The sequence below is a fragment of the Bacillus sp. FSL H8-0492 genome (genome assembly GCF_038006145.1).
Taxonomy (GTDB): Bacteria; Bacillota; Bacilli; order Bacillales; family Bacillaceae_G; genus Bacillus_A; species Bacillus_A mycoides.
The window spans coordinates 1,923,678-2,846,423 of the sequence record NZ_JBBOUP010000001.1 but is presented as its reverse complement, the minus strand read 5'-3'; the positions used below and the strand labels follow the sequence as shown (position 1 = coordinate 2,846,423).

The following is a 922,746-nucleotide window of genomic DNA, read 5'->3' as shown; positions in this document are numbered from 1 at the left end:
GAAAAGGTATTAAAAGATGAAGGAATTAGTCAAGCTGAGAATCATTTATGGATTGGCGGAGAAACAGCTTCCTTATATGATACAAAGCAAATTACTGAACGGGATGAAGCGGTTATTATTCCGGTTATGATTAGTATCATCGCTTTACTTTTACTCGTGTATTTACGTTCAATCGTTGCGATGATTTACTTAATTGTAACTGTCGTTTTATCTTTCTTCTCTGCATTAGGAGCAGGCTGGATTTTACTGCATTTCGGTATGGGAGCTCCCGCGATACAAGGTGCGATACCGTTATATGCATTCGTATTTTTAGTTGCTTTAGGAGAGGATTATAATATCTTTATGGTTTCTGAAATATGGAAGAATAAAAAGAAACAAAATCATTTAGAAGCAGTTAAAAATGGTGTTATACAAACAGGTAGTGTAATTACATCCGCAGGTTTAATTTTAGCAGGAACATTTGCAGTATTAGGTACATTACCAATTCAAGTTTTAGTTCAATTCGGTATTGTGACAGCAATCGGTGTATTGCTAGATACATTTATTGTAAGACCACTGCTTGTACCTGCGATTACAGTCGTTTTAGGACGCTTCGCTTTTTGGCCAGGGAAACTTTCTAAAAAGAGAGAAGAAGTAAAAAAATTGGATATATAATAGAGAAGAGCCAAGGATATTTTCCTTGGCTCTTTTCTATGTAGTTCATTAATTTTTTGAAGTCAAATCATCAGTTACAACGTGATCAGCATCTTCAATGGTTGTTTCGGGCATTCCATATAAGCCGTTCATTGCTTGTTCTTCGATATTAAGATTTGCAGTATTATTATTTTGAATAGATGTAGTGTTTTCGATAACATTTTCTTTTTTATTTACATTTTTGTCATTCATGTTTGAATCCTCCAAACGTCATTTGATTTATTAATAGTATGTGGATGGATTTCCAGAAATATGTGAACGAATTTCTGCAGATGTTATATAGTTAAATAAAAAGCTTAGTATTAAATTTAAACTGTAAGGAGTGAACAAGTGTGGTGAAAACAAGAAAGTTAGCCTTCTAAAATAAAAATAAAATTTTAGGAGGCTATTAAAATGAAGTTTCATGTAATTGACAGAGAAAATTGGAATAGAGAGCAGTATTTTGAACATTATTTAAAATTAAAGTGTTCGTTTAGTATGACAGCGAATGTTGATATTACGATGATGCTAGAGGAAATACATCAAAAGGAAATCAAATTTTATCCGACTTTTATTTATGTAATTTCTAGAGTGATAAATAAACATACAGAATTTCGAACATGTTTTAATGATGAAGGAGTTTTAGGGTATTGGGAGGAAATGATACCTAGTTATACAATCTTTCATAAAGATGATAAATCTTTTTCAAGTATATGGACGGGTTATTCTAGCGATTTCCACATTTTCTATAAAAACTATGAAGAGGATATGAGATGTTATGCTAATGTTCATGGTTTCCTCACGAAAGAAAATATTCCGCCAAATATTTTTCCGATTTCTGGTATACCTTGGACTAGTTTTACAGGATTTAATTTAAATATTAATAATGATGGTGATTCTTTATTACCAATTATTACTTGTGGGAAATATTTCAATGATGGAAGCAGGGTTATGCTACCTGTTTCATTGCAAGTACATCATGCGGTTTGTGATGGATATCATGCGAGTCGATTTATAGAGGATTTACAGGAGCTAGCTAATACTTGTAACGAGTGGCTTAAGTAATATCTAATTATTAATTATATAAAATTGAAAATGAATAAGCGTTAAAATAAAAAGAAGAGAACATATGTATATTACATGTTCTCTTCTTTTTATTCATTCATATTAAGTAACAGTGGAAAATATAGGTTGATTTGTAGTTTAATAGTAAAGAGAGTGATTAGTTTTAAATTTCTTTATTTTATAATTATTTAAGGGTTCAAATGTTTTAATAGGGGGAAGGTAAAGTGAAATTCATACGTATTGAAAAAGATGAAATCCTAATTAATAATATGGCAAAATTGTATTGTAAAGCATTTGAGAAAACAAATTTTACTGAAATGATTGAGAGAATGAAAAGACATATAGAATATGCAGATTTTAAAGGTATAGTAGCAATAAATGATGAAAATGAGGTAGTTGGTTTTACTTATGGTTATCGCTCATTAGAAGGGCAGTACTATAATCAATTAATGAGAGAAGCGTTAAATCTAGAACAAGCAGACGAATGGTTACAGGATTGTTTTGAATTTGTAGAGTTAGCAGTTCACCCACAATATCGAAATGAAGGTCTTGGAATGAAATTACATAATGAATTATTAGAAGGGATTTCAAATAGAACGAGTATTTTAACAACACAAATAAACAATGAAAAAGCGCGTTCTTTATATAAAAGATTGGATTGGGTGGATGTATTAGAGCCATTTCACCCAAGTAAAAGTGATGCCCCATATGTAATAATGGGAAAAATATTAAAGACAAAAGTAAATTAATAACTATATCGTTCACAAAAGTTATCGGTTTATAACAATGAAGGGGAAAACAAAAATGACAATAATATCTATAGAAAAAGCTACAATTTTAGATGCTGAAAAGTTAACAGAAATAATGAAAAGAACATTTGATGAAGAAGCAAAGCGATGGTTATACGGCCAAGGTGATGTAATTGATTATAACATTCAACCGCCAGGATATTCTTCAGTTGAAATGATGAAATATTCAATTGAAGAATTGGATACTTACAAAGTGATAATGGGTGAAAAAGTAATCGGGGGAATTATAGTTACGATCTCTGGTAAATCGTACGGAAGAATCGATCGTATTTTTGTAGAGCCTTTTCTTCAAGGAAAAGGAATTGGATCGCGGGTTATTAAGTTAATAGAAGAAAAATTTCCGAACATAAGGATTTGGGATCTTGAAACATCTAGTAGACAAATTAATAATCATCATTTTTATAAAAAAATGGGCTATGAAATAATTTTTAAATCTGAAGATGAGTATTGCTATGTAAAAAGAAAAAATGTAGATGCAGTTGGAGAGAACCTAATTAAAAATAAAGATATGAAAAATGGTCAATACGAAAACTGTAATTTGGTTAATACAGAATATTATCAAGTAAATTTAAAAAATAGTGCATTTGTTGGTAGTAATATAATGCATATGAATATGAGTAATTGTAATATAAGTCAATCAACCTTTAGAAATATTAATTTTAGAAATTCCTCATATGCAGATTTAAATATTTCTGGCAGTAAATTTAATTTTGTGACTTTAGGTGGAGTTCAATTTAGAGATACAAGCCTTGGAGAGGATAAAGATCCTATTTCATTTGATAGATGTGATTTGGAAAGTACTACAATACGTAGTAGTAATCTGAAAAATATTGAAATAGAAAATTGTGATATTACCGGTATGAAAATAAATGGTATTTCAGTAGAAGAACTGCTTGAGTTGTATAATAGGGTGAAAAATTAAATAAAAAATCACTTAGCATATTCTAAGTGATTTTTTCATTTTGAACGAGAGGGGAATATAAGAGATGATGTTCAAAAAGCGAATATTATATCGAAATAATTATATAAAAATAACACAAAGAAATAAGGGTTGGCAGGATTTTAATATGGGATATTAGAATATGAATATTTGAATGGAGGGGAGAAAGATGGAGATTAACGTTAGAGCAGTAGAAATACAAGATGCTAGAGCAATTCATCGTATATGCATACAAGATGATGTTTTACCTTATATGGTTTTCTTACCTAGTATGCGTGTAGATGCAATGGAGAATAGAATTCGAAATTTAGCACAGAATCAATTTGAATTTGTAGCAGAATATGATGGAGAAGTTGTTGGATTTGTCGGTTTAACCCAAAGTCCAGGGCGAAGATCTCACTCGGGTGATTTATTCATCGGAGTAGATAGTGAGTATCACAATAAAGGAATTGGAAAAGCACTTCTTACAAAAATGCTTGATTTAGCTGATAATTGGCTAATGTTAGAACGAGTGGAACTTGGTGTATTAGAAACGAATCCTAGAGCCAAAGTATTATATGAAAAATTTGGATTTATCGAAGAGGGTGTAAAGGTTGGGAATTTGAAGGCTCATGGGAATTTTGTTAACGAAATCATGATGAGTCGTTTTAGACCAAATGGTTTGATTGTACATAATAAATAGGGGTGTAAATTGAACAGAAATATCGATTTGTTTTGAAAAAAGTATGGCAAAAGGACACCATGCTTTTTTAGTTTGTTAAAAATAAAGAGCAATTTTTATTTAACGAATGTTTTAACGGATGAAGCATTAGGAATCATCTTGATCTGGAAAGCATATGACTTAATAGAATCTATTTCTATGTGCAAGGGGAATGCATATGTGGAAATTTCAAAAACCTTGAAAAAACCATCGCATAAGTATATTTAAATTTTATTTATTTTCATACATAGCATAATTGCGCATTCAAGGAACAAGGAGTGATTGTAATGTCGACAGACCAACCTATTCCTGGACATTTTATTATGGACCCACAGCGGGCTATGCTGTTGCCACCGGAATTGAAAGCAGCTCCACCTGAATCATTAACAGAACAATTATTTATTGAACGATCTATAACTGAAAATAGATTTTGGTTACGTATTATGAAAGAGCATGCTTTGTTTCTTGGTGAGGGGTTTAATCGTAACGATAAAAATTTAATTCAGCAAGTAGAACAGTTTTATAATCAGTTTGATAGGCAGCTGCAAAAAGCATTTACTATTCCACAAACTGTTCAAGCGGTAAGGCAATTAAATGAAGAGAGCATTCAGTTAGTGTATGCTTTTCGTAATTATAAAAGAAACTTACTAATTTTAATCATCAATTGTAAAGTGAAAGGGTTTAATTTTCCACTTTTAGTGGATCATGTTGCACGAGAAGCAGAATATTTTATGCGGACACTTCAAAAGTTTAACGAAGGGAAAATGGATCCTATTCAAGATGCGATTATTAGTGAGAATGTTTTCTGGCTGCGTATTATGATGGAACACTCACGTTTTATTGGATCATTACTGGATCAATCGGAAAGAAATCTTGTTCATACAGCGTTGAAATTCGGTGATGATTTCGAAATTTTGCTTAATCAAGCTAGAGATGTTGAATCGATGTTATATCAAAAAGAACCGACATACCCGATTATAGGAAAAATGAATAAAGATAGTGAAAATGCCACTGTTGAGTTAAGGGATTTCAAAAAAGCAGGATTAGAGTTAATTCAAACATGTCAAATCCGAAATGTCATAAATCCATTGCTTGCTGATCATGTTACAAGAGAGGCAGAGCATTTCCTCTTCATGATTCATGTATTGGAGCAAAGGCTAAAGCAAAAGCAAGTGGAACAATCTCCGCAATAATAAATAAACAAGAAAAGCATGGCAAACTAATGTCATGCTTTTCTTGTTTATCCCGCTATTTGTGGGCAGTAAAACTCCCACCTCAAAATTTGGCTGGAGCAAAGAAGTTATGTGGGAGTCGGGCTGCCCGTAAACGCCCGATTGGTGAAGGCTAATAATCAGCGGGGGATGAACAAAACCCCCACTGATTAAAGTTTCACTTTATAAATTGTGATTTGATTGTTTCGGTTGTAATAAAAATATTGCTAATCCAATGAAAATAAGTAGAATTCCTAGTCCTTGCTGTAAAGAAATTGTTTCATCTAAAATGAAATAGGCTAAAATACAAGTTCCAATTGTCTCTCCTAAAATACTCATTGAGATAATAGTAGCGCTCATCCATTTTAATAACCAATTGAAAATTGTTTGTCCTAAAATCGTTGCAATGAATGCAAGACCTATAAAGGACCACCATGTTTGTGCATTGTAATTGAAGAAAGATGACTGCTGTGTGTAAGCAAATATACCGAGAAAAAGTGAACTACTGCCATAACTAATTACCGAGTACGGTATTAGGGATAGGTCTTTACGAACATATTGACTGATGAAAAAGTAAGCTGTTATGACGCCAGCAGCAATAAAAGCTAAAATATCGCCGTATAAAGCCTCACCACTAATTTGAAAATCTTGCCACCCAATCACGATACTTCCTGAAATTGCAATAAGGCAGCCTATAATTGCACCTTTCGTAAACCGTTCCTTAAATAAAAAATAACCACCGATCATTGAAAATAAAGGTTGCAACGTTACGATAACTGTAGAACTTGCTACAGAAGTATACTGTAATGATTCAAACCATAGTACATAATGAGCTGCTAGAAATAATCCAGATAAGATTCCAAATCCCCATTGCTTTTTTGATAATGAGCGAAGTTCGCTGCGATTGTTTGTATTAAATATTAGAAACGGTAAAAGAATTACCGTAGCAAACAATAATCGATAAAAAGCAGTGATTGCTGCAGGGGCATCGGCTATTTTTACGAAGATAGCTGAAGTAGATAAGGCGAACACGCCGAAAAATAAGATGAAATATGAAAGAATAGGTGATTTCAAAGTTTGTCCCTCCGATTGGTTGTTTATTATAATGAACTGTATATAATATAATGTACAAAAGTTAGTATATAAGCCTAAGATGAAATAAGGAAGGATTAATTGCCACTGTTTAGTATGTCAGCACAAAAGGGACAAAAGATGTATTATGATGGACGAAAGGAAGTTGTAACAATGATTCATTATCGGCTAGGTCAAACTGTTTTAAGTTATCGTAAGAAAAATAATATGACAATTCGTGAATTTGCTGATTATGCAGGAATCAGTACTTCACTTATTAGTCAAATTGAAAGAGGACATGCCAATCCTTCTTTAAATGTATTGGAATTAATAGCGAAAGCATTAAATGTACCGCTGTTTACTCTTTTTATTAATGATATTGATACAGACTCACTTATTTCTAAGAAGAAAGATCGGAAAAAAGTATATCGAGAAAATAATGATCATATTGTTTATGATGTGTTAACACCAGATTTTATGAAAGCTCGCATTGAAATGTTAATGATGGATTTAAACGGATATGCAAATACAACAGAAAGTCATTATTCCCACGAAGATAAGGAAGAAATTGCAGTTGTAATGAAAGGGGAAGTGTATGTGGAATTGGAAGGGAATGAATATTTTTTAGAAGAAGGAGATGTTGTGCGTATTCCACCGAACGTGAAACATAGATTTTTGAATAAGAGTGATGAAATGAATCACATCTTATTTGTATTAACACCTTCGTTAAGCTAAGGAAGTAGCTTAAGGATACATACTAAGTGGTAACATAATAGAAAGTATCAATTACATAAAGATTCGCGTATATAATAAAACAACTATCTATAAATACATACACATTTGATTTTCACTTTGTATGTTTAAGAAGATGAGAGATTTGACAAAAAAATAAGATAGTTCCATGACTATCAAACCAAATAATTCAGATAAAAAAAGAGTGAAAATTTTTAAGGCTTTGGCAGGAGTAAAACGAGAGATTGTTCGTTATTTATTTCATAATCAAAACAAACACAATTGTGGAAGATTGAGACTGCATTAGGGATGAATAAGTATCATCTCAAAATATTATTAGAAGCAAATTTAATTCTTGTTGAGCGACAGGGGCAATTTTAATTTATAACTGTAAAGGAGGAAACCTTTCAAGAGTTTTCACCTGGCTTTTTGCCGACTTTGTAGATGCTAAAAAACCATTTTTATTAGGGTTTAGAGGGGATAAGAGAGATGGAAAATATAAGTGTATTAAAAGATGGGCTTTCAATTATATCTCAATGTAAAAAAGAAACAAATGATATTTGGCATGCACATTTCGGAGCAGCTGCCATTGCTAGTTATTTTTTTACGAAAAACAATAACATTGATGAAAAAACTGCCTGTAACATTTATTCTCAAGCGAAAATGATGCTCCATAAGCAAAGGTTAGGCGAAACAATTGATAATAAACAAGGTGTCGATTATCAAAGTGCTGAAGAAACGATAATTAAATCTTTGGAACAAACGATTGATGAACTCCATTGGGTTGGTCATAATGTAATTTACGCTTCTTTAAGTTTACTAGCTATTAAGGAGTTAAGTCATTGGGGGAGTGAGCAAGATATTAATAATATAGCAAACCTTATATTATCGTTTCAAAAAACAATTCCCGGTAGATCTTGGATTGGTTTTACAACTAAAGAAGTAAAGCAACTAATTATAAATGATGAGGAGATTCAAAGCGAAATTAAAAACCCGAAGCAATTATCTGATTTTATTTTAAGTGAATTATCTGAATTTGACGTTATATATAAGGCAGAATCACATCACGATTTAATTGGTCATATGCTTACCTTCTCACATGCGATTAATATATTATATGACTTAGGGCATATAGAATTATTTCAACGAGGAATAAAACCACTATTAAAGCTAGTTTATGTACTTAGAAAAAGTCGCAATTTAATGCCGAATGCCCAAATAATATTGAATTCTCCTGTAGATCGTTTACCTCTTAAAAAAGCAAAACAAGTTGATACACTTCCGCTAGATAATGCATTCTGGCTTAAAGACTACAGCGAATTTAATTGGGATTTTGGACACATATTTAAATTTTCATATAGTTATTTTGATCACTTAACAAGGGTTCCAGAATATAAAGATAAAACATTTGAGAAATTCTGTTGTATTATTAATGAGTAAAAGTGTCTAACTTTAAATTAATAGTAAATGGTACACATTCATAAACTAACATATTTATAAAAAATGGTAGAAAATTATAATGACCTGTAATAATAGGCTTAGTTTAAGTCTCTTTTTTTGTTAGTAGTATATTGTTTTTTCAAATATGTAAGATTTTACATTAGCATGAGACTTTTACTTATTATGTAAGTAGGCTATACTAAAATACATATATTTTGAAATTGGAGCGAATAAAGACGACATGGAATTAGTGAAGTTAGAAAAAATAATTGAATTGAAAAAAGAAGAATTATTGAATCTAGTCTCAAATTATGGACTTCAACATGAAAAAGTAATAGCACTCAGCCAAGAAATTGACAAATTAATAAACTGGTTTATGTTTTTAAAATAGAAAGAACTATGACGTGAGTTGAATATGTTATAGTTCTTTTTTATTTGGTAATTTAGAAATATATTCGATATACTACCAATAAATAGAATGTTCAGTTTTAAAGGAGGGGGATAAATGATACTACATACGCATATTTCAGGTGAAGGGGAACCAATTGTGCTTTTACATTCTGGTGGTATGACAGGTTTAGTAGAGTTTGAAGAACAGGTAGAATTTTTTACAGAAAAACAATATAAAGTAATTCGTCCTGATTTGAGGGGACATGGAGAATCAGGAGGTACATTAGATAATTATTTTCTTTGCTCTGCTGATGATTTGAATGATACACTAGAACATTTGCAAATTAATAGTTGTCATATAGCGGGTGTTTCACTAGGGGGGATAGCCGCTTTATTATTTGCAAAAAAATATCCAGATAAAGTGAGGACATTAACTTTTTCAGGTATCTTTCCTATTGAGCGAGATAATTGGGAAGAGTCTCAGGAGTATGAAGTAAAGTGTCATCAACAGTTGATGGAAAATGAAGAAGTTGTAACTTATATGAATCAAATTCATGTAAAAAGTGATTGGAAAGGGTTGCTGAAATCGTGGCAAGTTAAGGAGTGGTACCCATTTCATGAAACAGGTGATGTAGCTAATCTTCAAGTACCTACACTGTGTATTGTTGGGGGAGATTCAGCAGATGAAGTTACAGCCGCTACAACGTTTAAACAATTAAACAACAATATACATATTGCTGTTATTCCGTTTGCAGGTCATTTAGTGCATAATGATCAGCCTAAAATATATTCATATATATTGTCTAATTTCTTACAGAATGCGCAAGCGGCTAGTCGACTATGATAATTTTTGGTTATAATAATAAAGGAATTATTAATTGTATCGGTTAGGGGCGCAGCAAATATGAAAACAGTCGTTGTCATCGGTGGAGGTATTACTGGACTTTCTACTATGTTTTATTTAGAAAAATTAAAGAAGGATTATAATATAGATTTAAATTTAATCCTTATTGAGAAAGAAGAGTATTTAGGTGGTAAAATCCACAGTGTGGAAGAAAATGATTTTATTATGGAATCTGGAGCAGATTCTATTGTAGCTCGTAATGAACATGTTTTGCCGCTTGTAAAAGATATAAATTTAGAAAATGAAATGGTATATAACGAAACAGGTATTTCTTACATATACTCTGATAACATATTACATCCAATTCCTGCTGACACTATATTTGGGATTCCTATGAGTGTTGAATCATTATTTAGCAGTACGCTAGTCTCAAAAAAAGGGAAAATCGTTGCTTTAAAAGATTTTATTACGAAAAATAAGGAGTTTACAAAGGATACATCACTTGCTGTATTTTTAGAAAGCTTTTTAGGGAAAGAATTAGTGGAAAGACAAATTGCACCTGTGCTGTCAGGTGTATATTCTGGTAAATTGAATGAGCTTACAATGGCATCTACGTTACCATATTTACTTGAGTATAAAAATAAATATGGAAGTATTATTAAAGGTTTTGAAGAGAATAAAAAACAATTTCAGTCAGCAGGAAATAAAAAGTTTGTATCATTTAAAAGTGGACTATCTACGATTATTAATCGCTTAGAAGAAGTGCTGACGGAGACTGTCATTAATAAAGGTGCTGTAACAACAGTGATAAGTAAAAAAGGGGATCGGTATGAGGTTTCTTTTGCAAATCATGAGACAATACAAGCTGATTATGTCGTTTTAGCAGCTCCACATGATATCGCACAAACGTTATTACAGTCTAATGAGTTAAATGAGCATTTTAATAAATTTAAAAATTCATCGCTTATAAGTATTTACTTAGGTTTTGACATACTAGATGAACAACTACCGGCTGACGGCACAGGTTTTATCGTAACGGAAAACAGTGATTTACATTGTGATGCTTGCACATGGACAAGCAGGAAGTGGAAACATACATCTGGTAAACAAAAGCTATTAGTAAGAATGTTTTATAAGAGCACTAATCGAGTATATGAAACGATCAAAAGTTATAGTGAAGAAGAATTAGTACGAGTTGCTTTATATGATATTGAAAAGAGCCTCGGAATTAAAGGCGAACCGGAAGTAATTGAAGTTACAAATTGGAAAGATTTAATGCCGAAATATCATTTAGAACATAATCAAGCTGTTCAATCATTACAAGAAAAATTGGCCGTGCTTTATCCTAATGTATACTTAGCTGGTGCTTCATATTACGGTGTAGGAATTGGTGCTTGTATTGGAAACGGAAAGAATACTGCCAATGAAATAATTACGACATTGAATGAACAGTCAAAATAATAATATTGAATACATATGTAAATAAAATGTCCCTCCAACATAATGGAGGGACATTTTATTTATGATTATTTAACATTAATTACAATCTTTTTATGATTGGCTTTATTCTCTTTAATAGTTAATGTTGTTTTTCCAGATTCTTCAAATGAATACGGTGAGAGCCGATAAAGTTCTTTAATACTATGTTTTTCTTTTAATTTATTTGTAGGAATTAATGTTATATTAGGCTTCCATGTTTCCTGTTTGCCTGAAGGGTAGTCTACTATTATTTCTGGATTATTTAATTGTATTGTTTCCCAAGAGACAAAATACAGTTCAACTTCTGCATCTTTTTTTAGTAATTCTTCTGAGAAATAACCAAACTCACCAACATTACCAAAAACAGTGAAATTTTGATTTTGCAATTTAATATCTAAATATCTAGGTTGATATGTTGCTGCGTGATACATTCCGTATGAAAGAGAGAGTGTAGCAGCGATTAATATGCCAACTGAAAATGTCTTAAAGCTATTTCCTTTAAAACTTGTCATCATAAATGAGTTTGGTGTGAATTTTTTTGCGAATAAAAAAATGAGTAAAATGAGCAAGAGGGATAAGCCAATGAAAATATACATAAAGTTTAAGCACCTCCGTAAGAAATATTTACTATTTTTCTATATTTTAACATGAGAAGGTATAAATTAGGGGTGGTTTTTAGAGGGGAATTAATAAATACAACGAAGTTATATATTATTAAGAGGATAAACATCGCTAGAAATATTTGATTTGTGGGACATTAAGGACTTTCCTAATTATAAATACTTTTTCTGCTATAATAAATGAGTAGAGAGAAAGGAGTGATCCTATGGTATTTCCTATGTTAGAAACAGAACGCTTGCGCTTAGTTGAAATAGAACAATCTTATTGTCAAAAAATATATGAAATATTCTCATTAGATGAGGTAACGTGTTATTACGGTATGAATTCTTTTACTGAGTTTGGACAAGCTTCACGTATGATTGAATCTTTTTCAAAAAATTACTTTGAGAAAAAGGCAATGCGTTGGGGGATTGTATTAAAAGACACAAATAATTTAGTAGGAACAATTGGATTAAATAATTTACAACTTTGGAGTAAACGCTCAGAGATTGGATATGATTTGCATCCTCGTTATTGGGGGAATGGTTATGCTTCTGAAGCTGCTCGAGAAATTATTACTTATGGATTTCGAGATTTAGGCTTATTTAGAATTGGAGCTATTACATATCCTGAAAATATAACTTCGTGTAATATGTTATCTAAATTAGGTTTTCAACAAGAAGGGCTGTTACGTGGATACATTCATCAAGGAAATAAACAACACGATGCATTAATGTATTCTATTGTACGAACAGATGTAGAGGATATTCATTATTAATAAAAAAGCCCCTCTTATTTAAAATAAGAGGGGCTTGTAAAAATCAACCTATTTTAGGTAATAAACGTTCTCCGCTTTTCATACTACTTTTACATAAAGGGCATTTAGGCTCTTCTTCAAATGAAAAGTTCTTTCTCATCCATCCTAAACAATCCTCTGATTCACATTCCCAAACAGGGGTTTGTTCTGGTGGTACTTCTGCTACATCGTTCTTTCGATTGCGATACATGTAACCACTCCTTTTATGTAAAAATTTTTAGTTATATATTAAAAAGGTTGTTAACCGAGCTGGTAACAACCTTTTTATTGATTGAATTATAGCTTTACAACGTTTTTAGCTTGAGGTCCACGGTTACCGTCTTCAACTTCGAAGCTAACTTCTTGACCTTCGTCAAGAGATTTGAAGCCGTCGCCAGTGATAGCTGAGAAGTGAACGAATACGTCGCTACCGTCTGCAACTTCGATGAAACCGAAACCTTTTTCGCTGTTAAACCATTTTACTTTACCTGTTAATGTCATGGTAATGCCTCCTAAAATTTAAAAAGATTACAATATGATCGGCCTTATTCGATTGAAAATAAAAGTTCACATATTATCAAAAATCCATAAGGAGTACAAAACATTCCTGATTGATACTTGATAATATGCAAAGAAAATATAGTGCTAAATTGACCTTAATTACTATCCTACAACAAATGGTGGGAAATAGCAAGTGCTGGTAATATCAGTGAATGAATTGGGCGATACTGGTAAAAGGCACGAAGACATCTCTTTTATTTATATATTATTCCTAATCTGAATTTATTCCAAACAGAAATCATTTATTTTAAAAAATATGTTTAAGGGAAACGATATATATTTTAAGAATACAGATGATTACAATAATAAGGAGGATAGAATATTGCTAAATAAACAATTTAAAATAATTGAAGCAGCAAAAGAAGGAAGAAGAAAAATTCATCCTATTTTCGCTGTTATACTTGCAATTGTATTTTTAACTTTAGGTGAATTTTTCATGTTGTTTATGCTGTTTTTACCGAAAGCGGATACATCATTTGTAAAGGCAATTTATAATAATATTGAGATGATATTAACGTTTGGTGGGGCTATATTTTTTATTTTTTTATGGATTAGGTTTGTAGAGAAAAGGTCATTTTCATCCATTGGTTTTTGGAAAGTGCAATGGATGAGAAAGTATTTGAGAGGTGCGTTAATAGGATTTGTCTTCATTTCAATACCAGTAATTGTGCTTATATTAACAGGGATTGTAAAACTACAAATGCAACAAATTACGGCAACCGCCATATTTGGTATTGTAGGATCTTTAATTGCTTTTTTAATACAAGGCGCAACGGAAGAAATTATTGTACGAGGCTGGTTATTTCCAGTTATTTCTGTTAGAAGTCGTATATGGGTTGGGATTATAGTGACGTCCTTTTTATTTGGTTTTCTGCATTTACTTAATCCTGGTATTACAATCCTTTCAATATCGAATATAATATTAGTTGGTGTATTTGCAGCTTTTTACGTATTAAAGGACAGTAGTCTTTGGGGGATTTGTGCATGGCATTCCATTTGGAATTGGGCACAATATAATGTCTATGGTTTTGCAGTTAGTGGCATGACGATATATTCAACACCACTATTTAAACCTGTAACAAATGGCAATGAAGTCCTTCATGGAGGCTCATTTGGTATTGAAGGTAGTATCATTACAACAATAATGCTTTCTATCGCTTCAATCGTTTTATGGAGACAGTTATGGGGGAGAAGAGCGAAACAACGAGATTTTAGTTAATGAAAGTGGGAGAAACTATGGGGATTATAGCGTTTGAGGGAGCGAGTGCTGTTGGTAAGAGTAGCACATGCCGTGAACTAGAAAACAATTATGGAGCATTCATTATACCTGAAGTGAATTTTTTATTTGAAAGACCAAAAAATGAACATAGAACATGGTATTTTGAAAAACAAGTAGAGCGCTGGAATATAGCAGTGCAGAAGTCGCAGCAATATGAATTAGTAATACTCGATGGAGATATATATCAGCCACTTAGTTATAATTGGTGTTTTCATTTTGATATATTTAATCAGCCGTTATCTTTAATAGAAAACTTTTATAAAGAAAAGATGATAAATAGAGAAATTGGTTTTCCAGATCAATATTTTTATTTATATACAAGTGATGAAGAGCTTAGAAAACGGAAAGAGTCTGATGGGACGAAAAAAAGAAGAAACTTTGAAAAACATTTACATATATCTAAAGCATTTCAGCGTTATTATGAAAATCTCAATACCGTCACAGACGGGTACTGTAAATTGATTGAAGCAAAAAGTATAAAGTCGAATGAATTAGAAATTGTGAAAAGTTTAAACAGCTTAAAAGTATGTGAAGAAAGACGTTTTGATGTTTCGAGGTTAGATGTTATTACGAAGTGGTTAAAAGAAAATCGTGCATAAAGTAAAAACAACGAGTGTTTTAGAAGGCGCTCGTTGTTTTTTTGTTTCCATATAAATATAAAGGGAAATTTTGTAGAATATCTTTATTTTTTAACAGAATAATCTTTCAATTTCACAAAAAAAGAAATACAATATAAGGAAATATATATAAATAATATGATAGGGGATGGGATGAACTATTTTGAATGAAGGAACTGTTTTATATAAGAAATAATGAGGTAGTAAGAACAGAGATATTTGGGAGGAAACAAGCAAGATGAAAACATTATTTAAAATCATAGGAATTATAGCTGGTATGGCGGTAATCGGGGTAGGTGTAACGTATGGTATGCTGTATTATCTGAATAATAGTAAACCAGCTGCGAAAAAGGCATCACCAGCCGCTCCGGCAGTAGAAGTGCTAGCTGATAGTAATGTAAAAGCTGAAGATGCAAAGCTTTTAGAAAATGGCAATCATTCATTACCGAATAGTGGTTTTAATAAAAATTTTAAGTGGACAGATGAGAACATACAGACAGCCCTACATGAAATGGCACATCAAAAAACGAAAGCTGATCAAAAATGGGGCTATATTTTTATTACACAAGAACGTATTGAAAGTTTACTCGAAATTATAAATAGTAATGATGTTGCACAAAAAAGTACATATGTGGATATTTTAGAACGATGGAAACAAGGAAAATATGAAAAGGTTGATGTAGACCACAACAAGATTTGGAAATTACAAAGTGGGAATTTAGGAGAAGGGAAAGGAGTAATGTCAGAAAAGGAGCAAAAAGAATTAATTAATCAAGTTTTTATACAAAAAGGTACATATTCAGGTAGTAAATTAATTGCAGGTGAGGTACAAGCTAATAAATAATATACATATTGATTTTGAAACACCTGTATTGTTATGAACACAAATGTTTTAATAAAAATGAGTAATTGCTTTTTAGAGCAGTTACTCATTTTTGTTATTACTCGCTTACTTTTCTATTCTATTCTCTCTAATAATGTAAGAAACGATTGTAAAACTGGTGATATCCATCTAGATTTATGATAGATTACGTGGCTTTGAATGACTGCTGGAGTTTCGATGGGCTGAAAACAGAGTTGCTCTTTTTGACAACTTTCTTGTACAACGATGTAAGGGAGAATTGAAATTCCTAACTCACACATCACAGATTGTTTAATGACTTCAACATTGGAAGTTTCGAATGTTTTAGCGGGAATATTCCCGCTTTGACGTAAAAAACGATCTACCATCGGTCTATAGCCGCAGCTTTGTTCAGTAAATATAAATTGAGTATCTTGTAATAAAAGGAGTGGATCAGTGTTTGAAGGGAAATGAGCAGGGAAAATCCATCCAAATGTTTCATTACATAAATTACACGTAATAAAATCATTATGCTCTATACTTTCTCCAATTATGAAGATAACATCGGTTTCTCCTTCATGTAGTTTTTTCAATGCTTGCCCATTGGTATTTGTCTCAAGTACGATATTTACTTTCGGATTTTCCTGTTTGTAAGTACGTAATAATTGTGGTAATCGATACACTGCCAATGATTCATTAGATGTAATAGTTAATGTTCCTTCTAAATGGTCACTGTTTTGAGGGATTTCTTGCGCTTTATCATAAATAGTAAGTAATTCTAATGCATACGGATGAAATTGATGACCTGCTTTTGTAAGAAGTATTTTTTTTCCTAATCGATCGAATAGAGGAATGTTTAAATCGTTCTCTAATGCTTTAATATGGGCTGTCACAGTAGATTGCGCATAACCTAATGCATGAGCAGCTTTAGAAAAGCTACCATATTTAACAATGGCACAAAATGTTTTAACATGTCTCATTTCCATAAATGATACCTCTTTTATTATCATGATTTGTGAATGATTATATCATGTATTTCAATTTTTCAAATCATTAAATTTCTTTTAAAATTAAGTTGTGGAGAAATTCATTCAATTGAAATTGGAGGAGAAAAAATGAGTGAAAAGAGCTATCATGTAGCTGTAGTTGGAGCTACAGGCGCAGTAGGGCAAAAAATCATTGCATTGTTAGAGAGAGTAACGAAATTTAATATAGAAGAAATTACATTACTCTCGTCAAAACGATCTGCTGGTAAGATAGTACAATTTAAAGGACGAGAGATTAAAATACAAGAGGCAAAATCAACTAGTTTTGAAGGTGTAGACATTGCCTTTTTTAGCGCTGGGGGAGAAGTTTCTAGACAATATGTAAATCATGCAGTTTCTAGTGGTGCAATCGTAATTGATAACACAAGTGAATACCGAATGGCACACGATGTACCACTCGTCGTTCCAGAAGTAAATGCACATACTTTAAGGGAACATAAAAGGATCATTGCAGTTCCGAATTGCTCAGCACTACAGATGGTAACAGCTCTTCAGCCAATTCGAAAATCATTTGGTTTAGAACGAATTATTGTTTCAACGTATCAAGCCGTATCAGGCTCAGGAATTCATGCGATTCATGAATTAAAAGAACAAGCTAAGTCAATGCTTACAGGTGAAGAATTGAAGAGCACTATATTACCAGTGAAAAAAGATAAAAAACATTATCCAATTGCATTTAATGTATTGCCGCAAGTGGATATATTTACAGACAATGATTTCACATTCGAAGAAGTAAAGATGATTCAAGAGACGAAGAAAATTTTAGAAGATCCAAATCTGAAAATGGCAGCTACTTGCGTCAGAGTTCCAGTTGTATCGGGGCATTCTGAATCAGTTTATATTGAACTTGAAAAAGAAGCGACCGTTGCAGAAATTAAAGAAGTACTACTGAATGCACCAGGTGTTATTTTACAAGATAATCCTAGTGAACAAATTTATCCAACGCCATTATATGCAGAGGGTAAAAGAGATACATTTGTAGGTAGAATACGCAAAGATCCGGATACGCCAAAAGGATTCCATCTTTGGATTGTTTCTGATAATTTATTAAAAGGTGCGGCTTGGAACTCAGTTCAAATCGCAGAGACATTGGTGGAAAAGGGGATTATTTAGTATAAATTTATATAAACATTGAAAATAGGAGGATATATGGGAAACCATTAATTATAATGGTTTCCCATTTTTTACTTAATGAGTATTCTCCTAACTTCAATTTGAATTTAATTTAAGTTAGTTTTTATAGTGTTTTTATAAATATCAATTTTATTTGCAGAGAATTTTAAAAATCTAGGCTCTCCATTAATTGTGAGATAAATATTAATTGAGATTGGCATCTCAACCTTTTTCACTACATCTTCTATAGCAAAATACTCATTTTCTTTTTCGTTATAAAAAACAATGGGACTAATTAATACCTCGTTATTTTCAATATCAATACTACACATCATAGGGAATTTCTCATCATTATGTATTATTAATTCGCCCAGTACTATTGAACCGTTTAATTCTTCTGTGAAATTTATAGTTTCCACTGGTTTTACCCACGTTTCATCGCACTCTTCATTTTCCTCTTCATCTATTTCCCATTCCCATATCGGGTTTTGTTTCAAGTCTTCAATAGTCAATTCATCAACTGGTTTGCTATTACACATTAATATATACTCCTTTTGCCATGAAAATGGATGAGTAAAAAATTTATTCATTAATTGTAAAATGTGGCTATTTGCAATCCTATAAATACAAGTTTGCTCGTTTCAATAAATAGTTGATCGCAAATAAGAAGTTTCGATGTAGAGTATTATCCATTTGATATTATTAAATCTAGTTTTGTAATGTTGAACTTATTTTTACAACCTATTAAAAGTCTATTCTTACGGTAATCTTAACAAGGTTTTAACTAGACAGTAAATAATGCCTTTTGAAAAGGAAAACCGTGGTTGTGATGGGGGAAATAGCAAAAAACATCAAGAATGAACAAAAGTGTTTTGGTATGATATGGAATATATTCAATATGAGGGGGAGATTATGGTGTATCAAGTAAAGGGGTACTTTTCATCGCTAAAAGGAAGTCATTATGAAGTTGGAAAACAGCAAGGGGAGTTTGTGAAAAATCATCCGTATCTCATTCCACAATTTATGCAGCTAGAAAATTTAATATCAGATAGCCATTGGACAGAATCTAGAAATGTACTAAAACAATATTGTCCAGGAATTAATGAAGAAATTGAAGGCTTTTGCGAAGTATTGAAAATTCCTTCAAGGAATATGATGTATTATTATCAGACATTATTAAAAGCAGGTTGTAGTCATTGTGCAGTATTACCTAAAAAAACTGATTTAAAGCATACATATGTATTAAGAAATTTTGATTTATCACCCAAAATAGATGATATGCGTTTTTGTTCGACGCATGTTGAAGGTGCATATGCACATAGTGGCTTTTCTACTCAATATTTTGGCCGAACAGAAGGAGTTAATGAGCATGGGTTATCTATTACATTTTCAGCATGTGGTCAACCTGTAGGGAATATTGAAGGTTTAAGAAAACCGATGGTAAATGGTTTGCAATGTTTTGCGGTAATTCGAGTAATATTGGAGAAATGTAGAAATACGCATGAAGCTACATCTTTAATAAAAGAAATGCCTATAGCAAGTAATATTAATATAATTGTAGCTGATCCTTTAAACGCAGCGCATATTGAAATATTTGACGGGCATAAATCAATAACAACAATTAATGAGGAAAGTCAAGCTTTTACCGTATCAACAAACCATGCAGTCAGTTCACCTATTCAGAAATTAAATAATAGGAAATTAGAACAATCTACAAAAAGATATCGCATTTTACATGAGCATTTAAATCGAAATGAACAGGTGAGCATGGAATCTTTAAAAGGATTGGTAGAAGAAGAATATCCTATCGGGGTGACGGTGCATAATTATGAAGAATGGTTTGGGACTTTGCATTCTGTATTAATTGATTTACAGGATCGTACATTGAATATTTGCTTCGGATCGCCACTTTTAAACGAGTGGTACTCATTGAAAGTTGGAGAAAGCCTTCCGTTTTCCGAAGTGAATGTGAAGTTTAAAAATAAAACTTATGCTGACTTTTGGAGAGAAGAGAAAAATGAAATGACTCCTAAAGATCAAAAAGGAATAAGATGGTAAAATGAAGGGGCGGGAATAGACAGGAGGGATTGCCATTGCTACAAGCTATGTTACCAATTGTTCTAATCCTTTTTCTAGTCGCTTCGATGTATATAACTTATCAAAAAAGAAAAAAAGCGGGGATAAAAGGATTAAAAAGTGCATTAACTTCTATTTGTTTCTTTTTAATTGCAATTTTAAATTTGTCTGCATATTGGCTTCATTTTGGCGGTATTTTTACTTGGCTAGTCTCAATCATATTGTTGCTAGTGGGGGCGTATTTTACAAAATATATTCGAATCTCAAAAAAGGTGCACTAAAATTATATGAGTTTATATGTAATGTTTTATTTCAATGTGCTATAGATGCCTTTAAATCAATGCTTTTGAGCATTTCGATATGTGTTTGCAAACACATATCAAAATATACTCTTCGTGAATGTTTTCACTGCATCTTCTTGCATATTGGGTAAGACATGAGAATATACCCTTAAAGTTAAAGAGATATCAAATGCTAATGACAGAATTCATGAAGTTTGTAAAGTGCGAGAACGAAGGTGTTTTTGACATCAAGCAGATGTACAGCGCGGAAAAAGCTTTCAAGAAAATGCAGAACCACCGAAATCTACATTTTGCTTACATGGGTATGCGAGTAAATGTAGCTGGCAAGTGGGGTACGATCATTGGAAACTGGAAAACTAATTTGTTCGTTTTGTTCGATGGGGAAATAGAAGTGTACAACTGCCACCCTTATTGGGAAATTGCTTAATTCGATGAAGAGGGCAATGTGGTTCATAGCTGTCAAAAGGGAGAGTATGCGATATAAGTAAAAAAGGACGAGCAGTCGTACCTACTGTCCTTTATAGGAGAAAAATTATTCTGGACTAGAACTACGAATAACCAGAAAGCGCGCTTTTAACCAGTGTTGTCAAAGATGTAATAATCTATGCAACAAAAAAGCTTAGTCGGAATTCAAAACACCAAAATGGCTTGCATTGGTAAACAGGCTCAAAAGTAGTATATGCAAAATGGAAAATTCCATACAAAAAGCAGACAACAATTTTGGTTGTCTGCCAGTGAGTCGAATGAGTTAGCTAATTGTGATAAATTGCTTTCCCATTACAAGAAGAGTGAAGCTGCTAGTTCAAACAGCTTGTAGGTAGTCTTTTCGATATTTAAAAAAATATACAGAGAAAGCAGATAAGTGACGAATCTACCTGCTTCTGCTGTAACAAAAGAAAGAAGTATTAGCCGTGGATACGGCGGCTTGAAAATAGTATGTATTGGTTTTGAAAAAATATTCAAGGAGTGAAGGGAAATGGGATCGGGACAAATTTGAGGGCTATTCACTCGAACAGCTTCGTACCCGTCACAGTCGTTATCCTATTGTGACGGGTATCTGACTTATATTATTGAGGGAACGGGACGGAAGGATGCCACGGTATTGTTGCAGGAATCCAGACGAACCTGCGCGCTTACCCCAGCATTCGCGAGCTGCGTCACGGCATTCAAGATAGCAGATTTTCTGCCAGATTTGACGGCTACGTTATAGCTCACGACTAGGGGACGAACTGGGTCCTGAGGGGGAAATCGATTGAGAATCGCTTGATGATAGGTTGTTCTTAACGTGACGTTCGCTGTCAGCGTGATACCTTCTATAGTAATGCCAGTCAGCGTTGTCTCGTTAAATGAGGTGAGTTTGACTGTAAGCATGTAACGGTTTTGCATATTTATTTTTCCTTTATTATTAGACTTAATTTATTTTATGCTTGTCTAACAATTTAGTGTAGACACTTGCATCATAATAAGTAGAAAGATATATAAGATTATATTTTGATAAGGCGTGGAGATTAAAAAAAGGCAGTTGAACAAAAACGTTATTTGAATAAAAGCTAGTGGACTAGTTTTTAGCACTCACTGAAATTAATACTCATAATATACTTTGTAATAACTTATATGGAAGTGAGTTGAATAATAATGTTTTATTCATATTTTGATACCCGAGATAGAATGCGTCCGTATGGTACGGCGGGTATTACGTATAGCGGAGCACAAAGTACAATTCAAGCTGTTCAACAAGCGTTACAAGCACAGCAGCAAATGCAACAAATACAGCAAGGCATACAACCGTACTATTCATCTATGGAGTATTATTATCCAATGCATCATATTACACCATACGGAATTTCTGTTTCAACAATTCCATATGGAACTGTATACAACTTATAAAAATATGCGGGGAATAAATTTGAATATTTATATAACGGCGCAAGTACAGAGCGCCCTTATAAGAAATGATTTGTATCTGATGAATTAATATTCAATTAAATGTGTAATTAAGGTTAATATAAAAATTTTATTTTGTATGTATTTGAAACACGAAAAGAGCACTTAATAAAGTGCTCTCATGACGAGATCATTCACTCAAAAGAAAGGAATACACCATATCATACGAAAATCTTTTGAAATGCTCTTGGGTAAATTAATTATTATTTGTAAAAAAAGCAGTTAGCAAAAGCTGACTGCTCATCTCCAAGGGGAATTCGGAGTTTGGTATTTAAATGACGGAATTTTAGATTTTATTCAGAGGGGAAAATAAAAGCTAGGATTTCTCCTAGCACTCAAACATAAGTCATAGGGAAGGGTTTAATGTAGAACGTATGTCGCACTTTTAATATATAACAACTTCGGGATATTTTGAACAACAACGCTAATTTAAACAAAAAAGAACACTGTTTAACAGTGTTCAGTTACTGATATAAATTGTTATATGATACGTGTAATCCATCTTACTCGCTCTGCCTTGTGGCAGGGCTTTTTTATATAATAATATAAATTAAGTAGTTAAAGAGGTGTGTTTAAATGAGCTGGGAAGAATCATATAGAAGAGAGCAACCATGTCCATGTGATAAGGGAAAATATATTGAAATTATGAAGGTGTATGCAATAGAAGAAATATAAGAAAGTGCTAACACGTATGCGGAATAGACATAAAACATCGCTGATTTGCCATTCATAAAAATAGACTTTTCTTAGCAGAAATCACTAATTATAAATACTTATAAAATTAGCTCTGATATAGCAGATATTGAAGCGAAGAAAAATAAAGATGGGAGTGCATATTGGAAATACGAAGATGACCAAACAAAATTATGGAATATACGACTATAGAACTAGAAAATGATGACATAAATCTAAATATTATTGTTTAAATTCATATTTTATAATGTCCATTTAGCCCGCATTAACTGCTCGTAAACCCCCTCTGATTAAAGTTTCACTTTATAAAAATGAGCCCATAGTAAAAATAACCTAAAAATAGGCATATGAACAAGGTGCATCATCTAGTGATAGGTCATATTTTGTTGGTGTACGTATTGAACTTAGTTTAGCCCGCTATTTGTGGGCAGTAAAACTCCCACCTCAAAATTCAACTGGAGCAAAGAAGTTAGGTGGGAGCCCTGCTGCCCGTAAACGCCCGATTGGTGCGGGCTAATAATCAGTGGGGGATGAACAAAACCCCTACTGATTAAAGTTTCACTTTATAGCGCTATTTCTACTTAGATTTAACGAACAGAAATATAGGAAAGTATCGATGGGGTTTTAGTTTATAAACGGAGGTCATGAAGATGAATAATTTTCAACAAGAACTACAAGCGTTAAGCCTTAATGATTATCAGCCTGGAAATATTGTGTATTGGGACCAGCAAAACCAATATCCATATTACTATATTACAGATGATGCTCGTCGCTGTGGCGGCTGTGGCGGTGGTCGTTGTGGTGGATTCCGTTGTTTTGGTTGCTTCGGTTGCTTTAGTTGTTTTGGTTGTGGTGGTTGCTCTAATTGTTTTGATGGTTTTAATGGTACTACTGTAACATTTGAATATTGATAAGAGACAAAAAGGAATCCATTTTGAAAAAAGATTGATCGAAACGGATTCCTACTTTGTGAAGCATTATATAATTTTTATAAAAATGTGCTAACAAGTTTGCAAACGGACTTGCTAACACCTATACGAAATAGACATAAAATATCGCTGATGTGTAGCTTAATAATACGATAATAATTTAGCACTTATAATGAATAATAGGTTATTAGAAAAGAAACCATAAAATGTAATGTTTTATATCATTATAAAAAGAGATTATTCTAATAGGTCGTTGTGTAACGGCTGCATAGGATAATCTCTTTTTATGCTTATTTTTGTAAAGAATGTACTGTTATTTTGAGTTGCTCAATAAATTTCCGGGTAGCAGCGCACATATATTTATCTCTTCTATAAATAAGTCCTAGATCTATTGTTGGAGTGGGGTTTTCAATTTTAATAGCTTGTATGTGCTCATTTTGCAAAAAGTCTATATACGGTTTTGGTAACACGGTAATCCCCATACCTTGTGCGACCATTTGAATTAAAGATTCCATTGTACTAATTTCTAAAATTGGCCTTGGTTTAAAGTTAAAGTTTTGGCAATGAGATGTAATTAGTTCTGTTAAATAGAAATTTTTAGGTAGAAGAATTAAAGGATAGTCCTGTAATTCTTCAATAGATACATACTTACGTTCAGTTAAAGAATGGCTGGTTGGCACAACTAATGTAAGTTCACTTTTATATAGTGGGATAGAAACAATCTCTTTATCTTGCACCGGGAGAAATGTAATACCAATATCTAATTCATTTTGTAATAATTTTTCACGAATTTCTCCTGTACGAAGCCCCAACACAGAGAGTTCGATATTTGGATATTGCTTATTGAAATCTAATATAGCTGGTGGTAGTAAATAATTTACTACGGTTAACAAAGATCCTATTGTTAAGGAACCATGATGTAATCCATTTAAATCTTGAATGGCAGAACGAGCTTGTTCGACTTCGTGAAAGATTGTTTTACTGTGCGATAATAAAACTCTTCCTGCTTTAGTTAAAGATATTTTTTTACCAATTCGATCGAAAAGTGGCATGCCTACTTCATGTTCTAATGCACGTATTTGTTGGCTTAGTGAAGGTTGTGAAATATTTAATTTCTCGGCTGCTCTTGTGAAATGTAATTCTTTCGAAACAGCTAAAAAGTATTCTAATTGTCGTAATTCGATTGAAATCACCTCAAGTTTAATCATAGGATATACCTATCATTATTATATAAATAATTGAATTGAACAATGGTTTTGTGGGATTTATAATCATTTTATCAGAAATGGATTGATTAAAAAATTAGATGAGGTGAAGAAAAATTGTTGAAATCTAGCGTATTACCGGGCAGTTATTCACAAGTACTTCAAAAAAGGTATGAGGAGGCTGTACCGACAGGAATATATCATTTAACGCCTTTATATGTAAAAGAAGCAAGGGGAGCGATAATAACAGATGTAGATGGAAATCAGTTTATTGATTTTGCTGGTGGAATTGGTATGCAAAATGTTGGACATTGTCATCCGAAAGTTGTAAGAGCGGTACAAAAACAAGCAGAATCATTTATACATCCTTGTTTTCATGTAACTCCATATGAAAATTATATTACTTTAGCGGAGAAAATTAATGAGAAAGTGCCAGGTACAAGTAAGAAAAAAACGATGTTTGCCAATAGTGGTGCGGAAGCGATTGAAAATGCTGTAAAAATCGCACGTAAAGTAACAGGGAGGAGTAAAATAATTTCATTTGAACGAGGATTTCATGGGAGAACATTAATGACAATGTCTTTATCGACCAAAGAAAATCCATATAAAGCAGGATTTGGTCCGTTCGTTTCAGACATGCATATATTGCCGTATCCGTACTATTACAGAGCTGAAGAAGGAGCTTCTCTTGAAGAAGTGGATTCTCAAGTCATCTATCAGTTTGAAAGGTTTTTAGAAGAAGTATCACCTGAACAAGTAGCAGCAATCGTAATGGAACCAGTACAAGGAGAGGGTGGGTTTATTGTTCCTTCCATTTCATTTGTAAAACGATTACGAGAAATTTGTAATCAATGCGGTATTTTAATGATAATGGATGAAGTGCAAACTGGATTTGGCCGAACAGGGAAATGGTTTGCAACGGAACATTTTTATATAGAACCTGACATAATGACTTTGTCAAAATCAATTGCTGTCGGTTTACCATTAAGTGCTATTGTCGGTCGTGCGGAGTTGATGGACATTCCTGGGAGAGGACAAATTGGTGGAACTTTTGCCGGGAGTCCGTTATCATGTGCAGCCGGTCTTGCTGTATTTGAAATAATGGAAGAAGAAAATCTAGTTGAAAGGGCTCAGCAAATTGGAAATAGAATAATGTCACATCTACATCAAATGCAATTAAAGTACGAAGTGATTGGTGATGTTCGTGGAATCGGTGCGATGGTTGCAATGGAACTTGTAACGAATCGCATAACGAAAGAACCTGCAAAAGAACTAACAGTAAAGCTAATTGAAGATTTTTGGAAGAATGGGCTTATAAGTATTGGAGCGGGGATATTTGATAATGTACTACGCTTTTTACCACCTCTAGTTATCTCAAACGAAGAAATAGATAGAGGGTTTGAAATAATAAATGAGTCTTTTGAAAAGTTGTGCCGCAATTAAGAGGAGGGATTTGAATGACTAAAGTATATGAAATCCTATCTTTAAATATAGGATTTCCAAAAGAGGTTATGTATGGTGGGAAGTTAATTCAAACAGGGATAAATAAAAAGCAAGTAAAGGAACCTGTTTTTTTATCATTTTTAAAGTTTAATGGAGACGGACAGGCGGATTTAGTTCATCATGGAGGGGTAGATAAAGCGGTTTGTGTTTATACTGGTGACCACTATCCTTACTGGGAAAAAGAGTTGAATCAAGAACTTGTATATGGAGCTTTCGGTGAAAATATAACGGTAAGAGGAATGCGAGAAGAGGATGTTTGTATCGGGGACATGTTTCAATTTGGAGAAGCGATTGTACAAATAACGCAACCAAGACAGCCTTGTTTTAAATTAGCGAAGAAATATAATATTCCAAAGTTGCCATTATATTTTCAAGATACAGGATACACAGGGTTTTATTTTCGTGTATTAAAAGAAGGGTGGGTATCACCAGTCGATACGTTAAAACGGCTGGAGTCTGATCAAAAAGGTGTTACAGTAGCGTTTGCTAATCGTATCATGCATAAGGAAAAACTAAATATTGAAGGATTAAAAAGAATTTTAGAAGTAAATGCACTTTCTACTAGTTGGAGAAAGACATTTGAAAAGCGTATGAGTGGAGAAGAAATTAATACGAAGGAGAGGCTTGAAGGAACGAAAGAGTAAAATTTTTTTTTATAAATGGTGCATTTCTATTAGTAAAAGCTAATTAGAAAGCACTATTTTTATATAATAAACTAATCAAAACATAAAATAAATTAAACCATTTTTAAAAGTTTTATGATACTATATTGATTTGAAAGGCCTATTTTTTGAGAGCAGGTCATATAAGTATATCTAAATTAATGGAATCGACGTATGGAGGGACAACATGGGGAATGTTGAAAAAATGGCAAACTTTCTATTAGAAGAACCGAGAAGAGAACAGTTATTTCCTTTATTTGAAGAAGTGTTTGGGATTACAAGTCAAACATTGAATGATTTTTCGGAGAAAGGGTATTGGGATTATACATATAAAGCATTATCATTTTTACAAGATGATAAAGCGATTGCAAATGTTGCGGCATTTTCACTTCCGCTTTTAATTAATGGTGAAAAAATAAATGCAGCGGGTATTCAATCAGTAATGACACATCCGAATTATCGTAGACGAGGATTAATGAAACAATTGTTTAGTAAGATGATAGAGGAAATTGATGAGCAATTCGAGTGTACGGTCTTGTTTACTGAAAATCCGGAACTATATAAACCATTTGGTTTTCAAATTGTGCAAGAATATTTGATGACAGTATCATACGAAAACAAGAGTAATAAGGATTCTCAACTTAAAAAGTTAGATTTTTATAATGAAGCGGATAGACAATTAATATATGAGATTATTGAAAATGGCCAAAGGCTTTCTAATAAATTTTCAACGTTAAATTACCGCTCTTCATTTTATTTAAATATGTATGATTCAACATGGAATGAAAACCTGTATTATTCAGAGAAATTAGATGCGCTGATTATTTTTACAGTAGAAAATCAAAAACTAAAATTATTTGGAGTATTTGCGCCGGTAATTCCGATTTTAGATGAATTATGTGAGGAAATCCCTGGGGAATTTACGGAGATTGAATTTTATTTTTACCCAGATCAATTAGGAATTGATGATGTACAATATACAGAATTACAGACTAGTAAGTATTTAATGGTTCGAAGTAATAAAGAATTAGATTTTAAAGGTTATAAATTCCCGGTATTAACTGAGTTTTAAATATTAATTTAAATGCTTTTTTATGGAGGAATTATGAAAACATCATATATACCAAACCATATTGAGCAACTTACTGTAATGAACGCACCTGAATTTTACAAACTTGAAGACAATGATACATTCATTGTCCATTCGAAAGAAGAAACAGATTTTTGGCTGAAAACCCATTATGGTTTTGAAGTAATGAATGGCCATGTATTTTATGATGAGATAATGACAGATTTTCAGGCTGAAGTTCAATTGCGCATGAATCCAAATGCGACATACGATTAAGCGGGTTTATTTGTTATGATTTCTGAGAAGTGTTGGTTAAAAACATCTTTAGAATATATTCCTGAGGGGCCATCACATTTAGGTGCTGTCGTAACGAATAATGGCTATTCTGATTGGTCAACGCAAGACTATCCAAATGAGTTTGCTAAGCAACAATTACGTTTTCGAATTATTCGAAAACTTGGCGATTATACAATATATGTGAAAACGAGTCAGCGATGGGAACAAATAAGAATCGCTCATTTGATGGAGGACATAGGTAATGAGCCTGTTAAAATTGGTTTTTATACGTGTAGTCCTTCTGAAAATAATGGATTCGAGACCGAGGTTTTCGATTTTAAAATTGAACAAATATAGATGGGAAAACCGCATTCTTACTAAATGAGAATGCGGTTTTTATTAAGTTAAAGAGTATTCACATCAACTGGCAGTGAAAATGCCTGGTAGATTAAAGTTCCATTTTATTGACTAAAAATGATTTAAAACTTATCATTTAATAATGTTAAATATTAATTTGCCTAATATAATAGGACTAATGGAGAAATTACAGACTATATCGCTCAAATAAGGAGGACTATAAATTATTCGATGGTAATTTCATGAAAAAAGGAGATTGTGTATGAAATCATTTCGCAAGTTGTTACAGTATTTAAAACCATACATGTTCTTCGCTATTATTGGACCGCTATTTATGGTACTTGAGGTTGCGATGGACTTAATTCAACCGACAATAATGCAACATATTATTGATGTTGGAATTGCAAACCGGGATTTGAATTATGTAATAAAAATGGGGCTTCTTATGATAGGAGCAGCAGCAATCGGTTTAGTTGGAGGACTTGGTTGTATGATGTATTCTACAAAAGCTGCTGTTAATTTCGCTACAGACATACGAAAAGATGTGTTTGCGAAAATAGAAACATTTTCTAGCAAAAATCGTGATTCATTTGGAACAGGTAAATTATTAACAATCGTGACAAATGATATTACATCTATTCAATCGGCAATGACGATGACGTTACGTGTACTTGTCCGTGGACCGTTATTATTTATTGGAAGTATCATTATAGTCTTTGTAACAGCGAGAGACCTATTTCCAATTTTACTTGTTGTGGTACCCGTATTATTAGTTGCAATTGTATTGATTGCAGGTCAATCGAGCGGTTCATTTAAGCGAGTACAAGAAGCATTAGATAAAGTAAACACAAAGCTACAAGAAAATTTATCCGGTGTACGTGTTATAAAAGCATATGTAAGACAAAAATATGAAATCGCACAGTTTGAGAAAGTTAATACAAGTTTAACTGAAATAAATATTCGTGCAATACAAATTATTTCATTGATGATGCCAATTATTATGCTAGTTGTAAATAGCGGAATTGTAGCAACTTTATGGATTGGTGGCGAGAAAGTTTTTAACGGTACACTCCAAGTAGGGGCCATTTTAGCTTTTATTAACTATTTAAATATCATTTTAATGTCACTTATGTCTATTAGTATGGTATTTATTCAAATTGCCCGTGCTTTTCCATCAGCTGATCGTGTACAACAAGTCTTACATACTGAAGTTGATATTACAACTGAAGGCGACGTATATGAACCAAAACAAGTGGGTGGTAATGTAGAGTTTAAAAATGTTAGCTATAGTTATACGAAAAATAATGAATATGTTTTAAAAGATATTTCATTTACTGTACGTAAAGGTGAAAAAATAGGGATTATTGGGTCGACCGGAAGTGGTAAATCTACATTGGCGAAACTATTGCCACGACTTTACGATGTTGATCAAGGTGAAATATGTATAGATGATGTTAATGTGAAAGCATACGATTTGCAAAAACTTCGTGCTTCCATTGGCTTCGTTCCACAAAAGGCACTTCTTTTTTCAGGCAGTATAGAAGAGAATTTACGTTATGGCAAAGAAGATGCAACTTATGATGAATTGGAATTAGCATCTTCATCTGCTTGTGCGACTGAGTTTATCAATAAGCTGGAAGACTCTTATGAATATAACTTAACACAAGGTGCAACCAATCTATCTGGTGGTCAAAAACAACGTATATCTATTGCAAGAGCCCTAGTGAGAAAGCCATCTATTCTTGTATTAGACGATTCTACATCGGCAGTTGATGCGAAGTCAGAGGCTGTAATACAGGAAGCGTTAAGGACAAGATATAGTGGCACAACGACATTTTTAATTGCATCAAAAATATCTTCTATTATAGATGCTGATAAAATCCTCGTTTTGAATAACGGTGAATTAGTTGGAAATGGTACGCATGAGGATTTATTGGCAACTTGTGAAGTGTATCAGGAAATTTATCTTTCCCAAGGTGGTAGCCTGCAGCAAGAAGGAGGGGAAGAGCGTGCGTAATTTTCAAGGACAATTTGGAAATAAAGGTGGACGTAACAATCCGAAAACGGGAAAAACTAAGAATACTAAAGGAACTATAATGCGAGTATGGAACTATATGGGGTATCAAAAAGCATCTCTTATGTTCGTTATTATTCTTGTATTTATCACGACATTACTAGGTTTACTTGGGCCATATTATATGGGGGTCATCATTGATGAATACATTGTACCGAAGGATTTAAGCGGGACAGCCAGAATGTGCATGCTACTCATTGCAATATATGGGATAACCGTATTATTAACATGGTTACAAACATTTGTAATGATTAATGTTGCATTAAAGACTATACAAAAAATACGACAAGATATTTTTGAAAAAATCCAAACACTTTCTCTACGATTCTTTGATGTACGTTCTCAAGGTGATTTAATGAGCCGTGTGACAAATGATATTGATAACTTAAATCAAGCTTTGACACAAAGTGTTGTGCAAATCATTTCATCAGCGTTAACGTTTATAGGTGTAACAATTGCGATGTTTTCATTAGATTGGATTTTAGCGATTGTAACTTTAATTACAGTACCTATTATGTTTTTCGTTACGAAAAAACTAGTTGCTTATAGTGGGAAAAACTTTGCGAAGCGTCAAAAGGATTTAGGAGAATTAAATGGATTTATTGAGGAAGCTATTACAGGCGCAGACGTAACTACGTTATATGGAAAAGAAAAAGAAACTGTACATAACTTTAATGAAATTAACGAACAGCTAAGAATTTCAGCAACGAAGGCTGAAACGTTTTCAGCATTTATTTTTCCAAGTATGAACTTTATTAATAACTTAGGAATGGGGCTTGTAATTGGAACTGGATCGGTAATGGTATTAAACGGAATGACAACAGTAGGTGTCATTGCAGCTTTTATTAATTATTCTCGACAATTTTCAAGACCACTTAGTCAATTTGCAACTTTAATGAATACGATTCAAGCGGCAGTTGCTGGAGGAGAACGTGTCTTTGAAATTATGGATGAAGTACCAGAAATTCAAAATAAAAAAGATGCAGTACTTGTACAAAATTTACATGGACATGTTAGGCTTGAGAAAGTTTCATTTGGATACGCACAGGACAACATGATTTTAAAAGATGTGAGTCTCGAGGCGAATCCTGGGGAGACAATCGCTTTAGTCGGTCCAACTGGATCAGGAAAAACAACAATTATTAATTTGTTAACTCGCTTTTATGACATTCAAAAAGGGCAAATTAGCATTGATGAAAAAGATATAAAGGACTATGATATTAATTCTTTGCGGAGTAAAATAGGGGTTGTTTTACAGGATACGTATTTATTTGCAGGAACGATTATGGAAAATATTCGATATGGACGTTTAGATGCAAGTGATGAAGAAGTAGTTGCAGCAGCAAAAGCAGCATCAGCACATTCTTTTATAAAACATCTACCGAATCAATATGAAACGGAAATTGCTTCAGAAGGTTCGAATTTAAGTCAAGGACAAAAACAACTCCTTGCGATTGCACGAGCGATTTTAGCAGATGCAGATATATTAATTCTCGACGAAGCAACATCTAATATTGATACGAGAACAGAATTACAAATTCAATCTGGATTAAATAATTTAATGAGAGGGCGGACAAGTTTTGTAATCGCTCATCGGCTGAAAACGATTGAAAAAGCAGATCAAATACTTGTAATTAAAGATGGTAGTATTTTTGAAAGAGGAAATCACGAATCTCTTATGGAAGAGAAAGGATTCTACTTTGATTTGTATACAAGTCAGTTTAAAATTTAACAAAAATATTGATGTAATGCGGTTTCTCGTGATAAGAGAAACCGCATTTTTTGTATTTGCAAACATTGCTATCCGAATAGTCTCTCACTAAATGTTTTAACAGCATCCTCTTGTATTAATGGGAAAATGTAAAAGGAGAGATTTCTTTTTCGGTTATTCTAGCAATCATAATCATTGTCGTATTCATTGCAACATTCATCGCAAGGCTTGTTCTGATCATTGCAGCAAATACAAAACGTTTTATTGATAAATATATCAATAAAATCAAAGGAATCGGAATTATTTGTGAGGGTAAGTTCTTGGAAATCTTCTACTTGAAAAATCCTTGTTTCATTAGGAACTATCGTAGCGATAATTGGTGTGTTAGAAATCCTTGTTCGAATAGTTACTTCAACGGGACCGGAATCGTTAGGAACAGATATTTGAAGTAATGTTTTGTTGTGATTAATAGTAAGATCTTCAAAAACCACTCTTGAAGAGTTAGGGGGTACGATAATATCTAGAGGTACATTTCCAGTTGAGGAAGTTCCCGAACCGGCTATGGTATGAGTCTCAATAAAACAGTTACTCTTTTGGTTAAGAGAATGTGATTGTTCTGCATAGTAATCATTTTGGTCATCACAGCAGATGCAAAACGTTTTTTGAATAAAAATACCAATATCGCTACTTGTATTAGTATTATTTGTGACAGTGAGGCTTTCAAAATTTTCTACTTGAAAAATCCTTGTTTCACCTGTAGCTATTGTAGCAGTAATTGGTCTACGAGCATTTCTTGTACGAATAGTTATTACAATCGGTGCAGAGGTGCCAGGAACATGAAACTGAAGTAATGTTTTGTTGTGATTATTAGTAGAATCTTCGAAAACTATTCTTGAAGTGTTAGCTGGTACGACAATATCTAGAGGTATATTTGAACCGGCAATCGTATGCGTTTCAATGAAACAGTTCTCTTTTTTGTGGTGAGAATACGAATAGTTTTTATAGTGCTTTTTTCCATGTTTATAAAAATAGTCAGCCATTCTTTAATCTCCTATCTTTTATTTGTCTATATATAGTATTTAATAAAAGTAAGAAATGTTTGTACAAGGTAGAAAAAAGTTCTATTTAGGAGAATAAGAGAAAAAATTTAGATGTATGTTCTGTAGAATTTGTTTCAGTTAACCCAAATATAAGAAATGTATAGCTAACCTTTTTACGATATTAATAGTTAGGAAAGCATAGATCGGGAAATACAGTTTGGTATTCTGGGATTAACCGAAGATCAGTAGTTAAGGTCGCATAGTGCGTATAGTTTTTTTCTAATTTTTCAAGTGTTGTTAAATGATGAGAACCTAAACCACGCTGTACACTATGTTTAGAAAGAGTGGGTCCAATTTGTAATTTTCTTTTTTTCATAGCCTCGTTCCATGGGCTATAAAAAAATTTTAAAACGAAAGCAGGCTGCATGTAAATGCTATATGGATAATGTGAGCCATGTCTGCCGACTCTGTAGTCACCATGAAAAATATTGTGAATTAATCTACCGTTGAGATAAAGCAGATTGGGACTGGGTTGGATTAAAATACCGTGATAACGTTGTTTGACTAGTGGAATACTGTATCTTGGATTAGAATAGCCGTGAGAAGGTTCATCGATCATCATTATAACTCTAATGGAAAACATGTTCACTCCATTAGAGTTAAGTGAAGTGAAAAATTGTTCTTTATTAAAACAACAAAGAAACTCTGTCGTATTTAATACCATTTTCCATCCAGTAATTTCTTTTTCAATTTCCATAACCTCTTGATCAACTAAATAGGCATCAAATTCTAATACTTTTGAATTGCGAATTTCCCAATGAGGTGCAAATAACTTACATATTTCCACTGAACGGTCAGTAGATCCTCGGTTAATTAGAATACCGTGATCAAATAGTTTTGTATGATGCATTAACCACCATGGAAGTAAATATTCTTCATTGTAAAAATGAGAAATTAAAGTAGTCTTAATGAAAACCGCCTCCTTATATAACACACTTCCTATTTAGTATGATATGGTGGGAATCTTATCGCTAGAAGGTTCCCACCTTAAAACTAAAAAAACAAAGATGATAGGTGGAAGGATAATTATTTATTTCGGATTGACTGTTAAATTAAGAATTAGGATGGTTATGGAGCTAGTTGATAACAATTGAAATAGCGCTAAAAACTAATAAAACTGCCATAATAATGTTAAAGAATTGGTTATGTTTTAATAAAAGTTTTTGGAACATTGAACCGAATAGGCTCCAACTAAACGTACTCATTAAACCGACTACTCCTAAAAATAATGAAAAAAGAAGGTAACTAGAATATGAATTGTAATAAGGGAGAATAAAAGTTGATACTACAGTCAGTCCGAATAATATTCCCTTTGGATTAACGAATTGAAGCATAATTCCTACTAAAAATAAGTTTTTATTGCTTTTTTCATTTGTATTTGCACTACTTTTACTATTGAGTATTTTAAAAGCTAAATACAGCATATAAGCTACACCTAAAATTTTAAAAGGAAATTCAATTATTGGCAGAATGTTTATAAGTATAATATTAAAGAAACTACATAATGAAGTGATGATGAAAAAGCCGAAAGCCACTCCGAAGCAAAATTTAATGCTACTTTTTAACCCATGTTGGTTGGCGTATGTCATAGCTAAAAAATTGTTAGGACCTGGTGTGAAGCTACTAATAAAGACGAATAATAAAAAAGAAAATATAGGCATTTCAAACCTCCTTTTGAATTTGTATGTTATAATGACCGAAAAGAACAATATAACGTGTACTTTTTATTATACATAATGGTCGTTATATTGTATAGGAGTGTTTTTTTATGGAGGAAATTCAACTTATCCTTGCAAAAAATTTAAAAGCTATTCGAGAAAAAGAAAAGCTGAGCTTAGAAAAAGTTTCTCAATTAAGTGGTGTAAGTAAAACGATGATCGGACAAATTGAAAGGGGAGAATCTAGCCCGACACTAACTACGATTTGGAAAATTGCTAATGGCCTGAAAGTGTCTTTTACTTCTTTAATCAATAATCCACAGCCAGATACGAAAGTTATTTTACGAAACGATGTTCAAGTATTATCTGAAGACAATGGGAGATATAAAGTGTACCCTTCGTTTCCTTTCCAAGATGATAGACATTTTGAAATCTATACTGTTGAAATTGAAACAGAAGGAAAGTTATATGCTGAAGCGCATAAAGAAGGAACAGAGGAATTTATAACTGTGTTTGATGGTGAACTGACAATTGAGGTAAATAATTGTCAATATAGATTAAATAGTGGAGACTCAATCAGGTTTAAGGCGGATAGACCTCACACTTATTATAATTCAGGAAGTACGTTAACTCGGTTGAGTATGACAATTTATTATCCAGCTTCATAAGTTTTTATATACATAAAAAATATAAGGGAAGCGTAATTATAAAACCATCTATACAAGGTGGTTTTTATTATGTGAAAAATTACAAAAAAAAGACACTCATTTGAGTGTCAACACAGTATTTCTCTCGCGTATAGGATTGGAGAATGTTTCTCAAATACATATTGAGATGATTAGTAAAGGAGAAACTGTCTTCATAAATAACTTAACATTGATAGCGTATAGAGTAAATTGATAATGTTTATCCGGAATATTTAGTATAGATAGTTTCTACTATCTATATAGGGGAATGGCATTTAAAGCTAAGAAGAAAAAATGAATCATTTATTAATCAACTCGTATAATCGTTAGAGAGGCGCCAGTTGATCCACCAACGACTAAATTGACAATTGATAAGAGACCGAATAATTGAAGAGAAATAGTATTACCTCATTTAATATTGTAATTAAATTATTATTATAACTTGAAGTAGATAAGGCAGGATATAGAATTGAGCCCAGAAGTGATGTAGATCCGTTTAAAATTAGTCTTGAACCTGCAAGAAGTGCAGTTGTAGTATTAATTTGATAAGAAAGATAATAACGTCCCGTTACAGGGACTGTAAATAAATCATGTGCACTATTGACTGCAAAGCTATCAAGGCTTTGATTGTTTGAAAGTAGTATGTTAGTACCACCCTAGTACAACTGAAACTGTTCCATCCACTGTATTATTTGCAAATATAGAATTTGTTGTAACGTTTATGTTCCGGTATTACTCATGGGTCCAGTACTACCAGTACTACCAGTAGGACCAGTTAGTCTATAAGGAAGGATAATTGTACGTCATTATTTTGGGGATTTTCTCTATCTTTATTTTTAATTAAAATCATCTCATTTTTATGATAAAGGAGATACTTTTCATATATTCTATTAATAATATTTTTTATAGTAACGGCATGCTGTTTAAAATACATTCATTTTTAGTAAGTTACATTAAATTTGATTTTGTACAAAGATTTTAATCGAGAGATTAATAGTGTTTTTTTAGAAAATTCTTTTAACATTTCGGAACATCTAACATTTAATAAATACTATAGAAGGGAGATGCAAATTTGAATCGATATGACAAATTACCAATGTCTAAGGAAGTTATGGATTCTAAAAATATCGGTCCTACATTTCCACCTCTTCCGTCTATTAATTTTCCAACCGGAGAAACCGGAGCAACCGGAGAAACCGGAGCAACAGGGGCAACTGGAGCAACAGGGGCAACCGGAGTAACAGGAGAAACCGGAGAAACCGGAGAAACCGGAGAAACCGGAGAAACCGGAGCAACAGGGGCAACCGGAGAAACCGGAGAAACAGGAGCAACAGGAATAACCGGAGAAACAGGGGCAACCGGAGCAACAGGAGCAACAGGAATAACAGGAGAAACAGGGGCAACCGGAGCAACAGGAGCAACAGGAATAACCGGAGAAACAGGGGCAACCGGAGAAACAGGGGCAACCGGAGCAACAGGAATAACAGGAGAAACAGGAGCAACAGGAATAACGGGAGAAACCGGAGTAACAGGAATAACGGGAGAAATCGGAGCAACAGGAGCAACAGGAATAACGGGAGAAACCGGAGAAACAGGAGCAACAGGAATAACGGGAGCAACAGGAGCAACAGGAGCAACAGGAATAACGGGAGAAACCGGAGAAACCGGAGTAACAGGAGAAACAGGAGAAACAGGGGCAACCGGAGCAACAGGAATAACAGGAGAGACGGGAGTAACAGGAATAACAGGAGAAACAGGGGCAGCAGGAGCAACAGGAATAACCGGCCCAACGGGAATACCGGGAACAATCCCAACAACAAACCTATTATATTTTACTTTTTCAGATGGGGAAAAACTTATATATACTAATGCAGATGGTATAGCACAATACGGTACAACACAAATCTTATCACCAAGTGAAGTTTCTTATATTAATCTATTTATAAATGGAATTCTTCAACCACAACCTTTTTATGAAGTTACAGCTGGTCAGTTAACTTTATTAGATGCTGAACCACCCTCACAAGGATCTTCAATTATCCTACAATTTATTATTATCAATTAAAAAGGACAGATTTCCTATAAAGAGAAATCTGTCCTTTTTGTTCTAAATTTGGTTAGTTAAAATTAAGTGACGATAAATTCAATTGTAATTGGAATTCCACCGTCTAATACATCTCCGCCAGGAATTGTAATAGCACCAGTAGGACCTGTGGTCACACTGGAGTTCACGCTAGGTTGAATTACGCCGTTTACATAGAGGTTGTAATACGTAAAAGTCGGAAAGGCAGTTGCAGTAGTACCGGCATCGTTTAAACAAGCTGTTGCAGCAATTGCAAAAGCTGCACCTGTTCCTGTTCCAGCTCCTAGTGTAGATGTAAATCTTCTAGAAGCGATAAATGGTTGAATAATTGGCAATTAAATTTCACTCCTTTAATTATTTTTTGAACGAAGTATAGAATAACTTGTCCACTATATTGTATGAAAGTTTTTTATAATAGAAACGGCTTCATGATTATAGAAGGAACACAATATTAGTAAAGGTATCATTTTTAATTATTTGAAAGAATGATGTTGTTACTTGTGGAATATATGCTAATGATTTATTTATGTTTTAATTTTTAAATGAAAATGTGCTTTTGGACCTAATAGATAAACGTGGAAAAATAAAATAAACTCTTAAGTTTAGGTGTTTAATCTAAGCAGTCAATTATTAAAAACATATAATTAATATGTGAGTCATGAACATAATTAAATTACGTTTTCAAGTTTGATTATAATTCATGTTTCCTATTTTAAGAGAAACATATAACTCAACTACTTTTTACAATCGCATCTTTTATAGTTCTTAGAATAGGAAAACACTCAACTATAAGAAAAGTAAGGAGGAAATAAATGTCACAAAATAATTGTTTTGGTCATAATAACTGCAATCCGATTGTTTTTTCAGCAGATTGTTGTAAAAATCCACAGTCAGTTCCTATTACTAGCCAACAATTAAGTCAATTAATAACTTTACTAAATTCATTAATATCAGCTATTGCAGCATTTTTTGCAAATCCAAGTAATGCAAACAGATTAGCGTTACTCGATTTATTTAATCAATTTTTAATTTTCTTAAATTCCTTATTACCTTCCCCAGAAGTTAATTTTTTGAAACAATTAACTCAAAGTATTATAGTTTTATTACAATCTCCAGCACCTAATTTAGGACAATTGTCAACATTATTGCAACAATTTTATAGCGCTCTTGCACAATTCTTCTTCGCTCTAGATCTTATCCCTATATCCTGCAACTCAAATATCGATCCTGCAACTTTACAAGTTCTTTTTGGTTTATTAATTCAATTAATCAATGCTACTCCAGGGGCGACAGGTCCAACAGGTCCAACAGGTCCAACAGGTCCAACAGGAGCAACAGGAGGCGGAGCAACAGGAGCAACAGGAGCAACAGGAGCAACAGGAGCGACAGGAGCAACAGGAGCAACAGGAGGCGGAGCGACAGGAGCGACAGGAGCAACAGGAGCAACAGGAGCGACAGGAGCGACAGGAGCAACAGGAGCAACAGGAGCGACAGGAGCAACAGGAGCGACAGGAGCAACAGGAGCAACAGGAGCGACAGGAGCAACAGGAGCAACAGGAGCGACAGGAGCAACAGGAGCGACAGGAGCAACTGGTGGCGGAGCTATTATTCCGTTTGCTTCAGGTACAACACCATCTGCGTTAGTTAACGCGTTAATAGCTAATACAGGAACTCTTCTTGGATTTGGATTTAGTCAGCCTGGCATAGCTTTAACGGGTGGAACAAGTATCACATTAGCGTTAGGAATAGGTGATTATGCATTTGTAGCACCACGCGCAGGGACTATTACGTCATTGGCAGGTTTCTTTAGTGCAACAGCTGCATTATCTCCATTAACACCTGTTCAAGTGCAGATACAAATATTAACTGCACCTGCAGCAAGTAATACGTTTACAGTACAGGGCGCACCTTTATTATTAGCACCAGCATTTGCTGTAATAGCGATTGGTGCTACAGCATCAGGTATCATACCTGAAGCAATTCCGGTAGCCGCTGGGGATAAAGTATTATTATATGTTTCATTAACAGCTGCTAGTCCAATAGCTGCAGTTGCTGGATTTGTAAGTGCAGGTATTAATATCGTTTAACTTGTTACAATGTTTGTTTGAAATTTAAACAGGCATTTGTATATAGCCCCACCTAATTTTATTAGGTGGGGCTATATTTTTTGTGGGAAATTAGAAATAAATCAATTGAAAAGTTACTCTTTGTTAAGTTGGTATATAAGAAAAATCAAAATTTATGATTTACACTTTATTGTTTATGGAATAAGTTATATGGTTTGAAAAATTACATATAAACAAAAAAGATGAATTCTATTAAAAACAGAATTCATCCATTAAATAAACTATATACTAGTGGGTTAAATTGTTAATCATGAGCGGTGAAATGTCATTGCTCAAATTAGTAATAAACTATTTATTTTTATTACAGTTACATCCTTTTTTCTTTACATAGCCTTGCTCGGCTAAATCTCTTTGTGACTGGGAATCGGAAGATTGAGAGTTCGAAGATTGAGAGGATGCTGAAGAGCTACTATTTTTATTATTAGAGTAGTTTTTTCGATAGTTATAATTACTCATAGTACTATCACCTCCAATTAAATATATAAATATTATATGTATGTACTCTATTAATTGTTACGATAAAAAATCTCCTCGATATTTTCCGAGGAGATAAATGGTGGTTCTATTAAAATGATACTAATTAATACCCCCAGTATAGAGGGAAGTAATAAGAATCTTGGTAATATAGATTTTGTTGTTGAGTAGGGGGCTGAGTTGACTGATTTATCATGTCGCGGTTTTGATTACAGTTTCCGGGAGGACCAATTACCGTAGTGGATTGAATTGGGGATACGGCTTGTTTCCATTGTTGTTCATTGAGGCAATAAGTATGAGCCATCATATTAGCGGGAGTTAATCTTAAAATATCAGAACCAAAAACAACTTCTGGGGTTGGGGCGTCGAATATAGCTAATAAATGAGTATTATCTGCTGAAGCAATTTCATAATGCCACCACGCTTGTGGAATGTTGGCAACTTGCCCTGGTTTTATCGGTAAGTTTAATATTTGATTCGTAAATGGATTAAGTAAAGAAACAACAGCAGATCCTGAAATACAGTAAACAAGTTCAGCTGCATTTTGATGAATATGTGGTTCTACAACGTTGCCTGTACTTAAATAAATATCTAATAAAGAAGTATTTTCTAAAGTGTTTAATTGTTTTATGCCAAGTACATTTATATAATTTTGGGCATCTTTCTTAAAAAAATTACTTTTACTTAAATCATGAGTGAAATTAGTTGAGGGGGAAGTGTAGTCGATATTAGAAGTCAATTGTATTACCCGCCTTTCTATAGGTAAGTATGGATACAACTTTAGGATATGTGCCTAGTGTTAGTTATGTGCATTTGTCTGTATCATAATAAATTCACCTGTTTTATAAAGAATATAGGTTGTGCTTCTTATTTCTCATAATGTAAATACGGATAAAAATTAGAGCGAACTAATGAAAGTCGGAATTATTGATGTTAGGTTAGGAGTAAAAATATTGAAATTTATTTCGTATATTTTAATGGTTACGTTATATGAAAAGACCAATGCCTTATAGAAAGGAATTGGCCTTTTATTTAAGATAGTTTTTGATGAATCATTAATTGTGCTTTAGCAGTATTGGCGTAATTTAGCCATTCTATTGCCAAGTTTTGTTTTGAATCAAAATGGATTTCAATTACGTCTAAATGAGATATCTTTGTTTTAAGTGGAACAGGCATCCCATTTACTTTTACTTTTTTCATGCTATGTGCAATTTTTGGAAATGCAGAGAAAGAAAAATCAATGATTGTAGCACCATCAGGTAAATAAACTGGTTGTAAATCTGTAGTATAAGCTGTAATAGTATTTTCAAATAGTTCATACGATACTAAACTACGGAAAGTGATTGGATCTGTAGTTAATAAATTGTTATTCACAATTGTATCATCCATTATTTTATAAGATATTGCTTGAATATTTGCAGTTCTATCATTCAATAAAGAAAAAATACCGTTATCTTTCAACGTTTTTGCTATTTGTGTTTGAATGATAATTGTTTGTTCAGCATCATTCATATTGACTTTAGTTTTTAAGTTGTTATTAAAATGGCTATTTTCAAGTGCTATATTATCCTCGAAATAGTTTATAGTTGGTTTATATAATTGATGTATTATTCCAAGAATTTTATAGCAATCTAGTACACTTGTAGTTGTAATACAAATTTGTGAAATACCTGATACATTTTGTATTTCTTGTAATTGTGAGTATGCAGTATATACTGGGGGAAACTCATAGTTTATTTCAAATGAAAGGTTTGTATTAGAAAAAGAATGTATCCCTTTTTTTAAATGAGTTATATTTTTTTGAAGGTGTGGCACATATTCGGTTAAAAATTTATGTACTTCAGTATATCTTTCTTTATGTAGATATTGAAAAGCAAGATTTTCTAATTCATGCTGGATTGTATATAACCCTAATCGCTTTGCAAGTGGCGCAAATAGTGTTAATGTTTCATTCGCATAAGCTACTTGTTTTGCGGGTTTTTTAACACTCAATGTTTTTATATTGTGAAGGCGATCTATAACTTTAATAATGCCAACACGTATATCTTGTTGAGAGGATACTAGTAATTTTTTTAAATTAATTGCTTCGTATAATACTTTATTTTGATCTTGTAGTTTTTTTCCTTGTGTTAATCCATTTACAATATATTGAATAGTCGCACCAAAATGTGATTCAATTTCTTCTAGAGAGTATTCGGTATCTTCTACAACATCGTGTAATAAAGCAGCAATCAATGTTGTAATGTCAGCTTTATAATTTAGCAGTATTTCTGTAATCGCGAAAGGGTGAATAATATATGGTTCTCCAGTTTGACGGTATTGTCCATCATGTGCTTGCTCTGCAAAATGTATAGCTTTTTTCAAAAGCTTTAATTCATCAGATCGTAGATAATTTGCCTTTTGTAATAATACCTTGCTCATATATATCCATCCCTTAAATTTATTTTTAATAATAATTCTATATAATAGAATAAATACCCTTTGAAATTGTTTTAAGTGTGTAAAAAAATAAAGATATTGAGATTAAACTATATTCGTATATCCATTCATACTTTGGATTGATGGAAAAAAGTAATGAACGTGTTAATTTAATATTACATCAATCATTAAAAAGGGGTGAAGGTTCATGTCATTTAGTGAAATGATTAGAAATGAAGTACTTGGCTGGGCAGGTGTTTCTGAAAAGCCGCATCGATTTGGTGGTATTGAAATAAATTATGGTAAGAAAGAACTTGGTCATTTGCATGGCGATAAGTTAGTTGATTTACCATTTCCAAAGGTAAAGCGGGATGAATTAGTGAGCCAAGGATTGGTGAAACCACATCACGTATTACCTGAATCAGGATGGATAAGTTATTATATAAAGAGTGAAGATGATATTCCATTTGCAATTGAGTTATTTCGTATGCAATATGACAGAATAAAAAAATAATGAAATAAAATAGATAAGTAAAAATATATTTTCATGTCACATCCCTCCTTAATCGTTCGTCTCGTATGTAGAACGGATAAGGAGGGATTTTATTATGAAACATTTTGATGTAGCAATTGTTGGTGGTGGGCTTGCTGGATTAACAGCATCTATATATTTAGCGAAAGCTGGAAGGAAAGTTATTGTATTAGAAAAGTCCAGTCACTTCGGTGGTCGAGGGATGACTATAAATAAAAACGGCATTTGTATGAATCTTGGTGCACATGCTTTATATAGAGGTGGAGAAGCGTTTATAACTTTTAATGAGCTAGGAGTAAATCTTCCAGGTGGAATCCCATCTACAAAAGCACATGGAATATGGAAAGGGGATATTTATACCATTCCAACAGATTTTCGCTCTATTTTATCAACACCGCTACTTTCATGGTCTGCAAAAGTACAGTTCGCTCGTCTTATGATTCATTTAGGAAACTTAGATGTAGAAAAAGTTCCGAAAATAAGCCTAACTACATGGGCAGAAAATGAAATTAAAGATCCAATGGTTCGAAATATATTTTATGCATTATGCCGAACAACAACATATACGTATGCTCCTACAATACAATTAGCATCTTCCGTACTAAAGCAAATACAGCTTTCTATGAAAGAAGGAGTACTTTATGTAGATGGTGGTTGGGAGACGATAATAACAAATTTAAGAGGAATAGCGAATACTAGTGGTGTACAATTTCTGGCTAAAAAGCATGTTTTAAAAATAGAGCATTGTGAAGGAAAACAAAGAATACATTGTTTTGACGATGAAGTATTTGAAGCAGGGGCAGTTATTGTAACAACTCCACCGAAAGAGGCATGTAAAATTATAAAAGGTACAGAAGAAACAAGTTTGCAAAAATGGAGTGAACAATCTATACAAGTGACCGTGGCAGCGTTAGATATTGGTTTAAAACAATTACCAAATCCTTTGCATCATTTTGCATTGGGATTGGATCAACCTATATTTTTCACGAATCAATCGAGAGCAGCTAAATTAAGTGAAGATGGATCAATTGTAGTGAGTCTAATTAAATACCATAACCCTGTACTAGAACTGAATCATATTCAAGAAGAGAAAGAACAGTTAGAAAATATGATGGAATTGTTACATCCGAATTGGAAAAGAGAAGTTGTTGCACAGCAATATTTACCGAAAATTACGGTAGTGCATGATTTTCCTCATATTGACCGTGTTGAAAAACCAGGCCCTAATATACCTGAAATGCCAGGTGTTTACGTTGCAGGAGATTGGGCTGGGCATGATGAAATATTAGCTGATGCTGCGGTAGCAAGCGGGAAACGTGCAGCGTTACACATTTTAAAGAAATTTGAAAGTGAGGCAGTTCATCATGGAAACGGAGCAGTTATATGAAGCGTATCAACCATTATTATTTTCGTTAGCATATAGAATCCTTGGGAGTGTTATGGATGCTGAAGATATCGTCCATGACGTATTTATATCGTTTAATAATATGGAGGACGTTCAATCTATAGAAAATATGAGAGCCTATTTATGTAAAATGGTAACAAATCGCTCAATTGACAAATTACGTTCGGCAGCACATAAACGTAACGTATATGTCGGAATGTGGTTGCCAGAGCCATTTGTGGAAGAGATTGATGATCCATCAGAGTCATTTGTAATGAAAGAATCAATTTCTACGGCATATTTATTACTTTTACAACAACTGACTGAGGTAGAGAGGGTTGTTTTCATATTAAGAGAGGTTTTTAGTTATGACTACGAAGAAATCGCTTCGATTGTAGAAAAGAGTAGTGTGAATTGCCGAAAAATCTTTCAACGTGCACGAAAAAGTATTTTAGATAAGCCGAAGCAGTCAACATTAAGTACGAAGAAGATGGCTGCTTACGTGGAGAAATTTGTATCATCATTGCAGTGTGGGGATACGCAAGGCATGTTAGAAGTTTTAAAAACAGATGCGATATTTAAAGCAGATGGTGGTGGTAAAGTTACAACTGCAATTAATCCGATTTATTCTGCAGATAAAATTATACGTTTGTTCTTTGGAATTGCAAAACGATTGCCAGAAAAGTATAGTGTTGATTTCAAAATAGTAAATGGTGCACCAGGCGTTATAGTTACAATAAATAATAAAGTGACGTATGTACTTTCATTCATATTTGAGGATGAGAAAATTTCAAACATTTATATGATGGTTAATCCAGAAAAACTTATGCACTTAAATGTAATAGTATAAAAAAGACGCATTTCTTTAGAAGTGCGTCTTTTTTTTTATTTTTCTAACATTTCAAGAGGTACGTCTTTTTCGCCGGCTACCTCGAATTTAATTTCCCCGTCTTCTTCATAAATGCGTTTAATAATCGGTATAGTTATCATTAGTTTTTTATGCTGTTTACGTCTTCTAGCAGCATCTAAGTTAATCACGTTCATGTGTAAGCATCCTTTCTTACAGAAATATATAAACAAAAGAAAATGCGTCCGAAAAGGGCGCTTAGTTGAATTAGAAATACCGATTCATTTAAATGGGGTTTAGATTATCTTATAATTGAAAACTGATTGTAAAATAATGTGAATTAAATAATTGCACGTAGAAATTAACTTTACCAAAAAACGAAACAATATGCTATAAAAAATTTTAATTCTTTGTCGTATAACAGGAAAAAGGTGTGCATTTCGCATATAATGAAAAGTAGACGGGCATCATGTACTTTTTCATCATATTGCTTGGAAAGGCGATGGAGAAAATGAATACTCTAGATTCATTATTATTGCAACTTGAACAATATGGAGAAGAGCATGATCGACATAAAGAAAAAAGAGAAGAAAAATTAAGAAATATTTCTCGTGAAATGGGGCAGTTTTTATCAGTATTAGTAAAGGGCTGCAATGCAAAAAAAATTTTAGAAATTGGAACTTCAAATGGCTATTCTACATTGTGGCTAGCAAATGCGGTAGAAGAAACAAATGGAAATGTTATAACTGTAGAACTTTCTTCAGAACGGGTTGGAGAGGCACTTGGAAATTTTGAAAGGGCAAATCTTACACAGAGAATCGATATTCATAATCAAGAGGCTGGGGCATTTTTAGATTCGCAAGTAGATCGTTCATTTGATTTTATTTTCCTAGATTCAGAGCGCACGCAATACATGTGGTGGTGGGAACATATAAAACGTATTTTAGAGCCAAAAGGTTTTCTTGTAATTGATAATGCAACTTCTCATGCGGGGGAATTAGCTGGATTTATAAAGATGATTGAAGAAGACGTTACGTTTGAAACCGTGTTATTAGCTTTTCAAAAGGGAGCATTTGTTGCGCGGAAGAATAATTAGAAGTGGACCTAATATAATTATCACATTGAAAGATAGTATATGTCAAAAGATAGAGCATTGTATGAATTTAAGAAGGTAACTAAATGGAATTTCAAATTAATAGTCAGTGGTGATAAGTAAGGTAAGCTGTGAAGAATCCGTCTTCAGTATGTTGTTCTCTAGGTCTTAAGTCTGAGGAAAATAATGACGAGAACAGGTATACTTATACTATGAAACAGGGAATGACTGCATAAGCAGGTATTTCTTGAAAAATCGATTTCAAGCAAGCAAAAATGTATATGAAATACGATATATTAGATGAAATATAGTGCACATAAATTCGCACATATAAATAAAGGAGCGATTTTGTTGACTGAACTCGAGAAAAAAGAACCTGTATCGATTGTGAAAGATAATAATGTAGAAGTAGTAGTGGATACAGTAATAAAAGATGCAGAACTTGAAGAACTGAATAAAGAAGCAGATCTTTATGTACAAAAGTTAAATAGCGAGCAAAATACAGATTTATCAAAAGTATTGTCGCAGCTTGGAGACTTAGGGGATAAAGAGCAGCAAGCGGCAGGACAAACGCTATCAGCTTTAAAACGTCCTGTGACAGCGATGATGAATGGAAAGAATGAAGAAATTCCAAATACATTGTTAGAATTACGAAAAGTGGTATCAGAACTTGATCCAAACTCATTAAAAGCAACTGGTATGAAGAAACTTATGTTTAAAGTGTTTAAGAAAAATCCGCTTGAAAATTACGTGCATAAATATCAATCTATAGATAAGCAAATCGAGGAGATTATAAGATCACTTCTCATTGGCCGTGATAACTTGCAAGAGGATACGGTTGGTCTTGAAATGTTAAAAGAGCAATCACACGATAAAATTCACGCTCTTGATAAACAAGTATACTTAGGAAGAAAACTTGCTGGTATGCTTGAAGCTGAGAAACAAAATCCAGAACGTCAAAGGGATATTCCGTTAATAAATGATGCATTAGAAAAGATACTTGTGCGTACTCGTAATATGCAACAAGCAAAAAGTGTATTATTACAATCTATCGCATCTGTAGACATCATTAAGAAAAATAATGAAAAGCTATCAGAGGCAATTCGTAATGCAATTACGATGACACAAAACGTTATAACGGTTTCAGCTGCAATTCAGCTCGCATTAACAAATCAACGTAAAACAATTGATGCAGTTAATGCGACAAATGAAGCGATTGAATCAATGGTATTAAGCAATTCTCAAGCATTAAAACAAAATACAGAAGAAACAACAAAACTCCTAGAAAATCCTGCAATTAGCATGGATAAATTGCGTGAATCATTCCAAAATGTATTTGCCGCTATTGAAGCATCTGAGAAATCGTCAGAACGTATTATTGAGTCTAGTAAGAAATTTGTAATTGAACTAGATACATTTAATGATGAGATGAAGCAGAAACTCATTCAGCGTCCAAGGAAATAACAGACTTTTAGAGGAGGTGAAAAAATGAGTTTCATTCAAGGAGTATTATTACTATTAGGATCATTACTTTTAATCGCATTTACTGTCGTTGTTTTAGTTGTATACTTCGGACGTAAACTTTATTTTTCATGGACGAAACCATATAAGAGAGCACAAGATTCCATTGAGAAATTATCAAACAAATCGACACCGTTTTTACAAGAGTTTACGCAACATCCACTCTTTTATCGCTGGATTCGTACGGAAGGAAAGAAAGAACAACATACATTGAATACTCTTTTCTGTACATCAGGTCAACGTACGAGAGAACAAGTATTTTCAATGTTACCGAAAGAAAAACAGAAAAAAGTGCATGTAATGGCAAAAACAACGAAAAAGCTTACAAATGAAGATATCGATGTGGCCGCGATGAAAGTGAAAGATTTCTTAAGACAAGAAACGCAGCAAACTGTAAAACCGACAGACTTATCGTTTTATAAATTGTATTTCTATGATCGATATCCAGATGCATTAAATACAATTCAAGCATATAAACGCTCGATTAATCCTTCACTACAAAGAACAGTTGATGACATTACAATTTCAGTATTAAATGCATTGCCGTACTATCAAGAACAACGCATGTTTGAACAACAACATAAACTTGAAACGTTCTTAATGAAAGATTTAACAGCGATGTTATCATTAGTGGTACAATTACCACCATCACAACGTCCTGAAAAAGAAGAAGAACTAAAAATATACTTGCAAAATTTCCAAAAAGAAATGGAAGTAGTAGAGCGTGATATTCGCGACTCCATTGATCATGATTTGAATGTGAAGATGAGAGCAGCGACTGAGAAGTTTAAGAATAAATAAAAAAGGCGCCTTAAAAGCTAAGTATTTCTCAGCTTTAAGGCGTTTTTTTTGAGATTTTATTTTGCCTTAACGGTAGTAAAACTAGAAGGAATGCTTTCATTATGCAATCGATCAACTGCAGTTACCACATACGTATACGTTTCTCCAGAAATAGCCGTTTTATCTACGTGAATTTCTCCAAGTTTTGTTTTTCTTACAGTAGTAAGTAAATGTTTTGGGTTTTGTATATCCACTTCATTTTTTCCATCCACACGGTAAATGGCGTAATAAGAAGAGTCATTATCTCTATTGTCAATTATCAATTATTCCTACGGCAATACCTTCATCTCTTGGAATGGCACCTTTTAAAGTAGGTTGTTTTGGTGGATCATGATCAAGCCAAGGCATAGGTGGAATTAATGCAGGGTGTTTATATATGTCTTTTGAGAGTCTATCTTTAATTCCAAGTGGATTGTTATTTATATCTTTTAAACTGAAATGCATACTACCTTTTATTTGTGGATATTGATGGTTTAAAGCGATTTGCTTTGGATATTCTTCTGGCTCAGACCAAGCAGGCACAGAGTTGTTATTTATTTTATAAGCCGCTTGACCGATGTATAGGTGAATCGGTTTGTTATTTGTTTCTTTTACCCACCAATCTACTAATATATCATATGCAGCAGGTGTGAAACCTATATTCCAATATATTTGAGGTGTAATGTAGTCAATGTACCCTTTTTGTATCCACTCACGTGTGTCAGCATAAAGGTCATCGTAGTTTCTTTGACCTGCGGTTGTATTAGAGCCAGTTGGATCGTCAGCTATATTTCGCCATACACCAAATGGACTAATGCCAAATTTCACGTATGATTTTTCTTGTTTTATAGCAGTATTTAAACCTTTTACGAGTTCATTTACATTATTGCGACGCCAATCTTCGATAGTTGAAAAATTCTCATTATTATATGATTCAAATGTTTTTTGATCAGGAAATTCTTCGCCAACTACTTTATAAGGGTAAAAATAATCGTCCATATGAATTGCATCAACATCATAATTTTTTACGATTTCTAAAGCGCCTTCCGTTATAAAGTTTTTCACATCTGGAATACCAGGGTTGTAATATAGCTTCCCGCCGTAAGGTACAACCCAATCGGGATGTTGTCTTGCAGGGTGATTATTTGATAATCGATTTATATCAGTGTGATTCATCGTTATTCGGTATGGATTAATCCATGCGTGGAATTCTATATTTCTTTTATGTGCTTCTTCAATCATAAATGCGAGCGGATCGTATCCAGGGTCTTTTCCTTGTGTACCCGTAATGTATTCAGACCAAGGACCGTAATTTGAAGGATAGAAAGCATCAGCAGTCGGTTTAATTTGTACAACGACTGCATTCATACCAGTGTTTTTTACATCGTCTAATAGTCTTATAAATTCTTGTTTCTGCTTTTCAATAGGTAAGCCAGTTTTTGAAGGCCAATCAATATTGAGAACAGATGCTAGCCATACAGCGCGTAATTCATGTTTTTTGTAAGTAGTATTTACTTCAGCATAAGTAGAGTGAGGGGAAATGAAAGAGAAAGGAGTAAACAATATGACGATACAGCACATCATTACTAAACGTTTCATAATCATTTATACGCCTCCCTATTATACGATTATTTAAAATAATATATGATGTTAGGTTGGCCTTGCAATTGAGAAAAATAAACATTGAAACATTAATTTAATAGGAAAAATATTTTTAGTGAAATTTACTTTCAGTATAACTAAATCGTTTCATTTCTTCATATGCTTGTTAGTAAAGTGAAACTTTCTTTCATTTGAAAGAAACAATTTATAAGTATAGGAGGATTCAATAATGAAAGTTTTATTCGTTTGTTCTGGAGGAATGTCCAGCGCAATTGTTGTAAACGCTTTAAAAAAAGAAGCAGAGAAAAAAGGTATGAACATGGAAGTGCATGCTATTGGAACAAGTGAGGTGGAGGAAGAAGTAAAGAATGGTTGGGATGTTGTAATGGTTGCACCTCAAGTTAGACATCGATTTGACGCTGTAAAAAAACTTACAGAACAAGAATCTATTCCGTGCGGTATTATTCCGCCGCAAGCATACACGCCGCTTGGTGGACCGACTTTATTAAAAACTGTAAATGAATTAATTAGTTAGGGGGAAGCGTTATGAATAAGTTTGTCACGTTTCTTGATAAAAACTTATCTGGACCGATGGCAAGGCTTTCTGAACAGAGGCATTTACAAGCAATCCGTGATGGAGTTATTTCGGCGTTACCATTTATTATCGTAGGGAGTTTCTTTTTAATAGTAGCATTTCCACCATTACCGAAAGATAGTTTCATATCAGTTTGGGCATTGAAAAATCAAACAAGTATATTAATACCATATCGTTTAACGATGTTTATTATGTCTTTATATATAGCATTTGGTATAGGATACAATTTAGCGAAAAGTTATAAGTTAGATGCTTTATCAGGGGCACAGTTAGCAGTATGCTCACTACTTTTAACATTGACGCCCGAATTAATCGATAAAAAAGGATTTATGCTTCCGATGACAAATCTCGGGGGGCATGGATTATTCGTAACGATGATCGTATCTATTTTATCAGTAGAGATTTTAAGATTTTGTAAGACGAAAAATGTAATGATTAAAATGCCAGAACAAGTACCGCCGTCTGTTTCACGTTCGTTTGAAGCACTTATACCTGCTGCATTCGTAATTATTTTAATGAGTTTAGTAACTGTCGTTTTTAGTATTGATTTACATCATGTAGTTGATAAATTAGCGGCACCGTTAGTAAAAGCTGGTGATAGTTACTTCGGTGTAATCATTCCAGTATTTTTAATTACATTTTTTTGGTCATTCGGAATCCATGGTGTGTCGGTTGTTGGAACTGTTGCCCGGCCATTATGGGAAGTATATTTAGGGAAAAATGGTGAAGCAGTTGCTAGTGGAGCAGATCAGTTGCCATTCATATCACCAGAGCCGTTATACCAATGGTTTATATGGATTGGTGGTTCTGGTGCGACGTTAGGGCTTGTATTAGCTATGATTGTATTTGGTCGATCAAAATATTCGAAAGCATTATCAAGAACTTGTATTGTTCCTGGTATTTTTAATATTAATGAACCTGTTATTTTCGGATTACCGATTGTACTAAATCCAATTTTAATTATCCCGTTTATCATTACACCACTCGTAACAGCAACTGTTGCATATTCAGCAACTGCGATGGGATTTGTAACGCCAACACATATTATGCCGCCGTGGACATTACCAGCTCCAATTGGCGCGTATTTAGCCACAGGTGGAGATTGGCGTGCAGTGGTATTAGTTTTTATAAATATAGCAATATCATTCCTTATTTACCTACCATTCTTTAAAATGTACGACAAAAACATGCTTGAAATTGAGAAAAATGGTGATGGGGAAGCTGTTAATCCGTAAGTTTTATATTTTATTTTTGAGTGATAGGCATTTTGTCTATCACTTCTTTCACATTAAGTCCAGAGAGGGTGAAATAGAATGAATATAAAATTTAGCTATAAAGGTGTATTTTTATTGTTATTTGGAGTGATATGTGCAAATTTACTTTTCGTACCTTTATTAAGAATGCTAAATCTATCACAAATGCATAGTATATGGCTCGTTACAAGCTTTGCGGCAAGTATTTTGCTTACGGTAGTTGTTTCTTTCATTGATGGATCGTTTGCATCGAAAGCACAGTTGTTTTTTAGATTTATATTGTTTTCTGTAGGTTGTACGTTGTTTACTTACATAATTGTTTTTTAGTGAATAGGGGGCATGCATATTATGTATATTGCAGGGATAATGTCCGGTACATCGTTAGACGGAATAGATGTAGCGCTCGTTCATGTAGAAGGAAACGGTGTAGATTCTAAAGTCGAACTCATTCATTTTACTACTGTTCCATTTTGTAAGGATATAAAAAATGAGATACTGCAGGCTTTATCAATTGATACATCTAATGTTCAATTGATATGCAGTTTGAACTTTAAGCTTGGTTTATGTTTTGCCAATGCTGTGGAGGAAGTTTGTAAAAAGGCTGATTTGTCATTGGAACAATTAGATTTAATAGGTTCTCACGGACAAACGATTTATCATCAGCCAAAGCAAGAAGGCAATAGTATTTCTTCGACATTGCAAATTGGAGAACCAGCAGTTATAGCATATGAAACGAACACTACGGTTATCTCTAATTTTCGAACGATGGATATGGCAGCAGGGGGACAAGGTGCACCACTTGTGCCATATTCAGAGGTCATTTTGTATCGTCATCAAACTAAAAATAGATTACTACAAAATATTGGCGGAATCGGTAATGTTACAGTAATACCAAGTCATCTAAGTGATAAGAGTGTTATTGCTTTTGATACTGGCCCAGGAAATATGGTAATCGATGATGTATGTCAAAGATTATTTCAGTTGCCATATGATCAAAATGGTAGGATTGCAAAACAAGGAGTAGTTGTAGATGAAATTTTGACATATTGTATGAACCATCCATTTTTGAAAATGAATCCACCGAAATCAACTGGTAGAGAACAGTTTGGAGAAGAGTTTGTAAGTGAATTATTGAAGCGGTTTGAAAAGCATGGTAAAGAAAATCTTTTGACGACTGTCACGATGTTTACAGCAAGTTCAATTGTTCATCATTATAAGGAGTTTATTCTGCCGTATTATGAAATCGATGAAGTAATTTTAGGTGGTGGGGGCAGTTATAATCGTACACTTGTTGAAATGATACGAAATGGATTGAAGGAAGAAAAGTGCGCGATATTCATTCAAGAAGATATAGGCTATTCTTCAGAGGCGAAAGAAGCAATTGCCTTTGCGATATTAGCAAACGAAACGCATCATCGTAATCCGAGTAATGTGCCGAGCGCAACAGGTGCAAAGCAATCTGTAGTTTTAGGGAATATAACATTCCCTCCAATAAGATGATGAAAATGAGGCGAACATATGAAGTATATGATTGGAGTAGATGGTGGGGGCACGAAGACAGAAGCAATTGCATTTGATCAAGACGGAAACGAAGTTGTAAGAGGTACGAGTGGGTTTGGAAATATATTAATAGATTATGAAAAAGCAGTTTCGCATATTATGGAGGCGATCGATCAATGCAAGAAAGCTTTAATAGATGGGCACTGCGTTTGTATTTGTTTAGGGTTAGCGGGTATAAGTGGAGCGAATACAAATGAATTAACATTACGATTAATAAAGAAATATGAAACGAAAATTGAAGTTTTTAATGACGCAATGATTGCACATGCAGCTGCTTTAAAAGGTAAGAATGGAATATTAACTATAGGTGGTACAGGTGCAATTTGTATAGGAAAGAAAGACGAAGTGTACGAGTATAGCGGTGGATGGGGACATATTTTAGGGGATGAGGGAAGCGGTTATTGGATTGCGTTACAAGGTTTAAAGAGAATGGCAAATCAATTTGATCAAGGAGTTAGACTTTGTCCATTAAGCTTAAGGATTCAAGACGAGTTTCGACTTTTAACATCATCTCATATAAAAAAACTAGTATATAGTTCTTCAAAAGATAAAGTTGCAGCAATTGCACCATTAATTATAGAGGAAGCGAGGAATGGGAATGATGATGCACATAAAATTATTCTGCAAGCGGCTAAGGAATTAACGATAATTACGGTGAATATTTACAACAAGATGCAGTTTGATTTATCACCTTTAATTGCAGTAAGTGGCAGTATATTGCGTTTCGTTCCTGAGATATATGCTGAATTTAAGAAATGCTGTGAGAAAAGTATGGGAGAAGTTATATTCGTATCACCATCAGAAATGGCAGTGAAAGGAACATATCATTTAATGAAGGGTGTATATTTTATAAAATAGAAGTATGAGAATTATTGTATGATTTGTAAAAATATGATGTTAAAATATACAAAGGGATGTAAAGCAAGAAAAAGTACAATATACATAGTCATTGAATATTGTATAAGTACTCCCATGTAGAAAGTGAATGATTACATGATTAATAGTATGCAATTTTTGTATTTGGTGTCTTCTTATTTATTTGGAAACATATTGACCGCTTATATAGTAACGAAATGGAAACATAATGTTGATATTCGTGAAGAAGGAAGTGGTAATCCTGGCGCAAGAAATATGGGGCGCGTATATGGAAAAGGGTATTTCGTCGCTACATTTTTAGGTGATGCGATCAAAGGGGCAATCGTAGTTTCTATTGCAAAATACCTTTTCGAAGATTCTACATTTGTAATGTTAGCTTTACTGGCTGTTATACTTGGACATATTTACCCAATTTTATTTAAAGGCAAGGGCGGAAAAGGCATTTCAACATTTATTGGAGGGTTAATTGCATTTGATTATTTGATAGCGCTTACTCTTATTGCTGTTTTCATTATAGTTTATTTAATCTTTAAAGGATTTACTAAGCCCGGACTAATTACAATCGCTTGTTTACCAGTTTGCATGATTTTGTATTCTTACTCTATTGTTACGACTATTTTAAGTGCACTTATCATTGTACTTATTTTATATGTAAATCGAGAATGAAATGAACTTTTTATAAGTGGAGTTAATCTCCACTTATAATTTTTATTAAATACATAAAGGAGATACAACATGGGGTTAATTTATAAAGTTGCTGATCAAGCTTGGGAATTTGAAAGTATACATAAATTGAATTATAAAACATTTGTAGAAGAAATTCCGCAACATGAAGAAACGAAAGATCGTGTTCGTATAGATCGTTTCCATGAAGAAAATACATATTTAATTTGTTTAGATGACGATAAGTTAGTAGGTATGGTTGCATTGCGAGGAAAACGACCATTCTCGTTAGATTATAAAATTCCAAATCTAGATTTTTATTTGCAAGAACATGGAGAAAATGTATATGAAATTCGTTTACTTTCAGTAGAACGTGAATATCGAAATGGAAGAGCATTGTTAGGTTTAATTCGCTTTTTACATCGTTATTTGCTTCTAAATGGATATGAATTGGCACTCATTTCTGCTACAACACGTGAACTACTTTTATATGAGCAAATGGGATTCAAATCTTTCCATACGTTAGTTGGTACTGAAGAAGCAGCCTTCCAGCCAATGTATGTTACCCCAGCTATGTTTGAAGAGTCGAGTGTTGGAGGTATTATGACGAAAGAATATACGTTTTTACCTGGTCCAGTGGATATTGAAGAAAATGTTCGAAAGGCATTTTCTACTAAGCCTATTTCGCATCGTTCTAAGTCATTTCAAGTGACGATGGAAAATGTAAAAAAACGATTACTTCAAATAACGAAAGCAAAACGTGTACAACTTATGTTAGGAACAGGAACGTTAGCGAATGATGCAATTGCTTTACAGTTACGTTCATTAAAAGGTAAAGGACTAGTTTTAGCGAACGGGGAGTTCGGTAATAGATTAATTGAGCAGGCAAAACGTGCACATTTAAATTTTGATACGTATAAAAAAGAAATGGCAGAGCCGTTTATTTATACAGAATTAGAAAAAATAATGGCAACTGGAAATTATGAATGGCTTTGGTTTGTTCACCATGAAACATCAACTGGAATGTTAAATAATTTAGAAGAACTAAACATTCTTTGTAAAAAATATCAAATGAAACTATGTGTAGATTGTATAAGCTCAATTGGAGCAATATCAATAAATTTGAAGGATGTATATTTTGCAAGTGGTGTTAGCGGAAAAGCGATTAAATCATATACAGGATTATCTTTCGTTTTTCATAACCACATTGTAAAAGTAAACGAGGCAGTACCTGCTTATATGGACATTGGTATGTACGAAGAAAATGAAAGTATCCCATACTCCCATTCATGGAATTTAATTTATGCATTGCAAGAAGCATTAAAAATATTTGAAGATGAAATGGTATTTAAAAAAATAAAAGAGACGTATACATATATTGAACAAGCTATTACTAATATGTGTTTAAATCTTGTTTCACCTAAAGAACATGCCGCGCCAATTATAGTTACCATTCAATTAAATGAAGATCAGTCTTCTAAGGCGCTAGGTGATGCGTTAGCGTTACAAGGATATATTGTTCATTATGAATCAGCGTATTTACAAAAGAATAACTGGATCCAAATAGCATGTCTGAATCACTATAAAGAACGTGATATGAAGAGGATGTTAAATTGTTTGCAGATGTGTGTGTTAAAGAAAGTTCTTTTAACGTAAATGCTTGTATATTTATTATATAATTTCTACAAGGCTATGAGTCACACTTGCTAAGTGTATAGAAGTGCATTTTTTGACAAGAGTTTAAAAGAGAGCGAAAGCTCTCTTTTAAACTTACTTAAATGAATTACCCACAGATTGGAATACCGAGAACTCTCAAAGCTAGTGCTACTTGAAGAGTAATTTCCAATCTAGCAATTTCGATGCCAGCAACTGTGAGTACTAAAAAAGGTTGGCCGTTTACGAACACAATACAACTTTCCATATATACGCCTCCTTTCTAGTGATCTACTACAGTATATGAATAAAACTATAATACGTTATAGTTGGATTTATGAATTTTATAAAAATAATAGATTTACCCTATGTTTACGAAACAAATGGAGTTTCATAGTGTTAATAATTTAATTGTTAGACAAGGAAGCATCTATAATAAGATGCTTTTTATTATATTTACGTTTCAGCGTGACAATAAATAAAGTTAATCAATGACGAATTGAGAGGGAAATATATTGATAAATATTTGTATGAGGTAAACTAAGAAGGTTTTAGAAAAACGAAAAGGAATTTTTATACTTGTAACATAAAAATTCTAGGGGGATGTTAATATGGAAAAAACTATGATGGTAGAAACAACAAACATGATGATGTCTATGGAAAAAATGATGTGTGAAATGAAGTGTATGAAAATGATGATGAATAACATGATGCAAATGGATGTAGAAATGGATAAGGCAATGATGGTGAAAATGAATGAATGTGATGAAATGATGAAGACTACTATGTCTATGATGAAAGCGATGAAAGAGAAATGTTGTTGAAGTAGCAAAGTATAGCGTAAAATGATGATGATCTTGTAAATTTAAATTAGTAAAGAGCCTGTTTTAGTTGGTAAATTAAAATAGGCTCTTTTAACTATTGTTCAAAAATAAATTGAGTTGACAAAAAAGAACTAAAAGATTATTTTAGTTCTTTTTTCTGTATTAACACTGTTCAAATCATTTGTTTAAAAGCTATAGATGATGGTTAGGCAGTGAGAAAAGACAAGTAAGAGCCTATCTTTCTTCGTTAAATGTGTGCTGAAGTAAATAATGATTCCATTTTTATTTTACTCTTCTCTCGAATTTCAGCATCCGCATGTCGCATTACAAATTTATGCGCTACAGCGATTGCTAAAACATCATCTAATAAGCCAATCCCAATAATAGCAGCTATATCTGGAATGAAGTCGATTGTTAATACGTAATAGGATAAAGCGGCTAATATAATGAGTTTCGCTTTAGTAGGTAACTCTTTCTTTTTCATTGTGTAAAATAAAATAATACTTTCATATACGCTGGATTTACCGAGGTTTACTGAGCTTTTTTTGAATTTTTTCCAAAGTGTCTGTTTCTCCATATAAACACTCCTTTTACAAAAACATAGATTTTTTAAAAGGATGGACAAAGAAGCGAAAGAATAATCAATTTTATTGTTTTTTCTTATTGTATATTTCGATATTTATAAGCGAATACCTGTTCAAAATAAAACAATGCTTGTTAAGCGGATACGATTATGGAGATGGATGAAGAGAAAATCTGTTTTGGAAAGCAAATAAGTTTCCGATAGAGGTTTCAATGAATTATTTGCGTTCTGCAACGAAGGCAGAAAAAACTTTTGATTTCTTAATACCAGCTATCTTGACAATAATTATTAGATTGTTTATAGCGTATATGAATCCGAATACAACAATAATATTGAAAGGAATTAAGGATATAAATAATCAATCACTTACATTCATTCCAATTTTAGCTGGTTTTAATATAGCTAATTACCTCGTTCCTTATGATTCTAGTACTTGTTGGTTCATTTGCTACAAGTATTTTTGCTGATAGAACGTTTTTTATCCCTAATTTACCAAAACAATCATATCGTTTTGGCGTAGGTGTTTATGAGGGCGTAGTAGCTCATAGTACAACAACGTTAATTTACGTAAAGGACCAGACACAAGCTATTCTAAGATTCGTCAACTAAATAAATCAGAAGCTTATGTTGAATGGGGCGAAAAGCCTGGTTGGTTAAACCTTGGTGGAGAGCAATGGATTAAGAACAATCCATCCTATGTGAAGTTTAGTAAGAAAAGTACAGTAGATTCTTCTATTGTAGGAAAGCGTGTTGTTTCTAAAGTTAACATTCTACGTTTCTATGATGCTCGATCTTGGCAGGATAAATACGTGGATGGTTTTGTAGATGTAGGTGAGGTGTTTACAATTTTCAGGAAGTTAAATATGGAAGGTTCAGTACAATTTAAGGCGCACAATAGTATAGGGAAAACATATTATATTACGATCAATGAAGTTTATGTATTTGTAACTGTATTACTACAGTATAGTACACTCATAGGAGGTAGTTATGTGTTTGATAAAAATGAAATACAAAAGATAAATGGGATACTTCAAGCTAATGCATTAAATCCAAATTTAATTGGCCCTACACTTCCCCCAATCCCACCATTTACTTTACCCACAGGTCCAACAGGAGGGACAGGCCCAACGGGAGTAACGGGTCCAACAGGAGTAACGGGTCCAACAGGAGTAACGGGTCCAACAGGAGTAACGGGTCCAACAGGAGTAACGGGTCCAACAGGAGTAACGGGTCCAACGGGAGTAACGGGTCCAACAGGAGAGACAGGCCCAACAGGAGGAACTGAAGGTTGTCTTTGTGATTGCTGTGTTTTACCTATGCAAAGCGTTTTACAACAACTTATTGGAGAAACTGTTATTCTTGGCACTATTGCAGACACACCCAACACGCCCCCGCTTTTCTTTCTATTTACTATCACTTCTGTGAATGATTTTTTAGTTACAGTTACAGATGGCACCACAACCTTTGTGGTCAATATATCTGATGTAACAGGGGTAGGTTTTTTACCACCAGGACCACCTATTACATTACTTCCACCTATCGATGTAGGATGCGAGTGTGAATGTCGTGAACGACCAATTAGACAATTACTGGATGCGTTTATCGGATCTACAGTAAGTCTTTTAGCAAGTAATGGTTCTATTGCAGCAGATTTTAGCGTGGAACAAACAGGACTTGGGATAGTACTAGGGACATTACCTATAAATCCAACTACAACCGTTAGGTTTGCAATTTCAACTTGTAAAATTACAGCTGTGAATATAACCCCTATTACCATGTAGTCTATTTCTTTCAGAAGTATCTGTTGCTACTCGATAAGAAAAGCACAGTTTATTTGTCCACCTTGAAAACGTATTGTTTTCAAAGTGGACAATCTACGTTTCTAGGATGCTCCATCTTGGAAATATAAAGATGGAGCTGGTTCTGTAGATGCAGGGATTTATGATTGATGCAAAAGTGAGTGCCAATGGTTCGCCATAGTACAAAGCACACAGCAGTAAAGGGAAAACATACTATGTTATTGCAAATGAAGCCTATTTATTCATCTAATGCACTATACCTTCATGAGTAATTAACCATGCCCCTTACTCTTTCTATATCCTTCATTTGTAAATTTATTACTACTATATTATTGGCGTACAATACTAAATGTATCTAAATGGTTTTCTAAACGCACAAAATCCCCAAATTGATATGGTAAGGCTATAAAAATTATAATGAAAAATAATAAATATCTCTAATGCACTATTAGGATTTTTCCATTTTATATTGCAAACCATCTTTCTGAAAGATAAGCTCATATGCTAAATCAAAATGAAGGTTATATAATGCTTTCGTATTACATATTAAATTGTAGAACTTAGTTCCTTGATGTACATATTGGTGTAATTTATTTTGAATTGGTGAAACAATGATTTTTAAAATTACGTTAATATCTTCATTAAAGAAGTTATAGGAGGGAATAATTTGGGCTCATTATTTGATGTAATAGCAGATATAATTTTATTTTATCCTCGAAATGACATGAAATTAAAACACCATATTGCCAAATTAAGCGAATTTGAGTGGTTTCGAAGGTTACACGAAGATACAAAGTATACAAGATTAATTTGGAGTAATAGAAAAATTAAAAAGTTCATTTTGTCTTCAAATAACATGGAAGCATTAATAAATTCCGAGAAAAAACAAAAAGAATTTGTGCATCTAGTACACGATGAATATAAAAAAAGAAGATAAGAATTTTTTTATTTTTCATATTTGGCGAAACAAATGGTACAATGAAAGCTAATGTGAAAAATAAGGAAAAGAAGTGGTCTATTTGAAAAACTTTTTAGAATTAGGAATTAGTGAAACTTTTAATCATACATTACGTGAAAATGGAATTACAGAAGCAACACCGATTCAGGAGAAGGCAATTCCTGTTATTATGTCAGGTAAAGATATTATTGGGCAGGCGAAAACAGGAACGGGTAAAACGTTAGCATTCGTGTTACCGATTTTAGAAAAAATCGATCCAGAGTCTAGTGATGTTCAGGCTTTAATTGTTGCACCAACGAGGGAACTAGCACTGCAAATTACAACTGAAATTAAAAAAATGCTTGTTCAAAGAGAAGATATTAATGTACTAGCGATATATGGCGGACAAGATGTAGCACAACAATTGAGAAAATTAAAAGGTAATACACATATTGTTGTAGCGACACCAGGACGATTATTAGATCATATACGACGTGAAACAATTGATTTAAGTAATCTTTCAACGATTGTACTAGATGAAGCAGATCAAATGCTTTATTTCGGATTCTTATATGATATTGAAGATATTTTAGATGAGACACCTGATAGTAAACAAACGATGTTATTCTCAGCAACGATGCCAAAAGATATTAAAAAATTGGCGAAACGTTATATGGAAGAGCCGCAAATGATTCAAGTACAAAGTGAAGAAGTAACGGTAGATACAATTGAGCAGCGTGTCATTGAGACGACAGATCGTGCAAAGCCAGATGCACTTCGTTTTGTTATGGATCGTGATCAGCCATTTTTGGCAGTTATTTTCTGTCGTACAAAGGTTAGAGCAAGTAAGCTTTATGATAATTTAAAAGGACTAGGTTATAATTGTGCTGAACTTCATGGTGATATACCTCAAGCGAAACGTGAAAGAGTCATGAAGAGTTTCCGCGAAGCTAAAATTCAGTACTTAATTGCGACTGATGTAGCAGCTCGTGGACTTGATGTAGATGGTGTAACGCACGTATTTAACTTTGATATCCCTGAAGATGTAGAAAGTTATATTCACCGCATTGGCCGAACAGGACGTGCAGGTGGATCAGGTCTTGCAATTACGTTCGTTGCAGCGAAAGATGAAAAACATTTAGAAGAAATTGAAAAAACGCTTGGTGCACCAATACAAAGAGAAATAATCGAACAACCGATGATAAAAAATGTAGATGAAAATGGAAAACCGGTACAAAAGCCGGCTCCAAAGAAATCAGGTCAATATCGTCAAAGAGATAGCCGTGAAGGTTCAAGAAGTGGTTCAAAAGGTGGTCCAAGAAACGATTCAAGAAATAGTTCTAGAAATGATAACAATCGATCATTTAATAAGCCAAGTAATAAGAAAAGTAGTACAAAACAAGGTCAGCAAAGACGTGGCCGTTAAATAGTTATTATTCTAAAAGAGTCGCAAAGCGTTGCGGCTCTTTTTTATTTTTAAACAACGCAGTCGATATAAGTACAAGGGTGATTGCATAGGAATAATTTTTAAAATTTCATTCACCGTATTAAAAATAAATTTTAAAATTCATAAAGGAAATATAAAGTAGGTTGTTGTATATGTACGATAACAGGAAACTTTTCACATACTAAACATATACTTTAAATAAACCGACAGTCGGTCCGTAGGAAGGAGTACATGAATGAGGATCGTAAAAGAATATGGGGAGCGTAGAAATGAAATTTTAGAAACTGCTGAACGTTTGTTTGTTACAAAAGGGTATACGAAAACTACAGTAAATGACATTTTAAAAGAGATTGGTATAGCAAAGGGGACGTTTTATCATTATTTTAAGTCGAAAGAAGAAGTAATGGATGAAATTATTATGAGGATTATTAAAGCTGATGTTGCTAAAGCGAAAGCAATTGTCTCTAACCCTAATATCCCAGTTTTGGATAAGTTATTTCGAGTTTTAATGGAACAATCACCAAAATCAGGAGATGTAAAAGATAAAATGATTGAACAATTTCATCAGCCAAATAATGCGGAAATGCATCAAAAAAGTATAGTACAATCAATTATTCATTTATCTCCTGTTTTAGCAGAGATTTTAGAACAAGGAATCGCTGAAGGCATATTTTCTACTCCATACCCACAAGAAACGATTGAATTATTACTCTCTTCAGCACAAGTCATATTTGATGAGGGTTTATTCCAGTGGAAGCCGGAAGAAATGATGAGGAGAGCTAAAGCTTATATCAAAATGATGGAAGCATCTGTTGGAGCGAAAGAGGGAGCCTTTGATTACATGGTGGAGGTTTTAATCAAACAGAAATAGTAATTTTCTGTTTGGATATTATCGACCGACAGTCGGTCTGAATCGAATGAAAGGTGTGATAAGGATGTCAGCTAGTATAAGGTCTTCGATGAAAGATTTTCACTTAATGGTGAGTGGGCAAATTATTACTATTTTAGGATTGACACTTTTACGTTTTGCTCTGTCATTATATGTGCTAGATATAACAGGGCGTCCTGATATCTTCGCAGGATTATATGCGGTAACGAGTATTCCGTTTTTGCTAACCCCTCTCGGCGGAGCAATAGCAGATCGTTTCAATCGCCGTAATTTAATGGTTATTTTTGATTTTATCAACGCTGCGATTGTATTAAGCTTTATAATTTTGTTATTTACTGGACCTGTATCTATTATATTAATTGGAACAATTATGTTTTTACTAGCAGTCGTTAGTGCAATGTATTCACCTGTTGTAATGGCGAGTATTCCGCAATTAGTTCCAGAGAATAAGTTAGAGCAAGCGAACGGTATCGTAAATGGTGTGCAAGCATTATCTAATATAGTTGCTCCTGTATTTGGAGGAATATTGTACGGCATAATTGGTTTGAAAATGCTCGTAATAATAAGTTGTCTTGCTTTCTTTTTATCTGCGATTTTAGAAATGTTTATTAAAATACCTTTTATAAAAAGAGCACGAGAAAGCCATATAATACCGACAATTGTAAAGGATATGAAAGAAGGATTTATATATGTTTTAAAACAACCATTTATTTTGAAATCTATGCTTTTAGCTGCATTACTAAATTTAATACTTACACCGCTATTTGTTGTTGGCGCTCCAATTATTATACGAGTAACAATGGAACGTAGCGACACGTTATACGGAATTGGAATGGGATTGATCGATTTTGCTACTATTTTGGGTGCATTATCAATAGGTTTTTTTGCGAAAAAGCTACAGATGAAAACATTGTATTACTGGATGCTTTTAATAGCTTTATTAGTACTACCAATGGCACTATCAGTTACGCCAGTTATTCTTAATTTAGGATACTATCCACCATTTATCCTCTTTATACTTTCTTCTATTCTAATTGCAATGATCGTGACAATTGTATCCATCTATGTGATTACTGTAGTCCAAAAGAAAACACCAAATGAAAACCTAGGAAAAGTAATGGCAATTATAACAGCGGTATCTCAATGTATGGCACCAATTGGGCAAGTCATTTATGGTTTTATGTTTGAAGGATTCAGTATGAAAATTTATTTACCTATATTAGTTATTAGTTTCATAATGATAATAATAGCGATAGTGACGAAGAAAATATTATGGAATGAAGGGAACTAGCTCCATATGATTAGGAGAATGTTAAAAAGAGATTTCTCTCAAAATAAAATGATAAATACCATTCTATTTATGTTTATCGTGTTATCAAGTCTTTTAATCGCAAGTGCTTCAAGTAACGTTATAAATCTATTGAACTCAACGGATCAATTGTTTAAAGTATCAAACGCACCGCACTTCGTACAAATGCATGCCGGAGAAATAAACCAAAAGTCAATTGATTCATTTGTAGCGCAAACTCCTTTTGTAAAAAAACAACAAACAGCAGAGATGGTTCAAATAGGCGGATCTAACATTTTTATAAAGAAGAAAAATCAAGCGGAGCATAATAGTGTAATGGACATTAGCTTCGTTAAGCAAAATACTATTTTTGACTTTTTATTAGATTTAAATAGTGAATTGATCGATGTTAGGAAAGGGGAAATAGGTGTACCAATTTATTATATGCAAAAATATAATTTGCGTATTGGAGATAAAATATGGGTTGTGAAAAATAATAATGAGCTAGAATTTACTATTTCGGCATTTGTTCGTGATGTTCAAATGAACCCATCACTTGTTAGTTCAAAACGATTTGTAATAAGCGATGAAGACTTCGAAAGAATAAAGGGGAATTTTGGAGAAAGTGAATATCTTATTGAATTCCAGCTAACAGATTTAAATAAAATAAATGAATTTGAAACTTTATACCAGTCATCAAACTTACCTCAAAAAGGTCCCTCTATTACGTATTCACTCTTTAAAACACTCAATTCATTAACAGATGGAATAATAGCTGCAGTGCTGATCATTATAAGTGCATTATTAATGCTAATCGCGATTTTATGTATTAGATTTACGATTATGACTTCAATGGAAGAAGATTATCAGGAAATTGGTGTTATGAAAGCTATCGGCATTCAAAGTAAAGATATTCAAAAACTATATGTAACAAAATATGTTGTTATTTCCGCTATCGGATGTATATGTGGATATATCCTTTCGTTATTTGTTACAAAAATATTTACCTCTAACATCGCACTTTATATGGGGACAGCTAATAAAAGTATTTTATATTATGTTGTGCCATTGATAGTCACAACATTGTTATTTCTAGCCGTTATCCTTTTTTGCCGCATCATTTTGCGGAATTTCAGGAGAATTACAGCAATAGACGCTTTACGATCAAGAGATAAACTAGGAAAAAGAAAGATTAGAAGATTTTGTTCTCTCTATCAAACTAAAATTACAAATGTAAATATATTTATTGGTATACAAGATGTAGTGAAACGATTTAAGTTATATCGAGTATTAAGTATCGTTTTAATTATTGCAGTGTTCATGATTGTTGTACCAGTTAACTTTTTGTACACGATTCAGTCACCGCAATTTGTTAATTATATGGGAACAGGAAAGAGTGATATACGAATAGATTTACAGCAATCTGAAAATATAGAAAAACGGTTTAATGACGTTATATCGTATGTCGGAAACGATGAAGAGGTAGAAAAATATGCAGCATTTGTAACGAGTACATTTAAAATGGTGAAAGCTGATGGTACACATGAAAACTTAAATGTAGAAGTGGGAGATTTCGCCCAATTTCCAATAGAATATGTTAAAGGTATGGCACCAAAAAATGAAAATGAGATCGCTCTCTCTTATATGAACGCAAATGAATTAAAAAAGAATATAGGGGATGAAATCGTTTTATTTGTAGAAGGAAAAGAGAAAATGCTAACTATTAGTGGTATATATCAAGATGTAACGAATGGAGGAAAAACAGCTAAAGCGAGTTTTTCTTATAATAAAGAAAATATATTATGGTACGTAGTAAATGTAGATATGAAACCCAAAGTGAATCTACAAGAAAAAGTGAAGGAGTATAAACAAAATTTTAATTCTGCAAAAATAACAGATACGGATAATTATTTATCTCAAACTTTAGGAGAAACAATTAAACAATTAAGACTCGTGACACAAGTGGCAATTTTGATTGCTATATTGATATCGGTTTTAATAACTGCGATGTTTTTTAAAATGTTATTGGTAAAAGATTCTTTGCAAATATTAATTATGAAAAGTATCGGCTTTTCCTACAAAGATATTCGTATACAATATGTTACTCGTTCTATTGCTATAGTATTAGTAGGTATTTTAACAGGGACATTTATAGCTGCTACGTTTGGAGAAACACTAATAAGCTGGTTAGGTTCATTTATGGGAGCAGCTCACATAAAGTTTGTTGTTAATCCGATCATTTCTTATGTAATATGTCCAGCTATTTTATTTATATCTGTGACCGTAGCAACACTTTTCAGTAGTTTTACAGTGAAACAAACAAATGATTTAAAGCTAAATGGGGAGTAGGAGGTGTGTAATTTGAAAAAAATTTTAGAAGTAAAACAATTAAATAAAAAATACGCAATGGATGGAAATAAAACTTACCATATGTTAAAAAATATAAATTTAGAGATTTATGAGGGAGAGTTTATATCGGTCATGGGACCTTCTGGTTCAGGGAAATCGACGTTACTATATAATATTAGCGGAATGGATCAAATGTCATCAGGAAGTGTGAAAGTTGATAGTAAAGAAATAACATGTATGAAAGAAGAGGTGTTAGCAAAATTACGACTCAGCGAAATGGGATTTATTTTTCAACAGAGCAATCTTCTTAGAAATTTGAATCTTTTTGATAATATAGTTTTACCTGCGTATTTAGCAAAATTTGAGAGCAGGAAAATAATAAATAAACGTGCACTTGAATTGATGAAAAAAATGGGGATTAGTCAAATTGCAACTAATAATATAACTGAAGCATCAGGAGGAGAATTACAAAGGGTATCTATTTGTAGAGCACTCATAAATAAACCTAATATTATTTTTGCTGATGAACCAACGGGTGCTTTGAATTTAAAAGCGACAGAAGAGGTAATGGATATTTTAGCAAATATAAACCGTATGGGAACTACAATTTTGCTAGTTACTCATGACGTAAAGGTAGCAGCTAAAACAGAAAGAGTTCTTTTTATGGTGGACGGAGAAATTGTTAGCGAAATACAGATGGGTAAGTATAGAAACGATGATTTGAAGGTGCGAGAAGAGCAGTTGTTAAAATGGTTAACTGTACTTGGATTTTAAAGAGATAATATTTTTGACTCCTATTGAATATAGGAGTTTTTTCTTTGTTTGAAAGTTCAAAAAGAGATATAATAATTTTCTGACTATTAATTATGGAGGAGTATAAATGAAAAGTGAAACGTTACACACTCAAGAAGATATATTAAAAATGCTTGATTCATTATTAAGACCCGCAGTACCATTTTGGAATGAATTTTACACGAATAGAGAAAAGGATGTTCCTTTTTTTGCAAATGTTCCAGATGAGAATTTAGTTTCATATATACAAACAGAATGGATTTCAAAAGAGAAAGTGTTAGAGCTTGGATGTGGTTCAGGAAGAAATGCAATTTATTTAGCGAAACAAGGGTTTGATGTAACAGCCGTAGATTTGTCTATAGAAGGAATTAATTGGGCCAAAGAGAGGGCGTTAGAAAACGGGATAGAAATACAATTTGTTTGTGAATCGATTTTTAATTTGGATTTTCAAGATGAATATGATTTTGTATATGATTCCGGTTGCTTGCATCACATTCCACCACATAGAAGAATGAATTATGTTGATTTAGTTAAAAACTCATTAAAATCGGGTGGTTATTTCGGATTAACATGTTTTGCAGCAGGTGATTTGAATGAGCGAAATGGATCGGAAATAACGGACTGGGATGTGTATAGAGGATGGAGTTTGCAAGGTGGTCTTGCATATTCAGAAGAAAAGTTAAGAGAGATATTTAAAGAATTTGAAGTAATTGAAATTAGAAAAATGAAGCAAATTGAACAACCAAATAATATGTTTGGAGAATCATTTCTTTGGACAGCATTATTTAAGAAGAAATAAAACATAGATAATTGACAAACTCATCGTTTTTATAGACAATACACTTATAAGAATGTATGTTCGGTTTCATTGTCCGATGTATGTTTTGCATAAATACATAACAAGGGGATGTCTCTAAATGGGTAACACAAATCAAAAAATCACTACGTTTTTAATGTTTGAGGGCAAAGCTGAGGAAGCGATGAATTTTTACACATCGCTATTTAATCAATCAGAAATTGTAAGTATCTCTCGTTATGATGAGAATGGACCAGGTAAAGAGGGAACTGTAATTCATGCAACTTTTACGCTAAATGGACAAGAGTTCATGTGTATTGATAGTTATGTAAAGCATGATTTTACATTCACTCCAGCTATGTCTCTTTATGTAACTTGTGATACGGAAGAGGAAATCGAAACCGTTTTTAATAAACTAGCACAAGATGGAAAAGTTCTTATGCCTTTAGGTTCATATCCGTTTAGTAAAAAGTTTGGCTGGTTAAATGATAAGTATGGTGTGTCTTGGCAGTTAACTCTTGCTGGAGATGAATAATTAAAATAATATGGTGATATTAATGTTATAAAAAATAAAAGGGATGATACAAGATAAATATGTATCATCCCTTTTATTTTTTGTTTTACAACCGTCATCGGTTGTATTTATAACGACTTTAGGGGTGCTTTTTAAGTTTTTTATATAATATAAAACTGCTAATTTAATTTTTCAGCTTATCTAGTAATTGAATTCATTAACTGGAAGAAGTATTCAGGCTTATAAGTTTTATTTAGGTTATACCATGAATGTAACGTATCTGGTGCAAATACATCAATTTTTTTCAATACTTCCATTGCAAATTCCAGAGGAGCTACTCCTGATGCAGTAATCAAATTTTCATCACATACTGCAGGTTCCATCTTATAAAGTTGTTCTCCTTTATAATTAGGACAAACCATTTTAATATATTCTAAATCATTGCTTGTATGTTTTCTAGAATCTAGGTATCCAAAATTCGCTAACCCCTCAGTTGCACCACAAATGGCAGCAACAATAGTGCCGAGTTTTAACGCTTCACCAATTTTTTTTAAGATAGGGTGATGAATGCTTTCCCCCCAAGTAGTCCCTCCAGGTAAAACTAAAAGATCGTTACTCTCAAGAGTACATTCATCCAGGGAAATATCTGGCTTTATGCTCAGTCCTCCCATCGTAGTAATAATTTCATTATTAGCTCCTACTGTAACTACCTTTAAAGGGGCTAACTCTTTTTTGAAATATCTTCCTGAGTTTAGTTCTGCAATTAAATGTCCATATTCCCAGTCTGACATCGTATTAAATACATAAAGATAAACTTTTTTTGTTTGCATACAATAACACTCCAATCACAATTGAGTTTTTCAAAAAAATATTAATAAATAAATTTTACAATATTTATCATTTGAATTTAACCTATTTCCTTAAGAATTCTTTAAAAAATAATTTGGATACTTTATTTGAAGGTATGGTTTACGAATTAAACAACCTTCAAAAATATAATAGTTGAAATTTGTTGGTTTTAGAATGAAGAAATTAGGCTCAATATACCAATTTAATTATTCATAATTGAGTTGTGGTATAATTTACATACAGGGGGAAAGTAGATGACACAACATAAAGAAGAGCAAATGAATGAGGCATTAGCATTATTTTACTTTGCATATAAAACTTTTACAGAAAAACCAGATGAAATAATAAAAGAGTATAGTATACAGCGTGTACATCATAGAATTCTGTTTTTTATCGCTCGTTTTCCAGGGCTTAGTGTAAATGAGCTGCTATCACTTTTAGAAATAAGTAAACAAGCTCTTCACGGACCGTTGCGCCAACTGTTAGATAAAGGACTTATTGAGAGTAATGAAGCTGCACATGATCGTCGTGTGAAACAGCTGTCTTTAACAGAAGAAGGAACAGACTTAGAGAAAAAACTGAGCGATGTTCAAAGAGAACAAATGGGAGCTATTTTCTCACAGTTTGGCGAATCATGTGAAGAAAATTGGCATCAAGTTATGAATGAAATGGCAAATAGCCGTTCAGGATTTGATGCATGGACGTCTAAGCGTGAAATACCAGTAGAATAAAAGATAGAAACAGTATCTTGTTTTGTAGTTTGAAAAATCATAAATTTTTATCTGTATATTTGGCAACTATGGATAAAAAATTCACATTGCCAAAAACTTTATATGTGTACGTATTGAAATTTTAAAATTCATATTTCCGAGAGGGGAATTATAATGATAAAACTTGTACTCATTCGTCACGGACAAAGTTTGTGGAATCTTGAAAATCGATTTACAGGATGGACAGATGTGGATTTATCAAAGAATGGATTAAGTGAAGCGAGAGAAGCAGGAACAATATTAAAAAAGAATGGATATACATTTGATGTTGCGTATACCTCGGTACTAAAACGAGCAATTCGTACATTATGGATTGTACTGCATGAAATGGATCTCACTTGGGTCCCTATACATAACTCATGGAAGTTGAATGAACGCCATTATGGTGCACTACAAGGATTGAATAAAGACGAAACTGCAAAAAAATATGGAGATGAACAAGTTCATATTTGGAGAAGAAGTATAGATGTGAGACCGCCTGCACTTACTGAAGATGATCCTCGATATGAGGCGAACAATCCAAGATATAAAACGTTAAAAAAAGATGAATTCCCATTGACTGAATGTTTAGAGGATACGGAGAAAAGAGTAGTTGATTATTGGCATTCAGAAATTGCACCGTCATTAAAAAGTGGTGAGAAAGTAATTATTTCATCGCACGGTAATACAATTCGTTCGCTAGTGAAATACTTAGGCAATCTTTCAAGTGATGGTGTGGTTTCATTAAATATTCCAACTAGCATTCCGCTTGTTTATGAGTTAGATGAAAAATTACGTCCGATTCGTCATTATTACTTAAGTATGGATGGAGAAGTACCTGAAGGGGAAATTCCGAAACATATTTCTTTTTAACATGAAAATTTGAAACACATGCTTGTCTACATATACAATGTAGATTCATGATAAAGTGAAACTTTAATCAGTGGAGGGTGTTCATCCCGCACTGATTATTAGCCTTCACCAATCGGGCTTTTATGGGCAGTTGATCCCTCACCTAACGTCTTTGCTTTCGCTGAATTTTGAGGTGGGGGGTCTTACTGCCCGTTAATGCGGGATAAAAGACGTGGCCTGCTTCTAATGTATATGCGATGGTGCTAACTTTAGAAGGTTGTCCACGTCTTTTGTCATAAAGAGAGCTGTTTGTGCATGTAATGGTATCGTGAGTAGTTTTGGAATGGAGGGTGATGTGATTGACGATCTCTAACATTCGAATTGGCTTATTTATTTTAGCAATCGTCTTTATTGTTCTTGTTTTCTTTTATTGGAGAAATGAAGAGTTGTACGAGGAGAAGAAACAACGAATTCGAAAAACGTGGTACGGTTTGTTCATAACATCAGTCACAGTTTATTTCATGATAAAAGGAATAGATTTAACCCTCTGGAAAAATCTTTTAATGTTTACTGCGATGGTAATTTTCGTTGATATTGCATTCATTTTGACACCAAATATTTCAGAAATATGGGGCGCAAAATTCAGCGATATTGGAAAGACGGTCCAATCAATTAAAAGGTCATTAATTGCTTCAAAAGCAAGAGGAGAAATATATACGACAATTATTCAAAATGTGAATCCAACAGCCTTTGGGACAATGGAATGGCATACGGAAGAGGAATATACAAAAAGCTTAAACACATTTTTAGATTCATATGGGGAAAAGATTGGTGCGAAAATTGTTGTATTTGAAGCGGTGAAGGAATTAAATACAAACTTTCGTGGTATCCGCTCTCAATTTAGTATTATTGTTCCATTAGAACACATCGAGCAATTGAATGAGCAGAAAGCGGTGCAAGTAGAAAATGTCGGAATTATACCAGCAAAAATAGTTAGTGATGTTTTCATTGTTATTGATGGGAAGAAAAATAACCTTCAAGATCGAGATTTTGAAAATGTATATAATTTAACAATTCATCATAGTTATTTTAGTAAATAAGGACAGAATCTTTTTCTGTCCTTTTCACCTATACATAAAGGGAGAACAAATTCAGACAAGCTTGTATAAAATTGGACAATCATTCCTACACTAGCACGTAGAGGTGATTGTAGTGATAAAAGATTATGACAATGATTTTTTTAAAGAAGATAATGAAGATACAACAGATTTCTCTTTAATAAAAGGAGATACTTTGCAGCAAGTAGAAGAGTTAGAAGAAGAATTAAAAAGAAAATGATACGTGTACACTCTGTCTGCATTTGCTATATAATATAAATAAAAGGTTGTATCTTTTTGAAAAGGGGGAGAAGAGATGGCAGAAGTAAATGCTCAAAAATCTTCGTTTTTTAAAACTAAAAAAGAAGAATCAAATACAGATTTCTCTCTTGTGAAAGGTGCATTAACAGAAAATATAAATCGTTTAGAAAAACTTATGGATAGTAATAGTTCGAAATATGCTCGAGTGAAAAAAATACAGGAAAATGCATAAGAGCATTTTCCTGTATTTTTTTATTTTGCATTAAACTTTTCTTTTACTTTTAAAGGTAAATCCGCTTTTTGAATTTCTTCATAGGATTTTACTTCAATCGATGATATTTCATTTTTATCTTTATTTTCTTGGTCTACATAAATGCACAAAAATGCCTTTTCATTTAATTTTTGATCGTTTGATTGTTTTTTACTTCTAAATGTAATTTGTTTTCTTACTCGATCTTCATCATATGCCGGCAATGTGTAGTTCCGTAAGTTTCTAACTTCTATCTGTTCAATAAACCCTTCACCTTTTATCTGTACGTAATATACATCCTTACCGATTCTATTTAGAGAAGCTCTTTCGCACCCGATAGTTAAGTTGCAAAATAATAAACTTAGTGTAATAACAGATAAAAATTTTTTCATTTTCTCCTTTAAATTATGTATTTAAAGTATGCGGTTATTTTTTAAATAGAAAAATCGATTTTGATTACAGCACTCTTACAATCTTGTAAGAGTATAGCTTATTTACACTAAATTAAAAAATATGAGGATGGAATGAATAGGTTATAATGAATTTTTGAAATCTTAAAATAAAAGTAAAATAATGAATCATGGTATAATAATAAAGGACGTACATATTATTTTGTCAATTGGAGAGGAGCTTAAAAATGTATTCTACTTTAGAACAATTAACAAAGCACCCTGTATTTTATCATTTTGCAGAAATTTCAAAGATTCCTAGAGGATCAGGTAATGAAAAAGAAATTAGTGATTACTTAGTGAGTTTCGCAAAGGAACGTAATTTAGAAGTTATTCAAGACGAAGCGTTAAATGTCATTATAAAAAAAGAAGCTACTTCTGGTTATGAGAATGTTCCAGCTATTATCATTCAGGGGCACTCTGATATGGTGTGTGAAAAAAACCAAGCGACAGTTCATGATTTTGAGAAAGATCCAATTGAATTAAGAATTATTGGAGATATGTTATATGCAAACGAAACTACTTTAGGTGCTGATAATGGTATTGCCGTTGCATATGCATTAGCATTATTAGATTCAACAGACATCCCGCATCCAGCTTTAGAAGTTGTTATTACAACTGAAGAAGAAACGACAATGGGCGGTGCATTCGCTGTTGATTCAAATCATTTTGATGGAAAAATATTTATTAATATTGATTCTGAAGAAGATCATAAATTACTAGTGAGTAGCGCAGGTGGTGCGAAAGCAGTTGAAACGATTTCAGTGATTTGGGATGAAGCGTCAGTAGATATGGACACATACCGACTATATGTTGGGGGACTTAAAGGTGGACATTCTGGTTTGGAAATTGATAAACAACGCGGTAATGCGAATAAAGTATTAGGACGAGTTTTACGTGATTTATCACTTCACATTCAGTTTAATATGAGTGAAGTTCATGGCGGCTTAAAAACAAATGCAATTCCGCGTGAAAGTGTAGCTACAATTTTATTACGTGCAGAAGATGTACAGCAAGTAGAAGAAAAACTAAAATCATGGACACGTATGTTACAAGAAGAGCTACGTGCTGTTGATCCGGATGTTCATGTTTCACTTACAAAAGTAGAAGAAAAGGCGGGAAAAGTCTTTTCTAAAGAAACACAAAAACAGCTTATTTCTTCATTATTCTTAATTCCAAATGGTATACAAAGTATGAGCATGGATATTAAAGGTCTTGTAGAAAGCTCAACTAATTTAGGAGTTATTCAAACACTGCAAGATGAGATTAAATTACGAAGCGAAGTGAGAAGTTCTGTAAGTAGCTTAAAACAACATATTGTAGAGGAAATTAAGTATATTGCGGAATTAGTAGGGGCAACATTTGAAAAAGAGTCTGAATATCCAGAGTGGCCATATAATCCTAATTCGCCTATCCGTAATTTATTCGAAAAAGTGCACCAAGAAAAATACAGCAAAGATGCTGAAATCTTCGCAGTACATGCAGGAATTGAGTGCAGTGTATTTGTTCAAAAAATGCCTGAGTTAGATGCTATTTCATTCGGTCCAGATATCTTTAATGTTCACACTCCAGATGAACATATTAGTATTTCTTCTGTTGTGAATAACTGGGGATTTTTCGTTGATGTAATGCAGGGAACGAAAGAATTAGCTAAGTAATAAAAGACGGAATAAAAAGCAGCCTAAATTTATAGGTTGCTTTTTTGTATAGAATTTTATGTGAAGCAAAATAATGGCCAAGAAATTTACCTATTGTTGATTTAAAATAAAGTTTGATAAAAAGATCTATTTTGCAGAGTATCTTTTTCTTCAACAATCGGGCCATTTAATTGAATAAGACTACACAAAAAGTCGTTTTCCCTTACCTAAGGAAAGCGACTTTTTAGCTTGATTTCCCCCTTGTTATCAAGCTTTTTACTTTAAGTTCCTTTGACTAATAAGGTTTACTTAAGTAAAATAAGGTATATTATATTTGTTGAATAGATTCTCTTTAAAGATAAGAAAAGTAGGTGAACAAAGTGGGGAAATATCAATTGGATTACAAAGGTCAGGCAGCTGTGGCAAAGTTTCATGAAAAACAGACGCCTGCCAAATTTGATAAAAAGCAGCAACTTGAAAAATTGCGTGCGGAGTATTTGAAAAAGAAGCAAAAACAAACAGATAAATAATATGTTAAGTTTTTCTGGATTTTCTGTATATAGTGCAAACTAACACAAGAAAATAGGTAAGTTATTCATCGTTCAAATATATACAGGCTATTTTTTCAAACCTCTTACTTAATGAACTAACGTATGCGTTAGTTCATTAAGAATAACTAAAAAGTCGATTCCTTGAGATGGAAATCGGCTTTTTAAATAAGTGACATTTCCTTAGCGTTGTAAATCCGCATTTTCCTGACGCTACCCCAAGAAGTAATTGAGGATAATGTATCTACCACAGTCGGGCGCTTTAATTGAGTAAGGTTCACAAAATCATCAAACTTTTTTCTATTCGCTCTTTTATCAAGGTTTATTAAGTTAATTTAATCAAACTTTATTCAAAAGCTACACCTATGTAAAAGTTCTGCTGTAATATTATATCCTCTTGATAAGGAGAAAGTATTACTACACAAGTGTCATGTGAATTTCATGTACCGTAATTTAAATAAAAAAATAAAGAGTTTCAAAAAAAATATAAAATGGTTTTCTTGTCCGCATTCTCGGATTTATTATAACTTGGTTAATTTGACTTGTGTAATTTATTACGTTATGATTTTTCATTATAACTGAAAGGCTTGAAGATAATGATTCGTCGTTTGAAAAAGTTTAAAAATGTCGCTGTCGTATTAAGCTTCTAAGTAAATTGCAAAAATCTACAATACTTAGAAGCGAGGAATATAGTTATGAAGCATCCATTATTTAATCATTGGTCTGAAACAAAGTATTTAAAAGATATAGTAACAAATCCACTCATTGAAGTAGGAGAGTACTCCTATTATTCAGGGTATTATGGAAATCAAAATTTTGAAGATGGTTGTGTAAGGTATTTATGGGGCGATGCTAAGTCCCAAGCACTTTTCAATCCAATTGAACAGATGGGTTGGCATCTTGATAAACTTATTATTGGAAATTATGTTTGTATTGCAAGTGGCGTTATCATTTTAATGGGTGGTAATCATAATCATCACTCAGAATGGATTACAGTGTATCCATTCGCTGAGCAAATCGGACAATCTTATGAACCAAAGGGTGATACAGTCATTAAAAGTGATGCCTGGATTGGTATGAATGCTACAATAATGCCTGGCGTTACAATCGCTGAAGGTGCAATCGTTGCGGCAGGATCTGTCGTATGTAAAGATGTTCCGCCATATACAATAGTGGGCGGTAATCCTGCTAAGGAAATAAAAAAACGGTTCACTGATACAGAAATTAATATGCTAATGGAAATGCGTTGGTTTGATTGGGATAGAGAATTGATTGAGAAGGCAATTCCTCTTTTATCTAGTCCAGCCATTGAACCATTATTTACTTTTTATAAAAATGAAGTGAAAAATAAATAAATCAGCTAGAAAAACTACATTCTATATGGGATGTAGTTTTTTTACTACAAAAAAACTAATAGTTTAGATGAAGAAGAATTCATATTTGGTATGAGTCTAGCAAATAGTTGGATTTAATAATTGAAATTCTTAATATCCAATAAACTAACGCTAGTAGTAAAGTCTGTATAAAATAGTTGGCAATTTTAATATCTGATTAATATAGCACTTACAATATATTTTTTGTGAAATTGAAATGAAGTAGCAAGTTATGTTAAATTAAACATTATTCCAAAGTCACGAAGATAAAAGTCATTAAAATATTGTGTTATGGTTTCTTATATCAACGCACTAAGTATTAAAATTTTTTGAAAAAAACAACAAATATATGCTTTGTTTTATATTAATTGCATTTAAGGATGCATGTAATATATCAACTCTATTAAATAAATTAAATATAAAAAGCCAAACGAACTTTAAAAATCACACTGCCATTAGAGGAGAGAAAGATATGAATACAATCATGATTGTAGAAGATGATATAAAAATCGCTGAATTACTGGGAACGCATATTGAAAAATATGGATACCAAAGTGTTATGATAGAGGATTTTGAAAATGTTTTAGATACATTTCAAAAGATTAAACCAGATTTAGTGCTATTAGATGTAAATTTACCCAATTTTGACGGTTATTATTGGTGTCGCCAAATACGAGCTATTTCTACTTGTCCAATTGTATTTCTATCTGCAAGGAGTGGAGAGATGGATCAAGTTATGGCTTTAGAAAATGGTGGTGATGACTATATTACGAAACCTTTTTATTATGAAGTTGTAATGTCTAAAATCCGTAGTCAACTCAGAAGAGCATACGGTGAATATGCTCCTAAAGTAAAAGAACGAATAGTTGAGCAATCAGGACTATTCCTGTTCCCAGAAAGAATGGAACTTCAACTAGAAGATAAGACAATTATACTTACTAAAAAAGAAACAACTTTATTGGAAATATTGATAACAAAGTCTCCACTTCTTGTAAAACGTGAAGTGATTTTGGAACAACTATGGGATAGTTCATATATAGACGAGAATACATTGAGTGTAAATATAGGGAGAATTAGAAGGAAGTTGCAAGATTTAGGTATTGAAAATGCACTGGAGACAGTTCGTGGTGCTGGATATCGTTTGCATGCTACTTGGGAGAAGGAAGGAAAGGAATAATGAAATTATTTTTACAAGAACATATTCCACTCATTTGTTATACATTTGCCCAATTGCTTATCATTCTTTTTATATATTGGTTTGATGGTTATCCACATATTTTGACAGCAGTATATTCTGTATTTTTGGGTGTTTTTTTATTAATGGGTTATCTAATATATCGTTATTATAGTCATCGTTCATTCTACAAGCGTCTATCAACACCAATGGAAACGTTAAATGAGTCAATAAAAGATAGTGATTTGACGCCATTATCAATGGCCTTAGATAAATTACTACAAACTCAATATCAATATTATCAAAACCAATTAAAAAAATGGGAACGAAAACAACAAGAACAAATGACCTTTATGAATCAGTGGGTTCATCAAATGAAAACACCTCTTTCTGTTATTGAGTTAATTACACAAGATGCAGATGACTCTCGATTTGACAGTATTAATGAAGAAACGGAAAGAATAAAAAAAGGATTAGAAATGGTCTTATATGTTGCTCGTTTAGAAACATTTGAACAAGATTTTCATGTAGACAGATTGCAATTATTGGGAATGATTGATTCTGTTATTCATGAAAATAAACGTCTGTTTATACGTAGTTATGTGTATCCACAGGTAAAAGTAGATCCGAGTCTTATTGTAGAAACAGATAAGAAGTGGTTTCGATTTATACTCAATCAAGTGCTGTCAAATGCAATTAAATATTCATCAAGTAAGAAAGAGAAAGTAATAGTATCGGCGTATTCCAAAGGACGAGCAATTATTTTGGAAGTAAGAGATTATGGAGTGGGTATCCCTACTGCGGATTTACCACGTGTTTTCCATCCATTTTATACTGGAGAAAACGGTAGAAAATTTAAAGAGTCTACTGGCATGGGATTATATCTTGTTAAAGAAGTATGTGGAAAATTAAATCATAAGATTGAGCTAGAATCTGAGGTAGATAAGGGAACAATAGTTAGAATAATATTCCCGTATGCATCTCGTTAACCGATGAAAGGTAAACTTTTCATCGGTTTTTTCTTTTGAATCTTACAAACTTGTTAGATAAATGTTAGGGAAATCGATATGAGACATACTATATATAGGTTACACTTCATGTATCGAAAAGAGAAATGGAAGGTGAAATACTTGTGGAGATACTACATGTTTCAGATTTAGGGAAAGTTTATCCTGGGAAAATTTCATATACAGCATTATCCCATATTGATTTAAAAATAAACAAAGGTGAATTTGTAGGAATTATGGGGCCATCTGGGAGTGGTAAAACAACGCTATTAAATATGGTGTCTACTATAGATGCTCCAACATCAGGAGAAGTAGTAATTCATGGAGAAAATCCATATCTGTTATCTCCAGATCAGTTGTCTTTATTTCGGAGACGTGAATTAGGGTTTGTTTTTCAATCATTTAATCTCCTTAATACATTGACAGTGAAAGAAAATATTGTTCTTCCACTTACGCTTGATGGTGTAAATCCTAGAGAAATGGAAAGGAAAGTGGAAGCTATTGCTGAAAAACTTGGGATAACTGAAATATTAGATAAACGTACGTATGAAATTTCTGGGGGACAAGCACAAAGAACCGCAATCGCGCGTGCTACTATTCATAATCCAAAATTATTACTTGCAGATGAACCTACAGGAAATCTGGATTCAAAATCAGCGCGTGATGTGATGGAACTATTGACAAGGCTTAATAAAGAAAATAGCACAACGATGATGTTAGTGACACATGATGCAATGGCTGCAAGTTATTGTGATCGAATTGTGTTTATCAAAGATGGACAGTTATACAATGAGATTTATTGTGGAGATAATCGCAAAGTATTCTATCAAAAAATTCTAGAGGTTTTAGCATTGTTAGGAGGAAATGCAAATGACTTTTCGACAGTTCGCGTTTAATAACGTCATTCGAAGTAAACGAACATATTTGGCTCATTTTTTAAGTAGTACGTTTGCTATTATGATTTTCTTTACTTATGCATTACTTGCATTTCATCCTAATTTACAAGGCGATCTTGCTACCAGTGTAACAATCAATACAGTTGCAAAGTCAGGACTACAGATATCGCAGGGGTTAATATTTTTCTTTTCATTCTTCTTTATCCTATATTCTGTAAGTGCATTTTTAAAAACAAGAAAAAAAGATTTTGGAATTCTAATGCTACATGGGATGTCACGTTCACAGTTGAATAAATTAGTATTTATTGAAAATATAATAATTGGTATCGCTTCTATTTTAACAGGAATTACAATTGGAATGGCGTTCTCTAAGTTTATCTTAATTATGAGCAACAATCTGTTAATAATTGATAAAGGACTCCCATTTTACATGCCCTTTAAAGCAATTGGAATAACATTTGGAGCTTTCTTCTTACTATTTTTATTTATTTCACTTTTCACTACTCGACTAGTAAATGTAGAGCAATTAGTAGAATTAATAAAAGCAGAGGAAAAGCCAAAGCCTGAACCAAAAGCATCCTTTTGGCTATCTTTATTCGCACTTATTAGTATTGGATTAGGATATACGGCTGTTTTCCATAGTATTAACGCAATTCAGTACAAGGGTTCGAATTATGTATTATTCATGATGGGGGCAGGGGTGAGCTTTGTTGTACTTGGAACGTACTTCTTATTTACCCAGCTCAGTGTGTATGTGTTACGTGCATTAAAGAAAAGGGAAAATATTTTCTTTAAGAAAACAAACATACTAACCATCTCAGATTTAGTGTATCAATTAAAAGATAATGCAAAAATGTTTTTTATGGTCACTATTATTTCTACCGTTGCCTTCACTGCAGTGGGGACTTGTATGGGATTAGGCAACTCATCCATGGCTGAATCGGAAAGTCCTTTTGCATTTTCTTATCAGTCTTATAATAATAACCATTTAGAAAAAGAACATTTAAAAAAAATAGAAAGCGAACTCCATGATGGTGAGTTTAATTTCAAACAGGTGACTTATTCAATAAAACAAATTCGAGATACTCTCTATAACAGTAATTTATTATCAACCGTTATAAAATTAAGTGATTATAATAAGTTAGCTAAGGCATTTGGTTTTGAAAAAGAAAGCTTAAAAGATGGAAATGATAGTGTTGTCATACCTTCAAGAAAAGTTGCTAATACAAAATCTAATCAAAATAACTTTCAATTGTTGTATAGAGATATAAAAAAAGATATGCATGTAAATAAAATACTTACTCCGAAAGAATTACAAGATACAAGAGTAACGATAATTATTGTACCAGACGCTGTATATAATCAAATGATACCGGATCCAGAGAATTACTATTTTGAAAACACTATTAATGGTTTTATTGTGAAAGATTGGGAGAAAACAAAAAAAGTTGCGGAAAATATTGTAGCTGCTTTTCAGAAGGATAATAAAGGTATAAATGAGCATATAGTAGACAGCGAAAAATATACATTTTCGGCTTTAATTCTTACATGGATAGAGATGAGGCAAGGGTTTGGACTTGCATCTATCATGAGTGTATTAATAGGCATTGTTTTCTTTACGTTTGCCGCAAGCTTTTTATATTTCCGGTTATACACAGACTTAGAACGAAATCAGCAGCAATATAAAATGATAGCAAAGGTCGGTTTAAGCAAACCGGAATTAAAGAAAGTTGTGTCACGTCAACTTACATTGTTATTCTTTTTACCAATTTCAATAGCGATTACACATAGTACGGTTGCTTTTATGGCCTTACAAAAGTTAGCCAATTTTTCAGTCTTGGGTAGTTCAGTTATGGTATTAATTTGTTTCTTAGTTTTGCAAATTATATACTTTTACTTTGTTCGTTCTCAATACTTGAAAAAAATGTATAAAACGATTTTTTAATTCAAAAATAATTAAAAGAAGGAGAATATAGGTTGAAAAAAAGACTAAGATTATTAATAGTAGCAGGTATTTCTATTACCATGTTAGGAGCATGTTCATTATTTGGTGCAAAAGATTCTCCAGCAAATGGACTTGCAATAGAGGTTGGCGAGATAGACGAACAAACTAGAAATTCTATAATAGATTTATACAAAGATATAACTATATCAAAAGACTTATATGCAATAAAAAAAGGGACCATAGAAAATAAAAAACACAACATAAAGCTCCCAGCGGATTTTGGGGATTCTAATAATAGTGAAGTGCTATTTATAAGTAAAACAACTGCTGAAAAAATGAATAAAAAAGGGCTTATACGTGAGAGAGATAATAATAGTGGACTCACATCTTCAATTCCTCTGGATTCTTTACACAAAATAAAAAAAGATGAAATTATTTTATTTGCAAATAAAGAATATAAAGACTTGAAAGAACTAACATTTGATGAGAAAAAAATGAATGTTCAATATAAAGGGGATGTATGGCTATCTCCATATCGTGGTGGATCCAACGTGATCCTATTAATTGTAGATGATACATTATTTAAAGAAATAAATGGGAAAGAAAAAACAAGACAATTTCTATCTTTTAATAAATCTTTTGGGAATCTTAATTTAGTCAATCAAGGGAAAGCACCCGAATTAAGAAAGGAAATAGATAAAGTGAATACGGCTTTAGGCACTGAGGACAAGAGAGCCGTCAATTTTGTAAATATTACAGAAAAGTAAAAAATTACGTCTATATGGATAGAACCAGCACCTTCTATATTTATTGATATTTTGTAATATTAAAAAATATAGAAGGTGCTTATTTACCTTGGAGCTGAAATGAAATTCGTTTTACTTAATTTTAAATTTTGCAATAGAATTATTCTAGCAAATAACTTTTTATGATTTACTACTTTATACGGAATTACATCGTTAAGATGTATCTCACAAATAATTTTTCCAACAGATCATGGATGTGGTGTTTAATATTTCTGTTGGTATAACAAATAATATTATTTAATATTGTTCATCGGAATATAAAACGAAATTTTAAAGAGTATCTAAATATATCAAAATAGAACGAATTCAAAATTTTATATTCAATCAAAAAAATTTATAATACACGATATTCGAAACGCTCAATGGATACGGATTTAATTTGGGGACAAGCGAGATACGTGTAAAAATATGTTATAGACTTACTTTTATTATGAATTAGATTTTATACTTTTAGAGAGCGCCATATATGCTCACTTAATGAAAATATCCTTTGTAAACTACGTATTTCCCTCTATTCCTGCAATATGTTTTTTTATTACACCTTCTATATTGCAATTTAAAAAGCAGAATGTATGTCTCGATCTACATATCAGGTGATTGGCATGGAATAACTGCTTTAGAGTTGATTCCAATAGGAATCAATATCTAATTTTGTTTTTTATTATTTGTACTAGAATCAATTATGAAATAATCTCCCCATTATGGTTTGGTTTTTATAGATTATCTTAAGAAAAATTAAGAAATATAATCAGTAGTTCTTAATATGTTTTATTTATAATTCAAATGATTACACAAAATTGTTTCTTCATTCTAAAACCGTAAATTTCTAAGTGTACAAGGGTGTTTTTAGCTTATGGGACTAAAATAATTTGAATAATATTTTATATTCTAACATGGAGGAGACCCAGGAAACTGATTTTAATGTAAAAGTTCATTTTATTACATAAGGTAAATGCAAAATTAATTAAATAGCAGTTTATTTTAAAGAAATGTAAAACGGATAATGAAAAAACAAACGTAGGAGGATATATATGATAAAACCAGTTGTAGATGTAAAAAACATTCAAAAAGTGTACGGTAAATAAGGTGAGAATCAATCACATGTGTTAAAAGTTGTATCATTCTCAATTCAAGAGGGCGAGTTTGTAAGGATTATGGGGCCATCTGGTTCTGGTAAAACAACAATATTAAATGTAATTTCGACACTTGATAAAGCAGCGTTATTAAAATTGGAGGAACGGATATTACGAAAATGAAGCAAGGTGAGCTTTCAGATTTCCGTACGTAAAAGTTAGGATTCATTTTCTAAGACTTTAATTTATTAGAGAATTTATCTATTTACGAAAACATTGTACTTCCACTTTCCCTTAAAGGTGTTCCATCACGAAATATTGGGCCGAAAGTAGAAAAGGTAGCTGATATGTTAGGAATTTTAGCAATACTTCAAAAGTATCCATTTGAAGTATCTGGTGGACAAAACAGCGTTCAGCAGTATGTGCACTTGTGCATGAGCCGGCCATTATAAAGTTTATAAAGGATGCAGCAATGATTCTTTTTTTGTGAGATGGCGAAAAGGGATTTTTTATGTGCAATTTACTATAAGGAGTTAGATTTCTGTATAGTTTTTATTTGCAATTCATTGTGTTTTCTTAACAAAACACCTAGTGCTTTCTTATCTTAAAGGGGAACATATTTATTACTTAGATTGTCTATTACATGTATTACTAAAAATGGATATTCAAATTAAATACAATAAATCCCGTTTGATACCTATTTTTATGTATTACAAAAGTATGAAAGGACTTATTATTTTGAAAAATAAAAGGATGTGTATTGGTGGTGGACAAGTTTAATACTTTTACAGATGAAGCATTGCAAGTGGAAACGAAAAAGAAACAACTCAAACAGTAGCTTATCAATCATACAAACGTAGGAGGATATATATGATAAAACCAGTTGTAGACGTAAAAAACATTCAAAAAGTGTACGGTAAAAAAGGTGAGAATCAATCACACGCATTAAAAGGTGTTTCATTCTCGATTCAAGAGGGGGAGTTTGTAGGAATTATGGGGCCATCTGGTTCTGGCAAAACAACATTATTAAATGTAATTTCGACTCTTGATAAAGCGACGGGTGGCGTTATTGAAATTGCAGGAACGGATATTACGAAAATGAAGCAAGGTGAGCTTTCTGATTTCCGTTCGCAAAAGTTAGGATTCATTTTCCAAGACTTTAATTTATTAGAGAATTTATCTATTTACGAAAACATTGCACTTCCATTATCCCTTCAAGGTGTCCCATCACGAAAAATTGGGCCGAAAGTAGAAAAGGTAGCTGATATGTTAGGGATTGTAACAATACTTCAAAAGTACCCATCTGAAGTATCTGGTGGACAGAAACAGCGTTCAGCAGCAGCACGTGCGTTAGTGCATGAGCCTGCAATTATTTTAGGGGACGAGCCAACAGGAGCTCTTGATTCTAAAAATGCAACTAGTTTACTTAATGCGATGACAAATTTAAATAAAGAACAAGGCGTATCGATTATGATGGTTACGCATGATCCATACAGTGCAAGTTACTGTCAGCGTATTTTATTCATTCAAGATGGTGAGTTATATAAAGAAATTCACCGTAATGGTACACGTGAAGAGTTTTACAAAGAAATTTTAGACGTACTTGCAGATTTAGGCACACAAAAAGCGTAAGAAAAGGGGTTTGGGCATGTTATTTAAACTTTCCATGTCAGGGTTAAAAAGTAAGTTACAAGATTATATTGTCTTACTTGTTGGTCTTATTGTATCTATTTCAATTTTCTATATGTTTCAAACGCTAGCACTAAATAAAGGGTTCCTTGAATCTAATGCACATGTGGGTCCTATTGTATATATATTCCACATTGGTTCCTTTTTATTAGCAATTGTAACATTTTTTTATATTTTATATGCAAACTCTTTCTTATTATCTCTTCGCCAAAAAGAGTTTGGCATGTACATGATGTTAGGAGCAAAAAAGCATAAAGTTACCTTACTTATGTTTATCGAAACAATCGTATTAGGTGCCGCATCTCTTGTAATCGGAATTGTAGTTGGTGTAGGACTTGCAGAGGGTATCGGTCGGTTATTAATGAAACAATTGGAGTTAACTGGAGAAGGTTACAAAGCTTTGTACATTCCATCTATGGTTGTTACTTGCATCTTCTTCTTTGCATTATTTGTACTATCAGCAAGTATGAATAGTATTAAATTATCACGTATTTCTGTATTACAACTTGTACATGCAGATGCACAAACAGAGCATGTCGCGGTAAAAGGAAAAATGGCAGCTGTAGTTGCATTCCTTGGTCTGATTTTGCTAGGTATTGGTTATGCATCACTGATCTATATACCACATGAAAAAGATCTAGGAACCGTTCCTAAATTAATGGCTCTTGGATTAATCACAGCAACAGTTAGTACTTACATGTTATTTGGATCACTTCTCCCAGTTATGATTAGAAAGTTAAAGAGTAATAAAAAACGTAGTGAAAAAGGGCTTAATGCTTTTACTTTTGCTCAATTAAACTTCCGTATTAATGGCCTAACAAATGTGCTTGCAACGGTAGCAATTCTAGTGGCTCTTGGCGCTGGTGGAATTGCGTGTGGTCTGGCATTTAAAAACGACGTTCTAAAGCAGACTGATAAAGGAACAATTTACGATTCGGTAGTTCATAATCCAACAGCGGAAGAAAAGGACATTTTGAGTGGTATCTTATTCCAAGAGAATCTTGAATATCGCTACAAAGTAGATGATAAGTATGTTTATTATATAAAAGAAGATTTAGAGAAAAATCGTCCTTTAGTAAAAGATAGAAAAAATGGGAAGACGCTGAAAGTTTCAGAGAAAATTCCCATGGATGCATTTGCATTGTCAAGACAATGGGGTAAAGATGATGGGAAACCAAAACAATGGAGCGACGCTTTCCAAACAATCCAGCCAATGTATATGTATCCTGATCATGAAGTGAAAATTGTCGATCAAAACATATACGATAGTATGAAAGGTACAAAAAATACGGTGTTTATTGGGAAGACAGATGATTTTGGATCATACATAAAAGAATGGAAAAAACTTGATGAATTACAGGTAGCGAAATATAAAAATGTGAAAGCGGAAGAACTGGATAGTAAGTATCAAACATATAATATGAATCATGGTTTTGCCAGCGGACTAATGTTTATGGGTTTCTTCGTTGGAATTGCGTTCTTAGCAATGATGGCGAGTTGCTTAATGTTTAAAATTCTATCTGGTGCATCCAAAGATAATACACGTTATCAAATGCTTCGTAAAATCGGTGTTCGCCGGGAGTTATTAATACAATCGATTTATAAGGAGTTATTCTTCGTATTTTTAGTCCCAGCAATTGTGGGTATTGTTCACATATTAGTTGGTATGAACATGTTTGGCCCTCTTTTAATTGATCCGTATTTTCGGATTTGGTTACCAATTGTTATTTTCATAGTGATTTACTCGATTTACTACTTGATTACAGTTCAATTGTATAAAAGAATTGTACTTCCGAAAGAAGATTAATGTAATAATATTATGTATACTAAGTATTGACAGAATGGGCCCCCGTTATGTTGAAATGAAAAAATACTATGTAAGCAAAATAGAAAGTGAATTTGAGATACAAATATGCAGCAATGAGCGGCAGAAAGTGTTAGAAGAAAAGTAAATACAAGTAGGGGTCGCATTTCATGTATAACTTATAAGAAGTTATGTATGAGCAATTAAAAGAGAAAAATACTATTCTTTCTATATCTTAATAATGAAGGGAAATGAAGAGGCAAGATAGCATCGTTCCTACATTGAGTACTACTTTAACCTCATTTGTAGGAACTCTTGCACTATCCCATTACAATAAAATTGAATAATCATCCAATATTAATTGTTAACTATAATCAAAATTTTGATAGGATGGAATAATTATCAAAATAATATCTTGTATTCATTGTATTTATTATAGCTATTATTTAAAATTGGGTCTGCACCAATAGAGTGTTAATAAACATAAAACTTGTAAACCTTATTCATCATAAGGATTATCGTTTTAGAAAAGGAGTGTATGTTGAAAAAATTTTTAAAGGTAATTTTAATCTTATTAGTAATATTTATAGGAATTATGTTGGGAAGCATAATTTTAAATAAAACATATCATACAGAGTTTAAGTCTTTAGATAACACGGATCAAAACATGTTAAAAGAATTAGCTACTATTTATAAGAGCTTCGAAGAATCGAGTGATAAACTTTGGAATGAAGATTATCGCTTCGAAAAAATGCCATTGGTTCTGATACGTAGTAATAAAGACGGGGGATTCTTTAGACAAGAAGCTTATGCAGTTAATGTACCGGGATTAGAAAATAGTATTTTTGCAAAGGAAATAAAAGTCTCAAATTCTCTGCATCTACCTAAAATCTATCGCTTAACTCGTTTTGATTTTAGAACTATTTCTACCTGGATTCCTTGGAACTTTGGGATAATAAATATTAACGATATGGATGTGTTTTATTTGAAATATTATCCTAAAATGTTTAGTAATCCAGATTTATATTTTGATTTTTCGTCTTTCTTATTACATGAAGCTTTTCATGCTTATAAACAAAAAGATTGGACATATGATGCAAATGATGGAGAGTCTATTCACGAATATCCGATTAATAAAGAAAATTACGCGCTAATGGGATTAGAATTTAAGCTATTAGATAAAGCAATGATTGATACGAACTCAGAAAGTATTAATCAGGCATTATATGATTGGACAATTGTACGTAACTATCGCTATAAAAAATGGCCTCAATTAATTGGAGAAACAAAAACTGAAGCAATAGAAGGTTCAGCACGATACTTAGAGTATCGTTATAGTAAGTTAACTGGTGGAAATCTTATGGTACTTGCAAAGAAACAGAAGCCATATCATGTTACTTTTATGGAGGCGTTCAACTTCGTTGCTAATGGACAGGCAGAATCTCCAAGGTTTTTAGAGCGGAATATGAGATATGAGACTGGTTCAGCCCTTGAATTAAGCATGGACAAAGCAAATATTCCATGGAAAGAAGCTATTGAAGATAGTGCAACCAAACAAGGAAAGACACCATATGAAGTATTAAATACGTACTTTAATATAAATAATACGCCCACAATTGAAAATAAAATCAAAGAAATTAAAGAGAACAATGACTATGAAACACTTTTAGAACAAGGAGAAAAACTGGTGAAAATAAGTAACGAGTAAAGAAAATAAGATTTGAAAAAGAATTTCCTTTAAAGAGCGTATTGAAGAGGATTCTTTTTTCATTTTATAAGTTATATACACTACCGGTGTAATCAAAAAAATTTAATTAAAAGAAGGAATCTCAAAACAATTGTTTTTTATTAAAAGCTAAATTTAATGAAGAAGAAAACTTATTAATTGTAAATGGATCTAAAGAAAATTTTGAACAATATTTAATACATTATCTTTTATACCGATTATGTTATTTTGGCGCTTTCAATTGCAAGTATATACTAAAGAGAGGATAGAAATGTACCACCTGCTTTTGCCTTTAGTTGTTCAATACGAGAAAAATGTGGAGGAATATGATGGAGTCAAAAATTCTTATTGTTGATGATGATAAAGAGATTAGAAATCTTATCTCTGTTTATTTGGAAAATGAAGGTCTGAAAACTCAAAAGGCAGAAGATGCTATTGAAGCTTTAAAATTGTTAGAAGAAAAGAAGTTCGATCTTATTATTTTGGATATTATGATGCCTAATATGGATGGTATTGAAGCATGTATGAAAATTAGGGAAGAACGAAATATGCCTATTATCATGCTATCTGCAAAATCAGAGGATATAGACAAAATTCAGGGGCTAGCGTCTGGTGCCGATGATTATTTATCAAAACCGTTTAACCCGTTGGAGTTAATCGCTAGAGTAAAATCCCAATTAAGAAGGTTTAAAAAATACAATACGCATACAGATAATAATAAAAGCATCTTAGAAATTGGTGATTTAACCGTGAATACAGATACACGTCAAGTATGGGTAAGAGGAACGGAAGTAAGGCTAACTCCAAAAGAGTTCGATATACTCAAACTACTTGCTCGTAACAAAGGAATTGTTCTCAGTGTTGCAAAAATATATGAAGCAGTTTGGAAAGATGCTTTTTATAAATCGGATAATACTGTCATGGTGCATATTACAAAAATAAGAGACAAAATTGAAGAGGATTCTAAACATCCAATTTATATTAAAACTGTTTGGGGAATTGGGTACAAAATATGAAGAAGGTTAGTTTTAGAAATAAGATCATTATAAAACTTCTTGGTGCTGTTGCAGTTAGTTTTTTTGTTTCGTTTGGTTTAACAATCCTCACTTTTCTATATGTCATAATACCATTAAATCTAAATCACTATCTTGATGATCTTAGTACATTTGAAAATAATATGCTTACATTTCTTATATTCGCGTTAGCAATCTTTACTTTTATAATCATTTTTTTGATATTGGTTCGAAAGAAAATAATATATTTAAAGCTCATTTCTGATAGTGTTAATGATATTGCCAATGGAAAGCTGGGTTTGACAATTGGGATTGAGGGAAAGGATGAATTGACTCATCTTGCTCAAAATATTAATTATATGTCCAAGGAATTGGAGAATACATTTGAACAGGAAAGACAATTGGAACGTACAAAAAATGAACTCATAACCAACGTATCTCATGACTTACGCACACCGTTGACATCTATTATCGGCTATGTAGATTTATTAAAAAGAGGGCAATACGACAGTAAAGCACAATTACAGGAGTATCTCGAAACCACTTATTTAAAATCACAGAGATTGAAATATCTAATTGATGAACTATTTGAGTACACCCGTTTATCAGACATCGATGCTAAGTTAAACATTAACGAAGTTGATTTATCAGGCTTGTTGGAGCAAATAGTTGGAGAATATATTCCTATATTTGAAAAGGCAGGTTTAAGTGTTCAAAAATCAATAACGGAAGAAACAATACCTATTTTCATGGATGTAGAAAAAATGGTACGTGTTTATGAAAATCTGTTTATGAATGCGATAAAGTACAGCATGAAACCATCCGAATTATCAATATGTCTTGAACTAATAGGTAACAAAGCAATTTTGAAAGTATCAAATAAAGTCGAGAAGCCGCCTGTTAGCGATCCTAATAAATTATTTGAAAGGTTTTTCAGGGGTGATAAGGCAAGAAAAGATGATCAAGGAAATGGGCTGGGACTCGCTATCTCAAAAAGAATTGTTGAACTTCATAATGGTAATATACATGCAGAATATAAAGTAGGCTGGATGTCCTTTATTGTTGAACATCCAATTAAATAGAATGGCTTATGGAATGAAAGGTTCCATAAGCTTTTTTTTAAACTTAAGAAACTTCTTAAGTTAATAATTCAAGTAGGCCATTCATAGTAGACATGATACTGATAAGTTAATTTGATTTATTATTATAAAGTGATTAATCGAATAAAGGGGAAGTTCATTGATATGAATAATGTAAGAGATGATAGTAAATTTAGCAACCAGTGTGTTTTGGTATTCAACCGGGGCACACTGGTTTTATTTTTTTATAAATGTGGAACAAATGTATTACTTGGATTGTCTATTAAGTGTAATCCTAAAAGATATGAAAGTACAGATCATTTCGAAAAATACAAAGGTATTAAAAAGAGGGATATGTGTGGGAACACTAAGTGTCAGTGTGCCTAAAAGGGTGGGATGAGATGGTCTATATGAAATTGGTTCTAATGTCTTATATGTATATAGAATTTGATAACGCTGTCTATTTTTTGGAGGATTATGTTAAAATAACGTTTTTTTGAGTACAAAGATATTGGAGGTAACAGAAGTGAAAAGTATGTTTTGCAAGAGATTTATTACAATAGTAACAGTGCTTACACTATTTTGTAGCATGGCCGTTACATTTGGAAGAGCATCAGCGGAAACAGTTCCTGCTATAGACGTAGAAGCAGGATCAGCAATTTTAGTAGAAGCAAATTCTGGGAAAATTTTATATCAAAAAAATGCAGATGAATCATTAGCAATTGCTAGTATGACAAAAATGATGAGTGAATACTTAGTTCATGAAGCGGTGGATAAAGGAAAACTTAAATGGGATCAAAAAGTTAAAATTTCTGAATATGCATATAAGATTTCGCAAGATCGCTCATTATCAAACGTTCCATTAGAAAATGGTGGCTCTTATACGGTCAAAGAGTTATATGAGGCAATGGTAATCTACTCTGCAAACGGTGCAACAATTGCTTTAGCTGAAGAGATTGCTGGAAAAGAAGTCAATTTCGTGAAAATGATGAACGATAAATCAAAAGAGTTTGGAATGAAAAATTATAAATTTGTAAACTCTACAGGTTTAACAAACCATGATTTAAAAGGACATCACCCAGAAGGGACAACTCCAGACGAGAAAAATAAAATGTCCGCAAGAGATTGTGCGATTTTAGCACAACGTCTTATTCAAGATTTCCCGAAAATATTAGATACAGCAAAAATCCCTAAAAAAACATTCCAAAAGGGTGGCAAGTATCCGATTGATATGACGAACTTTAACTGGATGTTAAAAGGCTTAATTAAGCAATACGAAGGTGTAGATGGGTTAAAAACAGGAACTACTCCAGAAGCCGGAGATTGTTTTACTGGTACAGTAGAAAAAAACGGTATGCGTCTAATCTCTGTAGTTATAAAAGCAAACTCTCATACAGCACGTTTTGATGAAACAAAGAAATTATATGATTATGGATTTGCAAATTTTGAAGTGAAGAAGGTCTATGGAAAAGATTCAGTAGTAAAAGGTCATGAAACAGTGCGAGTAGCAAATGCAAAGGACAAAGATATAGTTGTTCAAACGAAGCAAGCTGTTTCACTTCCAATGCCAAAGGGCAACAAAGACGTTTATAAAAAAGAATTTAAAGTATCGAATAAAGAACAAGAAGCGCCTATTAAAAAAGGTGTAACAATTAGTAAAATGACTATATCACCTAAAGATAGTACAGATCCTGGATTTTTATCAGGTAAATCATTACAAGTAGACCTTGTAACAAAATCTGAAGTAGAACAAGCAAATTGGTTTACACGTTTTATGCGCGAAATAGGATCTTTCTTTAGCGGTATGTGGAATAGTGCGGTTGATATAGTAAAAGGCTAACTTTGTAGGATAAAACTAAATATTAGCCTGAAATAAAAGGTTTCAAAGTATTATAGATTCTTATGTGGATGGCTTGGAATGGAAGATTGCATTAATTCTCAAATCTGGTTCTTCGGAACTTTCGGTATTGCAATCAAGCTAAGATAAATTTGTATCCATATAATCAAAAAACGCTATTCTTTTTGTAGAAATATACAGAAAGGATGGCGTTTATTATGAATTGTTCGATTCAAAGGGTTCTGGTGCAAGGTTAGTTTAATAAAGTTACATGATGAAAAAACATTCATTATTCCATCAAGTGACAATTAAAATCGATACCTGGTACTTATTTCTGTTATTAACTTTTATAAAAATTTAATAAAATCTTTTCTTTCTATTAAATATTTTGTTTTAAATTATTTATATAAAGAAATGGAGGCCAGAAAATGAATTTTTTAAAGAAATTTAAGTATCTCTTTATAGCGTGTATCCCTATGTATATAGTTATTCTTTAATTTCAATCGAATAAAAAAGCAAGGTATTCGAGAAAAAAGTACGGTACCATACAGAGAAAACGCTCTCCCATACAAAAGTAAATTGTACCGAAAGTGATAAAAGCGAATGTTATATGGAGGGAACCCCCTAATAATTTCACCTGAAAATCGGTAATTAATGAAACAAACAATAACAAAATGATACATGATTACGAGTTAATATCCCCAAAAGATAGGATTACTAGTGACAATCTTTGATACTGACAAGTGAGGTGACGTCGATGCGAGGGACATTAATAAAAAGTGGAGTATTTATTTTAGTTTTAACAGGAGGGCTATATCTTACAAAATACGCATATGACCATCATACTAACCGAGTTAAAGTAAGAGACACGATTCAACAAATATCAATAGAGCATGGTATACCACCATGGATTCCTTTATCTATTGCATTCCATGAAAGTAAGTTTGATCAAAATGCAGTCGGAGATCAGGGCACATCATTTGGACTGTTTCAGCTCCATCGAGGTGGACTAGCACCTAAAGATTTAACGAACGAAGATTTGAAAAATATAGAAACGAATACCCGAATTGCAATATCTAATATGAAAAATGCATATAACCGTGGTTTACAGCAAAATTTAAAAGGACAAGAACTATTAGAACATGTTGCTAATACCTCAGGGTGGCCTGGAAATAAGGGTGTTCAATGGACAAATAAACAGACAGACTATAACGAGGGGTTAGAAAACAGTTTTAAAATGTTTTCTAAACGACAATACGATTTTATAGAATGAAATTTCTTTTTTCTTTCTATTATTATATAACTTATGCCTAAATAAGAAAGTTCCCTTATACAGACACATAGATTGACTTTGTACTGCTTATATTAGGAATTTAAAGAAACAGTATGTATAATTTTCCCACTACAATAGTATAGTGGCCTTTATTAACAGCAAAATCTACAATTTACAAGGAGAACATTTTATGAGTAAGAGAATAAAAGAATTAGATTCCATGCGAGGGTTAGCAGCACTTACAGTGGTATTTGGACATTTTTGTTTAATGCTACCATCGTTGCCTAATTCTATTAAATTTTCCCCGCTTAGGTTTTTATGGGCGGGTGGAGAAGCTGCAATCGTTTTTTATGTACTAAGTGGTTTTGTGTTATCTATGGCACTTTATCATTCAAAAACAAATTATTGGGGATATTTAATTAAGCGATTTGTACGAATCTATATCCCTTATTATTTTTGGATAATCATTACCTTTGCTTTATTTATTTTGTTCTCGCCGTATGAAGTGGCTGGACTACGGGATTGGTTCTATGATAGGTGGCAAGGGTCTATAACAAAAATAGATATTATAAACCACTTTGTGCTTCTTAATAACTTTTTTACGGAAAATTATAATCCAGTTATCTGGTCATTGGCTCAAGAAATGCGTATATCTATTGTGTTTCCTTTGTTATTCCTTCTTTTTTATAAACTGAGTTGGAAGAAAACGATACTATTTGCTTTGAGCTTTTCTTTAATTAGTGTTTTCCTTAATATGTTGCATATAGGGAAAGCAGAGGGATTTTATAATGGTTATGCCGATACACTGCATTTCACATCGATGTTTATGGTTGGAATGTTAATTTTTAAGCATCAGGAAAAGCTTATCTATTTATATAGGAATATGAAAAAATTTAATAAAGGATTTCTTATTGCATTAGGGGTTATTCTATATTTATATTCCATTTTAATTTATGGTTTTTCCCGTAATGATACTACTTTCTTATTAAAAGATTGGGGTGTCGTAATCGGTGTTAGTATATTTATAATAATGGCCATGAGTAACCTAAAAGTGAAAGCATTTTTAAATAAGAGTGTATTTGTATACTTAGGAGAAATTTCATACAGTATCTATTTGTGTCATTTTCCAATCATGATGGTACTATTTAAACTTTTGTATACAAAGATACCTATCTTTTTCCTTCTTGCTTTGTGTATTTCAATGACAATACTTCTTTCTATAGTTTCGTATCATTTAATTGAAAAGAAATGTATCAACTGGGCAAAACAAAGAACAACAAATTTTCGGAAAAAAGTGTAATGCTTGAAGGGATTTTATTTCTTTAGTAAATATACGAATATTACCGATTCTTAAGTATATTAGGAATCGGTCAATTACGGATTCTATATAAATATACTAAAATTGAACAAATTTTTAATTTTATACTTAACTCCAAAAATCCTCTTACTAAAGAGAATCTTCGTAACGTTTTTCCAGACATAGCCGAAAGTACAATTAGTAAAACGCTAGTTTCCTTGTAGCTGCTTGGTCAAATAAAGCTGGTTTCAGAAGGAAGAAATGCTCAATGTATACAGGTTTAATTCTGTATTAATAATTATTAGGGGTAACAACACATCGCTATCTATATCTAAAATGTTATACAAAACTATTGAATATTTTATTCGTAAAAACAGAGGTGTAAAATGAATTTTATTTCCGAACTACTTGTTACCTTTGCAATTCCTACAATACAACTCACATTCTTGTTACTACTCATTTTTGTTTTTAGCTACTTTGTAGTATACAAAAAGGTATGTAAAGGAGGGGGGGGATTTACCGTACAACAAGTTATATTGTTTATATTGATAATAGGATATTATTCCCTTGTATTATCAGCTACTTCATTTGGTCGTCCAGATGATATAACTTTTGCAAGAACAATTGACTTTGATGTACTTAGTGTTTATAAAAAAGCATGGAATACCTTTTCATTTTCTTCTTTTTTCCATATCATTGTGAATATAGGTATGCTTTTTCCGTTAGGAATTTTATTACCTTTATTTAGTAATGTTTTTCAAAAAACAAAATGGATGTTAATCAGCTCAATTATAGCAAGTTTATTGATTGAAATCCTTGAATTTATAATGCAACGTGGAAGTATGGAACTAGCTGATTTACTTCATAATACTTTAGGAATGATGCTAGGATATTCTATGTTAAATATAGTTCTTATATTGTTGAAGAAAAAAGAAACAGATACACAAATGACCAAATATTTATTTCTTCCGATTACAGTAAGTTTTGTTGCACTTGGAATAATGATTTCGTATCAAATGAAGGAATTTGGGAATATGCCTTTAGATCCCATTACAAAAACAGACATGACTGATGTCACTATAAAAACATCAATAGAGTTAAAAGACGAAGGTAATAAAATGCCTGTTTACAAAGAGGAAATTACAAAAATGCCTAATGACAATGAGCCAGTTACAAAAAAATCACATATTCGAGATGTCGAAATTCTGTCTCCAAAAGAAGTATTTCAAAAACTAAAACAAGGAGACTTTGATCCTATAATATCTTTCAAAGCAGGTGATACATTAGTCATTACAGATTATAATATAGATTACTACGCTGATACAAAAGGCTTTTCTCAACCTATATATGTTTTTCAAGTACGCTTAAATGATAATGGGAAAGATAGTTGGTCTCAACCTATTTCTGCGAGAAGATAACGTATATTTTCATGTTTTTGTTCATGTGAAATAGTTTAATCGAGTTGTCTTGCTCATTTGAAAAATCTCCTATGGAATTTAATTGAAATTGAAAAACATTTAAGAAGAACAATTACGCTGTGGGCTATTGTATAGTGTAGATATGAATAACAAAAAAGGGGGACTATATATGTGGAAGCGATTTGTAGCGATTGGTGATAGTTTTACAGAGGGGATAGGGGATGAAGTTGAGGGAATAGCATTAAAAAGCTGGGTAGATCATTTTGTTCAACTGTGTGTAGATGATTTAAAATATGCTAATTTTGCAAAACGTGGGTTAGTAACTAAAGAAATTCGCTCACAGCAATTGGAACAGGCATTAACTTTTAATCCAGATTTGGTTAGTCTAATTGCAGGTGCAAACGATGTTTTAAAAGGACGTTGGAATCATCAAGCATATAAGAACGATATGGAATTTATGATAGATACATTAAGTAAAGCAGGTGCTGATATTATTATAGCAAACCTTCCAGATTTTACTGTTAGGCTTCCATTTCCTTCTGAAAAAAAACAAGTATTAAAAGAACAATTATTAGAGGCAAATGAAGTTATACTTTCACTGAGTAGAGAGTATAAGCTTCATCATGTTGACTTTTGGAATCATCATTTAGTTAATGACAATACGCTTTGGTCTACGGATTTAATTCATCCAAACTCAAAAGGATATGTAAAAGTTGCTGAATTGATTTTTAGTAGTTTGCCTGTACATGACTCTTTTAAATAAGCTGTAGAATGACCTAAACTCCTGTCGCATGCTGTACAGGGGTTTTTGGTGCGAAAAAGAAGGATATAGAGCCTATAAATTATACTTTAAGTAATTCTTTTTATTGTTTATATTTTTGTTATTTTCTGTTGCAGAATCCTTAGTATAAGGATTCTTTTTTTGTATCAATAATCTATAAAGAAAAAAGATGAAATTGGCGAAAATGAACTAAAAGGTATTTTAAATGAATTGTTAAAACAACACTAATAATGATAACGTTCGCTAAATATATTCGTCGTTTGTAAGAATCTTAAAATCTTCCCTTTTTGAATGCAGCTTAACCATAAATTTAATTTTTTTGTAAATGTGGAACTATTTCATTACTTACACTGTCTATTAAGCGTTAAAACATTTTTTATTTAACATATATTTAGAAAGGAATAATCATTTTTAATTAAGGGAGAAGATTGAATTGAAAAAAATATGGATGCTGCTTTTCTTTTGTTTTGGAGTTATGTTGGTAGGATGCAATAAAGATGAGCCGCCAAAACAAGCATTTGAAGAATATATCAATTTATGGAATGATAAAAAATTTACAAATATGTATGATTATTTATCAGAACATGCAAAAAAAACGATTTCTAAAAAGGAGTTCACAGAGAAATATCAAAAAATTTATGAGGGTATTGGAGTTAAGAATTTAAAAATTAAAACGAAAGGAGAGAATACTAAAGATAAAGAATTTTTTCTTTTTGAAGTTAATATGGATACGGATGGAGGAACAGTTTCATTCATCCATGAAGCAAAACTCGTGAAAGATAAAGATAAGGAATCTTGGAAAATAGATTGGACACCAGACTTCATTTTCCCAGGTATGAAAAAAGATTACAAAGTACGTATGCAAATAGAGCAAGGAAAACGCGGGGAAATATATGATCGAAATGGAAAAGGGCTTGCAACGAATGGTAAAGCGTCTGAAGTTGGAATTATTCCAGAGAAACTAGGTGAAACGGCAGCGCAAACGAAAGAAATAGTAGCACAATTACTTGATATTTCTATAGAAGAGGTCGATCAGAAGCTCGCAGCAAAATGGATAAAACCAGATTCCTTTGTACCAATTGGTATTTTAAAAGAGGGAACCAGACAGAATGATTATATTGAATTAGAAGGAGTTTCATCTCGCCCAGTAAATATTCGTACGTATCCATTAGGAGAAGCAGCGGCACACTTAACAGGATATATAGGAAAGGTGAATGCAGAGGAGTTAAAATCGCTTCAAAAAAAAGGTTATCAAGCAGATGATTTAGTGGGTAAGACAGGTTTAGAGAAAGTATTAGAGAATAAATTGCGTGGTGAAAAGGGTGGACGCGTATTTATGGAAGATGAGAACGGGAAAGAGATTAAAAACGTAGCAAAAAAAGAAGCAAAAGAAGGGAAAAATGTTACGTTAACAATTGATGCTGCAATTCAAGAAAAAATCTTTAATGAGATGAAAAATGAAGCAGGATCTAGTGCAGCGATCAATCCTAAAACGGGTGAAACAATTGCACTTGTAAGTAGCCCTGCTTATAATCCAAATACGATAGTTAGAGGAGCATCAAAAGCCCAACGAGAAGCATGGAATAACGACTCGAAACTGCCAATGACGAATCGTTTCACACAAGCATTTGTACCAGGTTCTGTATTTAAAACGATTACAGGTGCAATTGGTTTGGAAACGAAAACAATAAATCCTAAAGAAGAATTTAAAATTCAAGGATTAAAATGGACAAAAGATTCATCGTGGGGAAATTATTATGTAACACGTGTGAAGGAAGCTAGTCCAATTGATTTTGATAAGGCAATGAAGTACTCTGATAATATTTATTTTGCTCAACAAGCTTTGAAAATGGGGAAAGATCAGTATGTAAATGAATTTAAGAAATACGGATTTCATGAAAAACTACCAATGGAATACGAATTTCCTATTTCAACAATTGCAAAAGATGGGATAAAAAACGATATTCAACTAGCAGATACGGGATATGGACAAGGACAAGTATTAATGACACCACTTCATTTAGCATTAACATATGCACCGATTGTGAATGAAGGGAATATTCCATCGCCTCATCTTTTAAAAGAAGCCAAAGTAGCGGGGAATTGGAAAGAAAATGTGGTTTCTAAAAAGAATCAAGAGATATTAAAAAGTGCATTAATAAAAGTCATTAATGACCCTGATGGCGCGGGGAGAATTGCTAAAGTTGATGGTGTAACTCTCGCTGGTAAGACAGGTACAGCAGAACTGAAAGAATCGAAAGAAGCAGAGGGTAAAGAACTTGGATGGTTTGCAGCTTTCGATGCAAGCGCGCCAAATATGATTGTTACCATGATGATTGAAGATGTAAAAGGAAGAGGCGGGAGCAACGTTCCAGGTGAAAAAATAAAACATGTTTTTCAGAAATAATACTTAATTAGAAGGTGAAATTTACTTCTTTAGTAAATATACAAACCTTACCGATTCAAGATTATATTAGGAATCGGTTAATTTATGTCTAAACGCAGATTTTATGATTTTAATAATCGTATTTAATTACGTGTTTTTTACACAATTAAATACGATTATTTTTTATTTAAAAATTATAAAACAACAAATTTTTAAATGTTAAATTAGATAATTGAAATTTTAAAAATAAGAGCTATTATACTTAACTTTATTTTCAGAAATATTACAAATCTGTTAGTTTGAAGTAAGGTTATTCAATATAAGTAAGAGAGGAATTTCTTTATACTAAAAGATAAAAGTATATTTTATATTCTTACAGATAATAAACATATACTTTAATTAGTCCCACTTAACGACCTTGCGGTATGTTTGAAGAGGGAGATTCCTACGGACACTGAGAAGGGAGTCTTCTGTCGGAAAAGATAAATAAAAGGAGCTTAATATATGTATAAAATTATGATTGTAGAAGATGACCAAAAAATTTCTAAATTACTTCAATCTCATATTAATAAGTACGGGTATGAAGGGAATATTACAGAGGATTTTGAAAATATTTTGGCTAACTTTGAAAAAATTCAACCTGATTTAGTTTTATTAGATGTAAATTTACCGAGTTTTGATGGTTTCTACTGGTGCCGACAAATTAGAACGGTCTCTACTTGTCCCATTATATTTATATCAGCACGTAGTGGAGAGATGGAGCAAGTTATGGCACTTGAACATGGTGCAGACGATTATATCACTAAACCGTTTCATTATGAAGTTGTAATGGCAAAAATCCGAAGTCATCTTCGAAGAATTTACGGAGAATACGCACCGAAAGCGGAAGAAAGAGTTGTTCAGCAATCCGGTTTAATACTTTATCCAGAAAAAATGGAATTAAAGCTAAATGATAGCATGTGTATACTGTCAAAAAAAGAAACTGCTTTACTAGAAACTCTCTTACGACAATCTCCTAGTATTGTTAGTCGAGAGAAAATCTTAGAAAAGCTTTGGGATGACTATACGTATGTAGATGATAATACGTTAAGTGTAAATGTTACACGTGTCCGAAAAAAATTAGAGGAAATCGGAATAAAAAATGCATTAGAAACAGTTCGTGGTGCTGGATATCGTTTGAAAATAACTTGGAAGAATGATGAGGTATAATAATGAATTTATTTTTACGTGAACATATCCCTTTCATCTGTTTCTCAATCATTCAGCTATTTGTCGTTCTAACTGTTTATTGGCTGGATGGATATAACCACTTATCTACTGCGTTATATAGTGTGTTTTTAGGAGGGTGCTTTTTAATTGCGTTTTTACTTTATCGCTACTTTAGCCATCGTAGATTTTATAACAAATTATCCAACCCTTCTGAAACATTAGAGGACTACTTAGAAGAACTCGATTCCACTCCATTATCAGTAGCACTTCAGCGTGTGTTAAAGACACAATACAGTCAATATCATCAACAGTTAAAGACTTGGGAATATAAACAAAAAGAGCACCTTACATTTATTAATCAATGGGTGCATCAGATGAAAACGCCCCTATCAGTTATTGAACTGATCACACAAGAAGAGAATGGGGAGGTTTTTGAAAGTATTGTGGAAGAAGTAGATCAAATGCAGTACGGATTAGAAATGGTCTTATATATGGCGCGATTACAAACGTTTGAGCAAGATTTTTATGTGGAAAGAGTTTCGTTACAGGAAATCGTTCAAGAAGTAATCCGTGAAAATAAACGTCTGTTTATCCGTAGCTATGTTTATCCAGAAGTAAAAGTAAAACAAACTATTATGGTAGAAACCGATAGAAAGTGGCTTCGGTTTGTTATTCATCAAGTGATATCCAATGCCATTAAGTATTCAGCAGGAAGTAGAAAAAACGTTACTATTACTACATTAGAAGAAGAGCGCTCAGTAATCCTTGAAATACACGATCATGGTGTGGGAATCCCAAAAGAAGACCTCCCGAGAGTATTCCGCCCATTTTATACGGGAATAAACGGTCGGAAATTTAAGGAATCTACTGGGATGGGATTATATCTTGTGAAAAATATTATAAAAAGATTGGAACATGATATTGAAATAAAGTCGGAAGTAGGAAAAGGAACAACAATCTGTATTATTTTCCCTTATGCAAATCGTTAGAACGGTATTCAGTTTGACTTTTCAGAAATATTACAGACCTGTTAGATATATGAAAGGTTAATCGATATGAGAAGAAGGGACGCTTAGATAAACTTAGGTTATTAAAAGATAAAAAGGAGCAAAACGATATGGAAATATTAAAGGTCTGTGAACTGAGTAAAATCTATACAGGAAAGGTATCTTATGAAGCGCTCGCCGACATTAATTTGAGTGTGAAAAAAGGGGAGTTTGTAGGAATAATGGGACCATCAGGAAGTGGAAAAACTACTTTGTTGAACATGGTTTCTACTATTGATTCTCCCACATCAGGAGAAATATTGATTAATGGAGAAAATCCATATCAATTATCTCAAAATGAACTGGCATTATTTCGAAGACGTGAATTAGGTTTTGTGTTTCAAGCATTCAATCTTCTTACAACATTAACTGTAAAAGAAAATATTGTTCTTCCTCTGACGTTAGATGGTACTAAAGTTGAGGATATGAATCAGCGTGTAGAAGGTATTGCAGAAAAATTAGGCATTCAAGATATATTAAATAAACGAACATATGAAATATCGGGCGGACAAGCACAAAGAACAGCAATTGCACGTGCTCTAATTCATAAACCTAAATTATTACTTGCAGATGAGCCGACAGGAAACTTAGATTCAAAAGCGGCTAATGATGTAATGGAGTTATTAAAACGATTAAATAAAGAACAAGATGCAACAATGATGCTTGTTACGCACGATCCAGTGGCTGCAAGTTTTTGTGATCGCGTTGTATTTATTAAAGATGGAAAATTATATAACGAAATTTATAACGGAGAAAACCAACAAATGTTTTATCAAAAAATTATAGATGTACTTGCATTACTAGGAGGTCGTAAGCATGACTTTTCAAAGATTCGCTTTTAATAATATCATTCGAAGTAAGCGGACTTATGCTGCACACTTTCTAAGTAGCTCATTTTCAGTTATGGTTTTTTTCACATATTCACTCTTACTTTTTCATCCTGATTTACAAGGAGAACTAGCCTCCACAAGTAAAACAATGAGCCTTTTAGGAACAATGGGGATGCAAATCTCTCAATATCTCATTTTTGTATTTTCATTCTTCTTTCTTTTATATTCGGTGAGTTCTTTTTTAAAAACAAGAAAAAAAGAATTTGGAATTTTAATCATGCATGGTATGACACCGGCGCAGTTAAATAAATTAATTTTTTTAGAAAATATGTTAATTGGAGTCGCTTCAATTACATTTGGTATCTTAATTGGTTTGATATTTTCAAAGCTCAATTTATTGGCAAGTGAAAATATATTAGCGATTGATAAGGGTCTTCCTTTTTACGTTCCTATAAAAGCTGTCTTTACGACAACTGGCGCATTTTTGATTCTGTTTCTAGTCATTTCGTTGTTTACTTCTAAAATGGTAAAAGCAAACAAGTTAATTGATTTGATGAAATCAGAGGAAAAGCCAAAACCAGAGCCAAAGGCATCAAAAGCATTAGCATTTCTTTCCGTATTCTTCATTGGATTAGGGTATGGATGTGTGTTCTATTTCGTACTAGAAAGAAACTTCATTATGCCTTACTTACTTGGAGGGGTAGTCTTTGTAGTGATAGGGACATATTTTCTATTTTCACAGTTGAGCGTGTATGTAATACGTGTCTTAAAGAAAAAAGACACTTTGTTTTTTAATAAAACAAACCTTCTTACTATATCTGAATTGGCCTATCGTATGAAGGATAATGCAACTATGTTCTTTATGCTAGCGATTGTTTCCGCTGTGGCCTTCACAGGGATTGGTACATGCCTAGCAATGGGAAATAAGGGATTAACCGAAATGACCAACCCATTTGCATTTACCTATACTTCGTTAGGAGAAAATGCACAAGAAGAAGAGCACATTACAGAAATAAAAAAACAACTTACTCGCTCAAATTTCTCTTATCAGGTAGCGGTTACGAATCCTAAATTCACGGAAAATAATTTAGTGCTAATCAAAGTATCAGAGTATAACAAGTTTGCAAAAATTTTCGGATATGAAATGGAAAAGATGGATAACGATCAAGAAGCGATTATAGTACCCTCAATCATTTCGCAAAAAGAAAAGTATGCAAGAGGAAAAGATATACCCGAGAAAATAGATGTAGTACAGGAAAACTTAGAAATGTCCCTCCGGGTCAAGAAGGCGGTCCCACATATAGTTCTCCCAAATTCAATTGGAGCCATTATTGTTGTTTCGGATTCTCTGTACGATAAAATCCCTAACAGAAAGACGGAAGATGATTCTTACGTAATGAAAAGTCAATATGGTTTTTTCGTGGAAAATTGGGAGAAATCCAGAGTGGTTACAAAAAAATTAGAAGAAACAATGGGTAATCATAATTCGGTGCAAGCACATCATTATTTTAAAGCGTTGTATTCTGAATGGATTTCTTCGAAACAAGAGAACGGTATTTTACTTATTGTCAGTGTATTAGTAGGGATCGTATTCTTTATGTTTGCAGCCAGCCTATTATATTTCAGGCTATATGCAGATTTAGAAAGAGAACAACAACAATACGAAATGATTGCGAAGGTCGGTCTAAGTAGAAAAGAACTAAAGAAAATCGTAACACGACAGCTTATACTAATGTTCTTCTTGCCTATCATTATAGCGATTATTCATAGCGGGGTCGCTTTTATAGCCTTGCAACAGCTAATTGACTACTCAGTTTTAAAGATTTCGATTTTAATTATACTAGCCTTTATATTCATTCAAAGTGTGTACTTTTTCACTGTCCGTTGGCGTTATTTACAACGGTTATATAAAAAAATTATGTAGCGTATTGATAAAACAAGCAAAGAGGAGAAAAAGCAATGAAAAAAGTAATGAAAGTGTGCGTGGCAGGGATTGTATCTATTTCTATGTTAGGAGCTTGTTCTTTTGGGAAGAAAGAAGAACCAAGGAATGCCGCTTTATTAATTGGAGGAGAACAATCATTAAAAGGAATAGTAAATCAACATAAAAGTGAAATTAAGACCAACACTTTGTATAAAGTGAAGCAAGCAGAAATTGATGGTAAACAAGTATTAATGATGGATCAAAAAACAGCGAAAAAAATGGTTGGGTTAGGTGTATTAAGAGAGTCAGATAATGATGATGAAGTATGGAGTTCAGACCCAATTAAGTCAGTACCTTCAGTTCCAAAAGGTAAAGCTGTCTTACTAGCTAGTAAGAAAAATAAAAAAATCAAGGAGTTAACAATTAATGAAAAGAAAATAGATGTCCAGTATGCTAGTGATACTTGGTTTGGTCACTATCGTAATCCAAATTACGAGGAATTGATTGTAATTGTTGATAATGCGACTTTCAATCAAATCCCTGTAAATGAAACATCAATGGAAATCCTTCATTTCAATAAATCGTATGGTGAAGATAGACCATATAACACAGATGATGTTACGGCTGTACAAGCAGAAACTGAATGGAAAAAACTCACTAAAACTATGGGGAGTCAAGTGGATGTATTAGATGCGGTTTCTATTATAAAAAAATAATAAAAATATATTTAATACAGAAAAACCAGGATGATTTTAAGAATTTATCCTGGTCTTTTTTATTACATTTTTTTAAGAAATATCATCTATCGAAAAAAAAGATAAACAATGGAACAAATGAAACTTGTATCATGTCTATATATTGAAACCATATTAAAAGTGAGGGCAGCTTTATGTTTATTCAAATAAGTTTGAGGTGTGGAAATGGAACAGAAGTTTATTGAAAAATGTAATCATGATGAGCTTGACTATGTTATTAAAGACTATTGGCAAGATGTATGGAATTATTCATTTATTATTACGAAAGATCCGCACTTATCAGATGACATCACGCAAGATGTATTTATAAAGGTTTTTAAACATTGGCATTCGTTTCGAAAGGAGTCATCTATTAAAACGTGGATATTAAAAATTACAAGAAATACGGCAATAAACTATTTGAAATCCTCTTATTTTAAAAGGATATCTTTAGTGGGATTTTTTAGTGACGATAAGCAATCTCCATCGGCAGAACAAGAATTTTTTAAGCAAGAGGAAATGAATGATGTATGGGATGTTGTATTAAAACTACCTAAAAAACACCGGGAAATACTAATATTGGACGCGAAATATGAATTGTCATATGAAGAAATGGCTGAAACATTAGATGTATCAATTGGAACAGTCAAATCTAGATTAAGCCGAGCGAGAAGTAAGGTTTCAAAACTAATAGGGGAGGGTAGAAGTGATGAACAGTAAAAAAAATCCTGACTGGTATAGCAAATTAAAAAACGGACCAATGGAGCGTCGTAAAGATGAAGAAGAATTTATTAATAAAATAAAGCAATCGGTATATCAAAATAGTGAAGTAGATTCTGTAACATATAAGAGACCACCTCGTAAAAAAGCATTGCCTATTGTAGTTGTTTTGGTTTGTACAATGTTATTTTTTATTGTTCAACAACCTGGGCTTGATGATAATAAATCACCGGTACAAAGTAGTACTCAAATTAAGTCGAAAATAAAAGATGAGTCTGCTCAAGAGCCATCATTAAAACAGTTTATGAATGATTTATCTCGAAGTACAATTTCAAAAAATGAAAATGACTTGTATAGAGCGTTAAATGATGAAGTTCTATTTAAAGGGAAGAGTTATAAGAAGGATGAATTAAAATTTGATGAAGATTTGTTTCATGAGTTGCAAGTCGCTCTTACAATGGGGGGAGAATTTGCAAATGATACAAAGAAAGTGTATAAAGTACCAAGTGGAATGACAGAAAGTAACCAATCAAAGCGAGAACATTTTATATATGTAACTGTTACTGGAAATAAAACGAAAATTTTAGCTGAACCAAAACGAGAATCACAAGTTTTATATGAAGTATCGAATGAAATGGTAAAAGCTTGGATTCCAGAAAAAGTGCAGAATGATGGATATATAAAAATATCGACATTTAACGGTAATACTGGGTATGTACAAAAAGAGTATATTTTAACTGATATTAAATATTCATTCGTGTTCGAAAAGGATCATGAAGGTATGTGGAAAATAATAAATATAGATTCTATATGGTAAAAGAGGAAGGTTCACTTTAATGAACCTTCCTCTTTGTTATTATTTTCTTTTTGAAGTGTATGCCAGGACTCTAAAATTTCTGATGTAACGAGAGCAGCAATATTTTTTTCTGAATTACTACCAGGAATAACGACAGAAATAGCAATTTGTGGATCTTCGGTAGGAGCATATGCAATGAATAGAGAATGATTTATCATTCTTTCTTGCTCATTCGGAAAACCTGTAATACCCGTTTTACCTGCGACATGAAAGGGTAAGTTTTTAATCTCCTCTATATTTTGACTCATTCCGCCTTGCACGACACTCCAAAACTTCATAGGATAACGATTTGAACTTTCTAAAATTGGTTTAAACTTTTTTGTTTCCTTACCGTCCTGACTAATAATTGCACTTACGATTTGAGGTTTATATCTATCACCTTTACTCGCCAAAGTTGCTGCATATTGAGCGAGTTGAAGAGGAGTGTGCACTTCATTTCCTCCCCAAGAGGCATTTAATAAAGCAGAGATTCCATTTTCAAACTTACTAGAAGGATGAAATTCATATTCTCCGTCTTCTTCAAAGGGTAAATCAATTCCAGTTTTAGAGCGAAGGCCGAATTGCATTAAATAACCTGTCCATATATTTGCCACTTTTTCTATATTCCCATTATTTTGGTTGAATAAGGGTAGAGCTACTTTTGCTGTCATAAATGTGTTAGATGAATTAATGATAGCCTGACTCGGCGTAATCTCACCTGTTGGTGTTCCAGGTGCATTAGCAATGTTATTTTGATTATCATACTGAAAAGTACCTTTATCTAAATAAGTATCTTCAGGTTGAAAAAGCTTTTCGTTTAATCCAATTAAAATAGTAAGAGGCTTTATAGTAGAGGCCATATTTACATAAGATTCACCATAATTTAATTTTTGAATTGCTTTATTTTGCGACAATGATTTGATGTTTTCTTTTTTAGATGATACATGTGTATGTAATGTATTTGGATCAAAAACTGCTGAGTTGGCCATAGTTAAAATTGCACCAGTTTTTACATCTGTCACTACAGCATAACCAGCATTAGCATCAGGTATTTTCTTAATTTGAGATCTTAATGCTTCCTCTGTTTTTTGCTGCAATTTAGAGTCTAAAGCTAGCCGGACATCTTTTCCTTTTTGTACTTTTTGAATGTTCCATAAGAACTTTTTATTATTCATTTTAAAAATCAGAGTTTTTCCGGGTTTTCCTTTTAAATCATTTTCATATTGAAGCTCAATCCCACTTTTTCCAACAGGTCCATACTTAGAATTAAGGTCATTTTCTACATACCCAATTAGCTGTGAACCAATTTCGTGTTTAGGATAATATCGAATCAATTCATCTTTGATTATTACATTATTGGGTTTGTTCTTGTTTATGAATGTAAGTTCACTCTCATTTATGTCAGAGTAAAACGGTATATCATTCATAGTCTGCTTTTTACAAGATTGTTGTAATTGTAATTTTATGTCCTCTGCAGAAATGTCATGTTGAAACTCGTTTGAAAATTGATTGAAAAAAGCTAATGTGTTTGATGTATCTTGATTCGATAGCTTTTCATCATTAGAAGTGCAATATAGAGACTTAACTTTCTTATTTGTAGCTAGTATTACACCATTTTGATCAAAAATTTTTCCTCTTTCAGCTGAAGAAGTTGCGATAGTAATTGAAATGAAGTTGATTTTTAATAAAATTAGTAAAATCAAACCTACAATAGAAAGAACCGCAAAAAATCTCCATCTTTTCGTATGTAACATATAACCCTCCCTTATGTAGCCTATTCCATCTTATAGTTAATTTTTTTTTTTGTAAATGTGGAACAACTTTATTACTTAGGTTGTCTATTAAGTATTACAGCATGAAGAAAGGAACAATCAGTATGAAAAAAAGTACATGTTAATAGTAAGTCTATGTGTAAGTTTAATATGAGTCATTATACAGTTTAGCATTTCTAATGCAGGCGACAAAAAAATAGAGAAAAAAACAGGAAGGGAGATTTATCAATTACGCGGCTAAACCAAAAGGAATGGATGCTTACAAGGATTTAACAAAAAAGATAAGACACTATTATAACTGAATAGTGGTTTCTAATATATAGGGAACGCTTTTAGTATATTTATTTACTAAGTATTAGTGAGGATTTCCTGAAGCATTATATGGAGGATTTATGAAAGAACAAAAAGTAAAGAAACAGAAGACATATATATCTATTCGATTGAATATAATGTTCCTTTGCATATTTGTACTATTCTCAGCTATTATTATGCAGCTAGGAAAAGTACAAATCGTTGAGGGAGAGGCTTATAAGAACCAAGTGGAAAACAGTCAAAATGAAACAACTAGTATACCAGTTCCACGTGGACAGATTCTAGATCGAGAAGGGAAAACGGTCGTTAATAATAAATCTCTTCGCACAATTACGTATACAAGGGTAAAGGGGATTACGAGTGAAGATATTTTAAAAACAGCAAAAGACTTGGCGAAGGTACTTGAAATGCCTGAGCAAGATATAAATAAATTAACCGATATCGATAAAAAAGATTTCTGGATGCAATTGAATACGAAACGTGCGGAATCAAAGATTACTAAAAACGACATAGGAAAGTTTAAAGAAAAGGGAATAGAGGGAAAAGAACTAGACAAAAAAATTCAAGACTTAAGACGAAGTCGCGTTACAGAAGTAGAATTGGCAGAATTAACAGCACAAGATTTAAAGGTGTTATCTATTAAAAGTAAAATGAGTTCAGGTTATCAACTGACACCACAAATTATAAAAAAAGATGTGACAGATCAAGAATATGCGCGGATAAGTGAAAAACTTGCGGAGTTTCCAGGAGTAGATACAACAGTTGATTGGGAACGTAATTATGTAAATGGTAATTTATTTCGTTCCGTGTTAGGTAATATTACAAGTAGTGAAGAAGGATTACCGAAAGAAAACTTAGATTCTTATTTGGTACGTGGATATAACCGTAATGATCGTGTAGGAAAAAGTTATATTGAACAACGATATGAAGATGTATTACACGGCACAAAAGAAGAAGTGAAAAGCATTACTGATAAATCAGGAAACATTATAAACACAGAAATAATCTCTAAAGGAAAAAGTGGTAGTAGTTTAACATTAACGATTGATATGGAATTACAAAAGAAAGTGGAAGAAAGTATAGAGAAAAATTTGAGAGCTTTTAAGAGTTCAGAGCCATTGTTGGACCGAGCGTTTGTCGTCATGACAAATCCAAATAACGGACAGATTTTATCTATGGCAGGCAAAAAGATTGTAGAAAAAGAAGGGAAAATAGAGATTGAGGATTTGGCATTAGGTAACATGACAACTTCGTATGAGCTAGGATCAGCTGTAAAAGGCGCAACGTTATTAACTGGATATGAGACAGGGGCAATACAGCCAGGAGATCAATTTTATGATGCACCGATGAAATTTAAAGGTACACAAGCCAAGAAATCATGGAATGTATCCGGATTTGGTAATATTAATGATTTACGAGCTTTACAAGTATCTTCGAATGTATACATGTTCCAGACAGCTTTAAAAATTGCGGGAGTTAATTACGTACCGAATGGTTCATTGGATATTAAACAAGAAGCATTTGATAAAATGCGTTATTATTTTAAACAATTTGGTTTAGGGGTACCAACAGGTATTGATTTACCGAATGAAATAATTGGGCAAACGAGAAAAGTAGATAGTCAACCTGGGTTTTTACTAGATTTTTCTATCGGTCAGTATGATACGTATACGCCATTGCAATTGGCACAATATATTTCAACTATTGCAAATGGTGGAAATAGAATGCAACCCCAAATTGTACAAGAAATACGAGAGCAATCAATAAAAGAAGAAGAGGTCGGTAAAGTTATACGCTCTATAGAGCCTGTCGTATTAAATCGAGTTGATATGAAGAATGAACATATTGATCGGATAAAAGAAGGTTTTAGATGGGTATTCCAAGAAGGTGATGGAACTGGCGTGAAGTATTTCAAAAATGCGCCATATAAACCAGCAGGAAAGACAGGGACAGCTCAAACTGTATATGGTGGAGATGATCCAATTGGTAGAAATGCAAAAGGAGAACGTATGGAATGTTACAACTTAACATTAGTTGGATATGCTCCATATGATAATCCAGAAGTAGCATTTTCTGTAGTAGTCCCATGGCTTCATGATGATAAAAATGGAATTAATTCTATAATTGGAAAGGAAATTTTAGATGTATACTTTGATTTAAAAAAGCAACGTATACATGGTGAAGCTGCTAGTACAGATAGTTCGAATCAAAATTAGTAAAATTTGTGCACTTTTCTCAGGGGAAGAGACCCTGTTTATATAAAAGCCTTTATAAGTTAAAGAAAAAGGAAGATTTGAAATAAGAGATAGCGGCTATCATAGTTGCTATCTCTTACTTTTGTTAATATCTTGGCTACTAGTTAAAAAGGTTTTAAATTTATGGAACAAACTTGTTTCTTAGATGGTCTATTATGTGTACGTATAAAAACAGGTTTTCAAATAGGATACAGTGTATTGAATTTACTACTTGTTTTCAGTATTGAAAATTTGAAAGGAATGATGATTTTGAAAAACAAGAGGATGTTAAAAATAGGTTTATGTGTTGGTATATTAGGTTTAAGTCTTACAAGCCTAGAAGCTTTTACAGGAGGGGCATTGCAAGTTGAAGCGAAAGAAAAGACCGGACCAGTTAAACATAAAAATCATGCGACGTATAAAGAATTCTCTCAACTTGAGAAAAAATTTGATGCTCGATTAGGTGTGTATGCTATTGATACTGGTACAAATCGAACAATTACTTATCGACCTAACGAAAGATTTGCCTTTGCATCAACCTACAAGGCATTAGCGGCAGGAGTATTGCTACAGCAAAACTCAACTGAGAAATTAAATGAAGTTATCACTTATACGAAAGACGACTTGGTGGAATATTCACCCGTTACAGAGAAACATGTAGATACAGGCATGAAACTTGGGGAAATTGCAGAGGCGGCTGTTCGTTCCAGTGATAATACCGCCGGGAACATTTTATTTAATAAAATAGGCGGACCTAAAGGATATGAAAAAGCACTTAGACAGATGGGTGATCGGGTTACTATGGCTGATCGCTTTGAGCCAGAGTTAAACGAAGCTACTCCAGGAGACATTCGTGACACTAGTACAGCGAAAGCCATTGCTACCAATCTTAAGGCTTTTACGGTCGGAAATGCACTTCCAGCTGATAAACGTAAAATTCTTACAGAGTGGATGAAAGGAAATGCTACAGGAGACAAACTTATTCGTGCAGGCGTACCAACTGACTGGGTAGTTGGAGATAAATCAGGAGCTGGAAGTTATGGGACACGAAATGATATTGCTATCGTTTGGCCGCCTAATAGAGCACCCATTATCATCGCAATTTTATCTAGTAAAGATGAGAAAGAGGCTACCTATGATAATCAACTAATTGCAGATGCAGCTGAAGTTATAGTTAAGGCTCTTAAATGATAATTTCTCAATTCTTTTTGTAATGTAATTGAAAATAGGAACCTAGAAAGCGATTCTTTTTACTGTGAAAAGAATCGCTTTTTTGTATTCCTATAATGAGTAGTAAGTATATAAGCGAAAATTATTATTTCATGGACAATTTATCCCCTAAAGTGCATGAGGGAAATTTTCTCCTGTGGTGTTCGTAGCAATATGATTATTATGTATACGATAATAATATTTTGGAGTAGTTAAGCTAGATACTCCTATATGGATATGTAATTTTACATATCCATATAAAAGACACATATGTGTTAATCACTATTAAATTATATTGAAATCATTTTTAAGTAAGGGATTCATATAGATTTAAGGGAATCAAAGAATTTTTATGTTTAATTATCATAGTATAATTATTTCACTTTATGAAATGAAATTTGTATTTAACTTTTTTAAATATAATATTTTTAAATTCGAATAATAAATATCTGAAAAATTAAATTTAATCAATGTGATTTTCAGGTTTACTTATGAAAAACATAGTGTTTAAAATGAGGGGGAAGTAAGGTCCTTATATTCTATCAAAAATAAATAAAAAACGAGATACGATTACTCTATCAAAAAAATTTCTATCCTCAAGTGTGTGTGATGAAATCCTAACGTTAGGTTGTACAAAATTTACGATTAAAACTGTAAAAAACAATAGTGAAGAGGTGTACGGAATGAAGAATAAAATTATGACAGGATTTTTAATAACATCAATCGTTACTGGAGCGACTATTCCTATCAATACTCTCGCAATGCCAATCGTTCAGGCAGAAACGAAACAAGATAATATAGATATTTCCTCAGCATTACGAAAAATAGGTGCACACTCCAAATTAACACAAACCTTTATAGATGGAGCCTTAGTAAGTCCGAATGTGCAACTTGAAGAAGTTCCATCTTTAAATACAACTCAATTTCTAATTAAACAAGATATGAAAGAGTGGTCATCAGAACTATATCCAAAATTAATTCTACTAAATTCAAAAAGTAAAGGATTTGCAACGAATTTTAATAGCTATTATCCAACATTAAAAGGATTTGTAGATAATAAGGAAGATAAAGAAGGGTTTTTAGATAGACTGGAAGTTCTTCAAGATATGACTATAACAAACCAAGAAAACGTGCAACGTCAGATTAATGAGTTAACAGATCTTAAACTACAGGTAGATAAGAAGTTGAAAAATCTTGATACGGATGTGGTAAAAGCACAGAGTGTACTTAGTTCAGAGGGAACAGGAAAAATAGACAAGTTAAAAAATGAAATGCTAAATACAAAAAAGTTAATTCAAAATGATTTACAGCAAATAGCATTATTACCAGGAGCTTTAAATGAACAAGGGCTAAAGGTATTCCAAGAAATTTATAGTCTATCAAAAGATATCATTGAACCGGCTGCTCAAACAGCGGTAGTAGCGTATAACAAAGGAAAAGAAATAAACAATGCTATTGTAGAAGCAGAGAAGAAAGCAGAGCAAGAAGCAACAGAAAAGGGAAAATCAGCTATAGAAATTGAAGTTGCCAAAAAAGAAGCACGTGAAACGATAGAGAAAAGTAAAAAAGGTGAAATTGCTGCAGCTGCAGTTACAAAAACGAAAGAGTATGATCTTATGAAAGTGATTGATCCTGAAAAAATTAAAAAAACATATAGTACCTTTGCCGAAATTAATAAACTAACAGCAGAGCAAAGAGTATATTTAAATGATTTAGAGAAACAAAATCAGAAATTATATGACTTAACAACTAAATTAACAGTAGCAAATTTACAAAAATCAATGATTCTTTTCATGCAAAATGATTTGCATACATTTGCTAATCAAGTAGATGGAGAAATTGAGCTAATGAAACGTTATAAAGAGGATTTGAATCTAATAAATAATAGTATTACAAAATTATTGACTGAAGTTGATACTAGTAACACTCAGTCTCAAAAAGATACATTAAGACGACTAAAAAATGTAACAAATCAACTCGAAGAGCAAGTTTATAAATTTTAATATTAAGAATTTAGGTTTAATAAAAAGATAATAACTCAATTGAAAATAAGGAGGAGAATCAAATAATGAAATTTCCATTTAAGGTCATAACTTTGGCCGCTTTAGCAACGGTTATAACTGCTACGAATGGTAGTACTATTCACGCACTTGCACAAGAACAGACAGCACAAGAACAGAAAATAGAAAATTATGCGTTAGGACCTGAAGGGTTAAAGAAAGTGTTGGCTGAAACAGGCTCCCATATTCTTGTAATGGATTTGTACGCAAAAACAATGATTAAGCAACCGAATGTAAATTTATCCAACATTGATTTAGGTTCAGGAGGGGGAGAATTAATCAAAAACATTCACCTGAATCAGGAACTGTCACGAATCAATGCAAATTACTGGCTAGATACAGCGAAGCCAAACATTCAAAAGACAGCACGTAATATTGTAAATTATGATGAACAATTTCAAAATTATTACGACACACTAGTAGATACTGTAAAAAAGAAAGATAAGGCGGGCCTCAAAGAAGGAATAGGGGATTTAGTCGGTACAATTCATACAAATTCAAATGAAGTTACGGAAGTTATTAAGATGTTAGAAGCTTTCAAAACAAAGTTGTATACAAATACTGTAGATTTTAAAAATAATGTTGGAGGTCCAGATGGACAAGGGGGATTAACGGCTATATTAGCGGGAAAACAAGCACTAGTCCCACAACTTCAGGCCGAAATTGAGAATTTACGTTCTACGCAGAAAGCACATTTTGATAATGTATTAGCCTGGTCAATTGGTGGTGGATTAGGAGCAGCTATTTTAGTTATTGGAACGATTGCAGGAGCGGTAGTAATTGTTGTGACCGGTGGCACAGCGACACCAGCTGTTGTTGGTGGTCTAACAGCTCTAGGGGCAGCTGGTATCGGTTTAGGAACAGCAGCTGGTGTTGAGGCATCTAATCATATGAACTCCTATAATGAAATTTCGAATAAAATTGGAGAATTAAGTATGAAAGCTGATTTAGCTAACCAAGCAGTTATTTCACTTACTAATACAAAAGACACTTTAACATATTTGTATCAAACAGTTGATCAAGCAATTATGTCTCTAACAAGTATTCAGCAACAATGGAATACGATGGGAGCGAATTATAAAGATCTATATGATAATATCGACCAAATGCAAGAACATAAACTTTCTTTAATACCTGATGATTTAAAGGCTGCAAAACAAAGTTGGAATGATATTCATAAGGATGCAGAATTCATTTCAAAAGACATTGCTTTTAAACAAGAAAAAACAAATTAAAAATCAATATATATGTATAGGAGGAATTAAAATAAATAAAAACTTTCCTTATAAACTACTTGCTGTATCGACGTTTTTAACTCTGACAACAACTACTGTAGTTTCTCCAGTGGCAGCCTTCGCAAGTGAAAGTAAAATGGAACAAACTAGTACCGAAGATATATCTCTTTCTGTAAACAGCGAAAAGATGAAAAAAGCTTTGCAAGATGCTGGGGTATTTGCAAAATCCATGAATGATTACTCTTATTTGTTAATTAAAAACCCAGATGTTAACTTTGAAGGCATTGACATTAAAGGATATACAAATCTACCTAGTCAAATTCTACAAGATCAAAAGAATGCAAGAGAGCATGCTACGAAATGGGATTCACACATAAAAAAACAACTTTTAGATACACTGACGGGGATTGTAGAGTATGATACTAAATTCGACAATTATTATGACACATTAGTAGAAGCGATTAATGAAGGGGATGCAGACACATTAAAAGAAGGCATGACAGATTTACAAGGTGAGATTAAACAAAATCAAGCATATACACAGAATTTAATACAAGAACTAGCTAAGCTAAGAGATAGTATTGGAGAAGATGTCCGGGCATTTGGAGGTCATAAAGATATTTTGCATTCGATTCTGAAAAACCAAGCATCTGGAATTGATGAAGATGAAAAGCGCCTAAATGAAGTTTTAGAGCAAGTAAGACATTTTAAACAAGTAGAATCAGATGGAATAATAACTGTATCAATTCCCTCAATTCCTACGTGGATTGCTGGTGGTGTAATGATAGGGGTAGCAAGAAATAATTTAGGTACGTTAGAGCCGTTGTTAGCACAATTACGTCAGACTATAGATTATAAAGTAACATTAAATCGTGTAGTTGGTGTTGCGTATAATAATATTAATGAAATGCACAATGCGATTGGATCGGCTATTAATGCACTTACCTATATGTCTGCACAATGGCATGATTTAGATTCTCAATATTCGGGAGTGCTTAGTCATATTGATAAAGCATCCCAAAAAGCGGATCAAAATAAATTCAAATTCCTAAAACCTAATTTGAATGCAGCGAAAGATAGTTGGAAAACATTGAGAGCGGATGCGTTTACATTAAAAGAAGGGATAAAAACATTAAAAATGGATCTTGTTTCTTCAAAAAAATAGCGGAATACAGTATTTGTTGCAAGGGCATTTATACAGTTATAAAATGATTTTTTGTTCTTTATAAATTGAAAAGACGGAGGTATCATCAGGCCTCTGTCTTTTATTTTATTGAAATATTTTTATAATTCCATCCTATATGTAGAAAGTAGTTATACAAGTTTGAATTTTTAAGGTGAATGATTTTTATGAATTTTTCCATAAAACCTGATCTATGATTAGTGAGCTTTATATTCTTATTTTCCTAATTGAATACTTTTATACAATTAGATGGAAGTTAACAATACTAAATCAAAACATAATAGGTTGTTATTGATAAGTTTATCCTAAAGTTGTTATTTTATGTGTCATCAAATAACATTTATAAACAATTAGAAATAAAGAAAAGGAGACTATTATGAGAAAAAATAGAGTATTAGATACAACATAAATAGCGTAAAAAATTTTTGGTGTAAAAACGTAATAAGTAAAATAATAATCCTTAAATGTACTAAGGGAAAATGAGGGAGATAATATGGGGAATAACTCAAAATATAAAACTAGAAAAATACTTGCAGCTACCGCTACAGTAACTATGCTTACGACTGGAATGGTTTCTTCATCAGATGTCTTTGCAGAGGAAATGCAGCAACAAAAAAAATTATCAACATCACTGCAAGAAGAAAAGTCAGTTAAATTAGAAAATAGAACATATACAGTCCCAGGAAAAGGGGATGTTGAGGTACTAAAACAACAGGAAAGAAAAAGTATGGCATTTAGTCCATATGAACCAACTGGTTTATATGCAAAGCCAAATGAACAAATAACAATTAATGTAGAAGGAAATCAAGATATTCAAGCATACATTGGAACGTATTCGTATGATGCTTCTTGGAGAGAAGATTCTAAAATAAAATCATTTACATTAAAACCGGGTATAAACACAATCCAATCTCCAAATGGGGGAATGATTTATTTTTATAATAAACAACAAGGTGGTACCATTCGAACAACAGTCACAACAGGTGGGACGACTACTCCTTTCTTTGAACTAGGAAAGCATACGAAACAAGATTTAATAAACATGCTGGACCAATATCCAAATGCACATGCAGTGGAGTTAAAGGGAGAACGTGTATTAATTACGGCTAGCCCTGCACGTGTTAAGAAATATTTGTTGGGTTCTAATACAGATCCTGTACAACTCTTAAAAAAGTTGGATGAAGCTACTCGAATTCAGGACAAAGTAGCTGGGTTATCCAAGGAACAAGCAGATAAACATTATATTCATTACGTAGAAGAAAATCATTCGCCCGATTATTATATGTATGCGTATCCTTATCGAACCGCTTATGTAGGAGATGCAATCCAATACGTGTTAGATATTAATAAATTTATAAAAGATGGCTGGGGTCCATGGCATGAGGCAGGGCATTTGAGACAACAATGGCCCTGGAATTTTTATAATATGACAGAAGTACAAAATAATATATACAGCCTTTCTGTAGAAAAAGCATTTAATCAACCATCCAATTTAGAGAAAAGTGGAATTTATCCAAAAGCGTTTCAATATCTAGAACAAACGAATAAAAATTATGACGAAATTAGTGATGTTTTTGTTAAGCTTGTTATGCTTTGGCAACTACAGTTAGCATATGGAGAGGATTTCCATCCTAAATTACATCAATTGTATAGAGACATGCCTTCAAGTGAACTTCCACAAACTGATGAAACGAAAAAACAATTATTTATGATTTCAGCATCAAAAGTAGCCAAACAAAATTTGATTCCTTTCTTTGAGAAGTGGGGATTACGTCCAAATAACGATACCATCCAAAAAGTGGCTGCATTAGGATATCCAATTTTAACAGCAGAGATTTGGAAGGGTACGGATTCTAATCCAATTAAACCAGATATGCCTAATGGAAATAATATTTTAGAAGGAAACAAGTTTGCATGGTCATTAAAAGGAATTAGTGATTTTGAGTTTGCTAAAGTCAATTTCAATAAGTCGACAGAAGAAATGCAAATCGACTTAAAAGAAGGCATACCGCATCATTATTTTAATGAAACATATGCGAGTATTAAAGTACAAAATGCATCAGGAAAAGTAGTATATAAGAAAGACATTTATGGAAACAAACAACAAAATGCTGAACTGCAAAAAGTTCCAGTCAAAGTAGGAGATTATATTGAGTTAACACATCTAGAAGGTGTGCATAGAGCAACTTTTATGAATGTCGATAATAGTAAACAAGAGAGCTTTGGAAAAAAAGCCATATACGAAGTTACAAAGGATGGCCTGAAAACAGTAAATCAAATTGTTAATCCGAAACCAGATACAGAGGCTCCGACACAGCCACAAGGATTATATGCAAGCAACGTTTCTTCTAACAGTGTAGAGCTAAAATGGAACCCTTCTACAGATAATGTAGGTGTAAAAGAATATCAGGTACTACGCGATGGACAATTGATTCAAACGGTACAAGGAACGACGTTTACTGATCAAAACTTAACAGCTAATAAGGAATATAAATATGCAGTGAAGGCTGTAGATGCAGCTGGAAATACATCAATTCAAAGTAACATTCTTCCGATAAAAACAAAGGATCAAAATGTATCTTATGAAAAATGGGATCCGAAGAAGGCGTATACAAAGGGTGACAAAGTAGAACATCAAGGGAAAGTGTATGAAGCTGTTCAAAATCATCAAGGAAATGGTGACACGAATTGGATATTTGCTTTATCGTTATGGAAACCAATTACAATCAAGTAATATGTAAGAATCAGATGTGAAGATAGAACAACATCCAGTATTTTAAAGAATTACTGGATGTTGCTTGAATTTTGATAGATTTCTCTATTAAGTTAGTATTCAAAAATAAAAATAAGAAAAGGAAGTAGATTAGTGATTAGTCAGAAAACAAAGAAAAGGTTTAATAAAGTTATTATAATTACCGCAGCATGTAGCATATTTTCTATGTTTGGAGCGTCTATTTCGCACACTAAAGCTGCAACACATTCAGCTGCTCCAGCAGTTTATGTCAGTCCCAAAAATATACCTGCCTCAGATATTATTAGTATAGACTGGTCACCAGTTCAGACTCCACCTTATACGTACTGGGCTGTACACAACTGGAATGCAGGTGGTGAAGCTGGAGGATATGCTGGTTTTCAACAACAAAGTGGGTTTGATGAAAATGGAAAACGTACTTTACATTTTGCTTTATGGGATCCAATTTCCTCTAAAGAAGCAATAAAGGCCGAATACTTATCTCCGAATTCGCAAGCTGGACCTTTTGGAGGAGAAGGAACAGGAATGAAGGTTCAAACAACTTATGGTTGGAAAGACTACAATTGGTACAGAATGACAATGCGTTCATGGCAAGAAAATGGTCATACTAAATTTGGACAATGGCTGAAAGATGTAACAAATAATAAATGGCATCAAATTGCAATTATGGATTTTCCTGTTGCTAATGTTGCATTTAATCATGGATTAGGAATGTTTCAAGAAGACTGGGCTGATAGTGGACAGAATGTTCGAGAAGCGCGCCTGAAAAATGGTTATAGCCGAAAGTTAGTAGATAAACAATGGAGTTCTTGGAATAATCAAAATATCTCAGGGACGCATGATAATACTTATCAATATGATGGAGGAGCCACTTCAGAATATGTATGGGTCAAAGCAGGAGGTAATACGCAGTCTACCATTGGATCAGGAAAAATATTCACGCTAAATCAACCTACTCAACCTGAAATAGGAAAACTAGATTTTGATATTCAATCTATATATTATGAAAATGAAAAATTAAATGTATCTTGGAAACTAAAAGAAAATAGTACACCGCAATTTAAGGGGAAAATTGAAATTTATAACAATGAAAATATGACGGGCCAACCTATTAACGTAATTGATGATATTAAATCTTATCAAAATGGAATCAGTCAATCTATATCATTATCAACAAATGCTTATGCAAAAATTGTATTAACGGATTTATTTGATCAAACTGTTGAGAAAAAGGTACAAATCAAAAATGAATCTCCAAACATTTTTGAAGGTAAAGGATTTGCATGGTCGCTGAAAGGGATTGGCGATTTTGAATTTGCGAAAGTAAATTTAAATAAATCAACAGAAGAAATGCAAATTGATCTAAAAGCAGGTGTACCACATGACTACTTTGATAGTACATATGCAAGTATTAAAGTGCAGAATACATCAGGTAAAGTGATCTATAACAAAGAGATTTATGGAAACAAACAGCAAAATGCTGAATCACAAAAGGTACCAGTCAAAGTAGGAGATTATATCGAGTTAACACATTTAGAAGGTGTGCATAGAGCTACTTTCACAAATGTCGATAATAGTAAGCAAGAGAGTTTTGGAAAAAAAGCCATATACGAAGTTACAAAAGAAGGTCTGAAGAAAGTAGAAAAAATGCCAGAAGCAACAATCTTAGATGGAAATCAATTTGGATGGTCATTAAAAGGATATAGTGATAGAGAAATTGCAAAAGTAGATTACGATAAAACGGCAGAAGAGATGAAGATAAAACTAGAAGCAGGTGTACCACATTCCTACTTTGCTAGTACGTATGCGAGTATTAAGGTCCAGAATTCTTCTGGAAATGTTCTGTACAATAAGGAAATCGTGGGAAATAAACAACAAAATGCTGAAAGCCAAACTGTGCCAGTCAAGGTAGGGGATTACATTGAATTTACCCATATAGAAGGAGAAGCAACAAAGGAGAAAACGCGAGCAACTTTAACTAACCTTGAAAATAACAAAAATGAAACCATTGGAAAGACAGCAAGGTATCAAGTTACAAAAGAAGGCCTGAAGAAAGTAGAGAAAATGCCAGAAACAACAGTTTTAGATGGAAATCAATTTGCCTGGTCTTTAAAGGGATATAATGATCGAGAAATCGCAAAAGTAGAGTATAACAAAGCAACAGAAAAAATGCAGATTAAAATAGAAGCGGGAGTACCCCATTCCTATTTTACTAGTACGTATGCCAGCATTAAAGTTCAAAACTCATCTGGCAATATTTTGTACAATAAAGAAATTGTAGGAAATAGACAACAAGCTGCTGAAAGCCAAACTGTTCCAGTCAAAGTAGGAGATTATATTGAGTTGACTCATATAGAGGGAGAAGCACAAAAGGAAAAGACACGTGCCACACTTACTAATCTTGAGAATAGTAAACAGGAATATATAGGAAAGAAAAGAATATATCAGGTTACCTCTATGGGATTATTAATAAAGTCATAGATTTCACTACAAAACTTAAATTATTGATTTATATATTATATAAAAATCTTAACTATTAAGCGCATTTAAAAATGCTCAAGAGAAAATAGATTGGCGGGTATAGTATGAACATATTCAAAGGGTTTCTAATTTCATCAATTGCAATGACAACATTCGTAGGAACAGATCTAATACTACAAAATGATAGAATTCATAATAAAGTTTACGCTGAATCTTATAATGTCACATACAAAGAAACAGATTCTAATAAAAGAGATTCACAGGAAGAACAATTAATTGTAAAGTTTAAAAATGAAATTGATTTACCTTATGAAGATGGTATTGAGAAACGAATAAAAAATGGAAATTATGATAACAATTTAAAAAAGTTATTTTCTGAAAATACAGAACTTACTTTGAATCGCCTGTTCTCATCTGTAAATCCAATAGAGATTGAAAAGTTATCATTACACTCTAAATCATTTGCTAATCAATCAGCTAACAATTTATTAAATTATTATATTGTACAAGCTCCTAATAACATTGAAATAGAATTATTACTGAAAAAATTTGAAACATCACCTCTTGTAGAAGAAGCTTATATACAAGAAAAACAAATTTTGACACCCCCTGAAATACAGTTACCAGATTTATCTGTTAATCCGTACGATGATCCTAGATTTAAAAATCAAGGATATCTTGAAGCGGCACCAAAGGGAATTAATGCCTCGCATGCTTGGAGCATTAAAGGTGGTGACGGGAAGGGTACAACTTTTGTGGATATGGAATATGGATGGTTATTGAACCATGAGGATTTAGTCAATAAAAATATAAAGCTTATGTCTGGACAAAATATAAGCCAACATAGAGCTCATGGTACTTCTGTATTAGGAATTGTTTCATCCGAAGATAATCAAATTGGAAATATTGGAATTGCACCAAAAGCAAATGTAAAAGTAATATCCCAAATTAGGGATAATGGAATTTATAATACAGCGGATGCTATTTTAAGTGCTGTACATAATTTACAAGCAGGGGATATTCTTTTATTAGAGGCACAAGCTTCGTATGATGGGTATGGGGATAAATATTTACCTGTAGAAGTACATCCAGATATTTTTGATGCGATTCGTGTTGGTACAGATAAAGGGATTATTATTATAGAAGCTGGCGCAAATGGTTCAAACGACTTAGATAATTTTAAAGATCGTAATGGAAAAAAGATCTTAAATCGAAATAGTCCAGACTTTAAGGATTCAGGTGCTATTATGGTTGGGGCGGGATCATCAACTGTTCCACATAAACGTTTATGGTTTTCAAATTATGGAAGTCGATTAGATGTATATGGATGGGGAGAAAATGTTGATACAACATCAGCAAATCCAAGTCAAAATACTACAAATTTATATACATCAACATTTAGTGGCACATCAAGTGCTTCACCAATTATTGCTGGGGCAGCAACTTCGATTCAAGGTATTGCTAAAGAACATCGAGGTTCCCCTTATACACCAGCCGAATTAAGAAATATCTTAAGTAATCCAAATACAGGAACAAAATCTCAAGATCCGTGGAATGATAGAATAGGTGTTTTACCTGATCTAAAATCTATATTAGATAACTTAGGTTTTAATCCAGATATACCGAACTCTTCTAATATTTTAGAAGGAAAGCAGTTTGCATGGTCGCTAAAAGGAATTAGCGATTTCGAGTTTGCTAAAATCAATCTCAATAAATCGACAGAAGAAGTGCAAGTTGATTTAAAGGCAGGCATACCACATCATTATTTTAATGAAACATACGCGAGTATTAAAGTACAAAATGCATCAGGGAAAGTAGTATACAATAAAGACATTTATGGAAACAAACAACAAAATGCTGAATCGCAAAAAGTTCCAGTCAAAGTAGGAGATTATATTGAGTTAACACATCTAGAAGGTGTGCATAGAGCTACTCTCACAAATGTTGATAATAGTAAACAAGAGAGCTTTGGAAAAAAAGCCATATACGAAGTTACAAAAGAAGGTCTGAAGAAAGTAGAAAAAATGCCAGAAGCAACGGTTTTAGACGGAAATCAATTTGGTTGGTCTTTAAAAGGATATAGTGATAGAGAAATTGCAAAAGTAGATTATAATAGGGTAACAGAGAAAATGCAGGTGAATTTAGAAGCAGGCGTACCACATTCTTATTTTAATAATACGTATGCAAGTATCAAAGTACAGAATTCATCCGGTAGTGTTGTGTACAATAAGGAAATAGTGGGAAATAGACAGCAAACTGCTGAAAGACAAACTGTGCCAGTCAAAGTGGGAGATTATATCGAGTTTACCCATATAGAAGGGGAAGCAGTAAAGGAAAAGACACGGGCTACACTTATTAACCTTGAGAATAATAAACAAGAATATATAGGTAAGAAAAGAACCTATCAAGTTACTTCAACAGGTTTACACAAAATAGATTAACATGAAGAACATTCAAATTATTAGTAAGATGCTAAATAGTCGTTCATTATGAACGGCTATTTGGCTTTTATTTATATAAAAGTGAAATATAATCCAATGTTTAATGATTTATCAGAAGTAAAAAGGTAGGTATTATATAAAAGAAAATGAATAATTTATGCAGAGCTTGTATATGGTATTATTATTTAACTATTCTAAAATCAATTTATAAAAACGCTGGAATGTTTTTTAGAAAACAACTGACTCCATAGGTGGAATTTGGAAGATTAATTCTATTTTAGAGTTTATTTTTATAAGGAAATTCACATACGTGGATTAGTATTAAGATTCAAAATGTAAAATATCTAAAAACCTAAGTACAAGCACACATTTTAAATAAAAAAAGTGAGAAGAATGAATAACATTCTTCTCACTTTTAGCAATTAGGGTCGGCATATACATAAATATGCGTTTGAGTGGAATTTTGGATGAAAAATCCACATGCATAGTATACCAAAATATTTAAGGCCCTTCGTATGCAATATTGCATACGAAGAGTAGGTGGATATAATAGTTAACTTACTTCTATTAAAAGTAAAATGTGTTTATATTAAAAAAGTTAAAATCCAATTGAAGCTGGTTAAGATCTTAATTCTTCATAGCTACCTAATTAATCAATTCTAGCTACTGAGTAGGAAAAAGTTAATTAATTTGAAAATGATTTGAGTAGGTAAATTCTCCGTTATACTTAATTACTGCAATATATGTCCCTTTAGTATATACATTTGTAATTGGTGTTCTCCAAATTTCTAACCCTTTAGGCGTAGTAATAAATTCTGGTTCAATTGTAATAAAGCGTTGTAAAGTACCGTCAGGGTGAACCTTGAAAATCTTCATTTTGGCACCAAAATGCGCTCTACCAAAACGTTGAGTTAAGTAGAAAGTATCACCTGTTATGAGGTGTTCAATATTCCAGTCGGGTTGGTATGTACTATTTTCAGCTCCCTATAAATCAAAGGCTACGGGAAATATGGTAATAGCAATTCTCACATTATTGAGGGACTGGAAAAACAACAAAGACGTTCTCAAATGCATGTATAGATATTTATAACAAAGATTCAAAAAAGAATAGGTAATATAGCTATTGGAATAAGATTGTTTTTGTCTATCTCCTGAAAAGGAGGATGGACAAACCATACCAAAGAAACTTGCATTTCATTATCTATAGAAGTGTAATGTCATTAAAGTGAGATAGGATACAGGCTAATATTGAGAAATGTAAAGTTTGTAGAGTTTGAAACAAATTAAAGAAGTAACATAAGGGATTTACGCATATAGTAATGTCGACGGATAAAGTTAACAGAATATTCGTTTTGATAAGATAAAATAATAGTATTTTTATCTTATAATATTGTTACTACGATGAAATAAGGCTAATAATTAGTTAACTTAAAAATTAAATTCAGATAGGAAGAGGATAATGAAGACCAGAGATAATTATAAAATTATTGTGATTGGCGCTGGGACTGCAGGACTATCTTCTACTGCACATTTGTTACGAAATGTATCCCTATTGAAAGAAAGTATAGCTATTATCGATTCATCTAAAAAACATTACTTCCAACCACTATGGAGTTTAGTTGGGGGAGGAATTGTTTCAAAGGAATGTACGATGCGTGATCAAGAATCACTTATTCCAAAAGGAGCAACGTGGATTCCTAAAAGTGTTGTTAAGTTGTTTCCAGATGAAAATAAGATACTTTTAGATGATGGAATGCTACTTGAATATGAGATTCTTATTGTAGCAGCCGGTATACAAATAAATTGGGGTGGTATTAAAGGCTTAAAGGAGTCTATTGGGACTAATGGGATTTGTAGCAATTATTCTTATAAATATGTTGATTCTACTTGGAGAGAAATTGAAAAATTCAAAGGAGGAAATGCGATTTTTACCCACCCCAATACTCCTATTAAATGTGGTGGCGCCCCACAAAAAATTATGTATTTAGCAGAAGAGTATTTTTGTAATGACGGTTTGAAAAACAGAAGTGAAGTAATGTTTTATTCTGCGAACGCTAACATATTTCAGGTACCGCGTTATGCTGAAACATTAGAACAAGTACTAGAAAGAAAGCAAATTATAACGAACTATAATAAAAACTTAGTAGAAATTATCGCTGAAAAGAGAGAAGCAATTTTTGAAGATACGCAAACACTGAAACGAGAAACAGTACCATATAGTATGATACATGTTGTTCCACCAATGGGGCCACCTAACTTTATTAAAGAAAGTGAGATAAGTGATCATCAGGGGTGGGTAGATATAAGTCCTTATACTTTGCAGCATGTAAAATATAAGAATATTTTTGGACTTGGAGATTGTACCAATTTACCTACATCTAAAACTGGAGCGGCAATTCGAAAACAAATACCTGTCTTAAAACAAAATATTTTGGACGTACTTAATGGAAGAGACTTGCAGGCTAATTATGATGGGTATACATCCTGTCCGATTGTTACAGGATATAAAAGTCTTATACTCGCTGAATTTAACTATGAACATGAGCCTCAAGAAACGTTTCCGTTTAATCAAGCGAAAGAACGGTATAGTATGTTTTTACTTAAAAGGTATATGTTGCCCTATATGTATTGGAATTTAATGTTGAAAGGGATTCTATAAGGAAAGATAGGGAGTTGTTGTAACAACCGAGAAGTAATTTGAAATAAGCATTTGGAGGGAATAGCTATGCTTTTAAAATATTTTTATGATGAAAAATTAGCTCATGCTTCCTATTTAGTTGGTTGTCAGAAGGAAGGCGTAGCAATTGTTATTGATCCCAGCCGCTATATAGAACAATATATAGAATTTGCTAAGAAAGAGGGAATGGAAGTAATTGCTGCGGCTGAGACTCATATTCATGCAGATTTTCTATCTGGGTCTAGAGAACTTTCCCTTCTTTTTAATGCAAATTTATATGTATCAGATGAAGGAGATAGTGATTGGAAATATCAAAATCTTAACGAGGGTCGATACAATTTGGTTAGAGAGGGAACAGAGTTTAAGGTTGGTCATATAAAATTCAATGTCATTCATACCCCAGGGCATACGCCTGAAAGTATTTCCTTTTTAGTAACCGATACAAGTCAAAATAATTATATGAATGATAAACCGATAGGAATATTCACAGGTGATTTTATATTTGTAGGAGATATAGGTAGACCCGATTTATTAGAAATTGCTGTTGGTATTAAAGATACCGCAAAAATAGGAGCGAAACAATTATTTGATTCTATACAAAAAATAAAAATACTCCCTGATTATTTGCAAATATGGCCATCACATGGTGCAGGAAGTGCATGTGGAAAAGCATTAGGAGCAATTCCAACTTCCACATTAGGTTATGAAAAGATGTTTAATTGGGCGTTTCAATGTAATGATGAAGATAATTTTATATCGAATTTATTGACGGGACAGCCAGAGCCTCCAAAGTATTTTCCATTAATGAAGCATTTAAATAAGTATGGTCCACCAACTCGTAAGAAGAGAGAGATTACTGCTATTTATATAATAGAAGAACTTCAAGAAGTGATAAGGGGTGTTCAGCAAATAGTTGATATAAGGGATGTAGAGTGTTTTGCTGCTGGCCACATCGAGAAGTCAATTAACATACCTTATAACAATTCTTTCACAACTTGGTGTGGGGGGATATTAGATTATAAAAAAGAAACTTTAATAATTTTAGATGCGGAAAATGTTAAAGTGGAGGAAGTTATTAGAGACTTTGAGTCCATTGGCTTAGATAATATTATTGCTTTTGCACCTTCAAAGGTAATTCAAAGATTCCATAGTTTAGAGATTTATAAGGAAAAAACATCAAATGAATTATATCCGTTAATAAAAGATGGAAGTGTAAAGGTTATCGATGTGCGTAGTAAAAAAGAGTGGGATGAAGGACATCTTCATGATGCAATACATATCACTTTAGGTAATCTATTTGAACGGCTAGATGATGTACCGAAAAATTGTCCAATAGTTTTACAATGTCGAACGGGGTTACGTTCCGCTATAGCAGCTAGCATTTTACAAAAAGCTGATATAAAGAAAGTAGTTAATTTAAAGGGAGGATTTCTTACGTGGAAAAAAGAAGGGCTCCCCTATACAACATGTAATCAAGAAATTTGAAATATATCAAAAGAGTCAAATGGAAAGAAAATAGAATCATTTGAAATAATCTAAGGGGATAAATAATAAAATTCAATTGCTATCAGTATGGGATATATAAACTAAAAATGATTTATTAAAGCCGCATTAAACGATAAAATTAAGCACAAATATGCTGATGTGTATCTATTCTATCAAAGTACATAAAACTAAAACTAAGATATTCGAACGAACTCAAAAAGCCGAAACCCCTTAACTTAGGAATTTCGGCTTTGATAATGGTATCTGGCATGTTTACTGCAATAGAGTTATAAGTTCTTAAATTCCTTAAATTAGAAACTTGTACTTGATTACCGTGGTTAAATTGTTGCTCTTTTAAAAGAACTGGTTAGAGAAAAAAGAAAAATCTATTGGTTAGCATTTAACCGAAAGATTTTTCTTTGAATTAGCATCTTTTATATCATAATTATTGAGGAAGGGAAATTCGACTGAGAAATGCTGTCAAATAAAAGAATAGGCTAATCTAATTTCTAATGGTCCCAGTATCTTTTATTTTGACGTGTGTTTTTACAGTTATTTTAGCCTCTGCTAACGCTTGCAACCAATCTCCTTTTAGTTTTTTCCACTCGTTATATTGAAAAGCTCTAGCATATAACGATAATCCGATAGGATCAATTTTATTCTTTTGTAATTCATACAACATATTTTGTAATTTCTTATTAATTTCTTTTTGAACCTCATTTTCTAAATTATGTATGTTTTTTTTATTATCATAATGCTCCTTAATTAAATGTGCGTTAGTTTTTTCTATTATAGCTACATTAGCGTTTATATCGAAATTAAATACAAACTTTCCTTTTTGAAAATTAACATCTATTTTCCTAGTCGCATTCTGTATTAATATAGAAGTGTTTGGTTTTTGGCTGAATTTTTTAGGTGGAAGCACAAGGTGTAGTATCATCCGGCCTTTATTTTTGGGCTTATTTAAAAGATTGAAGAACTTAACATTTTTTTTAGGGATACGAGTTAAAAATTTTCCTTGTCGATCTAAAAGTGCAATTCCTATCGTGTCAATTTCATTTTTTGTTTTTTTGATAACTGGAACAGCTTGTGTCATTCCTTCTTCATTTTTTTCTCTCATTAATTGTTGAATAGTGGAAGAAACGGATTGATTATTTTGAATGGAGGATTCGATTACACTACTTATATAAGATGGTAGTGATGGTTTATCGGGCTTATTAATTGTGAAAATTTCTTCTACAGGTCCATCAACAAGTACTACTTTAGCATTAATGGTAGCGTAAGGATCACGGTAAGAAGAATCAAGCTCCTGCATCCAATTTGCTTCTTGGGCCAATTTTTTCCCAATTAAAATGATTTCAGCTTTGGAGGCTGTCATATAGCCCGTTAACTTCGTATCTATCTTACTGAATCCATTATATACAGTTGATGCCTGAGTCCAGTTCTCTATAGTACTTTTTTGCTGTCTATGATGAAAGAGTGGTATGCTTGTGCCCACCTTTACGTCTCCATTAGAGTTTCTATCCAAGGCAATTAAAAGGATTAATGAAACCTTCTCAAGAGGAATTCTCTGACTACAACCAATTAAACATACACAACAGATTACAATCCATATCCATTTTCGAATCAAAGCTGTTTCCTCCTAGTAAACCAAGTAAAAAGAATGCTGTAAGCGAAAAAAAAGATTGGTAATAGAATAAAGAAAATGATATTTAAGATATCCATAAGAGAATATATAAATAAATATTGATCCACGTCGGGATTTAGAAAAATAAATAAGCCGATTATTAAAAACATAAAACTAACGAGCACCCAATTGCGAGCATTTTTTTGAAGTAAAATGGTCACAGATTCAAAACTGAAAAATAAATACGGATATATTGTAGTGGAAAATACAATCAAATAGTAAGCGATATATATAATTTCTAATCGTTCTACGAAAGAAAAACGAACCCCTTTTAACAGATGAAATACTGGCCAAATTACGTCTTTTATCCCCTCCGGACTAAAGTATATATAAGAAAGAATAGTCACATATAGATAGAAAAACATGGTTCCAGTATTCGCTATTAGTATTCCTTTTATGGCTTTTTGTTTTTTTTGTAAGAACGGATAAATAAAATATGCAATTTCTAAGCCTGCATAAGGAGTAATGGTTTCTTTTGTTGCCTTTACAATAGGGTATATGCCATCTTTAAAAATAGGTAGTAGATGTAAAGGATTGTAGTTACTTTTTAATGAAAAAAGAAGAAATAGTGGCATCCAAGTAGTGAAGAAGAAAACAAGCATAGAATAACTAGTAAGAGCCCTTAACCCACTCAGGGCTAAAATGATAAAAGGCAATAGTAATAATATGGCGATTTGATAAGCAGGAGTGGAAGGGAATATCCACACTTTTACAATATCAGTTGCCTTTAATAAAGTATTAAAACCAGCAAAAAATAGATAAAAGGCATATAAAAGAAGAAAAATTGTCCCTAGCCATTTACCAAAGTATGTATTTAAGATCTGAGAGAAATTTTTGTTAGGATTTTTTTGTAACATTAATATAATAATTACGCCAATTATAGAAGTAATTATCCATCCCAGAATGATAGAAATCCAGCCGTCTGTACCAGCGGTAGTGGCAAGAGGGCTTGGCATAATTAACATACCTGATGCAAGTTGCAGTGAATGAATGAAAACAATATATTCGAATAAGGTTATGCTTTGGAATTTAAGATTTCCCATGCGAACCACCTTCTTTTTTCTTTCTTTGTTTCGGCTGTCCTGTACTCGAGCGGGTGGTGATCATAGAAATAGGAAATCTTACAAAAGAATCTTTTAACTCTTGGAGACGAAATGGTGCAATTGGCAATCCATATGGTGAACCATAGGAAGTTAGTGAAACAAAATGAGCAAATAAGAGCATTAATCCACTAACAATACCTACAATCCCATAAAAATAGGCCAATAACATCATTGGAAAACGAATAAGCCGAATACAACTTGATAAATCATAATTAGAAACAATAAATGATGCAATGGCGGTAATAGATACGATAATAACCATAACGTTACTCACAAGACCAGCTTGAACAGCCGCCTGCCCAATTACAATCCCTCCAACAATTCCAATTGTTTGTCCAATTGGTTGTGGTAAGCGAATACCAGCTTCACGTAGCATTTCTAGTGTGATTTCCATTATAAAAGCTTCCAATAAAGGAGAGAAAGGGACTTTAACTCTTGACGTTGCAATAGAAGTGTATAGATCTAAAGGAATGATTTCAAAGTGAAAAGAGACTATAGCAATATAAATTGCGGGTAAAAAAATAGCTATAATAAATCCTGCAAATCGTAATAAGCGAAAAAATGATGCAATGAGCCAATGTATATTATAATCATCTGGAGTCTGAAAAAATCCAATTAAATTCATTGGGACAATCATCGCACCAGGAGATCTATCAATTAACACTGCTACTTTTCCATCAAGTATATGATTAGAAATGGCATCTGGGCGTTCACTTAAATAAGCCTGTGGAAAAGGAGTCCAATTTTGATCCTTTGTAAAATTAGATAGTTCTCCAATGCTCAATACCGCATCCGTTTTAATTTTACAGATTCTAGTTTCTATTTCTTGGACCACATCTTCGTTTGCTACATCCCCTAAGTAAATTAAATAGACTAAAGAAGTGGCGCGTTCTCCAATTGTCAATTTTTTAATTTTCAATTCAGTAGAAGGAATATATCGACGAATTAAGCCTATGTTTTTTGTGGCATTCTCAATAAACCCATCATGTGAGCCTTTAATAGTAACTTCTGAAATGGGTTCTTGAATCGCTCTCTCTGCCCAGCCTTTTGTATTTATTAGAAGGGACCTCTTTTCTCCTTCCATAAACAGTACACATTGTCCCTCAAGTAATCCTTCTTTAATTTCATTCCACGTATATACTATTTTGGTATGAGTAGCAATAATATTAGAATTAAATATTTGACTGTCTTCATTCACTTCTTGTAATAATGGTGTAACAACATTTCCTTTTAATGCAACACCATCTGTAAGGCCTTCAAAATAATATAGTAAAATATTCGTGTTTGTTTTTAATTGCAAAGGATGTTCAATCAAATCTGCACTAATATCAAAGATGTTATCTAATGTATTTTTAAGTTCTTTTAAGTTACTTGTTTGGATTTTTTCAATGGTTTTATCTGTCTTTGTTTCTAGGGTCTTTTCATTTAAGGACAAAATTGACACCTCTTTAATATATAACGAGTAGTTGTAGTTATTATTTTTATATGTTTGAATTTTATTCACTAATTTAAACGGATTGAGATCAAGAATAACTAAAATTGAAGTACTATATTATAAATTCAATAATTGAGAGTAAAAAAGTAGATGTAATTTGTGTAGAAATCTAAGTATCAAGATAGAAGTGAAATTTGAATGATTATAATAAAAAAGAACCCTTGATAGGTTCTTTTTAATAGTTGGTAAATATGTTGTCAACAATAGATGGCGATAAAGGTAGTAATTTAGATGTCTTTATGTTACTCAGCTGAATTTTGTAGGAAGAATTATTTTTTCATACCTCAATGCTCAATAAACAAGGACATTTCATTTATTTGGGTGTTTTAGTGTATTTGAATTTTGCACGCTAACAAATTTTGTTTAGGGACAAAATGTGAAGTTTTATTCTGAAATAACAGAAAGTTAATGCGGCAAAATTCCTATTGGTAATTTGGATAGGTATCAAATATTTCTTTGGCCTTATTTTCTTGATATGACCGTACGTTTATATGTTTCTAAGGGAAAGAAATATTTTCATTTTTATTACCATCTATTGTTTGATTAAAATGGTAACATGAAAATAAAACGTTTACAACCAGAAAATAAAGAAAAAATAGTAAAATACGACTTTTTTCGACAAATATTCCTATAAAACGTTTTGTAGGAATTAGTAATAATAGCTTAATATATTAAAGTGAAATTCAATGAATAAGAGTCCAAAGGCACGAATTTAAATGATAAAGTTATAATTTTCTTTTTTGAACTGTAAGTGTTTTACAAGTATAGTTAAACTTTAATCCAACTAGCATTTCTTCCTTTTGTCACTAGCTTAATATGGCCAAACAATTGCAAGGAATTTAAAGCCTTACTGATTGTACTCTCTGCTATGTCTGGATATGTGTTACGAATACACTCCTTAGTAAAGGGTTGTTTTTGTTTAAGGATAAAATCCTGAATTCTCTCCACTTTAGTATGCTTACATATAGAATCTAGAACTGTATTATGAAGATCTTTGTACGCCTCTAATATAATAGTTAAAAACGTTTTTAACTAAAAGCTACTATTATGTTCCTCGCAGTACCAATTTACCGAAGATTTATAGATTGAATTGTAATATTCAGATTCATTTTTCTTAATGTATTTATCCAGACATACATATTTTACAAATGTATTTCCACTCTTAATTAATAGCAATTGCATTAACATAAGTGCCAATCTGCCGTTACCCTGATTAAAAGGGACTATGCAATAAAAATTAAATATAAAACGAGCTATTAATAAAAGTGAATGATGGCCCTTACTAGAATTTAATGAGTTATATTGATCACATAATTGTTCCATTACTTGTGGAATAAGCTCATGTGGAAGAATGCGGTAACTATTTAAGTGCATTCCGTTTTCAGGAATACCTGGAATAGTAAACGGTTTTTCGCGCCATTTGGCACTGTCAGAGGTAATGTAATGTATTAATTGAAAATGTAATTCCTGTATAGTCTCTGGATTGATTAATAAATCACAGGAATTCTTATGTACAAAAGTAAGTGTTTGATAAAAACAAAAGATAGCATCTTCCGAAATATTTTGAGGTACTATATCATCTAAAATAAGTTCTTTCAATCTTTTATTTGGGACTTTTATATCTTCATAGGTAGTAGTAAAGTTTTTTATGTAATGAAGTGGTATGGTTTTTTCTAAGCTAGTAAATATATCAGGATTTTGTTCCTGATAAGCAGCTAATTTTCCTTTTAATTCACTAATTTCACTGATTATATTTAATAGTCTCCTTTTTAATTCAATATTTTTATACTTGTCATCGAAAAAATTTCTCATTTTTATTCCCCCTGTAACCCCTTAACATGCTGTTACATAAATCTTTCCATTCTAAAGATAGTTTACAACATTATTTTGAAATAACAATATATTTATTTTGATTTTGAACTTATTTTAGAATCAAAATTGTTATTTAAATTTGATTAACGAGTTAGAACTTATGATTAATCATGTTTGAATAAAGAATGAATATACACAGATAGAAAATATAGTTTGACGTAAATTCCTTTTTATGAATTTACGAGATGAAAATATAATTTTAGAATTATTATTAGTGTAGTTTGCTGTATTATTGCTGGGAATTTACTAGAAAGTAACTAATTTTCACAAATAAAATAAAGAAATCTTAAAGAGGAATCAATAGGATCTAATTTGAATAGGCATAATCCTAACATTAAATGTGCAAATGTACAATAATTAAATGAAAAAAATATGAAAATATCGACTTTTTTCGACAAAATAAATTAAATAGAAAAACAATCTAATGTAAGAAAAATCTTGCTTTAGATGGTCTCTGCATTTCATAAATTAATATTGAAGGAATTATCAAATGATTTTTACGAGTAATAAAAGAGTAGATATATAAATTAAATTGTGACAATTATAAAGTTAGTATTCTCCATTTTCATTATTTAATTTAACAAATTTAATAATATTAAGGTGACTTTCTATATTTAATATAAGTATTTGATGGGGTATGATCATAAAAAGTGTCATTTTCTATATATCCATGTAGCATTTAGTACTTGTATTGCGAAATATTTTGACATAAGTTAATTTAAATATTAGGTACAGAAACATTTTAAGGAAAAGAGTCAGTATAAAAGTACCCTGAAAAACGTTTCACCCTAAAAGCGTTTTTCCTCAAGAGGTTTTCTCAGGAGCACTAAAGGTTTTTAATTTGTTTCTGTGCCTTATTAGATAAAAATAATATAATAAGTTATTTAGAAAAGGTGAAAAATGAACCCTTTCATATCACTTAACACTTAACGTCCGTATGGTCTAGTTAAAGTAGGAATTTAAAGAAAAGGAAAGGGCTAGCTCTAGTTATAATTAGTGCAATAAATAGGGGGCTACTCAAATTTTTTTGTTTGATTTGGTAGGAGTAATATTTACGTTTGTTGGACTAGGTGTATTAAAGTGCATACCTTTTTGATTCAACCGATGAGGCGCTAATCAAGGATTTAATCATCTAGAATTTAGAAAGGTTAAATGTGGAACTGAATTTTCTACTAAATTAGTAGAGACTAAAACAATCCCCTTAAATTGAACTATTCACTACTTAAGGTCCTGATAGATTGTTTGAAGTGTTAGTAGGCAAATCTAAAAATAAAAAAGGATATTCTACTCTTCTTTTATGTATATAAAACAAAGTGTAAGGTAAGTTCCAGATCCAAAGTGTTTTATTTAATATTCATTCAATCTCATGCGTACTACTTTTATTTTCTTAAGAGCATGTATTTGCGTGGATGCTCTTAAGAGAATAAAATGTCTAAAAAAATAAGTATAAGCATACATTTTAAAAATTGATATATCGTATATTATAAAAAACTCATTGTTCTTCAAATAACGAACAATACAATGTGAATGAAACTCTCAGAAGAATTTACATATAGAATTCACCTTAACTTAAAAAACCACATTTTATGTAAAATTATATTTGCTGCTATAGAAGGGTGGGGGTTAACATGACCAAAACTTGGTGTAGGTTCGTATTCCTTGTAAAATAAGTGATTCTTTACTGTTTTCTCTAGTTGTATCTATTAATGATTCATCAGGTTTCCTTCCAGTGGAAGGGACATAAGTTGTTACTACCCTTGGAAATATATTAATAAACACCCATTCAAATTTGTCGATATTTCTATTTCCAAATTCTAACGTTTCAGTTGGCTTAATTGTATTTTCTCTATCAAAAAATTTTATTATGTAAAACCTTTTTGAGAGGTCATTACTATGTTCAATAGTCCAAATTAAATTTTCCATTTTCTTGATTTGCAACAAGTCCATTTCCAAAAATCCTTTCATACATAAATATAGCGAATGTTCCTATTCTATACTATATATTTTGAAATTTAAATAGTTATCTTATACGATAGGATAAAAAGAAGTTAATACTCTAAAATTTATCTGAGAAAAGGACACACCTACGCATACATATGCTATAGGTGTGTCCTTTTTTAGTTGTTTATAAGTTTCCTACAGAGCTATTGAAGTAAAGTTTCAACAGTGTCTCCATAGTGAAGTGAGATTCATTATATAAGATTCATTTAAACCGTATATTAAGTTCATATTAATCGTATATTGGAATTTTAAAATATGTGTGTAAGGCGTTTCTGGAATTATATTATTTTGAAAATATAAACTTCAATATACCAAAAAGTAAGAATATTAAACCGTAATAATTTTAGAATATACTTCTAATTAAAAGACGTGCGGAAATGCACGGATAATAAAGGAGAATTTCTTATGACAATGTATAAAAGTGAAATGAAAAAGAGTGTAATAACTGAAGAGGATGTAGATATGTTAAAAATAATGGCACATCCAATTCGATTGCAAATTATAAACGAGTTAATTCAGTATAAAAAATGTAATGTTACACAATTGACGGAGCTTTTAAAAATTCCACAATCTACTGTTTCCCAACATTTATCGAAAATGAGAGGCAAGGTGCTAAAGGCTGAAAGAAAAGGCTTAGAGATGTACAATTATATTACTAATTTAAAGGCGAGTCAGATTGTAGGGATTTTAGGTTTGTAAATAAACAAAACTTCACACATATCATTATAAGTAAAGCACAGAATAATCCCCCCACAAATAAGTGGGGGATTTCTTTTATGACAAAATATCAGTTTTTTTGAGGAGTGTCACGATAGTCACCATGTTCTAATGTGTTAGTATATGAAAAATTTTGAAAGTGCTAAAATGCTTGATATTATTCACTAGAAGTTATGTCGCAAAAATCTTTTAATTTCATCAAAAGCTAAGTGACGATGACCAGCCTGACAATGTTGTTCACCACCAGTTTTCTTAGTGAAAACTACAGAAGTGATGGAGGCTGCATTACATAGATCCGATTCGATTTGCGGTAATCGGCCAATTGGAACGTACTGATCGTCTTCACCAGCCAGGAGCAATACTTCTTGATTTATGAACTGACCGATTCCTGCCATCGTATGTTTTTCAAAGTTTTTAAGTAAGTTAAATGGCGTTTTTTCACCTGTATTTTCCATACCTTTTTTAACTTTCCAGTTCAGGTCGATGCTGGTGGCCATCATTTGTTTAAACATGGTATTAATTTTGTCAGCTTCATTAGTAGCCAGAAGCGTGGTCAATTTATTCCAGATATTATCCGGCATGCGCATCTTGAGTGCATCAAGGCCACTATAAAAAATATTAAAGGCGATGACTTTGTCGATTCGTTTTTCAAAAGCGGCGGCACGCATTGCCAAGTAGCCGCCCCAAGAAGCTCCGAGAATACTAACACGGTCAAGTTTGAAATAGTCAATGACTGTGGAAACGGGCTTCTCCCAGTTGTGGATGAATTTTAAGCCGTTTTTCAGTGCTGTTCCTTGTCCAGGTCCATCAAAAACTATAATATTATAATTGATTCCTATGAGGTAGTTCATCATCTTCATCATTTCCTCCATGTAGGAATCGTAGCCTCCAAAGAAAAGTAGTGTATTACATGCGCCTGGTGTCATGAATTTGATTGCAGGAAGATAGGAATCTTCATAAGGAATTTGATAGGTTTCATACTCAAAGTCATGAAAGCCCTTATAAAAAGTTTCACGGTATTTTTGGTACACTTTTTCTTTTTTTGGATCGGATGATTCCATATAAAACTCGGCAGCCTGATAATAAACCGAAGCTAGATCGAAGTCTTTCTGATACTCCCGCATTGCTGCATATTCTATCCAAGTGTTATACCAGCTGTCCGTGTCTGTAAGTCTTGGGATGATGGCTTGCAAATCCTGATTTGCCCGCTCATCGTCTTGATAGAAATCGTTGAAAAAACGGTTAATTTGCAAATTGAACTGTTCGTTGTTTACATACTGTTTAAACATAAAATCCCTCCTTATATTTGACTACAAGGTAAGGATAAGAGAAGTATATTAAAGAAACAACAAGCAGGAAAGGGTAAGAAGTACGAAATCGAACCATAAGGATATAAATGGTTTGATAAGCAACTTTGGGAAGGAGATTGATTATTAATGGGAGAGGATGTTCGCGTTTATAAAACGAAGAAAAATATTTCTAATACACTTATTACCCTCTTGAACGAAAAAGAGTTTGGGCGAATTACAACTAAAGATATTTGCATACATGCTATGGTGAGTAAGTCCACATTTTACAGCCATTTTGCAGATAAATATGATCTTTTGGAAAAATTAGTGCAAAATTATGTCTGCTGGTTCAAGGAAGAAATTGAATTTCGTTTCGCCTTAATAGAGAATGGAAATGTGGCTCAAGCTATTAATATGATAACCGATAAGATCTCAGCGCGAAAAAAAGAGATTGCAACTTTACTCCATGTACGTGTTCCCTCAGCGGATTTACGTTTAGAATTAGAATCCATTTTATATAATGCCTGCTATTCCTATTTGAAAGAGCGGCAGGTTGAAGTAAGTGTGCCGATTGACTTTGTAGCTCAGTTGTATACAGCAAACGCAATGGTGTCAATTAATTGGTCGCTGAGCAACGATAAAAATCCAGATGTGGTTAAACTAATTGATAATATGCAGGGATATGTTTTTGATCTGATTTTGTCAGGTGGCGAGAGAATGTAATAAATCATGAAACCTGCTTAATAATGTAGTTATCGTGTGGGGTGTGGTTGTAAAAAATTAAGTAATCGATATTTGGATTTTTTGTGAATCTTTATTGGTTTTTTATAAACTCTTTACTACATAATGTTACAAAATAGAATTAATTTGCTTAATTTAGCCCCATATTAGGTTAATAAATAAACTAAATGTGTTTATGTTATTGAACTATTAATATATTAGTAGGTGATTTGTTCGTTTATCCCTATATTGCTATTATATTAGCGTAAACAATATATTGGGGGGACAAGTATGAATTTGAAATTAACATCTAAGTTAGAAAGATTAAGAAAAAGTAAAAAAGGAATTGGTGCTTGTGTTTTAGCTGCAGGGGTGACGGCAATTACAATGATTCCTCAAAGTGCATATGCACATGGGTTTGTTGAAAAGCCGAGTAGTCGTGCTGCTTTATGTAGTCAGAATTATGGAGCATTAAATTTAAATTGTGGAAATGTAATGTACGAACCTCAAAGTCTAGAAGCACCTAAAGGATTCCCAGATGGTGGACCGATTGATGGGAAAATCGCTTCGGCAGGAGGACTGTTTGGAGGGATTCTTGACCAACAAACATCAAATCGCTGGTTCAAAAACACAATAAAGGGGGGAGCAAATACATTTACATGGAAATACACAGCGGCACATTCTACAAGTAAATGGCATTATTACATTACCAAAAAGGGATGGGATCCTAATAAACCATTAACACGTGCTGAATTAGAACCAATTGGAACTGTGAAACATGACGGTTCGGCAGCATCAAATAATTTAACACATACAATTAATGTACCAACTGATCGCAATGGTTATCATGTTATTTTAGCTGTATGGGATGTAGCAGATACGTCAAATGCGTTTTATAATGTAATTGATGTAAATCTAGTAAATAATGAAGCTCCCGATACAGTAGCTCCAAGTCAACCAACTGGATTAAATGCGTCTAAAGTTTCTGCCAATAGTGTTGAACTAACATGGAAGGCCTCAAATGATAATATAGGTGTAAAAGAATATCAAGTGTTACGTAATGGAGAAGTAATTGGTACGGTACCAGGTACAACTTTTACTGATAAAAAACTAAAAGCAAATACGGAATATACCTATACAATAAAGGCATTAGACGCTGCTGGAAACATATCAAAAGAAAGTGAAAAACTAAAGGTTAAGACAACAAATGAAACTCCAGATAAAGAGGCTCCGACTCAACCAAAAGGATTACATAGTATGGGTACAACAGCGACAACTGTTGATTTGATGTGGAGTGCGTCTGAAGATAATGTAGGTGTTGATCATTATGTTGTATATAGAGAAAGCACTGGGGTTATGAATAAAATTGGGACAGCGGATAATACATCCTTTATGGATAAAGATTTAAAAACTAATACATCGTATAAATATGTAGTGACGGCGGTTGATTTAGCTGGAAATGAGTCTAGTAGAAGTGATGTTTTAACTGTAGCAACAAAACTAGAGGACTCTACTTATGAAAAATGGGATGCAAGAAAAGCATACAATAAAGGTGATAAAGTAGTACATGAGGGAAAAGTGTATGAAGCGATTCAAAGTTATCAAGGGAACGGCGATCCAAATTGGATTTTTGCACTATCGCTTTGGAAGCCAGTTTTAAATAAATGATAAGTGGAAAAGGGTAGTTATCACTTATTCTATGTGCAATACTGGAACAGGGGTGCAATTTTTACTCTTCATCCCAATATATACGAAATGAAATTATTAAAGAACCCCAATGGTATTCCATCAAAAAGGAATTCCATTGGGGTTCTTTATTTTTTAATTTGTAATAGCGTATATTTTCACTGTAAATTTGTTAGTGGCACCAAGTGGGCTTGCAATATAATATTTAGTATTCGTATAAGCTTCAGTCCTAGATCCATGTGAAATATTTTTCCAACGAGTAGAATCTGTACCTAGGGAAACGTCAATCATTACATTGAAAGAGATAGAAGAAGGATGATCTTTTTCTGAAGGCTCAATAATCCATTTTAATTCCTTAGTACCTACAGGTAAACTATCAATTTTAAAGTTTTGACTGGATCGATTTTGTTGTCCGGATAAAGGGCTAGATTCGGATGGAATTTGCGAAATTAATATTTCTTTTTCATTCGAATGTATACCATTTAATTTAATGATACTATCAATTAAACCTGGACCAGGAAAATCAGCTGCGATAATACCAGAATGTTTAATTCCACCTTGTTGCAAGAGTTCGGTCCCAAGTGTATTCATTCCACCATAAAATACTTGACCATTTATATCACGAGGGAAATCTTCCCACGCATTAGTTGTAGCTTTTTGAATCATCTTGGGGTTACTATCAGTATTTCTGCTCTCTTTACCACTTGCAACAAACCAAGGATAAACATTATTTAATAATGCAGCAGCACCACCTGTGCCACTAAAATGGTTAAGATAGATTTTATCATTGTTAAAATTATTATTTGCATTTTGAAGGTGGGTTCTCACCGCATTCCATTTTTCATACATTCCGTCTGGTCCGTTTTCAATTTCAAATGTATCTTGTATATTTAAGCTATCGTAATTAATACCATATTGCTGAGAGGCTGTAAAGTTTTGTAAGATTACAATTTTCCCTCGGATGTCTCCTAGAGTAGGGTTATTTCTTTTTGAAGTTGGTACAGAACTCGGATCCCAAAAATAGGAAGAATTAAGGTCTTTGTATTTATTAAGTATTTCCTCGAATGATAGTGAGCCACTTTTAGGAGTAGTTTCTTCTTTTAAGCGCATTAAAATTGTTTCTGTCGGATGATCTTTTAAAAATTGAATTGCCTCTTTTAATACATCTTCAAACATTGCTTTTTGATTTACAATCCCATGGTACATTGCAAAAGAATCTTTTACACGTTTAACACGCATATCTACATATCGAATTCCGGAATTTAATTGTTGTGGTAGACTCATAGTTTGATTTCTTGTCAAATTTTCATCAAGAAAACTTGCTCCATGTAAAGCCATTGTACCGTGAGTCCCTGGAATAGATATTTCACTCAATTTTGTTGAATCTGCTACTTTCGACATCCATGCTGGGTTTTGATAGCCTATATTGGATTCATAGGAATAACCTGGATGACTATCAGCAAAAATAGTAGATGGTGTACTTAAACTTACTAGTGTAAAACAAGTGAGGATGCTAATTTTAAAGAAATTTTTCATTTTGTTCATTTTATCTCTCCTGACCTTTAAACAATAGTTAAAATAAGATGGTTTTTTACTATATTTATTGTTTTCATTCTTTAAATAATGAATTGTTGTATTTGAAAAAAATTAAAAAATAGGAGGTGTAAGTTATTTGAGACTTTAATAATTTGTTGTAATGAATTGTACCTAATAGCCAAACGGATCCTTAAAGAATCGAAGTATGGACTCGAAAAAACAACCTTTTATCGTATTGTATACAAACAAAACAGAAGCCTTAAAAAAGACTTCTATTTTGTGACATATAATGAATGATAAGCTGGTTAACAAATCAAGATAATGTGACTGAGTGATAAAAATCTATTAATAGCTGTTTCAGAATTTCTTATAACAAGGCTACTTAGGAAAAGTGGATCTCTACAATGCTAATAAAAATTTTAAAATTCTATTCATTAAAATTTAAACTAACTACAGTTGCGATAGATTGGGCTGCATGTTCCCAGCTTCCATCTATCACTTTTCCAATCTGTTGACCAAGTGCATTTAAATCATTTGGATTAACTGGAATCCCATTATACGCAGCAAGAATTGATAAAAGTGGAGCGGCAAAAGGTGTCCAACCACCTCTATCAATATTAAATACAGGCTTATCTATTACCTTTCCATCTTGCACTGTAAACTCATAATAAAATTGATCATCTGGACGAAAACTTAAATGATGAGAAATTTGTCCCTTAACATATGTTTTACCGCCACCTAAATTTACTACTTCAATTGGTTTTACATTAAATTCATGCTCAAATACTTTAATTTTTTTAACTTCTGGACCATTTAAGGCAGCTTTAACTGCTGTTTCCAAATTATTTTGTGCAAATGGTTGAATACTCATCTGTGTCTCTTCTTGTTGGATAGGAGCCTCTTTTTCAGCAGCAAACACCGATGTACTTGGTAGTGCACCTGTAGCCAATGTAGCTGCAAGTGCTGTCGTCATCATGATTTTTCTTTTCATCTTCATAGTTTTCTTCCTCCCTTAAAGTTATGATATATAATTTTTTAAAGACTGACATGGGGCAATATTTTATTTCATGATGCACGCAAAAACTAGGTTAAGAATTATGTCAGAAAATCAAAATTAATTATATATTCATTTACAATGATATCTATCTACACATGTTTTTTCAATTTTCTAACAAATGGTACAATAATAACTTTTCATAAGGTAATTTATTGTTTCAATTCTCTCTATGCACGTTTTAAACAAATTAAAATCGGAGTGGTAATAATATATTTGCAAGCAAATGTCGTATATAATTCGAGAAAAGTACACAATTTTTTTATGAAAAACTATAGGAATTATCGTTATATCGTTATCAAACTAAGTAAGATAAATAATAATATGATGAAGAGCTTCCAGTGATTCGCTATAAATTCACTGAAAAATGAGCATGACATCATACACTCATGCACGACAACTAGGATATCAAAGCTCCACTTTATAGCGAATGAGCTAATACGAATGAGATTGAAAAATTTTATTAGTGGCGTATAAAACTAAAAAAAACACTACAAATCAATTAAATAATATCAGTTATTCTGAATGCGAAGGGCACGTAATATTTATTGTGAACTGTAGTACTGATCAAGATTTTAGGAGGAAATATGAACAAGAAGACTAAAAGAATCATATTAATTATTGGTATATTAGTAGGCATTAGTATCTTTTTATATTTACAAAACAATTTAATAAGTATAACTGAGGTTAAAATAACCTCTAGTAAAATTCCCTCTTCTTTTAAAGGATATAAAATACTACAAATTTCAGATTTACATAATAAAAAATTTGGTGATAATCAAGACGTTTTAATTCAAAAAGTAAAAAGCATAAATCCAGATATTATTGCTATTACGGGTGATTTAATAGACAGTAAATCGTACGATGCAGAAATTAGTATGCAAGTAATACGAGAACTTGTAAAGGAATATCCGGTATATTTTGTGACAGGAAATCATGAAAAATGGTCAGGAAAATATAACAGTTTAGAAAAAAAATTAAAGAAACAGCATGTCACTGTTTTAAGAAATGAACATGTAATAATACAAAAGGGAGGACACGAAATAAACTTGTTAGGAATTGATGATCCGGAATTTAATACTGGAGATATTGATGAAGGAAGTATTGTAAAAGATGCAATTGTAAAAGCAAAAATTGAAACGCAGCCAGATAGGTATAATGTATTATTATCCCATAGGCCTGAATTTCTAGAAGAGTATGCTGAGGAGAAAGTAGATTTAGTGTTATCGGGTCATGCACATGGGGGACAAGTTCGGTTACCTTTTATCGGGGGATTAGTTGCTCCTAATCAAGGAATACTGCCCAAATATACAGCGGGTTTATATGAACAACAAAATACGTCTATGATAGTTAGTAGAGGATTAGGAAATAGTATCATTCCACAAAGAGTTTTTAATAGACCTGAGATTGTAGTCGTGCAGTTAAATTAATCTGTACGGCTTTTTTGTTCAGGAGAATAATTTAAAGGTAGTTTTTCTTGAGTACAAGTTTCCATTACAATTTTGTTAAAATTTTTCAACGTTACATAAAGTAACAAAATTTGACCTATTGAGTTTGTTATAGTGTAAATAATCAAAAAAATTAAAAATTAGTCGAGTTAAAATAGTTATTATTAAGCAATATTAAAAATATAAAGGGGTGTACAAATGCATAAAGAATTTGAAATTGAAGAATATACGGCGATTGAGGAGCAAATTCATTATTATAGTACGTCTTTATTAGTAAGTCATCCTGAGCAAATTGTAAAGTATTTAGAAAAACGGTTGGAAAAGTATGCAGAAACGTTACAATATGCACATTTATATCCGGAAACGGTTATATTACCAATACAGCAAATAGTTATCGAATATTCATTAGATGTTGCTAGAATTAGAAGGTATTTAAATTTAAAAACATAACAAAAATCAAATAATTTACAATGAAACAGAGTCGACTTTAAGAAAAGATATTCTAATGTCGACTCTGTTTCATTGATTTAGTAAATAACAGAAAAAATATATGTTTGAAAAGTTTGACATATAATAATTCGAGAGTAAAATAAAAGTGAGTACTCACTCATTTTAAAGAAAAGGGGGATTTTTAGTGCAGCAACCTTCAATTATTTTACGAGATGTATCAAAAAAATTTGGGAAAAAAGAAGTTTTGCATAACCTTTCGCTGCAAGTAGAAAAAGCAGAAATTTTTGGCTTGGTTGGACCTTCCGGATCAGGGAAAACAACACTCATTAAAATGATTGCAGGTATTAATGAGTCAACTACAGGGGATGTAATTGTTTTTAATACAAACATGCCTAATCTAAATGAAATGAAAAGAATTGGTTATATGGCTCAGGCTGATGCATTATACGAAGAACTATCGGCATATGAAAATGCAGATTTTATTGCAACGATGTATGGGTTAAAAGGTAAGCGTAAGAAAGAGAGAATCGTAGAAGTTTTTGAACTTGTGCAATTATCAGAGCATATGAAAAAGCAAGTACAGCATTTTTCAGGTGGAATGAAAAAACGTTTATCATTGGCGATAGCACTCCTTCATGAACCAGAAATATTAATTTTAGATGAGCCAACAGTTGGGATAGATCCTCTACTTCGAAAATCGATTTGGGAGAAGTTTTATGACCTTAAAAAGAAAGGAACAACTATTATTGTAACAACGCACATTATGGATGAAGCTGAGTTTTGCGAACGTCTAGGGCTAATTAGAGAAGGGAATTTAGTTGCGATTGGCACACCGGAGGAATTGAAAAAACAAACATCTTCTGGACGAATTGAAGATGTCTTTATGTTAGAAGGAGTGATTGAATCATGAGAGTTAATGGTGTAGTCATCCGTATCATTCGTCAATTTTTTCGAGATAAGCGTTCTTTAGCAATGATGTTTGGGGCACCAATGTTATTACTTTGGTTATTATCGCTAATATTTACACAAAAAGACTATATACCGCATATTGCTGTAGTCGATGTACCTGCTCCTATAGTAAAAGCAATGAAAAATCAAGAAGCATCAATTTATGAATATAGTAAAGACAAAGCAATTTCGGAATTAGAAAAGCAAAAGGTAGATGCAGTAATTCATTTAGAAAATGGAAAAATGAATCTTCTATTAGAAGGCAGTGATTCATCAAAAAACCGTGCAGTACTTCAAGTATTGCAAAAGAGTACAGAGAAGAATAATGTATCAATGATGAAGCCAGAAGTGGATTATTTACATGGCTCTAAAGACATTACGATGTTCGATGGGCTTGGTCCCGTATTAATTGGTTTCTTTACATTTTTCTTTGTATTTATATTGTCCGGAGTATCTTTTGTAAGAGAACGTTTAAGTGGTACATTAGAGAGGTTATTGTCCACACCAGTGAGAAGATGGGAAATAGTTTTAGGATATATTATTGGTTTTGGAATCTTTGCATTTATACAATCTATTATAATTGTAAGTTTTTCAGTTTATATTTTAGATTTATATGTAGCTGGCTCAATATGGCTAATGCTACTTATAACATGTATGCTTTCTTTAACTGCACTAACATTAGGCACATTTTTATCGGCATACGCAAATAATGAATTTCAAATGATTCAATTTATACCGCTTGTTATCGTACCACAAGTCTTCTTTTCTGGGTTGTTTCCAATGGAATCCATGAATACATGGTTACAAATGTTAGGTAAATTATTTCCACTCACATATGGTGCTGACGCTATGAGACAAGTAATGATTCGGAATCAAGGGTTTACAGAGATTGCATTAGATCTTACTGTATTACTACTTTTTTCACTATTATTTGCAGTAGGAAATGTATTTGCATTAAAGAAACATCGCAAAATATAATGATGATAAAAAGGAGCACAATAAATGAAGAAGGATTGGCTGGAAGAATTAGTTGCCGCAACGAATACTGATAAACGTAATGAACGTCAAATGCGTATATTAGAGGCAGCTGTTGATATGTTTGGGGAAAATGGGTACGCCTCAACTTCAACGAGTGAAATTGCAAAGCGAGCTGGTGTAGCGGAAGGAACAATCTTCCGCTACTATAAAACGAAAAAAGATTTATTGTTTGCAGTCGTGATGCCGACCTTAACAAAGTTTGCTGCACCATTTTTCGTACAAGCCTTTGCAAAAGAAATATTTAAAACAGAGTATGAATCGTATGAAGTGCTTTTAAGAGTAATAATTCAAAATAGATTTGAATTTGCTAAAAAGCACTTTCCAATGATAAAAATATTAATTCAAGAAGTACCATTTCAGCCGGAACTAAAAAGTGAAATACAACAATTAATAGAAACAGAACTGCTTGTACATTTTAAAAAGCTGATTGCAAAGTTTCAAGAAGAAGGGGAAATTATTGAACTTCCACCATCTTCCGTATTACGTCTTACTTTATCAGCTGTATTAGGGTTGCTCTTAACGAGGTTTTTATTATTGCCGGAAGAGAAATGGGACGATGAAGTGGAAATTGAAAATACGATTCAATTTATATTGTATGGACTAACGCCACGGAGGTAATGTGATGCGACAATTTGCTAAACCGATAATTGTTGTAAGTAAATGTTTAGAATTTGATGCCTGTCGTTATAATGGAGAGATGGTTCCAGATTTAACAATTCGAAACTTGCAGCCATTTGTTACATTTATACCTGTATGTCCTGAAGTAGAAATTGGTTTAGGGACTCCTCGTGAAACGATACGTATTGTAGAAAAAAATGGTGCGAATAGGCTTGTACAACCGTCAATACGAGAAGATGTAACTGAAAAAATGAATGAATTTTCAAATGCATTTTTACAAACATTACCTGAAGTTGACGGTTTTATTTTGAAGAATCGTTCGCCAAGTTGCGGAACTCGTGATGTGAAAATCTATTCTGGTTTTGAAAAAGGGCCAGTAAAAGGAAAAGGAACTGGATTATTTGGCGGAGCAGTAATAAAAAAATTTTCGCATCTTCCAATTGAAGAAGAAGGTAGATTGTCGAATTTTATTATTAGAGAGCATTTCTTTACAAGATTGTTTACAATCGCGCATTACAAAATGATTAAACATACTAAAAACATAAAAGAACTCGTAGCGTTTCAATCAGATTATAAGTATTTATTTATGGCATATAATCAGGTGAAACAAAAAGAATTAGGGCGTATTATTGCAAATCAAAAAAATGAAACAATTGAAGTCGTATTTGATAACTATGAGAAGACTTTATATGAATTATTTATTCGCGCGCCTCGCTATACATCGAATGTAAATGTATGTGAGCACATTTTCGGATATTTTAAAACAAAGCTAAAAAAACAAGAAAAAGATCATTTTTTAGAGCTGTTACAGAAGTATTCTGAAAAGAAAATCCCACTTAGTAGTTTACTTGTCATTTTAAAAACATGGGCCATTCGATTTGATGAAAAGTATTTATTAAGACAAACATATTTCGAACCATACCCTGAAGGGTTAGTAGAAATTTCTGATTCGGGAAAAGGTAGAGATTATTAAACAATAAATTACATAATTCGACACAAAACCTCCTATGTTGTTGTAGAACGATGTAGGAATTTTTTTGTGCATTGGTACAGAATCTGTTTTAAAATTAAGTTATGACAGAATTATAGCAATTGTCTAACTAATATTCGTGTCTTTTAAGAAGTAATGTTTGTAGTAGAAACTCGCACGCTGTCGAAACTCAATATTCGATAAGGGGTGTGTAGCGGAATGGAATTTACTCTAACTCGCGAAAAACAAATGATTAAAGAAATGGTACGTGATTTTGCTGAAAAGGAAATCGCACCGAAAGCTGTATATTATGACAAAACTGCGGAATTTCCATATGAAACATTTCAAAAAATGGGCGAACTAGGATTATTAGGTATCCCATTCCCGGAAGAGTATGGAGGTTCAGGTGGCGATACGTTATCGTACGCGTTAGCTGTTGAAGAAATTGGTCGTGCTTGTGGTGGAACAGGTTTAAGCTATGCTGCAACAATTTCATTAGGTGCTTCTCCAATTTATTATTTCGGTACAGAAGAACAAAAACAGAAATTTTTAGTTCCAATGGCGTCAGGTAAAACGTTAGGTGCTTTCGGATTAACGGAGCCAAATGCTGGATCTGATGCAGGGGGCACACAAACGAAAGCAATTTTAGATGGCGATGAATATGTTATTAGTGGTGAAAAGTGCTGGATTACAAACGCAGAGTATGCAAATACAATTATTGTAACCGCTATCAACGGTTTTGAAGACAATGGTAAAAAACGTATTTCTGCATTTATCGTACCGACTACTAGTGAAGGATTAACGATTTCAAGCCCTTACGATAAGATGGGTGTTCGTGCTTCTAATACTTGTGAAATCGTACTTGATGGTGTACGTGTACCGAAAGAAAATATTCTTGGTGATGTAAATAAAGGATTTAAACAATTCTTATATACACTTGATGGAGGACGTATTTCAATTGCAGCATTAGCAGTAGGTATTGCACAATCTGCATTTGAACGTGCATTGCAATATGCGAAAGAACGTCAACAATTTGGAAAACCGATTTCTAATTTCCAAGCGATTCAATTTAAATTGGCTGATATGGCGACGGAAGTAGAATTAGCGCGTAATTTAGTACATAAAGCAGCTTGGTTAAAAGATAACGATAAACCTTTCGGTAAAGAAGCGGCTATGGCAAAGTTGTTTGCATCTGAAGCTGCAAGTCGTATAGCAAATCATGCAGTACAAATTCATGGTGGATATGGCTATATGCGTGAATATGAAGTTGAACGATATATTCGTGATGCAAAACTTTTAGAAATTGGTGAAGGAACTTCTGAAATTCAACGTCTCGTAATTGCAAGACATTTAGGATGTAGATAAAAAGGAGGAGTCACTATGTTTCAAAAAATATTAATTGCTAATCGCGGGGAAATCGCAGTTCGCATTATGAAAACTTGTCAAAAACTTGGCATTCGTACCGTTGCTATTTATTCTGAGGCTGATGAAAATGCCCTTCATGTAAAATTGGCAAATGAGGCTTACTTAGTAGGCGGTCCACGTGTCCAAGAAAGCTATTTAAACCTTGAAAAAATTATGGAAATAGCTAAGAAGACAAATGCTGAAGCAATCCATCCGGGGTACGGATTATTATCAGAGAATCCATCTTTTCCGATTCGCTGTAAAGAAGAAGGCATCGTATTTATCGGTCCTTCAGAAGAAATCATTACTAAGATGGGAAGTAAAATTGAGTCACGTATAGCGATGCAAGCAGCAGATGTACCAGTAGTTCCAGGCATTACTACAAATATAGAAACTGCTGAAGAAGCAATTGAAATTGCAAAACAAATTGGTTATCCATTAATGCTTAAGGCATCCGCGGGCGGCGGAGGCATTGGAATGCAGTTGATGGAAACTGAGCAAACGCTCACCAAAGCATTTGAAAGTAATAAAACAAGAGCGCAAAATTTCTTTGGTAACGGAGAAATGTACTTAGAACGCTATATAGCAGATGCACATCATATTGAAATTCAGCTTTTAGCAGATACACATGGTAATACAGTGTATTTATGGGAACGCGAATGTTCAGTGCAGCGCCGAAATCAAAAAGTAATTGAAGAAGCACCTTCACCATTTTTAGATGAGGGTACACGAAAGGCTATGGGAGAAGTTGCTGTACAAGCTGCTAAAGCACTTGGTTATACAAATGCAGGTACAGTTGAGTTTCTTGTAGATGATCAAAAGAACTTTTATTTCTTAGAAATGAATACGAGATTACAAGTAGAACATCCAGTTACAGAAGAAATTACTGGGTTAGACTTAGTTGAACAACAATTACTTATCGCATATGGTGAGAAGCTATCATTTACACAGGATGATGTAAAACGTAGTGGTCATGCCATTGAGGCTCGTATTTATGCAGAAGATCCGAAAACATTCTTCCCATCACCTGGGAAAATTACAGATTTAACGTTACCGACAAATATACGTATTGATCACTTTTTGGAGAATCAAGTAACGATTACACCTTTCTATGATCCAATGATTGCGAAAGTAATCGCACATGGTGAAACTCGTGAAGAAGCGATTTCAAAATTAAAAATTGCTCTAGAAGAGTTAAAAGTAGAAGGTATTAAAACAAACACACCAATGTTACTGCAAGTACTCGGAGACGATGTGTTCAAAAGTGGTATTTATACAACAGGTTTTGTAACGAAACAACTTGTTAAAAAATAAGAGTTATGAATATTAAGGGGGAAAAAATGATGACGAAAGTATATGCATCGATGGCAGGAAATGTTTGGAAAATTGTTGTAGGAGTAGGAGATACAGTAGAGGAAGAGCAGGATGTCGTCATTTTGGAATCTATGAAAATGGAAATTCCAATCGTTTCAGAAGAAGCCGGAACTGTTATGAAAATTAACGTACAAGAAGGCGATTTTGTAAATGAAGGAGATGTATTACTAGAAATTGAATAGGGAGATATAGGGGGAAGCGAATTGAAACTACCTAATTTTGCTGTCATTAAAGAAGTCGGGCCACGTGATGGCTTACAGAATGAAAAAAAGATTGTTGGCACAAAAGATAAAGTAAAGTGGATTCAACTACTTACAGAAGCGGGATTGTCGTACGTTGAAGTTTCCTCATTCGTTCACCCTAAGTGGGTTCCTGCATTAGCAGATGCAAGTGATGTATTTTCTGAGCTAAAAAGGGATCCAAATGTTACATATGCAGCGCTTGTTCCAAATCAAAATGGTTTGGAACGAGCTTTTTTGCAAAATGTAGATGAGGTGAATGTTTTTTTATCAGCAAGTGAATCTCATAATAAAAGTAATATTAATAAATCAATTAAAGAAGCATTAGCTGTAATTGAAGATATAACAAAACAAGCAACATTCGAAGGGAAAAAGGTTAGGGGTTATGTTTCTACTGTATTTGGATGTCCGTATGAGGGAGATATAAGTGCTCTGGCAGTTGATGAAATATGTAATCAACTATTTTCATACGGCATTTATGAAGTTTCTCTCGGTGACACGATTGGTGTAGCGAATCCGTTACAAGTAGAGCAAGTATTAGAACATTTATTAAAGAAGTATGATGCTTCGCAGTTTGCGATGCATTTTCATAATACGTATGGAATGGCACTGGCAAATGTAGTTAAGTCTTTAGAACATGGTATTACGACGTTTGATAGTTCTTGTGGTGGATTGGGAGGATGTCCTTATGCACCAGGAGCATCCGGTAATGTTGCTACTGATGATTTAGTGCATATGCTCCATAAGCTAGGTGTCCAAACAAATATAGACGAAGAAAAGTTATTGAGAGCTAGTCAATTTATTCAAAGTAAGTTAAATATCCAATTACCGAGTCATGTGTATAGAGCGCTTCAACATAAAACGATAAGTAGGTGAGAAGATGCTACAATTACAAAACATTTCCGTTGACTATGTAACACCGCATGTTGTAAAGATTTCGTTAAATCGTGAAAGACAAGCTAACTCATTATCTTTGGCGTTATTAGAAGAATTACAAACTATATTAACTCAAATAAACGAAGAATCAAATACGCGCGTTGTTATTTTAACAGGGGCTGGCGAAAAAGCGTTTTGTGCTGGTGCTGATTTAAAAGAGCGTGCCAACATGAATGAAGAACAAGTTCGCCATGCTGTTGGTATGATTCGTTCTACTATGGAGATGGTTGAACAATTGCCACAACCAGTTATTGCTGCTATTAACGGAATCGCACTTGGTGGAGGTACTGAACTAAGCTTAGCTTGTGATTTTAGAATTGCTTCTGACACTGCAAGTCTAGGTCTCACTGAAACTTCCCTTGCAATTATACCTGGGGCGGGTGGTACTCAGCGCTTACCTAGATTAATTGGAGTTGGTAGAGCGAAAGAATTAATTTATACAGGAAGACGTATTTCGGCGCAAGAAGCGAAAGAGTATGGTTTAGTAGAATTCGTAGTACCAGCTGATTTACTAGAAGAAAAAGCAATTGAAATTGCAGATCGAATTGCTAATAATGGTCCAATTGCCGTTCGATTAGCAAAAGAAGCAATTTCAAATGGTATTCAAGTAGATTTACATACCGGCTTACAAATGGAAAAACAGGCGTATGAGGGCGTAATCCATACGGAAGATAGATTAGAAGGATTACAGGCATTCAAGGAAAAACGCAAACCAATGTATAAGGGGGAGTAAATATGTTAGATCAAAAACAACAATCTAATTCATTTGAAGAACGAGTTGAAACAATTAAGCAAGGCGGGGCACCGAAATATCATGAACAAAACAAAGCGAAAGGGAAACTTTTTGTTCGAGATCGTTTAGCTCTTTTATTCGATAATGGTGAATATGTGGAAGATGCATTATTTGCAAATTGTGAACAAACTGGATTACCAGCGGATGGTGTTGTAACTGCGACTGGTAAAATACATGGTCGTACTGCGTGCGTAATGGCAAATGATTCGACTGTAAAAGCTGGATCATGGGGAGCACGTACAGTTGAAAAAATTCTACGTATTCAAGAAACAGCAGAAAAATTACGTGTACCGCTATTTTATTTAGTTGATTCTGCTGGAGCGCGTATTACAGATCAAGTTGAAATGTTCCCTGGACGCCGCGGTGCAGGAAGGATCTTTTATAACCAAGTGAAATTATCTGGTAAAGTGCCACAAATTTGTTTATTATTTGGACCTTCAGCAGCTGGTGGTGCGTATATTCCAGCATTTTGTGACGTTGTTATGATGGTTGAAGGAAATGCTTCTATGTATTTAGGGTCTCCGCGTATGGCTGAAATGGTTATCGGTGAGAAGGTAACTTTAGAAGAAATGGGCGGAGCACGTATGCATTGCTCAGTATCAGGATGCGGAGATGTTTTATGTAAAACAGAAGAAGATGCAATTACTCAAGCAAGACAATATATTTCTTATTTTCCAAGTAACTATTTAGAAAAGACTCCTTTGATTACACCTCAAGAACCGAAACAGTTCGATAAAACGTTAGAAGAAATCATTCCAGAAAATCAAAATGCTCCTTTCAATATGAAAGATCTCATTAACAGAATTATTGATGAAGGTTCTTTCTTTGAAGTGAAAAAATTATTTGCTCAAGAACTAATTACAGGTTTAGCACGCATTGATGGTAAGCCAATTGGCATTATTGCAAATCAGCCGCGTATGAAGGGCGGCGTATTATTCCACGATTCAGCTGATAAAGCAGCGAAGTTTATAAATTTATGCGATGCATACCATATTCCATTATTATTCCTTGCAGATGTACCTGGATTTATGATTGGTACAAAAGTAGAGCGTGCCGGAATTATTCGTCACGGTGCAAAAATGATCTCTGCAATGAGTGAAGCAACTGTACCGAAAATTTCTATCGTCGTTCGAAAAGCATATGGAGCTGGCTTATATGCAATGGCAGGTCCAGCGTTTGAACCAGATTGCTGCTTAGCATTACCAACAGCTTCTATTGCAGTAATGGGTCCAGAAGCAGCGGTCAATGCTGTATATGCAAATAAGATAGCAGCTTTACCAGAAGAAGAGCGTGCAAGCTTTATTGCTGAAAAACGAGAAGAGTATAAGAAAGATATTGATATTTACCGTTTAGCATCTGAGATGGTGATTGATGGTATTGTTCATCCAAACAATTTACGTGAAGAGCTAAAAGGACGATTCGAAATGTATATGAGTAAATATCAAGTATTCACGGATCGTAAACATCCTGTATATCCAGTTTAAAAGCCCTATTTAGGGCTTTCTTGCTCAAAAAATCAAGGAGGGGAAAACATGAAACAAGCAGTTTGGTTTCCAACAGAAGAATATAAAGAAAAAACGCGTTTATTTGGTTGGATGAAATCATTAGGCTATGAAGATTACGAAGCTTTTTATAATAAGTCAATTGAAGAAACAGCTTGGTTTTGGGGAGAAGCTGAGAGAGCAGTTGGCTATCAGTGGATGAAACCATATACAGAAGTATTAGATTTAGAAAATGGTACACCGTTTGCACAGTGGTATACTGAGGGAACTTGTAACGTTGTAGAATCTGCTTTATCTCGCTGGCTTGCAGACGATAAAACGAAAACACAAGCAGCACTTATGTATGAAGGGGAAAACGGAACTTCGAAATCATTTACATATGAAGAGCTTGACAGCTGGGTAAGCCGTGTTGCCAACGGTTTGAAACATGCTGGTATTGAAAAAGGTGATCGTGTAACAATTTACATGCCAATGATTCCTGAAACAGTTGTTGCTATGTTAGCGGTAATGAAAATTGGAGCGATTATTTCACCAATATTCTCAGGTTTTGCTGCTGATGCAGTAATGACACGTGTACAAGCAGCTGGTTCAAAAATGGTTATTACCGCAGATGGCTTTTCACGCCGTGGGAAAATTGTTTCATTAAAAGATGAAGTAGATAAAGCTTGTGAACATTGTCCAACTGTTGAAAAGGTGGTAATTGTTCGTCATGCAGGAAATGATTTTACACCGCATAATTATGATTTTTCATGGAGTACGTTAGAAAAAGAAAAACCATTTATACATGCTGAAGAAATGAACAGTGATGATCCATTAATGCTTATATATACATCTGGAACGACTGGTAAGCCGAAGGGGACAGTACACACACATGCTGGTTTCCCGCTAAAATCTGCATTTGATGCAGGATTTGGAATGAATATAAAACAAGGCGACCGAGTATTATGGGTAACTGATATGGGCTGGATGATGGGACCATTTTTACTATTCGGCTCTTTAATTAATGGCGCAACAATGGTTATGTATGAAGGTGTCCCAGACTTTCCAGAAGCAGACCGCTTATGGGAGACAGTCGATAAATATGAAATTACTCATCTCGGTATTTCACCAACATTAATCCGTGCATTAATGGCAAAAGGTGATGAATATGTAAATAAACACTCGTTAAAGAGTTTAGAAGTATTCGCATCAACAGGAGAACCTTGGAATCCAGACCCATGGATGTGGTTATTTAATACAGTTGGTAAAGGTAAAGTACCAATTTGTAACTATTCAGGTGGAACTGAAATTTCAGGTGGGATTTTCGGGAATGTCCTAATTAAGCCGATCGCACCGATTAGTTTTAACGCATCTTTACCAGGAATGGCAGCGGTTGTACTTGATGATCAAGGTAAACCAATTCGAGATGAAGTCGGAGAATTATGTTTAGAAAAACCTTGGGTAGGTATGACGAAAAGTTTCTGGGAAGATGATGAGCGTTATGTAAACACTTACTGGTCACGTTTTGAAAATAAGTGGGTTCATGGTGACTGGGTCATTTATGACGGTGAACAATATATCATTACAGGCCGTTCAGATGATACGTTAAACATTGCTGGAAAACGTATTGGACCTGCTGAATATGAATCTATTCTTGTGGAACATAATAATGTAATAGAAGCAGCTGCAATTGGTGTACCTGACGATGTTAAAGGTGAGGTTTGTCATTGCTTTGTAGTATTACGAGACGGTGTAATATTTACAGCAGAATTAAAGAAAGAATTAATGAGTTTAGTAAACTCCCATATTGGTAAAGCTTTATGTCCAAAAGACATCCACGTTGTAGAAGATTTACCAAAAACACGAAATTCTAAAGTAATGCGACGTGTCATAAAAGCTGCTTACTTAGGAAAAGAATTAGGAGATTTATCGTCACTTGTAAATCCTGAAGTGGTACCCTTTATTCAAGGACTACAGTCTAGCAAACTATAAAATTACGAATGAGCTCTATGTAAATAGAGCTCATTTTTAATGTTTACAAAAAGATAAGAGAGAAAAAGTAAATTTGAAGTTAAAAAATCTACTATTAGTGTTAAGTATGTCTGTTTGTTTTTAGTTTTTATCAAAATAGGATACTGTGGCTGTCTATTCAATGGAGTGAATGAATTTTGTTAAGAATGAAAATTTAGTGAAGAAAAAAGTAATGAATAAAAGGAGAAATCCCTGGGGGACAGGGATTTAATAAGGGAGATATTATTGTCGTTCAATGTCGAAATTTGGCGTATCCGACAAATTAATATTATCACGAATTTTCAGGAGATTGTGATAGTGGATGTGTCAAAAATGTGTACGGGTTTCATATAAAAGTCTTATTTAAATAGGAAAAGGGAAAAGAATTAAGTTCACTCGTTCTTAAGATTTTTTCCCTTTTAAATTTACTGTTTGTTCGTTGTTCTATATACATCTGAAATTGGTAAATCTTCGCCATGTAAAGCTTGAGTACTGTCCTTTTTGTTTGAATTATGTGCCTCCTGAGATGTTTCTTGTAGTTGTTCTTGGGCCTTACTAGGGGTATTCAGCGCATCTAATGACACAGGATCAAGTTGTTGACTTAATAAATCTTTTTTATCCATGTTATGTAGCTCCTTTTTGAACTTAGATATAAAAACGAAGTGTTTTTAAATAGTTACGTGGGTATTATGTATCTTTGAATGGAATTATATACACAAACTACATTGAGAAATTAACTAATTATAAAAATTACTTGTGATGACAAGCTTAAGAAATATAAAGATCATTAGTTCTTAATAAAAGCGTTATTTTAGTAAGGTGCTACGAAATTTCATTTGAAAGGAACATCCCAATGATAAGATGAGCACTGTAAATCTGTGCTCATCTTATCAGAAATTGCTTAGTCCTTAAAAATAAAACCGTTACGGACAATTCACAATGGTAATAGTGACGTTTGCCATTGTTCCAGGAGAATCAAGAAGTGAAGCAGTAACGGTTACTGTTCCAGGCCCATTAGCGGCTAGAAATACAGCGGTAAAGTTACCTGAAGCATTGGTAATGACAGCAAGAGGAACCATGAAAGCAAGAGAAGGGTTACTAAATGAAAAACTGACTACTATTCCTGGAGTAGGACTACCGTTTACTAATACTTGACCCGAAAAAAATAAAGTATTATTTCCTTGAGTGGATACACATGCTGTGGTTTCGTTAGAAGTCAAGGTAATAGATGCAGGCCCAGCAGGAAGATTAAATCCAGTTGGTCCGGTTGGTCCAGTTGGTCCAGTTGGTCCGGTTGGTCCGGTTGGTCCAGTTGGTCCAGTTGGTCCGGTTGGTCCAGTTGATCCAGTTGGTCCGGTTGGTCCGGTTGATCCAGTTGGTCCAGTAGAACCGGTTGATCCAGTAGAACCAGTAGGACCGGTAGGGAATTGAAAAGGTGGAACAGGTGGAAGTGTAGGTCCAATAGAACCCGAATTAAGTGCAGCAAAAGATAAAAACTCGTCCATTATATATCACCTCTAAAAATCGTATTACTAATAGTAAATGTAATGATAGAGCAAAGTGAAATGGACAAGCGGTTGTATTTTAACAAATTAAATAAAATAATTATATGATGGAAAGAGAGATTAGTATGATTTCTTTAGAAATTAAATATAAAAAGGCGATTATCTTCAAATCGCCTTTTGGGTAATGCAGTGTAATTTTATTCAGTTATTTGAAATATAGTTTCATTCGGTTTGGAAAATCCATACAGCTTCCTTGCGAATTTTAAAACTTCTTCTTCACTACCTGTTAAAACTTTAACATCATTTTTAAGGGTATGACCATCCTTCTTTAAAGAAGATAATTTTTGTTGCTCCGTATTAACCGTGATTTGTTTTTCTTTAATCATTTCTTGTTGGTTATTCAGAGAATATTGAAGGACAAAAATTATAGGTAATATAATAGCCAAAGTAGTTATAATACGGCGTCTTGTTTTTTTTATATTACCTTGTTGGGTATTAGGGTTCACTTGCTGTGAGGGTATATTAGGATTTGATTGGTGTGATGATACTTTTGGGATATTTCCCATTAAAATGCCTCCATTACTAATTGTAGAATTTAAACTGTTTAAAAGTATTATAAATGTTCAATGGGAATTTTAGAAGATAGTTTAATATAGGTGCGTTTTGTAAAGTTTAAACAAAATCCTTATTTAAATAAAAGGAACCCCGATTGTCTGCGGGGCTCCTAAGGGTAATCGTCAAGTAATGACGTACTCGACTATTTAACGATATCATGAATTTTTTGGTAAATATACTGGTAAATGCGTCCAAATTAATGAGAGCATTATTTGAAACAAAAACGCTATTTTAATAGGGATGGGAATAATAATGATTCCATGGGACAAGCGAGTATACATTGTATCAAGGTGATCATTTTATTACAGAGGGGCCAATTTTAGAGGTTAGTGAAAAGGCGAATAAATCATTATATTGGCTTTGGTGCATATTAGCTCCAAGCTATGAAAAAGTGTGCGGTAATAGTACAAAGCGACTTCGGTTGATTCGGATAGATGATGATGAAGAATGATATAAAAATTTCATTTTGTAGAGAAATGAGGTGATTAAGGCTGGGCATAGAATATGCCATGTTTGTATTAAAAAAGAGCAGAATTTAGCCTATATATAAAGATGTTGGAATTGTTCTAAAGGGGGGGATATCTGAAATATAAATAATTGAGGGGAGTGAACTAATAATGGAAACTAGTACTTTTTTAGGATTGTTTTGGGGATGGATAACGGTTATCGTATCGGGAATACTTTTCGTACGTCCATCGGTACTACGTGAATTGAAAAAATTAGTGGTTGAAGACAGAGGATTTGGTATTATGTATGGTTTTCTATCGATTTTCCTAGGGTTAGGTAGTGTAATCCTACATAATGTATGGGTATTCAACTGGCAGGGGTTCCTAACGGTTATTGCATGGCTTGCATTATTAAAGGGAATCTACATAATTGCATATCCTGAGCCCTCCAAGAAAACAGACTTTGAATTAAGGGTACTATCTACACGTATAGCGCTCGCTATCATTGGCGCCTTGGCTTTATGGATGCTTATAGTAATCTATATAAAATAATCCTTTTCTAATAAGAACTATATTAAAATAAATCTCTACGTGTTAATATACAAAAAGCTGACTATACTTAGTCAGCTTTTTGTATATTACATTCTAGTATTTATCGGTCACAAAAGACATGTTCTCTCTTTTAAGTCGATATCGAAAATATTACCAATTTTTTCTTTGACAATGACAACAAATAAAGAAACATTTACAACGACACTTATTTCGTTTAGAACTCCAATCATCATCACAATGATTCTTTTCTTTAGATTTCCACCAATCATCATCACAACAATGCTTTTTCTTAGAACTCCAGCAATCATTTTTCCAGGACATTCTTTTATACCTCCCTTCAATAGGATTCATACTATTCTATGTTTTAGTAAAAGAATGGCTTGTTTATTAACCTATTATTTTACCTTTATATGATAGAGTGCTTTCTACTAGATATAGAATTCATACAAACTATGCTAATTTTCAAGAGATAGTTGAGAGAACTACTGGCTATGATATTAATCAACAAACACTTGTTGAAGGAAACGTTAAGATTTTAAATAATATCTTATTTTGGAGTACGCTTTTCTGAATGTATATTTCACAATGGTAAAGGAAAAATACACCATATCACTGCGAACAAAGCCTATGTATATGTGAAGTAATAGGAAAAGGTGGTCCCTATTCAAGGAGCCGGCTTATTAAAAGTATAAATAAGAAGGTTTAGTACAAATGTTTGTTTTTTTGTTTCTATGCTTTTGTCTCGTACACTTTTAAGCTATTGGACATACTTTACTAATAGAAAGGATTAGGGGGTGAGGATTTGGGTTCTCGATTTAATAATTGTAGAAAAAAATGTACGTGTAAACATGATGATTGTTGGGATGCTTTTGAAGAGTGTAAAAAAGAACAGCATGAGAAATGTGACAGCTCTTGTGTACAAGGAATTAGAGACGAACTTAAAAAATTAATTAATAAAACAGTGCGAATTAACACTGAAGGACGTACTTATATAGGTACTGTTTCTTCTGTAACTTGCGATGTTGTTAAGCTAGCTGCTATTCCTGGTTCAGTTGCAGCAATTATATCTCTTTGTAAAATTGAAGCAATTTTACCACCTGCTACAACTGTTGCTGATGAGTTTGATTTTAACGGTGTTGACGTAGCAAATAAAGAGTAATTATGCTTTATTGATGCTAAGCCATTCTTATGAATGGCTTTTTATTTTGTTTAAAAGGGAATATATTTTTCATATAGAAATAAATTTGAAGGTGTATAAAAGGTTGTGTGAAAGGAGAATGAGAGTGATTAAGCTGAAACAATTTACAAGAACTGATTTCAAACAATTAATAAATTGGATTGATTCTGAAGAATTTTTAATTCAATGGTCGGGAAATGCATTCACATATCCTTTAAATGAACAGCAATTAGAGAAATATACAGAATGTGCAAACACACTGGCATTCAAAATAATGGATGAAGAGACTAAAGCAGTTATTGGTCATATTTCTCTTGGACAAATAGATAATATAAATAAGTCTGCTAGAATTGGAAAAGTGCTAGTTGGTAATACGAAAATGAGAGGGCGTTCTATAGGGAAACATATGATGAAAGCCGTACTTTGTATTGCTTTTGATGAATTAAAACTACATAGAGTAACTCTTGGTGTTTATGACTTTAATAAGTCAGCTATTTCTTGTTACGAAAAAATAGGTTTTGTAAAAGAAGGTTTATTAAGAGAGTCAAAAAGAGTAGGAGAAACGTATTGGAATTTATGGGAAATGAGTATGTTAGAATATGAATGGAACAATAAAAAGTAGTATTTTATAATTATATTATGTTAACAAAAGGGGTTTGGTGGGAATCGTGAATAAAAAAACAAAAATAATTTCAATTGCAGCTGTTTCAGGGGGCGGTAAAACTACCATTACAGAAAGTTTAGCTCATGAGTTGAAAAACTCAAAGGCTCTATATTTTGATAGATATAAATTTGATAACTGTCCGGTTGATATTTGCAAATGGATTGATGATGGAGCTAATTACGATGAATGGGTACTTACACCGCTAATGAATGATATTGAGCGTTCTATACAAGATAGTAGTTTAGATTATATTATTGTAGATTATCCTTTTGCATACTTAAATAGAGAAGTGGGACAATTCATTGATGTAACTATATTTATCGATACACCTTTAGATATTGCGATGGCTAGAAGAATTTTGAGAGATTTTAAAGAAGGTACAATGAGTGAAATACATAATAATTTGAAACATTACATGACACATGCGAGAAAAGCTTATTTAGAGGCAATTCATACTGTTAAGCCGAATTCGGATATTGTATTGGATGGATCTTTATCTATAAGTGACATAATTGATCAAATAATAGAGGAACTTAATCGAAGAGAAGTGATTGTGAATGGTTAAATGTATAAAACGATATGTACAAGTCATTATCTGATTTATATAGACGAGAATTAGATAACTTTTTGCAGTTATGGTCTGGCGACTTCGAATCAAAAATATTGAAAGCTTCATGGACAGATAAAACATATAAATACGGTGAAGTTTTAAGGCATGTAATTGTACATGAAATTCATCATATTGGTCAGATATCTATATGGGCAAGAGAATTAAATCTTCAGCCCGTTTCAGCGAATTTAATTGGAAGAGGATTGTAGATTTAGAAACCGACTTGCAGTGTAAACGCAAGTCGGTTTTTATATATAAGAAGATTTCTTAATTAAAATCCTCGGCTTTTTTTTGACGTATATATAAAAACATTAAGATTGTAATGATGAAAAAGATCATAATCGTTTGTATGATTAAATTTTTAAACTGAAACAATATTGTCCAAGATGTAACAGCATCTTTAAAAGCTTGGAGTGCAGAGTACGAGGAAGGATCAAAACCGTACTGAAGTAACTTTTTTGTTTCAATAAAAGTACTGTTTTCATCACCGGCGTCTAATATTACTGAAATAAGTCTAGTATTTCCTCGTGTGGCTGTACTGACAAAACTATAATTACCATTAGTTGAAAAACTAGTTTGTAAGCCGTCAACACCTTGGAGTTTAATGTTTTTATTAAGGGAATATATCATTTTATTTGTATTGAAAACTTTTGAATCTTTGAAGGTAAATTGGTAAGAGGTTAGTTTCGTAACATTCAATACATCTGGAAAGTCTTTTACTAATTGTGTTGCTAGTTTAGCGACGTCTATCGATGTTGTAGTTGATTGTTTATTCGTATCGTTATTAATTCCAGTAGCATTTAGAAACGGGGATGGTTGTGATAACTCTAGTTGTTTTGCTTTGTCATTCATTAAAAGCGTAAAGTTATCTTCGTTTCCAGCAATGTGTTCTGCAAGGGCAAGTGCGGAACGATTATTCCCTGTCAAAAACAATGCATGAAGTAAATCACGAACCGTCGTTTTATCTTTCGAAGTTACTTGTATAGGACTCGTTTCTGCTCGGAAAACTTCATTACTTATTTTTACTAATTCATCTAACTGTATTTTTCCTTCATTCAGTTGTTCCAGTGCGATATACTCTGTCATTAATTTAGATAAAGTAGCTGATTGTATAGGAGTTTCTTCATTTTTTTTATAAACAATCTCACCAGAATTAGTATCTATTAAAATAGCTGATTTAGCTTGAATAATTGGACCATTTACATAAAGATAAAAATATAAAACGATAAGTGCAGTAATAAGAAAAGATAATAATAAAACTGTTATTTTTTTTAAGAATTGCATTAGCGATCCTCCTACTATTACATCAATAATATTATTGTAAAAAGGAATGCTTAATTAGGAAGAAAGAAAAGGTAAAGAATTTCTAAAGAATTATAAAGGATTATTAAATTTTGGATATTGATGGAATATAAAAGGTTCAATTTCTTATATGATAAAAAATTGAACCTATAAATATGTGGTATTAAGCTTTATAAGGGAGTAATTTTACAGTGAAAGTTGTTTTTTTATCATCGCTATATACTTCAATTGTTCCTTTATGCAATTCAACAATACTTTTTGCAATTGCTAATCCGAGCCCAGATCCACCAGTGTTTGTTGAACGTGATTTTTCAACACGATAAAAACGTTCAAAAATATGAGGTAAATCAGTACTAGGGATAGGTTGTCCGTAATTTGTTATATCAATTGTAATCATGTTATTGCTTTCGTAAGCGGTAATATCAATATGATCTCCATCATTTCCATAAGTAATAGCGTTTATGATTAGATTTTCAAACACACGTACTAATTTATCCCCATCAGCTAGTACCATTAGCTTTTGAGATGGGAAAGAAGGGCGACATTCAATATTAGCTTCTTGAAGCTGTATCCGAAATTGGACAGTTAATTGTCCAAGCAATTCTACAATATCAATGGGAGCAGAATATAAACTTAACTCTTTATTTTGAACGCGTGTATATTCAAACAAGTCATTCATTAATGCATTAAGACGAGTTACTTTATCGTAAATGACTTGAATATAGTATCGTAATTCTACTTCATCTCTATAATTATCATGATGGATTAAATTTACGTATCCAACTATAGATGTAAGAGGGGTTCGTAAATCATGTGATACATTTGTAATCAGTTCGCTTTTTGCTTGTTCTGCCTGTCTCTCTTCATCAATTGATACTTTTAATTGCTCAATAATTTGATTGACCCCAGTTGCCAGTTCTTCTAAATAATTATGGTGTACGATGGAAACTTTATGATTAAAGTTTCCACTTGCAATATACCGAATCTCTTCAATCATTTTTTTTATACAAGTTTCATAGTAAACCTTTCTTTCATGACGATAAAAAATGTATAAATAGGATGAGAAAATAGAAAATAAAAACAAATAAGATACAATCATCATCCATAAAGACTCTTTTAATCCAATATATTTTTCATGGCCAAAAATTCTAATGAATTCTTTTCCTAATTCGCTTAGAGTAAGTGAACTCTCAATTACACTCGTTACGAGGCGAAATATAATTAATTCGGTAATTGGTGTAAGAGTGATAGCTAATAAAAGCCAAAAAATAAGCTTCCACTTTGGTATATCTTTTAATATATCAAATGCTTCATTTCTCAATTTTATAGCCTACTCCCCAAACCGTATGAATTAGTTTTTCACCATTCATTACGGTTTCAAGTTTATCGCGTAAATTACTAATATGGACCATTACCGTTTTATTAGAACCATAACCGTCTTCATTCCAAACTCGTTCGAATATCTCTTCAGAGCTAAATACTCTTCCAGTATTACTCGCTAGTAAATATAAAATATCAAATTCGATAGAGGTGAGTTTAATATATTCTCCATTTACTTTAACAGTATGATTATGTTTATGTATTTCAACAGAACGAATACGAATAATACCATCTTCATTCTTTTGGGAAGTAGCATTTTGGAAAGAGGATCTTCGTAATAAAGCTTTCACTCTAGCCACTAATTCTAGTGGATTAAACGGTTTAATCATATAATCATCTGCACCGGTCATAAGTCCTAAAATTTTATCCATATCTTCAGCCTTTGCACTAAGCATAAGGATAGGTACAGTATTATTTTCACGCACTTCTTGACAAACTTCCAATCCGTTTCGTTTCGGCATCATAATATCTAAAAGCATAAGGTCAACTTCATATGTACATATCATTTGTAATGCTTCATCACCATCATAAGCTTTATAAATGTTATAGCCTTCATTTCGTAAATAAACAGCCAGTAATTCTACAATATCTTTATCATCATCAATAATTAATATGTTTTTATTCATTTTATAGTTAGTTCCTTTCCTTACAATTAATCAACATTACTATAATATCAAACATTTATGTATTTTGTAGTAATGTTTCTACATAAAATTTCATGTATCGTATTAAAAAGGAATTAAAACATTCATAACGAATATAAAATAAGAAGGATATTTAAACTCCACATTATACTGAAAGATAGTTATAAGGGGGACTTGCTATGTTATATAATGATATATATTCATTTACTCCAACTGGAAAAATAGAAAATGATATTAAAGCTTTTCTATTAAAATACAATAAAGAATTTACATATAAACATTCAATTCGTGTGGCAAATGAGGCGAGAAAAATTGCGAAAATATTTTATGAAGATGAAGAAAAAGCAGCGATTGCAGGGTGTTTACATGATATTAGTGCAATCTTTCCGAATGAGGAGCGGATTGCAGTTGCTGAAGAATTTGGCATAGAAATATTACAAGAAGAACGAGAATTTCCAATGATTATTCACCAAAAATTATCGAGAGTAATTGCAAAAGAGGTATTTAAAGTAGAAGATAAAGAAGTTTTAAATGCTATCTGTTGCCACACTACGTTGCATAAACATGCAACAAAGATGGATTTAGTATTATTTATTGCTGATAAATTAGAATGGGATCAAATAGGGACACCGTCATATTTAATTGAGGTAAAAAAAGGATTGGAAAAATCTTTGGAACATGCTGCTTTTGTATATATTTCATATTTGTGGGAAAGAAAAGATACATTAAAAGTCATACATCCGTGGCTAGAAGAAGCATATTGGCATTTAAAAGAAATTGTAGAGTAGAAAGGGTATAAAAATGCAATTAAAAGAATATATGAATCAAACATTCCCAGGAGTTACGTTAGTACCGTACATATACTCTCAGTGGGAAAAACATCTGCATTTTGATTTTGGGAAAGATAAATATCAATTTAAAGAAGATGGTAACACTTATAATATGGAATATTTCACACAAATATATAGGTATAATAAAAGTCTATTTAAAGATATATTTTCAAAAGAAGATGCCGTCTTTTTAGTCACAAATGTTTATCGATTTAAACAGGAAAATATAAAAAATGCGCAGAAAATAAATGTATACAATAGGTTTATTAAAAAGAGGGGTTTAAAGTTTCATATAAGACAAGAAACATTCCCTTTTCTATTTGAAGATGAAGAAGCTGACTTATATTGTACATATCAATTTTCTTTAAAATGTCTTGCTGAAGATATTAAATATGAACCGCTTATTCAAGCAGCTAATCATGAAGATTTCCCTGACCTACGTCCACGATTAGGGCGAAAAAAAGAAATTTCATATCCAGATGTATTTTTTATAAATGTAACAAAGGATATTATCATGTTTATTTATGATGATAGAGGATGTGAAGTAATTGCGAAGAATAAAGAAAAGATACGGGAGTTATATGAGAAGTATAAAGAGTGGATACAAGAATATGAACGAGAGAGTATAGATGACTTATTTACATGAAAATAGGAGGAAGTGAAGTGTGTAATGAAAAGGATCGCAATTGTATCTGCATGGGAACCAGAGCTTACGTATTTGCATCAACATTATCCAAGTGAGCGTGTAGAAAAAATAGCAGCTTGGGAATTTCATTTTCATTCTATTAATGAATTAGAAGTTATTTCAGTTGTAACTGGTGTCGGTAAAGTAAGTTGTGCTAGTTGTGTACAACTATTAATAAGTGAATTCCAGCCAGACCAGTTATTTATGACAGGGATTTGCGGGAGTTTATCAGATAAGGTGAAAAATGGACACATCGTTGTAGCTCTTAATACTTTACAGCATGATGTTACAGCGGCTGGTTCAGGAGAAGATAGTTTTAATCTATATGATGGTAGAACGGCACCTATTGAAACAACTAAATCACTCGTAAAACGAATGAAGAAATTGCGTTCGTATGACCCGGTCCATTTTGGTACATTTCTATCTGGAGATCAACGTATTCGAAGCTCAGAAATGAGGTATTTACTTCATACTGTTTACGGTGCTTTAGCCGTTGATCAAGAAGTGGCAGCATTTGCTTATGTATGTCATGTAAATAAAAAACCATTTCTATGTTTAAAAGCTGCCTCAGATCAAGCGAATGACAAAACGAAAGAAGAACAAAAGGTTTTTAAAATGTTAGCATGTGAACGAGCATGTGAGCATTTAATTACTTTTTTACGTGTTTATGAGATTACTGTAGTTAACAATGTATAGTAAGAGGAGTATAGTGATGAAAGCTACAAATAAAATAGCGATTCTTGGTGCGAATGGAAAAGTCGGAAAATTCCTCGTAAATCAAGCGTTAGAAAAGGGCTATCAAGTACGAATATTAACGAGAAATTCTAAAAATATGACGATAACTAATGAAAATATAGAGACTATCCGTGGGGATGCCCGCGATTTTTCAGTCATACAGGAATTACTTCAAGGGTGTAAAGCTGTGATTAATGCGGTGGGTCAGCCGAAAAATGAACCTTATATTTTTAGTACAGTTACGAAGCATATTTTAAAAGTAATGAAGGAATATGAAATGAAGCGCTATATTCTTATTTCTGGAGGCTCCTTAAATGTAAAAGGAGATCAGAAGGGAATTGCAAATAAAATAGGGGCTAATTTGTTTCGATTATTTCTTCCAAAGATGATGCAGGATAAATATAAAGAATTGCAAATTATACAAAGTAGTGAAATAGATTGGACAATTGTTAGATTACCGTTTGTTATAGAGGGAAATGGGATTGGTGATATTAAAGAGAGTTTAGTAGATATGCCAGGAATCAAAATTCAAAATGGGGATATTGCACCGTTTGTAATAAAACAAATTAATAGTGAAAGATATATAGGAAAGTGTCCGCTCATTTCAAATTAAGAGATATCGTTAAAAATTAAAGAATAATGGATATAGTGGTAATAGTTTATTTCATGTGTTTGAATGTTGAGTTTAATACAAGTAAGTGGAGGATAATTCTATATGATTCAATATAAAAGGTGTAATGAAGTAAATATTGATTTAGTATATGAAGCGTTTAAAGATGGTTTTTCTGATTATATTATTAAAATGGAAGTTTCAAAAGAGGATTTTGTACAACGGTTTTTGGGACCAGAAGGTAACTCGCTAGAACACTCCTTTATTGCGTTAGACGGTGACAAATCTGTTGGTGTAATACTTGGTGGTATTAAGGTATATGAAAGTATAAAAACAATGCGCTGCGGAACATTAGCTGTTCATCCAGAATTTCGAGGCATTGGTGTAAGTCAAAAGTTATTTGAGTTACATAAAGAAGAAGCGACACAAAATAAATGTAAGCAGCTTTTTCTTGAAGTTATTGTAGGAAACGATCGGGCGATTCATTTTTATAACAAATTAGGTTATGAAAAAGTATATGATCTTTCTTATTATAATTTAAATGATTTAACTAAAATAATGAATAAAGATAATAAAAAGATTGAAGTAAAACAATTAGAATTTCCAACATTTAAAGTTGAGATTCAGAAATGGCTAAACTTCCATATAAATTGGCAAAATGATATTGATTATATCAAAAAAACAAATCATACATTTTACGGTGCATATGTTGATAGTGATATAAAAGGTTCTGTATGTGTAAATGAACAAGGAAAAATTAGTTTTATTTTCACAGACAAAGACTATAGAAATATTGGTGTTGGGACGAAATTATTACAGGTAGCAAGTGAAGAATTAAAGTTATCAAGTTTATCAATTGGGTTGCCAAACAACAATTTACTGGAAGGGTTTTTAAAGAAATCTGGATTTGAAAAGAATTCTTTAGCACAATATGAAATGTATTTATTGCTATAAAAAGCGGAGGGAATTATTCTTTTCGCTTTTTATTTTGCACTATAAACGTTTTTGCTGTATGTGGGAGGATAAGTAAAAACAACAGAAGTTTTGTTACCTATCTTATTGAGCTAACTGGCACTTTAGTTGAAAAAGGAAAATGTATAGTAAACATAGAATATATTAATACATTAAAAGATTTATGAGGTGAAAGTGATGGCAATTAAGCAAGACGAAATTAAAGTAGTAGTCGGAGCTAGAGTATTTAATAATAATCCAGGTTGGGTTCAAACGCAAGAAGATGAACTTAATTTACTAGACAATACCACTTGGGAAGAAAGATTTGAATACAATTCCATTTCAGCTATTTTAGCAGAGCATGTATGGGAACATCTTACTTTTGAAGAAGGTGTAAAAGCAGCTGAAATTTGCTATAAATTTTTAAATCCATCAGGTCATATTCAGTGCGGAGTGCCTGATGCATTTTTCCGAGATGAAACCTACCAAAATATAGTTCAAATAGGCGGCCCTGGCCCGAAAGACCATCCAGCTGCAAGCCATAAAATCGTACATAATTATAAAACATTAACGAAAATGTTTGAAATTGCTGGATTTGAGGTAGTTTTACTTGAATATTGTGATGAAAATGGTCAATTTTATTACACAGAATGGGATGCGAATGAAGGCGTTATTTTCCGTTCGAAAAGGTATGATTCTAGAAATAGAGGCGATAAACTTGGTTTTCCATCGCTAATTGTTGACGCGATTAAAAGGTAAGTCATTCACCTAAAATAGGTGTTAGTTCTATCAGTTCATGAGTCGCAAATGCGGCTTTTTTTATTTGTTTTGTAAACCTACGTTTAGCAAGGAATTAGACATACATAATAAGTGATTTTGAACGTTACATAACTTGATTTGAATACTATATTAGCTCTTATTAACACCATTTATCTTAAAGAAAATTGCTTTTAAATATTTAATGGAAATATCATATAAAGTAAATAAATCAACGTTTTCTCATGTTGAATTTTTTTGCGGAAATGTTGAGGTACGCCTATTGTAATAAACACATGGAGAGAATATATAATAAATCAATCAATGTTCAAGATACCATTCACACATTAAATTAATATTTCATTGCCATAGAGATTTCTTTTATGCATAAATTCGTGTAAAATAAAACAGGAACATACATTCTGTACAAGAGTAGGAGGAAATAAATATGTTAGCTCAAATAGAGAAACAAACTGATGGCTATATTATAAAATTTGAACGCCAATTTCCCAATACAATAGAGGAAGTTTGGTCTGTTTTAACTGAAAACAGCAAGCTTAAAAAATGGATGTCTAATTTACAGATTGAAAACCTTAAAACAGGTGGAATTATAAAGTTCGACATGATGGATGGTTCATTTTTAAATATTGATATTTTAGAGTGCCAACTAAATTCAGTACTTGAATTCACATGGGATAAAGATCGTGTCCGATTTGAACTACATAAAGAGAAAAATGGTGCTCTTTTACTACTTAAAGAATACATTCATGAATTAACTGATCATACACCAAAAGATATAGCTGGTTGGCATATTTGTCTTGACCTTTTTTCTTCAGTTTTAGAAGAGGATGAGAAGGAATTTTCTAAAAACGAATGGCAACAATGGTTCGAAAAATACAAGGATAAGATTCAAGAAGTGAGAGGGTAATTGTATAATAGGTAATATTCATTATGTAATTATTATATTGTAAAAATGATTTTGTGGAAAAATAAGAATAGAGGTTAATATGAAAGTAAATCAATTAATTGCTAATAACATAAATAAACTTGATACTGTTATTCCGTTTAATAAATCACTTGGTATTGCTGGTTTATCTGGATCTGGAAAAACAACTCTTTGTCAAACAATTGGTGAAGAATCAAAGAAGCGTCTAGTTTCCTTATTGCCAAAGGCTGAATATCAATATTTATTTCCTAATATTATGGAAACTAATTTTAGTGCAATTAAAATGGAAGAAATGCCTTTAGTACTTTTTTTAGGGAAATCATCAATTTCTTCCAATCCGCGTTCGACGATTGGTACTCATACAGGTGTTTTTAAAGAGATTCGTGAAAAACTAGCGGAAGAATTTAATCTTTCTCCTGAAGTCTTTTCATTTAATAATCAATTAGGTTGGTGTGCTGGCTGTAAAGGGCGTGGTACTACTAAAAATATTGAGTGTAAAAAATGTAAGGGGAAACGTTATAGTGAAGAAGTTGAACAACGTACTATTGAGTTATTTGCTGAATCACATACAATTTCGGATATTAACGATTTAAGTGTTGAATCTATTCTTTCACTAGCAGAAGAATTAAATATTAGTGAAGCAAAACAACATATACTGCAAAATATTATCAATATGAACATTGGTTATTTAACATTAAATCGAATTATGGGTACGTTGTCAGGTGGAGAATTAACACGACTTTACTTAGCTGAATTCATGGCAGTAAGTGAAAATGCTGTAATTATTATTGATGAGATTTCCGTGGGGCTTGATCACGAAACATTATTACAAATATTAGAAGAGATCGAAAGATTAGGGTACAAAAATCAAATTTGGCTCATTGATCATTCAGATACAGTACTGGATACAACGGATGAGCAAATATTCTTCGGACCTGGTAGTGGAAAATATGGTGGAAAAATCGTAAAAGAATCACCAAGGCCAAAGCCAATACTATCGGAACGAAATTACAAAATGCCAACAGAATATTATACATTCCATGAATTATATTGCCGAAATATCCAAATGACGGAGTTTCAGATTCCTAAAAATAGACTTGTAACTGTTACAGGAGAGTCTGGATGCGGGAAATCTACACTTGTCAATGAGTGTTTAGCTACAGATTTCTTGAAACGATATCCAAAAGATAAATTAGTTATGGTAGGGCAAGATCGAAACCAATCGATTACAAGTCGATCAACTGTAGCAACTTTCTTAGATATTAAAAAGAAACTGACAAAGTATAGTGAAGAAATTGATGATATTTTTGAGCGCTCAATTGAGGATATTATTGATGAAATTCCAAACGAAGATATTGCGTATAAACGCTTGAGCCTACTAATCAAATTAGGACTGGGCTATTTAACATTAGAACGAAAAACACAAACATTATCAACGGGTGAGTTTCAATGTGTTCATTTAGTTTCTGAGTTATTTGCAAAAACAAGAAATCCACATACATTGTTTATTTTTGATGAGCCTTCAAAAGGTTTATCGCAAAATATTTTAAATCAATTTATAGATAGTGTTAGAGGGATATTACAAGATGAATCAGTCTCTATCATAATGATTGAGCATAACAGTTACATGCTAGAAAGTTCTGATTATATTGTTGATTTTGGAAAAAGACAGCTTGAATCTATAGAGCATCTTGATGTAGTAAGTCATGATGATTATTATCGTCAAAAAAGCAGTGTGAATAATGCTGAGCAAATACATATTTCTTCAACACTGAATCAAAAAAATGGAATTAATTACTTAGAAGAAAATCATATTGATTATTTTAAAAATGCAGAAAACATCTATAAGGGTGGCATATTAATAAGCTTATCATCAATGGCTCGTTTAATTTACGGTGAATACGAATCTGATACAATTGCACCTGTAGTTGCTATTGATCTCGAAAGACATTTGTATAGTCAATATAGTTTCTTATATGAAATTGGTGGATTGATCAATCATATTGTAGCTGCTCATCCGACTAATAAAGATACGAGAAGCTTCGATTTCTATTCTCAGGATAATCATTGCCCATCATGTTCGGGACGTCTTCAAATTGAAGTTTTTGATAAAGAAATTACAATTCAAGATAAAAATGTTCCATTTTGGGATGGTCTATTCGATCCGGAAATCATGAAAGTATTAAAATTTTATCAATATGAAAAAATAGAATTTCTATTTGAAGAAATTAAAAATGAGCTTGGTCATGATTTGTCAAAGAGCTATAATGATATGTCTGAGGAAGAAAAACATACATTTTGGTACGGCTATTTTGATAAGTCCTTTTATGATAAGAAAGGAAAGACACGTAGAACATGGGTAGGATTTAATACAATTATTGGCGGATATATTGTTATTTCAAAAGCAGCTATTAAAGAAGATATTAAGACTTCTAAAGAAATGATGACATGTCCAATTTGTGAGGCAACTGTATTAAATCACCAAAAATCGCTTAAATTTGGAGATACAGATATTCGTGAAATTATCAATCAGCCGCTTAATGAAATAATAAAAATTGTAGGAGATTTACCTGTACTCATCAAATTGAAATCTATCGTAGGTGACAATATGATTATGACAGAAGATGTCTCGTTACTGCCTAGGAAAACACAAGTTGCACTGAAAATGTTTGAATTAGAACAAGCAAGCTGAAATGGTGTTACAAAATGTTTTACCATTCTGGAGCCAAATTAAAGGTAATATCGAATCAATCAGCAATAATAATAAGGTGACTATTTGTGATTTCCAAAATATCAATGAAACAAGAGAAACTATCATAGATAAGTATTTCACAAATGGAAAATATAAAAAATTAACATATGTGTATGAAGCATTTGGTTACAAAAAATTAGTTACCCAAATTAATAAAATTAAAAAAAGCAACCCATGTCCATTCTGTAACGGAAAAAAAGTTATAACCGAGGATAATCTACATGATGGCGTGTTTAAATTAACAATTCCATGTATAACTTGTAATGCAAGTGGTATTAATGATGAAGGGCTTAAAGAAATTGTTGATGGCATAGATGTACAAACATGGTTAACTGGAAAAGTTAGGGATGTTGTGGATGAAAGCTTACGAACTGAGGATGTTGCAGACATTCTAATATTTAATCGAATTCGTGAGTTGAATAAGCGAGAAATGATGGCAGTTTATGAATGTCTTGAGAAAAATAATTAAATTAAGAAGAATAAAAAATAGTGGTCAGTTAGGGATTAAAAACTCATTTGCAATAATCTGCAAATGAGTTTTTATGTTGAAGAAGAGTTTCTTTAAACGTGTTAAGGTGGATAGATAATAGAGCAAGAAAAATCTATTTGTAATACCAATATAAATTATTCTTAAATTTTAAACTGAAAGGTATTACAGGTTGGCATTTATGTTTAAGTTTTGTTAGTCTTTCTAAGATGTAAATGCATTTATCTGTGAGGGTTAGTTTTAAATCGTTAATTATGATCATTTATTATATAATTATTGACGTATAAAAATGTTTTTTTAGGATAATAATTTAGGTTATTTGGATAATACCAAAAGGAATATACTACTTTTTTAGTGATTGTATAATTATTGGAATTTTTAAATTTAACAGAAATATATACTTGAATGAAGTATATATTTCTGTTAAATTTATCCTATGGACAAAACAAGTTTAATTAAAGGTCATTTAGAAATGTGTGTGTTATCTATTTTGTCGAAAAAGAAAAGTTATGGTTATGAAATTATGAAAGAACTTGAAGTATACAATTTAAAATTGAAAGGAGTAGGAAGTATTTATCCTATTTTAACTAAGTTAAAAAATCAAGAGTGGGTAAATACTTATCAAGAAGTAACAGACAGTGGTAAAGTTAGAATCTATTATGAAATTAATGAAAACGGGAAAATACGTCTTGAGAAGAAAGTTAATGAGTGGTTAGAATTACAATCTGATATTCAAACATTATTAAAAAGTGGTTTGAAAGGAGACCTTCTGAAATGAGGAATGAATTAAACGGTAAAGAAAATCAATTTTTAACTGACGTACTTAAGGAATTAAAGCAATACGATATAAGTTTAGAAGAAAGGGAAAATATTAAACAACAAATTTTAGAGCATATTCAAGAATGTCGTGAAAATGGGGAGGATAGTATAAATGATCTAGGTACGCCTCAATTATTTGTTCAAGACTTTTTGGAGATAAATGAAATTGATCTGCGAGTGAAAATGAAACAACTTCAAAATGAAAAGGGAAATTCGAGCACATTTATCTTAGGTGGCATATTCATCGCAGTTATTACTTACCTCATCTCACAAACTATACTTTCACTATTTTTAACTGAATCATTTAACGGAACTAATAGCAAAAATACATTTAATTATAATCTTTTATATCGTATAGCAGAGAATCAATGGTGGAACTATGTATTAATAATGTTTAGTTTTACGCTCTCTATATTAGTATTTATTAGCCTAATAAGTTATAAAAAAAGAAAGCTATCTAAAGTATAATGAAGAAAACTATCTATAAACTATTTCAAATTTGTATTCTTTGTAATGTATTAATATTATGTATCGTACATCCAAAAGTTTATGCTCAGCAAAATATTAGAGTTACTTTAGATATTTATATTGAAAAATTTTTAAAGGAACATAAAATTCCAGGAGCTTCAGTAGCTATTGTACATAATAGAGATGTATTTTACACAAAATTATGGGGGGTTACTGGAGAATCTGAAAAAAAGATAACTAGTAAAACACCATTTGCGATTGGCTCAATAAGTAAATCTTTAACAGCTTTAGCTATAGTCAAGTTAATAGAAGATAAAAAAATAAAATTAGAGGATTCAGTTCAACAACATCTTCCTTCGTTTAAACTAAAAGACACACAATCAACTTCAAATATAACAATCCAACATCTACTAACTCATACAAGTGGAATAAACACATATGAAGGCTTAGCATTATCAGATAAACAATTGAAGAATTCTAAAGCATTAAAGGAAAATGTAATGAAACTTTCAAAAGTAAAATTAAATGCCCCACCAGGTGAAAAATATCAATATAGTAATGCAAATTATATGATACTTGGTGCCCTTATTGAGGCAGTCACAAATGAAACATATTCTTCATATATAGAAAAGCATGTTTTTCAGCCTTTAAAAATGAATGGCGCAGCGGCAAATAAAGAAAGTGCATATGAAAAAGGCTATTTAACAGGTTATCAGTCGTTGTTTGGTATACCAAGAAAAAGTGTAGTGTCTTATGATAATGCTGGAGCACCGTATGGTTATATTACCGCGAATTTGGAAGATATGATTCAATTTATAATGTTTTTGAATCACCAAGACCACACTCAATTTTTTAAGAAAGAAAGCATGGATCTTTATCTATCACCGCTTTATAAAATAAATTCAGAAAAAAGTTATGGGTTTGGATTAAGAACAACAAATATAAATGTAAGCGAAACGATGGTTTGGCATTCAGGATCAACGCCTGATGCTCGTGCAGAAATGTTTACTTTAAATAAAAGTGGCTGGGCTGGTGTGATTTTAACGAATAAAAATCATGTATTAGAAGAAACAGCACTAACGGTATTGAAAAAGGGGATTATTAGTATTTTGAATGGGGAAAAACCTGGTGATATCCCTAAAAACATACCATTCACACAAATTGTTATGTCGATAGTCACACTCTCACTCATTATTACATCAATTATGTTAATGAAAAAGTATAAACGTAAGAAAACTTGTAAAAAACAAACTTGGCTGTTCGTTGGGAGTATATTTCTACTATTATCTAGTATTTTGATCCCACTTCTTATTTATTGCACAAATTCACCGTGGCATACGATTAAATTGTTTGCAGCAGATGTAGCTTTACTCGCTAGTATTACAGTAATATTATTAGCTGTGAACGGACTAATATCAATATTTATAGCCCTGAGGAGCAAGAAAGTATAAGGATAAATAATTAAAGAAATATAATTAAAGTTGTTAAAAATAGTTGACTCTCACACAATGTCAATATTTAAGATAAAGTTGAGTTTCGAAGTAGATGTAAATCCCAAAATCTAAAAATTACATTCCTTTTAAAGGTTGCAACAGACCATAAATTAAACTTAGTAGACATGCAAATCTAAATAGTAGTGTTTCATAATGTTTTAATGATTTGGAGGGGGAATTTTGATAGATATTAATAGAGACGTAAGAACATCTGGCGCGTATGTTCTTTATAATAATCTATTTATTTTTCAAGTTGGTCCAACAAGAAAAGGCGATACATTAGGTGTAGTAAGGCTGGGAGGCCATAAAGAAAACAATGAGACAGCAGTAGAAACCGCTAAAAGAGAAGTGAAAGAAGAAGCTGCTATTGATATTACTATATTGAGTTCACCAAGTACATACTACAAAGAGAATTGGAATGCACAATCAAAGAAAATAAAAGTAGAAAATGAAGTCGCTCCAATATTAATTATTGATAGTCCATATGAAACTTTATCTATTATGTATATTGCACATTCAGAAAATGAACCAAATCCATCTTCTGAAACAAACGGACTATTATTACTTTCAGTAAGTGATATTAGGCTAATTTGTAGTAAGGAAATAACACTAAACGATTATATTAAGCAAGGTGGAATGGCTATATTGAAAGAAAAAATGGATAAGGAGTTAATCTTACAACCTTTTCCTCAACTTTTGTTTTTAGCAGAACTTTTAAAAAAGGATCCTGTATTACTTCAGCAGTTTCTAAATTAGCAACAAAAGCCACCTTAATAAGGGGCTTTTGTTTTAAATAATTTAATGGTATGTGTATCCTCCATCAGGAAATAATACATTACCTGTAGTAAAACCATTTTGCATTAAATACAGGACAGTATGTGCAATTTCATCATTATACCCAGGTCTCTGTACAAGAGAAAGAGATTTATAATCTTCATAAGCAGCTAGTCTTTTCTCACTTTGTTCATTCTCTCTTCGTATCGTTCCAGGAGAAACAACATTAACTCTAATAGGAGCTAATTCAACAGCTAAAGCTTTCCCTAAGCTTTCAATAGCACCATTACAAGCGCCATAAGCAGGTGCACCTTTAAGTGGTCTTTGACTAAATGCACCGGACATTAACACGATAGATCCAGAGTTTGAAAGAAAAGGAATCGCATATTTTACGGCGTAATATTGTGGCCAAAACTTTCCGATAAAGCTGCTTTCAGCAATTTCCTCTGTAGCGGTTATTGGTCCAAGTGTGTAAGAGGTTCCCGGTGTGAATAAATGATCAAAATTCCCAACTGTCTTGAAAAATTCTTGTAATTGCTCTTTATTTTGATTATCCAATACATAAGTTTGAAGATGGTTGTTATTTATTAATTCTCGAGAAATTTTTAATTTTTCTTCCGATCGTCCTGCAATAATAACATGTGCGCCTTGTTCGATTGCTTGTTTTGCTGTTGCTAATCCAATACCAGAGCTTCCACCAATGATAACGATACGAGTATTTTTTAATGTAGTAATAGACATATTTTAGCCCCTCCTTTAATAAAAACTTTAAAATAAAACTGCTACGCTTTTATTATTCGCTAAAAGATTGCAAGTGAAAAGTACGCATTTTATATGTACATAGTCGCAAATTTCGTACTAATCGCTTGTTATATGGATACATAATATAAAAAATTATTCATTATAATTTATGATTTGAGGGAGTGGTGAGGAAAATGAATTTAGAGGAACCGAAATTAAAAGGAGTAATAGCTACATTACAAATAATCGGTGGGAAATGGAAACCACTCATTTTATTTATTTTGCTAACAGATGGAACGAAACGGTTTGGTGAATTAAAGCGACTAATACCAGATATATCTCAAGGGACATTAGCGAAGCAGCTTCGTGAATTAGAGCACGATCAACTAATAAAACGCGAAATTTATCAAGAAATACCACCTAAAGTGGAATACAACTTAACAGAACATGGAAAAACAGTAAGCACTGTTTTGGATAGTATGTGTGGTTGGGGAAGAGGACATTTAGAATATATCGATAAAAACAAACTATAATATTATTATGTAAACTAAATGGGATTTGTCGAAACATATCGTTTTAGTGATTTGTATTTTATAATATATAATTAAATAGTGTTATAGGTTATTATATATGCAGTCTTCCAGATGAAGTGATATAGATGAAATGCTGTATCGTTCGAAGTAACTAGTTGTTCGGGGCTGAAAAAATGCGTAGCAGATATAAAAGAAGACGTAGGCCCTTTCACGATAATATCAACTATGAGTCTATTTCGAGAATCATCTAAACAGTTAATGCATTTTTACAAAGGGGAAATAATAAAATGAATGAATTAGAGTATAAAAGTTTTTATGATAAAGTGGGACGATTAAATGGGTGGGACTTTAGTAAGCTAAAGTGTGAAACTGTAGGTGACACTTGGGACTTTTATGGCGAAGTGCAAGAAAGATGTAAACCATCAGATATTCTACTTGATGTTGGCACAGGTGGAGGAGAGAATATATTAAAAATAGCATCTTCAGCTGCATTACTGATTGGAATAGATAATTCTAAAGGAATGATCAAAACAGCACATTCCAATTTGAATAAAGCAGGTGTACAAAATGTTGAATTTCTTCAAATGGATTCGGAATTTTTAACGTTTCCGCATGCTCATTTTGATATTACTTCAAGTTGTCATGCGCCGTTTGTAGCACCTGAATTGGCAAAAGTAATGAAAAAAGGTGCTTTTTTCTTAACACAACAAGTTAGCGAACATGATAAATTAAATCTTAAAGAAGCATTTGGTAGAGGGCAATGTTTAGGTGAAAGAGATGGTACGTTAAAAGATAATTATATGGGTGAACTTATTAGTGCAGGATTTGAACTCGTACAAGTACGTGAATATGATGTTACTGATTATTACAGTACTCCTGAGGATCTTATTTTCTTATTAAAACATACGCCTATTATTCCTAGATTTGGAGAAAAAGAAGAGGACTTTAATATTTTACAAAAGTTCATTGACGCTAATAGTTCCGAAAAAGGTATTCGTACGAATTCAAAAAGGTTTATGATTATTGCTGTTAAATCATAGTGTATTTTAACGTAAAAGCTGATTTTCTTTAAAAGAAAATCAGTTTTTTTGTGGGAAAGAATGCAGGAAAAACTGACAGTATAGTAAAAGAAATTCCTGATACTACACATTTGTTACACTGGGATAAACCAGAAGTTGTTATAGCGGAAATAAAAAGTAATTGGAGCTAACATATTCATACTAAAGTTGTAGTTTTTACACGGAAAATCCACCCTTCGGTTTGATTTTATCTATTTATAAGTGTAATACAATAAGAATAGATAATAAGAAACAAGGGGGAATGTAAAGTGATTACACATATATCAGATATAAAACTACAAACGGTTTCTATAGAAGGGGTAAAACAAGTCTATAAAGACATATTATCTTTTCCAATAAAAAAAGAAACCGCATCATATATTCAATTTGAAGTAACACCGTATACAACAATCAGTTTTCAAGAAGTATATGAACCAATTGCACCTGCGCATTTCGCTTTTGAGATCCCATATTCAAAGTTTCATGAAACGGCAAAATGGCTTAAAGAGTCTGGATTACTCATTGTGAAATGGAAAGATGGTCATACAATTGGTGAGGAGAATGGTCTATTCAATTTATACTTTAAAGATGGTGATGGAAATCTTCTCGAAATTATTGCACATAGTTATGTTAAAGAAGATGTATTAGTCCCGCATTCACCGTTAAACATTTTATACGTAAGGGAAATTGGTCTTCCGGTTAAAAGTGTACCTGTATTTACGGAATGGTTGAAATCAAATCTAGACATGAAAACGAAGGAAGATGGGGATATTTTCAACTTTGTTATAGGTGGCACTGCATATATCGTTGCAACCTGGTGGCAGCGACCGTGGATTCCAATCGCGATGAAAGCTTTACCACCGAAAGTACATGTTTCATTCGGAACACCGGATTATGCGTTTTTACAACAAATCCAAAATAACTTTAAGAAAAATGGTGTTCCATTTGAAAGTAAACATACTGAAGTATTGTTTATTCAACAAGGGTATTCATTTTCTGTTTTGCATACACCGGAGTTTCATTCCAATATTCCTAGAAAATTAAACTTACCACTTTCTATATAATTATAGGGAGGGGTAAGTTTTTTTCATTTTCATGAAGAAGGGTTTCAGTATAATTACACTGAATTTATAGAGGACTATAAGGCGTTATTCTAATTTACTGTAAGGAGAGAAATGAATTGAATCTAGGAAATCCGATAGCCAAAGGAAATACGGCTGAAATTTATCTTTGTGATAATAAAGTTGTGAAATTGTTTAAAGAATACCTCCCTAATACAGAATCTCTATACGAAGCACGAAAACAAAAGTATGCATATTCATGTGGTTTATACGTTCCTAAAGTATTTGAAGTTACAGAGATACAAGGTAGACAAGCTATTATTATGGAATATGTAGAAGGGGAAAGTGTTGGTGAGCTTTTGCTTAATAATTTGAGTAAAGCGGAGCATTTCATAAGTATTTGTGTAAGTATCCAACAAAAAATTCATGCTATATCTGTGAACTCTAATGAAATAGAACCGATGGAAGAAAGGCTTTATCGTCAAATTAACTCCGTACATGATCTGGATGAAAAACAAAAGGGAAATATATTAAAAAAGTTAGATTCAATCACATTTGAACCTAGATTATGTCATGGTGATTTACATCCGTTTAATTTAATTATGAGTAATGGTGATGTGAAAATTATAGATTGGGTTGATGCTAGTTCAGGTGATATTCGTGCAGATGTGTTTCGGACATACTTATTGTATTCACAGAATTCAGTGGAATTAGCTGAAATGTATTTACATATATATTGCAAAAAAACAGGTTTATTAAGAGATGAAATTTTCCAGTGGGCTCCTATAATTAGTGCAGCTAGACTGGCAGAGACTAAACCTCTGTAAATAAAAGATGTTTTTCATGTATTTATTCTGATTCTTGTAAGGATGGTGTATCATTTGTTTTTTACTCATTGATATTCCCTGTTATTTTTTTCTTGCTAATTCTTTTCGGTTTGTCATATACTTAAAAGAGACCAAACGTTTTCTTTTAGGAGGACACAATGCGTAAAGGTGAATTAACAAAAAGAATGATTCTTGATCGTTCCTCTGCTCTGTTTAATGTAAAGGGCTATAGTGGTTCTTCAATTTCTGATATTATGCGAGAGACTGCGCTGGAGAAGGGTGGTATTTATCGTCACTTTAAAAATAAAGATGACTTGGCTGTTCAAGCCTTTCAGCACGCAACTTCACAAATGGGAGTGCGTTATGTCGAAGAGATAAAAAAAGCATCCAATACGTTGGATAAGTTAAAAACTTTTATTTCAGTTTTTACATCTCTCATTAATAATGATCCTCTTCCTGGAGGGTGTCCAATCATGAACGTAACGTTAGAAGCAGATGATTCCCATCCTCTCATGGCAGTACAAGCACAGATAGCGATGAATCAATTACTTGGAATAATTGAAAAGATTATTACGTATGGAATTGAGCAAGGAGAGTTAAAACCAGATACTCAAGCAAAGCAGATTGCTATCATCTGGATTTCTTCTCTTGAAGGAGCACTTGCCTTGTCACGCTTATACCAAGATACAGTTTATATTGATACAGTATCGTCACGACTTTTAGATGAATTGGAAAAACAAATTACGGCCAACTAAGCCGTAATTTTTATCGCAAAAAAGAGACTGTTCGGTTTTTTTGAGGGGGTGATCACTTAATAGAAATTCCATGATGGAACTATGAAAGAACGGATGAGAGAAGAATGGTACTAATACAAAATAGTAAATTGAAAAATGTGTAGAATATGAACGATTTCGGCCTACCTGTTTCTAATTTTTGGAGGAGTGTGAAAAAGGATATGAGAGAAATAGAAACAATCGTAATTGGCTCTGGACCTGGAGGATATGTTGCTGCAATAAGAGCTTCACAATTAGGGAAACAAGTGGCAATTATAGAAAGAGAGAATCTTGGTGGCGTATGTGCTAACGTCGGCTGCATTCCATCTAAGGCACTTATTTCTGTAGGTCATCGTTTTGAGGAAACAAAGCATTCAGAAAATATGGGTATTTTTTCTTCTGGTGTAAATGTTGATTTTGCGAAAGTACAAGAATTTAAAAACAACGTTGTAAAGAAATTAGTAGGTGGTGTAGAAGGGTTATTAAAAAGCAATAAAGTAGAAGTGATAAAAGGTGAAGCTTATTTCATGGATGCTAATACTATACGAGTAACCAATAAAGATGCAGCTCAAACATATACATTTAAAAATGCAATTATAGCTACTGGATCACGCCCAGTTGAAATTCCAGCATTTAAATTTACAAAACGTGTGATTAACTCTACAGGTGCACTTAGTTTAACTGAAGTTCCAAGTAAATTGGTTGTAATCGGTGGTGGTTACATTGGTACTGAATTGGGCTCTGCTTACGCTTCCCTCGGTTCTATAGTAACAATTATTGAAGGAGGTAAAGATATTTTAACTGGCTTCGATAAACAAATGACTCAAATTGTGAAAGAAGACCTTATAAACAAAGGTGTTACAGTAATAGTAGATGCATCCGCTAAAGGTGTTGAAGAAGTTGAAAATGGTGTAATTGTTACCTACGAAATTGGTGGTGAAAAAAAGAAAGTTGACGCTGATTACGTATTAGTAACGGTTGGCCGTCGTCCTAATACTGAAAATAAGGGTTTTGAAAAAATCGGTATTGAGTTTTCTGACCGCGGTTTATTAAAAGTTGATCAACAATGTCGTACTAACCTTCCGAACATTTTTGCTATAGGAGATATCATTGCTGGTCCACAGCTTGCACATAAAGCATTTTACGAAGGAAAAGTAGCTGCTGAAGCTATTTCTGGTGAACTATCATTTGTTGATTACTTGGCAATTCCAGCAGTTTGTTTCACAAATCCTGAATTAGCTACAGTTGGTTATACTGAAGAGCGAGCAAAGGCAGAAGGCATGGAAGTAAAAGTGATTGAATCCCCATTTTCAGCAAACGGTCGTGCACTTGTATCAAATGGAGGAAAAGGGTTCTTGAGGCTATTGGTGCGTAAAGAAGATGGTGTATTAGTAGGTGCTCAAATCGTGGGTAATGGTGCATCAGAAATAATTGCCGAAATGGGTTTAGCAATTGAATCAGGCATGACAGTTGAAGATATTGCATTAACACCACATGCTCAACTAACTTTAAGTGAGATTGTGATGGAAGCTGCTGAGGCCTTAATTTACAATTTTAAATAAATATTAATTAATAAAAATTGGATTGCTTCGTTTTTTAGAAATTCTAAATAAAATAAATGTAGAGATAAATAAATATGTAAAAAACAATCTTTACTAATAAACTTCTTAATAACATATTATGGCTAATTGAGCCGTTTTTTCACCGTAAAAAAGAGACTGTTCGGTTTCTTTTTGTGAGAGGATTTATTCATTTATTAGAGAATGAAAAGTTGAATTATGGAAAATGAATATGTGAGGAGAATACAAATGAGTCAATTTGTTAATTCAACAATGGAAGGTAAAAATTTTAGTGCTGTTCAAGTAGGAAAGTGGGAGGATCTGCTTCAATATAAAAATGGAAATCCATTTAAAGCTCCTGGAAAGGTATTTCTTAAAGATGACTTACAATGTACAGGGATGGAAGTTTCACTAAATGTTTTCCCTCCAGGCATTTCAATGCCCTTTTATCATAAGCATAGAGAAAATGAAGAGCTGTATATCTTCGTCAAAGGACAAGGGGAATTCAAGATTGATGATGAAATCCTTGAAATCAAAGAGGGTACTGTCATAAGGGTGGCACAAGAGGGGGAAAGAATTTGGCGTAACAATTCAAGTGAACCTCTCTATTTTATTTGTATTCAAGCTAGGGCAAATACTTTGGAAGAAAGTAATATCGAGGATGGTATTAAGCTAGATAAATCCGTTGAATGGATTGAAAAATAGGTGCCACTGTACGATTAAATATCGTTTCGCTCCTTGTATTTTGTCTTTTGAAGAAAACTTATCTATAGAAAAGTACACCCAATTGTTAAACTGAATGTAACAATTGGGTGTACTTCATAGGAAACCAACTGTGTTTAAAGAATGGCTTTTTTCAATCTTTATTCTATAAAGGTTCATTATCCGTACTTGTTCCTCAGTTAACTCTTCTTTATTCCAATACATATGCATTAAACTATATTCGAATATCTCCTTTAATTTAATAAACAATGGAAGCTGCTCTATCATTTCTTTAGGTGGATCATTTTCCTCCTGGTATCCGTCGATTATTGCTTTTGTAATAGAATTCTCATAGTCGACTATGTTGCCATTCCCAACGAAAGAATATTCTATCGCGCTATAGACTGGAACAGCTAAATCGAATATGTAAAAATGTTTTTCACAGTCTTGAAAATCAATCATTGTTAAATTTAAATCATTGTCCACTAATATGTTTTCTAACCATAAATCTCCATGAATTAAGCCGTAATTTGAAGTGGACTTTGGCAGCTTCTTTATAGAAGTTAAAACGTCAGATGCAATTTCTCTTATAGTAGTCTCTTCTTTTGGGATATAGTTAAGAAAATTATACTCTTCATTTTCATACCAGTCGTTTATATGTTTTACTGGTTCAATACTTTCAAAATTTTTAGATGTACGATGTAATTTACCAATTTGTTGACCAAGCTTTTTAAATACATTAGAATTCCATTCGTTTCTTGGTAAATGTATACCAGGAGCAGCTTTATATAATACAGCAAAAACTTCTTTGTCTAAGGTTATTTTCTCTACTAAATTCCCCTTTAAAGAAGGTATTATGGGAGGGACTCCTAAGCCCTTTTGATATAAAAAGTTCGTATATGTAACTTCTTCTAATTGCTCTTCATATGTTTTATAGTTTGTAATTCTAACGAAGTAAGTACCTTGTGCTGTGAGACATTGATACATTTCATTTGTTATTGGTTTCATTTCAATAAAATCCAATGGATATAGTTTATTAATTAGTTTAAGTATCTCTTTTTCTATATTATTCATTTTAACTTCCTTTCCAAACATAAATTTTCCACTTACAAAACTACTAGTTCCTTAACTTACAAATTTCGTGTTTTATTTGGTAGAATCCTTTAAAAAAGATTTATCCCGTAAAAGTCCGATTAGTATGGGATAATAATCAGTGGGGAGGAACAAACTCCCCACTGATTAAAGTTTCACTTTATTGAAAAGTTAAGTAAATGTATGACAAAATAAGATAGCTGAAAAAATATGAAATGAGTAATTACATATGATATTTAAAGGTTCTAGAGGGTGGTTAATGTTATAAACCACAAGAAATATCAAAAGAAAGAAGTGGATACTTCTTATAATATTTAGTGAGGAGGGAGATAAATGAATGAACATATACAGCTAATGATTGAATGGATTGAGGGCAACTTAAAAAAGGAGTTTTCATTAGATAAATTATCTGATTATATGGGGTATTCTCCTTACTTATGTTCGTTTAAATTTCATCAAGTAACAGGGATAAGTATTAGACGATATATTCTTCTTAGAAGATTGTATTTATCAACGGAAGATTTGACGAATGATAGAAAGATAATTGATATCGCATTTGATTACGATTACTCTTCGCAAGAGGCTTATAGTAGAGCATTTAAAACTGTTTTTGGTATAACCCCAGGGAAATTCCAACTAAACAAAATACCGGTTCAATCATTTATTAAACTCTCAATCAATGATGGCAAGGAGTGGGATAGAATGAATTTTTCTAGAAAAATTGAAGTTGATCAGTTACGAAATGCGAAGAGTGAGCTGTTTGATAAAGATGTACTAAACATATTAAATGGTCAATTTATGTATGAAGAATTTAAAAGTGAAAAACTAATGGGGGAGTCTGATTACGCTCCATTTAATGAAGCTATGTGTGTAAATGCGACTACTGCACAGATTTTTGATGATGAGTTTATTAAAACAAGGGCAGAAGGGCACCAAGGTACTGTAGAAAATTATACGAAAAAGGTTATTCATCCTTTAGAGGATCTTTTTAAGAAAGAGTATAAATGTATTGTTTTATGGTTCGGTGAAGATATGTTTTGCCAAATGAATCTACTTACCGTACTTTCTTACCTTGAACAGTCTGGTTATAAGGGCAAAGTATACTTAAATAGCTTCAGAGAGGATGAATTTAAAGTTAGTCAAATTGAACTTGAATTAGGGAACTATTTTTCTGTTTACAATGAAGTTCTAGTAAATCATAAAAAGCCATCTTATGAGGTACTACCTGTAATGTATCAGGCGATAGATTTATATTTAGAAATGCTAAAAGAAAATAATGTAGTAGTAAAGTATATCTCCAAAAATAAAGGTTTACCAACACAAGATTTATTAAAAAGGTTGTTTAATCTTTTTCCAACAATAGGATATGGGGACCTACAATATATAGATCTTATTAATAAAGCGAGATGAAAATTGAAACTAATTAGAAGAGAATACAGTAAAAAAGATGCACCTAAAAGTATAGGTGCATCTTTTTTACTTATATTTGTTCAAGTAAATTTAATTCTTCTTCTACAAATGCCATTAATTCTTTTATTGTCTCACTAGAAAAATCAAAACGAATTCCAGCTGCTTCATATACCTCTGGTAAGGATTCAGAGCTACCTAGAGATAATGCTTGTTTGTAATTTTGTAGTGCTTGTTTAGGATTCTCTTTATATTGTTTATACATTTGCAATGCACCAAGTTGCGCGATTGCATATTCGATATAATAGAATGGTATTTCGAATATGTGTAGTACAGGTAACCAGCCAGTTGCTGTCCAGTTTTCATAACCTTCAATATTTACCACATTCGATTGGTAAGTGTTATGTAATTCTAAATATTTTTCATTTCTTTCTTTAGCAGTATGATTTGGATTTTCATACATCCAATGTTGGAATTGATCAACGATAAGCATTTGTGGTAAATACTTAACAATATCTTTAAAGAAATCTAATTTTGCTTTTATAAATTCTTCTGTATTCTCATAAAATGTATCCCAATACTCCATCGAAAACAATTCCATTGTCATGCTGGCTAGCTCAGCTGATTCTGAAGGGATTTCTAAATATTTTTGTAGCTTTAGCTGCTTCATACATTCATTATGAATACTATGGCCCATTTCATGGAGGAAAGTAGTAACATCATAATGTGTATGATTGAGATTCATAAAAATAAAAGATAATTGAGAAGCAGGTAAGTGTTCGCAAAATCCGCCAGGTGCTTTTCCTTTACGACTTTCTAAATCTAAGCAATCATTTTTATGCATACGGCTCAATAATGCAGAAAATTCTGGGTCTAGTTTTTGTAAAATATGAGAACTTTTTTCGATTAAATCACTCTCGTCTTCAATGGGTTTTAATACTTTTTGATTTGGTGCGGCTGCTTTTAGATCCCACGGACGAAGTGTATCTACTTGAAGTTCAGCTTTTTTCTCATTAAATATATTATCAATAAGTGGCACAACGTATTTACGAACGGATTCTGCAAGTTCATAGCAATCATCAGCCGTATAATCAAAACGTTCATGTTTTTTAAACATATAATCACGATAATTATCTAATTGAATGTTTTTTGCCTTTTGGTGACGGATTGCAATTAATTCATTTAAAATATGTTGTAAATTATTTTCAACAGATAAAAATTTTTCGGAAATGAGCGTTTTTGCTTTTTTTCGTATATCACGATTCGGATTTTGTAAGTAAGACTGTAGTTCAGTAATTGTTTTTTCTTCGCCATCCCATAGTGCAGTCAAACTGCCTGTAATTTCGAAGTACTCGGTTACTAATTTGTCTTCTTTTACTTCTAAATCAATGTTCTTTTCACAAAATAATGTTTGCGCATTTTTTATTTTTTTATCTAGTAAGCTATAAGTTTTTGGATCAAGTTGCATTCGAAATGGTGACTCTAAATATTTATTATCAAAGGAATTTTGATAACGTTTCAAAAGAGGCCTTACATATTGTTGATCATATTCAAACGTATCTTTTATTTCTTTGTTATCTGTATTACATTGAAAGTCAATATAGTGTGATCTCAATTGTTCTTCGATTTCCCATATTAATTTCGACTGTATTTTCAGCCAATTTTCTAAATCTTCTCCTGAAGAAATGGGTTTACTTAATAAAGTAGATAATTCGTTCTCTAGCTCATGTATATTACGGATATCGATCGTATTAGAGTTCTGCATTATTTACCCCTCACTTTTTATTTACTCAAGGAGGTATTCTTCTTTTTCGCTATGATTCCTTTTTTTTCTAGAAAATTTGTGCCTATTACTCCAAGAACAATCATAAGTGTACCGACAATATGATAGTAGGCAATTTGCTCGTGTAAGAATACAACGCCTGCGATAATGGTAATAAGTGTAGATAAGTTGCTAAAAACACTTATTTTGGCTGCTTCAATATAAGATAATGAATAGTTTAATAATAATGCTGTCAGTAAGGAAGATAGTAATCCTAAATATAAAATGGAGATAAGGAATGTTCCATTCGTAAATGGCTTAAAGTATACAGTTATTGTACCTTTGTTCATGTGGTCAATGATTGCGATGAAATTAAAACTAATAAAACCGATTGCTGTCATTGTGTATGTTAAATCCATCAGCTTGAATTTCTTTGTCATTTTTCGAGCTAATACATTGTAGCAAGCAGATGATAATGCCGATAATAAAATGAGAATAACACCGATAAAGCTCGTTTCATGAGCCCCTATACCATTCATAACAAATATATAAATGACACCTATGACAGAAATACATACTGATGTTTTTTGCCATGTATTCGTATATTCTTTTAAAAAATAGGAAGCTAGTATCATCGTAAATATAGGGATCGTTGCTTGTATAATTCCAGCTTCAGATGAACTTGTATATACTAAGCCAAATGCTTGGAAAGCAAAGAACAATGCTGGATAAAATATTGCGAGTGGTAAAAGTGTAAGTATGTTTTTAAATGATATATTTAACTTTACAAAACCGAAAATAACCGGAATGGTTGCTGCTATGAAGGCAACTGTAAAACGGTGAGCCAGAGTATCAAGAGGACTCGTAATGGTTAGTGCTAGTTTCACAAACATAAATGAAAACCCAATAATAAATGAATAGAGTAATGCTGATATATATGCTTTTGTTGTATTTGTCATAATTCCACCTCATAGTAGTTGATTTCTTACTGGCCAGTATACGTACATAGTAATCCTTCTGATCTAGTGCTACAATGTGAACAAATACAAACTGTACCGGTACAAAAAAATAGGAGTTGTAATGATGTATAAATATTTACATGTTTTGACCGACTTAGAAAGTATGATTCAAAATGGTGAGATAAAAGAAGGAAAGAAATTACCGTCTATACGGTCGCTTGTTACACAATATGAATGTAATAAGGCGACTGTAATACGAGCGCTGCATGAATTGGAAAAGCGTCATATTATTTATTCTGTACCTCAAAGTGGATACTACGTTGTTAAGAAATCTGGAAGTTACGTAGAAAGTAACGAGATTATTGATTTCGCTTCTTCGGCCCCAGATCCAGATGTTTTTCCATACTTAGATTTTCAGCATTGCATTAATAAAGCGATTGATACCTATAAGAATGATTTGTTTATATACGGAACACCGAAAGGGTTACCATCTTTAATTTCGGTTGTGCAAAAACAGTTAGCAAACTATCAAGTTTTCACAAAGGAAGATAATATATTTATAACGTCAGGTGTGCAGCAAGCACTTGCTATATTAACTTCAATACCATTTCCGAATGAACATAATATGATTCTAATTGAACAGCCAAGTTACCATTTATATATTGAATATGTAGAAACAAATAACATTCCTGTAATCGGAATTAAGCGTACGCATGAGGGGATAGATTTAAATGAACTAGAGCGGATATTCAGCACAGAAAAAATTAAATTCTTTTATACAACTCCAAGATTTCATCATCCACTTGGAACTTCGTATTCTAAAAAAGAGAGAGAAAAGATTGTTAAACTTGCGAAGAAATATAATGTATTTATAGTAGAAGACGACTATTTAGCAGATTTAGAAACTGATTCAAAAGTAGATCCGTTTTACAGCCAAGATAATTGTAATCATGTTATATATTTAAAAAGTTATTCGAAGATCATCTTTCCTGGTTTGCGAGTCGGTGTTGCAGTCATCCCGCAATCCATTGCAGATGCCTTTTATAAGTATAAAAAGATTTTAGATATCGATAGTCCTATGATTTCGCAAGCTGCTTTAGAAATTTACATAAAGAGCGGAATGTTTGATCGGCATAAACATAAAATAAAAGCATCTTACTACAATAGGTCAAAAAAACTAGCGGCAGTAGTAGAAGGTGTTCAAAATGAAAATCCACATTTGTTTACTTCTAGAACAGTAGATCCAATTGGAATACACACTTGTTTACAGTTGAAAAAAAATATAGTCACGGACACATTTATTAAAAATTTAAGCAAGAGTCAAATAAGCATAGATTCTATTGATAAAAATTATTTAAGTAACTTTCATAAAGAGAGATTGTTAAAGTTAAATGTATCTAATGTAAAAGAAGAAAAGATTGAAGAAGGGATTGGCAAAGTAATTGGGGAAATAAAACGAACGAACCGTGTGGATTTTCAGTTTAAAAAAGAATAAAAATTATGAGGGGGCGTGTTTTGAATAGAATAGCCTTGTTTGTATGTATTGCTCTTATTGATTCACAATATTATTGTTTAATTACAAAAAAAATCGTTACGTTCATGATCTGCCATTAAAAGGGCATTTTCTTGAATATGGATAAGAGAATGGGTTATTTATATGTGAATTAAAGGTAATTCAGAAGGTGTTATTTCGTTTTAGTATGTGGAAATATTACTCAACATTATGGAGGAGATCGATTATGAGCAATACACAGACATTACGAGGGCTAACCACAGTTAGTTTTTGGACAGATAATCTAGCAGCCGCAAAGAAATGGTACGCTGACCTATTAGGAAGTGAACCATACTTTGAACGTCCAGGATATGCCGAATTTCGCATTGGCGACTACCAACACGAGCTAGGTTTAATCGATAGCCGTTATGCGCCAGCTGATTCAGTGACCGGCCCATCTGGCTCTATAGTGTACTGGCATGTTGATGATGTAACAGCAACTTTCAATAAGCTACTGTCTATGGGAGCAAAAGAATATGAGGCACCTACAGAGCGCGGCGTGGGATTCATCACGGCTTCCGTAGTTGATCCCTTCGGAAACATATTAGGCGTTATGTACAATCAGCACTATTTAAATGTGCTGATTTCGAACAAAAAAGCATGAACTTCGCTGCTGCACAACGAGGCATAGGGTGCAATGCTAATCAAATTTAATTAATATTATTTTAACCCCTTCTTAAAATCAGAACGGGGTACCGAAAATAATTATACTTGATTATAAAGAGTAAGGAGAATCACATGAAACCATTACAAGGTAAAGTAGCAGTTGTGGCCGGAGCAACACGAGGCGCTGGAAGAGGTATTGCGATGATGCTTGGTGAAGCCGGTGCAACTGTATATGTAACAGGAAGAAGTACAAAAGGGAATTTATCCTGTATGGGAAGAACTGAAACGATTGAAGAAACGGCAGAGCTTGTTACAAAGCAAGGCGGAAAAGGAATCGCAGTTCGTGTTGATCATACGGTAGAAGAAGATATTAAAGCATTGTTTACAAAGATTCAAGACGAACAAAATGGACAGCTTGATATTTTAGTAAACGATGTTTGGGGCGGCGATCCTTTAACAGAATGGGAGAAACCTTTCTGGGAACACAACCTACATAACGGACTACTTATGCAACAAAGAGCTGTTCATTCTCATATAATGACAAGCCATTACGGTGTACCATTAATGGTAAAAAATAAAATGGGACTTGTTATTGAAATTACAGATGGAGTCGATTATCAATATCGAGGTAATTTGTACTATAGTTTAGCAAAAGTCTCAACAATTCATTTAGCAGAAGCTATGGCGAAAGATTTAGAACAACACAATATTACAGCTGTCGCAGTTAGTCCAGGATTCCTTCGTTCAGAAGCGATGTTAGATATATTTGGTGTAACAGAGGAGAATTGGCGAGAAGGAGCTAAACAAGACCCTCATTTTATCGCATCAGAAACTCCTTTCTTTGTTGGAAGAGCAGTAGCAGCTTTAGCAAGTGATCCAAATGTTCATGAAAAAACGGGACGAGCGTTAAGTTCATGGGAATTAGGAAGAGAGTATGGATTTACAGATATGGATGGAAGACGCCCAGATTGGGGGAAATATTTTGAGGAGAATGTTTTGAATCAAAATTAATGTTTTTAGAGCACTCAATAGCTGAGTGCTCTTGTTCTTTATACAATACGCAAATAATAAAGTCCTTTTAAAAATAAAATGGTTATTTAAAAAGCATTGGTACAAATGAAATACAGTCAAAAATAAAGTGACAAATCCAACTTACCCAAATACTTTTTGAATTTTTCCATATATAATTTAGTGCTAATCTAATTGGGATTATAGTTATTAATAACTGCATTGGCACAAAACCATAAGCTGGAATATGCCACAAAGCGAACAACAAACTACATATTAATGATGCCGTGCCAAATTTTAATCCTAATTTTTGTAATGCGATAATTATATTAGTGCAAATCAACTCTTCACCCATTAACATAAAGGGTACACGGAATAAAATCATAGAAATACTTATTACTTCAGCAACGGAATTTTTAGTTGCAGGTTCAAAAATGTAACTGAATATTAAGCTGGAACCGATACCTACGATAATTGTTAAAGGCAAACCCCAAAGTAATGTCTTGAAATTAAAATGTTTAAATTGCTCTAATGATATTTTTCCTAAAAAATAGTATCCTATAATTCCACATAATACAAGATTCCATAAAGCTTCAAGAATTATCCCCAATACTTCAGGTATATTATCTCCTAACACTGCGAAAAATTGATATACAATCCCGGACATAATTAATAATCCCAAAGCCAAAAGGGATTTCGAATCAATTTTCTTCTCTGTTTCTATAATCTTTGTTTCCACAACAACCCCTTCTTTCTTATTATTTCATTGATTACGAATATATAATAGCACATTGTTCTCCAAAATAATGGTAATTGAGACGATCATAATAATTTTATTTTTCCAAATCAGTAAGTCCAAGATTAGGAGATTCCTTGCAAGAATCATTTAGACCAAAACCTATTATTAATGTCGTGATTGAAATAAAGCATATTGCAAATGGTGTGAAATAAAGCAATTATTAAACAAAAATAATAATCGCCCATCAAATTTATGAGTAGGCGATTAATGTATTTCTAAGAACAAAATTAAACAACTTTATTATCTTTACACATATATCGCATAAAACATTTTTTAACTTCATTAAATGTATAGGGAATCATTACCAAAAAATGATATCCTTAAAGTATAGTCTATATTTTGTCTAGGAGGGTGATGGGGTCTATGGCGGTACGTATAGTCGATGATTTACAACAATTCTCTTTATTACTTATGTTTTTGAGTACATTAATATTTTACAGATACTTAAAGAAGATTAAACGAGAGAGAAAACTGACTTCTTTCGAATGGACAATGTATTTTGTTACTCAATTCGCGACTTCCATTTGGGCAATTACTTATTTTATTAAATTCTTGTCTGAATCGTAAGTTACATTAAACCATTTTAGTTTACTGGGTTATTGTTATCTATTAGGGATATAAATATAGTCCGTATCTAAGTCAATGACGACATCACTCTTAATGTCTTCTTGTAATGACTTTGGAATGTTTTCAAAATGATAACGTACACAAAATAAATTTATAAGCTCCTCATTAGATAACTCTTCATTTTTTACGTTAAAATACATTTTTTTTAACTTACTGATAGAACAGTTATGACCAATAACATACTCATTAATTCCATATCCATCAAATTCAATTATCATGTTATCACTATTGGTTGCTAGCCAACATTATAGCTTTAATTTTGGATGAATCTTTCATATTGATTATTATACATAGCTTATATATGTCTCGTCTCAATTATGATATTCAAAATAAGAAGAAAAACATTTGGAAATTTTTTTAGCAGGTGCAACAGCACGTTCTTTAATACCAATGCTAATAAAAGAAGGTCATACTGTGTATGCAATGATTCGTAACGAATCACAAGTAGAAGCAAATGAAGAAAGTTGATGCTTTAACATTACTAGCTGGGAGAGAGGTGCTTCAAAGAATAAGGCACGTAAAGAGAATGGATACTTTAAAATATCATAAAAATCCTTTAATGGGAATACTAGTAAAATCCACTATTAAAGGATTGGGCTGTAATGAATATACTTTTTGAAAGCATTATTTTAATCCTCACTGGAATTATTGTTTTAAAATTGACAGGTAGTAAATCTGTTAGCCAAATGACGAGAGCTGAAATTATTATTGTGGTTTCTATAGGACGTATTATTGTAGAACCTATATTAAGTAGGAAAGTAGGCCCATCTATTTTTGCTGCGTTTATTTTTGCGGGTGTTTTACTTATTATTCATTTTTTTGAATTGAAATCACGAAAAGTAGAAAAGTTTCTAAATGGAAATAGCATTATTGTTATAGAAAACGGAGAAATCTTAAAAAAAAATTTATTACGCGCGAAAATGTCAGAACAACAATTATTTATGCATCTGAGAGAAAAAGGTATACATGAAATCAAGAATTTACAACAAGCAACTGTAGAAACGAATGGACGGATTGGGTATCAACTAACTACTAAGGCACAACCAGTTACTTTGGAAATGCTAGAAAAGCTTCTAGAGCAATGCAATCTGAAAAAATAGTTTTAGACTGTACATAAAGGCACTTTTCACAAACGTGTAAAAGTCCCTTCAGTAATCCTGAAGGGACTTTCGTGTTATCTAATTTACCGAGGGTGATGACGATCAATATTACGATTAACAACAACAACATTAAAGTTCATAAAAATAAACAGAATGAATAATTGACAAAAAATGAGAATAGTAGTAATCTAACGTAAAACATACGCTACCGTATTTTATTAGGGGGATAATATGCAATTAACGAGAGAAGACTGGATAAAAGTAGGATTACAACAATTAGCTAATGAAGGTATACATAAAGTTCGCATTGAAGCACTTGCTCGATTGCTAAAAATAAGCAAAGGAAGCTTCTATCACTATTTTCGTGACCATCAAGAGCTTTTAGATTCTATGCTCGACTTTTGGGAAGTACATGCAACAAAGCTGATTGTTCAAAGTATGGAGCAACAGGATGCCTCTTTAGAACAGCTATTACAGATTAGTTTTAATCGAGATAAAAAAATTGAGAATGGTATTTATGCTTGGGCTAAATACGATCCTGTTGTGGCAACACGTTTAGTAGATATAGAAGAACAAAGAATTTCTTGTGTTGCAAAATTGTATCAAAAAATGGGCGTAGACGAAACTGAATCAATTGATCGAGCGAGACTTGCCTATTTAACGTATGTAGGATGGATGACAAGGTTTGAAGCAAATCTTAATTTTGATATTGATAAAATGGTTGAGCTTTTAACTTCTTTCAGCGGATGTCCAAACATCCACTGAAAAAAGTAAAGCCTCCGGACGCAATTATGCTGAGGCATAATTGATTATTCGATAATAAATGTCCCTAATATGGTTATAAAACCTGAAGGGACAATACTTTCACTATAACATACGGTAGTGTATGTTATCTTTGAAGTTACGAAATTGGGGGCGAATAAATGAAATTACTATTAATAGTAGTAGCTGTGGGGCTTCTGTGGTTTATCAGTTTTTTGCATATTTATTGGGCTTTTGGAGGTCGATGGGGTTCTGCTGCTGCTATCCCAGTAAAAGAGGGAGAACATAAGCCTGCTTTTACTCCGAGAATATGGGGAACATTATTCGTAGCCATTCTTATTCTATTAGCTAGTGTCATTATTGTTGTTCAAGTAGGTTATTTGCAGGGGTTCGAAGCAAATAGTTTATCTAAAATCGGAAGTATTGTCTGTGCTTTAGTTTTCATTGTTAGGGCAATTGGTGATTTTAAGTTTGTTGGATTTTTCAAAAAAATTAAACATTCTCAGTTTGCTAGATATGACACTTGGTTCTATAGTCCATTATGTTTATTCTTTGGTTTTGTCTATATCATGTTGTTGTTTTAATAAGTATAATGAATTCACTATAAAATAAATTTTATGCAGGAAGAAAACACCTCTTATTGAACAAGTAGCAATAAAAAGAAGTTTGAGCATAGCAATAGAGCAATACGGGTTCTGGTGACAGCGAAGTCCGCTATGATTAGTCATTTGTGTTTAAAAAGAGGATAGATAGGGCGAATTTATTCAAGCTCTTCTATCCTTTTAATTTTTATACATATAATGTATGACATTAGATAAGAATTCACTATTAATAATAGGTTCAGCTTATATCTTGAATTTTAATAAAATTTTAAAGTGTTGATTTTTTATTGTGTGAATAAGAGGTTAGTTGTTGTTTTGGAGTTTAAATCATTGATTTAAACTTAGCAATTGTATCATGTAATCTTTCTAATCCAATCAACATATCTTTATCATTTAACATTGAATAACTAATTCGTAAATGATTATATTGAGTTTCATGGCTTAACAAACAAGCTGTGCCGGGTAAAAAAGAAATATCTACTTCATTCGCTTTTTGTAATAATGTAAAAGGATCGATTGACTGAGGGAGTGTAATCCATAAGTTAAATCCTCCATTAGGTATTTCAAATTCTAATTCTTTTAATGGAGATAATATATCAATTGTTAAATCGCGTCTAATTTGTAAAGCTGTACGTAATTTTTCTAAATGATTTTTCATTCGTTCCGCTCGTAAAAAAGGAAGTAGTGCTTTCTGCGTTAATAAAGGGCTACCAATATCCATCGAAGCCTTCACAGCGTATAACCATTCAAAGATATGTCCTTCAGCTGCAAGTGCCGCGATGCGAAGACCTGGTGCTAACGTTTTACTAAATCCTTTTAAATATATAACATGACCATTTGTATCAAAGCTTTTTATTGGAGGGGGAATTTTAAAATCCTCAAAATAAATTTCTCCGAAAGAATCATCCTCAATAATGAAGAAGTTATATAGCTCTGCTAGTTCTACAAGTTCCATTCTTCTTTCTTTACTCATTACTGTGCCCGTTGGATTCTGAAAAGTAGGATTCACATATAACAAAACAGGATTCTTTCTTTGACAAATATCATCGATTAAATCTGAGCGAATGCCGTTGTTATCAAGACTAACAGGGATAATTTGAACTCCTTTATTAACAAATACATCAAGCGCCGCTCCATAACACGGACTTTCTACTAACACTATGTCTCCAGGCTTTAATAATGTTTGGGCGATTAAATCGATGCCTTGCTGGGCACCACTTGTAATTAATAATTGAGATGGATCTGTAACTAATTGTTGGTGTTCTTTTAAGTAGTTTGTTATTTCCACTCTAAGTTCTTTATCGCCTTGAACAGGTCCGTAAGTTGCTAGTATCATTTGATCTTTATTAAGTAATTTGTGCATTTCATCTGAAAGAAACGGATTTGGTAATAAACGCGGATAAAGGACCGCCTGTGAAAAATCGAAATATTTACGGTGTTGGTTCATCACATATTGAGAACGCATAACATTAATGGATTTCGTTTGTTGCCATTGATATGGAATTGGTTTGAAATCTTTATTCACACGTTTATGTATATAGGCACCTTTTCCTTGTTCAATTCGTATATAACCTTTCGTTTCTAACTGTTTATAAGCTTTACGAACAGTTAATAAACTAATTTGCAAATCATCGGCCATAGAACGTAAAGAAGGGAGGTAATCGCCATGTGAAAGCATCCCGCTTTGAATTCTCTCAACAATTTGCATATATATTTGTTGGTAATATGGTATGTTGGATTCTTTACGTAGTACTATCTTCATAGAATCACCTGTTTTTCTTTTTAATTTAATTAAAGCGAAAAACATCCTGACAATCAACTATATTTTTATTCAACTGTTATATGCGTGGATACACTGTTATACACCATATCCTCTATACTCATTTCAAGAGTAAAAAGGAGGAAGGAAAATGGTCATTTTAAATTATATTTTAGTATGTATTATTTTTGGAACGACATTTTTAACGATAAAAATTGGAATAGAAGCGGGGGCACCACCATTATTTTCAGCTGGAATTCGTTTCTTTTTGGCGGGCCTTATTCTCATTATTATTTTTAAATTAAAGCGAAAGGATATTATGCCTTACTTATTATCGAAACGTATTATATATGCTGGTTTTTGTTTAACATTTATGACATTCGCGACCCTTTACTGGGCTGAACAATATATTTCTTCTGGATTAGCTGCAGTTCTATCTGCAACAGCCCCAATGATGATTTTGCTATTACAATCAAAGAGAAATAAAACAAAATTGCAAAAAGAACAACTTGTCGCTTTAGTTATAGCACTCCTTGGTGTTTTTTGCATTTCTTTACCTGGAATGCATCAAGAACTTACATTCATATGGAGTATCGCTTGCCTTTTTATATTAGTAGGAGAGTTGTTTTATGGAATAGGTTCTATTCGTTCTAAAGAGATACTTTCAGATTTACCTAACGTATCACCATTTCTCATTAACGGCATTCAAATGTTTTATGGAGGAGTTTTGTTGTTAATTGTATCTATCGTAATGGAACAGCCTAATCTAACAATCTTAACATCTTGGAATGTACAATGGCCAATTTTATATCTCATATTTGTAGGATCTATCGGTGGACACGGTTTATATTACTGGCTTTTATCAAAAACAAATCCTGTATTTCCATCAACGTGGTTATATGTATCGCCGTTAATTGCTGTTATTGTAGGTTATTTTGTATTAGGAGAACCATTAAATCCTACAATGGGAATTGGAGCTTGTTTAATCTTGATTGGTGTATTTTTAGCGAATCGTTCTACACTTGGAGTTTATTTTAAGCAGGGAAGGTTGTTAAAAAAAGAGATGTAGTTAAAGTTTAATGATGTGGAAAACAGTGGAAAACGCATTCGAAATTTAGAAGAAAAAATAGTTAATTTGAAGAAAAGGATTAACACATTAGAATACGGATTAGAGATAGTAAAATCAAAAACACAGTTGGAGAAATAACCAACTGTGTTTTAATATAGGGTGTATTTAATTTTACACTTAACTAAATCAATCGCATATTGTTTGGTGGATAAGTGTTATTTTTTTATTATGGTATTACCCATCGCGATAGAAATTCGATTCCAACTGTTTATTTGATTAATGATTAACACAAGGTCAACATATTGTTTTTCGTCAAAGTGTTCACGTACTCGGTTGTATAGATTTTCAGGAACTCTTTTAGTAGGAATGAGAGTAATATGCTCCGATAGTTCCAAAGCAACTTTTTCTTCAGGAGTATAAAAATCACAATCATCCCAAGCATTTAAGCAATAAATTCTTTGCTCGGTTTCACCCAATTTTCGGGCGTCAGAAGTATGCATATCGATACAATAAGCACAGCCGTTAATTTGAGAGACTCTAATTTTTATAAGCTCTCTAACAGCTCGATTAATTGAAGATTTCTTCGTGTATTTCTCCATATCCATCATAATTTTCATACCATCAGGCGAAATATCATAATAAGACATTCTTTGACTCATAAGACAAAACCTCCGTTATTATAAGTTTTTATAATAAAAACACACTAGGTCGCTATTGTGACTTCTAGTGTGTTTTTGTAATTAATTCACTTTTTTTATAAAACCTTTATAATGACGCTTCACAAGTTGACTTTCTAACGTCTTCATCGTTTCTAATGCAACACCTACGATGATTAGTAAACTTGTACCACCGATTTGAGCAGATGGTGGTAATGTAGCGATTTTTGTAAATACAAGTGGTAATATTGAAATTGCTCCTAAGAAAATCGCACCGATAAATGTTAAACGGTATAAAATTTTTGTTACATACTGTTCTGTAGATTTACCTGGGCGAATACCCGGGACATATCCGTTTTGCTTTTTCAAATTCTCAGCCATTTGTTCAGGATTTACTTGAATAAACGCGTAGAAATATGTGAAGGCAACGATAAGACCCACATATAGTGTCATTCCAAATGGATGTGCAAAATCAAGATTCGCAATTATCCATTTAGATACGCTTGAATCAGGGAAGAGCTGCGCAATTGTACGCGGCGTCATTAAAAAGGCTGAAGCAAAGATAACAGGAATTACACCTGCACTATTTACTTTAAGAGGTAAATGAGTATTTTTTGCTCCTTGATATTGATTGTTTCCTGAAACAGCTTTTGCATATTGAATCGGTATTTTTCGAACAGCTTGTTGAATGTAAATAACACCAACAACTATCGCTAAAATTACGAGTCCAATTAAAACCATTTTTATTATGTGCATAAATAACTGATCGCCTGCGTTTTGGAATTGTTGCAAATAAATTTGATTAGCGACATTTGGAATCGCCGCAACAAGTCCTGCGAAGATAATCATTGAGATTCCATTACCAACGCCATTAGCGGTAATTTGTTCACCTAACCAAAGTAAAAATGCAGTACCAGCAGTTAAAACTGTCGCAATAAATAAGTATGTAGTCCAGCTTTGATCTGTAATTAATTGTCCACCTGCTATATTATTAAAACCATAAGACATCCCAATGGATTGTATAAATGCGAGAATGATTGTAAAGTATCGAGTAAATTGAGCTGATTTCTTACGGCCCATTTCTCCTTGCTTTGCCCATTCTGTAAATTTAGGTACAACGTCCATTTGTAGTAATTGTACAATGATAGAAGCTGTAATATATGGTGTGATACCTACAGCAAAGATTGAGAAGTGTTGCAGTGCTCCTCCGCCAAATACGTTTAGCATACCTAAAACGTTGGCTTGATCTTGTACTTTTAATACCTCTGCGTTAGTATGAGGAACTGGAATAAACGTGCCAATTCGAAAAACAATTAGCATCGCTAGTGTAAAAAGAATTTTGTTTCTTATCTCAGCTACTCTCATGAAATTTGAAATCGTACGAAACATTATGTCGCCTCCTATATTTTTATCAGTTCAAAACTGATTATTATATCCCGATGAAGTAACCACAAACCTCCTTCCGCATTAAATTCATTTGACAAATGGAATTTTATACATTTTGTAGTTTTCACGGATATAAAAATATAAGGTGTTATACAAGCGATTTATTGACTTTTCGTAATCATTCAATACCCATAATATAACTAATAAATTAACAAATGTACATACATAAGCATGAAAAATGAATGAATAGGATGATTTTTTACATATATTTAATGCTAGATTGATAATTAGGAACGTTTTATGTGGTTATATTGAAGGGATTCCGTGGAAAGTATTATGATGTAGCTGTAGCGCATAATAACCTCAAGGAAATCTTCAAGGATGTTGAGAGAACTCATACGTTTCAGCATGAATTAGAGAACCTACTAAAGAAAGAAAAGATTGGATTGGAATAATAGTGAAGGAAAATCTTTTTTCCATAGAGAATATTTCTAGCGTAGGAATCTAAGTATGTAGGTTCTAATGAAAGGAGAATTCACATGAATACATTTGTAAATGACAAGTTTTATGAAACTAGAAATCAATTATTTGAGGAAATTACTTTGTTAAGTGATGCTCAATTTAATAGGAAACCAGATAAGGATAAATGGAGTATAGCACAAGTTTGTCATCACTTAGTTTTATTAGATGAGAGAGTTATAACAGTTATTTCATCGGGATTAAAAAAGATGGATAGTATCTTAAATGAGCGTAAAGAAATTCACACTATTTTATTAGATAGATCGATAAAATTTATAGCCCCAGAAATGATTGAACCAAGTATAGAACCATTTGAAGTGCAGCAAATGGTTGATTTGTTAAACGACTCTAGAAAAGAATTGATGCGTTTCCTGAGTACAATAGAAGATGAATCTATATTAGCGAAAAAATCAGTGACGCATTCAGCTCTTGGAGAATTACTCCTTGATCAGTGGATAGAACTGATCTATTTGCATGAACAGCGTCATATAGAACAAATCAAAGAGATAAAATTGCTTTGTGAAGTTGAAAAGTAAAAATCATTATCTATTTATTGAGCGATTTGGGATAGCATCAAGGGTTCGAGTGATAAAATACAAGTCCTGATTAAAATTATGATGAATTTAGTTGAAAGCAACCAATAAGCAGAAAAAAATACGAAACTAGCAGATTTTACTCCTGAAGAGGAAACGAACATTTGAAAAAAATCTGAATCCGATTTGCTGTATAAGTGTAACCCCGTCTTAAATGAAGAGCGGGGTTATTATTTTTGGAAGTGATCTCAGTATTTTCATATAGAAGGAAAAAATTAGAAATAAAATCCGAAAATGAGTTGCATGTCCAAAATTTTGAAAGTACATATACATCTACCGTTGGTTTAGCGCCCTTCACACGTTGGAGGAAGAAGTATTTTATTAGAAAATGATAAAATACTATTCTGTTAGGGGATATATGCATTTTATTCTCTATATTTTCACAGCAAAACCAACTACAAAATTATCTTTTGTAGTTGAATTTCTCTGAATAATAAGTTACATTTTTAAAGTTCAAGCAACTTTATGACAGTACAAAAAGGGGAGAAATATTGTTATTATGCAAAAAATGAAATGGAAGAACTATGTATGCAATTTTATTATTCTTATGCTTCTTGTAACAGCAGTAACAGTCAAACCAGCTATTTCTAAGGCTGAGGAATCTAATGTTAATATTACATTGTTAGGTACTGCAGATATTCATGGTAGATTTATGCCTTGGGATTATGCGCTTGATGGAGCAAATATGAGTGGAAGTTTGACGCAGCTTTATACGGTTATAAAGAAGGTACGTCAAGAAAATCCAAATACCATATTAGTAGATGCCGGGGATACAATTCAAGGAAACTCAGTAGAATTATTCAACGATAAGCCACAATCGCCAATGATGGTAGCAATGAATACAATGGGATATGACGCCTGGGCATTTGGAAATCATGAATTCAACTTTGGATTAGATACATTGAAAAAAGTTAGTGAGCAATACAAGGGAAAGACGTTAGCAGGAAATATTTATAAGGAAAATGGAGAGCGTTTTCTTCCTGCATATACGATTGTTGAAAAAGGTGGAATTAAAGTCGGGATTATTGGTATGAATACACCAATGATTAGTGATTTTGAAAAAGGGACAGATCATTTGGATGGTTTAGTAGTGAAAAATCCAGTAGAAGAGACAAAAAAGGCTATTAAAGAATTAGAAGATAAAGTAGATGTAATGGTAGGGGTTATGCATATGGGACTAGAAAATGAGAATGGAATCCCAGGTACTGGTGTTCAAGATATTGCGAATGCTTGTCCGGAACTAAGCGCTATTTTTGCGGCTCATATGCATAAACTTGTAAAAAAAGAAGTTGTAAATGGCGTAATTATTACAGAACCAGATAAATACGGAACGCATATTTCACGTATTGACCTTACTTTTACAAAGCAAGATGGGAAGCTTGTTTTAAAAGATAAAACAGCTACCGCTATACCTGTAAAAAATGCTGATGGAACTACAGTATTATCTGATTCTACACTTGAAGAAACACTAACACCTTTTCATGAGTATGCGAGAGGAGATGCAAATGTTGTAGTGGCCCAATTAAAGGGTAGAAACCTTGTTCCTGAAAATGAAATAAAGGGTATTCCAAGTGTGCAGATTCAAGAGACACCTTTATCAGATTTCTTTCATGAAGTCATGCTCCATTACAGTAAGGCGGATGTAGTAGCCCATCAAATTGATAATGATTATGCCCGTTTGGATATAGGTCCTATAAAGAAGAAAGATATTGCTTATAATTATCAATATGCTTTGGGAGAAATTACAGTATATAAGATAACTGGAAAAGATTTAAAAGACTATATGGAATGGGCAGCAGGATATTTTAACTCATCTCGTGCCGGAGATGTAACAGTTAGCTTTGATAAAAATCGTCGTGCGTCTAAATACAGTACGAACGATTTCTTTGGAGGCGTAAAATACGAAATTGACTTAACAAAACCATATGGTAGTAGAATTACAAATTTACGCTCTATTCGTACAAATAAACCAATCAAAATGAGCGATGTTATGACGCTAGGAATGAATGCGTATAGAATGGAGGCTCTTCAGGCAAAAGGGGGAGCTTTAGAGGGACGTAAATTTGAACAAACTTGGTCATCTAAACAAGAGAATGCATTCGGAGAAACAGGTGGAACCATTCGTAACCTTGCTATTACATATTTAAAAGAGGTAAAGAACGGTGTATACACGCCAAAAGTTATGCATAATTGGAAAATTACTGGTGTAGATACACATTCTTCAGAGCATAAGGCTGTAGTTGATCTTGTAAATAAAGGGATTTTAGAAATCCCAAAAACAGAAGATGGAAAATATACAAATATAGCATCTATAAATACTAAAGATTCAATTACAAAAGAAGAGATTGTAGCACTCTCACAAAAAGCTAATATTAATCCAAATCAGTTTAATCATGTAAAAAGAAAAGGTGAATTTTACAAAAAACTTAGTAGGATAATTAAATAAATATAAAAAAGATGGCTCTCGTGCAAAAAACTATTAAACTTGGACATACCATTATCCTAAAAAAGTTTGTGATCGGTATGGAAATATAGAGAATCATCGGTAAAAAATCCCCTGAATCGCTTTAAAAATTTAGGGGATTTTTCATTTGAATAATTATTGTTTCATTTCTCACTATGTATATTTATAATATGCTTTAAAAGAACATACCTTAAGTTAATAACATGCAATAGATATGTCCTTTTCTATATTTAAATGGGGAGACAAAAATATCTTTGAAAGATATTTTTGACAAGATAAAAAAGCCTGAAACTCATATAAGACTTCAGCAGTCTCAAAACGTTACAATCCATGCAGCTATAGACATAAATAACAAAATTATATTGAAAAATCTAACTTGTATATGCGTTGCCTCACTAAAGTATTTATCTACTATTCTTAAAATAGTAAAGAGTGGTTTTTTATGTTGTTAATAAGATATAAGTGTACTTTGATTAGAATGAATATAGATAATTAACGACTAACCAATTGGATGAGCACCTAAAAGGGCTCATTTTTTATTTTATCGACCACATATATGTAATTTTGCATAATATTACATAAATTTTGTATTTTCTCTTTTTTTCGACATAAATAGACAGTATACTTTGTACAAGCTTTCTATTTCAAAAATTATACGAGGTGAAAAAATGAAAAACACAAAGACATTAACTAAAGTAGCATTAACAACAGGATTAGCTTTAACAGCTGTGGCACCATACGGAATAGGTCATGCAGAGGAAACAGATCAACTTCAAGTTCAAATTCAGGAGGACTCATTCCGTTCAGGTGAACTTACACAACCGTCACAAAAAACACCAGAGAATGTAGTAAAAGATGCTCTTAAGGAGAAAGCTGAACAAGCTCTTTCTCCAAATCAAGTCAATGGAGAAACAGGAGTAGATTATAAAGTTCTTCAAAAACGTGGTTCGTATGATGGAACAACACTTGTGCGTATGCAGCAAACATACGAAGGAAAAGAAGTATATGGCCATCAATTAACTGCACACGTAGATAATAACGGTGTTATTAAAAGTGTTTCAGGCGATAGCGCGCAAAATTTAAAACAAGAAGAATTGAAAAAGCCTATTAATCTATCAAAAGATGAAGCGAAACAATATATTTATACGAAATACGGGAACGATATCAAGTTTATTTCTGAGCCAGAAGTTAAGGAAGTTATTTTTGTTGATGAAAATAATGGACAAGCTAGCAATGCATATCAAGTTACATTTGAAGCGGCAACACCAAACTATGTTTCTGGAACTTATTTAGTAAATGCACAAAATGGTGATATGTTAAAAAATATGGTACAAGAATCTAACTTAAAAGCAAGTGAAAAACTAGTTGGAGCTTTAAAGGAAAGTAAAAAAAGTAGTCTTACATCATTAACTGGAACAGGAAAAGATGATTTAGGTATATCTCGTTCATTTGGTATTTCTAAACAAAGTAATGGTAAATATGCACTTGCTGATTATACAAGAGGGCAAGGAATTGAAACATATGATGTGAATTACAGAGATATTACTAAAGAAGAAAGCTATTATCCTGGTACACTAGCAACCAGCACTTCAACAACATTTAACGATCCAAAAGCAGTAAGTGCTCATTATTTAGCAACAAAGGTATTTGATTTTTATAAAGATAAATATAAGCGTAATAGTTTTGATAATAAGGGACAAAAGGTAGTTTCAGTTGTACATGCTTGGGATTCTGAAGATACGAACGATCCGAAAAATTGGCAAAATGCATTAAGTGCTAATAATGGAAGTATGCTTGTATATGGCGATCCTATTGTCAAGGCATATGACGTAGCTGGACATGAATTTACACATGCTGTTACTTCTAGCGAATCTAATCTTGAATATTACGGTGAATCTGGTGCGATTAATGAAGCGCTATCTGATATTATGGGAACATCTATTGAGAAATACGTAAATAATGGAAGCTTTAACTGGACAATGGGAGAACAAACTGGATCTGTTTTCCGTGATATGGAAAACCCAGCTTCTGTTCCATCTTCACTTGGAGTACCTTATCCAGATGATTACAGTGAATTTAACGATTTTAATGGATGGGATCAAGGCGGCGTTCATTTTAATTCAAGTATTATTAATAAAGTTGCGTATCTCATTGCAAAAGGCGGAACTCATAACGGAGTAACTGTTAAAGGAATTGGTGAAGATAAAATGTTTGATATTTTCTATTATGCAAATACAGATGAATTAAACATGACATCTAATTTCAAAGAATTGAAATCAGCATGTATTCGAGTGGCAACTAATAAATATGGGGCGAATACAGCTGAAGTTCAAGCAGTGCAAAAAGCATTTGATGCAGCAAAAATTAAGTAAGTTAGAAATATAGTTTTCATTCATATATTAATACATTATGAAAATCAGCTAATGTCATTTTAAGGATATTAGCTGATTTTTTACGTAGCAATGTATTAGTGAAAATAAAATTACTAAGCAATAATCAGGCATCTATCTTCAATAAGTTACGACAAATATATAAGATTTCAAGGATATAAAAACAGAAAATTAATAATATATTGACCTTTTAATAGTAAGTGCTATAAAATGAAAGCGATAACAAACGATTGCTTTAAAATGATTTCCCTGATCTTTTAGTATTTACAAATATAAAAAGGAATAAACAAATCTATTTTTTTGAGTTTTAATGCAAACGTTTTCGTAAGGGTTGTTTCCATCTTATATTTGATTTTCGTATAAAAGATCATTGAAATACATACGTAAAAATAGCCAATATGGAGGTGAAGTAAAAGAGATTCCTAGATTAATTTAAACCGTGTTTCGTAGTATGAGCATAATAAATTGTTCGTAATATTTAAAGAAAGGGTGTATGGGGTGCAAATTACAAAAAAATTAATTAACAAATCGTTTTTATTACTTACCATAATCGTTATGTTATCATCTGTTTTCTCTTTTCAGAGTGTGAAGGCAGTTTCAAATTCGAAAACAACTGAAGTTATCATTCATTACAAAGAGAAATCTGGAAATACAAAAGACTGGAATCTTTGGGTATGGGGAGAAAATGCAAACGGTAAATCTTATGAATTTACTGGTGAAGATGAATTTGGAAAATACGCTAAGATAAAAATAGATGGTGACTATAATCGTGTAGGGTTTATAGTTCGTACCAATGAATGGGAAAAAGATGGAGGTGATCACTGGGTTGAAAATATAAGGGATGGTCGTGCTGAAGTATGGATCCTTTCGGGTGATGAAAAAGTATATGATTCTAAGCCTTCTTCGGATCTCTCAATTCAAAAAGCTACTATTGATAGTTTTAATGAAATTACTGTAACGACTAATGTTCCGTTTAATAGTAAGGAACAGAAAATTGAAATTGAAGGCGTTAAAATTAAGGGAATTAGTCCTTATGATAAAAATAGTGGAGATATTACTAATAAGGTGAAAATAATTACGGAACAGAAAATTGATTTAAAACAAACATACAAAGTTAAAATAGCAAACTTAGCTGATGCGAATACTGAAATCGGTAAAGTCATTCGTAGCGAGGAATTTGATAATTTATTTTATTATGGTGGTAATGATTTAGGGAATATATATACTCCGCAACATACAAAGTTCCGTTTATGGGCTCCTACTGCGAGTGAAGCGAAGTTAGTTACATATAAAAAATGGAGCGATAAAATAGGTACTGAAATAAACATGAAACAAGGTGAAAAGGGAACTTGGAAAGCAGAACTTAAAGGGAACCAAAAAGGTCTCTTTTATACGTATAAGGTGAAAATTGGGGATAAGTGGACTGAAGCGGTTGATCCGTATGTGCGTGCTGCTTCTGTAAATGGAGATAAAGGTGCAGTTGTTGATTTAGAAGAAACAAATCCGAAAAAATGGAAAGCAAACAAAAAACCGAAATTTAAAAATCCGGAAGATGCTATTATTTATGAATTGCATGTACGCGATCTTTCCATCCAACCTGAAAGTGGTATTAAGCAAAAAGGAAAATATTTAGGTGTAACAGAAAAAGGAACAAAAGGGCCTGAAGGTGTAAAAACAGGACTTGATCATATGAAAGATCTTGGTGTTACTCACGTTCAGTTTTTACCGATATTTGATTATGCTTCAGTAAATGAAGAGAATTTAAATGAACCACAATATAACTGGGGATATGACCCGAAAAATTTCAACGTCCCAGAGGGCTCCTATTCTACAAATCCTTTTGAGCCAACTGTTCGAATAACTGAATTAAAGCAAATGATTCAAACATTGCATGATAATAATCTTCGTGTTGTGATGGACGTAGTATATAACCATATGTATAATGCCGCTGAATCAAATTTTCATAAGTTAGTTCCAGGTTACTATTATCGTTACAATGAAGACGGAACATTAGCAAATGGAACTGGAGTAGGGAATGATACCGCTTCAGAACGAAAGATGATGAGGAAATTTATGGTAGATCCCGTCACATACTGGGCAAAAGAATACAATTTAGATGGGTTCCGTTTTGATTTAATGGGTATTCATGATTATGAAACGATGAATGAGATACGTAAAGCTGTTAATCAAATTGATCCTTCTATTATTCTGCATGGAGAAGGCTGGGATTTAAATACACCTCTTGCAGCTGAGTTGAAAGCAAATCAAAAAAATGCGGAGAAAATGAATGGAATTGCTCATTTTAACGATAATATACGTGATGGATTGAAAGGGAGTGTATTTGAGGAGAAAGAAAATGGCTTTGTAAATGGAAAGCAAAACATGGAAGACCGTATTAAAAAAGGCATTACAGCCGGTATTGACTATGATACAAATTCGTCTACTTATCAAGATCCGGAGCAGGTGCTAACTTATGTGGAAGCACATGACAATCATACTTTATGGGATAAACTTGAGTTGACTAATTCAGGTGACAGTGAAGAAATGCGAAAACAAATGCATAAATTATCTTCTTCTATTTTATTAACATCACAAGGTATTCCATTCTTACATGCAGGACAAGAGTTTATGCGCACAAAATATGGTGATCATAATAGTTACAAATCTCCTGATTCTATTAACCAGATGGATTGGTTACGCCGTGCAGCATTTAATAATGAAGTAGAGTATATGAAGGGCTTAATAGATTTACGCAAAAAATACCCAGCTTTTCGTATGACTTCTGCAGAGCAAATTAAAAAGTATGTAGCTTTTATCGATGTTCCCAAAAATGTTATAGCTTATACAATAGATGGAAAGGGAAGTGGGAATAAAAACGAATACTTTATGGTGGCTCACAATGCAAATAGGGAAGCCGTTGACATAACACTTCCATCGAAAGGTCCATGGAAAGTGCTAGTAAACGAGAATCAGGCGGGAAGTAAAACACTTTACGTTGTCCATGACAATAAAATTAAAGTTCCTGCATTAAGTTCACTAGTTTTAAAAACAGAGAAACCGATTAAATAAATGAAAAAAGCGAAGTGACGGTTATTTTCACTTCGCTTTTAAAGTTAAATTAGCATAATTTCACATACTGTAATTATATTACAATTTAATAAAAGAAATAAACAAAAAGAGAAGAACTCACCAAGGTTCTTCTCTTTTTTATGTGTAATTAGGGTATCCATAACTGTAGATATGGATGGTGTAAATTAATGGATGAATAATTTACTCTTAAAATTATAACAGAACAATTAAAGATTTTTATATGTAATATTGCATATAAAGGGTAAACAACAATAATTTCTTTTCATAAAAATAAGCCCCTGGTGAAAATGATGAGTACCCCTTTTCCATATGAAATGAACTTGGTATAAAATGAAAGATTACAAGTATAAGATTCTATACTTAGTAATCCCTCACTTTAAGGTATGTCTTTGGGGAAGTGAGGGGAGTTCAATCGATTCTGAATAAAATTGATAGTATCAGTTGCAATTTTTTTACGTTTAAGAACAATCCCGGCATGTCCACATGTATAAATATATCTTGTAGGTCTTTCCCAGGATTCCCACAAATAGTCCGTATCCTCAGAGTGCACATATAGATCGTGCTTACCTGAAATTAATAAAATATTTTCTTTTTTTACTTTTGGTAACGCTTGACTCGGTTCAGTGATTTTCCAATAATCTATTAATTCATCATACGTTACACCATGGTGTTCCAAGTCTCCTCTAATAAATCTACCTGGATTTGTCTTCCAAATTGAATAAGAAAGTCGATTTGCGTAGAAAATGGATGCTAATACATCAATTTCTGGTTCAACAAGAGATGTTAGGTTAGTAATAACCCCACCTAAACTGATTCCTATTAGAATCAGGGGACCATTTTTATTTGCTTTAATCCATTTGATCAAAGTTCGTAAATCAGCTACCGCTTGTCTGGTTGCTTGTACAGTTCGTTCAATATTGGCACTTACCATGTACTCTCCACTAAATAAGGATTGGTTGGGTTTTCTTTCAAAATGATATGGTAGAGTGAAATAATACATATTCCACCTCAAGTTGGTCATATGGTCGTGGAATATTTTTTTTACACGTTCGTTAGAATCCATTCTCCAACCATGAACAAAGATGACATGAGGCGCATTTTCATTTTTATGTAAGAATAATTCTCCAGTTACAGAATCGTTGCGTGAATCATCAGATTGAACCGAGCTTTTATATTTGAATTGTCCAACCATGTATTCCTTTTCCTGTTTTGAATGCTTAATGTTAAAATGAATATCAGATGGTTTTACTTTATAAAAAAATTCTATGTCCTTTATATCTAGTGAGGTGTTAGAAAGAGAAGTATACTGAAACTCTACACTTCTTTTTTTGTGCAAATCATACAAGGCATATCGATCAATGAGTTTTGAAAAAATCAAATTAACCTCCTCCAAAATACATATTGTTTAAAACATAGACAAAATTTATGTTTTATTTATGCTGTAAATTAATTATAAAACATTCTCTTTTCCTAATATTAGGTGCTTAAATTACAAAAACAGGTAATAAATTTGCATAGTATATTATAAAGCTAGCAATAAAATAAAACCATAAATAATTTATACTAAAATCTAAAAAGTAAGTTAATATTCTCATTCATATAAGAGAACATTAACCTGCTTATTTTCGTATCAAAAGGTATACTATAAGGTTATACTAATTTTGAGTTTTAATTAAGTTATTATCTTTATAAAATTTCCCACCTCTGAAAAAGACCACACAGTTCACTCTGGTGGTCTTTTTTCTTGCTTTATTTATATTCCTCTACCAAATTAGACCCTCGTTAATTAAAAACAATTTCTGTGCTACATTATGTTGTTCGTAATTAAAAGGGGTGTTTTCATTAGAAGATGGTATGTATATATTAAAATATTGGATGACCGCTGATTTTTCCTTTCCAGGTCTAGGAAAAAAATCGAGTTGAAAAAAGATGAGCTAAAGTGTAAAATTACACTAAATGACACATAAGTTACTTTTTTAAAAGGAGGAGAGAAAGTGAATAAGGAGATTATAACTGAACTCATTTCAACGAAAATAAAGTTAATTCGTACTGAAAAAGGGTATACGCAGGATGAAATGGCTGAAGTTCTCGGCATTTCAAAGAAAACACTTGTTCAAATCGAGAAGGGAAGATCTAAAACGGGTTGGACCAATACCGTTGCTATTTGTGCATTATTTAGGGATAGTGAGGTTTTACAGTCCACTCTAGGAGATGATCCGTTAGTAGTAATCGAAACAATAGCCCATAAATGTATTAACAACTTCAAAGAAAAAACATTGGGGGGAAAAGTCTGGTGGAAACAAATTCAAGAAAAAGGGGACTTTCGCTTACAACAAAATCTGATTAGTAAGCATTATCGTATTTTAGACAAACATGATTACCGTTGGTTTAATTCGTTTGATTTAGAAAAAGCACTAGATCAACTTGATAAATTAACAGGGGATCCGGAAAATTAAATAATTTCTTAAAACTGAAGATATACCTACATTAGAAGGGTTCTCCTTTTCTTTGGGCTTACAGTAATGATTACACATAGAATAAATTTGTTACTCAATTAATTTGCTGTACGTTGGAATGTGTGGAAACACCACTCATGTTCTTAAACGGACTATGTTATGCAATTAAAAAGTCTTATTGTTCCTATGAAGTAGGATGCATAGCTTTTTTCTATTCTTATGTATCATTTCACAATTGTTGAAATACAACTTATCAACTAGGAGAAAATTATATATGATCATCTTGAGCTTTCTTTGGATTTACTTTATGCCCATTTTCTGGTTATGTGGATTTATTGGTGGGATTTATTTAATTATTGCAGGGATTGAAAATCGTAAATTACTCGTAAGTGTAATGGGATTACTTAGTCTTTCCCTTGTCGTACTACCTTTTGTGTGTTGGGGTATGGGGATTGATGCAGAATATCTTCTTTCACCCGTCCCATACTTTACCCTATTCCCTTTAAGTGGGTTATTAGCAGGATTCAATGGACTACAAGCAAAAATTAAGAGCATACGCAATATGGGATTTATTATTTTTATTACTGGAATATTAGGGGCTTTTTTCTATTATTTAATGTCTGTACCTGATTCAGTTTATATCTATTAGTTATTTTGGTTACGAAAACTCAATAAGTGTTTTTCAAACTATGAAACTATATTATTAATAAGTTAAGGAATCTATTTATAATAAAAAAGATGTTAAAAAGTTATACATTTTTATCTTTAGTAATCGGTTTATTACTCTGTAATTTTCGCATAAAAAGAACAAAAATAACATATAGCATGATGTTTAGTTTATTGCTATTAACATCATGTGATATATCAAATGATGAAATTGAACAAAAATCACAAAATTATACAAAATCGGAATATGGTTTTTCTGTTAAACTAAACCAAGTTGAAATACCTGACCAAGGTAAGGATTTTTCAGGCCCAGACACACGAATAGCTTTTGTGCAGCAAGTAGATGAACCATATTTGCAATTTCAATTATATTTCGATGGACGAATCTCTCCAAAAGTAAATAATGATAACTATAAAATAAAAAAAGAAGCGAATGATTTACAAGAAAAATTCAATACGTATTATGAAGGAAAAGGGAATAGCAATATATTTACGCTTGATCAAATGCAGACGGGAGAAGTTGTTTTCGATAAAAAGTATGAGAAAGAAATAGTAAAGAAACATCCTAAGTTTTATGCTACAGCAGTTTTTAGAAGTAATATTTTTTTGGATTTAAACAATCCTGCACATATGAAAAAATTAGCGGAGCTTGCAAGAAGTATTCAGGAATTTAATAAAACAATTGAAAATAATAAGAGTAGTGTGGAAGACATAACGATTCAGCTGCCAAATGCTAATAAGAGTTTATTACAAAATATTGCAGTAGATTATGTATTAACGGCTGAAGAGGCAAAAAGGGCCTTTGAGAAAAAGGATGATTATATGAAAGCTTTACAGCTTACAAAGTGAAAAAGGAAATCATTTTGATTTCCTTTTTTATATTCTATTCATATACAAGGAGATCATTGATAAATGAATTGGGTTTTTATATCTCAAAAGGTACACCTTTTGAAGTGACGTGATTTCTATGAAAGACAATGTGTCAATTTGTATATCTTATACAGTGATAGTTACCATAATTTTCGAAGCCGATAGTCAATTAACCTTACAATATACGTCTTTCTGGTATATAAATAGCTATATTCATTAGAGAAAGAGTTTTAATCCTTCATGAGAATCTTTAAACCCTAATTTCTTATAAAATTGCAAAGCTTCTTGTCGTTCTTTATCTGTTGTTAACTGTACTAAATGACACCCCCGTAATTTAGCACGTTGAATAGCCCATTTAATAAGTTTACTTCCTATACCTTTACCACGTTTTGATGAGGCTGTCCGTACACCCTCAATTGTAGCTCTCCAACCCCCTTGACGTGCAATGTGAGGCGTAAATGTAATTTGTTGAAGACCAATAATCTCTGTCCCATCACATGCTACAATCAACTCGTTATTTGGATCACAATCAATAGCATGAAATGCTCTTATATAACTATCAGGAAGTGGTGTTTCATAGCGTTCTCTTTTATTTCCTAAAACATCATCAGCAAGCATTTTTACAATTTCATCTAAATCATCTACCGTTGCAATCCTAAATATTATAGTTTCTGTCACTATCAAAAAACCTCCTTAATGTATGCACTTGTTACTTTTATTTTACTTGTTTAAATACAATAGGTTAAATTATAAAATATTATGAGTCTCTATAACTTTTTCTTATAGATAGCATAAAAGCCTAACTTATAAAATTATAATTTAGGCTTTTTAACACAATATTATTATTAGAGAATCCGACCAACTTCAAAAACCTCCATATTCTTTAATGAATTTTCATATTTAACAAGCACACATAGAACCATTCAAATAGGGTGGTTTTTATTTGTTGTATAGAAATTACGTAATAAGCATGGATTTGTATGCTCTCATTCAATGCTATCTAAAGCCATAACTTCCTTGCCAATATTCAAAAACGATTACGTTTTTGAATATGTGTTCCGGTCTTTCTTGACCAGGTCAATGAATAACTACACATAAACTCCTTATATCTCTAGATAAACTACCGATTAGCTCCATATAGACTCTAGATAACCTATATAGAATATAAGTTATCAAGGAGGTAAGAAAAAATGAATTTTATGAAACGCGCAATTCTCAGTATGAAAAAAAGAGTAGGAACATCATTAATTTTGATGGCAGTCTTCCTAATTGTTACAAATTTAGTGTTGGCAGGATTCACAATCCAAAATGCATCAAAAAAAGCTGCTGATGAAGCAAGAAAAAAACTAGGTGCAGATGTTACTTTAGGTCTTGATTTTGACAAATTAGGTCAACAAGCTAGAGAAACTGGAGAGATGCCTAAGCCGCCGCAGCTCAACACAAAAGAAGCAGATCAATTAGCGAAGTCAAAGTATGTAAAAGACTATAATTACATAACCAATACTTTCGGAATTTCTGATGGACTTAAACTAGTAGGAGCTTCAGAAGGAGAAGAAGAAGGAAAAGGTAAAGTGGGAATGGCGGCTGTACGAGGCGGTTCAAGCTCCGGTACAGAAATAGATATGAATTCTTCTTTTATGATTGAGGGAGTTCGCAAAACTGCATTACAAGAAAGCTTTAAGAATGGAAAAAGTAAAATCATTGATGGGAAACCAATTACAGAACAGATGAAAGATCAGAATGTAGCTTTAATGGAAAAACGTTTAGCGGAATTAAACAATTTGAAAGTAGGAGACAAAGTTAAAGTGCAATCAGGGGATAAGAAGGAAACCCTGGAGGTTGAAATTATCGGTATTTACGAAACGAATGAGCAAGCCATGGGTCAACAGGCCCCTCCTATAATGGATCCAGCTAATAAACTATATATGCCGCATTCAACTATGAAAAAATTAGAAGTAGATCAAGGTATAAGTAGCATTCAAGTCGTGTATTTCTTGAAAGATCCACAAAACATTGAAGCATTTAAAAAAGAAGCAAAAAAATCTGATATTGATTTTAATTATTATAAATTAGATGCACATGACTCGTTGTACAAACAAATGATTGGTCCTATCGACAATATCTCTTCTACTTCTCAAATGATTATTTATATTGTATCGATTGCAGGGGCGATTATATTAGGGTTAATCATTATGTTATCGATTAAAGCACGTCGTAAGGAAATGGGGATTCTATTGTCCATTGGAGAGAAAAAGTGGAAACTGATGGCGCAGTTCGTAGTAGAAGTAGTATGTATCGCTATTTTAGCATTTGGATTATCCATAACGACAGGAGCTAAAGTTTCTCAATATATAGGGGATAATTTACTTTCGAGTGAAATTGCTACAGCAAGCGAAGAAACAGACACCCCACAAAATGGTACTGTAATGATGTCTGGACCTGGTGGTACTCTACAAAACCAAAAAGAAGATCCAATTGATAAAATTGATGTAAGTGTAACAGGAGAAGATGTAGGGAAAATGGGGGGGATCGGACTAGCTATTGCTATATTAGCAACGCTTCTTCCAGCATTATCTATTCTACGCCTGAATCCAAAACAAATTCTTTTAAAAGATGAATAAGGAGGCTCGATATGGAAACGATTTTACAATTTAAAAACTTAGATTATTATTATGAAAGTAACGGAAAAAAAGTAGCGATACTAGACAATGTTAACTTTTCTTTTCAAAAAGGACATTTCTACACGATTCTAGGACCATCTGGATCTGGTAAAACCACTACTCTTAGCTTAGGCTGTGGGCTAGATATACCTAAAAATGGTTATGTACTGTTTAATGGAAAGGATATTCGAAAAATTGGTTTAGATCGGTACCGTAATCAAAATGTATCGGTAATTTTCCAATCTTATAATTTGATTACCTATATGACTGCTCTTCAAAATGTCCTAACAGCAATGGAAATTACAGGTGTTAAAGTGCAAAATAAAACGGCAAGGGCATTAGAATTATTAGAGAAGGTAGGACTCACAGAAGTAGAAGCGAAACGAAACGTCCTGCAACTAAGTGGTGGGCAACAACAACGTGTAGCAATTGCTCGAGCGTTATCTTGTAATGTTGATTTACTGATTGCGGATGAGCCGACAGGAAACCTCGACGAAGAAACGGCAATGGATATAATAGAACTGTTTCAAGAACTTGCACATAAAGAAAATAAATGCATTATTGTTGTGACGCACTCACAGGAAGTTGCTAAAAAATCAGATCGTGCAGTTTATTTAAGTAAGAAGAAGTTGGTAGTAAACGAAATCTAATATAAACATCCTAGCTTTTTAATTCACATAATTTTCGAAAATCAGTTTCTTCAAATGTTTTTATTTGATATATAATAAAGCCAAGCCATAATCAAAATGGTCTCCCTGCTTTGAATGTTAAGATAGTTTGTTGTTCCCTTTTTAACAATATTTGAAAAAGAACTTGTAGCATATTCTACAAGTTCTTTTTGTTATGATCGGTTAAATATATCATTGAGGAATTACATATGAAAAACGGGACATTACCTAGATGTAAGATCTAAATACTGTCCCGTTTAACTGTTTATCTGTATAGTTATTGAAGAATCAAACCTACAATCATAATTAAACTAAATACTATCATCCAACCAAACGCACAATAGCCAAAAATTCTAATCCATTTAGGTAATTGATTCATGTTAACTTTATTTGTGGGAACTCCTTGCATAGAAAACATCATTTTTTGATCTCTATCCCTATTATTTTGTTGTTCATACATAATATCATCACCCTTCTAGAACGATTGTGTATAGATCAGCCTGAAGATAACTAAGCATAGAATATTCGACAATTATAGTGAGTTAATCTGTTTTCCAGTGCTGCATACTAAATTTCAAAAAACTAAAATTTGATTACTCAAAAGCTATATATACTAAAGTATTTGCTCATTTAAAACATAGTAAACCTTTTAACAAGCGATGCTTATTATTTGGTATTGAATAATTTAAATACATTCAATAATACTTCTTAGCGTATAGATACGTATATGTCTTTCAAACTATATGTGCCGTAAAGTAGGAGCAGCTTACATTCATGACTATTATTATTTATTCGTTACTTTTAAAACATCTAACACTATTTTAGTTGCTTCTGCAATAAGTTTATCATCGTATTTCGCATCCTCTTTAGCATGATTAGAAAGTATCGCAAGAACAATTGGCTTTTTATTTGGTGGCCAAATGATTGCGATATCATTCCTTGTTCCATAAGACCCAGAGCCGGTCTTATCGGCTACTTCCCATTCTCCTGGAACTCCAGCACGAATTAAGTTGTCCCCCGTAGTATTTCTTTTCATCAAATCTATTAAAAAGTTCCGTTTCTCAACTGAAAGTATATCGCCTAGCGCGTATGCTTGAAGACTAGTAGCTAATGCCTTTGGGGTACTAGTATCACGAGTGTCTCCTGGCTGCACTTCGTTTAATTCTGGTTCAAAACGTTCAGGATTTGTGACAGTATCTCCTATTTCTCTCAGTGATTTTTTGAATTCACTTGGCCCACCTAATTGTTTAAGAATAAGATTTTGTGCAGTATTATCGCTATATCGAATGGAAGCATCCGCAAGCTCTTTCAGAGTCATACCTGTATCTACATATTTTTCAGTAATTGGATTGTAATTTACAAGATCTTTGCTAGTATACTTAATTCTTTGATCTAAATCTTCTATTGATTTCTTTTGTAACAGTGCTCCAACAGCAAGGGCTTTGTGGGTAGATGCGTATGCAAACCGTTCATCTGAACGATAAGTAACGGTTTGATTCGTACCTGTGTCTAATGCATAAATACCAAGTTTAGCATCATATTCTTTTTCCAGCTTTACAAAAGAATGATTACTTGTATTTTCTTGTTTGGTTTGTTTCGGTGGTGCGGATTGAATATTACTATTGGAACAGCCTATAAGCGTTACACATGAAAGTAATACTACAGGTAACATCTTTTTATAATGCGAAATGTGAAAAAACTTCTTTGAAACTATCATACATTTTCAACCTCTTTCAAGAATTTATGGATTTTGTATAGGTATTTTACATATCGATACAATTAATAAATGTACAGGATAGCACTCATTTTGTGTTTCTTGCATTACAAAATGAGAGAACTACCAAAAGCACCTTTTTTATACGTAATAGACAATCTAAGTAACACATTTGTTCCATTTATGATTAAGGTTTTGAATATATCCATTAATTTTATTTATAAGAATCACAAAATCCACCTTTTTTGCACGCCACTTAATTTAATGTGGATTTAGATTGAGTTTACCTCGTAATGGGAATTTCAATTGGATTACGCATATATAACAACCTCGTTCCGGACAGAATAAGTAATAACAACTACTGATTTCATTTTAAGTGAGGTGTTATACGATACATACGACAAAGCAAAAAAGACTTGTGGTGCAAAGTATAACTACATTTAGTCTACTAATAACGACTATCTTTACACCCATGCTTATTTACATTGTTTATGGATTACAGATTTCGAAAGGCTTTGAGGGATACTGGCCATCAATCCTGTTTTATACAACTTATATGACGGGTGTGTTTATCTGGATACCTATTGTGAATAAGGCTGGGATTCACCGCTCCTTATATTGGACTGTTTCTATTCTGATAGTATCATTACTTAGTGTTACTTTCTTTGGATGGAGTTCAAGATGGCTAGAAATAAGTGCGTTATTTTCTGGTTTTGCAGTTAGTACAATTTCTACCATGACGAGTACTTTATTGTTTCTACATGTGGAAGGCGGGGGAAAGGTTTATAATAAAAATCAACAAGCGATTATTATTGGTATCGTTTTTCTTTTACTAATAATCGTATTGTTAGCGATTAGTTTTTTATCGCCGCCGCTGATAACATGCATATATGGGATTTGTTTAATCAGTATCCTTTTTGCTATAAAAAAAATGCCGAGAACAGAGTTAGCCAAAGGGCTTTTACCTATCTCCATCGTATCGGTTGTAGGAAAGTTTCTTTTTGTCTCAATGCTTATTCTTTTGATTCGAACAAGTCGTAACATAAATAATGAACAATATATTTTTTATTTTTTTCTACTTTCTATAGCGCTTATTTGTTTCATGTTTTTGAGTTTGTTGAAAGGAAAGTTCTTTCATAAACTTTCATCTTCTTTACCAATTCGCTTAAAGGCAGAATCATTTTTACTTGGATTAGGAAATGGATATTTATTTTTGATGGGTATTTTTTATAGTTTTACTTTCTATAACATGTTAACCTGTATTTTCATTGTAGTTGGACCATACCTATTAGGGATTTTGATGTCCATATTTTTAGATATCAAAGCTGCTAAGAAAGTTAATCCAATCCATTTGTTTTTAGTAAGTACTTTAATCATGATATTCGGGTTTTATTCTCCAATATTTATAGTCCTTAGCGTTACATTTGGGAGCTATGCCATTAATAGTATTTCTTCTCAAAATAATATGAAAGTATATATGGTGAATGCTACACATAGAGAGCTTTCTTTACTTATTTACACAACATGGAGAAATATGGGGAATATATTTTTACAATTTTTTATATTGATTGTGATTGTGGGAGTAGGGGTGTTTTACGATGTCGAATGGTCGCAACTTTTCCAAACAATTGTTGGGAAGGGTCAAATGCAGATTGAAGGGTTATCCGTACAACGATTGATGTTTATGTTAGCAATTTGCTGTTGGCTTGGCATGGTGGGCTTAGGTATGTGGATTGGTAAAAAAGCTAATCCCAATATTGCTTAAAAAGTAACTCGAAAAATATCAATACTAAAACTACAAAAACAAACAAACTCGTCCTACTAAGAGGGGAGTTTGTTTGTTTTTTGTTTAGATAATGGAATGTTCATGCTAAATTGTACACTACGTTCCATATTCTTTATAGAATACTTTATATCTAACGTTTCAAGAATTTGTTTAACAATATATAACCCCAAACCACTTCCTCCAGTATTTCGATTCCTTGATTTTTCAATTCGATAAAATGGTTTGAAAATTTGTTGTATATTCTCTTCTTTAATATTGACACCTGTATTCATAATTTGCATTTTGATTTGACCTTGTTTAGAATCCTCACTTAACTTTATATAGACTTTTTCATTATGTGGTGAATACATAACTGCATTATGGATAATATTTTTACATGCTTTTTCAAAAAGAACACGATCTGTATAAACAGAAAGATCAGAATCAATTTCTTTTATTATTTGGATGCTTTTTTGAGAAGCAAAAAATTCGAGATCTTTTGTGATTGTATCTATTAACTTCGAAAGATTAACTTCTTCTACTTTTAGTTTAAAGGTGTGTTGTTCTAATTTTGACATGCTTAAAATTTCACGAACTAATTGTTCCATACTTTCAATAATTTGATGATTTTTCTTTAAATATTGATCACGATTTTGATAAGGGCCAATATTGTATATCATCCCTTCTAAGTATCCTTTCATTACAGTAAGAGGGGTCTTTAATTCATGTGCTACAATCGCAAAAAACTCTCTGCGTTTTGTTTCTATTTCTCGTTCTTTTTCAATATCATTTTTTAATTGTTGATTTGCTTTTTTTAAATCAAACATAGCTTGTTGTAAGTTAATAGACATGTCATTCAAACTATTAGATAATTCTCCTAACTCATCTGTAGAGCGAACCTCAATTTTTTCGGAGAAATCTAAATTTGCCATCTTTTGTGCACCCTCATTAATATAAATAAGTGGTTTTGTAATAAACCTGGAATAGAAATAAGCACTCCCTACACCAATTATGAGTACAATGATACTAATATAGGGGAGAAAGCGTACTAAAACCTGTGAAGCTTCATCAATTGGTTGAAATGTAGCAAAGACTATAAGCGTTAAACTACCATCTTGGAATTGAATTGGTTTCGTAACGTTATATGAATTGCTAAGGGTACCTGCATTCTCGAACCGTGTGGCTCTAGTAACTACTGTTGTTTGCGAACCATTTTGAGTAAAAGAAAATGAAGGAGAGTATTTAATTATTCCCTCATTATTTTGAAGATAAAGCATCGCATTATTTTTTTTTGCATATTCATCAAAAAGTGGTATCGCATCTTGAAACATAAGATCTTTAGATTTATCAATGATTTCTTTTATCCCTGTTTGAAGTTGATCTGTTTTGTATTGCTCATAAAACGTAGGGAGAAAGAAGTATAAAGTTAAATAAATCAATACTGCAAAGGATAACAAAATGAGAGAGGTAGTCATAAAGAGTTTATAAGTAATTTGCTTCATCTTCATGATTTTCACAATACTATTCATCAATTTTATAACCAATACCCTTTATTGTTTTAATATAAGGGATAGCTAACTTTTTACGTAGGTTTTTAATATGTGTATCAATTATTCGTGTTTCTCCAAAATAATCGTACCCCCAAACTTTTTCTACGATATTTTCTCTTGTGAGTACTTTTCTCTCATTTTGAAATAGTAGTTGTAGAATTTCAAACTCTTTTGTCGTTAATAAAATTTCAACGTCATTTACATATACTCTATATGCATCAACATCGATACGCACTTCTTTAAATACCAAATGATTATTTACATTTTTATCATAACTTCTTCTAAGTACAGCTTCGACTCGTCTAATCAAAACATGAAACGAAAAGGGTTTTGTTATATAATCATCGATTCCAAGATCGAACCCTTTCATTTGATCTTCCTCTTCTTCCAATGCAGTTAGCATAATAATTGGTACGTTTGACTGACTTCGAATCATCTTGGATACTTCAAATCCATTAAGATTGGGCATCATTACATCTAGAAGAATTAAATCAAAGGATTGCTTATTAAATTGTGTCATACCCTCTAATCCATCTGATGCGACTACAACTGTATACTGTTGTGTCATTAAAAATTGTTTAATTAATTCCTGAATTTCTTGATCGTCTTCTACCACGAGAATATGATAGTTTTTCATAATATCACCTCTGGTAGTCATTATAGCCGTACTATCTGGAGTTTATGTGGAGATACAGTAGGAAACTTCATAGGACGTTTAACGTATTAACTCCATTTTCAAGATTGTGTATTCTCCGTAAAAAAGGATTATTACCCATATTCCTTTTTTATGGAGAAATATTTGTGTGCTTGAAAAAACTTATCATATAAAAAGCTGAACGATTAATATTTACAAAAAACTAATGTATAATAATGTAAATTGCATGTAGTTTTTTTTTACTGTTTGAAAATATACTTTCGATACTTTACTAGAATGGGAAAGGGAGATGAATTTAAATATAAAAGAAGCCAGCGAAATTCTAGAGCGTACGCCACAAACTTTGTAGTTTTTTTGCTAATTTAGTAAAGGCCTAAGGTGCGAACAAGGGATTATTTAAATCATGTGAGAAAGGTTGTGAAATTATTTGAGGGGTTATAAAGCTATGCTGTTTGATTTAGATGATACGTTACTCGATAGGGATAAGGCAGTAGATAACTTGTTTTTATTAGTTTTAGAGAAGTGCTATGAGGATGTTAGTGATACAGTCAAAAACAATATGTTACAGAAATTCAAAGAATATGATAAAAGAGAATATGGCATTAATGATAAAACAATAGTTTTAGAATCATTATTTGATGAATTCGCGCCGAAATATAGATTGCCACGCAATTATATCCAAGATTTTTGGAATGAAAACTTTCCTAAATGTTTTTCAATTGACCAAAATACTATTCTTTTCTTAAATCATATAAAGAGGCACTTTAAAGTTGGAATTATTACAAATGGCTCAACTCAGAGGCAAAAAGCTAAAATAATGAATACGGGTTTAAATGAGTATTTTGATACGATTATTATTTCTGAAGAAGTGAGATTTAGTAAACCTGATAAACGTATATTCGAACTAGCATTAAATAAGCTAAATGTACAATCAGAAGATGTACTATTTGTTGGAGATGACTTAGAAAAGGATATTGCTGGTTGTCAAAATGCAAATATAAAGGGCATATGGTTCAATCCTAATATGATTAAGAATAATACCGACACTAAACCACATGCCGAGATTACTTCTTTTGATAATTTATTAAGTTATTGTGGAGAGATAAATTTTCAAAAATAGTAAAAAGATAGAGTACCCTTAATTTCATTGACCGTATGAGAAGCTTTAAAACAATATTTATTTACGATGAAATAGAGGTTATTGAGCCAGGGGCAAATCATTTATGTGTGTTAATGAAGATCTACACAGCGTGTTTAATATATACTTTATAAATTATAGAGGGGTGAGACTATGGAAATAAAGAAAGTAGTAATTGGCGGAATAAATATTGCCGTCGTCAGAAACGATACAGTATTAATATCCGACGTTCAATCTGCATTAGATCTCATGGCAACAGTTCAATATGAAGTGGATTCAAAGCGGATTGCTATCAATAAATCATTAATAAGTGAAAGCTTCTTTGACTTAAAAACACGGCTTGCGGGTGATATTCTTCAAAAGTTTATAAACTACAGAGTAAAGATTGCTATTATTGGAGATTTCTCTATGTATACGAGTAAAAGCTTAAAGGATTTTATTTATGAATGTAATAAAGGTAAGGATATTTTTTTATTAGCAACTGAGCAACAAGCAATTGAAAAATTAAGCTCATTGAAATAAAGATATAAAATGTAATTCGAAAGAGGCATCCGTGAAGGTGCCTCTTATTTGTATTTTTATATAAATATGTTTTTCAAATTTAAATTTTGTACCGGTACAGTAACTGCAAATGTACATTGTTACTATATCCCTTCAAATTTACAATCAGCATATATTATTTTAATTTATAACTTATTAAGGGGTGCTGAATATGACAAAGTTACAAGATCAACTTTTCACAAGATTAAACCTTGAAAAACGTACTGAAATAAAATTTGAAGAATTAAGTACAATACTCTTTGCATTTGCCCACACAATCCCGTTTGAGAATTTAAATGTAATAGCAAGTAATGCGAATACAATTTCTATGAAAAACTTACAAGAGAAAATTTTAACTAGTTCTCGAGGTGGGCTTTGTTATGAATTAAATACTCTTTTTTACTATTTTTTAAAAGATAGTGGTTATGATGTACAACTCGCACTAGGTACCGTATATAAAAATGATATAAACGCTTGGGCATTTGAAGATGGGCATATAACAATTATTTTAAATTACGAAAACGTAAGGTACTTAATTGATGTAGGTATTGCTTCATTAGTACCTCTTGTGCCAGTACCGTTTACTGGCGAACTTGTTTCTTCTAAAAACGGTTCGTATCGAGTAAGAAAAAAAGATACGAGTAAAGGAAACTATGTTCTAGAAAGAATAGATGTTGATGGAGAATGGAAAGTTTGTCATGCTTTTTATAAACATATTATTGATGAGACAGTAGTAAACGATGTTCAAAGAAGAGTGATAGAAGATGAGAAATCTCTTTTCAATAAAGGACCCATTGCAGTAAAGTTGACGAACTTTGGCCATGTCTCATTAACGAATACTATTTTAACTGAAATTATTTATGGAGAAAAAACGAAGCGTGAAATTACAGAAAATCAATATAAAGAGCTTTTATATACTTTATTTGCTATTGAGTTGTGAATATAAAAATAGCCGGTTCTTATTCAGAATCGGCTATTTTTATTATTTTTGGTTTAAATGGTTTTCGTCTAATATGTTTCGGAAACTGCGGTATAGTTAACGTTTTTAACGTTTCCTCAGCTTCTTCATATGTATGAAAGACTGGCTCTTTTCCATTATCTCCTTGCAAAACTAGCCCTTCATCTCGGATTACATACGGCATAAAACCACTCCTTATAGTAAAAAATTATGATCTATTGAAACAGAATGATACGATTTCAAGTTTAATTTTCTTAATAGATATAATACACTAGAACAGTATAAAGAAGTATATAAAATGAATATTGGATGCAAAGGAAGATTATAATGTCAGTTATTGATAAATTGAAACTAAATAAGTATACAAATATGGTCGTAATTAACGAACCAAGTGATTATGACATTTTCACAGGTAAAGAAACCTCATTTTCAAAAGAACATGATGCTATTTTTATTTTTGTTGAAACACTTGATGAAATGGTGAAACAAACGAATTTTATTATTAGTAATGAAGAATTACTAATTGAAAAAGGTTACGTGTTTTTCGCATATCCGAAAAAAGGTAATGCTCGTTACAGTACGTTTATTCACCGTGATGAGATGTTTCCGGCATTAAACGTTGGAGATGATGGATATGTGGGGGAAAGCGAAATTAAATTTGCGCGAATGGTAAGTATGGATGATGTCTTTACAGTTGTAGGTTTAAAACGTGAAAAGAAAAAAGCGAAGAAAACACCTGCAGCGAGTCAATGTGTTGCTGATTATGCAGACCGTATTCAAGATGTTGAAGCATTATTGGCTAATCATCCAGCTGAACTTAAGTTTTATCAAAGTTTAACTCCTGGTTATCAAAAAGATTGGGCACGTAATTTATTTTCTGTGAAACAAGAAAAAACACGCGATAAACGTCTTGAGAAAATGATTGAAATCCTTTCACAAGGCTATAAAACAATTGAATTATTCCGTAAGAAGAAAAAATAATGATTAGGAACGTCACAATGATGCAACAATTAATTACGTTGAGCACATTGAAAAAAGGATTCCTTTCAGTATACTAAAGTATGTTCTTATATTTAAATAATTAGCAAAAGAGAAAAGGTGTTTGAAATGAAATCGTATATTGTAGTTGGATCTGGAATTTTAGGGGCATCTACTGCCTATCATCTTGCTAAGGCTGGTGCGAAGGTTACTATTGTAGATCGTCAAGATTTAGGTCAAGCAACTGATGCAGCAGCAGGTATTGTCTGTCCGTGGCTGTCGCAACGTCGTAATAAAGCATGGTATAAAATCGTTAAAGGCGGTGCACGTTACTATTCTTCGTTAATTCAGCAATTAGAAGAAGACGGTGAAACGGATACAGGTTACAACCGTGTAGGTGCAATTAGTTTACATACTGATGAGAAAAAACTAGATCAAATGGAAGAGCGAGCGTATAAACGCCGTGAAGATGCACCGGAGATTGGTGAAATCACTCGCTTATCAGCTGAAGAAACGAAAAAGTTATTCCCAGCATTATCGGAAGAATATAGTTCTGTTCATATTAGTGGCGCTGCACGAGTAAATGGAAGATTATTACGCAACGCATTAATAAGCGCTGCGAAAAAACATGGTGCAACTTTCATAAAAGGTGATGCAGTATTAGTCCGTGAAGGGAATCATATTACGGGAGTTAAAGTAAATGACGAAACAATTGTAGCGGAAAAGGTAATGGTAACTGCAGGCGCATGGGCGAACGAAATCTTGAATCCATTAGGAATTAATTTCTTAGTTACGTTCCAAAAAGGACAAATTGTTCATTTGCAAATGGAAAATACAGCAACAGAAAATATGCCAGTTGTAATGCCGCCGAACGATCAATATATTTTAACATTTGACAATGGCCATGTCGTAATTGGTGCAACGCATGAGAATGATACTGGTTTCGATCACCGTGTAACAGCTGGTGGTTTACATGAAGTATTCCATAAAGCGTTAACAGTAGCGCCTGGTTTAGAAGATGGTACAATACTTGAAACTAGAGTTGGATTCAGGCCGTTTACGCCAGGATTCTTACCTGTTATTGGCCCACTCCCTAATTTTGAAGGCATACTCATTGCAAACGGATTAGGTGCTTCAGGATTAACAGCAGGTCCATACTTAGGATCAGAACTTGCGAAACTTGCGTTAGGGCAACCGATTGAATTAGATTTAAATGATTATGATGTTGCTGGGGCAATGGAATAGTAATAAACAAAAAGATTAGGAGTGATTTCCTAATCTTTTTGTTATGTTATTTGGGCGTAACTAAGTATTTTGGGAGGTAGGAGTTCTTTTAAACAAGGGGTACCACCACATCGTTACCAAGCTAAGAAAATAGATAATCCACAAAACGAAAATTTTTTGCCCTTTATAGCAACGAAGTCCATTTTTATCGTTTGAGGTATTAGAGAAGAAAGATTGATTCGTTCAATATAGAGGCGAAAATACATATCAGAAATATAAACAATAGCCTCAAAAACTGGAGGCTATTCAATTTCACAATCTATTATGATTAATTACAATAGATAAGCTCTTTAAAGTCTGTCCCATCGCTGCATTCGTAAAATGATGAATAACATCAAAACCCTCAACTTGATGGATATTAGCGAACCGTTCCACAAATGAAATTAAAGCGATAGACGGGATCCCAATTAAAGTTTTTTAAACCTAATTGGACTTACCATTAAGAGAGCGAGGATTAATGTAATCCATGCATTGCTATATGAAAACAATCCCATACCGGCCAATGGTAATCCAGCAGCTGGAATAGGTAATCCCTTAAAATATCCAATGGTTGGTTTTACACTAAATTTAGCTAATCTTAAAGCACCCATCGTTGGGAAAAGGATAAATGCCAAAGAAGTTAAAATAGAAGGTGTTGCTATCGAATGAAATAAAAGTGCAGGAGCAACTCCGAAACTAACAATATCAGCTAAGGAATCCAATTGTACACCAAACTCACTGTTCACTTTTAATTTCCTCGCAATTCTTCCATCAAGGAGATCTAAAACAGCTGAAAAGAAAATGAAAATGGAGGCTACTTCCAAATAGTCACTCATATTCATGGTAATTGAAAAAACACCGCACAATAAATTTCCAATCGTAAATAAATTGGGTACAGCTTTTACTATTTGATTGAACAAGGTTGTCCCCCCTAAGTTGATCAAACTTCACGTTTATGTAGCATTTTCTATATATTCTTCCGTTATTCTTGAAAATATATGACCACTGTATGCTAAGTAAATTTCGGCAAGAGAAAAGACGATTTCCTGTACGTTATGTTGGTTTATAAACATGTTTGATCAAAGGTAAGTCTATTACTGCTGATTTACCTAATATAAAAAGCCTGTTTTTGAAAAAAAAGTTATCAAAATAGGCTTTAAACATATTTTATAGAATCACTTTTTATAAAATATGTTTGATTATTTTCGGTGCATTATATCTTCATATAGTCATAAAATTAATCTGTAGTCGAAAATACGTAAAGAGCTGCTAGAATGAATTACTTAGAATACGAAGAATAAAGGAGAGAAGCGGAGTAAAAACTAAAAAAATTAGACAAAGAAAATGGAGAGATGAACTAAATGTTAAAGATCATCAAACATTTAAAACCATTTATTGCTTCCATCATTGCAGTTGTATGTCTTTTAACTGTACAGGCAGTATGCGATCTATCACTGCCAGACTACATGTCTAACATTGTCAATGTAGGGATTCAACAAAAAGGTGTAGAAAATGCAGTACCTGAGGTTATTCGTAAAAGTGAAATGGATAAACTTACGCTCTTTATGAATGAAAATGAGAAGAAAAAAGTTGCTGACAACTATGTCCTTTTAGATAAGAACAACCTCTCTCAAAGTGAACTAAAAAATGACTTAAAAGATTATCCGCAGCTTGATAAAGAGCCACTTTATAAGTTACATACAGAAGATAAAAAAATAATTAACGGACTTAACGATATCTTTGGGAAACCAATGTTAATTACACAAGGAATTGAAAAAGGTGGCTCATCTGCTTTCTCTTCTGCTGCGACAGGTGACAACAACACACCGACGAAGCTTCCGCCAAATACAGATCCTTTTGCAATCATTGCGAAACTTCCTCAAGATCAAATCAATGCAATGAAAGAAAAGGCAGATGAAAAGTTTAAGAATATGCCAGGCAGCATGGTAACACAATCAGCTGTTTCATACATTGAGAATGAGTATAAGAAAATCGGTATCAATACTGATAAACTTCAATCTAATTTTATTCTTACTTCCGGCGGGAAAATGCTACTTTTATCCTTAGTAAGTATGGCAGCTACCGTTATCGTGAGTTTACTTGCTGCAAAAGTAGCTGCAGGACTCGGCAGAGACCTTAGAAAGAAAGTATTCCGGAAAGTTACCAACTTCTCGAATGCGGAGTTTGATAAGTTTTCCACTGCATCTCTAATCACAAGAAGTACAAATGATATCCAGCAAGTTCAAACACTTATGGTTATGATGCTTCGCATTGTATTCTATGCACCAATTTTAGGTATCGGCGGCATTATTAAAGTACTTACTACAGACCTTTCAATGGGATGGATTATCGCAGTTGCGGTAATTGCGATTTTAAGCCTAGTCATTGGTTTATTTAGCATCGCGATTCCTAAGTTTAAGCGTATCCAAAAGTTAGTAGATAAAATTAACTTAATCACTCGTGAATCTTTAACCGGTATGCTAGTTATTCGTGCTTTTAATACTCAAAAACATGAAGAAAAGAAATTTGAAAAAGGAAATCAAGATTTAACAAAAACAAATTTATTTGTAAGCCGTTTAATGTCATTTATGATGCCAATGATGATGTTTATCATGAATGCCGTTACTGTACTTATTATTTGGGTTGGATCACACCAAGTGGATATGGGACATATGCAAGTTGGTGATTTGATGGCATTTATGCAATATACAATGCAAATCATCATGGCCTTCTTAATGATTTCAATGGTATCTATTATGGTTCCACGTGCTTCAGTTTCCGCACAACGTATCGCAGAAGTTTTAGATACTGACATTACCATTAGTGATGTAAAAGAGCCGAAAACATTTGCTTCAGACAAGAAAGGTTACGTTGAATTTAAAAATGTTGGCTTTAGATACCCAGGTGCAGAAGAAGATGTGCTTTCCAATATCACCTTTACTGCAAAACCTGGTGAAACGACAGCTTTCATCGGAAGTACAGGTAGTGGTAAATCAACATTAATCAACTTAATTCCACGCTTTTACGATGTCACAAGCGGCCAAATATTAATAGATGGCACGGATATTAGAGAAGTATCTCAGAAGGAATTAAGAGAGAAAATTGGTTATGTACCGCAAAAAGGAGTTCTCTTCTCAGGTACAATCGAGAGTAATTTGAAATATGGTAAAAAAGAAGCAACTGAAGAAGAACTCGAAAAAGCGGCGGAAATCGCGCAAGCTATGGAGTTTATTAACGCGAAACCTGAAAGCTTCCGCACAGAAATATCACAAGGTGGTACGAACGTTTCCGGTGGTCAAAAACAAAGATTTTCTATTGCACGTGCTCTTACGAAAAAATCAGAAATTTTCATATTCGATGATAGTTTCTCAGCTCTTGACTTTAAGACAGACGCAGCATTGCGCAGAGCTTTAAACAATGAGATTACAGGAAGTACTATTTTACTTATTGCCCAAAGAATCAGTACAATCATGAATGCCGATAAGATTATTGTACTTGACGAAGGAAAAATAATTGGAACTGGTACTCATGAAGAGCTTATGGAAAACTGTGAAGTTTATAAGCAAATTGCTTTATCACAACTTTCAAGAGAGGAGTTGTCATCATGAGTGATAGAAAAATAGAAAATAGAAAACAAAGCGGCCCTGGTCCTGGCGGTGGCGGTCCTATGGGCGGCGGCATGAGAAAGATTGAGAAAGCAAAAAACTTCAAAGGAACGATGAATAAACTCCTTCAATACTTGAAGCCCTATAAATTACCAATCTTAGTCGTTATCCTTTTCGCAATCGGTAGTGCAGCCTTTACAATCGTTGGTCCAAAAATTTTAGGAAACGCGACAACAAAACTTTTCGAAGGACTCGTAAGCAAAGTATCCGGAGCACCCGGTGCGGCCATTGACTTTACCTATATCGGAAACATTGTCATTTTACTCCTTGGATTATATATACTGAGCACTGTGTTTGGTATTATCCAGGGGTACATTATTTCTGGAGTAGCTCAAAAAGTATCTTATAACTTCAGAAAAGAAATCGATGAAAAAATTAACCGTATGCCGCTGAAATACTTTGATAAAACAACGCACGGCGAAGTATTATCGAGAATTACAAATGACGTAGATACGGTGAGCCAAACTTTAAACCAAAGTATGTCGCAAATCATCACATCCGTTATTACAATCATCGGTGTACTTATCATGATGTTATCAATCAGCTGGCAAATGACATTAGTGGCGCTTTTAATATTGCCAGTATCGATGATTCTCATCATGGCAGTCGTAAAACGATCACAAAAATACTTCAAATCCCAGCAAGAATATTTAGGACACGTAAACGGTCAGGTCGAAGAAATTTATAGTGGTCACAATATCGTAAAAGCCTTCAACAAAGAAGAAGAAGAAGTGAAAAAATTCGAAAAGGTAAATGATACCCTTTACCATTCCGCATGGAAATCTCAATTTTTATCTGGAATGATGATGCCGATTATGACATTTATCGGTAATATCGGTTACGTCGCTGTATCTATTTTAGGTGGATGGCTTGCGGTAAAGAGAACCATCGCAGTTGGAGACATTTTAGCCTTTGTGCAATATGTTAGAAGCTTTACGCAACCAATCGCTCAAGTAGCACAAATCGCGAACGTACTTCAATCTACTGCAGCTGCTGCAGAAAGAGTCTTCGAATTTTTAGAAGAAGAAGAGGAAGTGCCAGAAGCAGAAAATCCAGTGAAGCTGCAAAAAGTTCAAGGAGAAGTTACCTTCCAAGATGTTCAATTTGGATACAATCCAGATAAAATCATCATCAATAATTTCTCATCTAACATTAAACCTGGACAAAAGGTAGCAATCGTCGGACAAACCGGAGCTGGTAAAACAACGATTGTAAAACTGTTAATGCGTTTCTATGACATAAACAGCGGTGCAATATGTATCGACGGTCACGATATAAAAGACTTCACGCGAGAAGACCTGCGCAACATGTTTGGTATGGTACTTCAAGACACTTGGCTATTTAACGGCTCCATCATGGAAAATATACGTTATGGTAGACTCGATGCTACAGACGAAGAAGTAATTGAAGCAGCGAAAGCAGCTCACGTTCACAACTTCGTAAAAACATTACCAAATAAATATCAAATGGAACTAAACGAAGAAGCAAGCAACGTATCTCAAGGACAAAAGCAACTACTAACAATTGCACGTGCCCTTATAGCGGATCCGAAAATATTAATACTCGATGAAGCAACAAGCTCCATTGACACTCGTACAGAAGTATTGATTCAAAAAGCGATGGAAAACCTTATGGAAGGTAGAACAAGCTTCATTATCGCTCATAGATTATCAACAATACGTGATGCAGATTTAATCCTTGTCATGAAAGACGGAGATATTGTAGAACAAGGTAATCATGAAGAGTTATTGAAAGCTGATGGTTTCTATGCTTCGCTTTATAATAGTCAGTTTGAAGGTGCGGATGCTTCTTGAGTTAGGTGAAAGTCCATTTAAATAACTAAACCCACGAAGAAAATGCATTTTCTTCGTGGGTTTTTATTATTTTTAAGGTTCTGTTACAAAATTTTAAAAAGTAAGCTAGACTTTTGCAAAACAGAGTGAGGAGCATGATAAATGGGATGTTTTAAAGGGAAACAATTTAAAAAGAACATTAGAAGATTAATTAATACATTCTTGTAATGTTTTAGTGTTTCTCCTCCTTCTCTTGTTTTATGAATATCTCCAAAGATAAGGAGCATTTCTTCCCGATTAATTGTTGCACAACGGATAACCGGTTTAATTAAAGGGAATTATCAAAAAGGGTACTATAAAATAGAACAAGCCAAAGAAATAGATAAGGAGTGAGCAAGCGATGGACAACATGATTAATACGGGCAGCTTTGGTTTACAAAGGGGACCTGATCCAAAAACGGTTGGCCAGTATTTGTTCGATTGCCTGAAACTCGAGGGCATTACCGAAATTTTTGGTGTCGCAGGGGACTATAATTTTACACTTCTTGATACTTTGGAGTGTTATAACGGCATCCGTTTTATAGAAGGACGAAATGAACTAAACTCGGGCTACACTGCAGATGGCTATGCAAGAATCAAAAGAATATCGGCTCTTATTACGACATTTGGGGTCGGGGAGCTCAGTGCATGCAATGCGATAGCGGGAGCCAACAGCGAGCATGTGCCAATTATACACATTGTGGGTGCGCCTCCTGAGAAGGATCAAAAAGAGCATAAGCTTATGCATCACACCTTAATGGATGGGAATTTTGACGTTTTTCGCAAGGTGTATGAGCAGATTACGGCATATACCGCGGTGCTTACGCCGGAAAATGCCAAGATTGAAATTCAGACTGCGATTCGCATTGCTAAGGAAAAGAAAAAGCCAGTATACCTGGTTGTGGCTAATGATTTAGTGACCAAGCCGATTAAAGTCTGGGCAGAACCGGTACCACCACGTCCAACATCCAACCCGAATACCCTTCAGGCTGCAGTGAATCATGTCCGTCCGCTTTTGGAACGTGCCCAACGACCGGTTTATCCTGGTGGATGTGAAAACGATGCGATTCGGCCTTCAGACAGCGACTCAGCAGCTAGCCGATGCAATGAATGTGCCTGTTGTAACGATGATGTACGGGAAGGGAGGATTCGACGAGAACCATCCAAATTATATCGGAATGTATCAAGGCTCTTTTGGGAGGACTGAAGTCCAAAGTACGGTAGAGAATGCAGATTGTATCATTGCGATTGGCATGGTATGGGCGGACACAAACACCGCAAGTTTTACCGCAAAGCTGAATCCGCTGATAACTGTCAATATTCAACCGGATATAGTTAAAATCGCTGAGGCGGAATATCCGAATGTTCTTGCAGCCGACATGCTACTTGCCGTTCAGAAGGTGAATTATAAGGGCAAAGGTTTGACAAAAAAATTGTCATTCCCTTATGAGCAATTCACAACTATTGCCGACGGACCTCTAATGGCGGACGGCTATTATCCACGTTTTCAGCGCATGCTGAAAGAGGAGGATATTGTAATCGCCGAGACCGGAACGCTTTATTACGGAATGGGAGATATAAGACTGCCGGGCAATGTAACATATATTGGACAAGGTGGATGGCAGTCCATCGGTTACGCAATCCCTTCGGCGTTTGGTGCTATTATGGCCGCGCCGGAACGCCGAGTATTGGTGTTTACAGGTGACGGTGCCCTGCAGCTAACGGTACAGGAAATCAGTTCTATGCTCTATTACGGCTGCAAGCCTATAATCTTTGTTTTGAACAACGATGGTTATACAATCGAGAGATATTTAAATGTCAAAACAGAGGATCAAAAGTACAACCAAATCCCTCGATGGTCTTACACCAAGCTGGCCGAAGCTTTTGGAGGTAACGCGTTTACCGTTACGGTCCGGACCTATGGAGAGCTTGATCAGGCTATAATCCATGCTGAAAAGGAAAGCGCCAAAAGACTCTGTATTATTGAAATGATCGCAGGGAATCGAATGGACGCACCTGAATATATGCGACGGATGCGTAGTTATATGGAGAAGCAGGAAAAGCAGCGCAGTCAGAAATAGTATCCAATTCTCTAGTCCCTAATTGGATACTAATTGAACAGTTCTAATCATATTCTTTTAATAAAACGCAATTAAAGGGGTGTAAGTGAGTTGACAAAAGTTAAGGTTAGTTTACGGCCCATTGCAAGTAAGTTCAATTTACCTACTGTTTTGAAAACAACTATACTACCAGGTGACTCAATTGAAAGGTTATTTATTGCAACCCAGGTAGGAGAAATCTTTTACATAGGAGACGGAGTTATAAGGACTTTTTTAGATATTCGCCCGCGAATTATCAAATTAGGCACGTTTGAAGAAGGTGTCTCTAGTAGCGGTTATGATGAACGCGGATTGCTAGGACTAGCGTTTCATCCACAATTTTATCAAAACGGTTTATTTTACCTTCATTATTCAGTAGCTGGCACTCAAGGTCCGGGTGCCCTTTCTGAACCTTTTAAACCTAATCCGTGTGATCCGAAAACTTTAAACTTAAAGTGGGTAAATAGAGATACTCAATATGATCATATTGATACGGTTGAGGAATGGATTTTACAATCACATAGTCAACCTCAAAAACGACGGACATTACTTAACATAAGAAGGCCCTTTTTTAATCATAACGGAGTCAATAGTTTAAACTTTTCACCTGAGAGTGGAAAACTTGTTTTTACAAATGGAGATGGTGGATCGGGTTATGATCCATTTAATTTAAGCCAGGATGATTTAGAAATAGCGGGCAAAATAATTGAAATTGATGTAAGTAAAAATACATTCATAAATAACCCTCCAGTAGTTACACGCTTTAATGAGTTTCCTTTATCTATACAAGAAACACTTACAGTAATTGCGAAAGGAGTTCGGAATATAACAGGTATTTCATTTCAAAGATTTTATAATCAATATATCAAATATGCTGGAAATGTCGGGCAGGATATTGTAGAGTCTATTTTTTCGTTTGTTCATTATAAACCCATACCGGTTACCGAACTTGTTCAAACGCCTTTAATGAGATCCACTCCCAATCAAGATGGATTTATTAATTTTGGTTGGCGAGGATGGGAAGGAGAATTTCCTACTTCTTTTATAAGGCACTGTTCTGAGAACCCTACTTTGGATGAGAGAACAATGGCTTATTATAATGAAACAATAGAAACATCAGTGAGGCGCATACAGCCCCTAATTAGTTATTTTCATAAAGATTCCAGAGCAGATAAGTTTGGAGGAACCTCACTTACAGGAGTACAACCATATATGGGAACTACAATTCCTAGTTTAACTGGTAGTATCGTGTTTACTGATCTTGCTAAGAAAGAAGAATTTCAATCTCCAGTAAAGGGAGTGTTAGCTTTTACTAGAGCAGCTCTAGACGGGAAACGTAATGATTTTCATGTTATTGAAACCACTTATGATTTTGGGACTCAAGTAGCTTATTATGTTAGTTTAGGAACAAACTTAGATCAAACTAGATTATATTTAGGAGTTTATGGTTCTATGAAAGTAACTGAATTTAACAAAGGTACTATTTTTGAAATTGTTCCATGATACGGTATAAACTCTTAGTCTAAAAATATATGGAATTCATACTTTTTCAAACGCACGACTTAGCGCCTCTTAAAAAACCTTCTATGGATAAACATCTATTGTATAGTGATTCCTAACAAGCAGAAAGTAAAACATAACCAATAAGTATTTGAATAAAAATAGAAAGTGGTGAATTAAGTCTCTTTAGGGGGGAATTTGATGAATCGCTTTAGAAGCTATTGGTATCAATGGATGATAGAGCAGGATGCGAATTTTGTTCATAAAAGAAAGGTGACGCCTGCAAGTAGGTTAGTCATTACAGCATTACTCGGTTCATTTGCTGCTATTTTTCAATCTGCGGGGAACTTAATCCCTGGAATTGGGTTATTTATTAGTCCTTTCGCGACGCTACCGATTTTTCTAGCTATTTGTTATTCTATTCGTGAGGGAGTACTTTCTTATATTCTTACTATTTTCCTATTATTCATTATTGAGCCAAGTGAACTAATTGTCTTTCTCTTTACTACAGGCTTATTAGGTATAGCGTTAGGAGTATCCTTTTTACAATTCAAGAGGAGGATTTGGGTAATTTCCTTTTCAGCGATATGTCTACTTATAGGAATTATGATCATTCTCGATATCTTCCGTTTTCCTGTACTTGGTCCTACTATTCATACGACTATGGATATAAAAGTTATTACATTAATATTTATACTGAGTTTTTTATACTGCTGGATCTATGCAGAGTTGTGTAGAATAATAATGAATAGAGTATATAAAGTATGGTCTTAGCAATTGCATAAAATCTTTTTGAACAAATACACTTTCTCATATATTTTTAAAAATTGGAGATGTAAGCCATGTATAACATTGAAATTAGAAGGCCGAATTCGAATGATTTAGATGAATTACATTTGTTTTTTCGTCTTGTTATTACTAATACATTTAAAAACGAAGGGTTATCACATCTATTAGATGACATAGAAAATGAAATTAACTCGAAAAAGAAATATTTAAAAAATGATTTTGATAGTAATGGAGAAAGTCGTTACTTTTTATTAGCAATAGATACAAGTAACGATAAAATCATTGGAACGATTGAAATCGGTCCAGCAAGTGCATTGATTAATAGTTGTACAGACGGTGTACTTAAGGATTTGTATGAAATAGGAACTGTATTTATACTTCCGGAGTATCAAAGAAAAGGTATAGGGAGTTTACTACTAAATACAATGTATCTTACATTACTTAGCAGAGGAATAATCGAATGCTGTTTAGATAGTGGATACAAAAAAGCACAAAGTATATGGACAAAAAAGTTTGGAAAACCTAGTTATGTGCTGAAGGATTATTGGGGCGAATCAAACGATCATATGATTTGGAAAAAAAGTTTACATGATATACCTATAATATTTGAATTATAAAATGAAATATCTCTCTTAACATAGCTTTTCTTACATACTTATGCTATTATTTATCTTTATAATAAAAGAGGACGTGAATGAACTTGATTAAAATTAATATTCCTGAAGCTGATGTTTCAATTACTGAACGTAACCAAGTTATTAAAGGAGACGAGCCATTAATTACTCCAATTAACGGTTTTATCGATTTCCACTTGTTCCCTAGAGATAAAGGCGGCATTTTTATGTTTTACAATATTAATGACGAACTTCTTTTCGTAGGTAAAGCTCGTAAAATTAGACAACGTATTAAAAAGCATTTTGAAGATAATGTTTCACCAATCAAAAATAATCGTGATGAAGTATACCGTATCGATGCATGTATCGTAGAAGATCCAACTGAAAGAGAAATTTACGAAACATACATCATTAATAAGTACAAAGCGAAATATAACGTTGATAAAGTGTTTTATAAATAAACAACATTAGCGAAATGAAACAATCCTAGTACATACACTAGGATTGTTTTTATTTATATAGCTTTGTAATTTTTGTCCGTAATGATTTTCCTCGCATTTGTTCCTCCTTATAAGGGAATAGATTATTTAATCGGCAGAATTTTTTCGTATTTTAAAGTAATGAGCGGCAATTAAACAAAGTACCCCTATAAATAACATAATAATTCCAAAAGTTTTATGCTTTCCTTCGAAGAAAGGTATGTCTGTAATTACATTTGTCATACATAAGCCTAAGAACACAAGAATTGGTCCAATCCAAAGTAATATGTTGCCTAATTTTGTGTGTTTCTCCATGTAAACCCTCCTTTTTTTACATATATATCCATCTTTATCGCAATCCATAACTTCTAAATAAAGGTTAAAGTAAATCCCCAAGAGAAATATATTTTCTTTCATAACAAAAATTAAAGCATCATATATTGGTACAAGCAAATGAGAAAGGAGATCATCATGAATTGGCTAGAAGCTTTTATTTTAGGAATTATTCAAGGGCTGACAGAGTTTTTACCTATAAGCAGTACAGGTCACCTATATTTAGGGCGACATATTTTTCAGTTAGATGAGGCAGGTTTGTTTTTAGATACGATGCTGCATATAGGGACGTTACTTGCGGTGTTTATTTATTATAGAAAAGAATTTATTTATTTAATAAAAAATCCATTTTCAAAGCTTATGCTATTACTTATTGTCGGGACGATACCTGCGGTTGTAATCGGCTTATTATTTAAAGACTTTTTTGAAGATATTTCAAAAACAGGTATAACAATAGGTTGGGAGTTTTTAGTGACGGGTTTATTTCTTTATATGACCGATAAACAAAAGAACGGTCGTAAAAAAATGAATGATATTACATATAAAGATGCATTCATAATTGGTTCATTTCAAGCAGTAGCTATATTTCCAGCAATTTCCCGTTCTGGAATGACAATTGTCGCTGCATTATGGAGAAAGTTAGACCGCGAAACAGCGGCGTACTTTTCCTTTTTATTATCAACACCAGCTATTGTCGGAGCTATCATCTTGCAATTTGCAGATGTTTTTCAAGGGAAAGCTGAATCTATTTCTAGTACATCACTAATTGTCGGAACATTATCAGCAGCGTTCTTTGGTTACATAGCAGTTTCATGGATGATTCAATATTTAAAACGTTATTCTTTAAAAGTATTCGCGTATTACGTATGGGGATTAGGTATTTTAATTTTAACGTTGCAATTCACACAGGTGTTTTAAATATAATTATCAAGGAATTATTAGTTAAGATCCTGTTCCATTCATACACGACAGGATCTCTTTTCATTAAGGGGGAAAAAATGTTTACTAAGGCTATTGTTATTGGTGGAAGTATCGCAGGAAAACTCGCCGCAAAGGCTTTATCAAATACGTTTGAAGAAGTAATCATTGTAGAAGCTGGTGAAGAATGGGATGGAAATGGTCCGCGAAAAAGAGTTCCGCAAAGTAATCATCCGCATGTGTTATTAAAAGGCGGCGAAGAAGCACTTGAGGAGTTGTTTCCTAACATTACTAATGAATTAATTGAAGCAGGTAGCATCGTAAATAACTTTACTCGCGATTTAAAATGGCATCAGTTCGGCCTATGGAAGCAGCCTTTCAAAGGCGAAATAAATATGATTCAACAAAGTCGTCTTCTGTTAGAATCGCATATTCAAAAACGAATTGAACAAGTTTCAAATGTTACTTCGAAGTATGAAATGTTGGTTGAAGGATTACTAGTAGATAACAAACTTAATAAAGTCTATGGAATAACAGCTAAATGTTTGAAAACAGGAATGAAAGAAGAATTTCATGCAGATCTTGTTGTTGATGCAAGTGGATTTGGTTCGAAAAGTATAGATTGGTTACAAGAATACAATTTCGAAGTACAAGAAGAGAAAGTAAGAATTGATTTGTTTTACGCAACTAGAATGTTTAGGCTCAAAGAAAAAGAGAAATTAGACTGCTGTAATATGCTTATGTCTCCAAGTTTTCCTGAGAATCCTTATGGTGTTCTAATTCAAACGATTGAAGATGATCGTTATTTTGTTACTTTTAGTGGATATGCGAATGAAAAAGCACCGCAAACAGATGATGAATTTTATGATTTTGCTGAAAACCTATCAATCACTAATGTTACAGAGTTTCTAAACAAATCTGAGGCGATTACCGATATAAAAACGTACAAAATTCCATATCAAGTACGCAGGCGATTTGATCTAGTTAATAATTTGCCTGAAGGATTGTTAGTAGTTGGAGATGCGCATTGTCGTTTTGATCCAGTTTTCGGACAAGGTGTTTCAGTTGCAGCTATGGAAGCTCACCAATTGCAACTAATTCTTCAAGGGAGAAAAAGGCTTGATAAAACATTAACTCGAGAGTTTTATAGGAAGACTGCTATGATTATCAAAACACCTTGGGAAATGACCACAACGGAGATAGCACGTCATCCTAAGTTACAGAAAGAATTAACTACGAAACAAAAATTTCAGCAATGGTATACGAAACAAATATATCAACTTTCTGCAAGTGATTCTGATATTTATATTCGGTTAGTCAGAGTTATGAACTTAATTCGTAGTCCATTTCATCTTTTTCATCCTAGAGTATTACTTACTGTATTACTCAGACGAAAGAAATAGCAGGAAAATTATCGTTTAAAAAAGAATGTATAACAGTTAGTAAATCAAGAAGGGGTAAACGGGATGGAAATATACATAGAACAATTAAAGAATCAAGACGCTGAAGATTTATTTAATTTTGAACTAACGAACAAATCATTTTTTGAAACAATGGTACCAAGTCGTGGCTCTAATTATTACGTGTATGAATACTTTCAAAAGCAACTTGCCGAACTATTAAAAGAACAAACTGAGGGGATTTCTTATTTTCATCTCATACGTAATACAGAAAAAGAAATTGTAGGACGTATCAATTTAGTTGATGTAGATAAGGAAAAACGAATTGGGTCGTTAGGCTACCGAGTTGGAGAGGATTTTACAAAAAAAGGAGTTGCAGCATCATCTGTAAAATTGATTTTGGCTCAAGCAAGAGTCTATGAAATTAATGAAATACATGCTATGACAACAACAAATAACATAGCTTCACAAATTGTATTAGAAAAGAGCGGATTTTCTCGTGAAAAGGAAGCGGAGACAACTACTGTAGATTTAAACGGGGGAAACGTAAATTTCGTACATTATATTTGGAGGACTACTAAGGATTAAAAATAATAGGGGGGACATGTACATGAAGGATTTACGTTATCCAATAGGTCAATTTACTTATGTAGGAACTATTACAGAAGAAATAATTGATAAATGGATTCAAGAAATAGAGGATTTACCTAATGAACTAGCAAGAGCGATAAAAGATTTAGATCAGAAGCAGTTAGATACACCGTATCGCGTCGGTGGATGGACTGTTCGCCAAGTTGTTCATCATGTTGTTGATAGTCATATGAATAGCTACATACGCTTTAAATTAGCACTGACAGAAAAGAATCCAACTATTAAACCGTATAAAGAAGAAAAATGGGCAGATCTACCTGACTCGAAATTACCAGTGGATGTTTCACTTGTAATGCTAGATTCATTACATAAAAGATGGGTTAACTTATTATATTCTTTAGAACCGGCAGATTTAGAAAAGACATTTAATCATCCTGAATCAGGAGAAACAAAACTTGCTGCTGCAATTGGACTATATGCATGGCACGGTCGTCATCATACAGCTCACATTACTTCTTTAAGAGCGCGTTTAAATTGGTAACATTAGAGAAGGCGACAGAAATTGATGCAGAGATTATATTTCAAATGCAAGTAGAATCATTTAGTTCATTATTAGAAAAGTATAAGGACTATGAAACAAGTCCGGCAAATGAACGTATTGAAAGAACGATTTCAAGAATAAATAATCTGGACGGTGGACTTTATAAAATTTTCGTAAATACGAATCTTGTCGGCGCGATATGTATATCACGTAAAGAAGAGGCATCTAAATTTCGGATAAGCCCGATGTTTATTATTCCAAACTATCAAGGGAACGGAATTGCTCAAAAAGTATTAATTTTAATCGAGGAGATGTTTCCGGAAATAACGACTTGGGAGCTTGCTACAATTTTAGAGGAAGAACGAAATTGTTTTCTATACGAAAAGATGGGATATATAAGAGCGGAATTTAAAAAGAAATTAAATGATAAAGCGACTTTAATTTATTATAAAAAAGAAAGGTAAAGCACATTTTAAATGCTTTACCTTTTTATGTTATTTAAGATTAAATATACAAAATTAATGTATATTCTTCCAAAAAGTTCGGGTTAGTAATTTTGAAAGTGAATAAATATACAAAAATGCGTTATTTTGTCGTATATGTTACTAACGCCTTTTGAATGCTTAAAATACTATCGTCACCTTTAAATTCTTTCGTAATTGGATCATCCATACTAGATACCCAAATTTTAAGCTCTGCATCTAAATCAAAATGCCCAGCTGTTTCAATGCTAAATTGTGTAATGCTTTTATAAGGAATAGAATGATACTCTGTTTTTTTACCTGATATTCCTTGTTTATCTACTAAAATAAGACGACGATTTGTAAATACGATTAAATCACGAATTAATTTATAAGCATGCTCAACTTTCTCATCATCTAGCATAATCTTTTCTAAATCACGTTCAACGCTTTCTGTACTCGCACTTGATGCATTTCCTAAAATACCACTAAATAAACCCATATGAAATTCCTCCTTTATAATATGTGGAATGAGTTTCTTATATTGTACCATGCGAATGACTAATAAATTATGACATTGCTTCAATAGTTTTTTGTTATTATTGCAACTAATTTATATAACCTCATCCTAAAATCTTGTGCTAACATATAATTAAGAAAAAAGAAGCAGAGGGATATAGCATGAAAAATATCGGTTTAGTATTAGAGGGCGGAGGAATGAAAGGGTTATATACTGCAGGAGTACTCGAGTATTTTATGGAAAGGGACTTATTTTTTCCGTATGTAGTCGGTGTATCCGCTGGAGCATGTATGGGAGCGACCTATTTATCACGTCAAAAAGGAAGAAATAAGAAAGTGAATACAGAGCTAGTAGCAGATCACAGGTATATATCTTATCGAAACTTAATTAGAAAACGTGAATTATTTGGAATGGATTTTTTATTTGATGAAGTACCAAACAAAATTGTACCGTTTGATTTTCAAACTTTTCTAAATTCAAATGAACAGTTTGTAATCGGAACGACTGATTGTGAATCAGGACAGGCAGTTTATTATAATAAAACAGAACATGGAAATGATATTTTAAAAATTATTCGTGCATCAAGCTCTGTGCCGTTTATAGCACCTGCTGTAGAATATGATAATCGAAAATTGTTAGATGGAGGGATTATAGATCCTATTCCAGTTTTTAAAGCGCAAAATGATGGTTATTTAAAAAACGTTGTTATAATGACAAAGCCAGAAGGGTATGAGAAGCAGCGAAACAAATTTTCAGGCCTGGCTAAAATGTTATATAGAAAATATCCGAATATCGCACAATCTTTAGTAGAACATTATCGTTTTTATAATGAGACGATAACTTATATGAATCAAATAGAACAAAAAGACAATTTTTATATCATTCAGCCTAGCGTACAGCTTCCTATAAGCGGAATAGAAAGAAATAAAGAAAAACTCGTTAATTTATATAATCTCGGCTATACAGATGCTCAATATCATTATGAAAAATTATTAAATTGGATAGAGAAATAAAGGGGTGGAAAGTTGCTATTAGGTAAAAAGGTTATTTTTAATGAATTGCAGAAAATGCATAGTCCGCTGCTTAAACCGTTTCCGAATTGTGACCTTCGAAAAATACGAAAAGATTTTAATAATATGTTTACAGAAGATGATTGCATAAGCGCTGATTTAAATTATTATTGGATGCATACAGCAGGTACTTTAAGTTACATACTTAATAACAATGAAAAGGAGATTGTGTTTGATCAAATAAAGTGGCTAAAGAAATCGTTTTTTGAATGGTTTCCGCAATATCACTTTCTAGAAATAGAAATTGTGAAGTATCCCATTTTGTATAGAGATTTCATGAATTTTGAGAAGACCAGGAAACTACTACTATATTACCTTACTGAATAAAAATAAAAACGTACAAGTTATGCTGCTTGTGCGTTTTTTTGTTCATAAAAAATACAATTTTAATACCTTGTTTATATAGGGATTCTAATACGAAGAAAGAAGTACATATAGAATGATGTAAAGGAGGGAGAGGCGTTTAGATACCGTTTTCCTTTAATCCATTATCCAATTCGAATATAGTTAGTTATTTATGATAAAATATTTCGAGTGAAATCAAGTACTTATTATATCCAGTATTAAATAAGTTAAGCCAGGAGGAACAACAGTAACATGGAAAACGTATCAAATATAGATAAATCGGAATCAATAAAATCTTTACAATCGACTATTCGTAAACTTGAAAATGCACTATTACAGATGACTCAAAAAGGTGCAAATACTACATTAGTGAAAAAACGATTTAAAGCTGTTTGCATAGGGTTAGCAGTGTTAGAGAACGTGTGGAATCAAGAAAGTCATCGGTATAGCCAAGAAGAGTTAGCAGAAGCTCGTAATATCCTTGCTAGTTTGCTCCCATCAATTGAGAGAGCCTATGATAAGTCTAAAGATGGTAGTCCTCAAAGAACGCTTTTAACAAGGAGAATTAAAGCATTAGAACTTTCTATTCAAGCAATTGATAACTTAACTACATAGATTAGCAGAATGAACCAAATTTAAAGAGTCTTATTACAATAAAAGTAGCAAGGCTCTTATGCTATGATATCGAAATTAAAAAACTTTATTGTCACATTATATTAAGCTAGAAATGTATTCTTCCTTTAGTTCAATTTTAGATGATAAACATAAACCTCATAATTATTCTCAAACACCACCACTTCAAAAAATACTTATTGTATTGAACCTTTCTATTATAAAAACACTCAATTATTTAATTTGAGAAAAATAAATAACGCCTTGTATTGTCGTTGCTGCAGATTATGTTAATGAGCTAGAATGATTAACTTATAACAATAAAACGAACCCATTTTTAACAGAGATTCAAGCTAATTATCGTGTGCATCAAGAAGAAAAGTATACAAAGATTGCAGCTTTTTATACATTGCTTCAAAATCCTCATATTTTTTCAAGTACTTTGTCACTATCTGAATCCGTGCATTGGAAAAAGGATAGTTTTAAAAATGATATTCCTTAGATTGAAAATGAAATTACATCTTCAAATACCATTGCGTCTAATCCTCATTCGTGTACGGAATCAGGAGTGTCTGAAAATAAACATCTTTTAACAGTGAATAGACGTCCATATGAGCCTTTAAAAGCAAAGGGATACCCAATTTACTTGCGAAGAGTTTAAAGTGGATCAGGGCAGTTTTTGACGCTATAAAAAGTCACGTGATGGATTGATAGCATTAAAATATACAAAAACCACACTATAAAATAAAAAGGAGAGAGAATCTATGAATCAAGATGAGCTAGATAAAAAACTTAAAAAACAAGAAATTTTAGTTAAAGATAAAAAAGTTTGGTCGTTCACGTATGAGGATCATATTAGCTCTATCGTTAAAGAAGCAGAAAAGAAAGGGTCTTTTGATAATTTGCCAGGTAAAGGGAAACCTCTAAATCTAGATAAAGATCTTTCGTATAATCCTGAAAAACAACTGTATAGAACTTTAAAAAATAATCATGTTTTACCTAGGTGGATTGAGCTTTCAAAGGAAATTGATGATTTAAAAGAAAGGCTAAAAGAAACTACAAATACTGCAGAAGTAGCGGATTTAATTCGAACTATTAATAAAAAGGTTTTAGAACATAATTTACTTTGTCCACCAAGTGCGCAAAAAACGAGGGTGAAAACGGATATTTAACGATTTTCAATGAAGTTATCTTTTGCTATATAATTAAGTAAGGCATTTTCAATTCATTATTAAGGGGAGGCAAATGTAATGAAGAATACGTATCAACTTCAAATTCCGAAAGAACTAGAGCAGTATCGTAGTATTTTAGAAGAAAGTGTGAAACCTTATATTAAAGCGTCTGGAACATTAGCAGAGACAACGCTTTTTGAGAGTAAATTTGGTGGTTATCCGTATTTACCTATAGATCAAGAGCATCCTAAAGATTCAAATGGACAACCTATGATGTTACTTGCGCAGCTAAACTTTGAAGAAATGCCGCATGTTGAATATATGCCTCAAAAGGGTATGCTACAGTTTTTCGTAAGTGCTGAAGATGAGCTTTACGGAGCAGATTTTGATCATCCAACAATCCAAAAAGACTTTCGAATTATTTATCATTCTACAATTATAGAAGATTTAAATAAGGTTATTACTGATTTTAGTTATTTAAACACTTCAGAATTAGAGGACTTTATCATACCTGAAGCAGCGAAATTAAAGTTTGAATTGGGTTATCAGCCCGTAACATCAAGGGATTATCGATTTGAAAAGATGTTTAGTGAGGAAATTGATTGGGAAGAAATTGTTGATGAAGAAAATAATACAGAATTAGGCGAACTGTATGATGATTTATGTAAAGATCAAGGGCATAAAATTGGTGGTTATCCATTTTTCACACAGACAGATCCAAGGGAATGGGAAGAAAAATACCAGCAACATGATATATTATTGCTGCAAATCGATACGGATGATTCATTAAATATTATGTGGGGAGATTCTGGTGTTGCTAATTTCTTTATAAAGAAAGACGATTTATTAAATCTAGATTTTTCCAATGTTATTTACAATTGGGATTGTTACTAAAAATAGATAAATGGATTACTAGCTAGCAAAAGAAATCTTCCTGAAGGTGAGGAGGATTTTTTACGTTAAAAATAAACGTTATGTTAACTAGAATGAAGAATACAATGAAAGTCAAGCGTAAATAAAAGAAATAACAACAAAAATATAAAATAATAAAACATATGTAATTAGCAATAAATCTATAAAGCAAAACATAAAATGAAATTTATCATTTGTATAGAAAAATTTATTTCGCATAAAAAAAATTCCGTGCGAATCAAAATTATTTTTGATTCGTTAAACGATAATTAATCGATTAAGATTTGCTGTGATTAATTTATAGCAAAATAAACGATAAAAACTGTAGAAATTCATTTAGATAAGATTTTATGTGAATCTCATTAAAAATACCCGTTTCGTCTCATTAAGTATAGTTTACTTGGTTTTTGATACAGATAAACACTTACTCTATACAACTTCGTATAATATATATTATGTTAACTAGTAAAAAGTAATAAACTTATTATATGTTAGCCATCGTTGTTAGGCTCCCCTTTTTAATTGGGTTCATAATGTGTTGTAGATTGTGTGGTTATTTGTTTTTTAAGTTATTTATGTTGTGTTATTGATAAGAATGTTTCCGTGTATAATTTATACTTTAGTTAATAAAAAACGCAATTCGTTTAAAGTGAACGAATTGCGTTGATATGATTAAGAATAAGTTTTTAAAATTAGTTTGCTACAGCAATTGCTTCGATTTCAATTAATAAGTTATCGTTAATTAACTTTCTAACTTCTACAGCTGAACTTGCTGGTGGATTCTTAGTATCAATGTATTGATCTCGAATATCTCTAACAATGGCCATTTGAGAAATGTCCGTCAAGAAAAATGTTAATTTTACTACATCATTAAAATTTAAGTCTGAAGCTTCTAATGCTACTTTAATATTTTCAAATACTTGGCGCGTTTGTGTACCTAAATCTCCATTCCCAACTATATGACCATCAACATTAATCGCTACTTGTCCAGATATGTAAATTGTCCGTTTAGCGTTACTAACCTCAACAATATGTGAGTATCCAAAAGTTGCTGGCATAGTTTCCGGGTTGATAAATTTCTTTTGCAAGGTGCATCTCCCTTATTTATATCGTATTTTCTTCATGTTTAATTTTAGATGAATATCTATTTTACAAATGATTTTTCACATATCCTTCTGCTACATATGTGGAGTTATAATACGCTGCTTATATTTATAAAATTAGGTATTTAATAGATTATATATGTTTGATTTTCTTGAGTGTTGATACTAATTATGCCTTGTTTTATTAATTTTTCAGTTATTTTTGTATAGAAAAAGTGATACCACCAAATAAAAAATTCTTCGTAAGTTATTTCTTTTGAGTATCTGCTGCTTGCAAAGTATTCTTTTAAAGGTTTCTCATTTTCTTTACATAATAAGATCAAATCTTTACTGATCGTGTTCGCGATTTCGTTAAGTATAGATAAGTCTTTGGCTTTAAACACCGGGATAATTGATTGCGAATTTTTATACAAGCCTAATTTTTCGTATAATACATTTGAATTTAAGTCTACTTGTCTATCTACTGCTACAAAATTTTCAACTAATTGCTTTTTCGTATAATTAATATCGATAATAGCATCGTGAAAATATGCTTCAAACGTTTCTTTATTCGCAGTTATTAAATTCAAAGTTGTATATCGAGTGTTTCCATAAAGACCAATTTGATATTCCCCTAAATCCAAATACGTATTACCATACATTCCAAAGGACTCTTTGTCTGTTTGTTCTTGTTCTAGAATCGCATAATAATATCTTTTATTGTTTCTCAAAGGCCGTTCTGTTTCTAAATAGTTTTCTTCAATGTTAATTATTTGTCCAAAATCTAATAACACACCACTATATAGTAAAAGACTATACGATTCTTTAAATAAATGATTAAATGTCTCGATTCTTTTAGACATAGCATCAATTTGATTAGAATACTTTTCAATTATGTTAAGTGCAGTTTTAATTAGAGGCTCACATAGGTTATACAGTTTTTCTCCTTCATTAGCTGTTATAACCATACATGTTGGATAGTAACTCCCTTCTGTCTTATTCAATAAACCTTCTAGTTCTAATGCGTGCATTTGTTTTTCGAATTCCTCGTTAGTCCAATTTAGCTTCGTTTTTATAGTATTTGATTCTATGCCCAGATGGAGCATTACAAGTAAATATTGAAGGTTTGTTCTGCTTATTTTTAAAGTTGGATAATTGTCAACTTATGAAATCATTTTTGTCTCATAAGTTGTTTTAAGTATTTTCTCCGGAGTATAATTAGCAAGCATTTTAAAATCCCTTCTTTTTTAGTAATTTAATTGTAAAATCTATGTATTTACTATGTTCTATAAATAAAAATAAGTATCCTTTAATGATTTCAAATAAAAAACCTTAGTATAGCTATGTTAATACCTATACTAAGGTTATCTAGAATTCTATATTTAGTTATTGCTATTTAATAGTTTATATTTAGACTTCTTTTTTCTTTCTTCAAGCATTTATAGACTCTCCTTCCTGTGGATAATTAGTTACCTATCTGCTTCTATAACATATAAAGAAACATACGGTCTTTGTTGTTTATAAGAAAGAATTTACTTAAACAAAACAATTCACAAATACATAATATTAGTTTTAGCTGCTGCTAAATGAATTCTATTTTACATATATAAATAATAAATTTGAAGAATTTATGAAATGTACTGCATTTAAGATGAAAGGTAAAATGATTTCGTTTAAACTACAATTAGCTACAATAACAACATACGTATATTGTTAAACGTAAAAAGGAGAACTAATGAAAAAGAAATATATGAATCAAATTCCGACTGATGTAAGTTTTAATCCGAAAGATATTATCGGTTTAATGACTGATTACTTTAAAATGAAAACAAAGCTACGTCCTGTAAAGAATTTACCTATTGTTTTATCGAATAAAAATAATGAATCTTTAGAGAGTGTGACATGGTTTGGGCACTCTGCTTCTCTTTTGAAAATAGAAGGTAAAAAATTGTTATTAGACCCTATGTTTGGAGATGCCTCTTCCCCATTTCCTGTGTTTAATAGTAAGCGGTATAGTGGTGCTTTTTCTTTAGAACATGATGAACTTCAAGAAATTGATGCGATTATCATTTCTCATAATCACTATGATCATTTAAATTACAAAAGTATTATGCGGTTAAAAGATCATGCGAAGCATTTTTATGTCCCGATTGGAGTTGCGCGTTATCTTATGAAATGGGGTGTTTCACCTAATAAAATTAGTGAACATAATTGGTGGGATGAAATTACGTTTGATAATATTAAGTTAGTTTGCGCTCCTGCAAGGCATTTCTCTGGACGAAGTATGACAGATAAAGATCGTTCGTTATGGTGTTCATGGCTTATTCTTGGTCAAGAAACTAAAGTCTTCTTTAGTGGTGATAGTGGTTATGCTCCTCACTTTAAGGAAATTGGTGAGAATTATGGTCCATTCGATCTTACTTTAATGGAATGCGGGCAGTACGATACGAGATGGTCTGCTATTCATATGTTGCCAGAAGAAACAGTACAAGCTCATATTGACGTTAAAGGAGAATTGCTCGTTCCTATTCATTGGGGTGCTTTTACGTTAGCGTTACATGAATGGAGTGATCCTATTGAACGTGTTACGAAAGAAGCAAATCGTTTAGGGGTTAATATTGCAACGCCACAAATCGGTGAAGCTATTGCGTTACAATCTAAAGATTATCCTACGGCTGCTTGGTGGCGAGAAGTGTAAGTATAATAAAAAGCGAACCAATTTAATATTGATGGTTCGCTTTTTATTCATTTATGACTCATCTATTAATATTCTTTGTTTTATCTACTGGAATTGCATTTTTCATCTTTTCTGTTGTCCAATATCCTGTAGGGTCTTCCATATCGTTTGAATCTTGAATGGCAGATGGGATATTGGGAGCTTTTTTCACTTGAGTAAGAGTATCTTTTTCGCTAGAGGCTGCCAGTGCTAAGTAAATAATTAAAGGTATTATAATAGTAATACTAGTTATATATATCCAAAATAATTGATTTCCTTTTTTCATGAGCTCCTCCTTCTATTACATACTAATCTCCCCTAATTACTACTTTACTATGCTGGTCTGCTTAGCTAATTCTTTATTCTTATACTCTATTAATTTATGATTTGATAAAACGCAAGAGTGCTCTAATATTAATTCATTATAAAGTACTTCAGTTAAAAATTTAGGTATCATCTCTCCTACGCTGTAATTATAGTCACTTAGAATCCAAGATACCTCTTTCCAATCTAGAATTCCTTCTGAGACTTTTTTGGAGTGTGATATGTAAATTCATTAAGTAGCTTTACTAAATAGACATACATGCCACCAGAATATGAGGAATCCTCCCATTTAATAATGCCTTTAAATTGATTTTGATTTTGTTCAACATCTATATTTGTTTCTTCTTTTATTTCACGAATTGCATTTTCTAACGGTGTTTCTCCTTTTTCTATCTCCCCTCCTACACCATTCCATAATCCTTTTACAGGATCATATTCTCTATTTAGCATAAGTATTTCTTCATTTCTTTTTATAAAACATAAAGTGTGCTTGTATATAATTTAATTCCTTCCTTTGTTCTCAATAAGTTCTAACAGGTGATATTAAATATACTGCTGCAGATTGTTCACCTGCTTCAATTAATATCGGTCTCATGGAACCACCAAAACTTAAAGTAACTCTATCTTCTTTTATTGCTTTTAAAGTAATTTGGAAAGTCGTTCGCCGAGAATCCATTTAAGTTTAAAGTAATTTCATCTGATTGAATTGTAATCAACTGCTCATTCATACTTTTTATTAAAATCTCACTTGGCATTTTCTTAATAATTTCAATGAAATACTTTGCTGGTACAACAATACTTCCTGCTTTTAAAATAGTTGTAATTTGTTCGTCTTCAATTGAAATAGGTATAAATTTTTCAATGAAAATATTCGAATTACTTGCGATTAAAGTAATTCCAGATTGATCTGCTGTTATCTTTATTCCGGATAATATAGGAATTAAAGTTTTTGTTGAGATAGCTTTACTTACTTCTGAAAGAGCTTGTGTAAATTGTTTGTGATTAACGATAAACTCCATTTTTCCCCCGCCTTAAATGAAATACTATCTTTATGAAGATTGATGAATAATAGTTCCATTAAAAATATAAGGAACTGTTTCTTTCTTTTGTAAAAGGCTTTTTAAGTGTTCTGGTATACGTAAATAAGGTTCTGCTGAATCTAATTCCATCCAGGTAATCTCCTCAATCTCTTTTGGCCGTGATATACAGATTTCCCCTCCGGTTATTTCTCCTAAAAAATTAAAGAAGATTGCATGATGTCCTCTCTCCTCAAAAAAGGCTTCACTAATGGAACAAACCCCTTTTACGGATATGTCTAGCCCTGTTTCTTCTTTCACTTCACGAATTGCTGCCTCTTCTAACGTTTCTCCGAATTTAACTGCTCCACCTGGTAAAGTGTAATAAGAACCATTTTCCCCTTTGTTTTTAACCATTAATAGCTTTTCATGAGTTTCATCATATAGAAGTGCGTATGTAACATTTACTTTTTTCATATGTAACCCCCTTGAATGGTGAAAATTTTCTGTCTTTATTTTATTCTATCATTAAATTGTTTTGATTCATAAAAAGTAATTTGAGTAAATAACTAATACGAAACGATATCGTGTTCATAGACACACAAAAGAAAAGAGCATATTTTGAAAAAGATTAATCATAATACACTCTTTAATGATTCATTTATAACCTTTTTTCTAAATAGTAATGATTATGCCCTTTAGGATAATCTTCACTTACCCCTATCACTTTATATCCATGCTTCTTATAAAAATCAGGGGCTTGGAAACTAAAAGTATCTAATTTGATTAGCCTACATTCTTTTTTAATTGCAAATTCTTCAATAAGATTCATTAAATTGCTTCCATAACCTTCATGCCTGTATTCTTCAGAAACCCATAGGAAGTCAACATATACATGGTGCCAAAATGTGATTGCCGTTATCCCTCCTACTATTTCTTCTTTTTCATTCTTCACTATAAAACTAATCTTTTCTGAAGGTGTTTTTTCTTCATTTGAAAGTTGTTTTTGGTTATATTCAATTACTTTTTCTCTTATGTAATCACTATCTTCTTGTACCCATTGCTTTACTATTTGCATTTTAACTATCACGCCCCTTTACATTATTTATTCAATTTAATACTCGGAATTTCCTATCTTCTTTAATGTTAGTTATGTAGTAAGTACAGGGACAAAATTAGATTTTTTGAATGGCATCCCTTGTTTATACATTATGCTGTAATGAAAAAGAGCCCTAGCATAAGGACTCTTTCTTAGCATTAAGCTATTTTTCGATTTAACTGTTTTATTTCCTTCTTCTTTTCTGCATTTGGAGGGCGGATTACTATAGAGATAACGAAAGATATAACACATAGAACACCGATTGTAATGAAGGTTGGTTGAAATCCGCCAAGTAGTGCTCCAATGAATGATCCTGCAAGTGCACCAAATCCGAAACCTTGGTAAACAATCCCGTAGTTTGTACTATGGTTTTTTAATCCGAAGAAGTCTCCGACAATTGCTGGGAAGATAGTGATGTTACCACCAAAGCAAAAGGCAACACTTGCTACACAAGCAAAATAAATTCCGTAATTTAGTGGAATAAAACTTAAAGTGAAGACGGACAATCCAATAATAATAAATGTAGCAGAGACGATTTTTAATCGACCTATTTTATCTGATAACGTTCCAAGAATAATTCTACCTATTGTATTAAAGATTGCGATCATTGCGACGGCATTTGCGGCAGTCGCTGCACTAAGACCAACGAGCTGCACCCCGATGTCTTTTACCATACCGATTAAATACAGTCCGCCCATACATGATGTGAATAACATGAAAAATAAGAGATATACTTGTTTCGTTTTCATCATTTCACGCGGCGTATAATCATTGTGTAATGTTTCAGTTGCAGTGTTACTTACAACTGCTTCACGTAAGAAGAATGATCCTATCAACACTAATAGTAAGACGATAATACCCCAATATAAAAATGCTTGTGATACTCCAAGACTGTTGATAAGATTTCCGTTTATATATCTAAAGATTAAGCTTCCCATTCCATATGCCGAAACAGATATACCAGAAATAAGTCCTTTACGGTTTGGAAACCATTTAATTAAATTAGATAGTGATGTAATATACGCTGTTCCATCAGCGTATCCAACGACAACACCGGCTAATAAATAAAGTAATGGTAATGAGGAAACTTGTGAACTAAGTATTAAACCGAGACCTAAAACAATTCCTGCAGTAGCGATAAGTTTACGAAGTCCAAATTTTTGTTGTAGCTTTCCTGCAAATAGAGTTGAGAATGATAAAGAAAAACTCGTAATTGAGAACGTGATCGCGACTGAATTGAGGTTCCATCCAAACTTACTTACAAGGGGTTGATTAAATAAACTCCATGTGTAAATTGTTCCTAGGCCAATTTGAACAATGATTGTACCTAGAACAATTAGCAATGGATTTATAGATGTTTGTTTCATGCTAACTGTCCCCTTCTTTTATCATGACATGAATTTTCACAGTTAGTATATCCATGATAAATTGCAAGATACTGTACGAAAAATGGAAATTGAGTTAGCTTACACAAAAAGACACTTCATCAAGAAGTGCCTTTTTGTAGGTTATATACAGCATTTAAAGAAAGCTTTGTTAAGATAAGACATTTTCGAATGCTTATGTATATATGTTATCAAATAATTTGCTGAAAGTGATGAGACTTAAGACGTATTTTTCTTTCATAAATAAGTCGGAGAGAAAATTAATATTCAATTTCCTCAAAGTCTTTCGGCTGCGGTACAGTTTGCATATTAGCTGCATCTTTCGGATCGCTATAAATCGCGTTTTGTTCTGTGTTTACATCCTTTATATTTTGCTTTTTATTTTTATTCACTTCATTTTTCATTAAAGTTCACTCCTTTTTATTATAGGAGTAGTTATACCCTAACCATAGTATTTTTACTGCTACTAAATGTATCAGCGACTAAATTGCTAAATTCACGTAAATAATATAAATAATTATCCCCACCATAGTTGTATCTTTTATTGTACATTTTAGCAACGACGACATTATATTCTGGAATGACTAATATCGTTGGTCCTGTAATTCCTAATATTTGATAGGAACCTTTAGGAACTCGCTCACCAAGTTCGCTAAATAAAGCAGGTTCATTTTGAACGAACCAAAACAACCCGTTTTGAGGTAGTTCTTTATTTGTATACTCTGGACTTTGTAAGCTCGTAACAAGTGCTATAACTTCTTTTGGCACAATTTGTTTACCATTTAAAAACCCTTTATTTAAATGAAGGTTACCCCAAAATGCAAATTCTCTCGCAGAGACAAAAAGATTTTTCTCGGAGCCGTCATCTACTGCACCAACACTACTTATTGCATCTTCATCTGGGTTTACAACAACCTTAACTAAATTATCATCTTGTTTTATTCTCCATCCAGTTTCTTTGAAATCAGCAGGTATGAATACACGCTCCTTTAATAGTTCAGGAAAACTCTTATTATACAGTTGATAAATAAGCTGCGTCACCATTCTTACATTAATATCTTTGTACGCCCAAGCTTGTCCCGGCTCAAATTCACGAAAAGCTGTCCCATCATCGGTTTCATTTAAACCGTGTGAATGAGTTACTAAATGTCTTATCGTTGTCTTACCGAGTAATGAAGGATCATGTTTTTCAAAATAATTTACTGCCTCGTCATCAAGTGATTTTATTTTCCCCTCATAAACTGCATAAGCTACCATTAATCCTAAATAGCTTTTTCTTGCGGAAGCGACATTGAACTGTGAAGATATGGTTACTTTTTTACTAGTAGGAATATTTGAATGCGTTCCACTATAATGCTCTAGTACAATCTTATTATCTTTAATAATACAAAGTGCTGCCGCAGAACTTTGATTGGTCTCTTTAATGCTTTCTACCCATGAAATTAATTTTTCATATTTGTACAAATAAATATCCCCCTAAAACATACAAAAATAACAGCATGAAAGAAAAGTTTCAATACATTATAACTTTGCATCTGCACTTTTCTTTCATGTGAAATATTATAGATCTATAATACTTAAATAAACCACCAGTTCCAGCAATTAGAACAGCTAAAACAACCAACACAGCCTACACAACCTACGCAACCGCCACAACGTCCGCCGCCACAACCACCACAGCGACCACCACAACCGCCACAACGTCCGCCGCCACCGCATCCGCCACAACGACGTGCATCGTCTTGAATGTAGTAATATGGATATTGATTTTGTTGCTGATCCCAATACACAACATTACCAGGTTGATAAGCATTAAGGTTTAACGCTTGTAGTTCTTGTTGAAACTCATTCATTATGAAACCCTCCATTTACAAATGTAAATTCCGTCCAAATTTTCGAGTTTATTTACTTTTAAAAATAAAGTAGAAATAAGGCTATAGACTAAATGCGTACATCAACAAAATATGACTTTACACTAGGTGATGTACCTTGTTTATGAGCCTATTTTCTTTATATTCTTTTAGTGGACGGAATTAATATAAATAGAGACAATTAAAAATTACTAATCCAGCAAGTTAATAGTTCATCACTTAATTTTTTTTCTAGTAATTCTTTTACTGAAGGTGTCGGCATTATTGTATAGGAATTTATATTTTCTTTATTAAAATCAATCCAGTGAAATGCTAAATGGGACTCTTTAGATATTGGAGTGAAATCGGATTTTAACTCATTTGAATCTATTTCAAAAATGTGGTTAATTTCATGGTGGAGGGTTTCTTTGGCTTGCCATTGATTTTCTATGACGCCTAAAAATTGTTTTATACTGTAAGTTACTCCAAGTTCTTCTCGTAACTCTCTTATTAGTGCATTCTCTGCTGATTCCCCAATTTCAACATGACCACCGGGTAAAAAATAGTGATGGCCTATGTATTCAGCAACTAGTAATTTTTCATCTTTTATCATGATAGCTCGTACAATATGATGGAATTTACTTTTCATTTTGTATTCCTCCTACTCATTCACTTTATACTTGCTCGAAAATTTTCATTTAAAAGCGGGATAATATAAATCATAGGTGTTTCATATGGGTGAATTTCATTGATAATTGCAAGAGTACCTTTTACAAGTTCTCGTTTATACGTTAATTAAAACTAATAATTTTGATAAATGATTCTAAAAAAGAGTATGTTTATGAAGAAAATTATCAAAACATACTCTTAATATTTTTAGTTGATTCATTCTTTTACAATAAGGTTTGATTAGCCCTATTCTTTGCAGCCTCAAAATCGAAGCCGTAGCTAAAGTATGCAATCACTACTATTCCCTAAGCAAATCTATTCTCTACTTCAAATTTACCTGCCTGTACAAATTTTAGACTCTTAACGAACCACGAAAACCTCTTGCGGCATAGTAGGATTCTGCTCCATTGTGATACACAAAGACATGTCCAAAGCGATAATCGCAAAAAAGGGCACCGCCAAGTTCTCTAATATCAGAAGGTGTTTGCACCCAACTCGACGTCTTCATATCGAAATTTTCAAGATTATGTAATGTACGATATTCTTCTTCCGTTAATAGTTCAATACCCATGGCAGTTGCCATATCAATAGCGTTATTTTCTGGTTTATGTTTCTTTCTTGATTCTAGCGCTTCAAGATCGTAACAAACACTTCTACGACCTTTAGGACTTTCTGCTGAACAATCATAAAAAATATATTCGCCTTTTTCTTTACCAAAATCAACAACATCAGGTTCGCCACCAGTTCGTTCCATTTCGTTGAGCGACCACAACTTTTCAGTATTAGCATCCAGCCTTTCTTGAACATTAGCCCATTCTAAACCTTTATGACGGTTCATATTATTCTCAAAACGATCTTTCAATGTTTGTAGTAATTCTTCACGTTGCTCTAGTGACAACTCTTTTTTATTGCTTTCTTTCATATTAGTTCCTCCATTGATGTTTTTATTAATGATAGTTTAAGTATATATAAATACTGTTTTATAATAAAATGTTTAAATAATTGCGTGAATTGAGTTTGCGATAATTTATATGAATTAGTACAACCAATTCTCCGCAATATGACCCTTTAACGGAACAACTTATTGTTTCAAAACAGTACATCTTTATTTCAACAACAATAAGCGATATACTTCCTCACCGTCATATACATTTCCTAATGGTTTAAAATCATAACATTCATATAGTTTCTTTGCAGAAATATTATCTTTATGGACAGTTAATCTAATTTCCTCACACTCTTTAAAGTTATTTTTTATTAAGTTAATGATTTCCTGTAATGCTGCTTTTCCATATCCTTTTCCTTGCTCTTTTTCATCAATGATAAATCCGTTAATCCAATACATATCTGTTGACTCTCGTACAAAAGCATGCATAATAAAACCAACTATAAGGTCACCATCATATATAGCGAATGGAATATATTCGACATTTTCACCATCTGGTTTTATGTATACTTTAGCAAGTGATACTGCCACTGCGGGAACAAGATGGATTTGATTTTCTTTAACTTGTAACTTTAATGCGTCTTCCCAATTTTCTCTCGTAACAATTTTTAATTGAACGTTCACTATTTTAAGCTCCTTTAAAAAGAGAATTTATCTTTTATATTCAACGGAGTGAAATGATTCCCTTTTTCGACATCAACTTATAACATGATTTTCATAAAATCCTGAATAAATTTTTCCTCATCTAATTGTAACGCTATACGCGCCCCTTCAGATTTAGAGTGTGGGCGAAAATCAGCAAAAGTTTGTCCCTTCGTTTCGCCACATATATCCACAGTCACTTTTCGGGATGTATAATTTAAAAATGTAGGATTCACTAAACCGCTTATAGCAAGTACATCGTGTAATAATGGCCCTTCAATAGATGGATTGAGTTTTTGGTATGCTGATAAATAATAATCGTACATGGGTTTCATAATCGACTTAAATGGATTTTGTGTATTAACTAAAATGTAAGTAAATACACTTGGGGTTAAAACCGTTTTATTTGTTACATTTAAAGGGAATAACGTTATATTTTTCGCTTGCTGAAATACAATTTGACTTGCTATAGGATCTCCGTACACGTTTGCCTCTGCTAATGGAGTAACATTCCCTGCTTCTAAAAAGACACCACCCATAAAATAAATTCCTTTTATATTTAACATCAATTCGTTCCATAAATTAAAAGCAATCGCTAACGAGGTAGATCTTCCTACATCGACAATTGTTAAATCTTCTCCATACTTTACAAGAATCGCAGCAATACTACCAAAATTGTATATAGGAATAGATAACACACTTTCCGGTACATGGATGGGCCCTAATCCTTCTGGTCCATGGATTTCAGGGTAATACGTTGTAATTTCATTTGTAAGTGGGCCTGTTGCACCGCTAATTACAGGAATATCTTGTCTGTTTGCTAACTGTAAAATATATGCGGCATTATGAGCGGCATGTATATGTTCAACATTTCCATATCCAGTTACGATACCAACAATTTCAATTTCAGGATGCAGTAAGCCATACATAATTGCAAACGAATCATCAATACCTGGGTCTCCAAAAAATAAAACCTTCTCCAAGAAATGCACTCCTTTCATAGGTAAGATAATTATGTATATGTGGAAAAAAATTAAATCTATACAGTTCTAAGCAAATATTAATGGTGAGTAATGTATTGATAAAAAAGAACTAGCATTATGCTAGTTCTTTTGCAGATAAATAATCTACCAGTTTAATTAAATCTCGTACAAATATTGGACTAACTGATTTTAATATAGATTTTTTTCACTATATTTATAGAATTGAAAACCTGTTATTAATCCGAAATTTTGCATTCAAATTGCAAATACTCGTAGGGATGTCTTACCATACTTTTTCACTCTCAATTTGCTTATAATCATCTTTATTAAATGTTAAATGAGCAATCACAACTCCAAGTATAGTAATTCCCCCTCCAATTATCGAAACAAAGGTTGGCACCTCACCTAACCATATCCAAGCGATAATACATGCAGTTACTGGTGTTAAATATAGAGAACTTGTTGCCTCACAAGCACTGGCATGGGATGTAATATATGCTAATGCAATATACGGCAGTACTGTCGGGAACACACCTAAATATATAACACTCAAAGTAATTTCTATAGGAGCTGTTACGATTTCTTGATAAATCCCTGGCAAAAAAATAAGCATAAATACAGTACCAGACCAAATTGTATATATTGTAAATGGCAAGAAACCGTACTTTTTTAAGTATGGCCTTTGAAAAACGAAAAATAGACTTTCTGAAATTGCCGCCAATAATATTAGTAATCCCCCACTATTCAATTGAATGGAATCTCCTTGACTTAACGATAAAAAAGCAATTCCTACAAAACTAATTACACCACCGATCCAACCATTTAATTTCATTCTTTCATTCAAAAAAACAGAAGCAAGAATTGCCGTTAATATAGGTGTTACTGATACAATTAAACTAGCAGGTCCAGCATTCACACTCTTTTCACCGTAGTTCAGTGCAATATGATAAATTGTAAATCCAAGAGCACCAAATATAAAAATTACTGGAATATCTTTCAAATCAGGTAAACGTAACTTGTATATAAGTGAAAACAGAAAAAGAATCAAAGAAGCGATTAATAATCGTAGCAAAGTAAGGTGTTCAGGGGTGTAAGCTTCAAGCCCCATCCGAATTCCTGGAAAAGCTGTTCCCCATATAAGAATCGTAAAAGCGTGAGCACATACAATACGAAAATCCCATTTTTTATTATGCATATATTCTCTCCCTCTCCAATAAACCAGCCATTTTCTAATTACCAATTATTTCTTTTCATCATATTTAATAGTTGATACAATGTCTTCAACCAGTTAATCCTCGAAAAAACCAACCACTTTGCATTTTTAAAATGAATGAGGGAGTTTTTAATATGTCTACTGATAAAAAACTGCCTAAATATCGGCAGATAATAGACTATATGAAAGAAAAAATTGAATACGGAGAATGGCCGATTGGAAGTAAGGTTCCTAGCCAGCGGCAGTTAGCGAAATTATTTCATGTAAATCGTAGTACTGTAATAATTGCACTAGAAGAACTTATGGCAGATGGCTTAATTCAAGGGAAAATCGGGTCAGGAACAATTGTAACGAATAATACATGGTCATTATTAGCCACCAATCCCCCGCCCGATTGGAGTGAATATGTAAAGGCTGGTATTCATAAACCAAGCAAGTTAATGGTACGAGAAATAAATGAAGCAGAAGCAAATAAAAAATTGATTCATCTTAGTAAAGGAGAACTTGCACCTCATCTTTTCCCGTTAGAAACTATGCAATTCATTATGCGTAACGTATGTGAGGAACTAGATTATTTCGGATATGAAGAACAAAAAGGATATCTCCCTTTACGTGAAGCAATAAGTAATTATGTAAAATCATTTGGAATAAATACATCACCAAGCTCTATATTAATAGTCTCTGGTGCATTACAGGCATTACAATTAATATCAATCGGTCTTTTACATAGAGAGTCAACTGTTTTACTTGAACGACCTTCTTACTTATATTCTCTTCACGTATTTCAATCGGCTAATATTCACCTTTCTGGAATACAGATGGATCAACATGGAATTATCCCTAATGATTTGTTAAGAAGAATTAATTATAGTCAAAAGAAAAATATTTTATATTCGATTCCTTGTTTTCAAAATCCGACGGGTGTATTAATGTCCAAGGATCGACGAAAAGAAATACTAAGAATATGCGAAAAAGAACAATTGCCTATCATTGAAGATGATATTTACCGTGAGTTATGGATGGATGAACTACCGCCCCCTCCTTTAAAGTCGATGGATAAATATGGACATGTTTTATATATCGGTAGTCTATCTAAAACACTTAGCCCAGGACTTAGGATTGGTTGGATTATCGGACCAGAGCCTGTTATTGAGAGATTATCAGACATAAAAATGCAAACTGACTATGGGTCAAGTTCTTTATCTCAAAGAGTTGCTGCAGAATGGTTGAGTAGAGGTTTTTATGAGGAGCACGTAGCCAATGTAAGGATTCATCTAAAAGAACGAAGACAAATAATGATACAAGCATTAAATATGTACTGTGCTGACATTACTACATGGGATATTCCTAGAGGTGGATTTTTTATATGGCTAAGGGTAGTGCCTAACATTTCGATGAAAAAACTATTTTCAGAGGCTCAATCAAAGGGAGTTCTTTTTAACCCGGGACGTATTTATGAGGAAGAATCAGATCAGTTTATACGTTTATCTTATGGGTATTCTTCCCCTGAACAAATTACTCAAGGTATTATTATATTAAGTAATTTGATTCGTAAGTTAATGGCATAATAAAAAAATCCTCTTTTTATAAAGAGGATTTTTTGTGTGCCTTTTTTACCATAATCTCATTTCCTGTCCTAATAAAATAAGTTCTTTATAGGGATCACCGTCAATGTTTAATACTTGAGCAAAAGCCGGTTCTGTTTTTAACCCTTGTTCTTTTAATTCAATTACTTCTTCTCTAATGTGTGGGTGCTGCATTAATAGCATGTGCTCCACTATCATATGTTTATATGCATTTTGGTTACGTACTGGCCGCGGTTGAGCAAATAATTCAAATTCAAAACCTTCAAATTGAAAATTCACCTTTATTGTTAAGATATTTTTAATGATTTTCTTTTTCATTTCAAATCCTTCGTATGAGCCATACAATGATCTAATTTCCTGTTCAAAAAAATCATAATTATGTACTTCCATTACAATGTCTAAGTCAGAATGAAGGGTATCAACTCTAATAGGGATTGTCCCGCAAAGTACAGGGCTATATAAAGCTAAATCCTCTATTATGTTTAGTTTATTAATAACTTCGTAAACTTTTTGTTGCTTATCATTCCCAGATTGTAAATATGTAATAGATGTAAACATAGAAGTCTCTCCTTCATTTAACGTAATACTCGTCTCACTAAATTTGAGAAAAAATTTAATCATTCCATTTTGTTCTAGGAGTACCTTTATTTCAATATATTAAGGCGAACTAACTATATTTTTCAACTTTTCTCCTATACTGCAATACTATAAAAATAAAAAAGGAGGAACTTTTATGAGCATTTTCAATATTCTTTTGACCATACACATATTATTTGGAACCATATGTTTAATTACTGGTATTGTAGCGATGGTTGCTCAAAAAAAGAAAGGAAAACATACGGAATGGGGCGAAATATACCATGCGTCCTATGTTGTCATAACCTTTACTGCAATTATATTGTCTATTTTAAACTGGGATAAAATCGCATATTTATTTTATGTAGCAATTATCTCCTATTCATTTGCGATTTACGGATATCTCGCAAGAAAAAAACGATGGAGAAATTGGTTGCAACACCATATTAGAGGTATGTTAGGCTCTTATATTGGTGCAGTTACCGCACTTTTAGTAAACATTGGTATGTATATCCCTATTTTAAATCTACTTCCACCAATATGGTTTTGGTTCTTACCTACTATAATCGGTATTCCTCTCGTAGCCAGTGTATCAAAAAAATATAAAAAAGAAGGGAAAAATTAATTACATTTTGATTACTTTCTGACAAAACTTATGAAAAATAATAATCAATATTGTATTATATCAAGTTTGGCGTATAGAACTAAAAAAGAATCCAATATGTTTATTGGATTCTTTTTTGTTTATTACTCCCTTAAGAATAATACTTTTTAGTTATGACTTTTCAAATCTAATACTGAATGTAAACGATCCGGATAATTAGTAAACATCCCGTCGATGCCCCAAGAAAGTAACTTTTTCATATCTTTTTCATTATTTACTGTAAATGGATGAACTTCTAATCCATAATTCTTTATTTTTTTTACGTAGGCTGCATCAATATATTTATAATTCATACCAAGACCTATGCAGTATGTTTTATACTTTTCTATTTCTGAGTCTGTTAATTGAACTGCTTTTTTATATGATAATAATTGTACTAACGGTATATTATCATTTAAACTGTGAATCTTTCGCAGACTTTCTTCACTAAATGATTGAATAATAACTTTATCATTTATTTGGTAGTGATTAATAATTTCTAATAGTTTTTCCTCCATTCCAGGATATTCATCTGGTGATTTTGTTTCGATATAATAATTAGAATTATGTCCAAACGTTTCAATAATCTCTTCTAATATTAGAACTTTAGTATCTTCAAATTCTTTCTTTGCTAAATTTGGATACTTTTTATTGAAAAAAGAACCTGCATTCAGTTGTTTTATTTCATCTAATGTATGATCTTTTACAAAACCAGTACCGTTTGTTGTACGGTTTAATGTTTCATCATGCATAGCTATTAAATGTCCATCTTTTGTCATTTGGAGATCTATTTCTATATAGTCACCTTTTAATTGTTGTCCTAATGTATAAGCCACTATTGTATGTTCTGGTGCATATGCAGAAGCACCTCTATGCGCAATGTTTTTTATATGATTTGATTGATTAGTAGCTTTTATATAATTATGTTCATTTACTTGTTGAAAAACAAAGATGCTTATTACTGTGAAGAAACAAATGATTGTAATTATAGATGTTTTTTTCATAACGGTATGTTAACTCCTATATTTAAAACAATTTGACTTGGATGATTTACTCAAATAAATGCCGATTTTCAAAAACAGTCATTTGTCCTACAACTTGAAAGCCGGATTTTTTATAAATATTTATTCCATCAGGTGAAGCTTGTAATACACAATACGTATTTTTTAATTGTTTTGCTTCTTGCAGCAGGAAATTAAACATAGTAGAGCCAAAACCTTTTCCTCTCATTTCTTCTTTAGTCGCTATATCATAAATACCGACACTATCTTTCGTACATACTAAAGAGCCAACAGATACTACCTCACCTTTATAAAGACCTAAGTATAGTTTCATATTGTCGCTATTCCATAAATTTAAAGAAGAAATTTGATTATAGTATGCTTGTACATTTTTACCTTCCTCTGATGTACCGAATAGATTAGCTAACGTTTCTCCAAACTTTTTGATTTGTCCTGAAGAAGATGCTTTTTGTATCGTAAAACCTACTGGCATGTTTATTCTTGGATGAATTGTTTTTAATTCTGCTACCATCGCGATATTCTTTTCAGCTTCTTTTAAACCAAGTTTGATTAATTCGCTTTTTATAGTCTGCTCTTGCTTATCATCCCAAAACCAAACACTCATTGGAAATTTCTTTTGATTATAGTATTCTACCTCCTTATATAATTTCTCGATTCCTTCCGTTACATTACTATTTAGTAGTGTGATAATATTAAATGTATCTGCAGGTAATCCGCAGTCGACAGTAATGTAATCCTTCGTTTCTTTTACATCCATTCCATTTACCTGCCGCGCAATATATGAGGTTTTATATGTAAAATTGTCTATTAGTAACTGTTTATAATTCATTCATTTTGCTCCTTTCATAAAAATTCGTATTCGAATCCTTCAGTATTAAATATATCATATAAGAAATGTACCTATTTCTATAAAAATATCTCTATAAATCACTCTTTGCGCCCTAAAAGAATTAAAAATGATATAACGTTGTCGGAATGAAAAAAGTGGTATATAATAAATATTAACATTACTAGTAATTATTTTAGGTATTCCTAGAATAAAGGAGCGATACATATGAAAATTACTATTTATTTCGGAAGTCATGAAGATCAAGATGTTCGTACTATGGACTGTCATTTAGATGTAGAAGATACAGAAGAGATTGTATCTGTATCTTAATATAAATAATGGGATGAAACCTCTTCCCTGCAACGTTTAAGGCACCTTTTATAGGTGTCTTTTTTATTGTTTTTTCGTCAAAAACCCTTTACTTTAGTGCGTTTTAATAGTAAAATATAAATATACGAACAAACGTTCTTTTTAATTTATTTGTACATGAAGGGATGATTTCAACAATGACTCAAGCAAAGCGCAGAGGAAGAAAAAAGCAAACACCTATTATTTCAAATACAGGCTTTATCGGCTCTGTCTTTATTGATACATTGGAGTTACAAAAGAAATCCTATTATTTCGCTCGTAAAAAACTTCAAATTGTGCATCACGTACTAGATGGTCTATCTGGAGCAACGAGTGCATTATTTAAAGAACATAATATCGCTGCATACATGTCATGTGTGTATTTACATAAACAAAAGAAAATCGGCTTCGTTCTTTCAACAAAACCTTTTGAACAAAGTGATGGTGTTTCTTATTTTATAAATTATTTAATTGAAAAGAATTTTTACGGTAACGAAGAAGTAGAATATCAAGAAGTATTTAATACAGGTTTTATTGGTGTAGTATTCGCGGATTTATCTAGTATAGATCGCTTTAATTTTGAGTTTGAAATGGGTATGCTAACGAAATTAATGAAAGATATGATTATTCCGGTTAAAGAGCTCTTTTTACGCCACAATGTACCGGCTTACATCTCCACTTCTCATTTAGAGGAGCAAAATAAATTAGGTTTCGTTCTATCTGTAAAGCCATATGATGAACGTGCAGAAGCAGATTTATACTTTGAAACATACTTAAAAGAACGAGGGTTATTTATTGGTGATGAAGAGGATGATATTGACAAGATTGTTATTAGAAAGACTGCTGAATTACGATAGTTTTCCAGTACAACTTACATTAATAAATTTTTCAGTATTTAATTTGAACATAATACCTTCCTATTACCAATAGGAAGGTATTAATAATTTATTAGTCCTTATGCTTTTCATACATCTCTATTTTTTTATTTAGTAAATCTTTACCCCAGACTTGCATTGCTTCTAATACAGGTATAAACTTTTTCCCCTGCTCTGTTAAAGAATATTCTACCTTTGGTGGAACAACTTTATAAACTTCTCTGTGTACTAACTCGTCCTTTTCAAGCTCTCTTAATTGTCTAGTTAAAATTTCTTTTGAGATACCAGGTAACATCCTCAATAATTCATTAAACCTAATAATTTCATTTTTGCTTAAATGCCACAAAATCACGATTTTCCATCTTCCTGCAATTGCATTTTGTTTTGGGTAACTGTTAATGGACAAATTTCTTGCTGTGTTTCTTCAGAAACCGATTCATCTTGATAACTAAAACGTGCCATAATAAAATCTCCTTTTTCGCTAAGTACTATTTTTATGACTATGTTATTAAATTGTGCCTACTTACATAAATCCTTCTTAAGAAATAGTATATGTAATGTATACAAAAATCAAAAATAACGATGTATGTAACGGAGAGATTGTATGAAAGTTTTAGTAACAGGTGCAAGCGGAAATTTAGGTTCTAAAATTGTTGAGTATTTACTTACCAGATTATCAATTGAAGAAATAATTGTTGGTGTACGTGATGACAAGTCTGAAAAAGCACTTAGTTATAAGGAACAAGGCTTAGAAGTACGTGTAACGGATTTTGAAAATCAAAAAACCTTGTTTTCAGCATTCAAAGATGTTGATCGTTTATTCATCATGTCAACATTTGGTGACTTTGATACAATTATACGTCAGCATACAAATGCAGTAGAAGCTGCCAAAGCAACAGATGCAAAACAAATTATTTATCCAAGTGTTACAAGAGCAGAAGGAAATGACTTTTTCCTAGCGGGCATGCATAGAGCACGTGAAGTAGCAATTATTGAATCAGGTATTCCTTATGTGATTCTGCGTAACAACTGGTATGTAGAAAATGAACTTGGTACAATTCAAAGCTGTATGGCTGGTGCCCCTTGGGTGACTTCTGCAGGAGAAGGGAAAATCGGTTGGGTATATCGTCCGGATTTAGCTGAAGCAGCAGCGAATGTTTTGGTAGCTGATGGTCACAAAAGATGCATTAAGTGAAGTATTAGGAAAAGAAATTCCTTTATTAGAAGTAGATGACTCTTCTTATGAAGGAATGTTAAAAGGTGCTGGAGTACCTGAAGCCTACCTTCCAATGTTAGTAATGATTCAAAAAGGGATTCGTGAAGGAGGATTAGAATCAACACATACCCATTTGAATTTCTTATTAGAACGTCAGGCTACACCATTAAAGCAAGCATTAACACATTTATTAGTAAATACAAAATAGATAAATCAAATTCCACAGCCGAAATCAAATAATAAATTTTGTATTTAAAAAAGTGCCTTTACTTCGACCACCTATCACTTTAGTTAAAGAAGGATTTTTAAACAACATTATTATTTTTTAAAGGACTTTATTGCAAAATAAGCATCTTTTTTGTTACTTAACAAGTTCACTTAGCTACGCAAAACACTATAATCTTTTGAATGAATTTCTAAATTTAACTTATTTGAGTAAGCCTTATTCAAAATAAGAAATACTATCCCTCCTGTAATTGGAAGCGTGTAAGCAGGGATATAATTTAATACTAATCCTGATAATGCCAATGCTATTGGCTGCATCATTTTACCTATACTTAATCCAATACTGAGTACCCTCCCCCTATATTCATCAGGAATCTCTTTTTGCATGAAATAAATTAAAGGAATATCAATTAACGCTATTATTAGCCCTAAAAAGAACATAACGACACAATACGTAATAACGTATACAAAATCATTTACTTCAAAACTTTTGAATAGAACTGGAATTCCTGAAATAATCATAAAAACTGCCAACATTGAACTTAGCTTTTTCAAAAGATAAGAGTAAGAAAAACGATTAGTTATCTTTTTTACTAAAATTGCACCAATTATCATCCCTACTGGAAAAGTCCCTTGAATGATACCAAATTGCTTAGAACTAAGATTGAGAACTGTGTTAATAATGTATGGCAATGGAACAGTTACAGCAAACCCTAAGAAGAAATTAAGTGAAATTAAAATTCGAAACGTATTCTTTAAGCTTTCCTTTTCAATTAAGTATGAAAACCCCTCTTTTATATCTTTAATAAAATTAATTCTCCTTTTTGGGCATTCCTCATTTATGTTGAATTCGAACAGTTTAAAATGAATAAATAATATGGATATACCCGAAAGAATAAATGAAATACCGTTGATAATTATAAAAATTTTAATATCAAAGACTGCAAAAACGATGCCACCTAACATAGGACCGAGAATTAAAGATACAGAATCGATAATTTTACTTATAGAGTTAATACTCATAAGCCGCTCTTTAGAGACGATATTTGGTTTTGCGGCTTCTAATCCTATTCCAAAAAATGTTGTAAATACCGTCATAAGAAAGGTAGTAGTATAAACAATGAATAAGTTTAATCCATAATAGCTGCTTAATATATAAACAGTTATTAATAAGCATCCACTTAGTAAATCCATACAAATAACCAGTTTCTTTTTATCAACCTTATCAGCAATTACACCGGCAAATGGATTCATAACAATCATTGGAATCGTTCCTAAAATGAGCGTAATCGCAAAATTTAACGCAGATCCGGTTATTTGTAAAACATATAATCCTAATGCGAAGCTATATATAGAGCTACCGAATATTGATACTGTTTTTGCAATTGAATATAAACAAATATTTCTTAGTTCTTGGTTTCTTTTTTTATTTTCTATATGTAATCGTAAACTTCCCATAACATTTCCCTCCCGCTGAACTTTGTATTACGTACAGTGTAAGTTCTCGGGTCAACCCAATATCAATATGTTAGTATTAAAAACTTTTAAAAGAAAAATTAAAAAAGATGGGGTTAACCCCATCTTTTTCCGAAAAATGAATATGTATAAATTTCTTCTCCTTGAACAAAGAAATCCTCGTATTTTCCTCCTCGTTCTATATATTCTGAAGTTCTTTCATCTATGGAATTAAACTGTAGCTTTTGGATTTCTCTCTTGACTTTTGAAGACGTAAAATTATCTCTTAATCTAGTTGTAATTTGGCTATTTATACTAAAATTTTTAAATACAATAAATGAACTTAATAAATAACAATCAGGTTTGAATAGATAGTTTAATTCGTGCAATAAAAAATTTTCATGCTCAAAACTGTAATTACTTGTACCAGACTGATCAATTACAATATCAACAGAATGATTCTGAATAGGTATACTTAAAAAATCAGCGCAAATAAAAAGAATGTTTCTTTTGGAATTTCTTTTTTCAATTACATCTTTTAAAAATAGAAGTTTATTCAAATCTCGATCAACAGCAATATATAAACAATCTTCTGGTAGTTCTTCATAAATATTTCGTAAAAAGAACCCAAGACCCGATCCTAAATCAAGTAACACCTTATTATTTAAATCTAGCTGCATTAGTTTCTTTTTCGCCCATTCTCCTCCTCTTTGTATATTCTCCAAAAAAGTAGTATCTGTTTCATTGATATAATCTGAAATATACTCCTCAAGTAAAGTCCTTTTATATGCTTCAAATGATTTTCCAGCTGTTAAAATCCCTGAGGTAATCTTGTATTCTTCACCACAATTGCAAATTAGATTTCCCTCAACAATTTGGTTCTTATTGATAATGCCATCTTCCAGAATTAAATTTCCGTTACACTTAAAACATTTAAATAAATTAAGTACTGTTAAATCTATCCCTAAAATTGAATTCGAAATTTTAGTTGCTGTAGATAAATTATTTAACGCTGTCTTTAATTTATCTTTTCTTTCCTCTAATGTTTTTATTTCTTGTTCAACCTTTTCATATTTCAATTTAAATAAAGATTGATAAGAAGTATCTGTTTCGTAATTCATAGATTTCGCTAAATTTTTATAAAGAAAAAGTTCTTTAATTTCATTCAAACTAAATCCTAGCCATTTGTACTCTAATATAAGCTCTACATCTTTTTGACAATATTCATCAAAAAAATAGTGACTTCCCTTTTTTTCAGGAATAACGAGTCCTAGGTCTATATAATGCCTAATCGTATCTACACTTACACTATTTACTTCTGCAAACTTACTGATTTTCATATTATCACTACCATTTATGTATTTGTTTATATATACTTCTTTTTTATTTTTTAAAATCCTTTTATCTCCCTATGCAAGATTATTTATAGTATGAATTAGGATTGCCAATTCTGCATCAGGTTCATAAATAATAACTCAATCTTTAAGATTACCTGTGCCACTAGTGTACGCCACACTTAAAACCTTATTAATATGCATGGGGGCACCAACGTTTTACAGATTTCGTACGTTTAGATGAACCACCCTCTTTTCTCTAACTTTTGCGCTAGAAGTCTTACTCTGCCTGCTAAAGAGAGCTACACAAGGCCTCCCAGCTCCCACTTTCATTGTCTAACCTACATATCGATCTCCTGCCTTGTCAAAGAGTACTATACTTATAATTTCATTCCACATCCACATATTGACATTGATAATCATTCTCGATAAAATACCTAATGTAGAATATTCTAAATATATCAATTGGATTTATATAAGGACCTCAAAACAGAAAGGAGTGTCATTATGGTGACAAAAAAATTAACTGTACAAGGTTTTATGAATACTGGGCTTTATACAAGCATTTTACGCAAATAAAAAAACAGCTATTTATTATTACTCATGACCCTGAACTGATTGCTCTTTCTTGTGATGAAACACTTGAAATTGCAAACGGTCGTATAAAAGAAATTAAAACATTTACACTATAAAGGACGTGAAAATATGGAACATTATACACACCCTGCTCAAAAGAAACATTGGATTCACTCGATTTTACAATTTGCAGCTTCCTTTAGACACTTAATGATTATTTCTACTTTCTTAGCTATTATTAGCGTTATTGGTGGACTCGTTCCTTATGTAGCCATCTATTATATTCTTAAACTATTAATAGACGGTACCCAAACTATAAGTAGCATTAGCTATTGGATTTTCATTGCTACCTGTGGCTATTTCGTACAAACAGTATTTCATGCACTATCAAGTTATTACTCACATCAAGTTGCTTACAGTATTTTAGAGAATATTCGTTTGCAATTAGCTGAGCGTCTCATGCGTGCGCCACTTGGACACATTATCAATCAACCTGTTGGTAAGATGAAAAATGTCATCGTTGATCGTGTTGAAACATTAGAACTTCCACTTGCCCATATTATCCCTGAAGGGCTATCCAATATTTTATTACCAATTGGTGTTTTTATTTACTTGTTAACAATCGATTATCGAATGGCATTAGCTACACTCATTACCGTACCAATCGCGTTCATGATTTATATGATCATGATGCGCAACTTTAATTCACAATACAAAAATTACATGGAGGCTAGCAACCACGTTAACAGTGTGATTGTTGAGTATGTAGAAGGAATTGAAGTCATTAAAACATTTAATCAAACAAACAAATCTTATAAAAAATTCTCTCATGCTATTACATCATTTAAGGATTACACATTAAATTGGTTCCATAGCACATGGCCTTTAATGACTCTTGGGAATGCGCTCCTCCCCTCAACGCTTGTTGGAACACTTCCAGTCGGATTGCTTCTTTACCAAAATGGTACTATTGAACCAGCAGAACTTATTATCTCATTAACTTTATCGATGGGATTAATTCATCCGCTCATACAATTGACAACTTTCGTTAATGATTTTAAATCTATCGAATATGCAGTGAATGACACAAAGGACTACTTACATCTAGAAGCATTATCGGTTGCCCCTACTTACAATCTAGTACCAACTCACTTTCAAATAGAGATGAATCATGTTGCATTTGGTTACAACGAAGAACATACAGTTATCCGCGATCTATCGTTAATTATTCCTGAGCGTAACTATACCGCACTTGTAGGTCCGTCTGGTAGTGGTAAATCCACTATCGCTCGGCTCATAACACGCTTTTGGGATGTATCTGATGGAAGTATCAACATTGGTGGCATCAATATTAAAGATATTCATCCAAACGATTTCAGTAAGATGATTAGCTATGTTGCACAAGATAATTTCCTTTTCCGTACAAGTATATTAGAGAATATTCGCATGGGGAATCCCAATGCTTCAGACGATGAAGTTTTCCATGCAGCTCGCCTTGCTCGTTGCGATGAATTTATTAAATCATTACCAAATGGCTATCAAACGGACTCTGGTGAAGCTGGAAAAAAACTATCTGGCGGTGAAAAGCAGCGTCTTGCGATTGCTCGTGCTATTTTAAAGGATGCACCAATTATTATTTTAGATGAAGCAACAGCGTTCACAGATCCTGAAAATGAAGCTGAAATTCAAAAAGCATTTAATGAGTTAGCTTCAAATAAAACACTAATTGTTATTGCTCATCGATTATCAACGATTAAACACGCTGATCAAATTGTCGTCTTACAAAGTGGCAATGTTCATACTATGGGTACCCATGACCAGCTCTTACAAAGTAATAATTTGTATCAAAAACTATGGCGAGCACATATTGGTGCAAGTAAAAAAGACATTCAATCAGACTATGTAACTAAGGAGGGACATTCCAATGTTTAAGATTATAAAACGAATTCTGAATTGGACCGGTCCTTATAAAAAGCGCGTATATTTTGGGTTCGTCTTCTCATTTTTCCAAGCTATTTGTATTGCTTTACCCATTGTCATCTCTGCTAAGGGACTGCAATATATGCTCGATGACTATCATGGTACAAAAGAATTAACCTCACAAACAATTTGGTTACTCCTTTTATTTATGGTGATAGCAATTTTAGGACGATTCCTCTTTTCTTATTTAAAAGCTGTTTATCAAGAGAGTGTCGGTTATGAACTCGCTGCATCACATCGCATTCAGCTTGGGAACACATTAAAAGGAGTTTCACTCGGCTTTTTCAATAAGTACCGTACAGGTGATATTAATGGTATTGTAACTACCGATTTATCATTTGTGGAAATGATGGCAATGAAAATGATTGATATTGTTGTAAACGGTTATATCATGACATTTACAATGATTTTATTCTTATTGTTCTACAATCCCATTATGGCACTTATTGCAATTGCTGGCGTTATACTATCTATGATCTTTTTACAATTACTACAAAAACATAGCCGGAAAAAGGCACCCGTACATCAACAAAGTCAACATGAACTCGTTAACAATACACTTGAATACTTACGTGGTATGTCGGTTGTAAAAAGTTTCAACCAAGAAGGTATAGCATCACGAAATATTAACAAGGCCTTTAAAAATAGTAAAAATGTTAACATTGAAATTCAAAAGTCATTCGGTATTTATAATGTCGGTCACCGTATGGGGCTGAAACTTGCATCAGTTTTACTTGTTCTCGTTGCTTCGTCACTTGTTTTATCCGGTGATATGGAGTTTTCTGACCTGATCTTAATCACACTATTTTCTTTCGTTATGTTTGATAGTATTGAACCAATTAGTGATGCCACACACGTTCTTGAAACAGTTGACAATATGTTAGATAAGCTGGATGCTATTGAACAAACAGAATTTGTCGATACAAAAGGTAAAGATATACATTTAAAACATTTTGATATCACGTTCGATCATGTTTCATTTAGCTATAGTGATCGCCCAATTATCGAAGATGTATCACTTCATATAAAAGAAGGAACAACAACTGCAATTGTCGGTCCGTCTGGTTCTGGTAAAACGACACTATGTAACTTAATCGCTCGTTTTTATGATGTAGATAAGGGGGCTATTACAATTAATGGTATGAATATTAATGAATTAAGTCTTCATACATTAATGTCATCGATTAGCATGGTATTCCAAAATGTTTATTTATTCAATGATTCTATTTATAACAATATACATTTCGGTAATCCTAAGGCGACGAAAGACCAAGTCATTGAGGCGGCAAAAAAAGCGCAATGTCACGACTTTATCATGTCACTTAAAGATGGGTATAGTTCGGTGCTAACAGATGGTGGATCTTCTCTATCTGGAGGTGAGAAACAACGTATTTCCATCGCCCGTGCTATCTTAAAAAACGCACCAATTATTATTTTAGATGAAGCAACCGCAAGCCTTGATCCTGAAAATGAATCGCTCATTCAATGTGCACTTGATGAGCTGACAAAACGAAAAACCACACTCATTATTGCCCATCGACTTGCAACAATTCAAAACGCCCATCAAATCGTTGTACTTGAAAACGGAAAAATTGTTCAAAAAGGAACACACGAAGAACTAATCCAACGTGAAGGTACATATCGTCGTTTCATTCGTATTCGTCATGAAGCAGAAAACTGGGTTTTAAAATAATTTCTCCTATTTGAAAGAAAAACGAGTATAAACCTAGATTCGGTTATACTTGTTTTTTTTCATATTAAGCATGCCCTATTGCTTGTAACACAGCTTCATGAATTAATTCTGATAACGCAATAAAATCTCTCATGGCTTGTTTTGGAGAAACATCGATTTCTAAGCTTGATGGAGGTGTGTCGGGACCTCATTTTTGATTTAATTAAATAAAAATAAAAAACCCGCGAATTCTTCACGGGTTTTCCTCTTAATAACTAATTGCTATTGTTCCTTCACCTGCATGAACAGCAAATGAAATCGGCAATGGATAAAGCTTGAAATCCATTTCAGGGAATGCTTGTTTAATATCTGAAATCCATTCTTCAGCTCCATTTTTATCGTTAGCATAGAACATATGAAGTACTTTTGGTAATTCTTTTTCAAGCTCATTTTTAATGTATTCTCTACATTTTTGGATTTTACGCACTTTCTTTTCAAGTAAAAGTTCTCCGCCTTTTACTTCTAAGATTAAGTTGACACTTAATAAACTTCCAAGTAAAAATTGAACTCCCTTTACCCGACCACTTGCATATAAACCTTTTAAGCTTTTTGGAAATACATAAAAAGGCCTTCTTTTTTCATCTACTAATGTTTTATGTATATCTTGTAAAGTCATACCATCATTGTATAACGTTTTAGCTTTTCTCAAAAGTTCATCCATTGGATAACTTGTCGTTTCACTATCTAATACAGTTAAAGGGAAACCTGCCATATCAGCAGCTAACTTCATATTTTGATAGGTCCCACTTACTTTTCCGCTAATAGCAACTGCAAAGCCTTCTTCATATTCTTCTTTGCATTTAGTAAATAATTCTACCATTTCCCCTATGTTAGGTTGCGAAGTAGTAACTGTTCTTCCATCATTTAACGCTTCATAAAGACGTTTATGAACTCCTTCTTCACAATCCTTATAAGACACTCCATCAATAATAACTTCAATTGGGATAACAAAGTTATCACCATCTGTTGTAAAACTCGCAGTTGTACTATCAGTAAACCAAGCAACACGCTTCATGTTGTTCCTCCCTTATTCTGTTCCTCTTTTCTGACTTTTCTATATATTTATCTTACGAAAAGAGAATATCCCCTGTAATAGTAACAGGACTTTATTATTTTGGCTATAGTAGATGTAATAATAAATGTGAATGTTTTTTGTCTATTTATCAAAAAAAAGAAAACCACAAAATTTCCCGGCCTTCTTTTAACATTACTTAAATGTTTCGTTATCTAAAATTACAACATAATCATTCGTCAATCGGCCAGCTTCTTTCGTATAATTAACAAGCCTTTGTATGTTATCACAGCTAAGTTTTGCTCCCCATACGAGTAATGGTACGCCGATAAAGTCGATGTGGAACCTTCTAGAAAACAGACCACCGAAAGTCATTGGTAAAGGAACTGTTGGTGATGTATTAGAAAAGATAATCTTTTCATGGCTATGATAATGTTTTTGCAGAATCTCTCCTAAATGCTTCATCGCAGGTACAACGACTTTGGATGCCCCGCACCCAATTGTATATACAGGATTTTCATATTCATCTTGTCCATGAAAAATAATCTTTCCCATATCCTCTGTTTTCAATTTATTAAAGTAATCTACATTTAATATTTCTTCTTTCGTTAACTTACGATCTGTTGGTAATTTATTTAAATGATAAGCTGCAGCGAGTGCAGTTGAATGCGTTCCACCGAAATCTGTGTAAATGAATATCATATTATCATCCCTTGTTGTAAAAGTTCAATATTATTTAGTATTACCGTTCACAGCGTTGTTAAACAAGGGACGAATGTATTTACGCTTTTTGTGTTAATTCATTATATTTTTTCCAAATATAATAGCGTCTACTAATTACGGTACCTAATGTAATACATAAAAAGGCATTCGTTACAACCATTAATGTGTGGTGAGTACTGCCAGGAAACATACTTTGCTTAATCACGATTTTTGCACCTAAAATAACAAGGAGAATAATTGTACTTAACCAATTTCCTTTTCGTAATACATGACCTGTTTCACTATCTAATCGAAATGTTAAAGCTTTTCCCCTAATAACTCCAAGACCCAATCCAATTCCAAGCATTGCAACGAAGAGAAGTCCTTGCAATATATTAAATTGTCCCATATGAATAATGGACTGGATTGTTACAAAGCACAGCAAAGCCGGAATGAGCCAAATACGATTAATATTCACTTTGTATTCCTTACCTTGAATTAATACAATTATAAGAATAACAAGTAGAATAACAAGTAGAATAACAAATAGAATATCCATTTAGAGTCCTCCTATATACTTGTTTACCTTTGAAAATTATATTCGTCTCTGTTCATATCATACTTGAAATACGATAGCTACTTTAATTTGTATAATATGGAATGTGATCTCCCATCAGCCTTAAGCATAATTTATAAAAGTAAAAAGACGTACTTTTTACTCATACGTCTTTAGTAGATTTATTAGTACATTCCTAAACTGGTTTAAACTTTTATTTATCAATAAATTCTACACCTTTAGAGTTAGTTTTATCTAATACTTGAATGTTAAATGTAGCAGCTAATTTTAAAGTGATTTTATAAATGGAATATCCAATTATAGAACCTAGAACGTTACAGATTACATCATCAATATCGGTAATACGTCCCCCTCCACTAACTAATGACTCGATTAATTGTAACAATTCTATACTAACCGATATGATAAAACCTAATAAAATAGTATTTTTAACTTTTTTGAATTTATTCCATATAAGTGGTGCTAAAAACCCTAAAGGCATTAATAATAAAACATTCCCGCCTACATTTCTTACGATTAGACCAATCATAAATAGGACATCACCATCATAAGCACTCCCTATTTGACCGATATCTTTAATAATTGATGCAAAAGGAATAATATTGACTGACCGATTAAGATTTTCAACACTAGAAGGAAACCCGATTGGTAAAGGGAATAAGGTTACTGCAACAACCATACAAATGTATACTGCAAATAGAAAACTAATTAATTCTTTCCACCAATTCACATGCTTTTTATTTTTGAACCCAATTAATATACTTCGGACAAATAAATAACAGATAACCCCAAAAATAATAAATAAACTACCGTTAATCATATGCAAATCGCTAACACATCCCTTTATCTTAATAACTCACTTCTATTCTATAGGACTTTTCGCAGGATGGTTTTGTCATACGGAATAATGCATCTTTATATTATTGTAAATTCATTAAAGAAAAGCCTTCAATTGCGGGATTTTCATATTTTTCTTTCTCTCTAAGTACATTGTCATAATATGCTGTATCTAAAAAAGATAACGCACGGCAACGTACCTAGCCTATTTCGTATTCTTTTTTATATGCACTAATTTTTATATCCATGTAATTAAAAAGCTACTTCTATTTCTACCATTAGTTTTTCAGGTCCTGCCCCTTTATGATAGCAGTAAATAATTTGCATCCTGAAGCAATTCAAAATCTTGTTTGTAGTGTATTGTTTATACATTCACTTCGGTTAGCATATCCAAATGAATTTTCATAGATAATATCATCATCTTTTTTTATTAAGACTACCCCAGAAAAATCTATATTCTGATGTATTTCTTTTACAATTTTCTCTATTTGATCTTTTGTTTTTATCATAATAACCACCCTTGTTTATTGGTATTGTTCTTTCACCTTATTATTTTTCCATATATAGGGGAAAGAAACCTCCTATTCAACCCCCTAAGTTTCAAATAAAAACCAAGGGAACTATTTCGAATTTATTGATTCAGCGGAATATACCTTAGACTGCGATGGTAATAAAGTAAACACGCACAATATGATAGTAATAAGTAGCATTACCAATACTCCTACAATGACTACAAGTTGCATAGAAGTGAATTGAGTTGCAACGCCGGACAGAATCGTTATAAAAATTGTTAAAACAGCTATAATGAGCCCGTATATACTCCCGATTCGTCCCATCATATGAACCGGAACGTTATTTTGATAAAATGTGTAAAATCCTGTATTTGCATATGCCATAGAGAAAGATAGAATAAAGAATCCGATAGCAGCTATTAAAAACTCACTTGAAAAAGCATAAATCAAATATCCGATTGCAATGAATAATGATCCTATCCCAATTAGAAATGAAGGTGCTAATTTTTTTGATAAAATTGTATTTGTTATGGCTCCTAAAATAAAACCCGCTCCAGCGATACTAACTAGGAAGCCATACTCACTATCTGTTAACAATAAAACTTCTTTCGCAAACGATAGTTCAAGTGAATCTATAGCGGTAGCTAAAACCATCATCCCTTGAAATAAGAAGTAAACACAAACAATATACATAGATTTTTTACTAAAATTTAAAACTATGTTCCAATCTTTCTTTAATACAGTTAGTGAAAATTTATCATTGGATGTATTAGAATCGTCTTTTTTATCAAGATTAGGTAAAAGTAATGTAATGAACCCTGATAACAGAAATGCTATAGCATTCATATATATAGCAAACTCTGGTGTACCAGTTATTAATAATATCCCCGCTACTGCTGGACCAATTAAAAATGCACCAGATCCTATTAAACTACGTAGTGAGTTGAAACGTTGTCTTTGCTCTACTGGAATTAATTTCGTCATATATGTCATAGCAGTTGGTTCATAAATCGCACTGGCCATGCTTATAAAAAATACTAAGAGATAGACAATCCAAAGGGATGGAACCAAGGGTAAAATAGCGATAAATACTACTCGATATATATCGAGGTGAATCATTAACTTTCGTTTATTTAAACGATCTATCATACTTCCTGACCAAGCGTTTGTAAATAAAGTGGCTAATGGTTTTATCACATATAAAGTAGCGACAGCTAAGGCTGAACCACCCATATTATAGACAAGTACATTCAGTGCGATTAAATAAATCCATGCACCTAAATTCGCAATACCAACTCCGGACAATAGTAATAAAGGATATTTCCAATCTTTAAGTAATTTTTTCACTTTAGGCACCCACTTTCTAAATTGTTTAAAAAAAACAAAAAAATCCCACCCCCAAGACTTTTAGTCTTAGGGACGAGATTTATCATCGCGGTGCCACCCTAGTTTGTTAATATGTCGCCATATTAACCTTATCAGGTACTGCACTATTTTCATGCTTATACCTTAGCTCTATAACGGGAGCTCCCGTCACACCATCCACTTTTAAAAGGTTCCGATGTGCTGCTCAGAGGCTTGATTCAATAAAGAATTTTTGCTCCTTTTCAGCTAAATGGAGCTCTCTGTGAAAAATTCATTTTATCTACTCTTCTCTTCACTGCATTTGGTTTTTTCCATATTATCACATAACTATTTAACTGTAAATAATAAATAATCAGATATTTCAAGCTATGCCAATGTTAATAGTCTTATTTATTATTTTTTCTAAAAATTACGGTGCGTGAAATTAGTTGGATCTCTAAAAAAAAGAGCCAATTATATATAGGCCCTTCAAAATTTCCAAATTAATTCGTGTTTGCCTCTACTAACGGTTGTAGCGGTGGTTCTAATTCTAGTTCTAAATTGTCACCCTCTTGTAAATCTTGTCCTTTTTCAATACTTTGACTCGTTACATAGCCCATACCTGAAGTTTTTAAATCTAATTTTAATAGCTTGGAGAAATACATAACATCACGCATTGACCAACCTTTTAGGTTAGGCATTTTCACATTACTTCCTACTAGAAGTATGCGATCTCCTTCACTCATTACTTCGCTAGTCTGTGGATATTGTTTTATTATCTTTCCTTCTCCTAATAATACCGGCTGAAGTTTCTCTTTTTCTGCAATATTTTTTACAGTATCCATTGTTTGATTTACATAATTTTGTACTTTTATTTCAGATTGCTTTGTTGCATCTGCCATTTGCTTTTCTGTATATGGTTTCACTTTTAAATATTCTAGACTATTTTTCATAACTGGTTTAAAAATTTCAGCAAGAGGCTGAGCACCGTATTCATTCCCCTTTAATTTAGGTTGCTTAATGGCTAAATATACGACTAATTGCGGATCATCAATTGGAGCCATTCCTAAGAATGAAAAAATATAATTATCTTTCCCTTCCATATATCGTCCATTTTCAGGATTCGGAATTTGCGCTGTCCCTGTTTTACCACCAATCGGATAACCATCAATTTTATACATCGTTCCCGTTCCTTTTGATGAAGTAATAACTCGCTCCATTAAGTTCCTTACCTTATCTGCAGTTTCTTTTTTAATCGGATTCCCTATTTCTTTAGGTTGATTTTCCATAATAACTTGTTTATTTGTTGGATTTACAACCTTATCAACAATATAAGGTTGCATCATTTTCCCGTCATTTGCTATAGCTGTGGCCGCTTGTACGATTTGAATAGGAGTTACAGTTGAGCCTTGGCCGAAAGAAGTAGTAACTTGTTGAATTTGAGTATTTAACAATAATGTATTTTTACTTTCTCCAGGTAAATCTATCCCTGTTTTTTGATTGAAACCAAATTTATTCATATATTGCTTGAATTTATTTGGTTTCAGTAACTGGTCTTCTAAAATAGAAAAAGCAACGTTCGATGACCTTTCAAACCCTTCATCAAATGTAATTGAGCCCCATCCATAGCCGCCATTATGATCTTTAATCTCTGCTGAACCAACTGCGTATTTTCCTGATTGGAAATATTCTTTCCCGTTATATACACCTTCATTAATTGCAGCAGCTAATGTAAAAACTTTCATTGTAGACCCTGGTTCGAATGCATTCGCAATTGGATCGTTTAAAAAATATTCAATGTCTCCTTTGTTAGGATTATAACTAGGCTTACTAGACATTGCTAAAATCTTACCTGTTTTTGGATCCGCAATAATACCTACTAACATAGAAGGATCATAGTGTTGCGCAGCTTTATTCATCGCGTCTTCTAAAAAACTATTAATTTGTTTATCAAGCGTAAGGTATACGTTATTTCCATTTTTAGCAGGTTCTATTTTTCCTATATCATTTGTAAGTGGGATACCATTTCGTGAACCTACATATTTTACATTTCCGTTTGTAGAGCGCAAATATTTATCCAAACTTTCTTCAAGCCCAAACTTGCCCTCCGCATTACCTTTATCATCTGGTCTTGCAAAACCAAGTATATACGAGGCGAAGTCTTCATTTGGGTATACTCTGGCTTTTTCTGTTGTAAACGATACACCTGGTATTTTCAAATTTTTAAGTTCTTCCTTCGCTTCTCTAGATAAGTTACGTCCAATTTTACCAATTTCAACTTGCGTACGTCCTTCATGAAAATTTTTCATGATCTCCTCTTTATCAACTTCAAGCGCATCTGCTAAACGTTGTGCAGTATCTTCTTTATCTTTTAATTTATCTTTTCCTTTTAAGTTTACAACGATGCGATATGTCGTTGAGTCTTGGACTAATACTTTACCGTTTTGATCATAAATTGTCCCGCGATTTGCCTCTAAAACTCCATTTTTGTTTTGTTGTTCCTTCGCAAGATCCTTTACATTAACATTATGCACGACTCCTACTGCTTGAATATAAAATATACGTAAAAGCATAGTAAGAAACAAAACAATAAAAGCAATCATCATATATCGAGCGCCTTTATTCGTTTGAAGTTTATGCATACTAATCTCCTTTCTTTTCCAATGTATTAATGCAAAGATGCGCTACTAAATATGTTGTTTTTGTTTTCGATACTATATGTTTCGAAGTTTTCTTTCTAATTCCTTTAAAACAATACGAAACTAGCTATGCTTACTTTTATTTTTTATTATTTTTATTTATTAAAAATACGGTGCGTGAAATTTAAGGATTTTCAAACTAAAAAGAACCTACTGTTGATTTAAAATAAATGCCGAATGAAAATCACTCTAAACTCTTAATTTCACCGCATATAAAAAGCCAACGTTTTGAATGAAGTTTAATCAAAACGTTGGCTTTCCTTTATTGTATAGAAAAAGATATGACCACTTTAATTCAACTATAACAATTAAGCCTTCTCTCTCATTTAATTCTTTAACATACGCATTTATGCTCTGCTTTTTCACTATAAAAATTCCCCCTTTAGATACCCATATCCAAAGGGGGAAACTTTTTTATAAAACTACATCTACAAATAGTAGGTTCTTAAGATTAAGCTATGTGGTTGTACTTCGCTAAAAAAGGAATTCGCTTTGTTACCAATGCATACATTTTGAAAACGATTTTCGCTATCGGTTCGATTATACGTTTGCTCTGCAGCAACAAGCTACTTGTTGTAAATGTTACGACTGCGGCACCAATTACATCTAGAGGGAAATGAACCCCTACGTATAAGCGTGATATACCAACTAAAACTGCCCATATAAGCGCGATATATTTAAGCTTCTCTCCTCTAAGAATAAATACAAAAGCAATCGAAAATACAAGAACAGAATGATCACTTACAAACGATGAATTTGCTGCATGTGGTACTAGTTGATGCACATCATGTGATACAAAAGGACGTGGATGGTAATATACCGCATGTATGAAAACATTTACTAGTAATGCGATAATAACTGCAATTGTCGTATATAAAACTGTGTATTGTTTTCTTATCGCATTCTCTTTCTTTCCGTTATGAAACCACAAAGTAAACATTAATAGAATTGCTACATAAGCAGCACTATTTGTAATAGCGATCATTAGCGTATCTAATAGCTTGGACGATCCAGCAAAATTATTAATCCATTGAAGTACTGTGTAATTCATATTACTCTCTCCTCATTAACTCTTATTGCACTTTAAATAAAGATACAAGTTTTCTTGATTTACACAGTATACAACATAATTATGAATTAGGTTTAACCTTTGTTTCATTTCATTCTCATTTTACTATTATTCATTTGACAATCGTGTAACTATTTACATGAGTTAAATATGTATAAGGCTGTACAAAGCTTTTAAATTACCGGATTAACAATCTATGCATATATAAAATACATAACATATTCATTTAAATATATTAGTTGTGAAATCATATTTTCATTCCATACGAAGGGCGATATTACCGAACTGTTCCCCTTGCTGCATACGATTTAAAGCTTGAATTGCCTCTTCTAATGGATATACTTTATCAATGATTGGTTTAATTTTATGTTTCTCTATAAACTGAATCATCTCAATAAACTCCTCTCGACTTCCCATTGATGTTCCCATAATATCAATTTGATTATAAAACAATGCTCGTAACGGTAATTCAATTTTATCTCCTGAACTTGCACCAAAATTAACGATTCTTCCATTTGGTTTTAATATATCAAAATATTTTAAGAAAGTCGCTGGACCTATACTATCTATAATTAAATCTACTTTTTCTCCATGTAAGCACTCTTCCCAATTACCAGAACTATTAAAAGAAAAGTCTGCTCCATATATTTCTGCAGCCTTTCTTTTACTCTCTATCCTTGAAGTAACACTCACCTTTGCTCCAATTGCTTTAGCAAATAACATAGCATAAGTAGCTACACCACCGCCAATTCCCGGAATTAGGACATGTTCTTCAGTTTTTAATCTACCTTTTGTAAAAAGCGCTCTATATGCAGTTAATGCCGATAAAGATAAAACGCCAGATTCTTCCCACGTAAGATAGGATGGCTTTTCCACTACATTTTCTGCTGGTACAATAACATATTCAGCAAATGTTCCATCTGCTGGTCCGCCTAGTACTTCAGGTAACTCTGGTATTTCATGAGTATTATTCCATCCAATACTAGGGTTAATAATAACCTCGGTATGTAGTAAAATATTTGAAACTCCTTCGCCTAGTTCTATAACAATACCTGCACCATCTGACCCTAAAACTAATGGTAGTTCCATTTCTTTTCTATTATTCATTATAAATAATTCGCGATGATTTAAACCTGCTGCTTTTAATTTCACTTTAACCTCTCCAATGTTAGGAGTTATCTCAGGTGATAATTTATATTCTAAACCTTCTAATCCTTTTTTATGTTGATGTACAATAGCTTTCATTAATAATCCCCCTTAATAATTTTAATGTACTAAAAATATCGAAATAAATAAAATAATCTGATTGTGACAACTGGAAAATAATAAAAATTATTATGATGAAAAAACAAAATCCTCCCCACACTTTTTTTGTAGGAAGGACTTTAATTGATACTACTTATACTTTGTTAATACTCTTTTTGGCCAATGTTAATATATTTTGAATAAACGGTGCTTTTGCATTTGTATATGAAACACGATCAAAAGGATATGTAGCAGCAAGCATCTCTTTTAATACTCTATATTCTTCACATGCCCACTCATGATTTATTAGAAAGTCTCGAAATAAAAGGTTGTTCCTCCATTCCTCGCTATTATAAATATAAACATGTAAATGGTGGGTACCAGCTCTCCATTTACCTTTTCTAAAAAAACGCCAATTAGGTGTTTTTTTAGGAACATATTCATAGCCAATTTCTTCTAGGGCTTCCCTCCAATTTCCGGTAATTTGTAAATTTGTTACGCCGATCATCATATCAATAAGAGGTTTAGCCCCTAACCCTTCTACGGCTGTGCTTCCTATATGTTCAATAGCAATAATTTCTTCATGGAGTAAAGGCACAATTTTATTTTTTTCATTTAAAAACTCTGTATGCCAATATTGTTGGTACGGTTTAATTATGATTTTTCCATCCATTTGCTTTCCTCCTTATAACTGTATATTATTATATTTATAAAATTTAAGTTTATAAATATAGGGATTTCACAAAATATGTCGAATACTGTAATGGACAACTTAATTATATTAAATTTGAGGTGAATTATGAAAGATATTCCAGTTAAAATTCAGTTAGATACTATAACATTCCAACTAAAAAAATATCATAATTTTGATTGGCTTACAAAACTAGGTACAGTATTTGCGGTTTTTGACCAACAAGATTCCGGTAATATAAGTTTTGGTGTTGAAAAGAATGGGAAAAAGAACTTTATAAAGTATGCAGGGGCACAAACACTCGCATATAATGCTTCTACAAATGAAGCTATACAAAGATTAAAAAGCTCAGTTACTATATACAATGAATTAAAACACGTTTCTCTTATAAGTTTAATTGATCACTACCCTGTACAACATGGATATGTTGTAATTTTTGATTGGTTTGACGGTGAATGTCTTCACCCGCACTGGAGTTTCCCACCCCCAGAAACATATAATGATCCTAACTCACCATTTTATAAATATAAGAAATTATCCGTTAAAAATAGGCTAATTTCATTAAATTCTATTTTTAATTTCCATACTTACGTTGAACACAAAAACTATGTAGCTATTGATTTTTATGACGGTAGTATTTTGTACAACTTTAAAACTAATGAAACAAAAATTTGTGATATTGATTTATACAGTAACAAACCGTATGTAAATAAGATGGGACGAATGTGGGGATCATCTCGTTTTATGTCACCTGAAGAGTTTCAACTTAACTCTATAATAGACGGAAAAACAAATGTATTTAATATGGGGGCTATGGCTTTTGCACTACTAGGTGGCGGGCAAGATCGTTCCTTTATGAAATGGGAAGCTAGTGAAGGCTTATATGAAGTAGCATACCGTGCTGTAAATGAAAATCGTAGTGAGCGCTATGCGTCAATGGAAGAGTTTAATAATGCATGGTTAAAAGCCTATAACACTGAAAATCTATAAAAACTACATACATTATAAAAGTACATGTAAAACTTGTACTTTTATAATGTATAATACATATGGGATTGAAATTCAGGATAACGGGGCATGTATTATGAACTTTGTTTACATTAATCAAAATGTTTTAAATAATCTTCTTTATATTTTAAGCAGTATATTTGTTTTTTATTTTATTTATGATAGTGGGTACTTCGGGAAGAAATATAAGAAACTACTTATCATTCTTTGTACGAGTATCCCACTAATTTTATGTATGCGATATCCCATCTATATGGATGAAAATTATATTCACGATTTAAGACAAATCCCCTTTTTAATTGGTACACTTTATGGTGGATTTCCAGTCGGTATTGCATTACTCATGATTTTATTAATAATACGTTTTATGTTTTATGGTTTTAGCCTGTTAACAATCATTGTTTATGGAACGATGTTAATAATTACAGCATTCGCATCATCAAAATTTAATACATACAATAGGAAAATAAAAGTAACTTCATCTATGTTTTTAACTTTTTTCCTTGCAATATTTACAACAGTAATTGTTTTAACTCTATCGGATTTTGAAGTGAATAATTTGTACATTATTTATTTCATTCTATTACCAACTTTTTTAATATTATTTATGGTCTATTTTAATGAAGTTTTAAAAGATGCAATATGCATGCGCTCAAAATTAATAAAAGTTGAAAAAATGGAGATTGTCAGTCAACTCGCTGCAAGTATTTCACATGAAGTAAGGAATCCATTGACTGTTGTAAAAGGATTTACACAACTTTTAAAAACACCCAATATAACTCAACAATCCAAAGATGAGTATATTGAACATATTCTTGAAGAGTTAAATCGTGCACAAGCAATTATTGATGATTACTTAACTTTTGCCAAACCGGCTTCAGAAAAACTAGATCATATTTCAGTGGAGCACGAGTTAAATCGAGTTATTAATATGATGTTGCCTTTTTGTAACATGAATAATATTAATATTACAAAAGAGTTCTCAGAGGGAACAATTATTGGTAATACACAGCATTTCCATCAATGTTTTTTAAATTTAATAAAAAACAGTATAGAAGCAATGCCATGTGGCGGTAATCTAATTATTTCTGCAACTGTTAGCAATAATAAGGTCATAGTAAGGATTCAAGATAGTGGAGTTGGAATGTCGCAAGAGCAAATTAATCGATTTGGCGAACCATATTTTAGTACAAAAACGAAAGGTACGGGTTTAGGAACGATGGTTGCTGTTAAAATTATTGAAACGATGCGAGGCAGTTTAAAAATCCGAAGTATCGTTAATAAAGGAACTACTTTAACTATTACATTCCCAAAATATAACAATGAGAGCACGTTGCATAATAAATAAAAAAGGAGCATAATGGCTCCTTTTTTATTTCGATACAAAAAGTATCTGCTATGTTTTTTTAATTTACATTTAGAAGAGACTAATTAGAAATTAGTACCCTTAGCTCCAACAGCTACATCCAACAATAATTAATAAAATAAATAACACAACTAATAAAGCGAAACCTCCACCAAAACCACAAGAACCGCCGAAACTCATATTTTCTCCTCCTTTTGGTTTGAAAACTAATAGGTAGTTGATCATTTTAACTGGTTCGTATTATACAGTATGTATATCTCCCTTTTTTGAGCATGTCTTCATAAAAATTAGTAAAAGCACTCTATTGAGAGTGCTTTAAAATGGGTACCAGAAGCTTTGGAATACATTCAGCTTTAAGTAAACTGCAATAATCAAAATGATAATACCAACAAAAAGTGTGATGTAATCCTCCTTTTGTGCGTCTTTTGCATAGTACCACGTTCGTTTATCCTTTTTTCCAAAACCTCTTAAATCCATTGCATTTGAAACAGTATCAATCCTTTCTAATGAATGAATAATAAGTGGCCAAAAAATTAAAACACGGTTTTTCATACGAATCCACAAGCTCGCTTCTCCTTTTTCAAAAGGTACGCCTCTTGCTTCCTGCGCGTGTCTAATGATTATATATTCAGATTGAATGCTTGGTATATAACGCAGTGCAATATTTATTGCATATGTAATTTTATAAGGAACAGCAAATTTATTTAAGCTGCTCACAAATTCACTTGGATGAGTTGTATAAATAAAAAGAAGTGTAAATGGTAATAACGTAAAATATTTCAATGAAAGTGTAGCTGCATAAAATAAAGTTTCATATGTAATTGTTGCATAACCTATATAAAAAAAAGAGGTATACGATCCCGTTAATTCCGATCCATGGGTGGGCGTAATGAAAAGAATCATAACGGAATTTAATAAACTAAATGTAAATATAACGCTGAAAATAACTATAATTTTACGCAATTGAATTTTTGCAATTAAGAGGCCGATACATCCAACAATAAATAAAATTAGCAATATACGAAAATCAAAAAATAAAAAAGTAAGTGTCATACAAAATATAAATAAAGATAATTTAATTGCACCATCCATACGATAAAAATACGTATTATGCATATTCCTCCCTCCTATTAGCTTCAATATAAAGTTTCACAAATGTTTCTGGAGTTGGAATTCCGCTTAATTTAGCTAGTTTTATTAATGAAATCTCCCGTAGATTAGCTCTTTGTAACGTTCCTTGATCCCCTAAAACAGTAGATACAGTATTGTCCGCAATAATTTTCCCTTCATGCAGAACTACCGCTCGATCTGCATATTCTAAAGCAAGATTCATATCGTGTGTGATAATAATAAAGGATATGCCCCTTTTAGCCAGTTTTCTAATAAACGACATAAACTGTTTGTAATGGTAATAATCTTGTCCGGCTGTTGGCTCATCTAATACAATAAGTTTTGGGTTTGTTATAAGTACAGATGCAATAGTAAGCCTCTTTTTTTGTCCATAGCTTAATGCCTGAATTGGCCAGTTACGAAATGAATATAATCCACAAATTCTTAAAGCTTTTTCGACTCTTGTCTCAATCTCATCTTTAGAAACCTTTTTTAATTGTAATGAATATGAAACCTCTTCTAAAACAGTAGGCTGTGTAATCATTTGATTTGGGTTTTGCATAACATAAGAAATAACTTCCCCGCGTTTACGAATAGACCAACAATTTATATTTTCTCCATCGAATGTTATTCTCCCATTCTTTGTTTTATTTATTCCTATAAGAGTATGAGCTAATGTCGATTTCCCTGCTCCATTATGACCCAATAATGCTACTATTTCTCCCTCTCCTATTGAAAGGTTGATATCTTCTAAGGCTGTATGTTTGTTATTGTACGTAAATGATAAATTTTCTATCTTGCACAAAACTTTTTTAATATATTTGTTTTTTGATGAAACTTGCTTCTGCATCCAGTTCTTTAATAGGCTATGAACGCCTGCATTACGAAGATTTCCAATTGGAAATACCCTAACATTATTACTGTCAAAATTTAATTTCTTTAGCGCCTCTATATAAATAGGTTCTCTTAGTCCGATATTTGGTAATATATCAGAATTTAAAATACTATCCGGTGAACCAACGGCAATAACTTCTCCCTCATCTATTAAAATAATTTTATCTAAATCAAGGTTTAAAATTTCTTCTATTCGATGTTCAATAATTACAATTGTTTTATTATATTTCTCATGTATATTTTTAATGAGTTCTATTGTATTCAAACTACATGCAGGATCCAAATTAGCTAACGGTTCATCAAATAATAATATATCTGCATTTGTCGTTAGCAGACCTGCAAGAGAGACTGTCTGTTTTTGACCTCCTGATAATTCATGTGGACTTTGTGTATGAAAGTCCTGCATGCTTACCTTTTTTAAAGAATCCGTAACAATCTTTCTCATTTCTATTTGATTTACACAATCGTTTTCTAATGCAAATGCTACATCCTCTTCGACAGTAAGGCCTATAAATTGTGCATCTTGATCTTGTAATATTGTCCCTACATGTTTACTCTGTTCAAAAACACTACCTTTTCTCGGATCCTTTCCAGCTATTAAAATGTTACCGGTACTTATCCCTTCGTAAGAAAATGGGATTAGCCCATTTATACAATGAGCTAATGTTGACTTACCTGAACCACTTCGTCCAGCGATAAGTACCTTTTCCCCAGGATATATTTGAAATGTAATATTTTTCAAAGTAGGCTGCGTAGCATGCCTATATTGAAAGGTAAATTGTTCAAAAGAAATAATTGGTTGCATGTATTCATCCCTACTTTTCAATTTTTAAATGTGTATGTTTCTTATTTGATTTCGCTAAGCCGATCGTGATTGGTAAGCCAAGAACTAAAAATACGATAACGTCTGCAATTGTTGCGCCTAGTACTTGTATAACTATTTTGTCAAACGGTTCTCCCATCACAATAATATCGAATGCTCCAGCAAATATAATAGCTATGACAATACCAATTAACCCTGCAATTGCAAAATAAGAAATATCACGGTTATTATACGTTCCATGTTTTACACTAAAACCAACTCTTTTTTGTATGAGTCCCATTGCAAAACCAATAATACCTGAACTAATAACCCATCCCCACCAAATACCCCAACCAGCGATCGTATCTGTAACGGTATGACCGATGAGTCCTATTAAAAGCCCTGCTACCGGGCCAAATAACGCTCCAAAAACTGTTAAAATAGCCAATGCGGGTTTAATAAATGTATTCGGTGCGATAGAAAATCCCCAAAGCCCTAATACCCCGTATAAAGCTGCTCCAATTCCAATAGCTACTACTAGCTTTGTCGTTAATTTATTCATTACAATTCCCCTCTCGTATTATTCAACTTTTAATACTCTATATTTATTTTGAAAATGAATTATGCATCGACACTTCCTTTCTATACAACAAAAAATGACCTCTTAAATAAGAGGTCATTTTCTTTCACGTAAAAGAATCCCCTTATCTTTCAAAAGACACATAGTGTCCTCTGCGGAATTAGCACCTTCCTATGTAATTACATAGGGGTTGCTGAGGTTTCATAGGGCCGTTCCCTCTACCTCTCTGGATAAGTATGTATTTGTAATCTGTATTATGGCACTAACAATAAATAATTTCAATACTTTTCTTACTATTTTTATTTTTCGATAAATAGTTCATTCAAATCATTGTATTCTTATCGGAATTATGAAATAATGGATTCAAAATTGTTACGGGAGGAATGCATGATGAAAGTAATTGGCTTAATTGGTGGACTAAGTTGGGAATCAACATCGTTATATTATAAACATATTAATACACTAACTCTCTCTCAATATGATCAAAATGCGAAGCTTGTTTTATATAGTATGGACTTTGGTGAAGTAACTACATTATTACAAAATCATCAATATGAAGAAGTGAAAAATGAATTAGTCGCAGTAGCAAAAAAAGTAGAACACTCTGGAGCTGAATGTTTACTAATGTGTTCTAATACTGTACATCTATTTGCTGAGGAAGTAGAACAAGCAATATCAATCCCACTTCTTCATATCGGTGATGTAAGTGCTAAAGAAATGGTAGAACAGAATATAAAACGGATCGGATTATTAGGAACGAAACAAACAATGGAAGAAGATTTTTATACATCACGACTAGCAAAATATAACATTGAGACAATTATCCCAAATGACGAAGAAAGAACTTTTATCCATCACGTCATATTAAATGAATTAAGTAGAGGAATTATTTCAGAAACATCAAAAGAAAAACTAATACAAATTACCAATTCATTAATTAATAATGGGGCTGAAGGAATTCTACTTGGCTGTACGGAAATTCCTTTGCTCATTTCCCAAAATGATCTATCTGTTCCTGTTTTTGATACTGCTTATTTACATGCGAATACTGCTGTACAATTTGCTGGATAATAATATAAAAGCATACAGGTAGAGCCTCTATGCTTTTATATTATCCGAACTATTTATTTAAAAGAGCATCAATAACTGCAATGGCTCTTTTGGAACCACCACACTCTAAAAAACTTTCATTCAATTTTCGAATGCCATGTTTATACTTTTTATTTGAAAGAACGTCTGTTACCGCCTTTTTTAAAGTTTGCACATTAACATGCTCTTTCAATAATCTATGTGCTGCCTCCAGCTCAGTTAATCTTTGCGCTATCATAGGTTGATCTTTATCATGCGGTATTATCACAAATGGGACATTATAATGGATTGCATCGTGCACACTATTCATTCCACCATGTGTAATAAAAACATCTGCTTCACTTAATATTTCTGATTGAGGTACGTAAGGGGCTATAATAAAGTTGTCTGGCGCTTGCTTAATTTTTGAAATATCATTTCTATCACCGATCGCCATTACTACAATCCCTTCGAAATTTGAAAAAGCATCAATACAAGTATTAAAAAATGGTTCGAGCCCTTCAAGAAGTGTTCCCATTGAAATATAAATAACTTTCTTTTTTGAAAGCAATTCAAGTGGAAACTTTGCATTTGTTTTGCGCTTTATAATACTCGGTCCAATAAAAACATTGTTTTCTCCGAACGAATCGCTATTAGGTTGAAAATAACGACTTGTATACACGAGACTAATATCTCCCTTATTATGCATAAATTGAAGATTATTTTTGGGCTTTACTCCAAATTCATATTCCATTTGATACAGTAACTTTTCAGAGAGTTCATCGGGTTGGAATTGTATTTCTGCATTTGGATGAAAAGGCAAGGTTTCCAATAATACTGGTGGAATTAAAAATATAGGAGAGGAAACTATGCTTGGAACCTGTAAATATTCCTTTACTAACTCTCCAGCACCAAATATATCATAAACTACGAAATCAAAATTAATGCTTTTACATAATTCTTTCGTAATTTCTAATATATATAAAGAAGTTTGAACATGTACATGAAAGAAAGATTTTAATCCATATGAAGTTTCATTATCAATAGAAATCTCCTTTAATAAATCCGGATGAGTATGTACAATAGCTCCCAAAACTTCAAGCCTTTCCTTAAAGTTTTCCGTTGTAATATAGTGTACGTTATCACCTCTTTCAGTAAAGGCCTTTACTAAACTTAATGTAGGATTTACATGTCCCTCTGCAGGAAAATTAACTATTAAAATATTCAACACCTATTTCTCACTCCTTACAATTCAATGTTCTTATTAATCGTACTGTTATTATTACAAGCAATCTTCCTCTAATAGTCCCAATATGCTTACTACTTTAGGTTGATAAATAATTATCAGTCATCGGAAAAGGCATCTACATAAGTAGATGCCTAACTGTGATAAGGAGTGTTCTGTGAGGTTAGGATAAGCTTTTCTGCTTGTCCTATGCTATCAATATATGAATTATTTTATAAAACGTGCATATCTAATAGAATTATTTTAACCATTTTATTTGATCAAATGGATAATATACCATTTTCACTTTACCTATTACATGTGACTCATTGATAAGTCCAAGTGTATTCCTACTATCTTTACTATGATTTCGATTATCACCTAATACAAATAATTTATGCGAGGGAACTTTCATTTCTCTAAAGTTTGAAAAACGATTTGATACTTGTGACATATCTAACTGTATATACAACTCATCTCGCTTTTTACCGTTAATATATACCACATCGTTTCTTAATTGTATGTTATCCCCTGGTAATCCAATAATTCGTTTCACGTAGTATGTAGGCTCGTCTTCTTTTTTTATTATTACAACAGCACCATGATGAAAAGAAGAAAAATAGACACTAGCCTTATTAACTAGTATGCGATTATTTTCATTCAAAGTAGGTTGCATCGAAATTCCTTCTACCATACAAAATAAAAATGACTTATTAATAATAATAATTCCTATTATAATTAAAATATAGCTACATATTTTTCTCCAATCTTTTAGAATCAATTGCTTCATATATACCTCATTTCTAATCTATTCGTATGTAAAAACGTCTCTAGTCCATATAAATGCTAGAGACGTTTCGTATATTTTAATTCTCTTTAGAGTCATCTATTTTTGGTGCTTCGCCAGTTAATCGCTTATTTTTTAAATCAAAATAAGCATCTAAAACTTCTTTTCCAATATCAGAGTTAATACCAGACTTATCATTTATAACCCATGGTACTACAACAGAAAATGCTACTTCTGGATCATCATATGGCGCATATCCTGCTAATGTTAAATTATAGCATTCTCTACGATCGCCTTTCTCATTTCTCCCAATATCACTTTCTCCACCGTATACAGTCTGTGCAGTTCCAGTTTTGCCAGCTGGTTTATACGGTGCTTTTTGGAACGCCCTTACTCCCGTTCCATCCCCTTCTTGGAATACTTTCCTAAAGCCTTCTTTTACTTGATTGATATATTCTTCTTTCATATCAATTCTATTTAAAACAACGGGTTCTATTGATTGTACTACTTTACCGACCTCATCTTTTTGAACGGTTTGTTCTCTAATTTCTTGAAGAATTTGTGGTTTCATACGATACCCGCCATTTGCAATAGTTGAAATATATTGTGCAAGCTGAAGTGGTGTATACGTATCATACTGACCAATGGAAAAGTCTAATAAGAAACCTGGCTGATTATCTTTTCTCCCAATTTGCCCCGCTGTTTCATTCGGTAAATCAATGCCTGTTGGAACACCTAAACCAAATTGTCTGAAATAATATCTCATCTTATCAAAGTATTCTTGTTTAATATCTAATGAACTGTTCTTTACATAATCCATACCAGCAATTTTTAATGCTGTGTTAAACATATAAACGTTAGAGGAAACTTGTAAAGCTCTTAGGTCATCTATATCTCCAAAATCTTTCCATGACTTTTTCTCCTTAGTTCCTTTAAACTTCATAGGTGCATCATAAAAATGTGTTCCCGGTGTTATAGCTTTTGTTTCAAATCCGGTTAATACTGTAGCACCTTTAACAGTTGATCCAAGCTCGTATGAACTTGTCAGCGTACCTAAAGCATAATCTTCTACTTCCGTTTTTCCGTCTTTTTCTACAAGTCTTTTCCCAGCCATCGATAATACTTGGCCGTTTTTCGGATTCATCATTACAACGAAAGCACGGTCTAACATTGATTCTGAACCTTTATATGCCTTTAATATTTTTTCTATACTCTCTTCTACTTTTTTCTGTAATTCCATATCAATTGTTAACGCTAAATTCTTGCCGCTTTTCCCTTCAGAAACTGTTTCCGTTCTAATTGTATTACCTTGTTTACCAGCAATACTTCTTACTTCTTCTTTCGTGCCATGAAGTACATCTTCGTATTGCTGTTCGATGTAACTTTTCCCGACCCGGTCATTCCGGCTATACTCCCGCACTAAATAATAATCTAATCGTTCACGTGGTAATCCCTCATCAGCATTCGAAACATTTCCAAGGACTGAACGGAATAAGCCATCATTTACATAGAGCCGTTCCCAATCAACTGATGCGTCAACCCCAGGGAGATTTGCTAAATTTTCGCTAATCACAGCATATTCCTTTTCACTAACATCTTTTTTAATAATTTGAGGTACCATTTGATAACCTGAAGTCATTTTACTTTTAATAGCTAACACTTCTATGTCTTTCGCTGTTAATTCTTGAAGATTTTTTTCTGTAACTCGCTTTCTTTTTAACTCTTCTATTTTTTTGTCTAACTCTTTTCCGTTAATATCCTTTTCTCTAAACTTATCTATTTCTTTTTTAGATACTAAATCTTGAGTAAGTTTTGGATTTAACTGCATCCAAAAATCTTTCTTATCCGTCTCGGTTAACTTATCTATATCTTCTTGCGGTATTTCAATTATTGCTGCAAGTTGTCTTGCAGTTTTTAACATTTCCTCCGCTTTTACACCTTTCACCTTTGTATATGTAATCGTACGTAAAGACTTATTGTCCACTACTGGATTCCCTTCACGGTCATAAATTTTGCCACGTGGTACTGTAAGCTTAACTGTTGCATTTTCCCTCTTCGCTACTTCATTTTTATATGTTTCTCCATCGAAAATTTGCACCTTACCTAACTGGATTATAATTCCAGGAAATAATAAAAATACACAAAAGAATAAAATATTTAACCGTATAGGTAGTGCTCTACCACTCTTTTTCTCTTTCTTTTTCACCTTGTCATAATCTCCTCCTTACAACATTTTTAATAATTTTAAGCTTTCTATATTAAAAGTAATGTACAATTTCCACACATTACTTTGTACGCATATTAATATAACGTTTAAAACTTAATAGAAATTAAAACAAACATAAAGAAAAGGTAAAGTTTACTAAATTAAATATAAAAATACCCAATAACAAAAGCTTAGCTTTGTTATTGGGTATTAGGTATTAGGTATTTTAGGAGTTAATATTAGAACGTATTGAAATACATCTATCATCACAATTTGATAGAGATTGTTTACTCTGAATTTTCGGCAAGTAAATCGTTACAGTTGTCCCGACGCCAACCTCACTCATTATACTTATTGTTCCTTGATGACTTTCAATAATTTTATAACTTAACATCAATCCAATACCGGTACCTTTTTCTTTCGTACTATAAAAAGGTTCACCTAATCTTTTAATTCTTTCTTCAGGTATTCCTATTCCTTCATCTATTACACTAATAACGACACCATTTTTATGTATTTCTTTTATATGGATTGAAATTTCCCCACCATTTAACATTGCTTCAATTGAATTTTGCAAAATATTAATAAATACTTGTTTCAATTGATTTTCTGAGCATTCAATGATTATCTCTTTGGAATCTGTAAATAGTTCAACTTGAATATTTGTCATGATTGCTTTTGTATTGATTAATGATACGACATTTTTAAAAATTTGATAAATATTTTTCTTTTCTGTATTTATTTCATCAGTTTTAGCAATCGACAAAAACTCTTGGAGGATTGCTTCTATTCTTTCTATTTCGGAAAGCATAAGGTCAAAATATTTTTCTTGATCTTCTTTATTAATTTGGAATAACTGTATAAATCCTTTAATTACCGTTAATGGGTTTCTCACTTCATGAGCTACACCGGCTGCTAATTGACCAATTGCCGCAAGTGTATCTGATTTATTTAGCAATTCTTCTGCCTTTTTCCGCTCTGTAATATCGCGGACAATGATCATAATTTTATCTTGTAATAACGGTAAACATCTAGCTTCAAAGAAATCAATACTTCCATTAATTGTTAGAGGATATTCTACAATTACATTCTTTCCTTCTTCTTTCAATTGGCGAATTGCTTCTTGAAATTGCTGTGCTACTGAAGACGGTAATATTTCGTAAAACTTTTTCCCCATAAAAGCTTCTGCGGGTACGTAAAATTTTGTAGGGGACCCTGCTTTATAATCTATAATTGTCCCGTCATCTTCTGTTAAAAAACATAAATCTGGTAAAGCTTTAAAAATTAATTCTAATTCAGAGGTTTGTTGTTTCAATTGCTCTTCTATCGCTTTTAAATGTGTAATATCTACACCAACAGCCCAGTAACTAAATCCTGTTACAGGAAACTGCTCTGATATATTGGACCACATTATCGTTTTAATTTCACCATTTTTACATGTTAAACGCATTTCCCAATCTCTAAAATTTTTTCCATGAGTCAAAAATTTATTTTGTATTTGATAGCGATAATTATGGTCAGGATACAGTAATCGAAGTGCGTTTGGATTCCCAATTATTTCTTCAGCAGTATAACCTGTTACAATCTCGCATTCTCGATTCCACAAAACAAAATCTCCATTATAGTCAAGCGCATCAACCATAACAGGCATGTTTTGTAAGATTGTATGCAGTTCTTCCTCTTTTCGAGAAAGTAACGATGTATTTTTACTTTGAACTACTTTTTTCACCCCATCTATAATGAGGTTAGAAAGCATTTCAAAATATTTCTGGCAATTTAAGATTTCGCTTCTTTTGGACCATACAACAAAAGATCCTAAATATTGATTGTATAAGAAAAGGGGGATTTCAATTTTTGGAAGTTTACATACTTTCATTTCATTAATTCCAAATGAAAATATACATTCGTTTTCAGCATCAAGAAGTTGATGTGATATGTTGGTTAATTTATAAAATTGTTCTGCCATGGTTTCTATTGTACTCACATCAATAAGTTCCATTAGCCGCGCATTCATTCCTTTTTCACCTCGATATGTAAAATTTATACAAATTCAAAATTCATACTTCTTCATTATACGAAGAAAGTGCCCCTAGGTATATAGCTGTAGAATAATTATTCAAACAAATTCTATTTTTCAATTAAAAACAGAAAATAATATGGGATTGTTACGCGCTGCTAGTAGCAGTATAAAAATACAATAACCGTAAAATTCACAAAAGTTTCACAACTATCATGAAAAATATAAACATTTATTCCAATATATTCTATATAATGAGTTGTAATAAGGCTTCTATGAATCTCATAGAATACCTTACCCCTAATAAAAAGAAAAAAAGAATCTATTTGGATTCTTTTTTTCTTTTTTTATTACATTACATATTTATATAAAGCATGTGCGACACCATGTTCTTCATTTGTTAACGTTTCGTATTGACACATCACTTTTATTTCTTCAACTGCATTTCCCATTGCAATTGATATATTTGCTTTCTCCATCATAGAAACATCGTTTAAGCCATCGCCTATTGCTACAGTGTTTTCAACTGGAATATTAAGATGTTCTGCTAAAGTATATAATCCATTTCCTTTTTGAGCATCTCGATGATTAATCTCTAAATTATGCCAATAGGAAGATGTAATAGCTAAATCTGTATTATGCAGAAATGTTTCTTTTAATTTTTTTAATTTCTCTATGTCATAAGAAAACGGTAAAAGTTTATGCACATGTATATCCATTTCTACAATTGGTTTACAACTTTCTGTACTATGAAATGCTGTATGCTCAAGATATAATGCAGCAATCGTTTCTAACTCTTTCAAATCGAAATTTTCTTTTGCATTCCTCACATACTCGATTTCATTACGTACACTCTCTACTCCATAATCTGGTACATACACACCTTTATTAGTATAAAGCTGATAATACAAGCCATTCTCTTCAAGATATTCTACAATCTCAAGTGCCTGCATATTTTGAATTGGATATCTCTTCATCATTTTCTTATCTTTATAAATAAGGGCACCATTTTCCGCAATAATTGGACACTCTAAATTAACTTCTAACAATAATCGTTCAATATCAACGATAGAACGCCCTGTACAAATAGCTACAACATGGCCTGCTTCCTGACATTTTCGAATTGCTTCTGCATTTTCTTTACTTATCATTTTATTACCGGAAAGAAGGGTTCCATCTAAGTCAATTGCTATTAATTTCATTATTTCTTCACCACTTTCTATAAATACACGAGATCTATTTAACAAAAAGGTATCGTTTTCATATTGAGCTCGTTAAGTACTTCTTATTTATAATTTATGAAAAGCGTTTCAGGTCAAGAAATAATTAAAAATAAAATCAAAAGCTTTTCTCTTTAAAGAAAAGCTTTTGATTTTAAACTATGAACTATAACTAATATATTTTGTCTCACACATATACACATTCTTTTCTTCAGTTGGGACATATACTTTAAACTTTTCTAAACGTTTTCCGTAAATATGAATCGTGACAACGCTTTCGCATTCAGCTATTTTAAGAATATGACAATCAGCTGGTGGAATGACTTTATCTGTTTCTCCTTCTCCCAAATAAAGATTTCCTGTATGGGTTAAATAAACAAGTGAATTTTCAAGCTGCTTAGTTTGTATAAAGTTCTGCACCATTATCCTTCCTGAAAAAACACCTTCTACTCCCCATGTACCATCATGATCATGTAAAGGTGTAGATTGTCCATCTTTCCATACAAGAGCTAATACTTCAAATCGCTTTAAAGGATCTTCATATAACAAGTGCCGTGCATATTGAGCCGAATTCGCCTTCTGTTTTTCTAGCGGAAGCCATGTTTTTTTTTCTAAAAGTTCTTCTAGTAATTTTTCAATCGCACAAACAATTTGATCTTCTAATAAATTACTATCAATTAAATCCGTTACAGCTTTAATAAATGTTTGAAACGTTTTACTTCCATTACACGTTAACATAAGCATCCTCCTCCACTCTTCTTTCACACACTTCCATACTAAATAGACCACTAAAAATTCACAATTGAGAAATAAAAAAACAAGGTACAGTAATTTTGTACCTTGCTGAACGTTTTACCTAGTTTTCAAAAGAATAGGTAAGTATTTTAATGTTTGTTCATTTTCTAATATACATTTTTCTAAATTGAACGATGGAGATAACTCTATTTTTTCAAAGGCATTTATAAAGGTAGTTAATGCAATCTCAGCTTCTAAACGTGCAAGTGGCGCCCCTAAGCAAAAATGAGGACCTTTACCAAAGGTTAAATGCTTTTCATTTCCTATTCTGTGTAAATTAAATTTAGAAGCTTGTAAGAACTTTTTCTCATCTGAATTTGCTGCACTTACCCATGCAACAATCATTTGATCCTTTTTCATAAAAGGTCCAAATATATTTGTGTCCTCTGTAATCATCCTAGCTAATGTAACGGGAAAGCGATAGCGTAATACTTCCTCAATCGCTTTTGAAATTAATGTAGGTTCTTTTCTTAACTCTTCATATATTCCAGGTGAATCCACTAAAAAGCAATAAAAGCTATTAATAATTAAATTTGTAGTTGTTTCATTACCTGCCGCTAATAAGCCTAAAGAAAAAGTAACTATTTCTTCATCGGTTAATCTTTCACCTTCATATTCAGCTCGTATTAAATCTGAAATAATATCGTCGGTTAAATGATATCTTTTCTCTTGAACAATTGGAAGCAGGTACGTTTTAAATTCATTTAACGCAATTCCTTTTTCTACATCCAAATCGTTAAATTTTTCTTTACTATATGGCATAAATAAAATATCAGACCATTCTTTAATCTTTTTACGATCCGTTGTTGGCACTCCTATTAAATCGGATATGACGGTAACAGGTAAAGGTGCAGCAAACTCTTCAACGATATTAACCTCACTATATTTTCCGATATGTTGTACAAGTTCATTTGCGATAGACTGATATGTAAATATAATAAAAAACGAATGATTAATAGAAATATTCTACGCCACTCGTTTTTTATCGGACTTCTTTTTACTGTACTTTTATTTTCTTTATGAGTTATTAGAAAAATAATTGTCTATATAAGTCTTTATTTTTTCAAAATCCTTTTCCATAAATAAGATTGCTGGTACTTCAATTATTGGAAGATTATTTTCATTATCAAAAGGTGGACACGGTTTGGGAACTACCAAATAGTCAACTGAGTTTTTATCCCTAATATAATTAATTGAAACATCATAATACTTAGAAAAATATTCCTTCAAATCATCCTGATTCCTTAAAAATGGTAGAGAAAATATTGAACCATAATTTATACCAGCGTCGACAATTAATACAAAGCATATTTTTTTCATGATACACCCTCCTCGTATAATAAGTTTTAAGTTAATAACTGTTCCTTGAAAATTAAATAGTTTTTATCTTCAAGAGCTACATCAAAAAAATGATGTATGGGTAAAATTTAGTCTTGGATAAGGTAACACTGATAAAAACAGGTTTCCTTTTTCTTTATATTCAATTAAATTATATCATTATTTTACATGAATTTCCAGAATTTGTTTTTTTATTTTATTGGTAAACTTATGCTTAGCATGAATTGGAGGGATATATATGATAGATTATAGAATAATTTCAAGAGAAAACTATTCAAATAAGATTGGAGAGCTTGTAACAATGCTTGAACATACAAGAGATGTTACATTGAGCGAAATCTCCAATTTAAACCAAAGTGATTTAGATTTCTTACCAAACGGTAGTTCAAACACTATTGGTTCTCTCTTATCACATATTGCAGCGATGGAGTTTGTTCATCAAGTTATCTCGTTTGAAAAAAGAGATTTAACTGAAAGTGAATATCTAAAGTGGCGAATTTCTTTAGAACTTGGAGACAAAGCAAGGGAAGGAATAAAAAAGCAATCTTTAGATTATTATTTGAATGAATTATCACAAGTTAGAGAAAATACACTAACATATCTGAAATCAAAACAAGATAGCTGGTTATTCGAGGAAAACAAGTGGGATAATGGTGTGCCTTATAATAATTACTACTTGTGGTTTCACGTTATGGAAGACGAAATTAATCATCGTGGACAAATAAGAACAATTAAGCGATTGATGGGAATAAATAAATAAATAAATAAATAAATCTTATTCAACCAAAGGGTGCTTTACTTGAGAAAGTCACTAGAAGAGTCAAATGATAACTATGAACTGCCCCCAATTGCTAGGTTTTGTTTAACAATTGGGGGCAGTTCATTTATAGCGCATAGGTAATCAGCTTTTTGTTAATCATGAGGTAGATATTTTTAACTAAAAAACCAATAATGGAAATATATCACAGCTTATGACCCGTTTTTACACGTATCTCGGCTGACCCCCATAATACACTGTATCCCGCTCTTCGGCGCTTCGAAAATATGGGAGCTATAATTAAACAAATACATAAACAAGTCGGAAAGCCAAACCGAAATATGTACGACATAACTGAAACAGGAGAAGAAATTTTTTATGAAATGTTAAGAGAGTTTCCCGAAAAGATTGCGACAAATAACGCTGAATTCCTTGTGCGTATCGCGCTATTTGAAAAACTTGATTACGAAGCTAGAAAAGAAATTTTAACAATACGCCAAGACGTACTACATAAACAGCTTACTGCTATTCAATCTTTACATGTTAGCTCATCTTTTATTACAGAAGTCATTGAATTTAGTAAATCACGTATTGAACATGAATTGCTCTGGATTGCATCACTTATGAAGAAAATATGAAAAAATAAAAAGAAAAGTTAAAAACAATGAATGAAAATGAGATTTATTATCAATACTATAATTAATAAAAGGGCAACCACGATTTGGCTACCCTTCAAAAATTTATACTTCTGGATCAAAAGTTTTGCAATCTGTTTCTTCAGTTGTAGATGCATGTTTACCTTTATGACTTACTACATAAATTGCATCTGCACTACATTTATTGCCGTTAGCCCAAAATTTACAGTTGTTTACTTCACATAAAACGTCTTGTGCCATAGTATCACACCTCCTTGTTCTATTATCATTAACAAAATTCGGAGGTATGATACTCTTTGTCATGCATTTTTTATTACCTTTTTAACTTTCTTAATGGTTCAATGTCTCCTTGTACAATAGCATCTATATTTTCGGTTATTTTTTCAATGTCAAAATGCCACCATTGAATTTGCAATAATTCTTCTATTATTGTATTTGTGAATCGTTCCTTTATTTTATTTGCAGGGTTTCCGCCAACAATTGTATATGGTGCGACGTCTCTAGTCACAACAGATTTAGCTGCAATGATTGCACCATCCCCTATTTTTATTCCGGGCATAATAGTTGTATCCATACCAATCCAAACGTCATTTCCTATAACTGTATCACCTTTGTAAGGTAAATCAGACAAACTAGGTGTATACTTCTCCCACCCATTTCCAAATATATTAAATGGATATGCCGAAAATCCATCCATCCGGTGATTCGCTCCGTTCATAATAAAGGTAACTCCATTTGCAATACAACAAAACTTTCCAATAGTAAGATGATCTCCAAGAAATTCATAATGATGTAATACTCGATCTTCAAATGTTTCTCCATCTTTCGCATCATAATAAGAATAGTCACCAACAAATATATTAGATTTCGTTATTGTATTTTTTATAAAATGAACGTTTTGATTTCCTTCAATAGGGTATTTAACATTTGGATTAGGATTCATGTTGCACAGCACTTCCTTTACCATTCATTTCACTTTCTACTGCTATTACTGGCTTTAAATTGTATATAGGCAAAATAAACAATAATCCAATAACAAATAGTAGAGCCGTCCCCTCATACATCGTACCTAATGAAAACATCTCCTTTAATGAACCAGCTATACTCATCGTTACTACCATTGAACCGGTGAATAGTGGACTTAAAATGCCATTTACTCTACCAATAAAATCCGTATCACTATTTTGTATAATAAGTGTATTTATCCCTATTTGAATACAAGGTAGGGCTAAACCACTGAAAAGTTGTGCTGTAAGTGTCACCCATAAATTTGTAGAGTATCCTATAATAGCAATTCCAATTGCCTGACCAAGCATACCTACAATTAACATTTTTTGCGGAGCAACGTTTTTCGCAAATACCATCGCTAGAGCTCCGCCAACAATCATCCCCGCACCATTTACTGTTAGTAACCATTGTAAACTCTCTTTTGATAACCCTAACTGCTCAGTCACAATAAAGATGCCTAGTGGCTGAATTAAACCTATACCTAGTCCTGCTGCCATAAAACAAAACCCTAGCAAAGTTAATGCTTTTTTCTTTTTTACATATTTAATACCATCCAGCATTTCCTGTAACAGCGTAATTTCTTTCTTCTCATTATCATTCTCAAGATCTTTCGGAAGAAATAACAACACAGCTGCTGCAAGTAAAAAAGCGATACCTGTTATGATGATTGAAATATAAATTCCAAAACTATGAAAAATAAATGTTCCAAGAATAGGTCCTAACACCATAAAAATCGCAAATATTGTTTGATATATAGACATCGCTAATTGAATGTGTTCCGTTGATAAATGCTGTTTAAACAACTTCATACCGGATGGTTGAGAAAACTGCGAAAGGATTGCAGAAATAAGCGTCACAAAAAACACGATTTTCCACGTTCCAAACATAAGAGTAATTAATACAGCGAATACGGAAATAGAACTTAACGTCTCACACCATATCATTGTCTTCTTTGGCTTCCACCTATCAGCAAAAGTTCCCCCAATGAATGAGAAAATAAAAATGGGAGCAAATTCAGCAACCGAAATCATTGAAATAGCAAAAGCATCACCTTTCGTCATTTCCATAACATAAAGTAATATCGCAAAGTTACGAACCCAAATTCCAACTTGTAAAAATAATGCTGATGCTAGAATCCCTTGCACAAATCGATTTTTTAATACTTGTGATACTCCATGATTTTGTTTCGTTTCTGCAGTCGTCGACATAAAAAAGCCTCCTATTTCGTGTTCTGAACAGGAGGCAGCACAAATCATATGAAAAGACTATATATTCGCAGTGCGAAACACATCCCTTTTCTATACATGCACATACTAATCCTATTCAGAAGAATATTTCGTTTTTTAACGAAGATCTCTTACAAATAGAATTAGTTGATCATTGGGATGTTTTCACCCTTCCGTTTCGAATTTAAATAACACATACATACTCTATGTTAATCATTTGTCGTGTATGCATGTCTCAATATAACTATTCTAAAAAGACAATGGTAATTCCTCTAAAGAACGCATTAAATAATTGCCTTGCCAATTAATTTTTTCACGCTCACCTTTTATTTGTAACGATGGCATTCTTTTAAACAGAGCAGTAATAGCAATCTTTGCTTCTAACCTAGCAAGTGGAGCTCCTAAACAGAAATGGCTACCATGTCCAAAAGCAATGTGACGGTTATTCTCACGCATAATATCAAATACTTCTGGGTTTTCAAATACTGTTTCATCACGGTTTGCTGAAGCTAATGCGATAATAACCATATCTCCTTTTTGGATTGTTTGGTCATGAATTTGAAACGGCTCAGCCGCCCATCTTGCAGTTGTCACCTCAACTGGAGAATAATAACGCAATCCTTCCTCAATAGCTGAATCAATTAATTCCGGATTTTCTTTTAATAACTGTAATTGCTTCGGATTTTCAAGAAGTGCTAATACCGTATTTGTTATTAAATTCACTGTCGTCTCGTGTCCGGCTACAATTAATAACATGATCATTGAATATAGCTCTCGAGCACTAAGTTTATGCCCTTCATTTTCTGCAAGTATTAACGCACTAACCAAATCTTCTTTTGGATTTTTTCGTTTTACATCAACTATATATTGGAGATATGTAATAAATTCAGATAGTTGTTTTTCGGTTTCTTTTATTTCTTCAGGTGTTTCTGGCGATGCAATGACAGCATGAGACCAAATTCTAAATTTCGCTTGATCCTCTTTTGGAATTCCAAGCATCTCACTTATTACAATAATCGGTAATGGGAATGAATAATCATCCACAAGATTTAATGTACCTTTTCGCTCTATTTCACTTATTAAATCATCCGCTATTCTCTGAATTCTTCCGTCTAATTGTGAAATCATCTTCGGTGTAAAAGCTTTTTGAACTAAAGATCGCAAACGACTGTGGTTAGGTGGGTCCGAATTTAACATGTGCGTTGTTAAATGATCACTATTGTCAACGGAAAGATGCATGTTCTTTGTATCTTGAGGAAACACATTTGCCTGATCTTTTTTTAAGCGATTATCTTTTAAAAGCGGCAGAGCATCTTCATATCTTGTAATGAGCCATTCTTTACCGATTTCAATTTGATTTACAAATAATATAGGCTGTACTTTTCTCGATTCTTTATAAATTTCATAAGCATCTTCTTTAAACTGAGCAGAAGCTAAATTAATGCCATCCTCTATTTTTCGGCCAACCTTATTTTTTATTGACATTACATTCCCTCACTCTCAATTATTTGTGTAAATCAACCTAACATTTGAATTATACTTCAATAAAAACTAGAAAATTGTAAATTTTTAATTAAAATCTTACTTCGTATATTGAAAAATAAAAAAGTGAGAGAGTAAAATTATTCTACTCTCTCACTTCCTATTATGCGAAGCACATAAAATTATTAATTTGTTGATATCGATAACTTACTTTACGACGACGACCACCTTGCCAAGTGTAACCTGAAACCCCGCTTCTTCTTACCTCGGTTGGAAAGAACCATAAATCTCTTCCGAAAGGACCAGGTCGATGTAAACGTAAATAGCCCCATCTTCCTAGACAGTTACACATCCAAGATTTCATATTGCCTGCTTGTGCTGGAGAAGCAAATGTGGACGGTAACGACGGAGCTTGTGACGGTGGTGGTGACGTTGGAGCATCTTCCGCATCATCTGGTCTATAATCTTCTAGTTCAACCTCTCTAACTTCGATATCAGGTTCATATCCGTATTGTTGTGGATTATAATACATCGTTTGATCATATGGATAATTTTGTTCGTTATACATATTAACAAATCACCTTCTTTTCATTCAGTACCTTTAACATTCATATGTGATTTTCCTCCTATAGGAAGCTTATGTATAGCCTAAATTCATAAAAAATGTTGCAAATTACAAATAGGAGAGATTCACAATAAATCTCTCCTATTTGCACTAAGCAAAGCACATAAAATTACTAATTCGTTTATATTGGTAAGTTACCTTAAAACGATGACCATCTTGCCAAGTATATCCTGATACATCAAACCGCCTAACTTCTGCTGGGAAAAATCATAAATCTCTTCCAAAAGTACCAGGTATATTTAACCTTAAATAGCCCCATCTTCCTAAACAATTGCACATCCTTGATCTCATTTGAGATGTTGGTACAGGAGTAGCAAATGTAGACGGTAAACTGGGGAGGTTCAATGGAGGTAGTAACTTTGGTGCATCATCTGATTGACATGAATAAAACTGATTGTTCAATGAACTATTCCTCCTAATTATTAATAAACTCTATATAATATATGAACTTTCTTTTTATATGAAACTTCCATAAAGGAAAAACTTCTCTTTTATTCCCCAAAAAATCCTCTTCTAATTCTTTATTAGAAGAGGATTTTTGTTTTACTGCTATTTCAACTTCACACTATAAAAACGCATTTCATTTAACGAACCTTCAAATTCAAAAACTTCTTTTTTAATTAATTTCTTTAAACGATATTCTAAAAATGTATCGCCAACTAACTGCTCTACAAGACCTAGCGCTTCACCAATTACTCTAGGGGCTTTTAGGAAGTCTCGATCAGCACCTATACTTTTCGCGCATTCAATAATAAATTGATCAAAATAATCTTCTTGTACCGAACGCACTTCATTCTCTTTCCAAACTCTTAAAAACTCCGTACTTTTCGATAATCTATCCCACTCATACACAAAATGCATTCGCTTCTCTTCCGTTACATACGGAAATTCAGCAAAACTTTTTTGCAATAGAGCTAAACTTTCAGGTGGTAATTCTCCAGTTCCACGAATAGCATACTCTTTTTTAAATATTTCTTTACTTGCTTCAGACGTATTAATAACGCGAATGTTTTTCTTATCTTTTAATTGCGCTATTACAAAACATAGACCTACATGTTCATGTGCGTTATTAGCTTTCCAAATTGTAATAGGTGTTTCAATAGGAATAGTGTGTAGTTCTTCCATAGTTTCTAAAAACCTTCGTAAATACTCTTCTTCAAAATAATTATCATAAGCAGTTAAATTGTTTACTAACCATTTCTGTCTTGCTAGTTGCGCCTCATTCATATGTAACTTGTTTATCGGTCCAATTGAAAAGAATTCAGAAAAAGCAACAACCATCTCTTCCAATCGTTCTTCTTGACCCAGCATATGCTTTAAACATCCAGCTGTTGAATCATCAAAAGCAATATGAACGTGTGAGCTCTCTTTTACATTTCTTTTATGAGATGTATTACTCGTTAGTTGTTTTGGAATATCCATTAAATTTTTAATTGTATCTTTACTATAGTTTTCTTCTAATAAATTTAACTGAATTAGAATACTTTGAAGTAAATGTTTTGCTTCATCTTCATACATATCCTCTACAACATTTTTAATTTTATCTATCATATAAATCCCTCTATTCATTTCTAAAATAACGTAGATTATAGTGTATCATTTTAGCCCAGATGTTTAAAAGTCTTTTTAAAATCAAATCGTTTATTACACAGATTGCTGCAGCCATCTAAGTTTTTAACAAAAGCTTTCTCTATATTCCTCTCAATCTATAGATCTATAATATTTTTTTCTTCCTCCTTATTTATCTCCCAAAATCACATTAGTTGCTAAATAATTTTTAAACACTTTGTAAATCTTTTTATTTAAATGTATAATTATATAGAAAATAAAAAATACAGGAGCAATATTAATGGCGAAAGTACTTACTAATTATAAACATTATTTAAAAAATTGGAGATTTATATTTATTTGTATATTACCTGCTGTCGCTTTATTGTATACATTCGATGTCATCTTTGAACTACTGTGTCACCAAAATTTCTATTTGTCTAATTTAATTATTGCTATCATATTAATCTTAATATTTATTAACATTAAAGAAAACTATAATTGAAACGAAACCGTTGTGAAGCTACATTTTTCATAAAAAATTAGAGCACCCTGCTATTGGATGCCCTAATGTGATTAGAGGTTTTTTCTGAGTATTTAGTAGGACACGAAGATCTTGTCCTATTACATACTATATGCTTGTACTTATTACATTGTGCACTAGAAAGCACAATGTCTAGATGCCAAATAGATACATACACATTGGAGTAACTAACACGCTAGAAAAGACCTTTCTATATCCATTCATTCTTAATAGCCTACATTATTACTAATAAAATTTTCTCATACTTTCATTGTACAATTGCTTTATTTATAAACAAAAAACATCCCCATGGATGTTTTTTATCTAATTACCTTTAAACTTCCATAAATTTAGCAGGTACACCAATTTTTTCAACTACAGAAGATATATTAGTAGGGTTAATCATTACATTTTCAATACAAACTAATTTATTTTCTAATAATCCATTCTCTGTAGTAATAAACTCTTCAAATCGTTCTAAAGTCATTGAGAATTTGTGCTCACTTCCACCATTCATACTGACTTTTACATACTTCATAGTGTCACCGCCTCTCTTAATTATCTATAATTCGCTAAAAATACGCTTACATCCTTTTATTAAAACGTGGATTTATCACTTTTATCACTTCCCACTACACGTTTGAAATGATTTTGAGAAACAAGCTACTAAACACCACCTGTTCTTTTCATTAAAATTTCAATAGAATATCGTTAGAATTATACATCTTTGGAAAAGATTACATAATAGTACTGATTAAATATTAGGAGTGTTATTAATGGTTGATATAATCCGACTCTTAATCACCATACTTATCGCAATTTTTTTATTTTCATCAATTATTATGGAGTTTAAAAAACCTCACAAAAGTATGTTTTGGTTCTCAATTGAAGTCTTGTTTCTGCTAGGAATCGTACTTTTAATGAAAGAATTTTTCATCAAACTTTCCGCATAAGCCCTTAAGTAAAACATAATATCCCATCAATAACGCAGGATAAATTATGATTGTTATTTTTTTCACTGAAGTTAATAATTTAACTTCCGATAGTTATCTTTTATTTATAACTACTTTATAAGCTTCTGCTAATTACTCTTTTTCGTATATTATCATGAAGACTAGAGCAAGCATGCCTTGTCATATATTAGATAAGGGATGTGATAACATTGGGTAACGATAACAATCAATTTATTTTTCATGTAGTACAAAGTTCGGCAATTAAAAGATTTATAATTATCGATATAATTGCTGGAACAGGAATTTATTGGACCGTAAATTTCATTTCTTCAAATGCATTACTCGCAATTATTAGTTGTTTTTTGGGGACAAAAAAAATGAAAAAAATGCATCATTCATAGAAGCAATAACTAAATCCCAATTCATTTCTTTCAAATTTGTTGCCTTTACTCTTCTTGAAGTGGGAAAGCAATTTTTCACAGTTGGCTAATTCATCCGACTTTCTGGCAGACAATACTTTTGATTGTCTGCTTTTTGTATGAGATTTTTCGTTTGACATATACTACTTTTGAACCTGTATACCAATATAAGCCATTTTGGTGTTTGGGATTTCCCTTCCTGGGATAAGTATTTTTGAACTTATCCCTTTTTGTATAGGCATGTATATTTGGGATAAAACTAATTACAAGCAGATTTTCTGTTTATTCGTAGTTCTTAACCAAAAGACTTTTCTCCTTTAAAGGACAGTAGGTACGACTGCTTGTCCTTTTTTATTAATATTTCACACACCATTTTTTGCCCCCTTCTAAGCATTCTATTACAGCTCCAAAATAGCCAATGTTTATAGTCATACAAAATAAGCAGTTGCTGATACTTTCCTTTTTGAGTTACACAACACAATAAAAATGTGTAACTATAGATTTGAATCCATGTCCCTCCTATCTCAAAAGCTCTCCTAAGTAACTAAAAAAAACACCTTAAGTGGGTGTCCTTTTTTCTTTATGTAAGAGAACATACAGATAACGTTAATCCTCCAAATGTCACTGTTCCTAGTAACCCCAATACAACTCCTGTTAAACAAACACAATCAGCAAGACAAATTGAAGATTGCGATAATGGAACAAATGACCTACTTGTGCTCGATCCATAATGTTTTATTTTCTCATAATTTATATCTAACATAAAATGTAGACATGATATACAACCATCAATAGTTTGAAGAGATTCATTTTCTAACCGCACCAATAACTTGTTATTTAAAGCAAATGGTAGAGGGTATTGCTTATCTAATCATCTCTGTTGCCGTATAAATCCCTAGTTTAGTTTGTAATAAAGTATTAAAATAATGCTGGTTATATGTTCACGTTATTATTGCTAATAAGAAGGATAAAGATAAAAATGCACAAAGTGGTACATATAAAACAGTATCCATTCTAGCAAACTGCGTATCTTTTTTTCGTTTAAAGATACCAAAATAATGAAACTCACCAATTACTCTTATGAAAAAAACAACCATACAAACCCAGGATCCCATTTGAACAAAAACATTGGGGAGTACGGAATGAACAATATTTGCTTGTTGTAATAAAATCATTGCTGCCATACTTAATAATAACGCAATGAATAATGTCATTCCTGTACCTGGTGTAAACGCCTTTTCTCCAGCTTTAGTTGGAATGACACTATTTGTCGCCCACTTACCTCCGAAAGCCCAATAAACATGTAAAAAACTAACTAAGAATAATATGCAAACAGAAATATATGTAATAATAAGCATTTTGTCCTCCCATTATTTTATTTAAATCCTTACCTTTAAAATATGCTATGAATCCTTCATACGCAATCTATATTTAATTACATAAAAAAACCCCTTAATGATTTATCAATTTTACGATAAATCATTAAGGGGTTAGTGAAATTTATTATGCATTATACCTATTTTTTCGACGTTCCATCCTAGTTTGTCCTTGAACAGTACTTTCTTTATATTGATCTATTTGCTCTGCCATTTCATATGTTACAACTGGTTCTTCGTTATTACGCTCATGCATTATTTCTGGCGTTTTACGTTTAGAACCTTTTCCACCAAACTTAAATAATTTCATCTTAAATTTCGGTAATCTTGGAAAGCGGATCTTAAATGATAGCCTTTTACGTTTCTTTTTTTGTTTAAATAGATTTGTATTTTCTTTATTATTGTCTTTCTCTTTACGGTGTAATAACATCGCAAGTAATCCACCTAATATAAGTCCTCCAACTAAAAGGAGAATATATAAGTAATGGCTTGTCATTAAATTCATCATACGCTCAAGTATGACTAACGACTGCACTTCTTTTATATCCCATAGTAACGCGGCCCATAATGAGAATAAGCCCAAAGTAAGCCCGTATGTACGAAATCGGAATAAACACGGAATTAACGCAATGCAAGCGGCGATTTTCGCGTTCGCTATTATTGAACTTATTGAAATATCCTGATTCCAAATAACTAACAGTAATGTTATAAATGGTGCATACGCTATCCAGCTACATATACGTGAATATATCTTTTTCGCAAAGTAACTACCGAAACTAGTAAAAAATAAAAGTCCTCCAATATATAAAGATTGTTCAAGAGGGATTTGCTTTAACATTCCTGCAATTGGAAAGAGGCCGCTCAGTAGCATTAATAATACATCTAATTTCTTCACAATTCCCCATTCCTTTCAAATTTTCTTTTCAATTAATAAAAATCGCTTTTCCATATGATGTAGTTTTTGTATTTCTAAAAAACATCTTAATCCTGTATGTAAATAAAGTAAATACGTAAAAGAAAAGATACATGACAAAGGATAGCCTTATTTACATGAAAAAATGACAAATCCTGCTCATTATTACTAGCAGGATTTGTACACTATTATTTATATTAATATCAATGTATCTTCTTTTTCTAAAATTATTACATCTTCATCTAATTCGTCATTGAATTCTTTAAACTCCCTTGAATCAATATCGGTAGTATAATTTTTAATTAATTTAGCCATATGCATTACATGCGTATTATGAATATTTTGTTCTGAGAGCAAGGTTGATTTACAGCACATGTAATGTATCATTTTGGCGATTTCTTCTCTCTCTTCAGATTTTACACCAAGCGGGATAACTTCGAGTATGTACTGATGTACTATCTCATTACAATCTAATTCGTATGCAGCCGTGCTATAGTAAATTCCCATTTGATCTACAAATAATCTCGTTTCATTCATAACATGTTCTTGGTCTCTAACAATATAGTTCGGTACATCTGAGTTAGTATTAATTCTAATTATGTTTATATCCTCTTTTAAATTTGGGATTATTTCAGGTGAAACCCCAATATTAACGCTTTTATTTTGCAATTCCTCTATCCAATATTTCCTCATATTGGCATCTACAATAAAATAAACTTCTTTATTTTGTTTATGTGCATCTTGTGAAATTTCAACTAATGTTTCTGACATAAATTGTTTAAAACTGACTCCTATATCATTCCTTTTTGATGGTTGTGGTAAAAACACTTTATTATTACCTATATTTAATAAAGTATGATCAATTGTGCCCCATTCTTCTTGACCATATAATTTATATAATATTTCTCTCCCATTTATTTTTGAAAAAATAGGTAAGAAATCATATTTAGACATTTTCTCAATTGATAAATTTACAATTATCCCCGGTAATTTTATCTTATTCCAACTACACTTTAAGAATCCCTTTTGTTCTAACAAACTAAGAATGGCATTAATAATTTCTTTTTTAGATACACTTTGTCCGATAAATAAATTAATAAATGCTGAAATACGTTCCGTTTGAGCGAATCCTTCCCGAATAATTTGCTTTGGATTAATTTTTTCGCGACCATCACAATTTTTTATTGCAATTAATGCTAATTTCATTTCATTTTGCTCACCTGCCGTAGCATGTACAGCTTTTACGACATCGTCTACTAGTTTCTTTTTGTTTTTATGGCTATATTGCATTCTATATGGATTTTGTAACAATTTCCTAATGTTATATCTTACTATTTTTAACAACACCGGATTGTCTGCATTTAATACATAGGAGGAATCTCCGTTTTGAGCTAAAACTATTTTGCTATCTAATAACGCTTGTTCTATCTCTATTACTATATCATCTGACCATACTTCTAACGTAATTGATTCTAATCCCTTTGGGGCAAATAAAGGTAATAACTCATTCTCATTATTAGTTAATACATTTTCACATTCTGGAAGTAATGTGAAATATGGGCATATTCGTTGGAATTCATTAAAAAGTTCCTCTTTTTCTCTTACTTTTATACCAAATTTTATTTTTGTTCCTTGAACTTTATATATATTTCCGTTATATGGAAGAAGCACTCTTATCTTTGTTCCTCTAATATACTCTTTCGGACATTGGAGAATGTTCTCTAATTTAACTTCTCCCCCTATTCTATAATCATCTTTTAAATTTCTAAAACGTTTAATCCACTTTATTCCTTTTACAGCTTGTTGTACTTTTAACTTTACAAATCTTTGCTTTTTATTATTTGATTCAAATTCAGGAGTTGAAATCAGTATTTGGCTCCGCTTTCGCCCTAAAAGTATAGGGATATCTTTATGATTATATTGTTGATAAAACCTCCTAATCCCTACAGATACTTTTAATAGAAGAATATTCTCACCTCCACGAGTTACGTATTCAAACCGATATACATAAGAGAAATAATCATGTGTTTCTTCATCTTTAATAGGCTCAGACATCGCTTCAGAAACATGTTGTGATCGCAGTGGTGAAAAATATATTTCTTCCTCATTTTTATTTTCCATACGTAAAGGCTGTTCGCAAAAAATATGAGTAATTAGAGCTGGTACCCATTTAGAAAACGTTTTTTTATCATGTAATGCTGGTAAATTACTAATTAAATCATACTGCCATTCTAAATGTGGTGGATCTATTAATTTATTAGGTTTCCAATCATGAATAACCTCATACCAGCTTTGGAAAATATAGTCTAACTGTTCTTGTTTCATTGGTTCTTTTGCTACAATCCAGGGCGTATCTTCCTTTAATATATATGGATTATGCTGAATGAATAATATATCAGAAAACATTTCATACAATCTTTCATTTACAAGTTTTAATTTGCTCGTTAATAAAAATGTTCTATAATGTATCTCTACAATATCAAGCCATTCAATAGGAAAATAAATATACGATACTTTCTCATTATAGAGGGGTTCTACTATATTTTTAAATGCTAATAACTGTAATTTTTCCATAATATTAATACTTCCTCTCTTAATTTATATTGATCATGAATAATACTAGAAAAGATACCAATTTTTTAAGCATTAACGAATCAAATTTTAACCACGTACATTAAAGGAAATAGCTAAATTACATTTGATTATATAAATAAAACGTTATTAAAATCAAATTAATATAAAGTAACTATTAACATATAACTACCTCCTTATGGAACTTTATATTATAAAATCATTATAATGAATTATTATATTTTTTATCTATGATTTACAAAAAAATTACAGAAACTAAATATAATAAAAGGTATCGCCTCTTTATATAGCGATACCTTTTATATACTCTTAATTAAATAACACCTTTAACTTCTTCATTCACCGGCCATTTTTCTAATGTATATGCCATTTCCCAAAATGAATATTCATATTGACTACTAAAAATAAAATGTTGTCTCATACGATTACGGTCTGCCTCTGTTACTTTTTCAGCGATCGTATCTAATCGTGTGATTTGCTCTTCAACTAATGTACGGAACCAATCAGATCCATATGCAGAAATCCATTCTTGATAAATTGGCTCTTCTGGTTGACATTCTTTTAATCGTTCACCGATTTCATAATATAACCAATAACAAGGTAAAATAGCCGCAATAATATCTCCTAAATGCCCTTCATAAGCTGCACGATACATATGAGATGTATATGCATATGCAGTTGGCGCAGGAATAAAATTATCTTTTTCTTCTTTTGTAATCCCTAATTTCTTTGCGAAATTCTCATGTAATGATAACTCAGCTTCATACGTATTTTGTGCATGGTGTGCCATACGAGCTGTCGTTTCTAATTCAAGAGCCTTTGCAGCACCTAACGTTTGTACTCTAGCAAAATGACTCAAATAATAAGAATCTTGAAGCACATAATATCGAAAACTAGCTAAATCTAATGTTCCTTCGCCTAGTTTTTTTACAAAAGGATGGTTAAAACTTGCTTCCCAAATTGAATCTACTTCTTTACGTAATGATTGTGAAAAAGTCATTTAAATCCCTCCAAATAATGTAAAAAATATACGTATTTATCCACAATTATTAAAGCTGTAAAATAAAAAAACTTTCTTTACAGGCGTAAAGAAAGTGAAATTGACAGTATTTATTCGTTAAATAGCAACGTCTTTCCCACTTCCCTACGCTGGCATTAACCAGATCAGGTACTAAGAGTCTCAAAATTTCATCTGATCTCAGCCTATAAAAGGCCCCCCTAGTGGATAAATATTTAGTTGTCGTATTGTAATTATCATAGCATAATTCGTGGAACTGTCAAAAGAATTAATTATATAACTACCTTAAAAACCTTCTTCTTTCCTTACTTTTAATGAAGTTTCAATTATCATATCTAATAGTTTGCCATAATTAATTCCCGCTGCTTCCGCACTTTTTGGTAGTAAACTTGATTGTGTCATCCCTGGTAATGTATTAACTTCCATTACATATGGAATTCCTTCCTTCACCATCATATCAACCCTTGCGTAAACACTACATTTTAATGCTTTATAACAAGCCAGTGACGCTTTATTTACACGTTCCTTTATTTCAGCTGGAAGTTCGATAACTTCTTCAACTGTACTAGTATCATCATATTTTGCATTGTAGTCAAAGAACACAGCAGCATGTCGAATCGAAATGATAGGTAACTGTTGCCCATCAAAAATTGAACATGTAATCTCGTCACCTTTTATATACTTCTCAATTACTACTTCAGAATCCCATTCGAATACAGTTTCTAGCATAGAGATTAATTCATTTTTATCATAGACAATCTTAACTCCAACACTTGAGCCGCCAGAGTTTGGTTTTACCACTAACGGAAATCCTAATTTATCTAACTCCTCAAGCTTTAGATCCTCCATTTTTGTAAGTTCAATCCAATCTGGTGTTTCTACTCCTTCATAACGCAAAATCTTTTTTGAAATATTTTTATCCATACATATACCGCTAGATAACATATTACTGCCGCTATATGGAATACCTAAGCTCTCAAGCGTCCCTTGAACCGTACCATCTTCTCCGTATTTTCCGTGTAATGCTAGCAATGCAAAATCAATGTCTTTCGCTTTTTCAATTAAATCCATTTTTTCATTTAACGTAATTGGAACGATTTCATATTTACTCTTATCTAAATGTGCAATCATTTCATTCCCAGTCATAATTGATACTTGTTTTTCAGAGGATACTCCTCCCATAATAACGCCAATTCTCATTTTCTCAACTCCAAGTTTCATTTTTTAAAGTTTCACCAATTATTTGAATCCCGCTAACAATTTCCTGTTCTTTCAAACGTGAAAATCCTAATCGGAATGTGTTCGCTCCTCCTCCATCAGAGTAAAAAACATCTCCAGGAGAAAACGTAACTCCTTTCTCATAACACTTTTGTAAAAGTGTGCGGGCTTGAATTTTTTCTTCCAATTCTATAAACAAATGAAGTCCACCGTCTCCAGTCATTCTTTTAAACGGAATGTACTGATTACACGCCCCAACAGCTAACTCATATTTTTTCTTATAAACAGATCTTGCTTTTTTTAAATATTTTTCAAAATATCCTTCATGTAAATATTGAAACAGAACAGCTTGATCTAACGTAGATGTGTGAATGGTTCGGGCTCTTTTAACACTTTCTAAATAATGTATCAGTTCTTTATCTGCAATGATCCAACCTACACGTAAACCAGGGAAAAGTACCTTTGAAAAGCTACTAATATAAATCACATTATTACCAGCCCCTGCAAAAGTTAATAATGGCGATAAATGTGAACCCGAATAACGTAATTCTTCATTAAACCCATCCTCTATAATAGGGATCTTGTATTTTGAAAATAACCTCATCAATTCCGTTCTTTTCTCCGAACTCGTAACAATACCAGTCGGATTATGATAAGAAGGGATTAAATACGCGAAATCAAAATCCTTTTCACGCAAACTTTTTTCTACTTCATTCGTATCAATACCATCATCATTCATATTAATTCCATGAACTTCAAGTCCATGTAAACGAAAAAGCTTCAATGCAGCATGGTGAGTTGGGTTCTCACAAATAACACGCCCTGATTTCTTCGATAAAGAAGATAACACAATATCTAATCCTTCTGTAAATCCATTTGTAATTAGAATATCTTTGTTCGAAATATCTACACCTTTCATTTCCATGTAATGAAGTAAATAATTAATTAACGGTCTATAACCTTTTGCATATCCGTAGTTCAATACGATATCCCCTTCAATGGACATACGAGTAAGAAAAGCTCTTTTGAAATTTTCAACATCAAATAGCTTTTCGTCCGGGGCTATACTATTAAAAACAATCATTCCTTTTTCCCAGCGAACTCCATGCTTCATTAAGTCTAATTCATCCGCTAATGTGGTAACTGTATTAAGTTTATTTTTCCAATCTATTTCAACAGACGAGGTGTTACTTATATCCACCTTCGCAACGAAATTTCCTTTTCCTTTAACTGCATAAATGAGTCCTTCTTGTTCTAAATCCGCATATGCAGAGAGTACTGTATTTCTGCTCACTGATAATAATTCACTCAGTTCCCTTGTTGATGGGATTTTTTGGTCCCCCAACAAATGCCCTTTCATAATCATCTTTTTTAAATAATCCTTTAATTGAATATAAACGGGACGATCTTTTACAACTTTAAAATCTTTAAACAATTTCTTACCCCCTGCAATTATTTTTACATATTTATTTCATTCTCAAAAGGTCCACTACATATGTATTTTTTATTAATAGCGGTACGGTTATAAAGCCTATAAATCATTTCGATATAAATTGATTACATCTTTTAAAGCAGCAGCGGCAGCTCCGCGTGGATTAGAAGCTCCACCAATTGTAGTGACTTGTCCCATTGTATCTGTAAAGAACGTAATTCCTTTTTCCGTGCCATTTATATTTGCTAACGGATGTTCTTTCTCTAAATTACAAGGTTGTACACTAAGGTTTACTTTTCCATTATCATCTTTATATGCTGATGCAATTAATTTAATTGATTTATTTTGTTCCTTTGCATTTTGAATTTGTTGCGTTGTAACGTGCTCTATTCCGTTTATTTTTATATCTTTGAGTGAATAATCGTTTCCCATTAAACTATTCGTCAAAAGTAATAATTTACAAGCGCTATCCATCCCGCTTATATCTAATAACGGGTTAGTCTCCGCAATTCCTTTATTTTGTGCTTCTTGCAATGCTTCTTCAAACGTCTTATATTCTTCATGCATCTTTGTAAGAATATAATTTGTTGTCCCGTTCAATATTCCTTCTATTTTTTCAATATGGCAACCTGCTAAACTTAGTTGTCCAATGTCTAATGTCGGTAACGCAGCGGCAGTTGCACCGCTATATCGAATGCGTGAGCCTGAAATACGTGCTGCTGTATTCAGTTCACTCCAAGCTGTAACAAGTGCACCTTTTGAAATAGCTACTATATCCATTTGATTTTCAATAGCTTGTTTCATATACTGTTTCCCTGGATTTCCATTTTTAAGATTTGTAGCAGTTGATTCAACCAATACAGTACCATTTATATTAATCGTTCCGCGTTCCTCTGGATAATGTTCGATATATTTTTCAATTGCAGCAGAACCATCACCATACGTCAATAAATCATTAATCTGCAAACCTTTTCCGTTATGTATTGCAATATTTCTTCCTATCACTCCACTAACAACTAAGTCAATTCCATATGTTTCATTTATATATAAATATTTTTCGTTTAATAATTTAATAAATTCTTTACCAACTGTCCCATACCCCGATAATACAACTTGAATTTTCATAAGATCACCCCATGTTTTTTTGCCAAATCCCTCTTTCAATATAATATAAAGCGCCCTCGAATTCCATCGAGAGCGCTTTATTATTATCTATTTCGGTAACCGTGATAATTTTTCTGCAATTGTTCTATAAAACTCTTGAATATTAGAAAAACCTAACGTGTCTGAAACGCTTAATCCTACCATATCAAGATGGTCCCAATTTGCTTTCGTTTCGATATGATTCCATTTTCCAACCTGTAAAGACTCATTATCATTTGCAGCAATATTAGATGAAGGTGCAATCATAGAATTTGTATTTACTACACCGTCATTTTGCCACCAAGAAGTATCTATTAATGTTCGATTCTCTTCATATCTTGCATAGGAACCTAAGAAAAATGCATTCCCCATTAACACTTTATTCATCGTTATATGAGGTAAATGTAAACCTGTTATTGGTGCTGCTTGCGATGCATGTCCACTATAGGATAAGTAATATACATCCGATTGCGTCTTTACCCAATTATTTAACTCCTTTGCTCCATCAGTACTTAAATCCCATTGACTTATATCTTTTGTATTTTCCCAAATTGAACTATTTAAAATACGATCAGTATATTGGAAAAAGGACTCTCCAGTATTCTTTTTTATACCCCATTGATCCAATTTAAAATCATATAATGATAAATTATTGTTTCCACCTAAACTTGCAGCTGTAATGAGTAAATCTTTAACGAACGGCAACAGAAGACTTCCGTCCGCGAGTGTTGTACCGTTATGAGGAGTTGCTAAAGTTGTAACACTATGAACATACGATTTGCCACCTTCAAATAGTGGTGATATCTTTGTATTCGGATGATTTTTCACATAATCTTTTTCTTCATAACTTCCTTCTTTTAATAACTGCACTAATGTTCTTGTCGTTTGTCCACCCATGCTATGCCCAACTAAATGAATTTTATTTGTTTCACTCCAATTCGGTGCAAATCCACTATAAGTTCTACCAAAACGATTATGTCCATGTTTCTCAGCATGTGCCGCACCGTAGTCTACTATTCCACCGTTAATTTGCGCATATAATTCACATGCACGATCCCAGTTACTAGAAACTGGTCCAACAGCTGCAGTATGTACTGTATAACCATTTCTTTTTAAATCTTCTTGTATATCATGAACACCACCCCAATATTTTACCCCTAGCATTTCCTCTCTACCCCATCCAGCAAATCCATTCACTAAAATGATAGGATAATTATTTTGTTGTCTCTCTTCAGCGTATGTTGTTTTCGCTGCGAATGAACAAACAGTCACTAATGCGAAAAAACATACTTTTAAAAATAATTTCCCCATACTTTCTCCCCCCTCAATAAAACGTTTACATTTATCTTTGAAAAAAAATACAAACTTAGTTTGCAACTTAAACATAATGTAAAGTATTTTATATACGTTGTATATATAGAAAACATATACAAATGTTGATAAATATTAATTCTAGTAAGCATTTACTTTTTATAACACAACTTGTTAATCTGATTATTTGAATTTATAATTAAATATAGTTTCCTCATGTTAAATGGATTTAAAAATCATAAGAAAACTAATTTCATTGCTTGAAAAGGAGGAAAAAAGCATGCAAGTCGGATTAAACATTCATACATTATCTCAACCTTCTAAAATAACCCCATCTAATCTTGAGCATAATACTATCTCTTCTACTAAGCATGAAGATAAGAAATCTAATGATCTAATCAAATTTGATATTCGTACATCTGAACAAGAAATGAAACAAGCGGATCATAAATTTAGCGAATTAGACTTATGGAAAATGCTAAAAGACAAAGGTGTACCTTTATGGATGATTTTAGAAATGTTACAGAAATTTCGTAAAGAAAAGGAATCTCAAAATGGTTCGGTTCAACATTCAAATGCGATTGAAGAAACGAGCGAGACTCGATTAAATGAAGTCATGTAAACTATGTTATCTGAATGGTCTATAACTAAAAAGAGTTCAAGGTTGATAGAAACTTTATCAACCTTGAACTCTTTTTTAAGATTTTTCTTCAATCGTTAAAAACTGAACTGATACTTCTCCCTCAAAATCTTTAATTAGTTTTCTTACTTTTACATTTTCATTAACCAATGTATTATCTGTCGACATTTTAGGTTTTTCGTCACCTAAAGATTTTTTTAATTGAAGAAGATGCATTTTTGTTTCATTTGCTTTTATTTCCTTATATATATTATTTTTGGATACAATCACATACCATTGCGTTGGATAATTACGCTTGTTACCTATCCAAGCGTCACTATTGTATATGACAGGGACCTCTTTTCCTTCTAATTTAATACTTTTCAAAGTCTTTTCGTCTTCTTGTGCAAACAGTAGAGAACCCTCTTTTGGGAATTTCGGTAACGTATTTACAGGCATAAAATTGGAGCCATTATCTCGTTTACGGAAAACTTTAGCTTTAATCAATGCTTGTGCTGTAGACTCATTTAAAATTAATACCTGTCCGTTTCCATAAGTACCTGTTTTCACAGAAAACACTTCTTTTTCTTTCGTAATTTCTTGATAACGATTAATAATTGGTGAAATTTTATTTTCATTTCCAATGATTAATAAACCGTTTGCAGGAAATGGATTCTCCTTTTTAGAACATGCACTAAAACTTATTAATAGTAGTATCGTTAACATAAAAATAGTTAAAGTTCTTTTCATCGCGTTTCCTTTCATCATACAGTTCATTTTTTCCACATACTTTAATGTAGTCTTACAAGCTAATAAACTCTATTGCTCCATAACCTTATAAAGCTTTTGCAGGTAACGCCAACGGGTTATAAAGAAATATAATATTTGTATACATATAAATGAAATTAAAATAACGATAGAGCTATTAATTATAGAAAAATCGACTAATTGCTGTAATGCCGTATAAGCGACTACAGTATGAATCACTGCAACAACAATCGGTAAGAAGAACATTAATAATAACTGTCTCGTTACAATTTTTTTTAATTCTCGTTTACTTAACCCCATTTTCGAAATCATTTTATATTGCTGTTGATCGCGATCCAAATCAGTATATAATCGGAAATAAATAAAACTAGCAGCGAATGTGAAAAAGACGATTCCGACTAAAACACTTGCCATAAGTAATAATCCATTCGTTTGCTTTGCACTTAACAAATCTATAGTTAAAGCCCGAAATTGAAAATTACCTACTCTAGTATCTTTCTCAAATCTACTAATTAATTCGTTTGAAATTCCCTTCGTTTTCATCCAATCGTCTACAACAAATCCGTAAGTACGATATTGACTGTCTTTATTAACTGGGTCACTAGTAAGAGGGATTCCATCATATACCTGATCTTTAACAGCGATATAAATAGTTCTAGAATCATGTGGTAAAACTAAATTTTCTACAGCTTTTTTCACATGAAATGTCTTTGTCCAATCTCCTTGAATGACTTCTATATTCTTTTTATACTCGCCATTTTTAAATTCTTGTTTTTGTGATACGACTCCAGGAATTAATAAAATTTCATCTTCTTTTTCTATTGTTTCTTGTTGATAGCCTAGCGCTTTAGCAAGATCGTTATATTCACTTAACTTCATTACATCTACACCATTTTCCGTGTATATATATGAAGATGAAGCCATTCGATACGGAATATTAGCATCAGAAAGGTGTTTTTTTATAATAGAAAGATTTTTATTTAATACTTTGTCGTTTTCAAAACTTCCATACAAAAATGTATACGGATTTGTCATCCTTACCAAATCCCTATTTCCAATTGCAGCTGTTGTACCAATCGCTGTAAATGCAACTGCTGAAACAATAGATACTATAAAAAACATCGTTGCATTATCTTTCATACGGTAAATTAATTCAGAAAATGTTAATATATTTGTTCTCTTTAAAAAGAAAGATTCTCTCCTTTTCGCAAGGTGCAATATATAAACGCTACACTGTGTATATAAAAAGTACGTTCCTATAATTACTAGGAGCACCCCTATTCCAAGCGTAATAAAATTAGTACTTGGGATAAAGCGAAATACTGAAAAATATCCATACCCTATACTAATTAAAGAAAGTAGCGATAATAAAATTGATGCTTTCGGTTCTGGCTTTGGCTTTTCCTCTGCTTGTATAAGTTCCACAAGTTCTGTTACTTTTATCATTTTAAATGTAACGAGCGAAACAATTAAAAATAATAAAAGAAATGTGATAACTGTTAATAATACGGCCTGCACTGGTATATAAAAAGGCAAACCATTACTAATCATTAATACACTTGCGCTTATCAATAAAACTAGTTTAGAAAATATGAGTCCAATGAGAATTCCTATACAAATTGAGCCAAGTCCAATCAACATATTTTCAATTAATAATAATTTCTTAAGCTGTCTCATTGACATACCTTGCATCATTAATATCCCAAATTCTTTCTTGCGCGTTTTTAAAAATGAACTAACTGAATATAGAATGAAGAAAAATGAAAATACAAAAATCAAGCCTTGTGAAACTGAAAATCCCAATGTACCAAATGCACTTATTGTTGCACTTGTCGATTTCAACTCACCTTGTAAATCAGGATGAAATAATAAAAGAGCATACGTAAAGAAAATCATAATAGAAAATGCACTACTTAAAAAATGAGCTGCATATGTACGCTTATTGCGAAAAATATTATTAAATGCGAACTGACGAAAAGTCATGCCTTTTCCCTCCTAACAAAGAAAGGACATCCATAATCTTTTGATAAAATGCTTGCCTACTTTCACCACAATAAATTTCGTTATATAGTTGACCATCTTTAATAAATATGACTCTGCTGCAAAAACTCGCTGCATACGGATCATGTGTAACTAACATCATCGTAGCTTTTTCTTCTTTATTTAAAGTATCTAGCATCTCCATTACATCATTTGAAGATTTAGAGTCTAAATTCCCTGTTGGTTCATCTGCAAGTAATAATTGCGGCTTATGAACAATTGCACGAGCAATTGCTGTTCTTTGAGCTTGCCCCCCTGAAATTTCAAAAGTTCTTTTACTCAATATATCTGTAATATTTAATTTCTCTGCAATTTCTTCAACTCGTTCGTTCATTTCTTGTACAGAAACACCATCTAATGTCATCGGCAATACGATATTTTCCTTTACTGTAAGTGTGCTAAGTAAATTAAATGATTGAAAAACAAATCCTAATTGTTTCCTACGGAATAAAGCCAAATTATCTGATGTCAACTGGAATGGATTTGTACCATTTATTAATATTTCTCCCGATGTTGGAGCGTCGATAGTAGATACCATATTTAATAACGTTGTTTTCCCGCTCCCTGATGGCCCCATAATCCCTATAAATTCACCTTCTTGAATTGATAAATCAATATCTACCAATGCTTTAAAAGGTACTTTCCCTTTATATACTTTACTAATACTTTTTGCATGTAGAATTTCCATTTATATTCTCCCTTCATTTGCACTTCTCACAATATAGTGTAAATGAATTGTTTTATAGCACATATTGATTCATCTTTCATTTATCTTACACGCTTGTAAGATTTCTGAAAAAACTGATAACAAACCTATTTTCAAACTATAATCAATTTATATCTATCTTATAATATTCGCAGGGTAGTATGAAATACAATGCTATTTATTTCTAATCTTTATTATATTAATGAAAAAAGACCGATTGTATTATCGGTCTTTTTACTTTCAAATATTATATTTTTAACTAATTTCTTAAATTGAAATATAATTAAATAATACTTTTAATACTATTTCACTTGATAATATCCTCTGCAAAATACTGAGTTCTTCGGTTTCATTACAATTAAAAATGAATTGTAAATATCTGAGGCGGAAATTATTGCGTTTATCCAACATACAAATAATATGATTGATTTAATATTTCCTGATACATAGAACGACATAAATGCAGGGGCTACCGATAATACAATTATGGGTAAGCTCATAAAGACCCAAAATCTCGCTTTGGATAGGGTTGCATTTGTATTTAGCCAAAAAAATATTCCACTACATGTTAAGCTAATATCACCTTTGTTACTTATGACCAAAATGTGTAGACATTCGTGAATGATGAAGACAAAGATACCTATTATGATTAGATACAATATATTAATATGAGTGAAACCTATTCCAAAGTAATTTGGTATCAGAAAAATGATTATTTGAAGTAGATATACAAACTTCATATAATGCTTTTGATACCAATTATTCTTAATAAAAGGAGTCCATTCTGAAAAATCCATACTTATCTGTGGCAAGTGACGAAACCAAATTATGATATGCGTTCCCCTCCCTCATTTAATCTATTTCATAACTTAAAACTTTTAATCCACTAACACTCAACCGTAAGTTTTATATGCAAAACTTCGCTCACCTTCACTTTTGCCGTTCGTTCTTCTATTTGAGATCAAAATGATTCATTTTTAGGATAATTTGAGTAAGAAAGTGGTGTTTTCATAGATAAATGCATTCGACAAAATTATCCAAACCCCTTTTCATATATGATTTTTTATAAAATGATTATCGCATGTACAGCTTAATCCCCTTGTTTTTTGATGAGAAAATCCGGTAAGAAGCCATCCAAATTGTCTCTTTGATATGGTAACAGGTATAATGGAATGTAAAAAAGCTTAGAGTTTTAGCTCTAAGCTTTTTTACATTCCATTATAGATTCTTTTAAAGAGCAATATTTTTTATCCACTCTGATTTGCTTAATAAATAATGATTATATAGTTGGTTTTCTATCGTCTGTTGGCTCAAATAAGTAAATCCACATTTTTCAATAACTTTATTTGATGGTACGTTGTTAATTAAAGCAATTGCGTTGAGGACATCTACATTTGTATTTTTAAACAAATAATCAATTAACCCTTTAGTCGCTTTCGTAGCATAACCATTGCTTTGATACTCGCTTGAAATAGCATACATTATTTCTCTATTTGGTGAAGGGAGTTCTTCTTTAATGCTTGTGCAGCACCATCCAATAAATTCATTTGTATCTTTATTAAATATTCCTAGCTTTAATATATGATCATCTATGTTAGACGTTTTTGTCACTGCATCAAGAAATGCTTTGTTTGCTGGTATTTCATCATTAATAACCCAGTCAATCCTTTGTTCTTTCGTTGATTTCCAGTCTGGTAAAAACTGTTCTATTTCCGGTTGATTCGATATTTTATAAATACTCTCCGCATCTTTGATAGTAAACTCTTGCAAGTATATATCTCCACAGTCTATTCTAAATAAATTAGTCGAACTCTCTTCTCCCATGTTAATCCCCCTTAATTACATTAAAGCGCCTTAATCTGCTTCGTAAGTTCTATAAATCGTTCATCAAGTTCTTTATATTCTTTATCGTTAGAAGTTAAAAAGCTTAATTTACCTAATACTTCTTGTCTCTCTGTTTCTAATGTTAAACGTAGCTCTTCAATATCATCTCTTGTTTTAATAAGTTCCTCTAGCTGCTTTTGTATCGTATTATTTAAAAACACGAGTTTCGTGTTAGTTGTTTTCTCCAGGAAATATCGATCGTGAGAAACTATAACGAGTGTTCCATTATACTCAGCTAATGTATTTTCAAGCTGTTCACGTGAAGGGAGGTCAAGGTGATTCGTCGGTTCATCTAAAATAAGTACATCTTTTTCATCTAAAATATAAGCCATTAACTTGCATTTTACTCGTTCCCCCATACTCATATGCTCAATCGGTTCTTTCCATTGAGAAGCTTGGAATCCTAAATGTTTCATTAAATTTTGGACTTTTCCTCTTTCTTCAAATGTCTCTTTAAAAAATAAATCTTCTGGTGTTTTATCCAGTGGTAAATCAAATACTTCTTGTGTTAAATAACCGATGTTTGCAGATGGTGAAATCCATACTTCTCCTTGTACAGTTTCCGTTCCCATAATCATCTTCAGTAATGTTGTTTTCCCGCTACCGTTTGGTCCAACAATCGCAACCTTCTCACCGTGCTGGATTGTAAAATTAACGTTTTCAAATAATGTCTTTCCATGAAAGTCTTTTTTTAATTTCTTTACTTCTAAAAAGCGTTTTCCTACTTTTTTATTCGCTTGAATAGAGAACTCCACTGAATACTCTTCTTTCACACGTTCTACTTTCGTTTTCTCCAGCTCTTTTTCGAGACGTTTTCGTTTTGACTTCACTTGCGCATCCATTCGCTTCGCTTTTACACGATAAAACTCTTTAACTCCTTCTTGTTTTGTAGACTGTGCGTGTGCCTTTTGTGACCATGAACTTAATTCTTTTATATGTGTTTCTACTTGTTCTATCTTTTTTTGTTGCTTTTCATATTCACGTTGCTGCGTCATTCTTGTATGCTCACGTGCTTTCATATAACTCGTATAATTACCGCTATGCTCAATTAGTTTCTTTTCCTCAATTGACCATATTTTCGTTGCGACAACATCTAAAAAGTATCGATCATGCGATACAACGATAACTGTACCCTTCATATTTTTTATTTGCTTAATGAGAAATTCCGTACTCATCTCATCTAAATGATTTGTCGGTTCGTCTAATATTAATAAATTAGGATTTTCGGCAAATCCTTTTGCTAGTCGAACTTTCAGCTTTTCACCACCACTTAAAGTAAGAAAATCGTTCGTTGGCACGCCCCATTTCGCAAGAAGTTCTGCTTCTTTTGCAATCATATCATTACTAATAAAAGATTCTATTTCTTGTTCAACATATGCCGTTGTCATATTCATTTGCTGCCATTCAACAATCCCTTTTGATGGCTCAATCTTCCCATTTATTAATTGAAGTAACGTTGATTTACCGGCACCGTTTTTACCAATTAATCCGATAACATCCCCTTGTTTAACTGTCACATTCATTTTCTCTAACAAAGTATTTTCCTTTATTTCAACATAAACATCATTTAATTTTAAAAGTTCTTTCATAATACCGATCCCTTTCATTAAGGGAGAATAAAAAAATCCTCCCAAATAAATTTGGCAGGATTAGTCATTAAAATATTTATACCCAAATAAGCTATTGTACAACATAAATAGCAATACCGTTGTAAGGAAATTGGGCAGACTAATCCTATTTTTTATAAATTGAAATTTATTGAATTTCAACATTTAAAAATAAGATTAGTTAATCATCGTCCACCCATCATTCCTTTCCGTCGTTAGTAACCATATTGTACCATAGTAGTACTGTATGAGTAAATGCGATTATACGTGCTGTGAAAATGATTGCTTTCTTTTAGGTCTATTTATCTTCACTTCATACCGATCAAATACAAACAACATCTGTAATACTACTGGCTTTAGATTTCCTTAGTAGTAAACTTCTAAGCACTCCCTTTTATATAATTTTTATATAAATTTATCATTAATTATATATTATACATATTACATTTCAGTTCTTATAATAAAGATATCATTTTAAAAGGAGGATACTACAATGGAATTTAGCAAACTAGGAAACAGTGGATTAACAGTAAGTAAGATTGCATATGGGAACTGGATTAACCATGGTGGAAAAGTAAACGAAGATACTGCAAATGATTGTGTGAAAGCCGCACTAGATGTCGGAATTACTACGTTCGATACTGCTGATGTTTATTCGGACACTATAGCCGAAAAAGTACTTGGCCGGTCTTTGAAAGGTATACGCCGAGAAAGCATAGAACTATGTACAAAAGTATGCCATCCGACAGGACCTGGAAAAAATGATCGTGGATTATCGAGAAAACATATTATAGAAAATTGCAATGCATCGTTACAGCGGTTGCAGACAGACTACATTGATGTCTATTATGCACATAGATTTGACTCAACAACTCCCCTTGAGGAAACGATGTTAGCTTTTGCTGATCTTGTAAGACAAGGTAAAGTCCTTTACTTAGGCGTAAGTGAATGGACATCAGAACAAATTACCCGCGGTGCAGCACTTGCACGAGAATTGAACATTCCACTTATCGCTAGCCAACCTCAATATTCGATGTTGTGGCGTGTTATTGAAACTGATGTAATACCAACATGTCAACGTGAGGGGCTTGGTCAAGTTGTTTGGTCTCCCCTTGCACAAGGTATTCTCTCAGGAAAATATCAACCTGGTAAACCCTTGCCGACTCAATCACGTGCTAATTCAGATGCTGGTAAACCATTTTTCCACAAACTCGTGCAACGTTGGATGAGTGATGATGTACTCACTGCAATTCAGAAACTCAATCCCATCGCGCAAGAAACTAATCTTACCCTACCACAACTCGCAGTTGCTTGGGTACTACAAAATCCAGCTGTTTCCTCTGCAATTATTGGCGCTTCAAATCCGGAGCAAATAAGAGAAAACGTAATTGCTTCTAGTGTTAAATTGCAACCTGAAATTATGGATCAGATTGATAATATACTACAAGGTTTCGCTGAGTACGATCCGAGTAAAACAGGTTGAATCTTCAGTGACTTTAAAATAAAAATAGAAGTTTCCCTTTCCAAATTTCCACTGCCCATCCTATCAAGATGGGCTTTTACTTTTCAAATTCAAATTGTGAAGTCGCATAAACCTCTCTAACAACTGTTAAGAAGTTCTCTAACACGACAGACTTTTCATCTTGTCTCCATCCAACATATAAATTTATTTTCGGTGTATTTTCTTGAATGTCTTTATACATGACACCCGATTTTTTATAGCTTTCCACCGATGATGGAACGACAGAAATCCCCATTCCTGCTGCAACTAAATTCACAATCGTTTGCATTTGGATCGCCTCTTGAACAATATTCAAACTTACTCCATGTTCCCAAAAGTAACTAATAATTAAATCATAAAAATTTGTACCGAAATGACGAGGAAATAAAATAAATGGTTCATCAACTAATGATTTGATTGAAATGTTACGTAACGAAACTAAAGGATGCTCTTCATGCAAAACTAATTTTAAACATTCCTCAGAACAAACTTCGGAAACTAATATTTCATTATTTTGCTTGGAACGAATAAATCCAATATGAATTTGTTTTTCATATAGCGCTTTTATTTGCTGGTCTGTTGTCATCTCGCGTAATATAAGCTGTATTCTAGGAAAACGTTCTCGAAATTTTTTTAATATGTCTATTACGGTTTCTGTAGAATCGACAAAACCGATTATTAAATGTCCTATCTTCCCTTCATCCGCAAGCTGTGTTTCTTTAATAGTTCTATCTACTTGAAGCAATGTTTGCCGCGCACCTTCTAAAAATATTTTTCCAGCATCCGTAAGTTCAACCATTCTTTTTGTTCGATGAAAAAGTTGAACTCCTAATTCTTCTTCTAATTTACGAATTTCTTGACTTAAAGGAGGTTGTGCCATCATAAGACGCTCTGCTGCACGACTAAAGTTTAATTCTTCTGCCACTGTTATGAAATATCTCATTTTACGAATATCCATTTCAATCCCCCTTATCAGTTACAACTAATAAAGTTTCTATTTTATTATTAAAAAGTGTTTATGTATCTAGTATTTCATTTATTCTTATCAGGTTCGTTTTGCTTCTCTTAGGTATATATTATTTCATTCTCTAATTTTATCAAGGGTACAAAACAAGGCTAAAAAACTTATCTCCAAAGTTCTTTAGCCTAGTTCACTTATTTACACATTAAAAAATATAATTCGTACAACGGTACCTTTACCAACCTCTGAATGGATTCCTACACTATGTCCTAATTGTTTCGTAATTTCATATACAAGATAGAGCCCCATTCCAGTTGATTCTTTAAAATCTCTACCGTTTTCTCCTGTAAAGAAAGGTTTGAATACTCTTGGTAAATCTTGCTTCGGTATCCCTACGCCACTATCGGTAATTTCAAGTACAACTGTATTACCTTCCTTACGTGCTTTCACTTTAATCTTTTCTCTACTACCTGATGAATATTTAATCGCATTCGATATTATTTGTCCAATTAAAAATTGTAACCACTTCGCATCACTTTCTACAGTAATACTCTTATCAATTTCAAGCTCTGGGTATACAAAATTCCGAATAAAAAAGCGTTTATGTTCATGCACGGAATCATTCACTATTTTATGTAGTTGTACTCTTTCTACATAAAAATCTTGTGTAAATGCTTCTAAACGTGCGACATACAGTGCCATCTCTAACCCTTTTTTTAACCTATCTGTTTCCTCATTAATACTTTCAAAACGTGAATCCACTTCATCTTGTGTAATTAATTCTATTACAGATAAAGGTGTTTTCATTTGATGAATCCACTGATTCATAAAGGTTAAATGATCATTATTTTTCCTCTCTTGTAACTGGAGCTGATTTTGATAATGTCGATATTGTACTTCGAGCAAATCTTGGAGAGCAGTAGATAAAACTGCAAAATCAGATTTTTGAACAGATTCATCCAAAGATTGCAACGGATTTGCTAAACGTTCATAAAAAGAACGATGTGTAAAATAACGAAATACTAAATAACTTACCATAAAAAAAGCACCTAAAAACATTGCATATAATACCGTTGAAATATGATTATGCCCATCAAACCAATAAACTAAGAATATGGCTAGTAGTTGGATCGCAGTAAAACAAATAAGTGGTATATGATCACGTATAAATAACCTTATCATTTTTCCATACCATTATCCCAAGTAATATGTAATCTATATCCAACACTACGAATTGTTTCAATTGCTCCTTCAATTTGTAACGTTTTTAACTTTTTACGCACACGTGTTGTATTTACACTTAATGTATTATCATCAACATAAGATTCACTATCCCATAATTTATTTAATAATACTTCCCTACTCACAACACGCGGATAGTTTTTCATTAACATCTCTAATAAAATGGCTTCGTTTCTCGTTATATCAATCTCTTGGTTCCTAAGTTTTAATACAAGTCTTTCGGGATATAAACTAAGACCTTGTTGCTCAATCATTCGTTCTTCTAGTTTCGGTGCATAGTCTCCATAAGCACGTCTTAAATGACTACGAATTTTCGCCATTACAACTTCATAATGAAACGGCTTCGGAATAAAATCATCGCCACCATTTTCTAACGCCATAACTTGATCCATCGTACCTTCACGGGCCGAAATAAATAAAATCGGACATGTGGAAACCCCGCGAATTTGACGACACCAATAGTAACCATCAAAACTTGGTAAATTAATATCTAATAAAACTAACTCCGGTTGTTCTTCTAAAAATATGTCTAACACATTTTGAAAATCCGTTACAATAATTCCTTGGTAACCGTATTTCGCAACATATGTTGATAATAGCTCCGCAATTTTTATATCATCTTCAACAATCATAATTTTAACCATCTCTGAACTCCTTTTTGATCCACAATCTCAAATATACTTATATAAATACTACCTCTTTTCACAAAATCCGTAAAATAGAAAAGGATACTTTTATACAAAAGTATCCTTTTCTATTTTTCTTATTTAATATGAAATTCATTTAGAGAAAATCCTAACTTCTCCACATATTCCCTTCCTAGTTCCATCCGCGCCGTTTTTAGTGGATCCACAACTTGGCAAATTTTCAAATTACCTGCTGCTGATAATAAAAGAGTTGCATCAGCTTTAGACATTTCTAATTCTTCATGTAAAAATGTCACCATATTATGTACAGCACGATTCGCTGCATCATCTAACAATTTCTCGGAAGCAATCGTCATCATTTTTTCTTTTTGGATAGCCATCGGTAATGGCCATTTCTTTTCTTTTATAATTTGAACAGTTACAGTTACCTCACCAGCAACCTCTACTCCACTAACACCAATTTCACCATCACCCATCGCAGCGTGTAAATCGCCTAACGCTAATAGTGCCCCAGGGACATTGACTGGTAATAGTAATGTTGTTCCTTCTTTTATCTCTTTACAATCCATATTCCCGCCGTGATCATGCGGCGTACCACATGAAATACTGTCTTCTTTAGGGGCTGAGCCAATGACACCAATCATCGGATTAATTGGTATTTGTAGTTCATCCGAAAATATTACATGTTTATTTTGGATTGGAACAATTTTCACTGTATTTTCATTTAGCTCATTACCCATTACACCAAGGTTCGCTCCTGTAGTTAAAACACCCTGCTCGACAATTTTAATCTTTTCAATCGTTACTACTAAAATATCGCCAGGTTCTGCGCCTTTAATATATACAGGTCCAGTCGCTGGATTAATTCGATTCCAATCTAACTCTTGAAACTCAACATCTTTAGAATCAATTTGATTTTCAAAGCAATCATATGTTTCAAATACAAGACGGCTCCCAATTTCTACTTCAATACATGGATTATTTTCTGGTGACATTGCGTAAATGATATGTTCTTTATGAATACGATGCATAGTACCTCTCCTTTTTCGTTTTTATCTTCTATATAATAATTAGCTTTTATCTGCATAAGCTCCTTTTTAAAATTAGTAGTTATTTTCAAGAAAAATGCACTTAGCTCATTTTGAAACATACACTCTTTACTATAACAGGTAAAGAAAGGTGGTATTACAATGCCCCTTATTCCATACAACGAAAGTGACGTTGATTTACTAGCACGTTTAATCCGTGCTGAAGCTGAGGGCGAAGGACGACAAGGTGAACAACTTGTTGGATGTGTTGTAGTAAACCGTGTATTTTGTGATTGCTTAGATTTCAAACAACTTCGATCTGTGCGTGATGCAGTATATCAAAGCCCTGGCGGATTCGAAGCAGTTCAATACGGTTACTTTTATCAACGTGCCCGTGAATCAGAAAAAGAAATCGCAAGAAAAGTTTTACAAGGTGAATGGCGCTGGCCAGCACGATGGGCTCTTTGGTATTTCCGTCCAGTTGGAGCTTGTCCACCCGAATGGTATAATCAGCCGTTTGCAGGGCAATTTAAAAGCCATTGCTTTTACGAACCAAGTGGTGATGAATGTCCAAAAATGTATTCACGATAGCAAAAATTATAGTATATACGAGTGGTGACTATTTTCATCTCATATAGTCACCACTCGTATATTTATGTAAATATCATTCCATCGTAATTACAATTTTCCCTCTAACATGCTGACTTTCACTTAAAATATGAGCTTCTCTAATTCCTTCTTCATTAAACGGAACAACCTTACTGATGATAGGTTTAATTTTTCCATGCTCAATCAAAACAGATAATTCGTCCAATTGCTTCCCGCTTGGTTTCAACCATAAAAACCCTGATTTTATGGCCTTTACTTCATGACGTGGTTCATGAACGATAGAAACTAGAACACCACCAGATTTAATAATTTGAAAACTTTTTTCTTGTACTTCTCCGCCGATTGTATCTAACACAATATCATAATCTGATAGTAGCTCTTCAAATTTATCTTTTTTATAATCAATAACAAGGTCAGCACCTAAAGACTTTAAAAACTCTTCATTTTTACTACTTGCAGTTGTTGCGACAAAAGCCCCAGATGATTTTGCGATTTGAATTGCAAAACTCCCTACTCCGCCCGCTCCAGCATGAATTAATACTCGGTCATTTTCTTTTATTTGTGCATAATCGACAAGACTTTGCCAAGCTGTAAGTCCTGCAAGAGGTATAGATGCTGCTTCTTCAAAATTAAGATTATTAGGCATTTGCGCTACTAAATTTGATTTCACTGTAATGTATTCAGAATAAGAACCTTTCCCTGTATTTTCAGGTTTCGTAAACACTTTATCTCCTATTTTAAAATGATTCACATCTTCTCCAACTTCTTCAACTATTCCAGCAACATCTAATCCTAATGTAATTGGAAATGAAAATCGCAACTTTTCTTGTAAGTCTCCCTTTCTTATTTTCCAATCAACAGGATTGACAGATGTTGCGTGTATACGTATTAATACTTCATTACATTTAACAACTGGTTTAGGAACTTGTCTTTCTTGTAATGCTTCAACACTACCATATTGATTAATAACAATTGCTTTCATTTCCTCTCCTCCTTGTTGTTTATTGTAATAACAAACAATTATTTTTCAAAATTTTCCGCCTTGGATGACAATAAATATGTTAGGAGGTGATATTTATGCTACTCTACTAATTAAGCATCATGAGTGCAAAAAACATTTATTTCACTTAAATACAATCTAATTTACGCCTAAGAAACACCCAAAGTTATATTTCTCTTTATTTATTAATGACCTTTAAATGAAACGGAGAGTGTGCTATGAGTGAACAAGTTTTCAAAGTAAACGGTATCGATATATGTACAGAAAGCTTTGGCAATCCTAATAACCCAGCAATATTATTAATTATGGGAGCTACGTGTTCAATGGTTTATTGGGATGAAGAATTTTGTGAAAGGTTAGCTAGCACAGGAAGATTTGTCATTCGCTATGATAACCGTGATGTTGGTCGCTCTATTACATATGAGCCTGGGACTTCCAATTACACTGTAGCAGACATGGCTGAGGATGCAATCGGAGTACTCGATGCGTATCATATTGACAAGGCACACCTTTTGGGCATGTCATTAGGAGGTATGATTGCTCAAATTGCTGCAGTAAAACACCCAGAAAGAATTTTGACCTTAACATTACTAGCAACAAGCGTTATTGGATCTGATAACAATACTCGTGATTTGCCTCCAATGGATGAAAGAATTTTGACACATCATGCTAATGGTGCAAATTTAGATTGGACAAATAAAGATGTTATAGCGAAATATTTAATTACAGGATCACGTCTACTCTGTGGATCAAAGCGTATATTTGATGAAGCAAGAACTTTAAAACAAGTAAAGCAAGAAATAGAACGTGCTAACAATCTATTAAGTATGTTTAATCACGCCCTCCTTACAGGTGATGATTCTTATGAAGGTATACTAAAGTCGTTACTAGTACCTACTTTAGTAATTCATGGTACGGACGATACAGCTCTTCCACTTGAACATGGACTCGCACTTATTGATGAAATTCCGAACTCAAAGCTATTATCCCTTGAAGGTACAGGGCACGAGATTCATCCCGATGACTGGGATAAAATTATTAAAGCAGTTTCAGAACATATATCCTGTATAAGATAAGAACAACTATTAGAAGGGGCACAAATTGTTTTGCCCCTTCTATTTATCCCGCTATTTGTGGGCAGTAAAACTCCCACCTCAAAATTCAGCTGAAGCAAAGAAATTAGACGGGAGATAAACTGCCCGTAAACGCCCGATTGGTGAAGGCTAATAATCAGTGGGGGATGAACAAAACCCCCACTGATTATAGTTTCACTTTATAAAGATTACGATACAATATCAAAAACCCATCACTGCATTCGTATGTATAGTGATGGGCTCTACCTATATTTTTCTATGCTTAAAAAAATGGACAATCTAACTGGTCAACAGATTCCCACGATTTTTTTTTTACATTTTCGGTGGATTTACTATTTTCTAGTGGTACGTGTTTAAATGGATTCATTTCAACTTTTAATAGAGATGATGGTTCTATATATAAAGAAAAAACATGGCTACTTGGCAAGGTTTTTGATACATCAATATCTCCTACTTGTTTAAATAATTGCTGGGCCGCAAAGAAAAAGAAATTAGTTGGATTAGATTGTTTATTAAGCCAAGCAATCATTTCAGGCGATACTGATTTATTAATGTTAATTTTCACTCGATCACCACGTTTATATCGCCTAGATCGCATACTTCCACCAACTAACTTATCGTTAAGTTTGTAAACCCTAACTCTTTTTGCTTATGCTCTCTATATTTTGGCGAGCATGTATATACTAATAACCCACGAGCATTGGTGAATAACGGGTTATCTACAAAGATCACATTTTTCAAGCGTCCTTTTTGTTTCAAAATCATTTTTAAGCTATTTTTAATAATAACTGCGCCCCCACCATAAATAAATACATATGGATCGTCTTTCATATCATCAATTTTGTTAATAATATCCGTTGCGACACGTGCTGCTAAACCTAAAAATGCTGGCTGCGATTCCTCAACTAACAATGCATTTCTTGGGTGCTTTTCATTTAAATAAATTTGGTTAAATTCTGTAATGCTATCAATTGTTTTCGTAGGATATTTCCGATTCCATCTCGTAATAATTTGTAGTAACGTTTCTTTTACACCGTACGATAATCCTTTACTTAATTGCGGACGGAAATTTACCCCTAATGAAACAACTTCTTCCGTTGTCCCCGCGCCAATATCAAAAGACAATAAAGTTTTATCTACAAAATCAATTTCTGAAACTTGATTTTGTTCACATTCTATTTTATGTTTCACAACATTTCCTTCCTCATCATATACAATCCCCCACGTCCCAGAAGCGCCTTCAGGTAGACATTTACAAAACTCAATAGAAACATTAATCGTAACATCGCGTCCATTTGGATAATGGAATATGACCTTGTGATTACCCATATACCGTTTCGCATTTTCAGCAGCAATTTCCTGTGTAATAAGTTGCATTGGAAGAGCAACAGATAAATCATAACGAATATTAATATGACTTGAAGTAGGGCTTTGACGCATAGCACTTATCGCTAAACCTGAAAGGATTGTAATGACCATTAACTCATCAGTAGATTTATTTGATTTTTTCTCCACTTCAGTACCTTTTAATTGATCTTGAATCACTTTTTCTCCAACGATGTATCGTACATTATTTAACATTAGCGATGGAGAACTAATGGTCACATCAATGTGATTCTCTAATTCTGACGATGAAACTTCACCCTCATCTAACAACCCCGTAGACTCACCTATATATAAGGAATAAATACTCGGAATAAAAATAGGTTCCTGCCCTTTCACCATTAACTTCAAACCATTATTTCCTGCATCTGCACCAGCTTTTAAAAGAATAGACATAACTACCCCCTAAATTAATCTGACATCCCTTCCAAATATATGCGAGCCCATTCTTTTACATTCAAATGTAATGTAATTTTTTCTTCATCCTTTAAACAAAACATCATAAACATTCACTTCATATGTAAAAAATATTTGACATAAAACTTTTCCAATTTTATACTATGGATGTAAAGAGTTTTTTACAAAAGTGGAGGTGCAATTATATATTGAATACTAAAAAAATTATTTTTGTAATCATAACTTTATCTTTAATCGCTATACTTGTACATGGCACATACAAATACATAACTGAAGGTTCAATTTTGGGCGGGACTATTTTCGCTGCCTCTTTAATACTTAGTAATTTAATAAATCATATTACATGGGGAAATCCAAACGGAGTATCGGAAGAAAGTCAAGATGAGATGGGACAACAAATTACCTATAAAAGCTTTAAAATTTCTTATTTTGTACTTATGTGTGTGATGTTTCTTATTTTAATATTTTCTGAAGGATTTTCATCCCTATTACTCGATGAAATAAAGAACCTACCTCTGTTTATCGCACTTTGTTCTTCATTTTTTATTTATCCTATCGTTGAACTCATTGTCGCAAAACAATATAAATAAAAAAAGTGGTTTTCTAAATGCAGAAAACCACTTTTTTATGTTTAAATACCTTCTGCTATTGCTTTCAGCTTATTCACAGTCCGCCAGTTCCTTACTGTAGCTGGCGTATGTAATTTTTGAAACTGGTTCATTAGTTTAGAATTCCGAATGCTTTTTTTGAAAAATAAATACACTACTCTTCCTTCGATATGGCAATCTTCTATGTCACTTTTGTACATAAGTAACCGCTTACTGTCTTCTTCAGAAAGTGGATTAGCTAAAAAGGCCACATGTACACTTTCTCCTTCTAATAACGAATGGGTCTCGTAAGGACACTTTTTAATAATATTAATAAATTCATCATTTGCTCGTAACATGACTGGAACATTGAAATCAAAAACGTTCTTAATTTCACATTCAATTCGTTCCTTTAAAAAGCTTATCTCTTCTTCTGACTCAAACACTACATTTCCACTTTGAATATATGTTTTCACTCTTTTTAACCCTATTGATTCAAACATTATTTTCAAATCTGCCATTTTGATTACTTTATGTCCACCTACATTAATTCCCCGTAGTAGTGCAATATAAATTGTCATATGCTTACCCCTCACGTATTTACATGCTTAACAAGCGAATTGTTTTGCACCTTCATGTTTCTCGAATACTTACTTTAATACATCTAACATATCATGTACGGAAAATATCTCAAATTAAAAAACTTACTACATGATTTTTTTAAAGAGTAAGCTTTGTTATCTCATTATCTCGTTATAGGTAAATGTAATATGAATTGTTGTCCAATTGGTCCCATTCTTCTAAACCCTTTATCTTGAAATCCAACTTTCTCATATAACTTTTGTGCCGGAATATTTTTTTCATTTACAGCAAGAATCACTTCATTTTTTACTGGATAATAATATTTTACAAAGTCTTGTAATAACGCCAATGATTTTTTAGCATATCCTTTATTTTGTTTATTATGATTAATAGAAAAAGAAGTTAAAAGTATAGCATCCTTATTTTCTGTAAACTCCTGTACTCTGTCACCTGTTTGTAATATAAATACACCGACAGGTACTCCGTTATAGTCTAAAATAACAACTACATTTTTCGTTCGATCATTTTTCGCTTTCTCCAGTAATTCACCTGGATTCGCCGTAAATTGAACTTGTTCACTTGGTAAAGTAAATGATTGTATTATCTCTTTATATTGCTCCTTATACGGCACTAATTGTATTTCTCCTGTATGTATGTTCATGCTTAACTCTCCCATTCCTTCAAGTTATTAACTTAAACCTTGCTGTGTTTTAGAATGCACTTTTCCATCCAAAAATGTTATTTTAGCAAATGATTTTGGATCGTTTCCTTTCCAAGCAAAAATTTGCTTAATTCGTGTAGAATGTTCTTCCCCTTCTTCTATGAGTAAATCCCCTTCAAAACCGATTAAATCTTTCACTTCTAAATAAGTCATTCCTTCATTAATATTTGAGAAATGATTTATATTAATGGTCTCTTGCTTTTTATTTTCCGTTATAGTAGAAGACATAGCTGTTTTCTTCTTCACTTCTTTCTTCTGGTCACACGCTGTCATACTAAAACCTATGCATAAACTACCTAATATGAGTGCGCTTTTTTTCATCATAACGGCTGTCCCTCCCCTCATTATTAAACCATATATTCCCTTAAAAATAAACTGAATATTTAATCTTGAAGAAAAACCCCGTACAATTTAGTACGGGGTTTTCACTATTTTTTCAAATGGTTATTTGACTGATCTTCTTGTTCTTTTCGTAGTTCTTGTTCTTCATCTTTTGGTAATTGTTTATCATTATCTTTAATCGGATTCGTTTCTCTATTTTCAATCATATCATTTGGAACTTGCGGCATTACTCGGCCAACAATTGCTGCTAATTCATCAAGTATGCCTTCACCAGTTTTACCTTTTTTAATTTGCTTGCCTATTTGTTTTAGTCTTTCATACGTATCAACATCTGCTACAACGACTGCATTTGCACCGTTCGGGTCATTCTTTAAACTTTCTGCAACAGAATACTTAATTGACTCAACGCGAGTTCGATCAAGTTTCGCTTTCACATCAATACCTACAACAGCATACTTCCCAACTACTACTGCTGTCGCATCGTTTACACCAGGTATACTTGCAGCTAAAGATGCCAGATGATCAGCTGCTTTTTCATTTGGCTTATTTGATTTATTTGTATACGTAACATTTTTCATCGAGACATTTTTTTGTTCTGGCTTTTCATTAGGATTGTCTTTTTTTCCAATGCTACATCCAGTAATAACGAAACAAAGCATTAACATATATATAATGATTTTCATTATTTTCACCACTTTATCATTGATGTTTAATCATAAATTTTCTCAACAGCTTGCATCTTCTTCACTTTTTCTTCTGCACCGCTATTTGCGTTAATGAAAATTTGGTACGTATCTTTCCCTAAAGTACCAATATATTCATAACAAAGTACTTCATTATGCAAGTCATTTACTACTACAGCTTTACGTTCTTCCATAACTTTTACATCGGGGTTAATTTTCTTTCTCGCCTCAGCAGCGGTTAGCTTCGCACTCGGAATCGTTCGTTTTTGATGTGATGCTAAATATTCCTTTGCGGAAAAACCAACAATCGACCCATCATCTAAAGCAATTTTCATTTGGATTGCTTCTGGATAAATACGCACTCCATTTTCATTTACAACGTACGTAAACACACCGATATTATCATATTGAGAACTATCAAACAGCTCCATATTTGTAAACTTGTGATCCTTTAAAAATGTTAATCCTTTACTTCCTGCATCATTTAAACTGATTTTTTGCTCTTTAATTTCTCGGTTGTTCATTACCCAAATTGGATATCCACCTTTTCCGGTAATATCCATATAATACTCATTGTTCGTTGCTGGATCTTGAATTTTCACACTGTAGAATGATTCTTTTGCACCTTTTCCACTTTTCTCAACTTCTACTTTTTCATTCCCTTTTAAGTTTAAAAATGATTTCGCGATTTTTTCCGCTTCCGCTTTCGAAATCGCCTTTCCTTTTGCTTCAAATCCGCCTTTTTTATTCTTTTGTGCACTTGTAAAAGTCGGTCCAAAGTTTGTGGACGAGTATGATGTTACATTCTTTTCTACCGTCTTTAATCCATCGATAATTGTGTTATCTGCTGGATCTTGGTTTGACGCAAGAGCCATTTCTACATCCATCCAGCGAAGATTATTTTTCAATACAAGATGCTGCACTTTTCTCAGTTCATCTTGTATATTTGCTGCATTTGAATATAAACCTTGTAACGTTTTATATTCTTGATCATTTAACGGATCTTTTTCTAAATCACGAACCGCTGCACGATAACTAAAATCACCGATATTCGCAAGGAACTCTTCCGTTTTATTAAATGGCATTAATGTTAAAGGTAATTGTCCTACATCAGAACGAGCCTCTGATGTTAAACGCCATACATCTACTAAAGCTGGCGATAATGAGGAACGTGAATTCATCGCCAGTGTTGTTCCAATTTTATCGTGTAATAAATCAACTTCATATGCTAAATCATGAAACGCACGCTGATAACTATTTTCCGCTCGAATTAATACTGCATTTTTCTCTTGATGCTCTTTATAGCCCCAATACCCTGTTCCGACTACACCTACTGTTAACAATACGATGATAATACCTCGTAACATGTTTCCACCTCCGCTCTATTTACAGAAAATATGCTTACCAATTTTTTTAATTTGTGGACGAGTCCAGATCCATTTACTTGTCGCAGTATCTGGGTTGAAATAATATAATGCATTCCCAGTTGGGTCCCATCCATTGATCGCATCTAATACGGCTTTTTTCGCATTTTCATTTGGCGTTAAATATATTTGTCCATCTGCTACTGCTGTAAATGCTCTCGGCTCAAAGATTACTCCTGAAACAGTATTTGGAAATGATGCACTTGTGACACGGTTTAAAATAACCGCAGCTACTGCAACTTGTCCTAAATACGGCTCACCACGGGATTCTCCGTATACAGCGTTTGCCATTAACTGAATGTCATTTTGAGAATAACCGTTTGGAACATTTGTCCCTGTACTTTTTGGCGGCTTATTTTCCTGTGTACCTCCACCACTGTTCCCTTTATTAGTTGTAGTATCTTTATTAGCGGTCGACTTATCATACTTCGTTGCCTTTACAAGCATTTGCTTCGTTTTAGCACCCGCTAAACCATCAACTGGCAATCCGAATTTTTGCTGAAAGTTTCGAAGCGCCCAATATGTACCCCATCCGAAAACACCATCAACTTTCCCCGTATAAAATCCGTTATATTTCAAACGAGTTTGCAGTTCAATGACATCTTCTCCAGACGCCCCTCTTTGAATCACTTGATTAGAAAAGGCTTCCACATTTTTGGTCTGTATACTACTTACCATTAAAGATAGCCCGATAAAGACAAGCAAAATCGCTATCTTAAAAACAGCTTTTTGACGCATGTATTTCCCTCCTTAATTACGGAAATGATTTCATGGTTATGTTTTGTAAAACCCTCGCTTTTATGTAAAGAAGACAAAAAAATCCAAACTTATATGCTTGAAGAAATATGTAAACAATATACAAAAAGAATAAAAGGAGCTTATTATGAAGCGATTCTTCGTACGTACAGCATTTATATTTTTTTTAATAATAACATGTTCAAATATACATACCGACCCATCTATTGTTCACGCACAGCCGCCATATGCAAAATGGGGTAAACTAGCCGTTGAAAAAACGAAAGAACAATATCCGAAAGCTGAGATTATCGATTACCTTCATATAGGTAGACAACCAAAAACTGTTCAAATAACAGTTGAAAAGTTTAAATTATGGCTACGTGAGGGTGGAAAAGAGTATGGTGTTTTTGTGGATGTAGAGTTTGATACGAAAACAGAGGAATTTTTAAAGATGTCCTTTCAGAAGACAAGTCGGTAAAACAAAAAAACCTCCGTCTTTACATACAGACAGAGGTTTCTTTATGTACTTCTTCCTTAATAAGGAGGATTATTTTTTATATGCAAAGATCGATTCCCTAACATCTTTACTAATCCGCAAATAGCTCCAATAACAACGGATATCCCTATACTATATAAAAATACTCTCCCATATCCACCTATTCTCGGATCTAAAAACGGATATGGGTACCAATTCACGAATGGCCCGCGTATTAAGCTATAGACAACATATAAAAGCGGGAAAACAAGCCAACTCGCAGCCTGTTTCCATGTAATGGTCTTCGTAGGTGGATTTATAACCCAATCTAAAATCATCGCTAACGGCATGATGTAATGAAACACAGTATTGACCCACGGTATCGGTGTTTGAAGTGACTCTTCTAATCCCCTTAATAACAAAAAATAAATAAGTCCTGTTGTCAGTATGTATACTGTAGCTGCACCGCGAAGAACTCCAAACTGCTCGGAACGTCCAAATAGGGCTGTCCCCAAACTACTAAATAGTAGAATTACCGCAACTAAAATATTACTTTCAATTGTGAAGAAACTAAAAAAGTTAACTGGATTGAACGGTTTCACTTGTGCCCTTGTAACAAATTGAGTAATAAGTGCACTAAACGCTAGAAGACTTAATAACAGTCTATAAATCGCTATCATTTTTGCACTTCTCATAAAACACCTCATTTCACTACTTATTTATGATTGGAATTCTCTTTTATCTGTTCTATAAATAACTTTAATGGTACGAGGCCACGTTTTGGCATGTGACTACTAATTACAGCTACGAGCTCTAACTGCGGAATGATAATAATGTATTGTCCTCCGTATCCCATAGCAAAATACATACAATACGGTATGTGAAATCTTTCGTTATTTAATACCCACCAGTGATATCCATATGCCCCGACATGTTCATACGTTTCAAATAGAGCCTCACCTGATTCTTCTAACCATTTCGATGATACGATTTCATTACCCTTCCAATATCCATTGTGCAAACATACTTTTCCTAATTTTAATAAATCTATAGATTTCATTTTCATACCGAATCCCCCGACATATATACCTTGCGGGTCTTGTTGCCACTCATACTCCGTAATGTTTAACGGCTCAAATAAATACTTTTTCGCGAACTGCTCCGTCGACATTCCAGTTGCTTGTTGAATGATGTAACTAAGTAAGTGAGAAGAACCTGAATTATAATTCATTTTCGTACCCATTTCTTCAATAAGCGGCTTTTCTAAAATGTATTGCACCCAATTGTCTGATTCCACAAAATCATTTGGGAAAACAACCCCATTTCCGAACTCTTTCCAATCTTCTCCTGTTGTCATCGTTAATAAATGATACAGCGTTAGTTCCCTCTTTTCCTCCGGTACATTGGGAATCCATGTTGTGATTGGTGTATGTATATTATTTATAAATCCTTTATCAATTGCGATACCAATTAATATAGATACGATACTTTTTGTAATCGAATTAATTTTAAATAAGTCATTTGCACAATCTATCGTTTTATAGTACTCAGTCGTTAATTCCCCCTTTTGATAAACAAGAAATGTATTAACCTTTTTCTTTTCAAATTTATTTTGTAATTGCTCGAAATTCAAGAAATCTTCCTCCATCTAAATGGTTATGTAATATTTGTTATTCATTTCGTTCTCTCTATTAAATCATATTTGTTATTAAAACAAAAAATAAACTTGCCAGCATTTAATAGCTGACAAGTTTATTTTTATAATTTCGTTCGAACGTTCCAAAGCTCTGGGAAGAAGCATTGATCAAGCACTCGCTTTAAATAAGATACGCCAGAAGAGCCACCTGTTCCCATTTTATGACCAATAATTCGTTCTACCGTTTTCATATGACGGAAACGCCATTGTTGTAGCCAGTCTTCAATATCGATTAATTTCTCTGCAAGCTGATATAAATCCCAATATTTCTGCACGTCCGCATATACTTCTATCCAAGCCGCTTCTACAGTTGCATCCTCTTCGTAAGGCTGCGTAACATCACGATTTAACACATCTTTATGAATTGGAAATCCTTCTTTAACAAGGGCTTGTATCGCCACATCATACAAACTTGGTGCATGAAGTGCTTTATGAAGACGAGCATGTAATTCTGGGTCCTTTTCATAAATTTTTAATGCATGTGGTGTTTTATAACCAAGTGCATATTCAATCATTCGATATTGATACGATTGAAAACCTGAAGCCTGACCAAGTGAATCACGAAACTCAATATATTCTGATGGCGTTAATGTCGCAAGAATATCCCAAGATTGAATAATTTGCGACTGAATTTTTGATACACGTGCTAACATTTTAAAAGCTGGTGGTAATTTATCTTGTTTAATAGATTCAATTGCAGCATTCAATTCATGTAAAATTAGTTTCATCCAAAGCTCACTCGCTTGGTGGATAACGATAAATAACATTTCATCATGATGATCTGATAATCTTTGTTGACTAGATAATAAGCTATCTAGCTGTAAATACTCTCCGTACGTCATATTCTCTTTAAAATCCGTATGAATCCCTTTTTCCATAATTACCTTTTCATTTTCTTTCATATTAGCCAAACGCCCCTTTGTGTTCATTTCTACTTATATTGGTCTAATAACAGCTCGAACTGGACTCCCATCCGCATCTGTTAATGCAAGTGGTAATGCGATAAGTTCGTAATCGCCGTCTACTACGTGATCTAGTACGACATTTTCTAAAATATGAATTCCATGTTTAAATAATTGATGATGCGCTGCTAGTTCTTTATCATCTAAAGGATCAACAGATGGTACGTCCACCCCGATTAAACGAATTCCCTTTTCAGAAAGAAAGGCTGCAATATCTGCGCGTAAATGCGGGATTACATCTGGGAATTCATTTACTTTACCATGTGAAGATGTACGTAATAACAATCGTTCTACACCTTCTAAATGAAAGTTTTCTAATTCCTTTTTCCCGATGCTTTCAAGATTAGAAACGTCAATGATCCGTGCTGGACCAACATAAACTTGAATATCTAAATCCAACACCTTCTTACCGTCATTATCAAAATGAAAAGGTGCATCAATATGAGTACCTGTATGGATACTCATCGTTAACTTTCCGACATTTACTGAGCCACTGTCTTCTTTTGACCATGAAACTTCATACGAGAACGGTGTATCCCCTGGCCATGTCGCGATATCATTATTTAGCGGTTGTGAAATATCAATCCACTGCGATGTTTTCATGCTTACGCCACAACCTCTCGCTTATTTTCAAAGTTTTTATATTCTTCATTTTTCATAATGTTCTTTAAGATTTGTACAGAATTCCATACTTCCTCATACGTATTGTATAAAGCAACAGGCGCAAGTCTAACTCCATTTGGAGCTCTAAAGTCTGGAATAACCCCATTTGCTTTTAACGCTTTACAAATACGCGCCGCCTCAGCATGTTCTAAATAAATATGCCCGCCTCGTTTTTCATCCTCTAATGGATTTCCAATTGTAAATTCAAAGCCTTTTAATTCATGTTCAATTAAATCAAGCATATATCTCGTAATATGTAATGATTTTTCACGTAACTTTTCAATACCAGCTTCTTTAAAAATTTCAAGAGAACCGATTAATGGTGCAGTACTTAATACGTGAGGTGTCCCTATTTGATAAGCTCCAGCATGGTCAGCCGCAGTTAATGAATGCTCCATATCAAATTGCTTATCTTTTCTAGAACTAAACCAACCAGATAATCCTGGGAGTCTATTAAAGTGTTTATTATTTACATAAAGGCCCGCAACACCACCAGGACCTGCATTTAAATATTTATAATTACACCATACAGCGAAATCTACATCCCACTCTTTAAAATGATGCGGAATGGAGCCGATTGAATGACATAAATCAAAACCGATATGAATACCACGTTTATGAGCTTCAGCTGTTAATCGCTTCATATCAAGAATTTGTCCACTTCTATATAGTACAGAAGGCAATAATATTAAAGCGATATCATCGGTCATCGCATGAATAATATCATCTTCAGAAAGTGTTCTTCCATCTCGGCTTTTCACTCGTACTAAATGTTCATCTGGATCTAAGCCTTTTAAACGAATTTGACTCTGAAGTGCATAAATATCTGACGGAAAAGTTAATTCATCCGCAAGAATTTTTGTTCGTATTCCTTTCGGCTCATAAAACGTCGCAATAACTTGATGTATATTCGCAGTCGTGGAACCGGTTACAATCGTTTCTTCCGGTAAAGATCCAATAAGAGGTGCTGTCAATTCACCCAATTTCTCCGAAAGGAAAAACCATGGATGCTCACCTTCAGTCCATCCATCAATCCCAAACTCTTTCCATGAATCTAGCAAGGTAAGTAACGATTTCTCTGCTCTTTTTGAAAGCAACCCTAAAGAGTTACCATCTAAATATATTGTTCCTTCTTTTTTATAAAATTCAGATTGAAAATCTTTCAGTTCATCATGTTTATCACATTCAAGCGCATACTCATAAGTTGGTTGAAATGGTTCTTTATACATGGTGTCACCTTCTTTTAATTTTCTTTTTATTCTAACTAATTGAAATATATCACTTAAATTGATATAACGTCAATGATATTATGTCAGTTGACTTTATATACGAACTTCTTTTACAATACAATTATATTTTCAGATATTTCAGTATAAAGAGGTGATTCCTTGAAAAATTCTACTCTTTCAACAAGAAAACACCGCTCCTTAGAAACAAAAAAGAAACTATTACATTCCGGTTATACTATGTTTATAAAAAACGGATTTCAGAAAACTACAATCACGCAAATTATTAAACATGCAGAAACTGGTTATGGAACAGCATATGTATATTTTAAAAACAAAGATGCTCTCCTCGTCGTTTTGATGGAAGATGTTATGAATCGCTTTTATGATATTGCTGATCGCTCTTTTTCCCCTCAAACAAAGGCCGAAGCACGAGATATGATTCAGAATCAAGTGCGCGCTTTTTTACAGTTAGCACAAGAAGAAAGAGCTATATTACAAGTTGTTGAAGAAGCAATAAGAACCTCAAAAGAAATACGTCAAAAATGGGATGAGATTCGCGAACGCTTTGTAACACGGATTATACAAGACATTACTCATTCCCAGGAAAATGAATTAGTACGAAATGAGTTAAATAAAGAGATTGTCGCATGCGGCTGGTTCTCTATGAATGAAACGTTTCTTTGGACAATCGTGCAAAATGATAAAGAACTAGAATTAGAAGAAATTGTACATACTTTAACGGTAATGTATACGACGGGGTTATATAAATAGCACATTATAACCTCAAAAAACCGTTACTCAATATGCTTAGTAACGGTTTATTTAAAATATTTTATTAACGATACAATAATACAAAAAAGTGATGTAAGTAATAGCAAAAGCCCCATATTCTTATTCTCTTTTTTCATCCTTCTTAACGTTTTGTATCCCCATACCGGCAAGCATAAAACCTAAAAGTAATTGTAAAATGAGCATACTTTGCTTCGAATCATCATTCCAACTGTAAATAGAATAGCCCATTATAATAAAAGCGAGTATGAATGTGATAATTCTAATCATAAAAACACCCCCCTGTGTGATTCTATTGTTTTAACCTACTCACCATTCCAACAATAAGCTTATACTCAGCTCTACTTTTTCTTACTTTCTTAAAGCCCTCTTTCGTATCAAAAATAAAACACGTTTTCCGAAACCAAATCCGTACATATAAAGACTCAAAATAAATAGGTTTAATAATTCCTCGTTCCTCGAATTCAGTTCCATCTTTATTTTCGGTTTCCGTTCGAATGAACCACCTATTCCCGATTCCAATTTCAATATACTTCACATGCTAACCCCCTTCAGGAAATCTTCTTTCTAATTATTCTATTATTTCCCTGGCAAGCGCACATTCCGACAGAACGTGAGCCCATAAAGAAAAAGTAGATTACAAAAATCTACTTTTATAGCCTAAATTTTTGCATACGTTTATAAAATGTACTGCGTGGCACATCTAATAGTTTTGCAGCTAATGAAACATTTCCGTTTTGTAACTCAATTTATTTTGATTTCCCATCATTGTTTGTAATAAAATGATATTTACGTTTCGCATATTTCCCGTCCATTTATATTTTGAAAATTGATTACAAATAACAACTTCTTCATCACTAGCAATTTCATCTAAAAAGCGGTGAATTAAATATAGTTTATTTTGATGTATTTGAATGCTAATTCACGTTCAATCGCATGGGCAATTGAAGTTACCCATGATGTGAAGACTCAATCGAACAGGAGAAATAGTGTTTTCAACATAATTAGAAAAAGATACGAGTATGTTTAAAATTCGAATATTTCAATGCGCTTCTTTATTCTTTTTTAGTAGCACTATATTTTGTATAATAGATCCAAAGAAAATACATAACCAAAACCACTTTTGCGGATTGTTATTTATAAAGAAAATTATCATCGCTATTGCGAATAAAATAGTGGATGCTAGACTAATATATAATTTCGTTTTAATCTCCATTAGGCTTCACTCCCTATCATTTTACAGTACATAGTAACTCTTCATTTTTCATCTCTATTATGTACTCTCGTAAAACATATTCTTTCCCGCCATGCTTTTCATACCAATCATGTATTCTTCTAACATGCATCTTATCACTTCTAACTTTAGTTTCAATTTCTTCATAATCTTCATAACTATCATATTCCCATATTGCAAATACATCAGTCGTACCATCATTATTATCTTTCATCCAGCTTCCTATTAAACGCGAACCATGTTTTAATTGATTAGGTAAATTAGTATCATTGAAATGATCATTAAATATTTTTATGAATTCATTTTTTACTACATAGTACTTCCTTCTGTAAAACATACTTCTTCACCTCTTTTATGAAAAGTACTATTCACCCTACCCATTACAAACGTATTGTAATACTTACCGTCCGACAGCCTCTTATCATTTTTCAGAATGCCTTCTACTTCGAAGCCTAATCTTTTATAAAGCTGAATTGCTTTTGCATTTATTTCTAACACTTGTAACGCTATCTTTTTCACTTCATTTGCATCAGCCCAATTAATAGATTGTTGTAATAGGCTCTTACCCATTCTATATCCCCAAAACTCTTTTAAAATACAAATGCCAAACTCTACTTTATGAGACAATCTCTTTAAGTCCGATCCTTCACATCTCGAAAATCCAACGATACGGTTATGAACTTCCACAACTAAAAAGAGATTTCTCGTTTTTTCACTATCCATTTTTATTATTTCCTGGAAACCTTTCGTATCTATAAATCCCTCACCTTCTTCTCTATCCATATTTTCAGTTTCTCCATCGATTTGTACTCTTATTTTCGATAGCTGCTCTGCATCTGTCTCAGCTGCAGAACGAACTGTATAAGTTAATCCATTTATATGAAACTCTTGTCCTTTTATAATCATTTCAAACTCCTTTTACATGCAGTCTATTGGCGCTATTACAATTTCTTTACCTTGTTTCTCAAATTGTTGAATCGTTTCTTTACTAGCCCCTTCATCTGTTATTATAAGGTCAATTTCTATTAGTGACTCTCCTTTTATAAAGCAGTCTATTCCAAGTTTAGTATGAGGAGCTAAACAAATATTTCTTCTAGCAATTTTACTTACTGTTTTTCCAAAATAAGCAACTTCCGGTGTCGCAGTACTTATACCATTCAATGAAATACCGCCACCTGTAGAGAAATAAAGATCAATAGAGAATCTACTTATCAATTCAGAGGCAAGTGTATCTGTCATATTTCCTGATGGTTTCACTTTTCCACCAATTAAGTACGTATCAATGTTCTTATATTCCCGTAACTTACTAGCAATTTCTAAAGCATTCGTAATAACTGTAAATGATGTTTCAGGTAAATACTTTAACATGGCATAATGAATGGAAGCCCCTCCAATAAAAACGGAACCTCCTTCTTGTATGTAGGATACAGCAACTTTCGCAATCGCATCTTCATCTATTGAACTATCACGATAACGTTTCGATGGTTCGGCAGCTAAGTTTCTCACTCGCGTAAGTTCAACTGCACCTCCGTGCGTTCTTTTTAATAAATTCTCTTTCTCCATAATAGATAGATCTCTTCTTATAGAATCAATAGACATATCAAAAATTTCAGCAAGATCCTTTGCGATTACTCTTCCATCTTTCTTAAGTAACTCTAAAATTTTCTCTCTACGCTCTTCAGTGAACATGTTATCACCACCATTATTGAAGATTCAGAAATTTAATCTTTATTTTAATTATATGCATGCCTCTTCCCTTGTACAATATTTTCAATTCTTATTTATTCCGTTTTATACAGTTTTTCTCCCTCTTTCTATCCCATTAACTTGAAAACGAAATAAATGTATATTTGCATATTCCACAAACATACTTCCATTTACTTTCCTATTGATGTAAAATTATTCCTATGTTTTACTTTTTAATAGAGAAAGGGATTACTATGAAATCTATAATTAAAGTAACTTGTACAGCATTATTATTTACAGGAATAATGGCAGGATGTAGTGGAAATACTGCACTAAAACAAGAAAAGAGCGCTTTTGAAAAGAATGCACTGCATTATGGGGAAATTGTTAAAAATGAATACTATAGAGCAACAGTTGAAAATGCAAAATTTGAAAAAATAAACAAAGAGTGGCGCCTAACAACTCGTGTTATGATTAATAATGTTCGAGACGATGGACAAACTATTGATCTTTCGGAAATAAAATATTTCATACAAGATGAAAAAACTGGTCAGAAATATGAAGGTGAAGCTCATCCGATAGGTGACGAGCACTATAAAAATGTTCCACACGAATTCTCTTTAACTACTGACGTTGTATTTGAAATGAAAACTTCTCCTAAAGACTTAAATAACATGTATTTGTATATTGATAGTAAAGTTGCTCCATTAACAAATACATATTGGAAGCTTGATAATCTAGTATCTAAATAAAAAGACCAGTCTTAAATGACTGGTCTTTTTACATTCAAGTATTCAACATCCAATAACATTTATATTGATTTTCTAATAACAACTTGAATAACATGAGCTAAACCAGTATGTCCTTTCCCTTCAACTCGCTCTTGTTCTCCATTAAAGAAATGAATAACCTCATGCCCTTCACACCAAGTAAGAATATCAATTGGCTCATACAGCATATCAATATCTTTCGGCCCACCAGTACCATAATTTAATTGTTTTTTCGAATAAACTTCAAACATTATTAATCCACCAGGCCTAATCATATAAATCATTTTATTCAATACCATTTTTTGATTGTCAGTATGAAAATGTCCAAATACCATAATTGCCGCATCAAATTCATTATCTGGCAAACCATCAGTTAATAAATCTACCTTTTTTGTATGCACGTTTACGTCATACTTCTCGGCTAATTTTTTTGTTTTTTCTAATCCACTCTCAGAGTAGTCAATAGCAGTCACTTCATGGCCTTTTCTTGCTAGAAAAACAGCATTTCTACCTTCTCCCTCTGCGAAAGCTATTACTTTAGTATAATTTGCTAAACGAAATGCTTGTTCTTGAATAAACGTATTAGGTTCTTCCCCATAATAATATTCATCCGATTTAAATCGATCATCCCACATGTTATTCATCTTCTTCTCCTCCTTCTAAATGCTAGTTAGAATCGCTCATCTGTAATATCACTATTAATAGCAATCGCCGCTTTATTTCCCTGTGATGCAGCAATAATTAACGACGATGGACCTTGAGTCGTTGTTTCTCCTGCTACGTAAATATTTTTTTCTGAAGTACGACCAAAATCATCTATTACAAAAGTTTCATTACTTTGCAGTTCACAACCAAGTTGTTCTAAAAATTGATTTGGTCTAAAAAAAGTAGGTACTATAAATCCACCGGCTCTTTCAATGTGCCAACCTGAATGAAACTCTACTCGCTAAATAACCCTCTTCACCTTGTATTGAACGAATAGGCTCTGTAATAACTCTTATATTTTTATTACACAGTTCATCCATGAAAGGCGTACTTAACTCATTACCATTTGTTGCAATTACTAAATCCGTAGACCAGTTATAAACTAATTTTGTCATATGCAACGTATAATCTTCGTTTTCAGAAATAATAATAAGAGGTTGGTCTTTTAATTCCCATCCATCACAATACGGACAACTAAATAAACTTTTCCCATAAAATTCCCGTACTTTAGGGATGGATGGAAATTCTTCCTGTATACCTGTTGCTAATAAAACTCTTTCCGCCAAATATTTTTTATGATCTAATGTCATAATCTCAAATAAACCAGTCGATTGCTTCGTTATCGTTAAAACTGTTTTTTCATAATAATGAATCGATGGATACTTCTTCAAATCATTTAACCCTAATTCCTTAAACTCTTCTGGTTTAATCCCGTCACGTGTAATAAATCCATGAGACTTTTGCGTTACACGATTCCTATTCGTTTTATTATCAAATAACGCTATTTGTTTACGAGCTCTCCCTAAAACTAAACCTGCATTAAGCCCTGCTGGACCTGCTCCTATTACTGCACAGTCAAAACATTTCATAAATAAACATCCTCCATGAATAAGCTTAACTCATTAACTATAATTATAGATATTAAAGAGTCTTTTTATCCTTAATTAATTTAAAAATAAAAGCGGATTAAAAATCCACATTTATTTTTTTCGCAAGATCTACGATTTTTTGATTTCGTAACTCTTCTTCCATTTTTTCCTCTGCCGCAAGCATTACTTCATTAATTAAACATCCAGGTTCCTGATGTAAACAGCATTCAAACAATGATGTTTTCCCTTCAATAGCATGTATAATATCTAAAAAAGAGATATCTTCCCAATTACTGCTAAGTGAATAACCACCTTTAGGTCCTGATGATGAATGAATCATGCCTTCCTTCGTCAATTTAGTTAGTATTTTAGACAAGTATGTTGGTGAAACATTCTGCATTTCCGCTAACTGATGAACACTAACTAACTTATTTGGCGTAGCCTTTGCCAGAAAAAGCATTGTGTGAAGAGCGTAATTTGTAGCTTTAGAATATTTCATAATACGGCTCCTATTGCAGACTTCATGTATCTACAATATCTTCATTTTTTCATCATGTCAAACATTTGTAATTTAAAGGCATGATATTATTTCTTTTCAAGTAATAAATTCGTTGCACAAATCGTCACTTCTCTAAATGGACAGTCAAATAAAACACCCAGTTCGAAACCGTCTTCAGTAAGCTCTATTTCATGGTATAGCCACCAAGCACCTTCAAAATTTTCAGGTATAGAACATTTGGTCACTCCTGTAAAAAAACTTGAAGTTTATTGAAATCACTAAAAGTACCAGTGCAATCTAATACGATAGACAAAGTATATTCTGACTTACACTTTACTACTTTAATCACACTATCATGCAGTGAGAATTCATGTAATTGAACAACGTTTGACGGAAGTTTTTTCTTAAGCGAATTAAAATATTCTAAGTATGATTGATCTAATTGTGTCATTCTTTTTTCATAATCTGCTGTCCACTCTAACAAAAGTTTCTTTAATTCATTAGGGGGATATTCTGAATCAATAGTGTTGTTATAAAAGTATGAATGTAGCGTTTCAGGAAGATAATTTAATAAATCTTCTTTCCTTTCTTCTACTTCATCTTTCAAACTTTGTAAATAATCGGGATCTATTTCTTTACATTTTTCTATTGATTCTATGAAATGTACAAATCCTGAAAGTTGCATTTCTTTATACCAATCTCTTGTAAAATATTTCAATGATATCTCTCCTAAAACATTTCAACATCCAACAAAGGCAATATATCTATTTATTATATCATTCCAATAGCTATTTTTTCTAAAGAATAAATGCAAAACTGTAAATATTCCGCCTATTATTTCTAAAACTTCAGAATATTTACAAAAATATGAAATTAGAATACATTTTACATGTACAAGTTTTACCTGTACAAAAATCTAAACAAAAAGGGATGGTTATATGTTGAAGAAATTAGTAGCAGGGACATTAGTAGCAGGTTTTGCATTAACTGGAGGATTAGGAGTAGTAAGTGCTGCAGAAAAAGATAATACAATTAAATCATTTGATTATTTAAAAGTTGATGAAAAGAATGTTAATTCATTCACAAAATTAAGCGATCAATCAAAAAAAGACATCCAAATTACTATGGTACTACCTAAGCAAAATGAAAATGGAGATTGGTTAGCTTATGGCTTTACTAGCAGAGAAACATTGAATGCTTTTATTGAAAAGGATAAAAAGGCACTTAAAAATCAAATTAACCCTTTAGGTAGTGGTGCTGGTAGTACCGATTTTTATGAGCATCAAAATAAAGGTGGACAGTATATTTATTGGAGCAGTGGCTTTAAAAACCTACCTTCTAGCTGGAACGACAGAATTTCTTCTGTAAGTACAGCTTCACCTTCTGCAAGTTATTCAACAACGCTATGGGAACATTCTTCAACTCAAGGATATGGAAAAGGTGTCTCCTTTAGACACTCTGATTGGTATGGTCAAACTGCTAATTTAGCTGCGGATTGGAACGATATTACTTCAGCAATTGAAATCAAATAGCAACAGGGCATTTTAATTGAATAGGTGGAACTACATTTTTATATAGTTTCACACATATTACTACTTAAATATTATTAAATAGTAGAAAGACCAGTCATTTTAGACTGGTCTTTCTACCTTCAAGCATGCACAGCATATCCTACCGCCTGCAATAATGCTTCATAATTTGCTTCAAATAAAATTAGAGAATTATTATCTTATTCATTATCAAAACTCTTCTGTAATTTCCGAATGTAAATAATTTGACCAATGTGATACGCGTTATGAGTCGTTACATTAGCTAATACTTCCCACCACTTCGCAGATACAGGAAATCCAATTACATCACTTTCAACCTTGTCTTCATTTATGAGACTTTGCCATTGTAATAGTTTCTCTAATAGTTTTTCTCTTAACTCTTCAAATGATTGATTATCTGAAAGCATAAAACTTTTGTTATTATCACCAATAGCGGGCACAGCATTAACATTTGATTCTTTGTACCTAGTTTGCCACGTCGTATTCCAATACAGTAAATGTTGTACAATTTCAGCTATACTATTACACTCTTCATTCGGTTTCCAGAAAGCTTCTCTCTCAGATAAATCCTTAACTGCATCTGAAAATGGAATATACCAACTGGGATCATTCGCATTTGCTAATAACTGATCTGCTAATACGTCTTTAACATGGAACACTTTACTTCCCCCCATTAAAAAGATTCATTTCAAGACAATACTCACTTCTCTATATACGCTGAGTTTGCCAGATCCCCTCTTTTTAGCCTTAATCCCAAACATATGCACATAAAGAAACCGAAAGCACCTAATCCATAAGCTGTTGTATATCCACTTTCCCCGATAATCCATCCTGCAAGTCCTGGTCCAATCATTTGACCAACTGCATAGAAAACGGATATAAAACTAATTGCCATTGAGACATATTTCGGAGATACTTGCTTTGAAGCAGCAACTTGAATTAATAAAAGGATACCTCCGAGGCTGGAACCCCAAATAATTGCCGACATGATAAAGCCAATGGTATGTCCAAATATAATTGGAATCATATCACCTATTACAGCTAATAAAAGTGCAATACATAACGTCTTCTTTATACCAATCCGATCCGAAATCAATCCCCAGACAGGAGCTCCTACGATTGAAAACATTCCTGCAATCGCATAAACAGTTCCCGAAATTGATGCCGAAATACCATTATTAATCATAAAACTAGTTTGATATAAATTTGGAATTAAATAAACAACGCCCACAATAAAATACATCCATGCAATGATGTATAACTCTTTCGTTTTCCATAAAAACGACTTATTATTCTTTTCCCCCTCATCTTCAGTAACTTCTGGATTTTTCAAAACAATTGAGGCAACGAATACAACAATACATGTAATAACGCCAAACAAAAGCCATGAACCACGCCAACTATACTCTGGAAATGTACGTACTATATAAGGAACGATTATTCCACTAAATAGCATGCCTATGCCAGCACCACTTAATAACAGCCCCATTGCAGTTCCTCTTTTTTCTGGAAACCATCCTACTGTTATTGACATGAGTGGTGTATATACAAGAGCACTTCCAGCTCCAGAACATAGCATAAAAATAGCAGCTATCCAAACTGAAGGAACAAATGATAATCCTATTAAACTTATAACGATGAGCCAACTCCCTATTAATAAAACTGATTTTGCTCCAAAACGGATAGTAAGTATTCCAGATGTTCCGACTGTTAATAAATACCCTAAAAAGAGTATAGTTCCTAACATACCTGCTTGAGCTGTAGATAAATGGAGTCCTTCTTGCATAAACGGTAATATAATTCCATATGCCATACGTGCAAAACCCGTCGTTGTTATAATAAGAAACATTCCTGTTAATACAAATATCCAAAAATGACTTTCATTCCGTTCTTTCATTTAAATTCCTCCATAAAAAGTTATTTCCAATTGGATGTTGTTTGTAATTATAATGACCATTACAAAAAGCAACTACCAAATGACGGAGGAATTTACGGTATAGCGGATTATTCCTTTTTTACGTTAATAAATACGTAAAAGTTCTGATGGATTCATTCCATACTTTTTACGAAATAACTCTGAAAAATGACTGACATTATTGTATCCAACTGCAAATGCCGTTTCGGTCACATTACTATTTCCCGAACGCAGTAAATCTATCGCATGTTCCATACGCTTTTCTCGTAAATATGCAAATGTGGACATCCCAAATAATTCTTTAAACCCAATTTTTAATTTATAATCATTTAACTCTACTATTTTAGCTAATTCTAATAATGATGGGGGTGATTCCATTCGTTGAAGTAAAATTTCTTCAGCCTGTTTTATTTTATTCAAATCCTGTTTTGATAATTGACTCCTTTTATTTGCGTCACAATCATTAAGCAACACTCTCCCAAAATGTATAGAAAGCAATTCGAGCGCTTTACTTTCTAATTCTAGTTGACTAATACGATCCTTTTGGGGATGCTCTATCATTCTCTTAATAAGACTAGATGTTATAGAGTCAATTGGATTTTGAAACTTTTTAAAAGATTGATTTCCTAATATAGAATGAAAATCAAGACTTTTTTCAATAGCATTATTCATCATGAAATGATTAAACAATTGTACAGGAATCCCAATCGCTAATGAATATAGAGGCGTTTCTTTTTCATATTCAAATACTACATCAAAATCATTCATAAAATATAAATAGCTATTTCCAGTCATTAATTCATACGAAGAATGACCAACTTGCACTCCTCCGAACCCTTGTAAACAAAAATTAAGCTCTACCATTGCTGCATCAGATGCAAACTGGATGCGATGGTTATTATGAAATTGATAATTTGATAACACAATTTCCATACCTGAAAATGAAGTCCATCTTCGTATTTCACCCATACCTATTGTTTTTGGAACATTCATATGTCTTTTCTCTACAACTTGTAAACCATAAAAATATTTATGAAAAATATCATGAAAACCATTAGTCTCCATGAAACCCACACTCCTTTTATGTAAAAATCAAAATTTAATTGATAATTACTTTCAATTATATCAAATATCTTTATACAATAAATAGATTTTCTCTTTATAACTCGTTATGATAAAAGAAAAAGAAAGCGAGCGAACAATGAATAAAAAAATCGCGATTATTACAGGAGCATCAAGTGGATTCGGACTTTTAACGACACTTGAACTTGCGAAAAAAGACTATTTTGTCATTGCTACAATGCGCAATCTTGAGAAACAAATAGACTTAATATCTCAAGCTACTAAACTCGACTTACAACAAAATATAAAAGTTCAACAATTAGATGTAACAGATCAAGGTTCTATACATAACTTCCAATTATTTTTAAAAGAAATAAACAGAGTAGACATTCTCATTAATAATGCAGGATATGCAACTGGGGGCTTTGTAGAAGAAATTCCAGTAGAGGAATACCGTAAACAATTTGAAACGAACCTTTTTGGAGCTATATCAATCACTCAGCTTGCCTTACCATATATGAGAGAACAGAAAAGCGGAAAAATCATTAATATTAGCAGCATTAGCGGCCAAGTCGGATTCCCTGGTTTATCCCCTTACGTTTCTTCAAAATATGCATTAGAAGGCTGGAGTGAATCCCTTCGCTTAGAAGTAAAACCTTTCGGAATAGACGTTGCCTTACTTGAACCAGGTTCTTATAACACGAACATATGGGAAGTTGGTAAACAATTAGCTGAAAACCAATCTGATACAACCTCTCCTTACAAAGAATATATGGATAAAATACAAAAGCACATAAACAATGGCAACGATACACTTGGTAATCCGATGGATGTTGCAAATAAAATCGTAGAAATTGCTGAAGCAAGGCGTACTACATTACGATACCCAATTGGGAAAGGTGTAAAATTTATGATCTTTGCGAAGAAGGTTCTTCCTTGGAGATTGTGGGAGTTTCTTGTATTGAGGAGCTTTAAGAAGATGTAACTTTCTTTAAATAGTATTTACGAAGGAGGCGTTAATCAAATGCTAGGCTTACCATATGGTAAAGTGTTTTTAGTTCCGTGGACCGAAGAATGGGAATTTGAGTTTTTAAAAGAGAAACAATTAATCGAGGAACAAATTGGCGAACATATTTTAGCAATACACCATATTGGAAGTACTTCCATTCCACATTTAAGTGCAAAACCTATTATTGATATTGCAATCGAATTAAATGACTTTGCAAATGATATAAAATGTATTACAAACCTAGAACAATTAAATTATAAATATAGAAAAGATGTATTACCCGAAAGGTATTATTTCAATAAAGGTGAGCCAAGAACTCATCAAATTCATATGTATGAGCAAGGGAATCCATATTTAATAGAACAATTAAAATTCAGAGATTACTTAATAGACAATAAAACTTCTCGTATGCAGTATGAACAGTTAAAAATTCAACTTTCAACAGCTAACCCAAATGATAAGCATAAATATGCAGAGGATAAAACAAATTTCATTAAATCCATATTGGCTAAAATAAATGATTAAATTGCGAAGACCGAACTTCGTACACATAATAAGAAACCATTCATGTATAGATGAATGGTTTCTTATTAATTAGTTATCTCATTATTTGTACCATCAATAATCATTTTATTATGCAGCAGGTGGAACGAAGTAAAATAGCATCGAAGTCATAAAAATAAATGCAAATAATCCAATTATCGAAAAAATATATTCTTTCGATTCTCTATCATACTTCCATTCCATCCATGTCCTTAGGATCCACGTAACCCCTAAATAAGTGAAAATGATAAACCAAATATTAGTGCTTTCGAATTTAAATATGTAAATAAAACTAATTATTAAATAAACAAAAAGCAGTCCTATTTCCAATTTTTTATGTAAGCTATTTACATATTTATTATATCCCCAAAACCCGCTCTTTGGCATATTCAATTTTTTTCTTAAAAATCGATCCAAAAAGTAGCCCGCTATACAAAAACCAAAAATTATAATCCAAAATGTATAGGTTCTCAATATCATTCCTCCTATTACTTCATTGAATTGTTTAAAATAAAGTGGACTATATTAACGGTTATTGAACGAGTATTCTTGAATGATCTTCATTAAAAATGATCGATTCTGCACGTAAGAAAGGGGTTTTCATTTCTTCTCTCCCTCTTCCTTTAAATTTATACTATATTAAAAGAAGAAATATAGTATGAACCCTGTTATTATTAATGCTGCAACTCCTAATAATGAAATCAAAAACTCCCGCGATTCCTTATCATATTTCCACTCCATATATGATTGAAATCCATATAACGTAATAAAAAACAAAAGAGGTACATAGCCCATATATATACGATTTGGAAGAAAAGTGCTTATAGCAATAACAACTATATAAGAGGAAATAATAATTCTATTTCCCCATTTATGTGTATCATTCACATATTGGTTATTCCATCCTTTTTGTTTCGGTATATTTAACTGTCTTCTCGCTATTCTTTCAAAAACCAATAAAGATAGCACCCATAAAATTAATAAGGATATTTTTGTAACTGACAGAAAACCCTCTCCTTTTTATTTTTTCACTTTAATTTTCTCCGGCTGATCACTCGGATACGTAGCATATGCATCATTTTCATAATCCCAACTAATAATGGTCGCACTATCTCGTCCTAATTGATGATGAACGTGTTCTAAAATATTGTGAACATTTTCTTTAAGCTCTATATTATTTTTATTCATATCACTGTATAGGTTTAATGGCATTTCATAACGGCGTTCCCCGCATTCTAATACCCCATCTGTCACCATTACAATTCGATTCTTTCCAGTACGTAGTTCACGAATTCCTGAAGAATAACATGGAACGGGTAAATCAAACGTGTTTACATTACCAATCCATTCATAAAATTGACGTTGGTTTAATGTATATTGTCCTAATTTATGTAATTCATCATGAAATACATAAACTAGGCAATCACCAATAGATAGCCACCATATGTAATTTTCTTTTCTTACACATATTAAGCAAGCTGTTTCACCTTTTACTCTTTTGCACTTTTCTTTAAATGAGGAGGATTGAAAAATTGTAAGTATATGATTTTCAACAGATCGAAATACTGTTTCAATCAGTTCATTCATAATTACTTTTATATTTTCATATTCTGCTTGAATCGTACTTACTACTAAATCAACACTTTCTGCACTATTATGTCCGTCTAATATAACGGTAAATTCCCAATCACCATTCGACCAAACTAATGCACCGTCTTCATTCTTTTTTGCTCCGGCACTTATATTCCCACCGTATTTACCAAGTAAGATATCACCATATTGCTTGACTGAAGCTTCGTCTAAACACATTTCCCTACTTCCAACCCATGAATATTGTGCATTATTTGTTGTATGCATACTCATTTACCATATACTTTCGTATTCTTTCGCATAGTTTTTTAATTTTCTCTGAATCTCCATGTGGTGCACCAGTCCAATTTGCTACTTCAGTCGGTGACCAAAACTCTTTTGGTGTATTTGGATAACGCGGAATAATGTGCATATGCAAATGTGGTACACCATTACCTGAAACGAAACTGTAAATATGTTCTGCACCTTTGCTTTCTTTAAGCGCTTTACTTACTCTACTTGTTATCAGTCCGAATGCCTTTGCCTCATCTTCAGTTAATTCAGCGAGACCAGGTACATGTCTCTTTATATCAATCATTACATAACCAAGATATGTTTCTTCTGCATCCCAATGGACATGTCCAACGTAAATGAGTTCATCTTCGTAAATAGCTCCACCTGGAACTGTAATGTTCCCTTTATGTTTTTCACAAATGAAGCAGTTTTGTTCTGCTTGATTGTTTATTGGCATATCCATCACCATCCTTTGCATATATAATATCATAAAAAAAGGAAGAATAGGTTTTATATTCCGAAAATTCAATCTCTTGAAATGAGAATTTTCACATTAAAATAATTTACAACTCATTATTTCTTCAAAAGCGTAATCCCCATTCCAACTGCAATCCCAATCGCTATTCCGATTGCTATATTATCAGTAAATACACCAGGAATTACACCGATTACAACACCTATAGCGACACCAATTGTCATAGCATCATTTCTTTTTTTATTATTAGCCAAAATAGCATCTCCTCTCATAATTTCTCCCCATATAATATCCATTTACATGAACTTTGCTGTCTACTAATATATTTGCTATTCCGCTTGAAAATTTCCAAAAAATGTACTTTATTACTTTTCCATTCCCCCTACATAATCCTCTTCGTTTGAAAGAATTTTTAAGTCACCATTACATATACATAGGCATTTACTATAAGAAAGATCAGTAATTTATTGAAGGAGGAACGATTCAAATGTATCCTCATTGGAATCCAAATATAAATCAACAATATGCTTACTCCCCCCATCCAGTAAGGAATACACTGCATTATGATTCGCAATACATGATGCAGCGCATCGCAAGCCTTGAAAGCCAATTAGCTAAATTAATCTCATTAATCGAAGAAAATAATCAATTAATAAAATCAATGGAACAACAGCAAAACCAAGTTTGTGCACCAGCTGGAGGTTCTGTTATTGTTCGGATGTAATTCGAATTCAAAAAAACACACTTTGTAGTATAAAGTGTGTTTTTTGAATTATTTTCTTTTTGTATAAAACCCTTGCGTAATTCGGTCTAATATAATCGCAATCACGACGATAGCTAGTCCAGCTTCAAATCCCATTCCGATATTTACTTGTGTTACAGAGCGATATACATCGACGCCAAGTCCTGGCGCTCCTACAAGTGAAGCTGTTACAACCATTGATAACGAAAGCATAATACTTTGATTCACGCCAGCCATGATCGTTCCGGTTGCGAGCGGTAATTGTACTTTAAATAATTTTTGTGATGCGGTAGAGCCAAACGCATTCGCAGCTTCAATTAAATCTTCTGGAACTTGTCTAATTCCTAAGTCTGTAAATCTGATTGTCGGTGGCATAGCAAAAATAACGGAAGCAATAATGCCTGGTACGACGCCTACTCCAAAAAATGTTATCGCGGGAATGAGATAGACGAATGCCGGCATTGTTTGCATAAAATCTAATGTCGGTTTTAAAAATTTTGAGAAACGTTCATTTTGAGATGCTAAAATGCCAATGGGAATTCCGATAATAATTGAAATAATAACTGACGTAAGTACGAGCGCTAATGTTTGCATCGTTTGTGCCCAGTAGTTAATATTTAAAATAAATAATAATCCGATGAGCGTAAAAATGACTAAAGATAATTTCCTCGTTGTGTACCAAATGAGGAAACATAAGATGATAATCATCACTATGGCTGGTATTATTGTTAAAAAATTAGTGAGTAAATCAACAAATCCACCGATAATATAGGAGAATCCTCGGAACAAGCCTTCAAAGTGCTCATATAAACTTGCAACAAATGAATCGACCCATTCGCCTAATGGAATGCGCGGAATATTATTCATCGTCTTTCACCTCTTCCTCAATGTTACCTGCAAGAGCTTGAATGACACTTTCACGTTTAATAATTCCTCTTAACCTTTTCTTCTCATCAATTACGGGTAACGGATATTTCATCTCCGCCATTTTTGCATACGTTTCTTCAAGTAAAGTATCTAAATACACGTGCGGAATATCGTTAAGTAATAAATCAGCAATCGGCCACTGTTTTTGTACTGCTTTACTTGCATCATCCGCAGTTAATATACCTAGAAATTCATACTTTTTGTTTACAACATATACCGTAGAAACACCTGCATTCCTCATAATTTGTAAAGCTACACGCGGCCCACGATCGATTAATAACGTTTCTGGTCTTTTTAAAATAGATTCTGCCGTAATTACTTTTCCTAAATTCACATCCGCAACGAATTTCTCTACAAATTCATTTGCAGGGCTCATCATAATTTCTTCCGGTGTTCCAATTTGGACAATTTCTCCATCTTTCATTAATGCGATACGATCACCAATTCGAAGAGCTTCATCTAAATCATGTGTAATAAAAATAATTGTTTTTTCCATTTTATCTTGTAACTCTAACAATTCATCTTGCATTTCTTTTCGAATTAGTGGATCTAATGCACTAAATGACTCGTCCATTAGTAATACATCTGGATTATTCGTTAGTGCCCTTGCAATTCCAACACGCTGCTGCATACCACCACTAAGTTGACTAGGGTAATTATCTTTATGATGATCGAGTCCTACTAACTGTAGCGATTCTAACGCCTTATTTTCTCGTTCCTCTACTGGAACTCCTTGAATTTCTAACCCGTACGCAACGTTTTGTATTACCGTGCGATGTGGAAATAAAGCAAACTTCTGAAAAACCATACTCATTTTCGTCCTTCTTACTCTTCGCAATTCTTCTTTTCCCATCGTTGCGATGTCTTCACCATCTATGTATATATGCCCGGCTGTCGGTTTGATTAATTGATTTAGCATTCGAACTAGCGTTGATTTCCCGCTACCGGATAAACCCATAATAACGAAAATTTCTCCGGTGTATACTTCAAACGTTGCCTTTTTCACACCAACGTTCATTCCTGTCTCTTTTAAAATTTCGGATTTGCTTTTTCCTTCTTTTAATAAGGTAAGCGCTCGTTGCGGATGTTTCCCAAAGACTTTTGTTACATTTTCAACACGTACCTTTGTATTATCCATGTCACTACTCCTTTTCTACCCATCTATTTACATAGTGTTGCGATTTTACAGAGAAATATTACATAAAAATGACATATATAAGATTTCTTTAAAAATTCTTGTTTCCGTTCATAATAAGAAGGTTCACTTATAGATTAATTTATAAAAAGCAAAAGCTTCACAGGAGGTTTTGAATGCGAAAAAAAATATGGATTATAAGTCTGTTACTATTTATTAGTATGATTTTCACTTCTTGTAATGCAACAAATGCAAATTCGAAAGGAAAAATTAAACTTGGTGTAACAAGTTGGAAAGAAAATATCGCAACCGCAAATATGTGGAAAGTTTTATTAGAAGAAAAAGGCTATAAAGTTGAACTCATGTATTTAGAAAAAGCTGCGATATGGACTGGCGTCGCACGTGGTGATGTTGATGCGAATCTAGAAGTATGGCTTCCTGTTACGGATAAACCATTAAATGCCCGTTACAAAGATGACTTCGTCTTAAAATCAAAATGGTATGAAGGTACTGGGCTTGGTTTAGTCGTCCCTTCTTATGTGAAAAACGTTAACAGTATTGAAGATTTAAATGCACATAAAGATGAGCTAGATAATAAAATTGTTGGGATTGAACCTGGTAGTAGCCTAATGAATTTAACGAATAAAGCAATGAAGGAATATGATATAAAACTAAAACTTGTCCAATCTTCAGAAGCTGCGATGATGAGCGAACTAAAGAAGGCATATACGAAAAAGAAACCAATCGCTGTTACGCTTTGGAATCCTCATTGGGGCTTTTCAGAATTTGACTTAAAATATTTAAAAGACCCTAAGAAAGTATATGGTGAAAAAGATGACATTTATTACTCCGTTCGTAAAGGTTTCGAAAAAGCTCATCCGGATATTGTGAAATACTTTGATCAATGGAAAATGAACGATGAACAACTTGGTACGTTAATGGTCATGTTAAATAAAACGAAAGATCCAGAAGAAGCTGCTCGAAAATGGATAAAAAAGAATCAAGCTTTAGTTGATGAATGGATAAAAGAATAAAGAATGACAAAAACAGGCTAGAGAATTTAGTATATTCTCTAGCCTGTTTTACGTTATTTTTTCTCAATAACTGCATCAACAATTCCATATTCCTTCGCTTCTACTGCCGTCATAAAATAATCTCTTTCTGTATCATGAGCTACCTTTTCTACTGGTTGCCCTGTTCGATCAGATATAATTTTGTTAATATCATGTTTTAACTTTAATATTCTTTTTGCTGTAATTTCAATCTCCGTTGCTTGCCCTTTTACACCGCCGAGCGGTTGATGAATCATGATTTCACTGTTAGGGAGCGCAAATCTTTTTCCTTTTGCGCCAGCTAATAGTAAAAGCGCACCAAATGATGCCGCAAAGCCCATACAAAGTGTTTGCACATCTGGTTTAATAAGGTTCATCGTATCTAATATTGCAAATCCCGCTGTCGTTGAACCACCCGGACTATTGATATACAGGAATATATCTTTTTCTGCATCTTCCGCTTCTAAAAACAATAATTGTGCTACTACACTGCTTGCAACTTGATCGTTAATTTCTGAACCAATCATAATAATTCGGTCTTTTAATAATCTTGAATATATATCATAGGAGCGTTCTCCTAATTTCGTTTGTTCTATTACGTAAGGAATTACACTCATTATAAATCCCTCCATCTGTTTTATGCCGCATTAAGCATACAACTGTAAGAAGAAGATTGTTTCATACTGAAGAATAACACTGGTTGTATTGATGGTAACTTAGTGAAATCTATTGTCGGGAGAAGTTTCGTCAACAATTCAGGTCTTTCTTCTCGAATAGAAGTTACAACGATTTCAACATCATCCGTGTACTCCACTATTTCAATGCCTTCTTCATTTACAGTTTTCAGCCTATTTCTACTCCTAAATAAAGATGCTTTCACTGCCCCTTCTGATACAGAGCATATTTTTGCAATATCCGCGATACTATACTGAAAAACATCCTTCAATAATAAAATTACGGATTGTTGCACATTTAACGAAGACAATACTTTCCCTACCATTTCATGCAAATCTGCAATTTTTCCATGTGGTTCTTCAAATGTATTTTGCTGTTCTAACTTTTCTTGAACGGATTTTGATTTCATTTGATCTAACCATTGATTTCGAGCAATTTTATACAGAAGCGTTATACAAATTTCCTTCTCACTATACTTTTGAAGAACTTTGCAAATTGCTTCTTGGGCAAGGTCTTCCCCATCCCATTTGTTTTTCGTCAAAAACGTACAGTATCTTTTTACCTCTGCATAATGTGTACTTAAAAAATTTATATTTGAATGATTCATATCGATATGATCCTTTAAAACCTGAGTTACTTTTGTGCACAAAATAACCACTCCTTTTCAGCGCTTACTTAATAAACGATTGAACAAATAAAAAAGTTACGGGGCTTATAATTAATTTTATGTTTATGTTCATGAATACGGGTCATAAATATGTTATATAGCATTTTACATGAGGAGGAATCAATTTGCCAAAATTAACAGTTGAAGGTACCGGAACTTTTGATATTAAAGAAGGAACGAAATTAGTCTTAGCACTTGAAGATAACGGTGTACACATTCTTCATCGTTGCGGTGGCAAAGCAAGATGTACAACTTGTAGAGTTGAAGTTATTGCAGGTGATTTTTGTGAGGCGACAAAAGATGAAAAACAAGCTATTACGGAAAAAGGAATTGAAGACCACTTACGATTATCGTGCCAAATGCGTGTACATAAAGATATTACCGTTCGCCCTATACTTACAGTTGAAAATTCCGGTTTAGATGCTGGATCACGCCCGGCGGAGTAAAATGATGAATTTAAAACAGCTTGCAGGCGAATATGCTGCTGGCTTTGTAAGAGATGGTATGACGATTGGACTTGGTACGGGTTCAACCGTATATTGGACGATACAAAAATTAGGTCACCGTGTACAAGAAGGGTTATCTATTCAAGCTGTACCGACATCAAAAGAAACTGAAGTATTAGCAAAACAATTATCTATTCCGCTAATCTCTTTAAATGAAATTGATATACTTGATCTCACAATTGATGGAGCAGATGAAATCAATAATGATTTACAATTAATAAAAGGTGGCGGTGGTGCATTACTTCGCGAAAAGATTGTTGCCACCTCCTCTAAAGAACTTATTATTATTGCAGATGAATCCAAACTCGTTTCACATTTAGGTACCTTTCCACTTCCTATTGAAATCATCTCCTTCTCTTGGAAGCAAACTGAAAAGAGAATTCAATCTTTAGGATGCGAAACACGTTTACGTATGAAAGATAGCGGACCATTTATAACTGATAACGGCAATTTAATTATTGATTGTATTTTTCCAAACAAAATATTGAATCCAAATGATACACATACAGAGTTAAAGATGATTACCGGTGTAGTTGAAACAGGATTATTTATCAATATGAAGAGCAAAGCGATCATCGGAACAAAAAACGGTATAAAAGAATATTAAGCATTTTAAAGGCTGACTTTTGCAAGTCAGTTTTTTCTTTTATAGCATTACAGTATGATATACTATGAAAACACATTCATATCACACTAGAAAGGGCTGAACAATTTGCAATCCAAACTCATAACAGAACTTACTGATTTAGAAACTGCCTTTTACATTCGAAAAGAAGTATTCGTAAAAGAACAAGGTGTACCTCTTGAGGATGAATTCGATACATATGACCAAATTGACGAGGCATGCAAACATATATTAGTTTATTATAATGAACTTCCTGTAGGAACTGGCCGTATACGATTCGTTGACGGAATGGGTAAACTAGAAAGAATTTGTATTTTAAAAGACTATCGCAAATGCGGATTAGGCAAAGTAATCATTCAAAAGTTAGAAGAGATTGCTCGTAACAAAGAAGCAAACAAAGTTAAACTACACGGTCAAACACAAGCTGAAGGGTTTTATGAAAAATTAGGCTATCAAACTTCTTCCGACGTATTTATGGAAGATGGAATTCCACATATTCTTATGACGAAAGTGTTATCATAATAGAAAGGTTACTATATGATTCTACATTATGTATTCGTATAGTAACCTTTCTGTAGCTTATTCGTTTGAAAGTCTCTTCGATGAATATTCTAGATTAATACAAAAAGACGACGCTGAATACGTCGTCTTTTTTATAAGCAGAAAAGTTAACTCTCAAACTTCCTTTTTTTGCATCAAAGCCCATCATCTTTCATTTCATTTTGAGGTAAAGCTTACACTGTTTTCCATAAGGATAAAGCAAAAATCCAGTTTGGATCCCCATGTCCTTCATAATTCTGGACTGCTTCATACACTTTTCCCTCGTGTAAAACTCTATCTCCCTTTTTATATGCTTTCTTTGCATCCCACGCTTCATATGAAGCGCTTTCAGTTTTTGTAGTAATTGTGAACGTATCACTTTGTACGGATTCATTTCCAACTACATCCACTGCTTTCACTGCATATTTATAAGTAGTATTAGCGAGTAAATTTTTATCCATATAAGAAGTCGTATTGGATGTTGCAATTTTTTTCATTGTTCCTTCTATTTCTCTATAAATATCGTAATAGTCTACTCCAACGTTATCATCAGATGGGCTCCACATTAGATCCACACTTGACGCTGTTGTTCCCATGCTATGTAATCCTTTTGGTTGTGTTGGTGCTTCTGTATCAGGAGCTTCAACTGTTGTTTTCACTGTAAGCGCTGTACTTTCTTTCGATACATTGCCAGCTGCGTCAATTGCTTTTACAGTATAAGTGTATTCTGTGCTTGGTTGTAATTTCTTATCAATAAAATAAGTGCCTGGTACTGTGTCAATCATCTCTCCGTTACGGAAGATTTGGTACCCTTTTACTCCTACATTATCCGTAGAAACGTTCCATGTTAGTTCTATACTATTCGCTGTTACTTTTTGCGCCTGAATTCCATTTGGAATACTTGGCGCTTCTGTGTCTGGTTTCACATTATTGATGAGATTCACATCAATTACATTATAGAACGCATTTGCTGTATCAGCTACATCCCATACAGCTAAAATCACATGATATCCACTACGGTCAGTAGGTACATTGATTTTATGAGTTAAATTATTTGAAGCTGCAGAACCATCATGTTGTACAGTGCCAATTGGCTCAAAGTCTGCTCTTGTTAGTGTTTTATTTGGATTCCATCCTTTTTTTGTAATATAGTAGTGCCATTTGCTTGTTAAGTGAGGTGCTGTATACTTCCAAGTAAATGTATTTTCCCCACCAGTGATTGTATTTTTAAACCAACGATTTGCTGTTTGTTGATCTAAAATACCGCCAAATTTTCCACCTGCAGAAGCGATTTGCCCATCAACTGGGCCACCTTGTGGGAATCCTTTTGGAGCTTCTAAACTTTGTGGTTCATACATAACACTTCCGCAGTTTACATTTAGAGCACCATACGTCGGACTACATAAAGCGGAACGGCTACCAGGCTTTTCAACAAAGCCGTGCGCGTATGCATTTTGAGGAATAAGTGTCGTGCTGATAATTCCAGCTGTTAATGCAACAGCTCCCATACTTTTTTTGTTCATTTTCAAGTTTTGTAGTTGTTTTAAAAATCGATTATTCATGTTCCTGTCCCCTTCTTGTTATACTTCGTAGTGTAATGTGGGCTTTGATGTAAAAGAATAACAAGAGTCAATCTTATTTCGTGTATGCGTAAATATGCATACACCGTCGTAAAGAAACATTTCATTTCTTGTGATATATTTCACTTACTGAATATATCATGACATAGAAATCACCTAAACGTGTGCAGAAGTTGTGCAGAAACAGTGAAATTACTACTAACACGTAAAACTACATCCTAAATTTATAAAGTAAAAGTGAGCAATAGAAATTGTAGTACTTGTAATGAAAAATTTTAGGTATATATATGGATGAATTGCACCAAGTCGTCTTGAAACCCTTCATCGTTAACTTAAAACGCATGGCAATGTGAGATCACATTATTTTAAAACAACGTGCCATCTCCATTTTCCATATATCTTTCTATCAATACTTTGAAATTACTTATCACTTGTAAACATTTCCGAATCCGTCAATATAGTTTCATAAAACTTATCATATTCTTCACTGTATTGAAGTTTTAACTTTTCTATTAAACTTGTATCTGGTGAAACAATGTCAATAACGTCTGTACTTATATACAATAAATAAGTATCGTTATAAAAAGAAATATACGCTTGCTGACCACCATTAACGACATACTTGCAATACTTATATACTTCATCTTCATGTACACCTTTAATCGTAGTAAATATGATTGTACTTTCAAGATCATCAACGTCTACTTTCGTTTCTGCCCAATTCTTAATCTTCATGAACCTTCCAATTTTTGTTTTCTCATTTATTCTCTTACTTTTACCATATGTTATGTAACCAGAAATAAATGAAACATCAATTGTATCAGGATTTTTAAAAAGTTCAGTCAAAATCCCTCTTAACCCTCTCAAATTACCCTCAAATAATTCTATATCGAATCTAATTCTATTTTTCGCCTCCACTTGAAAAAATGGTGTAGCTGTCATGTCAGAAAAATTTACATCTAGTATTTTCATTCTTTCCATTTCATCAATTCCTCGCTTCATATAACATAAAAGTGTCTATATCATTTAATATAGACACCCTTTCACATGTATAGTTTTAATAACAGCCTGTAAATTTAAAAATTTCATCAACTGCTTGCTTATACCCACCTGATTTTCGGAGAGACTCCTTCAAATTCAAAGTAGCTTCTTTACATGACGAATTATTTAATACTATTTCTACACTTTCACTTAGTTGATCCGCAGTTAATCCCTGCATTTGCAATTTAACTCCTGCCCCGAGACTCTCCACTTGCTTTGCGATTACTGGCTGATCTGCACTTTGCGGAATTACAACGAGTGGAACACCGTTATATATCCCTTCATGCGTACTGTTCATACCGCCGTGTGTAATAAATAGTTTCGTATATTTGAGAAGTTCAGTTTGTGGTACATAGTTTTTCACAATGAAGTTTTTAGGGATATTACCTAAATCACTTATTTCCGTTTTGTTGCCAATAGACATAACAATTGTATGCTTACTATTCTCGAACGCCTTCATACAAAGTTTATAAAAATCAAGCGCTTCATTAAAAACAGTACCTAATGAAATGTAAATCAGGCTTTTTTCTTCAATTGAAGTGTAATCAAAACCTTCATTTTTCACTTGTGTAGAGATAGATGGACCCACAAATTTGAATGTTTCATTAAATGTATCCCCAAAAGGTTGGAACTCCTTAATTGTATACACAATAGTAAGTGAAGCTGGATTACAGAAAACTTCATACGGTGAGTTTATATCAACACCATATTTTTCTGTAATTCCATTAGCTAAGTTTTCAAAATCATTATGTATTCTATCCTGAACTTCCCGTGGGATATTTTTAGAAAGATGGTCTAACATTTGTTTAAATGATTTTTCATCTTGTGCAAAAGATGTGCATGAATTTATGGCTGGAAGATTAAGAATTTGGGCAATTAAGCGACCACAGCCAAACATCGAATCATGAATAATATAATCAAAATGTTCTCCTTCAATTTGTTCAAGAACACTCGGTATAATAACATCTGCTGTATGTAAAAGACCATTTATTCTTTCTGGTAAATAATTTCGACCACCGGAAAGAAATGCTTGTATAAATTTTTGATCATCAATCGTTCGTACAGTAGCACCTGTCTTCTCAATATGCTCCCTGAAAGCTTCTATTGAAAAATAAACGACCTCTTCACCGCGAGAAATCAGTTCTTCTACAACATGTAATGTTGGATTTATATGTCCTTCTGATCCAGCGTTAATGAATAAAACACGTGCCATTCAAAACACTCCTTAAATTTTAAAATTTCTATGTTGTAAAGAGTATGGATACTTTCCATACTCTTTACGGTGTTATATGTATCATTTTCCTGCTAAATTGACCTAGCAAGCCTAAAACCGAGATCATCTATATGAAATGTAGGATGACTACGACGGCGACAAGTGGCACCGCAACCTCTCGCTTCTTCAGCCCAGCTACCGCCTCGGAAAATCCGGTACGATCCATATACCTTTTCATCATACAAATCATAACACCATTCCCAAACGTTCCCTAACATATCGTATACTCCCCATGCATTCGGTTCTTTTTTACCGACCTCATGAATTTTCCCATCCGAGTTTTTATTATACCAAGCTATCTTATCAAGTTCTCCATATGTATACCCAGTAGTCCCTGCTTTACATGCATATTGCCACTCTGCCTCATAAGGTAATCGGTAGCCGTTTGAATGTAAGTTACAACTAACCTTTTTCCCATCATCTTGTATAGAATAATACTCTGTAAACCCTGCTATTTTAGACAGTAAATTACAAAAAGAAATTGCCTCATGCCATGAAATATTTACAACAGGTTTATTACCATTTTCATTACCATTTAGTGCACGATTCGTAATTGCGTAATATAATTCCGCTGTTACAACATACTTTGCAAGAAGAAATGGTTTTATTTGAACTTGCCATTCTTTTTTTATTCGATCATCTCTTAATTCTACTTTTCCTGCTGGGATTTTCACCATATTAGAATCAACCGGGCCAATGAATCTATTCAATCCTATCCCCCCATGTTACTTCTTTTTATAATCTAACTATTTATGGTATCGTTCTTCTCTAAAAATAGTCTTACTTCATTTGAAGATTTTAAAATAATAATATCTTTATCCTTACTCAATTGATTTAGCCTCTTTAAAATTGAAGGTCGTTTCGTTTTAGGATATTCCCATATCCATTTGAAAAATTGCAAGTCAAATCTTTCTTCACATCCAGCACCCATATCCGGTCTTGTTTTATTCCGATATTGCACAATTCTTTTAAAAGCACGATAAACACAAATTGTTCTATGAATATCAAGAAAGATAATTGTATCAGCTGCGTTAATTCTTATGGCCATTGTCCCGCCATAATTCCCATCAATAATCCACTTTTCCCCTTTAACTAATTCATTTTGAACCGTTCTTTGCTCCTCTTTCGGTACACCCTCCCAATTTGATTTCCAAAATAGTGCATCAAGATGATGCACCTTAATATTTAATTTATTCCCTAACTGTTTTGCTAATGTAGATTTTCCTGAACCACCAGAACCTATTAATATTATTTTTTTCATAAATACCCCTTTTTACATCTTTTATTTCTTCCGTAGCACAAACTCACCAAGCATTCCTACTCCAACACCAATTGTGTAAGCCACTAAATCACTCCATAAAAATCCGTAACCTAATACGAGTCCACCTAAAGTCGTTGCTCGAATGCTATCTATCCATTCCGCATGGTACAATTGACTAATTTCAATCCCGTAGCAAAATATTAAACTAATAAAAGCTAATTTCCTCGTTTCTATTTTAGGAAACAAAAATCCGAATCCAACGAAAATCATTAATGCCCATAAAGCATCACCTAAGTAATCATTTAACAAATCTGGTAACGCAAAAGCAAACTTTCTTGAACTAAGACCTAAAATAATAACAACTATAGTAAACACCGCATATAGTAATCTATTTCGTTTCGTATTCATTTCAAAATCCCCTAATATATAATGTGAAACTGCAAATAGCTAGTAAAATATAATCATTTTACTAGCTATTTATAGTCGACTTCACTTTGTATTTAATCCAATAACTCTTGTTGCTTTTTCTTTGAAAACGATTGTAATACTAAATCATATGACCAATCTATCATCTTATTGATTTGTTCTTGTCCTACATCCTTATGTATGTACACTGTATTCCAATGCTTTTTATTCATATGATATCCAGGAATTATTGTTTCTGGGTAATCTTCTCTTATTCGTAAAGAGAGTTCTGGATCACATTTTAATGTAATCGCAGCTTTTTCATCTTCTTCATGATTCACTATCGCAAATATTTTATTATTTAACCTCATACATGTTGCACTCCAGCCATCTGGAGAATCTTCTGTCGCTTTTCTTTTCGATAAACAATATGCTCTTGTTGCATTCATTCTAATTGGCACCTCTTATTCTTTCACTATTTGATTACGATGCATCACAATTTGCTTCGTCGCTTTAAATTGCTGTTCACCATAGAACTTTATTAGTTTCTCTCCGCAAAATAGACTAACAATATCAATATGGGATACCTCTTGAAGTAACACTGTAAGCATCTTCTCACCAATTCCCTTGTTTCTTACACTCTCATGTACGACAACATCTTCAATATACGCCCGAAAAACACCGTCAGTAACAACTCTAGCAAATCCAATTAATTCATTTTCTTCCCATACTCCAATTGCTATACTATTCTTTAACATTTTTTGAATATCGACTTCTTTTCTTTCTGGCCACCAACCTACAGAATCGTAAAGTTTCTTTATTTTTTCTACACAGATTGGTTGTTCATGTTGTAATTTATACGTGTACATTTTTTCTCCCCTCAACCAGTATACATAATATTATTATAATCTCTTTTCTAAAAAGTGTTGACTATGCCCTTTAGGATGATCTTCAACAACACCATATTCTCGGTATCCGTGCTTTTTATAAAAATCTGGTGCTTGGAAACTAAATGAATCTAGTAAAATGAGTCTACATCCTTTTTCCAACGCAATTCCTTCTATTTTATGTAACAATTGACTACCATAACCATCATGACGAACAGATTCATCAACCCATAAAAAATCTATATGAAGATGATAAAAATACATTGTTCCTGTTACCCCGCCAAAGATTTTTCCATCTTCATCTTTCACTACGAAGCTTACTTGTTCCATCGGCTGTTTTACTTCATCTGACAGCACAGATATGTTATATTGAATTAATTTATTTTTAATGTATTCTCCTTCAGTGCGTGTACCGTTCTCTATGCGTTTCATATATTTCTTCCTTTCAACTTAGTAAGCTATATTTAATTTTTATTTCTTCTCTTTAATATACTGATGAATACAAATCCACCATATGTAACAAAGCATGAAAAACCAATTATTCCTGGTACAGAGACATAGCCTATTCTTACATAACTTATAACTGCAAAACTAGCGATTGATAATAAAATAGATGGCCAAAATATAAGAGCTGTTTTTCTTCGTCTCTGTTTCGATGTACTTTCTTTCTCTTCAGAAACACGTGTGCCAAAAAGCAATACAATACAAATGAGAATCGCTGCAAAGTAAATAGTATCTAATGACAAATTGCGATCGTATAGCGCTATTCCAACTTCAAGAGCAATAATCGTAATGATTAAAATAATGATTGTTGAAGTCTTTAAGTTTCGTTTCAATCACTCACCCCTAATATACTTTTACTATATTCTTTGTACACGTACCTCAAAGCTTCTATAACGGTTTCATCAACTTGTTTATTATCAAATCGATTAGGTAAATCTCTTCCCCCAATTACATAAAGAAACGGAAATTCATGAAACATCCCTATTATACCAATATTTATTGTAGCGGTGGATAAACCACCTGTCACATGCGCTAAATGATAATACGGTATTCCTTCATAATCACCTTGTTGCCTTACCATTCCATTAATAATGGGTTCCCATAATTCTGGTTCTGATTTATATCCTTGAAAAATATGTACTAAAAGTGAAAGAACTTGATTTAACTCTCCGACATTTTGCTCATCTCTAGGTTTTTCCTGTATATGAATCTTTGAAAAGTACGTTAAAACATTTTCTCTGACAGTTTCCCATCCTCCGCAGTGCATTACAACCGAGTGAGCAATATAACTGTCGTGGCAAGCTATCATTACTTCAACCGCTTTACTAAGTGTTAATGTAGTTCTTCCTTGTAAATGAGGATATAACTGCACACTATCCTCATTTGGATTAAACTTAATGTGATGAAGTGTATCATTCCAATTAATTTGTTTGTCCTTTACCATCCTCGCTACTGCAAATCCGATTGCCATTTTTGCTGCTGATGCTAAAGGAACGTATAGCTCATTGTTATGGGTAGCAACTATATTTCCATTCTTTGTTGAATAAACAAGTATTCCAACTTGACCAATTTGTATTTCTTTTATTTTTCTAATGACAGCCTGCATATTCATCCCTCTTCTTATATCGTTTTATCATCTTCTCAAAATTCGATATAGAATATAAGAATCCTTTTTTGTTAAATGATAATCATGAATACAATAAGAAAAAGATAGCATGAGATTTCTTCATACTATCTTTTGAAGTATATACAATTTCCTTTTAAAATTATTTTTTACAGTAATAGATACAGCTATTCTTCAGTAGGATTTTTAGGACCATTAAGCTCCAATTGATAAAAAGCTAAATCTAGCCATCCATTGAACTTATAACCAGCCTTTTTTATTGCTCCCGAATAAACAAATCCGAAGTTTTTATGCATTGCAATGCTTTTTTCATTTTCCGCATCAATTCCAGCAATTAAGGTCATATATTCTCTTTCTTTTGCAATTGTAATTAATTCTTCCATTAAAGAGGACCCAATTCCATTTTTTCTATATTCCTTATCAACATACACAGAATGTTCAACTGAATATTTATAGGCAGGCCATGCCCTAAAGGGGCCAAATGTCGCAAATCCTACTACTTTATTATCTAGCTCGTAGACTAAAATTGGATAGCCATCAGCCTTTTTTTGTTCATACCAATCTATTCTATTTTCAAGGGTTACAGGTTTGTACGCATATACAGCTGTTGTATAAAGTATTGCATCATTATAAATATCTAAAATATATGCTACATCTCTTTTAGTTGCTTCCCTGATCATCGTTTTCTTCCTTTCATAATGTTAATCTTCTTTCGCTATCTTTTTAATAATTTTATTTTACCGAAATTTCCATTTTATTTCCACATACGAACACTAGCTTTTCGGAAACCATCAAATATATTTAATGCAGCAGATAAAATGTAAATGAGAATACCTCCACCGATTAACCACGTTTTAAATTCCTCTAGAGAAATAGTAAACACATTTGCCACATACGTAATGAATCCTTCGTTAAATAAATGAGGATTTACTACAATTATAATGAATACTATTGTTCCGGTTATTTGAAGAATTGTATTTCCAATTGCCAATCTTGTCGTCCATTGTCCCTGTACTAACTTATAAAGAGATATAGCTACTTCGAAAACGATCATAACCACAACGATTGGCCAGTATTGAAGTAAAACATCTTGATTAAACGTTGGCACTACAAATTTCAGGCCATTTTCAGTACCTTCATATACACCAACAAGGTGATTTGCATAAAAATAAAATGTAGCCCATATTGCCGTCCACATCAAACCTCCAAAAACTTCAAACTTTGAGATTGACTTTTTCTTTGGAACATACGAGATATTTTTCAAATCATCAGGAGTCCATTTTTTTAAACTTGTCGTCAACGGTTGGGTACCTTTGTCTTTATCTGTTCTTTCTAAAATAGCAAATACAAGTGTCAACCAGAAAAATACATGGAGGCCTACTTCGACAATTTCCCCAATGCCTTTACCTATCAATTGTAAAATAACATTTAATACTGCTTGATCACCAGTATAGCCTATAAAATTTTCTGCAATCATTGCAATGAGTGCGATAACAGCTGCAATTGGTATAATCATTTTTAATAGCGTCGTATATACATCAAAATAGCGTGGTCCAATTAAATGCATCGGTCTATCCAAATACCCATTAGCCAATGAAACCGGGCTCCCCAATTTTTCGAGAACGCTCTTCACATCATCTTCATTATAATCGTCTGATAACATATCCTCTATTGTCGACCGTAGCTCAAGCGTAATATCTTCACGATTTTTTTCAGGTAATCTCTTCGCAACTTCTTGGACGTACATATCAATCAAACTCATTCTCGTCCTCCTCCTTTAATAAGTTATAAAGTTCTTTTGAATCCTTTATCCATTCCTTTTTCAATTGTAAAAATATCTCTAATCCATATTCACTTAAAACATAATACTTACGAGGTCTACTCTCCGTTTTATCCCAACTACTCGTCACTAGCTCCTGCTTTTCTAATCGGCGAAGTAGTGGATATAAAGTACTTTGATCTATCATGATTCCTGATTGCTCCAATAATTGGACAAGCGAATATCCATATTGCGGCGTTCTTAGTTGACTTAAAACCGCTAATGTCAATGTCCCTCTCCTTAGCTCAGTAATTAATGAATTTAATAAAGTATCCATTCACCCACCTCATTTCCATTACTATATGTCATACAGTATGTGTTTTATACTATGTATCGTACAGTATTAGTGTGACAAAAACAATGATTTTTCAAAAAAATAGACAATAAAAAGCACAAACGATATGATTTGTACTTTTCTAGCTAACTTAAATACCTATAACACTCTTAACTTTGTCCCTCTGGTAATAAAAAATCTCCCTTTTCTTTAAGAAATAGAAAAAAAGAGGATTTTCTGTTTATTACTAGAAAATCCTCTTTTTTATTTATTTTAATCCCTTAATTAATGGCGACGCTTCCCCACTATGGAAAATCCATAAATCATGAAGCGATCTCGTACATCCGACATACAATAATTTCGCATCATGTTTTGTATTTTTGTAATGTTCCTCATCAACGTCGATTAGAAGTACGGCATCAAATTCTAAACCTTTCGCCAAATATACGGGTACTACCGAAATACCACCTTCATATTTGCTTTGATCTGCTTCAATGACATTAACAGTCAACCCTGCATTTGTTAACTTCTCATATATATCACGGCATTCATCGTCTGTTCTTCCAATTACCGCGATTGTTTTCACATCTTCAGTTTGCAAATGCTGTAATGTCTTTAAAACTTCAGTAAATTGGTCCTCTGCCGAAATTACTTTCACGTCTTCACCGCTACGGAAAACTGGAGTTGCGAGTCCCACTGGAATCTCTGCATTTTTAATTATTTCATTCGCGAATTCAATAATTTCTTTTGTAGAACGATAACTTCTCGTCAATTCATAATAACCTGTTTCTTGGAATACTTCCTTAAAAGCACCCCAGTCTTCAATTCCTTGATAATCATAAATTGCTTGAGATAAATCACCTAATATAGTGAAAGAATTACCTAGTGTAATTTCTTTTAATACATATACTTGGAATGGCGAGAAATCTTGCGCTTCATCAATAACGACGTGATGGAACTTTTGTCCAATTTCAATTCCTGTTATGCGATGTTGTATGTAAATTAAAGCTGGTAAGTCTTCTACATACACTTCTTTTTTACGACAATTCTTTTCTGTTTCTTGAACAAGTTCTTCAGGTAATACTTCGAGTATTTCTTTACTCTTTATCATTGAATTATATAGTGAAAGCGGGCTCATTTTCGGCCAAAAATTCATATATGTGTTCAATCTCTTTGTCGCTTCTTTTTTTAGTAATTTTTTCTCGTTTGTTTCTCCAAACTTTTTAAGCTCAATTTCAATCCAGCGCTTCATACGGCCGACTAAACGTTCTCTTCTTTTCTTTAATGGATAGTGTTTATATTCAACCTGCATCCATTTCTTAACGTCTTCCACTGGAATAACAGCTTTATCCCATGCCTCAAAATCTTTTGTTGGCACTAAATCTTTTTCAAATTGAATCATTCTTTCTTCAATAAACGACTTAAATTCCAGCGTGCCTTTCAATTTACCTAGCATAACCTTTTTTTCATCGCGATTAATTGAGAAAGCTTCTTTCAATTTTTCTTCTGTCTGCTTCAGTTTCACCGAACCATCTAACGTACGTAATACCCAATCTGGAAACGTTGTTTGACTAATATTTCCTACCCCTAACTCAGGAAGTACACTTGAAATATAGTCTAAAAACAAACTGTTTGGAGCGAATACGATCATTCTCTCCGCTTCAAGTTGTTCACGATATTCATAAATTAAAAAAGCAAGGCGATGTAAAGCGATTGTTGTTTTTCCGCTCCCTGCAACCCCTTGAATTAATAACGGTAAGTTTCTTTCCGCACGAATAATATCATTTTGCTCCGATTGTATAGTCGAAACGATATCTTTCAATTTATTATCTTTATTCTCACCTAATCGATATAGAAGAAAATCATCAGCATGTGAGACATCTTCATTTCCTTTCACATATGTATCAACAACACGTTCTAGTTCTCTCTTTCGAATCGAAATGTTTCGTTTTAAATAAACATCGCCTTCTACTAATCCGTCTGGTGAATGATAAAATGCTAATTCTTCACCACCGGTAAATGAATAAAACATACTTGCGACAGGTGCACGCCAATCAATTACAATTGGTTTCATCGTATCTTTATCTGAAACACCTACTTTACCGATGTAAATCGGCATTACGTCTTCCTTGCCATCCTCCTGAAAGTCTAATCTTCCAAAATACGGCTCATGTACACCAATACGTAAGCTTTGTCTATTAGACTCCCTCATACTTTCAAGAATTTGCTCTTTAAAATCTTCTCCATAATAAACCGGGATTTTTTCAAGCTGTTCTAATTGATCATCCATCGTACTTAAAGTATCTTTCATTTTTTGTAACTCTTCGTCAAAAATGTTGTTCATTTGATGATTCCCTCCTGTCCGTTCCAATTTTTTCAGTCGAAATATCATTGTATTAAAAATCCATTCATAAAGTCAATAGCTTTAGTAAGAATTTTCTAAATTAAAAAAGAGTAGAGATTAATCCCTACTCTTCCTTACTTTAATTCGATATGCCAAACATTCATTTAATGTTGCCAATTCTTTATATTTTCGTTTTTCAAAATCATATGCTCCCCCAGGGAAGAATCCCATAATACTTAAACCAGCTTCAGCACATAGATTGCTAATCTCATCTACCGTATAACATCGTAAAGACTGTGTTACTACATCCTTTGGACAATTAGGATTCCACCAATGATCTAACATTCTTTTATTTATACTATCATATTCATATTTTCGCATCGCTGAACTTAATGGCATTTCTTGTCCACTTACCTTTTTCCAATACAAAGGTTGATAAATATCAATAAGTGCACATCCATCTTCCTTCATCCAATCTTTAATCCGTTTTAGTAGAAACAATTGCTCATCATTTGTTCCTACACCAAATCCATCTAAATAACTAACCACATCAAATTTTTCTTCAAAGTTAATTTGATAAAAATCTCCACAATGAATGGCAATATCACTACTAGAATGTTCTTTTGCAAAGGAAACCAGCTCTGATACAAGTTCAACAGTTGTCATTCTCACACGTAACTTAGACATCGCTCGTGCAAATCCACCATTTCCCGCACCAAGTTCTAACATCGTTTGAAATGGATGACCAACTTGTTCTTGAACTTCTTTAGCAACCTGCTCTAACCAGCTTTCTGTATTGATATCGTAATTCGACAGTTCGAATTGTTTTTGGTAAAATTCCTTCACATTTAATTCGTTCATTATTATTCTCCTCCTGCACTAGATTTTTCTGCTACAGGTGAGAAACTAAATTTCTGACACCCATGAAAAAAAACCATTCTTATTTCTCTATATTTACAATTTATCAAAATAATAGGAATTTCGAAAGTACCAATATAAAAAGCAGATAATGGTCGATTCCACTATCTGCTCTATAGCTGCTTTTATTTTCCTTGTTGATACTCCACCCAATCACCAGAAATGATAACTTTCTTTAGCATCTCTTTATCTTGAGCAATATACACAAATGCACGTATTTCTCTATCACCTAAATAAATCGTTTCGGTGATTCGGTCATATAAATCACTCTCTGCATTACCTGTGTATTCTTCAAGTTCATCTAACTTTTGCAGAACATCATCATTTACTTCATAAACTTCTCCGTATACCTTTTCCCCATTTGAACAAATCATCGCAGGATACCCTTCGTATGTATCAAATAATTTACCATACGTCCATGCTTCGTCTGCGATGCATATTACACCTTGCATAATATGAGCATTCGTTTGCTCTTTTCTTAACGTGCCATACACGAAAACGTGATGCATAAATCCCTATCCCCTTTATATGTCTCTACTTTCTAATTTGTAAATAAGCACGAATCATAAAGTAACTCACTTCATTTGGAAGTTGGTCCTTAATCGATTTCAGACCACCCTCTGCATTTTGCACGGCAGTTTCAATTAGAGCTTCATACTCTGCTGGAACAAAGCTATTCCAGTCTACTTCCATTCCATCTTCAAAGCAGCGAATTAAATGATTTTCAATTGTTTGTCTTGATAAGCTACGTTCTTTAGCAATTTCATCAAGATCAATGCCTTGTTTATACATTTCATACGTTTCTAAATGAGAATTCGCTGACGCTTTTCCTGATTTTTTACTCTCTGAAACAACTTCAGTCTTAATTGTTTCCGCATAGTTTGGGTTATCCTCAATAAAGTGCTGAACTGCTTGTAAGAAGTGAGACCCGTACTTCACAAGTTTGTGTTCGCCGATTCCTTTTACAGTTAGGAGTTCGGAGTCACTTTGTGGCATTTTCGCACACATATCTTTTAACGTTTGGTCAGAGAAAATAACGAACGGCGGTACACCTTCTCCTTGTGCAATTTCTTTACGTACTTCACGAAGCACTTCAAATAAAGGATGATCTTGAACAATTTGTCTCGTTTCTACTCGTTCTTTGCGTAAAACATTCTCTTTACCAAGTAATACTTCTTTTCCTTTTTCCGTTACTTTTAATGTTGGATACGTACCATGTTCAACTGCAATTAACTCATCTGAAATTAAAAACTCAATAAACTCACTGACTTCTTTTACACTACGGTTTGATAAAAGACCGTACGTTGGCAAAGTATGAAAATTAAATTCAATGACTTTCTTATTTTTAGATCCAGTTAATACTTGTGCAATCATTTGCTTTCCGAATCGTTGGTTCGTCCTAATCATACAAGATAGTACCATTTGGGATTCTCTCGTCACATCGATACTTTCACGGTCGTCCGTACAATTACCGCAGCGACCACAATCTTCCTTCGGCTCTTCTCCGAAGTATTGCAAAATAAATGATTGTAAACATTGTTCTGTATGACAGTAATCGGTCATATTTTGGAGTTTTTCAAGCTCATTTGAAAAACGTGATTCTCCAGTTGATTGATCGATTAAAAAGCGTTGTACTTGCACATCTTGAGAAGAATATAACAAAATACATTCACTATCTAATCCATCACGACCAGCACGTCCGGCTTCTTGATAGTAACTTTCCATATTTTTTGGAAGTTGATAATGGATAACGTAACGTATATTCGATTTATCTATACCCATTCCAAATGCAGATGTTGCCACCATAACACTTATTTCATCTCGTAAAAAGAGTTCTTGCTGTTCATTTCGATCGTGGTCGCCCATACCAGCATGATATTTCGATACAGAAACTCCTGCTTTCCCTAAATCTTCATATAACTGATCGACAACTTTTCTTGTAGCTGCATATATAATCCCAGATTCCTTCTGATTTTGACGAATATAATCTGCTAAATAAGCATTACGATCCTGTCCTTTAATGACAGAGAATGATAAGTTCTCGCGCTCAAACGTTGTCATAATTGTATTTTCTTGATTAATTCCAAGCGTGTTGCAAATATCTTCACGAACTTGTGGTGTTGCCGTAGCAGTTAACGCTAATACGAGCGGCTTTTCTGGAAGATAATCTAATATGCGATGTATATGTAAATAACTAGGACGGAAATCATGTCCCCACTGCGAAATACAGTGCGCCTCATCAATTGCAATCATCGGGATTTTCATATCGATAAGTTGATCAACAAATTCCATTGAATCAAGACGCTCAGGCGCCACATAAAGTAACTTATAATGGCCTTGTTTCGCTAATTGAATTCGTTGATTTGCTTCTGTAATAGAAATAGAACTATTAATATAAGTAGCTGAAATACCGTTTTGTACTAATGTATCTACTTGGTCTTTCATAAGTGAAATCAAAGGTGAAATAACTAATGTCGTTCCTTCGAATACTAATGCGGGAATTTGATAACAAATTGACTTACCACCACCCGTAGGCATAATACAGACTGTATCTTTCCCATCTAATACATTTTTAATTGTTTCATCTTGTCCTCTTCGGAATGACGAATAACCGAAATAAGACGCTAAAAGTTCTTGTGCTTTTGTAAACAAAAAAGAGTCACCTGCTTTTCTTTATCTTTCATCTATTCCCATTATATCATCAAACTGATTCTCGCCACTTTGAATTTTATAAGTATTTTAGTTCTATTTGCTTCCTACGTTTTCCAACATAAAAAAACAAATCTAGTATACAAGAAGAAAGAATTTCAATATAAATATTCATTTTATTCCCCTTCCTAGAATACTACTAATCGTATACATATGAATTTGAGGAGGTTAAATTATGAAACGTAGTTACAATAGTTCCATCAAGCCTAAAGAGTCAAATAAACAACTCCAATTCTCTAATAATGATGCGTGGAAATATGAATCATTTTATAAGTATCAGCCCTTATTTTCTTATAGCAAGCTTATGAATTTCCTTTCTCAACTTTTTAAACGTTAATACATGTGCCAAATATATATTATTCAAACAAATTTTCTCAACATATAACTTATAGACTTACTACAATACAGTTGTTACCATATATAATAATCTGTTAGATAAACCCCTTATGTTGACCTGCTTAAATTAGCAGGTCTTTTTTATCCTTACATATTGCAATGTATGATATCCTGGCTGAAAAGTCTTTTCTCTATTTTAGAACCCTATTCCGCTCTTCACAAATGATTGTAATTCCAAAAGGCAAAATATAAATCCGCTACATTCATACAAGCAATTCATTTTTTCTCAATACACAAAGTAAATTTCATTTGTTATTATGAAGATACTCTAGATGAGTCTTTGCTCATCAACATTATCTAGTTAAAGGGGTCTGCCGCGGGAAGCAGATCCCTTTAACTTTATTAAAAATTATCCTTTTCATTTGGACGCATTTACCAGGTTATTTCGAAAGAATTTTATGCTAATATTACGTAGTCGAGTCCGACATCTCGGCAATACCCTTTTGAGGTCCTGCAATTTCCCTTGCAGGACCTCTATTATTTTAAAATTCTTTTTATTCATATATATCATAAGTGTGTTTTTTCATTCCCCTTCGACTTTCTCCTTTTCCAACTCTCAAAAAAACTCTTGGACACGTAACTTAAAAATAACGTTTATCATATTGTGAGATATACATGTTCAAAGGAGTGTAACTATTTATGTATACTTATTGGCAATCGTATTACTCCCCTTATCATATCACTAATGGAAACTTCGATTCATTTGTACGAAATTACCGAGTTAGTAAAAACGAAAACTTTCTAAAAGGATATATGCGTTCTTTATGGGAACAACACGTTGCTTGGACACGATTAGCCATTATAGGCATCATCTTTAACTTGCCCGACGTAAACGTTACCGTTGGACGTCTTCTACAAAATGCAACACACATGGGGCTATCACTTGAACCATTCTACGGAGAAAATGCAGTGAAAAAATATAGTGCATTAATTAAAGACCACTTAACAATCGCTGCTGACCTTGTTAAAGCCGCAAAAGCTGGTGATCAAAACGCAGCGGCCGCTATAGAAAAGAAATGGTACGCTAATGGAGACGAAATTGTTGAGTTTCTAACTAGTATCAATCCGTATATAGAAAAAGAAGAATTTAGAAAAATGTTTTATGAGCATTTAGCGTTAACAAAAGCGGAAGCACTTGCCTTCCTAAATAAAGATTATGATGCCAGTGTAAAACTATACGATAAAATTGAAAAAGAAGCATTAGAAATGGCCGACATGATAACAAACGCAATCGTAAAACAATTTCCGCAAGTATTTCAATAAAAATAAGCCGATTTGAAAAAACAAATCGGCTTATTTAGTTTTCTATCAATGATATTTCACCACTCCTCTTTACATTTAACGTATATCGATATATTTTATTAATATCCGTTTTTTATAGGAGGAAATAGTTTGATTAACGCAATTGGTCTCGTATTTATTCTCACAAATAAGCACGAGAAAAAGAAGAAAGTTTATCTGAATGAAAAATTCGCATTAATAGACATTATTGATTCTAAAGAAGTATTTGATGATGAAGGTAACTCATTAGTAGAACTAACATGTAAATACAGCATATACTTAGATGAAAAATACTATTGTAAATCTCTCGATGATTATACTGGACAAGTATTCCCCTTCTTAAGCGCAAAAATAGGAAAGGGACTTCTTAGAAACTTAAATTATTACTTTTCTTACGTTGATGCCTATGATAAAAAACCACCTGTTAAAGAAATAAGACCTCTTATGAAACAAGTAACTAACAGATAGCGGACAGTATTCAAAAAGAAAGCACCTAACTTCAGATGCTTTCTTTTTTTGAATCAGTAACTCTCTAACTTTCATCTCCTTCTAAATATATATACCCAAGCATACTTTAAAATAAAAACATTGGAGGATTAGGCTGAATGAAATATTCAGAATCAATCGTAAGTAAACGGCTTCGAAAACTTAAAACAACTGGTATGTTTTTTATACTATTTTTAATCGCATGGCTTGGATATACAAAATTCCTTTATGGAAATGGTTTTCTTCTAGAAAAGAAAAATTCAGTTGAAGTAATGAATACTAGCGTTACTGGAGAAATAGAAAAGAATTTCGATGTAAACTTACAAGGTTTTCGTAAAACGAACCTTGATACACTTATAGATGCTAGTAAAACCGATCCTAGCGAACTATCCTTAATTGAACTTATCAACACATCTTGTTCTAAAGATTGCATTGGCGAACCTTTAACTTACGTTAAATCAAACCACGGATATATCTTTTATAAGGAATCTAATGGTACTAATGTAGCTTTAAAGATTATAAAACAGGATTCATGGGAAATTGAAAAAAAATCTGTTCAAGATGGAATTTAAAAGGTTTATACACAAAAAGAGTACTTACTTCAAAGTACTCTTTTTAAAATATTACCACTTACGACATTTATCATCATCGTCGTCACGTTTACGATTGCGACGGCAATCATCACAATCACAGTCACGTTTACGTCTACAACCACAATCATCACAATCTCTGCGTCTACATCTTCCAAACATTAAATCATCCCAAAATCTATTACAATCTCTGCGTCTACAACCACAATTATTACACATGAATATGACTCTCCCCTCAATAGCGTTCATCATATTCTATGTTTAAAAACGTAAAAAGGCTTGTTTACTAGTCTATTTTAAATGTATTAATTTGGCATAATTTGAATCTATATTACTAATTTATCCCTATACTTCCTTCTGCGCTTCCACTGCCCCATTCAACCGCTGCAACATATACCCAATTCCTTTACACCCTTCTAATGGATATGTAATGATTTCTTCTGGATATAGCTTCGTCACAACTTTTTTATGCTTCTTCCCTGCAAGTAATACTATTTCATCAAACTGAAGTAAATCTTTATCAATCATCTGTTGTTTTAATTGATCTATGCTAATAACCTCATTACTATTTGAATCAAATGCAAGATCATAATTTTCCTTTACAATATCATGTGGTCTTAAGAATCCATGCTTTGCTGATAATATAACCCAATTCTCGAAAAACTCAGTTGCATACGCCTGACATGCTTTTCCGAATGGACTAATATATACATCTTTTGCCTCTGCCTCTCCGTAATCTGAGTACTTATCCCAAATTTTCTTCTTTCCGCATGGAATTATGCATAACCTTTTCATCGTTATTTCTTACCTCGATTCTATATTTCTTATGAAATATCAATTTTTCAGTACATTTTTTTACAGAATACTATATACTTATCTCGAAAGATAAAATTACATTATCTCCTATATTTGGTTTAATTTATTTCAGAGCAGTCTATTAAGCATATGTATTATTACATAAACACACCGTACTAAAGTCACTTTCATACATCATGCAGACTCCTCATCCTTTAGTGAATTTGTAAAGATTTCGTAAAATCAAGTACACTTAATCTCCCAATCTCTATTCAATAGTACAATATATAAATGTAGTATAAAAAGGAGGTGAACAACTATGAAAAATATACTCCCAGCATTATTAGCTTATATTATTGTTTGTATCATCGCGATTATCATTCCAGCATCTGAGGGCTATAATACTGTAGGTTGGAAATTCTTTGTTGGGCAAGCGTACGCAATACCTATTTTCATTATTGCTGCTATTATCACATTTTATATAAATAAGAAACGATCTTATGAATAAATGATAAGAAGGATAGCTATTGCTATCCTTTTTTATTTCCATCCAATAGGCTCTTCTGTAATTTTATAATAAAAAGGACAAGTAGCCAATATGACTACTTGTCCTTTCTTTTATCCATACTCAATAATATTAAGCTTGGAATGTTTCTGTTAATACAGGAACGATTTGTTTTTTACGAGATACAACACCTTTTAAAGTAGCTGTGTTGTTTTGTAATGTTACGTTGTAAGCTTTCTCAACAACGTTTGTTGCTTTACCAATCGCAAGACCAACAGAATCGTTAGTTAAGATATCAGTTACAACGAATAAGAATAGGTCTAAACCTTTTTCTTCTACTACTGCAGTGATAACTTTTTCAAGTTCCGCTTGGTGTACAAGAACGTCGTTTGTATCAACAGCGTTTACTTGTGCGATTTCAACTTTCGCGTTACCCATTTGGAATTCTTTAGCGTCAAGGGAGATTAATTGCTCCATTGTTTTTCCGCTTAAATCAGCACCAGCTTTTAACATTTCTAAGCCGTAGCTATCTGCATCTACACCAGCGATTTCCGCTAATTCACGAGCTGCTGCTACGTCTTGTTCTGTGCAAGTTGGAGATTTGAATAGTAAAGAATCTGAAATGATTGCAGATAACATTAAACCAGCAACTTCTTTACGAATTGTAACGCCATTTTCTTTGTACATTTTGTTTAAGATTGTAGCTGTACATCCAACTGGCTCACAACGGTAGTAAATAGGATCGCTTGTTTCAAAGTTAGCAATACGGTGATGGTCAATAACTTCTAACACACGAACAGATTCGATATCGTTAGCACTTTGTTGACGCTCGTTATGGTCAACTAAAATAACGTTGTCCACTTCGTTTGCTACTGTCTCAACAAAACGCGGTCCTTCTACTTTAAAAGAGTCTAACGCAAATTGAGTTTCACCACTGATTTCGCCTAAACGTACAGGCTCAGCATTCATTCCTAATTCTTTTTTCAATTCTGCATAAGCAATCGCAGAACAAATTGCATCTGTATCTGGGTTTTTATGCCCGAAAACTAGTACTTTTTCCATGTTTTCCACCTCTTCATGAAAAGGATATCTTAAAGAAGCAAATATGACAATATTTTAGACACATTTTTTTATAAATAATTGCAGTTTCTTCTATATTTTTCATAAAAAAATCATCTAAAATGAATTAGATGATCAAAATGTATATTAAATTTAAAATAGTGTAGGAACTTGCACTACATTGTTAAAAGCAAAATTGGAATTTAAACCATTATTCACAAGGTTCACATCAATAACTTGATAAAACGCATTTCCAGTGTCCGCAATCTCCCAAACAGCTAAAATAAGATGGTAGCCACTACGGTCAGTTGGTACATTTGCTTCATGCGTTACTGTTGTCCCCGGTCTAACTCCGCCATCATTTTTCACATAGAACGGCACTAAATCTAAACTAGGCCTTGTTAAAGGCATATTTGGATTCCAATCCTTCTTTGTAATGTAGTATTTCCATTCTTTCGTACTATGAGGAGCGGTTAGTTTCCACTTGAATGTATTCATCCCGCCGTTTAACGTAACTTTCTTCCACCTATCAACTGCTTGAACGTCTAAAGCAGGAAAATGGCCAGCTCCTGCGATTTGTCCATCAGAAGGTCCTAATTGCGGAAAACCCCCTATTCCTTCTACACTTTGTGGTTCATATTGAACTGGACCGCAATTTACATTTACCCCTTGCTTACATAAATAAGATCGGCTCGCTGGTGATTCTACATACCCATGAGCTGAAGCCTTTTCTGAAAATCCAAATGTTAATAACCCCGTAAGTAATATCCCGCCACTTAATATAACCTTCTTCACCTTTTGTAAACTTGTCTTTTTCATTCTTTCATCCCCTTCCCAAAAATGAAATGAAAATAACTATAGTTGCCTAGTCATCTTCTCTACATCCATTATAAGTGGAAGAGTATTACTAAAAGAACCCTCTAAAAACTTTCTCAAATTCAATTAGTATATTAAATAAAGTTTATTGATACATTCAAATAACACCGCTAGAAAAATATAGACGGTGTTAAATATACTCAATTAAACCATTCGTTTATAAATAAATTACGAAATTGGCAAAGGTAGTCTAGTTATCGAATAGCCCTCTTCCTCTCAGATTTGCGGAAACAGGCTCCTTTCCTATTTCACGTGCCCATATAGATAACTGGCCGATATGGTGGATTTCATGGACAATGACATGACGTATTATCTCTCCGTGTGTACATTCAATGACTCGGCGCCTGATTGGGGCGTCTCTAGAGCTAATCGGTTCTTCATTGAAATCAGTTTCTGAAAGTTTCCGAGAATCCATTTCATTTGTCCAAGATGTCACAAATGGCTTCACTTTCTCGTGATATTGAGCTGAGAGATTTTTTACTTTTTGCAAGCTGGCATACTCTTCAAACAATGGCTCCTCAGGCACTGGTTCACCTCGCAAACCTAAGATCCACATATATTCCACATCTACAATGTGAAATAGGGTATGTAGTATACTGCCGAACCCACCGACCCGTTTCTTTAATAGTTCTTCATCCGGCATGTCTTCGCACAATGTAAACCACTCATCACGAACTTGCCAGTTATATTGAAACAGTTTCAACATCACAGCAACCTCCATCTTTTAGATTAACATTTAATATTCACCAAAAGATTTCAAAATTCCTATTTAAATAATACCTCTTATAAACCTATTAAAACCTTATACAAATTGGCCCTCAAATTGAACATTCAATATGAAGTTAATGAATGAAAAGAAAACCCCTATTATACAGGGGTTTATCAATCTTTTTATAAATCAATACTCAGACCTAATAACAACTTCGTGGTTTGAAAACATCCCTCTTTTTAAATAAAAATACTAAATCATTTTATAATAAATAACCGTTGCATCTAACTCACCATTCGGAGAAATTGCATATTCAGGTATTTTTCCAACTTCTTGATAGTCTAATGATTTATACAATCTATTGGAAGGGTCTCCTTCTCTCGTATCTAGTACTAAAAGAGACCGTTTTTCTTGTTTTGCTCGCTCCTCTGCTTTTTGCATGAGTAAACGTCCAATACCATTACGTCTAAAGTTTGGATGAGTCATTAACTTGCAAATTTCAGCTCTATGTATCCCATTAGGCTTTGTAACTAAATGTAATTGAATACTCCCTGCCACTTCATTGTTTATTTTAGCAACATACAATATCACTTCTGGTGCTAATACAGTTTGCCAATAATTTGTTGCTTCTTTTTGTTCCAGTGGAGGTAAAAAACCAATTGACGCCTCATCATTTACTACAGTTTTCAACAGTTCAGAAAGCTCTTCAATGTCTTCATCAAGTCGTTTAATTTCTTCTATTACTATACTTCGCATTCCTTTTCCCCCTTTTGTTTCATTGTAACAATTTTTAAAGCAGGAATAATGAAATACTAAGATGAAATTATTAAATATATGATTTTTTAGAGAAAGGATACCTATATGAAGTATATATTAGATAGGAAATATGCAAGAGAATTACTCCAGTGGGCATATGAGCAAAACCCAGGTCCGTGGTTCGATCATTCACGTAATGTTGCCCTTGCAACTGAAAAGATAGTTATTGAACTTATTAATAATGGGTACGACCTAGATGCTGATATAGCATACAACGCTGCCCTCCTGCATGACATAGGAAGATATAAAGGTTTTACTAAATCTGTTATTCATTCCTATGATGGTTATATGTATATGAATGATTTAGGGTATACAGGAAACGCCATTATATGTGTGACGCATTCATTTCCTTGCAAAAATGAGCATTTAGATATCGCGGCAGAGTGGAGCATTGTTCCTGATTATATGGAAAGCCGATTAATTGAAATATTGAATGAAAACAGTGACTACGACTTATACAATAAGGTGATTACCCTTTGTGACGCACTTGCTGATGCGGAAGGCTTTACTACTCTTGAAAAAAGATTGGTTTCAGTTGGTTTACGTCATGGCACAACCTCTCATACTTCTTTACATTGGAAGGGATTCTATGCAATTAAGAAAGAATTAGAATCTTTAATTGGTAAGAGCATATACACACTTCTCCCTAATATAGAGACATCGATTTATAAAAATATAGAATATTAAAATGGGATTTGACTTGATAGAACATAAAGGTAACTTTGATTTTGGATATGAAGATATTGCGGGTATATCTCGGAAATGTAAATTTTCTAATTGTTCGCATACAAATGAACCACACTGTGCAGTAAAAAAAGCTATCTCTGACGGCATACTTTCTGAAGAAATATTTAATAGTTTTTATAGAGATTTAAACGAGGCACACTATGTTTCTAAACAGAGTAATAAAACAAAAGCTATCGACTATATGAAACAATTGAAACTCTTTCAAAAAAATTAGACTAAACTAGAAAGTCCCCCCTTAAAAGAATATTTTAAGGAGGGCTTTTTCTTGTTTAATGACTTTGATGTTTCAATTCCACCAGACATTCTTGTACTAAGGTTACTGCCTGACTCATTGCAGCTCCCCCAGCAAACGCGGCTGAAACACCACAAGCTTCTAAAATTTCTTTATCAGAACATCCTTGGTCAATACAGCCCTTCGTATGATAAATCGTACAATATTCGTCTTGTGTTGCTAAACTAATCCCTAATGCAATGAGCTGCTTTTCTCTTTTAGTTAATGTACCCTCCTGAAAACATGCTTGTGTAAAAGCGTTATATGTTTCTGCAATTTCAGGGATTTGTTGCGTAAAATTCCCTATACCTTCTTTATAATCAAGTAATACATCATTTATAGAGCCATATTGTTGATTTTCCATCGTATATCCTCCATTCATTTTATTCACACTTACTTTAGTATGAGATAAAATGAATGACCTATACAAATATTTACTTTTAAAAATAGAATGAATTTTCAGTTTATTTTACTTTTAAATTTGCACATCTACAGTTTCAGCCCATTATCTACTGACACTTTTTCTTTAGAATTTTTCCTTTCAACCTCTTTATTTCTTTCTTCCCAAAATGTTAAACCTTCAATTCCCACATTTTTAGGATCAAACACTGGATCTTTCCCTTCTTTTTTCTGCGTTTCATAATCTTTTAACACTTTTAATGCCGTTTTACTTAATAATAGAATCGCGATTAAGTTTAACCATGCCATACTACCGATTCCTAAATCTCCAAGGTTCCATAATAGCGACGCTGATTCTACGCTACCGATGTAAACCATAATTAAAAACCCAATTTTCAAAACTGGTTTTAACCAGCTATATTTGAGGTCACGATCTAAATAAGTGAGTGTCGTTTCAGCGATATAGTAGTACGCGAGTAAAGTTGTAAATGCAAAAAAGAAGATTGCGATTGAAATAAATAATGGACCAAATCCTGTCATAACAGTTTCAACTGCTTGTTGTGTATAGATTGGACCTGCATCTACATTTCCCATATTCTTTACAATAGCGCTTTTCCCTTCAGGTATTACATTATACATACCTGTTATTAATATCATAAGAGCTGTCGCTGTACATACTACAATTGTATCAATATATACAGAAAACGCTTGAACTAGCCCTTGTTTTGCAGGATGAGATACTTCAGCAGCAGCGGAGCTATATGTCGCTTCCCCAACACCAGCGACGTTTGAAAATACAGCACGCTTTACTCCCCATGCAATAGCTGCGCCGACGATGCCGCCAAACATTTCATTTACACCAAAAGCACTTGAGAAAATTAAAGCAAACATACTTGGAATTTCCGTTACATTCGCAATTAATACGATACATGTAACAATTACATAACCAATTGCCATAAATGGAACTAGCATTTGAGAAACGCCCGCAATTCTCTTTACGCCACCAAAAATGATAGCTGCTAATACTACGACTAACAATATACCAGTTATATATTTGCTAATACCATTAGAATTTTCAAATCCAACTGCGATACTACTCGATTGAATACCTGGTAATAAAACGCCATATGATAGTGTTACAACGACCGCTACAATGACCGCAAACCATTTCATTTTCAAGCCTTTCTCAATGAAATATGGCGTACCACCACGGTATTCATTGCCTACTTTACTTTTATATACTTGTGCTAATGTTGATTCAATAAATGCACTAGCTGCTCCTAATAATGCCATCACCCACATCCAAAATACAGCTCCAGGTCCGCCGAAAGCGATAGCTGTCGCTACTCCTGCGATATTACCAATTCCAACCCTACCTGATAACGCCAAACAAAATGCTTGAAAGGATGATATCCCAGTCTCCGAGCTCTTCCCTTCAAATAATAGTTTAATCATCTCCTTAAAATAGCGAATTTGTAAAAAACGAGTTGCAATTGTGAAATACACTCCTGCTCCTAATGCGAAAACAACTAAACCAATACTCCAAACTTGCCCTACTAACCATTCTACTAACTGCTCCATCCAAATCCCCCTTATAATTCTTTTGAAAAAGCAATTTTATATATAAGAAAACGGACAACTATTATTAAACCTTCCAGTTGTCCGCATCTCTCATTATTTCATCCCTCTATTTATTAACAGTTAGACTCTCTATTACTTTATATTTACCCAAACACTTTTCACTTCTGTATAGTTATCAAGGGCGTATGAACCTAATTCACGTCCGATACCAGATTGCTTATATCCACCAAATGGTGCAGCTGCATTTTCTAAGTTATAATCATTAATCCACACTGTTCCTGCCTTTAATTTATTGGCAACTTGATGTCCGGTTTTAATATTTTGTGTCCATACGCCCGCAGCAAGCCCGTAAGACGAGCGATTTGCTCTTTCAATTACTTCTTCTGTCGAATCGAACGGGAGTACAACGACAACTGGTCCAAAAATTTCTTCCTTAACGATTGTCATATCGTCTGTAACATTTGTGAATACTGTTGGCTGTACAAAATAACCTTTTTCAAATGCACGTTTACCACCAGCTGCAACAGTAGCACCTTCAGCTTTTCCTTGTTCAATGTAATTTAGCACACGCTCTTGTTGTTTTTTAGATACGAGCGGTCCCATTTCAGTTTCCGCCTCCATACCTGCCCCTAGCTTCACGTCATTCGCCATTTTTACAAGTTCATTTACGACTGTTTCATAATGTTTTCGGTGGACAAACACGCGAGAGCCTGCACTACAATTTTGACCATGATTATACATAATACCTTGGAACGCACCGTTAATCGCTTCTTCTAAGTCAGCATCTTCTAAAATGATGTTTGGTGACTTACCACCAAGTTCTAACGTTACATGTTTAATTGTTTCTGCAGATTGACGCATAATATATTTCCCTGTAACTGTTGAACCTGTGAAAGCTACTTTATCAATATCATGATGGTTTACAATTGCCGATCCTGCTTCAGGACCGAAACCTGGTACAAAGTTTACGACACCATTTGGAAAACCAGCTTCTTTAAAAAGCTTCGCTGTATATAGTAAAGATAAAGGTGTTTGCTCTGCTGGTTTTAATACAATCGTACAACCCGTCGCAAGAGCGGCTCCCATTTTCCAAGAAGACATAACGAGCGGAAAATTCCACGGGATAATTTGACCTACAACGCCAACCGGTTCATGGCGTGTGTAATTTAAATAATCTTTTGAAATTGGAATGGTTTGCCCAATAATTTTTGTAGCCCATCCCGCGTAATAGCGGTAATTTTCTACAGTCGCTGAAATATCATCATCAAGTGCTACTTGATATGGTTTTCCATTATCTAAAGCTTCCAGCTGTGCTAATTCTTCTCTATGCTCTTCAATTAAGTCTGCTAATTTATAAATAAGGTGCGCTCTTTCAGCGGTAGTCATTTCTGCCCAAGGTCCTGATTCAAATGCAGATCTTGCTGCTTTTACTGCGACATCAATATCCTCTTCTTGCGCTTCACATACGACAGCCAGAACATCTTCTGTTGCTGGATTGTATGTCTCAAATGTCTTCCCGCTAATGGAAGGAACAAATTCACCATTAATAAACATTTTAATTTCTTCATTTAAAAACGCTTTCACTTTTGGTCTCAGCTCAATGTTTGTCGTTAACATATATGATCTCCTCCTTATTTAAACAGCTGCATGAGCTGCAATTTCTAGTAAAATAGCTTGAAGCTTTTGATCTTCTTCTTCAGTTAATCCTAATCTCGGATAACGTGAAGGTCCTCCGACTTGCCCGTGTAATTCCATTGAACGTTTAACGATTTGCACATACTTTCCTGATCCTTCAAGAAACTCACAAAGAGGTAAAATAGCATCGTTCATTTCCCACGCTTTTTCTAATTCACCATTTTGAAAATGCTCATACATTTTCGTAACGAGTCCTGGAACGATATTTCCGGCTACTGAAACCCATCCCGATGCACCAACTAAATAAGATTCCATAACTAAATCTTCAGATCCGCAGAAGACTTGGAAAGCACCTTCACCTTGTCTTACTAAATCTCTCGCTTTTCGAATATCTCCGCTAGATTCTTTAATATGTGTAACATTTTCACACTCTTTTCCAATACGGAGCATTAACTCTGTGCTCATATCAACACCAGAAGTAAATGGATTATTGTATAGCATAATTGGTATATTTACAGCGTTTGAGATTTCTTTAAAATGAAAATAAATTTCTTCTTCTTTCGGTTTACAGTAATACGAGTTTATAATTAAGGCACAATCTGCTCCGTGCGCTTCTGCATGTTTCGTATATTCAAGCGTTTCTTTCGTCGTCTCCGCAGCAGTTCCAACAATAACTGGAATACGGCCATCAACTTCTTTTAATACTGTTTCTACCATGTTAAATCGTTCTTCTTTTGATAAACTAACAAATTCCCCCGTACTTCCATTAATAATAATTCCAGCTACCTTTTGCTCAATAAAGTAGTTTACGTTTTGTTTTACGCCTTTCCAATCAATCTCTTGAAATTCATCCATCGGTGTTATTAATACTGGAAATGCCCCTTTAATTTTTTGCATCTTTATCTCTCCCTTTAACATATTATTTTAATAAGAAACCTGTTGGAAACGGATCAGTAGGATCTAATATAAATGTTTGCATACCTGTAATAAACCCTCTACTTTCAAATCGAAAAATGTATCCGAGTTCTTCTTTCTTCACTTTTTCTACTGTTATAAAGCTGTTAAAAATACTTTCATTTCTAAAAGGTTTATCCGCTATATAATCATTTTTAAATAATGTATGAACATAAGACACAATAGTAGAAACAAAACCTGGTGAACGTACTATAAAGTTATCTTCATGAAATGTAATCGACTTTATATGGTTCTTTTCTTTTTGCATAGAATCTACTAAAATAAGTCTTTTTATTAATGACTGTTTTTGTATAGTTTGAAGTGTAGCTTCACCCCATTTTTTTAATTTAGAGATGTTTTCAATACTGATTTCTGGCGAATACGTATCTTTTTCTACAACTGCATATACTTTATCTGCCTGTATGAGAGAGTAACTTATATTACCAATCTTTAAATTTTTCTCAATCATATAACATAGTTTGCTTTCAAACGAAACAGATACAACTTCATCATTCTCTACATATGCATTCACTGAAAATATGCCAGATAGCGTTTCGATTTTGTATTGATTAGACTCTCTCTTTTTTAAATACCCGCTTTCTAGTAACATCGTTATTACTGCGACAATGCCTCCGTAATGAAGAGGAATGGATCCTTCATGATTAAAAAACAATACAGCTGCATCCACTTCATTATGAATAGAAGGAACGACAATACATCCATTTAAACCGATGAAACCACGTGGTTCATTTAATAAAAGTTTCATTTCTTCTGCTAATTCACCTGAAAATTGTTCATTTAATTGCTCCAAACTGTAGTAGTATTTACATGGTACGTCTTTCATTACACGAAATGCCTCGCCATTTACGTGTACGTCTACTGCTGTATACATTTTTTGAATGTTCATTTTACATCCTCCGTTTCATGTTCCATCGGCGGAATTAGCAAAAAGCCTTCTTTAAGTGGATCCTTTTCATTGTAAAAAAATCTATGCATACCCATAAGCCAAGCTGATCCCGTAATTTTCGTTACTACAGCTTCAATATTTTCTACATATGTTGTATTCATAACACACCCTTTAAATAAAGAACCTACAATACTCTCATGAACAAATTCTTCATCGATATCAATTTTTTTATGAGCATATAATACAGCTAACTTCGCTGATGTTCCTGTGCCGCATGGAGATCGATCAATTCCTCCTGGCGGAACAACAACTGTATTTTTCACATGCGCACTTTCATGAGTAGGATCTGTATAAAATTCAACATGTGTTAATCCTCTTATAAACGAATACTCTGGATGAATGATTTCAAACTTCTCATTAATTGTATTTCTAATATGAATCGCCTTATCAATGATTGTAGATGCGTTTTCTGGTACTAACTCTAAACCTACTGACTTCGCATCGATAATGGCATAAAAATTCCCTCCATACGCAATATCCGCCTCTACAGTTCCAATTTCTTCGACGTGTACAGAAATATTTTTCAGTAAAAAAGCTGGTATGTTACAGAAGGAGACTTCTTTCGCTTTCCCATCTTGAACAGAAATATCTACTTCAACTAAGCCAGCTGGTGTATCTAGCTTTAAAGAAGTAACCGGTTCAATTACTGGAATTAAACCTGATTCAACTAAAGCTGTACATACACCGATTGTATCGTGGCCACACATCGGCAAATATCCACCTGTCTCTATGTATATAACACCTATATCAGCTTCAGGATGACACGGATCTGTTAATAATGCCCCTGACATTACATCATGACCACGAGGTTCATTCATTAACAATTTCCGAATCCAGTCATACTCTCTTTTCATATGTAACATCTTCTCTGCCATCGTCTCTCCAATTAACTTAGGAAGTCCGCTAATTAATGTCCTCGTTGGATTCCCGCCTGTATGTGTATCAATTGTCGTAAAGACTCTTTGTGACCTCATCCGTTTAACACCCTTTCTGTAAAACGACTCAAACGAAGTGGTTCAATAGGAATGATTGTTTCTTTTTCATTTAATAACTCTTCAATCACTTTCCCAGTAACTGCCGCAAGACTAATTCCATCACCTTCATGTCCTGCTGCAATAAAATAATTCGGAATATGTTCCACTCGTGAAATTATCGGCAAATGATCTTCTGTCCACGGGCGTAATCCAGCATATGAACGAATCACCATCATATCTGCCATTTTCGGATAAAAACGAATTGCTCTATTCGCAATACATTTAATAACCTCATTGTTAATCCTCGTATGAAAGCCTACAAACTCTCTACTACTACCAATTAAAAAATTTTGGCTTTCTGTCGGTTCAAATACAAGTGCCACCCCGTATTTTTCAGTTAAAGCATCCACTTTTCGTTTTCCGCCAAATTTAGAAATTACATAACCAAATTCCATTACTTTACGGCAACCTACGTGTTGTTGCCTTGAAGCTACAATAATATGTCCCTTTCTCGGTTCAATTGGGATATTCACATCTAACATCTGTCCGATTTTAGGAGCCCACACACCGGCTGCGTTCACCACTTGCTTCGCAGTAAACGTCCCATTTGTCGTTTCTACAATAAAGGAACCATCTATATCTCTTTTCATTTCTTTTACTTCTGTATGATTAAAAGCTTTTGCACCAAATTTCTTCGATTCTGCAAGAAGTGAAAAAGCAAGAAGATATGGATTTACAGTTGAATCCGTTGCACATTCTAAACCACCCAATAAATCATCTGCAAAAAATGGTGATTCTTCTTTTATATCTTGCCTATCAAGCATTCGAAACGGTAATCCAGCTTCTTTTTGACGATTTACCCATTGCTGCGCTGCCTCCATCTCTTCGTCTGATTCACAAACGAGAATGCTTCCTGGCGCTCTATATTCAAATGAGTGCTCCAATTCTTCACTTAATTCAGTTACTAAATTTTGACTTACTAACGACATTTGACTATCAAACCCTGGATCTTTATCAATCGCTAAAATATTCCCGTCACACCGTGAAGACGTTCCACTGACAAATTCTCCTTTTTCAATGATCGTTACGCCTCTTCCGTATTTTGAAGTGTAATAAGCGATAGAACATCCTATAATTCCACCACCTATTATTAAAACGTCACAGTGCCTCATATATAGCACTCCTCCTTTCTCCTAAATCTCTCACTTTTTATTCATGCAATTGGTGTGCCAACTCTACATACAGAACTATTTATATGAAATAATTTTTATTTGTAAAAATATTTTAAATTTATCTTAAATAGGTGTATTATTTCTTTATCACTGTCTAAATTTTTATACATACCAGGAGGACACTATGACATTTTCATTTCCAACAATAAAAGAGTTTATAAAAATTTTATCAATTGATCGTACAAGCACCATTCAGCACATGAAACAGGAAGGTAAAAATTTTTATTACCTTCCTTCATCTACTGAAGAATGTAGTTGCGCAGTTATTTATGAAGAGGACTCTTTCACTACGTTAATCGAAGCTTTTTCTAACAATTCGGCAGTTGTAATTGTGAACGAAAATCTAGATCCTATATGCTGTGTAACTGCTCAACAAATGATTCCATTTCTTTATAAGTCTTACAATGATCTGCTAGCTTTTTATAACACTGTCATTCAAACGACTGATTCTTCTGTTACCGTCATTGATGAGAAAGAATGCGTTCGTACGTGGACAGATGGCGCTGAAAAAATATTTTCAGTCAAACATAACGAAATTATCGGACAACCGATTACACGTTTTTTTGATTATAAAGATTTAGAAATTTTACAATCATTACATGACGGAAAAAGCATAATCGCCCAGTTCCATCAGCCTCGTCCGGATTTGTTCGTATTAATTAATTCAAATCCAGTTTATTGTAACAATGAAATTATAGGAGCAGTCGTTTCTGAAACTGATGTTACAAATCAAGTCGCTTTGAATGAAAAACTATTTAATATGTCGCATGAAATGCACCGATTAGAACAAGAAGTAGCAAAATATAAAGATACATCCGATCCTTTCCTTGCGATGAATGGAAAAAGCCCTGTTATACAACGAACGATTCAATTAGCTAGAAAGGTTTGTTCAGTGAAATCCACGGTTTTAATACTCGGCGAAAGCGGAGTTGGAAAAGAAGTGTTTGCGAAAGCAATTCATGAAGCAAGTGAGACAGCGAATGCCCCGTTTATTTCAATTAACTGCGGTGCAATTCCTGAAGCGTTATTTGAAAGTGAATTATTTGGTTACGAGCGCGGGGCGTTTTCTGGTGCAAATAGTAGAGGTAAGAAAGGAAAAATAGAGCTCGCGCAAGGCGGTACTTTATTCCTTGATGAGATTGGAGAAATGCCGCTTGATATGCAAGTGAAACTTTTGCGTGTACTGCAAGAACGAAAGTATTACCGAGTTGGTGGAGAAAAAGAAATAAATATTGATTTCCGCATTATCGCTGCTACAAATCGTGATTTACAAGAAGAAATGAGAAAAGGAACTTTTCGAGAAGATTTATACTATCGCTTAAACGTAGTAAGCTTGCTTATTCCGCCACTACGCGAAAGACGCGAGGATATTATCGAATTAACCTATTCCTTCTTAAACGATTTTTCAATAAACTATAACAGGCCTATTCGAGACTTACCTTCAAATATTATGCATGAACTACTTCATTACAATTGGCCTGGTAATATTCGCGAGCTCCGAAACGTAGTTGAAAGACTCGTCGTATTTGCGACAGACGGCATTATTAAACAAGAATATTTACCATTTCATACAAATGAAACTTTAGACAATCATACAGCTCAATCCCTATTACTCAGCAACAATAATACGATTCTTTCTTTACAAGAAGAAATGGATGAGCACGAGAAAAAGGTAATTGAAAGAGCTTTACGCATTTTAGATGGTAATAAATTAGAATGTGCGAAACAACTTGGCGTAACGAGGGCCACTTTATATAACCGTTTAAAAAGACTGGGGTTACAATAATCCCTCTCCTCCTCTATATTGGCATAGTTTTTGCATAATAATTTGTGCAAACCGAACTAGAGGAGGAATACATATGACGAATAAAGAGAACTTAATTGTTTGTCGTTGTGAAGAAGTTACATACGGACAACTTCAATCGACAATTGCTGAATATAATTGCTCAGCTCGTGAGTTAAAACTAAGAACGCGTGCTGGTATGGGTTTTTGCGGGGGACGTACATGTAGAACAACACTAGATCGAATGATCGAAAACGCTAACCCTGGTACATCTCCTGACGAGATTCCATTAAAATATCAACCACCAGTGCGTGCAGTTACTTTTGGGGCGGTAGGTGAAAATAAATGAATAGAATTATAAATCACCCTATTTTAGGTAGTTTAAATAGTAGTCAGCGTATCAATTTTCAATTTAATGGTCAACAATATGAAGCATATGAACATGAAACGATAGCGGCCGCTCTACTTGCAAACGGAATAAGAACGTTAAGAGTCCATGAAGATAGCGGGACGCCGCGAGGTATTTATTGTAATATCGGACATTGTTCTGAATGCCGCGTGACTGTAAACAATCAAACGAACGTACGAGCATGCTTAACGGTTGTAGAAAACGATATGGTTGTTGAAAGCGGAAAACAGCATCCAAATATCGTGAGAGAGATGGTGAAAAAGCGATGATTGATGTAATTATTATTGGTGCAGGACCAGCAGGATTATCAGCTTCCATCTCTTGTGCACGTTTTGGACTTAACGTACTTGTTATTGATGAATTTATGAAGCCGGGCGGGAGATTGTTAGGACAGTTGCATCAAGAGCCTACTGGGGAATGGTGGAACGGAATAGAAGAATCCAAACGCCTTCACGAAGAAGCAAAATCCCTTTCAGTCGATATTCGGTGCGGTGTTTCCGTCTATAATTTAGATAAAGATGAGAGGTCTTGGTTCGTGCATACAAATATCGGTACGCTAGAAGCACCGTTCGTACTAATTGCTACTGGGGCTGCTGAGTATTCTATTCCCCTTCCTGGCTGGACACTTCCAGGAGTTATGTCAATTGGAGCAGCTCAAGTTATGACAAATGTTCACCGCGTGCAAGTTGGAAAAAAAGGAATCATAATTGGCGCTAACATTTTGTCTTTCGCCATTTTAAATGAATTACAATTAGCTGGAATTAAAGTAGAACATATTGTACTTCCTGAAAAAAGTGAGCTAAGCCAAAAGGCTGGTGAACCAGAAGAAGTTTTGAACTCTCTTTTAAATGCAGCTCACCTCGCTCCTTCTGCTTTTCTGCGTTTAGGTAGCCGTTTTATGAAATATGATTGGATTCGAAAAGCTGGATTAACCTTCTATCCAAATAACGGAATGAAAATAAACGGAACGCCGCTTCATCTTCGTAAAGCTGCGCTTGAAATTATCGGAGCGGAACAAGTTGAAGGTGTTCGTGTTGCTAACATTGATTCTAAGGGAAATATTATTAATGGATCAGAAAAGATATATGAGGCAGACTTCGTTTGTATAGCCGGAGCTTTGTATCCTCTTGCTGAGCTTGCCGCTGTAGCAGGATGCCCTTTCCATTACATTCCAGAATTAGGCGGACATGTTCCACTTCATTCAGAAGAAATGGAAACCCCTCTTCCAGGTTTATTTGTAGCTGGAAATATTACTGGCATTGAAAGCGGAAAAATCGCGATGGTGCAAGGGACAGTTGCAGGTCTATCTGTCGCTAAACATGCAAGTGAGAAACTTGACGTAGTCGACCAACAATTACAACAAGCAATTCAAAACGTTCACTCTGTTCGTCAAAAAGCAGCGATTCAATTTAATCCAATGATTGATGTTGGTAGACGGAAGATGAATGAACTTTGGCGTGATTATTCTTCTACATATGCACATACTAAAAAGAGCTGCTGAGATTACTCTCAACAGCTCTTTTCACTACTCGTCCGAGTTATTAAATTTCGCTAATGCGTAGATGCCTTCTTCATCATCTAATTCAAGTTGCAATCTTGCTGCAAATGAATTGACGTTGTATTCTCGATCAAGCAACAAGCGTAGTGCTTCGATTAAGTTTGCTTGAATTAAAATTTGCTGGCGACCATTTACCTCTACTTCTGCAGAGAAACCGTAGTCATCATCATACATTAGTTCAACTGAAACTTCTTCTGGACCAACTTGTCGTTTTTCAGCGATATATACGCAAAGTGCATTTATAAGTTCTTGTTCAGAAATTTTTATTGTTTCCATGCTACTTCATCTGCCTTTTTCTTACGTTGATCTTTGAAGTATTTAAATGCACGAACTGCTAACATTACGATACCAGCCATTACTAACATATTTACCATAAACGCTAATACAGAACCAAGTGCTCCCATATTTGCAAATAAGCTACCCATTAGTAAACCACCAAGACCACCTAGTAATAGGCCTTTCATAAAGCCACCTTTATTACTTTTTGGCGCTGTGTTTGTTGCTTTTGTTTTTGAATCAGTTGTCGTTTTTTGTGAATTCACATTAGAATCTTTTTTGTTTAAATCAACTTTTGACTTTTGACCTGAACTTGGTGTATATGATTTTTTACCAGATTTGTAACTTTTCGCTGCCGCATGATCTACGAACATAAAGCTACTAGCCCCAAAGATAACCATGAATGCTGTCATTACTGCTACAAGTTTTTTCAACATATTATATCCATTCTCCTTTTATATAGATATATGTGAAATCTATCTTTCTAGTAAATTCAGAATGATAGATTTGTTTTAAAACCATTTTAAAGGTTCTTATGAACTTATTATATGAACTTTTGTCGAAATATGCAAGCATTATTTACTTACGACAATTTCATGACATAGGAAAAATTAAGCAAAACGGAATTGACTTTAAATGAAACAAAACATATTATAAGTTCATAAGAACTTTTTATAATTTTGGAGGTGAAAAGATGGAAACATTTCATCTCACACGAAACGAAATGGCAACGCTCCTTCTATCACTAAGAGGATGGAATACGAAGAAGCCTCTCGGCATTTTACAAGAAGCTTGGGCAAAGTCACATAAAAAAGATATTGAAAGCGGACAAAGCGTTACTGCTTTTATTACAACCGCACTTTCACCTATTTTTGAAAAATTGATTAAGATTGACGATACGGATGTCGGTTTTTCTTTAAATGAAATAGTTGCGCTTGGCAATCAGATTGAAAACACGAGTTTCTCTGTAACTGCTATGCAAAACTGGGTGAAACGAGATATAAAAGAAATGATTGGCTCACCTCAAAAAGGGAAAAAATACTCAATCGAACAAGCAGCATTACTATTCATTGTCGAAGATTTAAAAACAGCGCTTGATTTTGAATCTATTCGCAAACTATTACGACTCATCGTAAATGACCCTGCCGATCGAAGTGATGATTTAATTAATCCTCTTCATTTATATGTAGCTTATTCTTCTTTATTTGAAGAACTGAATCAAGGGAATTGCTTACAACTAAATGCTACAGATACAGTTCATACGATCGAAAATATCGTAAAAGAAAAAGCTGATAAAATAGCAAGTAAGTTCGATCAAATTAATAACGAACAACGCGAAGCAATTCGTAACGCTATTATTATCGCCACACTTTCTGTACATACCGCTTATGTACAAATGCTAGCGAAACGATATGTGACAGCAACATTATTTTTACAAAATTTAGATGTGAAACCTTAAAAAACAGGAGCAGATTTGCTCCTGTTTTTTTATATCAATATATCTTTTGTACTATTAAGCTCACATGAAATTCGAAATTGCCCTTCATGAACTTTTTCGGAGACTAAAAAAGTTTTATGTAGACACCTTTATTCTCACTAATATATGAGAAATTTTTAATAATCTTTTCATTATCTCTTCATGAAAACTGGGCTTATATCCTTTACTATAATACTTATGAGAGACATAAAAGAATTGAAATGGCAATCCACTATATAAATAAGGTATAATCTACATATAGTGAACCTTTTACATTGTTAAATAAAGGGGCTTATATTCAAAATTCATAAATTAGAAGGTGCAACAATGTTAAGTAGTTTTATTCATTCAGTATTAACATTTTTTGAGGGATTAGGTTATTGGGGCATAATGCTTGGACTTATGATTGAAATTATTCCAAGTGAGATTGTCCTTGCTTATGCGGGATACTTAGTATTCAATGGTAGTATCTCATTTGTAGGCGCAGTTATATTCGGTACAATTGGTGGGGTTATTGCCCAAATCTTTGTTTACTGGATTGGTCGATATGGTGGTCGCCCTGTATTAGAACGTTACGGTAAGTATATTTTCATACATAAAAAACAAATGGATGCTGCTGAAGATTGGTTTAATCGTTACGGAACTGGCGTAATTTTCACTGCACGTTTCATTCCTATCGTTCGTCATGCGATATCAATTCCTGCTGGTATTACAAAAATGCCATTACTACGTTTCACTACATTAACAGCACTTGCGATCATCCCTTGGTCTATCATTTTCATTTATTTAGGTGAGAAACTAGGTGAAAATTGGGAGAATATTAACGATATTGCTGGACCGTATGTAAAATCGTTCGCTATCGGTGGCGTTGTACTTATACTTTTATATTTCGTAATAAAAAAGTGGACAAAAAAACGTAAAAATCTTGCTTAAGATTATAATAAAAACCACTATAAATTCATTAAGAATTATAGCGGTTTTTATTATCGGCTTGATCATGTATTAGAAATTGTATTATTTCTTTTTTATGCTTTAAGTCATGCTCGATAAGTGATGAAAAATAATTATTTAACCTCAATTTTTTTGTGCCAAATTGATAGTCATTATTAAAATTCCGAGCAGGAATTCGCTCAATTTGGTCTACTAATTGTTTACGAGTAAAGCTAAATTGATCTATTAGTTCTTCTTTTGAAATACCAGACCTTGCATATTTTATTGCACCCTTATTCATTTCCTCAACATCTGTTGGAACGATATGTACAGATTTCCCGCTTACAAAATATGAAATTCTATACTTCATTAAAAACTCATCCCAAACAATAAAATGTGAAATTACATCCGCAATTGCCCATGAACCTTTTTTAAATGGTTGAAACCATTTATCCTCCGATATTCCATTCAATGTTTGGCACCATTCTATTAGATTTAACTTTTCTTCCAGAATCCTTCCTTTCTCCATAATGCACTCCTCTTCCACACTAATAATTCATTCATATTAATGATTTCTAGACATTTCATTAAAACCCTCCAGTCTAAGATTTACATGGATAAGCAACAATTCCACCATAAAATACGTATAGTAACTCAAAAAGGATTGATTCCCTATGCATTGGCAGCAAAAAGTACCATACTTAATCGGACGCCCTGTTGGTGTTTCTCTCATTAATGGGCAAGGGACATCCGGCGTTTTATGCGGTGTTCAAAATAATCAATTATTTGTTTACGAATACCTTTACCAAGCCCAGTTCGCCATGAAACATTATGACTTTAGACAAATTCAAGATATACACGCCTTTCCAAATTGCCCACACCAAAATCCTCTATACTAAAAAACAGGAACGGCTTTATTGCCATTCCTGTTTCTATTGTTTATGCATTATTTTTCAGAGTAAAACTTCTGCACTGCTTCATCAAAATAGATCCATCCTTTCCAGCCTAAATGAATTGTATCTTTTAAGAAATACTTATCATATTCATGGCTAGAAAAATCGACTACTGGGTATCCTGCTTTCTCGACTTGATCGCGAACCTTATTATAATACACATCACGACGTTCTTTTGGGAAACCAGCGTAATCATACCACGGTCCGTTTACAGGCACAGAAATAAAGAGTGGTTTTACATTTTTTTCTTTGAAAAGATCTAAAACAATTTGTAAGTCATCATATTCTGGTGAATCATCATACGATTCATTTGCTCTAAAGTTTTTTAAACCTTTTAATTTTTTCTTTAAATTATGTTTATAATAATATGGATTTTCAATTCCGAATGTATTTGTTGTGGATCCTACTTTACCTTCTTGTTCCGCATGTTTACGTGCATCTTCCCAAGAAAGCGAACGTAGTCCCATATTTGTTTTCTCTTTCATCGGTTCTATCTTAAATAGAGAGTTAAATAAATCTCGATGATCTAAAATGTTCTGGTACATATAAGCTAGCGGTTTAGCTAGTCCAGCTTTTATGTTATGTTTTGTATCGTTATATGCAATACTTTCGAGCGAACTACTTAATATCGCATCCTTATGAACAACTTTATAATCTAGTAAACGTTTCGCGATTTTTTTCTTCATTTCAGGCTTTATTTCGTCATTAAAAATAAAGTGATAGGCTTGTTGTTTGGAGAAATTATTTGTAAAATCCCCTTGTGATACACCGGTTTTTGTAAACCATTGTGGTGAAAGAACAAAGACTACCTTTTCACCTTCTAATTCATCCATTGTAGACGTCATATTTAATATATGAGCCAAGCTTTGCGTACCACCAGTCCCTATTAAAAATGGAGTAAAACCTGCTGGATTTACTTTAAAATAGTTAGATGGATGATATGCATCCATTCGTAAAAACTCTGATGAACCATACATCGGTAAATACTGAGAATTCTCTAACATTTTCTGTTGCAAGAAAACACTTTGTAATTTCTCTTTTTGTAAGGAAGTTGCTGCATCTTCTATCTTTTTATCGCTTATTAATGATACTAAACTCTTAGATGGAATAAGCAATACAATGAAAAAGAGTAGACACGCTAAAATAATTGGACCAAAAGCATGCTTCATCTTCATCGTTTATTCCTCTTTCTATTACGAATAAATTGTAACCCTTGTTTATGACACGTCATCATTTTTCTCCTTTTTTCTATACATGTTCCATTCTATTTATCTATTATATACATGTATGTATTTCCTCCCTTGCTCTATTAAGTCCTATACAAATAGCGCAAGAAAATGCTTCCAAAGAAACATGTTAATTATACAAGATTCTACATAAATTTCACACTTTAATTTATGTAATAATTTTATTTTTAAGCGATGAAAAAACTTATAAAATGTCTATAATTCATTTGAAGCTATAAGAAAAAACAGACTATCACATACGTGAAGTCTGTTTCTCCATCACTTTATTTTTGTACATCTGCCCATTTTAAACTTGTAGCTGGACCGAATTGATGTACATATAATTCTTTCACATATGGTTTTTGTAAGTAAGAAAGACCGCGCTGGAATACTGGTGCAATTACCGCATCATCAAGGAGCACTTTTTCCGCATCTTGTAGTGCTTTCCAACGAGCTTTTTCATCATTACCTAACTCTGTTTTAATCTTCTTAATTAAAGCGTCGTATTCTGGATTTGCATATCCTGTATTATTTACGGTACTTCCCGAAAGGAAAACTTCTAAGTATGTCATTGGATCTGGATAATCAGGTAACCAACGTGATAACGACATTTCGTATTCTTTTTTCTTCTCTAACGCTAGTTTTTGCGTATGTGGTTGTAATTTCACATTTACTTTTAGCCCCGGTAAGTTTTTCTCAAGCTGTTCTTTAATATATTCTCCTACTTTTTTAAAGTTCTCTAAGTCATAGTTTAATAGTTCTAACGTCACTTCATTTGTGCCTGTCTCTTGCTTCGCCTTTTCCCAATATTCCTTTGCCTGTTTTACATCCGTCTTATTAAACTCGCCTGCCGTACTTCTAAAGTCTTTCTTATCTGGTCCTTTTAAGAATCCTTTTGGTACGTAATAATTCGCAGCAACTGATCCGTCATTTAAAAATGATGTCGCCAAGCCCTTTTTATCAAACACTGTACTTAGCGCAAGACGTGCATTTTTATTTTTAAGAATCGGCACATTTTCATTGAAACGGAAGAAATACATAACCGGATCTGTATATTATTTTAGCTCTTTATTGTTTTTATATTTATCTACGAATTCTGTTGAAATGACAGCTCTATCAACTTTATCTGTCTCATATAAATTTACTGCAGTTGAAATTTCTTTAACAATTTGATAGTTTACTTCATCTAACTTCACTTCTTTTTTATCCCAATACTTATCATTTTTCTTCATTGTAAAACTTGCTTCGTGCTTCCACTCCGACAACGTAAATGGCCCATTATACACCGCTTTATTTGCCTCTAACCCGTATTTATCGCCTTGCTCCTTCGCATATTTTTCATTAATTGGATAGAAAGATGGTAAAATGAGTAGTTTCGTAAAATACGGTACAGGATGTTCCAGTTCTACAACGAACGTTTTATCATCCTTTGCTTTCACACCTAATTCTTCTAAGCCTAATTGTTTCTTATTTATCTTCTCCGCATTTTTCACATCGTACGCGATATATGCATATTGAGAGGCTGTATCTGGATTTATAAGTTGCTTCCAAGCATATACGTAATCATGAGCTGTTACTGGATCTCCGTTAGACCATTTCGCATCACGTAAGTGGAATGTATATGTCTTACCATCTTTACTCACTTCATATTTTTGTGCTCCCGCTTGAATCACTTCATCATTTTTCGATAAACGGAATAACCCTTCCATTACGTTATTCAAAACGTTAAATGATACCGCATCTGTTACTTTCCCTGAATTTAATGATGGAATTTCACCCGTTTCTAGTAGTTGTAATACTTTCTTCTCATCTTTCGGCTTTGTAGCTGTTTTTTCTTTAGCACAGCCTACTAAAAATGAAGATACAAGTAGAGTACTAACTAATGAGTAGCGAACAACCTTTTTCATATAAAGCCCCCCTATCTTTTTTAAGGTAAGTAACGACGAGCACCAGCGTATTCTTCTATATATCCTGGTGTATTTAGCGGTATAATTTCTACCGATCTTTCAGCCTTTGGAGAGTGAATCATATTTCCATCACCAATATACATGGCAACGTGATGAACACTACCTTTTCCTTGATTATGTGCAAAGAATATTAAATCGCCCTTTTGTAGGTTTTCTTTACCAACCGCAATTCCTGCTTTTGATTGTGGCCCAGAATCCCTCGGTATTGTAATGCCATGTGATTTATAAATCGTATGTGTAAATCCAGAGCAATCAAATCCAAAACCACTTGTACCAGCCCATATATACGGTAATCCTAAAAACATTTTTCCGGTGTTTATTAAGTCATCAGCGGTTGGAGTCGGAATATCATTTTGAGAATGGTAAACAGTTCCATCATTTTTCCGTAGCCACGCCTTCTGACCATTTGGCAACAATACGCGGTATGAGATCGTATCTTCACTTAATAGCGGTAAACGCGTATTATAACTGACTTCAAGCGATTTATGTTTTTCAGAAGGGTTAATATATACAATTGCTGTCGGTTTCGTTACTAATACAAAAGCTTCGTTTGTTTTATCTGCAAATTCCTGATTATACGTTAATTGTTTTTCGGGCATCCATCCCGGGTAACCTACTTCGTTTCTTGGTGTTGGCTGACCGTGGACTAACACTTTCACCCAGTCACCTTTCTTATCAACAACCGTTACTTCTTGACCGAGTAGCGCTTGCGTTTCTAATTTATTTGCACTCGTTAACCAAAGCTTCTCATCTAGCGTCATTGATTTCGTCCACTTCCATAAATCAACTGGATTTGTCGCACTCGGTGCATCAATTGGTCGTAATGAATCTGGTGCAGTCCATAACGTTGCAGCAGATACATCTATAAATGCTTTACTATCCTTCTTCTCTTCAGCATTCACCGAAGTAAACGATGAAAATATAAATAAAGTTGTTAAAAATGCAGTTCCTACTTTTTTCATATATATCCCCCTTATAAGATAGTTTACTAGGTACTACTTCTAAGATTGTATATTCACTATAGAATGTAGGTTTACCTTTGGACCAGTGTAAGTCATCCCTTCTGGCTCTTCTACTAACCATAACGGTGCATCAAGATCAAAGTAATGAATATTCGGATGTGCCGCAGCTAAATGGGCAACAGCGCTAACTGAAAGTGAAGGTTCCATCATACTTCCAACCATACATTTCACACCTGCTGCTTCCGCAATATCTGCAATTTTCCATGCTTCTCGTATGCCGCCGCATTTCATTAATTTAATATTAAGTAGGTCTGCATATCCTCCTTGGACAATCTTTAATGCATCGCTTGCCGAAAACATACTTTCATCTGCCATAATAGGCGTTTGTACATTGTCCTTCACGTACTTTAATCCTTCCCAATCTTTCGCATGAACTGGTTGTTCTACAAATTCTATATTTAAATTTCTATTCTCCATTTCTCTAATAATAGAAACCGCTTCTTTCGGTTTCCATCCTTGATTTGCATCTAAACGTAACGTCGTATTCTTTGGTACTACATTTCGAATTGCCTCTATGCGTTCTAAATCTAAATGTGCCTCTTTACCCACCTTAATTTTTAATGTTTGGAATCCCTTTTCGATATGCTTTTTCGCTTCTTTTGCCATTAATAAAGGCTCATCCACACTTACTGTAATATCAGTATGAATCTCTTTCTTCCCACCTAACAATGCATATAACGGTATGTTGTGAAATCGACAATATACATCGTATAAAGCCATATCTACCGCCGCTTTCGCACTTGTATTTCCTATACAGCTCATTTGAATGTGTAACAATAACGTTTGAAATTGCAGCACATCTTTATCAACTAATACGGAGCGAATTGGCCCTAATATTGCTTCCTCAATCCCGTTGGCAAAATCACCTGTAATAACCGGTGTTGCTGCAGCAGCTCCTTTTCCAACAATCCCTTCATCTGTATGAATAAACACATCTATACTTTCGATTTCCGTTACAGTGCGAAGCGCAGTTTTAAACGGTGTATGAAGCTTTACATGTCGGCGGTTTACCTTCACATCGGTAATTTTCATTTTGTTCATCCTTTCATTGTTTATAGAGTGATACTTTAATATCCAGGTGGCTTTTCCGTTAATACGAAACAAAAAAATCCAGCCATAAGAAGATTCTTACGGCTGGATTTTGTCTATGAATGGGTAGACAAAGCAGCGATCTGATTATATTTTTTCTGTGCATCCTTTAGCGCTACAAGTAGCGCCTTTTGAGACGAACCGAAGTACCGATTTTTTATTTCTGTTACTAATGCTGGGTCATTAATATTTTTATGTAGAAACAAATATTTAACAAATTGAGATGTTAATGCAATTGTGGCTGAGCAATCTGCATCTACAATTTCCCCTGTATCCTTCTCAAGTACAAATGCTACAAAATAACTTTTGAACTTTTCGGTAATGGGATTATTTTGAGGTGCTTTCGCATCCCCTACGACGTAAATTGTATTTGAAGCGTACACAGCTATCTTCCTTTCTTATACGAGGATAACGGTTTTCTTAACAGACGTATAAGCTGTTAACTCAACGTTGATTAAAAAATGTATCCGCTCACCTTGTATTATATACAATTGACAGAATTTTAACAATATTTATTTTGACATATATTCCATAATTATGAAAACCTCTTAAAACAATTAAAATTGGCTCAAACTTCTCATTTTTACAATATGTCATTGCTCCTTGTACCATGACATTCACACTACAAACAACTTTTCCCTCATACATCAAAAAACAGTTAGCTATCGCTAACTGTTCCACCACTTCACTTTGGCAATACGAATATTGTTTCGTTTGACTTAGAAAATTGATACTCTTTTCTAGCAAACTTTAAAATCTCTTCTTCATTATCGGTTAAATTCTCAATGTTAGTCTTTAAAGAACCTTGATCTTTCTTTAAAGAAACTAATTGTTTCTTTTGATTTGTTATAGTATTTTTTTTGCCATTAATTACTTCTTGTTGTTTCGTTAAAATATATTGAACGTACAAAGTAGTCGCAGCAATAAAAATGAACATGAAAATAAAACGCCTTAACTTCTTCTTATTTATAGTTCGCTTGTCGTTAGGCTGTGATAGTTGCTCTGGTATATTAGGAACATTGACTCTTTTGAGTTTCCTCATTTTCAAATCCCCCTAACCCATATTTTCTCACTACCATAGGCACGATCTCTTACTAACTTAAATTCTATTCTTATAAAATAACCTCCTTCACAAAAAAATCTCACAAATTAACCAATTAGAGATAGCGTTCGACGACATCTCTGTATTTAAAATGAGAATTTTTATTTATGCTGCTATAAAATAGTAGTTTATGTTATTCTTTTTCCCCAATTGTAGAAAACATTTTTACACATATAAATTCTAGTTTTGCATACCGATGTTATAACATGCTTACAAGGAGGAAAAATGATGCACTACCGTACATTAGGTAAAACTGGAATTACTGTTTCTGAAATTGGCTTTGGAGCGTGGGCGATTGGCGGCGATGAATGGGGTCCTGTTAACGACAAACAATCTATAAACGCTATGAAGAAAGCAATTGAATGTGGCGTAAACTTTATCGATACTGCTGATGTATACGGATTAGGACATAGTGAAAGGTTAGTAACTCAAGCGATAAGAGAGCACCGTAATAATATCGTTTTATCAACGAAAGGCGGTTTAATTGGGCATCACTATGATCCAAGTGGAGAGCCTGTTTATAATACTGCAGAAAAAGTGATCGCAGTATTTGAAACTAGCTTACTGCGCCTAGAAACAGATTATATTGATGTTTATTTCTGTCACATTTGGTGGGATAAACAAGAAGAAACAGAAGCATTTTTACGAGCATTTGAAATATTAAAACGGGACGGAAAAGTAAGAGCTGTTGGTGTTTCAACTCACGACATACAATATATAAAACACTTCAATAAAAACAATGAAATTGATGTTGTGCAACTTGATTACAACATATTAAACCGAAAACCAGAAAACGACATACTGCCCTACCTACAGGAGAACAATTTAGGAGCTGTTATACGCGGCCCTTTAAAAATGGGGATATTAACTGGAAAATTTACAAATAAAACAACTTTTCTTGACGGAGATTTACGCAAAGAATGGCCAAAAGAAAAGTGGTTTCAAGAAGATTTACAAAAAGTAGAGAAACTACGATTACTCTCAAATGAAAATCAAACCTTAGGGCAACTTGCACTTCGTTATGTCCTCACTCATCCAGCGGTATCAGTCGCAATTCCTGGCGCAAAAACAGAAAAACAAGCGAAAGAAAATGCAGACTCGTCTATCCGTCCGATTCTTACAGATGAGGAATTAGCGCATATTCAGTCAATATAAAACAAGACCAGCAGCTGGAAATATCCAACTGCTGGTCTTGTTTTACTTTTTAATATTGTAAATCAATATCATATTCCATCATCTTCGCTGTTTCTTCAGCAACCCGAGCACCCAACAAATTTCTCACAATGTGAAATGACATATCAATTCCAGCTGAAATTCCTCCAGACGTAATAATATGCCCCTCATCTACAAACTTTACATTCTCTAATACTTCCACATTCGGAAAATCATTTCTAAAACTTTCAATACTTGCCCAATGTGTTGTCGCTTTGAAGCCATCGAGTAATCCAGCTTTCGCAAGTAAAAGCGCACCCGTACAAACAGAAGTCATTAACTTTACTTCTTTCATTTGCTCGCGGATCCAATTTGTTATTATTTCATTTTTCATTTCGTTTTCTCTAACACCTAACCCACCAGGAATAATTAAAATATCAACTGGAGGCAAGTTTTCGATACTATAGTCCGGTTGTACCTTTAATCCATTTCTCGCTGTAATCATTTCTCCATCTTGACTAACAGTATGAACTGTAAATGGTTGACCTTCACTTGTTGCTGTAACGGAAAAAACTTCAAATGGACCAGCAAAATCTAACACTTCCACTTCATTAAAAAGAAAAACCCCTACATTCCAGTGGATAATCATAAGCTCACTTCCTCTTGCAAATGATGTAATAGGGATTCATGCCCTTTTTCTAAAGCAATATCATATGCGGTTTTCCCATCATTTTTCTTAATCATTTTATTAGCACCATTTTCAAGAAGTAATATAATGATTTCTTCATTTCCTAATAACGCTGCTTCATGAAGTCCTGTCCAGCCACCACTTTGAACTGCATTCACATCTGATCTTCAATTAAGAAAGCTACAAGCTCGCTTTGTTTGTTCGCAATTGCTGCTTGAAGTGGCGTATTTTCATTTTCATTTTTTGCTCTAATATGTATATCTGCACCCTGTTCTAAAAGGAAGCTTGCTAGTTCTTTCTGTCCAAAATAAGCAGCTAAGTGAAGCGGTGTCCATCCATCTTCACTAAATGAGTTAACAACACTTGGATCCGTATTAATGATTTCTACTACCTTTTCTTTTTCCCCGCTTATGACTGCTTGTGATATTGATATGATTTGTTCCATAATGAACCTCCATGTATACAAATATTAAGTACCCCTTAATAAATTCCATTAATAATCACATGTTCCTTTCTAAAAAATTAAGTTTACATAATATTATCATTTTTATAATTCGCTATCCTAATAAAAAAACAACCCACTCTAATGAGTAGATTGTTTTTGAATTTCATTTTTATAATTGTTTAAAAAAATATCATTTTCACTTACAACTAATAAACATTATTAAAAATGAAATGAAATTATATATTTAGCAGCCATGAACTCTTTACATATCAAAACCGGCTATTTACTTAAATTAATAGTTTTTTATCATTTGAAAATAAAAATGGCATTTATCCTTACATTTGAAAAATACATATGTGACAAGAATCTATAGCAGTACGCTTATCATACTAATCTATAACAATTCTGCCTTCTTCCCTTACCTGTATCCTTTAAAACATAAGACTTTAAAACGAGTGCTGTTAGTGAATCTGTTAATGTTTTATATGATAAATTTGAAAGAGCTAATAGATCGTTCGTATATAACATTCTATGCTTCTCTAATAATAATAGTACTAATCGTTCTGACGGTTTTAATGTTTCATCACTTTCTAGTATAAAATCTATATTTTTCATATCCCTACTTCTTACTCCTTATATAAAAAAATGATTTTAGTAGTTATTTAATGTAAAAATACTACATAACAAATTTGAAGATATATCGAAATAACATAACGCCCAAACACTTTTATACTATAACATAAAAAAGACATTTCCCCAAATTGAAAATGCCTTTTTATATCTACTTCTCTTTTTTATATAATTGATATGATTGTTCTAGCCCTTTATTATATTTCGTATTATTATCTGTCCATTCTCCCCCTAAATTTCCTGGCCACCCTGATGTATTAGCAACATATTTAAGCAACTCCCAATCCTGCAGTCCTTTTTTCACACCACGCTCATACGATTTGACCATACTTGAAATTGCTATCGTTGTATTTATACGCGAATCCACTAAACTCTCTTCCGATAATTGCGCTGGTGCTAATCCACCACGATGTAATTGGAATAATCCGAAAGATGTTCCGTTATCTCCTATTGCTTTTCGGTTAAATTTTGTTTCATGATCCGCAATTGATAATGGTATCCAATCTGGAATATCATACCTCTTTGCAACTTCACTAATTACTTGTTTATTATTTTTAATTTCTTTCTGCTTTTCATAGTTAATATAAATTACATAACTTAAAGTAACTAACGTAAATAATATGAATATATATTGTAGTGCCTTTTTCATCATTTCATCTCCTGCTTTGTATATGTTTCACTTTCTATATACACTATAAGACTTTTATGTGACATTCATTTGACAAAATGATATTAATTATACATAAGCTGTTACAGTTTTAACTATCAATCTAAAAACTACAATTCTTCTAAAAGACTCCTTCAACACATAAAAACAATCAGCCTTTCATGTACTATACATGAAAGGCTGATTGTTTTTCACTACACTTTTTTATGTATACAGTATATCCCTACTATAATAAAACAAATTGAAATTACCGATAAAATTGTACCCTGGATTTCATAAAATGCAGGGTACAATTTTCCGCTTGGTCTATCCCAAATTTCTAATGAACCCGCGTAAATTGCGGAAGTTATATATGTAAGACCGAATAGGAGAATTCCCGAAAGAACATAGGTTACTCCACTATTTTTCATTATTAGCTCACCTTCATTAATTTTATTTGTGAATAAAACAAAAAAGACCTTTATACGTTAAAGATCTTTTTCATCTTATTTTGTTACAAAAAACGCCAGAATCTAAAACAAAAACTCACTTTATGATTAACATCTCCATATGAAAATTAAAGACTATAAGGTTACCAGCGTCTTCTCGATTATCATTTTTACATTAAATGTTTCTTGCAATATGCGGTTTACTATAATGGCTTGTTCCACCACCGCCTACTATTACTTTACCGCCTTTTTCGAAGATTAATAATTTACTTGAACCATCTGAAAGTAAAACTATTACTTCAGCATGATCACTTGTCGCTACATATATTACATAACCACTTTTTGAAATACAAGTTTCCCAATGCTTATCAAATTCTGATCTTACGACTCGATTAGAATACACTTGATTTTCAATTCTTCCTGGCTGTTCATTTTCCAAATTTTTCTTACCTCCTTCCAAAGTTGTCATTTATATATAAATGACGGTTTCTCAATAAATTAGTGACCGTCCTTAATATAAATAGTATATGTAGTTAGTAGGAGAATGCTTGGACAATGAAAACGTAACAGCATTTAAGTATTTTACAATCGGAATTTTTCCTTAATCATTACAGCTACTTCTTTAGCACTCAAATGAGTATTATTAATTTTTATGTACTCTTCTTTTTCAATTTCATCATGAAATGAATTTAATCTATGTTTTTTCATCGTTTCTTTTAAATTTTTTTCAGACCATTCAATGTCTCTTTTTTTCGGTTTATGCTCTAGTCTATGTGGACTTTTATTTCGCTCTAATCTTTCATCTAATTCTGCCTCGAGCTCTACAAAATATACTGCTGCGCCTTTTGATTCAACAATACTTACTACATGGTTTATGTAATCCCAATCCGATTGAAGATCAAATGCCCATACATATGTAAAAATCATTCCGTATAAATCACTTTTAGACACTTCTTCAAACAGTTCATTACGAAACAAACTTACTAACCGTTGTGCTTCCGCTTTGTACTGTAATCAAAAAACGAGCTAACAAAATCAATCGTCATATGATTATGAAATAGCTTTAAATCAGTTATTTTTTCTAACTCATGCCCGACCGTCATTTTCCCGACTGCTTGCGGGCCAAATATTAAGATGAATTTCATTTGTTTTCCTCCGATTTTTCTCTATAAACAATGAAATAAAACATATCCTAAAATTGAAAATAAGGCAGTCGATGTTGTGTCGATTGCCTTATTTTCATGAATAATTCCTATATTATTCCTTTCGTACAGCTTCAAAAGTAATAATTTGTTCTGCATTTGACGGTTGCTTTTCATAAACATAGTCAGCAGAGCAAGTAATGTCAGTGAAACCTATACTTTCTAAAAGGAGTCTAAACTCTTCTATTCCATACCACTGCATTGCAAAACGTTGTAGTTCAGTTTGTACTAACTTTCCTTTACTCCATTTTTCGTATTTTAAATATGATACAGTTACTTGGTTAAGCCAATCTATTTCAATTGATTTATTTTCTAATGTAATCCCGTCTCCGCTTGGTAAGGAAAAAGTCGATGTATGAATCTCACCCGTCTTCCAATCATACGGAAGTCCAAGGTCTACAATTAAACGCCCACCTGGATTAAGATGTTCATAAAAACATTTCAAAGCGTTTATAGAATCATCACGATTTTCAATTAAACAAAAGGATCCGGTAGGAATTATTATCGCCTCATATTTATATGGTAATGAAAATTGTTGTAAGCTTCCTTGGTATAAATTAGGGTTTAAGCCTCTCTCTTTACAACGCTTACGGCAAGAATCTAGCATTTCAGTTGAATAATCTATCCCATCAACTTTAAATCCAACTTCAAGAAGTGGAATAATGACACGCCCTGATCCTACTGCCGCTTCGAGAATTCTTCCCCCACAATTATTTAAACGTTCTTGGTAATACTCAATATCACCATTTAAAGAATAACCGACAGGTTTTGTAAAATCATATAGTTCTGTACAAAGTGTACTATAAAAACTAAACATTTATTTTCTCCTCCGTTTTATGTGTACGGAAGATTCTAATTTACTTAATCTTTCCGTACCTCAAATTTTAATGAGAATTCGAAAGAGCTGACTGTCATAATTTATCACTCACTTTCCGTGTAATATATTTACATTGTATAATATTTCCTCGCGATTGAACATATCAAAGTTGAAAATTCTGATTATAAATAAAGAGCTTACTATAGTAAGCTCTTTATCAAAAACTATTTATTTCACAATCGGCAATGTCACTTCACTCAATTTCACCGTTAGCTTCGTTCCTGCTTTCGGTCTAATTGTATAATCGTAGTCACTTGCGATTAAAACGACCCCCATTTGATGCCCTGCTTTAAATACATAATCATCTGGCTGCATGTCCCATGTAAATGTGTAATCTTTACCAGGTTGAATCGCTGTTGAATTTTCTATACTATTTAAGTTTTGCGGATCCATCCAACCTCTCGTTACAATTTCAGGCCTCGCTCCGCCATAATCAACAAGTAAAGCTGTTAAATTTGAAACAGATCGATCAATATTTCCTGTTATTGAAATTTTAGGCGTACCACTTATTCGCATATCTTTTTGCAGTACAGGCATTGTATATACTAATCGATTCGCTATTTCTAACTCAGGGTTTTCTACTAGTTGATTTGACTTTATTTTAGCATCATCTACTAATGAGAAAACATTGTTTACTGATCCCATACTTAATGGCAAATTGACTGCTTTATTACTTAAATACATACGGACTTTTGATGGTACAGCTGCTGGATCTGGCCAATTTTTTATTTTTTGCCACGATTTATTTTCACGTTGTACATCTACCATCGGTTCATCCATAATTCCATTTTCAATTCCATATAACCAATAATCGAACCATTTATTTTGGGTTTGTTGCCAGTTATTACTTGATGTTCCGCCATGTCCACCTTGATGTAACCACATTTTACGAGGAACATTATTTTTGCCAAGAGCTTCCCACCACTGTGCGAACTGCTTCGTTTTTACATTCCAATCATTTAAACCGTGAACAACAAACACACTAGCCTTCACATTCTTAACATCTTTTACATAGTTACGTTTATCCCAAAAATCGTTATAATCGCCTGTTTTACGATCTTGTCCAGCTGTTAGTTCTTTAATAATTTGCCCGCAAACTTCAGGGTTCTTTCTTGTTAGTACTGCTTCTGCCATATTATCTGTATCTTCTCCCTGATATCCACCTGGCGCAATAACCGCCCCATTTGCACGATAATAATCATACCAGCTACTAATCGCTGCGATTGGAATAATTGTTTTTAACCCTTCCACTCCTGTCGTTGCGACAGCATTCGGTAACGTACCATTATAAGAAACTCCTGTCATTCCTACATTTCCCGAAGACCAACTTGCGTTTACTTCCTTACCATCCTCTGTATATGCTTTCGCACGTCCATTTACCCAATCAATGACAGACTTAGTCCCTAATATTTCTTGCTCATCTCCAGTGGTCGGACATCCATCTGATTTCCCAGTTCCGATACTTTCACCTAAAATGACTGCATATCCTCTTGGAACGTAATAATTTCCGTATGAACCAAGATTAACAGCTCCATACGGTTTTCCTCCATATGCATTCAATTCTTCATCAACATTATAAACAGGAACATCTTTTAATCCAGATCGATATGGACTCATTTCATAAATAACGGGGACTTTCACATCTGGATTCGTCTTTGGACGCATAACCTTTACTGATACACGATCTTTTTTACCATCTCGATCACTATCAACTTCTGTCTCTACAAATAAATTTTCTACGATGGCCTCATCAAGTGAATAGATTGGCTTCGTCATCCCATTTTCTAATTCAATTTTTGTGTTTGGAGTTAAAGCTTCTGAGACTTGACCATTTAAATTAATATCACTCCCTTTTACAGAGCTCCCTTCCTTATTTTCTGCATGTGCAGTCATACTGGAAACTCCTGAAGTAATTGTTAAAGATAATATAGTTGAAAGTGTTATTGCTAATTTCTTTTTCCTCATGCCCTTCCCTCCCCATATATTCCTTCTTTTACTATACAGTAAAAATGCAGAAAATTCAGTTTATTTTTCATAGAAAGTTGAGAAATTTGTAAAACATTCGAATCTTTCAAGATAACAGAAAAGGAACTAATGACAATTAGTTCCTTTCTATATACATATAAAATTGTATTCCTCCATCTTCTACCGAAACTCCGTATTCAAAACCATGTCTTTCTAATATACTTTTTACAATCGCTAATCCTAATCCAGTACCTGATTTTTCTTTGCTACGTGAAGACTCTAATACGTAAAAAGGCTCCCAAATTTTATCTATCTCTTTACTGCCCTCAGCAGCAATACCATTTTGAATTTGAAAATACACAATGCCATTTTTCTCTTCTAATATGATTTTTATATTTTGATTCGTTGTATATTTTATCGCATTAGAAATTAAATTTTGAAAGACCATTCTCATTTTATTTAAATCAGCATAAACAATCGTGTCACCAACACTATAGTTCACTTGCAACTTGAGTTCTTTCGACTCCAGTTCAATCTTATGCTTATCTATTATACTTTGTACTAGTGGTTCAATAGGGAATTCTTCTTTTTGTAAAATATCTCTTTCTAGTTTAGAAAATCGCAATAACTCTTCAATTAAATTTGAAATTTGATCTGTTTGTTTAATGATTGTATCAACATATGTGCCATCATCTAAACCGTCTTTTATTCCCATAGAATATGCTTTTACTAATGCGATTGGTGTTTTTAATTCATGAGTTACATCGCCCATAAATCGTTTTAAGTGGTCATTTCGATCTGTTAAATCTTGATGTGCTTCATGTAATTTATCACTCATAATGTTTATACTATTTGCTAAATCACCTATTTCATCATTCGTTTTAACTTTCGTCCGTTTAAATTTCAGACGTGAAATATCTTCTGCGACATCACTCAATTCATTCAGTGGTGTAGTGATTGTTTTTGAAAAAATCCAGACGAGCACGATAATAAGAAATAGTGAGAGTCCCAAAATGTATAAATAAAATGAGTTAAGCGTTTTAATTACTTCATTTGAATGTGCGATAGAAACTCCTACTAAAATCAACATATCATCTTTCGCAATGTATTTCGCAAAAAAACTAGATTTTATCTTTTCTTGATCATATATTTTATTCGATTGTCCGAGGTTCTTCACTTTCGTAATTTCTTCTTTTGTAATCCAAAGTTTATTCAATGCAACTCTCTTTTTTGTAAGTTGCATGCGTAATTCTTCATTAATAGCATCTTCTGAACTATTTATTGATGTGTACGCAATCGTAACATTACCTTCATTTTCAATACGATTTATAGCATCATCTAGTTCTTTACGCGGTATTGACTGGATTTGCGCTGTAATGCCTTCTAAGCTTTCGCGTGTTTTGTGCACATTATATTTTGGTAAAAAATAGTTAATTAATAATAAAGAGATGGAAAAAATAAGGATGACTGTTAAAGAGATGCTGAAAAATAACTTTTTACCGAGTTTATTCACACTCTTCCTCCAAACTGTATCCTAAACCGCGATGTGTCTTTATAATATTTTCTCCTATTTTTTTACGTAATCTTCTTACATGCGTATCAACTGTTCGCTCTTCCCCAAAATAATCAAATCCCCAGACGATATCTAACAACTTTTTCCTCGTTAAAATCGTGCCTTTATGATTTAAAAAGCACTTTATTAATTGTAATTCTGTCTTTGTAATGTCTAATTCTTTCTCATTTTTATATACTTTATTTTTGGTGAAATCTATTTTTAAATCTTGAACTTGAATAATATCTTCATGCTGTACAAGCTTTTTCGCTCGCGTAATTAGCACTCCTGGGTGAAATGGTTTTTTCACATACTCATCTGCCCCGCTTTGAAGAGCTGCTAATTCATCTTCACTTTCACTTTTCGCAGTAAGCATTAATACTTTTACACTCGAATTCTTTTTTATTTCCTGACAAACAGTAATACCACTACTTTTCGGCATCATCCAGTCTAAAATAGCTAAGTCAATTTTCTCATCATAAAATATTTGAAGTGCTTCCTCTCCATCTTTTGCTAATAAAACTTCGAAGCCTTCTTTTTCAAAATACGCTTTTAAAATTTTCAGCATATCTTGTTCATCATCTGCGATTAATACTTTCATTACATTTCCTCCATTACTTATAAACAAATATCAATTTTATCATACAACTTCTTTGTTACATCAATGTGACATGAAAATATTTACAACGTTTGAGGGTATAGTAAGTGTGAGGTGTTGTTTCATGTTCAAAAAAATAGGATTCATTACTCTTCTCTTCTTTTTATTATCAACAAATGCGTTCGCAAATACAAATAAACAAATTGAAGTATTTGATTGCAAAAAAGAAATGGTAGTCCAAAAACAATCTTTAGATTCAGCCATTCAAAAAGAAGCAGTTCAATACGCAAAATCAATTACTGGTCCATTTAAAAACTTAAATGTCGTTCCGAAAGATGGACATATGATAAAAATCCCATTATCGAAACCTGTTCCTATTATAAATCAATGGTTACATACAACAATCGATGAAGTACTCATCCTTCTCCCACTTAATGAAAAACCTTACATTATGCTTTACGATGATGAAAATAATCCGCATTTTTATTATGTAAAAGGTGATCCGAAGGGTTTATTGAAACAAATGAATGTTAAGATGTAATTGCATAAGAAAGGTTCCATACTTGAGTATAGAACCTTTCTACAATCTTATCAGGTGACTTGAACCTTTATAATTTCCGATTTTTACAAATCCATTCGCGCTATAAAACTCATCACCTCGCTTTGTATCCGTATATAGAACAACAACGTGAAAATACTTTTCCGCATGTCTTAATAGTTTCTTTAATAACAACTCCCCTAATCCGCTGCGCCGATAATCCTTTGAAATATAAAATCTCCTCAATCGGCCAATCTTATTATCTTTCGTATACGGATCTTGATTTAATCCCCCGATTCCAATTAACGTATCCCCCCGAAAGATTCCATATAAACATTCACCTGTTTTACTAAATGTATTTCTTTTACTTTCATATTCATTTATTAGTTTTATTAAGAAGTTAAATCCTTCTTCTTTACTTTCCTGGACAAGGTGATTGACCTCATATTTTAGCAGATCTCCAATTTGTTTTATTTGTATATCTTCCAGCTTAATCTCCCACTTTCTCTATCCAAATGTATCTTTTTGAAAAATAAAAATGCCCAAGAATATATTATCCTGAGCATTCATTTGAATGTGAACTTATTCATTTTGTTATGTACGTATTCTTCAATTCTGGTAATATCCCCTTCAGTTCCATTAAATCATCAATTACGAAATCAGCATGAGCAAGCTCATCTTCTTGTGCAAAATCAAAATTACATCCAATCGCAATTAAACCATTATCTTTTGCCGCATTAATATCCGATAAACGATCCCCAACTACCGCTGCTTCTTTTATATCATACCTCTTCAAAATACCTTTAACTAAATCACCTTTATTTAGCGAGTGTATTTGTTCAATACTGAATGTTTCCGTAATCCATTGGTCTAAATCATAATAAGATACGATTGCCTGTAAATATTCCGTTAAACCATTACTAGCAATGTAAATGGAACAGTTATTTTCTTTTATAAAACTAAAAACTTCCTTTACATTCGGATATAAAGCACCATTTCCGCTCTTTATATTTTCAATTAGTCTTTCTAAAAAATATGCATCTGTTTGTTCCCTTACTTCATTAGAGTGATTAGGTAATAAAGCTTCCCAAACTTTAGGTAAAGGTACACCCATAATTTCACGATATTTATCAATTGGTGTTATCGTATCCCATAATTGTAGTGACCGTAAATGATCAAATGTATCATCTAGTGATAACTCTAAAATTTTATCTGTTTGAAATAAAGTTCCATCCATATCGAAAATTAGTGCTTGTAACATGATATTCTCTCCCATTCTTTACTTATGAACTACAATACAGCTTTACTCGAAATATTTTTAAGCATCTCAACAATAATTTCTGAACAATAATTCGCTGCAGTTTTCGCGAAATCATCATATGAAACTTGCGCCTCATCATCTGCACTATCAGAAATACTTCTTATAACAAGAAATGGTATGTCATTTATATGAGCTACATGCCCAATTGCTGCCCCTTCCATTTCAGTACAATGTGGTGCATATTCAGTGACTAATTGCTCCTTTAATTTTGAATCCTCGACGAAGCATTCTCCGCTGACGATTCTTCCTTCATGAAAAGTAATATTTAAACTACTACTATTAACAGCTTTTCGGGCTAAATCTCTTAATCCCTCGCTTGCATGAAAAGCTTCTTGAAACGGAAATAGATTCTTCATTTGATTTTTATTAACATCATGATGCGTAACATTTGTAGAAATAACTAGATCGCCAATTTTCACATCTGGATGTAATCCACCCGCAACACCTGTATTAATGATAGAATTCACATCAAATTTATTAATTAATATTTGTGTACATACGGCAGCATTTACTTTTCCTACACCACATCGCGTAACAATAATTTCTGTATCCATGTAGTTTCCTTTATAAAAAGGCATTCCCGCAATTGTATGTTCCTCTTTTATATGTAGTTTTTCTAAAAGTAAGTCTATTTCAATTTGCATTGCTCCGATAATACCGATTCTGTTCATGTATGTAGTCCCCTTAATTAATTTGCAAATATTCATCAATATCTTTATGAATTTGCATAAAAGCTTTATTCCAAAATTCATAATTTGTTAAATCGATTTCAAAATGTATTTTCATAAGTTCTTCAACTGGAGCTTTTCCCGTTTCTCGCAAAAATTCTTTATAACTCAAATGAAATTCACTTTTATTTTCTTTCGCTAATTCTAGTAAACTAAAACTTACTAAATAACCAAATGTGTATGGATAATTATAAAAAGGAACGTCTGCTATATAAAACTGAACGTATTTCATCCAAACAAACGGCTGATATTCTGTTAGTGCATTTCCGTATGCCTTTTCTTGCGCTGCTATAGATAATTTCTCAATTTCATCAGCACTTAAAGGACCTTCCTTGCACTCTTCATAAAACTTCTTCTCAAACTGAAACGATGCACGAATTGCCATAACATAATTAAAACTATTTCTTATTTTCCAGCTAAGCAATGACTTTTTCATTTCTGTACATTCTGCTGTTTTTATTAAGTGATCTACAAGCACCATCTCAAAGAAAATAGAAGCTGATTCTGCTGTACTCATTGGCAGATAATCATCTAAAAATGTTGTAAATTGTTCAAGACTCATAACATAAAAGTGCCAAGCGTGTCCCAGTTCATGAGCAAGTACTCTTACACTATCAATTGTTCCATCATAACGAAGTGAAATGCGAGATTCTTTTTCACTGAAAAAAGGAGCACAAAATCCACCCGGCGGTTTATTATCTCTCGGTTCAGCATCGATCCAGCCATTGGCTATTGCATTCTGTGCGAACTGTGCCAATTCTTCATCTATATTTTTTAGTGCATCATATATGTTTTTTGCTGCTACTGAAAAAGGAATATCAGTCTCATTACTTTCTTTCCATGTCATTAGCTCGTACCATGTAATTGAATTCTTTCTTTTTTTATAACCGTTTAACGCAATTACTAGCTTCGTAAGATTTTGTTCCGTTGCATTCCACATTTGGGATAATGCAGTTTCAGAGATGCCATTTGCTTGTAGTGATTGTTTTAAAATCTCTGTCCCTTCCATTTCATCACTTTTAGCATGACGTAATCTTCCTATTTGATTCAATACAGTAGCAAAGATATCTTTTTCCTTATTCAAAGTATTTGTAAGAGAATCAAATACTATTAATCTTTCATTATGATCATCACTATTCATCGCAACGTAATTTGCTTGTCCAAATGATAAAGTCTCTTTATCGTGTATTACTTCTATCTTACTTCTTAATTGTGTATACATATCTTCCCAAGCTTTTAATTCATTTTCTATTAGTTTAATACTTGAATGATTTGTATTAACACTTTGTCCCTTACTAGATTCTATTAATAGTTGAACTTCTTTCTTTAATTGATTTACTTTTACACTTAGTAAAGTATCTTCAGGATGCTTCTCATCTTCAGCAGCACGGCAATATAAGTAATATTCTGCTTTAGATAGCCTGTATAAGTTGTGAAAGGATTACTGAGTCTTTTGTTGCTTTATATTCAATTTTTAATCTTCTATCGTTTCTATAGAAAACGTAAAGCTTTGTTCTTGAGGATATAGCCTGTCCAAATCCCATTGAGATTGGGCTTGTATTATTTTATTCATTTTGCACCCTCCTTTTTTTACAATTAGTTACAAAATTATACTCTTTTCACTATTATATATGAACTATCAAAATTTTAATATCTTGAAATATTCAAATTTACATGAATGTAATTTGATATTTCATTTTCTATTTCTTCCTATTTATATAAGTTGTAAGTATTACTACTTCTGCTAGGGAATTTCTAGGTTCGTATAGACTACACTGTTTATTTACTCTTTCTTTTGTTTGAAGTTTATAACTTTCACTCCACTTGGATTAATGTTATAAGTAATTGTTACAACATGAAGAGTCAATATTTTTAATAATATTTATGCTAGCTCGAATGACTGGAACTGATTTTTAAATATATTTCAAACAAATTGAAAAAAATACCACCCTAACGATATCTAAAGATGCTGGCTTTTACTGAGTATATATAGAATTTAAACATAGTAGAAAGTGAGAGAATAACTTATGACAACTCATATTGTACAATCAACCGACTATAATCAAGCATCTGATGCATTACGACGCGAAATTGCTGTAATGCTACAGCAGGTTTGGCCAGATTTCGATTCCACGCCTAAGGAAACAATTTCAGAAACTCACCTTAAAGAATTTAATGTACACTCATTTTATTCCTACATAGATGGAAAGTTAGTCAGCTATGCAGGTGTAGTGCGCAAAACTATCCATCATAATGGGCAAATATTTAATATAGCCGGCCTTAGTTGTGTAGCGACTGATCCTGATTATCATGGGCAAGGTTTAGGTTTACAAACAGTTGCTGCAGCTACTGAATGGATTGAAAAACAAAGCAATATAGATTTCGGTATATTCACATGTAAACCATCTTTAGCTCACTTTTATAATCGCGCTGGTTCCTGGCCTGTTTTACCGGATATAGTGCTTATTGGTAGAGAAGATGAAGATGCTTTATCTAGTGAATCCTTAGAAGTTGTTGTTTTAATGCGTTTGTTTTCAAAGAAAGCGAACTTCCATAAATCAATGTTGTGCCATACCACTATCAATCTTGATTTTCCAGTTGGCCAGTTTCTATAATACAGATAAACAAAAACCAATTTCCATACGTTAAGGACATTGGCTTTTTCTTTTTTATTTTGTTTCGCATATGCAATTCACATTAGCGGTTCTTTCCATACAGAACCGCTAATGCGGGATAAAAAAAGTTTCTCCCTAAGGGCGTTAAAACACGTACTCTTTAGGATAACCTCTAATAATTTATAAACTAAGAAAACATATTACTGAAACCCTGTTTTAATCCATTTTATTTTCAGCTGATATTTTAAAATACTTTGCAGATAATTTATAGGAACGATTCTCATAATAATAATCTCCTAATTTATAAGCTAATTCAGTAACCAAGCTATATTGCTGTTTTTCTATCCCCATCTCAATTGCTGTTTTCATATTCTTCTCATATCCATTATAATCTGCCCATATTTTAGATTTTTCCGCTCTAAATCCATATAGTTGAACATGGGCATACGGTACATCACAAATCGATAAAATTTCAAATGCCTCATCTATAAGTTTAGTTACTGTTTGCCAATCTTTTAATTCTATATAAATTTCTATTAAATTCCGAATTGTATATACCTTACCTTCTTTGTTTGGTAAATACTCACAAAGAATCAAGTTTTCCTCGTAACACTTTATTGCATTTTTATAATCTTTTAATGCTTGATAAATTTTCCCGTAATTATATTTCAAAAAACATAAATTTAATGGCTCATTTTCCACCTTCGATTCATTTTCTACTTGTTTTAAAGTTTCATATGCTTGTTCATACTGTTTATCTTTGTTATATTGCATCGCAAGAAGTATTAGCGCATAAATTTTATATTGTTCTATATTAAACTTTTCATATAATTTATATGCTTTTTTTGCATATATGCGACTAATACTTTGATCTTTATTAAGATTCTGACTTACTATACTTAGATTGTAATACGTATCTGCGTGTAACTCTGTCTCTTCTAGTTCCAGCATATTTTCTATCTTTTTGTAAACTTCATATGCTGTAAAATATTCACCTTTATTAGAAAAATAAAGACCTCGAGCTCTTAAGTAATAAATATAATCCTCAGTATCTTGCATTTCCACCTGACTTGGAATCATTTGCGAAGCTTGATCTACAAATAACTTCACATATAATAAGTTTTTATTTCGGACATGATAGTATATGATGACGCCATACGTCTTTAATAATAAAGGAATTGCGTCCACTTCACGAACGTATAATTCTAACAAAGATAATTCAGCTTCAGTTATAATTTTATCTTTTTTATATTTATTACATATTTCAAGAATAGTAAGCTTTATCTCCTCGTAATTGCCATCTATGAGAAAATCGCAATCAACACCCAGCTTCTTAGAAACTTGTTTTAAAAAAGAAGATGATGGTTTGATTTTCCCACTCTCAATTCTACTTAAATAGGTTACTGAGCATATTTCTGATACGAGCTCCCCCTGTGTCAATCCTTTATGCATACGAACTTGCCGAATACGTTCCCCTATTTCCATCTTTTTCTCTCCCTAATTAACCATTTCATGCTTTTTACTGATTAAGTCATTATGTATCTACATATTTTTCATACTAAATAAAATATACAATTTCGCAAATGTAAAAAAATGTATCATTCATTTTAATTTTACATTCATATTATGATTATTTCTAGATAGCTTGTTAAATTTAATGGTTTAAATTTAAGGTTTTTGCCCACTTTTTTCATACAATTTTACTACTTGTTATTAACAAGGACAGCGCCATATACTTGAATTACGATAAACTTAATGAAAAGGATTTAACTACATGTAAACTATCATTCTTAAAATAGATCGAACGGTTAATTACATTTACCTAGTACATGGAAGACATCTATTGTAAATGAAAATAAATTAAATGAGCTCAATAGATGAATTATCAATATCACATCCTAGAAATTAGTTTGTCGAATTATTTAGTAAATATGAAAGGATGACAAATATGATTGTAAAAACAAAAAAAGATTCAACACGAAAAATAGCAAGATATGTTGGAGGCGCTGCTACTCTTTTATTGCTAGCATCCTTCCTTTATCAGTGGAACAATGGTTTAGTAGTTGATGATACTGAAACATTTGGTTTCATACTAGCCTTCACTGGTTTCCTTTATACCTTCTTACCTATAAAACAAAGCACTAATAAATAGTAAATTCTATATTTTATTTAAAGAAAAAAGGATTGATCCAAAGATCAATCCTTTACTCTACTTCATTTAAGAAAAATAATGTTAACGCACCTGGTCCTGTATGCGCTCCGATTGCAGCTCCAATTGTATTTACGATAAATACTTCACAACCGAATCTTTCAGTAATTAATACTTTTAATGCTTCGGCAGTTTCTAAATCATCACCGTGAGTCATACCGATTGTTTGACCTTTAAGGTCTTTCCCACGCTCTTCCATAATATCAACAATTCGGCTTAATACTTTCTTTTTCCCTCGTACCTTTTCAAGTGGTACAAGTTTTCCTTCATCCACATTTAAGATTGGCTTAATGTTTAGCAAACCACCGATGAAACCGGCTACTTTACTTAAACGTCCACCTCTAACAAGGTACTGTAAGTCAGCTACAGTGAAGATATGCTCCATATGCTCCATTAGAAAAGCGACACGGTTTAATATTTCTTCTTTCGATGCGCCCTCTTTTGCCATTTTTGCAGCCTCTAATACGACAATACCCTGACCGAGTGAGGCACATTTTGTATCGATAATTTCTAAATCTAAATCAGTGTATGTTTCTTTCACTTCTTTTTTAATGAGAACTGACGATTGATATGTACCAGACAATTCAGATGAAAAAGCTAAATATATACAAGGGTTACCTTCTTTTGCATAGGAAACAAATTTTTCTTGGAATGTTTCAAGTGAAGGCAATGACGTTTTATAAACTGCGCCTTCTCTCATTTTTTGCAATAAAGTAACTGATTTTAATGTAACCCCATCTAAATACTCTGTTTCTGCTTCATCATATACACGGAGTGGAATTAAATCAATATCATATGCTTGCAGCAATTCTAACGGTAAATCCGCCGCACTATCCGTAATGATTTTAACACCCATTTTTAAACCTCTATTCTGTTATAAATATATAATAAATAAAATAAAAAATATTACTTTTAAATTATATACGTAAAACTAAAATGAAGAAAGGAAAAGACTTTATATTGTATGCACTATTATTCAAAACTTGAACTGCAAATAAAAATGATTTCATTTTAACCTCTTTTTACAAGTTATTACACTGTGTATAATGAGAATATTACATTTTTTCTGAGGGAGGATACATATGAGTATTCAACTAGCTACATCTAATGATTTAGAATGGGTTAATAATCATTATGAATCGATAGGATTTGTACCAAGTGATTTAACACAAGACACAGTTGCGATCATTACATACAACAACGAGTATGCAGGTGTTGGACGTTTAGTCCAAATAGATGAAAATACTATTGAAATGGGTGGGATTTTTATTCTCCCTAAATTCAGGGGTCTACAATTAGCTGGGGAACTCGTATCATTTTTAGTACAAACTGCGAAAAAATTACAAATACAAAATGTGTATTGTCTTCCTTTCGAGGAACTAGAAAACTTTTATAAAAAATATGGCTATACTGAAGTCGATACTACGAAAGAAGTTGTCCACCCAATTATTCTAAAAAAATATAATTGGTGTTTGGAAAATTACGATAAACATGTTTTACTATTTAAATTGTGAGTTTTGTAAAAAAGGAGTCAATGCACTTTGTATTACACATCAGATTATACAAGCAATTATCTGTGAATTAGCTTCTTTATTCAAACAACATTTACGCCACATTTTATACCCGTTTTTAATAAGTGTTAGCAAGTTCGTTGACAAACTTGTTAGCACCTTTTTAAAACTTAAACCTGAAGAAATTCATACAATTAAGTAACTATCCTAGCTAGCAATAATATCGTCCTTCATAAATATTAAAATGAATTCATTGAGGATAAACCGTTTGGAGGATATTCTATAGCACTGAATGATTTACAAAAGATTACGCATTAATACGCTACGAATAAAAATAATGAGCTAATCAAGGGAATATAATCATTTTTATGTAATTCGCACTTGTACTTCCTGTTCTTGTATCACTTGAATGATTAATTCCAATACAATATTTTGTACTAACTGATACACATTGTCATGAAATGTACTTTGTTCTGATATGTATTCAATACATTGATATATATATCCTTCTACCAATAAGCTCCCTTTTTCAACTGTAAATTTATTTTGTCCATTCTTTTTTACTTTTGGTACTAAAAATTCGGTTTTTGTCAAAATAATCTCCTGTTCCACCTCTTTTATTCCTATCACTTTTTCTGTAAATACCACTTTTTCTCGTAAACTAATTTCACCTTTATATCTTCCTATTTCTATTGGTAGTCTGGCTGTTATATAATTACTTACTTCTCCCCCATTTTCACTCTCTAATATTATGCTGTGAATAGGAATCCATGAAGATGTCTCTACCTTATTCTCTTCATTATTCCCTTTAACTTTTTGATTATATAATTCAACAAGCACTCTCTTTTCATGAAGATTTAAAGAAACTAATTTACAATAAGCCTCCGAATGATACTGTTGCACTGTAGTTAATAACTTAGAATCTAATTCACGCCCCTCCGCATCTTTTTCATTTCGAAATACAAATGCATCTTGATTTTTCACATTTATTTTTGGAAATACTTTAAAGCTAGACACTTCTGAAATAATAGAAAATGGCGTTTTCACTACCATTGAATGCACTGAAGTCTCTATTTTTGATCCTAAACCTATACTTTCTCTCTTTGATTCAGTTTCTTCACTTTTTTTCTCTGATTCATTTGCTACTTCTACTTTCTCTAATCCAATCACTTTATTTTCTTTTGCTGGTTCAGTCTCTTCACTTTCTTTGTTTGATTCAATTGCTATTTCTTCTTTCTCTAATTCTCTTTCTTCATATTCTTTTACTGATTCAATTTTCACCTCTTCTTCCTCTAATCCAATCGCTTTATTTTCTTTTGTTAATCCAGTTTTTTCACTCTCTTTCTCTATTCCAATTACTTTATCTTCTTTTTTTGACTCTGTTTCTTTACTTTCTTTCTCTATTCCCATTGCTTTATCTTCTTTTTTCGACTCTGTTTCTTTACTTTCTTTCTCTATCCCCATTGCTTTATCTTCTTTTTTTGACTCTGTTTCTTTACTTTCTTTCTCTATTCCCATTGCTTTATCTTCTTTTTTTGACTCTGTTTCTTTACTTTCCTTTTTTTCTCTTATTTCGCGCGAATCATCTTGAACATTCAGCATTTTCCATTTGTAAACTTTGTTCCATATTTCCTTACCAACCCATGGCTTATTCATCACCATCCCCCCATCTGATGAAATTCATAAAAATATGCTTTTTGTACGCGACCATTCCATCATTATATATGTTTTATAATAATAAAAAAGACATTGTCTTTTTATTAAAGACAATGCTTTTTTAGTCTTATACTTGTACTTGTTGTACTTGTAAAACTTTTAAAGTAAGATCTAGTACAATTTTTTCACGAAGAGTTCCAAATGGCTCGTTTAATTCTGTTGGACAAGGTGAAAAGTCTAATTCGAAAAATTGTGCGCTTACTAATTCACAATATGGTTGTTCATTATAAAAAACTGTATTTTCGAAGAAGTATTTGTCTAAACGTGGTAAATCACCATTTTTAGGATTAATAAAGTGAGATGTAGTATCTGAGGAAGAAGCTACTACAGCTTGTGATAGAAAATCAGCTGCTGTTAAATCTGCAAAACCAGAAAATGGAACATTTGCAATACGATCATATAGCACTCCATTACACTCATCATTTGCATATTCAATATTTTTACGAATATATCCTTGTACAAATAATTTTGCTCTTGTAACTCGGCGGTAATTTGTACCTGGTACTGGAGTAAATGCTACAGGAACTAACTTACATTGTGTTAAAAATACATTTTTTAACACACGTTTAATCTCAGTTGCTGGAGGATCTAATGAAATATCAGATTCTACAACAATTTGAATTGTTCTTTCTGCTAATACAACTGGTATTTTTACAATCGGTGTTCCTGGAGTAAGAATTGGTGTTGCAGCTGCATCACTTAATGGCGTTTGAGTTTGTCCATCTACCTGACATGGTACATTAATTGGGCATTGTTCGCTCATATTTTATAATCTCCTTTATACAATATTTTGGAGTTTTTTAACTCTCTATACTGTATATGTATCTCTTCTATTAATGCGTGGGTTTGTATAATAGTTACTTTCATCATTTACAAAAAAATAGCAAATTTATTGTTAGTTAAACACACATAACTTAATATATTAAGCCTTTATGATTATCTACCTATATAAAAAGAGAATTTCTGAACCCTCATCGTGGAAGTAGGAACTGATGTGTTAATTATATTCACTAGTAATAGAAGAAAAATCAATATTAGTATCACTCTACTGTTGAAAAAAATAAAAACCGACTAAAAAAAGTCGGTTTTTATACCCAAATTCTTGCGGAATCCCTTCATCCTTATCATTAATATCATTGTTTTATTCTAAAATTTATCAACTCTTCTTAGGAAACCAATCTTGTCGTCATTCTTTTCCCTTAATTTCATTTATTAACATCTCTTTTAATACCTTTTTATCTTTGGATAGTTTAGTTTTTGTTTGCAATTATAAAAAATAAGACTACTAAACGTTAATTTACTAGTCTTATGACGTTGTACAATCCGTACACGCTCCCGTTCATTCACTTATTATTTACAAAATAAGTATCATATGCCTTATCAAAAACATACCCTAGCTTTTCTGCTAATTTGACAGAAGTACTATTCGCTGCGTCCCAGTTTGGATACCTCCCCTTTTCTAAACAATCCAATATTAAGGTCGCACAAACTACAGTTGCCAATCCCTTTCTTCTATGATCAAGATCAGTAGCAACTTCAATTTCAATACCATCATTATAAATACTATATGATGATGCACCGCATACGACTTCTCCATTATACAAAATGCTATAACCTATACCTCGATTTACATAATCATCTATTGATCGAAATTGACTTGTAAAATCTTCAGAAACGTTGTGTAATGTTGGATTATTTGCGATATGCTCATCTATTTTTCTTAATTCATATCCTTTTGGAAGTGCAGTTATAAAAGATTGTAATTTTGAGCGATTAAACACTTCTGCATTTCTTTTAAATTTATATCGTAAAAACCTATCTATTTTTCTTTCATGGAATGTTTCTAAACGCTTTTTCCATTGATCACTATTTACGATTACTAAAATTCTTTCAGGGATGTTACGTAATAACTCTTCTGTCTCTTTTGCATTTGGATCCCCAGCGTAAAATGTGAAAATCCCTACCGTAATTTGCGCTACTGTCGGGTTTTCAAGATCGTTCACCCAGGCATTGCCCATATGTCCTTGTAAATAAGAAAGTAGAACAACATTATTAAAATCCTCGAACATAGAAACTAATTTTTTTCTTGTATGTATTTTTGCCTCATATATCATTTACATTCCCGCTTTCTTTAAAATCAACTAGACTCAACATTTTCATGAGTTAACTTTTATTAGTATTCTTATACACACTTATTTATTATCTAAGTAAATGTCTATGAAACTCAACTCTCAAATATCAAATGATTATAAATTATACGTAAATTCAATTTTATTATAACATCTAATTTCATTGAAATGATTTACCAATCAAGAATTGCTATTTTCAGATTCATTTTAGTCCTCATATCTCATTTTCTATTTACAGGTAAAAACATTATTATTCACAAATAATAGATAGCATTAGGAGCATACCACATAACTATCCACTCAATTAATACATTGTTTCCCAAAACGAAAAATTTGTAATTCCTCAATATGAAAATACACACATCCCGATATTCTAATGAAAACTATTTGTTGATAAATTTTTGCATGTATACCAAATCAAGATAAATAACTGTAAGATTGATTTGTAAATAAGCTTATTAAGGGGGATTATAAAATGTCTGATTTGTATTCTCGTCTTTCAAAAAGTGATGCCGCGGTTCTTCTAGTGGATCATCAAACAGGTCTTATTTCCAGTCTAGTGCGTGACTATGGTGTTGATGAATTCAAGAATAATGTTTTAGCTCTTGCGAATACCGCTAAGTTTTTTGATTTACCTGTTATTTTAACAACTAGCTTCGAAGACGGTCCTAATGGTCCACTCATGCAGCAATTAATCGAACTATTTCCAAATGCGCCTAAAATAGCGCGTCCTGGACAAATTAACGCGTGGGACAATGATGAATTTGTAAAAGCTATTGAAGCAACGGGTAAAAAACAGTTAATTATCGCAGGTGTCGTTACTGATGTTTGTGTTGCGTTCCCAGCTCTATCAGCTATAAATGCAGGGTATGAGGTATTTGTTGTAACGGATGCATCTGGAACTTTTAGTAAACAAGTTGCTGATGCCGCTCTTATGCGTATGGCTCATGGAGGGGTGCAACTAATGAACTGGTTTAGCGTTGCAGCAGAATTACAGCGTGACTGGCGAAATGATGTTGAAGGTTTCGGAGCTTTACTTGCTAAGCATCTTCCAAGTTATCAAAATATCATCGGAAGCTATATGGGAGCTCAAAAAGAATTTAGTAAATAAATTAATTCTTGATTAAACTTGATATCAATTTTGAATAACTATGTAAACTCAATAAAAACTACCAATAGCTATTTTACATAATTAAGAAAAGGGCTGCTTTAATAGCCCTTTTCTTAATTGCTTTACCAATATTGTATGTTCCACCGACACTATATTATAAAGAGGGTTCATCAACATAAATACTTTATATCTCCTTCTTAGAAATGAAGGATTCTGTTCCACCGTTTTTAAAGATTTTAGTTAACTTAATAATTGACTTGTACGTATTATTGTCATCCACTATCATTTTTTTCAGCTCTTCTATTTCGGCATTACTAGTTCCACTCTCTATTTTTAAACAGTTCGAAATGGAAAGATATCCGCTTGATGCTAAAATAATAATATAAGTAACATCAGGGAAATTAATAAATAGCAATCCGTAGTTCAAAGGATTCCCAGCTGGATGCGATAAAAGCAATCGGAAATCTAGTAGTTCAGGCACTTGAACAAAATCTTTAGAAACAATCGCTTCACCTACTATTGTAATTTGCTTTACTACATTCCCAAGTTCATCTGTAAATTCAATACATCTAGGCGCATCAATTGTTTTTGCTTGTAGAGATAAATTCAATTCAGAATTATAAAAGTCGAAAAAGAGTGTACTTCCCTCCGTTAGACACTGTGGACAAACATTTCCAAGGAGACTAAAATCCTCTTCAATAAATTTAACTTTCGTTTTACAACTACAAACTTTCCCTATTCGAATCGCATCAATTTTTGAACAATCTACAAATATTACCTCATCGTCTTCTTGTACAAATGACACGATACCTTTCATCTTGTTAAATGAAAGGAAATAAGATACAACGATTTCGTTTCCAGCTATTACGATACTCTCAACCTTTGTAAAAGATTCTAGACTTTGTAAAAATTCACATATACTAGTTTGACAACATTGACAATTTCGTTTCGGCTCGCAATCCACTTACATTCAATCCCTTCCCTATATGTTTTTATCTAATACACATAATATGAGCGGGATATATGAAAAGCTTGGACAATATAATTTTAACGTAAGGATATAATTAGTTACGCCTAACATCAATATGGAAATTACACCAATAATAAGTAATAACACATAATTTTTACTATAAATACATATAACAATTTCATCTTTCAATGAAAAAGCGTTATAATGAGATGCAGCCTCTAAGATTACGTAATAAAGGAGATTAAAACAATGACTAAAATTAAAGTATATCAAGCAAAAGAAGAAAATATGGAAGCAGTAAAAAACATCATTGATGTTGAGGAACAAAACCCAACTGCTGAGAACTTACAAAATCTATATACATGTGTATTAGATACTGAAGATATGGCATTACCTGAATCATACGTTGAAGAAGATATCTTAATTGATTCTATGGAAGTTATGGTTAACGCTTCTCAAAGCAAGCTAAGAGACCTAGGTACATATGATGTAATCGAAGTTCAAAACAAAGGTAAGAAAACACAAATTTTATTATTAGCAGACGAAGAATACGAAATTATCGAAGGCTAATTCGACTCCGTACATACGAAAAAGCTCCTTTCAAAATTGAGAGGAGCTTTTTCTTTACGCTTTTGATGTTTCACTTTTCACCTTGTTTTGTTCTTTTTTATATACCATGCGCTCATTTCCCATAAAGAAAACGAATACGAACGCTAAACTTGCGGGGACTAACGCCCACATAAATGTCTGAACGATTGAACTAGAGAGAGCTTCAATAATTTTATCTAATATTTGCGGCGGAATTTGAGATCTTGCCGATTCTGATAGAATAGCTCTTGAATCTCCTAAAGCGTTTGTATTCATTCCTCCGCTCATACCTTTAAACGATTCTTCTAATTGATCCTGGAAACCAGTTCTTTGAATCATCCCGAAGATTGTAATACCAAGTGTCATACCTAATGAACGAATGAAGTTACTCGTTGAAGTCGCAGAACCACGTTGCTCCATACCGAAGTTATGAATAGCAGCCATACTTAGTACAGAGAATGAGAAACCAACTCCAAAACCTATAATAACCATATAAATTGTTAATAATATACGACTTGTTTCTGGCGTTAATGTACTTAATAAGAATAATCCGATTAGCATAATTACAGCAGAAATAATCATAATGTTTCGGTAGCTAAGTTTCGATGTTAAAAATCCACCTAACTGCGCTGTAACTACTGATCCTAACATCATTGGTAATAACAATAATCCTGAGTTTGTTGCCGTACCACCGTATACACCTTGAATAAATAACGGAATGTACACAGTTGCTGACATAAATGCCGCCCCGTAACATAAGGCAATAATTGTACTCATTCCGAATAGACGTTGTTTAAACATCTCAAATGAAATGATTGGTTCTTCTACTTTTCGTTCAATAACAATAAAAGCAATTACTAAAATAGCGAATCCAGCAAATAAACTTAAAATAAAGCTAGAATCCCAATCATACTTTTGTCCGCCTAATTCTAAGGCGAACATTAAACAAACTACTGCACCAACTAAAGTAATTGCGCCAAACCAATCAATCTTTTGTTCTCTATGAACTCGTGACTCTTTATAAAATAATGTAATAAAAATAAGTGCTAAAATTCCAAGTGGTAAGTTAATATAAAACACCCAGTGCCAGCTAATATAATCCGTAATATATGCGCCAAGTAATGGCCCGAAAATACTTGATAAACCAAATACTGCTCCGAATAAACCACCCATTTTCCCGCGCTTTTCTGGAGGGAAAATATCAAAAACGATAGTAAATGCGATCGGCACTAGTGCCCCGCCGCCAATACCTTGAATGGCACGATAAATACCTAACTGTGTAATATTTTCAGCAGTACCACAAAGTGCCGAACCAATCATAAAGACGATTAAACCGAAAATAAAGAATCTCTTTCTACCATACATATCTGATAGTTTACCGAAAATCGGCATACCTGCCATTTCTGCAACCATATAGGCAGAAACAACCCATACAAAGTTTTCAAGACCTCCTAAATCACCAACGATTGTTCCCATCGCTGTTACGACAATGGTATTATCCATTGATGCCATTAAGATACCTAGCAATAAACCGGCAACAACGAAGCCGATTTTATTATTCTTCTCAACCATATTTCTTGCTCTCCCTCATACTACTTATATTTGTTTATGTTCTTTTACGACTGCATTACCTTTCTGGTGAAAACTAGTATGATATTCTACTACACTAATTTCACAGCCAGGGCCAATTATAACATGATTTCCTCTTACTACGTCTGCTATTGTATGTTCTAAATAAATATCATCCCCCTCAATAATTGATGTTTGAAGGCTTCCTGTATGACTTGTAAAAGGAATAAAGCTCGTTTTTTTACGCACTGTAATCTTTTTGCCACCGATTTCTCTCACTTTACTTCCTTCATAACGAAGTGAGATTTCAATATTTTCAGCATTAAGCAAACCATTACTTTCAAGACCACCAGTTAGTAATAATTCCTCTACTTCTATATCTCCCTTCACATTTAAAGCGCCTTTCACATCTACGAAATCACCTGAGAACTTTCCTTTAACTTCAATCATACCTCTTACTTTTGTTTTTTCTATATGAGCATCACCATGCATTTGTGTATTGCCATATACTTTTATACATTCCGCATCTACGTCTCCTTGTACTTCACTATCTCCATACACGACATAATTTTTCGCTTTCATATTGCCACGTACTTCACTCGTACCATACGTTTTAAAATCATTACAACTCATATGATTAGAGATTGTTCCTTCGCCGCGAATCTTCACTTTATTATAATCTCCACCTGCCGAGCTACCTGATCCATTTACAGTAAGACTATGTTGATTTTCCATATCGATTGCTCCCTTCCTTTAAACCTGCTTAATTTCTTTCACACTTGCGTTTTTATCAACATTAAGTACACCTGTATATTCAATACGATCAATCTCACAGTTCGGTCCTACTGTAACATTGTTTCCTCTTACTGTTTTAATGTGAGCATAATCAATATCGATATTGTCACCTTCTAACAATTCAGCCTCTAACTGCAGGCCAAATACTGTTTTAAAAAGTTTACTAAAAGTACTCAATCTATGCCTTACTTTAATTGTTTGACCGCCAATTTCTTTCGCTCTACATGTACCGTGAATATTAATATTAATTTCATCTGCGCTTAATAAACCACCTACCGTAAACTGTCCCTCTGAAGAAAAAACATCAACCTCGCAATTACCATCAATCGTCGCTTGGCCATTGATTTTAAATTCTTCACCGGTGACATTTCCACCTATCGTACCTTTTCCCGCAATTTTTAAAGTGGTCGCCTTTACATCTTGTGTAATTGTCCCTTTCCCATCGATTCGCATCATTTCTGTGCTAACTGTACCATCAACTTTACCCGATCCGCTAATTCTTGCATTACTACTTTTCAAATCACCAGTAACTGCACCGTAACCATTACATTCAAATTGCTCACATTCAACGTTTCCATTAACAGTTCCTTTTCCGTTTAGCTGTACTTTGTGAAACTCACCGCCATTCGATGTACCGTAACCGTTTATAATTAAATTTTCTGTACGCATGATTTCTCCTCCACTACAACAGTTTAGTTTTTAATGCTTCGGTATATTTCGTAATCGCTTCACGTAAAACAATTTTTGTTCCCTTTTCACAAATTAAATCATCCACATTTGAAACTAAGAAACATGTAGAAATCCCTAACTTTCGAACGATAATTACGTCACAATTTTTATGCTTAATCGCTTCGTAATTTTCACTTAATACTTGTAAGACCATTTTCCCCTCTTCTAAACTAACGTCTCCTGATTGAAGAAGTTCTTCTAACATATACACGTAAAGAATATCTGCAAATTGAAACTCTGCCGTTTTATTCGTTTGTTCTATAAAAAATTGTAAGACTGGTTCTGATGCAATACCCTTACGTAACAAATCATCTTTTGTTAAATGAATTTCTGTCACGCTCGGTGAAAACATATTTGCTAATTCATCAAGTGATAAATCCTCTTTCATCGTTTGGATTTTATCAATACGTTCTAATATCTTTTCTTTCGGAAAAAATGTTTCCTGACCTGTGAACGTTGACTTCCGTACAAACCAATCTTCCGGTATTAAATTTTTTCTCTTCCACCTATATAACTGTCCGTATGAAATACCAGTTAGTTCTAATAAATCTTTTTTTGAAATTAAATCTGTACTCAACTGTATAACACTCCTTCCTGATAACAATGTAACATAACACTGTTACGATGTAAATGGACTTTTATAATAAGTAGCGTAACAACGCGTAAAACAAACCTCCCTTTTATACAAAAAAAGGTTCTTACACATTTCATTAAAATGCATAAGAACCTTTATATATCAAGCTTTAAACCATATATCATAATAATCAATCCAGCCTTGTGAATTAATCATTATATTTTGTATTTTTTCGTGTGAACTTACTCGCTGCTTATTACGATATAAAGGAATGATATGTATTTCACGTAACAGTGTGTCCTCAATATCGCGTAACAGTGTCACCCGTTTCTCTAATTGATTTTCTGTAAAATAAGGCTGCAATACTTCGTTAAAATTTATATTGCTATGCTGATGAATAAAGCTGTTTTTTGTAAGAAACATATATAGTAAACTATCTTCTATCCGTTCGCTAATTGTCGCACTATCGTGCATTATATCAGCCTTTTGTATCGTACTCATTTGTAATAACTCTTCTTGTTCAAGAAACTCAATATCTATTTTAATTCCGTATTTTGCACATTCTTTTTGTATCCAATTCGCATCTTCAACGTGATCTTGCCCTGTAAATGTAGATAGTCGCAGTGTTTCATTACCGTAAGAGCTGCATTTAATAAGTGTATGTATATCCCTGTTAATTTGAATTGTACCGTTCTTTTTGAGTACTAATTCATCCGCTACTTCTACGCGCTCTCCCTGTAATTCTTCAACAATTTTATTACCATAAATAATTTTATATAAAGCTCTCCGAAACATCACATTTTGCATAGGTCCTTCTTTTGCAGCATTTAACGTAATGTAAGTTACATTCGACTCAAGTCTAGATACTTCTTTATGATGGTTTTCTATATTTTTATAACGTGCTTTCGCTAATATATCGCACGTATTAACTCTGTGCTCTACATTCCATAATTCAATTCGATCGAGAAATGGTCGCTCGCGAAAATATAAATCATTTGCTTCTAATACGAATACATCCTCATTCTTTTCACATAATCGAAACGGTCCAGTACCGATTAACCTTCCATCTCCATCTTCATTTACAATAGAACACTGTTCTGTACTTAAAGCATGTAAAAACAGCTTATTATCTGTAGATAAACGAATCTGCACAATGTAGTCATCAAGAATATGTAAACTTTCAACGTGCTGTAACATCCACGCATGCGGATTATTTTTCGCTTTCAAGAATCGTTTAAATGTATGTACAACGTCATAAGCAGTAAATTCTTTCCTGTTATGAAACTGAACACCTTTTCGTAAGTAGAAGGTCCATATATATTTCTGGTTATCATATTCCCAATAAAACGCAAGTCTTGGCTCTACACTGTTTGTATTTCCGTCTATATACACTAACGTGTCGTATATATGTTTTACCATATGACATTCCGAACGCATCGTAGCGTATACAGGATCTAATGCAATATCTAGATTCATTTGAACTTGCAAACGTAGTACATCTCTTCTCCCTTTAGATGTCCTTTCGACTCGATACCCGAATATCGAATCTATCCAAGTTTGAAATTGAATTTGAAGCGATGGAAAATATGAGCTATACCTTTCAATAAATGCACTCCCGTTTTTTACATCCCCTTGTTTCGTTATTTCTTTTCCTCTTTCTAAAATTAAAGAAAGTGGATGTTTTTGAAATAACAACTTTGAACGATTTCCTCTCCCTCGGCCTGGAAACCACATAATCCAATTAAATTCTTCTAATTTTTTTATTATTAATTTACTATTTCGCTCTGTACAAAATAAAGTTTCAGATATATTTTGTATTGTTATTTCTAATTGTTCTCCCTCGGCTCTCCCATTTCCATACTGGAGCCACAGGTGCATATATTGCTCCAAAATAATCATAAAACGCCCCCTAAAAGATGAAAAATCTTCCTCTTTTATTCTACCCTTTTTCATTTCTGGCTTCCATCTTATCATTTCAATATAGAAAGGAGGAAATAAAAATGAAGTATCTTTTAAAACGTTATAATAAGCCTATTCTCATTCGATTGTTCGGTGAATTGTTAGTCCGAACGACTGAAGCGATGTTAGCTATCATTTTTATTGTTCACGTTAATAAAGCGTTAAATGGTAATGTCATCGTTACAATGCTTCTTTTCGGATTACAGCCTCTCGCTGATATTGTGTTTACATTAATCGCTGGGGGTGTAACAGATAAATACGGCCGAAAGAAAATAATGTTACTCGGATTACTTTTACAAGCTTTTGCCGTAAGCGGATTCGCTTTTGCTGAATCGGTCGCCTTTTTCGCCTTATTGTATGTAGCAAATGGTATTGGACGCTCTTTATATATTCCGGCACAGCGAGCACAAATCGCTGACTTAACGAAGGAAGAACAACAGGCAGAAATATTTGCTGTTCTGCATACTACGGGAGCAATCGGCTCTGTAATTGGCCCATTAATCGGCGCCTTTTTTTATACTAGTCACCCTGAGTATTTATTTATTTTGCAAGGTGTAGCCCTTACGCTATATGCTATTCTCGTTTGGACGCAGCTTCCTGAAACAGCTCCACTCATGAAAAACGTTAATAAAACTAAAGAAGTATATTCGCCAAAACAATTTATTTCAAAGCATTACGCTGTGTTTGGACTTATGGTTTCTACGCTACCGATTAGTTTTTTCTACGCCCAAACCGAATCAAATTATCGTATATTCGCCGAAAGTGTATTTCCAAATTTTCTATTTGTACTCGTGTTTATCTCAACTTGTAAAGCTGTCATGGAAGTGATTCTCCAAATTTCCCTTGTGAAATGGTCTGAACAGTTTTCTATGCCTAAAATCATTGTTATTTCCTATACTTGCTATACGTTAGCTGCGATTGGCTACGCTTATTCCACAACAATATGGTCATTATTCTTCACATTGCTCTTTTTAGTAATTGGGCAAAGTATAGCTTTGAATCACTTACTACGATTCGTTTCACAAATCGCTCCAAGTCATAGACGCGGATTATATTTTTCTATATACGGTATACATTGGGATATTTCAAGAACTTGTGGGCCTTTTGTAGGTGCATTGTTATTAAGTAAATTAAGCGGTAGTACTCTATTTTATATTTGTGCCTTCTTATTAATAATCGGTGGTATCATTCAAGCTTTTTTTGTTCAATCGTTAGAAAGAAACAAAAAAAAAGAGCTGTCCCTATAGGAACAGCTCTTCATTTAACCTGCCATTTTATTAATACTATCCTCCGGTGAGAACACAGAAATATGATGTACTTTACCAGTCGATTTTGGAATTACGAATTTCAATTCAAACTGGTCATTTACTTTATAAACATAAATTTTATCATTACCATTTTCTTTAACAGACGCTGGTTTTCCTAAAGCCTTTTCGATTTCTTGTAACGTAATCGATTTGAGCTCTGAATGGTAAGAGCGTACGTCAAAGACTTGTGATCCTTTATTAAAGCCAAATGCTACATTTTTACTTGTAAAAGTTGCATATATCCCGTTGCCTGCTTGATCAGTTTTATCTGCTTTTCCCCACTTTTTTTCTATTTCCTCGATGTCACCTGTATGCGCCGCATATGGAACATTAGGTACTTTACCTACTTTCGCTTGCTCAAATAAATCTTTTACATGGTTAATTGATTTTTGATTAAGCACTGTATTTTTCGTATTAGACTCCGTTGAAGGTTTTACCGAATCATGACCTTTTGGTTTTTCCACAGGTTCTTTCTCTTTTTTGGGAGCAGTCTCTTCATTCTTTTTACCCGTTTCTGAAGTATCACTCTTTTTTTCCGTACTATTTTCTGATGTTGAATTAGTTTGCTTCTTTTCCTCAGCGTTAGTACATGCGGTTAAAGCCGCTACACACGTTAAAGTTAGAAAAAATATAAGTACTTTCATATATACTTTCATCATTTTCAGCCTCCCTCTTCAACATATTCACTTTTGTAACCATTCCATTACACTACTCTTTAAATTATTTTTAGTCCAAAAAGTAAGTGCTTCGCTTTCCCCGAAAGTATTCACAATATACTCCATATACGATGTTCCTAAAAAATAACCGAGTCGGTTGCATCCGAAATAAGTCCCTCCTGATAAACGGAACCATTCTTTTTCTTTTTCATCTGTCCACCCTTTAACATAATCTTGTAAAAAATGTTTCTTAATATGATCTTTATGTTCTTCATAGCAATACAACCAATCGTCACCATCATTATCATATGAATAATAGACTGATTTACTTAATCCTTTAGCTATTCTTTGCGATAAATATGTCGCGACTCCCTCACGATATAAACTAACCGCTGCATCAGTCCATTGTGCTTTAGTCCAATCCATTCCACTCTCTTGCAATACGAAATTATGATATATATGACCAATTTCATGAGCAACGATAACACGAAGATGCTCCCTTTCAGGAGATAATTTTTCTGCCGAAAGAAATATATCCCCAATAATATCTCTTTCTACAAATGCATTGGAGCCAAACCCACCTACAAATAGATGAAAAGTCAAATCTATATTAAAACCAAATTGAATGTGACACTCCTCACTAATTTCTTGAATAATAGATGGTAAAGTTTCCGAAATAATATGGATGTCTTTTAGTTTTTTAGGATATTTTTTAATTGCACTAGAAAGACGGTCTTCCGTCTTAGGACAATGATAATTAAAATACTCTTCAAATGCTTCTGGATACATATCATAATATTTGTCCAAGTCATGTAATCCTATATCATCGCTTTCCAAAAGCTTCAAAAAGCTTGGAATTGTATTGTTAATCATCTTATTCATCTCCTTGTATACACCTTCTCTCCATACTCGCTATATCCTTTTTGTAACTTGAATTAAACTGCTACAAAATCTCCTTTAAATGCAAAAAACCAGCAGAAAGTGAATACTCATTCTCTGCTGGTTTAATGTTTTGTTCCTTCTGAATCTTATTCAAATCATTTGTCATGATCAGAAATCCATTAAGATTAACTATTTATATAATTAAAAAAGCTGTCCTATTAAAGGACAGCCTCAATTATGTATTTTATACTTCGATAGATTTACCGTCTTCAACGATATGGTAAAGTAAGTGCGCTAAATGATGAATTGGACCATTTTCTTCCTCTTCTTCATTTGTCTCACCTTGGAATTCAAGATCATTTAAGTATAGTGCTAAAAATTGATAGAACAATTTCAAATCAAATCCGTAGCAAGCACTTGGTTCTTCATGATCTCCTTCATATTGTAACATTAAGTATTGCTCGTTTCCTTCTGTATCTTCAGCATCAAAGAATACGAAGAAACCAACGTTTGTATCTAAATCAAATAGATGACGAGTACCTTTTTCTGTTGCTTTCTCGAAGTCCTCTTCACTTAATTTATGTACTGTTGTTGCCTTTGCATTATCCTCTTGATGAAAATTTACTGTAAATGATTTCAATGCTGACACCTCCTGATTGTATAACAGTAGCATAACAGATTAGACAACATAATACAAAGGGACTGCTTACAAATGTAAACAGTCCCCTGTATTCATTTCCGCATTGCACGGAATATAAAGCTTACGATGAAAATCAAAACAATCGCGCCTATTAAAGCCGGAACAATCGCATATCCGCCTATAACAGGTCCGAATTTACCAAGTAACGCTGTACCAAGCCAAGAACCGACAATACCTGCAATAATATTACCGATTACACCGCCAGGTACATCCTTCCCAGTAATTAAACTTGCAAACCATCCTAATATACCACCAACGATTAAAGACCAAATCATATCATTTCCTCCTTTATAATTGACCAATAAAAATTATAATCAGAAACAATTGCTTACCATTAGTTATGTTACATTTTTCGTAAGTTATTCGTCTTATGAAAATCATTCAAATCTGCTCACCCTTTTAAGGACAATCTGGCTTCAATATTGTTCTCATAAATTCGTCTTTAAACGCTTGATAATTAAATTCAACGGCAATTTTTTGTATAGGACGATTATCAAACGTCGTTGGCTCAGCTATTTTTCTAAAATCTGCAACACTTTGACCTCTCGTTACATCATTCGTCGTACTAATCCAAACTGCTGATTTTTTATATTCAAAAATATCATCATTTATAAATGAAATGAACGGAAGTAAATCGTGAATCGGACTCCCAGCAATACCTGGATATTCTTTTTTGTAAAAGTTCTCGTAATAAAAATCGATCATTGGCTTTATGAGTTTCGCCTGCCCTGTTCCTTCTTTATCAATAATATCGACCATTTCAGGGGTAATAAGAGCACGCTGCGTTACATTTAACGGATATATTGTAGCATTCTGCGCATATTTCATAACGATATTCGCGGCAATTGGATCGCCGTAAAAATTAGCTTCTGATACAGGTGTAACGTTTCCCGGAAATAGAAAAGCACCGCCCATTATATAATAAGAACATACTCGATTCATTAAATTGGGGTACAATAAAAATAATGTTGCAAGTGTTGTTAATCGTCCCGTCGCCACTATAATAATATCTTCTGGACAAGGCTCAATTAATTTAATCAATTCACAAAAATTTTCTCTGTCACAAATTCTCATTTTCGGTGGAATAATTGGACCTAAACCGTGATCTCCATGAATTTCAGGGAAAAACAAAGGTTCTTCAGCTGTCATTGGTCTACTGGCACCTTCAATAATCTTCACTTTTGTAGCATAGTATCTTTCTAAAAAATAAACATTTTCCGTAACAATTTCTCTTGATACATTTCCATACTCTGCAACGATACCGATAATATCTAATTTGCATGTTTTATTCGCATAAATTAACGTTACTGCATCATCAATACCAAAATCTCCGAAAAAGATTATTTTTTTATTAACTTTCCTCACCCCTCTCCAGCATAATCTACTATTATTATTATGCGAAAAAGACAAGGCGGTGAAACAGAGATAATTAAAAAAGCCGCCTATTTATTGGCGACTTCAATCTTTTTATAAGATAAATATGCTAGTACACTTTTGCTTGAATCATATTTCGGATTATTCCCTTTTCTCGGTTCTCTCATATGTGTTTTTTCAAACCCAGGAATGTCAGGCATTTTCTCTAAAAATTCAAGCATCTCTTCCTCAGTTCCCTCAATACGTACACGAATCATTATTACTATTCCTCAATTCTCATTTTCTCTGTACTAAGTATATCGTACATCAGAAAGACTGCAAGAAATTTATCTTTTTAATGTTGAACTTTTTTTACATACGAACAGTGCCATTTCAGTATAAAACGATTCTATTTTATTGTTTCCAAATTGAATTTTGAAAAATTCTTGCATTTCATTTGATGTTTTCATCATACACTCTGTTAACTTTACACGTTTTTGCATAGGAACATCCATCATATCGCACCACCAATCAAAATCGAACTTCTTGTCAAAAGTATGACATGACTGCATTTGCAAACCATGTTTTTCTAATAAAGTAATCCATTCTGTTTTTTTCAAAGCTCGTTCATGGCTTGGATCTCTCTTCTTTTCGATAAAGTTATAAAATGTATCAAACTCATTATTTTCTGGTGAAACGTTATCAATTAATATAAATAACCCATTATCTTCTAACGTTCGATTTACTTCAAAAATAAATTGCAAAGGATCAACAAAGTGATGTGCTGCAATTCGGCATGTAATTGTATCAAAGGAATCATCAGCAAATGGTAACCTTTCTGCATGTCCTGCTACAAATGATACATTTTCATGTCCGTTCCCTTCTATAAAACCTTTTGCTTTTTCTAACATTTTTTCTGTTAAATCAAGAGCGACTACCTCTTTGAACATTGGGGCTAACAAATTAGCAACATGTCCACCACCAGTAGCAATATCAAGAAGACGAGTATTATGACGAGTTTCAACTTGCTGAACTACATATTGTAAATCCAGTCCTTTTGCATGAATTTTACTTTTCACATACTTCTCTGCATTACTACCAAATTGTTGTTTCACAAGTTCTTCTTTACTCACTTTTATCATCTTCTTTCTATAAAGTATTATATTTAATTTATAAGTTCTCTTTATATAATTTCAAATCCTCTTTTAGTTTAGTCTCGTCTCTTGTACTAGAGACCTTCTATCAAAAAATTTAACTCTTTTATTTTTAAGCACAAAACAAAAAAGGTTATGGGGAATTATCCCACAACCCCACAAAGTATCTCTTAAATTTGAGGATCTTCTTACACGTCTAATCCCCCTGTAACTTCACAATAACTTCTACTTCGCTATTAGTAGCCTCTCTTGCATGCAATCCATATTGGTCCATGCCAATCCATATCCACCCAGGACTATCATAAAGAATATCTATGTTGAAATGCTTCAACTTAGTAAGCTCTGACCTAATAAATTTATCCCTACTAGCGATTTCCTTATCAAGCAAGCCATATTCTTTCCCATTTTCAAATAGCGCTATCATCTTTCCTGCAAGTGGATGTATACGAACTATAAAGTGATATTCTTTTTCATTTATATTCGCTACAATCGTATTAGAATCAGGTACATCACATCTAGAATTCGGCATATTCATATCGGTCAGCTCCTTTATTGATTTCATTAATATCGTAACATGTTAACATTTAGATATTATTAATATAATGTAAAAAATATAAAAGCTGACTTCCCTTTAGAAATCAGCTTTTACACATTGTTTATCTTTAAACCTTTTTACAAATTTTATAATGTTTCTTTCTCTTCATCATTTCCGGAAACTAAATCTCCTAAAACATCCACCGTAACTTCAACTACAAATTCACAAATCCCTGCTACAACTTCTCCAATTACTTCCTCCATCTTTCTACCCCCTTGTTTTATGGAACCTATTTGTAGTATAGAAGATACTGGTTAATTTTAACTATCGGCAAAGGTGACAAAAACATTACAGATTTGTAAGCTATTTCAATGTTTTTTTGAATTTATACTTCTCCCCTTTGAAACTTTAAGTATTATTAACAACCAGATAGGTCATCATAATATAAAGTATTTAAGAATCCTAATTTAAAGGAGGCGTGTAAAATATACTACGTAAAACTAATTAAAGGTCAATCTTTCTATGCTTTTGATCAACGATTCTTAGTGTCTCATGAAGAAGAGGTTTCGGAAAAAATTTTTAATTACTTACGCCGGAATGAATTCTTCGAAGTACGTAAAGAAGAATATTCTGCCTAAAGTATGAAAAGCATCAAAAAATGACTCTCATAATTGGGGTTTTTCTTGATGCTTTTATATTATCTCCCTTTATTCAACATTACTCCTCAATTCTCTTAAAATCTTATAGTATATGTCCAAGCTAATTCATCGTTACTTTCATATTTTAGTATATGAGGAGATGACGAACATGACTCATATCATTGATTACCAAGCTACTCAACCAATAAATAAAACAGGTGAAACAACTTTTGTAATTCCTCATTCCCCAAACAAAGCAATTCTAGCAAATATTAAATTAAAAATTTCAAGAAGCGATTCACGTAATAATCGAGTAGAATTAATCGCTACAGTTGGAGTTAAAGGTATAACTGATATATCACAAATATTATTTAGAATTTTCCGTGACAACACTGAAATTTTCAACACACAAGTAGGTATTGAATCTACAGATTCAGAGCAATTCTACGCTCAAACATTTCAAGCTATTGATAAAGATGTAAGCTGCGGGACTCACGAATATTCATTAACTGTGGAAAATCTAACAAATGCTGCAAGTGCAGACGTTGTTGGCTCTCTATCTTTTAGTGGTTTAGCTATTGGACAAGATCATAAGTGTTGCTAAAGGAATCTATTGTTTGATGTTGCATTTGAGAAAAGTGAGACGTAGTAACTACGTTCTCACTTTTTTATTTTCTCTATGTTTTTCTTTATTTTCAATTTGTATTTAATCAAGAGTTTTTCACATTTTGAATTACTTATTTCATCATATAATTAATCAAATTTTCAACAAATCAAAAAGATTGAAATTCACTAATGAAACACGTAATATAGACTCTGACTCTAAAAAAAGCGCGTTAAAAAATAATGAATAAATTAGGAGGTTTTATATACGAGTTGTTAATTTTAAAAGACTGAGAGGATTAAATTATGTGGCGTAATAAAAATGTTTGGATCGTATTAATTGGGGAGTTTATTGCTGGTCTAGGGTTATGGCTTGGTATTCTTGGTAATCTTGAATTTATGCAAAAATACGTCCCTTCTGATTTTATGAAATCCGTTATATTATTTATCGGACTGTTAGCTGGTGTTCTAGTCGGTCCAATGGCTGGGCGTGTCATTGATCAATATGAAAAAAAGAAAGTTCTTCTTTACGCTGGATTTGGTCGTGTTATTAGTGTTATTTTCATGTTTTTCGCTATTCAATATGAAAGTATCGCTTTCATGATTGCATTTATGATTGCACTTCAAATTTCCGCGGCATTTTATTTCCCTGCATTACAATCTGTAATTCCACTCATCGTTAATGAACATGAGCTATTACAAATGAACGGTGTACATATGAATATCGGTACAATCGCTCGTATTGCAGGTACTTCACTAGGTGGCATTCTTTTAGTTGTAATGAGTTTACAGTATATGTATGCCTTCTCAATGGCAGCATACGCTTTATTATTCCTCTCAACTTTCTTCCTACAATTTGAAGATAAAAAATCCGCTACATCAAGTAAACAATCAGCTAAAGATAATAGTTTTATGGAAGTATTTCGTATTTTAAAAGGAATTCCTATTGCTTTTACAGCACTTATATTAAGTATTATCCCTCTATTATTTATAGCTGGATTCAATTTAATGGTTATTAACATTAGCGAAATGCAACATGACCCAACGATTAAAGGATTCATATATACAATTGAAGGTGTAGCATTTATGTTAGGTGCCTTCGTTATTAAACGTTTATCTGATCATTTCAAACCTGAAAAGTTACTATACTTCTTCGCAATTTGTACCGCTTTTGCACACCTTTCGTTGTTCTTTAGCGATATTAAATGGATGGCACTTGCCTCATTTGGTTTGTTTGGATTTAGTGTAGGCTGCTTCTTCCCTATTATGTCGACAATTTTCCAAACGAAAGTCGAAAAAAGCTATCACGGACGTCTCTTCTCATTCCGTAATATGTTTGAAAGAGTTATGTTCCAGATTGTCTTACTTGGAACTGGCTTCTTCTTAGATACGATTGGGTTACAATATATGGTTCTCATCTTCGGAGTTATTTCGTTGTTGATTATTTTTATTTCCTTATCTAAGCAGAAACAATTTAAAAAACAAACGTCACAATCTGCGAATATATAAAACTAATACTTCTTAAGAATGGATCCCGTATTTTACTGGGTCCATTCTTTTTGAATGTCAAGGATTAAAATCTATTTTCTTTATGTAGTTCAAATATTTAAAGGAGTATCCCCTACTACTTTCGAATAAAATAAATTATAGATTTTTCAAAAAGGAGCTGTGGAAATGTCTTATGGCATCCAATTATTAATTATCCTTCTTTTTTCATTGGTCATGTTTGGCGTCCTTAATTTTTTAGCCATTTCCTTATCTCAAAATAACTTTAAAAGAAGGATTGTTGCAGGTTTCCTATTTTTATTGTTAACTCCCATTATCTTTTTGACTACTACAGCACTCACATCTATATTCGATAAAGGTGGTTTGGGAGTAGCTAACCTAGTCTTCATTATTTTAAATGTATATATTGTAAATGGAATTGTCATTCTTCTTTCCGCTTCATTTATCCTCAAAAAACATAACATAGGATAGAGTACTAGGCATGAATCTAGCATTACACTAGATTCATGCCTTTTCATTTTAAAAATCTCACCTTACTCCAAATTTTTATGTGAAATTTAAAAATTCTTTATGAAAATTTAAACTTTATTTTTTACAATATTCCTATCGTATTCGCACGTTTATAAAAACGAATAAGAAAGGAGTACACAATGAAAAAGTTTCTATTTATTTTCCCTATATTAATCGTTCTACTTAGTGGATGTAGCAATAATGATATATACGGCTCTTGGGAAGTCATTGATAATAAAAAAGGTGAATGCCCTGTATATTATAAATTTGAAACAGTTGTGAAAGAAGAAAAGAAAGAAAAGGTTGTTCACAATTTAGTGGAAATGCAAACAACAAATAAAAAAGAGGATTTATTTAAGGGATCGTTTGTTAAAAATTCTAACGTGTATCGTATTGATTATGGTAACTCGTTTACATCGGATCAATCTTTAAAAGTTGTCGATAATGAATTAAATGTATACTTTTTTACAACTGAAAACACATGTACATATAAAAAAACAAACAATTAATCTTCATTTATAACGTAGAAAATATTTTCTACGTTATTTTTATATTTCCCCTTATTATCCTCCCTCTAAATTTGTCAATCGTTTTAATTTTCATAAAAAAATGATAAAATGTAAACATGTGTTTTCAGAATAATTAAAAATACAGAAAGAAAACACTGTTTTTAGGAGGGGTTTTGATGACTTACACTTTAGCAACTAGAATGAAAGCATTCCAATCTTCTATATTTAGTGAATTAGGGGCCTATAAAAAAGAGAAAATTGCAGCAGGTCATAAAATGATCGATTTAAGTATCGGGAATCCTGATATGCCTCCTGCTGATTTTGTGAGAGAAGAAATGGTACATACAGCAAGTGCAAAAGAAAGTTACGGATATACATTATCTGGTATTCAAGAATTTCACGAAGCTGTAACTGAATATTACAACAACACTCATAACGTTATATTAAATGCTGAAAAAGAAGTTTTATTATTAATGGGCTCACAAGACGGACTCGTTCATTTACCTATGGTTTTTGCAAATCCGGGAGATATAATACTAGTTCCTGATCCAGGATATACAGCTTATGAAACAGGAATTCAAATGGCCGGTGCAACATCTTACTACATGCCATTAAAAAAAGAAAATGATTTCTTACCTAACTTAGAAGTTATCCCTGAAGAAATCGCCAATAAAGCAAAGATGATGATTTTGAACTTCCCAGGAAATCCAGTTCCAGCAATGGCACATGAAGATTTCTTTAAAGATGTAATCGCATTCGCGAAAAAACATAATATTATCGTTGTCCATGATTTTGCTTATGCTGAATTTTATTTTGATGGTCAAAAGCCAATTAGCTTCTTATCTGTACCTGGTGCAAAAGAAGTTGGCGTTGAAATTAATTCTTTATCTAAAAGTTATAGTTTAGCTGGTAGCCGTATTGGTTATATGATTGGTAACGAAGAAATTGTCGGCGCGCTTACGCAATTTAAGTCTAATACAGATTACGGTGTGTTTTTACCAATTCAAAAAGCTGCATCCGCTGCATTACGACACGGCGCTGCATTTTGTGAAAAAAACCGTGGAATTTACCAAGAACGTAGAGATACTTTAGTGGACGGATTCCGCAAATTCGGTTGGAATGTCGATAAACCAGCTGGAAGTATGTTCGTTTGGGCTGAAATTCCGAAAGGATGGACTTCGCTAGAGTTCGCTTATGCACTTATGGATCGTGCAAATGTCGTTGTCACACCAGGCCATGCATTTGGTCCTCATGGCGAAGGTTTTGTACGTATTGCACTTGTTCAAGATAAAGTAGTATTACAAGAAGCAGTTGAAAACATTAAAAATAGCGGTATTTTCTCTATTGAAAAAATAGAAGAATTAGTTAAGAATTAATAATAACTCCCCTGCTTAACTTTAGCAGGGGTATTATTATTCCTGGAGGTACGATATGAATATTAAAGATACTCTTCCCCATCGCTATCCATTTTTAATGATTGATAAAATTACAAACGTTAAAGAATCTCAATCAGCTACAGGATACAAACTGATCACAAATAACGAGTGGTTTATTAATGAAAATCAAAACTATATGCCTCATATGCTAATTGTAGAAGCACTGGCTCAACTTAGTGCTTTTGTAAGTACAGGTGAATCTGAAGGACTTGGTTTCCTCTCCTCTTTAGATGGGGTGGAATTTCATGAAAATGCGTATCCCGGTGATAAACTTGACTTACATTATGAATTAACACGTAACAGACGAGGTTTTGTTCTTTGGAAAGGAATTGCCTCTGTAAACGGTCAATCAATCGTTACCATTGAAAAGCTATTAATATATCAAGCTGATTAAACAGATTACATAGTAAGGGGTAGGGAAATGCGGAATGTTGTTGGTATTGATGCTGGGGGAACATTAACAAAAATTGCTTACTTTAACGAAATGAACAAATTAGTTTTTGAAAAATTTTATTCATATGAACATGAAAGAATTAAAGAATGGCTTCATAATAATAATTCAATTACACAATTATGCATTACAGGTGGTAAAGCTACACAGTTAGAACAACTCCTTTCAAGTTCATATAAAATAGTAGAATTAAACGAGTTTGAAGCTACTTTAGCAGGAGTACGATACATACTAAAAGAAGAAAAACGTGCTATAAACAGCTTTGTATTAACAAATATCGGTACAGGTACTTCCATTCACTATGTTCACGACAAGCAATATGTTCGCGCTGGTGGAACTGGAGTTGGCGGTGGTACTATTATGGGTCTTTCAAAACTATTAACAAATACAGATCATTTTGAAGACGTGATTCCGCTTACGAAAATTGGTTCAAGAAACAGTCTAGATATTACAGTTGGAGATATTTATGGTGGGATTCTCTCCCCTCTTGATAATAACTTAACTGCTAGCAATTTCGGAAAAGCGACCATTACAGACTCAAATTATAGTAGTTCAGATATACTAGCTACCGTTCAAGGACTTGTCGGTGAAGTCGTCACAGCATTAAGTCTTCAATTCGCCGAAACAAAAAATATTGACCATATCATTTACATCGGTTCTACTCTATGTAATAACGTACATCTTCAAAATATTATTAGTAGCTATACAGAATATCAAAACAAAATACCAGTCTTTTTACAAGACGGCGGTTATAGTGGTGCAATTGGTGCTTTACTTCATAGTTCGAAATAAAAAAGCTGACTTTTGTCAGCTTTTTTGCAATGGTACTTCAAATTCAATAATTGATTCTCCATTCTCACCAATTCGTTCCACACTAATTCTATCAATTACACAATTTAACTTCTCATGAAAACTAGGAATATCCTTCGCTATTTCAGTTGCTAACTCTGTGCTATGTTTTCTCCCAACTGTTACAGGAGCGACACCTCAAACAGAGCAATTTAAACGTGCAGTAAATGCTCGTATGAGGGCATTTGAAATAGGTTCTGTTAAAGATGTTTCGAAACTTGTATTACAAGCAAATAGCCCATAAAAATAAAAACTTCTCAAATGAGAAGTTTTTATTTTTATATCACATGATTACTATTCCCGCGCCAAACTTTCCTGAATTTTATATAACAAGCAATTCTCCACGGAATAATATAAGATACCGCAACGACGTAAAATAATAAACCAATTATTTGCGGATCTAAGCCAACGATATATTGTCTTGAACTATATCTTAAAATAACAATTCCGATAAAAGTAATTAAAAAGGCAGCACTTTTTTTCGTATAAATGTTTCCGTCTTCTCTTCGCTCATAGTTTGTTAGAAATATAAGTGGGATTGCGAAAATCACCCCAATGGATGCTGCTATAGTCACTTGTAATATAGCTGGATGTATTGGATCAAAAAACAATAAAATACCCGGTGTTAAAAATAGTAATGGCCACAAAATACGTTTTCCCGTTCCCTTTATCGGCTTATACATAGAACGATATCGTCGCCAAAAAATTAGCAGTGCCACGCATAAAAAGACGGTTATTAGTGAAGAAGTATCTCCCATACAGTCTTCCTTCTCTCTTAAAGTATTTGTGCTTAAATCGTATCCTCAAAAGAAACTTTACGAATAAATAGAGCGCTAATTATAAAGTATATTAAAATAAGTACTATCGAAATTGATATAAAATTGGGTATATCAAGTAACGATTTACTATCAATAAATACCAATTCTTTCAAACCTACCTTACCATAAATTGTACTCGTCAACCCCAAGAAAAAAATCACACTAACAGCAAAGCCTATCCAATTAAATCTTTTCTGAAAAATAGTTGTTAATTGAAATAAGCTAGCTAATAATAGATAGAACACGAACTGTGCAAAGAATTGTTCGATTGTATGTGCTCCTAAATTTATATGTTTCGTTTCATAAAATGTACCTTGTAAAAGCAAAACTTGTAGAAATGAAAAAATTACTGATTGTAATATGATAAAACATACTGAACCAATAAAGAATTGTAATCTAGTAACGCCAAATGAGACAACTGTACGAAATATGTCATCTTGAACAAGAAAAACACTTGCCACAATAAATATTGCAATTGCAATAGATGAATTATTGAAGATATCATGTAAAAATGCTACCTTTAGTCCCTTTATATCAGTTGCAGTTGTTGTCCATTTTATAAGTAATGCCACACACCAAAAGATAAGAATAGCCTTATAATGAAATTTCATATGTAACTTTAATTGTTTTAAAAGCATTTTCATTTCACCTCATTATCTGTTAGATAAATAAATAGTTTTTGCAGTGTTACTCTGTCTATTTCTAACCCTTCAGTTTCTATCAGCTCATAATCTCTAGCAGAAAGATCTCCCCATATCGCAGAAATCTCTTTATTCCCATACAACTCTTGTTTTACAACATTTTTCCCCATTAAAAAATTTGTCACTTTATCTTTATGTCCTGATATTTTGTGTCCTTTTTCTAAAAAATCTTCCACAGAGGATTGAACAGCTAATGATCCTTCTTTTAATATGATTACATTTTCTATAACATGGGACACTTCCTCAACTAAATGTGTTGATAAGATGATTGTTCGTGGATATTCATTATAATCTTCCAATAATAATTCGTAAAACAACTCTCGATGTGCTGCATCTAAACCGGTAGTCGGCTCATCAAAAATAGTAATTGGTGCTCTACTAGCTAAACCTTTAATAATACCAACAATTGTTTGCATACCATGGGATAAATCATAATATTTTTCTTTTGCATTCAATTGAAATTTTTTAATAAGTTCCTCAGCATATTCTTGATCCCAATTTTCATAAAACATGTTACACAAATAAAAAACATCTTTTACCTTACTACTTAAATTAATGTTTTCTTTCACCTTTACGAAACAAATATTTCGCATCGCTTTACTATTTTCAAATACATTTTCACCAAATACAGATACGCTTCCACTACTTGAAATAATCTGACCTGCGAGTATGTTTAATAAAGTTGTTTTCCCCGCTCCGTTTCTTCCAAGCAAACCATATATTTTATGCTCTTCCAATGAAATAGTTACTTCGTTAACAGCTAATTTCTTTTTATATTTTTTAGACAAGTTTTTCGTTTCAAGTGCAATCATCCCTCTTTCCCCTCCTTCGTAATTTTGTGTATCATGTCCATCAATTCGTCTTTTGATATTTTTAGTACTTTTGCTTCTTCCCACACTTTAGGTAAATACTCGGTCATAAAAGTATTTTGTCTTTTTTTTAGTACGACTTCTTTTGCTCCCTTTGTAACAAACATCCCGATCCCTCTCTTTTTATATAAAATCCCCTCATCTACTAGTAGATTTACTCCTTTTGCAGCTGTAGCCGGATTAATTTGTAACATCTTCGCAAATTGATTTGTCGACGGAACTTGTTCTTCTTCAAGTAATATGTCTTTTAAAATATCAGATTCAATTGTTTCTGCAATTTGTATGTATATTAACTTATTTTGTTCTAGAGTAGGTTTCACGATTTCACCACCTTAGGTTCATAGGTTCATTACTTATGTAATTAACCATAGCACAACGTTATATTTTTTTCCATAATTTTCATCAAAAAAAGAATCATTCAATACTGAATGACTCCCTTAAAAAAATGTCCGTATTTTCAATCATAAAATAACCACATCTTCCTCCATATCACTTAGATTTCCGCACAGGATGTTCATTAAAAAATTGCTTTCGAAAATCTTTATTATTAACTAGCTTTTCTATTTTTTCTTGATTACCGTAAAAGAAATTCATTACGATTCCCTTATTCCATATAAGATCATCCTTTGGCAAATCATTAAATTCTTTATACAGTATGGGTAAAAGTTCTTCTCTTTTTAATGCAAAACTTTGATTTTCAATCTGAAACTCATACCCTTTCGCATTCGGTACTAAAACTGCAAGATAAATAGCATTAAAGAGAAAGTTTTTTTTCATCGTATCCTTTTCGTCAAACCAATACGTCTCAATGATATCTTCTGTTAAGTTACCGTTCTTTTTCTCACCGTATTTCACCGCGATCTTCTCATTTTTCAAATTTATACTTTGAACTGTTTCACCACCAGGTAAGTTTGTAACAATCGCAAACACATCGGAATTATTTCCAACGTATGTCCCCATATATTTTTTAAAAGCCCCAGGTTCAATATGTGATATTTCTTTTATTTGCTCCCCATTAGAACAAGCAGTAACAACTAATAAAATTGTTAGCATAACACCTGCTATTCTATTCATATACTTCATTAGACACCCCCACGTTCTATTTATTATCCAATCCATACAATGTATCCTTTAAAAAGCCCTTTTAAATATACGCATTTTAATCAAAATTAAAAATTTTCACTTTTTACGTTTACAATTATCGATTAATTGTATATAATTACTAACGTAAGAAAAATATTCTAAAAGGAGGTCGAAGGAAATGATGAAATTACAATTACATGCTTTAACTTTAGCGTTAACTGCACCTGTGTTTTTCGGACAATTAAATATGAATTCGACCACCCTAACGGAGAATTGAAAATCGTACTTTATTTCTATTAATTCATAAATTCGCCACAGGAGGTCGTATACTTTCCTGTGGCTTTTTCACGCCCAGCCATAGGAAAACGATATCTTCCTGTGGCTTTTTCGTGCGATTTTTTAGTCTCATACATTATTTTTTAAAGAAAGGAGCAACATTCGATGACTATTAGCGTATTGTTTTTAAGTATTACGATTCAAAGAAATACACTTTCCAAAGCTGAAATTCTTCATAATGAGCAAATTACAAAAGCTATGAATGATGTTAAGGAGCGCCAAGTGCTTTATTGCGATCACCTGTAATTCCTTTTCGAAAGGAGGAATTCGTCCATGACTTTTCATATTTTCTTTTTTACGACAGCACTTCAGAAAAAAACGTTATCTGAAGCTGAAATCTTTCGTAAACAACAATTAAAACAAACTATGGATAAAATAACGGACATTAAAAGTTCGTATTATACACAAATGTATTAAAATTTTTTTTAAAGGGGCAATATCCTAATGAAATTCAAAGCTTTCTTTTTAACTATCACCATTCAAAAACGTAAATCTTCAAAAGCTGAAATCTTACGTGAACAACAAATTAAAATTATTATGGACGAAGTAAAAGAGCGTCAGTCCTCTTATTACAATCGCCTTTACTAAATAAATTATAAAGGGGTAATTTCCTAATGAAATTTAAGGCTTTCTTTTTAACGATTACCATTCAAAAACACAAACTTTCAAAAGATGAAATTTCTCGTGAACAACAAATAAAAAACATTATGGATGATGTGAAAGAGCGCCAGTCCTCTTATTACAATCGTCTTTACTAAATAAATTATAAAGGGGTAATATCCTAATGAAATTTAAAGCTTTCTTTTTAACGATTACCATTCAAAAGCGTAAACTTTCAAAAGATGAAATTTCTCATGAACAACAAATTAAAAATATTATGGATGATGTGAAAGAGCGTCAGTCCTCTTATTACAATCGTCTTTACTAAATAAATTATAAAGGGGTAATATCCAATGAAATTCAGAGTATTATTTTTAACAATTACCATTCAAAAACACAAACTGTCTGAGTCTGATATGCTTCATGACCGACAAATTGAGCAGGCTATGTACAACGTAAAAGAACGACAAAGTCATTATTGTAGTCACCTGTAATTCCTATTCGAAAGGAGGAATTCATGTATGAAGTTTCACCTTTTCTTTTTAACCATTACGATTCAAAAAGAAACTATATCTGCAAATGAAGTAAAACAAGAGGAACAGTATAAAAAGATTATAGATGAAATTCGTGATCGTAGAAGCAAGTACTACACTCACCTATAATTGTTTGAACTTATATTAGAAATGAAAGGAGTCGATTATGATGTTAATAACGCGGTGTAAAGAAATGATTTGGATAGTTCAGAGGGATTCCACATAGTTCATTTAACAAAAATTCACCGCCTGATTTGATGTGTAAAAAATATACAATAATAAGTATTTCATACACTAAAAAATAAAAGATACACCCCTTTTTATTAAGCGGTGTATCTTTCTCAACATATTCTATTTCCGTTTACTTCGTTTCGTCTTAAACAATCTCACTAAGTTCGAAACAACTGTTTTTGTTACCGCATAAGCTGGTACTGCTAAAATCATTCCGATAATTCCCGCGAAATTACCTACCCCTAAAATAAGGATGATAATTGTCAACGGATGGATATTTAATTTTGAACTCATAATACGCGGTGAAATGATGTTACTTTCAAACTGTTGTACGATTGTTACTATAATAATTACGTACAGAGCTTGCATCGGAGATACGAACAGACCTATAATGACAGCTGGTGCTGCTCCGATAAATGGACCTAAGTTCGGAATTATATTTGTAAATGCTGCGATAATTCCTAAAACGAAAGCATACGGTAAACCGATGATTAAATAACCAGTAAATGTAAAGGCACCAATAAACATACAAACGAGCGCTTGACCTTGAATATATGCAGATAATGTTTCGTTCGTTTCCTTTATGATACGAAGTCCTTCTTCACGGTAAGACTCTGGTAATACACTAACAGCTTTTCCTGGAAATGCATGTCCATCTTTAAACATATAAAATAAAATGAACGGTACTGTAAAGATAACTAACGCCACGTTCGTGATAATACCAAATAAAGCCGTTGCACTCGACGTAAGTGTGTTTGGTATTTCCTTTAAGTATTCAATTGCATTTTTCTCAATTGTCTCAATGGAAACGTAGTTTTGTGTAGATAGCCATTCAAATAATCTATGATGGGATAGATCTTGTATGTATACTTTTCCCTCTTTTATGTAAGTCGGCATATTTTTTACTAAATCCATTAACTGTTGTGAGATGGTTGGAACAACTACTCCAATAGCAACTCCAGTTAATGTGATGATAAAAAGATACAGTAGTAAAATCGCTAAACCTCTAGGTACTTTTTTATTCTCCAAAAAGACTAACAATGGGTTAAATATGAAGTATAAAAATAACGCGATTAAAATTGGGAAAAATAATGTTGATATGAAGATACCAATCGGTTGAAATAGAAACGATATTTTTGTGCAAATAAATATAATTCCTACAACCATCAGCACTTCTAATGTCCAAAAGTGCACTTTCGATTTCAAAAAAACGTCCTCCTTTAAACTAGCACTTCTCTTCATTGTACCAAATTAAACTTAGATTTCACATAATATTTTCCTTTACAATATTCCAAAATCCCATTAAATACACTACAATGAGATTACAGACAAATTTGCAGGTAAAGGTGATAAATATGACACAATGCATCATTTGCAGAAAAGATACGAAAGAACTTAGTGAACAATATGTCATTCCAGAGATATTATGTGGATATTATTTCATAAATTCAATTTGTGATTCATGTCATGAACATATGACAACAAATATTGATCGTCCTTTAATTAGACATAAATTAAGTCAATATAAGATTGAGCAAATGAAAAAACAAATCGATTCCCCTCTCTATACGAATGAACATGGTGAGGAGCTAGCAGCCGCTGAGACAGATGTAGTCGAAGTAAGTGATGAGATACTTTATTCCAATGCATTAATTATGAAACTATGTAAAAAGCACGATATTTCATTACATAATGAAATTTGGAAAGAAGAGCGCGTAACAAAAGTAGCTAGTTCTATTCAACGTGAATTGCTTTTAGATAACCGTAAATATAAAATGAGTGTATTAAAAATGGCTTATACTTTTGCTGTACAAACAATTGATGGCTACTTTGACGATCCAGATGCGATTGATATTTCTACCATTCTATTAAATGCCGATTTCATGGAATTAAAGGAAAAGAGTATCGTTCGTGACTTAAGCAAAAGCTCTTTATGGAATACATTAAATACAACGAGCGAAAACCATTACTTTATTTTACTTAGTGATAAAGACGGGCTATTCTGCTTCATTCGCCTATTTGATATTTTTGATGTTGTTGTTCATTTATCAGAAAAAAGATACAATCTTCCATCACCAATTGTCGGCGTAAATAATGTAGACAAAAAAGGATTTTTTGTGGAAAGTTTAAAACAGTATATGGATGGGCTATTTAAAGAAACTACACGTTCTATTTAATCCACGTAGGAACATACGGTCTCCTTTCTTCATGAAAAGACACTGTGTTATAATGAGTGTGAAAAGAACAATACAATCACATAAAACAATTAAAACCTGTATATAAATAAAAAAGACTAGTGTGCGGCTACACACTAGTCCACGTAACTTAGCAGATTGGATTGTTCATTTATCCTATTTGTTTCGTACAAACACAACAACCCACATTCTATAGGCATAGGTGGGTTGTTATTTTTTGAGCTTGTCAATTAAGACGACAATAAACGTTAACAATGCAATGAGAAACAGTCCACCTTGCAGCAGCAACGTAATTTCACTCACGTATTATCACCCCCCTCCTACTTTGGAGAAGTGATAATTGAACAACCAACCGTACCATAAGTTACCTCTTAATTTTATCATATTTTTTAATTGTTTACGACGAAAACCCGCAAGCTAGTAAGCTGCGAGTTTTTTTATTTTTCATGTAGAAAAAATCTCTTTCTGTTTAAATATAGTCTCCGTTTCTAAAATCATTTGAGGTAAGAAGACATGAATTGTATCCGTTAATACGTTAAGAGCTTCTTTCACATAACCATTTTCAAATTGATCTAATGACTCAGGTAATTCGACTTCATCTAATATGAAATACTCACCATTAGGAAGAACCATAATATCAATGATTAAATCTTCAAATGTTACTAACTCATTTCCTACATGTGTGTTTTTTATGATATTAAAATATGACCCTAAATAATGCCCAGCATCATCTCTCCATATGTATAGGTTATACGGACGATCTTCCCAATAATATGCGGTTGTATAACTACCTTTAGGAATAGTTAATTTTATTTCGTTTGCTGTCATAGTAAAAGGGTACTGTACCTCATGAAATAGTACGATTCTCTTCGGTTGTGCTTCTACTAATAAACAAACGTGATCTACAGTTGTAGAATCATAACGTATTTTTCTTTCTATAATTTCAATCCTTGATGTACGTAAACAATTCATTTTTTAGTTACCCCTTTTATCATATAGTCCGTTTTTAATTATATCCTTTACGCTCCTGATTAAGAAAGTATACCGTATTCCGCATCATAAAAACTCCTTCTATAATGGAAGGAGTTAATGAACTACTACTATTTTATTAACCACAATTCATATATGGTCTTTTATTTTTTTCAATACAAACTCCATATACACCAAACGCACGATGATATTTAGGAGCTTTACTCATGTTTTAACTTTCCCTTAACTACATCATAAAATTTCCGTTCATCGTCTACATTTAAGTGAATACGACTTACTGTTTTAGAAAATCCATATAACAACTGCGCTTTAATTGGCTCTTTTAACGTTATTTCAAAAGTTGGAGGTTCCTTTATAAATTCCATAACAGTTGCGTCAAGAACCTCTTTCTCTTCTTCTTTCTTTAAAGGTTCGCCTTTATAAAACGCAATGTTATCAATTTGTGTAAATGATATAACGATTTTCTTTCCTAATCCAATTTGAATAATCACTTTTTCTTCCGCAACGATAATTGGATTTTTACGCATCGCTTGTATTTCAGCTAAAAAATAAAACATCGCATATATGTTTAAGATGAGTAAAACCCAAGCTATTACTGGATTCCATTGATGAAGTAAATAATGAAAAGCAATACTTTCAATTACTGTTGCGTGAATAATCATAATATAAACACCTATAGCGCCGGTCTTTTTGTGATAGGAATATGTGCATTCACCATCTGGTACTTTTTCACGCCACGATAAAAATGCATAATAGATTAATTTACACTCAGTAAGAATGATACTTACAGCCTTACTTCTTTTCATAGTAGCATCAAACGCTGCATCAATCGCATAAGAAAATGAAGAATACTCACTTCTATATTCTTTATATCGTTTTATTATTTTAGGAAGTACTCTTATAATTTTATATATAAGAAACAGTTCAAAGCATACGAACACAATTTCTCCAGCAACTATTACATACGAAACAAATGAAAAAGCTTGTAAATAATCACTAGGAATTATAAATCTTGCGAACACGTATCCTGCTATAACTACAGGAAACATATACGTTAACGAATACCTTTTCCGTATAATAAAGAAATATGTGATGACTGGAATTACAAACATAAAATCTAATAATGAACCGAGGACTACTTCTTTCGGGGCAGCTGACACTATTGGCAGGGCATACAATAAATAGTTTGATAACATAATTAAAGATACGAGTCCAATCCAAATGCCTTTTTTCCTTCGTGAAATTGATGGATTCATTCCTTCTCTCCTCTATTCAAAAACCTCATTTAAATGGTCTTTATAAAATGAAATAGCACGTTCAAATTCTTTTATCTCATCTACTTTCACAACTGTCTCTAACAGTAATTTCATCGCTTCTTCATGTTCGTTTACGTTATATTTTGCTAATGATAAAAACACTTTCATCACGTCATTTTCCGGGAACTTCTTTATCCCTGCTTCTAATACAGTAATCGCTTTATCATATTCCCCTATACAACGATACGTACTGCCAAGACCGATATACGCACCGCAAAGAGATTCACCATCAAGTCCGTTCGCAATTGCCTGTTCATAATACGGAACCGCCTCCGTTTCAAGACCCATTACATCATGTATCCAAGCGCATTGATATAGTACTTCTGCATCCCTCGTAAAGTTTGTTAATCCTATAAGTATCTCTCTAGACTGCGCATATTTCTTTTCATTTCTAAGTTTAATAGCTTGCTTTAATAAATGTTCCATACAATCCACTCCTCACAAAATGTTCATTATGCATATATCATGTATTACACATTTACGAGCAGCTAATGGCCTATTTATTCCATTGACTCAATTTAATAATTAGTGAGGGCTAAGTTCCCCCACTAATTTAATATTAACTCCATTACATACTATGCGACTGCATCTCTTTCTAAAAGCTTAAATTTACATCGCAGTGATACGATTACATAAATGCTCTAACATATTGACAATTTCTTTTGCAGTTTCATCTTTCCCATTACATAACTTCACATTACCGTCTTGTCCAATAACGTGATGCACAGCACCGCGAGAATATAAAGAATGCGGTGAGTTTGCTACCATTACACTTGCTTTTGCATCTTCCATTCTTTTACTTGCTCTTTCAATAAGTTCTGCTTCATTTACGTCACTTTCAAGTTTAAAGCCAACGAGTATCGTTTCTGGATCCCAACTCTTTACTTGTTTTAATACTTTTGGCGCTTTTTGAAAATGAATAATTGGAGCGATGTCACTTGAAATCTTTCCGTTCATATTAAGAATATTTCCATCTTGATCACAAATCTTTTCGACAACCCAATCTGAGCCAGCAGCAGCCATAATAACTGCATCTACTTTTTCATGTGTAATAATACTTTTCATCTTATCTTGTAAATCAATAATCCCCTCAAATGGGTGCAATTCTAATTGGTTATTTACATCCATTGGCTTCTCAGCGAAATAGCCATGCAAATATATTACATGTGCGCCCTTTGTCATTAGCTCTTCCGCAATAATTCTTCCAATCGTACCTTTTGCTAAATTTGTATGTCCACGTACTTGATCCCATTTTTCTAGGCAGCCGCCGCTCGTAATTAATACTTTTTTCTCCTGCATAATAACCATCCCTTACTGATTTTTCGCACGAAACCACTCTGTTCCAAAGTCAACAGCATCACGCTGCCTCATAAAACGGCACGTCGCATTCCCTATCTTCCCACGCGTAACTGTTCCTTTAAGCTCATATTCAACTCCGATTTCTACAAACGTATCAGAATCGTAATCCATTTCAACGAATTCTTTCCATACTCTTACACCTTCTTCTATAATAGGTGCTCCTACCTTTATTAACTCGCGTGCACCTGTACGTACCTCAGATAAATGTATAGACGTATTAGAGTCATAACCAACACCAAGTAATAATATGTATCCATCTAAATCGTATATTTTTCGTAATGGCGATTCTTCACCAAAACTTATGGAAAGTGAATGATTCGCTGTAATTTCTTCTGCGTGTTGCCCCCATGCTGCAAAACTACTGAGTGGATGATTACTGCGCAATACATTCGGATATGTACGAAAACATTCAACTACTTCTCCCATTGCCCTTGTTGGTGTTATACGTGGATCAAATGCTGGGACGTTATCCCGAATAATTTGCCACCATTCTTCTGGTACAGGTGGTCTTGACCAATGTTTTGGATCGGATAAATCCGAAGATTGCGTCGGCATAATTATCGTTCCTTCTTCTGTAACAACTTTCATTAACGCTTCTACTACGGCAACTGCACCGCCTGATATCCAACCGATTGAACTTAATGAAGAATGTACAATAACTGTCATTCCCTTTTCTATCCCTAATGCTTTTAAATCATTTGTAATTGTTTCGATTGTATTTGGAAATTGTGTATTCGCCACTATGTCATTCATTTTCACGATTGTTCCCCCATTTTGCTTTAAACTAATACATACATATATTATCATATTTTTCTTAATTTTTAACTTAATCATTTCAATTACTATACCTCTGTCGTTTTTATCATATCGGAAACAGTTAAATTATGGTGTATTTATTTAAAATTAATATAGAAAGGTGAACACAATCAAAAACTTTCAATCTAGCAATCTTAATTTATACTAATATGAAATAGCCCATCACAAATGATGAGCTATTTATTTTATTCATTCTCTAAATAACAATAAAACCTCTCTACCCCCAGATATTTCTCTCCCAAGCTTTCAATCTTAAAGTTACATTTCTTGTAAAATCCGACTGCCTCTGTATCTGTCTCAGCCTCAATATATGTTAACTCATATTCCCTAATTATTTCTTTGATCATTTGAAGTGCAATTCCTTGATTACGATATTTTTCACCAACAGCTATGTGACACATTCTCGCTCTATTTGTATGAATTAGCACTATACCTATGCAACCCTTATTCCCATATTTATATAGCACTGCCTGATCATTTTTATACATTGAAACTGCTTTAAATAAGCTTGCTTCACTCGGACCGGTCGCATGCTTTAATACTTTTTTAATGGGATCTATTTCTAAATACTCAACACGTTGTAACATCCTATATCCATCCTTTCTCATGAAAAAAGATTAGCTCTTTATTGAAAAAGAGCTAATCTCATTACGCCGTTATTTTCTCCTCTTTTTTCACAACTACAGCTACATAACTATGAAGTATCATTCCGACAATTACAAGACTCATTCCAACCCACGATAAAGAAGACGGAATTGGAGCCGATAACCAGATCAGTTCTCCTACTAATGCAAATAAAACTTCACCAGACTGTGTCGCCTCGACTGTTGCTAATTTTTGCGGATCATCTTTTACAAGATCTGTCGCAAAGAAGAATAATACCGTTGCGATTAACCCTGAACTAACTGCTACAATAAAACATTGGAAAACTTGACTACTTGACGGTAGTCCGCCTGTTGATACTTCATAACCAGATAGCAAAAACCAAAATGGTAAACTTGCTAATGTCATACCGAGAACTCGTTGGAAGACATCTAATTCGCCCTTACATACTTGCATCATTTTTCTATTTCCAAGTGGATATGCAAACGCAGCAATGAGTACAGGAACCACACATAAAATGGTTTCACGAATCCCTAAAGAAGAAGCGTGTTCTACTTGCATAAGAACAACACCGAATAAAATAATGCCTGACATTACTAATTCTTTCATTGGAAGTTTTTTATGTAATGGGTCTACCGCAAAAAATGGTGTTAACAAAATCCCTGCAACTATTGTAATTTGCCAAGTCGAAGCGACAAGCCACCCCGGTCCAAACGCACCCGCGAAACTAAGCGGTGCATAAAAGAGACCAAACCCTACAATACTCCATAACAACCACTCTTTCGGATTGTTTTTCATATATTGCAAGAGTTGTTTTAAATTCCCCCTATACATGACAATAAGTAATAGCATTGGAACCATAAAGTAATACCGTAGTGATGCACTCCAAATCCAACTCCCGCCCCCTAAGTCCATCGACCGGTTTAACACAAAGGTAAAGGCAAAGAAAAACGATGCCAATATCCCTACTGCAATAGCTTTCATTATAAAACCCCTTATATAGTTTTTTTTTCTACTATATAACAAAATGAATATAATTAAAATTCGCAATTCTTATTATATATGTATTCTTTAAAGAAACAACACCATATTTTCATCATCACTATACACACCATTCACCTTTATAGCTCTTTTTTCAATTCCATACGTTTTAAAGCCCATTGATTCATACAATTTTTTTGCTGGTTCGTTTGTAGATACAACACCTAATGTCAATTGCTCTAGTTTTATATCTCGCGCTCTTTGAATGGCATTTGTTATTAACTCACGTGCCAATCCGTTCCGCCTGTTTTGTGCATCTACATACATCGCAACGATATGACCTTTATGTTTATACGCCTCTCTCTCTTCTGTTAGTAAAGTGACAACTCCAACTAAATGATTTTCTTCATTAAATGCACCAAATGTACAACTAGTAGTAGCTGTTAAATTACTTTCCACTCGCTTAATAGGATTTTCCTGGCGAATCGCCTCTTCATAAGTTGTTACAAATGCCTCTGGATTTACTTGTAAAGCTTGTAAACGTAAGTCCCAATATTTTTCCGCATCTTCTTTCGTAAGTAATCGAATCATTTTCCCCATCCCCTTTTAGTTTACATAACATTTTTATAGACTATTAAATAAAGATTGATATTCTTCTTTTAACATACTATAACGATAACGATGAATGAACTTCCCTTTACCCCAATATTCTTTATTTCCAATTGCAATCCCTAGTTCAGCATTTTTATTTGTATTATCAAAGTTTTTTAGGTCTACCCATCCAATGTGTATACCTTCCTTTGTAGCGATAGCTCGTTGTTCATAACCATTCGCTCGACTTATGCATGTTTCAATCCACCTTCTCGTATCGCCACGAGTGAACGGTGGATATTGATCTGGTACAACTAAATGTTTTGTTACTTCTGTATCTAATGACCATTGATATCGATCTTCTACATCTTCTTGTGTCAATTCTCTTAATTGAATGAATGGTACATTCATTTTGCTATCCCCTTTTCATTTCCCGATAGAAAACCCTTCGAACACTCTTCCTCCATACTGATCTAGCGTTTTTTCTATAAAACTAATTAATTCATTTTTATCTTCTGTTTTATAAAAATGATCAAAAGCCGCTACAAAATGTTCTGCATATCGCTCGTCATACCTTCTTAACACTCTAATAAACCATTTTGAATTTCCAAGCCACTGACCATTTACCCTTAAAACATATTCATGTACTAAATCAGCTAATAAATTGGCGATGAACAATTCTTCTTCTCTCTTTGTTGCACCAATGAAATCATCCAAGGTATCCGTAATAAAATAGCGTTTCTGCTTCATCGTTTCTTCTGACCATTTTTTTGGTCCTTTATTTAATAAATCATTCGCTTCTCTTTTAAGTGTCTCTACAATTTCATCTTTTCCTTTTAGCACAATCCCTTCTGAAACTAATTGAGGTAATGAAGGTCTCCCGCGCTCACAATCACTTTTAAAAAAGGTTTTATACGTTTCAAAATTATGTACGAATACTTCAACAGGCCAGCCATCACTATAGAAGGATTCTCTATAACAAGATGACAAACTTTGGTCGAATATTACAATATCAAGGTCAGATGTTTTCGTAGCCTCTCCTCTAGCAACACTTCCCCCTAGTAAAGCAACATCACAATTCGAAAATTGTGATGTAATTATGCTTTGTGCCGCTTCCATTGGTTTCATAACCGTTCCCCTTTTCTTATTTCACTTTCTTTTTTTCAGCTCTTTCTCTCGCTTTTTTTATATACGGTTCTGCGTCTGGTGTTTTGCATGACGTTGCACCATGATCAACTTCTACTTTTCCAATTTCACGTGCAATTTCAATTGCTTGTTGCTCTAAAGCTTCATTTCGAATCCCTATCGCGATTAAAGCACTATTCATCGCTTCTTTTTTTCTATTTTTTTCATTATGTATATTTGCTTTAATTTCTTCTAGATACGGAGTGAAGAATTCATCATGTAACGTTTTATTTTTAATCGCTATATTTGCTAATAAAGACCAACCTGCTCTTCCAATCCATTCATCATCAGACTTCGTCCATTCTTCCATTCTTTCTATCGCGATTGGTGACGTACATATAGCTGTCATAAGAACGTCCATTAAACAATAGTAATCAACATCCTGAACCCATCTATTTAGTTGTTCTGACGTTAGTTTCTTCGGATCTAAAATCATCGTTGCTAAAGTCATTGCATCCATATTTTTTGTTTCCCATAATGAAATTGCTAAATCATGATCTTTTTTTATCTTCTTTTTTAACAATTTTAAATTTGCAAAACTAACTCCAAATAACGGCTCTTTCGCTCCGTGGTTTTTATACGTCTTACGAGTTTGTTCTGTCCCATACTCTTCTAGTTGCTGCATTACTTCTTCAAGTAACATATGCCCACCTCTTTTATGTTTTATGTTCACTTCATATATGTATGTACGATATATTCTACATTATTTTTTGGTTTTCCTATATTTATTTTTTAAATACGGTATGTGAAATTTTTATTGATTTTCTTTAAAACAACAAACATCCTCTTCCTTATTTTTCACACGGTTGTTCATTCACACTCTGTATACAATACTCCACAAGCGCATTCAACGGATTTATTATGTTCCTTCCTATTATATTTTCTACCCTTGTAGTAGCGTCTACCATAGATAATTGTGCAACTGAAAGCATTTCGCTTCTATCTTTCATAATTTCATATAAATATTTTTCTAATTTAACATCATGCTCTTCTTTACGCCCTTGCATAATTAACTCAAATATCCCTTCTATCACTTCTACTTTTACTTGTATGGATTTATTATTCTGCTGAGCGTATAGTCTTAAACGTTCCATCGTTCCTGAAACAGTACGGTTATTTGTAAATAGTATTGTCTGTGGCTCTTCAACCTGACAAATCATTTCAAAGAATGGCTCATCAATTTTCAATATAGGTATGTCTATTTTGAAATTCTCATCTAATAACGTGATATAATCTGTACAAGTTATTAAAAGTGTATCAACATCACTTTCAGCTATATACTTTATAATATCTTTTAAATTATTTCGTGCTTGTTCTCGTTCTATTTTTAGTCTGTGTGATAAGATTGGATCTACAAAATGGAGTATTTCTATTTCAAAAAATTGCAACGCTCGGTCAATGTATTCAATATTTGAATGATGAGCATGTAAACAAGCTAATTTTTTCATACTTATCCTCCCTTTCTAAAATAAAAAACGTGAATGAACCATTTTACATGCAGTTTCATACATTCAATTCTTGTTTCATTTTTTCAAACCTGCAAAACAGTGAAATCTTACATACTTTTTAACAAACTTTTTTGCGCTTGTAAAAAAGTTTTTTTGCATTTCCCCCTCTAAAATTGCTAATATAGTAGAGTAGAACTTTTATAGAGAGTAGGAAAATTATGCACAATGGAATTCGGATGACAACTTTAGTGAAAAGGGCTCTGTTGATTTGCGTCGGGGTATTATTTACATACGAAGCTGCTTACGGATCAACACATATCGCTCTAGCAAGTACAGAGGATGAAGCGAAATCTGTTCAACTTGTAAGTGAAATTCAAACGTCCCTTGCTCCGAAAGAAGCTCCAAAGCACTATAACGGGCAAGTTAGAAAAGTCGCTTACTTAACATTTGACGATGGTCCTGGAAAATACACAGCTGAGCTTTTAGATATGTTAAAAAGTGAAAATGCAAAAGCAACATTTTTCCTAATTGGTTCAAACGTGAAAGCTTTCCCTGATCTTGTAAAACGTGAAAATACTGAAGGCCACTACGTTGGGATGCACAGTATGACTCATAACTACAAGAAGCTTTACACAGAAGGTCATTACGTTGATGAAATGAAAGAAGACCAAGGCTTAATCGCTGGCGTTCTAGGAAAATCACCAGTATTAACTCGTCCAGCTTACGGCTCAATGCCAGGATTAAATGAAGCCCTTCGCAACAAAGTTGTAGAAAATGGTTTAAAAGTTTGGGACTGGACAATTGATTCATTAGACTGGAAATACAACAAAATGCCAGTAGACGCTGCATCTGCTAAAATCGTAGAAAACGTTCTACATGGTGCTACAAACCCAACAGAAGTTATTCTAATGCACGATATTCATCCACAATCAGTTAAAGCAGTACCTGGAATTATTAAAGGGCTGAAAGAAAGAGGATATGAATTAGAAGCCTATAATGAGAACGAACACTTCCCATTAAACTTCTGGCATGATAATCGTATGTAATAAAAAGACTTGATTCCCTCTTGTAGGTTATCAAGTCTTTTTTTATCGTTTTGGGAATTTCCTTTGTTGCTCTTCAATAGAACGAATAATATTCTCCCTATCCTCTTGAGTTATACCGATAGAAAATTCGTATTCTTCTTCCTTACACCATGTGGGGTTAAGTTCCAGCGATAAGCGAATAACAATGTTAAACTCGCCTGCTTTTCCCCCCATAAATTCAAACGCTAAATTTGGTTCTATGAAATCTAGTTCGTTATATGTAGGGTTTGGTAAAGATTCAAACCATTTTATCATGTACTGTAAATCGTATGTTTGTAAAAAAGGATCCATCGTTTCAAAAACTTTATTTTCTTCTGATAGTTTCGCTTTTACTCTTAACCAATTTCTATCACACTCGTCTTTTGCATCTGCATATTGGTAATTTACAACCTCTAAATGTAATGATATTTTTTCATTTTGAAAATTCATGCATATCCCCCTTCTATCTCTGGATCTTTTGTTTTATAAATTTTTATTAATCCCGATACTTTAAATTATACTAGGTTATTTTAATCTTTTTTTAATACGGATAAATTGTTTGCATTTATTACCCTTTATACATAAAATAAATTTGATTTGCGATATAATCTGAACTAAAGTGAAGTCCATTCCTTATCCACCACATGATAATACCTACCAATGAAGCTGTTTTAATATCAACCGCAACATAATCATCAGGCAAATCCTTTTTCGTATTCTCTCTTCTCGTTTCTATTAACTCTTTTAAAAATAAAAATAGTTGCTCCTCAAATTGATTCATTTTAAATAATATAAATAAATAATTTCGATGGATATATAAATAATCAAGTAATTGTGTTAGCTTTTGTTTTTCTGATAAATCTTTTGCATGTATTAAATCAGCTATTTTATTTGAAAGTTCATTTGAAATCTCATTCGTGATTTGGTCTAGTAAATCTTGAATATCTTGATAATGTAAGTAAAAGGTTGTTCGGTTTAATCCTGCTTTTGTTGCGACTTTCTGAACCGTTAAACTTGAAATACTAGGATTCTCACACAGGAGAGAAAAAACAGCATTTTTAAACATTTCTCTTGAACGAACTGTACGAGGATCTTCTTTTTTAGGTGCAGACATTTTGAAACTCCTTTATAGATTTTCTCTTTACTTACTCGACAGTGCATACCTTCAGTGCCGAGTAGTGAACATTTTCAACAAAACTGTTCATGGTCAAAGAAAATTTATTTTGTTACCATTAATTTTATCGACACAATGTCGATAAATCAAGACAACAATGAAGGAGTTTACCAATGCAAAAGGAAATATCAGAAAGAAATAAAAAAATTATATTAATTGTGCTCATTTCCGGTTATTTTTTATCAACATTAAATCAGACGCTATTAAATGTAGCGATGAGTAATTTAATGGAAGTATTTGATGTTACAGCTGCAACCGTACAATGGCTATCAACAGGCTTTATGCTCATAAATGGCGTTCTAGTGCCAATTACTGCATTTTTAATGAAACGTTTTACAACAAGGCAACTGTTTATTTGCTCGATGCTCTCTTTGTTTATCGGGACTGTTCTTTGTGCATGCGCCATGAATTTTGGCATTTTGTTAACAGGAAGAATGATTCAAGCAGTTGGAGCAGGAATTATTATGCCACTAATGATGACAGTTATTTTATATTTATACCCTAGTGAAAAACGTGGAAGTATTATGGGAACCATCGGTTTCGCCATAATTTTTGCGCCAGCCATCGCTCCAACATTATCTGGCTTTATTATTGAATATGTATCATGGAGATGGTTATTTATTGGATTCGCTCCATTTGTATTAATCGTTATTATTCTCGCGCTAAAATATTTAATGAATGTTGCTGAGACAACAAAAGCAAAATTAGATATCGTAAGTGTCATTTTATCAACGATTGGCTTTGGTTGTATTATATTTGGATTTAGTAGTGCAGGAAGTAAAGGATGGGATCATCCAGTTGTTATTACTACAATTATCATCGGAATAATTGTTACAACCCTATTCTGTTTACGTCAAATAAAGTCTAGCGATCCACTATTAAATTTATCCGTATTTAAGTATAAAATTTTCACTCTTACATCAGTCATTAACGTACTCATTACGATGATTATGTATGCTGATTTAATTCTTTTACCGATTTACTTGCAAAACGGACGAGGTTTTACTGCTTTTGAATCAGGTTTACTTCTATTACCTGGAGCTGTAATTAATGCATTCTTATCACCTATCACGGGTAAAATGTTTGATAAATATGGGGCAAAACCACTCTTTATTATAGGTTTAATATGTATCATTATATCGATGTGGGGTGTAATTGATTTGACCGAATCCACCACTTATATGTATTTAATGGTTCGTACCATTATTCTACGCATTGGACTAAGTTTCATTTCGATGCCTTTAAATACAGCAGGTTTAAACGCTTTACCAAGAGAACTGGGTTCACACGGTTCCGCAGTGAATAATACCGTACGTCAATTAGCAGGTGCTATAGGAACAGCAGTCATTATCACTGTGTATACAATTCAATCCACTTCACATACTTCACAGTTATCTAGTGAGAACGGAAGCATATCAACTATGCAAGTAACGAAATTAGCTTCTATCTTCAGCTCAAGTGATGCCTACGTATTTATGTTAGTCTTATCCTTTGTAGCTTTGATTATTGCATGTTTTATGCCTAAAAAAGTAGCACTCCAAAAATCCGAAAGTAAATCTTAAAACAAAAAATCCTACTCGTTTTCTATACGAGTAGGATTTTTTATTATTTATTTCGTTTCCCCGTCTTCAGTCGTCTTCACCTTCGTTTTATCTTTATCACGATTGTTATAGTTATATTTAGAAGGTTCTACCGGTGTAAATCCTTCTGGTGTGTAGAATCGTAATAAGTCACCGTTAACAACTTGGTCGGAGTATTTTAGTGATTTTTGAACCATTTGTTCATTTTGTTTTATTTCATCTGTAAATTCTACAGGTTTCCCAGTCGTTGTATCATAGTATTTGCCGTTAAGTGCAGTAACTGTTGGACTTACGTAGTTACCGTTACGGAACGGAACGACTTGTTTATGCTCTGGTGATAATAAATCTGATCCGAATTGGACATAATTTTTCGTATCTGTACCTAGTAAGTGTAATAAGGTTGGTAGAACGTCAATTTCTCCGCCGTATTGATGTTGTACGCCGCCTTCCATTCCAGGTACACGAATGATTAATGGTACACGTTGTAATTGAGCATTTTCAAATGAGTTCATTTCTTTACCCATTATTTGAGACATTGCTGCACTATGATTATCTGAAATACCGTAATGATCACCGTACATAACGATAATTGAGTTATCGTATAAACCAGATTGTTTCAAGTAATCAATGAATCCTTTTACAGATTCATCTAAATAGCGTGCTGTTTGGAAGTACGTATCTACTGATGAATCACCTGTTTTAGCTGGTTCAATCGTTGCTTCCGCTTTATCAATCGGATAAGGGAAATGGTTCGATAACGTAATGAACTTCGTATAGAACGGTTGTTTCAACGTTTGTAATAACGGAATTGATTCATTAAAGAACGGTTTATCTTTTAAGCCATAGTTTACTACATCTTTTTCATTCATATCGTAGTATGACGCATCAAAGAATTTATTAAAACCAAATGATTTATAAATTTCATCACGGTTCCAGAATGTTTTGTAGTTACCATGGAACACTGCTGATGTGTATCCTTGTTGTCCTAAAATAGCTGGTGCTGATTGATACGTGTTATGAGCTTTATTTGTAAAAACAGATCCTTGTGGTAATCCGAACATTGAGTTCTCTAACATGAACTCCGCATCAGATGTTTTACCCTGTCCTGTTTGATGGAAGAAGTTATCAAAGTATAACGTATTCGCATCTTTTGTAAATGAGTTTAAGAATGGTGTAACTTCTTGGCCATTTAGCTTGTAGTTTAGTAAAAAGTTTTGGAATGACTCTAAATGAATATAAATTACGTTCATTCCTTTTCCTTTACCGAAATACTCAGGATTTGGACTTGCATAAGTTGATGTAAGATAGTTTCTAACTTCTGTCATATTATCTCCATCCGCTAATGCTCGTTCTGTTGATGCTTTCGCACTTTGAATACCATCATAAATCGTAAAGTTGTACGCCCCTAAATATTTCACGATATAATTACGGTCAAATGTTCTTGTTAACAATTCAGGACGGTCAGATTCTGCCAGACCTAAGTTAACGCTAAATAATAAAATACCTGCTACAAATACTAGAGATAATTTATGCTTCGCAACACGGATTGGTTTAGGATTTACAAATTTCGTTGCGACTAAAACAATTAAAATGATTGTATCTAAGAAATATAGTGGATCATATAAGTGTAGCAATGCAAAAATACTACCACCTAAATCTCCAAAGTTATTCGATTGTGTTAATGTCGGGAACGTAATAAAGTCGCTGAAAAAGCGATAATATACTACGTTTGCGTATAAAAGTATAGACATTAGCAAATTAATAATAATTAACCAAATGTAAGCTCGTTTCCCTTTTGCGAATAATGCGAGCCCTAAAAATAGAACTGCTGAGCTTAACGGGTTGAAAAACAGTAAGAACTTTTGGATTGTGTTCGATATCCCTAAATTAAATTCTGTCACATATGCGGCATATGTTTTTAACCAAAGTAAAATAACAGCAAATACGAAAAATCCAAAATGATTACTTAATACTCGTTTACTCTTCAATAAAAATTGTTGCATCTCTCCACCTCTTTTGATCATCCAAGGCTTATTTTATATAAGTCTGTCTCTCTATTCAATTTTTCTTCTTCAAATAGATTTTATTTGTTTAACTATATGAAGAATATTAGTAATTATAATTTGTAGCTTTTATTTATTCAACTATTTCTTTTTAAACATTTTGACCTTGGTTTCTATTTAACAAAACACATTTGTAACATTTCCTGTTTTCTCCCAAGGCTCATCCACTAATTATGACTCCACAAACTATAATCCTTTATTTCCTCATTTGCAAACTAACCTATCTCCAATTTTGGTACATTCATGTAAATTACCCAATTTCATAAAATAAAAAATGTAGTTTGGGCAATTTGCTCAAACTACACTTTTTCGACTACCGTTTATCATCCTTTGTAGCTATCCCCTCTTCTTTTAACCAATTCTTTCAGTCCCATGAATATTACATTCCAACCATGATCAGAGCCATCCTGACACCCCTTTAAAGCTTTTTCAACATCATATTTTGTCCAATCTTCTTCATGAGCAACGATTATATTTTGTGAAAATATCATTTTAAATCCTTGTTGTTTCTCTTTTATTTCAACTGTGATTTTATCTAATAATTCACTAAACTGCGGCGTTTTTAATATAAATACTAATTTTTTTAGGACGATTCATTTCGATATATTCCCCAATTACTCCATAATCTTTTCCGCCACGATGATCAATAGTTTCCCAACTCCCTCCTACTTCAGGAGTATTTCCCGTTACTTTATCCGTCCCTTCCAATGTAAAAAACCATTTCTTCATCATTTCAGGGTTTATCCACGTTTCAAAAATTTCTTACCATCGCTAATGTTATTTTTGAATAATTATTCATTTTAATCCTCCCCCCCACTTTATATTAAAACGAATATTTGTTTACTTAAAAAACCCCCGCTCTCATAAAAGAAAGCGAGGGTTTTAATCATTTATTATTGACCTTTGTACATTGCATCAACTTGTTTTTGAAGTTCTTGACTTTCTAAGAACTCATCATACGTTGCTACCTTATCAACTACACCGTTTGGCGTTACTTCGATAATACGGTTTGCAATTGTTTGTACGAACTGATGGTCATGAGAAGTGAATAGTAATGTTCCTTTAAATGTGATTAAACCGTTGTTTAATGCTGTAATAGACTCAAGGTCTAAATGGTTCGTCGGATCATCAAGTGTTAATACGTTTGCACCGCTTAACATCATTTTAGATAACATACAACGAACTTTTTCTCCTCCAGATAAAACAGAAACATTTTTCTTTACTTCTTCACCAGAGAATAGCATACGGCCTAAGAAACCACGTAAGAAACTTTCTGACTCATCTTGTGGAGAGAACTGACGTAACCAATCAATTAAAGTGTAATCACTGTTCTCGAAGTACTCAGAGTTATCTCTTGGGAAATGAGCTTGAGATGTTGTTACACCCCATTTGAATGAACCGCTATCTGGCTCCATTTCACCCATAAGAATTTTAAATAATGTTGTCATCGCAATATCGTTACGTCCAATAAATGCAACTTTATCACCTTTATTTAAAGTGAAGTTCACATTATCTAATATTTTTTCGCCATCAATCGTTTTCGAAATACCTTCAACTGTTAATAGGTCATTTCCTACTTCACGTTCTGGTGTGAAACCAACGAACGGATAACGACGTGATGATGGTCTAATATCATCTAATGTAATTTTATCTAACAATTTTTTACGAGAAGTTGCCTGTTTCGCTTTAGATGCATTTGAGCTAAAGCGTGCAATAAAGTTTTGTAACTCTTTTACTTTTTCTTCTTTTTTCTTGTTAGAATCTTGCGTTAGTTTTAATGCTAATTGGCTTGATTCATACCAGAAGTCATAGTTACCAACGTATAATTGAATTTTACCGAAATCAAGGTCAGCCATGTGCGTACATACTTTATTTAAGAAGTGACGGTCATGGGATACAACGATAACTGTATTTTCAAAGTTCATTAAGAAGTTTTCTAACCATTGAATCGCTTTTAAGTCCAAATGGTTGGTAGGCTCATCTAGTAATAGAATGTCAGGTTGACCGAATAAAGCTTGAGCAAGTAATACTTTTACTTTCTCTGCCCCTGTTAATTCAGACATCTTTTTATCATGAATATCTTCACCAATACCTAATCCTTTTAGAAGGATTGCAGCTTCTGACTCAGCTTCCCAACCGTTTAGCTCAGCGAACTCACCTTCAAGTTCTGCAGCACGCATGCCATCTTCATCACTAAAGTCTTCTTTCATGTAAATTGCATTTTTCTCTTGCATTACTTTATAAAGACGTGTGTGACCCATCATTACTGTTTCTAGTGCAGGGAATTCTTCATATTCGAAGTGATTCTGTTTTAATACTGCTAGACGCTCACCTGGCGTAATATGTATGTCACCTGTTGATTGGTCAATTTCTCCAGATAAAATCTTTAGAAATGTTGATTTACCAGCACCGTTTGCTCCAATTAAACCGTAGCAATTACCTGGCGTGAATTTTATGTTAACATCTTCAAATAATTTGCGATCTGCGAAACGCAAACTAACGTTACTTACTGTAATCATTTGTGTCCTCCTACTAATACCGCTTATTTCAGCGTTTTCTCACCGATTGTCTTAAAAAATCGCATATTACGACTCAATTATTGTAGACTATAGCTATTATATAGTAGAAGCTGGATGAATAGCAACGGTTGATTAGCTTTCTACAACGAAATCGAATAGTTTTTATCCATTCCCCTAGCTATTTTTTGTATATCATCGACCTCTTTCTAATATCCCTATTCGCTTCTCATTCTATAATACATTGAATCATTTTTTCATTTCATATTTTATATACAAAAAACCTGTAGAGAAAACATTCCCTACAGGTTTTTCTTATTTCGTATTTATTATTTTCTCTTTATAACTCTTCAATTTACTCGTCAATCCTATTAAAGCAGGTAACAATATCGGCATTACAATTAAAGCTAATAGTAAAAGAGCAACGCCAACAACGGATGCTACTTGTATAAGTGTCAATACTCCTGAAGGAATTAACGCTGCAAATGTCCCTCCTAAAATAAGTGCCGCTGATAATACGACTCCTCCTATGTGACGAGATGCATTTACAATTTTCGTTACTGAATCCCCTTCTAGCTCATTGTATCGCATCATAACGAAGATGCTATAATCCACTCCTAAAGCGACAATCATAATGAAGCTAAAGAATGGAACATTCCAGCTTAATGACTCTACGTTTAATACATGTGCACTAATTTGTTCACTTATACCAAGTGATGCAAAGTACGCTAAAATTAACGACCCAATAATAAAGATTGAGTTTAAGAATGAGCGTGTAATCACGATTAATACAAGCGAAATCCCTAATAACATAATCGTAGCAGTACGTAGGAAATCTTGCCCGGTTACTTCTTTTAAATCAACGTTTCTAGCTGTTGTCCCGCCAATTGCTTTTTTCGCATCATTTAGTTCTGTTCCCTTTAACGTACCATCTATCGTTTTATTAATTTCTTGAATGATAGGCATCGCTTCTTTTGAATACGGGTTTACGTCTAAAATAATTGTCATTTTAGCAATCTTTCTATTATGTGACATGTACGTATTCAATGCTTTTTGGAAATCTTCTCCTTCTAAAACTTCTTTCGGAATATAAAATTTCTCAGAGCTTTTCGACTCATTTAACTCTCCTAAATATTTTTGAGCGTCACCTAGACCGTTACTTACTTTTCCTAATCCCTCTGTACTTTTAGATAAACCTGATTGCAATTGCCCCATCTTTTCTTGTAAATCTTTCAGTCCAGTTAATAACTGTCCTTGCCCATCGTTTATTTTCGTTAATCCAGATTGTAAGTCAGCCGATTTGTTCGAAATTTGTTTTGAACCTGTAGCTCCTTCGTTCAATCCATTTTTCAGTTCAGCAGCTCCTTTTTGTAGTTGCGTTACTCCATTGTTCATTTCCTTTAAACCATTATCTACTTTTAATAATGATTGATTTGCTTCTTTAAATGAACTCATCGCTGCTTTGTGCTGCGTCGCTAATTGATTTAATTCATTTGAAAGAACACTCAATTGCTTCTGAGCTTCTTTTGCAATTCCTAATGTTTGCTGCACATTAGGATCATTTGCTAATTCTGGTTTTGTTTGAATGAAATTGTTCATTAACGTTTCAATTTGTTCATATCCTTTTTTCGCACCATCAATCGCTTGAGAAATACTTCCGAAATATTGATCGTACGAACTTAAACCTTTTTCTAACTGAGCATAACCAGCATGAAGCTGCGAAGTTGCATTTGACAGGGCATTGATATTTCCGTTTAATGATGCTAGCCCATCCTCTATTTGCTTCGCTCCTTGTGCTCCATTGTTTATTCCATTCGATAATTGATTTAAAGCTGTTCCTAATGCTGATACGCCATTTTTCGCTTCATTTGTTCCATCAATTAACTTTTGAACATTTGCAAGACTATTTGAGTCATTACTACCCATTTTATCTTTCGCATCAGTTAATCCTTCATTAATTTCTTTTATGCCACCATTTGCATCGCCTAAGCCTGTATTCAATTCTCCGGCTTGTTTATTTATATATAATTCTTTAATCTTATCTCCAGTTGGACGCGTCGGTGAATATACTTCTGAGACTCCTTTAACTTTCGAGATTTTATCAGTAAGTTCATCTAAAGTTTGTAAAGAAGTCGCCTCATCTAACTTTTTATCCGATTGAATGACTAACGTACTTGGTGAAGAAAAACCAGGCGGAAAATGCTCTTCTATTACGTTAATCCCCATTTTTGATTCATATTTATTATCCACTTCAAATAAATCATTGTAATTAAGCGTGTTAGAATATTTTAATACGAATGGAATCGATATCACGAATACGATAATTAAAGCGATAAATGGTCTTGCTACTGAATTTTTTGCAAAGAATCCCCATAAGCGACTATCCTCATGACCTTTAAATGTTTTAACTGGATAAAACATTCCTTTTCCTAAAAGCACCATGAAAAATGGATTTAAAGTAGTTAATACGAGTAGTAGTACTGCGACACCAATTGCTACCGCTGAAGTAGATTGATATAATTTAAAACTCGCTAAAGCAAGAGATGCAAAGCCAATTAGTACTGCTATCCCGCTATATAAAACGGTTTTACCTGCCGATTTAAACGTTTCTTTCGTAGCCAAAAATGCATTTTCTTGTTTACTTAATTCTTCTTTAAATCTCGTATATAATAAAATGTTATAGTCTGTTCCTACTCCAAACAGGACGACAACTACAAACACTTGCGTAAAGTTTGAAAACGGAAAATTAAATTGATCAACAAGATGGGCAATAATCCCCATTGAAATTAAATACGAAACACCAACTGTAAGAAGAGAAATAATCGGAACAACTGGTGAACGGAATACAATGATTAATACTACAAGAATGAAAATGATTGAAATAACTTCTGTCTTTTTCACGCCCTCTTGAGAGGATATAAGAAAATCACCCGCTATTAAATCACTTCCTGTTAAGTACGTTGTAACTCCTTTCGTTTGTACTTTTTTATGAAGATTATTTGCAACTTTTGATATTTTATCATGTTTTTTATCTACCGATATTTGCGTTAAAATAGTCGTATTATCTTTAGAAACTAATTGTTTCTCCAGTTCTTTATTATCTAAATGTGAAATGACTTCCTTAATTCCTAATTGCTCTTTTTCATTTTGCAGGGCATTGATCGTTTTCGTTATTTCCTCTTTTTGCTCATTTGTTAAAGCCTTCTTACTTCCACTATTAAAGACAGCTATAATTTCATACTTTTCAGCCCCTTCTTTATCCATCTCCTTTATCATCTTGTCAGCAATACTGCTTTGTTCTGTATTAGGAATCGTGATTTGCCCTTTTTCCTTCACTAACTGATCCATATTAGGCATCGTTACGATCATTGCAATAGTAATAACTATCCATAATAGAAGAGATAAACTTCTCCAACTTTTTAGCTTGCTCATTTGAATCATCTCCTGTTATTAGAGTTTCATGGTGCATAGAGAATGAATATTCATTCCCTGTTTTTGAAAATATCATTTCGGAATGAACATTCATTCCTATTATCCTATTAAATTATTTTTCAATTCTATTAAATCACTCCCTGCGGAATGAATATTCATTCCATTAATTGTACAGATATATCATCTCCTGTAATCGTTTTTTATATTTATTTAGGAATGAATGTTCATTCCTGTCCTTATAAAGCTATAGAATCAAATGATTCTAATAGCATTCCAAGAGCTTTCTTCCAATTCTTTTACTAATTCTTTTGAGTATTCTAACTGCCCTGTCGCCATTACTTTTATTAATTTTTCAAGCGGTTGATATACAATAATAATTAAAGCAATTATAGGCAATGGACGAAGAAAACCTTTTTCGATTCCATCTTCAATAATATTCATAAAGAAGCCTATAAAATCGTCAAATATTTTCTTACTCTGTTCATCAAGAAAATAACTATCACAGTGCGAATTTGTAAAAAGAAAAGCATCCACATTGTTTCTCGCAAATTCAAATAAACGGTTATACGTATGACTAAACTGTTCTCGAATATTTGCTTCAACAGGAAAATCAGTTTTTATTGTTTCAGATAGCTGTAGCATGCTTTTTGAAAATAATGAGTTAACGAGTGCCTCTTTATTTTCAAAATAGCGATAAATAGTACCAGCGCCGACATTTGCTTTTTCAGCGATCATCGGAATTGTCGTACCATCGTAACCACGCTCTGCGAAAAGTTTTATAGCAGCATCAAAAATATCCTCTTGCTTATTTTTAGCCATTTTTCTCACCTCAATTTTCAGGAATGAAAATTCATTCCGTTTATAATTATAAATTACATGGATTAAAAGTCAAGTGGTTAACATTCATAATGCTTCATTAAAAGCAGCAATGTACTATGACTAATTATAGTACATTGCCATTTAAACATTAGTATGCCGCACAAAGCTTTACAAAATTAAAAGAAATCATAAATAAACGGCTTACGCACCGGCACTACATTCTCAAATGCACGTATCTCCTCTTGGCTACCGCTTATTAAGTCTATTTCATTTAATTCTAGCGGTCGCTTGTAACCAAACATAATAGTAGATAACGCATTAATATCGATTTGAATTCCATTTTCTTTTGCTGTTTCTTCTTTAACGATTGTTATTTCATTATTTTTAAGTTGAACCGTTACGTTATTCCACGGTGCAAATGAATCTGTAATATGTAAAATTACTTCTTGCTCTTCGTTGTTCCAGTTCCATTCATATTGTTTGAAAAACTGTTCTACATCTACAATTCTTCCCATGAAATATGGAGTTACTTCTGCTTTTACTCGTGGTTCTTGTAATGTGTAAAGAAGTGGTTCTGTCTCACTTAGTATCATTTCTAGATCTTTAATCATAGAATCATGTTGGCAGATGAAGTTCCAAAGACCAATTCTTGCTTCATTATGTAATGGGACAAATTCTTCTACTTTCATTTTAGAATTCTCTATTTTGTATAAAATGTAACCAGCCGCCGTTTTATTTTCATCGTAGTAAACTGCCAATGTTAAATCATGATACACCGCTTGTAGCCACCATTTACGTCCGCGAACTAACATACCAGAAAATCGTTCTGCAAATGTTTCATATAGATTCTCTACTTCTTCTGGATGATTATCTTTACTAAAACGTTTCACTGTACCATTCACTTGTTTTTTAATTATTAAATCGCTCTTTGTCATCTGACATACGATTCGATTCGCACAAAGTTCCCAGCCGTATTTACGATAAAATGAAACGGCAAATGGATGTAACATCGATACACTATATCCATCTCTTTTCATAGTTTGCAGTGAATGCTGAAGTAACTCTTTTACATATCCACTTCTTCTATATTCCGGATACGTCGCTACCCCCGCAACGCCGCCCATTTTAAACTTTTCTTTTCCTATGTAAATATGAAAAGGAATTAAGTGCAACTTTGCAGCTAACTCTTCTCCTTCCATAATACCGTATATTTGATGGCTTTCCTTCATTCTTGCAATTTTCTGCTCTATCCATTCTTCATTTGCTTTATATTGAAAAGCATATTCTGATAAACGTAATGCTTCTCTAAACTTATCTTCTTTTAATTGTATAACGTTCATATATTTCTCCTCCATTCCTCGTTTGAATTATATCATAATTCAAACTATTATAGTTCGGTAAGTGAAATTACGAGGATGTTTCAACAAAAGATATCGATTTAGAAACAATCTAACATAAAGGCTCTTTTCAACTGCTTTCTATTGGCGGCATAAGAATATTAAACGCCTTGCGTTCTCTTGGGTTTGCGAAGCTAAGAGGTACCATTGAAAGTGATGAAACTTATGACAACGGCAACATTACGGGCATAAAAAAAACCAGTTGATTGAGAGAAACTGGTTCAATAAAGGTTTTATATTGGATATTCATTCAACCAAATTAATGCTTGTTCATAATCATCGAAAAATTTTACGGATTCTTTTGTATTGGATTGTTGTAAATAATTCATTATCTCCCCTTCTTCAAGGAGAAACGCAATTGCCTTACTGTGATTCAAAATGGTTTCATTGAAGAACTTATCTTTCCATGCTTTTTGAACAGAAAAATGATCTGGCGTGTATCCTTTTCTATCGACCAACAATTTGTATTTCCGACCCTCGGAAATGAATTGCTGACAAACCTGCTCGAAGCCATTAAACCATTCATAAACATCAGCTGTATTAATCTTGCCAATTAGATGGGTAACAATTAAATCCCCTGAAACTGTTGTGCTGATATTCTGTTTACTCAACTTGGAATCATCTCCCTTAATTACAATTATGCGTAAAAATCTCATAAAATCAATAAGGATAAAATTCTTACGCAATAAAGCAACATTATTTACGAAAAAAGCCAACATAAAAAAGCAGATACATTGCATATCTGCTTCTCATCACTTTATTTAGCTAACGTTTGCAGTTCTTCAAAAAATGTAGGATACGATACACCTACTGCTTCTGCATCTTCAATCGTTGTTTCTCCTTCAGCTATACAGCCGGCAATCGCAAGCATCATTCCAATGCGGTGATCACCGTGACTATGTACTGTAGTTCCTTTTAGCTTACATTTACCGTAAATAATCATTCCGTCGTCGGTCGCTTCAATACGAGCTCCTAGTTTCGTTAGTTCAGCAACGACTGTATCAATACGGTTCGTTTCTTTTACTTTTAATTCGTGTGCATCTTTAATGACTGTAATTCCTTCTGCTTGTGTTGCTGCTAAAGCGATTACTGGAATTTCATCGATTAATCTTGGGATTATATCTCCGCCAATTTCGATTCCTTTTAGTGAAGACGTTTCGATTGTAATGTTTGCAGCTGGTTCAGATGCCCCTTCGTTAATTGACTCTACAGTAAATGTAGCACCCATTTTCTCTAAAACATCTATAATACCTGTACGTGTTGGGTTCATCCCCACATTTTGTAATAGTAGTTTACTATTTGGAATAATTGCACCTGCTACTAAGAAAAATGCCGCTGATGATACGTCACCTGGCACATGAACGTCTGTTGCTATTAACTTCTGTCCTCCTGCTAGTTTCACTGTTTTCCCCACGCGAGTTACTGTAACGCCAAACGCTTCAAGCATTCTTTCTGTATGATCGCGGGAAATATGAGGTTCTGTAACAGTTGTTACACCTTCTGCGCGAAGGCCTGCAAGTAAAATAGCTGATTTCACTTGCGCACTTGCTACCGGTGAAGTATATTCAATCGCCTTTAAATTCCCGCCTCGTATTGTGAGCGGCGTAAACGTTCCTTCTTTTCGGCCATCAATTTTTGCACCCATTTGCTTTAGTGGATTTGTTACACGTTGCATCGGTCTCTTCGCAATTGAAGCATCACCTTGCACGCAAGAAAAGAATGGTGTGTTTGCAAGTATTCCTGACATTAATCGAATCGTTGTACCAGAATTACCAACATCTAATACAGCTTTTGGCTCTTGTAAACCTTCTAATCCTGTTCCAATTACCGTAACTTCGTCTCTATTTTGTGTAATCTCTACTCCCATTTCTTTAAAACAAGAAATAGTACTTAAACAATCCGCACCAGGAAGAAATCCTTTAATTGTTGTTTTACCTTCCGCGATTGCGCCAAACATGACAGCGCGATGGGAAATTGATTTATCTCCAGGGATTGTAATTGTGCCATTCAATCCGTTATTTACAGTTTGTACTGTTTTTTCTTTCACGTTGTCACCCTCCTCATTAAATTGTTTCATACGTTTGGTATTCTTCTTTTCCGAGCGCAATTTTTGCCTGCGTTCGATCCTCTTCTCTTTGGAAACTAATTCGTAAAACTCCGAGCAATCCTTCTCGCGCTTCTAATATTTGCAAGTTCGTAATACTAATTTCTTCTTCTGCTAGAATGCTTGTGATATGGGCTAATGCCCCTACTTTATCTAAAACGTCGACGTATAAGTCGTGATAGGCAGGAATCGCCCCTCTTTTTCGAACTGGTAAAGAGTCACGATATTCTTTCGCATCTGCAAAATAACTTTGTATTTCTCCTGCATCTCCTTTAGAAACCGTCTTATATAGCTCTTCCATTTCTGAAATCCATTCTTCTAATAGTTCCAATAAATGCCCGCGATTTTGCTTTACGATATCACTCCACATTTTCGGACTACTTGATGCAATACGTGTTATATCTTTAAATCCGCCTGCCGCTAGTTGATGAATAAGCGGATTATCACCAGCATGTTTCTCAACTTGTTTTACTAATCCTGCTGCAATTAGGTGCGGAAAATGACTAACTATTCCTGTTATATAATCATGTTCTTTTGTATTTAATACAAGAAAATGAGAGCCTGTTCCTTTTAACCATTCTTTTAGCTCGTCTACTTGATCCGCCTGCACGTGATTCATTGGCGTTAAAATGTAAAATGCGTTTTCAAAAAGGTGTGCCTTTGCACTTTCAACTCCTGTTTTGTGAGAACCTGCCATCGGATGACCGCCGATAAATGAAACTTTCTTTGTTAATAAAGCTTCCGCTTCATTCATGATTGTCCCTTTCGTACTTCCTACATCGGTAACAATGACATCTTCTCGTAAATGAAATGATGCAAGTTTGTGTAACAACTTTTTCGTTTCTTCAACTGGAGAGGCAAATACAATTAAATTTGCCTCCTCACATGCACGCTGTAAATCTACTGCTACTTCATCAACTACATGTAATTCTTTTGCGCGCTCTACTTGCTCTTTAAATATGTCATAACCGATAATCGTTACATCGTGCTCTTTTTTAATCGCTAATGCAAGAGAGCCTCCTATTAATCCAGTACCGATTAATACTACCTTTTTACACATTTGCCTCATCTCGAGACTTACCTTTTTTATTTTCAAAGTGTTGTTTTAACACTGAAATCACTCCTTCATTTTGTTCCCTAGTTCCGATTGTAATACGGACACCATTTGGGAACGGACGAATAATAAACCCTGCATGCGCACAAGCTTCATAAATTTCCCCAGCATCATCTACCGGCAAGAAGATAAAGTTCGTTTGCGACGGATAAAATGGAATTTCATTTTCCGTACAAAAACTTTCGTATTGTTGTAATCCTTCTGTATTAACACGAACTATTTCTTCAATAAACGCTTCATCGTTAAAAGCAATCGTCGCTGCTTTTTGCGCTAATGAAGATACGTTAAATGGCAAACGTACGACATTTAATTTCTCGATTAACTCTTCCTGTCCAATCGCATAACCAACGCGGAAAGAAGCTAATCCGTACGCTTTAGAAAACGTTCTAAGTACAAGAATGTTGTTATGTTTTTCTAGAAGCGGTAATGTCTCAGGGAAATCTTTTGCTGTTACGTATTCATAGTACGCTTCATCAATGACAATTAACGTATTTTCACTAATGCTTTCAATGAATTGAGTCAATTTTCGCTCATTCACATATGTGCCTGTCGGGTTGTTCGGATTACAAATCCATACGATTTTTGTATGTTCATCAACTGCTGAAGAAATTTCATCTAGATCATATACACCGTTCTTTAAAGAAATTTCTTTCACTTCACAGCCTTCAATAATTGCATGATGACGGTACTGAGGGAATGTCGCGCCAGCAGTTACGATATTATCTCCTTTACAGAGCACTGCACGACTTATAATTTGAATGACTTCATCAAGTCCACTACCACAAAGCACTTGTTCCATTTGCACTTGTAATTTCTCTGCAATTGTTTGACGGAGTACTTCAGCACCTCCGTCAGGATATAAAGCATGTTCCTGCGACGATTTTTGTAATTCTCCTAAAACACGAGGTGAACAGCCAAATGGATTTTCATTTGATGCTAACTTAACAAATGAATGATTCCCGTATACTTCTTTCATTTGCTCTGGTGATTTACCTGGTTTATACGGTTGTAATGATGATAGTTGATCTTTTACTCGCATGTTAAATCCACCTTTTCATTAAAATTCTTTTGCGTATTTGTTATGTTGCGAAATATTTTGTTTTAGTAATTCCATGCGATCTTTTCCGAATTGCTCGACTAGTGCACCGGCAAGTTCCCATGCAACGACAGCTTCAGCTACAACACCTGCTGCTGGTACTGCACAGCTATCAGATCTCTCAATACTCGCTTGGAACGCTTCTTTCGTATCAATATCTACGCTTGCTAACGGTTTATATAATGTAGGAATTGGCTTCATTACGCCTCTTACGACAATTGGCATACCTGTTGTCATACCGCCTTCTAAACCGCCGGCATTATTCGTATTTCTCGTGTATCCTTTTTCTTCATCCCATAAAATTTCATCGTGCACTTTACTTCCCGGCTGTCTTGCCGCTTCAAAACCAATTCCGATTTCAGCACCTTTAAACGCATTCACGCTCATAATAGCACCGGCAAGTTTTGCATCTAATTTGCGGTCGTAATGAACGTAGCTACCAACTCCAATTGGCATTCCTTCTGCAATGACTTCGACAATACCGCCTATAGAATCTCCGCTACTTTTCGCATCATCAATCGCATTCATCATCTCTTGTTCTACTTCTTTATCTAAACATCGAACTGGTGAATTTTCAGTTATCGTTTGAATTTCTTCAATTGGTAAGTTTGAAATACGCTTCGCTTGTACCCCACCAATTTCAAGAACATGCCCTGCAATTTCCACGCCTAATTCTTTCAAAATTTGTTTCGCAACTGCACCAGCAGCAACACGAACTGTCGTTTCTCTTGCAGAAGAGCGCTCTAATACGTTTCTTATATCACGATGGCCGTATTTAATTGCCCCGTTTAAATCCGCATGTCCTGGACGTGGTTTTGTAATTGTACGTTTCATATCTTTACTTTCTTTTTCCGAAATTGGCTCTGCACCCATTACTTTCGTCCAATGTTTGAAATCATCATTTTTTACAATTAACGTGATCGGCGAGCCAAGTGTCATCCCATGACGAACACCACTTACAATTTCAACTGTATCAGTTTCAATTTGCATGCGTCTTCCGCGCCCATGCCCTTTTTGTCTTCTTAATAATTCTTTATTAATATGTTCCGCTGTTAATGTTAAACCTGCTGGTACACCTTCTAAAATAACTGTTAACTGCGGCCCATGTGATTCTCCAGCTGTAATATATCTCATTTCTCTTGCCCCTTTACTATTTTTTTGTACAAAAAAGTCCCTACTGAGCGCTCAGTAGGGACGATGTTTATCGCGGTACCACCCTAGTTGTAGACTTCTTTCGTCTACCTCTCTTCTTCTTTAACGATCGTTTGACCGTCTTTCTCTCCAAAAGTTGGCGGGAAAGATGCTCCAAGGCTGTAATTCATGCTTACCTTTGTACTGATTCACACCGGCCATCAGCTCTCTTTAACAGTGAGATAAGCACTACTGTTTCCTCTTCAGCGCATTTATGATATGGAATTAAGATAATTTATTTTTGAAACCTTTTAACTCATCCATGAATCTATGGAATTCTGGAATATCCATTTGTTGCGCAGAATCTGATAACGCAACTGCTGGGTCTGGATGCACTTCCGCCATTACTGCATCTGCTCCAATAGCAAGTGCTGCTTTCGCTGTTGGTAATAGTAAATCTCTACGTCCTGTTGAATGTGTTACGTCAACGATAACTGGTAAATGTGTTTCTTTCTTTAAAATCGGTACTGCTGAAATATCTAATGTGTTACGTGTCGCTCTCTCGTATGTGCGAATACCGCGCTCACAAAGAATAATTTGGTCATTACCTTGTGCAATGATGTATTCCGCTGCATTAATGAACTCATCAATCGTTGCTGCTAAACCACGTTTTAATAATACTGGCTTATTAACTTTACCTACAGCTCGTAGTAAATCGAAGTTTTGCATGTTACGTGCTCCAACTTGAATTACATCAACGTATTCTAGCGCCATTTCAACATCGTTCGGATTTAAAATTTCACTAATAATCGCTAAGTCGAACTCATCTGCTACTTGGCGTAAAATTTGTAAACCTTCTACTCCTAAACCTTGGAAATCGTATGGAGATGTTCTCGGTTTGAAAGCACCACCGCGCATTAATTTTAAGCCTTGGTCTTTCATAGCTTGCCCTACTTGGCGAACTTGCTCTAAACTTTCTACCGCACAAGGTCCCATGATGAACGTTTGTGTTCCGTTTCCAATCAATTCACCTTTAACATTAACAATTGTATTTTCTTTTTTCTTTTTACGTGAAACTAGTAATGCTTTACGGTTATCATCTTCTTGTAATTCTAAGCTTGCTTTGAAAATCGTTTTGAAAATATGTTGAATCGTTGACGTTTCGAATGGTCCTTCGTTATGCTCTGCAAGCATATCAAGTACTTCACGCTCACGTACTGGATCAAAGCGTTTCGTACCTTGTACTTGTTTTTGCTCCCCAATCTTTTGAACGATTTCACCGCGTTTGTTTAATAGGTGTAATAATTGTAAGTTAATTTCATCTACCTGTTTACGTAATTGATCTAATTCGTGATTTGCCATTTGGAAATCCTCCTCTAATGTTTTAAAAGTATAGTAAGAGAATAAAAAATTCTCTATTTTCTGAACTGGTTAATTATACAAATTTAAAGTGGAATCGATACCTCTTCTTATTTTAAACTAATAATTACCATAAAGACACTAACTACTAGTTAATAAGCCACTTTTTTGTACAAAAAAGCCCTACTGATTCAATCAGTAGGGACGATATTTATCGCGGTACCACCCTAGTTGTAGACTTATTTCGCCTACCTCTCTTCATTGTTAACGATCATCTGACCGTCTTTCCCTTCATAAAGACAATAACTATCTTTACTACGAAAAAGATGCTCCAGGACTGTAATTCGCTCTTGTTTTTGTACTGGTTCACACCAACCACCAGCTCTCTGTTACAGGGAAACAACAACTACTTCTTTTCCTTTCAACGCGTGACTATTTTATTTTCAAGTTGGACCACTAAAATACAAAAAGTCCCTACTGAATAAATCAGTAGGGACGATATTTATCGCGGTACCACCCTAGTTGTAGACTAACTTTCCGTCTACCTCTCTTCACTGTTAACGATCAATTGACCGCTTTTCCTTCATAAAGACAATAGTATCTTTACTACGAAAAAGATGCTCCAAGACTGTAATTCATGATTATCCCTGTACTGGTTCACACCAACCACCAGCTCTCTGTTACAGTAAGACTAACCACTACTGTGATCTCTTCATTGCACTTTGTTTATTCAAATGTTTTTGAAATTGAATAAGTATGATTCGTATTATAGAACGCTTTTCAAAACACTGTCAATAACTTTTTATATATTTTTTAAAAATTCCACTTCCGCCCTATGATTCCTCTTGTAAATTCTCCGTTACGATTCCGATGCGAATTATTTCATTTTCTATTAAATTTAATACATGTCTTTCTACTTCATACCTGGTTAATAGTTCTTTTATTTGTATGATCTCACTTTCAAGTAAATCGGCTTCTTGACACGTCTGCAGTAAAGTAAAAAACACATTTGCATACAATTCTTTATACGCTTTCATACGCTCTTTCTTTTCAAGTATCTCTATAAACAACTGTTTCATTTCTTCTTGATTAGATTGTCCTTCCACACCTTGAAATTTACTCGAAATAATATTTAATCCTTTTTCTAAAACCTCATCCATGCATAAAACAATACGTAAAAGCATCATGTATTCTCTCGTTGTTATTAAGCCCATTTTCGGACGTTCTCTTAAAAACACACTAAGCCACGCTGTCCAAAATTTTTGTTGTTCCTTACCACTTAACGTTTTTACGTAGTAGCATAAATACTGCATAAATTTAATTTTATTCTCTTCGTTTTCTTGCATCAAAAGTGGATATAACCAATCTGTTTTTTGCTCCCAATATAATACGCATTTAATAAATACAAAGCTAAGCCATTTTAAAAATGCTTCTCTCGTATATGGATGTAGTGCATCTAAATGTTCTACTGCACACTTAATATATCTTCTTATTTCTGTAAACAAAGGTAGATTAATTTGCGTATAACATAATCCCGCCCACGCATATTTCGTAAGCTCACTTTCTTTCTTTAAATCTAAGTAAGGTAATACATTTTTCCGACACCATTGCTTCTCAATATGGTATAAAAACGTAATATCTGCTGTTAAACGCGCAAACATGAAATTCGTTCTTTCCGAAGTAACCCTTACCTGCTCCTCAAATAAAAATAAATATTCATACACGTTGCGATCGTATAAATGATCATATGCTAGCAGTTTTAGTAATACAGCGGTCATCTTCCCAACAGGATGCTGTATAGATTCATTGTAAAACTCTTGTTTTCCAATCTTAAAATCCGATTCCCCTCTCATAACTTGTGGAAGTACAGAAAAAGCAAAGCGTTTTACAATCCTTATACTATTTTCATCTAACTCTTCTAATCGATTACTAATTTCATATAGAAAACTACTAATTAACCAATGAAAAGCAGTATTTCTAATAAATTTCTGCAATAACGGAATAATCCTTTGAATTTGCTCACTCGTTAAATCCCTATTATTTCGCCATTCTCTAATACATACAAACCATACTTCATTACTAATTTCGTGCACGCCTACTAGTTGATAAGCAAACGAAATACTCCACTCTACATTCAATTTACACGCTTTTGATAACATCTCTAAAAAATGGCGTTGTTCAAAAACACCGTCTCTTGAAAAATGCCGAACTTGCTCCATTATTTCATCGTCTTTCAGCTGCAGTAATCCATCAGCTGTTACATTGCATGTAATACGTTGTTCATTTGCCTCTTTCTTTGGAACACTGTATAGATCTGAAGAAAAATGGGGGTGTTTCTGTTTCATTAGCTCGTATCCTTCCGCCGTACACTTACTATTCGAATCACACGTGAATAGTAAGTCTAATACAAGACAAGCATCAAACGCCCTCTCTTCTGCAAGATACTCTAATACATGTTGAATTACTTCTTCTTTCGTTTCCTCTAAAGCATCTGCGTAATAATTCTTTAAAAGTTGAAACACTTCATGTTTACATGTGAAATCTAACAGAACATCTACATGTAACAGCCACTTCAGTTTGTCATCCGCTGTAACGAATACATTATTAATCATTGCTTCAATTGCAATTCGCTTTTGAAGTACACTATCAGTTTCTATCATTTCTGTAATATAATGATTTGCTTTTTTCTCATTGTTTTCACATAAATATGTAAGACACTCTTTTACAATTTGAATTAAAAATGTAAAATCATTTTGCTGTAACTCCTGCTCTGAAATTTCTCTATCTCTTCTTTTCAGTGCATTTTGTCTTAATGACAATAGTTGTATCTTTTCTAACCCCGTAACCATAATCGGATTTGCGTAGTAAGTAATATGTGGTCTCATTTTCTCTTTCCAAATTCGCTCCACATGAGAAAAAATAGGCATTGGTATACGACTCGATTCCTCGAGTTCAATCGACTCTTGCGTATCATTTCCCCATCTTCTTACACGCTTCAATTTAAGTTTCCCGTCTAAAATAAACGTTAATAGCAACAAGCCAATTTCTTTATGCTCAGGGAAAGAACATTTTTGCAATAAATATGTGATCATTTCAATAGAGCTACTATCTTTCTCTGCTGTTTCTAATAAAAGCAATGTCCATCTTGCAAACAACAAAGGGTCCATCGTTTCTTTCGTTTCGTTTAAGTAAGTACAAATTGTTCGCCACCATAACGGGGATATTTTAGAATGATTTTTAAAAATCAATTGAAATAGTTCTTTTTGATGACTAAATAGAAATTGCTCCACTAACCATTCCGCAAGCAATTCATCTACTTCATCATAATTTGCTGTAAGCAGAAATAAATTTCTTAGTTTCCCTTCTGCTTCAAGCCATTCCACCCATTCATAATCACGAGCAAATTCAACGAAGTACCGAACGGTTTCAATTTTTTTTATTGACTGTTTTATATAGGATAATTGCTCCTGCTCTACTGATGGAGGAACGGTTACAATATCACGAATACGCATTCTTTTCGTAATATAATTATCCCCCATTAATTCCGCCCACCGCTTCACCGCTTTCACAAGCGCCTGATGATTATTTGCTTTATTCGGATACACAATCGGTCTTATCCCTAAATGCTCCCAATGATATGTATTATCACCTTGTGCGACGAAAGCATAACGCCTTGTACTCGGTGGTAAGCCTGTTGCTAAATATTTCATTACAGGATCATTATGACTATACCCAACGAATAAAACAGTGTAATTTGAGAATAGATCAACTAAAAATCGTCTCGCCCACCCTTCTGTTAAGTAAGCCCTTCCAAAATCACCATCCGTTAAAATTAAAGCTTCTTTCTCTTGTTCTACATTCCCATGTATGTAAGCCAACCCTTTAAACGCTCTCCCTGTCGGCAAAGCAGGTGCATAATAAATATTCAGCTCTCTATTCATTTCTGTAATTACAGACGTAAAATGTTGATCAAAGTTTGTCGTTACAATTCGAACATCCGTATCTAACGGAAACAGCCTTGGAATCGCATAGTGTAATGGATTTGGTTTTGATTTTTCTATATTAACGAGGTCTCTTGCAACTTGATGCACATCTTTCGTTTTCGCAATTTTACCGAGATAATAATCGTGGGGTTCTGTCATCTCACGCCTTTCGACATATAAAGCTTTCGAAATTTCATCAACTAAATCATCGAAATTCGGTAAGTTTGATTTCCCCTTCATAGAAACTCCTGCTCCAACGAATAATACTAACTTACCTTGTTCAAGGTGATCGATTAACTCATCTGGAATTTCTACTTCTGAAGTTATCCACATCCCGGATTCCCCCTTACCTAAAAATGTCATACGCTCTCATTTCACTATAACATTTTTTGATTTTTTTTTTAATATTTAGATAAAATTTCAGCATGATAAAGTTTTATATAAATTAAACCGTTCCAATGTATGAACTCCTGCATTTATTGTAAAACTATGTATAAATGGAAGGTGTAAATATTGAATGATATTACTGTAATACTTATCAAATTTATATCATGCATCATCGCTTTTAGTATCGGACTAGCTCTATTTTTCCCAGCAACGCTCGTCCAAATCATTTCTTTTAGTCTCTTCGTCACAATCGTTTCTTATATGTTTGTTGATAAAATTATTTTAAATCGAATTGGCAATTCCGCTGCCATTATGACGGATTTCTTACTTACGTATTTAAGCGTTTGGATTTTCGGTAATATTTTATTAGACAACTACATGCAAATTGCATGGGGCAGTATCCTTTCTGCCATCGTCTTTACATTATCAGAAGTAATCGTCCATCGCTTTTCTAATTCCCACACAAGGCACAACAATGACAACATTCGAATTAATCGCCGGTTTGCATATGGTACAGAGTTTGCTGAAGAACAGAATGTGTTGGATAAAGATAAAAAGAAGTAATGTTTTGATGAAGGAGCTCCATCGCCATCAAGCTAAAAAAAGCAAATACCCCAAAATGAATAAATTGATATCTCCAAGAGATATTGTACATTTTTTTGTTTTTTGGTGTAATAAAACGCTTATGTTGATGAGCATGGCATGTGTGCTACCCCTTCTAAAAAAGTAAAAAACAGTGTTTATCGAGAGTAAACCATCTTAACTGTAATAACTAATTAAAGAAAAGGGCAGAATCTGTATCCGAAGATCCAGATTCTGCCCTTTTCTTTAATCGCATTTTTCTATTTGGTCGCCTTCTTCACCTGCATTTTCTGCCGAACTATCCGTTCCGCCTCCCACTGCATGTTGCTGTTTAGTATTAGAACTTTCGATGGCAGCATTGGTTCCCGCTGCACTGTCTTCTCCACCACCACTTGCCACTTGAGTAGCACCAGCCTGTTCCTTACGGGTTTTATTAATTTGATTATTGATGATAAGTACAAATTCCACCTCTTCATCCGAAGTTTCTTTTTTCATTTTATGCGGCTCAATCTGGTCCCCACTAATTCCCTTATTTATGGCTTCGCCTCCAGCGCCCACCGTTTCTTGCTGTCGAGTATTCGATGAATCGATTGCTGCATTACTTCCTGCTGCACTATTTTGTCCGGCTCCACTGGCAATTTGTGTTGTATTCGGTGCAAATGTAATCTGATTATTAATGACAATGACAATTTTTCGTTTATCAGCAAGATTTCCCAAATTAATTTCTTCTCCATCTTTTTTTACAAATCGAAACGTGATTTTTTCATTGTTTTCCATATTCTCCCCCCTTTGTAATATTAAATGACTGGAGAATGATAATGGATTGGACAAGCGTATTTTTTTTATAAATATGTGCCCCCGCCCACAATGAAAGATGTATTACCAGGTTCCGGTATTTTCCTCGTATTAGGTACGTTGGCTTGGCGACAGTCCAGCATCCGCCAAATTTTGATGCATGGCGAAAAAACTTATAGGAGATATAGAAAGAGAGATTAGTAGAAACATTGGTATATAAAGGTTTCTAGGTTTGATTATATTTTTCTATTTCCTTTTCTTATTTAGATTTATCAGCCAAATACCTAGCATAGTGAATTAAATTTCTAGCTACATCTAGTTCAAGATTAAATATATTAGGTACCCCTGGTCTCCAATTCACCTCAAATAACCACAATTTTTGATCTTTATCAATCCCTACATCAATTCCTAACTCATCAAATAATACATCCCTAAATAAAGAATTAAAATGGTTAGAAAAAGTTACTGCAAATCGTTCTAAATACCTTTTAATATTATACCAATCGTTATCAAACTCCGCTTTTAAAAAAACATCTAAATAAGTACTATAACCACCCTTAGCCATATTTGATACAATACTTCCTAATGGACCTATTCTCGGGAATATAGAAGTAACAACCCACCTGCCTTCCCCATTTCTTTGAACATGCAATCGAAAATCATAAACATGACCAGATTTCATTTGACATGAAATAAACTGTTGAATTATGTAGCCTTGCTCTTGAATCTTATCAGATATAAAGCTCCGTAATTGTTTTTTATTAATAGATGAAATTTGTTCTGACTCATTCATACTGTAATTCATCCCATTTTTTTCAATGAAAACAATACCACTACCTTGATGTCCAGAAATAGGTTTAATAATAAGTTTTTCATAACGATTAATCATGTCAAAAAACTTATTAACATCATTTAATTCATAAAAAGGAATAAGATATTGCTTAAATTTTTTCGCTCTATTTATTCTGTTATATACACTTAATTTATTTCCAATTGAATGACTTGTAAAAGGAACTTTTTCATGTAGATAATCATAGATTTGCTGATTTTTATCACTAACATGAACACTTGCATTGTAAATAACATCTGGAAAAGAAAATTCTTGTTCCATCCATTTACCATTTTCATAAGTTTTACCTAAAATCTTCTTCGTTTCTAAATTTACTTTTCCTAAAGTAAAATAAAAAAAGTCCACACCTTCAGCTTTAGCTACAGCAGCGTAAGTATATGCTTTCTTTACGTCATTCGGATCTTTCCGATGATGAAGCATACCAATTATAGTCATGTTAGTTCTTCTTCCCTTCTTTCTAAAGATTTTTTTCAAAACAAATATCAAATTCATAATATATATATTCATGTTCTCCCTCATTCAACCATTTTTCGAAAAATCCAGAACAAGCTTAACCTCATTTTAATATTCTACCTATAGAAATAATAAACCTCAGGTTTTATAAAATGATAAATGATAAAGGTTAAGGTGACATAAAATGGATACTATCGTTTTCATTGAAACAAATAAATCTGGATCAAGTAGGGAAGCAATCAAAGCAGCTGAAAAACTTAATTTCTTTACTGTTTTATTAACTAAAAAAACAAAATTTATTAATGAACGCACTATATTCCCTGATGTACATCAGATGATTTTCACTGATATACATGATTATGATAATATGATTACAACAATTGAAAAATTAAATAAATCAGGAAAAAACATAAAAGGGATATTTAGTTTTATTGACCCTTATGTTTATGTGGCTGCGCGTTTATCAGAAAAATTTTGCTCAAACTCACATACTGTATCTACTAAAGCTATCTATCGTATGGAAAACAAAATATTAACTCGTAATGTACTTAAAGAATTACCAATCTCACTCAAATATTTAATTTACAAACCAACAGAATCATTATCATCTTTTCTTGAAAAAACTAAAGAGATGAATTTCCCTCTTATTGTAAAATCCCCTAAATCAACAGGATCCAAAGATGTATTATTAGTAAAAAATAAAGATCAATTAATCTTATCTATACAAAGTCTTTTAAAAAAACTACCTAATGAAGAAATTCTACTTGAAGAATATATAGATGGACCTCAGTACTTAGTTGAAATTTTAGTTCAAGATGGAAAAGTCCATATTATAGCAGTAATTGAACAAGAAATTACACTTTTTGAACGCTTTATTGTTACTGGTTATTCTTTACTAGGACAGGTAGACAAAAGACTATATAATAGTCTTTTCAATGCAGTTAATTCTGTTATTCAGGCTTTTAATATGAAAAATGGAGCGTGTCATCTAGAACTCCGGAGAATAAAAGATATTTGGAAATTAATTGAGATAAATCCCAGAATATCAGGTGGAGCAATGAATGACATAATTGAAATTGGACATGGAATCAACTTAGTGCAAGAGACTATTCAGTTAATGTTAGGAAATAAACCTTCACTAAATAAAAAACATTATAAATATGTGTACGCTCATTACCTAACAGTTAAATCTAAAGGAAAACTAATTCGAGTTACAGGGAAAAACCGTAGTTCTAAATATCGTGGTGTAGAGAAAGTTTATATAAAACCTAAAAAAGGAACTATCTTAAAACCACCTTCATCAATGGGACATCGATGTGGATACGTTTTAGCAGCAGCCAATTTTAAAACAGAAGCGAAAAAAATAGCTTTAGAAGCAGCTAAAGAAATTTCATTTGAAATCCAAAAAGAATAAAAACAACATATATACACCAACAGAGAAAAATATACTAAAAATCACATCTCTTATAACTCTAATTATTATAATCTGTCATTATTCATAATAAAAAAATCACTCCTCATCTATTTTTATATGAGAAGTGAGCTTTTTATATGGGCTATACACCAGCGAAACTCCCATTAATGCCGTACGATGCGTTAACTTATGCAATTAGTGAAAAATTTAATTTAAAATTCGGTAAAGCCAAAATTTCAAGCGATTTAATAAATATTTGTGTGGCTGGTACAATATGTGTAATTTTCATTCAATCATTAGGCTCAATTAGAATCGGTACACTAATTGCCGCCCCTTTTATAGGCAAAATTTTTGAGTTGATGATACCAGATTATCAACTCACTCTTCTACACTGGGTATTTAAAACAGATAAAACTGCCTAAGGAGTCATAATAAAGTATAGGAACAGGGGAATGTCTAATTTGTAGATGTGTATTTAGTAGAGAAGTGCAAAACACTAATTATACGGATTGTGATAGTGAATTTTTTCTTCAAGGGATAGCACCACATCGCTATCAAGCTAAGATTAATTTGTATGCATATAATCAAAAAAGATGCTATTTTTTTTAGAAATATACAGAAAGAATGGTGTTTTGTATGACTCTATCGATTCAAGATGAGTTTCATTTATTCGCTGAAAAACTACAGTGATTTCTATCTCCAAACATCCTTCAACAGCTCGCGCAGGAGACGGGTTTCGTAAAACGTAAAAGTAAGTACGGTGCTCGGGATTTGGTCGCTTTATGTATTTGGATTAATCAACACGTAGCAAATGATTCCCTCAATCTATATCGACCGTAAATCGAAATTTTCCGGCATTTTTTTATTTGAAATCGTTTTATCGACTCACTTCGACAACTTGTTTTCAAATAAAAAAGCGGCCACTCTTTTAGAGACAGCCACTTTCCCACTTACGCTTCCACTTTCAAATCTTTAAATGCAACAACATCCGCAAATGCTCCAAACACTACGTTATGATGCTTCACAATATCTTCAGCACGTAATACATCAGTATCAAACGTACTATGCGCATCACTCACTAACGTTACTTTGTACCCTTCACTACATGCTCTGCGCGTTGTCGTGTCCACGCAGTACTCTGTTTGCATTCCTGAAATTATTACGTGCTCAATTCCTTTTTCTTGTAACACTTCGTTTAAGTTTGTCTTATAGAATGAATCTGGTGTCGTCTTTTCAACGATACTATCACCCTCTTGTGGTGCGATTGCCGCATGCACTTTCCAACCATCTGTACCTTTTTCCAAAGGATGATCTTTCGGCCCGTTATGTTGTACATAAATAACTGGAATATCATTTGAACGACATGCCCCAATAAGTTCTTGTAATGTTTGTAAAAACCTTTCCCCATTATATACTGGCATTCCCGCTGTATACATACCAGCTTGCACATCAATAACTATTAATGCTTTTTTCATCTCACACAGCTCCCTTTGTTTGTATAAGCCCTTTCATAAATCATTATAATTGTTTATATTCCATCATCCAACAATCTTCTAATTTCCCCTCATGCAATTCATGTTCCTTTAAAGCCTTCACTTTTTTAAATCCGCATTTTTCATAACACTTTATCGCACGTTCATTATTTACTCTAGGATCCATCGCTATCGCTTCTGCTCCTAAACTCTCCATAATGTATGCACTTGCTGATTGAACAAGTTTTGTGCCAATTCCTTTTCCCCAATACACTGGCTCACCGATGAATTGGTCCATGCCCCATATATTTTGTGACTCTTCATATCCATATAAAGCTTTCCATTCAGAATCAACAGGATACATTTGAATGTAACCGATTGGAACGGCATCAAATTCTATTAAACATCTTTTTTCATGACCGTTTGGATGATGTATAAAATGATCAAGCACCTTTTCTACAGATTGCGGATTATCTCGTCCTTCGTAATACTGCAGGACTTCTGGGTCTGTTAGCCATTTTGAAATGATAGGTGCATCGTTTTTTATTACGTATCTAACCGATAAATTTTCTTTTTGAAATAGCATATTACACCTCTTTGTTAATAGCTTAAATCTTTGTATTTTCCCTTGATGTTAAATCTTTAATTGTGCCTATTAATGCGCATATAGTAGTAATGCAATGATAAAAAAATACTGTATACAAGTTAAATTGTGAAGTTTTATACGGAGCAAATGTTTCTGTAAAGAACTGTGAGTTCATAATTCTTTCAAATAATCCCCCTTCACTAAATTTCGGAGACCACCATGAGTTTAATTCACAGAAGAAAAGTATGAATTGCATAACAAGAAATGCAAAAAGAGTGCATACCCAGTCTCGCTTCCAAAAAGACTGAGACTTTTTTGTTACTTACTCTATTTAACATCCCTCTTTATGATCCATTACATTGATTATATACTTAACCTTATTTAATTACCGAAAAATTCATTTTATTCCCCTTACTACAAATCATACTTCCGCCTATATTTTAATTAAAATAAATACTACTATCGTTGGAGGATAATGTGATTTTCCCGTAATAAAATAAAAGTAATAAACAATAAATTGGAGGAATTCACATGACTAAATACTATAATTCCAAAGAAGAATTACAATTAGGGATAAAGCACATTGAACAAACCATTCATGAAGTTGAAGCTGCATTCAATAAACATGATGCCGATGAACTTGATCGTCACTTTACATTACACGCTTCATGGGTAAATGTCTTAGGAATTCGCCTCTCGGGCTGGAAACAAATCAATGAAGCTCACAAAATTCTTTTAGCAGGACCACTTCACAACTCTTATGCACAGTATGAAATTGAAGACATTCATTTCATACGTTCCGATGTAGCTATCGTACACATTAAACAATATCCAACAACTTCTGAAGGAACGATAATAGAAAATGAACAAAGTAGCCTCGCTATGTATGTTATGGTTAAAGAAAAAGATACGTGGAAAATTGCATCTGGACAAAATACATTCGTACAATAACTCTTCGCATAACACCACTCGTTTACAAAGCTAAAATAAGCTCTGTAAACGAGTTTATTCTAAAAATCTAGTATAGCCCTACTGAAAATTGTCTAATAAAAACACATAGGAGATGAGACTTTGAAATCGACATTAATCATTCTTCGTGGAAACTCCGCAAGTGGCAAAACAACAATCGCAAAGGAAATGCAAGAACATTTCGGGCAAGGAACACTTCTAGTCTCACAAGACGTTGTGCGCAGAGATATGCTAAAAGTTCACGATACAATAGGTAACTTATCTCATGATTTATTATTTGAAATTACGAAGTACGGAAAAGGAAAATGTGAATTTGTTATTTTAGAAGGTATACTGAGCAGTCGTAGATACGGTGATATGCTGAAAGAATTAATACATTTTTTTGATGAAAATACGTTTACATATTACTTCGATTTATCATTAGAGGAAACAATTAGACGCCATAACACAAGGGGAAAAAGGCATGAATTTGGTGAGGATGCATTACGGAAATGGTATAATCCTCACGATACAATTGAAGTTGCTAGAGAAACTGTATTTACAGATGATTTCACGCAAAAAGATGTATTTCACACTATTCTTAATGACGTTACACAACAAAAATAAGACTGAATCATTTGTCAGTCTTATTTTATTATGTTCCTTGTATTTCAGTTTTCATAACGGAACAATCTTTACATAAGTAATAATATATATTCATTTCCCCAAACTGAAAATCAACTACTGAAATAAGTTCCCGTTCTTCAAGATCTTGTGTAATTGTAGCAACATATTTCATCTCTTTAGAACAAGCTGGACATCCCAAATCTTCTGGAACTTCATCGTATAAAGGCGCTCCTAACAATCTACATATATATTCCGAACCGAATAAGTCAAAAGCTTCCCAGTAACTATCTTCATCAGTAGGTATATCTTCATTTTTCATATTCGTTAGCTTTACATTAGTTTTTGGAAGATTGACCGGTAGCTTATACTCAGCTTCCATAATCCACTCTTCCGTATTGTCTTGTTTTATTATTTGTACCGCTTTGCCCCCATTACTTAATTGAAAATATTGCGGCTCCCACACCATCGCACAATTCAAGCAAGAGATAAATGGTAATACAATCAATTCAGCATTTTTAAGTTCAGCAAGTTTCTCATCTTTCAAATCAAAACAAAAAATTTGATGCATTTTCTCACCGCATAACTTACACAATGGTACTTCACAATCTTGACCACCGAAATAATGATTATATGAATCTTTCCCTTCCATTACTCTATACCCTTTTATTCCATCCCAATGTTCGCCATATAATTCCATTGTCATATTCTATCCTCTTCTCGCTTATAAAGGTAATCCTCGATACTAATCTTTTAATAACTTTCGGTACATAAAACATTTTTTATTGTTGCTAATCATCATTTTTCTCATTCTTATCACCGTTATCTTTTTAGTATGAATACGATAATAAAATAATAACAATTTACAAGAAGACTGAGTTCTGTATCCATTCTGACACTATAGGGATTTGGAACGTTATAAACCCTAGTATAAGACCAAATAAAACAATTACTATTTTATGACTATTTATCTAATTGTATTTTAATAGTGATAGAAGAACAATATGGTTGTCAGAAATACAAATAAGGATTATATAATTCAATAGGGTTACTTTTACTGCTCACGGTACTCAGCAGCAAAATTAAGGTTTTACCCTTTTACATATCCTTCAAATTTTTCCAATGAATCGCATTAAGGTAAAAAATAAAAGCCAGTCTCAATAAAGAGAACTGACTTCTATTTGGATAACCATTATTATAAAACTTTTACTTTAACAGTTTGTCTTCCCCAGTTCATAGCTTTACTTTTTGAACCCATTAAAACATCAATACGATTTCCTTTAATAGCACTACCAGTATCACCAGCAATAGCTTCTCCATAACCTTCTACCCATACTTTAGATCCTAATGGGATTACCTTCGGATCTACTGCGATAATTCTCATATTAGGATTTGCCGTTAAATCATGACCCATCGCAGTTAAAACGCGTCCACCATATGTACCATTTTCACTTGGATCAGCAGTATATGCTGTCGCTACTACCGTTAATTCACGTTTAGCAGACTGTGTGTTATTTTTAGATACTTCTTGTGTCTTTGTTGCTTCTTTTGCTTTCGCTTCTTCTTTCGCTTTTTCTATTTCTCGTGCTTGCGCTTCTTTCTTAGCCTTTGCTATTTCCTGCGCTTTTGCTTCTTCTTTTGCTTTTTCTATTTCTCGTGCTTTTGCTTCTTCCTTAGCTTTTGCTATTTCTTGTGCTTTTGCTTCTTCCTTAGCTTTTGCTATTTCTTGTGCTTTTGCTTCTTCCTTAGCCTTTGCTATTTCTTGCGCTTTTGCTTCTTCCTTAGCTTTTGCTATTTCTTGTGCTATTTCTTGTGCTTTTGCTTCTTCCTTAGCTTTTGCTATTTCTTGTGCTTTTGCTTCTTCCTTAGCTTTTGCTATTTTTTGTGCTTTTGCTTCTTCCTTAGCCTTTGCTATTTCTTGTGCTTTTGCTTCTTCCTTAGCCTTTGCTATTTCTTGCGCTTTCGCTTCTTCTTTTTCTATTTCTTTTACTTTTGCTTCTTCTTTAGGCTTTACTATTTCTTCTGCTTTCGTTTCTTCCTTAACTTTTACTCTCTCTGTTACTTTCGCTTCTTCTTTAGGCTTTACTATTTCTTCTGCTTTCGTTTCTTCCTTAACTTTTACTCTCTCTGTTACTTTCGCTTCTTCTTTAGGCTTTGCTATTTCTTTTACCTTCACTTCTTTCTGCTCTTTTGTTGTTTCTTTCGCTTTTGCTATTTCTTGTACTTTTTCTTCTTTCTGCGTTTTTACTTCTTCCTTTGCTTTAACTGCTTTTTGTACTTTCGCTACTCGCTTCGTTTTCTCTTCAGCTTTCTTTTCAATTGGTGCTGTACTTGATAGGAAAGAAACATTTGCATAGGCTGTTTTTCCTTTATACTCAAATTGCAGCCATCCATCTTTTACTTGATGTGTTGATTCAATTACATCATCTTGTTTCAGTCTGCCAAGAATTTCTGATTCTGTGTTTGCTTCAGTACGTACATTTAACAAATTTGCTGTTACATGGTAAATATCTTTTGTAAACTCCGAACTTACAAATACTTCTTTACCATTTAACTCAATTTTTGACCATCCTTCTTCAGTATGTATGACCTTTAACTTTTGTCCTTCTTTTACTTTTTCGACAACTTTTGATTCCGTAGTTGGCTTTTCACGTACGTTGAGTACATCCGCTGTTACGATAGTTTCTGCGATAGCAGATGTGGTAAAAGCCCCCAATCCAAGAACTGTTGCTGTTGCTGCGCCAATTATTTTTTTCATATTAGCCTCCATTGCGTTTTTTTGAGTTCTATCAAATGCTTCCATAAAATTAGGGAATTCCACAGAGTATCAAAACATTTGTAACAGTATATTAATACCACTTAATATACTGTTTTTAAAACTTCCCACTCCAATATTATCAAATTTTCATTTCTAATTCTATACATTATAAATCTACTTATCTTCTATAAACTCTTCATGACCTTCTACTTCACACTAGATAGTTGTCGCAATTCCTGCCAAAAATAAACTTACAATTGCTAAAAATGGCGTTCCAGCTATTGCACCTCTTAAGTGAAACTTATAGTCTTTATATCCTTTCATTTCCTCAGTACTAGGAATAACAACAAATCTTGGAGTAATCCAGCAAAATATAAGCCAATCGATTATTAATAAATCTACTAAATTGAAAATCATTACAATCCCAAAAGTATGTAAATAGGCCTCAATATACAATAATTTCCCATGGTGATGTAGTATATATGTAGAGACTAAAGGCGTTCCGAAGAGAATAATATTGTAAATAATTCCGAAATAAAACGTTTGTTTTTTTTCATTTATCGATTTTGGCAAAACTACTTTTTGAATATCTTTCGGATAATCATTTAACCAAAGGCGAGGATTATAATATGTAGACCCTAATATCATAATAGACAGTATAAAAGACATGGAAATACCGACAATCACCATTTGTTCAAATTGCCACACAAATGTCCCTCCTTATTTGAAATTTTGACGTACGTAATTCACTTAATTAGACATTGTATGCATGTTATGACTTAAAAATTATCTAATACCATTAATAAAATTTTTTCATTACAATCCGCTTTTTCCTAACGTCCATTCTTATTTCTTGCAATATGCATGCAAATTTAATAAAGTGAACATCTAATTAGTGTTGTTGAATTTCGCTAATTATTACAGAGTACATATTTTTAAATTTACATAAAGATAGGATTGGTGAAACGAATGAAAATCGAACATATAGCAATTTGGGTAAATGATTTAGAATTAATGCGTACTTTCTATACAAAGTACTTTAATGGTAAAGCAAACACTTTATATCATAACGAAGCAAAGCAATTTGAATCTTATTTTATTACGTTCGAATCTGGAGCAAGGCTTGAACTTATGCGTAAAAAAGGTATAGAAAATGAGCCTAACCTTAATATTACTGGTTATGCACATATGGCATTCTCAGTTGGAAGTGAAGAACGTGTAAATGAACTAACAAAAACGTTAAAAGAAGCTGGTTCTCCTCTATTAAATGGACCACGTTTCACTGGAGATGGCTATTACGAAAGTGTAATTAGTGATCCGGAAGGCAATCAAATAGAGATCACTATTTAACTATCGTTTATCTTTTCTGAAGAACAAATAAAAATTCGTTTGGAGGAACCCTATGCATAAACTGCATTTCAAAAAATTTGAAGCAACAGATTTTAGTCCATATTTCCAGCTCGTATCAAATGAAAGAGTGATGGCACAAATTACAGAGCGTGCTATTCCGCTAGAAGAGGCACAAAACGACTATGAAAAATTGTTAAGGCGCAATGAAAAACATAAACTGTTTGGGTCTTATAAAGTTTATGACAGTGCAACAAATGAATTTATCGGCCTTGGACATGTAACAGTGAATGAAGATAATTTAAAAGAAGCTGAAATTGGGTATATGATTTTGCCAGAGCACTGGGGAAAAAGATATGGTAGTTATATTGCAAGAGAATTAATTGAAATAGCGAAGCAGACAGATGTAAGCGTACTAAAAGCAATTATCGATCCGAGCAATACCCCCTCTCGGAAGATTTTACTAAACGTTGGTTTTACATCTGAAAAAGTTTGCGAGATTGATGGATTGCCTGGGGAGATTTTGAGTACATATATTTAACTATATAAAAAGGCAATGCTACATTTGAACTAACCGTAGCATTGCCTTTATCTTTTTTTATTATAAAAGTCCCATTTTCACCTTAATACGAACTAAATCACTATTTCTTTATCTCGTCTACTACACTTTGAACTAAAGAGATAAGAGCTTTCTTTGTATCCTCATCTGTTACTTTTGCATCATCACTAAATTTAGTTCGCACAGATGGGATTAATAACGAGCCATTTTGAACGACAATTGTATCTAGCATACCTAGTGTAAGTAATAAAGATTCATGGGCTTTATCCCCTCCCGCAATTGATGGTGAAGCTGTTATAATAGCCACTGGCTTTTTATAAAGTTCCGCTGATGAAACAAGCCATTCTAAAGCATTCTTCAAAACTCCTGGAATACTTTTTGCATACTCTGGTGTACAAATAATAAGTGCATGTGCTTCACTTAATGTCTTTCGAAATTCTTCAACAACAACCGGTGCTCCAACTCGATCTACATCCGGATTAAAATGAGGTAGTTCCTCTATCCCATTATAAATAGTGTAATCTATACCTTCTGGAATAAATGCTGCTAAAGTTTTTAATATGTTTGTGTTGGATGATCCTTCCCTAATACTTCCTGAAATCGCTATGATTTTTTTGTGTATACTCATATGATCCCCTCCTACAAACATCATACTTATGCAGCCATAGAAAAATCAAAAATATTGAACTATTTAACAAGCTGTACATTCATCAATTTTGACATCTTGCTTTTGATTCCCTAATAAAAATACTACTGTCTATAAATATCTTTACTTGTTAATTTATAAATAACTCGAAAGGCTTCTTGGTCTCCAGACTCCATTTTATTCAGCCATTCTTTTAATTCTACTTCATCCAAAATTACGTTACCCTCTCATGATCTTTCACACTATATTCGCCCGTTTCTCACAAAAGGTTCATTTTACATAAAAATTTATTTATTACAATAAAGACATGCTGTATATTTTACAGAAAGGAGGATTCGTATAATGAACAAAGAAGACAAACTTTATGCTGAAAATGTATTAAAACATCTCTTCATAGGAGCACAAGTTGATGGATTGCAATTTGGTATTTCTCCAGCAACTATAAAGATTCATTTTACAGATTTTGAAGCCACCGTTGATTATGACGGGCAATTATATGTCAACATCGAATCGAAATGGTGTTTATTTCATACTCCACCTGAAAAATATCCATCTAATGAGGGTGAATTTGACGATTATACTGAGGAAGAAGAATATAAGATAATATTTGAAATGAGAAGAAAAAAAGTTACAGACATACAACTAGGTAAGGCAACTCCGCATTTAATTATTACATTTAAAAATGGGCAAATCATGTTTGTAAATGGTTTTCATGATCACTATGAATGCTGGCAAGCTGGGGTCCAATTTGAGGATTGGTTTGTAGTTGCTGCACCTGGAAATGAAATCGCTACTTGGACTCCCGATGAATTTACTAATAAATAAGCTGTCAGAAATCACAATATAAAAAGTATATCTTGCACAAGGGGAAACAGATTTACGTAAATCAATTGATGGACTAGCGACTGTTGTAAAAGAAGAATTTGAAATTTAAAATCACCTCGTTTTAACAGGAAAAAGTGGCATTTTTACTATTTCTAATGTTCGCTAATGCTTATTGCGTGATTTGGTTCCATTGCTACACAAACCCCAATACCCACCCTTAGCTTGATGGGCATGTATAGTGCCCCCTATTAGCATCAACGAGAAGGAATAGACCTTGTAAAAAAACATTTATAATTCCACTGATACGCAGAAAAATAAAAAGAGAATAATTCAGAAATTCCCTATGAATCATTCTCTTTTTATTTTCATATTTTAACATGCTGGATATGCCTTAGAACCCAAATAACGTTCTTTTACAAGTTGACGATGATGAAGCTCATGACCAGCAATTATGTTTGCTAATGCAAGAACCGTGACTTCAGAATTGTTCGCAATTCCCCTTTGTAACCAAGCTTCTTTATCTAAACTTTTAAGCAAATGCATAGTAGATTGGCGAACAACTATTAAATTCTCAAGAAGATCTTGCATAGATTGCTTATCAAAAGCTGCTCTAAGAACATACATATCATCGTTATATCCAGGAAGTTCTGCTGTCTCGCCTCTTGCTATGGAAAGCAATCGATACGCCATGATACGTTCAGTATCCGCAATATGACCGATTACTTCTTTGATACTCCATTTATTAGGAGCATATCTAAAATGTCCCTCACTATCAGAAATATCCTTCAATAAAAGATTCGTTTCCTTCATTTGTTGCTCTAGAATATGTATGATATCTCCATCTGGTATTAAGTTTATGTACGTTGAATAATACGGGTTATATTCATTTGCCTCTGGTCTCTTTTGCATGCTTATCATCCTTTTTATTTTATCCTTATATACAAGTTATCATAAATTATTATCATATTAATCAAAAAAATTAATTTTAAAACAAAATGGCCCCATCCTATATAGGATTACATTAACAAAGCGGCTTATCCCCAAGCCCCCAACTAAACCATCTCCCATGCCCTTCCGTTTCCCCAACAGTTTCACAATATTCGTTTCCGTTAATATAATAATCAATATGAAGGTCACGGTCCCACATGTTGTTATATAGGTGGAATACATCACGTTTTGCACCTATTTCTTTAATTTGTTTTTCTAGCTTATGTTTTACATTTTCAGGTATTTGATTTGCGACGTGTGTATGGAAAATGCAGATTACAGCATCTTCCCTTATTTGATTTGCAATGGCTGGAAGAAGTGCTACACCGTCCCCTTCAATTAATTGTACTGATTTTTCTTTTACAAGCGTTGCTGCTTGATAGAATAGTTCAAGTCTTTCTTTATGTTCTGGCCAAATAAGCGCGCGTAACCATAAATAATCTTCTTCATCATTTAAATTATTCACATGTAAATCTAGTCCGATTCTTTCCATAACAGGTGGACTTTGTTCTAAAAAGGAGGGCTTCTTCTCCCCTTTTATTTCTGATTGTAAATGAACATTTGATTGTCTATTTCCATACATTTCTTCCGTTCCATATGAATAACGATATTGATCCCAAAATAGTTGTAATCCCGCACTTGTACCAATTTCTATTAACGCCAATGGTTTGTTCACTTTATTAAATATGTAACAGAAACTTGGATATAAATAGGCACATCGTCTTACTTCATTCGTTTGAACAAGTTTCGTTTGTAATAAAGAGATAATTTCTTCTCGATATACATGGCAAAAATCTTTAAATTGGTAAAAGGCATTTTCAAAATTTATATCAGCATTTTCAACTAAACTTTGATAATAGTTTTTTAAACTGTGCTCTTTTCCTTTTAACAATAAATAATGGACTGCACCTAATAATAAGTTTGGGACTGGTTGACCAGGTTGTGCGTAGGAAGCTAACGTAAGAACTTCCTCATCTTCAGAAATTTTTATTGATAAATATTCGTATAAGTCACTAGATCCTTTACATTCATTCACAGAAAAATTTCGAAATAAGTTTGCGACTTGTTCTTTTGTAAGCATTGGTATCCCTCCTTATTTTTTTCAGAATAATCTTATCATTTATTTGTTATTTACTCTATTTTTTCAAATTAGATGTTACAAAAATAGAATTTTACTAGTTTTCAAAGATAAAACATAAAAATAGAAGTTTTTTTGAGATAACATCAAAATGGAATTCTTCTCCAAATTCCGCTTTACTACTATGCTTTTTACCCTTATGACAGAAGAATTCTATGAAATAAAACGTTAAATAGTTTAAAATTATCAGATAACACTAGATATTTTAGTCTATTAATTATTATAATAGACTATGAGATGGTTATATAATTGAGACAAAAAAGGTAAATACCTAGGTGGGGCCTAGGCGGTGTTTTCTTTTTACGGCTTAGATATAAAAAACACCTACTCTTTTTTGCCAATATAGGGGATGGAGAGATTATCATGAGCAACATGCAGCAAAAAACAGACGTTATCTTAATTGGCGCAGGAATTATGAGCGCAACGTTAGGATCATTACTTAAAGAATTGGCACCTGAATGGGAAATTAAAGTATTTGAAAAACTCGCTAATGCCGGAGAAGAAAGTTCTAACGAATGGAATAATGCTGGTACAGGACATTCTGCGCTATGTGAGCTTAACTATACATCCGAAAAATCTGACGGGTCTATAGATATTGGTAAAGCTGTAAAAGTAAATGAGCAATTTCAACTTTCAAGACAATTTTGGGCTTATCTTGTAAAAAGAAACTTAATTCGTAATCCACAAGATTTTATTATGCCACTACCTCATATGAGTTTGGTGCAAGGGGAAAAAAATGTAGAGTTTCTAAAAAAACGTTTTGAAGCGCTTTCAAAAAACACTCTATTCCAAGGAATGGAATTTTCTGATGCACCTGACACATTAAAAAAATGGCTTCCACTCATTATGGAAGGTCGTAATTCTAATGAACCTATGGCTGCAACGAAAGTTGACTCTGGAACAGATGTTAACTTCGGTGCGTTAACGCGCATGTTATTTGATTACTTAAAAACTAAAAATGTTGAGCTAAACTACAAACATAGTGTTGAAAATATTAAACGCACGAAGAATGGTTTGTGGGAAGTAAAAGTACATGATATGAATAGTGGTAAAATCGAACACCATACTGCAAAATTCGTCTTTATCGGCGGCGGTGGCGGTAGCCTACCTCTACTTCAGAAGACTGGTATTCCTGAGTCAAAACATATTGGAGGATTCCCAGTAAGTGGACTATTTATGGTATGTAAAAACCAAAAAATTGTAGAGCAGCATCATGCAAAAGTATACGGAAAAGCTAAAGTTGGTGCTCCGCCAATGTCTGTACCTCACCTTGATACAAGATATATAGACAACAAAAAAGCTTTACTGTTTGGACCATTTGCAGGTTTCTCACCTAAATTCTTAAAAACTGGCTCAAACCTTGATTTAATTGGTTCTGTAAAACCGAATAACGTCTTAACGATGTTAGCAGCCGGTGTAAAAGAAATGGGATTAACAAAATACTTAATCCAACAAGTTATGTTATCACACGAAAAGCGTATGGAAGAATTACGTGAGTTTATTCCGAACGCTAAAAGTGAAGATTGGGATACTGTCGTTGCTGGACAACGTGTGCAGGTAATTAAAGATACTGATGCAGGTGGGAAAGGAACACTTCAATTTGGTACGGAAGTTGTTAGTGCAAATGACGGATCAATCGCTGCGTTACTTGGCGCTTCTCCAGGTGCTTCTACTGCTGTTCACGTTATGCTTGAAGTATTAGAAAAATGCTTCCCAGAACGTATACTAGAATGGGAGCCAAAGATAAAAGAAATGGTCCCTTCTTACGGCGTGTCACTTACGGAAAATCCAAGACTGTTCCAAGAGCTTCACGCTTCAACAGGACGCACACTTGGGTTAAATGAAAAAGAAGCTGTTCACAATTAATGAATAGATTAAAAAAACGACATAATAAAAACGTCCGATATATTCGGACGTTTTTATTTTCTACTAGAAAGTATACTTATCAATATTATCCTTCGTAAATACAACTCGTTCAGGTAATACGATAATACCATTTCCTTCTGCCTCATAATCATACCCTTGAATAGAGTTCGGCTCTACTTTCACTTTTCCGATTCCTTTTACTTCAAAGCTATCCCCGACTTTTAACTTCTTCCCTTTTACAACAATTTCATTTGCAACATACGTTGCGAGGGCACCTTGTTGTTTTACATCCCATAATCCAAATTGTTGTACTGTTCCTCGTTTTACATAATCACGCATAACGTTCGGTGTCGAAAATCCCGTTACGACTACTTTCTTATCCATTTTCAAATTCTCAGCTGCTTGCGCCATTGCTGGTAGTGCTGTTGCATCTGGACATATTACTGCGTTAATATCTGGATAAGTTTTTAAAATACTCTCCCCTACCGATAAAGATTTTTGCGCATTATTTTCACCGTATTGCGTCGTTACAATTTCCCAATTCGGATATTTTTCTTTAATAATCTCTTTCGCCTTCGTTACCCATTGATTTTGATCTGTTACAGTCGGGCTTGAATAAAAGAATGCGACCTTCCCTTTATCTCCAATTTGCTTAGATGTCATTTCTATTAATAACTTTGCTAGTTGGTCTGGTGTACCTTGGCTAATATAAAACGAACGGTCTTTCGGATTCACATCAGAATCCCACGTTAATACGGTCATCCCCTTTTTCTTTGCACGTTGTAATGATTGCGAGAGACCCTCAACTGACGTAGATGAAACCATAATTGCATCGTAGTTTTGATTAATAAAATTGTTTATATATTTTACTTGCCCTGATACGCTCGCTTCAGAAGGTCCATCATATTTCACTTGTACACCTAACTTATCTCCCATCTCTTTTGCACCTTCACCGCCTGATGTAAAGAAGCCAACTCCCGTTAATTTCGGAATGAATGCAAATTTTACATCATCTGCTTTTTTCTTGTCCGCTGTTTGGCTAGAACAAGCAATTAAACCGATTAAACAAATACACATAATAATAACAATCCCCAGTTTTCTCTTCATGACATTTCCCCCTTATGCAAATTCCTTCTTTTCCCCGTAGTGAATCGTTGTAATTTAAAATGTCTCATAATAACAGAAACAATAAGGATAATACCTATTACTACATTAGATTGTTCATTCGTTAAGCCCGTCATTTGTAAACCGTACTGCATGAGTCCTATAAAAATACTCGCTAGTACTGTCCCAATAATACTCCCTTTTCCGCCTGTAATAAGTGTACCGCCTAATACAACTGCCGTAATTACTGGCAAAATCGTTTCACTTCCAATATCTGCACGAGCTGAACCGAAATAAGCTGTTAAGAAAGCTCCTCCTAATCCACCTCCTAACCCAGAAAGTACGTAAGCAATAATTACTACTTTCTTCGTTCGAATGCCGGAATATCTCGCCGCACTTTCATTTGCGCCAGTTAATTTTGCGTAGCGACCATATGTTGTACGGTGAAACAATATCGTAAATACTATCGTTAAAATGACAAGGAGCCATAATAGATTAGGTATACCGATAAAACTACCATTTGCCATTTGCACATACGAATCTGGTAAACCACTTATTCCTTCATAGCCCGCTGCACCCGAACCACCTGAAATAACAAGGGCGATTCCTGCATATAAAAACATCGTTCCAAGTGTAACGACAAGAGGTTCTACATCTGTCATTTTTATAATAAGTCCATTTAATCCGCCCGCTATGCAACTTATTACGAGCGCAATGATAACGGCCAACAGTATAGGCATGCCATTCATCCAAAGTGCTCCGATAAGAATCGAAGTAAGCCCCATAATAGATCCTACTGATACATCAATTCCGCCAGTTACAATGACAAATGTCATCGGAATAGCCGCGATTGAAATAATGAGGAAATCGTTCATACTAAAAAGGAGGTTACTAATGTTTAAGAAATCACTATTTATGAAACTAAAGAGAATGAGTTCTACGAGAAGCAATATGAGAAGAACCCCTTCCCATCTATATAAACTACGTATTCCCCTCATAGATTCACCCTTCTTTCTTCTAGTTGCCGGAGTTTCTTCCATTTTTTCAAGACACTATCTAATATGATGATGAGTAAAAGTAAAAATCCTGAAATAGCACTATTCCAAAATGCAGGTATTTTTAAAAAGACGAGTGAACTGCTTATCACTTCTAAAAAAAATGCACCTAATGCCGCTCCAAATATAGAACCTGTTCCTCCTTTTAAATGTATACCACCTAAAACAGCAGCGGCGATAACTTGCAATTCTATCCCTGTACCTGTTTGATTTGGAACGAATCCAATATTCATTACGAATATACATCCAGCGAGCCCAGCGCTTATGCCTGATATGATAAACGCGTATATTTTCACTTTATCTACATGTATTCCAATAAGCCTTGCACCATCTTCATTATCACCGACAGCATAAAAATATCTTCCAATTTGTACTTTCATTAAAAAGAAATATAGTAGTAGTAATATGATAAGAACGGTCCATACCGTTACCGGAATGCCTAACATCATAATAGAAGAAATTTGTTTATACTCATTCGGAATATCTTCAATCCACTTTCCGCCCGTGAATAGTAACATTGCACCTCTAATAATACCGAGCATTCCTAATGTCATAATGATAGCTGGCACTCGAAATTTCGTAACGCCAATTCCATTTACCATACCAATAAGAGCACCAAGTATAATTGCCACAAATATTGAAATAAAGGCACTGTATCCATCTGTTAACAACATCCCGCAAACCGCAGCGCTTAATCCCATAATAGATCCTACTGATACATCTATGTTTTTCGTAAACAATACGAAAGATTGACCAATTGCCAAAATAACTAAAATAACGCTTGATTTCATAATTAAAGATAAAGAGCTAAACTGAACAAAACTAGGATTCATTACTCCAACGAAGGCTATGTAAAGAAGTAATAAAATAATAATAGACGTCTCATGCATTTTAAATAAACGGTTCACTCCGTTACACCTCCCTTTCCTCCGTACGCAAGGCGTGTAACTTCATCAATACAAATTTCCTTCTTCTCCAAATGAGAGACGAATCCTCCGTTTCTCATCACATAAACACGATTCGCTAATTGAGCGATTTCTTCCATATCTGAAGAAATTAATATGAGCGCAAGTCCCTTTCTCTTCAAACTTTGTATCGTTTCGTATACTTCTAATCTTGCTTTCGCATCAATACCACGGGTCGGTTCATCAAGAATAATCACTTTCGGATTACATGCAAGATATTTCGCTAGCACGACCTTCTGTTGGTTCCCACCTGATAAAGACGTCAGCTCTTCATTCATATGAGGGACAACAATTCTAAACTGTTTTATACACAATTCAGATAAAGCGCTTTCTTTTTTGCTATTTAAAAAGAAGCTACTCATACTGTTTAAAGATGCAGATGTTATATTTTCTTTCACAGACGCAATTGAAAAAATGCCATTCCCTGCCCGGTCCTCCGGTACATACACCATACCTTCCTTTATTCGCTTATGTACCGAATACTTCGTAATGGATTTTCCCTCTAATAAAACAGAACCTGATTTCAAAGGCATTAATCCAAATATTGATTCAGCTAATTCAGTCCTACCTGATCCGACGATACCTGCAATCCCGACAACTTCTCCAGCGTGTACAGTTAATGATACATTTTGAAACGCATAACTAGACGCATTCGTGACATCTAATACTTTTTCCGAATGCTCTATTTCTTCTTGCGTGATTTCTTTCTTCTCCTCAAGTTTATAACCTTTCGGTAATAACCCCTCCATTAGCATGTCATATGTATAGCTTGATACATCCCCTTGACTTACAATCATTCCGTCACGCAAAATCGCTACTTTATTCGCAATTTCAAAGATTTCTGGAAAACGATGCGTAATGTAAATCATGCCAATTCCTTTTTCTTTTAAACTTTTCATCAACACAAAAAGACTCTTAATTTCGTGAGTTGTTAATGTCGATGTTGGCTCATCTAAAATAAGAATCTCAGCTTCTCTTATTAATCCCCTCAATATTTCTACTAATTGTTGCTGGGCAATGGATAACGATAACCCTAGCTCATGAAGTTGAATGTTCCAACCTAAGCCTTCTAGCAACTTATTAATTTTATTTCTAAGTTCTTTCTTTTTCGCTTTCATTCCGATACAAATGTTCTCTTCAATTGTCATATGCGGAAAGATGAGTGGCTCTTGTGGTATTAAATATATGCCATGTTGATGTGCTTCTGCTGTGTTTGAAAACTGTTGTATTTCCCCTTTCACATACATTTTGCCAGCATCGTATGAATACAAACCCGTTAATATTTTCATTAACGTTGATTTCCCGGCACCATTTCCTCCAACTAAAGCGTATATATCTCCACGCTCTAATTGTAAATTGACTTCTTTTAATACGAGTTGATCTGCAAATGATTTACTCATCTTTGTAACTTGTAATAAGGGCACGCTCTCCACATGTTGTCACCTGCCTTTATGCAGAACATTTTTTGAGAAAATGATTTTTTGTTCTACTTGTTTTGTAGCATTGTATATTTCTTTTTTCATATCTAGAACACTTTTTTCACTGGGCTATTTATCGCCTCAACTGGAATAAACAAAATAACGAGCACATATGTTTAAGCAGTGGTCAATTGTTGAAAGGGATGAAGAGCATGTCACAGCTGAACTTTGAAGACAATTTGTTAACAAAAGTAGCTTGGTACTATTATAAAGATCAATTAACCCAGCAAGAAATTGCTTCACTTCTTCACATTTCAAGAAATAAAGTCGTTCGGTTGTTAGATAAAGCACGGACGGAAGGTGTCGTCACATTTCACGTAAAAGGTACTGGTTTGCACTGTTTAAGCATCGAACGTGACCTTATGAAAAAATTCCATCTAAAAGATGCTTTCGTTATTCCAACGCCAGCAGAAGATTATGCATTTTCACTCGGAAAAGCTGCCGCACAATATTTAGAAACTCATCTGCAACAAGGAGATTTACTTGGGATTGGCTGGGGAGAGACGATAAGTAAAATGCTAGAAAACATTCATTTTGATAGCTCTATGAATCTTTCAATCGTTACTCTTACAGGAGGCGTAAATCACTATGTTCCAAGAAACCAAAGCTATTTAAACTACATGCAAGGTGATCTTCATATTATTCCTACCCCTTTTCTAACATCTACAAACGAAATGACGCAAATTATTCTATCTGAACCGAGCGTGAAAGATATGCTTCACGTCGCTTCACTCGCTCATACAGCAGTAGTTGGCATTGGCAGCTTATCTCAAGACGCCACAATTGTGAAAGAAGAAAAATTAACACTACGTGAAATGACTTATATACGTAGTCAACACGGGGCTGGAGATATTTTAGGGCAATTTTATAATACTGACGGAAAACAATTAGAACTTCCCCATCATAACCGTCTTATCGGCACACCACTCTCTGTTCTTCAAAATATGAAACATGTCGTTGGTGTAGCTGGCGGTACGGAAAAGATAGCTGCAATTTACGGCGCCTTAAAAGGAAAGTTCATTCATACATTAATTACCGATGAAGAAACTGCCCTCTCCTTATTAAGAAAGGAAGGTGACTCTCAATGTCTACTCTATTAGCTTACGACGCTGGTACAGGGAGCATTCGAGCAGTTCTTTTTGATTTAAACGGTAATCAACTTGCTGTTAGTCAAAAAGAATGGATTCATAAATCAGATAGTCGTTACCCTGGTTCTATGAATTTTGATGTAACTGAAAACTGGCAGCTCGTTCAAAAATGTACGAAAGAAGTACTTCAAAAAAGTAATACGCCCCCCTCTTCTATTAAAGGTATTAGTGCAACGAGTATGCGTGAAGGCTTTGTTTTATACGATAAAAACGGGCAAGAAATATGGGCTTGTGCAAATGTTGATGGCCGCGCGTCAGCGGAAGTTAGTGAACTAAAAAAAATCCGTTCCGAAATTGAAGAAGATTTATATAGAAAATCCGGTCAAACTTTTTCATTAGGTGCTTTACCTCGCTTACTTTGGATAAAAAAGCATGAACCAGACGTGTACAGAAACATTCATTCTTTCACGATGTTAAACGATTGGATTTTATATAAATTGTGCGGCGTACTGCAAATTGATTCTTCAAATGGATGTACGTCCGGTATATTCGATTTACAAAATAGAGCTTGGGATAACTGGGTTGCTGAGCAATGCGGTCTTACTCTAGCCTTTTCTCCAAAAGTAAATGAAGCTGGTACAGTTATCGGGAATATCACAAAACGAAGTGCTGAGTTAACAGGATTACATGAAGGAACACCGGTCGTTGCTGGCGGCGGAGATGCACAAATGGCATCGCTTGGAACTGGAGTTGTAAAGCCTGAACAAACATTTATATGCGGAGGCAGTTTTTGGCAACAAGAAGTAAATATAACAAAACCAGAAACTGATCCAAATGCGGCGATTCGTGTTAATTGCCACGTCATTCCTAACCTATGGCAATACGAAACAATTGCTTTCTTCCCTGGCCTTGTTATGAGGTGGTTTCGAGATGCCTTTTGCCATGAAGAAAAACGGCTCGCTGAAAAACTCGGTGTAGATGCTTATGAATTACTAGAAGAACAAGCGAAAGAAGTTCCTGTAGGCTCACATGGCATAATCCCCACTTTTTCAAATGTAATGAATTATATTTCTTGGCGACATGCTGCACCATCCTTTTTAAATTTGAGCTTAGATGCTGATAAATGTGGGAAGAAAGAAATGTTCCGGGCAATAGAAGAAAATGCCGCCTTCGTTACATTCGGCAACTTGAAATTAATAGAGGCTCTCACAGGTAACTTTCCTTCTGAAGTGATTTTTGCTGGCGGCGCTGCTAAAGGAAAACTTTGGCCGCAAATTCTTTCAGACGTTCTTGGAATCCCAGTGAAAGTACCAGTTGTAAAAGAAGCGGCAGCTTTAGGAACTGCAATTGCTGCTGGGGTTGGTGCTGGCATATATTCATCTATGGCAGCGACTGCCGAACAGTTTGTACAGTGGGAAAAAACATTTGAGCCAGTCACTGAAAATCATGAACTATATAAGGAATTCTATGAAACATGGAAAACTGTGTATAACAGTCAGCTCGCTTTAGCCGATAAAGGGCTCACCTCACATATGTGGATTGCACCCGGTGCTCTGTAACACATTACATAAAGGAGTGAAATGTATGTTAAAAGCGAATGAAAATGATTTCTCCTATCGCTTCGGTGATAACGGGCCTAAATATTTAATACAAGGTCCAAATATCGATCTTGGCCTAGTCGTGATTCAGCCTGGGCAAGAGTTTCAAAATCACTATCATACAACGTGCGAAGAGGTCTTCTATGCGTTAGAAGGCGAAATAGATTTCTATGTGAATAACGAGAGAGTTCCGATCAAACAAGGGGATGTCTTGCAAGTTCGACCTCATGAATCCCATTATCTTATTAACCATTCTGATAAGCCTTTTAAAGCTGTTTTTATAAAGTCACCACATTTACCAAATAAAGATACTGTACAAACTGAAAATCCAACATTAACGAAGGAGTGATTCCTAATGACTTGGGGATTTAAAAATCGATTAAACACAATTTTACCTGACGGCAGAGCGGTTATGTTAGCGATAGATCACGGCTACTTTTTAGGGCCAATTCACGGACTTGAACAACCGTTAGAAACAGTTAAAAACTTGCTTCCATATACTGATTCCCTCTTTTTAACACGAGGCGTATTAAGTTCCTGTATTCCTGAAAACTGCAACACACCGATGGTTATGCGTGTATCAGGCGGGGCAACTGTAGTAGGCAAAGATTTAGCGAATGAAACAATTGTTACACCTGTGAAAGAAGCAGTAAAACAAAACGCAATTGGCGTCGGCGTATCTGTCTTTGTTGGATCAGACTATGAAACACAAACTGTTTCAAATCTCGCAAACGTAGTCTCTGAAGCTCACGATTACGGCCTGCCAGTACTCGGTATTACCGCCGTTGCGAAAGAACTACAAAAACGTGAAGCTCGCTTTCTAGCACTCGCCTCCCGCGTATGTGTTGAAATGGGAGCTGATATTATAAAAACGTACTACTGCGAAGGATTCGAAAAAATCACAAGCACATGCCCTGCTCCAGTCGTAATCGCGGGCGGACCGAAACTAGATTCAATCGAAGACGCATTAAACATTACGTACAATGCGCTGCAAGAAGGCGCAATCGGAGTAGACATGGGCCGAAACATATGGCAATCCGAACATCCAACTGCGATGATTCAAGCGATTCATGGCATTGTAAAAAATAGATTGAATGTGAAAGAGGCGCTGGAACTATATAATGATGTGAAAAATTAATGTGAAAAGATGGACTATTTATTATAACGGGTTCAGTTAAGAGGAGTAAAACTTGTTTTGACACTCAAACTACACAAGGAAAAGGATGGCACTTGCCATCCTTTTTGACATACATTGAACTTTTACTGTTTTCAAGTTTCCTTCTTCGACTAACGAGCCAAAAATTTTAATCACCCTTTAACTTTATAGCTTTTGTAGCAATAAAAGTTTTAATATGCTTATCTAATATCCTTGTTCCACCAAAATCATCCTCGTAAAAACCCGTTATAACAAAACCAGCTTCAACTTGACCTTGGATTTGATCTTCTAGAGTATGTGCGTATTCTATTGTTTGATTTAAATTAATATAATCTTGAACTTCATCCTCTGGTAAATAATCCAATGTTGATGAAGGTATTGAATGTTTAACATCCAAAATACCTTTTTGTTCTTGGTTGTCATCAAAAATCCATAGTAAAGGATTTGTAAATCCAGAAATAAGAATACCTTTATTCTTTAAAACCCTTGAAATCTCATTCCATACAAGATGAACATCTTTTACAAACAAATTAGAAACAGGATTTACGACAATATCAAAATATTCATCTTCAAAATCACTAAGGTCTGACATATCTCCTTGTACTGTTTTTAAAGTTAATCCATCCCGTTCCGCCACCATTTCATCTTGTTCCAATTGCTTCTTAGATATATCAGTAACTGTTACATCTGCTCCAGCAGCAGCCAGTACTGGTGCTTGTTGCCCTCCACCTGATGCTAAACAAAGTATCTTTAATCCCTCTAATGACTTTGGAAACCAATCTCTAGGAACTGATTTTTCTGTGGTGACTGTGATTTCCCATTCACCTGATTTACTTTTTTCAATAACCTCACTACTTACAGGTTGAGTGTATCTAGAACCTTCTTCAACCTTCTTATCCCATGCATTACTGTTTTGTTGTGTAGTATCCATTATAATCATTCCTCCTAACTATCTAGTTGCATTTTAATTGTGACATTATTAACTATTTACACCCTTTTTCTATTAACCTGCCGATAGTTAATAAATGGTTTTCTATATTTATTTTAACACATAAACATCCTGTTTTTCTAAATATTTAAATTAATTGATTATATTGTAAAAAATGAGAATTGTTTCAATTATAATAAAATATGAAAACAAAATAAAGAAAAAGAGGAATAATTATGCAACGAATGCCTTTTGAACACCCTACTGATCATTATGATGAACGCTTATCTTCTATTGATGAAAAAATTTGCTCTTTATTAAAAGAACGGAAAGAACTTTCGAATGGGAATCCGGGTTTCCCACCAGATGAAGCCATTTCTAATTGGGCAAAGCAGAACGGGTTATATCCCGATAATTTAAATTCATTATTCTCATCTATGATGGACGAAGATGAGTTTAAACCTCGCGTCGAACCGACTAAGTTTAAAAAACATATACCCGTTTTAAAAACTTATGAACATAAAGAAACTGTGTATACTGTAACCTTTATTCGTCAATATTCTAACGCTAGTGTAATTAATTTATATAAGGAATGGGATCCAAAAAACAATACACTTAATGAGAATAATACACATAGCCTTGTTGAATTATCGATAAATGATACATACGATTGCTGGGCAGAAGGATGGACTGGAACAGATGGACATGTGAGCTACCAATTTGTAGTTTCCCCTACTCTTCCTAATAATCTCTCTGAAATTAGCTTATTATTTAAAGGACAAAGTATGCCATTTATGAAAGATCAAGCTATGCTTGAATTTGAAATTCGGTTAGATTAATAAAGTGAAACTTTAATCAGTGGGGGTTTTGACTAAAAGATGCTTATTTTTTACTTTGGTGTTCCATTAAATAAGCGAATAAAATGATCAAGCCCCTTTCCAAACTGGATAAGGGGCTATATATACACCTTCAAAGAATTATTCTTGATGAGTGCCATTCAGTTTTGAGACTTTCTTACCATCTCTATAGTCAAGGCAAGATACTTCAATTAACAATCCATTAAACATTGTAAAATAAAAACCATAACTACTACCTCTCATTGAATACGGTTTCTTGTCTATTTCAATGCCACCAGCTACTAAACGATTATATGATTGATCAACTTCACTTGAAGTTTCCACTAAAAAACCAATATGAAAAGCTTCAGGATACATAACTTCCTTATTCCCCTTAAATGCTTTTGGATCACTTAGCACAAGTATAAATCCACTCTCATCACTCATTACTACAAGTGCCTTTCCCTTTTGCTCCAAAAATTGAAAATCAAAAAATGTTTCAAAGAAATGTCTAGCTTCTGATAAATCATCAACACATAGATTTAAATGATTCAACTTCATTCACTCATCTCCTTTTAAGCAGAGGGTATATATACTCATATTAATAACACTTACATATGTAAGGAAAGATATTCAAGTGTTCCGTATAGTCTAGAACGTTTTTTAAAATGCAACATTTGGAATACAATGAATGAAATTATATGAACGATTCGACACGGAATCTCAATTTACCGATAAAGGCTGTCAATCGTAGTAATCTACTTAATTCTTTGTGCAATTGGGTGATCATCCTTTAGTTGCAGGAGGTCCCATAAATTCCCGTATAAATCCTTAAACACTGCCACAATTCCATATGATTGCTCTTTCGGTTCTCTCACAAATTCTATTCCTCTTGAAATCATTTCATTATAATCTCTCCAAAAATCGTCAGTATTTAAGAAAAGAAAAACTCTACCACCTGATTGGTTACCAATAAAGGGCTCTTGTTCAGGTTTAGATGCCCTAGCTAGTAATATTGTGGTGCCGACTGAACCTGGAGGAGATACCACTACCCAACGTTTGTTTTCTTCTAGCTGATAAATATCTTCAACTAATGTGAAATTTAGTTTCTTTGTATAAAACTCTATTGCCTCGTCATAGTCTTTTACTACTAATGCAATATGAACTATCGATTGAATCATTACTGTCCCTCCTAATCTTACTCACTGATCGAGTTTATATTATAACATTTCTAGTTTTAACCTGTCCGTTAATTCTTCTTACATCACATGTGAATCATTCTCTTTATTCAATATAAATAACCATCTATCAGTAAGCAGATAGATGGTTATTTATTCGAAAAAATATAATTAAACAAATGTATTCTTACGACTGTTGATAAGCCGATTTCGATGATTTCACATAATAAACCCCGTGCTCAACCTTAATGATATGATCTGGTTTTGGCTTACCGCGGCCCGCTCTATGTCCAGCTAAGTGCTCTTCACTCGTTTCCCAGTTCTTCCATGCTTCTTCCGATTCCCAGCGAATCATAACTACAACTTCTTCGTCTCCGCGTCTTACTTTTTTAACGAGAACACTTAAGTCGATGAATCCTTCAAATTTTTCAATAATTCCTTCTCCTGTGAAACGCTCTACAACTATATTAGATGTACCTTCTTTTACTGTAAATGTCTTCGTTTCGATAAACATATATTCCACTCCCTCTTTGTAATACGAATACTAGTATTCTTCTATTATAATTGATTATGATAATTATTTTCAATTATAAAGTTTCGAATCTTTAGCATTATGCAGATTTCTCCTCAATCGCCTCATCTAAAAATTTGAAATACGGAAGCAATATTCCTATTAAAGAAGTGACACATATAATCGAGCCAATGATAAAGTATGGTACTCTCACTCCCCACATTTCACTCGGTATTCCCCCTAATAACACACCTAATGGCATTGCCGATCGTATGAAAAATAATCGCACTGAAAATACTTTTCCTATCATATTACTTGGGACAGTTTGTTGGCATATCGTCGTATTATGAACATTGAAAAATGAAATACAAATACCTGCAATTACTTCAATAATTACCGCAATTATAATACTGTGATTGAACCCTAAAGAAATGTATGTAAGGCCACCTATAAACAATCCTCCAAGCATAAGTATTCGCCGGCTTTTATATGTTACTTTTCCGACTAATATTGATCCAACTACATAGCCAAGTGGGAAACCTGCCATGAAGTAACCGTACTCCGCATATCCCGCTGACAGCTCATCTTTTATATAAGGTAGGTTTGTAACCATCGTTACCCCAACTCCAAATTGAACGAAAGTAAGAAATATACCGAGCCAAACGATTATTGGTTTTGTGAAAAAGTATGTAAAGCCGTGAAGAAACTCTTCTAGCCACGTTTTTCGAAGTTCTTGCTTTATCCTCTTTTCTGTAATGAAAAGTAATAATCCTCCACTTATAAATAGACAAACGCACACAAAAAATAATGTAAGCTTCATTCCAATAAAATGAATGACGATACCACCTAATACTGGCGCTACAAACATCATAAGACGAGTCATTCCATCTATATACGCATTTGCATCTTGAAGCTGCTCTTTATTCACAACAGTTGGTGTAATCGCTTGGCTCGCAGGGGTATAAAGAGGCGTAATGAGACCAACTATAATTTGGACAACGTAAATGTGCCAAACTTCTATACTGCTAGTAACTAGCATCGCCAAAGGCAGTAAGAAAACAGATGCCCGCATCCATTGTGAAAAAATCATAATCCACTTTCGGCTCCATTTATCAATATATGGACCGCTTATAAGTTGCAATATGAGAGACGGGATAAAATATAGTAACCACATGCTACTTAATGCTGTTTTTGATCCTGTTAATTCATAAACGAGAATTGAATTACATAACGTCCCGAAAGCCCCGCCTAATTCCGAAATCGCACTACCTATCCACATAAAAAAGAATGAACGGTTTTTCAATACACTCTTCACTATAGCTCACCAACTTTTCTATTAAATTCCTCCCTTTATGTACATTCTCGTTGTATATTATCTATTCAAAAATGCATCTAATTCTTTCGCTAAAGACTGCACTGCTTTCTTTCGCAACACATATTTTCCGTCTTGAATATCAACTAACTTTGCTGAACGTAAAAGTTTCAAATGATGATGTACTGTCGATTTTCCTAGTTGTAATCTTTCCGTTATTTCTTGCAGCGTACGCTCTTGTTCAAATAGTAGTTTTACAATACGAAGCCTTGCCTCATCCCCGAGCGCCTTATGTTTATGAACTAAAAAATAACTCGGCTCATATGGATCTTCTGGATGTATACTTTCATTTGCGACTGGATAATGAAACACTTTCGTATCTTCAATATCAGCTTCTATGTTCCACGGTCTGTATGTAATTTGCGGGATAAGAAGTACGTGATGAACACTTGGCTCTGGCATATATGTAACGCCACCTGTTGCCCACTCTACAAACTCTTCCGGTTGCATCTTTTTATTCATTTCATTTTTCGCTTCATAATCTCGCTCTAGTATAGAAACAATTTTTTCTGCCTCTTTTTTAACAACACTGTCATACCACCCTGTCATAACGGCAATTAAATGCGTTTTTAGTTCACGCACATCGGCATGACATACAAACTCTATATACGTAGAGAAAAACTGATGATCATGTGTCAGTTCCTTTAGTTCGTGTATTACAGATGCTTCTCCGCTTGCGGCTAAACGTCTTTTTTCTTGATGGATTTCTCCTAAAAACGGTAAACACACATATTTAAAATCTACTTCCGATAACGAATTGATATTATGAATAAACTGAGTTAAATCCGTAAAATCTCCATCATACAGTAACTGTAGCAACGCTTTCCACGTATTATGCCTCTCGACAAATTGTAAATGTTCTATCATTTCATGAGGTAACGATTTTCTAATTTCTTCCCATTCACTTTGAGTCTTTTCAAGAGTATCGATTAACCTCTTATGAGTAATTGCCGCAATGCCAAGTGCACATTCGAAAAGTATCGAATACTTCATTTGAACGTTGTACGTTTCCCTCTTTCTACTCGTTACGTGAAAGACTTCCATTTTATCTCCTCCTTATTTGCTATGCATTAAATTCTATATTTATCGAATTATACCTTCTAATTTTTTAGAATTTTAAAACTTTCTGAAACTTTATATTGCTACAAGTTTTTAAATTTAAGCTATAGTTAATTTTCCTGTTCAACTATGAGGCAGGTTTATTGAAGAGAAAGGAGAATTTATTACGTTTATAAAAATGATTTTGAAAGCATAAGTTTATTTCTGCAATTACTACAACGGCGCCGTATTGTTCTTTTAGAAACTTCCAAACATCAATCAGATGATAAGTAGGTACGTTTCTACCTAATTTCTCTAACACTTATTGTTGGTCTATCTCATAGTTAAGGAGGCTATACGAATGGGTAAAAAAGAAATATTACAAAATGGGGTCAAGCAAGTTTTTTACGAAGAAGAATGGTACCCACCGATATCAGAAGCGTTAAAGAATCTTACCGCTGCACAAGCATGTTGGCACCCAGAAGGAAAGGCCAGTAATACGATTTGGGAAAATGCAAACCATTTACTAACCTTTAAAGAGCGCTTACTTTCCCGCTTACATCAGGATGACACATTTGTTGCTCCACAAAATAATGATGACACGTTTGTCCAAGGTGGACCTAATGATGATGAAGCGTGGCAACAAACAGTGAAGCGAACGCTTCAAGTACATGATGCCTTACAATCTTTATTAACATCCCTTCAAGAAACAGAACTGGATCAATCAAGTCCTTCTCTACCAGTTTGGCAACAATATCTGAATATCCTATTGCATGATGCTTATCATACAGGTCAAATTATACAACTTCGTAAACTCCAAGGTTCATGGCCATCTCATCGTTCATATTTATAAGCAATGATTAAAGATGATAGACAAGCATATGATTCTACATTTAGCAGAATAAGTACAAAAAAAGCAAATGAGATTCTAACTCTCATTTGCCTTTTTGCATGCTGGAGAAACGTCCTGCAATGATTTATTAAGCTTAATTAAAATTCAACAAAGAATGTTCAATGGATAAAGTAAAACTTTAATTAGGCATTTACGGGCCATTATCTCCCGCCTAACTTCCTTGCATTCACCGCTTATTAATTCATTTGTGCATCGTTCAATAGCCCAATTATTTCATTCAACATTTCTTCTGTAAAAGCACCTGCGCTAAAGTTCACTAATGCTCGTAATAGCATATAGTTCATCATTTCAGAAGCATCACTATCCCATCTAGCAGAAATAGTCACATTAAACCCCAGTTATCTATCTTCCCTTTTCAAAAAGGAAGTTAGAATTTCTCTAAATGAATATATTCAGCGTGCCAAAGTCATTTTACAAAGATCTTTAAAAAATATACTGGTATTTCACCTAAACAATTTAAAAATGGATGCAGCTATTAATTGTCCTTCGTTCTACCAATAGATTTATTTTGTTGCTTTACATTATTAATACATATCCTTTATAAAGCGAAAAAACATTAATTTTTAGTACATAAATTGAAATAGATTAATCCCAAACATAATTTACACTCTTCATAACTTCTGATCATAATCCAAATTTGGAAGAATAGGGGCTTTTTTATATACAAATAATAAGCCTCAAGGAGTTGTTGACATGCATTTCATATTAAATATGTTAGGGATTTTCGTTGTAATATTAATCGTTTTCCTATGTTCGCCTAATAAAAGAAAAATAAAATGGAGACCAATCGTTATTCTAATAATATTGGAGCTTTTTATTACGTGGTTTATGTTAGGCACGAAATTGGGCAGTATTATCATTAATAAAATTGCGTCATTTTTCAGTTGGCTACTATCATGTGCGAATGAAGGAATTCGATTTGCATTTCCTTCAGCTATGGAAAATCAAACAGTTGATTTCTTCTTTAGCGCATTACTTCCTATCATTTTTGTTATCACTTTTTTTGATATTCTTTCGTATTTTGGAATCTTAACTTGGATTATTGATAAAGTTGGTGCAATCATTTCAAAGATTTCTCGTTTACCAAAGTTAGAAAGCTTCTTTTCCATTCAAATGATGTTTTTAGGAAATACGGAAGCACTTGCAGTTGTTCGTGATCAATTATCTGTGTTAAAAGAAAATCGTTTGTTGACTTTTGGAATTATGAGTATGAGTAGCGTCAGCGGATCCATTCTTGGTGCTTATCTATCAATGGTTCCAGCAACATATATTTTCAGCGCTATTCCTTTAAACTGTATTAACGCATTAATCTTGGCTAATGTTTTAAATCCTGTAGAAGTTACTAAAGAAGACGATGTTATTTATTCACCTTCAAAAAATGAAAAAAAAGATTTCTTTTCTACTATTTCAAACAGTATGTTAGTTGGGATGAATATGGTTATTGTTATTTTAGCGATGGTAATTGGGTATGTAGCATTAACAGCATGTTTAAATGGTATTTTGAGCTTTTTTGTAACAGATTTAACAATTCAAAAAATCTTCTCTATTATCTTTAGTCCCTTTGCTTTTTTACTCGGTTTAACAGGCAAAGATGCTATGTATGTAGCTGAATTGATGGGGATAAAAATAACAACGAATGAATTTGTTGCAATGATGGATTTAAAATCAAATCTAAAATCTTTACAGCCACATACAATTGCAGTTGCAACTACATTTCTAGCTTCTTTTGCAAACTTTAGTACAGTAGGTATGATTTATGGAACTTACAATTCATTATTTGGCGGGGAAAAATCATCAATAATCGGTAAAAATGTTTGGAAGCTTCTTGTTAGCGGAATGGCTGTTTCCTTATTAAGCGCTATGCTCGTTGGGCTATTTGTATGGTAAATAATCTTTAAAATAAAAGACACTCACTATATGTTAAAGATATATAACTACAATTAAGTATTATAATTAACAGCCTCTATCAAAAATTACTAAGTAACTTTTGATAGAGGCTCCTTTTATTTAGGTCGCTCTATATTCATCCAAAAAATTGAATACTACTTTACAGGGTCCTTCTTTTTCCTCTCTACCGATAATGATGCGTTAACTGAATATGTATGAAATATACATAATTCCTCGTTAAACAAAAGAGACAGGTTATTTAATAAAAAATAATAGTTTGGAAATACTACCTGTCAGAAAATCAAATTAGAATCGAGGTAATAAATTGATAGCTCCATTTCGTTTATTCATTACCTTAATACTTTTAATTAGTTACCCAATGACAATCATTGCTAAAGAAATTAAGTATAATCACAACAGCACTACTATTCCAGAAATACAGAAAAAAGTTAATTTCACTATTTTATCTCCAAAAAAGATTCCAGATGATTGGACATTAGATACAAAAACATCTCCTTGGATAAGCCTACATTATATGGATAGCAAGGATACAAAGCTAATGGTTGCTATTCACTTGAGTAGGAGAATTCCATTATCTGATAAAGACTTCACCCATGCTGAACAAATTTTGATTAACGGAAATAAAGGTTATTTTTCAGCATGGGGAAATAGTGGAACACTGGACAAGAATGGAGAACTCATTACAGGTGGTTTACTCTGTTGGACACAAGCTGGAACATATGTAAAAATGCAAAGTACAAGATTACCAAAGGAAAAAATGCTAGAAATCGCAAGGTCAATGAATTAACGTTATTTACTTATAGAGCAATAATAAGTATTGAATAAATTAAATACAATAACTTCCTATATCGAAAATTATGTAAATAAGCTGTCCATATGGGCAGCTTATTGTATTTTTGTCTTAGCTTGTTTTTTCAAAATGCGCCGATCCTCCTTTACTACGTCTACAATTTTGACAATTTACCAAGTAAAATGGCATTGTCTTTTTTAGTTTTTTGTTTTCTTCATCCACGACCTTTTACTAAGCTAAGCATTCATTTTTTAGGTAAATTCCTTAAACTACCTTTTATTACCAATCTAAAATTATGCATAAAAAAAGGACATTAGGAACATCGTCCCTTACTGTCCTTACTCATATATAAAACTAATTGCGTGTCTTTTATCTTCGAATCTGACCATTTCCACGAATCACATATTTTGTAGAAGTTAATGCAGGTAGCCCCATTGGTCCCCTTACGTGTAGCTTTTGTGTACTAATGCCAATTTCTGCACCGAATCCGAATTCAGATCCATCTGTAAAACGAGTCGATGCATTATGATAAAGTGCCGCGGCATCAACAGATGTGAAAAACTTGCTGACATTTCCCTCGTTCTCTGTAATAATCGCTTCGGAATGCATGGATCCATACGTATTTATATGATGAATCGCTTCTTCCGTAGTGGAAACCACTTTAACTGCCAGTGTGAGAGATAAAAACTCTGTTTCCCAGTCTTCTTCTGAAGCTAATGCAATAGAAGAATCAATTGCCAATGCTTTACTATCTCCACGTAGCTCCACGCCTCTTTCCTTCAAAGAAGAAAACAGCTCGCTACCAAATTGCTGCGCCCACTTCTCATGAAGTACAATCGTTTCTATTGCATTACATACAGATGGACGCTGCGTTTTTGCGTTTATAATAATATTAAATGCCATTTGTTTATCCGCTGTTTCATCAATAAAAATATGACAATTTCCCGCACCTGTTTCAAGTACTGGAACAGATGCTTCTCTCACTACAGTATCTATTAACTGCTTGCCGCCTCTTGGGATAAGAACATCCAAGTACTCATTCAATGTAAACAACTGCTTTGCACTATCGCGCGTTGTATCTTCTATGAGCTGCACACTTTCTGAAGGCAAGCTTGTTTGTTTGAGCGCCCGGTGAATAACGCTAACGATGGCTTTGTTAGAATGAATAGCAGAAGAACTACCACGTAGTATTACTGCGTTTCCTGTTTTTAAGCAAATTGTAGCAGCATCCACTGTCACATTCGGCCTTGCCTCGTAAATCATTCCGACAACACCAAGTGGTACGCGCATCTCCTGAATAGACAGTCCATTTGGTCGTTCCCATGCACTAACACATTCTCCAACAGGATCACGTAAATCAATTAGTTGCTTAATACCTTCAGTCATATCAATGATACGCTGTTCATTCAGCATAAGACGATCAAGAAGAGAATCAGAAAATCCTTTTGCCTTCCCTTCTTCAATATCCCGTTTGTTTTCCTCTAAAATATAAGCTGTTTCTACTATCATCTGATCAGCAATCGCAGCAAGTGCTTCGTTTTTTTGACTCGTAGATTTAAGAACAAGTTCTCGAGCAACCTCTTTCGCCTTTTTCCCCTTTGCCACCACTTCATTCATTTTTATTTCCTCCTTTTAAAAAGTTAATAAGTAAAAATTCAAGACCCGTTTATCTCCACCAACTAATTGTTTCCCGCCTATGGAATTAAAGAATTTGAGCAGTGGACTCTGCCCTCGCTATTCTTAAAATGAAACCCAATGATCCCTATGGATGACTTCATAATTATGCCTTTCGCCTCTTGCTTGAATATCTTGGCTTTGCATACCTTTTAAATTCCTTAGTTCCTCTGCGCTATATGTGCATTGTCCTTTTCCTATTACGCGCCCTTGTTGCGTAATTACTTCCACGACTTCATCCACTTGGAAAAATCCAGACACACTAGTAACACCAGCAGGAAGTAAACTCTTTCCATGTTGAATGATGGCAGTGGCTGCCCCCGCATCTACTTCAATTTGTCCGCTAACAAGCGAATGCAAGGCGATCCATTGCTTGTTCATCTTAATCACTTTTTGAGGAGCATTCCCGATATATGTTCCATCACCTTTGCCCTTCATAACATCTAAAAACTTCTCCTGTCCACATCCCGTTCCGATAAATACACTCACTCCAAGAGATAGTACCGTCTTTGCAGCATCGATTTTTGATTTCATACCGCCAGTCCCAAGTTTTGAGCCAGCATCTCCTGCAAGAGAAGCAATTTCTTCCGTTACCTCAGGAAGGAAATGATATTTTTTCGCATCCGCATTTTTCTGAGGATTTTGGTCATATAAACCGTTCACATCGGTAAAAATCATGAGCATATCTGCCGAAACAAGTCCGCTTACTAAAGCTGACAGCATATCATTATCACCGAACGTCAGCTCTTCTAAAGAAATGGAATCATTTTCATTGATTATTGGAAGAGCGGAACGGTTTAGTAGCTCTCCTAAAGTAGCGTAAGCGTTACTGTATTGTTCTTTTCTAGAAAAATCACTTCTCGTTAGTAAAAGTTGTGCAGTAACGATACCATATTTACGGAATTCCTCCGTGTATGCCTGCATTAATAAACTTTGTCCGACAGCAGCAGCAGCCTGTTTCCCTTTAATTGTAACAGGTCTACTAGAATACCCTAGAGCAGAAAAACCTGCAGCGACTGCCCCAGATGTAATCAACAAAACTTCATGCCCTTCCTCTTTCAATCGTGCCAATGCAGCAACGTGATCTGAAAGTTGTTCTTTAGAGATGCCTCCATGACTTGCTGCCAAGGAACTGCTCCCAATCTTTACAACAATTCGTTGTTTTTTCACTTTTTTATCCCCCAAGTCTAAAATCAAAGTTTTTATAAATTACACTTTTATTTATACAGTTTGCAGCTATGTCTATCCTCATCAATGCTGCACCTATAGTATTAGAGGGCAAAATAAAAATGACCGCTTCGCCCTTAATAAAATAAAAAGGACGAAACGGTCATTGTTCCGCGGTACCACCTTAATTGATATACACAGATATCCACTTGGCGCCTATAACGCAGGCGTACGCCTAAACTTTCATTTAAGACTCAGGGATAGGTTCGATACATTCTATACGAGGAATCTTTCAGCCGGTGAATTCCACTCTCTTTCGCAAGAAGACATATGTACTATTTCCCTTCAACGATTTTCCATTTGATTTTTTATATTATGCTATATATTTCGTTTTTGTGTCAAGAGGTATTTTGCAAAATGAATAGAGCGACAAGCTTTAAGTATGAAATTATGTACACACTTATGAATATCACCATATCTAGAAAAAGTTGATATAACTATACCTATTCTCCAACATGCTTTTAAACGTTACCAAATAGTAAATAACATAAAATATTAAATAATTGAGAATGCACTTGTTTAGTACAGAATAAAATTGATTTCTTTATTTTTTGTATTGCAAAAAAGAACGTATTCTCTTAGAATGTTTCTTTATATTGCACTTGGATGTTATTGTTATTTTAGAATAATAATTTGAAACCGATATAATTTATGATAAAAGGAGCCAGATTGAGTTATTATGGACAAACAAATTGGATTCATCGGATGCGGAAATATGGGAATGGCTATGATTGGCGGGATGATAAACAAAAATATAGTGTCTTCAAATAAAATCATTTGTTCAGATTTAAACACTACGAATTTAAAAAATGCTAGTGAAAAATATGGACTAACTACAACAACTGACAACAATGAAGTAGCTAAAAATGCTGATATTTTAATTTTATCAATTAAACCAGACCTATACGCATCAATAATTAACGAAATAAAAGAAGTGATAAAAAACGATGTTATCGTCGTAACGATCGCTGCAGGAAAAAGCATTAAAAGTACTGAAGATGCTTTTGATAAAAAGTTGAAGGTTGTACGAGTAATGCCTAATACACCTGCTCTTGTTGGAGAAGGAATGTCTGCGCTATGTCCTAATGAAATGGTGACAGAAAAAGATTTAGAAGATGTATTAATCCTTTTCAATAGTTTTGGTCAAACGGAGATCGTAAGTGAAAAATTAATGGATGTTGTAACATCTGTAAGTGGTTCTTCGCCAGCATATGTATATATGATTATAGAAGCAATGGCAGATGCAGCTGTATTAGATGGTATGCCAAGAAATCAAGCATATAAATTCGCAGCTCAAGCTGTGTTAGGCTCTGCAAAAATGGTACTAGAAACAGGCATACATCCAGGTGAATTGAAAGATATGGTTTGTTCCCCTGGCGGAACAACTATAGAAGCTGTAGCAACATTAGAGGAAAAAGGCTTACGAACAGCCATCATTTCAGCTATGCAGCGTTGTACGCAAAAGTCTGTTGAACTATCCGGTCAAACTAAAAAGTAACAACTGCAAAAAAGACCAGATTAGCTGAATACACAAATCTTTAAACAGCTTTACACTTTATGCACATGTGGTTTACATACTCCCCTGTTTCCACTAAAAGATAAACGGACAAATTCATGAATAATTGAGTTTGTCCGTTTTGCATTTTATTATCTCAAAATAACTTTATAACTCTTATTGTTATTTGTTTTGCAGATTAAGATACTTTGGTATTACGTTTACATCATTTCCTGTCTATTGAAATATTCTCAGAGACGAAGCATGATATTCATTAAAAAAGTTGTGGTATCAAACGCTTCACATTGTTAACATAACATATTTACTGTCTCCTTTATTAATGCCTGTTTCCTAATCCACCTCCATTACAATTTAAATCATTTAAGTTTTCTCCATATCGTACATCTACTAGTTAAACAAAAACTCCCCTTAAGTCAAAAATGATTAAGGGGAGTCAGTTATATGTGGTGAAGTTATAGTTCTGATTTTACTGGAACAGAAACATTGTTTTTTACTAATTTTTTGACGTCTTTAAAGGTAACAAAATTGTTGTTTTGCTCATCCCAAAGACGGAAACGAATTGACCGCAAGCTTGTAGCAAGAGTAATCGTTGGTACATTTTTTAAAGGAAGCGTATTATTGTGTGCCTCTTCTAGTTTATAGTTAGGTACTCTTGGACTTAAATGGTGAACATGATGAAATCCAATATTACCAGTTAAAAATTGCAGGATTTTGGGAAGTTTATAAAACGAACTTCCTTCCACTGCCGCTTTCACATATTCCCAATCTTTATCTTCTTCAAAATAAGAATCCTCGAATGTGTGCTGTACGTAAAACAGCCAAATACCTATTGAACCTGCTATTAAGAATATGGAACCGTGTACTAAAAGAAACGATTGCCATCCGAGTGTCCAGCAAAGTAACCCTACTAAAGCAACGATTAACACATTCGTCAAATAGGTGTTCATGCGTTCCTTCTTTCTAGCACCTTTTCTGTTAAATCTATTTTTAAGTAGGAAAACATAAATCGGGCCTAATCCAAACATAACGAATGGGTTGCGATATAAACGATATGCTAAACGGAGTCTAAATGGCGCTGCCAAATATTCATTCACTGTAAGTGTCCAAATATCTCCTGTACCTCGCTTATCCAAATTACCACTTGTAGCGTGATGAACGGAATGCTCATGCCCCCATTGATCAAACGGGAATAAAGTTAAAACACCCATACATGTCCCTACTATTCTATTTACACGACGGCTTTTAAAGAAAGAATGATGGGTACAATCATGAAAAATAATGAAAACCCGTGTCATAAATCCAGCGGCTAACACAGCTGGAACTAATGCTAACCAATAAGAAACGGACAAACTTTTATAAGCAAGGTACCATAAGATAATAAATGGCACTACCGTATTGATGATTTGCCAAACACTTTTTTTTGCCGTTGATTTTTCAAAAGGAGCAACTTGTTTTTTTAAATTTTTAGTATTTTGTAATGTCATTTTTTCTAATTCCTTTCCTTTATGTTGCTAATTCATATTATAACAGAAATGAATCAAAATTGTTAGTAGTAGGTATTATGTTCAGGGTATAAATTTTTTAGGGTGATAGCAAATACACTTATTTAGTTTGGTGAAGTTCAAGCTGAGGACGGTTATATGTCATCACCTATTATGTATGCACCATCCTTTACAATGAGAGTAAGCTCATTTAATGGAAGGCTTACATTTACGATCGGTTATCATACGCCGGATACATCAAAAAAAGCAGACAAATTTTTAGAAAGTATGGTTAATCAACTATCGTAATAGTAATTGTAATAATCATTATCAAAAATAAAAGCTCCTAACATATTAGTTATATACAATATGTTAAGAGCTTGATATTTTAAGCGTTTTTTGAATTTATGTCTTGATAACGTGCACTAAGCGATCTTGTATATAAAAAGCTGATTTCCCGTAATCTAAAGGATAATCGGGCGTTTTACTATTCAATTACTTGTAGCAGTTGAATAAATTCTAAAGGCGGGATAAGAAAGACTTAATCGTTACTTTTAACATAACATCATTTACAGGAAGAAGGAACGATTATCTTCACTATATTCCGTCAAAGGAACAATGATATATATCACCATATTCATCATACTTTTTTATTTCAGGAAATCTATTTGTTTGGCGCCCTTTTTTATAAAGAGTGCACTTTTTATTTTCATCTAAAATTCAAATTGGTTTAGCAATAAAAACAAGATTATAATAAATAAAAATTTATTGTTAAACGATAAATTTCATGTTAGATTAAATAGATAATTAATAAATGAGGTGCTTCATATGAAACAAGGATCAACACTCTTTTTAAAGACAGCTATTATTCTGATTGGAATCCCTGTTCTTGCTTTATGTATATTTTTAGTTCCTAACATAGGGAAATATGCAGCGGAATTGTTCCCGGATATTGCATTTATAAAATATCTTGTTTTAATCAATCTATATGCAACCGTGATACCTTTTTATTTTGCTCTATATCAAGCCTTTAAACTTGTAAGCTTCATTGACAAGGGTAACGCTTTCTCGAAATTATCTGTTAGGGCTTTAAAAAAGATAAAAAACTGCGCAGTAACAATCAGTATTTTATATGTGGTAGGTATGCCACTCTTCTATCTTGTAGCAGAGAGAGATGACGCACCTGGTATTATTATACTTGGCATGCTCCTAATCTTTGCTTCAATGGTTATCGCAGTCTTTGCTGCCGTTCTCCAAAGACTTTTAAAAGATGCGATAGATATAAAATCAGAAAATGATTTAACGGTCTGAGGTGAATAACATGGCAATAATAATTAATATTGATGTAATGTTAGCTAAAAGAAAAATGAGTGTAACAGAGCTTTCGGAGAAGGTTGGAATTACAATGGCTAACCTTTCTATATTAAAAAATGGAAAAGCAAAAGCAATTAGAATTACAACTTTAGATGCTATTTGTAAAGCATTAGAATGCCAACCTGGGGATATTTTAGAATATCAACCTGAAGATACCGAATAAAAAGAGTCCTTCTATTAATGAAGGACTCTTTTTATTGCTCATTACGGCGCGAAGCTAACTTGACCCGTCAAAACTAAAATAATTGCGATGATCCAAAATATAAAAAATGATGAGGACAGTACTAATGAAATAATAGCTATCCCCTTTTTCTCTGTTTTTTTCGTCATTGTGATTATTGAAAGTATAATACCTACACCTGTAAGAGCAATCGTTACATAATCTCCAACTATATTTCCCGCATTCGCTATTCTCGTCGGAGTTATAAAAACGAATAAAAAACACATAATTCCGATGAGTAAAGATATATAGCTTATTATACTGTACTTCTTTTTGGGAACTATTTCGGTTTTCATAATACCCACCCCTTTTATATAGCTATGTGTTCATATTAGCGCGAATAACCATAATTTGGTTAAAACAAAAAAACAGATACAGTGGAAACTTCCACTGTATCTGTTTTTTATTTAATATATAAACCTGCTATTTCTTCTTTAGCGTTATAAGTTATGATAAAGGTACGTTGTTCTTTACTATATTTTGCTACAAGAACAACAGTATATAAACCATCTTTTTCTTCAATCGACTTTTTTTCAATCTTTTCGAATATACCAGCTTTTTCAATTACATGTAAAGTGATAATAATGTTATTTAATTCTGATTTAAAAATATAAGAGCCTCGCTACAAATCATATTGTAGTAAGGCTCTTTAAAGTTGTTTAATTTCTAACCTTTTAAATGAGTTTGTAGACAAATATAAATAATAAATTTGTTTAAATCTTGTTCAACTAAAGCTCCCATTAGTTGAAGTGTAATTCTTCACAAATTATTGAGATTCTTCTTCTAGAAAATTAAAATCACCATCAATAAGATTCTGTAAATACTCATTAAAGCTGTTTGCAATCACTTCATATTCATCAGGGTCGTGCAAAAAACGAATTATTTGACCACATACACCTTCATCAGAAGGGTTAAAATCAATATAGAGTCTTGATGTTCCACCATTGTTCATACAGTCTGAAAAATGAATATAAGTGCCAGGGAGAAGTCCTTTTGGATTTATCTTAGAATCAACAGTATCCTCGTCATCTTGGTATTCTAAAAGATAAGAGACGTCTTCTTCTTCTTTTGAACTTTCGAACATCTGCTGTGTAGAAAGCAAATAATATGGATACTCTTCAACATCTGAGCCTAAAATACATACCGCAACTTTGTTTTCTCCATATTTCCGCCAATATGTACCATCAATATTTTCAAGTAAAGAGATTAGTGATTCTGGACAATTTGGATATTCTGACCTTAATGTATCAATATCATCTTTTGTAGCACCGTACGCTTTATTTAGTGCCTCGAGATCATCTGTTGATAATGCTGCTCTCAAGCCGTTTAAAAATTTGTTTACCAAATCCATTATTTCGTCCTCCCAATAATAAAATATAAAATTTTTTTATTAGTCTATATACCTAACATAAATAAGATTATTCACTTTTATCGAAAGCCTCATTTCATCTTTTTGTTCAAGCAAATGTAAGCAGATAATCCCATTGTAATTATTGATAGGGTGAGTTGAGCATATTTTCCCACTTGAAATATGTCTGTAAATATCAAAATTAGGTCATTTTCACTCTACTATGATAAAACCTTCTAACTCGAATGCCATTGATGGTTCACTATTTACTTGTGTATGTAAGTTACCTTCTTCGTCTATTACTACAACTGTGTCTATTAACCCATCTGCACTTAATATATCACCTAATTTTAAGTCTTGACCCTTTACCGTTTTGATACCTAGTTCTATATTTGGAATCATGTTCCTACCATCCTATTAGAAATTAGAAATTATAATTTAAAAATGGTAACTTTACACTAGTGTCTACTTCTCCTGTATACAACTCTACAAATACATTTGAAGTTTCATGCGGTATATAGATTGTTGTGACTTTCTCGTCAATATGTACGTAAGCAATTACTTCCATGTATTCATCACAGTCTTTCATAGGTACAAAGGTTAGACAAGGAGATACCCCTAAAGGTACTTCTTTCTTATCTATAAATTCCTTACACATGACAGTCTTCTCTACTTGATATGTAGTTATATGTACATTGTCTACTTCTGTTATTTTTACATTAGTCGGTATCTCTATCCCTAATAGATTACACCAACTGTTTAAGATGGACCTTTTCTCTGTACTTAATATAATGTCACCTTCACCATTTAAAACAAAAAGAGACTCCTTTTGGTCTCTCCCTACTTTTACCTGTTTCATCTCAATCATATTGCATACTCCTTTGTGAAATATTAGTTGAAGTATTGTTTCAGTAACTCACTACCTGTTTTAAGTCTTGTATAATATTGTCCATCTTTCTTCTCGAATTCACCGTTGTTAGCAAATTCTTTCTTTACACTTTCTAAGTTCGATGAATCAATAATACCAAACACATCGCCTATTTCAAAGTTACCTTCTTCATTTATACACTCTTCTAATAAGTAGTATTTGTCTTCTTCTAAAGGAACTATCTTACCTTTTGTAATCGAATACAGATGTTTTGTTTCCTCTACCTGTACCGTAATAAAAATCCAACCAACTCTTACAATGGTACATGGCGTTAACCCCTCAAATGTAAGTGCAACTACTTTTTGGTCTTTCTTGAATTTCCCCATCCTTGGTACCCCTTTAAATAGATTTATTTCTCCTAAAGTCTACTATTTTATAGCGTAACCATAGTCTCTCAAACATCTATCTGCCCTAAGTTATACATCTCTAAGAGTTTCCTTTTCTGTATATCCTAGTTCACTAATCTTTTTTTTGCATATTCTAGTTCACTATCAATCGTATTCCAGTATACTTTACCGTATTTCGTTACAGTTTCTACATGAATATCCTCAACATAAGCTTCGTGTCGTTCCATTACATCTTTACCGTTTTCTCTATATCCTAAATACTTATAGAATGCACCTACCCCTAGTACCACTTACCTTAGTAAAACCTGCTCTTGCACTACCTATATGGAATGGCATGTTCTACCCCTCTTTTATTTTAATATGATATTATAGCGTTCTCTTTGTTGTGAACTCATAAACTGCCCTACAAATTGTAGTTCATGCCATTTAAACTCTTTCATGGCAACATAGATGACAGTTAACTTATTGTCTACCATTCCATAATATACCCATTCTTGCTTTGCCTTTGAAAAATTATGCTTTTCTACACTTTGTAATAAATTGAATTTTTTTATAGAGCTAACCTGCATGGTTAGTTCTATAAGAATTAAAGAACTTTATTATTTTTTAAAGGATTTTATTATTTTTTAAACAACTTTATTATCGCTTAACATTACAGGCGTAAGATCTTTCATTTTCCCCTCTGATAATGCGGTTTTCATCTTGCTATCAAATTTTTCATGCATTTCTTGATACTTAGCTTCATTTTGTAATTACTAAATCCGCTCTCTCCCTCGGCAATTCCACTTCCAAATAATACTCCTCAGCCTTCCAATACCTACTTTGAAACTTTGGAAGGTTCTTCTGCGTTTCCGGACTTTCACGTAGAAACCTCGTCTCTCTTGAACAATCCAAATACACCATATAATGAAAGAAATCTCTCCATTCTTTTCGTTGAAGAAAAACCCCTTCTACAATTATTACACCTACTAAAGGAAGCTGTATTTCTTTCATTTCACATGAGTCTGTTTCATCATGATAGTATGGCAACTCTAATTGCATGTCACTTTGTAACTTTTGAAATAAGTTTTGCTGCAAGCAATCGATATCCCATTGAAGGTTATAGTACTCATACCATTCTGCAAATCCAGTATTATATCGCTTGTTACGCTCGGTTATGTGATCATCAATATGAAAAATATGAAACGAGATTCCATTTCGTTTCATATTTTCTTCTAATTTTTTAACCAACGTTGTTTTACCCGAACGACTTAGTCCGTCTATACCTAATATAAATCGCTCATCTTTATGGTCCTTAATAACCTTCATTATCTCATTTGTGCTCATTACTTTTGCCAATCTTCTTTTAATAATGAATAAACGACCGTGTCATGAGCAACATCATTTTGAATCATATATTTTCGAAGTAATCCTTCTTCTTGAAATCCGGATTTTTTTAATAAATTACGGGAAGCTTCATTTTCTATATATACGACAGCTGCAATTCTTATAAAATGCAACGTTTCAAATCCGTAAGCTAGCATTGCTTGCAGTGCTTCGGTTGCGTATCCTTGTCCCCAATATGTATCATCTAGCTCATAACCAATTTCAGCTCGTTTATGATGCTTGTTAATTAAATGAAACCCACACGTACCAATTAATTGATCCGTTCCTTTCTTCTCTATTCCCCAGCGAAATACACTTCCCTCTTCATTACGCTTTCTAAACGTTTGAATAGTTGTTTTCGCTTGCTCAATATTTTCGAAAGAGTCCATTCCAAAATAACGAATAACGGATTCTTTTGAAAAATAATGGAACATCGCTTCTGCATCTAATAGTGTAAGTTCTCTTAATAGTAAACGTTCTGTTTCTAATTTTGGAAACCCCATCCTCTTTTTCTCCTTCTATTCTAATGAACTACAAATTTCAATATAATTACCGTCTGGATCGGCAATGTACGCAATTGTTTGTCCCCACGGTTTTATGATTGGCTCAACTAGAACTTTAACCCCTTGTTCTTTTAATTTCTCAATCGTTTCCTTAACATCATCTACAACAAACCCTAACTCAAAATGAGAAGATTGTAGTATACCTTCTGTAAGAGGTAGTCCCGTTAACTCCTTAACATCCTCTCGTGTATTCATCGCTAAAATTGTTGCTCCTGTTTCAAATTCAATATATGTACCGTGCTCTGCTCTTATTGGCAATCTTAAAATTTCTTTATAAAACTGAAGACATTGCTCAAACTTTTCTACATATAAAATAATGTATTTCATTTTTAAGTTCATAATTATTCCCCCTTAACCTTCACCTCTAAAAATTCGACAAATGTTTTAAAAAACCTTGTACCTTATTGAGATGAGCACAAAAAAATGAGGCCGATTTCTCGGCCCCCCAGCTTATTGGCATAAAACAGGAGATTTGGTTTGGACATAACCAGTTCTTACATTTATTATATTTTATTTTTTCTGAATTTTAAATATAATAAACACCTATTTATATTGAGAAAGTTTTTTTACTTGCATAAAATCATACCGCTTAAGAAATGCTACAAATGGAGGTGTATACATATGGAACCAATGCTATGTCCAAGCTGTAAAACGAACCGAACGCGCTTTAATATTCTTGAGCAACAAGTAAAACCAGTAAAATTAAATCCACAAACAGGTCAAGTAGAAGAAGAATACACAAATGAAACGATGAACGCTTTTCATATGGCTTATCAAGGACCTACTTACCGCGTCCAATGTGCTGTATGTGGGCTTGTTGAAAACCCAGAACAATTTATAAAACCTGCGCAAAATCAGTCTTTCTCATAAAATCATTACTATCCCTTATAGAAATAGATTTTTCTTTAAGGGATTTTTCCTTTTAATGAGGTAGTACAAAACGTATTTCTTCCTTATTATATTTTAAACTCCATACTCTTCTGGTAATATTTACATAAGAGAGGTGAAATAAATGATATTTAATAACAGATTAATGATTCCATCCGCATTACTACTATTAGTTTGCCACATGATCATACTCTACTTTTGGATTTTCGATTGGAAGAAGATAACAACTCCTTACGGTCTAGCTATATGGATTGTTTCTACTGTTTGCGGCTTTTTACTTTATTACCACTTTAAACATCAAAACTCTAATAAAATAGTATTAATCAGTAGTTCATTATTATTAATCGTTTCTTCATCATTTATGACTTTTTTAGGTATTATTACTAGTATTATCTTTGTAACTGTTAGTTCTATGCCTTAAATATACAGTCTTTTATTATGTAAAAAAGAGTGAACAAAATAAAATTACATAGAAATGAAAGAAGATGATTCCCGTATATATTCTTTTAAAATCCAATCTTTATTATAATATTTCGCTTTTCAATTTCTTAATTTTCCAAGAGAGCCTTATAAAGAGATACATCCACATACAACTAACAACCCCCACCATAACTTTCGCCCAAATAGGCACTCTTGATTCTATCGGACTTAAAAATACGTTATACATTGATGGTAATATAGTTGCTAACATAATAACAAAGAATAGTGATAACTCCTTTAGTTTTTGTATCCTCGTCTCCTTTTCTGAATATATATCCGGCAACTCATTTTCCTCTTCTACTTCCTTACAAAAATAATTCCATTTTGTAAAACTCGTTACATGTTTCCAGCCACACATTTCATATAGTTCAATATATTCTTTTTGTTTTTCTTTTGAATCTTTATAATCCAATCTAAAATCCGCTTTATATATTACATCTTTCGGCTCTGTTTTCTTAAACGTATACATCACATTGTATTTTTGTAGTGCCCAGCCTTGTTGATGCATTTTTCTTAAAAAAGCTTCCTCTTTCTCTAAACTCCATGCCGCGAAAAATTTGAGTACCTTCTTTGTCTCCATCTTCCATTCACTCCCCTAATATACTGCTTCCATTTCTTACAGATCTCTGCAGTCTGTTATACTCTAGCTCTAACACTTCTCTCCCAAACGGTGTTAACTCATAGCACTTCTTTCTGTCTGTAGAGGCAACTTCAACAATCAATTTCTCTTTTAATAACTTCGTAGTATTCCCATATAAAGTACCAGGACCGAGCTTTACTTCCCCATTTGTCATCTCTTCTACCATTTGCATAATTCCATAACCATGCATTGGCTTTACAAGTGACAACAATATGTAATATGTCGCCTCAGTTAATGGAATGTATTTTTGCGCTTTCGCATTCATTATAACTACCTCCGATACATCGCTTCATGATATATCGACTCACGATACATCGTATAACGATATTGTATAATCATATTCCCAAATATGCAAGTGTAATATTAAAATTAAATATCCATTTCTTTGAATTAAAAAGTCATATCAATTTTCTGAATAATTTGTTAAAATATAGAAATATCCGCTTTTATTTTGAAAGGAATGATACATATGATAACTAAATTGAAAGAAAACATAGGATCTGTTTTTGTCGGTAAGGAAAATGTAATTGATTTACTCCTCGTTTCACTGCTTGCTGATGGACATGTACTGCTTGAAGACGTACCTGGTACTGGAAAAACATTACTAGCAAAAACAATTTCTAAAAGCATTGGTGGTAATTTTTCTCGCGTTCAATTTACCCCTGATGTACTTCCGAGTGATGTAACAGGTATTGAATATTTCAATCCAAAAACTAGTGAATTCGAATTAAGACTTGGACCAGTTATGACAAATATACTACTCGCAGATGAAATTAACCGCGCGATGCCGAGAACACAATCTAGTTTGTTAGAAGCGATGGAAGAACGACAAGTAACGCTTGAAAAGCAGTCTACTCCTCTTCCGAAACCGTTCTTTGTTATTGCGACGCAAAACCCGATTGAATCACAAGGAACTTTCCCTCTTCCAGATGCACAACTTGATCGCTTTTTAATGACGATTTCAATTGGTTATCCGTCTCCTGACGATGAATTAAAAATGATGCGCCGTTTTCGTAACAATGCACCGTTAGAAAGCGTCACATCTGTCATTTCTTTAGAAGACATTTTAGAAGCACAGAAACAAGTGAAAGAAATTTTCGTATCAGAACCGTTAGAACATTACATTATTAAGCTTGCTCACGCTACAAGAAATCATGATTACATTGCTAACGGTGTAAGCCCGCGTGCTACATTAGCTTTAGTACGTGCCGTTCAAGCACTAGCCTTTTTACGCGGCAGAGAATATTGCATACCTGAAGATATACAATTTTTAGTTCCTTCCGTTTGGAATCACCGTATCGTCTTATCAATGGAAGGTGCCTTACGCACGACAAAAAATGAAATCACGCAAAGGATTTTAAAAGAAGTTGACGTACCTGTGGAGATTGAACAAGCATGAATGGACAGCGCGTTGTAACTGTACCTTTATTTTTTCAACTCCATATTATTCAATTAACTGTGCCAGGCGCTATACTATTTACGTTTTTTCTGCCGCAACGAATTATTATGTTTCTCTTTTTCTTCTACTATTTATTTGCGATTTTCATTTATAAATATGTCGCTTACATAGAGAAAAGATTTCAAGTTATAAATGAAAAACAAACAACTCGGCTTTTCCCTGATGAATCTGGACAGTTTTTTATTCATTTAAAAAATGGTGCAAATATACCACTCGTTAACGGCGTTTGTTATTTTCATTTAAATTCATCTCTTATACCGCATAAGGATCAAGGGATTGAACAAATATCGAAAACGTTATTTTCTTTCCCATTTTCACAACCTGCTCATTCAGCACAAAAATGGGATTTAACATTAACCGCAACGAAGCGTGGTGTGTTTCAAATTGAACAGTTCGAATGTGTTTTAAAAGATCCTTTTCATCTTTTAACTGTACATTTACCTGTTTTCGATAAGTTAAAGACTGAAATTATTGTGTACCCTTCTCCTAAAGAGGTAGCCGGTTTACAAGAACTTCAGCAACTATTAACAGGTTCGTATCGAACGAATTTCTCTTTTTACAATGATGAAACATCCATTATCGGTGTTAAACGATATGAACGCGAATCTTTCCGCTCTATCCATTGGAAAGCATCCGCTAAAATGCAGGCGTTACAAGCGAAGCAATATGAACCAGTAAAAAATTATAGTTGGACGATTTGTCTTTCTTTAGCTGCTGATCGCGGATTCGGCTGGAAAGAAAATATAGAAGACCTTATTTCATTTACAACGTACATTTGTCAATATGCAGCGAAGCATCAAATTCCTTTTGAGTTATTTATTAGTGTTTTAGCAGAAACTGGTGCATTGCATTTACCATTAAACGAAGGACAAACACATTACGCCAAAGCGTTAGAAGAATTAGCACGTATTTCAGATGATAGTACGCTACTTCCGAAACAAGGATTTCTTCATTATGTAACGAGAAAAAGGGAACGCTCATCTACAATGATATACATTGGTTTGCAGAAAAAGGAGCTCCCTCTTCTATCTCAGCCTACGTTCCTCATTAATAATGAAGGGATGGTGGAAAAGCTTGAAAACTTGGCTCTATCACGTTAATGACTTTATTCTGCTCCTCCTCCTTTCGTTATTAACAGAAAGGGACGAACTAGTTGGTATTGCTATATTTTTAGTGACCGGTTATGTAGGAGTATTTTTTATTCATAAATTTATGAATAAAAAAACAACAGGTTTTGTACTACTGTTAGTTATTCAAATAATCGGTTGTTCTTTATTTCTACCTTTCTCTATTTTAGGCACAATATTATTACCACTGTTTTTCTTTATCGTACACTCTGTTGGACCGGGATATCCAGTACAAAAATCGTTAGGCGGTATTGTATGGTTTGTCGTTTCAGCTATATTTTATGCCCCCTTTCCGCCATTGTGGAAATTGTTACTATTAACTTTACACATTATGATTACATTTTGGTTAACAGGTTCCAATCGTAATCAACAGCTATTACGTTTCACTTCTATTATTACGATTGGAATAATTAGCGCTTTACTTATTCCGGTATTTCCTTATATTCGGCTTCTTTTTTCTTATATCATACAAGTAGTTGCCTTAGGATTTGGTTATGCTTTAAATCCATTGTTCTCGGCAGCTGCATTAAAAGATACAGACGACTTTTGGTCGAATAAAGGAAATTTAAAAGATCCTCAAATTAAAGAGGAATTGGGGCAGCGTCCTTTTGATCCAACTCTCATAAATAGCATTACAATAATAGCCTGTACAGCCATCGCTATTTACGTCGTTTGGAAAATAGTAAAAAAACGAAAACATTTAAGTTTACCAAATATGCCTGTCTTTGAATCTACAATCATTACTGATAAAGAAGGCATTAGCCAAAAACGCTTCAAACGAAATAAACCACCAAATAACGAAATTCGGAAAGAAATTTTCAAACTCGAGAGCAAGCTATCTCCTCCTTTAAACCGAGAACGAGGAGAAACTGTTGAAGCTTGGCTAGAAAGAATTAATGATGAAGAAGAGGTAAATATTCAGAGTCATATTATTATAGACGCGTATAATGCAGTTCGTTATTCAAATGGTGAAAACACTGTACTTCTGCATGAATTTAAGGAAGAGGTTCATAAGCTTTATGCGTATCAGAAGAGTTTGAAGAAGAAGAGAAAATGATGTATACAAAAAGACTCCTATTAAACTAGGAGTCTTTTTGTGTAAAAGTCCACGTTGCTTTTCACAAATTATGCTTTTTTTCCTGCTTCAATTTCTAAAGATTCTTCATGCCACCAAAGTGTTTCTTCAGGATCCTCTTTAGCAATTTGATGTGCTTCTTTTTTCGATTCTACAGTAGGATAAGAACCTTTTAGTGCACGTCCTGATGTTGTGACAAACAGTACACTAAACACAATTAATCCAATTACACTTACACCTGTTAAATAAAATGCTGGTGCCAGTGGATTACCAGTAGCATGAACTAAGTATGAACATACAAGCGGCGTTGTACCACCGAATATAGATACAGAAATATTAAAGGAGATAGAAAGCGCACGATAACGTACATCGGTGAAAAAGAGTGCTGGTAATAACGAAGGCAATGTTCCTTCATATACACTAAGGAAGAAACCTAAAATGAAAATACCCGCAAACATAGCTACAATATGTCCGTTACCAATTAATAAAAATGCTGGAATTGAACATAATGCTAAACCGAGTAAACCAATTTGTACTACACGTTTATTACCTACTTTATCACTTAATTTACCGAAATAAAGTGCTAGTGGAATCATAAGTGCCATCGTAATTGAAATAATTAATAAGCCCGTTGTTTCTTTGACTTTTAGTACTTGTGTTAAATAAGAAGGAATATACGAAAGGATCATATAGTTTGTAATGTTAAAGAAGGCAACAATTACTGTGCTTAATAAGAAGTCTTTTTTGTGATATTTTAATATATCCATAAATGAAAATTGTTCGTTGTCTTCAGATTCCTCTTGTGCTTTTTCCATCTCTTGAAAGATTGGAGATTCATCTAAATGACGTCGTAAATATAAACCGACCAAACCAATTGGTGCAGCAATTAAGAAAGGAATACGCCATCCCCAGCTGAGCATTTGCTCATCTGTTAATAATAACGTTAAAATGGTAACAATTACCGAGGCAGCAATGTAACCTGAGAGTGTTCCAATTTCAAGACCACTACCGAGTATACCACGCTTTTTATCTGGAGAAGATTCTGCGATATAAACCATTGCTCCTGAATATTCGCCGCCTGTAGAGAAGCCTTGAATCATTCGAGCAATTAAAAGTAGTATTGGTGCCCATACACCAATTTGTTCATAGGTTGGTAGTAATGCGATGAATAATGTAGAAAGTGCCATTAAAATAATAGTTGTACTTAAAACAATCTTTCGGCCATACTTATCTCCTATTCTACCAAAGAAAATACCTCCGATTGGTCGAACGAGAAAGGCCGCTGCAAATGTACCAAATGTAAGTACAAGTTGCAAACCACTATTATCCACACCTGAGAAGAATAGTTGACTTAATATTACCGCTAAATACGCGTATAATCCAAAGTCAAACCACTCCATTGCATTCCCTATACCAGTAGCAATAACTGCTTTCCTGGCTTGTTTAGGATTGACAATATTAACGTCTTGAGGTTCAAAATTCAAATCATTATTTTGTTGCATATAGTAAAACAGCCCCTTATTTAATTTAACTTCTTTAAGCACACCTTCTCTTACTAGAATAAATTCAATACGAAGCACTTAAGGAAAAGCAACGTCTCCTTATCTGTTATTATTGTTTCACATAATTAATTATTTGTCCAACGAGATGCTTCCTAGATTAAGTAATTTACTATTTTAAAAAGCTGAAGAAGGCGCTATACGAGTACCTTTTTCAGCTTTTTATTTTTATACGTAAATTTATTTTTTTCACCCCTATTTTCTTCCTATTTGAATTAAAAATAAGGTGCTTTTTTATAAAGTTTTTTAAACACTCGCTATAGCTGATAAGCTATGAATACAGGAGATAAACTCATAAATAAATGCATCAATTTCTTCTTTAGTAATTATATATGGAGGAAGTAAACGGATGATGTTCCCTTGTGTAACATCAACTAACATTCCTTTCTCCATTAGCTCCACCTGTAATTTCTTAACATTTTCATTCTTATCATTCAAACTAATTCCAAACATCATTCCAGCATGACGTACTTCCTGAATATAATAAGAATTTTCTTTCTGAATTTCTTGCAATTTATCATTTAGATAGTGTGATGTTTCATACGCTTCTTGCATTAAACCATCGTCAATCAATGTATTTAAAACCGTTAACCCTAAAGCCGTTCCCATTGAAGAATGAGCAAACGTTGTGCCGTGATCTCCTGGTGCAAATACATCACATAACTTTTCACCTACAATAATTCCGCCAAGCGGTATCCCGCCTCCTGCTCCCTTACCAATTTGAATAATATCCGGTGTAATATTGAAATTTTGATAAGCAAATAGTTTACCAGTTCTCCCCATACCACTTTGAACTTCATCAACGATAAGAATGACATTATATTTATTACATAAGTTTTGAACACCATGTAAATATTCACCCGATAAAGGGTATATCCCCCCGCTACCTAATACAGGCTCTAGCATAATCGCAATTGGATTTTCTTTAACAATTGTTTCTTCTAATTGCTCTATATTCTCGCGCTCTACTTCATATACAGGAATCGATGTTTTAGGGAAATTTTGATATACACTTTCTTGTCTCGTAAAATGAAGTGCTCCTAACGTACGCCCGTGGAAACTATTCTTCAGCACTACGATTCCTTCACGTTCCTCATGCGTATTAGCTCTATACTTATCAATTAATTTCAACGTTGTTTCTGTCGCTTCCGTACCTGAGTTTGTAAAAAAGACCTTTCCGTTTTTTAAAGAGCAATCAACTAATTTCTTTGCATACTCAATCGCGACTGGGTTTAAAAAATGAAACGGTAGATGCAGCGATTTCGTAACTTGTTCCATTGTCGTTTGCACAATTTCCGGGTGATTATACCCTAATACGTTTACTCCGACACCAGAAAATAAGTCTACATACTCTTTACCATCCACATCATAAAGCTTGCACCCTTCTCCTCTTTCTATTGCAACCTTCGTACGACAATACGTAGGCATCATATATTCTTTATCCAATTGAAACCAATCCGACATTTTAAATTCCTCCTAGTTATTTTCCCTGTTTATTTATGTTAATTCTCTATAAAGTCATGTATAAATTCATTTTTAAGATTGAAATTTTAATTGTGGTTTTCTAAAACGTGTTATTTCTCTTTCCGATATTCATTTTTTCATAATTTCTTCTATTTCAACAGGTCCACTACATACACGTTTTTTTCATCTAGCGGTCTGTTATAAATTTGAACTTCGTATGTAATACATAATTGAGGCTAAAGAATCATATTTAGTAACAATCAACGAAAAAATTTTGGGGGCTATGTCGATGAATGAAAAACATGATAAACAGAAGGAGTCTTTATTAGGAGAATACTTTAATAGCAATCGAGAACTTACTGAACCAGCTATACTTCACTCTCAAACAGTTGGTTCACGTGGACCTATTTTAAAGCAAGATAATGTACTGCACGAAGCGTTACAAGAATTTATCCATGAAAAAATTTTAGAAAGACCTGTTCATGCAAAAGGATTTGGTGCATTCGGTTATTTTCAAACGATATATCCGATGTCTGAACATACAAAACTAAGCTTTTTACAAAATTCTAATGAGAAAATTCCTGTTATGGTGCGATTTTCATTAGCGGTTAGTACGAAAGGAACACCTGATACTGCTAGAAATGTACGCGGTTTTGCTACAAAATTTTATACAAAAGAAGGCGTATTTGATCTTTTATGTAATCACCTTCCTGTCTTTTCTGTTCGTGATCCGATGCGTTTCCCTGAAACTATTAATGCGTTGTTGCCTTCACCTAAAAATAACTTAATAGACCCTGATAGATTTTGGAGTTTTGTCGCTAGAGCACCCGAATCCATTCACTTTGTTGTCCGTTTATACTCTGATGCTGGTACGGCAAAAAGTCTTCGCCACATTCCAGGACATAGTGTAAATACATATGTTTGGAGAAATGCTCAAGGTTATCGAAAGTACGTAAAGTATCATTGGTATCCATTTGAAGGTGTGCAATTCATTACTAGTGAGGAAGCAAATAAACTAGCTGCCGAAAACCCTGATTATAGCGGGAAAGATTTATACGATGCAATTGAGGCTGGTAAAGCAGTGGAATATGGTTTATATGTCCAGCTCATGGATCCTAAAGATGAAACACACCTTTCTTATGACCCTTTAGATGATACAAAAGTATGGGATGAAAAGGAGTATCCTCTTATACCAGTAGGCAAAATGGTATTAAATAAAAATCCTGAAAACTATAAAGAACAAGTAGAAAAAGTCGCTTTCTCCCCTTCTAATTTACTAGACGGTGCAGAACTATCAGATGATAAAATGCTACAAGGTCGCGCTAACATTTATAGTGATTCTCAAAGAAGAAGAATTGGACCTGAATTTCGTAAAATAGCGATCAACCAACAGCAAAATTGGACACCTGCTAATCAAACAACTAGCGGTGACGGAAGATACGTTGAAGGAAAGCTTGAAAGAACTTCCATAACTAAGCAAGACGATTTTGTGCAGCCTGGTGAATATTATGCGAAGTTATCACAAATCGAAAAAGAACATCTTGCTGAAAACTTAGCTAGTGATTTGAAAGTTATCTCCGATGATATAAGAAAGGTAGTTTTAGGGTATTTCCATGAAGTGTCAGATGATTTGGCAAAGAGGATTGAGAGTGCGATGCAAAGGCTTTAAGAATATAAAAAAACGTCATTTTTAATGATTAAAATGACGTTTTTTATGGCGAACTTATTTGTGATTTCTATGATAAATTCAGGCTATCATGTGAAGATTTTGTGTATGTCGGAATTACTGGTGCAGGTGTATCTCCTCGATTTGCATATTGAATAAAGTCTCTTGCTGGTGCAGGTGTATCTCCTCGATTTGCATATTGAATAAAGTCTCTTGCTGGTGCAGGTGTATCTCCTCGATTTGCATATTGAATAAATTGGGACCCACCAAAAGCGACTGTTCCAATAAATACAATGCCCATTAAAAACATTTTGACTTTTTTTATCATTTTAATGCCCCTTTTTCCATTGATTTTTTTTGTGACACTGTACTTTGATAAAAATATTCACTAGCTTTTCGATAATTATTTTCTTCATGAAATCTTATTGCAAGTTTTTCAGTATATTCATAAACAGCATCTAATAGATTATTCTGTTCAAAATATTGAATACCTTCAATTACAACCTTCTCTAGTTCATTTGTATTTGATAATTTATTCATTTGTTCAAGGATTAAAAATCTATGGAGGTATTCTTTATTATCAATTTCCTTACTGACATTTATTCCGCGATTAATAAGCTCTTCTGCACGCAGAGTTTCTCCCAACTTAAAGTGTGCTTCAGCCTCTGAAAAAAGTGCACGTACATGATTAGCTATTTTACTGTTTACTTCTGACAAATGACGAATTGCAGATGATAATAGATTTTGATTTTCATATAACCAACCTATATTGCTTCGAACACGTAGTAATAATTCTTCTCGAGACTCTCTTCGCAAAATATCAATAGCAGCATCGAAACTTTCTTCTGCTAAATTATATTGCCTTAAATCTATACAGGATAACCCATAAACGTTTTCACACAACGCAACAAGTACATTATATTCATTATGTTTTAACAATATATCTTTGGCCTCAGTTACTTTCTCGATCGCAAGTAGAGGTTGGTAAGTTTGATACAAGTATGTCCCTTGTCTATACATAAACTCAGCTTTCTCTAATTCATTTAAATCACTCGTTATGAATTCTTCAGCTTGTTCAAAATGTATTTTCGCATCATTATAGTCACTTAATATCGTTCTATGTATTCCTTTAAAGAAGTGATAATAAAATTGAATAGAATTAGATGCAGGTAAATTCATTGAATCGATATGATCAAATGAGCGCTTATTAATTGAAAGCCCATCTGTAAGCACTTGATATCTAAAATTAAATAATTCCAAATAAAATCTTTGATCCAAATTTAGTTCATTTTCATTAGTTCTTTTATTTATTTCTGTTTTTATTTGTAATGCTTCGTTTATGTTACATCTTATAATATTTTCATACCATACCTTTAATAAACTATTAATTCCCTCATTTGTATTTGTCATCACACTCTTCCCCCTCTTTCTTGTATAATAACTATATTTTATCTCAACCTAATACTAAGCGACTTATATAACAATTGATAAATATAATTTAGAAAATTCAGTTAATTAAACTTTGAAATTCTGTTTAAAACAAAGACAAGCAACCATATTTACAAAACTAATATGATTGCTTGCTTTTTATCATTTATTAACAAAAACTATTCCCTTCAAGGTTTTCATTACATCATTTTATATTATGATATTCATTTCTCTTTTTCAGATAATCTTTTTCACATTGTAACGGCTTGTATTCCACGATTTTCCCTTGCTTCTTTTTCGTTTCAGTAACAATCCATTCCCCTTTTTCAAGGTTTAAGCGTTTCATTACATTAGTATCGTCAATTTCTTTATAAAGTAAAAATGCTTCTTGCGCCCTCACAAACAACCTAGGCTCTCCTCTATATCCACCACTATCATAAATTTTAGTTAGCGAATTATAATAAGAATCATCAACCCGCCCACCATACATCAAATGCGCAGCCTCTAGGTCTCTTTTACTAACTTCCCAAAAACTATTTTCATCAATCTTTAAATCAAATGTAGATATAATGTCCTTCATAATGTTTTTCACATACTTTTCATCACGAATTTTACTTTCTTCCAGACAATCCGAAGACAACCTTGGTGCATTTGACTGAGAATGTACCACATGCTGTATAGATACGCACAAAATAAATACACTTAAAACATACAATAGTTTTTTCATATTTAAGTATCACCTCAAATGATTTAGATACTATATTATTTGAGGCTTAGGATATTCTTATGCTAAGAATGAGAAAGGTCCTATAAAATAGACTTTTTATAGGACCTTTGCTTTTAATATTGATTTATCAGTTTCATCGGCGAAGCAAGTACCTTACTACTTTTCACATCATATAATCCTATAGGCGTTACTCGTATAAAAGGCAAGTGCGTCGCAGAAAAGAATAAAATCGTAAATGCCGGATCGTCATACGCGTAGCCACGCTCTTGTAGCAATTTCACCATCTGTTTTTCTTCCTGTATTAATTCACTCATTTTTAAATTAGACATAATCCCGAGCAATGGTAATGCTATTTCGTGTAATACTTCATTCTTTTCAGCTATTACCATTCCCCCGCCAAGCTCTTTTACCCTATGAAAAGCTGTAAGCATATCTTCTTTACTCTTTCCAATGAGGATGATGTCACCTGTACCGGAATAGGAGCTAACAAGGCCTCCTAATTTATTTGCAAAGCCTTTTACAACTGTATTCACTCGCCACGTCCCGTCACGAGCAATCATCATAAGGAAACACTCATCATGATCTAGAGAAAGTTCCTCATCGTTTAAGTCGATTTCAGTTACATATGGTTTTGAAATAACATCATTTAATAATTTTATACCTGTTGTTTCAGAAAAAATCATATCTTCTTTCTTTAAAGACCAGTCTAATGATAATGGAGTTACTTTGAATTTACTCCAGTCTATATGTAATGATGCATTTTTGTTTATTCCGTCACGCTTCATCCACTTACCCTTTGCAATTACACTTATTGGAATCGGGTTTTCTTTACTTTCCAAAATATTAATATTTGCAATTCTTCCCGTCGCAATCGCGCCGTGTAAATGCTCCATATTATAATAACGAGCAATGTTATAGCTTGCCATATTATAGGCATCAATTACTGGTATTCCTTGCTTTATCGCGATTTCTATCATCCTATTCGTCATTCCGTTTTCATAAAATGACGGATGTGAACCATCTGTTGTGAACATGAATCTATCAAAGTGCTTGACACCTAATTCCAGCAATTCTTTCAGTAAAACTTCTAAATCTGGACGGATAGAAGAGTTTCTAAGAGTAACGGTGTAACCTTGCATAAGGCGTGTTAATGCTTCCTGTCCTGTCATCGCTTCATAATCGCAATCAGTACCTAGTAACTTTAACTTCGCTAACGTTGATTCAGACGCACCGGGAAAATGACCTTCTACTTTTTTCTGTAAGCGCTTTGTTTCCTGTACCCAATTTAACATCTCATCATCGCCATTTAATAGTTTTGGCCATGCTGTTAACTCGCCACCCTGAAGAACATCTTCATGCTTCAGCCACTCCATTATTTCTTCACTATTAAATAAAGATTCCCCATTTTGTAGTTCAGTCTGTCCATCGAAACGACACCACCAATACATACTTGCCGGAATCTTTTCAAATTCATCTAATAAACGAAATGCTTCTTCACGTTGTAACGTGAAAAATAAAGTTAAATTATCATTAATAAAAGTTGTTGTCCCAAATTGCATCGCATAATTCGCTAAAGTTTCTGGATTATACAATTGATATGGATGTGCATGCGGTTCAATGTAACTAGGAACTACATACTTTCCATCACAATCAATCACTTCACATTCATGTAGTTGCTCTGGTAGTTTTTCTCCTACATATATAATGCGGTCATCATAGATCCAAATATTTGCTTGCACCCACTCGCGCATATAAGAATTTAAATATGTTGCATTCTTGAATAAAATGTGCGGACTTCTTTTGCCATCTATTACTTCAACATGTTCTCGTAATTGTGTGTTACTCCATCTAAACTGATTTTGTCCCAATGTATTTCACTCCAAATCAATTTACTTTTATTTATTAAAATAAAAACAATTAACTAACTAAAGTATTCTCCATTCATTACTCCCCTGTATATCCCCTATACCCTTTATTATATGTAATAATTATAAAAATAACAATTTTCAAAATTCGTAATATATCTCTTTGATCCAAAATAAAAAAGATATCATGCAACTGACATCTTTTTTATACTAGACTATAAGATTGAATTACACTTGTATCCGTATTTATGTTCTACATATACTTGATTGCTGCCATACCATGAATGCTAATACTGTCCTTATTTGCGAAATTAAAAAGCATCTCTTTTATTTACAACTAAAGCAGTATTCCATTCGCTTTCTTTTCATCTATTTCTTAAATTCAATTTGCATCATTTTATTAAACTGTGTAAAAACATCCATCGCACCTAAAGAGTTAATATTGACAGCTAATGTATGTTTGCCTCCCATTACTCCGCCAACAAAAGTTGTAAATCCAGGAATTGCCCCTCCGTGACCCCAAACTGAAACACCGTTTGGAAGTTTAGTCTCATAGATCCCAAGGCCATATCCATCACCAACACCTTTTCCTTCTATAGGAACTGTAGTAAGCATTTCTTTTAGCTCGCGTTCTTTCAGTAACTTACCACCAAGTAAAAATGAAAAGAATTTATTTAGATCGTCCGCATTAGAAATCATATCTCCAGCTGAATTAGCTAAACTCGGATTATAATACGTCATATCTTTCAACTCACTTGTTTCATCAATTTTCATATACCCTCGGGCATGATTCTTACCTGGAATTACGGGTGAATTCCCTGGTAAAAACGTATTTGACAGATCCAAAGGCTCAATAATTCGCTTTTCAATTTCTTCCGCATAACTATTTCCAGTTATTTTTTCAATAAGCATTCCCAATATTACATATCCTGTGTTTGAATACAACCATCCCTTACCTGGTGAAAAATCTGGAGGTAGAGAAAGTCCTATTTTCACTATTTCTTCTGCTGTATACGTTTTTTTCGAATTCATAATATCAGCGTCTTTTGACTTTAAGTATTCAGCTATACCACTCGTATGATTCAAAAGTTGACGTATCGTAATTTGATTGCCATCATACCCATTACCTTGAATGAGGCCCGGTAGCCACTTTTCAATTGGATCGTCAAGTTGTATGCGATTTTCTCCTACTAATTGAAGAACAGTCGTGGCAGTAAAAGTCTTCGTCACACTACCAATCCGAAAGCGATATTCCGATTTTATCGATTTCTTTGTACTTAAATCCGCCACGCCAGCTGTATAACTACTAGTTTTTCCGTTGTTAGACGTCTTCGCTAATATTCCTGGGGTTCCAAGCTGAACTGTTTCCTGCATTACTTGTTTCCAACCATTTCGGTTCTTTTGATCATGTGCTTCTGACGGACTAGAAATATTTTGAGCTGACTCTGCTTTCACAGTAAAACCTGGTGTGAATAGAGTAGTACCCGCTAATAAAACTGCTAAACTTGCTAACTTAATTGAATTACATTTTTTCATAAGGCTCCCTCTTCTCTATTAATATCGGATTAATTCAAGTTATACTTTAATCCTATATGATAAAACTCTCTTTTTTCTTATCCATTCCTTACGAAATACTTACGTTCAAATTTTGATACGATAAACTGAGAAAGAGCTATGCATGAAAATAAAAAGGGCATATAAAATAAGGACAGCCACTTAACTGCCCTTATTTTCATTTCACCTCGTCTTTATTATTTTTAAGATGATTCATTAATTGTGTTCGTTTCAAAGGTACATATATGTTTGTTCCAGTAACATATCTTTTTCCCAATCGAATTATCTTATAAATTTAAGGAGTTCATATTAAGATTAACAATAAAAAAGAACGTGTTTTCAATTTATCAAAACACGTTCTCTTACATACTTAAAACCCTATATCAACTTTTTATTTCATTCACTTCTTTAAACTACTAATCTTTATTCACTTTTACCATCCTGCACTAGCATTCATACCATTTCCAATAATAGTAAGAAATAGTGGCCACAATACTGGTCCTAACGTAAGAAGTAAATTTAGAAGTATAAGTAATCTATATACCCCGGGGAAATTTTGATCTTTACGATTTACAAATACTAAAATAACTAATAATATTATGGTCGTTAAAAATAAAAGTAGAATTAGCAGCCAATACCAAACCATTAAACTGAGACTCCATGGTGTTAATAGCTCGTGTATTATACCAAATATGATTCCTAATACTCCAAAACTAAAGGTAGTAACTGTTGATTTTATAAGCACTATATTTAATGTTTTTTCATATGTATTTTTACAATATAAATCTATTAAAGTGCATAAAGAGAAATATGCCATTAATACACCTATCCAAGACAATAACCAGTCTCCGCCTCCTCTAAATAACATGAACAGCAACCAACACATCCCTACTGCAGAAAAAGCAAAGGAAATAAGTATGCTTTTCAATACCGGTTTCATTATATTTTCACACCCTTAAAAATAAATTATAAGTTTTTACTAAACTCATGTAATTTTTTATTAACATGCTACCCATTAATCGTTTAGCTCTAACGCATCCTTTTTTCATTCTATATTAATAAAACAAAGATACACTCATGAACAATTAAAGAAGCAATACTCTACAAAGAGTTCCATATAGCTTGTATATTCTTTTTCCATTGGTAGAGATATTAAAAAATTAAGTATACATTAACATGCAATTAAATATAAGTAAATAAAAAAGATGACCTCAGCATACGCCAAAGTCATCTTCTATAACCATATTATTTTACTAGTTCACCGCTATAAACCTTTATATCAAGCGGAGCAGTTAAAAACTGTGATGCTTTACTAACGAAAGATGTGAAGTGTTCACTCGTATTATGATTCGCAACTGCTGTTTCATCTTTCCATACTTCTACCATCGTATAAACACTTTCTTTTTCAGTATCTTTATATAAATCGTAAGATACATTTCCACTTTCTTCTCTTGAACCATGAAGTAATGGCTGAATTTCTTCTAAAAATGATTGTTGTTTTGCTGGATCTACTTGAAATATTGCGTGAATAATAATCATGGTGTGTCCCCTCTCATATCTCACTTATTTCTGTTTTTTATAAAATTACTTCCACTCAGCAACTTTTTCAATTGGAAGACGTACTGATGGATAACCACTGTCAGCAGCTTTTCCGATTGAAATTAACATTACTGGTACGTGACGCTCTTTATCTAATCCGAATGCTTCTGCGATTTGGTCTTTTTCAAATCCACCAATTGGACAAGTGTCATAGCCGTGAGCACGAGCTGCTAACATAAATTGCATCGCTACAAGACCACCGTCAATTAGTACTGTATCTTTCATTACTTCTGGCGTAACCATTGAGAAGTAGCCTGAAAGTTTTTGCATTTGATCTTCTTTTACTTCAGCTGGCATTAAACCGCGCTCAACTGCTGTACCGTAAATTTCTTCTGCGTTATCAAAGTTGTTTAAGTCACCAAATACAGCAATCATCGCTGAAGATGTTTCTACTTGAGATTGATTGAATTTTGCAAGTGGAGCCAGTGTTGCTTTTGCTTCGTCACTTTCAATAACAAGGAATCTCCATGGTTGCATGTTTACTGAAGATGGTGCAAGTGTTGCTTCTGTAAGAATTTCAGTCATTTCTTCTTTGCTAATTTTTACAGCTGGATCATATTTACGAATTGAACGGCGTCCTGTTAAAATTTCATTAAAGTCATTTGTTTTTAGTAAGTTTGTCATAGTTGTATTCTCCCTTTTTTATAATTCTTTTATGTTTTCTTGAATGCGGTCTAACATCGTTAAAAGATTGTCGCGTTCTTCTTCACTTAATCCTTTAAATGCTGAAGTAGCGAAACGCTCTTTTTCCTCTTGATACACTTGAATTTTATTTCGCCCCTCTTCTGTAAGAGAAACTAACGTAATTCTGTTATCATCTGGATTTTTACGTCTTGTAATCATTCCGTTTGCTTCCAGCTGTTTTAAATGCCTTGTAATCGCGGCATTATCAATATTCACTTCTTGCTGAAGTGCTTTTTGACTAATTTCATCTACTTCATATAACTGAAGTATGAGCTCTAATCTAGACTGACTCATACCCGTACACCCTTCAAACTTCGAACTTACTTCTTTATTGAGGAAGTGTAATTTATATAAAATTATTGCTTCTTTTGAGCATGAACTTGTCAAATTATCCCTCCTTTACATCCAAAGCAAAAACGTTTGATGCATCAATAGTTGATATGTCAATTAATATAATCTATATCGATTTAGAATGCAAGCATTTTGTTTTCATTTTATTTTTTCCAAATTAAGGCGCTTTGTAGCGTTACAAAAAATGTAAATTACATTATAATAGTAATAATTTAAATGACTGGAGAGTGATTGTAATGCGGCAATACACAAATAGAAATGAGGAAATGAAAATGGAAAATGAAATGAGGATATTTATATATGACAACAATAAATATAGGGATTGTCGCGCACGTAGACGCTGGCAAGACGAGTTTGACTGAGCGTATTCTTTATGAAACGAATGTGATTAAAGAAGTTGGCCGAGTAGATAGTGGTAATACGCAAACTGACTCAATGGAATTAGAAAGACAACGCGGAATTACAATTAAAACATCTGTCGTTTCTTTCTTTATTGATGATTTAAAAGTAAATGTTATTGATACACCCGGACACGCTGATTTTATCGCTGAAGTGGAGCGATCATTCCGCGTTTTAGACGGTGCGATTTTAGTTATCTCTGCCGTTGAAGGTGTGCAAGCACAAACGAAGATTTTAATGCGGACATTACAGAAATTAAACATACCTACTATATTATTTGTTAATAAAATAGACCGTAGTGGCGCAAATACTGAAAAAGTTGTGAAACAAATAAAAGTAATCCTTTCAAATGACGCATTCCCCTTCTACTCTGTAGAGAACGAAGGAACAAAGAAAGCTCATATTATTGAATATAAATCATATGACGATTGTATTGAACTATTAGCGCCATATAAGGAATCATTGCTTGCATCCTATGTAAATAACGAAATAATACCGGATACACTATTAAGAAAAGAACTAGAAAAACAAGTGCAACAAGCAAATGTGTTCCCCATCTTTTTTGGTTCAGCAATGACAGGTGTAGGTGTAACTGAACTACTTGAAAATATTTCAGCGCTAATTCCAGTTAATAAACCGGTGCAAGATAAAACATTATCCGGTGTTGTTTTTAAAATTGAACGTGAACCTTCTGGTGAAAAGATTGCTTACGTAAGAGTTTTTTCAGGTAGTTTACACGTTAGAAAATATGTTGATATACAGCGTGGAGAGTCTCTACCACATAAGGAAAAGATTAAAAAAATGTGCATGTTTCATAATGGAGATGCCGTTCAATCTTCTACTGTTCATAGCGGAGAGTTTTGCAAAGTATGGGGACTTACGAATATCAAAATTGGTGATATTATCGGTGAGTGGACGGATTATATAAAAGATATTCACTTTGCCGAACCGCAAATGGAAGCTGCTATTGAAGCAGTGCCTAAAGAACGAATTCATGATTTATACGCTGCACTTATGGAGCTATGCGAAGAAGATCCTCTCATTAAGGTTTGGAAAGACAATGTTCATAATGAACTATACATTCGCCTTTTCGGTGAAGTGCAAAAAGAAGTTATTGAAACAACACTTTATGAAAAATACCGTCTACAAGTTACCTTTTCAAACACGCGAGTTGTATGTATTGAAAAACCAATTGACTTAGGGAATAGCGTTGAAGTAATGAGTGAAAAAGAAAATCCTTTTTACGCAACAATTGGGTTCAAAGTTGAACGTGGCGCGCTTAACTCTGGCATAACGTATAACTTAGGTGTTGAACTTGGATCACTGCCTTTAGCATTTCATAAAGCGATTGAAGATACAGTATTTCAAACGTTAAAACAAGGTTTATTTGGATGGGAAGTTACGGACATTATCGTCACATTAACACATACCGGCTATGCCAGTCCTGTTACAACAGCGAGTGACTTTAGAAATTTAACACCGCTCGTATTAATGGATGCTTTAAAACAAGCCAAAACATGTGTATATGAGCCATTAAACGAATTTGAATTAACTGTACCAGAGCACGCAATTAGTACCGCAATGTATAAACTAGCTGCTATCCCAGCAACTTTTGCAGAGCCTACGTTGCATAATGATTCTTACCATTTAACAGGATCATTACCTGTTGCAAAAACAGAGGATTTTAAACGAATGCTCCATTCATTTACTGAAGGAGAAGGTATCTTTATAACAAAGCCAACTGGTTTCACAAAACTTACGGCTCCCTTTCCTACTCGAAAACGTGTTGACTTTAATCCGCTAAATCGGAGGGATTATTTTCTTCGTGTTTTGAAGGCTTATTAAATAAAAAAGAGGTGCCATTCGCACCTCTTTTTGCATGTATTGATAGGTTAGTTTTTCCTAACAACTTCTTTAAGTTTTTCTATTATTTTTGCTATCGCTTCGATCGAATTCTCGGTTTCAAATTCTCCAACATTTACAGAATGGTTAGCATTTTTGACAACTTCAATCTGTAAATTCGTTTTATGTAACTGATTTATTTGATTTGCATTATATTGATGATCTTTATCTCCAATTACTAAAAGCCCTTCGTGATGACTATGTAAGATCGAATCAAAAATCGAATCAAACGTCAGTAAAGGTGTAAGTAATAACATCTTTGACTGTAAGTATTCCTCTCTCTTCATTAAATCATTTGCAATCGGGATTGTTCCGAGTGATTTCCCTAAAAACATCGAATTGCTATATTGCCCACTTTTTAATACTTCATTTATTATAGGATTAATATCATCCATCATTATTTTCGTTATTTCTTCCATTGGTTTATTCAATACCTGTTCGTCGTAAGAATAATGAATATGTACTACATCTATTTTATTTTCAAGCATAAGCATCGTTGCATAGTAAAATAACGGTTTATCATAATTGTAACCTGAACCTGAAAACATAAAGCACACCGTTTTACAACCTTTTTCGATATGTGTGTAACGAATGGCTTTATCATCTATATGTATCTCTTTTTTAGTCCCCTTCAACGTTTCCCCCTCCGGACATGTTTACTTTTGTAAAACGATATGTTCTGTATGAACTGATATATCCTTTACTTTCTCTTTTATAAACGCTGGCTGTAAGTTATATGCATCTAACTCTTCTACCGGCACCCACTTAAACATGTATGTTCTACCCTCTTCATTCAGAATATATTGGTCGGCTCCATTCGCGGGTAATTCATGCAGCTCTACTTCATAGTAAAAGCTAATTTCATGAAACTTTCGCTCAGAAAGTGTAAAGAAATTTTCTACTGACCATATTAACCTCTTTACTTCAATTGGAACAGCTAGTTCTTCTGCAAGCTCTCGTTTTAACGCATCTTCACTATTTTCTAGTATTTTCACGCGCCCGCCCGGTACATACCAAAAATCTTCACCGTCACCTTGCAAAATAAGTATTTTATTACCCTGTTTACAAATTGCTCCGACTCGGTAATTAAAACATGTTTCCTCTACTTTAAACGTAAGATCCACACCGAATTCCCCCTATATATTATTTAAATATCGAATCATTACAAAACTATTATGTATGTGCTGTACAAATAAGATTACTAAATTTTTCTATTTCATTCAATAATTTTCGAACTTTCCGAAAACTAACCTCATCTTTTTGTCATTACAGGTGTTTATACATATGTTACAATCACAAGGCACACTAGAAAAGCAATATGGGGGTACGAATGGAAACGTTATTAATCCAGCAAACTGAGAAATCAAATAAGTTTTGGAAAATCGTTGTGAAAGAAAAAGACTACGTTGTGTTTTACGGAAAAATTGGCACAGCTGGTAGTGTGAAAGCGAAAGAGTTTGAAACAGAAGAAGAATGTATAAAAGAAGCTAACAAACTAATCGCTTCCAAACGAAAAAAGGGATATACAGACCCGTGCCTTGGGGAAGATTACATAAAAGAAAAAACGATGACAGAAGAAGAATTTTGGGAACTGCTCGCTCGTGCAAAAACGAAAGGCGAAGATCAAGAAGAACAAATAGAATGGCTTACTTCTCATCTCGCTAAGCGTACAGTACACGAAATTGTAGCTTTTGATACGCATATGCATCGCATATTAAAATCTTCCTATACGTCTCGTTTATGGGCAGCTGCCTATATTATTTTAGGCGGTTGCTCGGATGATTCTTTTGATTACTTCCGCGGATGGTTATTGTTCCAAGGAAAAGAAGTTTATGAAGCGTGTATTGAAGATCCAGAACGATTAATTTCTGTGTTAGAAAATTTGAGTGAGGATGATGTTCCTGAAATTGAAGAACTTTCTTTATATTTCGGTTACACTGTATATGTAGAAAAAACTGGAGATGAAGAGGATACTTACTTCACACTTTATCATGTTTTATCCAATGAAAAATTCGACGAGGTAGATTTTGAGTTTGACTGGGATGAAGATGACGAAGAAGGATTGAAAAATATGTTTCCTAAGTTATGGGAAATGTACGGAGAAGATCCGATTGATTGGTAAATGAATATTAGGACTCTGTTTAACCAATAGACAGAGTCCTTTTTTCATAGGATTCTTATTTAACCTCTCTTTATTTCATACCACTTATCTAACAGCACCTTTTCTCTTTCAATTGAAATACCTGCCTTTAATTCCCTATGTTTCGTTTCTTTCATCCACTCATACACGTCTGTAACAGTATCTTCTAAACTTCTAAAAGTAAGACCCTCTTTAACTGCGCTCTCTATATTAATAGAGAATCCACCTTTCCACGGATCTGTTTCACCTTCTAATGAAAAAGTTTCGGGAAGCCATAATGGCATTTCCGTCCATGGCTGTACTTTATTCTCATTCATAAATGATTCATCGATCCAAACGAATTCAGCATCGCTATTCGTAACCTTTTTACTCATATTTAATAGCTCTTCCATCGTCAGCTCATCTTTCGGACCCGTTACATTAAATGTACCTACTTTATTGTTTTCTGCCATGTTTAGTCCAAAGCTTGCGACGTCATTTATATCAACGAACTGCACTGGACGGTCTTTCCTTCCTGGAACTAACACTTTTCCTCCCTTTTCTACACGCCCAATCCAGTATGGAAGCCGATCTGTATAATCAAACATTCCTGAAAGAAGTCCTGCTCTTACGTGTAAAACACGACCCGGCCAATAATTCTCTGCTTCTTTTTCACATAATACTTTAAGCGCACCGTAATACTCATAAGGAGATATTTCACCATTCTCTACAGCTTTTACCTTATCACTTGGTGGTTCAGGTAGTAATTTATAATCTTCTTTTATGTGATGCGGGATCCAATCTTTATATACGGAAAGGCTTGAGATGAATGTATAATGCTTTATATTATCTTTAAGTACTTCTCCTACATTCCTAATGTGGTGAGGAGAAAATCCACACGTATCTATGACCAAATCCCATTTTCGATTTTCTAAACTTGAAACATCATCATTTCTGTCACCGATTAACTGCTCTACTTCAGGAAAAATTTCTTTATTTGTTCCACGGTTGAATAATGTAACTTCATGCCCTCTTTTTACAGCCTCTTCTACAAAAGCTCTTCCTAAAAAACGTGTACCGCCCAGTATTAGAATCTTCATTCTTTTTCCCCCATTCAATCAAGCGCATGATTAAAAACCTTTTCTTTTGTTTAACGATTTTCCCTTGTAAAAAGTTACGGGTATTTTTCATTTTTTTCTATAGTTAATATAACGTCATCCAAATTTGCAACTTGTGACATAACTTTTTATCGAATTCGACAGTAATGAAGACGATAAAGAGGGGTTGAAAAATATTTCAACTAAGTCATAGTGATAAGTACACATCTACGAAAATACTTATTTATACGAGCAATGCTCCTGCCCAATTGACAGGAGCATTGTTTTTTCAGCCTCTATTTACTTTTATATACTTGAATTGAAATTATAGAAATTAAACTGAGCAACCCCATAAATAAACAAGTCGCGCCTAGAATTGTATAAGAATTTCCGTATCCTTGTAATAAAGCTAAATACGTACTTGTATCCATATGACCGCCCTGCTCTGCAACAGATTCACTTGTTGCCTTACTCCCCATTTCTGGTGCATTTATTAGTACATACACACCGATAATAGCTACTAAAGCTGAAATGATTTCTACAACATTAGACTTTGTCATCATACCCTCACCTTTCAAACAACGCCTTTTATCCATCTAGTGAAATCTCTTTCTATCTCTTACTATACTAGCAAAAAAAGGGATATAATTTAATCCCCTTCTCTATTACTAGAATCAACAATATGAAAATATTCATTCTGTCTATTTCCATTTCATATATAATTAAAATATCCAATATTTGATTAACAAATTATACGTACTTAGGTAGGTGATAAATATTAATAAAAACATAGTTTATCATTCAACATTTTACATTTATTCTCTCACATCGTTCTTTTATATCTTTTTGCTAAACATAGAAAATGGTCGTAGTTATTTGGGTTTCACGATGGTTGTTCCGTTGTTAGCCGTTATTTTATATCAAAAAGCATATAAGAAACAAGAAATTTTCCATACATTTGGCATTTCACGTCCAACATTAAAACCACTAATTTTCTCCATTTTATTCCCACTACTTCTAGGTCTATTTCTCCATTTCTATTTTTATATTTATAATATAAAGTTCTTATTTAATCACTGCAATGAATTGGGATTTCTCCTACTCATTGGTCTTACAATTGCAGCTTTGTCTGCATTTTTAGAGGAAATTATTTGGCGTGGGAATCTTCATTACTATTTACGAAAAAAATATTCATTAATACAAACCGCAATAATTACAGCTTCACTTTGGTCTTTATGGCATTTACCAGTAGCACTCTTTTATAAAAACTATGAGTTATGGTTTGTAGGAATATTAAGTTATCTATCGTTATTATTTATATTATCTATAATTTTGACGTACACGAGAGAGTACGGTCGTTCTGTACTACCACCCGCAATTTTACATGGTATGTTTAATGTATTTTTTTAACAGATGGATTGCAAAACAAGTGGGATGCCAGCCTAATGGCGTTAATTAAATTTATCTTTTTAGCAATTGCGCTCTGCATTATGTATCTTATACATCGAAAAGTTAAAAAATAGTTAACAATTAAAAAAAGTGTTCCAGTTTAATGTACCTTAATTAGCTCATTAAGTACTTCAACACCTTTCAATTATTCAATAATCGTATAGGTGTTGAAGTTTTCTAATTTTAATTGAACGACTCCGTTCTCACAGCACTTATTTCAATTATGTAGAACATAGCAAGTATAACTATTTCTCCTATTGTAACTTTTGTAAAACTTTTAAATAAGGAAATATACACTCTTTGATTAATCTCCATCTATCCTGTGCTTCCGGTATAATCTCAGATGCAATCACCACCACCAATTCCTTCTCCGGAATACAACAAATCATATTCCCACCATCGCCCATTGCACAGTATGAATAGACACCTTCTTCTTCTCGTAACCACCATAAGTAACCGTATTGATTTGAATTCATCGCTATTGATTCTTGTACCCACGATTTTGAAAGAATTTCCTTTCCATTATGAATACCTTCATTCAAATACATCTGTCCAAACTTAGCCATATCTTTAACTGTTAACGTTAGTCCCCAGCCGCCCGTCGAAATACCATTTGGATCGTGAACCCATCCTTTCACATCTTTTCCGAATAAGTCATCGAATTCAAAAGATTTCATATTGTAGTTTGGAATTTCTCTCATGCCAAGCGGCTGAAATAAGTATTCATTCGCAAATTCACGCGCACTTTTTCCTGTTGCGCTCGTAATAATTGCTGATAATAAATGAGCTCCTGCAGATGAATATTTAAAAAATCCAATTTCTCCGCCTTTCCCTACCCTATTTAACGTATACTGCACCCAATCCTTTTGTGTGCATAATTCTTCTAACGGTTCCTGCCAATCTACGAAAGGATGTGGCGCTGTCATCGTAAGAAGGTGTCGTACTGTTATTTCAGATGAATTACAATTATATTCTGGGAAAAATTCTATTACTTTTTGATCAACGCTTTTTATATACCCTTTATTTACACATACCCCAATTAACGCGGAGATTATCGTTTTTGTTACTGATGCTACATGACATGCATCATCTGGACCGTAACCATTATAATAATTTTCAAAAGTAACATTACCTTTTTGTACAACTAATACACCATTTATATTTTTATAGTTTTCTTTTATAATCCAATCTAACTGTTCAGCAGTCTTCATCATTCTTCCCCCTTAATATATGATTAAAAAAGTTCGATAGGTACATATATATCAACTATATGTTTATGTTCGGGATGCTGCCTTGGATCATTTCTATATACTTCAAAAGGGTACGAATCTCTCGGCTTATATCCGCTATTTGGCAGCCATTCACCGTATAAGAAATTCCATGCTCCTTTATATTCATCTTGGAATATTTCAAAATGACCTACCGCATACTTGCCTGAAGGTATTACCATTATTCCAATGTCGCTCGTTTCTACTGCGGACTCATTCGGAATTGTTATACATAGACTTGTTCTTAACTGATAGTCTTCTGTAAACTCATGATGATCGTGGTAAATTGTTAATACTTTCGTATCCTCGAATACATGATAGTTTTGCTCTGTGGCGTAACGAAATAGTTTTTCTATCATTTTTGAAAAAGCTATAGCTAACTCTTTATATGTACCTACATGTCTTATGTATGCGACGTTTACGTTGTCCGCTGTTACAATTTCAACATTTCCTCGAACCTTCTTACATTCATTGTATTGAGAAGTTTCACTTACGTCTTTGCAATTCTTGCTATTGTGATTTCTATAGTGAGACGGACTTACTCCGTAATAACTTTTAAATGTCCGGGAGAAAACTGCTGAATCTGTGAACCCGAAGTAATACGCAATGTCTGTAATCGTCATATCTGTACGATAAGTAAGAAGGTGTGTTGCCCTCTCTAATTTCAAACGATTCACATACCGAGATAACGGCTCATCCATCATCCCTTTAAAAATTCTATGAAAATGAAATTTTGAGAAGCCTGCCACATTAGCTAAATCTTCAATTGAAAGTGAATCATTTATATGTGATTCTATATAGTCTTGCACTTTATAAACACGTCGTAAATACTCGTTTCTACTTTGAGAACTCTCCACATTTATCCCTCCTCACAACAAAAAGACTAACTTTACGTCAGCCTACTTTACACATTTTTTAAAAATAAAACTCTACTCCCGCCGTTCCCATCATAATTTGTATGTACGGATACACCATCTATCTCATCATCCCCAGCTTCAATTCGAAATCCGATTTCTTGATGAAATTCAATTGACTTTTTATTAACTGGTGACGTAATTGCTTTTACAACTTTACGGTTATTTGCACGAGCGCTATCGAAGAAATAAGAATATAACGTCGATGCGATTCCTTTTCGTCTAAACTTCGGATTTACACCGATAAAATGAACGTACGCTTCATCTTTATGCGTTTGTGAAAAGAAACCACATAGAAAACCTAACGTTTCGCCATCTTCTTCAATGATAAAACTCGTTTCTTGAAAATGGACGAAAAACAACTTCGGCAACATACTAGCCATATCTCTTCCGCCCCACCAATCATTTAATACAGAATGAATCTTTACATAATCTTCCCCTTGAATATTTCTTACTCGCATGTATTTCTCCCTCTCACTCACTTCATTTTTTCATATATTTTAATAACCGTTTCGACTAACAGAATGAATACCCAAATACCTGAAAATACAAGAACAGACTGGAATATCGATCCAATTACCATAACACCAACTGCACCTGTTATTGAAAATGATATTCCACCAAGCCCTGGATCCTGTATAAGTGCTCCAGCAGAAAAAGCAGTTATAATAGATACTATTAAATAAATAACACTCATTATTTTTAATATTTTTATAGAAAGATACGAGGTTTGTTCTTGCTCCACTTGTGATAATTCGATTTCCCCACTCGCAATTCCTTTTTGCAAACAGTCTTCACATAGAAATTCTTCTTTAATTTTTTTACCACCATGCAATGTACCTGTTATTTCTTTACATCGTGAACACTTTCGATTTATCATGTTGATATCACTCCACTCATATAAGATTATACTTACATAATTCTAGATTTACCTTAATATCCCTTTTATGTATTTTATAGAGAAAGGTCGTGTTTTATGATTTCGAAACCGACATTTATCTCTAAAAACCCTACCGTCCAGTATGTATTACGGCCTAGTTGCTATGCGGTTATTTTTAACAATACTTGCTCAAAAATAGCTATCATCGAAAAAGGAGAACATTACTTTTTACCTGGTGACGGTATGGAAAGTACGGAAACGAAAGAAGCATGTTTACATCGTGAATTACTAGAGGAATTAGGTTGGGCGATTGAAATTGATCGTTCTATCGGTAATGCAGCACGATATTTTTATGCCGAAAAAGAAGATTCATGCAGTTGAAGTTCATGAATAAGACCATATTTTACAATGGATGTCTCCATCGCTTGCTATAGAACATTTAATTCATGATCATCAAAAATGGGCTGTTGAACAAGCACTTTTACTACTAAATAAAAAAGGATCTCCTTCTATGTGAAAGAGATCCTTTTTACTGTTAGCTTACTTTTTTCAAATTGAGAGCTGTCTTTTTGATTCCGCCTTTTTTTACAACATATAAACCGATAAAGATAATAAGACCGCCAACAAGTTGCATCATATTGATTTGCTCTCCAATTGTTACAGCTGCAAAGATAACTGCGAACAATGGTACGAGATACATATAAACCATTACTTTCGTTGAACCGATTTTACTAATACCGACATACCACATCGCAAGTCCGAAGATTGTCGCAAAGACGATTGAATATGCTAGTGATCCCCAGCTTGGCGTATCTACTGGCCACGTTAATGTATTTACGTTGAATAAACAGTATATAACGAGAGGTACAATTCCAATTAAAGTAGACCATGATGTGACTCTCATTGCGGAGTATTTTGTGATAAGTGGTTGCGCTAAAATGGGATACCATCCCCACGCAATTGCTGCGACTAATCCAATTACATTTCCGAGCCACGCATACTCGTATGTAGCTCCTCCCGTATGCCCTGTTAATAAAACGAATGCTGCACCAATAAACGCTACTATTGAACCAATTTGTACTTTCATCGAAAAACGTTCTTGTTTGTGCAATACTGCTAATATCCCTGTAAATATAGGTGACATCGCAATTAATAATGAGGCGTTCGTTGCTGAAGTATATTTCACAGATAGCATAAACATCGTTTGATACATTGTCGTTCCAACGATACCGACTGCTAGTAATCGTAACCAATCTTTTCTTTCAATACGTAATGAGCGTTCCATTAAAAATGTAATAAGTAATAATACCGGTGATGCTACTAAAAATCGTAAACTATTAAATTGAATGGATGACATATATGCCACGCCATACTTTCCAATTGTATAATTTGCTCCCCATACTAATGCTACTGATACTAGGAGCCATTCCATTTGCCATCGTTTCATCCGAATCTCCCCTTCCCTATTTAGCATAGTAAAATTGGCTGGATATAACACCGTCCAATTGGCTGTTTTTTTACCCAGCCAATTTGTTATACTTAATGTATATAAGATTTTCGGAGGCGTTTGTATGGAATGGAAGCTAGATAACGACAGTAAAATCCCAATTTATCAGCAAGTTGTTGACTTTATTGAAAAACGTATTACATACGGAGAACTTCCCCCAGGTAGCTTCCTCCCTTCAGAACGGAAATTAGCTACGCAGTTAAATGTAAACCGAAGTACGGTAACGACTGCTTATAATGAACTACGTGCTATGGGAATTGTAGAAAGTACGACTGGTAAAGGTACACGTGTGAGTACACATATGTGGGGCGTTTCTCCAACATTAACGCCGAATTGGAGAAATTTCGTAGAAGGTGGTACTTTCTTACCAAACTTACCGTTACTTCGCCATATTCGGGCAGAAGTACAACAAAATGAGAACATTATAGATTTCGCAAACGGAGAGCTCGGTTGTAATCTCTATCCTCACGATCAACTACAAACAATTTTGCGAGAACAACCGTTAACGCAGTCATTAAGTTACGATCATCCCCAGGGGTATCTCCCGCTAAGACAAGCGGTAGTAAAATATATGAAGGAATATTTAAAAGTTGAAGCGACCGAACAATCGATTATGATTACATCCGGCGCCCAACAAGCACTTCACCTTATCGTACAATGTTTATTAAACCCAGGTGATGCGGTCGCTTTCGAAAGTCCATCACACTGTTATTCATTACCGCTATTCCAATCAGCAGGTATTCGTATTTTCCCGTTACCTGTCGATGAACACGGTATTAATCCAGACGATGTGCAAGAATTATATAGAAAGCATCGTATAAAAATGATCTTTTTAAATCCAAACTTCCAAAATCCTACGGGCACAATGTTGCATCCAAACCGTAGAAAAAAACTGTTATCACTTTGCGCAGACCTACGAATTGCAATCGTTGAAGATGATCCATCCAGTTTACTTACGCTAGAAAAGAAACAACCTTGTCCTACTTTGAAATCAATTGATGAAAATGGAACAGTCATTTATGTACATTCCTTATCTAAAATGATTGCACCAGGGTTACGAGTTGGCTGGCTTGTCGCTCCGCAGTCTGTCATAGAGCGATTATCAGATGCGCGTCACCAAATGGAATTAGGAATGAGTATATTCCCGCAGTGGCTTATACAACAATTTTTCGAAACTGTACCATTTCAGTCGCATATCGTACCGTTACGAAAACAACTAGCAGAAAAAAGAGACATTATCGTTCGCGCCCTAAACGAGCAACTTCACGATAAAATCTCTTTCTCAAACCCGACCGGTGGTATATACATATGGGGAAAATTAAACGAACCGATAAATGAAAAACAACTCATTATGCAAAGCTTAAAACAAGAAATTGCCTTTATGCCGGGTAGTATTTTCGGTGCTAAAGACGGTTATATTCGTTTATCTTACGGGAAAGTGAATATTGATCAAATTGAAAAAGGTATTTCTCGTTTGCGTGAGGCTATTTTGGTTTGTGGGAAATAACATTATGTAAAGAAGTCTCGTTTGACAAAAGCAAAATCTACCATTATTATCAACACGAACCTATTCATCCCGCATTAACGGGCAGTAAAACTCCCACCTCAAAATTCAGCTGGAACAAAGAAGTTAGGTGGGAGATCAACTGCCCGTAAACGCCCGATTGGTTCAACTAATAATCAGTGGGGGATGAACAAAACCCCCACTGATTAAAGTTTCACTTTATAGGAGTGATAAAATGAAGATTTATGTTGATGCAGATGCTTGTCCTGTAAAAGATGTGATTATTTATGAAGCTACGAATGCCGAAATTCCTGTTACCCTCGTTACTAGCTTTTCTCATTATTCTAATGCGGAACAGCCATCAGGAGTAGAAACAATTTATGTTGATTCCGGAGCGGATGCTGCGGATTACCGGATTATGCAGTTAGCAAAAAAAGAAGATTTAATCGTAACGCAAGATTACGGTCTTGCTTCGCTTGCTTTAGCAAAAGGCTGTATCGTTCTACACCATAAAGGCTATAAGTATACGAATGAAAACATTGAACAATTGTTACAAACACGGTATTTAAGTGCAATGGTTCGAAAAAGCGGTAAGCGTACAAAGGGACCGAAACCATTTACAGCAGAAGATAAAGAGAAGTTTAGAGTGCTCTTTAAAAGTATAATCGCACTTTAAAAATGAACCGTCTATTTGCAAGGAAAACTTCGCAAAACAAAGAAGAGAATATCCAAATGAACATTCTCTTCTTGAGGTTTACCTGTTTAAAATGAAGGTAAATTATCTAAGTTATTTTCCTTTATTCCATCAGGTTCACTACGTATAATATCTCTACCATACTTATGAAATACGTCCACATGAACTAACTTCCCTGATTTCGCTTCACTAAGAGCAGTAATATAATCTAACTCTCTCCCGCTACTTGTCTTAAAAGCAATTAAATCCCCATCATCATTTTTACGAACGGCAACAATTTGTTCTGCTCCTGAATTGACTTCATTGTCTACTTCAAATTGAGCTTGCTCTTCTCCTTGATGTAAGTAATCATTATAAACTTTTTCAAAGTCTTTTTTGTCCATAAATTTCACCTCCAACACATTTTATTAGTATGGTTCTGAGGTGTTGGTTTTATGTAAATTGCTCTAAACTTTAGTATTTTCAAATGAAAACATAGTCCCCTCACTATTTGATTGTAAAGTGTATTTTATATCGAACATCTTTGATATATCTTCAATATTTTTCAAACCAAGTCCCGTTCCTTTTTTATTTATATCAAACCCCATCCCGTTATCTCTAAAGGAAACAGCATCTTCATCTATAATGATTTTGAGTTTTTTAGCTTTTGAATGTTTAAGGACATTTTGAAAAATATTATCAAATAGCCTTTGAATCCATAACTCATTACTATTCCATATCAACTCTTTATCTTGTGGATTATATACTAATTCAATTTTATGAATGCTATACAAATAGCTCCATTTTTTAATCATATTTTCTATTAAATTATGTATATTCACTTCATCATTCACAATATAAGTATTTTCCAAGGTCTCTGTAGATTGAATATTAAATTCGTTAGTTAAATCACTTATATATTGTATCTGCCCATACATTGATTCAAGTACTTGTGCTTGTCCTTCGTATTCGCCTTCTAAATAATATAATTGTAATCTAACCGCTGTTAAGGGTGTATTAATATCATGCCGTAATTTATTTAATAGTTCCTTTTTTATTTGTTCCTGTTGTTGTAGTTCTAATTCTCGATAAGTCGTTCTTTCTATTAGCAAGTTTACTGATCTAATCAGTTCCCCCATTTCATCATCGCTTTTGACATCTATTATATTAGGGATTTTTTTATCACTTGCTAAATCTCGAATCGTTTGATTTAATACATTAATTTTATTTAATAATGAATTAATCGATTTTGAAAATACAAAAGCTAATACTAATAGTGATAATAAAAATATGATTAACATAGTAGGATATGCAAAGGATTCATGAAAAGGAATGTTCTTGTTTTTAGTTTTAAAGGCAACATTATAAATAACTGATACAAAGATACTAATCGACAATAATAACAATGGTACGCTAATAATAGCAGTGAATAGTAATAACTGATATTTCTTCTTTAATTTCATTTCTTCATAAAGGTATTTAATCTATACCCTTCTCCATATATGTTCTGAATTATGTTACCTGTTTTATCATCGATTTTGGTCCTAATTTTCTTTATATGTACGTTCATGATATTTTGATTTCTATCTTCGAGTTGCCATAAGTAATCAAAGAAGTGTTCTTTTGTTAGAATTCTATCCCTATTTTCATACAAATAGAAAAATATTTTACGCTCAATCGCTGTAAACACAACTTCATCACGCAAACCATTAATGAAAACCCTTTTATATTCTGCATCTATAAATAAATGTTTAATTTGCGTGAAAGTACCATATTGATTATCTAACATTTTCTGAATTCTTAACAATAATTCTCGAGGATCAAAAGGTTTTATCATGTATTCTTCTCCAATGGTAAGACCTTTTAGTTTACTATCAATATCATTCCGAGCTGATAAAAATATGATTGGAATATTTAATCCTAGATTTTTTATTTTCTTTGTAATTTGATAACCATCTTCACCTGGTAACATAACATCCATTATGACTAAATCTATTTCATGGATTACATCTAGAACATTCTTTCCTTCTTTCTCCCAATACACTTTATACTTCTCACGCTGCAAAATTTTTTGTAATAAATCTCCTATCATCAAATCATCTTCAACAATTAATATGTTATATTCTTTCATTATGTAGACCTTCCATCACTAAAATAACAATAGCTTAAACAGGAGCGGCAATTCCAGATCCGGCCATAAATACAAACGTATCCTCCCCGCTCCCCTCATTATAAACATTCACTTTTTTATTATTGAAATTAACAAATTCACCTTCATTATTTATTAATTTCGATTCCATTCTTAATTGATAGTTATGATATATAAATACAGCGCCTGTTCCAAGAAACATAATGCTACTACACACAAAAAATATAATTTTTACTATCTTCAATAATTTTTTCATATGACACCCCTTTCAGCCTATACTGAAAGGGTACAATGTAAAAATAAATTTCTAATAAATTTTCCAAAATTAATATTTTCTCTTTGTTTCTAAGTATGGATTTCTTTTAAAATTTCCAATTCAAACGCTATTTTTAATACCTACGCAAATCCTTCAAAGTCTCCAATATATCATCTGTAAAGGCAGTAGCGCCCTCTTTCTCTAAAGCTCTGAAATATAAACTTCTTAAGAAAGCTCTAATATTTTGTACTAAAATATCATGCTGGGGATGTGGGATATCTTCAACAATTGCTATACTATGTAGCCAATTGCTCCACTCTTCTTCAGTTAAAATATTTTGGTTACGCAACGACATAATTGGCGTTACTAATCTCTCATCCTCAAAGTGTATGTATACGTAGTCATTCAATCGAACCTTCTGACGAACAGCAGCTAGTATTGCATATGAAAACTCACGATTTTGTATTGTACGTGCTAAAGCATCTAGTGCATCTGCCGCATGTGCAGTAGAATGTGCCCAGCCCTTTCCTTCTACGTAACCTCTTACATCTTCTTCTAAATAGACATATTCCAGAACTTGTTCTGCCACACTATACAGTTGTTCTTCAGATAACAGTGGTTCTCTTTCATGAACAGATAAAATAAGCGGCGGAATTAATACGGAGAACGCACGTTTAAATACAGAATCTGTGCCCTTTTCACCAATTTTATAAAATAAATAATCAGGACTAATCGCTTGTAACATTAATCCTCGTAATTCTTTTTGTCTAAATACATCATTTGTAATCCATTTGTGAAGCGTACTATAAATCAAATCATCACGTAATTCAGCATCAGGTGATCCGATATAATCTAGCATCCACTGTGCATATGGATATGCATCTACATCTTCTGGCACAGCATAATTATTATTTTGAATTTGTTGTAATTCTTCTTTTAGTTCTAGTACTTCTGTCATTATATTCCCTATCCCCTTTTTACGTTTTTTAACTTATTTTCGCCTTATCCCCTGTAATTCCCCTCATAAAATTAAGTCGACTTTTAATATAGTTTTAGTCCCTATCTTTCTATGAACTTGATTCAATTATATAAATTTCTCCCGAGAAATAAAAGGAAATACATTGGAACACCAAAGCTTCTCACTTTGTTTACATGCATTTCATGTAAGTTTAATTTATAAAATAAAGTATTTTTTTCATTTGTATTCAAATGTATTTACAATCAAAAATTAAATCATTTTAGAACTTGTTTAATAAACTCTGTTTTAGCTTTTGTGTATGCTTCTCTATCTTGGTTAAACCTTTTAGCTAACTCTTGCTTTAGATTTGAATAATCATAAACTAATTGTGGATTTTCTCGTAAGCGGTTACGAAATAAAAGTTGTTGCTCCCATCGTTCAGTTCCTTTAACCATCAAATGCAGATGAGCTACACGCCTATTATTCTTCACTTTCACAAAGAACCTTCTCCAAGGTCTTTCATCTAATTCCGGGCCTACATAATGCCAATCATATATAGCCAATTTTGCTGAAATATCGAGCATTCTATCAAATGAGTCTGTTTCAGCCATTAGATCAATGATAGGTTTTGCAGGTAAACCAGGTATGGATGTACTGCCTATATGTATTACTTTGCTAATACCGAGAGGAGTAAGCAGCTCATAAAGTTGCTGTTCTTCACATCGTCCTTTATCTTGCCAATCAGGATTTGCATTAACTATCTCTACTGACTCATTCGCCCATACAGGCCAATCGTTCGGATTATCTTTTTTATCCACCCAACACATCCCCTTTCACGAACTTTTTGCTATATAAACGATTTTAAATTCATTTAAATACAACTACAGGATCATCAAAATTACTATTCTGAAATATAACATTCGCACATTCTTTCGGATTATGCTCATCTATATACATCTTACAAGCCGCATGATATCTGTTTATAAACATTTTCTCCGCTTCTTCATAACTTCCAAAAGCCTCAGTCTCGCGCTCTGCACCACGGTTTCTCGCAATCTCAAAATCTGTATCTACGAAATTTTTATAGTCAAATAGATACTCAATTTCTTTTTTCAATAAAAATGTTCCATCTACTATTAGCACCATATTTGGCGAGGCCACTAGCGGCGTATTATGTACAGGCATGTCCGTTATTAAGTTATGAGAAATCGTTTCATACTGTAAATTCCCGTTAGGTCCTAAAGGTTTTAATAGCCTTTCTTTGAAAGCTGTATAATCGTGTGCATCTTCATAATACCCTCTTGCAGACTCTTTTCCTTGTGCATAACGAATCACTCTCGGGTTATGAAAATCGTCAATGCTGGCGCGTGTTACTTGTACTCCCCGATTTTTCATTTCCTCTGCCAGTTCGTTTGCAAATGTTGTCTTTCCTGAAGCTGTAATACCATTTACTCCAACTCTTATTGGATGGGTTAATTTTAACGTTAAAATATGATCAGCAATTTCTTTCATGTATTGTTTTCGGAGCATGACATTCCCTCCTGGATGTTATTTACATAATATAATTGCAGTAAATTAAATTTATCGCTATTTGTTGGTAAATCGATATATTAAAAAAATCGTTGAAATATTTTAAGTTATGATAGATATATTTTTATTGATTTATATTTTCCTTATTTCCCCTTAAACCCTCGATATAAAGCAGTCCGTAATTCTTGCTTGTATTCTTCAATTTCTGGCATATCCAACTCTTCAGCTAATCGGATGGCTAGTTCAATATCATATGGTACACGTACGAGTTGAATGGAAAAGCTTGCTGCTTCTTTTTCATTGTATGTTCCTTCAAAAATTAAATAGGAAGCTTGTGTAATTTCAAGTGGATTACCTACACTACCAGCATTACATAACGTTTTCCCTCTAAAATTTTGCACATACGCCTGATGAACGTCACCGTAACAAACGACATCTGGTTTTCTTTCCCCTTCTATATTCTCTGTGAGCTCACTATTTTCGAACATACTAATACGCTCTTCTCTTGTTGCATGTGGTTGAATTCTTTCATACAAACTTCTCGGTGAAGCGTGGAACATACGAATCAGTTTCCCACTCATATAAAACTCGATTGAAAATGGTAAGCTTCTTAAATACTCATTTTGTTCTTCTGACAATTGTTTTTGATGCCATTTTAACGCTTCAAATTCAGTCGGTTTTGTAATGAAATCATCCCAGTTTCCCATTACGGTTCCTTCACATTCTTTACGAACGATTTCAATTACTTCGCTAGAATGCGGACCTTTTCCTACTAAATCTCCAAGACAAATAATACGTTCAATTCCTCTTAATTTAATATCTTTCAGTACTGATTCTAATGCCGGAATATTACCATGTATATCTGAAATTACCGCAATTTTATCCAAATGAATCCCTCCGTTATTTATTGTTTATTATATCCTCATGTTATGATTGATACCATTTTGGAATATAAGATGAAAAATGATTATGATCTTCTATAATTCGGTTCAATCTTTCTTTCATATCCTCTACTAAATGTGGTGTAGTTCGGTTTGTCCATACGATATCCGCTGGGAATGTCATCGCTGCATATAATGAATACAGTTTCCAAAAGTGGATTGACGGATCGCCTCCGCAATAACCGTGAACTTGTCCAACCGCAAATGGTTTGCTTATTCTTGTAGTAAAAATCGCTACACTATAAAAATCGTGAATTGGATCGCCAAAATCATATCCACCAAAATCGATTACGATAAATTCCTTATTATGAATCATACTATTTGCTGGGTGGTAATCATCGTGTAAAAATGTGATTGGACGATTTTTCAATAATTGTTTATGCTCCCCTACAAATCTGAATACTTGCTTCAAATCAAGGAAGTCTATTTCATAGTTTGCTAATGCTTCTACGTATCTTTCGTATTTATTCCATCGAACCGTTTCCCATTTATTACTTGCACTTTCTCTTTCAATTGAGTGAATCTTCTTTAACACTTCTCCTGCTTTTCTTCCTGCATTATACTGTTCTTCCACCGATAGCTTACTTAAGCTCTCTTCACCATTTACACCATGGGCCCATTCAAATACTTGAACACATTTATTTAATTCCTCAAGTTTTATGAAATGAATTAACTTCGGCGTTGGAATATGTAATAACTCCAATTGTTTCATATACATATATTCTTCTTGTTTTCGTTCATACTTAGAAGAATCACACACTTTTACAAAATAAGTTTCTCGATTCTCTAGGTCAATTTTATACTTCTCTTCATGTGAAAAACCTTTTGTAATAGCTGTACATTTTACAATACGTGACCACTCTAGTTTTTTTTCTATCTCTCTTAACATTTCTTCCACAAAACTCACCTCTATTAATATACGAACAAACTACCTAACACTTCATACTCTCGTTTATTTTCCCCTTTAAACTCCACTGCAAATGGATATTCGCCATGATGCTTCAAACGTTCTAGTACTAGCCCTTCTCCAACTGGTTCACAAAACTGCACATGAACATCACCAAACGATACACTTTGACACTCAGCATTCCCTTCTTCATTTTGTATGATTGAATTTGCAGTTAGCTCCATTACTTCTTTCCATTTCCGCACTGTTTCTCGAACATTTTTCACCGTATAATGAATCGTTTCAATTTCTTGTACTTTATTTTTATGTTCAGTGATCGTCCCTATTTTACGTAAATCGTTTCTTCTTTCTTCATCCGTTTCATTCCACTGTATAAAGAATGGTAATTTCGGTCCATTCTCTTCTTGCTTTACAAATAACATTTTCCATTCTAAAAGCCGGCCATCTTTTCTCATCCGCTTCCCTTCAAATGGTCCGATCGTATGTAAGCCGTGCTTACTAAATTTAACTGCTAGTTCTTCAATTGCATCTGTTCGAATTGCGATTTGTAGCATCCCTTCTCCATTTTTTAATTTCACCACTGTTTCTTGTACTAATGGATTTTCTGCTTCTTTCGCTTTTTCTTCATGCTGAACTGCTAAAAATTCTATATATGATAAATCAAAATAACATAAACTATTCCAAGTACCCCAAGTCGTATGCTCACCGCCTAATGCAGTATGAAATCCATGCTCCTGCATTTGTTTTGCCGCTTCCTCCGGTGTACAATGCACTGCGTGAACGAGATGATCAAATGCTAACATAGTCTTTCTCCCCTTTCTCTCCATCCTTTTATTGTATATTTTATTTTTCTTTCGTTCAATTCAAAAAACTTTAAAACCCAGTTGATTTATACGATTAATGTGTATTATAATAAAACAAATTTAATTATTGCTGATTGGAAAAACCAAAGGCACTTTTCTCATACGGGAAAAGTGTCTTTTTCATTTATTATTACAGGGGGATTATTTATGCAGAAATTAATTGTCTTTGCTATTATTGGATTTTTCGCTCAATTGATTGATGGCGCACTTGGTATGGCGTACGGGGTAACGTCTACCTCACTATTATTAATGTTTGGTATCGCACCAGCTGTAGCTTCCGCATCAGTTCATTTAGCTGAAGTCGTTACAACCGCCGCTTCTGGTGCATCTCATATCAAATTTGGAAACGTTGATAAATATACAGTTTCCAGACTTACATTACCAGGAGCAATTGGCGCATTTATTGGGGCATGTTTTTTAAGCAATTTACCTGGTGATGTAATTAAACCGTACATTTCCATATTTTTATTTACTTTAGGGGTTTATATTTTATTACGATTCATCATTCAAAAACAAATTGTTTCTTCAAATAAGCGTATGTCTGCTAAACAACTTGTACCACTTGGCTTATTCGCTGGATTCGTCGATTCAACTGGCGGCGGTGGTTGGGGGCCGATTACGACACCTGTTCTTCTTGCAAGAGGAAATGAAGCTAGAAAAGTTATTGGATCTGTAGATACGAGTGAATTTCCTGTTTCACTCGCTGCAACGATTGGCTTTTTCATTTCACTTGGCTGGGAACAAGTAAGCTGGGTTTGGGTATTTGCCCTCATGCTTGGTGGTATTGTTGCCGCACCAATCGCCGCATGGTTAGTACGCATCGTTCCTTCTCATTTACTTGGCGTACTCGTTGGCGGACTTATTATCTTTACGAATATACGTACACTGCTTACTACATTTAAAGTAGATCCAACTATTATTACACTTTCTTACGTTGCAGTTGGTCTTGTCGTTATTATATCTATTTTTATTGCTGTTCGTAATCATTCCAATCGTTCTAACGTATCGACAGCCGGGTATCCGAAAGATCAAAAACAAATGTTACCATAATTAATAATAATACCGCCCGATTTACTTCGAGCGGTATTTTTTATTTTTCTATTTTCCAATTGACCATCGTTTCAGTACTATTTACTCTTTTCATATGTAATTTCTCTAATACACGAATGGAGCTATAATTATCAAGGAGTGTCTCCGCTATAATCGTTTCCACTTCCCCTGTTTGAAAAGCCCATTTCATTAATTCACTAACTGCTTCTGTTGCATACCCTTTATTCCAATATTTCTCAATAAATCCATAACCATTTTCTACTGTATGTTGCTCATTCGGTTTCCCTTTAAATCCTATATCACCTAGAACAACATCATCCTCTTTCCGAATAACATACCACGGTCCCCACGGTAATGAAGCCACATCTCGTTTCACATTTTCTATATGCCCTACAATATGTGGGCCACTATTGTATCCTTGATTATTCGCAATTTGAATCCATTCTTCTGTACACGGTACTATATATAATCTTTCCGTTTCTAATTTCATAATGATATCCCCTTTTCAATTAAACAATACCTCAATTTTATCAGAAATAAAAAGAATATTCATTCTATTTATCAGATTTATACTTATTTCTTTGAAACGAATTTAAGGAATAATCCCCTTTTAATAGTTATGTCGAATTATATTTTCTGAATTTTCTTTTAATTTTAAAGGGTTTTTCAATATTTTTTGCGAAACATTTGTATAACAATTTTTTCTTTGCTTATTGTTACATAAAAGTAGGTTCGGGTGGAGTTTTGCAAGCGTTTCCTATACAATAACCGATATTTTTTGACTTTTCCTAACAAAATCCCTTGCAATATATTCAGAAAATCATTACAATTGCCATATATTAAAAATCATAGCAATTTATAAATCCTCATCAATCCGATGAGGTAGAGGTTGCGACTTTTAAAAGTAAAATGGACGAGACACAGCGAATGTCACTGACTCCGTTTGAAAGGAAAAGTTGCCGAAGTTTATATTTCTTCTCTGGAAATATGAGCTGGGGCTGTCTCCGAAAGGAACAGAACTGTCACGTTTACAAAATTACCGTGTAAACGTGGTGTGCTATCTTAACGGAAGGGTATGATGGGGTGGTTATTTGTGAAACGTTCCGCCTAATTCCTTTGGCGGTTTTTTGTATTTTTCTCCCCCGCTCCTTCCTAACCTACAAGAAAAGGAGTGTTGAACATGAATAGCGCAACAAATCAATCTACCTCTAAAACGCAAACTACACAAGGACAAGGTGAATTAAAACGCGGATTAAAATCTCGTCACCTTACGATGATTTCTCTCGGTGGTACAATCGGTACCGGATTATTTCTTGCCAGTGGTGGTGTTATCCATTCAGCTGGTCCTGGCGGTGCATTAGTCGCATATGCCGCAATTGGAATTATGGTTTATTTTTTAATGACAAGCTTAGCAGAACTCGCAGCTTACATGCCTGTTACTGGATCTTTTAGCACTTATGCAACAAAATTTGTTGATCCATCACTTGGTTTTGCACTTGGATGGAACTATTGGTATAACTGGGCGATTACGATTGCAGCTGAACTAGCGGCCGTAACATTAATTATGAAATTTTGGTTCCCAGATACCCCTTCTCTTATTTGGAGTGGACTTTGTTTAGCTATTATTTTTCTCTTAAACTATTTATCTGTTAAAGGTTTTGGTGAATCTGAATATTGGTTCGCACTTATTAAAGTAGTTACTATTATTATCTTTTTAATTGTCGGTTTTATGATGATTTTTGGAATTATGGGCGGCGAATCTGTCGGCTTTAAAAACTTCACTGTTGCAGATGCACCATTTAATGGCGGCATCATGGCAATTATCGGTGTATTTATGGCTGCTGGTTTCTCATTCCAAGGAACTGAATTATTAGGAGTAGCTGCTGGTGAAACTGCTGATCCAGAACGCAATATTCCAAAAGCAATTCGTTCTATCTTTTGGCGTATTTTATTATTCTACATTTTAGCAATTCTCGTTATCGGTTTATTAATTCCTTATACGACTGAAAGCCTTGCAGCGAGTGATGTTACAGTAAGTCCATTTACACTTGTATTTGAAAAAGCGGGTGTTGCCTTCGCTGCTTCTGTTATGAACGCTGTTATTTTAACTGCAGTACTTTCTGCTGGTAACTCTGGAATGTACGCATCAACTCGTATGCTTTGGGATTTAGCTCGCCAAGGAAAAGCACCAAAGTTCTTAGGTAAATTAGATAGCCGCGGTGTACCTGTTAATGCATTAATCGCAACATCAGTAGTTGGTAGCGTCGCTTTCATCGCTTCTTTATTCGGTGACGGTGTTGTATACATTTGGTTATTAAATGCTTCTGGGATGTCAGGATTTATTGCTTGGGTCGGGATTGCTATTAGTCATTACCGTTTCCGTAAAGCTTATATTGCACAAGGGAAAGATTTAAAAGATTTACCATATCAAGCAAAATGGTTCCCGTTCGGTCCAATCTTTGCATTTACACTTTGTGTTATCGTTATTTTAGGTCAAAACTACGGAGCATTTACAGGAGCATCTATCGACTGGAACGGTGTACTCGTTTCTTACATCGGTTTACCACTCTTCTTAGTACTATGGTTAGGCTATAAATTTACTAAGAAAACGAAAGTCATTCCACTTGATAAATGTGAACTGAAATAGAGTATAGCAAAACGAGCAAACAAATTTGTTTGCTCGTTTTTTTATTACAATTCCATTTACTTTATTATTTCTTATCTTTTTGCAATAATAAAGTAAATACACTTAAAGGTTGGGATCACATGAACATTCGTATTACTAATGAAGCAAAAGCTGCTATACATAGACTAGAACGTGAAGACAAAAAGATCATTCGCATTAGAGGAACAATGACAAACTCTTGCAGCATTTTTGTTGATGTTGATTTAATTTGGGATACATATAATGCGGATGATGTTGTATATAAAGATGAACTGCTTATTGTACAGATGGATTCATTCGCGACAGACTACACTGGTGATACGTTAAAACTTGATTATAAAACAACTGGTTTTAGTATTACGACTCCAAGTGAGACGTTGGTGTATGGGTTGTCGATTAAAAAATAAACATTGTTTTTATCCGACCAATGGGGTGAAAAAATGGGTAAATATGTTCCGTTAAAATTTTTATTTAACGAAGAATTAGCAGAAAAAATGGCTGATTCTATTTCTAAACACGTTCCTAATTTCTCTAAAAAAAATTTTGTAGATTCCGTAACATATAAAGTTGAAAATTTAGAGTTAAAGCAACGTATAGAAGTAATAGCAGATGAATTACACAATGCATTACAAAAAGATTTTAATGAAGCAATACATATATTACTGAAAACATTAGGACCAGAAAATACAACAGAAGTCGGCACATTTACAAAGGGTTATATGTATATGCCTATCGTAAAATACGTTGAAAAATATGGGCTTAACGATTTTGACTCCTCATTCAACGCAATGTATGAAATAACAAAAAGAAATACTGCTGAATATGCCATTCGTCCTTATCTTGAAAAATACCATGAAGAAACCTTGGACATATTGCAGCAATGGTTACGTGATGAAAACAGCCACATTAGAAGATTAGCTTCAGAAGGTACTAGGCCAAGACTTCCTTGGGCAAAAAAAATAGGAGCTTTGAAAGGTGACTTCAGAAATAATTTAAAGCTTCTTGAGCCATTAATGAATGACCCTTCTAAGTATGTTCAAAAATCTGTAGCCAATCACATTAATGATATTACGAAAGAAGATAAAGAACTCGTTTTTCGATGGTTGCGAGAATTACTCGATAAAAACCATCCTGTTAATCCTTGGATTATGAAACATGGATTAAGAACGGTGATAAAAAATGGCACTTTACCAAAAGATTTTTGTTTTTAAGTATTTGTAAAGAAAGCAACAATCTATATGAAAACAGCTAATAATAAAAACGTTTATACTTCATTTGGAAGTATAAACGTTTTTTCTTTTTTAAACATTAACCCTGCCTTAAAATCTTATGAAACATTTCCGGTTTATGTTGATCAAAAGCATCTATTAATTCTTTTCCAAATATCGTTATACTCTTCTCCCAAGGATGGCCTAAATACCCCCACTTAAAGTCCTTCTGAATAAAGAAATAATAATCTCCATTTGGAAAAATCGGGATTGTCCACTCATCAAATTCATTTCTATCAAACTTTAAATGTGGATTTACCCAGTAACATTCATGTTGCCAATCAAGTGCCATTATATATTCATCCGATACTGTATTCTCTTTAAAAACTAGTAATGCTTTTTCTTCCAGGTCGTCATATACATTTAAATCTACCGATTCTCCAAAGCAATGAGAAATATCATATGTCACAAAAGGACTTGGCACCTTAAATGATGGGAATATAGAAATACTTGGTGAAAACTCAAAATCACTATATACCCTATCCCATATTTGATCGCTCTCTTTGTCTGTAAACTTCATCCAATTTCCCATTAAACAACTGCCTTCCCTTATAATTCCAAAGGATTTTCACTCGATACTCCCGAATATATAAATAACCATTCTCGCAAGGAGCTAATTTATATGAATCTATTCGAACACGAAACATAAAACCGTTCCACTTTAATAAGAGGTCCTCCCTTTTTCTTTTCTTACTATATCATTTATTAACGAAATAGGAGGACAACAATATGAAACGTGATCCATTATTTTCAGCACTATTAGAAAGTGCAAAGACTAACTTTAGTGGCTGGGATTTTTCTTTCATTTCAGAAACTGGCCGTATGAATAGTGAGCCTTTATCATGGTCATACGGTAGCACTGCTTTCCAGCTTATGCAACGTGCAAAATCAATGCTAGATATGGGGACTGGTGGCGGAGAGTTTTTATCTATGTTACAACCGTTCCCGTCAACTATTTATGCGACTGAAGGCTACGCTCCGAATGTACCAATTGCACGAAAGAAATTAGAACCTTTAGGAGTTATAGTCGTAGAAGTTACTGATGATACTGCTTTACCATTTCAAGATAGTCTGTTTGATTTAATTGTGAATCAACATGAATCCTATTCTGCTTCTGAAGTGAAAAGAAGTCTTTCCATCAATGGAACATTTCTTACACAACAAGTCGGTGGTCTTGATTGTGCGGAACTGAATGAGCAGTTTGGCACACCGCTGAATAGCGAATTTTCAAGTTGGTCACTCGAAACAGCATGTAGTGAATTAGAACAAAATGGATTTACTATTTTAGAAGCGAAAGAAGAATTCCCTCTTCAGCGTTTTTATGATGTCGGTGCTGTTGTCTATTACTTGCAAGCAATTCCGTGGCAAATTCCTGATTTTATAGTAGATAGCTATACCGAGGAATTGTATCGCATACATGAAATTATCTTACAAAAGGGATATTTCGATGTGAAGCAACACCGCTTTATTATTAAAGCAAATTATGAAGAGTAAACTTAGAATTAGCATTCCTTGTAAAAAGCCAAATTCACATAAAGAATTTGGCTTTCTCTTCGTATTTTAACGTTTCTTCTCTTATTGAGAAACGAGATATTTTTCATATCGTTTTTTCGTATTATCTTCTATCAAAAGTGTAGTTTTGTAATCAATAATATTCCGATTATTATATATGAATATATGCTCTAAATTGTTTTCTTCTTTTAATACTCTTGGTAAATATCTTTGCAAATTGCTAACTACACCTCTATTATCACCATCTAATATCCAATCAATTGACTTCCATTCTAATATACCTTCATGAGTGCTTACTGGCGTATCAATATGTACTCCATCTGGTAAATCAGCTAGGAATACATACATTCCCTCGCTACCCCGAGGTTCGTCTTTAACTTTAAAAATAACATTCCCTTTATACGTTACACTTGGAAGCTCTATTCCCGTTTCCTCAAAGGTTTCTCTAATGACTCCTTCGTATGGCGTTTCATACTCTTCTATTTTCCCTCCGACACCATTCCACATTCCCATTGTCGGCTTCTTGTTTCTATTTAGTAGAAGTATTCTATCTCCTTTTCTAATGAAGCAAATTGTGTACTTATACATACGATTATTTCCTTTCATTTACATCTTCTTTTGCAAGCAATTCATTTTCCACATGTGTTATTTGGCTTATTTTCACGTGAAAACACTCGCCTTATAATCCCTTACCACATAATATATAGTACAACTTTCATACGTAAACTCTTTACGTATGAAAGAATCCTTTTTAGAAAGGAGAATTCAAAATCGATAACATTAGTAGCGAATTTCTAAAACAATATTACGACAGCAACGTTTGGTTACATGGTACACACTGGTTCGGGGTTCCAATCTGCAAACTTCCTTCTGATCTCTTTTTGTATCAAGAAATATTATACGAATTAAAGCCTGATTTAATTATTGAATGCGGAACTTTTTACGGTGGTAGTGCACTGTTTTTAGCTTCTATGTTAGATTTAATTGGAAAAGGTCACGTACTTACTATCGATATAACTCCGCAACCAAATCGGCCATCCCATAATCGAATTACGTATTTAACAGCTTCATCTGTTTCTGTACAGGCCGTCCAATCAATATTAAGTATGCGCAAACCTGATGATGTGATTTTAGTTATTTTAGATTCTGATCATAGTAAAGAACATGTATCGAAAGAACTCTTACTTTATAAATCTATTGTAACCACTGGCAGTTACATTATTGTAGAAGATACAAGTATTAACGGAAATCCTCTCCTTCCTGATTGGGGCCCTGGCCCAATGGAAGCTGTGGAAGAGTTTTTAACTAAAAATAGCAATTTCATAATCGATGAATCTAAACATAAGTTTTTCATATCATTTAATCCAAAAGGTTTTTTAAAGAAGATAAAGTGAAACTTTAATCAGTGGGGGAGTTTTGTCCATCCCCCACTGATTATTAGCCTTCACCAATCGGGCTTTTACGGGCAGTTGATCTCCCACCTAACTTCTTTGCCCCAGCTGAATTTTAAAGTGGGAGTCTTACTGCCCGTTAATGCGGGATAAAGTGAAACTTTAATAAGTGGGGTTTTGTGAATCCCCACTTATTTTATGATTTTCATTTTCGAAAAAGGATAGTACACAAATTCCACTTTTCCTATTATATTATCTTCTTCAATATATCCTAAACCATTTCGACTATCCTTACTTTGTTCACGATTGTCTCCCATTACAAATAACTTATTTGGCGGAATCTTTGTCTTTTGAAAATTATAAAACACTTGTGTATTGTTATATAAATCTTTATTTATATAAGGTTTATCTTGCTTTTTGTCATTTACGTATACAGTTCCATTCGTTATGTTAATTACGTCACCAGGAAGCCCTATTACACGTTTCACATAATATTTCGACTCATCCTCTTCCTTAATAATGACGATTTCTCCGTGCTGTAAGCTAGAAAAATGTACCGCAGCTTTATTTACAAATACGTAATCTTCTTCATGTAAAGTTGGCTGCATTGATTTTCCTTCCACTTTACATAAAGTGAAAGACTGGTACGTTACTACTAGGACAAACATAAATAGTATGTACTTTCCCCAACCTCTCTTATTCTCCTCTTTCATATCCATTCCCACCTTATCAAAACACTTTTTAACTCAAAAATATATCACTGCACCTGTTCATTTGCGCAGTGATATACTACAATTTGAATTTTTTACTGTGCCTTACTCGGCTATTGTGTTACTGGGACTGGACTTACACCCGATCTCTGCGTTTTTAAATCAAAATATGCATCCAAAACCTCTTTACCAATTGCAGAATTAATACCTGATTTATCATTATTTACCCATGGCACAACAACAGAAAAAGCAACTTCCGGATCAGCATCATATGGCGCATACCCGGCGAGAGTTAAATTATAACATTTTTTTCGATAGTTGTTTTCATCTCTTCCAATATCACTTTCTCCACCGTACACTGTTTCTGCTGTCCCTGTTTTCCCAGCCGGTTTATACGGTAAACCTTTAAAAGTTCCAGCACCGGTCCCATCTACCTCTTGGAAAACTCTTCTAAATCCTTCTTTCACATGATTTATATATGAAAGATCCATATCCACTCGATTTAACACGACTGGTTCCATCGATTGCATAACTTTCCCGACTTCCTCTGGTCTATTCGGTTGCTCTCTAATTTCTTGTACAATTTGTGGTTTCATTCGGTAACCACCATTTGCAATCGTTGACATATATTGCGCAAGCTGAAGCGGCGTATATGTATCATATTGTCCAATGGCATAGTCAAGTAAAAAACCAGGTATATTATCTGTTCTACCCATTTGACCAATCGATTCATTTGGAAGGTCAATACCGGTTGGTACACCTAAACCAAATTGTCTAAAGTAATAGCGCATTTTATTGAATGTTTCTTGCCTAATATCTAACGGATTGTTTGGTACATAATCAATCCCCGCAATCTTTAACGCCGTATTAAACATGTAGACATTGGATGAAACTTGCAATGCTCTTAAATCATCAATATCTCCAAAGTCTTTCCACGATTTCTTCGGCTTCGAACTTCCTTTAAAGTACATTGGTGCATCAAAGAAATGCGTATATGGCTTAATAGCTTCTGTTTGATATCCCGCTAATACCGTAGCTCCTTTCACCGTTGATCCTAACTCGTAAGAACTTATCATCGTTCCTAAAGCGTAGTCTTCTATTTGCATCCCGCCATCTTTATTTACAATTTTCTTTCCTGCTAATGATAGAATTTGACCATTTTTCGGATTCATCATAACGACGAATGCACGATCCATCATCGGTTCAGAAGAATGAAATGCCCTTAAATTCCTTTCAAGACTTTCCTCCACCTTTTTCTGTAAATCCATATCAACTGTTAACATTAAATTATTTCCACTTTTTCCTTTTGTCACTTTTTCAGTCCGAATAATATTTCCAGCTTTATCCGTAATATTTTTAGACTGTTCTTTCGTTCCATGTAACACATCTTCGTATTGTTTTTCGATGTAACTCTTACCAATACGATCATTTCGGTTATAATCTCGCACTAAATAATAGTCTAATTGCTCCCTTGGTAATCCCTCATTCTCAGTAGAAACACTACCAAGTACAGAACGTAGTATTTTGTCATTTGGATATTCGCGCTCCCAATCCACAGTCGTATCTACGCCTGGCAAGCTCGATAATCCTTCACTCACTACTGCATATTCATTTTGACTTACATCTTTTTTGACGATTTGTGGCGTCATTTTATATCCCGCATTCATTTTGCTTTTAATTGCTAGTACTTCTATATCCTCTTTCGAAAGCTCGTTTAATTCTTCTTGTGTAATTCTTTCTCGTCTCAACTCTTCTACTTTCTTATCTAAGTCTTTCCCTTCTATTTCCTGTTTCCTAAATTTACTCTCATCTTCTTTCGTTACTTTTGTTGCTGCACGTTTTTCATTTAACTGCATCCAAAAATCTTTTTTATCTGTCTCTGTTAACTTGTCCATATCTTCTTGCGGCATTTCAATTAGCTTTGCTAAATTTCTTGCCACTATTAAAACCTCTTTTGAGTCCACTCCTTTCATCTTCGTATATGTAACAGTTCGTAACGGTTTATTATTTACAATAACTTTCCCTTCCCGGTCAAACATCTTCCCTCTCGGAACTGGAGTACTCACCGTTATATCTTCCTTTTTATTCACTTCATTTCGATACGTTTCTCCGTCGATGATTTGTACTTTACCTAATTGAATAATAATAGCTGAAAATAAAAGAAAAACGATAAAAAATAGTACATTTAACCGAAATGGAATATGAGTCTTTTTCTTTTTCGACTGTTTCTGTTTCTCCTTTTTCTGTCTCATTTTGCTCCCTCGCTTCATTCTATTAACATTTCTACGCATGAACCATTATGTATTAAATTTATTTATATGCTATATATAGAATTTTATATTAATTACAAAAGAAATAAAAGATTTAATTTTCAGTTTTCGATTTTATCATCCTATTTATTACCATTCCCCTTATACGCAATAACATGAATATAATTCATACAAAAAAACTGAGGTGGACATCATTCACCTCAGTTTCTTTACGAAAACAAAAACTTATTTAATCGAAGATAACCCTTTGGCAAATTCACCAATCTTATTTTGAAAAACAAAATCAAAATTGTATTCTTGCCCTGTTAACTCTTCATTTACTAAAATTGTTGTTGCGCCTATTTCTCTCTTTGCAATTTCTGGGAATGAAGCAACAGGTTGCACTTTTAATGACGTTCCCATTACGAGAAGTACATCTGTTTCATATAAACGTTTTATTGCATTTTGATATTGTGGTAACGTATCTCCGTATAAAACAACATCTGGGTTTAGAATGAAATTACACTTCCCGCAACGCGGTACTTCATGATCAATCATATATTGTAAATCATATCCCGTTTTACACTTCGGACAATGTGCAGTTTGAAGTGTTCCATGTAAATCAATTACATGTTTACTACCACCTACTTGATGCAAACCATCAATATTTTGCGTTAAAATCGTTATGTCTTTCCCTTGTTCTTCTAGCTCCGCTAAAAAGTGATGCCCTCGATTTGGTTTATATTGATGAAACGTATTAATTTGAAAGATTTCTTTATAATGCTTCCAAAACTCTTTCGGATTTCTATTATAATAGCCTCTCGACAAATACATCTCTACATTCGCATCAGCATATAATCCATTTGCTGAACGAAAATCTGGGATACCACTTTCCGTACTTGCACCAGCACCTGTTAACACTGTAATTTTCTTCGCTTTTTCTAAAATTGAACGTACTTCTTCAAATTGCACAAAAATCACCTCTAAGTATATTCCTAAACTTATTATACCAGTTGTTTACAATAGTTGTTGTACAATTCATTTCACTTACTTCATTGCATGAATTAACCCCCAACTTTTTTGGGTGTAATTAAAGTTTCAAAGATAACTACTGTTCAATTAAAATAAAGTTATCATTTAGAAAGCAGCCAGAAGGCTGCTTTTCTTCATCGGTAGGCTTAGATAGTTATGGACTACTGGGAGCCTCTTAAGTTATACTTGTATAATATAAAAAATTAACAAGGGGTAATATTAACATTATGAAAGAAAAAAACGAACTTGTTCAAAGTATTCCTCAAACAGGATTTTTTGGGCATCCAAAAGGATTATTCTCTTTATTCTTCACTGAGTTTTGGGAAAGATTTTCTCATTACGGAATGAGAGCTATTTTACTGTATTATATGTACTATTCAGTCGCAAAAGGTGGATTAGGAATTGAACAATCTACCGCAACCTCGATAATGGCAATTTACGGTTCCTTACTGTTCATGTCTAGTATTATCGGTGGATGGATATCGGATCGTTTATTTGGTCCAAGTAAAACCGTATTCTTTGGTGGCGTTTTAATTATGATTGGCCATCTTATTTTAGCTTTACCGGGTAGTAAAAGTGCGTTATTTATCTCTATGGTCTTCTTAGTTCTAGGAACAGGGTTGTTAAAGCCTAACATATCGAACATCGTAGGAAGTTTATACAGTGAAACAGATGCGCGTCGTGACTCAGGGTTCAGTATATTCTACATGGGTATTAACTTAGGTGCCTTACTTGCACCTTTAGTTGTCGGAACATTAGGTCAGCAATATAATTTCCACCTTGGTTTTGGAGTTGCGGCAATTGGTATGGCAATTGGGTTAGGGGTATTTGTTGGAACAAAACAGAAAAACCTTGGTCTAGTCGGTACGCAAGTACCTAATCCATTATCAGATTCGGAAAGAAAAAAGACTATTAAGTATTTCAGTGTTGGTCTAGTTGTATTAACATTGCTAGGTGTGGTTACAATTCCAACTGGGTTGTTAACTATAAATCGTTTTACATTCCTGATTAGTATCTTAGGGATTGTTATTCCAACCTATTATTTCATTTATATGTATCGTAGTCCTAAAACAACAAAAGTAGAGCAATCTCGTCTTCTTGCGTATATACCACTCTTTATTGCAGCTACAATATTTTGGTCTATACAAGAACAAGGTGCTATTATCTTAGCGACATACGCGGATCAACGAACTCAATTACAGTTCAATGGAATTACATTGCATTCCGCTTGGTTCCAATCATTAAGTCCAATCTTTATCGTAACGCTTGCCCCGATTTTTGCATGGGTTTGGATAAAGTTAGGCAAGAAGCAGCCTTCAACGGCAAAAAAATTCGCTATTGGATTGCTATTTGCAGGTTTCTCATTCTTAGTTATGATTATTCCGGCTTTAATCAACGGTACTCACTCTTTAGTGAATCCTATGTGGTTAGTCCTTAGCTTCTTTTTAATTGTAATTGGAGAAGTTTGTTTATCTCCTTCAGGGTTATCAATAACGACGAAGCTGGCTCCAGCTGCTTTCTCTTCGCAAACCATGAGCTTATGGTTCTTATCAACTGCGTCTGCGCAAGCAATAAATGCCCAAGTTGTTAAACTGTATAATCCTGCAACAGAAGCAATTTACTTTGGTGTTATTGGTGCTATCTCCATTTTAGTTAGCATCCTGCTGTTTACATTATCATCAAAAATCCAAAATTTCATGAAGGGACTTCAATAACGGTCTCTTATTGAAATGAACAAATACAAGTTTCTATGTGAAGAGTAGCCAAATGGGTTACTCTTTTTTGTATAAATAGCAATCTCCACACAAACGCAATATAATGTATGCTGGAGCAATGATATTTCTAGGAAAATAAAACATACCTAATAGACTAATGCAGCTCTCTTACCTTACTTATATTTAAATTTATCAGTTTTGAAAAATCATAGTACAATTAACAATTCTGATGATTATCTCTTACCCAGTTATACTTTACTAATGGCAAAAATTCACTCTGTTTGTTTTACATAAAAATGGTGTGATATTTTTTATCACACCATTTTAAAATCATTACTTTGTATGTCTTTGAGTTTATCCCTTTCGGCAAGAAGACTCCATCTGATTTGTGTTACGGGTGAAGACCAACAATTCAGGTGGAGATGAATTGCCGTCAGTCAATAGACCAAACACTTTTGTTTCGTTCATAACAATTTTCCCGGGGCGAATATTTGTTTCTTTTTGTCTTACGATATAATCTGCCCTTAGATAAGGAGGGAATATATCGTAAGACAACGAAATTGGATAATAATAATCATTTGGTTACTTGAATCAAAAGGAATTACGATGAAGGCCGTGTTCACATTTTGTTCCGTTTCGTTCCAAATATTGATTTGTCAAAAGTAATGAACTTTCTAAGAAAGGTGGTGAAAAAAATGGCTAAAAAGAAAGCAGTGAAAGTGTTACGTAAACAAAAGAAAAGAGAAAACATACAACGATTCACGCAGAAACAGAATCTCGGACGAGCTTGTCTCACAACTAAAGAATTCCGCTTACTGCAACGCATGTCACATAGTTCAAAAGCATTGCGAAATGTTGGATTGTACACGATTAAACAAAGTTATTTGAACCATAATAAAATGGCTACTGTAAAAGAAGTGGATACTGCCATGCAAGCCGATATGAATTACTCGGGCATTCAATCAAACTCTGTTCAAGCGATTCGTAGAGCCTTATTTACAGAAGTGAAGAGTTTTTTTAAAGCAATGGAACAGTGGAAGAAAAATCCTGGGAAGTTCACAGGTCGGCCTAAGTTCCCGAATTATTCTCGTTCAACTGATAAACGAATTATTGAAATCTATCAAGTTACAAAAGTGGATGATAACGGGTATTGGATGATTCCGATGAATGTTGCATTCAGAAAAAAATACGGTTCCATTAAAATACGTATGCCTAAAAATGTAAGAAATATAAAAATCTCCTACATTGAGATTGTACCGAAGCAAAAAGGTCGGTTCTTTGAGGTGCATTACACATATGAGATGCACGTTTCTCAAATGAAGAAACCATCCACGACTACAAGTAACGCTTTGAGTTGCGATTTAGGTGTAGATAGATTAGTAAGTTGCGTAACAAATACAGGTGATGCATTTTTAATTAATGAAAAAAAATTGAAATCCATTAACCAGTACTTCAACAAAATGATACGTAATCTCCAAATGAAAAATGTGGAAAATGGACTTTCAAAACGAGTTGTAACGAATCAAATGGCCGCACTTTGGCATAAACGGGAAAGACAAATAAATGGTTACATTGCACAAACTGTAGGCCTGTTGTTCAAAAAAGTGAAAGCATGTAGCATAGATACGTTTGTCTTAGGGTATAACGCTGGTTGGAAACAAAAATCTGATATGGGAAAAAAGAATAATCAAATATTTGTTCAAATCCCATTTCATAAACTGATTGCAGCAATTGAGAATAAATGTGTAAAAGAAGGCATCCGATTTTTAAAGCAAGAAGAAAGCTATACTTCAAAAGCTAGTTTTCTTGATAAAGATAGGGTTCCAGTTTGGTCTAAGGGTGATAGGACGCATTATCTCTTTAGTGGCAAACGAATCACTCGTGGAATGTATCAAAGTAAATCAGGAACATGTATTCATGCTGATATTAATGGTGCATTGAATACATTGGGAAAATCAAGAGTTATAGAATTGGATGACAATCTTAAAGTGAAAACGCCGATTCTATTAGAAGTGCAAAAACGTAAGGCTGTTGCTTCGCGCATAGCTTAGTGGGTGCGTCAACGATCCATGTGTACTCGACTTGTCGGGGCTTGTAGCACACGCCGGATTCATCTGAGTGGTGGCTTCTTCTATAAAGAAGAATTGCTCTTTTTCGAAAGGGTGGTGCAAGTGGGAAAACAATAGTTTGTTGCCAGTACCAACCAAAAACATACTTGGGGTGTTACTATAAGGTGGCATGAATTCTAGAGCGTCAAACTGTCTAGCGATAGACGAAAAGACCTAGCATTCTAACTCAAGCCCCCACTGAAATGCTTTATCTCAGTGGGGGTAGTTGACCAGAACTTAACTTTTTATCCATTCATATAGACGAAAATTCTACATCATTAAGAAACTATTTAAAAAGTTCCCTTTTATTTGGAACAATTCCATATTTGTTAGAATACTCCCATTGCAACCTTTCCCTTTATATTCTATACTGCATCTTCAATTACAAAATACAAACACACAAAGAGGGCTGCATCAGCCCTCTTTAATCTACTATTATTTAATGCGTCGTACCCCCAATTTCCACAATATCCACCTCAACTTCCATCGCTACCTCAATTGCCAATTCTATACCTTTACTAATAGTAGAAAGTGACATACTCGGTTGACCTGGATAGTTGCTCGCTTGTTCTGGTAAGAACGGAATATGAACAAATCCGCCTTTTATTTTCTTATCATTCTTCTCTAGTTCGTGCATGAGTCCATAGAATAAATGATTACAAACGAATGTACCTGCAGTTTGTGAAACAGATGACGGTATACCTTCTTCGCGAAGTTTTTTCACGATTGCTTTCATCGGAAGTGTAGACCAATACGCAATAGGGCCTTCTTCTACAACCGGCATATCCACCGGCTGATTCCCTTCATTATCAGCAATTCTTGCATCATCAATATTAATTGCTACACGCTCTATCGTAATATCTGGTCTGCCCCCAGCTTGTCCAATACATATAATCATTTCAGGCGACAACTCTTCTATATACTCTTTTAATACTCTTATTGATTTATGAAATACGGTTGGAACTTGTTTACTAATAATCTTGTACTCTCCGATTGTTTTTTCATGCAAACTTTTTGCGACTTCCCAAGCTGGGTTGATACTTTCTCCCCCGAACGGATCAAATCCTGTTACTAATACTGTTTTCATAGTTTCACTCTCCTAATTAGAAACGATATACAAGGCCGTACATTATAAACATATTTATGATAAAAATTGAAAGAGCAATTGGTACTTGTGCTTTAATGACTGCATTTTTATCTTTCAATTCTAAAAGCATCGCCGGAACAATATTAAAGTTTGCCGCCATTGGAGTAAGCAGCGTTCCGCAATATCCAGCAAACATACCGAGTGCTGCCATAATAGCTGGATTCCCTCCGTGCATTTGTACAATTAAAGGTAAGCCAATTCCGCCAGTAATTACTGCAAACGCCGCGAAGGCATTCCCCATTACGACTGTAAAGAGCATCATTCCTAAACAATACGCCATAACAGCAACGAATGGATACTCTGTCGGTAACACTTGTCCGACTAAATCTGAAACAACTTGTCCCACGCCAGACTTCGCGAAAATACCGCCAAGTGCTGCTAACATTTGTGGTAAAATAACTGCCCAACCAACTGCTTGTAGTAACCTACTTCCTTCTTGAACAGGCGTTGTTATTTTTGATTTTGTAATACGCATCGCCGCAATGAATGCGAGTAATGCTCCTAACGCTAATGCAACTAATGTTACTTTATCTGGATCAACAAGGGCGACATTTCCCCATTTGATTTTTCCTAACGTTAACGTTCCGATAATTGTAAAAATAGGTATTAATATTGCGGGCATAAAAATTTTATTTTTTAATTTCTCAGCATGTTTCACACGTTCTTGTACTGGTACTTCTTTCTCCTCGGATTTTGTTACTTTATTTAATGAAGCCAAAACAACCATAACAAGCACAATACAGCCAACATAAAACGAAGGGATTACATTTCCGAATAAAAATGTAACTGCAAACAATGCCCAAAATAAACTAGAACCGAATCGATTTGGATGTTCACGATCAAATGCAATACGAACGGCGATAAATGCAACGATTATACCTAATACATAATAAATTGTATCCATTGTTATGATGTTCATCTTATATAGCCTCCTTCTCTTGTTTTTCTTCTGCTTTCATTGTTTTCTCTATATACTTATCAAACCTTCTAAACCTGATCCAGCTCACAATAAGGGCAGATATCGCAGTTGGAATGCCCCAAAGCGCCATATCCCATACACCGACATGCATACCTACTGAATCGAAGAACCCTTTCATTAATAAAATGGCACCAGTTGCGATAAAAATATCTTCTCCGAAAAACCAAGCTGTGTTTTCCGCAGCTGCTGCATTTGCTTTAATTTTTTCTCTCAATTTTTCAGAGAGTTTACCATATTTACCTTGCGCAGCCCCTTCTGCCATCGGCGCAACAAGCGGTCTTACCGTTTGTGCATGCCCACCAATATTCAGTCCAAGTGCTGCTGATGATTCTCTTATCGTAAAATATGACATTAATACTCTTCCAGTTGTTGCTCCTTTTGATTTCGTTATAAGTGCTTCTGCTCTTTCTTTTAAACCATAACGCTCTAAAATTCCGATTACCGGTAAAGTTAATATGATTGGCATAGACATATATCTGTTTTCTATGAAAAATTTACCGAACATGCTAATCACATCATAAAAACTTAAGCCTGAAACCATACCAGTAACAATACCCGCAACCATTACTACTAACAGTGTATTTAGTCTAAATAAAAACCCAACTGCAACAAGTAGTATCCCAATTAATTTAATCAATTTTAACACTTCCTCTCATTTTTAATCCCGCTAATTAAAGTTTCACTTTATTTGATGCGCATATAGAAATGCCATTGAGTTTGAATGTTCTGTATATTTTTTCCGCAAATTGGACTGCTTTCTCTCCATCCCCGTGTAAACATATCGTTTGCGCTTGAACTGCTACTTTTCCTCCATTAACTGCTTCTACATACCCTTCCTTCACCATTTGAAGTACTTGTTTTATTGCTTCATCTTCATTTTTTATAAGAGCATTTTCTTCTGTACGGCTCGTTAAAGTTCCATCCTGCTTATACGTGCGATCAGCAAAAGCTTCTTGTACGAGAGTTATATTATATTTTTCTGTTGCCTTTATAAACGCCTCACTATTCGCTAATCCGTAAAGTAATAATCCAGGGTTAATATGATAAATTGCCTTTGCGATTGCATCTGCAATTTCCGAATTAGTTGCCGCCATATTATATAAGGCACCGTGCGGTTTTACATGCTGCATTTTCCCTCCAGCAGCTTTAACAAATCCTTCTAATGCGCCAATTTGATATAAAACATAATCGTATACTTCACTTGCTGAAACATGCATGTTCCTTCTTCCAAATCCAATTAAATCAGGAAATCCAGGGTGTGCCCCTATTGCTACATTTTGCTGCAGAGCTTTTTCAACCGTTTGCCTCATAACGGACGGATCACCAGCATGAAAACCACAAGCAACGTTTATAGAGGAAACGAACGGAAGAATTTCATCATCATTCCCCATTTTATAAGCTCCAAAACTTTCTCCTAAATCACAGTTTAAATCGATCGTAGTCACGATGTTTTCCTCCTAATCTCAGCTTCGTAAAGCGATGAATTTCTTTAATAGACTCATACTTGTTTCCTGCTTTATATATAATTGTGCAGCTTCTTCCATAGTTATTTTTTCAAAAGTTACATAGTCTCCTGGTTTCAGCTGCGCTAGAAGAGGTAAATCTACTGAAATTACATTTCCAATTCTCGGATAACCACCTGTCGTTTGTCTATCCGCCATTAATATAATAGGCTGTCCACCATTTGGTACTTGAATTGTTCCGAATGTAACTGGGCTCGATAAAATTTCTATCTCTTCAACTCTATTTAAAACATCTCCGTCAAGCCTATATCCCATGCGATCAGCATAATTGGACACTTTATACTCTTTCGAAAAAAACGACTTTATACTTTCTTCTGTAAATTGATCATATTCAAAGTCTGTTATGACGCGAAGAATAGGATACTTCTTATATTTTGGTAAAGCATTGTTACAAATTGCCCACTTCTTTTTTATACGCTTTTCTTCTTGTAAATTTTGAATGAAACGACTTGCAACTTCTGCCCCTGTACCAATTTGAAAATAATCTCCTTTTTTCAGCATTCTCCCTTCAATACCGCCAAGAGCAGCACGTATGTAAGTACTTTTACTTCCCATCGTACGATCAATATTTATACCACCCGCAAAAGTCACATACGCCCTGCAACCGCTTTTCGCTTTTCCGAGACAAAGCATGCTTCCTTCTTCAGCTAATATAGGGCGCCATAATGGAATGCGTTCTCCATTTAACAACGGTTCCATATCCGCACCGCCAATCGCGAGCAAAGTCGTTTTCTTGATTAACAATTTAGGTCCCATTATTGTAATTTCGAGTCCAGCCTCATTCTCCTCATTACCTACTAACATATTAATCATCCTGAGCGCATTTTTATCCATAGCCCCGCCAACAGGTACACCGTATTGTTGATAATGAGATCGTCCTAAATCTTGGACTGTTGTAAACATTCCTGCATGCAAAACCTCTACATCCATTCTTTAGCCCCCTCAAGCGATACGTACTCTTCCTTTGTTATTGGTATAAACCGTAAATACATACCACTTTGAATATATGTTGGTGTTTCTTCTTTTGGATTAAACAGAGAAATAGGTGTTCGGCCGATAATATTCCAGCCTCCTGGTGTTTCTAGCGGATAAATACCTGTTTGATTTCCGCCAATACCTACTGAACCAGGAGCAATTTGTAACCTAGGTGTTTCTTTTCTAGGTGTTTCTAGTTCTTTCGGTAATCCGCCTAAATACGGGAACCCAGGTGTAAAACCTAACATATACACGAAATATGTTGTTTCACTATGTATTCGAATAACATCCTCTACTTGTAATCCTTGATAATGCGCAACCTCTTCTAAATCTGGTCCATATTCTCCCCCGTAACACACTGGTATAGAAATATGTTTCACATCTCGGTTCACTTCTTCTTTATATGAATCAGACAGCTCCCGTATATACTGGCAAACGTAATCATATGGTCTTATATTTCTATCATTTTTCATCCATACTTCGTACAAATTGTAGTACACCGCTAATGAAGTAAACGACGGAACGCATTCAACCATTCCTGCAAATGGATGGCGCCTTAGCGCTTGAAATAACCGTTGCACTTTTTCATATATATCCATCCCAATTTCTTCACCAAATGTAACAATAATTGCTTGATCCCCTAACGCAGAAAATTTCATCCCACTCCCTCTTTCTATGCCAAAAAGCCGAGTTCTTTCGAAATGCGGTATGCTGTTTCTTTCACTTTCGCAGTAAAATATGAAATGTTACTTTCGCTATACTCAATTGCTAATCCCGAAATACTAATGCCGGCTACAACCGTTCCATCACTTGCAAAAATTGGAGCTGCTATAGCCGCTGTATGATTTTCTAATTCAGAGTAGCTAATTGTGTACCCTTCTTTTTTCGCCATATGTAATACTTCTAACAAATGCTCCTTATTCACGATTGTTCCATCTGCAAACTGCTTTAAATCCGTTTCCTCTACGTACTTTCTTTTCTCTTCCTCAGAAAAATACGATAGTAAAATTCTAGGACATGCACCCGCATACAGTGGTGCCCTTCTTCCAACCGCCGTATAAACACGTACTGGCTGAACTCCCTCCATCTTCTCAACGTAAATTGCGTCATTACCATCTTGAATAATTAAATTTACTGCCTGCCCTAAACTATCCCTAAGCTCTTTCATATAAGGAATCGCGATATTTCTTACGGATAACCGTTGTGAAACAAGTTGACCAAATCGTAAAAAAACGACTCCGAGACGATACTTTCCCTTTTCTGTTTTTTGTAAAAAGTCCATTTCTTCTAACGAACCAATTAAACGATAAACAGATGTTTTCGGCATATTCGTAAGCTGAACCATCTCTGTCAAACTTAGCTCCTCATGCTCATAAAACAACTCTAAAATATCCATTGTCTTAACTGCCGTTTTATTTATACTCATCCTATCTCCTTCTCGTTCCGAATTTCGGAACTTCAATTCCGTTTTTCGAAACAAGCATATAATTTAAAATTATAAAATATTCTTTCAATTCTATCAATATTTTTTTTACAAACAAAAAAAGTATGGAAGAATATTTCTCCCATACTTTCGCTTTACTTTATAACGCTCTCACTTGTTTCAACGGCCAGAAAACAGCTTGTCCTTTTCCGACAATTTCATCTTCTGAAATAAATCCAAACATACGACCGTCTTTAGAAACTTCACGATTATCTCCTAAAACAAATACTTGGCCTTCTGGCACTTTCGTTTTCCCTGTGATTTGTTCTAACGTAAAATCAGGAGTTAATACACGACCAGACGCCTTTTCTTTAAATTCTTTTAAATACGGTTCTTCCATCGCTTTTCCGTTTACATATAAAACATCATCTTTATACTCAACTGTATCACCTGGTAAACCAATTACTCGTTTTACTAAATCGTACCCTTCTTTTCCGTGGAAGACGATAACGTCAAAACGGTCTAACCCGCTTATACTATAACCAATCTTATTAACGAGAACTCGCTCATTATTTTCTAAAGTTGGCATCATCGATTCACCTTGTACTAATGAAGGTGTAAATAAAACACCGCGAATAATAGCGATTAATACAAGGGTAAATCCTATCGTTTTAGCCCATGAGAATAATTCTTTCTTCGTATTTTCCTTCATCGTTTCTCCTCTTTCTTAAGTGTTTATTTTATTATTTGAACTAATTCTTGTACTAAATTAGGATCAATTTCAGAAAAACATGACTTACCTTCTCTAACCGCTGTACCTACATGCGCCTGCGTAATTCCAGTTTCATCTAGCAATTGTTTTACATTCTTTTTCGTTACTCCGCTTCCGACAACAAGCTGTATATTCCCTTCACTTTCCTTTTGCATTGCTGCAAGAACCGGAATATTATCTACTACATTTCCTTGTCCGCCTGAAGTTAAAACGTGAGTAACTTTATTGAATTTCTTCAAAACTTTCATCGCTTCTACTGGATTTTCTGTATCATCTATCGCACGGTGATACGTTACATTTATTCCATCTACAACAGATAATAAATCTACTAATTTCTCTTCATCAACTTCATTTTGTTCATTTAACACACCTAATACAACACCAGCAGCTCCAAGATTTTGAGCAACTACAATATCTGCTTTCATCATTTCAATTTCTTCTTCCGTATATGTAAAAGACTTCGCATGCGGACGAATCATAACATGAACTGGTATTTGCACTGCTTCTACTGCTTTTTTTATAAAAGCATAGCTCGGTGTTAAACCACCTTCTGTATATGATGAAATGAGTTCAATTCGATTTCCACCAGCCTTTTCAATTCGCTTCACATCTTCTAAACAAGTTGCAATAACCTCTAGCATGAGATAACCTCTTTTCGTACTTTTTTCTTATTATACAGTAGGTGAAATAAGAAACATAGCATTCCACTATAAAACTATAAAAAGAAGAATGAAAAGAAAGATTTATTGAATTGATAATAAATATCATATATGTTATGTTTTTCTTAAAATTATACATTCTTATATTCTTATAAAAGGAGATAAATATATACTTCTTACAAAAAAACGGTTCGTTATCTCTAGTTCATTTATTGTAATTGCATCACTTTGCGCGATTACTTTATTAACAAAACCAAATACAAAACTAGCTTCCTCACCTTCAAGTATAGAAAAAGAAACTATTACCCTTTCATCAGGTAATAAAGAAGAATTTCAAACCTTTCATTCATCTTCATTTAACAATACACATACATTCCGCGGGGACATGGGTACTGAATTTGACTTTAGTGGCCAAGGTGACTTAAATATTACGATTAAAAATACTGGTACAAACAGTTTCACTTATTCAATTAAATTCAAAGAAGATCGTCTAGTAACACACACGTTACAGCCAAATGAAAGTAAATCCTTTACTTTACGTTCACTTATCGCTAACCCTTTACCAGGTGATTATTCGATATTTGCACATAATCAAGACGGTTCTGAAAGTAGTATGAATCTTGAAATGCAGCCACAATAGAACAAATTAAAAAGGCGATCCTCTTACCAAAAGGATCGCCTTTTTAATTTGTAAAACGAGAATTCCCTCTTCTTTGAACAATGACATAATACATGGAATTATATCAACGATTCACCGACAACGAAAAGCCTGTTCCTGAACGGAACAGACTTTATATTTCTTCATTACGACTGAAACGCCGCATCCGCCAGCATAGACAGTGTTGCATCATCCATCGGCGGATTGTGTAGTCCTGCTCTTACGTTTAAATAGTAACGATGAAGCGGATTTTTTTCTGATAAACTTTTCGCCCCGACAATACGCATTGCTTTATCTACAATAGATATTGCCGCGTTCGTTACAACATATTTTGCAGCTGCTAGTTCAGCTTGCAATGATAATTTATCTTCTGCCTCATCGTATTTTTTCGCAATTTGATATAAAAAGACACGAGCTTGCATAAGCTCAAGTTCTAATTCTCCAACTACCCTTCTAACATTCGGTAATAAACTTATAGAATGATTTAAACTGTTTGGCTTGTATGATACCGCAAACTGAACTGCATAATTTTTTGCTGATTGTGCAATTCCTAAATAACATGCTGGTATATGTAGCAACCAGCCAATACCCTTAGCTTTAACTTTTGAACCCTTTATATCAGTGAAAAAGCGATCTGGTATCTCTACATTTTGTAAAACGAGATCATGGCTCGCAGTTCCTCGCATTGCGATGCTATCCCACGTTTCTTCAATTGTCACGCCTTGCGTATTCTTTGGAATGACAAACTCTCCGATATCTTCCTGGCCTTCAATACTTGCTGAAATGATAAAATAATCAAGTACTGGTGCCATTGTCGTAAACGTTTTTCTTCCATTTATAATCCACTTCTCACCTTTTTTGACAGCTAACGTCTCTGGTTTCCCGCCGCGCGTAGGACTACCTGTATTCGGCTCTGTCGCTGCTCGATTAAAAAGCGCACCATTACGTACTTCTTCACAAAACCAAGTGAACATTTCCTCATTCCAAGAACGATTTTCAGCTAATTCCTTTACAATGCCAAGGTGCCATCCAATCGATAATGCGGTAGCACCGCAGCCTTCTGCTATTTTCTCTTGAAATAAAACGAAGTCATATAAAGAAATCGCATTGCCTCCCAATTCTTTTGGCAACGTTAATTTCGTATATCCGATATCTTTCAAATTATTAATATTTTCATACGGAAATGATCCTAATTCACTTAGGTGATGCTCCCTTTCCATGAATTTCGGAATCAATTTATTTATTTTCTCAATAACTAAAGATTGTTCTTCTGTTTCAACAAATGAGAGTGCCATACATAATCTCCTTTATGTCCGATTCATAAACCGTTCATTTTGTCATTATGATTATATGAAGTTACTTCTCTATTGTTTCACTATTCCGATAAAAATACAATGCTTTTGAACAATAAGAAAAGTTCCTATAAAAAAGATAGGTTCTTTTCTTATATTAATCCCCTTTCAATGCCTTTAATGGCAAAGAGGTTACATATCCAATATACGAGCATAATTCTTTAAAAAAGAAAGGGATTTCTGTATCTAGCGTTTTATACGCTGACGTTGGAGTTGGTGATGCATACGCTTCAATTTTAATATGTTTTGCAATTTTCATTGCACGTTTCATATGAAGTGGATCACTCACAATCGTATATGTGCGTATTCCGTTCTCTATTCCAACTTGCTTTGCATTCTTTAAATTGTCCTCTGTGAAAAGGGATTTTGTTTCAATTAGAATATCCTCTTCTTTCACACCATTTTTCAGTGCATACACTCTAGCAGTACGCGCTTCCTCAAGCTCTGCCTCAAACTTTGTACCACCTGTGAAAATAATCTTTTTAATATTACCGTTCTTATATAAGGAAATTGCATGATTAATTCTTTCTTTAAATACAGGAGATGGTTTTCCGTTCCATGAAGCTGCTCCCAGCACGATACCAGCATCTGTCTTCACACCATCATCTGTTTTAAAGCGATAACTCCAAATATCGTAAGCTGCATAACTTACATATAAAATAATAGAACAAATCATAAGCAAGAATACTTGCAAGATTCTTCTTTTCTTACTTTTCTTATTTTCTTTCATTTATAACTGCCTCCGTACATCATCCATACTTCTATATAAAAACGTATATATCAAATCATTTTGTTTGAATTTGTTTAAAAGAAGGAATTTTTCTTATCATATATATGCATTAAAGGGTTTTCATTTAAAATTGAGGATTATCAATTCATTTTTCGTTTGCGGTTTTCATTACATTTATGTAATTTATAAGTTTATTACCATACAACTACATTGTAACGAATTTTTTATCATAATGGAATGATGAAACAAAAGAAGTAACTATTTTGTAAGAAAAAAGGTATATTTTTCAACTAGACGATCAATACACCTTTCTTAATATGAATTATCGTTTTTCTTTATACGATTCTAATTTTTCTAATAACCGTTCCTTTACAGCTGGCCATTCACTTGCAATAACACTATATACAACTGCATCTCTAATATGCCCACTCGGTAATTTTCTTTCGTTTCTAAGTACACCCTCTTTTACTGCGCCGAGTCTTTCAATTGCTCTTTGTGCTTTTTCATTTCGTGCATCCGTCTTAATTTGTACCCTCCGCATATGCAACTTTTCAAAAGCATATTGTAATAACATGTACTTACATTCCGTATTCATACTCGTACGTTGCACACTTGGGTCATACCACGTTTTCCCTAATTCCACCGTCTTATCTTCAACTGAAATGTTATATAAGCGTGTACTCCCTACTATTTCATTTGTCTTTTGATCCACAACAACAAATGGCAAATCCTTCCCTGCCCCATAAGCTTTTATCGCCTTTTGAACATATTGCTGCATATCTTGAACAGTATCCATTTTAGAGATTAAATACGCCCAAATGTCTCGATTTCCTTCCACGATTGAAAACATTTTTTCGACATCATTGCTATCCATTAACCGTAACTTTGCTCTTTCGTGAATAATTTCCATTTGTAAGCCCCCTTTGTTGTAACTATATCATACCCCATTACTGTTTAATCGTTATATAAGAACATATAATTATATTTATGTTAAGGAATAAAATATATCTTTAAAATAAAAAATGCGATGCCTTTATTCAAGCATCGCACTCATAAATTGAATTGAAATTTACTTCTTTTCCATTACCGCAAAATAATTATTTTCGCTATCTGCAAAATTAAATATTCTACCTGAAGGCATATTTACAATTTCTCCGACTGTAACGTTTTTGTTTACTAAATCACTATATAAACGATCGAATTCTTTTGAGAAGAACATTAAAGAAGGTGTGCCAAGATTTAACTCCGGCTGCATTTTAGCAATTAGCTCCTTATTATGGAGAATAATACTTGTTTCAGCTTCTTTAGTTGGAGCAATTTCAATCCATCGCATTCCTTGACCGTTATCTTCCTCTGAAATGACAATAAATCCTACTTTTTCTGTCCAGAATTCCTTCACTTCATCTTGGTTATTCACATATAACATGATTTGACCAACATTATTAATCATTTATTTTAACGCTCCTTTATAAACAATTTTTATTAAACTCCATACACTTATACCTAATTATCACCGAAAATAAAGTTGCGGTGCAAAAATCTATTTCAGCGACTCCAATCGCTCATTCAAACGATCCCAAGTTTCGGTGATACCTTGTAGCATGCCCATGTCCATAACGGTCTTAAGGGCTTCTTCGGAAACATATTCAGCACGGTTTATTAGCTTTGTCTTTCCACCTAAATCGATGAATTCCAATGTCATCTCGGTTGACGGCATAGAATCATTTACATTGCCTTCAGCATCTGAAAAGTAATCAGTGTAGACGATTTTCTCTGGCTCAATAATCTCTTTATAGACTGCTTTTCCCCATGATTCCATACCAAAAAATTGCTCCAAGTTCTGATTGACACACTTCATACAGTAGCGCCAAACACCTCCCGGACGGAAGTCGACAGTGCATGCTGGAATTTCCCAACCTCTTGGTCCCCACCAATGTTTCAAATGCTCTGGTTCTTTAAACATACTGAATACTAAATCGCGCGGCGCATCGAAAACGCGCTCCAGTACTAATACCCTATCGTTCTCTACTCTTGATACCATTGTATTGTTTGACATGTTAATTCCTCCTTAAATATGAACTGATTTTATGACTTTTCCTTGTTTTGCAATTCCTTCAAATACTCATCTAAATTATCGAATCTCTCTTCCATCACACGCTTAAATGACTGTACCCAACAATCAAGTGCTTGGAAAGGCTCAGGTCGGAGCTTGTAAATCCGGCGATTAGCTTCAGCCCGCACTTCCACAATCCCTGTATCGCTTAACACTTTTAGGTGTTTCGAAGTTTGTGGTTGCCTTAATCCTAGATGATCGGCAATTTCCCCAACGGTTAAGGGACCGTCACGCAAGAGTTCAACAATGTTCATACGATTCGGTTCAGATAAAGCGCTCAACGTCGTCATATTCACGCCCGGAATTTTTCCCGACATATCACTCACCTCATAAAGTGATGGTCTCCGGTTGTAACACATCAATATCATCACTAATATTATCTTTCTGTTGAATTGATTATAACCAAACAGGAATATTCCTGTAAAGGAATATTCGAAAACTAAATTGATACAAAACGTAGGCGTTACTTAAAAATAAAAATGGATTAAAAACATTTCATAGACCTATGTTTTACGATAAAGCGATACTTTAGTCAGTGGGTTTTGGAACGATTTCCGCGAAGGCTTTATTTTTATTTGGTCCAAGAAAGTTTTAACACTTTTAATACTATTTAACGCTATAGTATTTTTTGTCACCTTTTTATTTGATAGTTTAGTTGTTTTATTGGCAAAAGAAATGGACATACGTGATAGTTTGTTTGGAATCTTTATAAGTATCGTTGGGTTAGACGCTTTAGTCAGAGCTATAACCATTGGAAAATAGGGAAATACAGTAAACAAAATGAATATCTTAAACGGTTCAGCTATATTACTTGGAGGAATGTTGATCCTTACTGGACTTGGAGGGTTCGGCTTTTTATCGAGTAATTTATTTTTATCGTTAATCATTTGGGTTTTTATTGGTATATTTATCGCTTCTATCTCTGTATGCTATAGTTACTTACTTCAAATCTAAACCCCTGCAAGATTAATGGAAAAAGTAATTAGTACCGCAAATGCACTGGTGCACGTTGCTATGATTATTTCACCTACATTAGGCTCACTTTTAGCCCTATGGATAAAGTTTTTCTACTCGCAGGAGTTTTAATCACAAGTATTGGTATGATTATTTACTTAGCTCATACGTTATTTATGAAAAAACAGCTGGAGTTACTATAGAACATAATTAAAGTTATGCCATTTTCTGATTTGAATAATCGGAAAATGGCATAACTTCAGAAACTTAAGGCTACATTTTTAAAGCAATAAATAAGCAATCGGTGTAATAATAAGCAACGTTAAAATCGTTCTTTGCACATATAAAATAATAAGTTCAGATACTTTTAACGGAATATCTGTCGATAATATACAAGGGATTGATGCGGAGAAAAACAAAATGGATGAAACGGACACAACCGCAATAACAAACTTTGTCACGAGTGGTGCACTTACAACTAAAAGAGAAGGTAAAAACATTTCTGCAATACCAACTGATGCTGCTTTTGCAGCTAGTTCCGCTTCTGGAAGCTGCAGTAACCATGTAAATGGATAGAAAATATAACTAATCCAATCAAATATTGGCGTAAACTTTGCCAAGACGATACCAATTAATCCTACTGACATAATAGATGGTAAAATCCCCATCGTCATTATAAATCCATCTTTTAAATTCACTGCGATATTTTTCATAATACTTGGCGCAGATTTCGATACTTCTAATGCATCTTCCCAAGCTCGCTCTAACATTTTCTCTTTATAAACGGGCTCTGGGAACCCTTCTTTCGTAATATATGTATCTGGTTTTCTACTAAGAGGCGGGATTCTTACGGTGATAGCGGTCACGATGAATGTTACAACAAGAGTAGTCCAAAAATAAACATTCCATAAATGCATAATGTCTAATGTTTTTGCGATGATGATCATAAATGTTGCAGATACTGTAGAAAAACCTGTAGCGATAATTGCTGCTTCTTTCGTCGTATACTTTCCTTCTTTGTACACTCGATTCGTAATAAGAAGTGCAAGCGAATAACTCCCCACAAAGGAAGCGACCGCATCAATTGCTGACCGTCCTGGTGTTTTCCATAAAGGTCTCATAATTGGACGGCAAAACGTACCGATAAATTCAAGTAATCCGTACCCGACTAATAACGCTAAAAATGCCGAACCAATTGGTACGAGTAAACTTACTGATATAACTAACTTCTCATACAAAAACGGTCCAACATCTGGCGCAAAGAACCATGCTGGCCCTATTTTCAAACAATATAATATGCCAAAAACAACACCAACTACTTTTAATAAAGAAAAACAAATGTCTACGATAGATGCATTCCACTTCTTCGTATAAAACGGATAAATCGCACCAATTACCATAACAAGCAGTGCATAATAAGGTACTACCGAAGGAACCGTAGCTCTTATCCACGATACGATATGATCAATCATAATAGACGAAGCACCGTTTATCGTAACTGGTACGAAAAACATAAACACACCTACTAAACTTGCGAGTATAAACCGAAGTATAATCCCCCTCTCTCGCCCTGTCTTAATTACATTACTTTTTAATTCAATTTCATTCAAAATTCGACACCTCCAATTATCTAAATATTCTGTATAATAATACCAGATCCCTTCTTTTAATTCTGAATATTTAATCATGCAAAAAAGCCTATTTTGAAATATACAATCAAAATAAGCTTTTTCTATTACCTCTTATAATCATCCACAATTACTTGAATTACACGATAAGATTCTTCTGCCACTATCTTATTACTAGTCTTATTCGCATCATATGTAATTAACGCCTTCCAAAGTGCCCATCCTCTCGCTCTATTCCACGTTCCTTCATCTATGCGCAATACTTCTTTAAATACGTTTCTACTATTCTTATCAAAAAATGTCCATGCCATCGCTGCATCACAAGCCGGATCTCCTACTCCTAAAATACCAAAATCAATTACGGCACAAAGTTTTCCTTCTTTAACAAGTAAGTTACCTGGCGCTACATCTCCATGAACCCAAACTGGTTTGCGATCCCATGTTGACCTAAGTGCTAAATCCCAAAGATGCTTTAATAATGTCTCATCAAAAACATCCTTATTATTTTCAATAGCCACTCTCGCTTCTTCATCGTATACAGATATAAGCCCGCCTCGGTAAAAATTATGTTCTCCAGCTATTGGCCCGTTACTCGCATCAATTGATTGTAACTCTATTAAAAACGAGCCTAAGTCCGCCGCAAATTCATCTAAGTCACGAATATTTTCTTTCGTCACCGTCTCCCCATCTATCCACTTATTAATAGACCAAGGCCACGGATACTCTTCAGTCGGACTCCCTTTCACAATTGGTGCAGAAATTGGTAGAGAAAGTTCCTTACTTAATATTGGAAGCCACTTATTTTCTTTCTCTACTTGCGGTGCATATGCTGCATCACTTGGTAATCTGACACTCATCTGTTTCCCTAAATGAAACGTTCTATTATCATGACCGCTAAGCTTTACAGGTTTCACTTCTAAATGCGCCCATTCAGGAAATTGTGCCCCTATTAACCTTTTAACTAAATCAGCATTAATATAATTCATTTACTTCCCCCTTTATATACCTATCACACGGATAAACGCGTTCTACCGTCATTTTCGTCTGTAACATATTCAACATAAAACCCTTGATCAATTGCGTTTTCATACATCAATTCAATCGCTTCTTGGTCTTTAGCGTAAACTGTGACGTATGCACAATCCGCAACTAGTAAAACTAATTCACACTTACTCTCTTTAAATTCTTCATATGTTTCAATATCTACTACTTCCTCTCCTTTTGGATACGCTTTTAAATCTGCAAAAATAACATAATATATGTTGTCTTTAAATAATCTTTTCAAATCTGATCCTTCCACTATACTTGGTTCTTCTGGAAATAATGCCTCATCCAATCCACCACGTGCTACTAAGTATGACTCCTCACTCCCCACCCACCAATCAAATGAAGAAATATCAATCGGCTTTAACACTTTCCAAAGTAAATTATCATTTTCATTTGGAATATCTACTGTAATTCCTCTTTTCATTTGTTTGCTCCTAGCTTATTTATTTTCGTTTTCATTTCATACATTATATACCTAATTCAACTACTATATTTTGTCGATACCTATGTAACTTGTATTTCACCGCGAAAGAAACCGTCCCACTACTTATGAAACGGTTTCTTTCTACTTATATTTAAGTTTTCCATTCAATTATTGCACTGCGTTTTAAAATAATTTCTAATATGTTCAGCACATCAGCCATTCATTTTTAACACTCACTTCGTTTTCACAAAATAATATAAAAACCACACCGCATGATTTTGTTCATCTGCAGCTATTCTGCGCAATAACTCTTTCATAGATGCATCTGCTGCTTCATCTGAAATTTCCAAGTAAAAATCTACGGTCTTTTGCTCATCTTGTATAGCGAACTCTAATCCCTGTAAGTACGTATTAGGGCAATTTTCCGTAATCTGTGGTTTCGGCTGTCTGCCAGTTAAATTCGTATAGATTTGTACAAAATGATGAAAATGCCTTATTTCATCATTACGGATTTCAAGAATTTGTTTTTGTTCTACTTGATTTGGAGCCATGTTAGCTAATTTTGCATAGCAGCTTATAGCGCTATACTCTCCGTTTATAGCTTTTTCAATATCACTAATTAGCTTATCATTCTGTCTATACCAATCATCATAATTCGAATTATACATCGTATCCCCTCCGTTATTTCACATAACATTTTATGCATTTCGAAATAGTAGGAGCATGTATATATAAAGGGACAGCAAATACTAGTTCTTCACTCACCTTTAAAACATCGAAAAAGCCTATCTATCATTGAATTATTTCCCTATCGATTTCATCACAAAAAACCGTTTCACTACGAGTGAAACGGTTTTTATTTTTAAGCATTTAATTCCGTTTTATGCCCCTTTACTGCACTACGCTTTAAAGCTGTTCCAAGTATGATAACCATACTTACTACACCAATCCAAACGAGTACAGTAAGAGGAGTATTCCAAGCTAATCCTTTTCCAAAGAAGAATATTTCTCTAAGCCCTTCAATCATAAATCGCATTGGCAACCATGCGTACACCCAGTCTTGATAAAATGGAGACATCATTTCAGGTGCTAGCGCCAATAGCGGTGCACCAAAGAAAAGTAACAGTGCAAATAACCCGATTCCCTTTAAACCAACTAATGAAAGCACCGCAGAAATCATTAAGAAGAAACAAAAAGAAGTAATGGATAAGAACAGAGCCGTATCCGTGAAATTCGGGATATTTAATCCTACCATTCCATCAGCTATCCATGTAAGACCAAATCCAATTACAAGTGTAGCAATTGCTCCTGTTACTATTTGTTTTAGTTTCAATACGAAGTTCTCTTTTCTTGTACCCACTTGCGTTTTACTTATCGCAATAAAGATAATTGCTGCGCTCGCTAAACTTGCAATCCATAACGGCTGGAATAAAGACATTGGCGAGTTACCGTTCGCACTATTTTTGCCGATTTCATTCACATTTGTCACTTTCTTCGTAATAGGTGTTACTACATTTGAAACTTGGTCTGCTGTTAATGTAGCTCCTTTTGCTTTCAATCCTTCTAATAGTTGTGTACGAACAGTATTGTTCATATTATCAACGATCGCATTTAACATTTGTCCTGCCATAGTTGATGCTGCTGTATTCATTCCTTGATTGATGAATATTTCTACCTCTGGCGAAGATGGCTGTGGTGTTCGTAATGATGCTTGTTTTGTGCTAAAGTCTTTCGGAATAACCAATGCTGCATAATATTCTTGATTATTTAAGCCTTTTTGAACTTCTTCTTTATTTTGCACTTCTACCCACTTTACCGCAGGTTCTTCCTCTGATTTTGATGTCTTTTTCATATTATCAACAATCGTTTGCCCCATATTCATCTTCGGTTGATTCGGAATTTCTACTCCTTGATCCTCATTTACAATTGCGATTGGTAAGTTTTTCGGCTTAGGTTGAACGGTTGGAAATAATGTTAATGAAAAAACAAAAACAACAAGTAGTGCAATAACTGGAGATAACAATAAAAGTTTGTTTTTAAACATTTTCTTTTCTCCTCCTTTAATTTGATTTATAATAACCAACAACGTGTTGTTTATTTATATTTGAATTATATGTTCGAGTTGAACCTTATACAATAATCAAAAATCGTGAATGTGTCGGTTATAAGACACATCCTTGAAATGTGTTGGCTAAAATTAAGGAGGGACATACTTTGCGCGATAGTAATTTAGATTTACGTGTTATTCGTACGAAAACTGCCATACGAAATGCATTAGTGGAATTAATTGAGGAAAAAGGTTTTGACGCCATAACAGTGAAAGATATTACTACGAAAGCAAACATAAATCGTGGTACATTTTATACACATTACCAAGATAAATTTGATTTAATGACAAAATGCCAAGAAGAAATTATGTATGAATTTTCTAGCATTGCTAAACAGAGATTACCGGAAGTTATTGCTGATCTTGGATCAAGCCCTTCCCCAACAATGCCATTTATACTTATCGCTTCTATTCTTGAATTTCTAAATGAAAATAGTGATTTTATGAAAGCTGTACTAAGCCCAAAAGGAGATTTATCTTTCCAAACGAAACTGAAAGACTTTATGTGGAAAACACTATTTGAAGATACGAATGGTCCTCTCATTAATAAGGAGAATTTACTTGTCCCAAGCCAATACTTAGCTTCTTATATGGCATCTGCTCATATAGGTGTCATTCAGCAATGGTTAAATAATGGACAAAAAGAAACACCTGAGGAGATTGCTCGTATTTTATCAACAATCGCAGTTCATGGACCTTTTTATGCGGCTGGTTTAAAGAAATAAGTCCGCTATATAATAAAAGATCATCCACTATAATAGCGGATGATCTTTTATTTCATTACAACACTTCAATATACCCTTCTGTTCCATGTACCCGAATTCGCTGTCCGTCTTTTATTCGTTTCGTAGCATTCTCTACTCCGACAACTGCTGGTAATCCATATTCACGTGCAATAACTGCTCCATGTGTCATCAATCCGCCAACTTCGGTGACTAACCCTTTTATAGACACAAACAATGGTGTCCATCCAGGGTCAGTAAAGGCAGTAACTAATATATCTCCATCTTCTAAATTCGCATCTTCCATATTTAAAATAACGCGTGCTCTCCCCTCAATCACTCCTGAAGAAACAGGCAGACCTACGATTGCTTCAGCCGGGAGATTTTCTCGTTTGTACTTCCCAGTAATGATTTCTCCATCAGACGTCATTACACGTGGAGGCGTTAGTTTTTCATATAATTTGTAATCATTTTTTTGTTTATGAATAAGCTCGTAATCTAGTTTATTCGTAAGGACAACTTCGTGAAGTTCTTCAAAAGTTAGATAGTATATATCTTCTACTTCATCAATAACTTTATTTTGCACGAGTTGCTCGGCTTCTTTCAATATTGCCTGCTTATATATGAAATAGCGATTAATCATACCGTATTTTGGATATTCACGATAACCGATAAAATTTCGGATGTTACGAATCATTCGCTTCGTCTCTTCTATTTTTTGTTTACCATCCGGCAAATGCTGCAATCGATCTACTAACTCTTCTTCTTTTTTCAAAGCTTCCTGCAGTCCTTCTTCAAATTTCCGTTTACTAGCACCATCTTCAAAATCTCTTATATTATTTAAAATCATCGGGATAATGGTTGTTGGCTTTTCACTCCAGCGCGTTTTCGTAATGTCGATTTCTCCGCTGCATCTCATTCCGTATTTATTTAGAAAAGTTAAAATGGCATCTCGAGCTTTTTCTCCGCCTTTAAATTGAACGAATTCATCTAAAAAGTTATCATTTTCTACATGTTGTAAATACGCAATAACTTCTGGATATGGCCGAATCACATCAGCAACATCGAGTAATGCTAGCCCCATTTCAGACGTAATATTGTTTTGTACTGATTGAGAAAGTGTGTCTGCTGCATTCTTTTCGCCTAGCCATTGCTCCATTTTTTCATTGATCCATGTTGAAGCATCCATACCTGCCATAATGACAGCCATACTTTGCGGATGAAATAATATTTTCTTTAATTGCTGCATATCTTCCAAAATAAAATCAAGTACATCCACCCCTGATTTCGTTTGCATGTTTCGTTTTAACTCTTCAATTGATGCTTGATTCATTTCTATTAAATCCGTAACGATTGCTGGATTGTTTTCGACTTGTGGTTGCGTACTTCCAGGTGGTCCACTTTTACCAACACTCTTTTCTTTTTCATCATCTGGTAACAATGTAATAAAATCATCTCGCTCGACTACAGTCGTTAATGCATCTTTAATAAGCGGTTCCGAATTCCCTATCATATTTAATAAAAGTTCTCTACTAGTAGGCGAAGCCAATCTTTGTGCAACATCAACAAACAACCTTCCTCCAGCTTGAAACCTCTGTCCAAAAGATGTTAACTGGAATAAAGACATCCCTAATGGCTTCAAGGGATCGGTCATCATTTGCTGGTGACCAACCGATACATACACATGATTTTCCCCATCATTTACTTCTGGTATTGGATATAAAGTCGTGATTGGGCGACTTTGGACAATATAAAATGTATCATCCACTAAACACCATTCAATATCTTGCGGACAACCAAAATAAGCTTCAATCTGTCTTCCGATCTGTGCTAGTTGTAAAATTTGTTGTTCAGACAATGTTTGAATTTTTTGCTGAGCCGGATCAATCTGTTTCGTCTCCGTTCCGCCCTCTTTTAAAGCATAAATAGCTAATTTTTTAGTTGCTATCATCTTTCCAGTAATTTCGCCTTCTTTTACTTTATAATTATCGGCAGAGACCAGTCCTGATACTAACGCCTCACCAAGTCCAAAACTGGCATCAATTGATACTACCTTTCGGTTAGAAGTAACCGGATCAGCAGTAAATAAAATTCCCGAAGCCTCAGGGAAAACCATTTTTTGAACGACAACACATATAGAAACTTGATTATGTTCAAAATCATTTTGCATGCGGTACATAACTGCTCGCTCTGTAAATAAAGAAGCCCAGCACTTTCTTACATGCTGCAAAATCGCTTCTTCTCCGATAATATTTAAATACGTATCTTGTTGACCAGCAAATGAGGCATACGGTAAATCTTCAGCCGTAGCACTAGAACGCACGGCATACGCATGTTCATTTCCAAAACGTGAGAGATAATGAGCTACCGCTTCCACTACTTCAGAAGGGATTTCTACTGCCATAATGACTTCTCTAATCTTCTTACTAATTCCACCAATTTGGGATCGCTCTTCCATTTTCAACTTTGTTAGCTGCTGCAACAAAGTTTGAAGCTCGTCATTTTGCTCGATGGCCTTTTCATACCCTACCGTTGTAACACAAAAACCTTCTGGCACTTGTATACCTTGAATGTTTGATAATGCCCCTAAATTCAATCCTTTTCCGCCAACGAGCGAAAGCTGCGTTTTTTCTATTTCCTGAAAATCGAGAACGAAAGAACTCATGTAACATCTCTCCTTACTGTGCATGTGTTCTTGATTGTAGCAGTAGTAAATAAGAATAAACAGTCTATTTCGAACGTGATTTACATGATATAATTAAGTTAGGAAGAGATGATTTTTTATTTCTCCCCCTCTAATTCACTTCAATTACATCAACAAACTTAAACATCCTTTGATTATGAAAAGCATCGGTACAAGTAATCGTCTTATTTAATGGATTTATATCAGCTACTGTTATGTAATTTTTATATAGATAGCCCTCTTTATAATATGTAAGTAAAACCTCTTCTTCACCTAAATATGAAATTAACAGCTTATTTTCAATCCTTTTTTTTGCATCTTGCGTTAAAATTGGACGCGGGACTTTCGTTTGCTCCTGTATCATTTCTTTAATACAGACGAACTGTTCTGGCATACTGGCAAACGGTTGCCACTTTTCTATGTTATCAAGACATTTTACAAATTATTGTAGTGATATTAATACCTCTATCTTTGTACACATATCTTCATACATAATTCTCCTTATAACAGATTTCTATATTTTAAAATTTGATAAGTAATTATTACGTTTCGATATGCTTAGAAAATTCAGGTACATATATAAGTTATTTTTAATACACTGGGATTTTATATGCAAATGAGTACCTTTACAGTAATGTTTAAATACAATAGTATGAGTAGTTACCATTATATTTAAGCGTTCGTTATAAATGCCAGTATGAAATATCATAAATAATGAAGGACACTGTTAAAGAATTGATTGAGTATGGCGAACGGATTCCGCACTATCATAAGGATTTCCCTATAATTTTATTTTGGAGTCACAGAAGCGGTTGAACTTCCCTGACGAATTGGTTTTTCTTCCAAATTGGGTTATATGAAGAAGCAATGAAATATGCACCGTTCATTCATTACTATGAATCTGAAAACAACAATATATTGTGGGGGAAGAAAAGGTCATCAAACAAAATATAAAACTAGAGAATTTTAATACAATAATTCCGGAGCTGGAGAAAGAATATGGATTACTTTCTTCTGATATATTACTCCTTACAAACTCCACTCATCATAGGGCACATCAAATGATTTATAAAGGAAACTATGCAAATAGAGATATTACAAATCCAAAATCCCCTTCATTACCAACCTATCGAAGTTTTTATGATGAAGAAGCTCTAAAGCTTGTTTCAGAAATATATAATGACGATTTTGAAGCATATGGATATACAAAGAATGAAATTAATTTTTAACTAATATACCTATCCCCCCCCACTATGCATAGAGTCTCTTTAAAAGCGAAAACCACTATTAAAAGCCAGCGGTATGGAAGGGGAATTATAATGAGTATTTCTATTATAATGATGGGTTTCATCATAGGGGGATTGGTTGGAGTAACAGGGATAGGTGGGGCCGCATTACTGACTCCATTTCTTCTAACATTAGGTATAAGTCCTTCTGTCGCTGTTGGAACTGATCTAGTATATAACTCTATTACTAAAATGTTTGGAATATCCCAACACTGGAAACAGAAGACCATCAATTTTAGACTAGTAAAATATCTAGCTATTGGGAGTATACCTAGTGCAATTATCGCAGTAGTAACGATTCATTTCTTACCGATCTTTCACTATAGTCGAGAAGGAATTATAAAGTATATATTAGGATATGTTCTAATCCTTGCGGCAATTTCTATTTTAATAAAGGCATTTTTCTATAATGAATCTACACAAAATTATTTTCAAAGACAGACTATGGTACAAAAAAAGAGCCTAACAATTCTTATTGGTGCAATACTCGGTTTTATCGTGGGACTTATTTCTGTGGGGTCAGGCTCTTTATTCGCTATTGCAATGATATATTTATATCAACTGAGACCATCCGAGTTAGTAGGCACAGATATTACACATGCTTTTTTATTAGTGACGGTTGCAAGCATACTAAATATGAATTTAGGCAACGTAGATTATCTCTTGTTAATTCATTTACTCATTGGTTCTATCCCAGGTGTCATACTTGGTAGTAAATTCTCCACTAAGATTCCCGTTAAACCCCTTCAAATATTTCTAGCTATCATTATTTGTATCAGTGGACTAAAGTTAGTTATCGCTTATTGAAAGCGTTTTATGCTTTTGCTATATAAGAATGGAGGTTCAAAATGGATCATACAGAACTATATAATTTTATATACAAGCAAGGGCGTGTCCCTCATTTCCATAAAGATTTTCCCCTAATCTTATTTTGGAGCCAAAAAAGCGGTTGTACTTCGCTAGCCCACTGGTTTTTTTATCAAATTAATTTATTTAAAGAAGCGATAAAATACAACCCGTTCATTCACAACTATGAGTATGAAGTATATAAAAACTCTACACATTATTTAGCACAATTAGCTAGTGGATTACAAACTAAAGAGAAGAATACTTACAAACTAGTAAGAAATCCTTATAGAAGAGCAGTAAGTTCTTTTGTTGCTCTGATTCCGCCACCAAATTTTGAGAATCCCGCATGGAAACCCATTCGACAATTTCTGTATGGTGATGAAACCTGCAATAAACCCATTTCCTTTAAACTATTTTTGTATTATTTAAAAGCACACATGACCAAATTAGATCAAGTAGATCCTCACTTTACACAACAATATATACAAGGAGAAGAGGAATTCGTTACGAACTATATTTATCTAGAAAATTTCAACACAAGAATTTCGAAACTAGAAGAAATATATAAATTAAAAAAATCACCATTAGATCTGTTATCAAAATCTTGGCATTATCAAGAGAGTAAGATGATTTACAAAGGAGTTTATGCAGACGGTGATATCACAACCCCTCTTTTCCCACGATTACCTACTTATGATAGTTTTTATGATGCAGAAACAATTCAGTTGGTTCAAGAGATATTTGCAAAAGATTTTAATATGTATCATTATGATTTAAATTCTTTTCTCTCAAAATAAAAGTGTTCAAAGCCACTGGCTCTATTAAGTGTGTTATCTTAAAACTGATACGACAACATCACATATTTATAAATTTCCATACACTTTTCCTAATTCTTTTTTTAGTTGTGTTTTTAAGTGCTCATTTTCACTTTCTAATAGCTTGTTCTTATGTTTTAAAAGCTACTTTACTCAATAATAAGTTTGGCCCAATACCAATCGTACTTTCGATCCGTGTACGTTCATATATTTCTCGCTTGAACTTTAATGCGAATTCGCACGGATTACTCGCAAATAAATGAATACTTGCGGTCATATCCATGAAAAACTCATCGATACTATATTGATGAAAATCTTCCGGTTCAACATATTGTAAAGCTAAACCTATTATGTAAGTTGAACACTTCATATACGTATGCATAATTGGATTCACAATAATAATATCTGGAAGCTTCGATATTTCGTACAAACGAGCCACTCCGATTTACATCTCCTACGACAGCCAATTTTGTATAACGTGGATCGAGTCCTTTTTTAATACATGATACGCTCGCATAAAAGTTACGAAGATCTACACATAAAATAATCCGATTTGGTAAAAGAGAATGATTATCCAAGGTTATCACTCCCAAACAAAGAACGTTGGTTCTTATCAAAGATATTCCCATGAAAATTCTGGTTAAAATAGCCAGACTTTAAAAACATATTTAAGAAAAACTTAAGGAGTTTCCCTCTATATTCATAAGAAGTTTTTTCTATACTGAAAAATGTGAATACATAAGAGGAGAAACAATCATGAAGAAATTTTTACTTTGCATAATAGGAATAAGCCTTCCTATATACTTACTACCTTTCATATTACGCGGGGATTTGGACAGATTTAATCCGATTGCTGAAGAAAAAAATGTATACGCCATTGCGAAGGGATATGGCGTTCCAGATTATCATCATAAAGGAAGAGCTATGTACTCCCTAAAAGGTGTTGATGAAGCAAGGAATGAGAACAAATATACAGTAGGAACTAATACTCCTAATGATTTCATAAGAAAAACTTACTTAAAAATTCATGTAAAAGGAAAGTATGTCTATTCTTACGACGTTATTTCTGAAAAGGACATTCCGGAGAAAATAAGGGGGCAATTGGAGATAGAAGATAAAGTGAAACTTTAATCAGTGGGAGTCTTACTGCCTGGCAAATAGCGGGATAAATAAAAGAGCCTACTCGTATGAGCTGGCTCTTGATTACCTCTCCTTTGAGGAAGGAGCATTATTTCGGTAAATTTATTAAATTAGTTATCATTGTTTTAATAACCATTGTTCAATTACTTTAACTGTTTCATCTCGTTGTGCTTTTGATGTAATTAAGCTCGCATTATCACCTTTTTGCTCACCATACATGCCAAAATTAGCATGATTCCCCCCTTTTATCATGTGCATAGTTGTATTCTTTGACATTAACTTTTTATTGTTCTCTATTTTTTCTACAGTTGCTAAAGCATCTACTTCCCCATAAATTGATAACATCGGAATCGATTTGGTAGAAAAATCATCTGCAGGATACGAACCTAAGAAAATGATCCCGTCTACCTTGTCTTCATGTTGAAAAGCATACTTAGAAATCATAGCTCCCCCCATTGAATGCCCCGCAACATACCATTTTTGAACTTCAGGATACTGTTCAATTACACTGTCTACTGCATTGATGCCAAGTATCGCTAAATTTAATGGTAACTTAGGCATTACTACAACATGCCCCTCTTTTGCAAGAGCTTTTCCTAAGTAACTATAAGCCTCAGCTTCTACTTTAGCTCCTTGATAAAAAATAACCCCTATTTTAGCATCTTTCTGTCCAAAAACTATATTATCTTCATCTTTTTTATCATCTACTAACGACAAAGCCTCTTTCGTTGGTTTATAAGTAAACTGAGACCAAACAAAAAAAGTAATACTTCCCATAAGTAAAATACCTAATAAAGAGTACAGAACAATTTTCATCCACTTCTTCACATATATGCCCTCCCTAAGATGTGTATATCATATACTTTAATTATTATTAATATGGTTGTCGAATAATCTTAACTAATAAGTGTAGAAAAAATAATACGAGCCCTCAAATGCCGTTTTAACATAAATTCAATATATTATTTTAAAACGTAAGCTTCATAAGCTAAGTAAAATTTTATAAAGAAAAAGCCGATTTCCTTATCGTATAGGAAATCGGCTTTTGGCTTAGTTATTGATTTAGTAATAAAAACACCTTTTAAAATAACTATGTTTATACTATAGACGTTGATCTTTTTGGAAGTTTAGACGAAAATGATCCTCATCATTATATACCCCAAATTCATACCCTTGCTCTTTATAAAATTTAATAATTTCAGGAAGAGCTTGTAATGTTTGCGCCTTTTCATGCATTAAAACAACTTCTACTTCTTCTGTTGTCTGTTTCTTTACATTTTCGATAATCTGAGTTGGATTATCTTTTAATTTCCAATCATTTGAGTCTACTGTCCAATCCCAAACTTTTATTGCTGCTTCTACAATTTGATTCCGAATTTCCTCTCCCTTTAATCCTGGTGCAGATCCATATGGCGGACGGACCAGTTTAGGAGTTGTACCCGTAATATTATGGATAAGATCTAACGTTTCTTTCATCTCTGGTACAAATTGTCCCTTTTTGTATAGCTTATCACTATTATGTGTCATACTATGTGCACCAATATAATGTCCTTCTTTTACTGCTCGTTTTACATTTTCCTGAAAACCTGTATTTTGTAAATTACTACCTTGCATAAAAAATGTCGAAGCAACATTTTGCTCTTTTAGTACATCTAAAAATTTCCCAGTCAATTCGCTAGGACCGTCATCAAATGTTAAATAAACAACTTTTCCTACCGGTTTTCCATCAGGTCTTTTTTGTTTTGCTGGTGATGTTTCCTTTTTCTTTTCTTGTTGTTGCGTATTAACTTGTTTCATACTTTCATTAGCTACTCCCTTCGCTGGGATAGAGTTCCATTTTCCAATTAAAAAGAAAGTGAAAAAGGTCGTTGCTAAAACAACTCCTAGAGATATTATTACCTTAGTTAATCGACTTGTTTTTTTCTTACTTTGTGATTCTTTCATTATTTTTCGATCCTTTCCCTATTAATTTTCATATTCATTATTTATAAGGCTGAGCCTTTAGTCGACTGAATCATTAGTTTCAACCGGTATCTACAATAAATAGATTAATAGAGACGGATAAAGATAAGATGCAGATAATGTCGATTTTGTTTAAAAATGATAAAAACGTGTAGAACGAAAATTCTACACGTTTTTATTTAAATAGAAGAAAAATAATACTCCATCTTCTGTATTCGAAACACCATATTCCGCGTCATGCAGTTCTAATATATTTTTTGAAATAGCAAGGCCCAATCCTGTTCCGCCTTTGGAGCGTTGACGAGACGTATCTCCTCGATAAAAACGATCCCATATTTTCTCTAAATGTTCTAGTTCAATATGTGCTCCTTTATTTTCTACACATACTTTTACACGTTCATTCTCTTCTATTGTAGAAATAATAATATTCTCCTGTTCTGGTGTGTAACGAATCGCATTCGTAATAAAGTTAGTCACCACCTGCTCTATTCGATGTGGATTTGCAACTACCTCAATTTTAGAAAGTTGTTTATGGACATGTAATTGCTTAGCTGTTATATCCGAGGTTAATTGCTCACATATATAATCAATCATCTCATCAATATGGAAAACATCCATTTCCATCTTATACGTACCAGACTCGAATTTTGCTAACTCCAGCATATCAATAATAAGCATATCCATTTTATCTACTTCTTTTGACATTGCTTTAAAGTAATAATCCTTTTTATTACTAGCAACACCATCCTCCAAAATTGAAATACAGCTCTTCATAATACTTAAAGGTGTTTTTAACTCATGTGAAACACCCGCGATAAATTCTTTACGTGTATTTTCTAATTGCTTTTCTTTCTCTATATCTTGCTGCAATTGATTAATATACGAATGCAAAGCCTTAGAAAGTGTATTAATATTTTTTGATAAATCACCTATTTCATCCTTTGTAGTAATAGGTATCGTCTCAGAGAAATCTAAACCTGCAATTTTTTTTGTAGTATCATTTATTTGTAATAGTGGTTTGGCGATTTTATTTGAATAATAGAACGATATCAAAACGATTAAAATCAAAACAAAGATAATTAAATATACATAATAATCCTTTATCATTTGCACAGCTTCATCAACTGGTTGCAATGATGTCATAGCAAATATATAATTTACCTTACCATCTGCATCTATTGTTGGTTTGATTAATAGTTTATATTTAATATCATTTTCCTCATAATCCACTATTTCTGTAGAAGTAATATTATTTGGTTTTTGATTTAATATTAAATCAACCTGAAATTGTTTTATTCTATCTATTAACACACGATTTCCATAAATAGAGTTAGTTCCTACAGTACCCTCCGGTAACTGCACGTTCTTAATACTTCCTGCTAAATATAACTGTGAATTTTCTTTTGAAGATGCGACTTTTGGGCCATATAACTTCTCTGACAACTGCTTGTTCTCCAAACCAATATTCTTCTCTTTTATTGTTAACATCGCAGGGACTACTGCATCACCTTCCTGCACTCCATCGATAATAATATGACTCCCCTGTTCTAAACTATCTTTTATCCTTTGTATATCTTCTAAATTGATAAAACTATACAACGGTATCTGAATTAAACGTTCAGAAAAGGTCTTATTTTCGTTAGGATCTAACTGAATTTCTAAAGAAAAATCACTTGCATATTTTATATTCCCTACCCTATCTAGCGTTGTAATCCATGTCGCATTATCTTGGTAGAAATTTTGTTCCAACTCTTGAATCCTTTTCGCGTCATCTCCAGCTTTTATATATGCCTTTTCAAAGGATTGAATATTCGTTTTAATATCATTAACTTTTCGATTCGAATAATATTGCTTAAAAAATATGGTTTGTCCAATAAAAATAGTCACTAAAATAAGTGTGCATAATGCCGTTGTTAATAAAAACAACTTCAATACAATTCCTTTTTTCATACCTTTCCCTCAAATTTATAACCAGCTCGCACAACAGTTACAATACAAGTCGCTTTTTGTCCTAATTTATGACGCAAATTACGGATATGACTATTAACAGTACGATCATCCCCAGCGAATTCATAACCCCAAATTTTAGTGATTAGTTGTTCTCTCGAAATTACAATCCCTTGATTTTGCATGAAATACGTTAATATTTCAAATTCTGTATGTGTCATACTTATGTCTTCCCCATCTACAGTTACTGTACGAGAAGGGAAATGTACATGGATACCACTACTAGTTAATGTGTCTGCAGTAGATACATTAACAGTGGAAGAATATCGGCTTTCAATTATTCGTTTTGCTCTTGCCAATAAAATAGGAGGACTATATGGTTTTGTAACATAATCATCTGCCCCCAGTTCAAATCCCAGTAAAGTATCATCCTCATCCACCCGAGCCGTTAGCATAATAATAGGTACATTAGATTTCTTCCGAATTCGCCGGCAAACCGCCCAACCATCTAATTCCGGTAACATAATGTCTAGAATAATTAAATGTACCTCATGTTCTTCAAATATAGATAACGCTTCTTTCCCATCAATCGCCTCTAAGACGTTATACCCTTCGTTTAGTAGGTAATCCTTCATGATTTCACGTAAAATATCTTCATCTTCTACAATTAAAATTGTTCTTTGCATATTTCATCTTCCCCACGATTAATTTTATTTTTATAAAGAAATAGTTCATTTTATATTTTAACCAATTAGAAATCTTTCACTATTTCTGTCACTACTAAATGTAACATAGTTATATCAAGATAATAGCATACTGATATAAAGATAAAATGCAGAGATAGCCTTACTATTGAAATTCCATTATAATTTTGTAATTGGAATGAATTTGAATCACATAAAGAACCAGAAGAAATAATATGATTTGGGAGGTATCACGATGAGCCTTTTAATTAGAAAGTTAGAAACAAATGATTTAGACAATCACCCGGAGATTGATGACAGTTTTATAGTGAATGCTCGGTTAATTCTTTCTCTTTCAAAAGTAAATAGACGCATAGAATATACAGTAGAAGACGTTCCGAGTTATGAAAAAAGTTATTTACAAAATGATAATGAAGAACTGGCGTACAATGAATATATAAATAAGCCCAATCAAGTCATTTACATAGCACTGTTACATAACCAAATCATCGGATTAATAGTATTGAAAAAGAATTGGAATCACTATGCTTACATAGAAGATATAACGGTGGATAAAAAACATCGTACACTCGGGGTTGGTAAAAGATTAGTTGATCAAGCAAAGCAATGGGCAAAAGAAGCCAACATGCCCGGTATCATGCTTGAAACGCAAAATAATAATGTCGCAGCATGTAAGTTCTATGAAAAATGTGGATTTGTAATAGGTGGATTTGATTTTCTTATTTATAAAGGTTTGGATATGACAAGTGATGAAGTTGCAATTTATTGGTATTTGCATTTCAAATGAAAATAGTTTACAACATTAAACAAACTCAAAATAAAAACCCCAATCTCTCTAAATTAAAATTGAGAAATTGGGGTTAAGTTACTTAACAATATTTTTATTTAAAACAAGTAGCTGATTAATAATCCTGCTGATAATAAGAAGCCGAAAATCGTATTTGTCATCGCTGTTGATTTCATTGCGATGCGCATATATCCGGGATCCTTTGCTCCTTTTTGGAAACTTTGAATTGCAGAGATTGGCTTTCTCAAACCTAGGAACATAACTAATGCCCAAGGGCTTAAATAACCCATCAATACAATTACCACGATCCATGAATAAGCAATGAAAAAGGCTACAGCTAGTGTTACTACTGCTTTCTCTCTTCCAAGGAGGATTACTAATGTCTTTCTTCCACCTTTAATATCTTCTTCGATATCTCGGATATTATTCGACATATTGATTGCACCAACTAAAATTCCAATTGGAATGGAAATCAATACACTTTCAATCGTTATAGTATTCGTTTGAATAAAGAAAGCAATGAGTACAAAACATGTCCCCATTAACAATCCAGAAACTAGTTCTCCAAAAGGAGTGTACGCAATTGGTAATGGACCACCTGTATATAAATAGCCAACCGCCATCCCAATTAAACCAATGACGACTAACCACCAGCTGCTATTCATACAAATATAAACTCCAATAATTGCTGCTACTACATACAATAAAAGTGCAACTGTTAACACATTTTTTGGTTTCAATCCGTGACGGACAATTCCGCCACCAATCCCAACAGAATCAGCGGTATCTAATCCACGTTTGAAGTCATAGTACTCGTTAAATAAATTCGTTGCTATTTGCAATGCTAAACATGCAACCATCATCGCAATAAATAAAAGCCAATCAATTTCGGCAACATAAAGTGATGCCACTGTCCCTAAAATTACAGGAGAAAACGTCGCCGTTAATGTATGCGGGCGCGTCATCTTCCATATTAATTTAGCGGAACTAATTTCTTTTTCTGTCCCCATAACTCTGTTCAATCTCCCTACATTGTAAGTATAAATTACTAGCAGTATCTTTCTATCTATTTCCTGCCACGCATCTATTATAGCAAAAAATGAATTGACGATAGAACTTTAATGCTCTTGCTTGCACGATAACTTTGCATCAAAATATCGTTTTTTCTAATATGGGGTACAGTTGCATGCCCATCAACTTAAGAAAACAGATTCACCCCAAAACGAAAAAATGAGCTTAATTCTCCTATATAACTGTCGAGAGATAAAATTTTTGTTTTGGTGGTGATTCAAAATAGTAGCTTGATGGCGATCGGACTGACCCCCTAATACTTTATTTTAATACTGACTCTTTTCATGAAATAAAACTCAGTTATCAGTCTAAACCATTTTTTAAATCTAACAATAACAAGTTTGCTTCTTTATCTTTCAGATAGTCTCTATTATTCTAATTTCTTCATTTCTTTCAGCCATGCTATCTCCTTTTCTGAAGCATTTTCTATTTTATACAATTCATAGCTACCCTTTATCTCATCTATCACTACAAATTCAACTTCATTTCGAACATAGCTTTTAGTTTTTCCCTTTTTATAACCATTAACATTATCTAATATAGTTTCTCCACTATCTTTTTTATATAAATTATAGCTAACAGGTGGACGGCCAATTACATACTTATTATCAGAAAATCCGACTATATCATCCCTCCCTAATCCTGTCGAAACACTCCAGACAAAAATAATCTGAAATATAGAACAAACAACAATACCGCATATGAAAAAAAATAGGATTGATTTAAAAAATAACTTTAAAGATATCCTGTCCAAAAACATTCCCTCCCATTTCACCTCGGGATAGCAAGAACAAAACGTGAATTTTGTACGCTAAGAAACCGAATTTTTTAGATTGTTGAACTCAATCCCCGTCAGTGCCATAAGAAAAAGGGTTACCGCAGTAACCCTTTTTCTTATAATACACGTCATTTTGGGAAGCTACGGATGAATAAAGTCACTCTATGAAATTTCCCACAATCTTTTAACTTCCACCAATTCCTGCCCGTTGAATTCCATTCTATATATATCTGGTTTTGATGTCTGAAGTAAAAAATTCAAATCATACTTACTGTCATAATACCCCATCATCAAAGTCATTACAGCTCCATGAGTGCCTAATACTACTTTCTGTCCTCGATAGGTGTTTAATAATTCTTTTAAGACTTTTATAGCACGTTTCTGACAGTCGACATTAGACTCTCCTCCCGTTAAAGCAAAGTCGGGGTCTAAAAATGACTTTTTTATCAAAGGAAATAATTCTTTATCCGACATTCGTTCCTCTTCAGCAATAAAGATTCTCTCTTTTAAGTCTTCAAATACTAAAACTTCTTGTCCTATTTGCTTCGCTAACTGCTGAACAGTTAGAATTGAACGATTGTATGGACTTGAGATAACAACGTCGATTCCCTCACCTTGTAATATATCTGTTATTCGTTGAACATCTAATTTTCCTTTTTCAGTTAATCCTCTTGTTCCTTCTTTTCCAAACTTTGGTGAATCTCCGTGTCTAACCATATATATGAAAGTTTTCATAATTACCTCCATTTTTCCAGTTTCCTTTACAATTCCTCCATGATGTTAGCATATATATCCAAGTTTGTCTCCTTTAATTAACAGAAAACTGTGCGAATTTGAAATAAATTCACGATATTTGTAAGAAAGACGTGAAGTTTTCACTATCCTCAGGTATAAAAAAACGTTATTCTTTCTAAACAAGCTTGATTATTAGAAAGGATGAGATTTTTATGAATCTTTCGATTCGAAGCGAGCTACAATTATTTGCTGAAGAATTACATCAACATCTTACCCCATCATTTTTAGAAAAACTCGCTAGAGAACTAGCTTTTGTACAACGAAAGCGTAAATTTTCAGGACGTGATTTAGCTATTATTTGTGTATGGATTAGTCAACTTGTAGCGAGTGATTCCTTAGTTCGACTTTGTAGTCAACTTCATGCTGTTACAGGAACTCTTATGAGTCCAGAAGGACTAAATAAACACTTCAATAAGAAGGCTGTTTGCTTTTTAAAACATATCTTCTCTATATTATTAAAAAATAAAATTTGTGAAACATCAGTGATTCCAAGCTCTTCAATTACCTATTTTCAACAGATTCGTATTTTAGATGCGACGATTTTTCAAGTGCCAAAACATTTAGCTAGTGTGTATCCTGGATCGGATGGTTGTGCACAAACAGCAGGTATAAAGATTCAATTAGAATATGATTTACATAGTGGACAGGTTTTAAATTTTCAAGTTGAACCGGGTAAGAACACTGATAAGACCTTTGGAACAGAATGTTTAGCAACATTACGACCTGGCGATTTATGTATTCGGGATTTAGGCTATTATTCACTGGACGATTTAGATCAAATGGACCAATGAGGCGTGTATTATATATCGCGACTTAAACTAAATAATTTTGTACAATTACATCCGATTTACATTTGATATATCCTAATTATTAAACATAGAAAATTAAAACATAATACATAAACGAAAGGGCCAACTCCTAGGAGTTGGCCTTTTTTCTCTTATTTTAAAAATCTTCAATAGTTACGCTACATTGAAAAACAGATAGATTTCACTTTTGTAACCCATTAATAATTGTATCTATATTCCATTTCATCATTTTCAAATACGTATCTCCATCCTCACCTGTTTTACCTAGTGAGTCTGTAAAAATTGTACCTGCAATCGGCACGTTTGTTTCTTTTGAAACAGTTTCCATGCTACGTCGATCTACACTTGTTTCTACAAATAAAGCTGGAACTTTGTTTGTTTGAATTAAACTTACAACATCTCTAATTTGATCTGGAGTACCTTGATTCTCTGAGTTAATTTCCCAAATGTATCCTGTCTTAATTCCATATGCTTTTCCAAAGTATTTAAAAGCACCTTCACTAGAGATTAGGAAACGTTTTTCTTCCGAAAGTTGATGAATTCTGTTCACTGTCTCATCATGTAACTTTTGAAGTTCTGTTATATACTTATCGGCATTTTCAGTATAGAACTCTTTATTTTTAGGGTCTTCTTTAATTAATGCTTTCTTTACATTTTCAGCATATAAAATACCATTTTTAATATTCATCCATGCATGTGGATCTGGTTCTTTTTCTAATCCTTTTGTTTCTAAATAAATAGCCTCTACACCTTCACTTACTTTATAAACAGGTGCATCTTTCTCTGATTTATTTGCGGTTTTCAATAGTTTTTTAAACCATGCTCCGCCCTCTTCTAGGTTTAATCCATTGTAAAACACCATATCAGCATCTGTCATTTTCATAACATCTTTCGGTAGTGGATCATATTCATGTGGGTTAGCTCCAATTGGAACAAGACTATGAATCTCAACCTTATCCCCACCAATTTGCTTCACCATATCATATATAATGGAGTATGTAGTTACAACTTTTAATTTCCCACTTTTCTCTTCTTTCCCATTTGTGTTACTAGAACACGCTGTTAATGCAAATACGAAAATACAAAGTATTGAAAGTATAACATTTTTAAATTTCATTTTTATCCTCCAATCAATTATGACAACTCTGCTCTATTTTTTCTAATTTTGATAGCTCTCCAAAATAAACCTTGTGACGGCGAGAAAAAGAATGCCAATGCGAACAAGAAAGTAGCGACAAGAACAATTGTTGCACCTGAAGCAAGATTATACGAGAAACTAAAATATAGCCCTACTACAGATGAAAGTGCACCAATGCCTGCCGCTAAGTAAATCATGACCCATAAACGGTTTGTTAATAAGTACGCTGTAGCCGCTGGTGTAATAAGCATAGCGACAACTAGAATAATTCCCACAGTTTGAAGTGAAGCAACTGTAACCATTGTAAGTAAAATCATTAAACCGTAATGAATCCATTTGTTCGGCAATCCATAACTTTGCGCCATCGTTGGATCAAAAGTGGATACGAGTAGTTCTTTATAAAACAAAATCACAAGACCAATAATGACAACTCCAATAATAAGTGTCATCCACATATCGGAAGAGCGAACTGATAGAACATTCCCAAATAAAATATGATACAAATCCGAACTACTCTTCATAAAGGTAATTAAAATAATCCCTATAGCGAAAACAGATGTAAACATAATTCCTATCGCCATATCATGTTTAATTCGACTATTTTGACTTACAAATCCAATTCCAACCGCAGTAATAACACCTGTTAAAACCGCCCCTATAAAATAGTTCATACCAATCATATAAGAAAGGGCTACTCCTGGAAGAACGGCATGTGAAATGGCATCCCCCATTAAAGCCATACCTCGTAAAATAATAAAACATCCAATTACACCGCAAATAACTCCTACCATAACGGAAGTTAATAGCGCCTTCTGCAGAAAACCATACTGCATTAATGCATCTATAAATTCTACAATCTTCATGATGAATGTACCTCCGCTGAATTATTGAAGAATATGCCCTGATTCACATACGCTTTTGACATAACAGTTGGTTCTAATACTTGCCTTACTTCTCCGTAATGAATTAAGCTCTTATTCAATAATAGTAATTTATCAAAATAGGATTCTGCTTTACTTAGATCGTGATGTACAACAACAATTGTTTTCCCTTCTGTACGTAATTCTCTAAGAATCTTAATAATTGTCTCTTCACTTGTTACATCAATTCCAACAAACGGTTCATCTAAAAAGAATATCTCCGCCTTTTGTGCTAACGCTCTCGCTAAAAAAACACGTTGTTGTTGTCCGCCTGAAAGCTCACCAATTTGACGATTTTTAAATTCCTCCATTCCGACCTTTTTTAAACATTCAAAAGCCCAATCCCGATGCTCTTTCTTCGGTCTTTTCATCATACCTAAAGATGGATACGTTCCAATTAGCACGACATCTATAACTGTGATCGGGAAGTCCCAATCTATATCACTCCTTTGCGGTACGTATGCAACATGTTTTCTAGCGCTCCGAATATCCTCCCCAAGAACTTGAACGTATCCCTTATCATTTGGAATTAAATCTAAAACAGCTTTCATTAAAGTAGATTTTCCCGCTCCGTTTGGACCAATAATTCCAACGAGTTTCCCTTTTTCAATATCGAAGGAAACATTTTGAACGACTTGATTCCCTTGGTAAGATACAAATAAATCTTTGACAATTATAGCCTCATCCATTTTTTGTGTATTCTCCTTTCTTTTTTTCGTATATGTAATTATTTTGCACTAAGGCAACTTTCAAACAAAAAAATATAATGCGAATATGAATCCACACCTAAGTTTCCTTAGGGAAACTTTTTTATACGAGTCAAATTATATAAGCTATATGCAAATTTGTAAACTGCTTTTTATTAGTTTATGAATATATTGTGAAAACTTCCCTCTAAAAAACAAAAATATCAAACTTTTCTTAATTCATTTTGACACACATATTAGCCAATGCTAAATGAATAAAGAATAAACATATTAGTCATTACTAATACGAATAGAGAGGATAAAATTGTGCAACTCAAATGATTTAGATTTAAAAGCCAAGTTCATCCGTGGCTTTGCTGATAAAACAAGACTACAAATTCTTCAATGTATGATGGATGGTGAAAAAACAGTATCTGAAATTGTAGAAATCACCCAAGGAAATCAATCGAACGTATCTCAGCATCTAAATTGTTTAAAAGGATGCGGAATCATTCTAGGTAGACAAGAAGGAAAATACGTCCACTATTCCTTGCGCAATCAGCAAATTGAACAGTTACTCGCTATGTTTGATGTTGTCTTTCATGACGTACAAAATGAAGTAGCATCATGTGATAAAAACGATGCTTGTTTATCTCAAAAAGGAGAAAACTGTCATGACAGATAAGAACGAGAAGGAAAAACAAACAAATTGCTGTCATAATTCTTCCTTAACACCCTCAAAAGAAGATTTAGCAAAGGAAACTTCATCATGTTGTTCTTCGAAAAAAGAGATTCCAATTGTTCCTATCGCTAAAGAAACTTCTTGTTGTAGCAGTAATGATGAAACTGGTGAAATGACTAAAAATGAGATTCCAATCACCCCTATTACCAAGGAAACCTCTTGTTGCAGTAGTAACAATGATTCTATAAAAATAAAAAATAGTTCTTCCTGCTGTTCATCTGAATTAGCTCTAGAAAAAGAACAAACGCATTCAAACTCTTCTTGCTGTAGTGATAGCTCATGCGAAGACCCATCACCTCTTATTAATACAAAAAAAATATCAGGGGATGGCGTACAAACATACCTTGTGGAAGGTATGGATTGCGGGGCATGTGCCTTAACAATCGAAAAGCATTTACAAAATGTTTCTGGCGTAGAAGAAGTTCGAGTAAACTTCGCTACTGGAAAAATGCATATTCGTCATGATCGAGATGTGGATGACATTATTAAAGAAGTGTCTAACGTAGGATTTGGAGCCTCTTTAGCGGGAAATCGTAGAGGTACAGCACCTGTTCAAAAAACTAAAAATACAACTTTAATTCTCTCAGGATTATTTTTAGCTTTAGGATTTGGAGGAAGTTTTACAAACGTATCACCTCTTCTTATTACACTTCTTTATGCGGTGAGTATTGGTATTGGCGGTTATAAACCTGCTAAAATGCAATCAGAAGTAAATCACTTGATATGAACGTTCTCATGATATCAGCTGCAATTGGTGCTGCATTAATTAGAAGAAAAAGAAAAAAGTGAATTTTACGTTTTTATGGGTGTCCCTTTCAAGTATCTCATCCCTTTTTTGAATTATTCCCCAGAAAAAGAGTATAAAAAAAGACACCAAAGTTCACCCAGTGTTTTTAAAAATCACCATAGTATCCCCTCTCGAAACGCTTACGAGGTTAGCTGTCGGATTCGGGCCTTGAGAGTAGCGCTACCTTCATTTAAGAAGGATTCACCCCAAGTGCAATCGCACAAAATTTGGTTCCCCCGCTCCATATGGATTCAGCGAATTGTAATATGAATTTATGTACAATATATTACTCCTATGCCCTCTTGTTTGTAAACAAGAAAATTAACGTTTTTTCAGCGGTAGATTTTTCGCGCTGTACACTTTATTTATAATTTGAATTCTTAAATTAAACTACATACTTAAAAAAAGCGAGAAGATAATTTGCTTAATAAAAACAGATTGTCTTCCTAATAGATTAATCTGAAAAATTATTTATGAAACGAGTTTTAGACCTATTGCAGCACTTAAAACCATACCTATAAAAATAAGTCTTCTCCAATCTTTTGATTCGTCATATAAAACCATACCTATAATTGCACCACCAGACGCACCAATTCCCGTCCAAATTGCATAAGCTGTTCCCATAGGTAGTGTTTCCATTGCGTAAGCAAGAAATATAAAACTTAATCCAAATCCGAGAATTAACAAAACTAATGATTGCCAATTTCGGTCTTTATGTAATTTATTTATCATAGCAACACCAAACATTTCAAACAAACCAGCTAAGATTAAAGAAATCCATGCCATTAGGATTCGTCACCTCCCTGAACTTTGTCATCTGTGACTAATTTCAAGCCAATTACTCCAGCTAATAAAAATAAAACCAAGAGTACTTTTCCCACTTTAAACGGTTCACCGAAGAATAGGATTTCAGAAAAGACAGTTCCAGCTGTACCTAACCCAACAAAAACAGCATAAACAGTTCCCACGGGAAGCTTTCTTCCTGCCATAATCATTAAATAAAAGCTGAAAAATATAGCAATGATAGTTCCCGTCCAAGTCCAAAAGTCATCAGCATATTTTAAACCAGTAACCCAAAAAATTTCAAAGAAAGCAGCAACAAATACTTTAATCCAGTCCTTACTCATCTAAAAGACACCTCCAGTTTTATTTTTACCAAAAAAAAACAAAAAAATCCTAAGCGATAATTGTTACACAGTTGATTGTGGAATATTTTAAATTTCTGTCACCTGCGTTGCATTTAATGTTTTATACCTAGAAAGCTCACTAATTAGTTTTAAACGCATTGGCGTGCCATAACTTTTAAAAGTTCAACATATTTTTCTGAATTTATGTAATCAACATGTTGATTTGCGAATCTCTTCATATTACCTTCTCACTTTCCTTACTGATTTTTTCTAATTTAGTTCAACTTCCTTGTTACATAATATTATTATAATTAAATATAATTTGTATGAAGGTTTACGGAACGATTGCTTTCATTTGAGGTATTTTAAATTTAAAAGCTTTTCGTAATTAATACCAATGTATATTAGATATGAAAGAATGTAATATACATTGGTATTAATATAAAATGTTTTTTATTTGTAGCTGATATTGTAGCACTTTCAGGAAATACCAAAACATATAGTAATTAATTTGATTAAGCATCTGAAGAAGCACTACTTACTAAAAAGATGTCCACATATTTGTTCAAGTTTACCTAGATTAAATCACAAAATCTCTTCAAAAAGGGTAACTTTACAGTTTATTAGTTTTCATATACTTAGTACATACACAAGACATAATCCTAAATGCCGCCTATCACTAGAGGAAAAATAATTGAATTTAGGGTAAGGTTTAAAAGAGACTGTAAAATAAGCATTAAATTATATTTAATAAGGAAGGAAATTAAAGCTCTCCCCTTCCTTTTCATATCAATTAAATATTTTTATTATAATTAAAACTTTTCTTACTTTACGACGTATAAGTGTAAGTAAATAATAAAACTCAACAAACATACATGTAATTTTGATCTTTGGTCTGCAGATTCCTTAATTACGCATTGTATTTTAATGCTATTAATTATTATTATGTAAAATATTCCAATTTCGCATTTGGAAAGAACTTTTTCATATAAGAATAAAGATAATTTTTGATATCCTCTTCTTCTTCTTTTTGATAGATATATTTACCAATTCCATATTTCCCCCATTTATATCTTCTTCTCTCTTCATCTAATTCTAATTTGGTCATAGGGTAGTTTTTTTCAATCACCCTCTTAGCTGGCTTTGTAAAACGATGTTGAATAAATTCAAATGTAATATCATCCCTTACATCAAGGGGTAATTCAGCATCAAGGCGTTCAAACATATGATAGTACCCGTCCTGCCACCCTTCATGAAGATAAATAGGAGCCACGATAAACCCCAGGGGATATCCTGCTCTAGCTACTTTTCCTGCTGCTTCAATTCGTTTAGCTAGGGGTGAAGTACCTGGCTCAAAGTTTTTAATAACATAATCAGCATTTACACTAAAGCGAAATCTTGTTTTTCCGTTATGTTTTGCATCAAGCAAGTGATCCACATGATGAAATTTTGTCACGAATCGTAATTTCCCATATTCAGAACCTCCAAAATGTTCAATCGCACGCTTAAGAGTATGAGTTAAATGATCAATCCCTACAATATCTGATGTACATGAGGCTTCAAACCTTGTTAATTCAGGTGTACGAGCCTCCATATATTTGTCAGCAGCTTCTAGGATTTCGTCAACATTTACATAAGTACGGATATATGGCTTACTCCCCATCGTTGTTTGTAAATAACAGTAATGACAATGTCCCATACACCCTGTTGCAAAAGGAATAGCATACTCTGCTGAAGGCTTTGAAGTATCAAATTTTAGTGTTTTTCTAACCCCAACGACAAGAGTAGATTTTGCTACTCGATACTTTTGAAAATCGTTTTCACCTGGGAGATCTCTCACTTGATTATGGGAAGTAGTATGCCGAATTTCAACATCCATCTTTGAAAATTTCTCAAAAAGCTCTTTCCCTAACGGATAATCTAATGCTTTTGGTTCAAAATATACAAGTTTAGGCATAAATGGGTTATTCATTCTAACATCTCCTCTGAAATATCACCATAATAGTAATTGTACGCTTGGTTTGCCTCATCTTCGGTAGCATATACAGCCATCTCATTTGTTAGTGGATAATACGTTTCGTAAAGGAATAATGCTAATTCATTTGGTCTCTCTGGGTTATTTACAACTGCTGCAGCTTGTATATTTGCTACATCCTGAGTGTGGGGATTTCGGTAAAAAATATAAACAATATCTCCAGCATGATAAGCTTTACTTTCATTAGAAAATTCCATTCAATCACCTTTTCTTTTTATAAAATTCAATGTGCAAAGTTATACATTGTAAATGTTTTCCTATAAATACACTTTAAAATATGAATATTGATTGTAATACACAAAAGGCAAGCATTAATATATGCTTGCCTTTTGTTCTAACGACGATGTTCTACAAGATCAATTACACCTAAAACAACATGAGCTAAACCAAATCCAAATACTGTATTTGCAATCATTTTATTAGCTCCACGAGTTTGTTTAAGAGCATAACCTGCTGCTGTCACTGCTGTACCTAGTGCCGTTGGAATTAATCCTTCACGAATATCCACAGTGATTGCCTCCTTGTATCGTAGTTAGTAATTTTGTTTTAATGCTTTAAGAGTAAAGTACTAAAACAGGTATTAGTATTTTTCTTTTCAGTAAAAATATGTGGAATTTTCACTAAAAAATATTTTTCATTCATTAAAGCACTAGAGACTGAAGAAAGATTCAATTTAATTTTCTTATCTGTTTTTCTTTTTACAATTATGATTAGTCAAAACTACTTACGCCCATACTAATCTTTGTTTAATACATACTAAATATGGAGTTGAATTCAAAATGGAACATAAAGGTAAAAATCCCACAGAAGCTGCACTATTACAATACAAATATGGATTGGGTTTATTTGCTGAGAAAATGCCAAAATTTACTGAACAATTTAATTCTTTTACAGAAGAGTGCTTCAAAGATGGTAAGTTATCAAAGAAGGAAAAATAATTGATTGCATTGGGTATAAGTCTTTATTCTCAGGATGAGTATTGCATCATTTATCATACAAAGGGATGTATTGATCAAGGTGCTTCAGAACAAGAAATCCTTGAAACGGTTGGAGTAACAGCTGCATTTGGCGCAGGCCCTACCATGAGTCAGGCAGTCACACTTGTTCAAGAATGTATAAAAGAATTAAATAACAACAATTAATTATAAGAAGATTTTCTTGGGCGGAAACTTTGCTTCTTTATTTCCGCTATTTCTATATATCGACTAACAAACATAAAAAAACTTGAGCATTTTTATTATGCTCAAGTTTTCATTTACACCTCTAATTTATACTATAAATTGCCCAAGATAAGTATGTAGCAAACGCAGACCATAAAAGATATGGAATGAACAAGCATGCTGATACCTTAGATAAATTGGAAGAAAACACTATAAGAAGCAACGTAGTAATAGCAACTAGTAAACAATCTATTGTTGCTAAAAATAAATTTTTTTCGCTGAATTGAAAATAACTAAATGCTTGATTGCAGACATAATTTAAAAGGAATAAAAACCAAAATGTTTTTGGATTAAATCCATACTTATTGTAAATAATTGCAACTGATACTGCAATAAGTCCATATAATACAGCCCAAACAATTCCTATTGTCATACCAGAAGGAGTCCAAGCAGGCTTTTCTAAGGCATCATACCAAATACGATCAATAGGAAATAAGATACTGGAAAGATAAAACAAACCATATGTTAGTAAGAACACTATGATACTAGATTTTTTCATAAACATTCTCCCTTTTCAATAGAAGATTACAGACACTCTATACTACTAGTATGTCCTTTCAATGAATACAATTTTAATATTCAATATACGAATAGGTATTCTTACATTTTTAATTATAACCTCTTAAATTTCAACTTCATATTAACTAATTTATTTTTGTATCATTATAAGAATAATTCTTTATAATCATAAACAAACTTTTCCATAGTTATCGGATTTCTATCTAGTAAATTTGATAAATCTGATGTGACTTTTTTAGCTAATCCTAATTTGGCGGTTGTATATATTCCAATCATAACCCAAATAAATTCCTTGTTAAGTCCCTTTTGAAGCATTCTTTTTCTAAATTTAAATATACTTGGATTTGTATAGATAATATGTTTATTTATTGTTTTTGAAATAATAGCAGCAACTTCATAGTATGTTAATGCCTCATTTCCTGTTAAAGCATACGCTTTAAATTCATGTCCCTCTTCGGTTAATATTTTAGCTGCAACTTCTCCAATATCTCGTACATCTATAAAACTTGTTTTTCCTTTACCAGCAGGTACCTCAATTATTTTTTCATTTCTTAATTCATCACCATGTTGTGATAGTAAATTTTGCATAAAAAAACTCGGTCTTAGAAATGTATAAGGGATTCCAGAATCTTTTATTATAGATTCAATTTTAGCATGAGGTACTATTGGATTTTTTTCTACTCCTAATAAAGATAAAAATACAATTTGTTTTACACCTATTTCTTTTGCAGCATCTATAACAGGCTGAAAGTATTTTTTCGCATCAGCTAGATGTGGTGGTCGTATTAGAAATAATTTAGTAACACCTTTTAAAGCAGTCTTCACAGATGACCGGTTTTCAAAATCAAAATATACTCCCTCTGCTTCTCTCCTGCGCGTTGCGACTTTGAAAATAGCCTTTCTTTGTATTAGTCCTTTTACAACCTCTCCTCCTACATTCCCTGTAGCACCTGTTACTAAAATCATTTTAAACACCCTTTATTTTTTTGTAAATTTTGAATCATACTTTGCAAAACTCGAACTGTATTTTCTACTTCTTCCTTAGGGATACTAGCTGTAGCACTTTTTATAACTTCATTGCTTACATTTTCTATTTCCTGTATTAATGCCTTAGTTTCATCCGTTAAAAATATTAAATGTGACCGTTTATCTTTAGGATTATGTTTTATAAGAATCCATTCTTTATGCAATAATCGTTGCATAATTCCGGTTACTGTGGGACGGTCTGCTAATAGCCTTTCAGCAATCATAGCAGGTGTTGTTCCGTTCGGATGAAGGGATATGTCCTTTAAAACTGACCATTGTTGAGCCGTTATTTTATACTTTTTTAGTTGGTTTGATAATTCTGTTTTCGTCATTATACTTACTTTGTGTAATAAATAACCTAAATTATTCATATAACTCTCCTATAGTTAGTGTACTAATCATATAGTTAGTGTACTAACTATATGATGTAGATGCAAATTTTAATTAGTAATTTATATTTAAAAAAGATAAATCAAATTGATTCTTAGATTTTAGGTTAATTTAATATTCAATTGATTTCTCTTTTGGTTTCTTCTTCGCTTGTTTTGTTTGCTTTTTCCACTCACATAATTGATCCCTTAGCATCTTCATTCCCCCCTCTCCCTTTTCAAAATAAAAAGGACACCAATTCAACAGCTATAATTGCCGCTTTAATGATTTGGCGTCTTTTAGTTTTCTAGCCGAACTATATTTATTTCATGATACTTGGCTATATAAAAAGATTCCTCCAAGCTTTATCTAACCTTTCTTTCTCGTCCTTTTGTATAGCCTTTGCACGGCGAGCAATTGCTTTTTTAAATTTCTTTTTCTTCGAATTAGTCAATCCTTTCACTCCTTCAAATGAAACACCTTTATTGTTCATTTTTGGGCATTTTCATTAATTTGATACCTTATTGCATTCAAAAACAGCTCAAATACGAATTGTACCTATATGCTTTTAAAAGGATTATCTTATTAAATAGTCCTTTTAAATTTTTATATTAATCAACTGATTTGCAGATAATTTCATTCAAAAATAAACGATATTAATTTCATATATAAAAACAAATATTAATATTCTTTTTATTTAAAATATTAAACTTAGATATTTATTTATAAAATAAAAATAGAGAAAGGGTGATGATATAATGATTAAGTTTTTTCTAACTTTAACTGCTGAAAACAATTAAGCAATAACATGGAAGAAGTACTATTATAAAATCGTTAAAGCTACGATTGTTTATAAGTAACTCCGGCATATTTCAAAAATGCATATATTAACTTTTAATATGTAAATTTTCTTCCCCTCTGAATAAAACTCAATATTCCGTCGATAATGCAGATAGGCAATAGCCAGAACTCATTTAATGAATCCTTAACCTTTCTCCGATCCCCACGGAGAACCAGCCGAGCAGTTAGTTATACTAGCTGCTTTATCATTTTCTGTTATATATACTTAGAATTTTCGTCCATACTTATACTCAATCTATGAAATAGCTATACTCCTTAAATTCATGGATGTGATTTTCTCATTGCAGTTAGTTTTTGCTAGTTACTCTTTTATATGGAGTTAATAATAAAATTTGTTCTTATTTTTTTACATCATATACTACTATCCTAGACGTTCTGCCCAATGAGTTACTCCCTATCTTAAAAAGCACTTATATAGAGTGCTCTTTTTTTAATTTCTCCTTTTCTATAACATGAAACCTTTGTTTGCAAGACTCTCTTTTTATTTTTAAGTCACTTTGAACAAATCTACTTATATTTTATACACACATAATATATACATTTTTCACTAGTATACAAGCCGTTTCTTTTCAAAGAAGCACAACATAAAATAAAATACAAGACCGAGCTTTCTACAAACTTGTCTGAGTCAATTCTTAAAAAGAGGTGAACATAAATGCCTATCGTTAAACCTTTTATTGCTGGAAGAAGATTTGTAAGTACAGCAGCAACGGGAACTGTTGCTGGAGCTGATTTAACTTTTGCTAACACCGACTTCACTAATGACACTGGGGCTGTAACAACATTTCCTGCTTCTTATGCATTTTTTACACTATATATTAACGGTGTTATTCAAACAGGTGATACCATTACTGGAGTTACTACTACTGCAGCTACTATTGTAGGAGGAGCCGTCCTAGATGGAGCTACTCCTATTGTAATTGAATTTGTTATAACGTAACTTTAGTTTTCGGTAATAGAGGCTTTATAACAAAAAGCCTCTATTTTTAAAGAAAACTTACATCCATTTTTGTAGAAATTACATAATACAGATCATATACTAGTATAGAATAATAGGAATTTATACTCACTTTCGAAAAGAGTGCTAATTTATAGTGCTCTTTTTATTTTTTTCTGAATAAATTACCAAGTTCTTTACACATAGCATTGTTACAAAATAAAAGAACATAATTAGAAATAAATTCTAAATTGCGTTCTTTTATTTAATATTAATTATTCATTTTCTTTATTAAACTCTCTTTTATCCCCCTTAAAGATTCCCTCTATTTTCCCTTACTATTATTAAAATGAGAGGATCAGAAAAATCATCAATTATCTGTACACATTCCTGCTTCTTCGATTTTGCGGGATGAGTCTTATTAAATTTTCAGTCTACAAGCTCCTAATAAATTAGCACTATATTCTGGTAACAGTCCTTTTTCAATTAATAACTCTAAAGAAATAAATCCTGACGTATATGAACCATAGTCTTCGGCATATTCAAGTATTTTTACGAAGTCATATGAGCTCTCTGCATAAATTTATGAGCACATATGTAAATTTTTTAAAACATCATATTCACTATCATCAACATTTTGAATGATAGTTTTATAAATAATTATAATCGTATACAAACGAAAGAGCCTACTCACACGAGTTGGCTCTTTCTCTACTTATCAGCGAGGACAATCTTTCTCCCCTTACTCTATAAACTTTCAAATGTTCTTCTAACCGCCCCACATCATCTAACATACTTAACGTTTTTTTAACGAAGTTCCAATTCAAAGCACCAGATAACCATAATAATGAAGAAAGTCTCTTATAATCATTTGAGGTTAAAATATTATGGGCCCTATACCCTTCTAAAAATGAAATAGCAACACTTGAACATACTTCATGTGACTGTATCCCTTCTGTTCGAGAATACCATTTTATTAAAAAGGCTAGTCCTTCAATACGATCAACATATCCAATAGATTCAAAATCTACAATTCCTTTTACACATTGACTTGAGTCCCATATGACATTTAAAGGATTTAAATCTGTTTGTACAATAAACTGTAAATCACTTGTATATGCACACTCTATATGTCTTTTAGCGAGGTCTATATACTCACGTAATCCATTACATGTCCCGCACTTATTTTCTAACATTTCTATAAACTTAACATACCCATCCAAATGAGATTTCTTTTGAAAAATCGAGCTTTGAAATGTACTAGAAATATCATGTATCTTTCTCGCTTCCTTTCCAAAGGATTCTGCGATAAATTCTGTGCAGTGTGTAAGATGCTCTCCTTCAATCCAATTTGCCAATACAAATCGGTACTGTTCATCATTCCAAGTAACTAATGTAAATGACTCCCCTGACCTATTCTTGTTAATTTGCATAAAAGGAATTCCATGCTTACGTAAATAATACGTAAACCGTACTTGCTCTTTCAATTCTTCATTTGATAATGTCCCAAAAGCTGGATTGATTGTTCGATTGCTGTTCATAAACCGTGCGGAATACCGATTTCCATTTACCATGATTTTATAGTGTAGATCTGTATGCCAGCTATTTTTATGTAATTCTTCTTCCACTATTAGTGTATGAATTTCTTTAAAATAATTCATTAATATATCTTTTATTATGTGTTTCATACTATTCTCCTTACATGTAAAAACTTTTAAGATAAGAGGTTTGTAACACCCGCCTAATTTACTCAAACGGAAAATAATAACCTACATAATTAAACACATTTGTAAAAATCATTCTTGTTTAATTCAGAAATCATACGTTACACCGCCTTCCTGAAACTGTTCTATTATAACAGAATATTCCTTATTTGTTCTGGTAGTTGGTTTAAACCGCTGCATTAAGTAAATGGATATATAATGAAATATATAGTAAAAAAGAGCGAACCTCCTGATAGAAGGTTCGCTCTTTACTTTATTTATTCACCTGTTTCAGAAAATCGTTTAATCCGTTCACCGATTTCATCGCGAACACGTTGAAATTCAGACCATTCTTTTCCTGCCGGGTCATCAAATCCCCAGTGAACACGATTTACGTGCGGAGGTGTCGAAGGACAAACAGAATCCGCATGACTACAAAGGGTAACAACTAAATCAGCGTTATTTAAAATATTTACATCAATTATATCTGATGTTTGATCTGTTATGTCGATATTTACTTCTTTCATCGCTTTAATAGCATTTGGATTTACTCCGTGTGCTTCAATTCCTGCAGAATATACATTCCACTTATCGCCTACATATTGTTTGCCCCATGCTTCTGCCATTTGGCTTCGGCATGAATTTCCTGTGCATAAGAAATAGATTGTCTTTTTGTTTTTCATGTTGTTTTCCGCCTTTATTTTTAAATTATACTGGTTGATCATTAAAATATTTACGCTTAAACCAAAAAGCGACGTTTACAAGTGCAATCATTACAGGTACTTCAACTAAAGGCCCGATAACAGCTGCAAATGCTGCGCCTGAATGAATACCAAACACACCAACTGCTACAGCGATTGCTAACTCAAAGTTATTGCTACCTGCTGTAAATGCTAACGTTGTAGTCACCGGATAGTTTGCACCAATTTTTCTTCCCATAAAGAAAGAAACAAAAAACATTACAATAAAATAGATTAATAACGGAATTGCTATTCTTACTACATCTAATGGTACGCTAACAATCATTTCCCCTTTTAAAGAGAACATAACGATGATTGTAAATAGTAATGCAAGTAATGTAAGTGGACTAATCTTAGGTATAAACACCTTTTCATACCATTGTCTTCCTTTTAACTTAACGAGTACAAAACGTGTTAACATACCTGCTATAAAAGGAATTCCCAAATAGATAAATACTGATTTCGCTACTTCTACCATTGTAATATCGACAATAGCCCCTTCAATCCCTAACCATTCTGGAATGACTGTTACAAACACGTATGCATAAACGGAGAAAAATAACATTTGGAATACGGAGTTAAAAGCTACTAAACCTGCTGCATACTCTTTATCCCCATCTGCAAGGTCGTTCCAAACAATCACCATTGCAATGCAGCGTGCTAAACCAATCATAATGAGTCCGACCATGTATTCTGGCTTATCAGGAAGAAAAATAATTGCTAAAACAAACATAAGTACAGGCCCAATAATCCAGTTTTGTACTAAAGATAAAACCAATACTTTTACGTCTTTAAATACTCGGCCCATTTCCTCGTAACGAACTTTCGCTAATGGTGGATACATCATGACAATTAAACCGACAGCAAGCGGGATAGACGTTGTTCCAACTTGCAATGTATTTAGTCCGTCTACTACACTAGGAAACACAAACCCTAAACCAATCCCTACAGCCATAGCTAGAAAAATCCATAGTGTTAAATATCGATCTAGAAAAGATAAACGTTTCATTTTATTTTCCATCTCCTATTAACAACAAGAATTTTTTTCTACTACGTTAGAAGTCGTGCAACAAGATGAATCTTCAATTTTATGAACATCACTATGTGCTTTCGTATAAAAGAATTCCCACTCGTTCCCATCAAAATCCGTTACCCAAAACTTATCTTGAACTGCATAGCAACAAGTCGTATCCATCTCATCACGTGCAAAGAACCCTTCTTTTTCTAATCTTTCTTTATGAAATGTAATTTCTTCAGCTGTATCCACTTGGAAACCAAAATGATTTACCTGATTTCCCTTCACTTCATCTCGTACGTTTAGCGTAAAATTAAGTCCTGGCGTCTCTAATAAAAATTTTGCATAATCTACTTTCACCTTTACTGGTGATACGCCAAATACCTTTTCGTAAAATTCAATAGACTTCTCTAAATTCGTAACATTTATCCCAACGTGAACATATCTCATAGCTTCTTCCTCCTCTTTACATGTTATTAATCAATTTTTTTTGATTAATAGTGCAAAATTTTAACAGCAACTACCTTTGCCTGTTTTTCTAAAGATACAGCATAATTCTTCTGATAATAAATTATTTACTTCCGCATCATTTAAATCATAATAACTCCACGTACCCTTTGTTTCTTTTACAATTAAACCTGCATCTAATAAGATTTTTAAATGATACGACAACTTAGATTGCGTCATTTCAAAAACTTCTGTTAAATCACATACACAAGTCTGGCCCCGCTGGCAAAGTTCATACATAATCTCTAAACGCTTCTGATCCGCCAACGCTTTAAACTTTTTCTCATATAACTTAAAATCCTGTGCCACTGTAGTTTCCTCTCCCTTCATCAATTTTTTTTGATATTTATAGTATATACGCTGATTAATTTATTATGCAACTAATTAATCAATTTTTTTTGATTTATAAAAACCTCCTCACATCATATCTTTGCTACAACTAAAAAGGACCATAGCCTTTTCAAAAATAAAAAACTACGGTTCTTTTTACAACTTAATAGTTACAATGTTTCCGAGGAATGGAGTCTCTATAACTGTTTTAAATTTTAATTTGACCATTATAGCGTAGTGCTCCATCACCATCAAGCTAAGAAAAACAAATACCCCCAAATGAAAAAAATCGATATAACTCTTCGGCAAATAAAGATAACTCTTGTTTTTGGTACATATTCATAAAAAGCACGTCACCCTTTCTCATTAACATAAGAGAATAGTAATGTGCTTTTAATTTCAAAAATAGTCTAAATCCTTAAGTTGATGGTTGTGGGGCGGGACCCCAATAAGAACGGTATCTAAGGTTGGATGAGAGGTGTTAGTTCCATTCCAAAGGCCTCAGCCGAAGATTAACTCAAGTACCGATTTCGGATGACCCCCATGTGATGAAGTTCGTGTCCTGCGATGCCGTACGCGAGGGCGCGCACCGTAATGCTTAGGTTGTTGGCTGTGCCCTTGCGGGTCCACGCCTCCGCCGGTAGCCCGCGCAGCAATGTGATCGTTGATTGCCGTACGGCCCGGTAGTCTTCGGCCAATTGCTCGGTTGTCCAACTTCCGAAAGGAGGCATGAACAATTCCTGATCAAAACCAGTCAGAGACGTCTGGTCCCCTCTTGCGAACCGGAGCAGGCGGTAGGTCATGACGCGTTCCGCATCTGCAATGTGGCCCACGACTTCTTTCAGCGTCCATTTTCCTTCCGCATACCGATATGCGGCCTGGCTTTCGGTCAACGATGCCAGGAGCTCGGTCATTTGCTTTTCCTGGGCGAACAGAATATCGATGATGTTACCGTCCGGCACCAAACGGATATATTCGCCGGAGTTCCCGGCGTATTCTTCTTCTGAAGGTCTTTGATTCATGCGTATTCACCTCTTTATGTACATATAGAAAATTATAGCGCTCGTCTATGTCTAATAAATTCGCGAAATGATAGAACTTCCCTTCTAATAATTGAGGATAAGCAACTATTTAGTTGGTCAGTCGCCACACTATCCTGATTCGTTAGCACAATAAAAATTATCTGTTATACAATATTTCGAAGTTATTAATATATATAGGTAACACTTTCTTTTTTAATTTAAAGATGAATTTTCAATTGTATTTTGAAATGAACCGGAGTAAAACACGCTAGTCTAACTACTTTTTCATACAAGATTTTATGCAAAAAAGAATAGCGAAGATCCCTAGAATCCCCGCTATATCAATGATGTATAAAATCTTGTGTAAGAGATAGATAGACATAGAGACAAAAAATTTAGTAAAAACAAGGAGTTTATGAAAAACTTGCTACCGACAATAGGACGTTATGTAAACCTCATATGAATATGGTATACATCAAGAAATGTACGACTTATTCTAATTTCTTCGTGATAGAATATAATAAATCCATATTTTAACAAAACATAAAAAGGGGGAAAACTTTTGTATAAAAAACTAAGAAAACATCTTATATTAGGTTCCCTATTTCTTATCATTAGTGGCTGTTCAATTTCAACAGGGTACAACACGCAACAAGAAGCATTAAAACAAGGGTTAAAACCAACAAATAATACAGAGTTAGATAAATATAATGCTCTAAAACGTATTATAAAAATAGATGAAAAAATAGCCTTTTTTGTTACACCTGATAATTACATTTCAATAGCAGATTTAGAAATAGAAAATGGAAAATGGACTGTTAGTGGGATAACAGGAGCAACAAATGTAAGTGAATTAGAAGTACAAGATTCTGGTATATCACCTACTATGGGAATATCAAATGGAAAAGTTATTTCTGGTTATCTTAAAAACCCATCTATTAGCAAGGTATCATATGAATCTACCCCAGGACATATTGTAGATTTAGATAAATTCTTACCAAACGAAACAAAGTACAAAGGATGGAGTTTATGGTACGTGATCCTTCCTAATAAATTAGATGATGATTTAAAGTCTTTTGATCTTATTACGACTGTTTTAGAATTTAAAGATACAAATGGCACTATTATAAAATATAAGAACTGATCAACTAAAAACAACTTCCAATAACGAGAATTATGTAAATAAGCTGTCCATGTGGACAGCTTATTGTTTTTTTGCTTAGCATGCAAAATTCGTGTCTTGTTGGCGGGACCCCATTGCCATCAACCTAAGCTTTTGAGATACCCCTATACCGAAATTTCCACCTTTTCACAGTTACTTATGAGAATTCAGCTCATTTTTTCGTTTTGGGGAACAATCAATTTCTTAAGTTGATGGGTATGTGATAATGCTTCCATTTGAACAAATTTTCCTTTTCCATACCGATCACACATCTTTTGTAGAGTAATAGTATCAGCATATCCCAGTTTAAGAGGTTACTTACAAAATATTAAAAATTTTTTTGCGAGAATCCTCCGAAATGTAATACGGACTTTAAATATTTTCATTTATAATTCTCTATTTGTCTATACTTTTCATACCGCTGTTGTATAAGCTCTTCCGAGGATAATAGTATCAATTTTTTTAGAGATGATTCGATTACAGATTCAATCATTTTTGCCTGTGATTTTATATCATTTTGTGCTCCACCTTTAATTTCAGGAATGATTTCATCAATAATTCCTAAATGTTTTAAATCTTTTGCTGAAATTTTCATATGTTCAGCAGCTTCTGGAGCATACTTAGCGTCCTTCCATAGGATAGATGCTGCTCCTTCTGGCGAAATTACCGAGTACCATGAATACTCTAACATATGGATATGGTTACCGACACTAATGCCAAGAGCTCCACCACTTGATGCCTCTCCAATTACAATACAAACAATTGGTACTTTAAGTGTAGCCATTTCAAATAGATTTCGAGCTATCGCTTCAGAAATTCCACGTTCTTCAGACCCTTTCCCTGGATAGGCGCCTATTGTATCAATAAATGTAATAATAGGGCGATTAAATTTATCAGCTTGTTTCATAAGTCTTAGCGCTTTTCTATAACCTTCTGGATGTGCCATTCCAAAATTTCTTTCTATATTTTCCTTTGTATTTCTACCTCTTTGATGACCAATAACCGTAACGGGCATCCCTTTAAATTTTGCAATACCACCTATCATTGCTTTATCATCACCATATAATCGATCACCATGAAGTTCGAGAAAGTTTGTAAACAATAAAGGTATATAGTCCAATGTCGTGGGTCGGTTACGTAGCCTTGCAATTTGAACTCGTTGAAAAGGTGTAATATTAGAATAAATTTTATCTTGCATTTTATTTAAACGTTTTTCTAATTCATGAATTTCTGACGATAAATCTACATTATTTTCTTTCATAATTTTCTTTAATTCATCAAATTTCTCTTTTAATTCAATAATAGGACGTTCAAAATGCAAACTCATTTTATCCTCCAAATGTTATGACTTACCTCACTCTAATCAAAAGGCTTAGAAATAGAATCAATAAATAATTCAAAACCATCCACAACTATTTTTTGTTCTGATTCTGATAAATTATTGAGAATACTTTGATAAAATGTAATGGATTGCTCTCTTAAGCAATTAACAGTTATGTGACCTTTTTCTGTGAGGTGCAGAAAAAGTTCTCTTCTATTTTTTTCATTTACTTCACGATAAATAAGCCCCTTTTTTACTAACTTATCTACCAATCTACTTACAGTTGAAGTCTCTAATCTAAGTTTATTGGATAGTTGCCAAACAGTTAGTTTTTCCACCTCTAGTTCCTCTAACGCCATCATTTGAGAAGTTGGTAAAGGTTTTTCAAATGGTCCATTGGGCAAATTTTGAGATTCAAAAACCCCAGTTATTATAATCATTTTCTTAATATCTGTTCTTAGTTTTAAGGCATCTTCTCTTTTCAAATAGGTCACCCTCCTACAACTAATGTATCATACATCAATTGTATTATACATGAATATGTTTTTTCACAAGCTTAACCTAAGCCAATATTACAACATGGACGAGATATTTCTTCTTGTTAAAATGGTATAAGTAGATTGTTTTCTACAAATGGCAGAACATCAATTATGTATCAGGGGCCTTTATGGGGTACCGCTCATCGCAATCAAGCTAAGAAAATAAAACTACCCAAAAAACGAAAATTTTGTGATAACTTGTAACAAAAAACTCATAATTTTTTTTGGGAGTTCTAAATTCTTAAGTTGATGGGCATGGGGTAGCACCACATCGCCATCAAGCTAAAATTTTATAGCACCCCCAGAACGAAATTTTGTACTATCTTGTAACAAAATGCTCATTTTTTCGTTTTGAGGTATTTGCGTTTCTTAGTCTGATAGTGATGGGGTGGGCCCCACACAGTACGATTTTATTTCAAAGACACAACGATCTTACTACACACTGTTTATTTATCCCACACTCTCATCTGCTAGTATTACTATTTTTTATTACTAATGTTGCCGTTTCACTCGGATGGCTAAGAGGAAAATGATGGCCATATGGAACAAAATCAACCTTACCAAGATGCGATGGAGCAGAATAGCCTCTGTCATACTCCCCCCAAATAATGTGAAGATTATACTTTGTTACTTCATTGAAATCACCTTGATCGTTTTTCAGTAGTAAACTGTTAAGCTGAACCGTAGTATTTAAAATTCTAGGAGAAGTAAAACTGTTACTTATTTTTTCGATATAATGTTCAGGGATGCTCTCCATACTTTCAAACAAACCATTACTTAATAAATAACGCCCTATCAAATTAGTAGTTGCCAATTTTAATGTCCATTTGTTCATAAATTGGGGAACATTTAGCGATTTAGCATTTTTTTTAGCAACAGGTGGCTGAAGTAAAGTGATTGAATACTTCTTATCTATGTACTCTTGTACCAATGCTTCCAGAAGAATAAACGCACCGAATGAATGGCCAATTAGATGTGCACCATTAGTAGCTTTCTCCAATAACTTTTTCACTACATTCAAATAGATATCTAGAAGATTTTTCTCTTGTTTAAAAGGAGAACGTCCCAAACCTGGAAGATCCAAGATCCATACAGGTTGACCAGTTTTTTCATGAAGCTCTTGTGCTAAGGGAAATAAATCCTCTCCATCACTCAATAAACCATGTAATAAAATAAACGGTTTACCCTCTCCTTGTAATTGGTAAAGGGTAGTGTTATCGCATAATGTTCGTTTAAATAAATGATTATGCTGGCCATTTTGATACATCATTCGATAATCCAGATCAGCTACTACGGCAGGGAAAAATTTCATTACACTCGTCTTCTTAAACCAATCTCCTCCCATAATTTTTTTCGCTGAAACATTTGAAAATTTTCGTTTTGTAATAAAATTCAGTCCATCAGAAGGAATTTTTGTTATTTTACTTACTCCACTATTCATAATTGCTTTCATAAGTGGCATTGGGACAGAGATTTTTGGTGCCCTCATATTCATACTTTCCGACATAATACTTAATAATTCAGCAATGTTCTGATCGTGCTGTTTGTCTTCAACAAGTGTATATGTTTGAATAGTCGGTTGTTCCAATCTGAAAACCTGCACAATAAACTTCGCAAGCTCATCGTTTGAAATCAGTGGTAACCTATATCCCTTACCTCCAGGAATCACTGGCATGAGCCCTCTTCGCATACTCATCACAAGCAAACCTAATCCTGCTATCTGCTCTGTACTTCCTGTTTTACTACTACCGACTACAGTTGGCGGATTAATTACAGAAAGCGGATAACCTACTGCTGATGCCTGGTGACGGATATAAAGATCTGCTAAAAATTTTGTTCTCTCATATGGATTTTTTATTTTCAAATAATTGTTTCCTTCTTTAAACACATCAATTGCAATCTTGCTATTTTTATCATCAAAGGGACTCATATAACCTACAACATGAATAAATTGTTGCAAGCCCTTCAATTGATGAATGCTTTTAGCTAATTCACTAATGTGTTTGGCGCCATTTAAAAATACGGAAGCTGCCTCTTTACTTGCCGCTTGAATATCCATGGGGCCTCCTGCGTGAATAATCACATCCGTTTTCAATACCCTCTCCTTATCTTCAGCACTTAGACCTAAATCTATTTTCGTCAAATCACCTTCAATAAAGTGCATAACTGCCTTTTTTAAGATGCCTCTTTCTTGAAAAAGGCGTATTGCTTTACTTTTCGACCTTACTAAAAGAAGAATTTTAACATCCTCTTTGGCTAATTCTTTTACTAATTGCTTTCCAATAAAGCCTGTTCCACCAGTTAAAAATACTGTTCTCATATAAAATCCCCTTTTTAGTACTAATTAGTACTAATTTGATGTAAAAAAAATGCTTCTTTTATCGAAGCAATTTTAAAAAATGATCTGCTGTTTTCGTAATTACAGTTGCATCCTTCAATGTTTCTGAAATAAATAACGCTCCTTCAAGATTTGTAATAAAAAGTGATGCAACCTCATCAATATTAATCGTGTTTCTGAATTCTCCATTCTCTACCCCTTGTTTAAGTAATAGAGAAACTTTCTTTTGTAATCCTGTAAAAAAAAGACCTATTTTTTCTTTTATTTGCGTGGCCTGTTTAGGACTTTGAATATAAAGAGTAATAAATGGACAGCTCCCCTTATACTCTCTCGACTGAACTCCTTGTGATAATTGCTTTAAAAACAGTTGGATACGATCTTCAACTAAAAATTGGTTCTGAGAAAGTACGTCATCAATTGCAGATTGATACATTTCAATCCAATAATCAACGACCCCTTCTAATAATACTTCCTTATTAGAAAAGTGATAATACACATTAGACTTTGAAACTTTGCTTACACGTACTAATTCATCCATACTTGTATAAGCAAACCCTTTTTCTAAAAATAATGTTGCAGCTACTTCAATCACACGTTTTTGATTCATTAATTTTACCTTTTTCATAACTAGAACTATATAGTACTAATTTAAATGTTGCAAGGATTTATTTTAATTTAGAAAAAAGTTTGATTAAAAAAGTTCCACTAACATTGATTTTACTGCAAAAAAATCTTATTTTGAATAAAGTGGAACTGAACCCCGAAATTGTGAATTCACTATCGTCTAATAGGGGTCACCATACATACCCATCAACTTAAGAAAAAGAAATGCCCTCAAAACGAAAAAATGAGCGGCTTCTCAAAATAGCTATCTGTAGAGAAAGAAAATTTTAATTTAGGGGGATATGAAAATATTAGCTTTATGGGTATGAAGTAGTGCCCCTATAAACAAAATCCTCCAGAAACATCTAAAATTTGCCCTGTTACCCAGCGGCTATCAGAAGAAGCAAGGAATGCTACTACATCTGCAATATCTTCAACTTGCCCTATTCGTCCGAACACAGATGAATTCGTAGCAAAATTTCGTATTTCCGGATTATCTAGCAATTTCGCATTTATATCTGTCTTCGTATATCCAGGCATAATTGTATTCACTGTTATACCTCTTTCTCCAAGATGTTTAGCTAGAGGAAGTGTCATCGTATTTAGTGCACCTTTACTTAAACCGTATGCAATGGACCCTGTAAAACCAAGTCTTACTTCAGCTGATGAAATGTTAATAACTCGCCCCTCCGCTCGTAATAACGGTAATGTTTGCTGAATTAAGAAGAACGGTGCTTTAATATTTACAGACATAATTTCATCAAAAACTTCTTCTGTCGTATTTTCAATTGTTCCTTGTGTACCTATCCCTGCATTGTTTACTAAAATATCAATCTCTGATGTACCAACTCTTATTTGTAATTCATTCTTCAATTGTTCTACTATCTTTTTGACACCATCAATTGAATTGAAATCCGCTTCAATTAAGAATGCCTTTCCTCCATTTGATTCAATCTCACTAATTGTTTCATCTGCAGCTGCTTTATTTCGGCCATAGTGAATTGCAACTAATGCACCGTCGTTTGCCAATCTCATCGCAATCGCACGACCAATACCGCGACTCGCCCCTGTTACTAACGCTACTTTCCCATCAAGATTCTTCATTTTTTCCACCCTTCCTAAATTTCCGTTTAATAAATCCTATACTTATATTTTTAAGCAAATACTAATAATTTTAAATATAGATTTATAGGTAATTTAGTTCCTTCACTTATGATATTATAGTTATAATTTACGATTTACTTTAGAAAATAAAAAGGGGGGCTATCCAATGCAAAACGCAGTAAAACTAGATGAAATTGACCATAAAATTATGAACTTGTTGTATGAAAATGCAAGAATTTCTGTTTCAGAAATAGGACGTATTATATCCATGACGCAGCCTGCTGTAAAAGAACGCATTAACAAGCTTGAAGATCAAGGGGTTATAGCTGCTTACCGAACGAAATTTGAGCCTTCCAAAATTAATAAAAACATCCAAGCATTTATTATGTTCAAAACGAGTCAATGCTCTGATTTCATCCAATATTGTAATGCCGCTCCTGAAGTAACAGATTTATATCGAATTAGCGGGGAATTTAATTATATGATGAAAGTCATGAGCGATTCGATGGATTCTCTCGCTGCATTTTTAGACTCTTTAATGCAATTTGGATTATCATCTCCTTTAATTGTTTTAAAGAGTGAATTTGAAGAGAAATTGTCGTTCTGATAAGAGGGTACTAAGGTAGAAATATGAAGTGTATGTGGAAAAATTCTTTTATAATATAATAAAACCAGCCACTGGTTCTTTTTTCATTCAATTTCCTACTAAAAAATCCCGAGTATAATTCTCCTTCTTCCCTATCCTTGATTCTTCCGCGCCTCCCTAAACTCCTCCTTCACCTTCTCTAACAAACCTTCTTCTGTAATTAATCGATACGCTGTATTCGCTAGTGCTTTTGCCGATGTAATTAATGCTTTGTCCCCGAGTTCTGAACGAGCTGCTTCTCTAAATTCATTCGTATGTGCAATTAAATCGTCTGGACCGATTTTAATGTACGGATGAATTGTCGGTACGACTTGGCTTACGTTTCCTGCATCCGTTGAGCCAATTCCTACTCTTTCTTTACGGTTTACCTCTTCACCTAGTAGTTCTAACTCTTCCGCTACGACGTCATTAAATGTTTTTGTTACGAGTAGTTCATCGATTTCATTTTGGAATTGATGAATTTTCACTTTTGTGCCTGTTGCTAACGCTGCCCCTTGTGCGATGTTTCTTACTTTCTCTGTTACTTCCGCACATCTTTTTCTCGTTGCTGCGCGGATGAAGAACCTTGCTGCGGCGTAGTCAGGAATAATATTAGGTGCTTTTCCGCCCTCAGTAATAACACCATGAATTCTCACATCTGACGGAAGTTGTTGGCGAAGTGCATTAATACCGTTATAAAGCTGGATAATCGCATCTAATGCGTTAATTCCTTCTTCTGGTGAGGCCGCTGCATGAGCTGTTTTTCCGTAAAAATGAAAATCAAGTGGATCGACCGCTAGTGATGGACTCGTTGGAGCTGTTTTTCCGCTCGGATGAATCATAAGCGCCGCATCAATGTTTTTAAATAAGCCAGCTTTCACATAACTCGATTTTGCGCTACCATTTGGCCCGCCCTCTTCTGCTGGTGTTCCGAACACGACAACTTCTCCGCCGATTTCCTCAAGCGTTTCTGATAACGCGATCGCTGCTGCAACGCTAATTGTTCCGATTAAATTGTGACCACACGCATGACCGAGTCCTGGTAAAGCGTCATACTCAGCTAAAAATGCGATAACTGGTCCTTGTTTCCCGGAACTTTTCCGCGCGATAAATCCTGTTTCATGACCAGCTATATTGTGCTGCAACTGAAATCCTGCGCTTCCTAACAACAAACTTAACGTTCTTGATGCGTAAAATTCTTGGTTACCAATCTCCGGATTCGCATGAATATTATGACTTGTTTCTATGTACTTTTCCTTATTTCTTTCTATACTCTCTTCAATTGTTTTTCTTTGTGACGTTACTCCTGTCGCTCCCATTTTTCTTCCTCCTTTTATTTTCACGTAAAAAAGCCTCTTTCTAAAAGATAGAAAGAGGCTTCTGTATATACAGTCAAAATGAGCTTCTTTCTTATCTTTCAAGTTACCTTGCTGGAATTGGCACAGTATTCATAAAGAATCCGCTGCCGAGGTGTCATAGGGCCAGTCCCTCAACCTCTCGTGATAAGAATTTTCATAAAATTATATTAAATTATTTTCATTCTAAGTTCATTCCAGGCAAAAGTCAAGGAATTCCTATCTGAATTTACCGAATATCTAAAAACCCTTTTAATACGCCAATTGTTTCAGGTGCTTGTAATCTTGCACATATGTACGGAAATTCCATACTTCCTTCAAACATCATTTGAGATGTAAGAGGTGCTCCTGCCCAAAAGATTTCATCATCGATTACTATAAACGGGAACGCTTTGTTTTGCCTTTGTAATTTTACATTTTTTAATGGAACTGGTCCATCACTATACACCGTTATTTGCGCATTTGTACGCATTAACGCTTGCCATACTCGTTTATCTACTTGCCTTGTACTTGGAAGGGAAATGATAATTTTTCGTTTCGCAGCTAAAATATCTTTTAATAACCCTTTCGGTTCTTCAAGATTCATTTCCATAAACCAGCGTAAACGTTTCGAGATTTTTCGCTCCCACAATTGTCTTGATGTCGTGCGATCATACACATCTCCGTGACGTTCTATATGAGCTGTTAATTGCGATAACGCTTGTTTTCTCGAAAGATTTTTACGCATGTAGTGGCAATCTGATAATTGAATGAACTTCCCTCTCGCTCTCGTTACTGCTACATTGACGAGGCGATGGTTTTTATGATCAAAGAATAACACGCCAGGGCGTTCTTGCGGATAACTATCTACCGTATCAAAGATCATCATATCTCTTTCAGACCCTTGAAACTTATGAACTGTCGCCGCTAAAACTGGTATGTTTTGATATTTCGTTTTCTGCAACATTTCTCTAATGCACGTTGATAAAAAGCGGGACTGTGCCCTGTAAGGCGTAACTACACCGATAGATTGAACACCGTCTAACAATCCAATTAACATCATTTGCATCGCTACTAACCCAGACATAATATTAAAACGAGAACCGGAAGCAGCGTCTTTTAAAGAAAAGGCTCCCATTAAGCTCGTATCAAATAAAACACTCGCCTCATTTGCGAACGGTTGCAGTTTCGCAAGTTCTTTACGCTCTGAAACAGATGGATGATCGTACACTCTATTTTTATAAATAAATGAATTCGTAAACTTCGATATATCCGTATGCATACGTCTTTGCTCCTGCAGCATAAAAAGGTTCGGATGTGCTTCTGATTTATTTACAGAATCAACAATCCCTGCATGATAAAACATATCTTCACCGAGCCATTTTCGAACGAGTTCATGGTTCGCCATCGCAATTGGAGGTAACTGTAAAAAGTCACCACAAACGACAATACGTTTCCCAAGTGAAGCAGCTAATGCAATTTGCGGAACATATGCCATACTTACTTCATCTACGACAACTAAATCAAATGTACGCTCATAAATAAGTGAATCAATAGCACATTTCGATAAAGTCGCACCGATTACTTTCGCATTTTCAATGTATTCTTTTTCTACTTCTTTAATTTTCGCTTTTTGCTTTCGAAGATCACTTTCAATCTCTTGTATACGCTTCTTATCAGCAGAAGTCGCTTTATATGATAAAATCTTTTCACGAAGATCTTGTCGTGTCTCTTCTAAATAGAGTCTTTCTTCTCCCCAAGATCCATTCGTCGTTTCAACTAACTTCGATGCAAGTAACGTTTCATGATTTCGTATATGTTCATGTTGACTATAACCGTAACGAACGATTTCACCAGGTGTCCATTTCTTTTTCTTCTCAATTTGCTTCGTTACTTCGCTCATTAATACGTCAACTGCCGCATTACTATGAGCTAACACAAGTACCGATTTTCCTTTTTGATAATGAGCAGAAATAATACGCGATAAATTGTAAGACTTCCCTGTTCCCGGTGGTCCCCACACATACGTTGTTGGATTGTAAAAAGAACGATACGCCAATTCATTTTTCGTATTTTTCATCTTTTCAATATGTTTCGGACTGCTCGTCCCATCAACAAGACGCTTTATACGATTACGTTTTAGCTTATCTTTATGTGCCTCTTTCAATCGCTCTTGTAGTTGTTCTAACAATTGCCACGGTTCACTGTATAAAACGGCTTCTCGTATTTCGCCTTGTATATAATCATTTAACTTCAATTCGATTTCTAATCCATGTACAGATAATACTTCCCCTGTCGCTTCCTCACCATCGAACTCAATTCGAATTGGTGAACCTTCAGGTAAGCTTACTTCCGAAATAAGCTGAAATACGTATACTGTACTTTCATAATCTGTATATAAAAAACGACCGTTAATGATAGAGATTTTACTACCACCTATCGTTTTCCAATGTTTAATTTCATATGCTAATGCATAATGCCACTCTTTCATTGTTTCCGATAATGAAGGAGTTTGAGTAGTTGTATTCATCGTATAATCTCCTTCCTTCTCCCCAAACATACTTTCTCACTATACCATATAACACGCTAAAATTTGTAAGGTTTTTATCTTGCTTATTTTCTTAATTTTCAATAATATATTGTATATAATTTTCAGAAAGAAGGAATCCACATGCCAGTTAGACGAATCGAACACGTTGGACTTATGGTTACAAACTTAGAAACATCTATTTCATTTTATAAAGAAGTAGTTGGCTTACAGCTCATTAAACGTATGGGGCACCCAAATCCAGACTTAAAACTCGCTTTTTTAGGTGTGGAAGAATCGAAAAAAACGATACTTGAACTCATTGAAGGTTACAACTCTTCCCTTCCGGCAGAAGGAAAAGTACATCACATTTGTTTTAAAGTGGATTCATTAGAGGATGAAATCGAAAGACTAAAGAAACAAAAAGTAACCTTTCTACTAGGAGAAGAAATTGAAACATTACCAGATGGAACACGTTACATATTCTTCGCTGGTCCTGATGGAGAATGGATTGAGTTTTTTGAGACGGAGAGATAAAGTGAAACTTTAATCAGTGGGGTTTTGTTCATCCCCCACTGATTATTAGTTGAACCAATCGGGCTTTTACGGGCAGTTGATCCCCACCTAACTTCTGTGCTTCCTCTGGATTTTGAGGTGGGAGTCTTACTGCCCGTTAATGCGGGATAAAGTAAGACTTTAAGATAGAAAAGGAGCCGGAATTCCGGCCCTTTTTTTAACTAGTAACAATAAAACATACCTTCAATCCGAAGGCTTACCTATATTAAAAACAATCATTTTATTAGTAGTAAAGAATGATAAATACAGTCTATATTATTATTTTTTGGATACTTATACTCTTTCCAATCTTGTATGTAATTAAGATAAAGCCTTGGAATTTAAAAGTAGCTGCCGTATTTGTTGGAAGAATTCTATTAGGTATTATCTTTTTCATAAATGGAATAGTATTAGGTCTGCAGCGAAATTGGGCAGAGCCTCCCTATGAAACCGAATGGGATTTCTTTATAAAGTCTTTACTAAACGGAAAAACTGATGCGCTTATACACCTATCACTTCTAATTATTATCATTACTTTGGATTTAGTAATTACATTTTATTATATTAATAAAAAGAAATAGGATGTTCTCTTCTATTTCTTTTCTTAATGTTATAAAAATCTTTCAAATAGCTCTAACTTGCACAATGCTTCCCGTTAATATAATACGCTGATTCTGTGAAAACCGTAAATACAACCTCTACTTCTGGAAGTCCAAAATCCATTACATATGTAGTAATGGCCTTGGCAAATCGATCACGAATTTCCTGTCCACGCTCGAACCATTTCACTTCAATAAGAGGAAACGCTTCTATTTCTTCTCCATTGAATACAAACGTAGAACTTGGTAGTTCCAAGGTAAAATTATCCGTACCACACTCACAGATATCTGCGAGCTCTTCTACTAATGGCTTGCTTATACTTTTTAATTGTTCAATAGTAATTCCACGAAACACAACATGCGGCATGTGAATCCCTCCGTTAGATAGCTTTATATTTGCTCACATCATAACACAATTTATTTTGCTGCACTAACATCTATTGGTACATTTCAATGACATTCTTAAGAATGATCATATGTTATTGAAGCAATACATGTATTGTAACCTAAAAAATAATAAAGGGGTATTGTCACATCGATATCAAACTATCAAAAAGAGATGACCCTAAATTAAAAAACACGCTATTCTTTCTGTAGCATCAATTCAAAAAAGAAGGGATTCCCCCCTTCTTTTTTAAATTCCGTGTCCCTCATTATTTACTATAACCACGATTCAGTTTAGTTAACTTTTCATTGATGTGAAAAATTCTTATTCTAATATCTTTAACACCAGATGCTTGCAGTCTGTTTTTGTGCATTTCGGCATATTTTTCAGCATCTTGTTTTTCTTCAAATACATAGATGCCTCCAGCTTCTTTCGTTTCTTGATTCTCCGTCCATATTTTCGAATGGAATCCTTCTTCTTCATTAATACTTTTTGCTAAATCCCAAAATACTTTTTCCATTTCTTCACCAAAAGGACCTTCAAATGGAAAATCAACTTGTAATAAATATGCCATTTTTATTCACCCCTTTTTCAATTCGAATGCATGTAATACCTTAAATGAATGCTACTATTATTCCTGCATTCATTTAAGATTTCACCTGCTTTTTCACAGACACTTTTATAAAATAATTACAAAATGATAGCAACTTAAACGCGTACATTTTAACGGCTTAAGATTATGTTTAAAAAATATGATACAAACTTACCCCTACACTAAGAACAAACAAAACAAGCGCAGGTATCGCTTTCTTAAAGGGATCTTTCGCTAATACGATAAGAGTTAATGCAGCTGCAAGCATCGTACCGCCTAACAAAAATCCTGCCAATAAAGCTACTGTCGGGAACCAGATTCCTATCAACATTCCAATTGCTCCTACAATCTCAAAAGCCCCAGTTAAGAAATTAAAAAACGAAGGTAAACCAAATCGTTTGAACTCATCTGCCATTTTCCCAGATATAATTTTCGTACCTGTCATTATAAAGAATAGAAACAAAACAACTTTTACAATATTAATTAATATTAAAATAGTAATCACATCTTTCTTATTTATTTGATAAAAACTCAGTATTGCTCAGATAGTAGCTACTATCCTTTCCAATATTAAAGAGATGCAAAGTACATGCTATAGCATGTATAATACAGAAATTTGACTGCAACAAAGTGATCCTGAATCAAACATCATACAAAATAAAGCTATCTCCCCATTCCTTCAAACAAATTACATGCTATAGCATATATAAGACGGAGTGTGTTCCTTATAAATAGTATAGCATCAATAAGGAACACATATTAATAACGTGTATCATACAATTTGTTTAATAATGATTGTAATAATTTGATCTCTTCTTCACTCAAATTACTCGTAACGAAATGGTGAGCGTCTTTCACTACAGGCAAAATTGTGTTTTTTAACTCGTCACCTTTTTCAGTTAAAAAAAGGTTGTGTGAACGCCTATCTTGGTCATTCAAAGCCTTCTTTACAATCCCTTTTCTCTCCATTGACTGTATCATTCTTACGACAGTAGTTTGATCTTTATCGATAGCTTCTGCTAACTCTTTTTGAGTAGTGCCCCTTTGGCTACAAAGAACACTAATAATCCCCCACTGCTCTGGTGTAACTCCAAAAGGCTTTAATTTCTTAGTAAAATAATTAGTCATTTTCACATCAGTACGATGAACTAGATAGCCTATTAAATCATGTAAGTTCATATATCACCTCGATAAATTAAAATATAAAAGGGTATAGCATATCAATCAATTATTCACAGTGCATTTGCTTGTTTTACTTACTATATGCTATAGCATATATATTAATGTAGGTCATTTTAATTGTCAAATGAATTACCTATTGTTTTTCTACGGCAAAATTCATTCAAGCGGTTATAGAGGGTATACCTATCCCCCATCGATTTGACACTGTGCTAGAAACTGTTAAGCCAGTGCGCAAAAGTTTAAATTTCAAATCACGTCAAGAAATTGGTTAACACCATACCCATCAAACTAAGATTATGTAACTTTGGTTTCATATAAGATTTTTTCTTTTTCTACAGTATCAATCCAGCTTATTAAAAATAAGAAAACCCCATATTCAATAAAAAATACAGGGTTTTTATAAAGCAGTTTATTTTGTTTAAAGTTATACTTAGTCGAAAGAAGTTCGTAAATTAAATATTACTTATCTAATTAAGAAGAATTTAGATTCCGGCCCAAACATCTTTTCCATATCGCCCTTCATCTTGCACATGTTCCAACCAATCCCTTGCTTCTTGTTCACTGACTTCATGAATTTCTTGATATGCTTGACAAAGGGTGTCTTCTACGTCAGGAGCCATTTTACTTCCATCACCACATATATAAAGATGAGCCCCATTATCTAATAACGAAATTAAATTGATTCTATCTTGTTTTATTAAATGCTGTACATATGTTTTAGGATATCCTTCTAAGCGAGAAAAAGCTGTGTGTAAAGAGATTAATCCATCTCTTTCATCATTTTCTAGTTCTGTACGATAGAGATAATCCTTTTCAGGATGACGACAACCAAAATATAGATGTGCTTGTCCTAAGTTAATACCTTTTTGCTTTTGAACACGACGCGCTTGCAAGAATCCACGGAATGGTGCAATTCCAGTACCTGGTCCAACCATGATAATTGGTGTTTCTGGATTTTCAGGTAATTGAAAGTTTGATTGTGGCGTTCGAATGAAACAGATAATCTCATCTTTATTATGACGCTGAGCTAAATAATTAGAAGCGACTCCTTCATATGTCCCTACCCCACTCCATGCAGGTGCATTAACAACACCAACCGTAATGCTCAGACGATCCTGTGCAACGAGTGGAGAGCTTGAAATAGAATAGTAACGCGGTTTGAGCGCAGGAAGAAGTTCTAAAAAGCGTTCAAATCGGAGTTCACAAGCCTCATACTTTTCAAGAAGATCCAACATTGAAATACGTTTCTTTAATATTTGTTCATGATAAACTCCCTCTTCCAATAATGATTCCAATTCCTTTTTATGAGGCGGGCATGCTGTAAATGTTACCATTTCTCGTATTTGTGCTCGAGTGGCTGCTTCTTGAACTTCTACACTATAACTAAGAAGGTCAAATAAACTAACAGGACTGTCTAAAGGTATGTGATTTACACTTCGTCCACTTGCACTCAATATGACTTGATCCTTCCCATTTAATCCAAAGCGTTTTAAAATTCGGTTGACATTTTTCTCACTATTAATTGGCAGCACCCCAAGGTGGTCACCTTCTTGATACGTAGCGCCTTCTGGCAAGGATATCTCAATATGTCGCGTGCTTCTTTCACTGCTAGATGATTGAAGTTCACGATTTTCTAGTATAGATGCATAAACTGCTTCATATGTTCGCGCAAGAGGAGATCCTCCAAGACGACTAACAAATTGTAAACTTAATGTACTGCGTTCTTTCTCAATGTTTTTGTTAAGTTCCAATCCAAATGCCTTCATCGCATCAGACCACATACTTTGTTTCCATTGCTCGAGCTGTTCCTCGAAATCACCACTTGCATCCGCTTCTCCACGTGTAGAAAATCTTGTTGCTCCTTTTTGAGCCATTTGCTCATCAATGTATCTTGGAATTCGCTGATAAGTACTAGCCCAATTATGATCTCCACAACCAAAAACTGCGTATTGAACACCTTTTAGCTCATCCGATTTTAATTCCTCCAACCATTGCACAAACTGCCCTGCATTACTTGGTGGTTTTCCATTATAAGAAGAAGTTACAATAAGAACCGCCCCTTCTTTTGGCAGACTTCCAATTCGATCGTTAAGTGCTACCACTTCCGTTTGAACACCTTCTAAACTAGCTGTATCTGCTAGTTCTCTTGCAATACCTTCTGCTACCCCTGTATCCGATCCATACAGAACAAGAAGCGAAAGATTATCGGCTCCAATAATAGAAGGAGTCTTCTGAACTTGCTGTTCGATTTCATCGTTTTTCAGTTTCTCCTCTATAGGCGCAAGAACAGTAGTATGGCTAATAGTTTGATTTCGGGGTAGAATCCTAATTTTAAAATCACCAGGCTTTAGCGTTAATGTTTGTTTTACGTCCAGCTGATAGTCTTGATAATCGATGAATTCAAAATGTTGAAGAAGCATCCCCATTACGAGTGTGGCTTCATGAAGTGCAAACTGCATACCGATACATGCTCGTTGACCATTTCCAAATGGCTTATAAGCATGATGGGGAATCTTATCCAGCTCTTCAAATCGTTCAGGTTGGAATTCTTCCACATTGTCTCCCCACGCGTCTTTATCCCTATGTAGCTGTGGAATAAGAACAGAAATACGATCTTCTCCTTTCTTAATTGGATATTTCCCACCAATCACTGTATCTTCTTTTGCATAGAGACTGAATGCTGGAGCAGTAGGCCATAGACGTAGCGATTCATTTAAAATCATCCGGATATACTTTAATTTCATAACTTGTTGGTATGTTGGAGTGGGATCTGTTAAAACCCTATCTACTTCTTCATAGGCTTTTTTCAATTTATCTGGATTCTTTAATAAAAAATAGATTGCAAAAGATAATAATCCACTTGTTGTTTCATGCCCAGCTATTAAAAAAGTGATAATTTGGAAACGAATATTTTCATCATCTAATTTTTCACCAGTTTCCGGATCCTGCACATTTAACATACGGGAAAGTAAATCATTTTCTTCCTGATTTCCACTACTTTTACGTTCAGCAATAATATTATCTACTAAAGAAAACATAGATTGAATATCATGCTGAAATTGACGTTTCGTTCTCCACATGAGTTTGTCTTCTATATCCAGCCGCTGTAATTGGTGCATCGCCTCATCTAGAGCACGGCTCATGCTAGTAATAAAAGGATGAGGGGTCTCACGATAATAGCTATTAAATCGATAATTAAAACCACATAGACCAATTGTATCCAATGTAAGGCGAGTCATATCCTCCGGAACATCTACGTTTTCATTCGGATTAAGCCGTGCCCATTTTTGAACGAGTTGTACAGCAATATCGACCATCATAGCATGATAATCTTTCATTGCTCGTTGGCTGAATGTAGGCATCAAAATATTATGAGCTTTTTTCCAGTTAGGCTCGTGAGTCTCGCTTGTAAATAATCCGTCTCCAGCAAAGGCGCGAACTTTCGCTAAAGCACCCTCTATACTTTTATCAAATCTTGTTTCGTCACAGACTTCTGCTACCAGTTCATGTCCAGAAACGACAATGATGGTATCACTTAAAGTTTGAATTCGAAAAATGGGACCATACTCTTCCGCTATCTTGATAAAGGATAGGGTCGGTTTATCTTTATCGATTAATGGGAGATTCCCCAGCAATCCATATGTTTTCGGTTGAGGAATGGCAGATACTTTTTTATCCATTAAAAACACCCTTTCAAAAAAGCATGAAATAAAATATCCCATTCAATAAAAAGAAGATAGCAATGAATCGCCTGGGATAAGGATATGTAATTGATTACCTTATTTTATCTTTTCCCGAACTATTCACGATTATGATATTGCTTATAAGGTTGGTAATCTAAGTTGTTTGTTGATATTAGATTTATAACTTGCAGAGAAAATACTAAATTAAAATGAAGCGTATTATTATAATGTTTATCACAAATTGAGAGCTAAAGATTGTAGTATTGGGAAAACTAGTAGTTCCTAATGTCAATTCAAACAAATACGATAAGCAAGTATACTGTGTTACTAATGAAAAAGGATCTGATATGAATATCAGATCCTTTTTACTATATATAATTATTTCACTGGTCCTTTTCCAAGTTTAAATACCAGCGCCTTAGCAGCAGAAATTTGCATTTCTTCATAGTCTAACTAAACAGCAAAAACTTATAGGAATCATGATCTTAAGTTTTATTTTACTCTACCGATTTAACCTCTCCACAGCTTCCGCACTTGTATCTACACGTTTAACGAAAAAAACTAATAGTAGTGCAACAACATTCATGCCAAGCGCTACATAGAATGAATATTGAATTCCGGATAATAAAGCCTTCTGAGTTAACATTGCCTTCGTAGCCTCTGTGAAGGTTGTAGGATCTACATCAACCATTAGACTTTCAGCTTTTGTTTTTGTTACAGAATTCATAATCGTAACAAGAATAGCAGTACCAATCGAACCGGACACTTGTTGAGCTGTATTATTAACAGCTGTACCGTGCGGATTTAAGCGAGTTGGTAATTGATTAAGTCCGTTTGTCATAAGTGGCATCATCACCATCGCCATCCCAAACATCCGCAATGTGTAAATAAGAATAATATGTGTGTGACTAGAATCGAGTTGCAGGTTTGCTAGCATATAAGTTGAAACGGCTGTAATGGAAAGTCCTACTATACCAAGAATACGAGGGCCATATTTATCAAATAGTTTACCTGTAATTGGTGACATAATCCCCATTATTACCGCACCTGGAAGCATCATCAGCCCAGAGCTCAGCGGTGAAATACCGCGGACATTTTGTACATAAGCTGGGGTTAAAATCATACCCGAAAACATGGCCACTGCGTTAACAATTGCAATTACAGACGCAAGTGCAAACATTGGGTACTTGTAAACACGTAAATCCAATAACGGTTCATTCATTTTTAATTGACGGATAATGAAAGTAATTAGGGCAATAGCGCCTATGATTAAGGTCGTTAAGACAACTTTATTCGTCCAACCGTCAGAGCTTGCAGAACTGAATCCATATAACAAACCGCCAAAACCGACAGAAGATAATAATAATGAGAGATAATCAAGTTTTACATTTTTGTTTTGTCTCATGACATTCTCAGATTTCCAAATCCCTAACAGTAAGCTAATGATTGCTAACGGTAAAATCATTTCAAAAAGCAAACGCCAGTCATAATACTCTACAATATAACCTGATAGTGTCGGTCCAATTGCTGGAGCTGTAATCATAACCAATCCAAAAATCCCCATTGCTGTCCCCCTTTTTTCTCTTGGAAAGCTTACTAGCATAATATTCATTAACAAAGGCCCCATGACTGAAGAACCTGCTGCTTGAACCATCCGGCCAGTAAGTAATAAACTAAAGTTCGGTGCTAAAGCCGCTAAGGCCGTACCAAGAATAAAAATCACCATAGATGTAATAAATAAGCTCCTATTGGAGAAGCGGGTTATTAAAAATGCTGATGCCGGAATTAATACACCACTTACAAGCATATACCCTGTAGAAAGCCACTGGATCGTTGAATAATCTTTAATATCTAAATCCTTCATTATTGATGGCAAGGCCACATTTAAAAGCGAGTTATTTAGAAATGAAACAAATGCCCCAATAAAAAGGATTACAAGCATTAAATATGGTGGTTTTCTTTTATGTAATGTTTCACTCATATATTCATTTGCCCCTTCATTATAAATTCCATTGATTCGTTTAAATCTTTTGCATATCTGCACAAGAACACATTGTCCTTGCAGTATTTTGCCAAACTCTTCGAATGGGTATTCTCTTTTTAGCAATTCTACTTGCTCAACATAACATTTTAATTTTTTTGTTGATTAAACCTTTATAAACACGTTTGTTAACCGAAATTAAATTAGGCTGAAATAAACAAAAGGAGCAACTGAAAATACCCTTCTAAAAGCCCCCCATCTAACTTTTTTGCTTTCGCTGAATTTTGAGGGGACGGTGTCTTACTGTCCACAAATAGCGGAATAAATCAACAAGACCACACACCCATTCCTTTAAATACGGGCTTGTAAATCTAGTTATGTAACCATCCATAAAAAGGAATATTACATAGGCTAAGTCTAACATTACATTTTTAAAGTGAGGGGAATAAGCTTATGCACCAATATTGGTATTTGAATTCAAATGGAAACGGGGAGCAATATAATAACCAAATTTTAATGTCATCATTACATTCACAACCTCAAATAACTAAAACTCAGGGAATGGATGGTCTGAAGGTTCCTGAGAATTTGAGTTGTCGAGTCTATCCATTTGGTTGGGATTCACCAGCCAATTATACGGCTTTCACTCCCGAGCCCCCTCCCTTCTCTTTAGGTCAGCCAATCCATTATGCAGGGATGATGCCCCAAGGACATCCTGCTAATTGGGCTCCATTACCAGTCCATGCAGGTTTTAATTTTCAAAAACCTCCCATCCCCTGGCCCCAACCATTCAATCATACAGGGATGTTCGCACAAGGTCATATTGCCGCTTTACTATCACCGCCAGCCAAAGCTTTTCATTTTAATACCAATAATAACTGGGGTGTTTTTGGAAATTCTCCAGGATGGGGGAATAACGGGCAGCCAGGAATGCTTGGAAACTTACTGACAGCAGGAAAAGGAACCATGAATGGAATCGGAATGCTTAGTAGTCTAATCGGTATGGGAAAATTCTTCTTTTAGTTAATTAGAACGGGAGGATAGGTCCATAGCTCAAACATGCCCCCTCAATGTATTTATTGTATGGTTCCAGTACTCCCTCCAAGTTCGTTTGCTAGTCAAGCGAACTTAATTAATAAAATACAAGGGAAAACCTTCATCTTATGTATGAAAGGATCTTTCAATTAAAGATCCTTTTATATTGCTCATTTAACTAAATAAATTGGTTAATTGCATAACGCTCTTCTAACTTTCCTTGCGAAACTTAGCGGATCATCAACGTCTTCGATATTAACGTAAATTAAATTCGGCTCATCACATAACCACTCATTGTGTATAGACGAAACGATTATTCCTTGTTTAATAATTGTAGCAACAAATTCAGTAACTTCTTTTTGTAAGAGCGCTATCCGACCTAGACATAATGCCTGTCCAGTTTTATTATCTCTTGATTCGAATGAGAAGGAAGTTGTTACTCTAAAACGTTTTCCTAAGATAGTTGCTTGTATTTCATCCCGATTTATTGTTGCCACGCATTTTCCACCGGCGAATCCTTCTTGGCCACCGATAATTCTTGCAAACTGTTGACAAATTAATTCATCATTAATCGCCATGCCTTTAATCATCCCCCTTTTACTGTTAGGTTATGAATGAATACATCGGTCTGAAACGGTAATGAATCTATTCTATTACAAAAAAGATGATAGCAATCTAACGAAATCTATTAGCTTGATTACTTGAATTAACTCGGCTATTATATGTTAAAACATTTTTAAAGAGCATAAAAAAGACACCCTAAGGTGCCAGCCTCCAACTTGAGAATCGTATCTATGTATGGAGAAATTTAGAAAAGACAAATACTAAAGATAAGGTTCTAGCTATAATTTATAGAGCTCTTATGCCATTAATTAATTACATTGTTCATCATAAGAAGAATCCCGTTATATTACTTTCTGACTAGTCTCGTTAAAGCCATCCCAATAAATCCAGCGCCCATTCCTATTAGCCATCCAGCATGAGTATCGCCTAATATAGATCCCACTCCTCCGCCAAGAAACATGCAGCCAACAAATACTAATCCTCCAATTCCCCAATTCGTCCGTTCCATAATTCAATCACACCCTTTCAATAAAACATATGCTTTTAGCTATCTAAACTTTCTTGCATAGGATGGTTAATTTTTTTGCTTAGGTTTAGCACTTCAGGGATATCTGCTTTCAAATTGGATGCTTAGTACTCTATTTTATAATCTAAAACATTGTTTATGGTGTTAACACCACATGTCTATAAATCTAATAGAAAAGGTTTCCTCAAAACGAAAAATTAGAGGCTTTTATAGCAATGAAGTTCATTTTTCTTTATTTAGCTATCCGGTAGTTTAGTTTAATAAGTCCAAATGGTAAGATAGAAGAAATAATGATGAATATAGGGGCGATTCAAAATGGATAACTGGAGAAATAACACGATTTGGTTTGAACAAATACCAGATGATCTTCAGGCTTGCTTAAACTTAAAAGAAGATAAATTTAATGAGATGCTGCTTGAAAATATTGAGTATTTAACTTTTTGGTATCATAAAAAAAATAAGCTTGGCAACTTTTTGGGTATGCCAGAAAATCTCCTCTATTTAGAATTAAACTGGTCCAATATACACGATTTCCTTGGGGTAGAAAAAATGAATAAATTAAAGCGTTTAGAATTACATTATTGTACTAAATTACAAAATGATTTTGGTTTGTCTGGATTAGCCGATACGCTAGAATATTTACATATTAATCAATCAAAGAAATTTGTACCAAATGAAGAATTATTCTCTCTGAAGAATCTTCGGGTTCTGTGCCTTAATTCTTGCGGTAATCTTGAGAACTTGAATTTTTTAAATCATTTCCCTAATCTAATTGACTTTAGATTTGTTGATACTAATGTGTTAGATGGTGACTTATCACCAATTTTAGAACATCCAACAATCCGAAGTGTAGGCTTTCTGAATAAGAGACATTACAATATTAAAAATGATAAGATAGATGCTTTTTTAAAGGATAAAAATGGTGGCGGAGAATTTAAAACCGTTATCAATTATGGCGAATATGAGACTTTTAGATATATTTATTAACTCAATTGTTCTTAAACTAACGGAGTGCTAATGTTAAATAAGTAGCATTTTTTACTTCCGCTAACGAGAATTATGTAAATAAGCTGTCCATATGGGCAGCTTATTGGATTTTTTCAAATACGCGATATTTTATTTGTCGATAATTTTTTAATCTTCATTATTGATTTCTATTGTACCTGTTCTAGCACTAACCTTTAAAATATTTAATAGATTATCAGGTGTCTTGATTTCCACTTCATATTCAAATTTAGATTGTGCTAAGTTGTCATCTTCTAATTCGAATTCTTTTTTCACATTAATAATTTCTCCAGTTGTATGAGCTAAAGAAATTTCACGAACTTGTTTCTCTGTATAGTTTTCATTCTTTTTCGCATAATTGTAGCCCATACCATAATATCCACCAACAATAGCAATACCACTTACTAAAATAGCAATTACACTTATAATTATTTTCTTTTTATGTTTTAACATTTCCATCCACTCCTTAATAATTAATCATTTATTCCAAATCTTGCTTCAAGTACATTTTCTGCTTGCTCTAATTGATCTTCAAGTATATCTTGTTCTCTTTCTTGTATTTGATATTGTTCAACAGTTATCGTTCCAGCGTGAAAATCTGCTTCTAGCTGATCATCAGATAGATCTATCTTGTCATCTAATTGGTCAATTTCTTTTTTTGCTGCTAAGTACGTATTTAAGTTATCTTCTTTTGCTCCAACTGGTTTCGTATTATTTGCCTTTTCTACAATAGATGTGACTTCGTTTTTGAAATCTTGTGTTTGCTTAGTATCATTCATAGCAGGCCCTGTTTTGTGTGGTTCTTGTTGTAGTTGCGTACCTTCTTTTTGTGATGTATCGTTTTCTACTTTCAGTTGTTGTACTTCTGTATCGTTATCAGCTTGAGTCGAACAAGCTGTTAAGAATAAACAAGACATTGCTCCAATCATCATCCATTTTCCCATTATGTTCTCCTCCCTTTACATGTGCACCTTATCCATGTCTTTATATTACTGAACAAACATTAAAGGAAGATTAATGCGCAAAAAAATAAAATGATATAATTAAATAGTTTCTAATCTTTCTTTAATGTTTTGAAATTATAGTGATACATATAAATAAGAAGAAAAGGAGAATGTTAATGCGAGTTCTTATTGTCGAAGATGAAAAAGACTTACAAAATATATTGGTAAAACGATTAAATGCAGAATATTATAGTGTCGATGGATGTGGGAATGGAGAAGATGCTTTGGATTATATAAGCATGGCTACCTACGATTTGATTGTGCTTGACATTATGATTCCCGGAATAGATGGTTTACAAGTATTACAAAGATTACGTGCGGACAATCATACAACTCCTGTCTTGCTTCTTACAGCTAAAGATACAATTGATGATCGCGTAACAGGACTCGACTTAGGTGCGGACGATTATTTAGTAAAGCCGTTTGCTTTTGATGAACTGTTAGCAAGAATTCGAGTGTTGATGCGAAGAAACACAGGAAATACATCTAATGTGTTTGAAATCGCTGACCTAGTGGTGGATTGCAATATGCATAAAGTAACAAGAGGAGACCAGGTTATCATTCTTTCCAGTAAAGAATTTGCCATTTTAGAATATATGATTCGTAATAAAGAAGTTGTGTTGACACGAGATAAAATTGAGCAACATGTGTGGAATTACGACTATGAAGGTGGATCGAATATTATTGATGTTTACGTCCGCTATCTTCGCAAAAAAATTGATAGCCAGTTTGAAACGAAGTTAATTCATACAGTACGAGGAACTGGTTACGTATTGCGAGTAGAATCATGAAAAGACTATCAATAAAAATGAGAGTGACCCTATGGTATACGGGGCTAGTTGTAATTATTATGGCACTCGTGTTAGCTTTTATTTTAACTTCTTCAGATAAAGTTTTGCTTTTTAATATGAAAAATCAATTGAAGAGCACAGTAAAAGAAAGTGTTGAAGATATCGAATATAAGCATGGGCAGTTAAAGATTGACGATGAATTTGAAGCCTTAGAAGATGGAGTAAATATCATCATTTATAGTAAACAAGGTGAGCTGCTGGCAGGACATAATCCAACAACCTTTAATAAAAAGGTATCGCTTAAATCCGATGAAATACAAACCATTAAAGACAGTAATAAGGAATGGATAGTATATGATTTTCTCCATAATGTAGGCGGCGATGAGCAAGTCTGGGTTCGTGGCATAATGACCATGAATCAATTATCATCGACCATGAATACGCTTATTGTGGTAACACTCATCTCATTTCCATTACTTATTCTCATTGCAGCAGCGGGAGGATATTTTATTACGCAAAGAGCGTTTCGACCTGTGCAACAAATGAGTGATTCAGCCAGTGAAATTGGTGATGGTAAAGACCTTTCGAAGAGAATTAATTTACAAGGTTCATCGAAAGACGAAATGTATCATTTAGCTCAAACCTTTGACAAAATGTTTGAGCTATTGGAGACATCATTCGAAAGTGAAAAACAATTTACATCTGACGCATCTCATGAATTAAGAACACCAACATCTGTTATTATTTCGCAATGCGAATACGCTTTATCGCAGAGGAATAATCCGAAAGAAACGGAAGAATCGTTAGAAGTAATTTTAAGGCAATCGCGTAAAATGTCCGCGTTAATCTCGCAACTCTTATTATTAGCACGAGTTGACCAAGAAAAGCATAATACTTTTCAATTTGAATGTATCAATATGAGTGAATTAACGGAAATCGTTGTAGAAGAGCTTTCATTAATGGTTCAAGAAGCTTCGATTAATATAACAACACATATAGAGGAAGACCTGTTTATTAAAGCAGATCAAACATTGATGATGCGTTTATTAATGAATTTACTAACGAATGCGATTGCTTATAGCAAAGCGAACGGCACTGTGAATATGCAACTGTTCCGGGATGAAACCAACATAATAGGTAAAGTCTCCGATAATGGCATAGGCATCAGCGAGCAGCATATTGTGAAAATATGGGACCGCTTCTATCGAGTTGACGCAGCACGAACATCTTCAAACAATGGAAACACAGGTTTAGGATTGTCGATGGTAAAATGGATTATAGAACTACACGGAGGAGAAATTACCGTTGAAAGTGAATTAGGAGAAGGCAGTACTTTTACATTTAAACTACCAATTGAAAACCGAGCATAATGTATGCTCGGTTTTAGCTTTAGAATACAGATTGATTAAAAAGCTCTCTTCAGTCCTTGTTTAATAATTGTAGCAATAAATTCAGTGACTTCCTTTAATCAACATAGATCATGCACTATGAAATAAAGTGAAACTTTAATCAGCTCCCAACAAACTTCTGTACCACCTAAATTTTGAACTGTGAGTTTTACTTTCCACAAATAGTAAGAAGCTAAATATATAGTAAAACCCCAGAAATCCAAAGGTCCCTGGGGCTTCATTATATATTTAGCTCTTTTTGCTTTTTGTTTTGTTTATGTCTATGCAGCAATTTTCGACTTATGAGAGAAATCAGTAATAAGATCAGTATTAGTACGAAAATTTGCATAAATGATAAATCAAAATATTTAGCACCTGTAACTATTAAAAGTGTAGAAATCGTACCTTTTACAATGAAAAAAATAATAATCCATAATCCGCCTTTTTTCCAGTTCATTTTTATTTTACCCTTTCCTACGCTTAAATTCTTAAATGGGACACCTTAATAGAAATCTATTATATTAATAAAAAAGTAAACTTTTTCACAAAAATCATGTCCAATTACATGCGACGATTTCATAATAAATGAAAATGATATTCAGTGTCAATTTTATTGACTATTTGAATATCTATTTATCATCTCAATCTCTTTCTACTTCGTTTCTTATAGGCAATGAACTCTTGTTTTCAAACAAAAAACACCTCCATTGAATTTGCACACTAAATATGCGAATTCAAGAGGTGTTTTTTCATGTACCATCAGATAAGATTTCCTGCTTTATTTATTTCTTGATACGTAGCTATTTTCTAGTACACAATAACTGGATCATTAGTGTTCAAACTATCATATACAGTTTTTGCTACATTAGGAAGAAGGTTAACACACCCGCCTGATCCCCCTGTTAAATAAGCATTATTTGCCCAGTCTTTTCGCCAGCCTGCATCATGGAATCCTTGGCCGCTATTTGTGAATGGAACCCAGTAATCTACTTTAACTGCATAATCAGCTTTACCTACTGCGCTGCCTTTCAGCGTGTATGGTGTTCGTTTATATAGAACGTACCACACACCTGGTGATGTATCTTCACTCGTGCTATGTTTACCAGTTACTACATTTGTTGTGACGACTAATTTCCCATCTTTATAAATCCAAATTTATTGATCTGCAATTGAAACTTCCGCATACGTGTCTCCGATGCCATTATTCGATGTTGTTTCATAACCGATACCTTCCTTCTCCCAACCATTTCCATGGATATTAGAAGCAGATAGCGATTTTTCACCCTTTTCAAAAGCTTGTTGAACTTGTTTTGTTTCTTTTTCAACATCTAGTGCCCAGCCGTAGCCTTGTCCTTTTACTGATATGACCGAACCGGAATGGGTTTTAAAGCTGAAATTTTTATTTAATGTTGATTTAGCATTATTAATTTCAGCAATCTTATTTTTAATGTCGCTCGCATCGATTGTAACTTTCATATCCTTTGACATAGAGGCATTTTGAATTAAATCTTTCGCTTTTAAAGGATACACTTCATTCTGCACTTTATACTCAACAGACTGCCCAAGAAGATTCTGTAGTGCTTTCTCCTCTTTTTTGACAATCGGATCGTCTTCTTTAATAGGCTGTATGTATGTAGACTTCAGATGAATTTCGCTTTTATATTTCTGCTTGTCGTAATCTTTCAATAGATTCGTAACGTCATACTGTTTTCCTTCAACGCTTTTCGAGATAACAATCTTTCCTTGTTCGAGCTTCGCCATAGCATCTTGAGGCGCTTGTAATTTTTCATTCATAGAGATGAGCTTTTCTTCTACAAGTTTTTTCATCGTTTCACTACGATACTGATCCGCCTTTTCCGGTAGCACTGAATAATTTTTTCCCTTTGAGGAAGGGAAAAATGTCCACTGGCTTTTTAATAGTTTCTTAACTTGAGGAAAATCTTTTTCCGTAAGTTCCGTTTTTGTATCTTTTTCATCTAAAATTTGTTGTTGATCAACATAGACTTTGTTTTCTAGTCCAGATGTTTTTAATTTCTGTATTGCCTGATCAGCGTTCAGACCACCGACTTTTGTGTCATTAATCGTAACATTTGAATTGAAGTGAGTTGCCTGATAATAACTCATTCCTCCAATGAGAAGTACAATTACACCAACACCCGCTGCAATAAGCTTCCAATTTGTAAAACGTTTGCTTGATCTTACTCGTTTTCTCTCAACTTCTTCAACTGATTCATTTATTGGATTATTGTTCATCAATCTTTCCCCCGTATACATTAACGTCAATCGATTTTAAACTAAAACCATTGACTAGTGTACCTTATTTTTCCTAAAATTTCATTATTTTTAAAAAGATTTTATCGCATTTAATTGATCAAATTTAGACTTTTTAATAGAAAGACACACTGAATAATCCCTTACAAGTAGTGAATCATTACAATAAATCTGAAAAAGTTAAGTGCCATATACTTTTATTCAACTAACTTTTCTCCCGTAACAATCTCAAACAAAGTGGCTGCATTTTTCCCTTCTAATTGAGCATAGCGATTATCCCCCGCCATAACTTCTACTTTATCTTTATTAGGACTTATCCAAATTTGATACAACACAGCTTTCGCCTCTATTTTCGGATTTTTAAATTGAAAAACAAAGTGATAATCAGCTGAACGAGACATTTCCACTTTTTTATTTTCAAAATGAATATCATTTAATATTTTCTTTACTTGCAACACTTGATTATTGTCTGTAACTACTTTCAAATCCTCATAATTATCATCACCAACACGTTTTTGCACTTCGATTCTTTGATCTTTCCTTTGGTTCAGTTATCATTTCACTTAAAATACAAATATAATCCGTAACCTAAAAAAATTATTAATATTATAGAAATACTGAGTATTGTGTATATGACCCCTCTTAATGTTGTACTCATATAATCATCCCTCTCACGCTTCAACAATTCCATTATATAACAAATAATTCATTGGAAGTTTAAAACATGTTTTAAACTAAATTAAGCGAAGTAAGGGATGCCATTTGACTTCCCTTACTTCGCCTTTAAAGAATAATTAGTGAGTAGCTTACACATCAAGCTTATTAAGTAACCTTTCACTATTTTTTACACAATTGTAATTATAGTGTTTTTTGACATTTGATCATTATAAATTTAAATGGAGGTTTACTTGCCATATTTTTATGTGGCTCCAAAATTTCCGTAGTTTCTATCAGTCCATATTTTCCAAAGTCTTGTTGTACCGAGTCAACATCATAAAAATACATTTTTACCCCTTCCATTATCTCGAAGTAGTCTTTACCAAGTTGTTTTCCCTTCCCAAACATTGGGGCATCTTTAGAAATAGTAGTAAAAATCATATATCCGTTTGGTTTTAACTGACTATAACAATCTTTAATAAACTTCTCTCTCTCATCCTTATTCAACAAATGAATAAGTGCATAAGAAAATATGCCATCATACAGTTTGTTATCAAAAGGCATATCCGTAACTGAACCATGGAAGAAATCAGCATTAAGTTCATTTTCCCTCGCCAATTCAATCGCTGTTTTTGAAATTTCAATACCTGTTACTTGTATTTCGTTATCAATAAAAACCTTTGCATTTCTACCGTACCCAATACCAGGAATCAATATATCCTTCACTTTCTTTTCAAGGAAAATGTCCTTCGTCAAAATTGCAGAGTCTGAAGGTTCAAATCCCCACATCATTTGATTTTCTATAAAACTTGCTTCCCAAAATTCTGTCATACATCAATCTCCTTTATATATCGTTGTTTACCGTTGAATGTTGAAAAATCATCGCATATTCACGAAATTGTATCAAACTTCAACATTAATTCAAAACAAAAAGCATTGGATACCCAATGCTTTTTACACTTACGCAAATAGAGAAGTATTCGCATATAAAGCTGGCGAACCACCTGAATGTACGAATAAAATGTTGTCCTCTTTATTAAATTTACCTTTTCTAATTAAATCGATTAGTCCCGCTACTGCTTTCCCTGTATAAACTGGATCAAGTAAAATACCTTCTGTTTTCGCAAGTAATTGAACTGCTTCTACCATTTCTGGTGTTGGTAAAGCGTATCCTGGTCCTACATATTCATCAAAGCATGTAACTGCTTCGCGTGAAATAGAGTTTGGAATACCTACGTGAGCTGAAGTTTCATCTACAAGTTTTGCTACTTTCTCTTCTTGCTCCGCTTTGCCTCTACTTACATTTATTCCGATTACAGGAATTTTACTTTGCGTTCCGGAAAAACCAGTAATTAAACCAGCATGCATACCAGCGCTACCACTTACGCAAACAACTGAACTGAAATCAATTCCTTGCTCGAATGATTGCGCCATAATTTCTTGCGCACAAGCAATATATCCCATTGCGCCAGTAGGGTTCGATCCACCAACTGGAATGACATATGGTGTATTTCCTTTTTCACTTACTTCTTTCGCTACTTTATGCATCTCTTCCATAAGATCTGTTCCGTTTGGCACAACAATTACGTTTTCAGCACCTAATAAATGATATAAGAAATAGTTTCCGTTAAAGTCTGGCTTTTCTTCTGGCTCAAGCCCTTCCTCTAACACAAGAATACATTTCATTTTTTCTTTTACCGCAGCTGCAAGTGTTAGACGGCAATGGTTTGACTGAATACCACCAGCTGTAATTAACGTATCTGCACCCTTTGCCTGTGCATCCGCAACTAGAAACTCTAACTTTCTCGTCTTATTACCGCCAGCTGTTAAACCAAGTAAATCATCTCGTTTAAAATAAATAGTTGGCCCACCAAGTGCTTCAGAAAAATTGTTTAATTTTTCAATTGGTGTATATGATTCTGTATATTTTTTTCTCGGAAATTTAGCTAAATTCATCAATAACGCTCCTTTTATACTCTTTCACAGTAAATGTAACCATACTATTATTACATGGAAAAATGATGAAGTCACCTTTCTGGATTAAAAATGTATCGAAATTCAGTAAATGAAATTATATAGGCGATATTTTACTTTTACTGGCATTCAACATAGAATATCGACTTACCGACAAAAAACGGCTTACAAAATCCATTTCTCATCACTCAAAAAAGAGCCCACACATTTAAATGTGGGCTCTCTCCAATCACTTATTTGCCGAAAAACGAAGAAGCTGCGTTAATCCTGCTTCTAAATTCATTTCTCCTTTATGGCGTACATATACAATCTTGTCCCCATCAAATTTTGGCGGATTTGCTGTATAATACGTATGCCACTCATTCGTTCCTTCTATAGAGTACTCCATATATTCAGTGGCACCAACGATTATATTTTTTTTATCATCAGCGGTTACATTTGGTGCCATTTGTGCGATTTTTGCACCACTAATTAATAACTTCTTAATATCCTTATCACGTTTATAATCATAAGCCGTTACGACTACATCGTTACCATATGCTTTTATTTGTAATCCTTGTTTGAAAGAATATCCATCCGGCGCAGTCTTCTCGCCACCATTTGGTCCAGCCGACATCCAACCAGTTTCAATTCCGCCCGTATTTACAACCGTAAATCCTTTTTCGTCTCCGCCTGTAATTTTCTTTTTACCAGCCCAGTCTGGCAAGTTTAAATCCCAATGCGTATGACTCGTAAAGAAAACAACTTGCGGGTAGTCTTTTAATACATCATACAATTTATCCATGTTTAAATAGTCTTGTAAATATGGTGATTGTCTTGATCCGGATACAGAATCAGGTAAAACGTGATGAGAGAAAATGAAAATTGGCTTATTTTTATCTTTTTGACTATACTCTTCTAAATTTTGTTTTAGCCATCCTAATTGCTCATCACTCATATATACTTCATCCCACATTTTTGAATCGTGGTATTTCATATATTTTTCAGTTCCTAAAAATAAAAGCGGATAACCGTCTAATTCTTTTTTATGATATACCTTATCTTGTCCGCTAAATTTTAAATATCTATTAAACAATGTTTCTTCCGTTACACCATTTGGCCATGTATTTTGAGAGAGTTTCCCATCAGCTGTCCATTTACCAGCGTAAAATTCATGATTCCCAACAGTTGACCATACATTTTCCGGATGCTTATTCTTGTTTAACACACGCTTTACATCATCATATTGTGACTGCTGTCCAGTTGGCGTTATATCCCCATTCATAATAAGCGCTCTAGAAAGTGGCGTCACTTTGTTCATATCTTTTAACACGTGATCAAAGTCCCCTAAATCTCCTTGAATGTCACTAATAACGTTAAAAGTTGTAGCTGATTTTCGAACTTGCTCTTTCCCCTCCGCATGCATCGAAAGTGTCGGTAATAAAGCTGCCATAACAGCCAATGAAGCTACTGTCTTTTTCATACAAATTCTCTCCCTAATAATAGAATGTATAATCTGACATATTCTGCTTTCTCTTAGGTGCTTGTCCAATTCATATTATAGAGAGGGATTGTAAAGATTGATGAAGTAAAAAATTAAGTGTTTTTTAAGAGATTTTGTCTTTTTTTCGCACTCCACAATTACCGAATCGCGCCAATCTTGCTCTCTATTCACTAACATTAAATAAATGTAAATTTATACGATAAATCTCTTAGTTAGGTACGTTGTGTTTTAATCTAAATTATATAACCGCAACACAATACTCTATCTTTTTAAGTTCTCTTCATTTAATCCGAATAACTCTGGTAAAGTAAAACGTCCATCTTTTCTGTATATTTTTCACAAAAAAATAACGTTTTTCCCCTTTTATAGATACAATCTCATTTATTTTTCTTGGTGCTCCGCTCCCACTCACTTAAATAAGATGCATATTCTAATTCATCTGGATCATCATGTAACATAGAAATAAACTCTAATTTATTCCCATCACAATCCAGAAAGTATACACTTGCAGCTGGCATCCACCTTTGGACAATTGGCTCTTGATTTCCTTTCCCTTGGCTTCCCACCACTTCTATTCCACGATTCTCTAACCACAATTTAGAAGTCTTTAGAAATTCTAAATCTACACCAAAAGCAAAGTGTTTTATCTCAAAATCTTCAATATTATGTACTTCCCATAGTCCAAGCATTTGCTTTTTACTTTCTCCTACCCAAAAGAAGGCCACCTTTCTTTTGGATAGTTTTCTTGCTAATGCTAACCCCAACTTATTTTGATAGAAATCTATCGCCTTTTCTAAATCTCTTACATGTAAATGAGTTTCATATATGTTCTGTATCATTCTACTTGCTCCTTTCTGTATTTGTATTGGTAACAACGGGTTAAGTAGTTACTGTAATTTTAAATCTGAAGTATGTATCTCCATATCTGTTATACCTATTTACTATTCTATCGAAATTAAAACATGATATATCGAACTGAAGTAGTAAATTCAAATAAAATTTCTACTGCTTTTGTAGGAAGAGCCTCCATTAAATTCAGATGAAATCCTATTTAAACAATGAAAAAACACTATTCTTTTAGTAAGAATAGTGTTTTTACTCTTTTGAGTAGTTAATATTTTTAAGTTAATAGACATATGGGGTGGTCCCCCTTATAAACCCTTAAGTATTTATATAAAAATATATATTTTAATTATTTGCTGTCTAATTATTGTTTTTTAGTCCTTCTAATTTTCGGGAAAAATCCACTAATTAATAATGTTATAATCCACGCCATTATTAGAATAAAATTTATTGTATTACCAGAATTTAAACTTAAAATCCTCCACAAATAGGCAGCAAAAAATACGAGCATAGCGGTAATAATAAGTAAAAATACCCTAACCACTAATCTTATGTAAGGTTTCTTCTCGTGCTTAAAAATGAAGGTTCCTCTACCATTGTACAATCTAATCAAAAATAGCAACAAATATACACCTAGTGCAGCTCCAATAACAATTGATATAATTGAGTTGTTTTTTCTTTGCTCAGCTAGAGAGAAGTGACTTTCAGGTAATTTTCCAGTTTCATATTCAATCCATGCGTGGTAAATATCCTGTCGTAAGTCTATACCACCTTCACTATTCGTAAGAATTACCAATCCATCCTTTGTATTAGGAATGAAACCATAAAAAGAATGCCAGCTTCGATTGTCACCAGAATGATAAATTAATTTCCATTGATTAGATAACTTTTTTTCAAATACACCTAAACCGCTCTCCCCTAATACCGGCTTTTGCATTTCCTGAACACGTTCACTTTTGATGACACCATTACCTTTATTATTTGCATCCATGCTTGCAAGTATCAATGTCATCATATCGGTAACATTTGTCTTAAGACCTGCAGCAGCCTGTTCGGTAAATTGGTAACTAGGGAGTTCCTCTCCAAAATACCCATAGGCTTTCGAAAGATTAGGATTTTCAGGACGTTGTAGGAATGAACTAGATTTCATTCCTACAGGTTTCATAATTTGTTCCTCCATATAACGATCAAAAGGTATTCCGGTAACCTCTTCAATAACAAGTTGCAAAATTGTATATCCACCACCAGAATAAATTGTTTCTGCACCGGGGTTTTTGGTAATCTCCACTGGCTCATTAAACCATCCTTTTCCAGATAGAGACTCCTCGATAGAATCAAGATGTTTCCCGGGTGCAACCCCAAGGTATCCTTTATGTGCAGAAAGCCCTGCTGTGTGGCTTAACAATCTTCTTATTGTGACTTCATTATTATTGAACTCTGAATTAGGTAATTTCCATTTAGTTAGATATTTTTCAACGGGATCATCTAGTGATAAACGACCTTCATCTACAAGATGTAGGATTCCCCATGCTGTAAGACTTTTAGATATGGAACCAGCCTGAAACAAAGTATCATCACTCACCGCTTTTTTTGTCTTTTTATCTACATAACCGTAGTTTAGTGTATAAGCAATACTCCCCTCATGTACAATCCCTATTGCAACCCCTGGTACCTCATAATTCTCCTGCCATTTTGGGACCTGTTCATCCAGCTTTTTTTTGAAATCCTCTATACTCCTATCATTCAACGTGCCAGATTCTGCCCTCACCACATTTGTAAACCATACTTCATTCGTAATGAATATACAAATCATTAAACATAAAATACTTTTGCATATTATCGATGCTTTTTGTCTATTCTTCATTTGCTCTACCCCTTTTTTCAGAATATTCTATCCATCAATCAGAGTACCCCATTCTAATATCCCATTCTATCGATTTTTATTACTTAACCTTACAAAATTGTAATAAAAATCAAAGATCTGCTATTGTCCTTTATCCGAGGGCAATGAAATTCATTAACAAGATTGATATGAAGTTATATGTATTGTTTCACTTAAAGACCCTAAAATACTAGTTTGGTTAATCAATTGGATATATTCCACACTACAAATATTTATTTTATAAAAAGAAGAACCCCACACATTTTGATTGAAATGTGTGGGGTTCTTTTGGCTTCCTTAAATTTTCATGAAAAAGATTGATTATTTTATGTAGCTTACTAAAAAAAAATTTTGTTCAATCAACTAACAGAACAAGATTAAACACTTAACTCGTATTAGTAATTTTTACTGTTTCTGTTGATAAATATAAAAATACTGCCTAACACACTTAATGAAAGTGCAAAATATAATAACAAATCAGGTAGAAAGTTCAAAGGAATAATATCAATTAATTGTAAAACAATAATGGAAAGGATACCTAAATATAGAATATTGTACAAAACATTATTTGTTTTATATAGAATTTCTCTTCCTCTTTCGTCATTTGCTTCATCACTTGATTGAAATTTTATTACATACATCTTACTTATCACTATTAAACCAAATAATAAAATTTTTAACAACAACATATGTATCACTCCTCTAGATAATCAAATACGTCGGTTAACGGCTTTTCAAATACATTTGCGATTTTAAAGGCAAGAATTAGAGAAGGGTTATATTTATTCTTTTCAAGAGTAGCGATAGTTTGACGACTAACTCCCACTCTTGTTGCCAGTTCTTCTTGGGTCCAACCTTTTTCTGCTCGACAAACTACAATTTTATTATGCAACAATAGTAACACCTCTTGAGCTAATTGTAATTTATTTTTTACAAATTGTAAATTATTTTTTACAATTTATTTTTAAAATTAAAAATCCTCATAAAAAAGGACATAAAGATTTCTCCCCATGCCTACTAATCTTCTACTTCTTTACTGTATGTATATAATGCGATATTTCAAAAACTTAATAAAAAAGAGAACTACTCTTCAAGCACTTCTCTCTTTCATCCAAACGATAAATATAAAATAAATCATTAAAAATATACTATATAAATTCCATAACGTGGGTATTGCAGCTACACTTAAATAAAGAGTTCCTAGTAACAAGCAATCATAAAAGTTTTTTTGTTTAAAAGCGATGTTTTTTTGCCATCGGTTCTATGTATGTATTTAATATCCACATTAATACTTTCCATACCCTTTGTTGGCTAGGTGGTAAATGAGCGTTATACACATAACTGTATTCGATCTGCTGTGTTGCACCACGATTTCTTTTGAACTCTCCAGCCCCAGCACTACAATGACAAATTAAATCTTTTTCGATAGAATCCATTGTAATAAGGAGGGAAAGTATACGGTATAAACCTTGTTGCTGGTCAGAGTTTGTATTATAGCCAAGGATCGGCGTTGTCATAACTCCATCCCTAATAAAATAAGCAATAACACCATCAATTGTATCCCCTTTTTTTATGGCCTTTATCTCAAATAAACGATGCTGAAGAGCATTCCATAAATAAGCGGGTGTAAACATTGGGTTATGGGCGGAATATTTTTCAATATATAGTTGGTTGTATAGCTGGGAAATTTGTAAAATATCCTCCTTTGTTAATTCTTCATTCGCAATGATTTCATAATTGCTTTTCTCTAATAAACTTTTATCGTTTAATAAGTCTTTTCGTTTTTTTCGATTCATTTTTTTATACTGTTTCGGATCAAATAAGTATATAGAACGAGACATAATTTTCTTGTAACCTACTGTAGATAGTGCTTCTGTCGTTACGGGATATAATTCGTTATTTAAAGAACGAAATAAAATTGTATGCTCTGGAAATTTCTCAACAAATAGATTCGTAATTTGTTCGATTTGTCGTTCGTTGATATAGTGATAAAGATTTGTTGAAAGCATCCAATTATTTACGACAATTACTTTATTAATATTCGTTCGTCGTAACCAACTTCCCATAAGATGAAGCGGATAGGTTAATAGCTTCTCTAGCCACGGTTTTTTCAACTCCCATAGCTCTTCTAACGCATAAGATACGTAATGTGTATAAGGAGAACATACATATGAATTTTCGAACTCTGCGTTATTAAGAGTAACTGGTAAGATGAGATCATCAATTTCTAATAAAAAGAGCTGCGTGTTAACATTTTCAATAAATGCTGTAACGCCCTTTTGAAAAAGAGGCAGGAAACTATCTCGCACATATGCTCCATCTTTTTTCGATTCCCAATCAATACTATGCAAGGAATGAACATCATGTAACTGAATCATTTATGTTCACCACGCCTTACAAGACTTTCTATTCTTTTTAATTTTTTATCATATACTTGAATATCGTAATGTGAAAAGAAGAACTGTGGTATCGCACACTTTTTAGTAGACCATAGTGTATGTAACTCTTTCATTACATTTGATTTACATAATTCCAGATTTTCAGGGAGTGCTTTAAGTTTAATTTCAATTTTGTCTACGCTATGCTGTATTACTTTAAATTCTTGAATGTCACTAGATGCAAACAAAATTGCTCTTCTAATGAAATCTGGAAAAATAGATATTTCTTTATTATCCAATTCACTTATTCCAATAAATATATCGTCACATCGACCATCAATTCGTTCTAATGCTAAGAAAGGTGAACCACAGCTGCACGGCGTTTTTTTCTCAATTAATATGTCATTGAGACGATAGCGTATAATCGGCTGTGTTTTCCTCATGAAATCAGTAATAATGGGAACGAATATCCCTTTCTCTTGATCTAAGTATTCTTTTTCAATATGAACGAGATCTTCATTAATGTGTAATGTCCCCTCCTTGCAGGTGGTAGCAAGAAAACCTTCTGTACATTGGTAAACTTGGTGTACTGTCTGCTTGAAAGTTGCACAAATAAACTCTCTATCAATATCTTCAAGCACTTCTGCTACAGAGATAATTTTTTTGGGACAAATCGTAATGAGTCCTTCTTGCTGCCAGTCAGCGATTTTCCGTAACATAGACGGAGGTGCAATTAAAATAGAGGGCTGTATTTCATTTAATCGCGTAATATGCTGCTGAAACGAATCTAGTAAATCAAAAAAATGAAATGAGATTCGCTTATTTTTTGTCGCTTCGTATAAATTGCTATTTGCACGTAAGAAAAAAGCAATCGTGTGTTTATGTAAAATGCTAGAAGGAAGCACCTTTCCAATAATCGATCCAGCCCACAACGTTTGTTCTTCCTCAGAAACGAGAAAAACCCCACGATTTCCACTAGTTCCTGATGATAAACCAACAGTTATATTACGAATGGTTGGTGAAAAATTCCGGGTCTTTTCTGCTTCAAATGCTACATGAAACGCTTCTTCCTTTGAAATATGGGCTGTATTTAATGTATCAAAATGTTCCATCATTACTTCTTTATCAATAATGGGGAGTGCAGACAAATCCCCCTTTTGAATTTCATTTAAAAAAGGCGTATATAATTGGCGATAAAAAGGAGACGCCTCTATCGTGAACAAAAGATGTTTTTCTATTTGTTGTTTATGAAACTGTTCCAACTGTTTACGACTTGAAAATCTCGAGCCATATTTTATTTTCAAGTATTGCTTGAGAATTCGTAGTTTATTCATAGTACACCCCTGCTTTAATTTTATCCCATGTATGTTCACAATGAGTTGGTACAATTTCAATCTCAGGTGATGTTTGTGATAAATGGTGTAACTTCTCAATATTCTTTCGGTAAGATTTTGGATCGCTAGTTAAAAGGTTGGCAACCTTACTAGGAAATACAAGGTTTTGATACGTTTTACTTAGCCACACTGCGTCTGCACAAAGAAAGACAATTTTTTCACTCTGTAAATGGACGAATAAACCGAATTGTCCCGTTGCATGTCCTGTTAAGTCAACAGCAAATAATGAGCCATCCTCAAATACATCATACCCCTCTTCAAACTTTCCATATGTAGAAGGTAAGTTAAGGGATGGAGTTTGATCAATGAATGACATTCTTTCCTCTAAATCTATCGGCAGTGTATCTTTTAGACACCCTTTTAATAGAGCACCAAATTTACTTCTCTTTTTAATATCCTCATAAGCTTTTGCGAAGGTTAATATTTTCGCTTTTGGAAAGTCAGGTAAACCAGCTGTATGATCGCCATGAAAATGAGATAGAATAATATATTTAATTTCTTCTGGCTGAATACCATCAAGAAGAAGTTGCTCTTTAATAGATTGCTCTTCCGTGAAATGAACAGGCGTAAGTTTTGCATATACAGAGTAAGGGAATTTTTTTGTTGCCTCTTTAAAATGTCCCGCATATCCAGTATCAAATAAAATATATCCTAATACTGGATGCTGGAGTAATCCTACTGTAGCTGGAAAACAGATTTGTTTCCAACTGCCCTTGGAATATGCGATTTTTTCTGGATGTGTGCAATATCCTGTATCATATAGCTTTAAAGATTTGATTTTCATTGTGTTTTCCACCAGTCTACAAATTTTGTAATTCCTTCTTCTATACTGATCTTCGGAGCATACCCTAGTTCTTCTTTAGCTTTATCGATATTTAATGTCTGGCTTTTTGAAAGGACACTAACAGTATATTTTGTGAGAATAGGTTCTTTTCCAAATAAAATAGTTTTTGAGATTCCTTCTAGTATAGCAGCTAGTGAAAAAGCGGTTTTGTAGGAAATTTTTTTATATTTTACTTCCTTATCAAGACGCTTCATTACATTTTCTATGACCTCATATAAATTTACACGTTCGTCATTTGTTATATTGTACTTTTGCCCTAATGTATGTTTTGGGGAATGCATACAAAGAAGTACAGCATCTACAACATTCTCAACATACGTAATATCAACAAGAACATTTTCAGTACCAATCCTCGGTAAAGCACCCTTTTCACATACTTTAATAAGACGCGGAAGAATCGCGTTATCTCCTGGTCCGAATAAAGCGCGCGGGCGTATTGTAATAACTGGTAAACCATGCATGAAAGCTTGATCAATAGCTTGTTCAGCCATGTTCTTCGTTGTTGCATAATGATTTACAAATGTATTAGGAAGTTTCGCGTTTTCTACTACATTTTGTCGCTCATCATAATAGAAATAAATACTTGGTGTTGATACGTGGATCAAGCGTTTTATACCGTACTTTTGACATCCCTCAATAATATGTTTCGTTCCTAACACATTCGCATTATAAAAATCTTCATATTTGCCCCAAGGGGAAGAAAGTGCGCCGCTATGAAAGATATAATCTTTACCTTTACAAACTTGTAGCACACGATCCCTGTCTTCAAGAGGACAATGAACAAACTCGATTCCATTTTGTTCTAATACCTTACCGATTGTTTTATTTCTTCCCGTTGCCGTTACTTCATAGCCCATATTTTTCAGTCGAAAGGCGAGTTTTTGTCCTAGAAAGCCCGTTCCACCAGTTACTAGCATTTTCATAAATCTTCACCATCCCACGATATGTCATATGTTGTTTGCTCTAAAATAGTCCGTTCCTGTTTATAACTTTCACGCCACAATTTATACATGCTAAAAAACTGATAAAAAAATGGTTTCCAATCATTGTGACGATAAACGATATCTGGATAAGAGCATAGAACTTTTAACCATCGCTTACGTTTTTGTTTACTTTTTAAATAAGGAAATCCATATAGAAGCATCGCTAACCGAATTGCACACTCAGAGTTCGGTCTTGGAATGAGTGTATTGTTTACCTTTTCATGAAAGAAGGCCGGCAATATTTCCTCATCGAATAAATGTAATCCACTTGTAGTACGTGGATTACATTCAATCGGAATCGCATCTCCATCCTCTGTAACGATAAAATCAAAAGCAATTTGTCCTGAGAAATTTAGCTCTTTTACAATATGTGTAACAAACTGATCAATTTTAGGATGATCCATATGCTGAAAAGCAATGGTAGCGCCTAAGCCTGCCGTAAATTCCGTTTTATACGTAGAGTGAGCTAACACTTTCCCAGATTGTGCAATACTGTAGGAACAGTGCTGCGTCCCTCGTATAAACTCTTGCATAATATAATTCGACTTATCTATCATGCTTTCTTTTAGAGCATCCTCTTTTGTAATAAATTCCACTTTATCAGAAAACCGGGAAAAAATCGGTTTTCGTACAAAAGGAGTATGAGCTGGTGTTTTATGCATCATTGAACTTATCGCTTCTTCATCATCTATTCTATATGTTGCAGGTACTTGCCACCCTAAATTCGCTACGAACTGAATAAATTCCCACTTATTATGCAGTAATGATAGCTTTTGAAAATCATCTACTAATACATGGCAAAATGTGCTTAATTCTTCTCTATATTTAGATATATAAAACACTTCTTCACAAGTAGGAATAAGCAAATCCACATTGTGACGTTTAATAATGGATAGTAGCGCACGGATACTTTCTTTTGTTTTCCACTTTGGAGAAGGAATTTCATAAAAGTAATCCGTACTCTTTGAAACTTTACTTAATGGATAAGGAATACTATCTGCAATAATAACGGTATGTCCAGCGTTATGAAACAGTCTGCATACATGCAGAGTTGCTGGTGCACGTGCCCCTGTAATTAATACTGTTTTCTTAGTATTCAAGAAGGATGCCCCCGATTGAAAGTCCTGCAGAAGTACCTAATAATAGTATTTTATTTCCACGTTGCACTTTCTTTTGCTTAATCGCCTCGAAAAGAGCGACTGGAATAGATGCGGAAATCATATTACCGTAGTCTTCAAAAATGGTCATAAAACGCTCTTCATCAACCCCTAATTTTTTACGAATGAGTCTCATAGCTGGTCCACTTGCTTGGTGAGGAACAATTAAATCAATATCGGCTAGAGTATAACCAGTATCCATAAGTAGCTTGTCAATAAACTTCAACAAATACTTAGAAGATAGTTTAAAAATGGCTCTTCCATTCATATCGAACAAGAAGTCTTCTTTTCGTTCCTCACTATACTCGCGAGGATGAATCATCGTTCCACCGCCACGAATTTCTGATAAATGCGCACCAGAGCTATATGTTTCCATATGGGAAGCAATAATAGAAGATGTATGATCACCTTTTGTTATGACAACAGCTGCCGCACCGTCACCAAATAAAATGCTGCTTTCATTTTGTCCCCAATTTAATCCAACAGAAGAAATTTCAGAAGAAATAATAACAACATTTTTGTATCTCCCGCATTCCATTGCGTAAGAAATTGTATCAAGTGCTGTTATGAAACTTAGACATGTTGAATTGATATCAAAACATGGAATACCAGAATGCTGTAGCCCGAGCTGTTCTTGAATAAGTGACGCTGTAGAAGGTATTGCCTGTTGAATCGTTCCGCTTCCGCAAATAATACAATCGATATCATCCCAAGTTAACTTAGCATCTTCTACAGCTTTTTTTGCAGCTTCCGTCCCCATATAAGAAGACGTTTCCCCATCAACAAAATATCTTATTTTTACCCCAGCTTTTTTTAATGTCCAGCCTTCTGGCACATGTAGCATGCGATCTATTTCAAAAGATTCTACCTTTCTTTTCGGAAGATATGTGCCAATTCCTTTTATACTAATATATCTTTTCATTCTCTATCGCCTCTTAATCTTTTTATAAATTTAAAAATCCTTTACATCTAAACATTGCTGTGGATACATACAGAAAGTTTTTTTATAAAATTCTGCTATCTCCTTATGTACTTCTAATCCTATTTTTCTTCAAAAAAGAGCAAGCTCTCTACTTGAGAACTTGCTCTTTTTGCATGAGAATTCTTCAAATACATACTCTAGAAAAAACTTTTATATCAATTTAATTATATTATAACAATTATCCAAAAATATTTAATAGTATTTTTTGTAAATAAAAGTGAAAATGTGGTACAAACTTACGCGAGAGGATAGTTTATTGAGCAGCAAATATACACATATGGAACGAACATACATGTAATTTTAACATCTTCTATTTCCCCTTTTGTTTTCACAAAAGTTACTGTAATTTAAAACCTAAAGTATGTATCTCCATATCTTTTATACCTATTTACTATTCTATTGAGATTGAAGTATGATAAATCAAACCGAGGTAGTAAATTCAAATAAAAAATCTACTACTTTTGTAGAAGAAACCTTCATTAAATTCAGATGTAATCATATTTGAATAGTAAAAGAACGCTATTTTTTTAATAAGAATCGCGTTTTTTTACGCTTGATTGCAATTAATATTTTTCAGTTAATAGATGTGTAGCGATATACCTATCAGTAATCTTTGTATTAACAATTATGCGTAACTTCTAGCTCATTATTAGCATAAATTGTTCCGTAAGTAGCACAAAGTAACATTCCACCACAAACCTCACTACTCACTTGAAAGTTTATGTTATCTTCAAATGTATCTATACTATTAGGTCTAATTGTATCTACAAGTTTTTTGAAATCAAGAACCGGTAAATATTTCGTTATGATTTCATAGCTTAATAAATTATCTTCATTATTATATGCATTATATTTCTGAATTTCTCTATAAATCGGACTTGGACTATACGGATCATATTGCAATTGTCCATTTTCATCTTCGAATTTTTTTATTTCTTCTTTTACTATATAATCTGGATAATCTTCACTACTTTCATCTTCATCACCAAATTCCCAAAATGGATATTCTATATCAGATAAATGCGTTATAATCCACATTAGAAAGCTTAATCGTGATGGGGTTACGTCACACATCCATTAACTTAGTTCATAGTTTTCATATATTCCTCTATTTATGTTTATTTGTGTCTTTCCGCTGTGATACGATTACCTTTCTTGGAGTCTACCATCTTTAAAGAACCGTCTTTGAAATAATCAATCTTGTAATATCGCTTAATATATAATTGAATTATTGGAACTTTAAGTGGTGACGCCAATGACTAATACATTTAGATAAAATATAGATTTAGATCATGCAGCAATATACATATCATTATACTTTCCAGCACTATATCTCATTTCCTTTACACAAACTCAATAAAATACTTTACCTTTTCAAATTCTCTTCATTTAATCCTAACAACTCCGGTAAAATAAAACGTCCATCTTTTCTAATCAGTACATCATCAAACCAAATTTCACCCCCACCATACTCTGGCCTTTGTATGTTTACCAAATCCCAATGTATCGCTGATTTATTCTCATTGTCTGCACCTTGTAACGAATCTCCAATCGCTAGATGATAACTACCATTTATTTTTTCATCAAATAACGTATTATTCAACGGGTGTAATATATAAGGATTAAAAGCTAGTGCAAATTCTCCAATATATCTTGCTCCTTCATCCGTATCAAGAATTTGATTTATTCGCTCTGTATCATTTGCATATGCCTCTATTATTTCCCCATGCTTAATATGTAACTTTATATTTTGAAACGCATAACCTTGTTGAACAGATACTGTATTAAATGTTACTACGCCATTTACTGAATTTTTAACAGGTGCTGTATATATTTCACCATCAGGTATATTATCTATGCCATCTCCTTTTAAAACACCAATTCCTTCAATTGAAAATTTCAAATCTGTACCTTCCCCAATAATCTTTACTTGTTTTGTCTTTTCCATTAATTCTTTTAACGGATCCATTGCTTTCGACATTTTACTATAATCTAGCGTACATACATCAAAATAAAATTTTTCATAAGCCTCAGTACTCATATTAGCTTCTTGTGCAGAAGCTGCATTCGGGATTCTTGTTGTCACCCATCTTATTTTATACACTGCTTCACTATGAGCTTTTCCAAATATCTTTTGATATAATTTCATTTTTTCTGATGGTACATCTGCTAATTCATATGCATTTCTAGGACTACGGAGATTAATATACACTTGCATCTTACTTAAGAGATAACATTCCCAATCTGCAAATAACTTAAATTGTTCTTCTGATCCTGACAAAATCAATTGCCTTGTAACAGAAACATCGCGCATTGATACATGCGCATATCCCCCTGCTTTTTCTACAGACTTAATAATTTCACGAACTACTGCGGGATCTATTTCAGTAACACTTTGAATCAACACTTGATCACCAGGCTGCACTTTAGTTGAATGATTGACTAGTACATCCGCTAATTCCGATAGTTCTCGCTTCATTATGCTCTCGTCCCTTCACTACCGTTTCAATAAATTAATAAAAAAAAGAGAACTACTTTCTTCAAGCATTTCTCCTCTCCATCCGCACAATAGCTAAACAATAAATTATTAAAAATATAACGTATAAATTCCATAAACTAGGTATCACCGCTACACTCAAATAAAGAGTTCCAGGTAACAACCAAATGCTACAAGCAATCATAAAAGTCTTTTTCCTAGCAACTGCCGCAATTACTGCTAGAAAAGAAGGAAGTAAGAACATGAAAAATACAGTGATATATACTTCCTTATCAAGTATTTGCTTACTATACGGGTTGAAATATAGAAAAACAATTGAAAGGATAAAGATACTTATAGTAGCGACTCCCCCTATATAAACACTGATATAATTTTTCATAATTCCCCGCCTTCCTAACTCCCTCGCTTCATCGAATTTTGAGGCGGGATAAACATTACTCTCCTTTTAGTTCGCTTTAAAATTGTAAATTGGCTTAATAATATGTTTAATATCAATTGTTTCTTTTGTATTCTCAACAATTTCATCCAACGGCTTATATACCATTGGGGCTTCATCTAAAGTGCTTTCTGCAACAGATGTAGTCCAAACTTCTGTCATTGTATTTTGAAAATCCTCTAAGCTGAGTACTTCTTTAGCCTTCTTACGGCTCATTATGCGTCCTGCCCCGTGTGGTCCAGAAAAGTTCCAATCTGGATTTCCTTTACCAAATGCAATAATTGAACCATCTCTCATATTAATTGGAATGATTACTCGTTCATCTTTCTGAGCTGAAATAGCACCTTTTCGTAAAATCATATTTTCCATATCGATGTAGTTATGAATTGTAGTAAATTGATCTGTTACTTTCCAATCCATTCTAGTGATGATTTCATCCATCATTGCTTTACGATTTAACTCCGCATATTTTTGAGCGATTTTCATATCATTCATGTAATCTTTAAATCCTTGTCCTTCTAAATAAGCTAACTCTTTGCGAATCGTCGGTTTGTTAATTCCACGTATAGCTTCATGTATTTCTTTTTGTCTGCCTTCTCTTGTTAAACGCTCAATGATTTCCTCTTTAATAGATTTAACGTTGATAAGTTGCTCATAAGCAAGGTTTTGATAATACTCTGCTATTTGTTTACCTAAATTACGAGAACCACTATGAATGACAATGAATACATTCCCCTTATCATCCTCATTCAGTTCGACAAAATGATTTCCACCACCAAGCGTACCAATACTCTTCTCCGCACGTTGTAATGTGAATGGAGCTCTTACACTATCAAAATCAATCATTTTTGAAAATCGATGTTCCTTATCTCGAATACGAAAACCACTTGGGACAAATTTACGTATCGTTTCGTCTAAGTGATCGAAGTTGATTTCTTCTTTTTTCTTATTAATCATAACAACTTCCATGCCACAACCAATATCGTACTTACCTCCCAGTTTCCTGAAAGAGTGGACTATACCTTCTCTACGGTCATCGAGATATGCAGTCTCTACCGTAGGCTCACCGTATTAATTATTCCTCTTCAATCCAAATAAGGAAGAATAATTCTGTATCTTAGTCTGCCAACCTGATACAAGTCTCTGAACCATTCGATTATGTCACCATAACCACTGGCTGCTGATTGCCCTCGCCTTTACGTTAGGGTTTCCAGCAATTGAGCGAGTAGTTTAAAGTCTGAGCCGATTAGTTAACCCCGACTAAATTAGGAACAATTTTATCTTGAATGGTCATTGTCGTCCCAATAGTACAACCTGCCCCCGCATGTGTATCTGGCATAATACGAATCTTGCTGTCCTTTACGAATTCTTGGTTACAAAGATCTATAATTTGACCTGCTGCTGTTTCTTCTACGTTAGTAGTAAATACTTTCGCTTCATTGTATTTCCCTTGTAATTTCAACATCTTTTATTTCCCCTTTCCTTTAGTTTCCACAAAACAGTGATTAATATATAATTGAATTATGGGAGCTTTAAGTGGTGATACAAATAACTAATACATTTAGATGAAATATAGATTTAAACCATATAGCAATATACATATCATTATATTTTCCATCATTACATCTCATTTCCTTTTTTCATAAAAAAGAGACACAGAGATTTCTCCCCATGCCCAATTGTAGCTTTAAAATAAAGTTTAATTGAAATAATACCATTAACTTTAATAAACAAAAGAAAAGAGCCTATTTTTAAAAACGGTCAATCAAAACACGTTATTTTCGTGATAATTCTAATAATTCTCCCGAAAAAAGTTTAATCGTTTTGTACACCTTTTACAACAGAAGCATTTCGCTTAACAAGATGTTGTTTCTTGCTTTTATTTTTCTATTACTCTTAAAAATTAACTACTGAATATTTTTATTGCACTCAAATTGATTTTGAATTCCTGACCTATCAATTTGAATCCAATACTCTGCTATTTTTCCATCTTCTATTCTATACACAGCACTTGCCATTTGAATTATTGGGAGTCCTGTAGGTTGATATCCATCGATTTCTCCTAAGTGTATACCTACTTGTTTCCAACGTACATATACTTTACTTCCTTGTACTAAAAACTCTTGTATTTCTAAAGAAAAATCACCATATACTTCAATCATCTCTCTTACATGTTCAGCATAATCTTCAGGTGTTCTGCAAACTGTTTGTTCTTCTTCAGATACAATTTGATGTGCCAATACTTTTTCTGCCATCAATTGATTTGAATAGTCAGGATTCTTCCCTGAACGTACTTCTTCAAAAAATTTTCTAACAATTTGTTCTGGCGTCATTTGAAAACCCCCTTATTAATAAATCCAATACTAATCATATCACAGTTTATTTTAATCTAACTATTAAAGTAAACTGATCCGCGCGTACAAAAAAACAAGACCTCTTCATGATTAAGATATTTCGGTTCATATCTTTCAGAAAAATCGAAACTTTATTCAAAACATCGTGACTTTATTTTAAATTCACACTAATAATCAGCTACTTCTTCACCGCATGTACATAATGCACCGTCTCAAAAGCTTCTAAATAATCGTTTCGTCCTTCAAAATATAATGTATGAATATCCTCTGGTGATAAGTGCTCATAAATGAGTAAGTCCGATTTCTCTAACAGTGCTTCCATTTCGGTATAAGAAAAACACGATTTCATCGGTTCTCCGCCTATCTCAGCCATCTTCATCATATTTTCAACTCGATTGGATAATCCTTTTTCCGTAAATAAGTTTTCATCAGGATAATCGAAAACGATAGAACTTCCTGCTGGAACTATCTCGAATAAATATTCTATTAAACTGGAAAGTTCCTCTTTCGTTAAATAATACGTAACACCTAAAAGGCTAAAGAACGTCTTTTTATTTTCAAATCCTTCATTACGTAACTGTTCATAGGAAAAACCTTTCGTGAAATCCATGGAAACAAAATGAAGATTATTTGGCATTTCAAGTTCTGCTTCCTTCACTCTTTTCTTCTTAAACGCTTGCGTAGAAGGATGATCCACTTCAAATATTTCTATTTTATTCTCTAATTCTCTATGTCTAAAACTAAACGTGTCTAAGCCTGCACCGAGTATGACGTATTGCCTCGCGCCTAATGTAATTTCATGTAATAGCACTCTTTCACAATATGCTGCACGCGCCAAAGGTGTTGGTGATAATTGAACTTGTGTAATCCATTTTAAAATTTCTTTCGGATTGTCTTGAAACTGCTGTGCAATGTCTTTATTGAAAAAATGTATTCCTTGAACCATGTTCGTTTCAATATCATTACGTTCTTTTTGTGAAATAAGATCTTTAGCTACATAATCATCAAAGATTTTAGAACTATCAAATTCACTATGATACGCCCTTCCGAAAGCTGATACTAACGATGTTACACTTGATTTACCTTGTTTCACGCACATACACTCCTTCATTTTCACAACAAAAATAGGGTCCCCCTGGCCAGGAGAACCCTATTATACACTTTATTTTTATACTGGTAAATTATAACATAAATAAGTTTTTTTGTCAAGTTTTCAGCCTACTAACACTCCGACACTTTGTATATTATCCGGCAGGAACATCAAAATTATATGCACAATTTTCCGAATTATTTATTCATTCTTTTTTGAGCAGTATTAGTATCTTGAGATACTGGTATATGTTCGGTAGCTCTAGATAAACCTGTTTTTGGCATATTAACATAGATTGCTTCAGAAGCACCTTTTTCTATTTGATATGTCTCGTGAAAAACACCGACACTCCCATTATCTTTAATCTTATTATTGTATGATTTCCAAGCATATGAATGATTTTTTCCGTGAGCATAGTTTACTAATTCGTCGAATCCCTTCCAGTATTGAATTAGGATTACTTTTCTCCAACTAAATAAGAATTCTGTATGTAAGAAACCCCATTGTGGATTTTGATACAATTCTTTAATCATAGGTCCCATAGCATTAAAAACTGGTATCCACTTCCAAAATTTTAATAGGTTATTAATACGCATACCAATAATAAAAACAACAAATTCTTGATCCTTGCTATTGGCTATATGCCTGCCGTTAAAAATTTTAGCCCCCACTTTAATCCCCCTTTTTTACTGAACATAAATAATGTGCAGCTCCCAAATAAACCATAACACTTTTCCATGAATTTTCCAATTGATTCAACATAGATTATGAAAGGCTGTATTTAACTATAAAGGGTATATGTTTCCTACCCTTTTATTATTAATATTTGTTCTAAACCTCCTTTTCACCAGGAACATTTTCATAATATATTTCAATAACGATAGCATTGTCGCCCCCTTTCTAAACAGAATATTTTTTAGTTCATTTGAGTTAGGACAACATCACACTTTTCACATTAGGGAATTATTGGATAAATAAGTTTTTTGGTGAAATTTCCAGCCCATTACTACTCAGCCACTTTGTATTTTCTTCGGCAGGAAAATTGTCGATTCACACCGAACATTCCAGATTATAACAATACATATGGAGGCCAATATGAAACGATTAGTCATTATTACAGTAGGAAAAACCCACAGTGGAAAAACAACATTTGCTAAAGAACTAGAAAAAAAGTTACCCCACTCTTTCGTTATGGATCAAGATAACCAAGCAGAATTTATTAACACGCATTATGAAAAATTACAGCCAACTGAAGGCCCTAATACATTTAAGCACGCTCTTTCGAAATTCATTGTTGATTATGCAAAAGAACATACAAATTTACACCTTATCATTTGCAACTCAAATAGAAGCCGAAACGGCCGGATCTATTTGCTGAATGAGCTGTTTAAGGAAGAGGAATATGTACGCATACTCGTTCGTTTTGACATTCCAGATGATATTCTTTATGAAAGAGTAGCTCGAAGCACGCGAAGTATAAATATATTTAGAGGTAACTATTCCAGTTTCAAAGAAGTACTCGTTCGGCAACAGGCTGAATCTCAACATGAAGATGTAGTAGATCCTGTAGAAAATGATGCTGATTATTTGTTTGTTATTCGCGATAGTAAAGATGTAAAATCTACTATAGAAGAAATTGTTCATCTTGCTGAAGATTTGTCCCCTATCCCAAAATAAGAGACTATAAGAATCACATAATCATAGATTCTTATGCAAATACTTCCTCTAGGCGCCGAACATGGTATATAATAATAAAATAATCTACTTCTATATGCTCAATTTTACACAAAACAGCTCATGCATATGAAAGAAAAGAGGTACAAAAATATGAAAACAAAACAAACAATCGCTGCGTCTACACTAGCTTTAGCAATGATTGCTGGCGCAAACTCTACTCATGCGGAAGTAACTGATGCTACTCCCCAGCAAAGTACGGGAGATCGCTTAGCTGAAATTAAGCAACATAGACAAGAGTTAGATGCGAAATTACAGCAGCACAAAGAAAATGTGGATCAAACATTAAATGAACTTAACCAAGTTAAGGAAAATGTTGATACAAAGGTTAATGAACTACATGAACGTAAACAAGTTGCAGATGAAAAAATTGGCGAGATTAAACAACATAAACAAGAGTTAGATGCAAAACTTCAGCAAGACAAACAAATCGCCGAAGATAAAATCGCTGAAATTAAAGAGCATAAAAAGCAAGTAGATGAAAAAGTTGCTGAAATTAAAGAGCATAAGCAAACTGTTGATGAAAAGGTTAATGAGATTAAAGAACATAAACAAACTGTTGATGAAAAAGTGAATGAAATTAAGCAGCATAAAGAAAATATCGATGCAAAGGTTAATGAGCTTAAGGAAGTAAAAAAACAGGTAGATGACAAATTAGCTGAGTTAAAGAAAGCGAAACAAACTGCTGAGGACAAACTTGCTGAAATTAAAGAAAATAAACCGAATACAGGTAACACATTAGAAGAACTTAAGAAAATTAAAGGCAATTTAGATAGTCTTTCATCTAACTTAGAACTAGCTAAACAAGATGTGAAAAACAAATTAGCTGAGTTACAAGAAGCTAGACAAGATTTACTAAATAAAATAAACGAAATGAAACAAGCGAAACAAACTGTTTCAGACGATTTAACAAAGAAAAAACAAGACTTAGATATTAAAATAAACGATTTTAAACATACTGAGAAAAAAATTGATGACAAATTAGCTGAGTTACATACAACGAAGCAAAATGTAGATAACAAAATTAATGAAGTATCACAACCTAAACACACGACAGTAAATAATAACACTACAACTACTACTGTTCCAGCGAACAACAACGCTAGAGAACTTCCTAACGCTGGTAGTGAAGAATCAAATAATATGACTTTAGGTATGTTATCTGTATTAGGCGGGGTTTTATTAATAACACGAAATAAAATTAAAACGTTCTTCTCAAAATAAAGCTATTATATCTATTTTAAAATAATCATACAAAGGCCAACTGCACATATATGTACGGTTGGCCTTTTTTCTTTATATTAACTGCCCATCTCTAAGCGTCAATATACGATCACATACATCAAGCATTCTTTCATCATGTGTAATCATAATTGCTGCTTTTTGACTTTCTTTCACTTCACGTTTCATCATTTCAACTACTTCACGTGCGCGTTTTGAGTCTAAGCTTGCAGTTGGTTCATCCGCTAATATTAAATCTGGGTTGTTCATGAAAGCACGAGTGATTGCTACCCTTTGTTTTTCCCCGCCCGATAGTTGATTTGGATAATGAGTTTTTCTTTCAGATAATCCAAATGCTGCTAGCAAGTGATCCGCACGCTTTTCAGATTCTTGTTTGCTGTCTTTTTTTAGCTTTGCAATATAAAGCAATTGTTCTTTAACATTTAAATATGGAACAAGATTTGCGAACTGGAAAATGAAGCCGATTTTTTTCAAGCGAATGTCTGTCATTTCCTTTTCCGATAACTTCGTAATATTTTGCTCACGAATGTAAATATCCCCTTTTGACGGTGATAATAAAGCACCCGCGATTGATAATAACGTACTTTTCCCTGATCCAGAAGGACCAACGATTCCGATAAACTCTCCAGCTTTCACATCAAGCGACATCGGATGAAGGGCTGTTACTTCCGTATTCCCTTCTCCGTACACTTTACTTACTTTGTCTAATTTCAATAATGAAGTCATTACATCCCGCCTCCAATTGCTTCTAATGCATCAACTTTTAATACTTGGTATAACGAAATAAGTGTTCCTAAAATACTAATTACGATAAAGATTGCTGCATATTGTGCAATCATCGGTGTTGTTAATAAGAACGGCATACCTGCTGGTAAAATTTGTTCTAATCCTTGTACAAGAACAATACTGATCACCATCGCAACGACTGATAAGAATAACGCCTGCACGACTAAGCTATTTGCTAAATAAGAATTTTTCGTACCGATTGCTTTTAGTACACCTAATTGCTGTGTTTTTTGCAACGTAATTACGTAGAAGAATACACCAATTAGTAACGCAGCGATAACAAGTAAGAACGCGATAATCATCGTTAATGTTCCTTGCTCTTCTTTAAATCCTGGAATACTTTGCAGTACTTCTTTTTTGTCGATAACATGTGCATTTTTAATTTCTTTATCTGTATTAAGCGCAATTGCACTATAATCTTTTTGGTTTGGTTGTGAGATAGCGCCCCATACGTCTTCATTTACATAAACGACTGGTGTATGGCTAAACATTTGATCTTTCGTAAATCCAACAATTTTAAATTCTTTCTTTGAAACAGGATCAATAATTGTATCCCCAATATCAATTCCTTTTTCTTTAATTGATTCATCAGCAACCATTTCGTTATTTGCTGTACCTAATTTCTCACCTTTTACAATTTTCGGTTCTAAAAATGAATCACGTTCACTTGAGAAAATAGCAACATCCACTTTTTTCGAACTATCTTTCTTTTCATACGTTGAAACTTTCACACGAAACGGAACTGCCTCTTTCTCGCCTGCTTGATTTACTACGTTATCTACATCTTCTTTCTTAATTTGTGAACGAAGTAATTTATTTTCCGCATCATCCGCTAGTACAAATTTATTTGCCTCCATATTTTGAATCGATGAAGCATTATCATATGATAGTCCATTTGCTAATCCTGAAATAACAAGAACTAAAAATGATAGTAACACCATAATCAGTCCGATTAATCCATATCTTAATTTTGATTGTTTTAATTCCCGCAGAGCTAAAAACATTTCGCTCGCTCCTTCCTCTTTCTTTCTATGCATTCATCATAAAAAAGAAATATGAACGGAATATGAACAGAAGATTACAGAGTGTAAGATTTAATTTTCAGAAAGTATTGAAAACAATTAAAATCCTTGATACAATTCAGTCAAGTAATCTTGACCGAGTAATTTTATTTAAGGAGTTGATCATGTTGAAGCCCATGTTAACACTAACTACTTATAGCCAACTAAAAGCAATAAGCGATCCACTACGTGTCGAAATGATGATGCGTCTATGCGAACGTCCTTATACAGGACAATTACTATCTGAGAAATTCGGCATTCCAAGGGCTAAAATTCATTATCATTTAAAAGAATTAGAGAAGAATGGTTTTATAGAGATTGTTTATACAGAAGAAAAGAATGGCATCGTTCAAAAGTTTTATCAATCTGTCGCTAGAGGCTTCACCCCTGCCGCGGACCTATTACCTCATTTAGAAATATTAAGCGAATCAGGTCGCCAAATCTTTTTACAAATGACGGAAAGAACGAAAAGCCATATTCTCGCTGCACCAGAAGAAGCTTTTACATTACGGAAAGTAAGCGAAGACCCAGCTGAGTGGAATTACGTTTCATCTTGTTGGGAGTTTGATGCTACGCCAGAACAATTTCAAATGTGGGTGAAAAAGTTTCATGAATTGATGGCTGAATTAAATGATATCGCAAAAGATGCGGATAAAGATCCAAATAGTAAATCTTACTACATTTCTACTACTGCATTACAAATCGACGAACGAGCAATGCAGCGCTTTGTGAAAAAAGAAGAAAAATCGTAATACGATTTTTTTTACACTAACGGTCAAAATTATTTTACCGAATAAATTTACCCGGCAGTAACGGGCAGTAAGAATCCCCCCTGAAAATTCAACTGGAGCAAAGAAGTTAGATGGGAGATTAACTGCCCGTAAATGCCCGATTGGTTCAACTAATAATCAGTGGGGATAAACCTCCCACTGAGTAAAGTTTCACTTTATTATAAAGGAGTAGATTAAATGGACATATTAAAAAACCGGAATTTCCTCTTATTATTTTTAGGGAGAATTTTTACAAACATAGGAGATAGCTTGTATTATGTAGCAGCGATGTGGCTCGTATATAAGCTGAGTGGTAATCCTTTTTATTCTGGATTAGCTGGTTTCCTTACATTATTACCTTCTGCACTTCAATTTCTTACTGGGCCATTCGTTGATAGATGGTCAATCAAAAACACCCTCGTCATTACACAAATTTTGCAATGCATTCTTATTTTAATCATTCCCATTACACACTACTTCGACTTACTAACAGTCCAACTACTCCTCATCATCATGCCCATCGTAGCCTTTATCGAACAATTTGCCTATCCCGCACAATCAAAAGCTTTACCGCTTCTACTGCATAAAACACAATTATTAAAAGGAAATTCACTCTTTTCATTTGCATATCAAGGCATTGACTTAATTTGTACGACTCTTTCTGGCATATTAGTAGCACTACTTGGCGCAATCACTTTATACGTAATCGACTCTTTTACATTCGCGATTACTGCCCTTTTGTTCTTTTCATTGAAAATGCCAAAGCAAGCAGAAACCAATACATCGCTATCAACTAAACAATATTTCACTGATTTAAAAGAAGGTTTTTCCATCGTCTTTCGTTCCTTAATGGGTGTTTTCTTAATCGGTTCAGTTGTCGCTAATTTTTCTATCGGTATGACGATGGCAATACTCCCTTCTTTTGCAGACTCTTTAGGTGGCGTAAAACTATACGGTTTCTTTTTAGCCGCTATATCTGCTGGTAGTCTCATTGGAGCATTATTCAGTTCATGGGTTGGTAAACGTAATGTTGGCCGTGTCTCCATCATTAGCTTTGCGGCTGGTGCCTTCTTTTGGTTCCTCTCTACGATTGTACCGTTTCAATGGCTGTCTATTTCCTTATTTGGCCTAGCTTGGATACCAATTGGTGCCACCAACATATTATTTGCGACAATTAGTCAAACTTTAATTCCAAATCAATATCTTGGACGCATCAATTCAGTCATGCGAAGTATGGGCACAATTGCTATGCCGTTCGGTTCTTTAATTGGCGGATACACTGCAAATGTATTTAGTAGCCAACTCATTTTCGCGCTCGCTAGCATCGGTATTTTATTTATTTCTCTCGTATGGCTACTTCATCCGAAATTACGGGCTTTGCCGAAAGCTGATGAAATTACAGCGGATACTTTTGAAGTTCGGTTTAAAGTAGAGCGCGGGAAAGGTGCGACTTTATAGCAGGAACAAATTTAACCCCGTTCTAAATTTGGGACGGGGTTATAATTATAGTTATTTAATTTTGAATGTAAAATACCTCACTAAAAATATAACAATAGCACCAACTAAAACGTTCAATTATCGATTTGATGGCCAAGACCCCTGCATTTTCCTTAATTGAATAATTTGACCTGTATGATAAGCATCATGAAGCATAATGTCCAGTAATTTTCCCTCAAGTGAATTTTGCTCAAGCTCTTTTTCAGAAATTGCACTCAATGCCTGTCTTAAATTACGTTGGGCATTTTCACAACGTTCAACGACCTCCTTCCATTCCTTATCACCATTTGATTGCTCGGTAAGATAAAAGGTTTCATCACCGTCAAGATTATGTGTCCATTCACGGCCTTCCAAGTTTGCAGCAAGTCTCTCTTTGTAATAAATGAGATGATTAACGTTCTCCCAAATGGTTTTAGTTGCCTCTCCATATGGTTTCCAGATAGCCTGTTCGGCTGTAAGTCCTTCTATAGCATGTTTAAACGGTGCATACCAACTCTCTTTATCGAATGTGGAATCTAGTCCGTTTAAAAACAAGTCAATTCGTTTCAAAGTAATCGCCTCCCTAAATAGTTAAAGTTTCAATAAAATCCTTATAGCTCTGTAGAGATTCTACATTTTCAAATAAACTTCCTGCTAATCTTATTCCACAAACTGACCCAATTGTGAAATAGAATGACTCGCATTTTTTCAAACAACTTTTTATCACTTTACACGTAAGTGATAATATATTGACCAATTGACAAAAATAAGAAGAGGCTGTTCTAAAAACAGCCTCTTCCTTTCCATCTATTTCGGAAGCTCAACCCGAACAGTCGTCCCTTCCCCCTTCGTGCTATATACCGAAACGTTTCCATTATGAAGTTCAACAATTTTCTGCACGATCGATAACCCTAAACCACTACCTTCTATGTTTCTTGCCCTTGCCGTATCTACTTTGTAAAAACGATCAAATATACGATCCATTTCTTCTTTTTCCATACCGATTCCGTTATCTGATATAGAAATGACAATACCGGATTCTAATTCTTCTACAACAAATTCAATCGTCCCGCCATCGTTTGAAAACTTAATGCTATTCGTAAAAATATTACTCCATACTTGATGTAGTAGGTTTTCATCACCTTCTATAAATATGTACGGTACATCAAATTCAACAGCTATATCTTTTTCACGCCATTTCCATTCGAGCATAAAAATGACGTCTTTAATTTGCTTCTGCAGATTGAATTCTTTTATCTGTAAAACCTTCTCTTCTTTATCTAAAGAAGCAAGCGTAAGTAACTGTTTACATAAACTAGACATCCGCTTACTTTCACCCTCAATAATTTTCAAGTAACGTTTTCTTTCCTCTTCACTCATATTCTCCGATTGTAATGTTTTCGAAAAACCTTGTATCGAAGAAAGTGGAGATTGGAATTCATGAGAAACGTTAGAAACGAACTCTTGTCTCATTTGGTCTAATTCTTTAATGCTCTTTGTCATCTTTTGAAAATTAGTCGCTAGTGTACCAATTTCATCTTTTCGATTTTCATCTAATTCGATATCATATTCACCACTTGCAATCTTTTGAGTCGCTTTCGTAAATGTTCGAATAGGACGAACAATATACCCTGCTGCGATCGCTATAAAAATGATACTTAATACAACGATGAAACCGAGTAATACCGCTAGAAAAATTCTCATTTCACCAAATTGTTGCTGAATATCAGGGCGAATGAATAAAGCGTACTGTTTATCATCGTGTTTTAGCGGTACACCGACACTATTAATTAATTCATTATCAAAAAATCCTGTAATAAAGAGGCGCGTTGGATATGTGGAAACGCCATTAAACGTTTCACCTTGCAATACTTTATGAACGGTATCATCACTAATTGTTATCTTACGAAACGCATTCCCAATACGCTTTCCATGATTTTCGTCATCTACAATATAAATTTCATACCCTAACTTCGCAATAGACTGTAAGTATGCCTCTTTATTCTCTTCACTTTGCTTTTCATATAATGATTTTACTTCTTTAGCATACATTAAAATCTTTTCACTATTGTACGGTTTTAACTTCACTTGATAATATACGTTCGTTAATAAAAAACCGATAATACTACTAAGAAGCATAATACCGACTGTCATAAAAACAAATCTAGAATATAGTGATTTCATTTTATTTCAACTCCAACTTATAACCGAGTCCGCGTACTGTCGTAATTTGAAAATCGTCTGTTCGTTTTGAGAAACGATCTCGTAGCCTCTTCACATGAACGTCAACTGTTCGTTCATCTCCTTCAAAATCCATTCCCCATACTAATTCAATCAGTTCTTCTCTTGAAAATGTTCTTCCAGGATAACTAGCAAGTTGTGATAATAATTCAAATTCCTTTAATGGAAGCAAAATCGTCTGACCGTTACACTTCACTTCAAAGCCTTTTCGATCAATAGTCGTTCCGTGTAATGTAATAATATCAGCACTAAGCATTTGATAACGGCGCAATAAAGCTTTCATACGGAAAATTACTTCAGCTGGTTCAAATGGTTTTACAATATAATCGTCCGTACCAGAAATGAATCCTTTTTCTTTATCCACTAACTGATCTTTCGCAGTTAATAAAATAACAGGTATATCATGATACTTCCGAATTTCTTCACATAACGTATAGCCATCAATAAACGGCATCATAATGTCTACTATCGCAAGATGAATATTTTCTTTCTCTAAAACGCCTTGCGCTACCTTTCCATCTTCCGCTTCAAAAACTTTAAAGCCCTCTTTTTGTAAATGGTAATGCAATAACTCTCTAATATGTTTATCATCATCAGCTAATAAAATATGTATCATCTTCATTAAACCCTCTCTTGTTCATCCTTCTACATCCTTACATTAAGAAACAATTGGATTTTTTGCAAGAAAAAGAAAAACAATTACAGCATTAATTTTTTCATGGCAATGAGCTAAATTTTAAAATCCATTACGTGAAATTATTGAGGTTATCAAAGATACTACGCATTAGAACCGCAATACAGTACAACAGATCGTATGATAATGTAGCTTTGGAATAAAGGTTCATAAATAATACCTACAAGCCAATATTTTACGATAAATAAAAAGAATCCATTTTGAAATAGATTTTAAATAGACTAAACTAAGAAGAGGATATTACGTTCAATATATGAGTATATATCCTCTTTTCTTATAAACATTAGATTACTTATACAGATAATAAAAATAAAACTCTATATGTATACTGAATTCGGAAAAGTTTGTATAATTTAGGTAGCTAACGTATCTCATAACGGAAAGCGTTGTGAGGTCTTTAGACTGAGCGTTAATTTTTTTAGGGGTGAAGTGCTATGAGAGTACAAGAGGTTCTCATAGAGAATAACAACAAAGGATACATATTACTGGATCAAAAAGGATTCCCTGTAATAAATCATTTAGGAGGTGACAATTATTAATGAAACAACAAGAACGTATTATCTTTCGTGAGGTTCAGCGACCACAACAAATTTGGGTATGGATACTCATATTTGGGATCGCAGCACTGATGTGGTATGGATTCATTCAACAAATTATCCTTGATAACCCGTTTGGAGATAAACCAGCTCCCAATGGTGTGTTAATTGCTTTGTGGTTGTTTTTTGGGATTGCCTTTCCTCTATTAATGCTTGGGGTATTGAAACTGATTATAGAAGTCCGTGAAAAAGGTCTTTATGTTCGTTTTGTTCCTTTTCATTTTCAATATAAACAGTACCTTTTCAAAAATATATGTCACTATGAAAGCATTACTTACAGTCCACTAAAAAGATTCGGAGGATGGGGAATTCGTTTTAACCTTAAGGGTGAAACGGCCTATAACATGAATGGAAAGAAAGGTATAGAGTTAAAGTTGAAATATAACACAGTGGTAATCGGCACTCAAAAACCGGACGAATTAAAAAAAGCATTGGACTCGGCACAAAAAGCATAATGAAAATTAATCGTCAACAAACGGGTATCATTGTGGAATAAGAAAGGACATTACATATTAGTCATATAAAATATATAATGTCCTTGAATTTATTTGTTTTTTTAAAATTTAGGTCTTGATAATTAAGTGATCAAAATAGATTCTCATATTTTCGCATTAAGATTATTTCAATAAAAAATATTGCTCATTTTCTGCCTTTTTAAAAACTAATTCTAACTCTTATTAAGCCTTAGAAATATCAACAAATCCTTCTCCGAACACATCACGAACATCGTGTATAGCGATGAACGCAGCCGGATCCGTAGTTTGAACAATCCGTTTTAGCTTCACTACTTCTTGCTTATTAATAACAATATAAAGAATTTCCTTCGAAGTTTTCGTGTAATAGCCATGACCTGAGTACACAGTAACCCCTCTGCCCATTAAGGTAGTCACCTTCCCGGCAATTTCATTCGGGTTATCAGAAATAATCGTAATAGCCTTTTTCGGATTTAAACCTTCAATTACAAACTCCATCACTTTCGTTGCTACATATAGCATAATAATTGTTATCATCAGTTTTTCTGCACCAATGATGAAATAAGATGAAAACGCAACAATTAAATCGAAGAACAGTAAACCATAGCTAATGCTCCATCCTAAATATTTATGCGTCATCCTTGCTAAGATGGTAGTACCTGCTGTTGTTCCGCCAACGCGAATAATAAGACCAATCCCGCATCCAATAAATATTCCTCCGAAAATGGCATTTACAAGCATTTCATCCGAAGCAATCGTCCAACCTTCTGTCAAATGAAGGAATAGCGAGTTCGTAACTACAGCGATAATCGTATAAATTGTTGTAATCTTATTTAAAAATTTATAACCAGCTATTAACAAAATCGCATTTAAAATTAAGTTAACTAAACCTGGTGACCATTCAAATAAATAGTACGTAATAATCGTGATACCTGTTACTCCACCCTCACCAAACTCGTTCGGAATAACAAACAAATTCACACCTAACGCAAAAAGAAATGCACCAATAATAATAAAAATAATGTCTGTGGTTCTTTTTTTCATACAGTACCTCACTTCTTATGTAAATATTTATTCTGTCATAAACTCTCACCATTATATCGTGGAATATTCAAATCGAACAGTGATTTATTTTTATTTTAATATAGGGTAATAAATCAACTTCATCCTATATCCACATGTAATTAAAAAAGTAAAACAACATTATTTTTAGTATGTACTCCAAATAAAGTTTTGATTTCACACGCAATTCACGCTAAAAAATGAATATGAACACTCTTACTCGCACAAACTTCGAATAAAAAACAAATAGGCGAAGCTATAGAATAGACTTCGCATCAAGCGTGTGAGCACAGAGATTTATATGAAATTTTATATTCATACATTCCAGAAATAAATTTACTTATCTTTCTCCATATATTCTTTAATCTTTCGTTCTTCCCACTCTTTTCCGAATATCCCAACTGGAAAAGTTGTCAAACCGTGTATAACGATACCGATCCCCCAACCTGCAAGTGGATATAAAAACCATAATTTACTTGAATCAGAGCTTATATTTATAATAAAAAGCATTAAGTTCACTAGTATATAGACCGTTAAATGAATATAAAACGCTTGTAAATTCTCTACCCTTTTTTTAGCTCGTAAATAAACCTCATCTTGCTCCACCCTTAAACACCTCTTTCCATATTGTTTTTTTCACCTTCGCTCCAGTATTAACATCATATTCTAATCAGAAATCCGTTATTCTCAAAAAAACATAAAACAAAAAAGTACCCATCAAATTATCATACACATGATCATTTGATGGGTACTGCATGATACATTTGTTATTTACAAGCTTCTAATTAAGACCAAATCCAAACATCATCATTATTTTCAACGTTGCTCTTTATCTCATGAATTTTTTCAATATGATCCGTTGTGTTGTAGTTAATAGAAATTCCGCCCCAGCCTACATACTTCATATCAATTTTTACTTTCTCACCTGTATTAAATACTTGTCCCTTCGTTAAGAAAACATCAATAATATCTTTTTTCCCGTTTAGCGATGGATACTCAACTACGACATATTTAGTAGAACCGTCTCCTTCATCTTCCATCGTTCCTACTTTTGATACTTCCCCAATTACATAATCAGGAGAACCATCTTCTTTCATGTGCATACCTAATTTATTTGACGTATTTTCAACTGTATTTGCAATCATATATTCCGTAAAATTACGCATCATAGATCCAGTAGCTTTAACCTCATCCCCTACTTTCACATTTGAAAGGGAATCTATATACACACTAACAGGTTCCTCATATTGCTTAGATTTTACGACAATTACACCGTTATCTACTTCTACTACTCGCCCTTCTAACGTCGAAAAATTCGATTCAATAGAAGCAGCACTCGCTTTTGACAGTTCTAATCCTGGTAAATTCGTTCCTGATAATGCTGCGATCCCTAAAGCACCTGCTAAAATTATTTTTTTCATACCCATATGTAACCTCTCCATTCATGATGATTATATTTTTTGATTGGATACGACCAACCTGTAACTATTATAGTTACAGGTTATATAAAATAGCAACCATCTTTCTTATGCAATGTTGCATACAGTAAATTTTAAATATACAGCAAGAGGACTAAATTCTCGAATTATAATAGTTAATTTAATTCAAAGCTAAAATAACCTTATGGGCACGGTATAAAGAAATTAAGAGCCGCTTTCGGTCCTAAAGTTAGCGAATAGCTTTATAAAAACTCAATCAAAATCTATTCAACGAATTGAAAAATGAACTATGTCGAATTTTATTTTCATAAAATTCAAATTTCAAGGAGGTTTTACAAAATATTACACAGAATTATTCGTATATCGTAATATAATTGGTGATTTTTTACGATTTATTTCATTTTATCTACCACGTTTAGACAAAATGGAAAACCATAGCAAAAGGAGAGATATAGATTGAAAAGAAAAATTAGTACAGCTGTTGTAGGGTTATCGGTATTCAGCTTTGGTCTTTTTGGTGTAAATATTGGGGATGGCGGCGTTGTAAAGGCTGCACATGGGGATACTCCTGCTCCTAAACAAGAGAGTCATGCTGATTTCCCTGCTCCTAAATTAAATTCACATGGAGATTCATGGGCTCCTGCTTATGATCATGGAAGACCCCCTATTTCATCATATAATAAAGGGGACACTTGGGCTCCGAAATCAGTAAGCATTGGTGACCACGGTGGCGCTCCTGCTTATAATAAAGGCGACGGTGGGGTTTCCCCTGCCTACACGAATACTCATGGAGAAGGAATGGCTCCTAAACAAGAGAGTCACGCTGACTTTTTTTCTCCTACGTTAGAAACGCATGGTAATACTGGCGCTCCTGCTTTCAATGGTGGTGATACGCCGGCTCCGAAACTTGAGAGCCATGCGGATACTTGGGCTCCTGCTTTCAATATTGGCGATACACCTGCTCCGAAATTAGATTCACGTGGCGATACTGGCGGCGCTCCTAAGCTTGAAGGGCACGAACATTTCCCTGCTCCTAAACAAGAGAGCCATGCTGATCTTCCTGCCCCGAAATTAGAGGGACATGGCGATTTCCCTGCCCCGAAACAAGAGAGCCATGCTGATCTTCCTGCCCCGAAATTAGAGGGACATGGGGATCTTCCTGCTCCGAAATTAGAGGGACATGGGGATCTTCCTGCCCCAAAATTAGAGGGACATGGCGATTGATCTTCCTGCCCCGAAACAAGCTCCGAAAATAGAAGCTCAGAGAGCCATGCTGATCTTCCTGCCCCGAAATTAGAGGGACATGGGGATCTTCCTGCTCCGAAAATAGAAGCTCACGGTGAAACTATTTAACACAAACCCCCTAACTATGTAGCTAGGGGGATATTTTTTCATCCTATTGACACCTCATGCATACTTTCTCAACTTTTATTTTAGTACTGTGCATGTGACATCATTTTATTAAGATTCTATAGTCAATTGTGATCCCTTTCCCCAAAAAAACATGGACAACACTATAAAAACACAAGGATTGACAGGTTTTACAAGATTTAAAAATTCAGAATATTATTTATCAAGAGAGAATTCCATATAATTACTTTTTATTGAGTTACCCTTATAGTTACAATTATATAGAAAAATATACAAGGGGGCTAATATGAACATTTCATTAAAGGGACATACGTATACAACAAAACATTTAGAAGCTTGGTACCATGCAATCTTAACGCAAAATGTTAAGGAAGCACAAATTCAGTTTCAAGAAGCTAAAAAAGAACATGAAGAAATGCTTTTGAAAGAAACAGAAACATTTCCACTTTATTACTTATATTACGCATTACTCCAGTTCCGACATACAGCTCTGACAGATGGACTATCAATCACGAAAGATAGTTTTCAAATCATAGAAGACCAAGAAAAACCAGAAGATAAACATTTATCTTATCTATATCATTATTATAAAGCGGTTCATTTTGCAGCAATTAATCATTATCAAGAAGCAGAAGAATATTTCTTAAAAGCACAGGCACTTTTATCCGGACACAGTCAAATTGAACAAGCTGATTTCTATTACCGATACGCTGCTTATCATTGTCACCAACAACAACCAAGTTTTGCGATTGTAAATGCTTCTAAAGCATTAGAATTTTTTGAAACGCAACACGGATGTGAAAGAAATATTTCATCCTGTTTAAGTGTACTTGGTGCTTCTTATGTAGACGTAGGACATTTTGAACAAGCTGAGGAAAGCTATAACAAAGCGTTAGATATTCTCCAAAAATTAAATGAAGAATCATTACAACTGTATGTGCGCGGTAATCTAGGTCATCTATATGCTAGCCAGAATCTTTCTGAAGAAGCGATCCGTCACTTGACACAAGTTGTTGAAAAAATCCCATCTCACTACAAAGCTATATTCTTACTTGCACAAGAACATGAAAAATTAGGACTTATCGACAAAGCAAACCACTACATTAAAATAGGGAAACAACTTATTTCTGAACTTGGTAATGAAGAGCACAAACATCACTTTGCTATATTAGAAGCTTTCACGAATCAAACTGAATTAAACAAAATTGAACCGATTGTTTTAGAAGGAATTGAATACTTCAATAAAGAATCTTTATATATCTATGTTTCTGAGTATCTTGAAAAACTAGCTCTTGCGTTTTATAACAAACAACAACATGAAGAAGCAAGTTTATACTTCTTTAATAGTACAATAGCAAAAAAATCAAATGAAAGAGGGTTAAAGAAATGAAAAAAACAATTGGTAAAATCGCTGTAGGTATTGTATTTACGGGTATTGCTGCATTTGGCTTAAACGCAGGTTTCACAAATCAAGCTGGACATACTCACTTCCCGTCTCCACCAGCTCCTTCTTTTTCTGAGGGCCATACTGGCGGCGCTCCTGCATTAAACATCGGTGACACTGGTGGGGCTCCTAAACAAGAAGGGCATGCACATTTCCCTGCTCCAAAAGTTGAATCTCATGGCCATACTGGCGGCGCTCCTGCTAATTCTGAACATGGTACAGGTATTTAAGTTACCCAACTTGAAATCTATTTTGTTTACCATTTTCATATATTTACAAGGAAACCATTTGATGTAACGAATATTATGTATATACATGATTTCTATTGTGATACACTCTACCCGAGAGAAATTCCCAATACATATGTGGTTTTCAAGTCTAAAAAATACACCTAGTAATTAGGTGTATTTTTATTTTACCCCTCTATCTAATAATTAAAGAATACTCCCCTAAAAATCCCAACAAAAAAACCGAAGAAACTACCTATACCTCAGACACTTAAAGTACCACGAACGTTGCGATTTTTAGTGACACTCCGCATCCAATCTCACTTTCATCCCAAGTGCCTAAAGGCGATAGCTTTCTTGTTCAGGAAAAGCTGTAACCTCTCCATTCATGATGATTTTATTTTTCGGATTGAATACGACCAACTTATAATCATTACAGTTACAGATTGCAGAAAATAGCAACCCTCTTTCTCATGCAATGTTGCATACTGTAATTCTCAAATACAATTCAACACTAAGACTGAATTCTTGAATACCAGCAGGTAAACGGATTGATGATGAAGAAACTAATGTGATGCATCATATTTTTTCAATGCTACAGTTTGTATAATCGTAGTCCATTACATTATGTAGGAGCGGAGTTAATATGTTAAAGAAACCAAAGAGATTACAGGCAGGAGATATTGTGGCACTAGTAAGTCCTTCATGGGGAGGCGCAGGCGATTCTGAGATAAGATGGCGTTATGAACAAGGGGTAAAGAGATTAGAAGAAGTTTTCGGTCTTACGGTTGTTCCAATGCCAAATAGTTTAAAAGGTAGCGAATACCTTTACAACAACCCTGAGGCTCGTGCGGAAGATTTAATGACAGCATTTAAAGATACTCGTATTAAAGGAATTATTACGAATATCGGTGGAGAAGATAGCATCCGTTTACTTCCTTATATAGATTTTAATGTTATACGCGAAAATCCGAAAATTTTTATGGGGTACTCTGACGTTACCGTTTCACACTTGTTTTGTCATAAAGCAGGAATTTCCTCTTTTTACGGTCCAGCCATTTTAACTGATTTTGCCGAAAATGTAGAGATGGATCCATATACAGTTGAAATGGTAAATCGGACTCTCTTTTCAAATGAGAATATTGGCGAGATTCAACCCGCTCCTGAATGGACAAGTGAGCGTTTAGAATGGATAGAGGTAAATAAAGATACAAGGCGTACGATGCAACAAAACAATGGCTATGAACTACTTCAAGGCTCTACTACCGTACAAGGACGCTTAATTGGTGGCTGTATAGAAGTATTGGAATTTGCAAAAGGAACGGAACTTTGGCCTGAGAAAAAACATTGGGCGAATAGTATCCTTTTCTTTGAAACCTCTGAAGATCATCCAGAACCAAGTTATATAAAGTATTGGTTACGAAATTACGCAGCGCAAGGCATTCTGCAAAAAGCAAAAGGCATCATTTTTGGTAAACCAAAAGACGAAATGTATTATGAAGAATATAAACACGAAATACTGAAAGTTATGAAAGAACATAACTTAGAAGATTTGCCGATTCTTTATAATTTAAATTTTGGCCATACCGAGCCGAAGTTTATTTTACCTTACGGTGCGATGGCAGAAATTGATTGTGAAAATGGGTCTTTCTCTATTTTAGAGAATGGCGTGGAATAAAGGAAAACTTTAAATAAGTATAGCCATTTTCCTGATCCTACAGAAAAAATAGCGTGTTTTTTCATTTTAGAGAGTATTTTATTTTGGTTAGCTTGATAGCGACATGAAAGGACCCCAATAAATAAAATCACTCCTATGAGATATGACTGTGAATTGATACTTTTTAAAAGTATATAATTGGAGGGAGATTACGTTTATGGAAGTAACATTTACAGTAAGTAAATGGGATGAAAAACTAATCGATGATACTAGAAAAGATTTCCCTATTAATATTGCCCATGTTGAATATGATATTGATGGTGAATTAAAAGGAAAAGCTTTTGTTGAATACTTATTATATTATTTAGACTCAAATATAAATGATGGTCACTTGGCTACTGCTAAAATTTCTGGGTTTTTACACTTTGAAGGAATTTATAAGGGGCAACAAGGGACATTTACAGCTATAGAGCAAGGAATATTTGATAAAGGAAATCTAGATTCCCCAGGAACAATTATTAAAGCTACTGGTAACTTAGAAAATCTGAGGGGGTCCTATACTTATCAGTTTACAGGTCAAACTAGTAAACTGATTTTAGAGTTTGAATTTCAGCAAAATACCCTATAATTTAGTGGAAAGGACATTTCTTGTAATACTAGGAATGTCCTTTTTTTGTTGACGAGCTTATTCAACTATTCTTCTATTAGTTAAGAAAAGAACAGAGTATATTACATAACGTCTTATTATCAGTATTCAGCAATGTGTAAAATTTTAATTATGGGGGGAATTAAAATCTAAGCCCGAGAGACATGGCCCCCACCTATTCATTACTTTTCCTACTTACTAAAGAATAATTCCCGAAAAACTCCCCTTCATAACTTCTTTTTCAAGTTGGTTCCTACATATAAACATCGCAATAATTTTTGTACGATGTTTTTCATCGGGTTCAAACTGTTCAATAGTTACGTCACAACGAATTGTATCACCGCTAAAAACAGGACGTAAAAATTCAAAATCCATCTTGCGAGCTAGTACGTTATAGTCACCGCCAATTTTTGTAGGCAGCGTTGATGTTAACAGCCCTTGTACAACAAATCTCCCCTGCTCATCTGGTGTAACATGATGAACACCTTCATCTTTAGATACTTCTGTAAATAAAACAACATCTTCTTTTGTAAAAGTTCGCTCAAAGGTGATTTTTTCGCCTACTTGTAATTTCATCGATACCCCTCCTCAAAAACACTTTTAAAATAAGAAAAACCGAAATTAAAAATCATTTCGGTTTTTCCAAACTGTAGAAGTCTATATTTACTTTAACGAATGAACAAACAACCCACTGCGCAGTTTCGGTTCAAACCACGTTGATTTTGGCGGCATAACTTCCCCTGCGTCTGCGATTGCTAATAAAGCTTCCATTGATGTCGGATATAATGAAAACGCTGCTTTATATTCACCGCTATTTACAAGGCGTTCTAATTCTTCTAATCCGCGGATTCCTCCGACAAAATCAATGCGTGAATCAGATCGTGGATCATGTATTTCAAGTACTTGGCTTAATAAATGATCTTGCAGAATAGATACATCTAAACCTTTAACGAGATCATTCGCATCAAACGTTTCCTCTTTCACAGTGAGCTTATACCACTTCTCGTTTACATACATGCCAAATGATTTTGGTTCATTTGGTTTATACGGAGAACCATTTGCTTCTTCTACATAGAAGTACTGCGTAATTTGCTTTAAAAACTGCTCGACTGATAAACCATTTAAATCTTTCACAACCCGGTTATAGTCCCAAATTGATAATTCATCATGAGGGAATAAAACAGATAGGAAGAAATTGAATTCCTCTTCTCCTGTGTAATTCGGATATTGTTCTCTTCGCATTAGCCCTACTTTTGCAGCTGATGCAGAGCGGTGATGTCCATCTGCAATGTAAAGACTAGGAATATCTTCAAATGCGTTTACTAAATTTGCAATTACTTCTTCATCTGCAATCTTCCACGCAACATGCCTAACACCATCTTCTGCTGTAAATTTATAGATTGGCGCATGTTCTTCTTTCCAGCTTGCAATGAAACGTTTCACCTCTTCTTTTGTACGATACGTTAAAAAGATTGGCCCCGTATTTGCGTCACACACATCTACGTGGCGAATACGATCAAGTTCTTTTTCATGACGCGTTCTTTCATGTTTTTTAATTGTATCATCTTCATACTCGTCAATCGATGTACAAACGACAAGGCCTGACTGTGTTCTTCCTTGCATCGTCAGTTCATAAATGTAAAGCGCTGGCTCCTCATCTTGAACGAACACTTCTTCTTGTATAAATTGCTTTAAATTTTCACCCGCTTTTTCATATACGCGATCATCGTACGGTGAAAGTGCTGGATCTAAATCAATTTCGGCTTTATCAACGTGTAAGAAAGAATATGGATTCCCTTTTACAACTTCTCTTGCTTCTTCACTATTTAATACATCGTAAGGTAAAGCGGCCACTTGCACTGCTTTTTCTTCTACTGGACGGATGGCCCGAAACGGTCGGATTTTTGCCAAGTTTCTCTCTCCTTTACACAATCATTCGAACAGCTACAACACCTGTGATTTTACTTATATTTTCCACAATATTCTCTTTCATTATATCATCAATTCCGTTATCAATATCAATCATTGTGTACGCCCAAGAATGTTTACTACGATTAATCATATCCGCAATATTAATATGATGTTCTGCTAAGCATCCTGTAATTTGTCCTACCATGTTCGGAACGTTTTGATGCATAATTGTAATTCGTTTTTTTCCAATGTACGGAAGCTCTACGTTTGGATAGTTTACTGAATTACGAATATTACCTGTCTCTAAATATTCACGTAATTGACGTGCAGCCATTACTGCACAATTTTCTTCAGATTCAGACGTAGATGCACCGAGGTGAGGCGTTGCTGTTACATTTTTCATCTTTATAACATTTTCATTCGGGAAATCTGTTACGTAATGTGTAATAATATCTTCTTCTAACGCTTTTTGAAGAGCATTTTCATCTACAAGTTCTCCTCTTGAGAAATTGAATAGACGCATTCCTTTTTTCATCGTCTCTATAGCGTGTTCACCAACAATCCCCTTCGTTTGATTCGTAAGTGGAATATGCAGTGTAATATAATCACAAGTTGCAAAAATTTCATCTAAGCTAAACGCTCTTTGTACTTGCGTAGAAAGACGCCATGCTGTTTCAACAGATATATACGGATCGTATCCGACAACGTCCATCCCTAAAGCTAACGCATCGTTCGCAACTAAAGCACCGATTGCGCCAAGACCGATAACACCTAAACGTTTCCCTGCAATTTCTGACCCAACGAATTGCTTCTTCCCAGCTTCAACAAGCTGTGGTACTTCTTCTCCATCCAACTCTTTCGTCCAGCTCACTCCGTTTATAATATTACGGGAAGACATAATAAGGCTTGCGATAATAAGTTCCTTCACTGCATTCGCATTAGCCCCTGGCGTATTAAATACTACAATCCCTTTTTCCGTACAACGCTCAACAGGAATATTATTTACACCGGCACCAGCTCTTGCAATTGCCTTTAAATCTTCTGAAAACTCTTCTTCATGTAAAGAATAGCTTCGAAGTAAAATACCATCTGGATGACCTACTTTGTCTCCAATTTCATAGCGATTCCCATCAAAAATTTGCAAACCCTTTTCGGCAATTTGATTTAACGTCTGAACACGAAACATATCCCCATCTCCCTATCTATTTTCAAGCTCAAATTCCTTCATATAGTCTACTAATTCTTGTACACCTTGGGTTGGCATCGCATTGTAAACACTAGCGCGCATACCGCCGACTGAACGATGTCCCTTTAGCGTAACGAAACCGCGCTCTTTCGATTTTTGTAAAAACTGATTGTTAAGCTCCTCTGACGGTGTTGTAAACGGAATATTCATAAGTGACCGATACGTGGGATCAACTGGTGAAGTAAACAATTTAGATTCATCTAAAAAATTGTAAAGAAGTGAAGATTTCATTCTATTTTGTTCTTCAATCGCAGATACCCCGCCTTGTTCTTTCAACCACTCTAGTACAAGTTTTGCTACATAAATACTAAAGGTTGGCGGTGTATTATATAGGGAGTTATTTTTACTGTAAGTTTCATAGTTTAACATCGTAGGACAAGCACTATTTGCACTGCCAATTAAATCTCTTTTTATAATTACAATCGTTAAACCCGCTGGCCCTAAATTCTTTTGCGCACCCGCATATATGAGACCAAACTTCGTAACATCATATTGTTCTGATAAAATATTTGAGGACATATCCGCAACGAGCGGCACTCTCTCTAAATGTGGAATATCCACATATTTTGTCCCCTCAATTGTATTGTTCGTTGTAATATGTACATAATCTAGTTCTTCATCATTTGGTAAATCATCCATTTTAGGAATTGTAGTAAACTTCTCTTTTTCAGAAGAAGCAATCACTTGTACTTCTCCTACTTTTCCGGCTTCTTGCAGCGCCTTTTTAGACCATGAACCTGTCAGTACGTACCCAGCTTTTTTATACGTACTCATTAAATTTAACGGTATCATAGAAAATTGTAATGACGCACCGCCCTGTAAAAATAAAACTTCATACTCATCAGGAATGTTCATTAATTCACGAAGTAAGCTACTTGCTTCATCAATAATACTTTGGAAATAAGAAGATCTATGGCTCATTTCCATAACAGACATGCCTGTCCCGTTATAATTTACAAGCTCCTTTTGCACTTTCTCTAAAACTGGCAAAGGGAGTATAGATGGTCCTGCTGAAAAATTATACACTCTCTCCATCACCCAGATAACCTCCCTATTTCTCATTTTTATTATTTTTTAAACTTTCTGAATTATAACCTATATACAATACACGGTCAATTTGTTTTCCGTTATTACGGTGCAAGACGCAATGGAATCGCTTGCATGTGCACCCTGCTTTTTATAAACATACAAAAAAGTGTTAAGTACATAATCGTACTTAACACTCTAGTAATTAAGTATAATAGCTACTTACTCGTAAAGAACCGATCGAAAATTTGATAAATAGCTGAAAGACCAAAGAGCCAATAAATAGTATCCACAAGCGCCGGCATAGAACCAAACCATTTCTCAACTACATTATAATCTAACGCCACAAACAACCAATTCAAACCGCCAAGAATCACCAAAATTACTGTAAGGTATGACAAAAATTTCATTATGATTGCCCCCTAGGTGATAAGATGGTGAAAGGCCTTTCACTAAAATATATGTAATAGATTCTAAAACTTACCTATTTTATAAAATTTATTTTCGATACCAGCCATTAATAACTGTCTCTGCTTCTTTACTATGTATTTGATATGAATGATTACTATCATTAGATCCGATAAACCAAATTGAAAAACCTTTAAAATATGGCTTCGCTTCTAATACATCTCGGTAAGCACGCCACCCGTTAAGTTGTACATCTTTCAAAAACACATTCGTAACATCTGGGTTCCACGGGCTTTGTAGTCCAAGTTCACGTGCTGGCACATTAAATCCACCAAAATAAACTGGCTTTCCAGTTGTTTTATGTAATGTCTCAAGTTGCTGAATGACATTTTGGCCACGATTGTATACTGTCGTCGCAAATAAGCTTTGTTTTACTTCTTCGTATGATGGATTTCTTTTTCCTGAAACTTCAAACCAACTATCAATACTTACAATGTCCACCTTTTTTAAATACGGACGATTTATTTTCTCTTTAAATTTCGCCTCAAAAGAAGGATCAAAGCTTGCAGTTAACCACCAATTCATTTGATACAAAACATTTCCTTTATACTGTTTACGAACAAAATCAATTGTATCGCTCCAGTATCCTTCTGCATATTCCATATTCACGAAATTAGAAGCGATTTTCAGCCCATAAATATTATACTTACTTGTAATGGAATTAAAAATATCTTGTAAAACAACCGTTTTCCAATTCCAGAAGAAATCGTTAATATTACTAGGGTTCCACTCTGTTTCTCCAATATTTCCTTGCTGAATAAACGGAAACGGCTCCAATATAACTTGTATATTACGCTTTAATAATTCTTGAATTAAAATAATAGCTTGTTTCTTTTGCGCCTGATTAATTACCATATTAGCCGAATTCACATCCGAAATATCTACTTGAATAGGTACATTCACCGTATTTAAATTCAAGCGCTCTACATCTGCTAACACTTTCGCTACATTGCCTACTTCCCATACCGTTACGTTTCCTGATTTTATTTTTCCAGATTGAACAGTATTTACATCCGCCTTTATATTTCCCTGGAAACAAAAAGAAAACAACATGATACACACTCCTAAAATACTTACTAAACTCTTACTTTTCTTCACAAGTTTCCCCCTATATTTTTTGGCATCCTTGCTTATTCTATACAATTTTTCACATATATTCCATAAGAATATTTAATGAAATTTCATCAATAAAAATGCTATTCACCTTTTATCAATACCTTATTCATATTAACCTCCTAAAAATAGTAAGATAAATAAAAAAGGAGCGTATTTCCGCTCCTTTTCTATCTTTTCACAATGGAAGTTATTGAATATTTTTTGATAACCTAACCACATCTGTTTTTTTGTATAAATAAATTTTTATCTATATTCGCTTTTTGTTTGTATTACTTTTATTTACTTCATTATTTACCTTTGCAGTTAAGAATTCCTTTGTTCTTTTTTCAAAAATCACACCATCATACAAATAAATTCTTAACTGTGTACAAAGTAATAATTACTTCATGAATATTATAGCTATAATTAATTCTTTTAGTTAAAAAATAAAGAAGGGAGAGAGATACGTATATTATTCAAGTGTTCATTAAATCGGAATTTAACGAACACTTGAAAGAAGGGAAGTTAACCTCCCTTCTTTTCACAGATATTGATTTTCTTGGATCCATGTTGTTTCCGTATCTCCAGTAATCTTGTTCAAAGCTCGTTCAGCTACAGTAACTGTTGATGCTGTAATATAAAGGTAATCCAAAAAAGTAATCGTAATTAAACTTGAGAAAGCGGATGATGGTTAGAAAATTAGTAAATCATAAAAAAACGTCCTAGAATTCTAGGACGTTTTTTTAGTTCCCTCAATCTTCTTCTTCGAAATCACGTAGACTAGCAAGCAATTCTGTAAATGTTGAGCAAACAGGATATATTGCTTCCTCTATGTTTTCTTCCTCATGCTCCCAGAATACGATTATTGGTGAATCAGTGTTGTTTCGATAATCAAAGCATAGAAGATTGCCGAATGGATCTCTAGCAAAAGGATATATTTTGTCAGGTAATCTATCTTTCGTACTATTATATGTTTCTAGAATTGAATATTTTCTATCAGAATCTAAGGTTAAAAGATTATTAAGTGAATTTTCATCTTGATTTGGAATGTTAAATGTATCTGGCGTTGGATATCCACCATCATATTTTTGTACACAATCAATAAAATCATTAGGAAGTTTAATATTTAAGTATTGTTCTAATTTTTTAATTTGGTCATCTGTTACTCTTTTTTCATTTACATTAATCCATGTAATGTGACTCATGGCTAAGTACCTCCCTATTTATCGCTATCTTTTCCCCAAATTTTATATCCACCTGTATGACCAGTATCATGATGAGTCTGATAATCTACAAGTTGCATCCTTCCAGTGTCTTGATGATGATGCCATGTATAATGCTCGGGAGTTTTTCCTATTTTAAATAATTGAATTTCTTCATCCGTAAATTTTAAAGCTAATTCAGGATTTTCCATTATTTGTTCATATAATGCCTTACTACACTTTCTAGACTGTGTTGTTCTAGACTTTTTGAAATCTGCCTCTTTTAACATTATCTCGCCTTTTGATTCAAAAATAGGAAATCCTTCAGCATCATACGGAATACCTGTAACAGGGTGCCTATCTCCTGCTAAGTCTCCTTTCCGTAAACGAATCGTTTTTGGTCCATTCGCACCCTCATAAGTATACGTAGCTGCTTTCTGTAAATATTGTTGTGTACTGCCGACACCTGCATATGAAAGATGATTACCGGCTTTAAATTCATAGTTATTTAAAATGTGCAATGCATTTCTGTAAGCAGGAGAATTAATTACAAGTGATTTCCCTTTGCTAATCCCTGTAATAGCAGCTACCTTTCCGGCTTGTCCTACTTTATCTAGACCTTTGCTACCAACAAAGCCTGTGAGTAGCGTAGTGACTGCGTAAGCTGCATAATGTTCTCTGCTTTCCAGATCTCCATTCCAAAAATTATTCATAAATGTATCTGATACAGTGTTCCATGCAGCAGGAATAGTCTCTCTATAGTTTACAATCGCATCTCGCATATTTAACCAAGTTTCTTTATCTCCTAAAGCTACGAATCCTTTCCATGCATCTACAACACCATCTACAAAACCAGTAGAAATACCAGTCTACGCAGCATTTAAATCCTTTTTATTGAAAAATGACTCTTCTGATTTTGGAGGGAGTTTTCCACACATGGCTCCTTCTTGAATATCAGAGTCAACTAAATTTCCGTCATACGATTCATCCGCTTCTCGGAATTTAACAGCTGCACGTTCTAATTCTACTGCGATTTTATCTAATTCTTGCAAAATGTTAAACATCATTGGTTTTGCTTCATTAAACATCTGATAGAAACGATCACTGCTTGCTCCGCTCCACTGAGAAGCTATATATTCAATTTGAGAGTATAAATCTTTATGTATATATTCTAATGATGATCTCGTATTTCTTACGGTTTTAGCAGCTTGTTCTAATTGTTCCGGTGTTACCTTTATTTGTGTGCTCATTCCATCCCTTCTTTGCATATATATTATAAAAATTATAACATATCATTATTTCATTAATGGTTATCATTTGAAAATATCCGTTCCTAAAAGTGAAAGTATATCCCATCATAAATACAGCTCCAATTCCTCATTAGAAAAATGAACTGCCCCCTTAAATAACCCTCGTTGTTATAAAAGACATCACGTTTTTATACTGATAGTATTATAAAATAAGTGGTTTATTAATTTTGCAATGAAATTCATTTTATAGACCCCTCTCTTTGTCAATAATTTATCTATTTAATACAATTATATATTCGAATAGATAACTAATAAAAACAACAAATTTCCGAAAAATATATTTCGTTTATTAATAATATAATTTTTGGTATTCGATTGATGGTCGTAAGAAAAACATAATAGGGTGACGCCACATGCTCGTCAAGCGAAGTTAAAATTATATCCTCAAAATAAAAAAATGCTATACTTATGGTAAAAATCTTCAACTGGAGTACCGATGAAATCAGAAGGATTGAATCAATGCTTTAATTCAGTATCCGTTGTATTTCTTCCAGAAATCCTTACTCCTCTTTTTACACAAAAACAGACTGTGGAGAAGATTTTCTCCACAGTCTGAAAAGAATCCATATATATATATGGATTCTTTTATTTATCACCTTAACTTACTGTAACCTATATTGTCCTGTTAATTGTTCCTCTGCCATTCGAACTAAGCGTTTTTTAATTTCTCCACCGACAGAACCATTTGCACGTGCTGATGTATCCGGTCCTAATGTGACTCCTAATTCACGAGCAATCTCGTACTTCATCTGCTCAATAGCACTTGCAGCTGCAGAAATAAGAATTTCATTTGTATTACTTTCATGTCTTTGAATATTCATAATTGCACCTCCATTATATTTGCATATAACATGTGATTAATTATGATATTTATACATGGGTTAACTATATTTTTCTAATATTTCTAGGAGCATCTTATTTCGCCTTGTCATATTTCACTAATTGAATTTAAAACACATCCGTATGCTATTTAGTAACATTCACTATTCGAGACGTAATTATTGCAGTAATCAAGATAATAAGAGCAGTTATCAAGCCAGATTCTCCAATCCAAATCTCAGTTTGATATCCTGTACTTGCACGTGCGAAAGGTCCTTGAATAATGGCATTCCAAGTAGTATGGATGATAACCGAAGGCCAAACGCTACCTGTGATAAGTCGTAAATAAGCTGTAATATAACTGAATGGCACAATACAAAAATAGATGCCAAGTACTGAAAGAAGGACAGATGTTCCCTCTACATATAGACCAGCAATAACAATTGGAACATGCCACGTTGCCCAAATCAATCCACTAATAAGGATGGGCCGTGAAAACTCTGCATCGACTAGCCTTGTGAGCATATAACCTCGCCAACCCATTTCTTCTCCCAAAACTGGGATTAAGTTAAGCAAACTCCCTAAAATGCCGCTCAATACTACTAGATAAATGAAACTGAATGGTGCCGTTAGATACTGAAGCCCAAGTATATTGTAGATTGGTTCTAACATACCACCTTCGGGATGCTGAAACCCCGCAATCCCGCTCAACCAGGCGATAGAATAAGTAATTCCACAAATAATCATAGGTATTAGCAGAGCAAAACCAATCCCCTTCCATATCTTTAAGTTACCGAGACTAAAAGATACATCTTTAAACCCTTCTTTCAGTATTATGCGAGTCAAAATAGAAGAAAATGCTGGGATAAACATATATACCACAATAAGCGGCATACTTTTAGTAATTATTACTACTACATTTAGGATAATAGAAGTAATGATTAAGATACTCAGAAAGAGTTGCAGTCCTATTTTAGCACGTTGGATTTTATCTTTATTGTGGAACGATTTTGCGTGTAATATCATTGTAATCCGCCCTTCCCCTTTAATTCACTTGTTTATCGAATTTACTTCTTGTCATTTCCACAGACACAACTTAGAATAAAAATTTTTTGGCATACAGATTAATTCATCTTTAAAATCCCTCCCAAATTTATAATCTAGTCTTACTTGCGACTCATCAATGTAATTATTATTTATAAGTTGTCATAGCCGATAGTACAAAAGTGTAATGATTAGTCTATGACCTGTGTCAATTAACCTTATGACAATATGTAACTAGAAAATATGATATGGGATAGATAACAATTGAATTAAGGCAATTGATTCGTGCAAGTACATGAATCAATCTCGCTTTTAAAACAATTCAATTGAGGTGGAAAAAAATGAATAAGAAAAGAATAATTGCAATGGTTAGTACAGCTTTATTAGTCACAGGATGTGGAGAAGTAGGAAACGCTCAAACAGTAGCAGTCGAAAATTCAGGTCAATCAATCCAAAAAAATATAGTTAAATCAATACAATCACAGGCTTACCCATTAAAAACGATAGAACCGTCAAAATCATTTGAGGATTTAAAACCACTTAAGAAAATGATTGGGAGTGCACAATATGTAGGATTAGGAGAGAATACTCATGGAAGCTCTGAAATTTTCACTATGAAGTTTCGACTTGTGAAATATTTGGTTACTGAGATGGGTTTTACGAATTTCGCAATGGAAGAAGATTGGGGAAACGGCTTAAAGCTAAATGAATATATCCAAACAGGAAAAGGAAACCCTAGGGAATTTTTAAAATTGTTATATCCTACTGATGAAATTATAGCCATGATTGAGTGGATGAAAGATTATAATGCTGATCCATCCAATAAAAAAAAGATCCAATTTATTGGGCTCGACTTAAAGGAGTTGGACCAAGGTAGCTTTAATAAAGTAATTGATTATGTAAGGCTGCATCGACCAGATTTGCTGGCAGAAGTAGAAGAAAATTATAAAGAATTGCCGTCTTTTACTGGAAGTATACAGGAATATATGAAACTTGCTCCTGAAATGAAAGAGAAGTTCAAAGCAAACGCTGAGAGAGTAGCCCGATTACTGAAAGATGAGAATGAGCAAGCCAACACAGAAATAGTTTCACCCGAGTACATCTGGGCGAAAGCAACGGCAAGTGCAATAGAGAAATTTACCACAATGCTGCTTTCTAATGACTACCCAAATGTAATAAAGCTACACGAGCAATACTTGGCCGATCATGCAATGTGGGCACAAGAGACATTGGGTGGGAAAACGATGGTATGGGGACACAATATTCATATTGCTAAAGGAATTATCGATGAGAAATTATACCCTTATGTTGCGGGGCAATTTTTGAAGGAACGTTTAGACAATAATTATGTCACAATTGGTAGTACAACTACGGAGGGGAATTTCACCTTATACAGCGAATATGATCCTTCTACTGGAGGTAAGATTACAACGGGTACGATTCCACAAAATGTAAATAGTTTTAACTATACCCTCGGAAAAGTACCATATAACATGTTTTTATTGGATAACCGTCACCTTAAAGGACAAGCAGAGAAATGGGTTAAAACAAAAAGACCATTACTAAGTATAGGAGGACAAATATTCCCAAACGAATCGGCATACTTTGATAAATCATTGCTTGAGCAATTTGATATTATTTTTCACATTCGAAAAACAAGTCCATCTCATATTAAATAAAAGTACAAAACAATCCCGTTCTTGCATCTGCAAGAACGGGATTGTTTTATGGAGATTAATATAAGCATCTTTTTTAACCAGAAGTAGGTTACTCTCCCCTTTTTAGCATCATTTAGAGATGTCATATGACACTTTTACACTAGTGAGAATGACAAAAAAAGCAATATAATTCGTTTATTACATAGATAGGAGCGATGAGCTTTATGAAATCAAGATTCATCCAGAATGGTTATTTTTTATTACTAACTTTCATTACAGGTTTGTTTTATTTTTGTTTTTATCTAATAGCTCTGCTATTCAGTTTCACCCTTTCATTTACGGTAGTTGGGATTCCATTAGTTATACGCGTACTACAAACTACCACACCCTTTATCCAATTCGAGCGCATACAAACGAAAATTTATACTGATATTTCGACAGAATCTTACGATAGAAGTGTAACGACGGATACATCGGACTGGGCGCAAGTAAAATTAGGACTTACGGATCGCCACACCTGGTCTGCTGTCTTTTGGTTAATGCAGAAATTTGTGATTGGCATTTTCAGTCTCATTAGTGCAATCATTTTTTATGTAATGCCACTGATGTTCCTGTTAGCACCACTATTGTATCGATACATCGATATGAATATTATTTTCATACAGATAGATACTTTTCCCAAGTCACTCCTTGTAATGTCTATCGGTATAGTGTTTACCGCCATAAGTATTAAAATAGTAGATGGTTTAACGAAAAAATTTGGAGGTTATACACGCAGTATGATTCAGCAACTAAATCGATAGAAGTTTGTAGTCTACGAATAGTAGGCAGTTTAAACTTAAAAATATAACAATGTAAGAAGGATTATTCTATAATATAGGAAATGAGAAAGAAGGCTACTTAGGGGGTAAATAAATTGTTTGATATGGTTAAATATTGGTTTTGGTATGATTGGATTATGTTAGGAATCCGTCTACTTGTTAGTGTGTCTACCCTCCTAGCAACATTAAATTTCCAGGATGGTTTAACATTACCACTTTGGATTATTATTATTTGGGAAATTATTGCCTTCTCTATTCCATGGGTAGCCTTACTATTCAATTATAAATATTACTTATTCACAGAAATATTGCTATATGGTGGACTATGTATATTCTTAACCTCTTTATTTCCAGAAGCTTACAATATCTTTCTTATATCGGTATTTCTTATCGCAGCAAATAGTAAGCATTTGTCCTATTATTGGACAGCTCCAACAACAGTTTTTATAACAACTGGAATTTTCTATGCGGTTGCGCCAAGTAATAGCTATTGGGTTATGGTCACCTATTATGGATTCGCTTATGTAATGGGATTCGCCTTTCATTTATTAATCGTCAATCATAAGCAAAATGAAGCAATTCGTAAACAAAACGCAGTACTTGAGCAATATATGTCTCAGATTGAACGCATTACACTGGCAGAAGAACGGAACAGGCTGTCGAGCGAGCTTCATGATACAGTTGGTCACGCTTATACTTCTATTATTATGGGGATGGAAACGTTGCGTACCGAACTTGCTACTGAGATGGGTATACAGAGGCTAGATTCTCTGCTTGAAATGGGACGTAAAAGTATTGAGGACGTGAGAGGTTACCTACATCAAATGGATTCTCCGTGTCAATCCCCTTCCTTGATTCAATCTCTACAAAATCTTGGAGCCGAATTTCAGGAGCACGCTCAGGTAAATGTAAGTTTTAGGACATTCGGAGAGGAATATCAACTATCTCGGCAAGCGAAGATCGCATTCATTCGTTGCTTACAAGAGTCCCTTACGAATGCAGTACGTCATGGCCAGGGGACTGAAATTATAGTTTCATTGCAGTTTGAACAACAATATACGAGGTTAGAAGTTCAAGATAATGGAAAAGGAAATATAGAATGGCAAGAAGGCTTCGGTATGAATACGATGAAAGAACGGGCAATGAATTTGCAAGGTCAATTGTCTGTATATACAAAGCCAGAGGAAGGAATGCTTGTTACATGTACCATACCGCGACAAACTGAAATAAAAGATGGACTTATTCGTTTGTTAATTGTAGACGACCAGCCATTTGTTCGGGAAAGTTTGAGGACACTACTCGATAGATATGAAGATTTAAATGTAGTCGGTTTGGCTGAGGATGGCAATCAAGCCATCGATTTGTGTGGGCGCCTTCAACCCCACGTTATACTTATGGATTTAGATATGCAGCACATGGATGGAGTCGAAGCAACCAAAAAGATTAAGCAACAATGGCCACATATCCGCGTATTGATTTTTACAACTTTTCAAGATACCGAACAGGCGTTGGAATCGCTTCGCAACGGTGCGGATGGTTTCTTACTCAAATCTATTGAAACGTTGGAGCTAGCTAATACGATCCGACTTATTCACAAAGGTGGGACACTGATTGATCAGGGAATGTCTCACAAAATATTTGAGAAGTTTGATGAGCAAAAAGAGACACCACAATCAAAAGCAACTGCTTATGAGCTAACAGCTAGAGAGATAGAAATATTGCAGCTAGTAGCAAAAGGACTTCGATACACTACCATAGCATCAAGGTTATATTTATCGAATGGTACGGTCAGAAACTATGCTTCCACAGCTTATACAAAGTTAGGAGTCCGTAACAAAGAAGAAGCTGTTCAAAAGGCTCTAGAAATTGGAATTATTGAATAACAAAATGTTATGCGGTGTATAAAAATGAGCAACAAAGAAAAAGAACGCTTTGTGTGGTTTCTTTTGTAACAGAGTAAATAAGGCCCGTTATCGTATAAGTAAATGTTAAAACACTTACTGTTTTGTCATAATAAAATCATTGAATCTTATTCTCTAAAATACAAAAGCCTACTATCAATTTAACTGATAGTAGGCTTTTAAAATGATTTAAGAACTTGGTTATGTTCTAATTTAACAGTTTTCATCAGTGGAAATATTATCACTTCGGCTGTAAAGTTAATACTTCCCCTTCAATTCCATCTGTATTTAAAGTAGTCGTATGATACTTACCGTTCACCCAATCATCTATTTGATCATGATACCAATCGCTTCTAAAATGTCCTGACTGTCCCGGCCCCACTATATGATAACCGTTTGACATATCTTTCGTATCAATAACGAATCGCCAAGAAGCCCCATGATTTACAATACCGTTATCTCCATAACTCGCTGCTTGAACGGTAACTTGGCTTCCGCCAATTGGAACTGGTTTCTCACGATTAAATGCAAGTAATGCTAATATACTAGATGATCTCGAAATTGGATGTGTAAAAGCAAGTTGATGGTAATCGCCCCACTTCCACTCCGCAACATTCGGTCCATATTCCTTCTGTAATTTCTTCATTACATTCTCGTACGATGTATGTACAACTTCTGTGAAGCCTCCGTACTTCGTAAACCAAGCGCTATTTTCTCCTGCTACTTCTTTTCGAATCAATTCATCAACTACTTGTGACTTCCCTTCAAATAACTCCATCACATCTTTCGGTATTTCTTTTGAAAATAGCGTATTCGAAATCTCTTTCATTAACAAATGGAATATTAATGGTGCCGCTTCATCTTTACTATCGTAAAAATTCCACTTTGTTAATTGTTTTACGCCTTCTTTCTCTACTTCATTTAAAGATGCTTTATTTAACTCTTTTAACAATATAGGAGTAAACTCTTTCCCATATAAATTTTTTTGATCCATCTGTAAATCTTCTAAATCTTTCACCGTATACTTTTCCTTCTCTTGTAAAAACTCTTGAATACGCATTTGCCTATATGGCTGCGCCCACGTATTACTAATATGGTACGGATAAGCGTCATCAACGATTTTATTATTCGCAGTTGAAATAAACCCTTGTTTTGGATTTATTACTTTCGGAAGCTGATTAAACGGAATATACCCTTCCCATTCATATTCATCTGTCCATCCAGGTACAGGCAAACTACCATCGCCTTTTTTACGCACTGGTATATTTCCGTTCGCTTTATAAGCAATGGTTCCGTCATTTGATGCAAACACAAAGTTTTGAGTTGGTGTATGAAAATCTTGAAGAGCAGTTTCAAACTCATTCCAGTCTTTCGCTTTATTCATATTTAATACAGCCTTTAATTCAGCTGATGGCTCTAAAGCAGTCCATTTCAAAGCGAATACTGTTTTCGTTTTCTCTTTCCCTTTATCCGCAAACTCTGAAATAACTGGACCATGCCTCGTAACCGTAACGTTATACGGAATTGTTTTCCCGCCTTTTACTTTAATAGATTCATTAACAACCGTAGCCTTTTCCCATTTATCGTTATACAAAAATTCATTTTCATTATTAGGATTTCGCTTCTCAATATATAAATCTTGCACATCGGGACCTGTATTCGTAACGCCCCATGCTATTTTGTCATTGTGTCCTAATATAACGCCTGGTACTCCTGCGAAAATAACGCCACTCACATGTAAATCTTTCATTTCAAGTTGCGATTGATACCAAATAGAAGGTGTCGCAAGAGATAAATGAGGATCATCCGCTAAAATCGGCTTACCAGATACACTCTTTTCACCACTCACAACCCAGTTATTACTACCGTTAAACTCTGGTGGAATAACTGTCTTTGAAAAACTTTGTGCTACGTCCACATTTGTATTTTTCAATTCAGCTAGCAATCTAGGCACATCTTTCGGATATGTAGGAAATAGCTCATTTGCTTGCTCTTTCGGTAAATTTTTCAGCGTCCAATATCGAAATGCCTGTCCGTGCCAATGTCCTCCTAAATCAAACGCCATATACTTTCCAATCGTTAAAGAATCCACGATTGACCATTCAGCAGGTTCATAGCCTAATAAAGTAAACTCAACCGGCAATTTCTTTTCCTCTTTTGCCTCACGTATAAAAGTATTCACCCCATCAGCAAATGACTGCAGGGCATATTTCGCTTCTCCATCATATTGACTAACAGATGCTTCTGCCGCTCGCCGTAAACCGAGCGTTCGAAACAATTTATCTCGATCAACAGCTGCTTCCCCTACAACTTCACTTAACATACCAGAAGCTTGTCTTCTACTTAAATCCATTTGAAACAAACGATCTTGCGCTTGTACATACCCTTGCGAGAAATATAAATCATGCGCATTTTCCGCTTTAATATGTGGTACACCTTTACTATCTCGTTTCACCGCAACAGCATGTTGTAAATCCTCAAGTTTTATCGTTCCATCTATCTTTGGCACAGAACTAAGCGTATATATGTTCAAAAAAATCATAGCGCAAATAAACAAAAAAAGAACGATACTACTAGACCAAATAAAAATTCTTTTTCCCCTATTTCGTTTCTTTTTTATGACGACTTCCATACAATCCCTCCTCTCTCAATCTATTCGCTTCTATTGTGAAAGAACCTTTTAGAAAAATTGAAAAACCCCCTTCATTTTCCTATCAATGAAGGGGGTTTTTCTTATCGTCCGCTACGCCAGCTTTCATTATGACCAAGATTTGAATCGGTCGCTAATTGCACATCATATAACATTTCACTAAAGAAGTGCTTATCTACTTGTTTTGGTACAATGCGTCTCTCATCATCAATTTCGTCGTATTCATATGAACCGTGGTTCACTTTTCCTGCCTTATAAAATTGAATTTCAAATACACATACATCTTCTTCACCTTCATATCCAATTGGCGCTCCGCTAAATGAAAGTTCCGCTCCTACTCCAGTTCTAGTGTCTTCTTTATAAAACGTATAATAAACACCGCCATCTTGAACCGATCCGCGAGTCCATCCAAGTGTCGTCATCTTACCGAATAACGAGCGACCATTTAACAAAATACCGCCAAATCTCTCAACATCAACCTCATCATTTTCCTCTACTACAAACACTGGACGTTCAATTTGTAGGAATGGCTGAACAATTCCGGAATTTGTCAGTTGCTCTTTCCACACTTCCTTTTCCACCTCGGATAATTCTAACGGATGAATTAAACCAATAACAGTTCCAGGTGAAAGCTCATGATGCTCTCCTATCATTGAATAAAACATATCACCCGCCGCATAACGGAACGTTCTCAGCAACTTTCCTTCCGTATATTCACCCCAAACAAGTGAAATGGCAAATTGCTTCATAATTGGATTTTCCATAAATACCGGCTTCCACGTATCGTATGACCAATAGCGCTTTAGTGATAGAGCAGTTTCCAAACGTTGTTTCTGCATGGAAAGAGCACTTCGAAGCTCTTTCTTTAAAGCGGCTAACTCTTTCTTAGCTTCTTCAGCTTTTTCTACATCATCTTTTGCATTTGGCTTTGGAAGTGACTTCATACGTTTTCCTTCTTCTGTCGCTAATTCAATTTTTGACTCTGAAGTTAAAATAGCAGTAAAAAATCTATTTCCAAAATCAATCTTCTTTTCACAACGTATATTGAAACCAAGGTTTGGTACCAATTGATCTTCCAGCTCTTCTTCCGTTATACCACGTGTTTTCGCAGCAAGACTTAGTGCTTCTTTTGCCGCATTACGCACTAACTTATGCTTATATTTAAATGCCATCGCATGAATAGACACAAGTGCAAGCTTAGATGAGGACAACCCCAGAGCGCGAACAGCATCCGCTGCAATCTTTCCTCTCATATGAAGGACCCATTCATCAATTTTCTTTTTAAGTATGCCTACCATTTTGTCATCACTAAACATTCCATATAATGAAAGGATTCCCCGTTTCTTCACATCTGCATCTTGAGAAATCCATATTTGATATATTACTTGTACATACTCTTTCAAGTCTTGTTCATTTAAAGTACTACCAATTACTTCAGCTGCCTCTTTCTTCTCAATAACAGAATCTGAAATATACTGCTGTATATAAGCTAACGGAACTGTTGCGTCTGCTATTTCATTTGAATGACGAAGACGGATTTGTGGTTCGTCCCCAATCAATTGCAGAAGTGCATTTCTTTTTTGTTCCGTTACTATACGACTACAAAGTTCTTCTATATTTTCTGAGTTTCTCCCCACTTCAAGTAACCGAGCAAACTTCTCAATAAAAGAGGCGTTCTTCTTTTCTTGTAAAGCTTCCTGTACAAGTTGCATATATTTTTCAATCTTATAATCTATAAGTATTTCCATCACATGTTCACGGACAATTTTCTTTTTATTATTAAGTTCAACTGCTACATCTTCTGCCGCTTCTACATCTTTTGAAAGAAGTTTAACTACAGACTCACGCATTTTTTTAGATGAAGCGCCTAAGCTTTTGATTAAAATTGGACGCATTTTAACCATGTTATCCTTTGCTAACTCTTCTAAAATATATGCTTTTGCCACAGCAGAATACTCATCAAATCGTTCAATTATGTATGCTTGTTCTTTTACAATGACATGAACAAGCGCTTCCTTCGCCTTGTTTCTCTCTTCACTGTAGCATGCAGCTTGTTCAACTGCATAAGTGATAAGCTTTTCCTGACTTAATCCATACGAAAGAAGATCTTCTAATACTTGTTTCGGTTCTATCCCTCTGACAGAACATTCGTACAGAAGTTCGTATAAATTAACGTTATATTCATCTCCGAATTGCAGTGTAAGTACAGCTTCCCTCTTCGCTACATCATCTACATCCCAAAGGAGTGCAACCTCTAATACTGGCATCCCCCAATACATACTTCTATACTTAGGATTTTTAAGTATTTGCTTCATATCCTCAAATGACACTTTCCCTATTAAATAATCACGATATGTATCCCGCACTGTAGACAATTTAATTTGCAAAGCAGCCACAAAAAATTCTTCTCGTATTTTCCCTCTATTTAGCTCATGTCCTTTTTCAGCTAACATTCGTGCGATGATGAGATAATTAATTTTACTTAAATAATGCAAAGTACGTTGAACAAATTCAGGATTTTCTTTCGCCATGAAGCATAGCAATTCATATTCATACGTCTTACAAAATTCTTCATTATTTAAATCATGTTGCCTCAGACGGTGCGCAAAAAATCTTTCCTCAGAAATCCAAAACTGTTTACAAAAACTTTGAATTTCATCATATGTTTTCTTATTTACACTACCTGTTCTTTTGTAGTTTTGAAGCTGACCGAGAGCTTGACACATGTAACGCGTAGCATGGTTCATAAAACCCCAAACATTTCTCTTCGCTAATATTTCAACATATCGCCTCGCAACATTTGAATACTTATGAATACTAAATAATAGCCGCCAAATATATTCTGGTAAAGCCCCACCTACAAATAATTCCCTATCACTTTCACCCTTTATATACCGTTCAACAGCTTCAACCTTTTCCTTTTCTCCATTCAAATTCAAATTCAAATTCAATATAAATTCAGCATGTTCTTCTAATCTCTCGTCCAATAAAGAGCTATATGTACGGAATCTCTCATAATCTACTTCAAACATTACAAGAAGTAGCGATAATTGCTGCTTTATTGATAAAGCTGACAACTGCTCTTCTATATAGTTCGGATTCTCGCTTATTAATTCTCTAAGAAAAACATACGCTTCATCCACATAACTTGAAATATTGGATAAATATTTGCATGCACTTGCTACAAGTTTCTCCAAAGGAAGTTCACTTTTTTCTAAATAAACCTTCATATTAGAAAAATTCACATATTTAAACCTTATTATAAGAACATTTAACAATTGCTCCCCTAGCAAATAATAAAATAACCGAAAGAAATCCGGATCTTGTTTATATACTTTTCTAAAATCATTTATAAATCGCTCGGCAAAATCGCCTCTTTTTTGATCTCTAATTGTCGTTAGTTGAATATTATTTAAAATCTCTTCTTCTCTCGTTTCTAAATAACGTGATGATAATTGTTCCTGTTCTTCTGTCATATGAATATATTGAAACAACTGAGATGTATTAGTAGTCAAACTTTGTTCCCCCGCATCTTTTTATCTATTATAAAAATACCCTTATTTAATTGTAGTATAGCATACAACCCACCGTATACGAACGTATATTCTGCATTAAATTTATGTAAATTAAAAAACACTACTCAAAACACTTCTCCTTCTCTCTAAACTTCCCATTACACACTTTTCTCCACTATATTCGCTACACCAATTCCTCAAGATACCCTTTACATAAGCAAGTGTCCCCTTATTATTTTCAAACGCAATTTTAAGTGCCTCTAGTACTTTATCTCCTGAAACTCTTTGCATCCATTCCTTTAATTCCTTCGCGATATATGGAGATAGACTACTAATGTTTTGTTCGTAAAATTTATAAACTTCACTATGCGGAGTGGCATCCTCTACTCTTTCTACCTCTTCCTTCTCTTGAATAATTACTTGTTGTGAATTACTATCAATCTCTTCCTCTGGCATACCAAAATACTGAAGTAATAACGGAATCTTGCATTCTTCTTCAAGACATTTACGCAAAAACTTATGTAGGAACTCTTTACTTTTCACCATTTTCAGCTCACGTAATACACATTTCTCTATGTTCGTATTAAAAATAGGATTATAGTGTAACCAATTTATAATGAATAACTCTTTCGTTTCCGCATCATATAAAATCTTCCCGTATTCCACAAACCGGTTCAATAACTTCTCAACAGTCTCCATACTGTAACCAGTTTCAAGCTCTGCCAAACGCTTCGGTAATATGTAAATACCACATTGCTTCGTTTTCGTACCAGTTAACAAATATATGTAAAAATAACGCTCCTCTGGCGTTAAATCTAATATGAATTCATCTTGCCAAAAGTTCACCTGCACATTACGGTACACCGCCATATATTTACCTCCTCCTTTTATTCATAAAAAGGCAGAATTCAATCCTTCAATATACATATAGGAATGAGGGCTTTGTTTTTTGCATTTGAATTCCAAATTTTTTTAACTACTACAACGCCGGTTTTATTTTTTCGCGCTTTTTTGTTCTTGTAGTTGTTTTTGTTTTGTTTTTTCTTTTCTTAGTGATTTATTACTTGGTAGGTGCTTATGAAGGGCTTGGAAGGGGCTTATATAGTGTTTTCATTCCTCTCTTATCCGATTCCTAATTACAAATGTCTCCAACAATCTTCATATATTGCAGACAACCATTATGATTCACCTGCTCATATTTACACGAAAATAAAAAGCACTTGTTGCCTTCGTAGACAATTCAGTGCTTAAAGTTAAAAGCTTATAAATAAAAGTGTCTATAATCGACATAGTTGATTGAAATACAATTCTGTTACATTTATTTTAGTAACGATAATATGATACATACCGAATTATCTACAACTGAACGTTCTGGGCGAGATTTCATTAACACCGTTAATCCAATTAATGAAGTAACTAGCGTTTGTGCCAATGCTTTAGCATTCACATCACTTTGCAGTTCTCCAGACTGAATTCCTTTAGTAATTAATTCTTGAAATATAACTGAAAGATACATTTGATGTTCTCTAGTCAGCACTTCAAATTTTTCATTATGAGGGGCAATCTCAACCATTGTGTTAATACAAAAACAGCCTTTATTTGATTCTTTTTTATATTCCTCTTCCACCATATTTTCAAAAAATATACGAATGGCCTCTTTTACAGATTGTTCTTTTTGAAGTTTTGTTCGAATGCTAGCTGCGTGTAAATTCGTGTATCTCCGTAATGCAGCTTCAAATAGCCCTTCTTTATCACCAAATGCTGCATATAAACTCGGTCTTTGTATTTCCATTTTAGCAGTTAGATCACTTAATGAAGTAGCAGCGTATCCTTTCTCCCAAAAAAGTTGCATAGCAGCATCCAAAGCTTTTTCTTTATCAAATTCACGTAGTCGAGCCATTTAACCCCTCCTCTTTTTTCACCTGTTTTCTAAATTATAAATCACGTTTTTATGTACTAATCAGTATATTATATATCGTATTAAATTATAAATGATATTTCAAAAGAAACTGAATTTAATTTACAATTCACTTGACATAGCAACTTATCCCTGATTATATTTGACTTACAAAATAACATACCGTTCGGTACATTATTTTAAAAACAAAAGGAGATGATATTATGGATGCTAAAGAAAAAATGACAACTGATCTTACACAGAATAATGATCAGTTCCAATCACCTATCAATACAATCATGCCCCGCTATATAACTCTATTATTTTTAATAGCTTGCGGGATGGCTGTGGCGAATATATACTTCGCTCATCCTCTACTTGATTCTTTATCAAATGCGTTTAAGATCAACCATTCAACTATTGGTGTCGTTATTACGATTACTCAAGTTTGTTATGCACTCGGATTACTTTTATTAGTTCCACTTGGTGATTTGTTAAACCAAAAAAGACTTATCATTGTTCAAATGCTTTTATCCGTTTTCGCTTTAATTGTGGTCGGAGTCGCTCCTTCCAGTACCGTACTTTTTATAGGTATGGCCTTAGTCGGAATTCTTGCGACTGTTACGCAGACACTCGTCGCATACGCATCCATTTTAGCTAACCCAAAAGACCGTGGGCGAATAGTAGGTTTCGTCACGAGTGGTGTCGTAATAGGAATTCTACTTGCACGTACATTTGCCGGAACATTAACAGATCTAGCGGGATGGCGTTCCGTTTATCTTACCTCTGCTGTACTTATGCTCTTCGTAATTGGTTTGTTATATCGTAATTTACCTAGTCTTGAACATAAAAAAACAGCTATGACCTATCGTAAATTATTGCGTTCTGTTCTCTTATTATTTGTAGAAGAAAGGATCTTACGTATTCGCGGAATATTAGCATTGCTTATTTTTACTTCATTCAGTATTTTATGGACTTCATTAGTTTTACCTCTAAGTGTTGCACCATATAATCTATCACATACAGCTATCGGAGCATTTGGTCTTGCTGGAGTTGCTGGTGCATTAGCTGCCACTAAAGCCGGACAACTTGCTGATCGCGGATTCGGAGAGAGAACTACTGGCATAGCCTTATCCTTATTATTACTTTCATGGCTCCTAATTAAATTAATGAATCATTCTCTATTCCTACTAGTTATCGGTGTTATCCTTTTAGATTTAGCTGTGCAAGCTGTACATGTCACCAATCAAAGTATGCTTTTCACAGTGCGTCCAGAAGCGAGAAGTCGCCTCACTGCCAGTTACATGATTTTTTATTCTATCGGCAGTGCAACAGGTGCAATTCTTTCCACAAACATTTATGCAAGCTACGGATGGAACGGAGTTTGTACATTAGGTGCATCCGTTAGTGCTTGCGCTCTTTTATTCTGGGCAATGACCTTACGACGATCGTCATAAATAAAGGCTGTTTTCTCAAAGATTGTTACTGTTAAAACTAAAAGGCAGATTTAATCTACAAAACGTGTAGAATACTTTGCTATAATCAACCCAGGATATATAATTATGGTTAATCGAAAGGAGGGATAATAATGAAACAAGTAGCTCTCCATCAATTGCACAAAGAGCATAATAAACGAATAACAGAATTTCATAAAAAACACGAAATTGAAATTCAACGTGGTGAAAATGGGAACGGTTTGTTAACTAAATGGGAAAGATTTTTTTATAACAAGGTAATTTTCCCTCTAAAGAATGTGAAATAATACCTACCTATTAAATGAATTGTCATCCTTGTACAGTTCATTTTTGTATCGCATTTTAAGTCAAATACGCATTACTCTTTTTTTCTTATTCAACTAAACTACTCCATTAGTTAAATAACAATAAACCATTGAATCTACCTAAAAGGCATCTGATTAATGATGCTTTTTACCTTTTCTTAATGCTTCAACTGTGAAACATTTAGATTTTTGGCAAGCTGAAATAAGTATTTGCTCTATCCAAATAATACGTACAAACGCCTTGAAATCGTTCCATCCATCTTTTCAAGCGGCGATGAAAGTTATTAACGTGTTGTATGTGGAATATCCCTTTTTTTACTCGTTGATAGAGAGCAACAATCTATACGAAAACAGCCTAAATAAAAGGAGAATAATTTATTAGTGCATTTTTTAATATACTTTTTTTACAAAACTATAAAATTGCGAAAAATACGATTCAGGATTCTCCAGAACGAACAAAATCCGCTATGAATAATCTTCTAAACACTGTGAGGATTTCATATGCGCCACTACATGAAAAGGCAGTCGAGACTGCAAAAGAAGTTGGTATAGTTGAAGTAAAACGTAACAAGAAAAAAGCAGTTTTCTAAATGCTTACGAAAATATGCATTTAGAACTTGATAGAGAAAGACTCGGTTTCAAACGTAAATATGTAAGATGTAAAAAAACAAAAAGGGGTATCAATCTTTCTTCATTGATACCCCTTTTTACTTTGGTTACTGAACTAGCTCCGTAGAAAACATTCATTTAATTCTGGACAACTTATATGTTAAAAATTTCTTCATTCAATTTATAAACCCTATCTCTTTTCTCATCATTTTTGATAAAAGTAAGCTTTCCTTCTGTAACAAACCCTTCTAATATTAAGCATACTTGTCCAAAGGCTTTAGGCTTATTCGTTGTAAATCTTTCATCTGATATTTTACCAGATCGTATTAATTGTTCGCATAGCTCAAGTGCACTTATTTCTTCAGAATTAAATAATCCCAAAATATCTTTTTGCAAGGGCGATAAAGGTGCTGGGACCTCAGCTACCTCCACTTTTTCTTTTTCTTTTTCTTTTTCTTCTTCAAATAAATCTTCAAATGAAATTTGATTCATTACATCTTTTCCTTTCTAACAACTGATTTGTATAACATGAACTGAATCCTATAGGTACGAGAACTTTAAATATTAGTTATTGTTATGTAGTACTTACCTTATTACATGAATTTCAAACTCATGTCCGTAATTCCATATAGTATGTTTCGATTATACCAAATATACGTTCCGTCTTCTATTGTAGAATTTTTTATAACAGGTATGAAGGTAATAGTGAACATTTATCTCCCCGTTAGTTGTATACACTATGTAAAAAAACAGAAAAAGTTTACATAATAAAATTATAGTTCTCTGTTGAATTTCTACGCTAAAACGTAAAAAAGCACTTGTTGCTTTTAGTTGACAATCAAGTGGCTTTAAGTTCATCTGTTTTTAAGTAACATTAAATTTGTCAGTTTTATAATAACAGTAGGACACCTTTTGTATATCATGACAACTACTACGTTAAAACTTACGAGTTTGTACGTTTTCGTTAGTTTTATGTCCATTCCATGTGTTTTTATATTCATGCCCCAGTAAAATGTCATCTCGCCTAAGCTCGTACTTCGTTTTCTATTCTATCATTGCACGTAGTACTCTATGATGGTACAACCATCATCGGTCTCTACTTTTAAACCACTTATTGTTTTTCTTTCCACCACAAATATACTTTATTTTTTATCTGGTGAATATACAATTATTCTCCCTTCTGGATATTCACCTTCCCATCCACAAGGCCATCCCCCAAGCTTATAAACCTCAAAGATTCTTTCATAAAAATTATCAACTTTTCCATTTACTAAACGATTTAGTGCACACATATGTAAATCTCCAATTATTTCTTCAAAAATATCAATATATTGTAATACAAAATCACCTGGATAGTTCTCGGATGATTGAATAATCTCCCTTATAGTACGCTCCATAGAGTTTAAATCATGCTCATATAATTGTCCTATTATTTCCCCACCTTCTGAGGATTTAATATCTTCCCAAACGTTTTCAACCTCATCCAAATCTTGAGACCATGCCAATTCTTGTGCTCTTTCATACTCATTAACCATAACAACATCACGATTTAGAAGGTTTTCATTATGAAAAAGTTGTAAATTTGTAATAAAATTAATAACCTCTTCGACTAATTGAGTGTTTTTTCCGTACTTCATTTATTTATCCACCTTTCCCAAAGTTCTTCAGTAGCACCGCCACCTCTTTTCCAAATCTTTATTTCTTCATTTAATTTTGTTTTGTAAAACTTCTCAATACCAATTTCTAATACCTTTGATTTGTATAATGGCAAGCCACTTTCTGTACCTTTTTTTAATTTTTGTTGCAATTCAAACACTTGTTGTTCCAACTCCTTAATACTTTGATTGATATTTAATTTATCTAACTGATCTTTAACCACATTATTATATACACTATGAAATCCTCTATGCCTAGACAAAGCACTTGGATCTTTTGCTGGTATCGGTAAAAATATCCCGTTATCAGCATGATCCATATCCATTCCAATTTTCTTTAATACCGGATGATTTCTTAAGTTTTTAGGTATTATATTTTGCGCCTGATATCCTTTCCGTGATGCAGAACGTGGAAGCCCCATGGATTCCAATATATTTTGCCCTAATTTTGTAGAACTACCTCCTGTAACCTTTCCAGGGGTACCTGGAATAAGTCTAGTAGCTTCTTCACCCGTACCCTTAACCCCACCACTCTCCAAATTCGAGATCCTACTCTGAATACTCGCCTTAGAGGCATCATGGGCTTCTTGGAATTTCCCGCTATAGTTCGTTCTAGTTCTAACAACACTTCCATCTGGCAGTATTTCTACACCTTTAACGAATGGGGATACGGAGTCCACACCTTTTGCTAATGTATTTTCAATTATATAATACTAGTAATTTCTGTTAGCCTTAATTTATAGCATACCTATCTATTAAAAAAGCACTTGTTGCCTTTCGTAGACAATCAAGTGCTTTAAATTCATATGTTTTATATGTAACATTAATCCATCACTATTCTTTTTTTCAATAGTCCAACCAAAGCTAGTTGATTTGGATATTTTACATATTTACTTGCTAATAATGCAATTCTATTTTTCAGAAAGTTCATTAACAAATTCTGTGAAACTAGAAGCTATTTTTCTAATAAATTTTGATTCTAATTCTCCTTCATCATCTATATGGTATGTATGGCAGTGGTAAACACTACCTATATCGCTACCATGGATTGATATGCATATAATGTTATCAGCCGGGTCTTTCCCTATCGGAATAAATTTAGAGGGTAATTTATTCCCTTTGATATAATAATTTAAAGAATTTTGCAGATTATTTTCTGTTTCCTCTGATAGTGGAAAGAACATCATAATTGATGACGTAACCACATCATCTTTCGTACTAAATCTCCTTCTATTAGATTTACCACCATTATCCTTTAATAAAAAACTCTTATAATCATCTGGTAATTTTAATCCATTATTTTTTTCAAAACTCTCTATATCTTCTATTTTAATTTGTTTAAAAGTATATTCAAAACTAAGATTCATAATTCATCAACCTCCAACTCATTCATTTTCATTAAAATACAACGAATTTATTAAATTTGTAAAAGTACTACAAATATATTCAATTCCAGTTCGCACATGTAACATATGCTTTTAAGTTTTTCGCTTCGTTTAAAGAATCCTTCATACCATTTTCAATATTTTGCGCGTAAGAAATGGCACTTGCAGTGTTACTTCCTATAATTTCAACCTCTTTACCACTCATGTTGATTCCCCCATTCTTTGTATGCTTAATGGATAAGATTTTCAATTTCCTTTTTCTTTTCTTCAAAAGCCTTGGTCGCTGCATTGTATGCGGACGCTTTCTCCGCTTCTGCTTTCGCTTTATATTCCAAATACTTTGCATAAGCTGTACCTATCGCAGATCCAACATCGCTTAATGCACTTTTAAAATAGGATAATACTGTATTTAAGTCTTCATCCTTTTCATGACGTTTTTGTTCAAATTCAACTGCCGGAATTTTATTAGCTTCTAAGCCATTACTTTTACTCTCATAATCTCTCTTCGCTGATTCAGCATCTTGAATGAATCGTTTTAACTCTCTTTCTTGATCTTTTAAATAATCATGTAATTTATCATACTGATCTCGTTTCCTCGCGCTTTCTGTAAAACCCGATGCATTTAAAAAAGCATTATATAATTCATCTAACATCTTTCTCCCCCTTTATTACAATAACTATGTAGTTAAATTCGCATATTTAAACATGAATATTCATTACATTGAGAATTTATAAATAAATATTTTTGCATATTGCTTTCTATCAAAGGGATTTTAACATTTCCATATTTTATAAAGTGAAACTTTAATCAGTGGGGGTTTTGTTCATCTCCTGCTGAATTTTGAGGTGGGAGTTTTACTGCCCTCAAATAGCGAGATAAAAAGCTGTCGCACTTTTCTTCAATAAAATGAAACTGGGATCAATATGACTATATATTTATGTGCAGAAATAATAAAAAAACACTGCCAAGCGCAGTGTTCCGGCTACCTCCACATATCTAGTAAGCTAAGAAAAGCGACCATCCAAAACAAAAAAGATGGCGAGGTTAATGTTGTAACATCTCGAAAGCAGGCAGTCTCTAAAGCTTAGTTAAGCAGATACAGTAATCAACTATTCTATGTTACGAATGAAAAAGGATCTGATATGAATATCAGATCCTTTTTCACTGCTTCTTTTATACATTTAAGTTCTTCATACATACATCGCTTCACACGAAGTTGCTATTTACTAGTACACGATAACCGGTTCATACGTGCTTAAATTATTATACACAGTATTCGCAATACTAGAAGGAAGGTTCACACATCCTCTAGATCCGCCTTTTCCCGTAGCAGTACATAATTTTTTCCTTTGAGGAAAGGAAATATGTCCACTGGCTTTTTAATAGAAGCAAATTGTATTTTTACTTGCTAGGATTAATTTTTTCGCAATACTCTTCTAAAGTTAATCCTTTTTCTTTTAGATAAACAGCAACTTCTTTTCCTACATAACGATAATGCCATGGCTCATACTTAATGCCAGTAATATTCTCTTTATCTTTTGGATAGCGGAGAATAAACCCATACTCTGCAGCATTCTTATCTAACCATTTGAATGCATCAGTCGTTTCAAATTTTGCATTTAAATCTTCTACAGTATTCTGCCATTCAACTGAAATAATGTCTAATGCTAATCCAGTGTGATGTTCACTTGCACCAGGATACTGAAGATATTCCAATGCCTTAGCACTAGCCTCTTTATCCGACAAACCTTGAGATTTATAGCTTTTAACTGAAGCATCATAATAAGTTTGTTGTAATTTTATAGCTCGATAACCTGATCTTAAATAAAGATTGATTCCCTCTTTTTTTGCAGCTGTTACCATATCCTGATAGGAAGTTGCAATTCTGCTATCGATTTTCATATTTGGCTTAGCATTTTGAGTGATACTTGTTAATTCAATCCCTAGTTCCTTTGATAACATATGTTCTCTATTTACAAGAACAATTCTCCAATCATTAAGATCAGAGATAGGTAAAACATCTTTTTTATTCGCATTTATCTCATTTTTATTTTTATCGTTATTATTAGTAGTTTCCTGAGATGTTTGTTTTCCACTACAAGCAGCAAGGCTCCATCCCAATGTCAATACCAATGCTAAAATTATAAATTTTTTAATTGTATCTCATTCCCTTTTTGTTTATTAGTCTTTATACCAATTTCCCAACACATCTCTAGGAATATCCTTGAAATCCTTCAAAGAAACGGGACCTACAAATTTTTTAATCCCATGATTTTTAGAATTTTCATCCGAATAATCTTTTAAAAATTGAATTTTAAATTGTTTCTTACCATCAGCATAGTCGGTTACTGTCGGTACGAGTGCCGCTTGTCGTATACCAAAAGTTTTATCTTCATACTTAACAAACTGTATATAAGATAATCCTCCAACCAATGTTTCTAATTTTTCTTGAGCAGAAATAAGATTTCCAAGAGAATAATAGATTAGCGTTTGATGTCCATCTTTATTTTGTTTCCACTCAATTGGTTGAATTACATGTGGATGATTTCCAATTACTACATCTACACCTAAATCTGTTAAATATTGAGCAACTTCTTTTTGTTGTTTTGAAGGTGTAGAGGTATATTCAACTCCCCAATGCACCATAACAATCACCATATCAGAACTACTCTTTGCCTTTTCCACATCATTTTGTATCGCTTTTTTATCAATTAAATTTAATGCCCAAGACTTATCAGCTGGAATTTTAATTCCATTCGTACCATATGTATAATTAAGTAATGCAAAACGAATCCCATTTTTTGTAATCGTTTTTATTTCATTGCGCTCGTTTTGACTCTCATTAATGCCTACCGGGATAACATCCGGATATTTCTTCCAGTATTCTCTTGTATTCGCAACACCTTTAATACCCATATCCATAGCGTGATTTGTCGCTTGAGTCACTATATTGAATCCAGTATCCACTAAAGATTGACCTACTTCTTCAGGTGTATTGAAAGTAGGATATCCCTGTACTTTTAAATTATTTCCTGCAATCGGGGTCTCCTGGTTCACTATAGCAAGATCACTTGATTTAACAGCTTTTTTGATATTTTCATAAATATAGTTATAATCATATGAACCGTCTTTTTGTTTGCCATCTTTAATTACTGCGTCATGGTATAAATTATCACCCGTTGCTATTAAATTCACAACCGATTTTACTTTTTTATCTTCCGTAAAATTAGGAGATTGTTGAATAGGACTTTTATCTACCCAATTTGGTGCTTTTAAGGATTTATCTATATTTGATTGAGCCGGTGGTAATGAAGCTTTAGATGTCTTAACATCCGTATTACCACAAGCGGTTAAAAGCACTAAAAAAATAAGACATAATAAAAAAATTCTTTTACTTCTCTGTAAATTATGTAACATGTAATCCTCTTTTCTGTTTTATTACTTATAACCAGTTCTAACAAATAACTTTTTAAAACAACGTATTTTGGTTTTACACTTAATTATGGAAGGACACTCTGTTACATCTGCTTCGGAATATACGGATATTTTTTCCACTTTCTAACAATCTATCGATTCCATCAGAATTGATAGATTGCTAGAAAAACATTATCCACCAGGATGTCGACTAGGTTCCAATCAACATCCTCCAGATATTGAACTTGATATACCTGTTCCAATTGTAGTAGCTGGTTAATCTAAACAAGAGAGGAGAATAGTTCATATAGCCTCCTCTCTTGCTTTACGTTTGTGAGTGGCTCCAAAAAGAGGGAATCGCTGCCGTCCCCTCTTTAGATAGTGCGAAATCTGTGTAACTAATTTCTTTAAGTTGAGCGACAATCATTATACTGATAACAACAAGTAAGACCCAAGAACTTATTTTATCAATATACGAAAAAAGTAGCAATATTTTCTGCGATCCATATAAAGAAGCCAATTAGGAGAAATGAAAAAGGAAGTGGCATTTTATATGTGTTGTTTCGCACTGTGAATTGTACATAAGTTTTAGCAAAAACAATAAATAAAGGCTCTGTTGCAAAGTTTTCTACATGAAGCTACAGTCTAGAAAACAGGATTTAGAAGAATTGGGCATGTCTTTTCGTTCTTCCCAGAAAATATATTTTCCTTCACTGATCAAGTGTAAAAAAACAAGCCATCCAATTCATAGAGGATGAATTAGATGGCTTGTTCTGTATCAAAAAGAAAATCTGTTATTTGATTACTTCAATTTCCCCTCAAAAACAATTTTTCTACCGCATGGTTCAACTTCTGTTTTGCCGTTTTTCTTCACTTCATGAAAGATTGGTTCTTCCATGCGACGAGACGGTGCATAGCCTTCTTGTTCCATACGTGCTAAGCAGTCTGTAATTGTTTCGTTTTCGAGTACTTCAAATTTCTTTTTATTAGGTTGTTTTGTCATGCCCTAACCTACTTTCTATTTTTCTTGATGCGAATTGATTCTTCATGTAGACCATATATACCATTGCGAGAATTCCCATTATAATCATAACCGCAATAAAAAAGCTTGTATACTGTATTTTTTCTATAAATACGCCTCCTAATACAGGTCCCATAATACTTCCTATACTAAAGGCGATTCCGGATAATATATTCCCCGCTGGTAGTAAGTGTCTCGGTAATAAATCTGTCATAAATCCAAGCCCTAGTGAGAAGCACGAGCCAATGACCATACCTGCTATAAGCATACATGCAAAGACGATCCAGTAATATTGATCAAATACTGCTGCAAGTAGGAAAATGCCCGTACTTACACTGAACGTCCACGTTAAAATACGGTCTCTTCCGTATTTATCACTTAATATACCGAGCGGGATTTGTGTAATAATACCTCCAACTGCGAATGCTGGTAATAAGAAGGAAACTTCCGATACAGACCATCCTTTACGAAGCGCGTATACTGGTAAGTTACTATTTAACATCGCTTCAAGTACGCCGTATGCGAGCGGACCAATTAGCGCAATCCAAGCTAATCCAACGACTTGTTTATAACGAGAAAAGGATGATTCACTTTCAGTTTTTGCCTCATCTTGTGCTGGAAATGCATTTTTCGTTGGTAGTAGTAAAAGCCATCCTATTAAGCAAAGTATAGTAGATACGATAAATGGTGTTGCAAGACCGTACTGAACAGTGCTTGCTAAATACGGGCCAACTGCGAAACCAATTCCGAAGAATACACCGTATATCGATACTTGTCTACCTATTTTACTCGGGTCTGATGTTGTCGTAATCCATGTTTGTGTTCCGACATGAAGCATATGATCTCCGACTCCAACTAGAAATCTAAGAACGAACCATACCCAAAATGAAAAAGTTTGTGTAAAAAAGAATAATGAAATAATAACGAGAAACCCACCAATAACGATAATTGGCTTCATTCCAAACTTTTGCATCGGTTTTTCAAGAAACGGTGAAATAACTAATATCCCAATATATAATGCCGTCGCATGAATACCGTTAATACTTGAACTAACCCCTTCTTGTTCAAAAATCATTGCAATGGCAGGTAAAAGCATCCCTTGTGACAAACCTGAGATTGCTACAATTCCAACCATAATCCAAAAAGTAAAACGCATCGACATCCCTTTCCCTCTCCTTCTCACGCTTTCCACTTTTCATTATAAACTGTTTCTTCAAATGCGTGTACGAATATTCATAATAAAAAAGAAGCTAAAAGAATGAACCTTTTAGCTTCTTATCCTTCCCATACTTGCGCTTTCACATTGTAATGAAAATGCTTAAAATATGGATTTTCATAAAATGAAGGCCCAAATAAAATCGGATGTGTATGGACCATTGATTGCTGCACTTGCAAAGGAACTACAGCTGGTGAAACTTGCATATACATCGGATTTATAATCATTTTTATATATGGATAATCATTATATGGAGAATGATATATTAAAAATGGATTATGCATTGACTCTCTCCCCTTATACATACAAATGCTATAGTATATGCAAGTTTTATATTTCGGGAATTATTTATTGTCTAACCAATCCTCAACATGTTTTATAAATACATCTAAACAATCTATAAACGGTGAGTGTCCGCAATCTTCTAATATCTTCAACTCTGCATTTGGCAAATGTTTTGCTAATTCCTCACCGACTACTTGCGGTACGACGTAATCTCTGTCACCTTGTATGACGAGTGTTGGAGCTTTAATATGATGAATTTGCTTATTTCCCTCTATAACCCCGTTATGTTCATCCGAAATATTAAATGTAATGAGCGCATAATTCACATCTACGAAATTACGTTGCGTTAACATATCATCTAAATACTTTTCATAACGATCCGGTTCAGGTTGATTATGTGTATATATTAATAGATTCCATACTGTACGGTAATATAATTTATTCATATTTTTTATCGCATCTAGCACTGGAGCAATTTGTACTGGATCTTGCGCGATTTCTTCTTTCGTCTTTACTAAACTTGATACAATCGGTTGCCCGTTAATATCTTTTTTAAAAATTGGATATCCCTTCATTCCCACTGATTCTACTAAAATCAACTTTTCGACAAATGTTGGATGATTCGCTGTAAATTGCATCGCAACACCACCGCCCATTGACCAGCCCATTAATGAAAATTTTTCTAGTTTTAATTGATCGATAAATAGTTTTACATCTCTTGCAAAGTCTTGTAAAGAATCTATCGATTGATTATATGTTGATTGGCCAAATCCTCTTAAATCAAGAGCGTAAATATGGTATTGATCTTGCAACTTTTCAATAACTAAATCCCAGTGTTGTGACGATGTCATGTTCCCGTGAATGAGTACAAGAATTTCTGTATTTTGCCTTCCAACTTCCTGATACGCAATCGTTTCTCCGTTCGATAGTGAAACAAACTCCATTGTTGCAGGCTTAATCATCACAAGTTCCCCCATTCTATTTAATAGAAAGAAAATTCTTTACTTACTTAAAGAATAACATACAGAATGTACGTTCTCAACATAAAGCCTATACGAAATTTTTACATAACTCAACATGTCTATTACTAGACAATTATTATAAAAAAGTATATAGTTAGCTAGGTAACTAATTTGAAAGGATCAAAATACATGGACGAAAAACAACATTTTTTCCACATTGTCAGTCAAACTTCTCGTAAGTTTACGAAGAAATTTAATGAACGTGTATCTCCAACAGGATTATTTAGTGCGCAATGGGCTGTTATTTTCCGCATTAATCAAACTGGATCTTGTACCCAAACAGAATTATGTCAATATTTAAATGTTGAATCACCAACGATGACTCGTACGTTAACACGTATGGAAACGATGGGCTGGATTATTCGTACTGAAGGAAAAGATCGCCGTGAAAAGTTGATTTCATTATCTGATACTGCACTAAAAATGATTCCAGTATGGCAAGAAGAAGTTGATTCCTTTGAAGAAAAGACGCTAGAAGGTATTAAAGAAGAAGACTTACATGAAGCTTTTCAATTGTTACAACAAATTATCAAAAATTTAGATCATTAATATGGAGGGATGACGATGCAAAGTGAAAAACTTTGGACGAAGGATTTCCTCGGAACTTGTTTTAGTAGTCTGTTTCTCTTTTTAACATTTTACATGCTTATGACTACTCTGCCTGTCTATGTTATAGACAGCCTAAAAGGAAAACCTGAGGAAATTGGTTTAGTTGCAACTGTTTTTCTTATTTCATCTGTTTTATGTAGACCATTCACAGGAAAATGGCTCGATGATTTAGGAAGAAAGAAAATATTATTTATTTCACTTTCACTATTTTTAGCCGCTACCGTTATGTATTTCGGTACGCAAAGTTTATTTTTATTACTTGCCCTTCGCTTCTTACATGGTATTGGATTCGGAATGGCAACAACAGCAACTGGAACAATTGTAACTGATGTAGCACCAGCTCATAGACGCGGCGAAGCACTTGCTTATTACGGCGTATTTATGAGTCTACCGATGGTAATTGGTCCTTTTTTAGGTTTAACAATTATTTCTCATTTTTCATTTACTGTACTATTTATCGTTTGTTCAGTATTTTCATTACTCGCATTTTTATTAGGATTACTAGTCAATATTCCGCATGAAGCACCAGTAAACAAACAAAAACGAGAAAAAATGAAATGGAAAGACTTAATTGAACCATCTTCTATTCCAATCGCTCTGACAGGATTTGTTTTAGCCTTTTCTTATAGTGGCATTTTATCCTTTATTCCTATTTATGCGAAAGAGCTCGGTTTAAGCGAAATTGCAAGTTACTTCTTTATTTTATACGCACTTGTTGTGGTCATTTCTCGTCCATTTACAGGGAAAATATTTGATCGTTTTGGTGAAAATGTACTTATCTATCCCGCTATTATTATTTTCACAATTGGGATGTTCATTTTAAGCCAAGCGCAAACTTCATTTTGGTTCCTTGGCGCAGGTATGTTAATCGGTTTAGGATACGGAACATTAATTCCAAGTTTCCAAACGATTGCAATTTCTGCCGCTCCAAACCATCGACGTGGTTCTGCGACAGCTACTTACTACTCGTTCTTTGATAGTGGCATTGGCTTCGGTTCTTTCATTTTAGGTATAGTCGCTGCCAAATCAAGTTATCATAATATGTATTTTATCGCAGCTATTATCGTTGCGTTCACTTTACTTCTATATTATGGATTACACGGACGAAAACAAAAATTCAAGAAACAAAGTACAGACGGACAAATATCTGCTTAACGTTCATAAGGAAAGTAAACTTACCCGTTTACTTTCCTTATTTTGTATTTATTTTAAGACGAGCGTATACTTATAATAGAAACTAAAGGAGGTACCTATATGAATGTAAAGAAATCTCCCCTGCTATTACTGTTACTAGTATTACTATTCGTAGTTACAGGGCTTGGGTTTACTTTTTTTAAAAATAATAAAGCGACCCCCACTAAAGCAAATGTCACAAAAGAAAACTGGTTGGACGATCCTTACTTACGCTGGTCGTATACACATATGAAAGAATTCACTTTAATAAATGAAGTAAAAAACATCCCTGACCAAGTTGCTCCCTTCCCTACCGCGTTACAAAACTTAGACGATTTTGCTGTGGAGCGTAGATTTGGAAGTACGACTCCTCTAAAAAAACTTTTAGACGAAAACAAAACAGATGCTTTTGTCGTTGTACATAATGGTCAACTTGTTTATGAACGATATTTCAATGGATATAACGAGAGTGAACCTCATGGAATGGCATCATTAGCAAAGGTGTTTACTGGTGCAATCATACAATCTCTCGCTGAAGAAAATCTTATTGATGTAGAGAAAACAGCTGACACTTACATAAAAGAATTAAAAAATACACCGTTTGGAAAAGCAACACTTCAGCAATTACTGGACATGCAAGTTTCCGCTGAATACCCTACTCACGGATATATGCAGCTAGGACTAGAAAATCAAGATGCACAACTATATTTAGCTAGTAATATTTTACCCCGAGGTAAAAATTACGAGGGGCCTATGAAAATTTATGATATGTTACTAGAAGCAGAAGAAACTGCACCACCTGGTTCAGCTTTTTCTTACAATAACGGATCAACTGAAACACTCGCTTGGATTATCCGAACGATTACAGGGAAATCGTTAGCTGAAAATGTAAGCGAACGAATTTGGTCTCACATTGGTATGGAAGAAGACGCTTATTACGTTACAGATGAAACAAAAGTAGAACAAGCAAGCGCTGGCTTAAATGCAACTGCTAGAGATATGGCCAGGTTCGGACAATTACTATTAAATAATGGTCAATATAGCGGAAATCAAATCGTCCCTTCTTCTATTACAGAAAGTGTGAAAAATGTACAAGAAGGTGAGCTCGCAATTGGTCATGGTGCTTCCATTTCTTATCATAATCAATGGTGGATTCCGCACAATGAACAAGGTGCTTTCGAAGTGTTAGGCAGTTACGGACAAACCCTTTACATCGATCCGAAAGCAAGTATGGTAATCGTCCACTTCTCTTCTAACGCTGCGCCTAGTAATGAAATCCATTCGGTTTATTCCGATATGTATATTGATATTGCACATCATTTGGAGAAGCTTCCACAGTAGTGGAGGCTTTTTTTATTTACCCAAATCCTATTCCAGTTAGTACTTGGTTAGTAGGAGTTGCCGAATGAATTACTATTTAAGCCACGCCTAAACCCCATTTATATTGATAATATTTTAGTAATTTGAAAACACTAGTGCTTAGGAAAGGAGGGATTACGAATGTCTGTGAAAAAGCTATTAACTGGATTAATCATTTCACTTGCGACGATTGTAGTTATGACTACTTTAGGTTCGCTCCGTGTATTTGCCGAATCCGACGTTGTGAGACAGCCTATTGAGGTTGAATTGAATGATGATTACTTTAATCCGAGTATCATCACTGTTCCGGTTGGGAAAACGACGACGTTACTATTGAAAAACAAAGGAAATAGAGATCACACCTTTACGGTGAAAAAGCTCGGAATTGACGCCGAAGTCCCGTCAGGAAAAGAAATAATAATTACCGTAAAACCTGAAACTCCCGGTACATATGAACTAATATGTCGGTTCCACTACTTGAAAGGAATGGATGGGAAAGTAATAGTCAAATAACAAACAGTACCGGCCCTTACTTTTTTATAAAGTGAAACTTAAATTCGCGGGGGTGTCCCTCCCCCGCAGATTATGAGCTCTCAATAATCAGTTTTTTACTGGTAGCATAAAATCGTTACGCTGTCGTAGCGTACGAAATTTGTGTTTTGTTGGTGCTACCCCATCGCTATCAAGTTAAGAAACACATTCTTCCCCAAAATGATAAAAATGAACTTCGGTGCTATAAAAAACACAAAATTTCCATTTAAAGAGTACTTTAAAGTCTTAGCTTGATGGCAATGGAGTATTAAAATAGATTAATTTGATGGGCATGTACACAGACCCCAATTATAGTAGGGGCCCCGCCAACCAATTGACATAAAACCCACGCTAAGCAAATTGGCTTTAGTTTGTATTAATTTAAAGAGATTCTATGATTTTATAGTAAGTGGACTACCAGCACTTTTTAAAAAAATCATACTAAACACATTTTGATAAAAGAGCCGATTTTTCCAATTTTCTTGTAAATTGTGTTGCATAAATAAATGCTCATTTCTCTTGGTGTTTCGATTTTTCTTCAACAGGAATTTGCATATTCATAATTATCTGTCCTTCTGGGTAAAACAGATTCAATCCGTGTAAATCTGATTCAATTACATCACATGATCTAAACTGTAAACCATTTCTCTTTATATAGTCTTTAATGTTTGTATATATTTGACGTCGTGCTTCATCCATATGCCCTTCTGTACATACGTAATCAACACAAAGATAATTACCTGCAGGTATACTAAGAATATCAACATGCTCGATCTCTGTATCATTCAAAACAGGATAATAAACTGAAAGTCCCAAATCATCATTGAAGAAATTCTTAATTGGACACATTGTTATAAATTGTTCTTGAAAAAGTTCACCTTGCTTAAAAATAGAACGGAATTTATCAAAAAAGGATTTTACACTATTAAAATTTTCTCCTTTGATGTGATAATATTTTCTTTCTGCAAAATAGACACTCTGAATTTTATTGAAATTTCTGCTTCTATTTTGAAGGAGATCTAGGAGCCTAGTAATTTTCTTTTGCACTTCCATAAATCGATGAATTTCAGTTTCAATTTCATTTTTTTTGTTCTGTAAGATATTCATATTGTTTATTATATTTCTCTTATTTATTACTAAATCAATTTCTTCAATTGAAAAACCCATATCTTTACAAAAGAAGATTTGGCTAATTCTTTGTAGGTCTTCATTTCCATACAATCTATAGTTATTTTTACCTACCTTTGGCTGAACTAATCCTTTTTCTTCATAGAATCGAAGTGTTTCTTTCGTAGTATTAAAAATCTTAATTACATCACTTTTAGTTAACTTATAGCTATCCATCTAATTATATTGCCTCCTATAAGGAATAATATTCATACTATAAACTATGTGGTTACTTCATAGTCAATAAATAAAAAAATTTAAAATCAAAACTGGCTGTTTTTAGTGATGAAGGAGTACATGTCTGGTTCTGTTGCAAAGTTTCTTAACAGCTAAAAAGTTGGTATGATAGCTGTTCTTGCAGAGTTTGAGCGTGATATTATTCGTGGAAAGCCTCTTCGTAAAGATAATGCGTAAATACAAACAAAACCAGCAAAACACCTTTTCTGTGTCGTACTGGTTTTGTTGAAGTCCATCTTGAATTGTAGCTAGTTCAACGTGATTGCAAATTCCGAGTTCGGCGCGCCAGCAAATACAACCGATCCGTTTTTCGGCAATTTTACTTTGTTATTGCCGCTCACAACGGTAAAATTGACGCATACTCCCTTCTCATCATACACCGCGAATGAACTCTTCGATGACAACGTCACGCTCATCGTTTTCCCTGCTGTCGCTTGTGGAATCGTAAACCATTTCGCATGCCCATTTGCTTGTAGCGTAACTTTGGATGATTGGCCTGCATCAAGCGGTTTTACGTTGGATCCACTTACATATAACAATCCGGCCATCTCCATATATTCACTGCCGCCTTCTGTATAGAAATGAGTTTCCGTCGTATCACGGCCATTCATCACGGGGATCTGGAGCTGATGCGCCGCGGTGTTCGGACCTGTAATTTTTCTGCCGTCCCAATAGCCCTCCAGGTCTTCCTTGCGAGTAATTTGTGTGGTAATAAGTTTCGGTTGAACGAGATATTCAATAGAACTAAATTTCTCGTTCACGAGATAGAACTTGACGCCTTCCCGCTTCGCCCATGCGGCAGCGGTTTTCTTCGATAGCACGTTGTCTTCTAGTTTCTCGGCTAAATAGTGAGTCATCACATTTTGCCCTAAGCCTGGCGTCGATTTATATGTGCTCTCCTTCAAATAAGTGCTTCCATTCTTCTCAGTGACGAAGTTGAGCTTGGAAGTACCCTTCTCATTAATAAAGCTTCCATTCGCAGTATATACATATTTTTCTTCTCGATTAGATGGTAAGAACAGTTCTCCATTCTTCGTAATTTCTATTTTGAAATGACTTTCGCTATTGCCGTAAAAGCCCGCTTTCTTCGTCACGTCTTGAGGCATCTTGGCCTTGACCGGCTTGCCAAAGGATTTGTTTGGCTTGATGTCCTTAATTGAGCCCTTCTCTTTAAGCGCGGCGAGCAGTAATTCAGTTGCCAGTAGTTGATTTGTAGAGCTTTGGCCGCCGGATGACAACACAGCCACTGCCATCTTCTGTTCCGGAAGCACGACCAGTATAGCATGTTGCAGTGTTGTATCGCCGCCCTTAGCCATGCTTTTTATCCCATATTCACTGAATGGGTATAGTTTCACACTATCCCAGCCAAGACCATAGTTGAAAATATTACCTCCATCCCCCGGCCACATTCCTTTTTTATATTCCTCTTGCTCCATCGCCTTGACTGCCTTATCAGAGAGGATCCCTTTTCCCTGTCCCATAAATAATTGTGAGAATCGTACCATATCTTCTGCCGTGGAAGAGATCCCTCCCGAACCAATCACATTCACCGATTCAATGGGAAGCTTCCCTTGGTACGCCGGAAAATAGAGTCCAGCCCGCTTATCGTCTTCCCATTTATCCTGCGGCGTTTTCGTATGATTCAGCTGTAAGGGTTCTGTAAACCGTTGATGTATAAATTCGGTAAAGCTCATACCGCTGACTCTTTCCACCAAAATCTCGGCCAGCGTAAAGCCGTCGTTGCAGTATACCGAGAACGCGCCAGGATCCGCCTTCAAGCTTTGGTTGGACAATTGCCGCATCAAGACATCATGGGCATAGGTATCATTATCGTTAAATAAAAATGCATTACTTAACGTGGAACCTTGCAAGCCGGAGGAGTGGTTTAACAGCATACGTGGCGTAATGCGTTTGTACCGCTCGTCTTTCATCTTGAAATCAGGAACAAAGTGGACGACAGGAGCATCCAAATCGACTTTTCCTTCGTCGACCAATTTCATTACAGCCGCTGTTGCATACATTTTACTGACTGAACCAATCCCATATAGAGTATCTTTGTTCAGCCGCTGTTTTCCTTCCATATCGTTCTTGCCTGTCTGACCCGACAAAATAAGTTTACCATTATCAATTAGCGCATACTGCACGCTAGTCGTCCCATAGGACTTCGTGAGTAGCGCAGCCTTCTCTGCCGCAATCTTCTCCAGTTCTTGGTTAGCAACTTCTTGGTTAGCTACAACCGGAGTCTTACTGCTTGAAGATGCTATCGCCCCTGTTGGTAGGATCATCGTTAGCGCTAATGTAGCGGCTAACACCCCAGATAGTTTATTTTTCATGAGAGAATTGCCTCCTTAGATAAGTAATCGAATTCATCACTTATTTGTTTAACTATAAAAAATATGACAAAATTTATCCGTTTTTCTTTTTTGCCTACTTGCTAAATTCAGCAAGTAAAATATTTTTAAAAGGATTAGGACTGTCAGCTCTACCCAAACTATTCCAATTGACGACCAACGTATGCTTGCCTCCAAGTTTACCTCCAACAAGAGTAGTAAACCCTAGAATGCCACCTGTGTGTCCCCATATCGAGACATCGTTTGGAAGCTTAGTTTCATAGATTCCAAGACCATATCCATCGATTCCTTCTTTTCCTGTAGGAACTGTAGTAAGCATTTGTTTTAGTTGCTGTTCTTTCAGTAATTTACCCCCGAGCAAGTAAGAGAAGAATTTATTTAAGTCGTCAGCAGTAGAAATCATATCTCCAGCTGAGCTACCTGCACTTGGGTTATAATAAGTAACGTCTTTTAGCTCACTTACTCCGTCTGGTTGGACATATCCACGGGCATGCTTGGTGCCTGGAATAACGCTTGAATTGCCAGGTAGGAATGTATTCGACAATTCAAGCGGTTCAATAATCCGACTTTCAATCTCTTCCGCATAGCTGTTTCCGGTTACTTTTTCAATAAGAATACCTAGTAATACGTATCCTGTGTTTGAATAAGACCAGCCCTTTCCTGGGGCAAAGTCTGGGGGCAGAGAAATCCCCATCTTCACTAACTCTTCAGCCGTATACGATTTTTTTGTATCTGTAAAGTCAGCGTCTTTTGACCTTGAGTATTCAGCGATACCACTTGTATGGTTCAATATCTGCCGGATAGTAATCTGGTTACCATCATATCCGTTTCCTTGAATGACACCAGGCAACCATTTTTCGATGTAATCGTCTAGATTCAAGCGGTTCTCTCCGACTAATTGAAGTACAACCGTTGCTGTGAACGTCTTCGTCACACTGCCAATGCGAAAGCGAAAATCTGTTTTCATTGGTTTCTTGGTTCTCAGATCCGCTATCCCAGCGGCATAACTCCACGTTTTTCCACCCTCAGAAGTTTTAGCAAGTATCCCCGGGTATCCAAGTTGCAATGTATCCCGCATTGCTTGCTTGACGGAAGTACGATCTCGTTGAGTATTTGTTTGTAACGAACTAGATACATTTTGAGTGGGCTCTGCTTTTACAATTGAGGCTGGCGTTGTATATAACAGGGAACTTCCAGCTATTAAAAGGGCAAGACTTGCAAATGTAATTTGACTACGTGTTTTCATAAGGCATTCCTCTCCTCTATTCATATTGTATAGGTGGTTGCTTGATATTTCATACTCACCACACAGCTATCATCTCTACCGATGACAAAAAGTCAACATTGAATTCGTAATCATCTTCATAATGATTATTTTTACAAGCTCCATTCTGTCCTAATAAACGGTAAATCCCTCTTTTTGCATGTATGTTAACCTCAGAAATTATTTCTTTTCCATGAAACGCTCTTATTAACTGGTTTGTTTTTCATATATAAGTTATATCTGTTCCTCCTTTCATGCTTCTTTATATTTTCATCATACACAATGAAAATCTCTTTTTCCTTACCTATTCCTTACAAATCCCTTACGTTCAAAATAGCCTCTGTGTCTCAAATCTGCCAATTAATTCTCATCAAGAAAAAACGAGAATTAAGCGAATATAAAACGATTTATATCATAAAAGATTATTTTCTACTTATTTATGAATCTCTACAAAAAGACACCAAAGAATTAACAAAGATATTGTTTCGTCTGTTTGACCTCTTACAGAAAAACGGACGAAAATCCCATAGGTATGAGAAGAAACCGTCTTTGATATCTTAGGCGTCGTATATAACCTTTCTATGCCTCACAAGCATGTAGCGTAATCCAAAAAATTAAAACCCAATAGGGTTTATCTGGTATGAAAATATTTAAAGAACTTACACTGGATCTTTAGAAAAAAGAAAAAAGCCCATCAAGCTAAGGTTTTGAAGTACCCCCTAAATGAAAATTTTCTTTCTCTACAGTTAGTTTTTTGAGAAGTCAGCTCATTTTTTTGTTTTTGGGGTGTTTACTTTTCTTAAGTTGATGGATATGTGGTTTTACCCCTAATTAATAGCTTGTTCTCTTCTATATAACTTTTTAAAATATGGATTTGAACCATATTTCTCAATGACCAACATTACTTAACCTTGTAAAATAATATTCGGATGGGAGTCCAATACATATTATTAAAATTAAGATGGTTCAAGTCGGAGGATGGCACCTTAGGGTGTCTTTTCTTTATTGCTTAAAGGACCTGCTCATTCATCATTAAAAAGCATAAATTAATGTAAACCCGTTAAAACACATGTGTGACCCCGATTTTTTTCTCTTACTAAAAAGGAGAGATTGATATGGGATTTGGTGGTAGTTGTGGCGGAGGCTGTGGCTTTGGTGGCGGATTTGCTTTATTAGTTGTATTGTTTATTTTATTAATCATAGTTGGAGCTAGCTGCTTCTGCTAAAAAAACTATCAGAAAAGACACTCTTATATGGGTGTCTTTTCTTTATGGGGTACTGACGCATACCCATCAACTTAAGAAATTGGTTGCTCCCAAGAGCCACGAAAAGCAACAATAATTTGTTTGGTTTCATCATTTTTATAAATAGTTGCATCAAAAATATTATTAGGATTATGTAATAATACAGAAGAAGGTATTTTAACACGTTTCCAAGTTTCTAAATGATCCCCAACTTTTACATCAACACAAGCCGTATCATTATAACTCTCACCTGATGAACGAGAAAGTACTTGATCACTAACTGAACTCCCCATAGTTTCTCTCTCCTTAAAAAAGATTTATAGTTTATATATGATAAATTAATTTCAGGAGAAAAAATATTGTACCTTTGAAATAAAGTCGTACTGTTTATAAAAAAGATGTACCGCTTTAAAGAAAGTAATACCGTTTATAAAAAAGTTGCACCGCTTTATCCCTTTGTATAAAGGGGTATTTTTTGTGCATATTATTAATTTCAAATAACACTTTGTCAAAAATAATTTACAAATTGTAAGAAATAAATTACAATCTTTTCAAGAGGTGTTGCTATTGTTACATAATAAAATTGTAGTTTGTCGAGCAGAAAAAGGTTGGACTCAAGAAGAACTGGCCAAAAGAGTGGGTGTTAGTCGTCAAACTATCGCTACTCTTGAAAAAAACAAATATAATCCTTCTCTAATTCTTGCTTTTAAAATTGTAAATATATTTGAAAAGTCAATAACTGACGTGTTCGATTATCAGGAGGAGTGAGACATATGTTGTGGTTAAAATCATTATTTTTAGTTTTTATATTCATCAGTCAGATGTATGTAATAAAATTTCAATCAAGTGATGAAGCAAAAGACGAAAGAGGGAGAGAAATTCAATATAAAACAAATAATGTGTTGTACAACATCCTATATTTAGGTATCATTGCCATTATTATTTTTCAATCGATAGATATTGTTCCTTCAGAATTTCTACCTGATTTATTGTTATATTTTGTGCTTTCATTAAGTGTGCTAGGCAGTATTTTTATATTTATCAACAGAAACAGGAAAAATTACTAATTATAGTTAAACTAACAGCTGCGTTTATTTAAGTAGACCACATAAAATGATCAATCTTTTTTATAAAAACTTAAAGAATCCAAAATTAAAACCCACACATTTTGATCGGATTTTTTCAAAGTGTGTGAGTTTCTTCTCTTTATAAAATCAATATTTGCAGCAATACTTTGATCAAACTTTATTCGAAATCTACATTAGGGGATTACTTGCAAAGTTTGCACCAGAATCTGTAATGGCTAATTATATCATTTCCATTCACAATCAAAATATAGGAATGATTTCTTTAACAATACAAAGCATACTTTGATTTAAGAAAATACAGATACTCTATTCCGGCATCAGTAATCTTTGTACCGGCTCGCCCTCTTCCTTTTACGACAAATCCTTCACTTTCTAAAATATCCAGGCGGCGACGGATTTGCTGTGGGGATAAAGCAAAGTCTGATTCTTTGCTTTTACTTGAAAGCAGATCTCTGCTTGCCGCCTTTCCTTTTTCGTTACATTGCTTGATTACTTCCAAGATAAAAACATGCTCCTTCATTTCCAGTATACTTCCACATACGGAATATTCGGATTTCACGCTGCCCCCCTCTTGTCCCAGCATGGACGGAAGATCTCCTTTCGTCACGACATTTCCCTCACAAATTGTCAGCATATAATCAATTGTACTTTTTAATTCTCGTATATTTCCAGGCCATTCATATTGCATGAAATACTCCAGCACATCTTGTTCTATCTTTACCCATTTTCCGCTCTTTGTGATGAAATGCTTAATCAAAATTGGTATATCCGCTCTTCTCTCAATGAGTGGTGGAATGCAGAGATTAAGTACATTCAGCCGGTAAAATAAATCGACTTTGAATGAACCGGCCCTTATCTTTCCTTGAAGATCTTTATTTGTTGCGGTAATCACTCGAACATTAACAGGTATAATTCTTACACCACCGATTCTGCGGAATTCTCCCTCCTGCAGAACGCGCAGCAGATGTGATTGAACAGTAAGACTTATGTCCCCGATTTCATCCAAAAAGATAGTTCCGTTATCCGCTAATTCAAACAGACCTTTCTTGCCCCCCTTTTGTGCTCCTGTAAATGTCCCTTCTTCGTAACCAAACAATTCACTTTCAAGCAGGCTCTCTGTTAATGCGCTACAATTTACAGCCAGAAACGGTCCGTTTTTTCGCAATGAATGCTCATGAATAGCATGGGCAAACAGTTCTTTTCCTGTCCCTGTTTCACCCTGAATTAAAATCGGATGTTCCGATAAGGCAAGTTTCTTGGCGATTCGCTTACGCTCTTTCATTACAATATGTTCGCCGATAATATCCTCAAATCCGTATTTTGTATGAAATCCTTTATTACGCATTTCTCTTTGCGCTGTTTTTTCAATTTCAAAGGCTTGATGTACACTCTTAAAAGTTGCGACAATTGTATTTTCTTGCATCATTTGCAAACGAAAAATTACGACATCCACGCCATCTATGTCGAAGAACTTGCTTTCATCCTTTCCATTCATGATGAAATCGGTAATATCCCGACGACTCATCACATGTTCTACATACTCATTAACCACATCTTGCGCCACAATATGAAACAATGCCGTAAGACGTTCATTGAATACCGTAATCCGCCCTTCCTGGTTAACGACTAATATTCCATCATCGACAGTTCCTAACACATTTTGGATGTGCTCACTCATCTGCTTAGCATCCCGCTCTGCATGTAATAACTTACGTTGTAATTCAATGATATTACTAATATACCTTTCTGAAATCTTCGAGGATATATCCTTGCTCAAACCACAACATTCTACAACTTCCAGAATTGTTGTCATATCAAAAAGACGTACACCTATATCAATTACTTCTTTTATGTAAGAAGGGCACAGATGTGTTTCTCCTGGCGAAACAGCAATTCGAACATCATCATAAAACAATACCCCCTTCCGAAAAGGGATAAATTGAATATGATTTATACCAAGTTGATATAAGGATTCAATAAGATTTATTGTTGCATCATCATTATCATTCACCACTAGAACTGATGAATCTTCAGGTATTCTTAAAAGTTTATCAATGTATTCATGATGAACTGTTCTCTTTCCCACAATTATTTTCTCAGCATTCACGCTATACATACCTTTTGTTTGATCATAAACAGAAGCTGATGAATACAAAATAATTGTATCTTCAAGAGACTGCGGTATTCCCTCATCCGCAGCATGGCTTTTAATATAAACATAGTCTCCAAGCAATTGTTCTAGTTGCTCCTGTAAGGCTTGCGTTGTTTTTGAGCTTCCAGCTATAAGTGTAAGTGAGGATTTTAACATTAAGACACCTGCCTATATTTAAATTGGTTCTATTATATCGCCAAAAAAGGACAATAAAAACCAAAATCTCTACTCTTGCCATAAAAATCTCCTTAAAAATCACACTATCCATATTGGCACACATATTGCATGTATAAATTAATGAAGTGTCCGAGGTTATGAAAAGGAGGGAAACAGCAGAATACGAGAAAAGAACATGGTCTATTAGCGGTATTTTTGTAAGCGTTCTATTTCAATCCATTTATTTTAAATACAAAGGAGGAACACATATGAGCCAACTACAAGAACAGGCTGTTTCACTTGGAAAAAAAGAGAAAAAAATTAATGTTTTTGTATTGCTATTCGGCATTCTCGTAATAGCGACTCTATTAACTTATTTTTTACCGACCGGAGAATATGCACGGATTGAAGTGAATAACCGGACTACTGTAGACCCAAATTCTTTTAAATCAATAGAATCTGCTCCGGTCGGACTTTTCGATATGATAAAAGCTGTTCATACAGGAATGGTAGAAGCCGGCAATATTATATTTTTCTTATTGATTATCGGAGGATTTTTTGGTGTCTTAAGAGCAACTGGTACGGTTGATGTGCTTATCGCTACAATGGCTAGGAAGTTGGCGACGCGTGAAAAACTATTGATTCCTGTCGTGACGCTGTTTTTCGCTGTAGGTGGCTCTTTAATGGGGATGGCGGAAGAAACACTAGCTTATCTTCCTCTTATCATTCCACTGGCGTTGGCTCTGGGATTTGATGCAATTACAGGTACTGCTATCGTCATAGTAGGAGCATTGTCAGGGTTTACAACTGCCATCATGAATCCTTTCACAGTAGGGCTTGCACAAGGAATCGCAGAATTACCGATGTTCTCAGGAATAGTGTTTCGCCTTATTTTATTTGTTATCATCTACCTTGTTTCTGTTCTTTATATCTATCGTTACGCAATGAAGGTAAAGAAAAATCCTTCTATTGGCATCTATGGAAAATATACAAAAGAAGAAGCGGAAAAATTACTGCAATCAAGTGAGAAGTTAACAGGAAGACATAAGTTCATCTTAGGAGCTTTTGTAATTAATTATATCGTTTTGGCGTTTGGTGTAATCAAATTCGAATGGTACATTACAGAAATTTCATCTTTATTCCTTTTATTAACAATAATGATTGGGATCATCGGAAAACTATCTGCAGATCAGATTGTTAACTCCTTTATAAACGGCTCTGCATCCTTGCTCGGTGGTGCCTTGATTATCGGTGTATCGCGCGCCATTCTTGTTGTATTAAATGAAGGGCATATCGTTGACCCTATGCTGCATCAATTATCTGTATCAATCAAGCATATTCCGGACTATTTAAGCGTTGTTGGCATGTACAATTTCCAAGCTCTTATTCATTTTGTTCTAGCATCTGGCACGGGTCATGCGATGCTGACAATGCCGATTATGGTGCCACTTGCAGACTTATTGGGTATTACACGCCAAACTGCAGTGTTATCGTTTTCTTTTGCTGACGGAATCGGAAATATGATTTTTCCGACCGCTACGACCTTAATGGCAGGCTTGGCGATTGCAGGAATTTCTTGGACTAAGTGGGCAAAGTGGATTCTGCCACTTGTGTTCATTCACTATCTCATCGGATTAGTAGCTGTTATCATAGCTCACTTCATAGGATATGGTCCATTCTGATATAAAACGAAAAGTATTGACAGGAGGAGAAAAGAATTGATTACCTTAATAAAAAATGGAGAAGTATACGCACCCAACTATCTAGGACGGAAAGACATATTAATTGCAGATGATAAAATCGCATTCATAGATGATAGAATCGCAATTCCTTACAACTTTGCTCCTATTCTAGTCATTGATGCGGCAAATCTTTTGGTTGTTCCAGGATTTATCGATTCACACGTTCATATAATTGGTGGAGGCGGAGAAGGCGGATTCAAAACCCGCACACCTGAGCTGATGCTTACTGATATTACAACTGCAGGTATTACAACACTAGTCGGTTTACTCGGTACTGACGGGACAACACGTAAAATGGAAAGTCTACTTGCCAAGGCGCGGGCACTTGAAGAAGAGGGAGTTTCTTGTTTCATTCACACAGGCTCCTATCAAGTGCCAGTAAAAACGCTGACGGGAAAAATCGAAGATGATATTATTTTAATTGACAAAATTATCGGTGTTGGAGAGATTGCTATCTCCGACCATAGATCATCAGAACCTACATTTGAGGAAATAGTTAAAGTCGCCACTGCCGCACGCAATGGCGGTATTCTGTCAGGAAAAGCTGGCATAATAGAAGTTCATGTAGGGGACGGAGAAGGAAAACTTTCATTGTTACATGAAATTGCAGATAAAACCAACATTCCGATTCGGCACTTCCATCCAACACATATAAATCGAAACGAAGAATTATTCAGGGCGGGTATTGATTACGCAAAGCGAGGCGGTTACGTAGACTTTACCACAAGTACTACTCCTCAATTTTTGGAGGACGGGGAAGTGAAATGCAGTGAGGCATTACGTATAATGCTTGAAGATGGGGTCCCAGTCGGACACATCACCTTCTCCTCAGATGGACAGGCCAGCCTCCCCTTCTTTGACAACAATGGGGAGTATGCAGGCCTTCAAGTCGGAAAAGTATCTTCGCTATTTCACGAAGTACGAGAATCTGTTTTAGTGGAAGGTATTCCGTTAGAAACGGCACTAGAAGTCATTACCACGAATCCCGCACAATTGCTGAAACTTTCAAGTAAGGGCTGTATCCAAACCGGCAAGGATGCTGACATCGTATTGTTGGAAAAAGAAACGTTGGACATTCACAGCGTCATTGCAAAAGGCAAGTTTATGGTAGAAAATAAAGTTCCGATAGTGAAGGGAACATTTGAATAAGAAAGATAAGAAGCTTCTATTACAAAAATCATTTAAAGACAATAGAAAAATATGACACTTATACAAATGAATAGTATGTAAACTTAAGACCACCGGTTTAAAAAATCAGTGGTCTTTTATTTAGAGAAGAATTTAGCTAATTAATTTCATGTTTTGAATACAAAGCGATTGCAACCAATGGTTTTAGCAATTAATATTTCTTGTTTCTTATTTAGGTAGATATGAAATTTATATGCCTTACTTACTAACATAGGGTGCACCTCACCTTTTTATACGATATCTACAGTATAAAAAAACGTAGGCTTACGCCTACTGATATTCATCTCCCACCTAAAATTAGTGTTTCACACCTTTATATTTTTGAGGAAGGAGTTTTCTGTCAGAAACCGAAAAAAATGAGATACTCCCATTTTTTTCGGTCTTGGATTATTTCGTTTTCATTAGCTTGATAGTGATGTTTCCGTATCCCCTAAAAATAGAAAAAAAAGATTGAGACATCTCATCTTCTTTTCAGGCAGAGTTAGAGAAAGCATTTTATTGGATAAAATGCTTTCTCTAAGAACTAGCTCTGCAAAAATCGCTGTATTTCTATTTCTGGTAATCCTGTAAGCTTTGCAATGTCTTCTACAGACACACCATTTTTATGCATGCCTCGAATGAGTTGCATCTTTCCTTGCTCAACCCCTTGTTCAATTCCCTTTTTAATTCCTTGTTGTTCTGCATGAGCAAATTTTGCTGCCTCATCCATTAAGGCCTTTTCTCTTGCTTCATATGCTTGACGGAAAGAAGAATCTTGACTCATACGTTCCCATTTATTCATTGCTTTTTGTAAAATCGGATCTCGGTTCATGGCAATATCCTCCAATGTTTGTGTGAGATGTTCATCTTCATTCGCAGGTAATAATAACCAACGAACAAACGAATCTTCCCACGGATTGACTTTCTCTTCGCGCCATTGCTGCATCAACTTTGGAATCTCTACTATATGAACTTCTATATCATCACTTAATAGCTTAGTCGCTCACAACAAGAGAGGATAGCATTTACATTTTACTTATTTATTTTACCACTTGAACAGATACTGGTTTCCAGCCCTGATTCTCTACCCAATCAATATCAACCTTATATTTTTTATTACTTTGCTTATCTCGTACATTACCGTAGGCTTTATTTTCACCATTATTTCCAATAAAATCAAAAACCAATTGACCCTCTGGAACATCAACAGCATAAGAAATTGCTTTTTTCATCTCATTCCAATCTAATGTTCCTTCTTTAAATTTCATTGCAGGTTTTGCTCCTTGCTCTGTACCAATTGGCTTCCAAGAAGGATTAGTTTGAGAACCCTTTTCTTGAGATGCCGTTTTTTCTCCCTCTTTATTTTCATTTTCGCTCGTTTTTACCGATTTTTCTGCTTTTTGTTTCTCTTCTAACAGTGCTGCTTCTCTCTCTTCACGTTTCTTCTCTTCTAACAGTGCTGCTTCTCTCTCCTCACGTTCCTTCTCTTCTAACTGCGCTGCTTCTTTCACTTCACGTTTCTTCTCTTCTAACTGCGCTGCTTCTTTCTCTTTATGTTTCTTCTCTTCTATCTTTGTTGCTTTCTTTTCTTGAGCAATTGCTTTCTTTGATGTATCTGAAGGGGAAAACAACTGGTATGTCACTATACCAACTGTCACTAATACCAAAGTAAATGCAATATTAAAAATCACCTTTTTACGACGATTTTGTTGTTTTTCTTGAAACCTGCTTCCTTGTCCCATTTTTTAAACCTCCGAGTTTATTTTCTCTTCTAATCTTTATGCATTATCCTTATAATTCTTAATATTTTCATCAAACAATGGAAATGAATTACAATTCCCATACAAGATTTCATATCATAATAAAATTTGTGTTGTTTCAAGCATCTGACATATGTTACTCAAAAATATTTTAATACATTAAAAATTGATAAGCATCTGTTCGTAAGAAACCTTCCATTTTATTCAAAGGTGATTCCAATTACGTCCACATTAGATCTCCTGTAGAAATCTTTTTAACAATTAAGCCCCTTCTTCCCTTATTTATAATTTTCAAATTAAACTGCCCTCTATGGTACAATAAAGATGTGTTGTTTTCTACTGGGGTATGTCGTAAAATCAAAAGGGATTTTATCTCTTTTACCTTTTTTTCAGAGTAACTTTCACCACTAGGAGACTCTATTATTCCTAATGTAATCTTTAATTCGCTTTCATCAAAAATCCAATCTTTATTAAGTTCCCTTATCTTTTGTATAAAGCTTCTTTTGGTTTTTCCTATATAGATCAATGTTTCATTCTTAGCATATACTCTAGAGATTGCAAATATTCCCTTCTTAAAAGCTTCTTCTCTATTATAAAAATCATTTAAACTATACAATCCATACCATTTAATATGTACTGTTTCTATTAAACTCACCTCATTTTTATGATTAATATTATAATTTCCGAATGTTCAAATTATTATGGATACATAGCCTTGATTACTTGAATTATAAATAGTGCTTTTCAATAATACATTTTATTATTACTAATTTCAATAATGAATATGTACATATTCATTATTGAATGGCTACAAAAAAACATGGGAATTTAATTCAAGCCCTATATCAAAATGAAAATAAAAAACACCTGTGATATACACAAAGTGCTTTTCTCTTGTCAATTTATCTATTTTCTTTTTATAACCCAAACTTCTTCGAATCGTACTTTTCTAGAGTTTGCTGCAATTCATTTTTTCATATGGAATATGTTTATCTGTCTGTACATCTTCAACATTTTCTCCACCTGCTAATAATCTCCTGTACTTAAAAGAGTGCCCTGTTAATAATGGTGTAATTATGTTGTATGGCCCTCCTTTTGTTTGATTACTTGTATCATAAAACAAGTATCTGAAGCTGATATGTGGTCTACTTTACTGATAAAAATAACAAATAAAAAAGGAAACCTGCATGTTCGTTATAGTGATTTTCATGTTATATATACTCATATAAATTTATTAATATGCAATATTACATATTAGGTTCCTGTATCTTCATGATATTGATGTATTTATGATACTTATATGTTCATATTTAGAAAGGAATACTATTGTACGTTGAAAAGGCGGAGTCTCTTTGAAGACTTCGCCGTTGTTTATATAGGGCATGAATGGTCTCGATACCTTTTATCGTACGTGAAGCATGACGAAGATTTTGAAATCCTGCAGATTTAGCAAAACGTCTCTTGACATGCCTATGATTCTGGTCAATAAGATGGCTAAAATTTTTGATTCTACAATGGATTATAGTTTGATAAACCGAGAGACCCTTTAGAATAGAAGTCACTTTTGACACAAAACAATGATTTTATATGGTGTAGTTTGAGCTGGTATACTCATTGTTGTAAAACTATAAATAGCTATTAAATTTCGATTTACAAGATTACCTGTAAAGAATTGACCATTTGTTAATAAAATTTGAGTAGAAGGAGAAATATTTAATTTTAATTTTCCATCACTACTCTCCAACTGTTCATTAAAATAGTCTACTTTTACATTTTGATGCGGTGTATATTTTGCCATAACAATCGCTTGAAATTGTGGTGGGAAAATGAGAGGAGCAGGAGCGTTAGCATCGTAAAACCCAGTTACTTTATCTCCTACTACTACCGTTGCATAGTCGATAAAATACGTATTTGGTTTTACTACAAAATTTATTAGATTCCCATAACCATTATCTACGGACATTAATTTATTACATCCTATTTCTTCGTTTAATCCTGTGACAAAATCGTTAATCATAGTTATTGTACCATCAAATGATTGAAATTTTTTCATTCAAATACCTCTTTTGTTTATATAATTAAACCTCTATCGTTACTCTATAATTTTTAAAAACATGTAAATGAAATAATCCTTCTCGTATCAATTCCAAAAATAACCCAAAACCTACCGTTCCATCTAAAACCAGCAACAGACCTTGGTCCTACAAAAATTGGGAAATACCAAAATTGTTCACCATTACTAAGCCATATATAAGTATTTCGAAATAAACATAATGAAATTGCTCCTGGATCAACAGCAAATGGTGAAGCAGTTGATTGTTGAGGAATAAATGATGGGGGAGGAGATGTTGGAGCTTGTGAGCTTTGCTGTCCTGGAAAACTTGGTACACCCGGAAAGCCTGGTACACCCGGAAAACCTGGAATCTGAGGACCAGAGAATTGACGATCGAAGTATTGATCATAATTTATATAAGGATAATATATTGACTCATTATACATTTAAAAACCACCTCTTTCTTTTTAAAACCCTCAAAATTATTAATATGTAATGTTGTTCGTATAGGAAAGTATACCTATACCCTTTGTTTTTCGGTATGGGGTAAAGTGGAGCGAGGGGCTAGCCTCTCCTAATGCCATAAAAAAATAAAGGGTGAGAGGAATTCATCACACCTGAAAATTATCTAAAATTAAAAGATTCAGTTCCTACTTTTTTATACTTTTTTTTGCACTAGAATCTTTATTTTCGTCTATTCCTTTTCTGGCCAAATTTTCGCGCTTGGTTCTAATAACCACTTGTGTTCTTCCTCCATGATACGATCATTCCATGGGTTATTCTCTAGATGTCGAATCATCCAACAAAAATACATTGCATATCCAGGTGCCGTTGCTTGTGGGTGGTCTAGCTCACCCGGAATTGTAATGAAGCTATTATGCACAACGCGATAAGCATCCTCACCAACCATTGCACATCCAAATCCCTGCGGCTTGTTAAAGCGATAATAATATACCTCTGGCTGGTCATGATGATGCGGTGGGTAACTGGACCATCGCCCTGGATAAGAAATAACTTCTCCTACTACCATATTAGAATATGCTGCATTGTTATAGTCAAAAATCGTACGAATAACACGCTGCGCTGTTCCCTCCCATACTCCTTCTCCAGCAACAACACTTTGACACTCATTTGGAGTATACAACTTAGATACAAATTCTTGATCATTATCTGTTTTTTGAACAAGCACTTCACTATCTGAAAGAGCAGTAATTGTAACCTTCACATTTTTAGCTATATGCAAACACCAAGGATTCTCTTCAAAAACAGACTGCCTTTGAATAATTTGTTCCATTCCTTCCCACTCTAGACGTATTGTCCCTTCTAGTAAAAGTACTGCCGTTTCATTTTTATTATCAAATAGCAACTCTTCTTTTCCATTAGACATCTTATATATGCCTATATCCATTAACATATCACTGCATTGACCGTTCATTTCTGTTAATACATTATACCCTTCATTTAATTCACCTAATTTTCCTAACACGGCTTTCTCCCCCTTTTAATTAATGGCTACTCTATCATTCCCTATCTTTGTCAGCTAACTAAATTTCGAGTTTCTTCTGATATTAATGAAGAAAACCTTTCTGGTTATGCTTTGTTTTCACTTCCGAATATGAGCATATGATTTTTAACGTTTTCGTATGCGGCCTCAATTACATCTTGATGATACGTAAAGTAATCTGAATAAGGAGTATTTAGGGCAGCAGTGTTAACCGCAGCAATTACATTCTGAAACGTCGCTGTTGCTACATTAATTTTACGAACACCATGTTGAATACATTGCTTGAAATCCTCTGGACTAATGCCAGAACCACCATGTAATACGAGAGGAATACGAACTACCTCATTAATCTCCTGCAAGCGGTCTAATCGTAAATCAGGATCTCCATTGTACATACCGTGCGCATTTCCAATCGCAACAGCTAACGCATCAACGTCTGTTTCTTCTGCAAATCGTTTTGCTTCTGTAGTGCTTGTCAGTAACATTTCAATATCTTCTGATCCGTCCTCACTACCACCTACTCTGCCAATCTCAGCTTCTACCGTCGCTCCGTACTGTTTCGCAAGCGCTACAATTTCTATTGTCTTTTGGATATTCTCCTCTAACGGATAGTGAGAGCCATCAAACATAACCGAACTAAACCCAATTTCTAATGTCTCTTTAATCTTTTCAAACGTCATACCATGATCCAAGTGAACTGCTACTGGGACAGTCGCTTTTTTCGCCGCAGCAACCATCAAAGGACCAATCAGATGAATCGGCGAATGATTCAAACGAACTTCCGCAATTTGTAGAATAAGTGGAGAACGCAACTCTTCTGCTGCTTTGATAGCTCCCATTACCATTTCCATATTAGCGACACTAAAAGCCCCGACCCCATAATTCTCTTCATTTGCCTTAATTAAAATACCCTTCATTTGCACTAATGGCATTACACATTCACCTGTTTCAATATTATTTATTAAATAGAAAACAAACGTTTCGTCTTTTTACTCCTTATGTAATCTCACCATGCGGAAATTAAAGACCTGCTTTCTCTTGTATAAATTTCCGGGCTTTTAATGCATATTCAAAAGGATTCGCTAAAGCCGGGTCTTGCTCTGCTTCTACTACAAACCAACCCTTATAATCAGAGTTTGCAAGGATAGTAAACACTTCATCAAATACAATTACGCCATCTCCGGGAACTGTAAATGCACCATTCTTCACTGCCTGTAAGAAGCTTAATTCGTTTTCCTTTACATCATCTACTACTTCTTGGCGAATATCTTTTAAATGTACATGTTTAATACGAGGTAAATATTTTTTCAAAATATAAAGCGGCTCTTCTCCTGAAAAAACAAGATGACCTGTATCAAAAAGCAGGGATACAAGCTCTGGATCAGTCATTTCCATTAACTTTTCAATTTCTGCTGTTGTTTGAACACCCGTACCCATATGATGATGGTATACAATATGTAGCCCCTTTTCCTGAGCTAATTTACCGAGGTGATGTAACCCATTTGCAAGCTTATCCCACTCTTCTTCTGTAAAAACAGGCTTGTTTTGAAATAGCGGTACATCCATTAAACCTTGAATACTATGTCCTTGCTCTGAAACAACGATGACTTTTGCACCCATATCATGCAAGAAATCTCTATGCTTAATAAATGCTTGTGCTGTCTCTTCAAGCGGCCTCGTTGTCAAGAACGCACTAAACCATGCGCTAGCAATCTCCAGATTTCGTAATTCCAAAGACTTTTTCAATACAACTGTATTTCTCGGATATTTATTCCCTACTTCACTTCCATTAAATCCAGCTAGTGCCATCTCACTAATACATTGTTCAAACGTATTTTCTGCTCCTAGCTCCGGCATATCATCATTTGTCCAAGCAATTGGTGCAATTCCAAGTTTAATCGTGTTTTCTTTGAACATCCCCTTGTCTCTCCTCTTTGTAAAATGTTATAGAGTTTCGCTAAATTCTCCTATCTGTTCGTTAAAAAGAGAGCTTACTAAACAATATGCATGTAGATAAATAGCTCTCTTTGTGTCCTAATCTAATAAGATCTTGCCTTTTTCAAGTTACTTACTTTACTCTCATACGAAGCTTGTACACTTGGACTATTAGATACTTCTGCAACACCTACATGCCACCATGAATCGTATCCATTTGTCATTGTTTTTGGTAATACTTTAATATCAATCAATGTAGAAACTGTTTGTTTTTTCGCATCTATAAGCGCTTCCTGTAATTGTTCTATCGATGTAACACGATACGTTTTTACGCCATATCCAGCCGCGCTAGCTGCAAAATCTATTTTCATAATAGCTCCGTTTAATTTACGAGTTTCTTGGTTTCTGTAGCGAAACTCTGTTCCAAAGCTTCCCATTCCATTACCCATTTGTAAGTTATTAATGCAGCCGAATCCAGAGTTATCAAACAATAAAACGTTAATTTTTTTGTTTTCTTGAAGACTTGTTACGAGCTCAGAATGAAGCATTTGGTAACTGCCATCCCCTACCATTGCATATACTTCTTTCGATGGTTCAGCTAGCTTTGCACCAAGTGCACCTGCAACCTCATAGCCCATGCAAGAGTATCCATACTCCATGTGATATGTATTTGGTTTTCTGGGTGCCCACATTCTTTGCAAATCACCCGGTAGACTTCCCGCTGCACCAACGATGACTGCATCTTCATCAAGTAGTGTATTCATTTGTCCAATGACCGCAGTCTGTGTTAATTGTGTACCAAGTGCGTCTACATACTCATTTAAATTCTCATCGAAATGACCTTCGACTTCTGGCGTGAAATCTTGACCTGTAAAGCGAATATTATGTAAGCGTGCTAATTCTGTTTCCCAAGCTTCTTTTGCATCAGCGATTTCTGCTGTGTAACTAGATTGATAATCAATTGCTTGCAGTTCACCCATTAGAGCAAGAAGCGCTTCTTTTGCATCTGCTATCATCTTCAATGCATCGAGCTTGTTCGCATGGAATTCTGAAATGTTAATATTTAAAAACTCAACCTCTTCATTCTGAAACAATTGCTTAGATGCCGTTGTAAAATCAGTAAATCTCGTCCCGATTCCAATAACAAGATCCGCTTCCTTTGCAATTGTATTGGCTGCTAAATTTCCAGTTACTCCGATGCCGCCAAGATTATATGGATGGCTGCTTTCAATCGCACTTTTCCCAGCTTGCGTTTCTCCAAATGGAATGCGGAATGCTTCAGCAAACTGTTTCAGTTCCTCTGCCGCTTCTGCGTACCTTACACCACCACCGCAAATCATAACTGGCTTTTTCTTTTTCTTAATCATTTCTACCGCATCCGCTAAACTGGCTTTTGTTGGTAGACGACGCTCAATACGATGAACACGCTTTTGGAAGAAGTAACTTGGAAAATCCCAAGCTTCCCCTTGGACATCTTGTGGTAAACAAATTGTTACAGCTCCTGTATCTGCCGGATTCGTTAAAACACGCATGGCTTGAATCATAGCTGTCATCAATTGTTCAGGACGGTTCACCCGGTCCCAATACTTACTTACCGCACGAAAGGCATCATTCGTAGAAATAGATAAGTCATGCGTTTGTTCAATTTGTTGAAGAACAGGATCAGGTTGCCTCGTTGCAAACACATCACCTGGAAGTAGTAAAACGGGAATATTATTTGCAGAAGCTGTTGCAGCAGCGGTAATCATATTTGCCGATCCAGGACCAACAGAAGAAGTACATGCCATAATTTGTTTTCTATGTTTTTGTTTTGCAAAGGCCATCGCAGCATTTGCCATCCCTTGTTCATTTCTTCCTTGATATACTTCTAATTCCCCTGCGTCTTCTTCTAAAGCTTGACCTAGGCCTACTACATTTCCATGACCAAAAATCGTAAAGATTCCCTTAATAAGCTTTTGTTGCTCTCCATCAAACTCTACGTATTGCTGATTCAAAAATTTCACCAATGCTTGCGCCGTCGTCATTCTAACAGTTTGCATATTGTTTGCTCCTTTCTATCTCTATCAGTCATTCTGCATATGAAAAAGGAGTATCAGGAATTTGATAGACTCCAAATACTTCCTTCTTATGTTTTCATACTTCCGTTACTTTCGCTTACAAGCAACTAGAGAGATTCTACTTCTCTCTTAATGATTACTTTTCCCAACGAGATGTAAGCATTTTCTTTCTAGTATAAAACTCAACGCCGTCCGTACCGTTCGCATGAAGGTCACCATAGAAAGAGTCTTTCCAACCAGAGAACGGGAAGAATGCCATTGGCGCTGGTACCCCAACATTGACACCTAACATACCTGATTCAATTGTTTCACGGAATTGACGTACACTTGCTCCGCTATCTGTATAAATACAAGCTCCATTTGCAAAGCGAGACTCATTCGCAATTTCAATTGCTTCATCTAATGATTTCACACGAACAATGGATAAAACAGGAGCAAAAATCTCATCTTGCCAGATTTTCATTTCTTTTGTAACATGGTCAAAAATTGTTGGGCCAACGAAGTAACCAGCTCCTTTTACAGCTGTATCTTCGCGTCCATCACGAACTAATGTAGCGCCCTGTTCTACACCTGAATCGATGTAACCAATTGTGCGCTCTTTATGGTTATCACGAATAACTGGTCCTAAAAATACATCTTCATCAAGACCATTGCCGATTACGATTTTATTTGCTTCTTCTACTAGTCTATCAATTAATTGATCTGCAATTTCTTCTTCTACTGTAACAACAGAAGCGGCCATACAACGCTCACCAGCTGAACCAAATGCAGCACTAATAATTTGCTTTGTTGCTAGTTCAAGATTTGCATCATGTAATACAATAGAATGATTTTTCGCACCCGCTAGTGCTTGAACGCGTTTTAAGTTTTCTGTTCCTTTTTTGTATACATATTCTGCAACCGGCTGAGAACCTACAAATGAAATTGCCTTCACTAATTTATGTTCAATAAGACCGTTTACTACATCATGTGCGCCATTTACGATATTTAATACACCTTTTGGTAAGCCTGCTTCTTCAGCTAATTCGGCTAATTTCGCTGCTAGAAGTGGTGTGCGCTCTGAAGGTTTTAACACAAATGTATTACCACAAGCAATTGCAAGTGGGAACATCCAGCATGGAACCATCATTGGGAAGTTAAAAGGTGTAATCCCGCCTATAACACCAATTGGGTAACGATACATACCAGACTCAATACCTGTCGCAATATCAGGAAGCTGTTTTCCCATCATTAATGTAGGTGCACCCGCTGCAAACTCCACACACTCAATACCACGAAGAACTTCACCGTAAGCTTCGTTATAACTTTTTCCGTTTTCAATCGTAATAAGTTTCGCTAACTCTTCCCAGTTATCTACTAATAATTGTTGATATTTAAATAGAATACGAGCACGTTTCGGCACAGCTGTTTTGGACCAAGATTTGAACGCTTCATTTGCTGCTTGTACGGCTAGTTCAACATCTACTTTTGTTGAAAGTGGTACTTGAGCGATTACTTCTCCCGTTGCAGGATTATATACGGCTTCCATCTTAGTTGAAGAGGATTCTACCCATTCGCCGCCAATGTAGTTTTTTACAATTTGTGCTGTTTGTACTGTCATATTCATTCTCTCCCTTTTATGTAATGTAGAAGCGTACATAAAATACGCCCTTACTTGATTACTCATTTATGATGTTTCTATACAATTTCCTCAGCCGTTTCCATGAATGCAGAAATCTCTGCCCTTGTTGGCATTGCATCTGAACAGCTATGTTTAGAAATAACGATTGAAGCAGAAGCGCCACCTAATCGCATCGCTTGAGGAATCTCAAGCCCTTGCATTAAGCCGTAAATAAATGCAGAAGCATACGAATCACCAGCACCAAACGTCTTTAATACCTTTGTTTTAAAGATACCGCCTCGGTGAGATTGACCGTCTCTCGTATAAGCGATTGAACCATCCCCACCGTGCTTAATAACGACAATCTTCGCATGATGAGAAAACCACCTTTCAGCCGTAACCTGATCATTAGATTGTTCGTAGTTTAATAGTTTTTCCATCATATCGAATTCTTCACGCGTTCCAATAATGACATCAGACTTTTCAGCCGCTAAATTATAATACACAGCCGTTTCAGCTTCTGACTGCCATGTATAAGGGCGGTAATCAACATCAAAAAATACGACTACATCGTGCTTACGCGCATATTCTAGCGCTAAAAATACCGCCTCGCGAGAAGGACTTTTCGCTAAAGCTGTTCCTGAAATTAAGAGCGCCTTTGATTGTTTAATATAGTCCTCAGATACTTCTGTTGGATCAAGATTTAAATCTGCGACATTGTCGCGGTACATTAAAATACTGCAATCTTCAGGGCTTTTAATTTCTGTAAAAGCTAGACCTGTCACTGCACCAGTACGATCAATACATATCTGATCCGTATTAATATTATTGTCCTTTAGGTACCCTGTAATAAAGCGGCCCATTTGATCATCGGACACTTTACCGATAAATCCTGTTTGTAAGCCAAGACGTGCCGCACCAATCGCGATATTCGCAGGAGATCCCCCCACATACTTAGTAAATGTTCTTGTTTCTTCCATAGGACGTTGTGTTTCATTGGCATTTAAATCAACGCATAAACGTCCAACTGCAATTAGATCTAATGGACAATCTTCTTTAAAAATAAGTGGATTCATTGTTACTACCTCCCGTGCATTATGTAAAGGTAAATGATATGGTTAAAAAATTTTTATGCCCATACGATTCACTACTCTTTAGCTTTCTAGAAGTAAGCGCTCTCTTTATTGATTTAATGCAGGCTGTTTATGTTCAATTTGAACAGGTTTTCCTGTTAGTAAAGATTCCTTCGCAGCTTTCGCAATTCGTTCTGCTTGTAGCCCATCATTACCACTGCAAATAACAGCTTGTCCTTCTATAATTGACTTTGTAAATTGTGTTACTTCCTCAATATAAGCCTGCGTATAGCGCTCTAAGAAGAAATAAAGCGGCTTATCTTTTACAACACCTTCTGTTTTTGACACTTGTACTGTTGTCGGACAGCAATTATCCGCAGCGACCGCTCCTTTTTCACCAAACACCTCAAGACGCTGGTCATATCCATAAACAGCTTGGCGGCTATTATCAATTACCCCTAAAGCTCCATTCGCAAATTTCAATGTGACAATTGCTGTATCAACATCATTTACTTCCTGAATGGATGGATCAATTAATGTTGTACCATATGCAAATACTTCAACAACTTCACTATTCATCACATACCTAGCCATATCAAAGTCATGAATCATCATATCCATAAACAATCCACCTGAAGAACGAACATATTCTATACTTGGCGGTTGTGGATCTCTAGACGTAATTTTTAAAATATGTGGGTGTCCCACTTCTCCTTGTTGAATAAGATCATAGACTTTTCTGAAGTTAGGATCGAAACGGCGGTTAAAACCTACTTGAAGAGATACTCCTTGTTCTTTTACTACTTCTAATGCATCTAATGTTTCTTCTACCGAGAAACTAACTGGCTTTTCACAGAAAATATGTTTTTTTGCAAGAGCCGCTTCTTTAATAATTTGCGCATGTGTATTTGTTGGTGAACAAATGAATACAGCATCAATTTCTGGATCTGCTAATAAATCCTGATAGTTTGTAGTCAGAGTGGAAATCCCTTTATCCTCAGCCCACTTTTCTAGATGACTAATCACTACATCTGAAACCGCTTTAATTTTCACTTGTGGCATCAGCTGCAAATTATCAACATGCAGTTTCCCTATTCGTCCCGCACCAATAATCCCAATCGTTACAACATTCATATGATTTCTCCCTCTTTATTTAAATTTAAGAAACAAAATGGAAGTCTATAAGGTTTAGCACATCAAATTAAGTTAAGCGCTTTCCCTATTTTTCTTCATTATACACACTTGATTCTAAATTGAAAACATTTTTATTTTTTTGAATACTTTTCTTTTCATCCGAATTTCAAATTTCCTCAATAAACGTAATCCATGCATCTACAAAGTAATAATAAGAAACAAATAATCTAAACGGCTACAAAAATACTCTTTTAAAATACTGATATAACAAAGGAAATTAAGCCTTTTAAATAGTAAACTCCCATCTATAAGTTATTTCTATCTTTTCATACTCACAATTATTTTAGTGTCCGATAAGTAAATAGATTGCACCCTATGAAAGAAAGTTGTAAATTGTCAAAAAATTTCATTGACGACCTCATAATGTAAGCGTATACTTTTTTTATCAAAAAGAATTAAGCGCTTAACCAAAAATAATTTATCGGTGGTGGGAGAATGAACGCAATTGGTTCAAACAAAACATTTATGGACAAGATTGGTATCCCTTCTAATTTAACTTGGGGATACATAGGGATTATTGTTTTTATGATTGGGGATGGTTTAGAACAAGGATGGTTATCCCCTTATCTCGTTGAGAATGGCTTAACGCTAGAACACGCTGCTTTTCTGTTTACGATTTACGGAATTACTGTATCTGCTTCTTCCTGGTTTTCGGGGGTATTTGTACAAATGTGGGGACCAAGAAAAGTAATGACGTTTGGTTTAGTATCATTCATTTTAGGCTCCATTGGGTTCATCGGTATAGGAATTCAACATATGAATTATCCCGTTATATTACTTTGCTACGCTCTACGAGGATTTGGTTATCCCTTATTTGCTTATTCTTTCCTAGTTTGGGTATCTTACAGTACTCCTCAGCAAATGCTCTCAAGGGCAGTTGGTTGGTTCTGGTTCGTATTCCAGCTTGGACTTAGTGTTATCGGAGCCTTCTATTCTAGCTATATGGTTCCTAAAATCGGGGAAATCGCTACTTTATGGAGCGCCTTAATTTTTGTTGTCGTCGGGGGATTATTCTCAATTGTTGTAAATAAGGACAAATTCAAAGCACAAACCGTAAGCTCTAACAAATCAAGTGAATTACTAAAAGGCATTACCATCGCATTTGAAAATCCTAAAGTTGGTATAGGTGGTATTGTTAAAATTATAAACTCGGCCGCTCAGTTTGGATTTGTTGTTTTCCTGCCTACTTATATGATGAAATATAATTTTACGATGACTGAATGGCTACAAATTTGGGGTACTCTATTCTTTGTAAATATGGTGTTTAATATTATTTTTGGTATTGTTGGAGACAAGTTTGGCTGGGTAAATACGATTAAATGGTTCGGAGGAGTCGGTTGCGGAATTGTAACTCTTGCACTCTATTATGTACCACAAATGGTAGGACATAATTATTGGGCAATATTATTTGTTGCATGTTGCTATGGTGCAACACTTGCCGGTTATGTACCTCTTACAGCTTTAGTACCATCTTTAGCTCCTGAAAATAAAGGGGCTGCAATGTCTGTCTTAAATTTAGGTTCAGGCTTATCAGCTTTCGTTGGTCCATTAGTAGTAACTGCCTTCATCGGTCCATTAGGTGTAGGCGGCGTGATGTGGATCTTTGCTGGTTTGTACTTCTTTGGTGCATTTTTAACTCATTTCCTTACTATTCCAAAGGAAAATGAGATAAAACAGGATTTAAATACGAAAAACGGCGAGCAATTCTCAGTATAAACTCTAAATAAAAAAAAGGTCATCATAACTGTACATGGTTACGATGACCTTCTTTTTGTTGCATTCAAGTAGGCTATTAAAAAACTATCATGTAATATCCTTTACTGAGGATCGCTCTACTAATTGAGGAATAATAGTAATTTTTTGCTTAGCATGCTCCTTCATTTCCATCGTTTTCAGAAGTTGGTCAAACGTACAGGCTGACATTTGTGTAATTGGCTGTTCAATTGTCGTTAACCCTGGATCTGCAATCTCAGCATAGATAGTATTATCAAATCCGATAATTGATAAATCTTCCGGAATTGAAAGCCCTTGTTTTCTTGCTTCATTCATAAGGCATATAGCAATCAAATCTGTACAAGCAAAAACCGCTGTAGGCCTGTTAGGCAAATTAAGTAATTCTTTACTTGCACGTTTGCTATCTTCCACTGTCGAATAGCAGCTAATAATAGCATCATCATCTAACGAAATCCCTGAATCCGTAAGAGCTTGTTTGAAACCATTCAGTCTTCCTAAGCTACTTTTCCTATCCTTCTCCATCATAATCGTTAAAGATGTATGGCCTTTCTGCGTCAGATAACTCCCAGCTAGATAGCCTCCCCTCATATCATCAGTTGTCACAACATGAGTCGTGATGGAAGGATGATCTACAGTGAATAAAACAAGTGGCAAATCTCGATTCACGATTTTTTTAACAAGTTTATAATCATTTAGTTCCGTTGCAATAATAATGCCATCTACTTGCTTTTTAAATAGTAAATCAATGTATTCATGCTCACGTTTTGTTTGATGGTCTGTACTACATAAAACGAGTGTATACCCTGATTCTCGTGCGCTATTTTCAAAAGCTCTTGCTACTTCTGCAAAAAAGGGGTTTGAGATATCTGGGACAAGTACCCCAATCGTATATGTTTTTTTACCTGTTAGCGCTGCTGCTACACTACTTGGCTGATAATCTAATTCATCCATTACATTATTTACTTTGTGTATAGTTTTTTCACTAATACGCCCTGTTTGATTAATTACCTTGGATACAGTCGCTATTGATACACCTGCTTTTTCCGCAACATCATAAATTGTTGGTTTCACGTTAATTGTCCCTTCTTAATTATCTTTTTCTATATTTTATCATAAATATATTTTGCTTCTTGGTATACAAAAGGAATTCTTTTAAAATTTGTAAGTGCTTCTATCCTCAGGCGTAGTTCTTCCCATTTACATAACAGCCTGTTCCAAATGGATATTTCAACCTATAAACATGCCCATGTATCGAAGGCTTTTTACGGGCATCATGCCTAGATGAAAACAGAAAAAGCACCGTATTCCGGTCCTTTTTCTATTTATATGTTATCAATTTAAAATCCTTTAGCCTATTCTTTCTCACTTTAGGCTGACACTATCTTGTTAGTTTATTAGGAATGGAAACTTTTTCTCTTATCCTATATTTCTTATCTCCGAACCTGTCCATTTCCACGAATCACATATTATAGGTACATTTATAAATTATCTTTACAAGTAAAAAATAATAAGAAGATCCATACGAGTAAAAACTTTAGAGTCCTCTTTTTCTTCATTACTCTTTATTTAATTATCATTCTTTAAAATTTGAAAGATACAAGACGTAACAGAAAATCATTAAAATTTATTATCTATACGGGTTGACTGCACTAAAATACAAAAAACATAAGGTACAATATCTTACCGAAACTTAAATATGACGAAATTAAAAATTCCTATTATTTTCAGTTATTGTTATAATTACCTATAAAAGTATTAAAAGAATATAAGAGAATTAAACATTTAGTATTATAGCAAAACAAATCCTTTTATATTCAAAACCGTAGTTCTTCTTATACTGAACGACGCTATCTAATGATTCTGTTCCAAACTTCTAATTATTTATTAGCGTAAAGAAAACAAAATTACATTTTAGACTTTTAATTTTCAATGTACTTACTAGTAGCATTTTTTTCTTTTCCGTTTCATGTGAATACCTTGAGAACAAGGAATATTTAAATTTCTTGTGGAATGGTATACCTTTAGCCTTTCTACTAAGTTGTTTGTATTTTCTAATGTTACACAAATTAACAATTGTAACAACCCCACAAATTCAATATGATATTCAACTAATTCAAGAGGATAACTTTAAGAAAATAAAGAACTTAGAATACGAATATTCAATGGATAAAAAGAGATTAGTTTTCGTTGCAAAAGAAAAATCAGGAAAACAGATTCGATACGTTTGTGATTTTTCTTCAAAGATCTATATGAAATGTACAGAACAAATATAACTCCTTATTACATATTAAGATTATTGGTTCTGGTGTAAAAAGATAATGAAGAGTAAAAAAATGACTTTTTATGCGAAAAAATTAAAAAATATTAATCAGCTGTATCTACTTTTGGATTCATAGTAGAAATCCATGTACTATTTTTTCTTTTATTTTATCTTTGCACCAGGACCAATTAAAGTAGGACGCTAGAAATAGCCTTCTTTTTATATTACATCTAATGTTATATAATGTAATATATTAGGATTTTTTGGGGGGGTTATGAAAGAACAGATTCATAAACCATGGAATGAAGGATTCGATTTACACGAAGCGATAATAGCAAGTAAGGGTTCTGTTTTTGAAGAAAAAATAACATTTACTAAATGCTGGACGCTGTGGAAGTTGGTAACGGTATAAGTTGTGCTGGATTTATATCAGCACTGTGCATGGAATATGGGGTACGTTTTCCAAGTGAAATAAGAACTACCTCAGAATGCAGGGACAATTGGAAGGCTGTAGCACAATCTTATATTGCTGGTATCATGGGTGAGAATAGAGTAGAAAAACTGGACGCTAAATAAGGCGTCTTTTTTACGTCCTAAAACGGTGCGTATTTACAAGTACCTAACCGAAAAAACAAAACAAAAACTAGTAGCAGTAAATATAGGCGATACCTGGTCACCTCAAAGAACTGATTTAGCTTACAGTCACGGTCATACTGGTGGTTCTCCTGAATATACACATGGAGAAGGTTGGTCTCCAGCTTACACACACGGGGAACCTTGGGGTATAGCTGATGGTAATACTGGTGCACCTGCTTACGACCATGGAAGACCGCCTGCACCTACGAACACACATGGTGAAACAATAATTTAACAAACAAAAAGAACGCCCTAACCCTTACATTAGGCGTTCTTTTTTCGTTGTAAAAATAAAACCCGCGAATTAAATCGCGGGTTCTTGTAATAATTCTTGGGCATCTATCATAATATCCGAGACGTTAACACCTCTACTCTTGCACATTCCTACCATTGCAGGAATAATGATTTGAAATTCCTTTTCTTTGATAACACTTGTATACGAAGACCTAGCATTAGTTTCTCTTGCGATAGTTCTCCGAGATTTTAAATTAATCCCGTTCTCCAACTTGTTTACAAGATGACGGCGAAGGTCTATCCAGCCCTTATTTGTACTAATTGTACCGTAAACCACTCCAGAATAATGGTTAACAAGTTTACGAAGAAGTGTTCTAGGGTCTTTATAATACACTTCCTCTTTTGCTAATACATTAATTACCATTTGTTGTCCTTCTAGCTTGTTCTCCATTTCAGTAATATGACGATTTTTAAATTCCATTAATCTTCCCGAAGCCTGTAATAATGTATTAATATCACGTGAAGCAAACGCTTGAACTACTGCCTTTTGTAATTGCGTTTCTTCTTCAATATCTCCGACTTTAACCTCATCTGACGCTTTCTCTTCGATGTTTAATAATTGAGTACGAACTTCTTTCGCAATTTCTGAATCACGTAACAACATTCCAAGTAAATCGTATAGATTCATGTCTTGCTGAACCACGTCCATCCTTTCTTACAAACTGATGCGGTTATCTAATTTTATAACGGTTTAATTTTAGTGTTAAGTTATAAGAAAATACAAATAATAGTAAATTAAATCTCGTTAAAACAAAAAGGGATGTCCTAGTACCATGCCTAGGACATCACCTTTACTTTACTTATCTACATTTCTAAATTCTATACAGCACTATTGGTTAAACAATTATTAGATATATCTTCTACCTAAAACATAGTATTATCATTAGCTGCCTCATTTGGAATCTCTTGAATTACATCCCAGTGTTCGACAATCTTTCCATCTTTGATACGAAATATATCCACTATAGCAACTCCCTTATCTTGAGAATTAGCTCGAGAATGTACATGAAGAGCTACTGTATCTCCTTCAGCTACTACACGTTTTATCTCTGCAGTGGAATTAGGATTTTTAACAAAATCCTAATTAAAGAAATCCATAAAGGCTTTTCGTCCATCAGCAACAAAAGGATTATGTTGCTGATAATCTTGGCTTACATATTTAGGGATAATATCGATATTATGTTTGTTAAAAACTTCATTATAGAAATCAACTACCATCTTTTTATTCTTTTCATTTTCTGTCGCATCATCTTTTGATACTGAGGCAACATTCTCGCTCTTTATTGCGTTATCTTTGTTTTTACCTGTGGAAGCTTGAAATATCAAAGTCGACACAATTCCCAAAATAAACACAGAAATAATTATTACTATTAAATTTTTCTCTAATTTCATTTATACCTACCTCTTCTAATTATATAAATTATCTTCCATAACACGCTTGAGAAGTAGAAACCTTCCCAAAAATGTAATGTAAGGGGTAATGTTAGGAAATTTCGTTTATCTTAACACTACCCCTTATACAAGGTATGTTAGAAACGATTAACTCTAACTCAATACCTCATTAACAGTTGCACTGTCCACAATTTGAATAAACTTCTTAACTTTATCGTTTTCATCAAACTCATACAGATGACAGAAATCTGCTATAAACGATTTCCCTGTTGCTTTATATGTCCCACTATATTTCCCATAAACAATAACAGTATTATTATTAAATGTATAAATTTCATCCTTTGCACTATAGTTATCCCATTCCGTGCCAAGGCGTTCATGTACATTTTTCACTACTTCATCTGGACCTATATAAGTCCCCGCATATGGAAACCCAGCAGCTTCTGTCCATGATACATTTTCACTTAAATACGTTTTGAAAGCATCCAATTTTCCTTCGCCAGTTAACACATACGTTTCATGTAATAGTTTCTGATATTTATTCATAGCATTAACCCCAAGGCATTTCTTTTGTTACAACTTTTGCACTTAATTCTAATACACCTTTATTTGCATAGCCTGGATATGTTGCTTCAAGTTTCGCTACAAAATCTTTTGAAGTTTTACTTTCCTCAGAAGCTTGAATCGCAGTTCTTAGGTAATCCATAGTTGCAGTAAGTGCCTGATTATTTAAAGATTTTTCAATTGATCCATGGCTAGGTACAATTATGTCAGCATTTAATGCTTGTAATACTTTCAAGTTTTCAATCCATGCCTCCATAGCTGCTTTTGAGCTAGTATCTGCTAAGAATACATGTATTTCGTTAAATACATCAATACCACCAATTAATAATTTTAGCTCTTTATTAAATAAGCTAGTTCTGTAATGATCTAATCCTACTAGTTCAAATGTTAAACCTTGAAACTCAATCGTTTTTTCTTTATATACTTGAGGTAATACCACGTTGCTTGGTGCATTTTCTCCTAAGGCATCTTTCCAAACTTTTAATTTCCCTAAGACAGTATGAACAATATGTTCAACAGTAGACTCTGTAGCATACGCTATGGCTTCTGGGTAAGCAGCTTTAATACTCTCTAATCCAAAGTAGTAGTCTGGATCTCCATGAATAATAAAAATTTCATCTAGAGATAAGCCGTTTTTTTTCAGATATTCAACAATTTCTTTCGAATCAGATTGAGTAAATTTTGAGTTTATTAAAAATGCATGTCCCGCTTTCTCAACTAAGCTTGCAGTGACCATAAAACTTTTTTCGTCTGAACTAAACACCGTCAATTTCACATCTTTTTGATTTGTATCGATTGTTTTAAACATAGAATGTTATTCTCCTTTTGTTAAAGTTATTTACTAGTTAACATATTTTTATCTTGTTCCGACAGAAGTTCCCTCTTCAATTCACCTGAAAGTGTGATAGCACCAGCAAATAGGCGAGAGATGAATGTCGGTTGGCTTAAGCTAACATGTTTGCTACTATAGCTGATAGTAAAATTAAAATTGGACTCTTTTTAAAAATAAATTGAAACCGACTGTTATAAAAAGGGTTAAGTCCATCCAATTCTAGTCTTTTTTAAAACGTTAAATGTTATATACTGTAACTTAAAATTCATTAATATAAATTTTTAAAACGCGCTTCAATTTTATCTGGCGTCATTACCCCACCACCAATAGGGATAATTTGATTATCCTTTTGTAAAAGTAATGAAGGATAACTATTAACACCAAGCTGTCGAACTTTATTGAAGTCGTTTTGGGCATCTATTATTGTTTCTTGAGAGTTTAAACGTTCTAATACTTGTTTAGAATTCAGACCAAGCTCAATTGCAATCTTACGATATGTTTCAGGATTACTCAGACTTTGGCCCTCATAATAAAACGCTTTTTGCATAGCCGAAGTGAATTCTAACAAACGGTCTGGTGCTAATGAGCGTAAAGCTGAAAAGCCAATTGCAGCATCTTTCGAATTCATTTTAAAAGTACCTTCTTCCACCAATTTTTGATATGAAGGACCAAATTCTGCACCTGTAAGTTGATTAATTCTTTTATTCCCCTCTTCTATATATGAGAAATTTTTCATTGGTAAATCATCTAAAAATAATCCTCCACATAAAACTGTTAACGGCACTTCAGTGTGGTTTTTGTAAAATCCTTTAATACTTTCTGAAAAGCCATAGCACCATCCGCAATATGCGTCCCATACGTAAATAAGGTTATCTTGTTTTGTCTCCATTTAAATCTCCTACCTTTATTTTTATTATCTAGCTCAGCTAACTTTTTGGTTTATATAAGTACATCTTTTTATACCTTGTTCTTTTTGGGATACCTTACTATATTCCCCAAAAACTAATATTTCCAAAGAAAGATTAACCAAGGTTTTTAACAAAAGATTACGTTGCACATTATTGCCCCGTATCAGAAAATACTAAAGTTGGGATTATGCATTAATTTGAATGCATTAGTAACTTTCTACACCGGGTGGCAACGTGCGGACCATCATCCTTAATTAAATATATAAATCATATTTTATTTTAAACAGATATTAGTTGTAACTAATTCGATTACAACCTTATGTAACCATATTAGTTACAACTATAGTAGAAGTCAATTCTTTTTTAACAAAAACAATAAATTTCTACCCTAACGCTTTTAGAATTCTATTATTAAAAACTGGCTTCTTGTTCTTAAATTTGTTAAAAAGCTTAGTAATTCCCTAAAAACATCACTAGTAAATATAGAACAACAAATTCAAGATAATTTACAAAACAAATAATATAAGTACCTCTTTCATGACTTACCGACAGAGTACCAGTTCTAGTACATAGTTTTTTTCAAAGCATTACTCTGGGGATCTCAATTTTACTATTTGGGGATTTATGCTTTTCTTAGCTCGATTGCTGTATAATGATAATAAAGTTATTGAATTTTGATTATTAAAAGCTAAGAGCCTTACTACATTCTACGTAGCAAGGCTCTTTAAAGTTGTTTCAAATTACATCCATCTGTTTATATGATACTTAAAAAATGAATAATAAAGTTGTTTACTTCTTATTGAACTAACGCATCTGTTCGTTTAAGTGTAACTCTTCACAATTACTTGATATTATATAGGTGAATAGAAAGATAAATTAAAATTTAGTTTCGTAGTTGTAAAAGGAGGTTATTTATATTATTCTCTTATAATTTTCCAAAAAGGAGAGTTTATGAAAAAGATTATTGTTTTTGTACTAACGATATTTATATTATTCTCAGGATTCGCAACACAAAGTTATGCGTTGTCAGATTCGCAATCTGCGGCAATACAAGCGTTGCTAGATGATGCCTGTCGTATATCAGGTGTGCCGGGAATGTCAATCTCAATACTTGCTGATGATGAAGTGTTCTACTTTTCTTCAGGGTATGCAGACCGTGAAAAGGGGTTGTCTGCAAGTGAAAATACACTCTATGAGTTAGCCTCGGTCAGTAAAGCTTTTACCGGTATGGGTATTATGCTGTTGGAAGAGCAAGGGCTGCTCTCAATGACTGACCCTGTCCAAAAATATTTACCTTGGTTTACGTTAAAGTATCAAGGGAAACCTGTTGATATGCAAAGTCTTACACTAAATAACTTTCTTCACCATACCAGTGGTCTAATAAATATTAGGCATACTCAAAATATTCCACAAGGCAATACGCCGGATATGTTGCAAAAGACTGTGGAAATGCTCGTGGATGCTGAATTGGCGTTCCCTCCCGGTGAACAGTATAACTATGGAACCGTTAATTATGACGTATTGGGTTTGGTTATTGAGATTGTGTCGCGACAAAGCTATGAAGACTTTATGAGGGAACAGGTATTTCAGCCGTTAGGTCTTCACCAGACGTATGTTTATAAAGAAGATGCTCAAGCCACTGGACAGTTGGCACAGGGCTATCGTTCTTCCTTTTTTATGACAACTCCATTTAAAGCTCCGGATTATGCTGGGAATAAACCCGCAGCCTACATCATTTCTAATACAAAAGATATGGCGCGTTGGATGGGCATACAGATGGGTATCGTGCAGGACATACCCGAAATATTTCACACGGTTATCGAAAAATCACATAGGGGTGATATGTCTGTTTCGGCTGTCAACGATATGTATTATGCGGCAGGCTGGTCGGTAAACGCCAACCAAACGATTATAGAACACACTGGGGGTAATCCAAATTTCAGAACCGAAGTAGCCATACTGCTAAATGAACGAACAGCCGTCTGCTTGCTGAGCAACGGCGCAAATACCAATACAAATCTGGTACTAAAAGTTAAAGATATATTAGACGGCAATCTAACTCAGTCATATGAAATAAGCGGCACACAGCTTTTGGATATTATTTTGTCGTCTATCACAATTATTCTTTGCCTATTGGCCGTTTTGCTATTTCTCTTAGGATTACGCAGAAGGAAAACGAATGAGCGGCAGCCAATGACAAAAAAGAGAATAACCGTAACAGTTATTTTCCTGATCGCTACGATTGCCCTGGGTATACTGTGCTGTGCTTTCGATTGGTCAACAATACTTATTTGGCAAACATATAGTGTTCTTACAGCTTTGATTTCGTCAGCATTATTAACAGCAAGCATTACATGGTTTGTATACACTCACCGATAAAATACCCCGCTCCCAAGATAAGCATAATGTTAAGTAATTATATTTCAATTTATCGGTATGCTTAATTTGAAAAACATAAGACACTTCGGTGTCTTTTTTAATATCATCGACAATTTTCCCAGTCAAACCTAATTACTATTGCTTCCACTAACCTGCTCCGTTCGTGGAATAAGGATTTTTAAACAACTATATTATTTTTCAAATGACTTTATTGTAAATTAAACAACTTTATTATTTCTGCACAATTGCAGTGTGGGGATTTCCTTATTCAATGTATATGGATACCCTTAAAAATACAAAAGCAAAAAAAGAGAGTCGTTATTTACTCTCTTAAACGCTCTACGACTTTTGGCTATTTTTTTCTTCTATTTATAAATTAAATGTTAGTTTTACAAAACATTCAAAATGTTAAACTTACAAAAGCCATTAATATCATGCGCAAATGCTGATATCAATGGCTTTTGGTATAGATATGTTGTAATCATTCTTTTAAATTATTAAAAGGCATAAGCTCAGTTTTACTTTTTACCAGTATTATGCTCTTACATTTATCTTTCTTGTCCATCTGTTTGATTGGCTTGGAACTCCATTTTTAGCGCAATACTATCCCCTTGGAACACGTTTTGATCTGTTCCGTTGTCTTCAAATATAAACTTTATCCAAAACCAATCCATTTTCCCAGGTTTTAATCCTCCTGTTTCAGTCCACTTAGAATGAAATACTTTTTTGGAGGCAATCTCTGGGCTTTGTGATTTTAGTTCTGCAAGAGTTGTCTCGTATACAGGGCTTTTTGCAGGATCCCAATCCCAAAGAAATTGTACTTTAATATGTTTACCTAAATCTTCTGTAGTGTTATTTTGTTTTAAATCGTTTACAGTATAGTCTATTTTCATCATGATATCTTTAATATCTAATGTACCACTATTTTTTAAATTGAATTTCTTTAATATTTTGTCCCCAGGTTTTAAATTTTCTAAGTTAAGTGAAGTAGTTGGCTGCATAGCTAAATCCAATGTACCTGCAGCAAATGAATTATTTGTCACCACTTGATCGCTAAAATATGCATATGTTCCCCCACCAATTAAAGATAAACCCAGAGCGGCTGAAACCACTCCAACACCTAATTTCTTTTTCAATGACATTTTTTGTTCCTCCCATATCATTTTTATAATCTTTCTCCCTAATCAACCGAAAAGGTCCCCTTAATACAGATATACCATGAATTGTTAAAAAATTATATTAAAAGCAGTAAATTCCTTATTGAGAAAATTTTGTTATTATCTATCTTCTGTAAATGAAACGTCCCAAAACTAGAAAAATTGGATTTATAATGATCAAAACCTATACCAAAAACGAATTAATATTAACTGCCCTTTATAATTAGAATTATTTATTTCTTCAGGAGTATTCTAACACTTCAAAAGGTACGTATACCTTTTGATCTTTTCTAATAATGTTTTCAAGAAAAGAGTGGCTGTACTTTTGTGCAGCTACTTTTATATGCAATAAATCAGTAAAAGATATTCGAGCTGCAATAAATGCCCCTTTTATACTTTGGCTTCCTCGAATTTAATAGCACTTTATCGCATGCCCTATCAGGGGTACCGCCACATGCCAATCAACTTAAGAATTCAGAATTACCCCAAAACAAAAAAATGAGCTTTTTTGCTACAAGTTAGCACAAAATTTCGTTCTGGGGGTATTTACTTTTCTTAGCTTGATAGCGATGTGATACTACCCCTTACAAGACAGAATTATCAATCACTGAGTATTAATATTCTATAATTGAGTAACAGCTCCAAAACTGATTTTCAATAGAAAAAAAGGGTTACAAATTCAATTGTGGCCCTTTTTCCAAGTGTTTTTGTTTTATGCGATTCCTATAATGATTATAAGAGTGAAGTATGGTTCGAAATAGCGCTGATTATATGAACCCAATCGTCGCAATGAATCTCGTGCCCCGATCCTTCGGTTAGTAATACAGCATGGGGAATTCCATTAACAAGAGCAAGACCATGCTCGTATGGAAGCACTGTATCTTCTGTACCGTGGATAACCAAAGTAGGTATATTAATTTCTTTTAACTTCCCCTCATAAGAATCATCGCCTTTAAGAAGTGAGTGATTAAACATACTGAGTAGGTTATTTGCTCGTTTTATTTCTTTTTCTACCTGCTTATAAGCCCTCTTCTCATCGAACTTATGCTTTGAACCACAGGGTAACACTGATCCTGTAACCAAGTAATTTGCAACAGATTCTTCATCCGACCAATTTAGTTTGGCCCCATTAGCACGGTAAGTGAGTATCTTCTCATCAATCGGAGGCAAATTCCGTTTGTTGTCTTCAGAGCCAAAAATACTTGATGCAATCAAAGTTATACTTAGAACTCGCTGAGGGTTCCTCAAGGCTACAATTTGAGCAATCATTCCACCCATTAGAAAAAGCAGGACAATAATATTAAATTGGCTTCCATTCGCAGGAGTTTAAGCCTTGTATTTATGACTATTTGATTAAGCAATCGATATGTTGTGCTGAAACGTCAATATATTTTAAAAAGGATCTCTCTTGATAAAGAGAGATCCTTTTCTTATTTCTTCTTCTTTTCTGTCGGTTGGCTTTGTTTAGCGAAATTAGATGAATCATCGAAATTCGGTTGCTTTTTACCAGCATTATTACTTCTACCTTTTCCCATATGTAATGCACCTCCCTCATCCTTACTATTCCCAATAAAAAAAATCCTCTTGCATCCAAGAGGATTTTTTATTTGGCTCTTATTAATAATGCCAAACTGTTCTCGTAGTACTTCCAACACTTCCCGTCCTGCCATAGCTTTTAACCATGGTGTTGATGGTGGCCATCATGCGTATAATTTGTCTTGGAGTTTTCCTTTAAACAATACCTAAGTTCGGTTTCAGTCTTCGATTGCTTGGTAGACCGTGGTCCAGAAGTCTTGGATAAGATGCGATGGGGCCGGAGTTGACATCCCAACCTGGGTGAACAGAATTCCAATAAACTGTTTGTCTGGATCAGCGTAAGCTGTAGTGCCAGTTCCGCCATCCCAGCCGAATTGACCGATAGACGCGTAGTCTCCAAGATAGGTACGCACCCCCATCCCAAAGCCCCAGCCACCTTGTATCCCTTGTCCAAACGACAAATGGACGTTGTTTTTGGCCAAATCGTCTCGGTATACTTGTTGTTCAGGAGTAAGACGGTTGGTGGTCATCAGCTGGACTGCGGGCCTAGACAGAATCCGTTTGGTCCCGTGCATCCCTTTGTTCAACAGCATCTGCAAATACGCGTGATAATCGTCGATGGTTGCGAGCAGCCCACCACCGCCTGCTTGAAATGCTGGAGGTTTGCTGTAACGTCCGCCTGTACCCTCATCCCACACGATGAACTCACCTGTCTGCGGATCTGGGTTGAAGGCAGGTGGAAGCCGGTCAATCTTGAGCTCAGGCACGTAGAAACCAGTGTCCTTCATTCCCAGTGGATCGAATATGCGTTCGCGCAGGAATGACTCGAATGTCTGACCCGTGACCCTGGCAACAAGAATGCCGAGCACTTCAATACTGATATGATACTGCCACCGCTCTCCGGGCTGGTAGCTTAGCGGAAGTGCACCTAGGCGACACATAAACTCATCTGGATCGGGCATATCCTGCCCTGGCGTGTCGAATATCCCACTCTCGAAGAACGCGTTCATGATCGGAGAACCCATCAACGTGAGATCCACTCCGAGACCGAATGTGGAGGTCAACAGGTCTCGTACAGTGATAGGACGCCGTGCTGGGACGGTCTCTTCCAGTGGACCATCGGGCTGTTTCAACACCTGCCGGTCAGCGAGTTCGGGCAGCCATTTGTCTACTGGATCGTCTAAATGCAGTTTGCACTCGTCGAGCAGAACCATTACTGGTGAAACTGCGATCGGCTTGCTAGTGGACGCCAATCGAAAGATCGTGTCCCGACGCATTGGTGCGCCACCATCATGCCTCATTGTTCCAAGCGCTTCGACGTGCGTCTCCCCGTTTCGGCTGACTAAGGCGACGAGCCCAGGAATCTTTCCAGAATCGACATGCTGCGCCAGTACATTGCGCATTTTGCGCAATCCTGTTTCAGAAAAGCCTTTATTGTTTTGTCCCATTTTGTTCTCCTTTAGTTTAGATTGAGATTTCTAATACATATTGACAATCAATTATTAGTTCTTCAAATAGAAAAATTCCCCTTTTTAATAATTTCGACAAAATGTATTTATGTATATGGAGGCATCATAAATCACTATCAACCTAAGATAAATTTATATCTATAATTCACAGAGAACGTTATTCTTTTTGTAGAAATATACAGAAAGGATGGCGATGTGTTGCTATCCCATTGTAGATTAAGTAAGAAGAGGCACTTTGATGATAGTGCCTTTTCTTTATAAAAAATCCAAATGCTGATACATAATGAATTAATAAAGATAGGCTAATTTAAATTTATGGAGATTTAATAATAAGGAATGAAATCATTGAAAACATTCATGCAGGCATTAAAAATATGATTATAAGATTCGCGAATTGATTATGATATATTTGAAAAACGCTGATATACTTTCAACTAAGTAAAAAAGCGCCAAATTTTTCAAAAAATAAGTTGGGGCTTTTTTACTAGAAAAGTATATTTTTAACTATGAAAACTATGAAAAAATTTTTTCCTTTTTACCTACTTACCAAATTCAGCAAGTAAAATATTTTTAAAAGGATCAGGACTGTTAGCTCTACCCATACTGTTCAAACTGACGGCCAACGTATGCTTACCTCCAAGTATACCTCCAGCAAAAGTACTAAATCCTGGAATACCACCTGTGTGTCCCCATATCGGGACACCGTTTGGAAGCTTAGTTTCATAGATTCCAAGACCGTATCTCCCGATTTCAGCTCTTCCTGTAGGAACTGTAGTAAGCATTTGTTTTAGTTGCTGTTCTTTCATTAATTTTCCACCGAGCAAGTAAGAAAAGAATTTGTTTAAGTCGTCAGCAGTAGAAATCATATCTCCAGCCGAGCTACCTATACTTGGATTAAAATAAGTAACGTCTTTTAGCTCACTTGCTCCGTCTGGTTGGACATATCCACGGGCATGCTTAGTGCCTGGAATAACGCTTGAATTGCCAGGTAGGAATGTATTCGACAATTCAAGCGGTTCAATAATCCGATTTTCAATCTCTTCCGCATAACTGTTTCCGGTTACTTTTTCAATAAGGATACCCAGTAATACGTATCCTGTGTTTGAATAAGACCAGTCCTTTCCTGGGGCAAAGTCTGGGGGCATCGAAAGTCCAATCTTCACTAGCTCTTCAGCGGTATACAATCTTTTTGTATGCGTAAAATCAGCTTCTTTTGACCTTGAGTATTCAGGTTCAGACGTTAAGGAAAAGCAGACTGAGAGAATTAAAGGGGAAGAGGTAATACTTGACCTCAACTCTGATCGTCATATAATCAATGCAATGCACAAAATGACTCATCAAAAAGTATTATCCCACGAAAAGCAAGGATTTATCAAAATGACTCCAGAAAACATCGAAAAAGTACGTCAAGCGATTGATGAAAGTAATAGTGGAACCTTACAACATAAAGAACAGTACCTTAAGATTTTGGTTCGTTGGTATGAAGGCGATTTCTCTCAATCGGTTGAGGAACATAATTTATTATGGGAATGGGACAATAACAGCACTGGTAAAGCATACGAATTAGCGACACCGGAACAAGAAGAAGCATACATTTTAGAACAAGCGAAGTCTGAAAAACAATAAAGGGGTATCGTCACCTCGCTATCAAACTAATAAAAAGAAATGCCCCCTAAAATGAAAAAACACGCTATTCTTTCTGTAAAATCATAGGAAAGGATGGCGTTTCTGTATATTGTTACAAAAAGAATAGCGTTTTTTTCGCTTTATAAATACAATTTCTTTTTCAGTAAAAAATGTGGGTGGTCCCCCTCTAATACCCCAGAAGAAAAAAAGAGGTTGAGTCCTTTAACGTACAGGGCGTTCCATATATTATTGTAAAAGATCATGAAAATAACATTCAAAAATCAATTCTTGGATTCAGCACTCAATCATTAGAAGAGGCTATTTTATAATAATCATCCCAAAAAAGAAACGAACAAAAATGTTCGTTTCTTTTTTATGGTGTTTAATGCTCAAGAAAACTTATAACCGCATAAGTATATAGAACGACTAGAGCAAAGGCACATATTCCCATAATTATAATCGCTAGTGCGCTTTTCTCTTGTCTAAACCCTATAATTCCAAGAATAAATGCACTCAACATTGTTACCTTAAGCATTGTAGAAAGGTTGGGAATTGAATATCCACTCAACCAGGTAGAGAAACTTACAATTACGGAAAAAGAGAACAAAGTTAGAACAATAGATAATATATTAATGTGCTTCCCATACTTCAGTTGCATTTCGCTACCCCCTTTTCTTTTCATTAGTGAATAATAGGTAGATGACTATTTTTTTATTTTATTCTAAATTTTCTTGAAAATCCACAACGAAAAGAAGAGGTTGTCCCAAAAGTCGCTGAATAGTTACTTTTGGGCAACCTCTTTTATTTTTTACTTTCCTCTAGTTTAGAGATACTTGCTTCTTTTTCAGGTAACGTATCAACAAAATCCTTTTGAGATTTTAATAAGTCAGATTATTGTATCCAAGCCTTAAGATCATCTAAAGATTTACGGGCTTCTTTTTCACTTCTTCTACAAATTCCCATGTCTCTCCGTTATCTTTTGATTGATAAAGTACACTACTATCGCCATTGTAGTCTCCATCTGCCCCTTGTCCAACTAACATATTAAAAACCCCATCTTTCTCATATGGCATACTAGGAGAATCAAAAGGACTTATTGTGGACTGTGTATGATCTAATTTGACTTCATGCGGCGGATATTCTACCTTTTTGAAAGATCCCCCCCCATCATCTGTGCGATATAACTCTCCCTCATTACCAGAAGGTCTAACTGCTCCTAAAAACCCAAGTTTATCATTTATAAAAGTGATTCCTGATACACTACCAATCCCCCTATTAAATGGGTCTGGATTGATAACCTCCCATGTTTCCCCTTCATCACTAGTCTTGCTTAATGAATAAAAGGCGCTCCCTAATGCTTTATCTGTCATATTTAGTTTATAACCAACTTCTTTTGATAGGAAAAACTGTTCTTTTTCATTCTTTAAATCTTGTTGTTTCTTCTCTTTAAGCCTATCTTCATTTGGAGGCGTCTTTGATTTACTCCAACTTGCGTCACATATTAAGTTATATCTAGCAGGTACTAGCTCTTTCTCTTTTCCAGGGACAAATATAGATACAGTATATCCAATGATTTCAGAAGCTGCTTCTTTAAGACTCTGCCCCTTACCATCCTCAGTAATATTAATAATTCCCTCTGTATTGGATCCCCAATTTCTTTTTCCATAATAAATCAACCCATACTTACTTTCATTCCACTTTCTAACCGTTTGCTTAACTGGAATCGCCTTAACCGTTTTAATTAAAGGTTCTACTAATTTATCATCATCATAATCAGGCTTTGCATACCCGTCTCGTATTATAGTAATATCTTCTGATTTCTTCTTATTATAAGAGATTAAATAAGTTTCTTCTTTCCCATCAACATTTTTCCCATAAACAAATGTATCAAACGCTGTGATTGTTCCATCTGAATGAAATGTAAGATCAAAATCAGTTGCCATATACAATTTCTTTGGCAAAGGATGTTTTTTATTTATATCTTCAAAAATACCTTCTACTCCAGATTCATATATATTATTATGTTTAAGTTTAACTGACCTTTCATGTTTTAACCTTTCTATAAACCATGCCAATTTGCCATTGTAATTTATTGCACTTTTATAAATCTGCATCCCATAAAATAATGTAATTGCAACAATAATGATAATAGAAATGGATCTCCATGCTATTGAATTAGTTAATTTTTTAGATTCATATTCTCTATTTTTTATCACCTGCATTGTAGTAAATGTAGTCATGGATATAAAAAGTACTATACATAATAACAAAATATAAATATTATAATTCATCCTTCCGTACTTACAGTATAAGGCTAACTCATAACAAAAAATGCCGTATACAATTATTAGTATTGGATTTGTTACTAATGACAGAAGTAACCTTTTTGCATTTTCCCTAAATATAGAAATCACTCCTAATTACATGAATTACTGATATTAAGTATACTTTATTGTAAAGTAACAAAAAAGCTATTTTATCTTGCCGCCAAAAATACAATAGACATCTGTCTATGTAAATGGCAGTTGTCTATTAAAGCCGTTTAAAAATCTAGTTGTTTCATAGACAATGGATTTTTGAGTGAATACTAAAGTTGCTTCATTTGGGAGCCAAATAATGAAAATGAACCCTCATAATAAACATAACAAATAGAGTATTTGCATTTAAACTCTATAAAACTCAAATGTATTTTTTTCTAGACATATTGCTTCATCGGAATTTTTGATAATAATATCAAAACATTGACTGTATGGATGCATAAACACTTCGTACTGAATCCGACGTTCTGCATGAGACCGCCTTAAATAATTGATATCGGCTCTCCTTTCAGTAATATCGCGGCTAGACCTTCTCATTAATTCTGTTTCACCATCTGCATAAAAGTAAATTTTTAAATCAAATAAATCGGGATTAATAAAATGCGACACTCATTCCTTCTACAATCATTAGTTGAATAACCTAAGGCTGCTTCGGTAGCCATTTTTGTACCAACTGGAAATTTAGTTTTCAATATGTGAAAAGGGATTTCTAAGTGATTAATTGAATATATATTTATTGTTTACTAATTTTTGGGAGGTCCCTTTATGGGAGATAAACTTTACTGTATTGCTACATATCAAGTTCTTAATGAAGAAAGAATAGGAGCTTCGCACGGTTCTATAATAATTTATAGTGCTGCTGTGACGGGATCTCCTGTTAGTGAGATAGGGTGTTTTTTAATTTATTTATCATAATAACGTACCACGAAATTGCAACTCTCGTCTTCAAGAATTATTTCTTTTGGGTGAAAGTTTTTTTATTATATAAGTTTCATTCTGTCATAATTTAAAGTTTTCGAGAGGAGAAATGATATGCATTCTATTTTATTAGATGTTCCGTTACAAATAGAAACAGACAGACTAATTCTTCGAGCACCACTTCAAGCTGGTGACGGGAATGTCGTACACCAAGCTATTAAGGATTCAATTAATGAGTTAAAACAATGGTTGCTTTTATTTCAGTCAATTCCTACTGTTGAAGAAACGGAAATTATCCTGAGAAATGCCCATATAGATTTTTTAAAAAGAGAAAGCTTTCGCTATCTTATCTATCATAAGGATACTAATGATTTTATTGGAACTGCTAGCCTTCACGGAATTAATTGGAAGATTTCTAAATGTGAAATTGGATACTGGATTAACACGCAATTTAGTGGCAATGGATATATGACAGAGGTAGTAAGTGAGTTAACAAACCTTGGATTTCAGTTACTCAAATTTAGAAGGATTGAAATAAGATGTGAATCTACTAACACTAAAAGTCGTACGATCCCTGAAAAACTAGGTTTTGAGCTTGAAGGGATATTACGTAATGAAGATCTTTCAGCTGACGGTAAAAAACTAACTGATACCTGCATCTATGCAAAGGTAAATTAGATTGAAATTTTAATACTCAATTGCGTCTGTGTACATAGTTTATTCCCCTTCTAATCCATTAATTGTGATTTGTTTAGAACTATAGTACATCAATATGTTTAAAATGAAATGTACTGAAATGGGTATATTCTATTGTTACAATCATTTTATAAATAAATTACTTCATGAAGTTATAAAATTAGGACCGTACATATTAGACATATCTAAAATGTACGGTCCTTTTGTTTACTAGTGGTTCACTTATCTAACCTAAAGATAAGTATGTGGTCCTTTTACAATTTGAATTTCTTTTTAAGCTTCTTATATTTTCTATATGAACGTCGAACAATGTTTAACATGAAATACGGTATTTTAACAGGGAAAGGCAATTTATAAATGAAAGGCAAGTAAAATGTAAAATATGCCTTTTCTAAGTCTCTCCACTTACTATCTTCTTTTGTTTTTAAGAAATCAGATACATCGACTACATATCCCCTTCCATTTTCCATCATCACATTTTTTCCGTGAACATCACAAGGAGTTAATCCTTGCTCCCTTGCATACTCTATAGCTTCATTGATATCAAGGATTACCTGCTTAGGAATTTTAATCCCCTTATGGATAGCATCGTATAAGGTAATTTCTTTTAAACGTTTCAATACTATGAAATTTTCTCCTTTATATATAAGATTCGAATAAGAAGGATGATTTCCGATTCTTCGGTATACTTCTGACTCTTTTTCAATTCCTTCTCCTTCTCGCGCGTAAACTTTCACTACCCAATCTTTGTATTCTTTGTGCATAAATACTGCGGCATAATTACCTGTCCCTAAACACTTCCAAAGTCTAGGAATATCTTTAACTACTATAGGCTCGAATTCATCCTCACTTCTTATGCTTACCTCTTTTAATAATTCGTCCTTTATCAATCTCACAAAACTATTTATACTCATCATTCCCACTCCGGTTTTGCTACAAGGGGTACTACCCCATACCCATCAAGTTAAAAAGTACATTCTTCCCTAATACGAAAAAAATGAGCAGACTTCACTAAGTAACTAACTTGAGCGAAATAAAATTTTCATTTAGGGGGTACTTCAAAACCTTAAAATGGATATTCTACGCAAATATATATTATTGATACAATAAGTTATGTTAACTTCACATAATTATATTATACAAAAACTCGGCAAATATCGTTACAAAAAGTGTACAAGCCATATCTACTCTCTCTAAATAGTTTATTGCGAATCTATTTTAAGGAGAATTCTTACATCACAATTTCATAAATCTAAGGTTTCAAACTATTCATTACGAAAAAAAGACCGTATCACTACGGTCCTTTTCTCGCTCTTATGCAAACACTATGACTGTGTAACTTTATTAGAAACAAGTAGTTTTTCAATACATATAGGTAGCATATCTAATAACGTTTCAAATGCGTAATTTACGTCCAGACGCTCCGTCCATTGATGTGCATCTTTTCCTACTGGTCCCATATTTAATACTGGAACGTCAAACTCTTCTAATTCCTCTAGTGGAATCGAATAACCTTTATCCCATAATGGCATATTGTCGACAAGAGAACTCATTGAATCCAATGGGTTTTGTAAGCCCACATAGCTTAAATCTGAAATTCCTCCAAAATAATTTTGGTTTTCAAATGTAATGCTATGATTATAGTGGGCATACTTTTCCATTTCTACAACTACCTCTTTAATTAAAGGATTGTTGCGTGAACTCACAGCTGGATAGTATGGCGGCGCAAAGAAAAGTACAATCATTGGAGCCTTTTCTTTACATAAGATAGCTAATTTGTCTACTAAATCAATAGTTACTGCACGATCATCTTTATCTTCTCTATTTTTTATAATATCGGATTGAATTTCATCCATTTTTTCTCTTCCATGTTGTTCAATTGCATAAGCGATAAGCTCTTCATACGTTAATACATTTACTTTAAGATTCGGCGGTATGAACGGATTATACTTAGAAAAATGATACGCTCGCTCCTCATACAATTCTTCAATTTTCTCTGCTACTTTCGTTACTTTTTGGCGTAACAATGAAACTACATCTGTCATCGTTTTTTCTAGTAAAAACAAGTTAAATAACGTGACAGCACGATGAGGAATTTGTACAGAATAATCCTCCTTTAAATCTCTTTGAAGCAAGTTAGTTGGTGGTGGACTCGCTTCCCCTTCTACAATATCACAAAGGTCCGTATTCAACTCTAATTCCGCTGTTAATAATGCAGCCATATAGCTCCCATTTAATCCTGCAAAAGGTTCGCCTACATGTGTCTCTTTTCCATAGCAAAGGAAACCAGGTAACACCTTACCAATAGAACCAGTATAAATGTACTTATTTTGGTCACCAGGATGTCTTGAAAACATAGGCTCTGAATTTAGGACCGTTTTATACTCTAAGTCATGTTCTTTTGCTAAGTCTAATAATCTTGGAACAGCAGCTCTCATCCCTACAGAGTTCACTTCTTCATCTGGAACAGCCAATAAAAGAACATTCCCATCAAATCTTCCTTCACAAGCTTGCTCAACCATCGCCATTTGTAAAGTTAGACCACATTTCATATCCATTGTTCCTCTACCAAAGAGCCAATCTCCTTGTTCTATATCTTCACGTACATGATCTGGTAGCTCATCTTTATGAGAATAAAACATAGATGTTAATTTTTTAGGGTTAAATGCATCTTCTTTCCACACTCCATAATCCTGTACATCTACAACATCAAAGTGACTAACAAGAATTACAGTATTTTTCGTACTATCACTTTTCTTTACTAGGGCTGTAACAAAATATCGTCCATCCCCCGTCGGATTTTTTTGTAAATGATGCGGATTTTGTTTGAAATACTGTAAGTCAGATAATTGTTCTACAACAAAGTCTGGCAATATAACTTCAGCTTCTGAACCTGTAATACTAGGAATTTCAACAAGATTGCTTAATAATTGAACCAATTGTTCTTTAGATTGCCACTTTGACATATAAATCCCCCTATTTTTCCGCATTATGAAATTCATTTCCAATATATGAATAAAAAATAACGACAGCTATCAAAATTATAATTTTTCCGTTTGGCAAGCTTATGGTTCTTTTCATTTGCGGCAAACATATGCTTCCAGGATTTGAATAATATGTTTAATATCGCTTTTAAATAAAGTCACGGTGTTTATTTAAAAGACGCGATGTTTTGTCCCTTTAGATCTGTTTATCTAAAGAGAGGTTTTTATAGTGAAAAGAAAATCTGAACTGAAAGACGTATTAAGAAACTGCTGAGTAGCAATAAAGTTACTCCACTAAAGGGCGAGATTGTTGAGGAACGTTTTCAGGAAATTAGATTATTCGAGTTTGAATATATCATTGAGATTGTGAAGGTTTTTTACTTAAACTGACGGGGCAGTAATACTCAATTGAAAATAATGGTAAAGTTAGTGAAAAGAAGAAGGATTAAAAATCGTATAGATTCATTGTAATACATTTTAAGTTTTTGTGTGGCGAGGTATTTGAGAAGTAAGAATGATTTCATCAAAAAAACATTGAAGCTCCAACGGGTTTTTATATGACTATTTTTCCAGACACAATCTAACATCATAACAAATTATAAATAAATAGTCTATACTTTTGGTTAGATTTTTTATATAGTTTGATTGACAGCAAAACCTAAGAAAAGGGGTGTTATTCATTGAGAATCACTTGTCACCTTGATCAATCTGATTTACAGGAGTATATGCAAAAAGTTTTTGGTACCAATTATTTGGTTTCTAGTGTAACGAAAATGCATGGCGGTGCACAAAAGGTAGTCTATAAGATTGACTGCAGCAATGGATTTTCCTGCGTTCTGTATGTTTGGGATCTTACTATGAATTATTTTCAAGAAGAAATAGCAAACCGAGATATACATGAGCACTCCTATAGTAGTGATTTATTTGAATTAAATAACAAGTATTTAATTCAACAAGGAATTCAAACCCCCCTTCTATATGATCTGAATAAGGAAAGAAACCGTTATCCTTATGATTATGCTCTCGTTGAATATGTAAATGGACAAAAGGCAGAAGTTTATTTTCAACATTCCGATTCATATGTTAAAGATAAAGTGTTTCAGCGGATAGGAGATATGCTGGCAGACATGCATGCCAACGAGAGACTTACTCATGGGAAAGCGAATCAAAGTGGGATCAACACGGAAAAATGTCATCACTTGCAAATAAAGAATGCAAAAAGAGATTTAGATTACGCATACCAACATATTGACAGCATCAGGGCTAGTCATAGCAATCTACTCGATACATTGTACGAGCTTGAATCAAAAATTGAACCAAGAAGTCGTTATGGATTTATACATGGGGAACTCGGCCCTGATCATGTATTAATTAATGACAAACTAGAACCTTATTTGATTGATATCGAAGGAGCCGAGTTCTTTGATATTGAGCATGAGCACAGTTTTTTGCAGTTCCGATTTGGGGATTATTATCGATATTTAAAGAATGATACTCTCGACCCCAACAGGATGTTATTCTATCGATTCCATCATCATATATCCTTAACTTCAGGCGGGTTGAGATTGCTTCACAGAGGATTTCCGAATCAACAATTTGCAAAAGATCTTACCGATCACCATTCCCGTTGTGCACTGCGTTTTATTGAAGGTTGAACTTATGTCATTAAAAATTTAAAGATAGATAGGAGTTAAATACGATGATAAAAGGTTTCGGAGGAATATTTTGGAGAACTAAAAATCTTGATGTTATAAAAAAATGGTACAGTGAAGTGTTGAAGATTGAAATAGAAAATTGGAACGGGACTGTGATTAAACCCGAATTAGGAACTGAGACTATCTTTTCTTTCTTTGCCGAGAATGATAGTTATTTTCCTACAGAACAACAAGTGATGTTAAATTTCCAAGTACATAATCTAAACGAGACTATTCAGCATCTTGAACAAATTGGCGTACCTCTTGAAAAGAAAGAAGAGATTAGTGAATTTGGAAAGTTTATTTGGATTAAAGATCCTGAAGGGCGATTGATTGAGCTTTGGGAAAAATAGTGGATTTTAATCATTTGCTATTATGCTAACAGATGCTTTAGTTCAATAAGGTAAATAAAAAAGTGCACCTCCGATTATTAGACACAGTCTAACAATCGGAGGTGCACTTTTTTAATCTATCCAACTTAGTATAAGCCTATCCATTTATTAATAATATCAATCTATCAATAAATTACAATCATCTTTAATGTCTGAATTTTCCGTAAATTAAAGGTTATCCCCCAAACAACCTCGAACATTGTAATAAACATACATAAGGAGGTTGATCTATTTTGTTTCGTTCATTTACAAATGGATGTGTTGCCCTTGTGCAGCGTTTCTTACCAGAACCGTTTATTTTATCATGTTTATTAACTGTTTTCGTTATCTTCTTCGGCATGTTTGCCACGCACCAAACACCGGTCGAAATGATTACGCATTGGGGCAATGGCATTTGGGGACTTCTCGCCTTTTCTATGCAAATGGCTCTTGTACTCGTGACAGGATCTGCATTAGCAAACGCTCCTCTTATTAAAAAAGGATTAACGAGAGCAGCGAAATTACCGAAAACAAATGGACAAGGTATTATTGCTATTTCAATCGTAAGTTTACTAGGAGCATACATAAACTGGGGATTTGGTATTGTTGTATCGGTTTTATATGCAAAAGAAGTGGCCAGACAGTTAGAAGGATTAGATTATAGGTTAGCAATTGCTTCTTCCTACTCTGGATTTCTCATTTGGCATGCAGGCCTTTCTGCTTCTATCCCTCTTACGTTAGCAACAGGCGGCGAAACGTTAATTAAAACGACAGCTGGAAGTATTAAAGAAGCGATTCCAATAACAGAAACGTTATTCTCACCATACGCACTCGTGCCAGTTATTATTTTTCTCGTTACGATGCCTCTCATTAACCGGGCCATGCATCCAGATGAAAAACATACGATAACTGTAGATCCTAGCGTATTCCATGAAGAAGCTGCCGCTCAAGAAGTAGGGAACAATACGTTCGCTGAAAAAATGGAAAATAGTATGATTATTACACTTTGCATCGGATTATTAGGTCTTATTTATATTTTTAACTATTTTAGTACGAAAGGCTTTAACCTTACACTTGATATCGTTATTTTTATGTTATTAATTGCCGGTCTTATTTTCCACCGTACTCCTATTCAATATATTCGCGCTTTCTCTGACTCAACTAAGAGTGCTTCAGGTATTTTACTTCAGTTTCCGTTCTATGCTGGAATTATGGGGATGATGATTGGAGTAAATAGTGAAGGTCTTTCGCTTGGAGGAGCTATTTCTACTTTCTTTATTAGTATTTCAAATGAAACCACATTCCCACTCTTTACATTTTTAAGTGCTGGCATTGTAAATATTTTCGTTCCATCTGGAGGCGGTCAATGGGCAGTGCAAGCACCAATTATGATTCCAGCTGGCGCTGAACTTGGTGTACCTGCCGCGAAAACAGCGATGGCAATTGCATGGGGCGATGCTTGGACAAATTTAATTCAACCTTTCTGGGCATTACCGGCATTAGCGATAGCTGATTTAAGCGCGCGTGATATTATGGGATTTTGTGTTGTTAACTTACTATATGCAGGATTTATCATTAGTCTATGTTTCTTATTTATTTAAACGAAAAGCTAGTTTTATACTAGCTTTTTTATATAATAAATCATTCGTTATCTATACAGCTTATTACCTTCCTCCACTCTACCTCTGCATGATTTAATGCTTCATATGTAAACAAATCTTCACATACTTTTTCAATCATATGAGGATTGTTCTTAAGGAAATTCCACTGCAATACTTTAGGGAGAACGTACGTTTCGCATTCTTTACTTCCCTTTATTACCTCATCAACTTCTCTTTCACAAATCCCTCTTATTAAATAATCATTTCTTAATTGTATTTGAATTTGTTGAAACGTTTCGCTGTATTTCTTCAATTGGACTAAACAATTAATATACGTACGCAAAAGTTCGTCATCACAATTGCAACACTTTATAATACGATCGATTTCATTCATAATGTACGAGCCGCTTCTTCTATTTGTAACAGCCATTTTTCACGCTTCGTTACTTTACTCGTTTTCACAGATTGAAAAGTAGAACGTTTTATATTGCCAATACCACAAAAACGTAAAACCCCTCTTTTCATCATAATCCAATCCGCTGATCGATATAATAGTGCCACGTACCATAACGGTGAGTCTAACGTATTAATAACCCATGCTTTCTTTCCTTTAAATAAGCCTTTCGGTAATGACCCCTCATATTTATAAGCAAATCCAGCTACAAAAATACGATCGATAAATCCTTTTAAAATAGCAGGCATGCCCCACCACCATATCGGATATATGAAAAGAAGAATATCCGCTTTCTGCACTAATTCTCTATATCGCTTCGTCTCTTCTTCATTTAGTAAATCACGTCTTTTCTTCTCTTCATTAAATACAAGCACTGGATCAAATTGTTCTTTATATAAATCAAGTAGCGTAACAGAATGATTTGTTTCCTCAAGTCCTTTTTGCACATGCTCTAAAATTGCCCCATTAAAGCTTGAAGGATTAGGATGAGCATATATAATTAGTACGTTCACTACAAAACAACTCCCTCTTTAGTTAAAGTTTCTCCTTCTTTAACATCTTCTCTACAATTTGCACATTTTTCGAACTTTGTAACAAACGATTTAATACTGTTAGTAACTCTTCTTTTTCTAAACCTTTCAATTGCTCTTTAACTGTACTCTCACCAGCACCTTGAATTTCATACACAACTGCCGCCATATGTTTACAATAATTTTCATAAGGACACTCGCAGCTGCTTTCTGCAAAATCTTCAAGATCAATAATCACTTCATAATTCCCTGCATTTCCAGTAACGAAAGCAAATACTTTCTTGTCGTGTATTTCAACATCTTCTACATGTCCCTCTTCATAATATTCATATCCTCTATCTATAATGTACTTTGGAATCCATTTCATTATATCTTTTAATAAGTATGCATACATCACAACACCTCTTCCTCTAATTCCCTTTTGACTTCCAAAATCCTGCATGTTATTCTAATAACTGTCAAGTAGCGAGTCTACGTGACAAAACGACTGACACCTATTCGGCGGAGGTGTCTCTTTTCATTTGCAGCCGATATGAAGTGCCTCTTTCAGGCACATTCAATCTTTGACACTACACACTCAACACCATTCCCTTGTATCAGGCTGCTTTAGCAGTCTTTTACTCTACATACTTCAAAAAAAAGAGAGCTCAGCTCCCTTTTCCCGCCTTATAAAATACCCCTTTTTCAGCATGGCGATATTCATCATCAGCTAAAGTAATTTTCCCATCCAGTTTGAGTTCATCTAATAGTCTTGATAAATAAAATTGATGTAACATTTTTTTAGTGAATTTTCCTTCATGATGCGAAACGATATGTTCTTGAATATCTAACAATGATATTGGCTTATCTTGCTCTATCATATATTCATAAACTGTACTACGCAGTTTTACGTATTTTTCGAGTGTCACAGTACTTCGCAACCCCTTTCTTCTTATTATATGTTTTCGTAATCGGTTTTTTTGCAACAAAAAAACCTCTCCGATAAGAAGAAGTTACGTATATCTTCGTCTTATCTCCCAGAACAAATATGTTCTGCTGGAATTAGCACCTGCATCGCGGTTGCTGGGTTTCATCGGGCCAGTCCCTCCACCTCTCTGGATAAGAAAATATTCACTTTAAATTTAACTATACGTAATTTTATTATAATTGTCAAATAAATATAAAAAATTATATTTTCTTCTTTATTGTTCATACTACAAAAAGATGTACAAAAGGAGGCTACTACTTTGAAAAAGAATGCTCGTGGATACGTACAAGATTCTTTTCATTCCTTACAAGAAGCGAAACATTGTTTAGAAGATGCATTACAAACTGTTGAAGAAGATTTTAATCGCGCACGCATTGAACAATCCCTTTACGCTGTAGAGCAGGCATTACAAAGATGTGATTATACCGTTCACATTTTAGAACAAGAATGAAAACTTCCCATCAAAAGATGGGAAGTTTTTTCAAATGGCATACTTCATCATTATTACCGTTATTATTAAAAAATATACAGAATTAAAAATTTCTAAAATCCCTACTTTTAATATAGAAATCTTTTTGCCATACAACATAATGGCCCGAATTACACTTGGTACAAATATGAGTGAACACCATGGATTTATAGCAAATACAATTACTGTTAATACAATATGGTATCCCCAAGATATAAAACGATACTTCGGATTATTTTTTTCACGAATCATCGTTTTCACATAAAAGGTACTTCCTAAAAAATATAGAAATGAAATAAGCGCAATGAATAATGCTGTTCTATCAATAAATTTCATGGAGAAATAATAACTTATTAAGCCGCCTATACAAAACACTATAATCGCGCAAATGTCATTTAGTAATGCTCGTTCATTTTTTTGATGAGCGTAATACATATTTACAATAAACAATGGAATCATTAATACTGCGAATAAAAGAATTCGCCATTCATATAATAAAGAAATCATCCCAAATACAAATGCAATGATAAAATAAACAATTGTAGCGTGTAGAAATTCTTTTTTTCGTCTTTGCCTTATGTACATGAGAAATGGATACGTGGCTAGATAGATAAAGAACCAGGCTAAAAACAATGGGATATGATAAAAAGTAGGTTTACCAAGTAATACACTTAATAGAAATGGTATGACAAGCATCGCCCATGCTCCATGTTGCTTCGGAATAACTAACTTCATTAACTATACACCTCCCTCTTGAAAATAGTTCTCACCTACTATTATACAAATAATTTCATATAATAACGGATATATATTAGATCTATTTTTTGACAATAAAAAATGCTCCTTACAATATGTAAGAAGCATGAAAGAGGCAAACGAATATGTAAGTCGCGACCCTACCTTATATGAGTATGCTTTTCTATGTCACGTTATGCTCATCTAATATACCGTATTTCTTTTTAAATCTTGTGAGGATCGTAATCCATGACGTACTAAATAACAGAAGGAAAATAACATTCGATATTGCGTGACTCAGATCAAAGTAAAAACTTGCGATATAGTAGGCAATAATTGTTTCCCACGTTGCTTCCTGTATAAAACCAAGAAGTCCCCAAAAATTCATAATCCAGCCAAATAAAAATCCAACGATAAATCCATATATGAGTCGTCCCCATAGTTTTTTCATCAAAAATGTATTTCGAAGTAATCCAGCTATAAACCCTATCATGCCCCAAGAGAACATTTGCCACGGCGTCCACGGACCTTGTCCTAAAAAAATGTTAGATACAATAGCCGCCGTTGCCCCAATCATAAAGCCAGTTTCACTCCCAAAAACAATTGCAGAAACGATAATGACAAAAGAAGTCGGTTGTACACTTGGTAAAATAGAAAATGGTACCCGGCTAACCGCTGCAATCGCCGCTAACACAGCAACGATAACAATTTCACGTGAAACAAACGCCTTCCTTTCAAAACGGACGTAGAAAGGTAGCATAATGACAGCTAATAAAAACAAGCTACTTACCATGTAATACCCGTCCATAATCAGAGTCGTAAAGAGTAGTGTACATATTACAACGGCAAAAATAAATATTATGAATGCAACATATCGTTTGGACACGCTTCGTACACATCCTCCCACGTTAATGCAAATGGCAACTCTCTACGGATGAATCGATTAATAGATGTTGTATAAAAGAAGTTACCACTAAAGAACTCTTTCGGTGCATCATTCATAATGACTTTCCCATCAAATAACATCATGCACTGATCAACGTATTTCGCTGCAAACTCAATATCATGCGTTGCCATTACAATTGTTGTACCTTCTTTTTGCAACTGCTTAAATAGCTCTCCTACTCTTTCCTTTTTCCATGGATCTAGTCCGATACGATAAACTTAACTAAATCTATACAATTCAATCAAATTTACACGAGTTAGTGCTTCATCGTGTTCTCGCAACCCCGAAGGGACGAGGGGTATAACACTCCACACGAGGCAGTATCGTTACCTCCTATTATCAAGCATTTATTTTACCCATCTTGATAAATTTATCGCAGCATTTACATCCCTATCGTGATGGCTATTGCACCTAACACAACACCACTCACGTATTTTTAAACTCCACTGTCCTTCTGGTTGAACTGAATGGTCGTATTTTACTCCGCAACATAAACAAATCTTGCTTGAGGCGAACCATTTATCAGCTTTTACATATGCAATGCCATACTTCTCGCACTTGTATGACAAACATTGAAAGAAGAAGTTTAATTTTTGAAAGGAAAATGCTTTCGATAGTTTTTTGTTTTTTAACAGGTTTGAGATAGGTAAGTCTTCCACAACAATTCTCATTGGTTTGGTTTTCACCAATTTAGCTGTTGCTTGATGGATATGGTTATTTCGGATATTCGTAATTTTCCTAGATAACCGCAGGTGCTCAGTTTTCGCTTTTTCATATCCGGCAGATTGAATTTTTACACCTTTTTTAAATCTCCTAGACATATCTCTTTGTGCTGACTTTTTCCTTTTCAAAAGTTTTTTAACCTTGGCATCTTTGTTTATATTTCGTTCTTTCATACCATTAGAAGCTACAAACAGCTCTTTTAAACCAACATCCACACCAATCGACTCATTGGTTAGTGCTTGTAATTCAAAGTCTTCTTGGAATCCTACACTAATCCACCAGTGACGACCATCAAAGGTAACTCTTGGATTTGATGGTTTTTTGTTTCTTGGTAGTTGTTGGCTTGTTTTCACTTCTCCAATGGACTGAATATCAACTACTTTCTTTCCTATAATCAGTCTTTCATAATTGGCATAAAATCCTTGGATTAAATCTTTTTTGGATTTATAAGAAGTGTGATAACCATTTTTGTACTTTTTGAACGAATGTTTTCTCGCCGTATCAAAATCTTTTGAAGCCTGTTTGGGCACTTGTGCATTAATGTCTTTTAACCACTCATATCTCTTTCGCTTCTTGATCTTTGTAAATCGTTTCTGTAAAGCTAACTGTGAAACAGATTTTCCAAATAGCTTATAGTATCTATCACTCATTCTTTTACAATAGTTATAAGCAAATCTTGCAGCACCAGCATGGTTTCTAAGCACTTTTTCTTGTTCAGGCATTGGAATTAGTCTGACTTTCTTCGCCAATATCATCAGAATTTAACTCCTTTAATGAAAGATTTGTTCTTCTGAATAGTAGCGTGTTCCACCAGCATTCTCCTTAGATTACTCGGATGCAAACCTGTTAATTCTGATACTTGACTAACTCGTGAAAATTTCATTATGATTCTCACCTCATTGAACCAAACATAGCACATACGTTCGATATTTTCAATGAAGTTTGATAGATTCAATAAAATTTATCTTGTTCAACTAAGGGCGCAATTCCTTAGCCAGTTCTCTTATGAACTTCTCATGTTTTCACATGAGCGCAGACTATATGTTTATCTCTTTAGGGATAGAGGATTTTTCCACCACCATAGGCTTGTGGTGTACTCTCGTCAGTTATACGAGATAGTCGTTGAACGTTCATCTTATCCATTTTGACTTAGATGATTCGAGGCGGAAGACCCATTGTTCTAGTGTTTAGGATTTAACCTTGCACGATCTGATTGATTTTTTCTGCTTTCGCAACATTCACGCTCGCTATTTCTAGCCACGTTGTAGTTCAATCAGCTTTAGGGATTGCCCGCAGTTAACCCTCACTACTAGCCAATCACTTGACTAGCAGGGCTTACTGATATATTTAATTAACTTTGGTTATAATTGGTTAAATAAATCGTAACAGTTAGTTACCCTTTGTCGGTTCATCAAGCAATAATAAAGTCGGCTTTGATAATAACGTTGTACATAATGCGAGTAATTGTTGTTCCCCGCCGCTACAATCATGCGGATGACGTTCTTTAAGCGAATATAACCAAAACTGTTTTAGCATATTTTCTGCTATTTCTTTTCCTTGTTCTCCGTATAATTCACTTGCACGTTCATACACTTCTTCCCACACTGTATCAAATGTAAAATGATAGTATGGGTGCTGCGATACATATCCTATACTTTTAAATCGTTCTTTCGAATCAATTTTATGTATCACTTTTCCACTCCACTTTACTTTCCCTCTTCTAGCTTTTTGTAATCCTGCTAAAATCGTTAACAGTGTAGACTTCCCGGTTCCGTTTTTCCCAACTAGAGCTGTCCATTTTCCTTTTTCGATGTTCACTGTTAAATCTCGTAAAATAAGGGGACTATTTTTCTCATATTGAAAAGATATATGTTCTGCACTTAAGATCACTTCTTGCTTTTCACACTGTTCTACTTGCCCATCCCTATATGATATCGCTGAAAAATCATTCATTTTCATTTGCGCTTCTCGCACTGTAAACGGAATATCTTCTACATTCCACTCTAAAAACAATCTTGGAATTTGCGGGATAAATGGACGGAACTTTTCAACTTCCCACATGTTAGCTATAACCGTTTTAGGACTACCATCATAAACGATTCGGCCGTTATTCATACAAATAACGCGTGTTGCAAGTGGTATCACTTCATCCAGACGATGTTCACTTAAAACGATCGTAATTCCAAGTTCTTCATTAATACGTTTTAATAATCCTAAAAACTCTTTTGCAGCAATCGGATCTAGCTGCGCTGTCGGTTCATCCAGTAATAATAACTTCGGCTGCATGACTAATACTGCTGCTAAATTTACTAGTTGTTTTTGACCACCAGATAAAGTATGAACAGATTGATGTAACAAATCTTGAAATCCTAAAAAGCTAATAAGTTCCGCTATTCTTTTTTGAATAATATGTGATGGTAACCCGATATTTTCTAAAGAAAATGCTAATTCTTGAATCACTGTATCCATTACGAGCTGATTTTCTGGGTTTTGAAATACCATACCAATGTCTTGTGCAGATAATAAATCAGGTACTCCCTCTAATAAAACGTCATCATAAAATATCTCTCCTGAACGCGTGCCAATTGGCAGTAATTCCTTTTTAAAATGTTTTAATAAAGTTGTCTTCCCAGAACCTGAACCGCCAGCAAGTACTATAAATTCTCCTTTTTGAACAGAAAGAGAAATATGCTGTAACGCTTCTTCATTTTCATCAGCATATATAAATGATAAATTCTTTATTTCTGCATGCGCCACCATATCGATTCCCTTCCTTCCATCATAATCGGTAAACTAATAAACATCATAAATAGGAAAAACATCATTCCATCGTATTGCTGGAACAGTATTGATTCCACTTTCGGATAGATAATCAATTTCCCACCGCCATAATAACTAAATATAAATGAAGTTATTAATAGAAAAACTAAATAACTTAGCGTATACAAATCACGTCTTTCCATTCTATATCGAATATATGTCGTACGCTTCGTTACACCAAACCCACGAGCTTGCATAGAATCTGCCGTTTGAAGTGCATCTTCTAACGAACAAACTAATAACACTTGCAGTAATTTCATTCCATTTTTTATACGCTCAATGAGTGAACCTGAATCTAATTGCACACCTTTCGTTTTTTGGACGAGTGTAATTTTCTTTAACCGCCTAATAAACAAAGGAACAAACCTCACTGTAATCATCGTTAACAATGCTACTTTCGGTGAAATTCTCGAAAATAAATATAAAAATTTATGACTCGAAATAATATCGTTATAAGAAGCAAACGTAAACATAATCGCAACTAATAATAACCCCATAACAAGCCCAAACATAACTGCCTCAAGCTTAATCCGGCTATCTCCTAACCAAAATAACGTAGTCGCCCCTCTATGCGTTAATAAAGAATTAAATAAAATTACCATTAGAAAGAATACGATAGTACTTGGCAGCATGTTTCTTATTTTCTCGCCATTTCCTTGTACTATATTTAAGATTACTATTAGTATAATCGCTCCAATTAAAAAAAGAGGATGAAGACACATCATACATAGTATCATCACCCCAATATAATAGAAAAAATTAACAAAAGGATGTAAAGAAGAAAAGCTTATTTTCATAGTCCTTTACCGAAGATCCTTTCCTATTTTAATACAAACACCCACTCAATTGTATCGCCTGGTTTTACTTTAACTACACCAGCACTATAGTTTGGAAAAGCACCGTTCACACGATATTTCCAGCCACTAGTAGTAGTAATATCTTTCTCGTATAAATCATTAATACCTTTTACATAAATATCACCTTTAGAGCCCATTGCATCAACCTCTAGTCCTGTGCCCGTTAGCACACTGTAAACTGTGTCACCTTCTTGTACATCAACCTTTTTCGCACCTAATAAGTATCCTTCATGACCTTTTACGGAGATAGTAACTTGTTTCGATTGCGGTTTCGGTACTAGTACTGGATCTGGTTTTGGTGGTTCAGGAGTTGGTACTACCGGAGTCGGTATCGTTTTCTCCTCTTTATTCGGATCTTCCTTTTGCTCCTGTTTCGGTGTTTCTTTCGGCTGATTAACAACCTTCGCCTCTTCTTTTACTTCTGGCGCTTTCTGTTGCTCTGGTTGTTTATTTGCAGCAGGCTGTTCCTTTGGTTTCTCTTCTTTCTTTACTTCAGGTTGTTCCTGCGCTTTTTCTTCTTTCGGTTTCTCTTCTACTTTTTGTTCTTGTTTATCTTTCTGCTCTTCTTGTGGTTTTTGTTCCGGTTCAGCTTGCTTCTCTTCCGGTTTCGGTACATCTTTTTGTTCTTCCTGTTTCGCTACTTCTTTTTGCTCTTCTTGCTTCGGTTCTGCCTTCTTCTCAGGTTTTACAGCCGTTTCTTCACATCCGGCTAATAATCCCAATGAAAGAACTAAAGAAATGAACCATTTCATCTTACTCATGCTGTCCCTCACCTTTCATATTAAAGTGAAACTTTAATGAGTGGAGATTTTGTTCATCCCCACTCATTATTAGCCCTCACTTTTATAATAAAATTAGGAGCAAATGATTGCTCCTAATTTTTGTTAAGCTGCTTTACGTCTCCATAATACATATGCAGAAGCGATACATAATACACCCATACCTACTTGTGGAGCTGCACTATGAGAAGATGCTCCTGTTTGTGGTAATTGATTCTTATTCTTGTTTGTTTCTTTATTAACTCGTTCGTTATCTACAACAACTTTTAGATTTTCATCTTTTGGTTGTTCTTGTAACTCTTCTTGTTGTTTCGGCTGTTCTACAACTTCTTTTTCTTCTACAGTTGTCTCTGGCTCTACAATTGGTTTCGTATCAATTTCATTCTCTACTACATTTGACCAATCATAAATCGATTTTCCAAGATCTTTAAACTGAAGTAAAGCTAAAAATGCTTGCTCTGTAGCCATTCCGCTACCTTTTTGATCACTTGGTAACCATTTAAACTCACCATTTGGAAGCTGGTATGACATTAAATTTTGTACTGCTTTATTAAGACGATCGTGATCTACATCTTTAACTAGCGATAGTCCAATAATTGCTTGTGCAGTACTATTAGAATTCTCTTGTCCATCAGCGGCAAAACCACCATTACCTAGCTGCTGCTTGTATAAATAATCAACAGCTTTTTGAATAGCTGGCTTTACATCTGCTTGATCTTGATAAGGAGCTAATGCTGCTAATACCATACTTGTTACATCAACGTTACTAGCACTTTCTTTACTACTTGAACTATCATATGTCCAGCCACCGTCTGTATGCTGCGCTTGTAAAAGTGCTTGTAAAAGTGCTTGTACTAAAGCAGCTCGATTCCATTTTGCTTCGGCCGGAATCTCATATTTCTTTGTATCTAATGCAAGTAATGTAAATGCGTATCCTGTAACAGAATTCACTTTATCTGATTCAAATAAATTTTGTACTAAATTTTGTCCCTCTACCTTTGTAGGATCAACATTCATTGCATTCATCATAATAATCGTTCTAGCTAAATCTGTTGCTGAAAAACGATTTAAACGCTTCTTAACCTTTTCAGCTACTGGCTTAACATAGTTTATTTTCGTTTCAAGCGGAACATTTACACCTGAACGAGCAAGTCCAATCGCAACCCAATCACTACCAATTCCATCTTGTAACATCTTTTCTGATGTTTTAGAAATCGCTTCGTTTAATTGTGCTGCTGGAATTTCGACTTTCTCTTGCTTTGGTTGTTCTGTTACTTTATCTTCTGGTTTACCATCTGGCTTTTCTGTTTTCTGTTCTTCTGGCTTACCATCTGGCTTTTCTGTTTTCTGTTCTTCTGGCTTACCATCTGGCTTTTCTGTTTTCTGTTCTTCTGGTTTACCATCTGGCTTTTCTGTTTTCTGTTCCTCTGGTTTTGGCTCTTCTACAGTTTTACAAGTGCCAAATTTATCTAACGTTTGTTGCAACGTTTGTTGACTCATATTGCTCCAGTCTGCAACGTAACGAAATGCAACAACATCCCCAGACTCTAATTTATAACTATCCGCCCCAACTTCTGCAGATTTATCATTTACATCATACAACCAACCGCTCGTTGCTCCGGCCATTAATCCATCGATGCCCTTTATATACGTTCCAAATGACATACTTTCAGATGTTACTTTGTCACCCATAACTTTTTGTAGCAAACTAAAAGCTGTTTCTCCATCTTCAATGGAAACTTCTTTCGGACATAACATAATTCCTTTTTGTGATTCACCAATAATTGCAAGTTTCGCTGTCTTTCCTTCAGCAAACGTAATATGTACTGTATTCGCAAAAGAAACAAATACAAGTGCCACTGCCATTAATGATGTAAGCAGCCATTTCTTTAACATTGCCATCCAAAAATTCCCTCCCTTTACTAACATTCACACAAAAAAAGACCCTTTAAGGGTATGCGGTTGACACTCTCTTTTTGTAAGTGTCGAACAAAAATGTACAACACCTCCTACCCGCATTATTCGCGGCTATATTTGTATAGGAAAAATAATTTCGTTTATGAACGCACCATTGTGATAACATTCACTTTTCTAGGCAAAATTTAATCCCTTTTCAAGTTATCCCGCTATTCGCCGAGCAGTAAGACCCCCACCTCAAATTCAGCGAAAGCAAAGAAGTTAAGTGGGGATCAACTGCCCGTAAATGCCCGATTGGTGAAGGCTAATAATCAGTGTGGATGAACAAAATCCCCACTGATTAAAGTTTCACTTTATCGTAAATCGATAAACCTATACATTCTACAAATTTTGATTTTCTGTATCATTTTACTATTGACAAAGAATTTTGTCCATGCTTTATCGGATTTATTTTCTAAGAATAATAGCTTAATAGCCTTCCATTATTAGAAGTCATCCCTCACTATGTAAGCTTTTATCACTAACTATAATTCCATCTTCATCTACATAAACATATTCATTCGGTTTCCATTCGACTTCACCAAATTGCAATAAAATATTTCGCTCTCCTTTTCCTTCTTTTACACTTCTATTTGGCATCGTCCCTAACGCTAAAATACCAATATCTATATTCTTTAGTTCACTAGAATCACGAACATATCCATTCACAATAATCCCCGCTAGCTTTCTTTCCTGCGCAATAGCTGCCAAATTATCACCAAGTAACGCACAATTCGTAGACGCTCCGCCATCAACAACTAATACCGTTCCTTCTGGTAATGTTTGCAATCCTTCCTTCACTAGTACATTATCATCCTTCACTTTTACCGTTGCGATTTTCCCATAGAATTGTTTTTTCTTCCCGAAAGACCGAAAAGACTGGCGACATATTTGTAATTCCTTTTCAAATTCATCACATAGATCCGTAGTTTTCCACATCTCTTTCCCTCTTTTCTTTTCCTTTTATATTACATATTCTTGGATTTTTTTCGTTTCCCTGTCTAATGCTGCAAGAATTTGTATGTGCAGAAAAAGGATAGAAAAACTATTGCCTTAAGAAGCCACCTTTATTATAATCTATTTCACAGATAAATTTCAGAATATTAAAAATTAACCAGGTGAAAAAGGAGGGGTTTTATGCAATTGCAGACCGAGGTAAAAAAACAGCCGAGTAAACGAAAGTTTAAAATGCCTGACGCGTACGTACTACTATTTTTTATTGCTTTACTTTGTGCAATAGCTACATATTTCGTTCCTGCTGGAGAATTTAAAAGAGTCACAAACGGTACTGTTACAACGACACTACCAGGAAGTTATCATTCTGTTCCACAATCGCCGGTAGGGTTTGTTTCTTTTTTTACCGCTATTGAAAAAGGAATGACACTTGCTGCTCCTATCATCTTCTTAATTTTATTTACAGGTGGAGCCATTGCAATTCTTGAAAAAACAGGTGCTCTTGACGGTTTAATCTATCATGTAATTAACAAATTTCGTAATCAGCAATTACTTTTCATTTGCATTGTCGCCGCACTCTTTTCTATTCTCGGAACGACTGGTATTATCGTGAACTCAGTTATCGGCTTTATCCCCATCGGCATCATCGTTGCACGCACATTAAAATGGGACGCTATCGTCGGCGTAGCAATTATTTATTTAGGCACTTATGCTGGTTTTAATGCTACTATTTTATCTCCCTCACCTTTAGGCATTTCACAAAAAATCGCAGAACTCCCGATGTTTTCAGGAATTGGTTTACGTACGGCAATTTATATCTCTTTTTTAATTGCTACCATTTTGTATATTAATTGGTATGTAAAACGCTTAAAAAAATCGAATAAAGGAAGCATACTCGGAGATAACTGGTTTCCAAGTAATGCTCTTTCAAGTGAGAAAGAAACAGAGAAAACAGAAGTTCCTTGGACAATACGTCATAAATTAATTTTACTCGTTTCGGCTTTATCATTAATTGCATTTTTAATAGGCGCTTTTCGTCTACATTGGACGGACGCAGAAATGACCGCTACTTTTATATTCATAGCAATTACAGCGGGAATAATAGGTGGTATGAAAGCAAACGATATCGCTTCTACTTTTCTAGCAGGCTGCCAAAATCTCATATACGGTGCTTTGATCGTCGGAATGGCTCGTTGTATTTCAGTCATTTTAGAACAAGGCAAATTACTTGATACAATCGTTAATCAACTCGCACAGTCTCTCGAAGGACATAGCCCTGTATTTGGCGTTCTCGGCATGTATGTAAGTAGTGCCGCATTACATTTCCTCATTTCATCCGGGACAGGAGAATCTGTTATTTTCATTCCGATATTAGCTCCATTAGCCGATTTCATGCATATTACACGCCAAGTTACAGTACAGGCTGTTATGCTTGGAGAAGGTGTAGTGAACTGCCTCAATCCAACTTCTGGTGTTTTAATGGGCGTTCTCGCAGCGAGCGGCATTTCTTATGGAAAATGGATTCGCTTCATGGCTCCACTTGCATTCATTTGGTTTATCATTGGACTTATTTTTCTTATTGTTGGTGTGAATATTGAATGGGGACCGTATTAAAAGACTCTTATTATACTTAACTTGATAAAATATCTATTCTATTCTCCAATCCTATAAAAATCACTTATTCTAGTATAGATATAAACAGGGATTGATCATAGTGATCAATCCCTTCTCTCAAAGCAAAATACCTTTAAATATTTTAATTCCAAATTTTATTTACCCATTCAGGATGATCAATAAAAGGATTGCGATTATGTTGATATTTTGTAAAAATCACTTCATTACGCTTTCGCTCTAAATCATCTACCGGGTCTTGTTCATTCCATTTTAGTAAAACGGATAGTTTACCCATGTATGGATCTTTATTGTTATTCACCTTTTCATTTAATTCTAAGTCTATTTCGCCGTTGTCTCCTTCGTAACGAACAGCCATGTAAAACAGCATTCTAGCGATATCTCCTTTTACACTATCACGAGGTTCCCAAGAATCACTATCATATTTACATTCTGTCGCTTCCGAATGATTCATACCACCATTATCAAAATCCAGATTTCCACGTGAACTATTTACAGATACATCCGTCGCTCTTAAATGATGCAGATCTGTTCCAGGTCCTGCAGCCGTTCCAAAATCACCGTGAGATTTTGCCCAAACATGCTCTCGGTTCCAATTATCAACTCCTGAACCATTCGTAAGTTTCCCTTGCGAACGCCCAGTATATAAGAGTAGCACATTGTTTTTATTATTTGGATCTTCATCAGTATCTCTTAGTGCTTCCCAAACCGCACTGTATGATAACTTTGTATGATTATCAATAACATTATGAAGTTCCTTCTTTAATTCTAAACCCGTTTTTCCTATAGCGTTATTATAATATGTATCGTCATAGTTTTTTACAGTAATCTCTTGTGCTGAAAACGTATCTACTTGTGGAGATGCAGAAACTACTTCACCATGTATGATATCTGTGAATGATAGAGATGCAGAACCTAAAATAAAAAATGATGATAGTGTAACCATAGCAAGTTTTGTGTTTCGGAACTTCATATACCCATTTCCCCTTTAAAATATAATTTGAAGCTATTAACTAAAAAATGCTTTCTAGCCCCCAAAAACTTTTAGAAAGCCATACCCATCCTTTTCTTTTTATTTAATACAAAACTCTATTGATTCTGTATTATTTCCACACTTTTTGTTTATCTACTTTTCACAAGGAATATCCTTCTCTAGTAAAGATTATTAAAATATTCTTTACAATTAAAAAGTAGTTTAATGTTAACTTATAAATTTCAATTTTTTTATGCAATTATGCATATTTGATAAATCGTTCGACTTTTCTTTTTTCTATAACTGTATTTATTTTTTGTTTAAAACCCTTCTTCCTCTGTAGAATAAGTACAAAAATAGATTGGATACCATGTAAGGCACCAATCTATTTTAATTAAAGAAACTTTGGTAATTCTGAGTTCACAACACATTGTGCAGTAATGATAACATTTTTATATTGAGACAGAACTACTACTATTTATTTGGTATCGAATCTATATACTTTTTAACTACTTCATATACATATTCTTGATTTGCCGCTGCTGTATTTGGATTGTATTTTCCGCCGTTTGTTTTATTGTTAGATAATACTCGAATTCCTAAGAATGGTACGTCATAAGCTTTGGCTATTTGCGCTGCGGCAGCGCCTTCCATTTCTTCTACAGATGTACCGTATTTTGTATGGAACCACTTAATTCTATCAACTTCATTATTCCAAACGTCTGCTGAACCAATAGTACCTTCCACCACTTTACCTTTTGTATATTTATCTTTCACTGCATTAGCTGCTGCAAGTAAATCCTTATCTCCCTCATAGTATCGGATTTTCTCAGCATTTGGATCTTCTCCTGCACTTCCTTCAGAAGCCATCAGGTCCATAGATATCCATTTTGCCGGCTCAATCCCTTGGTTCTCATTCATATTTGTTGTTTTTAACGAACCTATATTCGCCACTTGTTTTCCTAAAACAATATCAAATACGTTTAAATTAGGATCATGTCCACCTGATGTTCCTTGGTTAATAATCGCTATAGGCTTATATTTTTCAATAGCCACTGCTGTAGCGGCTGCTGTATTTTCCATTCCTTTACCTGTTTTCGCAACGATTACAGGATAATTGTCTACAGTTCCTTTATAAAATACGAAACTCCCAGATTTTTCTTCTTTCACATTTTTTAACCTTTTTGCAAATTTTTCAGCTTCTATTGGCATTGGACCTTGAATTAAGATAGGGTTTTGAGTGCTTTTTGCCTCTGCTGCTTGTTTTGGACTAGCATTACATCCTGCAAGTATTGAGAATGATAATGCGATAGTAGTTGCTAGGGCACCATATTTTTTTAACAGATTTTTCTTCATAAATAATCTCTCCTCTTTCTCTTGTTGTTTTCTATACTCGATGTTTTGGTCCAAAGAAAAAAGCTCTAGAAATTGTAGAAAAATCTCTACTTTCTAGAACTACGGTAGTCAAAGTTAATTAAGCAAAAGATGAGGCCAATGCTAAATTATAGAACGGTAGCGGCTCAATACAGAAAGCGACCGAATACTTTAACCCGTAGTCCAGTTCTTTCATTGGGAACTAGGTAGAAACGCTCGGACCATATTACCGAGTATATACGAGTGATGTTATTTAAAATTATTATATTGGTAATATAACAAATTTTTAGTGTATACGCAATCTAAAAGTGAACATTTTTAATAAAAATAATAAAAATGTTCGTTTTTACAACTTAAATAGTTAGGATTTATCATTCCTAAATGGATAACGACGCTAAAAAACTCACAACCCATATACTAAACTAGATTAACCTACAACAACCGATCTTTTACAGACAATTACTCTACCTTTTCAGCGTTTGAGGCATTTACTACTACATAATTCGGTATTGTCGCAACGAGTTGTATTAAATGTTGATACATACTAATTTGCATCATTTCATTCGCCTTTTCAGCATTTCCAAACATTTGATACGCCTGCGCAATTAGATCTTCCTCTGGAAAGTTAGGACGTATCGTTTCGCCAAGTAATTGAAGCACCTCATTTGGTCTATTGAGTATAAGATAGCAAGTTGCTTTAAACGATACCGCCTCTTTCACAAGAGAAACATCTACACTTTCTCCCTGCACTCGGCTAAAGAGATACATTGCCTCTTCTAAAATTTCAATTCTTCTATCCATATCCTCTGTTAACATGTGGTGATTAATAAAAAGTAGCCCCATTTGAATTAATAATGGAAAACAAGAATAATATTTTTTTGTCACTTCCCTGCACTCCATCATTACTTCATCAAACGGTTCTTCACTAAAAGCTTCCGCTAGTCTATGATATAAATTTTTAATATCTTCCTGTTCCATTTGCAGTGTATAACAGATTAATTCATCTATACTTATGTTAAAGTACGATGCTAACAGTGGCAAAAATGTAATATCCGGATAACTCTGCCCAGTCTCCCATTTGGAAACAGATGCTTTCGTAATACCGATATACGCCGCTAACTCTTCCTATGTAATTCCTTTTTCTTTTCTCTTATCCGCAATGATTTTATGAATATGAATTTCTCTCACTGTATCACCTCATACTTTTATTATATGTACTTTATTTCACACAAAATATAGATTTAAAGTTGACTTTCGTTAACAAAATCAACTGTTAGGAAACATCTCTCTAAAATCAAAGACAGGAACATATTTGATATGTTCCTGCCTTTTTATTGTGGGGTACCGATACATAGCCATCTAACTAAGATTTTGAAGTGCTTCAAAATCAAAAATTTCATCTCACCACAGTTTTCTATGAGAATCTAGTGAACAGCTTATTTACATAATTTTCGTTAGCGGAAGTTAAAAATTCTTAGTTTCTTGCTCAATTAAAGCCACCCGTTAGTTAAACAACAGAAGGTTTCTTAGTCAAGAACCGCTCCAATCGTATTACGGTATTAAATTACATATCATAAGGTTCGAGCTTCAAAATAAATTCTTCAACATCCTTGCCTCTTGCGTTGGAAAAACCTTTATCTTCAGAGATGATTTTAAACCTGCATTTTTCCAATACCCTAATGGAGGCGAGGTTATCTTTAGCGGCACGAGCATAGAGCGGGCGTACCTTAATATACTCCAGAAACTCTGACAATGCTTTAGTTGCAATACCATGACCCCAATATTCCTTCCCAATCCAGTAGCTTACTTCGGGTTCGCCGAACTGTTCAAAGTTCGAGACGTATCCAGTGACAATGCCATTGAATAATATAGTCTTAATTGTAATAGTCTCGTCAGCAATATTTTTTTTCCAATGGTCAAAAAATGCGTCCTTATCAGTGGGGTCTTTAGCTGTAAAAGCAGCCATATAGTTCGCCGTTGAATCTAGTTGTTGTTCGAAAAAGATGGGTAGATCTTTCTCTGTGATATCTCGTAGCTTCACTTCGCTTTTGCTAATGGATTCCATATAATTCACAAGCTCCTTAACATATTTTTTAATATTAATTCTTCCAAATTTAGAGAAATTCCTTCTTCAACTAATCTGCCCTTTAGTTGAAGAAGGAACAATGCATATTGTACACATGATCAGTTAACATAACGCACATTATCGGTAGCAAGGAAAAAGAAGAACCCTGCTCTCACAAGGGAACCTTCTTTTTTAGTTCTATGAATCTATACATTTTTTTATACATTCCTATCCTGGCACGGTTTTAGGGTTCTTGTTTGTTACTGGATTAGCCAAAAAACTGTATAAAATCTTGCATGCTCTTAGCGTGGGGGTTTTCCAAAATACTGGCATCCCCCAATATGTGCTTTCTTATGGGTATTTCTTGAACCCTCATTAAAACACTTTCCCGTCCTTTGTCTATCTTTAAAAGTAACTCTGCTTGTTTATTTAAAGTCCTTGAAACGAGGCATTGTACTCCTCCTAAAGCCAAACAAATGATTAAAATTACACATCCATATTATACTTATTAAACTAAAAATTCAATCTATTTTTATTTCATTCATTATGTAAATAAAAAAGGATAATCCGCCCTCATAATGGACTAATTATCCTATAAATCTTTATCTAAATTTAATAAAATTAGAACTTCTTTTCCTATGTATACTTATTTCGTTACTTCTCCAAACTGCGCTCTCGTCACTTTCATCAAATCTTCAACTTTAAGCTCAATTTGCACGCCGATCTTCCCGCCGCTTACTATGATTGTTTCAAGCAATTGGGCACTCTCATCAATACATGTAGAAAGTAACTTCTTCATTCCTACTGGTGAACAACCACCGCGAATATACCCTGAAACTTTCGTAATATCTTTAACAGGAATCATTTCTATCTTCTTTTCACCGACCGCCTTTGCGGCTGCTTTTAAATTTAGTTCCTCATCTACTGGGATAATGAACACATGATAATCCTTACTATTCCCTTGAGCGACAAGTGTTTTATATACTTCTCTCACTTCTCTACCAATTTTCCCAGCAACTGATACGCCATCAATTTTCCCATCGTCCGGATCATATGACATCATCGAATATTCAATTTTTTCTTTATCTAATATTCGCATCGCATTTGTTTTATCTTTTTTCATAGTGTTCTCCTTAAAAAGTTATTTCATATTATTAAGTTTTCTTTTATTATACACTCTTTTCAATTTCTCCTACATAACTTCACGTATTCTTCAAAACTGAAAATATTGATATTTCCAAATTCATCTGATATAATTTGGAAAAACTTATGTTAAGGAGAGATTTTTAATGCGAACTTTTAATACGTCTTTCCAACTTCATCATCATACGTAACGCCGTGTATCCGAAGAAAAATTTTTCTTCGTGGGTACAGGGCTTTTCCTGTTGACCCACGAAGCGTTCATAAAGCTATGTGGGTATTTTTATACCCGCATAGCTTTTTTAATTTAAAAGAGGAGTGATTATGGTGGAAATGAAAAATGTAAAAGGGACAAAAGACTATTTACCAGAGGAACAAGTACTACGAAATAAAATTAAAAGAGCTTGTGAAGATACGTTTGAACGTTATGGCTGTAAACCGTTAGAGACACCAACGTTAAATATGTATGAGCTTATGTCTTACAAGTACGGTGGTGGCGATGAAATTTTAAAAGAAATATATACACTTAAGGATCAAGGAAAACGCGATCTTGCCTTACGTTATGATTTAACAATTCCATTCGCAAAAGTCGTGGCGATGAATCCGAACATCCGCCTACCCTTTAAACGCTATGAAATTGGGAAAGTATTTCGAGATGGGCCAATTAAACAAGGAAGATTCCGTGAGTTCATTCAATGTGACGTTGATATAGTCGGTGTAGAATCAGTCATGGCGGAAGCTGAACTCATGAGCATGGCGTTTGAGCTGTTCCGAACGTTAAACTTAGAAGTAACGATCCAATATAATAACCGAAAATTGTTAAACGGTATTCTCCAGTCTATTAACATCCCTACTGAACTAACGAGTGACGTAATTTTATCATTGGATAAAATCGAAAAGATTGGGATTGATGGTGTACGAAAAGATGTATTGGAGCGCGGGATTACTGTAGAAATGGCCGATACAATATGTAATACTGTTTTATCTTGCCTAAAGCTCCCTATAGCCGACTTTAAAGACACTTTCAATAATACACTTGTTGACGATGGAGTAGAGGAACTACAACAACTACAGCAATACTTACTCGCTCTCGGAATAAATGAAAATACGATATTCAATCCGTTTTTAGCAAGAGGACTCACGATGTATACAGGCACTGTGTATGAAATCTTTCTAAAAGATGGCACGATTACATCTAGTATCGGTAGCGGTGGTCGATACGATAATATTATCGGAGCATTCCGTGGTGATAATATGAACTATCCAACAGTCGGTATTTCATTCGGATTAGATGTCATTTATACAGCTCTATCACAGAAAGCAACAACATCATCTACAGCAGATCTTTTTATCATTCCACTCGGGACAGAATTACAATGTTTACAAATCGCCCAGCAATTGCGTTCTACTACTTCCTTAAAAATCGAACTTGAACTAGCTGGACGTAAATTGAAACGTGCCCTTAATTATGCAAATAAAGAAAATATCCCGTATGTGCTAATAATTGGTGAAGAGGAACTATCTACAGAAACAGTTGTATTGCGTAATATGAAGGAAGGTACTGAAGTGAAGATTCCCCTCTCTTCCTTGGAAAATAACACATTTAATAACTATATATAATAAGCGCCACCCTCATTTGGGTGGTTTTTCTAGTGCAGAAACAAAGAGTCATTCAGTTTACATAATATAATTATCGATTTCTATAAATGTAATTTTCAACCATATACAAAAAAAGAGGGCAGATATGCATCTCCCTCTTTTTTCTAACTCTTTTTATTATTATTCTTGTTCTTGCTCGTCCATAATCTTCTCGAACGCCGCAGATACTTTTTCAAATTCCTCGTCATTCTCTATGTATGAGAATTCATTATCTTCTTCTACTTTTAAAAAGAAGATATCAATGTCTTCCTCAGTTTCTGTTTGAATGTCTTCTACAAAGGCAACCGCAATGTATTCTGCACCTTCGACATCCATCGCTCCAAGCACTTCAACTTCCTGTTCTTCATTATTCTCATCGGTAAGACTAAAAATTTCGCCTACTTCAATTGCTTCCATATTCATTCTCCTCCTATCATACTCTAAAAAATAAAACGTTCAAATTGCACACTTACTAACATATCTTTCCATAAAAAAGTTGAATTCATACAGAAAGAACAACAAATTCTTGCTGATTCAGCAAAAGTATTCAACTATAAGGATATCATTTATGAATAGGAATGAACATATTTTAAATGAGATAATTGGATTAATTAATTTAAAATCCTTCTTTAGATTTCCGAAAGACCTCCATGTTCCATAATGATTCTTTCATATAGGCAGCTGGAGTGCCACCTTTCAATCTGTAAGTAAATACTAAAATAGCACCTCCTATCCTGATTCCTTTCCGTACGTTTTTAGGATGAGAGATAAATCCTTCTATATAAACTAAAGAGACTTATGCAGCAATTCCAATACATCTTTCATCGCAAAAGGACCGTCTTTTTTTACATGCTCAGCGAATTCAGAAACGAGACGTAACGTTTTCACACTTTCGATTGGATGCTCTCCTGACGCACTTTCAGCAGAAAGCATAACAGCATTCGTTCCGTCCAGTACAGCTTGAAATACATCTGTCACCTCAGCTCTTGTAGGAATAGAATGATCTACCATAGATTGAAGCATTTGTGTCGCTGTAATGACATATGTATTCGTTCGATTGCACTCACGAATCATCATTTTTTGCAAAAGCGGAATAAATTGATACGGCAATTCCACACCTAAATCTCCCCTTGCGATCATAATGCCATCCGCTTCTTTGCATATGTCTTGAAAATTCTCGATTGCTTCCATCGTTTCTATTTTTGCAATTAAATTAGGAGATGTTTCTTTATGTTCATGTATAAAACTTCGTATTTCCTTTATATGACTAGGTTTTCGAACGAAAGAACACGCAATAAAATCAACTTCCTCTTCTAGAAGAAATTGAATATCTTTTTTATCTTTCTCCGTAATAGCTGGCAAACCAACAATTGTGCCTGGTAAGTTCACCCCTTTATGAGAGGAAATATTGCCACCTGTTTTTATTCTCGTTTCTATTTTGTCCGTACTTACCTTTTCAACAACTAATTCAACTTCTCCATCATTAATAAGAATTCTACTTCCAACTTTCACGTCATTCGCGATCCCTACATAATCAACACTTGCTTCTTCTTTATTCCCTTGAACTGGATTGGTATGTAAAGTAAATAACTCCCCTGCTTCAAGTGTAATTTGTTCTTCTTTCATTTCACCCAATCTTATTTTAGGACCTTGTACATCCCCTAGAATTTTAATAGAATCGTCTAACGATTTTACTAAACGAATGATGTCTTTATGACTTTCATGCGTACCATGTGATAAATTTAACCGAACAATTTTCATACCATTGTTTATTAACTGCGCTAACGTTTCTTCATTATTACTCGCTGGCCCAATTGTACAAACTCGATCAATTGTCATGTCCCCACCATCCTTTTTTAAATGTTTCCCATAAAATAAAGAGAAGATTCTTTTTATAGGAAAGACCGTGTAACTAAGGGTGCAAAGAGGTTTTATATGAAGAGAATATTTTGCTGAAGAAATAGCTTTAATTTAACTTTTTGTGCCCAACATTTTGACTCAATCGTTATTGTTAGTTTCGTTGCAATGGGGTACTACTAATAATAAATCTTGTTTACATACGAACGTTAGATTGGGATATCGAAAACGACCTATGGAGGAACCACAATGACTACTCTTCGAAAAAAAATAATGGGACTAACATTAGCGGGAACGGTAGCACTATTTACATTAGCAACAGGAATCATAATGAACGATAATGAGGTAAAAGCTGAGGTAAAAAAAGCAGGAAAGCAACCTAAAAATGTGATTTTCATGGTTATAGATGGGACAAGTTCTTCTGCTACAACATTAGCCCGGTGGTACAAAGGTTCACCTCTTGCGCTAGATCAAATTGTATCCGGAGGTGTTCGTACATACTCAGCAGAATCGGCTATTACGGACTCTGCACCAGCAGCCACAGCTTTAGCGACAGGAAATAAATCAAATTCAGGCTACGTGGGCGTATTACCTTCTGTTGTGAATTCACCTGGCTTAGAACCAGTGAAAGAAGAATGCAAGTTTCGTCCAGTTGCCAACGTCTTAGAAGGCGCAAAACGTTCCGGCCGCGCGACAGGAATCATTGCTACATCAGAAATTCAACATGCTACTCCGGCTAGTTTCTCTGCCCACCACGTTAACCGTAAAGATTTCGAAGTACTTGGTGAACAGCAAGTGTATCAAAATATAGAAGTTGTATTAGGTGGTGGAAAAGCAGCACTTCAGCCTACGACAAGCAACGGAATTCGTAAAGACAACGAAGATTTAGTAAAAGTGATTCAAGACAAAGGGTACGACTTTGTCGAAACAAAAGATGCGTTATTAAACTCCAAATCAAATAAAATCTGGGGTTCTTTCTCTAATACTGCCCTTGCGTTCGATATGGATCGTAGAATAACCAATCCTAAGCAGCCAACTCTTTCCCAGATGACGAGAAAAGCAATTCAAACATTATCAAAAGATAAAGATGGTTTCTTCTTATTTGTAGAAGGTAGTAAGGCAGATTGGGCAGCACATGCAAATGACCCAATCGGGATGATTAGCGATGTATTGGCATTTGATGATGCAGTTACAGAAGCATTAGAATTTGCGAAGAAAGACGGTAACACTATGGTCATTGCATTAGCGGATCATGGTAATAGCGGTATTTCCATTGGCAACAGCAATACCACAAAAGGATATGATACCACACCAGTATCAGCTTACATTGCCCCACTGAAAAAGGCGAAAATGACACTTGAGGGTGCTACAAATAAACTAAAAGATGATTTATCTAATATAAAAGAGATCGCTGCACTTTACGGTTTAGACGACCTAACTGATAATGAAAAAGAGCTGTTAAAAGCTGCACAAAAGAAAACTGATGTAGGTCCAATCCTTACTAAATTATTGGCCAACCGTACGAACATCGGTTTTACAACTGGTGGTCATACGGGTGAAGATGTATTCTTATACTCTTACGGTCCTCAAAAGCCATACGGTTTAGTCCAAAATACAGGCATTGCGAAAATAATGGCTAAAGCCATGGGCTTTCAATTAGAAGAATTAACTAAGAAATTATTCTTAGATGCTGAAACATCCTTTAAACAAATTGGTGCAACTGTAACGATTGACAAAAAAGATGTACGAAACCCGGTGCTTGTAGTAAAACGCAATAATACGGCGGCCAAATTGTTTGTTAATAAAAATATTATCTGTATCGGTGAAAAAGATTATGAATTAGGAAGTGTTGTTGTAGAAAGCAACGGGAAATTCTATGTCCCTGAAAAAGCAATTCAACTATTCACAAAGCATTCTCGCTAAATTTAAAAACAGACATAAAAAAACGCTATCCTTTCTATAGAAAGGATAGCGTTTTTTTCGTTATATGGATACAAATTTATCTTATTAAATCCATTCAACAATAGTATCCATAGTTTGTCTTGTTTTATTAAATTTTGGTTCTCCTTTACGGTATCCAAATGCAACCATAACTGATACCTCAAGATTATCATCTTTTAAAATTCCTTCTTGACGAAGTAAAGAATCTACTTTTTCTTTATCGAATCCTTCCATTGGACAAGAATCAATACCGATTTGAGCTGCACTAGTCATCATATTAGCTAAAGCAATATAAGATTGCTTCGATGACCAATCAAATACAGCACGTTCGGAATCTAACAATTTAAAATCCGATTCTTGGAATTTTTTGAAGAATTCATATCTCATTTGTTGGGCTTCTTCAGGCAATCCAATAATATCTTTCATCATGTGCTGAATATACTCTGCATCATAGTGCATATCTTTGATGGTTCTTGAAAGAACAATGACAAAATGACTTGCTGTTGAAAGCTGCCCACCTGCTCCCCATGAATATGGTAATAGTTTTTCTCTTAATTCTTTATTTTGTACCACAATAAATTTCCAAGGCTCATATCCAAAAGAAGAAGGAGATAATCTTCCTGTTTCTAAAATAAATTTAAAATCATCTTCTGAAATTTTCTTCATAGGATCAAATTCTTTACATGCATGTCTAAAGTTAAAAGCCTCAATAATTTTTTGTTTTGTATTTTGTTTTGTGTTAGTCATAAAAGATCCCCTTTTCATTAAATTATTATTTAACCAAATTATATTTTTAAAGTAACAATGATACAAGTACGCACATTTATGTGCTATAGTATCAAAAAAGATACTATTGTTAAGGGAGAGTCTTTTTATGATTAGTTCAAAAGAAGATGATGTAAATTATCCATTTTTAAATAAATATTCTTGTCCAGTAGAAGCTATCGTCGAGGTTATTGGCGGGAAATGGAAAGGTGTTATTCTTTATCATTTATTAGATGGTAAGAAACGATTTAATGAATTAAAAAGATTAAAACCTAATATCACCCAAAGAATGTTAACACTTCAACTTAGAGAACTTGAAGCAGATGGCATCGTACATCGGGAGGTATATCGTGAAGTACCTCCTAAAGTAGAATATTCGTTAACTGAACTTGGCGAGTCATTACGTCCAATTATCCTTTTAATGATGGAATGGGCGACTAATAATATGGAGCAGGTTTTGGAAAGTAGAGATAACACTAAATAGCATTTAAAACCTGTAATTAGCCATTACAAACAACTCAAAAAAGATTGCCTCTTAGTATACAAGCGATTTTTTTTGAGTAAAAGGATTATTTTGGTCAGATTCTGGAAACGTGTTAATATTCTTCATAAAGGAGGTCTACTGATGAAAAATTTATGGAAGAAAGTTTCTTTAATTGCTTTCATAGTAATTGTCCTTTTAATAATTTTATATTTTTGTGGTATGTCACTTTTCTGGAACCAACCCTAAATTACATTTAAAAATAAGCCCCCCTTGAATAAAATTCAATATTCCGTCAATACTATACATGACATTAGATTTTCTCCTTGTTCCCCCTTGGAGAGTCGGGCAGCTAGCTTTTGTTAGCTGCTTTTTTATTTTCGAATCATTGCCGTCATTACTACTGGTGGTCCATTTGTTCCGTATTTCATAATTTGAGCAATTGATTGTAACTGCTGAATGCCTTCTTCATTATGTTCTCCCTGAACAATTGCTGACGAACAATATAATGGTTGAACAGCCACTGTATGGAGTCTCTTCCGCTAAATAAAATTGTGCGACCATTGGAAGTTCTTCTCGTTTACATATTTCTAGGATTTTCTGCGATACTGGTGCAATGTCTTCATCATAAACTTCCTCTTTATCGTACATATCAATCCATTCCCCTTTTCTACAAAATGAAATTTTTGTAGAAAATAATGAACTTTAAAAACTACTAAATTGCAAATATAAATACAAGGGAGCGTTTTATATGACTTCCTATCAAAAAATATCTTTAATAGTTATCACTCTTTTTTATCATTGTGATGTTCCTTTTAAATGAAGTCTTTATTTCTTAACACCCAACGAGAATGTACAACAAACTAAAAAGGCCTACTCACACGAGTAGGCTTTTGAAACTATGAAAGCTTCGTTAATAATTGATTTAAATCTTTTTTCGTTTTCGTCGTTAATGACTTCATTTTATTAATATCGATCTTTTCTTTCTCCGCTCCTACAATTAACGGATACATACTTTGGCCAATTGTTTTATATTCAGTCGGATGTGATGCTTCTAACTCTTTTTCAATGACATCCCACTTCTCATTAATTTGTTTTCCAAGTTTATTAACTGTTTCTAATTTAGGATTTGCAGCTAATTGCTTGTCCAAGCTTTCAATTAATGTAACGACTTCTTTTACATTTGTTTTCACAGCGACGCTTTTCTTCGGATCTTTCGTTGTTTTTCCGTTATTGTTTGTACTTGTACTTTGATCTGTTGTTTTTCCGTTGTTGTTTGTACTTGTACTTTGATCTGTTGTTTTTCCGCTAGTAGTTTGATCATTCGTTTTTCCTGTCGTTTCTTTTTCTTTTGTTGTTTTGCCGTTACTTTCCGTTCCTGATGATTCCTTTGTATTTTTTGCATCCTTATCTGTTTTTTCATTCGAAGAAGTATTTGTGTCTTTTTCAGTATCTTTCGTTGTTTTTGACGCTTCATCTGCACTTGTCGTTTTCGATTGCTCTTCATTTTGTGCAGTTGCCTGATCCTTCTTCGCTGCATCTTTATCTGTGGAGGTACTACAAGCTGCCATTGTAAGCATTGTACCAATTGCTACTGATGCGATAGCGACCTTTTTCATTTTCATAAAAATCCCCCTATGTTTACAATTTTATCCTTCTCTTTACGATTCTATTTCCCCTTAAAAAATCCCTTTTCATACGAATCACCATCTTTCCGACAGTAATCTTCATAATAATACGTACAAAAAACGATAAATTCATTTTAATATTCGAGTTTTTTCTACTACATTTTCCTCCTCTGTAGCAAAAGAAAAAGAGTATGTTGTCACATGAAGATTTACAATCTACAAATGACAACATACTCCCCTATCAATTTTTTATCTTTCTTGACATTTTATTTATACAAAAAACAAAATAATTACTAATTTTTTTATTTCTCAACAATTGTTAACATAATATTTTTATGAATAACCACCGTTCGAATGAATGACTTGCCCAGTAACCCACTTCGCCTCTTCACTTACTAAAAAAGCAATTAAACGTGCCACATCCACCGATTCTCCAACTCTACCTTGCGGGAATTTCCATACTAAATGATGCTGTAATTCCTCTGTAATCCATCCTGTATTCGTCGGTCCTGGATCAACAGCATTGACTGTAATCCCCTTCTCCATAGCTACTGGTGCAACTGACTTTGTAAATGCTTCTATTGCTCCTTTCGTTGCTACGTATGCTAGTTCATCTGGCATCGGGCCTAATGACTGCCCAGAAGTAAGATTTATAATACTTCCACTCGTTTTAAGTGAAAAATGTTTAATAAATAATGAACTTAATAGCATAGGAGCACGAACATTGACCGTATAATGTTTATCTAGCTGTTCTACATCTAACTCTTCAATTTTCGTAGGAGTAGAATACGCCGCATTATTAATAAGAATAGATGGATCCCCTAAACGTTCTGATACCATATACAATACACGATTAGGCGCATAAGACTGCGATAAGTTGATTTCTGCCATTTCACATCGAACGCCGTAACTTTCAATTTCCTTTTTCAACAAAAAGGGCTCTTGATCATTCATTCCCCATGGCATCGCTTTATCGTACCGAGGCCAGTACGTGAAAAAAATGTCTATCCCATTTTGAGCAAGCACCTTGCATACAGCTGCACCAATTCCATTCAGACGAGTTGCCCCTGTTACAATTGCTATTTTCTTCACCTTTTCTCCTCCATCTATGGATAAATCCCCTGCACGAATACAGAGGATCTACCTTTTTAATTAATATTTGACAATATACGCTCAGCGCCTAATTTTAAAATTTTAATAAAGATATAATTTACAATCGTAAACATTACAAATAAAACGATAAACATAATCCAAAGTCCTACTTGAAGGAAGAAGTATAATACACTTACACCCGCTACAATAACTAAAGCTATTAAAATATTAGCTAAAAAATTCCACAAAGTTGTATATCGACTTTTAAATAATTTCTGTTCTGTATCCCAATGAATATCTGCAGTTTGTGCATCCCAGCGTGTACCGATTAAATTAATTAACAATAAACCGTTCGCACTTAGTAAGAACCAAAGTATCATGAAGACTGGCGAAATACCTGCTACAACTGCCATTGTAATACCGAATACTCCTAAAATGACTACATTAATTAACCAGGCCGTTATCGCTTTCGCAAAAAAGATATCCGAAGCCTTTACTGGTAAGTAACGATTCACAAACCAAGAGCTTCCATCTCGTGAGAATGACGTTGTTGCAATTACGTTACTTCCCATTAAAAATAACGACGCACAAAGGCCAACACCAATTGCGAAACCTGCTGATTCTGGATTATCAATATACCCTGTAATCCATTTTAAATTTCCATCTTGTACAAATAAAACAAAGAACAGCATAATTGGCATAACGAAAGTTTGCACAATACAGTTTAAGAAAAATTGTGGTGTACGGAATAACGTTTTAAATTCTTTTTTCACATATGCTTTTAAATGAGAACTTTGTACTGTTGATTTCTGTAAACCTTCTGCTGAAATTACCTCTTTCTTTGCTGTACTCGTTGAAAGTCCAATAACCCCTTTTAAATATGTACGCTCTGCAATGTAATAAAACAAACCGAAAAATGCGATAGAAATAAGAATGTATATTAGTACGTATAATATTCCCTTCCACGATGCATTTTCTACTAATCCCATTGCACCAAAATATGTAGTTGGAAAATAATTTGTCATTTGTATGAAAAGAGAGGATTGATTATTTGTAAGATAATTCGCAACTGAATCTCCAGCTCCAGATACTGCACTTTTATTTCTCCATTGCATAAATACATTGATTCCGACGATAAATAGTATACTTACGATTCCAATAAATATACTTCCTCGATCTTTATTTTTCGCTATATTCGTATACCTCATAATAATTGTCATAATTAACGAAGCTAAAACTAGCGGAATGATCGGGAAGAATAAGTAAATGACAATCATATAAATATAATATGTAATGAAAGCACCACTCTTTAAACCGTAAGTAATAAAGATAGGCAATAAAATAAACGAGCTCATTACGTATTGTGTAATTAACACTGTAAAGAACTTTGCCGAAATAATTTGCGCTGGTTTTAACGGTAACGGTAGCAACATTTCAACATCATTACTATAGTAAAACACTGTTAAAATGTTCATAATACTCATCAAAAATACCCATATACTAGCAACTGCTAATCCCATCGCAATAACAATTCCTGGATCCTGTCCGAGGTGTATCATTCCTTCATATATTCCATGGGTCATCGAACCGAATATTAAAAAACCTACAAATAAAATGGCTGCAAATGAAAATAAATACGCCCATCTTTTCTTTTTATCTGTTATGAAATCTGCATAATTTAATTTCAATAATACTTTCGTTAACGTCCAAATTTTACTCATTGCCCGTCATCTCCAAGAACATTTTTTCAAGTGATTCATTGGATTCAAAATGATCTCTCATTTCATTTAAATTCCCTTTAAACTGAAGATTTCCCTTATTAATAATCGCGACGCGGTCACATATTTTTTCAGCTACTTCTAATACGTGTGTCGAGAAAAATACAATCTTCCCTTTATCAGCATGTTCTCTCATCATTTCTTTTAAAATATATGCAGATTTCGGATCAAGCCCTGTTAACGGTTCATCTAAAATCCACACATCTGGTTCATGTACGAGCACACCGATAATAACAATCTTTTGTCTCATACCGTGTGAATAACTTTGAATTTGATCAGATAAAGCATTGTATAGATCAAACTTCTTCGCTAATGACTCTATTCGTTCTTGTCTTACTTCCTTGGGTACTTCATACATATCAGCCATAAAGTTTAAATATTCAATCCCTTTTAATCGTAAAAACATATCCGGGCTATCTGGAACATAGCCAAATGTTTTCTTCGCTTCCATCGGATTTTTCATAATATCTTTACCGTTGATTGTAATGGTTCCTTTGTCCACCCCATGAATACCAGTAATCATCTTAATTGTCGTTGATTTACCCGCACCATTCGGTCCTAAAAACCCAAAGATTTCTCCGCTCGGTACAGATAAACTTAAATCTTTTACTGCATAGTTAGATCCATTATAACTTTTTGACACATTCAAAATTTCGATCATTACATCCAATCCTTTCCTTAATTACCAATTAACTATATTAATATTATAGCATACTTATATTTTTAGATTTTTATATTTTTCAGTTTTTTTAACCTTTAAAATAAATATAAATTCCTAATCCAACGATTAAAACAACGGCTAGTATTATATAAATCATCGTAAGTCGTTTAATATTTCCTTTTGTCGCTTTACTATAATTCGCATCACCATTTCGCCCAATTAACACCGTTCCAATTACAGTAATAACTACAAGTAATATAACGATCATTATCCCAGTTAACATTTCGTCCTCCCCCTCCTTACATCCATTTTACGATATTTCCCTTTTTATTTTACAGAATATTTAACCTTTTTTACTATTATTATGAAATAAATCGCAAAACTATTATTACTATGAATTTCCATATGTGATATATTTATAACATATAGTGATTTATCCCGCATTAACTGGCAGTAAGACTCCCACCTCAAAATTCGGCTGGAGCAAAGAAGTTAGGTGGGAGATCAACTGCCCGTAAACGCCCGATTGGTGAAACTTTATTTCTAACATCGAAAGGAGAATCTATCATGAAAACGACTTGGATTAAATATTTAGGATTTCTCGGTTTCTTTGGGTTTCTCGGATTTTTTTATGAAAAAGGATTGTTTACTCTGTTCTGTTTCTTCTCCTTTTTCACGACGTATAGAACGGTTCAACACGATGAACTGTTTGAACAAATCGTCAATAAATCTTGCCGCAACGCCTTTATCGTTACGTTATTAACTACCGCTATCATTATCTTTATTGAAATGCTATTTCCAAGCCCTACACTACAAGAGATTGATATCGCTCTTATTTTCAGCACACTCATTCTTACGTTCGGTTTCTCTATGTTCTTTTACGATAAACCAGTTGATGAAATGGAAGATGCACCATGGCGTTCGTAACGAAAATAAAAGAATACCGCGCCAAAGTGCATATGACGCAGGAAGATTTAGCGAAAAAGGTTGGTGTACGTCGTGAAACGATTAGCCATCTCGAAAAAGGAAAGTATAACCCTTCCTTACAGCTTGCTCACGATATAGCGAGGGCACTACATAGTACGATTGATGAGGTTTTTATTTTTGAGGATTAATAAAGAGCACCAAGTTTAATATATAATACTGAATCGTGAGCGGAAAACATATCAACAAAACCACAGCCTAGATGCATAGTGCTCTCCTTTCAAATTTGATAGGTTCTTCTCTTATCTAGTTTACTTTTTACACATTAAAAAAGAGCGAATCTACATTCGCTCTTTTCCACATATTTATGGCGTAAAGCTTATCATCCAACCTAGCATAAATCCAAATACAGCAAACAGTATCATAAAAACAAATAAACTACATGCCCACAATGCATATTTTCGACTTTTGCTTTTTGTGAGCATGCCTACGACTGAACACATCAATCCAGCTCCAACTATTTCTCGAAAACCTTCGCCTATAAATGTTTCTTGAATAAGCAATGTAATGTTCAAATACAATAACGCTAGAAAGGCAATAATTAATGAAATAATACCCATCCACGTTTCCTGTTTATAAATATGACTCTTTCTTTTTTTTAAGAATGCCAATTCCATAATCTCGCTTCACCTACTTTCAAGTTTCTAACTTTTTCATGGCTCATCAATTTTTCAACTTCTCCTTTAGGTCCAGTTACAACTGCCCCGTATGTTTTTATCCCATTTTTTTCAAGGAAAGAAATACGCTGTGACAACTCTAATACTTTCGCTCTAGATAGCTTCACTGCTAAATTTTCATGCTTCTGTAATGACTTTAAAACATCAATAAATTGTTCCTCATGAGGTGAGTCACTTAAAAAAGGACCACTTGGACTTGAAATCATATCTGCTGGAAAACCGATTGGGGCAACATACTGACCCTCATCATTCTTTTGCGTCTCCTCTAATCCTGTATTCACGGCATACCAAACAATATCAATAGTAGGAAACGTATCCGTTACCTCTTGTACACTTAATAATTCTCTAAAAGATACAAATGCTTCTACAACAGATTCTTGTGGAAGACCTTTTAATACCTGAGCTTCCTCGCTACTATTATAAGACACATTATAATTATTAGGATGAGATAATACCTCGTTATCTATATATGGGACTTCTGGAATTTTTTCATCTGTTGTATATTCACGGCTTACTTTCGTTGCTCTACTTAATAAATAATCTGTTTTCTCTTCTCCTATTCGAATATCTTTCTTTCCTACCCTTTTATACAAATCAAAATGCAATTGTAAACTAAGCGGTAACAATGTTTGCTCCATGTCCCTTTCTTTCATAAATACATTAGGTTCTGTTACACTTAATGTTTGATTTACTACATTCCGTATCTCCATCGCGTTTGTAGGTGCCAATGTATAATATAAAAGTGTAGATATATATAAAATAGGTTGAATAAGTAATAAAAAAGTAAATACAATCAACACATTCGTAATTCGAGCTCTTTTTTTACCTATTTTCAACACTTGCTGCTGTTTTCCATCAGGAAGTGAATCTGGTCTTTGATGAAGAGCTTCTTGTAACAATTCTTTATAATCATCTTGTTCAGAATGAGGTTTATCATTTGTCATTTTGACTCTTTTCCTCCTTTAACAATTCTTTTAATCTCTTTCTCCCACGAAATATGTGACTTTTATAAGTATTTACCTTTAAATCTAATACAGTAGCACCCTCTTCGTACGTTAATTGATGTACGTCACATAATAAAATAGCTTGTGCCTCTACCACTGGTAAAGTATGAATAATCTGAATTAATTTTTCATAACTATTTTTTGCGACTACATACTCTTCTGTAGATTCCCCTGCTTGTATTGTCTCTAATTCCTCCGTTCCTACAAAAGATACTTTTTTCTCTTTCCTTACAAAATCAATAAACGTATGATATGCCACTTTAAAAAGCCATGATTTTACCTTTTGGTTTTCATAGTCTTCTAGATAAAGATACGCCCGATAAAAAGTCTCCTGCATCAAGTCCTCCGCTACGTGATGGCTACGAGAAAGGGAAAATAAATACCGGTACACATCGTTTATATAAACCTTATATATTTCTTCAATTTCCATCCCCCTCCTCCTTTCATATATAACACGAATAAGCGTGTTATAAAGTTGCATTATTTTTCCTTTTTATATTTTTTATTTATAAAAAAAGAAATAATATTTATACATTTTAATAACTATTTACAATTATAAACAAAATATGAGATGTTATAACTGTAAATTCCTAAAAAAAGAAAAGCGACAAAATGCAATCTTCACACCAGAACCACATAAAAAATACCGGTATCCTTCCCATTAAGAATACCAGTACTTTTCATTTATCACCCATACAAAACCGCATGAAATACACCTAACAGTAAGTATTGATCCTCTATATAATCCTCATCATATACATCCATCTCGATATAATACATATCTTCCTCAAGACGAATATTCCAATCTGCGATTACATAGCCGTTTCGTAATAATTTTCCAAGCCCAATTGAAGTTTTGTGAACAACATATTCTTCTGTCTTATATGTAAAAGTAAATAAGAAATTTGCATCTAATAACTTTCCGTCACATACAAGTATTTCATGCTCTGCATCATTATTATCGATGTACGTTACTAAAATCCTTCTTTGACGCTGCCTACTTACATCCTTTGCAATGACGCGAATATTGTTCTTACTATCCTTTATTTCATAAATGATATTACTACCGACTTTCGGAATGAAGTCTAGCACTTTCATCAACGTATTTTTATAATAGCCCCTTACTGCGCCTACTCCTTCGCTTCCATTGTAAACCTCTATCGAAGTCGTATCCGCTTTACTATCACACAGTCGTTTATAAGAAAGCTGCATCATTCGCTCTCCTCTTAAGTACTGATCAAACGTCACAGGATATCCTATCGCGCGCAGTTCCTTATTTAGCTCATATAAATAGCGTTGAACGCTCTTTACTAATGTTGTAGTTGATATACGCTCTTGAAGTTCAAATTGCTGCCAACTGGAAAAAACTCTCCACTGATCTTCCTCTTCATATACGAATCCGAGAATTACTTCCTCACGGTCACTCGTTTCATAATTCAATTGTTCTTTCTGCCCATGTTGCACTTGTTCCATCCACTGTCCTAAATAAATGCCAAGCTCTGCAACCTTCATGCATGACTTCTGAAAAAATACGCTGTCACTCACGCGAATCGTTAAATCCCCTTCAATAAAGCCATTTGCATAAGCGGCATACCGTGGCTCATCCTTCTGCGGGATAGCCTTGTCTAACTCAAATAAAAACGTTAACACCTTTCACTCACCTCTAGTTGTTACACAGCTCATACATGACATCGCATCACTCTGAGAAACTATGTATATATAAATATTTAATTATCGCATTATAAAACGTGAATGACCTTAGTATAGTAGCGCTATTTTTGCTTCGCGAACTCCCTCATAATAGAATAACTATCCTTTTATTATTTTTTTCTTGACTTAGAGTTCACTCTAATCATTATAATCAACTCATAGTTCATTCACAATAAAATCAATTGGATAAAATTCAGGAGGGATCGGAAAAGCTAAAATCAAAAGTGGCTGATATTAACGCAGACCTGAATGTTGTCATTCGAACCTTTGATTTATCTGTTAATACATTTGTACATTAAGGTACTAATTAAATAAAAACCTACGATTTCCTGTACGTTAAGAAGTCAGTGATTCTTGCCTTATTTTACTTTCTCTTAATAGTCGTAAAGCTTCTATAATTTATTTAGTACATATAAAAAAGACGGAATCATAAAATCAGCAAATTAGAAAATAAAACAGGATGGGAGTCAGTTATTATGGAGCAATCAAATAAAGCGTTTAGCCAGGCATTAGTAAAATCGTTAAGAGGGGAACGAGGACATCTTCCCATCAAGAATGCTTTGTCGGATATAGACGTGGCGCTTGCGGGAAAACGCAGAGAGGAACTGCCTTATTCTATTTATCAATTAGTGAAACACATGACCTATTGGCAAGATTTTCTCTTATTATCCGCTCAGGGGAAGAAGCCTGCATTGCCTGCCCATGTAAAAGAGAGCTGGCCTGAAGAAGAATGCCCTGGCAGTGAGGAAGAGTGGCAACAGATTATTCAGTATTTTCTTCAAGGGATTGAACAGGCATGCACGATCGCCCAAACTGTTCAATTGGACAAAACATTGGAGGAATGGCCTGGTGAAACCCCTGGCGGTGTTCTACGGAATATTGCATCTCATAACTCCTACCATTTAGGAGAAATTGTGCTGATTCGCAGATTATTTAGTGCTTGGCCACCGCCAACAGGCGGATATCCGGTCTAAACAAGGAAAGGGTTCCACCCCATGCCCATTAACTTAAGATTTTAAATTACACCCAAAACGAAATTTTTACCACTTTACAGTTATTTATGAGAATTAAATTCATTTTTTTCATTACTGGGGAACAAACATTTTTTAAACTTGATGGAGATAGGGTATAAAAATACAAATTTCATCTCCGAAAAAAATAAAAAAACGATTGCTTGGATCCTAAGAGGCAATCGTTTTTTTTTAGCTGTTTGTAATGACCAATTACAAACAGCTAAATATATTATTTAGTGTTATTTCTGTTTTCTTTCAGTAAAATTATTTTGACTTGGTACCATCTTTTTTTGTTCCATATCATAGTATATGAACTTATATGAACGATTTTTCAAATATATCTACCGTAACTTAATATATATCAACTAATCGAAAAATCTTAACTCTATTAAAATGAAGCTACCTTTTCTTCCGCCACTTCCGCAATTTCTAAAATTTGTAGCAGGGTCTCCACTTCATAGGTCGGCTTAACGCCTGCCGTATTTTCTTTCAGGCTCGGATTATACCAACACGTATCAATACCGTAATCTTCTCCGCCTTTCATATCAGAAGTTAGCGAATCTCCAACCATTAGTATACTTGATTTATCAGTAATCCCAAACTTCTCAAAAGCATAATCAAAAATCTCACGCGCTGGTTTTTGATGGCCGACTTCTTCAGAAATAATAATATGATCAAAGAAGTTACATAAAGGCGAATTTCCAATTCTAGATTGTTGCACTTTTGTATATCCATTCGTAATGATACCTAACTTACAATCTTGAAGGTTCTCACATAATTGCACTGCACCATCTATAAGATGTACTTCTTTACCTAAGTTTTCAAGGTATACGTCACTAAAATGCTGCGCGTCTACTTCTATATTATGAAGAGCAAATAATTGTCTAAATCGATCTACCGCTAATTCACTTAGCGTAATCATTTTATTCTCTAAATCTCTCCATAATCCATTACTAATCTCTTTATAACTTGCAAGATAATCATTATACCCTGTAGGCATGCCAAATTGTACAAACGCGTTATGTAATGCGTTTCTTTCTGTTTTAGGGAAATCTAATAATGTATCGTCTACGTCGAATAGTATTACTTTGTATTTCATGATGTTCGCCTCAATTCCTATATTCTCATAGCTTAATTATAGCAACAATAATAAAAGGAGGCTAATCCAATCAGCCTCCCTCCTCATTATTTATCAAGCATTAACGGGCAGTCCGATTGGTGAAGGCTAATAATCAGTGGGGATGCCCCCACACTGATTAAAGTTTCACTTTATCTTCTAGCAATAACACTTTCATTTCCTCTAACGATTCTTTCGTAAAGCCAAGAGCTTTTTCAGCGTATGCTTCCACTGATCCATATTGCTTTTTAACTTCATCAATCGCAGCTTGTAAATACTCAGCACGTGCTTCAAACATTGCACCTAATATTGCTCTACTTTCGTCGTTCTGTAATTTCGCACCTAAAAAGGCCATCATTTTTTCATTTAACTTTTCACGGAAACCGTTACTTAGTAAGTAGTCTTCCATTACTGTTTTTTCCGGTACACCTAGTAAAAGTAATAATAATGCTGAGCCAAATCCTGTACGGTCTTTTCCAGCTGTACAGTGGTTTACTAACGGTAAGTTTTCCGGGTTTTGCGCCAGTTTTAAGAAGCTCACGAATGCTTCATTACCACTTACGAAATCTTGATTCATTTTCACAAGATACTCGCCTGGTTTCCCTAACATAGAAAGGTCACCAACTTGGAAAAATTCATTTATATTCAAGTCTTTCGCCAAGTCTTGCATAACTGGTAAGCACACTTGACGAGCACCTGTAACACTTGGGTTCGGCTTATGCTTCACTTCAAAATCTGTACGGTAGTCACAAATTAATTTTAAGCTAGACTTCTGTAAATACTCGATATCCCATTCTGTTAATCCTGCTAATTCTTCAGAACGATACAATTTACCCCATTTTACTTTACGGCCTTCAGTCGTTTCATATCCTCCCATATCACGGAAGTTAAACGCACCTTGTAATGGTAATCTACGCTCAGCTACTGTCACTGCTTGTCCATTACTTCCTACTAACCTAAAATATGGACGCTCATTTTCACTCGGGTTTTCAATTGTACATGCTGAATCCCCACTTACTGTTACAAGTAATTCTCCATTTTCTTCAATATGATTTGGTGAAGTACTCCAATAAATACGAACTTCTTCTATATTATTTTCCCACTTTATATGTAACGTATTATCTTCATTTCGTTCTACAGTTGCTTGTAGCCAATTTCTTTGTTGCTTCATACTTTCACCAACGCTTTCTTCGTATAGTCTAATCCTTCTCTATTGTATTATAGGAACGCTTACTTTGTCGTTTCGATTTTTCTTTTTATCTTACAAACATGCAAAAAGTTCTTTTACTTGTTCATAAGTTGTACACGGATTCCCGCTAAATGAGTTCGAGAGAGTAAGCCATCCATCCTTCTAAAACCTTCTCACATATCGCTCAGTAGAGCTCAGCTGCTGACATCCGTTCTTTTCAAAGACATCCTTCATCCACTCGTTTTGTACATTTGTCTCGCCAATATAATAAGATGCGCCTATTTCTTTTAAGACAAACATTGCCCCTGTAAAGAATGCTGCTTCATACCCTTTATTTCGCATATTTGGAGCGACTGCGAAATACATAAGTTTTCCTTCTTCTAACGTACCTCTTTCAATATGCGGGATTACAATTCCTATTGGCTCTTCATCGATACTTGCTGTTAAACAATGTTCTTTCCATTGCCCACCTATTTCTTGTAGCATCGTATTTACAAATTGCTCATAATCGATTTGTTCTCCCGTCACTTCATTCCACAGTGAATAAAAAGCGTCTTCGCCCATCTCTTCAATAAGCTTAAAATCAATATCATTTTTTATATCTTCCACTTCATATATATCCTTAAATACAATCATGTTTTCAGTAATATATTCAAATGAATACGTTTCGAAACATTTCTTATACACATCATAATTTGGGCTTTTTGAAGAAATCTCAAATTGAAATTCTTCTATTCCATCTTTTTCAGCTTCAGCAACGCAATATTGCATTATCTCTTCTAATTGCTCTTCTGTAAAAACCTCTGCATCATTTTCTTTTATCATTATAGAAGAAGCATTTTTTCTTATTTTAAAATGTTTTTCTAACTGTTCTATAGTCATCATATACTTCCCTCATCTATGTCATACTCGAATTTCTACTTGTTCTCCTTGCATGAGCAGGATTGTCCTTGAATATATAGAATACTAGAAAACATCGCATCTTTAAAGTGCGGAGGAGGTTCTCCATTGGATATTACAGCGCTGCAACAACAGTTAGAGCTTATACAACAAAATGACTATACGCAACTGCAACATATAGATATTAATGAGTTAACGCTCAATATGCTTCAGTATATCGGAACAACTGATAGTTACGTTCGTTACCAACTTATATATAAATGTTTTGCACATTTCATTCATCATGAATTCCTTATGGATGATCAGTTGAAATTACTTCTACAAACTTGTTTAAGTGATGAGTATTTATATTGTGACATTCACTCCCCACTTACAGATGGGGTTTTCACACGTTCTTATACTGTTTCATTACTTGCATTAATACTCCAATTTGCTAACTCGCACTACTTTTTTACAGAGGAGGATATCGAAGAAATAAAAAACAAACTCATTACATACACAAACTTAGAAATGGATTTTCGAGGCTATATTGAAAATAAAGGATGGGCTCATTGTCTTGCCCACGTATCTGATGCCTTTTCTGAAATTGTTCACAATTCCTATACGACCTTTGAATGGTACGAGGAATTAATTCATTGTTTATTAAATAAAATTTTCATCCCATCGGATCTTTTTCATAATAATGAAGATGAACGAATTGTTACACCGTTACTATCTATGCTATATCATGACTTTCCGCAAGATGAGTTAATTTCAATTATTTATAAAAAAATAAAAAGGCTTCCTCAAATTAGAAAACGCCTTTCCCTTAATGAGTATTGTATTTTATGCGCAAACATTAAAATCTTTTTACGCACATTATTTTTTAGAACAAAAGATGATCATAACTTAGCATTTACAGCACGTAAAACAGAAAAAATGTTAAAAGAACTGCCTAATTATTATTAAATATAAGGAGAAGACATATGGGCTATATTGAAGACATGAGAAATCTAGTAGGAAATCATCCACTCATTTTAATCGGATCACACGCCATTATATTAAATGAGAAAAATGAAATATTACTGCAGCTCCGTACAGATTTTAATCGCTGGGGCATTATTGGTGGCGCCTTAGAATATAACGAAACGTTAGAAGACGCTTTACAACGAGAAGTATATGAAGAAACTGGACTTATCATTAAAAATCCAGAACTATTCCGTACATACTCAGGACCTGATTTCTTTCAAATCTATCCAAACGGTGATCAAGTACATGGTGTACTCGTTGTTTATATTTGCCGCGAATTCAATGGTGAACTTGTATGCGACCAAACGGAATCGAAAGAACTACGCTTCTTTCCGCTAGATGAGTTACCTAGTAATCTTCCTCCTGTTATTGAGAGAATTATTAAGGGGTTTCAGCACTCCAATTAAAAAACATTACATATTAAAACAATCTCATTTCCCGTTATTATAACGAGAAATGAGGTTGTTTTATTTCACTGTAAATCCTAATTATCCCCTTAATAGTTAGATTGTTATCTCAATCTGGTTTCCTTCAGGATCACTTACTACACTTTCATAGTAACCATCCCCTGTAGTACGTGGGCCGTTTAACACAGGGGATCCTGCTTCTCTTAATGTATTAGTTAATTCATTCACTTTTTCTTTACTACCTACAGAAAAAGCAATATGCGCATATCCTATTGTTTGTGTTTGTGTATTATCGTCTATCCCTACTTGCCTCATAAGTTCTAAACGTGCTCCACCTTCAAAAGTTATAAAATAAGATTCAAACTGCTTTTTCGGATTGTGATATAAGCTATTTTCTTCACCACCGAAGTACTGTTTATAGAAATCACGCATTCCTTCTAAATCATTCACCCAAATTGCTACATGTTCAATTTTCATAATCGACACCTTTTCTTTTACAGTATTCAACCAACAATTTGATATTTAATTTTCTTTGCTTGTTCTTGTTATCATCAGATCAAGTCCAAGACTTTTTAATCCATATAAATAATCTTCTTTCCAATCGCTCACTGTTATTTTCGGAATATGTTCTGCCGGAATGTACTTCGGACAAGTTTTTACAATTTGATCTATTACGAATTGATTCAATTCATCATCACAGAAGATAAAGGCATGAGGGTTAATAATAGCTATACATGTAGCTATTAAACGAGTAATGGCATCTATATTATATTGCTCTGGATTATTTGAATCTCTTACTGCATCTTCACTTCTCAAAGATTGTAAGAAGTTTTTATTATCATACTGTGGAACGAAAGATATCTCCCCTGAGAAAAAGGTACTCCCTCGTACCACATCTCCATTTATCATAATTCCCGCCCCTGGGCCATTTTGACCTGAATACAAATACACAAGAGATGAATTGTCGTTATTTCCAGTGCCTTTATAATAACCAAGCACTGCGGCATTCATATCATTTTCTATTACTACAGGTATTGAAAACAGATCCTCCAAGTGACTTTTTAAATTAAAGTTTTGGAACTTTTCATAACCAGGAATATAGAAAATACGACCATTATCAACCGAACCAGGCACACCAATTGATATAGAGCTGATTTTCGGAAATGTAGCTATAAGACTTTCTATATGTTCTGTTAATAAATGTACGCCCGTATCCATCAATACACTTGAAGTACTTCCTTGTTCTTTTACTTCCCCTAAACAGTTGAAAATTGTATAGTTTGTCTCATTTTTTTCTAAAAATATCGCTAAACCTAACATATATTCCGGATTATACGCATATCGTTTCGCTCTTCTTCCGCCACTTGAATCATCTAAACCGACTAAAGTGACTTCACCGTCTTGTTTCATATTTTCTATAAATTTACTTATCGTTGGAAAACTAATTTCTAATGTATTACTAAGTTCAACTTTCGTTGCACTTCCTTGCTCTAGAAGAGCTGTACGAATGCCGCGAAGGATCGTCTCTTTAATCGATTTTTGAGTAACAAATTGTTCACTCAAATCGCTCACCACCTTAATCAACATACTTATTAAATTCTTTTAATAAGTTGCGTTGACAATATATCATACATCATTTTCTAAAGCAATAAAGATGATATATTTAGGATGCATGCAATTGTTATTTAGCTCGCTGTATTCTCTCTCGTAACAGATGATACAATTCCAGACAAAAGAACAAATAATAAAACAGCTAGCAAGGCATTACGTATTCCGAATGCTTCTCCAAGTATCCCTAAAAATGGTGGTCCGACTAAAAAGGCTGTATAACCAATGATAGAAACTGCAGCAACATTAGAAGCCGCATTTTCACGGTCATCCCCAGCAGCTGACAGACCAATTGGGAAACCTAGCGCTGCACCAATCCCCCACAGTACTACACCAAATGCTAGAAAATACGAATTACTCCCAAATATTACGATTGAAATTCCTAGAATCGCCATCATAATAGTGGCACGTACGACAGCGACACGACCGAATCGATCAAGGAAATAGCTGCTACACATACGAGTTAACGTCATTGCTAATACAAAAATTGTGTACATAATAGAACCTGCCACTATACTTTGCTCATGTCCATCTACCATCACGATAGGTAGCCAATCATTTGCACTACCTTCTGCAAATGCCATTCCAAGTACAAAAAGACCAATTAAAAACACCTTTTTTTCCATACGTAAGGTCGTATGCTTCTCTCTCCTTTTGTTCCGCGATTTCTCCTTCTTTCCTGTTCCATGCGGAAGAAAACGATACACCATACATACAAGTAATACAAACACGACCGAAATCGCAAGAAACTGATACTGAATCGGGATGTGAAGCGACGCTGCGACAGAACCACTGAGCGCGCCTACTAAAGTTCCTACACTAAAAAAGCCATGGAATTTCGGAAGAAGAGTTGTTCCTAATTTCTGCTCAATGGAAGAACCTTCTACATTTAATGCGACTTCCGCCAATCCGTATCCTACTCCAAATACTAGTAAGCTACTAAAAGCACCAATGCTAGAAACAAAATAAATATTTAAACCTAAACAAATCAATCCAACAATCATAAAAAACATACTGCCTATAATAACGTCTCTAGCTCCCTTACAGTCAATAAAGCGGCTTGCACTCAGTAAACCAATTATTGAACCGACAGATAGTCCGAACAAAATCCAGCCCATTTCTGCATTTGACACTGCTAAAATATCTCGAGTAGCTGCTGTTCTTGAAATCCATGTAGCAAACGCGACACCTGGCAAAGCAAATAAGAGAAAAAGAGCATTTCGAGAGGCACGTAATGTCTTTGTATGATTGTCCGCACTATATTTCTCCATATGAAACACCTTTCACATTGTCTATACGATAATTTACGAACTAGTGAAAACGCCCTTTATTCGTCTATCGTTTTAATAACTTTAGCTGGATTACCACCAACTACTACATTATGAGGTACATCTTTTGTCACAACTGCCCCTGAGGCAATTACAGCATTATCACCAATTGAAATACCAGGGTTAATAATAGCGCCCCCGCCAACCCAAACATTGTTACCTATCTTTACCGGCTTTCCATATTCTTTGCCAGAGTTCCGCTCTACCGGATGCAACGGATGCGTAGCAGTATAAATGTGAACACCAGGTGCAAACATACAATTATCACCGATTCGCACTTCACAAACGTCCAAAATCACACAATTAAAATTTGCGAAAAAGCTCTTTCCAACATGGATATTGTAGCCGTAATCACAACGAAAATCAGGATTAATTTGGGCTTTCCCATCAGCTGAAGAACCTAAAAGCTGATTTAATAACGTAAAACGTTGTTCATCTCCTGTCTCCATCGCCTCGTTATAAAGGCGTGTTAAACGTTTTGCCTCCACCCTATCAGCCACTAATTCTTCGTCATCCGCAATATACATTTCTCCCGCTAACATCTTTTCTTTCTCTGTTTTCATCCAATCATCTCCTCGTTATAGAATGAATTACACTTATTAAACAACTTTAATAAGTGACTTTAATTATACTTATTAAACACATTTAATAAGTATCCCTATATTAGCATATTTTTTAATATGTGCAACTAATAAGTTTTGAAAGGAAATGTGAACTCCTTACTTCACCTAACGAAATGACGAAGAAATAATTAAAATTTAAATCGGAAAATAAGGGAACGCTTAACGTTCCCTCTCAAATCCAATCCGTTTTTTAATTTCCGCTAAATTTACCTTTGCGATAGCTCGTGCCCTCTCAGCACCTCTCTCTAACGCTTCATATAATAAATGCGGCTCATTCATATACATCTCATATTTCTCACGAGGTCCGGCTAATTCACGGTCTACAACGCGAAACAACTCTTTTTTCACATCGCCCCATCCAATGCCAGTTTCATACTTTTCACGCATTGACTGCATTTCATCTTCTGCCGCAAACTCTTTATAAATCATAAATAACGTTTCCAATTCTTTCGGTTCATTTGGAAGTGAAGAATCGGTTTTGATTTTAAATATTAACTTTCGTAGCTTTTCTTGCTCTGCAAATAACGGGATCACATTTCCGTAACTTTTACTCATTTTTCTTCCATCAAGACCAGGTAATATTGCACCTTCTTCTTGTATGACATACTCCGGAAGCGTAAATGTCATGCCAAATGTATGATTAAAATACGCCGCAATATCACGCGCAATTTCAATATGCTGAATTTGATCTTTTCCAACTGGTACATGAGTAGCTTGAAATAGTAATATGTCAGCTGCCATTAAAATCGGATACGTATATAATCCCATATTCACACCTGCATCAATTTCTAATCCCGCTTCTTTATTTTGCTCTACCTTCGCCTTATACGCATGGGCACGGTTCATAAGCCCTTTCGGAGTTAGACAAGCTAATATCCAAGCTAATTCTAGAATTTCCGGCACTTCCGTTTGTCGGTAAAAAATAACATCTTCTCCAAGCCCAAGTGATAACCAAGTAGCAGCTACCTCTTTCGTATAACTACTGAACTTCTCTGGATCATGCACTGCATTTAACGCATGATAATCAGCTATAAAGTACAATGCTTTTCCTTCTTTGTTTTTTGACATTTGTAATGCAGGTTTAATCGCACCAATATAATTGCCTAAATGCGGGTAACCTGTTGGTTTAATTCCTGTTAACATAATTTTCTCGCTCATCCTAACTCCTCCTTTCTCAAAATAAAAAGAGCCCCTCATCCTAAAAAAAGGACGAGAGACTCCCGCGGTACCACCTTAATTAGCTATATTATAGCTCACTTCAACTTCTTAACGTGAAGTAACCGTCTTTGCCTACTCATTTCAGCTAGAAGCTCCAGAGCCCATTCCATATTCATCCCTTACTGATTCCCACCACACATCAGCTCTCTGAAAAGTTTCGAATATGTACTCTTCTCTTTCATTGCTTTTAGGGTTTTTTTTACAGTTTATCACATTTAACTTTCAAATAAACCTAAATTTTCCGTTTTATATAGCAGGAATTTCCACCTTAATTGTCTAATAGTATATAGGTTTGCAGAAATACTCGAAACAACTTTGGAGGTTTTTTCATGGTAAAATATATATCCATTTTAGGTTCAACAGGATCCATTGGCACATCTGCATTAGATGTCGTTTCCGCTCATCCTGAACATTTTAAAATCGTCGGTTTAACCGCGAATTATAATATCGATCTTCTCGAAAAACAAATCGAATCGTTTCAGCCTCGTATTGTAAGCGTAGCGACAAAAGAATTAGCGGATACATTACGTTCTCGTATTTCAACAAATACAAAAATTACATATGGAACTGATGGTTTACTTGAAGTATCTACCCATCCTGATACAAATCTTGTATTAAGTTCAGTTGTCGGTGTTTCAGGTTTACTCCCAACAATTGAAGCATTAAAGGCGAAGAAAGATATCGCTATCGCTAACAAAGAAACTTTAGTTGCAGCTGGACATATCGTCACCGAACTAGCGAAACAAAACGGATGCCGCCTAATTCCAGTTGATAGTGAACATTCAGCCATTTTCCAATGTTTAAATGGGGAAAATAATAAGGAAATCGAAAAATTAATTGTTACAGCTTCTGGCGGCGCTTTTCGTGATAAAACACGTGAAGAAATGAAAATATTACAAGCGAAGGATGCTTTAAAACACCCAAACTGGCTAATGGGTGCAAAACTAACGATTGATTCTGCTACGTTAATGAATAAAGGTTTTGAAGTAATGGAAGCGAGATGGCTATTTGATATTCCTTATGAAAAAATTAATGTTATGATTCATAAAGAAAGTATCATTCACTCTTTAGTGGAGTTCATTGACGGATCAGTTATAGCGCAGCTCGGTGCCCCTGATATGAGAATGCCAATTCAATATGCGTTTCACTACCCTACTCGGCTACCTTCTTCCTATGAAAAGTTAAATTTATTAGAAATCGGTAGCTTACATTTTGAAAAACCAGATTTAAAGAAGTTCCCTTGTCTACAATACGCATATGAATGTGGGAAAATTGGCGGTACAACTCCTGCTGTATTAAATGCAGCAAATGAAATTGCAAATGCACTATTCCTAAAAAATGAAATTGCCTTTTTCGATATTGAAAAAACAATCTACAAAACAATTGAAGCTCATCATAACATAAAAGATCCTTCATTAGACGCCATATTAGAAGCGGATCAATGGGCGCGCGAATATGCACATCAATTGTTAATAAAAAAGAGCTAAAACAGTTTTATCTGTTTTAGCTCTTTTTTTACGTATTCAACTTAACAAATCTATAACTATGCGTAACTAAAACTTTTAATATCGCATACCCTGGAATTGCTAAAATAATCCCCATAATTCCAAATAAATTCCCCGCAGTTAAAATGATAAATATAATAGTAATCGGGTGAATATCTAACTTTTTCCCCATGACTTGCGGAGAAATAAATTTACCTTCTGCTAATTGTACAATCATCATAACGATAATTACTTTTAACACCATTGATGGCGAGTCGATAAATGCGATAATTAAAGCTGGTGTAATTGCAATGATTGGTCCTACGTACGGAACGATATTTACAATCATCGCTAAAATAGCAAGTAGTACCGCATATTTAATACCAATAATAAGATAACCGATTAATAGCATAATACCGATAAATAAACTAACAATAATTTGCCCTCTAATATACGAACTAATCGCATAATGCATATCATCTAGTATTCTCTTCGCAGCTGGTTGTCTTTGCTCAGATATAAACTTTAAAAAATGATTCGGTAATTGCTCACCATCTTTTAAAAGATAGAACAAAATAAATGGAACCATTACAAATGTTAAAACAACTTCAGTAATTGTACTTAAAAATCCAGTTACATTTCCTGTTACTGATGATAATGATTTTGTAAAGTTCATTGTAGAGTCTTTTACAATATTAGCAAAATCAACATTTAAACTTTCCTGCATTCTACCAATTACATTACTTTCTCCAAATTTACGTGCTGCCCTTTCGATTTCATGCCCGAAATATGGCAAGTTATCTATTAAAGCATTTACTTGATCTTTAATAATTGGAATAACCGTGACCGCAAGAAAAACAAATAATCCAAGAACAATTATATATATCGAGGCAATTGACACAATTCTCGACACACCTTTTCTCTCTAAAAGAGAAACGAATGGATGCAATATATAAAATAGTACTCCCGCTAATAATACTGGGAAAAAGATTGTTTTTAAAAATACGACGAACGGTGTAAAGACGAATGATATTTTTGTAAGTAATAATATATTTACAAACAGCAACGCGAATCCAAGTAGTACAGCTAAATAATTTTGTTCTTTAAAAAACTTTTTCAACTTATCTCTTTTTCTTATATTTACTTTCTCCAAGTGTACCACCTCTCTAATTAGGAAAAGCCCTAAAAGGGCTTTATAAAACAATCAGTAATAGCCTTTATTTTCTTGCAGCTTTTACTACAAATGATACAATAAGAATTAACACAATTGCACCTAATAATGCTGGCACGACATGAATCCCACCAAATGATGGCCCAAAAGATCCAAATAATCTACTACCTAACCAAGCTCCTAGTAAACCAGCAATTATATTTCCAAACATACCAGCTGGAAAATTTTTACCCGTTATAGAACTAGCAATTATACCTATAATAGCACCAACTATTAATGTAATAATCCATCCCATTTTTAGTCCCTCATTTCTATTATAGTTTGTATTATCAAATACAAGAGTAGCTAAACTCTTATATAAGATTACGTATTTATCTACGCTAACCATATCCTACTATAGAAATATACCTACGAACATTTTATGTATGGAGATACATATATTATATGCAAAAAAGAAAAAAATTGTCAAACTTACCCACAAATCAATTATATTAATATATCATATTTAAAGGAGGTGTTATTATCTATGATTCATAAATTACTTCCCACTTTTTATGAAGTAGCATCATCCATTTTAAATGTTCAAATTCCAGCTTATAAAATTGAAGCAGACTTTTTAAACAGTACTGCAATACCTCGTTTATATGATACTGTAAACGATATTCAAAATTGTGATGAAACATTCTATGGATATTTCTCTGAAAATAAACTCGTCGGCTTTATTTCTTTTATACAAGAAGAAGAACTAATCGATATCCACAGATTAGTTGTATCGCCCGATTTTTTTCAAAAAGGAATCGCAACGAAACTGCTACTTTATATATTTAACATGTTCTCGTCTTCAATGACATACATTGTACAAACAGGTAAAGCCAATACTCCAGCTCTCACATTATATAAAAAACACAGCTTCATTGAAGTAACAGATACAACACTACCTGATGGCATGATTCTTACGCAACTCAAAAGACAGAAAACACAAAATAGTTTGACTTAATTATTTATTTATGTTATTTTTTACTTTATACAACCTTTTGCTGAGTCCAAATTTTGGAGCGGGGGAACCATTTTTGTAGCTATGCTACTTGGGGCGAATCTTTTTCAAGTAGGGAAACTCTCACTTCCCGAGTCCGACAGCTAACCTCGTAAGCGTAATGGGAGAGGAAGGTGCTTTTTGCCTATGTTACACACTTTGCCTCCTTAGTTATAAATATGGAATCGATATCAATCAGAAAACTATATTTATAGAAAAGGAGACTGGTACAATGTTACGTTTATCAGATCACGCAATAAAAATGATGGAGCAAAGACTTCGACTCGAACAACACCGCACATATCAAGCAAATAAAGTTGTAGATAACTTACATCACAAATACTTCTTTCAGCATATTTTTCAACCGAAAAGATAAAGAAAATGTTTATTTAATATTAAAAAACACAAGGTGTGTCTATAAAGACATTCCTTGTGTTTTTTATATTCCCTATACTTTTTATAATATCCTCACTACATTTAAACTTGCTGTAATCGTGCCTGCAATAGTGGTCACATGCCCAACACCTAATGGACCATTTTGTAATATTAACGTTGAATTTGCACTCGCTACATTCACAAGAAGTGTATTTGAAATAGCTGGTTCGATTACTACAGTTGATGTCGTTACGTTTTGTATAAAACTCCCTGTTATTTGTGTTCCATTTAATAGTAACCTAACAGATACAGTCTCATTCCCACCATTCGCGTCCCCTTGGAAATAGTAGCTTACTAAATATATTCCTGGTGTGGATACCGTGACAGTTGTAGCACTAGTTAAAGATACACCAGCTCCATATACAGTGGATCCTGAATTAATTGGAATGTTGGCATTTGCTGCAATTGTACTTGTTGAGGTAGAAAAGAAATAGCCGCCACCTGTTGATATTGCAGACGATCCAGTTGGACCGGTTGATCCAGTTGAACCTGTAGCACCAGTTGGACCCGTTACTCCGGTTGAACCGGTTGCACCGGTTACTCCTCTTATTCCTTGTATCCCTGTCGGTCCAGTCGCACCTGTTGAGCCAGTCGATCCAGTTGCTCCAGTCGATCCGGTCACTCCTTGTGGACCTTGCACTCCTTGAATTCCTTGAGAACCTGTTACTCCAGGTGCCCCGGTTGCTCCGGTTGCTCCCGTGGCACCTTGTGGACCTTGTATTCCTTGCACTCCTTGTGGACCAGTTGCTCCCGTCGGTCCTGTTGCTCCCGCCTGCCCCGTTACCCCTTGTGGACCTTGTATTCCTTGCACTCCTTGTGGACCAGTTGCTCCCGTCGGTCCTGTTGCCCCTGTTAGACCGGTTGGACCGGTTGCTCCGGTTATTCCTTGTATTCCTTGAGGTCCAGTTGGGCCTGTTGGACCAATCTGACCTTGTATTCCTTGAAGACCTTGAATGCCCTGTGGACCGGTTGGACCCTGGATTCCTTGTATTCCCTGAATTCCTTGCGGGCCTGTTGCACCCGTTGGACCAGTTGGACCCTCTGGACCTTGCACTCCTTGTATTCCAGTCGCACCGGTTGGACCTATATCTCCTTGTGGACCTTGTATTCCTTGGATTCCTTGAGGACCAGTTGGACCTGTTATACCACTTGGCCCTTGCACTCCTTGCACTCCTTGTGGACCGGTTGGACCAATCGGACCTTGGATTCCTTGTAGACCCTGTAAACCTGTTGGTCCGGTTGCTCCCATTACTCCTTGCTCACCTTGTATTCCTTGTATTCCTTGAGGACCAGTTGGACCTATTTGCCCCTGTGCCCCTTGCACTCCTTGTGGACCTGCCTGGCCAGTTGCTCCTATCGGTCCTTGTACTCCTTGTAAACCCTGTAATCCAGTTGGACCGGTTACTCCCATTACTCCTTGCGGACCTTGAATGCCTTGGTCACCCGTTGGACCGGTTGCCCCCATTGGTCCCTGTACTCCTTGCAAACCTGTTAAACCAGTTACTCCGGTTGGGCCAATCACTCCTTGTACGCCTTGGATTCCAGTCGTCCCAGTTGCTCCTGTCACTCCGGTTGCCCCAGTTGCTCCCGTCGGACCAGTTGGACCTCCTGGAGATCCTGCTGGACCAGTTGGGCCGGTTGGGCCTCCTGGAGGACCGGTTGGACCGGTTGCTCCTGTTGGACCTGTTGCAGATCCAGTTGGGCCGATTCCCCCAGTTGAGCCTGTTGAGCCTGTTGGACCTGGATCCCCTTGCAAGCCCGTTACTCCTGTTGGTCCTATTACACCTTGCACTCCTTGTATCCCCTGAGAACCTGTTGGACCAGTTAGACCCATCTCACCTTGTGGCCCTTGTAAACCTTGAACGCCAGTTGCTCCTGTTGGTCCCATTGGCCCTTGTTCCCCTTGAATTCCTTGAGAGCCTGTTGGACCGGTTGGACCAATCGGACCCTGAATGCCTTGTATACCTGTTACACCTTGTAAACCACTACTCCCTAAATCCCCTTGCATACCTTGTATACCAGTATTTCCTGTTGGACCAGTCGGACCTAATTCGCCTTGCACTCCTTGTATACCTTGTATTCCTGTTGGACCCGCCTGCCCGATTTCACCTTGCATACCTTGAATGCCTTGTATTCCTGTTAGACCTGTTTCTCCCATTGGACCAGGTATTCCTTGGATTCCTTGAATTCCGGTTGGACCGGCTGGCCCCCTTTCTCCTTGTATACCTTGAACACCTTGAATTCCCTGTGGACCTTGTTCCCCCATCGGTCCTTGACTCCCTTGAGAACCTCGTGGTCCAGTTAAACCTGTTGGGCCTATTGGACCGATTTCTCCCTGCACCCCTTGCACTCCTTGAATTCCTGTCGGACCCGTTGGACCAATTGGCCCTTGAACGCCTTGTATTCCTTGCGGGCCAGTCGGTCCACCTAAAGAACCTGTCGGACCGGTTGGTCCAGTTGGCCCCGTAATACCTGACGGCGGAAAAGGAATAGGTGCTTGAAACTTACTACACTTATCTTGATGTTTCACAAGCATCTCCTCCCGTTTATAACGCATCAAACTATTTTTAATATATTTAAACTAGCTGTTATCACACCAGATAATGTTGTTACATGACCAACACCTAATGGACCATTTTGTAATGACAAAGTGGAATTTGAAGAAGTAACTTCAATTATCATCGTATTCGAAATCGCTGGTTCTAATATAAAACCTGCTGTAACATAAAAAATAAAACTCCCTGCGACTTGCGTTCCGTTTAATGTAAGCCTTACCGAAATCGTTTCATTTCCAGCGGTTGGATCTCCCTGAAAATAATAACTTATTAAATATATTCCCGGCGTACTTAACGTTACAGTTGTTGAATTTGTTAAACTTACACTAGAACCAAAAATTGTAGATCCAGAATTGATTGGTATTAGCGTATTCGCTGCAATTACAGTCGTTGCAGTAGAAAAGAAATAACCGCCCCCGCTAGGTAAACCAGTCGCCCCAGTCGCTCCTACTATTCCTAGAAACCCTATAGGCCCACTCCCCCCAGTTACTCCTATAGGTCCCACCGCTCCAATTGATCCTTGACTACCTTGTGCTCCAACTGACCCTATGCTACCACTAACCCCTGTCATTCCACTTACACCAGTTGGACCTTGTATACCTTGTATACCCTGGATTCCTTGTATTCCAGTTACCCCTGTTGTCCCTGTTTCCCCTGTCATTCCCGTAATTCCTTGTATCCCTATAATTCCTTGAACACCTTGCAACCCTTGTGCTCCAGCTACTCCTGTTTCTCCCGCCTGGCCTGTTTCTCCAGTTTCACCAGTAATCCCAACATTTCCTTGTGGTCCTTCGGGTCCCTGAATACCTTGCGGGCCTTGTATTCCTTGCGGGCCTGTTATGCCGTCTTCCCCCACATTCCCTTGTGGACCTCTAATTCCTTGCGCTCCTGTTGGACCTGTTATTCCTTGGATTCCTTGAACACCTTGAGAGCCTTGCGCTCCTGTTGGGCCTACTATACCTTGTATTCCTTGAGACCCTTGCAAACCAATTGCTCCTGCCTGACCTGTTATTCCTTGAACTCCTTGTATACCTTGAGCACCTTGTGGGCCAGTCAATCCATTTTCCCCTTGTATTCCTTGCACTCCTTGAAGACCTTGTACTCCAGCTGCTCCTGTTTCCCCTCGTATTCCTTGTAGACCTTGTATACCTTGTGCTCCAGCTGCTCCTGTTTCTCCTCGTATTCCTTGTGGACCTTGTACTCCAGCTACTCCTGTTGTACCATTGGAACCAGTTATGCCTTGTAATCCTTGCATACCTTGTGCTCCTGTTGGACCAGTTACTCCTTGTATACCTTGCATTCCTTTAGGACCTTCTGCACCAGTTGGACCGATTTCTCCCTGCGGACCTTGTATACCTATGGGACCTTCTACACCGGTTGCTCCTGTTATTCCTTGGTTACCTTGTGGACCTTGTGCACCTTGTACTCCAACTGCTCCAACTACACCTTGGGAACCTCGAGGACCTATTACACCTTGAGGACCACTCGGACCAGTTATCCCTTGTATTCCTTGTATACCTATTGCACCAGTCACACCTGTTACACCCCGTGCACCAGTTCCACCCGTTGGACCTGTTGGTCCCCCAGGTGGACCGGGTGGGCCAGATGGACCAGGCACTCCACTAGATGGACCAATTGGACCAGTAGTGCCCATCGGACCACCCGGTGGTCCTTCTAGGCCTTGTGTACCAATACTCCCTGTTGCTCCTGTTATCCCTCGTACTCCTTTTACCCCTTGAAAACCTATTGATCCGCCTATTCCTTGTATTCCTTGAGAACCTTGTGGACCTTGTGGGCCTATCACACCTGTTATCCCCTTTATTCCACTTATGCCTTGTGATCCTTGTATTCCAGTAGAACCAATTGGACCAATGACACCTTGTATCCCTTGATCACCTTGCGGTCCTTGCCCTCCAGTAATTCCTTGTATTCCTTGCGGGCCTTCTTCTCCCTGTATACCCGTAGCTCCTTCCTCTCCCTGTATTCCTTTCGCTCCTTGGGAACCTTGTGGACCCGTTACACCAGAGATGCCAGTTTCACCCATCTCACCTTGCATTCCTTGTGCTCCCGTTTGTCCCCGCTCCCCTATTTCTCCTTGTATTCCTTGCGGGCCTTGTAAGCCTTGACTACCAGTAGGGCCTTGCACTCCTTGTATCCCTTCTAGTCCTTGTACTCCAATATCACCAATTGGACCTTGGTTTCCAATTAATCCTTGAGAACCTTGTAAACCAATTGGACCAGTAACCCCTTGCTCTCCAGTATCACCAACGGCACCTTGGATTCCTTGAACTCCTGTTGTCCCTCGCGGACCTTGGATTCCTTGAATACCTTGAGGACCTTGTGGACCAGTTGCTCCTCTAGGTCCAGTGATTCCCGGAGGCCCGACCGGACCTTCATGCCCTCCAGTTGGGCCTGTTGGACCACTGTTACCAGTAGGGCCAGTTGCTCCTTCAAGCGGAAGAGGCAGTGCCACTCCAAATTTTTTGCACTTTCTATGATGACGCACAACAATCCCCCTTCCCCAAAATAATTACACTTTTTATATGAAATGCATTTTTATATGAAAAGTACATCTTTGACCTCATTTTTTAAAAATAAAGAAGCCTATCATTTCATTTATTTGAAATGATAGGCTTCTTTTTATAAAGCATTTTACTTCTTCGCCTTAATAATAAAAGTAGTTGGTACCATTCTAGCTTTATATAAAGAATAATATTTCGTAGAAGGTGTAGCTACTTCTTCATCAAATACACGAGACGGTTCAGGCTCTTCTATTCTCTCAATTGTAAATCCCACTCTATTTAACTCATTTATGTATGTACTTATTTTTCTCTTATATAATGTCGCTTGTACATTTTCTCCTTTAAATGTTTCAAACGTAATAGGAGTTTCCTCATGATAAGAAGACTTAAAAGCAATTTCTTCTGTACCATATTGTAAATTTGAATATACCGGATGCTCCCAACTAAAAACAAAGCTTCCTCCTGGCTTTACATATGAATGAATCAGTTCCAACGTTTTTCCTAAATCTGAAGTCCAACCTAATGCATAAATGGAATATACAATATCAAAATACCCTTTCGGAATATCCACTTCCTCTTCCATTGCTTCCTCATATTCATTTTGTTCAAACATTTCAATTGCCTTCCTGTTAATGTTCAAGTAACTACCTCCGAAGTGAATGAATTCATCTATTCCCTATCATTATTTTAATATGTAAAAATTGTAATTTCTATAAAAATAAGATTGCTTCGTATTAAGCTCTTTCTCCTGTCTACATTTCATCATATATTTGGATATCCAATTCGTAATGATTTTATCAACACCGCTTTGTAAAGAAAATAAATACCTACTGTAAAAATACTGATTCTCAACAATAAGTAAACTTTTCAATCTCCCTTAAATTGGATATATAACCTATATTAATTTACATATTATGGTACAATAAAAAGTGCTAGCTAAACATTTACGTTCCACACTAGCAGTCTAGCAATACCAAAATCAAAAATCACTTGAAATTGGGGGATGTTATGAAAAAGAAATTAATTGTTCTTCTATTCATCGGAATCATTTTATCCGGATGTTCAACTATAGTAGAAAATTCTTTAGAAACCGGAAGCGGCAGTATTGAATTATTAACACCAACGATTACAACAAAAGATAATGAATTAGAAATTAAGACTGAAGGTATTGATGAAAATAAAGTAACTTTTATTTATGTTGCCAATAAAAAAGTATTGGAACAAAAAATAAATAATGGTGAATCCTACAAACTTAACATTAAAGATATCGAGCACGCTCATAGGACAGACTACAAGCCAAGAGTTCAACTTTTGCAAACGAAAGATGATAACGAAGATGGCGACATGGCAACCTTTAAACAAGTTAGATATACAGTTGAAAAAAAGTAGTTTTATAGTTATTTCATTTAAATATAACAACCGAAAATATACTTTTAACAGAGGGTAAATATAAGAGGTGCTAATATGAAAAGACGATGGATTTTTTGGTGGATTGGCAACATATTTTGGATTACCATTTTTGGGATATTAGCAGCTATCATTTGGCTAAGAGAGGTTGATGGTGCTGGTGTTACTCAAACACCAAAGCTTAAATTAGTCGCATTTATCGTTTTATTAATTGCATTTATATTACCACTAATTATTCAAGTTGTATGGTTAATTGTTAATCTGAGAAAAAGCAGAAAAAAATAACGCAGAAAAAAGAGAGGAATCTTTTTCAATATAGATTCCTCTCTTTTTTCTATGGGGATTATGCCGTGCTTTTAAAGCTGCACTACTCCCTTTTCTTTACGATGCATGTTCATCTTTCTTCTTCTTCAACAATGCTCTCTTTTTCATTGCCTTCGTTAAATATCCACCTTTAAACGAACGGATTTCATAAGAAGACATAAACGCTTTTGGTGCAATTTCATTAATAATTTCTAACAGTTCTTTTTCTCTAGAACGCTTTGCAACGATATCTAAGCGATAACGTATAGAATTTATTCCTTCACCTTCAAATACTGTAACGCCAAATCCAAAATGGCGTAATTCATTTACTAATTCATTACAACGGTCTAGCAAACTAACTTGATACGTAATATATCCAATTGCTAATTTATTTTCTATATAACCGCCTAATAATAGTCCCGCACTAAAGCCGATGACATAGGCAACAATGTTCATCCAATTTGATAAATCTTGAAACACAATACCTAAACTGACAATATAAATTGCTCCTTCTAACAATCCTACACCTGCAGCGGATCTTGTTTGATTCTTTACAAGCAAAATCGTACGGATTGTTAAAGTTGGAACGTAAATAATTTGAAGCACAAAAATAAGTAAAGCTTGTAACATTGGTATCCACCTCTTTCGCAAATTCTTTTGTCATGATAACATACATAAGCTTTAGAAATCGATGGGTTTTTTAATTTTTTTTAATTTTTTTTCATACTATTGAAATGCCCCAAAAATAAGCGTATTATGTTTGGCATAAATTCGATAAGTACCAGTAAATCATTCGTATTATATCATTTATTTTTAAACGCAAAAAAGGAACCTGATTAGGTCCCTTTCATCAGAGTTCTATGTTTTTCGAAGCATTTTCCTTTTGCTTCTCTTCTTCTTTTACTAGCTGCATATTTGCATAGGCTAAATTCGCAATCATTAAAAAGTGTCCACCCAATATTCCAGTACCGAATGCCCACATTTCCATTTCATGCTCAATTTCAAACATAATGATAGCCCCTAATATTGCGGCTGCAAATCGGTTTAGAACTCCTAATCCAGGAGCCTTTTCTTTCATCACGATACTTCTTCCTAATTTCTCCACTCTGCGAGCTAATAGCCAAAGACAATATGCGCTAACTGCTAAACCGATACCGAACCCTGTCACTTGTTTCCCAAACGGAGTAACCGCCCACATTAGTAGTAAACCACTAAAGATCGTATACAATTGTAATCGATATACACGTAAGGCTACTTGAATCAAAATATCCGCTCCTAATTTCACATTTTATTATGTGTCAGAAGAAAAGCAGCAACTTACACAGTTGCTGCTTTCTCTTGTTCTTGTTCATGATCCATTTTTTGAATTTCAACACGTTTAATTTGATAAGCATCTTTTTCTAATACTTTAAATTCATAGCCTTCTGCTTCAACGTATTGTCCTTCTTCGATTTCATGATTTTGCATCATAATCCATCCACCGATTGTATCCACATCGTCTTCTTCAATGTGTAATCCAAACAAATCTTTTACTTCTGAGATAAGCACTTTTCCATCAACAATTTTATGATACTCGTTCACATGTTGAATTGGTGGTGCTTCATCTTCATCATATTCATCACGAATTTCGCCGACGATTTCCTCCAATATATCTTCAAGCGTTACAATTCCAGCTGTTCCTCCGTACTCATCATATAAAACAGCCATTGGAATTCGCTTCTTCTGCATTTGCAGTAATAAATCATGAATTGGAGTCGTTTCCATAACTTCAATAATCGGACGCATATACGTGCGAATCGATGATAAATCTTCTTGATCGTTGTTCATATATCGAATAAAGAAATCTTTTACGTTGACCATACCGATAATATCATCTTTATCTTCTCCAAAAATCGGATAACGTGTGTATCGTTCATTTTGGATTACTTTCATGTGTTCTTCTACTGAATCTTCAAGATAGAAACCAACGATTTCTGTACGCGGTACCATGATTTCTTTCGCAATGCGATTATCAAATTCAAAGATATTATTTACATACTTGTATTCAGCTTGATTAATTTCGCCACTTTCATAGCTATCCGAAAGAATAAGACGTAATTCTTCTTCTGTATGAGCTACTTCATGTTCAGAAGCTGGTTTCAAACCGAATAAACCAGTTATAATACGAGCTGAACCGTTCAATACCCAAATAAATGGATACATGATTTTATAGAACATCATTAACGGAGTTGCCAATAACAACGTTACTTTTTCAGCCTTTTGAATTGCCAGCGTTTTCGGAGCTAATTCCCCTACTACAACGTGTAAATATGTCATTAGCATAAAAGCAAGACCAAAAGTTAATACTGATGAGATAGAAGGATTTATGTTCCATTTCTCAAATAACGGGTGTAATAACTTTTCGATTGTCGGTTCACCTAACCAACCTAATCCCATAGCTGTAACTGTAATACCTAATTGACAAGCAGATAAATATTCATCTAAATTTGTTGTTACCTTTTTCGCTGCTAAAGCACCGCGTTTCCCTTCCGCAACAAGCTGATCAATGCGACTTGAACGTACTTTTACAATCGCAAACTCTGCTGCTACGAAAAATCCAGTAAATGCGATTAAAATCGCAACCATGACTAAATTAAATATTTCCAATGAATCCCCTTAGTTAAAAAACTAAGGTGTCCACCTCCTGTATACTATAATGTTTTCTTATTTGTTCGTTAGAAAACATAGCCCGATACAAAAATTAAAGAGGTCGGATTTCACTTATTCTATAATAATAGAGCAAGTGTCTGTATTAAAGCTGTCGTTTGACCAGATAAAGATTTCGATATTTTTTCACGTTGTGAATCAGTCAATTCATCTAAAAGCGGCTTTAACTCCGTTAACTCTGCTTCTAATCGATGAATATGGTCTGTCACTTCATTCACTTGTTTCGAAACGTGTTCATTGATACCGAGCAGCTTCTTCTTCTCCTCGATTTTCTCTTTAATCTCACAAAGCGGCATATGCATTTCTTTGCACTTCTCAATAAATTGTAATGTCTCAAATGCTGTTTCGTCGTAATAGCGATAATTAGATTGAGATCGCTCCGCTTTTAAGATACCTAGATTCGTATAATAATCAATCGTTCGTTTCGACACGTGAGCCATGAGAGCCAACTGTCCGATTCGATACACCTTCCCAACGATCTTCCCCCCTTGTTTATATTACTACCATCATACAATACATAAACTGTACAGTCAAACGTGATGGTTATCATTCACAAATTATACAAATTTCTAAATTTCATCCTTTATTAATAAAAACAATTAATCTATAACTATACAGCTTTTTCCTTTCAACCTTTCTTATTTAACAGCATACCTTACTAATAACGATTGCTTGTATAGGAGGAGATTAATATTAAAAAAACTATCATTTCTCATTTTTATAATGAAGAATACCTACTTCCATGGTGGCTTATGCATCATACAAAAATATTTGATCACGGCATATTAATTAATAGAGGTTCTACTGATCGTTCCGTAGAGATTTGTAAATTATTCGCACCCCACTGGGAAGTGCGAGATTCCAGATTTCTTGAGTTTGATCCAACAAATACTGATATTGAAGTGATGGGAATTGAAAGAGAAATTTCAGGTTGGAAAATCGTTTTAAATACTACTGAATTCTTTTGTTGTAATAATACAGAAGAGTTTTTCTCATCTCTTCATGCACTAGGACAAAATATGTATGCGATTAGAATGATTTTAATGATAGATAGCCATAAGTACAATTATTCAAAGCCAAGATACTCTATCCCATTAGTAGAACAACGATACCACGGCGTCTTCCCTTATAACCCAAAACTCGGATGTGCCTGGAGATTTATTCACAATCATCTAGATGGTGCATATTTACCTGGTAGACATTATTCGCGGCACGGGAATATAGTTTATGACTATCCTTCATTTATTTTAAAATTTTATTTTAGCCCTTGGAATGAACAGTCAAAGGCAAGAAAATTACAAATTACACCTACCCTTTCAAAAATAGGTGTTCAAATGGGACTCCAAACACATTACGGTCAATCTCCTGAAGAACTGGAAACACGTTTTTTAGAGCTTAGTAACGTAACTCAAGACCTCCGTAATAATCCTGAATATCAAGAATTATTTCCAAAGTTTAAACCATAATGTTTTTTGCATGGTCATCACCTCACACCATTTCATCCGCTTAATCAAAAACAATCTCATTTGCATAAAATATGAATACTGTATATATTATAAATTTTTATTTTAGGAGGAAAAAATGAAAGCTGTTATTCTTGCTGGTGGATACGGTACAAGAATTGGGGAAGAAACACATTTAAAACCAAAACCTATGATTGAGATTGGAACAAAACCTATTCTATGGCACATTATGAGTTTGTTTAGCCATCATGGGATCACTGAGTTTATTATTTGCTTAGGCTATAAAGGATATGCAATTAAAGAGTTTTTTCTAAATTACAACTTACACATGTCAGATTTCACAATACATTTAAGCGATAACACAATTACTAGCCATTCTCATCCTATAGAACCATGGAAAGTTACATTAATTGATACTGGTCTAAATACCGAAACAGGTGGACGAGTTAAAAAGATAAAAAATTATGTTGGAGACGAACCTTTCTGTCTCACTTATGGTGATGGATTAAGTAATGTAAATATAAAAGAACTTATTGCATTTCATAAAAAACACGGAAAAATGGCTACTGTTACAGCCGTACAACCTCCTGGTAGATTTGGTTCTCTCGTTTTAGATAAACAATCTGTCACATCCTTTCAAGAAAAACCACTAGGTGATGGTGGATGGGTTAACGGTGGATTTTTTGTTTTAAATCATGATATTTTCAATTACATTAGTGGAGATAAGTCTGTTTTTGAAACCGAAACTTTAGTTCAGTTAGTAAACAAAAATGAACTGGCAGCATTTCAGCATACTGGTTTTTGGCATCCGATGGATACATTGCGCGATAAAAATAAATTAGTCGAGCTATGGGAAAATAATGACGCTCCATGGAAGGTCTGGTAATATGACTTCATCATCTTTTTGGAATAAGAAAAAAGTATTTATTACAGGACATACTGGCTTTAAAGGCTCATGGCTCACCCTTTTTTTAACTTCTTTAGGCGTAGAAGTAATCGGCTACTCTTCTCACCCTCCCTCAACTCCTAACCTTTTTGAACAATGTAACGCAGCAAAAGAGTGCATTACAATTAAAGGAGACATTACAGATTACGATTCTTTATTCCATGCCATAAAACAGCACAAACCTGATATGATATTTCATTTAGCAGCTCAACCAATCGTCACCACTTCATACAAAGATCCTATTGATACATTTAAAACAAACGTCTTAGGCACTGTTCACGTATTAGAAGCAGCAAAGTACGTCGAAAGCGTACGTCTCATTATTAATGTTACGAGTGATAAATGTTATGCGAATGATGGGAGCGGTAATCGAGCATTTGTAGAATCCGACCGTTTAGGGGGCTATGATCCATACAGTGCTAGTAAGGCTTGCGCTGAATTAGTTGCAACATCATATCAAAAATCTTTTTTTCACACGAACACCCTTTCACTCGCCTCAGTAAGAGCAGGCAATGTCATCGGTGGTGGTGATTGGGCAGAAAATCGCTTATTCCCAGATATCATTCGTGCATATTTACAAGACCGTCCTTTAAGTATTCGAAACAAAAATGCTATCCGACCGTGGCAACATGTTTTGGATCCTTTACATGGATATATCCTTTTAGCTGAGAAACTTTGGAAGCATAAAGAGTATGCAGAAGCATGGAATTTCGGACCAATTAACGAGGCTAACAAAACCGTCCATGATGTCATTCAATCTGTAATAAAATTATGGAATAAACCATTAACAATACTTTCTCCCACTATAAATACTCCTTATGAATCACCTATTTTAACACTCGATAGTACAAAAGCAGTAAATAAACTGGACTGGACTCCTAAGCTATCCACAGAAAATGCTATCGCTTGGACCGTTGAATGGTACGAAAAATATGCATCCGGTGAAAATATAGAATCATTCACACGACAACAAATCGATGCATTCAAAAATTTATAAGGAGGCTATAAAATGGAACAAAAAAAATGCCGTTTTTGCCACTCATTGTTAAAAGATACTTTTATAGATTTAGGTGTTTCCCCTCTCGCTAACTCATTTGTAGCTCCAGAAAACTCATATAAAATGGAACCTTTTTATCCACTGCATACATTTGTTTGTAACTCTTGTTTACTTGTACAATTAGATGAATTTGAATCCCCACAAAATATTTTTCATGACTATTTATACTTCAGCTCTTACTCCTCGAGTTGGCTATTGCACGCTAAACAATACGTAGAAATGGCAATTAAGCGTTTCAACCTAACGAAACATTCAAAGGTTATTGAAATCGCAAGTAACGATGGATACTTATTACAATACTTCCAAAAAGAAAACATCAATACTACTGGAATTGAACCAGCGAAAAACGTAGCAGAAATCGCTATACAAAAAGGCGTTCCTACTAATATAAATTTTTTCAGTAACGACTTAGCAAAAGAATTAATAAGCAGTAGTCCACAAGCTGATTTAATTATTGCAAACAACGTATTAGCCCACGTTCCAAACTTACATGATTTTGTCGCCGGCTTAAAAACATTATTAAAACGAGATGGCACTATTACAATTGAATTCCCGCACCTATTAAACCTTATTTCCTTTAAACAGTTCGATACAATCTATCACGAGCACTTCTCTTACTTCTCACTTATAAGTCTGCACAAAATTTTAGCTCATTATGATCTACAAATTGTGGACGTAGAAGAGCTTTCAACACACGGTGGTTCCTTGCGTGTATTTATAAACCATATACATGCACAATCAACTATCCATTCTAATGTTTCAAAAGCAATCCAAAAAGAAGTGGATCATGGGCTAGATACATTGGATTGCTATCTCCTTTTTTCGAAACAAGTGGAGCAATTAAAAATAGATATTTTAAAGTTTTTTATCGAAACAAAAGCTTTAAACAAACAAATTATCGGTTACGGCGCTCCCGCTAAAGGAAACACCCTTTTAAATTATTGTGGAATCGGAAAAGAATTTCTATCTTATACGGTAGACAAAAATCCTTATAAACAAAATCTCCTTTTGCCAGGAACTCGTATTCCTATAAAATCCCCAGAAGAAATTAAACGGACAAAACCTGATTATATTCTCATATTACCTTGGAATTTAAAGGAGGAAATTATGAAAGAATGCTCCTTCATCCGTGAATGGGGCGGCAAATTTTTAGTGATGATCCCAGAAGTAGACGTGATCGAACCATGAAAAAAATCCTTGTAACAGGCGGTAGTGGATGGATTGGTAAATATGTTGTACATTCACTTATACAAAAAGGTTATGAAGTTCACGCCACTTACAATAAAAATAAGCCTTCTCACCTTTCCTGCCATTGGCATAAAGTAAACTTACTTCGCGATGAAGAAGTAAAAAAACTCATTTACGAAATTAAACCTACTTACCTTTTTCATTTAGCTTGGGAAGCAGTACCGCCCAAATGCTATGTATCCATCAATAATTATTATTGGCTCCAGTCCAGTATTTCTTTAATCCAACACTTCACAACATGTGGTGGAAAACGAGTAGTTGTAGCAGGTACCGGTGCTGAGTACGAGTGGTTTAACGGTGTATTATTTGAAGATTCACCGCTTCTTTCCTATAAAACACCTTATTCATTATGTAAAAATGCATTGCACTCCTGGTTACAATCGTACGCAAAACAAACCGGCCTCAGCATGTGTTGGGGCCGAATTTTTCATATGTATGGCCCTTACGAACATGGTAATCGACTTGTATCTAACATTATCACTTCATTATTAAAAAACGAGGAAGCACTATGTACACATGGAAATCAATCTCGAGATTTTCTCCATGTGAGTGATGTCGCTGACGCTCTTGTGACCTTATTACAGTGTAACGTTACAGGTACGATAAATATCGCTTCTGGTCACTCTGTACAAATTAAAGAATTAGCTTCTATCATTGCCAAAAAGATAGGAAAAGAAAATTTAATTAAACTAGGTGCTATCCCTTTTCCTAAAGAGGAACCTTTATTTGTCGGCGTTAATGTGGAACGTTTAAAAACTGAAGTAAAGTGGCTACCAACTTACGATCTAAACACAGGAATTGAGGAAACTATTTTTTGGTGGGAATCATTTATAAAAAAGCATAACGATATGCATCACTGAAACGCAGATCCTTTGTTCCTCCCGCTAGTTCTCTATACCATGCTTCTAATCTTTCAGGTGTAATAATATGATGCGTCCCCATTCCCGCATGTATACTACCTTGAGAAAGAGTTGGCCCGATTTGTAATTTGCGCCTTTTGATCGCATCATTCCACGGACTAAATCCAAACCATACAATACATGCAAGAGGTGGGTAATTCATAGACTCATGCATAGTTAAATGTCTTCCAGCCGTATAACTTCCATATTCGCGATTGTGAATGAACCTCCCTCTTCTCCACAGCTCCCAATCTTCAGGCAAGTAACCGTGAAATCGCTGTTTCATTAGAGAAATACTATACCTAAGTTTTGGATAATTATAGTTTGGATTTTCTACCATTATAAGGCCTTCTAACCAGTACATCCTCCCTCCTAAGTCTTTTAGTGATTTCCAGAACTGCTCTTTATCTTGTACACAAAGAAACTCAGTCGTATTTAAAATTATTTTCCACCCTTCTACCTCTTGTTCAACCCCCATTACTTCACGATCTGTTGCTAGTGCATCAAATTCTGGATTTTCAGAATCTCGCACTTCCCAATGCGGTGCGAACTTTTTGCAAATTTCCACAGAGCGATCTGTAGAACCTTTATTAATTAAAATACCATGATCAAACAGTTTCGTATGATGCATAAGCCACCACGGTAATAAATACTCTTCATTGTAAAAATGAGAAATAACGGTTGTAGTTATAATAATCTCCTCCTCTTTCTCTATTAATCTACTTTTTCATCCTACTCTTAATATACTTATCAGTTATGTAATTGGTTTCTTTTATTTTTAAAATATGTTTTTCTACCATATACTATGCTTTCTTCGGCAACCACCATTTTCTAAAGAATCAACTCCGTACAATTAACATCCTAATAAACTGAAAATTAAGTTATAATATCATTATAAAATTATGAAGGAGGAATTCGCTCATGTACTACAACACTTCATTCGAAAACGATCAACCTGTAGGCCGTCTATAAACTAAGACGGGCATTCATATAACAAGTGCACCATGCCTCGTCTTAGGGAATAAATCATAACCCTAAAAATAGACGGAGGTCATTCAAATGAAACAAACCATTTTAGGAGCTATATGTTTATCACTAGCAGCAAGTATTTGGGGTGGTATGTACGTCGTTAGTAAATACGTACTCGACTTTATTCCGCCACTTACACTCGTTTGGCTACGCTTTATTATCGCTTTTGTTGTTTTATATGCGATTTTGAAAACAACTGAAAAAAAGCAAAAGAAAAAAGTAACCATACACAAAAAAGATTGGCTATTATTCGCTTGGATTGGATTCATCGGGTATTTCATTTCGATCACATGTCAATTTATCGGAACGAAATTATCCGATGCTCATACAGGCTCCTTAGTGACATCAGCTACACCTGCATTTATGGTTATATTTGCAGCGCTCCTTTTAAAAGAGAAACTAACTGCTCGTAGACTTTTATCAACTATAATAGCGACAATCGGTGTCATTATCGTTATCGGATGGGATATTGAAATCGGCTCCTATTTTATCGGTACAATCATTTTAGTTGGAGCCGCTATTACGTGGGCTTTACTATCCATTTATGTAAAAATCGCTTCCGCTCGATTTTCATCTTTAATTATTACAACGCACGCAATATTCTTTTCACTCTTTTTCATTACACCGTGCATGGTATGGGAACTCCAATCAAGTCCTATTGAACATATAAACATGTACGTATTATTAGGCGTACTCTATTTAGGAATCGTCTCAACCGCAGGTGCATTTTTTCTTTGGAATAAAGGGTTAGAATTAATGGATGCTAGCATCGGTTCATTATTTTTCTTCTTCCAACCGATCGTAGGATCATTACTTGGCTGGCTCCTGTTAAATGAGACGTTAAACAGTAACTTTTTCATTGGTGGTATCCTTATTATATGCAGTGTTCTAATTACTACTTTTGAAAAACAAAAATAGTATAAAAAAACAGGCAGAGACTTAGTCTCTGCCTGTTCGCATAATTGGGTCTTGATCATGGAATCCTATACAAATTGGTATACTGCTTTGTACTCCACTACATGCAATTATAAAACTACACACTGTTCTTGCGATTAAATATAAAGTAATACCTACAGCCTTTTTATCTAAATCAAAGCCATTTTCACCATAAATATCAGCTAACTCTCCTAAAGACGGTCCTTCTATTTCATCCGTCCAATCACTGGCCCAATCCTCATCATCTTCTTCAAGAAACATGTAATTGTCACAAATGTAGAACTGACTATCCCACTCATTATCAAGATCATACTCAAAATAAATCGCCTTTGCTTCTTCACTTTCAGCGACTTTTAATGCTTCTTTCAAACCTATTCTCATACTTTCCTTGTATGAATCTAATGGAATCAATTTAATGCGCTCTGCATGCTCACTTGATGCTAACGTGCTACAAACATCATAATACTTCGATTCTATTTGAGATACTGATAACGAAAATATGTCTTCCTGCATTTCCTCTAAATACTGAAAAATATCCAAACTATTTCACTCCATACTCTTTACGTAGTCCAATGAACTGGACGAGACAACACTTTCGGTAATTTCGTATATTTGTCCCCTTTCGCCGCATTAATTTGCACTTGCGTAAGAAAAATACTATTTTTAAAATCTGTCCCGCGAATATCTGCATCTCGTAAATTAGCCGCAATAAGATAAGCTCCTCTTAAATTTGCTCCTTGTAAATCCCTCTTTTTAAGGTTAGCTCCCATAAGATCTGCTCCGCGGTGACTGATTCGTTTTTTACGTGCAACATTCATTTCCTTCCATACTAATTCACTCGTCTCTAAAAGGAGAATGTTCACTTCTGCACGGTGTAATGGCACATTTACTTCCATTAACTCATCTGAACTTAAATTAGAAAGACGCTCTGTCTCTTCAATTGCTTCCTTCAGCTCTTTATGAATTGTCTGCGTCGCCTTTAATAGAATAGCTTCCTTCAAATACCAAAGCATTTCATGAAGCTGTTGCATAACCGGAAAAGCATCATACATTTCTCTCGCATGCTCGGCATCTGTCCGCCAATCAATTCCTTTAAACGTAACTTGAGAAATCTTTTGTCCAGCACCGAAACATTCAAATACTGTACAACCTTTATAGCCTTTTCCTCTAAGATCTCTATGTATACTACATTTATAATCTGATTGTAGATTTGTACAAGGTTTACCACCATCTTTATTCACCGCAAAATCTACTGATGCTGCAAACGGTAATGCTACACAACATAATCCAAAACATTTTTCACAATCCGCTTTTAAACTATTGTAATTTACATCCTCTTCTACACGAAAATAGTCGTTATGATTAGTCAAAATATATACCCCCTGTTGTCTTTTGACTATTTCATAATATTCCAACTGCACTAAATAATCAATTTTAAAACAAATGGACCTATTTCATTTCAAACAACAACATAATCCGTCTATTTCTTTTCATTTAAAAAGGACACCCACTACAATATTAATTATAATTAAATTAAGAACTTTCAAATAACGAGGAGGATTACGATGGCATTAGAAATGAAAACAAACTGTCAAATTTGCGACCATTCCCTTCAACCTGATTCTGAAGCATACATATGCGTGTATGAATGTACATTTTGTGCACCATGTACAGAGGAAAGACAAAACGTTTGCCCAAATTGTGGCGGCGAGTTAGTACGTAGACCGAAGAAGAAATAGAAAAAAGCAAAGCGATATCGCTTTGCTTTTTTCTGTTTCTGGGGTATATAAAAATTCTACCAATCACAAATTAAACATTTAAAAACTTAACACAAACAGGCTCTGGTACAACAACATCAGATTGTAACAGTGTTAACTTCCCTGTCGTTTCATTTCTTGAAAATAGCACAAGATTATGTGACTTTTCATTTGTAGCAATAAGAAATTTTCCAGTAGGATCTAACACAAAGTCCCTCGGCCAATTTCCTTCTGTAGATGTATGTGCAACAAATGTAAGTTCACCTGAGTTTTGATTTACACTGAAAACAGCGATACTATTATACCCACGATTCGCCGCATATACAAAACGGCCATCAGAAGAAATATGAATAGCACTTCCTTGACTATTTCCATCAAATTCTTTTGGAACTGTAGAAATATACTGCAACTCTGTAAAGGATCCTTCTTCCGGATAATATGTTAACACAATGACTTCCGAACTAAGTTCAGTCATCACATAAGCGTACTTTCCATTTGGATGAAAAGCAATATGTCTCGGACCGCTTCCTGGGTTCACAGACAAGCTATTCACTTCTTTTAATGTACTATCTTTTATTCCATATGTAATTATTTTATCAATCCCTAAATCAACACCTACCACATATTTTTCATCAGGAGTATATCCCGCGTAATGTACATGTGGTTTTTCTTGTCTTTCTTTATTTGGACCTGAACCTTCATGTGCCATAATAGATGAAGCAGGATTTACAGTTCCATTTTCTTCATCTACTTCAAAAGACTCAATCGTTCCTTTATGGTAATTCGCTGTAACTACCGTTTGATTTCCACTATCCACACTAATATGACAAGGAGAAGCCCCTTCTACTACTTGTCTATTTTGTTCCTCTAGCTCTCCAGTATGACTATTAATCAAATAAGCAGCTACACCACCAGCTTCTCCTTCTTTTACAACAGAATAGAGATATTGATTATTTTTGCTGATCGTTACATATGTAGGGTTATCCAGCTTAGCCGCAAGTGTTACATTACTAACTTTTTGCGCTTCCGTATGTAAAGTAAAAGTATATATTCCTTCACTATTTTCTTTCGTGTAAGTTCCAACATATCCAATAAACTCTTTGTTATCCGTCATTTTCATAACCCTCTCCCTATAGTTTTTGTTCATCACACTTCTTACTAAGCAACCTAAAACTATTATTCATTGAAAGAATATCCTAAAAAATCGGAGTACCTCTTTATACGCTACCATATTTTTCTGCCAAATAGCCTCTAAACCCACTTTTTCTGAAAAGCTGCTATACTTTCATATTCTTCTTCCAAGTGACGGGCCAAACGAATATAGATCGGTGTTAAATCTTTATATTTCTCCACACTTTCCATGTTTGGCTCATGATAAAAATTGGCACCTACCATATTAGAAACTACATGTAATGTATCTACTTCACCTAAGCTATATAAACCGAGGATTGCCGCTCCTAGGCAAGAGCTTTCGAAACTTTCAGGAACGTATACGTCTTGATGAAAAATATCTGCCATCATCTGTCTCCAAAGTTCTGACCTTGCAAAACCACCTGTCGCTTGAATTTTTTTCGGTTCGCCAATTAGTTCTTTTAACGCAAGAAGAACTGTATACAAGTTATAAATGATTCCCTCTAAAACAGCACGTATAAGATGCTCTTTCTTATGATGTAGTCCAAGCCCAAAGAAAGATCCCCGCGCATTTGCATTCCATAAAGGAGCTCTTTCGCCTGCTAAATACGGATGAAATAATAAACCATCAGATCCAGGATTCACTTTTGCCGCTATTTCCGTAAGCACTTCATATGGATCTTTTCCTAAACGCTTCCCATGCTCAACTTCTAACGTACATAATTGGTCGCGAACCCACCTAAAAATCATACCACCATTATTAACCGGTCCACCAATTACCCAAAGGTCCTCAGTTAACGCATAACAAAAAGTCCTACCTTTCGGATCCGTTACAGGATGATTTGTGACAACTCGCACTGCACCGCTCGTACCAATTGTAATAGCAACTACTCCAGGTTCTATTGCATTTACACCTAAATTCGATAGTACCCCATCACTCGCACCGATTATAAAAGGAGTAGTAACAAGTACATTCATCTCTCTTGCAAGTTCTTCATTTATCCCTATTAAACTGTGCGTCGTTGGAACAACTGTAGATAGCTTTTTATCGGTAATTCCTGCGACACGAAGAGCTGCCTCATCCCATTTTAAAAATTTCAAATTGAACATTCCTGTTGCTGATGCAATAGAATAATCAATTACATATTCCTTAAATAACTTATAGAAAACATACTCTTTAATAGAGATGAATTTATAGCTTTTTGCAAACAACTCATCATGTTCATTCTTAAGCCAAACTAATTTCGAAAGTGGTGACATAGGATGGATTGGTGTTCCAGTACGAAGGTAAATTTCATGACCATTCATATCATTCTTTATTTTTTCTGCCCAGCTTGCGCTTCTATTATCTGCCCAAGTGATACATCTCGTTAACGGCTTCCCTGCTTCGTCTACAGCAATGACACTATGCATTGCCGAACTAAAAGAAACACAAAGAATATCAACTGGCTGCACATTACTTGATTGTATAGTTTCTTTAATCGTATGTATGACCGCTTGAAAAATCTCTTCTGGATCTTGTTCTGCTGTTTCTGGTGCGGGAGAATATAAAGGATATTCAATCCCATGACTTGCAATAACTGATCCATCAATCGAAAACAAAACTGATTTTGTACTAGTTGTCCCAATATCTACACCAATCATATATTTCGAGTTCACTATGTAACCCCTTTCAAATTATTCCTATAACAAAAGAGCACCATGATGTATACAAAAAAGACGCTCCCTTATGAGAGCTACGTTTTAATAAACTTCTCTCTCATAAGGAGGTCCTTTTCATAACTATAGTGCTATTTTGAAAAGTGAAATCTTCATTTCATTATAACTTAGGCGCTTTCGCCCAATCCGCAGCAAACTTTTCAATACCTTGATCTGTTAATGGGTGCATAGCAAGTTGTTCAATGACTTTATAAGGAATTGTTGCAATGTGAGCACCTGCCATCGCTACACGAGTGACATGGTCTGGGTGTCTGACAGAAGCCGCAATAATTTGTGTATCTAATTGATGAACATCGAATAATTCAGCAATTTTAGCAACTAATAATACGCCATCTTCAGAAATATCATCTAAGCGTCCTAAAAATGGAGAGACGTACGTTGCACCTGCTCGAGCAGCTAAAAGAGCTTGGTTCACAGTGAAAATAAGTGTAACGTTCGTTTTCACACCTTTTTCAGTAAGGTAGCGGCAAGCTTCTAATCCTGCTAGTGTCATCGGAAGTTTTATCGTGATGTTTTTATCACCACCGTTAATTTTAATTAGTTCTTCTGCTTGAGAGATCATTTCTTCAGCTGCAACAACATCTGGAGTTACTTCTGCCGAAACAGATTCAACGTTAGGTACTGCCTGACAAATTTCTGCAATACGGTCTTCAAACTTAATGCCCTCTTTCGCTACTAAAGAAGGATTCGTTGTAACGCCAGCTAAAACCCCTAGTTTATATGCCTTTTTTATGTCCTCAAGATTTGCAGTATCAATAAAAAACTTCATGATTCATTCCCTCCATTTTTTAAACGCTAACGAGTTATAATTTTAAAATTTTTATTTCTTTTCTACTGCATGTCCGCCAAATTCATTGCGCAGTGCTGCTACAACTTTTCCTGTAAATGTATCATTGTCTAATGAGCGGTAGCGCATTAATAGAGACATTGCGATAACAGGAGTTGCTGTTTGAAGGTCTAATGCTGTTTCTACTGTCCATTTTCCTTCACCAGAAGAATGCATAACGCCCTTAATTTCATCCAGTTTTGCATCTTTAGAAAATGCATTTTCAGTTAATTCCATTAACCATGAACGAATGACTGAACCGTTGTTCCATACTCTTGATACTTTTTCATAATCGTAGTCAAATTCACTCTTCTCTAAAACCTCAAATCCTTCACCAATGGCAGCCATCATTCCGTATTCAATTCCGTTGTGAATCATTTTTAAAAAGTGACCACTACCAGCTTTTCCTGCATATAAGAATCCATTTTCTACAGCTGTATCTCGGAAAATAGGTTCAACGATGTCCCAAGCTTCTTGATCTCCTCCGATCATGTAACAAGCACCATTACGAGCACCTTCCATTCCGCCAGAAGTTCCTGCATCCATAAAGTGAATGCCATCTGTCTTTAGTTGCTCATATCGGCGAATAGACTCTTTATAATGTGAATTCCCAGCTTCAATTAAAATATCTCCTTTTGATAACAGCGGTGTAACCTCATTAATAACAGAATCAACAACAGCGTGCGGAACCATAACCCATAGAATTCTTGGTGATTCTAATGATTGAACAAGTTCGTTTAAACTAGACGTACCTGTAGCCCCATACGCTTTCATTTCTTCCACTGCACTCGTATTTAAATCGAATGCAGCTACTTCATGTTTATGATCAATTAAATTCTTCCCTAAATTTAATCCCATTTTACCTAAACCAATTAATCCTACTCTCATAATACAATTCCTCCTTGAATTACCTTTCATCATAAATACATGTTAATAAAATGATGAATATCTTTTGTCATATTGCTTTACTTATAAGAATGTACTTATTTTTTCAATCCCTCATCTAACCACCATTTAAATTCACTTTCTTGTAATAGAGCATGAGCAGCATTCAGACCATACGAGCCAGACTCATATTCATGAAGAGGTAACAAGTTTTCTTCGAACGCTTCAAGGATTGGCTGCACCCATTCCCATGACAATTCAACCTCTCTCCAGTGTGCAAAGAATGTAGAATCTCCATATACAGCATCATAGATAAGCCTTTCGTAGGCTTCAGGTATTCCCACTCCTGTTTGCTCACAAGTAAAATGAATACGGATCGGTTCTAGCTCTCCATTGTTCAATGGATTTTTACTATTTAATTGGAGTGAAACATTTTCATTTGGGCTAATTTCAATGATTAACAAATTAGGCTCTGCATTTGGATTACTATCTTGATATTGCTGTTTTAATGTATTTTTAAACTCAATTACAATACGAGTAGACTTTTCTTTCATTCTTTTTCCTGTTCGTATGTAAAAAGGAACATCAGTCCAAAATGGGTTATCAATCCATAAGCGAGCCGCAACATATGTATCTGTTTGAGAAGAAGGATTTACTCCTGGTTCCTCTCTATACGCTACAACTTGTTGTCCTTTTATCTCCCCTGAAGCATACTGTCCGCGAATGATATGGTTCTGAACGTCTTCTTTTTTCACTTTACGAAGAGTTTCCATTACCTTTCGTTTTTCCTCACGAATTTCACATGCATTTATCTTTTCCGGCAGATTCATAGCAGTCATCATTAATATTTGCAACATATGATTTTGAACCATATCGCGAATGGCTCCTGCATGATCATAATATGCTGCCCTTTCTTCTACCCCAACCGTTTCACTAGCTGTTATTTGTACATTCGCTATATGTTCTTTATTCCAAATCGATTGGAGAACAGGATTTGCAAATTCAAGTGCTTCAATGTTTTGAATCATCGGTTTACCTAAATAATGATCAATACGGTATATTTCGTCTTCTTCAAACGTTCGACTAAGCTTATCATTCAGCTCTCGGGCAGATGTAAGATCATGACCAAACGGTTTCTCAATCATCAGGCGCTTCCATCCATCCGTTCCATCGAGTCCACTTTCCTTAATATTTAAAGCAATGGTCTCAAAGAAGTCAGGAGTAACTGAAAGGTAGAACATTCTATTCCCTTGTATATTTTGTTCTTCTTCCCTTTCACGAACTACTTGTAATAACCTTTTATAATCTTCTGGCTTATTCACATCTAACGGACAATAACGAAAATACTCTAAAAAATCTTCTATTTTCGGAGTACCTTCATCTTTGCGACGAGAAAAAGTGTCTATGGATTCTTTTACTCTTTTTTGAAAATCTAAATGAGATACTTCACGTCTTCCAAGCCCAATAACGGATATTGGCTTTGGAATCTTTTGATCTCTATATAAGTTATATAGCGCGGGGTAAATTTTTCTTTTAGCTAAATCTCCTGTTGCTCCAAATAAAACAAAGGTCATTGATTCCAATTTCAGTCCCCCTCGTGATGTATAGTCATTGTCACCTTAGTAAAAATGCATTGTACAGAAGCTACTATTATTTTTGATCCAACCTTACTTCTTAACTTCTAATTTTTTATATTTGTCGCTTTCTAATTGTCCCCAATATTAATAGTGGCAATTCAAAGCATTTTTACCACATGCTACTTACTTATTTTAACTTATATAAAATAACTTAATTACTTTTAGTAATTTAATTACGTTACGTCTATCATATTAACTACATAGATTATAATCGCCAAGAAAAGTGTCTCGAATTAAAAATTTTAATTCCGTAACATCTTATTAGAAATATGTTCATGAACTGAATAATAAAAAGGCAAGACCGAACATATTCTTGTTCGATTTTGCCTTTTTACTATTGTTTCAAATGATTTTTAACTGCCCTTATAACTAATTCATGATCCTCTTCTGGTGGTAATCCTGAAACTGTTATCATTCCAATAACTCCTACATCTTTTATTTGGACAGGAACACAGCCACCAAACGCAGCATAATCCGACCTATCTAAAAGATACTTTTCATTATATGGAACGCCCGTTATTTCACTTTGTATCTGCATATAATACGAGCTATGATTATGCAAAGAAACAACTCGTTTTTTACGCTCAATCCATTGCGTATTTTCCGCAGTTGTCCCTGTCATCTTGAAATGAAATAGTTGCACACCATTTTTCGCTATATCAACAGCAATCAATTTCCCTTCTTGCCTCGCCGTTTCAACGATAAATAAACCTATTTGCAGTGCATCTTCATTTGTAAAAGAGGAAAATTGAAGTGTTTCCTCCTCTATTAAAATTTGCTTACTTATTTCATTCAAATTTGAAGCGCTCATATGTTTATCCCCCTTACTCACTTTATGCCACATTGATATTTTTGAATTTCTGTGACTCTATCGTACGGCCTTTCCATATAACTAATACCGTAAAGCGTATTCTTTTCTTCTTGGTGCTATTATGAATTATATTTAACGCCTTAAAAAAGTATGTCCTTTCGTACTAAACATCTCGTATAGAAGTTTTCTTCCGGATATTTCTTACAAGCATAAAAAAACCAGTTACTTAGGCAACTGGTTCGCTAACAATTTCATATGGGATATCCATTCAACCAAACTAATGCTTGTTCATAATCATCAAAAAATTTCACAGATTCTTTTGTATTGGACTGTTGTAAATAATTCAGTATCTCCCCTTCTTCAAGGAGAAAAGCAATTGCCTTACTGTGATTCAAAATCGTTTCATTGAAAAACTTATCTTTCCATGCTTTTTGAACAGAAAAATGATCTGGCGTGTACCCTTTTCTATCTACCAGCAATTTGTATTTCCGACCCTCGGAAATGAATTGCTGACAAACCTGCTCGAAGCCATTAAACCATTCATAAACATCATCTGTTTTAATCTTGCCAATAAGATGGGTAACAATTATATCTCCTGAAACTGTTGTGTTTATATTCAGCTTACTCAACTTGGAATCATCTCCCTTAGTTACAATTATGCGGAAATATCTCATAAAATCAATAAGATAAAATTGTTACGCATTAAAAAAGGACAAACTCTCCAAACGGAGAAGTCTGTCCCAAAATCGTTCTATTTTATTTTGCATTAGAACTAACAATCGTGAATTAGAATAATGATTTAATACTTGCTAAAACAGTAAGTACACCTACAATAATAACAAATACATTGCTCATTTTCCCTTTGTATTTAGCTAGTACTGGTACTTTACTAATCGCATACATCGGTAATAGACATAAGATAGCAGCAACTAATGGACCGCTTAGAGAATCAATAAGTCCAAGAATACTTGGATTTGTATAAGCAACAAACCAGCATGACAATACAACAAAAGTAAGGACGATTGTCTTAATTGTTTTTTCTTCAATAACTTTCCCACGTGATTTACCGAACTTAATAATCATGTCACGCATTACTTCAAATGCTCCGATATAATGGCCAAGGAAAGACTTTGTAATAGTCACAAAAGCAATGATAGGAGCTGCAATAGTGATTACAGGCGAATTAAGCTCATTAGCAAGATATGAAAGGATCGATAAGTTCTGCTCTTTTGCCATTTTAAGATCCTCTGGAGTCAAACTCAATGTACTGCTCCAGACGAAGAACATAACAACCACGAATGTCATGATATAACAAACCTTTTGTATTTGTGCACATTTGGCATCAGTAGCTTCTATTCCATACGTAGCCCTCTGTTTCACAACGAATGATGAAATCATAGGTGAATGATTAAATGAGAATACGATGATTGGTAGTATCATCAATATCGTTCCAAAATATCCTGTTCCTGTTGAAGCAGTAGAAACACTTGAAAAACTAAGCATTGACGTATTCCACTGCGGGATCAAAGATATTGCGATAAAAAGTAAAGAAGCTATGAAAGGATACACTAGCATACTCATGATCTTTACAGTAATATCTTGACCAAAATTTAGTATAGCGATAAGACCAAGCACTAATACAAGCGATAAAATGGCCCTTGGAGGCTCCGGCATGTGCAATTGATGCACGATAAAACTACTTGCAGTATTTGTAAGCGCAACCGAATACATTAGCACGATTGTATAAATTGAACCGAAATATACGATGTTAAAAATGATACTTGCTTTATTTCCGAAATACTCTCTAATTGTACCTGTGATCCCCTCATCAGCAGAATTAGAAGCGTATATCATTTTAGCAAGTGCCCTATGTGAGTAATACATAACTGGATATGCAAGCAATGTAATTAGTAGTAATGATAATAAACCACCTGAACCTGCATTAATCGGTAAAAAGAGCACCCCTGCTCCAATTGCAGTTCCAAATAGGCTCAATGCCCATGTAGTATCCTGCTTATGCCACTTTTTCGGATCTGCATATTGCTCATTTTCTAGTGCGATATTTTCAGCTTGAACTTCTATTTTCTTTGCAGTATTCCCGTTCATATAATAACTCCCCCTTGTATCCTATTCTTGCGTATCTCTTTATAGCTAACGAACATTCCCTTTTTTCGGAAAATAAATTCCTTACAAGTTGCCCCACATTGTATGTCCTTCATCATAATGAATCCAAATTGAAACATTCGCTAGTTAGCGTCCTAACATAAATGTTAGCGTTCACAAAAAAGTTTACTCGTACTATCCGCTCTTTATATAAAGACCGCTTAAGAGAACAATATTGAATAGACTTCATAAATACGTTGCAACATTTCTAATAACAGTGTGTTACTTTAATGGTTTCTCTTACTTACTTGTAACAGTAATTTTAGATAAACCGGCCTCTCTTCATTTATGAGGCATTTCTTTCTCAATTCTATACATCACTTTCATAACTTCGGCAGCATTTATGGTATTGATTACACAAGCCACTGAAGCACTTTACATACATTTCGCCTCTAATCACACGCCTTTCTTTCAATTAATCGCATTTTTTATATTTTCTCCAGAGATCATAAAATTTCTCTCGACGCCCTCATTATAACGTGTATATTTATAAAATTAATATTTTTATATTTCCAGAAATATTTAATGGATATAATTTTACATGGATAATAATTTACAGTTAGCATGCAACCCTTGTTCCTATCGCTTATAACGGAATTAATCAGCAAAAAACACAGTAAAATATTGTTTATTCAAGCTACTCATTTTAAAAATATTTATATTCTTCTTTATCTAAAAATTTTATTTTGACTTAAAAAAAATATTCTAATAAATAATTAACGTGGTTAAAAAGAAATTTCTTTTTAAATACATAAACCAATTTTTAGGTTATATATTATCAATATTGCATTCATATACATTTTTAGGAAAATACATATTTTAACTTGATGACAATAAGAGAACCGCTAACATTTTGCAAAAATCTTCGCTAAACGAAAAAATAAAATAAGCTGCCCATATGGACAGCTTATTTACATCATTATCATTGTTAGGAGTGGGCAAACGAATCACTTCAATGTCATCTTAATTTTAGTTTTTTCAACTCTTCTTCAGGGATATTTCTATGTTTGTATTGAATGGGTTTTATTTCATTTCCTTTTAGATGATATTATTGCTTATTGCACGATCCAACCTATTAAAAACGAATAATGTAATCTTTAAAACCCCTCATTAACTAGCTCTTTTATCAAGTTTAATTTTGCAGAGAGCTCAATAAACCATTCTTCATCCCCTGTTAATAATGCAAGGTCTATAAGATAAAGGATTTGCTCCTTATTTATTACCTTTGATTCAGGGAGTTTGTTAACATGTTTACTAAAGAGTAAAATCGCTTCGTTCATTGTGTACTTGTCGTCACGTTTCACAATGCTAACTGTAACTACACCTTCCACTTCATCAAGTGATACAATGTAACCAACTATGAATTCACCCTCATTTGATATTCCACGAACCCAATCTCCCACTTTTAAAACATGATTATTATTTGACATCATACTTTTTCACCTGCTTATAAATATTTTTTGTAACGATAAAAAAGATATAAAAACCAATTTAAACTGTAATGTTTTTTATTACATTTATTTTTTAAGAACTCACGGCTACATAATAATTAAGCCGCTTAACGTTCTTGATTAATAAGATCAACAACTTCTTTCATTGTATAATTCTTTAAATATTCACCTAGATGTTCTTCCGCACCTAAGAAAATAGCAAAAAGAACTTTCCGCATGTTCGAACCTACAATACACTGATCATTTGATTCTGGACACTTCGGCTGCAATGCCCCTTCAGAGGTTATTTGATACATATTCCAAAGATTAATTTCACTTAAATCACGGGCAAAAATAAAACCTCCACCCGTTCCCTCTTTTGATTGTATAAACTTATGTTTTTTTAACAAACTTAGCACTTTGCGAATGCGTACTGGATGAACACCTGCACTTTCGGAAATAGCATTACTTGTTGACATCCGATCTGGCTGTAAAGCTAAATAAGTTAAACTGTGAATGGCCAAGGTAAAGTCGCTGTTCATTGTTGTCCTCCTACGATAAAAAATATGATTTCTCGTTTAGTAACATACTGTAGCCATAAATATTACAGATAGGTTAGTCAAACGTTAAAATATATAAGAAGCATGCTTAGCATGAAAAAATAAATTCCTTTATATTCTATCAGAACTCCCCTATATCTCCTAACTTCATTTAGCTTTTTAAGTTGCAAATAAATTTAAACAGTCCACTGTTTCTTAACTTGTTCTTCTGCCAATTGTTTAATTTTTGTCCAAATCGTATCTTTACTCACAATAACATTTGTGTGATAGTTTCTATCTTTATAATTAACTGTAACACATACTTCAATCACTTCTGTTTCCTCCTTTCAAAATATTACTTATTAATTAGCCATTTTTTGCAATTCTATATTCAAAAATGTTCGAACGCTACGCGGTAAAAATTTGCGAATTTCTTCCTCATTAAAACCAACCTGTAATCTTTTTTCATCCAGCATAATTGGACGACGTAACATTTGAGGATACTCAATTATTAATTTATAAAACTCATTAAGCGAAAGCGCCTCAATATTTATATTTAATTCCTGAAAAGTTTTAGATCTAGTTGAAATAATTTCAGTAGCACCATCTTCAGTTAAACGAAGAATGGATTTAAGTTCATCGACTGTAAGAGAATTTGATACGATATTTTTTTCGGTATAATCAATTTGATGTTCTTCAAGCCATGCTTTTGCTTTTCGGCATGAACTACAGCTTGCTGTCGTATATAAAATCACCATATTTTACACACTCCTTTACTTTTTAAATTATTATATAGATTATTGAAATGTATTAAAAAAAATTACAGTTCAGAATGAAATACACGTTATATTATTCATTCGAGAATATTTAATTTATCTGTTTTTCACAAAAAATAGCAACTCACTTCTAAAAACTATACTGTAATTTTAAACTTTACAGTTCAATTAATCAACTGTTAAGTCTTGGATACATTCCATTAGCGGAACAAATCATTTTCTTTTGTACGAATGTCTCATAGTGTTACGGCTAACCACCTCTTTAAAGTACATTTTATCCCGCTATTTGAGTTCACCGCCTCAAAATTTGGCAAGAGCAAAAAAGTTAGGTCGAAGTCGGGCTCCCCTTAATAACCCAATTGGTAAGGTCTAATTATATTTCACTTTATTCATTTCATTCTTACATGTGCTACTATGAAACATAATTAGCATAATAAAAGCTACTGCATTGTAGGAGGAAATACGCGAACAAAAAAGCAAAGCGCCCACGCTTTGCTTCCTACAAAATCCCTTTTAACTTTTCACAAATTAACTTCGCTAAATATTCATAACCTTGTGGTCCGAAGTGTAAACCGTCCTTTTCATCATCTTCTACAAATCTCTTATAATCCTTTTCTTGAATCATTTCAGCGTACAAATTTAGAAAATGACTTCCTGTTTCTTTCGCCACTTCCTCAACCACATTTGCATATTGACCGAGTACTTCATTCGTTCTATTATGTTGCCTTGCTTCATCAACTGGTGCAGGACTAATAAGTAATACTTTTTCTGATGAAATCGCACTTACAATTTTCTCTAAATTTTCTTTGTAAGATTGTAATGGCACTGGATCAAATAACACCGAATCATTCGTACCAAGAAAAACTGTTACAAAGTCTGGTTTATGTGATAGTACATCATCTTCAACCCTATGTAACGCATCGAACGTATTATCGCCCGGCCCCCCCGCATTTACCACCTTCCAATTTTGAAACATCTCTTGCAGACGCGGTGTTAACCTTGGCGTTCCATCAAAAAACGTTTCATCAGCTGTAATACTATCACCGAAGCATACTAACGTTTTCATAGAGCTAATTCTCCTTTCACGTACGAAATAACTTTCCTTCTACCGCCTTAATATATCTTTCAGCAGAACGTTCCACTGCCTCATTTGCATTCTCTTTCACTACTCCGTGAAAAGCATTATATAAACGATTAAACTGTAATGGCTTCACTCGATTCGCCATTTCCTCCACTTTTCTCGCTGGCAATGGAATTAAGTTTGGATAGCTGTACATGAAACTCACCCACTGCTGATCCGCTACGACTTGAATAATATCACCTGTTAATAAAATACCTTTCCCATCATTTCCTTCTTCCCAATGTAATACAGAACCGCCGCTAAAATGTCCTCCGAGACGATGAATAGTAATTCCGTCCGCTAATTGTAAAGACTCACCAGACCAATAAATAATACGACTACTCGGGCGTACTACCCACTCTTTATCGTCTTCATGTATATAAATTGGTACATCAAACGTTTCTGCCCATTCTACTTGTATCGAATAATAATGAGGATGAGATAGTGCAATCGCATCTAACCCGCCCCACTCTTTTATCTTCCCAATTGTCGTTTCATCTAAATAAGTAATACAATCCCATAATAAACGATAGGAATCTGTTTTTATGACAAATGCTGTTTGACCGATCGCAAATTTAGGTTTTGTCGTAATGCTATAAAGTCTATGCTCTTCTTCTATTATTTCATTTTTATATGTATCACTCGTTCGCAAGTTTTCTAAAGTCGTCCAAGACTGCCCTTTCGGATTCACATATTGTCTCTCCTCATCACAAATAACACAACTTACTGGTTCTTCCACACTCGCTGCATACTGTACGCCGCACGTTGTACAAACGAAATTTTTCATAATAATTCCCCCTATCCATATATTTTTATTAAGCTGATTTTTGTTGATAATGATTTATTTTTTTATTTTCAATTAATAAACCTATTAGAGTTAGTAAGTAGACAGCTGTAACTGACAATGGAATTAAAGTAAATCCATTGTCAGCAAAAAGAATCCCGCAAACTGACGTTACGAATACGGTCCCTACTGACAGTAAACCATAACTTTTACTTTCATAAATCCATACGTACGGTACAAAATGAACACCTATTAACATCGCTACTACAAAAGGTAACCACTCTGGAAATTGAAAATAGGCAAGTAACACAAACGGAATATTTAATACATTTATCCCGCCAATTACTCCTGCTAAAGTCCCGAGCGGATTTCCTTTCGCAAACATATCAATTTTTAATGTGGCAGCTATCATTAGGCCGCAAGGAAACACACACCCCATACCAATTAAATACACCCACACAACTTGCTTTTCTGAAAGAAGAACACCCGTTATACTCGCTACAACCCAAAATAAAATACCAGCTATTATAACTGGAAATCCTTTTTTCGTTCTTTGTGCTAAATCTCGTTTTGCTTCTGCTATGTTCATTTCACTATCTCCCCCAAACTATTTGTACTATAAAGCCGGATCAATTTCGTTCATCCAATAACGCCAAGCTACTAAGTAATCTTCTAAATCTTTCGGGTGGTGTCTCAAACATGTTTCTATACACAAATATAAACCTATGACTATTTCCTCATATAAATCTCGTTCTTTTTTATGAAATATACATGGTTTTATCACATAACCAATCACTTCTTTTGTTAAATCTTACGGAGTTGAACAGAACGCGTAAATTAAATCATATAAAGGATCTCCTAAAATAGGTAACGGATCAATTACCCCATGTAACCTATTCTGCCGAAATATAAAATTATGAAATCCGAAATCACCATGTAATAAAAATGGCTGATTTACTCCGGCGTCCCTATTTGCTAGTTTAAGAACAATTCTATAATCTTCCTCACTTATGTAACGTCTTACATTTTCATAAGCTTCCATCACATTTGCCGTTAAAAATTCATTCCAAGATTGAACCGGACTTTCTTTCCATCCCCAGCCTTCTGCCCCTGAACCATTTTATACTTATTGATAACTTCTTTTACAAGTGTACGAAGCGTACTTCGTTTATATCCTTGTTTACACAAAGTATTACCTTCAAGGAAAGAATACACGAAATATGTATGTAAAGGTTCCTTATACAAAAGCTTTGAAAATAAACTATTCTCCTCATAAAATGAGAGGAAATTAGCTTCTTCACGTATTACTTCCGCTTCATTCAGCTTTACTACATATTTTTCCTCCAACAAGTATACAGTACTTGTCGTTCCTCTGTTCAACGCTTTTACGCTATTTGGATCATGTGAAATAACTTTCTCCTTAACTAGTTGTGCAGCAATTATTGAAATGTCCATTCTCTCACCCTTTAATTCCGAAGATTCTCCCAATTCAAAAGACAACTTTACTATTATTTGACAATCGCAAGAGAATCCCTTCTAACATCTTAATATTGCAGAAATTAATTTTCATTTTATCAAAACGGCTTCCTTCAAGATTTCATCATATAATTCATTCCATTTATAATGATACGCTGCACTCTCTTCTACTCTAACAAACATCCTTTTATCGGATTCATACTCACCGTCAAACTTATGCACTTCATTAATCTCCATCCGGTAGAACGGCTGATACCCTACTTTTGGATACGGACTATTTTCATTCCAATTTGGATTATCACTATGGTCAACGATAATATATCCAAATAAAGTACATTCTCCTTTTACATAACCTTCTTCCCACGCTTCTCTTTTAAAACATTCTTCTGGTAGTTCCCCTTCTTCTATATGCCCACCAGGAAAGTCCCAACCACGCTGCTCATGGTCTATCAGTAAAACCTTATTATTATGAAAACAAAAACCGTGAACACTCGTGATTCTTTCGTATTCTGGCAATATACAATCTTTTTTCCACGTTAACCTCACTTTTGATTCCCCATAATTTGCGCATATAGTTACCATTTCCCTCACTCCAAATGCTCTTCATTTAATCTAATAATCTCTATTGCACGATCTCTTTCTTTTAACTTACGAGCCAAACTTTCTACACCAAATACTTCTGTAAATGTGTGGCTTCCTACAATCAAATTGATGCCTTTAAATTTCGCATGTTGCACTGTATATAATGTTTTTTCTCCCGTTATGTACGTATCACAACCTTTTTCTAGCGCACGCTCAATAAGGTTTGTATTGTTTCCTGCACCTGTTAATATCGCAATCCGTTTTACTGGCCTGTCATGATTTTTCCAGCTCTTCACTTTCTCTTCCATTCTCTCTTCAAGTTTTTCAACTAAATTTGAAAACGGAATCGCTTCTTTATATTCTCCTATTCCCGGTAGCTCTTCTTCCTCATACGTGGAATATTCCAGTATTGTATCTATCCCAATTTCATTAAATAACGACGTACACGTGCCAAACTTTACAAAATCTAACGGCAAATGAATCCAAAAATGATTCATTTCATATTCTTTTAATTTCTCAATACAAGCCTCTTCCATACCGAATAGAAAACTCCACGGTGCATGATGTGTAACTATCATATCGACACCATTTCTATACGCTTCTTCAATTGTTTCTAGCGTCAAATTTGTCGTGTAACCTATTTTGTGAAATTCCTCTTTACTAATGTGAGTGAAGCCATACTCGTCATCACCGTATTTATTAAGATGCTCTTCAAAAAGTGATGTAATATGTTCTTTGAACTGCGTTATATTCATTTTCATTTCTCCTTTCATTTACTTTTATATTTCAAAAATAAGGAAATACTATTTAACGACGTTACATACATATAGGAGGACAATATGAAACCTGAATTTTTAAAAGCTATACATGAAGCGATTGGAAATGTTGAGCATATTCATATAGAAGAAAGTGGTGCAGATAGTTTAATTATTCATCACGATGATGCACAGCAATTAAAACAAGTTGCTGAAACGTTAGAAAACAATAATTTCCGCTCTACTATTAGAACAGCTGGGGATGCTTCGTATATTGAAGTGTTGAACAGGTAAGAAGAAGTCCAGTTTATATACTGGGCTTCATTCTTTTATATTGAAATTTCAAACTCTTTTACATACACCGCTGTTCCAGCAATATCAATTTGTAAGTTATCATTTTCTACATCTTTCGTTACATAAACCGTTACACGACCATCTTTATTTATTTCCTGTCCTTGCTCAACGATTAACTCCAATTCACGGTCAAAATCTTTCTCCAAATACGTCGCATAATACGCTCCCATTACCCATGAAGCTGTTCCTGTCACTGGATCTTCAATCATTCCAGAATAAGGTGATGAAAAATGACGACCGTGCATTTGCACCTGTTCATCATAAGTTTCTAGACAAACTGGATGGATAGAAGCCTTAGGTATTTCTTTTAATACCGATGGAAACGCCTCATTTTTAGGTTTCATTCTTTCACATGCATCTAGATTTTTAATCGGTACAATTACAGTCCAGTTCCCCGTACTTCCATATACAATTGGTACACTTGCATCTAAATCAGTTACTTCTAACCCGATACTATGAGCTAATTCTTCTTTTGAACCTGCAAAATCTTTAAACTGAGGTGCTGCCTGCCTCATTTTAATAAAGGTTTCTCCATTTTCATTTGCACCTATTTGTATTGGTAAAATACCTGCCTTCGTCTCAATCGTAAGGTTTGTTTTTTCTTCTAATAAACCTCTTTCACGCAAGGCATATATAGTTCCAACTGTCCCATGACCACATAAATCCATTTCAAACCCTGGTGTAAAATAGCGCATTCTTATATCTGCTACTTCTGAAGAAAGAACGAAAGATGTTTCGTTAAATCCAACTTTTTCAGCAATACGCTGCATGTCCTCTTCCGTTAATCCATCCGCCTCTAATACAATACCTGCTGGATTTCCCATATTTGGTTTATTCGTAAATGCGTCGTAATGAAATACGTTTATAGTCTTTATTTTTTATCCCCTTATTTGTTCGTTTCATTATTTTTATAATAAATAAGAAAATCTACCCACTTACCATTCCCCATAGAAAATGCCTCTCTCGTACATTCAAATGAAAAACCAGCTCTTTCTGCAAGACGAATAGATGGCTCATTATCGATATGTATATGTAATTCGATTCTATGAAATTGAAGGCCATTAAAAAATAACGGCAGCGCAGCTATTACACTTTCTGCTCCGTATCCATTTTTCCAATGTTGATTATGAATAGAGTAACCCATCATCGCCCATTGATAGTCCATACGTAAAATTTTTATAAGTTCTAGCTTTCCAATATTGGCGCCATCTTCTTTCTGAAAAATACCTAGAACGTACATTTCATCCCGTCTTGCCGCCTCATCAAATCCTCTTATCCATTCCGTAAACCATTCTTTCGTTGAAGACGACATGTCATGATAGCCATCATCGTATTTATATTGAGATGGTAACCTCTTATTGAATCCATCTAACCAACTTTCATAATCCTCTTTTTGAAATGGACGAATAATCAGTCTCTCTGTCTCTACTTGTAATAGTGGCAGCTTCATTTATATCTCTTCCTTTAATTGTTAATTGAATATTCTTTATTATCTTACACAAAATACAAAATCTAGTAAATCATTATGTTTTTTATAAACAAAAATCCAGTTATGCTTTTTACATAACTGGATTCTTCATTATTTAATAACCTTTTATTTCACAAGAAAAACATCCCTTAATTCCCTCTTCAACACTTTCCCTAAAGCGTTTTTCGGTAATTCGTCCATAAATACAACTTCTGGTATTTTATAGCTTGCTAGTTTTTCTTTACAATGCTGAATAATCTCTTCTTCTGTTAAAGACGTTTGAATGTCCTTTACAATGTAAGCTGTTGGAACCTCCCCCCAAAAGTCATTTGGAATCCCAACTACTGCAACTTCTAAAACGCCATTTATTTCATGAATTACATCTTCTACTTGATCTGGATATACGTTGTCACCACCGCGTACGATAACGTCTTTATATCTTCCCATAATATGTAGAAATCCATCATCATCTATCATACCGGCATCACCCATGTTAAACCAATTATCTTTTACTACCTTCTTTGTTGCCTCTTCATTATTCCAATATCCTTTAAACATGTACGGGCTTTTCACGTGAATCTCTCCAACTTCATTTGTTGTTAGCTCATCACCTGTTTCTGGATGAACAATTTTCAGCTCTACATGTTTCAAATTTTTCCCTACAGAAGACATTTTTTCTTTTCCCATATTTGGATGCCAAGAAGTTACTACCCAACCTTCTGTACTCCCATAACCTTGCACCATATAAATGCCTTTTTCCATATATTTTTGAATGAGTGTTTCTGGCACCTTTGTACCACCACTTTGCGCTACTTTAAAGGCCGAAATGTTGCGCTCTTTTTTATCTAATTCATCAAGCATGTAACTATAAACAGCTGGGAACGCAAGCATCGTAGTAATTTTCTCTTCTTCAATCTTATCCCAAATAAGAGTAGGATTCGAATCAGCTAAAAAGACCATCGTAACGCCATGATAAATACAATTTAAAATAGAAAGCACGCCACTCATATGAAACAATGGGTGCACTGATAAAAAGCGTTCACCTGCTGGAATTTCTCTTTGCCCCGCAATTTCAGTAAAATAATGGTGTAAGTTTTTATGACCAATTACACATGCTTTTGCCTGTCCAGTCGTTCCTGAAGTAAATAAGTAAATGGCATCATCATCTTCATGAACTTCCACATTCGGCTCTGTTATTGGCTGTTCCTTTAATTTTAATTCAAATGAGCCAAATCCTTCTTTTGTCGTCTCAATTACATAAGGAATTTCTTTAACTCCATTAATCTTTAATACAACTTCACTAAATTCATCATCAATAACTAATACTTTTAATCTCGCTTCTTTTACAATCGATTCTAATTCATAAGCAGTAAGCTGATGATTAAGCGGAATAAATACCGCTCCAATTTTTAAGCTTGCCATCATAACGCTTGGAAACGGATGATTATTTTTGCATAGAATTCCTATACGATCCCCTCTTTCCATACCGGTATGTAACAAATAATGTGCAAGCTGATTTACTCGTTCATTATACTGCTGAAACGAATACCTTTTCTCTCCACCGATAAGCGCTTCCAAATTTGGTGACTGCATTGCTCTTTTTTGTAATAATTGTCGCATCGTTCTCAAATAAAACTCCCCTTTATATGTGTTAGGGTTTTTATTTTACCAGATTAATTATTAATTTACTAAAGATTAAACTTAGTGAATTTAAATGAAGTGAATCTTTAGTCGATGTGAGGTGTTCATCCCCACTGATTATTAGTTCACACCTTACGGGCGGTTAATGCGGGATAAACAAAAATAGCCATCTACTTAACAAGTAAATGGCTATTTCTCCTTATATATTAGAAAACTCCTTATTCATCACATATTTCACATACTCAGGTGCACTTTTGTCAATCTCTTCATCACTGATTTCATATTCCGCACCATATAAATAAAATGATGGTATAAATTCCATTCCTGTATATAAGCTCGTAGCGTGGAATGGTTTCGTTAATTCATCCATTGTAATTCCGCTATTTTTATAGTCTTTTTCTAACCCACCTATAGAAATAGCTACACCAAATTCTTTCCCCTTCACTTTATCCCCTTTTGATCCGTAGGCAAATCCATATGTTAATACATCATCGAACCATTTTTTTAATAATGGTGGTGAACTGTACCAATAAAGCGGAAATTGAAATATATATCTGTCATGTTCTACTAATAGCTTTTGCTCTTCTTCAATATTAAACTCCCAATTTGGTGCCGCTTTATATAATTCATGCACCGTTATTTCATCCGAATGTTTCTCAAGTTCTTCGATCCATCTTTTATTGATTTTTGATTTTTCAATATCAGGGTGTGCTACAATTACAAGTGTTCTCATCATCTTCCATCCCCTTTTTAAATTATTCAATCCTTTACGTATTAGTATGAGTGAGTCACATATAATTGAAAAGTACGTACTTTAAAGTGCTATAGGAACCTTAAAGTACCTTTGGAGGTGTTATATGAATCAAAATGATAATTGCCCAATCGCAACGACACTCGACGTGATCGGTGGAAAATGGAAAATTCATATTTTATGTGTTTTGGCGGATGGAAAAATGCGAACAAATGAAATAAAACGAGAAATTCCAAACATTACACAAAAAGTTCTCACACAGCAACTTCGGCAACTTGAGGCTGATGGGATTATCCATCGTACTGTATATCAAGAAGTACCACCAAAGGTTGAGTACACAATAAGCGAACATGGAAAATCTTTAATGCAAATTATGGATGAACTATTTGAATGGGGAAAAGACCATCAAATGAAAAGATTACATGACTAGAAAAGTACTATAAATTTTGTTTAATCCTCTACGTTCATATTTCGTGTTTTTATAAAGTTTATTTTTATTTTCTTTAGGCTAACTTGTTTTCTTAGATTGATGGACGTGACCCCACATCCATCAATCTAAAAAGATATAATTAGAAAAATGAAATTCCTATAAAGTTTCGCGTATAAACACTGCTCCCCCTCATTAAACGCTCGCCCTATTTTTTCGAATTTCAATTGTATGTAAGCTATAAAGGAGCACCCCTAAACTGAGAATTTTTTCATTATTAGACGCATTAGAACCTAATGTAATAGTAGGTACATTTAAGCCCATGAACCTTTCACTCCATTCTATAGGCATATATCCTTGCTTACCGATTGCTAATATACGCCCATCTATTGTACTAAGAGTACTTTGAATAAAATCAAACTCTACTTCTATATCGTACAATTTTGTAGCCTTATCAGTCAGCAAAGTACCACGTATCATAGTAAATCCTTGTATCATTTTTTCTTTAAACATACCAATCTGATTATAATTCGAATCATAGATTACCCAATCATATCCGTCCACTTCAGTATGAAAATATGCTAGAATTTTCCCGCTACTCGTTTCTAATGCATATACATCTTTATTATGTAAAAAAGGTATTACTGAAAAAAGAATGTTAGATGAAACTATCTTTGTTCCTGCAACATATCCGCCATCAGGATGATATAAACCATATTGCTTGTTCCGCTTAGGTAATTCTAATACGACAAAAGTCTCCACATCCCAAAACGTCATATTACTTTTCACCGTATTCTTTTGTATCAAATTCCCTTTTCTTAACTGCCAAAATCCAATTCCAAAAAAGATAGAAGAAGCGATAACAAAAAAGATAATCTGCCCCCAATTAATATATCCCCAATCGTCATATACAGTGCATAAAGCGAGAATAAAAATACCCGCTCCAATTAACAGCTTAAACTTCCCTTTTCGCTTATAGTAATCAAATAATTCCATTTCTATATCTTCACCCCTTACTTCTGTTCTCTAACTATTAATATATCAAAAACATAGAATGCTCTCTATCCAAAAGTATGAGTTTCTCTACCTAGGTTATTTGTTACTCTTCATAATTATCAACTAAATAAATTTTATTGCTGTCAATTGAGTTTTCATAAAATTTGCACATAAAGAACAGATAACTTAGCGAACATAAAAGCCTTTTACCAACAAACTAAGATGAAATGTTATAATATATGTAAAAGTCAATTTTTTTTGAAATTACGTAAAGTGATGTTCAAGATTATTAGTATGTTAGAAATTCCAAATAATTATAACGTAACCCGTTCAAATATTAATAGAGGTGAAATCATTGAAGAATCAATATATAGAAACACTTGTCGAAATCATGTTAAAGCATATACCCAATACAGCTGAAAAATCGATGTTATTTGCATTTTACAATGGGGTTGTCACGACGTATAGTTACTTTCATTATGAATCTATGGAAGTATTTGAACATGGCTCAGAAGGGCTTCCATCTAATGAAATTATGGACAATATTCAAAGAGTACGTCATACTGGGGAATCAAACTGGACTGCATTTGTTTTAACTGTCAAAACAAATGGTTTATATGAAGTTGATTATTATGATGATTTAAATCCTACTTTAGAGTGCAGTTCTGCACTACTTTTGCTTGCATACAGCCATTATCATATTGAACCAACCTCTGATTTTGGTAAATCACAACTACAAAGCGCTATTAAAGCAGAAAGTTTTAAGAAAACGTTAAACTACGCGTGTATGAGGAATGACATAGAAACAGTTAAAGAAAAGTTAGTAAACATTAAATTATCTGCATTAAATAAAAAAGGACCTGATAGAAAAACGCCACTTCACATTGCTTGTTTAAATGACAACATTGATATAGTTACATTACTAGTGGAAGCAGGAGCAAATCTGAAGATTAAATATCATGGAGAAACACCTTTTTCCCTAGCATGCGGAAAAGGTAACGTAGAAATTATTAAATACTTAATTTCTAGAGGTGAAAATGCAAATGAAATAATGGTCGGAAAAGTCACTCCTCTTCATTTAATTAGTAAGTCTGGTAATCAAGAAATTGTTCATTATATTTTAGAGCGTATTACAAATATAAATGCGGTGACAAGCAGAAAAAGTTCAGCTCTCCACTACGCAGTGGATGATAACAATCTTGAAGCAGCAAAGGTTTTAATAGACAACAGTATTGATATGGAATTACTAGAAGAATACAAAAGGAGTGCATTAAGTCTTGCTTGCGACCGCAATAAACCAGAGATGGTAGCGCTGTTGTTAGAAAATGGAGCTAATATCCATAGTACAGGACAAGGAAAGGTTACACCGTTACATAGTGCATGTGAACGAGGCTTTATTGAAGTGGTTCGAGTGTTACTACATCATCAACCGAACTTACATGCGAAAGCAACATTATACAGTATGCCAAAGAATCAAAAATTAATAGAAACCCCCATAGAAACGGCTAAACGCCTTGGATACGATGAGATAGTCGACCTTTTGAGTTCAAACTTATGAGAAAGAATGAAAACGAAAGCAACATTTTTATATTTTAGAGTTAATACCATATCACTATCAAACTAATAAAAAAGATACTCCTTAAAAGTAAAAAACGCTATTCTCTCTGTAAATACGTAGGAAAGAATAGCACTTTTTATTTTGAAATAGAAGTCAGCATTTAAACTAAACATGCTAATATTGATTTTGTGCGATTGTCAGTTACCTCATAATAAATTTCTAATCCTTTCCGAGTACCTGTAACGACTTTAGTAGCTTTTAGTTTAGATAAATGTTGACTAATTGTACTTTGAGGCATTTGTAATGTTTCATACATTGTCGTTACGTTAATAGGACCTTTTGCAAGCATTATTTTTACTAATGATAAACGGACAGGATGTGCTAGTACCTTCAATACTTCAGTGATTTCTTCATACATTTCTTTCATATTTTTTCTCCCCTTTTATATAAACATTAATGATATCCATATATATAATTCGAAAGGATATACGATTTTATGTCCGTCATTTTAAAAAAATGTTAAAAAATATCTTCAGATGGAAGGAATCTCCCCTCCGTTCAATATTCTATAGATTTTTCTTTCACTAAATATTATGTGGTAGGAGCTTTCCTTACTGAGACCCTCTGCCATTGTTCTCTTGCTGATGTCCATTATTCCCTTGGGACCCTCTGCCGTTGTTCCCTTGCTGATTCCCATTATTCCCTTGCGATTCTCTTCCGTTGTTCCCTTGACCATTCCCATTATTCCCTTGCGATTCTCTTCCGTTGTTTCCTTGACCATTCCCATTATTCCCTTGCGATTCTCTTCCGTTGTTCCCTTGACCATTTCCATTATTCCCTTGCGATTCTCTTCCGTTATTCTCTTGCTGATGCCCATTATTCCCTTGGGATCCTCTACCGTTGTTTTCTTGCTGGTGTCCATTATTTTCTTTTTGTGGACCTCTACCGTTGTTTTCTTGCTGGTGTCCATTATTTTCTTTTTGTGGACCTCTACCGTTGTTTTCTTGCTGATGTCCATTATTCCCTTGCGATTCTCTTCCGTTGTTCCCTTGCTGGTTTCCATTATTCCCTTGGGACCCTCTGCCTTTGTTTCCTTGCCCATTTCCATTATTTCCTTGTGACTCTCTTCCGTTGTTTCCTTGCCCATTTCCATTATTTCCTTGTGACCCTCTGCCTTTGTTTCCTTGCCCATTCCCATTATTTCCTTGTGATCCTCTTCCGTTGTTCTCTTGCTGATTCCCATTATTTTCTTTTATTTGCTTCGGTTGTTGTTCCTTAGATTGCTTTTGTTCTATATGCTCTTTCTTCTCGTTGCTTTCTTCTTTTACAGGAGATGACTTTTGTTGTTCTTGATTAGACGGAGGTGCAGGTGGAGTAAGCGATTTTTGCTTCTCATTCTCTTGTTTTATATAAACGCCCGTTCCAACCCCTGCTTTCTTGGCATCCTCCCGCATTTGCATCGTACTGCTTTGATATTCAACTGTAATATGTTTTATCTCATACTCTTTCTTTAATTCCTGCATAACCTTTTCCAACTGTGGTTCTAACGACTTGTCCTTTGTAACAGCTGTTAGCATAACTTGCTTATCATTCGTTAAGTACTTATCCCCTTGACTCTGCTTTATAATAGTACGTATTACGTCTTGCAGATGCTTATTTTCCCACCCTTTCATTTCTTTTAAAATACGCCTTCCATCATCATTACAAGCTCGCAAATCTATAACACGAAGATCCTTTGTTACGCTCACCTCTAAACTTGGATTTATATCAACTGAGACATAAGCAAATACTTTTTCTTCCGGTTGGTTGTAGAAAAACAGCAACACACATAGAAAACAAGTAACAAGTAATGATGCAAGCTTTAAGAAAGAAGGGATTGAAAAACGCGGTGCTCTTTGCTCTTGTTCGTTAAACGAGATTTCCTCTCCAATCATGTAAGAGTGTACTTTTCTTTTAAACGTAATAAACTCTCCATTTGGAGTTAAAACAACTACGTTATGTTTCTTTATATCCATCACAATTCCTTTATTCATCATGCTTCTCCCCTCTTATATAATCCAGAATATATGTATAGTTGTTTGCAAAGATAATACACATCGCAATAATGTATTTTCGATGTCGCTCCAACGTTTTACGACTTACCCTAACACGTGGTTCAATATGTTTAAGGGGTAACTTTTTCTTTCGGAACAGCTCTTCCATCATTTTCTCGTCTTTTATAATAATCTTTACAATTTCTATTAAGTGCTCACGCGTATCACGATGCTTAGGGGATTCCTTAGCAAGCTCTGAAAATGTGATTTTAAACTCAGCTAGCACACTTTGAAAATGAAGAATTTCCTCCTTACGGTTACTATTTTCCATCTCTTTCATATACTCCGTAAGCGATACTTGTATTTCTAATATTTCCTCTTGCTTATCTTCTTTTAAAAAGACAAGATTATGCTTAGACTCCTTGCGTATATAGTCAATTACATCTCTTTTTATAAGAAGATCAGCAAACGCTAGAAAAGATTTTCCTTTTTTATATGAATACTGTTCAATTGCTTCGTTAAACGCAAACAATCCAATACTATATTCATCATCCTGTTCTGTAATGTACCTGCGGCAGACAGACGAGATTGATTTTCTAATAAACGGCTGATACTGTACGATAAAAGCTTCCTTATCTCCTCCGTTGTTTTGTATGTTAAATACGATATCTTCTATTTTCGTTTTTTTTAAGATTTTCATTACTAAACTCAACACTAGTAATCTCCCTGCCTCCTTCTGCTTCAAATAGCAAAATGGCCACTAAACAAGTGACCATTTAACCACATTTTCTTAGTACTTTTCTTTGGGCTTGTCTTCTTGCTGGTGCTCATATTTTTCGAGGCCGACTTTTTATATGACTATTTTTTCCACTTGTACTAAAGTGAAGTCTGTATTTTGTATTACTTTCTTGTTTTCTTTTGCAATACCACTTGTTCTTCTTGCTCTTTTCTATTTTAGCTGCAATCTTTGAATAACTCTTCGCTATATTTTTGGTAATTTTAGCTTTTTCTTCTACTTATATATATTCGAAGGAACAAATAATTTTATGGGGGTCAAAAAAATATTTTTTATAAAATAGTTATTTTTTCAAAAATAAAAACCATCAATTGGAAAAAACTCGTTATAACTCCTCCTTATGGTAATTCCTTTGTAAACCTTTTTATTTAAATGTATAATTGTATTAAAAGTCTAAAATTTCAGAATCGGAGGGCAGCGTCATGAAAAGTTTTGGTACGTTAGTAATCTCTACCGTCATTTCAGCAGGCTTAGTGTATTATAATATCGATTCCTTTTATAATAAATTTACATCCGGGAATACATATTACTGGGTAAACGGTATCCTAGCTGCTGGATTCCTTATATCCTTAATTATCAACATAAAAGATATCATCAAGAAAAACTACACAACTTCTGAATCAAATTAAGGAGCCTATTATGGTTCCTTTTTCTATGCAAAATAAAAAAGCAGCTGTTAAGCTACTTTGAATTCTTCTTATCCCCAAATGAAATGATATATATATTCTCCCGTTACACGTTCATTAATTCCAGCGATCCTAGCGAATCTCATTAAGTCCGCCCCTTGAAGAAAATACACCGAGATCGTAACTGGTACTTGTGACCACATGAATTGATAAAGCTCATTCACTCTCTGATTCGTCGAAACGATTAAATCATTTACAGGTCCATGATTCCATGCAGAGGTTTGAACTGAAGTGAACGGAAGGTCTTTCCCATTAACCACTATTCTTACCACACTTTGAGTTATGTCCACAACAATCCCCTCCACCATTACAAAATTTAAGCCTGTTTCTATACTCATATTCTTGATTAATAATAAATGTTTAAGGCAAACCCCTATTTTCATTTCTACTCAAAAACAATTTAAATGATTCTTCTTTATTTCTCAATATAAGGAGCTTTGGATTTTCATTAAAACTCCTGTAGTATATGAA

General features: G+C 33.8%; 907 protein-coding genes, 76 pseudogenes, 8 riboswitches and 6 other annotated features (1 of these 997 cut by a window edge). Of the genes and pseudogenes, 387 read left to right on the top strand and 596 right to left on the bottom strand.

All coding sequences use genetic code 11. The annotated features are described in order from the left end of the window. Positions 1 to 654, top strand: the 3' end of a protein-coding gene (locus MHH66_RS14660) for an MMPL family transporter (RefSeq protein ID WP_078185923.1). It extends 1,578 nt beyond the left edge of the window; the window shows 654 of its 2,232 coding nt (coding positions 1,579–2,232); its start codon lies off the left edge, out of view; it ends in the stop codon at positions 652 to 654. A 48-nt stretch (positions 655 to 702) separates the two neighbouring features. Here the strand turns inward: MHH66_RS14660 and MHH66_RS14655 are convergent, their stop codons facing one another. Further along, complete coding sequence (locus MHH66_RS14655) at positions 703 to 885, bottom strand: DUF4021 domain-containing protein (protein WP_002012828.1); 183 nt, start codon at positions 883 to 885, stop codon at positions 703 to 705. A gap of 201 nt (positions 886 to 1,086) precedes the next feature. On the opposite strand from MHH66_RS14655, the gene catA reads away from it, so the two are divergent. The 5 genes from catA to MHH66_RS14630 all read left to right on the top strand — a co-directional run bounded on the left by catA (position 1,087) and on the right by MHH66_RS14630 (position 5,379). Then, the gene (gene catA, locus MHH66_RS14650; protein WP_078185922.1) at positions 1,087 to 1,737 is read left to right on the top strand and encodes a type A chloramphenicol O-acetyltransferase; all 651 of its coding nucleotides are present in this window, start codon (positions 1,087 to 1,089) and stop codon (positions 1,735 to 1,737) included. A gap of 224 nt (positions 1,738 to 1,961) precedes the next feature. Then, positions 1,962 to 2,486, top strand: coding sequence for a GNAT family N-acetyltransferase (locus MHH66_RS14645; RefSeq protein WP_002141727.1), 525 nt, complete (start codon positions 1,962 to 1,964; stop codon positions 2,484 to 2,486). A gap of 37 nt (positions 2,487 to 2,523) precedes the next feature. Then, the gene (locus MHH66_RS14640; RefSeq protein WP_176126956.1) at positions 2,524 to 3,468 is read left to right on the top strand and encodes a GNAT family N-acetyltransferase; all 945 of its coding nucleotides are present in this window, start codon (positions 2,524 to 2,526) and stop codon (positions 3,466 to 3,468) included. Between the two features lie 187 nt (positions 3,469 to 3,655). After that, the gene (locus MHH66_RS14635) at positions 3,656 to 4,168 is read left to right on the top strand and encodes a GNAT family N-acetyltransferase (RefSeq protein ID WP_002168410.1); all 513 of its coding nucleotides are present in this window, start codon (positions 3,656 to 3,658) and stop codon (positions 4,166 to 4,168) included. A 305-nt stretch (positions 4,169 to 4,473) separates the two neighbouring features. After that, positions 4,474 to 5,379, top strand: coding sequence for a DUF2935 domain-containing protein (locus MHH66_RS14630; protein WP_078185920.1), 906 nt, complete (start codon positions 4,474 to 4,476; stop codon positions 5,377 to 5,379). A gap of 201 nt (positions 5,380 to 5,580) precedes the next feature. Here the strand turns inward: MHH66_RS14630 and MHH66_RS14625 are convergent, their stop codons facing one another. Next, positions 5,581 to 6,471 carry a DMT family transporter gene (locus MHH66_RS14625; protein ID WP_078185919.1) on the bottom strand — a complete coding sequence of 297 codons (891 nt, stop codon included), beginning with the start codon at positions 6,469 to 6,471 and terminating at the stop codon, positions 5,581 to 5,583. A 114-nt stretch (positions 6,472 to 6,585) separates the two neighbouring features. On the opposite strand from MHH66_RS14625, the gene MHH66_RS14620 reads away from it, so the two are divergent. The 5 genes from MHH66_RS14620 (at position 6,586) to MHH66_RS14600 (ending at position 11,335) form a co-directional block, all read left to right on the top strand. Beyond that, a complete protein-coding gene (locus MHH66_RS14620; protein WP_002031957.1) occupies positions 6,586 to 7,203 on the top strand; it encodes a helix-turn-helix domain-containing protein in 618 nt (205 codons plus the stop codon). Between the two features lie 486 nt (positions 7,204 to 7,689). Next, positions 7,690 to 8,640: a hypothetical protein gene (locus MHH66_RS14615; RefSeq protein WP_078185918.1), complete on the top strand. Its 951-nt coding sequence runs from the start codon at positions 7,690 to 7,692 to the stop codon at positions 8,638 to 8,640. A 241-nt stretch (positions 8,641 to 8,881) separates the two neighbouring features. Then, entirely contained in the window at positions 8,882 to 9,031 is a 150-nt protein-coding gene (locus tag MHH66_RS14610; RefSeq protein ID WP_002012842.1) for an aspartyl-phosphate phosphatase Spo0E family protein, read from the top strand. A 114-nt stretch (positions 9,032 to 9,145) separates the two neighbouring features. Further along, entirely contained in the window at positions 9,146 to 9,874 is a 729-nt protein-coding gene (locus tag MHH66_RS14605) for an alpha/beta fold hydrolase (RefSeq protein ID WP_002141734.1), read from the top strand. A gap of 60 nt (positions 9,875 to 9,934) precedes the next feature. Then, on the top strand, positions 9,935 to 11,335 hold the full coding sequence (locus MHH66_RS14600) for a protoporphyrinogen oxidase (RefSeq protein WP_078185917.1): 1,401 nt from the start codon (positions 9,935 to 9,937) through the stop codon (positions 11,333 to 11,335). A 65-nt stretch (positions 11,336 to 11,400) separates the two neighbouring features. On the opposite strand, the gene MHH66_RS14595 is transcribed toward MHH66_RS14600, so the two are convergent. Continuing rightward, on the bottom strand, positions 11,401 to 11,949 hold the full coding sequence (locus MHH66_RS14595) for a hypothetical protein (RefSeq protein WP_016102030.1): 549 nt from the start codon (positions 11,947 to 11,949) through the stop codon (positions 11,401 to 11,403). Between the two features lie 230 nt (positions 11,950 to 12,179). Between MHH66_RS14595 and MHH66_RS14590 the strand changes: the two genes are divergently transcribed. Further along, positions 12,180 to 12,731, top strand: a complete 552-nt coding sequence (locus MHH66_RS14590; RefSeq protein WP_002031946.1) for a GNAT family N-acetyltransferase — start codon at positions 12,180 to 12,182, stop codon at positions 12,729 to 12,731. Between the two features lie 43 nt (positions 12,732 to 12,774). Here the strand turns inward: MHH66_RS14590 and MHH66_RS14585 are convergent, their stop codons facing one another. Both MHH66_RS14585 and cspD read right to left on the bottom strand, forming a co-directional pair. Next, positions 12,775 to 12,960 carry a cold-shock protein gene (locus tag MHH66_RS14585; protein WP_000286202.1) on the bottom strand — a complete coding sequence of 62 codons (186 nt, stop codon included), beginning with the start codon at positions 12,958 to 12,960 and terminating at the stop codon, positions 12,775 to 12,777. Between the two features lie 86 nt (positions 12,961 to 13,046). Further along, positions 13,047 to 13,250, bottom strand: a complete 204-nt coding sequence (cspD, locus tag MHH66_RS14580) for a cold-shock protein CspD (protein WP_002012849.1) — start codon at positions 13,248 to 13,250, stop codon at positions 13,047 to 13,049. Between the two features lie 382 nt (positions 13,251 to 13,632). On the opposite strand from cspD, the gene MHH66_RS14575 reads away from it, so the two are divergent. The 3 genes from MHH66_RS14575 (at position 13,633) to MHH66_RS14565 (ending at position 16,050) form a co-directional block, all read left to right on the top strand. Continuing rightward, positions 13,633 to 14,529, top strand: coding sequence for a CPBP family intramembrane glutamic endopeptidase (locus MHH66_RS14575; protein ID WP_078185916.1), 897 nt, complete (start codon positions 13,633 to 13,635; stop codon positions 14,527 to 14,529). A 17-nt stretch (positions 14,530 to 14,546) separates the two neighbouring features. After that, on the top strand, positions 14,547 to 15,188 hold the full coding sequence (locus MHH66_RS14570) for an AAA family ATPase (protein WP_061688797.1): 642 nt from the start codon (positions 14,547 to 14,549) through the stop codon (positions 15,186 to 15,188). A gap of 256 nt (positions 15,189 to 15,444) precedes the next feature. After that, positions 15,445 to 16,050: a PRK06770 family protein gene (locus MHH66_RS14565; RefSeq protein WP_002085644.1), complete on the top strand. Its 606-nt coding sequence runs from the start codon at positions 15,445 to 15,447 to the stop codon at positions 16,048 to 16,050. A gap of 113 nt (positions 16,051 to 16,163) precedes the next feature. Here MHH66_RS14565 and MHH66_RS14560 read toward each other — a convergent pair whose 3' ends face one another. Continuing rightward, a complete protein-coding gene (locus tag MHH66_RS14560; protein ID WP_061675808.1) occupies positions 16,164 to 17,033 on the bottom strand; it encodes a LysR family transcriptional regulator in 870 nt (289 codons plus the stop codon). 129 nt (positions 17,034 to 17,162) lie between these two features. On the opposite strand from MHH66_RS14560, the gene MHH66_RS14555 reads away from it, so the two are divergent. Beyond that, positions 17,163 to 18,206 carry an aspartate-semialdehyde dehydrogenase gene (locus MHH66_RS14555; protein WP_078185915.1) on the top strand — a complete coding sequence of 348 codons (1,044 nt, stop codon included), beginning with the start codon at positions 17,163 to 17,165 and terminating at the stop codon, positions 18,204 to 18,206. A gap of 107 nt (positions 18,207 to 18,313) precedes the next feature. Here MHH66_RS14555 and MHH66_RS14550 read toward each other — a convergent pair whose 3' ends face one another. Further along, positions 18,314 to 18,745 carry a hypothetical protein gene (locus MHH66_RS14550; protein ID WP_063219540.1) on the bottom strand — a complete coding sequence of 144 codons (432 nt, stop codon included), beginning with the start codon at positions 18,743 to 18,745 and terminating at the stop codon, positions 18,314 to 18,316. A gap of 376 nt (positions 18,746 to 19,121) precedes the next feature. Between MHH66_RS14550 and MHH66_RS14545 the strand changes: the two genes are divergently transcribed. Continuing rightward, entirely contained in the window at positions 19,122 to 20,264 is a 1,143-nt protein-coding gene (locus tag MHH66_RS14545) for a C45 family autoproteolytic acyltransferase/hydolase (protein WP_078185842.1), read from the top strand. Positions 20,265 to 20,299: 35 nt separating this feature from the next. Next, positions 20,300 to 20,563 carry a hypothetical protein gene (locus tag MHH66_RS14540; protein ID WP_063219539.1) on the top strand — a complete coding sequence of 88 codons (264 nt, stop codon included), beginning with the start codon at positions 20,300 to 20,302 and terminating at the stop codon, positions 20,561 to 20,563. Between the two features lie 98 nt (positions 20,564 to 20,661). On the opposite strand, the pseudogene MHH66_RS28620 reads toward MHH66_RS14540, so the two are convergent. Then, positions 20,662 to 20,751, bottom strand: a pseudogene (locus MHH66_RS28620) (tyrosine-type recombinase/integrase); the annotation flags it as partial. Between the two features lie 2 nt (positions 20,752 to 20,753). Here MHH66_RS28620 and MHH66_RS14530 point away from each other — a divergent pair. The 3 genes from MHH66_RS14530 to MHH66_RS14520 all read left to right on the top strand — a co-directional run bounded on the left by MHH66_RS14530 (position 20,754) and on the right by MHH66_RS14520 (position 24,132). Next, entirely contained in the window at positions 20,754 to 21,011 is a 258-nt protein-coding gene (locus tag MHH66_RS14530) for a hypothetical protein (protein ID WP_078185833.1), read from the top strand. Between the two features lie 1,208 nt (positions 21,012 to 22,219). Beyond that, entirely contained in the window at positions 22,220 to 22,471 is a 252-nt protein-coding gene (locus MHH66_RS14525) for a DUF3947 family protein (RefSeq protein ID WP_002136277.1), read from the top strand. 1,400 nt (positions 22,472 to 23,871) lie between these two features. Next, the gene (locus tag MHH66_RS14520) at positions 23,872 to 24,132 is read left to right on the top strand and encodes a heterocycloanthracin/sonorensin family bacteriocin (protein WP_078185834.1); all 261 of its coding nucleotides are present in this window, start codon (positions 23,872 to 23,874) and stop codon (positions 24,130 to 24,132) included. A 308-nt stretch (positions 24,133 to 24,440) separates the two neighbouring features. Here the strand turns inward: MHH66_RS14520 and MHH66_RS14515 are convergent, their stop codons facing one another. Next, positions 24,441 to 25,343: a LysR family transcriptional regulator gene (locus tag MHH66_RS14515; RefSeq protein WP_100248671.1), complete on the bottom strand. Its 903-nt coding sequence runs from the start codon at positions 25,341 to 25,343 to the stop codon at positions 24,441 to 24,443. 129 nt (positions 25,344 to 25,472) lie between these two features. Here MHH66_RS14515 and gabT point away from each other — a divergent pair, with 129 nt between their 5' ends. The 6 genes and pseudogenes from gabT to MHH66_RS14485 all read left to right on the top strand — a co-directional run bounded on the left by gabT (position 25,473) and on the right by MHH66_RS14485 (position 33,028). Further along, a complete protein-coding gene (gabT, locus tag MHH66_RS14510; RefSeq protein ID WP_078185835.1) occupies positions 25,473 to 26,798 on the top strand; it encodes a 4-aminobutyrate--2-oxoglutarate transaminase in 1,326 nt (441 codons plus the stop codon). 14 nt (positions 26,799 to 26,812) lie between these two features. Continuing rightward, positions 26,813 to 27,502: an MOSC domain-containing protein gene (locus MHH66_RS14505; protein ID WP_016095303.1), complete on the top strand. Its 690-nt coding sequence runs from the start codon at positions 26,813 to 26,815 to the stop codon at positions 27,500 to 27,502. A gap of 205 nt (positions 27,503 to 27,707) precedes the next feature. Then, positions 27,708 to 28,592, top strand: coding sequence for a GNAT family N-acetyltransferase (locus MHH66_RS14500; protein ID WP_063219533.1), 885 nt, complete (start codon positions 27,708 to 27,710; stop codon positions 28,590 to 28,592). A 33-nt stretch (positions 28,593 to 28,625) separates the two neighbouring features. Continuing rightward, positions 28,626 to 29,222, top strand: a pseudogene (locus MHH66_RS14495) (DUF1349 domain-containing protein). A gap of 262 nt (positions 29,223 to 29,484) precedes the next feature. Beyond that, positions 29,485 to 31,239, top strand: a complete 1,755-nt coding sequence (locus MHH66_RS14490; RefSeq protein WP_016092610.1) for an ABC transporter ATP-binding protein — start codon at positions 29,485 to 29,487, stop codon at positions 31,237 to 31,239. Continuing rightward, the gene (locus MHH66_RS14485) at positions 31,232 to 33,028 is read left to right on the top strand and encodes an ABC transporter ATP-binding protein (protein WP_063219532.1); all 1,797 of its coding nucleotides are present in this window, start codon (positions 31,232 to 31,234) and stop codon (positions 33,026 to 33,028) included. The genes MHH66_RS14490 and MHH66_RS14485 overlap by 8 nt, the downstream gene beginning before the upstream one ends. Positions 33,029 to 33,186: 158 nt before the next feature. On the opposite strand, the gene MHH66_RS14480 is transcribed toward MHH66_RS14485, so the two are convergent. The 3 genes from MHH66_RS14480 to MHH66_RS14470 all read right to left on the bottom strand — a co-directional run bounded on the left by MHH66_RS14480 (position 33,187) and on the right by MHH66_RS14470 (position 35,768). Further along, the gene (locus MHH66_RS14480) at positions 33,187 to 34,047 is read right to left on the bottom strand and encodes a hypothetical protein (protein ID WP_063219531.1); all 861 of its coding nucleotides are present in this window, start codon (positions 34,045 to 34,047) and stop codon (positions 33,187 to 33,189) included. A gap of 181 nt (positions 34,048 to 34,228) precedes the next feature. Next, positions 34,229 to 35,041 carry a glycosyltransferase family 2 protein gene (locus MHH66_RS14475; RefSeq protein WP_063219530.1) on the bottom strand — a complete coding sequence of 271 codons (813 nt, stop codon included), beginning with the start codon at positions 35,039 to 35,041 and terminating at the stop codon, positions 34,229 to 34,231. 142 nt (positions 35,042 to 35,183) lie between these two features. Further along, positions 35,184 to 35,768, bottom strand: a complete 585-nt coding sequence (locus MHH66_RS14470; protein ID WP_078185836.1) for a LysE family translocator — start codon at positions 35,766 to 35,768, stop codon at positions 35,184 to 35,186. A 107-nt stretch (positions 35,769 to 35,875) separates the two neighbouring features. On the opposite strand from MHH66_RS14470, the gene MHH66_RS14465 reads away from it, so the two are divergent. Then, positions 35,876 to 36,433, top strand: a complete 558-nt coding sequence (locus MHH66_RS14465) for a helix-turn-helix domain-containing protein (protein WP_063219528.1) — start codon at positions 35,876 to 35,878, stop codon at positions 36,431 to 36,433. A gap of 324 nt (positions 36,434 to 36,757) precedes the next feature. Here the strand turns inward: MHH66_RS14465 and MHH66_RS14460 are convergent. Then, positions 36,758 to 37,248: pseudogene (locus MHH66_RS14460) on the bottom strand (BclA C-terminal domain-containing protein). A gap of 275 nt (positions 37,249 to 37,523) precedes the next feature. On the opposite strand from MHH66_RS14460, the gene MHH66_RS14455 reads away from it, so the two are divergent. Continuing rightward, a complete protein-coding gene (locus MHH66_RS14455; RefSeq protein ID WP_078185837.1) occupies positions 37,524 to 38,516 on the top strand; it encodes a DUF4183 domain-containing protein in 993 nt (330 codons plus the stop codon). Positions 38,517 to 38,578: 62 nt separating this feature from the next. Here MHH66_RS14455 and MHH66_RS14450 read toward each other — a convergent pair whose 3' ends face one another. After that, the gene (locus tag MHH66_RS14450; RefSeq protein ID WP_063219527.1) at positions 38,579 to 38,869 is read right to left on the bottom strand and encodes a DUF4183 domain-containing protein; all 291 of its coding nucleotides are present in this window, start codon (positions 38,867 to 38,869) and stop codon (positions 38,579 to 38,581) included. Positions 38,870 to 39,346: 477 nt separating this feature from the next. On the opposite strand from MHH66_RS14450, the gene MHH66_RS14445 reads away from it, so the two are divergent. Then, positions 39,347 to 40,621 (top strand): exosporium glycoprotein BclB-related protein, encoded by a 1,275-nt coding sequence (locus MHH66_RS14445; RefSeq protein ID WP_078185838.1) that lies wholly within the window; start codon positions 39,347 to 39,349, stop codon positions 40,619 to 40,621. A gap of 619 nt (positions 40,622 to 41,240) precedes the next feature. Here MHH66_RS14445 and MHH66_RS14440 read toward each other — a convergent pair. Next, positions 41,241 to 41,873 carry a cupin domain-containing protein gene (locus MHH66_RS14440; protein WP_063219359.1) on the bottom strand — a complete coding sequence of 211 codons (633 nt, stop codon included), beginning with the start codon at positions 41,871 to 41,873 and terminating at the stop codon, positions 41,241 to 41,243. A 293-nt stretch (positions 41,874 to 42,166) separates the two neighbouring features. Continuing rightward, positions 42,167 to 43,555: an HD domain-containing protein gene (locus MHH66_RS14435; protein WP_078185839.1), complete on the bottom strand. Its 1,389-nt coding sequence runs from the start codon at positions 43,553 to 43,555 to the stop codon at positions 42,167 to 42,169. A gap of 205 nt (positions 43,556 to 43,760) precedes the next feature. Between MHH66_RS14435 and MHH66_RS14430 the strand changes: the two genes are divergently transcribed. The 3 genes from MHH66_RS14430 (at position 43,761) to MHH66_RS14420 (ending at position 46,318) form a co-directional block, all read left to right on the top strand. Continuing rightward, positions 43,761 to 44,066 (top strand): luciferase domain-containing protein, encoded by a 306-nt coding sequence (locus MHH66_RS14430; protein ID WP_002085572.1) that lies wholly within the window; start codon positions 43,761 to 43,763, stop codon positions 44,064 to 44,066. 94 nt (positions 44,067 to 44,160) lie between these two features. After that, on the top strand, positions 44,161 to 45,471 hold the full coding sequence (locus MHH66_RS14425; RefSeq protein ID WP_078185840.1) for a phytoene desaturase family protein: 1,311 nt from the start codon (positions 44,161 to 44,163) through the stop codon (positions 45,469 to 45,471). After that, complete coding sequence (locus MHH66_RS14420) at positions 45,449 to 46,318, top strand: sigma-70 family RNA polymerase sigma factor (protein WP_002141760.1); 870 nt, start codon at positions 45,449 to 45,451, stop codon at positions 46,316 to 46,318. Before MHH66_RS14425 ends, MHH66_RS14420 begins: the two co-directional genes overlap by 23 nt. 35 nt (positions 46,319 to 46,353) lie before the next feature. On the opposite strand, the gene MHH66_RS14415 is transcribed toward MHH66_RS14420, so the two are convergent. Next, positions 46,354 to 46,512, bottom strand: a complete 159-nt coding sequence (locus tag MHH66_RS14415) for a hypothetical protein (protein ID WP_002085567.1) — start codon at positions 46,510 to 46,512, stop codon at positions 46,354 to 46,356. 305 nt (positions 46,513 to 46,817) lie between these two features. Here MHH66_RS14415 and MHH66_RS14410 point away from each other — a divergent pair, with 305 nt between their 5' ends. From MHH66_RS14410 to MHH66_RS14400, 3 genes are all read left to right on the top strand, one after another. Beyond that, a complete protein-coding gene (locus MHH66_RS14410; protein ID WP_002085565.1) occupies positions 46,818 to 47,411 on the top strand; it encodes an O-methyltransferase in 594 nt (197 codons plus the stop codon). Positions 47,412 to 47,759: 348 nt separating this feature from the next. Further along, positions 47,760 to 48,872, top strand: coding sequence for a toxic anion resistance protein (locus MHH66_RS14405; RefSeq protein ID WP_002085564.1), 1,113 nt, complete (start codon positions 47,760 to 47,762; stop codon positions 48,870 to 48,872). Between the two features lie 24 nt (positions 48,873 to 48,896). Then, positions 48,897 to 49,730, top strand: a complete 834-nt coding sequence (locus MHH66_RS14400) for a DUF3974 domain-containing protein (protein ID WP_002035109.1) — start codon at positions 48,897 to 48,899, stop codon at positions 49,728 to 49,730. A gap of 56 nt (positions 49,731 to 49,786) precedes the next feature. Here MHH66_RS14400 and MHH66_RS14395 read toward each other — a convergent pair. Next, a pseudogene (locus MHH66_RS14395) lies at positions 49,787 to 51,353 on the bottom strand (family 10 glycosylhydrolase). Between the two features lie 226 nt (positions 51,354 to 51,579). Between MHH66_RS14395 and MHH66_RS14390 the strand changes: the two are divergent. The 7 genes from MHH66_RS14390 (at position 51,580) to MHH66_RS14360 (ending at position 57,953) form a co-directional block, all read left to right on the top strand. Then, the gene (locus tag MHH66_RS14390; protein ID WP_000865888.1) at positions 51,580 to 51,885 is read left to right on the top strand and encodes a PTS sugar transporter subunit IIB; all 306 of its coding nucleotides are present in this window, start codon (positions 51,580 to 51,582) and stop codon (positions 51,883 to 51,885) included. Between the two features lie 11 nt (positions 51,886 to 51,896). Beyond that, the gene (locus MHH66_RS14385; RefSeq protein ID WP_002136305.1) at positions 51,897 to 53,180 is read left to right on the top strand and encodes a PTS sugar transporter subunit IIC; all 1,284 of its coding nucleotides are present in this window, start codon (positions 51,897 to 51,899) and stop codon (positions 53,178 to 53,180) included. Positions 53,181 to 53,258: 78 nt separating this feature from the next. After that, positions 53,259 to 53,525 (top strand): hypothetical protein, encoded by a 267-nt coding sequence (locus MHH66_RS14380; protein ID WP_002136308.1) that lies wholly within the window; start codon positions 53,259 to 53,261, stop codon positions 53,523 to 53,525. Positions 53,526 to 53,546: 21 nt separating this feature from the next. Next, positions 53,547 to 54,698, top strand: a complete 1,152-nt coding sequence (gene anmK / locus MHH66_RS14375) for an anhydro-N-acetylmuramic acid kinase AnmK (protein WP_002136309.1) — start codon at positions 53,547 to 53,549, stop codon at positions 54,696 to 54,698. An 18-nt stretch (positions 54,699 to 54,716) separates the two neighbouring features. Then, positions 54,717 to 55,616: a BadF/BadG/BcrA/BcrD ATPase family protein gene (locus tag MHH66_RS14370; protein ID WP_002141766.1), complete on the top strand. Its 900-nt coding sequence runs from the start codon at positions 54,717 to 54,719 to the stop codon at positions 55,614 to 55,616. A 135-nt stretch (positions 55,617 to 55,751) separates the two neighbouring features. Further along, a complete protein-coding gene (gene plsY / locus MHH66_RS14365) occupies positions 55,752 to 56,300 on the top strand; it encodes a glycerol-3-phosphate 1-O-acyltransferase PlsY (RefSeq protein WP_078185841.1) in 549 nt (182 codons plus the stop codon). A gap of 69 nt (positions 56,301 to 56,369) precedes the next feature. Continuing rightward, positions 56,370 to 57,953: an aminotransferase class V-fold PLP-dependent enzyme gene (locus tag MHH66_RS14360; RefSeq protein ID WP_063219364.1), complete on the top strand. Its 1,584-nt coding sequence runs from the start codon at positions 56,370 to 56,372 to the stop codon at positions 57,951 to 57,953. A 127-nt stretch (positions 57,954 to 58,080) separates the two neighbouring features. Here MHH66_RS14360 and MHH66_RS14355 read toward each other — a convergent pair whose 3' ends face one another. Then, a complete protein-coding gene (locus MHH66_RS14355) occupies positions 58,081 to 58,218 on the bottom strand; it encodes a DUF3956 domain-containing protein (protein WP_002127410.1) in 138 nt (45 codons plus the stop codon). A 343-nt stretch (positions 58,219 to 58,561) separates the two neighbouring features. Between MHH66_RS14355 and MHH66_RS14350 the strand changes: the two genes are divergently transcribed. Next, entirely contained in the window at positions 58,562 to 58,774 is a 213-nt protein-coding gene (locus tag MHH66_RS14350) for a hypothetical protein (protein WP_000416118.1), read from the top strand. A gap of 247 nt (positions 58,775 to 59,021) precedes the next feature. Here MHH66_RS14350 and MHH66_RS14345 read toward each other — a convergent pair whose 3' ends face one another. Next, positions 59,022 to 59,351: a YkvA family protein gene (locus tag MHH66_RS14345; protein ID WP_063219365.1), complete on the bottom strand. Its 330-nt coding sequence runs from the start codon at positions 59,349 to 59,351 to the stop codon at positions 59,022 to 59,024. Positions 59,352 to 59,569: 218 nt separating this feature from the next. Between MHH66_RS14345 and MHH66_RS14340 the strand changes: the two genes are divergently transcribed. The 5 genes and pseudogenes from MHH66_RS14340 to MHH66_RS14325 form a co-directional block, all read left to right on the top strand. Continuing rightward, positions 59,570 to 59,824: a hypothetical protein gene (locus tag MHH66_RS14340; RefSeq protein ID WP_002085542.1), complete on the top strand. Its 255-nt coding sequence runs from the start codon at positions 59,570 to 59,572 to the stop codon at positions 59,822 to 59,824. Next, entirely contained in the window at positions 59,778 to 59,966 is a 189-nt protein-coding gene (locus tag MHH66_RS14335; protein WP_340866923.1) for a hypothetical protein, read from the top strand. The genes MHH66_RS14340 and MHH66_RS14335 overlap by 47 nt, the downstream gene beginning before the upstream one ends. Next, positions 59,912 to 60,304, top strand: a pseudogene (locus MHH66_RS28615) (exosporium leader peptide-containing protein); the annotation flags it as partial. The gene MHH66_RS14335 and the pseudogene MHH66_RS28615, both read left to right, overlap by 55 nt. A gap of 42 nt (positions 60,305 to 60,346) precedes the next feature. After that, positions 60,347 to 61,138, top strand: coding sequence for an exosporium leader peptide-containing protein (locus MHH66_RS14330; protein ID WP_078185890.1), 792 nt, complete (start codon positions 60,347 to 60,349; stop codon positions 61,136 to 61,138). A gap of 32 nt (positions 61,139 to 61,170) precedes the next feature. Further along, positions 61,171 to 61,406 (top strand): annotated as a pseudogene (locus tag MHH66_RS14325) (N-acetylmuramoyl-L-alanine amidase); the annotation flags it as partial. 210 nt (positions 61,407 to 61,616) lie between these two features. Here MHH66_RS14325 and MHH66_RS14320 read toward each other — a convergent pair. Further along, positions 61,617 to 61,805: pseudogene (locus MHH66_RS14320) on the bottom strand (hypothetical protein); the annotation flags it as partial. Between the two features lie 18 nt (positions 61,806 to 61,823). Between MHH66_RS14320 and MHH66_RS14315 the strand changes: the two are divergent. The 8 genes from MHH66_RS14315 (at position 61,824) to MHH66_RS14280 (ending at position 70,189) form a co-directional block, all read left to right on the top strand. Next, positions 61,824 to 62,093: a hypothetical protein gene (locus tag MHH66_RS14315; protein WP_063219366.1), complete on the top strand. Its 270-nt coding sequence runs from the start codon at positions 61,824 to 61,826 to the stop codon at positions 62,091 to 62,093. A 73-nt stretch (positions 62,094 to 62,166) separates the two neighbouring features. Next, a complete protein-coding gene (locus MHH66_RS14310) occupies positions 62,167 to 63,519 on the top strand; it encodes a DEAD/DEAH box helicase (RefSeq protein ID WP_063219367.1) in 1,353 nt (450 codons plus the stop codon). A gap of 256 nt (positions 63,520 to 63,775) precedes the next feature. Beyond that, positions 63,776 to 64,411 carry a TetR/AcrR family transcriptional regulator gene (locus MHH66_RS14305; protein ID WP_002069302.1) on the top strand — a complete coding sequence of 212 codons (636 nt, stop codon included), beginning with the start codon at positions 63,776 to 63,778 and terminating at the stop codon, positions 64,409 to 64,411. Positions 64,412 to 64,457: 46 nt separating this feature from the next. Next, a complete protein-coding gene (locus MHH66_RS14300; protein WP_254865141.1) occupies positions 64,458 to 65,720 on the top strand; it encodes an MFS transporter in 1,263 nt (420 codons plus the stop codon). Positions 65,721 to 65,726: 6 nt separating this feature from the next. Further along, a complete protein-coding gene (locus MHH66_RS14295; protein ID WP_063219368.1) occupies positions 65,727 to 68,066 on the top strand; it encodes an ABC transporter permease in 2,340 nt (779 codons plus the stop codon). Between the two features lie 12 nt (positions 68,067 to 68,078). Beyond that, a complete protein-coding gene (locus MHH66_RS14290) occupies positions 68,079 to 68,840 on the top strand; it encodes an ABC transporter ATP-binding protein (protein ID WP_016120207.1) in 762 nt (253 codons plus the stop codon). Positions 68,841 to 68,946: 106 nt separating this feature from the next. Next, positions 68,947 to 69,657: a class I SAM-dependent methyltransferase gene (locus MHH66_RS14285; RefSeq protein ID WP_078185889.1), complete on the top strand. Its 711-nt coding sequence runs from the start codon at positions 68,947 to 68,949 to the stop codon at positions 69,655 to 69,657. A 118-nt stretch (positions 69,658 to 69,775) separates the two neighbouring features. Then, on the top strand, positions 69,776 to 70,189 hold the full coding sequence (locus tag MHH66_RS14280) for a VOC family protein (protein ID WP_002012925.1): 414 nt from the start codon (positions 69,776 to 69,778) through the stop codon (positions 70,187 to 70,189). A gap of 176 nt (positions 70,190 to 70,365) precedes the next feature. Here MHH66_RS14280 and MHH66_RS14275 read toward each other — a convergent pair whose 3' ends face one another. After that, positions 70,366 to 70,998, bottom strand: a complete 633-nt coding sequence (locus tag MHH66_RS14275) for a type 1 glutamine amidotransferase family protein (protein ID WP_002017047.1) — start codon at positions 70,996 to 70,998, stop codon at positions 70,366 to 70,368. A 273-nt stretch (positions 70,999 to 71,271) separates the two neighbouring features. On the opposite strand from MHH66_RS14275, the gene MHH66_RS14270 reads away from it, so the two are divergent. From MHH66_RS14270 to spoIISB, 5 genes are all read left to right on the top strand, one after another. Continuing rightward, a complete protein-coding gene (locus MHH66_RS14270) occupies positions 71,272 to 71,748 on the top strand; it encodes a MarR family winged helix-turn-helix transcriptional regulator (RefSeq protein WP_002017049.1) in 477 nt (158 codons plus the stop codon). A gap of 153 nt (positions 71,749 to 71,901) precedes the next feature. Continuing rightward, the gene (gpmA, locus tag MHH66_RS14265; protein WP_063219370.1) at positions 71,902 to 72,639 is read left to right on the top strand and encodes a 2,3-diphosphoglycerate-dependent phosphoglycerate mutase; all 738 of its coding nucleotides are present in this window, start codon (positions 71,902 to 71,904) and stop codon (positions 72,637 to 72,639) included. Between the two features lie 338 nt (positions 72,640 to 72,977). After that, a complete protein-coding gene (locus MHH66_RS14260) occupies positions 72,978 to 73,718 on the top strand; it encodes a type II toxin-antitoxin system SpoIISA family toxin (protein WP_002017051.1) in 741 nt (246 codons plus the stop codon). Between the two features lie 112 nt (positions 73,719 to 73,830). Then, entirely contained in the window at positions 73,831 to 73,956 is a 126-nt protein-coding gene (locus MHH66_RS14255) for a hypothetical protein (RefSeq protein WP_000588712.1), read from the top strand. 75 nt (positions 73,957 to 74,031) lie between these two features. Further along, on the top strand, positions 74,032 to 74,208 hold the full coding sequence (gene spoIISB / locus MHH66_RS14250; protein WP_003189253.1) for a stage II sporulation protein SB: 177 nt from the start codon (positions 74,032 to 74,034) through the stop codon (positions 74,206 to 74,208). A gap of 20 nt (positions 74,209 to 74,228) precedes the next feature. Here spoIISB and MHH66_RS14245 read toward each other — a convergent pair whose 3' ends face one another. Continuing rightward, entirely contained in the window at positions 74,229 to 74,618 is a 390-nt protein-coding gene (locus MHH66_RS14245) for a YxeA family protein (protein ID WP_078185888.1), read from the bottom strand. A 245-nt stretch (positions 74,619 to 74,863) separates the two neighbouring features. Between MHH66_RS14245 and MHH66_RS14240 the strand changes: the two genes are divergently transcribed. The 28 genes and pseudogenes from MHH66_RS14240 (at position 74,864) to MHH66_RS14105 (ending at position 108,717) form a co-directional block, all read left to right on the top strand. After that, on the top strand, positions 74,864 to 76,333 hold the full coding sequence (locus MHH66_RS14240) for an aminoacyl-histidine dipeptidase (RefSeq protein WP_016126945.1): 1,470 nt from the start codon (positions 74,864 to 74,866) through the stop codon (positions 76,331 to 76,333). Between the two features lie 359 nt (positions 76,334 to 76,692). Continuing rightward, complete coding sequence (locus tag MHH66_RS14235; protein ID WP_002069316.1) at positions 76,693 to 76,842, top strand: hypothetical protein; 150 nt, start codon at positions 76,693 to 76,695, stop codon at positions 76,840 to 76,842. Between the two features lie 713 nt (positions 76,843 to 77,555). Then, the gene (locus MHH66_RS14230) at positions 77,556 to 78,215 is read left to right on the top strand and encodes a CatB-related O-acetyltransferase (protein ID WP_063219373.1); all 660 of its coding nucleotides are present in this window, start codon (positions 77,556 to 77,558) and stop codon (positions 78,213 to 78,215) included. A gap of 490 nt (positions 78,216 to 78,705) precedes the next feature. Next, on the top strand, positions 78,706 to 79,410 hold the full coding sequence (locus tag MHH66_RS14225; protein ID WP_002085517.1) for a response regulator transcription factor: 705 nt from the start codon (positions 78,706 to 78,708) through the stop codon (positions 79,408 to 79,410). Then, positions 79,410 to 80,396: a sensor histidine kinase gene (locus MHH66_RS14220; protein ID WP_063219374.1), complete on the top strand. Its 987-nt coding sequence runs from the start codon at positions 79,410 to 79,412 to the stop codon at positions 80,394 to 80,396. The genes MHH66_RS14225 and MHH66_RS14220 overlap by 1 nt, the downstream gene beginning before the upstream one ends. A gap of 143 nt (positions 80,397 to 80,539) precedes the next feature. After that, a complete protein-coding gene (locus MHH66_RS14215) occupies positions 80,540 to 81,310 on the top strand; it encodes an ABC transporter ATP-binding protein (protein ID WP_002141793.1) in 771 nt (256 codons plus the stop codon). Then, positions 81,285 to 83,255, top strand: coding sequence for an FtsX-like permease family protein (locus MHH66_RS14210; protein WP_063219375.1), 1,971 nt, complete (start codon positions 81,285 to 81,287; stop codon positions 83,253 to 83,255). Before MHH66_RS14215 ends, MHH66_RS14210 begins: the two co-directional genes overlap by 26 nt. Positions 83,256 to 83,287: 32 nt before the next feature. Beyond that, complete coding sequence (locus MHH66_RS14205; RefSeq protein ID WP_002127435.1) at positions 83,288 to 84,022, top strand: lipoprotein BA_5634 family protein; 735 nt, start codon at positions 83,288 to 83,290, stop codon at positions 84,020 to 84,022. 1,142 nt (positions 84,023 to 85,164) lie between these two features. Then, on the top strand, positions 85,165 to 85,317 hold the full coding sequence (locus tag MHH66_RS14200; RefSeq protein ID WP_002017044.1) for an ATP-binding cassette domain-containing protein: 153 nt from the start codon (positions 85,165 to 85,167) through the stop codon (positions 85,315 to 85,317). A 687-nt stretch (positions 85,318 to 86,004) separates the two neighbouring features. Then, a complete protein-coding gene (locus MHH66_RS14195) occupies positions 86,005 to 86,766 on the top strand; it encodes an ABC transporter ATP-binding protein (RefSeq protein WP_002127436.1) in 762 nt (253 codons plus the stop codon). Between the two features lie 16 nt (positions 86,767 to 86,782). Beyond that, positions 86,783 to 88,630: an ABC transporter permease gene (locus MHH66_RS14190; RefSeq protein WP_078185886.1), complete on the top strand. Its 1,848-nt coding sequence runs from the start codon at positions 86,783 to 86,785 to the stop codon at positions 88,628 to 88,630. A 538-nt stretch (positions 88,631 to 89,168) separates the two neighbouring features. After that, positions 89,169 to 90,335: a hypothetical protein gene (locus MHH66_RS14185; protein ID WP_340866915.1), complete on the top strand. Its 1,167-nt coding sequence runs from the start codon at positions 89,169 to 89,171 to the stop codon at positions 90,333 to 90,335. Between the two features lie 347 nt (positions 90,336 to 90,682). Then, on the top strand, positions 90,683 to 91,369 hold the full coding sequence (locus MHH66_RS14180) for a response regulator transcription factor (RefSeq protein WP_002085507.1): 687 nt from the start codon (positions 90,683 to 90,685) through the stop codon (positions 91,367 to 91,369). Beyond that, entirely contained in the window at positions 91,366 to 92,448 is a 1,083-nt protein-coding gene (locus MHH66_RS14175) for a sensor histidine kinase (protein WP_016101995.1), read from the top strand. Before MHH66_RS14180 ends, MHH66_RS14175 begins: the two co-directional genes overlap by 4 nt. 523 nt (positions 92,449 to 92,971) lie before the next feature. Continuing rightward, on the top strand, positions 92,972 to 94,285 hold the full coding sequence (locus MHH66_RS14170) for a D-alanyl-D-alanine carboxypeptidase family protein (protein ID WP_078185983.1): 1,314 nt from the start codon (positions 92,972 to 92,974) through the stop codon (positions 94,283 to 94,285). Between the two features lie 754 nt (positions 94,286 to 95,039). Further along, positions 95,040 to 95,555 (top strand): transglycosylase SLT domain-containing protein, encoded by a 516-nt coding sequence (locus MHH66_RS14165; RefSeq protein WP_078185982.1) that lies wholly within the window; start codon positions 95,040 to 95,042, stop codon positions 95,553 to 95,555. A gap of 142 nt (positions 95,556 to 95,697) precedes the next feature. Continuing rightward, the gene (locus MHH66_RS14160) at positions 95,698 to 96,855 is read left to right on the top strand and encodes an acyltransferase family protein (RefSeq protein ID WP_078185981.1); all 1,158 of its coding nucleotides are present in this window, start codon (positions 95,698 to 95,700) and stop codon (positions 96,853 to 96,855) included. Positions 96,856 to 96,944: 89 nt separating this feature from the next. Beyond that, positions 96,945 to 97,076: pseudogene (locus MHH66_RS14155) on the top strand (Fic family protein); the annotation flags it as partial. A 162-nt stretch (positions 97,077 to 97,238) separates the two neighbouring features. Beyond that, entirely contained in the window at positions 97,239 to 98,270 is a 1,032-nt protein-coding gene (locus MHH66_RS14150) for a VanZ family protein (RefSeq protein WP_078185980.1), read from the top strand. Positions 98,271 to 98,439: 169 nt separating this feature from the next. Further along, positions 98,440 to 99,033 (top strand): SGNH/GDSL hydrolase family protein, encoded by a 594-nt coding sequence (locus tag MHH66_RS14145; RefSeq protein ID WP_033729156.1) that lies wholly within the window; start codon positions 98,440 to 98,442, stop codon positions 99,031 to 99,033. 451 nt (positions 99,034 to 99,484) lie between these two features. Next, positions 99,485 to 101,458 carry a penicillin-binding transpeptidase domain-containing protein gene (locus tag MHH66_RS14140; RefSeq protein ID WP_078185979.1) on the top strand — a complete coding sequence of 658 codons (1,974 nt, stop codon included), beginning with the start codon at positions 99,485 to 99,487 and terminating at the stop codon, positions 101,456 to 101,458. 483 nt (positions 101,459 to 101,941) lie between these two features. Next, complete coding sequence (locus MHH66_RS14135; protein ID WP_016120219.1) at positions 101,942 to 102,646, top strand: response regulator transcription factor; 705 nt, start codon at positions 101,942 to 101,944, stop codon at positions 102,644 to 102,646. A gap of 2 nt (positions 102,647 to 102,648) precedes the next feature. Next, complete coding sequence (locus tag MHH66_RS14130) at positions 102,649 to 103,635, top strand: sensor histidine kinase (RefSeq protein ID WP_063219781.1); 987 nt, start codon at positions 102,649 to 102,651, stop codon at positions 103,633 to 103,635. A 128-nt stretch (positions 103,636 to 103,763) separates the two neighbouring features. Next, complete coding sequence (locus tag MHH66_RS14125; RefSeq protein WP_002017024.1) at positions 103,764 to 104,534, top strand: ABC transporter ATP-binding protein; 771 nt, start codon at positions 103,764 to 103,766, stop codon at positions 104,532 to 104,534. Continuing rightward, on the top strand, positions 104,509 to 106,446 hold the full coding sequence (locus tag MHH66_RS14120; RefSeq protein ID WP_078185899.1) for an FtsX-like permease family protein: 1,938 nt from the start codon (positions 104,509 to 104,511) through the stop codon (positions 106,444 to 106,446). Before MHH66_RS14125 ends, MHH66_RS14120 begins: the two co-directional genes overlap by 26 nt. Before the next feature lie 35 nt (positions 106,447 to 106,481). Next, entirely contained in the window at positions 106,482 to 107,162 is a 681-nt protein-coding gene (locus tag MHH66_RS14115) for a lipoprotein BA_5634 family protein (RefSeq protein ID WP_016101987.1), read from the top strand. 204 nt (positions 107,163 to 107,366) lie between these two features. Next, positions 107,367 to 107,900, top strand: coding sequence for an RNA polymerase sigma factor (locus MHH66_RS14110; protein ID WP_016095343.1), 534 nt, complete (start codon positions 107,367 to 107,369; stop codon positions 107,898 to 107,900). Continuing rightward, positions 107,890 to 108,717: an SH3 domain-containing protein gene (locus MHH66_RS14105; protein ID WP_078185898.1), complete on the top strand. Its 828-nt coding sequence runs from the start codon at positions 107,890 to 107,892 to the stop codon at positions 108,715 to 108,717. The genes MHH66_RS14110 and MHH66_RS14105 overlap by 11 nt, the downstream gene beginning before the upstream one ends. A gap of 11 nt (positions 108,718 to 108,728) precedes the next feature. Here the strand turns inward: MHH66_RS14105 and MHH66_RS14100 are convergent, their stop codons facing one another. Further along, entirely contained in the window at positions 108,729 to 110,489 is a 1,761-nt protein-coding gene (locus MHH66_RS14100; protein WP_078185897.1) for a peptidoglycan D,D-transpeptidase FtsI family protein, read from the bottom strand. 410 nt (positions 110,490 to 110,899) lie between these two features. Between MHH66_RS14100 and MHH66_RS14095 the strand changes: the two genes are divergently transcribed. Both MHH66_RS14095 and bla (MHH66_RS14090) read left to right on the top strand, forming a co-directional pair. Beyond that, positions 110,900 to 113,035 carry a peptidoglycan D,D-transpeptidase FtsI family protein gene (locus tag MHH66_RS14095; protein ID WP_078185896.1) on the top strand — a complete coding sequence of 712 codons (2,136 nt, stop codon included), beginning with the start codon at positions 110,900 to 110,902 and terminating at the stop codon, positions 113,033 to 113,035. Positions 113,036 to 113,317: 282 nt separating this feature from the next. Then, positions 113,318 to 114,244, top strand: coding sequence for a class A beta-lactamase Bla1 (gene bla / locus MHH66_RS14090; RefSeq protein WP_407060711.1), 927 nt, complete (start codon positions 113,318 to 113,320; stop codon positions 114,242 to 114,244). A gap of 7 nt (positions 114,245 to 114,251) precedes the next feature. On the opposite strand, the pseudogene MHH66_RS28610 reads toward bla (MHH66_RS14090), so the two are convergent. After that, a pseudogene (locus MHH66_RS28610) lies at positions 114,252 to 114,338 on the bottom strand (undecaprenyl-diphosphatase); the annotation flags it as partial. Between the two features lie 607 nt (positions 114,339 to 114,945). Between MHH66_RS28610 and hblC the strand changes: the two are divergent. The 6 genes from hblC (at position 114,946) to MHH66_RS14060 (ending at position 126,414) form a co-directional block, all read left to right on the top strand. Next, complete coding sequence (gene hblC, locus MHH66_RS14085; RefSeq protein WP_165689484.1) at positions 114,946 to 116,265, top strand: hemolysin BL lytic component L2; 1,320 nt, start codon at positions 114,946 to 114,948, stop codon at positions 116,263 to 116,265. A 62-nt stretch (positions 116,266 to 116,327) separates the two neighbouring features. Further along, the gene (gene hblD / locus MHH66_RS14080) at positions 116,328 to 117,557 is read left to right on the top strand and encodes a hemolysin BL lytic component L1 (protein ID WP_165689485.1); all 1,230 of its coding nucleotides are present in this window, start codon (positions 116,328 to 116,330) and stop codon (positions 117,555 to 117,557) included. A gap of 31 nt (positions 117,558 to 117,588) precedes the next feature. Then, positions 117,589 to 118,722, top strand: a complete 1,134-nt coding sequence (hblA, locus tag MHH66_RS14075; RefSeq protein ID WP_078185900.1) for a hemolysin BL binding component B — start codon at positions 117,589 to 117,591, stop codon at positions 118,720 to 118,722. A 511-nt stretch (positions 118,723 to 119,233) separates the two neighbouring features. Next, positions 119,234 to 121,474: a M60 family metallopeptidase gene (locus MHH66_RS14070; RefSeq protein ID WP_078185893.1), complete on the top strand. Its 2,241-nt coding sequence runs from the start codon at positions 119,234 to 119,236 to the stop codon at positions 121,472 to 121,474. Positions 121,475 to 121,606: 132 nt separating this feature from the next. After that, positions 121,607 to 123,973 (top strand): putative mucin/carbohydrate-binding domain-containing protein, encoded by a 2,367-nt coding sequence (locus tag MHH66_RS14065; RefSeq protein ID WP_078185892.1) that lies wholly within the window; start codon positions 121,607 to 121,609, stop codon positions 123,971 to 123,973. Between the two features lie 104 nt (positions 123,974 to 124,077). Further along, a complete protein-coding gene (locus MHH66_RS14060; RefSeq protein ID WP_078185891.1) occupies positions 124,078 to 126,414 on the top strand; it encodes a putative mucin/carbohydrate-binding domain-containing protein in 2,337 nt (778 codons plus the stop codon). Between the two features lie 681 nt (positions 126,415 to 127,095). Here MHH66_RS14060 and MHH66_RS14055 read toward each other — a convergent pair. Then, positions 127,096 to 127,350, bottom strand: a complete 255-nt coding sequence (locus tag MHH66_RS14055) for a DUF5065 family protein (RefSeq protein ID WP_078177185.1) — start codon at positions 127,348 to 127,350, stop codon at positions 127,096 to 127,098. Between the two features lie 523 nt (positions 127,351 to 127,873). On the opposite strand from MHH66_RS14055, the gene MHH66_RS14050 reads away from it, so the two are divergent. Continuing rightward, positions 127,874 to 129,073 carry an NAD(P)/FAD-dependent oxidoreductase gene (locus MHH66_RS14050; protein WP_078186004.1) on the top strand — a complete coding sequence of 400 codons (1,200 nt, stop codon included), beginning with the start codon at positions 127,874 to 127,876 and terminating at the stop codon, positions 129,071 to 129,073. Between the two features lie 66 nt (positions 129,074 to 129,139). After that, a complete protein-coding gene (locus MHH66_RS14045; protein WP_078186003.1) occupies positions 129,140 to 130,576 on the top strand; it encodes an MBL fold metallo-hydrolase in 1,437 nt (478 codons plus the stop codon). A 502-nt stretch (positions 130,577 to 131,078) separates the two neighbouring features. On the opposite strand, the gene MHH66_RS14040 is transcribed toward MHH66_RS14045, so the two are convergent. From MHH66_RS14040 to MHH66_RS14020, 5 genes and pseudogenes are all read right to left on the bottom strand, one after another. Next, positions 131,079 to 132,206 (bottom strand): Ger(x)C family spore germination protein, encoded by a 1,128-nt coding sequence (locus MHH66_RS14040; RefSeq protein WP_078186002.1) that lies wholly within the window; start codon positions 132,204 to 132,206, stop codon positions 131,079 to 131,081. Beyond that, a complete protein-coding gene (locus tag MHH66_RS14035; protein ID WP_078186001.1) occupies positions 132,203 to 133,306 on the bottom strand; it encodes a GerAB/ArcD/ProY family transporter in 1,104 nt (367 codons plus the stop codon). The genes MHH66_RS14040 and MHH66_RS14035 overlap by 4 nt, the downstream gene beginning before the upstream one ends. Further along, positions 133,293 to 134,801, bottom strand: a complete 1,509-nt coding sequence (locus tag MHH66_RS14030) for a spore germination protein (protein ID WP_078186000.1) — start codon at positions 134,799 to 134,801, stop codon at positions 133,293 to 133,295. Before MHH66_RS14030 ends, MHH66_RS14035 begins: the two co-directional genes overlap by 14 nt. Positions 134,802 to 135,629: 828 nt before the next feature. Next, positions 135,630 to 136,673, bottom strand: a pseudogene (locus tag MHH66_RS14025) (Fic family protein). A 1,683-nt stretch (positions 136,674 to 138,356) separates the two neighbouring features. After that, positions 138,357 to 138,680 (bottom strand): hypothetical protein, encoded by a 324-nt coding sequence (locus tag MHH66_RS14020; protein WP_078186013.1) that lies wholly within the window; start codon positions 138,678 to 138,680, stop codon positions 138,357 to 138,359. A gap of 459 nt (positions 138,681 to 139,139) precedes the next feature. Here MHH66_RS14020 and MHH66_RS14015 point away from each other — a divergent pair, with 459 nt between their 5' ends. Then, on the top strand, positions 139,140 to 139,433 hold the full coding sequence (locus tag MHH66_RS14015) for an ArsR/SmtB family transcription factor (RefSeq protein ID WP_002141834.1): 294 nt from the start codon (positions 139,140 to 139,142) through the stop codon (positions 139,431 to 139,433). Between the two features lie 182 nt (positions 139,434 to 139,615). On the opposite strand, the gene MHH66_RS14010 is transcribed toward MHH66_RS14015, so the two are convergent. Further along, complete coding sequence (locus tag MHH66_RS14010) at positions 139,616 to 140,740, bottom strand: alpha/beta fold hydrolase (protein WP_078186014.1); 1,125 nt, start codon at positions 140,738 to 140,740, stop codon at positions 139,616 to 139,618. A 147-nt stretch (positions 140,741 to 140,887) separates the two neighbouring features. On the opposite strand from MHH66_RS14010, the gene MHH66_RS14005 reads away from it, so the two are divergent. After that, complete coding sequence (locus MHH66_RS14005) at positions 140,888 to 141,463, top strand: TetR/AcrR family transcriptional regulator (protein WP_063218803.1); 576 nt, start codon at positions 140,888 to 140,890, stop codon at positions 141,461 to 141,463. A gap of 288 nt (positions 141,464 to 141,751) precedes the next feature. Next, positions 141,752 to 143,128: a lytic polysaccharide monooxygenase gene (locus MHH66_RS14000; protein ID WP_078186015.1), complete on the top strand. Its 1,377-nt coding sequence runs from the start codon at positions 141,752 to 141,754 to the stop codon at positions 143,126 to 143,128. 153 nt (positions 143,129 to 143,281) lie between these two features. On the opposite strand, the gene MHH66_RS13995 is transcribed toward MHH66_RS14000, so the two are convergent. After that, a complete protein-coding gene (locus tag MHH66_RS13995) occupies positions 143,282 to 144,691 on the bottom strand; it encodes a phosphatidylinositol-specific phospholipase C (protein ID WP_078186016.1) in 1,410 nt (469 codons plus the stop codon). Positions 144,692 to 145,109: 418 nt separating this feature from the next. Continuing rightward, positions 145,110 to 145,679 carry a methyltransferase gene (locus tag MHH66_RS13990; RefSeq protein ID WP_078186017.1) on the bottom strand — a complete coding sequence of 190 codons (570 nt, stop codon included), beginning with the start codon at positions 145,677 to 145,679 and terminating at the stop codon, positions 145,110 to 145,112. A 644-nt stretch (positions 145,680 to 146,323) separates the two neighbouring features. Between MHH66_RS13990 and MHH66_RS13985 the strand changes: the two genes are divergently transcribed. From MHH66_RS13985 to MHH66_RS13925, 13 genes are all read left to right on the top strand, one after another. Next, positions 146,324 to 147,166 (top strand): metallophosphoesterase, encoded by an 843-nt coding sequence (locus tag MHH66_RS13985; RefSeq protein ID WP_340866905.1) that lies wholly within the window; start codon positions 146,324 to 146,326, stop codon positions 147,164 to 147,166. A gap of 216 nt (positions 147,167 to 147,382) precedes the next feature. After that, positions 147,383 to 147,634: a hypothetical protein gene (locus tag MHH66_RS13980; RefSeq protein ID WP_002017002.1), complete on the top strand. Its 252-nt coding sequence runs from the start codon at positions 147,383 to 147,385 to the stop codon at positions 147,632 to 147,634. Positions 147,635 to 147,818: 184 nt separating this feature from the next. Beyond that, on the top strand, positions 147,819 to 148,544 hold the full coding sequence (locus MHH66_RS13975; RefSeq protein ID WP_016120235.1) for an ABC transporter ATP-binding protein: 726 nt from the start codon (positions 147,819 to 147,821) through the stop codon (positions 148,542 to 148,544). Then, a complete protein-coding gene (locus MHH66_RS13970; protein ID WP_078185728.1) occupies positions 148,541 to 149,560 on the top strand; it encodes an ABC transporter permease in 1,020 nt (339 codons plus the stop codon). Before MHH66_RS13975 ends, MHH66_RS13970 begins: the two co-directional genes overlap by 4 nt. A gap of 24 nt (positions 149,561 to 149,584) precedes the next feature. After that, the gene (locus MHH66_RS13965; protein ID WP_078185729.1) at positions 149,585 to 150,238 is read left to right on the top strand and encodes a TetR/AcrR family transcriptional regulator; all 654 of its coding nucleotides are present in this window, start codon (positions 149,585 to 149,587) and stop codon (positions 150,236 to 150,238) included. 4 nt (positions 150,239 to 150,242) lie between these two features. After that, positions 150,243 to 151,211, top strand: coding sequence for a YbgA family protein (locus MHH66_RS13960; protein ID WP_002127490.1), 969 nt, complete (start codon positions 150,243 to 150,245; stop codon positions 151,209 to 151,211). Between the two features lie 216 nt (positions 151,212 to 151,427). Then, on the top strand, positions 151,428 to 152,573 hold the full coding sequence (locus MHH66_RS13955) for an acyl-CoA dehydrogenase (RefSeq protein ID WP_002032227.1): 1,146 nt from the start codon (positions 151,428 to 151,430) through the stop codon (positions 152,571 to 152,573). 15 nt (positions 152,574 to 152,588) lie between these two features. Beyond that, positions 152,589 to 153,926 (top strand): acetyl-CoA carboxylase biotin carboxylase subunit, encoded by a 1,338-nt coding sequence (locus MHH66_RS13950; RefSeq protein ID WP_002127492.1) that lies wholly within the window; start codon positions 152,589 to 152,591, stop codon positions 153,924 to 153,926. A gap of 26 nt (positions 153,927 to 153,952) precedes the next feature. Then, positions 153,953 to 154,168 (top strand): acetyl-CoA carboxylase biotin carboxyl carrier protein subunit, encoded by a 216-nt coding sequence (locus MHH66_RS13945; protein ID WP_001985297.1) that lies wholly within the window; start codon positions 153,953 to 153,955, stop codon positions 154,166 to 154,168. 21 nt (positions 154,169 to 154,189) lie between these two features. Next, positions 154,190 to 155,101, top strand: a complete 912-nt coding sequence (gene mvaB, locus MHH66_RS13940; protein ID WP_063218808.1) for a hydroxymethylglutaryl-CoA lyase — start codon at positions 154,190 to 154,192, stop codon at positions 155,099 to 155,101. Positions 155,102 to 155,105: 4 nt separating this feature from the next. Beyond that, on the top strand, positions 155,106 to 155,894 hold the full coding sequence (locus tag MHH66_RS13935) for an enoyl-CoA hydratase (protein ID WP_002136445.1): 789 nt from the start codon (positions 155,106 to 155,108) through the stop codon (positions 155,892 to 155,894). A 2-nt stretch (positions 155,895 to 155,896) separates the two neighbouring features. Next, entirely contained in the window at positions 155,897 to 157,438 is a 1,542-nt protein-coding gene (locus MHH66_RS13930; RefSeq protein ID WP_002017014.1) for an acyl-CoA carboxylase subunit beta, read from the top strand. Positions 157,439 to 157,486: 48 nt separating this feature from the next. Further along, positions 157,487 to 159,427 carry an AMP-binding protein gene (locus tag MHH66_RS13925; RefSeq protein ID WP_078185730.1) on the top strand — a complete coding sequence of 647 codons (1,941 nt, stop codon included), beginning with the start codon at positions 157,487 to 157,489 and terminating at the stop codon, positions 159,425 to 159,427. Between the two features lie 443 nt (positions 159,428 to 159,870). Here MHH66_RS13925 and MHH66_RS13920 read toward each other — a convergent pair whose 3' ends face one another. Further along, positions 159,871 to 160,068, bottom strand: coding sequence for a hypothetical protein (locus MHH66_RS13920; protein ID WP_002017016.1), 198 nt, complete (start codon positions 160,066 to 160,068; stop codon positions 159,871 to 159,873). A gap of 316 nt (positions 160,069 to 160,384) precedes the next feature. Here MHH66_RS13920 and MHH66_RS13915 point away from each other — a divergent pair, with 316 nt between their 5' ends. Further along, entirely contained in the window at positions 160,385 to 160,600 is a 216-nt protein-coding gene (locus tag MHH66_RS13915; protein ID WP_234803752.1) for a hypothetical protein, read from the top strand. A 45-nt stretch (positions 160,601 to 160,645) separates the two neighbouring features. Further along, positions 160,646 to 160,876 (top strand): hypothetical protein, encoded by a 231-nt coding sequence (locus MHH66_RS13910; protein WP_234803753.1) that lies wholly within the window; start codon positions 160,646 to 160,648, stop codon positions 160,874 to 160,876. Positions 160,877 to 160,893: 17 nt separating this feature from the next. On the opposite strand, the pseudogene MHH66_RS13905 reads toward MHH66_RS13910, so the two are convergent. Both MHH66_RS13905 and MHH66_RS13900 read right to left on the bottom strand, forming a co-directional pair. Beyond that, positions 160,894 to 160,950: pseudogene (locus tag MHH66_RS13905) on the bottom strand (exosporium leader peptide-containing protein); the annotation flags it as partial. Between the two features lie 197 nt (positions 160,951 to 161,147). Beyond that, positions 161,148 to 161,516 (bottom strand): FtsB family cell division protein, encoded by a 369-nt coding sequence (locus MHH66_RS13900; RefSeq protein WP_078185732.1) that lies wholly within the window; start codon positions 161,514 to 161,516, stop codon positions 161,148 to 161,150. A 329-nt stretch (positions 161,517 to 161,845) separates the two neighbouring features. On the opposite strand from MHH66_RS13900, the gene MHH66_RS13895 reads away from it, so the two are divergent. Next, positions 161,846 to 162,016 carry a hypothetical protein gene (locus tag MHH66_RS13895; RefSeq protein ID WP_165689479.1) on the top strand — a complete coding sequence of 57 codons (171 nt, stop codon included), beginning with the start codon at positions 161,846 to 161,848 and terminating at the stop codon, positions 162,014 to 162,016. Positions 162,017 to 162,182: 166 nt separating this feature from the next. Next, positions 162,183 to 162,563, top strand: a complete 381-nt coding sequence (locus MHH66_RS13890; RefSeq protein ID WP_002127497.1) for a hypothetical protein — start codon at positions 162,183 to 162,185, stop codon at positions 162,561 to 162,563. A gap of 107 nt (positions 162,564 to 162,670) precedes the next feature. Here MHH66_RS13890 and MHH66_RS13885 read toward each other — a convergent pair whose 3' ends face one another. Further along, positions 162,671 to 162,904 carry a hypothetical protein gene (locus tag MHH66_RS13885; RefSeq protein WP_131828959.1) on the bottom strand — a complete coding sequence of 78 codons (234 nt, stop codon included), beginning with the start codon at positions 162,902 to 162,904 and terminating at the stop codon, positions 162,671 to 162,673. Positions 162,905 to 163,365: 461 nt separating this feature from the next. On the opposite strand from MHH66_RS13885, the gene MHH66_RS13880 reads away from it, so the two are divergent. The 4 genes and pseudogenes from MHH66_RS13880 to MHH66_RS13865 form a co-directional block, all read left to right on the top strand. Beyond that, positions 163,366 to 163,722, top strand: a complete 357-nt coding sequence (locus tag MHH66_RS13880) for a hypothetical protein (RefSeq protein WP_063218813.1) — start codon at positions 163,366 to 163,368, stop codon at positions 163,720 to 163,722. Positions 163,723 to 163,846: 124 nt separating this feature from the next. After that, positions 163,847 to 164,362 carry a GNAT family N-acetyltransferase gene (locus tag MHH66_RS13875; protein ID WP_078185733.1) on the top strand — a complete coding sequence of 172 codons (516 nt, stop codon included), beginning with the start codon at positions 163,847 to 163,849 and terminating at the stop codon, positions 164,360 to 164,362. A 46-nt stretch (positions 164,363 to 164,408) separates the two neighbouring features. Continuing rightward, positions 164,409 to 164,969 carry a hypothetical protein gene (locus MHH66_RS13870; protein WP_078185755.1) on the top strand — a complete coding sequence of 187 codons (561 nt, stop codon included), beginning with the start codon at positions 164,409 to 164,411 and terminating at the stop codon, positions 164,967 to 164,969. A gap of 20 nt (positions 164,970 to 164,989) precedes the next feature. Continuing rightward, positions 164,990 to 165,223: pseudogene (locus tag MHH66_RS13865) on the top strand (DinB family protein); the annotation flags it as partial. 58 nt (positions 165,224 to 165,281) lie between these two features. On the opposite strand, the gene MHH66_RS13860 reads toward MHH66_RS13865, so the two are convergent. The 3 genes from MHH66_RS13860 to MHH66_RS13850 form a co-directional block, all read right to left on the bottom strand. Continuing rightward, the gene (locus MHH66_RS13860; RefSeq protein WP_078185734.1) at positions 165,282 to 166,298 is read right to left on the bottom strand and encodes a D-alanyl-D-alanine carboxypeptidase family protein; all 1,017 of its coding nucleotides are present in this window, start codon (positions 166,296 to 166,298) and stop codon (positions 165,282 to 165,284) included. A 181-nt stretch (positions 166,299 to 166,479) separates the two neighbouring features. Then, positions 166,480 to 167,637: a sensor histidine kinase gene (locus MHH66_RS13855; RefSeq protein ID WP_002085430.1), complete on the bottom strand. Its 1,158-nt coding sequence runs from the start codon at positions 167,635 to 167,637 to the stop codon at positions 166,480 to 166,482. Next, positions 167,627 to 168,322: a response regulator transcription factor gene (locus MHH66_RS13850; protein WP_002016575.1), complete on the bottom strand. Its 696-nt coding sequence runs from the start codon at positions 168,320 to 168,322 to the stop codon at positions 167,627 to 167,629. Before MHH66_RS13850 ends, MHH66_RS13855 begins: the two co-directional genes overlap by 11 nt. A gap of 197 nt (positions 168,323 to 168,519) precedes the next feature. Between MHH66_RS13850 and yqeK the strand changes: the two genes are divergently transcribed. From yqeK to MHH66_RS13790, 12 genes and pseudogenes are all read left to right on the top strand, one after another. Beyond that, positions 168,520 to 169,128, top strand: a complete 609-nt coding sequence (yqeK, locus tag MHH66_RS13845; RefSeq protein WP_002016573.1) for a bis(5'-nucleosyl)-tetraphosphatase (symmetrical) YqeK — start codon at positions 168,520 to 168,522, stop codon at positions 169,126 to 169,128. A 13-nt stretch (positions 169,129 to 169,141) separates the two neighbouring features. Continuing rightward, positions 169,142 to 169,816: a DUF3885 domain-containing protein gene (locus tag MHH66_RS13840; protein ID WP_078185735.1), complete on the top strand. Its 675-nt coding sequence runs from the start codon at positions 169,142 to 169,144 to the stop codon at positions 169,814 to 169,816. 24 nt (positions 169,817 to 169,840) lie between these two features. Further along, positions 169,841 to 170,551, top strand: coding sequence for a 5'-methylthioadenosine/S-adenosylhomocysteine nucleosidase (mtnN, locus tag MHH66_RS13835; protein WP_061690205.1), 711 nt, complete (start codon positions 169,841 to 169,843; stop codon positions 170,549 to 170,551). Between the two features lie 16 nt (positions 170,552 to 170,567). Continuing rightward, positions 170,568 to 171,203 (top strand): SDR family oxidoreductase, encoded by a 636-nt coding sequence (locus MHH66_RS13830; RefSeq protein ID WP_078185736.1) that lies wholly within the window; start codon positions 170,568 to 170,570, stop codon positions 171,201 to 171,203. Positions 171,204 to 171,305: 102 nt separating this feature from the next. Next, complete coding sequence (locus MHH66_RS13825) at positions 171,306 to 172,154, top strand: GNAT family N-acetyltransferase (RefSeq protein ID WP_078185737.1); 849 nt, start codon at positions 171,306 to 171,308, stop codon at positions 172,152 to 172,154. Between the two features lie 192 nt (positions 172,155 to 172,346). Then, a complete protein-coding gene (locus MHH66_RS13820; RefSeq protein WP_078185738.1) occupies positions 172,347 to 172,910 on the top strand; it encodes a class I SAM-dependent methyltransferase in 564 nt (187 codons plus the stop codon). A gap of 445 nt (positions 172,911 to 173,355) precedes the next feature. Continuing rightward, a complete protein-coding gene (locus MHH66_RS13815) occupies positions 173,356 to 173,835 on the top strand; it encodes an SRPBCC family protein (protein WP_078185739.1) in 480 nt (159 codons plus the stop codon). Between the two features lie 79 nt (positions 173,836 to 173,914). Continuing rightward, a pseudogene (locus tag MHH66_RS13810) lies at positions 173,915 to 177,074 on the top strand (ATP-binding cassette domain-containing protein). A gap of 454 nt (positions 177,075 to 177,528) precedes the next feature. Continuing rightward, positions 177,529 to 177,870, top strand: a complete 342-nt coding sequence (locus tag MHH66_RS13805) for a PadR family transcriptional regulator (RefSeq protein ID WP_078185740.1) — start codon at positions 177,529 to 177,531, stop codon at positions 177,868 to 177,870. Continuing rightward, entirely contained in the window at positions 177,867 to 178,379 is a 513-nt protein-coding gene (locus MHH66_RS13800; protein ID WP_078185741.1) for a hypothetical protein, read from the top strand. Before MHH66_RS13805 ends, MHH66_RS13800 begins: the two co-directional genes overlap by 4 nt. Then, complete coding sequence (locus tag MHH66_RS13795) at positions 178,379 to 179,830, top strand: serine hydrolase domain-containing protein (RefSeq protein ID WP_078185742.1); 1,452 nt, start codon at positions 178,379 to 178,381, stop codon at positions 179,828 to 179,830. The genes MHH66_RS13800 and MHH66_RS13795 overlap by 1 nt, the downstream gene beginning before the upstream one ends. 222 nt (positions 179,831 to 180,052) lie before the next feature. Further along, complete coding sequence (locus tag MHH66_RS13790) at positions 180,053 to 180,628, top strand: NUDIX hydrolase (protein ID WP_078185743.1); 576 nt, start codon at positions 180,053 to 180,055, stop codon at positions 180,626 to 180,628. 42 nt (positions 180,629 to 180,670) lie between these two features. On the opposite strand, the gene MHH66_RS13785 is transcribed toward MHH66_RS13790, so the two are convergent. After that, positions 180,671 to 181,387, bottom strand: coding sequence for an SDR family oxidoreductase (locus tag MHH66_RS13785; RefSeq protein WP_078185744.1), 717 nt, complete (start codon positions 181,385 to 181,387; stop codon positions 180,671 to 180,673). A 194-nt stretch (positions 181,388 to 181,581) separates the two neighbouring features. Here MHH66_RS13785 and MHH66_RS13780 point away from each other — a divergent pair, with 194 nt between their 5' ends. The 8 genes and pseudogenes from MHH66_RS13780 (at position 181,582) to MHH66_RS13745 (ending at position 187,903) form a co-directional block, all read left to right on the top strand. Then, the gene (locus MHH66_RS13780) at positions 181,582 to 181,920 is read left to right on the top strand and encodes a winged helix-turn-helix transcriptional regulator (protein ID WP_078185745.1); all 339 of its coding nucleotides are present in this window, start codon (positions 181,582 to 181,584) and stop codon (positions 181,918 to 181,920) included. 287 nt (positions 181,921 to 182,207) lie between these two features. Then, complete coding sequence (locus MHH66_RS13775) at positions 182,208 to 182,960, top strand: class I SAM-dependent methyltransferase (RefSeq protein WP_002032273.1); 753 nt, start codon at positions 182,208 to 182,210, stop codon at positions 182,958 to 182,960. Between the two features lie 68 nt (positions 182,961 to 183,028). Next, positions 183,029 to 183,130, top strand: a pseudogene (locus MHH66_RS13770) (alpha/beta hydrolase); the annotation flags it as partial. Positions 183,131 to 183,247: 117 nt separating this feature from the next. Beyond that, entirely contained in the window at positions 183,248 to 184,042 is a 795-nt protein-coding gene (locus tag MHH66_RS13765) for a VOC family protein (RefSeq protein WP_078185747.1), read from the top strand. Between the two features lie 116 nt (positions 184,043 to 184,158). Continuing rightward, positions 184,159 to 184,866 carry a phosphotransferase family protein gene (locus MHH66_RS13760; RefSeq protein ID WP_063218833.1) on the top strand — a complete coding sequence of 236 codons (708 nt, stop codon included), beginning with the start codon at positions 184,159 to 184,161 and terminating at the stop codon, positions 184,864 to 184,866. Positions 184,867 to 185,024: 158 nt separating this feature from the next. Then, entirely contained in the window at positions 185,025 to 185,621 is a 597-nt protein-coding gene (locus MHH66_RS13755; protein ID WP_078185748.1) for a TetR/AcrR family transcriptional regulator, read from the top strand. Positions 185,622 to 185,821: 200 nt separating this feature from the next. Next, positions 185,822 to 187,201 carry a dihydrolipoyl dehydrogenase gene (gene lpdA / locus MHH66_RS13750; RefSeq protein WP_078185756.1) on the top strand — a complete coding sequence of 460 codons (1,380 nt, stop codon included), beginning with the start codon at positions 185,822 to 185,824 and terminating at the stop codon, positions 187,199 to 187,201. 246 nt (positions 187,202 to 187,447) lie between these two features. Further along, positions 187,448 to 187,903: a cupin domain-containing protein gene (locus MHH66_RS13745; RefSeq protein WP_002127529.1), complete on the top strand. Its 456-nt coding sequence runs from the start codon at positions 187,448 to 187,450 to the stop codon at positions 187,901 to 187,903. Between the two features lie 114 nt (positions 187,904 to 188,017). Here MHH66_RS13745 and MHH66_RS13740 read toward each other — a convergent pair whose 3' ends face one another. Next, complete coding sequence (locus MHH66_RS13740) at positions 188,018 to 188,995, bottom strand: phosphotransferase enzyme family protein (RefSeq protein ID WP_078185749.1); 978 nt, start codon at positions 188,993 to 188,995, stop codon at positions 188,018 to 188,020. Between the two features lie 330 nt (positions 188,996 to 189,325). Here MHH66_RS13740 and MHH66_RS13735 point away from each other — a divergent pair, with 330 nt between their 5' ends. Next, complete coding sequence (locus MHH66_RS13735) at positions 189,326 to 190,402, top strand: helix-turn-helix domain-containing protein (RefSeq protein ID WP_078185750.1); 1,077 nt, start codon at positions 189,326 to 189,328, stop codon at positions 190,400 to 190,402. Positions 190,403 to 190,472: 70 nt separating this feature from the next. On the opposite strand, the gene MHH66_RS13730 is transcribed toward MHH66_RS13735, so the two are convergent. Both MHH66_RS13730 and MHH66_RS13725 read right to left on the bottom strand, forming a co-directional pair. Beyond that, the gene (locus MHH66_RS13730) at positions 190,473 to 192,164 is read right to left on the bottom strand and encodes a M3 family oligoendopeptidase (protein WP_063218836.1); all 1,692 of its coding nucleotides are present in this window, start codon (positions 192,162 to 192,164) and stop codon (positions 190,473 to 190,475) included. Between the two features lie 17 nt (positions 192,165 to 192,181). Further along, positions 192,182 to 193,120, bottom strand: a complete 939-nt coding sequence (locus tag MHH66_RS13725; RefSeq protein ID WP_078185751.1) for a DMT family transporter — start codon at positions 193,118 to 193,120, stop codon at positions 192,182 to 192,184. A gap of 124 nt (positions 193,121 to 193,244) precedes the next feature. On the opposite strand from MHH66_RS13725, the gene MHH66_RS13720 reads away from it, so the two are divergent. From MHH66_RS13720 to MHH66_RS13710, 3 genes are all read left to right on the top strand, one after another. Continuing rightward, complete coding sequence (locus MHH66_RS13720) at positions 193,245 to 194,615, top strand: aminotransferase-like domain-containing protein (protein ID WP_061690185.1); 1,371 nt, start codon at positions 193,245 to 193,247, stop codon at positions 194,613 to 194,615. 244 nt (positions 194,616 to 194,859) lie between these two features. Continuing rightward, positions 194,860 to 195,276 (top strand): VOC family protein, encoded by a 417-nt coding sequence (locus MHH66_RS13715; protein WP_061690184.1) that lies wholly within the window; start codon positions 194,860 to 194,862, stop codon positions 195,274 to 195,276. Between the two features lie 134 nt (positions 195,277 to 195,410). Then, positions 195,411 to 196,289, top strand: a complete 879-nt coding sequence (locus MHH66_RS13710) for an SDR family oxidoreductase (RefSeq protein ID WP_002032284.1) — start codon at positions 195,411 to 195,413, stop codon at positions 196,287 to 196,289. 82 nt (positions 196,290 to 196,371) lie between these two features. Here MHH66_RS13710 and MHH66_RS13705 read toward each other — a convergent pair whose 3' ends face one another. Further along, positions 196,372 to 197,025: a CPBP family intramembrane glutamic endopeptidase gene (locus MHH66_RS13705; protein ID WP_078185752.1), complete on the bottom strand. Its 654-nt coding sequence runs from the start codon at positions 197,023 to 197,025 to the stop codon at positions 196,372 to 196,374. 423 nt (positions 197,026 to 197,448) lie between these two features. Between MHH66_RS13705 and MHH66_RS13700 the strand changes: the two genes are divergently transcribed. Beyond that, positions 197,449 to 197,652: a hypothetical protein gene (locus tag MHH66_RS13700; protein WP_000290880.1), complete on the top strand. Its 204-nt coding sequence runs from the start codon at positions 197,449 to 197,451 to the stop codon at positions 197,650 to 197,652. 35 nt (positions 197,653 to 197,687) lie between these two features. On the opposite strand, the gene MHH66_RS13695 is transcribed toward MHH66_RS13700, so the two are convergent. After that, positions 197,688 to 197,930: a hypothetical protein gene (locus MHH66_RS13695; RefSeq protein ID WP_002200406.1), complete on the bottom strand. Its 243-nt coding sequence runs from the start codon at positions 197,928 to 197,930 to the stop codon at positions 197,688 to 197,690. A 127-nt stretch (positions 197,931 to 198,057) separates the two neighbouring features. Between MHH66_RS13695 and MHH66_RS13690 the strand changes: the two are divergent. From MHH66_RS13690 to MHH66_RS13675, 4 genes and pseudogenes are all read left to right on the top strand, one after another. Next, positions 198,058 to 198,331, top strand: a pseudogene (locus MHH66_RS13690) (hypothetical protein). Further along, positions 198,315 to 198,812, top strand: a complete 498-nt coding sequence (locus tag MHH66_RS13685; RefSeq protein WP_002085380.1) for a DUF421 domain-containing protein — start codon at positions 198,315 to 198,317, stop codon at positions 198,810 to 198,812. Before MHH66_RS13690 ends, MHH66_RS13685 begins: the two are co-directional and overlap by 17 nt. Before the next feature lie 231 nt (positions 198,813 to 199,043). Next, positions 199,044 to 199,577, top strand: a complete 534-nt coding sequence (locus MHH66_RS13680; protein ID WP_002013313.1) for a TetR/AcrR family transcriptional regulator — start codon at positions 199,044 to 199,046, stop codon at positions 199,575 to 199,577. Positions 199,578 to 199,735: 158 nt separating this feature from the next. Then, positions 199,736 to 200,158, top strand: coding sequence for a DUF3995 domain-containing protein (locus tag MHH66_RS13675; protein ID WP_078185753.1), 423 nt, complete (start codon positions 199,736 to 199,738; stop codon positions 200,156 to 200,158). Positions 200,159 to 200,498: 340 nt separating this feature from the next. On the opposite strand, the gene pdxR (MHH66_RS13670) is transcribed toward MHH66_RS13675, so the two are convergent. Then, on the bottom strand, positions 200,499 to 201,938 hold the full coding sequence (pdxR, locus tag MHH66_RS13670) for a MocR-like pyridoxine biosynthesis transcription factor PdxR (RefSeq protein ID WP_016095415.1): 1,440 nt from the start codon (positions 201,936 to 201,938) through the stop codon (positions 200,499 to 200,501). Between the two features lie 148 nt (positions 201,939 to 202,086). On the opposite strand from pdxR (MHH66_RS13670), the gene MHH66_RS13665 reads away from it, so the two are divergent. Then, positions 202,087 to 203,004 (top strand): DMT family transporter, encoded by a 918-nt coding sequence (locus MHH66_RS13665; RefSeq protein ID WP_016095416.1) that lies wholly within the window; start codon positions 202,087 to 202,089, stop codon positions 203,002 to 203,004. Beyond that, positions 203,005 to 203,142: pseudogene (locus MHH66_RS28605) on the top strand (DnaA N-terminal domain-containing protein); the annotation flags it as partial. It abuts the gene before it with no gap. 77 nt (positions 203,143 to 203,219) lie between these two features. On the opposite strand, the gene MHH66_RS13660 reads toward MHH66_RS28605, so the two are convergent. After that, positions 203,220 to 203,663, bottom strand: a complete 444-nt coding sequence (locus MHH66_RS13660) for a carboxymuconolactone decarboxylase family protein (protein ID WP_078185798.1) — start codon at positions 203,661 to 203,663, stop codon at positions 203,220 to 203,222. 81 nt (positions 203,664 to 203,744) lie between these two features. Beyond that, positions 203,745 to 205,049: a preprotein translocase subunit SecY gene (gene secY, locus MHH66_RS13655; RefSeq protein ID WP_002069884.1), complete on the bottom strand. Its 1,305-nt coding sequence runs from the start codon at positions 205,047 to 205,049 to the stop codon at positions 203,745 to 203,747. 299 nt (positions 205,050 to 205,348) lie between these two features. Here secY and MHH66_RS13650 point away from each other — a divergent pair, with 299 nt between their 5' ends. The 5 genes from MHH66_RS13650 to pulA all read left to right on the top strand — a co-directional run bounded on the left by MHH66_RS13650 (position 205,349) and on the right by pulA (position 214,081). Next, positions 205,349 to 205,501 carry a hypothetical protein gene (locus MHH66_RS13650; RefSeq protein WP_002069882.1) on the top strand — a complete coding sequence of 51 codons (153 nt, stop codon included), beginning with the start codon at positions 205,349 to 205,351 and terminating at the stop codon, positions 205,499 to 205,501. Positions 205,502 to 205,585: 84 nt separating this feature from the next. Further along, positions 205,586 to 206,101, top strand: a complete 516-nt coding sequence (locus MHH66_RS13645) for a DinB family protein (protein ID WP_078185797.1) — start codon at positions 205,586 to 205,588, stop codon at positions 206,099 to 206,101. A 556-nt stretch (positions 206,102 to 206,657) separates the two neighbouring features. Beyond that, positions 206,658 to 208,604 carry a bifunctional metallophosphatase/5'-nucleotidase gene (locus MHH66_RS13640; RefSeq protein WP_002032306.1) on the top strand — a complete coding sequence of 649 codons (1,947 nt, stop codon included), beginning with the start codon at positions 206,658 to 206,660 and terminating at the stop codon, positions 208,602 to 208,604. Positions 208,605 to 209,290: 686 nt separating this feature from the next. Beyond that, positions 209,291 to 210,994, top strand: a complete 1,704-nt coding sequence (locus MHH66_RS13635; RefSeq protein ID WP_002127556.1) for a M4 family metallopeptidase — start codon at positions 209,291 to 209,293, stop codon at positions 210,992 to 210,994. A 516-nt stretch (positions 210,995 to 211,510) separates the two neighbouring features. Continuing rightward, positions 211,511 to 214,081 carry a type I pullulanase gene (gene pulA / locus MHH66_RS13630; RefSeq protein WP_078185796.1) on the top strand — a complete coding sequence of 857 codons (2,571 nt, stop codon included), beginning with the start codon at positions 211,511 to 211,513 and terminating at the stop codon, positions 214,079 to 214,081. A 397-nt stretch (positions 214,082 to 214,478) separates the two neighbouring features. On the opposite strand, the gene MHH66_RS13625 is transcribed toward pulA, so the two are convergent. Next, positions 214,479 to 215,480, bottom strand: coding sequence for an alpha/beta hydrolase (locus MHH66_RS13625; protein ID WP_078185795.1), 1,002 nt, complete (start codon positions 215,478 to 215,480; stop codon positions 214,479 to 214,481). A 616-nt stretch (positions 215,481 to 216,096) separates the two neighbouring features. Here MHH66_RS13625 and MHH66_RS13620 point away from each other — a divergent pair. The 3 genes from MHH66_RS13620 (at position 216,097) to MHH66_RS13610 (ending at position 218,073) form a co-directional block, all read left to right on the top strand. Continuing rightward, positions 216,097 to 216,558 (top strand): helix-turn-helix transcriptional regulator, encoded by a 462-nt coding sequence (locus MHH66_RS13620; RefSeq protein ID WP_078185794.1) that lies wholly within the window; start codon positions 216,097 to 216,099, stop codon positions 216,556 to 216,558. Positions 216,559 to 216,832: 274 nt separating this feature from the next. Next, entirely contained in the window at positions 216,833 to 217,207 is a 375-nt protein-coding gene (locus tag MHH66_RS13615) for a hypothetical protein (RefSeq protein WP_002110102.1), read from the top strand. A gap of 149 nt (positions 217,208 to 217,356) precedes the next feature. Then, positions 217,357 to 218,073, top strand: coding sequence for a hypothetical protein (locus tag MHH66_RS13610; protein ID WP_078185800.1), 717 nt, complete (start codon positions 217,357 to 217,359; stop codon positions 218,071 to 218,073). Positions 218,074 to 218,310: 237 nt separating this feature from the next. On the opposite strand, the gene MHH66_RS13605 is transcribed toward MHH66_RS13610, so the two are convergent. Then, on the bottom strand, positions 218,311 to 218,772 hold the full coding sequence (locus MHH66_RS13605; protein ID WP_078185793.1) for a GNAT family N-acetyltransferase: 462 nt from the start codon (positions 218,770 to 218,772) through the stop codon (positions 218,311 to 218,313). A 512-nt stretch (positions 218,773 to 219,284) separates the two neighbouring features. Here MHH66_RS13605 and MHH66_RS13600 point away from each other — a divergent pair. Together MHH66_RS13600 and MHH66_RS13595 are read left to right on the top strand one after the other, a co-directional pair. After that, positions 219,285 to 220,715 carry an ABC transporter permease gene (locus MHH66_RS13600; protein ID WP_078185792.1) on the top strand — a complete coding sequence of 477 codons (1,431 nt, stop codon included), beginning with the start codon at positions 219,285 to 219,287 and terminating at the stop codon, positions 220,713 to 220,715. An 11-nt stretch (positions 220,716 to 220,726) separates the two neighbouring features. Further along, positions 220,727 to 221,404, top strand: a complete 678-nt coding sequence (locus MHH66_RS13595) for an ABC transporter ATP-binding protein (protein ID WP_002200387.1) — start codon at positions 220,727 to 220,729, stop codon at positions 221,402 to 221,404. Between the two features lie 295 nt (positions 221,405 to 221,699). Here the strand turns inward: MHH66_RS13595 and MHH66_RS13590 are convergent, their stop codons facing one another. Together MHH66_RS13590 and bla (MHH66_RS13585) are read right to left on the bottom strand one after the other, a co-directional pair. Beyond that, entirely contained in the window at positions 221,700 to 221,882 is a 183-nt protein-coding gene (locus MHH66_RS13590) for a hypothetical protein (RefSeq protein ID WP_002172101.1), read from the bottom strand. Between the two features lie 324 nt (positions 221,883 to 222,206). Continuing rightward, positions 222,207 to 223,139 carry a class A beta-lactamase gene (gene bla, locus MHH66_RS13585; protein ID WP_078185791.1) on the bottom strand — a complete coding sequence of 311 codons (933 nt, stop codon included), beginning with the start codon at positions 223,137 to 223,139 and terminating at the stop codon, positions 222,207 to 222,209. Positions 223,140 to 223,608: 469 nt separating this feature from the next. Between bla (MHH66_RS13585) and MHH66_RS13580 the strand changes: the two genes are divergently transcribed. Then, the gene (locus MHH66_RS13580; protein ID WP_002127575.1) at positions 223,609 to 224,901 is read left to right on the top strand and encodes a hypothetical protein; all 1,293 of its coding nucleotides are present in this window, start codon (positions 223,609 to 223,611) and stop codon (positions 224,899 to 224,901) included. A 56-nt stretch (positions 224,902 to 224,957) separates the two neighbouring features. Here the strand turns inward: MHH66_RS13580 and MHH66_RS13575 are convergent, their stop codons facing one another. Both MHH66_RS13575 and MHH66_RS13570 read right to left on the bottom strand, forming a co-directional pair. Then, complete coding sequence (locus MHH66_RS13575) at positions 224,958 to 226,430, bottom strand: sensor histidine kinase (RefSeq protein WP_078185790.1); 1,473 nt, start codon at positions 226,428 to 226,430, stop codon at positions 224,958 to 224,960. Beyond that, the gene (locus MHH66_RS13570; protein WP_000800741.1) at positions 226,423 to 227,088 is read right to left on the bottom strand and encodes a response regulator transcription factor; all 666 of its coding nucleotides are present in this window, start codon (positions 227,086 to 227,088) and stop codon (positions 226,423 to 226,425) included. Before MHH66_RS13570 ends, MHH66_RS13575 begins: the two co-directional genes overlap by 8 nt. 463 nt (positions 227,089 to 227,551) lie before the next feature. Between MHH66_RS13570 and MHH66_RS13565 the strand changes: the two genes are divergently transcribed. From MHH66_RS13565 to MHH66_RS13555, 3 genes are all read left to right on the top strand, one after another. After that, positions 227,552 to 228,226 (top strand): HAD family hydrolase, encoded by a 675-nt coding sequence (locus MHH66_RS13565; RefSeq protein ID WP_078185789.1) that lies wholly within the window; start codon positions 227,552 to 227,554, stop codon positions 228,224 to 228,226. A gap of 171 nt (positions 228,227 to 228,397) precedes the next feature. After that, complete coding sequence (locus MHH66_RS13560; protein WP_002141909.1) at positions 228,398 to 228,766, top strand: DUF4180 domain-containing protein; 369 nt, start codon at positions 228,398 to 228,400, stop codon at positions 228,764 to 228,766. A gap of 190 nt (positions 228,767 to 228,956) precedes the next feature. Beyond that, positions 228,957 to 229,724 (top strand): arylamine N-acetyltransferase family protein, encoded by a 768-nt coding sequence (locus tag MHH66_RS13555; protein WP_063219034.1) that lies wholly within the window; start codon positions 228,957 to 228,959, stop codon positions 229,722 to 229,724. 19 nt (positions 229,725 to 229,743) lie between these two features. On the opposite strand, the gene MHH66_RS13550 is transcribed toward MHH66_RS13555, so the two are convergent. Next, complete coding sequence (locus MHH66_RS13550) at positions 229,744 to 229,926, bottom strand: hypothetical protein (protein WP_002013279.1); 183 nt, start codon at positions 229,924 to 229,926, stop codon at positions 229,744 to 229,746. A gap of 143 nt (positions 229,927 to 230,069) precedes the next feature. Between MHH66_RS13550 and MHH66_RS13545 the strand changes: the two genes are divergently transcribed. Together MHH66_RS13545 and MHH66_RS13540 are read left to right on the top strand one after the other, a co-directional pair. After that, positions 230,070 to 230,723, top strand: coding sequence for a YdeI/OmpD-associated family protein (locus MHH66_RS13545; protein WP_002085348.1), 654 nt, complete (start codon positions 230,070 to 230,072; stop codon positions 230,721 to 230,723). A 126-nt stretch (positions 230,724 to 230,849) separates the two neighbouring features. Next, entirely contained in the window at positions 230,850 to 231,965 is a 1,116-nt protein-coding gene (locus tag MHH66_RS13540; RefSeq protein ID WP_078185799.1) for an NAD(P)/FAD-dependent oxidoreductase, read from the top strand. A gap of 446 nt (positions 231,966 to 232,411) precedes the next feature. Here MHH66_RS13540 and pssA read toward each other — a convergent pair whose 3' ends face one another. Continuing rightward, positions 232,412 to 232,903 (bottom strand): CDP-diacylglycerol--serine O-phosphatidyltransferase, encoded by a 492-nt coding sequence (gene pssA, locus MHH66_RS13535; protein WP_002085344.1) that lies wholly within the window; start codon positions 232,901 to 232,903, stop codon positions 232,412 to 232,414. Positions 232,904 to 233,344: 441 nt separating this feature from the next. Between pssA and MHH66_RS13530 the strand changes: the two genes are divergently transcribed. From MHH66_RS13530 to MHH66_RS13500, 7 genes and pseudogenes are all read left to right on the top strand, one after another. Continuing rightward, the gene (locus MHH66_RS13530) at positions 233,345 to 235,591 is read left to right on the top strand and encodes an ABC transporter ATP-binding protein (RefSeq protein WP_078185788.1); all 2,247 of its coding nucleotides are present in this window, start codon (positions 233,345 to 233,347) and stop codon (positions 235,589 to 235,591) included. Continuing rightward, positions 235,588 to 237,462, top strand: a complete 1,875-nt coding sequence (locus MHH66_RS13525; RefSeq protein ID WP_078185787.1) for an ABC transporter ATP-binding protein — start codon at positions 235,588 to 235,590, stop codon at positions 237,460 to 237,462. The genes MHH66_RS13530 and MHH66_RS13525 overlap by 4 nt, the downstream gene beginning before the upstream one ends. 379 nt (positions 237,463 to 237,841) lie before the next feature. Next, positions 237,842 to 239,561: pseudogene (locus tag MHH66_RS13520) on the top strand (alpha-keto acid decarboxylase family protein). 90 nt (positions 239,562 to 239,651) lie between these two features. After that, positions 239,652 to 241,082, top strand: coding sequence for a PQQ-dependent sugar dehydrogenase (locus MHH66_RS13515; RefSeq protein ID WP_078185785.1), 1,431 nt, complete (start codon positions 239,652 to 239,654; stop codon positions 241,080 to 241,082). A 198-nt stretch (positions 241,083 to 241,280) separates the two neighbouring features. Next, positions 241,281 to 241,853, top strand: coding sequence for a hypothetical protein (locus MHH66_RS13510; RefSeq protein ID WP_078185784.1), 573 nt, complete (start codon positions 241,281 to 241,283; stop codon positions 241,851 to 241,853). 68 nt (positions 241,854 to 241,921) lie between these two features. After that, the gene (locus MHH66_RS13505) at positions 241,922 to 242,485 is read left to right on the top strand and encodes a GNAT family N-acetyltransferase (RefSeq protein ID WP_016127053.1); all 564 of its coding nucleotides are present in this window, start codon (positions 241,922 to 241,924) and stop codon (positions 242,483 to 242,485) included. Positions 242,486 to 242,562: 77 nt separating this feature from the next. Then, entirely contained in the window at positions 242,563 to 242,943 is a 381-nt protein-coding gene (locus MHH66_RS13500; protein WP_002013261.1) for a nucleotide excision repair endonuclease, read from the top strand. A 126-nt stretch (positions 242,944 to 243,069) separates the two neighbouring features. Here MHH66_RS13500 and MHH66_RS13495 read toward each other — a convergent pair whose 3' ends face one another. Continuing rightward, a complete protein-coding gene (locus tag MHH66_RS13495) occupies positions 243,070 to 243,276 on the bottom strand; it encodes a hypothetical protein (protein ID WP_002127593.1) in 207 nt (68 codons plus the stop codon). Positions 243,277 to 243,432: 156 nt separating this feature from the next. Here MHH66_RS13495 and MHH66_RS13490 point away from each other — a divergent pair, with 156 nt between their 5' ends. From MHH66_RS13490 to MHH66_RS13470, 5 genes are all read left to right on the top strand, one after another. After that, positions 243,433 to 244,212 carry an undecaprenyl-diphosphate phosphatase gene (locus tag MHH66_RS13490; protein ID WP_078185783.1) on the top strand — a complete coding sequence of 260 codons (780 nt, stop codon included), beginning with the start codon at positions 243,433 to 243,435 and terminating at the stop codon, positions 244,210 to 244,212. Positions 244,213 to 244,292: 80 nt separating this feature from the next. Beyond that, positions 244,293 to 245,615 carry an FAD-dependent oxidoreductase gene (locus tag MHH66_RS13485; protein WP_002013257.1) on the top strand — a complete coding sequence of 441 codons (1,323 nt, stop codon included), beginning with the start codon at positions 244,293 to 244,295 and terminating at the stop codon, positions 245,613 to 245,615. A 63-nt stretch (positions 245,616 to 245,678) separates the two neighbouring features. Continuing rightward, positions 245,679 to 246,200 (top strand): GNAT family N-acetyltransferase, encoded by a 522-nt coding sequence (locus MHH66_RS13480; RefSeq protein WP_078185782.1) that lies wholly within the window; start codon positions 245,679 to 245,681, stop codon positions 246,198 to 246,200. A 22-nt stretch (positions 246,201 to 246,222) separates the two neighbouring features. Next, on the top strand, positions 246,223 to 246,744 hold the full coding sequence (locus MHH66_RS13475) for a YfiT family bacillithiol transferase (RefSeq protein ID WP_063219024.1): 522 nt from the start codon (positions 246,223 to 246,225) through the stop codon (positions 246,742 to 246,744). Continuing rightward, a complete protein-coding gene (locus MHH66_RS13470; protein ID WP_063219023.1) occupies positions 246,684 to 247,208 on the top strand; it encodes a GNAT family N-acetyltransferase in 525 nt (174 codons plus the stop codon). Before MHH66_RS13475 ends, MHH66_RS13470 begins: the two co-directional genes overlap by 61 nt. Positions 247,209 to 247,329: 121 nt before the next feature. Here MHH66_RS13470 and MHH66_RS13465 read toward each other — a convergent pair whose 3' ends face one another. After that, positions 247,330 to 247,707 (bottom strand): PH domain-containing protein, encoded by a 378-nt coding sequence (locus MHH66_RS13465; RefSeq protein ID WP_002065713.1) that lies wholly within the window; start codon positions 247,705 to 247,707, stop codon positions 247,330 to 247,332. A 179-nt stretch (positions 247,708 to 247,886) separates the two neighbouring features. Between MHH66_RS13465 and MHH66_RS13460 the strand changes: the two genes are divergently transcribed. The 5 genes and pseudogenes from MHH66_RS13460 (at position 247,887) to MHH66_RS13440 (ending at position 251,818) form a co-directional block, all read left to right on the top strand. Next, complete coding sequence (locus MHH66_RS13460) at positions 247,887 to 248,738, top strand: patatin-like phospholipase family protein (RefSeq protein ID WP_063219022.1); 852 nt, start codon at positions 247,887 to 247,889, stop codon at positions 248,736 to 248,738. 12 nt (positions 248,739 to 248,750) lie between these two features. Continuing rightward, on the top strand, positions 248,751 to 249,122 hold the full coding sequence (locus MHH66_RS13455; RefSeq protein WP_063219021.1) for a YxiJ-like family protein: 372 nt from the start codon (positions 248,751 to 248,753) through the stop codon (positions 249,120 to 249,122). A gap of 270 nt (positions 249,123 to 249,392) precedes the next feature. Beyond that, a complete protein-coding gene (locus MHH66_RS13450) occupies positions 249,393 to 249,755 on the top strand; it encodes a hypothetical protein (RefSeq protein WP_063219020.1) in 363 nt (120 codons plus the stop codon). 103 nt (positions 249,756 to 249,858) lie between these two features. Next, positions 249,859 to 250,924 (top strand): annotated as a pseudogene (locus MHH66_RS13445) (DnaJ family domain-containing protein); the annotation flags it as partial. 78 nt (positions 250,925 to 251,002) lie between these two features. After that, the gene (locus MHH66_RS13440) at positions 251,003 to 251,818 is read left to right on the top strand and encodes a YwqG family protein (RefSeq protein WP_016120278.1); all 816 of its coding nucleotides are present in this window, start codon (positions 251,003 to 251,005) and stop codon (positions 251,816 to 251,818) included. Between the two features lie 710 nt (positions 251,819 to 252,528). Here the strand turns inward: MHH66_RS13440 and MHH66_RS13435 are convergent. Together MHH66_RS13435 and MHH66_RS13430 are read right to left on the bottom strand one after the other, a co-directional pair. Then, the gene (locus tag MHH66_RS13435) at positions 252,529 to 252,924 is read right to left on the bottom strand and encodes a RidA family protein (RefSeq protein WP_078185843.1); all 396 of its coding nucleotides are present in this window, start codon (positions 252,922 to 252,924) and stop codon (positions 252,529 to 252,531) included. A gap of 140 nt (positions 252,925 to 253,064) precedes the next feature. Beyond that, the gene (locus MHH66_RS13430) at positions 253,065 to 253,886 is read right to left on the bottom strand and encodes a hypothetical protein (RefSeq protein ID WP_340867689.1); all 822 of its coding nucleotides are present in this window, start codon (positions 253,884 to 253,886) and stop codon (positions 253,065 to 253,067) included. Between the two features lie 767 nt (positions 253,887 to 254,653). Here MHH66_RS13430 and MHH66_RS13425 point away from each other — a divergent pair. Next, complete coding sequence (locus MHH66_RS13425; RefSeq protein WP_078185844.1) at positions 254,654 to 255,616, top strand: MBL fold metallo-hydrolase; 963 nt, start codon at positions 254,654 to 254,656, stop codon at positions 255,614 to 255,616. A gap of 58 nt (positions 255,617 to 255,674) precedes the next feature. Here the strand turns inward: MHH66_RS13425 and MHH66_RS13420 are convergent, their stop codons facing one another. The 14 genes and pseudogenes from MHH66_RS13420 to MHH66_RS13355 all read right to left on the bottom strand — a co-directional run bounded on the left by MHH66_RS13420 (position 255,675) and on the right by MHH66_RS13355 (position 265,743). After that, positions 255,675 to 255,920, bottom strand: coding sequence for a hypothetical protein (locus MHH66_RS13420; protein ID WP_061690156.1), 246 nt, complete (start codon positions 255,918 to 255,920; stop codon positions 255,675 to 255,677). Between the two features lie 39 nt (positions 255,921 to 255,959). Continuing rightward, positions 255,960 to 256,456 (bottom strand): annotated as a pseudogene (locus tag MHH66_RS13415) (NUDIX hydrolase). Positions 256,457 to 256,605: 149 nt separating this feature from the next. Beyond that, positions 256,606 to 256,977, bottom strand: a pseudogene (locus tag MHH66_RS13410) (DNA polymerase III subunit beta); the annotation flags it as partial. A gap of 30 nt (positions 256,978 to 257,007) precedes the next feature. Beyond that, positions 257,008 to 257,451: an NUDIX hydrolase gene (locus MHH66_RS13405; RefSeq protein ID WP_002085308.1), complete on the bottom strand. Its 444-nt coding sequence runs from the start codon at positions 257,449 to 257,451 to the stop codon at positions 257,008 to 257,010. 184 nt (positions 257,452 to 257,635) lie between these two features. Next, positions 257,636 to 258,052: a GNAT family N-acetyltransferase gene (locus MHH66_RS13400; protein WP_063219014.1), complete on the bottom strand. Its 417-nt coding sequence runs from the start codon at positions 258,050 to 258,052 to the stop codon at positions 257,636 to 257,638. Between the two features lie 179 nt (positions 258,053 to 258,231). Further along, a complete protein-coding gene (locus MHH66_RS13395; RefSeq protein ID WP_063219013.1) occupies positions 258,232 to 259,440 on the bottom strand; it encodes an L-lactate MFS transporter in 1,209 nt (402 codons plus the stop codon). Positions 259,441 to 259,718: 278 nt separating this feature from the next. Then, positions 259,719 to 259,862, bottom strand: a complete 144-nt coding sequence (locus tag MHH66_RS13390; protein ID WP_002013225.1) for a hypothetical protein — start codon at positions 259,860 to 259,862, stop codon at positions 259,719 to 259,721. 31 nt (positions 259,863 to 259,893) lie between these two features. Further along, positions 259,894 to 260,922 (bottom strand): serine hydrolase domain-containing protein, encoded by a 1,029-nt coding sequence (locus tag MHH66_RS13385; RefSeq protein WP_078185845.1) that lies wholly within the window; start codon positions 260,920 to 260,922, stop codon positions 259,894 to 259,896. Positions 260,923 to 261,035: 113 nt separating this feature from the next. Then, positions 261,036 to 261,311: a heterocycloanthracin/sonorensin family bacteriocin gene (locus tag MHH66_RS13380; RefSeq protein WP_001001869.1), complete on the bottom strand. Its 276-nt coding sequence runs from the start codon at positions 261,309 to 261,311 to the stop codon at positions 261,036 to 261,038. 199 nt (positions 261,312 to 261,510) lie between these two features. Beyond that, positions 261,511 to 261,957 (bottom strand): NUDIX domain-containing protein, encoded by a 447-nt coding sequence (locus MHH66_RS13375; RefSeq protein WP_000836819.1) that lies wholly within the window; start codon positions 261,955 to 261,957, stop codon positions 261,511 to 261,513. A gap of 372 nt (positions 261,958 to 262,329) precedes the next feature. Then, a complete protein-coding gene (locus MHH66_RS13370; protein WP_000665071.1) occupies positions 262,330 to 262,899 on the bottom strand; it encodes a DUF4256 domain-containing protein in 570 nt (189 codons plus the stop codon). A 183-nt stretch (positions 262,900 to 263,082) separates the two neighbouring features. Then, a complete protein-coding gene (locus MHH66_RS13365) occupies positions 263,083 to 263,547 on the bottom strand; it encodes a GNAT family N-acetyltransferase (RefSeq protein WP_078185846.1) in 465 nt (154 codons plus the stop codon). Positions 263,548 to 263,624: 77 nt separating this feature from the next. Next, entirely contained in the window at positions 263,625 to 264,548 is a 924-nt protein-coding gene (locus MHH66_RS13360; protein WP_002127616.1) for a nucleoside hydrolase, read from the bottom strand. 283 nt (positions 264,549 to 264,831) lie between these two features. Next, positions 264,832 to 265,743, bottom strand: a complete 912-nt coding sequence (locus tag MHH66_RS13355; RefSeq protein ID WP_078185847.1) for a DMT family transporter — start codon at positions 265,741 to 265,743, stop codon at positions 264,832 to 264,834. Between the two features lie 152 nt (positions 265,744 to 265,895). Between MHH66_RS13355 and pdxR (MHH66_RS13350) the strand changes: the two genes are divergently transcribed. Then, positions 265,896 to 267,329 (top strand): MocR-like pyridoxine biosynthesis transcription factor PdxR, encoded by a 1,434-nt coding sequence (pdxR, locus tag MHH66_RS13350; protein WP_078185848.1) that lies wholly within the window; start codon positions 265,896 to 265,898, stop codon positions 267,327 to 267,329. A gap of 45 nt (positions 267,330 to 267,374) precedes the next feature. Here the strand turns inward: pdxR (MHH66_RS13350) and MHH66_RS13345 are convergent, their stop codons facing one another. Next, positions 267,375 to 267,905, bottom strand: coding sequence for a DUF4269 domain-containing protein (locus tag MHH66_RS13345; protein WP_002192869.1), 531 nt, complete (start codon positions 267,903 to 267,905; stop codon positions 267,375 to 267,377). Between the two features lie 175 nt (positions 267,906 to 268,080). Here MHH66_RS13345 and MHH66_RS13340 point away from each other — a divergent pair, with 175 nt between their 5' ends. Continuing rightward, a complete protein-coding gene (locus tag MHH66_RS13340) occupies positions 268,081 to 268,548 on the top strand; it encodes a DUF2306 domain-containing protein (protein ID WP_078185849.1) in 468 nt (155 codons plus the stop codon). A 146-nt stretch (positions 268,549 to 268,694) separates the two neighbouring features. Here MHH66_RS13340 and MHH66_RS13335 read toward each other — a convergent pair whose 3' ends face one another. Further along, positions 268,695 to 269,570: a glycerophosphodiester phosphodiesterase gene (locus MHH66_RS13335; protein ID WP_063219006.1), complete on the bottom strand. Its 876-nt coding sequence runs from the start codon at positions 269,568 to 269,570 to the stop codon at positions 268,695 to 268,697. 46 nt (positions 269,571 to 269,616) lie between these two features. Continuing rightward, on the bottom strand, positions 269,617 to 270,417 hold the full coding sequence (locus tag MHH66_RS13330; RefSeq protein WP_002189753.1) for a GNAT family N-acetyltransferase: 801 nt from the start codon (positions 270,415 to 270,417) through the stop codon (positions 269,617 to 269,619). Between the two features lie 506 nt (positions 270,418 to 270,923). Here MHH66_RS13330 and MHH66_RS13325 point away from each other — a divergent pair. After that, positions 270,924 to 271,622: a hypothetical protein gene (locus MHH66_RS13325; RefSeq protein ID WP_060751184.1), complete on the top strand. Its 699-nt coding sequence runs from the start codon at positions 270,924 to 270,926 to the stop codon at positions 271,620 to 271,622. A 91-nt stretch (positions 271,623 to 271,713) separates the two neighbouring features. On the opposite strand, the pseudogene MHH66_RS13320 reads toward MHH66_RS13325, so the two are convergent. Beyond that, positions 271,714 to 272,102 (bottom strand): annotated as a pseudogene (locus tag MHH66_RS13320) (winged helix-turn-helix transcriptional regulator). 142 nt (positions 272,103 to 272,244) lie between these two features. On the opposite strand from MHH66_RS13320, the pseudogene MHH66_RS13315 reads away from it, so the two are divergent. After that, positions 272,245 to 273,064: pseudogene (locus MHH66_RS13315) on the top strand (NAD(P)H-binding protein). Positions 273,065 to 273,234: 170 nt separating this feature from the next. Here the strand turns inward: MHH66_RS13315 and MHH66_RS13310 are convergent. Together MHH66_RS13310 and MHH66_RS13305 are read right to left on the bottom strand one after the other, a co-directional pair. Next, entirely contained in the window at positions 273,235 to 274,539 is a 1,305-nt protein-coding gene (locus MHH66_RS13310; RefSeq protein ID WP_063219004.1) for an MFS transporter, read from the bottom strand. A 113-nt stretch (positions 274,540 to 274,652) separates the two neighbouring features. Next, positions 274,653 to 275,876, bottom strand: a complete 1,224-nt coding sequence (locus MHH66_RS13305) for a methyltransferase domain-containing protein (RefSeq protein ID WP_078185850.1) — start codon at positions 275,874 to 275,876, stop codon at positions 274,653 to 274,655. Positions 275,877 to 276,575: 699 nt separating this feature from the next. Between MHH66_RS13305 and MHH66_RS13300 the strand changes: the two genes are divergently transcribed. Continuing rightward, positions 276,576 to 278,378: an ABC transporter ATP-binding protein gene (locus MHH66_RS13300; RefSeq protein ID WP_078185851.1), complete on the top strand. Its 1,803-nt coding sequence runs from the start codon at positions 276,576 to 276,578 to the stop codon at positions 278,376 to 278,378. Next, complete coding sequence (locus MHH66_RS13295) at positions 278,371 to 280,119, top strand: ABC transporter ATP-binding protein (protein WP_078185852.1); 1,749 nt, start codon at positions 278,371 to 278,373, stop codon at positions 280,117 to 280,119. The genes MHH66_RS13300 and MHH66_RS13295 overlap by 8 nt, the downstream gene beginning before the upstream one ends. A gap of 247 nt (positions 280,120 to 280,366) precedes the next feature. Here MHH66_RS13295 and MHH66_RS13290 read toward each other — a convergent pair whose 3' ends face one another. The 12 genes and pseudogenes from MHH66_RS13290 to MHH66_RS13235 form a co-directional block, all read right to left on the bottom strand. After that, entirely contained in the window at positions 280,367 to 281,173 is an 807-nt protein-coding gene (locus MHH66_RS13290; RefSeq protein WP_002013192.1) for a DegV family protein, read from the bottom strand. A gap of 192 nt (positions 281,174 to 281,365) precedes the next feature. Next, complete coding sequence (locus tag MHH66_RS13285) at positions 281,366 to 281,872, bottom strand: DUF3189 family protein (protein WP_002141972.1); 507 nt, start codon at positions 281,870 to 281,872, stop codon at positions 281,366 to 281,368. Positions 281,873 to 281,951: 79 nt separating this feature from the next. Next, positions 281,952 to 282,431, bottom strand: coding sequence for a DUF1453 family protein (locus MHH66_RS13280; protein WP_078185853.1), 480 nt, complete (start codon positions 282,429 to 282,431; stop codon positions 281,952 to 281,954). 211 nt (positions 282,432 to 282,642) lie between these two features. Further along, a complete protein-coding gene (locus tag MHH66_RS13275; RefSeq protein ID WP_078185854.1) occupies positions 282,643 to 283,275 on the bottom strand; it encodes a VanZ family protein in 633 nt (210 codons plus the stop codon). 121 nt (positions 283,276 to 283,396) lie between these two features. Beyond that, positions 283,397 to 283,534, bottom strand: a pseudogene (locus MHH66_RS13270) (GNAT family N-acetyltransferase); the annotation flags it as partial. Positions 283,535 to 283,627: 93 nt separating this feature from the next. Further along, positions 283,628 to 283,795, bottom strand: a pseudogene (locus tag MHH66_RS13265) (penicillin-binding protein); the annotation flags it as partial. Positions 283,796 to 283,906: 111 nt separating this feature from the next. Then, the gene (locus MHH66_RS13260) at positions 283,907 to 285,145 is read right to left on the bottom strand and encodes an MFS transporter (RefSeq protein ID WP_078185855.1); all 1,239 of its coding nucleotides are present in this window, start codon (positions 285,143 to 285,145) and stop codon (positions 283,907 to 283,909) included. A 65-nt stretch (positions 285,146 to 285,210) separates the two neighbouring features. Continuing rightward, positions 285,211 to 285,468: a binding site (T-box leader), on the bottom strand. Between the two features lie 177 nt (positions 285,469 to 285,645). Then, positions 285,646 to 287,784: a penicillin-binding protein gene (locus tag MHH66_RS13255; RefSeq protein ID WP_078185856.1), complete on the bottom strand. Its 2,139-nt coding sequence runs from the start codon at positions 287,782 to 287,784 to the stop codon at positions 285,646 to 285,648. 300 nt (positions 287,785 to 288,084) lie between these two features. Further along, positions 288,085 to 288,207 (bottom strand): hypothetical protein, encoded by a 123-nt coding sequence (locus MHH66_RS13250; RefSeq protein WP_265171234.1) that lies wholly within the window; start codon positions 288,205 to 288,207, stop codon positions 288,085 to 288,087. 85 nt (positions 288,208 to 288,292) lie between these two features. After that, positions 288,293 to 288,892, bottom strand: coding sequence for an undecaprenyl-diphosphatase (locus MHH66_RS13245; RefSeq protein ID WP_078185857.1), 600 nt, complete (start codon positions 288,890 to 288,892; stop codon positions 288,293 to 288,295). Positions 288,893 to 289,165: 273 nt separating this feature from the next. Further along, on the bottom strand, positions 289,166 to 290,155 hold the full coding sequence (locus tag MHH66_RS13240) for a zinc-binding dehydrogenase (RefSeq protein ID WP_078185858.1): 990 nt from the start codon (positions 290,153 to 290,155) through the stop codon (positions 289,166 to 289,168). A gap of 154 nt (positions 290,156 to 290,309) precedes the next feature. Next, complete coding sequence (locus MHH66_RS13235) at positions 290,310 to 290,828, bottom strand: GrpB family protein (protein ID WP_078185859.1); 519 nt, start codon at positions 290,826 to 290,828, stop codon at positions 290,310 to 290,312. 126 nt (positions 290,829 to 290,954) lie between these two features. Here MHH66_RS13235 and MHH66_RS13230 point away from each other — a divergent pair, with 126 nt between their 5' ends. After that, the gene (locus MHH66_RS13230; RefSeq protein WP_078185976.1) at positions 290,955 to 291,836 is read left to right on the top strand and encodes a serine/threonine protein kinase; all 882 of its coding nucleotides are present in this window, start codon (positions 290,955 to 290,957) and stop codon (positions 291,834 to 291,836) included. 46 nt (positions 291,837 to 291,882) lie between these two features. After that, entirely contained in the window at positions 291,883 to 293,202 is a 1,320-nt protein-coding gene (locus MHH66_RS13225; RefSeq protein WP_002065661.1) for a sensor histidine kinase, read from the top strand. A gap of 99 nt (positions 293,203 to 293,301) precedes the next feature. Here MHH66_RS13225 and MHH66_RS13220 read toward each other — a convergent pair whose 3' ends face one another. The 4 genes from MHH66_RS13220 to MHH66_RS13205 form a co-directional block, all read right to left on the bottom strand. Next, positions 293,302 to 293,400 (bottom strand): YjcZ family sporulation protein, encoded by a 99-nt coding sequence (locus tag MHH66_RS13220; RefSeq protein WP_000007808.1) that lies wholly within the window; start codon positions 293,398 to 293,400, stop codon positions 293,302 to 293,304. Between the two features lie 135 nt (positions 293,401 to 293,535). Then, entirely contained in the window at positions 293,536 to 294,336 is an 801-nt protein-coding gene (locus MHH66_RS13215; protein ID WP_002127638.1) for an energy-coupling factor transporter transmembrane component T family protein, read from the bottom strand. Continuing rightward, positions 294,329 to 296,029: an ABC transporter ATP-binding protein gene (locus MHH66_RS13210; RefSeq protein ID WP_078185975.1), complete on the bottom strand. Its 1,701-nt coding sequence runs from the start codon at positions 296,027 to 296,029 to the stop codon at positions 294,329 to 294,331. Before MHH66_RS13210 ends, MHH66_RS13215 begins: the two co-directional genes overlap by 8 nt. Positions 296,030 to 296,039: 10 nt before the next feature. Next, on the bottom strand, positions 296,040 to 296,588 hold the full coding sequence (locus tag MHH66_RS13205) for an ECF-type riboflavin transporter substrate-binding protein (protein ID WP_002013166.1): 549 nt from the start codon (positions 296,586 to 296,588) through the stop codon (positions 296,040 to 296,042). Positions 296,589 to 296,727: 139 nt separating this feature from the next. Beyond that, positions 296,728 to 296,843, bottom strand: a riboswitch (SAM riboswitch). Positions 296,844 to 296,993: 150 nt separating this feature from the next. Between MHH66_RS13205 and MHH66_RS13200 the strand changes: the two genes are divergently transcribed. After that, complete coding sequence (locus MHH66_RS13200) at positions 296,994 to 297,677, top strand: aspartate/glutamate racemase family protein (RefSeq protein WP_002127641.1); 684 nt, start codon at positions 296,994 to 296,996, stop codon at positions 297,675 to 297,677. Between the two features lie 49 nt (positions 297,678 to 297,726). Here MHH66_RS13200 and MHH66_RS13195 read toward each other — a convergent pair whose 3' ends face one another. The 8 genes and pseudogenes from MHH66_RS13195 to MHH66_RS13160 form a co-directional block, all read right to left on the bottom strand. Next, positions 297,727 to 298,905 (bottom strand): macrolide family glycosyltransferase, encoded by a 1,179-nt coding sequence (locus tag MHH66_RS13195; protein WP_078185974.1) that lies wholly within the window; start codon positions 298,903 to 298,905, stop codon positions 297,727 to 297,729. Positions 298,906 to 299,158: 253 nt separating this feature from the next. Beyond that, positions 299,159 to 299,689 (bottom strand): signal peptidase I, encoded by a 531-nt coding sequence (gene lepB, locus MHH66_RS13190; RefSeq protein WP_078185973.1) that lies wholly within the window; start codon positions 299,687 to 299,689, stop codon positions 299,159 to 299,161. Positions 299,690 to 299,765: 76 nt separating this feature from the next. Next, the gene (locus MHH66_RS13185; RefSeq protein ID WP_078185972.1) at positions 299,766 to 301,892 is read right to left on the bottom strand and encodes a peptidoglycan D,D-transpeptidase FtsI family protein; all 2,127 of its coding nucleotides are present in this window, start codon (positions 301,890 to 301,892) and stop codon (positions 299,766 to 299,768) included. A gap of 226 nt (positions 301,893 to 302,118) precedes the next feature. Next, on the bottom strand, positions 302,119 to 303,906 hold the full coding sequence (locus tag MHH66_RS13180; RefSeq protein ID WP_078185971.1) for a PAS domain-containing sensor histidine kinase: 1,788 nt from the start codon (positions 303,904 to 303,906) through the stop codon (positions 302,119 to 302,121). A gap of 353 nt (positions 303,907 to 304,259) precedes the next feature. After that, positions 304,260 to 305,111 (bottom strand): Cof-type HAD-IIB family hydrolase, encoded by an 852-nt coding sequence (locus MHH66_RS13175; protein WP_078186009.1) that lies wholly within the window; start codon positions 305,109 to 305,111, stop codon positions 304,260 to 304,262. A 177-nt stretch (positions 305,112 to 305,288) separates the two neighbouring features. After that, positions 305,289 to 305,867, bottom strand: coding sequence for a cysteine dioxygenase family protein (locus MHH66_RS13170; RefSeq protein ID WP_002136626.1), 579 nt, complete (start codon positions 305,865 to 305,867; stop codon positions 305,289 to 305,291). 114 nt (positions 305,868 to 305,981) lie between these two features. Then, positions 305,982 to 306,848 (bottom strand): annotated as a pseudogene (locus MHH66_RS13165) (cytochrome P450); the annotation flags it as partial. A 93-nt stretch (positions 306,849 to 306,941) separates the two neighbouring features. Continuing rightward, positions 306,942 to 307,244: a hypothetical protein gene (locus MHH66_RS13160; RefSeq protein ID WP_000717614.1), complete on the bottom strand. Its 303-nt coding sequence runs from the start codon at positions 307,242 to 307,244 to the stop codon at positions 306,942 to 306,944. 256 nt (positions 307,245 to 307,500) lie between these two features. Here MHH66_RS13160 and MHH66_RS13155 point away from each other — a divergent pair, with 256 nt between their 5' ends. Both MHH66_RS13155 and MHH66_RS13150 read left to right on the top strand, forming a co-directional pair. Next, positions 307,501 to 308,022: a DinB family protein gene (locus tag MHH66_RS13155; RefSeq protein WP_078186010.1), complete on the top strand. Its 522-nt coding sequence runs from the start codon at positions 307,501 to 307,503 to the stop codon at positions 308,020 to 308,022. A gap of 230 nt (positions 308,023 to 308,252) precedes the next feature. Continuing rightward, on the top strand, positions 308,253 to 308,657 hold the full coding sequence (locus MHH66_RS13150) for a PadR family transcriptional regulator (protein WP_100248686.1): 405 nt from the start codon (positions 308,253 to 308,255) through the stop codon (positions 308,655 to 308,657). A gap of 102 nt (positions 308,658 to 308,759) precedes the next feature. Here MHH66_RS13150 and MHH66_RS13145 read toward each other — a convergent pair whose 3' ends face one another. From MHH66_RS13145 to MHH66_RS13115, 7 genes and pseudogenes are all read right to left on the bottom strand, one after another. Beyond that, a complete protein-coding gene (locus MHH66_RS13145) occupies positions 308,760 to 308,915 on the bottom strand; it encodes a DUF1540 domain-containing protein (protein WP_000046089.1) in 156 nt (51 codons plus the stop codon). A gap of 73 nt (positions 308,916 to 308,988) precedes the next feature. Further along, positions 308,989 to 309,618, bottom strand: coding sequence for a Vat family streptogramin A O-acetyltransferase (locus tag MHH66_RS13140; RefSeq protein ID WP_002165689.1), 630 nt, complete (start codon positions 309,616 to 309,618; stop codon positions 308,989 to 308,991). After that, a complete protein-coding gene (locus MHH66_RS13135) occupies positions 309,608 to 310,891 on the bottom strand; it encodes an MFS transporter (protein ID WP_078186011.1) in 1,284 nt (427 codons plus the stop codon). The genes MHH66_RS13140 and MHH66_RS13135 overlap by 11 nt, the downstream gene beginning before the upstream one ends. A 267-nt stretch (positions 310,892 to 311,158) precedes the next feature. After that, entirely contained in the window at positions 311,159 to 312,394 is a 1,236-nt protein-coding gene (locus tag MHH66_RS13130; RefSeq protein ID WP_061675033.1) for a cytochrome P450 family protein, read from the bottom strand. A gap of 160 nt (positions 312,395 to 312,554) precedes the next feature. Beyond that, on the bottom strand, positions 312,555 to 312,959 hold the full coding sequence (locus MHH66_RS13125; RefSeq protein WP_002013148.1) for a hypothetical protein: 405 nt from the start codon (positions 312,957 to 312,959) through the stop codon (positions 312,555 to 312,557). A 147-nt stretch (positions 312,960 to 313,106) separates the two neighbouring features. Continuing rightward, positions 313,107 to 313,391, bottom strand: a pseudogene (locus MHH66_RS13120) (hypothetical protein); the annotation flags it as partial. Positions 313,392 to 313,565: 174 nt separating this feature from the next. Next, positions 313,566 to 314,567, bottom strand: coding sequence for a DUF1835 domain-containing protein (locus MHH66_RS13115; protein ID WP_002165687.1), 1,002 nt, complete (start codon positions 314,565 to 314,567; stop codon positions 313,566 to 313,568). Between the two features lie 298 nt (positions 314,568 to 314,865). Between MHH66_RS13115 and MHH66_RS13110 the strand changes: the two genes are divergently transcribed. Next, positions 314,866 to 315,069, top strand: coding sequence for a hypothetical protein (locus MHH66_RS13110; protein WP_002142003.1), 204 nt, complete (start codon positions 314,866 to 314,868; stop codon positions 315,067 to 315,069). Positions 315,070 to 315,421: 352 nt separating this feature from the next. Here MHH66_RS13110 and MHH66_RS13105 read toward each other — a convergent pair whose 3' ends face one another. Beyond that, positions 315,422 to 315,625, bottom strand: coding sequence for a hypothetical protein (locus tag MHH66_RS13105; RefSeq protein WP_002085220.1), 204 nt, complete (start codon positions 315,623 to 315,625; stop codon positions 315,422 to 315,424). Between the two features lie 624 nt (positions 315,626 to 316,249). Between MHH66_RS13105 and MHH66_RS13100 the strand changes: the two genes are divergently transcribed. Then, positions 316,250 to 316,441 carry a hypothetical protein gene (locus MHH66_RS13100; protein WP_002070042.1) on the top strand — a complete coding sequence of 64 codons (192 nt, stop codon included), beginning with the start codon at positions 316,250 to 316,252 and terminating at the stop codon, positions 316,439 to 316,441. Positions 316,442 to 317,039: 598 nt separating this feature from the next. Here the strand turns inward: MHH66_RS13100 and MHH66_RS13095 are convergent. The 9 genes and pseudogenes from MHH66_RS13095 to MHH66_RS13055 form a co-directional block, all read right to left on the bottom strand. Then, positions 317,040 to 317,330: pseudogene (locus tag MHH66_RS13095) on the bottom strand (homoserine dehydrogenase); the annotation flags it as partial. A gap of 70 nt (positions 317,331 to 317,400) precedes the next feature. Further along, positions 317,401 to 317,817 (bottom strand): DUF3995 domain-containing protein, encoded by a 417-nt coding sequence (locus MHH66_RS13090; protein WP_002165685.1) that lies wholly within the window; start codon positions 317,815 to 317,817, stop codon positions 317,401 to 317,403. Between the two features lie 145 nt (positions 317,818 to 317,962). Beyond that, positions 317,963 to 318,730: a DUF3959 family protein gene (locus tag MHH66_RS13085; RefSeq protein ID WP_002165684.1), complete on the bottom strand. Its 768-nt coding sequence runs from the start codon at positions 318,728 to 318,730 to the stop codon at positions 317,963 to 317,965. 210 nt (positions 318,731 to 318,940) lie between these two features. Continuing rightward, complete coding sequence (locus MHH66_RS13080; protein WP_078186018.1) at positions 318,941 to 321,322, bottom strand: pPIWI_RE module domain-containing protein; 2,382 nt, start codon at positions 321,320 to 321,322, stop codon at positions 318,941 to 318,943. Positions 321,323 to 321,653: 331 nt separating this feature from the next. Continuing rightward, positions 321,654 to 322,340: a thiaminase II gene (gene tenA, locus MHH66_RS13075; protein WP_002032475.1), complete on the bottom strand. Its 687-nt coding sequence runs from the start codon at positions 322,338 to 322,340 to the stop codon at positions 321,654 to 321,656. Between the two features lie 124 nt (positions 322,341 to 322,464). After that, positions 322,465 to 322,570, bottom strand: a riboswitch (TPP riboswitch). Between the two features lie 73 nt (positions 322,571 to 322,643). After that, entirely contained in the window at positions 322,644 to 323,558 is a 915-nt protein-coding gene (locus tag MHH66_RS13070) for a D-alanine--D-alanine ligase (RefSeq protein ID WP_078185999.1), read from the bottom strand. Positions 323,559 to 323,562: 4 nt separating this feature from the next. After that, positions 323,563 to 325,011 (bottom strand): MocR-like pyridoxine biosynthesis transcription factor PdxR, encoded by a 1,449-nt coding sequence (gene pdxR, locus MHH66_RS13065; RefSeq protein WP_002032478.1) that lies wholly within the window; start codon positions 325,009 to 325,011, stop codon positions 323,563 to 323,565. Positions 325,012 to 325,107: 96 nt separating this feature from the next. After that, positions 325,108 to 326,133, bottom strand: a complete 1,026-nt coding sequence (locus tag MHH66_RS13060) for a homoserine dehydrogenase (protein WP_002165683.1) — start codon at positions 326,131 to 326,133, stop codon at positions 325,108 to 325,110. 87 nt (positions 326,134 to 326,220) lie between these two features. Continuing rightward, the gene (locus tag MHH66_RS13055; RefSeq protein WP_002085203.1) at positions 326,221 to 327,462 is read right to left on the bottom strand and encodes an esterase/lipase family protein; all 1,242 of its coding nucleotides are present in this window, start codon (positions 327,460 to 327,462) and stop codon (positions 326,221 to 326,223) included. Between the two features lie 280 nt (positions 327,463 to 327,742). Here MHH66_RS13055 and MHH66_RS13050 point away from each other — a divergent pair, with 280 nt between their 5' ends. Then, on the top strand, positions 327,743 to 328,084 hold the full coding sequence (locus MHH66_RS13050; protein ID WP_002165682.1) for a DUF3914 domain-containing protein: 342 nt from the start codon (positions 327,743 to 327,745) through the stop codon (positions 328,082 to 328,084). Positions 328,085 to 328,159: 75 nt separating this feature from the next. Here MHH66_RS13050 and MHH66_RS13045 read toward each other — a convergent pair whose 3' ends face one another. From MHH66_RS13045 to abc-f, 6 genes are all read right to left on the bottom strand, one after another. Further along, positions 328,160 to 328,831, bottom strand: coding sequence for a lipoprotein BA_5634 family protein (locus MHH66_RS13045; protein WP_002165681.1), 672 nt, complete (start codon positions 328,829 to 328,831; stop codon positions 328,160 to 328,162). A gap of 69 nt (positions 328,832 to 328,900) precedes the next feature. Beyond that, positions 328,901 to 330,832: an ABC transporter permease gene (locus MHH66_RS13040; RefSeq protein ID WP_078185998.1), complete on the bottom strand. Its 1,932-nt coding sequence runs from the start codon at positions 330,830 to 330,832 to the stop codon at positions 328,901 to 328,903. Continuing rightward, entirely contained in the window at positions 330,807 to 331,577 is a 771-nt protein-coding gene (locus tag MHH66_RS13035; RefSeq protein ID WP_078185997.1) for an ABC transporter ATP-binding protein, read from the bottom strand. Before MHH66_RS13035 ends, MHH66_RS13040 begins: the two co-directional genes overlap by 26 nt. A 320-nt stretch (positions 331,578 to 331,897) precedes the next feature. Beyond that, positions 331,898 to 332,392 carry a DUF3267 domain-containing protein gene (locus tag MHH66_RS13030; protein WP_002013123.1) on the bottom strand — a complete coding sequence of 165 codons (495 nt, stop codon included), beginning with the start codon at positions 332,390 to 332,392 and terminating at the stop codon, positions 331,898 to 331,900. Between the two features lie 433 nt (positions 332,393 to 332,825). After that, the gene (locus MHH66_RS13025) at positions 332,826 to 333,419 is read right to left on the bottom strand and encodes a GNAT family N-acetyltransferase (RefSeq protein ID WP_002165679.1); all 594 of its coding nucleotides are present in this window, start codon (positions 333,417 to 333,419) and stop codon (positions 332,826 to 332,828) included. A gap of 20 nt (positions 333,420 to 333,439) precedes the next feature. After that, positions 333,440 to 335,068, bottom strand: a complete 1,629-nt coding sequence (gene abc-f, locus MHH66_RS13020; RefSeq protein WP_078186028.1) for a ribosomal protection-like ABC-F family protein — start codon at positions 335,066 to 335,068, stop codon at positions 333,440 to 333,442. A 511-nt stretch (positions 335,069 to 335,579) separates the two neighbouring features. Between abc-f and MHH66_RS13015 the strand changes: the two genes are divergently transcribed. After that, on the top strand, positions 335,580 to 336,569 hold the full coding sequence (locus tag MHH66_RS13015; RefSeq protein ID WP_063219083.1) for an aldo/keto reductase family protein: 990 nt from the start codon (positions 335,580 to 335,582) through the stop codon (positions 336,567 to 336,569). 76 nt (positions 336,570 to 336,645) lie between these two features. Here the strand turns inward: MHH66_RS13015 and MHH66_RS13010 are convergent, their stop codons facing one another. From MHH66_RS13010 to MHH66_RS12995, 4 genes are all read right to left on the bottom strand, one after another. Further along, a complete protein-coding gene (locus MHH66_RS13010; RefSeq protein WP_002168251.1) occupies positions 336,646 to 337,545 on the bottom strand; it encodes a LysR substrate-binding domain-containing protein in 900 nt (299 codons plus the stop codon). Between the two features lie 201 nt (positions 337,546 to 337,746). Further along, positions 337,747 to 338,730: a sensor histidine kinase gene (locus MHH66_RS13005; protein ID WP_078185608.1), complete on the bottom strand. Its 984-nt coding sequence runs from the start codon at positions 338,728 to 338,730 to the stop codon at positions 337,747 to 337,749. Further along, on the bottom strand, positions 338,727 to 339,434 hold the full coding sequence (locus MHH66_RS13000; RefSeq protein WP_002032499.1) for a response regulator transcription factor: 708 nt from the start codon (positions 339,432 to 339,434) through the stop codon (positions 338,727 to 338,729). The genes MHH66_RS13005 and MHH66_RS13000 overlap by 4 nt, the downstream gene beginning before the upstream one ends. 119 nt (positions 339,435 to 339,553) lie before the next feature. Further along, positions 339,554 to 340,468: an acetamidase/formamidase family protein gene (locus tag MHH66_RS12995; protein WP_063219085.1), complete on the bottom strand. Its 915-nt coding sequence runs from the start codon at positions 340,466 to 340,468 to the stop codon at positions 339,554 to 339,556. A 159-nt stretch (positions 340,469 to 340,627) separates the two neighbouring features. Here MHH66_RS12995 and MHH66_RS12990 point away from each other — a divergent pair, with 159 nt between their 5' ends. Then, positions 340,628 to 341,056, top strand: a complete 429-nt coding sequence (locus tag MHH66_RS12990) for a cell wall hydrolase (protein WP_002013108.1) — start codon at positions 340,628 to 340,630, stop codon at positions 341,054 to 341,056. 73 nt (positions 341,057 to 341,129) lie between these two features. Here MHH66_RS12990 and MHH66_RS12985 read toward each other — a convergent pair whose 3' ends face one another. Further along, positions 341,130 to 342,056: an NADP-dependent oxidoreductase gene (locus MHH66_RS12985; RefSeq protein WP_063219086.1), complete on the bottom strand. Its 927-nt coding sequence runs from the start codon at positions 342,054 to 342,056 to the stop codon at positions 341,130 to 341,132. A 236-nt stretch (positions 342,057 to 342,292) separates the two neighbouring features. Between MHH66_RS12985 and MHH66_RS12980 the strand changes: the two genes are divergently transcribed. Further along, the gene (locus MHH66_RS12980) at positions 342,293 to 343,150 is read left to right on the top strand and encodes an alpha/beta fold hydrolase (protein WP_078185609.1); all 858 of its coding nucleotides are present in this window, start codon (positions 342,293 to 342,295) and stop codon (positions 343,148 to 343,150) included. A gap of 280 nt (positions 343,151 to 343,430) precedes the next feature. On the opposite strand, the gene MHH66_RS12975 is transcribed toward MHH66_RS12980, so the two are convergent. Next, the gene (locus MHH66_RS12975; protein ID WP_002085171.1) at positions 343,431 to 343,766 is read right to left on the bottom strand and encodes a hypothetical protein; all 336 of its coding nucleotides are present in this window, start codon (positions 343,764 to 343,766) and stop codon (positions 343,431 to 343,433) included. Positions 343,767 to 343,777: 11 nt separating this feature from the next. After that, entirely contained in the window at positions 343,778 to 344,947 is a 1,170-nt protein-coding gene (locus tag MHH66_RS12970) for a ParM/StbA family protein (RefSeq protein WP_002013097.1), read from the bottom strand. Positions 344,948 to 345,156: 209 nt separating this feature from the next. Between MHH66_RS12970 and MHH66_RS12965 the strand changes: the two genes are divergently transcribed. Then, a complete protein-coding gene (locus MHH66_RS12965; RefSeq protein ID WP_078185610.1) occupies positions 345,157 to 345,558 on the top strand; it encodes a hypothetical protein in 402 nt (133 codons plus the stop codon). A gap of 41 nt (positions 345,559 to 345,599) precedes the next feature. Here the strand turns inward: MHH66_RS12965 and MHH66_RS12960 are convergent, their stop codons facing one another. The 6 genes from MHH66_RS12960 to sleB form a co-directional block, all read right to left on the bottom strand. Further along, positions 345,600 to 346,136: a DUF1697 domain-containing protein gene (locus MHH66_RS12960; RefSeq protein ID WP_002013095.1), complete on the bottom strand. Its 537-nt coding sequence runs from the start codon at positions 346,134 to 346,136 to the stop codon at positions 345,600 to 345,602. A gap of 164 nt (positions 346,137 to 346,300) precedes the next feature. Next, the gene (locus MHH66_RS12955) at positions 346,301 to 346,798 is read right to left on the bottom strand and encodes a GNAT family N-acetyltransferase (RefSeq protein ID WP_002013093.1); all 498 of its coding nucleotides are present in this window, start codon (positions 346,796 to 346,798) and stop codon (positions 346,301 to 346,303) included. Positions 346,799 to 346,825: 27 nt separating this feature from the next. Next, positions 346,826 to 347,182: a hypothetical protein gene (locus MHH66_RS12950; protein ID WP_002127693.1), complete on the bottom strand. Its 357-nt coding sequence runs from the start codon at positions 347,180 to 347,182 to the stop codon at positions 346,826 to 346,828. A gap of 104 nt (positions 347,183 to 347,286) precedes the next feature. Continuing rightward, on the bottom strand, positions 347,287 to 347,883 hold the full coding sequence (locus MHH66_RS12945) for a YhcN/YlaJ family sporulation lipoprotein (RefSeq protein ID WP_002085166.1): 597 nt from the start codon (positions 347,881 to 347,883) through the stop codon (positions 347,287 to 347,289). A 26-nt stretch (positions 347,884 to 347,909) separates the two neighbouring features. Beyond that, the gene (ypeB, locus tag MHH66_RS12940; RefSeq protein WP_002032722.1) at positions 347,910 to 349,250 is read right to left on the bottom strand and encodes a germination protein YpeB; all 1,341 of its coding nucleotides are present in this window, start codon (positions 349,248 to 349,250) and stop codon (positions 347,910 to 347,912) included. Between the two features lie 15 nt (positions 349,251 to 349,265). Then, the gene (gene sleB, locus MHH66_RS12935; RefSeq protein ID WP_002013086.1) at positions 349,266 to 350,045 is read right to left on the bottom strand and encodes a spore cortex-lytic enzyme; all 780 of its coding nucleotides are present in this window, start codon (positions 350,043 to 350,045) and stop codon (positions 349,266 to 349,268) included. Between the two features lie 145 nt (positions 350,046 to 350,190). Here sleB and MHH66_RS12930 point away from each other — a divergent pair, with 145 nt between their 5' ends. Then, positions 350,191 to 350,523: a DUF3889 domain-containing protein gene (locus MHH66_RS12930; protein WP_078185611.1), complete on the top strand. Its 333-nt coding sequence runs from the start codon at positions 350,191 to 350,193 to the stop codon at positions 350,521 to 350,523. Between the two features lie 56 nt (positions 350,524 to 350,579). Here the strand turns inward: MHH66_RS12930 and MHH66_RS12925 are convergent, their stop codons facing one another. The 5 genes from MHH66_RS12925 to kynU form a co-directional block, all read right to left on the bottom strand. Further along, positions 350,580 to 351,215, bottom strand: coding sequence for a Pr6Pr family membrane protein (locus tag MHH66_RS12925; protein ID WP_002142034.1), 636 nt, complete (start codon positions 351,213 to 351,215; stop codon positions 350,580 to 350,582). A 20-nt stretch (positions 351,216 to 351,235) separates the two neighbouring features. Further along, a complete protein-coding gene (locus MHH66_RS12920; RefSeq protein WP_078185612.1) occupies positions 351,236 to 352,153 on the bottom strand; it encodes a serine hydrolase domain-containing protein in 918 nt (305 codons plus the stop codon). Between the two features lie 125 nt (positions 352,154 to 352,278). Continuing rightward, a complete protein-coding gene (gene kynA, locus MHH66_RS12915; protein WP_000661975.1) occupies positions 352,279 to 353,118 on the bottom strand; it encodes a tryptophan 2,3-dioxygenase in 840 nt (279 codons plus the stop codon). A 33-nt stretch (positions 353,119 to 353,151) separates the two neighbouring features. After that, positions 353,152 to 353,781: an arylformamidase gene (gene kynB, locus MHH66_RS12910; RefSeq protein WP_078185613.1), complete on the bottom strand. Its 630-nt coding sequence runs from the start codon at positions 353,779 to 353,781 to the stop codon at positions 353,152 to 353,154. A 2-nt stretch (positions 353,782 to 353,783) separates the two neighbouring features. Further along, positions 353,784 to 355,070, bottom strand: a complete 1,287-nt coding sequence (kynU, locus tag MHH66_RS12905; RefSeq protein WP_002032712.1) for a kynureninase — start codon at positions 355,068 to 355,070, stop codon at positions 353,784 to 353,786. Positions 355,071 to 355,229: 159 nt separating this feature from the next. Here kynU and MHH66_RS12900 point away from each other — a divergent pair, with 159 nt between their 5' ends. Then, a complete protein-coding gene (locus MHH66_RS12900) occupies positions 355,230 to 355,841 on the top strand; it encodes a TetR/AcrR family transcriptional regulator (RefSeq protein WP_078185614.1) in 612 nt (203 codons plus the stop codon). A gap of 47 nt (positions 355,842 to 355,888) precedes the next feature. Here MHH66_RS12900 and MHH66_RS12895 read toward each other — a convergent pair. The 7 genes and pseudogenes from MHH66_RS12895 to MHH66_RS12865 form a co-directional block, all read right to left on the bottom strand. After that, positions 355,889 to 356,129, bottom strand: a pseudogene (locus MHH66_RS12895) (DUF3953 domain-containing protein). A gap of 22 nt (positions 356,130 to 356,151) precedes the next feature. After that, complete coding sequence (locus tag MHH66_RS12890) at positions 356,152 to 356,397, bottom strand: DUF3977 family protein (protein ID WP_078185616.1); 246 nt, start codon at positions 356,395 to 356,397, stop codon at positions 356,152 to 356,154. Positions 356,398 to 356,512: 115 nt separating this feature from the next. After that, a complete protein-coding gene (locus tag MHH66_RS28600) occupies positions 356,513 to 356,608 on the bottom strand; it encodes a helix-turn-helix domain-containing protein (protein ID WP_078185647.1) in 96 nt (31 codons plus the stop codon). Between the two features lie 293 nt (positions 356,609 to 356,901). Continuing rightward, entirely contained in the window at positions 356,902 to 357,075 is a 174-nt protein-coding gene (locus MHH66_RS12880; RefSeq protein WP_002032706.1) for a hypothetical protein, read from the bottom strand. Positions 357,076 to 357,091: 16 nt separating this feature from the next. Further along, on the bottom strand, positions 357,092 to 357,430 hold the full coding sequence (locus tag MHH66_RS12875) for an NIPSNAP family protein (RefSeq protein ID WP_078185617.1): 339 nt from the start codon (positions 357,428 to 357,430) through the stop codon (positions 357,092 to 357,094). Then, positions 357,403 to 357,999: a GNAT family N-acetyltransferase gene (locus MHH66_RS12870; RefSeq protein ID WP_078185618.1), complete on the bottom strand. Its 597-nt coding sequence runs from the start codon at positions 357,997 to 357,999 to the stop codon at positions 357,403 to 357,405. Before MHH66_RS12870 ends, MHH66_RS12875 begins: the two co-directional genes overlap by 28 nt. 12 nt (positions 358,000 to 358,011) lie before the next feature. Next, positions 358,012 to 358,782, bottom strand: coding sequence for a DeoR/GlpR family DNA-binding transcription regulator (locus MHH66_RS12865; RefSeq protein WP_078185619.1), 771 nt, complete (start codon positions 358,780 to 358,782; stop codon positions 358,012 to 358,014). Between the two features lie 251 nt (positions 358,783 to 359,033). On the opposite strand from MHH66_RS12865, the gene MHH66_RS12860 reads away from it, so the two are divergent. Further along, positions 359,034 to 359,531, top strand: a complete 498-nt coding sequence (locus MHH66_RS12860) for a hypothetical protein (RefSeq protein ID WP_078185620.1) — start codon at positions 359,034 to 359,036, stop codon at positions 359,529 to 359,531. A gap of 59 nt (positions 359,532 to 359,590) precedes the next feature. On the opposite strand, the gene MHH66_RS12855 is transcribed toward MHH66_RS12860, so the two are convergent. The 4 genes and pseudogenes from MHH66_RS12855 to MHH66_RS12840 all read right to left on the bottom strand — a co-directional run bounded on the left by MHH66_RS12855 (position 359,591) and on the right by MHH66_RS12840 (position 362,340). Next, complete coding sequence (locus tag MHH66_RS12855; RefSeq protein WP_063219094.1) at positions 359,591 to 360,193, bottom strand: class I SAM-dependent methyltransferase; 603 nt, start codon at positions 360,191 to 360,193, stop codon at positions 359,591 to 359,593. A 26-nt stretch (positions 360,194 to 360,219) separates the two neighbouring features. After that, positions 360,220 to 361,123, bottom strand: a pseudogene (locus MHH66_RS12850) (NAD(P)/FAD-dependent oxidoreductase). A 97-nt stretch (positions 361,124 to 361,220) separates the two neighbouring features. Further along, complete coding sequence (locus tag MHH66_RS12845) at positions 361,221 to 361,622, bottom strand: Rrf2 family transcriptional regulator (protein ID WP_063219096.1); 402 nt, start codon at positions 361,620 to 361,622, stop codon at positions 361,221 to 361,223. 86 nt (positions 361,623 to 361,708) lie between these two features. After that, positions 361,709 to 362,340, bottom strand: a pseudogene (locus MHH66_RS12840) (DUF4085 family protein). Between the two features lie 220 nt (positions 362,341 to 362,560). On the opposite strand from MHH66_RS12840, the gene MHH66_RS12835 reads away from it, so the two are divergent. Beyond that, positions 362,561 to 363,154, top strand: a complete 594-nt coding sequence (locus tag MHH66_RS12835) for a hypothetical protein (protein ID WP_000914462.1) — start codon at positions 362,561 to 362,563, stop codon at positions 363,152 to 363,154. A gap of 197 nt (positions 363,155 to 363,351) precedes the next feature. Here the strand turns inward: MHH66_RS12835 and MHH66_RS12830 are convergent, their stop codons facing one another. The 3 genes from MHH66_RS12830 to MHH66_RS12820 form a co-directional block, all read right to left on the bottom strand. Then, the gene (locus tag MHH66_RS12830) at positions 363,352 to 363,831 is read right to left on the bottom strand and encodes a DinB family protein (RefSeq protein WP_063219097.1); all 480 of its coding nucleotides are present in this window, start codon (positions 363,829 to 363,831) and stop codon (positions 363,352 to 363,354) included. 41 nt (positions 363,832 to 363,872) lie between these two features. Further along, positions 363,873 to 365,069, bottom strand: coding sequence for an MFS transporter (locus MHH66_RS12825; protein ID WP_078185622.1), 1,197 nt, complete (start codon positions 365,067 to 365,069; stop codon positions 363,873 to 363,875). Positions 365,070 to 365,192: 123 nt separating this feature from the next. Beyond that, complete coding sequence (locus tag MHH66_RS12820) at positions 365,193 to 366,152, bottom strand: helix-turn-helix domain-containing protein (protein WP_078185623.1); 960 nt, start codon at positions 366,150 to 366,152, stop codon at positions 365,193 to 365,195. A gap of 136 nt (positions 366,153 to 366,288) precedes the next feature. On the opposite strand from MHH66_RS12820, the gene MHH66_RS12815 reads away from it, so the two are divergent. Then, positions 366,289 to 367,134: an oxidoreductase gene (locus MHH66_RS12815; RefSeq protein ID WP_207553942.1), complete on the top strand. Its 846-nt coding sequence runs from the start codon at positions 366,289 to 366,291 to the stop codon at positions 367,132 to 367,134. 39 nt (positions 367,135 to 367,173) lie between these two features. Continuing rightward, positions 367,174 to 367,683: a GrpB family protein gene (locus tag MHH66_RS12810; RefSeq protein WP_063219101.1), complete on the top strand. Its 510-nt coding sequence runs from the start codon at positions 367,174 to 367,176 to the stop codon at positions 367,681 to 367,683. Positions 367,684 to 367,791: 108 nt separating this feature from the next. Here the strand turns inward: MHH66_RS12810 and MHH66_RS12805 are convergent, their stop codons facing one another. The 5 genes from MHH66_RS12805 to MHH66_RS12785 all read right to left on the bottom strand — a co-directional run bounded on the left by MHH66_RS12805 (position 367,792) and on the right by MHH66_RS12785 (position 370,311). Beyond that, positions 367,792 to 368,175 carry a DUF4181 domain-containing protein gene (locus tag MHH66_RS12805; RefSeq protein WP_078185625.1) on the bottom strand — a complete coding sequence of 128 codons (384 nt, stop codon included), beginning with the start codon at positions 368,173 to 368,175 and terminating at the stop codon, positions 367,792 to 367,794. Between the two features lie 165 nt (positions 368,176 to 368,340). Next, positions 368,341 to 368,658 carry a DUF4181 domain-containing protein gene (locus MHH66_RS12800; RefSeq protein ID WP_078185626.1) on the bottom strand — a complete coding sequence of 106 codons (318 nt, stop codon included), beginning with the start codon at positions 368,656 to 368,658 and terminating at the stop codon, positions 368,341 to 368,343. 63 nt (positions 368,659 to 368,721) lie between these two features. Next, positions 368,722 to 369,558 (bottom strand): PP2C family serine/threonine-protein phosphatase, encoded by an 837-nt coding sequence (locus tag MHH66_RS12795; RefSeq protein ID WP_078185627.1) that lies wholly within the window; start codon positions 369,556 to 369,558, stop codon positions 368,722 to 368,724. Further along, the gene (locus MHH66_RS12790; RefSeq protein ID WP_078185648.1) at positions 369,542 to 370,033 is read right to left on the bottom strand and encodes an HIT family protein; all 492 of its coding nucleotides are present in this window, start codon (positions 370,031 to 370,033) and stop codon (positions 369,542 to 369,544) included. Before MHH66_RS12790 ends, MHH66_RS12795 begins: the two co-directional genes overlap by 17 nt. 104 nt (positions 370,034 to 370,137) lie before the next feature. Next, a complete protein-coding gene (locus tag MHH66_RS12785) occupies positions 370,138 to 370,311 on the bottom strand; it encodes a hypothetical protein (RefSeq protein ID WP_002127725.1) in 174 nt (57 codons plus the stop codon). Between the two features lie 215 nt (positions 370,312 to 370,526). Between MHH66_RS12785 and MHH66_RS12780 the strand changes: the two genes are divergently transcribed. Then, positions 370,527 to 370,763 carry a hypothetical protein gene (locus MHH66_RS12780; protein ID WP_002085127.1) on the top strand — a complete coding sequence of 79 codons (237 nt, stop codon included), beginning with the start codon at positions 370,527 to 370,529 and terminating at the stop codon, positions 370,761 to 370,763. A 48-nt stretch (positions 370,764 to 370,811) separates the two neighbouring features. On the opposite strand, the gene MHH66_RS12775 is transcribed toward MHH66_RS12780, so the two are convergent. Together MHH66_RS12775 and MHH66_RS12770 are read right to left on the bottom strand one after the other, a co-directional pair. After that, entirely contained in the window at positions 370,812 to 371,648 is an 837-nt protein-coding gene (locus MHH66_RS12775) for an ABC transporter permease (RefSeq protein ID WP_002127727.1), read from the bottom strand. Next, positions 371,641 to 372,846 carry a quaternary amine ABC transporter ATP-binding protein gene (locus tag MHH66_RS12770; RefSeq protein WP_000370622.1) on the bottom strand — a complete coding sequence of 402 codons (1,206 nt, stop codon included), beginning with the start codon at positions 372,844 to 372,846 and terminating at the stop codon, positions 371,641 to 371,643. The genes MHH66_RS12775 and MHH66_RS12770 overlap by 8 nt, the downstream gene beginning before the upstream one ends. A 173-nt stretch (positions 372,847 to 373,019) precedes the next feature. Between MHH66_RS12770 and MHH66_RS12765 the strand changes: the two genes are divergently transcribed. Continuing rightward, positions 373,020 to 373,877 (top strand): glycine betaine ABC transporter substrate-binding protein, encoded by an 858-nt coding sequence (locus MHH66_RS12765; protein WP_063219105.1) that lies wholly within the window; start codon positions 373,020 to 373,022, stop codon positions 373,875 to 373,877. 53 nt (positions 373,878 to 373,930) lie between these two features. On the opposite strand, the gene clpP is transcribed toward MHH66_RS12765, so the two are convergent. Both clpP and MHH66_RS12755 read right to left on the bottom strand, forming a co-directional pair. Then, the gene (gene clpP / locus MHH66_RS12760) at positions 373,931 to 374,512 is read right to left on the bottom strand and encodes an ATP-dependent Clp endopeptidase proteolytic subunit ClpP (RefSeq protein WP_002136712.1); all 582 of its coding nucleotides are present in this window, start codon (positions 374,510 to 374,512) and stop codon (positions 373,931 to 373,933) included. Between the two features lie 20 nt (positions 374,513 to 374,532). Beyond that, the gene (locus tag MHH66_RS12755; protein WP_063219106.1) at positions 374,533 to 375,219 is read right to left on the bottom strand and encodes an RNA polymerase subunit sigma-70; all 687 of its coding nucleotides are present in this window, start codon (positions 375,217 to 375,219) and stop codon (positions 374,533 to 374,535) included. A gap of 143 nt (positions 375,220 to 375,362) precedes the next feature. Between MHH66_RS12755 and MHH66_RS12750 the strand changes: the two genes are divergently transcribed. The 3 genes from MHH66_RS12750 (at position 375,363) to MHH66_RS12740 (ending at position 376,890) form a co-directional block, all read left to right on the top strand. Then, positions 375,363 to 375,683, top strand: coding sequence for a 2Fe-2S iron-sulfur cluster-binding protein (locus MHH66_RS12750; RefSeq protein ID WP_078185628.1), 321 nt, complete (start codon positions 375,363 to 375,365; stop codon positions 375,681 to 375,683). A 4-nt stretch (positions 375,684 to 375,687) separates the two neighbouring features. Beyond that, positions 375,688 to 376,350 (top strand): ribose 5-phosphate isomerase A, encoded by a 663-nt coding sequence (gene rpiA / locus MHH66_RS12745; RefSeq protein WP_078185629.1) that lies wholly within the window; start codon positions 375,688 to 375,690, stop codon positions 376,348 to 376,350. Between the two features lie 105 nt (positions 376,351 to 376,455). Then, positions 376,456 to 376,890 carry a GNAT family N-acetyltransferase gene (locus MHH66_RS12740; protein ID WP_078185630.1) on the top strand — a complete coding sequence of 145 codons (435 nt, stop codon included), beginning with the start codon at positions 376,456 to 376,458 and terminating at the stop codon, positions 376,888 to 376,890. Between the two features lie 212 nt (positions 376,891 to 377,102). Here the strand turns inward: MHH66_RS12740 and MHH66_RS12735 are convergent, their stop codons facing one another. The 18 genes from MHH66_RS12735 to recQ form a co-directional block, all read right to left on the bottom strand. Beyond that, the gene (locus MHH66_RS12735; RefSeq protein WP_078185631.1) at positions 377,103 to 378,470 is read right to left on the bottom strand and encodes a lytic polysaccharide monooxygenase; all 1,368 of its coding nucleotides are present in this window, start codon (positions 378,468 to 378,470) and stop codon (positions 377,103 to 377,105) included. Positions 378,471 to 378,908: 438 nt separating this feature from the next. Further along, positions 378,909 to 379,469 (bottom strand): phosphatase, encoded by a 561-nt coding sequence (locus tag MHH66_RS12730; protein WP_078185649.1) that lies wholly within the window; start codon positions 379,467 to 379,469, stop codon positions 378,909 to 378,911. Positions 379,470 to 379,545: 76 nt separating this feature from the next. After that, complete coding sequence (locus tag MHH66_RS12725) at positions 379,546 to 380,742, bottom strand: macrolide family glycosyltransferase (protein ID WP_078185632.1); 1,197 nt, start codon at positions 380,740 to 380,742, stop codon at positions 379,546 to 379,548. A gap of 92 nt (positions 380,743 to 380,834) precedes the next feature. Then, positions 380,835 to 381,512, bottom strand: coding sequence for a formylglycine-generating enzyme family protein (locus MHH66_RS12720; RefSeq protein ID WP_078185633.1), 678 nt, complete (start codon positions 381,510 to 381,512; stop codon positions 380,835 to 380,837). A gap of 32 nt (positions 381,513 to 381,544) precedes the next feature. Further along, the gene (locus MHH66_RS12715; RefSeq protein WP_078185634.1) at positions 381,545 to 382,063 is read right to left on the bottom strand and encodes a DNA topology modulation protein; all 519 of its coding nucleotides are present in this window, start codon (positions 382,061 to 382,063) and stop codon (positions 381,545 to 381,547) included. A gap of 21 nt (positions 382,064 to 382,084) precedes the next feature. After that, positions 382,085 to 382,471 (bottom strand): ribosomal maturation YjgA family protein, encoded by a 387-nt coding sequence (locus MHH66_RS12710; RefSeq protein ID WP_078185635.1) that lies wholly within the window; start codon positions 382,469 to 382,471, stop codon positions 382,085 to 382,087. A gap of 92 nt (positions 382,472 to 382,563) precedes the next feature. Then, the gene (locus tag MHH66_RS12705; RefSeq protein ID WP_078185636.1) at positions 382,564 to 382,917 is read right to left on the bottom strand and encodes an MmcQ/YjbR family DNA-binding protein; all 354 of its coding nucleotides are present in this window, start codon (positions 382,915 to 382,917) and stop codon (positions 382,564 to 382,566) included. 15 nt (positions 382,918 to 382,932) lie between these two features. Then, the gene (locus MHH66_RS12700; protein WP_078185637.1) at positions 382,933 to 383,337 is read right to left on the bottom strand and encodes a GNAT family N-acetyltransferase; all 405 of its coding nucleotides are present in this window, start codon (positions 383,335 to 383,337) and stop codon (positions 382,933 to 382,935) included. A gap of 33 nt (positions 383,338 to 383,370) precedes the next feature. Beyond that, entirely contained in the window at positions 383,371 to 383,787 is a 417-nt protein-coding gene (locus MHH66_RS12695; RefSeq protein WP_078185638.1) for a GNAT family N-acetyltransferase, read from the bottom strand. Between the two features lie 32 nt (positions 383,788 to 383,819). Further along, positions 383,820 to 384,191, bottom strand: a complete 372-nt coding sequence (locus MHH66_RS12690; RefSeq protein WP_078185639.1) for a hypothetical protein — start codon at positions 384,189 to 384,191, stop codon at positions 383,820 to 383,822. Further along, positions 384,188 to 384,964: a serine hydrolase gene (locus MHH66_RS12685; RefSeq protein ID WP_078185640.1), complete on the bottom strand. Its 777-nt coding sequence runs from the start codon at positions 384,962 to 384,964 to the stop codon at positions 384,188 to 384,190. Before MHH66_RS12685 ends, MHH66_RS12690 begins: the two co-directional genes overlap by 4 nt. Positions 384,965 to 385,149: 185 nt before the next feature. Continuing rightward, the gene (locus tag MHH66_RS12680; RefSeq protein WP_078185641.1) at positions 385,150 to 385,662 is read right to left on the bottom strand and encodes a GNAT family N-acetyltransferase; all 513 of its coding nucleotides are present in this window, start codon (positions 385,660 to 385,662) and stop codon (positions 385,150 to 385,152) included. Between the two features lie 74 nt (positions 385,663 to 385,736). Beyond that, positions 385,737 to 386,744 (bottom strand): HAAS signaling domain-containing protein, encoded by a 1,008-nt coding sequence (locus MHH66_RS12675; protein WP_002168222.1) that lies wholly within the window; start codon positions 386,742 to 386,744, stop codon positions 385,737 to 385,739. After that, positions 386,731 to 387,078, bottom strand: coding sequence for a PadR family transcriptional regulator (locus MHH66_RS12670; protein ID WP_002085093.1), 348 nt, complete (start codon positions 387,076 to 387,078; stop codon positions 386,731 to 386,733). Before MHH66_RS12670 ends, MHH66_RS12675 begins: the two co-directional genes overlap by 14 nt. A 265-nt stretch (positions 387,079 to 387,343) precedes the next feature. Beyond that, entirely contained in the window at positions 387,344 to 389,419 is a 2,076-nt protein-coding gene (locus MHH66_RS12665) for a HelD family protein (RefSeq protein WP_078185642.1), read from the bottom strand. Positions 389,420 to 389,536: 117 nt separating this feature from the next. Continuing rightward, positions 389,537 to 390,280: a class I SAM-dependent methyltransferase gene (locus MHH66_RS12660; protein ID WP_078185643.1), complete on the bottom strand. Its 744-nt coding sequence runs from the start codon at positions 390,278 to 390,280 to the stop codon at positions 389,537 to 389,539. 182 nt (positions 390,281 to 390,462) lie between these two features. Then, positions 390,463 to 390,846 (bottom strand): gamma-glutamylcyclotransferase family protein, encoded by a 384-nt coding sequence (locus MHH66_RS12655; RefSeq protein WP_078185644.1) that lies wholly within the window; start codon positions 390,844 to 390,846, stop codon positions 390,463 to 390,465. Between the two features lie 25 nt (positions 390,847 to 390,871). Then, complete coding sequence (gene recQ, locus MHH66_RS12650) at positions 390,872 to 392,989, bottom strand: DNA helicase RecQ (protein ID WP_078185645.1); 2,118 nt, start codon at positions 392,987 to 392,989, stop codon at positions 390,872 to 390,874. A 1,092-nt stretch (positions 392,990 to 394,081) separates the two neighbouring features. Here recQ and MHH66_RS12645 point away from each other — a divergent pair. The 3 genes from MHH66_RS12645 to MHH66_RS12635 all read left to right on the top strand — a co-directional run bounded on the left by MHH66_RS12645 (position 394,082) and on the right by MHH66_RS12635 (position 395,781). Further along, a complete protein-coding gene (locus MHH66_RS12645; RefSeq protein ID WP_033709182.1) occupies positions 394,082 to 394,705 on the top strand; it encodes a hypothetical protein in 624 nt (207 codons plus the stop codon). A gap of 129 nt (positions 394,706 to 394,834) precedes the next feature. Further along, positions 394,835 to 395,191 (top strand): hypothetical protein, encoded by a 357-nt coding sequence (locus MHH66_RS12640; RefSeq protein ID WP_000606233.1) that lies wholly within the window; start codon positions 394,835 to 394,837, stop codon positions 395,189 to 395,191. 137 nt (positions 395,192 to 395,328) lie between these two features. Next, on the top strand, positions 395,329 to 395,781 hold the full coding sequence (locus MHH66_RS12635; RefSeq protein WP_002012998.1) for a hypothetical protein: 453 nt from the start codon (positions 395,329 to 395,331) through the stop codon (positions 395,779 to 395,781). 51 nt (positions 395,782 to 395,832) lie between these two features. On the opposite strand, the gene MHH66_RS12630 is transcribed toward MHH66_RS12635, so the two are convergent. Further along, complete coding sequence (locus tag MHH66_RS12630; RefSeq protein WP_002085081.1) at positions 395,833 to 396,018, bottom strand: hypothetical protein; 186 nt, start codon at positions 396,016 to 396,018, stop codon at positions 395,833 to 395,835. A gap of 126 nt (positions 396,019 to 396,144) precedes the next feature. Next, positions 396,145 to 396,594: a DUF6884 domain-containing protein gene (locus MHH66_RS12625; RefSeq protein ID WP_078185646.1), complete on the bottom strand. Its 450-nt coding sequence runs from the start codon at positions 396,592 to 396,594 to the stop codon at positions 396,145 to 396,147. Between the two features lie 319 nt (positions 396,595 to 396,913). On the opposite strand from MHH66_RS12625, the gene MHH66_RS12620 reads away from it, so the two are divergent. Continuing rightward, a complete protein-coding gene (locus MHH66_RS12620) occupies positions 396,914 to 397,102 on the top strand; it encodes a DUF4017 family protein (RefSeq protein ID WP_002012993.1) in 189 nt (62 codons plus the stop codon). A 129-nt stretch (positions 397,103 to 397,231) separates the two neighbouring features. On the opposite strand, the gene ppaC is transcribed toward MHH66_RS12620, so the two are convergent. The 4 genes from ppaC to MHH66_RS12600 form a co-directional block, all read right to left on the bottom strand. Beyond that, positions 397,232 to 398,161 (bottom strand): manganese-dependent inorganic pyrophosphatase, encoded by a 930-nt coding sequence (ppaC, locus tag MHH66_RS12615; RefSeq protein ID WP_061675057.1) that lies wholly within the window; start codon positions 398,159 to 398,161, stop codon positions 397,232 to 397,234. A 150-nt stretch (positions 398,162 to 398,311) separates the two neighbouring features. Next, a complete protein-coding gene (locus MHH66_RS12610; RefSeq protein ID WP_078185962.1) occupies positions 398,312 to 398,977 on the bottom strand; it encodes a lytic polysaccharide monooxygenase in 666 nt (221 codons plus the stop codon). Between the two features lie 247 nt (positions 398,978 to 399,224). Further along, positions 399,225 to 399,740, bottom strand: coding sequence for a DinB family protein (locus MHH66_RS12605; protein ID WP_016101259.1), 516 nt, complete (start codon positions 399,738 to 399,740; stop codon positions 399,225 to 399,227). A gap of 255 nt (positions 399,741 to 399,995) precedes the next feature. Further along, positions 399,996 to 400,499, bottom strand: coding sequence for a GNAT family N-acetyltransferase (locus MHH66_RS12600; RefSeq protein ID WP_002065767.1), 504 nt, complete (start codon positions 400,497 to 400,499; stop codon positions 399,996 to 399,998). 105 nt (positions 400,500 to 400,604) lie between these two features. On the opposite strand from MHH66_RS12600, the gene MHH66_RS12595 reads away from it, so the two are divergent. Both MHH66_RS12595 and MHH66_RS12590 read left to right on the top strand, forming a co-directional pair. Further along, the gene (locus MHH66_RS12595; protein ID WP_078185961.1) at positions 400,605 to 401,246 is read left to right on the top strand and encodes an HD domain-containing protein; all 642 of its coding nucleotides are present in this window, start codon (positions 400,605 to 400,607) and stop codon (positions 401,244 to 401,246) included. A 1-nt stretch (position 401,247) separates the two neighbouring features. Continuing rightward, positions 401,248 to 401,520 carry a hypothetical protein gene (locus MHH66_RS12590; protein ID WP_002012986.1) on the top strand — a complete coding sequence of 91 codons (273 nt, stop codon included), beginning with the start codon at positions 401,248 to 401,250 and terminating at the stop codon, positions 401,518 to 401,520. 55 nt (positions 401,521 to 401,575) lie between these two features. Here the strand turns inward: MHH66_RS12590 and MHH66_RS12585 are convergent, their stop codons facing one another. The 7 genes from MHH66_RS12585 to MHH66_RS12555 all read right to left on the bottom strand — a co-directional run bounded on the left by MHH66_RS12585 (position 401,576) and on the right by MHH66_RS12555 (position 409,259). After that, on the bottom strand, positions 401,576 to 401,941 hold the full coding sequence (locus tag MHH66_RS12585; RefSeq protein WP_002085063.1) for a carboxymuconolactone decarboxylase family protein: 366 nt from the start codon (positions 401,939 to 401,941) through the stop codon (positions 401,576 to 401,578). Positions 401,942 to 402,066: 125 nt separating this feature from the next. Further along, positions 402,067 to 403,557, bottom strand: coding sequence for an alanine/glycine:cation symporter family protein (locus MHH66_RS12580; protein ID WP_078185960.1), 1,491 nt, complete (start codon positions 403,555 to 403,557; stop codon positions 402,067 to 402,069). A gap of 132 nt (positions 403,558 to 403,689) precedes the next feature. Further along, the gene (locus MHH66_RS12575; protein WP_078185959.1) at positions 403,690 to 405,174 is read right to left on the bottom strand and encodes an aldehyde dehydrogenase family protein; all 1,485 of its coding nucleotides are present in this window, start codon (positions 405,172 to 405,174) and stop codon (positions 403,690 to 403,692) included. Positions 405,175 to 405,192: 18 nt separating this feature from the next. Beyond that, complete coding sequence (gene dapA, locus MHH66_RS12570) at positions 405,193 to 406,089, bottom strand: 4-hydroxy-tetrahydrodipicolinate synthase (RefSeq protein WP_078185958.1); 897 nt, start codon at positions 406,087 to 406,089, stop codon at positions 405,193 to 405,195. A gap of 22 nt (positions 406,090 to 406,111) precedes the next feature. Next, positions 406,112 to 407,053, bottom strand: coding sequence for a proline racemase family protein (locus MHH66_RS12565; RefSeq protein WP_063219125.1), 942 nt, complete (start codon positions 407,051 to 407,053; stop codon positions 406,112 to 406,114). Then, complete coding sequence (locus MHH66_RS12560) at positions 407,050 to 408,087, bottom strand: proline racemase family protein (protein WP_078185957.1); 1,038 nt, start codon at positions 408,085 to 408,087, stop codon at positions 407,050 to 407,052. The genes MHH66_RS12565 and MHH66_RS12560 overlap by 4 nt, the downstream gene beginning before the upstream one ends. After that, complete coding sequence (locus tag MHH66_RS12555; RefSeq protein ID WP_078185956.1) at positions 408,084 to 409,259, bottom strand: NAD(P)/FAD-dependent oxidoreductase; 1,176 nt, start codon at positions 409,257 to 409,259, stop codon at positions 408,084 to 408,086. Before MHH66_RS12555 ends, MHH66_RS12560 begins: the two co-directional genes overlap by 4 nt. 184 nt (positions 409,260 to 409,443) lie before the next feature. On the opposite strand from MHH66_RS12555, the gene MHH66_RS12550 reads away from it, so the two are divergent. The 4 genes from MHH66_RS12550 (at position 409,444) to MHH66_RS12535 (ending at position 413,012) form a co-directional block, all read left to right on the top strand. Then, complete coding sequence (locus tag MHH66_RS12550; RefSeq protein WP_002185648.1) at positions 409,444 to 411,105, top strand: sigma-54 interaction domain-containing protein; 1,662 nt, start codon at positions 409,444 to 409,446, stop codon at positions 411,103 to 411,105. 73 nt (positions 411,106 to 411,178) lie between these two features. Further along, positions 411,179 to 411,451 carry a (2Fe-2S)-binding protein gene (locus MHH66_RS12545; protein WP_002065856.1) on the top strand — a complete coding sequence of 91 codons (273 nt, stop codon included), beginning with the start codon at positions 411,179 to 411,181 and terminating at the stop codon, positions 411,449 to 411,451. Then, positions 411,448 to 411,780: a (2Fe-2S)-binding protein gene (locus MHH66_RS12540; protein ID WP_002110336.1), complete on the top strand. Its 333-nt coding sequence runs from the start codon at positions 411,448 to 411,450 to the stop codon at positions 411,778 to 411,780. The genes MHH66_RS12545 and MHH66_RS12540 overlap by 4 nt, the downstream gene beginning before the upstream one ends. Next, the gene (locus MHH66_RS12535) at positions 411,777 to 413,012 is read left to right on the top strand and encodes an NAD(P)/FAD-dependent oxidoreductase (RefSeq protein WP_078185955.1); all 1,236 of its coding nucleotides are present in this window, start codon (positions 411,777 to 411,779) and stop codon (positions 413,010 to 413,012) included. The genes MHH66_RS12540 and MHH66_RS12535 overlap by 4 nt, the downstream gene beginning before the upstream one ends. 24 nt (positions 413,013 to 413,036) lie before the next feature. Here the strand turns inward: MHH66_RS12535 and MHH66_RS12530 are convergent, their stop codons facing one another. Next, positions 413,037 to 413,345 carry a YxcD family protein gene (locus tag MHH66_RS12530; protein ID WP_002127770.1) on the bottom strand — a complete coding sequence of 103 codons (309 nt, stop codon included), beginning with the start codon at positions 413,343 to 413,345 and terminating at the stop codon, positions 413,037 to 413,039. Next, complete coding sequence (locus tag MHH66_RS12525; protein WP_002032604.1) at positions 413,333 to 413,782, bottom strand: hypothetical protein; 450 nt, start codon at positions 413,780 to 413,782, stop codon at positions 413,333 to 413,335. The genes MHH66_RS12530 and MHH66_RS12525 overlap by 13 nt, the downstream gene beginning before the upstream one ends. 257 nt (positions 413,783 to 414,039) lie before the next feature. On the opposite strand from MHH66_RS12525, the gene MHH66_RS12520 reads away from it, so the two are divergent. Together MHH66_RS12520 and MHH66_RS12515 are read left to right on the top strand one after the other, a co-directional pair. Continuing rightward, complete coding sequence (locus MHH66_RS12520; protein ID WP_002085036.1) at positions 414,040 to 414,804, top strand: DUF1836 domain-containing protein; 765 nt, start codon at positions 414,040 to 414,042, stop codon at positions 414,802 to 414,804. Positions 414,805 to 415,149: 345 nt separating this feature from the next. After that, on the top strand, positions 415,150 to 415,755 hold the full coding sequence (locus MHH66_RS12515; protein WP_002032601.1) for a DedA family protein: 606 nt from the start codon (positions 415,150 to 415,152) through the stop codon (positions 415,753 to 415,755). Positions 415,756 to 415,783: 28 nt separating this feature from the next. On the opposite strand, the gene MHH66_RS12510 is transcribed toward MHH66_RS12515, so the two are convergent. Continuing rightward, positions 415,784 to 416,281 (bottom strand): DinB family protein, encoded by a 498-nt coding sequence (locus MHH66_RS12510; protein ID WP_063219129.1) that lies wholly within the window; start codon positions 416,279 to 416,281, stop codon positions 415,784 to 415,786. A gap of 145 nt (positions 416,282 to 416,426) precedes the next feature. On the opposite strand from MHH66_RS12510, the gene MHH66_RS12505 reads away from it, so the two are divergent. Continuing rightward, positions 416,427 to 416,651: a hypothetical protein gene (locus MHH66_RS12505; protein ID WP_002032598.1), complete on the top strand. Its 225-nt coding sequence runs from the start codon at positions 416,427 to 416,429 to the stop codon at positions 416,649 to 416,651. Positions 416,652 to 416,698: 47 nt separating this feature from the next. Here MHH66_RS12505 and dltD read toward each other — a convergent pair whose 3' ends face one another. From dltD to MHH66_RS12470, 7 genes and pseudogenes are all read right to left on the bottom strand, one after another. Further along, positions 416,699 to 417,880, bottom strand: coding sequence for a D-alanyl-lipoteichoic acid biosynthesis protein DltD (gene dltD, locus MHH66_RS12500; RefSeq protein ID WP_078185913.1), 1,182 nt, complete (start codon positions 417,878 to 417,880; stop codon positions 416,699 to 416,701). A gap of 335 nt (positions 417,881 to 418,215) precedes the next feature. After that, positions 418,216 to 419,838 (bottom strand): annotated as a pseudogene (locus tag MHH66_RS12495) (peptide ABC transporter substrate-binding protein). A 20-nt stretch (positions 419,839 to 419,858) separates the two neighbouring features. Continuing rightward, the gene (locus MHH66_RS12490) at positions 419,859 to 420,860 is read right to left on the bottom strand and encodes a C40 family peptidase (protein WP_078185912.1); all 1,002 of its coding nucleotides are present in this window, start codon (positions 420,858 to 420,860) and stop codon (positions 419,859 to 419,861) included. Between the two features lie 39 nt (positions 420,861 to 420,899). Then, positions 420,900 to 421,961, bottom strand: a complete 1,062-nt coding sequence (locus MHH66_RS12485; protein ID WP_002032592.1) for a dipeptide epimerase — start codon at positions 421,959 to 421,961, stop codon at positions 420,900 to 420,902. Positions 421,962 to 422,065: 104 nt separating this feature from the next. Then, the gene (locus MHH66_RS12480) at positions 422,066 to 422,392 is read right to left on the bottom strand and encodes a DUF3870 domain-containing protein (RefSeq protein ID WP_002012954.1); all 327 of its coding nucleotides are present in this window, start codon (positions 422,390 to 422,392) and stop codon (positions 422,066 to 422,068) included. Positions 422,393 to 422,480: 88 nt separating this feature from the next. Beyond that, positions 422,481 to 422,756, bottom strand: coding sequence for a hypothetical protein (locus MHH66_RS12475; RefSeq protein WP_078185911.1), 276 nt, complete (start codon positions 422,754 to 422,756; stop codon positions 422,481 to 422,483). Beyond that, positions 422,695 to 423,051 (bottom strand): FtsB family cell division protein, encoded by a 357-nt coding sequence (locus MHH66_RS12470; RefSeq protein WP_002085024.1) that lies wholly within the window; start codon positions 423,049 to 423,051, stop codon positions 422,695 to 422,697. Before MHH66_RS12470 ends, MHH66_RS12475 begins: the two co-directional genes overlap by 62 nt. Positions 423,052 to 423,339: 288 nt before the next feature. Here MHH66_RS12470 and MHH66_RS12465 point away from each other — a divergent pair, with 288 nt between their 5' ends. Next, positions 423,340 to 424,266 carry an aldo/keto reductase gene (locus tag MHH66_RS12465; RefSeq protein WP_078185910.1) on the top strand — a complete coding sequence of 309 codons (927 nt, stop codon included), beginning with the start codon at positions 423,340 to 423,342 and terminating at the stop codon, positions 424,264 to 424,266. Between the two features lie 49 nt (positions 424,267 to 424,315). Here the strand turns inward: MHH66_RS12465 and MHH66_RS12460 are convergent, their stop codons facing one another. The 11 genes and pseudogenes from MHH66_RS12460 to MHH66_RS12410 all read right to left on the bottom strand — a co-directional run bounded on the left by MHH66_RS12460 (position 424,316) and on the right by MHH66_RS12410 (position 433,318). Next, complete coding sequence (locus tag MHH66_RS12460) at positions 424,316 to 424,912, bottom strand: DJ-1/PfpI family protein (protein ID WP_063219134.1); 597 nt, start codon at positions 424,910 to 424,912, stop codon at positions 424,316 to 424,318. Continuing rightward, a pseudogene (locus tag MHH66_RS12455) lies at positions 424,909 to 425,396 on the bottom strand (ankyrin repeat domain-containing protein). The gene MHH66_RS12460 and the pseudogene MHH66_RS12455 overlap by 4 nt, the downstream one beginning before the upstream one ends. A gap of 384 nt (positions 425,397 to 425,780) precedes the next feature. Beyond that, positions 425,781 to 426,011, bottom strand: a complete 231-nt coding sequence (locus MHH66_RS12450; protein ID WP_000789035.1) for a hypothetical protein — start codon at positions 426,009 to 426,011, stop codon at positions 425,781 to 425,783. 166 nt (positions 426,012 to 426,177) lie between these two features. After that, positions 426,178 to 426,678: an invasion protein gene (locus MHH66_RS12445; RefSeq protein ID WP_002032582.1), complete on the bottom strand. Its 501-nt coding sequence runs from the start codon at positions 426,676 to 426,678 to the stop codon at positions 426,178 to 426,180. 209 nt (positions 426,679 to 426,887) lie between these two features. Continuing rightward, a complete protein-coding gene (locus tag MHH66_RS12440) occupies positions 426,888 to 427,103 on the bottom strand; it encodes a hypothetical protein (RefSeq protein ID WP_078185909.1) in 216 nt (71 codons plus the stop codon). 193 nt (positions 427,104 to 427,296) lie between these two features. Continuing rightward, entirely contained in the window at positions 427,297 to 427,560 is a 264-nt protein-coding gene (locus MHH66_RS12435; RefSeq protein ID WP_002136786.1) for a hypothetical protein, read from the bottom strand. A gap of 143 nt (positions 427,561 to 427,703) precedes the next feature. Continuing rightward, positions 427,704 to 428,266 (bottom strand): annotated as a pseudogene (locus MHH66_RS12430) (AAA family ATPase). 112 nt (positions 428,267 to 428,378) lie between these two features. After that, positions 428,379 to 429,140, bottom strand: a complete 762-nt coding sequence (locus MHH66_RS12425) for a class I SAM-dependent methyltransferase (protein WP_063219136.1) — start codon at positions 429,138 to 429,140, stop codon at positions 428,379 to 428,381. A gap of 228 nt (positions 429,141 to 429,368) precedes the next feature. Beyond that, entirely contained in the window at positions 429,369 to 431,165 is a 1,797-nt protein-coding gene (locus MHH66_RS12420; RefSeq protein ID WP_078185908.1) for a Xaa-Pro dipeptidyl-peptidase, read from the bottom strand. 136 nt (positions 431,166 to 431,301) lie between these two features. Continuing rightward, complete coding sequence (locus MHH66_RS12415; protein WP_078185907.1) at positions 431,302 to 432,678, bottom strand: sensor histidine kinase; 1,377 nt, start codon at positions 432,676 to 432,678, stop codon at positions 431,302 to 431,304. Next, complete coding sequence (locus MHH66_RS12410) at positions 432,671 to 433,318, bottom strand: response regulator transcription factor (RefSeq protein ID WP_078185906.1); 648 nt, start codon at positions 433,316 to 433,318, stop codon at positions 432,671 to 432,673. Before MHH66_RS12410 ends, MHH66_RS12415 begins: the two co-directional genes overlap by 8 nt. Before the next feature lie 121 nt (positions 433,319 to 433,439). Here MHH66_RS12410 and MHH66_RS12405 point away from each other — a divergent pair, with 121 nt between their 5' ends. Further along, on the top strand, positions 433,440 to 433,856 hold the full coding sequence (locus MHH66_RS12405) for a hypothetical protein (protein WP_078185905.1): 417 nt from the start codon (positions 433,440 to 433,442) through the stop codon (positions 433,854 to 433,856). Positions 433,857 to 433,895: 39 nt separating this feature from the next. Here the strand turns inward: MHH66_RS12405 and MHH66_RS12400 are convergent, their stop codons facing one another. The 5 genes and pseudogenes from MHH66_RS12400 to MHH66_RS28595 form a co-directional block, all read right to left on the bottom strand. Beyond that, positions 433,896 to 434,309 (bottom strand): GNAT family N-acetyltransferase, encoded by a 414-nt coding sequence (locus MHH66_RS12400; RefSeq protein WP_078185904.1) that lies wholly within the window; start codon positions 434,307 to 434,309, stop codon positions 433,896 to 433,898. 130 nt (positions 434,310 to 434,439) lie between these two features. After that, positions 434,440 to 435,114 (bottom strand): HAD family hydrolase, encoded by a 675-nt coding sequence (locus tag MHH66_RS12395; protein ID WP_078185903.1) that lies wholly within the window; start codon positions 435,112 to 435,114, stop codon positions 434,440 to 434,442. A gap of 29 nt (positions 435,115 to 435,143) precedes the next feature. After that, the gene (locus MHH66_RS12390; RefSeq protein WP_078185902.1) at positions 435,144 to 435,845 is read right to left on the bottom strand and encodes a 5'-methylthioadenosine/adenosylhomocysteine nucleosidase; all 702 of its coding nucleotides are present in this window, start codon (positions 435,843 to 435,845) and stop codon (positions 435,144 to 435,146) included. A gap of 13 nt (positions 435,846 to 435,858) precedes the next feature. Further along, positions 435,859 to 437,475, bottom strand: a pseudogene (locus tag MHH66_RS12385) (M3 family metallopeptidase). Positions 437,476 to 437,685: 210 nt separating this feature from the next. Then, positions 437,686 to 437,760: pseudogene (locus tag MHH66_RS28595) on the bottom strand (DUF3888 domain-containing protein); the annotation flags it as partial. Positions 437,761 to 437,929: 169 nt separating this feature from the next. Between MHH66_RS28595 and MHH66_RS12380 the strand changes: the two are divergent. Next, positions 437,930 to 438,517 (top strand): GNAT family N-acetyltransferase, encoded by a 588-nt coding sequence (locus MHH66_RS12380; protein ID WP_002189896.1) that lies wholly within the window; start codon positions 437,930 to 437,932, stop codon positions 438,515 to 438,517. A 216-nt stretch (positions 438,518 to 438,733) separates the two neighbouring features. Here the strand turns inward: MHH66_RS12380 and MHH66_RS12375 are convergent, their stop codons facing one another. Next, the gene (locus tag MHH66_RS12375) at positions 438,734 to 440,002 is read right to left on the bottom strand and encodes a helix-turn-helix domain-containing protein (protein ID WP_002189897.1); all 1,269 of its coding nucleotides are present in this window, start codon (positions 440,000 to 440,002) and stop codon (positions 438,734 to 438,736) included. A 463-nt stretch (positions 440,003 to 440,465) separates the two neighbouring features. Here MHH66_RS12375 and MHH66_RS12370 point away from each other — a divergent pair, with 463 nt between their 5' ends. Next, positions 440,466 to 440,669, top strand: a complete 204-nt coding sequence (locus tag MHH66_RS12370) for a hypothetical protein (RefSeq protein WP_078184985.1) — start codon at positions 440,466 to 440,468, stop codon at positions 440,667 to 440,669. 52 nt (positions 440,670 to 440,721) lie between these two features. On the opposite strand, the gene MHH66_RS12365 is transcribed toward MHH66_RS12370, so the two are convergent. Continuing rightward, entirely contained in the window at positions 440,722 to 441,582 is an 861-nt protein-coding gene (locus tag MHH66_RS12365) for a DegV family protein (protein ID WP_078184984.1), read from the bottom strand. A 226-nt stretch (positions 441,583 to 441,808) separates the two neighbouring features. Between MHH66_RS12365 and MHH66_RS12360 the strand changes: the two genes are divergently transcribed. Further along, the gene (locus MHH66_RS12360) at positions 441,809 to 442,240 is read left to right on the top strand and encodes a GNAT family N-acetyltransferase (RefSeq protein WP_012261114.1); all 432 of its coding nucleotides are present in this window, start codon (positions 441,809 to 441,811) and stop codon (positions 442,238 to 442,240) included. A 363-nt stretch (positions 442,241 to 442,603) separates the two neighbouring features. Here the strand turns inward: MHH66_RS12360 and MHH66_RS12355 are convergent, their stop codons facing one another. The 3 genes from MHH66_RS12355 to MHH66_RS12345 form a co-directional block, all read right to left on the bottom strand. Beyond that, positions 442,604 to 443,893, bottom strand: coding sequence for a BC_2427 family protein (locus tag MHH66_RS12355; RefSeq protein ID WP_197236017.1), 1,290 nt, complete (start codon positions 443,891 to 443,893; stop codon positions 442,604 to 442,606). A 127-nt stretch (positions 443,894 to 444,020) separates the two neighbouring features. Beyond that, complete coding sequence (locus tag MHH66_RS12350; RefSeq protein ID WP_002013348.1) at positions 444,021 to 444,716, bottom strand: CsxC family protein; 696 nt, start codon at positions 444,714 to 444,716, stop codon at positions 444,021 to 444,023. A 580-nt stretch (positions 444,717 to 445,296) separates the two neighbouring features. Next, positions 445,297 to 446,067 (bottom strand): GNAT family N-acetyltransferase, encoded by a 771-nt coding sequence (locus tag MHH66_RS12345; RefSeq protein ID WP_078184983.1) that lies wholly within the window; start codon positions 446,065 to 446,067, stop codon positions 445,297 to 445,299. Positions 446,068 to 446,557: 490 nt separating this feature from the next. Between MHH66_RS12345 and ycaC the strand changes: the two genes are divergently transcribed. Next, positions 446,558 to 447,193, top strand: a complete 636-nt coding sequence (gene ycaC, locus MHH66_RS12340) for an isochorismate family cysteine hydrolase YcaC (RefSeq protein WP_002013351.1) — start codon at positions 446,558 to 446,560, stop codon at positions 447,191 to 447,193. A 184-nt stretch (positions 447,194 to 447,377) separates the two neighbouring features. On the opposite strand, the gene MHH66_RS12335 is transcribed toward ycaC, so the two are convergent. Further along, on the bottom strand, positions 447,378 to 448,157 hold the full coding sequence (locus tag MHH66_RS12335; protein ID WP_078184982.1) for a BC_2878 family exosporium-associated protein: 780 nt from the start codon (positions 448,155 to 448,157) through the stop codon (positions 447,378 to 447,380). Between the two features lie 255 nt (positions 448,158 to 448,412). Here MHH66_RS12335 and MHH66_RS12330 point away from each other — a divergent pair, with 255 nt between their 5' ends. Next, positions 448,413 to 448,733 carry a hypothetical protein gene (locus tag MHH66_RS12330; protein ID WP_078184981.1) on the top strand — a complete coding sequence of 107 codons (321 nt, stop codon included), beginning with the start codon at positions 448,413 to 448,415 and terminating at the stop codon, positions 448,731 to 448,733. Positions 448,734 to 448,787: 54 nt separating this feature from the next. On the opposite strand, the gene MHH66_RS12325 is transcribed toward MHH66_RS12330, so the two are convergent. The 5 genes from MHH66_RS12325 to MHH66_RS12305 form a co-directional block, all read right to left on the bottom strand. Beyond that, on the bottom strand, positions 448,788 to 450,323 hold the full coding sequence (locus tag MHH66_RS12325) for an MDR family MFS transporter (RefSeq protein ID WP_078184980.1): 1,536 nt from the start codon (positions 450,321 to 450,323) through the stop codon (positions 448,788 to 448,790). Positions 450,324 to 450,347: 24 nt separating this feature from the next. Then, positions 450,348 to 451,055, bottom strand: coding sequence for a cytoplasmic protein (locus tag MHH66_RS12320; RefSeq protein WP_078184979.1), 708 nt, complete (start codon positions 451,053 to 451,055; stop codon positions 450,348 to 450,350). 18 nt (positions 451,056 to 451,073) lie between these two features. After that, the gene (locus tag MHH66_RS12315; RefSeq protein WP_078184978.1) at positions 451,074 to 451,784 is read right to left on the bottom strand and encodes a polymer-forming cytoskeletal protein; all 711 of its coding nucleotides are present in this window, start codon (positions 451,782 to 451,784) and stop codon (positions 451,074 to 451,076) included. 13 nt (positions 451,785 to 451,797) lie between these two features. After that, on the bottom strand, positions 451,798 to 452,421 hold the full coding sequence (locus MHH66_RS12310; RefSeq protein ID WP_078184977.1) for a YhbD family protein: 624 nt from the start codon (positions 452,419 to 452,421) through the stop codon (positions 451,798 to 451,800). A 159-nt stretch (positions 452,422 to 452,580) separates the two neighbouring features. Beyond that, entirely contained in the window at positions 452,581 to 454,392 is a 1,812-nt protein-coding gene (locus tag MHH66_RS12305; protein ID WP_234803733.1) for an SgrR family transcriptional regulator, read from the bottom strand. A 26-nt stretch (positions 454,393 to 454,418) separates the two neighbouring features. On the opposite strand from MHH66_RS12305, the gene MHH66_RS12300 reads away from it, so the two are divergent. After that, positions 454,419 to 455,624 (top strand): MDR family MFS transporter, encoded by a 1,206-nt coding sequence (locus MHH66_RS12300; RefSeq protein WP_078184975.1) that lies wholly within the window; start codon positions 454,419 to 454,421, stop codon positions 455,622 to 455,624. A 14-nt stretch (positions 455,625 to 455,638) separates the two neighbouring features. Here MHH66_RS12300 and MHH66_RS12295 read toward each other — a convergent pair whose 3' ends face one another. The 8 genes from MHH66_RS12295 to MHH66_RS12260 all read right to left on the bottom strand — a co-directional run bounded on the left by MHH66_RS12295 (position 455,639) and on the right by MHH66_RS12260 (position 460,964). Next, a complete protein-coding gene (locus tag MHH66_RS12295) occupies positions 455,639 to 456,343 on the bottom strand; it encodes a YjgB family protein (protein WP_078184974.1) in 705 nt (234 codons plus the stop codon). A gap of 24 nt (positions 456,344 to 456,367) precedes the next feature. Continuing rightward, positions 456,368 to 457,213 (bottom strand): DUF5700 domain-containing putative Zn-dependent protease, encoded by an 846-nt coding sequence (locus MHH66_RS12290; protein WP_078184973.1) that lies wholly within the window; start codon positions 457,211 to 457,213, stop codon positions 456,368 to 456,370. Positions 457,214 to 457,466: 253 nt separating this feature from the next. Next, positions 457,467 to 457,862 (bottom strand): hypothetical protein, encoded by a 396-nt coding sequence (locus MHH66_RS12285; protein WP_002084959.1) that lies wholly within the window; start codon positions 457,860 to 457,862, stop codon positions 457,467 to 457,469. 92 nt (positions 457,863 to 457,954) lie between these two features. Continuing rightward, entirely contained in the window at positions 457,955 to 458,197 is a 243-nt protein-coding gene (locus MHH66_RS12280; RefSeq protein WP_002013368.1) for a GlsB/YeaQ/YmgE family stress response membrane protein, read from the bottom strand. Between the two features lie 124 nt (positions 458,198 to 458,321). Then, positions 458,322 to 459,287: a nucleoside hydrolase gene (locus MHH66_RS12275; protein ID WP_002013369.1), complete on the bottom strand. Its 966-nt coding sequence runs from the start codon at positions 459,285 to 459,287 to the stop codon at positions 458,322 to 458,324. Between the two features lie 77 nt (positions 459,288 to 459,364). Next, positions 459,365 to 459,553 (bottom strand): DUF3970 family protein, encoded by a 189-nt coding sequence (locus tag MHH66_RS12270; protein WP_002013371.1) that lies wholly within the window; start codon positions 459,551 to 459,553, stop codon positions 459,365 to 459,367. A 69-nt stretch (positions 459,554 to 459,622) separates the two neighbouring features. Next, complete coding sequence (locus tag MHH66_RS12265) at positions 459,623 to 460,408, bottom strand: class I SAM-dependent methyltransferase (RefSeq protein ID WP_002192837.1); 786 nt, start codon at positions 460,406 to 460,408, stop codon at positions 459,623 to 459,625. A 217-nt stretch (positions 460,409 to 460,625) separates the two neighbouring features. After that, complete coding sequence (locus MHH66_RS12260) at positions 460,626 to 460,964, bottom strand: hypothetical protein (protein WP_002127815.1); 339 nt, start codon at positions 460,962 to 460,964, stop codon at positions 460,626 to 460,628. Positions 460,965 to 461,449: 485 nt separating this feature from the next. Between MHH66_RS12260 and MHH66_RS12255 the strand changes: the two genes are divergently transcribed. From MHH66_RS12255 to coaW, 8 genes are all read left to right on the top strand, one after another. Continuing rightward, complete coding sequence (locus MHH66_RS12255; protein WP_078179002.1) at positions 461,450 to 461,602, top strand: YqbF domain-containing protein; 153 nt, start codon at positions 461,450 to 461,452, stop codon at positions 461,600 to 461,602. 169 nt (positions 461,603 to 461,771) lie between these two features. Further along, positions 461,772 to 462,206, top strand: coding sequence for an exosporium protein ExsC (gene exsC, locus MHH66_RS12250; RefSeq protein ID WP_078184972.1), 435 nt, complete (start codon positions 461,772 to 461,774; stop codon positions 462,204 to 462,206). A gap of 305 nt (positions 462,207 to 462,511) precedes the next feature. Continuing rightward, the gene (locus MHH66_RS12245) at positions 462,512 to 463,714 is read left to right on the top strand and encodes an MFS transporter (protein WP_002032512.1); all 1,203 of its coding nucleotides are present in this window, start codon (positions 462,512 to 462,514) and stop codon (positions 463,712 to 463,714) included. 165 nt (positions 463,715 to 463,879) lie between these two features. Continuing rightward, positions 463,880 to 464,182, top strand: coding sequence for a hypothetical protein (locus MHH66_RS12240; protein ID WP_078184971.1), 303 nt, complete (start codon positions 463,880 to 463,882; stop codon positions 464,180 to 464,182). 179 nt (positions 464,183 to 464,361) lie between these two features. Beyond that, a complete protein-coding gene (locus MHH66_RS12235; protein WP_002127817.1) occupies positions 464,362 to 464,730 on the top strand; it encodes a hypothetical protein in 369 nt (122 codons plus the stop codon). Positions 464,731 to 464,906: 176 nt separating this feature from the next. Continuing rightward, entirely contained in the window at positions 464,907 to 466,106 is a 1,200-nt protein-coding gene (locus MHH66_RS12230; protein ID WP_016120380.1) for an LL-diaminopimelate aminotransferase, read from the top strand. 55 nt (positions 466,107 to 466,161) lie between these two features. Beyond that, a complete protein-coding gene (locus MHH66_RS12225) occupies positions 466,162 to 466,560 on the top strand; it encodes a 3-hydroxyacyl-ACP dehydratase FabZ family protein (RefSeq protein WP_078184970.1) in 399 nt (132 codons plus the stop codon). Positions 466,561 to 466,587: 27 nt separating this feature from the next. Further along, positions 466,588 to 467,409, top strand: a complete 822-nt coding sequence (coaW, locus tag MHH66_RS12220) for a type II pantothenate kinase (RefSeq protein WP_078184969.1) — start codon at positions 466,588 to 466,590, stop codon at positions 467,407 to 467,409. Between the two features lie 15 nt (positions 467,410 to 467,424). Here the strand turns inward: coaW and MHH66_RS12215 are convergent. Beyond that, positions 467,425 to 467,592 (bottom strand): annotated as a pseudogene (locus MHH66_RS12215) (2'-5' RNA ligase family protein); the annotation flags it as partial. Between MHH66_RS12215 and MHH66_RS12210 the strand changes: the two are divergent. Beyond that, positions 467,567 to 467,710 (top strand): hypothetical protein, encoded by a 144-nt coding sequence (locus tag MHH66_RS12210; protein ID WP_157354806.1) that lies wholly within the window; start codon positions 467,567 to 467,569, stop codon positions 467,708 to 467,710. The pseudogene MHH66_RS12215 and the gene MHH66_RS12210 sit on opposite strands and share 26 nt — an antisense overlap. A 34-nt stretch (positions 467,711 to 467,744) precedes the next feature. On the opposite strand, the gene MHH66_RS12205 is transcribed toward MHH66_RS12210, so the two are convergent. The 5 genes from MHH66_RS12205 to MHH66_RS12185 all read right to left on the bottom strand — a co-directional run bounded on the left by MHH66_RS12205 (position 467,745) and on the right by MHH66_RS12185 (position 470,937). Then, a complete protein-coding gene (locus tag MHH66_RS12205; RefSeq protein ID WP_078184968.1) occupies positions 467,745 to 468,224 on the bottom strand; it encodes a CcdC family protein in 480 nt (159 codons plus the stop codon). A gap of 32 nt (positions 468,225 to 468,256) precedes the next feature. After that, positions 468,257 to 468,928: a DUF4052 family protein gene (locus MHH66_RS12200; protein ID WP_197219277.1), complete on the bottom strand. Its 672-nt coding sequence runs from the start codon at positions 468,926 to 468,928 to the stop codon at positions 468,257 to 468,259. Then, the gene (locus MHH66_RS12195) at positions 468,925 to 469,797 is read right to left on the bottom strand and encodes an ATP-binding cassette domain-containing protein (protein WP_078184966.1); all 873 of its coding nucleotides are present in this window, start codon (positions 469,795 to 469,797) and stop codon (positions 468,925 to 468,927) included. The genes MHH66_RS12200 and MHH66_RS12195 overlap by 4 nt, the downstream gene beginning before the upstream one ends. Next, positions 469,794 to 470,174, bottom strand: coding sequence for a GntR family transcriptional regulator (locus MHH66_RS12190; RefSeq protein ID WP_078184965.1), 381 nt, complete (start codon positions 470,172 to 470,174; stop codon positions 469,794 to 469,796). Before MHH66_RS12190 ends, MHH66_RS12195 begins: the two co-directional genes overlap by 4 nt. 169 nt (positions 470,175 to 470,343) lie before the next feature. Continuing rightward, positions 470,344 to 470,937: a DUF4825 domain-containing protein gene (locus MHH66_RS12185; protein WP_002127826.1), complete on the bottom strand. Its 594-nt coding sequence runs from the start codon at positions 470,935 to 470,937 to the stop codon at positions 470,344 to 470,346. A 441-nt stretch (positions 470,938 to 471,378) separates the two neighbouring features. Between MHH66_RS12185 and MHH66_RS12180 the strand changes: the two genes are divergently transcribed. The 7 genes from MHH66_RS12180 to MHH66_RS12150 are packed head-to-tail and all read left to right on the top strand — an operon-like array spanning position 471,379 to position 472,535. Then, positions 471,379 to 471,519, top strand: a complete 141-nt coding sequence (locus MHH66_RS12180; RefSeq protein WP_000156202.1) for a YrzI family small protein — start codon at positions 471,379 to 471,381, stop codon at positions 471,517 to 471,519. A 27-nt stretch (positions 471,520 to 471,546) separates the two neighbouring features. Continuing rightward, the gene (locus MHH66_RS12175) at positions 471,547 to 471,690 is read left to right on the top strand and encodes a YrzI family small protein (RefSeq protein WP_000142704.1); all 144 of its coding nucleotides are present in this window, start codon (positions 471,547 to 471,549) and stop codon (positions 471,688 to 471,690) included. 27 nt (positions 471,691 to 471,717) lie between these two features. Next, positions 471,718 to 471,861 carry a YrzI family small protein gene (locus MHH66_RS12170; RefSeq protein ID WP_000668987.1) on the top strand — a complete coding sequence of 48 codons (144 nt, stop codon included), beginning with the start codon at positions 471,718 to 471,720 and terminating at the stop codon, positions 471,859 to 471,861. Between the two features lie 26 nt (positions 471,862 to 471,887). Next, entirely contained in the window at positions 471,888 to 472,031 is a 144-nt protein-coding gene (locus tag MHH66_RS12165; protein WP_000668953.1) for a YrzI family small protein, read from the top strand. Between the two features lie 26 nt (positions 472,032 to 472,057). Then, positions 472,058 to 472,201, top strand: a complete 144-nt coding sequence (locus MHH66_RS12160; protein WP_044444166.1) for a YrzI family small protein — start codon at positions 472,058 to 472,060, stop codon at positions 472,199 to 472,201. Between the two features lie 25 nt (positions 472,202 to 472,226). Continuing rightward, positions 472,227 to 472,367, top strand: coding sequence for a YrzI family small protein (locus tag MHH66_RS12155; RefSeq protein WP_078184964.1), 141 nt, complete (start codon positions 472,227 to 472,229; stop codon positions 472,365 to 472,367). 27 nt (positions 472,368 to 472,394) lie between these two features. Next, a complete protein-coding gene (locus MHH66_RS12150) occupies positions 472,395 to 472,535 on the top strand; it encodes a YrzI family small protein (protein WP_002065956.1) in 141 nt (46 codons plus the stop codon). A 222-nt stretch (positions 472,536 to 472,757) separates the two neighbouring features. Here the strand turns inward: MHH66_RS12150 and MHH66_RS12145 are convergent, their stop codons facing one another. Beyond that, entirely contained in the window at positions 472,758 to 473,843 is a 1,086-nt protein-coding gene (locus tag MHH66_RS12145; RefSeq protein WP_000837889.1) for an AI-2E family transporter, read from the bottom strand. A 149-nt stretch (positions 473,844 to 473,992) separates the two neighbouring features. On the opposite strand from MHH66_RS12145, the gene MHH66_RS12140 reads away from it, so the two are divergent. Continuing rightward, positions 473,993 to 474,814, top strand: a complete 822-nt coding sequence (locus MHH66_RS12140; protein ID WP_000189680.1) for an HNH endonuclease — start codon at positions 473,993 to 473,995, stop codon at positions 474,812 to 474,814. 228 nt (positions 474,815 to 475,042) lie between these two features. Here the strand turns inward: MHH66_RS12140 and MHH66_RS12135 are convergent, their stop codons facing one another. The 13 genes from MHH66_RS12135 to MHH66_RS12075 all read right to left on the bottom strand — a co-directional run bounded on the left by MHH66_RS12135 (position 475,043) and on the right by MHH66_RS12075 (position 484,121). Further along, positions 475,043 to 475,135, bottom strand: a complete 93-nt coding sequence (locus MHH66_RS12135) for a putative holin-like toxin (RefSeq protein WP_087945754.1) — start codon at positions 475,133 to 475,135, stop codon at positions 475,043 to 475,045. A 141-nt stretch (positions 475,136 to 475,276) separates the two neighbouring features. Continuing rightward, the gene (locus MHH66_RS12130) at positions 475,277 to 475,804 is read right to left on the bottom strand and encodes a DUF402 domain-containing protein (protein ID WP_002013419.1); all 528 of its coding nucleotides are present in this window, start codon (positions 475,802 to 475,804) and stop codon (positions 475,277 to 475,279) included. Positions 475,805 to 476,022: 218 nt separating this feature from the next. Then, the gene (locus MHH66_RS12125; protein ID WP_078184963.1) at positions 476,023 to 477,078 is read right to left on the bottom strand and encodes a hypothetical protein; all 1,056 of its coding nucleotides are present in this window, start codon (positions 477,076 to 477,078) and stop codon (positions 476,023 to 476,025) included. 12 nt (positions 477,079 to 477,090) lie between these two features. Next, a complete protein-coding gene (locus MHH66_RS12120; RefSeq protein WP_002084932.1) occupies positions 477,091 to 477,564 on the bottom strand; it encodes a tetratricopeptide repeat protein in 474 nt (157 codons plus the stop codon). A 183-nt stretch (positions 477,565 to 477,747) separates the two neighbouring features. Next, on the bottom strand, positions 477,748 to 478,437 hold the full coding sequence (locus MHH66_RS12115; protein WP_002142205.1) for a phosphopantothenoylcysteine decarboxylase domain-containing protein: 690 nt from the start codon (positions 478,435 to 478,437) through the stop codon (positions 477,748 to 477,750). Positions 478,438 to 478,449: 12 nt separating this feature from the next. Continuing rightward, positions 478,450 to 479,250: an aminoglycoside N(3)-acetyltransferase gene (locus MHH66_RS12110; protein WP_125930143.1), complete on the bottom strand. Its 801-nt coding sequence runs from the start codon at positions 479,248 to 479,250 to the stop codon at positions 478,450 to 478,452. Between the two features lie 248 nt (positions 479,251 to 479,498). Continuing rightward, entirely contained in the window at positions 479,499 to 479,900 is a 402-nt protein-coding gene (locus MHH66_RS12105; protein WP_078184962.1) for a GNAT family N-acetyltransferase, read from the bottom strand. Positions 479,901 to 479,961: 61 nt separating this feature from the next. Next, positions 479,962 to 480,900 carry a DMT family transporter gene (locus MHH66_RS12100; RefSeq protein ID WP_002065948.1) on the bottom strand — a complete coding sequence of 313 codons (939 nt, stop codon included), beginning with the start codon at positions 480,898 to 480,900 and terminating at the stop codon, positions 479,962 to 479,964. An 87-nt stretch (positions 480,901 to 480,987) separates the two neighbouring features. Beyond that, the gene (locus MHH66_RS12095) at positions 480,988 to 481,488 is read right to left on the bottom strand and encodes a GNAT family N-acetyltransferase (protein WP_002032747.1); all 501 of its coding nucleotides are present in this window, start codon (positions 481,486 to 481,488) and stop codon (positions 480,988 to 480,990) included. A gap of 33 nt (positions 481,489 to 481,521) precedes the next feature. Beyond that, positions 481,522 to 481,899, bottom strand: coding sequence for a GNAT family N-acetyltransferase (locus tag MHH66_RS12090; RefSeq protein ID WP_078184961.1), 378 nt, complete (start codon positions 481,897 to 481,899; stop codon positions 481,522 to 481,524). 15 nt (positions 481,900 to 481,914) lie between these two features. Next, a complete protein-coding gene (locus MHH66_RS12085; protein ID WP_078184960.1) occupies positions 481,915 to 482,616 on the bottom strand; it encodes a nucleotidyltransferase domain-containing protein in 702 nt (233 codons plus the stop codon). 16 nt (positions 482,617 to 482,632) lie between these two features. Then, positions 482,633 to 483,316 (bottom strand): DNA alkylation repair protein, encoded by a 684-nt coding sequence (locus MHH66_RS12080; protein ID WP_063218664.1) that lies wholly within the window; start codon positions 483,314 to 483,316, stop codon positions 482,633 to 482,635. A 148-nt stretch (positions 483,317 to 483,464) separates the two neighbouring features. Next, positions 483,465 to 484,121, bottom strand: coding sequence for a hypothetical protein (locus MHH66_RS12075; RefSeq protein ID WP_063218665.1), 657 nt, complete (start codon positions 484,119 to 484,121; stop codon positions 483,465 to 483,467). Positions 484,122 to 484,339: 218 nt separating this feature from the next. Between MHH66_RS12075 and MHH66_RS12070 the strand changes: the two genes are divergently transcribed. Continuing rightward, positions 484,340 to 485,167 carry a peptidoglycan-N-acetylglucosamine deacetylase gene (locus tag MHH66_RS12070; RefSeq protein WP_012261145.1) on the top strand — a complete coding sequence of 276 codons (828 nt, stop codon included), beginning with the start codon at positions 484,340 to 484,342 and terminating at the stop codon, positions 485,165 to 485,167. A 42-nt stretch (positions 485,168 to 485,209) separates the two neighbouring features. Here MHH66_RS12070 and MHH66_RS12065 read toward each other — a convergent pair whose 3' ends face one another. After that, positions 485,210 to 485,635 carry a WapI family immunity protein gene (locus tag MHH66_RS12065; RefSeq protein WP_002032758.1) on the bottom strand — a complete coding sequence of 142 codons (426 nt, stop codon included), beginning with the start codon at positions 485,633 to 485,635 and terminating at the stop codon, positions 485,210 to 485,212. 118 nt (positions 485,636 to 485,753) lie between these two features. Then, on the bottom strand, positions 485,754 to 486,299 hold the full coding sequence (locus MHH66_RS12060) for a TetR/AcrR family transcriptional regulator (protein ID WP_078184959.1): 546 nt from the start codon (positions 486,297 to 486,299) through the stop codon (positions 485,754 to 485,756). 173 nt (positions 486,300 to 486,472) lie between these two features. On the opposite strand from MHH66_RS12060, the gene MHH66_RS12055 reads away from it, so the two are divergent. Then, positions 486,473 to 487,921, top strand: a complete 1,449-nt coding sequence (locus MHH66_RS12055) for a DHA2 family efflux MFS transporter permease subunit (protein WP_078184958.1) — start codon at positions 486,473 to 486,475, stop codon at positions 487,919 to 487,921. A gap of 47 nt (positions 487,922 to 487,968) precedes the next feature. Here MHH66_RS12055 and MHH66_RS12050 read toward each other — a convergent pair whose 3' ends face one another. From MHH66_RS12050 to MHH66_RS12020, 7 genes are all read right to left on the bottom strand, one after another. Next, complete coding sequence (locus tag MHH66_RS12050) at positions 487,969 to 489,942, bottom strand: LTA synthase family protein (protein ID WP_078184957.1); 1,974 nt, start codon at positions 489,940 to 489,942, stop codon at positions 487,969 to 487,971. A 383-nt stretch (positions 489,943 to 490,325) separates the two neighbouring features. Further along, positions 490,326 to 490,493, bottom strand: a complete 168-nt coding sequence (locus MHH66_RS12045; RefSeq protein WP_002032782.1) for a hypothetical protein — start codon at positions 490,491 to 490,493, stop codon at positions 490,326 to 490,328. A gap of 55 nt (positions 490,494 to 490,548) precedes the next feature. Beyond that, on the bottom strand, positions 490,549 to 490,734 hold the full coding sequence (locus tag MHH66_RS12040) for a hypothetical protein (protein WP_063218667.1): 186 nt from the start codon (positions 490,732 to 490,734) through the stop codon (positions 490,549 to 490,551). Between the two features lie 161 nt (positions 490,735 to 490,895). After that, positions 490,896 to 492,521, bottom strand: a complete 1,626-nt coding sequence (locus MHH66_RS12035; RefSeq protein ID WP_002032778.1) for an ABC-F family ATP-binding cassette domain-containing protein — start codon at positions 492,519 to 492,521, stop codon at positions 490,896 to 490,898. A gap of 312 nt (positions 492,522 to 492,833) precedes the next feature. Next, positions 492,834 to 495,950, bottom strand: a complete 3,117-nt coding sequence (locus MHH66_RS12030) for an MMPL family transporter (RefSeq protein ID WP_078184956.1) — start codon at positions 495,948 to 495,950, stop codon at positions 492,834 to 492,836. Positions 495,951 to 496,202: 252 nt separating this feature from the next. After that, complete coding sequence (locus tag MHH66_RS12025) at positions 496,203 to 496,769, bottom strand: TetR/AcrR family transcriptional regulator (RefSeq protein ID WP_002013443.1); 567 nt, start codon at positions 496,767 to 496,769, stop codon at positions 496,203 to 496,205. 176 nt (positions 496,770 to 496,945) lie between these two features. Then, positions 496,946 to 498,109 carry a GNAT family N-acetyltransferase gene (locus tag MHH66_RS12020; protein WP_063218669.1) on the bottom strand — a complete coding sequence of 388 codons (1,164 nt, stop codon included), beginning with the start codon at positions 498,107 to 498,109 and terminating at the stop codon, positions 496,946 to 496,948. A 127-nt stretch (positions 498,110 to 498,236) separates the two neighbouring features. Here MHH66_RS12020 and MHH66_RS28590 point away from each other — a divergent pair. Further along, positions 498,237 to 498,354: pseudogene (locus MHH66_RS28590) on the top strand (IS1595 family transposase); the annotation flags it as partial. 45 nt (positions 498,355 to 498,399) lie between these two features. Here the strand turns inward: MHH66_RS28590 and MHH66_RS12015 are convergent. The 7 genes from MHH66_RS12015 to MHH66_RS11985 all read right to left on the bottom strand — a co-directional run bounded on the left by MHH66_RS12015 (position 498,400) and on the right by MHH66_RS11985 (position 509,316). Beyond that, on the bottom strand, positions 498,400 to 498,906 hold the full coding sequence (locus MHH66_RS12015; protein ID WP_061674135.1) for a SpoIIAA family protein: 507 nt from the start codon (positions 498,904 to 498,906) through the stop codon (positions 498,400 to 498,402). A 17-nt stretch (positions 498,907 to 498,923) separates the two neighbouring features. Next, complete coding sequence (aroA, locus tag MHH66_RS12010) at positions 498,924 to 500,213, bottom strand: 3-phosphoshikimate 1-carboxyvinyltransferase (RefSeq protein ID WP_078184954.1); 1,290 nt, start codon at positions 500,211 to 500,213, stop codon at positions 498,924 to 498,926. A 16-nt stretch (positions 500,214 to 500,229) separates the two neighbouring features. Next, the gene (gene tyrA / locus MHH66_RS12005) at positions 500,230 to 501,330 is read right to left on the bottom strand and encodes a prephenate dehydrogenase (RefSeq protein ID WP_002084896.1); all 1,101 of its coding nucleotides are present in this window, start codon (positions 501,328 to 501,330) and stop codon (positions 500,230 to 500,232) included. Further along, positions 501,323 to 502,423, bottom strand: coding sequence for a histidinol-phosphate transaminase (hisC, locus tag MHH66_RS12000; RefSeq protein WP_078184953.1), 1,101 nt, complete (start codon positions 502,421 to 502,423; stop codon positions 501,323 to 501,325). The genes tyrA and hisC overlap by 8 nt, the downstream gene beginning before the upstream one ends. 18 nt (positions 502,424 to 502,441) lie before the next feature. After that, on the bottom strand, positions 502,442 to 503,614 hold the full coding sequence (aroC, locus tag MHH66_RS11995; protein WP_061690228.1) for a chorismate synthase: 1,173 nt from the start codon (positions 503,612 to 503,614) through the stop codon (positions 502,442 to 502,444). A 53-nt stretch (positions 503,615 to 503,667) separates the two neighbouring features. Continuing rightward, positions 503,668 to 503,887 (bottom strand) — a binding site (T-box leader). Positions 503,888 to 503,896: 9 nt separating this feature from the next. Continuing rightward, complete coding sequence (locus MHH66_RS11990; RefSeq protein ID WP_002013433.1) at positions 503,897 to 504,973, bottom strand: bifunctional 3-deoxy-7-phosphoheptulonate synthase/chorismate mutase; 1,077 nt, start codon at positions 504,971 to 504,973, stop codon at positions 503,897 to 503,899. 194 nt (positions 504,974 to 505,167) lie between these two features. Beyond that, positions 505,168 to 505,404: a binding site (T-box leader), on the bottom strand. 54 nt (positions 505,405 to 505,458) lie between these two features. Continuing rightward, positions 505,459 to 505,695: a binding site (T-box leader), on the bottom strand. Between the two features lie 108 nt (positions 505,696 to 505,803). Continuing rightward, a complete protein-coding gene (locus tag MHH66_RS11985; RefSeq protein ID WP_078184952.1) occupies positions 505,804 to 509,316 on the bottom strand; it encodes a DUF4020 domain-containing protein in 3,513 nt (1,170 codons plus the stop codon). A gap of 150 nt (positions 509,317 to 509,466) precedes the next feature. Here MHH66_RS11985 and MHH66_RS11980 point away from each other — a divergent pair, with 150 nt between their 5' ends. Further along, positions 509,467 to 509,904, top strand: coding sequence for a YndM family protein (locus MHH66_RS11980; RefSeq protein ID WP_078184951.1), 438 nt, complete (start codon positions 509,467 to 509,469; stop codon positions 509,902 to 509,904). A gap of 264 nt (positions 509,905 to 510,168) precedes the next feature. Here the strand turns inward: MHH66_RS11980 and MHH66_RS11975 are convergent, their stop codons facing one another. Then, the gene (locus tag MHH66_RS11975) at positions 510,169 to 510,699 is read right to left on the bottom strand and encodes a hypothetical protein (RefSeq protein ID WP_078184950.1); all 531 of its coding nucleotides are present in this window, start codon (positions 510,697 to 510,699) and stop codon (positions 510,169 to 510,171) included. Between the two features lie 277 nt (positions 510,700 to 510,976). Next, a complete protein-coding gene (locus MHH66_RS11970) occupies positions 510,977 to 512,074 on the bottom strand; it encodes a YheC/YheD family endospore coat-associated protein (RefSeq protein ID WP_078184949.1) in 1,098 nt (365 codons plus the stop codon). A 130-nt stretch (positions 512,075 to 512,204) separates the two neighbouring features. Here MHH66_RS11970 and MHH66_RS11965 point away from each other — a divergent pair, with 130 nt between their 5' ends. The 3 genes and pseudogenes from MHH66_RS11965 to MHH66_RS11955 all read left to right on the top strand — a co-directional run. Continuing rightward, the gene (locus tag MHH66_RS11965) at positions 512,205 to 513,434 is read left to right on the top strand and encodes an ATP-grasp domain-containing protein (RefSeq protein ID WP_078184948.1); all 1,230 of its coding nucleotides are present in this window, start codon (positions 512,205 to 512,207) and stop codon (positions 513,432 to 513,434) included. A gap of 137 nt (positions 513,435 to 513,571) precedes the next feature. Next, positions 513,572 to 513,856 (top strand): annotated as a pseudogene (locus MHH66_RS11960) (hypothetical protein); the annotation flags it as partial. Between the two features lie 214 nt (positions 513,857 to 514,070). Next, positions 514,071 to 514,256: pseudogene (locus MHH66_RS11955) on the top strand (IS4 family transposase); the annotation flags it as partial. Between the two features lie 128 nt (positions 514,257 to 514,384). Here the strand turns inward: MHH66_RS11955 and MHH66_RS11950 are convergent. From MHH66_RS11950 to MHH66_RS11940, 3 genes and pseudogenes are all read right to left on the bottom strand, one after another. Continuing rightward, on the bottom strand, positions 514,385 to 514,909 hold the full coding sequence (locus tag MHH66_RS11950) for a cysteine hydrolase family protein (protein ID WP_078184947.1): 525 nt from the start codon (positions 514,907 to 514,909) through the stop codon (positions 514,385 to 514,387). A 43-nt stretch (positions 514,910 to 514,952) separates the two neighbouring features. Further along, on the bottom strand, positions 514,953 to 515,492 hold the full coding sequence (locus tag MHH66_RS11945) for a GNAT family N-acetyltransferase (RefSeq protein WP_078184946.1): 540 nt from the start codon (positions 515,490 to 515,492) through the stop codon (positions 514,953 to 514,955). Positions 515,493 to 515,514: 22 nt separating this feature from the next. After that, positions 515,515 to 515,793, bottom strand: a pseudogene (locus MHH66_RS11940) (YfzA family protein); the annotation flags it as partial. A 230-nt stretch (positions 515,794 to 516,023) separates the two neighbouring features. On the opposite strand from MHH66_RS11940, the gene MHH66_RS11935 reads away from it, so the two are divergent. Further along, positions 516,024 to 516,443 carry an SgcJ/EcaC family oxidoreductase gene (locus tag MHH66_RS11935; RefSeq protein ID WP_061674140.1) on the top strand — a complete coding sequence of 140 codons (420 nt, stop codon included), beginning with the start codon at positions 516,024 to 516,026 and terminating at the stop codon, positions 516,441 to 516,443. Positions 516,444 to 516,563: 120 nt separating this feature from the next. Continuing rightward, the gene (locus MHH66_RS11930) at positions 516,564 to 517,067 is read left to right on the top strand and encodes a kinase (RefSeq protein WP_078184945.1); all 504 of its coding nucleotides are present in this window, start codon (positions 516,564 to 516,566) and stop codon (positions 517,065 to 517,067) included. 28 nt (positions 517,068 to 517,095) lie between these two features. On the opposite strand, the gene MHH66_RS11925 is transcribed toward MHH66_RS11930, so the two are convergent. The 3 genes from MHH66_RS11925 to MHH66_RS11915 all read right to left on the bottom strand — a co-directional run bounded on the left by MHH66_RS11925 (position 517,096) and on the right by MHH66_RS11915 (position 520,530). After that, positions 517,096 to 517,770, bottom strand: coding sequence for a hypothetical protein (locus MHH66_RS11925; RefSeq protein ID WP_078184944.1), 675 nt, complete (start codon positions 517,768 to 517,770; stop codon positions 517,096 to 517,098). 489 nt (positions 517,771 to 518,259) lie between these two features. Continuing rightward, complete coding sequence (entB, locus tag MHH66_RS11920) at positions 518,260 to 519,822, bottom strand: cell wall-binding protein EntB (protein WP_100248596.1); 1,563 nt, start codon at positions 519,820 to 519,822, stop codon at positions 518,260 to 518,262. Positions 519,823 to 520,038: 216 nt separating this feature from the next. Beyond that, positions 520,039 to 520,530 (bottom strand): nitroreductase, encoded by a 492-nt coding sequence (locus MHH66_RS11915; protein WP_078184942.1) that lies wholly within the window; start codon positions 520,528 to 520,530, stop codon positions 520,039 to 520,041. A gap of 261 nt (positions 520,531 to 520,791) precedes the next feature. Here MHH66_RS11915 and MHH66_RS11910 point away from each other — a divergent pair, with 261 nt between their 5' ends. After that, positions 520,792 to 521,172 carry a VOC family protein gene (locus MHH66_RS11910; RefSeq protein ID WP_078184941.1) on the top strand — a complete coding sequence of 127 codons (381 nt, stop codon included), beginning with the start codon at positions 520,792 to 520,794 and terminating at the stop codon, positions 521,170 to 521,172. Positions 521,173 to 521,224: 52 nt separating this feature from the next. Then, positions 521,225 to 521,710 (top strand): GNAT family N-acetyltransferase, encoded by a 486-nt coding sequence (locus MHH66_RS11905; RefSeq protein ID WP_078184940.1) that lies wholly within the window; start codon positions 521,225 to 521,227, stop codon positions 521,708 to 521,710. Positions 521,711 to 521,810: 100 nt separating this feature from the next. On the opposite strand, the gene MHH66_RS11900 is transcribed toward MHH66_RS11905, so the two are convergent. Together MHH66_RS11900 and MHH66_RS11895 are read right to left on the bottom strand one after the other, a co-directional pair. Beyond that, the gene (locus MHH66_RS11900) at positions 521,811 to 522,356 is read right to left on the bottom strand and encodes an NADPH-dependent FMN reductase (protein ID WP_002189990.1); all 546 of its coding nucleotides are present in this window, start codon (positions 522,354 to 522,356) and stop codon (positions 521,811 to 521,813) included. Between the two features lie 90 nt (positions 522,357 to 522,446). Further along, a pseudogene (locus MHH66_RS11895) lies at positions 522,447 to 522,586 on the bottom strand (sigma-70 family RNA polymerase sigma factor); the annotation flags it as partial. A gap of 130 nt (positions 522,587 to 522,716) precedes the next feature. On the opposite strand from MHH66_RS11895, the gene MHH66_RS11890 reads away from it, so the two are divergent. Both MHH66_RS11890 and MHH66_RS28585 read left to right on the top strand, forming a co-directional pair. Further along, a complete protein-coding gene (locus MHH66_RS11890; protein ID WP_063218351.1) occupies positions 522,717 to 523,199 on the top strand; it encodes a hypothetical protein in 483 nt (160 codons plus the stop codon). Between the two features lie 34 nt (positions 523,200 to 523,233). Then, positions 523,234 to 523,308 (top strand): annotated as a pseudogene (locus tag MHH66_RS28585) (hypothetical protein); the annotation flags it as partial. A gap of 263 nt (positions 523,309 to 523,571) precedes the next feature. Here MHH66_RS28585 and MHH66_RS11885 read toward each other — a convergent pair. Beyond that, a complete protein-coding gene (locus MHH66_RS11885) occupies positions 523,572 to 524,108 on the bottom strand; it encodes a DinB family protein (protein ID WP_016101170.1) in 537 nt (178 codons plus the stop codon). Positions 524,109 to 524,220: 112 nt separating this feature from the next. Then, a complete protein-coding gene (locus MHH66_RS11880; protein WP_063218350.1) occupies positions 524,221 to 525,267 on the bottom strand; it encodes a DUF2332 domain-containing protein in 1,047 nt (348 codons plus the stop codon). A 420-nt stretch (positions 525,268 to 525,687) separates the two neighbouring features. Here MHH66_RS11880 and MHH66_RS11875 point away from each other — a divergent pair, with 420 nt between their 5' ends. After that, positions 525,688 to 527,190: a malate:quinone oxidoreductase gene (locus MHH66_RS11875; protein ID WP_078184939.1), complete on the top strand. Its 1,503-nt coding sequence runs from the start codon at positions 525,688 to 525,690 to the stop codon at positions 527,188 to 527,190. Between the two features lie 63 nt (positions 527,191 to 527,253). Here MHH66_RS11875 and lsrB read toward each other — a convergent pair whose 3' ends face one another. The 4 genes from lsrB to MHH66_RS11855 are packed head-to-tail and all read right to left on the bottom strand — an operon-like array spanning position 527,254 to position 531,747. Next, positions 527,254 to 528,297 (bottom strand): autoinducer 2 ABC transporter substrate-binding protein LsrB, encoded by a 1,044-nt coding sequence (gene lsrB / locus MHH66_RS11870; RefSeq protein WP_078184938.1) that lies wholly within the window; start codon positions 528,295 to 528,297, stop codon positions 527,254 to 527,256. Further along, positions 528,294 to 529,292 (bottom strand): ABC transporter permease, encoded by a 999-nt coding sequence (locus MHH66_RS11865; RefSeq protein ID WP_078184937.1) that lies wholly within the window; start codon positions 529,290 to 529,292, stop codon positions 528,294 to 528,296. Before MHH66_RS11865 ends, lsrB begins: the two co-directional genes overlap by 4 nt. Next, positions 529,289 to 530,257, bottom strand: coding sequence for an ABC transporter permease subunit (locus MHH66_RS11860; RefSeq protein ID WP_002142273.1), 969 nt, complete (start codon positions 530,255 to 530,257; stop codon positions 529,289 to 529,291). Before MHH66_RS11860 ends, MHH66_RS11865 begins: the two co-directional genes overlap by 4 nt. After that, complete coding sequence (locus MHH66_RS11855) at positions 530,254 to 531,747, bottom strand: sugar ABC transporter ATP-binding protein (protein ID WP_078184936.1); 1,494 nt, start codon at positions 531,745 to 531,747, stop codon at positions 530,254 to 530,256. The genes MHH66_RS11860 and MHH66_RS11855 overlap by 4 nt, the downstream gene beginning before the upstream one ends. A gap of 197 nt (positions 531,748 to 531,944) precedes the next feature. Here MHH66_RS11855 and MHH66_RS11850 point away from each other — a divergent pair, with 197 nt between their 5' ends. The 4 genes from MHH66_RS11850 to lsrF are packed head-to-tail and all read left to right on the top strand — an operon-like array spanning position 531,945 to position 535,616. After that, positions 531,945 to 532,892 (top strand): sugar-binding transcriptional regulator, encoded by a 948-nt coding sequence (locus MHH66_RS11850; RefSeq protein ID WP_063218345.1) that lies wholly within the window; start codon positions 531,945 to 531,947, stop codon positions 532,890 to 532,892. Next, the gene (gene lsrK / locus MHH66_RS11845; protein WP_063218344.1) at positions 532,877 to 534,439 is read left to right on the top strand and encodes an autoinducer-2 kinase; all 1,563 of its coding nucleotides are present in this window, start codon (positions 532,877 to 532,879) and stop codon (positions 534,437 to 534,439) included. Before MHH66_RS11850 ends, lsrK begins: the two co-directional genes overlap by 16 nt. Before the next feature lie 25 nt (positions 534,440 to 534,464). Further along, complete coding sequence (locus MHH66_RS11840; protein WP_000909986.1) at positions 534,465 to 534,827, top strand: cupin domain-containing protein; 363 nt, start codon at positions 534,465 to 534,467, stop codon at positions 534,825 to 534,827. A 6-nt stretch (positions 534,828 to 534,833) separates the two neighbouring features. Continuing rightward, positions 534,834 to 535,616: a 3-hydroxy-5-phosphonooxypentane-2,4-dione thiolase gene (gene lsrF, locus MHH66_RS11835; RefSeq protein WP_002032842.1), complete on the top strand. Its 783-nt coding sequence runs from the start codon at positions 534,834 to 534,836 to the stop codon at positions 535,614 to 535,616. A gap of 166 nt (positions 535,617 to 535,782) precedes the next feature. On the opposite strand, the gene MHH66_RS11830 is transcribed toward lsrF, so the two are convergent. Continuing rightward, complete coding sequence (locus MHH66_RS11830; protein ID WP_063218343.1) at positions 535,783 to 536,565, bottom strand: class I SAM-dependent methyltransferase; 783 nt, start codon at positions 536,563 to 536,565, stop codon at positions 535,783 to 535,785. A 233-nt stretch (positions 536,566 to 536,798) separates the two neighbouring features. Between MHH66_RS11830 and MHH66_RS11825 the strand changes: the two genes are divergently transcribed. Beyond that, positions 536,799 to 537,401: a chorismate mutase gene (locus MHH66_RS11825; protein WP_078184935.1), complete on the top strand. Its 603-nt coding sequence runs from the start codon at positions 536,799 to 536,801 to the stop codon at positions 537,399 to 537,401. A gap of 138 nt (positions 537,402 to 537,539) precedes the next feature. Here the strand turns inward: MHH66_RS11825 and MHH66_RS11820 are convergent, their stop codons facing one another. The 5 genes from MHH66_RS11820 to MHH66_RS11800 all read right to left on the bottom strand — a co-directional run bounded on the left by MHH66_RS11820 (position 537,540) and on the right by MHH66_RS11800 (position 541,503). Further along, complete coding sequence (locus MHH66_RS11820; RefSeq protein ID WP_044438236.1) at positions 537,540 to 537,959, bottom strand: VOC family protein; 420 nt, start codon at positions 537,957 to 537,959, stop codon at positions 537,540 to 537,542. Positions 537,960 to 538,156: 197 nt separating this feature from the next. Then, a complete protein-coding gene (locus MHH66_RS11815; protein WP_063218341.1) occupies positions 538,157 to 538,579 on the bottom strand; it encodes a VOC family protein in 423 nt (140 codons plus the stop codon). A 184-nt stretch (positions 538,580 to 538,763) separates the two neighbouring features. Then, positions 538,764 to 539,090 (bottom strand): heme-degrading monooxygenase HmoA, encoded by a 327-nt coding sequence (gene hmoA / locus MHH66_RS11810; RefSeq protein ID WP_000469495.1) that lies wholly within the window; start codon positions 539,088 to 539,090, stop codon positions 538,764 to 538,766. A gap of 97 nt (positions 539,091 to 539,187) precedes the next feature. Next, positions 539,188 to 540,402 carry an MFS transporter gene (locus tag MHH66_RS11805; RefSeq protein WP_078184934.1) on the bottom strand — a complete coding sequence of 405 codons (1,215 nt, stop codon included), beginning with the start codon at positions 540,400 to 540,402 and terminating at the stop codon, positions 539,188 to 539,190. Positions 540,403 to 540,459: 57 nt separating this feature from the next. After that, on the bottom strand, positions 540,460 to 541,503 hold the full coding sequence (locus MHH66_RS11800) for an ArsR/SmtB family transcription factor (RefSeq protein ID WP_002032857.1): 1,044 nt from the start codon (positions 541,501 to 541,503) through the stop codon (positions 540,460 to 540,462). Positions 541,504 to 541,858: 355 nt separating this feature from the next. Here MHH66_RS11800 and MHH66_RS11795 point away from each other — a divergent pair, with 355 nt between their 5' ends. Beyond that, positions 541,859 to 542,350, top strand: a complete 492-nt coding sequence (locus MHH66_RS11795; RefSeq protein ID WP_078184933.1) for a DinB family protein — start codon at positions 541,859 to 541,861, stop codon at positions 542,348 to 542,350. A gap of 236 nt (positions 542,351 to 542,586) precedes the next feature. On the opposite strand, the gene MHH66_RS11790 is transcribed toward MHH66_RS11795, so the two are convergent. Next, a complete protein-coding gene (locus MHH66_RS11790) occupies positions 542,587 to 542,736 on the bottom strand; it encodes a hypothetical protein (protein WP_164081455.1) in 150 nt (49 codons plus the stop codon). Between MHH66_RS11790 and MHH66_RS11785 the strand changes: the two are divergent. The 3 genes and pseudogenes from MHH66_RS11785 to MHH66_RS11775 form a co-directional block, all read left to right on the top strand. Beyond that, positions 542,693 to 542,889 (top strand): annotated as a pseudogene (locus MHH66_RS11785) (helix-turn-helix domain-containing protein); the annotation flags it as partial. The gene MHH66_RS11790 and the pseudogene MHH66_RS11785 overlap by 44 nt on opposite strands. A 214-nt stretch (positions 542,890 to 543,103) precedes the next feature. Further along, entirely contained in the window at positions 543,104 to 544,297 is a 1,194-nt protein-coding gene (locus MHH66_RS11780; RefSeq protein WP_063218338.1) for a nucleoside transporter C-terminal domain-containing protein, read from the top strand. 379 nt (positions 544,298 to 544,676) lie between these two features. Then, the gene (locus MHH66_RS11775; RefSeq protein WP_340866815.1) at positions 544,677 to 545,105 is read left to right on the top strand and encodes a DUF4367 domain-containing protein; all 429 of its coding nucleotides are present in this window, start codon (positions 544,677 to 544,679) and stop codon (positions 545,103 to 545,105) included. A 372-nt stretch (positions 545,106 to 545,477) separates the two neighbouring features. On the opposite strand, the gene MHH66_RS11770 is transcribed toward MHH66_RS11775, so the two are convergent. Together MHH66_RS11770 and proB are read right to left on the bottom strand one after the other, a co-directional pair. After that, positions 545,478 to 546,725, bottom strand: coding sequence for a glutamate-5-semialdehyde dehydrogenase (locus MHH66_RS11770; protein WP_078184932.1), 1,248 nt, complete (start codon positions 546,723 to 546,725; stop codon positions 545,478 to 545,480). A gap of 123 nt (positions 546,726 to 546,848) precedes the next feature. Further along, on the bottom strand, positions 546,849 to 547,952 hold the full coding sequence (gene proB / locus MHH66_RS11765; protein WP_063218335.1) for a glutamate 5-kinase: 1,104 nt from the start codon (positions 547,950 to 547,952) through the stop codon (positions 546,849 to 546,851). Between the two features lie 144 nt (positions 547,953 to 548,096). Further along, positions 548,097 to 548,307, bottom strand: a binding site (T-box leader). Positions 548,308 to 548,688: 381 nt separating this feature from the next. On the opposite strand from proB, the gene proC reads away from it, so the two are divergent. Further along, positions 548,689 to 549,507 (top strand): pyrroline-5-carboxylate reductase, encoded by an 819-nt coding sequence (proC, locus tag MHH66_RS11760; RefSeq protein WP_078184931.1) that lies wholly within the window; start codon positions 548,689 to 548,691, stop codon positions 549,505 to 549,507. Positions 549,508 to 549,977: 470 nt separating this feature from the next. Here proC and MHH66_RS11755 read toward each other — a convergent pair whose 3' ends face one another. Continuing rightward, a complete protein-coding gene (locus MHH66_RS11755; protein WP_078184930.1) occupies positions 549,978 to 551,009 on the bottom strand; it encodes a fatty acid desaturase in 1,032 nt (343 codons plus the stop codon). Positions 551,010 to 551,135: 126 nt separating this feature from the next. Here MHH66_RS11755 and MHH66_RS11750 point away from each other — a divergent pair. The 3 genes and pseudogenes from MHH66_RS11750 to MHH66_RS11740 form a co-directional block, all read left to right on the top strand. After that, positions 551,136 to 551,315: pseudogene (locus MHH66_RS11750) on the top strand (hypothetical protein); the annotation flags it as partial. A gap of 519 nt (positions 551,316 to 551,834) precedes the next feature. Then, positions 551,835 to 552,317: a DUF2975 domain-containing protein gene (locus MHH66_RS11745; protein ID WP_002032872.1), complete on the top strand. Its 483-nt coding sequence runs from the start codon at positions 551,835 to 551,837 to the stop codon at positions 552,315 to 552,317. 10 nt (positions 552,318 to 552,327) lie between these two features. After that, positions 552,328 to 552,543 carry a helix-turn-helix domain-containing protein gene (locus MHH66_RS11740; protein WP_000974615.1) on the top strand — a complete coding sequence of 72 codons (216 nt, stop codon included), beginning with the start codon at positions 552,328 to 552,330 and terminating at the stop codon, positions 552,541 to 552,543. Between the two features lie 41 nt (positions 552,544 to 552,584). Here MHH66_RS11740 and MHH66_RS11735 read toward each other — a convergent pair whose 3' ends face one another. The 12 genes and pseudogenes from MHH66_RS11735 to MHH66_RS11685 form a co-directional block, all read right to left on the bottom strand. Then, positions 552,585 to 552,896, bottom strand: a complete 312-nt coding sequence (locus tag MHH66_RS11735) for a hypothetical protein (RefSeq protein WP_002190010.1) — start codon at positions 552,894 to 552,896, stop codon at positions 552,585 to 552,587. A gap of 107 nt (positions 552,897 to 553,003) precedes the next feature. Continuing rightward, a pseudogene (locus tag MHH66_RS11730) lies at positions 553,004 to 553,168 on the bottom strand (DUF3887 domain-containing protein); the annotation flags it as partial. Between the two features lie 198 nt (positions 553,169 to 553,366). Next, complete coding sequence (locus MHH66_RS11725; protein ID WP_078184929.1) at positions 553,367 to 553,951, bottom strand: SMI1/KNR4 family protein; 585 nt, start codon at positions 553,949 to 553,951, stop codon at positions 553,367 to 553,369. 210 nt (positions 553,952 to 554,161) lie between these two features. Then, positions 554,162 to 554,350 carry a hypothetical protein gene (locus tag MHH66_RS11720; protein WP_016101154.1) on the bottom strand — a complete coding sequence of 63 codons (189 nt, stop codon included), beginning with the start codon at positions 554,348 to 554,350 and terminating at the stop codon, positions 554,162 to 554,164. Between the two features lie 22 nt (positions 554,351 to 554,372). After that, complete coding sequence (locus tag MHH66_RS11715; protein ID WP_002032882.1) at positions 554,373 to 554,816, bottom strand: hypothetical protein; 444 nt, start codon at positions 554,814 to 554,816, stop codon at positions 554,373 to 554,375. Positions 554,817 to 554,839: 23 nt separating this feature from the next. Next, the gene (locus MHH66_RS11710) at positions 554,840 to 555,202 is read right to left on the bottom strand and encodes a hypothetical protein (protein WP_002032883.1); all 363 of its coding nucleotides are present in this window, start codon (positions 555,200 to 555,202) and stop codon (positions 554,840 to 554,842) included. 125 nt (positions 555,203 to 555,327) lie between these two features. Further along, positions 555,328 to 555,513 carry a hypothetical protein gene (locus MHH66_RS11705; RefSeq protein WP_234803731.1) on the bottom strand — a complete coding sequence of 62 codons (186 nt, stop codon included), beginning with the start codon at positions 555,511 to 555,513 and terminating at the stop codon, positions 555,328 to 555,330. A 60-nt stretch (positions 555,514 to 555,573) separates the two neighbouring features. Beyond that, entirely contained in the window at positions 555,574 to 555,792 is a 219-nt protein-coding gene (locus tag MHH66_RS11700) for a hypothetical protein (protein WP_078184928.1), read from the bottom strand. Between the two features lie 81 nt (positions 555,793 to 555,873). Continuing rightward, a pseudogene (locus tag MHH66_RS28580) lies at positions 555,874 to 555,975 on the bottom strand (DUF3887 domain-containing protein); the annotation flags it as partial. Continuing rightward, positions 555,965 to 556,549 carry a kinase gene (locus tag MHH66_RS11695; RefSeq protein ID WP_063218331.1) on the bottom strand — a complete coding sequence of 195 codons (585 nt, stop codon included), beginning with the start codon at positions 556,547 to 556,549 and terminating at the stop codon, positions 555,965 to 555,967. The gene MHH66_RS11695 and the pseudogene MHH66_RS28580, both read right to left, overlap by 11 nt. Further along, the gene (locus MHH66_RS11690; protein WP_002032891.1) at positions 556,549 to 557,091 is read right to left on the bottom strand and encodes a GNAT family N-acetyltransferase; all 543 of its coding nucleotides are present in this window, start codon (positions 557,089 to 557,091) and stop codon (positions 556,549 to 556,551) included. The genes MHH66_RS11695 and MHH66_RS11690 overlap by 1 nt, the downstream gene beginning before the upstream one ends. Positions 557,092 to 557,106: 15 nt before the next feature. Then, positions 557,107 to 557,490: a VOC family protein gene (locus MHH66_RS11685; protein WP_063218330.1), complete on the bottom strand. Its 384-nt coding sequence runs from the start codon at positions 557,488 to 557,490 to the stop codon at positions 557,107 to 557,109. 282 nt (positions 557,491 to 557,772) lie between these two features. Here MHH66_RS11685 and MHH66_RS11680 point away from each other — a divergent pair, with 282 nt between their 5' ends. Further along, positions 557,773 to 558,021, top strand: coding sequence for a hypothetical protein (locus tag MHH66_RS11680; RefSeq protein ID WP_000433610.1), 249 nt, complete (start codon positions 557,773 to 557,775; stop codon positions 558,019 to 558,021). A 142-nt stretch (positions 558,022 to 558,163) separates the two neighbouring features. Continuing rightward, positions 558,164 to 558,460 (top strand): hypothetical protein, encoded by a 297-nt coding sequence (locus tag MHH66_RS11675; protein ID WP_078184927.1) that lies wholly within the window; start codon positions 558,164 to 558,166, stop codon positions 558,458 to 558,460. Between the two features lie 102 nt (positions 558,461 to 558,562). On the opposite strand, the gene MHH66_RS11670 is transcribed toward MHH66_RS11675, so the two are convergent. Together MHH66_RS11670 and MHH66_RS11665 are read right to left on the bottom strand one after the other, a co-directional pair. Further along, positions 558,563 to 559,099, bottom strand: coding sequence for a DUF2812 domain-containing protein (locus MHH66_RS11670; RefSeq protein ID WP_002032894.1), 537 nt, complete (start codon positions 559,097 to 559,099; stop codon positions 558,563 to 558,565). A gap of 7 nt (positions 559,100 to 559,106) precedes the next feature. After that, positions 559,107 to 559,424 (bottom strand): PadR family transcriptional regulator, encoded by a 318-nt coding sequence (locus MHH66_RS11665; protein WP_002142294.1) that lies wholly within the window; start codon positions 559,422 to 559,424, stop codon positions 559,107 to 559,109. A gap of 204 nt (positions 559,425 to 559,628) precedes the next feature. Here MHH66_RS11665 and MHH66_RS11660 point away from each other — a divergent pair, with 204 nt between their 5' ends. Genes MHH66_RS11660 through MHH66_RS11650 form a run of 3 tightly spaced genes read left to right on the top strand, consistent with a single transcriptional unit; the run spans position 559,629 to position 562,802 of the window. Beyond that, positions 559,629 to 560,558, top strand: coding sequence for an AAA family ATPase (locus MHH66_RS11660; RefSeq protein ID WP_002168124.1), 930 nt, complete (start codon positions 559,629 to 559,631; stop codon positions 560,556 to 560,558). Continuing rightward, entirely contained in the window at positions 560,555 to 561,718 is a 1,164-nt protein-coding gene (locus MHH66_RS11655) for a DUF58 domain-containing protein (RefSeq protein WP_078184926.1), read from the top strand. Before MHH66_RS11660 ends, MHH66_RS11655 begins: the two co-directional genes overlap by 4 nt. Further along, positions 561,693 to 562,802 (top strand): DUF4018 domain-containing protein, encoded by a 1,110-nt coding sequence (locus MHH66_RS11650; RefSeq protein ID WP_063218325.1) that lies wholly within the window; start codon positions 561,693 to 561,695, stop codon positions 562,800 to 562,802. The genes MHH66_RS11655 and MHH66_RS11650 overlap by 26 nt, the downstream gene beginning before the upstream one ends. Positions 562,803 to 562,870: 68 nt before the next feature. Here MHH66_RS11650 and MHH66_RS11645 read toward each other — a convergent pair whose 3' ends face one another. Both MHH66_RS11645 and MHH66_RS11640 read right to left on the bottom strand, forming a co-directional pair. Next, positions 562,871 to 564,322, bottom strand: a complete 1,452-nt coding sequence (locus tag MHH66_RS11645; RefSeq protein WP_002084815.1) for an MFS transporter — start codon at positions 564,320 to 564,322, stop codon at positions 562,871 to 562,873. Positions 564,323 to 564,625: 303 nt separating this feature from the next. Beyond that, positions 564,626 to 565,843, bottom strand: a complete 1,218-nt coding sequence (locus MHH66_RS11640) for an aspartate aminotransferase family protein (protein ID WP_078184925.1) — start codon at positions 565,841 to 565,843, stop codon at positions 564,626 to 564,628. 289 nt (positions 565,844 to 566,132) lie between these two features. Between MHH66_RS11640 and MHH66_RS11635 the strand changes: the two genes are divergently transcribed. Further along, complete coding sequence (locus tag MHH66_RS11635; protein ID WP_078184924.1) at positions 566,133 to 567,512, top strand: catalase; 1,380 nt, start codon at positions 566,133 to 566,135, stop codon at positions 567,510 to 567,512. A gap of 67 nt (positions 567,513 to 567,579) precedes the next feature. Here the strand turns inward: MHH66_RS11635 and MHH66_RS11630 are convergent, their stop codons facing one another. The 9 genes from MHH66_RS11630 to MHH66_RS11590 all read right to left on the bottom strand — a co-directional run bounded on the left by MHH66_RS11630 (position 567,580) and on the right by MHH66_RS11590 (position 575,753). Further along, on the bottom strand, positions 567,580 to 567,837 hold the full coding sequence (locus MHH66_RS11630; RefSeq protein WP_078184923.1) for a hypothetical protein: 258 nt from the start codon (positions 567,835 to 567,837) through the stop codon (positions 567,580 to 567,582). Next, positions 567,834 to 568,919 (bottom strand): response regulator aspartate phosphatase, encoded by a 1,086-nt coding sequence (locus MHH66_RS11625; protein WP_078184922.1) that lies wholly within the window; start codon positions 568,917 to 568,919, stop codon positions 567,834 to 567,836. The genes MHH66_RS11630 and MHH66_RS11625 overlap by 4 nt, the downstream gene beginning before the upstream one ends. Before the next feature lie 223 nt (positions 568,920 to 569,142). Next, complete coding sequence (locus tag MHH66_RS11620; RefSeq protein WP_002168119.1) at positions 569,143 to 569,664, bottom strand: hypothetical protein; 522 nt, start codon at positions 569,662 to 569,664, stop codon at positions 569,143 to 569,145. 113 nt (positions 569,665 to 569,777) lie between these two features. Further along, on the bottom strand, positions 569,778 to 571,532 hold the full coding sequence (locus MHH66_RS11615) for an adenine deaminase C-terminal domain-containing protein (RefSeq protein ID WP_078184921.1): 1,755 nt from the start codon (positions 571,530 to 571,532) through the stop codon (positions 569,778 to 569,780). A 366-nt stretch (positions 571,533 to 571,898) separates the two neighbouring features. Continuing rightward, positions 571,899 to 573,065, bottom strand: a complete 1,167-nt coding sequence (locus tag MHH66_RS11610; protein ID WP_078184920.1) for a serine hydrolase domain-containing protein — start codon at positions 573,063 to 573,065, stop codon at positions 571,899 to 571,901. A gap of 451 nt (positions 573,066 to 573,516) precedes the next feature. After that, on the bottom strand, positions 573,517 to 574,023 hold the full coding sequence (locus tag MHH66_RS11605; RefSeq protein WP_078184919.1) for a DUF3902 family protein: 507 nt from the start codon (positions 574,021 to 574,023) through the stop codon (positions 573,517 to 573,519). Positions 574,024 to 574,328: 305 nt separating this feature from the next. Beyond that, the gene (locus tag MHH66_RS11600) at positions 574,329 to 574,622 is read right to left on the bottom strand and encodes a putative quinol monooxygenase (RefSeq protein WP_002013557.1); all 294 of its coding nucleotides are present in this window, start codon (positions 574,620 to 574,622) and stop codon (positions 574,329 to 574,331) included. Positions 574,623 to 574,667: 45 nt separating this feature from the next. Further along, positions 574,668 to 575,306: a nitroreductase family protein gene (locus tag MHH66_RS11595; RefSeq protein ID WP_078184918.1), complete on the bottom strand. Its 639-nt coding sequence runs from the start codon at positions 575,304 to 575,306 to the stop codon at positions 574,668 to 574,670. A gap of 18 nt (positions 575,307 to 575,324) precedes the next feature. Further along, positions 575,325 to 575,753, bottom strand: a complete 429-nt coding sequence (locus MHH66_RS11590; RefSeq protein ID WP_000204168.1) for a MarR family winged helix-turn-helix transcriptional regulator — start codon at positions 575,751 to 575,753, stop codon at positions 575,325 to 575,327. 264 nt (positions 575,754 to 576,017) lie between these two features. On the opposite strand from MHH66_RS11590, the gene MHH66_RS11585 reads away from it, so the two are divergent. Then, on the top strand, positions 576,018 to 577,961 hold the full coding sequence (locus tag MHH66_RS11585; RefSeq protein ID WP_078184917.1) for an elongation factor G: 1,944 nt from the start codon (positions 576,018 to 576,020) through the stop codon (positions 577,959 to 577,961). A 47-nt stretch (positions 577,962 to 578,008) separates the two neighbouring features. Here the strand turns inward: MHH66_RS11585 and MHH66_RS11580 are convergent, their stop codons facing one another. Together MHH66_RS11580 and MHH66_RS11575 are read right to left on the bottom strand one after the other, a co-directional pair. Next, positions 578,009 to 578,653: an alpha/beta hydrolase gene (locus MHH66_RS11580; RefSeq protein ID WP_078184916.1), complete on the bottom strand. Its 645-nt coding sequence runs from the start codon at positions 578,651 to 578,653 to the stop codon at positions 578,009 to 578,011. 21 nt (positions 578,654 to 578,674) lie between these two features. Continuing rightward, a complete protein-coding gene (locus MHH66_RS11575) occupies positions 578,675 to 579,142 on the bottom strand; it encodes an NUDIX hydrolase (RefSeq protein ID WP_078184915.1) in 468 nt (155 codons plus the stop codon). Between the two features lie 206 nt (positions 579,143 to 579,348). Here MHH66_RS11575 and MHH66_RS11570 point away from each other — a divergent pair, with 206 nt between their 5' ends. Beyond that, positions 579,349 to 580,140, top strand: coding sequence for a DUF4240 domain-containing protein (locus MHH66_RS11570; protein ID WP_063218356.1), 792 nt, complete (start codon positions 579,349 to 579,351; stop codon positions 580,138 to 580,140). A gap of 59 nt (positions 580,141 to 580,199) precedes the next feature. Here the strand turns inward: MHH66_RS11570 and MHH66_RS11565 are convergent, their stop codons facing one another. Next, positions 580,200 to 581,237, bottom strand: a complete 1,038-nt coding sequence (locus tag MHH66_RS11565) for an SDR family oxidoreductase (protein ID WP_078184914.1) — start codon at positions 581,235 to 581,237, stop codon at positions 580,200 to 580,202. A gap of 293 nt (positions 581,238 to 581,530) precedes the next feature. Then, complete coding sequence (locus MHH66_RS11560; RefSeq protein WP_000361375.1) at positions 581,531 to 581,830, bottom strand: hypothetical protein; 300 nt, start codon at positions 581,828 to 581,830, stop codon at positions 581,531 to 581,533. Between the two features lie 172 nt (positions 581,831 to 582,002). On the opposite strand from MHH66_RS11560, the pseudogene MHH66_RS11555 reads away from it, so the two are divergent. Beyond that, a pseudogene (locus MHH66_RS11555) lies at positions 582,003 to 582,757 on the top strand (CPBP family intramembrane glutamic endopeptidase). 180 nt (positions 582,758 to 582,937) lie between these two features. On the opposite strand, the gene MHH66_RS11550 reads toward MHH66_RS11555, so the two are convergent. Genes MHH66_RS11550 through MHH66_RS11535 form a run of 4 tightly spaced genes read right to left on the bottom strand, consistent with a single transcriptional unit; the run spans position 582,938 to position 585,745 of the window. Next, complete coding sequence (locus MHH66_RS11550; RefSeq protein ID WP_002168114.1) at positions 582,938 to 583,894, bottom strand: serine hydrolase domain-containing protein; 957 nt, start codon at positions 583,892 to 583,894, stop codon at positions 582,938 to 582,940. 23 nt (positions 583,895 to 583,917) lie between these two features. Beyond that, complete coding sequence (locus MHH66_RS11545; RefSeq protein WP_002120356.1) at positions 583,918 to 584,808, bottom strand: AraC family transcriptional regulator; 891 nt, start codon at positions 584,806 to 584,808, stop codon at positions 583,918 to 583,920. A gap of 47 nt (positions 584,809 to 584,855) precedes the next feature. Next, positions 584,856 to 585,326 (bottom strand): GNAT family N-acetyltransferase, encoded by a 471-nt coding sequence (locus tag MHH66_RS11540; RefSeq protein ID WP_078184913.1) that lies wholly within the window; start codon positions 585,324 to 585,326, stop codon positions 584,856 to 584,858. A gap of 17 nt (positions 585,327 to 585,343) precedes the next feature. Continuing rightward, positions 585,344 to 585,745: a DUF3980 domain-containing protein gene (locus MHH66_RS11535; RefSeq protein WP_012261193.1), complete on the bottom strand. Its 402-nt coding sequence runs from the start codon at positions 585,743 to 585,745 to the stop codon at positions 585,344 to 585,346. Between the two features lie 96 nt (positions 585,746 to 585,841). Here MHH66_RS11535 and MHH66_RS11530 point away from each other — a divergent pair. Further along, a pseudogene (locus tag MHH66_RS11530) lies at positions 585,842 to 586,262 on the top strand (NUDIX domain-containing protein). Between the two features lie 18 nt (positions 586,263 to 586,280). Here MHH66_RS11530 and MHH66_RS11525 read toward each other — a convergent pair. Further along, positions 586,281 to 587,192 carry a DMT family transporter gene (locus MHH66_RS11525; protein WP_002120365.1) on the bottom strand — a complete coding sequence of 304 codons (912 nt, stop codon included), beginning with the start codon at positions 587,190 to 587,192 and terminating at the stop codon, positions 586,281 to 586,283. 124 nt (positions 587,193 to 587,316) lie between these two features. Here MHH66_RS11525 and pdxR (MHH66_RS11520) point away from each other — a divergent pair, with 124 nt between their 5' ends. Together pdxR (MHH66_RS11520) and MHH66_RS11515 are read left to right on the top strand one after the other, a co-directional pair. Further along, complete coding sequence (pdxR, locus tag MHH66_RS11520) at positions 587,317 to 588,759, top strand: MocR-like pyridoxine biosynthesis transcription factor PdxR (protein ID WP_063225763.1); 1,443 nt, start codon at positions 587,317 to 587,319, stop codon at positions 588,757 to 588,759. 232 nt (positions 588,760 to 588,991) lie between these two features. Further along, complete coding sequence (locus MHH66_RS11515; RefSeq protein ID WP_016101131.1) at positions 588,992 to 589,432, top strand: YaiI/YqxD family protein; 441 nt, start codon at positions 588,992 to 588,994, stop codon at positions 589,430 to 589,432. An 86-nt stretch (positions 589,433 to 589,518) separates the two neighbouring features. Here MHH66_RS11515 and MHH66_RS11510 read toward each other — a convergent pair whose 3' ends face one another. The 10 genes and pseudogenes from MHH66_RS11510 to MHH66_RS11465 all read right to left on the bottom strand — a co-directional run bounded on the left by MHH66_RS11510 (position 589,519) and on the right by MHH66_RS11465 (position 596,973). Continuing rightward, positions 589,519 to 589,833 (bottom strand): DUF3892 domain-containing protein, encoded by a 315-nt coding sequence (locus tag MHH66_RS11510; protein WP_016101130.1) that lies wholly within the window; start codon positions 589,831 to 589,833, stop codon positions 589,519 to 589,521. A 63-nt stretch (positions 589,834 to 589,896) separates the two neighbouring features. Continuing rightward, positions 589,897 to 590,892: a sensor histidine kinase gene (locus tag MHH66_RS11505; RefSeq protein WP_078184911.1), complete on the bottom strand. Its 996-nt coding sequence runs from the start codon at positions 590,890 to 590,892 to the stop codon at positions 589,897 to 589,899. Next, entirely contained in the window at positions 590,889 to 591,560 is a 672-nt protein-coding gene (locus MHH66_RS11500; protein WP_002032977.1) for a response regulator transcription factor, read from the bottom strand. Before MHH66_RS11500 ends, MHH66_RS11505 begins: the two co-directional genes overlap by 4 nt. Positions 591,561 to 591,597: 37 nt before the next feature. Continuing rightward, positions 591,598 to 591,834, bottom strand: a pseudogene (locus MHH66_RS11495) (alpha/beta hydrolase); the annotation flags it as partial. A gap of 133 nt (positions 591,835 to 591,967) precedes the next feature. Next, a complete protein-coding gene (locus MHH66_RS11490) occupies positions 591,968 to 592,792 on the bottom strand; it encodes a DUF2785 domain-containing protein (protein WP_002168101.1) in 825 nt (274 codons plus the stop codon). Positions 592,793 to 593,067: 275 nt separating this feature from the next. Continuing rightward, positions 593,068 to 593,610, bottom strand: coding sequence for a GrpB family protein (locus MHH66_RS11485; protein WP_063218297.1), 543 nt, complete (start codon positions 593,608 to 593,610; stop codon positions 593,068 to 593,070). Positions 593,611 to 593,659: 49 nt separating this feature from the next. After that, positions 593,660 to 594,322, bottom strand: coding sequence for a P-loop NTPase fold protein (locus tag MHH66_RS11480; protein WP_078184910.1), 663 nt, complete (start codon positions 594,320 to 594,322; stop codon positions 593,660 to 593,662). Between the two features lie 143 nt (positions 594,323 to 594,465). Continuing rightward, a complete protein-coding gene (locus MHH66_RS11475) occupies positions 594,466 to 595,209 on the bottom strand; it encodes a metallophosphoesterase family protein (protein ID WP_002013591.1) in 744 nt (247 codons plus the stop codon). Between the two features lie 40 nt (positions 595,210 to 595,249). Beyond that, positions 595,250 to 596,161 carry an aminoglycoside phosphotransferase family protein gene (locus MHH66_RS11470; protein ID WP_078184909.1) on the bottom strand — a complete coding sequence of 304 codons (912 nt, stop codon included), beginning with the start codon at positions 596,159 to 596,161 and terminating at the stop codon, positions 595,250 to 595,252. 14 nt (positions 596,162 to 596,175) lie between these two features. Continuing rightward, complete coding sequence (locus MHH66_RS11465) at positions 596,176 to 596,973, bottom strand: VOC family protein (RefSeq protein WP_078184908.1); 798 nt, start codon at positions 596,971 to 596,973, stop codon at positions 596,176 to 596,178. A gap of 207 nt (positions 596,974 to 597,180) precedes the next feature. Here MHH66_RS11465 and MHH66_RS11460 point away from each other — a divergent pair, with 207 nt between their 5' ends. Continuing rightward, complete coding sequence (locus tag MHH66_RS11460; RefSeq protein WP_061675350.1) at positions 597,181 to 598,083, top strand: sulfite exporter TauE/SafE family protein; 903 nt, start codon at positions 597,181 to 597,183, stop codon at positions 598,081 to 598,083. Between the two features lie 40 nt (positions 598,084 to 598,123). Here MHH66_RS11460 and MHH66_RS11455 read toward each other — a convergent pair whose 3' ends face one another. Continuing rightward, complete coding sequence (locus tag MHH66_RS11455; protein ID WP_063218293.1) at positions 598,124 to 598,573, bottom strand: GNAT family N-acetyltransferase; 450 nt, start codon at positions 598,571 to 598,573, stop codon at positions 598,124 to 598,126. Positions 598,574 to 598,958: 385 nt separating this feature from the next. After that, a riboswitch (Lysine riboswitch) is annotated at positions 598,959 to 599,151 on the top strand. A 112-nt stretch (positions 599,152 to 599,263) separates the two neighbouring features. Here MHH66_RS11455 and MHH66_RS11450 point away from each other — a divergent pair. From MHH66_RS11450 to MHH66_RS11440, 3 genes are all read left to right on the top strand, one after another. Continuing rightward, positions 599,264 to 600,730 (top strand): amino acid permease, encoded by a 1,467-nt coding sequence (locus tag MHH66_RS11450; protein WP_002013597.1) that lies wholly within the window; start codon positions 599,264 to 599,266, stop codon positions 600,728 to 600,730. A gap of 119 nt (positions 600,731 to 600,849) precedes the next feature. Next, complete coding sequence (locus tag MHH66_RS11445) at positions 600,850 to 601,155, top strand: iron-sulfur cluster biosynthesis family protein (protein ID WP_078184907.1); 306 nt, start codon at positions 600,850 to 600,852, stop codon at positions 601,153 to 601,155. Positions 601,156 to 601,188: 33 nt separating this feature from the next. Next, positions 601,189 to 601,959, top strand: coding sequence for a DNA alkylation repair protein (locus MHH66_RS11440; RefSeq protein ID WP_063218290.1), 771 nt, complete (start codon positions 601,189 to 601,191; stop codon positions 601,957 to 601,959). A gap of 97 nt (positions 601,960 to 602,056) precedes the next feature. On the opposite strand, the gene MHH66_RS11435 is transcribed toward MHH66_RS11440, so the two are convergent. After that, a complete protein-coding gene (locus MHH66_RS11435; protein WP_063218289.1) occupies positions 602,057 to 602,548 on the bottom strand; it encodes a DUF2716 domain-containing protein in 492 nt (163 codons plus the stop codon). Between the two features lie 197 nt (positions 602,549 to 602,745). Between MHH66_RS11435 and MHH66_RS11430 the strand changes: the two genes are divergently transcribed. Further along, positions 602,746 to 603,510: a methyltransferase domain-containing protein gene (locus MHH66_RS11430; protein ID WP_078184906.1), complete on the top strand. Its 765-nt coding sequence runs from the start codon at positions 602,746 to 602,748 to the stop codon at positions 603,508 to 603,510. Between the two features lie 81 nt (positions 603,511 to 603,591). Here MHH66_RS11430 and MHH66_RS11425 read toward each other — a convergent pair whose 3' ends face one another. Beyond that, positions 603,592 to 604,116 (bottom strand): NUDIX hydrolase, encoded by a 525-nt coding sequence (locus MHH66_RS11425; RefSeq protein WP_063218355.1) that lies wholly within the window; start codon positions 604,114 to 604,116, stop codon positions 603,592 to 603,594. Between the two features lie 182 nt (positions 604,117 to 604,298). Here MHH66_RS11425 and MHH66_RS11420 point away from each other — a divergent pair, with 182 nt between their 5' ends. Beyond that, positions 604,299 to 604,922: a cephalosporin hydroxylase family protein gene (locus tag MHH66_RS11420; RefSeq protein WP_078178857.1), complete on the top strand. Its 624-nt coding sequence runs from the start codon at positions 604,299 to 604,301 to the stop codon at positions 604,920 to 604,922. 188 nt (positions 604,923 to 605,110) lie between these two features. Here the strand turns inward: MHH66_RS11420 and lepB (MHH66_RS11415) are convergent, their stop codons facing one another. The 3 genes from lepB (MHH66_RS11415) to MHH66_RS11405 form a co-directional block, all read right to left on the bottom strand. Further along, on the bottom strand, positions 605,111 to 605,632 hold the full coding sequence (gene lepB, locus MHH66_RS11415; protein WP_078184905.1) for a signal peptidase I: 522 nt from the start codon (positions 605,630 to 605,632) through the stop codon (positions 605,111 to 605,113). Between the two features lie 110 nt (positions 605,633 to 605,742). Beyond that, entirely contained in the window at positions 605,743 to 607,899 is a 2,157-nt protein-coding gene (locus tag MHH66_RS11410; protein ID WP_172796639.1) for a peptidoglycan D,D-transpeptidase FtsI family protein, read from the bottom strand. Positions 607,900 to 608,124: 225 nt separating this feature from the next. Further along, positions 608,125 to 608,850, bottom strand: a complete 726-nt coding sequence (locus MHH66_RS11405; protein ID WP_016101121.1) for an NAD-dependent protein deacylase — start codon at positions 608,848 to 608,850, stop codon at positions 608,125 to 608,127. A 287-nt stretch (positions 608,851 to 609,137) separates the two neighbouring features. Between MHH66_RS11405 and MHH66_RS11400 the strand changes: the two genes are divergently transcribed. After that, on the top strand, positions 609,138 to 610,625 hold the full coding sequence (locus MHH66_RS11400; protein WP_078184904.1) for a peptide MFS transporter: 1,488 nt from the start codon (positions 609,138 to 609,140) through the stop codon (positions 610,623 to 610,625). Between the two features lie 695 nt (positions 610,626 to 611,320). Further along, positions 611,321 to 612,676 (top strand): RNA-guided endonuclease TnpB family protein, encoded by a 1,356-nt coding sequence (locus MHH66_RS11395; RefSeq protein WP_078184903.1) that lies wholly within the window; start codon positions 611,321 to 611,323, stop codon positions 612,674 to 612,676. 496 nt (positions 612,677 to 613,172) lie between these two features. Here the strand turns inward: MHH66_RS11395 and pcp are convergent, their stop codons facing one another. From pcp to MHH66_RS11350, 9 genes are all read right to left on the bottom strand, one after another. Then, a complete protein-coding gene (pcp, locus tag MHH66_RS11390) occupies positions 613,173 to 613,820 on the bottom strand; it encodes a pyroglutamyl-peptidase I (protein WP_016101119.1) in 648 nt (215 codons plus the stop codon). Between the two features lie 16 nt (positions 613,821 to 613,836). Then, the gene (locus MHH66_RS11385) at positions 613,837 to 614,799 is read right to left on the bottom strand and encodes a DUF979 domain-containing protein (RefSeq protein ID WP_016101118.1); all 963 of its coding nucleotides are present in this window, start codon (positions 614,797 to 614,799) and stop codon (positions 613,837 to 613,839) included. A gap of 1 nt (position 614,800) precedes the next feature. Then, complete coding sequence (locus MHH66_RS11380) at positions 614,801 to 615,496, bottom strand: DUF969 domain-containing protein (protein WP_078184902.1); 696 nt, start codon at positions 615,494 to 615,496, stop codon at positions 614,801 to 614,803. Between the two features lie 34 nt (positions 615,497 to 615,530). Next, positions 615,531 to 616,304 carry a 5-oxoprolinase subunit PxpA gene (gene pxpA / locus MHH66_RS11375; RefSeq protein WP_016101117.1) on the bottom strand — a complete coding sequence of 258 codons (774 nt, stop codon included), beginning with the start codon at positions 616,302 to 616,304 and terminating at the stop codon, positions 615,531 to 615,533. A gap of 18 nt (positions 616,305 to 616,322) precedes the next feature. Further along, entirely contained in the window at positions 616,323 to 617,312 is a 990-nt protein-coding gene (locus MHH66_RS11370; RefSeq protein ID WP_016101116.1) for a 5-oxoprolinase subunit C family protein, read from the bottom strand. Then, on the bottom strand, positions 617,303 to 618,016 hold the full coding sequence (gene pxpB, locus MHH66_RS11365; protein ID WP_078184901.1) for a 5-oxoprolinase subunit PxpB: 714 nt from the start codon (positions 618,014 to 618,016) through the stop codon (positions 617,303 to 617,305). Before pxpB ends, MHH66_RS11370 begins: the two co-directional genes overlap by 10 nt. Positions 618,017 to 618,030: 14 nt before the next feature. After that, positions 618,031 to 618,783, bottom strand: coding sequence for an IclR family transcriptional regulator (locus tag MHH66_RS11360; RefSeq protein WP_016101114.1), 753 nt, complete (start codon positions 618,781 to 618,783; stop codon positions 618,031 to 618,033). 157 nt (positions 618,784 to 618,940) lie between these two features. After that, entirely contained in the window at positions 618,941 to 619,492 is a 552-nt protein-coding gene (lepB, locus tag MHH66_RS11355) for a signal peptidase I (RefSeq protein WP_002013664.1), read from the bottom strand. A gap of 23 nt (positions 619,493 to 619,515) precedes the next feature. After that, positions 619,516 to 620,193: a copper homeostasis protein CutC gene (locus MHH66_RS11350; RefSeq protein WP_078184900.1), complete on the bottom strand. Its 678-nt coding sequence runs from the start codon at positions 620,191 to 620,193 to the stop codon at positions 619,516 to 619,518. Positions 620,194 to 620,596: 403 nt separating this feature from the next. Here MHH66_RS11350 and MHH66_RS11345 point away from each other — a divergent pair, with 403 nt between their 5' ends. Beyond that, positions 620,597 to 620,851, top strand: coding sequence for a hypothetical protein (locus MHH66_RS11345; protein WP_234803730.1), 255 nt, complete (start codon positions 620,597 to 620,599; stop codon positions 620,849 to 620,851). A gap of 164 nt (positions 620,852 to 621,015) precedes the next feature. On the opposite strand, the gene MHH66_RS11340 is transcribed toward MHH66_RS11345, so the two are convergent. The 6 genes from MHH66_RS11340 to MHH66_RS11315 all read right to left on the bottom strand — a co-directional run bounded on the left by MHH66_RS11340 (position 621,016) and on the right by MHH66_RS11315 (position 625,381). After that, entirely contained in the window at positions 621,016 to 622,164 is a 1,149-nt protein-coding gene (locus tag MHH66_RS11340; protein WP_078184898.1) for an acyl-CoA dehydrogenase family protein, read from the bottom strand. A 154-nt stretch (positions 622,165 to 622,318) separates the two neighbouring features. Further along, entirely contained in the window at positions 622,319 to 622,951 is a 633-nt protein-coding gene (locus tag MHH66_RS11335; protein WP_061688505.1) for a YdcF family protein, read from the bottom strand. A 322-nt stretch (positions 622,952 to 623,273) separates the two neighbouring features. Further along, the gene (locus tag MHH66_RS11330) at positions 623,274 to 623,861 is read right to left on the bottom strand and encodes a GNAT family N-acetyltransferase (RefSeq protein WP_063218543.1); all 588 of its coding nucleotides are present in this window, start codon (positions 623,859 to 623,861) and stop codon (positions 623,274 to 623,276) included. Between the two features lie 159 nt (positions 623,862 to 624,020). Continuing rightward, positions 624,021 to 624,401, bottom strand: coding sequence for a VOC family protein (locus MHH66_RS11325; protein WP_002033018.1), 381 nt, complete (start codon positions 624,399 to 624,401; stop codon positions 624,021 to 624,023). A 90-nt stretch (positions 624,402 to 624,491) separates the two neighbouring features. Then, positions 624,492 to 625,007, bottom strand: coding sequence for an SRPBCC domain-containing protein (locus MHH66_RS11320; protein ID WP_078184897.1), 516 nt, complete (start codon positions 625,005 to 625,007; stop codon positions 624,492 to 624,494). A 29-nt stretch (positions 625,008 to 625,036) separates the two neighbouring features. Next, positions 625,037 to 625,381 (bottom strand): ArsR/SmtB family transcription factor, encoded by a 345-nt coding sequence (locus tag MHH66_RS11315; protein WP_078184896.1) that lies wholly within the window; start codon positions 625,379 to 625,381, stop codon positions 625,037 to 625,039. Positions 625,382 to 625,844: 463 nt separating this feature from the next. On the opposite strand from MHH66_RS11315, the gene MHH66_RS11310 reads away from it, so the two are divergent. After that, entirely contained in the window at positions 625,845 to 626,018 is a 174-nt protein-coding gene (locus MHH66_RS11310; protein ID WP_234803729.1) for a hypothetical protein, read from the top strand. Positions 626,019 to 626,299: 281 nt separating this feature from the next. Here the strand turns inward: MHH66_RS11310 and MHH66_RS11305 are convergent, their stop codons facing one another. From MHH66_RS11305 to MHH66_RS11285, 5 genes are all read right to left on the bottom strand, one after another. Then, positions 626,300 to 627,628, bottom strand: a complete 1,329-nt coding sequence (locus MHH66_RS11305) for a YjiH family protein (RefSeq protein ID WP_078184895.1) — start codon at positions 627,626 to 627,628, stop codon at positions 626,300 to 626,302. A 125-nt stretch (positions 627,629 to 627,753) separates the two neighbouring features. After that, positions 627,754 to 628,632, bottom strand: a complete 879-nt coding sequence (locus MHH66_RS11300; RefSeq protein ID WP_063218540.1) for an aminoglycoside phosphotransferase family protein — start codon at positions 628,630 to 628,632, stop codon at positions 627,754 to 627,756. Positions 628,633 to 628,655: 23 nt separating this feature from the next. Next, positions 628,656 to 629,117: a DUF2691 family protein gene (locus MHH66_RS11295; protein ID WP_063218539.1), complete on the bottom strand. Its 462-nt coding sequence runs from the start codon at positions 629,115 to 629,117 to the stop codon at positions 628,656 to 628,658. A 233-nt stretch (positions 629,118 to 629,350) separates the two neighbouring features. Further along, positions 629,351 to 629,785, bottom strand: a complete 435-nt coding sequence (locus tag MHH66_RS11290; protein ID WP_002084692.1) for a ferritin-like domain-containing protein — start codon at positions 629,783 to 629,785, stop codon at positions 629,351 to 629,353. Positions 629,786 to 629,979: 194 nt separating this feature from the next. After that, positions 629,980 to 631,161, bottom strand: a complete 1,182-nt coding sequence (locus MHH66_RS11285) for a YhgE/Pip domain-containing protein (RefSeq protein WP_078184894.1) — start codon at positions 631,159 to 631,161, stop codon at positions 629,980 to 629,982. Positions 631,162 to 631,331: 170 nt separating this feature from the next. Between MHH66_RS11285 and MHH66_RS11280 the strand changes: the two genes are divergently transcribed. Next, positions 631,332 to 631,949: a TetR/AcrR family transcriptional regulator gene (locus MHH66_RS11280; protein WP_002084688.1), complete on the top strand. Its 618-nt coding sequence runs from the start codon at positions 631,332 to 631,334 to the stop codon at positions 631,947 to 631,949. A 55-nt stretch (positions 631,950 to 632,004) separates the two neighbouring features. Here the strand turns inward: MHH66_RS11280 and ppsA are convergent, their stop codons facing one another. Both ppsA and MHH66_RS11270 read right to left on the bottom strand, forming a co-directional pair. Then, positions 632,005 to 634,611 carry a phosphoenolpyruvate synthase gene (gene ppsA, locus MHH66_RS11275; RefSeq protein WP_063218537.1) on the bottom strand — a complete coding sequence of 869 codons (2,607 nt, stop codon included), beginning with the start codon at positions 634,609 to 634,611 and terminating at the stop codon, positions 632,005 to 632,007. Between the two features lie 130 nt (positions 634,612 to 634,741). Continuing rightward, a complete protein-coding gene (locus MHH66_RS11270) occupies positions 634,742 to 635,023 on the bottom strand; it encodes a YolD-like family protein (RefSeq protein ID WP_063218536.1) in 282 nt (93 codons plus the stop codon). 320 nt (positions 635,024 to 635,343) lie between these two features. On the opposite strand from MHH66_RS11270, the pseudogene MHH66_RS11265 reads away from it, so the two are divergent. The 3 genes and pseudogenes from MHH66_RS11265 to MHH66_RS11255 all read left to right on the top strand — a co-directional run bounded on the left by MHH66_RS11265 (position 635,344) and on the right by MHH66_RS11255 (position 637,561). Further along, positions 635,344 to 635,858: pseudogene (locus tag MHH66_RS11265) on the top strand (hypothetical protein). A 90-nt stretch (positions 635,859 to 635,948) separates the two neighbouring features. Beyond that, positions 635,949 to 636,722: a sulfite exporter TauE/SafE family protein gene (locus tag MHH66_RS11260; protein ID WP_063218535.1), complete on the top strand. Its 774-nt coding sequence runs from the start codon at positions 635,949 to 635,951 to the stop codon at positions 636,720 to 636,722. A 41-nt stretch (positions 636,723 to 636,763) separates the two neighbouring features. Beyond that, positions 636,764 to 637,561, top strand: coding sequence for a sulfotransferase family 2 domain-containing protein (locus tag MHH66_RS11255; protein ID WP_063218534.1), 798 nt, complete (start codon positions 636,764 to 636,766; stop codon positions 637,559 to 637,561). A gap of 160 nt (positions 637,562 to 637,721) precedes the next feature. On the opposite strand, the pseudogene MHH66_RS11250 reads toward MHH66_RS11255, so the two are convergent. Continuing rightward, positions 637,722 to 638,157, bottom strand: a pseudogene (locus tag MHH66_RS11250) (Y-family DNA polymerase); the annotation flags it as partial. Positions 638,158 to 638,335: 178 nt separating this feature from the next. On the opposite strand from MHH66_RS11250, the gene MHH66_RS11245 reads away from it, so the two are divergent. Further along, positions 638,336 to 638,710 carry a YxeA family protein gene (locus MHH66_RS11245; protein ID WP_033706989.1) on the top strand — a complete coding sequence of 125 codons (375 nt, stop codon included), beginning with the start codon at positions 638,336 to 638,338 and terminating at the stop codon, positions 638,708 to 638,710. 126 nt (positions 638,711 to 638,836) lie between these two features. On the opposite strand, the gene MHH66_RS11240 is transcribed toward MHH66_RS11245, so the two are convergent. The 4 genes from MHH66_RS11240 to MHH66_RS11225 form a co-directional block, all read right to left on the bottom strand. Further along, the gene (locus MHH66_RS11240; protein ID WP_063218533.1) at positions 638,837 to 639,547 is read right to left on the bottom strand and encodes an alpha/beta hydrolase; all 711 of its coding nucleotides are present in this window, start codon (positions 639,545 to 639,547) and stop codon (positions 638,837 to 638,839) included. Between the two features lie 273 nt (positions 639,548 to 639,820). Further along, positions 639,821 to 640,663: a polysaccharide deacetylase family protein gene (locus tag MHH66_RS11235; RefSeq protein ID WP_063218532.1), complete on the bottom strand. Its 843-nt coding sequence runs from the start codon at positions 640,661 to 640,663 to the stop codon at positions 639,821 to 639,823. Between the two features lie 183 nt (positions 640,664 to 640,846). Next, positions 640,847 to 642,631 (bottom strand): sensor histidine kinase, encoded by a 1,785-nt coding sequence (locus tag MHH66_RS11230; RefSeq protein WP_063218531.1) that lies wholly within the window; start codon positions 642,629 to 642,631, stop codon positions 640,847 to 640,849. Next, complete coding sequence (locus MHH66_RS11225; protein WP_078185940.1) at positions 642,628 to 643,314, bottom strand: response regulator transcription factor; 687 nt, start codon at positions 643,312 to 643,314, stop codon at positions 642,628 to 642,630. Before MHH66_RS11225 ends, MHH66_RS11230 begins: the two co-directional genes overlap by 4 nt. A gap of 253 nt (positions 643,315 to 643,567) precedes the next feature. Between MHH66_RS11225 and satA the strand changes: the two genes are divergently transcribed. Further along, a complete protein-coding gene (satA, locus tag MHH66_RS11220; protein WP_002165487.1) occupies positions 643,568 to 644,119 on the top strand; it encodes a streptothricin N-acetyltransferase SatA in 552 nt (183 codons plus the stop codon). Between the two features lie 98 nt (positions 644,120 to 644,217). On the opposite strand, the gene menA is transcribed toward satA, so the two are convergent. The 3 genes from menA to MHH66_RS11205 form a co-directional block, all read right to left on the bottom strand. Beyond that, positions 644,218 to 645,129 (bottom strand): 1,4-dihydroxy-2-naphthoate polyprenyltransferase, encoded by a 912-nt coding sequence (menA, locus tag MHH66_RS11215; RefSeq protein ID WP_078185939.1) that lies wholly within the window; start codon positions 645,127 to 645,129, stop codon positions 644,218 to 644,220. Between the two features lie 431 nt (positions 645,130 to 645,560). Next, positions 645,561 to 645,944 (bottom strand): hypothetical protein, encoded by a 384-nt coding sequence (locus MHH66_RS11210; RefSeq protein WP_078185938.1) that lies wholly within the window; start codon positions 645,942 to 645,944, stop codon positions 645,561 to 645,563. A 186-nt stretch (positions 645,945 to 646,130) separates the two neighbouring features. After that, the gene (locus MHH66_RS11205) at positions 646,131 to 646,703 is read right to left on the bottom strand and encodes a histidine phosphatase family protein (RefSeq protein ID WP_002165482.1); all 573 of its coding nucleotides are present in this window, start codon (positions 646,701 to 646,703) and stop codon (positions 646,131 to 646,133) included. Positions 646,704 to 646,915: 212 nt separating this feature from the next. Between MHH66_RS11205 and MHH66_RS11200 the strand changes: the two are divergent. Then, positions 646,916 to 647,551: pseudogene (locus tag MHH66_RS11200) on the top strand (IS4 family transposase); the annotation flags it as partial. A 202-nt stretch (positions 647,552 to 647,753) separates the two neighbouring features. Here MHH66_RS11200 and mntA read toward each other — a convergent pair. From mntA to MHH66_RS11185, 3 genes are read right to left on the bottom strand one after another with little or no spacing between them, the layout of a single operon-like run. Continuing rightward, positions 647,754 to 648,689: a manganese ABC transporter substrate-binding protein/adhesin MntA gene (mntA, locus tag MHH66_RS11195; RefSeq protein ID WP_078185937.1), complete on the bottom strand. Its 936-nt coding sequence runs from the start codon at positions 648,687 to 648,689 to the stop codon at positions 647,754 to 647,756. Positions 648,690 to 648,706: 17 nt separating this feature from the next. Further along, a complete protein-coding gene (locus tag MHH66_RS11190) occupies positions 648,707 to 649,573 on the bottom strand; it encodes a metal ABC transporter permease (protein WP_048525430.1) in 867 nt (288 codons plus the stop codon). Next, the gene (locus MHH66_RS11185) at positions 649,570 to 650,319 is read right to left on the bottom strand and encodes a metal ABC transporter ATP-binding protein (protein WP_078185936.1); all 750 of its coding nucleotides are present in this window, start codon (positions 650,317 to 650,319) and stop codon (positions 649,570 to 649,572) included. The genes MHH66_RS11190 and MHH66_RS11185 overlap by 4 nt, the downstream gene beginning before the upstream one ends. A gap of 322 nt (positions 650,320 to 650,641) precedes the next feature. On the opposite strand from MHH66_RS11185, the gene MHH66_RS11180 reads away from it, so the two are divergent. Together MHH66_RS11180 and MHH66_RS11175 are read left to right on the top strand one after the other, a co-directional pair. Beyond that, positions 650,642 to 651,001: an ArsR/SmtB family transcription factor gene (locus MHH66_RS11180; protein WP_078185935.1), complete on the top strand. Its 360-nt coding sequence runs from the start codon at positions 650,642 to 650,644 to the stop codon at positions 650,999 to 651,001. Further along, positions 650,991 to 651,826, top strand: a pseudogene (locus tag MHH66_RS11175) (cation transporter); the annotation flags it as partial. The gene MHH66_RS11180 and the pseudogene MHH66_RS11175, both read left to right, overlap by 11 nt. 140 nt (positions 651,827 to 651,966) lie before the next feature. Beyond that, positions 651,967 to 652,112, bottom strand: a riboswitch (cyclic di-AMP (ydaO/yuaA leader). Between the two features lie 204 nt (positions 652,113 to 652,316). On the opposite strand, the gene MHH66_RS11170 reads toward MHH66_RS11175, so the two are convergent. The 6 genes and pseudogenes from MHH66_RS11170 to MHH66_RS11145 all read right to left on the bottom strand — a co-directional run bounded on the left by MHH66_RS11170 (position 652,317) and on the right by MHH66_RS11145 (position 655,515). After that, a complete protein-coding gene (locus MHH66_RS11170) occupies positions 652,317 to 652,631 on the bottom strand; it encodes a DMT family transporter (RefSeq protein WP_078185934.1) in 315 nt (104 codons plus the stop codon). Beyond that, positions 652,631 to 652,972 carry a DMT family transporter gene (locus tag MHH66_RS11165; protein ID WP_078185933.1) on the bottom strand — a complete coding sequence of 114 codons (342 nt, stop codon included), beginning with the start codon at positions 652,970 to 652,972 and terminating at the stop codon, positions 652,631 to 652,633. Before MHH66_RS11165 ends, MHH66_RS11170 begins: the two co-directional genes overlap by 1 nt. A gap of 90 nt (positions 652,973 to 653,062) precedes the next feature. Further along, positions 653,063 to 653,211: pseudogene (locus tag MHH66_RS11160) on the bottom strand (transcriptional regulator); the annotation flags it as partial. A 704-nt stretch (positions 653,212 to 653,915) separates the two neighbouring features. Beyond that, positions 653,916 to 654,944, bottom strand: a complete 1,029-nt coding sequence (gene splB / locus MHH66_RS11155; protein WP_078185932.1) for a spore photoproduct lyase — start codon at positions 654,942 to 654,944, stop codon at positions 653,916 to 653,918. Next, on the bottom strand, positions 654,941 to 655,204 hold the full coding sequence (locus tag MHH66_RS11150) for a transcriptional regulator SplA domain-containing protein (RefSeq protein ID WP_078185931.1): 264 nt from the start codon (positions 655,202 to 655,204) through the stop codon (positions 654,941 to 654,943). The genes splB and MHH66_RS11150 overlap by 4 nt, the downstream gene beginning before the upstream one ends. Positions 655,205 to 655,341: 137 nt before the next feature. After that, entirely contained in the window at positions 655,342 to 655,515 is a 174-nt protein-coding gene (locus MHH66_RS11145; protein ID WP_078185930.1) for an asparagine synthase, read from the bottom strand. A gap of 271 nt (positions 655,516 to 655,786) precedes the next feature. Between MHH66_RS11145 and MHH66_RS11140 the strand changes: the two are divergent. Then, a pseudogene (locus MHH66_RS11140) lies at positions 655,787 to 656,149 on the top strand (carboxymuconolactone decarboxylase family protein). Positions 656,150 to 656,270: 121 nt separating this feature from the next. On the opposite strand, the gene MHH66_RS11135 reads toward MHH66_RS11140, so the two are convergent. The 4 genes from MHH66_RS11135 to MHH66_RS11120 form a co-directional block, all read right to left on the bottom strand. Next, positions 656,271 to 656,726: a TspO/MBR family protein gene (locus MHH66_RS11135; protein WP_078185929.1), complete on the bottom strand. Its 456-nt coding sequence runs from the start codon at positions 656,724 to 656,726 to the stop codon at positions 656,271 to 656,273. Between the two features lie 164 nt (positions 656,727 to 656,890). Continuing rightward, entirely contained in the window at positions 656,891 to 657,712 is an 822-nt protein-coding gene (locus MHH66_RS11130) for an SDR family oxidoreductase (protein ID WP_078185928.1), read from the bottom strand. Beyond that, positions 657,709 to 658,143, bottom strand: a complete 435-nt coding sequence (locus tag MHH66_RS11125) for a MarR family winged helix-turn-helix transcriptional regulator (RefSeq protein ID WP_078185927.1) — start codon at positions 658,141 to 658,143, stop codon at positions 657,709 to 657,711. Before MHH66_RS11125 ends, MHH66_RS11130 begins: the two co-directional genes overlap by 4 nt. Before the next feature lie 338 nt (positions 658,144 to 658,481). Further along, positions 658,482 to 658,595 (bottom strand): DUF3983 domain-containing protein, encoded by a 114-nt coding sequence (locus MHH66_RS11120; protein WP_106408020.1) that lies wholly within the window; start codon positions 658,593 to 658,595, stop codon positions 658,482 to 658,484. A gap of 1,062 nt (positions 658,596 to 659,657) precedes the next feature. Here MHH66_RS11120 and MHH66_RS11115 point away from each other — a divergent pair. Next, positions 659,658 to 659,942: a DUF4183 domain-containing protein gene (locus tag MHH66_RS11115; protein WP_078185560.1), complete on the top strand. Its 285-nt coding sequence runs from the start codon at positions 659,658 to 659,660 to the stop codon at positions 659,940 to 659,942. 683 nt (positions 659,943 to 660,625) lie between these two features. Here the strand turns inward: MHH66_RS11115 and MHH66_RS11110 are convergent. The 6 genes from MHH66_RS11110 to MHH66_RS11085 form a co-directional block, all read right to left on the bottom strand. Continuing rightward, positions 660,626 to 661,627, bottom strand: coding sequence for a phosphotransferase enzyme family protein (locus MHH66_RS11110; protein ID WP_078185559.1), 1,002 nt, complete (start codon positions 661,625 to 661,627; stop codon positions 660,626 to 660,628). A 293-nt stretch (positions 661,628 to 661,920) separates the two neighbouring features. Next, positions 661,921 to 662,325: an arsenate reductase (thioredoxin) gene (arsC, locus tag MHH66_RS11105; protein ID WP_061674483.1), complete on the bottom strand. Its 405-nt coding sequence runs from the start codon at positions 662,323 to 662,325 to the stop codon at positions 661,921 to 661,923. 25 nt (positions 662,326 to 662,350) lie between these two features. Further along, positions 662,351 to 663,391 (bottom strand): ACR3 family arsenite efflux transporter, encoded by a 1,041-nt coding sequence (arsB, locus tag MHH66_RS11100; protein ID WP_002110658.1) that lies wholly within the window; start codon positions 663,389 to 663,391, stop codon positions 662,351 to 662,353. An 18-nt stretch (positions 663,392 to 663,409) separates the two neighbouring features. Further along, positions 663,410 to 663,847, bottom strand: a complete 438-nt coding sequence (locus tag MHH66_RS11095; RefSeq protein WP_063217977.1) for an ArsI/CadI family heavy metal resistance metalloenzyme — start codon at positions 663,845 to 663,847, stop codon at positions 663,410 to 663,412. A 60-nt stretch (positions 663,848 to 663,907) separates the two neighbouring features. After that, positions 663,908 to 664,234, bottom strand: coding sequence for an arsenical resistance operon transcriptional regulator ArsR (gene arsR / locus MHH66_RS11090; protein WP_161939634.1), 327 nt, complete (start codon positions 664,232 to 664,234; stop codon positions 663,908 to 663,910). Positions 664,235 to 664,746: 512 nt separating this feature from the next. Beyond that, entirely contained in the window at positions 664,747 to 665,256 is a 510-nt protein-coding gene (locus tag MHH66_RS11085) for a DinB family protein (protein WP_063217978.1), read from the bottom strand. Between the two features lie 562 nt (positions 665,257 to 665,818). On the opposite strand from MHH66_RS11085, the gene MHH66_RS11080 reads away from it, so the two are divergent. Continuing rightward, positions 665,819 to 666,400 carry a hypothetical protein gene (locus tag MHH66_RS11080; protein WP_078185558.1) on the top strand — a complete coding sequence of 194 codons (582 nt, stop codon included), beginning with the start codon at positions 665,819 to 665,821 and terminating at the stop codon, positions 666,398 to 666,400. A 400-nt stretch (positions 666,401 to 666,800) separates the two neighbouring features. Here the strand turns inward: MHH66_RS11080 and MHH66_RS11075 are convergent, their stop codons facing one another. The 5 genes from MHH66_RS11075 to MHH66_RS11055 all read right to left on the bottom strand — a co-directional run bounded on the left by MHH66_RS11075 (position 666,801) and on the right by MHH66_RS11055 (position 672,323). After that, the gene (locus MHH66_RS11075) at positions 666,801 to 667,745 is read right to left on the bottom strand and encodes an acetyl-CoA carboxylase carboxyltransferase subunit alpha (RefSeq protein WP_063217980.1); all 945 of its coding nucleotides are present in this window, start codon (positions 667,743 to 667,745) and stop codon (positions 666,801 to 666,803) included. A 32-nt stretch (positions 667,746 to 667,777) separates the two neighbouring features. After that, positions 667,778 to 668,224, bottom strand: coding sequence for a MarR family winged helix-turn-helix transcriptional regulator (locus MHH66_RS11070; RefSeq protein ID WP_000817662.1), 447 nt, complete (start codon positions 668,222 to 668,224; stop codon positions 667,778 to 667,780). 517 nt (positions 668,225 to 668,741) lie between these two features. Further along, a complete protein-coding gene (locus tag MHH66_RS11065) occupies positions 668,742 to 670,598 on the bottom strand; it encodes an alpha/beta fold hydrolase (protein ID WP_078185557.1) in 1,857 nt (618 codons plus the stop codon). Between the two features lie 58 nt (positions 670,599 to 670,656). Next, positions 670,657 to 671,223 carry a TetR/AcrR family transcriptional regulator gene (locus tag MHH66_RS11060; RefSeq protein WP_001072320.1) on the bottom strand — a complete coding sequence of 189 codons (567 nt, stop codon included), beginning with the start codon at positions 671,221 to 671,223 and terminating at the stop codon, positions 670,657 to 670,659. A gap of 335 nt (positions 671,224 to 671,558) precedes the next feature. After that, positions 671,559 to 672,323, bottom strand: coding sequence for an SDR family oxidoreductase (locus MHH66_RS11055; protein ID WP_016105343.1), 765 nt, complete (start codon positions 672,321 to 672,323; stop codon positions 671,559 to 671,561). Positions 672,324 to 672,489: 166 nt separating this feature from the next. On the opposite strand from MHH66_RS11055, the gene MHH66_RS11050 reads away from it, so the two are divergent. After that, the gene (locus MHH66_RS11050; RefSeq protein WP_001178569.1) at positions 672,490 to 672,930 is read left to right on the top strand and encodes an Lrp/AsnC family transcriptional regulator; all 441 of its coding nucleotides are present in this window, start codon (positions 672,490 to 672,492) and stop codon (positions 672,928 to 672,930) included. 131 nt (positions 672,931 to 673,061) lie between these two features. Here the strand turns inward: MHH66_RS11050 and MHH66_RS11045 are convergent, their stop codons facing one another. Both MHH66_RS11045 and MHH66_RS11040 read right to left on the bottom strand, forming a co-directional pair. Continuing rightward, positions 673,062 to 674,267, bottom strand: a complete 1,206-nt coding sequence (locus MHH66_RS11045; protein ID WP_063217983.1) for a M20 family metallopeptidase — start codon at positions 674,265 to 674,267, stop codon at positions 673,062 to 673,064. Positions 674,268 to 674,355: 88 nt separating this feature from the next. Continuing rightward, a riboswitch (SAM riboswitch) is annotated at positions 674,356 to 674,457 on the bottom strand. A 75-nt stretch (positions 674,458 to 674,532) separates the two neighbouring features. Further along, the gene (locus MHH66_RS11040; protein WP_078185556.1) at positions 674,533 to 676,842 is read right to left on the bottom strand and encodes an AAA domain-containing protein; all 2,310 of its coding nucleotides are present in this window, start codon (positions 676,840 to 676,842) and stop codon (positions 674,533 to 674,535) included. Positions 676,843 to 676,953: 111 nt separating this feature from the next. Here MHH66_RS11040 and MHH66_RS11035 point away from each other — a divergent pair, with 111 nt between their 5' ends. Together MHH66_RS11035 and MHH66_RS11030 are read left to right on the top strand one after the other, a co-directional pair. Next, positions 676,954 to 677,346, top strand: coding sequence for a VOC family protein (locus tag MHH66_RS11035; RefSeq protein WP_078185555.1), 393 nt, complete (start codon positions 676,954 to 676,956; stop codon positions 677,344 to 677,346). 275 nt (positions 677,347 to 677,621) lie between these two features. Then, on the top strand, positions 677,622 to 677,945 hold the full coding sequence (locus tag MHH66_RS11030; RefSeq protein WP_078185554.1) for a hypothetical protein: 324 nt from the start codon (positions 677,622 to 677,624) through the stop codon (positions 677,943 to 677,945). Positions 677,946 to 677,997: 52 nt separating this feature from the next. Here MHH66_RS11030 and MHH66_RS11025 read toward each other — a convergent pair whose 3' ends face one another. From MHH66_RS11025 to MHH66_RS11000, 6 genes are all read right to left on the bottom strand, one after another. After that, on the bottom strand, positions 677,998 to 678,330 hold the full coding sequence (locus tag MHH66_RS11025) for a DUF1904 family protein (RefSeq protein WP_002142404.1): 333 nt from the start codon (positions 678,328 to 678,330) through the stop codon (positions 677,998 to 678,000). A gap of 286 nt (positions 678,331 to 678,616) precedes the next feature. Then, positions 678,617 to 678,922: a monooxygenase gene (locus tag MHH66_RS11020; RefSeq protein ID WP_063217986.1), complete on the bottom strand. Its 306-nt coding sequence runs from the start codon at positions 678,920 to 678,922 to the stop codon at positions 678,617 to 678,619. A 169-nt stretch (positions 678,923 to 679,091) separates the two neighbouring features. Continuing rightward, positions 679,092 to 679,442, bottom strand: coding sequence for a DoxX family protein (locus MHH66_RS11015; RefSeq protein ID WP_063218028.1), 351 nt, complete (start codon positions 679,440 to 679,442; stop codon positions 679,092 to 679,094). 257 nt (positions 679,443 to 679,699) lie between these two features. Continuing rightward, complete coding sequence (locus tag MHH66_RS11010; protein WP_063217987.1) at positions 679,700 to 680,119, bottom strand: MarR family winged helix-turn-helix transcriptional regulator; 420 nt, start codon at positions 680,117 to 680,119, stop codon at positions 679,700 to 679,702. Between the two features lie 485 nt (positions 680,120 to 680,604). Continuing rightward, positions 680,605 to 683,802: a bifunctional P-450/NADPH--P450 reductase gene (cypD, locus tag MHH66_RS11005; RefSeq protein ID WP_078185553.1), complete on the bottom strand. Its 3,198-nt coding sequence runs from the start codon at positions 683,800 to 683,802 to the stop codon at positions 680,605 to 680,607. A 505-nt stretch (positions 683,803 to 684,307) separates the two neighbouring features. Beyond that, positions 684,308 to 685,786: a DHA2 family efflux MFS transporter permease subunit gene (locus MHH66_RS11000; protein ID WP_063217989.1), complete on the bottom strand. Its 1,479-nt coding sequence runs from the start codon at positions 685,784 to 685,786 to the stop codon at positions 684,308 to 684,310. A 453-nt stretch (positions 685,787 to 686,239) separates the two neighbouring features. Between MHH66_RS11000 and MHH66_RS10995 the strand changes: the two genes are divergently transcribed. Then, the gene (locus MHH66_RS10995) at positions 686,240 to 686,809 is read left to right on the top strand and encodes a hypothetical protein (protein WP_078185552.1); all 570 of its coding nucleotides are present in this window, start codon (positions 686,240 to 686,242) and stop codon (positions 686,807 to 686,809) included. Between the two features lie 203 nt (positions 686,810 to 687,012). Here the strand turns inward: MHH66_RS10995 and MHH66_RS10990 are convergent, their stop codons facing one another. Beyond that, on the bottom strand, positions 687,013 to 687,411 hold the full coding sequence (locus tag MHH66_RS10990; RefSeq protein ID WP_002033128.1) for a DUF1259 domain-containing protein: 399 nt from the start codon (positions 687,409 to 687,411) through the stop codon (positions 687,013 to 687,015). A gap of 320 nt (positions 687,412 to 687,731) precedes the next feature. Continuing rightward, positions 687,732 to 687,893, bottom strand: coding sequence for a hypothetical protein (locus MHH66_RS10985; protein ID WP_002190108.1), 162 nt, complete (start codon positions 687,891 to 687,893; stop codon positions 687,732 to 687,734). Between the two features lie 333 nt (positions 687,894 to 688,226). Between MHH66_RS10985 and MHH66_RS10980 the strand changes: the two genes are divergently transcribed. Beyond that, positions 688,227 to 688,898: a hypothetical protein gene (locus tag MHH66_RS10980; protein WP_078185551.1), complete on the top strand. Its 672-nt coding sequence runs from the start codon at positions 688,227 to 688,229 to the stop codon at positions 688,896 to 688,898. A gap of 147 nt (positions 688,899 to 689,045) precedes the next feature. On the opposite strand, the gene MHH66_RS10975 is transcribed toward MHH66_RS10980, so the two are convergent. After that, entirely contained in the window at positions 689,046 to 689,369 is a 324-nt protein-coding gene (locus MHH66_RS10975) for a PepSY domain-containing protein (protein WP_063217992.1), read from the bottom strand. A 20-nt stretch (positions 689,370 to 689,389) separates the two neighbouring features. Then, positions 689,390 to 689,860: a hypothetical protein gene (locus tag MHH66_RS10970; RefSeq protein ID WP_078185550.1), complete on the bottom strand. Its 471-nt coding sequence runs from the start codon at positions 689,858 to 689,860 to the stop codon at positions 689,390 to 689,392. 176 nt (positions 689,861 to 690,036) lie between these two features. On the opposite strand from MHH66_RS10970, the gene MHH66_RS10965 reads away from it, so the two are divergent. Beyond that, complete coding sequence (locus MHH66_RS10965) at positions 690,037 to 690,711, top strand: response regulator transcription factor (RefSeq protein ID WP_078185549.1); 675 nt, start codon at positions 690,037 to 690,039, stop codon at positions 690,709 to 690,711. Next, on the top strand, positions 690,708 to 692,081 hold the full coding sequence (locus tag MHH66_RS10960; protein ID WP_078185548.1) for a sensor histidine kinase: 1,374 nt from the start codon (positions 690,708 to 690,710) through the stop codon (positions 692,079 to 692,081). The genes MHH66_RS10965 and MHH66_RS10960 overlap by 4 nt, the downstream gene beginning before the upstream one ends. A 259-nt stretch (positions 692,082 to 692,340) precedes the next feature. Here the strand turns inward: MHH66_RS10960 and MHH66_RS10955 are convergent, their stop codons facing one another. From MHH66_RS10955 to MHH66_RS10840, 24 genes and pseudogenes are all read right to left on the bottom strand, one after another. Next, complete coding sequence (locus MHH66_RS10955) at positions 692,341 to 692,556, bottom strand: hypothetical protein (protein ID WP_046954849.1); 216 nt, start codon at positions 692,554 to 692,556, stop codon at positions 692,341 to 692,343. Between the two features lie 350 nt (positions 692,557 to 692,906). Next, a pseudogene (locus MHH66_RS10950) lies at positions 692,907 to 694,352 on the bottom strand (L,D-transpeptidase family protein). Positions 694,353 to 694,567: 215 nt separating this feature from the next. After that, a complete protein-coding gene (locus MHH66_RS10945; RefSeq protein ID WP_207192295.1) occupies positions 694,568 to 694,921 on the bottom strand; it encodes a hypothetical protein in 354 nt (117 codons plus the stop codon). A 307-nt stretch (positions 694,922 to 695,228) separates the two neighbouring features. Next, positions 695,229 to 695,858: a class I SAM-dependent methyltransferase gene (locus tag MHH66_RS10940; protein WP_063217998.1), complete on the bottom strand. Its 630-nt coding sequence runs from the start codon at positions 695,856 to 695,858 to the stop codon at positions 695,229 to 695,231. Positions 695,859 to 695,987: 129 nt separating this feature from the next. Then, positions 695,988 to 696,983: a D-cysteine desulfhydrase gene (locus tag MHH66_RS10935; protein ID WP_002013704.1), complete on the bottom strand. Its 996-nt coding sequence runs from the start codon at positions 696,981 to 696,983 to the stop codon at positions 695,988 to 695,990. Positions 696,984 to 697,230: 247 nt separating this feature from the next. Beyond that, complete coding sequence (locus tag MHH66_RS10930) at positions 697,231 to 698,463, bottom strand: DUF4073 domain-containing protein (RefSeq protein WP_063217999.1); 1,233 nt, start codon at positions 698,461 to 698,463, stop codon at positions 697,231 to 697,233. Between the two features lie 402 nt (positions 698,464 to 698,865). Then, positions 698,866 to 699,323: pseudogene (locus MHH66_RS10925) on the bottom strand (VOC family protein). A gap of 368 nt (positions 699,324 to 699,691) precedes the next feature. Beyond that, a complete protein-coding gene (locus MHH66_RS10920; RefSeq protein ID WP_078185546.1) occupies positions 699,692 to 701,191 on the bottom strand; it encodes a serine hydrolase domain-containing protein in 1,500 nt (499 codons plus the stop codon). Between the two features lie 413 nt (positions 701,192 to 701,604). Beyond that, the gene (locus MHH66_RS10915; RefSeq protein ID WP_063218002.1) at positions 701,605 to 701,898 is read right to left on the bottom strand and encodes a hypothetical protein; all 294 of its coding nucleotides are present in this window, start codon (positions 701,896 to 701,898) and stop codon (positions 701,605 to 701,607) included. 5 nt (positions 701,899 to 701,903) lie between these two features. Continuing rightward, the gene (locus MHH66_RS10910; RefSeq protein ID WP_000903049.1) at positions 701,904 to 702,104 is read right to left on the bottom strand and encodes a helix-turn-helix transcriptional regulator; all 201 of its coding nucleotides are present in this window, start codon (positions 702,102 to 702,104) and stop codon (positions 701,904 to 701,906) included. 337 nt (positions 702,105 to 702,441) lie between these two features. Beyond that, positions 702,442 to 703,587: a hypothetical protein gene (locus MHH66_RS10905; RefSeq protein WP_078185545.1), complete on the bottom strand. Its 1,146-nt coding sequence runs from the start codon at positions 703,585 to 703,587 to the stop codon at positions 702,442 to 702,444. Further along, positions 703,584 to 704,921 (bottom strand): F390 synthetase-related protein, encoded by a 1,338-nt coding sequence (locus MHH66_RS10900; RefSeq protein ID WP_078185544.1) that lies wholly within the window; start codon positions 704,919 to 704,921, stop codon positions 703,584 to 703,586. The genes MHH66_RS10905 and MHH66_RS10900 overlap by 4 nt, the downstream gene beginning before the upstream one ends. Beyond that, positions 704,914 to 705,765, bottom strand: coding sequence for an MBL fold metallo-hydrolase (locus tag MHH66_RS10895; RefSeq protein WP_063218005.1), 852 nt, complete (start codon positions 705,763 to 705,765; stop codon positions 704,914 to 704,916). Before MHH66_RS10895 ends, MHH66_RS10900 begins: the two co-directional genes overlap by 8 nt. After that, on the bottom strand, positions 705,762 to 706,748 hold the full coding sequence (locus MHH66_RS10890) for an NAD-dependent epimerase/dehydratase family protein (RefSeq protein ID WP_063218006.1): 987 nt from the start codon (positions 706,746 to 706,748) through the stop codon (positions 705,762 to 705,764). The genes MHH66_RS10895 and MHH66_RS10890 overlap by 4 nt, the downstream gene beginning before the upstream one ends. Beyond that, positions 706,745 to 707,908 carry an ATP-grasp domain-containing protein gene (locus MHH66_RS10885; RefSeq protein ID WP_063218007.1) on the bottom strand — a complete coding sequence of 388 codons (1,164 nt, stop codon included), beginning with the start codon at positions 707,906 to 707,908 and terminating at the stop codon, positions 706,745 to 706,747. Before MHH66_RS10885 ends, MHH66_RS10890 begins: the two co-directional genes overlap by 4 nt. Beyond that, on the bottom strand, positions 707,898 to 708,887 hold the full coding sequence (locus MHH66_RS10880; RefSeq protein WP_078185543.1) for a beta-ketoacyl-ACP synthase III: 990 nt from the start codon (positions 708,885 to 708,887) through the stop codon (positions 707,898 to 707,900). The genes MHH66_RS10885 and MHH66_RS10880 overlap by 11 nt, the downstream gene beginning before the upstream one ends. Positions 708,888 to 709,565: 678 nt before the next feature. Then, positions 709,566 to 709,991: pseudogene (locus MHH66_RS10875) on the bottom strand (hypothetical protein); the annotation flags it as partial. 322 nt (positions 709,992 to 710,313) lie between these two features. After that, positions 710,314 to 711,426 (bottom strand): aminopeptidase, encoded by a 1,113-nt coding sequence (locus MHH66_RS10870; protein WP_063218010.1) that lies wholly within the window; start codon positions 711,424 to 711,426, stop codon positions 710,314 to 710,316. 61 nt (positions 711,427 to 711,487) lie between these two features. Next, positions 711,488 to 711,823: a hypothetical protein gene (locus MHH66_RS10865; protein WP_078185542.1), complete on the bottom strand. Its 336-nt coding sequence runs from the start codon at positions 711,821 to 711,823 to the stop codon at positions 711,488 to 711,490. A gap of 66 nt (positions 711,824 to 711,889) precedes the next feature. Continuing rightward, positions 711,890 to 712,849 carry an RtcB family protein gene (locus MHH66_RS10860; RefSeq protein WP_078185541.1) on the bottom strand — a complete coding sequence of 320 codons (960 nt, stop codon included), beginning with the start codon at positions 712,847 to 712,849 and terminating at the stop codon, positions 711,890 to 711,892. Between the two features lie 277 nt (positions 712,850 to 713,126). Next, positions 713,127 to 713,345, bottom strand: a complete 219-nt coding sequence (locus tag MHH66_RS10855) for an RtcB family protein (RefSeq protein WP_002110694.1) — start codon at positions 713,343 to 713,345, stop codon at positions 713,127 to 713,129. 442 nt (positions 713,346 to 713,787) lie between these two features. Further along, on the bottom strand, positions 713,788 to 714,213 hold the full coding sequence (locus MHH66_RS10850; protein WP_078185540.1) for an ester cyclase: 426 nt from the start codon (positions 714,211 to 714,213) through the stop codon (positions 713,788 to 713,790). Between the two features lie 199 nt (positions 714,214 to 714,412). Next, positions 714,413 to 715,333: a class I SAM-dependent methyltransferase gene (locus MHH66_RS10845; RefSeq protein ID WP_078185539.1), complete on the bottom strand. Its 921-nt coding sequence runs from the start codon at positions 715,331 to 715,333 to the stop codon at positions 714,413 to 714,415. A gap of 188 nt (positions 715,334 to 715,521) precedes the next feature. Then, positions 715,522 to 715,995: a DUF4188 domain-containing protein gene (locus MHH66_RS10840; RefSeq protein ID WP_002128099.1), complete on the bottom strand. Its 474-nt coding sequence runs from the start codon at positions 715,993 to 715,995 to the stop codon at positions 715,522 to 715,524. Between the two features lie 424 nt (positions 715,996 to 716,419). Between MHH66_RS10840 and MHH66_RS10835 the strand changes: the two genes are divergently transcribed. Next, complete coding sequence (locus tag MHH66_RS10835; RefSeq protein WP_078185538.1) at positions 716,420 to 717,001, top strand: AAA family ATPase; 582 nt, start codon at positions 716,420 to 716,422, stop codon at positions 716,999 to 717,001. 120 nt (positions 717,002 to 717,121) lie between these two features. Then, positions 717,122 to 718,282, top strand: a complete 1,161-nt coding sequence (locus tag MHH66_RS10830; RefSeq protein ID WP_100248649.1) for an LPXTG cell wall anchor domain-containing protein — start codon at positions 717,122 to 717,124, stop codon at positions 718,280 to 718,282. 72 nt (positions 718,283 to 718,354) lie between these two features. Here the strand turns inward: MHH66_RS10830 and MHH66_RS10825 are convergent, their stop codons facing one another. Continuing rightward, positions 718,355 to 719,026 (bottom strand): ABC transporter ATP-binding protein, encoded by a 672-nt coding sequence (locus MHH66_RS10825; RefSeq protein WP_002128101.1) that lies wholly within the window; start codon positions 719,024 to 719,026, stop codon positions 718,355 to 718,357. Then, a complete protein-coding gene (locus tag MHH66_RS10820) occupies positions 719,026 to 720,090 on the bottom strand; it encodes an ABC transporter permease (RefSeq protein WP_002185435.1) in 1,065 nt (354 codons plus the stop codon). Before MHH66_RS10820 ends, MHH66_RS10825 begins: the two co-directional genes overlap by 1 nt. A 182-nt stretch (positions 720,091 to 720,272) precedes the next feature. On the opposite strand from MHH66_RS10820, the gene MHH66_RS10815 reads away from it, so the two are divergent. Both MHH66_RS10815 and MHH66_RS10810 read left to right on the top strand, forming a co-directional pair. Further along, on the top strand, positions 720,273 to 720,899 hold the full coding sequence (locus MHH66_RS10815) for an ArsR/SmtB family transcription factor (protein ID WP_002128102.1): 627 nt from the start codon (positions 720,273 to 720,275) through the stop codon (positions 720,897 to 720,899). Between the two features lie 216 nt (positions 720,900 to 721,115). Continuing rightward, positions 721,116 to 722,375, top strand: coding sequence for an MFS transporter (locus MHH66_RS10810; RefSeq protein WP_078185536.1), 1,260 nt, complete (start codon positions 721,116 to 721,118; stop codon positions 722,373 to 722,375). A gap of 117 nt (positions 722,376 to 722,492) precedes the next feature. Here the strand turns inward: MHH66_RS10810 and MHH66_RS10805 are convergent, their stop codons facing one another. The 3 genes from MHH66_RS10805 to MHH66_RS10795 all read right to left on the bottom strand — a co-directional run bounded on the left by MHH66_RS10805 (position 722,493) and on the right by MHH66_RS10795 (position 725,256). Further along, on the bottom strand, positions 722,493 to 722,963 hold the full coding sequence (locus MHH66_RS10805; RefSeq protein ID WP_078185535.1) for a DinB family protein: 471 nt from the start codon (positions 722,961 to 722,963) through the stop codon (positions 722,493 to 722,495). A 237-nt stretch (positions 722,964 to 723,200) separates the two neighbouring features. Next, positions 723,201 to 724,577, bottom strand: a complete 1,377-nt coding sequence (locus tag MHH66_RS10800; protein WP_078185534.1) for a sensor histidine kinase — start codon at positions 724,575 to 724,577, stop codon at positions 723,201 to 723,203. Between the two features lies 1 nt (position 724,578). Next, positions 724,579 to 725,256 carry a response regulator transcription factor gene (locus MHH66_RS10795; protein WP_002084577.1) on the bottom strand — a complete coding sequence of 226 codons (678 nt, stop codon included), beginning with the start codon at positions 725,254 to 725,256 and terminating at the stop codon, positions 724,579 to 724,581. A gap of 610 nt (positions 725,257 to 725,866) precedes the next feature. Between MHH66_RS10795 and MHH66_RS10790 the strand changes: the two genes are divergently transcribed. Continuing rightward, positions 725,867 to 726,379: a DUF6141 family protein gene (locus tag MHH66_RS10790; protein WP_078185757.1), complete on the top strand. Its 513-nt coding sequence runs from the start codon at positions 725,867 to 725,869 to the stop codon at positions 726,377 to 726,379. A 222-nt stretch (positions 726,380 to 726,601) separates the two neighbouring features. On the opposite strand, the gene MHH66_RS10785 is transcribed toward MHH66_RS10790, so the two are convergent. The 3 genes from MHH66_RS10785 to MHH66_RS10775 form a co-directional block, all read right to left on the bottom strand. After that, entirely contained in the window at positions 726,602 to 727,441 is an 840-nt protein-coding gene (locus MHH66_RS10785; protein ID WP_078185758.1) for a YitT family protein, read from the bottom strand. A gap of 354 nt (positions 727,442 to 727,795) precedes the next feature. Continuing rightward, positions 727,796 to 728,065, bottom strand: a complete 270-nt coding sequence (locus MHH66_RS10780; RefSeq protein WP_002033083.1) for a 2TM domain-containing protein — start codon at positions 728,063 to 728,065, stop codon at positions 727,796 to 727,798. Positions 728,066 to 728,244: 179 nt separating this feature from the next. Further along, positions 728,245 to 728,886 (bottom strand): ATP F0F1 synthase subunit alpha, encoded by a 642-nt coding sequence (locus MHH66_RS10775; protein WP_078185759.1) that lies wholly within the window; start codon positions 728,884 to 728,886, stop codon positions 728,245 to 728,247. A 468-nt stretch (positions 728,887 to 729,354) separates the two neighbouring features. Here MHH66_RS10775 and MHH66_RS10770 point away from each other — a divergent pair, with 468 nt between their 5' ends. From MHH66_RS10770 to MHH66_RS10750, 5 genes are all read left to right on the top strand, one after another. Further along, complete coding sequence (locus MHH66_RS10770) at positions 729,355 to 730,122, top strand: hypothetical protein (RefSeq protein ID WP_340866784.1); 768 nt, start codon at positions 729,355 to 729,357, stop codon at positions 730,120 to 730,122. Between the two features lie 433 nt (positions 730,123 to 730,555). Continuing rightward, positions 730,556 to 731,659 carry a tetratricopeptide repeat protein gene (locus MHH66_RS10765; protein WP_003190346.1) on the top strand — a complete coding sequence of 368 codons (1,104 nt, stop codon included), beginning with the start codon at positions 730,556 to 730,558 and terminating at the stop codon, positions 731,657 to 731,659. After that, positions 731,656 to 731,943 carry a hypothetical protein gene (locus tag MHH66_RS10760; protein ID WP_063218023.1) on the top strand — a complete coding sequence of 96 codons (288 nt, stop codon included), beginning with the start codon at positions 731,656 to 731,658 and terminating at the stop codon, positions 731,941 to 731,943. The genes MHH66_RS10765 and MHH66_RS10760 overlap by 4 nt, the downstream gene beginning before the upstream one ends. A 643-nt stretch (positions 731,944 to 732,586) precedes the next feature. Then, positions 732,587 to 733,618, top strand: coding sequence for a S66 family peptidase (locus MHH66_RS10755; protein WP_063218024.1), 1,032 nt, complete (start codon positions 732,587 to 732,589; stop codon positions 733,616 to 733,618). 196 nt (positions 733,619 to 733,814) lie between these two features. After that, complete coding sequence (locus tag MHH66_RS10750) at positions 733,815 to 734,225, top strand: DUF3224 domain-containing protein (protein ID WP_003190343.1); 411 nt, start codon at positions 733,815 to 733,817, stop codon at positions 734,223 to 734,225. A 216-nt stretch (positions 734,226 to 734,441) separates the two neighbouring features. On the opposite strand, the gene MHH66_RS10745 is transcribed toward MHH66_RS10750, so the two are convergent. The 10 genes and pseudogenes from MHH66_RS10745 to MHH66_RS10700 all read right to left on the bottom strand — a co-directional run bounded on the left by MHH66_RS10745 (position 734,442) and on the right by MHH66_RS10700 (position 744,346). Beyond that, a complete protein-coding gene (locus MHH66_RS10745; protein ID WP_002033079.1) occupies positions 734,442 to 734,819 on the bottom strand; it encodes an enoyl-CoA hydratase in 378 nt (125 codons plus the stop codon). A gap of 87 nt (positions 734,820 to 734,906) precedes the next feature. After that, a complete protein-coding gene (locus tag MHH66_RS10740) occupies positions 734,907 to 736,154 on the bottom strand; it encodes a DUF1015 domain-containing protein (RefSeq protein WP_078185761.1) in 1,248 nt (415 codons plus the stop codon). A gap of 13 nt (positions 736,155 to 736,167) precedes the next feature. Beyond that, the gene (locus MHH66_RS10735) at positions 736,168 to 737,340 is read right to left on the bottom strand and encodes a 3-phosphoglycerate dehydrogenase family protein (protein ID WP_063218026.1); all 1,173 of its coding nucleotides are present in this window, start codon (positions 737,338 to 737,340) and stop codon (positions 736,168 to 736,170) included. Positions 737,341 to 737,352: 12 nt separating this feature from the next. After that, the gene (gene serC, locus MHH66_RS10730) at positions 737,353 to 738,435 is read right to left on the bottom strand and encodes a 3-phosphoserine/phosphohydroxythreonine transaminase (protein ID WP_002084568.1); all 1,083 of its coding nucleotides are present in this window, start codon (positions 738,433 to 738,435) and stop codon (positions 737,353 to 737,355) included. A 209-nt stretch (positions 738,436 to 738,644) separates the two neighbouring features. Continuing rightward, positions 738,645 to 738,836, bottom strand: a complete 192-nt coding sequence (locus MHH66_RS10725) for a DUF378 domain-containing protein (RefSeq protein WP_002084566.1) — start codon at positions 738,834 to 738,836, stop codon at positions 738,645 to 738,647. Between the two features lie 88 nt (positions 738,837 to 738,924). Continuing rightward, on the bottom strand, positions 738,925 to 739,992 hold the full coding sequence (locus MHH66_RS10720) for a glycoside hydrolase family 113 (protein ID WP_078185762.1): 1,068 nt from the start codon (positions 739,990 to 739,992) through the stop codon (positions 738,925 to 738,927). Positions 739,993 to 740,741: 749 nt separating this feature from the next. Next, positions 740,742 to 741,194, bottom strand: coding sequence for an SMI1/KNR4 family protein (locus tag MHH66_RS10715; RefSeq protein WP_078185763.1), 453 nt, complete (start codon positions 741,192 to 741,194; stop codon positions 740,742 to 740,744). Positions 741,195 to 741,208: 14 nt separating this feature from the next. Further along, positions 741,209 to 742,441 (bottom strand): annotated as a pseudogene (locus MHH66_RS10710) (WXG100 family type VII secretion target). Between the two features lie 662 nt (positions 742,442 to 743,103). Beyond that, positions 743,104 to 743,322: an alpha/beta-type small acid-soluble spore protein gene (locus MHH66_RS10705; RefSeq protein WP_078185764.1), complete on the bottom strand. Its 219-nt coding sequence runs from the start codon at positions 743,320 to 743,322 to the stop codon at positions 743,104 to 743,106. A 145-nt stretch (positions 743,323 to 743,467) separates the two neighbouring features. Next, positions 743,468 to 744,346 (bottom strand): CPBP family intramembrane glutamic endopeptidase, encoded by an 879-nt coding sequence (locus MHH66_RS10700; protein ID WP_063218270.1) that lies wholly within the window; start codon positions 744,344 to 744,346, stop codon positions 743,468 to 743,470. Between the two features lie 359 nt (positions 744,347 to 744,705). Between MHH66_RS10700 and MHH66_RS10695 the strand changes: the two genes are divergently transcribed. From MHH66_RS10695 to MHH66_RS10685, 3 genes are all read left to right on the top strand, one after another. Continuing rightward, positions 744,706 to 746,043, top strand: a complete 1,338-nt coding sequence (locus tag MHH66_RS10695; protein ID WP_078185765.1) for an erythromycin esterase family protein — start codon at positions 744,706 to 744,708, stop codon at positions 746,041 to 746,043. Between the two features lie 203 nt (positions 746,044 to 746,246). Next, positions 746,247 to 746,825 carry a sensor domain-containing protein gene (locus tag MHH66_RS10690; protein WP_002084562.1) on the top strand — a complete coding sequence of 193 codons (579 nt, stop codon included), beginning with the start codon at positions 746,247 to 746,249 and terminating at the stop codon, positions 746,823 to 746,825. Positions 746,826 to 746,938: 113 nt separating this feature from the next. Beyond that, positions 746,939 to 748,726, top strand: coding sequence for a helix-turn-helix transcriptional regulator (locus MHH66_RS10685; protein WP_078185766.1), 1,788 nt, complete (start codon positions 746,939 to 746,941; stop codon positions 748,724 to 748,726). 259 nt (positions 748,727 to 748,985) lie between these two features. Here MHH66_RS10685 and MHH66_RS10680 read toward each other — a convergent pair whose 3' ends face one another. The 4 genes from MHH66_RS10680 to MHH66_RS10665 form a co-directional block, all read right to left on the bottom strand. Further along, positions 748,986 to 751,376, bottom strand: a complete 2,391-nt coding sequence (locus tag MHH66_RS10680) for a penicillin acylase family protein (RefSeq protein ID WP_078185767.1) — start codon at positions 751,374 to 751,376, stop codon at positions 748,986 to 748,988. Positions 751,377 to 751,477: 101 nt separating this feature from the next. Beyond that, positions 751,478 to 754,909, bottom strand: a complete 3,432-nt coding sequence (locus tag MHH66_RS10675; RefSeq protein ID WP_078185768.1) for a DUF4132 domain-containing protein — start codon at positions 754,907 to 754,909, stop codon at positions 751,478 to 751,480. Positions 754,910 to 755,020: 111 nt separating this feature from the next. Continuing rightward, positions 755,021 to 755,779: a DnaD domain-containing protein gene (locus MHH66_RS10670; RefSeq protein ID WP_078185769.1), complete on the bottom strand. Its 759-nt coding sequence runs from the start codon at positions 755,777 to 755,779 to the stop codon at positions 755,021 to 755,023. A gap of 448 nt (positions 755,780 to 756,227) precedes the next feature. After that, positions 756,228 to 756,809 (bottom strand): TetR/AcrR family transcriptional regulator, encoded by a 582-nt coding sequence (locus MHH66_RS10665; protein WP_002190148.1) that lies wholly within the window; start codon positions 756,807 to 756,809, stop codon positions 756,228 to 756,230. Between the two features lie 221 nt (positions 756,810 to 757,030). Between MHH66_RS10665 and MHH66_RS10660 the strand changes: the two genes are divergently transcribed. Further along, positions 757,031 to 758,263 carry an MFS transporter gene (locus MHH66_RS10660; protein ID WP_078185770.1) on the top strand — a complete coding sequence of 411 codons (1,233 nt, stop codon included), beginning with the start codon at positions 757,031 to 757,033 and terminating at the stop codon, positions 758,261 to 758,263. Between the two features lie 131 nt (positions 758,264 to 758,394). Next, positions 758,395 to 758,568, top strand: coding sequence for a hypothetical protein (locus MHH66_RS10655; RefSeq protein WP_165689480.1), 174 nt, complete (start codon positions 758,395 to 758,397; stop codon positions 758,566 to 758,568). A 214-nt stretch (positions 758,569 to 758,782) separates the two neighbouring features. Here the strand turns inward: MHH66_RS10655 and MHH66_RS10650 are convergent. Beyond that, positions 758,783 to 758,905: pseudogene (locus MHH66_RS10650) on the bottom strand (IS1595 family transposase); the annotation flags it as partial. Between the two features lie 97 nt (positions 758,906 to 759,002). On the opposite strand from MHH66_RS10650, the pseudogene MHH66_RS10645 reads away from it, so the two are divergent. Further along, a pseudogene (locus MHH66_RS10645) lies at positions 759,003 to 759,247 on the top strand (DNA alkylation repair protein); the annotation flags it as partial. A gap of 101 nt (positions 759,248 to 759,348) precedes the next feature. Here the strand turns inward: MHH66_RS10645 and MHH66_RS10640 are convergent. From MHH66_RS10640 to phaZ, 13 genes and pseudogenes are all read right to left on the bottom strand, one after another. Next, the gene (locus MHH66_RS10640) at positions 759,349 to 759,687 is read right to left on the bottom strand and encodes a DUF3895 domain-containing protein (protein ID WP_078185771.1); all 339 of its coding nucleotides are present in this window, start codon (positions 759,685 to 759,687) and stop codon (positions 759,349 to 759,351) included. Between the two features lie 650 nt (positions 759,688 to 760,337). Further along, positions 760,338 to 760,832, bottom strand: coding sequence for a cytoplasmic protein (locus tag MHH66_RS10635; RefSeq protein WP_078185772.1), 495 nt, complete (start codon positions 760,830 to 760,832; stop codon positions 760,338 to 760,340). Then, complete coding sequence (locus MHH66_RS10630) at positions 760,829 to 761,530, bottom strand: AHH domain-containing protein (RefSeq protein WP_078185773.1); 702 nt, start codon at positions 761,528 to 761,530, stop codon at positions 760,829 to 760,831. The genes MHH66_RS10635 and MHH66_RS10630 overlap by 4 nt, the downstream gene beginning before the upstream one ends. A 231-nt stretch (positions 761,531 to 761,761) precedes the next feature. Further along, positions 761,762 to 762,217 carry an SMI1/KNR4 family protein gene (locus tag MHH66_RS10625; protein ID WP_002033063.1) on the bottom strand — a complete coding sequence of 152 codons (456 nt, stop codon included), beginning with the start codon at positions 762,215 to 762,217 and terminating at the stop codon, positions 761,762 to 761,764. A gap of 82 nt (positions 762,218 to 762,299) precedes the next feature. Beyond that, a pseudogene (locus tag MHH66_RS10620) lies at positions 762,300 to 762,440 on the bottom strand (WXG100 family type VII secretion target); the annotation flags it as partial. 25 nt (positions 762,441 to 762,465) lie between these two features. Then, entirely contained in the window at positions 762,466 to 762,888 is a 423-nt protein-coding gene (locus MHH66_RS10615; RefSeq protein WP_002033061.1) for a hypothetical protein, read from the bottom strand. 749 nt (positions 762,889 to 763,637) lie between these two features. Then, positions 763,638 to 764,369 carry a M15 family metallopeptidase gene (locus MHH66_RS10610; protein ID WP_078185774.1) on the bottom strand — a complete coding sequence of 244 codons (732 nt, stop codon included), beginning with the start codon at positions 764,367 to 764,369 and terminating at the stop codon, positions 763,638 to 763,640. 48 nt (positions 764,370 to 764,417) lie between these two features. Beyond that, a complete protein-coding gene (locus MHH66_RS10605) occupies positions 764,418 to 765,653 on the bottom strand; it encodes a CapA family protein (RefSeq protein ID WP_063218236.1) in 1,236 nt (411 codons plus the stop codon). A gap of 322 nt (positions 765,654 to 765,975) precedes the next feature. Beyond that, positions 765,976 to 766,258 (bottom strand): annotated as a pseudogene (locus MHH66_RS10600) (DUF817 family protein); the annotation flags it as partial. 194 nt (positions 766,259 to 766,452) lie between these two features. Further along, on the bottom strand, positions 766,453 to 766,653 hold the full coding sequence (locus MHH66_RS10595; protein ID WP_000166305.1) for an NETI motif-containing protein: 201 nt from the start codon (positions 766,651 to 766,653) through the stop codon (positions 766,453 to 766,455). Continuing rightward, positions 766,637 to 767,833, bottom strand: a complete 1,197-nt coding sequence (locus MHH66_RS10590) for an MFS transporter (RefSeq protein WP_002128162.1) — start codon at positions 767,831 to 767,833, stop codon at positions 766,637 to 766,639. Before MHH66_RS10590 ends, MHH66_RS10595 begins: the two co-directional genes overlap by 17 nt. Before the next feature lie 113 nt (positions 767,834 to 767,946). Further along, complete coding sequence (locus tag MHH66_RS10585; RefSeq protein ID WP_063218235.1) at positions 767,947 to 768,171, bottom strand: hypothetical protein; 225 nt, start codon at positions 768,169 to 768,171, stop codon at positions 767,947 to 767,949. 60 nt (positions 768,172 to 768,231) lie between these two features. Beyond that, positions 768,232 to 769,149, bottom strand: a complete 918-nt coding sequence (gene phaZ, locus MHH66_RS10580) for an intracellular short-chain-length polyhydroxyalkanoate depolymerase (RefSeq protein WP_078185775.1) — start codon at positions 769,147 to 769,149, stop codon at positions 768,232 to 768,234. A gap of 174 nt (positions 769,150 to 769,323) precedes the next feature. Between phaZ and MHH66_RS10575 the strand changes: the two genes are divergently transcribed. From MHH66_RS10575 to MHH66_RS10560, 4 genes are all read left to right on the top strand, one after another. Beyond that, entirely contained in the window at positions 769,324 to 769,743 is a 420-nt protein-coding gene (locus MHH66_RS10575; RefSeq protein WP_002033056.1) for a MarR family winged helix-turn-helix transcriptional regulator, read from the top strand. Between the two features lie 15 nt (positions 769,744 to 769,758). Continuing rightward, on the top strand, positions 769,759 to 770,958 hold the full coding sequence (locus MHH66_RS10570) for an MFS transporter (RefSeq protein WP_002128166.1): 1,200 nt from the start codon (positions 769,759 to 769,761) through the stop codon (positions 770,956 to 770,958). 99 nt (positions 770,959 to 771,057) lie between these two features. Next, on the top strand, positions 771,058 to 772,317 hold the full coding sequence (locus tag MHH66_RS10565) for a serine hydrolase domain-containing protein (RefSeq protein ID WP_078185776.1): 1,260 nt from the start codon (positions 771,058 to 771,060) through the stop codon (positions 772,315 to 772,317). Positions 772,318 to 772,476: 159 nt separating this feature from the next. Then, positions 772,477 to 772,848 (top strand): cupredoxin domain-containing protein, encoded by a 372-nt coding sequence (locus MHH66_RS10560; protein ID WP_078185777.1) that lies wholly within the window; start codon positions 772,477 to 772,479, stop codon positions 772,846 to 772,848. 528 nt (positions 772,849 to 773,376) lie between these two features. On the opposite strand, the gene MHH66_RS10555 is transcribed toward MHH66_RS10560, so the two are convergent. From MHH66_RS10555 to MHH66_RS10545, 3 genes are all read right to left on the bottom strand, one after another. Then, positions 773,377 to 774,210: a MerR family transcriptional regulator gene (locus MHH66_RS10555; protein WP_078185778.1), complete on the bottom strand. Its 834-nt coding sequence runs from the start codon at positions 774,208 to 774,210 to the stop codon at positions 773,377 to 773,379. 308 nt (positions 774,211 to 774,518) lie between these two features. Then, positions 774,519 to 776,603 carry a serine hydrolase domain-containing protein gene (locus tag MHH66_RS10550; RefSeq protein ID WP_078185779.1) on the bottom strand — a complete coding sequence of 695 codons (2,085 nt, stop codon included), beginning with the start codon at positions 776,601 to 776,603 and terminating at the stop codon, positions 774,519 to 774,521. Positions 776,604 to 776,697: 94 nt separating this feature from the next. After that, positions 776,698 to 777,867, bottom strand: coding sequence for a serine hydrolase domain-containing protein (locus MHH66_RS10545; RefSeq protein WP_078185780.1), 1,170 nt, complete (start codon positions 777,865 to 777,867; stop codon positions 776,698 to 776,700). 366 nt (positions 777,868 to 778,233) lie between these two features. On the opposite strand from MHH66_RS10545, the pseudogene MHH66_RS10535 reads away from it, so the two are divergent. Both MHH66_RS10535 and MHH66_RS10530 read left to right on the top strand, forming a co-directional pair. Beyond that, positions 778,234 to 778,490, top strand: a pseudogene (locus tag MHH66_RS10535) (IS4 family transposase); the annotation flags it as partial. A gap of 510 nt (positions 778,491 to 779,000) precedes the next feature. Then, positions 779,001 to 779,111, top strand: coding sequence for a YjcZ family sporulation protein (locus MHH66_RS10530; RefSeq protein WP_078185781.1), 111 nt, complete (start codon positions 779,001 to 779,003; stop codon positions 779,109 to 779,111). A 71-nt stretch (positions 779,112 to 779,182) separates the two neighbouring features. On the opposite strand, the gene MHH66_RS10525 is transcribed toward MHH66_RS10530, so the two are convergent. Then, a complete protein-coding gene (locus tag MHH66_RS10525; RefSeq protein WP_063218231.1) occupies positions 779,183 to 779,422 on the bottom strand; it encodes a hypothetical protein in 240 nt (79 codons plus the stop codon). Positions 779,423 to 779,696: 274 nt separating this feature from the next. Between MHH66_RS10525 and MHH66_RS10520 the strand changes: the two genes are divergently transcribed. Together MHH66_RS10520 and MHH66_RS10515 are read left to right on the top strand one after the other, a co-directional pair. Next, positions 779,697 to 779,897, top strand: coding sequence for a helix-turn-helix transcriptional regulator (locus tag MHH66_RS10520; protein WP_002084522.1), 201 nt, complete (start codon positions 779,697 to 779,699; stop codon positions 779,895 to 779,897). A gap of 5 nt (positions 779,898 to 779,902) precedes the next feature. After that, positions 779,903 to 780,196, top strand: a complete 294-nt coding sequence (locus MHH66_RS10515; RefSeq protein WP_002084521.1) for a hypothetical protein — start codon at positions 779,903 to 779,905, stop codon at positions 780,194 to 780,196. 283 nt (positions 780,197 to 780,479) lie between these two features. Here the strand turns inward: MHH66_RS10515 and MHH66_RS10510 are convergent, their stop codons facing one another. Further along, a complete protein-coding gene (locus MHH66_RS10510; protein WP_078185873.1) occupies positions 780,480 to 782,525 on the bottom strand; it encodes a sigma 54-interacting transcriptional regulator in 2,046 nt (681 codons plus the stop codon). Positions 782,526 to 782,794: 269 nt separating this feature from the next. On the opposite strand from MHH66_RS10510, the gene MHH66_RS10505 reads away from it, so the two are divergent. Continuing rightward, a complete protein-coding gene (locus tag MHH66_RS10505; RefSeq protein WP_078185872.1) occupies positions 782,795 to 784,207 on the top strand; it encodes a YfcC family protein in 1,413 nt (470 codons plus the stop codon). Positions 784,208 to 784,243: 36 nt separating this feature from the next. Continuing rightward, positions 784,244 to 785,416: a beta-aspartyl-peptidase gene (gene iadA, locus MHH66_RS10500; protein WP_063217608.1), complete on the top strand. Its 1,173-nt coding sequence runs from the start codon at positions 784,244 to 784,246 to the stop codon at positions 785,414 to 785,416. Between the two features lie 155 nt (positions 785,417 to 785,571). Here the strand turns inward: iadA and MHH66_RS10495 are convergent. The 14 genes and pseudogenes from MHH66_RS10495 to iolG form a co-directional block, all read right to left on the bottom strand. Then, a pseudogene (locus MHH66_RS10495) lies at positions 785,572 to 785,667 on the bottom strand (helix-turn-helix domain-containing protein); the annotation flags it as partial. A 311-nt stretch (positions 785,668 to 785,978) separates the two neighbouring features. Continuing rightward, positions 785,979 to 786,431: pseudogene (locus tag MHH66_RS10490) on the bottom strand (Rpn family recombination-promoting nuclease/putative transposase); the annotation flags it as partial. Between the two features lie 43 nt (positions 786,432 to 786,474). Beyond that, positions 786,475 to 787,176, bottom strand: coding sequence for a YrrS family protein (locus MHH66_RS10485; protein ID WP_078185869.1), 702 nt, complete (start codon positions 787,174 to 787,176; stop codon positions 786,475 to 786,477). Between the two features lie 238 nt (positions 787,177 to 787,414). Continuing rightward, positions 787,415 to 787,849 carry a hypothetical protein gene (locus tag MHH66_RS10480; RefSeq protein ID WP_002035470.1) on the bottom strand — a complete coding sequence of 145 codons (435 nt, stop codon included), beginning with the start codon at positions 787,847 to 787,849 and terminating at the stop codon, positions 787,415 to 787,417. A gap of 655 nt (positions 787,850 to 788,504) precedes the next feature. Further along, positions 788,505 to 788,729: pseudogene (locus MHH66_RS10475) on the bottom strand (DDE-type integrase/transposase/recombinase); the annotation flags it as partial. A 23-nt stretch (positions 788,730 to 788,752) separates the two neighbouring features. Next, entirely contained in the window at positions 788,753 to 789,247 is a 495-nt protein-coding gene (locus MHH66_RS10470) for a hypothetical protein (protein WP_016101017.1), read from the bottom strand. A gap of 53 nt (positions 789,248 to 789,300) precedes the next feature. After that, entirely contained in the window at positions 789,301 to 789,693 is a 393-nt protein-coding gene (locus MHH66_RS10465; RefSeq protein WP_063218858.1) for a hypothetical protein, read from the bottom strand. A gap of 248 nt (positions 789,694 to 789,941) precedes the next feature. Beyond that, the gene (locus tag MHH66_RS10460) at positions 789,942 to 790,733 is read right to left on the bottom strand and encodes a 5-deoxy-glucuronate isomerase (RefSeq protein WP_063218857.1); all 792 of its coding nucleotides are present in this window, start codon (positions 790,731 to 790,733) and stop codon (positions 789,942 to 789,944) included. Positions 790,734 to 790,837: 104 nt separating this feature from the next. Next, complete coding sequence (locus tag MHH66_RS10455; protein WP_063218856.1) at positions 790,838 to 791,683, bottom strand: class II fructose-bisphosphate aldolase; 846 nt, start codon at positions 791,681 to 791,683, stop codon at positions 790,838 to 790,840. A gap of 88 nt (positions 791,684 to 791,771) precedes the next feature. Continuing rightward, positions 791,772 to 792,668 carry a myo-inosose-2 dehydratase gene (iolE, locus tag MHH66_RS10450; protein ID WP_078185868.1) on the bottom strand — a complete coding sequence of 299 codons (897 nt, stop codon included), beginning with the start codon at positions 792,666 to 792,668 and terminating at the stop codon, positions 791,772 to 791,774. A gap of 122 nt (positions 792,669 to 792,790) precedes the next feature. After that, a complete protein-coding gene (gene iolD, locus MHH66_RS10445; protein WP_078185867.1) occupies positions 792,791 to 794,725 on the bottom strand; it encodes a 3D-(3,5/4)-trihydroxycyclohexane-1,2-dione acylhydrolase (decyclizing) in 1,935 nt (644 codons plus the stop codon). 154 nt (positions 794,726 to 794,879) lie between these two features. After that, complete coding sequence (locus tag MHH66_RS10440) at positions 794,880 to 796,343, bottom strand: CoA-acylating methylmalonate-semialdehyde dehydrogenase (RefSeq protein WP_061689648.1); 1,464 nt, start codon at positions 796,341 to 796,343, stop codon at positions 794,880 to 794,882. Between the two features lie 77 nt (positions 796,344 to 796,420). Continuing rightward, on the bottom strand, positions 796,421 to 797,419 hold the full coding sequence (gene iolC / locus MHH66_RS10435; RefSeq protein ID WP_033659598.1) for a 5-dehydro-2-deoxygluconokinase: 999 nt from the start codon (positions 797,417 to 797,419) through the stop codon (positions 796,421 to 796,423). A gap of 105 nt (positions 797,420 to 797,524) precedes the next feature. Beyond that, positions 797,525 to 798,550, bottom strand: coding sequence for an inositol 2-dehydrogenase (gene iolG, locus MHH66_RS10430; protein WP_001103665.1), 1,026 nt, complete (start codon positions 798,548 to 798,550; stop codon positions 797,525 to 797,527). A 495-nt stretch (positions 798,551 to 799,045) separates the two neighbouring features. On the opposite strand from iolG, the gene MHH66_RS10425 reads away from it, so the two are divergent. Beyond that, on the top strand, positions 799,046 to 800,326 hold the full coding sequence (locus tag MHH66_RS10425; protein WP_078185866.1) for an MFS transporter: 1,281 nt from the start codon (positions 799,046 to 799,048) through the stop codon (positions 800,324 to 800,326). An 87-nt stretch (positions 800,327 to 800,413) separates the two neighbouring features. Here MHH66_RS10425 and MHH66_RS10420 read toward each other — a convergent pair whose 3' ends face one another. Next, positions 800,414 to 801,415: a LacI family DNA-binding transcriptional regulator gene (locus MHH66_RS10420; protein ID WP_078185865.1), complete on the bottom strand. Its 1,002-nt coding sequence runs from the start codon at positions 801,413 to 801,415 to the stop codon at positions 800,414 to 800,416. Positions 801,416 to 802,398: 983 nt separating this feature from the next. Between MHH66_RS10420 and MHH66_RS10415 the strand changes: the two genes are divergently transcribed. The 3 genes from MHH66_RS10415 (at position 802,399) to MHH66_RS10405 (ending at position 803,475) form a co-directional block, all read left to right on the top strand. Next, a complete protein-coding gene (locus tag MHH66_RS10415) occupies positions 802,399 to 802,617 on the top strand; it encodes a hypothetical protein (RefSeq protein ID WP_340866769.1) in 219 nt (72 codons plus the stop codon). A gap of 261 nt (positions 802,618 to 802,878) precedes the next feature. Next, positions 802,879 to 803,016 carry a hypothetical protein gene (locus MHH66_RS10410; protein WP_165689482.1) on the top strand — a complete coding sequence of 46 codons (138 nt, stop codon included), beginning with the start codon at positions 802,879 to 802,881 and terminating at the stop codon, positions 803,014 to 803,016. Positions 803,017 to 803,205: 189 nt separating this feature from the next. Beyond that, positions 803,206 to 803,475 (top strand): hypothetical protein, encoded by a 270-nt coding sequence (locus MHH66_RS10405; protein WP_063218850.1) that lies wholly within the window; start codon positions 803,206 to 803,208, stop codon positions 803,473 to 803,475. Between the two features lie 69 nt (positions 803,476 to 803,544). Here MHH66_RS10405 and MHH66_RS10400 read toward each other — a convergent pair whose 3' ends face one another. The 5 genes and pseudogenes from MHH66_RS10400 to MHH66_RS10380 form a co-directional block, all read right to left on the bottom strand. Then, complete coding sequence (locus MHH66_RS10400; RefSeq protein WP_176127022.1) at positions 803,545 to 804,177, bottom strand: hypothetical protein; 633 nt, start codon at positions 804,175 to 804,177, stop codon at positions 803,545 to 803,547. A 221-nt stretch (positions 804,178 to 804,398) separates the two neighbouring features. Beyond that, positions 804,399 to 804,926: pseudogene (locus MHH66_RS10395) on the bottom strand (nuclear transport factor 2 family protein). A 153-nt stretch (positions 804,927 to 805,079) separates the two neighbouring features. Next, on the bottom strand, positions 805,080 to 805,472 hold the full coding sequence (locus MHH66_RS10390; protein ID WP_003192952.1) for a nuclear transport factor 2 family protein: 393 nt from the start codon (positions 805,470 to 805,472) through the stop codon (positions 805,080 to 805,082). Positions 805,473 to 805,476: 4 nt separating this feature from the next. Next, positions 805,477 to 806,298, bottom strand: coding sequence for a cytoplasmic protein (locus MHH66_RS10385; protein WP_078185863.1), 822 nt, complete (start codon positions 806,296 to 806,298; stop codon positions 805,477 to 805,479). Positions 806,299 to 806,590: 292 nt separating this feature from the next. Then, positions 806,591 to 807,211, bottom strand: coding sequence for a DsbA family protein (locus MHH66_RS10380; protein WP_078185862.1), 621 nt, complete (start codon positions 807,209 to 807,211; stop codon positions 806,591 to 806,593). Positions 807,212 to 808,181: 970 nt separating this feature from the next. Here MHH66_RS10380 and MHH66_RS10375 point away from each other — a divergent pair. Further along, a complete protein-coding gene (locus MHH66_RS10375) occupies positions 808,182 to 809,609 on the top strand; it encodes a serine hydrolase domain-containing protein (RefSeq protein WP_078185861.1) in 1,428 nt (475 codons plus the stop codon). Between the two features lie 548 nt (positions 809,610 to 810,157). Here the strand turns inward: MHH66_RS10375 and MHH66_RS10370 are convergent. The 4 genes and pseudogenes from MHH66_RS10370 to MHH66_RS10355 all read right to left on the bottom strand — a co-directional run. Then, complete coding sequence (locus tag MHH66_RS10370; RefSeq protein ID WP_002084491.1) at positions 810,158 to 810,751, bottom strand: TasA family protein; 594 nt, start codon at positions 810,749 to 810,751, stop codon at positions 810,158 to 810,160. Positions 810,752 to 811,498: 747 nt separating this feature from the next. Beyond that, positions 811,499 to 812,044: pseudogene (locus tag MHH66_RS10365) on the bottom strand (alpha/beta fold hydrolase); the annotation flags it as partial. A gap of 476 nt (positions 812,045 to 812,520) precedes the next feature. Beyond that, positions 812,521 to 813,750, bottom strand: coding sequence for a serine hydrolase domain-containing protein (locus MHH66_RS10360; protein WP_002084484.1), 1,230 nt, complete (start codon positions 813,748 to 813,750; stop codon positions 812,521 to 812,523). 560 nt (positions 813,751 to 814,310) lie between these two features. Further along, a pseudogene (locus MHH66_RS10355) lies at positions 814,311 to 815,000 on the bottom strand (serine hydrolase domain-containing protein); the annotation flags it as partial. Here MHH66_RS10355 and MHH66_RS10350 point away from each other — a divergent pair. Then, positions 814,927 to 815,397 carry a DUF6241 domain-containing protein gene (locus MHH66_RS10350; protein WP_407060710.1) on the top strand — a complete coding sequence of 157 codons (471 nt, stop codon included), beginning with the start codon at positions 814,927 to 814,929 and terminating at the stop codon, positions 815,395 to 815,397. The pseudogene MHH66_RS10355 and the gene MHH66_RS10350 overlap by 74 nt on opposite strands. A 382-nt stretch (positions 815,398 to 815,779) precedes the next feature. On the opposite strand, the gene MHH66_RS10345 is transcribed toward MHH66_RS10350, so the two are convergent. From MHH66_RS10345 to MHH66_RS10335, 3 genes and pseudogenes are all read right to left on the bottom strand, one after another. Beyond that, positions 815,780 to 816,055 (bottom strand): hypothetical protein, encoded by a 276-nt coding sequence (locus MHH66_RS10345; RefSeq protein ID WP_001176332.1) that lies wholly within the window; start codon positions 816,053 to 816,055, stop codon positions 815,780 to 815,782. Between the two features lie 259 nt (positions 816,056 to 816,314). Next, positions 816,315 to 817,811 (bottom strand): WD40/YVTN/BNR-like repeat-containing protein, encoded by a 1,497-nt coding sequence (locus tag MHH66_RS10340; protein ID WP_340866763.1) that lies wholly within the window; start codon positions 817,809 to 817,811, stop codon positions 816,315 to 816,317. Positions 817,812 to 818,060: 249 nt separating this feature from the next. Beyond that, positions 818,061 to 818,349: pseudogene (locus tag MHH66_RS10335) on the bottom strand (uridine kinase); the annotation flags it as partial. Positions 818,350 to 818,480: 131 nt separating this feature from the next. On the opposite strand from MHH66_RS10335, the gene MHH66_RS10330 reads away from it, so the two are divergent. Beyond that, positions 818,481 to 818,630: a hypothetical protein gene (locus tag MHH66_RS10330; protein ID WP_002142482.1), complete on the top strand. Its 150-nt coding sequence runs from the start codon at positions 818,481 to 818,483 to the stop codon at positions 818,628 to 818,630. Positions 818,631 to 818,747: 117 nt separating this feature from the next. Next, positions 818,748 to 819,311 (top strand): GNAT family N-acetyltransferase, encoded by a 564-nt coding sequence (locus MHH66_RS10325; protein ID WP_063219351.1) that lies wholly within the window; start codon positions 818,748 to 818,750, stop codon positions 819,309 to 819,311. A gap of 272 nt (positions 819,312 to 819,583) precedes the next feature. Here MHH66_RS10325 and MHH66_RS10320 read toward each other — a convergent pair whose 3' ends face one another. Together MHH66_RS10320 and MHH66_RS10315 are read right to left on the bottom strand one after the other, a co-directional pair. Beyond that, entirely contained in the window at positions 819,584 to 820,243 is a 660-nt protein-coding gene (locus MHH66_RS10320; protein WP_033708051.1) for a serine/threonine protein kinase, read from the bottom strand. A gap of 411 nt (positions 820,244 to 820,654) precedes the next feature. Next, complete coding sequence (locus MHH66_RS10315) at positions 820,655 to 822,295, bottom strand: M20/M25/M40 family metallo-hydrolase (protein ID WP_078185978.1); 1,641 nt, start codon at positions 822,293 to 822,295, stop codon at positions 820,655 to 820,657. 743 nt (positions 822,296 to 823,038) lie between these two features. On the opposite strand from MHH66_RS10315, the gene MHH66_RS10310 reads away from it, so the two are divergent. The 3 genes from MHH66_RS10310 to MHH66_RS10300 all read left to right on the top strand — a co-directional run bounded on the left by MHH66_RS10310 (position 823,039) and on the right by MHH66_RS10300 (position 825,979). Continuing rightward, the gene (locus MHH66_RS10310) at positions 823,039 to 823,968 is read left to right on the top strand and encodes a phosphotransferase (RefSeq protein ID WP_002185385.1); all 930 of its coding nucleotides are present in this window, start codon (positions 823,039 to 823,041) and stop codon (positions 823,966 to 823,968) included. A gap of 44 nt (positions 823,969 to 824,012) precedes the next feature. Further along, positions 824,013 to 824,360, top strand: a complete 348-nt coding sequence (locus tag MHH66_RS10305; protein ID WP_002033235.1) for a VOC family protein — start codon at positions 824,013 to 824,015, stop codon at positions 824,358 to 824,360. Positions 824,361 to 824,632: 272 nt separating this feature from the next. Further along, positions 824,633 to 825,979, top strand: coding sequence for a short-chain fatty acid transporter (locus tag MHH66_RS10300; RefSeq protein ID WP_063219352.1), 1,347 nt, complete (start codon positions 824,633 to 824,635; stop codon positions 825,977 to 825,979). A gap of 40 nt (positions 825,980 to 826,019) precedes the next feature. On the opposite strand, the gene MHH66_RS10295 is transcribed toward MHH66_RS10300, so the two are convergent. The 4 genes from MHH66_RS10295 to MHH66_RS10280 form a co-directional block, all read right to left on the bottom strand. Next, positions 826,020 to 826,373 (bottom strand): hypothetical protein, encoded by a 354-nt coding sequence (locus MHH66_RS10295; protein ID WP_063219353.1) that lies wholly within the window; start codon positions 826,371 to 826,373, stop codon positions 826,020 to 826,022. Next, positions 826,370 to 826,945 (bottom strand): NAD(P)H-dependent oxidoreductase, encoded by a 576-nt coding sequence (locus MHH66_RS10290; protein WP_063219354.1) that lies wholly within the window; start codon positions 826,943 to 826,945, stop codon positions 826,370 to 826,372. Before MHH66_RS10290 ends, MHH66_RS10295 begins: the two co-directional genes overlap by 4 nt. Before the next feature lie 22 nt (positions 826,946 to 826,967). Further along, the gene (locus MHH66_RS10285; protein WP_002066108.1) at positions 826,968 to 827,405 is read right to left on the bottom strand and encodes an SWIM zinc finger family protein; all 438 of its coding nucleotides are present in this window, start codon (positions 827,403 to 827,405) and stop codon (positions 826,968 to 826,970) included. A 205-nt stretch (positions 827,406 to 827,610) separates the two neighbouring features. After that, on the bottom strand, positions 827,611 to 827,931 hold the full coding sequence (locus tag MHH66_RS10280) for a hypothetical protein (protein ID WP_234803761.1): 321 nt from the start codon (positions 827,929 to 827,931) through the stop codon (positions 827,611 to 827,613). A 38-nt stretch (positions 827,932 to 827,969) separates the two neighbouring features. After that, positions 827,970 to 828,068, bottom strand: a riboswitch (SAM riboswitch). 121 nt (positions 828,069 to 828,189) lie between these two features. On the opposite strand from MHH66_RS10280, the gene MHH66_RS10275 reads away from it, so the two are divergent. Further along, on the top strand, positions 828,190 to 828,381 hold the full coding sequence (locus MHH66_RS10275; RefSeq protein ID WP_002084448.1) for a hypothetical protein: 192 nt from the start codon (positions 828,190 to 828,192) through the stop codon (positions 828,379 to 828,381). Positions 828,382 to 828,411: 30 nt separating this feature from the next. On the opposite strand, the gene MHH66_RS10270 is transcribed toward MHH66_RS10275, so the two are convergent. The 9 genes and pseudogenes from MHH66_RS10270 to rraA form a co-directional block, all read right to left on the bottom strand. Beyond that, positions 828,412 to 829,134 carry a YwiC-like family protein gene (locus tag MHH66_RS10270; RefSeq protein ID WP_078185977.1) on the bottom strand — a complete coding sequence of 241 codons (723 nt, stop codon included), beginning with the start codon at positions 829,132 to 829,134 and terminating at the stop codon, positions 828,412 to 828,414. Positions 829,135 to 829,318: 184 nt separating this feature from the next. Then, on the bottom strand, positions 829,319 to 830,020 hold the full coding sequence (locus MHH66_RS10265; RefSeq protein ID WP_063219357.1) for an ECF transporter S component: 702 nt from the start codon (positions 830,018 to 830,020) through the stop codon (positions 829,319 to 829,321). Next, a pseudogene (locus MHH66_RS10260) lies at positions 829,993 to 830,286 on the bottom strand (ABC transporter ATP-binding protein); the annotation flags it as partial. The pseudogene MHH66_RS10260 and the gene MHH66_RS10265, both read right to left, overlap by 28 nt. A gap of 141 nt (positions 830,287 to 830,427) precedes the next feature. Beyond that, a complete protein-coding gene (locus MHH66_RS10255; RefSeq protein ID WP_002165381.1) occupies positions 830,428 to 831,558 on the bottom strand; it encodes an RNA-guided endonuclease InsQ/TnpB family protein in 1,131 nt (376 codons plus the stop codon). A gap of 640 nt (positions 831,559 to 832,198) precedes the next feature. Then, positions 832,199 to 833,563: pseudogene (locus MHH66_RS10250) on the bottom strand (ABC transporter ATP-binding protein); the annotation flags it as partial. Continuing rightward, positions 833,542 to 834,420, bottom strand: a complete 879-nt coding sequence (locus MHH66_RS10245) for an energy-coupling factor transporter transmembrane component T (RefSeq protein WP_033710053.1) — start codon at positions 834,418 to 834,420, stop codon at positions 833,542 to 833,544. The pseudogene MHH66_RS10250 and the gene MHH66_RS10245, both read right to left, overlap by 22 nt. Before the next feature lie 23 nt (positions 834,421 to 834,443). After that, positions 834,444 to 835,241 (bottom strand): DUF4430 domain-containing protein, encoded by a 798-nt coding sequence (locus MHH66_RS10240; RefSeq protein ID WP_078185451.1) that lies wholly within the window; start codon positions 835,239 to 835,241, stop codon positions 834,444 to 834,446. Positions 835,242 to 835,364: 123 nt separating this feature from the next. Beyond that, a complete protein-coding gene (locus MHH66_RS10235) occupies positions 835,365 to 837,161 on the bottom strand; it encodes a DUF4430 domain-containing protein (RefSeq protein ID WP_078185450.1) in 1,797 nt (598 codons plus the stop codon). Between the two features lie 507 nt (positions 837,162 to 837,668). Further along, positions 837,669 to 838,154 carry a ribonuclease E activity regulator RraA gene (gene rraA, locus MHH66_RS10230; RefSeq protein WP_078185449.1) on the bottom strand — a complete coding sequence of 162 codons (486 nt, stop codon included), beginning with the start codon at positions 838,152 to 838,154 and terminating at the stop codon, positions 837,669 to 837,671. Positions 838,155 to 838,352: 198 nt separating this feature from the next. On the opposite strand from rraA, the gene MHH66_RS10225 reads away from it, so the two are divergent. Beyond that, the gene (locus MHH66_RS10225; RefSeq protein ID WP_078185448.1) at positions 838,353 to 839,783 is read left to right on the top strand and encodes a YfcC family protein; all 1,431 of its coding nucleotides are present in this window, start codon (positions 838,353 to 838,355) and stop codon (positions 839,781 to 839,783) included. 142 nt (positions 839,784 to 839,925) lie between these two features. Here the strand turns inward: MHH66_RS10225 and MHH66_RS10220 are convergent, their stop codons facing one another. The 5 genes and pseudogenes from MHH66_RS10220 to ybaK form a co-directional block, all read right to left on the bottom strand. Then, positions 839,926 to 840,774, bottom strand: a complete 849-nt coding sequence (locus MHH66_RS10220) for an endonuclease I family protein (protein WP_078185447.1) — start codon at positions 840,772 to 840,774, stop codon at positions 839,926 to 839,928. A 474-nt stretch (positions 840,775 to 841,248) separates the two neighbouring features. Further along, positions 841,249 to 842,130 carry a 5'-methylthioadenosine/S-adenosylhomocysteine nucleosidase gene (locus MHH66_RS10215; protein ID WP_078185446.1) on the bottom strand — a complete coding sequence of 294 codons (882 nt, stop codon included), beginning with the start codon at positions 842,128 to 842,130 and terminating at the stop codon, positions 841,249 to 841,251. Positions 842,131 to 842,307: 177 nt separating this feature from the next. Continuing rightward, positions 842,308 to 842,411, bottom strand: a riboswitch (purine riboswitch). A gap of 199 nt (positions 842,412 to 842,610) precedes the next feature. Next, positions 842,611 to 843,336, bottom strand: a pseudogene (locus MHH66_RS10210) (helix-turn-helix domain-containing protein); the annotation flags it as partial. Between the two features lie 376 nt (positions 843,337 to 843,712). Next, on the bottom strand, positions 843,713 to 844,213 hold the full coding sequence (locus MHH66_RS10205; RefSeq protein ID WP_078185445.1) for a GNAT family N-acetyltransferase: 501 nt from the start codon (positions 844,211 to 844,213) through the stop codon (positions 843,713 to 843,715). A gap of 646 nt (positions 844,214 to 844,859) precedes the next feature. After that, positions 844,860 to 845,336, bottom strand: coding sequence for a Cys-tRNA(Pro) deacylase (gene ybaK, locus MHH66_RS10200; RefSeq protein WP_063217601.1), 477 nt, complete (start codon positions 845,334 to 845,336; stop codon positions 844,860 to 844,862). Between the two features lie 341 nt (positions 845,337 to 845,677). Between ybaK and MHH66_RS10195 the strand changes: the two genes are divergently transcribed. Next, positions 845,678 to 846,973 (top strand): histidine--tRNA ligase, encoded by a 1,296-nt coding sequence (locus tag MHH66_RS10195; RefSeq protein ID WP_078185443.1) that lies wholly within the window; start codon positions 845,678 to 845,680, stop codon positions 846,971 to 846,973. Between the two features lie 159 nt (positions 846,974 to 847,132). Here the strand turns inward: MHH66_RS10195 and MHH66_RS10190 are convergent, their stop codons facing one another. Beyond that, on the bottom strand, positions 847,133 to 847,414 hold the full coding sequence (locus MHH66_RS10190) for a DUF1292 domain-containing protein (RefSeq protein WP_002013967.1): 282 nt from the start codon (positions 847,412 to 847,414) through the stop codon (positions 847,133 to 847,135). 363 nt (positions 847,415 to 847,777) lie between these two features. Continuing rightward, positions 847,778 to 848,830, bottom strand: a complete 1,053-nt coding sequence (locus MHH66_RS10185) for a pyruvate kinase (RefSeq protein ID WP_002128274.1) — start codon at positions 848,828 to 848,830, stop codon at positions 847,778 to 847,780. A gap of 267 nt (positions 848,831 to 849,097) precedes the next feature. On the opposite strand from MHH66_RS10185, the gene MHH66_RS10180 reads away from it, so the two are divergent. Then, positions 849,098 to 850,771 carry an alkaline phosphatase gene (locus MHH66_RS10180; RefSeq protein ID WP_078185442.1) on the top strand — a complete coding sequence of 558 codons (1,674 nt, stop codon included), beginning with the start codon at positions 849,098 to 849,100 and terminating at the stop codon, positions 850,769 to 850,771. An 84-nt stretch (positions 850,772 to 850,855) separates the two neighbouring features. Here the strand turns inward: MHH66_RS10180 and MHH66_RS10175 are convergent, their stop codons facing one another. Then, the gene (locus tag MHH66_RS10175) at positions 850,856 to 851,536 is read right to left on the bottom strand and encodes an NAD(P)H-dependent oxidoreductase (protein WP_061674355.1); all 681 of its coding nucleotides are present in this window, start codon (positions 851,534 to 851,536) and stop codon (positions 850,856 to 850,858) included. Positions 851,537 to 851,663: 127 nt separating this feature from the next. Here MHH66_RS10175 and MHH66_RS10170 point away from each other — a divergent pair, with 127 nt between their 5' ends. Then, on the top strand, positions 851,664 to 852,038 hold the full coding sequence (locus MHH66_RS10170) for a winged helix-turn-helix transcriptional regulator (RefSeq protein ID WP_078185441.1): 375 nt from the start codon (positions 851,664 to 851,666) through the stop codon (positions 852,036 to 852,038). Between the two features lie 371 nt (positions 852,039 to 852,409). Here MHH66_RS10170 and MHH66_RS10165 read toward each other — a convergent pair whose 3' ends face one another. The 6 genes from MHH66_RS10165 to MHH66_RS10140 form a co-directional block, all read right to left on the bottom strand. Beyond that, entirely contained in the window at positions 852,410 to 852,559 is a 150-nt protein-coding gene (locus tag MHH66_RS10165; protein WP_165689474.1) for a hypothetical protein, read from the bottom strand. A 375-nt stretch (positions 852,560 to 852,934) separates the two neighbouring features. Continuing rightward, positions 852,935 to 853,660 (bottom strand): hypothetical protein, encoded by a 726-nt coding sequence (locus MHH66_RS10160; protein ID WP_002185367.1) that lies wholly within the window; start codon positions 853,658 to 853,660, stop codon positions 852,935 to 852,937. A 336-nt stretch (positions 853,661 to 853,996) separates the two neighbouring features. Beyond that, on the bottom strand, positions 853,997 to 854,755 hold the full coding sequence (locus MHH66_RS10155; protein WP_078185439.1) for an SDR family oxidoreductase: 759 nt from the start codon (positions 854,753 to 854,755) through the stop codon (positions 853,997 to 853,999). A 56-nt stretch (positions 854,756 to 854,811) separates the two neighbouring features. Then, positions 854,812 to 856,476 (bottom strand): putative ABC transporter permease subunit, encoded by a 1,665-nt coding sequence (locus MHH66_RS10150; RefSeq protein ID WP_002165374.1) that lies wholly within the window; start codon positions 856,474 to 856,476, stop codon positions 854,812 to 854,814. Then, entirely contained in the window at positions 856,469 to 857,194 is a 726-nt protein-coding gene (locus MHH66_RS10145; protein ID WP_002066081.1) for an ABC transporter ATP-binding protein, read from the bottom strand. The genes MHH66_RS10150 and MHH66_RS10145 overlap by 8 nt, the downstream gene beginning before the upstream one ends. An 88-nt stretch (positions 857,195 to 857,282) precedes the next feature. Beyond that, a complete protein-coding gene (locus MHH66_RS10140) occupies positions 857,283 to 857,477 on the bottom strand; it encodes a hypothetical protein (RefSeq protein WP_002128286.1) in 195 nt (64 codons plus the stop codon). Between the two features lie 284 nt (positions 857,478 to 857,761). Here MHH66_RS10140 and MHH66_RS10135 point away from each other — a divergent pair, with 284 nt between their 5' ends. Both MHH66_RS10135 and MHH66_RS10130 read left to right on the top strand, forming a co-directional pair. Next, positions 857,762 to 858,121 (top strand): DUF3796 domain-containing protein, encoded by a 360-nt coding sequence (locus tag MHH66_RS10135; protein ID WP_002013983.1) that lies wholly within the window; start codon positions 857,762 to 857,764, stop codon positions 858,119 to 858,121. Beyond that, entirely contained in the window at positions 858,109 to 858,309 is a 201-nt protein-coding gene (locus MHH66_RS10130) for a helix-turn-helix transcriptional regulator (RefSeq protein ID WP_002084410.1), read from the top strand. Before MHH66_RS10135 ends, MHH66_RS10130 begins: the two co-directional genes overlap by 13 nt. A gap of 174 nt (positions 858,310 to 858,483) precedes the next feature. Here the strand turns inward: MHH66_RS10130 and MHH66_RS10125 are convergent, their stop codons facing one another. The 4 genes from MHH66_RS10125 to MHH66_RS10110 form a co-directional block, all read right to left on the bottom strand. Continuing rightward, positions 858,484 to 858,795, bottom strand: a complete 312-nt coding sequence (locus tag MHH66_RS10125) for a hypothetical protein (RefSeq protein ID WP_002165372.1) — start codon at positions 858,793 to 858,795, stop codon at positions 858,484 to 858,486. Next, entirely contained in the window at positions 858,777 to 859,799 is a 1,023-nt protein-coding gene (locus MHH66_RS10120) for an anti-sigma factor (protein ID WP_002165371.1), read from the bottom strand. The genes MHH66_RS10125 and MHH66_RS10120 overlap by 19 nt, the downstream gene beginning before the upstream one ends. Further along, positions 859,789 to 860,289, bottom strand: a complete 501-nt coding sequence (locus MHH66_RS10115) for a sigma-70 family RNA polymerase sigma factor (RefSeq protein ID WP_002013989.1) — start codon at positions 860,287 to 860,289, stop codon at positions 859,789 to 859,791. The genes MHH66_RS10120 and MHH66_RS10115 overlap by 11 nt, the downstream gene beginning before the upstream one ends. A 257-nt stretch (positions 860,290 to 860,546) precedes the next feature. Then, positions 860,547 to 861,509 carry a tubby C-terminal domain-like protein gene (locus MHH66_RS10110; RefSeq protein ID WP_078185438.1) on the bottom strand — a complete coding sequence of 321 codons (963 nt, stop codon included), beginning with the start codon at positions 861,507 to 861,509 and terminating at the stop codon, positions 860,547 to 860,549. 536 nt (positions 861,510 to 862,045) lie between these two features. Here MHH66_RS10110 and MHH66_RS10105 point away from each other — a divergent pair. Continuing rightward, on the top strand, positions 862,046 to 862,543 hold the full coding sequence (locus tag MHH66_RS10105) for a DinB family protein (RefSeq protein WP_002013992.1): 498 nt from the start codon (positions 862,046 to 862,048) through the stop codon (positions 862,541 to 862,543). A gap of 427 nt (positions 862,544 to 862,970) precedes the next feature. Here the strand turns inward: MHH66_RS10105 and MHH66_RS10100 are convergent, their stop codons facing one another. The 3 genes from MHH66_RS10100 to MHH66_RS10090 form a co-directional block, all read right to left on the bottom strand. Beyond that, positions 862,971 to 863,681, bottom strand: a complete 711-nt coding sequence (locus MHH66_RS10100; protein ID WP_078185437.1) for a YjjG family noncanonical pyrimidine nucleotidase — start codon at positions 863,679 to 863,681, stop codon at positions 862,971 to 862,973. A 157-nt stretch (positions 863,682 to 863,838) separates the two neighbouring features. Continuing rightward, the gene (locus tag MHH66_RS10095; protein WP_002128296.1) at positions 863,839 to 864,870 is read right to left on the bottom strand and encodes a tyrosine-protein phosphatase; all 1,032 of its coding nucleotides are present in this window, start codon (positions 864,868 to 864,870) and stop codon (positions 863,839 to 863,841) included. Positions 864,871 to 865,050: 180 nt separating this feature from the next. Further along, positions 865,051 to 865,773 (bottom strand): GNAT family N-acetyltransferase, encoded by a 723-nt coding sequence (locus tag MHH66_RS10090; RefSeq protein WP_078185436.1) that lies wholly within the window; start codon positions 865,771 to 865,773, stop codon positions 865,051 to 865,053. A gap of 123 nt (positions 865,774 to 865,896) precedes the next feature. Between MHH66_RS10090 and MHH66_RS10085 the strand changes: the two genes are divergently transcribed. Together MHH66_RS10085 and MHH66_RS10080 are read left to right on the top strand one after the other, a co-directional pair. After that, positions 865,897 to 866,736 carry a DUF2785 domain-containing protein gene (locus MHH66_RS10085; protein ID WP_002013997.1) on the top strand — a complete coding sequence of 280 codons (840 nt, stop codon included), beginning with the start codon at positions 865,897 to 865,899 and terminating at the stop codon, positions 866,734 to 866,736. A 17-nt stretch (positions 866,737 to 866,753) separates the two neighbouring features. Beyond that, on the top strand, positions 866,754 to 867,203 hold the full coding sequence (locus MHH66_RS10080; RefSeq protein ID WP_078185435.1) for an NUDIX hydrolase: 450 nt from the start codon (positions 866,754 to 866,756) through the stop codon (positions 867,201 to 867,203). A 96-nt stretch (positions 867,204 to 867,299) separates the two neighbouring features. On the opposite strand, the gene MHH66_RS10075 is transcribed toward MHH66_RS10080, so the two are convergent. The 5 genes from MHH66_RS10075 to MHH66_RS10055 form a co-directional block, all read right to left on the bottom strand. Beyond that, complete coding sequence (locus MHH66_RS10075; protein WP_078185434.1) at positions 867,300 to 867,680, bottom strand: VOC family protein; 381 nt, start codon at positions 867,678 to 867,680, stop codon at positions 867,300 to 867,302. 45 nt (positions 867,681 to 867,725) lie between these two features. Continuing rightward, positions 867,726 to 868,766 (bottom strand): ROK family transcriptional regulator, encoded by a 1,041-nt coding sequence (locus MHH66_RS10070; RefSeq protein ID WP_078185433.1) that lies wholly within the window; start codon positions 868,764 to 868,766, stop codon positions 867,726 to 867,728. Positions 868,767 to 868,888: 122 nt separating this feature from the next. Further along, entirely contained in the window at positions 868,889 to 870,082 is a 1,194-nt protein-coding gene (locus tag MHH66_RS10065) for an MFS transporter (RefSeq protein ID WP_078185432.1), read from the bottom strand. A 56-nt stretch (positions 870,083 to 870,138) separates the two neighbouring features. Next, entirely contained in the window at positions 870,139 to 870,702 is a 564-nt protein-coding gene (locus MHH66_RS10060; protein WP_061674342.1) for a maltose O-acetyltransferase, read from the bottom strand. 219 nt (positions 870,703 to 870,921) lie between these two features. Continuing rightward, on the bottom strand, positions 870,922 to 871,920 hold the full coding sequence (locus MHH66_RS10055; RefSeq protein WP_063217581.1) for a tryptophan--tRNA ligase: 999 nt from the start codon (positions 871,918 to 871,920) through the stop codon (positions 870,922 to 870,924). 44 nt (positions 871,921 to 871,964) lie between these two features. Beyond that, positions 871,965 to 872,171, bottom strand: a binding site (T-box leader). A 138-nt stretch (positions 872,172 to 872,309) separates the two neighbouring features. On the opposite strand from MHH66_RS10055, the gene MHH66_RS10050 reads away from it, so the two are divergent. Beyond that, on the top strand, positions 872,310 to 873,467 hold the full coding sequence (locus MHH66_RS10050; protein ID WP_063217580.1) for a 1-deoxy-D-xylulose-5-phosphate reductoisomerase: 1,158 nt from the start codon (positions 872,310 to 872,312) through the stop codon (positions 873,465 to 873,467). Positions 873,468 to 873,495: 28 nt separating this feature from the next. Here MHH66_RS10050 and MHH66_RS10045 read toward each other — a convergent pair whose 3' ends face one another. Further along, on the bottom strand, positions 873,496 to 874,617 hold the full coding sequence (locus MHH66_RS10045) for an AI-2E family transporter (protein ID WP_063217579.1): 1,122 nt from the start codon (positions 874,615 to 874,617) through the stop codon (positions 873,496 to 873,498). Between the two features lie 64 nt (positions 874,618 to 874,681). Continuing rightward, a complete protein-coding gene (locus MHH66_RS10040; protein ID WP_002033357.1) occupies positions 874,682 to 874,930 on the bottom strand; it encodes a GlsB/YeaQ/YmgE family stress response membrane protein in 249 nt (82 codons plus the stop codon). A gap of 231 nt (positions 874,931 to 875,161) precedes the next feature. Between MHH66_RS10040 and MHH66_RS10035 the strand changes: the two genes are divergently transcribed. Next, the gene (locus MHH66_RS10035) at positions 875,162 to 875,632 is read left to right on the top strand and encodes a GNAT family N-acetyltransferase (protein WP_078185431.1); all 471 of its coding nucleotides are present in this window, start codon (positions 875,162 to 875,164) and stop codon (positions 875,630 to 875,632) included. Between the two features lie 28 nt (positions 875,633 to 875,660). Beyond that, positions 875,661 to 875,803: riboswitch (cyclic di-AMP (ydaO/yuaA leader) on the top strand. 97 nt (positions 875,804 to 875,900) lie between these two features. Beyond that, on the top strand, positions 875,901 to 876,044 hold the full coding sequence (locus MHH66_RS10030; protein ID WP_000945246.1) for a hypothetical protein: 144 nt from the start codon (positions 875,901 to 875,903) through the stop codon (positions 876,042 to 876,044). 81 nt (positions 876,045 to 876,125) lie between these two features. Here the strand turns inward: MHH66_RS10030 and MHH66_RS10025 are convergent, their stop codons facing one another. The 3 genes and pseudogenes from MHH66_RS10025 to MHH66_RS10015 form a co-directional block, all read right to left on the bottom strand. Next, a complete protein-coding gene (locus MHH66_RS10025; RefSeq protein ID WP_078185430.1) occupies positions 876,126 to 878,639 on the bottom strand; it encodes a BC_3345 family exosporium-associated protein in 2,514 nt (837 codons plus the stop codon). A 20-nt stretch (positions 878,640 to 878,659) separates the two neighbouring features. Then, complete coding sequence (locus MHH66_RS10020) at positions 878,660 to 881,164, bottom strand: collagen-like protein (protein WP_078185429.1); 2,505 nt, start codon at positions 881,162 to 881,164, stop codon at positions 878,660 to 878,662. Between the two features lie 146 nt (positions 881,165 to 881,310). Continuing rightward, positions 881,311 to 881,769: pseudogene (locus MHH66_RS10015) on the bottom strand (methyltransferase domain-containing protein); the annotation flags it as partial. Positions 881,770 to 882,188: 419 nt separating this feature from the next. On the opposite strand from MHH66_RS10015, the gene MHH66_RS10010 reads away from it, so the two are divergent. Continuing rightward, positions 882,189 to 882,569, top strand: coding sequence for a hypothetical protein (locus tag MHH66_RS10010; protein WP_002084382.1), 381 nt, complete (start codon positions 882,189 to 882,191; stop codon positions 882,567 to 882,569). Between the two features lie 75 nt (positions 882,570 to 882,644). Then, positions 882,645 to 882,872, top strand: a complete 228-nt coding sequence (locus MHH66_RS10005; protein ID WP_016096676.1) for a DUF3923 family protein — start codon at positions 882,645 to 882,647, stop codon at positions 882,870 to 882,872. A gap of 96 nt (positions 882,873 to 882,968) precedes the next feature. Here the strand turns inward: MHH66_RS10005 and MHH66_RS10000 are convergent, their stop codons facing one another. The 4 genes from MHH66_RS10000 to MHH66_RS09985 all read right to left on the bottom strand — a co-directional run bounded on the left by MHH66_RS10000 (position 882,969) and on the right by MHH66_RS09985 (position 886,063). After that, positions 882,969 to 883,520: a DUF2179 domain-containing protein gene (locus tag MHH66_RS10000; RefSeq protein ID WP_002014015.1), complete on the bottom strand. Its 552-nt coding sequence runs from the start codon at positions 883,518 to 883,520 to the stop codon at positions 882,969 to 882,971. 220 nt (positions 883,521 to 883,740) lie between these two features. Beyond that, a complete protein-coding gene (locus tag MHH66_RS09995; protein WP_002084378.1) occupies positions 883,741 to 884,154 on the bottom strand; it encodes an ATP synthase subunit I in 414 nt (137 codons plus the stop codon). Between the two features lie 53 nt (positions 884,155 to 884,207). After that, positions 884,208 to 885,536: a hemolysin family protein gene (locus tag MHH66_RS09990; protein ID WP_078185428.1), complete on the bottom strand. Its 1,329-nt coding sequence runs from the start codon at positions 885,534 to 885,536 to the stop codon at positions 884,208 to 884,210. A gap of 119 nt (positions 885,537 to 885,655) precedes the next feature. Beyond that, positions 885,656 to 886,063, bottom strand: a complete 408-nt coding sequence (locus MHH66_RS09985; RefSeq protein ID WP_025149265.1) for a MerR family transcriptional regulator — start codon at positions 886,061 to 886,063, stop codon at positions 885,656 to 885,658. Positions 886,064 to 886,288: 225 nt separating this feature from the next. Here MHH66_RS09985 and MHH66_RS09980 point away from each other — a divergent pair, with 225 nt between their 5' ends. The 5 genes from MHH66_RS09980 to MHH66_RS09960 all read left to right on the top strand — a co-directional run bounded on the left by MHH66_RS09980 (position 886,289) and on the right by MHH66_RS09960 (position 891,170). Then, entirely contained in the window at positions 886,289 to 887,062 is a 774-nt protein-coding gene (locus MHH66_RS09980) for a glycosyltransferase family 2 protein (protein WP_078176817.1), read from the top strand. A gap of 115 nt (positions 887,063 to 887,177) precedes the next feature. Further along, complete coding sequence (rfbF, locus tag MHH66_RS09975) at positions 887,178 to 887,945, top strand: glucose-1-phosphate cytidylyltransferase (RefSeq protein ID WP_078185427.1); 768 nt, start codon at positions 887,178 to 887,180, stop codon at positions 887,943 to 887,945. A 1-nt stretch (position 887,946) separates the two neighbouring features. Further along, the gene (rfbG, locus tag MHH66_RS09970) at positions 887,947 to 889,002 is read left to right on the top strand and encodes a CDP-glucose 4,6-dehydratase (RefSeq protein WP_078185426.1); all 1,056 of its coding nucleotides are present in this window, start codon (positions 887,947 to 887,949) and stop codon (positions 889,000 to 889,002) included. 12 nt (positions 889,003 to 889,014) lie between these two features. Continuing rightward, a complete protein-coding gene (locus tag MHH66_RS09965; protein WP_078185425.1) occupies positions 889,015 to 890,250 on the top strand; it encodes a class I SAM-dependent methyltransferase in 1,236 nt (411 codons plus the stop codon). Then, positions 890,247 to 891,170: an NAD-dependent epimerase/dehydratase family protein gene (locus MHH66_RS09960; protein ID WP_078185424.1), complete on the top strand. Its 924-nt coding sequence runs from the start codon at positions 890,247 to 890,249 to the stop codon at positions 891,168 to 891,170. Before MHH66_RS09965 ends, MHH66_RS09960 begins: the two co-directional genes overlap by 4 nt. Here MHH66_RS09960 and MHH66_RS09955 read toward each other — a convergent pair. Further along, positions 891,139 to 891,900 (bottom strand): glycosyltransferase family 2 protein, encoded by a 762-nt coding sequence (locus MHH66_RS09955; RefSeq protein WP_265171143.1) that lies wholly within the window; start codon positions 891,898 to 891,900, stop codon positions 891,139 to 891,141. The genes MHH66_RS09960 and MHH66_RS09955 overlap by 32 nt on opposite strands. Positions 891,901 to 892,268: 368 nt before the next feature. Here MHH66_RS09955 and MHH66_RS09950 point away from each other — a divergent pair, with 368 nt between their 5' ends. Beyond that, positions 892,269 to 893,156, top strand: a complete 888-nt coding sequence (locus MHH66_RS09950) for a DMT family transporter (protein WP_078185422.1) — start codon at positions 892,269 to 892,271, stop codon at positions 893,154 to 893,156. 21 nt (positions 893,157 to 893,177) lie between these two features. On the opposite strand, the gene MHH66_RS09945 is transcribed toward MHH66_RS09950, so the two are convergent. Continuing rightward, entirely contained in the window at positions 893,178 to 893,714 is a 537-nt protein-coding gene (locus MHH66_RS09945; RefSeq protein WP_078185421.1) for a hypothetical protein, read from the bottom strand. A gap of 20 nt (positions 893,715 to 893,734) precedes the next feature. Beyond that, positions 893,735 to 894,544: a pentapeptide repeat-containing protein gene (locus tag MHH66_RS09940; protein ID WP_078185420.1), complete on the bottom strand. Its 810-nt coding sequence runs from the start codon at positions 894,542 to 894,544 to the stop codon at positions 893,735 to 893,737. 195 nt (positions 894,545 to 894,739) lie between these two features. On the opposite strand from MHH66_RS09940, the gene MHH66_RS09935 reads away from it, so the two are divergent. Beyond that, positions 894,740 to 894,913, top strand: a complete 174-nt coding sequence (locus MHH66_RS09935; protein WP_001162783.1) for a DUF1272 domain-containing protein — start codon at positions 894,740 to 894,742, stop codon at positions 894,911 to 894,913. A gap of 70 nt (positions 894,914 to 894,983) precedes the next feature. Here MHH66_RS09935 and MHH66_RS09930 read toward each other — a convergent pair whose 3' ends face one another. The 18 genes and pseudogenes from MHH66_RS09930 to MHH66_RS09845 form a co-directional block, all read right to left on the bottom strand. Beyond that, positions 894,984 to 896,045: a lactonase family protein gene (locus MHH66_RS09930; RefSeq protein ID WP_078185419.1), complete on the bottom strand. Its 1,062-nt coding sequence runs from the start codon at positions 896,043 to 896,045 to the stop codon at positions 894,984 to 894,986. Positions 896,046 to 896,182: 137 nt separating this feature from the next. Then, positions 896,183 to 897,724, bottom strand: coding sequence for a gluconokinase (gene gntK / locus MHH66_RS09925; protein WP_078185418.1), 1,542 nt, complete (start codon positions 897,722 to 897,724; stop codon positions 896,183 to 896,185). 157 nt (positions 897,725 to 897,881) lie between these two features. Then, positions 897,882 to 898,550 (bottom strand): fructose-6-phosphate aldolase, encoded by a 669-nt coding sequence (gene fsa, locus MHH66_RS09920; RefSeq protein WP_000667685.1) that lies wholly within the window; start codon positions 898,548 to 898,550, stop codon positions 897,882 to 897,884. 51 nt (positions 898,551 to 898,601) lie between these two features. Next, positions 898,602 to 899,495, bottom strand: coding sequence for a phosphogluconate dehydrogenase (NAD(+)-dependent, decarboxylating) (gene gnd / locus MHH66_RS09915; RefSeq protein ID WP_002014034.1), 894 nt, complete (start codon positions 899,493 to 899,495; stop codon positions 898,602 to 898,604). 95 nt (positions 899,496 to 899,590) lie between these two features. Next, entirely contained in the window at positions 899,591 to 901,075 is a 1,485-nt protein-coding gene (gene zwf, locus MHH66_RS09910) for a glucose-6-phosphate dehydrogenase (RefSeq protein WP_078185417.1), read from the bottom strand. Between the two features lie 388 nt (positions 901,076 to 901,463). After that, complete coding sequence (locus MHH66_RS09905; RefSeq protein ID WP_002014036.1) at positions 901,464 to 901,973, bottom strand: heme-degrading domain-containing protein; 510 nt, start codon at positions 901,971 to 901,973, stop codon at positions 901,464 to 901,466. Between the two features lie 218 nt (positions 901,974 to 902,191). Beyond that, a complete protein-coding gene (locus MHH66_RS09900; protein WP_078185416.1) occupies positions 902,192 to 902,614 on the bottom strand; it encodes a SpoIIAA family protein in 423 nt (140 codons plus the stop codon). A gap of 112 nt (positions 902,615 to 902,726) precedes the next feature. Beyond that, positions 902,727 to 904,046, bottom strand: coding sequence for an aromatic amino acid transport family protein (locus MHH66_RS09895; protein ID WP_078185415.1), 1,320 nt, complete (start codon positions 904,044 to 904,046; stop codon positions 902,727 to 902,729). Positions 904,047 to 905,200: 1,154 nt separating this feature from the next. Beyond that, positions 905,201 to 905,536 (bottom strand): IDEAL domain-containing protein, encoded by a 336-nt coding sequence (locus MHH66_RS09890; protein ID WP_000987460.1) that lies wholly within the window; start codon positions 905,534 to 905,536, stop codon positions 905,201 to 905,203. Positions 905,537 to 905,661: 125 nt separating this feature from the next. Then, on the bottom strand, positions 905,662 to 906,075 hold the full coding sequence (gene saiR / locus MHH66_RS09885; protein WP_001083471.1) for an Rrf2-family transcriptional regulator SaiR: 414 nt from the start codon (positions 906,073 to 906,075) through the stop codon (positions 905,662 to 905,664). A gap of 194 nt (positions 906,076 to 906,269) precedes the next feature. Continuing rightward, on the bottom strand, positions 906,270 to 906,404 hold the full coding sequence (locus tag MHH66_RS09880; protein WP_000573513.1) for a BA3454 family stress response protein: 135 nt from the start codon (positions 906,402 to 906,404) through the stop codon (positions 906,270 to 906,272). Between the two features lie 30 nt (positions 906,405 to 906,434). Continuing rightward, positions 906,435 to 906,830: a transcriptional regulator SpxA gene (spxA, locus tag MHH66_RS09875; protein WP_000236196.1), complete on the bottom strand. Its 396-nt coding sequence runs from the start codon at positions 906,828 to 906,830 to the stop codon at positions 906,435 to 906,437. Positions 906,831 to 907,347: 517 nt separating this feature from the next. Then, complete coding sequence (locus tag MHH66_RS09870; protein ID WP_063217492.1) at positions 907,348 to 907,914, bottom strand: SGNH/GDSL hydrolase family protein; 567 nt, start codon at positions 907,912 to 907,914, stop codon at positions 907,348 to 907,350. Between the two features lie 16 nt (positions 907,915 to 907,930). Beyond that, on the bottom strand, positions 907,931 to 908,755 hold the full coding sequence (locus tag MHH66_RS09865; RefSeq protein ID WP_002167930.1) for a hypothetical protein: 825 nt from the start codon (positions 908,753 to 908,755) through the stop codon (positions 907,931 to 907,933). A gap of 28 nt (positions 908,756 to 908,783) precedes the next feature. After that, on the bottom strand, positions 908,784 to 909,341 hold the full coding sequence (locus MHH66_RS09860; protein ID WP_078185414.1) for a DUF7010 family protein: 558 nt from the start codon (positions 909,339 to 909,341) through the stop codon (positions 908,784 to 908,786). Between the two features lie 27 nt (positions 909,342 to 909,368). Further along, positions 909,369 to 910,207: pseudogene (locus MHH66_RS09855) on the bottom strand (phosphotransferase). Between the two features lie 111 nt (positions 910,208 to 910,318). Next, positions 910,319 to 910,810 (bottom strand): NUDIX hydrolase, encoded by a 492-nt coding sequence (locus MHH66_RS09850; protein WP_002014049.1) that lies wholly within the window; start codon positions 910,808 to 910,810, stop codon positions 910,319 to 910,321. A gap of 5 nt (positions 910,811 to 910,815) precedes the next feature. Further along, on the bottom strand, positions 910,816 to 911,565 hold the full coding sequence (locus MHH66_RS09845; protein WP_002137368.1) for a Nif3-like dinuclear metal center hexameric protein: 750 nt from the start codon (positions 911,563 to 911,565) through the stop codon (positions 910,816 to 910,818). Positions 911,566 to 911,649: 84 nt separating this feature from the next. Between MHH66_RS09845 and MHH66_RS09840 the strand changes: the two genes are divergently transcribed. Then, positions 911,650 to 911,859 (top strand): hypothetical protein, encoded by a 210-nt coding sequence (locus MHH66_RS09840; RefSeq protein ID WP_002014052.1) that lies wholly within the window; start codon positions 911,650 to 911,652, stop codon positions 911,857 to 911,859. 35 nt (positions 911,860 to 911,894) lie between these two features. On the opposite strand, the gene MHH66_RS09835 is transcribed toward MHH66_RS09840, so the two are convergent. The 4 genes from MHH66_RS09835 to MHH66_RS09820 form a co-directional block, all read right to left on the bottom strand. Then, positions 911,895 to 912,794, bottom strand: a complete 900-nt coding sequence (locus tag MHH66_RS09835; RefSeq protein ID WP_078185413.1) for a PhzF family phenazine biosynthesis protein — start codon at positions 912,792 to 912,794, stop codon at positions 911,895 to 911,897. Positions 912,795 to 912,805: 11 nt separating this feature from the next. Beyond that, positions 912,806 to 913,369: a GNAT family N-acetyltransferase gene (locus MHH66_RS09830; RefSeq protein ID WP_002128332.1), complete on the bottom strand. Its 564-nt coding sequence runs from the start codon at positions 913,367 to 913,369 to the stop codon at positions 912,806 to 912,808. A gap of 144 nt (positions 913,370 to 913,513) precedes the next feature. Then, on the bottom strand, positions 913,514 to 915,016 hold the full coding sequence (locus MHH66_RS09825) for a class I adenylate-forming enzyme family protein (RefSeq protein ID WP_078185412.1): 1,503 nt from the start codon (positions 915,014 to 915,016) through the stop codon (positions 913,514 to 913,516). A 211-nt stretch (positions 915,017 to 915,227) separates the two neighbouring features. Continuing rightward, positions 915,228 to 915,761 (bottom strand): NAD(P)H-dependent oxidoreductase, encoded by a 534-nt coding sequence (locus MHH66_RS09820; RefSeq protein WP_002128335.1) that lies wholly within the window; start codon positions 915,759 to 915,761, stop codon positions 915,228 to 915,230. Positions 915,762 to 915,885: 124 nt separating this feature from the next. Between MHH66_RS09820 and MHH66_RS09815 the strand changes: the two genes are divergently transcribed. Continuing rightward, positions 915,886 to 916,209, top strand: a complete 324-nt coding sequence (locus MHH66_RS09815) for a winged helix-turn-helix transcriptional regulator (protein ID WP_002167925.1) — start codon at positions 915,886 to 915,888, stop codon at positions 916,207 to 916,209. Positions 916,210 to 916,401: 192 nt separating this feature from the next. Here the strand turns inward: MHH66_RS09815 and MHH66_RS09810 are convergent, their stop codons facing one another. After that, positions 916,402 to 917,202 (bottom strand): hypothetical protein, encoded by an 801-nt coding sequence (locus MHH66_RS09810; protein ID WP_063217496.1) that lies wholly within the window; start codon positions 917,200 to 917,202, stop codon positions 916,402 to 916,404. Between the two features lie 355 nt (positions 917,203 to 917,557). Between MHH66_RS09810 and MHH66_RS09805 the strand changes: the two genes are divergently transcribed. Continuing rightward, complete coding sequence (locus tag MHH66_RS09805; RefSeq protein ID WP_002185311.1) at positions 917,558 to 918,760, top strand: ankyrin repeat domain-containing protein; 1,203 nt, start codon at positions 917,558 to 917,560, stop codon at positions 918,758 to 918,760. Positions 918,761 to 918,920: 160 nt separating this feature from the next. On the opposite strand, the gene MHH66_RS09800 is transcribed toward MHH66_RS09805, so the two are convergent. The 3 genes from MHH66_RS09800 to sigI all read right to left on the bottom strand — a co-directional run bounded on the left by MHH66_RS09800 (position 918,921) and on the right by sigI (position 921,508). Continuing rightward, positions 918,921 to 919,187, bottom strand: a complete 267-nt coding sequence (locus tag MHH66_RS09800) for an ArsR/SmtB family transcription factor (RefSeq protein ID WP_002167922.1) — start codon at positions 919,185 to 919,187, stop codon at positions 918,921 to 918,923. A 184-nt stretch (positions 919,188 to 919,371) separates the two neighbouring features. Further along, positions 919,372 to 920,793, bottom strand: coding sequence for an anti-sigma factor domain-containing protein (locus MHH66_RS09795; RefSeq protein WP_078185452.1), 1,422 nt, complete (start codon positions 920,791 to 920,793; stop codon positions 919,372 to 919,374). After that, positions 920,786 to 921,508 (bottom strand): RNA polymerase sigma factor SigI, encoded by a 723-nt coding sequence (gene sigI, locus MHH66_RS09790; protein ID WP_002128341.1) that lies wholly within the window; start codon positions 921,506 to 921,508, stop codon positions 920,786 to 920,788. The genes MHH66_RS09795 and sigI overlap by 8 nt, the downstream gene beginning before the upstream one ends. Before the next feature lie 503 nt (positions 921,509 to 922,011). Between sigI and MHH66_RS09785 the strand changes: the two genes are divergently transcribed. After that, positions 922,012 to 922,218 (top strand): hypothetical protein, encoded by a 207-nt coding sequence (locus MHH66_RS09785; protein ID WP_000834521.1) that lies wholly within the window; start codon positions 922,012 to 922,014, stop codon positions 922,216 to 922,218. Between the two features lie 68 nt (positions 922,219 to 922,286). Here MHH66_RS09785 and MHH66_RS09780 read toward each other — a convergent pair whose 3' ends face one another. Then, entirely contained in the window at positions 922,287 to 922,658 is a 372-nt protein-coding gene (locus MHH66_RS09780; protein ID WP_002084333.1) for a hypothetical protein, read from the bottom strand. Positions 922,659 to 922,746 lie beyond the last annotated feature (88 nt).

Excerpts from the sequence above, each read along its gene's own strand:
- MHH66_RS14655 (WP_002012828.1), bottom strand. The coding sequence starts at position 885 with ATGAATGACAAAAATGTAAATAAAAAAGAAAATGTTATCGAAAACACT.
- catA (WP_078185922.1), top strand. The coding sequence starts at position 1,087 with ATGAAGTTTCATGTAATTGACAGAGAAAATTGGAATAGAGAGCAGTAT.
- MHH66_RS14640 (WP_176126956.1), top strand. The coding sequence starts at position 2,524 with ATGAAGGGGAAAACAAAAATGACAATAATATCTATAGAAAAAGCTACA.
- MHH66_RS14635 (WP_002168410.1), top strand. The coding sequence starts at position 3,656 with ATGGAGATTAACGTTAGAGCAGTAGAAATACAAGATGCTAGAGCAATT.
- MHH66_RS14630 (WP_078185920.1), top strand. The coding sequence starts at position 4,474 with ATGTCGACAGACCAACCTATTCCTGGACATTTTATTATGGACCCACAG.
- MHH66_RS14620 (WP_002031957.1), top strand. The coding sequence starts at position 6,586 with ATGTCAGCACAAAAGGGACAAAAGATGTATTATGATGGACGAAAGGAA.
- MHH66_RS14615 (WP_078185918.1), top strand. The coding sequence starts at position 7,690 with ATGGAAAATATAAGTGTATTAAAAGATGGGCTTTCAATTATATCTCAA.
- MHH66_RS14610 (WP_002012842.1), top strand. The coding sequence starts at position 8,882 with ATGGAATTAGTGAAGTTAGAAAAAATAATTGAATTGAAAAAAGAAGAA.
- MHH66_RS14605 (WP_002141734.1), top strand. The coding sequence starts at position 9,146 with ATGATACTACATACGCATATTTCAGGTGAAGGGGAACCAATTGTGCTT.
- MHH66_RS14600 (WP_078185917.1), top strand. The coding sequence starts at position 9,935 with ATGAAAACAGTCGTTGTCATCGGTGGAGGTATTACTGGACTTTCTACT.
- MHH66_RS14595 (WP_016102030.1), bottom strand. The coding sequence starts at position 11,949 with ATGTATATTTTCATTGGCTTATCCCTCTTGCTCATTTTACTCATTTTT.
- MHH66_RS14590 (WP_002031946.1), top strand. The coding sequence starts at position 12,180 with ATGGTATTTCCTATGTTAGAAACAGAACGCTTGCGCTTAGTTGAAATA.
- MHH66_RS14585 (WP_000286202.1), bottom strand. The coding sequence starts at position 12,960 with ATGTATCGCAATCGAAAGAACGATGTAGCAGAAGTACCACCAGAACAA.
- cspD (WP_002012849.1), bottom strand. The coding sequence starts at position 13,250 with ATGACATTAACAGGTAAAGTAAAATGGTTTAACAGCGAAAAAGGTTTC.
- MHH66_RS14570 (WP_061688797.1), top strand. The coding sequence starts at position 14,547 with ATGGGGATTATAGCGTTTGAGGGAGCGAGTGCTGTTGGTAAGAGTAGC.
- MHH66_RS14565 (WP_002085644.1), top strand. The coding sequence starts at position 15,445 with ATGAAAACATTATTTAAAATCATAGGAATTATAGCTGGTATGGCGGTA.
- MHH66_RS14560 (WP_061675808.1), bottom strand. The coding sequence starts at position 17,033 with ATGGAAATGAGACATGTTAAAACATTTTGTGCCATTGTTAAATATGGT.
- MHH66_RS14555 (WP_078185915.1), top strand. The coding sequence starts at position 17,163 with ATGAGTGAAAAGAGCTATCATGTAGCTGTAGTTGGAGCTACAGGCGCA.
- MHH66_RS14550 (WP_063219540.1), bottom strand. The coding sequence starts at position 18,745 with ATGTGTAATAGCAAACCAGTTGATGAATTGACTATTGAAGACTTGAAA.
- MHH66_RS14530 (WP_078185833.1), top strand. The coding sequence starts at position 20,754 with ATGCTAATGACAGAATTCATGAAGTTTGTAAAGTGCGAGAACGAAGGT.
- MHH66_RS14525 (WP_002136277.1), top strand. The coding sequence starts at position 22,220 with ATGTTTTATTCATATTTTGATACCCGAGATAGAATGCGTCCGTATGGT.
- MHH66_RS14520 (WP_078185834.1), top strand. The coding sequence starts at position 23,872 with ATGAATAATTTTCAACAAGAACTACAAGCGTTAAGCCTTAATGATTAT.
- MHH66_RS14505 (WP_016095303.1), top strand. The coding sequence starts at position 26,813 with ATGACTAAAGTATATGAAATCCTATCTTTAAATATAGGATTTCCAAAA.
- MHH66_RS14500 (WP_063219533.1), top strand. The coding sequence starts at position 27,708 with ATGGGGAATGTTGAAAAAATGGCAAACTTTCTATTAGAAGAACCGAGA.
- MHH66_RS14490 (WP_016092610.1), top strand. The coding sequence starts at position 29,485 with ATGAAATCATTTCGCAAGTTGTTACAGTATTTAAAACCATACATGTTC.
- MHH66_RS14480 (WP_063219531.1), bottom strand. The coding sequence starts at position 34,047 with ATGGCTGACTATTTTTATAAACATGGAAAAAAGCACTATAAAAACTAT.
- MHH66_RS14470 (WP_078185836.1), bottom strand. The coding sequence starts at position 35,768 with ATGCCTATATTTTCTTTTTTATTATTCGTCTTTATTAGTAGCTTCACA.
- MHH66_RS14465 (WP_063219528.1), top strand. The coding sequence starts at position 35,876 with ATGGAGGAAATTCAACTTATCCTTGCAAAAAATTTAAAAGCTATTCGA.
- MHH66_RS14445 (WP_078185838.1), top strand. The coding sequence starts at position 39,347 with ATGTCACAAAATAATTGTTTTGGTCATAATAACTGCAATCCGATTGTT.
- MHH66_RS14435 (WP_078185839.1), bottom strand. The coding sequence starts at position 43,555 with ATGAGCAAGGTATTATTACAAAAGGCAAATTATCTACGATCTGATGAA.
- MHH66_RS14430 (WP_002085572.1), top strand. The coding sequence starts at position 43,761 with ATGTCATTTAGTGAAATGATTAGAAATGAAGTACTTGGCTGGGCAGGT.
- MHH66_RS14425 (WP_078185840.1), top strand. The coding sequence starts at position 44,161 with ATGAAACATTTTGATGTAGCAATTGTTGGTGGTGGGCTTGCTGGATTA.
- MHH66_RS14420 (WP_002141760.1), top strand. The coding sequence starts at position 45,449 with ATGGAAACGGAGCAGTTATATGAAGCGTATCAACCATTATTATTTTCG.
- MHH66_RS14415 (WP_002085567.1), bottom strand. The coding sequence starts at position 46,512 with ATGAACGTGATTAACTTAGATGCTGCTAGAAGACGTAAACAGCATAAA.
- MHH66_RS14410 (WP_002085565.1), top strand. The coding sequence starts at position 46,818 with ATGGAGAAAATGAATACTCTAGATTCATTATTATTGCAACTTGAACAA.
- MHH66_RS14400 (WP_002035109.1), top strand. The coding sequence starts at position 48,897 with ATGAGTTTCATTCAAGGAGTATTATTACTATTAGGATCATTACTTTTA.
- MHH66_RS14390 (WP_000865888.1), top strand. The coding sequence starts at position 51,580 with ATGAAAGTTTTATTCGTTTGTTCTGGAGGAATGTCCAGCGCAATTGTT.
- MHH66_RS14385 (WP_002136305.1), top strand. The coding sequence starts at position 51,897 with ATGAATAAGTTTGTCACGTTTCTTGATAAAAACTTATCTGGACCGATG.
- MHH66_RS14380 (WP_002136308.1), top strand. The coding sequence starts at position 53,259 with ATGAATATAAAATTTAGCTATAAAGGTGTATTTTTATTGTTATTTGGA.
- anmK (WP_002136309.1), top strand. The coding sequence starts at position 53,547 with ATGTATATTGCAGGGATAATGTCCGGTACATCGTTAGACGGAATAGAT.
- MHH66_RS14370 (WP_002141766.1), top strand. The coding sequence starts at position 54,717 with ATGAAGTATATGATTGGAGTAGATGGTGGGGGCACGAAGACAGAAGCA.
- plsY (WP_078185841.1), top strand. The coding sequence starts at position 55,752 with ATGATTAATAGTATGCAATTTTTGTATTTGGTGTCTTCTTATTTATTT.
- MHH66_RS14360 (WP_063219364.1), top strand. The coding sequence starts at position 56,370 with ATGGGGTTAATTTATAAAGTTGCTGATCAAGCTTGGGAATTTGAAAGT.
- MHH66_RS14355 (WP_002127410.1), bottom strand. The coding sequence starts at position 58,218 with ATGGAAAGTTGTATTGTGTTCGTAAACGGCCAACCTTTTTTAGTACTC.
- MHH66_RS14350 (WP_000416118.1), top strand. The coding sequence starts at position 58,562 with ATGGAAAAAACTATGATGGTAGAAACAACAAACATGATGATGTCTATG.
- MHH66_RS14345 (WP_063219365.1), bottom strand. The coding sequence starts at position 59,351 with ATGGAGAAACAGACACTTTGGAAAAAATTCAAAAAAAGCTCAGTAAAC.
- MHH66_RS14340 (WP_002085542.1), top strand. The coding sequence starts at position 59,570 with ATGAATTATTTGCGTTCTGCAACGAAGGCAGAAAAAACTTTTGATTTC.
- MHH66_RS14335 (WP_340866923.1), top strand. The coding sequence starts at position 59,778 with ATGATTCTAGTACTTGTTGGTTCATTTGCTACAAGTATTTTTGCTGAT.
- MHH66_RS14305 (WP_002069302.1), top strand. The coding sequence starts at position 63,776 with ATGAGGATCGTAAAAGAATATGGGGAGCGTAGAAATGAAATTTTAGAA.
- MHH66_RS14300 (WP_254865141.1), top strand. The coding sequence starts at position 64,458 with ATGAAAGGTGTGATAAGGATGTCAGCTAGTATAAGGTCTTCGATGAAA.
- MHH66_RS14295 (WP_063219368.1), top strand. The coding sequence starts at position 65,727 with ATGATTAGGAGAATGTTAAAAAGAGATTTCTCTCAAAATAAAATGATA.
- MHH66_RS14285 (WP_078185889.1), top strand. The coding sequence starts at position 68,947 with ATGAAAAGTGAAACGTTACACACTCAAGAAGATATATTAAAAATGCTT.
- MHH66_RS14280 (WP_002012925.1), top strand. The coding sequence starts at position 69,776 with ATGGGTAACACAAATCAAAAAATCACTACGTTTTTAATGTTTGAGGGC.
- MHH66_RS14275 (WP_002017047.1), bottom strand. The coding sequence starts at position 70,998 with ATGCAAACAAAAAAAGTTTATCTTTATGTATTTAATACGATGTCAGAC.
- MHH66_RS14270 (WP_002017049.1), top strand. The coding sequence starts at position 71,272 with ATGACACAACATAAAGAAGAGCAAATGAATGAGGCATTAGCATTATTT.
- gpmA (WP_063219370.1), top strand. The coding sequence starts at position 71,902 with ATGATAAAACTTGTACTCATTCGTCACGGACAAAGTTTGTGGAATCTT.
- spoIISB (WP_003189253.1), top strand. The coding sequence starts at position 74,032 with ATGGCAGAAGTAAATGCTCAAAAATCTTCGTTTTTTAAAACTAAAAAA.
- MHH66_RS14245 (WP_078185888.1), bottom strand. The coding sequence starts at position 74,618 with ATGAAAAAATTTTTATCTGTTATTACACTAAGTTTATTATTTTGCAAC.
- MHH66_RS14240 (WP_016126945.1), top strand. The coding sequence starts at position 74,864 with ATGTATTCTACTTTAGAACAATTAACAAAGCACCCTGTATTTTATCAT.
- MHH66_RS14230 (WP_063219373.1), top strand. The coding sequence starts at position 77,556 with ATGAAGCATCCATTATTTAATCATTGGTCTGAAACAAAGTATTTAAAA.
- MHH66_RS14225 (WP_002085517.1), top strand. The coding sequence starts at position 78,706 with ATGAATACAATCATGATTGTAGAAGATGATATAAAAATCGCTGAATTA.
- MHH66_RS14220 (WP_063219374.1), top strand. The coding sequence starts at position 79,410 with ATGAAATTATTTTTACAAGAACATATTCCACTCATTTGTTATACATTT.
- MHH66_RS14210 (WP_063219375.1), top strand. The coding sequence starts at position 81,285 with ATGACTTTTCGACAGTTCGCGTTTAATAACGTCATTCGAAGTAAACGA.
- MHH66_RS14195 (WP_002127436.1), top strand. The coding sequence starts at position 86,005 with ATGATAAAACCAGTTGTAGACGTAAAAAACATTCAAAAAGTGTACGGT.
- MHH66_RS14190 (WP_078185886.1), top strand. The coding sequence starts at position 86,783 with ATGTTATTTAAACTTTCCATGTCAGGGTTAAAAAGTAAGTTACAAGAT.
- MHH66_RS14180 (WP_002085507.1), top strand. The coding sequence starts at position 90,683 with ATGGAGTCAAAAATTCTTATTGTTGATGATGATAAAGAGATTAGAAAT.
- MHH66_RS14175 (WP_016101995.1), top strand. The coding sequence starts at position 91,366 with ATGAAGAAGGTTAGTTTTAGAAATAAGATCATTATAAAACTTCTTGGT.
- MHH66_RS14165 (WP_078185982.1), top strand. The coding sequence starts at position 95,040 with ATGCGAGGGACATTAATAAAAAGTGGAGTATTTATTTTAGTTTTAACA.
- MHH66_RS14150 (WP_078185980.1), top strand. The coding sequence starts at position 97,239 with ATGAATTTTATTTCCGAACTACTTGTTACCTTTGCAATTCCTACAATA.
- MHH66_RS14145 (WP_033729156.1), top strand. The coding sequence starts at position 98,440 with ATGTGGAAGCGATTTGTAGCGATTGGTGATAGTTTTACAGAGGGGATA.
- MHH66_RS14135 (WP_016120219.1), top strand. The coding sequence starts at position 101,942 with ATGTATAAAATTATGATTGTAGAAGATGACCAAAAAATTTCTAAATTA.
- MHH66_RS14130 (WP_063219781.1), top strand. The coding sequence starts at position 102,649 with ATGAATTTATTTTTACGTGAACATATCCCTTTCATCTGTTTCTCAATC.
- MHH66_RS14125 (WP_002017024.1), top strand. The coding sequence starts at position 103,764 with ATGGAAATATTAAAGGTCTGTGAACTGAGTAAAATCTATACAGGAAAG.
- MHH66_RS14120 (WP_078185899.1), top strand. The coding sequence starts at position 104,509 with ATGACTTTTCAAAGATTCGCTTTTAATAATATCATTCGAAGTAAGCGG.
- MHH66_RS14115 (WP_016101987.1), top strand. The coding sequence starts at position 106,482 with ATGAAAAAAGTAATGAAAGTGTGCGTGGCAGGGATTGTATCTATTTCT.
- MHH66_RS14110 (WP_016095343.1), top strand. The coding sequence starts at position 107,367 with ATGGAACAGAAGTTTATTGAAAAATGTAATCATGATGAGCTTGACTAT.
- MHH66_RS14105 (WP_078185898.1), top strand. The coding sequence starts at position 107,890 with ATGAACAGTAAAAAAAATCCTGACTGGTATAGCAAATTAAAAAACGGA.
- MHH66_RS14100 (WP_078185897.1), bottom strand. The coding sequence starts at position 110,489 with ATGTTACATACGAAAAGATGGAGATTTTTTGCGGTTCTTTCTATTGTA.
- MHH66_RS14095 (WP_078185896.1), top strand. The coding sequence starts at position 110,900 with ATGAAAGAACAAAAAGTAAAGAAACAGAAGACATATATATCTATTCGA.
- bla (WP_407060711.1), top strand. The coding sequence starts at position 113,318 with ATGATTTTGAAAAACAAGAGGATGTTAAAAATAGGTTTATGTGTTGGT.
- hblC (WP_165689484.1), top strand. The coding sequence starts at position 114,946 with ATGAAGAATAAAATTATGACAGGATTTTTAATAACATCAATCGTTACT.
- MHH66_RS14070 (WP_078185893.1), top strand. The coding sequence starts at position 119,234 with ATGGGGAATAACTCAAAATATAAAACTAGAAAAATACTTGCAGCTACC.
- MHH66_RS14060 (WP_078185891.1), top strand. The coding sequence starts at position 124,078 with ATGAACATATTCAAAGGGTTTCTAATTTCATCAATTGCAATGACAACA.
- MHH66_RS14050 (WP_078186004.1), top strand. The coding sequence starts at position 127,874 with ATGAAGACCAGAGATAATTATAAAATTATTGTGATTGGCGCTGGGACT.
- MHH66_RS14045 (WP_078186003.1), top strand. The coding sequence starts at position 129,140 with ATGCTTTTAAAATATTTTTATGATGAAAAATTAGCTCATGCTTCCTAT.
- MHH66_RS14035 (WP_078186001.1), bottom strand. The coding sequence starts at position 133,306 with ATGGGAAATCTTAAATTCCAAAGCATAACCTTATTCGAATATATTGTT.
- MHH66_RS14020 (WP_078186013.1), bottom strand. The coding sequence starts at position 138,680 with ATGGACTTGTTGCAAATCAAGAAAATGGAAAATTTAATTTGGACTATT.
- MHH66_RS14015 (WP_002141834.1), top strand. The coding sequence starts at position 139,140 with ATGACAATGTATAAAAGTGAAATGAAAAAGAGTGTAATAACTGAAGAG.
- MHH66_RS14010 (WP_078186014.1), bottom strand. The coding sequence starts at position 140,740 with ATGTTTAAACAGTATGTAAACAACGAACAGTTCAATTTGCAAATTAAC.
- MHH66_RS14005 (WP_063218803.1), top strand. The coding sequence starts at position 140,888 with ATGGGAGAGGATGTTCGCGTTTATAAAACGAAGAAAAATATTTCTAAT.
- MHH66_RS14000 (WP_078186015.1), top strand. The coding sequence starts at position 141,752 with ATGAATTTGAAATTAACATCTAAGTTAGAAAGATTAAGAAAAAGTAAA.
- MHH66_RS13995 (WP_078186016.1), bottom strand. The coding sequence starts at position 144,691 with ATGAACAAAATGAAAAATTTCTTTAAAATTAGCATCCTCACTTGTTTT.
- MHH66_RS13990 (WP_078186017.1), bottom strand. The coding sequence starts at position 145,679 with ATGAAGATGAAAAGAAAAATCATGATGACGACAGCACTTGCAGCTACA.
- MHH66_RS13985 (WP_340866905.1), top strand. The coding sequence starts at position 146,324 with ATGAACAAGAAGACTAAAAGAATCATATTAATTATTGGTATATTAGTA.
- MHH66_RS13980 (WP_002017002.1), top strand. The coding sequence starts at position 147,383 with ATGCATAAAGAATTTGAAATTGAAGAATATACGGCGATTGAGGAGCAA.
- MHH66_RS13970 (WP_078185728.1), top strand. The coding sequence starts at position 148,541 with ATGAGAGTTAATGGTGTAGTCATCCGTATCATTCGTCAATTTTTTCGA.
- MHH66_RS13965 (WP_078185729.1), top strand. The coding sequence starts at position 149,585 with ATGAAGAAGGATTGGCTGGAAGAATTAGTTGCCGCAACGAATACTGAT.
- MHH66_RS13960 (WP_002127490.1), top strand. The coding sequence starts at position 150,243 with ATGCGACAATTTGCTAAACCGATAATTGTTGTAAGTAAATGTTTAGAA.
- MHH66_RS13955 (WP_002032227.1), top strand. The coding sequence starts at position 151,428 with ATGGAATTTACTCTAACTCGCGAAAAACAAATGATTAAAGAAATGGTA.
- MHH66_RS13950 (WP_002127492.1), top strand. The coding sequence starts at position 152,589 with ATGTTTCAAAAAATATTAATTGCTAATCGCGGGGAAATCGCAGTTCGC.
- MHH66_RS13945 (WP_001985297.1), top strand. The coding sequence starts at position 153,953 with ATGATGACGAAAGTATATGCATCGATGGCAGGAAATGTTTGGAAAATT.
- MHH66_RS13935 (WP_002136445.1), top strand. The coding sequence starts at position 155,106 with ATGCTACAATTACAAAACATTTCCGTTGACTATGTAACACCGCATGTT.
- MHH66_RS13930 (WP_002017014.1), top strand. The coding sequence starts at position 155,897 with ATGTTAGATCAAAAACAACAATCTAATTCATTTGAAGAACGAGTTGAA.
- MHH66_RS13925 (WP_078185730.1), top strand. The coding sequence starts at position 157,487 with ATGAAACAAGCAGTTTGGTTTCCAACAGAAGAATATAAAGAAAAAACG.
- MHH66_RS13920 (WP_002017016.1), bottom strand. The coding sequence starts at position 160,068 with ATGGATAAAAAAGATTTATTAAGTCAACAACTTGATCCTGTGTCATTA.
- MHH66_RS13915 (WP_234803752.1), top strand. The coding sequence starts at position 160,385 with ATGGTAATAGTGACGTTTGCCATTGTTCCAGGAGAATCAAGAAGTGAA.
- MHH66_RS13900 (WP_078185732.1), bottom strand. The coding sequence starts at position 161,516 with ATGGGAAATATCCCAAAAGTATCATCACACCAATCAAATCCTAATATA.
- MHH66_RS13890 (WP_002127497.1), top strand. The coding sequence starts at position 162,183 with ATGGAAACTAGTACTTTTTTAGGATTGTTTTGGGGATGGATAACGGTT.
- MHH66_RS13860 (WP_078185734.1), bottom strand. The coding sequence starts at position 166,298 with ATGCAATTCTTAAAAAAAATAACAGTTTTATTATTATCTTTTCTTATT.
- MHH66_RS13850 (WP_002016575.1), bottom strand. The coding sequence starts at position 168,322 with ATGAATAAAAACATATTAATTATTGATGATGATAAAGATATTGTAGAA.
- yqeK (WP_002016573.1), top strand. The coding sequence starts at position 168,520 with ATGTTATATAATGATATATATTCATTTACTCCAACTGGAAAAATAGAA.
- MHH66_RS13840 (WP_078185735.1), top strand. The coding sequence starts at position 169,142 with ATGCAATTAAAAGAATATATGAATCAAACATTCCCAGGAGTTACGTTA.
- mtnN (WP_061690205.1), top strand. The coding sequence starts at position 169,841 with ATGAAAAGGATCGCAATTGTATCTGCATGGGAACCAGAGCTTACGTAT.
- MHH66_RS13830 (WP_078185736.1), top strand. The coding sequence starts at position 170,568 with ATGAAAGCTACAAATAAAATAGCGATTCTTGGTGCGAATGGAAAAGTC.
- MHH66_RS13825 (WP_078185737.1), top strand. The coding sequence starts at position 171,306 with ATGATTCAATATAAAAGGTGTAATGAAGTAAATATTGATTTAGTATAT.
- MHH66_RS13815 (WP_078185739.1), top strand. The coding sequence starts at position 173,356 with ATGTTAGCTCAAATAGAGAAACAAACTGATGGCTATATTATAAAATTT.
- MHH66_RS13805 (WP_078185740.1), top strand. The coding sequence starts at position 177,529 with ATGGACAAAACAAGTTTAATTAAAGGTCATTTAGAAATGTGTGTGTTA.
- MHH66_RS13800 (WP_078185741.1), top strand. The coding sequence starts at position 177,867 with ATGAGGAATGAATTAAACGGTAAAGAAAATCAATTTTTAACTGACGTA.
- MHH66_RS13795 (WP_078185742.1), top strand. The coding sequence starts at position 178,379 with ATGAAGAAAACTATCTATAAACTATTTCAAATTTGTATTCTTTGTAAT.
- MHH66_RS13785 (WP_078185744.1), bottom strand. The coding sequence starts at position 181,387 with ATGTCTATTACTACATTAAAAAATACTCGTATCGTTATCATTGGTGGA.
- MHH66_RS13780 (WP_078185745.1), top strand. The coding sequence starts at position 181,582 with ATGAATTTAGAGGAACCGAAATTAAAAGGAGTAATAGCTACATTACAA.
- MHH66_RS13775 (WP_002032273.1), top strand. The coding sequence starts at position 182,208 with ATGAATGAATTAGAGTATAAAAGTTTTTATGATAAAGTGGGACGATTA.
- MHH66_RS13755 (WP_078185748.1), top strand. The coding sequence starts at position 185,025 with ATGCGTAAAGGTGAATTAACAAAAAGAATGATTCTTGATCGTTCCTCT.
- lpdA (WP_078185756.1), top strand. The coding sequence starts at position 185,822 with ATGAGAGAAATAGAAACAATCGTAATTGGCTCTGGACCTGGAGGATAT.
- MHH66_RS13745 (WP_002127529.1), top strand. The coding sequence starts at position 187,448 with ATGAGTCAATTTGTTAATTCAACAATGGAAGGTAAAAATTTTAGTGCT.
- MHH66_RS13740 (WP_078185749.1), bottom strand. The coding sequence starts at position 188,995 with ATGTTTGGAAAGGAAGTTAAAATGAATAATATAGAAAAAGAGATACTT.
- MHH66_RS13735 (WP_078185750.1), top strand. The coding sequence starts at position 189,326 with ATGAATGAACATATACAGCTAATGATTGAATGGATTGAGGGCAACTTA.
- MHH66_RS13730 (WP_063218836.1), bottom strand. The coding sequence starts at position 192,164 with ATGCAGAACTCTAATACGATCGATATCCGTAATATACATGAGCTAGAG.
- MHH66_RS13725 (WP_078185751.1), bottom strand. The coding sequence starts at position 193,120 with ATGACAAATACAACAAAAGCATATATATCAGCATTACTCTATTCATTT.
- MHH66_RS13720 (WP_061690185.1), top strand. The coding sequence starts at position 193,245 with ATGTATAAATATTTACATGTTTTGACCGACTTAGAAAGTATGATTCAA.
- MHH66_RS13715 (WP_061690184.1), top strand. The coding sequence starts at position 194,860 with ATGAGCAATACACAGACATTACGAGGGCTAACCACAGTTAGTTTTTGG.
- MHH66_RS13710 (WP_002032284.1), top strand. The coding sequence starts at position 195,411 with ATGAAACCATTACAAGGTAAAGTAGCAGTTGTGGCCGGAGCAACACGA.
- MHH66_RS13700 (WP_000290880.1), top strand. The coding sequence starts at position 197,449 with ATGGCGGTACGTATAGTCGATGATTTACAACAATTCTCTTTATTACTT.
- MHH66_RS13695 (WP_002200406.1), bottom strand. The coding sequence starts at position 197,930 with ATGATAATTGAATTTGATGGATATGGAATTAATGAGTATGTTATTGGT.
- MHH66_RS13685 (WP_002085380.1), top strand. The coding sequence starts at position 198,315 with ATGAATATACTTTTTGAAAGCATTATTTTAATCCTCACTGGAATTATT.
- MHH66_RS13680 (WP_002013313.1), top strand. The coding sequence starts at position 199,044 with ATGCAATTAACGAGAGAAGACTGGATAAAAGTAGGATTACAACAATTA.
- MHH66_RS13675 (WP_078185753.1), top strand. The coding sequence starts at position 199,736 with ATGAAATTACTATTAATAGTAGTAGCTGTGGGGCTTCTGTGGTTTATC.
- pdxR (WP_016095415.1), bottom strand. The coding sequence starts at position 201,938 with ATGAAGATAGTACTACGTAAAGAATCCAACATACCATATTACCAACAA.
- MHH66_RS13665 (WP_016095416.1), top strand. The coding sequence starts at position 202,087 with ATGGTCATTTTAAATTATATTTTAGTATGTATTATTTTTGGAACGACA.
- MHH66_RS13660 (WP_078185798.1), bottom strand. The coding sequence starts at position 203,663 with ATGAGTCAAAGAATGTCTTATTATGATATTTCGCCTGATGGTATGAAA.
- secY (WP_002069884.1), bottom strand. The coding sequence starts at position 205,049 with ATGTTTCGTACGATTTCAAATTTCATGAGAGTAGCTGAGATAAGAAAC.
- MHH66_RS13645 (WP_078185797.1), top strand. The coding sequence starts at position 205,586 with ATGAATACATTTGTAAATGACAAGTTTTATGAAACTAGAAATCAATTA.
- MHH66_RS13640 (WP_002032306.1), top strand. The coding sequence starts at position 206,658 with ATGCAAAAAATGAAATGGAAGAACTATGTATGCAATTTTATTATTCTT.
- MHH66_RS13635 (WP_002127556.1), top strand. The coding sequence starts at position 209,291 with ATGAAAAACACAAAGACATTAACTAAAGTAGCATTAACAACAGGATTA.
- MHH66_RS13615 (WP_002110102.1), top strand. The coding sequence starts at position 216,833 with ATGATCATCTTGAGCTTTCTTTGGATTTACTTTATGCCCATTTTCTGG.
- MHH66_RS13600 (WP_078185792.1), top strand. The coding sequence starts at position 219,285 with ATGAATTTTATGAAACGCGCAATTCTCAGTATGAAAAAAAGAGTAGGA.
- MHH66_RS13595 (WP_002200387.1), top strand. The coding sequence starts at position 220,727 with ATGGAAACGATTTTACAATTTAAAAACTTAGATTATTATTATGAAAGT.
- MHH66_RS13590 (WP_002172101.1), bottom strand. The coding sequence starts at position 221,882 with ATGTATGAACAACAAAATAATAGGGATAGAGATCAAAAAATGATGTTT.
- bla (WP_078185791.1), bottom strand. The coding sequence starts at position 223,139 with ATGATAGTTTCAAAGAAGTTTTTTCACATTTCGCATTATAAAAAGATG.
- MHH66_RS13580 (WP_002127575.1), top strand. The coding sequence starts at position 223,609 with ATGCTTATTTACATTGTTTATGGATTACAGATTTCGAAAGGCTTTGAG.
- MHH66_RS13575 (WP_078185790.1), bottom strand. The coding sequence starts at position 226,430 with ATGAATAGTATTGTGAAAATCATGAAGATGAAGCAAATTACTTATAAA.
- MHH66_RS13570 (WP_000800741.1), bottom strand. The coding sequence starts at position 227,088 with ATGAAAAACTATCATATTCTCGTGGTAGAAGACGATCAAGAAATTCAG.
- MHH66_RS13565 (WP_078185789.1), top strand. The coding sequence starts at position 227,552 with ATGCTGTTTGATTTAGATGATACGTTACTCGATAGGGATAAGGCAGTA.
- MHH66_RS13560 (WP_002141909.1), top strand. The coding sequence starts at position 228,398 with ATGGAAATAAAGAAAGTAGTAATTGGCGGAATAAATATTGCCGTCGTC.
- MHH66_RS13555 (WP_063219034.1), top strand. The coding sequence starts at position 228,957 with ATGACAAAGTTACAAGATCAACTTTTCACAAGATTAAACCTTGAAAAA.
- MHH66_RS13550 (WP_002013279.1), bottom strand. The coding sequence starts at position 229,926 with ATGCCGTATGTAATCCGAGATGAAGGGCTAGTTTTGCAAGGAGATAAT.
- MHH66_RS13545 (WP_002085348.1), top strand. The coding sequence starts at position 230,070 with ATGTCAGTTATTGATAAATTGAAACTAAATAAGTATACAAATATGGTC.
- MHH66_RS13540 (WP_078185799.1), top strand. The coding sequence starts at position 230,850 with ATGAAATCGTATATTGTAGTTGGATCTGGAATTTTAGGGGCATCTACT.
- MHH66_RS13530 (WP_078185788.1), top strand. The coding sequence starts at position 233,345 with ATGTTAAAGATCATCAAACATTTAAAACCATTTATTGCTTCCATCATT.
- MHH66_RS13525 (WP_078185787.1), top strand. The coding sequence starts at position 235,588 with ATGAGTGATAGAAAAATAGAAAATAGAAAACAAAGCGGCCCTGGTCCT.
- MHH66_RS13510 (WP_078185784.1), top strand. The coding sequence starts at position 241,281 with ATGAATCGCTTTAGAAGCTATTGGTATCAATGGATGATAGAGCAGGAT.
- MHH66_RS13505 (WP_016127053.1), top strand. The coding sequence starts at position 241,922 with ATGTATAACATTGAAATTAGAAGGCCGAATTCGAATGATTTAGATGAA.
- MHH66_RS13500 (WP_002013261.1), top strand. The coding sequence starts at position 242,563 with ATGAACTTGATTAAAATTAATATTCCTGAAGCTGATGTTTCAATTACT.
- MHH66_RS13495 (WP_002127593.1), bottom strand. The coding sequence starts at position 243,276 with ATGGAGAAACACACAAAATTAGGCAACATATTACTTTGGATTGGACCA.
- MHH66_RS13490 (WP_078185783.1), top strand. The coding sequence starts at position 243,433 with ATGAATTGGCTAGAAGCTTTTATTTTAGGAATTATTCAAGGGCTGACA.
- MHH66_RS13485 (WP_002013257.1), top strand. The coding sequence starts at position 244,293 with ATGTTTACTAAGGCTATTGTTATTGGTGGAAGTATCGCAGGAAAACTC.
- MHH66_RS13480 (WP_078185782.1), top strand. The coding sequence starts at position 245,679 with ATGGAAATATACATAGAACAATTAAAGAATCAAGACGCTGAAGATTTA.
- MHH66_RS13475 (WP_063219024.1), top strand. The coding sequence starts at position 246,223 with ATGAAGGATTTACGTTATCCAATAGGTCAATTTACTTATGTAGGAACT.
- MHH66_RS13470 (WP_063219023.1), top strand. The coding sequence starts at position 246,684 with ATGGCACGGTCGTCATCATACAGCTCACATTACTTCTTTAAGAGCGCG.
- MHH66_RS13465 (WP_002065713.1), bottom strand. The coding sequence starts at position 247,707 with ATGGGTTTATTTAGTGGTATTTTAGGAAATGCATCAAGTGCGAGTACA.
- MHH66_RS13460 (WP_063219022.1), top strand. The coding sequence starts at position 247,887 with ATGAAAAATATCGGTTTAGTATTAGAGGGCGGAGGAATGAAAGGGTTA.
- MHH66_RS13450 (WP_063219020.1), top strand. The coding sequence starts at position 249,393 with ATGGAAAACGTATCAAATATAGATAAATCGGAATCAATAAAATCTTTA.
- MHH66_RS13440 (WP_016120278.1), top strand. The coding sequence starts at position 251,003 with ATGAAGAATACGTATCAACTTCAAATTCCGAAAGAACTAGAGCAGTAT.
- MHH66_RS13430 (WP_340867689.1), bottom strand. The coding sequence starts at position 253,886 with ATGGTTATAACAGCTAATGAAGGAGAAAAACTGTATAACCTATGTGAG.
- MHH66_RS13425 (WP_078185844.1), top strand. The coding sequence starts at position 254,654 with ATGAAAAAGAAATATATGAATCAAATTCCGACTGATGTAAGTTTTAAT.
- MHH66_RS13420 (WP_061690156.1), bottom strand. The coding sequence starts at position 255,920 with ATGAAAAAAGGAAATCAATTATTTTGGATATATATAACTAGTATTACT.
- MHH66_RS13405 (WP_002085308.1), bottom strand. The coding sequence starts at position 257,451 with ATGAAAAAAGTAAATGTTACATACGCACTTCTATATGATGAAACTCAT.
- MHH66_RS13400 (WP_063219014.1), bottom strand. The coding sequence starts at position 258,052 with ATGCAAATAGTAAAGCAATGGGTACAAGAAGATAGTGATTACATAAGA.
- MHH66_RS13395 (WP_063219013.1), bottom strand. The coding sequence starts at position 259,440 with ATGAAACAAACATCTATAAATCCATTGCTAATTGTTCTAGGTACAATC.
- MHH66_RS13390 (WP_002013225.1), bottom strand. The coding sequence starts at position 259,862 with ATGAAAAATGAAGTGAATAAAAATAAAAAGCAAAATATAAAGGATGTA.
- MHH66_RS13380 (WP_001001869.1), bottom strand. The coding sequence starts at position 261,311 with ATGAATGAGTTTCAACAAGAACTACAAGCGTTAAACCTTAATGCTTAT.
- MHH66_RS13375 (WP_000836819.1), bottom strand. The coding sequence starts at position 261,957 with ATGAAAAGTAAATTCCATCATATTGTACGAGCTATCATGATAAAAGAT.
- MHH66_RS13370 (WP_000665071.1), bottom strand. The coding sequence starts at position 262,899 with ATGAAAGAAAGCAATAAAAAAGAGTTGTCACTAGAGCAACGTGAAGAA.
- MHH66_RS13355 (WP_078185847.1), bottom strand. The coding sequence starts at position 265,743 with ATGCATAATAAAAAATGGGATTTTCGTATTGTATGTGCTCACGCTTTT.
- pdxR (WP_078185848.1), top strand. The coding sequence starts at position 265,896 with ATGTCTACTGATAAAAAACTGCCTAAATATCGGCAGATAATAGACTAT.
- MHH66_RS13345 (WP_002192869.1), bottom strand. The coding sequence starts at position 267,905 with ATGTTTACATCTATTACATATTTACAATCTGGGAATGATAAGCAACAA.
- MHH66_RS13340 (WP_078185849.1), top strand. The coding sequence starts at position 268,081 with ATGAGCATTTTCAATATTCTTTTGACCATACACATATTATTTGGAACC.
- MHH66_RS13335 (WP_063219006.1), bottom strand. The coding sequence starts at position 269,570 with ATGAAAAAAACATCTATAATTACAATCATTTGTTTCTTCACAGTAATA.
- MHH66_RS13330 (WP_002189753.1), bottom strand. The coding sequence starts at position 270,417 with ATGAATTATAAACAGTTACTAATAGACAATTTTACATATAAAACCTCA.
- MHH66_RS13325 (WP_060751184.1), top strand. The coding sequence starts at position 270,924 with ATGACTCAAGCAAAGCGCAGAGGAAGAAAAAAGCAAACACCTATTATT.
- MHH66_RS13310 (WP_063219004.1), bottom strand. The coding sequence starts at position 274,539 with ATGGGAAGTTTACGATTACATATAGAAAATAAAAAAAGAAACCAAGAA.
- MHH66_RS13305 (WP_078185850.1), bottom strand. The coding sequence starts at position 275,876 with ATGAAAATCAGTAAGTTTGCAGAAGTAAATAGTGTAAGTGTAGATACG.
- MHH66_RS13300 (WP_078185851.1), top strand. The coding sequence starts at position 276,576 with ATGGAACATTATACACACCCTGCTCAAAAGAAACATTGGATTCACTCG.
- MHH66_RS13295 (WP_078185852.1), top strand. The coding sequence starts at position 278,371 with ATGTTTAAGATTATAAAACGAATTCTGAATTGGACCGGTCCTTATAAA.
- MHH66_RS13290 (WP_002013192.1), bottom strand. The coding sequence starts at position 281,173 with ATGAAGCGTGTTGCTTGGTTTACTGATAGTACAACTGCGAGTTTTACA.
- MHH66_RS13285 (WP_002141972.1), bottom strand. The coding sequence starts at position 281,872 with ATGATATTCATTTACACAGATTTCGGTGGAACGCATTCAACTGCACTC.
- MHH66_RS13280 (WP_078185853.1), bottom strand. The coding sequence starts at position 282,431 with ATGGATATTCTATTTGTTATTCTACTTGTTATTCTACTTGTTATTCTT.
- MHH66_RS13255 (WP_078185856.1), bottom strand. The coding sequence starts at position 287,784 with ATGCATAAACTTCAAACGAATAAAGGCGCTCGATATATGATGATTGCT.
- MHH66_RS13245 (WP_078185857.1), bottom strand. The coding sequence starts at position 288,892 with ATGAATTACACAGTACTTCAATGGATTAATAATTTTGCTGGATCGTCC.
- MHH66_RS13240 (WP_078185858.1), bottom strand. The coding sequence starts at position 290,155 with ATGAAAGCTATTGTACATCAACATAAAAAAGGATTAGAAGGTTTAGAA.
- MHH66_RS13235 (WP_078185859.1), bottom strand. The coding sequence starts at position 290,828 with ATGGATGGAAAAATCATAATTAAACCGTACCAACAATATTGGCATACA.
- MHH66_RS13230 (WP_078185976.1), top strand. The coding sequence starts at position 290,955 with ATGAAAGATATTCCAGTTAAAATTCAGTTAGATACTATAACATTCCAA.
- MHH66_RS13225 (WP_002065661.1), top strand. The coding sequence starts at position 291,883 with ATGTATAATACATATGGGATTGAAATTCAGGATAACGGGGCATGTATT.
- MHH66_RS13220 (WP_000007808.1), bottom strand. The coding sequence starts at position 293,400 with ATGAGTTTCGGCGGTTCTTGTGGTTTTGGTGGAGGTTTCGCTTTATTA.
- MHH66_RS13215 (WP_002127638.1), bottom strand. The coding sequence starts at position 294,336 with ATGCATAATACGTATTTTTATCGTATGGATGGTGCAATTAAATTATCT.
- MHH66_RS13210 (WP_078185975.1), bottom strand. The coding sequence starts at position 296,029 with ATGCAACCAATTATTTCTTTTGAACAATTTACCTTTCAATATAGGCAT.
- MHH66_RS13205 (WP_002013166.1), bottom strand. The coding sequence starts at position 296,588 with ATGAATAAATTAACGACAAAGCTAGTAGTAGCTATTGGAATTGGAGCA.
- MHH66_RS13200 (WP_002127641.1), top strand. The coding sequence starts at position 296,994 with ATGATGAAAGTAATTGGCTTAATTGGTGGACTAAGTTGGGAATCAACA.
- lepB (WP_078185973.1), bottom strand. The coding sequence starts at position 299,689 with ATGAAGCAATTGATTCTAAAAGATTGGAGAAAAATATGTAGCTATATT.
- MHH66_RS13180 (WP_078185971.1), bottom strand. The coding sequence starts at position 303,906 with ATGAATGCGCGGCTAATGGAACTTATTGATGTGAGTACAATAGAAACC.
- MHH66_RS13175 (WP_078186009.1), bottom strand. The coding sequence starts at position 305,111 with ATGAAATTAATAGCAATTGACTTAGATGGAACCCTTCTTTCCGGTAAT.
- MHH66_RS13170 (WP_002136626.1), bottom strand. The coding sequence starts at position 305,867 with ATGTTAACGTGTAATGGAAGTAAAACGTTTCAAACATTTATTAAAGCT.
- MHH66_RS13160 (WP_000717614.1), bottom strand. The coding sequence starts at position 307,244 with ATGAAAAAAATATGCTTTGTATTAATTGTCGACGCTGGTATAAATTAT.
- MHH66_RS13155 (WP_078186010.1), top strand. The coding sequence starts at position 307,501 with ATGATAGATTATAGAATAATTTCAAGAGAAAACTATTCAAATAAGATT.
- MHH66_RS13145 (WP_000046089.1), bottom strand. The coding sequence starts at position 308,915 with ATGGCACAAGACGTTTTATGTGAAGTAAACAACTGTAAATTTTGGGCT.
- MHH66_RS13140 (WP_002165689.1), bottom strand. The coding sequence starts at position 309,618 with ATGAATCCTAATCCAAATGTTAAATACCCTATTGAAGGAAATCAAAAC.
- MHH66_RS13135 (WP_078186011.1), bottom strand. The coding sequence starts at position 310,891 with ATGTCGACGACTGCAGAAACGAAACAAAATCATGGAGTATCACAAGTA.
- MHH66_RS13130 (WP_061675033.1), bottom strand. The coding sequence starts at position 312,394 with ATGTCAATAAAAAATAAGGTTGGCCGAAAAATAGAGGATGGCATTAAT.
- MHH66_RS13125 (WP_002013148.1), bottom strand. The coding sequence starts at position 312,959 with ATGTATAACGAACAAAATTATCCATATGATCAAACGATGTATTATAAT.
- MHH66_RS13115 (WP_002165687.1), bottom strand. The coding sequence starts at position 314,567 with ATGATAGATAAAATTAAAAATGTTGTAGAGGATATGTATGAAGATGAA.
- MHH66_RS13110 (WP_002142003.1), top strand. The coding sequence starts at position 314,866 with ATGGCGAAAGTACTTACTAATTATAAACATTATTTAAAAAATTGGAGA.
- MHH66_RS13105 (WP_002085220.1), bottom strand. The coding sequence starts at position 315,625 with ATGAAGTATGTAAAAGTCAGTATGAATGGTGGAAGTGAGCACAAATTC.
- MHH66_RS13090 (WP_002165685.1), bottom strand. The coding sequence starts at position 317,817 with ATGCTTATTATTACATATATTTCTGTTTGCATATTATTCTTAGTTAGT.
- MHH66_RS13080 (WP_078186018.1), bottom strand. The coding sequence starts at position 321,322 with ATGGAAAAATTACAGTTATTAGCATTTAAAAATATAGTAGAACCCCTC.
- tenA (WP_002032475.1), bottom strand. The coding sequence starts at position 322,340 with ATGACTTTTTCACAATCATTACGTAAAGAAGTAGATTCAATTTGGGAA.
- MHH66_RS13070 (WP_078185999.1), bottom strand. The coding sequence starts at position 323,558 with ATGAGAATTGGCGTTATTATGGGAGGAGTATCCTCTGAAAAACAAGTA.
- MHH66_RS13060 (WP_002165683.1), bottom strand. The coding sequence starts at position 326,133 with ATGAAAATTCAAGTTGTATTATCGGGGTATGGGACAGTTGGTAAAGAA.
- MHH66_RS13055 (WP_002085203.1), bottom strand. The coding sequence starts at position 327,462 with ATGGGGAAATTATTTTTAAAAGTATGTTTTTTCGCATTAGTGACTGTT.
- MHH66_RS13050 (WP_002165682.1), top strand. The coding sequence starts at position 327,743 with ATGCAAGTCGGATTAAACATTCATACATTATCTCAACCTTCTAAAATA.
- MHH66_RS13045 (WP_002165681.1), bottom strand. The coding sequence starts at position 328,831 with ATGAAAAGAACTTTAACTATTTTTATGTTAACGATACTACTATTAATA.
- MHH66_RS13040 (WP_078185998.1), bottom strand. The coding sequence starts at position 330,832 with ATGACTTTTCGTCAGTTCGCATTTAATAATATTTTTCGCAATAAGCGT.
- MHH66_RS13035 (WP_078185997.1), bottom strand. The coding sequence starts at position 331,577 with ATGGAAATTCTACATGCAAAAAGTATTAGTAAAGTATATAAAGGGAAA.
- MHH66_RS13030 (WP_002013123.1), bottom strand. The coding sequence starts at position 332,392 with ATGGATTTTTCAGAATGGACTCCTTTTATTAAGAATAATTGGTATCAA.
- MHH66_RS13025 (WP_002165679.1), bottom strand. The coding sequence starts at position 333,419 with ATGGGAGAAGAGAGTTCGACTAATTTATTTAGAATAGACTGTGGAGAT.
- abc-f (WP_078186028.1), bottom strand. The coding sequence starts at position 335,068 with ATGAAAGAACTTTTAAAATTAAATGATGTTTATGTTGAAATAAAGGAA.
- MHH66_RS13015 (WP_063219083.1), top strand. The coding sequence starts at position 335,580 with ATGGAATTTAGCAAACTAGGAAACAGTGGATTAACAGTAAGTAAGATT.
- MHH66_RS13010 (WP_002168251.1), bottom strand. The coding sequence starts at position 337,545 with ATGGATATTCGTAAAATGAGATATTTCATAACAGTGGCAGAAGAATTA.
- MHH66_RS13005 (WP_078185608.1), bottom strand. The coding sequence starts at position 338,730 with ATGATAAGGTTATTTATACGTGATCATATACCACTTATTTGTTTTACT.
- MHH66_RS13000 (WP_002032499.1), bottom strand. The coding sequence starts at position 339,434 with ATGGTTAAAATTATGATTGTTGAAGATGATATAAAAATTGCGGAGCTA.
- MHH66_RS12995 (WP_063219085.1), bottom strand. The coding sequence starts at position 340,468 with ATGCATCGTATTCATAAAGAACATATCATTTACGCAATGTCACCAGAA.
- MHH66_RS12990 (WP_002013108.1), top strand. The coding sequence starts at position 340,628 with ATGCCCCTTATTCCATACAACGAAAGTGACGTTGATTTACTAGCACGT.
- MHH66_RS12985 (WP_063219086.1), bottom strand. The coding sequence starts at position 342,056 with ATGAAAGCAATTGTTATTAATCAATATGGTAGTGTTGAAGCATTACAA.
- MHH66_RS12980 (WP_078185609.1), top strand. The coding sequence starts at position 342,293 with ATGAGTGAACAAGTTTTCAAAGTAAACGGTATCGATATATGTACAGAA.
- MHH66_RS12975 (WP_002085171.1), bottom strand. The coding sequence starts at position 343,766 with ATGCGATCTAGGCGATATAAACGTGGTGATCGAGTGAAAATTAACATT.
- MHH66_RS12970 (WP_002013097.1), bottom strand. The coding sequence starts at position 344,947 with ATGTCTATTCTTTTAAAAGCTGGTGCAGATGCAGGAAATAATGGTTTG.
- MHH66_RS12960 (WP_002013095.1), bottom strand. The coding sequence starts at position 346,136 with ATGACAATTTATATTGCACTACTACGGGGAATTAATGTAGGTGGACAT.
- MHH66_RS12955 (WP_002013093.1), bottom strand. The coding sequence starts at position 346,798 with ATGAACATACATACAGGAGAAATACAATTAGTGCCGTATAAGGAGCAA.
- MHH66_RS12950 (WP_002127693.1), bottom strand. The coding sequence starts at position 347,182 with ATGATGAAAAAAAGCGCACTCATATTAGGTAGTTTATGCATAGGTTTT.
- MHH66_RS12945 (WP_002085166.1), bottom strand. The coding sequence starts at position 347,883 with ATGAAAATCATTATATATATGTTAATGCTTTGTTTCGTTATTACTGGA.
- ypeB (WP_002032722.1), bottom strand. The coding sequence starts at position 349,250 with ATGTTACGAGGTATTATCATCGTATTGTTAACAGTAGGTGTAGTCGGA.
- sleB (WP_002013086.1), bottom strand. The coding sequence starts at position 350,045 with ATGCGTCAAAAAGCTGTTTTTAAGATAGCGATTTTGCTTGTCTTTATC.
- MHH66_RS12930 (WP_078185611.1), top strand. The coding sequence starts at position 350,191 with ATGAAGCGATTCTTCGTACGTACAGCATTTATATTTTTTTTAATAATA.
- MHH66_RS12925 (WP_002142034.1), bottom strand. The coding sequence starts at position 351,215 with ATGAGAAGTGCAAAAATGATAGCGATTTATAGACTGTTATTAAGTCTT.
- kynA (WP_000661975.1), bottom strand. The coding sequence starts at position 353,118 with ATGAAAGAAAATGAAAAGGTAATTATGGAAAAAGGGATTCATACGGAT.
- kynB (WP_078185613.1), bottom strand. The coding sequence starts at position 353,781 with ATGAAAACATCGCAGTGGATTGATATTTCACAACCGCTAAATAATGAT.
- kynU (WP_002032712.1), bottom strand. The coding sequence starts at position 355,070 with ATGTATAAAGAACCATTTCAACCAACTTATGAGTATGCGCTTGAATGT.
- MHH66_RS12880 (WP_002032706.1), bottom strand. The coding sequence starts at position 357,075 with ATGGAGATTAAAACGAAATTATATATTAGTCTAGCATCCACTATTTTA.
- MHH66_RS12875 (WP_078185617.1), bottom strand. The coding sequence starts at position 357,430 with ATGTTTTACAGAAGGAAGTACTATGTAGTAAAAAATGAATTCATAAAA.
- MHH66_RS12870 (WP_078185618.1), bottom strand. The coding sequence starts at position 357,999 with ATGATTATAAAAGGACAAGAGTTTCATATAAATGGATTAACTTATACA.
- MHH66_RS12865 (WP_078185619.1), bottom strand. The coding sequence starts at position 358,782 with ATGTTCACTGAAGAGCGTAGAGAGAAAATTTTAGAGTTACTTAAGAAA.
- MHH66_RS12860 (WP_078185620.1), top strand. The coding sequence starts at position 359,034 with ATGAAATCTATAATTAAAGTAACTTGTACAGCATTATTATTTACAGGA.
- MHH66_RS12855 (WP_063219094.1), bottom strand. The coding sequence starts at position 360,193 with ATGAATAACATGTGGGATGATCGATTTAAATCGGATGAATATTATTAT.
- MHH66_RS12845 (WP_063219096.1), bottom strand. The coding sequence starts at position 361,622 with ATGAAATATTCTAAAGCTACAAATTACGCTCTTCACACAATGCTTTTT.
- MHH66_RS12835 (WP_000914462.1), top strand. The coding sequence starts at position 362,561 with ATGTTGAAGAAATTAGTAGCAGGGACATTAGTAGCAGGTTTTGCATTA.
- MHH66_RS12825 (WP_078185622.1), bottom strand. The coding sequence starts at position 365,069 with ATGAAAGAACGGAATGAAAGTCATTTTTGGATATTTGTATTAACAGGA.
- MHH66_RS12820 (WP_078185623.1), bottom strand. The coding sequence starts at position 366,152 with ATGGAGACTAATGGTTTTCATGATATTTTTCATAAATATTTTTATGGT.
- MHH66_RS12815 (WP_207553942.1), top strand. The coding sequence starts at position 366,289 with ATGAATAAAAAAATCGCGATTATTACAGGAGCATCAAGTGGATTCGGA.
- MHH66_RS12810 (WP_063219101.1), top strand. The coding sequence starts at position 367,174 with ATGCTAGGCTTACCATATGGTAAAGTGTTTTTAGTTCCGTGGACCGAA.
- MHH66_RS12795 (WP_078185627.1), bottom strand. The coding sequence starts at position 369,558 with ATGCATACAACAAATAATGCACAATATTCATGGGTTGGAAGTAGGGAA.
- MHH66_RS12790 (WP_078185648.1), bottom strand. The coding sequence starts at position 370,033 with ATGGTGATGGATATGCCAATAAACAATCAAGCAGAACAAAACTGCTTC.
- MHH66_RS12785 (WP_002127725.1), bottom strand. The coding sequence starts at position 370,311 with ATGAGAGGAGATGCTATTTTGGCTAATAATAAAAAAAGAAATGATGCT.
- MHH66_RS12780 (WP_002085127.1), top strand. The coding sequence starts at position 370,527 with ATGTATCCTCATTGGAATCCAAATATAAATCAACAATATGCTTACTCC.
- MHH66_RS12775 (WP_002127727.1), bottom strand. The coding sequence starts at position 371,648 with ATGAATAATATTCCGCGCATTCCATTAGGCGAATGGGTCGATTCATTT.
- MHH66_RS12770 (WP_000370622.1), bottom strand. The coding sequence starts at position 372,846 with ATGGATAATACAAAGGTACGTGTTGAAAATGTAACAAAAGTCTTTGGG.
- MHH66_RS12765 (WP_063219105.1), top strand. The coding sequence starts at position 373,020 with ATGCGAAAAAAAATATGGATTATAAGTCTGTTACTATTTATTAGTATG.
- clpP (WP_002136712.1), bottom strand. The coding sequence starts at position 374,512 with ATGAGTGTAATTCCTTACGTAATAGAACAAACGAAATTAGGAGAACGC.
- rpiA (WP_078185629.1), top strand. The coding sequence starts at position 375,688 with ATGAATTTAAAACAGCTTGCAGGCGAATATGCTGCTGGCTTTGTAAGA.
- MHH66_RS12735 (WP_078185631.1), bottom strand. The coding sequence starts at position 378,470 with ATGAATAATCGATTTTTAAAACAACTACAAAACTTGAAAATGAACAAA.
- MHH66_RS12730 (WP_078185649.1), bottom strand. The coding sequence starts at position 379,469 with ATGGAAAGAATGAAAATACTAGATGTAAATTTTTCTGACATGACAGCT.
- MHH66_RS12725 (WP_078185632.1), bottom strand. The coding sequence starts at position 380,742 with ATGGCACGTGTTTTATTCATTAACGCTGGATCAGAAGGACATATAAAT.
- MHH66_RS12715 (WP_078185634.1), bottom strand. The coding sequence starts at position 382,063 with ATGAAAAAAATAATATTAATAGGTTCTGGTGGTTCAGGAAAATCTACA.
- MHH66_RS12710 (WP_078185635.1), bottom strand. The coding sequence starts at position 382,471 with ATGAATACGAAACGAAATAGATTACTATATGCGGTGTTTACTATAGTT.
- MHH66_RS12705 (WP_078185636.1), bottom strand. The coding sequence starts at position 382,917 with ATGAATGCAACAAGAGCATATTGTTTATCGAAAAGAAAAGCGACAGAA.
- MHH66_RS12700 (WP_078185637.1), bottom strand. The coding sequence starts at position 383,337 with ATGTACACGTATAAATTACAACATGAACAACCAATCTGTGTAGAAAAA.
- MHH66_RS12695 (WP_078185638.1), bottom strand. The coding sequence starts at position 383,787 with ATGAAACGCATAGAGAACGGTACACGCACTGAAGGAGAATACATTAAA.
- MHH66_RS12685 (WP_078185640.1), bottom strand. The coding sequence starts at position 384,964 with ATGCAGGCTGTCATTAGAAAAATAAAAGAAATACAAATTGGTCAAGTT.
- MHH66_RS12680 (WP_078185641.1), bottom strand. The coding sequence starts at position 385,662 with ATGATCAGGGAAGCAACTAAAAGAGATGTAGCATATATTTTAGATATT.
- MHH66_RS12675 (WP_002168222.1), bottom strand. The coding sequence starts at position 386,744 with ATGAGTTTGATTGATATGTACGTCCAAGAAGTTGCGAAGAGATTACCT.
- MHH66_RS12670 (WP_002085093.1), bottom strand. The coding sequence starts at position 387,078 with ATGGATACTTTATTAAATTCATTAATTACTGAGCTAAGGAGAGGGACA.
- MHH66_RS12665 (WP_078185642.1), bottom strand. The coding sequence starts at position 389,419 with ATGAACAACATTTTTGACGAAGAGTTACAAAAAATGAAAGATACTTTA.
- MHH66_RS12660 (WP_078185643.1), bottom strand. The coding sequence starts at position 390,280 with ATGAACGAATTAAATGTGAAGGAATTTTACCAAAAACAATTCGAACTG.
- MHH66_RS12655 (WP_078185644.1), bottom strand. The coding sequence starts at position 390,846 with ATGCATCACGTTTTCGTGTATGGCACGTTAAGAAAAGAGCAAACGAAT.
- MHH66_RS12645 (WP_033709182.1), top strand. The coding sequence starts at position 394,082 with ATGTATACTTATTGGCAATCGTATTACTCCCCTTATCATATCACTAAT.
- MHH66_RS12635 (WP_002012998.1), top strand. The coding sequence starts at position 395,329 with ATGAAATATTCAGAATCAATCGTAAGTAAACGGCTTCGAAAACTTAAA.
- MHH66_RS12630 (WP_002085081.1), bottom strand. The coding sequence starts at position 396,018 with ATGTGTAATAATTGTGGTTGTAGACGCAGAGATTGTAATAGATTTTGG.
- MHH66_RS12625 (WP_078185646.1), bottom strand. The coding sequence starts at position 396,594 with ATGAAAAGGTTATGCATAATTCCATGCGGAAAGAAGAAAATTTGGGAT.
- MHH66_RS12620 (WP_002012993.1), top strand. The coding sequence starts at position 396,914 with ATGAAAAATATACTCCCAGCATTATTAGCTTATATTATTGTTTGTATC.
- ppaC (WP_061675057.1), bottom strand. The coding sequence starts at position 398,161 with ATGGAAAAAGTACTAGTTTTCGGGCATAAAAACCCAGATACAGATGCA.
- MHH66_RS12610 (WP_078185962.1), bottom strand. The coding sequence starts at position 398,977 with ATGAAAAAGACAAGTTTACAAAAGGTGAAGAAGGTTATATTAAGTGGC.
- MHH66_RS12605 (WP_016101259.1), bottom strand. The coding sequence starts at position 399,740 with ATGTTGAAACTGTTTCAATATAACTGGCAAGTTCGTGATGAGTGGTTT.
- MHH66_RS12600 (WP_002065767.1), bottom strand. The coding sequence starts at position 400,499 with ATGCGAAGTATAGTAATAGAAGAAATTAAACGACTTGATGAAGACATT.
- MHH66_RS12595 (WP_078185961.1), top strand. The coding sequence starts at position 400,605 with ATGAAGTATATATTAGATAGGAAATATGCAAGAGAATTACTCCAGTGG.
- MHH66_RS12590 (WP_002012986.1), top strand. The coding sequence starts at position 401,248 with ATGGGATTTGACTTGATAGAACATAAAGGTAACTTTGATTTTGGATAT.
- MHH66_RS12585 (WP_002085063.1), bottom strand. The coding sequence starts at position 401,941 with ATGGAAAATCAACAATATGGCTCTATAAATGATGTATTACTTGATTAT.
- MHH66_RS12580 (WP_078185960.1), bottom strand. The coding sequence starts at position 403,557 with ATGGAGCAGTTAGTAGAATGGTTAGTAGGGCAAGTTTGGAGTATTGGT.
- MHH66_RS12575 (WP_078185959.1), bottom strand. The coding sequence starts at position 405,174 with ATGTTAACGACAAACATTGAGCTGAGACCAAAAGTGAAAGCGTTTTTA.
- dapA (WP_078185958.1), bottom strand. The coding sequence starts at position 406,089 with ATGCAAAAAATTAAAGGGGCATTTCCAGTATTAATAACACCGATGGAT.
- MHH66_RS12565 (WP_063219125.1), bottom strand. The coding sequence starts at position 407,053 with ATGAACATTCAAAAAATGTATACAGCAGTAGACGTACACGTAAATGGC.
- MHH66_RS12560 (WP_078185957.1), bottom strand. The coding sequence starts at position 408,087 with ATGAGGTCACAAAGAGTCTTTACGACAATTGATACACATACAGGCGGG.
- MHH66_RS12555 (WP_078185956.1), bottom strand. The coding sequence starts at position 409,259 with ATGAGGCACTGTGACGTTTTAATAATAGGTGGTGGAATTATAGGATGT.
- MHH66_RS12550 (WP_002185648.1), top strand. The coding sequence starts at position 409,444 with ATGACATTTTCATTTCCAACAATAAAAGAGTTTATAAAAATTTTATCA.
- MHH66_RS12545 (WP_002065856.1), top strand. The coding sequence starts at position 411,179 with ATGACGAATAAAGAGAACTTAATTGTTTGTCGTTGTGAAGAAGTTACA.
- MHH66_RS12540 (WP_002110336.1), top strand. The coding sequence starts at position 411,448 with ATGAATAGAATTATAAATCACCCTATTTTAGGTAGTTTAAATAGTAGT.
- MHH66_RS12535 (WP_078185955.1), top strand. The coding sequence starts at position 411,777 with ATGATTGATGTAATTATTATTGGTGCAGGACCAGCAGGATTATCAGCT.
- MHH66_RS12530 (WP_002127770.1), bottom strand. The coding sequence starts at position 413,345 with ATGGAAACAATAAAAATTTCTGAACAAGAACTTATAAATGCACTTTGC.
- MHH66_RS12525 (WP_002032604.1), bottom strand. The coding sequence starts at position 413,782 with ATGTTGAAAAAACTTGTAGCAGTAATGACAGCATTCATGGTTATCTTT.
- MHH66_RS12520 (WP_002085036.1), top strand. The coding sequence starts at position 414,040 with ATGGAAACATTTCATCTCACACGAAACGAAATGGCAACGCTCCTTCTA.
- MHH66_RS12515 (WP_002032601.1), top strand. The coding sequence starts at position 415,150 with ATGTTAAGTAGTTTTATTCATTCAGTATTAACATTTTTTGAGGGATTA.
- MHH66_RS12510 (WP_063219129.1), bottom strand. The coding sequence starts at position 416,281 with ATGGAGAAAGGAAGGATTCTGGAAGAAAAGTTAAATCTAATAGAATGG.
- MHH66_RS12505 (WP_002032598.1), top strand. The coding sequence starts at position 416,427 with ATGCATTGGCAGCAAAAAGTACCATACTTAATCGGACGCCCTGTTGGT.
- dltD (WP_078185913.1), bottom strand. The coding sequence starts at position 417,880 with ATGAAGATGAAGCATGCTTTTGGTCCAATTATTTTAGCGTGTCTACTC.
- MHH66_RS12490 (WP_078185912.1), bottom strand. The coding sequence starts at position 420,860 with ATGAAAAAAGTAGGAACTGCATTTTTAACAACTTTATTTATATTTTCA.
- MHH66_RS12485 (WP_002032592.1), bottom strand. The coding sequence starts at position 421,961 with ATGAACAAAATGAAAATTACCGATGTGAAGGTAAACCGCCGACATGTA.
- MHH66_RS12470 (WP_002085024.1), bottom strand. The coding sequence starts at position 423,051 with ATGAGGAAACTCAAAAGAGTCAATGTTCCTAATATACCAGAGCAACTA.
- MHH66_RS12465 (WP_078185910.1), top strand. The coding sequence starts at position 423,340 with ATGCACTACCGTACATTAGGTAAAACTGGAATTACTGTTTCTGAAATT.
- MHH66_RS12460 (WP_063219134.1), bottom strand. The coding sequence starts at position 424,912 with ATGATTATCCACTGGAATGTAGGGGTTTTTCTTTTTAATGAAGTGGAA.
- MHH66_RS12450 (WP_000789035.1), bottom strand. The coding sequence starts at position 426,011 with ATGAAAAATATAGATTTTATACTAGAAAGTGATGAAACATTAAAACCG.
- MHH66_RS12445 (WP_002032582.1), bottom strand. The coding sequence starts at position 426,678 with ATGATGAAAAAGGCACTACAATATATATTCATATTATTTACGTTAGTT.
- MHH66_RS12440 (WP_078185909.1), bottom strand. The coding sequence starts at position 427,103 with ATGAAAAATAGTGGAGTAACCTATGTTCTTTCGGGAATTCTCCTATTC.
- MHH66_RS12425 (WP_063219136.1), bottom strand. The coding sequence starts at position 429,140 with ATGTTTAGTTTTTATAGTACACTTTGTACAGAACTATATGATTTTACA.
- MHH66_RS12420 (WP_078185908.1), bottom strand. The coding sequence starts at position 431,165 with ATGAGGAAAAAGAAATTAGCAATAACACTTTCAACTATATTATCTTTA.
- MHH66_RS12410 (WP_078185906.1), bottom strand. The coding sequence starts at position 433,318 with ATGAAAGTATTAATCGCAGATGATGAACAAGATATGCTGAAAATTTTA.
- MHH66_RS12405 (WP_078185905.1), top strand. The coding sequence starts at position 433,440 with ATGTTCAAAAAAATAGGATTCATTACTCTTCTCTTCTTTTTATTATCA.
- MHH66_RS12395 (WP_078185903.1), bottom strand. The coding sequence starts at position 435,114 with ATGTTACAAGCACTAATTTTCGATATGGATGGAACTTTATTTCAAACA.
- MHH66_RS12390 (WP_078185902.1), bottom strand. The coding sequence starts at position 435,845 with ATGAACAGAATCGGTATTATCGGAGCAATGCAAATTGAAATAGACTTA.
- MHH66_RS12380 (WP_002189896.1), top strand. The coding sequence starts at position 437,930 with ATGACAACTCATATTGTACAATCAACCGACTATAATCAAGCATCTGAT.
- MHH66_RS12375 (WP_002189897.1), bottom strand. The coding sequence starts at position 440,002 with ATGGAAATAGGGGAACGTATTCGGCAAGTTCGTATGCATAAAGGATTG.
- MHH66_RS12370 (WP_078184985.1), top strand. The coding sequence starts at position 440,466 with ATGATTGTAAAAACAAAAAAAGATTCAACACGAAAAATAGCAAGATAT.
- MHH66_RS12365 (WP_078184984.1), bottom strand. The coding sequence starts at position 441,582 with ATGGGTGTTAAAATCATTACGGATAGTGCGGCGGATTTACCGTTAGAA.
- MHH66_RS12360 (WP_012261114.1), top strand. The coding sequence starts at position 441,809 with ATGAGTATTCAACTAGCTACATCTAATGATTTAGAATGGGTTAATAAT.
- MHH66_RS12355 (WP_197236017.1), bottom strand. The coding sequence starts at position 443,893 with ATGAATAAGCCATGGGTTGGTAAGGAAATATGGAACAAAGTTTACAAA.
- MHH66_RS12350 (WP_002013348.1), bottom strand. The coding sequence starts at position 444,716 with ATGAGCGAACAATGCCCAATTAATGTACCATGTCAGGTAGATGGACAA.
- MHH66_RS12345 (WP_078184983.1), bottom strand. The coding sequence starts at position 446,067 with ATGATATATGAGGCAAAAATACATACAAGAAAAAAATTAGTTTCTATG.
- ycaC (WP_002013351.1), top strand. The coding sequence starts at position 446,558 with ATGTCTGATTTGTATTCTCGTCTTTCAAAAAGTGATGCCGCGGTTCTT.
- MHH66_RS12330 (WP_078184981.1), top strand. The coding sequence starts at position 448,413 with ATGACTAAAATTAAAGTATATCAAGCAAAAGAAGAAAATATGGAAGCA.
- MHH66_RS12325 (WP_078184980.1), bottom strand. The coding sequence starts at position 450,323 with ATGGTTGAGAAGAATAATAAAATCGGCTTCGTTGTTGCCGGTTTATTG.
- MHH66_RS12320 (WP_078184979.1), bottom strand. The coding sequence starts at position 451,055 with ATGGAAAATCAACATAGTCTTACTGTAAATGGATCAGGTAGCTCGGCA.
- MHH66_RS12315 (WP_078184978.1), bottom strand. The coding sequence starts at position 451,784 with ATGCGTACAGAAAATTTAATTATAAACGGTTACGGTACATCGAATGGC.
- MHH66_RS12305 (WP_234803733.1), bottom strand. The coding sequence starts at position 454,392 with ATGATAAGATGGAAGCCAGAAATGAAAAAGGGTAGAATAAAAGAGGAA.
- MHH66_RS12300 (WP_078184975.1), top strand. The coding sequence starts at position 454,419 with ATGAAGTATCTTTTAAAACGTTATAATAAGCCTATTCTCATTCGATTG.
- MHH66_RS12295 (WP_078184974.1), bottom strand. The coding sequence starts at position 456,343 with ATGATGAAAGTATATATGAAAGTACTTATATTTTTTCTAACTTTAACG.
- MHH66_RS12290 (WP_078184973.1), bottom strand. The coding sequence starts at position 457,213 with ATGATTAACAATACAATTCCAAGCTTTTTGAAGCTTTTGGAAAGCGAT.
- MHH66_RS12280 (WP_002013368.1), bottom strand. The coding sequence starts at position 458,197 with ATGATTTGGTCTTTAATCGTTGGTGGTATATTAGGATGGTTTGCAAGT.
- MHH66_RS12270 (WP_002013371.1), bottom strand. The coding sequence starts at position 459,553 with ATGATTCGTGTACGTATTGAGGGAACTGAGGAAGAGATGCTTGAATTT.
- MHH66_RS12260 (WP_002127815.1), bottom strand. The coding sequence starts at position 460,964 with ATGAATATGCCGAATTCTAGATGTGATGTACCTGATTCTAATACGATT.
- exsC (WP_078184972.1), top strand. The coding sequence starts at position 461,772 with ATGACTCATATCATTGATTACCAAGCTACTCAACCAATAAATAAAACA.
- MHH66_RS12245 (WP_002032512.1), top strand. The coding sequence starts at position 462,512 with ATGTGGCGTAATAAAAATGTTTGGATCGTATTAATTGGGGAGTTTATT.
- MHH66_RS12240 (WP_078184971.1), top strand. The coding sequence starts at position 463,880 with ATGTCTTATGGCATCCAATTATTAATTATCCTTCTTTTTTCATTGGTC.
- MHH66_RS12235 (WP_002127817.1), top strand. The coding sequence starts at position 464,362 with ATGAAAAAGTTTCTATTTATTTTCCCTATATTAATCGTTCTACTTAGT.
- MHH66_RS12230 (WP_016120380.1), top strand. The coding sequence starts at position 464,907 with ATGACTTACACTTTAGCAACTAGAATGAAAGCATTCCAATCTTCTATA.
- MHH66_RS12225 (WP_078184970.1), top strand. The coding sequence starts at position 466,162 with ATGAATATTAAAGATACTCTTCCCCATCGCTATCCATTTTTAATGATT.
- coaW (WP_078184969.1), top strand. The coding sequence starts at position 466,588 with ATGCGGAATGTTGTTGGTATTGATGCTGGGGGAACATTAACAAAAATT.
- MHH66_RS12205 (WP_078184968.1), bottom strand. The coding sequence starts at position 468,224 with ATGGGAGATACTTCTTCACTAATAACCGTCTTTTTATGCGTGGCACTG.
- MHH66_RS12200 (WP_197219277.1), bottom strand. The coding sequence starts at position 468,928 with ATGAAAATGCTTTTAAAACAATTAAAGTTACATATGAAATTTCATTAT.
- MHH66_RS12195 (WP_078184966.1), bottom strand. The coding sequence starts at position 469,797 with ATGATTGCACTTGAAACGAAAAACTTGTCTAAAAAATATAAAAAGAAA.
- MHH66_RS12185 (WP_002127826.1), bottom strand. The coding sequence starts at position 470,937 with ATGAAGTATATGAATAGAATAGCAGGTGTTATGCTAACAATTTTATTA.
- MHH66_RS12180 (WP_000156202.1), top strand. The coding sequence starts at position 471,379 with ATGACTATTAGCGTATTGTTTTTAAGTATTACGATTCAAAGAAATACA.
- MHH66_RS12175 (WP_000142704.1), top strand. The coding sequence starts at position 471,547 with ATGACTTTTCATATTTTCTTTTTTACGACAGCACTTCAGAAAAAAACG.
- MHH66_RS12170 (WP_000668987.1), top strand. The coding sequence starts at position 471,718 with ATGAAATTCAAAGCTTTCTTTTTAACTATCACCATTCAAAAACGTAAA.
- MHH66_RS12165 (WP_000668953.1), top strand. The coding sequence starts at position 471,888 with ATGAAATTTAAGGCTTTCTTTTTAACGATTACCATTCAAAAACACAAA.
- MHH66_RS12160 (WP_044444166.1), top strand. The coding sequence starts at position 472,058 with ATGAAATTTAAAGCTTTCTTTTTAACGATTACCATTCAAAAGCGTAAA.
- MHH66_RS12155 (WP_078184964.1), top strand. The coding sequence starts at position 472,227 with ATGAAATTCAGAGTATTATTTTTAACAATTACCATTCAAAAACACAAA.
- MHH66_RS12150 (WP_002065956.1), top strand. The coding sequence starts at position 472,395 with ATGAAGTTTCACCTTTTCTTTTTAACCATTACGATTCAAAAAGAAACT.
- MHH66_RS12140 (WP_000189680.1), top strand. The coding sequence starts at position 473,993 with ATGACACAATGCATCATTTGCAGAAAAGATACGAAAGAACTTAGTGAA.
- MHH66_RS12130 (WP_002013419.1), bottom strand. The coding sequence starts at position 475,804 with ATGAATTGTTTACGTACATCAAGGATTGAAATTATAGAAAGAAAAATA.
- MHH66_RS12125 (WP_078184963.1), bottom strand. The coding sequence starts at position 477,078 with ATGAATCCATCAATTTCACGAAGGAAAAAAGGCATTTGGATTGGACTC.
- MHH66_RS12120 (WP_002084932.1), bottom strand. The coding sequence starts at position 477,564 with ATGGAACATTTATTAAAGCAAGCTATTAAACTTAGAAATGAAAAGAAA.
- MHH66_RS12115 (WP_002142205.1), bottom strand. The coding sequence starts at position 478,437 with ATGCAGGAGAAAAAAGTATTAATTACGAGCGGCGGCTGCCTAGAAAAA.
- MHH66_RS12110 (WP_125930143.1), bottom strand. The coding sequence starts at position 479,250 with ATGAATGACATAGTGGCGAATACACAATTTCCAAATACAATCGAAACA.
- MHH66_RS12105 (WP_078184962.1), bottom strand. The coding sequence starts at position 479,900 with ATGTTACAACGTGTTGAGTATTTAGAAATAGATCCCATTAAAAAAGTA.
- MHH66_RS12100 (WP_002065948.1), bottom strand. The coding sequence starts at position 480,900 with ATGAAAGCTATTGCAGTAGGGATATTGGCATCGTTTTTCTTTGCCTTT.
- MHH66_RS12095 (WP_002032747.1), bottom strand. The coding sequence starts at position 481,488 with ATGATTCGATTACTTACGAAAGAAGATGCGGAAAAATATTGGGACTTA.
- MHH66_RS12090 (WP_078184961.1), bottom strand. The coding sequence starts at position 481,899 with ATGAATGTACCATTCATTCAATTAAGAGAATTGACACAAGAAGATGTA.
- MHH66_RS12085 (WP_078184960.1), bottom strand. The coding sequence starts at position 482,616 with ATGAAACCAATGGAAGCGGCACAAAGCATAATTACATCACAATTTTCG.
- MHH66_RS12080 (WP_063218664.1), bottom strand. The coding sequence starts at position 483,316 with ATGTTACTTGAAGAAGTAATGCAGCAACTAGAAGAGTATGGGACAGAA.
- MHH66_RS12075 (WP_063218665.1), bottom strand. The coding sequence starts at position 484,121 with ATGAAAAAATTAGCTTGTTTACATGCTCATCATTCAAATATTGAATAC.
- MHH66_RS12070 (WP_012261145.1), top strand. The coding sequence starts at position 484,340 with ATGCACAATGGAATTCGGATGACAACTTTAGTGAAAAGGGCTCTGTTG.
- MHH66_RS12065 (WP_002032758.1), bottom strand. The coding sequence starts at position 485,635 with ATGAATTTTCAAAATGAAAAAATATCATTACATTTAGAGGTTGTAAAT.
- MHH66_RS12060 (WP_078184959.1), bottom strand. The coding sequence starts at position 486,299 with ATGTCTGCACCTAAAAAAGAAGATCCTCGTACAGTTCGTTCAAGAGAA.
- MHH66_RS12055 (WP_078184958.1), top strand. The coding sequence starts at position 486,473 with ATGCAAAAGGAAATATCAGAAAGAAATAAAAAAATTATATTAATTGTG.
- MHH66_RS12050 (WP_078184957.1), bottom strand. The coding sequence starts at position 489,942 with ATGCAACAATTTTTATTGAAGAGTAAACGAGTATTAAGTAATCATTTT.
- MHH66_RS12045 (WP_002032782.1), bottom strand. The coding sequence starts at position 490,493 with ATGATATTTTCACAAAATATAATCGTTGCTCATGAAGAAGATTGGACA.
- MHH66_RS12040 (WP_063218667.1), bottom strand. The coding sequence starts at position 490,734 with ATGATGAAGAAATGGTTTTTTACATTGGAAGGGACGGATAAAGTAACG.
- MHH66_RS12035 (WP_002032778.1), bottom strand. The coding sequence starts at position 492,521 with ATGATTACAGTAAGTAACGTTAGTTTGCGTTTCGCAGATCGCAAATTA.
- MHH66_RS12030 (WP_078184956.1), bottom strand. The coding sequence starts at position 495,950 with ATGAGCAAGCTAAAAAGTTGGAGAAGTTTATCTCTTCTATTATGGATA.
- MHH66_RS12025 (WP_002013443.1), bottom strand. The coding sequence starts at position 496,769 with ATGGCTAAAAATAAGCAAGAGGATATTTTTGATGCTGCTATAAAACTT.
- MHH66_RS12020 (WP_063218669.1), bottom strand. The coding sequence starts at position 498,109 with ATGAACGTTATACAATTAAAAGAAGATAAGTTTAGAGAAGCATTACGT.
- MHH66_RS12015 (WP_061674135.1), bottom strand. The coding sequence starts at position 498,906 with ATGCAATGTATCTGCTTTTTTATGTTGGCTTTTTTCGTAAATAATGTT.
- tyrA (WP_002084896.1), bottom strand. The coding sequence starts at position 501,330 with ATGTGTAAAAAGGTAGTATTAATCGGTACTGGATTAATAGGAGGCTCT.
- hisC (WP_078184953.1), bottom strand. The coding sequence starts at position 502,423 with ATGCGAGTAAAAGATCAACTATCATCATTACAACCGTATAAACCAGGT.
- aroC (WP_061690228.1), bottom strand. The coding sequence starts at position 503,614 with ATGAGATATATTACAGCTGGAGAATCACATGGGCCGCAGTTAACAGTT.
- MHH66_RS11990 (WP_002013433.1), bottom strand. The coding sequence starts at position 504,973 with ATGGCAAATCACGAATTAGATCAATTACGTAAACAGGTAGATGAAATT.
- MHH66_RS11985 (WP_078184952.1), bottom strand. The coding sequence starts at position 509,316 with ATGACATTTTTAGGTAAGGGGGAATCCGGGATGTGGATAACTTCAGAA.
- MHH66_RS11975 (WP_078184950.1), bottom strand. The coding sequence starts at position 510,699 with ATGGAAAACAATGAAAAAATCACGTTTCGATTTGTAAAAAAAGATGGA.
- MHH66_RS11970 (WP_078184949.1), bottom strand. The coding sequence starts at position 512,074 with ATGAATATATATATTATGAATTTGATATTTGTTTTGAAAAAAATCTTT.
- MHH66_RS11965 (WP_078184948.1), top strand. The coding sequence starts at position 512,205 with ATGGATACTATCGTTTTCATTGAAACAAATAAATCTGGATCAAGTAGG.
- MHH66_RS11950 (WP_078184947.1), bottom strand. The coding sequence starts at position 514,909 with ATGAAAAAAGCATTAATAGTTATTGATGTGCAAGCTGGTATGTATACA.
- MHH66_RS11945 (WP_078184946.1), bottom strand. The coding sequence starts at position 515,492 with ATGCTATTTCAAAAAGAAAATTTATCGGTTAGATACGTAATAAAAAAC.
- MHH66_RS11935 (WP_061674140.1), top strand. The coding sequence starts at position 516,024 with ATGACTAAATACTATAATTCCAAAGAAGAATTACAATTAGGGATAAAG.
- MHH66_RS11925 (WP_078184944.1), bottom strand. The coding sequence starts at position 517,770 with ATGACAATGGAATTATATGGCGAACATTGGGATGGAATAAAAGGGTAT.
- entB (WP_100248596.1), bottom strand. The coding sequence starts at position 519,822 with ATGAAAAAAATAATTGGCGCAGCAACAGCAACAGTTCTTGGATTGGGG.
- MHH66_RS11910 (WP_078184941.1), top strand. The coding sequence starts at position 520,792 with ATGAAAATCGAACATATAGCAATTTGGGTAAATGATTTAGAATTAATG.
- MHH66_RS11905 (WP_078184940.1), top strand. The coding sequence starts at position 521,225 with ATGCATAAACTGCATTTCAAAAAATTTGAAGCAACAGATTTTAGTCCA.
- MHH66_RS11900 (WP_002189990.1), bottom strand. The coding sequence starts at position 522,356 with ATGAGTATACACAAAAAAATCATAGCGATTTCAGGAAGTATTAGGGAA.
- MHH66_RS11890 (WP_063218351.1), top strand. The coding sequence starts at position 522,717 with ATGAACAAAGAAGACAAACTTTATGCTGAAAATGTATTAAAACATCTC.
- MHH66_RS11885 (WP_016101170.1), bottom strand. The coding sequence starts at position 524,108 with ATGCAAAAGAGACCAGAGGCAAATGAATATAACCCGTATTATTCAACG.
- MHH66_RS11880 (WP_063218350.1), bottom strand. The coding sequence starts at position 525,267 with ATGCTTACAAAAGAACAAGTCGCAAACTTATTTCGAAATTTTTCTGTG.
- MHH66_RS11875 (WP_078184939.1), top strand. The coding sequence starts at position 525,688 with ATGAGCAACATGCAGCAAAAAACAGACGTTATCTTAATTGGCGCAGGA.
- lsrB (WP_078184938.1), bottom strand. The coding sequence starts at position 528,297 with ATGAAGAGAAAACTGGGGATTGTTATTATTATGTGTATTTGTTTAATC.
- MHH66_RS11865 (WP_078184937.1), bottom strand. The coding sequence starts at position 529,292 with ATGAGGGGAATACGTAGTTTATATAGATGGGAAGGGGTTCTTCTCATA.
- MHH66_RS11850 (WP_063218345.1), top strand. The coding sequence starts at position 531,945 with ATGTCACAGCTGAACTTTGAAGACAATTTGTTAACAAAAGTAGCTTGG.
- lsrK (WP_063218344.1), top strand. The coding sequence starts at position 532,877 with ATGTCTACTCTATTAGCTTACGACGCTGGTACAGGGAGCATTCGAGCA.
- MHH66_RS11840 (WP_000909986.1), top strand. The coding sequence starts at position 534,465 with ATGTTAAAAGCGAATGAAAATGATTTCTCCTATCGCTTCGGTGATAAC.
- lsrF (WP_002032842.1), top strand. The coding sequence starts at position 534,834 with ATGACTTGGGGATTTAAAAATCGATTAAACACAATTTTACCTGACGGC.
- MHH66_RS11830 (WP_063218343.1), bottom strand. The coding sequence starts at position 536,565 with ATGGATACTACACAACAAAACAGTAATGCATGGGATAAGAAGGTTGAA.
- MHH66_RS11825 (WP_078184935.1), top strand. The coding sequence starts at position 536,799 with ATGCAACGAATGCCTTTTGAACACCCTACTGATCATTATGATGAACGC.
- MHH66_RS11820 (WP_044438236.1), bottom strand. The coding sequence starts at position 537,959 with ATGAAGTTGAATCATTTAAATCTATGTGTTGATGATTTATCAGAAGCT.
- MHH66_RS11815 (WP_063218341.1), bottom strand. The coding sequence starts at position 538,579 with ATGATTCAATCGATAGTTCATATTGCATTAGTAGTAAAAGACTATGAC.
- hmoA (WP_000469495.1), bottom strand. The coding sequence starts at position 539,090 with ATGTTTATCGAAACGAAGACATTTACAGTAAAAGAAGGTACATCTAAT.
- MHH66_RS11800 (WP_002032857.1), bottom strand. The coding sequence starts at position 541,503 with ATGGAAGTCTTTCACGTAACGAGTAGAAAGAGGGAAACGTACAACGTT.
- MHH66_RS11795 (WP_078184933.1), top strand. The coding sequence starts at position 541,859 with ATGGGTAAAAAAGAAATATTACAAAATGGGGTCAAGCAAGTTTTTTAC.
- MHH66_RS11780 (WP_063218338.1), top strand. The coding sequence starts at position 543,104 with ATGCATTTCATATTAAATATGTTAGGGATTTTCGTTGTAATATTAATC.
- MHH66_RS11775 (WP_340866815.1), top strand. The coding sequence starts at position 544,677 with ATGACAATCATTGCTAAAGAAATTAAGTATAATCACAACAGCACTACT.
- MHH66_RS11770 (WP_078184932.1), bottom strand. The coding sequence starts at position 546,725 with ATGAATGAAGTGGTGGCAAAGGGGAAAAAGGCGAAAGAGGTTGCTCGA.
- proC (WP_078184931.1), top strand. The coding sequence starts at position 548,689 with ATGGACAAACAAATTGGATTCATCGGATGCGGAAATATGGGAATGGCT.
- MHH66_RS11755 (WP_078184930.1), bottom strand. The coding sequence starts at position 551,009 with ATGACATTACAAAATACTAAAAATTTAAAAAAACAAGTTGCTCCTTTT.
- MHH66_RS11745 (WP_002032872.1), top strand. The coding sequence starts at position 551,835 with ATGAAACAAGGATCAACACTCTTTTTAAAGACAGCTATTATTCTGATT.
- MHH66_RS11740 (WP_000974615.1), top strand. The coding sequence starts at position 552,328 with ATGGCAATAATAATTAATATTGATGTAATGTTAGCTAAAAGAAAAATG.
- MHH66_RS11735 (WP_002190010.1), bottom strand. The coding sequence starts at position 552,896 with ATGAAAACCGAAATAGTTCCCAAAAAGAAGTACAGTATAATAAGCTAT.
- MHH66_RS11725 (WP_078184929.1), bottom strand. The coding sequence starts at position 553,951 with ATGGATTTGGTAAACAAATTTTTAAACGGCTTGAGAGCAGCATTATCA.
- MHH66_RS11720 (WP_016101154.1), bottom strand. The coding sequence starts at position 554,350 with ATGATTCCAAATATAGAACTAGGTATCAAAACGGTAAAGGGTCAAGAC.
- MHH66_RS11715 (WP_002032882.1), bottom strand. The coding sequence starts at position 554,816 with ATGATTGAGATGAAACAGGTAAAAGTAGGGAGAGACCAAAAGGAGTCT.
- MHH66_RS11710 (WP_002032883.1), bottom strand. The coding sequence starts at position 555,202 with ATGGGGAAATTCAAGAAAGACCAAAAAGTAGTTGCACTTACATTTGAG.
- MHH66_RS11700 (WP_078184928.1), bottom strand. The coding sequence starts at position 555,792 with ATGCAGGTTAGCTCTATAAAAAAATTCAATTTATTACAAAGTGTAGAA.
- MHH66_RS11695 (WP_063218331.1), bottom strand. The coding sequence starts at position 556,549 with ATGAGCACAAATGAGATAATGAAGGTTATTAAGGACCATAAAGATGAG.
- MHH66_RS11690 (WP_002032891.1), bottom strand. The coding sequence starts at position 557,091 with ATGGGGTTTCCAAAATTAGAAACAGAACGTTTACTATTAAGAGAACTT.
- MHH66_RS11685 (WP_063218330.1), bottom strand. The coding sequence starts at position 557,490 with ATGAACTTAAAAATGAAATACATTATTTTATATGTAGAAAAGTTTGAG.
- MHH66_RS11680 (WP_000433610.1), top strand. The coding sequence starts at position 557,773 with ATGGAACCAATGCTATGTCCAAGCTGTAAAACGAACCGAACGCGCTTT.
- MHH66_RS11675 (WP_078184927.1), top strand. The coding sequence starts at position 558,164 with ATGATATTTAATAACAGATTAATGATTCCATCCGCATTACTACTATTA.
- MHH66_RS11670 (WP_002032894.1), bottom strand. The coding sequence starts at position 559,099 with ATGGAGACAAAGAAGGTACTCAAATTTTTCGCGGCATGGAGTTTAGAG.
- MHH66_RS11665 (WP_002142294.1), bottom strand. The coding sequence starts at position 559,424 with ATGAATGCGAAAGCGCAAAAATACATTCCATTAACTGAGGCGACATAT.
- MHH66_RS11660 (WP_002168124.1), top strand. The coding sequence starts at position 559,629 with ATGATAACTAAATTGAAAGAAAACATAGGATCTGTTTTTGTCGGTAAG.
- MHH66_RS11655 (WP_078184926.1), top strand. The coding sequence starts at position 560,555 with ATGAATGGACAGCGCGTTGTAACTGTACCTTTATTTTTTCAACTCCAT.
- MHH66_RS11645 (WP_002084815.1), bottom strand. The coding sequence starts at position 564,322 with ATGCAACAAAATAATGATTTGAATTTTGAACCTCAAGACGTTAATATT.
- MHH66_RS11640 (WP_078184925.1), bottom strand. The coding sequence starts at position 565,843 with ATGTCGGATTGGTTTCAATTGGATAAAGAATATATGATGCCTACGTAT.
- MHH66_RS11635 (WP_078184924.1), top strand. The coding sequence starts at position 566,133 with ATGAATGAAAAACATGATAAACAGAAGGAGTCTTTATTAGGAGAATAC.
- MHH66_RS11630 (WP_078184923.1), bottom strand. The coding sequence starts at position 567,837 with ATGATAAAAAAAGTCAAAATGTTTTTAATGGGCATTGTATTTATTGGA.
- MHH66_RS11625 (WP_078184922.1), bottom strand. The coding sequence starts at position 568,919 with ATGACAAATACAAATGAGGGAATTAATAGTTTATTAAAGGTATGGTAT.
- MHH66_RS11620 (WP_002168119.1), bottom strand. The coding sequence starts at position 569,664 with ATGAAAAAACTATTGTATGTTTTAAGTGTATTTATTTTGTGCGTATCT.
- MHH66_RS11610 (WP_078184920.1), bottom strand. The coding sequence starts at position 573,065 with ATGAAAAAATGTAATTCAATTAAGTTAGCAAGTTTAGCAGTTTTATTA.
- MHH66_RS11605 (WP_078184919.1), bottom strand. The coding sequence starts at position 574,023 with ATGAAACCGGTATTGAAAAGCATACTTATTTCCTTTGCTTTTTCTGCA.
- MHH66_RS11600 (WP_002013557.1), bottom strand. The coding sequence starts at position 574,622 with ATGATTATTATTCACGCAATATTTCAAGTAGATCCAGCAAAACAACAA.
- MHH66_RS11595 (WP_078184918.1), bottom strand. The coding sequence starts at position 575,306 with ATGACAAACTTACTAAAAACAAATGACTTTAATGAAATTTTAACAGGA.
- MHH66_RS11585 (WP_078184917.1), top strand. The coding sequence starts at position 576,018 with ATGACAACAATAAATATAGGGATTGTCGCGCACGTAGACGCTGGCAAG.
- MHH66_RS11570 (WP_063218356.1), top strand. The coding sequence starts at position 579,349 with ATGGAAACGTTATTAATCCAGCAAACTGAGAAATCAAATAAGTTTTGG.
- MHH66_RS11565 (WP_078184914.1), bottom strand. The coding sequence starts at position 581,237 with ATGAAGATTCTAATACTGGGCGGTACACGTTTTTTAGGAAGAGCTTTT.
- MHH66_RS11560 (WP_000361375.1), bottom strand. The coding sequence starts at position 581,830 with ATGGATAAAAGGCGTTGTTTGAAAGGTGAGGGTATGATGACAAAGTCT.
- MHH66_RS11550 (WP_002168114.1), bottom strand. The coding sequence starts at position 583,894 with ATGAAGACTGCTGAACAGTTAGATTGGATTATAAAAGAAAACTATAAA.
- MHH66_RS11540 (WP_078184913.1), bottom strand. The coding sequence starts at position 585,326 with ATGCGAGTAAGAAATATTCAAGGGGAAGATTATGTAAAGATTCATTCT.
- MHH66_RS11535 (WP_012261193.1), bottom strand. The coding sequence starts at position 585,745 with ATGATAAATCGAAAGTGTTCACGATGTAAAGAAATAACAGGTACATTG.
- MHH66_RS11525 (WP_002120365.1), bottom strand. The coding sequence starts at position 587,192 with ATGAAACGATGGCAAATGGAATGGCTCCTAGTATCAGTAGCATTAGTA.
- pdxR (WP_063225763.1), top strand. The coding sequence starts at position 587,317 with ATGGAATGGAAGCTAGATAACGACAGTAAAATCCCAATTTATCAGCAA.
- MHH66_RS11515 (WP_016101131.1), top strand. The coding sequence starts at position 588,992 with ATGAAGATTTATGTTGATGCAGATGCTTGTCCTGTAAAAGATGTGATT.
- MHH66_RS11510 (WP_016101130.1), bottom strand. The coding sequence starts at position 589,833 with ATGGACAAAAAAGACTTTGAAAAAGTTTATAATGATTACTTACATCAA.
- MHH66_RS11505 (WP_078184911.1), bottom strand. The coding sequence starts at position 590,892 with ATGAAATTAAAGAAGAAATATCAGTTATTACTATTCACTGCTATTATT.
- MHH66_RS11500 (WP_002032977.1), bottom strand. The coding sequence starts at position 591,560 with ATGAAAGAATATAACATATTAATTGTTGAAGATGATTTGATGATAGGA.
- MHH66_RS11490 (WP_002168101.1), bottom strand. The coding sequence starts at position 592,792 with ATGACAGAAGTACTAGAACTAAAAGAAGAATTACAACAAATTCAAAAT.
- MHH66_RS11480 (WP_078184910.1), bottom strand. The coding sequence starts at position 594,322 with ATGCTCCGAAAACAATACATGAAAGAAATTGCTGATCATATTTTAACG.
- MHH66_RS11465 (WP_078184908.1), bottom strand. The coding sequence starts at position 596,973 with ATGTTAGCATTTGATCATCTCGTTCACGCAGTGCATTGTACACCGGAG.
- MHH66_RS11460 (WP_061675350.1), top strand. The coding sequence starts at position 597,181 with ATGCAGAAATTAATTGTCTTTGCTATTATTGGATTTTTCGCTCAATTG.
- MHH66_RS11455 (WP_063218293.1), bottom strand. The coding sequence starts at position 598,573 with ATGAAATTAGAAACGGAAAGATTATATATAGTACCGTGTACAGAAGAA.
- MHH66_RS11450 (WP_002013597.1), top strand. The coding sequence starts at position 599,264 with ATGAATAGCGCAACAAATCAATCTACCTCTAAAACGCAAACTACACAA.
- MHH66_RS11445 (WP_078184907.1), top strand. The coding sequence starts at position 600,850 with ATGAACATTCGTATTACTAATGAAGCAAAAGCTGCTATACATAGACTA.
- MHH66_RS11440 (WP_063218290.1), top strand. The coding sequence starts at position 601,189 with ATGGGTAAATATGTTCCGTTAAAATTTTTATTTAACGAAGAATTAGCA.
- MHH66_RS11435 (WP_063218289.1), bottom strand. The coding sequence starts at position 602,548 with ATGGGAAATTGGATGAAGTTTACAGACAAAGAGAGCGATCAAATATGG.
- MHH66_RS11430 (WP_078184906.1), top strand. The coding sequence starts at position 602,746 with ATGAAACGTGATCCATTATTTTCAGCACTATTAGAAAGTGCAAAGACT.
- MHH66_RS11425 (WP_063218355.1), bottom strand. The coding sequence starts at position 604,116 with ATGTATAAGTACACAATTTGCTTCATTAGAAAAGGAGATAGAATACTT.
- lepB (WP_078184905.1), bottom strand. The coding sequence starts at position 605,632 with ATGAAAGAGGAGAATAAGAGAGGTTGGGGAAAGTACATACTATTTATG.
- MHH66_RS11410 (WP_172796639.1), bottom strand. The coding sequence starts at position 607,899 with ATGAAGCGAGGGAGCAAAATGAGACAGAAAAAGGAGAAACAGAAACAG.
- MHH66_RS11400 (WP_078184904.1), top strand. The coding sequence starts at position 609,138 with ATGAAAGAAAAAAACGAACTTGTTCAAAGTATTCCTCAAACAGGATTT.
- MHH66_RS11395 (WP_078184903.1), top strand. The coding sequence starts at position 611,321 with ATGGCTAAAAAGAAAGCAGTGAAAGTGTTACGTAAACAAAAGAAAAGA.
- pcp (WP_016101119.1), bottom strand. The coding sequence starts at position 613,820 with ATGAAAACAGTATTAGTAACAGGATTTGATCCGTTCGGGGGAGAAAGT.
- MHH66_RS11385 (WP_016101118.1), bottom strand. The coding sequence starts at position 614,799 with ATGAACATCATAACAATGGATACAATTTATTATGTATTAGGTATAATC.
- MHH66_RS11370 (WP_016101116.1), bottom strand. The coding sequence starts at position 617,312 with ATGGATGTAGAGGTTTTGCATGCAGGAATGTTTACAACAGTCCAAGAT.
- pxpB (WP_078184901.1), bottom strand. The coding sequence starts at position 618,016 with ATGAAATTTTCTGCGTTAGGGGATCAAGCAATTATTGTTACATTTGGT.
- MHH66_RS11360 (WP_016101114.1), bottom strand. The coding sequence starts at position 618,783 with ATGAGTATAAATAAAACGGCAGTTAAGACAATGGATATTTTAGAGTTG.
- lepB (WP_002013664.1), bottom strand. The coding sequence starts at position 619,492 with ATGAAGGAAAATACGAAGAAAGAATTATTCTCATGGGCTAAAACGATA.
- MHH66_RS11350 (WP_078184900.1), bottom strand. The coding sequence starts at position 620,193 with ATGCTAGAGGTTATTGCAACTTGTTTAGAAGATGTGAAGCGAATTGAA.
- MHH66_RS11345 (WP_234803730.1), top strand. The coding sequence starts at position 620,597 with ATGGGTACTGAATTTGACTTTAGTGGCCAAGGTGACTTAAATATTACG.
- MHH66_RS11340 (WP_078184898.1), bottom strand. The coding sequence starts at position 622,164 with ATGGCACTCTCATTTGTTGAAACAGAAGAACAATCTTTAGTTATTGAG.
- MHH66_RS11335 (WP_061688505.1), bottom strand. The coding sequence starts at position 622,951 with ATGAAAGAAAATAAGAAAAGTAAGAAAAGAAGAATCTTGCAAGTATTC.
- MHH66_RS11330 (WP_063218543.1), bottom strand. The coding sequence starts at position 623,861 with ATGGAAATTATTCACGAAAGAGCAAAGTTACGGTTAATGGATAGCAAT.
- MHH66_RS11325 (WP_002033018.1), bottom strand. The coding sequence starts at position 624,401 with ATGATTAATAATGTTGGTCAAATCATGTTATATGTGAATAACCAAGAT.
- MHH66_RS11320 (WP_078184897.1), bottom strand. The coding sequence starts at position 625,007 with ATGTCAAACAATACAATGGTATCAAGAGTAGAGAACGATAGGGTATTA.
- MHH66_RS11315 (WP_078184896.1), bottom strand. The coding sequence starts at position 625,381 with ATGTCGGGAAAAATTCCGGGCGTGAATATGACGACGTTGAGCGCTTTA.
- MHH66_RS11310 (WP_234803729.1), top strand. The coding sequence starts at position 625,845 with ATGAATATCTTAAACGGTTCAGCTATATTACTTGGAGGAATGTTGATC.
- MHH66_RS11300 (WP_063218540.1), bottom strand. The coding sequence starts at position 628,632 with ATGAATTATATTAATGCTGATTTAGTTAAAAGGTTAATAGGGGCACAA.
- MHH66_RS11295 (WP_063218539.1), bottom strand. The coding sequence starts at position 629,117 with ATGAAAAGAGGAATTACAGTAGATATTCCAAATGAAAATGATAATTTA.
- MHH66_RS11290 (WP_002084692.1), bottom strand. The coding sequence starts at position 629,785 with ATGTATAATTCGAATTATGATGATTGGTATAGACAGAATGATAAGCTA.
- MHH66_RS11285 (WP_078184894.1), bottom strand. The coding sequence starts at position 631,161 with ATGTTTAAAAACAAACTTTTATTGTTATCTCCAGTTATTGCACTACTT.
- ppsA (WP_063218537.1), bottom strand. The coding sequence starts at position 634,611 with ATGAGTTCTTTCGTTCTCGATTTTCAGGAAATAGAAAAAACGCAGCTT.
- MHH66_RS11270 (WP_063218536.1), bottom strand. The coding sequence starts at position 635,023 with ATGCCAGAACAGTTCGTCTGTATTAAAGAAATGATACAGGAGCAAACG.
- MHH66_RS11260 (WP_063218535.1), top strand. The coding sequence starts at position 635,949 with ATGAGTATTTCTATTATAATGATGGGTTTCATCATAGGGGGATTGGTT.
- MHH66_RS11255 (WP_063218534.1), top strand. The coding sequence starts at position 636,764 with ATGGATCATACAGAACTATATAATTTTATATACAAGCAAGGGCGTGTC.
- MHH66_RS11245 (WP_033706989.1), top strand. The coding sequence starts at position 638,336 with ATGAAGAAATTTTTACTTTGCATAATAGGAATAAGCCTTCCTATATAC.
- MHH66_RS11235 (WP_063218532.1), bottom strand. The coding sequence starts at position 640,663 with ATGAAAGAATCACAAAGTAAGAAAAAAACAAGTCGATTAACTAAGGTA.
- MHH66_RS11230 (WP_063218531.1), bottom strand. The coding sequence starts at position 642,631 with ATGAAAAAAGGAATTGTATTGAAGTTGTTTTTATTAACAACGGCATTA.
- MHH66_RS11225 (WP_078185940.1), bottom strand. The coding sequence starts at position 643,314 with ATGCAAAGAACAATTTTAATTGTAGAAGATGAAGATATTTTACGTGAA.
- satA (WP_002165487.1), top strand. The coding sequence starts at position 643,568 with ATGAGCCTTTTAATTAGAAAGTTAGAAACAAATGATTTAGACAATCAC.
- menA (WP_078185939.1), bottom strand. The coding sequence starts at position 645,129 with ATGGGGACAGAAAAAGAAATTAGTTCCGCTAAATTAATATGGAAGATG.
- MHH66_RS11205 (WP_002165482.1), bottom strand. The coding sequence starts at position 646,703 with ATGAAAACTTTCATATATATGGTTAGACACGGAGATTCACCAAAGTTT.
- mntA (WP_078185937.1), bottom strand. The coding sequence starts at position 648,689 with ATGAAATTTAAAAATGTTATACTTTCAATACTTTGTATTTTCGTATTT.
- MHH66_RS11190 (WP_048525430.1), bottom strand. The coding sequence starts at position 649,573 with ATGAAGATTGTAGAATTTATAGATGCATTAATGCAGTATGGTTTTCTG.
- MHH66_RS11185 (WP_078185936.1), bottom strand. The coding sequence starts at position 650,319 with ATGGATGAGGCTATAATTGTCAAAGATTTATTTGTATCTTACCAAGGG.
- MHH66_RS11170 (WP_078185934.1), bottom strand. The coding sequence starts at position 652,631 with ATGGCATGGATTTCTTTAATCTTAGCTGGTTTGTTTGAAATGTTTGGT.
- MHH66_RS11165 (WP_078185933.1), bottom strand. The coding sequence starts at position 652,972 with ATGAGTAAGGACTGGATTAAAGTATTTGTTGCTGCTTTCTTTGAAATT.
- splB (WP_078185932.1), bottom strand. The coding sequence starts at position 654,944 with ATGAATAACCCATTTATGCCTAAACTTGTATATTTTGAACCAAAAGCA.
- MHH66_RS11150 (WP_078185931.1), bottom strand. The coding sequence starts at position 655,204 with ATGGAATTTTCTAATGAAAGTAAAGCTTATCATGCTGGAGATATTGTT.
- MHH66_RS11135 (WP_078185929.1), bottom strand. The coding sequence starts at position 656,726 with ATGAAAAAATCTAGTATCATAGTGTTCTTACTAACATATGGTTTGTTT.
- MHH66_RS11130 (WP_078185928.1), bottom strand. The coding sequence starts at position 657,712 with ATGATTTTAGTAACAGGTGCTACAGGGAATGTAGGAGGAGAGGTTGTA.
- MHH66_RS11125 (WP_078185927.1), bottom strand. The coding sequence starts at position 658,143 with ATGAATAATTTAGGTTATTTATTACACAAAGTAAGTATAATGACGAAA.
- MHH66_RS11115 (WP_078185560.1), top strand. The coding sequence starts at position 659,658 with ATGCCTATCGTTAAACCTTTTATTGCTGGAAGAAGATTTGTAAGTACA.
- MHH66_RS11110 (WP_078185559.1), bottom strand. The coding sequence starts at position 661,627 with ATGAAACACATAATAAAAGATATATTAATGAATTATTTTAAAGAAATT.
- arsC (WP_061674483.1), bottom strand. The coding sequence starts at position 662,325 with ATGAAAAACAAAAAGACAATCTATTTCTTATGCACAGGAAATTCATGC.
- arsB (WP_002110658.1), bottom strand. The coding sequence starts at position 663,391 with ATGAAACGTTTATCTTTTCTAGATCGATATTTAACACTATGGATTTTT.
- MHH66_RS11095 (WP_063217977.1), bottom strand. The coding sequence starts at position 663,847 with ATGAGATATGTTCACGTTGGGATAAATGTTACGAATTTAGAGAAGTCT.
- arsR (WP_161939634.1), bottom strand. The coding sequence starts at position 664,234 with ATGAAGGGAGAGGAAACTACAGTGGCACAGGATTTTAAGTTATATGAG.
- MHH66_RS11085 (WP_063217978.1), bottom strand. The coding sequence starts at position 665,256 with ATGAATCAAAGACCTTCAGAAGAAGAATACGCCGGGAACTCCGGCGAA.
- MHH66_RS11075 (WP_063217980.1), bottom strand. The coding sequence starts at position 667,745 with ATGAGTTTGCATTTTGAACGTCCTATTATTGAATTAAAAGAGAAATTT.
- MHH66_RS11065 (WP_078185557.1), bottom strand. The coding sequence starts at position 670,598 with ATGAGAACAGTATTTTTAACTGGTGGAACAGGCTTTATTGGAAAGCAA.
- MHH66_RS11060 (WP_001072320.1), bottom strand. The coding sequence starts at position 671,223 with ATGAATCAAAAACGTGTGATTGAAGTAGCTGCAACATTATTTTTAGAA.
- MHH66_RS11055 (WP_016105343.1), bottom strand. The coding sequence starts at position 672,323 with ATGAAGAATCTTGATGGGAAAGTAGCGTTAGTAACAGGGGCGAGTCGC.
- MHH66_RS11050 (WP_001178569.1), top strand. The coding sequence starts at position 672,490 with ATGCAAAACGCAGTAAAACTAGATGAAATTGACCATAAAATTATGAAC.
- MHH66_RS11045 (WP_063217983.1), bottom strand. The coding sequence starts at position 674,267 with ATGGGAGCGACAGGAGTAACGTCACAAAGAAAAACAATTGAAGAGAGT.
- MHH66_RS11040 (WP_078185556.1), bottom strand. The coding sequence starts at position 676,842 with ATGTTTGGGGAGAAGGAAGGAGATTATACGATGAATACAACTACTCAA.
- MHH66_RS11035 (WP_078185555.1), top strand. The coding sequence starts at position 676,954 with ATGCCAGTTAGACGAATCGAACACGTTGGACTTATGGTTACAAACTTA.
- MHH66_RS11030 (WP_078185554.1), top strand. The coding sequence starts at position 677,622 with ATGATAAATACAGTCTATATTATTATTTTTTGGATACTTATACTCTTT.
- MHH66_RS11025 (WP_002142404.1), bottom strand. The coding sequence starts at position 678,330 with ATGCCGCATGTTGTGTTTCGTGGAATTACTATTGAACAATTAAAAAGT.
- MHH66_RS11020 (WP_063217986.1), bottom strand. The coding sequence starts at position 678,922 with ATGGCATATTTATTACAAGTTGATTTTCCATTTGAAGGTCCTTTTGGT.
- MHH66_RS11010 (WP_063217987.1), bottom strand. The coding sequence starts at position 680,119 with ATGAACTTACATGATTTAATAGGCTATCTAGTTCATCGTACTGATGTG.
- cypD (WP_078185553.1), bottom strand. The coding sequence starts at position 683,802 with ATGGATAAAAAAGTATCTGCCATTCCTCAACCGAAAACATATGGATTG.
- MHH66_RS11000 (WP_063217989.1), bottom strand. The coding sequence starts at position 685,786 with ATGAGTGAAACATTACATAAAAGAAAACCACCATATTTAATGCTTGTA.
- MHH66_RS10995 (WP_078185552.1), top strand. The coding sequence starts at position 686,240 with ATGCACCAATATTGGTATTTGAATTCAAATGGAAACGGGGAGCAATAT.
- MHH66_RS10990 (WP_002033128.1), bottom strand. The coding sequence starts at position 687,411 with ATGATTAAAGGCATGGCGATTAATGATGAATTAATTTGTCAACAGTTT.
- MHH66_RS10985 (WP_002190108.1), bottom strand. The coding sequence starts at position 687,893 with ATGGAACGGACGAATTGGGGAATTGGAGGATTAGTATTTGTTGGCTGC.
- MHH66_RS10980 (WP_078185551.1), top strand. The coding sequence starts at position 688,227 with ATGGATAACTGGAGAAATAACACGATTTGGTTTGAACAAATACCAGAT.
- MHH66_RS10975 (WP_063217992.1), bottom strand. The coding sequence starts at position 689,369 with ATGTTAAAACATAAAAAGAAAATAATTATAAGTGTAATTGCTATTTTA.
- MHH66_RS10970 (WP_078185550.1), bottom strand. The coding sequence starts at position 689,860 with ATGGGAAAATGGATGATGATTGGAGCAATGTCTTGTTTATTCTTAACA.
- MHH66_RS10965 (WP_078185549.1), top strand. The coding sequence starts at position 690,037 with ATGCGAGTTCTTATTGTCGAAGATGAAAAAGACTTACAAAATATATTG.
- MHH66_RS10960 (WP_078185548.1), top strand. The coding sequence starts at position 690,708 with ATGAAAAGACTATCAATAAAAATGAGAGTGACCCTATGGTATACGGGG.
- MHH66_RS10955 (WP_046954849.1), bottom strand. The coding sequence starts at position 692,556 with ATGAACTGGAAAAAAGGCGGATTATGGATTATTATTTTTTTCATTGTA.
- MHH66_RS10940 (WP_063217998.1), bottom strand. The coding sequence starts at position 695,858 with ATGACAGAATTTTGGGAAGCAAGTTTTATAGAAAATCAAATGATGTGG.
- MHH66_RS10935 (WP_002013704.1), bottom strand. The coding sequence starts at position 696,983 with ATGAATTTAGCTAAATTTCCGAGAAAAAAATATACAGAATCATATACA.
- MHH66_RS10930 (WP_063217999.1), bottom strand. The coding sequence starts at position 698,463 with ATGAAAAAGACAGTAGCTTCATTGGCTGTTATGGCAGCTTTATTACCG.
- MHH66_RS10920 (WP_078185546.1), bottom strand. The coding sequence starts at position 701,191 with ATGAAGAATAGACAAAAAGCATCGATAATATGCAAAAGTATTTTATGT.
- MHH66_RS10915 (WP_063218002.1), bottom strand. The coding sequence starts at position 701,898 with ATGTTGTTGTTAAAAATTTTATTATTTGGTTTAATAGTGATAAGTAAG.
- MHH66_RS10905 (WP_078185545.1), bottom strand. The coding sequence starts at position 703,587 with ATGATTCAGTTACATGATGTTCATTCCTTGCATAGTATTGATTGGGAA.
- MHH66_RS10900 (WP_078185544.1), bottom strand. The coding sequence starts at position 704,921 with ATGAATAAACTACGAATTCTCAAGCAATACTTGAAAATAAAATATGGC.
- MHH66_RS10895 (WP_063218005.1), bottom strand. The coding sequence starts at position 705,765 with ATGAAAATCAAATCTTTAAAGCTATATGATACAGGATATTGCACACAT.
- MHH66_RS10890 (WP_063218006.1), bottom strand. The coding sequence starts at position 706,748 with ATGAAAATGCTAGTAACTGGTGGAACGGGCTTTCTAGGACAAAAACTC.
- MHH66_RS10880 (WP_078185543.1), bottom strand. The coding sequence starts at position 708,887 with ATGAAAAGATATATTAGTATAAAAGGAATTGGCACATATCTTCCGAAA.
- MHH66_RS10870 (WP_063218010.1), bottom strand. The coding sequence starts at position 711,426 with ATGAAGCGAGAACTATCGGAATTAGCGGATGTACTAGTCAATCATTCA.
- MHH66_RS10865 (WP_078185542.1), bottom strand. The coding sequence starts at position 711,823 with ATGAAAAATTATATCAGTGTTTATATAGGGGGAGTCGCTACTATAAGT.
- MHH66_RS10860 (WP_078185541.1), bottom strand. The coding sequence starts at position 712,849 with ATGGAAGTTGTTATGATTAATAAGAAAAAAGAAGAAATCAACTTCGAT.
- MHH66_RS10855 (WP_002110694.1), bottom strand. The coding sequence starts at position 713,345 with ATGTTGAAATTACAAGGGAAATACAATGAAGCGAAAGTATTTACTACT.
- MHH66_RS10850 (WP_078185540.1), bottom strand. The coding sequence starts at position 714,213 with ATGACGCCAGAACAAATTGTTAGAAAATTTTTTGAAGAAGTACGTTCA.
- MHH66_RS10845 (WP_078185539.1), bottom strand. The coding sequence starts at position 715,333 with ATGTGCGTGAAACAAGGTAAATCAAGTGTAACATCGTTAGTATCAGCT.
- MHH66_RS10835 (WP_078185538.1), top strand. The coding sequence starts at position 716,420 with ATGAAACGATTAGTCATTATTACAGTAGGAAAAACCCACAGTGGAAAA.
- MHH66_RS10830 (WP_100248649.1), top strand. The coding sequence starts at position 717,122 with ATGCATATGAAAGAAAAGAGGTACAAAAATATGAAAACAAAACAAACA.
- MHH66_RS10825 (WP_002128101.1), bottom strand. The coding sequence starts at position 719,026 with ATGACTTCATTATTGAAATTAGACAAAGTAAGTAAAGTGTACGGAGAA.
- MHH66_RS10820 (WP_002185435.1), bottom strand. The coding sequence starts at position 720,090 with ATGTTTTTAGCTCTGCGGGAATTAAAACAATCAAAATTAAGATATGGA.
- MHH66_RS10815 (WP_002128102.1), top strand. The coding sequence starts at position 720,273 with ATGTTGAAGCCCATGTTAACACTAACTACTTATAGCCAACTAAAAGCA.
- MHH66_RS10810 (WP_078185536.1), top strand. The coding sequence starts at position 721,116 with ATGGACATATTAAAAAACCGGAATTTCCTCTTATTATTTTTAGGGAGA.
- MHH66_RS10800 (WP_078185534.1), bottom strand. The coding sequence starts at position 724,577 with ATGAAATCACTATATTCTAGATTTGTTTTTATGACAGTCGGTATTATG.
- MHH66_RS10795 (WP_002084577.1), bottom strand. The coding sequence starts at position 725,256 with ATGAAGATGATACATATTTTATTAGCTGATGATGATAAACATATTAGA.
- MHH66_RS10790 (WP_078185757.1), top strand. The coding sequence starts at position 725,867 with ATGAAACAACAAGAACGTATTATCTTTCGTGAGGTTCAGCGACCACAA.
- MHH66_RS10785 (WP_078185758.1), bottom strand. The coding sequence starts at position 727,441 with ATGAAAAAAAGAACCACAGACATTATTTTTATTATTATTGGTGCATTT.
- MHH66_RS10775 (WP_078185759.1), bottom strand. The coding sequence starts at position 728,886 with ATGGGTATGAAAAAAATAATTTTAGCAGGTGCTTTAGGGATCGCAGCA.
- MHH66_RS10765 (WP_003190346.1), top strand. The coding sequence starts at position 730,556 with ATGAACATTTCATTAAAGGGACATACGTATACAACAAAACATTTAGAA.
- MHH66_RS10760 (WP_063218023.1), top strand. The coding sequence starts at position 731,656 with ATGAAAAAAACAATTGGTAAAATCGCTGTAGGTATTGTATTTACGGGT.
- MHH66_RS10755 (WP_063218024.1), top strand. The coding sequence starts at position 732,587 with ATGTTAAAGAAACCAAAGAGATTACAGGCAGGAGATATTGTGGCACTA.
- MHH66_RS10750 (WP_003190343.1), top strand. The coding sequence starts at position 733,815 with ATGGAAGTAACATTTACAGTAAGTAAATGGGATGAAAAACTAATCGAT.
- MHH66_RS10745 (WP_002033079.1), bottom strand. The coding sequence starts at position 734,819 with ATGAAATTACAAGTAGGCGAAAAAATCACCTTTGAGCGAACTTTTACA.
- MHH66_RS10735 (WP_063218026.1), bottom strand. The coding sequence starts at position 737,340 with ATGTTTCGTGTTCAGACGTTAAATCAAATTGCCGAAAAGGGTTTGCAA.
- serC (WP_002084568.1), bottom strand. The coding sequence starts at position 738,435 with ATGGAGAGAGTGTATAATTTTTCAGCAGGACCATCTATACTCCCTTTG.
- MHH66_RS10725 (WP_002084566.1), bottom strand. The coding sequence starts at position 738,836 with ATGAAATTTTTGTCATACCTTACAGTAATTTTGGTGATTCTTGGCGGT.
- MHH66_RS10715 (WP_078185763.1), bottom strand. The coding sequence starts at position 741,194 with ATGAGTCACATTACATGGATTAATGTAAATGAAAAAAGAGTAACAGAT.
- MHH66_RS10705 (WP_078185764.1), bottom strand. The coding sequence starts at position 743,322 with ATGAATATTCAAAGACATGAAAGTAATACAAATGAAATTCTTATTTCT.
- MHH66_RS10700 (WP_063218270.1), bottom strand. The coding sequence starts at position 744,346 with ATGATATTACACGCAAAATCGTTCCACAATAAAGATAAAATCCAACGT.
- MHH66_RS10695 (WP_078185765.1), top strand. The coding sequence starts at position 744,706 with ATGAATAAGAAAAGAATAATTGCAATGGTTAGTACAGCTTTATTAGTC.
- MHH66_RS10690 (WP_002084562.1), top strand. The coding sequence starts at position 746,247 with ATGAAATCAAGATTCATCCAGAATGGTTATTTTTTATTACTAACTTTC.
- MHH66_RS10680 (WP_078185767.1), bottom strand. The coding sequence starts at position 751,376 with ATGGAAGTCGTCATAAAAAAGAAACGAAATAGGGGAAAAAGAATTTTT.
- MHH66_RS10670 (WP_078185769.1), bottom strand. The coding sequence starts at position 755,779 with ATGGCGGTGTACCGTAATGTGCAGGTGAACTTTTGGCAAGATGAATTC.
- MHH66_RS10665 (WP_002190148.1), bottom strand. The coding sequence starts at position 756,809 with ATGGCTCGACTACGTGAATTTGATAAAGAAAAAGCTTTGGATGCTGCT.
- MHH66_RS10660 (WP_078185770.1), top strand. The coding sequence starts at position 757,031 with ATGGATGCTAAAGAAAAAATGACAACTGATCTTACACAGAATAATGAT.
- MHH66_RS10655 (WP_165689480.1), top strand. The coding sequence starts at position 758,395 with ATGAAACAAGTAGCTCTCCATCAATTGCACAAAGAGCATAATAAACGA.
- MHH66_RS10640 (WP_078185771.1), bottom strand. The coding sequence starts at position 759,687 with ATGAATCAAATTTCATTTGAAGATTTATTTGAAGAAGAAAAAGAAAAA.
- MHH66_RS10635 (WP_078185772.1), bottom strand. The coding sequence starts at position 760,832 with ATGAAGTACGGAAAAAACACTCAATTAGTCGAAGAGGTTATTAATTTT.
- MHH66_RS10625 (WP_002033063.1), bottom strand. The coding sequence starts at position 762,217 with ATGAATCTTAGTTTTGAATATACTTTTAAACAAATTAAAATAGAAGAT.
- MHH66_RS10615 (WP_002033061.1), bottom strand. The coding sequence starts at position 762,888 with ATGTTAGATGAATTATATAATGCTTTTTTAAATGCATCGGGTTTTACA.
- MHH66_RS10605 (WP_063218236.1), bottom strand. The coding sequence starts at position 765,653 with ATGTTACATAATTTACAGAGAAGTAAAAGAATTTTTTTATTATGTCTT.
- MHH66_RS10595 (WP_000166305.1), bottom strand. The coding sequence starts at position 766,653 with ATGACAAAACAACCTAATAAAAAGAAATTTGAAGTACTCGAAAACGAA.
- MHH66_RS10590 (WP_002128162.1), bottom strand. The coding sequence starts at position 767,833 with ATGTCGATGCGTTTTACTTTTTGGATTATGGTTGGAATTGTAGCAATC.
- MHH66_RS10585 (WP_063218235.1), bottom strand. The coding sequence starts at position 768,171 with ATGCATAATCCATTTTTAATATATCATTCTCCATATAATGATTATCCA.
- phaZ (WP_078185775.1), bottom strand. The coding sequence starts at position 769,149 with ATGGGGGAACTTGTGATGATTAAGCCTGCAACAATGGAGTTTGTTTCA.
- MHH66_RS10575 (WP_002033056.1), top strand. The coding sequence starts at position 769,324 with ATGGACGAAAAACAACATTTTTTCCACATTGTCAGTCAAACTTCTCGT.
- MHH66_RS10570 (WP_002128166.1), top strand. The coding sequence starts at position 769,759 with ATGCAAAGTGAAAAACTTTGGACGAAGGATTTCCTCGGAACTTGTTTT.
- MHH66_RS10565 (WP_078185776.1), top strand. The coding sequence starts at position 771,058 with ATGAATGTAAAGAAATCTCCCCTGCTATTACTGTTACTAGTATTACTA.
- MHH66_RS10560 (WP_078185777.1), top strand. The coding sequence starts at position 772,477 with ATGTCTGTGAAAAAGCTATTAACTGGATTAATCATTTCACTTGCGACG.
- MHH66_RS10555 (WP_078185778.1), bottom strand. The coding sequence starts at position 774,210 with ATGGATAGCTATAAGTTAACTAAAAGTGATGTAATTAAGATTTTTAAT.
- MHH66_RS10550 (WP_078185779.1), bottom strand. The coding sequence starts at position 776,603 with ATGAAAAATAAACTATCTGGGGTGTTAGCCGCTACATTAGCGCTAACG.
- MHH66_RS10545 (WP_078185780.1), bottom strand. The coding sequence starts at position 777,867 with ATGAAAACACGTAGTCAAATTACATTTGCAAGTCTTGCCCTTTTAATA.
- MHH66_RS10530 (WP_078185781.1), top strand. The coding sequence starts at position 779,001 with ATGGGATTTGGTGGTAGTTGTGGCGGAGGCTGTGGCTTTGGTGGCGGA.
- MHH66_RS10525 (WP_063218231.1), bottom strand. The coding sequence starts at position 779,422 with ATGGGGAGTTCAGTTAGTGATCAAGTACTTTCTCGTTCATCAGGTGAG.
- MHH66_RS10515 (WP_002084521.1), top strand. The coding sequence starts at position 779,903 with ATGTTGTGGTTAAAATCATTATTTTTAGTTTTTATATTCATCAGTCAG.
- MHH66_RS10510 (WP_078185873.1), bottom strand. The coding sequence starts at position 782,525 with ATGTTAAAATCCTCACTTACACTTATAGCTGGAAGCTCAAAAACAACG.
- MHH66_RS10505 (WP_078185872.1), top strand. The coding sequence starts at position 782,795 with ATGAGCCAACTACAAGAACAGGCTGTTTCACTTGGAAAAAAAGAGAAA.
- MHH66_RS10485 (WP_078185869.1), bottom strand. The coding sequence starts at position 787,176 with ATGGGACAAGGAAGCAGGTTTCAAGAAAAACAACAAAATCGTCGTAAA.
- MHH66_RS10470 (WP_016101017.1), bottom strand. The coding sequence starts at position 789,247 with ATGAAAAAATTTCAATCATTTGATGGTACAATAACTATGATTAACGAT.
- MHH66_RS10465 (WP_063218858.1), bottom strand. The coding sequence starts at position 789,693 with ATGTATAATGAGTCAATATATTATCCTTATATAAATTATGATCAATAC.
- MHH66_RS10455 (WP_063218856.1), bottom strand. The coding sequence starts at position 791,683 with ATGCCATTAGTGCAAATGAAGGGTATTTTAATTAAGGCAAATGAAGAG.
- iolE (WP_078185868.1), bottom strand. The coding sequence starts at position 792,668 with ATGTTCAAAGAAAACACGATTAAACTTGGAATTGCACCAATTGCTTGG.
- iolD (WP_078185867.1), bottom strand. The coding sequence starts at position 794,725 with ATGCAAACTGTTAGAATGACGACGGCGCAAGCATTGGTGAAATTTTTG.
- MHH66_RS10440 (WP_061689648.1), bottom strand. The coding sequence starts at position 796,343 with ATGACAGTACAAACAGCACAAATTGTAAAAAACTACATTGGCGGCGAA.
- iolC (WP_033659598.1), bottom strand. The coding sequence starts at position 797,419 with ATGAATCCACTTATTTTTAAAGAAGATTGTCCATTAGATCTAATTGCA.
- iolG (WP_001103665.1), bottom strand. The coding sequence starts at position 798,550 with ATGAATGTTGTAACGATTGGGATTATTGGTGCGGGACGAATAGGGAAA.
- MHH66_RS10425 (WP_078185866.1), top strand. The coding sequence starts at position 799,046 with ATGAACGCAATTGGTTCAAACAAAACATTTATGGACAAGATTGGTATC.
- MHH66_RS10415 (WP_340866769.1), top strand. The coding sequence starts at position 802,399 with ATGTTACACAAATTAACAATTGTAACAACCCCACAAATTCAATATGAT.
- MHH66_RS10410 (WP_165689482.1), top strand. The coding sequence starts at position 802,879 with ATGAAAGAACAGATTCATAAACCATGGAATGAAGGATTCGATTTACAC.
- MHH66_RS10390 (WP_003192952.1), bottom strand. The coding sequence starts at position 805,472 with ATGAATAAATATCAGAAACTATTACATGAAACGTATGTGTTAACTGGC.
- MHH66_RS10385 (WP_078185863.1), bottom strand. The coding sequence starts at position 806,298 with ATGTTTAAAACAATCGATACAAATCAAAAAGATGTGAAATTGACGGTG.
- MHH66_RS10380 (WP_078185862.1), bottom strand. The coding sequence starts at position 807,211 with ATGGAGACAAAACAAGATAACCTTATTTACGTATGGGACGCATATTGC.
- MHH66_RS10375 (WP_078185861.1), top strand. The coding sequence starts at position 808,182 with ATGAAAAAGATTATTGTTTTTGTACTAACGATATTTATATTATTCTCA.
- MHH66_RS10370 (WP_002084491.1), bottom strand. The coding sequence starts at position 810,751 with ATGTCATTGAAAAAGAAATTAGGTGTTGGAGTGGTTTCAGCCGCTCTG.
- MHH66_RS10360 (WP_002084484.1), bottom strand. The coding sequence starts at position 813,750 with ATGGGACAAAACAATAAAGGCTTTTCTGAAACAGGATTGCGCAAAATG.
- MHH66_RS10345 (WP_001176332.1), bottom strand. The coding sequence starts at position 816,055 with ATGCAACTGAAGTATGGGAAGCACATTAATATATTATCTATTGTTCTA.
- MHH66_RS10330 (WP_002142482.1), top strand. The coding sequence starts at position 818,481 with ATGGGAGATAAACTTTACTGTATTGCTACATATCAAGTTCTTAATGAA.
- MHH66_RS10325 (WP_063219351.1), top strand. The coding sequence starts at position 818,748 with ATGCATTCTATTTTATTAGATGTTCCGTTACAAATAGAAACAGACAGA.
- MHH66_RS10320 (WP_033708051.1), bottom strand. The coding sequence starts at position 820,243 with ATGAGTATAAATAGTTTTGTGAGATTGATAAAGGACGAATTATTAAAA.
- MHH66_RS10315 (WP_078185978.1), bottom strand. The coding sequence starts at position 822,295 with ATGTCAAAGTGGCAATCTAAAGAACAATTGGTTCAATTATTAAGCAAT.
- MHH66_RS10310 (WP_002185385.1), top strand. The coding sequence starts at position 823,039 with ATGCAAAAAGTTTTTGGTACCAATTATTTGGTTTCTAGTGTAACGAAA.
- MHH66_RS10305 (WP_002033235.1), top strand. The coding sequence starts at position 824,013 with ATGATAAAAGGTTTCGGAGGAATATTTTGGAGAACTAAAAATCTTGAT.
- MHH66_RS10295 (WP_063219353.1), bottom strand. The coding sequence starts at position 826,373 with ATGAATGAAATCGATCGTATTATAAAGTGTTGCAATTGTGATGACGAA.
- MHH66_RS10285 (WP_002066108.1), bottom strand. The coding sequence starts at position 827,405 with ATGCAGGATTTTGGAAGTCAAAAGGGAATTAGAGGAAGAGGTGTTGTG.
- MHH66_RS10270 (WP_078185977.1), bottom strand. The coding sequence starts at position 829,134 with ATGAAGTTAGTTATTCCGAAGCAACATGGAGCATGGGCGATGCTTGTC.
- MHH66_RS10255 (WP_002165381.1), bottom strand. The coding sequence starts at position 831,558 with ATGATATTGGCGAAGAAAGTCAGACTAATTCCAATGCCTGAACAAGAA.
- MHH66_RS10245 (WP_033710053.1), bottom strand. The coding sequence starts at position 834,420 with ATGAAAATAAGCTTTTCTTCTTTACATCCTTTTGTTAATTTTTTCTAT.
- MHH66_RS10240 (WP_078185451.1), bottom strand. The coding sequence starts at position 835,241 with ATGAGTAAGATGAAATGGTTCATTTCTTTAGTTCTTTCATTGGGATTA.
- MHH66_RS10235 (WP_078185450.1), bottom strand. The coding sequence starts at position 837,161 with ATGGCAATGTTAAAGAAATGGCTGCTTACATCATTAATGGCAGTGGCA.
- rraA (WP_078185449.1), bottom strand. The coding sequence starts at position 838,154 with ATGTGGAAAACTACGGATCTATGTGATGAATTTGAAAAGGAATTACAA.
- MHH66_RS10225 (WP_078185448.1), top strand. The coding sequence starts at position 838,353 with ATGCAATTGCAGACCGAGGTAAAAAAACAGCCGAGTAAACGAAAGTTT.
- MHH66_RS10220 (WP_078185447.1), bottom strand. The coding sequence starts at position 840,774 with ATGAAGTTCCGAAACACAAAACTTGCTATGGTTACACTATCATCATTT.
- MHH66_RS10215 (WP_078185446.1), bottom strand. The coding sequence starts at position 842,130 with ATGAAGAAAAATCTGTTAAAAAAATATGGTGCCCTAGCAACTACTATC.
- MHH66_RS10205 (WP_078185445.1), bottom strand. The coding sequence starts at position 844,213 with ATGGAATCCATTAGCAAAAGCGAAGTGAAGCTACGAGATATCACAGAG.
- ybaK (WP_063217601.1), bottom strand. The coding sequence starts at position 845,336 with ATGAAAAAAGATAAAACAAATGCGATGCGAATATTAGATAAAGAAAAA.
- MHH66_RS10195 (WP_078185443.1), top strand. The coding sequence starts at position 845,678 with ATGGTGGAAATGAAAAATGTAAAAGGGACAAAAGACTATTTACCAGAG.
- MHH66_RS10190 (WP_002013967.1), bottom strand. The coding sequence starts at position 847,414 with ATGAATATGGAAGCAATTGAAGTAGGCGAAATTTTTAGTCTTACCGAT.
- MHH66_RS10185 (WP_002128274.1), bottom strand. The coding sequence starts at position 848,830 with ATGACAATTGATCGAGTTTGTACAATTGGGCCAGCGAGTAATAATGAA.
- MHH66_RS10180 (WP_078185442.1), top strand. The coding sequence starts at position 849,098 with ATGACTACTCTTCGAAAAAAAATAATGGGACTAACATTAGCGGGAACG.
- MHH66_RS10175 (WP_061674355.1), bottom strand. The coding sequence starts at position 851,536 with ATGACTAACACAAAACAAAATACAAAACAAAAAATTATTGAGGCTTTT.
- MHH66_RS10170 (WP_078185441.1), top strand. The coding sequence starts at position 851,664 with ATGATTAGTTCAAAAGAAGATGATGTAAATTATCCATTTTTAAATAAA.
- MHH66_RS10160 (WP_002185367.1), bottom strand. The coding sequence starts at position 853,660 with ATGAAAATGAAAAAGGTCGCTATCGCATCAGTAGCAATTGGTACAATG.
- MHH66_RS10150 (WP_002165374.1), bottom strand. The coding sequence starts at position 856,476 with ATGAGTAAAATTTGGACGTTAACGAAAGTATTATTGAAATTAAATTAT.
- MHH66_RS10145 (WP_002066081.1), bottom strand. The coding sequence starts at position 857,194 with ATGATCGAAATTTTGAATGTGTCAAAAAGTTATAATGGATCTAACTAT.
- MHH66_RS10140 (WP_002128286.1), bottom strand. The coding sequence starts at position 857,477 with ATGTTAACTGGGATAATGATCGTTATATTACTTGTAGTTATTACTGTA.
- MHH66_RS10135 (WP_002013983.1), top strand. The coding sequence starts at position 857,762 with ATGAAAACGACTTGGATTAAATATTTAGGATTTCTCGGTTTCTTTGGG.
- MHH66_RS10130 (WP_002084410.1), top strand. The coding sequence starts at position 858,109 with ATGGCGTTCGTAACGAAAATAAAAGAATACCGCGCCAAAGTGCATATG.
- MHH66_RS10125 (WP_002165372.1), bottom strand. The coding sequence starts at position 858,795 with ATGGAATTGGCATTCTTAAAAAAAAGAAAGAGTCATATTTATAAACAG.
- MHH66_RS10120 (WP_002165371.1), bottom strand. The coding sequence starts at position 859,799 with ATGACAAATGATAAACCTCATTCTGAACAAGATGATTATAAAGAATTG.
- MHH66_RS10115 (WP_002013989.1), bottom strand. The coding sequence starts at position 860,289 with ATGGAAATTGAAGAAATATATAAGGTTTATATAAACGATGTGTACCGG.
- MHH66_RS10105 (WP_002013992.1), top strand. The coding sequence starts at position 862,046 with ATGGAGCAATCAAATAAAGCGTTTAGCCAGGCATTAGTAAAATCGTTA.
- MHH66_RS10100 (WP_078185437.1), bottom strand. The coding sequence starts at position 863,681 with ATGAAATACAAAGTAATACTATTCGACGTAGACGATACATTATTAGAT.
- MHH66_RS10095 (WP_002128296.1), bottom strand. The coding sequence starts at position 864,870 with ATGAAGCAACAAAGAAATTGGCTACAAGCAACTGTAGAACGAAATGAA.
- MHH66_RS10090 (WP_078185436.1), bottom strand. The coding sequence starts at position 865,773 with ATGATGACTATAGAACAGTTAGAAAAACATTTTAAAATAAGAAAAAAT.
- MHH66_RS10080 (WP_078185435.1), top strand. The coding sequence starts at position 866,754 with ATGGGCTATATTGAAGACATGAGAAATCTAGTAGGAAATCATCCACTC.
- MHH66_RS10075 (WP_078185434.1), bottom strand. The coding sequence starts at position 867,680 with ATGAAAATTGAACATGTAGCAATTTGGGTGAATGATTTAGAAGGAATG.
- MHH66_RS10065 (WP_078185432.1), bottom strand. The coding sequence starts at position 870,082 with ATGGAGAAATATAGTGCGGACAATCATACAAAGACATTACGTGCCTCT.
- MHH66_RS10060 (WP_061674342.1), bottom strand. The coding sequence starts at position 870,702 with ATGAAAACAGAGAAAGAAAAGATGTTAGCGGGAGAAATGTATATTGCG.
- MHH66_RS10055 (WP_063217581.1), bottom strand. The coding sequence starts at position 871,920 with ATGAGCGAGAAAATTATGTTAACAGGAATTAAACCAACAGGTTACCCG.
- MHH66_RS10050 (WP_063217580.1), top strand. The coding sequence starts at position 872,310 with ATGGTAAAATATATATCCATTTTAGGTTCAACAGGATCCATTGGCACA.
- MHH66_RS10040 (WP_002033357.1), bottom strand. The coding sequence starts at position 874,930 with ATGGGATGGATTATTACATTAATAGTTGGTGCTATTATAGGTATAATT.
- MHH66_RS10035 (WP_078185431.1), top strand. The coding sequence starts at position 875,162 with ATGATTCATAAATTACTTCCCACTTTTTATGAAGTAGCATCATCCATT.
- MHH66_RS10030 (WP_000945246.1), top strand. The coding sequence starts at position 875,901 with ATGTTACGTTTATCAGATCACGCAATAAAAATGATGGAGCAAAGACTT.
- MHH66_RS10025 (WP_078185430.1), bottom strand. The coding sequence starts at position 878,639 with ATGCTTGTGAAACATCAAGATAAGTGTAGTAAGTTTCAAGCACCTATT.
- MHH66_RS10010 (WP_002084382.1), top strand. The coding sequence starts at position 882,189 with ATGAAAAAGAAATTAATTGTTCTTCTATTCATCGGAATCATTTTATCC.
- MHH66_RS10005 (WP_016096676.1), top strand. The coding sequence starts at position 882,645 with ATGAAAAGACGATGGATTTTTTGGTGGATTGGCAACATATTTTGGATT.
- MHH66_RS10000 (WP_002014015.1), bottom strand. The coding sequence starts at position 883,520 with ATGTTACAAGCTTTACTTATTTTTGTGCTTCAAATTATTTACGTTCCA.
- rfbF (WP_078185427.1), top strand. The coding sequence starts at position 887,178 with ATGAAAGCTGTTATTCTTGCTGGTGGATACGGTACAAGAATTGGGGAA.
- rfbG (WP_078185426.1), top strand. The coding sequence starts at position 887,947 with ATGACTTCATCATCTTTTTGGAATAAGAAAAAAGTATTTATTACAGGA.
- MHH66_RS09965 (WP_078185425.1), top strand. The coding sequence starts at position 889,015 with ATGGAACAAAAAAAATGCCGTTTTTGCCACTCATTGTTAAAAGATACT.
- MHH66_RS09960 (WP_078185424.1), top strand. The coding sequence starts at position 890,247 with ATGAAAAAAATCCTTGTAACAGGCGGTAGTGGATGGATTGGTAAATAT.
- MHH66_RS09950 (WP_078185422.1), top strand. The coding sequence starts at position 892,269 with ATGAAACAAACCATTTTAGGAGCTATATGTTTATCACTAGCAGCAAGT.
- MHH66_RS09935 (WP_001162783.1), top strand. The coding sequence starts at position 894,740 with ATGGCATTAGAAATGAAAACAAACTGTCAAATTTGCGACCATTCCCTT.
- MHH66_RS09930 (WP_078185419.1), bottom strand. The coding sequence starts at position 896,045 with ATGACGGATAACAAAGAGTTTATTGGATATGTTGGAACTTACACGAAA.
- fsa (WP_000667685.1), bottom strand. The coding sequence starts at position 898,550 with ATGAAGTTTTTTATTGATACTGCAAATCTTGAGGACATAAAAAAGGCA.
- gnd (WP_002014034.1), bottom strand. The coding sequence starts at position 899,495 with ATGAGAGTAGGATTAATTGGTTTAGGTAAAATGGGATTAAATTTAGGG.
- MHH66_RS09905 (WP_002014036.1), bottom strand. The coding sequence starts at position 901,973 with ATGTGGCATAAAGTGAGTAAGGGGGATAAACATATGAGCGCTTCAAAT.
- MHH66_RS09900 (WP_078185416.1), bottom strand. The coding sequence starts at position 902,614 with ATGAGATATTTCCGCATAATTGTAACTAAGGGAGATGATTCCAAGTTG.
- MHH66_RS09895 (WP_078185415.1), bottom strand. The coding sequence starts at position 904,046 with ATGAACGGGAATACTGCAAAGAAAATAGAAGTTCAAGCTGAAAATATC.
- MHH66_RS09890 (WP_000987460.1), bottom strand. The coding sequence starts at position 905,536 with ATGATGTCAAATAATAATCATGTTTTAAAAGTGGGAGATTGGGTTCGT.
- saiR (WP_001083471.1), bottom strand. The coding sequence starts at position 906,075 with ATGAACAGCGACTTTACCTTGGCCATTCACAGTTTAACTTATTTAGCT.
- spxA (WP_000236196.1), bottom strand. The coding sequence starts at position 906,830 with ATGGTGATTTTATATACGACAGCAAGCTGTAGTTCATGCCGAAAAGCA.
- MHH66_RS09870 (WP_063217492.1), bottom strand. The coding sequence starts at position 907,914 with ATGAAAACGTTAGTATGCTTCGGTGATAGTATTACAGCTGATGAAACG.
- MHH66_RS09865 (WP_002167930.1), bottom strand. The coding sequence starts at position 908,755 with ATGAAAAATTTCGTTTGTACAACGTGCGGCGTACAGTATGCAGCGAGT.
- MHH66_RS09860 (WP_078185414.1), bottom strand. The coding sequence starts at position 909,341 with ATGAACATAGCAGAAGCAAAACGAGATTTAGCACAAAGAACGAAAAAA.
- MHH66_RS09850 (WP_002014049.1), bottom strand. The coding sequence starts at position 910,810 with ATGGTAACTATATGCGCAAATTATGGGGAATCAAAAGTGAGGTTAACG.
- MHH66_RS09845 (WP_002137368.1), bottom strand. The coding sequence starts at position 911,565 with ATGAATATAACGCAGTTCAAAGAACATATTACATCACTTTTTGAAGAG.
- MHH66_RS09840 (WP_002014052.1), top strand. The coding sequence starts at position 911,650 with ATGAAACCTGAATTTTTAAAAGCTATACATGAAGCGATTGGAAATGTT.
- MHH66_RS09830 (WP_002128332.1), bottom strand. The coding sequence starts at position 913,369 with ATGAAGCTGCCACTATTACAAGTAGAGACAGAGAGACTGATTATTCGT.
- MHH66_RS09820 (WP_002128335.1), bottom strand. The coding sequence starts at position 915,761 with ATGAGAACACTTGTAATTGTAGCACACCCTGATATTGAAAAATCAAAA.
- MHH66_RS09815 (WP_002167925.1), top strand. The coding sequence starts at position 915,886 with ATGAATCAAAATGATAATTGCCCAATCGCAACGACACTCGACGTGATC.
- MHH66_RS09810 (WP_063217496.1), bottom strand. The coding sequence starts at position 917,202 with ATGGAATTATTTGATTACTATAAGCGAAAAGGGAAGTTTAAGCTGTTA.
- MHH66_RS09800 (WP_002167922.1), bottom strand. The coding sequence starts at position 919,187 with ATGAAAGAAATGTATGAAGAAATCACTGAAGTATTGAAGGTACTAGCA.
- MHH66_RS09795 (WP_078185452.1), bottom strand. The coding sequence starts at position 920,793 with ATGAATAAAGGAATTGTGATGGATATAAAGAAACATAACGTAGTTGTT.
- MHH66_RS09785 (WP_000834521.1), top strand. The coding sequence starts at position 922,012 with ATGAAAAGTTTTGGTACGTTAGTAATCTCTACCGTCATTTCAGCAGGC.
- MHH66_RS09780 (WP_002084333.1), bottom strand. The coding sequence starts at position 922,658 with ATGAAAATAGGGGTTTGCCTTAAACATTTATTATTAATCAAGAATATG.